The sequence below is a fragment of the Ruegeria profundi genome, from assembly GCF_020171505.1.
Classification (GTDB): domain Bacteria; phylum Pseudomonadota; class Alphaproteobacteria; order Rhodobacterales; family Rhodobacteraceae; genus Ruegeria; species Ruegeria profundi.
Window position 1 is genome coordinate 1 of sequence record NZ_JAIUZS010000001.1, and the last position, 922746, is coordinate 922746.

General features: G+C 56.5%; 871 protein-coding genes, 14 tRNA genes, 1 other RNA gene and 6 pseudogenes (1 of these 892 only partly in view). 459 read left to right on the forward strand and 433 right to left on the reverse strand.

What is annotated here, in order from left to right; genetic code table 11:
• The first annotated feature begins 367 nt into the window (after positions 1 to 367).
• The gene (locus tag LCM21_RS00005; protein WP_224888778.1) at positions 368 to 1072 is read left to right on the forward strand and encodes an IS6 family transposase; all 705 of its coding nucleotides are present in this window, start codon (positions 368 to 370) and stop codon (positions 1070 to 1072) included.
• A 509-nt stretch (positions 1073 to 1581) separates the two neighbouring features.
• Here the strand turns inward: LCM21_RS00005 and LCM21_RS00015 are convergent.
• On the reverse strand, positions 1582 to 3153 hold the full coding sequence (locus LCM21_RS00015) for an SGNH/GDSL hydrolase family protein (protein ID WP_224888779.1): 1572 nt from the start codon (positions 3151 to 3153) through the stop codon (positions 1582 to 1584).
• 320 nt (positions 3154 to 3473) lie between these two features.
• The gene (locus tag LCM21_RS00020) at positions 3474 to 4061 is read right to left on the reverse strand and encodes a 4'-phosphopantetheinyl transferase family protein (RefSeq protein ID WP_224888780.1); all 588 of its coding nucleotides are present in this window, start codon (positions 4059 to 4061) and stop codon (positions 3474 to 3476) included.
• Positions 4062 to 4983: 922 nt separating this feature from the next.
• On the opposite strand from LCM21_RS00020, the gene LCM21_RS00025 reads away from it, so the two are divergent.
• The 9 genes from LCM21_RS00025 to LCM21_RS00065 all read left to right on the forward strand — a co-directional run bounded on the left by LCM21_RS00025 (position 4984) and on the right by LCM21_RS00065 (position 26782).
• Entirely contained in the window at positions 4984 to 12489 is a 7506-nt protein-coding gene (locus LCM21_RS00025; protein ID WP_224888781.1) for a type I polyketide synthase, read from the forward strand.
• Positions 12486 to 17177, forward strand: a complete 4692-nt coding sequence (locus LCM21_RS00030) for a type I polyketide synthase (RefSeq protein WP_224888782.1) — start codon at positions 12486 to 12488, stop codon at positions 17175 to 17177. The genes LCM21_RS00025 and LCM21_RS00030 overlap by 4 nt, the downstream gene beginning before the upstream one ends.
• A 5-nt stretch (positions 17178 to 17182) precedes the next feature.
• A complete protein-coding gene (locus LCM21_RS00035; RefSeq protein WP_068334963.1) occupies positions 17183 to 17479 on the forward strand; it encodes an acyl carrier protein in 297 nt (98 codons plus the stop codon).
• Positions 17472 to 19076 carry an alkaline phosphatase family protein gene (locus LCM21_RS00040; RefSeq protein WP_224888783.1) on the forward strand — a complete coding sequence of 535 codons (1605 nt, stop codon included), beginning with the start codon at positions 17472 to 17474 and terminating at the stop codon, positions 19074 to 19076. Before LCM21_RS00035 ends, LCM21_RS00040 begins: the two co-directional genes overlap by 8 nt.
• A gap of 7 nt (positions 19077 to 19083) precedes the next feature.
• Positions 19084 to 20001, forward strand: a complete 918-nt coding sequence (locus tag LCM21_RS00045) for an alpha/beta fold hydrolase (protein ID WP_224888784.1) — start codon at positions 19084 to 19086, stop codon at positions 19999 to 20001.
• Complete coding sequence (locus LCM21_RS00050) at positions 19994 to 22612, forward strand: NAD-dependent epimerase/dehydratase family protein (RefSeq protein WP_224888785.1); 2619 nt, start codon at positions 19994 to 19996, stop codon at positions 22610 to 22612. Before LCM21_RS00045 ends, LCM21_RS00050 begins: the two co-directional genes overlap by 8 nt.
• 61 nt (positions 22613 to 22673) lie before the next feature.
• A complete protein-coding gene (locus LCM21_RS00055; protein WP_224888786.1) occupies positions 22674 to 23951 on the forward strand; it encodes a tetratricopeptide repeat protein in 1278 nt (425 codons plus the stop codon).
• 42 nt (positions 23952 to 23993) lie between these two features.
• Positions 23994 to 24956, forward strand: a complete 963-nt coding sequence (locus tag LCM21_RS00060; protein ID WP_224888787.1) for an NAD-dependent epimerase/dehydratase family protein — start codon at positions 23994 to 23996, stop codon at positions 24954 to 24956.
• Positions 24957 to 24994: 38 nt separating this feature from the next.
• On the forward strand, positions 24995 to 26782 hold the full coding sequence (locus LCM21_RS00065) for an NAD-dependent epimerase/dehydratase family protein (protein ID WP_224888788.1): 1788 nt from the start codon (positions 24995 to 24997) through the stop codon (positions 26780 to 26782).
• Here LCM21_RS00065 and LCM21_RS00070 read toward each other — a convergent pair.
• Entirely contained in the window at positions 26775 to 27542 is a 768-nt protein-coding gene (locus tag LCM21_RS00070; protein ID WP_224889696.1) for an SDR family NAD(P)-dependent oxidoreductase, read from the reverse strand. The genes LCM21_RS00065 and LCM21_RS00070 overlap by 8 nt on opposite strands.
• A gap of 323 nt (positions 27543 to 27865) precedes the next feature.
• Between LCM21_RS00070 and LCM21_RS00075 the strand changes: the two genes are divergently transcribed.
• Positions 27866 to 30649: an RND family efflux transporter gene (locus LCM21_RS00075; RefSeq protein ID WP_224888789.1), complete on the forward strand. Its 2784-nt coding sequence runs from the start codon at positions 27866 to 27868 to the stop codon at positions 30647 to 30649.
• Between the two features lie 11 nt (positions 30650 to 30660).
• Here the strand turns inward: LCM21_RS00075 and LCM21_RS00080 are convergent, their stop codons facing one another.
• The gene (locus tag LCM21_RS00080; RefSeq protein ID WP_224888790.1) at positions 30661 to 31239 is read right to left on the reverse strand and encodes a sulfotransferase family protein; all 579 of its coding nucleotides are present in this window, start codon (positions 31237 to 31239) and stop codon (positions 30661 to 30663) included.
• A 232-nt stretch (positions 31240 to 31471) separates the two neighbouring features.
• Between LCM21_RS00080 and LCM21_RS00085 the strand changes: the two genes are divergently transcribed.
• From LCM21_RS00085 to LCM21_RS00095, 3 genes are all read left to right on the forward strand, one after another.
• On the forward strand, positions 31472 to 32170 hold the full coding sequence (locus LCM21_RS00085; RefSeq protein ID WP_224888791.1) for a hypothetical protein: 699 nt from the start codon (positions 31472 to 31474) through the stop codon (positions 32168 to 32170).
• A gap of 415 nt (positions 32171 to 32585) precedes the next feature.
• Positions 32586 to 33521: a CE1 family esterase gene (locus LCM21_RS00090; protein ID WP_224888792.1), complete on the forward strand. Its 936-nt coding sequence runs from the start codon at positions 32586 to 32588 to the stop codon at positions 33519 to 33521.
• A 98-nt stretch (positions 33522 to 33619) separates the two neighbouring features.
• Complete coding sequence (locus LCM21_RS00095) at positions 33620 to 36106, forward strand: sulfotransferase family protein (protein WP_224888793.1); 2487 nt, start codon at positions 33620 to 33622, stop codon at positions 36104 to 36106.
• Between the two features lie 427 nt (positions 36107 to 36533).
• Here the strand turns inward: LCM21_RS00095 and LCM21_RS00100 are convergent, their stop codons facing one another.
• Positions 36534 to 37406: a LysR substrate-binding domain-containing protein gene (locus LCM21_RS00100; protein ID WP_224888794.1), complete on the reverse strand. Its 873-nt coding sequence runs from the start codon at positions 37404 to 37406 to the stop codon at positions 36534 to 36536.
• A gap of 105 nt (positions 37407 to 37511) precedes the next feature.
• On the opposite strand from LCM21_RS00100, the gene LCM21_RS00105 reads away from it, so the two are divergent.
• The 11 genes and pseudogenes from LCM21_RS00105 (at position 37512) to LCM21_RS00150 (ending at position 49588) form a co-directional block, all read left to right on the forward strand.
• Positions 37512 to 38627 (forward strand): polyamine ABC transporter substrate-binding protein, encoded by a 1116-nt coding sequence (locus LCM21_RS00105; RefSeq protein WP_224888795.1) that lies wholly within the window; start codon positions 37512 to 37514, stop codon positions 38625 to 38627.
• 56 nt (positions 38628 to 38683) lie between these two features.
• Positions 38684 to 39571 carry an ABC transporter permease gene (locus tag LCM21_RS00110; RefSeq protein WP_224888796.1) on the forward strand — a complete coding sequence of 296 codons (888 nt, stop codon included), beginning with the start codon at positions 38684 to 38686 and terminating at the stop codon, positions 39569 to 39571.
• A 3-nt stretch (positions 39572 to 39574) separates the two neighbouring features.
• Complete coding sequence (locus LCM21_RS00115) at positions 39575 to 40396, forward strand: ABC transporter permease (RefSeq protein WP_068335007.1); 822 nt, start codon at positions 39575 to 39577, stop codon at positions 40394 to 40396.
• The gene (locus LCM21_RS00120) at positions 40393 to 41511 is read left to right on the forward strand and encodes an ABC transporter ATP-binding protein (RefSeq protein WP_224888797.1); all 1119 of its coding nucleotides are present in this window, start codon (positions 40393 to 40395) and stop codon (positions 41509 to 41511) included. The genes LCM21_RS00115 and LCM21_RS00120 overlap by 4 nt, the downstream gene beginning before the upstream one ends.
• Positions 41508 to 41642, forward strand: a complete 135-nt coding sequence (locus LCM21_RS20675; RefSeq protein ID WP_263618865.1) for a hypothetical protein — start codon at positions 41508 to 41510, stop codon at positions 41640 to 41642. Before LCM21_RS00120 ends, LCM21_RS20675 begins: the two co-directional genes overlap by 4 nt.
• The gene (locus LCM21_RS00125) at positions 41639 to 42535 is read left to right on the forward strand and encodes a polysaccharide deacetylase family protein (protein ID WP_224888798.1); all 897 of its coding nucleotides are present in this window, start codon (positions 41639 to 41641) and stop codon (positions 42533 to 42535) included. The genes LCM21_RS20675 and LCM21_RS00125 overlap by 4 nt, the downstream gene beginning before the upstream one ends.
• Positions 42532 to 43260 carry a DUF1989 domain-containing protein gene (locus LCM21_RS00130; protein WP_224888799.1) on the forward strand — a complete coding sequence of 243 codons (729 nt, stop codon included), beginning with the start codon at positions 42532 to 42534 and terminating at the stop codon, positions 43258 to 43260. The genes LCM21_RS00125 and LCM21_RS00130 overlap by 4 nt, the downstream gene beginning before the upstream one ends.
• A 70-nt stretch (positions 43261 to 43330) precedes the next feature.
• A pseudogene (locus LCM21_RS20800) lies at positions 43331 to 43972 on the forward strand (IS6 family transposase).
• Positions 43973 to 44586: 614 nt separating this feature from the next.
• Positions 44587 to 46260, forward strand: coding sequence for a GNAT family N-acetyltransferase (locus LCM21_RS00140; RefSeq protein ID WP_224888800.1), 1674 nt, complete (start codon positions 44587 to 44589; stop codon positions 46258 to 46260).
• Positions 46261 to 47441: 1181 nt separating this feature from the next.
• Positions 47442 to 49301, forward strand: coding sequence for a Na/Pi cotransporter family protein (locus tag LCM21_RS00145; protein WP_224888801.1), 1860 nt, complete (start codon positions 47442 to 47444; stop codon positions 49299 to 49301).
• Between the two features lie 38 nt (positions 49302 to 49339).
• The gene (locus tag LCM21_RS00150; RefSeq protein WP_224888802.1) at positions 49340 to 49588 is read left to right on the forward strand and encodes a hypothetical protein; all 249 of its coding nucleotides are present in this window, start codon (positions 49340 to 49342) and stop codon (positions 49586 to 49588) included.
• A gap of 122 nt (positions 49589 to 49710) precedes the next feature.
• Here LCM21_RS00150 and LCM21_RS00155 read toward each other — a convergent pair whose 3' ends face one another.
• A complete protein-coding gene (locus LCM21_RS00155; RefSeq protein WP_224888803.1) occupies positions 49711 to 50607 on the reverse strand; it encodes a hydrogen peroxide-inducible genes activator in 897 nt (298 codons plus the stop codon).
• A 122-nt stretch (positions 50608 to 50729) separates the two neighbouring features.
• Here LCM21_RS00155 and katG point away from each other — a divergent pair, with 122 nt between their 5' ends.
• Together katG and LCM21_RS00165 are read left to right on the forward strand one after the other, a co-directional pair.
• The gene (gene katG / locus LCM21_RS00160; protein WP_224888804.1) at positions 50730 to 52907 is read left to right on the forward strand and encodes a catalase/peroxidase HPI; all 2178 of its coding nucleotides are present in this window, start codon (positions 50730 to 50732) and stop codon (positions 52905 to 52907) included.
• A 345-nt stretch (positions 52908 to 53252) separates the two neighbouring features.
• Complete coding sequence (locus tag LCM21_RS00165) at positions 53253 to 53855, forward strand: YrbL family protein (RefSeq protein ID WP_224889698.1); 603 nt, start codon at positions 53253 to 53255, stop codon at positions 53853 to 53855.
• A 249-nt stretch (positions 53856 to 54104) separates the two neighbouring features.
• On the opposite strand, the gene LCM21_RS00170 is transcribed toward LCM21_RS00165, so the two are convergent.
• Genes LCM21_RS00170 through LCM21_RS00185 form a run of 4 tightly spaced genes read right to left on the reverse strand, consistent with a single transcriptional unit; the run spans position 54105 to position 59151 of the window.
• Complete coding sequence (locus LCM21_RS00170; RefSeq protein ID WP_224888805.1) at positions 54105 to 54665, reverse strand: sarcosine oxidase subunit gamma; 561 nt, start codon at positions 54663 to 54665, stop codon at positions 54105 to 54107.
• Positions 54658 to 57603, reverse strand: a complete 2946-nt coding sequence (locus LCM21_RS00175) for a sarcosine oxidase subunit alpha family protein (protein ID WP_224888806.1) — start codon at positions 57601 to 57603, stop codon at positions 54658 to 54660. The genes LCM21_RS00170 and LCM21_RS00175 overlap by 8 nt, the downstream gene beginning before the upstream one ends.
• Complete coding sequence (locus LCM21_RS00180; protein ID WP_224888807.1) at positions 57600 to 57887, reverse strand: sarcosine oxidase subunit delta; 288 nt, start codon at positions 57885 to 57887, stop codon at positions 57600 to 57602. The genes LCM21_RS00175 and LCM21_RS00180 overlap by 4 nt, the downstream gene beginning before the upstream one ends.
• Before the next feature lie 13 nt (positions 57888 to 57900).
• Positions 57901 to 59151 carry a sarcosine oxidase subunit beta family protein gene (locus tag LCM21_RS00185; protein ID WP_224888808.1) on the reverse strand — a complete coding sequence of 417 codons (1251 nt, stop codon included), beginning with the start codon at positions 59149 to 59151 and terminating at the stop codon, positions 57901 to 57903.
• Positions 59152 to 59363: 212 nt separating this feature from the next.
• On the opposite strand from LCM21_RS00185, the gene LCM21_RS00190 reads away from it, so the two are divergent.
• The gene (locus LCM21_RS00190) at positions 59364 to 60230 is read left to right on the forward strand and encodes an urea carboxylase-associated family protein (protein WP_224888809.1); all 867 of its coding nucleotides are present in this window, start codon (positions 59364 to 59366) and stop codon (positions 60228 to 60230) included.
• A 211-nt stretch (positions 60231 to 60441) separates the two neighbouring features.
• Here the strand turns inward: LCM21_RS00190 and LCM21_RS00195 are convergent.
• A pseudogene (locus LCM21_RS00195) lies at positions 60442 to 60965 on the reverse strand (aminopeptidase P family N-terminal domain-containing protein); the annotation flags it as partial.
• 133 nt (positions 60966 to 61098) lie between these two features.
• On the opposite strand from LCM21_RS00195, the gene LCM21_RS00200 reads away from it, so the two are divergent.
• The 11 genes from LCM21_RS00200 (at position 61099) to LCM21_RS00250 (ending at position 72920) form a co-directional block, all read left to right on the forward strand.
• Positions 61099 to 62142, forward strand: a complete 1044-nt coding sequence (locus LCM21_RS00200; protein WP_224888810.1) for a pyridoxal-phosphate dependent enzyme — start codon at positions 61099 to 61101, stop codon at positions 62140 to 62142.
• Positions 62139 to 63284: a M24 family metallopeptidase gene (locus tag LCM21_RS00205; RefSeq protein ID WP_224888811.1), complete on the forward strand. Its 1146-nt coding sequence runs from the start codon at positions 62139 to 62141 to the stop codon at positions 63282 to 63284. Before LCM21_RS00200 ends, LCM21_RS00205 begins: the two co-directional genes overlap by 4 nt.
• Positions 63281 to 63991 (forward strand): maleate cis-trans isomerase family protein, encoded by a 711-nt coding sequence (locus LCM21_RS00210; RefSeq protein WP_224888812.1) that lies wholly within the window; start codon positions 63281 to 63283, stop codon positions 63989 to 63991. The genes LCM21_RS00205 and LCM21_RS00210 overlap by 4 nt, the downstream gene beginning before the upstream one ends.
• A 166-nt stretch (positions 63992 to 64157) precedes the next feature.
• A complete protein-coding gene (locus LCM21_RS00215) occupies positions 64158 to 65249 on the forward strand; it encodes an ABC transporter ATP-binding protein (protein ID WP_068335074.1) in 1092 nt (363 codons plus the stop codon).
• 111 nt (positions 65250 to 65360) lie between these two features.
• On the forward strand, positions 65361 to 66461 hold the full coding sequence (locus LCM21_RS00220; protein ID WP_068335077.1) for an extracellular solute-binding protein: 1101 nt from the start codon (positions 65361 to 65363) through the stop codon (positions 66459 to 66461).
• A 66-nt stretch (positions 66462 to 66527) separates the two neighbouring features.
• On the forward strand, positions 66528 to 67799 hold the full coding sequence (locus tag LCM21_RS00225; RefSeq protein WP_224888813.1) for an ABC transporter permease: 1272 nt from the start codon (positions 66528 to 66530) through the stop codon (positions 67797 to 67799).
• 5 nt (positions 67800 to 67804) lie between these two features.
• Entirely contained in the window at positions 67805 to 69016 is a 1212-nt protein-coding gene (locus LCM21_RS00230; protein WP_224888814.1) for an ABC transporter permease, read from the forward strand.
• A gap of 160 nt (positions 69017 to 69176) precedes the next feature.
• Positions 69177 to 70397, forward strand: a complete 1221-nt coding sequence (locus LCM21_RS00235) for an aminopeptidase P family protein (protein WP_224888815.1) — start codon at positions 69177 to 69179, stop codon at positions 70395 to 70397.
• 128 nt (positions 70398 to 70525) lie between these two features.
• A complete protein-coding gene (locus tag LCM21_RS00240; protein ID WP_224888816.1) occupies positions 70526 to 71368 on the forward strand; it encodes a glycosyltransferase family 25 protein in 843 nt (280 codons plus the stop codon).
• A 128-nt stretch (positions 71369 to 71496) separates the two neighbouring features.
• Positions 71497 to 71865, forward strand: a complete 369-nt coding sequence (locus LCM21_RS00245) for a group I truncated hemoglobin (RefSeq protein WP_224888817.1) — start codon at positions 71497 to 71499, stop codon at positions 71863 to 71865.
• Positions 71862 to 72920 carry an adenylate/guanylate cyclase domain-containing protein gene (locus LCM21_RS00250; RefSeq protein ID WP_224888818.1) on the forward strand — a complete coding sequence of 353 codons (1059 nt, stop codon included), beginning with the start codon at positions 71862 to 71864 and terminating at the stop codon, positions 72918 to 72920. Before LCM21_RS00245 ends, LCM21_RS00250 begins: the two co-directional genes overlap by 4 nt.
• Positions 72921 to 72923: 3 nt before the next feature.
• On the opposite strand, the gene LCM21_RS00255 is transcribed toward LCM21_RS00250, so the two are convergent.
• The 9 genes from LCM21_RS00255 to guaA all read right to left on the reverse strand — a co-directional run bounded on the left by LCM21_RS00255 (position 72924) and on the right by guaA (position 82203).
• Positions 72924 to 73538: a TetR/AcrR family transcriptional regulator gene (locus LCM21_RS00255; RefSeq protein ID WP_224888819.1), complete on the reverse strand. Its 615-nt coding sequence runs from the start codon at positions 73536 to 73538 to the stop codon at positions 72924 to 72926.
• 79 nt (positions 73539 to 73617) lie between these two features.
• Entirely contained in the window at positions 73618 to 74487 is an 870-nt protein-coding gene (gene ppk2, locus LCM21_RS00260) for a polyphosphate kinase 2 (protein WP_224888820.1), read from the reverse strand.
• A gap of 49 nt (positions 74488 to 74536) precedes the next feature.
• Positions 74537 to 75484: an alpha/beta fold hydrolase gene (locus LCM21_RS00265; RefSeq protein WP_404818113.1), complete on the reverse strand. Its 948-nt coding sequence runs from the start codon at positions 75482 to 75484 to the stop codon at positions 74537 to 74539.
• 7 nt (positions 75485 to 75491) lie between these two features.
• Positions 75492 to 76430 carry a homoserine O-acetyltransferase MetA gene (metA, locus tag LCM21_RS00270; protein WP_068335104.1) on the reverse strand — a complete coding sequence of 313 codons (939 nt, stop codon included), beginning with the start codon at positions 76428 to 76430 and terminating at the stop codon, positions 75492 to 75494.
• 40 nt (positions 76431 to 76470) lie between these two features.
• Complete coding sequence (locus LCM21_RS00275; protein ID WP_224888822.1) at positions 76471 to 77343, reverse strand: ATPase; 873 nt, start codon at positions 77341 to 77343, stop codon at positions 76471 to 76473.
• 49 nt (positions 77344 to 77392) lie between these two features.
• Positions 77393 to 78289, reverse strand: coding sequence for a DMT family transporter (locus LCM21_RS00280; RefSeq protein WP_224888823.1), 897 nt, complete (start codon positions 78287 to 78289; stop codon positions 77393 to 77395).
• 100 nt (positions 78290 to 78389) lie between these two features.
• A complete protein-coding gene (locus tag LCM21_RS00285; protein WP_224888824.1) occupies positions 78390 to 79520 on the reverse strand; it encodes an OmpP1/FadL family transporter in 1131 nt (376 codons plus the stop codon).
• Positions 79521 to 79645: 125 nt separating this feature from the next.
• Positions 79646 to 80548, reverse strand: a complete 903-nt coding sequence (locus LCM21_RS00290; protein WP_224888825.1) for a DMT family transporter — start codon at positions 80546 to 80548, stop codon at positions 79646 to 79648.
• Positions 80549 to 80643: 95 nt separating this feature from the next.
• Positions 80644 to 82203 carry a glutamine-hydrolyzing GMP synthase gene (guaA, locus tag LCM21_RS00295; RefSeq protein ID WP_224888826.1) on the reverse strand — a complete coding sequence of 520 codons (1560 nt, stop codon included), beginning with the start codon at positions 82201 to 82203 and terminating at the stop codon, positions 80644 to 80646.
• Between the two features lie 80 nt (positions 82204 to 82283).
• Here guaA and LCM21_RS00300 point away from each other — a divergent pair, with 80 nt between their 5' ends.
• Positions 82284 to 82721, forward strand: coding sequence for a GNAT family N-acetyltransferase (locus tag LCM21_RS00300; RefSeq protein ID WP_224888827.1), 438 nt, complete (start codon positions 82284 to 82286; stop codon positions 82719 to 82721).
• A gap of 6 nt (positions 82722 to 82727) precedes the next feature.
• Here LCM21_RS00300 and LCM21_RS00305 read toward each other — a convergent pair whose 3' ends face one another.
• Positions 82728 to 83429 carry a DUF2270 domain-containing protein gene (locus LCM21_RS00305; protein WP_224888828.1) on the reverse strand — a complete coding sequence of 234 codons (702 nt, stop codon included), beginning with the start codon at positions 83427 to 83429 and terminating at the stop codon, positions 82728 to 82730.
• A 155-nt stretch (positions 83430 to 83584) separates the two neighbouring features.
• Here LCM21_RS00305 and LCM21_RS00310 point away from each other — a divergent pair, with 155 nt between their 5' ends.
• Positions 83585 to 85129 carry a trimethylamine methyltransferase family protein gene (locus LCM21_RS00310; protein WP_224888829.1) on the forward strand — a complete coding sequence of 515 codons (1545 nt, stop codon included), beginning with the start codon at positions 83585 to 83587 and terminating at the stop codon, positions 85127 to 85129.
• Here LCM21_RS00310 and LCM21_RS00315 read toward each other — a convergent pair whose 3' ends face one another.
• The gene (locus tag LCM21_RS00315; protein WP_224888830.1) at positions 85130 to 85429 is read right to left on the reverse strand and encodes a DUF6477 family protein; all 300 of its coding nucleotides are present in this window, start codon (positions 85427 to 85429) and stop codon (positions 85130 to 85132) included.
• 241 nt (positions 85430 to 85670) lie between these two features.
• Between LCM21_RS00315 and LCM21_RS00320 the strand changes: the two genes are divergently transcribed.
• Positions 85671 to 86780, forward strand: coding sequence for a DUF6456 domain-containing protein (locus LCM21_RS00320; protein WP_224888831.1), 1110 nt, complete (start codon positions 85671 to 85673; stop codon positions 86778 to 86780).
• 146 nt (positions 86781 to 86926) lie between these two features.
• On the opposite strand, the gene LCM21_RS00325 is transcribed toward LCM21_RS00320, so the two are convergent.
• Positions 86927 to 87475: a peroxiredoxin gene (locus LCM21_RS00325; RefSeq protein WP_224888832.1), complete on the reverse strand. Its 549-nt coding sequence runs from the start codon at positions 87473 to 87475 to the stop codon at positions 86927 to 86929.
• A 262-nt stretch (positions 87476 to 87737) separates the two neighbouring features.
• On the opposite strand from LCM21_RS00325, the gene lipA reads away from it, so the two are divergent.
• Entirely contained in the window at positions 87738 to 88688 is a 951-nt protein-coding gene (gene lipA, locus LCM21_RS00330) for a lipoyl synthase (RefSeq protein WP_068335147.1), read from the forward strand.
• Positions 88685 to 89842: an amidohydrolase gene (locus tag LCM21_RS00335; protein WP_224888833.1), complete on the forward strand. Its 1158-nt coding sequence runs from the start codon at positions 88685 to 88687 to the stop codon at positions 89840 to 89842. Before lipA ends, LCM21_RS00335 begins: the two co-directional genes overlap by 4 nt.
• Here LCM21_RS00335 and hpt read toward each other — a convergent pair.
• Positions 89829 to 90371, reverse strand: coding sequence for a hypoxanthine phosphoribosyltransferase (gene hpt, locus LCM21_RS00340; protein ID WP_224888834.1), 543 nt, complete (start codon positions 90369 to 90371; stop codon positions 89829 to 89831). The genes LCM21_RS00335 and hpt overlap by 14 nt on opposite strands.
• 72 nt (positions 90372 to 90443) lie before the next feature.
• Here hpt and LCM21_RS00345 point away from each other — a divergent pair, with 72 nt between their 5' ends.
• Together LCM21_RS00345 and LCM21_RS00350 are read left to right on the forward strand one after the other, a co-directional pair.
• The gene (locus tag LCM21_RS00345) at positions 90444 to 90890 is read left to right on the forward strand and encodes a type II toxin-antitoxin system RatA family toxin (protein WP_068335328.1); all 447 of its coding nucleotides are present in this window, start codon (positions 90444 to 90446) and stop codon (positions 90888 to 90890) included.
• A gap of 37 nt (positions 90891 to 90927) precedes the next feature.
• A complete protein-coding gene (locus LCM21_RS00350; protein ID WP_224888835.1) occupies positions 90928 to 92223 on the forward strand; it encodes an MmgE/PrpD family protein in 1296 nt (431 codons plus the stop codon).
• On the opposite strand, the gene pyrC is transcribed toward LCM21_RS00350, so the two are convergent.
• Positions 92220 to 93257, reverse strand: coding sequence for a dihydroorotase (gene pyrC / locus LCM21_RS00355; protein WP_224888836.1), 1038 nt, complete (start codon positions 93255 to 93257; stop codon positions 92220 to 92222). The two genes, LCM21_RS00350 and pyrC, sit on opposite strands and share 4 nt — an antisense overlap.
• A 135-nt stretch (positions 93258 to 93392) precedes the next feature.
• Here pyrC and LCM21_RS00360 point away from each other — a divergent pair, with 135 nt between their 5' ends.
• Both LCM21_RS00360 and LCM21_RS00365 read left to right on the forward strand, forming a co-directional pair.
• The gene (locus tag LCM21_RS00360) at positions 93393 to 94301 is read left to right on the forward strand and encodes an AAA family ATPase (RefSeq protein WP_224888837.1); all 909 of its coding nucleotides are present in this window, start codon (positions 93393 to 93395) and stop codon (positions 94299 to 94301) included.
• Positions 94301 to 95569, forward strand: a complete 1269-nt coding sequence (locus LCM21_RS00365) for a vWA domain-containing protein (protein WP_224888838.1) — start codon at positions 94301 to 94303, stop codon at positions 95567 to 95569. Before LCM21_RS00360 ends, LCM21_RS00365 begins: the two co-directional genes overlap by 1 nt.
• Here the strand turns inward: LCM21_RS00365 and LCM21_RS00370 are convergent.
• Entirely contained in the window at positions 95561 to 96052 is a 492-nt protein-coding gene (locus LCM21_RS00370) for a hypothetical protein (protein ID WP_224889699.1), read from the reverse strand. The two genes, LCM21_RS00365 and LCM21_RS00370, sit on opposite strands and share 9 nt — an antisense overlap.
• Before the next feature lie 243 nt (positions 96053 to 96295).
• Between LCM21_RS00370 and LCM21_RS00375 the strand changes: the two genes are divergently transcribed.
• The 5 genes from LCM21_RS00375 (at position 96296) to LCM21_RS00395 (ending at position 102212) form a co-directional block, all read left to right on the forward strand.
• Positions 96296 to 97264, forward strand: coding sequence for an XdhC family protein (locus tag LCM21_RS00375; RefSeq protein ID WP_224888839.1), 969 nt, complete (start codon positions 96296 to 96298; stop codon positions 97262 to 97264).
• Complete coding sequence (locus tag LCM21_RS00380; RefSeq protein WP_224888840.1) at positions 97261 to 98259, forward strand: molybdopterin-binding protein; 999 nt, start codon at positions 97261 to 97263, stop codon at positions 98257 to 98259. The genes LCM21_RS00375 and LCM21_RS00380 overlap by 4 nt, the downstream gene beginning before the upstream one ends.
• Before the next feature lie 139 nt (positions 98260 to 98398).
• Complete coding sequence (locus LCM21_RS00385) at positions 98399 to 98884, forward strand: (2Fe-2S)-binding protein (protein WP_224888841.1); 486 nt, start codon at positions 98399 to 98401, stop codon at positions 98882 to 98884.
• Positions 98885 to 98964: 80 nt separating this feature from the next.
• On the forward strand, positions 98965 to 101325 hold the full coding sequence (locus tag LCM21_RS00390) for a xanthine dehydrogenase family protein molybdopterin-binding subunit (protein ID WP_224888842.1): 2361 nt from the start codon (positions 98965 to 98967) through the stop codon (positions 101323 to 101325).
• Positions 101326 to 101420: 95 nt separating this feature from the next.
• On the forward strand, positions 101421 to 102212 hold the full coding sequence (locus LCM21_RS00395; protein ID WP_224888843.1) for an FAD binding domain-containing protein: 792 nt from the start codon (positions 101421 to 101423) through the stop codon (positions 102210 to 102212).
• A 25-nt stretch (positions 102213 to 102237) separates the two neighbouring features.
• Here the strand turns inward: LCM21_RS00395 and LCM21_RS00400 are convergent, their stop codons facing one another.
• Positions 102238 to 103155 carry a MurR/RpiR family transcriptional regulator gene (locus LCM21_RS00400; protein ID WP_224888844.1) on the reverse strand — a complete coding sequence of 306 codons (918 nt, stop codon included), beginning with the start codon at positions 103153 to 103155 and terminating at the stop codon, positions 102238 to 102240.
• 89 nt (positions 103156 to 103244) lie between these two features.
• On the opposite strand from LCM21_RS00400, the gene LCM21_RS00405 reads away from it, so the two are divergent.
• Together LCM21_RS00405 and LCM21_RS00410 are read left to right on the forward strand one after the other, a co-directional pair.
• Positions 103245 to 104024, forward strand: coding sequence for a beta-keto acid cleavage family enzyme (locus LCM21_RS00405; RefSeq protein ID WP_224888845.1), 780 nt, complete (start codon positions 103245 to 103247; stop codon positions 104022 to 104024).
• Positions 104021 to 105337 carry an aspartate aminotransferase family protein gene (locus tag LCM21_RS00410; protein WP_224888846.1) on the forward strand — a complete coding sequence of 439 codons (1317 nt, stop codon included), beginning with the start codon at positions 104021 to 104023 and terminating at the stop codon, positions 105335 to 105337. The genes LCM21_RS00405 and LCM21_RS00410 overlap by 4 nt, the downstream gene beginning before the upstream one ends.
• A 71-nt stretch (positions 105338 to 105408) precedes the next feature.
• Here LCM21_RS00410 and infC read toward each other — a convergent pair whose 3' ends face one another.
• The 7 genes from infC to cobA form a co-directional block, all read right to left on the reverse strand.
• Positions 105409 to 106026, reverse strand: a complete 618-nt coding sequence (gene infC, locus LCM21_RS00415; protein ID WP_338092856.1) for a translation initiation factor IF-3 — start codon at positions 106024 to 106026, stop codon at positions 105409 to 105411.
• Positions 106027 to 106116: 90 nt separating this feature from the next.
• The gene (locus tag LCM21_RS00420; protein ID WP_224888847.1) at positions 106117 to 106950 is read right to left on the reverse strand and encodes a ferredoxin--NADP reductase; all 834 of its coding nucleotides are present in this window, start codon (positions 106948 to 106950) and stop codon (positions 106117 to 106119) included.
• Positions 106951 to 107058: 108 nt separating this feature from the next.
• Complete coding sequence (locus tag LCM21_RS00425) at positions 107059 to 107466, reverse strand: DUF934 domain-containing protein (protein WP_068335200.1); 408 nt, start codon at positions 107464 to 107466, stop codon at positions 107059 to 107061.
• Entirely contained in the window at positions 107463 to 108224 is a 762-nt protein-coding gene (locus LCM21_RS00430; RefSeq protein WP_224888848.1) for a phosphoadenylyl-sulfate reductase, read from the reverse strand. The genes LCM21_RS00425 and LCM21_RS00430 overlap by 4 nt, the downstream gene beginning before the upstream one ends.
• Positions 108214 to 109878 carry a nitrite/sulfite reductase gene (locus LCM21_RS00435; protein WP_224888849.1) on the reverse strand — a complete coding sequence of 555 codons (1665 nt, stop codon included), beginning with the start codon at positions 109876 to 109878 and terminating at the stop codon, positions 108214 to 108216. Before LCM21_RS00435 ends, LCM21_RS00430 begins: the two co-directional genes overlap by 11 nt.
• A 66-nt stretch (positions 109879 to 109944) precedes the next feature.
• Positions 109945 to 110259, reverse strand: a complete 315-nt coding sequence (locus tag LCM21_RS00440; RefSeq protein WP_224888850.1) for a DUF2849 domain-containing protein — start codon at positions 110257 to 110259, stop codon at positions 109945 to 109947.
• Positions 110259 to 111035, reverse strand: a complete 777-nt coding sequence (gene cobA, locus LCM21_RS00445) for a uroporphyrinogen-III C-methyltransferase (protein ID WP_224888851.1) — start codon at positions 111033 to 111035, stop codon at positions 110259 to 110261. Before cobA ends, LCM21_RS00440 begins: the two co-directional genes overlap by 1 nt.
• A gap of 141 nt (positions 111036 to 111176) precedes the next feature.
• On the opposite strand from cobA, the gene LCM21_RS00450 reads away from it, so the two are divergent.
• Entirely contained in the window at positions 111177 to 111656 is a 480-nt protein-coding gene (locus LCM21_RS00450; RefSeq protein ID WP_224888852.1) for an Lrp/AsnC family transcriptional regulator, read from the forward strand.
• Positions 111657 to 111662: 6 nt separating this feature from the next.
• On the opposite strand, the gene LCM21_RS00455 is transcribed toward LCM21_RS00450, so the two are convergent.
• The gene (locus LCM21_RS00455; protein ID WP_224889700.1) at positions 111663 to 112835 is read right to left on the reverse strand and encodes a cytochrome P450; all 1173 of its coding nucleotides are present in this window, start codon (positions 112833 to 112835) and stop codon (positions 111663 to 111665) included.
• Between the two features lie 47 nt (positions 112836 to 112882).
• Between LCM21_RS00455 and LCM21_RS00460 the strand changes: the two genes are divergently transcribed.
• From LCM21_RS00460 to LCM21_RS00485, 6 genes are all read left to right on the forward strand, one after another.
• Complete coding sequence (locus LCM21_RS00460; protein WP_224888853.1) at positions 112883 to 114616, forward strand: sensor histidine kinase; 1734 nt, start codon at positions 112883 to 112885, stop codon at positions 114614 to 114616.
• Positions 114613 to 115842, forward strand: coding sequence for a sigma-54-dependent transcriptional regulator (locus tag LCM21_RS00465; RefSeq protein WP_224888854.1), 1230 nt, complete (start codon positions 114613 to 114615; stop codon positions 115840 to 115842). The genes LCM21_RS00460 and LCM21_RS00465 overlap by 4 nt, the downstream gene beginning before the upstream one ends.
• A 368-nt stretch (positions 115843 to 116210) precedes the next feature.
• Positions 116211 to 117212, forward strand: a complete 1002-nt coding sequence (locus LCM21_RS00470; RefSeq protein WP_224888855.1) for a DctP family TRAP transporter solute-binding subunit — start codon at positions 116211 to 116213, stop codon at positions 117210 to 117212.
• Between the two features lie 115 nt (positions 117213 to 117327).
• Positions 117328 to 118005 (forward strand): TRAP transporter small permease, encoded by a 678-nt coding sequence (locus LCM21_RS00475; protein ID WP_224888856.1) that lies wholly within the window; start codon positions 117328 to 117330, stop codon positions 118003 to 118005.
• Complete coding sequence (locus LCM21_RS00480; protein ID WP_224888857.1) at positions 118005 to 119381, forward strand: TRAP transporter large permease; 1377 nt, start codon at positions 118005 to 118007, stop codon at positions 119379 to 119381. Before LCM21_RS00475 ends, LCM21_RS00480 begins: the two co-directional genes overlap by 1 nt.
• A 231-nt stretch (positions 119382 to 119612) precedes the next feature.
• Positions 119613 to 119924: a DMT family transporter gene (locus tag LCM21_RS00485; protein ID WP_224888858.1), complete on the forward strand. Its 312-nt coding sequence runs from the start codon at positions 119613 to 119615 to the stop codon at positions 119922 to 119924.
• A gap of 89 nt (positions 119925 to 120013) precedes the next feature.
• On the opposite strand, the gene tpiA is transcribed toward LCM21_RS00485, so the two are convergent.
• On the reverse strand, positions 120014 to 120763 hold the full coding sequence (gene tpiA / locus LCM21_RS00490; RefSeq protein WP_224888859.1) for a triose-phosphate isomerase: 750 nt from the start codon (positions 120761 to 120763) through the stop codon (positions 120014 to 120016).
• 124 nt (positions 120764 to 120887) lie between these two features.
• Between tpiA and LCM21_RS00495 the strand changes: the two genes are divergently transcribed.
• Positions 120888 to 121793, forward strand: coding sequence for an isopenicillin N synthase family dioxygenase (locus tag LCM21_RS00495; protein ID WP_224888860.1), 906 nt, complete (start codon positions 120888 to 120890; stop codon positions 121791 to 121793).
• On the opposite strand, the gene LCM21_RS00500 is transcribed toward LCM21_RS00495, so the two are convergent.
• The 4 genes from LCM21_RS00500 to LCM21_RS00515 form a co-directional block, all read right to left on the reverse strand.
• Positions 121790 to 122155 (reverse strand): HesB/IscA family protein, encoded by a 366-nt coding sequence (locus tag LCM21_RS00500; RefSeq protein ID WP_068335233.1) that lies wholly within the window; start codon positions 122153 to 122155, stop codon positions 121790 to 121792. The two genes, LCM21_RS00495 and LCM21_RS00500, sit on opposite strands and share 4 nt — an antisense overlap.
• Positions 122156 to 122685: 530 nt before the next feature.
• A complete protein-coding gene (locus tag LCM21_RS00505) occupies positions 122686 to 123048 on the reverse strand; it encodes an SUF system Fe-S cluster assembly protein (RefSeq protein WP_068335235.1) in 363 nt (120 codons plus the stop codon).
• Between the two features lie 92 nt (positions 123049 to 123140).
• Positions 123141 to 123419, reverse strand: a complete 279-nt coding sequence (locus LCM21_RS00510) for a hypothetical protein (RefSeq protein WP_224888861.1) — start codon at positions 123417 to 123419, stop codon at positions 123141 to 123143.
• Complete coding sequence (locus LCM21_RS00515; protein ID WP_224888862.1) at positions 123419 to 124309, reverse strand: SPFH domain-containing protein; 891 nt, start codon at positions 124307 to 124309, stop codon at positions 123419 to 123421. Before LCM21_RS00515 ends, LCM21_RS00510 begins: the two co-directional genes overlap by 1 nt.
• 300 nt (positions 124310 to 124609) lie before the next feature.
• Here LCM21_RS00515 and tgt point away from each other — a divergent pair, with 300 nt between their 5' ends.
• Entirely contained in the window at positions 124610 to 125740 is a 1131-nt protein-coding gene (gene tgt, locus LCM21_RS00520; RefSeq protein ID WP_224888863.1) for a tRNA guanosine(34) transglycosylase Tgt, read from the forward strand.
• A 365-nt stretch (positions 125741 to 126105) separates the two neighbouring features.
• Positions 126106 to 128514: an endopeptidase La gene (gene lon / locus LCM21_RS00525; protein WP_224888864.1), complete on the forward strand. Its 2409-nt coding sequence runs from the start codon at positions 126106 to 126108 to the stop codon at positions 128512 to 128514.
• 263 nt (positions 128515 to 128777) lie between these two features.
• Here lon and LCM21_RS00530 read toward each other — a convergent pair.
• Positions 128778 to 128852 (reverse strand) — tRNA-Val (locus LCM21_RS00530).
• Between the two features lie 124 nt (positions 128853 to 128976).
• Entirely contained in the window at positions 128977 to 130911 is a 1935-nt protein-coding gene (locus LCM21_RS00535) for a M10 family metallopeptidase C-terminal domain-containing protein (RefSeq protein ID WP_224888865.1), read from the reverse strand.
• Between the two features lie 544 nt (positions 130912 to 131455).
• On the opposite strand from LCM21_RS00535, the gene LCM21_RS00540 reads away from it, so the two are divergent.
• From LCM21_RS00540 to uvrA, 3 genes are all read left to right on the forward strand, one after another.
• A tRNA-Asp gene (locus LCM21_RS00540) sits at positions 131456 to 131532 on the forward strand.
• Positions 131533 to 131583: 51 nt separating this feature from the next.
• Positions 131584 to 131660: transfer RNA gene (locus LCM21_RS00545), tRNA-Asp, on the forward strand.
• A 176-nt stretch (positions 131661 to 131836) separates the two neighbouring features.
• A complete protein-coding gene (gene uvrA / locus LCM21_RS00550) occupies positions 131837 to 134695 on the forward strand; it encodes an excinuclease ABC subunit UvrA (protein WP_224888866.1) in 2859 nt (952 codons plus the stop codon).
• Positions 134696 to 134706: 11 nt separating this feature from the next.
• Here uvrA and LCM21_RS00555 read toward each other — a convergent pair whose 3' ends face one another.
• The 5 genes from LCM21_RS00555 to LCM21_RS00575 form a co-directional block, all read right to left on the reverse strand.
• Positions 134707 to 135036 (reverse strand): hypothetical protein, encoded by a 330-nt coding sequence (locus LCM21_RS00555; RefSeq protein ID WP_224888867.1) that lies wholly within the window; start codon positions 135034 to 135036, stop codon positions 134707 to 134709.
• A gap of 96 nt (positions 135037 to 135132) precedes the next feature.
• A complete protein-coding gene (gene mmsB / locus LCM21_RS00560; protein WP_224888868.1) occupies positions 135133 to 136005 on the reverse strand; it encodes a 3-hydroxyisobutyrate dehydrogenase in 873 nt (290 codons plus the stop codon).
• Between the two features lie 3 nt (positions 136006 to 136008).
• On the reverse strand, positions 136009 to 137049 hold the full coding sequence (locus tag LCM21_RS00565) for an enoyl-CoA hydratase/isomerase family protein (RefSeq protein ID WP_224888869.1): 1041 nt from the start codon (positions 137047 to 137049) through the stop codon (positions 136009 to 136011).
• Positions 137050 to 137056: 7 nt separating this feature from the next.
• A complete protein-coding gene (locus LCM21_RS00570) occupies positions 137057 to 138199 on the reverse strand; it encodes an acyl-CoA dehydrogenase family protein (RefSeq protein ID WP_068331035.1) in 1143 nt (380 codons plus the stop codon).
• 96 nt (positions 138200 to 138295) lie between these two features.
• Positions 138296 to 139411, reverse strand: a complete 1116-nt coding sequence (locus tag LCM21_RS00575; protein ID WP_224888870.1) for a carboxylate-amine ligase — start codon at positions 139409 to 139411, stop codon at positions 138296 to 138298.
• A gap of 135 nt (positions 139412 to 139546) precedes the next feature.
• Here LCM21_RS00575 and LCM21_RS00580 point away from each other — a divergent pair, with 135 nt between their 5' ends.
• Positions 139547 to 140398 (forward strand): class I SAM-dependent methyltransferase, encoded by an 852-nt coding sequence (locus tag LCM21_RS00580; protein WP_224888871.1) that lies wholly within the window; start codon positions 139547 to 139549, stop codon positions 140396 to 140398.
• A 70-nt stretch (positions 140399 to 140468) separates the two neighbouring features.
• A complete protein-coding gene (locus tag LCM21_RS00585) occupies positions 140469 to 140945 on the forward strand; it encodes a fasciclin domain-containing protein (RefSeq protein ID WP_224888872.1) in 477 nt (158 codons plus the stop codon).
• A 50-nt stretch (positions 140946 to 140995) separates the two neighbouring features.
• Here the strand turns inward: LCM21_RS00585 and LCM21_RS00590 are convergent, their stop codons facing one another.
• The gene (locus tag LCM21_RS00590; protein ID WP_224889701.1) at positions 140996 to 141580 is read right to left on the reverse strand and encodes a L,D-transpeptidase; all 585 of its coding nucleotides are present in this window, start codon (positions 141578 to 141580) and stop codon (positions 140996 to 140998) included.
• 196 nt (positions 141581 to 141776) lie between these two features.
• Positions 141777 to 143276: a CoA-acylating methylmalonate-semialdehyde dehydrogenase gene (locus LCM21_RS00595; RefSeq protein WP_224888873.1), complete on the reverse strand. Its 1500-nt coding sequence runs from the start codon at positions 143274 to 143276 to the stop codon at positions 141777 to 141779.
• Between the two features lie 102 nt (positions 143277 to 143378).
• On the opposite strand from LCM21_RS00595, the gene LCM21_RS00600 reads away from it, so the two are divergent.
• From LCM21_RS00600 to coaD, 3 genes are all read left to right on the forward strand, one after another.
• Positions 143379 to 144281: a LysR family transcriptional regulator gene (locus LCM21_RS00600; protein WP_224888874.1), complete on the forward strand. Its 903-nt coding sequence runs from the start codon at positions 143379 to 143381 to the stop codon at positions 144279 to 144281.
• Between the two features lie 61 nt (positions 144282 to 144342).
• Positions 144343 to 144780: a CBS domain-containing protein gene (locus tag LCM21_RS00605; protein ID WP_068331046.1), complete on the forward strand. Its 438-nt coding sequence runs from the start codon at positions 144343 to 144345 to the stop codon at positions 144778 to 144780.
• An 84-nt stretch (positions 144781 to 144864) separates the two neighbouring features.
• The gene (gene coaD, locus LCM21_RS00610; protein ID WP_224888875.1) at positions 144865 to 145356 is read left to right on the forward strand and encodes a pantetheine-phosphate adenylyltransferase; all 492 of its coding nucleotides are present in this window, start codon (positions 144865 to 144867) and stop codon (positions 145354 to 145356) included.
• Here the strand turns inward: coaD and gap (LCM21_RS00615) are convergent.
• From gap (LCM21_RS00615) to gap (LCM21_RS00625), 3 genes are all read right to left on the reverse strand, one after another.
• The gene (gap, locus tag LCM21_RS00615) at positions 145348 to 146352 is read right to left on the reverse strand and encodes a type I glyceraldehyde-3-phosphate dehydrogenase (RefSeq protein ID WP_068331050.1); all 1005 of its coding nucleotides are present in this window, start codon (positions 146350 to 146352) and stop codon (positions 145348 to 145350) included. The two genes, coaD and gap (LCM21_RS00615), sit on opposite strands and share 9 nt — an antisense overlap.
• 82 nt (positions 146353 to 146434) lie before the next feature.
• Positions 146435 to 146578 (reverse strand): glyceraldehyde-3-phosphate dehydrogenase, encoded by a 144-nt coding sequence (locus tag LCM21_RS00620; protein ID WP_068331052.1) that lies wholly within the window; start codon positions 146576 to 146578, stop codon positions 146435 to 146437.
• A gap of 71 nt (positions 146579 to 146649) precedes the next feature.
• Entirely contained in the window at positions 146650 to 147651 is a 1002-nt protein-coding gene (gene gap / locus LCM21_RS00625; protein ID WP_224888876.1) for a type I glyceraldehyde-3-phosphate dehydrogenase, read from the reverse strand.
• A 181-nt stretch (positions 147652 to 147832) separates the two neighbouring features.
• Here gap (LCM21_RS00625) and LCM21_RS00630 point away from each other — a divergent pair, with 181 nt between their 5' ends.
• A complete protein-coding gene (locus LCM21_RS00630) occupies positions 147833 to 148795 on the forward strand; it encodes a DUF808 domain-containing protein (protein WP_224888877.1) in 963 nt (320 codons plus the stop codon).
• Positions 148796 to 148849: 54 nt separating this feature from the next.
• Here the strand turns inward: LCM21_RS00630 and tkt are convergent, their stop codons facing one another.
• Positions 148850 to 150874, reverse strand: a complete 2025-nt coding sequence (gene tkt / locus LCM21_RS00635) for a transketolase (protein WP_224888878.1) — start codon at positions 150872 to 150874, stop codon at positions 148850 to 148852.
• A 236-nt stretch (positions 150875 to 151110) separates the two neighbouring features.
• Here tkt and LCM21_RS00640 point away from each other — a divergent pair, with 236 nt between their 5' ends.
• From LCM21_RS00640 to LCM21_RS00650, 3 genes are read left to right on the forward strand one after another with little or no spacing between them, the layout of a single operon-like run.
• Positions 151111 to 151932 (forward strand): hypothetical protein, encoded by an 822-nt coding sequence (locus LCM21_RS00640; protein ID WP_224888879.1) that lies wholly within the window; start codon positions 151111 to 151113, stop codon positions 151930 to 151932.
• A complete protein-coding gene (locus tag LCM21_RS00645; RefSeq protein WP_068331062.1) occupies positions 151932 to 152327 on the forward strand; it encodes a cell division protein ZapA in 396 nt (131 codons plus the stop codon). Before LCM21_RS00640 ends, LCM21_RS00645 begins: the two co-directional genes overlap by 1 nt.
• The gene (locus LCM21_RS00650; RefSeq protein WP_224888880.1) at positions 152324 to 152677 is read left to right on the forward strand and encodes an MliC family protein; all 354 of its coding nucleotides are present in this window, start codon (positions 152324 to 152326) and stop codon (positions 152675 to 152677) included. Before LCM21_RS00645 ends, LCM21_RS00650 begins: the two co-directional genes overlap by 4 nt.
• On the opposite strand, the gene grxD is transcribed toward LCM21_RS00650, so the two are convergent.
• The 5 genes from grxD to LCM21_RS00675 all read right to left on the reverse strand — a co-directional run bounded on the left by grxD (position 152678) and on the right by LCM21_RS00675 (position 159456).
• On the reverse strand, positions 152678 to 153040 hold the full coding sequence (gene grxD, locus LCM21_RS00655; RefSeq protein ID WP_224888881.1) for a Grx4 family monothiol glutaredoxin: 363 nt from the start codon (positions 153038 to 153040) through the stop codon (positions 152678 to 152680). It lies immediately after the preceding gene.
• Positions 153041 to 153291: 251 nt separating this feature from the next.
• Positions 153292 to 153528, reverse strand: a complete 237-nt coding sequence (locus LCM21_RS00660) for a BolA/IbaG family iron-sulfur metabolism protein (RefSeq protein WP_068331068.1) — start codon at positions 153526 to 153528, stop codon at positions 153292 to 153294.
• Positions 153529 to 153662: 134 nt separating this feature from the next.
• A complete protein-coding gene (gene purL, locus LCM21_RS00665) occupies positions 153663 to 155822 on the reverse strand; it encodes a phosphoribosylformylglycinamidine synthase subunit PurL (RefSeq protein ID WP_224888882.1) in 2160 nt (719 codons plus the stop codon).
• Between the two features lie 160 nt (positions 155823 to 155982).
• Positions 155983 to 158268, reverse strand: coding sequence for a mechanosensitive ion channel family protein (locus LCM21_RS00670; protein ID WP_224888883.1), 2286 nt, complete (start codon positions 158266 to 158268; stop codon positions 155983 to 155985).
• A 279-nt stretch (positions 158269 to 158547) separates the two neighbouring features.
• Complete coding sequence (locus tag LCM21_RS00675; RefSeq protein ID WP_224888884.1) at positions 158548 to 159456, reverse strand: LysR family transcriptional regulator; 909 nt, start codon at positions 159454 to 159456, stop codon at positions 158548 to 158550.
• 169 nt (positions 159457 to 159625) lie between these two features.
• Between LCM21_RS00675 and LCM21_RS00680 the strand changes: the two genes are divergently transcribed.
• The 10 genes from LCM21_RS00680 (at position 159626) to LCM21_RS00725 (ending at position 171016) form a co-directional block, all read left to right on the forward strand.
• The gene (locus tag LCM21_RS00680) at positions 159626 to 163045 is read left to right on the forward strand and encodes an indolepyruvate ferredoxin oxidoreductase family protein (RefSeq protein WP_224888885.1); all 3420 of its coding nucleotides are present in this window, start codon (positions 159626 to 159628) and stop codon (positions 163043 to 163045) included.
• Positions 163046 to 163125: 80 nt separating this feature from the next.
• Positions 163126 to 164004 (forward strand): lysophospholipid acyltransferase family protein, encoded by an 879-nt coding sequence (locus tag LCM21_RS00685; RefSeq protein ID WP_068331078.1) that lies wholly within the window; start codon positions 163126 to 163128, stop codon positions 164002 to 164004.
• A gap of 8 nt (positions 164005 to 164012) precedes the next feature.
• Entirely contained in the window at positions 164013 to 164822 is an 810-nt protein-coding gene (murI, locus tag LCM21_RS00690; RefSeq protein WP_224888886.1) for a glutamate racemase, read from the forward strand.
• Between the two features lie 94 nt (positions 164823 to 164916).
• Positions 164917 to 165945, forward strand: a complete 1029-nt coding sequence (argC, locus tag LCM21_RS00695) for an N-acetyl-gamma-glutamyl-phosphate reductase (RefSeq protein WP_224888887.1) — start codon at positions 164917 to 164919, stop codon at positions 165943 to 165945.
• Positions 165946 to 165952: 7 nt separating this feature from the next.
• Positions 165953 to 166399, forward strand: a complete 447-nt coding sequence (gene ccmE, locus LCM21_RS00700) for a cytochrome c maturation protein CcmE (protein WP_224888888.1) — start codon at positions 165953 to 165955, stop codon at positions 166397 to 166399.
• A gap of 107 nt (positions 166400 to 166506) precedes the next feature.
• Complete coding sequence (locus LCM21_RS00705) at positions 166507 to 167118, forward strand: holin-associated N-acetylmuramidase (protein ID WP_224888889.1); 612 nt, start codon at positions 166507 to 166509, stop codon at positions 167116 to 167118.
• A complete protein-coding gene (locus LCM21_RS00710; RefSeq protein WP_224888890.1) occupies positions 167109 to 167675 on the forward strand; it encodes a holin family protein in 567 nt (188 codons plus the stop codon). The genes LCM21_RS00705 and LCM21_RS00710 overlap by 10 nt, the downstream gene beginning before the upstream one ends.
• 75 nt (positions 167676 to 167750) lie before the next feature.
• Positions 167751 to 169715 carry a heme lyase CcmF/NrfE family subunit gene (locus LCM21_RS00715; RefSeq protein ID WP_224888891.1) on the forward strand — a complete coding sequence of 655 codons (1965 nt, stop codon included), beginning with the start codon at positions 167751 to 167753 and terminating at the stop codon, positions 169713 to 169715.
• The gene (locus LCM21_RS00720; protein ID WP_224888892.1) at positions 169712 to 170167 is read left to right on the forward strand and encodes a cytochrome c-type biogenesis protein; all 456 of its coding nucleotides are present in this window, start codon (positions 169712 to 169714) and stop codon (positions 170165 to 170167) included. Before LCM21_RS00715 ends, LCM21_RS00720 begins: the two co-directional genes overlap by 4 nt.
• Before the next feature lie 72 nt (positions 170168 to 170239).
• Entirely contained in the window at positions 170240 to 171016 is a 777-nt protein-coding gene (locus tag LCM21_RS00725) for an enoyl-CoA hydratase-related protein (protein WP_224888893.1), read from the forward strand.
• Between the two features lie 5 nt (positions 171017 to 171021).
• Here the strand turns inward: LCM21_RS00725 and bmt are convergent, their stop codons facing one another.
• Both bmt and LCM21_RS00735 read right to left on the reverse strand, forming a co-directional pair.
• The gene (bmt, locus tag LCM21_RS00730) at positions 171022 to 172041 is read right to left on the reverse strand and encodes a betaine--homocysteine S-methyltransferase (RefSeq protein ID WP_224888894.1); all 1020 of its coding nucleotides are present in this window, start codon (positions 172039 to 172041) and stop codon (positions 171022 to 171024) included.
• A gap of 123 nt (positions 172042 to 172164) precedes the next feature.
• Positions 172165 to 172482, reverse strand: coding sequence for a DUF1476 domain-containing protein (locus LCM21_RS00735; protein WP_224888895.1), 318 nt, complete (start codon positions 172480 to 172482; stop codon positions 172165 to 172167).
• Between the two features lie 187 nt (positions 172483 to 172669).
• On the opposite strand from LCM21_RS00735, the gene purC reads away from it, so the two are divergent.
• From purC to LCM21_RS00770, 7 genes are all read left to right on the forward strand, one after another.
• Positions 172670 to 173425 carry a phosphoribosylaminoimidazolesuccinocarboxamide synthase gene (gene purC, locus LCM21_RS00740; protein ID WP_068331097.1) on the forward strand — a complete coding sequence of 252 codons (756 nt, stop codon included), beginning with the start codon at positions 172670 to 172672 and terminating at the stop codon, positions 173423 to 173425.
• A gap of 132 nt (positions 173426 to 173557) precedes the next feature.
• Positions 173558 to 174220 (forward strand): MarC family protein, encoded by a 663-nt coding sequence (locus LCM21_RS00745; protein WP_224888896.1) that lies wholly within the window; start codon positions 173558 to 173560, stop codon positions 174218 to 174220.
• Positions 174221 to 174336: 116 nt separating this feature from the next.
• Entirely contained in the window at positions 174337 to 174567 is a 231-nt protein-coding gene (gene purS / locus LCM21_RS00750) for a phosphoribosylformylglycinamidine synthase subunit PurS (RefSeq protein ID WP_224888897.1), read from the forward strand.
• A 23-nt stretch (positions 174568 to 174590) separates the two neighbouring features.
• Positions 174591 to 175259, forward strand: coding sequence for a phosphoribosylformylglycinamidine synthase subunit PurQ (gene purQ / locus LCM21_RS00755; protein WP_224888898.1), 669 nt, complete (start codon positions 174591 to 174593; stop codon positions 175257 to 175259).
• Positions 175260 to 175295: 36 nt separating this feature from the next.
• On the forward strand, positions 175296 to 177074 hold the full coding sequence (locus LCM21_RS00760) for a sensor histidine kinase (protein WP_224888899.1): 1779 nt from the start codon (positions 175296 to 175298) through the stop codon (positions 177072 to 177074).
• A gap of 12 nt (positions 177075 to 177086) precedes the next feature.
• Complete coding sequence (locus LCM21_RS00765) at positions 177087 to 178421, forward strand: sigma-54-dependent transcriptional regulator (RefSeq protein ID WP_068331107.1); 1335 nt, start codon at positions 177087 to 177089, stop codon at positions 178419 to 178421.
• Between the two features lie 511 nt (positions 178422 to 178932).
• Positions 178933 to 181743: a ribonuclease E/G gene (locus LCM21_RS00770; RefSeq protein WP_224888900.1), complete on the forward strand. Its 2811-nt coding sequence runs from the start codon at positions 178933 to 178935 to the stop codon at positions 181741 to 181743.
• A gap of 55 nt (positions 181744 to 181798) precedes the next feature.
• On the opposite strand, the gene LCM21_RS00775 is transcribed toward LCM21_RS00770, so the two are convergent.
• Positions 181799 to 182032 (reverse strand): sulfurtransferase TusA family protein, encoded by a 234-nt coding sequence (locus LCM21_RS00775; protein WP_068331112.1) that lies wholly within the window; start codon positions 182030 to 182032, stop codon positions 181799 to 181801.
• A 105-nt stretch (positions 182033 to 182137) separates the two neighbouring features.
• Between LCM21_RS00775 and LCM21_RS00780 the strand changes: the two genes are divergently transcribed.
• The 4 genes from LCM21_RS00780 to LCM21_RS00795 all read left to right on the forward strand — a co-directional run bounded on the left by LCM21_RS00780 (position 182138) and on the right by LCM21_RS00795 (position 186472).
• Positions 182138 to 182890: a cytochrome c biogenesis CcdA family protein gene (locus tag LCM21_RS00780; RefSeq protein WP_068331114.1), complete on the forward strand. Its 753-nt coding sequence runs from the start codon at positions 182138 to 182140 to the stop codon at positions 182888 to 182890.
• A 63-nt stretch (positions 182891 to 182953) separates the two neighbouring features.
• A complete protein-coding gene (locus LCM21_RS00785; protein WP_224888901.1) occupies positions 182954 to 184168 on the forward strand; it encodes a hypothetical protein in 1215 nt (404 codons plus the stop codon).
• Complete coding sequence (locus LCM21_RS00790; protein ID WP_224888902.1) at positions 184165 to 185514, forward strand: cytochrome P450; 1350 nt, start codon at positions 184165 to 184167, stop codon at positions 185512 to 185514. Before LCM21_RS00785 ends, LCM21_RS00790 begins: the two co-directional genes overlap by 4 nt.
• Positions 185515 to 185587: 73 nt before the next feature.
• The gene (locus tag LCM21_RS00795; RefSeq protein ID WP_224888903.1) at positions 185588 to 186472 is read left to right on the forward strand and encodes a fructose bisphosphate aldolase; all 885 of its coding nucleotides are present in this window, start codon (positions 185588 to 185590) and stop codon (positions 186470 to 186472) included.
• Positions 186473 to 186644: 172 nt separating this feature from the next.
• Here the strand turns inward: LCM21_RS00795 and LCM21_RS00800 are convergent, their stop codons facing one another.
• The 3 genes from LCM21_RS00800 to fumC are packed head-to-tail and all read right to left on the reverse strand — an operon-like array spanning position 186645 to position 188427.
• A complete protein-coding gene (locus LCM21_RS00800; protein ID WP_068331121.1) occupies positions 186645 to 186860 on the reverse strand; it encodes a ribbon-helix-helix domain-containing protein in 216 nt (71 codons plus the stop codon).
• A complete protein-coding gene (locus LCM21_RS00805; RefSeq protein ID WP_224888904.1) occupies positions 186857 to 187033 on the reverse strand; it encodes a DUF4169 family protein in 177 nt (58 codons plus the stop codon). Before LCM21_RS00805 ends, LCM21_RS00800 begins: the two co-directional genes overlap by 4 nt.
• On the reverse strand, positions 187033 to 188427 hold the full coding sequence (gene fumC, locus LCM21_RS00810; protein ID WP_224888905.1) for a class II fumarate hydratase: 1395 nt from the start codon (positions 188425 to 188427) through the stop codon (positions 187033 to 187035). Before fumC ends, LCM21_RS00805 begins: the two co-directional genes overlap by 1 nt.
• Positions 188428 to 188624: 197 nt before the next feature.
• Here fumC and LCM21_RS00815 point away from each other — a divergent pair, with 197 nt between their 5' ends.
• Entirely contained in the window at positions 188625 to 189188 is a 564-nt protein-coding gene (locus tag LCM21_RS00815) for a hypothetical protein (protein ID WP_319003896.1), read from the forward strand.
• Between the two features lie 13 nt (positions 189189 to 189201).
• On the opposite strand, the gene LCM21_RS00820 is transcribed toward LCM21_RS00815, so the two are convergent.
• From LCM21_RS00820 to LCM21_RS00845, 6 genes are all read right to left on the reverse strand, one after another.
• A complete protein-coding gene (locus LCM21_RS00820) occupies positions 189202 to 189663 on the reverse strand; it encodes an SspB family protein (RefSeq protein ID WP_224888906.1) in 462 nt (153 codons plus the stop codon).
• Positions 189664 to 189739: 76 nt separating this feature from the next.
• Positions 189740 to 190993 (reverse strand): chromate efflux transporter, encoded by a 1254-nt coding sequence (chrA, locus tag LCM21_RS00825; protein WP_224888907.1) that lies wholly within the window; start codon positions 190991 to 190993, stop codon positions 189740 to 189742.
• Between the two features lie 452 nt (positions 190994 to 191445).
• A complete protein-coding gene (locus tag LCM21_RS00830) occupies positions 191446 to 191877 on the reverse strand; it encodes an ester cyclase (protein ID WP_224888908.1) in 432 nt (143 codons plus the stop codon).
• A 100-nt stretch (positions 191878 to 191977) separates the two neighbouring features.
• Positions 191978 to 192325: a transfer-messenger RNA gene (gene ssrA, locus LCM21_RS00835) on the reverse strand.
• A gap of 36 nt (positions 192326 to 192361) precedes the next feature.
• The gene (locus LCM21_RS00840; RefSeq protein WP_068331136.1) at positions 192362 to 192724 is read right to left on the reverse strand and encodes a DUF4345 family protein; all 363 of its coding nucleotides are present in this window, start codon (positions 192722 to 192724) and stop codon (positions 192362 to 192364) included.
• 13 nt (positions 192725 to 192737) lie between these two features.
• Complete coding sequence (locus LCM21_RS00845) at positions 192738 to 193466, reverse strand: FadR/GntR family transcriptional regulator (protein ID WP_224888909.1); 729 nt, start codon at positions 193464 to 193466, stop codon at positions 192738 to 192740.
• A gap of 86 nt (positions 193467 to 193552) precedes the next feature.
• Between LCM21_RS00845 and LCM21_RS00850 the strand changes: the two genes are divergently transcribed.
• The 17 genes from LCM21_RS00850 (at position 193553) to LCM21_RS00925 (ending at position 209429) form a co-directional block, all read left to right on the forward strand.
• Positions 193553 to 194344 (forward strand): DUF2182 domain-containing protein, encoded by a 792-nt coding sequence (locus LCM21_RS00850; RefSeq protein WP_224888910.1) that lies wholly within the window; start codon positions 193553 to 193555, stop codon positions 194342 to 194344.
• Between the two features lie 4 nt (positions 194345 to 194348).
• Complete coding sequence (locus tag LCM21_RS00855) at positions 194349 to 195053, forward strand: DUF1326 domain-containing protein (RefSeq protein ID WP_224888911.1); 705 nt, start codon at positions 194349 to 194351, stop codon at positions 195051 to 195053.
• A 221-nt stretch (positions 195054 to 195274) separates the two neighbouring features.
• The gene (locus tag LCM21_RS00860) at positions 195275 to 196378 is read left to right on the forward strand and encodes a dimethylsulfoniopropionate demethylase (protein ID WP_224888912.1); all 1104 of its coding nucleotides are present in this window, start codon (positions 195275 to 195277) and stop codon (positions 196376 to 196378) included.
• Between the two features lie 101 nt (positions 196379 to 196479).
• Positions 196480 to 197475, forward strand: a complete 996-nt coding sequence (gene acuI, locus LCM21_RS00865; RefSeq protein WP_224888913.1) for an acryloyl-CoA reductase — start codon at positions 196480 to 196482, stop codon at positions 197473 to 197475.
• 185 nt (positions 197476 to 197660) lie between these two features.
• The gene (gene frr / locus LCM21_RS00870) at positions 197661 to 198224 is read left to right on the forward strand and encodes a ribosome recycling factor (protein WP_068331148.1); all 564 of its coding nucleotides are present in this window, start codon (positions 197661 to 197663) and stop codon (positions 198222 to 198224) included.
• 9 nt (positions 198225 to 198233) lie between these two features.
• Complete coding sequence (uppS, locus tag LCM21_RS00875; RefSeq protein ID WP_224888914.1) at positions 198234 to 198959, forward strand: polyprenyl diphosphate synthase; 726 nt, start codon at positions 198234 to 198236, stop codon at positions 198957 to 198959.
• Complete coding sequence (locus LCM21_RS00880; protein ID WP_224888915.1) at positions 198956 to 199738, forward strand: phosphatidate cytidylyltransferase; 783 nt, start codon at positions 198956 to 198958, stop codon at positions 199736 to 199738. Before uppS ends, LCM21_RS00880 begins: the two co-directional genes overlap by 4 nt.
• Entirely contained in the window at positions 199738 to 200910 is a 1173-nt protein-coding gene (gene dxr, locus LCM21_RS00885; protein ID WP_224888916.1) for a 1-deoxy-D-xylulose-5-phosphate reductoisomerase, read from the forward strand. Before LCM21_RS00880 ends, dxr begins: the two co-directional genes overlap by 1 nt.
• Before the next feature lie 4 nt (positions 200911 to 200914).
• Positions 200915 to 202267 (forward strand): RIP metalloprotease RseP, encoded by a 1353-nt coding sequence (rseP, locus tag LCM21_RS00890; RefSeq protein WP_224888917.1) that lies wholly within the window; start codon positions 200915 to 200917, stop codon positions 202265 to 202267.
• An 89-nt stretch (positions 202268 to 202356) separates the two neighbouring features.
• Positions 202357 to 202485, forward strand: a complete 129-nt coding sequence (locus LCM21_RS20680) for a hypothetical protein (protein ID WP_263618870.1) — start codon at positions 202357 to 202359, stop codon at positions 202483 to 202485.
• A gap of 127 nt (positions 202486 to 202612) precedes the next feature.
• Complete coding sequence (gene bamA / locus LCM21_RS00895) at positions 202613 to 204973, forward strand: outer membrane protein assembly factor BamA (RefSeq protein ID WP_224888918.1); 2361 nt, start codon at positions 202613 to 202615, stop codon at positions 204971 to 204973.
• A gap of 30 nt (positions 204974 to 205003) precedes the next feature.
• Positions 205004 to 205564, forward strand: coding sequence for an OmpH/Skp family outer membrane protein (locus tag LCM21_RS00900; RefSeq protein ID WP_224888919.1), 561 nt, complete (start codon positions 205004 to 205006; stop codon positions 205562 to 205564).
• Between the two features lie 72 nt (positions 205565 to 205636).
• Positions 205637 to 206110, forward strand: coding sequence for a 3-hydroxyacyl-ACP dehydratase FabZ (gene fabZ / locus LCM21_RS00905; RefSeq protein ID WP_068331160.1), 474 nt, complete (start codon positions 205637 to 205639; stop codon positions 206108 to 206110).
• Positions 206107 to 206892: an acyl-ACP--UDP-N-acetylglucosamine O-acyltransferase gene (gene lpxA / locus LCM21_RS00910; RefSeq protein WP_224888920.1), complete on the forward strand. Its 786-nt coding sequence runs from the start codon at positions 206107 to 206109 to the stop codon at positions 206890 to 206892. The genes fabZ and lpxA overlap by 4 nt, the downstream gene beginning before the upstream one ends.
• Before the next feature lie 4 nt (positions 206893 to 206896).
• Entirely contained in the window at positions 206897 to 207691 is a 795-nt protein-coding gene (locus LCM21_RS00915; protein WP_224888921.1) for an LpxI family protein, read from the forward strand.
• A complete protein-coding gene (lpxB, locus tag LCM21_RS00920; RefSeq protein WP_224888922.1) occupies positions 207691 to 208848 on the forward strand; it encodes a lipid-A-disaccharide synthase in 1158 nt (385 codons plus the stop codon). Before LCM21_RS00915 ends, lpxB begins: the two co-directional genes overlap by 1 nt.
• Entirely contained in the window at positions 208848 to 209429 is a 582-nt protein-coding gene (locus tag LCM21_RS00925) for a cadmium resistance transporter (RefSeq protein ID WP_224888923.1), read from the forward strand. The genes lpxB and LCM21_RS00925 overlap by 1 nt, the downstream gene beginning before the upstream one ends.
• Here LCM21_RS00925 and mnmA read toward each other — a convergent pair.
• Positions 209426 to 210571, reverse strand: a complete 1146-nt coding sequence (gene mnmA / locus LCM21_RS00930) for a tRNA 2-thiouridine(34) synthase MnmA (RefSeq protein WP_224888924.1) — start codon at positions 210569 to 210571, stop codon at positions 209426 to 209428. The two genes, LCM21_RS00925 and mnmA, sit on opposite strands and share 4 nt — an antisense overlap.
• Before the next feature lie 129 nt (positions 210572 to 210700).
• Between mnmA and sciP the strand changes: the two genes are divergently transcribed.
• The 5 genes from sciP (at position 210701) to LCM21_RS20685 (ending at position 216357) form a co-directional block, all read left to right on the forward strand.
• Positions 210701 to 210994, forward strand: coding sequence for a CtrA inhibitor SciP (sciP, locus tag LCM21_RS00935; protein ID WP_068332545.1), 294 nt, complete (start codon positions 210701 to 210703; stop codon positions 210992 to 210994).
• A gap of 83 nt (positions 210995 to 211077) precedes the next feature.
• Positions 211078 to 211794, forward strand: a complete 717-nt coding sequence (gene ctrA, locus LCM21_RS00940; protein WP_224888925.1) for a response regulator transcription factor CtrA — start codon at positions 211078 to 211080, stop codon at positions 211792 to 211794.
• Positions 211795 to 211913: 119 nt separating this feature from the next.
• Positions 211914 to 214040 (forward strand): NAD-dependent DNA ligase LigA, encoded by a 2127-nt coding sequence (gene ligA, locus LCM21_RS00945; protein ID WP_224888926.1) that lies wholly within the window; start codon positions 211914 to 211916, stop codon positions 214038 to 214040.
• On the forward strand, positions 214037 to 216127 hold the full coding sequence (gene recG / locus LCM21_RS00950; RefSeq protein ID WP_224888927.1) for an ATP-dependent DNA helicase RecG: 2091 nt from the start codon (positions 214037 to 214039) through the stop codon (positions 216125 to 216127). Before ligA ends, recG begins: the two co-directional genes overlap by 4 nt.
• Positions 216128 to 216234: 107 nt before the next feature.
• The gene (locus tag LCM21_RS20685) at positions 216235 to 216357 is read left to right on the forward strand and encodes a hypothetical protein (RefSeq protein WP_263618871.1); all 123 of its coding nucleotides are present in this window, start codon (positions 216235 to 216237) and stop codon (positions 216355 to 216357) included.
• 509 nt (positions 216358 to 216866) lie between these two features.
• Here LCM21_RS20685 and LCM21_RS00955 read toward each other — a convergent pair.
• Positions 216867 to 217319, reverse strand: a complete 453-nt coding sequence (locus LCM21_RS00955; protein WP_068331178.1) for an iron-sulfur cluster assembly scaffold protein — start codon at positions 217317 to 217319, stop codon at positions 216867 to 216869.
• 48 nt (positions 217320 to 217367) lie between these two features.
• Here LCM21_RS00955 and hisI point away from each other — a divergent pair, with 48 nt between their 5' ends.
• Positions 217368 to 217757, forward strand: a complete 390-nt coding sequence (gene hisI, locus LCM21_RS00960; protein WP_224888928.1) for a phosphoribosyl-AMP cyclohydrolase — start codon at positions 217368 to 217370, stop codon at positions 217755 to 217757.
• 5 nt (positions 217758 to 217762) lie between these two features.
• Here hisI and gluQRS read toward each other — a convergent pair whose 3' ends face one another.
• The 4 genes from gluQRS to LCM21_RS00980 all read right to left on the reverse strand — a co-directional run bounded on the left by gluQRS (position 217763) and on the right by LCM21_RS00980 (position 221683).
• Entirely contained in the window at positions 217763 to 218656 is an 894-nt protein-coding gene (gene gluQRS, locus LCM21_RS00965; protein WP_224888929.1) for a tRNA glutamyl-Q(34) synthetase GluQRS, read from the reverse strand.
• The gene (locus tag LCM21_RS00970; protein WP_224888930.1) at positions 218653 to 219267 is read right to left on the reverse strand and encodes a class I SAM-dependent DNA methyltransferase; all 615 of its coding nucleotides are present in this window, start codon (positions 219265 to 219267) and stop codon (positions 218653 to 218655) included. The genes gluQRS and LCM21_RS00970 overlap by 4 nt, the downstream gene beginning before the upstream one ends.
• Before the next feature lie 37 nt (positions 219268 to 219304).
• The gene (gene trmFO / locus LCM21_RS00975; RefSeq protein ID WP_224888931.1) at positions 219305 to 220645 is read right to left on the reverse strand and encodes a methylenetetrahydrofolate--tRNA-(uracil(54)-C(5))-methyltransferase (FADH(2)-oxidizing) TrmFO; all 1341 of its coding nucleotides are present in this window, start codon (positions 220643 to 220645) and stop codon (positions 219305 to 219307) included.
• A 252-nt stretch (positions 220646 to 220897) separates the two neighbouring features.
• Positions 220898 to 221683, reverse strand: a complete 786-nt coding sequence (locus tag LCM21_RS00980) for an enoyl-CoA hydratase (RefSeq protein WP_224888932.1) — start codon at positions 221681 to 221683, stop codon at positions 220898 to 220900.
• A gap of 58 nt (positions 221684 to 221741) precedes the next feature.
• Between LCM21_RS00980 and LCM21_RS00985 the strand changes: the two genes are divergently transcribed.
• A complete protein-coding gene (locus LCM21_RS00985; protein WP_224888933.1) occupies positions 221742 to 222185 on the forward strand; it encodes a PaaI family thioesterase in 444 nt (147 codons plus the stop codon).
• Between the two features lie 56 nt (positions 222186 to 222241).
• Here LCM21_RS00985 and LCM21_RS00990 read toward each other — a convergent pair whose 3' ends face one another.
• On the reverse strand, positions 222242 to 222469 hold the full coding sequence (locus LCM21_RS00990; protein WP_224888934.1) for a DUF1127 domain-containing protein: 228 nt from the start codon (positions 222467 to 222469) through the stop codon (positions 222242 to 222244).
• A gap of 100 nt (positions 222470 to 222569) precedes the next feature.
• Between LCM21_RS00990 and LCM21_RS00995 the strand changes: the two genes are divergently transcribed.
• The 3 genes from LCM21_RS00995 to rpsI all read left to right on the forward strand — a co-directional run bounded on the left by LCM21_RS00995 (position 222570) and on the right by rpsI (position 225087).
• Positions 222570 to 223973, forward strand: coding sequence for an aminotransferase-like domain-containing protein (locus LCM21_RS00995; protein WP_224888935.1), 1404 nt, complete (start codon positions 222570 to 222572; stop codon positions 223971 to 223973).
• Between the two features lie 163 nt (positions 223974 to 224136).
• Positions 224137 to 224595, forward strand: a complete 459-nt coding sequence (gene rplM, locus LCM21_RS01000) for a 50S ribosomal protein L13 (RefSeq protein WP_039536983.1) — start codon at positions 224137 to 224139, stop codon at positions 224593 to 224595.
• Between the two features lie 6 nt (positions 224596 to 224601).
• The gene (gene rpsI / locus LCM21_RS01005; RefSeq protein ID WP_224888936.1) at positions 224602 to 225087 is read left to right on the forward strand and encodes a 30S ribosomal protein S9; all 486 of its coding nucleotides are present in this window, start codon (positions 224602 to 224604) and stop codon (positions 225085 to 225087) included.
• Positions 225088 to 225186: 99 nt separating this feature from the next.
• Here the strand turns inward: rpsI and LCM21_RS01010 are convergent, their stop codons facing one another.
• The 4 genes from LCM21_RS01010 to LCM21_RS01025 all read right to left on the reverse strand — a co-directional run bounded on the left by LCM21_RS01010 (position 225187) and on the right by LCM21_RS01025 (position 228152).
• Entirely contained in the window at positions 225187 to 225861 is a 675-nt protein-coding gene (locus LCM21_RS01010; protein WP_224888937.1) for a YrbL family protein, read from the reverse strand.
• 227 nt (positions 225862 to 226088) lie between these two features.
• Positions 226089 to 227117, reverse strand: coding sequence for an alcohol dehydrogenase catalytic domain-containing protein (locus LCM21_RS01015; RefSeq protein ID WP_224888938.1), 1029 nt, complete (start codon positions 227115 to 227117; stop codon positions 226089 to 226091).
• A gap of 223 nt (positions 227118 to 227340) precedes the next feature.
• On the reverse strand, positions 227341 to 227853 hold the full coding sequence (locus tag LCM21_RS01020; RefSeq protein WP_224888939.1) for a hypothetical protein: 513 nt from the start codon (positions 227851 to 227853) through the stop codon (positions 227341 to 227343).
• 209 nt (positions 227854 to 228062) lie between these two features.
• Positions 228063 to 228152: transfer RNA gene (locus LCM21_RS01025), tRNA-Ser, on the reverse strand.
• A 123-nt stretch (positions 228153 to 228275) separates the two neighbouring features.
• Here LCM21_RS01025 and LCM21_RS01030 point away from each other — a divergent pair.
• From LCM21_RS01030 to LCM21_RS01065, 8 genes are all read left to right on the forward strand, one after another.
• On the forward strand, positions 228276 to 229118 hold the full coding sequence (locus tag LCM21_RS01030; RefSeq protein ID WP_224888940.1) for a DUF2059 domain-containing protein: 843 nt from the start codon (positions 228276 to 228278) through the stop codon (positions 229116 to 229118).
• Positions 229118 to 229918, forward strand: a complete 801-nt coding sequence (locus LCM21_RS01035) for a DUF2059 domain-containing protein (RefSeq protein ID WP_224888941.1) — start codon at positions 229118 to 229120, stop codon at positions 229916 to 229918. Before LCM21_RS01030 ends, LCM21_RS01035 begins: the two co-directional genes overlap by 1 nt.
• A gap of 207 nt (positions 229919 to 230125) precedes the next feature.
• Positions 230126 to 230737, forward strand: coding sequence for a 50S ribosomal protein L21 (locus tag LCM21_RS01040; protein WP_224888942.1), 612 nt, complete (start codon positions 230126 to 230128; stop codon positions 230735 to 230737).
• An 11-nt stretch (positions 230738 to 230748) separates the two neighbouring features.
• Positions 230749 to 231018 (forward strand): 50S ribosomal protein L27, encoded by a 270-nt coding sequence (rpmA, locus tag LCM21_RS01045; RefSeq protein ID WP_010440093.1) that lies wholly within the window; start codon positions 230749 to 230751, stop codon positions 231016 to 231018.
• 248 nt (positions 231019 to 231266) lie between these two features.
• Positions 231267 to 231803 (forward strand): GNAT family N-acetyltransferase, encoded by a 537-nt coding sequence (locus tag LCM21_RS01050; RefSeq protein ID WP_224888943.1) that lies wholly within the window; start codon positions 231267 to 231269, stop codon positions 231801 to 231803.
• Positions 231804 to 231840: 37 nt separating this feature from the next.
• The gene (gene obgE / locus LCM21_RS01055) at positions 231841 to 232875 is read left to right on the forward strand and encodes a GTPase ObgE (protein WP_224888944.1); all 1035 of its coding nucleotides are present in this window, start codon (positions 231841 to 231843) and stop codon (positions 232873 to 232875) included.
• Positions 232863 to 233969 carry a glutamate 5-kinase gene (gene proB / locus LCM21_RS01060; RefSeq protein WP_224888945.1) on the forward strand — a complete coding sequence of 369 codons (1107 nt, stop codon included), beginning with the start codon at positions 232863 to 232865 and terminating at the stop codon, positions 233967 to 233969. Before obgE ends, proB begins: the two co-directional genes overlap by 13 nt.
• Before the next feature lie 46 nt (positions 233970 to 234015).
• Positions 234016 to 235278, forward strand: a complete 1263-nt coding sequence (locus LCM21_RS01065; RefSeq protein WP_224889702.1) for a glutamate-5-semialdehyde dehydrogenase — start codon at positions 234016 to 234018, stop codon at positions 235276 to 235278.
• On the opposite strand, the gene LCM21_RS01070 is transcribed toward LCM21_RS01065, so the two are convergent.
• The gene (locus LCM21_RS01070) at positions 235275 to 235871 is read right to left on the reverse strand and encodes a histidine phosphotransferase family protein (RefSeq protein ID WP_224888946.1); all 597 of its coding nucleotides are present in this window, start codon (positions 235869 to 235871) and stop codon (positions 235275 to 235277) included. The two genes, LCM21_RS01065 and LCM21_RS01070, sit on opposite strands and share 4 nt — an antisense overlap.
• A gap of 42 nt (positions 235872 to 235913) precedes the next feature.
• Between LCM21_RS01070 and LCM21_RS01075 the strand changes: the two genes are divergently transcribed.
• The 5 genes from LCM21_RS01075 (at position 235914) to tsf (ending at position 239713) form a co-directional block, all read left to right on the forward strand.
• Complete coding sequence (locus tag LCM21_RS01075) at positions 235914 to 236096, forward strand: DUF3553 domain-containing protein (protein WP_010440107.1); 183 nt, start codon at positions 235914 to 235916, stop codon at positions 236094 to 236096.
• A gap of 98 nt (positions 236097 to 236194) precedes the next feature.
• Positions 236195 to 236962: an L-ornithine N(alpha)-acyltransferase gene (gene olsB, locus LCM21_RS01080; RefSeq protein WP_224888947.1), complete on the forward strand. Its 768-nt coding sequence runs from the start codon at positions 236195 to 236197 to the stop codon at positions 236960 to 236962.
• The gene (olsA, locus tag LCM21_RS01085; protein WP_224888948.1) at positions 236937 to 237791 is read left to right on the forward strand and encodes a lyso-ornithine lipid O-acyltransferase; all 855 of its coding nucleotides are present in this window, start codon (positions 236937 to 236939) and stop codon (positions 237789 to 237791) included. The genes olsB and olsA overlap by 26 nt, the downstream gene beginning before the upstream one ends.
• A 168-nt stretch (positions 237792 to 237959) precedes the next feature.
• Entirely contained in the window at positions 237960 to 238760 is an 801-nt protein-coding gene (gene rpsB, locus LCM21_RS01090; RefSeq protein ID WP_224888949.1) for a 30S ribosomal protein S2, read from the forward strand.
• Between the two features lie 77 nt (positions 238761 to 238837).
• Positions 238838 to 239713: a translation elongation factor Ts gene (gene tsf / locus LCM21_RS01095; protein ID WP_224888950.1), complete on the forward strand. Its 876-nt coding sequence runs from the start codon at positions 238838 to 238840 to the stop codon at positions 239711 to 239713.
• A 373-nt stretch (positions 239714 to 240086) separates the two neighbouring features.
• Here tsf and LCM21_RS01100 read toward each other — a convergent pair whose 3' ends face one another.
• The 3 genes from LCM21_RS01100 to LCM21_RS01110 form a co-directional block, all read right to left on the reverse strand.
• A complete protein-coding gene (locus LCM21_RS01100; RefSeq protein ID WP_068331231.1) occupies positions 240087 to 240842 on the reverse strand; it encodes a helix-turn-helix transcriptional regulator in 756 nt (251 codons plus the stop codon).
• Positions 240839 to 241288 (reverse strand): type II 3-dehydroquinate dehydratase, encoded by a 450-nt coding sequence (gene aroQ, locus LCM21_RS01105; protein ID WP_068331233.1) that lies wholly within the window; start codon positions 241286 to 241288, stop codon positions 240839 to 240841. The genes LCM21_RS01100 and aroQ overlap by 4 nt, the downstream gene beginning before the upstream one ends.
• A gap of 92 nt (positions 241289 to 241380) precedes the next feature.
• Positions 241381 to 242394, reverse strand: a complete 1014-nt coding sequence (locus LCM21_RS01110; protein WP_224888951.1) for an NADPH:quinone oxidoreductase family protein — start codon at positions 242392 to 242394, stop codon at positions 241381 to 241383.
• A gap of 124 nt (positions 242395 to 242518) precedes the next feature.
• On the opposite strand from LCM21_RS01110, the gene LCM21_RS01115 reads away from it, so the two are divergent.
• Together LCM21_RS01115 and LCM21_RS01120 are read left to right on the forward strand one after the other, a co-directional pair.
• On the forward strand, positions 242519 to 243337 hold the full coding sequence (locus LCM21_RS01115) for an SDR family NAD(P)-dependent oxidoreductase (protein ID WP_224888952.1): 819 nt from the start codon (positions 242519 to 242521) through the stop codon (positions 243335 to 243337).
• Between the two features lie 15 nt (positions 243338 to 243352).
• Positions 243353 to 244375, forward strand: a complete 1023-nt coding sequence (locus tag LCM21_RS01120; RefSeq protein ID WP_224888953.1) for a phosphotransferase family protein — start codon at positions 243353 to 243355, stop codon at positions 244373 to 244375.
• Here LCM21_RS01120 and LCM21_RS01125 read toward each other — a convergent pair.
• The gene (locus LCM21_RS01125; protein WP_224888954.1) at positions 244372 to 244977 is read right to left on the reverse strand and encodes a 2-hydroxychromene-2-carboxylate isomerase; all 606 of its coding nucleotides are present in this window, start codon (positions 244975 to 244977) and stop codon (positions 244372 to 244374) included. The genes LCM21_RS01120 and LCM21_RS01125 overlap by 4 nt on opposite strands.
• 173 nt (positions 244978 to 245150) lie before the next feature.
• On the opposite strand from LCM21_RS01125, the gene LCM21_RS01130 reads away from it, so the two are divergent.
• On the forward strand, positions 245151 to 246371 hold the full coding sequence (locus LCM21_RS01130) for a serine hydrolase domain-containing protein (RefSeq protein ID WP_224888955.1): 1221 nt from the start codon (positions 245151 to 245153) through the stop codon (positions 246369 to 246371).
• A gap of 50 nt (positions 246372 to 246421) precedes the next feature.
• Entirely contained in the window at positions 246422 to 247291 is an 870-nt protein-coding gene (locus LCM21_RS01135; protein WP_224888956.1) for an acyl-CoA thioesterase, read from the forward strand.
• Here the strand turns inward: LCM21_RS01135 and LCM21_RS01140 are convergent.
• The 12 genes from LCM21_RS01140 to LCM21_RS01195 all read right to left on the reverse strand — a co-directional run bounded on the left by LCM21_RS01140 (position 247288) and on the right by LCM21_RS01195 (position 259014).
• Positions 247288 to 248055, reverse strand: coding sequence for an SDR family oxidoreductase (locus tag LCM21_RS01140; protein WP_224888957.1), 768 nt, complete (start codon positions 248053 to 248055; stop codon positions 247288 to 247290). The genes LCM21_RS01135 and LCM21_RS01140 overlap by 4 nt on opposite strands.
• Before the next feature lie 111 nt (positions 248056 to 248166).
• Positions 248167 to 249396: an acyl-CoA dehydrogenase gene (locus LCM21_RS01145; RefSeq protein WP_224888958.1), complete on the reverse strand. Its 1230-nt coding sequence runs from the start codon at positions 249394 to 249396 to the stop codon at positions 248167 to 248169.
• 113 nt (positions 249397 to 249509) lie between these two features.
• Entirely contained in the window at positions 249510 to 250199 is a 690-nt protein-coding gene (gene phoB / locus LCM21_RS01150; protein ID WP_068331252.1) for a phosphate regulon transcriptional regulator PhoB, read from the reverse strand.
• A 12-nt stretch (positions 250200 to 250211) separates the two neighbouring features.
• On the reverse strand, positions 250212 to 250913 hold the full coding sequence (gene phoU, locus LCM21_RS01155) for a phosphate signaling complex protein PhoU (protein WP_068331254.1): 702 nt from the start codon (positions 250911 to 250913) through the stop codon (positions 250212 to 250214).
• Between the two features lie 16 nt (positions 250914 to 250929).
• A complete protein-coding gene (gene pstB, locus LCM21_RS01160) occupies positions 250930 to 251727 on the reverse strand; it encodes a phosphate ABC transporter ATP-binding protein PstB (RefSeq protein WP_276530242.1) in 798 nt (265 codons plus the stop codon).
• Positions 251728 to 251741: 14 nt separating this feature from the next.
• Positions 251742 to 253073, reverse strand: coding sequence for a phosphate ABC transporter permease PstA (gene pstA / locus LCM21_RS01165; protein ID WP_224888960.1), 1332 nt, complete (start codon positions 253071 to 253073; stop codon positions 251742 to 251744).
• On the reverse strand, positions 253070 to 254542 hold the full coding sequence (pstC, locus tag LCM21_RS01170) for a phosphate ABC transporter permease subunit PstC (protein WP_224888961.1): 1473 nt from the start codon (positions 254540 to 254542) through the stop codon (positions 253070 to 253072). Before pstC ends, pstA begins: the two co-directional genes overlap by 4 nt.
• An 87-nt stretch (positions 254543 to 254629) precedes the next feature.
• A complete protein-coding gene (locus LCM21_RS01175) occupies positions 254630 to 255670 on the reverse strand; it encodes a substrate-binding domain-containing protein (RefSeq protein ID WP_068331260.1) in 1041 nt (346 codons plus the stop codon).
• Positions 255671 to 255873: 203 nt separating this feature from the next.
• Positions 255874 to 256920 carry a sensor histidine kinase gene (locus LCM21_RS01180; RefSeq protein WP_224888962.1) on the reverse strand — a complete coding sequence of 349 codons (1047 nt, stop codon included), beginning with the start codon at positions 256918 to 256920 and terminating at the stop codon, positions 255874 to 255876.
• A gap of 23 nt (positions 256921 to 256943) precedes the next feature.
• Positions 256944 to 257468: a gamma carbonic anhydrase family protein gene (locus tag LCM21_RS01185; RefSeq protein WP_224888963.1), complete on the reverse strand. Its 525-nt coding sequence runs from the start codon at positions 257466 to 257468 to the stop codon at positions 256944 to 256946.
• Positions 257465 to 258106, reverse strand: coding sequence for a guanylate kinase (gene gmk, locus LCM21_RS01190; protein ID WP_224888964.1), 642 nt, complete (start codon positions 258104 to 258106; stop codon positions 257465 to 257467). The genes LCM21_RS01185 and gmk overlap by 4 nt, the downstream gene beginning before the upstream one ends.
• A gap of 17 nt (positions 258107 to 258123) precedes the next feature.
• The gene (locus LCM21_RS01195; protein ID WP_224888965.1) at positions 258124 to 259014 is read right to left on the reverse strand and encodes a YicC/YloC family endoribonuclease; all 891 of its coding nucleotides are present in this window, start codon (positions 259012 to 259014) and stop codon (positions 258124 to 258126) included.
• A 222-nt stretch (positions 259015 to 259236) separates the two neighbouring features.
• Between LCM21_RS01195 and LCM21_RS01200 the strand changes: the two genes are divergently transcribed.
• Positions 259237 to 259911 (forward strand): PAS domain-containing protein, encoded by a 675-nt coding sequence (locus tag LCM21_RS01200; RefSeq protein ID WP_224888966.1) that lies wholly within the window; start codon positions 259237 to 259239, stop codon positions 259909 to 259911.
• 53 nt (positions 259912 to 259964) lie between these two features.
• Here LCM21_RS01200 and LCM21_RS01205 read toward each other — a convergent pair whose 3' ends face one another.
• Positions 259965 to 261335 carry a class II 3-deoxy-7-phosphoheptulonate synthase gene (locus LCM21_RS01205; RefSeq protein WP_068331266.1) on the reverse strand — a complete coding sequence of 457 codons (1371 nt, stop codon included), beginning with the start codon at positions 261333 to 261335 and terminating at the stop codon, positions 259965 to 259967.
• A 168-nt stretch (positions 261336 to 261503) separates the two neighbouring features.
• Here LCM21_RS01205 and LCM21_RS01210 point away from each other — a divergent pair, with 168 nt between their 5' ends.
• A complete protein-coding gene (locus LCM21_RS01210; RefSeq protein WP_224888967.1) occupies positions 261504 to 262508 on the forward strand; it encodes a GlxA family transcriptional regulator in 1005 nt (334 codons plus the stop codon).
• Between the two features lie 97 nt (positions 262509 to 262605).
• Here LCM21_RS01210 and LCM21_RS01215 read toward each other — a convergent pair whose 3' ends face one another.
• Positions 262606 to 263706 (reverse strand): PQQ-dependent sugar dehydrogenase, encoded by a 1101-nt coding sequence (locus LCM21_RS01215; protein WP_224888968.1) that lies wholly within the window; start codon positions 263704 to 263706, stop codon positions 262606 to 262608.
• A gap of 165 nt (positions 263707 to 263871) precedes the next feature.
• Between LCM21_RS01215 and LCM21_RS01220 the strand changes: the two genes are divergently transcribed.
• The 6 genes from LCM21_RS01220 to LCM21_RS01245 all read left to right on the forward strand — a co-directional run bounded on the left by LCM21_RS01220 (position 263872) and on the right by LCM21_RS01245 (position 269655).
• The gene (locus LCM21_RS01220) at positions 263872 to 265053 is read left to right on the forward strand and encodes an ABC transporter substrate-binding protein (RefSeq protein ID WP_224888969.1); all 1182 of its coding nucleotides are present in this window, start codon (positions 263872 to 263874) and stop codon (positions 265051 to 265053) included.
• A gap of 125 nt (positions 265054 to 265178) precedes the next feature.
• A complete protein-coding gene (locus tag LCM21_RS01225; protein WP_224888970.1) occupies positions 265179 to 265967 on the forward strand; it encodes an ABC transporter ATP-binding protein in 789 nt (262 codons plus the stop codon).
• Positions 265964 to 266806, forward strand: coding sequence for an ABC transporter ATP-binding protein (locus LCM21_RS01230; RefSeq protein ID WP_082677354.1), 843 nt, complete (start codon positions 265964 to 265966; stop codon positions 266804 to 266806). Before LCM21_RS01225 ends, LCM21_RS01230 begins: the two co-directional genes overlap by 4 nt.
• An 85-nt stretch (positions 266807 to 266891) precedes the next feature.
• Positions 266892 to 267902, forward strand: a complete 1011-nt coding sequence (locus tag LCM21_RS01235; RefSeq protein ID WP_224888971.1) for a branched-chain amino acid ABC transporter permease — start codon at positions 266892 to 266894, stop codon at positions 267900 to 267902.
• Complete coding sequence (locus tag LCM21_RS01240) at positions 267899 to 269212, forward strand: branched-chain amino acid ABC transporter permease (RefSeq protein WP_068331279.1); 1314 nt, start codon at positions 267899 to 267901, stop codon at positions 269210 to 269212. Before LCM21_RS01235 ends, LCM21_RS01240 begins: the two co-directional genes overlap by 4 nt.
• Positions 269213 to 269400: 188 nt before the next feature.
• Complete coding sequence (locus LCM21_RS01245; RefSeq protein ID WP_224888972.1) at positions 269401 to 269655, forward strand: hypothetical protein; 255 nt, start codon at positions 269401 to 269403, stop codon at positions 269653 to 269655.
• A gap of 41 nt (positions 269656 to 269696) precedes the next feature.
• Here the strand turns inward: LCM21_RS01245 and LCM21_RS01250 are convergent, their stop codons facing one another.
• Positions 269697 to 271238 (reverse strand): helicase HerA-like domain-containing protein, encoded by a 1542-nt coding sequence (locus LCM21_RS01250; RefSeq protein WP_224888973.1) that lies wholly within the window; start codon positions 271236 to 271238, stop codon positions 269697 to 269699.
• 436 nt (positions 271239 to 271674) lie between these two features.
• Between LCM21_RS01250 and LCM21_RS01255 the strand changes: the two genes are divergently transcribed.
• Positions 271675 to 272268, forward strand: a complete 594-nt coding sequence (locus LCM21_RS01255; RefSeq protein WP_068331285.1) for an invasion associated locus B family protein — start codon at positions 271675 to 271677, stop codon at positions 272266 to 272268.
• A gap of 55 nt (positions 272269 to 272323) precedes the next feature.
• Here the strand turns inward: LCM21_RS01255 and LCM21_RS01260 are convergent, their stop codons facing one another.
• The 4 genes from LCM21_RS01260 to LCM21_RS01275 are packed head-to-tail and all read right to left on the reverse strand — an operon-like array spanning position 272324 to position 276561.
• Complete coding sequence (locus LCM21_RS01260) at positions 272324 to 273532, reverse strand: beta-ketoacyl-[acyl-carrier-protein] synthase family protein (RefSeq protein ID WP_224888974.1); 1209 nt, start codon at positions 273530 to 273532, stop codon at positions 272324 to 272326.
• Between the two features lie 9 nt (positions 273533 to 273541).
• Entirely contained in the window at positions 273542 to 273799 is a 258-nt protein-coding gene (locus tag LCM21_RS01265) for an acyl carrier protein (RefSeq protein ID WP_068331289.1), read from the reverse strand.
• Between the two features lie 32 nt (positions 273800 to 273831).
• On the reverse strand, positions 273832 to 274923 hold the full coding sequence (lpxD, locus tag LCM21_RS01270) for a UDP-3-O-(3-hydroxymyristoyl)glucosamine N-acyltransferase (protein ID WP_224888975.1): 1092 nt from the start codon (positions 274921 to 274923) through the stop codon (positions 273832 to 273834).
• Positions 274924 to 274956: 33 nt separating this feature from the next.
• Positions 274957 to 276561: a L,D-transpeptidase family protein gene (locus tag LCM21_RS01275; protein ID WP_224888976.1), complete on the reverse strand. Its 1605-nt coding sequence runs from the start codon at positions 276559 to 276561 to the stop codon at positions 274957 to 274959.
• Between the two features lie 354 nt (positions 276562 to 276915).
• Here LCM21_RS01275 and mepK point away from each other — a divergent pair, with 354 nt between their 5' ends.
• Positions 276916 to 277485 carry a peptidoglycan L,D-endopeptidase MepK gene (gene mepK / locus LCM21_RS01280; RefSeq protein WP_068331295.1) on the forward strand — a complete coding sequence of 190 codons (570 nt, stop codon included), beginning with the start codon at positions 276916 to 276918 and terminating at the stop codon, positions 277483 to 277485.
• Between the two features lie 132 nt (positions 277486 to 277617).
• On the opposite strand, the gene LCM21_RS01285 is transcribed toward mepK, so the two are convergent.
• From LCM21_RS01285 to iscR, 9 genes are all read right to left on the reverse strand, one after another.
• A tRNA-Arg gene (locus LCM21_RS01285) sits at positions 277618 to 277694 on the reverse strand.
• Positions 277695 to 277760: 66 nt separating this feature from the next.
• A complete protein-coding gene (locus LCM21_RS01290) occupies positions 277761 to 278981 on the reverse strand; it encodes a cysteine desulfurase (protein WP_224888977.1) in 1221 nt (406 codons plus the stop codon).
• Between the two features lie 13 nt (positions 278982 to 278994).
• Positions 278995 to 279561 (reverse strand): Yip1 family protein, encoded by a 567-nt coding sequence (locus tag LCM21_RS01295; RefSeq protein WP_068331299.1) that lies wholly within the window; start codon positions 279559 to 279561, stop codon positions 278995 to 278997.
• The gene (locus tag LCM21_RS01300) at positions 279558 to 280043 is read right to left on the reverse strand and encodes a YIP1 family protein (RefSeq protein ID WP_068331302.1); all 486 of its coding nucleotides are present in this window, start codon (positions 280041 to 280043) and stop codon (positions 279558 to 279560) included. The genes LCM21_RS01295 and LCM21_RS01300 overlap by 4 nt, the downstream gene beginning before the upstream one ends.
• Positions 280043 to 281323 carry a SufB/SufD family protein gene (locus tag LCM21_RS01305; RefSeq protein ID WP_224888978.1) on the reverse strand — a complete coding sequence of 427 codons (1281 nt, stop codon included), beginning with the start codon at positions 281321 to 281323 and terminating at the stop codon, positions 280043 to 280045. The genes LCM21_RS01300 and LCM21_RS01305 overlap by 1 nt, the downstream gene beginning before the upstream one ends.
• Positions 281323 to 282078 carry a Fe-S cluster assembly ATPase SufC gene (gene sufC / locus LCM21_RS01310; RefSeq protein ID WP_224888979.1) on the reverse strand — a complete coding sequence of 252 codons (756 nt, stop codon included), beginning with the start codon at positions 282076 to 282078 and terminating at the stop codon, positions 281323 to 281325. Before sufC ends, LCM21_RS01305 begins: the two co-directional genes overlap by 1 nt.
• 71 nt (positions 282079 to 282149) lie before the next feature.
• A complete protein-coding gene (gene sufB, locus LCM21_RS01315) occupies positions 282150 to 283670 on the reverse strand; it encodes a Fe-S cluster assembly protein SufB (RefSeq protein WP_068331308.1) in 1521 nt (506 codons plus the stop codon).
• Positions 283671 to 283688: 18 nt separating this feature from the next.
• Positions 283689 to 284732, reverse strand: coding sequence for a cysteine desulfurase family protein (locus tag LCM21_RS01320; protein WP_224888980.1), 1044 nt, complete (start codon positions 284730 to 284732; stop codon positions 283689 to 283691).
• A gap of 60 nt (positions 284733 to 284792) precedes the next feature.
• A complete protein-coding gene (iscR, locus tag LCM21_RS01325; RefSeq protein ID WP_068332565.1) occupies positions 284793 to 285251 on the reverse strand; it encodes a Fe-S cluster assembly transcriptional regulator IscR in 459 nt (152 codons plus the stop codon).
• Positions 285252 to 285427: 176 nt separating this feature from the next.
• Here iscR and LCM21_RS01330 point away from each other — a divergent pair, with 176 nt between their 5' ends.
• The 6 genes from LCM21_RS01330 to LCM21_RS01355 all read left to right on the forward strand — a co-directional run bounded on the left by LCM21_RS01330 (position 285428) and on the right by LCM21_RS01355 (position 291528).
• Positions 285428 to 286081, forward strand: a complete 654-nt coding sequence (locus tag LCM21_RS01330; protein WP_068331311.1) for an alpha/beta hydrolase — start codon at positions 285428 to 285430, stop codon at positions 286079 to 286081.
• The gene (locus LCM21_RS01335) at positions 286081 to 286326 is read left to right on the forward strand and encodes a hypothetical protein (RefSeq protein ID WP_068331313.1); all 246 of its coding nucleotides are present in this window, start codon (positions 286081 to 286083) and stop codon (positions 286324 to 286326) included. The genes LCM21_RS01330 and LCM21_RS01335 overlap by 1 nt, the downstream gene beginning before the upstream one ends.
• A complete protein-coding gene (locus LCM21_RS01340) occupies positions 286323 to 287480 on the forward strand; it encodes an HD domain-containing protein (protein WP_224888981.1) in 1158 nt (385 codons plus the stop codon). The genes LCM21_RS01335 and LCM21_RS01340 overlap by 4 nt, the downstream gene beginning before the upstream one ends.
• A 372-nt stretch (positions 287481 to 287852) precedes the next feature.
• Entirely contained in the window at positions 287853 to 288188 is a 336-nt protein-coding gene (locus LCM21_RS01345) for a DMT family transporter (protein ID WP_224888982.1), read from the forward strand.
• 76 nt (positions 288189 to 288264) lie between these two features.
• The gene (typA, locus tag LCM21_RS01350) at positions 288265 to 290082 is read left to right on the forward strand and encodes a translational GTPase TypA (RefSeq protein ID WP_224888983.1); all 1818 of its coding nucleotides are present in this window, start codon (positions 288265 to 288267) and stop codon (positions 290080 to 290082) included.
• 300 nt (positions 290083 to 290382) lie between these two features.
• Positions 290383 to 291528 (forward strand): hypothetical protein, encoded by a 1146-nt coding sequence (locus tag LCM21_RS01355; RefSeq protein ID WP_224888984.1) that lies wholly within the window; start codon positions 290383 to 290385, stop codon positions 291526 to 291528.
• A 157-nt stretch (positions 291529 to 291685) separates the two neighbouring features.
• Here the strand turns inward: LCM21_RS01355 and LCM21_RS01360 are convergent, their stop codons facing one another.
• The 4 genes from LCM21_RS01360 to recA all read right to left on the reverse strand — a co-directional run bounded on the left by LCM21_RS01360 (position 291686) and on the right by recA (position 296829).
• Positions 291686 to 292309: a transglutaminase-like cysteine peptidase gene (locus tag LCM21_RS01360; RefSeq protein WP_319003897.1), complete on the reverse strand. Its 624-nt coding sequence runs from the start codon at positions 292307 to 292309 to the stop codon at positions 291686 to 291688.
• 355 nt (positions 292310 to 292664) lie between these two features.
• On the reverse strand, positions 292665 to 292952 hold the full coding sequence (locus LCM21_RS01365) for a DUF1330 domain-containing protein (RefSeq protein ID WP_068331325.1): 288 nt from the start codon (positions 292950 to 292952) through the stop codon (positions 292665 to 292667).
• A gap of 1 nt (position 292953) precedes the next feature.
• Positions 292954 to 295623, reverse strand: coding sequence for an alanine--tRNA ligase (gene alaS, locus LCM21_RS01370; RefSeq protein WP_224888985.1), 2670 nt, complete (start codon positions 295621 to 295623; stop codon positions 292954 to 292956).
• A 138-nt stretch (positions 295624 to 295761) separates the two neighbouring features.
• Positions 295762 to 296829 carry a recombinase RecA gene (gene recA, locus LCM21_RS01375; protein WP_224888986.1) on the reverse strand — a complete coding sequence of 356 codons (1068 nt, stop codon included), beginning with the start codon at positions 296827 to 296829 and terminating at the stop codon, positions 295762 to 295764.
• A 192-nt stretch (positions 296830 to 297021) separates the two neighbouring features.
• On the opposite strand from recA, the gene LCM21_RS01380 reads away from it, so the two are divergent.
• Entirely contained in the window at positions 297022 to 297615 is a 594-nt protein-coding gene (locus LCM21_RS01380) for a sulfotransferase family 2 domain-containing protein (RefSeq protein ID WP_224888987.1), read from the forward strand.
• Here the strand turns inward: LCM21_RS01380 and LCM21_RS01385 are convergent.
• From LCM21_RS01385 to guaB, 3 genes are all read right to left on the reverse strand, one after another.
• Positions 297612 to 299903, reverse strand: a complete 2292-nt coding sequence (locus LCM21_RS01385) for a hybrid sensor histidine kinase/response regulator (RefSeq protein ID WP_224888988.1) — start codon at positions 299901 to 299903, stop codon at positions 297612 to 297614. The two genes, LCM21_RS01380 and LCM21_RS01385, sit on opposite strands and share 4 nt — an antisense overlap.
• A 104-nt stretch (positions 299904 to 300007) precedes the next feature.
• Complete coding sequence (locus LCM21_RS01390) at positions 300008 to 301165, reverse strand: RsmB/NOP family class I SAM-dependent RNA methyltransferase (protein ID WP_224888989.1); 1158 nt, start codon at positions 301163 to 301165, stop codon at positions 300008 to 300010.
• Between the two features lie 96 nt (positions 301166 to 301261).
• On the reverse strand, positions 301262 to 302710 hold the full coding sequence (gene guaB, locus LCM21_RS01395; RefSeq protein ID WP_224888990.1) for an IMP dehydrogenase: 1449 nt from the start codon (positions 302708 to 302710) through the stop codon (positions 301262 to 301264).
• A 218-nt stretch (positions 302711 to 302928) separates the two neighbouring features.
• Between guaB and LCM21_RS01400 the strand changes: the two genes are divergently transcribed.
• Complete coding sequence (locus LCM21_RS01400; protein WP_224888991.1) at positions 302929 to 304974, forward strand: ASKHA domain-containing protein; 2046 nt, start codon at positions 302929 to 302931, stop codon at positions 304972 to 304974.
• Positions 304975 to 304998: 24 nt separating this feature from the next.
• Entirely contained in the window at positions 304999 to 305862 is an 864-nt protein-coding gene (locus LCM21_RS01405; RefSeq protein ID WP_224888992.1) for a class I SAM-dependent methyltransferase, read from the forward strand.
• A gap of 48 nt (positions 305863 to 305910) precedes the next feature.
• Here LCM21_RS01405 and LCM21_RS01410 read toward each other — a convergent pair whose 3' ends face one another.
• The 4 genes from LCM21_RS01410 to LCM21_RS01425 all read right to left on the reverse strand — a co-directional run bounded on the left by LCM21_RS01410 (position 305911) and on the right by LCM21_RS01425 (position 309185).
• A complete protein-coding gene (locus tag LCM21_RS01410) occupies positions 305911 to 306738 on the reverse strand; it encodes a polyphosphate kinase 2 family protein (RefSeq protein ID WP_224888993.1) in 828 nt (275 codons plus the stop codon).
• Between the two features lie 126 nt (positions 306739 to 306864).
• Positions 306865 to 307926: a methyltetrahydrofolate cobalamin methyltransferase gene (locus LCM21_RS01415; protein WP_068331342.1), complete on the reverse strand. Its 1062-nt coding sequence runs from the start codon at positions 307924 to 307926 to the stop codon at positions 306865 to 306867.
• Positions 307927 to 307935: 9 nt separating this feature from the next.
• Positions 307936 to 308862, reverse strand: coding sequence for a methylenetetrahydrofolate reductase (locus tag LCM21_RS01420; protein WP_224888994.1), 927 nt, complete (start codon positions 308860 to 308862; stop codon positions 307936 to 307938).
• A 26-nt stretch (positions 308863 to 308888) separates the two neighbouring features.
• Complete coding sequence (locus LCM21_RS01425; RefSeq protein WP_224888995.1) at positions 308889 to 309185, reverse strand: virulence factor; 297 nt, start codon at positions 309183 to 309185, stop codon at positions 308889 to 308891.
• A 240-nt stretch (positions 309186 to 309425) separates the two neighbouring features.
• On the opposite strand from LCM21_RS01425, the gene LCM21_RS01430 reads away from it, so the two are divergent.
• A complete protein-coding gene (locus tag LCM21_RS01430) occupies positions 309426 to 310538 on the forward strand; it encodes a Ppx/GppA phosphatase family protein (RefSeq protein ID WP_068331347.1) in 1113 nt (370 codons plus the stop codon).
• Positions 310538 to 311254 (forward strand): RlmE family RNA methyltransferase, encoded by a 717-nt coding sequence (locus LCM21_RS01435; protein WP_068331350.1) that lies wholly within the window; start codon positions 310538 to 310540, stop codon positions 311252 to 311254. Before LCM21_RS01430 ends, LCM21_RS01435 begins: the two co-directional genes overlap by 1 nt.
• Position 311255: 1 nt before the next feature.
• On the opposite strand, the gene LCM21_RS01440 is transcribed toward LCM21_RS01435, so the two are convergent.
• The 3 genes from LCM21_RS01440 to LCM21_RS01450 all read right to left on the reverse strand — a co-directional run bounded on the left by LCM21_RS01440 (position 311256) and on the right by LCM21_RS01450 (position 314306).
• Positions 311256 to 311444 (reverse strand): hypothetical protein, encoded by a 189-nt coding sequence (locus LCM21_RS01440; RefSeq protein ID WP_224888996.1) that lies wholly within the window; start codon positions 311442 to 311444, stop codon positions 311256 to 311258.
• Positions 311445 to 311541: 97 nt separating this feature from the next.
• Positions 311542 to 313443: a multiheme c-type cytochrome gene (locus LCM21_RS01445; protein WP_224888997.1), complete on the reverse strand. Its 1902-nt coding sequence runs from the start codon at positions 313441 to 313443 to the stop codon at positions 311542 to 311544.
• Positions 313440 to 314306 (reverse strand): YihY/virulence factor BrkB family protein, encoded by an 867-nt coding sequence (locus LCM21_RS01450; protein ID WP_224888998.1) that lies wholly within the window; start codon positions 314304 to 314306, stop codon positions 313440 to 313442. Before LCM21_RS01450 ends, LCM21_RS01445 begins: the two co-directional genes overlap by 4 nt.
• 156 nt (positions 314307 to 314462) lie before the next feature.
• On the opposite strand from LCM21_RS01450, the gene LCM21_RS01455 reads away from it, so the two are divergent.
• Entirely contained in the window at positions 314463 to 315548 is a 1086-nt protein-coding gene (locus LCM21_RS01455; RefSeq protein WP_224888999.1) for an AI-2E family transporter, read from the forward strand.
• 3 nt (positions 315549 to 315551) lie between these two features.
• Complete coding sequence (locus tag LCM21_RS01460; RefSeq protein ID WP_224889000.1) at positions 315552 to 316658, forward strand: acetoin utilization protein AcuC; 1107 nt, start codon at positions 315552 to 315554, stop codon at positions 316656 to 316658.
• 50 nt (positions 316659 to 316708) lie between these two features.
• On the opposite strand, the gene LCM21_RS01465 is transcribed toward LCM21_RS01460, so the two are convergent.
• Positions 316709 to 317389: a Crp/Fnr family transcriptional regulator gene (locus LCM21_RS01465; protein ID WP_224889001.1), complete on the reverse strand. Its 681-nt coding sequence runs from the start codon at positions 317387 to 317389 to the stop codon at positions 316709 to 316711.
• A 196-nt stretch (positions 317390 to 317585) separates the two neighbouring features.
• Here LCM21_RS01465 and LCM21_RS01470 point away from each other — a divergent pair, with 196 nt between their 5' ends.
• The 3 genes from LCM21_RS01470 (at position 317586) to cls (ending at position 321701) form a co-directional block, all read left to right on the forward strand.
• Complete coding sequence (locus tag LCM21_RS01470; RefSeq protein WP_224889002.1) at positions 317586 to 319223, forward strand: arylsulfatase; 1638 nt, start codon at positions 317586 to 317588, stop codon at positions 319221 to 319223.
• Between the two features lie 67 nt (positions 319224 to 319290).
• Positions 319291 to 320265 carry an HAD family hydrolase gene (locus tag LCM21_RS01475; RefSeq protein ID WP_224889003.1) on the forward strand — a complete coding sequence of 325 codons (975 nt, stop codon included), beginning with the start codon at positions 319291 to 319293 and terminating at the stop codon, positions 320263 to 320265.
• Positions 320266 to 320288: 23 nt separating this feature from the next.
• Positions 320289 to 321701: a cardiolipin synthase gene (gene cls, locus LCM21_RS01480; protein ID WP_224889004.1), complete on the forward strand. Its 1413-nt coding sequence runs from the start codon at positions 320289 to 320291 to the stop codon at positions 321699 to 321701.
• On the opposite strand, the gene LCM21_RS01485 is transcribed toward cls, so the two are convergent.
• Complete coding sequence (locus LCM21_RS01485) at positions 321698 to 322132, reverse strand: ion channel (RefSeq protein ID WP_068331370.1); 435 nt, start codon at positions 322130 to 322132, stop codon at positions 321698 to 321700. The genes cls and LCM21_RS01485 overlap by 4 nt on opposite strands.
• 153 nt (positions 322133 to 322285) lie before the next feature.
• Between LCM21_RS01485 and LCM21_RS01490 the strand changes: the two genes are divergently transcribed.
• From LCM21_RS01490 to LCM21_RS01500, 3 genes are read left to right on the forward strand one after another with little or no spacing between them, the layout of a single operon-like run.
• Entirely contained in the window at positions 322286 to 322933 is a 648-nt protein-coding gene (locus LCM21_RS01490) for an ABC transporter ATP-binding protein (RefSeq protein WP_224889005.1), read from the forward strand.
• A complete protein-coding gene (locus LCM21_RS01495; RefSeq protein WP_224889006.1) occupies positions 322930 to 325344 on the forward strand; it encodes an ABC transporter permease in 2415 nt (804 codons plus the stop codon). The genes LCM21_RS01490 and LCM21_RS01495 overlap by 4 nt, the downstream gene beginning before the upstream one ends.
• Entirely contained in the window at positions 325334 to 326374 is a 1041-nt protein-coding gene (locus LCM21_RS01500) for a lipocalin-like domain-containing protein (RefSeq protein WP_224889007.1), read from the forward strand. The genes LCM21_RS01495 and LCM21_RS01500 overlap by 11 nt, the downstream gene beginning before the upstream one ends.
• 40 nt (positions 326375 to 326414) lie before the next feature.
• Here the strand turns inward: LCM21_RS01500 and LCM21_RS01505 are convergent, their stop codons facing one another.
• The 8 genes from LCM21_RS01505 to LCM21_RS20765 all read right to left on the reverse strand — a co-directional run bounded on the left by LCM21_RS01505 (position 326415) and on the right by LCM21_RS20765 (position 333773).
• Positions 326415 to 326846, reverse strand: a complete 432-nt coding sequence (locus tag LCM21_RS01505; protein ID WP_224889008.1) for a universal stress protein — start codon at positions 326844 to 326846, stop codon at positions 326415 to 326417.
• Positions 326843 to 329455 (reverse strand): TRAP transporter permease, encoded by a 2613-nt coding sequence (locus tag LCM21_RS01510; RefSeq protein WP_224889009.1) that lies wholly within the window; start codon positions 329453 to 329455, stop codon positions 326843 to 326845. Before LCM21_RS01510 ends, LCM21_RS01505 begins: the two co-directional genes overlap by 4 nt.
• 100 nt (positions 329456 to 329555) lie before the next feature.
• Positions 329556 to 330524, reverse strand: a complete 969-nt coding sequence (locus LCM21_RS01515; protein ID WP_224889010.1) for a TAXI family TRAP transporter solute-binding subunit — start codon at positions 330522 to 330524, stop codon at positions 329556 to 329558.
• Positions 330525 to 330810: 286 nt separating this feature from the next.
• Positions 330811 to 331428 (reverse strand): hypothetical protein, encoded by a 618-nt coding sequence (locus tag LCM21_RS01520; RefSeq protein WP_224889011.1) that lies wholly within the window; start codon positions 331426 to 331428, stop codon positions 330811 to 330813.
• 109 nt (positions 331429 to 331537) lie between these two features.
• A complete protein-coding gene (locus LCM21_RS20805; RefSeq protein WP_404818109.1) occupies positions 331538 to 331807 on the reverse strand; it encodes a DUF6538 domain-containing protein in 270 nt (89 codons plus the stop codon).
• 196 nt (positions 331808 to 332003) lie between these two features.
• Positions 332004 to 332381: a hypothetical protein gene (locus LCM21_RS01525; RefSeq protein ID WP_224889012.1), complete on the reverse strand. Its 378-nt coding sequence runs from the start codon at positions 332379 to 332381 to the stop codon at positions 332004 to 332006.
• A 152-nt stretch (positions 332382 to 332533) separates the two neighbouring features.
• Positions 332534 to 332929, reverse strand: a complete 396-nt coding sequence (locus tag LCM21_RS01530) for a hypothetical protein (RefSeq protein ID WP_224889013.1) — start codon at positions 332927 to 332929, stop codon at positions 332534 to 332536.
• Between the two features lie 343 nt (positions 332930 to 333272).
• The gene (locus tag LCM21_RS20765) at positions 333273 to 333773 is read right to left on the reverse strand and encodes a Crp/Fnr family transcriptional regulator (protein WP_224889014.1); all 501 of its coding nucleotides are present in this window, start codon (positions 333771 to 333773) and stop codon (positions 333273 to 333275) included.
• A gap of 338 nt (positions 333774 to 334111) precedes the next feature.
• Here LCM21_RS20765 and LCM21_RS01540 point away from each other — a divergent pair, with 338 nt between their 5' ends.
• From LCM21_RS01540 to LCM21_RS01555, 4 genes are all read left to right on the forward strand, one after another.
• Complete coding sequence (locus LCM21_RS01540; protein WP_224889015.1) at positions 334112 to 335116, forward strand: DUF1254 domain-containing protein; 1005 nt, start codon at positions 334112 to 334114, stop codon at positions 335114 to 335116.
• Positions 335116 to 336144: a DUF1254 domain-containing protein gene (locus LCM21_RS01545; protein WP_224889016.1), complete on the forward strand. Its 1029-nt coding sequence runs from the start codon at positions 335116 to 335118 to the stop codon at positions 336142 to 336144. The genes LCM21_RS01540 and LCM21_RS01545 overlap by 1 nt, the downstream gene beginning before the upstream one ends.
• A gap of 648 nt (positions 336145 to 336792) precedes the next feature.
• Positions 336793 to 336999: a cold-shock protein gene (locus tag LCM21_RS01550; RefSeq protein WP_170766031.1), complete on the forward strand. Its 207-nt coding sequence runs from the start codon at positions 336793 to 336795 to the stop codon at positions 336997 to 336999.
• A gap of 270 nt (positions 337000 to 337269) precedes the next feature.
• The gene (locus tag LCM21_RS01555; protein WP_319003900.1) at positions 337270 to 338085 is read left to right on the forward strand and encodes a fatty acid desaturase; all 816 of its coding nucleotides are present in this window, start codon (positions 337270 to 337272) and stop codon (positions 338083 to 338085) included.
• On the opposite strand, the gene LCM21_RS01560 is transcribed toward LCM21_RS01555, so the two are convergent.
• From LCM21_RS01560 to LCM21_RS01605, 10 genes are all read right to left on the reverse strand, one after another.
• Positions 338077 to 338325: a ParB N-terminal domain-containing protein gene (locus LCM21_RS01560; protein ID WP_224889018.1), complete on the reverse strand. Its 249-nt coding sequence runs from the start codon at positions 338323 to 338325 to the stop codon at positions 338077 to 338079. The two genes, LCM21_RS01555 and LCM21_RS01560, sit on opposite strands and share 9 nt — an antisense overlap.
• Positions 338326 to 338399: 74 nt before the next feature.
• On the reverse strand, positions 338400 to 339089 hold the full coding sequence (locus tag LCM21_RS01565) for a hypothetical protein (RefSeq protein ID WP_224889019.1): 690 nt from the start codon (positions 339087 to 339089) through the stop codon (positions 338400 to 338402).
• Positions 339089 to 339226 (reverse strand): hypothetical protein, encoded by a 138-nt coding sequence (locus LCM21_RS01570; RefSeq protein WP_224889020.1) that lies wholly within the window; start codon positions 339224 to 339226, stop codon positions 339089 to 339091. Before LCM21_RS01570 ends, LCM21_RS01565 begins: the two co-directional genes overlap by 1 nt.
• A 1651-nt stretch (positions 339227 to 340877) precedes the next feature.
• Positions 340878 to 341510: a tyrosine-type recombinase/integrase gene (locus LCM21_RS01575; RefSeq protein ID WP_224889021.1), complete on the reverse strand. Its 633-nt coding sequence runs from the start codon at positions 341508 to 341510 to the stop codon at positions 340878 to 340880.
• A gap of 614 nt (positions 341511 to 342124) precedes the next feature.
• Positions 342125 to 342655 (reverse strand): hypothetical protein, encoded by a 531-nt coding sequence (locus LCM21_RS01580; protein WP_224889022.1) that lies wholly within the window; start codon positions 342653 to 342655, stop codon positions 342125 to 342127.
• Positions 342656 to 343041: 386 nt separating this feature from the next.
• The gene (locus LCM21_RS01585) at positions 343042 to 343518 is read right to left on the reverse strand and encodes a type III PLP-dependent enzyme domain-containing protein (protein ID WP_224889023.1); all 477 of its coding nucleotides are present in this window, start codon (positions 343516 to 343518) and stop codon (positions 343042 to 343044) included.
• 260 nt (positions 343519 to 343778) lie between these two features.
• Positions 343779 to 344408, reverse strand: coding sequence for a hypothetical protein (locus tag LCM21_RS01590; RefSeq protein ID WP_224889024.1), 630 nt, complete (start codon positions 344406 to 344408; stop codon positions 343779 to 343781).
• Between the two features lie 214 nt (positions 344409 to 344622).
• Positions 344623 to 344976 carry a hypothetical protein gene (locus LCM21_RS01595; protein ID WP_224889025.1) on the reverse strand — a complete coding sequence of 118 codons (354 nt, stop codon included), beginning with the start codon at positions 344974 to 344976 and terminating at the stop codon, positions 344623 to 344625.
• 3 nt (positions 344977 to 344979) lie between these two features.
• On the reverse strand, positions 344980 to 345288 hold the full coding sequence (locus LCM21_RS01600) for a hypothetical protein (protein ID WP_224889026.1): 309 nt from the start codon (positions 345286 to 345288) through the stop codon (positions 344980 to 344982).
• A 446-nt stretch (positions 345289 to 345734) separates the two neighbouring features.
• Positions 345735 to 346487: a Crp/Fnr family transcriptional regulator gene (locus LCM21_RS01605; protein WP_224889027.1), complete on the reverse strand. Its 753-nt coding sequence runs from the start codon at positions 346485 to 346487 to the stop codon at positions 345735 to 345737.
• A gap of 136 nt (positions 346488 to 346623) precedes the next feature.
• Between LCM21_RS01605 and LCM21_RS01610 the strand changes: the two genes are divergently transcribed.
• Positions 346624 to 346857, forward strand: a complete 234-nt coding sequence (locus tag LCM21_RS01610) for a hypothetical protein (RefSeq protein ID WP_224889028.1) — start codon at positions 346624 to 346626, stop codon at positions 346855 to 346857.
• Positions 346858 to 347453: 596 nt separating this feature from the next.
• On the opposite strand, the pseudogene LCM21_RS01615 reads toward LCM21_RS01610, so the two are convergent.
• The 13 genes and pseudogenes from LCM21_RS01615 to LCM21_RS01675 all read right to left on the reverse strand — a co-directional run.
• A pseudogene (locus LCM21_RS01615) lies at positions 347454 to 347951 on the reverse strand (IS110 family RNA-guided transposase); the annotation flags it as partial.
• Between the two features lie 263 nt (positions 347952 to 348214).
• Positions 348215 to 349249: an IS110 family RNA-guided transposase gene (locus LCM21_RS01620; RefSeq protein ID WP_224889029.1), complete on the reverse strand. Its 1035-nt coding sequence runs from the start codon at positions 349247 to 349249 to the stop codon at positions 348215 to 348217.
• Positions 349250 to 349394: 145 nt separating this feature from the next.
• On the reverse strand, positions 349395 to 350960 hold the full coding sequence (locus LCM21_RS01625; protein WP_224889030.1) for a mechanosensitive ion channel family protein: 1566 nt from the start codon (positions 350958 to 350960) through the stop codon (positions 349395 to 349397).
• A 449-nt stretch (positions 350961 to 351409) separates the two neighbouring features.
• On the reverse strand, positions 351410 to 354994 hold the full coding sequence (locus LCM21_RS01630; protein WP_224889031.1) for a flavoprotein: 3585 nt from the start codon (positions 354992 to 354994) through the stop codon (positions 351410 to 351412).
• Positions 354995 to 355105: 111 nt separating this feature from the next.
• Positions 355106 to 358408, reverse strand: coding sequence for an adenylate/guanylate cyclase domain-containing protein (locus LCM21_RS01635; RefSeq protein ID WP_224889032.1), 3303 nt, complete (start codon positions 358406 to 358408; stop codon positions 355106 to 355108).
• An 810-nt stretch (positions 358409 to 359218) separates the two neighbouring features.
• Complete coding sequence (locus LCM21_RS01640; protein WP_224889033.1) at positions 359219 to 359599, reverse strand: hypothetical protein; 381 nt, start codon at positions 359597 to 359599, stop codon at positions 359219 to 359221.
• Between the two features lie 324 nt (positions 359600 to 359923).
• Complete coding sequence (locus tag LCM21_RS01645; RefSeq protein WP_224889034.1) at positions 359924 to 362911, reverse strand: DUF5906 domain-containing protein; 2988 nt, start codon at positions 362909 to 362911, stop codon at positions 359924 to 359926.
• A gap of 89 nt (positions 362912 to 363000) precedes the next feature.
• Entirely contained in the window at positions 363001 to 363267 is a 267-nt protein-coding gene (locus LCM21_RS01650) for a hypothetical protein (RefSeq protein WP_224889035.1), read from the reverse strand.
• A gap of 49 nt (positions 363268 to 363316) precedes the next feature.
• Positions 363317 to 363598, reverse strand: a complete 282-nt coding sequence (locus LCM21_RS01655) for a hypothetical protein (RefSeq protein ID WP_224889036.1) — start codon at positions 363596 to 363598, stop codon at positions 363317 to 363319.
• A complete protein-coding gene (locus LCM21_RS01660) occupies positions 363598 to 363855 on the reverse strand; it encodes a helix-turn-helix domain-containing protein (RefSeq protein WP_170477546.1) in 258 nt (85 codons plus the stop codon). The genes LCM21_RS01655 and LCM21_RS01660 overlap by 1 nt, the downstream gene beginning before the upstream one ends.
• 96 nt (positions 363856 to 363951) lie before the next feature.
• Positions 363952 to 364392, reverse strand: coding sequence for a hypothetical protein (locus tag LCM21_RS01665; protein ID WP_224889037.1), 441 nt, complete (start codon positions 364390 to 364392; stop codon positions 363952 to 363954).
• 16 nt (positions 364393 to 364408) lie between these two features.
• Positions 364409 to 365677, reverse strand: a complete 1269-nt coding sequence (locus LCM21_RS01670; protein ID WP_224889038.1) for a tyrosine-type recombinase/integrase — start codon at positions 365675 to 365677, stop codon at positions 364409 to 364411.
• 255 nt (positions 365678 to 365932) lie between these two features.
• A tRNA-Leu gene (locus LCM21_RS01675) sits at positions 365933 to 366018 on the reverse strand.
• A gap of 145 nt (positions 366019 to 366163) precedes the next feature.
• On the opposite strand from LCM21_RS01675, the gene LCM21_RS01680 reads away from it, so the two are divergent.
• Both LCM21_RS01680 and LCM21_RS01685 read left to right on the forward strand, forming a co-directional pair.
• Positions 366164 to 366742 carry a YqaA family protein gene (locus LCM21_RS01680; RefSeq protein ID WP_224889039.1) on the forward strand — a complete coding sequence of 193 codons (579 nt, stop codon included), beginning with the start codon at positions 366164 to 366166 and terminating at the stop codon, positions 366740 to 366742.
• Positions 366739 to 367233, forward strand: coding sequence for a disulfide bond formation protein B (locus LCM21_RS01685; RefSeq protein ID WP_224889040.1), 495 nt, complete (start codon positions 366739 to 366741; stop codon positions 367231 to 367233). Before LCM21_RS01680 ends, LCM21_RS01685 begins: the two co-directional genes overlap by 4 nt.
• On the opposite strand, the gene LCM21_RS01690 is transcribed toward LCM21_RS01685, so the two are convergent.
• Entirely contained in the window at positions 367203 to 367790 is a 588-nt protein-coding gene (locus LCM21_RS01690) for an HNH endonuclease (RefSeq protein WP_068331393.1), read from the reverse strand. The two genes, LCM21_RS01685 and LCM21_RS01690, sit on opposite strands and share 31 nt — an antisense overlap.
• Before the next feature lie 214 nt (positions 367791 to 368004).
• Between LCM21_RS01690 and LCM21_RS01695 the strand changes: the two genes are divergently transcribed.
• Together LCM21_RS01695 and LCM21_RS01700 are read left to right on the forward strand one after the other, a co-directional pair.
• Positions 368005 to 368610 carry an rRNA large subunit pseudouridine synthase E gene (locus LCM21_RS01695; RefSeq protein WP_224889041.1) on the forward strand — a complete coding sequence of 202 codons (606 nt, stop codon included), beginning with the start codon at positions 368005 to 368007 and terminating at the stop codon, positions 368608 to 368610.
• 31 nt (positions 368611 to 368641) lie between these two features.
• Positions 368642 to 369067: a VOC family protein gene (locus LCM21_RS01700; RefSeq protein ID WP_224889042.1), complete on the forward strand. Its 426-nt coding sequence runs from the start codon at positions 368642 to 368644 to the stop codon at positions 369065 to 369067.
• 11 nt (positions 369068 to 369078) lie between these two features.
• On the opposite strand, the gene LCM21_RS01705 is transcribed toward LCM21_RS01700, so the two are convergent.
• The 3 genes from LCM21_RS01705 to LCM21_RS01715 are packed head-to-tail and all read right to left on the reverse strand — an operon-like array spanning position 369079 to position 370879.
• On the reverse strand, positions 369079 to 369582 hold the full coding sequence (locus LCM21_RS01705; RefSeq protein ID WP_224889043.1) for a GNAT family N-acetyltransferase: 504 nt from the start codon (positions 369580 to 369582) through the stop codon (positions 369079 to 369081).
• A gap of 2 nt (positions 369583 to 369584) precedes the next feature.
• Positions 369585 to 370250 (reverse strand): alpha/beta hydrolase, encoded by a 666-nt coding sequence (locus tag LCM21_RS01710; RefSeq protein ID WP_068331400.1) that lies wholly within the window; start codon positions 370248 to 370250, stop codon positions 369585 to 369587.
• Entirely contained in the window at positions 370247 to 370879 is a 633-nt protein-coding gene (locus tag LCM21_RS01715) for a DNA-3-methyladenine glycosylase family protein (RefSeq protein WP_224889044.1), read from the reverse strand. The genes LCM21_RS01710 and LCM21_RS01715 overlap by 4 nt, the downstream gene beginning before the upstream one ends.
• A 98-nt stretch (positions 370880 to 370977) precedes the next feature.
• Here LCM21_RS01715 and LCM21_RS01720 point away from each other — a divergent pair, with 98 nt between their 5' ends.
• A complete protein-coding gene (locus LCM21_RS01720) occupies positions 370978 to 372204 on the forward strand; it encodes an MFS transporter (RefSeq protein WP_224889045.1) in 1227 nt (408 codons plus the stop codon).
• Positions 372205 to 372207: 3 nt separating this feature from the next.
• Here the strand turns inward: LCM21_RS01720 and LCM21_RS01725 are convergent, their stop codons facing one another.
• The 3 genes from LCM21_RS01725 to cysS are packed head-to-tail and all read right to left on the reverse strand — an operon-like array spanning position 372208 to position 376015.
• Positions 372208 to 372990 (reverse strand): squalene/phytoene synthase family protein, encoded by a 783-nt coding sequence (locus tag LCM21_RS01725; RefSeq protein ID WP_224889046.1) that lies wholly within the window; start codon positions 372988 to 372990, stop codon positions 372208 to 372210.
• The gene (gene cimA / locus LCM21_RS01730; protein ID WP_224889047.1) at positions 372987 to 374621 is read right to left on the reverse strand and encodes a citramalate synthase; all 1635 of its coding nucleotides are present in this window, start codon (positions 374619 to 374621) and stop codon (positions 372987 to 372989) included. The genes LCM21_RS01725 and cimA overlap by 4 nt, the downstream gene beginning before the upstream one ends.
• Entirely contained in the window at positions 374621 to 376015 is a 1395-nt protein-coding gene (gene cysS, locus LCM21_RS01735) for a cysteine--tRNA ligase (protein WP_224889048.1), read from the reverse strand. Before cysS ends, cimA begins: the two co-directional genes overlap by 1 nt.
• A gap of 216 nt (positions 376016 to 376231) precedes the next feature.
• Between cysS and LCM21_RS01740 the strand changes: the two genes are divergently transcribed.
• Positions 376232 to 376576: an MmcQ/YjbR family DNA-binding protein gene (locus LCM21_RS01740; protein WP_224889049.1), complete on the forward strand. Its 345-nt coding sequence runs from the start codon at positions 376232 to 376234 to the stop codon at positions 376574 to 376576.
• Between the two features lie 58 nt (positions 376577 to 376634).
• Positions 376635 to 377825, forward strand: coding sequence for a pyridoxal phosphate-dependent aminotransferase (locus LCM21_RS01745; protein WP_224889050.1), 1191 nt, complete (start codon positions 376635 to 376637; stop codon positions 377823 to 377825).
• 6 nt (positions 377826 to 377831) lie between these two features.
• Here the strand turns inward: LCM21_RS01745 and LCM21_RS01750 are convergent, their stop codons facing one another.
• Positions 377832 to 378350: an outer membrane protein gene (locus LCM21_RS01750; RefSeq protein WP_224889051.1), complete on the reverse strand. Its 519-nt coding sequence runs from the start codon at positions 378348 to 378350 to the stop codon at positions 377832 to 377834.
• Positions 378351 to 378765: 415 nt separating this feature from the next.
• On the opposite strand from LCM21_RS01750, the gene LCM21_RS01755 reads away from it, so the two are divergent.
• Complete coding sequence (locus LCM21_RS01755; RefSeq protein WP_224889052.1) at positions 378766 to 380310, forward strand: trimethylamine methyltransferase family protein; 1545 nt, start codon at positions 378766 to 378768, stop codon at positions 380308 to 380310.
• 402 nt (positions 380311 to 380712) lie between these two features.
• Here the strand turns inward: LCM21_RS01755 and LCM21_RS01760 are convergent, their stop codons facing one another.
• Positions 380713 to 384333, reverse strand: a complete 3621-nt coding sequence (locus LCM21_RS01760) for a vitamin B12-dependent ribonucleotide reductase (RefSeq protein WP_224889053.1) — start codon at positions 384331 to 384333, stop codon at positions 380713 to 380715.
• Positions 384334 to 384866: 533 nt separating this feature from the next.
• Between LCM21_RS01760 and LCM21_RS01765 the strand changes: the two genes are divergently transcribed.
• Positions 384867 to 385301, forward strand: a complete 435-nt coding sequence (locus LCM21_RS01765; protein ID WP_224889054.1) for a hypothetical protein — start codon at positions 384867 to 384869, stop codon at positions 385299 to 385301.
• Positions 385302 to 385310: 9 nt separating this feature from the next.
• On the opposite strand, the gene LCM21_RS01770 is transcribed toward LCM21_RS01765, so the two are convergent.
• The 4 genes from LCM21_RS01770 to pdxH all read right to left on the reverse strand — a co-directional run bounded on the left by LCM21_RS01770 (position 385311) and on the right by pdxH (position 387159).
• Positions 385311 to 385387, reverse strand: a tRNA-Pro gene (locus LCM21_RS01770).
• Positions 385388 to 385430: 43 nt separating this feature from the next.
• A complete protein-coding gene (locus tag LCM21_RS01775) occupies positions 385431 to 385898 on the reverse strand; it encodes a DUF192 domain-containing protein (protein WP_224889055.1) in 468 nt (155 codons plus the stop codon).
• A 6-nt stretch (positions 385899 to 385904) separates the two neighbouring features.
• Complete coding sequence (locus tag LCM21_RS01780; RefSeq protein WP_263618898.1) at positions 385905 to 386411, reverse strand: cold-shock protein; 507 nt, start codon at positions 386409 to 386411, stop codon at positions 385905 to 385907.
• A gap of 142 nt (positions 386412 to 386553) precedes the next feature.
• The gene (pdxH, locus tag LCM21_RS01785; RefSeq protein ID WP_224889056.1) at positions 386554 to 387159 is read right to left on the reverse strand and encodes a pyridoxamine 5'-phosphate oxidase; all 606 of its coding nucleotides are present in this window, start codon (positions 387157 to 387159) and stop codon (positions 386554 to 386556) included.
• A 135-nt stretch (positions 387160 to 387294) separates the two neighbouring features.
• On the opposite strand from pdxH, the gene fabI reads away from it, so the two are divergent.
• From fabI to trpE, 5 genes are all read left to right on the forward strand, one after another.
• Positions 387295 to 388101: an enoyl-ACP reductase FabI gene (fabI, locus tag LCM21_RS01790; RefSeq protein WP_224889057.1), complete on the forward strand. Its 807-nt coding sequence runs from the start codon at positions 387295 to 387297 to the stop codon at positions 388099 to 388101.
• 3 nt (positions 388102 to 388104) lie between these two features.
• A complete protein-coding gene (gpt, locus tag LCM21_RS01795) occupies positions 388105 to 388614 on the forward strand; it encodes a xanthine phosphoribosyltransferase (RefSeq protein WP_224889058.1) in 510 nt (169 codons plus the stop codon).
• 27 nt (positions 388615 to 388641) lie between these two features.
• Positions 388642 to 389817, forward strand: a complete 1176-nt coding sequence (locus LCM21_RS01800; protein WP_224889059.1) for an aminotransferase — start codon at positions 388642 to 388644, stop codon at positions 389815 to 389817.
• A 79-nt stretch (positions 389818 to 389896) separates the two neighbouring features.
• Positions 389897 to 391738 (forward strand): peptidylprolyl isomerase, encoded by a 1842-nt coding sequence (locus LCM21_RS01805; RefSeq protein ID WP_224889060.1) that lies wholly within the window; start codon positions 389897 to 389899, stop codon positions 391736 to 391738.
• A 12-nt stretch (positions 391739 to 391750) separates the two neighbouring features.
• Positions 391751 to 393262: an anthranilate synthase component I gene (trpE, locus tag LCM21_RS01810; RefSeq protein WP_224889061.1), complete on the forward strand. Its 1512-nt coding sequence runs from the start codon at positions 391751 to 391753 to the stop codon at positions 393260 to 393262.
• Positions 393263 to 393303: 41 nt separating this feature from the next.
• On the opposite strand, the gene LCM21_RS01815 is transcribed toward trpE, so the two are convergent.
• Positions 393304 to 394893, reverse strand: coding sequence for a divergent polysaccharide deacetylase family protein (locus tag LCM21_RS01815; RefSeq protein ID WP_224889062.1), 1590 nt, complete (start codon positions 394891 to 394893; stop codon positions 393304 to 393306).
• Between the two features lie 194 nt (positions 394894 to 395087).
• Between LCM21_RS01815 and LCM21_RS01820 the strand changes: the two genes are divergently transcribed.
• The 6 genes from LCM21_RS01820 (at position 395088) to lexA (ending at position 399913) form a co-directional block, all read left to right on the forward strand.
• The gene (locus LCM21_RS01820; RefSeq protein WP_068331436.1) at positions 395088 to 395669 is read left to right on the forward strand and encodes an anthranilate synthase component II; all 582 of its coding nucleotides are present in this window, start codon (positions 395088 to 395090) and stop codon (positions 395667 to 395669) included.
• The gene (trpD, locus tag LCM21_RS01825; RefSeq protein ID WP_224889063.1) at positions 395666 to 396685 is read left to right on the forward strand and encodes an anthranilate phosphoribosyltransferase; all 1020 of its coding nucleotides are present in this window, start codon (positions 395666 to 395668) and stop codon (positions 396683 to 396685) included. Before LCM21_RS01820 ends, trpD begins: the two co-directional genes overlap by 4 nt.
• Entirely contained in the window at positions 396682 to 397494 is an 813-nt protein-coding gene (gene trpC / locus LCM21_RS01830; protein ID WP_224889064.1) for an indole-3-glycerol phosphate synthase TrpC, read from the forward strand. The genes trpD and trpC overlap by 4 nt, the downstream gene beginning before the upstream one ends.
• Positions 397494 to 397967: a cyclic pyranopterin monophosphate synthase MoaC gene (gene moaC / locus LCM21_RS01835; protein WP_224889065.1), complete on the forward strand. Its 474-nt coding sequence runs from the start codon at positions 397494 to 397496 to the stop codon at positions 397965 to 397967. Before trpC ends, moaC begins: the two co-directional genes overlap by 1 nt.
• The gene (locus tag LCM21_RS01840; RefSeq protein WP_224889066.1) at positions 397964 to 399136 is read left to right on the forward strand and encodes a molybdopterin molybdotransferase MoeA; all 1173 of its coding nucleotides are present in this window, start codon (positions 397964 to 397966) and stop codon (positions 399134 to 399136) included. Before moaC ends, LCM21_RS01840 begins: the two co-directional genes overlap by 4 nt.
• A gap of 78 nt (positions 399137 to 399214) precedes the next feature.
• On the forward strand, positions 399215 to 399913 hold the full coding sequence (lexA, locus tag LCM21_RS01845; protein WP_224889704.1) for a transcriptional repressor LexA: 699 nt from the start codon (positions 399215 to 399217) through the stop codon (positions 399911 to 399913).
• Here lexA and LCM21_RS01850 read toward each other — a convergent pair.
• The gene (locus tag LCM21_RS01850; protein WP_224889067.1) at positions 399907 to 401958 is read right to left on the reverse strand and encodes a ComEC/Rec2 family competence protein; all 2052 of its coding nucleotides are present in this window, start codon (positions 401956 to 401958) and stop codon (positions 399907 to 399909) included. The two genes, lexA and LCM21_RS01850, sit on opposite strands and share 7 nt — an antisense overlap.
• Positions 401959 to 402192: 234 nt before the next feature.
• Between LCM21_RS01850 and LCM21_RS01855 the strand changes: the two genes are divergently transcribed.
• The 6 genes from LCM21_RS01855 to LCM21_RS01880 all read left to right on the forward strand — a co-directional run bounded on the left by LCM21_RS01855 (position 402193) and on the right by LCM21_RS01880 (position 409002).
• Complete coding sequence (locus tag LCM21_RS01855; RefSeq protein ID WP_224889068.1) at positions 402193 to 403314, forward strand: tyrosine-type recombinase/integrase; 1122 nt, start codon at positions 402193 to 402195, stop codon at positions 403312 to 403314.
• A gap of 152 nt (positions 403315 to 403466) precedes the next feature.
• On the forward strand, positions 403467 to 403682 hold the full coding sequence (locus LCM21_RS01860; RefSeq protein ID WP_224889069.1) for a hypothetical protein: 216 nt from the start codon (positions 403467 to 403469) through the stop codon (positions 403680 to 403682).
• On the forward strand, positions 403679 to 404014 hold the full coding sequence (locus tag LCM21_RS01865; RefSeq protein WP_224889070.1) for a hypothetical protein: 336 nt from the start codon (positions 403679 to 403681) through the stop codon (positions 404012 to 404014). Before LCM21_RS01860 ends, LCM21_RS01865 begins: the two co-directional genes overlap by 4 nt.
• A gap of 199 nt (positions 404015 to 404213) precedes the next feature.
• Positions 404214 to 406670 (forward strand): hypothetical protein, encoded by a 2457-nt coding sequence (locus LCM21_RS01870; protein ID WP_224889071.1) that lies wholly within the window; start codon positions 404214 to 404216, stop codon positions 406668 to 406670.
• A gap of 370 nt (positions 406671 to 407040) precedes the next feature.
• Positions 407041 to 407484, forward strand: a complete 444-nt coding sequence (locus tag LCM21_RS01875) for a hypothetical protein (RefSeq protein ID WP_224889072.1) — start codon at positions 407041 to 407043, stop codon at positions 407482 to 407484.
• A gap of 1143 nt (positions 407485 to 408627) precedes the next feature.
• Positions 408628 to 409002: a hypothetical protein gene (locus LCM21_RS01880; RefSeq protein WP_224889073.1), complete on the forward strand. Its 375-nt coding sequence runs from the start codon at positions 408628 to 408630 to the stop codon at positions 409000 to 409002.
• 51 nt (positions 409003 to 409053) lie between these two features.
• Here the strand turns inward: LCM21_RS01880 and LCM21_RS01885 are convergent, their stop codons facing one another.
• A complete protein-coding gene (locus tag LCM21_RS01885) occupies positions 409054 to 409260 on the reverse strand; it encodes a hypothetical protein (protein ID WP_224889074.1) in 207 nt (68 codons plus the stop codon).
• Positions 409261 to 409449: 189 nt separating this feature from the next.
• Between LCM21_RS01885 and LCM21_RS01890 the strand changes: the two genes are divergently transcribed.
• Genes LCM21_RS01890 through LCM21_RS01920 form a run of 7 tightly spaced genes read left to right on the forward strand, consistent with a single transcriptional unit; the run spans position 409450 to position 413204 of the window.
• Positions 409450 to 410094 (forward strand): hypothetical protein, encoded by a 645-nt coding sequence (locus LCM21_RS01890; RefSeq protein ID WP_224889075.1) that lies wholly within the window; start codon positions 409450 to 409452, stop codon positions 410092 to 410094.
• Positions 410091 to 410660 (forward strand): hypothetical protein, encoded by a 570-nt coding sequence (locus LCM21_RS01895; protein WP_224889076.1) that lies wholly within the window; start codon positions 410091 to 410093, stop codon positions 410658 to 410660. Before LCM21_RS01890 ends, LCM21_RS01895 begins: the two co-directional genes overlap by 4 nt.
• Complete coding sequence (locus tag LCM21_RS01900; protein ID WP_224889077.1) at positions 410644 to 411285, forward strand: hypothetical protein; 642 nt, start codon at positions 410644 to 410646, stop codon at positions 411283 to 411285. Before LCM21_RS01895 ends, LCM21_RS01900 begins: the two co-directional genes overlap by 17 nt.
• Positions 411282 to 411515, forward strand: a complete 234-nt coding sequence (locus LCM21_RS01905) for a hypothetical protein (RefSeq protein WP_224889078.1) — start codon at positions 411282 to 411284, stop codon at positions 411513 to 411515. Before LCM21_RS01900 ends, LCM21_RS01905 begins: the two co-directional genes overlap by 4 nt.
• Complete coding sequence (locus LCM21_RS01910; protein ID WP_224889079.1) at positions 411500 to 412804, forward strand: hypothetical protein; 1305 nt, start codon at positions 411500 to 411502, stop codon at positions 412802 to 412804. Before LCM21_RS01905 ends, LCM21_RS01910 begins: the two co-directional genes overlap by 16 nt.
• Positions 412804 to 413019 (forward strand): hypothetical protein, encoded by a 216-nt coding sequence (locus LCM21_RS01915; protein ID WP_224889080.1) that lies wholly within the window; start codon positions 412804 to 412806, stop codon positions 413017 to 413019. Before LCM21_RS01910 ends, LCM21_RS01915 begins: the two co-directional genes overlap by 1 nt.
• Positions 413019 to 413204 (forward strand): hypothetical protein, encoded by a 186-nt coding sequence (locus tag LCM21_RS01920; RefSeq protein WP_224889081.1) that lies wholly within the window; start codon positions 413019 to 413021, stop codon positions 413202 to 413204. Before LCM21_RS01915 ends, LCM21_RS01920 begins: the two co-directional genes overlap by 1 nt.
• A 428-nt stretch (positions 413205 to 413632) precedes the next feature.
• Here the strand turns inward: LCM21_RS01920 and LCM21_RS01925 are convergent, their stop codons facing one another.
• Positions 413633 to 414016 carry a hypothetical protein gene (locus LCM21_RS01925; protein ID WP_224889082.1) on the reverse strand — a complete coding sequence of 128 codons (384 nt, stop codon included), beginning with the start codon at positions 414014 to 414016 and terminating at the stop codon, positions 413633 to 413635.
• 419 nt (positions 414017 to 414435) lie between these two features.
• On the opposite strand from LCM21_RS01925, the gene LCM21_RS01930 reads away from it, so the two are divergent.
• The 3 genes from LCM21_RS01930 (at position 414436) to gltA (ending at position 418194) form a co-directional block, all read left to right on the forward strand.
• Positions 414436 to 415065, forward strand: coding sequence for a Clp protease/crotonase-like domain-containing protein (locus tag LCM21_RS01930; RefSeq protein ID WP_224889083.1), 630 nt, complete (start codon positions 414436 to 414438; stop codon positions 415063 to 415065).
• Positions 415066 to 415376: 311 nt separating this feature from the next.
• The gene (gene gltX / locus LCM21_RS01935; RefSeq protein WP_224889084.1) at positions 415377 to 416777 is read left to right on the forward strand and encodes a glutamate--tRNA ligase; all 1401 of its coding nucleotides are present in this window, start codon (positions 415377 to 415379) and stop codon (positions 416775 to 416777) included.
• Between the two features lie 121 nt (positions 416778 to 416898).
• Positions 416899 to 418194: a citrate synthase gene (gene gltA, locus LCM21_RS01940; protein ID WP_068332580.1), complete on the forward strand. Its 1296-nt coding sequence runs from the start codon at positions 416899 to 416901 to the stop codon at positions 418192 to 418194.
• Between the two features lie 45 nt (positions 418195 to 418239).
• Here gltA and LCM21_RS01945 read toward each other — a convergent pair whose 3' ends face one another.
• Positions 418240 to 419304, reverse strand: coding sequence for a PA0069 family radical SAM protein (locus LCM21_RS01945; RefSeq protein WP_224889085.1), 1065 nt, complete (start codon positions 419302 to 419304; stop codon positions 418240 to 418242).
• Positions 419305 to 419604: 300 nt separating this feature from the next.
• Between LCM21_RS01945 and LCM21_RS01950 the strand changes: the two genes are divergently transcribed.
• Positions 419605 to 420303: a corrinoid protein gene (locus LCM21_RS01950; protein WP_068331454.1), complete on the forward strand. Its 699-nt coding sequence runs from the start codon at positions 419605 to 419607 to the stop codon at positions 420301 to 420303.
• Between the two features lie 88 nt (positions 420304 to 420391).
• Positions 420392 to 421057, forward strand: coding sequence for a DUF1638 domain-containing protein (locus LCM21_RS01955; protein ID WP_224889086.1), 666 nt, complete (start codon positions 420392 to 420394; stop codon positions 421055 to 421057).
• Between the two features lie 6 nt (positions 421058 to 421063).
• Here the strand turns inward: LCM21_RS01955 and LCM21_RS01960 are convergent, their stop codons facing one another.
• Positions 421064 to 421474 (reverse strand): SufE family protein, encoded by a 411-nt coding sequence (locus LCM21_RS01960; protein ID WP_068331458.1) that lies wholly within the window; start codon positions 421472 to 421474, stop codon positions 421064 to 421066.
• Positions 421475 to 421613: 139 nt separating this feature from the next.
• Between LCM21_RS01960 and LCM21_RS01965 the strand changes: the two genes are divergently transcribed.
• Positions 421614 to 422141 (forward strand): hypothetical protein, encoded by a 528-nt coding sequence (locus tag LCM21_RS01965; RefSeq protein WP_224889087.1) that lies wholly within the window; start codon positions 421614 to 421616, stop codon positions 422139 to 422141.
• Positions 422142 to 422147: 6 nt separating this feature from the next.
• On the opposite strand, the gene rnd is transcribed toward LCM21_RS01965, so the two are convergent.
• The 3 genes from rnd to purM form a co-directional block, all read right to left on the reverse strand.
• Positions 422148 to 423305, reverse strand: coding sequence for a ribonuclease D (gene rnd / locus LCM21_RS01970; protein WP_224889088.1), 1158 nt, complete (start codon positions 423303 to 423305; stop codon positions 422148 to 422150).
• A gap of 115 nt (positions 423306 to 423420) precedes the next feature.
• Complete coding sequence (gene purN / locus LCM21_RS01975) at positions 423421 to 424017, reverse strand: phosphoribosylglycinamide formyltransferase (protein ID WP_224889089.1); 597 nt, start codon at positions 424015 to 424017, stop codon at positions 423421 to 423423.
• Entirely contained in the window at positions 424014 to 425060 is a 1047-nt protein-coding gene (purM, locus tag LCM21_RS01980; protein ID WP_224889705.1) for a phosphoribosylformylglycinamidine cyclo-ligase, read from the reverse strand. Before purM ends, purN begins: the two co-directional genes overlap by 4 nt.
• Before the next feature lie 354 nt (positions 425061 to 425414).
• Between purM and LCM21_RS01985 the strand changes: the two genes are divergently transcribed.
• A tRNA-Ile gene (locus LCM21_RS01985) sits at positions 425415 to 425488 on the forward strand.
• Between the two features lie 203 nt (positions 425489 to 425691).
• Here the strand turns inward: LCM21_RS01985 and LCM21_RS01990 are convergent.
• A complete protein-coding gene (locus tag LCM21_RS01990; protein WP_224889090.1) occupies positions 425692 to 426411 on the reverse strand; it encodes an aspartate/glutamate racemase family protein in 720 nt (239 codons plus the stop codon).
• A gap of 147 nt (positions 426412 to 426558) precedes the next feature.
• Positions 426559 to 427479, reverse strand: coding sequence for a LysR family transcriptional regulator (locus tag LCM21_RS01995; protein WP_224889091.1), 921 nt, complete (start codon positions 427477 to 427479; stop codon positions 426559 to 426561).
• A gap of 100 nt (positions 427480 to 427579) precedes the next feature.
• On the opposite strand from LCM21_RS01995, the gene LCM21_RS02000 reads away from it, so the two are divergent.
• The 6 genes from LCM21_RS02000 to LCM21_RS02025 all read left to right on the forward strand — a co-directional run bounded on the left by LCM21_RS02000 (position 427580) and on the right by LCM21_RS02025 (position 433836).
• Positions 427580 to 428713, forward strand: a complete 1134-nt coding sequence (locus LCM21_RS02000; protein WP_224889092.1) for an enolase C-terminal domain-like protein — start codon at positions 427580 to 427582, stop codon at positions 428711 to 428713.
• Positions 428710 to 429960 (forward strand): NAD(P)/FAD-dependent oxidoreductase, encoded by a 1251-nt coding sequence (locus LCM21_RS02005; RefSeq protein WP_224889093.1) that lies wholly within the window; start codon positions 428710 to 428712, stop codon positions 429958 to 429960. The genes LCM21_RS02000 and LCM21_RS02005 overlap by 4 nt, the downstream gene beginning before the upstream one ends.
• 48 nt (positions 429961 to 430008) lie before the next feature.
• On the forward strand, positions 430009 to 430986 hold the full coding sequence (locus LCM21_RS02010; protein WP_224889094.1) for a TRAP transporter substrate-binding protein: 978 nt from the start codon (positions 430009 to 430011) through the stop codon (positions 430984 to 430986).
• Positions 430987 to 431055: 69 nt separating this feature from the next.
• The gene (locus LCM21_RS02015; RefSeq protein WP_224889095.1) at positions 431056 to 431589 is read left to right on the forward strand and encodes a TRAP transporter small permease; all 534 of its coding nucleotides are present in this window, start codon (positions 431056 to 431058) and stop codon (positions 431587 to 431589) included.
• A 4-nt stretch (positions 431590 to 431593) separates the two neighbouring features.
• Positions 431594 to 432907: a TRAP transporter large permease gene (locus LCM21_RS02020; protein WP_224889096.1), complete on the forward strand. Its 1314-nt coding sequence runs from the start codon at positions 431594 to 431596 to the stop codon at positions 432905 to 432907.
• Positions 432868 to 433836, forward strand: coding sequence for an AEC family transporter (locus LCM21_RS02025; RefSeq protein ID WP_224889097.1), 969 nt, complete (start codon positions 432868 to 432870; stop codon positions 433834 to 433836). The genes LCM21_RS02020 and LCM21_RS02025 overlap by 40 nt, the downstream gene beginning before the upstream one ends.
• Here LCM21_RS02025 and LCM21_RS02030 read toward each other — a convergent pair.
• Entirely contained in the window at positions 433833 to 435152 is a 1320-nt protein-coding gene (locus tag LCM21_RS02030; RefSeq protein ID WP_224889098.1) for an ATP-binding protein, read from the reverse strand. The genes LCM21_RS02025 and LCM21_RS02030 overlap by 4 nt on opposite strands.
• Positions 435153 to 435196: 44 nt before the next feature.
• Here LCM21_RS02030 and LCM21_RS02035 point away from each other — a divergent pair, with 44 nt between their 5' ends.
• From LCM21_RS02035 to choV, 7 genes are all read left to right on the forward strand, one after another.
• The gene (locus tag LCM21_RS02035) at positions 435197 to 436111 is read left to right on the forward strand and encodes an MBL fold metallo-hydrolase (protein WP_224889099.1); all 915 of its coding nucleotides are present in this window, start codon (positions 435197 to 435199) and stop codon (positions 436109 to 436111) included.
• 77 nt (positions 436112 to 436188) lie between these two features.
• A tRNA-Asn gene (locus LCM21_RS02040) sits at positions 436189 to 436263 on the forward strand.
• 168 nt (positions 436264 to 436431) lie between these two features.
• Complete coding sequence (locus LCM21_RS02045; RefSeq protein ID WP_224889100.1) at positions 436432 to 437736, forward strand: hemolysin family protein; 1305 nt, start codon at positions 436432 to 436434, stop codon at positions 437734 to 437736.
• Positions 437737 to 438098: 362 nt separating this feature from the next.
• On the forward strand, positions 438099 to 438785 hold the full coding sequence (locus LCM21_RS02050; protein WP_319003898.1) for a DUF6629 family protein: 687 nt from the start codon (positions 438099 to 438101) through the stop codon (positions 438783 to 438785).
• A gap of 331 nt (positions 438786 to 439116) precedes the next feature.
• Complete coding sequence (locus LCM21_RS02055) at positions 439117 to 440040, forward strand: choline ABC transporter substrate-binding protein (protein WP_068331472.1); 924 nt, start codon at positions 439117 to 439119, stop codon at positions 440038 to 440040.
• 67 nt (positions 440041 to 440107) lie between these two features.
• A complete protein-coding gene (gene choW, locus LCM21_RS02060; RefSeq protein ID WP_224889102.1) occupies positions 440108 to 440944 on the forward strand; it encodes a choline ABC transporter permease subunit in 837 nt (278 codons plus the stop codon).
• Positions 440941 to 441993, forward strand: coding sequence for a choline ABC transporter ATP-binding protein (gene choV, locus LCM21_RS02065; RefSeq protein ID WP_224889103.1), 1053 nt, complete (start codon positions 440941 to 440943; stop codon positions 441991 to 441993). The genes choW and choV overlap by 4 nt, the downstream gene beginning before the upstream one ends.
• 140 nt (positions 441994 to 442133) lie before the next feature.
• On the opposite strand, the gene LCM21_RS02070 is transcribed toward choV, so the two are convergent.
• The gene (locus LCM21_RS02070; protein WP_224889104.1) at positions 442134 to 443054 is read right to left on the reverse strand and encodes an SMP-30/gluconolactonase/LRE family protein; all 921 of its coding nucleotides are present in this window, start codon (positions 443052 to 443054) and stop codon (positions 442134 to 442136) included.
• 126 nt (positions 443055 to 443180) lie between these two features.
• On the opposite strand from LCM21_RS02070, the gene LCM21_RS02075 reads away from it, so the two are divergent.
• Both LCM21_RS02075 and LCM21_RS02080 read left to right on the forward strand, forming a co-directional pair.
• Complete coding sequence (locus LCM21_RS02075; protein ID WP_224889105.1) at positions 443181 to 443474, forward strand: winged helix-turn-helix transcriptional regulator; 294 nt, start codon at positions 443181 to 443183, stop codon at positions 443472 to 443474.
• Between the two features lie 154 nt (positions 443475 to 443628).
• A tRNA-Asn gene (locus LCM21_RS02080) sits at positions 443629 to 443703 on the forward strand.
• 17 nt (positions 443704 to 443720) lie between these two features.
• Here the strand turns inward: LCM21_RS02080 and LCM21_RS02085 are convergent.
• The 4 genes from LCM21_RS02085 to zwf form a co-directional block, all read right to left on the reverse strand.
• Positions 443721 to 445340: a long-chain-fatty-acid--CoA ligase gene (locus LCM21_RS02085; RefSeq protein ID WP_224889106.1), complete on the reverse strand. Its 1620-nt coding sequence runs from the start codon at positions 445338 to 445340 to the stop codon at positions 443721 to 443723.
• A 137-nt stretch (positions 445341 to 445477) separates the two neighbouring features.
• Positions 445478 to 447088 (reverse strand): glucose-6-phosphate isomerase, encoded by a 1611-nt coding sequence (gene pgi / locus LCM21_RS02090; protein WP_224889107.1) that lies wholly within the window; start codon positions 447086 to 447088, stop codon positions 445478 to 445480.
• A 5-nt stretch (positions 447089 to 447093) separates the two neighbouring features.
• A complete protein-coding gene (pgl, locus tag LCM21_RS02095; RefSeq protein ID WP_224889108.1) occupies positions 447094 to 447765 on the reverse strand; it encodes a 6-phosphogluconolactonase in 672 nt (223 codons plus the stop codon).
• Complete coding sequence (gene zwf, locus LCM21_RS02100) at positions 447762 to 449216, reverse strand: glucose-6-phosphate dehydrogenase (RefSeq protein WP_224889109.1); 1455 nt, start codon at positions 449214 to 449216, stop codon at positions 447762 to 447764. The genes pgl and zwf overlap by 4 nt, the downstream gene beginning before the upstream one ends.
• 164 nt (positions 449217 to 449380) lie before the next feature.
• On the opposite strand from zwf, the gene LCM21_RS02105 reads away from it, so the two are divergent.
• Positions 449381 to 450334, forward strand: coding sequence for a radical SAM protein (locus LCM21_RS02105; protein WP_224889110.1), 954 nt, complete (start codon positions 449381 to 449383; stop codon positions 450332 to 450334).
• Here LCM21_RS02105 and LCM21_RS02110 read toward each other — a convergent pair whose 3' ends face one another.
• Positions 450335 to 451030, reverse strand: a complete 696-nt coding sequence (locus LCM21_RS02110) for a lipid-binding SYLF domain-containing protein (RefSeq protein WP_224889111.1) — start codon at positions 451028 to 451030, stop codon at positions 450335 to 450337.
• Positions 451031 to 451133: 103 nt separating this feature from the next.
• Positions 451134 to 451403 carry an usg protein gene (locus tag LCM21_RS02115; RefSeq protein WP_068331526.1) on the reverse strand — a complete coding sequence of 90 codons (270 nt, stop codon included), beginning with the start codon at positions 451401 to 451403 and terminating at the stop codon, positions 451134 to 451136.
• Between the two features lie 193 nt (positions 451404 to 451596).
• On the opposite strand from LCM21_RS02115, the gene gyrA reads away from it, so the two are divergent.
• Positions 451597 to 454320, forward strand: coding sequence for a DNA gyrase subunit A (gyrA, locus tag LCM21_RS02120; RefSeq protein WP_224889112.1), 2724 nt, complete (start codon positions 451597 to 451599; stop codon positions 454318 to 454320).
• Positions 454321 to 454505: 185 nt separating this feature from the next.
• Complete coding sequence (locus tag LCM21_RS02125; protein ID WP_224889113.1) at positions 454506 to 455258, forward strand: ParA family protein; 753 nt, start codon at positions 454506 to 454508, stop codon at positions 455256 to 455258.
• 32 nt (positions 455259 to 455290) lie between these two features.
• Here LCM21_RS02125 and LCM21_RS02130 read toward each other — a convergent pair whose 3' ends face one another.
• Genes LCM21_RS02130 through LCM21_RS02140 form a run of 3 tightly spaced genes read right to left on the reverse strand, consistent with a single transcriptional unit; the run spans position 455291 to position 458714 of the window.
• Positions 455291 to 456760 (reverse strand): carboxypeptidase M32, encoded by a 1470-nt coding sequence (locus LCM21_RS02130; RefSeq protein WP_224889114.1) that lies wholly within the window; start codon positions 456758 to 456760, stop codon positions 455291 to 455293.
• 4 nt (positions 456761 to 456764) lie between these two features.
• Positions 456765 to 457910: a heme A synthase gene (gene ctaA, locus LCM21_RS02135; RefSeq protein ID WP_224889115.1), complete on the reverse strand. Its 1146-nt coding sequence runs from the start codon at positions 457908 to 457910 to the stop codon at positions 456765 to 456767.
• A 60-nt stretch (positions 457911 to 457970) separates the two neighbouring features.
• Positions 457971 to 458714, reverse strand: coding sequence for an RNA methyltransferase (locus LCM21_RS02140; RefSeq protein ID WP_224889116.1), 744 nt, complete (start codon positions 458712 to 458714; stop codon positions 457971 to 457973).
• A gap of 153 nt (positions 458715 to 458867) precedes the next feature.
• On the opposite strand from LCM21_RS02140, the gene LCM21_RS02145 reads away from it, so the two are divergent.
• From LCM21_RS02145 to LCM21_RS02160, 4 genes are all read left to right on the forward strand, one after another.
• Positions 458868 to 459485: a thiamine phosphate synthase gene (locus tag LCM21_RS02145; RefSeq protein WP_224889117.1), complete on the forward strand. Its 618-nt coding sequence runs from the start codon at positions 458868 to 458870 to the stop codon at positions 459483 to 459485.
• Positions 459486 to 459530: 45 nt separating this feature from the next.
• Positions 459531 to 460424, forward strand: coding sequence for a PfkB family carbohydrate kinase (locus LCM21_RS02150; protein WP_224889118.1), 894 nt, complete (start codon positions 459531 to 459533; stop codon positions 460422 to 460424).
• On the forward strand, positions 460421 to 461332 hold the full coding sequence (locus LCM21_RS02155; protein WP_224889119.1) for a pseudouridine-5'-phosphate glycosidase: 912 nt from the start codon (positions 460421 to 460423) through the stop codon (positions 461330 to 461332). The genes LCM21_RS02150 and LCM21_RS02155 overlap by 4 nt, the downstream gene beginning before the upstream one ends.
• A 64-nt stretch (positions 461333 to 461396) precedes the next feature.
• Positions 461397 to 462074, forward strand: a complete 678-nt coding sequence (locus LCM21_RS02160; protein ID WP_224889120.1) for a DUF502 domain-containing protein — start codon at positions 461397 to 461399, stop codon at positions 462072 to 462074.
• Here the strand turns inward: LCM21_RS02160 and LCM21_RS02165 are convergent, their stop codons facing one another.
• Both LCM21_RS02165 and LCM21_RS02170 read right to left on the reverse strand, forming a co-directional pair.
• Entirely contained in the window at positions 462075 to 463100 is a 1026-nt protein-coding gene (locus LCM21_RS02165; protein ID WP_224889121.1) for a patatin-like phospholipase family protein, read from the reverse strand.
• Between the two features lie 16 nt (positions 463101 to 463116).
• The gene (locus LCM21_RS02170) at positions 463117 to 463890 is read right to left on the reverse strand and encodes a 3-hydroxybutyrate dehydrogenase (protein ID WP_224889122.1); all 774 of its coding nucleotides are present in this window, start codon (positions 463888 to 463890) and stop codon (positions 463117 to 463119) included.
• A 292-nt stretch (positions 463891 to 464182) separates the two neighbouring features.
• Here LCM21_RS02170 and LCM21_RS02175 point away from each other — a divergent pair, with 292 nt between their 5' ends.
• Together LCM21_RS02175 and LCM21_RS02180 are read left to right on the forward strand one after the other, a co-directional pair.
• Entirely contained in the window at positions 464183 to 465997 is a 1815-nt protein-coding gene (locus tag LCM21_RS02175; protein ID WP_224889123.1) for an extracellular solute-binding protein, read from the forward strand.
• Positions 465998 to 466533: 536 nt separating this feature from the next.
• A complete protein-coding gene (locus LCM21_RS02180; RefSeq protein WP_224889124.1) occupies positions 466534 to 466767 on the forward strand; it encodes a hypothetical protein in 234 nt (77 codons plus the stop codon).
• Here LCM21_RS02180 and LCM21_RS02185 read toward each other — a convergent pair.
• Entirely contained in the window at positions 466759 to 467382 is a 624-nt protein-coding gene (locus LCM21_RS02185; protein ID WP_068332590.1) for a helix-turn-helix domain-containing protein, read from the reverse strand. The genes LCM21_RS02180 and LCM21_RS02185 overlap by 9 nt on opposite strands.
• A 64-nt stretch (positions 467383 to 467446) precedes the next feature.
• Here LCM21_RS02185 and LCM21_RS02190 point away from each other — a divergent pair, with 64 nt between their 5' ends.
• From LCM21_RS02190 to LCM21_RS02210, 5 genes are all read left to right on the forward strand, one after another.
• Positions 467447 to 468964 (forward strand): class I adenylate-forming enzyme family protein, encoded by a 1518-nt coding sequence (locus LCM21_RS02190; protein WP_224889125.1) that lies wholly within the window; start codon positions 467447 to 467449, stop codon positions 468962 to 468964.
• Positions 468961 to 469620, forward strand: a complete 660-nt coding sequence (locus tag LCM21_RS02195; protein WP_224889126.1) for a DsbA family oxidoreductase — start codon at positions 468961 to 468963, stop codon at positions 469618 to 469620. The genes LCM21_RS02190 and LCM21_RS02195 overlap by 4 nt, the downstream gene beginning before the upstream one ends.
• Before the next feature lie 74 nt (positions 469621 to 469694).
• Positions 469695 to 470903, forward strand: a complete 1209-nt coding sequence (locus tag LCM21_RS02200; protein WP_224889127.1) for an MFS transporter — start codon at positions 469695 to 469697, stop codon at positions 470901 to 470903.
• Positions 470904 to 470960: 57 nt separating this feature from the next.
• Entirely contained in the window at positions 470961 to 472625 is a 1665-nt protein-coding gene (locus LCM21_RS02205) for a metallophosphoesterase family protein (RefSeq protein ID WP_224889128.1), read from the forward strand.
• Positions 472622 to 473296 carry an SH3 domain-containing protein gene (locus tag LCM21_RS02210; protein WP_224889129.1) on the forward strand — a complete coding sequence of 225 codons (675 nt, stop codon included), beginning with the start codon at positions 472622 to 472624 and terminating at the stop codon, positions 473294 to 473296. The genes LCM21_RS02205 and LCM21_RS02210 overlap by 4 nt, the downstream gene beginning before the upstream one ends.
• On the opposite strand, the gene mfd is transcribed toward LCM21_RS02210, so the two are convergent.
• The gene (mfd, locus tag LCM21_RS02215; protein WP_224889706.1) at positions 473293 to 476748 is read right to left on the reverse strand and encodes a transcription-repair coupling factor; all 3456 of its coding nucleotides are present in this window, start codon (positions 476746 to 476748) and stop codon (positions 473293 to 473295) included. The two genes, LCM21_RS02210 and mfd, sit on opposite strands and share 4 nt — an antisense overlap.
• A gap of 21 nt (positions 476749 to 476769) precedes the next feature.
• A complete protein-coding gene (locus LCM21_RS02220; RefSeq protein ID WP_224889130.1) occupies positions 476770 to 477294 on the reverse strand; it encodes a component of SufBCD complex in 525 nt (174 codons plus the stop codon).
• 119 nt (positions 477295 to 477413) lie between these two features.
• Between LCM21_RS02220 and hemB the strand changes: the two genes are divergently transcribed.
• From hemB to LCM21_RS02240, 4 genes are all read left to right on the forward strand, one after another.
• Positions 477414 to 478412: a porphobilinogen synthase gene (hemB, locus tag LCM21_RS02225; protein WP_224889131.1), complete on the forward strand. Its 999-nt coding sequence runs from the start codon at positions 477414 to 477416 to the stop codon at positions 478410 to 478412.
• Between the two features lie 141 nt (positions 478413 to 478553).
• Positions 478554 to 479126: a lipid-binding SYLF domain-containing protein gene (locus LCM21_RS02230; RefSeq protein ID WP_068331571.1), complete on the forward strand. Its 573-nt coding sequence runs from the start codon at positions 478554 to 478556 to the stop codon at positions 479124 to 479126.
• Between the two features lie 174 nt (positions 479127 to 479300).
• Entirely contained in the window at positions 479301 to 481763 is a 2463-nt protein-coding gene (locus LCM21_RS02235; RefSeq protein WP_224889132.1) for a penicillin acylase family protein, read from the forward strand.
• Positions 481764 to 481874: 111 nt separating this feature from the next.
• A complete protein-coding gene (locus tag LCM21_RS02240; RefSeq protein WP_224889133.1) occupies positions 481875 to 482270 on the forward strand; it encodes a nuclear transport factor 2 family protein in 396 nt (131 codons plus the stop codon).
• A 3-nt stretch (positions 482271 to 482273) separates the two neighbouring features.
• Here the strand turns inward: LCM21_RS02240 and hflX are convergent, their stop codons facing one another.
• From hflX to trkA, 4 genes are all read right to left on the reverse strand, one after another.
• Positions 482274 to 483545, reverse strand: a complete 1272-nt coding sequence (gene hflX / locus LCM21_RS02245; RefSeq protein WP_224889134.1) for a GTPase HflX — start codon at positions 483543 to 483545, stop codon at positions 482274 to 482276.
• Complete coding sequence (gene hfq / locus LCM21_RS02250) at positions 483545 to 483784, reverse strand: RNA chaperone Hfq (protein WP_010440340.1); 240 nt, start codon at positions 483782 to 483784, stop codon at positions 483545 to 483547. The genes hflX and hfq overlap by 1 nt, the downstream gene beginning before the upstream one ends.
• Before the next feature lie 125 nt (positions 483785 to 483909).
• A complete protein-coding gene (locus tag LCM21_RS02255; protein ID WP_224889135.1) occupies positions 483910 to 485448 on the reverse strand; it encodes a TrkH family potassium uptake protein in 1539 nt (512 codons plus the stop codon).
• Positions 485448 to 486824, reverse strand: coding sequence for a Trk system potassium transporter TrkA (gene trkA / locus LCM21_RS02260; RefSeq protein WP_224889136.1), 1377 nt, complete (start codon positions 486822 to 486824; stop codon positions 485448 to 485450). Before trkA ends, LCM21_RS02255 begins: the two co-directional genes overlap by 1 nt.
• A gap of 96 nt (positions 486825 to 486920) precedes the next feature.
• Between trkA and LCM21_RS02265 the strand changes: the two genes are divergently transcribed.
• A complete protein-coding gene (locus tag LCM21_RS02265; protein WP_224889137.1) occupies positions 486921 to 487400 on the forward strand; it encodes a hypothetical protein in 480 nt (159 codons plus the stop codon).
• A gap of 12 nt (positions 487401 to 487412) precedes the next feature.
• Here the strand turns inward: LCM21_RS02265 and ntrX are convergent, their stop codons facing one another.
• The 5 genes from ntrX to dusB all read right to left on the reverse strand — a co-directional run bounded on the left by ntrX (position 487413) and on the right by dusB (position 494661).
• Positions 487413 to 488822 (reverse strand): nitrogen assimilation response regulator NtrX, encoded by a 1410-nt coding sequence (ntrX, locus tag LCM21_RS02270; protein ID WP_224889138.1) that lies wholly within the window; start codon positions 488820 to 488822, stop codon positions 487413 to 487415.
• Positions 488819 to 491107 carry a sensor histidine kinase NtrY-like gene (locus LCM21_RS02275; RefSeq protein WP_224889139.1) on the reverse strand — a complete coding sequence of 763 codons (2289 nt, stop codon included), beginning with the start codon at positions 491105 to 491107 and terminating at the stop codon, positions 488819 to 488821. Before LCM21_RS02275 ends, ntrX begins: the two co-directional genes overlap by 4 nt.
• Before the next feature lie 99 nt (positions 491108 to 491206).
• Complete coding sequence (locus LCM21_RS02280; protein ID WP_068331589.1) at positions 491207 to 492574, reverse strand: response regulator; 1368 nt, start codon at positions 492572 to 492574, stop codon at positions 491207 to 491209.
• Positions 492575 to 492586: 12 nt separating this feature from the next.
• A complete protein-coding gene (locus LCM21_RS02285; protein ID WP_224889140.1) occupies positions 492587 to 493681 on the reverse strand; it encodes a two-component system sensor histidine kinase NtrB in 1095 nt (364 codons plus the stop codon).
• Positions 493678 to 494661 (reverse strand): tRNA dihydrouridine synthase DusB, encoded by a 984-nt coding sequence (gene dusB / locus LCM21_RS02290; protein ID WP_224889141.1) that lies wholly within the window; start codon positions 494659 to 494661, stop codon positions 493678 to 493680. The genes LCM21_RS02285 and dusB overlap by 4 nt, the downstream gene beginning before the upstream one ends.
• 185 nt (positions 494662 to 494846) lie before the next feature.
• Here dusB and LCM21_RS02295 point away from each other — a divergent pair, with 185 nt between their 5' ends.
• The 6 genes and pseudogenes from LCM21_RS02295 to LCM21_RS02320 all read left to right on the forward strand — a co-directional run bounded on the left by LCM21_RS02295 (position 494847) and on the right by LCM21_RS02320 (position 499828).
• Positions 494847 to 495977, forward strand: coding sequence for a bifunctional 2-C-methyl-D-erythritol 4-phosphate cytidylyltransferase/2-C-methyl-D-erythritol 2,4-cyclodiphosphate synthase (locus LCM21_RS02295; protein ID WP_224889142.1), 1131 nt, complete (start codon positions 494847 to 494849; stop codon positions 495975 to 495977).
• Positions 495974 to 496471, forward strand: a complete 498-nt coding sequence (locus LCM21_RS02300) for a phosphatidylglycerophosphatase A family protein (protein ID WP_224889143.1) — start codon at positions 495974 to 495976, stop codon at positions 496469 to 496471. Before LCM21_RS02295 ends, LCM21_RS02300 begins: the two co-directional genes overlap by 4 nt.
• On the forward strand, positions 496468 to 496950 hold the full coding sequence (locus LCM21_RS02305; RefSeq protein ID WP_224889144.1) for a CinA family protein: 483 nt from the start codon (positions 496468 to 496470) through the stop codon (positions 496948 to 496950). The genes LCM21_RS02300 and LCM21_RS02305 overlap by 4 nt, the downstream gene beginning before the upstream one ends.
• Before the next feature lie 126 nt (positions 496951 to 497076).
• Positions 497077 to 497280 (forward strand): annotated as a pseudogene (locus tag LCM21_RS02310) (ammonia channel protein); the annotation flags it as partial.
• 141 nt (positions 497281 to 497421) lie between these two features.
• Positions 497422 to 498102: an orotate phosphoribosyltransferase gene (locus LCM21_RS02315; protein ID WP_224889145.1), complete on the forward strand. Its 681-nt coding sequence runs from the start codon at positions 497422 to 497424 to the stop codon at positions 498100 to 498102.
• 235 nt (positions 498103 to 498337) lie between these two features.
• Complete coding sequence (locus LCM21_RS02320) at positions 498338 to 499828, forward strand: replicative DNA helicase (protein WP_068331600.1); 1491 nt, start codon at positions 498338 to 498340, stop codon at positions 499826 to 499828.
• A gap of 1 nt (position 499829) precedes the next feature.
• Here LCM21_RS02320 and LCM21_RS02325 read toward each other — a convergent pair whose 3' ends face one another.
• Positions 499830 to 500369 carry a GNAT family N-acetyltransferase gene (locus tag LCM21_RS02325; RefSeq protein WP_224889146.1) on the reverse strand — a complete coding sequence of 180 codons (540 nt, stop codon included), beginning with the start codon at positions 500367 to 500369 and terminating at the stop codon, positions 499830 to 499832.
• A 235-nt stretch (positions 500370 to 500604) separates the two neighbouring features.
• Here LCM21_RS02325 and alr point away from each other — a divergent pair, with 235 nt between their 5' ends.
• From alr to LCM21_RS02380, 11 genes are all read left to right on the forward strand, one after another.
• Positions 500605 to 501639, forward strand: coding sequence for an alanine racemase (alr, locus tag LCM21_RS02330; RefSeq protein ID WP_224889147.1), 1035 nt, complete (start codon positions 500605 to 500607; stop codon positions 501637 to 501639).
• Entirely contained in the window at positions 501636 to 502418 is a 783-nt protein-coding gene (locus LCM21_RS02335) for an MlaE family ABC transporter permease (protein ID WP_224889148.1), read from the forward strand. The genes alr and LCM21_RS02335 overlap by 4 nt, the downstream gene beginning before the upstream one ends.
• Positions 502415 to 503161, forward strand: coding sequence for an ABC transporter ATP-binding protein (locus LCM21_RS02340; protein ID WP_224889149.1), 747 nt, complete (start codon positions 502415 to 502417; stop codon positions 503159 to 503161). Before LCM21_RS02335 ends, LCM21_RS02340 begins: the two co-directional genes overlap by 4 nt.
• A gap of 111 nt (positions 503162 to 503272) precedes the next feature.
• Entirely contained in the window at positions 503273 to 503818 is a 546-nt protein-coding gene (locus LCM21_RS02345) for a hypothetical protein (protein WP_224889150.1), read from the forward strand.
• Positions 503815 to 504267 (forward strand): paraquat-inducible protein A, encoded by a 453-nt coding sequence (locus LCM21_RS02350; protein ID WP_224889151.1) that lies wholly within the window; start codon positions 503815 to 503817, stop codon positions 504265 to 504267. The genes LCM21_RS02345 and LCM21_RS02350 overlap by 4 nt, the downstream gene beginning before the upstream one ends.
• A 317-nt stretch (positions 504268 to 504584) precedes the next feature.
• Positions 504585 to 505202, forward strand: coding sequence for a DNA repair protein (locus LCM21_RS02355; RefSeq protein WP_224889152.1), 618 nt, complete (start codon positions 504585 to 504587; stop codon positions 505200 to 505202).
• A gap of 119 nt (positions 505203 to 505321) precedes the next feature.
• Complete coding sequence (gene radA, locus LCM21_RS02360; RefSeq protein ID WP_224889153.1) at positions 505322 to 506683, forward strand: DNA repair protein RadA; 1362 nt, start codon at positions 505322 to 505324, stop codon at positions 506681 to 506683.
• A gap of 41 nt (positions 506684 to 506724) precedes the next feature.
• Positions 506725 to 507345 (forward strand): CvpA family protein, encoded by a 621-nt coding sequence (locus LCM21_RS02365; protein ID WP_224889154.1) that lies wholly within the window; start codon positions 506725 to 506727, stop codon positions 507343 to 507345.
• A 628-nt stretch (positions 507346 to 507973) separates the two neighbouring features.
• Entirely contained in the window at positions 507974 to 509497 is a 1524-nt protein-coding gene (purF, locus tag LCM21_RS02370; protein ID WP_224889155.1) for an amidophosphoribosyltransferase, read from the forward strand.
• A 267-nt stretch (positions 509498 to 509764) separates the two neighbouring features.
• Positions 509765 to 510013 carry a hypothetical protein gene (locus LCM21_RS02375; RefSeq protein ID WP_068331626.1) on the forward strand — a complete coding sequence of 83 codons (249 nt, stop codon included), beginning with the start codon at positions 509765 to 509767 and terminating at the stop codon, positions 510011 to 510013.
• A 42-nt stretch (positions 510014 to 510055) separates the two neighbouring features.
• Positions 510056 to 510700: an SDR family NAD(P)-dependent oxidoreductase gene (locus LCM21_RS02380; RefSeq protein ID WP_068331633.1), complete on the forward strand. Its 645-nt coding sequence runs from the start codon at positions 510056 to 510058 to the stop codon at positions 510698 to 510700.
• Positions 510701 to 510761: 61 nt separating this feature from the next.
• Here the strand turns inward: LCM21_RS02380 and LCM21_RS02385 are convergent, their stop codons facing one another.
• From LCM21_RS02385 to tatA, 4 genes are all read right to left on the reverse strand, one after another.
• Positions 510762 to 511604 carry an ATP-binding protein gene (locus tag LCM21_RS02385; RefSeq protein ID WP_224889156.1) on the reverse strand — a complete coding sequence of 281 codons (843 nt, stop codon included), beginning with the start codon at positions 511602 to 511604 and terminating at the stop codon, positions 510762 to 510764.
• Between the two features lie 118 nt (positions 511605 to 511722).
• Positions 511723 to 512598, reverse strand: coding sequence for a twin-arginine translocase subunit TatC (gene tatC, locus LCM21_RS02390; protein WP_224889157.1), 876 nt, complete (start codon positions 512596 to 512598; stop codon positions 511723 to 511725).
• Complete coding sequence (gene tatB, locus LCM21_RS02395) at positions 512595 to 513053, reverse strand: Sec-independent protein translocase protein TatB (RefSeq protein WP_224889158.1); 459 nt, start codon at positions 513051 to 513053, stop codon at positions 512595 to 512597. Before tatB ends, tatC begins: the two co-directional genes overlap by 4 nt.
• A gap of 6 nt (positions 513054 to 513059) precedes the next feature.
• Entirely contained in the window at positions 513060 to 513275 is a 216-nt protein-coding gene (gene tatA / locus LCM21_RS02400; protein ID WP_068331640.1) for a twin-arginine translocase TatA/TatE family subunit, read from the reverse strand.
• Between the two features lie 218 nt (positions 513276 to 513493).
• On the opposite strand from tatA, the gene LCM21_RS02405 reads away from it, so the two are divergent.
• Positions 513494 to 513799, forward strand: a complete 306-nt coding sequence (locus tag LCM21_RS02405; RefSeq protein WP_068331641.1) for a hypothetical protein — start codon at positions 513494 to 513496, stop codon at positions 513797 to 513799.
• Between the two features lie 21 nt (positions 513800 to 513820).
• Positions 513821 to 514492, forward strand: a complete 672-nt coding sequence (locus LCM21_RS02410; protein WP_068331643.1) for a helix-turn-helix transcriptional regulator — start codon at positions 513821 to 513823, stop codon at positions 514490 to 514492.
• 39 nt (positions 514493 to 514531) lie between these two features.
• Here LCM21_RS02410 and LCM21_RS02415 read toward each other — a convergent pair whose 3' ends face one another.
• The 8 genes from LCM21_RS02415 to LCM21_RS02450 all read right to left on the reverse strand — a co-directional run bounded on the left by LCM21_RS02415 (position 514532) and on the right by LCM21_RS02450 (position 521953).
• Positions 514532 to 515698: a LysM peptidoglycan-binding domain-containing M23 family metallopeptidase gene (locus LCM21_RS02415; protein WP_068332611.1), complete on the reverse strand. Its 1167-nt coding sequence runs from the start codon at positions 515696 to 515698 to the stop codon at positions 514532 to 514534.
• A 62-nt stretch (positions 515699 to 515760) separates the two neighbouring features.
• Positions 515761 to 516411 (reverse strand): protein-L-isoaspartate(D-aspartate) O-methyltransferase, encoded by a 651-nt coding sequence (locus LCM21_RS02420; RefSeq protein ID WP_068331646.1) that lies wholly within the window; start codon positions 516409 to 516411, stop codon positions 515761 to 515763.
• A complete protein-coding gene (gene surE / locus LCM21_RS02425) occupies positions 516408 to 517190 on the reverse strand; it encodes a 5'/3'-nucleotidase SurE (RefSeq protein ID WP_224889159.1) in 783 nt (260 codons plus the stop codon). Before surE ends, LCM21_RS02420 begins: the two co-directional genes overlap by 4 nt.
• Before the next feature lie 121 nt (positions 517191 to 517311).
• Complete coding sequence (locus LCM21_RS02430; protein WP_224889160.1) at positions 517312 to 518433, reverse strand: ABC transporter ATP-binding protein; 1122 nt, start codon at positions 518431 to 518433, stop codon at positions 517312 to 517314.
• 45 nt (positions 518434 to 518478) lie between these two features.
• Positions 518479 to 519525, reverse strand: a complete 1047-nt coding sequence (locus LCM21_RS02435; protein ID WP_224889161.1) for a methyltransferase domain-containing protein — start codon at positions 519523 to 519525, stop codon at positions 518479 to 518481.
• Between the two features lie 95 nt (positions 519526 to 519620).
• Entirely contained in the window at positions 519621 to 520733 is a 1113-nt protein-coding gene (locus tag LCM21_RS02440) for a hypothetical protein (RefSeq protein WP_224889162.1), read from the reverse strand.
• A gap of 2 nt (positions 520734 to 520735) precedes the next feature.
• Positions 520736 to 521515 (reverse strand): SDR family oxidoreductase, encoded by a 780-nt coding sequence (locus tag LCM21_RS02445; RefSeq protein WP_224889707.1) that lies wholly within the window; start codon positions 521513 to 521515, stop codon positions 520736 to 520738.
• A 75-nt stretch (positions 521516 to 521590) separates the two neighbouring features.
• Entirely contained in the window at positions 521591 to 521953 is a 363-nt protein-coding gene (locus LCM21_RS02450) for a nuclear transport factor 2 family protein (RefSeq protein WP_224889163.1), read from the reverse strand.
• 109 nt (positions 521954 to 522062) lie between these two features.
• Between LCM21_RS02450 and LCM21_RS02455 the strand changes: the two genes are divergently transcribed.
• From LCM21_RS02455 to LCM21_RS02465, 3 genes are all read left to right on the forward strand, one after another.
• Entirely contained in the window at positions 522063 to 523667 is a 1605-nt protein-coding gene (locus LCM21_RS02455; RefSeq protein WP_224889164.1) for a peptide chain release factor 3, read from the forward strand.
• An 18-nt stretch (positions 523668 to 523685) separates the two neighbouring features.
• Positions 523686 to 524624: a glycosyltransferase family 2 protein gene (locus LCM21_RS02460; protein ID WP_224889165.1), complete on the forward strand. Its 939-nt coding sequence runs from the start codon at positions 523686 to 523688 to the stop codon at positions 524622 to 524624.
• A gap of 185 nt (positions 524625 to 524809) precedes the next feature.
• Positions 524810 to 526165, forward strand: coding sequence for a DEAD/DEAH box helicase (locus tag LCM21_RS02465; protein WP_224889166.1), 1356 nt, complete (start codon positions 524810 to 524812; stop codon positions 526163 to 526165).
• Here the strand turns inward: LCM21_RS02465 and LCM21_RS02470 are convergent.
• From LCM21_RS02470 to LCM21_RS02480, 3 genes are read right to left on the reverse strand one after another with little or no spacing between them, the layout of a single operon-like run.
• Positions 526162 to 527064: a DMT family transporter gene (locus tag LCM21_RS02470; protein WP_224889167.1), complete on the reverse strand. Its 903-nt coding sequence runs from the start codon at positions 527062 to 527064 to the stop codon at positions 526162 to 526164. The two genes, LCM21_RS02465 and LCM21_RS02470, sit on opposite strands and share 4 nt — an antisense overlap.
• Positions 527065 to 527085: 21 nt before the next feature.
• Positions 527086 to 527970 carry a fatty acid desaturase gene (locus LCM21_RS02475; protein WP_224889168.1) on the reverse strand — a complete coding sequence of 295 codons (885 nt, stop codon included), beginning with the start codon at positions 527968 to 527970 and terminating at the stop codon, positions 527086 to 527088.
• Positions 527963 to 528166, reverse strand: coding sequence for a DUF2061 domain-containing protein (locus LCM21_RS02480; RefSeq protein ID WP_224889169.1), 204 nt, complete (start codon positions 528164 to 528166; stop codon positions 527963 to 527965). Before LCM21_RS02480 ends, LCM21_RS02475 begins: the two co-directional genes overlap by 8 nt.
• Positions 528167 to 528273: 107 nt before the next feature.
• On the opposite strand from LCM21_RS02480, the gene LCM21_RS02485 reads away from it, so the two are divergent.
• A complete protein-coding gene (locus tag LCM21_RS02485) occupies positions 528274 to 529140 on the forward strand; it encodes a helix-turn-helix domain-containing protein (protein WP_224889170.1) in 867 nt (288 codons plus the stop codon).
• An 82-nt stretch (positions 529141 to 529222) separates the two neighbouring features.
• Entirely contained in the window at positions 529223 to 529405 is a 183-nt protein-coding gene (locus LCM21_RS02490; RefSeq protein WP_224889171.1) for a hypothetical protein, read from the forward strand.
• A 6-nt stretch (positions 529406 to 529411) separates the two neighbouring features.
• Here the strand turns inward: LCM21_RS02490 and LCM21_RS02495 are convergent, their stop codons facing one another.
• From LCM21_RS02495 to bcoG, 3 genes are read right to left on the reverse strand one after another with little or no spacing between them, the layout of a single operon-like run.
• On the reverse strand, positions 529412 to 530170 hold the full coding sequence (locus LCM21_RS02495) for an SDR family oxidoreductase (RefSeq protein WP_224889172.1): 759 nt from the start codon (positions 530168 to 530170) through the stop codon (positions 529412 to 529414).
• Positions 530167 to 531633, reverse strand: coding sequence for a carnitine 3-dehydrogenase (locus tag LCM21_RS02500; RefSeq protein ID WP_224889173.1), 1467 nt, complete (start codon positions 531631 to 531633; stop codon positions 530167 to 530169). Before LCM21_RS02500 ends, LCM21_RS02495 begins: the two co-directional genes overlap by 4 nt.
• Positions 531634 to 531672: 39 nt before the next feature.
• Positions 531673 to 532584, reverse strand: a complete 912-nt coding sequence (bcoG, locus tag LCM21_RS02505; protein ID WP_224889174.1) for a 3-dehydrocarnitine:acetyl-CoA trimethylamine transferase BcoG — start codon at positions 532582 to 532584, stop codon at positions 531673 to 531675.
• A 132-nt stretch (positions 532585 to 532716) separates the two neighbouring features.
• Between bcoG and LCM21_RS02510 the strand changes: the two genes are divergently transcribed.
• Positions 532717 to 533703, forward strand: coding sequence for a GlxA family transcriptional regulator (locus tag LCM21_RS02510; RefSeq protein WP_224889175.1), 987 nt, complete (start codon positions 532717 to 532719; stop codon positions 533701 to 533703).
• Between the two features lie 64 nt (positions 533704 to 533767).
• Here the strand turns inward: LCM21_RS02510 and LCM21_RS02515 are convergent, their stop codons facing one another.
• Genes LCM21_RS02515 through LCM21_RS02525 form a run of 3 tightly spaced genes read right to left on the reverse strand, consistent with a single transcriptional unit; the run spans position 533768 to position 536781 of the window.
• The gene (locus tag LCM21_RS02515) at positions 533768 to 534814 is read right to left on the reverse strand and encodes an aldo/keto reductase (protein ID WP_224889176.1); all 1047 of its coding nucleotides are present in this window, start codon (positions 534812 to 534814) and stop codon (positions 533768 to 533770) included.
• Between the two features lie 37 nt (positions 534815 to 534851).
• On the reverse strand, positions 534852 to 535310 hold the full coding sequence (locus tag LCM21_RS02520) for a DNA polymerase III subunit chi (protein ID WP_224889177.1): 459 nt from the start codon (positions 535308 to 535310) through the stop codon (positions 534852 to 534854).
• Positions 535311 to 535314: 4 nt separating this feature from the next.
• Complete coding sequence (locus LCM21_RS02525) at positions 535315 to 536781, reverse strand: leucyl aminopeptidase (RefSeq protein ID WP_224889178.1); 1467 nt, start codon at positions 536779 to 536781, stop codon at positions 535315 to 535317.
• Between the two features lie 239 nt (positions 536782 to 537020).
• Between LCM21_RS02525 and lptG the strand changes: the two genes are divergently transcribed.
• The 5 genes from lptG to rsmA are packed head-to-tail and all read left to right on the forward strand — an operon-like array spanning position 537021 to position 543355.
• Positions 537021 to 538121 carry an LPS export ABC transporter permease LptG gene (gene lptG, locus LCM21_RS02530; protein WP_224889179.1) on the forward strand — a complete coding sequence of 367 codons (1101 nt, stop codon included), beginning with the start codon at positions 537021 to 537023 and terminating at the stop codon, positions 538119 to 538121.
• Positions 538121 to 540283, forward strand: a complete 2163-nt coding sequence (locus LCM21_RS02535) for an LPS-assembly protein LptD (protein ID WP_224889180.1) — start codon at positions 538121 to 538123, stop codon at positions 540281 to 540283. The genes lptG and LCM21_RS02535 overlap by 1 nt, the downstream gene beginning before the upstream one ends.
• Positions 540274 to 541527 (forward strand): peptidylprolyl isomerase, encoded by a 1254-nt coding sequence (locus LCM21_RS02540; RefSeq protein ID WP_224889181.1) that lies wholly within the window; start codon positions 540274 to 540276, stop codon positions 541525 to 541527. The genes LCM21_RS02535 and LCM21_RS02540 overlap by 10 nt, the downstream gene beginning before the upstream one ends.
• Complete coding sequence (gene pdxA, locus LCM21_RS02545) at positions 541524 to 542516, forward strand: 4-hydroxythreonine-4-phosphate dehydrogenase PdxA (RefSeq protein WP_224889182.1); 993 nt, start codon at positions 541524 to 541526, stop codon at positions 542514 to 542516. Before LCM21_RS02540 ends, pdxA begins: the two co-directional genes overlap by 4 nt.
• The gene (rsmA, locus tag LCM21_RS02550; protein WP_224889183.1) at positions 542513 to 543355 is read left to right on the forward strand and encodes a 16S rRNA (adenine(1518)-N(6)/adenine(1519)-N(6))-dimethyltransferase RsmA; all 843 of its coding nucleotides are present in this window, start codon (positions 542513 to 542515) and stop codon (positions 543353 to 543355) included. Before pdxA ends, rsmA begins: the two co-directional genes overlap by 4 nt.
• A 57-nt stretch (positions 543356 to 543412) precedes the next feature.
• On the opposite strand, the gene LCM21_RS02555 is transcribed toward rsmA, so the two are convergent.
• From LCM21_RS02555 to prfA, 3 genes are all read right to left on the reverse strand, one after another.
• Positions 543413 to 543994: a DUF4167 domain-containing protein gene (locus LCM21_RS02555; RefSeq protein WP_224889184.1), complete on the reverse strand. Its 582-nt coding sequence runs from the start codon at positions 543992 to 543994 to the stop codon at positions 543413 to 543415.
• 243 nt (positions 543995 to 544237) lie between these two features.
• Positions 544238 to 545080 (reverse strand): peptide chain release factor N(5)-glutamine methyltransferase, encoded by an 843-nt coding sequence (gene prmC, locus LCM21_RS02560; RefSeq protein WP_224889185.1) that lies wholly within the window; start codon positions 545078 to 545080, stop codon positions 544238 to 544240.
• Entirely contained in the window at positions 545077 to 546132 is a 1056-nt protein-coding gene (gene prfA, locus LCM21_RS02565; RefSeq protein WP_068331717.1) for a peptide chain release factor 1, read from the reverse strand. Before prfA ends, prmC begins: the two co-directional genes overlap by 4 nt.
• Before the next feature lie 63 nt (positions 546133 to 546195).
• On the opposite strand from prfA, the gene LCM21_RS02570 reads away from it, so the two are divergent.
• The gene (locus LCM21_RS02570; protein ID WP_224889186.1) at positions 546196 to 546498 is read left to right on the forward strand and encodes a hypothetical protein; all 303 of its coding nucleotides are present in this window, start codon (positions 546196 to 546198) and stop codon (positions 546496 to 546498) included.
• On the opposite strand, the gene LCM21_RS02575 is transcribed toward LCM21_RS02570, so the two are convergent.
• The 4 genes from LCM21_RS02575 to LCM21_RS02590 form a co-directional block, all read right to left on the reverse strand.
• Entirely contained in the window at positions 546424 to 546828 is a 405-nt protein-coding gene (locus LCM21_RS02575) for a DUF1499 domain-containing protein (RefSeq protein ID WP_224889187.1), read from the reverse strand. The genes LCM21_RS02570 and LCM21_RS02575 overlap by 75 nt on opposite strands.
• Positions 546829 to 546891: 63 nt before the next feature.
• Positions 546892 to 547839, reverse strand: coding sequence for an agmatinase (gene speB / locus LCM21_RS02580; RefSeq protein ID WP_224889188.1), 948 nt, complete (start codon positions 547837 to 547839; stop codon positions 546892 to 546894).
• A 63-nt stretch (positions 547840 to 547902) separates the two neighbouring features.
• Positions 547903 to 548871 (reverse strand): agmatinase, encoded by a 969-nt coding sequence (gene speB / locus LCM21_RS02585; RefSeq protein WP_224889189.1) that lies wholly within the window; start codon positions 548869 to 548871, stop codon positions 547903 to 547905.
• A 12-nt stretch (positions 548872 to 548883) separates the two neighbouring features.
• Positions 548884 to 550047, reverse strand: coding sequence for a M20 aminoacylase family protein (locus tag LCM21_RS02590; RefSeq protein WP_224889190.1), 1164 nt, complete (start codon positions 550045 to 550047; stop codon positions 548884 to 548886).
• A 66-nt stretch (positions 550048 to 550113) separates the two neighbouring features.
• On the opposite strand from LCM21_RS02590, the gene mazG reads away from it, so the two are divergent.
• The 4 genes from mazG to LCM21_RS02610 all read left to right on the forward strand — a co-directional run bounded on the left by mazG (position 550114) and on the right by LCM21_RS02610 (position 552931).
• On the forward strand, positions 550114 to 550971 hold the full coding sequence (mazG, locus tag LCM21_RS02595; RefSeq protein ID WP_224889708.1) for a nucleoside triphosphate pyrophosphohydrolase: 858 nt from the start codon (positions 550114 to 550116) through the stop codon (positions 550969 to 550971).
• Between the two features lie 63 nt (positions 550972 to 551034).
• Complete coding sequence (locus LCM21_RS02600; protein WP_224889191.1) at positions 551035 to 551976, forward strand: nucleoside hydrolase; 942 nt, start codon at positions 551035 to 551037, stop codon at positions 551974 to 551976.
• Positions 551973 to 552485 carry a GrpB family protein gene (locus LCM21_RS02605; RefSeq protein WP_224889192.1) on the forward strand — a complete coding sequence of 171 codons (513 nt, stop codon included), beginning with the start codon at positions 551973 to 551975 and terminating at the stop codon, positions 552483 to 552485. Before LCM21_RS02600 ends, LCM21_RS02605 begins: the two co-directional genes overlap by 4 nt.
• Positions 552482 to 552931, forward strand: a complete 450-nt coding sequence (locus tag LCM21_RS02610; RefSeq protein WP_224889193.1) for a GNAT family N-acetyltransferase — start codon at positions 552482 to 552484, stop codon at positions 552929 to 552931. The genes LCM21_RS02605 and LCM21_RS02610 overlap by 4 nt, the downstream gene beginning before the upstream one ends.
• Here the strand turns inward: LCM21_RS02610 and LCM21_RS02615 are convergent.
• The 6 genes from LCM21_RS02615 to LCM21_RS02640 form a co-directional block, all read right to left on the reverse strand.
• Positions 552928 to 553095: a hypothetical protein gene (locus tag LCM21_RS02615; RefSeq protein ID WP_224889194.1), complete on the reverse strand. Its 168-nt coding sequence runs from the start codon at positions 553093 to 553095 to the stop codon at positions 552928 to 552930. The genes LCM21_RS02610 and LCM21_RS02615 overlap by 4 nt on opposite strands.
• 161 nt (positions 553096 to 553256) lie before the next feature.
• Positions 553257 to 553781: a GNAT family N-acetyltransferase gene (locus tag LCM21_RS02620; RefSeq protein WP_224889195.1), complete on the reverse strand. Its 525-nt coding sequence runs from the start codon at positions 553779 to 553781 to the stop codon at positions 553257 to 553259.
• A 38-nt stretch (positions 553782 to 553819) separates the two neighbouring features.
• Positions 553820 to 555097 carry a phosphopyruvate hydratase gene (gene eno, locus LCM21_RS02625; RefSeq protein ID WP_224889196.1) on the reverse strand — a complete coding sequence of 426 codons (1278 nt, stop codon included), beginning with the start codon at positions 555095 to 555097 and terminating at the stop codon, positions 553820 to 553822.
• 145 nt (positions 555098 to 555242) lie between these two features.
• Complete coding sequence (locus LCM21_RS02630; protein WP_224889197.1) at positions 555243 to 556124, reverse strand: DMT family transporter; 882 nt, start codon at positions 556122 to 556124, stop codon at positions 555243 to 555245.
• Positions 556125 to 556261: 137 nt separating this feature from the next.
• Positions 556262 to 556675 (reverse strand): Fur family transcriptional regulator, encoded by a 414-nt coding sequence (locus LCM21_RS02635; RefSeq protein ID WP_224889198.1) that lies wholly within the window; start codon positions 556673 to 556675, stop codon positions 556262 to 556264.
• A 25-nt stretch (positions 556676 to 556700) separates the two neighbouring features.
• On the reverse strand, positions 556701 to 557453 hold the full coding sequence (locus tag LCM21_RS02640) for an endonuclease/exonuclease/phosphatase family protein (protein WP_224889199.1): 753 nt from the start codon (positions 557451 to 557453) through the stop codon (positions 556701 to 556703).
• A 114-nt stretch (positions 557454 to 557567) separates the two neighbouring features.
• On the opposite strand from LCM21_RS02640, the gene LCM21_RS02645 reads away from it, so the two are divergent.
• The gene (locus LCM21_RS02645) at positions 557568 to 557840 is read left to right on the forward strand and encodes a hypothetical protein (protein ID WP_224889200.1); all 273 of its coding nucleotides are present in this window, start codon (positions 557568 to 557570) and stop codon (positions 557838 to 557840) included.
• A 26-nt stretch (positions 557841 to 557866) separates the two neighbouring features.
• Here LCM21_RS02645 and LCM21_RS02650 read toward each other — a convergent pair whose 3' ends face one another.
• Positions 557867 to 559285 (reverse strand): protein adenylyltransferase SelO, encoded by a 1419-nt coding sequence (locus tag LCM21_RS02650; RefSeq protein ID WP_224889201.1) that lies wholly within the window; start codon positions 559283 to 559285, stop codon positions 557867 to 557869.
• Positions 559286 to 559372: 87 nt separating this feature from the next.
• Here LCM21_RS02650 and LCM21_RS02655 point away from each other — a divergent pair, with 87 nt between their 5' ends.
• Positions 559373 to 559792 (forward strand): cupin domain-containing protein, encoded by a 420-nt coding sequence (locus tag LCM21_RS02655; protein WP_224889202.1) that lies wholly within the window; start codon positions 559373 to 559375, stop codon positions 559790 to 559792.
• Between the two features lie 41 nt (positions 559793 to 559833).
• Here LCM21_RS02655 and LCM21_RS02660 read toward each other — a convergent pair whose 3' ends face one another.
• The gene (locus tag LCM21_RS02660; protein ID WP_224889203.1) at positions 559834 to 560967 is read right to left on the reverse strand and encodes an anhydro-N-acetylmuramic acid kinase; all 1134 of its coding nucleotides are present in this window, start codon (positions 560965 to 560967) and stop codon (positions 559834 to 559836) included.
• Between the two features lie 250 nt (positions 560968 to 561217).
• On the opposite strand from LCM21_RS02660, the gene tyrS reads away from it, so the two are divergent.
• Positions 561218 to 562471, forward strand: a complete 1254-nt coding sequence (gene tyrS, locus LCM21_RS02665) for a tyrosine--tRNA ligase (protein ID WP_224889204.1) — start codon at positions 561218 to 561220, stop codon at positions 562469 to 562471.
• A 74-nt stretch (positions 562472 to 562545) separates the two neighbouring features.
• On the opposite strand, the gene LCM21_RS02670 is transcribed toward tyrS, so the two are convergent.
• Positions 562546 to 563277 carry a hypothetical protein gene (locus tag LCM21_RS02670; protein ID WP_224889205.1) on the reverse strand — a complete coding sequence of 244 codons (732 nt, stop codon included), beginning with the start codon at positions 563275 to 563277 and terminating at the stop codon, positions 562546 to 562548.
• A 209-nt stretch (positions 563278 to 563486) separates the two neighbouring features.
• On the opposite strand from LCM21_RS02670, the gene LCM21_RS02675 reads away from it, so the two are divergent.
• A complete protein-coding gene (locus LCM21_RS02675; RefSeq protein ID WP_224889206.1) occupies positions 563487 to 564242 on the forward strand; it encodes a 3-hydroxyacyl-CoA dehydrogenase in 756 nt (251 codons plus the stop codon).
• A gap of 9 nt (positions 564243 to 564251) precedes the next feature.
• Complete coding sequence (locus LCM21_RS02680) at positions 564252 to 564803, forward strand: sugar O-acetyltransferase (RefSeq protein WP_224889207.1); 552 nt, start codon at positions 564252 to 564254, stop codon at positions 564801 to 564803.
• Here LCM21_RS02680 and LCM21_RS02685 read toward each other — a convergent pair.
• The 3 genes from LCM21_RS02685 to LCM21_RS02695 form a co-directional block, all read right to left on the reverse strand.
• Entirely contained in the window at positions 564800 to 566608 is a 1809-nt protein-coding gene (locus tag LCM21_RS02685; protein WP_224889208.1) for an ABC-F family ATP-binding cassette domain-containing protein, read from the reverse strand. The two genes, LCM21_RS02680 and LCM21_RS02685, sit on opposite strands and share 4 nt — an antisense overlap.
• A 41-nt stretch (positions 566609 to 566649) precedes the next feature.
• The gene (locus LCM21_RS02690; protein WP_224889209.1) at positions 566650 to 567384 is read right to left on the reverse strand and encodes a GNAT family N-acetyltransferase; all 735 of its coding nucleotides are present in this window, start codon (positions 567382 to 567384) and stop codon (positions 566650 to 566652) included.
• A gap of 94 nt (positions 567385 to 567478) precedes the next feature.
• Complete coding sequence (locus tag LCM21_RS02695) at positions 567479 to 567958, reverse strand: outer membrane protein assembly factor BamE (protein WP_068331756.1); 480 nt, start codon at positions 567956 to 567958, stop codon at positions 567479 to 567481.
• 84 nt (positions 567959 to 568042) lie between these two features.
• Between LCM21_RS02695 and LCM21_RS02700 the strand changes: the two genes are divergently transcribed.
• The 8 genes from LCM21_RS02700 to LCM21_RS02735 all read left to right on the forward strand — a co-directional run bounded on the left by LCM21_RS02700 (position 568043) and on the right by LCM21_RS02735 (position 573413).
• The gene (locus tag LCM21_RS02700) at positions 568043 to 568579 is read left to right on the forward strand and encodes a YceD family protein (RefSeq protein ID WP_224889210.1); all 537 of its coding nucleotides are present in this window, start codon (positions 568043 to 568045) and stop codon (positions 568577 to 568579) included.
• 207 nt (positions 568580 to 568786) lie between these two features.
• Positions 568787 to 568993, forward strand: coding sequence for a 50S ribosomal protein L32 (gene rpmF, locus LCM21_RS02705; RefSeq protein WP_068331762.1), 207 nt, complete (start codon positions 568787 to 568789; stop codon positions 568991 to 568993).
• 23 nt (positions 568994 to 569016) lie between these two features.
• The gene (plsX, locus tag LCM21_RS02710) at positions 569017 to 570105 is read left to right on the forward strand and encodes a phosphate acyltransferase PlsX (RefSeq protein ID WP_068331765.1); all 1089 of its coding nucleotides are present in this window, start codon (positions 569017 to 569019) and stop codon (positions 570103 to 570105) included.
• Positions 570106 to 570126: 21 nt separating this feature from the next.
• The gene (locus tag LCM21_RS02715; RefSeq protein WP_224889211.1) at positions 570127 to 571098 is read left to right on the forward strand and encodes a beta-ketoacyl-ACP synthase III; all 972 of its coding nucleotides are present in this window, start codon (positions 570127 to 570129) and stop codon (positions 571096 to 571098) included.
• 96 nt (positions 571099 to 571194) lie between these two features.
• Positions 571195 to 571497, forward strand: coding sequence for an integration host factor subunit alpha (ihfA, locus tag LCM21_RS02720; RefSeq protein WP_008755922.1), 303 nt, complete (start codon positions 571195 to 571197; stop codon positions 571495 to 571497).
• Between the two features lie 18 nt (positions 571498 to 571515).
• Positions 571516 to 572136: a MerR family transcriptional regulator gene (locus LCM21_RS02725; RefSeq protein ID WP_224889212.1), complete on the forward strand. Its 621-nt coding sequence runs from the start codon at positions 571516 to 571518 to the stop codon at positions 572134 to 572136.
• A 62-nt stretch (positions 572137 to 572198) separates the two neighbouring features.
• Positions 572199 to 572275: transfer RNA gene (locus tag LCM21_RS02730), tRNA-Pro, on the forward strand.
• 61 nt (positions 572276 to 572336) lie between these two features.
• Entirely contained in the window at positions 572337 to 573413 is a 1077-nt protein-coding gene (locus LCM21_RS02735; RefSeq protein ID WP_224889213.1) for a 2'-deoxycytidine 5'-triphosphate deaminase, read from the forward strand.
• On the opposite strand, the gene LCM21_RS02740 is transcribed toward LCM21_RS02735, so the two are convergent.
• From LCM21_RS02740 to LCM21_RS02770, 7 genes are all read right to left on the reverse strand, one after another.
• Positions 573414 to 573638, reverse strand: a complete 225-nt coding sequence (locus LCM21_RS02740; RefSeq protein ID WP_224889214.1) for a hypothetical protein — start codon at positions 573636 to 573638, stop codon at positions 573414 to 573416.
• 64 nt (positions 573639 to 573702) lie between these two features.
• Positions 573703 to 574359: an SMC-Scp complex subunit ScpB gene (gene scpB, locus LCM21_RS02745; protein ID WP_224889215.1), complete on the reverse strand. Its 657-nt coding sequence runs from the start codon at positions 574357 to 574359 to the stop codon at positions 573703 to 573705.
• Positions 574352 to 575146 carry a segregation and condensation protein A gene (locus LCM21_RS02750; protein WP_224889216.1) on the reverse strand — a complete coding sequence of 265 codons (795 nt, stop codon included), beginning with the start codon at positions 575144 to 575146 and terminating at the stop codon, positions 574352 to 574354. The genes scpB and LCM21_RS02750 overlap by 8 nt, the downstream gene beginning before the upstream one ends.
• Positions 575136 to 576143 carry a beta-N-acetylhexosaminidase gene (gene nagZ, locus LCM21_RS02755; protein WP_224889709.1) on the reverse strand — a complete coding sequence of 336 codons (1008 nt, stop codon included), beginning with the start codon at positions 576141 to 576143 and terminating at the stop codon, positions 575136 to 575138. The genes LCM21_RS02750 and nagZ overlap by 11 nt, the downstream gene beginning before the upstream one ends.
• Complete coding sequence (locus tag LCM21_RS02760) at positions 576140 to 577204, reverse strand: SPOR domain-containing protein (protein ID WP_224889217.1); 1065 nt, start codon at positions 577202 to 577204, stop codon at positions 576140 to 576142. Before LCM21_RS02760 ends, nagZ begins: the two co-directional genes overlap by 4 nt.
• Before the next feature lie 88 nt (positions 577205 to 577292).
• The gene (gene argS, locus LCM21_RS02765) at positions 577293 to 579038 is read right to left on the reverse strand and encodes an arginine--tRNA ligase (protein ID WP_224889218.1); all 1746 of its coding nucleotides are present in this window, start codon (positions 579036 to 579038) and stop codon (positions 577293 to 577295) included.
• Between the two features lie 139 nt (positions 579039 to 579177).
• Complete coding sequence (locus LCM21_RS02770; protein ID WP_224889219.1) at positions 579178 to 580320, reverse strand: deoxyguanosinetriphosphate triphosphohydrolase; 1143 nt, start codon at positions 580318 to 580320, stop codon at positions 579178 to 579180.
• A 76-nt stretch (positions 580321 to 580396) separates the two neighbouring features.
• Between LCM21_RS02770 and LCM21_RS02775 the strand changes: the two genes are divergently transcribed.
• A complete protein-coding gene (locus LCM21_RS02775) occupies positions 580397 to 580720 on the forward strand; it encodes a HesB/IscA family protein (RefSeq protein ID WP_068331783.1) in 324 nt (107 codons plus the stop codon).
• Positions 580721 to 581002: 282 nt separating this feature from the next.
• The gene (xth, locus tag LCM21_RS02780; RefSeq protein ID WP_224889220.1) at positions 581003 to 581782 is read left to right on the forward strand and encodes an exodeoxyribonuclease III; all 780 of its coding nucleotides are present in this window, start codon (positions 581003 to 581005) and stop codon (positions 581780 to 581782) included.
• Between the two features lie 4 nt (positions 581783 to 581786).
• On the opposite strand, the gene LCM21_RS02785 is transcribed toward xth, so the two are convergent.
• A complete protein-coding gene (locus LCM21_RS02785) occupies positions 581787 to 582938 on the reverse strand; it encodes an FAD-dependent monooxygenase (RefSeq protein ID WP_224889221.1) in 1152 nt (383 codons plus the stop codon).
• Between the two features lie 71 nt (positions 582939 to 583009).
• Complete coding sequence (gene dksA / locus LCM21_RS02790; protein ID WP_068332636.1) at positions 583010 to 583432, reverse strand: RNA polymerase-binding protein DksA; 423 nt, start codon at positions 583430 to 583432, stop codon at positions 583010 to 583012.
• A gap of 369 nt (positions 583433 to 583801) precedes the next feature.
• Between dksA and LCM21_RS02795 the strand changes: the two genes are divergently transcribed.
• The 6 genes from LCM21_RS02795 (at position 583802) to LCM21_RS02820 (ending at position 588755) form a co-directional block, all read left to right on the forward strand.
• Positions 583802 to 584647 carry an AAA family ATPase gene (locus LCM21_RS02795; protein WP_068331792.1) on the forward strand — a complete coding sequence of 282 codons (846 nt, stop codon included), beginning with the start codon at positions 583802 to 583804 and terminating at the stop codon, positions 584645 to 584647.
• A 116-nt stretch (positions 584648 to 584763) separates the two neighbouring features.
• Positions 584764 to 585213: a GNAT family N-acetyltransferase gene (locus tag LCM21_RS02800; protein WP_224889222.1), complete on the forward strand. Its 450-nt coding sequence runs from the start codon at positions 584764 to 584766 to the stop codon at positions 585211 to 585213.
• A complete protein-coding gene (locus LCM21_RS02805) occupies positions 585210 to 586574 on the forward strand; it encodes a DUF2927 domain-containing protein (protein WP_224889223.1) in 1365 nt (454 codons plus the stop codon). Before LCM21_RS02800 ends, LCM21_RS02805 begins: the two co-directional genes overlap by 4 nt.
• Before the next feature lie 3 nt (positions 586575 to 586577).
• Positions 586578 to 586748, forward strand: a complete 171-nt coding sequence (locus LCM21_RS02810) for a hypothetical protein (protein ID WP_224889224.1) — start codon at positions 586578 to 586580, stop codon at positions 586746 to 586748.
• A 3-nt stretch (positions 586749 to 586751) separates the two neighbouring features.
• Positions 586752 to 587936: a vWA domain-containing protein gene (locus tag LCM21_RS02815; protein WP_224889225.1), complete on the forward strand. Its 1185-nt coding sequence runs from the start codon at positions 586752 to 586754 to the stop codon at positions 587934 to 587936.
• A 129-nt stretch (positions 587937 to 588065) separates the two neighbouring features.
• The gene (locus LCM21_RS02820; RefSeq protein WP_224889226.1) at positions 588066 to 588755 is read left to right on the forward strand and encodes a M48 family metallopeptidase; all 690 of its coding nucleotides are present in this window, start codon (positions 588066 to 588068) and stop codon (positions 588753 to 588755) included.
• 35 nt (positions 588756 to 588790) lie between these two features.
• Here the strand turns inward: LCM21_RS02820 and LCM21_RS02825 are convergent, their stop codons facing one another.
• Genes LCM21_RS02825 through LCM21_RS02845 form a run of 5 tightly spaced genes read right to left on the reverse strand, consistent with a single transcriptional unit; the run spans position 588791 to position 594005 of the window.
• Entirely contained in the window at positions 588791 to 589333 is a 543-nt protein-coding gene (locus tag LCM21_RS02825; RefSeq protein ID WP_224889227.1) for an RSP_2648 family PIN domain-containing protein, read from the reverse strand.
• Positions 589330 to 590532, reverse strand: a complete 1203-nt coding sequence (locus LCM21_RS02830) for an RSP_2647 family RNA methyltransferase (protein ID WP_224889228.1) — start codon at positions 590530 to 590532, stop codon at positions 589330 to 589332. The genes LCM21_RS02825 and LCM21_RS02830 overlap by 4 nt, the downstream gene beginning before the upstream one ends.
• 38 nt (positions 590533 to 590570) lie before the next feature.
• Positions 590571 to 590843 carry a hypothetical protein gene (locus tag LCM21_RS02835; protein ID WP_224889229.1) on the reverse strand — a complete coding sequence of 91 codons (273 nt, stop codon included), beginning with the start codon at positions 590841 to 590843 and terminating at the stop codon, positions 590571 to 590573.
• Entirely contained in the window at positions 590830 to 593619 is a 2790-nt protein-coding gene (locus tag LCM21_RS02840) for a [protein-PII] uridylyltransferase family protein (RefSeq protein WP_224889230.1), read from the reverse strand. The genes LCM21_RS02835 and LCM21_RS02840 overlap by 14 nt, the downstream gene beginning before the upstream one ends.
• Positions 593616 to 594005, reverse strand: coding sequence for a nuclear transport factor 2 family protein (locus LCM21_RS02845; protein ID WP_224889231.1), 390 nt, complete (start codon positions 594003 to 594005; stop codon positions 593616 to 593618). Before LCM21_RS02845 ends, LCM21_RS02840 begins: the two co-directional genes overlap by 4 nt.
• Positions 594006 to 594159: 154 nt before the next feature.
• Here LCM21_RS02845 and LCM21_RS02850 point away from each other — a divergent pair, with 154 nt between their 5' ends.
• The 4 genes from LCM21_RS02850 (at position 594160) to LCM21_RS02865 (ending at position 596377) form a co-directional block, all read left to right on the forward strand.
• Positions 594160 to 594582: a DUF2852 domain-containing protein gene (locus tag LCM21_RS02850; RefSeq protein WP_224889232.1), complete on the forward strand. Its 423-nt coding sequence runs from the start codon at positions 594160 to 594162 to the stop codon at positions 594580 to 594582.
• 65 nt (positions 594583 to 594647) lie between these two features.
• Positions 594648 to 595079: an RDD family protein gene (locus LCM21_RS02855; RefSeq protein ID WP_224889233.1), complete on the forward strand. Its 432-nt coding sequence runs from the start codon at positions 594648 to 594650 to the stop codon at positions 595077 to 595079.
• 74 nt (positions 595080 to 595153) lie between these two features.
• Positions 595154 to 595978: an arginyltransferase gene (locus LCM21_RS02860; RefSeq protein ID WP_068331818.1), complete on the forward strand. Its 825-nt coding sequence runs from the start codon at positions 595154 to 595156 to the stop codon at positions 595976 to 595978.
• A 6-nt stretch (positions 595979 to 595984) separates the two neighbouring features.
• The gene (locus LCM21_RS02865; protein WP_224889234.1) at positions 595985 to 596377 is read left to right on the forward strand and encodes a VOC family protein; all 393 of its coding nucleotides are present in this window, start codon (positions 595985 to 595987) and stop codon (positions 596375 to 596377) included.
• Between the two features lie 163 nt (positions 596378 to 596540).
• Here LCM21_RS02865 and LCM21_RS02870 read toward each other — a convergent pair whose 3' ends face one another.
• The 3 genes from LCM21_RS02870 to LCM21_RS02880 all read right to left on the reverse strand — a co-directional run bounded on the left by LCM21_RS02870 (position 596541) and on the right by LCM21_RS02880 (position 601055).
• Positions 596541 to 598895, reverse strand: coding sequence for a TRAP transporter large permease (locus LCM21_RS02870; protein WP_224889235.1), 2355 nt, complete (start codon positions 598893 to 598895; stop codon positions 596541 to 596543).
• A gap of 17 nt (positions 598896 to 598912) precedes the next feature.
• Entirely contained in the window at positions 598913 to 599848 is a 936-nt protein-coding gene (locus tag LCM21_RS02875) for a TRAP transporter small permease subunit (RefSeq protein ID WP_068331826.1), read from the reverse strand.
• A gap of 121 nt (positions 599849 to 599969) precedes the next feature.
• Entirely contained in the window at positions 599970 to 601055 is a 1086-nt protein-coding gene (locus tag LCM21_RS02880; protein WP_068331828.1) for a TRAP transporter substrate-binding protein, read from the reverse strand.
• Between the two features lie 232 nt (positions 601056 to 601287).
• Here LCM21_RS02880 and LCM21_RS02885 point away from each other — a divergent pair, with 232 nt between their 5' ends.
• Together LCM21_RS02885 and LCM21_RS02890 are read left to right on the forward strand one after the other, a co-directional pair.
• Positions 601288 to 602721 (forward strand): cache domain-containing protein, encoded by a 1434-nt coding sequence (locus LCM21_RS02885; protein WP_224889236.1) that lies wholly within the window; start codon positions 601288 to 601290, stop codon positions 602719 to 602721.
• Positions 602718 to 603356, forward strand: a complete 639-nt coding sequence (locus tag LCM21_RS02890) for a response regulator transcription factor (protein WP_224889237.1) — start codon at positions 602718 to 602720, stop codon at positions 603354 to 603356. The genes LCM21_RS02885 and LCM21_RS02890 overlap by 4 nt, the downstream gene beginning before the upstream one ends.
• A gap of 272 nt (positions 603357 to 603628) precedes the next feature.
• Here LCM21_RS02890 and LCM21_RS02895 read toward each other — a convergent pair whose 3' ends face one another.
• Positions 603629 to 604474, reverse strand: a complete 846-nt coding sequence (locus LCM21_RS02895) for a HalD/BesD family halogenase (protein WP_224889710.1) — start codon at positions 604472 to 604474, stop codon at positions 603629 to 603631.
• A gap of 423 nt (positions 604475 to 604897) precedes the next feature.
• Here LCM21_RS02895 and LCM21_RS02900 point away from each other — a divergent pair, with 423 nt between their 5' ends.
• The 3 genes from LCM21_RS02900 to LCM21_RS02910 all read left to right on the forward strand — a co-directional run bounded on the left by LCM21_RS02900 (position 604898) and on the right by LCM21_RS02910 (position 608321).
• A complete protein-coding gene (locus tag LCM21_RS02900) occupies positions 604898 to 606649 on the forward strand; it encodes an acetolactate synthase 3 large subunit (RefSeq protein ID WP_224889238.1) in 1752 nt (583 codons plus the stop codon).
• Between the two features lie 66 nt (positions 606650 to 606715).
• On the forward strand, positions 606716 to 607276 hold the full coding sequence (gene ilvN / locus LCM21_RS02905; protein ID WP_068331841.1) for an acetolactate synthase small subunit: 561 nt from the start codon (positions 606716 to 606718) through the stop codon (positions 607274 to 607276).
• 292 nt (positions 607277 to 607568) lie between these two features.
• Complete coding sequence (locus LCM21_RS02910; RefSeq protein ID WP_224889239.1) at positions 607569 to 608321, forward strand: helix-turn-helix domain-containing protein; 753 nt, start codon at positions 607569 to 607571, stop codon at positions 608319 to 608321.
• 3 nt (positions 608322 to 608324) lie between these two features.
• On the opposite strand, the gene LCM21_RS02915 is transcribed toward LCM21_RS02910, so the two are convergent.
• The 6 genes from LCM21_RS02915 to LCM21_RS02940 all read right to left on the reverse strand — a co-directional run bounded on the left by LCM21_RS02915 (position 608325) and on the right by LCM21_RS02940 (position 616949).
• Positions 608325 to 609107, reverse strand: coding sequence for a DUF2189 domain-containing protein (locus LCM21_RS02915; protein WP_224889240.1), 783 nt, complete (start codon positions 609105 to 609107; stop codon positions 608325 to 608327).
• 28 nt (positions 609108 to 609135) lie between these two features.
• Positions 609136 to 610530 carry an amidase gene (locus LCM21_RS02920; protein ID WP_224889241.1) on the reverse strand — a complete coding sequence of 465 codons (1395 nt, stop codon included), beginning with the start codon at positions 610528 to 610530 and terminating at the stop codon, positions 609136 to 609138.
• A 171-nt stretch (positions 610531 to 610701) separates the two neighbouring features.
• Positions 610702 to 611826, reverse strand: a complete 1125-nt coding sequence (gene prfB, locus LCM21_RS02925; protein ID WP_224889242.1) for a peptide chain release factor 2 — start codon at positions 611824 to 611826, stop codon at positions 610702 to 610704.
• Positions 611827 to 611916: 90 nt separating this feature from the next.
• Positions 611917 to 614403 (reverse strand): penicillin-binding protein 1A, encoded by a 2487-nt coding sequence (locus LCM21_RS02930; protein ID WP_224889243.1) that lies wholly within the window; start codon positions 614401 to 614403, stop codon positions 611917 to 611919.
• A gap of 95 nt (positions 614404 to 614498) precedes the next feature.
• On the reverse strand, positions 614499 to 615719 hold the full coding sequence (locus LCM21_RS02935) for an N-acetylmuramoyl-L-alanine amidase (protein WP_224889244.1): 1221 nt from the start codon (positions 615717 to 615719) through the stop codon (positions 614499 to 614501).
• A 66-nt stretch (positions 615720 to 615785) separates the two neighbouring features.
• Positions 615786 to 616949: a pyridoxal phosphate-dependent aminotransferase gene (locus LCM21_RS02940; RefSeq protein ID WP_224889245.1), complete on the reverse strand. Its 1164-nt coding sequence runs from the start codon at positions 616947 to 616949 to the stop codon at positions 615786 to 615788.
• On the opposite strand from LCM21_RS02940, the gene LCM21_RS02945 reads away from it, so the two are divergent.
• The 3 genes from LCM21_RS02945 (at position 616948) to LCM21_RS02955 (ending at position 620293) form a co-directional block, all read left to right on the forward strand.
• Entirely contained in the window at positions 616948 to 618330 is a 1383-nt protein-coding gene (locus LCM21_RS02945) for a M48 family metalloprotease (RefSeq protein ID WP_224889246.1), read from the forward strand. The two genes, LCM21_RS02940 and LCM21_RS02945, sit on opposite strands and share 2 nt — an antisense overlap.
• Complete coding sequence (locus LCM21_RS02950; RefSeq protein WP_224889247.1) at positions 618327 to 619085, forward strand: DsbA family protein; 759 nt, start codon at positions 618327 to 618329, stop codon at positions 619083 to 619085. The genes LCM21_RS02945 and LCM21_RS02950 overlap by 4 nt, the downstream gene beginning before the upstream one ends.
• Positions 619086 to 619393: 308 nt before the next feature.
• The gene (locus LCM21_RS02955) at positions 619394 to 620293 is read left to right on the forward strand and encodes an FkbM family methyltransferase (protein ID WP_224889248.1); all 900 of its coding nucleotides are present in this window, start codon (positions 619394 to 619396) and stop codon (positions 620291 to 620293) included.
• Between the two features lie 158 nt (positions 620294 to 620451).
• On the opposite strand, the gene ispG is transcribed toward LCM21_RS02955, so the two are convergent.
• The 3 genes from ispG to hemA form a co-directional block, all read right to left on the reverse strand.
• Positions 620452 to 621573 (reverse strand): flavodoxin-dependent (E)-4-hydroxy-3-methylbut-2-enyl-diphosphate synthase, encoded by a 1122-nt coding sequence (gene ispG, locus LCM21_RS02960; RefSeq protein WP_224889249.1) that lies wholly within the window; start codon positions 621571 to 621573, stop codon positions 620452 to 620454.
• Between the two features lie 71 nt (positions 621574 to 621644).
• Positions 621645 to 622856, reverse strand: coding sequence for a helix-turn-helix domain-containing protein (locus tag LCM21_RS02965; protein ID WP_224889250.1), 1212 nt, complete (start codon positions 622854 to 622856; stop codon positions 621645 to 621647).
• 127 nt (positions 622857 to 622983) lie between these two features.
• On the reverse strand, positions 622984 to 624207 hold the full coding sequence (hemA, locus tag LCM21_RS02970) for a 5-aminolevulinate synthase (RefSeq protein ID WP_224889251.1): 1224 nt from the start codon (positions 624205 to 624207) through the stop codon (positions 622984 to 622986).
• 320 nt (positions 624208 to 624527) lie between these two features.
• Here hemA and LCM21_RS02975 point away from each other — a divergent pair, with 320 nt between their 5' ends.
• Entirely contained in the window at positions 624528 to 625913 is a 1386-nt protein-coding gene (locus LCM21_RS02975) for a dipeptidase (protein WP_224889252.1), read from the forward strand.
• Positions 625914 to 625967: 54 nt separating this feature from the next.
• On the opposite strand, the gene lpdA is transcribed toward LCM21_RS02975, so the two are convergent.
• The gene (gene lpdA / locus LCM21_RS02980) at positions 625968 to 627362 is read right to left on the reverse strand and encodes a dihydrolipoyl dehydrogenase (protein ID WP_224889253.1); all 1395 of its coding nucleotides are present in this window, start codon (positions 627360 to 627362) and stop codon (positions 625968 to 625970) included.
• Between the two features lie 214 nt (positions 627363 to 627576).
• On the opposite strand from lpdA, the gene LCM21_RS02985 reads away from it, so the two are divergent.
• Positions 627577 to 628011, forward strand: coding sequence for a hypothetical protein (locus tag LCM21_RS02985; RefSeq protein ID WP_224889254.1), 435 nt, complete (start codon positions 627577 to 627579; stop codon positions 628009 to 628011).
• On the opposite strand, the gene LCM21_RS02990 is transcribed toward LCM21_RS02985, so the two are convergent.
• The 4 genes from LCM21_RS02990 to LCM21_RS03005 all read right to left on the reverse strand — a co-directional run bounded on the left by LCM21_RS02990 (position 628008) and on the right by LCM21_RS03005 (position 634532).
• The gene (locus tag LCM21_RS02990) at positions 628008 to 628586 is read right to left on the reverse strand and encodes a DUF924 family protein (protein ID WP_224889255.1); all 579 of its coding nucleotides are present in this window, start codon (positions 628584 to 628586) and stop codon (positions 628008 to 628010) included. The two genes, LCM21_RS02985 and LCM21_RS02990, sit on opposite strands and share 4 nt — an antisense overlap.
• A gap of 110 nt (positions 628587 to 628696) precedes the next feature.
• The gene (locus tag LCM21_RS02995) at positions 628697 to 629968 is read right to left on the reverse strand and encodes an MFS transporter (protein WP_224889256.1); all 1272 of its coding nucleotides are present in this window, start codon (positions 629966 to 629968) and stop codon (positions 628697 to 628699) included.
• Positions 629969 to 630085: 117 nt separating this feature from the next.
• Positions 630086 to 631132, reverse strand: coding sequence for a tRNA preQ1(34) S-adenosylmethionine ribosyltransferase-isomerase QueA (gene queA / locus LCM21_RS03000; protein ID WP_224889257.1), 1047 nt, complete (start codon positions 631130 to 631132; stop codon positions 630086 to 630088).
• Positions 631133 to 631163: 31 nt separating this feature from the next.
• Positions 631164 to 634532 carry a DUF3971 domain-containing protein gene (locus LCM21_RS03005; RefSeq protein ID WP_224889258.1) on the reverse strand — a complete coding sequence of 1123 codons (3369 nt, stop codon included), beginning with the start codon at positions 634530 to 634532 and terminating at the stop codon, positions 631164 to 631166.
• An 83-nt stretch (positions 634533 to 634615) separates the two neighbouring features.
• Here LCM21_RS03005 and LCM21_RS03010 point away from each other — a divergent pair, with 83 nt between their 5' ends.
• From LCM21_RS03010 to aqpZ, 6 genes are all read left to right on the forward strand, one after another.
• Positions 634616 to 635077, forward strand: coding sequence for a peroxiredoxin (locus LCM21_RS03010; RefSeq protein WP_224889259.1), 462 nt, complete (start codon positions 634616 to 634618; stop codon positions 635075 to 635077).
• A gap of 85 nt (positions 635078 to 635162) precedes the next feature.
• Complete coding sequence (locus LCM21_RS03015; RefSeq protein ID WP_224889711.1) at positions 635163 to 635978, forward strand: ferritin-like domain-containing protein; 816 nt, start codon at positions 635163 to 635165, stop codon at positions 635976 to 635978.
• Positions 635979 to 636157: 179 nt separating this feature from the next.
• A complete protein-coding gene (locus tag LCM21_RS03020) occupies positions 636158 to 637483 on the forward strand; it encodes a DUF5930 domain-containing protein (protein WP_224889260.1) in 1326 nt (441 codons plus the stop codon).
• Positions 637473 to 637973: a bactofilin family protein gene (locus LCM21_RS03025; RefSeq protein WP_068331912.1), complete on the forward strand. Its 501-nt coding sequence runs from the start codon at positions 637473 to 637475 to the stop codon at positions 637971 to 637973. Before LCM21_RS03020 ends, LCM21_RS03025 begins: the two co-directional genes overlap by 11 nt.
• Positions 637974 to 638068: 95 nt before the next feature.
• Entirely contained in the window at positions 638069 to 638878 is an 810-nt protein-coding gene (locus tag LCM21_RS03030) for a M90 family metallopeptidase (protein WP_224889261.1), read from the forward strand.
• Positions 638879 to 638967: 89 nt separating this feature from the next.
• Entirely contained in the window at positions 638968 to 639654 is a 687-nt protein-coding gene (gene aqpZ / locus LCM21_RS03035; protein ID WP_224889262.1) for an aquaporin Z, read from the forward strand.
• A 50-nt stretch (positions 639655 to 639704) separates the two neighbouring features.
• Here the strand turns inward: aqpZ and LCM21_RS03040 are convergent, their stop codons facing one another.
• Positions 639705 to 640253 (reverse strand): peptidylprolyl isomerase, encoded by a 549-nt coding sequence (locus tag LCM21_RS03040; protein ID WP_068331919.1) that lies wholly within the window; start codon positions 640251 to 640253, stop codon positions 639705 to 639707.
• Positions 640246 to 640752, reverse strand: a complete 507-nt coding sequence (locus tag LCM21_RS03045) for a peptidylprolyl isomerase (RefSeq protein WP_068331921.1) — start codon at positions 640750 to 640752, stop codon at positions 640246 to 640248. Before LCM21_RS03045 ends, LCM21_RS03040 begins: the two co-directional genes overlap by 8 nt.
• Before the next feature lie 134 nt (positions 640753 to 640886).
• Here LCM21_RS03045 and LCM21_RS03050 point away from each other — a divergent pair, with 134 nt between their 5' ends.
• The 6 genes from LCM21_RS03050 (at position 640887) to LCM21_RS03075 (ending at position 646791) form a co-directional block, all read left to right on the forward strand.
• A complete protein-coding gene (locus tag LCM21_RS03050; protein ID WP_224889263.1) occupies positions 640887 to 642077 on the forward strand; it encodes a phosphoglycerate kinase in 1191 nt (396 codons plus the stop codon).
• 68 nt (positions 642078 to 642145) lie between these two features.
• A complete protein-coding gene (locus LCM21_RS03055) occupies positions 642146 to 642490 on the forward strand; it encodes a lysozyme inhibitor LprI family protein (protein ID WP_224889264.1) in 345 nt (114 codons plus the stop codon).
• 129 nt (positions 642491 to 642619) lie between these two features.
• Positions 642620 to 642919, forward strand: a complete 300-nt coding sequence (locus LCM21_RS03060) for an FtsB family cell division protein (RefSeq protein ID WP_068331927.1) — start codon at positions 642620 to 642622, stop codon at positions 642917 to 642919.
• 163 nt (positions 642920 to 643082) lie between these two features.
• A complete protein-coding gene (gene pdhA, locus LCM21_RS03065; protein ID WP_224889265.1) occupies positions 643083 to 644096 on the forward strand; it encodes a pyruvate dehydrogenase (acetyl-transferring) E1 component subunit alpha in 1014 nt (337 codons plus the stop codon).
• A complete protein-coding gene (locus LCM21_RS03070; protein ID WP_224889266.1) occupies positions 644096 to 645472 on the forward strand; it encodes a pyruvate dehydrogenase complex E1 component subunit beta in 1377 nt (458 codons plus the stop codon). Before pdhA ends, LCM21_RS03070 begins: the two co-directional genes overlap by 1 nt.
• A gap of 14 nt (positions 645473 to 645486) precedes the next feature.
• Positions 645487 to 646791, forward strand: a complete 1305-nt coding sequence (locus tag LCM21_RS03075) for a pyruvate dehydrogenase complex dihydrolipoamide acetyltransferase (RefSeq protein WP_224889267.1) — start codon at positions 645487 to 645489, stop codon at positions 646789 to 646791.
• A gap of 202 nt (positions 646792 to 646993) precedes the next feature.
• Here the strand turns inward: LCM21_RS03075 and cysE are convergent, their stop codons facing one another.
• The 17 genes from cysE to LCM21_RS03160 all read right to left on the reverse strand — a co-directional run bounded on the left by cysE (position 646994) and on the right by LCM21_RS03160 (position 660514).
• Positions 646994 to 647803, reverse strand: a complete 810-nt coding sequence (gene cysE / locus LCM21_RS03080; RefSeq protein ID WP_224889268.1) for a serine O-acetyltransferase — start codon at positions 647801 to 647803, stop codon at positions 646994 to 646996.
• 164 nt (positions 647804 to 647967) lie between these two features.
• Positions 647968 to 648258 carry a DUF7742 family protein gene (locus LCM21_RS03085; RefSeq protein ID WP_224889269.1) on the reverse strand — a complete coding sequence of 97 codons (291 nt, stop codon included), beginning with the start codon at positions 648256 to 648258 and terminating at the stop codon, positions 647968 to 647970.
• 8 nt (positions 648259 to 648266) lie between these two features.
• On the reverse strand, positions 648267 to 652229 hold the full coding sequence (locus LCM21_RS03090; protein ID WP_224889270.1) for a baseplate multidomain protein megatron: 3963 nt from the start codon (positions 652227 to 652229) through the stop codon (positions 648267 to 648269).
• Positions 652230 to 652676 (reverse strand): NlpC/P60 family protein, encoded by a 447-nt coding sequence (locus LCM21_RS03095; protein ID WP_224889271.1) that lies wholly within the window; start codon positions 652674 to 652676, stop codon positions 652230 to 652232. It lies immediately after the preceding gene.
• Positions 652673 to 653560 (reverse strand): DUF2163 domain-containing protein, encoded by an 888-nt coding sequence (locus LCM21_RS03100; protein ID WP_224889272.1) that lies wholly within the window; start codon positions 653558 to 653560, stop codon positions 652673 to 652675. Before LCM21_RS03100 ends, LCM21_RS03095 begins: the two co-directional genes overlap by 4 nt.
• Positions 653560 to 654192 carry a DUF2460 domain-containing protein gene (locus LCM21_RS03105; RefSeq protein WP_224889273.1) on the reverse strand — a complete coding sequence of 211 codons (633 nt, stop codon included), beginning with the start codon at positions 654190 to 654192 and terminating at the stop codon, positions 653560 to 653562. Before LCM21_RS03105 ends, LCM21_RS03100 begins: the two co-directional genes overlap by 1 nt.
• A gap of 16 nt (positions 654193 to 654208) precedes the next feature.
• A complete protein-coding gene (locus tag LCM21_RS03110) occupies positions 654209 to 654871 on the reverse strand; it encodes a phage tail tape measure protein (RefSeq protein ID WP_224889274.1) in 663 nt (220 codons plus the stop codon).
• A complete protein-coding gene (locus LCM21_RS03115; RefSeq protein ID WP_224889275.1) occupies positions 654858 to 655067 on the reverse strand; it encodes a rcc01693 family protein in 210 nt (69 codons plus the stop codon). The genes LCM21_RS03110 and LCM21_RS03115 overlap by 14 nt, the downstream gene beginning before the upstream one ends.
• Positions 655064 to 655384, reverse strand: coding sequence for a gene transfer agent family protein (locus LCM21_RS03120; RefSeq protein ID WP_224889276.1), 321 nt, complete (start codon positions 655382 to 655384; stop codon positions 655064 to 655066). The genes LCM21_RS03115 and LCM21_RS03120 overlap by 4 nt, the downstream gene beginning before the upstream one ends.
• A 3-nt stretch (positions 655385 to 655387) precedes the next feature.
• The gene (locus LCM21_RS03125; protein ID WP_224889277.1) at positions 655388 to 655801 is read right to left on the reverse strand and encodes a phage major tail protein, TP901-1 family; all 414 of its coding nucleotides are present in this window, start codon (positions 655799 to 655801) and stop codon (positions 655388 to 655390) included.
• A gap of 20 nt (positions 655802 to 655821) precedes the next feature.
• Complete coding sequence (locus LCM21_RS03130; RefSeq protein ID WP_224889278.1) at positions 655822 to 656235, reverse strand: DUF3168 domain-containing protein; 414 nt, start codon at positions 656233 to 656235, stop codon at positions 655822 to 655824.
• A complete protein-coding gene (locus tag LCM21_RS03135; protein WP_224889279.1) occupies positions 656232 to 656570 on the reverse strand; it encodes a phage head closure protein in 339 nt (112 codons plus the stop codon). The genes LCM21_RS03130 and LCM21_RS03135 overlap by 4 nt, the downstream gene beginning before the upstream one ends.
• A complete protein-coding gene (locus tag LCM21_RS03140; protein WP_224889280.1) occupies positions 656570 to 657166 on the reverse strand; it encodes a head-tail connector protein in 597 nt (198 codons plus the stop codon). The genes LCM21_RS03135 and LCM21_RS03140 overlap by 1 nt, the downstream gene beginning before the upstream one ends.
• Before the next feature lie 178 nt (positions 657167 to 657344).
• Positions 657345 to 658523 carry a phage major capsid protein gene (locus tag LCM21_RS03145; RefSeq protein ID WP_224889281.1) on the reverse strand — a complete coding sequence of 393 codons (1179 nt, stop codon included), beginning with the start codon at positions 658521 to 658523 and terminating at the stop codon, positions 657345 to 657347.
• A gap of 35 nt (positions 658524 to 658558) precedes the next feature.
• Positions 658559 to 659104, reverse strand: a complete 546-nt coding sequence (locus LCM21_RS03150; protein WP_404818110.1) for an HK97 family phage prohead protease — start codon at positions 659102 to 659104, stop codon at positions 658559 to 658561.
• A gap of 26 nt (positions 659105 to 659130) precedes the next feature.
• Positions 659131 to 659349 carry a GTA head formation protein, RCAP_rcc01685 family gene (locus LCM21_RS03155; protein ID WP_224889283.1) on the reverse strand — a complete coding sequence of 73 codons (219 nt, stop codon included), beginning with the start codon at positions 659347 to 659349 and terminating at the stop codon, positions 659131 to 659133.
• Complete coding sequence (locus LCM21_RS03160; protein ID WP_224889284.1) at positions 659342 to 660514, reverse strand: phage portal protein; 1173 nt, start codon at positions 660512 to 660514, stop codon at positions 659342 to 659344. Before LCM21_RS03160 ends, LCM21_RS03155 begins: the two co-directional genes overlap by 8 nt.
• Positions 660515 to 660716: 202 nt before the next feature.
• Here LCM21_RS03160 and LCM21_RS03165 point away from each other — a divergent pair, with 202 nt between their 5' ends.
• Positions 660717 to 661130, forward strand: a complete 414-nt coding sequence (locus LCM21_RS03165; protein WP_224889285.1) for a hypothetical protein — start codon at positions 660717 to 660719, stop codon at positions 661128 to 661130.
• A gap of 68 nt (positions 661131 to 661198) precedes the next feature.
• Here LCM21_RS03165 and LCM21_RS03170 read toward each other — a convergent pair whose 3' ends face one another.
• Positions 661199 to 662569: a DNA-packaging protein gene (locus LCM21_RS03170; RefSeq protein WP_224889712.1), complete on the reverse strand. Its 1371-nt coding sequence runs from the start codon at positions 662567 to 662569 to the stop codon at positions 661199 to 661201.
• Between the two features lie 909 nt (positions 662570 to 663478).
• Between LCM21_RS03170 and LCM21_RS03175 the strand changes: the two genes are divergently transcribed.
• Complete coding sequence (locus LCM21_RS03175; RefSeq protein WP_224889286.1) at positions 663479 to 664735, forward strand: DEAD/DEAH box helicase; 1257 nt, start codon at positions 663479 to 663481, stop codon at positions 664733 to 664735.
• Between the two features lie 40 nt (positions 664736 to 664775).
• Here LCM21_RS03175 and mltG read toward each other — a convergent pair whose 3' ends face one another.
• The 7 genes from mltG to fabD form a co-directional block, all read right to left on the reverse strand.
• On the reverse strand, positions 664776 to 665936 hold the full coding sequence (gene mltG, locus LCM21_RS03180; protein ID WP_224889287.1) for an endolytic transglycosylase MltG: 1161 nt from the start codon (positions 665934 to 665936) through the stop codon (positions 664776 to 664778).
• Positions 665937 to 667202: a beta-ketoacyl-ACP synthase II gene (gene fabF, locus LCM21_RS03185; protein WP_224889288.1), complete on the reverse strand. Its 1266-nt coding sequence runs from the start codon at positions 667200 to 667202 to the stop codon at positions 665937 to 665939.
• Positions 667203 to 667399: 197 nt separating this feature from the next.
• Positions 667400 to 668143, reverse strand: coding sequence for a 1-(5-phosphoribosyl)-5-[(5-phosphoribosylamino)methylideneamino]imidazole-4-carboxamide isomerase (locus LCM21_RS03190; protein WP_224889289.1), 744 nt, complete (start codon positions 668141 to 668143; stop codon positions 667400 to 667402).
• 118 nt (positions 668144 to 668261) lie between these two features.
• Positions 668262 to 668801, reverse strand: a complete 540-nt coding sequence (locus LCM21_RS03195) for a GNAT family N-acetyltransferase (RefSeq protein ID WP_224889290.1) — start codon at positions 668799 to 668801, stop codon at positions 668262 to 668264.
• A 137-nt stretch (positions 668802 to 668938) separates the two neighbouring features.
• The gene (locus LCM21_RS03200) at positions 668939 to 669172 is read right to left on the reverse strand and encodes an acyl carrier protein (RefSeq protein ID WP_008756330.1); all 234 of its coding nucleotides are present in this window, start codon (positions 669170 to 669172) and stop codon (positions 668939 to 668941) included.
• A 208-nt stretch (positions 669173 to 669380) separates the two neighbouring features.
• A complete protein-coding gene (gene fabG / locus LCM21_RS03205) occupies positions 669381 to 670118 on the reverse strand; it encodes a 3-oxoacyl-[acyl-carrier-protein] reductase (RefSeq protein ID WP_224889291.1) in 738 nt (245 codons plus the stop codon).
• A gap of 39 nt (positions 670119 to 670157) precedes the next feature.
• Positions 670158 to 671096, reverse strand: coding sequence for an ACP S-malonyltransferase (gene fabD / locus LCM21_RS03210; protein ID WP_224889292.1), 939 nt, complete (start codon positions 671094 to 671096; stop codon positions 670158 to 670160).
• Positions 671097 to 671266: 170 nt separating this feature from the next.
• Here fabD and LCM21_RS03215 point away from each other — a divergent pair, with 170 nt between their 5' ends.
• Entirely contained in the window at positions 671267 to 672493 is a 1227-nt protein-coding gene (locus LCM21_RS03215; protein WP_224889293.1) for a cytochrome b/b6 domain-containing protein, read from the forward strand.
• 57 nt (positions 672494 to 672550) lie between these two features.
• On the opposite strand, the gene LCM21_RS03220 is transcribed toward LCM21_RS03215, so the two are convergent.
• Positions 672551 to 673135 (reverse strand): YceI family protein, encoded by a 585-nt coding sequence (locus LCM21_RS03220; protein ID WP_224889294.1) that lies wholly within the window; start codon positions 673133 to 673135, stop codon positions 672551 to 672553.
• A 127-nt stretch (positions 673136 to 673262) separates the two neighbouring features.
• A complete protein-coding gene (locus LCM21_RS03225; RefSeq protein ID WP_224889295.1) occupies positions 673263 to 673781 on the reverse strand; it encodes a hypothetical protein in 519 nt (172 codons plus the stop codon).
• 285 nt (positions 673782 to 674066) lie between these two features.
• Here LCM21_RS03225 and rpsF point away from each other — a divergent pair, with 285 nt between their 5' ends.
• The 6 genes from rpsF (at position 674067) to LCM21_RS03255 (ending at position 677828) form a co-directional block, all read left to right on the forward strand.
• Positions 674067 to 674420, forward strand: coding sequence for a 30S ribosomal protein S6 (rpsF, locus tag LCM21_RS03230; RefSeq protein WP_155151103.1), 354 nt, complete (start codon positions 674067 to 674069; stop codon positions 674418 to 674420).
• A gap of 27 nt (positions 674421 to 674447) precedes the next feature.
• Entirely contained in the window at positions 674448 to 674675 is a 228-nt protein-coding gene (rpsR, locus tag LCM21_RS03235) for a 30S ribosomal protein S18 (RefSeq protein WP_005982441.1), read from the forward strand.
• 12 nt (positions 674676 to 674687) lie between these two features.
• A complete protein-coding gene (gene rplI / locus LCM21_RS03240) occupies positions 674688 to 675311 on the forward strand; it encodes a 50S ribosomal protein L9 (protein WP_224889296.1) in 624 nt (207 codons plus the stop codon).
• 151 nt (positions 675312 to 675462) lie between these two features.
• Positions 675463 to 675945, forward strand: coding sequence for a lytic transglycosylase domain-containing protein (locus tag LCM21_RS03245; protein ID WP_068331974.1), 483 nt, complete (start codon positions 675463 to 675465; stop codon positions 675943 to 675945).
• 234 nt (positions 675946 to 676179) lie between these two features.
• Entirely contained in the window at positions 676180 to 676881 is a 702-nt protein-coding gene (locus LCM21_RS03250; protein ID WP_404818111.1) for a helix-turn-helix transcriptional regulator, read from the forward strand.
• A 98-nt stretch (positions 676882 to 676979) separates the two neighbouring features.
• Positions 676980 to 677828, forward strand: coding sequence for an acyl-homoserine-lactone synthase (locus LCM21_RS03255; protein WP_224889298.1), 849 nt, complete (start codon positions 676980 to 676982; stop codon positions 677826 to 677828).
• 98 nt (positions 677829 to 677926) lie between these two features.
• Here the strand turns inward: LCM21_RS03255 and tig are convergent, their stop codons facing one another.
• The 3 genes from tig to LCM21_RS03270 all read right to left on the reverse strand — a co-directional run bounded on the left by tig (position 677927) and on the right by LCM21_RS03270 (position 682431).
• Positions 677927 to 679258 carry a trigger factor gene (gene tig, locus LCM21_RS03260; protein WP_068332654.1) on the reverse strand — a complete coding sequence of 444 codons (1332 nt, stop codon included), beginning with the start codon at positions 679256 to 679258 and terminating at the stop codon, positions 677927 to 677929.
• A 183-nt stretch (positions 679259 to 679441) separates the two neighbouring features.
• Positions 679442 to 680566, reverse strand: coding sequence for a porin (locus tag LCM21_RS03265; RefSeq protein WP_224889299.1), 1125 nt, complete (start codon positions 680564 to 680566; stop codon positions 679442 to 679444).
• Between the two features lie 296 nt (positions 680567 to 680862).
• Positions 680863 to 682431, reverse strand: coding sequence for an NAD(P)H-hydrate dehydratase (locus tag LCM21_RS03270; protein ID WP_224889300.1), 1569 nt, complete (start codon positions 682429 to 682431; stop codon positions 680863 to 680865).
• A gap of 173 nt (positions 682432 to 682604) precedes the next feature.
• On the opposite strand from LCM21_RS03270, the gene LCM21_RS03275 reads away from it, so the two are divergent.
• The 4 genes from LCM21_RS03275 (at position 682605) to LCM21_RS03290 (ending at position 686501) form a co-directional block, all read left to right on the forward strand.
• Positions 682605 to 682943: a P-II family nitrogen regulator gene (locus LCM21_RS03275; protein ID WP_068331988.1), complete on the forward strand. Its 339-nt coding sequence runs from the start codon at positions 682605 to 682607 to the stop codon at positions 682941 to 682943.
• Positions 682944 to 682975: 32 nt separating this feature from the next.
• Positions 682976 to 684382, forward strand: a complete 1407-nt coding sequence (gene glnA / locus LCM21_RS03280; protein ID WP_068331991.1) for a type I glutamate--ammonia ligase — start codon at positions 682976 to 682978, stop codon at positions 684380 to 684382.
• A gap of 210 nt (positions 684383 to 684592) precedes the next feature.
• Complete coding sequence (locus LCM21_RS03285) at positions 684593 to 685390, forward strand: lytic murein transglycosylase (RefSeq protein ID WP_224889301.1); 798 nt, start codon at positions 684593 to 684595, stop codon at positions 685388 to 685390.
• A 199-nt stretch (positions 685391 to 685589) separates the two neighbouring features.
• Positions 685590 to 686501: a hypothetical protein gene (locus LCM21_RS03290; protein ID WP_224889302.1), complete on the forward strand. Its 912-nt coding sequence runs from the start codon at positions 685590 to 685592 to the stop codon at positions 686499 to 686501.
• Positions 686502 to 686536: 35 nt separating this feature from the next.
• On the opposite strand, the gene LCM21_RS03295 is transcribed toward LCM21_RS03290, so the two are convergent.
• Positions 686537 to 687277 carry a heme-dependent oxidative N-demethylase family protein gene (locus LCM21_RS03295; RefSeq protein ID WP_224889303.1) on the reverse strand — a complete coding sequence of 247 codons (741 nt, stop codon included), beginning with the start codon at positions 687275 to 687277 and terminating at the stop codon, positions 686537 to 686539.
• A 123-nt stretch (positions 687278 to 687400) separates the two neighbouring features.
• Between LCM21_RS03295 and dddP the strand changes: the two genes are divergently transcribed.
• Positions 687401 to 688744 carry a dimethylsulfonioproprionate lyase DddP gene (gene dddP / locus LCM21_RS03300; protein WP_224889304.1) on the forward strand — a complete coding sequence of 448 codons (1344 nt, stop codon included), beginning with the start codon at positions 687401 to 687403 and terminating at the stop codon, positions 688742 to 688744.
• A gap of 4 nt (positions 688745 to 688748) precedes the next feature.
• On the opposite strand, the gene LCM21_RS03305 is transcribed toward dddP, so the two are convergent.
• Positions 688749 to 688940, reverse strand: coding sequence for a hypothetical protein (locus LCM21_RS03305; RefSeq protein ID WP_224889305.1), 192 nt, complete (start codon positions 688938 to 688940; stop codon positions 688749 to 688751).
• A gap of 231 nt (positions 688941 to 689171) precedes the next feature.
• On the opposite strand from LCM21_RS03305, the gene LCM21_RS03310 reads away from it, so the two are divergent.
• A complete protein-coding gene (locus tag LCM21_RS03310; RefSeq protein WP_224889306.1) occupies positions 689172 to 690386 on the forward strand; it encodes a bifunctional alpha/beta hydrolase/OsmC family protein in 1215 nt (404 codons plus the stop codon).
• A gap of 10 nt (positions 690387 to 690396) precedes the next feature.
• Here the strand turns inward: LCM21_RS03310 and LCM21_RS03315 are convergent, their stop codons facing one another.
• The 5 genes from LCM21_RS03315 to LCM21_RS03335 all read right to left on the reverse strand — a co-directional run bounded on the left by LCM21_RS03315 (position 690397) and on the right by LCM21_RS03335 (position 692872).
• Positions 690397 to 690747: a hypothetical protein gene (locus tag LCM21_RS03315; protein WP_224889307.1), complete on the reverse strand. Its 351-nt coding sequence runs from the start codon at positions 690745 to 690747 to the stop codon at positions 690397 to 690399.
• 11 nt (positions 690748 to 690758) lie between these two features.
• Positions 690759 to 691319, reverse strand: a complete 561-nt coding sequence (locus LCM21_RS03320; RefSeq protein WP_224889308.1) for a hypothetical protein — start codon at positions 691317 to 691319, stop codon at positions 690759 to 690761.
• 137 nt (positions 691320 to 691456) lie between these two features.
• A complete protein-coding gene (locus LCM21_RS03325) occupies positions 691457 to 692044 on the reverse strand; it encodes a biotin transporter BioY (RefSeq protein ID WP_224889309.1) in 588 nt (195 codons plus the stop codon).
• Positions 692045 to 692120: 76 nt separating this feature from the next.
• Positions 692121 to 692543 (reverse strand): DUF6314 family protein, encoded by a 423-nt coding sequence (locus LCM21_RS03330; RefSeq protein WP_224889310.1) that lies wholly within the window; start codon positions 692541 to 692543, stop codon positions 692121 to 692123.
• Complete coding sequence (locus tag LCM21_RS03335) at positions 692540 to 692872, reverse strand: hypothetical protein (RefSeq protein ID WP_224889311.1); 333 nt, start codon at positions 692870 to 692872, stop codon at positions 692540 to 692542. The genes LCM21_RS03330 and LCM21_RS03335 overlap by 4 nt, the downstream gene beginning before the upstream one ends.
• 88 nt (positions 692873 to 692960) lie before the next feature.
• On the opposite strand from LCM21_RS03335, the gene purB reads away from it, so the two are divergent.
• The 5 genes from purB to LCM21_RS03355 all read left to right on the forward strand — a co-directional run bounded on the left by purB (position 692961) and on the right by LCM21_RS03355 (position 697367).
• Positions 692961 to 694265 carry an adenylosuccinate lyase gene (gene purB / locus LCM21_RS03340; protein WP_224889312.1) on the forward strand — a complete coding sequence of 435 codons (1305 nt, stop codon included), beginning with the start codon at positions 692961 to 692963 and terminating at the stop codon, positions 694263 to 694265.
• Between the two features lie 122 nt (positions 694266 to 694387).
• Positions 694388 to 694540, forward strand: a complete 153-nt coding sequence (locus LCM21_RS20810; RefSeq protein ID WP_157769920.1) for a chitin-binding domain-containing protein — start codon at positions 694388 to 694390, stop codon at positions 694538 to 694540.
• Between the two features lie 103 nt (positions 694541 to 694643).
• On the forward strand, positions 694644 to 695186 hold the full coding sequence (locus LCM21_RS03345) for a tetratricopeptide repeat protein (RefSeq protein ID WP_224889313.1): 543 nt from the start codon (positions 694644 to 694646) through the stop codon (positions 695184 to 695186).
• A 68-nt stretch (positions 695187 to 695254) separates the two neighbouring features.
• On the forward strand, positions 695255 to 696346 hold the full coding sequence (locus LCM21_RS03350; protein WP_224889314.1) for a flagellar motor switch protein FliG: 1092 nt from the start codon (positions 695255 to 695257) through the stop codon (positions 696344 to 696346).
• A 97-nt stretch (positions 696347 to 696443) separates the two neighbouring features.
• Entirely contained in the window at positions 696444 to 697367 is a 924-nt protein-coding gene (locus tag LCM21_RS03355) for a lysophospholipid acyltransferase family protein (protein ID WP_068332029.1), read from the forward strand.
• Here the strand turns inward: LCM21_RS03355 and LCM21_RS03360 are convergent, their stop codons facing one another.
• The gene (locus LCM21_RS03360; RefSeq protein ID WP_224889315.1) at positions 697368 to 698069 is read right to left on the reverse strand and encodes a DUF1223 domain-containing protein; all 702 of its coding nucleotides are present in this window, start codon (positions 698067 to 698069) and stop codon (positions 697368 to 697370) included.
• Positions 698070 to 698289: 220 nt separating this feature from the next.
• Here LCM21_RS03360 and acnA point away from each other — a divergent pair, with 220 nt between their 5' ends.
• Positions 698290 to 700980 carry an aconitate hydratase AcnA gene (gene acnA, locus LCM21_RS03365; protein WP_224889316.1) on the forward strand — a complete coding sequence of 897 codons (2691 nt, stop codon included), beginning with the start codon at positions 698290 to 698292 and terminating at the stop codon, positions 700978 to 700980.
• A 114-nt stretch (positions 700981 to 701094) separates the two neighbouring features.
• Here the strand turns inward: acnA and LCM21_RS03370 are convergent, their stop codons facing one another.
• The 10 genes from LCM21_RS03370 to yajC form a co-directional block, all read right to left on the reverse strand.
• The gene (locus tag LCM21_RS03370; RefSeq protein WP_224889317.1) at positions 701095 to 701634 is read right to left on the reverse strand and encodes a DsbE family thiol:disulfide interchange protein; all 540 of its coding nucleotides are present in this window, start codon (positions 701632 to 701634) and stop codon (positions 701095 to 701097) included.
• Positions 701627 to 701785, reverse strand: coding sequence for a heme exporter protein CcmD (gene ccmD, locus LCM21_RS03375; RefSeq protein ID WP_224889318.1), 159 nt, complete (start codon positions 701783 to 701785; stop codon positions 701627 to 701629). The genes LCM21_RS03370 and ccmD overlap by 8 nt, the downstream gene beginning before the upstream one ends.
• Positions 701782 to 702555: a heme ABC transporter permease gene (locus LCM21_RS03380; protein ID WP_224889319.1), complete on the reverse strand. Its 774-nt coding sequence runs from the start codon at positions 702553 to 702555 to the stop codon at positions 701782 to 701784. The genes ccmD and LCM21_RS03380 overlap by 4 nt, the downstream gene beginning before the upstream one ends.
• A 61-nt stretch (positions 702556 to 702616) precedes the next feature.
• Entirely contained in the window at positions 702617 to 703273 is a 657-nt protein-coding gene (ccmB, locus tag LCM21_RS03385) for a heme exporter protein CcmB (protein WP_224889320.1), read from the reverse strand.
• On the reverse strand, positions 703270 to 703884 hold the full coding sequence (gene ccmA, locus LCM21_RS03390) for a heme ABC exporter ATP-binding protein CcmA (protein WP_224889321.1): 615 nt from the start codon (positions 703882 to 703884) through the stop codon (positions 703270 to 703272). The genes ccmB and ccmA overlap by 4 nt, the downstream gene beginning before the upstream one ends.
• A gap of 66 nt (positions 703885 to 703950) precedes the next feature.
• Positions 703951 to 704304: an Mth938-like domain-containing protein gene (locus tag LCM21_RS03395; protein ID WP_224889322.1), complete on the reverse strand. Its 354-nt coding sequence runs from the start codon at positions 704302 to 704304 to the stop codon at positions 703951 to 703953.
• Between the two features lie 9 nt (positions 704305 to 704313).
• Complete coding sequence (locus LCM21_RS03400; protein WP_224889323.1) at positions 704314 to 705072, reverse strand: TSUP family transporter; 759 nt, start codon at positions 705070 to 705072, stop codon at positions 704314 to 704316.
• Positions 705053 to 706021, reverse strand: coding sequence for a protein translocase subunit SecF (gene secF, locus LCM21_RS03405; protein ID WP_224889324.1), 969 nt, complete (start codon positions 706019 to 706021; stop codon positions 705053 to 705055). Before secF ends, LCM21_RS03400 begins: the two co-directional genes overlap by 20 nt.
• A 1-nt stretch (position 706022) precedes the next feature.
• A complete protein-coding gene (gene secD, locus LCM21_RS03410) occupies positions 706023 to 707684 on the reverse strand; it encodes a protein translocase subunit SecD (protein ID WP_224889325.1) in 1662 nt (553 codons plus the stop codon).
• A 33-nt stretch (positions 707685 to 707717) separates the two neighbouring features.
• Positions 707718 to 708005: a preprotein translocase subunit YajC gene (gene yajC / locus LCM21_RS03415; RefSeq protein ID WP_068332061.1), complete on the reverse strand. Its 288-nt coding sequence runs from the start codon at positions 708003 to 708005 to the stop codon at positions 707718 to 707720.
• A gap of 203 nt (positions 708006 to 708208) precedes the next feature.
• Here yajC and LCM21_RS03420 point away from each other — a divergent pair, with 203 nt between their 5' ends.
• The gene (locus tag LCM21_RS03420; RefSeq protein WP_224889326.1) at positions 708209 to 709873 is read left to right on the forward strand and encodes a mechanosensitive ion channel family protein; all 1665 of its coding nucleotides are present in this window, start codon (positions 708209 to 708211) and stop codon (positions 709871 to 709873) included.
• 70 nt (positions 709874 to 709943) lie between these two features.
• Positions 709944 to 711236, forward strand: coding sequence for a serine--tRNA ligase (gene serS, locus LCM21_RS03425; protein ID WP_224889327.1), 1293 nt, complete (start codon positions 709944 to 709946; stop codon positions 711234 to 711236).
• Between the two features lie 61 nt (positions 711237 to 711297).
• Here the strand turns inward: serS and LCM21_RS03430 are convergent, their stop codons facing one another.
• The 5 genes from LCM21_RS03430 to LCM21_RS03450 form a co-directional block, all read right to left on the reverse strand.
• Positions 711298 to 711885: a helix-hairpin-helix domain-containing protein gene (locus LCM21_RS03430; RefSeq protein ID WP_224889328.1), complete on the reverse strand. Its 588-nt coding sequence runs from the start codon at positions 711883 to 711885 to the stop codon at positions 711298 to 711300.
• A 91-nt stretch (positions 711886 to 711976) separates the two neighbouring features.
• Entirely contained in the window at positions 711977 to 712963 is a 987-nt protein-coding gene (locus LCM21_RS03435; protein ID WP_224889329.1) for a fatty acid desaturase, read from the reverse strand.
• Between the two features lie 162 nt (positions 712964 to 713125).
• Positions 713126 to 714589 (reverse strand): ribosome biogenesis GTPase Der, encoded by a 1464-nt coding sequence (gene der, locus LCM21_RS03440; protein ID WP_224889330.1) that lies wholly within the window; start codon positions 714587 to 714589, stop codon positions 713126 to 713128.
• 48 nt (positions 714590 to 714637) lie between these two features.
• Complete coding sequence (locus tag LCM21_RS03445) at positions 714638 to 715960, reverse strand: PQQ-like beta-propeller repeat protein (protein WP_068332077.1); 1323 nt, start codon at positions 715958 to 715960, stop codon at positions 714638 to 714640.
• A 39-nt stretch (positions 715961 to 715999) separates the two neighbouring features.
• On the reverse strand, positions 716000 to 716671 hold the full coding sequence (locus LCM21_RS03450; RefSeq protein WP_224889331.1) for a hypothetical protein: 672 nt from the start codon (positions 716669 to 716671) through the stop codon (positions 716000 to 716002).
• 225 nt (positions 716672 to 716896) lie between these two features.
• On the opposite strand from LCM21_RS03450, the gene LCM21_RS03455 reads away from it, so the two are divergent.
• Complete coding sequence (locus LCM21_RS03455) at positions 716897 to 718129, forward strand: efflux RND transporter periplasmic adaptor subunit (RefSeq protein WP_224889332.1); 1233 nt, start codon at positions 716897 to 716899, stop codon at positions 718127 to 718129.
• Positions 718126 to 721923 carry an efflux RND transporter permease subunit gene (locus LCM21_RS03460; RefSeq protein ID WP_224889333.1) on the forward strand — a complete coding sequence of 1266 codons (3798 nt, stop codon included), beginning with the start codon at positions 718126 to 718128 and terminating at the stop codon, positions 721921 to 721923. The genes LCM21_RS03455 and LCM21_RS03460 overlap by 4 nt, the downstream gene beginning before the upstream one ends.
• A gap of 85 nt (positions 721924 to 722008) precedes the next feature.
• Here the strand turns inward: LCM21_RS03460 and LCM21_RS03465 are convergent, their stop codons facing one another.
• The gene (locus tag LCM21_RS03465; RefSeq protein WP_224889334.1) at positions 722009 to 723814 is read right to left on the reverse strand and encodes an ABCB family ABC transporter ATP-binding protein/permease; all 1806 of its coding nucleotides are present in this window, start codon (positions 723812 to 723814) and stop codon (positions 722009 to 722011) included.
• 77 nt (positions 723815 to 723891) lie between these two features.
• Entirely contained in the window at positions 723892 to 725169 is a 1278-nt protein-coding gene (locus LCM21_RS03470; RefSeq protein WP_224889335.1) for a LysM peptidoglycan-binding domain-containing protein, read from the reverse strand.
• 126 nt (positions 725170 to 725295) lie between these two features.
• On the opposite strand from LCM21_RS03470, the gene LCM21_RS03475 reads away from it, so the two are divergent.
• Positions 725296 to 725847: an LOG family protein gene (locus LCM21_RS03475; RefSeq protein WP_224889336.1), complete on the forward strand. Its 552-nt coding sequence runs from the start codon at positions 725296 to 725298 to the stop codon at positions 725845 to 725847.
• Positions 725848 to 725883: 36 nt separating this feature from the next.
• Here the strand turns inward: LCM21_RS03475 and LCM21_RS03480 are convergent, their stop codons facing one another.
• Both LCM21_RS03480 and LCM21_RS03485 read right to left on the reverse strand, forming a co-directional pair.
• Positions 725884 to 726333 (reverse strand): host attachment family protein, encoded by a 450-nt coding sequence (locus LCM21_RS03480; protein ID WP_224889337.1) that lies wholly within the window; start codon positions 726331 to 726333, stop codon positions 725884 to 725886.
• A 375-nt stretch (positions 726334 to 726708) separates the two neighbouring features.
• Positions 726709 to 727308, reverse strand: a complete 600-nt coding sequence (locus LCM21_RS03485; RefSeq protein WP_224889338.1) for a superoxide dismutase — start codon at positions 727306 to 727308, stop codon at positions 726709 to 726711.
• A gap of 100 nt (positions 727309 to 727408) precedes the next feature.
• On the opposite strand from LCM21_RS03485, the gene LCM21_RS03490 reads away from it, so the two are divergent.
• Positions 727409 to 728167 carry an FkbM family methyltransferase gene (locus tag LCM21_RS03490; protein WP_224889339.1) on the forward strand — a complete coding sequence of 253 codons (759 nt, stop codon included), beginning with the start codon at positions 727409 to 727411 and terminating at the stop codon, positions 728165 to 728167.
• A 33-nt stretch (positions 728168 to 728200) separates the two neighbouring features.
• Here LCM21_RS03490 and LCM21_RS03495 read toward each other — a convergent pair whose 3' ends face one another.
• The 4 genes from LCM21_RS03495 to LCM21_RS03510 all read right to left on the reverse strand — a co-directional run bounded on the left by LCM21_RS03495 (position 728201) and on the right by LCM21_RS03510 (position 733453).
• Positions 728201 to 728767 carry a sarcosine oxidase subunit gamma gene (locus LCM21_RS03495; RefSeq protein WP_224889340.1) on the reverse strand — a complete coding sequence of 189 codons (567 nt, stop codon included), beginning with the start codon at positions 728765 to 728767 and terminating at the stop codon, positions 728201 to 728203.
• Positions 728760 to 731774: a sarcosine oxidase subunit alpha family protein gene (locus tag LCM21_RS03500; RefSeq protein WP_224889341.1), complete on the reverse strand. Its 3015-nt coding sequence runs from the start codon at positions 731772 to 731774 to the stop codon at positions 728760 to 728762. The genes LCM21_RS03495 and LCM21_RS03500 overlap by 8 nt, the downstream gene beginning before the upstream one ends.
• 43 nt (positions 731775 to 731817) lie before the next feature.
• On the reverse strand, positions 731818 to 732147 hold the full coding sequence (locus LCM21_RS03505) for a sarcosine oxidase subunit delta (protein ID WP_224889342.1): 330 nt from the start codon (positions 732145 to 732147) through the stop codon (positions 731818 to 731820).
• Positions 732148 to 732208: 61 nt separating this feature from the next.
• A complete protein-coding gene (locus tag LCM21_RS03510) occupies positions 732209 to 733453 on the reverse strand; it encodes a sarcosine oxidase subunit beta family protein (protein ID WP_224889343.1) in 1245 nt (414 codons plus the stop codon).
• A 195-nt stretch (positions 733454 to 733648) separates the two neighbouring features.
• Between LCM21_RS03510 and ccmI the strand changes: the two genes are divergently transcribed.
• From ccmI to LCM21_RS03525, 3 genes are read left to right on the forward strand one after another with little or no spacing between them, the layout of a single operon-like run.
• On the forward strand, positions 733649 to 734869 hold the full coding sequence (ccmI, locus tag LCM21_RS03515) for a c-type cytochrome biogenesis protein CcmI (protein ID WP_224889344.1): 1221 nt from the start codon (positions 733649 to 733651) through the stop codon (positions 734867 to 734869).
• On the forward strand, positions 734866 to 735330 hold the full coding sequence (ruvX, locus tag LCM21_RS03520; protein WP_068332118.1) for a Holliday junction resolvase RuvX: 465 nt from the start codon (positions 734866 to 734868) through the stop codon (positions 735328 to 735330). Before ccmI ends, ruvX begins: the two co-directional genes overlap by 4 nt.
• A 16-nt stretch (positions 735331 to 735346) precedes the next feature.
• Entirely contained in the window at positions 735347 to 735580 is a 234-nt protein-coding gene (locus LCM21_RS03525; protein ID WP_224889345.1) for a DUF1289 domain-containing protein, read from the forward strand.
• 239 nt (positions 735581 to 735819) lie between these two features.
• Here LCM21_RS03525 and LCM21_RS03530 read toward each other — a convergent pair whose 3' ends face one another.
• From LCM21_RS03530 to LCM21_RS03550, 5 genes are all read right to left on the reverse strand, one after another.
• Positions 735820 to 736548: a SpoIIAA family protein gene (locus LCM21_RS03530; RefSeq protein WP_224889346.1), complete on the reverse strand. Its 729-nt coding sequence runs from the start codon at positions 736546 to 736548 to the stop codon at positions 735820 to 735822.
• A gap of 35 nt (positions 736549 to 736583) precedes the next feature.
• A complete protein-coding gene (locus LCM21_RS03535) occupies positions 736584 to 737366 on the reverse strand; it encodes a hypothetical protein (RefSeq protein ID WP_224889347.1) in 783 nt (260 codons plus the stop codon).
• Positions 737363 to 738187, reverse strand: a complete 825-nt coding sequence (locus LCM21_RS03540) for a sulfite exporter TauE/SafE family protein (RefSeq protein ID WP_224889348.1) — start codon at positions 738185 to 738187, stop codon at positions 737363 to 737365. The genes LCM21_RS03535 and LCM21_RS03540 overlap by 4 nt, the downstream gene beginning before the upstream one ends.
• Before the next feature lie 39 nt (positions 738188 to 738226).
• Positions 738227 to 739264 carry a tRNA dihydrouridine(20/20a) synthase DusA gene (gene dusA / locus LCM21_RS03545; RefSeq protein WP_224889349.1) on the reverse strand — a complete coding sequence of 346 codons (1038 nt, stop codon included), beginning with the start codon at positions 739262 to 739264 and terminating at the stop codon, positions 738227 to 738229.
• A 157-nt stretch (positions 739265 to 739421) separates the two neighbouring features.
• Positions 739422 to 740336, reverse strand: coding sequence for a LysR substrate-binding domain-containing protein (locus LCM21_RS03550; RefSeq protein WP_224889350.1), 915 nt, complete (start codon positions 740334 to 740336; stop codon positions 739422 to 739424).
• Positions 740337 to 740508: 172 nt separating this feature from the next.
• Here LCM21_RS03550 and ugpB point away from each other — a divergent pair, with 172 nt between their 5' ends.
• Genes ugpB through LCM21_RS03575 form a run of 5 tightly spaced genes read left to right on the forward strand, consistent with a single transcriptional unit; the run spans position 740509 to position 745612 of the window.
• Complete coding sequence (gene ugpB, locus LCM21_RS03555) at positions 740509 to 741816, forward strand: sn-glycerol-3-phosphate ABC transporter substrate-binding protein UgpB (protein ID WP_224889351.1); 1308 nt, start codon at positions 740509 to 740511, stop codon at positions 741814 to 741816.
• Positions 741817 to 741873: 57 nt separating this feature from the next.
• Positions 741874 to 742755: a sn-glycerol-3-phosphate ABC transporter permease UgpA gene (gene ugpA / locus LCM21_RS03560; RefSeq protein ID WP_224889352.1), complete on the forward strand. Its 882-nt coding sequence runs from the start codon at positions 741874 to 741876 to the stop codon at positions 742753 to 742755.
• Positions 742756 to 742775: 20 nt separating this feature from the next.
• Positions 742776 to 743612 carry a sn-glycerol-3-phosphate ABC transporter permease UgpE gene (gene ugpE / locus LCM21_RS03565; RefSeq protein ID WP_224889713.1) on the forward strand — a complete coding sequence of 279 codons (837 nt, stop codon included), beginning with the start codon at positions 742776 to 742778 and terminating at the stop codon, positions 743610 to 743612.
• Between the two features lie 3 nt (positions 743613 to 743615).
• Positions 743616 to 744671 (forward strand): sn-glycerol-3-phosphate import ATP-binding protein UgpC, encoded by a 1056-nt coding sequence (locus tag LCM21_RS03570; RefSeq protein WP_224889353.1) that lies wholly within the window; start codon positions 743616 to 743618, stop codon positions 744669 to 744671.
• Entirely contained in the window at positions 744671 to 745612 is a 942-nt protein-coding gene (locus LCM21_RS03575) for a glycerophosphodiester phosphodiesterase family protein (RefSeq protein ID WP_224889354.1), read from the forward strand. The genes LCM21_RS03570 and LCM21_RS03575 overlap by 1 nt, the downstream gene beginning before the upstream one ends.
• Positions 745613 to 745707: 95 nt before the next feature.
• Here the strand turns inward: LCM21_RS03575 and LCM21_RS03580 are convergent, their stop codons facing one another.
• Positions 745708 to 746316 (reverse strand): TetR/AcrR family transcriptional regulator, encoded by a 609-nt coding sequence (locus LCM21_RS03580; RefSeq protein WP_068332149.1) that lies wholly within the window; start codon positions 746314 to 746316, stop codon positions 745708 to 745710.
• A 139-nt stretch (positions 746317 to 746455) separates the two neighbouring features.
• Here LCM21_RS03580 and LCM21_RS03585 point away from each other — a divergent pair, with 139 nt between their 5' ends.
• The 7 genes from LCM21_RS03585 (at position 746456) to LCM21_RS03615 (ending at position 755318) form a co-directional block, all read left to right on the forward strand.
• Positions 746456 to 746920 carry a (2Fe-2S)-binding protein gene (locus LCM21_RS03585; RefSeq protein WP_224889355.1) on the forward strand — a complete coding sequence of 155 codons (465 nt, stop codon included), beginning with the start codon at positions 746456 to 746458 and terminating at the stop codon, positions 746918 to 746920.
• Positions 746921 to 746923: 3 nt separating this feature from the next.
• Positions 746924 to 749110 carry a xanthine dehydrogenase family protein molybdopterin-binding subunit gene (locus LCM21_RS03590; protein ID WP_224889356.1) on the forward strand — a complete coding sequence of 729 codons (2187 nt, stop codon included), beginning with the start codon at positions 746924 to 746926 and terminating at the stop codon, positions 749108 to 749110.
• 138 nt (positions 749111 to 749248) lie between these two features.
• Positions 749249 to 750568, forward strand: a complete 1320-nt coding sequence (locus tag LCM21_RS03595; protein WP_224889357.1) for a glutamine synthetase family protein — start codon at positions 749249 to 749251, stop codon at positions 750566 to 750568.
• Between the two features lie 70 nt (positions 750569 to 750638).
• Positions 750639 to 751319, forward strand: a complete 681-nt coding sequence (locus tag LCM21_RS03600; protein WP_224889358.1) for a type 1 glutamine amidotransferase — start codon at positions 750639 to 750641, stop codon at positions 751317 to 751319.
• On the forward strand, positions 751319 to 752677 hold the full coding sequence (locus tag LCM21_RS03605) for a glutamine synthetase family protein (RefSeq protein ID WP_224889359.1): 1359 nt from the start codon (positions 751319 to 751321) through the stop codon (positions 752675 to 752677). The genes LCM21_RS03600 and LCM21_RS03605 overlap by 1 nt, the downstream gene beginning before the upstream one ends.
• Before the next feature lie 8 nt (positions 752678 to 752685).
• The gene (locus tag LCM21_RS03610) at positions 752686 to 753990 is read left to right on the forward strand and encodes an NAD(P)/FAD-dependent oxidoreductase (protein WP_224889360.1); all 1305 of its coding nucleotides are present in this window, start codon (positions 752686 to 752688) and stop codon (positions 753988 to 753990) included.
• 113 nt (positions 753991 to 754103) lie between these two features.
• A complete protein-coding gene (locus tag LCM21_RS03615) occupies positions 754104 to 755318 on the forward strand; it encodes a DegT/DnrJ/EryC1/StrS family aminotransferase (protein ID WP_224889361.1) in 1215 nt (404 codons plus the stop codon).
• Between the two features lie 3 nt (positions 755319 to 755321).
• Here the strand turns inward: LCM21_RS03615 and LCM21_RS03620 are convergent, their stop codons facing one another.
• From LCM21_RS03620 to LCM21_RS03635, 4 genes are all read right to left on the reverse strand, one after another.
• Entirely contained in the window at positions 755322 to 756083 is a 762-nt protein-coding gene (locus tag LCM21_RS03620) for a trypsin-like serine peptidase (RefSeq protein WP_224889362.1), read from the reverse strand.
• Positions 756084 to 756094: 11 nt separating this feature from the next.
• A complete protein-coding gene (gene phaR / locus LCM21_RS03625) occupies positions 756095 to 756646 on the reverse strand; it encodes a polyhydroxyalkanoate synthesis repressor PhaR (RefSeq protein ID WP_224889363.1) in 552 nt (183 codons plus the stop codon).
• Between the two features lie 135 nt (positions 756647 to 756781).
• Positions 756782 to 757228: a phasin family protein gene (locus tag LCM21_RS03630; RefSeq protein ID WP_068332173.1), complete on the reverse strand. Its 447-nt coding sequence runs from the start codon at positions 757226 to 757228 to the stop codon at positions 756782 to 756784.
• 129 nt (positions 757229 to 757357) lie between these two features.
• Positions 757358 to 759154 carry a PHA/PHB synthase family protein gene (locus tag LCM21_RS03635; RefSeq protein WP_224889364.1) on the reverse strand — a complete coding sequence of 599 codons (1797 nt, stop codon included), beginning with the start codon at positions 759152 to 759154 and terminating at the stop codon, positions 757358 to 757360.
• Between the two features lie 113 nt (positions 759155 to 759267).
• On the opposite strand from LCM21_RS03635, the gene phaZ reads away from it, so the two are divergent.
• Positions 759268 to 760539 (forward strand): polyhydroxyalkanoate depolymerase, encoded by a 1272-nt coding sequence (phaZ, locus tag LCM21_RS03640; protein ID WP_224889365.1) that lies wholly within the window; start codon positions 759268 to 759270, stop codon positions 760537 to 760539.
• Positions 760540 to 760541: 2 nt separating this feature from the next.
• Positions 760542 to 761126, forward strand: coding sequence for a DUF6151 family protein (locus LCM21_RS03645; protein ID WP_224889366.1), 585 nt, complete (start codon positions 760542 to 760544; stop codon positions 761124 to 761126).
• Here the strand turns inward: LCM21_RS03645 and LCM21_RS03650 are convergent.
• The 4 genes from LCM21_RS03650 to LCM21_RS03665 form a co-directional block, all read right to left on the reverse strand.
• Positions 761117 to 761833, reverse strand: coding sequence for an alpha/beta fold hydrolase (locus LCM21_RS03650; RefSeq protein ID WP_224889367.1), 717 nt, complete (start codon positions 761831 to 761833; stop codon positions 761117 to 761119). The two genes, LCM21_RS03645 and LCM21_RS03650, sit on opposite strands and share 10 nt — an antisense overlap.
• Positions 761834 to 761915: 82 nt before the next feature.
• Entirely contained in the window at positions 761916 to 762530 is a 615-nt protein-coding gene (locus LCM21_RS03655; protein WP_224889714.1) for a hypothetical protein, read from the reverse strand.
• A gap of 20 nt (positions 762531 to 762550) precedes the next feature.
• Positions 762551 to 763546, reverse strand: coding sequence for an alpha/beta hydrolase (locus tag LCM21_RS03660; protein WP_224889368.1), 996 nt, complete (start codon positions 763544 to 763546; stop codon positions 762551 to 762553).
• Positions 763546 to 764295: an alpha/beta fold hydrolase gene (locus LCM21_RS03665; protein ID WP_224889369.1), complete on the reverse strand. Its 750-nt coding sequence runs from the start codon at positions 764293 to 764295 to the stop codon at positions 763546 to 763548. Before LCM21_RS03665 ends, LCM21_RS03660 begins: the two co-directional genes overlap by 1 nt.
• A 215-nt stretch (positions 764296 to 764510) precedes the next feature.
• Here LCM21_RS03665 and thrS point away from each other — a divergent pair, with 215 nt between their 5' ends.
• The 5 genes from thrS to LCM21_RS03690 all read left to right on the forward strand — a co-directional run bounded on the left by thrS (position 764511) and on the right by LCM21_RS03690 (position 769202).
• Entirely contained in the window at positions 764511 to 766469 is a 1959-nt protein-coding gene (gene thrS, locus LCM21_RS03670) for a threonine--tRNA ligase (RefSeq protein ID WP_224889370.1), read from the forward strand.
• Between the two features lie 219 nt (positions 766470 to 766688).
• Positions 766689 to 766991: a BufA1 family periplasmic bufferin-type metallophore gene (locus tag LCM21_RS03675; protein ID WP_068332193.1), complete on the forward strand. Its 303-nt coding sequence runs from the start codon at positions 766689 to 766691 to the stop codon at positions 766989 to 766991.
• Positions 766992 to 767062: 71 nt separating this feature from the next.
• Positions 767063 to 767920 carry an MNIO family bufferin maturase gene (bufB, locus tag LCM21_RS03680; RefSeq protein ID WP_224889371.1) on the forward strand — a complete coding sequence of 286 codons (858 nt, stop codon included), beginning with the start codon at positions 767063 to 767065 and terminating at the stop codon, positions 767918 to 767920.
• Positions 767917 to 768678: an HvfC/BufC N-terminal domain-containing protein gene (locus LCM21_RS03685; protein ID WP_224889372.1), complete on the forward strand. Its 762-nt coding sequence runs from the start codon at positions 767917 to 767919 to the stop codon at positions 768676 to 768678. Before bufB ends, LCM21_RS03685 begins: the two co-directional genes overlap by 4 nt.
• Complete coding sequence (locus LCM21_RS03690; protein WP_224889373.1) at positions 768675 to 769202, forward strand: DoxX family protein; 528 nt, start codon at positions 768675 to 768677, stop codon at positions 769200 to 769202. The genes LCM21_RS03685 and LCM21_RS03690 overlap by 4 nt, the downstream gene beginning before the upstream one ends.
• A gap of 1 nt (position 769203) precedes the next feature.
• Here the strand turns inward: LCM21_RS03690 and LCM21_RS03695 are convergent, their stop codons facing one another.
• Both LCM21_RS03695 and LCM21_RS03700 read right to left on the reverse strand, forming a co-directional pair.
• Positions 769204 to 769572, reverse strand: a complete 369-nt coding sequence (locus LCM21_RS03695; protein WP_224889374.1) for a hypothetical protein — start codon at positions 769570 to 769572, stop codon at positions 769204 to 769206.
• Between the two features lie 41 nt (positions 769573 to 769613).
• Positions 769614 to 769931, reverse strand: a complete 318-nt coding sequence (locus tag LCM21_RS03700; protein ID WP_224889375.1) for an ArsC/Spx/MgsR family protein — start codon at positions 769929 to 769931, stop codon at positions 769614 to 769616.
• Positions 769932 to 770147: 216 nt separating this feature from the next.
• Here LCM21_RS03700 and LCM21_RS03705 point away from each other — a divergent pair, with 216 nt between their 5' ends.
• Positions 770148 to 770354, forward strand: coding sequence for a cold-shock protein (locus tag LCM21_RS03705; RefSeq protein ID WP_008758035.1), 207 nt, complete (start codon positions 770148 to 770150; stop codon positions 770352 to 770354).
• 84 nt (positions 770355 to 770438) lie between these two features.
• On the opposite strand, the gene LCM21_RS03710 is transcribed toward LCM21_RS03705, so the two are convergent.
• Complete coding sequence (locus LCM21_RS03710; protein WP_224889376.1) at positions 770439 to 770747, reverse strand: hypothetical protein; 309 nt, start codon at positions 770745 to 770747, stop codon at positions 770439 to 770441.
• Between the two features lie 53 nt (positions 770748 to 770800).
• A complete protein-coding gene (gene thyX / locus LCM21_RS03715) occupies positions 770801 to 771712 on the reverse strand; it encodes an FAD-dependent thymidylate synthase (protein WP_224889377.1) in 912 nt (303 codons plus the stop codon).
• A gap of 175 nt (positions 771713 to 771887) precedes the next feature.
• On the opposite strand from thyX, the gene LCM21_RS03720 reads away from it, so the two are divergent.
• Genes LCM21_RS03720 through LCM21_RS03730 form a run of 3 tightly spaced genes read left to right on the forward strand, consistent with a single transcriptional unit; the run spans position 771888 to position 773724 of the window.
• On the forward strand, positions 771888 to 772316 hold the full coding sequence (locus LCM21_RS03720) for a VOC family protein (RefSeq protein WP_068332211.1): 429 nt from the start codon (positions 771888 to 771890) through the stop codon (positions 772314 to 772316).
• A complete protein-coding gene (locus tag LCM21_RS03725) occupies positions 772313 to 773017 on the forward strand; it encodes a DUF1194 domain-containing protein (protein ID WP_224889378.1) in 705 nt (234 codons plus the stop codon). Before LCM21_RS03720 ends, LCM21_RS03725 begins: the two co-directional genes overlap by 4 nt.
• Positions 773014 to 773724: a DUF1194 domain-containing protein gene (locus tag LCM21_RS03730; protein ID WP_224889379.1), complete on the forward strand. Its 711-nt coding sequence runs from the start codon at positions 773014 to 773016 to the stop codon at positions 773722 to 773724. Before LCM21_RS03725 ends, LCM21_RS03730 begins: the two co-directional genes overlap by 4 nt.
• Here LCM21_RS03730 and LCM21_RS03735 read toward each other — a convergent pair whose 3' ends face one another.
• The 3 genes from LCM21_RS03735 to LCM21_RS03745 all read right to left on the reverse strand — a co-directional run bounded on the left by LCM21_RS03735 (position 773725) and on the right by LCM21_RS03745 (position 774947).
• Positions 773725 to 774222: a MarR family winged helix-turn-helix transcriptional regulator gene (locus LCM21_RS03735; RefSeq protein WP_205626519.1), complete on the reverse strand. Its 498-nt coding sequence runs from the start codon at positions 774220 to 774222 to the stop codon at positions 773725 to 773727.
• Positions 774223 to 774300: 78 nt separating this feature from the next.
• A complete protein-coding gene (locus tag LCM21_RS03740) occupies positions 774301 to 774558 on the reverse strand; it encodes a succinate dehydrogenase assembly factor 2 (protein ID WP_205626520.1) in 258 nt (85 codons plus the stop codon).
• Positions 774555 to 774947 (reverse strand): helix-turn-helix domain-containing protein, encoded by a 393-nt coding sequence (locus tag LCM21_RS03745; RefSeq protein ID WP_224889380.1) that lies wholly within the window; start codon positions 774945 to 774947, stop codon positions 774555 to 774557. Before LCM21_RS03745 ends, LCM21_RS03740 begins: the two co-directional genes overlap by 4 nt.
• Positions 774948 to 775038: 91 nt before the next feature.
• On the opposite strand from LCM21_RS03745, the gene LCM21_RS03750 reads away from it, so the two are divergent.
• Both LCM21_RS03750 and LCM21_RS03755 read left to right on the forward strand, forming a co-directional pair.
• Positions 775039 to 776241 carry a pyridoxal phosphate-dependent aminotransferase gene (locus tag LCM21_RS03750; RefSeq protein WP_224889381.1) on the forward strand — a complete coding sequence of 401 codons (1203 nt, stop codon included), beginning with the start codon at positions 775039 to 775041 and terminating at the stop codon, positions 776239 to 776241.
• 13 nt (positions 776242 to 776254) lie between these two features.
• Entirely contained in the window at positions 776255 to 776656 is a 402-nt protein-coding gene (locus LCM21_RS03755; RefSeq protein WP_224889382.1) for a hypothetical protein, read from the forward strand.
• A gap of 7 nt (positions 776657 to 776663) precedes the next feature.
• Here LCM21_RS03755 and LCM21_RS03760 read toward each other — a convergent pair whose 3' ends face one another.
• Both LCM21_RS03760 and ppk2 (LCM21_RS03765) read right to left on the reverse strand, forming a co-directional pair.
• Positions 776664 to 778028, reverse strand: coding sequence for an MATE family efflux transporter (locus tag LCM21_RS03760; RefSeq protein ID WP_224889383.1), 1365 nt, complete (start codon positions 778026 to 778028; stop codon positions 776664 to 776666).
• A gap of 94 nt (positions 778029 to 778122) precedes the next feature.
• Positions 778123 to 779046, reverse strand: coding sequence for a polyphosphate kinase 2 (gene ppk2, locus LCM21_RS03765; protein WP_224889384.1), 924 nt, complete (start codon positions 779044 to 779046; stop codon positions 778123 to 778125).
• 121 nt (positions 779047 to 779167) lie between these two features.
• On the opposite strand from ppk2 (LCM21_RS03765), the gene LCM21_RS03770 reads away from it, so the two are divergent.
• On the forward strand, positions 779168 to 780109 hold the full coding sequence (locus LCM21_RS03770; protein ID WP_224889385.1) for an alpha/beta fold hydrolase: 942 nt from the start codon (positions 779168 to 779170) through the stop codon (positions 780107 to 780109).
• Between the two features lie 2 nt (positions 780110 to 780111).
• Here LCM21_RS03770 and LCM21_RS03775 read toward each other — a convergent pair whose 3' ends face one another.
• Positions 780112 to 780720, reverse strand: coding sequence for a carboxymuconolactone decarboxylase family protein (locus tag LCM21_RS03775; RefSeq protein WP_224889386.1), 609 nt, complete (start codon positions 780718 to 780720; stop codon positions 780112 to 780114).
• A 157-nt stretch (positions 780721 to 780877) separates the two neighbouring features.
• Between LCM21_RS03775 and parE the strand changes: the two genes are divergently transcribed.
• The 4 genes from parE (at position 780878) to LCM21_RS03795 (ending at position 784529) form a co-directional block, all read left to right on the forward strand.
• Positions 780878 to 782836, forward strand: a complete 1959-nt coding sequence (parE, locus tag LCM21_RS03780; protein ID WP_224889387.1) for a DNA topoisomerase IV subunit B — start codon at positions 780878 to 780880, stop codon at positions 782834 to 782836.
• Between the two features lie 69 nt (positions 782837 to 782905).
• Positions 782906 to 783574 (forward strand): hypothetical protein, encoded by a 669-nt coding sequence (locus LCM21_RS03785; protein WP_224889388.1) that lies wholly within the window; start codon positions 782906 to 782908, stop codon positions 783572 to 783574.
• Positions 783561 to 784091, forward strand: a complete 531-nt coding sequence (locus LCM21_RS03790; RefSeq protein ID WP_224889389.1) for a TIGR02391 family protein — start codon at positions 783561 to 783563, stop codon at positions 784089 to 784091. The genes LCM21_RS03785 and LCM21_RS03790 overlap by 14 nt, the downstream gene beginning before the upstream one ends.
• Before the next feature lie 156 nt (positions 784092 to 784247).
• Positions 784248 to 784529 carry a YnjH family protein gene (locus tag LCM21_RS03795; RefSeq protein WP_224889390.1) on the forward strand — a complete coding sequence of 94 codons (282 nt, stop codon included), beginning with the start codon at positions 784248 to 784250 and terminating at the stop codon, positions 784527 to 784529.
• A 17-nt stretch (positions 784530 to 784546) separates the two neighbouring features.
• Here LCM21_RS03795 and LCM21_RS03800 read toward each other — a convergent pair whose 3' ends face one another.
• The 9 genes from LCM21_RS03800 to LCM21_RS03840 all read right to left on the reverse strand — a co-directional run bounded on the left by LCM21_RS03800 (position 784547) and on the right by LCM21_RS03840 (position 794121).
• Positions 784547 to 785317: an alpha/beta hydrolase gene (locus LCM21_RS03800; protein ID WP_224889391.1), complete on the reverse strand. Its 771-nt coding sequence runs from the start codon at positions 785315 to 785317 to the stop codon at positions 784547 to 784549.
• A gap of 72 nt (positions 785318 to 785389) precedes the next feature.
• A complete protein-coding gene (locus LCM21_RS03805; protein WP_068332249.1) occupies positions 785390 to 786229 on the reverse strand; it encodes an EamA family transporter in 840 nt (279 codons plus the stop codon).
• Positions 786230 to 786297: 68 nt separating this feature from the next.
• Positions 786298 to 787443, reverse strand: a complete 1146-nt coding sequence (locus LCM21_RS03810; protein WP_224889392.1) for an iron-containing alcohol dehydrogenase — start codon at positions 787441 to 787443, stop codon at positions 786298 to 786300.
• Positions 787440 to 788822, reverse strand: a complete 1383-nt coding sequence (locus LCM21_RS03815; RefSeq protein ID WP_224889393.1) for an aldehyde dehydrogenase family protein — start codon at positions 788820 to 788822, stop codon at positions 787440 to 787442. Before LCM21_RS03815 ends, LCM21_RS03810 begins: the two co-directional genes overlap by 4 nt.
• A 94-nt stretch (positions 788823 to 788916) precedes the next feature.
• The gene (locus LCM21_RS03820; RefSeq protein ID WP_224889394.1) at positions 788917 to 790269 is read right to left on the reverse strand and encodes a glutamine synthetase family protein; all 1353 of its coding nucleotides are present in this window, start codon (positions 790267 to 790269) and stop codon (positions 788917 to 788919) included.
• A 91-nt stretch (positions 790270 to 790360) separates the two neighbouring features.
• Complete coding sequence (locus tag LCM21_RS03825; protein ID WP_068332688.1) at positions 790361 to 791395, reverse strand: TRAP transporter substrate-binding protein; 1035 nt, start codon at positions 791393 to 791395, stop codon at positions 790361 to 790363.
• A 52-nt stretch (positions 791396 to 791447) separates the two neighbouring features.
• Positions 791448 to 792767: a TRAP transporter large permease gene (locus LCM21_RS03830; protein WP_068332261.1), complete on the reverse strand. Its 1320-nt coding sequence runs from the start codon at positions 792765 to 792767 to the stop codon at positions 791448 to 791450.
• Positions 792764 to 793348: a TRAP transporter small permease subunit gene (locus tag LCM21_RS03835; protein ID WP_224889395.1), complete on the reverse strand. Its 585-nt coding sequence runs from the start codon at positions 793346 to 793348 to the stop codon at positions 792764 to 792766. The genes LCM21_RS03830 and LCM21_RS03835 overlap by 4 nt, the downstream gene beginning before the upstream one ends.
• The gene (locus LCM21_RS03840) at positions 793345 to 794121 is read right to left on the reverse strand and encodes an N-formylglutamate amidohydrolase (RefSeq protein ID WP_224889396.1); all 777 of its coding nucleotides are present in this window, start codon (positions 794119 to 794121) and stop codon (positions 793345 to 793347) included. The genes LCM21_RS03835 and LCM21_RS03840 overlap by 4 nt, the downstream gene beginning before the upstream one ends.
• Positions 794122 to 794255: 134 nt before the next feature.
• Between LCM21_RS03840 and LCM21_RS03845 the strand changes: the two genes are divergently transcribed.
• Positions 794256 to 795125 (forward strand): MurR/RpiR family transcriptional regulator, encoded by an 870-nt coding sequence (locus LCM21_RS03845; RefSeq protein WP_224889397.1) that lies wholly within the window; start codon positions 794256 to 794258, stop codon positions 795123 to 795125.
• A gap of 67 nt (positions 795126 to 795192) precedes the next feature.
• Positions 795193 to 795948 (forward strand): annotated as a pseudogene (locus LCM21_RS20815) (hypothetical protein); the annotation flags it as partial.
• A gap of 7 nt (positions 795949 to 795955) precedes the next feature.
• On the opposite strand, the gene LCM21_RS03855 reads toward LCM21_RS20815, so the two are convergent.
• Entirely contained in the window at positions 795956 to 796630 is a 675-nt protein-coding gene (locus LCM21_RS03855) for a TIGR04283 family arsenosugar biosynthesis glycosyltransferase (RefSeq protein ID WP_224889398.1), read from the reverse strand.
• 73 nt (positions 796631 to 796703) lie between these two features.
• Here LCM21_RS03855 and ygfZ point away from each other — a divergent pair, with 73 nt between their 5' ends.
• Both ygfZ and LCM21_RS03865 read left to right on the forward strand, forming a co-directional pair.
• Positions 796704 to 797441, forward strand: a complete 738-nt coding sequence (ygfZ, locus tag LCM21_RS03860; protein WP_224889399.1) for a CAF17-like 4Fe-4S cluster assembly/insertion protein YgfZ — start codon at positions 796704 to 796706, stop codon at positions 797439 to 797441.
• 105 nt (positions 797442 to 797546) lie between these two features.
• A complete protein-coding gene (locus tag LCM21_RS03865; RefSeq protein ID WP_224889400.1) occupies positions 797547 to 798491 on the forward strand; it encodes an ABC transporter transmembrane domain-containing protein in 945 nt (314 codons plus the stop codon).
• Between the two features lie 54 nt (positions 798492 to 798545).
• On the opposite strand, the gene efp is transcribed toward LCM21_RS03865, so the two are convergent.
• Complete coding sequence (gene efp, locus LCM21_RS03870; RefSeq protein ID WP_068332270.1) at positions 798546 to 799109, reverse strand: elongation factor P; 564 nt, start codon at positions 799107 to 799109, stop codon at positions 798546 to 798548.
• A gap of 218 nt (positions 799110 to 799327) precedes the next feature.
• Between efp and LCM21_RS03875 the strand changes: the two genes are divergently transcribed.
• Together LCM21_RS03875 and LCM21_RS03880 are read left to right on the forward strand one after the other, a co-directional pair.
• A complete protein-coding gene (locus LCM21_RS03875; RefSeq protein WP_068332272.1) occupies positions 799328 to 799648 on the forward strand; it encodes a DUF6280 family protein in 321 nt (106 codons plus the stop codon).
• Positions 799649 to 799809: 161 nt separating this feature from the next.
• A complete protein-coding gene (locus LCM21_RS03880; RefSeq protein WP_224889401.1) occupies positions 799810 to 801267 on the forward strand; it encodes a cobyric acid synthase in 1458 nt (485 codons plus the stop codon).
• A 3-nt stretch (positions 801268 to 801270) separates the two neighbouring features.
• Here the strand turns inward: LCM21_RS03880 and LCM21_RS03885 are convergent, their stop codons facing one another.
• The 3 genes from LCM21_RS03885 to LCM21_RS03895 form a co-directional block, all read right to left on the reverse strand.
• Positions 801271 to 802014, reverse strand: a complete 744-nt coding sequence (locus tag LCM21_RS03885) for a hypothetical protein (protein ID WP_224889402.1) — start codon at positions 802012 to 802014, stop codon at positions 801271 to 801273.
• A gap of 74 nt (positions 802015 to 802088) precedes the next feature.
• Complete coding sequence (locus tag LCM21_RS03890) at positions 802089 to 803507, reverse strand: TolC family outer membrane protein (RefSeq protein ID WP_068332281.1); 1419 nt, start codon at positions 803505 to 803507, stop codon at positions 802089 to 802091.
• A gap of 97 nt (positions 803508 to 803604) precedes the next feature.
• Positions 803605 to 804258 carry a protein-L-isoaspartate O-methyltransferase family protein gene (locus tag LCM21_RS03895; RefSeq protein ID WP_224889403.1) on the reverse strand — a complete coding sequence of 218 codons (654 nt, stop codon included), beginning with the start codon at positions 804256 to 804258 and terminating at the stop codon, positions 803605 to 803607.
• A 228-nt stretch (positions 804259 to 804486) separates the two neighbouring features.
• Between LCM21_RS03895 and LCM21_RS03900 the strand changes: the two genes are divergently transcribed.
• A tRNA-Cys gene (locus LCM21_RS03900) sits at positions 804487 to 804560 on the forward strand.
• A 43-nt stretch (positions 804561 to 804603) separates the two neighbouring features.
• Here the strand turns inward: LCM21_RS03900 and LCM21_RS03905 are convergent.
• Positions 804604 to 805560, reverse strand: coding sequence for an NAD(P)-dependent oxidoreductase (locus LCM21_RS03905; RefSeq protein WP_224889404.1), 957 nt, complete (start codon positions 805558 to 805560; stop codon positions 804604 to 804606).
• A gap of 102 nt (positions 805561 to 805662) precedes the next feature.
• On the opposite strand from LCM21_RS03905, the gene LCM21_RS03910 reads away from it, so the two are divergent.
• Positions 805663 to 806547 (forward strand): LysR substrate-binding domain-containing protein, encoded by an 885-nt coding sequence (locus LCM21_RS03910; RefSeq protein WP_224889405.1) that lies wholly within the window; start codon positions 805663 to 805665, stop codon positions 806545 to 806547.
• Positions 806548 to 806637: 90 nt separating this feature from the next.
• Here LCM21_RS03910 and LCM21_RS03915 read toward each other — a convergent pair whose 3' ends face one another.
• Entirely contained in the window at positions 806638 to 806865 is a 228-nt protein-coding gene (locus tag LCM21_RS03915) for a hypothetical protein (RefSeq protein ID WP_224889406.1), read from the reverse strand.
• A 278-nt stretch (positions 806866 to 807143) separates the two neighbouring features.
• Here LCM21_RS03915 and LCM21_RS03920 point away from each other — a divergent pair, with 278 nt between their 5' ends.
• The 7 genes from LCM21_RS03920 (at position 807144) to mdoH (ending at position 816640) form a co-directional block, all read left to right on the forward strand.
• On the forward strand, positions 807144 to 807602 hold the full coding sequence (locus LCM21_RS03920) for a DUF302 domain-containing protein (RefSeq protein WP_224889715.1): 459 nt from the start codon (positions 807144 to 807146) through the stop codon (positions 807600 to 807602).
• A gap of 79 nt (positions 807603 to 807681) precedes the next feature.
• Entirely contained in the window at positions 807682 to 809301 is a 1620-nt protein-coding gene (locus LCM21_RS03925) for a thiamine pyrophosphate-binding protein (RefSeq protein ID WP_224889407.1), read from the forward strand.
• A complete protein-coding gene (locus LCM21_RS03930; RefSeq protein ID WP_224889408.1) occupies positions 809288 to 810472 on the forward strand; it encodes a CaiB/BaiF CoA transferase family protein in 1185 nt (394 codons plus the stop codon). Before LCM21_RS03925 ends, LCM21_RS03930 begins: the two co-directional genes overlap by 14 nt.
• A gap of 184 nt (positions 810473 to 810656) precedes the next feature.
• Positions 810657 to 812027, forward strand: coding sequence for a tetratricopeptide repeat protein (locus LCM21_RS03935; protein WP_224889409.1), 1371 nt, complete (start codon positions 810657 to 810659; stop codon positions 812025 to 812027).
• Positions 812028 to 812061: 34 nt separating this feature from the next.
• A complete protein-coding gene (locus LCM21_RS03940) occupies positions 812062 to 813279 on the forward strand; it encodes an OpgC family protein (protein WP_224889410.1) in 1218 nt (405 codons plus the stop codon).
• Positions 813276 to 814775: an OpgD/OpgG family glucan biosynthesis protein gene (locus tag LCM21_RS03945; RefSeq protein WP_224889716.1), complete on the forward strand. Its 1500-nt coding sequence runs from the start codon at positions 813276 to 813278 to the stop codon at positions 814773 to 814775. The genes LCM21_RS03940 and LCM21_RS03945 overlap by 4 nt, the downstream gene beginning before the upstream one ends.
• Positions 814772 to 816640, forward strand: a complete 1869-nt coding sequence (mdoH, locus tag LCM21_RS03950) for a glucans biosynthesis glucosyltransferase MdoH (protein ID WP_224889411.1) — start codon at positions 814772 to 814774, stop codon at positions 816638 to 816640. Before LCM21_RS03945 ends, mdoH begins: the two co-directional genes overlap by 4 nt.
• Here the strand turns inward: mdoH and LCM21_RS03955 are convergent, their stop codons facing one another.
• Together LCM21_RS03955 and LCM21_RS03960 are read right to left on the reverse strand one after the other, a co-directional pair.
• Positions 816641 to 817456, reverse strand: coding sequence for a CE1 family esterase (locus tag LCM21_RS03955; protein WP_224889412.1), 816 nt, complete (start codon positions 817454 to 817456; stop codon positions 816641 to 816643).
• Entirely contained in the window at positions 817453 to 817926 is a 474-nt protein-coding gene (locus LCM21_RS03960) for a rhodanese-like domain-containing protein (RefSeq protein ID WP_224889413.1), read from the reverse strand. Before LCM21_RS03960 ends, LCM21_RS03955 begins: the two co-directional genes overlap by 4 nt.
• A 220-nt stretch (positions 817927 to 818146) precedes the next feature.
• Here LCM21_RS03960 and LCM21_RS03965 point away from each other — a divergent pair, with 220 nt between their 5' ends.
• Genes LCM21_RS03965 through selD form a run of 7 tightly spaced genes read left to right on the forward strand, consistent with a single transcriptional unit; the run spans position 818147 to position 826234 of the window.
• Positions 818147 to 821014: a monovalent cation/H+ antiporter subunit A gene (locus LCM21_RS03965; protein ID WP_224889414.1), complete on the forward strand. Its 2868-nt coding sequence runs from the start codon at positions 818147 to 818149 to the stop codon at positions 821012 to 821014.
• The gene (locus LCM21_RS03970; RefSeq protein WP_068332315.1) at positions 821014 to 821373 is read left to right on the forward strand and encodes a Na+/H+ antiporter subunit C; all 360 of its coding nucleotides are present in this window, start codon (positions 821014 to 821016) and stop codon (positions 821371 to 821373) included. Before LCM21_RS03965 ends, LCM21_RS03970 begins: the two co-directional genes overlap by 1 nt.
• Complete coding sequence (locus LCM21_RS03975) at positions 821370 to 822911, forward strand: monovalent cation/H+ antiporter subunit D (protein WP_224889415.1); 1542 nt, start codon at positions 821370 to 821372, stop codon at positions 822909 to 822911. Before LCM21_RS03970 ends, LCM21_RS03975 begins: the two co-directional genes overlap by 4 nt.
• Entirely contained in the window at positions 822911 to 823408 is a 498-nt protein-coding gene (locus tag LCM21_RS03980) for a Na+/H+ antiporter subunit E (RefSeq protein ID WP_224889717.1), read from the forward strand. The genes LCM21_RS03975 and LCM21_RS03980 overlap by 1 nt, the downstream gene beginning before the upstream one ends.
• Entirely contained in the window at positions 823405 to 823674 is a 270-nt protein-coding gene (locus LCM21_RS03985; protein WP_224889416.1) for a K+/H+ antiporter subunit F, read from the forward strand. Before LCM21_RS03980 ends, LCM21_RS03985 begins: the two co-directional genes overlap by 4 nt.
• Before the next feature lie 7 nt (positions 823675 to 823681).
• On the forward strand, positions 823682 to 824068 hold the full coding sequence (locus LCM21_RS03990; RefSeq protein ID WP_224889417.1) for a Na+/H+ antiporter subunit G: 387 nt from the start codon (positions 823682 to 823684) through the stop codon (positions 824066 to 824068).
• A gap of 6 nt (positions 824069 to 824074) precedes the next feature.
• Positions 824075 to 826234 carry a selenide, water dikinase SelD gene (selD, locus tag LCM21_RS03995; RefSeq protein WP_224889418.1) on the forward strand — a complete coding sequence of 720 codons (2160 nt, stop codon included), beginning with the start codon at positions 824075 to 824077 and terminating at the stop codon, positions 826232 to 826234.
• On the opposite strand, the gene mnmH is transcribed toward selD, so the two are convergent.
• Together mnmH and LCM21_RS04005 are read right to left on the reverse strand one after the other, a co-directional pair.
• Complete coding sequence (mnmH, locus tag LCM21_RS04000) at positions 826225 to 827277, reverse strand: tRNA 2-selenouridine(34) synthase MnmH (RefSeq protein WP_224889419.1); 1053 nt, start codon at positions 827275 to 827277, stop codon at positions 826225 to 826227. The genes selD and mnmH overlap by 10 nt on opposite strands.
• A gap of 44 nt (positions 827278 to 827321) precedes the next feature.
• Complete coding sequence (locus LCM21_RS04005) at positions 827322 to 827987, reverse strand: SOS response-associated peptidase (protein WP_224889718.1); 666 nt, start codon at positions 827985 to 827987, stop codon at positions 827322 to 827324.
• A 55-nt stretch (positions 827988 to 828042) separates the two neighbouring features.
• On the opposite strand from LCM21_RS04005, the gene LCM21_RS04010 reads away from it, so the two are divergent.
• Entirely contained in the window at positions 828043 to 829695 is a 1653-nt protein-coding gene (locus LCM21_RS04010; RefSeq protein ID WP_224889420.1) for a tetratricopeptide repeat-containing sulfotransferase family protein, read from the forward strand.
• A 58-nt stretch (positions 829696 to 829753) separates the two neighbouring features.
• Here the strand turns inward: LCM21_RS04010 and LCM21_RS04015 are convergent, their stop codons facing one another.
• Positions 829754 to 831337, reverse strand: a complete 1584-nt coding sequence (locus LCM21_RS04015; protein WP_224889421.1) for a bifunctional metallophosphatase/5'-nucleotidase — start codon at positions 831335 to 831337, stop codon at positions 829754 to 829756.
• Positions 831338 to 831446: 109 nt separating this feature from the next.
• Between LCM21_RS04015 and LCM21_RS04020 the strand changes: the two genes are divergently transcribed.
• Genes LCM21_RS04020 through arsC form a run of 4 tightly spaced genes read left to right on the forward strand, consistent with a single transcriptional unit; the run spans position 831447 to position 833606 of the window.
• Positions 831447 to 831785, forward strand: coding sequence for a DUF952 domain-containing protein (locus tag LCM21_RS04020; RefSeq protein WP_224889422.1), 339 nt, complete (start codon positions 831447 to 831449; stop codon positions 831783 to 831785).
• Positions 831782 to 832213 (forward strand): DUF1330 domain-containing protein, encoded by a 432-nt coding sequence (locus LCM21_RS04025; RefSeq protein ID WP_224889423.1) that lies wholly within the window; start codon positions 831782 to 831784, stop codon positions 832211 to 832213. The genes LCM21_RS04020 and LCM21_RS04025 overlap by 4 nt, the downstream gene beginning before the upstream one ends.
• Positions 832210 to 833268 carry a quinone-dependent dihydroorotate dehydrogenase gene (locus LCM21_RS04030; protein WP_224889424.1) on the forward strand — a complete coding sequence of 353 codons (1059 nt, stop codon included), beginning with the start codon at positions 832210 to 832212 and terminating at the stop codon, positions 833266 to 833268. Before LCM21_RS04025 ends, LCM21_RS04030 begins: the two co-directional genes overlap by 4 nt.
• Positions 833265 to 833606 carry an arsenate reductase (glutaredoxin) gene (gene arsC, locus LCM21_RS04035; protein ID WP_224889425.1) on the forward strand — a complete coding sequence of 114 codons (342 nt, stop codon included), beginning with the start codon at positions 833265 to 833267 and terminating at the stop codon, positions 833604 to 833606. The genes LCM21_RS04030 and arsC overlap by 4 nt, the downstream gene beginning before the upstream one ends.
• On the opposite strand, the gene LCM21_RS04040 is transcribed toward arsC, so the two are convergent.
• From LCM21_RS04040 to LCM21_RS04050, 3 genes are read right to left on the reverse strand one after another with little or no spacing between them, the layout of a single operon-like run.
• Complete coding sequence (locus LCM21_RS04040) at positions 833603 to 834919, reverse strand: MATE family efflux transporter (RefSeq protein ID WP_224889426.1); 1317 nt, start codon at positions 834917 to 834919, stop codon at positions 833603 to 833605. The genes arsC and LCM21_RS04040 overlap by 4 nt on opposite strands.
• Positions 834920 to 834925: 6 nt before the next feature.
• Positions 834926 to 835444 (reverse strand): PaaI family thioesterase, encoded by a 519-nt coding sequence (locus tag LCM21_RS04045; protein ID WP_224889427.1) that lies wholly within the window; start codon positions 835442 to 835444, stop codon positions 834926 to 834928.
• A complete protein-coding gene (locus LCM21_RS04050) occupies positions 835444 to 835863 on the reverse strand; it encodes a PaaI family thioesterase (protein ID WP_224889428.1) in 420 nt (139 codons plus the stop codon). Before LCM21_RS04050 ends, LCM21_RS04045 begins: the two co-directional genes overlap by 1 nt.
• Before the next feature lie 113 nt (positions 835864 to 835976).
• Here LCM21_RS04050 and LCM21_RS04055 point away from each other — a divergent pair, with 113 nt between their 5' ends.
• The 8 genes from LCM21_RS04055 to LCM21_RS04090 all read left to right on the forward strand — a co-directional run bounded on the left by LCM21_RS04055 (position 835977) and on the right by LCM21_RS04090 (position 843788).
• Complete coding sequence (locus tag LCM21_RS04055; protein WP_068332359.1) at positions 835977 to 836345, forward strand: MerR family transcriptional regulator; 369 nt, start codon at positions 835977 to 835979, stop codon at positions 836343 to 836345.
• 270 nt (positions 836346 to 836615) lie between these two features.
• Positions 836616 to 837017 (forward strand): MerR family transcriptional regulator, encoded by a 402-nt coding sequence (locus LCM21_RS04060; protein ID WP_068332361.1) that lies wholly within the window; start codon positions 836616 to 836618, stop codon positions 837015 to 837017.
• Positions 837018 to 837063: 46 nt separating this feature from the next.
• A complete protein-coding gene (locus LCM21_RS04065) occupies positions 837064 to 838845 on the forward strand; it encodes an acyl-CoA dehydrogenase C-terminal domain-containing protein (protein WP_224889429.1) in 1782 nt (593 codons plus the stop codon).
• A 56-nt stretch (positions 838846 to 838901) separates the two neighbouring features.
• Positions 838902 to 839114 carry a hypothetical protein gene (locus LCM21_RS04070; RefSeq protein WP_068332367.1) on the forward strand — a complete coding sequence of 71 codons (213 nt, stop codon included), beginning with the start codon at positions 838902 to 838904 and terminating at the stop codon, positions 839112 to 839114.
• 130 nt (positions 839115 to 839244) lie between these two features.
• The gene (locus LCM21_RS04075; protein WP_224889430.1) at positions 839245 to 839883 is read left to right on the forward strand and encodes a glutathione S-transferase family protein; all 639 of its coding nucleotides are present in this window, start codon (positions 839245 to 839247) and stop codon (positions 839881 to 839883) included.
• 11 nt (positions 839884 to 839894) lie between these two features.
• A complete protein-coding gene (locus LCM21_RS04080; protein ID WP_224889431.1) occupies positions 839895 to 841106 on the forward strand; it encodes an acetyl-CoA C-acetyltransferase in 1212 nt (403 codons plus the stop codon).
• Positions 841106 to 841594, forward strand: a complete 489-nt coding sequence (locus LCM21_RS04085) for a cupin domain-containing protein (RefSeq protein WP_224889432.1) — start codon at positions 841106 to 841108, stop codon at positions 841592 to 841594. The genes LCM21_RS04080 and LCM21_RS04085 overlap by 1 nt, the downstream gene beginning before the upstream one ends.
• Positions 841587 to 843788: a 3-hydroxyacyl-CoA dehydrogenase NAD-binding domain-containing protein gene (locus LCM21_RS04090; RefSeq protein WP_224889433.1), complete on the forward strand. Its 2202-nt coding sequence runs from the start codon at positions 841587 to 841589 to the stop codon at positions 843786 to 843788. The genes LCM21_RS04085 and LCM21_RS04090 overlap by 8 nt, the downstream gene beginning before the upstream one ends.
• Before the next feature lie 66 nt (positions 843789 to 843854).
• Here the strand turns inward: LCM21_RS04090 and LCM21_RS04095 are convergent, their stop codons facing one another.
• Positions 843855 to 844610 (reverse strand): Hint domain-containing protein, encoded by a 756-nt coding sequence (locus tag LCM21_RS04095; protein WP_224889434.1) that lies wholly within the window; start codon positions 844608 to 844610, stop codon positions 843855 to 843857.
• Between the two features lie 176 nt (positions 844611 to 844786).
• Complete coding sequence (locus tag LCM21_RS04100) at positions 844787 to 845449, reverse strand: sulfotransferase family 2 domain-containing protein (RefSeq protein ID WP_224889435.1); 663 nt, start codon at positions 845447 to 845449, stop codon at positions 844787 to 844789.
• Between the two features lie 158 nt (positions 845450 to 845607).
• Here LCM21_RS04100 and LCM21_RS04105 point away from each other — a divergent pair, with 158 nt between their 5' ends.
• Entirely contained in the window at positions 845608 to 846624 is a 1017-nt protein-coding gene (locus LCM21_RS04105) for a hypothetical protein (RefSeq protein ID WP_224889436.1), read from the forward strand.
• Between the two features lie 6 nt (positions 846625 to 846630).
• On the opposite strand, the gene upp is transcribed toward LCM21_RS04105, so the two are convergent.
• The 7 genes from upp to LCM21_RS04140 form a co-directional block, all read right to left on the reverse strand.
• Positions 846631 to 847263, reverse strand: coding sequence for a uracil phosphoribosyltransferase (gene upp, locus LCM21_RS04110; protein ID WP_068332388.1), 633 nt, complete (start codon positions 847261 to 847263; stop codon positions 846631 to 846633).
• Positions 847260 to 848246: an adenosine deaminase gene (locus tag LCM21_RS04115; RefSeq protein WP_224889437.1), complete on the reverse strand. Its 987-nt coding sequence runs from the start codon at positions 848244 to 848246 to the stop codon at positions 847260 to 847262. Before LCM21_RS04115 ends, upp begins: the two co-directional genes overlap by 4 nt.
• Entirely contained in the window at positions 848243 to 849454 is a 1212-nt protein-coding gene (locus LCM21_RS04120; RefSeq protein WP_224889438.1) for a phosphopentomutase, read from the reverse strand. The genes LCM21_RS04115 and LCM21_RS04120 overlap by 4 nt, the downstream gene beginning before the upstream one ends.
• Positions 849451 to 850758 (reverse strand): thymidine phosphorylase, encoded by a 1308-nt coding sequence (locus LCM21_RS04125; RefSeq protein ID WP_224889439.1) that lies wholly within the window; start codon positions 850756 to 850758, stop codon positions 849451 to 849453. The genes LCM21_RS04120 and LCM21_RS04125 overlap by 4 nt, the downstream gene beginning before the upstream one ends.
• 4 nt (positions 850759 to 850762) lie before the next feature.
• Complete coding sequence (locus LCM21_RS04130; protein ID WP_082677366.1) at positions 850763 to 851179, reverse strand: cytidine deaminase; 417 nt, start codon at positions 851177 to 851179, stop codon at positions 850763 to 850765.
• Between the two features lie 66 nt (positions 851180 to 851245).
• Positions 851246 to 852343 (reverse strand): cupin domain-containing protein, encoded by a 1098-nt coding sequence (locus tag LCM21_RS04135; RefSeq protein WP_224889440.1) that lies wholly within the window; start codon positions 852341 to 852343, stop codon positions 851246 to 851248.
• The gene (locus tag LCM21_RS04140; protein WP_224889441.1) at positions 852312 to 853007 is read right to left on the reverse strand and encodes a hypothetical protein; all 696 of its coding nucleotides are present in this window, start codon (positions 853005 to 853007) and stop codon (positions 852312 to 852314) included. The genes LCM21_RS04135 and LCM21_RS04140 overlap by 32 nt, the downstream gene beginning before the upstream one ends.
• Before the next feature lie 182 nt (positions 853008 to 853189).
• Between LCM21_RS04140 and LCM21_RS04145 the strand changes: the two genes are divergently transcribed.
• The 3 genes from LCM21_RS04145 (at position 853190) to LCM21_RS04155 (ending at position 859147) form a co-directional block, all read left to right on the forward strand.
• A complete protein-coding gene (locus LCM21_RS04145; RefSeq protein WP_224889442.1) occupies positions 853190 to 855463 on the forward strand; it encodes an NADP-dependent malic enzyme in 2274 nt (757 codons plus the stop codon).
• 261 nt (positions 855464 to 855724) lie between these two features.
• Positions 855725 to 857614 (forward strand): propionate-CoA ligase PrpE, encoded by a 1890-nt coding sequence (prpE, locus tag LCM21_RS04150; RefSeq protein WP_224889443.1) that lies wholly within the window; start codon positions 855725 to 855727, stop codon positions 857612 to 857614.
• Positions 857615 to 857707: 93 nt separating this feature from the next.
• A complete protein-coding gene (locus LCM21_RS04155) occupies positions 857708 to 859147 on the forward strand; it encodes an amidase family protein (RefSeq protein WP_224889444.1) in 1440 nt (479 codons plus the stop codon).
• Between the two features lie 253 nt (positions 859148 to 859400).
• On the opposite strand, the gene LCM21_RS04160 is transcribed toward LCM21_RS04155, so the two are convergent.
• A complete protein-coding gene (locus LCM21_RS04160) occupies positions 859401 to 860162 on the reverse strand; it encodes an NAD kinase (RefSeq protein WP_068332713.1) in 762 nt (253 codons plus the stop codon).
• A 167-nt stretch (positions 860163 to 860329) separates the two neighbouring features.
• Between LCM21_RS04160 and glyA the strand changes: the two genes are divergently transcribed.
• Positions 860330 to 861625: a serine hydroxymethyltransferase gene (glyA, locus tag LCM21_RS04165; RefSeq protein WP_224889445.1), complete on the forward strand. Its 1296-nt coding sequence runs from the start codon at positions 860330 to 860332 to the stop codon at positions 861623 to 861625.
• 58 nt (positions 861626 to 861683) lie between these two features.
• On the opposite strand, the gene LCM21_RS04170 is transcribed toward glyA, so the two are convergent.
• The gene (locus LCM21_RS04170) at positions 861684 to 862058 is read right to left on the reverse strand and encodes a hypothetical protein (protein ID WP_224889446.1); all 375 of its coding nucleotides are present in this window, start codon (positions 862056 to 862058) and stop codon (positions 861684 to 861686) included.
• Between the two features lie 49 nt (positions 862059 to 862107).
• Between LCM21_RS04170 and LCM21_RS04175 the strand changes: the two genes are divergently transcribed.
• On the forward strand, positions 862108 to 862908 hold the full coding sequence (locus LCM21_RS04175; RefSeq protein WP_224889447.1) for an alpha/beta fold hydrolase: 801 nt from the start codon (positions 862108 to 862110) through the stop codon (positions 862906 to 862908).
• A 1-nt stretch (position 862909) separates the two neighbouring features.
• On the opposite strand, the gene LCM21_RS04180 is transcribed toward LCM21_RS04175, so the two are convergent.
• The 5 genes from LCM21_RS04180 to LCM21_RS04200 form a co-directional block, all read right to left on the reverse strand.
• Entirely contained in the window at positions 862910 to 863287 is a 378-nt protein-coding gene (locus tag LCM21_RS04180; RefSeq protein ID WP_224889448.1) for a rhodanese-like domain-containing protein, read from the reverse strand.
• A 79-nt stretch (positions 863288 to 863366) separates the two neighbouring features.
• The gene (locus tag LCM21_RS04185) at positions 863367 to 864719 is read right to left on the reverse strand and encodes an HlyD family type I secretion periplasmic adaptor subunit (protein WP_224889719.1); all 1353 of its coding nucleotides are present in this window, start codon (positions 864717 to 864719) and stop codon (positions 863367 to 863369) included.
• A gap of 15 nt (positions 864720 to 864734) precedes the next feature.
• Positions 864735 to 866633, reverse strand: coding sequence for a type I secretion system permease/ATPase (locus tag LCM21_RS04190; protein ID WP_404818114.1), 1899 nt, complete (start codon positions 866631 to 866633; stop codon positions 864735 to 864737).
• Positions 866634 to 867119: 486 nt separating this feature from the next.
• Positions 867120 to 869066 carry a type I secretion protein gene (locus tag LCM21_RS04195; protein WP_224889450.1) on the reverse strand — a complete coding sequence of 649 codons (1947 nt, stop codon included), beginning with the start codon at positions 869064 to 869066 and terminating at the stop codon, positions 867120 to 867122.
• Between the two features lie 130 nt (positions 869067 to 869196).
• Positions 869197 to 871536, reverse strand: coding sequence for a beta strand repeat-containing protein (locus LCM21_RS04200; protein ID WP_224889451.1), 2340 nt, complete (start codon positions 871534 to 871536; stop codon positions 869197 to 869199).
• 602 nt (positions 871537 to 872138) lie between these two features.
• Here LCM21_RS04200 and LCM21_RS04205 point away from each other — a divergent pair.
• The 3 genes from LCM21_RS04205 to LCM21_RS04215 all read left to right on the forward strand — a co-directional run bounded on the left by LCM21_RS04205 (position 872139) and on the right by LCM21_RS04215 (position 874893).
• Positions 872139 to 872891, forward strand: coding sequence for a helix-turn-helix transcriptional regulator (locus LCM21_RS04205; protein WP_224889452.1), 753 nt, complete (start codon positions 872139 to 872141; stop codon positions 872889 to 872891).
• Entirely contained in the window at positions 872884 to 873381 is a 498-nt protein-coding gene (locus tag LCM21_RS04210; protein ID WP_068332433.1) for a hypothetical protein, read from the forward strand. The genes LCM21_RS04205 and LCM21_RS04210 overlap by 8 nt, the downstream gene beginning before the upstream one ends.
• A 378-nt stretch (positions 873382 to 873759) precedes the next feature.
• Positions 873760 to 874893, forward strand: coding sequence for a response regulator (locus LCM21_RS04215; protein WP_224889453.1), 1134 nt, complete (start codon positions 873760 to 873762; stop codon positions 874891 to 874893).
• Between the two features lie 58 nt (positions 874894 to 874951).
• Here LCM21_RS04215 and LCM21_RS04220 read toward each other — a convergent pair whose 3' ends face one another.
• On the reverse strand, positions 874952 to 876298 hold the full coding sequence (locus LCM21_RS04220; protein ID WP_224889454.1) for a cytochrome P450: 1347 nt from the start codon (positions 876296 to 876298) through the stop codon (positions 874952 to 874954).
• A 287-nt stretch (positions 876299 to 876585) separates the two neighbouring features.
• Between LCM21_RS04220 and LCM21_RS04225 the strand changes: the two genes are divergently transcribed.
• On the forward strand, positions 876586 to 877998 hold the full coding sequence (locus tag LCM21_RS04225) for a sensor histidine kinase (RefSeq protein ID WP_224889455.1): 1413 nt from the start codon (positions 876586 to 876588) through the stop codon (positions 877996 to 877998).
• 45 nt (positions 877999 to 878043) lie between these two features.
• Here the strand turns inward: LCM21_RS04225 and LCM21_RS04230 are convergent, their stop codons facing one another.
• Complete coding sequence (locus LCM21_RS04230) at positions 878044 to 878691, reverse strand: class I SAM-dependent methyltransferase (RefSeq protein WP_224889456.1); 648 nt, start codon at positions 878689 to 878691, stop codon at positions 878044 to 878046.
• Between the two features lie 88 nt (positions 878692 to 878779).
• On the opposite strand from LCM21_RS04230, the gene LCM21_RS04235 reads away from it, so the two are divergent.
• A complete protein-coding gene (locus LCM21_RS04235; protein WP_224889457.1) occupies positions 878780 to 879718 on the forward strand; it encodes a LysR family transcriptional regulator in 939 nt (312 codons plus the stop codon).
• Between the two features lie 122 nt (positions 879719 to 879840).
• Here LCM21_RS04235 and LCM21_RS04240 read toward each other — a convergent pair whose 3' ends face one another.
• The 3 genes from LCM21_RS04240 to LCM21_RS04250 all read right to left on the reverse strand — a co-directional run bounded on the left by LCM21_RS04240 (position 879841) and on the right by LCM21_RS04250 (position 881949).
• Positions 879841 to 880962 (reverse strand): adenylate/guanylate cyclase domain-containing protein, encoded by a 1122-nt coding sequence (locus LCM21_RS04240; RefSeq protein WP_224889458.1) that lies wholly within the window; start codon positions 880960 to 880962, stop codon positions 879841 to 879843.
• 70 nt (positions 880963 to 881032) lie between these two features.
• A complete protein-coding gene (locus LCM21_RS04245) occupies positions 881033 to 881440 on the reverse strand; it encodes a universal stress protein (RefSeq protein WP_224889459.1) in 408 nt (135 codons plus the stop codon).
• A gap of 59 nt (positions 881441 to 881499) precedes the next feature.
• On the reverse strand, positions 881500 to 881949 hold the full coding sequence (locus LCM21_RS04250) for a phasin family protein (RefSeq protein WP_068332455.1): 450 nt from the start codon (positions 881947 to 881949) through the stop codon (positions 881500 to 881502).
• A gap of 643 nt (positions 881950 to 882592) precedes the next feature.
• Here LCM21_RS04250 and LCM21_RS04255 point away from each other — a divergent pair.
• Entirely contained in the window at positions 882593 to 883813 is a 1221-nt protein-coding gene (locus LCM21_RS04255; protein WP_224889460.1) for an APC family permease, read from the forward strand.
• A gap of 45 nt (positions 883814 to 883858) precedes the next feature.
• Positions 883859 to 885475 (forward strand): MFS transporter, encoded by a 1617-nt coding sequence (locus tag LCM21_RS04260; protein WP_224889461.1) that lies wholly within the window; start codon positions 883859 to 883861, stop codon positions 885473 to 885475.
• Here the strand turns inward: LCM21_RS04260 and LCM21_RS04265 are convergent, their stop codons facing one another.
• Complete coding sequence (locus tag LCM21_RS04265) at positions 885476 to 887068, reverse strand: trypsin-like peptidase domain-containing protein (protein ID WP_224889462.1); 1593 nt, start codon at positions 887066 to 887068, stop codon at positions 885476 to 885478.
• A gap of 174 nt (positions 887069 to 887242) precedes the next feature.
• On the reverse strand, positions 887243 to 887746 hold the full coding sequence (locus LCM21_RS04270) for an Hsp20/alpha crystallin family protein (RefSeq protein WP_068332473.1): 504 nt from the start codon (positions 887744 to 887746) through the stop codon (positions 887243 to 887245).
• Between the two features lie 268 nt (positions 887747 to 888014).
• Here LCM21_RS04270 and LCM21_RS04275 point away from each other — a divergent pair, with 268 nt between their 5' ends.
• Positions 888015 to 889319: a ferredoxin reductase family protein gene (locus tag LCM21_RS04275; RefSeq protein ID WP_224889463.1), complete on the forward strand. Its 1305-nt coding sequence runs from the start codon at positions 888015 to 888017 to the stop codon at positions 889317 to 889319.
• A 212-nt stretch (positions 889320 to 889531) separates the two neighbouring features.
• Here LCM21_RS04275 and LCM21_RS04280 read toward each other — a convergent pair whose 3' ends face one another.
• The 9 genes from LCM21_RS04280 to LCM21_RS04320 are packed head-to-tail and all read right to left on the reverse strand — an operon-like array spanning position 889532 to position 898834.
• Positions 889532 to 890356 carry a 3-oxoadipate:acetyl-CoA acetyltransferase gene (locus tag LCM21_RS04280; protein WP_224889464.1) on the reverse strand — a complete coding sequence of 275 codons (825 nt, stop codon included), beginning with the start codon at positions 890354 to 890356 and terminating at the stop codon, positions 889532 to 889534.
• Position 890357: 1 nt separating this feature from the next.
• Positions 890358 to 891242, reverse strand: coding sequence for an intradiol ring-cleavage dioxygenase (locus tag LCM21_RS04285; protein ID WP_224889465.1), 885 nt, complete (start codon positions 891240 to 891242; stop codon positions 890358 to 890360).
• 39 nt (positions 891243 to 891281) lie between these two features.
• Positions 891282 to 893039, reverse strand: a complete 1758-nt coding sequence (locus tag LCM21_RS04290) for an FAD-dependent oxidoreductase (protein ID WP_224889466.1) — start codon at positions 893037 to 893039, stop codon at positions 891282 to 891284.
• Between the two features lie 13 nt (positions 893040 to 893052).
• Positions 893053 to 894138, reverse strand: coding sequence for a branched-chain amino acid ABC transporter permease (locus tag LCM21_RS04295; RefSeq protein ID WP_224889467.1), 1086 nt, complete (start codon positions 894136 to 894138; stop codon positions 893053 to 893055).
• A complete protein-coding gene (locus LCM21_RS04300) occupies positions 894138 to 895001 on the reverse strand; it encodes a branched-chain amino acid ABC transporter permease (RefSeq protein ID WP_224889468.1) in 864 nt (287 codons plus the stop codon). The genes LCM21_RS04295 and LCM21_RS04300 overlap by 1 nt, the downstream gene beginning before the upstream one ends.
• Positions 894998 to 895708 carry an ABC transporter ATP-binding protein gene (locus LCM21_RS04305; RefSeq protein ID WP_224889469.1) on the reverse strand — a complete coding sequence of 237 codons (711 nt, stop codon included), beginning with the start codon at positions 895706 to 895708 and terminating at the stop codon, positions 894998 to 895000. Before LCM21_RS04305 ends, LCM21_RS04300 begins: the two co-directional genes overlap by 4 nt.
• Positions 895708 to 896427 (reverse strand): ABC transporter ATP-binding protein, encoded by a 720-nt coding sequence (locus LCM21_RS04310; protein ID WP_224889470.1) that lies wholly within the window; start codon positions 896425 to 896427, stop codon positions 895708 to 895710. The genes LCM21_RS04305 and LCM21_RS04310 overlap by 1 nt, the downstream gene beginning before the upstream one ends.
• 45 nt (positions 896428 to 896472) lie before the next feature.
• Positions 896473 to 897747: an ABC transporter substrate-binding protein gene (locus LCM21_RS04315; protein WP_224889471.1), complete on the reverse strand. Its 1275-nt coding sequence runs from the start codon at positions 897745 to 897747 to the stop codon at positions 896473 to 896475.
• A gap of 25 nt (positions 897748 to 897772) precedes the next feature.
• The gene (locus tag LCM21_RS04320) at positions 897773 to 898834 is read right to left on the reverse strand and encodes a maleylacetate reductase (protein WP_224889472.1); all 1062 of its coding nucleotides are present in this window, start codon (positions 898832 to 898834) and stop codon (positions 897773 to 897775) included.
• A 104-nt stretch (positions 898835 to 898938) separates the two neighbouring features.
• Here LCM21_RS04320 and LCM21_RS04325 point away from each other — a divergent pair, with 104 nt between their 5' ends.
• From LCM21_RS04325 to LCM21_RS04335, 3 genes are all read left to right on the forward strand, one after another.
• The gene (locus tag LCM21_RS04325) at positions 898939 to 899865 is read left to right on the forward strand and encodes a LysR family transcriptional regulator (protein ID WP_224889473.1); all 927 of its coding nucleotides are present in this window, start codon (positions 898939 to 898941) and stop codon (positions 899863 to 899865) included.
• A 203-nt stretch (positions 899866 to 900068) separates the two neighbouring features.
• On the forward strand, positions 900069 to 900788 hold the full coding sequence (locus LCM21_RS04330; RefSeq protein WP_224889474.1) for a vWA domain-containing protein: 720 nt from the start codon (positions 900069 to 900071) through the stop codon (positions 900786 to 900788).
• Positions 900788 to 901462 carry a DnaJ domain-containing protein gene (locus tag LCM21_RS04335; protein ID WP_224889475.1) on the forward strand — a complete coding sequence of 225 codons (675 nt, stop codon included), beginning with the start codon at positions 900788 to 900790 and terminating at the stop codon, positions 901460 to 901462. Before LCM21_RS04330 ends, LCM21_RS04335 begins: the two co-directional genes overlap by 1 nt.
• A gap of 137 nt (positions 901463 to 901599) precedes the next feature.
• Here the strand turns inward: LCM21_RS04335 and LCM21_RS04340 are convergent.
• The 3 genes from LCM21_RS04340 to LCM21_RS04350 form a co-directional block, all read right to left on the reverse strand.
• Positions 901600 to 901685 (reverse strand) — tRNA-Leu (locus LCM21_RS04340).
• Positions 901686 to 902048: 363 nt separating this feature from the next.
• On the reverse strand, positions 902049 to 903359 hold the full coding sequence (locus LCM21_RS04345; protein WP_224889476.1) for a GH1 family beta-glucosidase: 1311 nt from the start codon (positions 903357 to 903359) through the stop codon (positions 902049 to 902051).
• Between the two features lies 1 nt (position 903360).
• Positions 903361 to 904392, reverse strand: a complete 1032-nt coding sequence (locus tag LCM21_RS04350; protein WP_224889477.1) for a LacI family DNA-binding transcriptional regulator — start codon at positions 904390 to 904392, stop codon at positions 903361 to 903363.
• A 216-nt stretch (positions 904393 to 904608) separates the two neighbouring features.
• Here LCM21_RS04350 and LCM21_RS04355 point away from each other — a divergent pair, with 216 nt between their 5' ends.
• From LCM21_RS04355 to LCM21_RS04385, 7 genes and pseudogenes are all read left to right on the forward strand, one after another.
• Positions 904609 to 905967: an ABC transporter substrate-binding protein gene (locus LCM21_RS04355; RefSeq protein ID WP_224889478.1), complete on the forward strand. Its 1359-nt coding sequence runs from the start codon at positions 904609 to 904611 to the stop codon at positions 905965 to 905967.
• A 54-nt stretch (positions 905968 to 906021) separates the two neighbouring features.
• Positions 906022 to 907047, forward strand: a complete 1026-nt coding sequence (locus LCM21_RS04360; RefSeq protein WP_224889479.1) for a carbohydrate ABC transporter permease — start codon at positions 906022 to 906024, stop codon at positions 907045 to 907047.
• Between the two features lie 3 nt (positions 907048 to 907050).
• Positions 907051 to 908199, forward strand: a complete 1149-nt coding sequence (locus LCM21_RS04365; protein WP_224889480.1) for a carbohydrate ABC transporter permease — start codon at positions 907051 to 907053, stop codon at positions 908197 to 908199.
• Positions 908200 to 908208: 9 nt separating this feature from the next.
• Positions 908209 to 909864: an alpha-amylase family glycosyl hydrolase gene (locus LCM21_RS04370; protein WP_224889481.1), complete on the forward strand. Its 1656-nt coding sequence runs from the start codon at positions 908209 to 908211 to the stop codon at positions 909862 to 909864.
• Positions 909865 to 909867: 3 nt separating this feature from the next.
• A complete protein-coding gene (locus tag LCM21_RS04375) occupies positions 909868 to 910953 on the forward strand; it encodes an ABC transporter ATP-binding protein (RefSeq protein ID WP_224889482.1) in 1086 nt (361 codons plus the stop codon).
• Between the two features lie 547 nt (positions 910954 to 911500).
• A tRNA-Thr gene (locus LCM21_RS04380) sits at positions 911501 to 911576 on the forward strand.
• A 412-nt stretch (positions 911577 to 911988) separates the two neighbouring features.
• Positions 911989 to 912494: pseudogene (locus tag LCM21_RS04385) on the forward strand (IS6 family transposase); the annotation flags it as partial.
• Positions 912495 to 912549: 55 nt separating this feature from the next.
• On the opposite strand, the gene LCM21_RS04390 reads toward LCM21_RS04385, so the two are convergent.
• The 3 genes from LCM21_RS04390 to LCM21_RS04400 form a co-directional block, all read right to left on the reverse strand.
• Entirely contained in the window at positions 912550 to 912975 is a 426-nt protein-coding gene (locus tag LCM21_RS04390) for a MarR family winged helix-turn-helix transcriptional regulator (RefSeq protein ID WP_224889483.1), read from the reverse strand.
• 63 nt (positions 912976 to 913038) lie between these two features.
• Entirely contained in the window at positions 913039 to 913527 is a 489-nt protein-coding gene (locus LCM21_RS04395) for a nucleoside deaminase (RefSeq protein WP_224889484.1), read from the reverse strand.
• A 326-nt stretch (positions 913528 to 913853) separates the two neighbouring features.
• Positions 913854 to 914456 carry a DsbA family oxidoreductase gene (locus LCM21_RS04400; protein WP_224889485.1) on the reverse strand — a complete coding sequence of 201 codons (603 nt, stop codon included), beginning with the start codon at positions 914454 to 914456 and terminating at the stop codon, positions 913854 to 913856.
• Between the two features lie 640 nt (positions 914457 to 915096).
• Here LCM21_RS04400 and LCM21_RS04405 point away from each other — a divergent pair.
• The 5 genes from LCM21_RS04405 to LCM21_RS04425 all read left to right on the forward strand — a co-directional run bounded on the left by LCM21_RS04405 (position 915097) and on the right by LCM21_RS04425 (position 919757).
• Positions 915097 to 916335: a transporter substrate-binding protein gene (locus LCM21_RS04405; protein WP_224889486.1), complete on the forward strand. Its 1239-nt coding sequence runs from the start codon at positions 915097 to 915099 to the stop codon at positions 916333 to 916335.
• A 104-nt stretch (positions 916336 to 916439) separates the two neighbouring features.
• Entirely contained in the window at positions 916440 to 917306 is an 867-nt protein-coding gene (locus LCM21_RS04410; protein WP_224889487.1) for a branched-chain amino acid ABC transporter permease, read from the forward strand.
• On the forward strand, positions 917303 to 918319 hold the full coding sequence (locus tag LCM21_RS04415; RefSeq protein WP_224889488.1) for a branched-chain amino acid ABC transporter permease: 1017 nt from the start codon (positions 917303 to 917305) through the stop codon (positions 918317 to 918319). The genes LCM21_RS04410 and LCM21_RS04415 overlap by 4 nt, the downstream gene beginning before the upstream one ends.
• A complete protein-coding gene (locus tag LCM21_RS04420; RefSeq protein ID WP_224889489.1) occupies positions 918316 to 919032 on the forward strand; it encodes an ATP-binding cassette domain-containing protein in 717 nt (238 codons plus the stop codon). The genes LCM21_RS04415 and LCM21_RS04420 overlap by 4 nt, the downstream gene beginning before the upstream one ends.
• Positions 919033 to 919034: 2 nt before the next feature.
• Positions 919035 to 919757 carry an ABC transporter ATP-binding protein gene (locus tag LCM21_RS04425; RefSeq protein WP_224889490.1) on the forward strand — a complete coding sequence of 241 codons (723 nt, stop codon included), beginning with the start codon at positions 919035 to 919037 and terminating at the stop codon, positions 919755 to 919757.
• A gap of 47 nt (positions 919758 to 919804) precedes the next feature.
• Here LCM21_RS04425 and LCM21_RS04430 read toward each other — a convergent pair whose 3' ends face one another.
• Complete coding sequence (locus LCM21_RS04430) at positions 919805 to 920701, reverse strand: LysR family transcriptional regulator (protein WP_224889491.1); 897 nt, start codon at positions 920699 to 920701, stop codon at positions 919805 to 919807.
• 135 nt (positions 920702 to 920836) lie between these two features.
• Here LCM21_RS04430 and LCM21_RS04435 point away from each other — a divergent pair, with 135 nt between their 5' ends.
• The gene (locus LCM21_RS04435) at positions 920837 to 921820 is read left to right on the forward strand and encodes a carbon-nitrogen hydrolase family protein (RefSeq protein WP_224889492.1); all 984 of its coding nucleotides are present in this window, start codon (positions 920837 to 920839) and stop codon (positions 921818 to 921820) included.
• A protein-coding gene (locus LCM21_RS04440; RefSeq protein ID WP_224889493.1) for an amidase crosses the window boundary here: on the forward strand, positions 921820 to 922746 show its 5' portion. It continues 567 nt past the right edge of the window; 927 of the gene's 1494 nt are visible here — the first part of the coding sequence; the start codon lies at positions 921820 to 921822; the stop codon falls past the right edge of the window. The genes LCM21_RS04435 and LCM21_RS04440 overlap by 1 nt, the downstream gene beginning before the upstream one ends.

A 922746-nucleotide genomic window follows, 5' to 3' on the forward strand; every position in this document is an offset into this window, starting at 1 on the left:
AGACATCTTCAAGCTGACCCGCAGCGCTGCTCTCGCCGAGTGGCGTCAACTTTGTTCCGGATAGGTTCGCAGTTTCCGCGGCAAACTGAGACTGGTTCGAATTCGTCTGACAGCACCCCCCAAAGAAACCGACTTCTCATACAAAGCAGCCTCGCCCTTTGAAGCGCCAGCACGGAAAAACGGCAGCCACTTGTTGTCGATGAGCCATGCGCTGGAGAACGCAACGCCATAGTCTTCAGGGCGACTACCGTCTTCAGCAGCATCCGCGTGCCAGAACGTCAGATGCGTGTTGTCGAGGTAGATACGATCGGGCGCTGTCAGAGCAAATCAGCTTGAGGCGGGCAGGGCGGCTTCGTAGTTTCATCGGATGACCAAACCTGACCCATTTCGCTATTTCAAAACGAGCCGTGAGATAATCCGCCTGGCGGTGATGCTGTACGTGCGGTTTCCGCTGTCGCTCCGCAATGTGGAAGACCTGCTTCATGAACGCGGCATCGATGTGAGCCATGAAGCTGTGAGATTTTGGTGGCATCGGTTCGGTCCAATGTTCGCGTCAGAGATTAGAAAACGGCGGATTGCGGGCATGAAATCTAGCAAGTGGCGCTGGCATCTGGACGAGATGTTCGTGAAGATCAACGGCGAGCGGCATTATCTATGGCGGGCTGTCGATCATGAAGGCGAAATCCTGGAAAGCTTCGTCACAAAGACACGTGACAAGAAAGCCGCGCTGAAATTCTTAAAGAAAACAATGCGCAAACACGGTCGACCTGAGGTTATCGTCACGGACCTGCTACGGTCGTACGGTGCGGCCCTGAAGGAGATCGGTGCAGGTGGCAGGCAGGAAACGGGCCGTTGGCTGAACAATCGAGCAGAGAATTCTCATCTGCCTTTCCGACTACGAGAGCGGGCGATGCTTCGCTTCCGGCGCATGCGAAGTTTGCAGAAATTCGCCGCCGTCCACGCCTCAATTTACAACCTGTTCAATTCGGAAAGAAGCCTTCACTCACGACCCAATTTTAAACTCAACCGTTCCGCTGCTCTTTCTGAGTGGCGCGGTCTCGGCGCGACATAACGGGCAGTGTCGCTGTCCTTGTGGAGACTGCTTCGAATTCGTCTGGCAGCACCCAGCAGCGGGTTCACCGTGTTTTCCTGATCAGGCAGATCTGGCCGGGCGCTTGAGGATATTCGGTAAGCGGCGGCCTCTGGAAAAGAAGGGTCGCAAGGCCGGGTTCCGATCCCACGGGGTGTAATCTCACTGCTCCCACAGAAGCTGCCGCCAGTCGGGAGTCGGTCTCCCCCCGAAGGTTCTTGGCAGCGATCTGCCCTAAACCCAGTGGATCAGCGCGCAGCGCGTCCACGTCGACAGGATGCATCGGCTCCTAAACAACCTATCGCCATTTAGCTATTTCAATACCGGCCCTGAATCCATTCGCCTGGCGGTGATGCCGTACGCCCGCTTTCCGCTACCGCTCCGCAATGCCGAATAACGGGAGGTATTGCTGTCCAAGCGTAGACTGGTTCGAATGCGTCCGACCTGACTATGGAAAAGAAATAGAAACGCAAACGGTGGGGCGGCAGAAACTAGGCGACCAAATCCGCAGAGGAAGGCGCGGATATCACGCCCCAATAGTCGGCTTCAAGGAACCAATCGAATGCGGAAAGTTCGGTTGCAATGGACTGACGTCCTTCGATGGCAAGAATGGACTCGACCCCGGCCACTGTAATGCCCAACTGCGCCAGCAGTTTAGACGGGTCATCGGAATTGGCAACGAATTCGGAATAGGCCGCCTCATCAAGAACGAGATAAAGGGTGTCCTGACCGCTGCCTCCAACAAAAACATCGCTCGAAGGTGTTTCATCCCCACCGATCAGAGAGGGTTCGATGAAGACAAAGATATCGTCGGACGCACCGCCGAAGACGATGTCGCTGCCAAGACCGTCCGTGATGACATCACGACCATCGCCGCCGACTAAAACGTCATTTCCAGCACCGCCACCCAGAATATCATCGCCTGGGCCGCCGAACACGGTGTCGTCATCACGCCCGCCCTGAATGATATCGTTTCCGATGCCACCATTGATGATGTCGTTTCCAGTACCTCCGAAGACCACATCGTTTCCTGGTCCGACGCTGATCCGGTCATCGCCACCCATCCCGAAAACCCCGTCCGGTCCGGAACCTGAATTGAAAACCGACGCGTCATCGTCCAGCAGTACGGTGTCGCCCCCGCGAAAGACGAACTCGGAATATGCCCCCCAAAGCTGATGCACCGTTTCCGCCGGGTGCAGCATGTCCCAGGCAAGAACCTGATCGCTGTCAAAACTGCTTCCGTCAATCAAGAGGTCGAGTTTGTCGGCAACAATCCCAAAGCTCTCCGGATCTTCCAGAAGGGCAGACGTCACTGCAAAGAAGTCCAGCACGCGAACATCGTTGCCACCATTGGTCTGGGATTGCACCAGCGCAGCGAGACCCTCGTTGAAGGTATCGACCAGCAGCCCAGCAAATTCCTGGGTGACCATTGATAAACTGTCGAATTCAGGAAACAATCCCGTTGGCGGCAGGGTGGCCAGATATACAGTTTCGACACCGGCCTGTGTAAGCCTGGCGGATGCCTGGCCGATTTCCGCCAAAATGTCATCGACTTCCGAACCCAGAAGCGAAAACAATTCTTCAACGGTGGCGCCTTCTTGCGCCTCGGCCTGGTCGACAAGGGAGTTGAGGTCATTGCCGCCAATCAGAATAACGCCGGCAGAGCCTTTTGGAACGCCTGCGATCGCGTTCCGTTCGAAGTTATCGATCTGAGTTTCGAGATCGATTATGTTTTCCAGAACATCCCTGCCAATGGTTCTGGCGGCCGCGAAAGCGTAGTTTTCAACCTCGAACCCGCCTAGCGTGGCGGTGTATTCGGGATGTGTGAAAGCATTTGTAATCGCGCGCTCGCTACCGAACTCGGGAAAGTTTGTCAAAATAACTTGCTCGGAAATCCTCTCACTCAGCGCCTGCAACTGGGCGAGCGGCACGACTTCTCCGAACCTTTCGATCAAGTCGGAAAGTATAAACGAACTGAGAACCGAGGTCAGAAGTTTGAAGGCATTTCCAACGTCCGTCAGACTGTCCCCGAAATAGTATATGCGCGAGAAACTTGTGCTCATTGGTGTCTCCGTTTCGATTGAAGCCCGAGACCGCAGGAACCGATTCTGTTCACTCTTCACTGCACAGTTCTTGCTGAAATCCTAAAGGACCGAGGAAAGAAATCAAGAGCACTGCCAGTTTGCAGTGAGGCACGCGGCTTCGCGAGTTTGGAGGCAATTCCTGTTTCGCTGGTTCGAAGTCGTCGGTCTTGTTTGTTGCCCAAAGCACGCCGAAGCGTGCTGGTGTCCCAACTCTCTCCGAGTGAATTGGTAGCGGCACGAATTAAAAGACAGGCTTACAGGCTAAACAGAGACGTGTTCGAATTCGTCTTGCAAAACCTTCATGATGGTTCTGCCTGAGCGACGATTGTAGCGATAATACCGTCGCTTACATCCCAGCGCCCGCGCAGGTTCAAACTGCCGTCAAGGAGTATGCGTGCATTAAACGTTTGATCTTCAGCGTTAAATTCCAATAACGCATCTGCAAAATCAAGAGAGGTTTGGCGTACGGGGTACCAAGCTTTGAACACCGCCTCTTTGGCGCAAAAAAGAATACGTCCGTTCAAAGGTGCGCGGGAAATCCACTCGTGTTCATGCCCATGCGCAACTATCTGCGCGACCTCTGCCGGTATGGGTTCGGCGGGTTCAGCATCAATACCTAGCCACTCGGTTTGAGATCTTTCGCTGACGGCACACGCGACGTACTCGCTGCAGTGCGTGATTGTGCCCCGTACACCTTCCGGCCAGTCAGGTGCTCCGGAAGGCAAGATCCCGAGATGTGGGACATCACGTCCGATCCGGGCCAAAGCTGCATGCGCGCAAGACCGGCCGGCCATGTGATCACGCTGACGTTTGGGCACTGCCCGCTGAACGTTCGACGCATAGCGCTGATCCAAGCCCGCCCAAGCTGTCGCGCCGAAGCGTTCCACGACGGTTACGTCGCTGGATACGAGGCGACTGAGTAGACCCAGCCTGTCAGTAACAGCTTTCGATCTGCTGTTGTCATTCATCGCGGTTAAGGCGCGACCAGAACGCCGACGGAGGTCGCCCTTTGTCGTTCTTTTGGAAAAATTCTCTTTGACCTTGGGGTTTCGACGACATTCTTACTCCGTGCAACGACTCAACTCTCAGACGGCCTTAGTGTCACTGATAATGTGATTTAACTGTCGTGTTGCATAGGACGTTAAACACCGTTTTCGGGACCTTACTGGTCATCGTGGTGTTGGTGGCTGACGGGCGAAGGTCAGGATGCTTGCTCAATTCAGTCATTAAACTGGGACGGTATCTTCCGCGCGTTGAAACCGGTCCGGTCGATTGAGATTTCAGGCGTCTCAGACGCGAATCGATTCGTTGAAAAACGGTTATTGGGTTACCTCAGGTAAATGAGGGGTGCTCAAAACCTAGGCATTCACGCCAAGAGTGCAATCATCGGGCCGGTTTTTAAACACGACCATCGCGGCGTCTGTCACGACGATTTGCAGAGTGCATTTTTGTATTGAATTGAAAAGATTGGATTTCCCGGTTTCTGTATTCTTCATGAGGTCTTTTCGCATCTGCAGCATTCTAGACAAAACGTATTAAGTTGCGTTAGAAGATACCAGAGCATTGGTAAAATGTTGCTGCGACACTGATATCGACAATTTTATTTCGATAGCGTGGCTGGTTTGAGTTTTTTTGGGGCTTCTGAGTGGGCCCGGACCGTGGGGGTTCAGGGATGTCATCAACGCGAGCCAAGGTCCGCTCATAGTAATTCTCTGGAGCGGTAATCTGACAGAACGCGATCTACGCGTAGCTTTGCGCTGATTTATTAGTAGGTGGTTCGGAATAAGCGCGGGCCAGGAGTTGAGACCGATGCTTGATTATTTGACGGACAAGAGTTTTGAAGTCATTGGGTTTTCAATCCCAAACTACCTCGGATCAAAAGTACCGCATGCCGCGTGCAAGGCGAAACATGTTGGCTGCCTTGACCTTGAATATGCTGATCCAACGCGATTGGACGTTTTGACCGCAGTCTCCGATCTGCGTGCGGCTGCGCCAGCGTTATGGGGGCTAAAGCTCACGTCGGTGGGTCTCGACGCCGCGCTGGATGCGGATCTGTTGTGCGACGGGGCTCCGCACACGATTGTAATTGTCGGAGAGCTTGCGAAGGCCACTGGCGGGACGATCGCTCGGCTGAGGTCCGAGGCACCCGAAACTCGTGTGCTGGTCGAAGTTGTTTCGCGTTCGCAAATTGCCTTGGAGGCCGACCTTGCCCCAGACGGCTGGCTGGCCAAGGGACATGAAGCCGGCGGGCGAAGCGGAGACGAGACGGCGTTTATCCTTCTTCAGGCGCTGCGTCAGGTTACCGATTTGCCGATCATCGTACACGGTGGCGTCGGGCCGGATACGGTTGCAGCGCTTCGCTTGGCTGGTGCGGCAGGGGTTGCATTGGATTGGCCCCTTGCGCTGCTGGATGAGGCCCTGACACCTGCACCGATGCACCGGGCGCTGAAAGCTTTCGATGGCAGCGAGACGCTTCACGTCGCGGGTGTAGACAATGTCGGCTACCGGCTGTTCTGGCGGCCTGATCACCCCCCGGCACGTTCAGTGAAGGAAGTGGCAGATGCCAACCCCTCCGCACTCGCTGCAGCGGTAGCAGATCTCTTGGACCCGGTTACTGGCGGTGGTGTCTGGCTGGTGGGTCAGGATGCATGTTTCGCCAAGCCGATGCTTGAAAAATATGGGCGAGCGGGCGCTGCTTTGAATGATCTGTTGGCGCGTTCCAAAGACCAGATCGCCTCGGCGCATGCGCAGCGTGCTTTGGCGCGTAACAGCACTCTTGCACAGAAACTGGGTACCGAGTTTCCGATAATGCAGGGTCCGATGACCCGGGTAAGCGACCGCGCGGCCTTTGCTGATTGCGTTGCCGATGGCGGTGGGTTGCCATTTATTGCGCTTGCGCTCATGCGGGGCAAAGAGGCCAACGAACTTGTCACTGAAACCAAGGCATTGCTAGGCAATAAGCCTTGGGGAGTAGGCGTGCTGGGCTTTGTAGATGATGCGCTGCGCGAAGAGCAGTTGGAGATCATCCTGCGGAACGCGCCGAACTTTGCCCTGATCGCGGGTGGGCGGCCGGATCAGGCGCTGAGGCTCGAAAAGTCCGGAATCCCGACGTTCCTGCATGTGCCATCACCGGGGCTACTCAAAGTCTTTCTGGAGCAGGGATCGCGGCGCTTCATCTTTGAAGGAAGGGAATGTGGTGGTCATGTAGGTCCTCGGTCGAGTGCGGTTTTGTGGCAACAGGCAATGGACGCGTTGCGCGCATTCTACGGCAGCGATCCAATGGACTGTCAGATCTTGTTCGCTGGAGGCATTCATGACGCATGCAGCTCGGCGATGGTTGCCACAATTGCGGTCGACGCGGTGGCGCAGGGCGCCGAAGTCGGTGTTCTCATGGGGAGCGCTTACATCCTGACAAAGGAGGCCGTCGCCGCAGGCGCGGTGGTGCAGCGGTACCAGGACCTCGTTCTGGGTGCGCGTGAAACCGTGCTACTGGAATCCGGTGTTGGCCATGCGACCCGTGTGGTCCGAAGCGCGATCGCGGACGAATTCCAAAGCGAAAAGGCCCGACTGCTGGCTGAAGGTGTCGAGGCCGAAGATGTCAAAGATGCGCTCGAGCGGTTTAATGTCGGCAGGTCTCGCGTCGCCTCCAAAGGCATCGACCGTAACCCGAACTTTGGAAAAGTCGATGGGGCAGCAAAATACATCGAAGTACCCGAAGCCGATCAGGAACGGCAAGGGGTGTACATGATCGGACAATTGGCGTCGCTGCGCGACAGCGCGTCGACTATTGCCGATTTACACGCGGACGTCTGCGATGGGGCAGTCTCTTATTTGAAAGAGGCCGTGCCGGAGGCGCCGCGACAGGAAGCATTCGTCGAAGGCCCGGGGTCACGCGTCGCGATTACCGGCATTTCGACTATTTTGCCGAAAGCGCAGGATCAGTTTCAGTTCTGGGAAAACATCCTCGACAAGGTGGATGCGATCACCGAGGTACCCGAGCGAAGGTGGGACTGGCGCCGGTATTTTGACGAAGACCGGGATGCGCCAGATAAATCCTATTCCCGCTGGGGCGGGTTCGTGGATGAGATGCCTTTTGATCCGATCCGCTACGGTATTCCACCGAATTCGATGACCAGTGTCGAACCGCTACAGTTGCTGACGCTGGAACTCGTGCGAAAGGCGCTTGAGGACGCCGGGTTCGAAGACGGTGTAATCCCGGACGCTGCACTTCGGCGCCGCACGTCCGTCATCATTGGCGTAGGCGGCGGCGCAGCGCCGATGGGTCAACAATATGCGGTGCGCGCAACGTTGCCGGCACTTTTGGGACAGGTGCCCGAGGCGGTTACCGAGCGGCTACCGCAATGGACCGAGGACAGTTTTCCAGGGGTTTTACTGAACGTGATCGCGGGTCGCGTCGCGAACCGGTTCGATCTGGGCGGAGTGAACTTCACTGTCGATGCAGCTTGTGGATCTTCCCTCGCGGCAGTGATGACCGGTGTACGCGAGCTTGAGACCGGGACATCCGACATGGTGATTGTTGCGGGCGTCGATGCGTTCATGAGCCCATTCGATTTCGTCGCTTTCTCCAAGACACGGGCGTTGTCCGCCCGTGGCCGGTGCCGGACTTTTGATGCCAGTGCGGATGGAATTGCAATCTCTGAGGGGCTGGTGGCAATGGTGTTGCGCCCGTTAGAGGCCGCCGAGGCAGCCAGCGATCGGATCTATGCCGTTCTCCGCGGTGTGGCAGGTGCGTCAGACGGGCGCGATCTTTCGCTGACGGCTCCGCGGCCGGAAGGGCAGCAGGAAACGTTGCGCAGAGCCTATGAGCGGGCGGGTATTTCACCGTCAAGCGTTAGCCTCGTTGAAGCCCACGGGACGGGGACGATCGTGGGTGACCGTACCGAAGTTCAAAGCCTCACCAGCGTGTTCGGACCCACGCGCGCTGACAAACAGTTCTGCGCGATCGGATCTGTCAAGTCGATGATCGGCCATACAAAGGCGGCGGCTGGCTGTGCCGGAATGGCCAAAATGGCTTTGGCGCTGCACCACCGCATCTTGCCGCCGACCATGCATGTGGTCGAGCCTAACCCGACCGCGAACTTTCAGGAAAGTCCGTTTTATCCAAATGTCGACGCTCGGCCGTGGATGAAAACCGGAACCAGCCCAAGGCGGGCGGGCGTGAGCGCTTTCGGATTTGGCGGCACGAATTTCCACGCCGTGCTCGAGGAATATGACGGTGGATACCTGCCACGGCATCAGGCCCCGGTCCGACAAAATTGGAGCCATGAGTTACTGTTGTTTTCGGCAGACGACCCAGCGGCTCTGGTGACGGACCTGCGAAAGGCGGCCGCCGCTTTCGAGACAGAGGCGTGGGCTTTGCGCGACGTGGCAGCCAGCCTTGCGGCGCGGTTTGACGCGGGTGCCGGTGCCCGCTTTGCTATGGTGGCAAGCTCGCTTGCCGATGCAGCGACGCGTATTGTTGCTGCGGCGGGCGCGCTAGAAACAGGTGCGAAGGATGTGCGCGAGGTTGATCCGCTGGGCGCCTATTTCGCGCAAGGTGAACCGCTGAAGACTGATCAGATTGCGTTCCTGTTTCCGGGGCAGGGGTCGCAATATCCCAACATGGCAGCCGGTCTGACTATGTACTTCCCGGCCATGCGCAAATCGCTCGATGCGGCACATGAACATTTGCGCGATTTACTCGATGTGAGCTTTGCCGATCAGATCTACCCTCGCCCCGCAATGTCGGAGGCTGAGAAATCAGCGCAGGTGAAACGCCTGATGCGTACGGACGTGGCACAGCCTGCGATTGGAGCCATCTCAAGCGGTATACTGTCACTTTTGAGGGCGTTCGGAGCGGATGCGGGTGCCGTGGCCGGTCACAGTTTTGGTGAACTGTCGGCGCTGAGCGCGGCGGGCGCTTTTGGTGAGCGAGAACTGTGGTCTTTGGCGCATGCGCGCGGTGACGCCATGATTAGCGAGGGTGGCGACGATCTCGGAACGATGACGGCGGTGAGTGCGTCTGAAAACGAGGTCCGCGAAGCGGTATCTGATCTGACTGGCATAACCTTCGCCAATTACAACGCTCCCAGACAGACGGTGCTGGCAGGAGCGGAAGATGACCTGGCGCGCGTTGAAAACGCGCTGCATGCGGCTGAAATTGCTGCGCGCCGTTTACCGGTCGCCTGTGCGTTTCACTCTGATTTCGTAGCTCCTGCGCGGGACAAGTTGGCCCGGGCCATTGCCAATACGCCCATGACCGCACCGAAACTGCCAGTGTTTGCCAATGAGACGGCCGCCACGTACCCACCAGATGCCGAGGCTGTGGCCGAAACACTAACACGACACCTGACGCAACCAGTTCGTTTCATGGGCAGTATCGAAGCAATGTACGAGAGCGGCATTCGGTTGTTTGTTGAGGTGGGGCCGAACGCAGTGTTGTCGCGCCTCACAAAGCGCATTCTGGGCGACAAGAGCCATCTGGCGGTCGCGACCGATGTTGAGGGGCGGAGCGGCGTACACCAGTTCCTCGCGGCTTTAGGCGCGATGAGCGCTGCGGGGGTAAAGCTCGACCTCGGTGCCTTGTGGAAGGATCGTGCGAGTACATCCGTCGATGTCGTGAACTGGAAGTCAGAAGAAGAAACAGAAAACGGATTGCTTTGGATGGTCGATCTGGCCTCTGTTCGGCCAGCGGGAACAGAGGTTTCGCGCATCGGATTAGCGGCCCGGATCGAAGACGATACCGTGATGATACCACCTTCTCCTTCCGTTTCGCCTGCTCCGGTTCCTGAGCCTGCCACAAGGCCGATGATTTCGATCCCTGGACAGGGTTCCGAAGCAGCAGTGGACGTTATGCGCAAGCACCATGCGCTCATGGCGCAGATGCTCGAAAGCCACCAGTCGACCATGCAGATGTTGCTGGGCGGTGCTGCTGCGCCTGCCACAAACCAGCCCGACATCGCGATCACGCCAGTTCCAACGCCGTCAACGGTTGAGCCGAAACCGTCGGAACCGCGGGCGGCTGAAACTATCGCGGTGCATGCAGATCCGACACCTTCGCCGGACGTGACTTCCTGCGACGCGCAGCAAGTGACCCATAAACTGCTGGAATTGATTTCGGAACGAACAGGCTATCCGCCGGAAATGCTGGGCCGCGAGATGAACCTTGAGGCCGATCTGGGCATCGACTCCATCAAGCGGGTGGAGATTCTGGCCAGCCTGCGTCTGCACTTTCTCGCCGAAGCGGGAGAAGCGGCACACGAGCTTATGGGCCCGGTAGCACGCGAACGGAGCGTGGATGGAATTGTGGCGCGGTTTATGGAGGTTGTAGATGCCGTCAGCGGCGATGCGCCTGCGGCGGCCACGCTCACTCAGGCGAAGGCTGACTCAGTCTCGTCGTATCCTGAACCGGAAGGGGTAGCCCAAAAGCTGCTGGAACTGATTTCCGAACGTACAGGCTATCCACCGGAAATGCTGGGCCGCGAGATGAACCTTGAGGCCGATCTGGGCATCGACTCCATCAAGCGGGTGGAGATTCTGGCCAGCCTGCGCCTGCACTTCCTCGCCGAAGCGGGTGAAGCGGCACACGAGCTTATGGGCCCGGTAGCACGCGAACGGAGCGTGGATGGGATTGTAACGCGGTTTATGGAGGTGGTGGATGCCGTAAGCGGCGATGCACCTAAAGCTGCCAGTGTTTCCGCGGTAGAGGACGCACTGCCTGCGCCAAGCTATATGGACGGACAAACGCGCCGCTTTGTCATGGTGCCATCAACCACATCAGTGGTGAACCCCAAACCATGGGTTTCATCCGGGGCGACCTATGTCATTACCGAGGACGGGCAGGGGGTAGCCACCGCTCTGGCCGCGCTTATAGAGGGCGCGGGCGGCGTGCCGATTGTTTTGCCAGTTGAAGGTCTGACGCCCGAAGATGTGGCGTCGGCGACCGAAGGTCATAGCGTTGCGGGTATTTTGCATTGCGCGCCACTGTTCTCTGCTGACGAAGTGCCTTTTGAGGCCAAGCGCCTGATGGCGCAGGTGCGCTCGTCGACCGAAAGCTTGTATGTGATCCTGTCGGTGGTTGGTCCGGCGCTGGCGACCCGGTCTGATGCGGTCATGGTCGTGGCAACGCGCATGGGTGGCTCATTTGGGTTTGATGACAACACCACACTGGACCCGACGGCTGGGGGACCGGTTGGTGTTCTCAAGACCCTCGACAAGGAATGGGCCGCGGCTCATGTCCGTGCAGTCGACGTATCGGAGACTTACGGGCCTGAAGACATTGCTGGTACCATTTGCGACGAAGCCGGGCGCCGGGATGACGCGGTCGAGATTGGTTGGGTTGATGGTAAGCGTGTCGAACTTTTGGCCGAACCGCGTCCGATTTCTTTGATCGGGGGTGCGAAGGACCAGAATCTTCTGGGCGAGGGTTCTGTTGTACTGGTTACAGGTGGCGCGCGCGGGATCACAGCGCGGTGTTTGCTTTGGCTGGCAAGTAAATATCAGCCTCGCCTTGTCGTCGCAGGATCCTCTCCGGTTCCTGATGCAGAGGAGGCGGGTGAAACGGCGGCCATCACCGACCCGATGGCCCTGCGAGCTCATCTGGCGCAGCAGGCTAAGGCAGAAGGCGCGAAAGTCACCATTGCCGAAATTGAGCGTACCAGTCGTGCTCTTCTGAAGGCGCGTGAAATCCGTGCCAATATCGCCGCACTCAAAGCGGCCGGGGCGCAGGTCGAATACCATCAGTGCGACGTGCGGGACGGTGCAGCGTTGACCAACTTGATCGAAGGGATTTACGACACCCATGGTCGCATAGACGGGGTCATCCACGGTGCGGGTTTGATCGAGGATCAACTGGTCATCGACAAGACACTCGACAGCTACCGCAGGGTCATGGCCACCAAGGCCGAGAGCGCCTTTACCCTTGTGCAGGCCCTGCAGCCGGAAACCGTCAAGTTCTGCGCGTTCTTCACATCAGTTGCGGGGCGCTTCGGTAACCGCGGGCAGGGCGATTACGGTGCCGCGAATGAGATTGTTTCAAAGCTGGCCCGCCGTCTGGATCAAGCTTGGGAAGGTCGTGTTGTCGCGATCAGCTGGGGGCCATGGGACAGTGACGGCATGGTTTCGGACGAGGTCAAAGCGCAGTTTGAGGCATTGGGTATTGAGGCGCTTGATCCTGACCTTGGAATTCGCGCGCTCGAGGCCGAGATCCTTAGCGATACCGATCGTGTGCCTGAAGTTGTCTGGGGTCTTGGTCCCTGGGCCAGCGATCTGACTGACGACCTCCAGTCAAAAGACACGATCAAGGCCGCCGAATGAAAGAGGATAGGCCCGATATTCAAGCTGCGCACACGGTGTGCGAACCCATCGCGATTGTGGGCATGGGATGCGTGTATCCCAAAGCCCGAAACAAGGAAGCCTTTTGGCGCAATATTGTGGACAAGGTCGACGCCGTCACAGAAGCGCCTGAAGACTGGGACGGGGCGCAATACCTGGACCCGAACAGCGATGCCAATGACCGCGTCTACACCAATCGGGGGGGGTTTCTCGGGAATCTGGCGCGGTTCGATCCCTTGCGGCATGGCGTGATGCCAAACTCTGTCGATGGCGGCGAGCCGGACCAGTTTCTGGCACTGGAGATTGCGGCTGACGCGGTCGAGGATGCGCAGTTCGAGATGCGCCCTGTGCCCGGTGATCGGGTGGCGGTGATCCTGGGCCGCGGAACCTATATCAATCGCGGATTTGCAAATGTAGTCCAGCACGGAGTGATGGTAGATCGGGTGATCGACATCCTGCGCACCTTACATCCCGAAACCGGCGATGAAGAGGCCGACGCGCTCAAGGCGGAACTCAAAGCATCACTGCCGCCGTTTAATTCAGAGATGGCGGCCGCGCTGGTCCCAAACCTGGTGACGGGCCGAATTTCAAATCGGCTGAACTTTCGGGGCGCCAACTACATTATCGACGCTGCCTGTGCCTCCTCCCTCGTGGCGTTGGATCGCGGTGTTGCTGACCTGCGCGCGGGTTCTTGCGACATGGCGCTTGTTGGCGGTGTTCATGCGTCAACCCCAGCCCCGATCTATCAAATTTTCTGCCAATTGGGAGCATTGTCGCGCAAGGGCAAAATCCGGCCTTTTTCGGCCGAAGCAGACGGGACGCTGCTGGCAGAGGGCGTCGGCATACTGTGCATAAAGCGTTTGTCCGATGCCGAATTGGCTGGTGATCGGATTTACGCGCTGGTGCGCAGCGTTGGTGTGGCGAGCGACGGCAAGGGCATGTCGATCCTTGCGCCCCGCATCGAAGGCGAGCGTCTTGCGATCCGGCGGGCCTATGTGTCGGCGAACGTGGCACCGGATACGGTTGGATTGGTCGAAGCGCACGGTACGGCAACCAGCGTTGGTGACGCGACCGAGATTGACGCGCTGAAGGCTGAATTCGGGGATATGAAACAGGGCTGTGCCATAGGGTCGGTCAAATCAATGATCGGGCATTGCCTGCCCGCCTCGGGGTCTGCTGGGTTGATCAAAGCCGCGCTGGCGCTGCATCACCGGGTTTTGCCACCAACCCTGATCGATACATCCAGCCCCGACCTGGGTCTTGATGACACCGGGTTTTATCTCAACACCGAAGCACGTCCATGGATCCACGGGCGCGAAACGCCCAGACGCGCGGGCGTGAATGCGTTTGGTTTCGGGGGGATCAATTCGCACGCGATCCTTGAGGAATATCGCGGGGCAGCGGAACCAAAGGCAGCGGTGTCACGTCCCTCTGAGATAATTGCAATGGCTGCGCCAGATCAGGAGCAGTCGCTGTCTCTGATCGAGGCGGTCGCAAGACAGGTTCACCAGGCCGATGACTTGACCGCCTGTGCAGCCGCGTTGAATGCGAAGACCGGCGCCGGGCAGGTGCGCATGGCCGTGACAGGCGGCACACGGGAAGATATCCTTGCTCGTCTCGATCAGATCAAGGCGGCGCTGCAGAAAGGCCGGAAACGCCTGCGCGACCGGCGCGGTGCATATATGTCTGCTGAGCCGCTTGCGGAAAAAGGCAAGGTCGCCTTCCTGTTCCCGGGCGAGGGCAGCCAGTATCGCAACATGTTGGCCCCGCTGATGCTGCATTTTCCGCGCATGCGTGAGTGGTTCGATATCGTGGACGGAGCCTATCCCGGTGAAACGGGTCGGCAGCGCGTCAGCGATGTGTTTTTCCCGCCACCGCTGGAGACACCGTCGGACGATCATCTTTGGCGGATGGATGTGGGGCCGGAGGCGATCTACGCGGCCAATATGGCGATGGCCACTCTGTATCAGCAGATCGGGTTGAAGCCAGACATGTTACTCGGCCACTCAACAGGAGAATATGCGGCACTTTCGGCGGCTGGCGTGACCAAGCATGAGGATGTGTCGCACCTTCAAAAGGATATACGCGATCTGAACGCGGTTTTTGCCGCTGCCGAACGGGATGACGCGATTGCCAAAGGCACGCTCTTCACGATCGGGCCGGTGAATGTGACCAAGTTGCGAGCTGCGCTTGAGGGCCGCGATGACGTTTTTCTTGGCATGGATAACTGTGCGGCACAGCAGGTGGTCGTCGCAACAAGTGCCAAGGCTGCGGATTGGGTGCCTGAACTGGCAAAGTCGCTTGGCGGCTTTTGCGATACATTGCCTTTTGGTCGCGCCTATCATTGTCCTGCATTCGCACCGTTTAGCGGGCGGCTCGAAGAATTTCTGAGTCAAATTGACATCCGCGCACCTAAGCTGCCGGTCTATTCCTGCCTGACCACCAAGCCGTTTCCGAATACCTCCAAAGCCATAAAGTCTTGGATGGCCGCTCAATGGTCCAGCGAGGTGCGTTTTCAGGACACGATACGGCGCATGTATGACGACGGCGCGCGTATTTTTGTTGAATGCGGTCCGCGGAACAATCTGACGTCGTTTGTCGGGGACGTGCTGCGCAAACAACCGCATGTGACCGTAGCTGCCGATACAGTCGGGCGGCAGGGGCTCAGCCAGCTGCATCATCTGGCCGCCCAGCTTTTTGCCGAGGGTGTGCCTCTTGATCTGGATGCGCTCTCTGGCACGGCGGAAAACGTGCAGAGTAATGCGAAACCGCTTAAGATGGGTTTGCAGCCGATGGCGTTGGGCGAAGGCCGGCTTCCTGCACGTGAACGGCAAGCCCAGCAAGCGCCTGAAAAGATCACCCCCGACGGGCCACCTGCCGCACCATCGCCGCTTGAGACCCTGATCGATGGTTATTTTGACACGATAATCAAGATGATGCAGACGGAACAGAACGTCATGCAGGCCTTCTTCGCAAGAGGGAACACGCAGCCCAAGAGCGCTGCGCCCAATGCAGGCGACCGTTTCCCGATGCTGAGCGAGGTGGATGTGAGCGCAGACGCCCGGTCGCTGCGCGCGCTTATCCATCTCGATCACCAGATTGCGCCTTATCTTGCCGATCACGCGTTTGGCCGCGCAATTTCGGTGAATGATCCGGATCGACATGGTCTGAGCGTTGTGCCGCTCACCTTTACGATGGAGGCGTTGGCCGAGGCCGCCGCTGCATTACGGCCAGGTCTGAGGGTCGTGGGTCTTCGCGAAGTGCGCGCCTCGCGATGGATCACTGTTGAAAAGCCGTTGTCGCGGAAACTTGAGGTCACGGCGGAGTATCTGACCGTTGACGGCGATAAAACGATCATCCGGACACGCATTCGCGATGCTCAAGGTCCGGTCCTGCGTCCGGTGATTGCGGAAGCTGATATCGAGTTGGCCGCAAACTACGCGCCTGCGCCTACAGCGTCAGCCTCTGCCTTCGAAGGCACGGTAGGAGCACATTGGTCATTGAAGGATGTCTATCAGCGCATAATGTTTCACGGGCCGCGCCTGCAGGCCGTGAAGTCTATGCATGTTGCTACACCCACCGCTGCCGAAGGTGTGTTGATCGGGTTGCCTCAAGACGATCTTCTTGCCGCCACGCGCATCCCGGAATTCGAAATTGATGCCATAACGCTGGATGCCGTCGGTCAATTGGTTGGTGTCTGGTCAGCGGACCAATTGGATACGGCCTTTCACATTTTCCCGTTCCGTGTGGAGCACGTTGAGATCTTCCGCCAGATGCTTGCCCCTGACGAAGAGGCGACATGCCGTTGTGATATAAAGCTTTTGAATACCGACGAGATGCGGTCCGACATTGATGTGGTGACGGCAGACGGACATCTTATGTGCCGCATCAAGGGTTGGTGGGACAAACGCTTTAACCTGCCGGATCCGTTCTTCCACGCACGGTTGGACCCTGCTGGAAATGCGCTGTCGCGGATCATTGAGGCCGCACCGCTTGACGGTTTGAAAATCGTGATCACGGAATGCATTAGCGACGGTTTGCTGGCAAACAGCGGAGGAATTTGGGCAGGCGTGTTGGCTGGGCTCGTCCTGTCAGACAGCGAGGCGGCGATTTTGCGCGCCCATAGCAGCTCGGAAACCGAAAGGTTCGACTGGTTGCGCCAACGGGTCGCGGCCAAGGATGCCGTTCGCGCCTGGCGAAGTTCGGGACTATGTCCGGCGGACATCGAGATTGAAAATATTTCTAACAATCAAATGCGCGTGGCAGCGGGCTGGCCTGCGGACTGGGGGACAGCTCCGCGGATCGTGAGCGCGTGTGTCGGGCAGACGGTTGTCGCTGTCGCGACAGACCCCGGCGAATATGCCAACCTGTACATGGGGGTCGCCAGCCTGGCCGCAGATGGAAAGACGGCGGATTTGAGTGCCGCTGACGTGGACCTGCTGCCGCCCGAGCCAAACCTTCGCGCATCTGCGATTTCCTGCTTGCGCGCCTTGCGACAGGCGATGGGGCAGGGCGCACGTATCACGCAACTCAACACTGCGAAGGGTTATGCCATTGTGCAAAGACCCAGCACCACCGACCCGCTGAAAGTCCGTTTCGTTGAGGACGGAAGGTCAGGCGTCGTGATCGCCCTTCTCGCAGAAACACATCGAATAAAGGAAAAGGAGTGAGTCCAATGCCAGTTGCCATTGAAACGGCCAAGACTGCGATGCGCGAAATTTTCCATGATCTGGCAGAGGACCTGGAGGAGGAGCCGGTTGAATTCACCGCCGATACCAAACTGGTGGATCTGGGCGTGGAGTCGATCAGCCTGATCTATCTCATCTCGGAACTGCAGCAGCACTTCAATCTTGAGGAGCGGTTGTTCCAACACCTGCGTGAAACCGAGCGGCTTCTGGTGGACATGCAGGTTAGCGACATTCTCAACGGCGTTGTCGCGGCATCTGCCGGTCAGGAGGTGAGCAATGCCTGAAAGATATGTCAAAACGCTGCTCATCGGTCTGGATGGGGCGACCTATGATATCCTCGATCCGCTTGTGTCCGAAGGCGTAATGCCCAATCTCGGTCGGTTGATGGAAGGTGGTAGCCGGGGCATTCTGCGCTCGACAATGCACCCCCTCACACCGCCTGCTTGGGCGACGCTCATGACTGGGCGATCACCCGGCAACCATGGCGTATTCGACTTTATCCGGGTGGACCGGACAAACAGCACGCCGACCTACACCCTTACCACATCCGCCGATCTCAAGGTGCCAACAATCTGGCAGATCGCGTCCGAAGCAGGCATGCGGGTCACGACATTGAACTACCCCACCATGTTCCCGGCCAAACCGATCGATGGTGTGGTCATCCCGGGTTATGTGCCGTGGTCCTATCTTGGCCGTGCAATCTATCCCCGCGAAACATACAAAATGCTGAAAGAAGAAGGCGTTTTCAAAGCACGCGAGATGTCGACTGATTGGCAGCACGAGCGAAAAGCCGTGCAGGGGCTCGCAGAAAATGACCTGCAGGATTGGGTTCAGTTCCACATTACGCGCGAGCGACGCTGGTTCGAGATCACTCTCAAGCTGATGGAACGCGTGCCGAGTGAACTGACATCCGTTCTTTTTGATGGGGTCGACCGTATTCAGCACCTCTGCTACCACCTCATCGATCCGGCGACGCGTGGCGACTATAGATCTCAGAGTTCGGTCAGGGCGCGCGACTTGGCGCTGCAGTATTTCCGTGATGTGGATAACTATATTGCCCAGATGGTTGCAAAAGCGGGTGATCAGGCAAGCGTCATCATTGCCTCGGATCATGGGTTTACGCGGTCTGGTGCGCGGATTTTCTATGCGAACAGCTGGCTGGAAAGCTTGGGCTTGTTGAAATGGAAACCCGATGTGCCTTTGGACAATCAAGGGCGTGTTGCACTTGATGAAAATACTGAAGCGACAACGCTTATCGATTGGGGCCCAACCAAAGCCTATGCGCTCAGTTCCTCAAGCAATGCAATCTTCATCCGAGTAGCTTCGGAAAACGATCCGGACGGAGTACCCCCCGAGCAATATGAAGCCTTTCGCGATGATCTGATTTCCAAGCTGAAGAGCCTTGTTGATTCCGCTTCTGGAAAACCGGTCGTTCGTGATGTGTTCACACGCGAGATGGCGTTCCCCGGAACAGAGAGCGCGCGGGCGCCTGATCTGACCCTGCAGATGGCGGATTATTCCTTTCTTTCTGTGTTGCGCGCGGATGAGCCGGTCAAGGACCGGAAAATCCCTTATGCAACGCATCACCCGGATGGTGTCATTATTGCCAGCGGCCCGGCGATCAAATCATCTGGACGGGTCGAACCTATGCGCATCGTCGATGTGGCTCCGACGGTGCTCTATTCCTTGGGCCTCGATATTCCGAGCAGCTTCGAGGGCCGGGTGGGAACGGACCTCTTTGATCCTGCATATGTCGCGACTCACGTGCCAGAGATTTCCGATACCGCCGGCAAAGAATCTGGAACAGACAGCAGCGAAACTCTGAGCGGCGACGCTGAAGAGCAGATTAGAGCGCGTCTTAAAGCGCTTGGATATTTGTGATGATACCATGCCACGCATAGAAATAGACGGAACAAAACTCCACTATCAGCAAATTGGTTCCGGGACCAATTTGCTGCTTGTCCACGGTCTGTTTTCAAGCATTGGGTTCTGGTGGGGTCCTCTGGCGTTCACATTAGCGAAGAACCATCGCGTCACAGCTCTTGATCTGCGCGGGCATGGGCTGTCAGGCATGACCCAGCGGGGCTACAGCGCAAATGATTTGGCAAAAGACATTCTTGCCTTGGCAGACCATCTGGGCTTGCGAGATATTCATATTGTTGGACATAGCTATGGCGGTGCCATTGCGCTGGCCGCAGCACTTCAGGCCAGAGACAAGATCATACGCATCACTCTTGCAGATGCCTGGGTCCCAGCCTTGCAGGCTCAGACTTATACTCCCAATCTCAGAAAATGGTCGGCTCTTAAAGAGAAGTTGAAATTGAAGGGCCTACAAGGAGAGGGCGACTGGCCGATGGTGGCGATGGCTTTCCTTGAAGAAATAGCGGAAGCGCCGGAAGACACCCTCGCAAATATGCAACGCGGGCAGTACGGGCGTGGCTGGATGCCGACAAAGCACAATTCCAACGCCATACGGCGCTGGCGGCGACTGATGGCAACAACACATGCCTGGAAAGAGTTCTATGCAACAAGCGTGCTAACGAGCGCAGCGCTTCGGAAACTCGAGACACCCGTCCACATAATTTACGGCAAAAAGTCTGGCTACCACCAAACCCGGGACGCATTGCTGAAACACCTGCCGAATGCGACCAATCACGAAGTATCAGGAGGTCACTATTTCCCGCTTCTTCAGCCGCGCGGGCTTACTGATCTGATCGCGAACCCGCCGAAAACAGCCGCGCCAAGCGTTCAATTTCATTCGCGTAGAGAGTTGGCCGATCAGTCAATGGAATATGACCGTGGCTAAGGATAATTCATTCGACACAACTGCCGGAAGCGGCGACGGGTTGAACAGCGGAAATTTCCGCCAGTTGGCCAAGAACGGCATTGGTGATCCCGACAATGCTTATGTCCACGGAATGGATTTTTTCGAAGGGCGTCTATACTGCGGCATGACGCGCAACTCATTTAAGTTGCTCAGACTTTTCCCGCCGATTGATCCGCCTGCACTGGATCCCTGGCCCGTGGACGTACCTCCAAAAGTGCAAGACTTGGATATGCAGGGCCAAATCTGGCGTTGGACACCTGGTGAAGACACATGGGAGATGGCGTACCGTTCACCGATGATCCCGGGCAAGCAAGGTGAGCCTGCACCACGGGATTTAGGGTATCGCGGCATGACCGTTTTTCAGGGGGATTCTGACCCGAAACCCGTGCTGTACGTTTCAACGATGTCAACAGTGCTGCGTGGGTGCGCAGCCCATGTCTTGCGATCCGAAGACGGGTTGAATTTTGAGCCAGCATCCGAACCCGGGATCGGCAACGACAGGATTTCGACCTTCCGCGAGTTGGTTTCTTTTGACGGTTACCTATATGCCCCGCCTGCGGGTGAGGGTATCCAATTCAATTCAAACAGAACTGGCGTGATCAAGCGTTCAAGAGATCCCAAGCCCGGAAACTGGGAAGTGGCCATGGACGTGGGATTTGGCGATCCCAATAACAATGGCGTCTTCATGATGACCCAGGCGAATGGTCAACTCTACGCAGGCACTTTCAATCACTTTCAAGGCTACCAGATTTGGACCACGCCACCTTGCGGTGACGGGCCACTGCAATGGCGCAAGGTTATAGACCGTGGCGCGTACCGGGGGCCTTTGTCGGAAATCGCAATGGGCATGTGCGAGTTCAACGGGGCCTTGTATGTCGGCAGTTCGATCCAGAATGGCGGATATGATCGCACCAATCTGGTGGGGCCGGGCGCGGGCGAGATTATCCGGATTTGGCCAGATGACAGTTGGGATCTGCTGGTCGGCATGCCGCGCGAGACGCCGGACGGTATTAAATACCCGCTCTCTGGGATCGGGCCCGGCTTTGACAACCTGTTTTCAGGTTACACTTGGCGGATGTGCGTGCATGACGGGTGGTTGTATGTTTCGACCTTCGATTGGAGCGTCTTTCTGCAGTATGCGCACCGGCCATCGCCCACATCGCGGCGACTTGTGAATGGTATCGGTTTCGAGCAGCTCGCCCAGATCGGCGGCGGCTTTGAGCTTTGGCGGACCAAGGATGGGATCACGTGGGTCCCGGTCACAATAAACGGGATGAACAACCCCTATAATTACGGGGGGCGAACGATGGTCTCGACACCCGTGGGTCTGTGTGTTGGCACGGCTAACCCGTTCGGGGGTTTAAGCCCGGCGCGCTTTGCATCGCGATGGGAGTATCATGAAAACCCCGATGGAGGAACGGAGGTTTTCCTCGGAAATACTAGCCATGAATCCTACACTGTGCCCGACGCCGCGAAAATCACGGTGGAGTCCTCGGATCAACAGCCCGCTTCTTTTACCGAGGTGGACTTCGCGATTACCGGATGCACCGGTTACATCGGCAAGCATCTGGTTCCGAAGTTGTTGGAGCGCGGCTATCGGGTGCGGTGCCTGGTTCTTGCAGGCACAGAGACGGAGTTGCCGGAAAGCGATCAGATTGAATTGATCGTCGGAGATTTGGCCGATGTGGATGCGCTGAAACGGTTGGTAAAGGGCGCGCGCATCGTTCTCCATATGGCGGCGCGTTTGGCCGGGTCCTGCACGGTACCTGAACTTCGCGCGACGAACGTGCAGGGTACGCATGACCTGTTGCGCGCCTGCTCGGACTCGCCGGTGCTGGAGCGGTTTGTTTTCTGCAGTTCTGTGGCTGTCTATCAGAACCAGTTCAGTCCGAAAGACTGGCCGATCCACGAATCTCATGCGTTGCGCATAGATGGTGGTCACGATCTCGCCGACTATGGAATGTCCAAGATCGCGGGCGAAAACCTTGTCCGGCATTACGCCAAACATGATGGCTATGCAGGGACCATTTTACGGTTCGCCCTGGTTTATGGTGTCGGCGATCCGATGTTTGATAAAATGGTGCGAGACTCTGCTCCGGCGCCTTTTTTTGGCAAGGGACAGCAAGGGGATCAACAGCGCCAGTTCGTCCATGTGACAGACGCTGTCGAGGCGATACTGCGGGCCTGCTTCGAAGAGAGCGCAAAAAGCAACGTCTTCAACGTCGCTGGACCGGATGTCGTGACCTATCGTGCGATCGGACGTTTGACCCGCGTGTCGATCGGCGCTGCTGTGCGCGAAGATCTGGTGCCCGACCAGACCCGAACCTGGAGTCGATACGTGCAGCAATACGACATTTCTAACGCGAAACGTGACCTTGGGTTCTATCCAAATGTTACGACTTTCGAAGGTTTGCGAGAAATAATTGAGGCCGCGCAGTCGGACGGAGACCTTCCCACTCCCCGATACGAAGCGGGACACACAGCGCTCCTGACCCAATACGGGATCGGTGGTCTTGCCATGGCGCGCGACCCGTTAACGTCATCGTTTGGTCCTGAAACCGGCAATGTGCGGGAAGGGCAAAAGAGATGATGAAATCCAATTCATTGAGACTTCGGCCGGCAGCAGCCGCCAGCAAAAGCAAGGAGGAAGTATGATGCCCACTATGAACCAGCAAGGACAATGGGAGCCAAGAGTTGCCCAAGTTCCCCAAAACGATCGTCAGCGAGTGCGGTTCATTCGCGGGCTATTGGCTGATGGTCGTGTCGCAGAAGCTCAGTCCGAATTGATTGGGATGATACAGCATGAACCGCAAAATACACGTCTGAGGGTGATGCTTGCGATCAGCTATATGCGGCAGAACCAGTTGGATGAAGCGGCCAATATCCTTGAAGAGGCGATGCAAACAGATCCGAAGAACCGATTGGCCCCGTTGCTTGCGGCTTATGTTGGCATGCAGGGCAACGACCCGTCATATTCGGAAAAGAACTTCCACAAGGTGCTGGACCTCAATCCAACCTCCATACAGGCGCTGAGCGGCCTTGCGTCCCTGCATGAGCAGCAAAAGCGTCCGGATGCGGCTATCGAAGTACTTGACCGCGCCTTGGAAACTGATCCGCAATCGGCGGTCGTTCGCCGTCGTATCGCTTCGGTGCTGGCGCGACAGGACCGTTATGACGAGGCTAAGGCGCATCTGAAATTCGCGCTGGAAGCCAACCCGGCAGACCCGCGGACGACGCTGCAACTTGCAAGGTTGCTACAGCGTGAAGACGACTACCCTTCGGCGATCAAACTTGTCGAAGCGGCGCTTGCAAAGAAAGCGGGGAATCCGCTGCTGCTGCAACGATTGGGAGAACTGAAAATCTCGCAAAAGGACTATCAAGGAGCAGAAGCAGCACTCACCGAGCTTGTAGGGAAAGAGAAGGGGCGTCGTCGAAATTCCAATGCCCGGCTCTCGCTTGCACGGGCACTGATCGCCCAGAAGAATCTGGAGGCGGCGCGCGAAGTTCTTAGCAAACTTAACCGCCCTGTCTTACGGGGAGCCGTGCAGCGTCTTCATGGAGATGCCTTTGCTGCAGAGGACAGAGGTGATGCCGCTGAGCGCAGCTATCGTGCAGCGATGATGCACATCCGCGATGGGCAGTCTGCGTTGGAAAGGGTCGACCTTGCCAAGGCTGATCTGAAAAAAGTGTCGCAGAATAACAAAGAAGTACTGGCGCTATACATCGCCGAATTCGACGCTCTGCGGGAGGCAAGAAAAGCACGCGCAGAACGGCAGGCAGAGAAAGGTCCGAACCAGGAACAGTTGGAAGCTCGCGCTCAGAGGCGCCAACGGCGGCGCACGATGCGCCAGCGAATGGTTATGGCCCGTGCGCGAGGTGCACGTAATAGTGGCGGCGGAGGGTTCCAACCCAATTTAGACAACGGATGATTTGGGGTATCGTTAACCGTCAAGCCAGATGTGGCAGTTGAGATGAAAGTACTTGTTACCGGACCTTCAGGAGCCGTGGGTCAATACGTGCTCGAAGCATTGATGCGGACAGACCACCAGGTCCGTGTCTTCGCTTTGCCGGACTCGATGCACCGCATTAATTATCGTGACAGGATCGAAATGGCGCCAGGTGAACTCGCCGACCCGGTGGCCCTGAATGAGGCGTTGAAAGATGTTGAGTTGGTCTTTCATACCGCATTGATCAGCCCGCCTCCTGCCATTGATGCGGAAATCCTGGACCACGTGAATGTCGAGGGAACACGCAGTTTGGTTAATGCCTGCCGTGGCAAGGTTTCCCGGCTGGTGATGATGTCGTCCAACAACGTCTACGTGCCGCATCGAACGCCGAATCTCTGGCCTCTGACTGACGACGCACCAAGAGAAGCACATGGCAACCCAGCGCAGCAGGCACTGGGTGAGAGTCTGATACGGGCGGAGGATATTGTATTTGAGGCAGCCGAGACCGGCGCGTTTGACTACGCGATGCTCAGGCCCACGATCGTCTCTGGTCGGAAAAGCCCATTTGTCGAGAACCTGATCACGCAGTTGATCCGTAATGCCGAAGCGGCTGAAACCTTGCGCCGTATGTGGGACACAATGCAGTGGACGCACGGGGTCGACATCGGCAGCGCGGCCTTGTTGGCTGCAGAGCATCCCGACCTGCGCAATCAAAGAATGCTAGTGGCAAGCGATGAGCCAATCACGGCCTATGACGTTGTCTCATTAATGTGGGAAATCATGAATGTCGGGCGTGATGACAATCCTTATGCCGAAATAGCCTCGCAAAACAACGTTGGTTTGCCAAAGTTCTATCCGGCCAGACTACGCGCGGCCGGTTGGTCTGCGCGCATGACAGCCAAAGACTGCATCCGGGAGGTTCTCGGAAGGCTGGAGTTCTATCATTCCACGGCTGCGAATTTCCCAGCTTATCTGCAGGTGGAATAGATTCTGAGATTACGGAGCGTTGAATTCGGAGTGGACGCATGAAGGTCGTTATATTGGATCGCGGATCGACGCTCGGCGCTATGTTGCAGGCCGCGCTGGAACCGTTGCATTACAAAGTGGACCGGCATGAACTGCTGGCTGGTCAACCGGTCATCGACGGGATCGACGAAATCTTGTCCGGAGCCAATGCAGTATTTATTCTCCATCCCGGTGCGAACCTGCCGCACGAAAAGGTGGAAGCGCGGATGACCGAAATCATGTCCGCAGCCGCGCGCGCGGGTGTGCGCCGGGCCATTCTGTTGAGCAACACGGTCGTCTATTCTGACACGGCGTCGGGCGACGGTACGATCCGGGAAACTGCACCGATCCACGAGGACGACGAGACGGCGTCCGAAGCAGCACGCTTTGCTGTCCGGATTGAGAAAGCCTTTTTCGCGGCGGCAGATGACAATCTGGAACGGGTCACTTTACGGGTTCCAATGCTTTATGATCGGGCGGACCCCGATGCACTTTCCGAGTTGCGGGCCATTATGATCGAGGGAAAGAAGGCCTGCTTGCCCGGTGCTTTTCAGCGACTGCATCCGGCCGATCTGTGTTCAGCCCTTGTATCGGCCATGCGTGTATCAAGCGCCAGCGGACAGATTTTTAACATTGCTGAAACGACGGCAATCTCTCCGGACGTGTTGGTCGCCGAATTGCAGCGACTTGGCCGTCTTTTATCGGATCCGAACGCGACGGAAGATCGAGTCCGTCCGTCTTATCCGTTCGAGGAGCCGAAATTCGCCACTGACAAGGCGAGCCGAATTCTGGATTTCAGGCCGCAGCGCAGCACTTGGTCTTCACTAGCGGAATGTGCGCAGGAGATTATCTTTGACTTGCGCCGGGAGGGTCACGTCGCAGACAACACGCCGAAGTTGCCCGCTGTCATCGCTGCAATTGAGACGCGAAGCAAACCGCTGGAAGGGAAGGTCTGCGTCGTGACCGGAGCAACCTCTGGAATTGGGCGGGAGCTGGCCGTGCAGCTTTCAAGACTCGGGGCGCATGTTGTCGCGGTTGGCCGAAATACCGAAGCTGGCGCCAGTTTGCTGCAAGAACTCGACGACCGGCCGACCTGCACTCCGGGAGAGTTCTATGCCGCTGACTTGTCCCGATCATCCGAAGTCAAGAAGCTCGCTGAGGCTCTGGTCAAGCGCCATACCGACATCCACGCGCTTTTTAACAACGCCGGGGCGTTATTTGGTTCGCGGGTTATGACACCGGAAGGGATTGAAGCCACTTTCGCCGTGAATTATCTGGCCGCCTTTCACCTGACGACGCGCATTCTTAAGGTCATTTCCAAAGAAGGGCACATCGTCAATCTCTGTTCGGAAGCCCACAGAAGATCCGGGCTGGACTTCGGCGATCTGTTCTCATCGGCCAATTACCAGCCGCTGGAGGCTTATGCGCGTGCAAAATTTGCGTTGATGATGTTCTCCAATGCATTGACGCAGCGTTTGGATCGGAATGGACCAAGGGTTTTGACCATTAGTCCTGGTGCCGTTCGCACCGAGATACTCAATAGAAATGATTTGAAGGATCGGCCTGAACTTGCGGTATTCAACCGTGCGCGCAATCGCATGATATCGCCTGAAAAATCGGCAAGTTTCGTCGCAAACCTGATCATCGATCAGGATCTGCGTGCCAAGACAGGGATATACATGGATCAGGACAAAGAGGTTGAGATCGCTTCTGCAACGACCGATCCAGCCGCATGCGCACATCTATGGCGGGTCAGCGAGGCCCTCGTCGAGATGACACTTGCCGTACCTGTTCCTGAGGTCAGCTAGTTTTACCAATGTGGTAGGCTCGCAGGAAATGATCCATCGCGTCGAGTGTGTTTGGATTGTTCCACTGGACGAATTCGCCCGTCAAACCTTCTGTTTCAGGTGCATTCAGCCACAGTAAAAGCCGTGCGGCCAACTCGGGCGGTCGTGCGACCGAAGTCATCATTGCGCTTGGCGCGTTGCGCCCCAGCGTTTCTGAAACCTGCCCGAACAAAGGCGTATCGATCGGACCTGGGTTAAAAGCATTCACTGTTATGCCGGTGCCATTCAATTCAAGTGCGAGCGTTTGAACCATCTGGTTAACAGCCGCCTTGGTCGCTGCGTATGCACCGGTGTCAGGTTGTGGACTAAACGTCGCCGGCGACGATAAAAAAAGCATCCGTCCGCAATGTTGTGCCTGCATGGGCGGAACGATATGTCTGACTAGGTTCAAGGCACCGGTAATGTTCGTCGCGCAGAGCCTCTGCCAGGTTTCTGGTGGTGTTTCCCATAGCTTTTGACCAATGGTTTCTGCCGAACCAGCGATGTTAATAAGGCTGTCAATTCTACCGGTCGCATCAAGTGTTTCCGAAACGAGCGCTTCAGTTGCTGCCTCATCGGACACATCCGCAGCAATTGCCAAAGCTTTGGCACCTTCATCGCGTATTCCGCGAACAACTAGATCAAGTGCCGCGGCATCACGTGCAGTGGCGACGACAACTGCCCCGGCACGCGCCATAACCCGTGCAGTTGCTGCTCCAAGCCCTTGACTGGCTCCGGTCACCAATACGACGCGGCCACTAAGAAACGGTCTCAAATTTTGATCTCCCGTAAAAAAACGGCGGTTTACCGAAAGAAGCCTTTGTATTTATGACGGATTTCGAGGCCAAAAAACAAGCGTACTGGGTGAGGTTCGGGGAAAAGCTTGCCTTGATGGGGGAGTCAGATAGACTCTGCAATGAATAAGTGCAGGAGGCTCGGATTTTACCGGTGTTCTGATACAAAATGCACCAGTAAATTATTCAATATCCCAAGCCTTCGTAGGGCATGTTGGTTCGTTTAAGTAGGCGTCTTTAACACGAGTTTTAACGTAGTATGAGCGTATAGATGACAACGATTGATACTACTGTCAACAAACATGCCGACGGCTCCCGGCGATATCAATTAGGAAAAAATGCGCTTGTAAGTTTGATTTCGGATGCCGGAAGTGACGGCGTGGTCGCATTCGTTAAGAACACCGAGACCGGCGCGCTATATCGGATGGGAGAAGAAGAGTTCTTTCTGCTGAATGGGCTCACAAAAGGGTTCTCCCACGAAGGCCTGGCGACAGCGCTGAGTTCGCACTTTCGAATTGTGGTTAATGCTTCGACAGTTGCGCAGTTTGCGGAACAGATGGTTCAAAACGGTATTTTGGTCGCGGCATTGGATTCTGAAAAGAAGCCTCCATTTAATTTGGCTCAGTCAATGAAGGTCGCAGCGGAAGATTCAATAGAAGACAGTGACCTCGCGGTCAGCGACTGGACGCTTGATGAAGAGGACGGGGCGCTTGGAGCCACTGTTCAGCCGGATAATTTTCAAGACGAAAACATCTTTTCTGATGATACTGACTTTGACTGGGATGACGACGACGGTTTCGAAGACCGAATATTCGGCGATGAAGACTTGGTCGGTGTCGAGGACATTCCGGCCAAGCCGCAGATATCAAGAGAAAGTACAAGTTCAAAACGCTACGCGATCGCCAACGATGCTGTTACCGAGCGCCAACAGAGTTTTGAACAGGCGAAGAAAGAGCAGCCGAAGATCAAGGACATGGACATTGTTCTGTTCGATCCAACGGGCCTGTTACGTTTTCTGAACCGCTTTTTTGGCTTCGCGGCCTCGATCCTCGCGGGTATCACCGTTCCGCTGGGAATATTCGCCATTGTTGCTATTTTTCATCGCTTGGACGAGGTGCTCGATACCATTTACGCGTCGCGCCGGGTTGTTGGCATCATTGGCATTCTGGCGCTCTCGATGCTTACGGTTAGTCTTGTGTCGCGTCTTGTAATCGGGGCTGTGTTGCAACGTAACGGCAGCGACGTAAAACGCTTTGGCATTAATTTTCTGTTCTTTCTCATCCCGCGGTTCGCAATCGATATGATTGGCGTCAGCAAGTTGGACCGCCATGGAAAAATACAAGTCTATGCCTCTGCTTTACGAACACGTTTTCTGATTTTCGCTCTTTGCACATTGATTTGGGCATTCACCCGTCAGTCGGGAAGCAGTCTTTCTCAAATCGCCGCGATAATCGGGCAATTCGGACTCTTATCTTTTTTGATATGTGGTTTTCCTCTCATCAACGGCGAAGGTTATCGGTTGATGTGTGTGTGTTTCAATCAGCCGATGTTGAGAGAACGTTCAATGGCTTACCTGTTTGGCGTCCGGCGCAAAAATTTTGGGCCGGAAACACCGGGCGAACGCTGGACGTTCATCCTTTATGGCATTGGTTCGCTGCTTACGTCAGCGTTCCTGGTGACGCTTGTCGCGGCTTATGTTTCGACAATGCTAGAAGCTCGTTTCGGTGGCACAGGAGTCATTGTATTTCTCAGCCTCATTGCATTGATCCTAGCCTGGTTCGTTGTAACACGCGGCCGCAGCAAGCGTATCCGTCAACAAGTCATGGCCGAAATGGTTGAAGAAAAAAAGGCGGAAGCCATCGCGTCCAAGAGGGCAGGGCGCGGGCAGAACCTTCCTGTGCCGATACCCACTGGGTTGCAACCGGAGAGAGTGCAAAACCAGCTTCCCGCAAAGGTGCCGAGCCGGAGGATAACGCTCTACCGGCCATTACCCGACGTTTATGGCACCAAAGCAAAGAACAACCGACGCGGAATCTGGCTGCGTCGAATAGTGGTTCTATCGCTGGTTTTGGGCGCAATTTACGTCGCCTTTCTTCCCTACAACTACCAATCAGGCGGCGACTTCGTGATCCTTGCCGATGACAGGGTTAAGGTTGTGGCGCGCGTGCCAAACGAGCTGACCGCCGTAATGGTCGAAGAAGGCGATATCGTAGAAAGTGGCGACATCTTAGCCCTGCAGGACAGTGTTCGTGAAGAACATGCTCTGGCAGTGACAAGGGCCGAACTTGCGAAAGCTCGTGCGCAACTGGAGCGTCTTGAGCAGGGCGCGACCGAGGAAGAAATCCAGGTTGCAATAGAACAGATTGAGCGGATCAGGAGCGAACTGCCGTTCTTGGAGGCCGAAGCAGATCGGGCCCAGAAACTGCTGGAACGAGGTGCAATTCCCACTTCTCAGGCGGAACGTACGATAAGCAACTTCAACGTTGCAAAGGCCGAATTGCGGTCAGCCGAGGCCAATCTAAACCGGGTTGCTGCAGAAGCTGAAGCGTCCGAAATAGCCATGGTACAGGCCGATGTAAACCGATTGCAGTCGGAGCTGGCCTTTAATGAAACTAAGCTCGGCTATACAAAAATTGTTGCACCGGTTGCCGGGCGCGTTGTCTTTGAAAGTGAAGAGCCAGTGCCCGGACAATTCCTGGAAACCGGCGATTTGCTGATGGAAATCGAAGACCACACCGTCGCACGCGCCGAAATCAAGGTGCCCGAGGCAGATGTGAGCCTGATTGAGGTTGGTGAAAAGGTACGACTGAAGGCTTGGGCAATGCCGGACGAAGAACGTGAGGGCGTGGTCTCGGCCATCGCACCTGTCGCCGAGACCGAAGAGTTCGGGCAGGTCGTGCGTATAAAAACATTCATGTCCAATGAGAATGGGTTGTTCCGGCCGGGCATGACTGGATATGCCAAGATCGACGGCGAAGAGATGCGGGTTTGGGAAGCCTATTCGCGTTTGCTCGTGCGGTTCTTCCTCATAGAGATTTGGGGGTGGATCCCGTAGGTGCAGACCGGTTATTCCCGGTTTCGGTAAAGCGCGGGATCGACAACCTGCGCCATCGCGTGTTTGTCGAGGTCAGCCTCCAGAAATTCGGAGATTTTGGTAACCTCCTCAAATGGGTCTTTCAGGATATTTCCGTAGTCCGCCACGTGCATTTCGATGTTCTGCTGCGTCGCTACCCAATTTCGGAAATTGATGACCTCGGACTGAAACAGCTGAATGATCGTTTGGCGCTGTTCTCGGCCGCTATCCAGCCCCTCGCGTTCCAGCATCTTTTCCTGCGATCGTACGACCTCGGCCAGGTCGCGCTGCATGAATAGGATCCGATATGGTACGTCGTGCGGAAGATCATAGACGAGTTTGTAGATGATTTTCAGCGCCTTGCCGTGCATCCCCGGGACCCAACTAGAATCCTTCTGCAAATCTTTTACCGGCTCGAATTCGTAGTAGCCCAACGGATTGTCATCGTTCGGCCGACGCAATTTGTCGGTGACCGGAGGAATGCCCCCGGCTTCCAACATGCGCATCATCATGGACGTGCCAGAGCGCGGTAATCCGGAAACCACGGTCAAGAAACCTAATGATGAGTTCATCAAATTGTCCTCAGATCACTTAATACTTGGCTACTGGCAACTCGAATCCACGCCGAAGCGTGTCATGTCTGGCGATCATGGATAGCCAAATAGCCGCCTGCTTGCTAGTCTGTCAGCAGTTCCAAGTCATTTTAGGTCGTAAACATGAACAATGATTCAGCGGAAAATGATTTTGATGAAGACCAGCCTATAGACCCTGAAGCGCTGCGATCTGGCGCGGCAGGACAAGGCTATGTCGGATTCGACAGCAGTATCGGAACTCAGGGGAGCGCCAGAGGGGCGCGTCGGTTCGCAGGGGCAACGCCGGGTAGTTTCGGCAGGCAACCCCAGGGCGGTGGTTTCCAAGGCGCGGGCGGCGGCTTTGGCGGACGTGGTTTTGGGATGGGCGCGGGCGCAGGCGGTTTTGGCGGCAGGCAACCCCAGGGCGGTGGTTTCCAAGGCGCAGGCGGCGGCTTTGGCGGACGCGGTTTTGGCCCGGGCGTGGGAGCAGGCGGTTTTGGCGGTAGGCAACCCCAGAGCGGCGGTTTCCAAGGCGCGGGAGGCGGCTTTGGCGGACGTGGTTTTGGCCCGGGCGCAGGCGCAGGCGGCTTTGGCGGTAGGCAACACCAGAGCGGCGGTTTCCAAGGCGCGGGCGGCGGCTTTGGCGGACGTGGTTTTGGCCCGGGCGCGGGCGCAGGCGGTTTTGGCGGCAGGCAACCCCAGGGCGGCGGTTTCCAAGGCGCGGGCGGCGGCTTTGGCGGACGTGGTTTTGGTCCGGGCGCGGGCGCAGGTGGCTTCGGCGGCAGGCAACCCCAGGGCGGTGGTTTCCAAGGCGCGGGCGGCGGCTTTGGCGGGCAAAGTACTCCGGCTGGTCAAGGCGGTGACGACTGGGTCGGGCCGCAACAGGGCAATGCAGGCCCGGGAAGACGACGTGCATTCTTTCTTTGGCTGATGTCGCGCAGACGCGCCGGAGCGAACGCACGAGCTGGATTTGATGGGCCGCAAGGACCAGGTTCTGCGACAGAGTTTGGCAGGCAACAGGACGCCAATCAGGGCGGTGGACATTTTGGCGCGCCACGATTTGTCAGTACCCAAGCAGGATTTCGTGCGCGCGCCGCCCAAAATGGCGCGATTGATGACAACCTTCGCGGGTTCGAAGATCAGATTATCGAAGGTGACCTGGGCCCGGAGAATTGATTTTTTAGCATCGGCGGCAGCTGTGCTCTCAAATCAGCCTCTAGGCTAGATCAGGAAACGAACCAGCAGTGTCCGCGTTTGATCGGGTCCAACGTCGACAGGCACCCGAGTTGCATCGAATACATCAATCGGACGTTTCCTCGTAATGCTGGTGTATTGGAGTTGATGATATGAAACAGATTAGCAAGCTGTCATCAAGCGCCAGACTTCGAGATGCATTTCCGCGTTTTACGTTGGCGCTAATAGCGTTAGCGCTTGCGCTTTTGGCTACGCAAGCATCCGCGCGCCAACTCGATTTCAAGCTGAAGGTTGATGGGGTTACGCGTACGGCTAAAGCTTATGTTCCGGACGGTACGTCACCACAAGCGGGCTGGCCGATCATCGTGGCGTTGCACCCGGGCTTTGCTACTGGTGAAATCATGGCGAAAACGAGCCGCCTGCATTCTCAAGACGGTTCCAGCAACTACGTAGTCGTGTATCCGGATGGAGTCCGACGCAGCTGGAATGCTGGTGAGTGCTGTGCGGCGGCTCAAAGAAGGCAAATCAACGATGTCGGCTACATTCTCTCGCTGGTAGATGAAATCGGCAAACAAATTCCACACAACGGTAAAGTCTTTCTGGCCGGGTATTCAAACGGTGCTCTGATGGCGTATCGGATAGCTTGTTCAGCACCGGACCGCATTACAGCCTTTTCCGTTTACGCCGGTGCTTACACGATGAACAAGTCCAGCTGTAATCCGGCGCACACGGTGTCATTGCTCCATCTGCACGGCGAGTTGGACGCTGTTGCGCCTCTCAGAGGTGGCGAAAGTGTGATCGAGACTGCTGGGAATCGATCCTCGGTGCTGCAGAATATTGACTACTGGGTTCGCCTCGGCAATTGCGAACAAAAGCAAAGCAGTAGCTTGGTTCAGGGGGCGAATTGTACGCGCTATTCCGGTTGCAAAGATGCCAGCGAGACACTGTTCTGTGTTTACCCCGGACAAGGCCACTACTGGCCTGGCGCCAAGCCTACACGCTTCGGTGAGAATAGGGGGCTGGGACCGGCACGCACCGATATTGATGGTGGCAGCGCAATGATCCGCTTCTTTGACAAGTACAGATGATCCGCTGGAGCCTTATTATTTTTCAGCAGTCGTTGATCAGTGTTCTCTTACCACGGCTGCGCGTTGATCGGATATTTAAAGAGGTGCGAATGACGTGAATGCGTGAACCGATTTTCATTCTTGGGCCCGGGCGGTCATTCACCTCTGTGATCGGGTCGATGATTGGCCAACATCCTGAGCTGTTCGGTCTTCCCGAAACCAATCTTGCGACGGCTGATACGGTGGAAAGGTGGTATCGGATACTCCCGGGCATGGATGCGTTTCCGGCTGGTGTCCTTCGGCTTCTGGCACATTTGCATCACGGCGAACAAACGGTTGAATCGGTAAACGAGGTTGATGCGTGGCTTCGGTCGCGCTCAGGCATGTCCACCCAAGATGTTTACGAACACGTTGAGGGCCTTCTGGGACCTCGCCAAATCGTCGACAAGAGCCCCCTTCATTCGACCACAGATGCCTGTCTCAGGCGTTTGAGGCGGATCGCTCCGAACGCCAGATACATCCGCATCGCTCGACATCCGTACTCGAACGGCAAGTCCATCGTCGCGACAGAATGGTATCTTGAGGGGTTGAAGGCTTGGGGGTCGAGCGGGTGGGATCGGCGCACGAACCCGCCGACTCTTGACCCGCAATTCCATTGGCTTGATGTACACGATCGGATCGACAGATTGTTCGCGTCGCTTCCCAGCGAAAGCTACCGAACGGTCAGGGGAGAGGACTTGCTGGCCAAACCCGAACCCGTTTTAAAACAGATCGCCAATTGGCTGAATATCGACGACTCCGACCTTGCAATCGAAGCGATGTTGCATCCTGAGCGTTCTCCTTTCGCCACTGAAGGCCCCCCGAACGCCAGGCTCGGAAATGATCCGGGTTTCCTGGCGGATCCTACTCTGCGACCTTTCTCACCGCCGAGAGTGCCACTGACTGCGCGTCTGCCTTGGCGAGGCGATGGAGAAGGCTTTGTACCGGCCGTTGTAAATCTGGCGCGGCGGTTCGGTTACGCAGACGATCCCATTCCCGAGCCGGAACTCCCGCAGGGATTCAATGGGAGCTGGGGATCCTTGGTAGCTATTGAGCCGGACGGTCAGGGCTTTCCTATGGCGCACGGAAATCTGTTGGATAGTTCTTACGTTCCGTTGACGCCGCTGAGGGAAATTCGCGACATTGAAACCAAGCCAGATCCAAAATGCGGCGGGGCAAATTTTGGGGCGTACACTGCCACGGATTATGCCCTTGCGGTGTTCGACAGCCCACACGAGGTGCCGTTAGAAGCAATCGACCTTCAGACTGGCAAGGTCATTTGGCAATCTGACCTGGGTGACTTTCCGGCCATCAAGGATGGGTTGCGAGGTCGATTCATCGGCGGTGCGCTGCTTGCAAAGCTCAAGTTCTCGAACGGGCGTACGCTGCGCTGCATATTTGTAGGCAACCGCGCTGAGATCAGGTGTATTGGTCTGGACGGCAAGACAATCTGGAAACGTGAGACCGCCGATATCGTGAGTGAATTGGGCTCGACCGCGCGCGGCCATGGAACACCACGTTGCCTGCGCTACACAACGGACAACGAATTGCTGTACGGAACGCGCAACGGCTATTTAGTGAAACTCGATCCCCTGTCCGGTCAAACGATCGACCTCGTGGACCTAAAAACAAAAGTGCTCCATGAAGGAAAGGTTGTTGAGGGGCGGTTTGATGTTCGGCAGTCGATAGTTGTTCATGGCGATCACGCCTACCTTCAGGCAAAGTTTTCGCCAGAGACCGAGGTCGCGTCGCCCCAAGCACTTCCTACTGCCCTGTTTCGTCTGAAAGTTTCGCGGGCTGCGAACGGGGCTGTTGAACACTTGCCTGAATTCGTATCGGAAGAGGATGTGCCGACATATGTCGTTGTCGGCTCTGTCGGTGATCGAAAGGTTGGTGGTTCTCCTTGCGCGCGTGTTCGTGAGGACGGGAAACTCGTGATCTTCACCAACGAATACCCGTCAAACCTGCGGAACAGCCACGGAATGCGGGATGCCTTTCAGCTTAGCGCCATACGTGATGACGGAGATGCCCTTACACATCAGTGGCATTGTATACTTAGGGAAAAAGGAGACGCAAAGGTGACCGCTGCACCGGCACTCGACCCGGTAAGTGATACGCTTGTTGTTTCGAACAGAATAATGATGCACCTGTTCGTCAAAGCTTCTTACCGTGAGGGTGTCATCGCGCCAGACCTTAGCTTAGCGCCCCTAGACTGCTTGGAACCGGACATGCGAAAACACGCCACGCATGCCGAATTTGCCAGCCCAATCACGATCGCTCGTGACGAGGGCGAAAATGGGTTCGTGGCCTATGTCGGGCTCGCGGTATGGAGACCTCAGATGCGCCGCGAGTACGCTATCCTGTCCGCATTGCAAGTGCAGCCTGGTCCTCTTATGAGCGTTACCCCTCTGTGGAGCCGGTCGATCAATGTGGATGATGCCGGAAACGCACTGCCAGCGGCCAGATCCTTCGCGCAACCTGCTCTCTTTTCGGGGAAAGGATCGGGCAAACGCAGCAAGGGCATTTTAATGGGAATGCGCTTCGATGGGTTGTCGGTCTTTCGCTAGCAGTGAAACTTGCGTGAGACGGGGAGGGCAGTTCCGTAGCGTCTTGGCAAAACCAACCCATCGCCATCTCGCTATGGCATCCCGACGAGATGTTCAGGAAAATCAACGGCGAATGGCACTATCCGTGACGAGCACTGGATCACGAAGGTAAAGTCCTGAAGAGCTTTGTCACAAAAACGCAAGTCAAGAAGAGTTTAATCCTATAGCTCACCTCTTTCCGAAACGTTAAATCCGATAATCGATTAGAAGGGTAAACTGAAGACGCAAATCTCTTGCTGTTTCACTAAGTCTACGTAGCATCGGAGATGCGCGACAGCATTAACCTTAGCGACAGTTCACCCTTTTCGATCTAAGCCAGCAATGAAATCAGATAAGCGCCTGGAGGGCTTTCGCTGTCCCGTGAGATTCTTGTTTAGGCCCATTGGGCTTATATCGGTTTGGCAGCTTGCCTAACCCAATCGGCGAATTTCCTAACGCCGAGTTTGTTACGCGCCAGCGGATTGAGCACAAGAGTGTAGGCAAATCCACGCAGCATGGGACCGGGGATTTGCCGGTAGCGGCCTGAGCTCAGACCTTCATCCACAAGTGCGCTGCTGGACAACAGCAGCCCCAACCCCTGATCCAGCGCGTTAAATGCCGAACTTTCATCGCTGAAACGGGTAATGCGGTCCGACGGGAACGGTTCCCCGGCTTCCTTGAACCATTGTTCCCAGGTTGGGCCGCACATGTCCGGATTGCGCCAGCGGTACCCCAAGAGCCGACTGTCTTGCAAACCCATGTCCGGAAACTCCGCCAGGCCGACGGGGACATAGTGGTCACAGAACAAAACTTCCGTTTCTTCGTTTGTGGCGTCCTTCGAACCATATCGGATCGCCAAATCCAACCGGTCAGTCCGCAAGTCCAAAACCTCATCATCGGTTTCAACCTCGACCCTGACCTCGCCGTGCTTGTCGAAGAAATCTGCCAAGCGCGGAACCAGCCAGCGTTCTGCAAACGCATGCGTGGTCGTGATCCGGACCAGCGACTGTTCGACGTCTTTGTCGAGCATCTCGAACGCCTCACCCAAGGTATCAAATGCCATCTGCAGCTTGGGGGACAACTCCTGCCCGGCAGTGGTGAGCGTGATCTGGCGGGGGCGACGCTCGACCAGCTGGAAGCCGAGGTAGGCTTCCAAGTGCCTGATCTGGTGGCTGACGGCGGTGGCAGTGACGCCCAACTCTTCCGCGGCTTCGGCAAAGCTAAGCCTCCGAGCGACTGCCTCGAAGGCGCGAATTGCGTTTAGCGGCGGTAGCTTACGCATGGTATCTCTCATTTGCGAAAAAATATCTCAGCATGGCCTGAGGAATGGTCATTTGTTTTCTTGCCCGCTCTTTCTGAAACTCGTGAGATGAAAAAGGAGGAAGAGATGACACACAGCATTATCACCTCACGGAGGCGGTTGATCAAGGGGGGGCTTGCTGCCGCGGCAGTGCTCGCCAGCCCAACCGTTCTGCGCGCACAGGGTCAACGCGAGTTGTCGATGCTCACCTGGGCCGGCCATGCCGACCCCGACGTGATCGGCGCATTTGAAGAAGCGCACAATGTTCGCATCCGCGCCAAAGAGTATGTCGGCGGTGACCAGATGCTGGCACAAATTGCACAGTCTCCAGCGGGAACTTACGACGTGGTCCTGGCGGATGCGGAATATGTAGTGCAATTGCAGCAGGCGGGTTTCATCGAGCCGCTGGCCGCCGAGGACTACCCGTTTGATGACTTCTTTCCGGAGTTCCAGAATTTCCGGGGCCACTGGTTCGGCGGCGAACCCTATGCGGTTTTCCTACGGTTCGGTTTCCTTGGGCTTTCCCACAACCGCGCCGCGATGAGCGAAGCGGAAGCCCGCAGCTACCGCAGTATGTGGGACAGCCAACATGAGGGTCGGATCGGCCATTTCGACTGGCATCTGCCCAACCTGGGTGCGTTGAGCCTTCTCAATGGCAACGCGGCGCCGTTTGACCTCAACGAACAACACTGGACGGAACTGACCGATACGATGATGTCGCTCCGGCCTCAGGTGCGCGGGTTCTATGATTACGGCGGCATGTTGTCCGCGCTGCGTTCAGGTGAGGTTGCCGCGATCCCCGGAATCGGCGACTGGATCACCGGTGTGCTGGCCCGCGATGGTGCTGATGTCACCACGACCATCCCCGAAGAAGGCGGCCTGCAATGGACCGAGTCGCTGTCGATTGGCGCAGGCTCCAAAAATCAGGATCTGGCCCGGACCTTCATCCAATACATGATGTCTCCGGAAGGACAGGTGAAAACCGCCACGCTCAAGGCCTATCCGGCCATGATTCCCACAAAGGCGGGTTGGGCTCGGTTGAACGATGAACAACCGGGCGAGGCACAGCGCCAGAACATGGTGTTAAACGGGCCGAACGCGCTGGATGAAATCCGCGCCGGGCGTATCCGTTTGCGGGAACTTCCGGTGCAGCAATCGCTGGAAACCTGGAACGACGCCTGGACGCGCTACAAAAACGCCTGATGTAGGTCTGGCCCCTGCTTTGTAGCGGGGGCCGCAGCCCTATCGGAGATACCGACATGACTTTCCCTGCTATCCCGGCCCGTAATTCGGGGCGCCGGTACCAATCCCTGTTCCAACGCGCTTGGCAGGCCCTGTGGGTGTTGCCGCTGCCCGTCTGGCTGCTTTTGTTTTTTGCAGTGCCGCTCGGCTTGCTGGTGGCGATTTCCTTCTGGTCGGTGGTGAATTACCGGCTGACACCGGACGCAACGCTGTCGGCATGGCGCTATGTTCTGGGTCTGGATTTCCTCTGGGCCAGCTTCTGGCGCAGCTACGGGCTGTCGCTGTTCAGCGCGGTCGCGATTTCGCTGTTGGCCTTTCCAGCGTCCTACGCGATGGCCTTTGTTGCCACTCCGCGCCAGCGACTGATCCTCTTGGGTTTTGCGATTGCACCGTTTTTTACCAGCTATCTTGTCCGTATCTACTCCTGGCAGGTGTTCCTTGCCGAAGGCGGCGTGATCTCTTCCATTGTTCAGGCGTTTGGCGGAAATGGGGAAAGCCTTCTCAACACCTATTTCGCGTTGTTTATCGGCCACGCGACGCTGGCGTTGCCTGTCGTGCTCATCCTGCAAACCATCGCGCTTGCCAATGTGGACCGGACCGAAATCTCTGCTGCGGCCAACCTTGGTGCGCGACCGGGCGCGATCCTGTTTCGCGTCATTCTACCGGCTGCCCGGCCCGGTCTGACACTGGGACTGCTGTTCGCCTTTCTGCTGTCATATGCAGAGTTCGTCAGCGCAGCCTACTTGGGCGGCGGCACTTTTCAGACACTGCCGATCCTCGTGACGGACCTTGTCCGAGCCGGTCAGCAATGGCCACGTGCTGCTGTTGTATCGCTGCTGATGATTGCCAGCCTGCTGGTCACCGCCTTCGTAACCGTCCTCTGGGCGTACCGCGAGAAAGGATAAGATATGCCCCCGCATTTAAAACATTCCTTGCCAAAAGCCTTCTGGATCGCCGGGCTCGCAGTGGTCTTCCTGCTGCTCTACGCGCCGATCCTTTCAGCGGTCCTGTTCTCCTTCAGCGCCGACCGCTTCCCGAGCCTTAATATGTCTGGGTTCAGTACCGAATGGTATACGCAAGTCCTAACAGACCGCGCCATGCTGGAGGCCCTTTGGAACAGTCTTACGGTTGCCGGGCTCACCGCGTTGATCGCCACGGCACTAGGCTTTGCCGCAGCTTATGCGGACTACCGCTTCAGGTTCTTTGGCCAGAAGGCCGTGTTGGCCCTGGCTTTGCTGCCGCCGACGGTACCGCTGGTCATCCTCGGGCTGGCCATGCTGGCCTTTTTCTCTCGTATCGGTATCGCAGGCACGCTGATGGCCGTGGTCGCCGCCCATGTCGTGATTGCAGCACCCTTTGCGATGGCGATATGCCGGTTGCGGTTGGCACAGCTGGATGAGACGCTTGAGATTGCAGCACAAAACCTCGGCGCGCAGCCGTATTCCGCGCTCATCCGCATCGTGCTGCCGCATACGCTGCCTGCCATTCTTGCCGCCTTCCTCATCACGTTTGCCGTGTCGTTCGACGAATACGTGATCTCATGGTTCACGGGCGGGTTGAACCAGACCATTCCGGTTGCGGTTCTCAACACGCTTCAGGGTCAAGTTGACCCGACCATCCACGTTATCGGCACAATGAGTTTTTCCGTGACGCTGACACTGGTTCTGATCGCCCTTGCCGTGGTCCTGAGCCAAAGCGGCGGTGCCATGTCCAAGGAGGAGACACAATGACCAACGCGCATCTGAAATTGGACGGGCTTGCCAAGTCCTACGGGCGCTTCGTCGCCGTCGAAGAGTTTTCGCTGGATATATCCGAGGGGGAGTTCATTGCAATCATGGGTCCGTCAGGCTGTGGCAAAACCACGACCCTGCGCATGCTTGCCGGCCTTGAAACCGCAAACCGCGGCCAGATCACGCTTGCGGGTACTCGGATCGACCAGTTGCCCGTGTGGGAGCGGGAAACACCTCTGGTCTGGCAGAGTCTGGCGCTGTTTCCCTTCATGACCGTGCGTGAGAACGTCGAATTCGGACTGAAGATGCGCGGGGTTTCCCGGGCAGAACGCCGACGTCGCGCCGATGACTGGCTGGAGCGGCTGGGCATTTCCAGCTATGCGGATCGCAATGTCGCGCGTCTTTCAGGTGGTCAGCGCCAGCGCGTCGCCCTGGCCCGCAGCCTTGTGCTGGAGCCCAAGGTGCTGCTTTTGGACGAACCGCTCTCGGCCCTCGACGCCCATATGGCGATCAAGATGCAGGGCGAGTTGAAAAAGCTGCAACGCGAGCTTGGCATCACCTTTGTCTATGTCACCCACAGCCATTCCGAGGCCTTCTCGCTTGCTGACCGCGTGGTCATCATGAACGCCGGTCGGGTCGAACAGATCGGAAGCCCCCAGGATATTTTCCTGCGCCCCCGCAGCAAGTTTGTCGCGCAATTCGTCGGCGGGATCAGCCTGCTGGAAGGCCGTGTGTCAGACAAAGAGGATGGCAAACGCTTTCTCGACACACCGGACGGCAAAGTCCGGCTTGCCCCCGGCGCCGGGCTGGCTAAAGGCGCCACGGCGGATCTGGCCGTTCGGGCGGACAGGATCTCCGTTACGGTTGAACCGGGCTGGGGCGAAAACGAAATCGCCTGCACTCTGATCTCAGAGGAATTTGCCGGGGCTGTCGTCAATTTGCACCTAGAAACCGCGTCGGGTCACAGCCTTGTGGCGCAGCTTCAGCAGCGGGATCTGGAGCAGTTGGACGCAAGCATCGGGGCGCGGGTCTATGCGTCTTGGCACCCCGACGACGGTTTTCTGTTGGAAAGTACGCGACAATCGGGATCGAGCCCCAGGGTGAGGGCTGCATGAGGTTGGTTCTCGACGATACCCTGGGCGCTCTGCACCGGACAGGATCGCAGGCGCTCGACAGCGACCGCCGATTGCTGGCCACTGCGGCCATGGTCGAAACACTGCTGATGCAAAAGGAAACCTTGACATGATCCGCAACCCGATCCGATGGCCGAACGGCGCCCGCTGTGCCTGTGCGATTACGTTCGACGTGGATGCCGACAGCCTGATCCACATTGCCCGTCCGAACGACGGGCACCGCCGTCTTTATCCGATCAGCATGGGCCGCTATGGCCCGAATGCCGGTGTACCGCGTATTCTTGAAACCTACTGGCGGCTGGGGCTCAAGCAGTCGTTCTTCATGCCCGGCTGGGTGATGGAACAATACCCCGAGACGGTCGAGGCGATCATGGCCGGTGGGCATGAGATCGGCCACCACGGATATCTTCATGAAGATCCTGCCGAGCAGAGCGCCGATGAACAGACCTATTGGTTCGAGCGGGCGCTTGACGTTCACCGCAAGATGACTGGCAACACCCCGCGCGGCTATCGCGCCCCGGTCTACAATGTCACGCCTGAAGTGCTGTCGCTCGCCGTGAAGCATGGACTGACCTATGAAAGCTCGATGATGGCAGATGATCTGCCTTATCGGATCGACACCGCAAACGGATCTCTGTTCGAATTACCGGTGCATTGGGGCAGCGATGACTGGCCACCTTTCGCGCATTTTGACGAGATCGGTTACAAGATGTCGGTGATGTCGCCGCGCCGCGGGTTGGAAGCGTCGTTCGACGAGTTTGAGGCACAATACGAGGCCGGAGGGCTCTGGATCGGCATCTGGCATCCGTTCCTGACCGGGCGGCTGGCTCGCTGGCGTGTGGTGGAGCAGTGGCTCGAAGATGTGCTGGCGCACCGTGACGTGTGGTTTGCGCCGCTGGAAGAGATCGCTGCCTATGTCGCAAAGCTGGAAGCCGAAGGGTCTTGGCAGCCGCACCGTGAACCGGCAGCCCCCTACGGTCATCCCGTCCTGCAGGAGAAAGAATGATGGATATCGCCTATCCGCCTTTTGATGCCGCGCGGCCCGATGGTGAAAACCCCAGCGCTCATGAAACGCTGGCGCCTGATGGCCGTCTAAGCCCGGAAAAAACCTATACGATCCCAGCCCGTCAGGGGCGGGCAATTCGCGTACAAAAAGGAGAGCTATTGTCGGTCATCAATCGCGACGGCTGCCAGATCGGAGACTTCTGGGCTTTTGCCGAAGGCGATTGCAACGAATATTTGTCGATGGAACACTTGCGCCCCACGCTGCGCTGCATCTCGCCTCACCCTGGCGATGCGCTGGTGACCAACAGGCGCCGCCCGATCCTGACTTTGGTCGAGGACACCTCACCCGGTGTTCACGACACACTTGTCGCGTCTTGCGATATTCACCGGTATGCCCAACTTGGGCATCAGGGATATCACGACAATTGCACCGACAATCTGCGCATGGCGCTGGCGGCAATCGGTTTGCGCCCGTCATCGGTGCCGTGCCCGCTGAACCTCTGGATGAACACGCCGGTCGTCGAAGGGGGAGCGATGGAGTGGCGGGCCCCAGTCTCTGCCGCTGGCGATCATGTGCTATTTCGTGCGGAAATGGATGCCGTGGTGGTGATCTCCTGCTGCCCGATGGATCTTTTGCCCATCAATGGCGAGGATGCGCAGCCGCGCGCGTTGGAGGTCATGCTACACCGCATTGGTGGATCAATCACTCCGCGCAAAACCGTTTGACTGGAAAGGGTATTGTCACATTAACTTTCGTTCGGTTGCTTATGCCCGCAGTTGGGCGTAGGTGACACCGATGAAGTCATCGCCTTACAAACGCCATCAGCTTCCTCTTCAGATTATCGCGCGCGCGGCGTGACTATACGTTCGCTTCAATCTGAGCCTTCGGGAAGTTGAGGCGTTGTTGCTGCGGCGCGGGATCGATGTGTTTTGCGAAACTGTACAGCGTCGGGTCATCAAGTTCGGGCCGGCCATAGCTCGAAACTTCCGGCAGCGGCACGGCCGTTCAAGTGATATCTGGCATCTGGGTAAAGTCGCCGTGAGTATCTCAGGTCGCCAGCATTGGCTTTGGCGCGCGGTCGATTAGAGTGGCGTCGTACTGGACGAAATCCTCCAATCGAAACAGGACAAAAGGGCGGCAGAGAGGTTGTTGCACCGCCTGATGAAGCGACTTGGTTTCAGTCCCAAGCGGTTCATCACGGACAAAATGCGTTCATATGGCGCCGTCAAGCGAGTGGTCGCGCGGGGTTTGGACCAGAGGTCGTGCAAAGGTCTCACCAATCGAACTGAAAACAGTCATCTCCGTTTCCTATAGCAAGAAAAGACAATGCAAAGTCATCGCTCTCCAGGAGGGTTGCAAAGGTTTGTGGCGACCCATTCAGCCGTTGTTAGTTGCTTCAATGTCCCAGCTTTCCGCCGCTCAGCCTTAGCAATCTGATATCACCGCCTCGCGACCCTTGACGCCTGTTGTGCTTCTACTTGAGCCGCTTAAAACCGGACATCAGCATTTCTCGGTGATCCAAGGTAGGGGAGCAGCGCAAGCCATCCATGCACTCGCAACTGACCCGAACCACCCGATGGGGGGCAAACCAAACTGGTGTTTAAAGTTTCGTATCGAACTCTACCAATGCTTGTACTTTTTGCTTTAGGTAAACAATAACTTGTCCAGTCCCAAAATCGAGCACAATACGGAAATATTACCAGCGTTCTATCGTCATCTGCGCCACATTTTTGCCTTAAAGAAGCGCCCAAATTTAATTGTTTGAATGTAAAAATTTTTGACGCAGCTGCGTCTTTGGGTAACGAGATGAAGCAACGGATCGCGGTGAAAATTGGACCCGCAATCAGAATTGAAGCTTTTGAACGGGTTGATTTCAGTGAAAAGCCCCGTTGGGCCAGCTTTGGGCAAGTCCGTAACCTTGCCTCGCACCGCCCCCTGAAAGCCTGTTTTGTCCAGCTTGATCGCTGGATGAAATTCCAAGCCCTCGTGCATTTGAAGGAGACCTCTCTTCGACCCCCTTTGTTTTCGACGCAAGCTCTTGGGGGTAAGCAATGAAGGTAGAGTTGATCAAAAACTGGCAGGCAATTGTCAATCTGAAGACGCAATGGCACTCCGTGTACAAGTCAGACCCAGAGGCATGCTACTTCCTGTCACATGAATGGCTGTTCGGAACCAAAGAAAGCATTGGGCGCGGCGGCTTTGTCATCGGTGTTCGAGAAGCCGATGAAAGTTCCGATTTTGTCGCGTTTCTACCTGTCCGACTGTACACCAAGAACGATAAAAACGGCTTTTACAACGAGGTGGACCTGATCGGAGCCGGGGTCTCGGATTATCACGGCTTCATCTGCAATCCGGAATATGAAGAGAAAGCCATTGTAGCTTTTGCGGACATGCTGAACAGGATGAATTGGCGGCGGTTTCGGCTTCGGTATACCCCGACTTCCAAACGCAGATTACAAATTTTCCTGAACGCCTTTTCCGGCGAGGTTCTTGAGCTCAAGTCTCTTGGTATGCACGACGAAAACGGTATCAACCTTGGAATTTGCCCCTACACCTTGCTCCCCGATGATTGGGATGAGTATCTAGCAAAGAACGTCAGTTCAAACACCCGCCACAAGATCAGGCGCTATTTGCGCCAAGTAGAAGGATCAGAAAACTTTTATTTCACACACACGACTGCTGAAACGCTTGAGCGGGACATTAAAATATTGAACCGGCTATGGACCGAACGGTGGGGAGAGAGCAAAGGCGACGAACTGCCTAACATTCAGCACACGACGCGTCGGATACTGCGTTCAGCCTTTTTTACAGACACGCTTTTCTTCCCCATTCTCTGGCAGAATGACAACCCGCTTTGCGCGCTTGGTATCTTTGTGGATCACGAGAAAAAGACCTACAATTTCCATATCGGCGGTCGTGACACCTCGTTCAAAGGCCCGCTCTCACCGGGTCTTGTTACACATGCATATGCCATCCGGCACGCAATTTCCCAAGGCATGCAGCAGTATGATTTCTTGCGCGGGAACGAGCCATACAAGTACTCCTTTTGCTCAGAAGAGCGACATCTCAGGTCGCTGATTATTGTAACCAAATTTGGCCGGAACATGGGGGATAAGCTGGAACGAGGCTGCCTTCGATACGTCTGGAAGAACACACTCAGGCTTTATCGAGAGGGCGATCTTGCGGCCGCTAAGCGCGGGTGTTCTCAGATTCTGAAATCGGATTCGAACCAACCTTACGTTCTTTATTTTTATGGGTACACGCTTGCCCAGCTTGGCGATCATGACATCGCGTCTCGGGTTTTCCTAAAAGCGTTGCAACGCAATCCGGAATCGCCCAAGCTTTGGCTTCGGTTAGGACGTTCCATGATCGCGCGACAAGCGCAATCAATGGAAGCGGGACGTCATAGCAACGGTGGGCTGGATTCACTATATCACGCATCGACCCTCTTGCGGCACATTGCGCGGATTCTGTCCAAGCTTAATATGGCCGATCAGGCCGTGGCTGTTTCCGAAGCTGCAGTGAAACTTGATCCCGAAGACACTGATCTTACCGCGGCCCTTGCCAAGGCGCTGAGCGGGCGCAAAAGTCGTGCCGTGAGCAAGAGGCCCGATAAACAGTCTAACAAGAAAAGATTATTGAACCGACGGCTAGGAAAAAACACACAGCCGTCAGTAATAAATCCAGTCAGACACCGGGGAAGCCAAGGATCGCCGCGGCTTTGATCTTTGATGACCATTGACACCCGATAGCGCGTTGCTCTGTTTGCATGCAATGTTATCCGCAGCGGACAATTGCAATCCCGTCGCGGCTCAGGTGCTATCGGGGGCGTCGGTTCTGGGACAGGGGGCGTTCTGTAACAAATCGAAAACCAAACCGCCGATCCTACCGACGCCAGCCAGTAGTTGTTCAGTCTTCCGGGTCGGAACTTTTACTAAACCAGACGGCGGCCGCTTGTGCGACCCTAGCGGAAAACCAGCCCCTGTGTCGGTCTTTACCAACGGCTTGCTTGGTTAGCCTTCCGAGCTTTTGGGCAACTGATTGGAATGGATTGTGGGCCGACGGGTCGTTTCAACTAAGTGTGCCCACTTAGGACTACGCTGCCTCTTTCGGCTTTGGTTCCTGCGGTTTCCGGACAAATTTTTAGTCGCTGGTACAAAACACCATGGAGGCGTATTCCTCTTGGATTTTGCGATCTTTTGCAGAGCGTCAGCAATGCGCTTCTGCTCAGCAGCCTTCAGGTTGCTTTCTCTGACAAATTTAGTGTTTGAAAACATTGGTTGAGAGATGACCAACGACATAAGTCGAAAACCGAATTTCCTAATGTTGTCTTCCATTTTTTGAACCTGAATATCTGAGTGCGAAAAATATCGAAAAAACTGAAGCTATGTTAACCGATGGAGGCAGAACATATTGCGAACACCCCAGTGAATCCCGGTTATTGGTGTCATATTGATGCCTTCGGGAGATCAATAAAGACTGGTAGCGCCTGTTAGTTTCTAAATCATAAACAAAAAATGTTCGAGCGGTTCTACAGCTCTTGTCAGAAGAAATCAGACTGCGGCGGGCAGATGGCTTTCGTAGCCTCAGTCAACGACTGAACGATCGCCCTTCGCCCACTTTTCCCTTCTTCAATATACTTCTGAGTCTGCGCCCGAAGCGCTGATGGCAAAGGTGCTGACATGATACATCCTGCCAATCAAGATGAAACACATCCAGGCTGCATTCGGAATGCTCTGCATTTCAGGTTTTGGCCGAAACGTTTAAGACCGAGTTAAAGGAGCAGATCAGTTCAAACAATTTGGGCAAGCAGAGATTTTGCGCCATAGTTTGAATCAATGAGGCATGTCGGTCGTCAATCGTGGGCATGAGCGTTATGGTGATCCAAGCTTTTTGGACTGATTGAATGATCAAGTACTATCTTCCGGTCGCAATTGGCGCGATACTAATTGCCTTTTGGGCCAGTCCTGACGTGCAGGTAATTGCAGCCGGCATTGCCATTTTTCTGTTCGGCATGCTGATGCTGGAAGACGGGTTCAAGCTGCTTGGCGGCGGCACACTGGAACGGATGCTTCAGCGTGCGACAAAATCCGTTTCGCGATCTCTTTTGTTTGGCTTCGTCTCTACTTCGCTGTTGCAATCCAGCTCATTGGTTTCGGTCATCACGATTTCATTTTTGAGTGCTGGCCTCATTTCTCTGATCGGTGGGGTAGGGATCATTTTCGGGGCCAATATCGGGACGACAACGGGTGCGTGGTTGGTCGCTGGTCTGGGCTTGAAGGTGAATATCGCCAGCTATGCGATGCCGATCATCGGTATTAGCATCATCCTCGTTTTTCAGAAGTCGAAGGTCCTGCGCGGGATTGGCTACGTTTTTGGTGGTCTGGGCTTTTTGTTCCTGGGTATTCACTACATGAAAGAGGGTTTCGACGCGTTCAAGGACCAAGTGGACCTTATCCGATTTGCCTTGCCGGGATTTTGGGGGCTGCTGGTCTATTGTCTGTTGGGTACTGTCGCGACAGTGATAATGCAGTCGAGCCACGCGACGATGGTGCTGACGCTCACTGCGCTCGCCGCCTCGCAAATAAGCTATGACAATGCACTGGCCCTGGCGATCGGGGCAAATATTGGCACCACGATTACGGCGATCATAGGCTCGATCAGTGCCAATTTTCAGGGCAAGCGCCTCGCATTGGCGCACTTGATCTTCAATACAGCCACGGCGCTGGTCGCTTTGGTTTGCATCGTTCCGCTGCGTGAGTTGGTTGACCTGATAAGTGGTGCCGTCGGCATCGGTGCCGAGGACTACACTCTGAAGTTGGCGGTGTTCCACACGATATTCAACGTACTCGGTGTCTTGCTTATGCTGCCTTTGATGCAAAGGCTGATCACCTTTCTTGAGAGAAGTATTGTCGAGCCAACCCCAGACGTCAGTCAACCGCGCTACCTGAACGATGCAGTCGACGATTTCCCGCAGACTCTTGAAATTGCGCTTCGAAAAGAAGTTTTGCACCTCTACGACAACGCAATGACGGTAATCCTCCATGGCCTGAACCTTCATCGGCAGGATGTTCTTGGCGCGAAAAGCGTTGCAGAGGTGGTTCGAAACAGCCGAACCCCGACTGACATGGATATTGAGGAAAGTTACCAGCGCAAGATCAAGACCCTCTATTCCGCAATTGTAGAGTTCTCGACGCGGGTCGGTGAAAAACGTGTCGAACCAGATGTAGCGGAACGGGTCTATGCACTGCGGGATGTTTCCGGCGACATCGTGCAAGCCGTCAAGTCCGTCAAACACCTGCGAAAGAACGTTTTACGGTATACGGTAAGGCCCACCGGCAGCGCGACTGACTTGTATGATGGTCTTCGCACCGAAATAGCGAGGATACTGGTCGAAATTCAGAAGCTGGAAGAGACGGACCCCGAGGAACGAAGCACTCTGTGGCTTGATCAGGAACGTGCACAAATCGAAGAAGACGCCCAGACTGCTGCGCGCCGTGTCGAAGAGTTTATTCGGAAAGGCCAGCTTACGCCTGCTGCGGCAACTTCATTCCTCAACGACTCGGACTACGCCTATAGCGCGATGCGAAAGCTGATCGAAGCTGCAAGAACCTTCTATATCGAGCGAGACAACGCAATGGCCGAGGTCGAACGGCTACTGGCCTTGGAAGAAGAAGAACTCGGTGAGAGTAGATCGGAGAATGACAAGCCATCAAATGAGGCCAGTTCCAAAAAGCGTCACAGGAAAGTCGTAGAAAGCAAGTAGCATTCTGCAAGCGTGAGCGATCTGCGAGGAGTATTCAGATGGCATTGAAAAAACTTGCCGAAAAGCTGGCGGAGTACAACTCGCGCCTTGAGGCTGGCAAAGCAGAGAAAATTAAACCCAGTCATGTTCAAAAAGTGCTTAAGAAGTTGCGCAAAAAGGCAGCGGATCTTGAGGCTGAAATTGATGCAGAAAAAAACAGTGATAGAAAATCCCGGTTGGTCCGAAAACTCGGCACGGCGCAAGAGAGCGTAAAGCGGGCGGAGTGGTTGTTGAGGGAGATCGATTAACAAAAGGGTCGCCGATTTAGAAATCGGTTGGACCCCGGCAAAGAGCCCTCGCTCGCAGGGCGGACTATGCAAAAAACCATATACCGGTGCCCGGTGTCGCCAGACTTCATCTGCCGAGCGCTTCAGACTTCACCATCCCTTGACGCGCGTATCACAGCACCAACTTGCATGAGTTGATCAGACAGAGGGTTTGTCCGCCTCCAAACCAAGCCGATTTTTCGAGACGGCCGCGCGCGCGGGAACCGAGCAACCGACACGTCGGCAGATCGCGTCTCTAACTCAACGGCCATTTCCGGGATCAGAGTAACTCCCATGCCAGCGCCGACCATCTGAACCAGCGTTGACAGGGAACTTCCCTCCATCAATTCACTGGGTTTGTTTTCACCAAATTGGCAGAACGAAAGCGCTTGATCGCGAAAGCAGTGGCCTTCCCCCAATAATAGCAGGCGCATCGTTCTCAGTGTCTCGGGGCTTGGGACGGGCTTATCTGCATCCATCGGCATGCGGACAAGCACGAATTCCTCTTCGAAAAGGGCATACTCCGTAAGTGCTGGTTCCGAGATCGGCAGGGCCACAACCGCAAGATCAATGCCGCCCTCTTGGATTTCCTCAATCAGGGTTGCCGTCATCGCTTCGCGGAGGAGTAAGTCGAGCTTGGGAAACTTGCTTTTCAACGCAGCAATTATGGTCGGCAGAAAATAAGGGGCGACCGTAGGTATGATTCCAAGTCGTAGGCGTCCTGCCAACGGGTCCTTCGATGCGCGGACAAGGTCTTCCAACTCGTCCACCGAAAACAGAATTTGCCGCGCCTTTTCGAGCAAATCTTCGCCCAGCGGAGTGAGGCGGATGTCGCGGGGCAGTCGCTCGACCAGCGGCGCGCCGAACAGGGCTTCCAACTCCTTAATCTGAAGGGACAACGCAGGTTGCGATATAGAGCAGGCTTTCGCAGCCCGACCGAAATTTCGTTGCTTGGCCAAAGCGTCGAAGTACCAAAGCTGTTTTAGGGTCACCGCTATCATGAGTTCAGCTTATCAGAACCTTTTGAATATCCAATTGGAGTTTATTGCGAGTCGTAGTTAGAATTGTTCTAGTTGAAGACCAAACTCTGCGCTCCACGCAAATTAACTCCAGGGAGAGAACTATGGACGGCAACAATATTGATCCTGCCGGCGGATGTCCTGTCATGCACGGTGGCAATACCGGGCTAGGTAACAGCGTCACCAAGTGGTGGCCCAAAACACTGAATCTGGACATTTTGCATCAGCACGGTGCGCGCACGAACCCGATGGATCAGGGATATAACCATCGCGAAGCCGTAAAGGCGTTGGACTATGAAGGCGTCAAAGCCGACGTGGAAGCCCTTATGACAGACAGTCAGAGCTGGTGGCCAGCAGATTGGGGGCATTATGGCGGCCTGATGATCCGGCTCGCATGGCATTCCGCTGGTACATATCGAATGGGTGATGGTCGCGGCGGTGCCGGGTCGGGAAATATACGCTTCGCACCTTTGAACTCATGGCCGGACAACGCGAGTCTTGATAAAGCGCGGCGACTGCTCTGGCCGGTAAAGAAGAAATATGGAAATGCACTCAGCTGGGCCGACCTGATTATCTTGGCTGGCAACATGGCCTATGAATCCATGGGGCTAAAAACGTTCGGCTTTGCTTTTGGCCGCGAAGACATCTGGGGCCCCGAGCAAGACGTGAACTGGGGCGTGGAAAACGAATGGCTCGCGCCGTCTGAAAACCGCTATGGCGATCTGGACGACACGTCGACTTTGTACAATCCGCTGGCCGCAGTTCACATGGGTCTGATTTACGTGAACCCCGAGGGTGTTAACGGCAACCCTGATCCAGCACGTACTGCCCTGCATGTGCGTGAAACTTTTGGTCGCATGGCGATGAACGATGAGGAAACCGCAGCGCTAACTTGCGGCGGTCACACCGTCGGCAAAGCGCACGGTGGAGGTGATCACGCCCATATCGGCGCAGAACCTGAAGGTTGCCCCGTTCATGCCCAAGGGTTCGGCTGGGACAACCCCGGAATGGAGGGGAAAGCGACAAACGCCTTCACTTCAGGGATCGAAGGTGCCTGGACCAAGCACCCGACCCAATGGGACATGGGCTATTTCGACTATCTGTTTGACTACGAATGGGAGTTGACCAAATCGCCCGCCGGAGCCAACCAGTGGAAGCCGGTCGACATGCCCGAAGACGAAATGCCGATCGATCCGACAGACCCCTCTGTTCGCCGGATGCCGATGATGACCGATGCCGACATGGCGATGAAGGTTGATCCAATCTACAACGAGATCTGCCAGAAGTTTCGCGCTGATCCAGAGTATTTCGCGGACGCATTTGGTCGTGCCTGGTTCAAGTTGACCCACCGCGACATGGGACCTAAGGCGAACTACTACGGTCCGGATGTTCCGGCGGAGGATCTGATTTGGCAAGATCCAATCCCGGCTGGCTCTACATCCTACGACACGGATGCCGTGAAGGCCAAGATCGAAGCGAGCGGTCTTTCGGCAGCTGACATGATCGCGACGGCTTGGGACAGCGCCCGGACTTTCCGTGGGTCTGACAAGCGAGGTGGCGCAAATGGCGCCCGCATCAGGCTGGCACCTCAGAAAGACTGGGTCGCCAATGAGCCCGAGCGCCTCGCAAAAGTCTTGGATGTTCTGGAGCCGATCGCGGCCGAGACTGGTGCATCGGTGGCCGATGTCATCGTGCTCGCCGGCAATGTGGGTCTTGAACACGCAATCAAGGCGGCTGGCCTTGATGTAGAAGTCCCTTTCTCGCCAGGACGCGGCGATGCGTCTGATGAGCAGACAGACGCCGAAAGCTTCGATGTGCTTGAGCCGCTCGCCTGCGGATTCCGCAACTGGCAGAAAGAAAAATACGCAGTCGCACCAGAGGAGCTGTTGCTTGACAAGGCTCAGCTCCTTGGGCTCACGGCCGCTGAAATGACTGTATTGATTGGTGGCATGCGTATGCTGGGGGTAAACCTTGGCGGTTCCAAGCACGGTGCGTTTACCGACCGCGAAGGCCAGTTGACCAACGACTTTTTCGTCAACCTGACGGACATGCGTTACAGTTGGCATCCGGTTGAAGATGGCACCTATGAGATACGTGACCGTGCAACCGGAGCCGTGAAATGGACGGCGACCAGTACGGACCTTGTCTTTGGTTCAAACTCGATCCTCCGAGCGTATGCCGAGGTGTATGCCCAAGACGACAACGCCGAAAAATTCGTACGCGACTTCGTGGCGGCGTGGACCAAGGTGATGAACGCTGATCGCTTCGACCTATTGCATTGAGCCAGCGAAACGTTCGGGCAGCGTTGCTGCCCGAATGACTTGGTAGACTAAGAAGAAAGCTACGTAGCTTGCGGAAATAAAGCTCATTTTTGCAAGGCTGAGGTTCAATTTCATTGAGATTTATGACCGGGCCAAGCATGTGAGAGGTGGTCCTGCAATTTGGGCCAGATTTTTGTCCGATTAAGCTATAGCGTGGTTTTCATGTCAGGCGGCGGCTTTCCAGGGTCTGGTTTGCCCTACAGGAAATGTTATTTGTAACAGAAACAAGAACGATCTAAGAAACATCTGATTTCAGCATCTGGCACGCCGACGGGCGCAGCTTTGTGAGAATGGAACTTGACCGACATGATTGACCTGAGTGGCCTGACGCCCCTGCGCGAAAGCCGCAATTACAAGATTTTTCAACACCCTGAGATCGAAGGGGCGTTGCTGAAGGTCCGGGTGGACGAGTCTATTCGAAAACACGCGGTGCCGCGTTATGCAGAGTGGCGCTATGGCAATCTGCGGCAGTGGAACCGTGAGGCGAACGAGTATCTAGCCGCGTTGCACCGCGGGTGCCCTGAAATCGAGCGGTTGGCGCGGTTTATGGGATATGCGCCAACCTCATCTGGTCCGGCCCTTGTAGTAGAAAAGCTGACTGGCCCGGATGGAAAGCTTGCGACGACGTTGCATGCTGAAAAACTCGCTGTTCGGAAAGATAAGGCGGCGACTCAACGCCTGCGCGACGAGTTTTTGGAGCTGATGGATGACCTGGAACGGGGCCAGATTGTCGTTGGTGACATGGGTTTTGAAAATATCGTGCGCGCGCAAGAGCGGGGCGGAAAGCTGGTCGTGATCGACGGGCTTGGGGAACGTGTGATGTTCCCACTTGCATTGTTCAGCAAGTGGGCTTTTCAGAAGTCAATCGCGCGTCGCAGGGCGCGCATGTCCAGAGCGTTCCAGCTTTAGGCTATTTGGCAAAAGCCTAACGAAAGCAGACCGATTGTGAGTTTTCTTCCGGTCTGCTCAGCCCGTACCTTTGCCAACTTGTGTTGGTTCGTAAGCTTTAAGTGACCTTAATCGTCAGTGGCCTAACTATTGCCGACTTGGCAGTCATGGCCGCAAGAAATTTGTGCTAATGGCCAGAAAAAGTTGTTGTGAAAACAATAACTTGAGAGTTGGTGTTGATGTTCCTTTGCTGTCAGCCATATCTGCGGCTCACAAAGCTGAACGCATCGCTGTTACAACGGCATGATGCAGCGACCCGGCCGAGGATCGCGGGCTGTAGATGCTGTAGCTCTCGGATGTCCGACACAGGACAAAACAGCCGATATGGTGGATTGAACACCGCGCTGCGCTGCCGTCGGTCATCTTGCGTAAGTCAAGCTGGCAGAGCAGCTCCAAAACCGATGGGATACCGGTGCCGGTCAGATCAAACCGAGTCCAACCGTCTGTCTGCTCGGTGACTGAGGCGACATCACCCAAGGCTTTCTTGGCTTGATCAGCAAGATCTTCGTGCGTGTCAAACGAAGCCTCAAGCATCCACTGATCGACCCCGGCCCAGAACGCACAAATCGACGCCCCGGCCCAACGGCCAACCTCTGGCGCAGGCGCATCAATTAGCTTTGCCAACGCCTTGGCAGATTTGTCTTCTTTTCCCATTCGTGACGCGACCGAGGCAAGGGCCACGCCCGGTACTTCGGTGCATGTGACGCTGCCGATGGTGTCGACGCGCGGCTCGGTTCCGCCAAGGGCGGTTATCGCAACAAGATCATGCACGCAGACGCTCTCCTTCAGGATCGACGAAATGGGCCGAGACAAGTTCCACCTCAACCGTCAGATTGGTCAGCGGCGAGACGAGGCGCATCTTTTCGCCCAGCCGCTCGGCTCCGTTCTTCACAAGGCCAAGACCGATATTGCTTTTGAGGATCGGCGAATAGACAGCCGAGGTGACATAGCCCTGATCATTGGCCGCACCGACAGGGCCATCAGCATTCATCAGATGCCCGCCCGCAGTAATCTTGTCTTCGGGCTGCACAGGCTTGATCCCCACCAGCCTCAGCACATCCGGTTCGACCAGGGCCTCACGTTCGGACAAGACCGAGCCGATGCTGTCCTTTTTCTTTGACACCATCTTGCCCAACCCAAGGTTCAGCGCCGTGGTGGTGCCATTCAACTCATTCCCGGCCGCATGCCCTTTTTCCACGCGCATTACGCCCAATGCTTCTGTGCCGTAAGGCACGACGTTGAACTCTTCGCCTTCGGCCATCAGACGACGCATCAGCGCGTCGCCATAGCGCGACGGCACGGCTATCTCATAGGCCAACTCGCCCGAGAACGAGATACGGAACAGCCGCGCCCGTAGGCCACCGCAAACCGTAATGTTGCCGCAGGCCATGAACGGGAATGCCTCGTTTGAAAGATCAAACTCAGGGTCCACGATTTTTTGCAGCAGCTTGCGCGCGTTGGGTCCGGCGACGGCGTATTGCGCCCAGGCTTCGGTGGTTGATATCAACTGCACGTCCATGTCCGGATACAGGCATTGGCGTACAAATTCCATGTGGCGATAAACGCTTACGGCGTTGGCCGTGGTTGTGGTGACGACGAAGTGATCCTCGGCCATGCGCGCGGCAGTGCCGTCATCCATCACCATGCCGTCTTCGCGCAGCATCAGGCCATAGCGGGTTTTGCCCACAGGCAGCTTGGCAAAGCCGTTGGCATAGATGCGGTTCAGGAACTCGGCGGCGTCGGTGCCCTGCACGTCGATCTTGCCCAGGGTCGTGCAGTCGCAAACCCCAACCGAAGCCCGGGTTTGGCGAACTTCGCGATCGACCGACTGCCGCCAATGAGTTTCACCGGGCAGGGGGAACCACTGCGCCCGCAGCCAATTGCCAGCCTCGACAAACACAGCACCGCGTTCCTTGGCCCAATAATGCGACGGCGTCAGGCGGGTGGGGTGGAACTCTTGCCCCTTCATCCGACCGGCGAACGTGGCAATCGGAACCGGAGTATAGGGCGGACGGAAAATAGTAGTACCCACTTCGGGGATCGACTTTCCCGCGACCTCGGCCATGATTGCCAGACCAGTGATGTTCGATGTTTTGCCCTGATCCGTTGCCATGCCCAGCGTAGTATAGCGTTTCAGGTGCTCGACCGAGCGGAAACCTTCTTGGTAGCTCAGCTTCACATCCTTGACGGTCACGTCGTTCTGTTGATCCACCCAGGCGCGTTTGCACCCTTCAACGTACCAGAAAGGCATTTGTTTGACAGGAGCATCCTCGGCCTCTGGCAGATCGGGCAGGGCACCTTTGAGGTCCAGCGCGGTGGCCGCGCCTTCCGCGCCGGATTTCAGCGCGCCATGTGTCGTCATCACCCCGTTTGCCGCGCCAGCGACCGAAAGGCCAACGGGAAGGTCCGCACCAGGTAAAAAAGCTGCCAGATCGTCGTTCCAGATCGGGCGTCCGCGTTGGTGGCAGGTCAAGTGGACGTTTGGGTTCCATCCTCCGGACACGCCCAGCGCGCCGCAATCCAGTGTGCGGGACGAGCCGTCGGACAAGGTCACCTCAACGAAGGTCAGTCCCAAGCGCCCCTTGGTATCAGTAACCTGCGCGCCTTTGAGAACTTCGTAGTCATAGCTGCCGGGCGCGTCTTCACGCGCATCCACAACAGCGGCGATCTTAACGCCCTTGGCGTGCAAGTCAGCGGCAGTCCGGTGCCCGTCGTCATTATTGGTAAAAATTGCCACACGCTGCGACGGCGTGACTGCAAACCGATTGGCATAGGTCCGTATCGCGCTCGCCATCATGATGCCGGGCCGATCGTTATTCTCAAATGCAATCGGGCGTTCCGTTGCCCCGGCGCACAGCAGCGCCTTTTGCGTATAGATCCGCCACAGGATTTGCCGCGGTTTACCATCGGGCAGGGTGGGCAGATGATCTCCGGTTCGCTCAACCGCCCCGTAGATCCCGTGATCAAACGCGCCAATCACCGTGGTACGCGGCATCAGCCGGACGTTTGGCATGGAAGACAGCTCGGCCACGGCCTGTGCGGCCCAGTCTGGGGCGCTGTGATCACCAACCGCGAAGCTTTCGCTGTTCAGACGCCCACCAAGGGCAAAATCCTCATCCGCCAGAATGACATCTGCCCCAGCGCGCCCGGCGGTCAAAGCCGCCATAAGACCGGCAGGTCCCGCACCAATGATCAGCAGATCGCAATGACGGAACCCTTTGTCATACTCGTCTGGGTCATCCTCCATCGAAAGTGATCCAAGGCCAGCCGCGCGACGGATCACCGGCTCGTACAGTTTTTCCCAAAACGCAGCGGGCCACATGAAGGTCTTGTAGTAAAAGCCCGCCGAAAGGAAGTTCGAAAACAGATCGTTCACCGCCAAGGCGTCGAACTTCAGACTGGGCCAGCGGTTCTGCGACCGCGCCTCTAACCCATCGAACATTTCGATGGTCGTGGCGCGCGTGTTTGGCTCCTGCCGGGCACCGGTGCGGAGTTCGACCATGCCATTGGGTTCTTCGGACCCTGCGGTCAGCAAACCCCTTGGGCGGTGGTATTTGAAGGACCGCCCGATCAGCCTTACGTCGTTGGCCAGCAGGGCCGAGGCTAGCGTATCGCCGGGATGCGCGGTGTAGCTGCGATTGTCGAACCGAAAAGTCAGAGAGGTGTTGCGGTCGATCTGACCACCACCAAGCCTGTTGCTCTGCGTCATTTGGATCGCCCCCGTGCGCGGGCCACATCGCGGGCCAGTTCCACCCTTGAAATCTCATGCGTCAGCGTGTTGCGCGTGACAACCAGCCAGGATCGATCACCGGCCTCATGATACCAAAGCTCCTGATGCTCACCGGCAGGGTTGTCACGCAGATAGCCGTATTCATAGAACGCCTCAGACGCGTTTTCGGCCTGCCAATCGGGACGGTCAATCAGGGATGCGTCGCCCAGATAGGTAAACTCCGATGCGTCCCGCGGACCCAAAAGGGGATGGTTGATTATCATTGATCGGTCCCCCTCAGTGCAGGTTGGGCTGATTGCCCACACCTTTTTCGTCGATCATCCGCCCGGTGCGAAACCGATCAAGGCGATAGGCCGTTGCAACCGGGTGCGGCTCATCCCGCGCCAGCAAGTGCGCGAAGCAATGGCCCGAAGCTGGGGTCGCCTTGAACCCGCCGTAACACCAGCCGCCGTTGAAGTAGAGCCCCTCGACCGGGGTGCGGTCGATTATGGGCGAGCCATCCATCGACATGTCCATCACGCCGCCCCACATTCGCAGCAAGCGGGCGCGGCCGATCATAGGCATCAGCGCCATGCCACCTTCGCAGACGTCCTCGACTACCGGCAAGTTCCCACGCTGCGCGTAGGTATTATAGCCGTCAATGTCCCCGCCAAAAACCAGCCCGCCCTTGTCGGACTGACTGACATAGAAATGGCCTGCGCCATAGGTAATAACACTGGGCAGAACCGGCTTTAGACCTTCGGAGACAAAGGCTTGAAGTACATGGCTTTCGATGGGCAATCGCAGTCCGGCCATGCTCATCACGCGCCCTGAGCTTCCAGCGACTGCGCAGCCGACCTTGTTGGCGCCGATAAAGCCTTTAGTGGTCTCAACGCCAAGGCATTTGCCGTTTTCGATCCGCAAACCAGCCACTTCACAGTTTTGGATGATGTCGACGCCGTGCATATCCGCAGAGCGCGCAAATCCCCAAGCCACCGCGTCATGTCGGGCAGTACCAGCGCGACGCTGAACCAATCCACCTTTGATCGGAAATCGAGCGTCGTCGAAATTCAGATATGGGTGCTCCTTACGGACTTGGTCAGCATCCAACAGCTCAGCATCGGCACCGTTCAGGATCATCGCATTGCCGCGACGTATATAGGCGTCGCGCTGACCGTCGGTGTGGAAGAGGTTGATAATCCCGCGCTGGCTCATCATCGCGTTGTAGTTCAGGTCCTGCTCAAGACCTTCCCAAAGCTTCATGGAGAACTCATAGAACGGTTCATTGCCGTCCAGCATGTAGTTTGAGCGGACAATCGTCGTGTTCCGCCCGACATTGCCGCCACCGATCCAGCCCTTTTCAACCACAGCCACATTTCGTTGACCGTACACCTTGGAAAGGTAGTGCGCCGTCGCCAAGCCGTGCCCACCGCCGCCAATAACAACGATGTCGTAGTGCGGTTTGGGTTCGGGCTCACGCCAGACCGGTTTCCAACCCTTGTGGCCGGTAAGCGCCTCTTTGATGACTCGGAAGCCGGAATATCGCATGAATCGGACCTTTTTCGACACAATCCAATAATTTGTAGCCTTTGGGTATGCTCGGATGCGACATCGATTTGTCTGAATCAGACTTTAGAGGCGCCTCTTTTCTGACAGAGCCTCGAGAACCCAACTCAGACGCCCCGTATCAACACCACGCGAGAGCCGATGGCGAATCCGATTGCGATGCGATAAGCCTTTGCGAAAACAAGGTTGTGCTGATGAAACTAGAAAAACCGAACTTTTCGGCCCCTACGGATGCCGATGCTCGAAAGGCGATCCCACCGGTTGTTTGCTACCCGCCCGAGACGTTGGAGAAACCGAATCTGAGTGCGCTTTCTGATTTGCGGAAGGGTGCGCGAAAGACTGCTGAGGTTACGGTGGCCCCACGGGATGCCGCGTGTATAGATGTCCCAGCGGGTGCATTCATCAGGGTTGTATCAGTGGATGGCCCACAGGTCGGTGATCTGAACATGTGGCACACGCACGACCTGACCGAACGTTTCTATTCCGGTAAAACCCGCGCGCTTCACGGGACGCATCTGTCGTCCGGAGATCGCATGTGGTCGAGTTTTCCAAACATGCGCCCGATGGCGACCGCGGTGGATGATACGCTGGACTGGTACGGGTTCGATGAATTCGGCGGCTCGGTCCATGATGTGATCGGCACGCGATGCGATCCCTATACGGGGCGGCTGTTATCGGGCGATGATTATCACTATTGCTGCCACTCCAACCTGACCCGCGCGTTGTCAGGCCATTGCGATCTGCCGCTGCACGAAGCTGAGATGCTTGTACATGACGTTCTGAACGTATTCATGTGCACTGGTTTCACCCGCGACACGGGGCAGTATTTCATGAAGGCCAGCCCGGTTCGACCCGGTGACTATCTTGAGTTCTATGCCGAGATTGACCTGATCGTAGGTTTGTCCGCTTGTCCCGGTGGCGATTGCTCGTCCGAGCATTCGTCGGATGCGGCAGCCTGTTATCCGCTTGTGATGGAACTCTATGACCCCGGAGAGGAAGCACGCGCGGCGCATGTGCATCCGGCGCGCTCGGCTTACGATCGCTCGCACGGTACCAGTTAGGCGATCAGACGACGACCAAGGCGGTTGAGCATTCGGCAACACAGGTCAAGCTGTTCGATCTCGCTATACTCATCCGCCTTGTGCGCCTGCAGGATCGACCATGGCCGCGCGCGGCGTTCTTACAATCATCAGGGCTGAGCTGTGCCGTTCGGGACCAATGAAACGGGTGGCGTGCTCGAAAAAGTCTTTGTGCACTTCGAGTACCCAGATCTAAAGGCATGATCGCGGCACAGTCCCCCCCAATCTTCGCCCACGCCCGAATGGCATTATGGTAAATCTGCGCGACCAACTCATTCTTTCGCAGCCCCGGTTCAATCCGCTCCAAATCCCCGTCGATCACATGTTCCGAGATACGAGCAGCCTTGCCATCAAGGGCAGATGTGCCTTGGCCGTGTAATAGTAGTTATCCAGCTCAACGCTGATACGGCCCGTTTCCAACCCGCAATTGCGGATCAAGGCTGCGAGATCCTGCATCGGGTGGCAAACGGTGGATTGCACGTAGTGATCGGCATAGCCGTGAATCCGATCATCCGACATCCACACTGTACGGCGGGCGCCGTTGGCGTCCTGGTTACGACCCCACCAGGTTGGGTCATGGTCGTACAGCACCAGAACGCCTTGATGAACACAGAAAGACCAGCCGTCATACCCGCTCAGCCAATTCATGACTAACGGATCGTCGACAATCAGCGCATCCAGCCCGGCGGCGGCCATGGCGGCCCGCGTCTTTGTCAATCTGCGGTCGTATTCTGATGCGTGAAGGCCGGGTTGGCGTGGACCGCAGGCTGCTCCGGTAGTTGAACGTGTTGTGTTGACAGAACTTGACGGATGCGGTCACGTCACTGGGCAACAGGGGAAAGACGTTCACTTGAAAATCGTATCCAATCCACACCGTGGCGGCCAGAAACTGATTGAGGCAGCACCTTACCCTTCGACTAACGCGGGACGTGTCGCTGATCTGCTCAAGAAATGCCCTGCAGCGGCAGAGACGCCCTTGCTTTCTATCGACGGCCTGGCTGATGTGGGCGCGCTTTGGGTTAAGGATGAACGTGGCCGCATGAACTTGGGGTCTTTCAAGGCACTTGGGGCGGCTTATGTCATTGCCCGCCATGCGGCTGACCGGAGTGAGAGCCCGAACGAAACCACTCTTACAGGTCGCACTTATGTCACGGCCAGTGCAGGCAATCACGGGATTAGCGTCGCTGCAGGTGCTCGAATTTTCGGGGCAAATGCCGTGGTGTACATCGCAGATACGGTACCCGAGAGCTTTGCTGATCGCTTGCGCGCCCAAAATGCTCAGGTCGTCCGACAGGGTGCAGACTACGCCGCCAGCATGGAAGCCGCTAGCAAAGCCGCAGAAGACAATGACTGGATATTGCTTTCGGATAGCTCGTGGGAGGGGTACTATGATCTGCCGCACACGCTGATGGAGGGCTATCTGCAAATGGCCGCCGAGGCGTGCAATCAATGCCCGCAGGTACCCAGCCATATCATGTTACAGGCCGGTGTCGGCGGTTTGGCCGGGGCAGTAGCGGCCTATGTGCGGACGGTCTGGGGCGATGCGCCACAGATCATAGTGGTCGAACCCGATGCGGCCCCCGCGCTACAAGCGAGCATTGAGGCTGGGGCATGCGTTTTTGCCGACGGACCTGACAGCGTGATGGGGCGGCTGGATTGCAAAGAGCCATCGCTTATTGCGTTGAACGGTTTGGCGCGGGACGCCGATAGTTTCCTGACCCTGTCCGATGAGCAAGTGACCGAGCATCTGCCGGCCATGGCATCCGCGGGTATCGCTACGACCGCGTCAGGTGGGGCAGGGGTTGCCGCTGTTATGAACCCCGACGTGCGTAAGTCATTGGGTATCGATCCCAACGCGCGTGTGCTGTGCTTTCTGTCGGAGACCGCGGAATGAGGGGGTTTGAAACGTCCGAATTTCAAGCAAGGGTCGAACGCGCGCAAAGCCGAATGGTTCAGGCTGAGCTTTCGGCGCTTTTGTTGACGACCGAGCCAGAGGTTCGTTACTTCTCCGGCTACCTGACCCGGTTCTGGGAAAGCCCGACGCGCCCTTGGTTTCTGATCGTGCCCGTAACGGGCAAACCCATCGCCGTCATTCCGTCCATCGGCGCCGCGTTGATGGCGCAAACCTGGGTTCAGGATATCCGCACCTGGAGCGCGCCTGATCTAACGGACGACGGCGTCAGCCTTTTGGTCGACACCCTGACCGAGATTTGCCCGGCGGACGCTGTGATCGGCATACCAGACGGGCACGAAACCCATGTTCGCATGCCGCTGGGTGATTTTCATCGGTTGCAGCGGGGGGTGGGCACTCGGCGTTTGGGAAGTGATCAAGGCATTGTTCGCGCGCTCAGAATGGTCAAATCACTTGCGGAGATTGCCAAGATCGAAACCGCATGTGCCATCGCGGGGCGGGCCTTTCAGCGCGTGCCAGAAATAGCTGGCGAGGGTGTAGCACTGGATGAGGTGTTCCGCCGGTTCCAAATGCTGTGCCTTGACGAAGGTGCCGATTGGGTGCCGTATCTTGCAGGCGGGGCAGAGCAGGGGGGATATACCGATGTGATATCTCCGGCGCGTGCAACCGGTTTAAGGTCGGGGGATGTTCTGATGCTGGATACGGGCTTGGTTTGGGACGGCTATTTTTGCGATTTCGACCGCAACTGGTCCGTCGGTCAGGCGACAAACCAGGTCCGGGACGCCTACGCCACGCTCATCGAAGCATCTGACGCGGCTTTTGAAGCGGCACGCCCGGGGGCGACGGTCGCTGATCTTTTTAATGTCATGAACGCGATCCTGTCCCGCAACAGCGGCGATACCGGCGCGGGGCGCTTGGGTCATGGGTTGGGAATGTCACTTACCGAATGGCCCTCTTTGATCCCCTCTGATCATACGGTTTTGGAACCTGGTATGGTCCTGACGTTAGAGCCCGGCATTGCAGTCGGCGACAAAATCCTGGTCCACGAAGAAAACATCGCCATAGGCGATGGGGCACCCCGTTGTATCAGTCCCCGCGCAGGTCCGGAGCTGCCACAGATATGAGCTATCTGCCCTACATACTGGACGAGGATGATCCAAACGCCACGCCAATGGGTTTGATCGTTTTGCAAACCGACGAAACAATCGAGCCTGAGTTCAGCGCCTATTTTTCGGATATGGCCTGCCCAATCTACGTCTCACGAATACCAAGCGGGGAAAGTGTTACTACGGATTCCCTGTCAGAAATGAAGATGGCTTTACCAGCGGCTGCAGACCTTTTGCCGAAGGCGCGCCCTTACAGAGTTGTTGGCTATGGGTGCACCTCTGCCAGTTCGGTGATTGGGTCAGATCAGGTCGAACGCTTGGTTCAATCCACGTGCAACGCGGCCGTGGTTACCAATCCACTGCGGGCGGCATCTGCAAATGCAGCCCACTTGGGCGTTGCGCGATTTGCGTTGCTCTCGCCGTATATCGAAGAGGTGAACGAACCCCTTCGACGGGCTTTCGCGGAAAACGGCGTTTCGATGGATGTTTTTGGCTCATTCGGAGAGGCCGAGGAATCGAAGGTCGTACGTATTTCACGGCAATCCGTTGTAGACGCTGCGCTTAAACTTGGGGCGGATTCACAAGTTGAAGCTGTTTTTATAAGCTGTACGAATTTAAGAACTTTTGATGTCATTCCTGAGGTTCAGGAACGGCTTGGAAAGCCTGTTTTGTCCAGCAATCAAAGCCTTGCATGGCATATGCGGCAACTGAACTCAGCAAAGTGAAGAGGCGGTTACTGCCTCGATTTGCATTTCGGCTGCCTAATCTGTAACCCTACTATCAAATATTGGTTGCAGGTCGCACCCTGCATGCCATTGAATAACGCCAATGGGTCTTGAGATTCGGGTACACCGAACACCAAAGAGACCGCACAGGGAGCCAAGTCGGTATATGACCAATGACGCAGCGTTCGTCGAGTTTCAGCGTGTCCAAAAATCCTATGATGGTGAAGTCCTCGTTGTAAAAGATCTTAACCTTTCAATGCCGAAAGGTGAGTTTCTGACCATGCTTGGCCCGTCAGGGTCCGGCAAAACGACTTGCCTGATGATGCTGGCGGGCTTCGAAACAGCCACGTACGGAGAGATTATGTTGGACGGGCGCCCGATCAACAACATTCCCCCGCACAAGCGCGGGATCGGAATGGTGTTCCAGAACTACGCCCTGTTTCCGCATATGACCGTGGCCGAGAACCTCTCGTTCCCGTTGGAGGTGCGGAAAATCGGCAAGGATCAGCGCGAAGAAAAGGTCAAACGCGCTTTGGACATGGTGCAGATGGGTGCTTTTGGCAGCCGTCGCCCGGCGCAACTGTCCGGTGGCCAGCAGCAGCGGATTGCACTTGCCCGCGCACTGGTGTTTGAGCCCGAGCTGGTTTTGATGGACGAACCGCTTGGCGCGTTGGACAAGCAACTGCGTGAACACATGCAGTTTGAAATTACCCGTCTGGCGCATGAGCTTGGGATCACTACCGTCTACGTGACGCATGACCAGACCGAAGCGCTGACCATGTCAGATCGTGTTGCCGTATTCGATGACGGCCGAATTCAACAATTGGCACCGCCGGACCTTCTGTATGAAGAGCCAGAAAACAGCTTCGTGGCGCAGTTTATTGGCGAAAACAACACGTTAGATGGGGTTATTAAGTCAATCGATGGCGACACTTGCGTTGTGAAGCTTGATGATGGCTCTGAGATTGATGCCAAGCCGGTGAACGTTCATACTGCGGGTGAGCGGACCAAGGTTTCCATCCGGCCCGAACGTGTGGAATTCAACAAGGACCGTCTGCACGCCGATGCGCATACACTGAAAGCAATGGTGAAAGAGTTCATTTATATGGGCGATGTGTTCCGCTTTCGTCTTTCAGTTGCAGGGAATGATGATTTCATTATCAAAACCCGCAACGCTCCGGATGCGATCAAGCTGAGCCCAGGTCAGGAGGTCGAGATCGGCTGGCTGGCCAAGGACTGCCGGGCGCTGGACGCCTGAGCCAAGACTCACCCGCACGCTCTGCCCGCACGTGTGGGATAATCTGATGATCGGGTTGCCTCGTGCTCCGGTCTTTTGGTTAAAATTAACGGGTGTAATAGGGAGTTTACTATGAAAGTAACAAAATCCACTCTTCTAGCCAGTGCGGTTGCTGCGATTGCAGGCAGTGCAATGGCCGAGGAGATGACGCTAGTTTCCTGGGGCGGCGCATATCAAGCCTCGCAAACAAAGGCTTACGCTGAACCCTTCATGGAGATGAACCCGGGATTGACGATCGTTTGGGACGAAAGCTCGCCCGAAGCGGTCGCCAAGCTGCGCGCAATGAACGAAGCCGGTAACATCACCTGGGATCTGGTGGATGTTGTGGCTGCTGACGCGATCCGCCTGTGCGACGAAGGTCTGGCGATGGAATACGACCCGGACGAGTTGCTGGCAGCGGCACCGGATGGTACTCCGGCATCAGAAGACTTCGGCGATCTTTTGGTCAGTGACTGTTTCATTCCGCAGATCGTTTATTCGACAACGGCGGCCTATCGACCCGACCTGCTGCCAGATGGGGCACCAGCGCCTGACTCGATCTGTGCCATGTTCGACATGGAAACCTATCCAGGTAAGCGGACGTTGGAAAAGCGCCCGATTAACAACATGGAATGGGCGCTGATCTGTGATGGCGTGGCAAAGGACGATGTCTATGACGTTCTGGCGACCGAAGAGGGCCAGCAGCGCGCGTTGGACAAGCTGGGAACAATCAAGGATCAGGTCGTATGGTGGGGCGCTGCTGCTGAGCCGCCGCAGCTTTTGGCCGATGGCGAAGTTGTTATGGGCACGTCCTACAATGGCCGTTGGTTCTCGGCGATTGAAGAGCAAGACCAGCCGTTCGAAATGCTCTGGGACGCGCAGGTGTTCGACCTTGACGGTTGGATCATTCCAGCCGGTCTGAGCGAAGAGCGTTTGGCGCGTGTCAAAGAGTTCGTTAAGTTCGCAACCGACACTCAGCGTCTGGCGGATCAGGCCAAGTTCATCTCCTATGGTCCGGCACGTGCGTCGTCGGCACCATTGGTAGGTCAGCACGCTGAGCTTGGTATCGACATGGCTCCGCATATGCCGACTGATCCTAACAACGCGAAGAACACGTTCCTCTACAACTACGAGTTCTGGGCAGACTATCGCGACGATATCGACGCCAAATTCCAGGCGTGGCTGGCACAATAAGCCGGTAATTAAATGCACGGTCGGGGCCTATCTTGGCCCCTACCCACCAAAAATCAAGGGACGCAGATGACTGACGCTACTCAATCCGGCCCGATGTTGGCCGCGGATGGCACGCCTCTGAAAAAATCGCTGGCGCGTTCATTGCGACGTCGCAAAGTTCGGGCTCTGGCCCTGATTGCGCCCTTGTTGCTGTTTGTCTTGCTCTCGTTTGTGATCCCGATTGTTTCGATGCTGTTCCGATCAGTTGAGAATGGTATTGTTTCCGAGACACTCCCACTGACAGTGGTCGAGCTTAGAAACTGGGATGCTGACAGCGGGGAACTGCCGGACGAAGCACTGTATGCGGCTTTCGTAAAAGACATGATTGCTGCTGTTGAGGCTAAAGAACATACACGGCTTGGTACGCGTTTGAACTACGAAGAAACGGGTATGTCTTCGATGTTCCGTAAATCTGGCCGCAACATCAGACGTTTGGACCCCGAAGCTGATGCACCGTTCAAAGAAAAGCTGATAGATATTCACGAAGGCTGGGGTGAAGTTGAGACTTGGCGTACGATCAAAACGCACGCGGTTCCAATCACCAATGGTTATTTCCTGAATGCCATCGACATGCGCCGCACGCCCGAGGGGCCAAGGGCGCAGCCGGAAGATAAGCAGATTCTGGTCAAACTATTTGGCCGTACACTGTTTATGTCTCTTGTCATTACTGGTGCCTGTATTTTGCTGGCCTATCCGGTCTCGTATCTATTGGCGACGTTGCCGATGCGGGTTTCGAACCTGTTGATGATCCTGGTTCTGTTGCCCTTCTGGACCTCGCTTCTGGTACGAACATCCGCGTGGAAAGTCATGCTGCAGCAACAAGGGGTGATAAACGAAACTCTGGTCTGGCTAGGCTTTGTTGCAGATGATGCGCGGCTTGTAATCATCAACAACCAGTTCGGTACAATCATAGCGATGACGCATATCCTGCTGCCGTTCATGATCCTTCCAATGTATTCTGTGATGCAGACGATCCCGCCATCCTACACTCGCGCGGCCAAGTCGATGGGCGCAACAAACTGGACGACGTTCTGGAGGATCTACTTCCCGCAATCCATACCAGGCATAGGGGCCGGATCGATCCTCGTGTTTATTCTGGCCATCGGCTACTACATCACGCCCGAGATTGTGGGAGGCACCAAGGGTGTCTTTATCTCGAACCGGATCGCGTACCACATCTCGTCTTCACTGAACTGGGGATTGGCGGCGGCTTTGGGGACGATCCTGCTGGCGGTCGTTCTCCTGCTTTACTGGTGTTACGACAAGATTGTCGGCATCGATAACGTTAAACTAGGGTAAAGATCATGGCTGCACTCACACCAATATCCCGCAAGCCGCTGTCTATGGTCCTGCCTTCAGTTGCCATCGCCGGAGGGTTCGTTGGCATGTTTGTCGGTGCCGGGCAGGGCAATGTCCTGCTGGGCATCCTATTGGGCGCGGTTCTGATGGCGGGACTTGCTTGGGTCTATATCGCGGTGCTCGACAATGAACGCGTTGCACGCTGGATTACGATCCTTGGACTGGCGGCGGCTGGATATTTCTTTGCCGGATTCACTGGATTGGTCATCGGGCTGCTGGTCGGCTGGTTCTTTGCCTTCTTTATCTTCTGGTTGTACGAGGGTCGTTATCGCCAGAAACTGCTGCCATATCTGACCGGTCGTCAGGTTTTCGGACATTATTTGTTCCGCGTAGTCTGCGGAGCGATCTTCGTTTTCCTGATAACACCGATCCTTGTCGTTCTGCCGCTATCCTTCAACGCACAGGACTTTTTTACCTTTACGCCCGAAATGCTGCGACTGGACCCTGAAGGGTATTCGCTAAAGCATTACGAGGATTTCTTTACCAACAATGAGTGGCAGCGTAGCTTCAAGAACTCGCTGATCATTGCGCCGATTGCGACGGTTATCTCTGTGTCTCTGGGAACACTTGCAGCCATTGGCCTAAGCCAATCGCACGTGCCGGGGCGTCGGGCCATCATGGGTATCCTTATCTCGCCCATGATCGTTCCCTTGATTATCTCGGCCACAGGTATGTTCTTTTTCTACAGTGACATCGGACGTTTTCTTGAAGGAACGCTGGGGATGGACAAGAACTTTGTCGGATACGTCAAGGTTATTCTGGCGCACGCTGTTCTTGGCATTCCGTTTGTTATCATCACTGTAACGGCCACTCTTGTCGGGTTTGATCAATCGCTGACACGGGCTGCCGCCAATATGGGCGCAGGACCGGTTCGTACGTTCTTCAAAATCCAGATGCCTCTGATTTTGCCGGGTGTGATCTCGGGCGGTCTGTTTGCCTTTATCACTTCGTTTGATGAGGTTGTGGTGGTTCTGTTTGTAGGCTCTGCCAGCCAGAAAACACTTCCTTGGCAGATGTTTACCGGCCTTCGTGAACAGATCAGCCCGACCATTCTGGCGGTTGCAACTATCCTTGTGGTGATCTCGATCGCGCTGCTGACGACAGTTGAATTGCTGCGGCGTCGGTCAGAACGTCTGCGTGGTCTCAGCCCGGCTTGACGCGACTCGCAAGGTGATCTAGCGATTTCTTCATGCATCCCGGCCACGATGGCGTCGTGGCGAAGGGCGGAGTGCATGGCTCTCGGTTCCCGAGGCCGCTTGTCCTGAACGCCGGGACTTGTGGCCGGGCGGTGCCTGTCCGGCATTGAGGAGAGACCAGATGATCGACCTGAACAATCGCCCGGAATTTTTCACGCGCCACAATGGCGACAAGGCGCCTTTGCCTTTCAGCAAAGCGGAATATGCACGGCGTCTCGCTAACCTGCGCGCTACGATGGCGGCACGCGATATCCCGGCGGTGTTGCTAACATCGATGCACAATATTGCTTACTACTCGGGCTTTTTGTATTGCGCGTTTGGCCGACCCTATGGATGTGTCGTGACGCAGGACAGCTGCACCACGGTGTCCGCGAATATCGACGCGGGACAGCCGTGGCGGCGCTCGGTCGGGGAGAACGTGATTTATACCGACTGGCAGCGGAACAATTACTGGCGCGCTGTTGGGAGCCTATTGGGGTCGGCTCGACGCATAGGGATCGAGGCTGACCATATGTCATTGGCTATGCGCGACACCGCGCTGGACATGTTGGGCGGGCCGGAACTGCTGGATATCGCACCCGACACGATGGCCTCCCGCATGGTGAAATCGACGGAAGAGATTGATCTGATCAAGGGTGGTGCCAATACTGCGGATATTGGCGGCGCAGCCATTCACGCGGCTATTCGCGAGGGCGCTACGGAAATTGAGGTCGCCATGGCCGGACGCGACGCGATGGAGGCGGAAATTGCGCGCGCCTATCCGAATGCTGAGTACCGGGACACCTGGGTGTGGTTCCAGTCCGGTCTGAATACTGACGGTGCGCATAACCCGGTTACAAAACGCGCGCTGCAAAAGGGCGATATCCTGTCGCTGAACACGTTTCCCATGATCTCGGGCTACTACACGGCTCTGGAACGGACTCTGTTCTTGGGCGAACCCGACGCGGAAAGCCTGCGCATTTGGCGGGCCAATATCGCTGCGCATGAGCTGGGTCTGAGTCTGATTAAACCGGGTGCAACCTGTTCGGGTATCTGCGCCGAGATCAACCGGTTTTTCGCGGAGGAGGGCCTGCTGCAATACCGTTCGTTCGGCTATGGTCACTCCTTCGGAATTCTAAGCCACTACTACGGTCGCGAGGCCGGGCTTGAACTGCGTGAGGATATTGACACTGTTCTTGAGCCCGGCATGGTTGTGTCGATCGAGCCGATGTTGTGGATCCCCGAGGGCGAACCCGGTGCTGGTGGCTATCGAGAGCATGACATTCTTGTTGTGCACGAAAATGGCGCAGAGAATATCACCAGGTTCCCCTATGGACCCGAACATAACACGATCAGTGCCTGATCTAACCGGTCGATAATTAGTCAGCCTTGGTCCGTGATCTTATGAATCAGGGCTGACTTTGCCGTTGGTGGGGTTGATTGTCCGGTTTGGCGATGTGTATCTGACGACAGTGTTTGAAAGGACGTGCCGTGGGACAATACGATCTGCCATCGCAAACAGGTGTGTATTTTATCAACCTGGATCGGGTCCCTGCACGGGCCGCGTTTATGCAGGATCAGTTCACTCTGACCGGATTAGTCGGCGCGCAGCGTTTCAGCGCAGTCGACGGGCAGCAGACCGGCGCATTGGACGGCAACGGGTACGTTCCGGGAACCGGCACGCGTTGGGGCCTGACGCAAAGCGAAGTCGCCTGTTTCGAAAGTCATCGTGCGCTTTGGCAAACTGTCGTTGATCAGGGGTTGAAAGCTGTCGCCATTTTTGAAGATGACGTGGAAATGTCTGCTGAGTCCGGGGCGGTCATCGCTGCGCTGTTAAGCAATGGGGCGGATTTCGACCTTATCAAGCTGGATTACTCGCCGCGCTCTATGCGGTTCGGTCCGTTGCAGAGCATCGCGGATGTTCCGGTTCGGCCGATGCTTGAAATGGCACCCAGCTCGGCTGCTTACATTGTGACGCAAGCGGCGTGTCGCAAACTGTTGTCATGGTCAGAGAAATATTCGGACCACCTTGACGACTTTATTTCTCTGCCGCGCCCAAATTGGAAAATATATCAGTGTTTCCCGGCTGTTGGGGTGCAGGTGATTTGGTCGAAGCAGCAAGACCAAACAGCAGAGCCCGTCAAGATCAGCGAGAGGTCGCAAGATCAGAAAACCAATAGTGGCTTGGACAAAGGACCCATGTGGTTCCGAATTCGGCGCGAGTTGCGGGCCGCTCGGCGCAAGCTGTATTGGCGCGCTGGTGGCGAATCTCGCTTGAAAGCGCAGGGCGGTTTTATCGGGTTTATTCCCTGCGCCGATGATTTAGGCGTTTGAACTAGTCATCCCAACCGTTTTGCATGCAACTGGGCTTTCTTCAGCTAAACTGCGTGCAAGCGTTAACAAATTTGCTCTTTTGATATAAACTCATAGTGTTGTTTGTGATTAACGCATAGGTGTGCGGCGTGGGTCAGACAATTTACGAAAGATACGGCGGGTTCAAAACGATCAGCCGGATCGTGATGACATTCTATGAAATGGCCTTGGATTCTGACCAGATCGGCGGCCATTTTGAAGATATCGACATTCCGCGCCTAATAGATCACCAAACCAAGTTCGTCTCTTCTTTGGTTGGGGGGCCTGCGTCTTTCAGCGACGAAAGGATTGAGGCGGTCCATCGAAATCTGAACATCTCGCATGCCGATTTTGACGAAATGGTCGAGCTTTTCACCGAAGCTTTGTCCATTCACGGGATGGAGGGCCCAGATATTAAGACCGCGCTGAACGCAATCGAGTCAAAACGCTCGATCATTGTCACCCGTGACGCGGCATGAGCATTCTCGCCATAAATGAACAATTACTTCGTGCGATAGGGGTCGGGGTTGCGGTTGTGCGGGCCTCGGATTTTAGCTTTGTTTTTCAAAATGGGCCTTTCAGTGATTGGTTCGGAACCCCGGAAAAGGGGCAAACGCTTTTGGACCTGCTGCCATCTCTGGATTCGCGAGAGCTGGATGACGTGAAGCAATCGGGGCTTCGGTACTCGGTTGAATTGCAGATCAAACCAAAGCGGAGAACCCTTATCCTGGCGACGACTGTCTCGCTCGCGAGCGGTTTATCCGAGCAGGTACTGGTTATTGAATGCCAAAACATCACCCGCATCCGCGAGTTGGAAAGCATGATCGACAGTTACTCGACCATGGTCGAACGCAACACGCGTGAGCTGGAGCGTGAGAAAGAGCGCGTGGAACGCCTGTTGTTGAACCTGATGCCACGCGCCGTGTACGAAGAATTCAAGACCTTCGGCGTTGTTACCCCGCAGCTATATGATCAGGTCTCGGTCGTGATGCTGGATTTTGTCGGCTTTACCGATTTTGCGGCCAAAACTGATCCAACGGTCACGCTGAGTGAACTGAATGACATCTTTACTGCTTTCGACCGTATCGTTGAACAGTTCGGGTGTGAGCGGATCAAGACAATTGGTGACGCTTATCTGGCCGTCTCCGGCATGCCGGATCCGACACCGGACCATGCCACGGCGGTGGCGCATTGCGCCGTGCGGTTTCTTCGATATCTTGAGCGCAGGAATGAAAGCCACCCTCACAAGTGGCAAGCCCGGATCGGTTTGGGCATGGGTGCTGCCGTGGGATCAGTGGTGGGGATACAGAAATATGTCTATGACGTCTTCGGCCCCGCAGTGAACATTGCCGCGCGATTGCAAGTCTTTGCAAACCCTATGCATATCGTGGCCCCGGAAGAAATGAAATACGCGCTGATTGACGAGTTTCAGGTCTCGGACATCGGGCGTGTGGATATTAAGGGCATGGGTGAGATGAACCTGATTAATGTCTCTTCGGGTCTGAGTGTGCCTATGCGAAAAAGCAGGTTCTGATCCTCAGTCGTCTTGCGGTACCAGCCCTAAACCACGCAAGTAAATGCCAATGCCGGATTCCAGCAAATCTTCGGGCGGAAAGGGAGAACTCGCGCCGGTGTTTCGGGCAAATAGCTCAACTACGCCGTGACTCATGGCCCAGACATGGGCGCTGAACATCGAGGCTGGTGGGCGTTTTTCGGGCGGGATGTGTTGAGACAGGTCAGCAGCGGCCTTCTCCAGAACGGATTTCGCCCGGTTCGCCGCAAGTGACAACTCGGGCGTACGGTTCACCGAAATACCACTTTCGAACATGGCGATGTAATGGCCGGGGTGCTTTCGGGCAAATGCCAGATAGGCGCGGCCTGTCGCCTCGAACGCGGCCAGGGCCGAGGGCTGCCCTTTGTCATAGGCGTATTGCATCAGGTCCGCAAACATCTCGAACCCTTGACGCGCAGCCTCGGCTATCAGGTCCTCGCGTCCGTGAAAATGACGATAGACTGCGGCAGGTGTTACACCAGCTGTTTTCGCCGCTTCCGACAAGGTAAAGCCGGTTGGGCCTTTTTCTTCGATCAGAGACAGGGCCGCCTCGATCAGGGCCTGTTTCAGGTTCCCGTGGTGATACCCGCGTTTTGTCATTCCTGTTTCAGGTGCCCTTGTTGTTTAAGCCTTCGGGAGTCCGGACATAATTCGTGCAGAGCTGATCGTCCACTCCCAGTCATGCATCCCAGATCTCTGGCCCGCCGCAGATTTTGGGGTCGACCGGGCCAATCGCGTGTTCGTCTTTTTCGTCATAATCCAAGGCATGCAAAACTGTGCGAATAGCCGCTAACCGCGCGCGTTTCTTGTCGTCAGAGCGAACAATGGTCCATGGGCAGAATGCCGAGTGGGAACGGGTAAGAGTTTCCGAAATCGACTGGCTGTACTCGTCCCATTTGTTCAATCCCTCAACATCAATTGGGCTTAGCTTCCATTGCTTCAGTGGGTCCGTTTCGCGTGCCAGAAAGCGGTTCAACTGTTCCGCCCGACCAACATTCAGCCAGAATTTGAACAGTTTTATCCCGTCATTGACGAAACCTGTTTCAAGCGGAAGGACCTGCCTGAAAAAACGCTCACGCTCTTTTTCAGTGCAAAAGCCGAATACGTTTTCAACAACACCTCGATTGTACCAACTGCGGTCGAAGAACACGATTTCGCCGGCAGCAGGCAGATGTGGGATGTATCTTTGGAAATACCATTGGCTTCGCTCAGTATCCGACGGTTTGCTAAGCGCCACGTCCGGCGCGCCACGTGGGTTAAGATTTTCACGAAAGCGTTTAATTGTGCCGCCTTTTCCGGCAGCATCCCGGCCTTCGAATATTATGGCAATGCGCTGATCGGTCTCTTTAACCCAGGATTGCATCTTGACCAGTTCGATCTGAAGACGCTCCATCTGTTTTTCGTAGTCCTTGCGCTTCATTCTTTCTTTGTAAGGATATGTAGGATTCAGAATGTCGTCTTTTGACGACTTCTCAATGGCCAGGCGCACCTCTTTTGGCGCGTGTTTTTTGTAATATTTTTCGATGGAACCTTTTTCGGAACGGGCCATGTGTCACCTCGCCATAAAATCCAAGTCCTACTATGGATTAGGGGCGGGGTTAACGCAAACCCGCCCGTTGTGCGGCGCGCTCGATCGCGGCGGCAACCTCAGGTGCTGCAACGACTTGGGGCATGTGCCCGATACCTTGCAGCTCAATAAGCTCGGCGCCGGGTATCTCGTCAATCAGACGATGAGAGTGCCAGCCCAGCCCAACAGTGTCATCAGCTGTACCGTGGACGATCTCGGTCGGGACATCGATTTCTTTGTACCGAGGTTGCAAGGCGCGTACTTCTTCCAATAGATTGGCGCGCTGTTTGGCATTTGCGTGCATCGAAGAGCGCCGTATGGATAGGCCCGGACCGAAATGGCTGGCATAGCCTTCCGGCGCGGATTGTGGGGCGAATACTTGGTCCAAGGCTTTGGACACGTACCAATCGGGTACAAACGCGGTGATCAGGGGCAGGGCGGCTATACGCCCGGCCGTCGTTGATGCCAACGCGTTGAACCGATCCAGCGGTGTTTCCCACGGGATTGCTGCGGGTGCGATCAGGACAAGTCCAGAGATATTGTCCGGCCGTGTCACAGCCCACGCAAGCGCAACAGACCCGCCGTAGCTTTGCCCGGCGACGATGGGTTTTTCCGCACCTAGAAGAGCGGCAGCTTCTTGGAGAATTTCAGCTTGTTGAACAATGGTTTCCCCATCGGGGTTAAAGCCGGAACTATAACCTAATCCGGGTCGGTCGAATGCGATCACGCGGAAACGCTTAGCCAATATTGGCGCCAGCGCAAACGTCATGTCGCGTGTGTTGCCGCTGGACCCGTGGATCAGGACGACATCCGGCCCTTTACCCATGACCACCGCGTGCACTGCGAGCCCGTCCACGTCAACGATCCGACCTTCGGGTGGAAAGGCCGACTCAGCGCGGGCTTCGTTCCGTGATGCGCGCCAGACTGCGACTGCCCATAGCAACACCAAAAGCGTTAGAACTATGACGCCGACGCGTATCACTGCGTCAGGCTCTCAGATCGGTTTTTTCGACGCCAATCCGGCTGATGTCATAAGGCGTGGTTTCGTAAATTTCACTTATCCAGTTACCATAGAGCAGATGGGCGTGGCTGCGCCACCGGTTCTGCGGTGTCTTGCTTGGATCATCATCCGGGTAGTAGTTGATCGGCACGTTAATGGGCGTGCCATTTGCGATGTCGCGATCATACTCCTGTTTCAGCGTATCACTGTCATACTCGAAGTGATTGAAGATATACAGCGCACGGTGCGCCGGGTCTTCGACGAGGCAGGGCCCGACATCGTCGCTGCCCAGCAGTGTTGCCAAACCATCTGCGGCATCAATCTCGTCCTGTCGCATCTCGGTCCAGCGGCTGACAGGGATCACGCAGTCATCCGAAAACCCACGCAGGAACGGCGAGGCAGGGTCCAGGTTCGCATGACGAAAGCATCCAAATGCCTTGGCATCCAGCTTGTGTTTCTTGACGCCATGGAAGTGATTGATCATTGCCATGCCGCCCCAACAAACGCCAAAGGTTGAATGGACATTGGTCTGCGTCCATTCGAACACTTCTCGCATTTCGTCCCAATAGGTGACGTCGTTGAACTCCAAATGCTCAATCGGCGCGCCGGTTATAATCAGGCCGTCAAATTTCTCGGTCTTCACCTCCTGAAAGGGGCGATAGAATTCGGCCATATGCTCGGCCGCGGTGTTCTTGGTGCGGTGTTCGGTCATGCGGATCAGGGACAGATCGATCTGTAACGGCGTCGCACCAATCAGGCGCGCAAACTGGTTTTCAGTCTGAATTTTCTTGGGCATCAGATTCAGCAATCCGATCCGCAGCGGGCGAATATCCTGACGCATTGCCTGATCCTCAGCCATGACCATGACACCCTCTTTCGAGAGTACGTCAAATGCGGGTAGGTCGGATGGGATCTTGATTGGCATCAGGTAGCAAGCCTTTGATGTTACGATACAGGAGCGTTAGTTAAGCGCGGTTTTTCCGGGTCTCAAGGGTGCGTTCGATCAACTCATCGAAATCAGCGGCATCACGAACTTTGTGCATGTCATCCGCAGAAACTGTCACACCCCAATTGTCCGCCATCGCCCGATAGCGCGGCTGACGATGTGCCAGCGCCTTCGCATAGGTCCAGCGGATAAAAGCGTCAGGGTCAACATCTTCGGCCCGGCAGGCATTCTGCGTCAGGTAATCGTTCCATGCCTTGGTCAGGAACTCGGGCTGATAGGACATCGGTTTAGGTGCCTTGTCAAAGCGGCGGATTAATTCAGCCGTGTGCGCATCATCCCCCTGTAACCAGATCATCAGGGTTCGGCTGGACAGTTCAGACAGAACATGATCCGAGGGGTTTGTCGGCTCAACCCATTCGCAGATCGACCCACCCGTATCGCAGATGAAGTGCGGATACTGGTAAAGGCGTTTCGCCCGGTCAATAAAGTATTCGGTATCCAGCAGGGCGTGAATTTCTGCCTGCCGGAACTGTTCTTGCCTGCGGCGATATTCCGAGATTTCAAGCCCACCCAGCGCCGGGTTTCCGGGCTTGCCCAGATAGGCTGCTACCGGTGTCAGGTTCTCGAACGAGATGTTCGAGCCGATAAAGATCGAATCCGTCAGCAAGAGGTCGCGCAGAAAGGGGACTTTCATCGCTTCGGCTTTGGCATTGTCTGCGATGTACTCACCCATGTAACGGGTGCCGATACGGTAGTCGATCGAGTAGTGGAACCAATCGCCCGAGTCGCGCAGCACGTTCGACACATAGGTTTTGCCCAGACCCGACATACCAAAGAAAAGAACTTTCTTACGCGGCGCATCGCGCCAGTCTTTTGCCGAACTGTAAATCATCGTCCGCTATCCCTTTTTCCGACCTAGCTAAAACGGGCAGCGGGCGAGGTCAATCTCGGGCACTTGAGCGGTTTAGGGTCAGCAGACCCAGCGCGAGGATTGCGAAACCCAGATAGGCTTGCAGGGGAAGGGTCTCATCCCTCAGAACTGCGCCCAGAACGATGGAAACGGGTGGAATAATCAGCGTGACCAGCAAGAGGTTGCCCGCTCCGGCCATTTTCAGAACGCGATAATACAACAGATAGGCGCCAGCCGTTGCGATGAGGGCATAGTAGCCAATCGCCGACCATGTGATCAGGGGCAGGTCCAGACTGGGCACTCCATCAACAATCAGAGTGAGCGGCAGGATTAAAATGGTTGAACCGGTTAGCATCCCGGCTGCGGCCACCACAGGGGGCAGATCAGACAGGGTTACCCGCGCCCACGCTCCGGCCAGCGCATAGGATATGGTACCGACAATTATGGCAAGCTGAGCCATGCTCTGCAGGTCGAACGAGACGAAATTGCGCAGCCCAATCGCAATCACGACCCCGAGAAACCCAAGCGCGACACCTATCGCTCGTGATCGGGTCAGTTGTTCATCCTTGAAAAAAATCGCTGCTGTGACGACTCCAAAAATGGCAGTCATCGCGTTGAGGATCGAGGTCAGGCCAACTTCGATGTAAAGCTGCCCCCATGCCATCAGGGAAAACGGAATCGCGTTATTCAGAAGCCCCATAACCAAAAAAGCCGCCCAAACGCGTGGACTGCGTGGAATGACCAATCTTCTGGCAAATACAATCAGCCAAAGCACCAGCATGGCCCAGAAGACGCGGTGTAACACCGATGTCATCACCGGAATCGTATCCAGCGCGATCCGGATCGACACAAACGACGCGCCCCAGATCATACCCAGCAAAAGAAGTTCGACCCAAGCGTTTGGGGATAAGTGTTTTTGTGCAGCCATGCCCCGTCTTTGCATTGTTGGCACAACTATTCGACCCGGAACTTGCTAAAAGAAAAACCCCGCCGGTTGGGCGGGGTTTGACGTTTTACTTGAGTTTGGTTCAGCCCAGAGAATAGGTGATCTGGAAACCAACGCTCCACGCGCTGTTGCCGCTGAATTCGCCACCAGTAGTGGTGGTCGCGTCGCCAACATCGGTGTAGCGTACACCGCCCGATATCTGGGCGTTTTCAATCGAGTATGTGCCGCCGACTCCAAGGCTCCAGAAACCATTGGTCGGGCCAAGGTTTGAAACGATCGAACCGGTATCTCTTTCATAGCCTACTGATACCGCGCCGGAGAATTCTTCTGAGAACTGGTAACCCAAGCCCAAAGTGTAGGTGAAGGTTTCGTCTTCGTAGTCAACTAGGTTGTCGCCGACGATACCTACATACTGCTCTGGTGCCAAAACAGTCTGAGGCCAGTCAACCCAGCGGATGGAACCGAAAAGAAGCGTTTTTGGAGCGACGCCAGTTTGGAAATCAAGATTGACCGATTGGGGTGTTTCGACTTCGGTCGTGTCTTCGAATGATGCGAGCGCGGCTGGGATTGGAGGATTGGCAACGTTGAAGGATTCCGTTGACGAAAACTTGTGTGTGATCTTTGAGTTATATGTCAGCGACACGCGTGCGGCGATCTCGGGCCGTTCCCAAGCTACCCCTACGACATAACCGAAATCGGTCTCAGCGTCGGCGTCAAACTCGTACCCTGCCACAATAGGTACAGTAACGTTTGCCGATGCACGTTGAGCACGAATGCCGCCGATAGCACTGAAGCCACCGTCGAATTTGTACCGCAGAAGTGCGGTAATCGCATCGACGTCTGCTGTCGCGGCCAAGACACCGGTACGACCGCCGATGGCAGGCGGAACTGGGTTGATAGACAGAGGATAGTCGGTAGGATACTCAATATCTGCGCCGAACGGTTGGTCGTAGATCAAAGCAAAGTCCACACGCTCACTGAACGAATGTTTATAAGCCAAGCCAGGTGTGAAAAAGTCGTTTGTCACATTCCCTGACGGTACGCCGTTCTGTTCACCGCTCACGTCGGGGTTTACGTAACCTAGACGCAATTGAACGACACTTCCCTCTTCAAACAGAATGTTGACGCCCTGACCACTGCGGTCTAGTCCGCCCGCATACGCTCCTGTTGCCCCAACGCTCAGTGCGCACGCCTGCAATAGCGCTTTTCTCATTATGTCCTCCCTAAACTTGTCCTGTAAGTTCGGTCCGATAATCCGAGTGGTGATGATCGACCTTGTCTTTCGTGCTCGATACTTTCTCAAGCTTTACCTTACCGTCAACTAGTGACGGTGCGTTATCAGCGGTGAGTGTGGCCCGAATCTGTTGCTAATCTGCTACGATTCTCGGCGTGGACGTTCAGAAAGATACCCGAAAAGATCACCGCGGCCCCCAAAAGCGTCCAGTGATCCAGCGGTTCTTGATACAGAATCATGCCGACCACCGCGATTGTGGGCAGGCGGGCAAAGTCGAACGGGACAACCACGGTTGCCGGGGCGATGGCCAGAGCGTTCGCGATACAGTAATGCGCCAACAGGCCCGCGAGACCGACAAGTATAAGGAAGGGTGCTGTATTAAGTGTCGGCAGAGCAATCTGTCCGTCGATGCCCGAGGCGATCAGCCCAAGGACCGCTTGCATAACAGTTAACCAAAACATAATGCAGCCGATACTGGCAAATTGGGTCAATTTCTTTGTGGAAATCGTTGTAAGAGCGAAGAAAACCGCCGAAAGTGCCGCAGCCAGAACGCCAGCATTCAAAGGGACAGCGCCGGGTCTTGCAACGATCAGAATACCGGCGAAACCGATCAGCGCGGAAAGAGCCCGTACCGAGGTCAACCGTTCACCTAACAAAAGCGGCGACAGCAGAATAACCCAAATCGGCTGGGTAAACTCCAGCGCAAAAACCTGTGCCAGTGGAATCACGGACACGGCGTAGAACCAAAGGTTCTGTCCCGTGAAGTGAATCAAGTTTCGAATTCCGTGAAGCCCTAACCTATGTGTCGAGACCTGCGTCCATTTCCGTGTCAGCGTCAGAAACAAGGCCACGACGCATATGCCCACCAAGCTGCGGTAAAACATGATTTCGAACGTGTCATGCGTTACGCTGAGCTCGCGACCAGCAACGGCCATCGAGGAGAATGAGGCAATCGCCCCGGTCATCCAAAGCGCGGCCTTGCCAATCTGCGGTTTGCTACTGTCCATCTTCCTGCCTTAGGGGCACTCGGGAATCCGAAGTGCAATCTATGGGTTTCTGGCGGGGTTTAAACAAACAATGTCGCGACGAAGCCACGCTATAGTTATTCCCATTCGATCGTGCCCGGAGGTTTCGAAGTGATGTCATAGGTGCATCGGTTGATGCCCTTGACCTCATTGATGATGCGCGTGGCGGTCTCGCCAAGGAATTCATGGCTGAACGGGTAGTAGTCGGCGGTCATGCCATCGACGGACGTGACGGCACGTAATGCGCAGGCATAGTCATAAGTCCGCCCATCGCCCATCACACCGACGGTTCTAACCGGAAGAATTGCCACGAAAGCCTGCCAAATCTCATCATAAAGACCGTGTTTGCGAATTTGGTCGATATAGATCGCGTCCGCCTCGCGCAGAATGTCCAGCTTTTCACGCGTGATCTCGCCTGGGCAGCGGATCGCCAGCCCCGGTCCGGGGAAGGGGTGGCGGCCGATAAAGCTGTCGGGCAGGCCAAGCTCGCGTCCCAAGGCACGCACTTCGTCCTTGAAAAGCTCGCGCAGGGGTTCAACAAGTTTCAGCCCCATCTTCTCGGGCAGACCACCCACATTGTGGTGTGACTTGATAGTGACCGACGGACCACCCGAGAACGACACAGACTCGATTACGTCCGGATAGAGTGTGCCTTGGGCCAGAAACTCGGCCCCCTCGATCGTATCGGCATGTTTCTGGAACACGTCGATGAACAGCTTGCCGATGATCTTGCGCTTGGTTTCGGGGTCGGATTGGCCGTCTAGTTCGCCCAGAAACAACTCGCTTTCATCGGCGTGAATGAGCTGAATGTTGTAGTTGTCGCGGAACATGCCGACGACTTCCTGTGCTTCGTTCTTACGCAACAGGCCGTGGTCCACGAATACGCAAGTAAGCTGATCCCCGATCGCCTCGTGAATAAGGATCGCCGCGACCGAGCTATCGACGCCGCCGGACAGGCCGCAAATGACCTTTTTGTCACCGACCTGCTCGCGGATCTTGCGGATCATTTCGTCGCGGTAAGCACCCATTGTCCAGTCACCGCTGAAACCGGCGAGTTTGACAAAGTTTTCGTACAGTTTTGCGCCTTTGGGTGTGTGATGCACCTCGGGGTGGAACTGGACTGCATAGAAATGGCGGTCCGTGTCGGCAGTGATTGCAAAGGGCGCATTTGGCGAGGTGCCGAACACCTCGAACCCCGGAGCGATTTGACTGACATGGTCACCGTGGCTCATCCAGACTTGTTCATTTCCGTCGGCGAACCAACCGTTCAGGATGTCCAGATCACCGGTGGGAGTGACGAATGCCCGACCGAACTCAGCCGTGCCGTGGCCACTTTCGACCTTGCCGCCCAATTGGTGCATCATCACCTGTTGGCCATAGCAGATACCAAGGATTGGCACGCCATAATCAAAAATCTCTTGCGGAGCACGCGGGGATCCTTCGCGCGTGACGCTGTCCGGCCCGCCCGAGAAAATCACGGCCTTGGGCGCCATGTCGCGCACAAAGTCCATCGTGACATTCTGATAGGGATGGATTTCGCAGTATACGTTTAACTCGCGCAGGCGACGTGCAATCAACTGCGTCACCTGGCTGCCGAAGTCGATGATGAGAAGGCGGTCATGGGATGTCTGGCTCATGACTGGCTCTTAGGTCGCGTGGCGGGTATGTGCAAGCGTTATGAGGGCGTTTTCAGCGCAATGCTGAGGGAGAATGAAGAATGTCGGCCATTCGTTTCATGGATGCAACGCAGAACGACGTCGAGGCGATAGTTGACTGCATATCTGCGGCTTATGCCAAGGCGCGGGAAACTATAGATGATCTGCCCGATGTGACGGCAGGCATCGCGCAGGAGATTGCGGATCACCACGTGCTTCTGGCCCGCATAGGTGAGCGATTGGTAGGCGTGGTGATATTCGCCAGAAAAAACACGGCGATGAAAGTTATCAATTTGGCCGTCTCGCCAAAGACGCAAGGGCAGGGGATTGCCGCACAGCTACTGGCGAAAGTTGAGGACGTGGCAAAAGACTGTGATTGCAGCCACATGGAACTGCGCACCCATCGCCTGATGCTGGACACGCGTGCGATCTATTCGCATCTTGGTTGGGTTCAGACGGAGGTCGACGCAAACTCGGTCGCAATGCGAAAAGATCTTTGACCGGGTTCAACCCATAGAATCCGAACTCGACGTTCCGCGCTCTGCGGCGCGGCGCAGGTCGACGCGATAGCTCCAGATGGCAAGGGCGCTCCACGATCCGACGTAAAGTATACCAATGCCGATGATGGCTTCGCCCGGAATTGGCCCGATATCCGCGCGATCAATGAAATTGCGGAAACTCCCTACCGGAGTTGGATGAACGACCAGTTTGCCAATGTGCGCCAATGCCTGAATGATGAGAATCCACAGGTAATTTCTGCGAATGCGTCGCCCGGCAGCAACCCAGAACCCGACGTGATACTTTGGATGCAAATAGTCCTGAGCAAGCACCTTTTGCCAGTTTTCTTCCATGTGCAGATCGCCATCCATCAACATGGGTGCATAGAAATGTGTCTCCATCCACCGGGTACGCGCACGCCAGACGTTGAAGTATCGATAGCGCCGCGCCTCAAGCATCAGAAACAGGATGATTAAAACGCCCACCAATACCAACGGCAGCGGCGAAGCTTCAGGGGAAGAAAACGAGATCGACAGCGCGACACCCAGCGTAACAACGGCCCAGTTCGTCGTTGTGTCCAGTCGAGTACGCCACAATGTGCTCCGGTACACCTCTCCGCGGTACAGATGTGCGACAGCACCGATCTCGGCCGCGGTGAGGGTCGTGCGCACAGTTTCAGATGGCGATGTTGCCTGATCTTGGGTCTTCATTGCATTATCATGCCCGTAGTGCTCATGGCGGTCAAAGTTTTTGGAGATGCTGCGCCCATGTCGCTTTTCCCCCCAGAGCGCCGTAAATCATATGCTGGCGCGTGGCGCAGTCCTGTAACACAACCTCCAAACGAAGTATCAGATGGGATTTTCTCATGGCAGAGGCTAACACCCGGCGCAGAGCCAGAGGCGGCGGTGGCGCCGCCCGCCGCGCCGAGCGCACCGCAGTTCGCATCGAAACGGCGAAGTACATCGAACGGAACATTCCAAATTTCGAAGTTCTGAACGAAGAAGCCTTGGAGATTATTGAAACCAACGCAGAGACCATTCTGGCCGAGGTGGGCGTTAACTTCGTCGACAATCCGGATGCCCTTAAGCGGTGGAAGGATGCCGGCGCCGATGTTGATGGTGAGCGTGTGCGCATTCCGCGCGGACTGGCGCGCGAGCTGATCAAAACCGCCCCCAGTCAGTTCACCCAGCACGCCCGTAACCCGGAGAAATCCGTTGTTATCGGTGGCCGAAACCTTGTTCTGGCACCGGTTTATGGTCCGCCCTTCGTGCGCGATATTCATGGCGGTCGTCGATATGCAACCATGGACGATTTCAACAAGTTCGTGAAACTGGCGTATATGTCCAAATGGCTGCACCATTCGGGCGGAACCGTTTGTGAGCCTACGGACATACCCGTGAACAAGCGTCATCTGGATATGCTGATGGCGCACATGACCTTGTCGGACAAGCCATTCATGGGGTCGGTCACAGATCCCAGCCGGGCGCAGGACTCGGTTGAGATGTGTGAGATACTGTTCGGCAAAGACTTCGTTCAAGAAAACACGGTGATAACTTCGCTGGTCAACATCAACTCTCCGATGACGTTTGACGACGTGATGATGGGGGCGCTTGAGGTTTATGCGAAAAACAACCAGGCCTGCATCATTTCACCGTTTATTGTCGGCGGTGCAATGGCCCCGGTTTCGGTTGCTGGAACGCTGACGCAGGTTCTGGCCGAAGTGCTGGCGGGCATTTCCTATAGCCAGATCATCCGCCCGGGCGCGCCTGCGATCTTCGGCGCATTTGTGACCTCGATCGATATGAACTCCGGCGCGCCGACTTTCGGCACACCCGAGGCATCGCACATTACCTATGGCGCGGGTCAGTTGGCGCGTCGCCTGAACCTGCCATACCGTTCGGCGGGTTCGTTCTGTGGATCAAAGCTGCCCGACGCGCAGGCCGCCTATGAAACGGCGAACTCGCTGAACATGGGGCTGATGGCAGGTGTCAACTTTATGCTGCACTCGTGCGGGTGGCTCGAAGGCGGTCTGGTTGCCGATTTCGAGAAGTTTGTCATGGATGCCGACCAGTTGGGCGTTCTGCATGGTTTGGCCAAAGGTGTGGCCTACGATGAAAACGCGCAGGCTATGGAGGCGATCCGCGAGGTTGGCCCGGGCGGTCACTATCTTGGTTGCGCCCACACTCAGGCGAACTTTAAGGAAGCATTCTGGAAAACAGACTTGCTGGACTACAAGCCCTATGAAACCTGGGAAGACGAAGGCGCGCGCGACACGCGGCAACTGGCCGCCGCGCGGGTCGAGCGTCTGCTGGCCAATTATCAGCAGCCGCAAATCGACCCGGCCATCAATGCCGCATTGCACGAATACGTGGCGGAAAAGAAAGCATCCATGCCGGATGCCTTCACCTGATCATTGATACTGCGCGGCGCGGCTGGCCTGAAACAGCCGCGCCTCGCCCAGCAACGCGATCAGCAGATCAAGATGACGGACCAGCGAATAGGCTGCATCCTCCTCAAGACGCTGTGCGTTGACCTCTCGTTCCATTTCCAACAGTCGTACCAGCGCCGAACCGGTAGAGGGCATGGACCCGTAGCCGAGAATGCGTTGTAGGTACCGATCCCGATCATAGTCCTGCGCCCCTATTTTTGCAGCCCGTGCCAACAGGCGGGGGCGGCGAAGGGTCGTAATCATTGTCATCAGGTCCTGCATTTCGGGGTTCCTTAGTCAGAGTGAATTTACCCCTATATGTTGCACAACCTAAACGGGTGTTGCCTTGATTGGGATCGCGCCGCACTCTGGCTTCATGAGTGTTTATGAATTTGAGACAAATCTGGCACTTGTCTCCGCGGGTTAACGAACAAGTAACGAACGCGACTCTAGTTAGAATTGGTTAACAAATTTACCGGGGGCGATTGAGAACAGATTGTTGGGTCGACAAGGGCAAGTAATCATGCAAAACAACGAGGCTTTCACCATTCCGGCTTGGGTACCAGAGGGGGCGCAAAGATATCTTGCCCACACGGAAACCGGCCAATCGATCCGCGATATTGCGCGATCAGCAGGGTGCCATGCTTCGACCATACTCAGGCAGATCAGGCGCATAGAAACACGCCGGGACGATCCGTTGGTGGATGCCGCGCTGCAGTCCTTAGCCCAAGAGCATTTTGCCGAAACACCAGCCGCATTGGGCAGCACGTTTCATGTGACACAGGAAGAATCCGCCGCTGCAAAGGACGAGGAATTCAACCGCGAGGCGTTGCGGATTCTGCGACGATTGTGCGAAACAGGGGCGGTCCTGGCGGTCGCCGAAGAAATGGACAAGGCTGTGGTCGTACGCGACTTGGGCGAGGGGGGTACAGCCAGAACGGCGGTGGTAGATTGCAGGATCGCGCAGGCTTTGGCCCTGAAAGACTGGATTTCCTGTGACAATCCCGGTCGTATCTCAAGGTATCGGATTTCGTCATCGGGGCGTTCCGCACTCAGCCAATTGATCGCGGATGACGAAAACAAAGCGCGTGCACGCAATGAGTTCGGCATGTCCGAGGCACAAACACCGTTTCAGTCGCAATTTGCGCAAGGCAACAGCGTGACAGCAAACTCACAGCGGTCAAGACGCATTCGCTACTACGCTGCGGAAAGCCCGTTGATCGCATTGGCACGCAGGCGCGACCGCGATGGCAAACCCTTTTTGGATGAAACGCTTGTAGCCGCAGGTGAACGGTTGCGCGAGGATTTCGAGCTGGCGCAGATCGGCCCTCAGGTCGCGCAGAATTGGGATCACTTCCTGACAGCAGGCGGGCGCGGCAGCTTCGGGCCCGACTCGCACGGCGGGCAAGGGGCCTCAGATGCACGTAAACGCGTTGAGCACGCTTTGTCGGATCTTGGTCCGGGGCTAAGCGACGTGGCGCTGCGGTGCTGTTGCTATCTTGAGGGGTTGGAGCTTGCTGAAAAGCGCATGGGCTGGTCAGCGCGTTCAGGCAAGATCGTGCTGCGGATCGCATTACAAAGGCTCAAGCGGCACTACGAAAGCCAGTCGGAACGAAACCGAATGATAGGGTGATCTGCTTGATCGCGTTAAGGGGCTTTGATCTTTTTTGATACCTGAGGTTCTGCGACAAGTTAGTGAAGGTTTTGTTGCTGCCGCGCAGGCCTAAAGACGAAAAGACCCGCCAGCGGCGGGTCTTGAGCAGCAGGTCGGCTACAAGCTTAGGCCAAAGCCGGCTCGTTGGCTTCGTCCAGGTGCTTTTTCAGATTGTCCGGTGAGGACACGCCATATGGATCCTCGGGGCAGTTGTCCATCAGTCCGGGCTCTTCAAACCATGCTTCAACGACACCGTCATTCACGATGGCTGCATAGCGCCAGGAGCGCATGCCAAAGCCCAGATTGTCCTTGTCGACCAACATGCCCATCTTGCGGGTGAATTCACCCGAACCGTCCGGGATGACCTTGACGTTTTCAAGACCCTGATCCTTTGCCCATTTGTTCATGACGAAGCTGTCGTTGACGGACATGCAGTAAATTTCGTCAATGCCTTTTTCCTTGAACTCGGCATAGCCGTTTTCAAACCCCGGAAGCTGATAGGTCGAGCATGTAGGAGTGAAGGCACCGGGCAGCGAAAACAGAATGACGCGCTTGCCGCCAAAGTAATCCGCGGTGGTCTTGTCTTCCCAACGGAACGGATTCTGGCCTTCGATGGCCTCATCACGGACACGGGTGTGAAAGGTTACGTCGGGCAGTTTGGTACCGGATTTCATATTCATGTTCCTGTGATTCACTAGTCTTCGCCCCGCCGTTTAAAAGAGTTCTAAACTGGCTTCAACGCGAATAATGCTGCAAGTGCGAATGAAATTGAGTATATATAAATATGATTATCTGCAAATATTTATGACCATTTTGATAGAGATATGCCGCAACTGCGAACTGCGCTGTTATGGCAGGTATGCACGGGTGGTGTAGCTAATGGCTGCGGATTATACTATGTCAAAGCGAAACGACCCTAAGTCAGGATAGCCAACCGTGCGTGATCTGAAGATCCCCGAACAACGTCATCCCGAAAAGGCGCATCGTCAGGACAATGCGCAGCCGAAAAAGCCGAAATGGATCCGTGTGAAGGCGCCCGGTGGGAAGGGTTATGCCGAAACGCACAAGATCATGCGGGAAAACAATTTGGTCACCGTCTGCGAAGAGGCCGGGTGCCCGAATGTAGGCGAATGTTGGAGTCAGGGTCACGCCACCATGATGATCATGGGCGAGATTTGTACTCGTGGCTGCACATTCTGCAATATCGCGACTGGCCGTCCGGATTCGTTGGATGTTTTTGAACCTGGCCGAGTTGCGCATGCTGTGCAAAAGCTTGGTCTGAATCATGTCGTCATTACGTCGGTTGACCGGGACGATCTGGATGATGGCGGCGCCGACCATTTCGCTCAGACCATTCGCGCGGTGCGACACCGTTCGCCCAAGACGACGATTGAGATTCTGACTCCGGACTTCTTGAAATGTGATCCTGCGGTCTTGGAGGTAGTCGTCGAAGCAAAGCCGGACGTTTTCAACCACAACCTTGAAACAGTGCCCGGCCTGTACCCCGAGGTACGCCCCGGCGCGCGCTATTTCCACTCGCTGCGGTTGCTACAACGGGTGAAAGAGTTGGACCCGTCAATATTCACCAAATCCGGCATCATGGTTGGCTTGGGTGAAGACGAACAACAGGTTCGGCAGGTAATGGATGATATGCGCGCAGCAGACATTGATTTCCTGACGATCGGTCAATACTTGCAGCCAACCCCGAAGCACCATGGAGTTGACCGTTTTGTCACGCCCGAAGAGTTTGCTTCTTACGAAAAAGCGGCTTACGGCAAGGGCTTCCTGATGGTGTCCGCAACGCCTCTGACCCGTTCATCCTATCACGCCGGAGATGACTTTGCGCGTTTGCGCGAAGCGCGTCAGAAGAAATTGGACCAAGGGTGAACTCGGAAGCAGCGGAGCGGTTGATACGACTGCGCCACGACCTTCACCAATTTCCCGAGATTTCGGGGCAAGAAAAAGAAACGGCCGAAAAGGTCGCGCTCGAACTACGTGCGCTTCGTGCCGATCAGGTGCTGACATCCATCGGCGGTCACGGCGTGGCAGGTGTTTACAACAGTGGGAAAGACGGACCAACCGTTGCCATCCGGTGCGAGCTTGACGGTTTGCCGATACAGGAACTGTCCAACTTGGCGTATCGCTCACGCGTTGCGGGCAACGGGCATCTGTGTGGGCACGACGGACATATGGCAATTGTCCTGGGCGTGGCCGAGCAGCTTGGTCAAAATCGCCCCACGAAAGGCCGAACCGTTCTGATTTTCCAGCCAGCTGAAGAAACCGGGCACGGCGCTATTGCCTATCGCAAGGACCCAAAGTTTTCCCAGATCAAGCCGGACTATGTTTTTTCGCTCCATAACCTTCCGGGCTTGGCATTGGGTGAGGTCGAGCTGTGCGCGGGCCCGGCGAATTGCGCGTCGCGCGGGATGAAAGTGGTTCTGACTGGAAGAACGTCGCATGCCGCGGCACCGCAAGATGGTGTGTCTCCGGCAGCAGCCTTGGCGTTGTTGATGCCGAAATTGGCCGATTTGGGAAAGGGCGGGCCTTTGGACGCAGACTTTGCGCTTACCACCGTGACTCATGCGACCCTTGGTGAGCCAACTTTTGGCATAGCGCCGGGTCGGGCTGAGCTATGGGTTACGCTTCGAGCCGTTGCCGATGCGCGTATGCAAAGCTTGATGGCAGAGGCCGAGGCGCTTGTTGCGCATACCGCCTCGGACCAAGGTCTTGAGTATGAGATCACTTATGAAGACGTCTTTGAGGCTTGTGTAAATGCGCCCGAAGCTGGCGACATTCTACGACAGGCATGTACTGCAACGAACGTGCCATGTGTGCTTACGTCCAGCCCGCAAAAATTTTCCGAGGATTTCGGACAATTCGGGAAAGACGCAAAGGCAGCAATGTTCTGGTTGGGGGCAGGGGTGGACCACCCGCAACTGCACAACCCGGATTACGATTTTCCTGATACCTTGATTTCGATTGGAACCGGGATATTCCTTGCGGCCATTCAGCAGGTGCTGGGTCCGTTTAGTCCCCGGTAAAGCGCACCTTGCCGATAAACGGCAGATTGCGATTGCGCTGCGCGTAGTCGATGCCATAGCCCACAACGAACTCGTCCGGGATTTCGAACCCGATCCAGTCTGAGCGGAAATCAACCTCGCGCCGGCTGGGTTTGTCCAGCAGTGCGATGGATTTCAACCGAGCCGGTTTCCGGCTGCGCAGCAGCTTTGTCACGTGGTTGAGCGTGTGGCCGGTGTCGACAATATCTTCGACCACCAAAACGTCGCGCCCTTCAATTGCGCCACGTAAGTCCTTGAGTATACGAACCTCACGACTGCTTTCCATCGAATCGCCGTAAGAAGAGGCCTCAAGGAAATCGACCTCGATCGGCAGGTCCAGTTCGCGCACGAGGTCAGCAATGAAGACAAAGCTGCCACGAAGCAAACCAACCACGACCAGTTTATCCGTTTCGGCGAATTCGGCGCTGATCTCGCGGCACAGCTCTTCTATCCGGGCGGCGATGGCCTTGGCCGAGATCATCTCATCTATCACATATGCGCGGTCCGTCATCGCAGCCCCCTTGATCTTTGGCGCGCAACATACGACATGACGCGCTATTGTCACCTGCAAATACCGGAAGCCATGCCAACTCATTCGGAAACGCGCCACCTGCCTTACACAGCTCAGCAGATGTACGATTTGATTGCGGACGTGGCGAAGTATCCCGAGTTTTTGCCCTGGTGCGCCGCTGCGCGTATCCGCAGGACATATGCGGCGGGTGAGGCGCACGTCCTTGAGGCGGACCTGATCATCTCATTCAAGGTATTTCGCGAAAGATTTGGCAGCCGGGTGACGCTTTATCCCGATCAAATGAAGATCGACACCGAATATCTTGACGGTCCATTTAAATACATGAAATCCGACTGGCAGTTCGAAGACGCGCCCGACGGTGGTTGCAACGTCTCGTTCCATGTCGATTTTGAATTCAAGAACGCCATCCTTCAGGGCATTATCGGCGTTGTATTCAACGAAGCCATGCACCGGATCGTACATGCATTTGAGACCCGTGCCGCGGATTTGTACCGCTAGGGCTTTACCCGTGTTTACCGGGCGCTAGACTGCGCTCATGACCGATTTTTCCCTATCTCTTGCCACGTTTGCCGCTGGTGCTGTTGAGACAACGCTGCAAACGCGGATCGTTACCTCGTTATCCGTTCTGGACTGGATCGCAGTGGGTCGGGCCGGCGTCACTGAGCCGGTTTCGACAGCTGTGCGAGGTCTTGTGCTGGCCGAGGAAGGTACCGCGCAGGCGCATCTGTTCGGCGGTGGTGCGGCACCCCTTCGTGGGGCGGCTTTGGTCAACGGAACCGTGTCTCATGCGCTAGATTACGACGATACGCATTTTGCGCATATTGGGCATCCATCGGTGGCCATTCTGCCTGCCGCATTGGCTCTGAGCGAATCGGATGACCGCATCCTTGTTGATTTCCTTGAGGCCGCGCTGGTGGGAATGGAGGTCTCAATCCGTATGGGTCTTTGGCTTGGGCGCAACCACTATCAAGCTGGCTTTCATCAGACCGCAACGGCAGGTGCTTTCGGGGCTGCCGTTGCTGCCGGACGCATTCTGCAGTTCGACGTGGATCAGATGCAAAAGGTTCTGGGCCTGACCGCAACCCGTGCATCGGGCCTAAAGGTTCAGTTCGGGACGATGGGTAAACCGTACAATGCGGGACTTGCAGCCTCGAACGGGGTCGAAGCTGCTTTGCTGATTGCTGGGGGGTTCGAACCCAAAATGGAGGCACTCGAAGGGCAGTACGGTTTTGGCGCAACGCATCAGGGTGAGGGTGACCTAAAATCGGCCCTGGACGGGTTGGGTGATGAGTGGCTGTTCGAAAACGTCAGCCACAAATTCCACGCGTGCTGTCACGGCTTGCACGCGGCGCTTGAGGCCGCCCGCGATCTGGACATTGCTGAACCGGAAGTGGCTGAAATCAAGATAAAGACCCACCCAAGGTGGATGAGCGTATGCAACCAAATGGCGCCGACCACAGGATTAGGTGCCAAGTTTTCCTACCGGACCGTCATCGCGATGCAAGCGCTTGGTTACGATACGGGGGTGCCTGCCAGTTACTTGGAAAAGGTCTGCGCCGATCCCCGGCTGACGTCGTTGCGCGACCGGGTTTCGGTTGAGGCTGACGATACCCTGTCGGAAACACAGGCCCAAGTAACCCTGTTACGTCGCGATGGCGCCCGGCTTGAGGCGACGCATGATCTGTTGGCTCCGGTGGCGCTGTCAGATCGTGAGGATAGGGTTCGGTCTAAAGCGTCCAAATTGATCGGTGCTGAAGAGGCGGATGCGATCTGGTCGATGTTGCGCACCGGAGGCCGCGCCCGCGATCTGGCAAAAATGCTGGCGATTTAAACGACGCGCCAGTGCAATCGGAAGCCCGGGTCGAATACAGTGACCGGACCGTCGCCGGTTTCGATTTTGCTGGGGTACTCCACCGGTTCGCCTTTGGTCAGCGTGATCGTTTCCTCGTTGACCGGCAGGCCATAAAACGCTGGACCGTTCAACGAAACGAACCCTTCCAGCTTATCCATCGCGCTTTCACGGTCGAACATTTCGGCCACCAGTGACATTGTATTGGTCGCGGTGAAACAACCTGCGCACCCACAAGCCATTTCTTTGTTGTCGTCCGTATGCGGCGCACTGTCGGTGCCCAGGAAGTACCGTTTGTCACCCGAGGTCGCGGCAGCCAACAGCGCAAGGCGGTGATCCTCTCGCTTCGCAACAGGCAGGCAGTAGTAATGCGGTTTGATGCCGCCCACCAGAATGTGGTTGCGGTTGATGATCAGGTGATGCGCGGTAATGGTTGCGCCAAGATCCGCTTCGTGGGCTTTGACGTATTCGACGCCGTTGCTGGTTGTGATGTGCTCCATCACAACACGCAGACCCGGTGTGGCTTTGCGGATAGGGTCAAGCACGCGGTCGATGAACACAGCTTCACGGTCGAAAATGTCGATTTCTGGGTCCGTGACTTCGCCGTGAACGCACAGTGGCAGACCAATCTCTGCCATCTTATCCAGCACCGAACGGACCTTGTCGAAATCACGCACACCCGACTGTGAATTGGTCGTTGCGCCGGCCGGGTAGAGCTTGACCGCTTTGACCAAACCGCTCGCATGGGCGGCGGCCACGTCCTCGGCGTCGGTGTCTTCCGTCAGATAGAGTGTCATCAGCGGCTCGAACGTCATGTCGGCGGGCAGGGCCGCCATGATTCGATCCCGGTAGGCCGCCGCCTGATCGCCACGCACAACGGGTGGAACGAGGTTTGGCATAACGATTGCCCGGGCAAAGTGACGCGCGGTTTCGGGCAGGACGGCCTGCAACATCGCGCCATCGCGCAAATGCAAGTGCCAGTCATCGGGGCGGCGGATCGTGATGCTATCGGTCATGCCGCATCCGCTAGCACAGTGGCCGTGTCCCGAAAACCCCTTGTCGTCGGGCTGGATCACCGTACGTCCCGGAAAGAGGGTGGTCTTGACGCACGCGTGCTGCCGTGACCTTTTGTGCCGAGGGAGAGACATGACATGACACATCCAGATTCTATTGACGCAGTTCAGGAAATGCTTGGGACGCAGGGCTACGTCTGCGGTCGCGCCTTGGCGACCGTCGTGTTCCTCTCGCTGAAATTGGGGCGTCCGCTGTTTCTGGAGGGCGAGGCTGGAGTCGGCAAAACCGAGATCGCCAAGGCGCTGGCTTCAGGGTTGAACCGGCGCCTGATCCGATTGCAGTGCTACGAAGGGCTTGATGCATCCTCGGCGGTGTACGAATGGAATTTCCCTGCGCAGATGGTGGCGATCCGAACGGCCGAGGCTGCAGGCGGGGCTGATCGCGGTGCGCTACAGTCCGAGCTGTTTTCCGACGAATACCTTGTCGAACGTCCGCTTTTGCAAGCCATGCGTCCGGATGAAAATGGCGCACCTGTCCTGTTGATAGATGAGCTTGATCGAACCGATGAACCGTTCGAGGCTTTCCTGCTGGAAGCCCTCAGTGATTTTCAGGTCACCATTCCAGAACTGGGTACCGTCAAAGCGCCTGAACCGCCTATCGTGATCGTGACGTCGAACCGGACGCGTGAGGTTCACGATGCGCTGAAACGCCGTTGTCTTTATCATTGGGTCGACTACCCCGATTTCGACCGTGAGATCGAAATCCTCCACGCCCGCGCGCCTGAAGCTGCCGAGGCGCTTAGCCGAGAGGTGGTTGCATTTGTTCAACGCCTGCGGACTGAAGATCTGTTCAAAAAGCCCGGTGTCGCCGAAACGATCGACTGGGCGAAATGCCTGCTTGCGCTGGATGTGATCAACCTCAGCCCCGAAGTTATTGGCGATACGCTGGGTGCGATCCTGAAGTATCAGGATGACATTCAGAAACTGCAAGGGTCTGAGGCGAAACGGATTCTGGATCAGGCGAAAGCCGACCTGGAACCAGTTTGATGGCTGAGCAGCTTGCGCTGGATATCCCTGACAACCCAAAGCTGGCGCAGAACATTACCCATTTTGCACGCGCCTTGCGGAAGGCTGGCTTACCCATTGGAACCGGGCGGGTTGTTGACGCGATCCGTGCGGTCCAGGCGGCAGGTTTCACCAAGAAGACAGATTTCTACTGGACCCTGCACGCCTGTTTCGTGAACCGTCCGGAGCATCGCACTGTGTTTGCGCAGGTGTTCCGCCTCTATTGGCGCGACCCGAGGTATCTTGAGCATATGATGTCCATGATGCTGCCCGCCATCCGTGGTGTGCAGGAAGACCGAAAGGCTGACGCCGCGGAAAAGCGCGCGGCCGAGGCTTTGCTTGAAGGTGTGGAACGCGACCTGCCAGAGGCGTCCGAGCAGGAAGAAGAGACAGAGTTAGAAATTGATGCCTCGCAGACCGCCTCGTCCGAAGAGCGCCTGCGTAGTCTGGATTTCGAACAGATGAGCACGGCTGAGATCGCGCAGGCCAAACGGATGCTGGCGCGACTAACGCTGCCGGTGAAACCCATCGAGTCACGGCGCGGTCAGGCCAGCCATTTGGGTCATAGGATTGATCGTGCCCGAACCTTGCGCGCGGCGATGCGTCAGGGTGGTGAGCTTCGCGATATCGCGCGCCTCAAGCCGAAGCCGCGATGGCCAAACCTTGTGGTGCTCTGCGATATCTCTGGGTCGATGAGCCAATACAGTCGGATGATCCTGCATTTCCTGCATACTGTCTCGAACGCGAAAGGTGCAGGTTGGGCCAAGGTACATGCGTTCACCTTCGGCACCCGTCTGACCAATATCACCCGCCATTTGCAACAGCGCGACGTTGACGCAGCACTTGCCGCAGCCGGTGCCGAGGCGCAGGATTGGGAAGGGGGAACACGGATCGGGGAGTGTCTGCATGCGTTCAACCGCGACTGGTCGCGCCGGGTTATGGGACAGGGTGCGGTCGTGCTGTTGATCTCGGACGGTTTGGATCGGGGCGACCCCGATGCGCTTGGGAAAGAGATGGAGCGCTTGCACCTCTCCGCGCGGCGCCTGATCTGGCTTAACCCGCTCTTGCGTTGGGATGGGTTTGCGCCAAAGGCCCATGGTGTTGCTGCGATGTTGCCGCATGTCGACAGTTTTCGCGCGGGGCACTCTATTGCTTCATTGGAAGGTCTGGCCGCCGTCATCTCGAAACCTGATGATATGGGTGAGAAAGCGCGGCTTATGACCGCGCTTTCGGGGGGAACATCAGCTTAGTTGTTCTTCGTTGCACTTGCGTGCCATCTCCATGGCTTTGAACGTACCGGTGAGATCGACGGTGAACGCGAATTCCTTCTCGGGGAACACGACCATGACCTTCTGCTTGGCGATATCATCCGCGAATTGAGGATCGTCAGACAGAACATAACCGCCGGAGTATCCTTTGGTGATATTGCCCCTCATGCCGGTTGCTTCACCGACATAAACGTTATCACCTAAAAGAATCGCCACGGCCTCGGTCTCGCCACGTTTGATGTCGGTCTCGGCCTTAGTAAAGACGCCCACATATCCAACGCTTCGATCTTCGGTCAAACCCATCTGAACCACGTTTTCTGCGTCATCTACGGCCTCGATCAAACAGGTTTTCTTGTCTTGGTCCACGAAGACCTTCCAACCTTCGACTTCTCCGTAACGCAGGAACGTGTCCGCGTTTGCTGCGCTTGAGGCCAGCAGGCCGATTGCCATTCCGAGAGTGAACACACGTTTCAAGTCTCTGTCTCCCTGTTGTGAAATGAGTATATGAATACGAGAATTACTGATGATCGTATGAAGGCTAGAATCGCATGATCTGGCAATCAATACTTTGCGAGACCGAAGAAAATCTAAGCTGAAAAGCGCCTAGACTTTGGATTTTTTGAGCCCATGCAAACAGTTGAAAGCCAGTGTTCCTTTTCATCCGGCCAAACCTGCTTATGTTGGACCTGAACGTTTCGGGAGGGTGCAATGGACAGATTCGACAATGGCCCTGAAACCGCATTGAGTTGGCACAGCGACGGCAAGCCGGTTGCGCTGGCTACGGTTGTTGAGACCTGGGGCAGCGCGCCGCGCCGTGTTGGCGCCCAGCTGGTGATCGGCGGGGATGGCCGTATGGAAGGCTCGGTCTCGGGGGGCTGTGTCGAAGGCGCTGTCGTGGTTGAAGCGCTTGAGGCGATCGATGAAGGCGAAGCACGTCTGTTGGAATTTGGTGTCAGCGATGAGGACGCCTTTGCCGTGGGGCTGGCCTGTGGGGGCACGATCCGTGTTCTGGTAGAACCGGTCGGCACAGTACTGCCCGAACCAATGCTGCGCGAATTGGTCGAGGCCCGCGCCCGGCGTGAGCCTGTGGCTTATGAGGTGAACATCGAAACCGGCCACCGGGCTTTGCATCACAATGCCTATCCGGATCGCCTGCGCATGGATCGTTCGGGTTTCGAGGAAGATGGTCAAACTTTCGTTGCCGTCCACAACCCTCCGCTCCGGTTAATTGTCGTCGGTGCAGTGCACATTGCGCAGGCGTTGGTGCCGATGGCGCGAATCGCGGGCTATGATCCGTTCATCGTTGACCCGCGCGAAGCTTTCGCATCGAGCAGCCGTTTTCCCGGCGAGACGATTCTGACGGATTGGCCCGATGAAGCGGTCGCCAAACTTGGCATGGACGCGCGTACTGCCGTGGTGTTATTGACGCATGATCCGAAACTGGATGACCCGGCGTTGCAATCCGCGCTTGAGGCGGGCGTTTTCTATATCGGTGCCTTGGGATCGACACGAACGCACGCAAAACGGATCGAGCGGATGAAGGAGGCCGGCTTCACCGACACCCAGATCGCGCGTATTCATGGCCCAATCGGATTGGATATCGGGGCTGCAGATCCATCGGAAATCGCTGTCGCCATTCTGGCGCAGATGACTGCCGTGTTACGAGGTAAAGCGTGAAGTTCGGCCCTGTTCCCATTGATCAGGCTGGCGGGGCCATTCTGGCCCATTCCGTGAAAGCCGGGGACACGAAGCTGCGTAAAGGGATTGTTCTGACGCCTGAACATCAGGCGCGTCTGACTGCAGCGGGATATGAAACTGTAATAGTTGCACAGCTTGACCCAGGAGATTGTCACGAAGACAAGGCGGCCGGAATGCTGGCTGACGCGTTGGTGCCAGACGCAAAGGGTGCTGCCTTGAAGGTGACGAAGCCGTTCACGGGCCGTGTTAACCTGCTGGCAGAGGGGCCGGGTGTCGCGGTTCTGGACGTTTCCGCGCTTGAAGCCTTCAACCTGGTCAACCCAATGATCACAGTTGCCACGGTGCCGCAGTACCAACAGATGACCACCGGCGGCATGGTCGCGACGATCAAGGTTATTTCTTACGCCGTCCCAGAGGGGGATGTGCTGCAGGCCGCTGGGCTTGCGCAGGACGCCATTCGCCTTGCTACGCCGGTCTACAAAAAGGCAGGCCTGATCGTAACCGATATTCCCGGAGGGCCGTCTAACGAAAAGGGCATCGCGGCGATCCGTGGCCGGGTCGAAGCCTTGGGCATGGAGATGAGCGATGTGCGCATCGTGCCCCATGTGACCGATGCACTTGCAAACGCGGTCACCGAAACTCAGGGCGACGTGTTGATGATTCTGACAGGCTCCGCAACCTCGGATGTATCGGATGTTGCGCCCCAGGCTGTGCGAGTCGCAGGCGGGCATGTGGACCGTTTTGGCATGCCGGTCGATCCGGGCAATCTGCTCTTTCTTGGGTCGCTCGGGCAGCGACCGGTGATTGGGTTGCCGGGCTGCGCGCGGTCCCCGGCGTTGAACGGGGCCGATTGGGTCCTGTCCCGTGTCGCCTGTGGGATCGACACAACGGGTGCCGACATCGCCGCGATGGGGGTGGGCGGTCTTCTGAAAGAGATTCCGACCAGGCCACAACCGCGCGCGTCGCGGCGATAATTTGCCTTTGTCTGCCTCCGCGTTACTTTCGGCCGTTAAGTATGCAAGCAGTCAAAGCAATCCCTAAATATTTTTGTTCTCAAACGAAAATTCCCGTGTTTAACTCGGGCAAGGGAGAATTTCATTTTAGGAGGAACGAATGACACAGGTCTCAATGACCGTGAACGGAAAATCCGTGAGCGGTGACGTCGAAGGCCGGACACTGCTGTCCAGCTTTCTGCGGGATCACCTGTCGCTGACGGGCACGCATGTAGGATGTGACACCGCGCAATGTGGCGCATGTGTGGTGCATGTGAATGGCGAGGCGGTAAAGTCATGCAATATGCTGGCGTTGGAGGCTGACGGGGCCGATGTGGGCACCATCGAAGGGCAGGCCAATCCAGACGGATCGCTGAACGTCATACAACAGGCGTTTCAGGATCATCACGGTCTGCAATGCGGATTTTGCACACCGGGCATGGTGATGAGCGCCGCAGCCCTGCTGAAAGAAAATCCGCGCCCGACCGAAGCCGAAATTCGCAAGTACCTTGAAGGCAACCTGTGCCGCTGCACCGGGTATCACAATATCGTTAAGGCGATCATGGCCGCATCCGGTCAGGACGCAGGCAGAATTGCAGCCGAATGATGCCACTGCGGGCGTAGGAGAAAATGCCCGTGGAATGACATAGGGTGCATGAGCATCCGTTTATCGGAGGAGAACAAGCAATGCCCAAAGACAGTGGCATCGGAGCCAGTTCCAAGCGCCGCGAGGACGTGCGCTTTCTGACCGGAGCAGGCAATTACACCGACGACATCAACGTACATGGCCAAGCCTATGTGCATTTCCTGCGGTCTGACATCGCGCATGGCCGGATCAAGTCAATCGATACGTCCGCAGCCGAAGCCATGCCCGGGGTGGTCAAGGTATTCACCGGCAAAGACTTCGAAGGCGTAGGTGGAATGCCCTGCGGCTGGGAAGTGACTGACAAACACGGCGCGCCGATGCAGGAACCGCCGCACCCCATACTTGCGCAGGGAAAAGTGCGCCACGTGGGCGATCCTATCGCAGCCGTTGTGGCCGATAGTCTTGAACAGGCCCGCGACGCGGTCGAAGCCATCGAGCTGGATATCGAAGAACTGCCAGCCGTGCTGGATATGAAAGCCGCGGCGCAGGACGGCGCGACACTGGTTCATGACGATCTGAAAAACAACATTTGTTATGATTGGCAGCTGGGCGAGGCGGACGACGATAAGGTCAATGAGGTCTTTGCCAACGCCGCGCATGTAACCACGTTGGATTTGGTCAATAACCGTCTGGTCGCCAACCCGATGGAGCCGCGTGTGGCGGTGGCCGAGTACAATCGGGGAACCGAAGACTACACGCTTTACACGACGTCTCAGAACCCGCACGTGATCCGGTTGTTGATGTGCGCCTTTGTCCTTGGTCTGCCTGAGCATAAGGTGCGTGTTGTCGCGCCTGATGTGGGCGGTGGTTTTGGTACGAAGATTTTCCACTACGCCGAAGAAGCCTTCTGTACCTTTGCGGCCAAAGCCTGTGGGCGTCCGGTGAAATGGACCGCCAGCCGGTCCGAGGCGTTCATGTCGGACGCACAAGGCCGCGACCATGTCAGCACAATCGAACTGGCGCTGGATGCGGACAACAACTTTATCGGTCTGCGCACCAATACCTATGCCAACCTTGGCGCGTACCTGTCGACCTTCTCCAGCTCGGTTCCGACTTGGCTGCATGGCACGCTTATGGCAGGTAACTATAAAACGCCGGTCATCCAGGTGAACGTAAAGGCGATGTTTACCAATACGGTCCCGGTTGATGCCTATCGTGGAGCCGGGCGGCCCGAGGCAACCTTTCAGCTTGAGCGTGTTGTAGACAAAGCCGCGCGTGAGCTTGGGGTCGATCCGATTGCGCTGCGCCGTCAGAACTTCATAACTCAGTTCCCCTATGACACGCCGGTCGCGCTGACCTATGACACCGGGGACTATAATGGGACGATGGACAAGCTTGAAGTTGCCGCCGATCTGGCAGGCTTTGCTGCGCGTCGCACGGAAAGCGAGGCAAAGGGCAAGCTGCGTGGGCTTGGCATCAACTGCTATATTGAGGCTTGCGGTATCGCACCTTCGAACATTGTTGGTATGCTCGGCGCCCGTGCGGGTCTGTATGATGCTGCGACAGTGCGGGTCAACGCCACCGGTTCGATCAGCGTCATGGTCGGCGCGCATAGCCACGGGCAAGGGCACGAGACCGCCTTTCCGCAAGTGGTGGCGGACATGATCGGCATTGACGAGTCGATGGTTGAGATCGTGCACGGCGACACCTCGAAAATCCCGTTTGGTATGGGTACCTACGGGTCGCGTAGCCTCGCAGTTTGCGGCTCGGCCATGGTCAAGGCGACCGAGAAGGTGATCGAAAAGGCCAAGAAGATCGCGGCTCATTTGCTGGAGGCGTCAGAGGCGGATATTGAGCTGAAGGATGGTCAGTTCAGCGTTGCGGGCACCGACAAATCGGTGGCTTGGGGTGATGTGACCCTTACCGCTTATGTCCCGCATAACTATCCTTTGGAAGTTGAACCGGGGCTTGAGGAAACCGCATTTTACGATCCGGCGAACTTTACCTTCCCTGCTGGTGCCTATGCCTGTGAGGTCGAGGTGGATCCGGAAACAGGACAGGTCACCATCGAAAAGTTCACTGCGGCGGATGATTTCGGCAACATCATCAATCCGATGATCGTTGACGGTCAGGTGCATGGCGGTATCGGTCAGGGGATCGGCCAGGCGCTGTTGGAGAATTGCGCCTATGACGAGAATGGGCAATTGCTCAGCGCGTCCTTCATGGATTACGCGATGCCGCGCGCCGATGATGTTCCGTTCTACGAGGTTGATCATTCCAGCCAGACGCCGTGTACCCATAACCCGCTGGGCGTGAAAGGCTGTGGTGAGGCTGGCGCGATCGGCTCACCGCCTGCGGTGGTCAATGCGGTACTGGATGCGTTGAACTCGGGTGGCAAATCAGTGGACCACATTGATATGCCGGTTAGCCCGTCGCGCGTCTGGGCGGCAATGAACAGCTGAGTGGAGAGGGAGGACCGGGGGCCAGCCCCCGGACCCTCGGGATATTTTTAGCCAGATGAAAGACGGACCCGCGTCTTTCGGGAAGGAAAAACGAAATGTACAGTTTCGAGTTTGAAAAGCCCTCGACCATTGCTGATGCGGTTGCCGCATTGGGGGCCGAGGATGCACAGGCGTTAGGGGGTGGGCAGACCTTGATCCCGACGTTAAAACAACGGTTGGCTGCACCCTCGGCCTTGATCTCGCTCAGCGGGATTGCAGAGATGAAGGGTGTTTGCGTGAATGACGATGGTTCGGTGTCAGTTGGCGGAGCGACGACCCATGCCACAGTCGCATCAGAAGCAGCGGGCAGCTATCCGGCGCTTGCAGCCCTAGCAGGTCAGATCGGTGATCCGGCGGTTCGGAACCGCGGCACGATTGGCGGCTCAATAGCCAACAATGATCCGGCAGCTTGTTATCCGGCGGGCGTGTTGGGATCGGGTGCAACGATCATCACGAACACGCGCGAGATTGCGGCGGATGATTTCTTTGAGGGGATGTTCTCAACCGCGCTGGACGAGGGGGAGATCATTACGTCAGTGAGGTTCCCTGTTCCGCAAGCGGCAAGCTATCAGAAATTCCTGCAGCCCGCGTCACGATTTGCGCTGGTTGGTGTGTATTTGGCACGTTTCGCTGACGGGGTTCGCGTTGCCGTGACAGGGGCGAGTGAAGATGGTGTTTTCCGTTGGACCGAGGCCGAGCAGGCACTGACGAAAGAATTCCGCCCGGATGCCTTGATGGACCTGCGCATCAATCCGGCCAACATGATCGGTGATTTGCACGGCAGCAAAGACTATCGTGCGCATCTTGTTGGTGTGATGACAAAACGCGCGGTTCAAGCCTGCATGTGAAACATTAAATGGTTCTAAGCCCCGGTCATGAACCGGGGCTTTTTTTTGTTTGGCGCAGCCTTGGGGGCTTGGAGGGTTGCCAATACGCGCCGGTATCCTCTCGCGCTTTTTGATAGGCGTCGATCCGTTGTCGCGCCGCCTCGCCTCCGGCGTCGAAAAGATGCCCAAGCAAACACTCCAGAACGGCCATAGCGCCGGTAAAGCAAGAGAACGAATGCAAGGCGCGGGTGCTGACCGTAAAGGCAATGTCGGGCGCGACGCCGGGCGCGATTAGGTCGCTGTCTGAAATCAGGATCAGGCGCAGCCCCCGCTGTTTCGCGAAACGCATGGACTGGATGGTGTCCGCAGAATAGGGGTGCACGGTGATGGCAATCAGGCAGTCCTGCTGATCCGCATCCAACAGATCATCTGTTGCAGAGCCCATGTGGCGCGGCACCAATTGGATACCCGGATGGGCCATGCGACCCGTGTAAGAAAAGTAATAGGCCAGCGCATAACTGGCGCGCGTTGCCGTCACGAAACACCGTCTTGACGTCAGAATGTGCTCAATAGCCAAACGCACATTTTCAGGCTTCATAAGGCGAAGGGATCGTGTGACCACGTTTTGTTCGTTTTGTACCAATTTGGCTTGTGCAGTACCAAAGGTGTCTTCGGACTGAAGAGCGTTCAGCCAATCCTGGCCCAAGCTGTTTTCCCGATCCGTCACCAGCGCATTGCGAAAGGGCAAGCGGAAGGCTTCGAACCCGTCAAACCCCATACGCTGCGCAAGTCGGACCAGAACGTTTGAGCTTACCCCGATCCGGGTCGCAGTCGTGCGGATTGGGTTCAGGCCGAAATCGCCGGGATGGTCGATAACATATTTTGCAGCCGCCTGCAGGGCTGTGGGCATGTCTTCGATGTTACGCCGCAGACGATCAGTTACTTCATTCGGGGTGATATCCATGATCCTAAAAAAACATATGTTTTGAAATTAGCAAGTAAAAAACAACGTAAGGCGCGCTAGATGGGGCAAAGTTGACCAGAGGAATTTGAATGTCGGACTCGCGATCAGAAAAACAATCCGCCAGGCGCCCATATGTTATGGTCGCTCCGACAGGTGCGCGGCGCGGGCGGACAGATCACCCGGCGCTTCCTGTTTCCATTGATCAGATTGTCGAAACTGGGCGCGCTTGTTTTCAGGCTGGCGCAAACGGGCTGCACCTGCACATTCGCGATGCAGAGGGGCGGCATTCCCTTGACCCCGCTCGGTACGTTGAAACTGTGGCTGCGTTACGGCGGGCCGTTCCCGAACTCGAGCTGCAAATCACGACTGAGGCTGCCGGAGTATACGATGTTCCCGCCCAAATCGACTGTCTTGAGAAGGTATGCCCCGATTGGGCCTCGGTTTCGATAAGAGAGATAGCGCGGTCACCGGATCTCGCTGATCGGGTATATGGCCTGTGTGCTGCGCAGGGAACGCGGATTCAGCATATCCTGTACGATTCAGAAGATGCCGCCTTGCTGGCGGAATGGACGAAGGCCGGGATTGTGCGCGAAGAACAGACGGAGTGCATCTTTGTCTTGGGGCGGTATGCGGCCGGTCAGCAATCGTGCCCGCACGACCTGGATCAATTCCCCAAAGGCCAGTCGCCATGGATGGTGTGCGCTTTTGGCCCGCAAGAACATGCGTGTTTGACATATGCTGCCAAGCAGGGCGGCGACGTTCGCGTCGGGTTCGAAAACAGCCTGACTGATGAAAACGGAAATTTTTGGAAAGACAATGCTGCGTCGGTGTCGGCGCTTGTTGCCATGTTGGAAAGGGCAGTCAAATGAGTCACGTATTTCCACGTCACACGAAATCAGAGTTACCGGTCGCAGCGGGCGGAGATGGGTGTTACCTGATCGATGCACAGGGTCGGCGTTATCTGGACTGCGGCGATGCGGCGGTTTCGTGCCTTGGTCACTCGAACCCATCGGTCATCCGCGCAGTGCAGGATCAAGTCGAAAAGATCGCTTTTGCCCATACCGGCTTTATGACCTCGGAGCCGGCTGAGGCACTGGCCGACTTGCTGATTGAACACGCCCCTGGTGATCTAGACCGGGTGTATTTCGTCTCGGGCGGGTCTGAGGCGACCGAGGCGGCGATAAAGCTGGCGCGGCAGTACTTTCTTGAGATCGGTCAGCCCGAGCGGCGACATGTGATCGCGCGGCGGCAGAGTTATCACGGCAACACTCTGGGCGCTTTGTCCGCCGGAGGCAACGCGTGGCGGCGGGCGCAATTCGCGCCGATGTTGATCGAAATGACTCACATAGCGCCATGCTATGAATACGCGGAGAAGCCGAACGGTGAAAGTAGCTTTGACTATGGTCAGCGCGTGGCCAATGAACTGGAAACCGAAATCCTGCGGTTGGGTCCTGACACTGTGATGGCGTTTATGGCAGAACCCGTTGTTGGTGCGACTTTGGGCGCGGTCCCTGCGGTTGAAGGATACTATAAGCGAATTCGTGAAATCTGCGATCAATACGGTGTTCTTTTGATTTTGGATGAGGTGATGTGCGGCATGGGCCGAACGGGGCACCTGTTTGCTTGCGATCACGATCAGGTGGCACCGGATATTCTTTGTATCGCCAAGGGGTTGGGGGCCGGGTATCAGCCCATCGGTGCGATGATGTGCACAAGTCGTATATTTGATGCGATCCGTGACGGGTCAGGTTTTTTTCAGCACGGGCACACCTATATCGGGCATCCTGTTGCAACGGCGGCGGCATTGGCCGTGGTTCGTGAACTGACCGCGCATGATCTGCCTGCGCGGGCAGGTGTTATGGGGGACAAGGTTCAATCCGCGTTAGAGGCCGCGTTGGGGCAGCATCCGAATGTCGGGGACATTCGGGGTCGGGGCTTGTTCCGCGGAATTGAACTGGTTGCGGATCGCGACACCAAACAACCGTTTGATCCTGCGCATGGCGTTGCGGGAAAGATCAAAAAGGCCGCATTAGCCGAAGGGCTGATTTGCTATCCGATGTCGGGTACGCGCGATGGACGGTTGGGCGATCACATCCTTCTGGCGCCGCCATTTATTATCGAAGACGAACAGGTCGATGAGATGGTTGGGAAACTGAACAAGGCAATAACAGCCGTTATCTAGTGGCCCCCGATACTGTCACGAAAAAAGCCCCCTCAAATAGGGGGCTTTGAAAGAAACGGTCGGTCAGAACGTTACTTCTGAGGTAGCGGCCCGATCATCATGATCATCTGCCGGCCTTCCATCTTGGGCATGTTTTCAACCTTGCCCAGATCCTTGATGTCTTCGGCCACGCGTTCCAGCAGCTCACGACCCAGGTTCTGGTGCGCCATCTCACGGCCACGGAAACGCAAGGTGACTTTGACCTTGTCGCCCTTTTCCAGGAACTTGAAGACGTTCTTCATCTTGACGTCATAGTCATGCGTGTCGGTGTTGGGTCGAAATTTGACCTCTTTCACCTCGATGACTTTTTGCTTTTTGCGTGCTTCGCTTTCACGCTTTTGCTGTTCATACTTGAACTTGCCGAAATCCATGATCTTACAAACCGGAGGGTTCGCATTCGGCGAAATCTCAACCAGGTCAAGCCCCGCATCTGCGGCAAGTTGCATGGCTTTGGCGGGATGAACCACCCCGACATTTTCACCATCAGCGCCTATCAGGCGAATTTCGGGGGCACGGATTTTTTCATTGACGCGCGGTCCGGTTTCTCTCTGCGGCGGCGCGTTGTGGGGTCTGCGAGCTATGGGTTCATTCCTTTGATGATTGCAGAATTTTCGAGCCCGAAATCTAGACCGCCCCGCGTCCCGATTCAAGCGCCATCCGCGTCTAAACAGAGGAAATCTGTTGTTTTGCAGCGGGTTTATGCGCGGGCTACGATCAATTTGGCGGCCCGCGCGAACGGATCAGCCCACAAAGGCCTTTTCGATCACGAATTCCTTGGGCTCAGAGTTCGCGCCCTCACGCAGGCCGAACTCTTCAAGGATTTCCTTGATGTCCAGATTAAAGGCCAATGAGCCACAGACCATTGCCCGGTCGGTTTCTGGCGTGATGCCGCCTTCGATACCGAGATCGGCAAACACAGTGCCGTCTTTCAGCAGATTGGTGATGCGACCCATCTTGGGGCTTTGTTCCCGCGTGGTCGTTGGGTAATAGCGGACCTTGTCGGCAAAGCCTTCACCGATCAACTCGGTCAGCAATTCGTCCTGACGGATGTTTTCGATCAGCTGCCGACCATATTCCAGCTCGGCCACTTCCCGGCAGGTATGGGTAATGATGACCTCGTCATAATCCTCATAGGTTTGCGGCTCGCGCAACAACGAGGCAAAAGGCGCGAAGCCGGTGCCGGTTGCAAAGAACCACAGCCGTTTACCGGGCAGCAGGGCGTCATGTACCAATGTTCCCACGGGCTTGGGGCGCAGGATAATCTGGTCACCCGGTTTTATGTGTTGCAGTTTCGACGTCAACGGACCGTCCTGCACCTTGATCGAATAGAACTCCAATTCCTCGTCCCAAGACGGGGACGCGATCGAATATGCGCGCAGCAGCGGTTTACCGTTGTCGCCTAGCAGACCAATCATAACGAACTCACCCGAGCGAAACCGAAGGCTTGCTGGGCGCGTTACACGGAACGAGAACAGGCTTTCAGTCCAGTGTTTCACGTCGGTAACGGTCTGAGCGTCCGGCAGGACGGGGGCCTTTACGGCGGTTGCTTCGGTCACGGGCTTCATCTCTGTCATCGTTTCACTGCCAGTTGGGTAAACCGACATCTCCGTTTAAACTTTGATCCAAGTCAGGAAAAGGGGGCATATGCCCCCACGTTGCCTTGCAAGTTGGCAGACGCGGCCTTAGCCGCGCAGGCGGGCCTGGTAGCTGTGGTCTTTCCAATTGGCACGCGCCAACCATTGTTCTTCTGGCTGACGAGTGGCCAGTTCACTGTCGATTTCAACCTCGTCGAAACCACTACGACGGGCCATTGCGTATTGATCGGCCAGAATGTGGCCTTTGGCGCGCAGGCGGCCAGTATATCCTTTCAGGCGCAGGATTCGGGCGATGGTAAAACCGCGCCCATCTGCCGATGACGGAAAATCCACGCGGACCATTTTCGCATTACCTAAACGATCAACCAGTTCATCTGGGTCGGTATCCGAGGTCACATCCAACGCCACTAGATCATTTGCGGCGTCATCCAGTGTTACAAAACCATCGGTCCAGTCATCGGGTGCAAACCCGTCATCCGATACGATTACATTCATGTTCTCTCTCCGGCGCGCACCATCCTGCCATCGACAAAATGGATGCCGCACTCTTCCTTGTTCTGGTCGCGCCAGCGTCCGGCGCGGGGGTCTTCGCCTTCTTTGACCGGCGAGGTGCAGGGCGCACAGCCGATCGAAGGATATCCTTTGGCCACCAGCGGGTGCCTGGGCAGGTTGTTTTCATCCATATAGGCGCGCACGTCCTCGGGGGCCCAATGCGCCAACGGATTAACCTTGATCCGGCCGGTACCGTCTTCGACCTCAAAGAATTCCAGGGCGGCGCGTGTTCCAGCCTGAAACCGTTTGCGACCGGTGATCCAGCCGTCGTACCCCGCCAATGCCCGCTGCAACGGGAACGTCTTACGCAGGTTGCAGCACGCATCCGTGTCCCGAAGCCGCAAGGCACCATACGGGTCATCGCGCTGAATGTCCTCATCCTCGGCGCGGATGATATGAACGTTTTTCAAACCCAGACGTTCGCTGACCTCTTGCTGATACTCCAGCGTTTCGGTGAACAGCATCTGGGTGTCCACGAACAAAACCGGCGTCATCTTGTCGACCACCGCAGCCATGTGCAGCAACACGACCGACTCAGCGCCAAAGCTTGAGACCAGCGCCAATTGCTCGATCTCGTCCAAGGCACCATGCATCACGTCATGGGCGCTGTGGTGACGGAACTGAGCGTTCAGCGCCTCGACCTTTTCGGTCAGTTCGCTTCGGTCTTTGCCCAGTTCCGTTTGAATCAGGTCAAGCGGCATTGGCCTGCGCCTCGGGGTAGAGGGCCGCTTTGAACGGCGCCATTCCTACACGGCGATAGGTTTGCAGGAATGTCTCCTCACCGCTTTCGCGTTGCTCCAGATACGTGTCGACGATGCGCTCCACTGCGGGCACGATTTCGTCATAGGCAAATCCGGGACCTGTGCGGTCGCCAATAGCAGCCGTCTCGGTACCGTCACCGCCCAGCGTGATCTGATAATTCTCGACGCCTGCGCGATCCAGACCAAGAATTCCGATATGACCTACGTGGTGGTGACCACATGCGTTGATGCAGCCCGAGATCTTGATCTTCAGATGACCGATATCGTGTTCCAGCTTCAACTCATCAAAACGGGTTGCGATCTGTTGTGCAACCGGGATTGAACGCGCCGTGGCCAGCGCGCAGTAGTCCATACCTGGGCAGGCGATGATGTCGCTGATCAGGCCGATATTGGCGGTGGCCAATCCATGCTCTTTCAGTTTCGCGTGTATCGCGGGCAGGTCCGATTTATGGACATGCGGCAGGATCACGTTCTGTTCGTGGCTGATGCGCAATTCGTCATAGGCGAATTCTTCGGCCAAGTCTGCCATCACGCGCATCTGCTCAGCCGTCGCATCGCCCGGCGTCGCGCCGTGCTTTTTGATTGAGATCGTAACGATTGCGTGGTCGGCATTTTTGTGCGGCGCGATGTTCGTGTCGACCCACGAGCGGAACACCGGATCGTTGGTGTAAGCGCTTTCGAACGACGCAACCGAACCTTCGCGGAAGGCAGGCGGGGCGAAGTGACCCTTGATCTCTTCCAGCAGGGCCATGTCGGCACCTTTGAACTGCGGACGCACCTGAAGGAAGCGCTCGTTCACCTTGGCGCGGATGGTGTCGATGCCATTTTCGTGGACAGTGATCTTGATCCGCGCTTTGTATTTGTTGTCACGGCGACCAATCTGGTTCCAAACGGAAACCGTTGCTTCCAGGTAAGCCAGCAGGTCGTCAAAGGCGACAAACTCGGACAGCTCTTTGCCGATCATGGGTGTACGACCCAGACCGCCACCGACGATAACGCGGGCGCCCAGAACGCCGTCGCGTTCGATCAGTTGCAGACCGATGTCATGGGCCTTGATCACGGCGCGATCATTTTCCGAGCCGGTGATGGCGATCTTGAACTTACGCGGCATGAACTGGAATTCCGGGTGATCGGTCGACCACTGGCGCAGCAATTCGGCATAGGGGCGGGGGTCTGCGACTTCATCCGCAGCGGCACCGGCAAAGTGGTCCGCGGTCACGTTGCGGATCGTATTGCCCGAGGTCTGGATGGCGTGCATACCAACCTCGGCCAGTGCGTCCAGCATATCCGGCACGTCTTTCAGCTTGGGCCAGTTGTACTGGATGTTCTGACGGGTGGTGAAATGGCCATAGCCCTTGTCCCACTTCTCGGCCAGCAGGGCCAGTTGACGCATCTGCGCGCTGGATAGCGTACCATAGGGGATTGCGACCCGCAGCATGTAAGCGTGCAGTTGCAGATACAGGCCGTTCATCAGGCGCAGGGGCTTGAATTCATCTTCCGTGAGCGAGCCGTCAATGCGGCGCTCGACCTGTGCGCGGAACTGTTTGTTGCGCTCTTCCAGAAAGGCTGTGTCGAACTCGGAGTAGCGATACATGTCTAGCTGTCCTTAGTTGCAGCCCCGAAACCTTGGGGCCTTGAAGAGGAGAATGGGGGCCGTAGGTCAGGCCCGGGGCTGCGTTGCTTTTTCCTGCTTGCCGTGGGCATAGTTGGACGGGCCAGTGCGGCGGAAGTCCTCGCGGAAATGAGTGGGTTCGGGGCCGTTATCGCCGGCTACCGCGTCAGCGAGGTAGGCACCAACAATGATGTTGGTCTGGCGCTGTGCATCCAAAAGGCGAACCTGCGCATGGGCCTCATCCGTGATCAGTTCGGCCTCAGCAAGGTCGCGCGTCCAGCGGTCTTCACTTGTCAGGTAAATTACGTCACCTTCCAGCAGATCGTTGGCGGTGACCACCTTGGGGGTAAATGTGCGGGGCATCAGGCGTGCTCCTTCTTGAATTCAGTCAGGGCCTGTACCGCGTGGCGCGGCGCGAGGCCAAAAAACGTGAGAGTGGGGCCATCCATCTCGGCGGCGCTCAGGTCATTGGACAACCTGTCCAGATCAGTGGCCAGAATGCGTTGATCAGGGCGAGAGGCGTTTTCAACCAAGGTTATGGGCGTGGCGCGATCCGCACCGTGCATGATAAGGCGACCCTGGATGAACCGCGCCGATTTCTTGCCCATGTAAATCGCTGCAACCGCGCCGGGACGTGCCAAGGCGTTCCAATCGTGATCGGCGAAACCTTTCATGTCATGCCCGGTCAGAAAACGCACCGAAGAATTTCGGCCGCGCTGTGTCAGGCTTTGACCAATACTGGCAACAGCGGCAGAGGCCGCGGTGATACCGGGAACGATCTGCCAGGGGATGCCAGCATCCTCAACCGCTTCGATCTCTTCGTCCAAGCGTCCAAACACAGTTGGATCACCTGACTTCAAGCGCACGACACGCTGACCTTTTGAGGCGTAATCAACCAGCAGGGCGTCGATGTCTTCCTGTTTCCAGGATGGTCCAAATCCTGCCTTTCCAACATCGACCAGGACTGCCGTTTTTCCGGCCAGTTGTAGGATCTCGGCGCTGATCAGGCGATCATGCAGAACGACATCGGCGCTTTCAAACGCTTTTATAGCTTTGAGTGTCAGCAATTCCGGATCACCCGGTCCCGCGCCGACAAAGTCGACGTGCCCTGTGACATCATGTGATTGCGTGACCTGCATGTTTCGTTCCACGTTGTTTGACTTAACCCGCAATATAGGAAATATTCCCACCTATGCGCTATATGAGCGTATAAATAAGAACAAATGTTCTATTATATCGTGTCTGAAGGACGCAGGTTTCGAAACGAAGGGAAATTTGGAATGTCGGTGCGGATTGATGACACAGATCGGAAAATTCTGGTCGAGCTTCAGCGCGACGCCAGCCAATCGCTGGACGAAATAGCAGCCCAAGTTGGCAGTTCCAAGACACCGGTCTGGAATCGAATTCGCAAGCTCAAAGGGGCCGGGGTGATTGGTCAGCACACGGTTCTGCTGGATGCCGAGGCACTGGGATTCGAAGCCACATTCTTCGTTCTGATCCGGACGTCAGAGCATGAGGCGGAATGGCAGCGCAAGTTTCTCAAGGCCTTGCAGGACCGGCCTGAAGTACAAGAGGCGCACCGGCTGGCTGGGGACATTGATTACATCCTCAAAGTGCGGGTCAAGAATGCACGGGCCTATGATGAGTTTTACCAGACTCTGATTTCTGAGGTGCGGGTTCATAACGTAACGGCGCTGCTGTCGATGGAAGAGATCAAGTCCACCACCATGCTGCCGCTGAATGCACTCAGCGATAACTGAAGCCAGTCACGCCTGAACCACCAGGCGCGTTAGCCCGCGAAAGTGATAGGTGTTCGAATAGTTCGGCTCAGCACTCAGGCGGATGTTCGGACACCGCTGAAAAAGAACCTTCAAGGCTAAGCGCATCTCTAGTCGTGCCAAAGGGGCACCGACGCAGAAATGCAAGCCGCCTCCAAAGCTGGTATTGGTGACGACCGGGCGCGTTGGATCAAACACATCCGGTTCATTCCAAACTGACGGATCACGGTTGGCGGCCCCCAGCAATAAGGCGACCTCATCACCGCGTTTGAACCTGTGACCATAGATTTCGACGTCTTCATATGCGTAGCGGGTAAACATATGCAACGGGGGGTCATAACGCAGGATTTCCTCGACCAACTCATCAATGTCGCAATTGCGGGGATCAAGTCCTAGCTGCAGGAGCGTTTTCACACCGTTACCTAAGGAGTGTACTGTCGCCTCATGCCCTGCATTCAAAAGCAGGATGCAGGTGGCCACCAGTTCATCGCGCGATAGCTTTTCACCTTCTTCTTCAGCTTCGATCAGGCGGGTAATCAAGTCGTCCTGTGGGTCAGAGCGGCGTTTCTCGATGTAGTCGCTCAGAAAGGCTGTGAACTCCTGCGCCGCAGTGGCTGCTTCGTCCTCGGTCTGGCGCGTGCGGCTGGCCTGATACATCGCCACCATCGCATGAGACCACCTGAGCAGGTCGGGTGATTGCTGTTCCGGAACCCCTAACAGCCGGCAAATCGTGATCACGGGGATTTGCGTGCAATATGCGTCCAGCAGATCAAAAGGGTCGCTTGGAAAGCGATCGATCAGTGTATTGCATAGATCGAGAACAGACGGCTCCAACGCTGCAATTCCGCGTGATGTGAACGCGCGCATAACCAATGCGCGTAACCGGGTGTGGCGGGGTGGCTCGGCTTCAAGCAGGGAATGTGCCTCAACGTTTAGCCAAGGGGCAAGGTGCGCGGCTGCAGGTCGCTGAAATTCATCAGGGACCTCTCGACCAAAGCGGCGATCCTTAAGCAGGGCCTGCACAGCTCTGTGGGAAACAGCGGCAACTTTCCGGTAGTCCTCCCAATACACAAGATTCCCGTGCGCGCGAGCCGAATGGTAAAATGGATAGGGATCTTGGACGAATTCCGGATCGACCGGGGATTGAAGCACTGTCTTCATGAAAGGCAGACTTGCCATGCGGCGCGTCGAATGCAAGACCCTAGGGTATGCAGAGGGTTTTGGTGATCCTGGGTTTTCTGGTTGCTGTCGGACTGTTGTCCGCCGGTGTTTGGTCTTATGGGTATCGACAGGCCTTGTCTCAGCTAAGCGAAAAGGCCGAGGCAGACCTTGAACTGGCCGCGGACCGGTTGACGACACAAATGCAGGTTTATCAGGAACTGGCAGTGTTGATGGCAAGCCATCCGGTCTTGCAACAGCTTGTAACACCGCAACAACGAAGGCGGGCGCAGGCGGTCTTGTTGGATGTCGCCGACAAGACGGCTGCGGTCAACATGATCTACCTGGACCCTAAAGGGCAGGTCCTCGCGGCTGCGCAACCATTGGTTTCGCGAAATATGGCTGACGACCTGGCTTTTCGGCGCGCCATGCAGGGGGCATTAGGCAGCGCTCATGGTGTGGTACCGATCAGCGGTGACAGGATTTACTCTTACGCGGCACCGACCTTTGATGCGGCGGGGCGTGTGATTGGCGCGGTAATGGTGATTGCCGATGTGCAAGACGTCGAACAGACCTGGCGGGGCAGTACCGAGGCGGTGTTCTTTATTGATGGTGAAGGGGTTGTTTTCATCTCAAACCGGTCAGACCTTTTGTTCTGGCGGCGGGTCGAAGGGCAACAAGGTCTTGTGCCAACAGAGGGTGCCGATGTCGATTTCGCCTCGACCTGGGTGGGGCCGCACGAGTTGTGGAAGCTGAACTGGGGCCGGTACTTACCCAACCGCGCGCTGCACCTGATGCTGGAGCTACCCGTGATTGACATGACAGCCGAGGTGCTTGTGGATGTCGCGCCCGCACGTCGGTTGGCGGGCCTGCAAGCCGCCACTGTTGCCGCGATCTGTCTGGCGTTTGGCGCACTTTTGTTTCTGGCGACTGAGAGGCGGCGGACACTGGCCGAGGCGAATGCTGTTCTGGAGAGCAGGGTCGCAAAACGCACACGCGCCCTGACCGCCGCAAACACCGCACTACGCCGCGAGGTTCATGAACGGCAAGAAGCTGAGGCTGCGCTGAAACATGCGCAAGAGGAACTGATTCAGGCAGGAAAGTTGAGCGCCTTGGGCCAGATGTCTGCAGGGATCAGTCATGAACTGAACCAACCGTTGATGGCGATCCGGCAATTTGCTGATAACGGGGCAGCGTTTCTGGCGCGTGGTCGCGATGAAAAGGCCTCGGAAAACCTCAGGCGAATATCTGATATGGCGGCCCGGATGGCCAGGATTATTAAAAACTTACGTGCTTTCGCGCGGAATGAAAGCGAACCTATGGGCAAGGTCGATCTGGTACAGGTCATTGACACGGCGGTCGAACTGACAGAGGCGCGGTTGAAGTCCGAGGGTGTAAAGATGAACTGGCAACCCCCGAACAACCCGGTGTTTGCCTGGGGTGGAGAAGTGCGGCTGGTTCAGGTTTTTGTAAACTTGATCAACAATGCCGCAGACGCGATGAGCCAGCAGGACGAACGGCTTATAAGCATTTCAGTAAAAAACGGGAAAAAACTGGCTGTCACGGTACGCGACATCGGTCCGGGCATCGAAAACACAGAAAAGCTGTTCGAACCGTTTTACACGACCAAGGCCGTTGGATCGTCCGAGGGGATGGGGCTGGGCCTATCGATCTCTTATGGTCTGGTGCAAAGTTTTGGCGGCAAGATTCGCGGCGCCAATGCCCAAACAGGGGCCGAATTCACCGTAGAGCTTGAGAGTTATCAGGAAGATGAAGCGGCATGACGCGCAAGGTTCTTTTGGTCGATGACGACGCTGCTGTGCGCGAGGCTTTGGCGCAGACGCTGGAACTGGCCGACTACGCTCCGGTGACGGCTGGGTCTTTCGTGGCGGCCAAGGATCACATTCGTGCGGATTTCCCCGGTGTCATCGTATCGGATATTCGCATGCCCGGGCGGGATGGATTTCACCTTTTGACTTATGCAAATGAGGTGGACCCGGACCTTCCGGTTATCTTGCTGACTGGTGAGGGCGATATCCCAATGGCTGTGCGCGCCATGGGGCAGGGGGCGTTTGATTTCCTTGAGAAACCATGCGCGGCGGCTGACCTACTGGACGTGCTCGGCAAGGCCTTCTCGGCGCGGGCACAAGTTCTTGAGCAACGCGCCCTGAAACATGAACTTGAACGCGGAGACCCCGCTGCGCGCATGCTGTTCGGCTTGTCGCCGCAAGCAGAGGCGTTGCGGGACCGTGTCCGCACTGTTGCCCCCACCGGAGCCGAAGTTCTGGTCACTGGCCCTGCGGGGAGTGGGATTTCAAAAGTGGCCGAGGTCATTCATCTGATGTCTCCTCAGGGGTTGGGACCGTTTGTAAAGCGGCCCTCGTCCGGACTGACGGCCAAGGAACTGGTACAGATCTGTGAAGACGCTGCCGGGGGCTCACTCTTTCTGGACGAAATCTCGGCCATGCCCGAAGCAACGCAATATGCAGCGCTGGAGTTGGTTGAGCAGGGCGTGGGTGCGCGTATTCTGGCGGGTACAACGGCGGACTTGTCCGCAATGTCAGCCGAAGGGCGGTTTCATGCGGACTTGTTCTATCGGTTGGACGTTATGCGCGTTCGCATTCCGTCTTTGGCTGAAAGGCCCGAGGATATACCGGTTCTGTTTCGTCACTATGTTGCGCAAGCGGCTGAACAAGCCGGTATTTCGGAGCCAGAGATAACCTCGGATCATCTTGCGTTGCTTATGGCCAGCGACTGGCCAGGTAATGCGCGATCGTTGATGTCGGCGGCGATGCGGTTTGTGTTGGGAATGCCGGAAGAGGTGTCGCAAGCGGCTGATCTGGGTTTGAACGAGCAGATGGCACGGGTTGAGAGGTCTTTACTGATTGCGGCGTTGGGGCGTCATAATGGGAAAGCTTCGGATGCGGCAACGGCGCTCAAACTGCCGCGCAAGACATTCTATGATAAATTGGCGCGGTATCAGATCCGACCCGAAGACTATCGACGATGAGCAGAACCTCTCCCGCCTCTTTTTGCCGCATTATCATGCGTCAAAACGTGTTGGGCGTGGCAGCCCGCTAACGCGGCCTGCGGTCGTGCATCAAAGAAAAAACGTGATTCTGTGTGAATGATTCGGGAAGAGTGCGAAATTCCGCACAAGTGTCTCATCACCTGTGCGGATTTTCGCACAACGCCTCTCGTTCGGTTCGGAAGAACCTGAGAAAACGCAAATAACACGTTATTTTTAATAGATAAAAACAAATGCTTTCGACGGTCAAACAAATCGTTGAGCCGTGACGGTTGATTCGTTTCACTTCCCGGCATGCGGCGCAAGGATGCGTCGAATGACAGATTTGGAAGTCTGGGAGGAAAAGACAGATGAAATTCCTATCAACGGCTGCAACAGCAGTTGCTCTGACTGTAACAGCAACCGCAGGTATTGCGGCCTGTGACGATGGTGAAATTGTCGTGAAGTTCGCGCATGTGACGAACACCGACAAGCACCCTAAAGGCATTGCGGCCTCACTGCTGGAACAGCGCGTTAACGATGAAATGAACGGCGTGATGTGTATGGAGGTCTATCCGAACTCCACACTCTACAACGACGATAAGGTGCTGGAGGCGATGTTGCAGGGTGATGTGCAACTGGCTGCGCCTTCGCTGTCGAAATTCGAGAAGTTCACGAAGCAATTCCGCCTCTTCGACCTGCCGTTCATGTTCAAGAACATCGACGCTGTGGACGCTTTCCAGGCGTCAGCCGAAGGGCAGGCCATGAAAGACAGCATGCAGCGCCGCGGCCTTCAAGGGTTGGCCTTCTGGCACAATGGCATGAAGCAGATGTCAGCAAACAAACCGCTGGTTGATCCGTCTGATGCAAATGGCCTGAAATTCCGGGTTCAGTCCTCGGACGTGCTGGTGGCGCAGATGGAAGCCATCGGTGGTAGCCCGCAGAAGATGGCGTTTTCGGAAGTGTACGGCGCGCTGCAACAGGGCGTCGTGGACGGGCAGGAGAACACTTGGTCGAACATCTACGGCAAGAAGTTCTTTGAGGTGCAGGACGGTATTACCGAAACCAACCACGGCATCATCGACTATCTTGTCGTGACCTCGGTTGACTGGCTGGACAGCCTTGAACCGGAGGTTCGCGAACAATTCCTCACCATTCTTGGCGAAGTGACCGAGATGCGGAACAAAGAGTCCTTCTCAGTGAACGAAGCGGCCAAGGCCTCGATCACCGAAGCAGGCGGCGTCATTCGTGAACTGACCCCAGAGCAACGTCAGGCTTGGGTGGATGCGATGAAGCCGGTCTGGGATAAGTTCGCCGACGACGTTGGTCAGGATAAGATCGACGCGGCACAGGCGATCAACGCCGGGTTCTAAACCCCCGGCTCAGGCCGCGCGTCCCAGACTGGGGAGTTATCGACGCGCTGGCCGGGCGGGCCAGATAATGGTCCGCCCGCTATTATTCTCACAATAAAAATGCGGGGACAGAGGGATGTCTGGTGCGAAATCCGGCCAAGGCGGGCTGGTCGACCATATCGAAGAAACCCTGATTGCGTTGTTGTTGGGCCTTATGACGGCTGTGACATTTGCCAATGTGATCGCACGGTTCGTATTCAACTCGAATATCCTGTGGGCGCTTGAGCTTACAGTGTTCACATTTGGCTGGCTGGTGTTGCTCGGTGCGTCCTACGCGGTGAAGAAGCACGCGCATCTGGGAGTCGACGCAATCCTGAACATGTTGGCCCCAGCGCCGAGACGTATCTTGGCGCTGATCGCGGTTGGCTGTTGTCTCGTATTCTCACTGCTGATGTTGAAGGGCGCCTATGACTACTGGGCGGTGTTTGCCGACCTTCCGCCAACATCGGGCCGCTGGTTCCCGACGGGCTTTAATGTCGACGCACGTAGTCAGAGCTTTTACGAGGTTGATGACATCCCCATGGTCGCTCCTCTGCGATTTTTGGAGGACATGATCAACTACGGCGAATCCTACGAAAAACTCCCAAAGGTTGTTCCCTACTTCATCCTGCCCTTGTCGATGCTGCTGCTGGTGATCCGGTTTGCGCAGGTCGCCGTTCAGATCTGGCGTGGCGAGACGGATCGTCTGGTCGCCAGCCACGAAGTCGAGGACGAGATCGAAGAAGTACGCGCGCAGCAAGGGGAGCATGACTGATGGACGTGATACTTCTTTTCTCGATGGTCATCGGCCTGTTGCTGATCGGTGTTCCGATTGCGGTGGCTCTGGGCCTCAGCTCGACCCTGTTCCTGCTGATCTACTCTGACAGCTCTCTAGCATCCGTCGCGGGTACGCTGTTCGAAGCGTTCGAAGGGCACTTCACCCTTCTTGCGATCCCGTTCTTCATTCTGGCCTCGTCTTTCATGACGACCGGGGGGGTGGCAAGGCGGATCATCCGGTTCTCGATTGCCTGCGTGGGGCACCTGCCGGGTGGCCTGGCAATTGCCGGTGTGTTTGCCTGTATGCTGTTTGCGGCGCTGTCCGGGTCTTCTCCGGCGACTGTTGTGGCCATTGGCTCCATCGTGATCGCAGGGATGCGGCAGGTGGGGTATTCCAAAGAGTTCGCGGCGGGCGTGATCTGCAACGCGGGCACGTTGGGTATCCTGATCCCGCCCTCGATCGTGATGGTTGTGTACGCAGCCGCCGTTGAGGTCTCGGTCGGGCGCATGTTCCTCGCTGGTGTCATCCCAGGTCTGATGGCAGGGCTTATGCTGATGATAACTATCTACGTCATGGCCAAGGTCAAGAACCTGCCGAAAGGTGACTGGAAGGGCTGGAGTGAGATCTTTGTCTCAGCACGAGAAGCCGGCTGGGGCCTGTTCCTGATTGTGATCATTCTGGGCGGTATCTATGGCGGGATTTTTACCCCGACAGAGGCCGCAGCCGTGGCTGCTGTTTACGCCTTTTTCATCGCAAGTTTTGTCTACAAGGACATGGGTCCGCTCAGCACCGAGGATGGCGCTGCCAACTTGTCCCTGATGAAGAAGCCCTACGCACTGATCACGGCCTTTTTCCACCCGGATACGAAGCATACACTGTTTGAGGCGGGCAAGCTGACCGTCACGCTTCTGTTCGTCATCGCCAACGCGCTTATCCTGAAACACGTGCTGACCGATGAGCAGGTGCCCCAGCATATCGCCAATGCCATGCTGTCCGCTGGTTTGGGGCCGATTACCTTCCTGATCGTGGTGAACGTGATCCTTCTGATCGGTGGTCAATTCATGGAGCCTTCGGGCCTGTTGGTCATCGTGGCGCCGCTGGTGTTCCCCATTGCGATCGAGTTGGGCATCGACCCGATCCATCTAGGTATCATCATGGTCGTGAACATGGAGATTGGGATGATCACGCCGCCGGTTGGTCTGAACCTGTTCGTGACATCGGGCGTGGCGGGCATGCCGATGATGAGCGTCGTCAAGGCGGCGCTGCCGTTCCTGGCCGTGCTCTTCGTTTTCCTGATCATGGTGACTTACATACCGTGGATTTCGACTTTCTTGCCCAATACCTTCATGGGGCCGGAAATCGTAACGAATTAGCGGGCTTGACCTGCTGAAGACGAGGCCGGGTCCTGAAAAGGGCTCGGCCTTATTCATCTCTGTGGCCGTTGAAATAACCGAGTACGTAGCTTTTTTTGCAAGACAGTTTCTCAATGGGATTGGCAACACGCCCTTGAAGCCGGGCGATGAGTGCTTACTTTACGGGCTGAGGACGACCTCCCAATAACGGGCAATCATTCGGGACGACCCGAAAGATAAACAGGTGTTCTCATGTCTTGGATTTTGTTGTTGTTTGCCGGCCTTCTGGAAATTGTTTGGGCAGTTGCCATGAAGCAATCTGCCGGTTTCACGCGAATTTGGCCTACCGCAGTCATGGGCGTGTCCATGATCGGATCGTTCGGATTGCTGGCGATGGCGATGCGCACACTTCCGCTTGGCACTGCGTATGTTATCTGGACCGGCATCGGTGCAGTCGGCGCGTTTCTGGTCGGAGCGATCTTCATGGGTGAGGCTGTTACGCCGTTACGCGTCCTTGCCGCCGTACTGATTGTATCGGGCCTGTTGGCCATGAAACTCGCATAGTCACAAAAACAAACCCAGCCGTCACTGCGACGACTGGGATCAATCAAGCAAAAGCCTTGTTTTCCTGCGTGGTGTCCGGAACAAAAAAATCAGGCTGCTTCCAGAGCTTTGACGATGTCCGAAAAGTCCGAAGCTTTCAGGCTGGCCCCACCGACCAACGCACCGTCCACATTCGGTACGCCAAAAATATCCGAGGCGTTGTCAGGTTTGACTGATCCGCCATAAAGCAGAGGCACAGATTCGGCGGTTTCTTTGCCGAAACGTTGGTCCAGCAAGGTGCGAATGAAATCGTGAACTTCTTGGATGTCGCTCAGTGATGGAACTTTGCCTGTGCCGATTGCCCAGATTGGTTCATACGCGACTACTAGGTTATCACCTGTTGATTGGTCCGGTATCGATCCTTCAATTTGATCAGCGATAACATCCAGTGTCTTGGAGGTCTCACGTTGCTCTAGGCTTTCGCCGACGCAGACAATCGCCTTTATCCCTGCACCCATAGCCGCGCTGGCCTTGGCCCGAACGGTTTCATTTTGTTCACCGTGATCCTCTCGCCTCTCAGAGTGGCCCACGATGACTGCGCTTGCCCCCGCGTCGACCAGCATGTCAGCGCTGATATCTCCGGTATGTGCGCCCGAAGCCGCTGCGTGGCAATCCTGCCCGCCAACTGAAACGCTCGTTTCCCGAACAATACCTGCGGCGCGATGCAGCAGTGTGGCCGGCGGGCAGATCAATATGTCGATATCTGAGGAGGGGAAATTCCGGGCCAAAGCCTCTAGCTCACTCAGCGCCGCTGAGGTGCCATTCATCTTCCAGTTTCCAGCCGCAAGCTTGCGCCTCATATCCCGATCTCCGTGAATTTCGTATGTCGTGGAACCGGATAGCACCGCCAGTAACGCCTGACAATTGTGGTTGCACAGTGAGTGCCAAATCGGCAGTATCCGCGCGAAAGTTTGGCTGGAAAAAATGATCAACAACCTTGATCTGAGGAAATTGGATCAGCGCGATCCTGACGAGTTACAAAAGCTACTGCACGCCGTGGCTGAGGTAGGTTTCCTGACGGTCTCGAATACTGGATTGGATGGTGATCGCGTACGCCAAGTTCTTACGGCCTACAGTGATTTTTTCCATCTGCCAAAAGTGGAAAAGCAGAAGGTCGATATGTCGGTAACCGGGTCCAACCGTGGTTGGGGCGCGCCGCAGTCCGAACAGGTCGATCCGGACGCCAATCCGGACTATAAGGAAGTGTTCGACTGTGGGTTTGAACTGCCTGCGGGTAGTCCTTATTCCGATCTGAGCGTTTATGCCCCCAACCTTTGGCCGCAATCGCCGCCCGGGTTCAAAGAGACGATACAGACCTATTTCAAGGACGCCAGCGTAGTGGCCATGCGAGTGTTACGGGCAATCGCCGTGGCACTAAGGCGCGAGGCTGACAGTTTTGACAACGCTTTCGAGCCACCCATGGCTTTGCTGCGGGGAAACTACTATCCGAAACGTCCGATTTGGGCCGGAGCGCGCGATTTCGGCATCGGCGCGCATACGGATTATGGTTGCCTCACTTTGTTGGCCACGGATGGAACCGCAGGTCTAGAGGTTCAGATGCCCGACGGCAGATGGGAAGCGGTTGAAGCCGAACCTGGGGTATTCGTCGTAAACTTCGGTGAAATGTTAGAGTTCTGGACGGGTGGCCAAGTCAAAGCCACCTTGCACCGGGTGGTTGGCGGGGCTGAGGAGCGGCTATCCGTGCCGCTATTCTTTAACCCGTCCTACGACACCAATGTGGCACCGCCCGGATCGGGTGAAAGAATTTTGGCAGGCGAACACCTTACACACCGTTTCAAAGAAACGTACCTGCATCTGCAGGTGTCTTAAAGTTGGGAGGAGAGCCCTTCATCGAACTTGATCGACTCGCCACAGCCACAGGCGTCGACAACATTCGGGTTGCGGAACTTGAAGCCCGATTCTAGCAGCGAGACCTCATAGTCGATTTCAGTCCCGAACAGGAACATCTGCGCCATTGGTGCAATGATGATTTTGGCTCCATCCTGCTCGACAACCTCGTCATTGGGGTCGGGTTCGTCAACGTAGTCCATGGTGTATTCCATGCCAGCACAGCCGCCTTTCTTGACACCAATACGCAAGCCCGCATGGTTGCCTGACTTCATCAGCCGGGCAATCTGCTCTGCCGCCTTGGGCGTAATGGTTACGGCCTGTTTGCCGGGAATGCCGAACATTTCGATCTCCGTTGTCGCGCGTTGCCTTTAATCTAGTATCGACGCCGCGAAGGCTCAAGGCATAGCTGGGGTGCTCTGTTCTCTTTTGCTGTGCTTCCGGGAAAGCTGTTGCGTTTTTTACCGTGCTGACCTTCGCTGAATGCACAATAAATCTTACGAAATGGGTCGGTGCTCAGATATGAGCATAATCAAAAATTACGTTTATAAACAATAACGTGTCATTATTTTTGAAAGTTGTTACACTGACTGCAAGTGATAGCAGGTGAAAAAAGCATACCGAGGATCAGCAGGTTGAAAATGTGGTCGTAATCACGCCAGCGGGTGTGCTTTTGGGTTTGGTGACTGAAACTGAACAAAAGCGTTTGTCAATGCTATCAGACGACTATGTTAAGGCTCTGGATGGACGTGCGTCTGAAATAAAGATCAATTGCGGCACGCAATACACTGTATTTAAACTTTAATCGAACTTTATTAGTATTGAATTTTGTTCGAAATCCCAACTGATGCTGGAACCGATTGGCGCACTGAAGCTACATAAAGCCCAGCTCCAGACGCGCCTCATCAGACATCATGTCCATTCCCCAGGGCGGCTCCCACGTTAGTTCAACGTCAACCTCTTTGACGCCCGCGACGGGCTCAATCGCTTCTACGATCCAACCTGGCATTTCGCCTGCAACCGGACAGCCAGGTGCCGTCAATGTCATGATGACTTTCACCGCGTTTTCCGAGGTGATGTCGATAGTATAGATCAGACCCAAATCATAAATGTTCACCGGGATTTCAGGGTCGAAAACCGAACGGCAGGCTTCTACCACTGAATCGTACAGGGGGTGCTCAACGCTAGAGGGCGCGATCAGCGGCGTGCCTTCCAATTGTTCACTCGGGTGAGTCATTCGTGCCTCGGATCTGTTTCCTGAGTTATATAGTAAAGGATTTTGGCAGCGTCCAGTGGTGCAATACCGCTATCGAACAGCATCAGATGCGATTAGTCGTTTATGTCATGCCGAAAAGTTTTCACCTGACCACGGGGCAGGGCGTATACGCGCCGCAAGAGCAACCAGACGACCAACGACAGCGCCGCAAAAATCATCAACAAAACGGGCAGTGACGGTGAAATGCCAGGTATGAGAAGCAGCAAACCAGTCAAAGCAGCACCAATTGCAAAGCCTAGAAAGATAAAGCCGGGCAGGGCGATCTCGAGTATGGCGAGCAACAGCGCCCCGGCTAGCCAGATCCACCAGGTCATCCAGAAGAGATCAGCCATTATTTACCTCCTTTCAGCATCTTGAATGCGTCACCAAAGGCCTCTAGCGCGTTGGCGGGAACTACGATCGTTTGCGAACCGCTACCATTCCCCAATGCATTCAGCGCCTCGACCTGTTTCAGCGCAACCTGATATTGCGCGGCCTCCATGCCATTGTCCTGAATGGCCTTAGCAACAACTCCTGTTGCATAAGCTTCGGCGTCCGCCTGTATGCGGCGTGCCTTGGCCGACTGTTCGGCCGCATACAGCTCGGCATCAGCCTGCAATTCGACAGCACGTTTTTGGCCTTCCGCTTCGGTCACCTGTGCACGGCGGGCGCGTTCGGCGTTAAGTTGTTGCAGCATCGCATCGCGCGTAGCTTGATCCAGATTGACGTCCAGAATCTCGGCCCGGGTGACTTCAATACCCCAATCGTCGACCGCTGTTTCAACGCTTTCCTGAATGCGGGCAATCAACTGCGACCGGTTCGACTGGACCTCGTCCAGATCCATTTTACCGATCTCCGCCCGCACGATGCCGGCGACCGTTGTTGCGATGGCACCATCCACATCACGGATACGATACACTGTCTTTTCCGGTTCGAGAATGCGGTAAAACACGGATGTATCGATCTGAACCAGAACGTTGTCCTTAGTGATTGCGTCCTGCGTCGCGTTTGGAAGCTGACGTTCCAGAATAGATATCTGATGACGTGCAACATCTAGAAAAGGAACAATAAAGTTGATGCCGGGGCCAAGCACCGAGTGCAGGCGCCCGAACCGCTCGACCACGAATTTTTCAGACTGTGGAACAATCTTCACACCTTTGAAGATGACAATGACGATCAGGACCGCGGCCAGCAAGTAAATGATGTTTGACGTCAACAATCCAACAATCTGGTCTTCGGTCATATCTGCCCTCTTTCTTGTGTACTGTTGTATACATTTATGAGTTGAGTCGTACAAATTCAACTTCGGTATGAGGGAAACGGGGGTAAATACAAGTCATTGACGCGGTAGATACACGGCGGAAGTTAACGATTGTGACTGCTTTGCATCCTGTTTTGTGCGCGGGTTCAAATGGTTTGAAATACAATAGCGGCAGAGATAAGGCTCAGGTAAATCGAATGCCGCACCGCCAGGACCGTTGGGTTGCAATAACCCGGCAGATCAGGCAAATGCTGCCGGGCTCAGTGACCCCGAGGCATCCAGATGACTATGCGCTTTTCCTTTGACCTGAAAGCCACCGACGGCAAAGCCAGAACGGGCGTTATCAACACGCCACGCGGCGAAGTACGCACACCGGCTTTCATGCCCGTCGGCACTGCGGGGACGGTCAAAGCGATGATGCCCGAAAGCGTTCGCGCAACGGGCGCAGATATATTGCTAGGCAACACTTATCATCTGATGTTGCGACCAACGGCCGAGCGGATCGACCGGCTGGGTGGGCTGCATAAATTCATGAACTGGGAACGTCCCATTTTGACAGACTCAGGCGGGTTTCAGGTCATGTCGCTGGCCGGGTTGCGAAAGCTCACTGAAAAAGGCGTGACGTTCAAATCACATATCGACGGGTCAAAACACGAACTGACACCCGAACGATCGATGGAGATTCAGCGGCTGTTGGGTTCGGACATCGTGATGTGCTTCGATGAATGTCCTGCCTTACCCGCTGACCGGGAACGAATTGCGGAGTCGATGCGTCTGTCGATGCGATGGGCCGAGCGGTCGCGTGAAGCGTTCGGGGATCGTCCGGGCCACGCACTGTTTGGCATTATGCAGGGCGGGCTAGAGCAAGACCTACGCGAAGAAAGTGCCGAGGCGCTTAGGAAGATCGGTTTTGAGGGTTACGCCGTAGGTGGTCTGGCTGTGGGCGAGGGGCAGGATGCCATGTTTGGTTGCCTCGATTACGCACCAAATTTCCTTCCGGTTGATAAGCCGAGATACCTCATGGGTGTTGGCAAACCGGACGACATCGTCGGCGCGGTCGCGCGCGGGATCGACATGATGGATTGTGTTCTGCCGTCGCGCTCAGGCCGCACTGGGCAAGCATTCACTCGACACGGTGTGGTAAATATCAAGAACGCTCGCCATGCGGACGATCCGCGACCGTTGGACGAAAACTGCTCGTGTCCGGCATGCTCGAATTACTCGCGCGCCTACTTGCACCACGTGTTCCGTTCGAATGAGATGATCTCAGGAATGCTGCTAACTTGGCACAACCTGCACTATTTCCAAGAAATCATGCAGGGCATGCGCGACGCAATTGCCGCTGGAACCTTTGAGGCATGGCAAGCAGAGTTCCATGCGCAGAGAGCGCAGGGCGATATTGAGCCGCTGTGACGGTATATTCGTTTCGGCCTTGGTTTTCCTTTAAGCCATCCAACTGCCTGCGGGTTTACACGCAAGATGAACCCGCCAAATCAGATGAATTCCTTTTCGAAACGTCGAATATGGACGCGAACAAGCAAACCGAGCTTGTCACGACATTTTCTGCCGCGAGCAGTTGACCCATTTTGTTAAATTCGGTGGATATATGCACCGGATGCCTTGCAGTCCGGAAAAGCTCGGGTCATTCTGACTCCTGACAATTGGCGGTAAGGTTGAAAAAGGGCATCGCGGCCCCAAGTTTATCGTCCAAGACAGGAGATGGCCAAAGGTTGCCTCAGAAGGGATCAGAGCCATCTTGCCAACGATAAGGATTGAGCATGCAAGAGCCCCTTAACTCTTCGTACCCCGTACTTCCGCTGCGCGATATCGTGGTTTTCCCGCATATGATCGTGCCGCTGTTCGTGGGTCGGGAAAAATCCGTCCGCGCGCTGGAAGAAGTGATGCAGGACGACAAGCAAATTTTGCTGTCCAGCCAAATTGATCCGGGCGACGATGACCCGACGACCGACGGCATTTTCCGCGCCGGGGTTTTGGCGAACGTCCTGCAACTGCTGAAATTGCCCGATGGTACCGTGAAGGTCCTTGTTGAAGGACAAGCGCGCGTTCAGATCACCGAGTTTTTGGAAAACGACGAGTTCTTCGAAGCCCGTGCAGAGTATCTGACTGAAATTCCAGGCGATGTAACCACGACCGAAGCGTTGCTGCGCACAGTCGCCGATGAGTTCGAGCGCTATGCCAAAGTGCGCAAGAACATCCCTGAGGAGGCCCTTTCCGCTGTCGGGGAAACGACGGAACCGGCGAAATTGGCTGATCTCGTTTCGGGCCACTTGGGTATTGAGGTCGAGCAAAAGCAGGAACTTCTGGAAACCCTCAGCGTTAGCGAGCGGCTTGAAAAGGTCTATGGCCTGATGCAGGGCGAAATGTCGGTTCTGCAAGTCGAGAAAAAGATCAAAACGCGCGTTAAGTCCCAAATGGAGAAAACGCAGCGCGAATACTACCTGAATGAGCAAATGAAGGCCATTCAGAAAGAGCTGGGCGATGGCGAGGACGGCTCGAACGAAGTGGCCGAGCTGGAAGCCAAGATCGCTGAAACCAAGCTGTCGAAAGAGGCGCGCGAAAAGGCAGAAGGTGAGCTGAAAAAGCTGCGCAACATGAGCCCGATGTCCGCTGAGGCGACGGTTGTGCGCAACTATCTGGACTGGATCCTGTCGCTGCCGTGGGGCAATAAATCCCGCGTTAAAAAAGATCTTGGCCGCGCGCAGGATATTCTGGATGCCGATCACTATGGCCTTGAAAAGGTCAAAGAACGGATCGTTGAATATTTGGCTGTCCAGCAACGTTCGAAGAAGTTGAAAGGCCCGATCTTGTGCCTTGTAGGCCCGCCGGGTGTGGGTAAAACAAGCTTGGGTAAGTCGGTGGCAAAGGCCACGGGACGCGAGTTTATTCGTATCTCGCTCGGCGGCGTACGTGATGAATCCGAGATTCGGGGCCACCGCCGGACCTATATCGGCTCGATGCCCGGCAAGATCATCCAGTCGTTGAAAAAGGCAAAAACCACGAACCCGCTTATCCTGCTCGATGAGATTGACAAGATGGGCCAGGATTTCCGCGGCGACCCTGCCTCGGCAATGCTTGAGGTGTTGGACCCGGAACAGAACAACACGTTTATGGATCACTACCTTGAGGTCGAATATGACCTTTCCAACGTGATGTTCCTGACCACTTCCAACAGCTACAACATGCCCGGGCCACTGCTGGACCGGATGGAGATCATTCCGCTGGCCGGTTACACCGAAGAGGAAAAAAGTGAGATCGCAAAACAGCACCTGATCGGCAAGCAGGTTAAAAACCATGGTCTGAAGGCCAAGGAATTTGAACTGACAGACGAGGCGTTGCAGAAGATCATTCGCACTTATACCCGCGAAGCAGGTGTACGAAACCTTGAGCGCGAGATCGCCAAGGTGGCCCGTAAATCGCTGACCAAGATCATCAAGAAAGAGGCCGAGTCCATAACAGTGACTCCCGAAAATCTTGATGAATTTCTTGGCGTTCCAAAGTACCGCTACGGCTTGGCCGAGCAGGATGATCAGGTTGGCGTTGTAACCGGCCTGGCCTACACCTCGGTGGGCGGCGACCTGCTGCATATCGAAGCGCTGAAGCTGCCCGGCAAAGGGCGGATGAAGACCACCGGTAAGCTGGGCGATGTTATGAAGGAGTCCATTGACGCGGCGTCGTCTTATGTTCGGTCGATCTCGCCCCAGATTGGAGTGAAGCCACCGAAATTCGATTCTTTGGACATCCATGTCCACGTGCCGGATGGAGCAACGCCCAAGGATGGTCCCTCTGCCGGGTTGGCGATGGTAACCTCGATTGTATCCGTGCTGACTGGCATTCCGGTGCGGAAAGACATTGCCATGACCGGAGAGGTATCTCTGCGTGGCAATGCGATGCCGATTGGCGGATTGAAAGAGAAACTGCTGGCGGCCCTTCGTGGTGGTATCAAAACAGTGCTGATACCAGAGGAAAACGAAAAGGACCTGGCCGAGATACCGGACAACGTTAAGGAAGGGCTGGAAATTATCCCTGTCACACATGTTTCCGAGGTTCTCAAGCACGCCTTGGTGAGCGTGCCAGAGCCTGTCGAATGGGACGAGGCGGCAGAAGAGGCTGCCGCGGCTGCGGCCAAATCGGCGGAGAAGTCAGGGCCGTCTCAGACAGCACATTGACACAAAGAAAAGGCGGGTTCATCCCCGCCTTTTTTGTTCCCGAAAGCTCGCGATCTGTTTCGTTTCTGTGCTTTTGAGCTCTTTCCGTGACAACACTTGGCGGTCGGAAACGTAACGTGTTCGATAGCGTGTTTGCAGAACAAACTTCGTATCAACCGACCAAATGCGGAAGTGATCGTTCAACTATCTGCAAATCGCAGAGAAGTTAGGCAGTGTGGCCTCACCGAAATGTTGGTGCGTCCAGAAAGCGAATACCGGAAAAATGGTGGGTGATAAGAGATTTGAACTCCTGACATCTTCGATGTGAACGAAGCGCTCTACCACTGAGCTAATCACCCGTAAGGACGCGTAATACATAGAGTTTGGAGGGCTTGCAAGAGCGCCAAGAGCCCAATTCTTCAAGTGGCTCAAACCAGACAACGAGCAGTGCGAAACTGCTGCCTCTCGTATACGGGTCTGGTTCTAAAGAATGAAATCGTTTTCGGTCAGGTCATGCAGACCCGCCAGTTTGATAACCATTTCCGCGTCACTGTCGCCATCAGTATCGACATAGACCAGCGTTTGATCCAAGTCGTTGTTGGCATAATCCTGCTTTACGTAGTAGATTTCGCCTTCATCCGATGAGCTGATCGGAGTTTCTCCATTAAAAATAAAGGCTTCATTGCCACCAAGAACACTGCTGGCGTCGATTGCGCTTAGATTGATTTTGTCCTCGCCCTGAGTGAAGTCCGTGATCTTGTCGGCCAAGGCCCCCCTTTCGCCACTGTCAGTGATGTCGTTGAAAACGAAGGTGTCCGTGCCAGCGCCACCGGTCATCGTATCCACGTCAGCGCCACCAGTGATCAGGTCGATCCCCATGCCGCCGAAGATTGTGTCATTGCCGTTTCCGCCGTCAATGGTGTCAGCGCCTTTACCGCCCCTTAGGGTATCCCAGCCGTTTTCGCCCGTAACGGTATCCTTACCAGCGCCTCCCTTCAGCAGATCCGCGCCTTTGCGACCAACAAGTGTGTCGTATCCGTCGCTTCCGATAAGGGTATTTGCCTGATCATCGCCTGAGAGTTGATCGTCTTGAGCAGTACCAGTGACATTTTCGACCAAATTGATTGTATCAATGCCGTAGCCGGTGTTCTGAGCCGTCGTGACAGATAGGTCGACGGTTGCGCCGACAGAACCGTTGAACGAGAGCGTATCAATATCTTCGCCGCCTGTTATGGTGTCGTTGCCATCACTGTCTTTGACGACGAAATTGTCCCATCCAGCACCGCCCGTAATCGTGTCATCGCCTTGACCACCAATCAGATAGTCGTTTCCCTGACCGCCTTTTATGGTGTCGTTTCCGTCGCCGCCAGCAACCGTGTCATCGCCCGAATTGCCAATCATCAAATTCGCAACATCATTGCCGTACAGGAAGTCACCGGCGTTTCCTCCGATGGCGTTTTCGATGACAACCCCGTTGGCGATCGTGAAACCACCGCTGACACCAAAGGCATACGAAGGCGATCCCCCGGCATCATGGCCTTCCAGATCAGCTGCCTTCAAGCTGATCAGAACGCTTTTCGACAAGCCGCTGGCCGAAATTGCATCTGTTCCACCTGTATCCCAGATTGCTTTCCAGTAAGTACCAGGCGCATTGGAACCTTTCAGAGAATACACATTATCGCCGGTATTGTTCTCAGCAGTTCCGTAAATCGCCTGAAGCGCCGCGATGTCCAGCGCCATGGGTGACGCCACGCCGCCGAACTTGAACGAGGGCAGGGGGACTTTCTGCGGATAGCCTGAATTATACGACATGATTGTGTACACGGCCTGGTTTTGACCATCCGTTCCGTAGTCATTGAAGGGTTGGGTTACACCATCGTATATCGTTGAACTTCCGCCTGCGTCATGCGGGTGTGCCAGGCCAAGGCCGTGCAAGATTTCGTGCAGGATGATTGCGAACCCTTCACCGCCTTTGGCGAGCGCTTCCCGACTAAAGAAAGGTGAGTCATATGCGAACAACCCGAACAGGGTGTCGATACCAAAGTCCTCTTGATACGGGGGCGTGTCGCCCGGAATCTGGTGAAAGCCCGCCGCGCCACCAAGGTCATCGGTGGTCACCAAACCCCACGAGATGTTCTCGTAATAGGGTGTCCCTTGAGGAGCAAGGAAACCAACCTCGACAAAGTCAATTGGGATGAACGTTTCAATGACCGCGACTGCTTCGCGGAAGGCTTGTTTCTCATACTCAAAAAAATCTGCGAAACCCTGAACTGAAGAATCCGCAAAAGAATAGGTGATAGTGCCGGCTGGCCCCCCCACATTTGTTCCGATGTTCCACGAGGTTCCCCATATTATTCCGTCCAGGTACTCGTAACCGGTAAAATTGGCACCCGGATAAAGCTCGTTAACAACTGACATTCTTTCAATTCCATCCGTTAAAACACAGCGAAGGGGCAGCGTTGCTTGTTCACGCTTCGGGTCTCGTAACAAATTCGGAAACCACAGCTCTTTTTTTGTTCAGATTGTTCCACGGCGAAGCTTTCTGGTGCAAGTAAAATTGCACGATATCTTTGGCTGCGAGGAATGGTTTCGTCTCATGCTCACGCAATCTGGCCAATCAATACTTTAAAGGTTTTGCACGTTAAGCCACCATCGCTTGCGGTCTAGCCTGCGAACCGGGAATGGACGTTGTTTGGAGTTTCTGTACCGCGGGAAGGTCCAAGTTGGTTCGATTTGGCGCACCGGGGCAACGCGCACTCAGAGTTTTCTGAGCCAAGGCACTGGAGGCTCCAAACCCTGCGGGTGGCTGCGCAGCCGTTCAGGCAACAACAAGTTTCCAAGAAGTCAGTGTCCAAGTTGGGAAACATTTTTTGTGTTCTTCAAAAAAACTTCAAAACGCCGCTTGACGATGTGCAAGCGTAGCCATAATACACCCCAACGTTCAGCAACGAACGGGCAGCGGGCGGTTGTAGCTCAGTTGGTTAGAGTACCGGCCTGTCACGCCGGGGGTCGCGGGTTCGAGCCCCGTCAACCGCGCCATCGCTGCCAGCCTTTGATCCGGGCCAATGGATCAGACATAGACCCTAATGCGCGGTTGTAGCTCAGTTGGTTAGAGTACCGGCCTGTCACGCCGGGGGTCGCGGGTTCGAGCCCCGTCAACCGCGCCACGTTCTTCAGATATGGTCAGATATTAACCCCTCCTGCGGGGAACCTGATCGGATATGGATCACGTTGTCAGGAGATGTCGGCAATAATTCGTTCGTTCACACTTTGTTCTAACTTTTCTGTTGGAGACTCGGTGCTGCTCGCCTATCTCTAAGACACTTGTGTGTTGGGGGCCAAAATGGCTGAGCTGAAGAATATCGAAGTGCGCGGCGCGCGTGAACACAACCTCAAAGGCATCGACGTGGATATTCCGCGCGATCAGTTGGTGGTGATCACCGGGCTGTCTGGCTCGGGTAAATCGTCACTGGCATTCGATACGATCTACGCGGAAGGCCAGCGTCGCTATGTCGAAAGCTTGTCGGCCTATGCGCGCCAGTTTCTTGATATGATGGAAAAGCCGGATGTGGATCATATCAGCGGCTTGTCCCCGGCGATTTCGATTGAGCAGAAAACAACCTCGAAAAACCCGCGTTCGACGGTTGGGACAGTAACCGAGATTTACGACTATTTACGTCTTTTGTTCGCACGTGCCGGCACGCCCTACAGCCCAGCGACCGGTTTGCCGATCGAGGCACAGCAGGTGCAAGACATGGTCGATCGGATCATGGCGATGGAGGAGGGCACGCGTGGCTATCTTTTGGCGCCCATCGTGCGCGACCGGAAGGGCGAATACAAAAAGGAATTCATAGAACTGCGCAAGCAGGGTTTCCAGCGCGTGAAGGTGGATGGTGAGTTCTACGAACTTGACGAACCGCCAACGTTAGACAAGAAATTCCGCCACGATATTGATGTTGTGGTCGACAGGCTTGTCGTTCGCGACGGGATGGAGACGCGGCTGGCCGACAGCCTGCGCACCGCTCTGGACCTTGCGGATGGCATTGCGGTTCTGGAGACTGCACCACGTGAAGGCGACCCAGAGCGTATCACGTTCAGCGAGAACTTCGCCTGCCCTGTCAGCGGCTTCACGATCCCCGAGATTGAACCCCGCCTGTTTTCGTTTAACGCCCCCTTTGGTGCGTGCCCGGACTGCGACGGGTTGGGGGTCGAGCTGTTTTTTGACGAACGGCTTGTGGTCCCTGACCAAACGTTGAAGCTCTACGATGGGGCATTGGCACCTTGGCGCAAGGGAAAGTCGCCGTATTTCCTGCAAACGATCGAAGCTATCGCTCGGCACTACGAATTTGACAAAAACACCCCGTGGAAAGACTTGCCCGAGAAGGTACAGCAGGTATTCCTGCGTGGCTCTGGCGATGAAGAGATCCAGTTTCGCTATGATGAAGGTGGCCGGGTCTATCAGGTCACGCGCAACTTTGAGGGCGTCATTCCTAACATGGAGCGCCGTTACCGCGAGACGGACAGCGCCTGGATTCGTGAGGAATTCGAGCGCTATCAAAACAATCGCCCTTGCGGTACCTGCCACGGCTACCGGCTTCGGCCTGAGGCGCTGGCCGTAAAGATAGCCGGGCTTCACGTGGGGCAGGTGGTTCAAATGTCGATCAGAGAGGCCTTGGCCTGGGTCGAAGGTGCGCCGAACCACCTAAGCGTTCAAAAGAACGAAATCGCACGGGCCATCCTGAAAGAAATCCGCGAAAGGCTCGGCTTTCTGAATAATGTGGGGTTGGAATATCTTACACTTTCACGTTCAAGTGGTACGTTGTCCGGTGGGGAAAGCCAGCGCATCCGCTTGGCAAGTCAGATCGGGTCGGGCCTAACCGGCGTTTTGTACGTGCTGGACGAGCCTTCAATTGGGTTGCACCAACGCGATAATGACCGCCTGCTTGGCACTCTGAAAAACCTCCGCGATCAGGGCAACACCGTGATCGTGGTAGAGCATGATGAGGAAGCTATCCGCGAGGCTGATTACGTTTTTGATATTGGTCCCGGCGCCGGCGTACATGGCGGTCAGGTGGTCAGCAAGGGTACACCTGCCGACATATCATCTGATGCCGCCTCATTGACTGGTCAATATCTGGCCGGTACGCGTGAAATTCCGATTCCGACTGGGCGGCGCAAGGGGAATGGGAAAAAAGTCTCGGTCGTTAAGGCGACAGGGAACAACCTAAAAAACGTCACTGCCGATTTCCCTCTGGGTAAGTTTGTCTGCGTGACTGGTGTGTCTGGCGGTGGAAAATCGACGCTGACGATCGAAACTTTGTTCAAAACAGCGTCGATGCGCTTGAACGGGGCGCGGCAAACTCCGGCTCCTTGTGAAACGATCAAAGGTCTGGAACATCTGGACAAGGTCATTGATATCGACCAGCGTCCTATCGGCCGAACTCCGCGATCAAATCCAGCGACTTACACCGGAGCTTTCACGCCAATCCGTGACTGGTTTGCCGGTTTGCCCGAAGCTAAAACGCGCGGTTACAAGCCGGGCCGCTTTAGTTTCAACGTCAAAGGTGGACGGTGTGAGGCGTGCCAGGGCGACGGCGTCATTAAAATCGAGATGCACTTCCTGCCTGACGTTTATGTCACCTGCGAAACCTGCAAAGGCGCGCGGTACAACCGCGAAACGCTTGAAATCAAGTTTAAGGGCAAGTCCATAGCGGATGTGCTTGATATGACGGTAGAAGACGCGCAGGAGTTCTTTAAGGCCGTACCTTCGATCCGGGACAAGATGGACGCGCTTGCAAGGGTCGGTCTGGGTTATATCAAAGTTGGTCAGCAAGCGACGACCTTGTCAGGCGGTGAAGCGCAGCGGGTGAAGCTATCCAAAGAGCTTTCGAAACGCTCAACCGGACGGACCTTGTATATCTTGGACGAACCGACAACCGGGCTGCATTTCGAGGATGTGCGTAAGTTGTTAGAGGTGCTTCACGAGTTGGTCGATCAGGGCAATACGGTTGTCGTGATCGAGCATAACCTGGACGTTGTGAAAACGGCGGACCACATCATTGATATCGGGCCCGAGGGTGGTGATGGCGGTGGTGAGATCGTGGCTACCGGGACGCCCGAAAAGGTCGCGCGAGTGGATCGCAGCCACACGGGACGATATCTGAAACAGATGCTTGAGGGCGCGCGGGTTGCTGCCGAATAGGAGAATAATCCTCAGTTGAGGATGTCAGCCACCGCGCCGATCAAGTTCAGAACTTTGCGTGTGTCGGGGTCGACGCGATAGACGTAATCGCCGGCACGGATGTAGCTACCACGGTTCAGACCATATCGGTACGGATCATTGATCCAGCGATAGTCGCGGTTGATGTAGTCCCCTGTACGATACAGGTTTTTCACCTGACCAGGCGGTACACACGGAACAGCTTTCTTTGCCAGCCCAGGAGGGCAATGCCCCGCTTTACCTTTGCCGTTGCCAGCCGCGGCAATGCCAGAGCCGAGCGCAAGCGCCAGAATTGCCGTGGAAATCGTTAGCACACGCGACATCAAACTTTCCTTTGCTAGAGCGTCGTGACTAAGATAGATGGCTGTAGATTCCTGTGTGGTCAACCCCGTGGGCAAGAGGCCGCTCACGCAGGTTGTCTAACCTCGTCTGCGCTTTTCAAACCGTGGCAACATTGCAGAAAAGTCCTCGCCTGCACCGCCCTCAGATTCCACAAATTGCTCATACAGCGCAGTCGCGACCTGTCCCATCGGCGTATCGGCGTCCGAGCTTTCAGCGGCCTGCTGGCTTAGTCGCAGGTCCTTCAGCATCAGTTCGGCGGCAAATCCGGGCTTGTAGTCGTTGTCCGCAGGGCTTTGAGGGCCAACGCCCGGGGCAGGGCAATAGGCGTTCATTGTCCAGCTATAGCCTGAAGAGGTACTGACCACGTCGAACATCTTCTGCCGGTCTAACCCTAACTTGTCAGCAAGGGCAAAAGCCTCGCACGTGGCGATCATGGTGACGCCCAGAATCATGTTGTTGCATATTTTAGCGGCCTGGCCGGCCCCGGACTCGCCGCAATGAACGGCCTTTTGGCCCATTATGTCGAACAAGGGGGCGGCTTTGGCAAAAGCCTCTTCGCTGCCACCGGCCATAAAGGTCAGCGTACCCGCGGCCGCACCGCCTATTCCACCCGAAACCGGTGCATCAACCGCAAGGACGCCAGCGTTCTGAGCCTGATCCGCAACTGCGCGGGCGCTATCGACGTCGACTGTCGAGCAATCAATCCAAACCGCGCCGGGCTGCATCGCGGAGATGATCTCATCCGCGACTGCGCGCAGGATTTTTCCGTTTGGCAGCATGGTGATAACAACCTCGGCGTCGGCAGCAGCTTCGGCGCCTGATCCAACCAGGGTGACACCCTCAACGGCGACATCTGCCATGTCGAAACCGGTCACGTCATGCCCGGCTTTGGCAAGGTTGGTGGCCATGGGATTGCCCATATTGCCCAGGCCGATAAACCCGATCTTCATCTCTTAGGTCTCCTCAAATGTCAGCATATTCTGGCCCAAAGGTTGGAGCATTTTTGACACCGCCACTGCGGGCACGGACTGATCCGAATACTGCCAACGCGGGCTGCGGTCCTTGTCGATGATCTGGGCGCGAATGCCTTCCAGAAAATCTCCGTGCTCCATGGCGCGGTATGTGAATCGGTATTCAAGCTCTAACGCTTTGCGCTGTGTCAGGCTTGGGCCGCGCAGCCGGTGCAGCATCTCTACGATGCAGGCCATGGACAGCGGCGAATTGCGTCCCATCAACCTCAGTATTTCAGCCGGAGTTTCCTGTTCTGAATGCGACAGAGTGTTTAGGATATCACCCAGGCTTTCCCCAGCAAAATAGGAGTCAATTTCGGGCTGTTGATCTTTAAGTTCGCTTTTTGGCGGCGTTTTGGCGTGTGTTTTGATCAGTTCCGCGTTGCCTGAGGCCTCAAGCATTTCGATCAGGTCAGACCATTCTGCGATGGGGATGAAGTGATCGGCAAACCCTGCGAAAATGGCGTCTCCTGGTCCCATGCGATAGCCCGTGGTGCCCAGGTATTCACCCAAACGTCCGGGGGCGAGTGCCAGCATCAGTGTGCTGCCCACGTCAGGAACCAGTCCGATCGAGCATTCTGGCAGTGCGATTTTTGAGCTTTCGCCAACGACACGGTGGCTGCCGTGACACCCTATGCCAACACCCCCACCCATTGTGAAGCCTTGAATGAAGCTGATCACCGGTTTGGGATACTCAAAAATCATCGCGTTCAGACGGTATTCGTCACGCCAGAACTTTCGGCCAAAATCGTAGTCACCCTTGATGCCCGTTTCGTAGAGCTCGGCAATATCTCCGCCAGCGCAAAAAGCCTTGTCGCCTTCGGCGTCCATAATCACCAGATCCACACCGTCGTCTTCACGCCAGTTGCGCAGAGCCGTGTCGATCGCCATGCACATTTCATAGGTCAACGCGTTCAATGCCTTTGGACGCGTCAGTGTGATACGTCCTGCGCGACCAGTGGTGCATATTTCGATATCGGGCATAGTGTCCTCAGCGGTCAGCGAGCATTTGTCGGGCTACGATAACCCGCATGATTTCATTTGTACCTTCAAGGATCTGATGGACGCGCAGATCGCGGACAAGTTTTTCGATACCGTAATCAGCCAGATACCCATAGCCGCCGTGCAACTGAAGACACTGATCGACGACTTTCGATCCTGTCTCGGTCACGAATTTCTTGGCCATAGCGCAGAACTTTGTCGCGTCTGGTGCGCCCTGATCCAGCTTCCACGCGGCCTGTCGCAGAAATGTACGGGCGGCCTGAAGCTCAATCTCCATATCGGCCAGCCGGAACTGAAGCGCTTGGAATTGGTCGATGGACTGTCCAAAGGCTTTGCGTTCAGACATGTATTGAAGCGTCATGTTCAGCCCAGCTTGCGCGGCACCCAACGAGCACGACGCGATGTTCAGCCGCCCACCGTCCAGACCCATCATCGCATACTTGAACCCGTCGCCCTCGGTGCCGACCAGGTTTCCGGATGGAATGTGACAGTCATCGAATTGCACCTGCGCCGTGGGCTGGCTTTTCCAACCCATCTTCTGTTCCAGTGCACCAAAGCTAAGGCCGGGTGTGCCATCCTCGACATATACGGTTGAGATACCTTTTGGCCCGTCCTGACCGGTGCGAACCATGCAAACATAGGCGTCGGAATACCCGCCACCTGAGATGAACGCCTTGGTCCCGTTCAGGGTATAGCCTTCATTGGTACGGTCCGCGCGGGTTTTCAGCGCCGCAGCGTCTGAGCCCGAACCCGGCTCGGTCAGGCAATAGCTGAGCACTGTATTAAGGCTCAGAACGTCCGGCATGATGCGAGATTTCAGCGCGTCGCTGGCGAAGCTGTCCAGCATCTTGGCGCACATATTGTGGATCGACAGGAATGCCGCGACCGAGGGGCAAGCCATCGAAAGAGCCTCGAACACAAGGGTCGCATCAAGACGGCTTAAGCCGGAACCGCCACTGTCTTCGGACACATAAAGAGCACCAAAACCCAGTTCGCCAATCTGCGGCCAAAGCTCCTTGGGGATGGTTCCATCGGCCTCCCACTGGCGAGCAAATGGGGCGATGTTGTCCTGTCCGAAATCATACGCCATGTCGAAGATTGCGGTTTGCTCTTCTGTCAGTGCAAAATCCAAGGCTTGCCTCCCACGCTGCCGGATGAATTGAACGAGTGTTTATTTCGCAATCCTTACAGAAATTTTGCAGGTCCGGCAATCATTGGCAAATGGGGCTTAAAGGTCGTGATGATACTCGTCTATCAGGTGCTTTACGACGGCTTTTCCGGGGTCTTCATCCCGCGCTGCGGCTTCGGCATAGGCGCGGCGTTGTCGGGTTGCCGAGGTTCCGTTCTGCGCAATCTGCTGCAGCCGCGCCAATTCTGTCATGGCACCAAGGGCTTCGGCATCTTCGGCCAGCAAGCCCATTAATTCTCCCATCAACTCGGGCATTGGCTTGATCGAACGGTCGCCAAAATCAATCAGTCCTTCGCCAACCCCATAGCGCTGCGCCCGCCACCGATTTTCACCGATAAGAAATCGATCATAGTGCCTCCAGCGGAGGTTGCGATCTTTCAAACGGCACAGCATACGTGTCAGCGCCTGCACCATTGCCGCCAGGGACAGGGCGTCTTCTAACCTTGGCTGTACATCCATGATGCGCGTTTCCAGCGTTGGAAAACGATGAGACGGCCGCAGATCCCACCAGATTTTGGTAGTGTCCTCAATCACGCCAAGATCGACCAGAATACCAGTAGTGCGTTCATAATCCGCCCAACTTGCCAGAACCGGAGGTAACCCGGTGCGCGGAAGGTTGTCGAATACCGTCAGGCGGTAGGATGACAGGCCCGAATCCTCTCCGTTCCAATACGGCGAAGACGTGGACAGCGCCAACAGATGCGGCAGAAAATACGAGAGCTGAGGCATTAGGTCAGCGCGCAGGGCAGGGTCCTCGACACCGACGTGAACATGCATGCCGCAGATCAACATGCGCCGTGCAACGCCTCCAAGGGCATGATGAAGCGCGTCGTAGCGATCTTTCCGGGTATGATGCTGTTTCTTCCAGTCTGCGAATGGATGGCAGGACACGGCAATTGGAGCAAGATTGAATTCAGCGGCCCTTTCGGCCACGCAAAACCGCAGGCGCTTCAAGTCTTCGCGGGCTGAGTCCACAGTAGTATGGGGTCGGGTACCGACTTCGATCTGGCACTGCAAAAACTCGGGACTGACCTGTCCTTCAAAATCTGACTGACAGGCTTCCATCAAGGCCTCAGGCGCTTCGGCGAGTTCAAGGCTGTCGCGATCGACCAGCAGATACTCTTCCTCGATACCCAATGTGAATTCCTGCTGCATGGCTGCCCTCGATTTTTTCCGTTCCAACCAGTGAATACGCAAATTTCTGTTTTGCCAAGCGTTTGGCGCCGCACTTCTTGCAGAGCCCGGTCAAGCAACGGTAAGGAAAAGGCGTACCGAAAAGTGGAGCCGCCCGTGAAACCCAGAAAATTCCCAAAGATCAACGACGCCCTTGATGAACTGGGGGTTAAGCTGGTTGACAAGGCCGTTGAGCGGGAAGAGCGCGCCAGGCTTGAGGCCTTTGAGAAAGCGGGCGGATTGACTCGCCCGGCCTATGCCCTGTCGCCGGGGATGAATGGGTTTGATATCAGCCAGATCGTTGCTGAGTATACACGCCACTCTGATGCGTTGATGGCTCTCAAAGACCCTGCGCGAAATCAGACAGGCTATCGTCCGGGTAACGGGTACTACGACAGTCCGGATGCTGACGCGCTTTATCTTATGATACGTCGGTTTGAACCCAAACGGGTGATCGAGGTTGGCTGTGGCAACTCAACCCGAGTGACCCGGCAGGCGATTATTGACGGTGCGCTAGACACCAAGATAACTGCAATTGATCCTCATCCGCGGGCTGATATCGCCCATGTCGTCGATCAATTCGAACAAAAACGGCTAGAGGACGTCGATCCGGCCGTATTCGAACAACTTGAGGCAGGCGACGTGCTGTTCATTGACTCCAGCCACGTGGTTCGGATCAGCAACGATGTTGCGCATCTTTTCTGCCGCATCATTCCATCGTTGAAACCGGGTGTCGTCATCCATGTCCACGATGTTTTCCTGCCTTACGAATACCCCAAGCGTTTCTTCTATGATTGTCCAGGGTGGGGCGAGCAGTATGTTCTGCACGCCTTGTTGCAATCCGAATTCTATTCAATGCTGTGGCCGGGATATTATCTGCAACAAGACCGGCCCGATGCTGTCAAGGCATTGCCGTTCCTCAACGAGGGTCGCGCGCAGAGTCTCTGGTTTCAGGTAAAGGAAAATTGATCAAATAGTGATCCACTGCGGCAAAATGCCCGTACTCCCTTCCGTAACAAGCTGAGAGGAGACAACAGCAATGTTCCGTCGCACATTCATGGGCGCCGCCGCCGCACTTGCCCTTGCACTGCCTGCACAGGCCCAAGAGGCTGATATCGTGGACACCGCCGTATCGGCAGGTTCGTTCAACACTTTGGTCGCTGCTGTTCAGGCTGCCGGTCTGGTTGATACGCTGAAAGGGGATGGCCCGTTTACCGTATTCGCCCCAACGGACGAAGCATTTGCCGCGCTGCCCGAGGGCACTGTAGAAACGTTGCTTTTGCCCGAGAACAAGGATCAATTGGTTGAAATCCTGACATATCACGTCGTCCCGGCCAAAGTCATGTCAAGCGACATCGCGGGCAAGCGTGCGCAGGTCCTGACTGTGCAGGGCGACCGTCTGAGCGTCAATGCAAAGCGCGGCGTCAAGGTCAATGACGCCGAGGTGGTTCAGGCTGACATCGAGGCCAGCAACGGTGTGATCCACGTGGTCGACGCTGTGATCCTGCCAGAGTAACTCCTGCGCAAACAAAAAAGCCCCGGTCCAATTGGCCGGGGCTTTTTCTGTCAGACCAATCTGACCTGGGTTCCGATCTGCACCAGAGGATACAACTCCTCAACATGCTGATTATACAGGCCTATGCAGCCAGAAGAGCTTTGACGGCCGATCTTGCGCGTGTCGTGGGTGCCATGCACAAGATAAGCAGGCCAGTCCAGATACATCGCGCGTGTACCCAGCGGGTTTCCGGGATCGCCGCCTTCCATGCGGACGGGCAGGGACGGATCACGTTCGCGCATGGACGCGGTTGGGGTCCAGCTTGGATATTCGGTCTTGCGCACAACTTTGGTGTAGCCGCGCTTTGTCAGTTCCTCACTCATCGGTACGGAACTGGGATACAGCTTGTACGTCCCGTCCGAACCCCAGTAATGCACCGCGCGACTTGTGATATCAGCCAACAAACAACCAACGCCAATCTCGTTGAAATGATCCTGCCAGTTCTGGTGTGAGAACGAGGATACGTTTCTGCGCACAGGCAATTGCGTGCTGATGGCTTCTTCACTCTGCGGAAATGCATCGGTGCTTTGCGCACGCACAATTGCGGGCGTCGCAACAAGAGATGCAGCGCCCAACAAAGCAGAGCGGCGAGTCATTCGATGGTTTGACAAATTAGCCTCCGGTTCAGGAACTGCTCAAGTGTTAATAACTCGGTAAAATATAAGTTATCGACTCGATTTTCCAGAGTTCGCAGTCTGAAATTTTTGTGAATCCGCATGTTTAGGGGCGGATTTACAAAAATAAACCCGACCGTTTTAAGGCCGGGTTTATCTTTTGTGCTAAGCGCCGGAATCAGTCCATCGCTTTGAAGTTGAACTCGCCACCTTCTTTGATGCCCGAGGGCCACCGAGATGTGACCGTTTTCGTGCGCGTGTAGAACTTGAAACTATCCGGTCCGTGCTGATTCAGATCGCCAAACATGGATTTTTTCCAGCCGCCGAAAGTGTGGTAGGCCAGCGGCACGGGGATCGGGACGTTGATACCGACCATGCCAATGTTAACCCGGCTGGCGAAATCGCGCGCAGTGTCACCATCGCGCGTAAAGATGGCGGTGCCGTTGCCGTATTCGTGGTCCATGGCCAGTTTCAGCGCTTCTTCATACGATCCAGCGCGAACGGTGCTGAGGACGGGCCCAAATATCTCCTGTTTGTAGATGTCCATTTCCGGTGTCACGTGGTCGAACAAATGGGGGCCGACAAAGAAGCCGTCCTCATACCCTTGCAAGCTGAAATCGCGGTTATCGACAACCAGTTTCGCACCTTGCTCGACGCCCGAGTTGATCAGCCCGAGAATACGCTCTTTTGCGGCTTTGGTCACAACGGGACCCATGTCAACGTCATCGCCAGCGGTGTACGGCGCAACCTTCAGCTTTTCGATCCGCGGCACCAGCTTTTCGATTAGCGCGTCGGCTGTTTCCTCACCCACGGGCACAGCGACGGAGACGGCCATGCAACGTTCGCCCGCAGCACCGAACCCAGCACCGACCAGAGCGTCAGCGGCCTGATCCATGTCTGCATCCGGCATGACAATCATGTGGTTCTTGGCGCCACCGAAACACTGCGCGCGCTTACCGTTCGCCGTTGCGCGGGAATAGATGTACTGCGCGATCGGCGTTGAACCGACAAAGGAAACGCCTTGAATGATCTCGCTGTCCAGCAGGGTGTCCACGGCCTCTTTGTCGCCATTTACGACTTGGAAGACACCTTTTGGCAGGCCAGCTTCGACGAATAATTCAGCCAACATCAGCGGAACCGAGGGATCACGTTCAGACGGTTTCAGAACAACAGCGTTACCACAGGCCAGCGCCGGGCCCACGTGCCACAAAGGCATCATGGCGGGAAAGTTGAACGGCATGATCGAAGCCACGACACCCAAAGGCTGACGCATCGAATACATATCGATACCGGGGCCCGCGCTGTCAGTGAACTCTCCCTTCAGCATCTGAGGCGCACCGATGCAGTATTCGATCACTTCCAACCCACGCTGCAAATCGCCTTTTGCATCTGGCAGGGTTTTGCCATGCTCTCGGCTTAGCGCTTCGGCCAGCTTGTCCATGTCGCGGTTCATCAGGTTGACCATCGCCATCATGACGCGCGCGCGTTTTTGCGGATTGGTCGCGCCCCATGCCGGCTGTGCGATCGCCGCCTGTTCTATGGCTGCTGTGGTTTCAGCCGCGCTTGCCATCGGACATTTATACTGCACTTCACCCGTGGCCGGGTTGAAGACGTCGTCGAACCGGCCCGAGGTGCCAGCGACATATTCGCCATTCAGGAAATGTGTCAGGTCTTGCATCGAAAACTCCTCCGATAATTTACGGCTAGAATAGGCTTGCATAAATCGCACGAACAGAGGCAATGTTTCAAAATTGCTTTGCAAAAATGCAAAAGGAACTCCATGACCCCGAACTGGGATGACATGCGGATTTTTCTGGCCGTCGCACGCGAGGAAAGCCTGTCTTCCGCAGGGCGTATCCTAAAGATAGATCCGGCCACGGTCGGGCGGCGGATTGCCCGGCTTGAGGCATCTTTGGACACAACTTTATTTACGAAGTCACAACAAGGATACGTGTTGACCGCCTCGGGTGAACGTCTGCTGGATCACGGCTTGCATGCGGAAGAAGCGATGCGCGCGGCGGCGGGGGCCGTTGCAGGTTCTGCCAAATCACTCAGTGGTCAGATACGGATCGGCGCCCCGGACGGTAGCGCCAACTACTTGCTACCGCAAGTTTGTGCGAAAATCAGCGATGCCAACCCGGATTTGGATATCCAAATCCTCGCCCTGCCTCGAATCATCAACCTCTCCCGGCGAGAGGCTGACATGGCTATAACCGTTAGTGCACCAACCGCTGGCAAGCTACTAATCAAGAAAATCAGCGACTACAGACTGCATTTGGTGGCGGCGCAAGACTACCTGGATCGTCACGATCCAGTTCGGTCAGTCGAGGACCTGAAAGGACATCGCCTGATCGGGTACATCCCGGATATGATCTTTGACCGAGAGCTGGACTATCTCAGCGACATAGGCATTGACCGTGTCGTCCTTGCATCAAATTCGGTTTCGGTTCAGCTGCGACAAGTTTCGCTGGGTACCGGTGTCTGTGTAGCGCACGACTTTACCTTGCCGTTCCATCCAACACTGCGGAAAATCCTGACGGATCAAGTGAGTTTGACGCGAAGTTTCTACCTTGTCCGGCATCAGGGGGATCAGCGCAACGAAAGGTTGAACCGCTTTGCCGGAGCGTTGATGCAGGGCATCCGGGAAGAGATCGCGCGACTTGAGGCCGAAGCCGACGCTTGACAGGGTTGGCCATTCCGGCAACGCTTTGGAAAACAGTACGTTATTTTCCGGAGGTTTTTATATGCTTGTTCAGGCTATTCTTACATCCAAGGCGACGGACGGGGTGGTTACGGTTGCCCCGACAGCGACGGTTTCTGAGGCCGCTAAGATTCTGGCCCAAAAACGGATCGGTACAGTTGTCGTGTCAGAGGATGAAGGCAAAACGGCCATCGGCATCCTGTCCGAAAGAGATATCGTGCGAGAATTGGCCGCCAGCGGCAGCGGGTGTCTGAACCAACCGGTCGAATCTTACATGACGCGCGAGTTGATGACTGCGACGCAACAAGAAAGCGTGCAGGATATCATGACCCGCATGACCGAAGGCCGTTTTCGCCACATGCCAATTGTCGAAGACGGAAAGCTGATTGGCATCGTGACTATTGGTGACGTGGTCAAAGCGCAACTGACCGAGCTGGCTATGGAAAAAGACGCCCTTCAGGGCATGATTATGGGGCACTAACAGGCCCGGTTTCTTTGCGACCTCTTGCGCTGTCAGCAAAGTTGTGTTTGCTGACGCGTAATTTCCAGGACGCAGGAGAGTGCGATGCGGGTTGCTCTGTACCCAGGAACCTTTGACCCGATTACTCTGGGCCATATAGATATCATTCGCCGCGCCTCGGCCTTGGTGGACAAACTGGTTATTGGAGTCGCCATTAACCGCGACAAAGGGCCATTGTTCTCATTGGAGGAGCGTGTGGCCATGATCGAGGCAGAGTGCGCGTATCTTTCGCAGCAGACCGGAACCGAGATTATTGCCCACCCGTTTGAAAACCTGCTGATCGACTGCGCCCGTGATGTGGGTGCCCAAATTATCGTACGTGGGCTGCGGGCCGTTGCAGATTTCGAGTATGAATTTCAGATGGTTGGCATGAACCGCGCACTGGATGACTCGATCGAGACTGTCTTTTTGATGGCTGAGGCGCGGCACCAGGCCATCGCCTCAAAGCTTGTGAAAGAGATCGCTCGTCTTGGCGGGGACGTGTCGAAATTCGTCACGCCCCAGGTTAATGAAGCCCTGCGAGAGAGATTAGGCTAGGGCACCCATTGCGGCCGCTGTGTCCAGCATGCGGTTCGCGAACCCCCACTCATTGTCGTACCAGGCCAACACACGCACCAGCGTGCCATCTGTGACTTTGGTTTCAGCCAGCGACACGGTCGAGCTGTGTGAATCGTGGTTGAAATCAATCGACACCAGCGGGCGATTTTCGGCGGCCAGAACACCGGGGATTTTTGCAGCCGCTTCAACAAACAGCGCATTCACCTCCTCATCCGTGGTCGGGCGCGAAACCTCTGCCACCAGATCAACAACCGACACGTTCGGTGTGGGCACGCGAATGGCCTGACCCGTCAGTTTACCGACCAGTTGCGGCAGAACCAGACCAACTGCAGCAGCGGCGCCGGTGGTGGTTGGGATCATTGATAGGGCTGCAGCGCGGGAAAGATAAGGGTCTTTGCCTACTGTGTCATGAACTGGCTGGCTGGCGGTGTAGGCGTGTACGGTTGTCATGTTGCCGTGTACAATGCCAAGGCCCGCGTCAAGAACGGCTGCGACAGGTGAAAGGCAGTTAGTGGTGCAGGACGCATTTGAAACGACTGTGTCTTCGGCTGTCAGTTCGTGATCGTTCACACCAAAAACAATCGTTTTAACCGCCGCATCTCCGCGTGCAGGTGCCGAGATCAAAACCTTTTTCGCGCCGTTTTTCAGGTGGCGTTCCGCAGCTTCGCGCGTGCGAAACACGCCGGTGCATTCCAGAACGACATCTACATCCGACCAATCAAGCGCTTCGGGGTCGCGTTCGCTGGTCAGACGGATCGGGCCGGCACCAACATCCAATCCTTCGTCGGTCAGCGTAACCTTATGAGGGTAACGGCCATGAACGCTGTCAAACTCAAACAGGTGCGCGTTCATTTCGGGTTTGCCAAGGTCGTTGATTGCGACGACTTCCAGATCAGTACGGTTGTTCTCCATCACTGCGCGAAGAACTCCGCGTCCGATCCGTCCAAATCCGTTGATTGCCAGCTTTAGTGTCATGTTCTGCTCCGTCCGAATATCGGCTGTTGACGAGTTAGCGCTAACAAATCCAGATGGGCAGAAATGTCAAGTAAAACATCTATCAGCGCCAGAATGCGAGCCAGTCCAAAAAGGCAAAAAGCTTCTTGCCGAGGAAGACCAAATGCTCGGACCCAAACATGGTTAAGTCTAAAATAATTCCACCAAGAATCAAAAGGCCAAGCCAGATAGCGATTTGGTTGGTCATTGCGGCCCCAAACGGAAATGCCCGCCCAGATAACCTGAGGGGGCAAAAAGGTTCAAGAAATCAAATCGCCCTTAGTTAAGCCGACCCATGGCCACGGCAACATCGGCCATACGAACCGAAAAACCCCATTCATTGTCGTACCACGCCAGAACGCGCACCAGTCGGTTGTCGACAACACGCGTTTGATCCGGCGCAAAGATCGAGCTTTCCTCGGTATGGTTAAAGTCGGTCGAAACCAGCGGGGCAGGTTCATAACCCAATACACGCTGCATCGGGCCTTGTGCGGCGTGGCGCACGATGTCGTTGACTTCGTCAACCGTTACATCACGCGCAGCGCGGAAGGTCAGGTCCACCGCCGACACATTCGGGGTCGGCACGCGGATGGCTGAGCCGTCCAAACGACCTTTCAGATTGGGCAGAACCTCACCCAAAGCCTTCGCAGCGCCTGTCGAGGTCGGGATCATCGACATAGCGGCAGCACGGGCGCGGTACAGATCGCTGTGGCGACGGTCCAGCGTCGGCTGGTCGCCCGTATAGGCGTGGATTGTCGTCATTATACCGTTCTCGATGCCGATACCTTCATCCAGAACCTTGGCAAGCGGAGCAAGGCAGTTCGTGGTGCAGGAGCCGTTCGAAACCATATTATCGTTCGCGGTCAGAGTGTTGTGGTTCACGCCAAACACGATGGTTTTATCGACATTCTTTCCGGGCGCCGACAGCAGAACCTTGGCTGCACCGCGCTCTAAATGGGTCTTAGCCTTGTTGCCATCATTGAACTTGCCGGTGCATTCCAGAACGACGTCGCAGCCTTCCCAGTCCAACTCAGCCATGTCGTAGGTCGAAAACATCTCCATTGGGCCGCGCCCCAGATCCATCGTATTGCCGTTGACGGCGATATCGCGCGGAAAGCGACCATGGATGCTATCATATTTCAAAAGATGCGCCGAGGTTTCCAGCGGGCCGGTTGCGTTGACCTTGATCACTTCGATGTCGTTACGTCCTGACGCGGCGATGTGCGACAGGGTGCAGCGGCCGATGCGGCCAAATCCGTTGATCCCGACCTTGATGGTCATGTGACGTCTCCAAATGCGCTTGCGTTGCAGGCCGTATAGCGGTGATTTCTAAATCCCAAAAGACTAAAAACGGCATATTTTTAAGGTGTTAGCGCAAACCTCACGCGATTGCGCTAACGCTTGCGCTAGCTGTGAGATCGGGTAGGGTCCGAGTGCGGCAGGTGACACGAAAGGATGCGCGATGAGCGGTCTACTGGCCCTATTGGATGACGTGGCAGGCATTGCCAAAGTGGCGGCAGCTTCGGTGGACGACGTGGTTGCAGCGGCGGGTAAGGCAGGCACAAAAACGGCTGGGGTCATCATCGACGATGCGGCGGTCACGCCGAAATACGTGCAAGGTTTTGCGCCAGCGCGCGAGTTACCAATAATCTGGCGCATCGCCCGCGGGTCGGTCTTCAACAAAATCGTTCTACTGCTGCCGGTGGCACTGTTGCTGGCAAATTTCGCGCCTTGGCTGATTACGCCACTTTTGATGATTGGTGGCTCGTATTTGTGTTTCGAGGGGGCAGAAAAGATATTCCATGTCCTTTTCCCGCACGGCAGTCAGGCAATCGAAGAAGACATGAGTGTGAAGGATCCGGGCCATCTTGAGGAACAAAAGGTCAAAGGTGCAATCAAGACCGATTTCATTCTGTCCGCGGAAATCATGACCATCGCGCTTGCCGCTATTGAGGCACCGAACCTTTGGATGCAAGCGGCTACCTTGGCAGTGGTTGGGCTTGGTGTAACGATTGCCGTCTATGGTTCGGTGGCGATGATCGTTAAGATGGATGATGTCGGGCTATACTTGGCCCAGAATGCCCTGACCCCGATCGGGAGGGGGTTCGGGCGCGGTTTAGTCAGGGCGATGCCGAGCGTCATGAAGACTCTTTCGATTGTAGGCACGGCGGCAATGCTGTGGGTCGGTGGGTCGATCATCATCCACGGGATGGAGGATTTAGGCTTTACCTGGCTTGGGCACCACATTCATGACTGGGCCTATGCCATTGGACATTCGGTTTCTGAACAATGGGTCGGGGCAGTTGAGTGGATATCAAAGGCCACAATGGATGGCGTGTTTGGTTTGGCGTGGGGATTTGTCTTGATCCCGGTAGCAACCAAGGTGATTGGACCGATGCTGTCCAAGACACCCAAGGCGCACTAGGTTCCAAATCAAAAGGGCGACCAATGCCGCCCTTTGCTTGTTTTCTGAACGGGCTTAAAGCCCAAGCAAACCCTTGACCTTGGCCACTGTTGCCTCGGCCGTTATGCCGAAATGCTTGTACAGTTCACCAGCCGGGGCTGATGCACCAAAGCTCGACATGCCGATAAACCCGGCTTTTGCTTCACGGCCACGCTCACCCAGCAGCCAACGGTCCCAGCCACCAGCGCGAACAGCGGCCTCGATGCCAACACGCACAGGACCTGCTGGCAGTACGCGTTTGCGGTAGGCTTCGTCTTGCTGCGCGAAAAGTTCCATGCAGGGCATTGAGACGACGCGGGTGCCGATGCCTTCGGCTTCAAGCATCGCTTTGGCTTCCATCGCCAGCGAAACCTCAGAGCCCGTGGCGATCAGGATGGCCTGACGCTTGGCTTCGGCCTCTGCCAGCACGTACGCACCTTGCGCAACCATGTTCTTGGTCTTGTGCTGGGTGCGCACGGTCGGCACACCCTGACGCGTCAGTGACAGGACCGAGGGGCTGTTCTTGAAGCTCAGTGCCAATTCCCAGGCTTCGGCGGTTTCAATGGTATCCGCGGGGCGGAACACATAGGTGTTCGGCGTTGCACGCGAGATGGCCAGATGTTCTACTGGTTGGTGGGTCGGGCCGTCTTCACCCAGGCCTATCGAGTCATGGGTCATCACGAAAACCGACGGGATCTTCATAAGCGCCGACAAACGCATCGCAGGGCGTGCATAGTCGGTGAACGCCATGAACGTTCCACCATAGGGACGGATACCACCGTGCAAGGCCATGCCGTTCATTGCAGCGGCCATGCCGTGTTCGCGGATACCGTAGTGGATGTAGCGACCCTTGCGATTCTCCGGCAGGAATACGCCCATGTCTGCGGATTTGGTGTTGTTCGAACCGGTCAGGTCGGCCGAGCCGCCTACGGTCTCGGTCATGATCGGGTTCACAACATTCAGAACCTTCTCGGATGAGGCGCGCGTGGCCAGTTTCGGCTGCTCTTCCGACATCTGCTTTTTGAATGCGCGGATCGCTCCGGCGAGCTTTTTGGGCACTTCAAACGCGTATGCGCGGTTGAATTCCGCCTGCTTACGTTCAGACAGCTCGGCGAACCGCTCTTCCCATGCTGCCCGCTCGGTTGCACCACGGGCACCGATGGACTCCCATGCGGACTTGACCGAAGCAGGAATTTCAAACGGGCCATGCGGCCAGCCATAGCCATCTTTAGCCGCTTTCAACTGGTCCTTGTCGGTCAGGGCGCCATGGCCTTTTGATGTATCCTGCGCCGCGTGACCCAATGCAATATGACTTTCACACGCGATCATCGTTGGTTTGTTCGATTTTTTGGCCTGCACGATGGCCGCATCGATCGCCTGCGGGTCATGACCGTCGATCTCAATCACATGCCAGCCCGAGGCCGTGAAGCGGCGCACCTGATCGGTGCGATCAGCGATATCTACTGTGCCGTCGATAGTGATGTTGTTGTTGTCCCAAAAGACGATCAGCTTGCTCAGCTCGTGTCGACCGGCCAGGGCGATGGCCTCTTGGCTGACGCCTTCCATAAGGCAGCCGTCGCCAGCGATCACGTAGGTGTAGTGGTCGACGACCTTTTTGCCGTAATGCGCCCGCTGGATTTCCTCAGCCATTGCAAAACCGACAGCATTCGCAATGCCCTGGCCCAGCGGGCCGGTTGTGGTTTCAATACCGTTGATCAGGAAGTTTTCAGGATGGCCCGCAGTCTTTGCACCCAACTGTCTGAAATTCTTGATCTCTTCCAGTGTCACATCCGCATGACCTGTCAGATATAGCAGCGAATAAACCAGCATCGAGCCGTGGCCCGCCGACAGAATAAACCGGTCGCGGTCGGGCCAGTTCGGGGCAGAGGCATCGAACTTCAGGTGCTTTTCGAACAGTACGGTCGCGACGTCGGCCATGCCCATCGGCATGCCGGAATGGCCGGAATTGGCAGCAGCGACGGCGTCAAGGGTCAGGGTGCGGATGGCCGCAGCTTTGTCCCAGTGTTCAGGGTTTGCATTGCGCAGCGCAGTCAGGTCCACGGGCGTTGTTCCTTTGGATTACAGGCAGATGGGCCGCTGAATACCATTCACCCCCCAAAGTGCAAGCAGAACCCCGCGTTTTAATGACAGTATGGTTCAAGAAAACAGCCCAAGTCGTTGAAAGCAAACAGTGGGTATTTTCAGTACCGTTAGGATACACTAGGGCAAGTTGCGGCCGAAAATGATTCGGATAATCCCGCAATAGAAACGAACCTTGGGTAAGAGGTGGCAGGGGCATGAGCCAGATCGAAGAATTACAGCGCCGTATCGTTGCCGCGATGGATCGGATCGGGGCCGGCGTCGACACGTTGTTAGATGCTTCATTAGATGCTTCGCTGGATACGGCTCCGGCTGAAAGTGGCGGCGATGACGCCCTTCGCGCGGCGCTCGAGGATGAGCGTATCGCCAATGCGCAGTTGGAAGAGCGGCTAAAAGCATTGAAAGAACGCCATGAGCAGGAAGCTGACGCGATGCGCGCAGAACTAGAAAGCCTGCGAACGACTCCGGCGGACGACCCTGAGAGCGCCGCGTTGCGAGAACAACTGGCCGAAGCGCATACAAAACTCGCTGCAGTCGAAGCCGCACGCGCCGAACTCGCTGAGGCCAAGGCGGCGCTTGAAAACCAGGACGAGCTTGAGGCTTTGAAAACCGAGAATGCGCAGTTGAAAGCCGTCGCCGCCTCGACTCAGGAGACGAAGGCAGAGAACGCGCGTCTACGGGCCGAATTGGCTGATAGTGAGCGCGTTACCGAGCTGAGCGCCGAATTGGATATGCTACGCGCCGAGCGGTCAAGCCACGGCGCAGCGATGTCGCGGCTGGATGACGATTTGCAGCGGATGCGCAAGGCGAACGAACAGCTACGACGGTCGATTGACGAGTTGCGGGCAGCCGCCGAAGACGGCTTGCCGGATGCTGATCTGCTAAACCGTGCAACGGTTGCCGAGCTTGAGGCAACCCGCGCCGCGCAGGCGACGGATGCGGCCGAAGCGCACGCGGTTCTTGCCCGGCTTGAACCATTGCTGTCCAAAGCGAAACTGGCGGAAGGAGAGGTTGAATAATGCCCGAGGTGACCATTCAAATCGGTGGGCGCGGCTTTGACGTCTCGTGCCAGGAAGGTGAAGAGGCGTTCCTGTATTCTGCAGCCAAGATGCTGGATGATGAGGCGCAGATCTTGTCCGATCAGATCGGGCGTATGCCTGAATCGCGTATGCTGCTGATGGCAGGTCTGATGCTGGCCGATAAAGTGGCCGGGACGGATGACAGGATCAAAGCGCTTGAGGCCAAGCTGGCTGAGGTCGAGGCCGAATTGCAAGCTGTGAAGAACATGCCGCAACCAGAACCAGAGCGGTTCGAGGTGGCCGTGGTGCCACCATCGGTAACGGATACGCTGGCCGAGGTTGCCGCTCGGGCGGAGGCGATTGCATCGGTGATCGAGGAGAGGTCCGGCGGATGAGCGCACTGAAACCGGCGGTTGTTGTTGCGCTGTTCGCCTTGCCGCCAACGGTGGCATCGGCTGACATCGATATTCTGCCGGTCACGTTCACCTGTCAGAACGGTGTTGAACTAAAAGTTGCCTATTTCAACACGACGGACGGGTCGAGTGCAGCGGCGATGGTAGTAGACAATCAGTTGGTCACTCTGCGTCAAGTCCCAAGCGGCTCGGGCATCCGCTATGAATCAGATGGCAGCGTTGGCACATACATTTTGCGTTCGAAGGGCTGGGACGCGACCGTCAGTTTCCTGGCGACAGGTTCAGATGCCGCCAGTGAACAGGTTGTTTTGGAAGGCTGTAAAAGCCGCTGATCAGGCGTTTGCTTCGCGGATCTTGTCGGCTGCATCCTTGTTGTAGCCAACACCGTTATCGTCAAACAGCGTGTCCAGCTCACCAGACAAGGTCATCTCAGTGATTATGTCGCAGCCGCCTACGAACTCGCCCTTTACATAAAGTTGGGGAACGGTCGGCCAATCGGAATAGTCTTTGATACCCTGGCGAATATTCTCATCGGCCAGCACGTTTACGTCGGTGTATTCGACACCCATGTAGTTCAAAACACCAGCCACGCGCGACGAGAACCCGCATTGAGGCATCTCTTTCGTGCCTTTCATATACAGCACGACATCGTTGGCTTTGACCGTATCGTCAATTTGGGTCTTCACATCAGTCATTTCGCGTTTCCTTTGCTCTTAGGCATCATCGCTTTGGCATAATCTTGCGGGACTCTGAGTCACTTTAGTACGTGAAGTGCCCACCTTCGGACCCGCCAAGGTCAATGTTTGCTTGTAGTGTGCGTCATCCAATTTCAGAAAGAGAACCTTGCTTGGACTTGGGATCATTTTTTGATCGGCTCCAATTTGACAGCGCGGTTTTGGCAATAGCGACTTCGAAGCTGATCGCGGTGCCTAGTCCAAGGTCCATACTATTCTGGCGCTTTTGTAGTCAGTGCCAGCGCATGCAACTCCCCGTCCGGGCCATCCATTTTTCCCTTCAACGCGGCATAGACTGCACGCTGTTGCTGAACCCGGTTTTTGCCGCGGAAGCTTTCGTCCACCACCATGGCGGACATATGAACACCGTCATGCCCGCCAACCTGAATCTCAGCATCCGGGAAGGCTTCGCGCAGCAGGTGTTCGATTTCGTGGGCGCTCATCGGCATGTAGGTAACTCCTGAAGGTCTTTCCCAAGATGTAGAGCGCCCGGTCGAGGCGCGCAAGGGTGTGATGAGGGTCTGAAAATCACAAAACCCACGCAATTGGTGCGCAGGTTTCGCGATGCGGTTGCGATGTGATCTCAGGCTACAGCTGCGGCAAAACTGCTGCGGAAGGTATCCGCAAGGTCGGTCAGCGAAGCTTCGGAGTTCCCGATCTTGACAGTGTCACCAGTGAAGCGTCCAACAGACACCAGCGGGACACCGGCCTGACCTGCTGCGATCATCAAAGCCTCGGCCTGATCAAAATTACATGCGATCAGATAGCGGGCCTGATCTTCGCCGAACAGGAACTCGGTCGACGCCTCGTCGAGATGGATGCCGACACCGGCAGATTCGGCCAGTTCAAACGCCGCCAGGGCAAGCCCGCCGTCGCCAAGATCAGTACATGCTTTGATCAACTCGCGGTTTTCACGGACAAAGTCGCCATTGCGCTTTTCAGCGTCCAGATCAACATGAGGCGCATCCCCGTCTTCGCGGTTGAAAACCTCAGCAAGCAGGGCCGATTGACCAAGATGGCCGTGAGTTTCACCGATTACCAGCGCGACGTGACCTTCGCGGACTTCGGTGCCGATGATCTCATCCGTATGATTCAGCAAACCTACCGCGCCGATGGTTGGCGTCGGCAGGATCGCCTGACCGTCAGTTTCGTTATAAAGCGAGACATTGCCCGAAACGATTGGCATATCCAGTGCTGCGACGGCCTGGCCGATCCCCTTGATCGCACCGACGAACTGACCCATGATCTCGGGCTTTTCAGGATTGCCAAAGTTCAGGTTGTCGGTGGTCGCCAGCGGTTTGGCCCCAACAGCGGTCAGGTTTCGATAGGCTTCGGCCACCGCCTGTTTGCCACCCTCGACTGGATTTGCCCGGACATAGCGCGGGGTTACGTCGCTGGTGAAAGCCAACGCCTTGTCGGTTCCGTGAACGCGGACCATGCCAGCACCCAAACCGGGCGTGCGGGCAGTGTCAGCCATCACCATCGTGTCATACTGTTCGTACACCCACTGCTTGCCAGCATAGTTGGGGGAAGAGAGCAGGGCGCGCAGGCCATCAATTGGGTCGATCTGAGGCACTTCGGCCAGCTCCTCAGCCGCCGGTGTCGGAACCCACGGGCGGTCGTATTCCGGCGCGGTGGAGGACAGCTTAGACAGGACCAAATCCGCTTTGACCTCTCCGTTGTGGACAATCAAAAAGCGGTCTTCGGCAATGGTTTCACCAACGATGGCGAAATCCAGATCCCATTTTTCGAAGACGGCGCGGGCCTCAGCCTCAAGCTTGGGCTTCAGCACCATGAGCATGCGTTCCTGCGATTCAGACAGCATCATCTCATACGCTGTCATGTTCTCTTCGCGCTGGGGTACATTCTCCAGATCAAGACGAACGCCCAGACCACCCTTGTCGCCCATTTCAACAGCAGAACAGGTCAGGCCAGCGGCGCCCATGTCCTGAATCGAGATTACGGCGCCTGTCTGCATCAGCTCTAGTGTGGCTTCCATCAGGCGTTTTTCGGTGAACGGGTCACCTACCTGCACGGTCGGGCGCTTTTCTTCAATCGTGTCGTCGAACTCAGCGGATGCCATCGTTGCTCCACCCACGCCATCACGACCGGTTTTGGCACCTAGGTAAACCACCGGCATACCGACGCCAGACGCTGCCGAATAGAAAATCTTGTCGCTGTCAGCCAGACCTGCGGCAAAGGCATTCACAAGGCAGTTGCCGTTGTATGCGGGATGGAATCGCACCTCACCGCCAACGCACGGCACACCGAAGCAATTGCCATACCCACCGATGCCTTCGACCACGCCGTTGACGAGCTGGCGTGTCTTGTGGTGGTCAGGTTCACCAAACGAGAGGGCATTCATCGAAGCAATCGGCCGCGCGCCCATGGTGAACACATCGCGCAGAATACCCCCGACACCGGTCGCGGCACCCTGATAAGGTTCGATGTAGGAGGGGTGATTGTGGCTTTCCATCTTGAAAACAACGGCTTGCCCATCCCCAATATCGACAACGCCGGCGTTTTCACCCGGTCCACAGATGACCTGAGGGCCAGAGGTCGGCAAGGTGCGGAGCCATTTCTTCGAGGATTTGTAAGAGCAGTGCTCGTTCCACATGGCGGAAAAAATGCCCAGTTCGGTGAAGGTCGGTTCGCGCCCGATGATCTCAAGGATCATGTCGTATTCTTCGGGTTTCAATCCGTGGGCGGCAATCAGATCCGGTGTGATGGCGGGCTCTTGCATCGTCTGTCCTGTTCTCAAGGTGGCCGAGATTGCGCGCGTTTTAGGGCAAGGCTGCGTCGGTGGAAAGGGTTAAGACCAACCGCATCGGGTTTCCTGCGGCAATCCGATGAAAAAGGCCGCCCTTGGAACGGCCTTTTGACTATTTGCAATGACCCGTGGGTTACTTCGGCGCGCCGTGTGCCGAGCCGGGTTTCTGCGCTTGCTGCTCAACCTGTTGATTGACAGCTTCGCCCGCTGCAGCCCCGATCGCGGCCTTTTGCTCTTCGCTCAGGTGGTCGGCATCGTCCAAACCGGGGATCGCAACGCGAACTTCGCGCCGCGCAAAATCAATCCCGTTTTCATTGAACGCGGCCTTAACGCGGTTAAAGATTTCTTTGCGCAGGGTGAATTGCTTGCCAGGCTTGGCCATAAATTTACCCCGGATGATCATGCCGACGTCGTCGAAGTCAAACACACCCTGAGACTTGAAGGGCTGAAGGAAACCGTCCTTGAAGGCTTCGTCGGCCATCATCTCGGCCCCGATCTTCTTGAAAATCTTCTTCACTTTGTTGGGGTCAGTGTCGAAGGGTACGGTGAATTTCAGCTTCATGATGACCCAGTCGCGGCTGTAATTCGTCAGCTTTTGTATCTCACCGTAAGGAATGGTGTGAACGGGACCGCGATGGTGGCGCAGTTGCATCGAACGGATCGAGATTTTTTCGACCGTACCAGTGGTGCCGCCAACGTCGACATATTCGCCCACCCGGAAAGCATCATCGACAAGAAAGAAAATCCCACCAACGATATCGGCAACCAGCTTTTGCGCACCAAAGCCGATAGCCAGACCCAGTACACCGGCACCGGCGAGCAGCGGCGTGATATTGATACCCAACGCCCCAAGCGCCAGAAGGACAAAGATCACTGCGATGGCAACTTGGGCCGTCACGCGCAGAAGGGGCAAAACGGTCGCAAGGCGTGAACCGCCCGAGCCACCGCCTTCGCCGGCTTCGGCGTCGGGGCTCTGCTCGGCTTCGGTTTGCTCTTTTGCCAGACGGCGATTGATCCAAAGAGAGACAAGTTCATTCAGGATGTACCCGACAGCGATAATAATGAAGAACTGGATTAACCTTCCGCCAGCTTCTTCTCTGCCGCCTGCGATTTCTTCGAGGTCAAAATCCCACGCCCTTGCAATCATGAGAATGATTACAATTCCCGCAAGAACGCGGCCAATTCGGATATAGCTACGCTTGGTGGATTTGTAGGCTCTTTCAGCCACGCGACCTTCACCTTGCATCGGAGGTTGCAGATGACGCACTAACCCTCGTATCAGGGTGTCCAGCGCAGGCGCGATCAACAGCCAGAACATGGTGATGAAATGCGCCCCTTGAACCAGCAGGGCAATTTTCGCCGGATCGCGCTGCGCAGCCAGAAATTCAACAAGAAACCAGAAGGCTGCCGAGACCCCGATGGCGAAGTACGGGTAATAACGGGCCACCTCTTCGTCGAATTTTGTGCGGTCTGGATCTGTGCCAAGCATCATCTGCGACAGCCCTTCACGCGCAGTCCACGCAATGACGCCAATGTAGATGTGGATTGCAGCATTCAGCCAAAAACCGATGCGCGTATCGTCGCCCGTGATTCCGTTCAAGGCGTTAAAACGAAGGATAAACAGCGTAAATCCGATCAGAATGAGAAGCCCGACCAAATTGCGATACAGGTACTTCGCCCAATGATCATCGATATTCACCAGGCGGAAATGAGGCTTGGAAGGGGCTAGAATAAACCGCGAAGCGGCCGCCCCGAGGCGAGGAATCCAAATCAAATAAAACACAAATGGCCCGGCGAAGGTAAGTTGCTCGGGCGTTAACAGTCCTCGGCCCAGTGCTCGTATGACGACATAGAATACGACCAAACCGGCGATCTCACGGCAAAATCGATTGAACAAATAGCTCACCGCACCCCAAAGATCGTTTTCATCAGCCGGTTCAGGCCTGTTTCGCCAGTTCCGGGTAAGCAGGCCGAAAAGCTTTTCCGCGATGTATCCGGCGGCCAAAATACTCAGGACCAGGCCAATCAGAATAAAGGCACCGTTTACTCCGAAGTTTCCGAAAAAATTGTCGACTGCTTGTGTCTGCGCGGTAAACAAATTCGGTACGGTAACCGCCACGTTAGTCCACGAAGCCACCATTGCGGCCCATATTTCACCGATTTCCGTGATTGGATCTTCACGCTCTGCCTCTTCGGCTTGGTTTTGTTCGGCAACTGCGTCCAAACGCTCAAGCAGGATGGCGCGGACCTGGTCATCGGACATGCGCGCGACAAGATCATCTACTTGTTCCGGGGTCAGATCTTGGGGAATGCTGACCGTGCCCGTGGGGCTGGGCGCCTCATTTTCCTGCGCAGACACGGGATGGCAAAGGCAACAAACTGAAAAGATCGCCAGAAAAAGGCGAACAGAAGTAAGCATCGAATCTGTCCTCGAACACACAACTTTATAAATTTTGCGTGATCATAAGAATAAGTGCCCGAGAATCATAGATGTTTTGCCCTTTGAACGCAGTATGCGTCGCCCAAAGGCAAAAAAAAGGCCGAGCACTAAGCTCGGCCGTAGTCCAACAGGGAGGTATGAAGATGATGAGCGTTTCGGCATCATCGCCTTCGAATGCTCATTTAGGGATCAGTTTGTTAACGATCAAGACATTTCAGTTTGATCGCTGGTCATGTCCGCTATGCCATCTGCGCATAGCTAGAGTTTTCCCAATAGCTTCAACTGTTTGCGTTGCTCAATGATCTCGTCCTGCACGAAATCGCGAAAGGCTGCGACGCGTTTAGAATGACGCAACTCCTCTGGGTAGGCGAGGTAAACAGGAACATCTGCACTTTCGATATCGGGCAGGATGGGAACGACATTGGGCAGCCCATGGGTGACATAGTCGGGCAAGACACCGATACCCAGATGGTGCAATACGCCTTGCAAGACTCCGAAGTAGTTGTTGACCGTCAGCAGTGAGCCCGGGTTGTAGGTCATCAAATGCCGAACCATGGCTGCGCTGGCACCAACTTGCGGGGCCGCGGGTGTCTGGCAAATCAAACGGTGGTGCTCGATGTCTTCCAGCGAGGTCAGCATACCTCCGCGCGTGTCGAGATATTCCTGCGTCGCGTAAAGCTGCATTTGCACCGTCATCAGACGCTTGCGAACCAGATCCGCCTGGCTGGGTTCTTTCATGCGAATGGCGACGTCCGCCTCGCGCATCGGCAGGTCCAACACACGTTCTTCCAGCATCAGATCGATGTTTAGATCGGGATATTGCTCGTAGAGCTTTGGAAGGCGCGGGGCCAGCCACAGCGTGCCGAAACCAAACGTCGTCGTCACGCGCAAGACCCCGAACACCTCTTCCTCACTGTCGCGGATTCGCGCTGCGGCCGCATCCAGGCGCTTCGACATGGCCGAAGTCGCATCAAACAGCAGCTCGCCCTGTTCGGTCAGGATCAACCCCCGCGCATGGCGGTGAAACAGGGTCGAATCAAGCGACTCCTCCAACGCTCTGATCTGTCGGCTGACCGCTGATTGAGACAGATTCAGCTTGTCACCCGCATGAGTCAGGCTGCCTGCATCCGCAACTGCGTGAAATATCCTAAGCTTGTCCCAATCCATCGCCGCAACTTTCGTTATCCTTCGGAAGGCCTATATGAAATAGGTAACAACTTCTACATTCAAACTCTGAAATCCTTGGGATACTGAGGATAAATACTATACAGGTCAGAAATTATGACCTAAAATAGACGGACATGGAGCACACTGATCTGACGAGGGGAGACGTCTGATGAGTCAGCCGCAAATATCGCTGAACGACAGATTTGATTTGGAAAAAAGCCCCGTTCTTTTGAACGGCACACAAGCGCTTGTGCGCCTGATGCTGATGCAGAAGGCAAGGGATACACAGGCGGGCCTAAACACCGCAGGTCTGGTGACTGGATATCGTGGCTCACCGCTGGGCGCAGTGGACACGCAGATGACGCGGGCGCAAAAACGGCTGGCGGAAAGCGACGTCACCTTTCAATACGGGCTGAACGAGGACCTTGCCGCAACCGCGCTTTGGGGAAGCCAGCAGGCAGGGCTGCGCGGGGATGGAAGGTTTGATGGTGTCTTCGGTCTTTGGTACGGCAAAGGCCCCGGAGTTGATCGGTCCGGCGACGTGATGCGCCATGCCAATATGGCGGGTACGGCCAAGCACGGTGGCGTGCTGATGGCGATGGGGGACGACCATACCGGCGAAAGCTCGACCGTTTTACACCAGTCCGAATGGTCGCTGGTCGATATGTACATGCCGGTCGTCAGCCCCGCTGGTGTGCAGGAAATACTGGATTATGGCATCTATGGCTTCGCGCTTAGCCGGTTCGCAGGAGTCTGGGTTGGTCTGAAAACGATGAAAGACACGATCGAGGTAACGTCGGTCGTGGATGGCAGCGTAGACCGGATGAATCTGGTTGTACCCGACTTCAGTATGCCCGAAGGCGGGTTGAACATCCGGTTGGGCGATACACCGCATCTGCAAGAAGCGCGCATTATCGACTATAAACGTTTTGCGGCTGAAACGTTTTCGCACGCGAACAAGATGGACAAGCGTGTCTGGGGTAAACCCGGTGCCAAGATAGGCTTTGTTGCGGCAGGTAAAAACTGGCTTGACCTTATGCACGCCATGTCTCTGCTGAATATTGATGCCGAAGAAGCCGAGCGGTTGGGGATTACCACGTACAAGATCGGCCAGACTTTCCCATTGGATATGTCCGGCTTCCATGACTGGGCCGAAGGGTTGGACCTTGTTGTTATCGTGGAAGAAAAGCGCAAGCTGATCGAGGTTCAGGTTAAAGAGGCCATCTTTGATGACCGCCGGGGGCGTCGTGTTTACGGGTGGTACAAAGGCGGGGCCGGAACCTTGCACCGCGAGGAGCTGTTCCCCACACGTGGCGCACTTGATCCGAACATGATCGCCGAGAAGCTGGGCGAAATCCTGATCGAAGAGGGCCGCGATACGGATGGCGTTCGCGCAGGTTTGGCCAAGCTGTCCGAGGCGCGCCGAGCCGACAACGCCGAAGAAATCGCGACGCGGTTGCCGTATTTCTGCTCGGGGTGCCCTCATAATACCTCAACCAAAGTGCCGGATGGCAGCCGTGCCTATGCCGGTATTGGCTGTCACTACATGGTACAGTGGATGGACCGGGAAACAACCGGGTTCACCCAGATGGGCGGCGAAGGAGCCAACTGGATTGGTGAAGCGCCGTTTTCGACCACCAAACACGTGTTCCAGAACCTTGGCGACGGCACGTATAACCACTCGGGCGTGCAAGCAATCCGTGCCGCGCTTGCCGCGGGTACGAACATCACCTTTAAAATCCTGTATAACGACGCCGTCGCAATGACCGGAGGGCAAGAGAACGAAGGTGATTTGACCGCCGAGCGGATCGTTGCCGAAGTCACAGCAATGGGCGTACAGCACGTGGCAGTGGTGTACGATGAAAAAGAAGACGTGAACTTCAAGGCTCTGCCCTCAAGTGTCGAGACGGCAGAACGCGCTGAGTTGATGCGGGTTCAGGAGCGTTTCCGCGAAATCGCGGGCGTTTCGGTTATCGTATACGTGCAAACGTGCGCTGCCGAAAAACGCCGCCGGCGTAAGCGTGGTACTTTCCCCGATCCGGACAAGCGCGTGTTTATCAACACGGATATTTGCGAAGGCTGCGGCGATTGTGGGGTGCAATCGAACTGTGTTTCGATTGTTCCGAAAGAAACCGAATTGGGGCGCAAGCGTGCGATTGACCAATCAAGCTGTAACAAGGATTTTTCTTGCCTCAAAGGGTTTTGCCCGTCGTTTGTAACGTTGGAAGGCGCAAAAATCCGCAAAGAAGCCACGACTGAGATTGATCTACCTCACCTGCCTGATCCCGTGCTGCCGGAAATCGAAGGAACGCATAACGTGGTGATCACCGGGGTAGGTGGTACCGGCGTGGTGACGTTGGGTGCGGTCCTGGCACAGGCGGCGCAGATAGACGGCAAGGGCGCAGGTATGATGGAGATGGCGGGACTGGCCCAAAAGGGTGGTGCCGTACATATCCATTGCCGTCTTGCAAATAAACCCGAAGACATCAGCGCCATTCGCGTTGCGACCGGCGAGGCGCACGCATTGATCGGCGGTGATTTGGTTGTTTCGGCCGGTGCGAAAACACTGGGCCTGACACGTTCAGGACAAACCGGCGCGGTGGTCAACAACCATGAAACAGTAACGGGTGATTTCACTCGCGATACCAATTTCCGCATTCCTGGAGATCGGCTTGAACTGGCCTTGCAGGCACGGTTGAAAGAAGGCGTCTCTTTGTTCGATGCGACTGAACTGGCGCGCGCGGTGATGGGAGACTCGATTTATTCTAACATGATGGTTTTTGGTGCGGCGTGGCAGCGGGGTTTGCTGCCGATCAGCAAAAGCGCCATGACGCAGGCTATCGAATTGAACGGCACCGCTGTTGAACGGAACAAACGCGCGTTTGATATCGGGCGTTGGGCGGTTTTGCATCCATCCGAAGTGGAAGCAATTCTAAAGCCCAATGTGGCGGAAATGCCGAAAACACTGGATCAAAAGATCGATTATCGCGCCGAGCATCTGACTGCGTATCAAAGCAACCGTTTAGCCAAACGCTATCGTGCATTCGTGGACCGGTTTGACGATACTCAGGTCCGGGAAGCCGTGGCAAAAGGCTATCATAAGCTTTTGTCTTACAAGGATGAATACGAAGTTGCCCGGCTGATGCTGGACAGTCGTAACAAGGCGGCAGCCGAATTTGATGGTGACTTTAAACTGACGTTCCATCTGGCTCCTCCAATTTTGGGCGGGAAAGGTCCGGATGGACGCCCCAAAAAGCGCGCATTTGGTGAGTGGATGCTTACGCCAATGAAGCTCCTGGCCAAGCTTAAAATCCTGCGCGGCACACCGCTGGATATCTTCAGCTATAGCGAAGAACGACGCATGGAGCGTGATCTGATCAAGCAATACGAGCGTGATTTCAAAGAGGTGGAGCCCTTGATTAATGCGCAAACCCGCGACGCAGTGATCGCCTTGGCGCAACTTCCGCTGGATATCCGGGGGTTCGGTCCGGTTTTGCGGACAAATGAGGCAAAGGCCGCCAAAAGGCGCGAAGAATTGCTGAGTATGATCAAGGGCGGAGGTCCGGAGCTGCGCGCTGCTGCTGAATAAATCGTCACAGGGTTGTCACGATGCCTAGGCAAAATAGTTGCCTGACCCTATTTTGCCGGCAGCAACCTTCGGAGACTCGGATGCCCTCACGCCGTCATGTCGCTCGGGACATTTCCTATGCCCATTCCGCCGAAACAAAGGGCGGCCGCATGGTCATTAAACTTATGGAAAACACCACCGGCAGACTGCGACTGATCAAGCGCGCGGACGGATATGAGAAAGAGGTCGCGAACGGGCGTGATTTCTGGTCGGTCATGGTGGACCGATACGGTCTGTCGCTGGATGTGGTTGGCGGCTCGCTGGCAAATATCCCCAAGACAGGGCCATTGATTCTGATTGCCAACCATCCCTATGGCATTCTGGACGGGATGATGATGGGGCATATTTTGTCTCAGACTCGCGGTGATTTCCGTATTTTGGCCAATCGGGTATTCCGTAAGGCCGAAGATCTGAACCGCATCATACTTCCGATTTCGTTTGATGAAACGAAAGACGCGATGAAGCTGAACCTTGAGACGCGAAAAACAGCCTTGAATTACTTGGGCTCTGGCGGGGCCATCGGGATATTTCCGGGTGGTACGGTAAGCACGGCGGTTAAACCCTTCTCGCACCCAATGGATCCGGGCTGGCGCGGCTTCACGGCACGGATGGTTGCGAAATCGAACGCCACGGTGGTGCCTGTTTTCTTTGACGGCCACACCTCGCGCCTGTTCCAGATCGCCAGTCATTTGCATAACACTCTGCGCATGGGTCTGTTGATCAAAGAGTTCAAAAAACGCGTGGATACTCCTGTCAGAGTGGTCATTGGCGACCCCATCGGTAGGGAAGTTTTGGATCCTTTGGCCAAGGATACGCGCAAGATGATGGATTTCTTGCGCAAAGCCACGTATGAGCTGTCTCCGACGCCGTTAAAGTCTTATGACTACGGCTATGAATTTGAGGAACGGCATCGCGCCTAAAGGGGCAAATGGCAGTAGGCATCTTTGATTCTGGCTTGGGCGGTCTGACCGTTCTTGACGCTGTGCAGAAACGTCTTCCGGACGTGGATTTTCTATATTACGCGGACAGTGCGCATGCGCCGTATGGCGTACGTGACGCTGAAAACATACATGAGCTGACGCGGCACGCGGTGAACGATCTGTGGAACCGCGGTTGTGACCTGGTGATTCTGGCCTGTAACACCGCCAGTGCCGCCGCACTGCGCCGAATGCAGGAAGAAGGCGTGCCAGAGGGTAAGCGCGTTTTAGGTGTATTTGTCCCCCTGATCGAAGCCCTGACCGAACGTCAATGGGGTGACAACAGCCCTCCGCGTGAAGTTGCCATCAAGCATGTGGCCTTATTTGCGACACCCGCGACCGTTTCCAGCCGCGCGTTTCAGCGGGAATTGGCATTTCGGGCAATCGGTGTGGATGTCGAGGCACAGGCCTGCGGCGGCGTGGTTGATGCGATCGAAGATGGTGACATGATCCTTGCCGAGGCACTGGTGCGGAGCCATGTGGATGCGCTGAAACGCAAAATGCCGGAACCGCAGGCGGCTATACTTGGGTGTACGCACTACCCATTGATGGCCGACACGTTTCAGGCCGCGCTTGGGCCAACGGTGCAGGTTTTCAGCCAAGGCACGCTGGTGGCCGAAAGCCTTGCTGATTACCTGCAGCGCCATCCAAAAATGCAGGGTAACGCCGAAGGTGGATTCCTGACGACGGGCAAGCCGGAATTCGTGAGCGATCGGGCGACACAGTTCCTCCGACGACAGATCAAGTTCCAGGCAGCCTGACGCAGGTCAAGGACCCCGCTGCGCTCTTTCAATTACTCAAAGACCGTCGCGTCGGCGGTCGTGACAGATGACACCATGAAGTAAGAGGTCTGACATGACCCATAAAATCGCAATCCTCGGTGCTTCCGGTTACACCGGCGCCGAACTCGTGAGGCTGATCGCCGAGCACCCGAACATGGAAATTACTGCCTTGGCAGCCGAACGCAAGGCGGGCATGTCGATGGCACAGGTTTTCCCGCATCTGCGCCACATGGCACTGCCCAACCTGTGCAAAATCTCTGAGATTGATTTTTCGCAGATTGACCTGTGTTTTTGCGCATTGCCGCATAAAACCAGTCAGGAAGTCATTCGCGATTTGCCGAAAGACCTGAAGATAATCGACTTGTCTGCCGATTTCCGGCTGCGGGATGCCGGAGAATATGAAAAATGGTACGGCAATCCACATTCGGCGTTGGAAATGCAGGATGAAGCCGTTTACGGTCTGACCGAGTTCTACCGCGATGAAATTAGAAACGCGCGACTGGTTGCAGGGACCGGCTGTAATGCTGCGACGGGGCAATACGTGCTGCGGCCGCTAATTTCAGGCGGCGTTATTGACTTGGATGACATCGTGCTGGATCTGAAATGTGCCGTGTCGGGGGCTGGTCGTTCATTAAAGGAAAACCTGCTTCATTCAGAGTTGAGCGAAGGGTACAACGCCTATGCTGTCGGCGGAACTCATCGGCATTTGGGTGAATTCGATCAGGAGTTTTCGACACTAGCCGGACGCACGGTGCATGTGCAGTTCACACCGCACCTTATGCCGGCCAACAGGGGCATTCTGGCAACGACCTACGTAAAAGGCGATCCGGCCAGCGTGTATGAAACACTCGTCACCGCTTATGAAAACGAACCATTCATCCAGATGTTGCCATTTGGCGAGACACCTTCCACGCATCATGTACGAGGATCGAATTTCTGCCATATTGGCGTCGTCAGCGACCGTATCGAACGTCGTGCAATCGTAATCGGCGCGCTGGATAACCTGACAAAAGGTAGCAGTGGACAAGCCTTGCAGAACGCGAACCTGATGTTAGGTGAGGATGAAACAACGGGTTTGATGATGGCCCCCTTATTCCCGTGAGGACGGTATGAAAACGCTCAAGAAACGTCGTCGTATTCAAGTCATCGTGCTGGCCGTTGTGGCCTTGGCCTTGTCGACGGGGTTGATTGGGTACGCGATGCGGGACGGTATCAACTTTTTCCGCTCACCCAGCCAAGTGATTGCTGAACCACCTTTGCCGACCGAAGTGTTCCGCATTGGCGGGCTGGTTGAAGAAGGCTCGATCGTGCGCGGACAGGGTGAGACGGTGCACTTTGTCGTTACCGATGGCGGAGAAAGCGTACCGGTGGCGTTCACCGGTGTTCTGCCGGATCTTTTTTCAGAAAATCAGGGGATGGTGGGCACTGGATCTTACGTGAACGGCGTTTTTGAAGCCACTGAAATCCTTGCAAAACACGACGAAACATATATGCCAAAAGAGGTGGTGGATGCCCTGAAGGAACAAGGCGTCTACAAAGAAACTGGCGGTAGTTAACCACCTTCATCTTTTTTGAGAGGGCGTTGCACAAGCAGCGCCCTTTCTTTTTTCGGACCCTTAACCGGAATGAAGCAGCGTTCACCCAACAATTAAAGGAGGGTGAATTGAAGACGGTAAGACAGATAGCAACCGAAATCGTGGCGCGTGAAGGTGGGTTTATCGACGATCCTGACGACCCGGGCGGTGAGACGAAATATGGCGTTACCATTCACACGATGCGACGTTTGGGATTGGACCTGTCCAATGACGGGGTGATCGACACGAAAGATGTGCGGATGCTCAGTAAATCTGAGGCTACAGAGATTTTTGTCCAGCACTACTATGAGTTGCCCCGCCTGAACCTTCTGCCAGAGGCGATCCGTCCCTCGGTTTTCGATATGTATGTGAATGCTGGCGGACAGGCTGTCAAAATACTGCAACTTCTGTTGCGTGAGATGGGGTATGAACTTGCTGTAGATGGGGTTGTCGGTCCAATTACGGCGCAAGCATGTCAAAAGGCTGCGCAGCCCGAACCGATCACGCTACGGGATGCGTATGGTGTAGCACGGCGCAACTTCTATTTTCGTCTGGCTGATCTTAGACCTGCATCCCGCAAATACGTACGCCGCCGGGATGGTGGCAAAGGTGGCTGGATTCGAAGGGCCGAGGAGTTCGTCTCGTCCAAATATCACCTGAGCCATGATGAGTTTCAACAAAGGGTTGCAGCATGGGTTTGATCGCCAACGTATTGTCTTTTCTCTTCGGTAGTAACCGCAACATCGTGCGTGAAACCGTTGAGATATTTCGTGAAAACTCTGAAAAAGGGGCCGAGAGGGACCTAGGACTGCAACAGCAAGCGATGGTTCAGTTCCGTGATGAGTTCAAGGCCCAGCACAAGAGCCCGTTTGATCGGTTCATGGATGGGTTGAACCGCCTTCCGCGCCCGGCGATGGCGCTTGGCACGTTGGGTCTTTTTGTTGCTGCGATGGTCGATCCGCTATGGTTTGCAGCGCGAATGCAGGGCATTGCGTTAGTGCCCGAGCCGTTGTGGTGGCTGCTGGGCGTGATCGTTTCTTTCTATTTCGGTGCGCGTCATCAAGCCAAGATGCAGGACCTTCAACGCGAGATCTCGGCCACGATGCGGCGCACTCCAGATGTGATGGATAACTTACACGCCATAAACTCAATGCGCAGCGATGCAATCGGCTCAGCAGATGTGGCGTTGGCTGAACGGGCGAGCCGCCCGGATCGTAATCCCGCGTTGGACGACTGGCGGCGTTCGCGCCCCGTATAAGCCGCGACACTATGGTCGTCTGAAAAGGGCGAAAGTTATTGGAGCTCACCGCCCAACCGAATTATACATTTGGCCATGTTTACAGAACTTGGCCATTTCGCCCTGATCCTCGCTTTTTTGGTTGCCATCGTGCAGACGGTGGTTCCGCTGATAGGTGCCGCCAAAAGATGGCCCAGCTGGATGAGTTTCGCCGAGTCCGCGGCGATTATCCAATTCTCGTTAGTTGCTTTCTCATTCGCTGCACTGGTCTGGGCCTTTGTAAACTCGGACTTTTCATTAAGGATCGTAGTCGAGAATAGCCATTCGGCCAAACCGATGCTGTACAAGATCAGCGGAACTTGGGGAAACCATGAAGGGTCCATGTTACTGTGGGTGCTTATCGTGGCCCTGTTCGGCGCAATGGCCGCTTTTTTCGGAGGTGGTCTGCCGCCGACCTTGAAAGCGCGAGTTCTAGCGGTGCAGGCCTCGATCGCAGTTGCGTTCTTTGCCTTCATCCTGTTCACCTCAAACCCGTTTGACCGGCTGGTTGTCGCACCTTTTGACGGTCGCGATTTGAACCCGCTGTTGCAGGACCCCGGCTTGGCCTTCCATCCGCCATTTCTGTATTTGGGCTATGTTGGCCTGAGCATGGCGTTCAGCTTTGCCGTGGCCGCATTGATTGAGGGCCGTGTCGACGCGGCTTGGGGCCGTTGGGTACGTCCGTGGACCCTGGCGGCCTGGGTGTTTTTGACAATCGGTATCGCGCTTGGGTCTTGGTGGGCATATTACGAGCTGGGCTGGGGCGGGTTCTGGTTCTGGGACCCGGTTGAAAACGCATCCTTTATGCCGTGGCTCTTGGCGGCCGCATTGTTGCATTCAGCGATTGTTGTGGAAAAACGAGAGGCTCTTAAAAGCTGGACCATCCTCTTGGCGATCATCGCATTTGGGTTCTCGCTGATCGGTACATTCATCGTGCGTTCAGGTTTGCTAACCTCGGTCCATGCCTTCGCAAACGATCCCGAACGCGGCGTCTTTATACTGCTTATCCTTGTGTTCTTCATGGGAGGCGCGCTGACGTTATTCGCTGCCCGTGCGCAGACAATGGAGGCCAAAGGCGTTTTCGGCATGGTCAGCCGTGAAAGCGCACTGGTGCTGAACAACATCCTGCTGGCCGTTAGCTGTTTTGTCGTCTTTGTCGGAACGATGTGGCCGATGGTTGCCGAAATGGCCTTTGACCGGAAGCTATCGGTTGGTCCTCCATTCTTTAACGCGGCCTTTACCCCGTTCATGGTCGCTTTGGGAATAGTGCTGCCAGTGGGTGCGATGCTGCCGTGGAAACGTGGCAAGCTTGGGAAAACAGCATATTCGTTACGCTATGTCTTCATTCTGGCCCTTGCGCTGGCGTTGTTGGTCTGGGCGATGCAGACAGGCCGCAGCGCGCTGGGGCCGGTGGGTCTGTTCCTTGGTGCCTGGATCACGATGGGGGCGGCTTTCGATTTGTGGAGCCGAACCGGCCGCAACGGAAGCCTAAAGCGCCTTTTCCGTCTACCCGGTGCGGATTGGGGCAAAGCGGTTGCGCATACCGGTCTTGGAGTGACCATGTTCGCCGTTGCTGGTCTGACCGCGTGGGAGGTTGAGGATATTCGCGTCGCCCAGCTCGGTCAGCCGTTCGAGGTTGGCCAGTTTACTCTGACCCTAGAAGATGTGCGGCGCGTACAGGGGCCAAACTATTTTTCTACAACAGCAGACGTGCTGGTCGAAAAAGATGGACGGAGCATTGGTACGCTGCATCCCGAAAAGCGTGATTACCCCGTGGCGCAGATGCCCACGACCGAAGCTGCCATCGATTATCGGTTCCTGCGTGATCTCTATGTGGTGATTGGTGATCAGCAAGCGAATGGAGGGTGGGTTGTTCGAACCTATATCAAGCCCTTTGCCAATTGGATTTGGGCCGGATGTATCCTGATGTCCCTGGGTGGATTGCTCAGCCTGTCGGATCGACGTTTCCGCGTCGCAGCCGGGGCGCGCAAGACGCCAGCGCGCGGGGTGCCCGCAGAATGAAGCGTCTGGTCTTAGTCCTGTCGCTGATTGCGTCGCCATTGTTCGCGGTGCAGCCGGACGAGGTGCTGGATGATCCGGTGCTGGAAGAAAGGGCGCGCGACCTTAGTACCGGTTTGCGCTGCCTTGTCTGCCGCAACGAAAGCATCGATGAAAGCAATGCAGACTTAGCCCGCGATCTGCGCCTTTTGGTCCGTGAACGTTTGGTTGCCGGGGACACGGATGAAGAGGCAATTGCCTTCATAGTGGACCGTTATGGCGAGTACGTACTGCTTAAGCCAACTGTCACAGGCTCGAACCTGATGCTTTGGTTGGCAGGTCCGATTATGCTGCTGATCGCGGCAGTTATGGGTTGGAGCTTTCTACGAAAACGTTCACAAGTGCAGGCTGAGGGTGAGAAAGATACCCTTAGTGAGGCCGAGCAAGAGCGTTTGCGCCAAATTCTTAAAGACTGACCCAGGGTTCATCTTTTCCTTCTTGTCTAATTGGGTCAAGGTTCGCCAAAGCTCAGATTTGGTGAGGGGTTCATGGACTACGAAACGATCCTGCTGGATATCACGGACGATTTGGCGGTTGTTACCCTGAACCGCCCCGACAAGATGAACGCAATGACGGTGCAAATGCGCGCCGAGGTTACACACGCCATGATCTACGCCGCGCGGAACGCGCGCGCGATTGTTGTGACCGGGGCAGGTGGGGCCTTTTGTTCGGGGCAGGATCTTGGTGACGCGTCCAGCACCGGCAAGGTGGATCTGGAGCGCACGCTGCGCGATGAGTACGAGCCCATGTTGGAATCGGTCTACAACTGTCCGGTGCCGACAATCGCGGCCGTGAACGGGGCCGCGGCGGGGGCAGGGGCGAACCTTGCGCTGTGCGCCGATGTGGTGATCGCAACCGAAAGCGCCTATTTCTTGCAGGCGTTTGCTCGGATTGGACTGTTGCCCGACGCAGGCGGCACTTGGTTCATGCCGCGCCAGATGGGGTTTGCCAAAGCTATGGGCGCGGCCTTGTTTGCTGACAAGATCAGTGCGCGTGAGGCAGATCAATGGGGTCTGATCTGGGAGGCAGTGCCTGACGCTGAATTCGACGCCCATTGGCGCAAGCGTGCGGCGTATCTCGCGAACGGTCCGACAGCCGGGTTTGGTGCGATTAAAAAGGCCATTCGCGGAACCTATGAAAAAACTCTGCCTCAGCAATTGGCGTTAGAGGCGAATTTGCAGGGCGAATGCGGGCGCAGCCGAGATTTCGCCGAAGGTGTCGTGGCATTTATGGAAAAACGCCCCCCGAAATTCGAAGGACGCTGAGAGGCTTACGCGCGGCGGCGGCGGCGGCGTGAGCGCCGCTCGGGCGCGGCGGCGCTGTCACCAGTACCGTCCGAGGCGGATGAAAACGGCCCCAATGCATCGGATATCTGATCCAACGTCGGTCTGGGCCCGCGCGGAGTGCTATCAAGCGCCTCGCGCATTTTGCGCATATGCGCGGGCATCGTTCCGCAGCACCCGCCGATAATAGTCGCCCCGGCATCGCGAGCCATCACGGCGTATTGCGCCATCAGGTCGGGCGTACCATCATAATGAATGCTACCATCCACATATTTTGGAATTCCGGCGTTTCCTTTTGAAATCAGGGGCAGGTCCGTTCCCTGAGCCACAAAGCCCAAAACCGTCCGCATGATGTCAGATGAGCCCGTGCCGCAATTCGCGCCGAAGGCCAGAGGTTTGTTCGGAAGTGTTTCAACCAAATTGGCCAGATCTGCTGAAGTTACGCCCATCATTGTGCGGCCAGCGGTGTCAAAACTCATCGTTCCGCACCACGGCATATCGGCCATCGCAAAGGCCTCGGTCGCGGCGCGAAATTCCTCGGGCGCGCTAATGGTTTCGACCCACAGAACGTCTGCACCACCTTCTTTTAGCGCTTCGGCCTGTTCGTGGAACATCTCAACCGCATCCGCGTGCGACAGGCTTCCGACCGGCTCCATGATTTCACCTGTAGGCCCGACCGAACCTGCAACAACGATAGTGCGACCTGCTTTGTCAGCAATTTCCCGACCAAGTTCCGCCCCAATGCGGTTTAATTCGGCCACCCGGTTCTGTGCGTCGTGCAGTTTTAGACGTGCAGCCGTTCCTCCAAACGTATTGGTCAGGAACAAATCACTGCCCGCATCAACCCAACCCTGATACAGCGCCCGAATTTTGTCTGGCGAATCCACATTCCAAAGTTCTGGTGCGTCACCCGACTGCAGCCCCACATTGAACAGATTGGTGCCCGTGGCCCCATCTGCGAGAATGACATCGTTAGTCGCAAGAAGCCGGCTGAGTGCATTTGTCATTGGGGTATTCCGAAAAAAAGGCGCAAATGGCCTGTCAAAAGAAGAGACACCCCGTGTCTCATGACCGGGGCGTCAAATCAAATTCATAAATCTCATGAAGATCATGAGGTCAGTGTTAAGCCCTTATTCTGTCTCGCTTAAGACCTGAGCTTTGGCGACGGGTAGAAGCTCAGCCATCTTGGCGCGGATTTCATCAGCCGAGGACAAAGACCCAAGATCACCCGCGACCTTGCGCACCACGTCTTCGTGGCCGGCCTCTTCGAAATCCGCAATGACGACCGTCCTGGCGTATTCTGCCGCATCATCACCGGATTTACCCAGTTTTTCCGCGGCCCACAGGCCAAGCAGTTTGTTGCAGCGGGCCTGCGCCTTGAACTGCATCTCTTCGTCATGCGCATACTTGGCTTCAAAGGCGTTTTCGCGTTCGTCAAACGTGGTCATTGGTAGGGGACCTCTTGGGTTACAACTTGTTTGGTGATGATATGACCATACGACAAGCTGTTCGCAAGTGATTTGCGCTGCATCAAAGCCCCTTGGATCAGTAAACTTGCGGGAAAGGGGGGCTTGCACTATGAGAACGCCAAAGCGGAGGGAGTCATTCCCTCTCGACAGACTGGAAGGGTCGCTAATGGCGCGTCGCAAGAAAATCTATGAAGGTAAGGCCAAGATTCTGTATGAGGGTCCCGAACCCGGGACCATCGTGCAGTATTTCAAAGATGACGCCACTGCGTTCAACGCCGAGAAAAAAGACGTGATTGATGGCAAGGGTGTTCTGAATAACCGTCTGAGCGAGTTCTTTATGACCGGTCTTGCCCAGATCGGTGTACCAACACACTTCATTCGTCGCCTGAACATGCGCGAACAATTGGTGCGTAGCTGCGAAATCGTGCCTCTGGAAGTAATCGTGCGGAACTATGCCGCTGGTTCGATGTCTAAACGTCTGGGCGTCGACGAGGGTACGCAGCTTCCACGCCCGATTGTGGAATATTGCTACAAGGATGACGCGCTTGGGGACCCGCTGGTCTCAGAAGAGCATATCGCGGCGTTTGGTTGGGCCAGCCAGCAGGATATGGATGATATCCTGAGCCTTGCATTGCGTGTGAATGATTTCATGAGCGGCGTGATGTACTCGGTTGGCATCCGTTTGGTCGACTTCAAGATTGAAATTGGTCGCGTTTATGAAGGTGACTATCAGCGTTTGGTCGTCGCTGATGAGATCAGCCCGGACAGTTGCCGCCTGTGGGATATCGAAACTGGTCAAAAACTGGACAAGGACGTGTTCCGCCGCGACCTGGGGAGTCTGACGGACGCCTATTCCGAGGTCGCGAGGCGACTGGGTGTTTTGCCGAAAAGCAATGTCTCAAAGCCGACGCTGATCAACTAGACCATCAACAACCGCAAACTGCTTGGGGCGCTGTTTTCTGCAAACGGCGCCCGTTTCTTTTGCCCTTGTGGTTTGACAGGGCGGTTGGACCTTCGCATTGTCAGGACAGGTGCAACTTACGGCAGTTCCAACATGGCCGAATTGTTTGATCAGGCGGTTTTTCTGAAATTTCTTGCGGCGCTACTGGCGATTTTTAATCCGCTATACGGTATTCCGATTTTCCTGAGCATGACCGAAGGATACTCGGCAACCGAACGTAAGCGCGTTGCTTTGATCGTGACCGGGACCGTCGTGACAGTTGCTTTGATATCGGTCGTAATCGGTGAAGAGATTCTGGCGATTTTTGGGATCGACATCCCCTCGTTCCGCATCGCCGGGGGGCTGATCATTCTTGGGGTAGGGATGACCATGTTAAACGCGTCTGATCCGCCGAAAGGAGATCAGCAAGCTGCAGAGCATGGCCGTAACAAGAAGAGTAATATCGCCGTGGTGCCGTTGGCGATTCCGTTGACGATTGGTCCGGGAACCATCGCTACGACAATTGTTTTTGCGCATACGCTTTCAGACGGGGCCGAGATTGTGACCCTGGGTTCAGCAGTGCTGATAGCCTGCGCGATTGTCGGAGCGGGTTTGTTGTTCGCGGACCCGATTTCTCGGTTTCTGGGTCCGACCATGATCAATGTGATCACTCGCGTAATGGCGATCATCCTTGTCGCTGTCGCCGTTGAAATGGTGCTGACTGGCACCTTCAATGCCATCGATACGCGATTTCCTGGGCTGACGGGCGGGAACTGAGTTCAATAACCAGCACGATCAATGCAAGGACGAGGGTTGTCGAATGACGCTTGGCACGTTATCCCCCGCGCAACGGAACGGGCCTGAATCCTTGGCCCTTAGCTGGAGTTGCAGGAATGAAAGCACGGGTGCATGTGATGCTGAAGAACGGGGTCCTCGATCCGCAGGGTGAGGCCGTGCGGCATGCATTGAGCGCAATGGGTTTTGATCAGGTCGAAGGCGTGCGCCAAGGCAAGGTGATTGATCTTGAGCTGGCCGACGGCTCGACCGAGGCTGACATCACCGAGATGTGCGAAAAACTATTGGCCAACACGGTCATCGAGCGTTACGAGATCGAACTGGTCTGATCCCTTTAACCGGAGGCTCCGCAATGCGCGCTGCTGTCATCGTTTTCCCAGGCTCTAACTGTGACCGGGACCTTGCCGTCGCTTTTGAACAGTCGGGCTTTGAGGTTGATATGGTTTGGCATAAGGACGCCGCTCTGCCACAGGGCATTGATATCGTGGGGGTCCCTGGCGGGTTTTCTTACGGTGACTATCTGCGTTGCGGCGCGATTGCCGCACAATCTCCGATCTGCAAGGCAGTTGTCGAACACACCGATCGGGGTGGTTATGCCGTAGGTATCTGCAACGGGTTTCAGATCCTGACCGAGACCGGAATCCTGCCCGGTGCGCTTTTGCGCAACGCAGGTTTGAAGTACATTTGCAAGACAGTAGGTCTGAAGGTTGAAACCAGCGACAGTGCCTTTACCCAAGGCTACAATGCCGGCGATGTGTTGGGCATTCCGATTGCTCACCATGATGGAAACTATTTCGCAGATGACGCGACATTGTCCTCACTTCGTGATCAAGACAGGATCGCTTTCACCTATACCGAGAACCCCAACGGCTCGGTTGGCGACATTGCTGGCATTCTTTCCGAAAACCGCCGCGTTCTGGGTATGATGCCGCATCCCGAACGCGCAGCGGATGAGGGTCATGGTGGGACTGACGGAACGGCATTGTTCCGCGCATTATCGGGTGTTCTCGCACCTGCGTGACTTGAGGTTACATCAATCCCCGCGTAATTTCTGGGGATGAGTTCCGACGAACGCTCAAGCGGGTTTAATCTTACAAATCCTTTTCGCGGCGCGCCCCTTGGGTGGCGCCTGCGTCTCGCTGTTATCGCGCTTTTGGTGGCTGCGGTAGCAACGGTGTGGATCACGAACCGGCTTTTGACCGACAGGTTTACCGAGTCGACCCGTAACCGGGCCGAACTGCGTCTGGCTCTGTATTCGGGTAACCTGCTGAGCGAGCTGCGTAGAAATTCGATTGTGCCGCAACTCCTTGCCCGCGATCCGACGTTGATTTCGGCGCTTCAATCCAGTGACTTTTCACTGTCAACGCAACGACTGATTTCCTTTGTCGAAGAAATCGGTGCCGCATCTTTGATGCTTTTGGACAGGGATGGGCGCTCTGTCGCGTCCACGGATCGCAACCGGTTGGGCGAGGCGCATCGCAGTTCGCCCTATTTCATTGACGCAGTACGTTCAAATGCAACCATCTTCACTGTGATCGAGAAGGAGTCGGGCGGCTACAGCTTTGTCTATTCACGCCGCATCGACGCGAATGCCGAAATCCTTGGTGTTATTGTTGTTGAGGTCGATCTTCGCAAGTTCGAACTGGCCTGGGCAGGGATTTCAGATGCGGTGATGGTGGCGGACAGTACCGGCACCATCATTCTGTCGACCGAACCTCAGTGGCGCGGCCACAAGGAAGACGAGGCGTTGTTGCGACAGCCGCCTGAAGGTGCAATTCAGCGTGCCATCCGTGCAACCACCGACTGGGCCGCGCTGCCGCCAGACGCTTATTTGCAAGGCGAGGCCGTGATGCGAATGGAAACCCGCATACCGTTCCGAGGATGGCAAATGACGTCTTTCACAACTTACGCGTCGATCCGCGAAAGGGTGAACAGCGTTCTCGCGCTTGAGATTATGGGCTTTGCGATTCTTCTGGCGCTGGCCTTCTATGCGCTTAGCCGCCGGGCGACGTTCCGGATGACTTTGTTCCAGCGCGAGTCGGCAGAGCTTCGCGCATTGAACACACGGCTACAGCGGGAAATTGCTGAGCGGGAGCGAGTCGAAAAGACCTTGGAAGTTGCCGAGCAGACGCTTGCGCAAAGCTCGAAACTTGCAGCCTTGGGCGAGATGTCGGCGGCTGTAAGCCACGAGTTGAATCAACCGTTGGCTGCAATGAAAACGTATCTTGCGGGCGCGCGGCTGCTGCTGCGCAGGAACCGGCCTGAAGAGGCGCTGGCCAGCTTTGGCCGCATTGACGGCCTGATTGAGCGGATGGGTGCAATTACGCGCCAGCTTAAATCCTACGCTCGCAAGGGTGCGGATGCATTTTCCCCTGTAAACCTTGGCGAAGCGTTAGCGTCGTCACTGTCGATGATGGAGCCACAGCTGCGTCAGCGACACGTCAAAATAACGCAGATTTTGCCGGAAGAACCTGTCATAGTGATGGGGGATCGGATGCGGATCGAACAGGTGATGGTCAATCTCTTGCGGAATGCGCTGGACGCCACCAAATCTGTATCGGATCCAGATGTTGAGATCATACTGGCAGCGGGCGACATGGCGGTGTTGACCGTGCGCGACAATGGTTACGGAATTGAAGATATCGAAAACCTTTTTGAGCCGTTCTACACCACCAAGCAACCCGGCGACGGGGTTGGGTTGGGTCTTGCCATTTCGTCGGGTATCGTGAACGACCACGGTGGACGGCTCACCGCGCGCAACAGTCAGCAAGGTGGCGCCGTGTTCGAGATGCAGCTGCCGATACTGGGAAGCGACGGCCTTGCGGCCGCTGAGTAACGAGGATTGACTATGGCACAAGCCATGAAGATAGCCATTGTGGATGACGAACAGGACATGCGCCAGTCGATCAGCCAATGGCTGGCCTTATCGGGATATGACACCGAAACGTTTTCAAGCGCCGAAGACGCGCTCAAAGTTTTGGGGCCCGAGTACCCTGGAATCGTGATTTCCGACATAAAGATGCCGGGTATGGACGGCATTCAACTGCTGAAAAAGCTGATGGGTGCCGATAGTACGCTACCGGTGATCATGATCACCGGACATGGCGACGTGCCGATGGCCGTCGAAGCAATGCGCGTTGGCGCATTCGACTTCCTTGAAAAGCCATTCAATCCCGATCGCATGTCGGAACTGGCGAAACGTGCCAGCAACGCGCGTCGCCTGACGCTGGACAACCGGGCGCTGCGGCGTGAACTGTCCGGCGGAACTCAGATCATGAATAAGCTTATCGGCGCCAGCCCAGTGATGGAGCGCTTGCGTGAGGATATTCTGGATTTGGGTCAGGCGGATGGTCACGTTCTGATTGATGGCGAGACGGGCACGGGTAAAACGCTGGTTGCACATGCGCTGCACGCAGTGGGCAGCCGGGCCGGAAAGAAATTTGTTCTGGTCTCATGCGCCGCGCTGGAGGAAGAGGCGCTTTCCAAACGCCTGTTCGGGCCGATGATGCCCGAAGATGCGCAATTGCCCGCTATCGAAGAGGCGCGCGGCGGTACCTTGGTATTGGAAGACATTGAGGCGCTCAGCGATACGCTTCAGGCGCGTTTGTTGAGTGTAATGAATGATCAAGGTACACCGGCGGAGACGCGTATCGTCGCGATTTCGAACCTTCAAGAGGCAGGAAAGACCAGCGAAGACGTGCTGCGCCCTGACCTGTTCTATCGTCTGGCCGCGCTGCGCATCACTATGCCACCGCTCCGCCAGCGCGGAGAGGATATCCTGACCCTTTTCACGCGCCTCAGCGAGCAATTTGCAGAAGAATATGGATGTGACGCACCGCAGGTCAGCGCCCAGGAGGCGGCGCAACTGCTGCAGGCTCCGTGGCCCGGAAACGTGCGCCAATTGATCAACATCGCCGAACGCGCCGTACTGCAATCACGACGTGGATCAGGAACGATTGCTTCGCTGCTGATGTCAGATCATGAGGAAATGCAGCCGGTCATGACAACCGAGGGTAAGCCGCTCAAGGAATATGTCGAAGCGTTCGAGCGGATGTTGATTGATAACACCATGCGCCGTCACAAAGGCTCGATCGCTTCGGTCATGGAAGAGCTATGCCTGCCGCGGCGTACATTGAACGAGAAGATGGCAAAGTACAGCCTGCAAAGGTCGGACTACCTGTAAGTTGAAGAGAGAGGCACTCTGTAACGCATCAGCCTATGCGCTTAAGGTAGCCGCGACATTATTAGTCGAAGGATGGGGTCGCAATGGCGTCCACGAGGTTGCTACGCAGTTTGCCCATTGTCTTTTCCACAAGACTGCCTTTATGGTGTCGAAACGGGCAGGGCGTTTTTTATGCCCCTAAGCCCCGATTTTTTTGAGTTTCGCTGCTTTGTCGCGGATGGTGATGAAACCCACGAGGTAAAGCAGACCGATTATGCCCCAGTGGGGCTGTTGAACGCCTGAGCCCGCAAACGCGGGTGAAAGGAATAAATGGGCAGGTCGCGGCATACCGCACCTGTCGGAGAAGAACCGCGATGACGCGCGCGCAACGATCGAGTGTACGGGCAGGGGGCCACAGCGCCAGACCCTGCCGCGCGCCGTCCGATATCGCCCTGACAAGACACCACCCCAAAAGCGCCTGTCCCCCCGGACGGGTAAGGACAACGCATTTGGCGCGGTGCACCAAGGAAACATGGCTAAAAAAATGCTTATCGACGCCACCCACGCGGAGGAAACCCGCGTTGTGGTGGTCGACGGAAACAAGGTTGAAGAGTTCGATTTTGAATCCGAAAATAAACGTCAACTCGCAGGTAACATCTACCTTGCAAAAGTAACTCGGGTTGAACCTTCGCTACAGGCCGCCTTTGTAGATTACGGCGGAAATCGGCACGGGTTCCTTGCTTTCTCGGAAATCCACCCGGATTACTACCAGATCCCTGTCGCCGACCGCGAAGCTCTTATGGAAGAAGAGCGCGCTTATGCCGAAGCTATGAAGGCACGGGATGAGGCAGAAGAGTCCAAGCCCAAGAAGCGGCGCTCACGATCACGGACGAAGGCAGCTGACGTAAAATCCGATGACGTGGTCGAGACCATAGAGGTGTCGGCAGAGCCGACCGGGATGGAAACGATTGATCTGGATGAAGGTGAAGAGGGTGCTGATTTGGCAGTTCCCGAGGGCACCTCACCGATGGATTATGTCGCCGAGACACCTGTAGAAGAGCCCACTGATGATGAGGCGGAGACGACGGGCGAGAACCTTGACGTCGAAACTGTGGATGCAGACGAAGCTGAGGCACCGGTCGAGCCGGCACCACAAGCCGCGGATGAGGAGGTTCAGGCTCAAAACGATCCCGACGAGGCTGAAACCGCCGTTGCAGAGGTTGAAGATGTCGCGGCTGCTGAAGCCAGCGAAGAGGCCGATGGCAATGGCGATGCTGAAACCGTCTCCCGCTCGGACGCGGCTGCCAAGGACGACAGCATCGAATCGGTGGCCGACGATGATGATAGCGAGGATATCCGCCCGCCGCGCAAGCCGCGCCCGCGCCGGTACAAGATCCAGGAAGTCATAAAGGTTCGTCAGGTTCTGCTGGTTCAGGTCGTGAAAGAAGAGCGTGGCAACAAGGGCGCAGCGCTCACGACTTATCTGTCGCTGGCCGGTCGGTACTGCGTGCTGATGCCCAACACGGCGCGGGGCGGCGGGATCAGCCGCAAGATAACAAACGCGCCGGATCGGAAAAAGCTGAAAGAAATCGCGGCGGAAATCGACGTACCCACTGGCGCCGGCCTGATCATCCGAACAGCAGGTGCCAAGCGCACCAAATCCGAGATCAAGCGTGACTATGAATATCTGCAGCGCATGTGGGAACAAATCCGCGAATTGACATTGCAATCCATAGCACCGGCGAAGATTTATGAAGAAGGCGACCTGATCAAGCGGTCGATCCGCGACCTCTATAATCGCGATATTGACGAGGTTCTGGTTGAGGGCGAAGGCGGTTACCGCATCGCCAAGGACTTCATGAAAATGATCATGCCGTCCCACGCCAAGAATGTGAAACGGTACGAAGACGCCTTGCCATTATTCGCGCGCTATCAGGTCGAAAGCTATCTGGCCGCGATGTTCAACCCGACGGTACAGTTGAAATCCGGTGGGTATATCGTAATTGGCGTTACCGAGGCGCTCGTCGCGATTGATGTAAACTCGGGCCGTGCGACCAAAGAAGGTTCGATCGAGGAAACCGCGCTCAAGACCAACTTGGAAGCTGCGGAAGAGGTGGCGCGGCAATTGCGTCTGCGTGACCTTGCGGGCCTGATCGTCATCGACTTTATCGATATGGACGAGCGCAAGAACAACTCAGCCGTCGAAAAGCGGTTGAAGGAAAAGCTAAAGACCGATCGCGCACGCATTCAGGTGGGTCGGATTTCCGGTTTTGGCCTGATGGAGATGAGCCGCCAGCGTCTGCGCCCCGGTATGCTTGAGGCGACGACGCAGCCCTGCCCATCGTGCCACGGTACCGGGCTGATCCGCTCGGACGACAACATGGCGCTTTCGATCCTGCGCCAGATCGAAGAAGAAGGCACCCGTCGCCGGTCACGCGAGGTTCTGGTGCGCTGCCCGGTCGGTATTTCGAATTTCCTGATGAACCAAAAGCGCGAACACATTGCGCAAATCGAAGCGCGCTACGGTATGTCAGTTCGGATTGAAGGTGACATACATTTGGTCAGTCCTGATTTCTCGATGGAGAAGTTCAAAACTGCCAGCCGCGTCGTACCCGAGGCAAGCGCGCCGGTTATATCCGTCGACGCATCCTTGATGGACATGGTCGACTCGGACGATGACGAAGCCGCTGAGGACGAAGCAGTTCAGACCGAAGAGGACACCAAGCCCAAGCGGAAGCGCCGTCGGCGTCGGCGGAAGAAAAACAACGGTTCATCAGAAACGGCTGACACCAGCGTAGAGGACGGAGAGACCGCTACAGAAGCTGCAGATGATGCAGTATCTGATGCCAAGGCAGAAGAAGCCCCGTCAGATACCAAGGTTGAAGAACCGGACTCTGATGAGAAAGCGGAAAAGCCGAAGCGGCGCCGCGCTCCTCGCAGTCGCAAAAAAACTTCCGAGCAGGCGGACGTTTCTGAGGAAACCCCGGCTACGGATTCGCCTGAGCCCCAAGCTGATGAAGTTGCAGCGGAACCAATTGCAGAAGCCGGTGCTGAGAGCAGCACCGAAGAAGGCGAACAAGTCACGGCAAACGCACAGCCTGAACCAGCACAAGCTGTTGAGGACACTGTCGCGCAGTCAATCAGCACCGAGATTGAAGAGGTGACAGAAACGGCAGTCACCGAAGGTGTAGAACCGATCACAGACGATGTTGAAGTAGCGGAGGCCAACACGAAGCCGGAAGACTCGTCTGCTCCGGTGCTCGAAGTTGTTGCGGACAAGCCCGAACAGCCCGACGAACCCGCCAAACCAAAACGGCGCGGATGGTGGTCCTTGGGACAGTGACTAACAAAGGCGGGCTTCAGGGCCCGCCTTTGTTAGATCAGATCGCTTCTGCGACTTAACCTGCTTTCTGTATTAGATAGACTTGGTGTCCATCGGCATCTTCTTGTGAAAGCAGTTGATGCCCGCTTTCTGCACAAAAATGCGGAACGTCCACAATAGCGGCCGGATCATCTGCAAGCACGCGTAAAACGGCCCCCGCAGGCAAGGATTTAAGGCGTTTTCTGGCTTTCAGGACGGGCAAAGGACACAAAAGGCCCAACGCGTCGAGTGTTTCGTTAGGATTAGACATATCACTCAGATATTTTCACTTTTCCTTTGTGTCCAGCACGCAACCACGAGGATGTGACCGAATGGCCCGGTGACGCAGCGAATTTGATATCCTATGTGCTGAAACATGTTCGGAATAGATATCATAGACGCAGGCTTGCTTCCTGCCATGTTCATCGCGCTGCTTGGCGGCCTGATCAGCTTTTTGTCGCCCTGCGTTCTGCCCATTGTACCGCCGTACCTTGCGTATATGAGCGGCGTTTCAATAAACGAGATGAAGGACGAGGCGCAAGCGAGGCGCAAAGCGACACTGACGGCTTTGTTCTTTGTGCTTGGATTGTCGACCGTATTTTTGCTGCTTGGCTTTACCGCATCTGCCTTTGGGGCGTTTGTATTGCAGAACCAGGTGCTGTTCGCCAAGCTTTCAGGCGCTGTGGTCATTGTCTTTGGTTTGCACTTCCTGAACGTCTTCCGCATCCCCTTCCTTGATCGCGAGGCACGAATCGAGACCGGAGACTCGGGTGGTTCGGTGTTCGGTGCATACATTCTCGGTCTGGCTTTTGCCTTTGGCTGGACGCCGTGCATTGGCCCTCAACTCGGTGCAATCCTATCTTTGGCGGCGTCCGAAGCATCGGTTGCGCGCGGTACATTGCTGTTGGGCGTATATGCTGCCGGTCTTGGTATTCCGTTTTTGCTGGCCGCAATGTTCCTGAACCGGTCGATGTCGGTGATGAACCGTATCAAGCCACACATGGCGACGATCGAAAAAGTCATGGGCGGGCTACTGCTGTTCGTTGGTATCATGCTGATTACGGGCCTGTTTACCGAGTTCAGCTGGTGGCTGCTTGAGACCTTCCCAGCATTGGCCAATTTTGGGTGATCTGCTGATCTGACTTACCTTGTCGGCAACGCTGCGCTAATCTGCGCGGCAGAAGGTAAGGGCATGAGCAGTCAAAACAATCAGCCGCAGGTGCGCAGGCGTCGGGTGTTCTACATTCCCGGCTACGATCCCATTCACCCGCGGCGATACCGAGAGTTGTACCGCAAAGAAAGTCAGGCGCAGGCAAAAATCTCGGGGTACGAGATTTCGATTTCACCGAAGCCGAGCGACACGACTTACGGCTGGCACGTTCAGTCCTCTCAGGACGGTTTCGATGTTGAGGCGGACGTTCAGGTTCTAGTTTGGTCCGATATCGTGCGCGACAGCATGGCAACCTCGATCCCTGCAACATATATGCAGCTTTTTCGGACGGCATGGGTTTATGTGGCCTCCGGCACTTTACAATCCCTGATGAGCCTTCGTAAGGGGCCGGTGATTGCAGCACTTTATCCCGTTGTCATGCTGATCGTGCAACTCGGGTTAGCACTCGCTTTGGCCTTTGGTATCACGATGCTGCTCTGGCCCGTCATGGGCTGGCCAGGAATTGCTGTAGCGATCATCGCAGCATGGGCGCTGCTGTTTTTGTTTCGCAAAAAAGACAACCGCCTTTTCGCCTACTACCTTATGCATGACTACGCCTATTCTGCGGCCATGCGAGGTGCTGTTCCTACCGAGTTAAAGCAGCGTCTTGTCGAATTCACGGATCATATCAGAGCGGCGCTTGAGACCGATGTGGACGAAGTTCTGGTGGTTGGGCATTCTTCAGGGGCGCATCTTGGAGTGATCGCATTGGCAGAATTGATCCGCGACCGAGGTTTGCCGCCGGATGGGCCAAAGCTGTCGTTCCTGACGCTGGGACAGGTTGTTCCGATGGTATCATTCCTTCCTGACGCTCAGGATCTGCGGACCGACTTGCAATTTCTTTCAATCCAAGACGCTCTGACATGGGTCGATATCTCAGCGCCCGGTGATGGATGCGCCTTTGCGTTGTGCGATCCGGTCAGTGTCAGTGGTGTGGCAACCGAACAGAAACGTTGGCCGTTGGTTCTATCCGCGGCTTTTACTCAGACGCTGTCGCCTGAACGTTGGCAGGAGCTGCGCTGGAGGTTTTTTCAGCTGCATTTCCAGTATCTTTGCGCATTCGACCGACCGGGCGTTTATGACTATTTCCGCATCACCGCCGGGCCGCTCACCTTGCGTCAGCGATTCAGCGGGCGAAACCCGTCGAAGTCACGCATTGATCATGCCGTTTCGAAATACCGGTCGGTGCGCGGATGAGGCCACCAAAGCCGACATCGCGATCACACAACGTCTCGCTCTGGCGCTATCTGAAGCTATTTCGCAAAGACCTTCTGTCGGCTCAACCTCAGCGCCTCTATCGCGCATGGATGGCCGAGTTTCGCACGCCCTTCTTTCGGTCCTATCTGATTAACCAGCCCGAGCTTGTGGATACGGTCCTCAGACAGCGCCCGGACGATTTCCCCAAATCTGGGCGCATAAGCGAAGGGTTGCGCCCATTGCTTGGGGAGTCGGTCTTTTTGACCAACGGAGAGACCTGGAAACGCCAGCGCCGGATTATCGATCCTGCGTTTGAGGGCGGGCGGTTGAAGGACACCTTTCCGGCCATGCTACAAGCGGCACAAGCTTGCGTCGCGCGCCTGAGGCGGCAGAGCGGCAATGTGGTTGAATGTGAAGAAATCACCAGCCACGCCGCTGCGGATGTGATCTTTCGGACGCTTTTTTCAGTGCCCATACAGCACGAGGTGGCTGCACAAGTCTTTGAAAAATTCCGGGCGTATCAGCGGCAACAACCGTTGCTGAACCTAGCGGCCTTCGTTCCTGTGCCGCGATGGATGCCAAGATTGCACGCGCGCAATACGCGCCGAAACGCGCGTGAGATTAGGGCATTGATCAGCCAAATGACGACCGAACGCGCAAAGCAAATCGCCGCAGGACAAGCACCGGATGATCTCGCCACAAAGATCATGAGCACGCCGGACCCGGAAACCGGGCGTTGCTTTGATACGAATGAGATGGTGGATCAGGTGGCCATCTTCTTTCTCGCCGGTCATGAGACAAGCGCATCCGCGCTGGCTTGGACACTGTACTTGATGGCGCTTTACCCTGAATGGCAGGAGCGTCTGTTTTCTGAGGCCGCCGTTTTGGACGATCCCAGCTTTGGCAGTCTGCCGAAACTCAAACTCAGCCGGGATGTTTTCCGCGAAGCTCTGCGGCTTTATCCACCGGTTCCGATGATGGTGCGAGAGGCGTCGTGCCCGGAACAGTTCCGGGACCGGGAGGTCGCCAAAAGCTCACAAATCATAATCAGCCCATGGCACCTGCACCGGCATGAGCGTTTGTGGGACCGACCCGATGACTTTGATCCTACAAGATGGGACACCGAAAACGGAAAAACCTGCCAGCGCAAGGCTTACATCCCATTCTCTGCCGGCCCGCGTGTCTGCACTGGCACTGGGTTTGCGATGGTCGAAGGGCCCTTGCTGCTTTCGATGCTCCTACGGAACTTTAGGTTCGAACTGGTTGAGGGGCGCACGCCGGTTCCGGTGGCACATCTGACCGTGCGCTCGAAGGACGGAATTTGGTTGCGCTTGGTTGAGCGCTAACATCCTACCATCGTCCGTCACGTTGCTGTATGCGAATAAAAAATGCGGAATCATCGTTGAACAGGAAATGGTTATGTCCAAAGCAGAACAGCGCAAGCAGATGTCCAATGGCGCGGGTTTCATTGCAGCCCTGGATCAAAGTGGCGGGTCGACACCCAAAGCGCTGGGTCTCTATGGGGTTCAGGCGTCGGATTACAACTCTGACGAAGAGATGTTTGATGAAATCCAGAAAATGAGGGCGCGTATCATTCTGGCTGACGACTTTACCAAGGACAAAGTCATTGGCGCCATCCTGTTCGAACGTACCCTTGGAGAAGAGATTGAGGGCCGCAAGGTCGCCGACTACCTTTGGTCGCAGAAGGGTATCGTTCCATTCCTCAAGATTGACAAAGGCTTGGAAGAACAAGCTAACGGCGTTCAGTTGATGAAACCGATCCCGGGCCTGGCTGATACCCTTGCAAAGGCAAAGGATGTGTTCGGCACCAAGGAACGCTCTGTCATCCACGAAGCTAACGCTGAAGGTATCGCAGCAGTGGTTGCCCAGCAGTTTGACGTGGCACGCGAGGTCGTTGCAGCTGGCATGGTTCCGATTATCGAGCCCGAAGTAAATATCAATTCTGCCACCAAGGCCGAAGCAGAAGACATCCTGAAAGCCGAAATTTTGAAGAATCTCGACCAACTGGACGAGGGCCAAGAGGTCATGTTGAAGTTGACGATCCCAAGTAAAGCCAACCTTTTTGATGAGGTGGCTGATCACCCGCGTGTGTTACGTGTCGTGGCACTTTCCGGCGGTTACTCAACGCAGCAAGCCTGTGACCTGCTGGGACAGAACAGCAAAATGATTGCCTCATTTTCACGTGCTTTGACCGAAGGTCTGTCAAAACAGCAATCGGATAGCGAATTTAACGCCGCGTTGGGGGACAATATCGACAAGATATTCCGCGCTTCGGTCCAGTAGATTATGGGCTTTTTTCGGTCTTTGTCTTTGCTACTTCGTTGGTTTACAGCATGTTACTGGCGAGTTTTCATCTCGAAATGAGCTGAGGATAAGCAAAGACCGTCAAACATCTAGCTGCGGCAGTTTGCGCCATCCTAAGGTTTTGAAAGATGCGGAATGTGAAGGACGCTGGCTAGGCGCGATACCAATTCAGGACAAACACGCGGATCGCGGATGCCAAGCCAATATTTGGATCACGCTTCACATCAATTTCAGCGGCCAAGGCATTGATTGCCATATTTTTTTGATCAGCGATTTCGCGGAATGCCTGCCAAAACTCGTCCTCAAGGGAAACAGAGGTGCGATGCCCTTTCAGGGTCAGTGAACGTTTGACCGGCCGACCGCTCATTCGTCCAGCTCATGATTGTCCAGATCGCGGCGCTGCTTGTTTTGATCGAATTCTTCCTCGACCCTTTGAACGTTGCTTCGCCCGAACTTGACAGCGTTTTGATCTGCGCGGGCTTTTTTCTGAGCCCGCGCTTTTTGTTTTCTGTACCGGTTCAGGTTGACCGGCTTTCCCATCAGTCTTTGGGACCGATCATTTGTTCGGGGCGGACAACAGCGTCAAACGTCGCCTCATCCACAAAGCCCAACGCAATTGCTTCTTCCTTGAGGGTCGTGCCGTTCTTATGCGCAGTTTTGGCGACCTTCGTAGCGTTGTCATAGCCGATGGTCGGTGCCAGCGCAGTCACAAGCATCAGCGATTCCTTCATCAGCTTGTCGATGCGCGGTTCGTTGGCTTTGATGCCAATCAACATCCTCTTGGTAAAGCTGTCGGTCGCGTCGCCCAGCAATTGGATGGACTGCAACAGGTTGTAAGACATCATCGGGTTATAGACGTTCAACTGGAAGTGCCCTTGCGAGCCGGCAAATTTTATCGCGGCGTCGTTACCAATGACATGCGCGGCCACCTGCGTAAGCGCCTCAGCCTGCGTCGGATTTACCTTTCCGGGCATGATCGAAGAACCGGGCTCGTTTTCCGGCAAGATCAGCTCACCCAAACCCGAACGCGGGCCCGAACCCAGCAACCGGATGTCGTTAGCGATCTTGTAGCAGGAGCCAGCAACTGTCGCCAAAGCACCGGACAGGAACACCATGGCATCATGTGCCGCAAGCGCCTCGAACTTGTTGGGGGCGGTGACGAAGGGCAGGTCGGTGATCTCAGCCATGTTCTGCGCTACGGCTTCATCCCAACCACCATGGGTGTTGAGCCCGGTGCCAACGGCGGTGCCGCCTTGTGCCAATTCATAGATACCAGGCATACAGGCCTTAATCCGGGCAATACCTTGTCGGATTTGATGTGCATACCCGCCGAATTCCTGTTCAAGCGTTAGCGGCGTTGCATCCTGGGTGTGGGTCCGACCGATCTTGATGATGCCTGCAAACTCTTTTGCCTTGGCTTCCAGCGCCGAGGCGAATTTTTCGAGACCCGGCATCAGCACATCGCGCACGCTCATCGCGGTGGCGATATGCATCGCGGTCGGGAACGTGTCGTTCGACGATTGCCCCATGTTACAGTGGTCGTTCGGATGAACAGGGTCCTTAGAGCCGATCACGCCGCCCAGAATCTCAATCGCGCGGTTGGCGATCACCTCGTTCGAGTTCATGTTTGACTGCGTGCCCGAACCCGTTTGCCACACGACCAGAGGAAAGTTGTCGTCAAACTTGCCTTCGATCACCTCACTCGCGGCTTGAATGATAGCGTCGGCGATCTTTGCATCCAGCTTTCCGGTGGCCTTGTTTTCCATCGCGCACGCTTTTTTGATCACGCCCAGCGCGCGGACGATGGCTACAGGCTGTTTTTCCCAGCCAATCGGGAAATTCATGATCGAGCGCTGAGTTTGCGCACCCCAATACTTGTCTGAGGGGACTTCCAACGGGCCAAAGCTGTCGGATTCTGTGCGGGTTTGAGACATCTGTCACTCCGTCGTGTATACAATTGCATGCCGTTTATCTGCAACAGGGCTTAGGTGCAATCGGCCAGTTGCGCGCACCATAAACTTAAGGGCGCCAGAGGTATAGGTGGAAGAACCAGTGAATTTTTCGCGTGAATCGCATTGTGCGCGCTTGTGTGTAAGCTACAATAAAAATGATCACTTTAATGGAGGCTAAGGTGAGCAATTTGGTTCGGACTTACCCCCTGAAATGCTTCGTCTTTTGTATCGGCGCGCTTTTTCTTGCCGTTTTGATCGGACGTCCAAGCCATGCTGCTGACATTTCACCTTTCGTTGGTGATTACATTGGCTCGGCAAATGTCGTCGACAATGACGGAACCGAAACGCCGCGAGATATGAGCGTATCAATTCAAGAGCGGAAAAACGGATTTAACGTTAGCTGGACGACGACCACATACAAAGCCGATGGCCGGATCAAAAATCAGAAATTTTCGATAGATTTCAAAGAATCCGACCGGGCAGATGTGTTTTCCGCCGCGATGAAGCTTAACGTCTTCGGGCATGAAGTTCCACTTGACCCAATGCAGGGCGAGCCCTTTGTGTGGGGCCGGATTGACGGTGGTACTCTGACGGTGTTTTCGCTTTTTATCGACGAGACCGGGGGTTACGAATTGCAGCAGTACGACCGCACTCTGGCTGAGGGCGGGCTAAATCTGTCGTTTTCGCGGTTCCGCAATGGAGTTAAATCGCGCTCAGTCGAAACGTTTTTGAAGAAACAGTAAACTGAATTGACTGCTACTTACGGAAGCTGTCTAGCGACACGACTTCAGCATCATGTTGTCCGGGTTCTTCTTCAACCTCGATCGAGTCCTCGTCGACAACAGCTTCGACTTCCTCTTCCTCTTCCGGGCTTTCAAAGCGCAAACCGAACTCGACCGACGGATCTACAAAGGTCTTAATCGAAGCGTATGGGATATACAGCGGTTCCGGCGCGTCACCAAAGTTCAGTGTGATTGCAAACCCGTCGTCTCCGACCTCAAGGTTTTCGAACCAATGCTGCATAACGATCGTCATTTCTTCGGGGTAGCGACCACGCAACCAGTCAGCCAGCTGTACTCCGTCTTCGCGGGTGTCGAAGGTGATAAAGAAATGATGTGCGCCCGGCAGGCCGTTATCGGCAACGCTGGTCAAAACCGTCTTGATAAGCCCGCGCATCGCGGTGTGCATCAAGTTCCCATAGTCGATGTCTTGCGACATGTGTCATCCTCAAAAGTGGTTGCCCTCAGCATAGGGAATTTCGACGGAAACGAAAGACCGGGTATGCGAGTGTTGTTTAAAGAAAATGCAGCCCTACACCGATCCCTGTCATGATTGCCAGAGCGGAGACCATCCCAAATTTAAACTTAAAAATCAGCAACGCAGCAAGAATAGTTAAGATCAGCGCAGTTGGGTTAATGCTGGCGATGTCGGGCCATGGAACAGAGAGTGGTCCCCAGGTTTTCTCTGGGACCTCTTGAAAAAGAACGTTCAGACCGAACCACACGGACAGGTTGAGAATCACACCCACGACAGCTGCGGTGATACCGTGGAGTGCGGCAGACAAGCGAGGTCGGGTGGCCAATTGATCCAGATGTGGTGCCGCAAGGAAAATCCAAAGAAAGCACGGAACAAAGGTCGCCCACAGCGCGACCAACCCTGCGGCTATGGCCAATGACGCACCGCCGCTGATCTGACCAGCCAACATGGCGACAAACTGTGTCACCAAAATCAGCGGTCCCGGCGTTGTTTCAGCCAAGCCCAGCGCGTCGATCATCTGGTCTGTAGTGATCCATTGATACTTGTCCACTACGGTCTGTGACAGATAAGCCAGTACTGCGTAAGCACCGCCAAACGTGACGACTGCAAGGCGGGCGAAAAACCAGCCTAAATCGCTGAGCAGCTTTTGGCCTGATAAAGTCAAAGCCACCAACGGCCCCAACCAGAGAAACAGCCACAGCGCCGCAGTTTGGAACATGCCCGAAGCCTCAGGGGCAGGGGGGCGATAGACGATCTCCGCCTTACCGTCAAATTTGACGTATCCCCAAATCGCGGCGACAAGAATGATCAGTGGGAAGGGCAGGTTCAACAAAAAGATAGCCATGAATGCCAGCGCCGCTGCGGCCCAGTGCCATGCGTCTGTCAGTGCTTTGCCCCACAACGTTCTGACGGCTTGCAACACAATGACGATCACAGTCGCCTTTACGCCCAAAAAGCCGGCTTGGACCAAGGGAAGGTCTCCGTAAGCGGCGTAAAGAGCGACTAGGATCGCAATTACCATCGCCCCCGGCAACACGAACAAAGTGCCCGCGATCAACCCACCGCTGACGCCGCGCAGGCGCCATCCGGCATAAGTTGCCAGTTGCATAGCCTCGGGCCCAGGTAGGAGCATGCAAAGCGACAACGCCCGTAGATAGGTCTGTTCATCAAGCCACGGGCGCCGCTCAACCAATTCCTGATGCATCAGTGAAATCTGCGCTGCTGGTCCACCAAAAGACAGCAGGCCGATACGGCCGAATACTCGAACAAGGTCAGCGATTGTTGGTGTCATGACAGGTGAGCCGTCGGACGGTGATCGCTGTCTCTGATTTCACCTAACGTACAGTAACCCACAGGGATACTGCTGCGCAGGTTGAGGCGCTCCTCGTTTCCTGGGAGTGGTAAACCTAAAGAACTCGCCAAAGGCCTGTGATTTTCTGAGGCACCCGTGTTATCGGGGGTTACACTCGTCCAGGTAACCTGTGAATCTCTTCCACATGCGAAAACGAACTGCGTTTCAGAAACAGATTTCGCCCACTGAGGAATAACAATCCCCTTCGGAACAGGCAGTACGCCGACCAAGTAAATCATTTGATTCTGAGCAATTAGGTCGGCGGCAGGCAAAGCATGTCTCGTGGTTTCAACGGATACATGCGAACCTTTTTCTCAAGCCGAACGGGGCGTTCGCAATCTAACCCCACAGGGTTTGCATACGGTCAACCCCGGAACGGGTCAAGATTGCCCTCAGGCCCAATCCAGCCGTTGACCCGTCATGCAGACGGGCAGAGTATCCTTCGGGAATTGCCCAAGCTGTTCGAATAAGGAAATGAAATCGAACTGGTTATATACCTCAACCACGCGATTATCCCTGACGCGTGCAATAACGCTGCCTGTGGCTTGCAAAGGGGCACCATTGTCCGCGCGTGTCGTCTTAAGGTGGACAATTGCAGAAACCCAGTCACCGTCTTCCAGGATTTTTGGAAGCTCAACTTTGATGTCCCCAAGAACATGCCGGAACGCCGTGACGAGATCCTTAAAGTCATCCGCCCCAACCTGCATTTCGGGGATCAACCCTTGGGCCATCGTCTCCGGAGCAAAGTATTGGTCGATGACGTCAGTGTTTCCGTTTTCCCAAACCTCAGCAAACCAGTTCCTAAGTAGATCTGCGTGTGACATCCCCGCTCTCCTTTACCTCTAGGCGTTAGGATGAAGCGTGACAGTAAAAAAACGATAAACGTGAACACGAAAATCGTTAAACAGCAGACATTACAGGGAAAATGCAGGTTTCTGTTGCCAGGTACCTGCGAACCCCGCCTTACGCGGCTAGGCGCAAGGGCTTAGATTTCGGTCTTGTTACTGCTTACGCAGCAACTGCAACCGGAGCACGATTGTCGTTTGCAATTGTACTAGTTTCGCCGATAACGGTGGCAGACAGCCGAGACAAAGCTAACCCCTTTAGACGTTCGTCGATCCTATTTCGGCCCCATGATCCCCAAACGAAGGATTTTTGGTGGAGCCGCCGGGTACCGCCCCCGGGTCCGATCCGCTTATTACGAGCGCGTTTATGTCCATAGTCCCGAAGGACCCTTTCTATATAGGTGAGCGGTCGCGTGGATGCAATTGTCGAATTTCAAACACCCAAAGTTTTAAAAACAGTAGGTTACACGTCTCGGCTAAAGTTGGCCAGAATCAACCACAACGCTAGGACCAATTCTATTCCTCCGAACGTCAACGCTTTGACCAGCGGGGGATTGTCCAAGGCAACCGAAACAAACCGCCCCAACGCGGCGCCCGCATAGACAACGCCCAGCATGGCGTAGGCCATAGGATTATTCAGCCAGATAACGGCAAGGCCGGTGACGACAAACAATCCTCCGACCGAGGCACGCATCTCACTTAGCCCCATGGTGCTGTTCGTTGGAGCAAGATCCAAAGAGGTCGCCGTAAAGCTGGGCGCCAGAAAGCCGAACATGCCGAACCCGACTGTCAGGAGCGCCGCGATTACATTAATGACATTTGTCATCTCATTATTCCCATTAAGGTTTTCTGCGTTGTTTCGCGACATCCTGCGCCAGTTGTCGAGTATAGTTTTCAAGCGCAACCAACGCTGCATCCACGTTTTGCGCGTCTCCGTCCTCCAACGCATCCGCAATCTGGTCGTGCAGGGCGATAATTGCTTCGCGCGAACGGGCAGAAAAAGTGATCATGTTCATCAAGGGTTGCATGGCCTCAACAGCCCCGGCCAGTTGATACGATAGCACTGGGTTACCCGCTCCATCGACGAGCGCCCGGTGAAACGCCACGTCAGAGGCGCAGAAAGCCTCATCAGTCAGGTCCGGTTGCGATTGGCGGTGAATCTCCTCTCGCATCGTCGCCAGATGACCTGAGGTGCGACGCTTGGCAGATAAGGGTGCGCACGCTCGCTCCAACGCGAACCGAGCTTCACACGCGGTATCAAAACTCACCGCATTCATTGACAACAACAGGGTCGAGGTTGTGATTTGCTGGGAATACGCGCCCTCAAAACTCAGGCGGTTTACAAACGCACCGCCACTTGCGCCGCGTTGCGTTCGGATCAGGGACTGCGCCGCCAAGAGTTTCAAAGCCTCACGCACAGTAGGGCGAGAAACCTGAAACTGCTCCGACAGCTCTGCCTCTGACGGCAAACGTTCATCCACGATCAACTCGCCCGAGACAATTGCATCGCGAATGGCCTGCGCAATCTGTGCGGACAAATCCGCAGGTCTCTGAGAGTTAGTTTTCATAATATAACGACCACACGTGACTTTTTATTTGTCTGACATTTAAAAGTCTGACATTTCAAAAGCAAGAACTGAGTCGGGAGGAAGACGTGAGTCGCGCGGTTCTACGCAGTGGATTGTGGCTGGGATTTTATGTCCTGATTCTATGGGCGTGGTGGATGATGTTCACCATGAGCCGCGAAATGGATCTGGACTGGATCGGACGTCCGGGACCAATGGGACAGGCCATGGCGGCGATGGACCCGCGCATGGACATGTACATGCCCATGGCAGAATTTGGCCCATTGTTTTGGATGTGGGCGATCATGATGGCAGCGATGATGCTTCCCACCGTGGTGCCAACATTGCGCAGCTACGAGGACCTGATCCGAAGCGTAAACGGCTCGCGCGCAGGCTGGCTTGGCGTTCTGGGAGGGTATCTGGCGGTTTGGGTCGGTTTCGCGGCGCTGATTGCCGGTGTTCAACTGGTTCTGCTGTTTGGTGGTGTCGTCGATATGCTGGGGATAGCAAAATCCAGTCTAGTGGCGGGTGGCCTGATGATCGCTGTTGGTGCATTCCAGTTCACCCGCGCGAAAGAGGTCTGCCACGGTGTCTGCCACGCACCTATGACATATTTCCTGGGGCACTGGCGAACCGGGTTCGTCGGCGGTCTTCGCATGGGGCTCGGGTTGGGGGCGTTCTGTGTCGGCTGTTGCTGGGGCTTTATGGCGCTTGGCTTTGTCGGTGGCGTCATGAGCCTGCTATGGATGGGGCTGGCGACGTTTTTTATGGTTTTGGAAAAGTTGCCCCAGATCGGGCACGTGATCACGCGACCGTTGGGGTTCGCTCTTATCGCAGGCGGGCTCGTCCTGCTCATCTATCCCATTACTTTCGGAGGATAAGCCAATGGCAAAAAACAGGAAACCGGATGCTGACAGACTGCCAATCAGTCAACGCATCGATAGTCGTATGCCGAATCCCAAGCGCAGAGAGATGAGCCCGACTGAGTGGGCTATCAAGGGCGAGTTGATCCTGAACTGCTCCTGCGATGTGTTTTGCCCATGTGTCGTATCGCTAGGCGCGCACCCTCCGACCGAAGGGCATTGCCACGCATGGATGGGTGTAATCATCGATGAAGGCCACTATGAAGGTGAAGACCTGTCTGGGCTGAATGTCGGGCTCCTGGTCGATATTCCCGGTCGGATGGGTGAAGGACAGTGGAAAGTGGCCGCATATGTGGACGAGCGCGCCAGCGGCAAGGCCTATAACGGGCTGTTGCAGATTTTCAGCGGTCAAGCTGGCGGTACAACGGGCCTTTTTACCATGCTTGTCAGTGAGATCATGGGCGCCGAGCGTGCGCCGGTTCAGATTGAGCGGGATGGCACCAAGCGTCGCATTGTAATCGGGCGCAAGATTCAGGGTGAGATCGAGATGCTGGCGGGTAAAGATGCCGATCACCCCGTGATGGTGTCAAACTCGAAATACTGGATGGGTCCGGACATCATCGTTGCGCGAGGCACCAAGTCCAAGGTACGAGACTATGGCCGTGTGTGGGATTTCGGTGGTAAATCGGCCGAGATCTGTCCAATTGACTGGCATGGTCCCAAGTAATGTTCTCAGGGATTTGCAAGCCAGACGTTGCGCAATGTAATCTGTTTATAAACAGGATATTGGGTGACTATCTTACAGCGTTCAATGTGCGTCTACCGTTAAATAACAGCGGCATGTTTGTCCCACAATGCCGTTGGTGGGACGGACAGCATCAGAGACTGAGCGGAACAAGACGTACAATACCTGTTCGCAATTGGGTATTTTTGCCTCTGGAGGTTTGAATGGCACAGATTTCCCTGTCCCGTCGATTGCGCCGCACCCCGTTTTCAGATGGGGTCGAGGCCGCGGGCGTAAAAGGTTATACGGTATATAATCGTATGTTGCTGCCCACCGTTTTCGAAAGCATTGAGGCGGACTATCACCACCTCAAAAGCCACGTTCAGGTGTGGGATGTGTCCTGCGAACGGCAGGTTGAACTTCGCGGTCCGGACGCCGCTCGTTTGATGCAAATGCTAACCCCGCGCGATCTGCGGGGGATGCTGCCGGGTCAGTGCTTCTATGTTCCGATTGTTGATGAAACGGGTGGTATGCTGAATGACCCTGTGGCCGTCAAGCTTTCGGATGACCGTTGGTGGATTTCCATTGCAGACAGTGACTTGCTGCTCTGGGTTAAAGGAATTGCCAACGGATATCGCTTGGATGTTCTGGTGGATGAACCGGACGTATCACCACTCGCTGTCCAAGGACCAAAAGCCGATGAATTGATGTCGCGGGTTTTCGGAGACAGGGTGCGCGATATCAGGTTTTTCAAGTTTGATATGTTCCAGTTTGAAGGCCGTGATCTTGCGGTGGCGCGATCGGGGTACTCCAAGCAGGGCGGGTTCGAGATATATGTCGAAGGCTCTGACATTGGTATGCCGCTGTGGAACGCGCTGTTTGCCGCGGGTGAAGACCTGCAGGTGCGTGCGGGCTGCCCCAATCTGATTGAAAGGATTGAGGGCGGGCTGCTGTCTTATGGCAACGATATGACTGACAATAACACTCCGCATGAATGTGGACTGGGTAAGTTTTGCAATACGCACACAGCCATCGGCTGCATCGGGCGGGATGCGTTGTTACGCGTGGCTAAAGAAGGTCCTGTCCAACAGATTCGTCCCATTGCAATCGACGGCGATGCCGTACCACCCTGTGATCGGCCGTGGCCCGTGCTCGCGAATGGAAAACGTGTTGGGCAGGTGACATCTGCCGCTTGGTCCCCGGACTTCAACACCAATGTTTCGATTGGCATGCTGCGCCTCAGCCATTGGGACGCCGGAACAGTGGTTGAGGTTGAAACACCAGACGGCATACGCAGTGCCACTGTACAGGAACGGTTCTGGATCTGATGGCAAGACGAAACTGTATCTGTGTCGCTTCGCAGATCAAGCAGGACGTTAACGATGGATGAGATACAAGGCCTAAGAGCATAGAAACGAGAGGAAAAGCGATGTTTAACGCATTGGTTATGGAGAAAGACGAAGAGAGTGGACTCGCCAACCCGGCGATAAAGCAGTTGTCTTCGGATGATCTGCCCCATGGTGAAGTCACCATCGCAGTCGAGTATTCGACAGTGAATTACAAGGACGGCCTTTGTTTGTCGCCGAAAGGCGGTGGACTGGTACGAAAATATCCACACGTGCCCGGAATTGACTACGCTGGAACGGTCGAGGCGTCGTCGGATGATCGCTACAAGGCGGGTGACAAGGTGGTTTTGACGGGCTGGCGTGTAGGTGAGGCTCATTGGGGCGGCTATTCGCAGAAGGCCAATGCTCTGGCTGAATGGCTGGTGCCTTTGCCAGATGGTCTTGATACACGGCAGGCGATGGCTGTTGGCACGGCCGGATTCACCGCGATGTTGGCGGTCATGGCGCTTGAGGATCACGGAATGAAAACCGACCACGGACCGGTTCTGGTGACTGGCGCTGCGGGCGGTGTCGGCTCGGTTGCGACGGCTATTCTGGCCAATCTGGGCTATGAGGTTGCAGCAGTGACCGGAAGGCCGGAAACCGGGGAGTATCTGAAATCTCTGGGTGCCACGACCATTGTCCCCCGCGAGGAGTTGAACGAGACAACCAAGCGCCCTCTGGAAAGCGAAACCTGGGCAGGGTGTGTTGACGCCGTTGGTGGTGAGATGCTGGCGCGCGTTCTGGGGCAGATGAAGTATGGGGCGTCTGTCGCAGCGGTTGGCCTGGCGGGTGGTGCGGCACTGCCTGCGACCGTTATCCCATTCTTGTTGCGCGGCGTGAATCTGCTGGGCATCGACAGCGTGATGCAGCCTTACGAAAACCGGCTGCGGGCGTGGCAACGTATTGCAACTGACCTACCGATGGACAAGTTGGACGCGATGGTGCAGCCCGCAACCCTTAAAGACCTGCCACAATTGGGCGCCGATATTCTGAAGGGTCAGGTCAAAGGACGCGTTGTTGTCGACGTAAACGCCTGATCAAAAACTGTTCTACCAGACCGGTTGGCCCTCGTGCTGACCGGTCTTTTCTTGTTAGAAACGTCCTGAAAAAGCCGGAAACTCCTCTGGTCATTGGCGCATTTCCACATCATCATTGCTATACATCCCAACTGCGATGGCTTATGAGCCATGCAAACAGGACCTGAAGACGGGGAGTGAGCAGCATGTCTGACGATTTTGAACTGGACACCGACGATCTTAAACGGCGCATGGAAGGCGCCATGGCAAACCTCAGAACCGAATTCGCCTCGCTTCGGACCGGGCGGGCATCAGCCTCGATGCTTGAGCCGGTTATGGTAGACGCCTACGGCGCGATGACCCCGATCAATCAGGTTGGAACGGTAAATGTCCCCGAACCTCGAATGGTCACGGTGAATGTTTGGGACAAGGGTCTTGTCGGTAAGGTCGAAAAGGCAATTCGTGAAAGTGGTTTGGGAATTAACCCGCAGTTGAACGGAACAATCATCATGCTGCCGATCCCGGAACTAAACGAAGAGCGTCGCCGCGAACTGGGCAAGGTTGCAGGGCAATATGCCGAGCACGCCCGCGTTTCCATCCGCAATGTGCGTCGCGACGGAATGGATCAGATCAAAAAGGCCAAGGCCGACGGAATGTCCGAGGACGACCAGAAATTCTGGGAAACTGAAGTTCAGGATCTGACCGATGAGATGATCAAAACCGTTGATGCCGCGCTTGAGACCAAGCAGGCCGAGATCATGCAGGTCTGACGCCGCGCTATGTTCAACCCTCCACATACCCTGGCTGGGCCGCGCCACGTCGCCATCATTATGGACGGAAACGGCCGATGGGCGCAGGCTCGCGGCCGGCCAAGGTTGTTTGGACACCACGCGGGCGCACGGCGCGTGCGTGAAGTGGTTGAAGCTTGCCCAGGTCTTGGGGTCAAATATCTGACGGTTTTCGCCTTTTCGACTGAGAATTGGAAACGGACTCAGGCCGAGGTTGCCGGCCTCATGAGCCTGTTTCGGCGCTATATCATTAAAGAAACCCAGACCCTTAAGGAAAACGGAATTCGCGTTCGGTTTATCGGAGATCGAGTCCGGCTGGATGCCAAGTTGACCGCCCTGATGGATACGCTGGAAGAAGAAACAAAGGACAATGATCTGGTCCACTTGACGGTTGCGCTAAACTATGGCGGCCGGGACGAAGTGGCCAGAGCAACGAAGCGGCTGGCGCGCGACGTAGCAGAAGGCCATTTGCGCCCAGAAGACGTGGATGAAGAAACCCTTCCTAAGTATCTGGATACACGTGTTCTTCCGGATCCAGATCTGGTTATCCGCACGAGTGGTGAAGCGCGAATTTCGAATTTTCTGCTGTGGCAATCGGCATATTCCGAATACGAATTTGTCGACACACTTTGGCCGGATTTCACTGCCGCCGAGTTTGAAGGTTTGTGCCGAAACTTCGGCGGTCGTGAACGCCGGTATGGGGCGGTTCCGGCATGAGTGACGGCCGATGGTCTGATCTTACCACCCGCATCGTCTCTGCTGCCGTGCTTGTCGCCATAGGTTCGGTCGAGGTTTGGTTGGGCGGGTTTTGGTTTGAAACCTTCATTGCAATCGCCTGCGGCCTGATGACCTGGGAATTGGTGCGAATGGTTGATCCTGACAAATCAGCTGCTCGGGTTCAGTTAGGGATACTAACCGGAGTCGCGGTTCTGCTCAGCTACCATGTGCCTCCGATTTACAAGATACCGATCCTACTGGCCCCTGCCTTGGTCGGCGCGGGGCAGGTCGGTCGCGCGAAACTGATATACGCTCTGTTTGCCATGTGGATTGCCGCGTCTGGCCTGGGCTTTATCTCAATCCGCGAGACGATGGGTTTTGGCTGGATGATCTGGTTGATCTCGGTTGTGGTTGCGACGGACGTTGCAGGATATTTCGTAGGCAAGACGTTTGGTGGACCAAAATTCTGGCCTAAGGTCAGCCCCAAGAAAACGTGGTCTGGCACAGCGGGCGGATGGGCCGCAGCAGCGGTTGTAGGGTCCGTATTCGCTCTTCATGCCGGTTTTGGGTTCGTGTTCGTCGTCATCTCGGTTCTGGCATCCATGGCCAGCCAGGCGGGGGACATCGTCGAAAGTGCGACCAAGCGCAAATTCGGTGTGAAGGACAGCTCGAACCTGATCCCGGGTCATGGCGGTTTTCTTGATCGGTTCGATGGTATGATGGGGGCCGCTCTGTTTGTTCTTATCGCGGGTATGATTTATTCCCCCGGGGGTATGTAATGCGCAAAATCTCTATTTTTGGCGCGACCGGCTCGATCGGGCAGAACACCATCGACCTGATAGACAGGCAACCGTCGGCCTATAACGTCGTTGCGCTGACAGGTGCGGCGAATATTGAGAAACTGGCCAAAGACGCGCGTCGTCTGAATGCGGATGTGGCTGTGACCGCCTATGAAAATCGGTTGGAAGACCTGCGTGCGGCGTTGTCCGGGAGCGGTGTTGAGGCTGCGGCGGGGCAGGCGGCGCTTACCGAAGCTGCTATGCGACCTGCGGATTGGGTCATGTCGGCCATCGTCGGGGCAGCCGGGTTGCAGCCAGGTCTAGAGGCATTGAAGCAAGGTGCCACGCTGGCGTTGGCGAACAAGGAGACATTGGTCTGTGCCGGGGCTTTGGTGTTGGAAACAGCCAAAAGGCACAACGCTCGCCTTCTACCGGTAGACAGCGAACATTCCGCCGTATTTCAGGCTCTGGTTGGCGAGGATATCGAGACCGTTGAACGGATCATTATCACGGCGAGCGGGGGTGCCTTCCGCGACTGGCCGCAGCGTGATTTGGCCAATGCCACAGTCGAACAGGCCTCAAGCCACCCGAATTGGGACATGGGGCAACGCATTACAATCGACAGTGCATCTATGTTCAACAAAGCGTTAGAGATGATTGAAACAAAAGAATTCTTCGGGACTTCTCCGGATCAAATCGAAGTGTTGATTCATCCTGAGTCCATCGTGCATTCACTCGTCGGGTTCAAGGACGGGGCCGTCATGGCTCATATGGGTGCTCCAGATATGCGTCATGCCATCGGCTATGCGTTACATTGGCCGGAACGACAAGAATTGCCAGTTGAGCGGTTAAACCTCGCCGAGCTGGGCCAGTTGACCTTTCAGGAGCCGGACGAAGATCGCTACCCGGCATTGCGCCTTGCCCGCAACGTCATGGAACGCGGCGGCCTTTCGGGTACAGTGTTTAACGCCGCCAAGGAACGCGCGCTGGACCTTTTCATCGCCCGGCAGGTTGGTTTTCTTCAGATGGCAGAGATTGTTGAATCCGTTTTGATCAAGTTTGAAACGTCAAATGGCCTTCTTGATGCCGAATTAAACCTTGATAACGTACTGCAAGCGGACCATTTGGCACGTAAGTGGGCCAGCGAAGCCGCAATTCAGAAAGCAGGATAGAAACTTGGACGTACTCTCTCTGATCCCTCAATTTGGCAACTTGCTGTATACTATCGTTGCGTTTGTGGTGGCCCTGTCTGTCATCGTGGCAGTGCATGAATATGGCCACTACATCGTGGGGCGCTGGTCAGGCATACATGCCGAGGTGTTCTCGGTCGGGTTCGGCCCAGTGCTTTGGAGTCGTGTCGATAAGCGCGGAACCCGCTGGCAAGTCGCTGCACTACCGTTTGGCGGCTATGTCAAGTTTCTGGGAGATTCCAACGCTGCGTCGGGCAAAGACTCAGCAGCGATGCAAACGATTACGGAACGAAGCCCCGAAGAATTGCGCCGCACCATGCACGGTGCACCTTTATGGGCAAGAGCGGCTACAGTCGCCGCAGGTCCGATCTTCAATTTTGCAATGTCCATAATCGTTTTTGGTCTGATCTTCATGTACCAGGGTGTGACGCGTGAACCTCTGACAGTAGGTGAATTGCACCCGATTCCGGGCGCGGTTCAGGAGTTGCAAGACGGTGACGAGATCGTAGCCATCGCAGGGCTTCCAGTGCCAGAGTTCGATCAGGAAGGAGCATGGTCCGACTTTACCGATGCTTTGCCTGTAGAACCTGAGCTGGATTACACTGTGGTCCGCGACGGGCAGACGCTGGACGTCTCCGGCCCTTGGCTGTTTCCTGCGCTGATCCAACAGGTTATTCCACGCAGTGCAGCGATGGACATCGATCTGAAACCCGGAGATGTGATTACAGCCGTCAACGGGGAACCAATTTACGCGTTTGAACAGTTGAAAGAACACGTTGAGGGATCTGACGGAAAGGTTCTTTTGCTTAATGTATGGCGGGATGGTGCGGAGTTGGAATTCGCACTCGCGCCGCGCCGCACGGACGAACCACAACCTGAGGGTGGGTTTGTAACCCATTGGCGTATTGGAATTGTCGGTGGAATGGTTATTGACCCGGCGACCGAACCGGCAGGCGTTCTGGCTTCGCTTTCAGGTGGAGTCCAGCAGACCTTGCGCATAGTTGACGGGTCGCTTTCCGGTATCTGGCACATGGTGACTGGGGCGATCAGCACCTGCAACATATCGGGTCCTATTGGCATCGCGGAAACTTCGGGCGCAATGGCGAGCCAAGGTGCGCAGAACTTTATCTTCTTCATTGCGGTGCTCTCGACCGCAGTGGGGCTGTTGAACCTGTTTCCGATTCCAGCGCTGGATGGCGGACATCTGGTGTTCTATGCGTATGAGGCCGTGGCCGGCAAACCGCCCAGTGATGGGGCGCTTCGCGTTCTGATGGGGGTAGGGGTATCGCTGATCCTTGGTCTTATGATCTTCTCGGTGTCCAACGATCTGTTCTGCTGATTGTGGAGATTGCGGCACTTTAATGCCGCAATTTCGCCCCAATACTTGCATAGGCTTTTGCCCGGAATTGATCCGTTTCTGAGGTTGTGATGACAAAGGCCCTGCGCAAATCTGCCAACAGCTTTTGGTGCCTGTTCGTTTTGAACTGGGATACACTGCTGTTCTTCGGTGCGACCGCAATTGCAATGTTCGGCTGGGCCTATCTGATCACAATGTGATTCTTTTTACGTTTCGTAAAAGCAACTTACGTCTCCCCTTGCGCCTGCTTTCTGTTTTGGTCTTTTGACAAGTATAAATATTCTCGCTACTCAGCATTAAAGTCCAAAAATATTGGGTAGTGAAAAAATGACTGATAGGCGAGGCGCGGGCACATCCTGCGGGGGACAAAAGCCCGAAAACAAGATTTTGTGGCGGTCACTAACATTAATATTTCTTCTGACATTGGTGGGTTTTGTACCGGTTCCACAGGTCGCGTGGGCGCAAAACTTCGTCATCAATTCGTTTGATGTCGAGGGAAATCAGCGCATCGAAAGCTCTACTATTATCGCGCGTACAGGGATCGAACCGGGCCAGTCAGTTACTGCCGGTGAATTGAACGATGCCTATCAGCGTTTGCTTGACAGTGGTGTTTTTGAAACAGTCGAATTGACACCACGCGGCAATACTCTGGTAATTGCGGTTGAGGAGTATCCGACGATCAACCAGATCAGCGTCGAGGGAAATCGCCGTGTGAAAGACGATGTGTTGCTTGAAGCAATCTCATCGGAACCGCGCCGAGTATTCACTCCGCAAGTGGCCGAGGCTGACGCCGACCTGATTGCCGAAATCTACTCGTCGCAGGGGCGGGTGTCGGCGACGGTCATTCCTCGCATCATTCGTCGGAGCGATAACCGGGTCGATCTGGTTTTTGAGGTTGCGGAAGGCACCACGATTGAGGTCGAGCGTGTCAGCTTTGTAGGCAACCGCGCATTTTCTGATCGCCGCTTGCGCCGGGTTCTGGAGACCAAGCAAGCTAACTTTTTGCGGACGTTTATCAGCAGTGACACCTTCATTGCTGACCGGATCGAATTCGATAAACAGGTTATTCGCGATTTCTATCTGTCCCGAGGCTACGTCGATTTCCGCGTAAACAGCGCGAATGTTGAATTCACCCAAGAGCGTGACGCTTTCTTCCTGGTGATGAACATCACCGAGGGTCAAAAGTTTTCGTTCGGCCAGATCAGCACGGTCAGTGAAATCCCCGGTGTAGATCCAGCGCCGTATCAAGATGCGTTGAAAATTCGCCCAGGCGTGACTTACACTCCGACGCTGGTTGAGAACTCGATCGCCCGGATGGAGCGTCTTGGAATCAAGCAGGGCGTCGATTTTTTACGGGTCGAACCGCGCGTGACGCGCAACGCACGTGATCTGACGCTGGATGTTCAGTTTGTTCTGACAAAGGGTCCGCGGATCTTTGTTGAAAGGATCGACATTGAGGGCAACACAACCACGCTTGACCGTGTGATCCGCCGCCAATTTGATACGGTCGAAGGTGATCCCTTCAATCCGCGTGAAATTCGCCAGGCTGCAGAGCGTATCCGGGCGTTGGGTTTCTTCGCGGTCGCCGATGTTGAACCGCGCGAGGGGTCGTCGCCCAGTCAGGTCATTGTTGACGTCGACGTGGAAGAGCAGCCCACCGGATCGCTGAGCCTTGGTGGTAGTTACTCGGTCTCGGACGGTTTTGGTGTTGCAATCGGGTTGAGCGAGTCCAACTTCCTCGGCCGTGGGCAAACTGTGGGCGTCAGTCTTTCGACGGCACAGGACGCCGAGCAATATACGCTGAACTTTTCCGAACCCTATCTGTTGGGTCGCAAGCTGCGGTTCGATCTGGGACTGGGTCTGTCGACAACAAATTCAAGCTTTGCCAGCTACGACACCGAGACACTGTTTTTCCGTCCTCAGCTAAGCTACGCCATCGGTGAGTTGTCAGCACTGCGACTGCGCTATAACTGGGACCGTAGCGAGATGACGCAACAGGATGACGAGATCAACGGAGCGGTCATTGCTTCGGACATTGCGCAGGGCGAACGTACGACCAGCTCATTGGGTATCTCATACATCTATGACAGCCGGCTTGGCGGTCTGAACCCCAACGCAGGTGTTCTGTTCGAGGCTGGTATTGATGCAGCCGGGCTGGGCGGTGACAACGAGTTCTACAAGACGACGGCGCGCGGTATTGCGCAAACCCGAGTTTGGAACGAAGAGGTCGTGCTGCGCGCGACACTCGAAGTTGGCGCCTTACACTGGAGAGGCGATGACTTTAGCCGAACCATCGACCGCTTTGTTCTGGGGCCGAGTGTCTTCCGTGGCTTCGAGCCCGCGGGTATCGGTCCACGTGACCTGTCGAATGGTCAGGATGATGCGATCGGGGGCAACTATTACTGGGTTGCACGCCTTGAATCAGACTTTCCGCTGGGCCTGCCCGAGGAATTGGGCCTGCGCGGCGGGGTGTTCTATGACTTCGGCAACCTTTACAACCTCAACGACGTCAACACGGCCGGTGGCGATATCGTTGGTGAGGATGGTTCGATCCGTCACGTGATCGGCGTCTCTGTTCTGTGGGAAACCCCCTTTGGTCCGCTGCGCTTTAACTTCTCGCATGCGCTCAAGAAAGAGGACTTCGACAAAGAGCAGAACTTTGACCTGACGGTTCAGGCCCGGTTCTAATCCTGTATGTTGAAGGATGTTGTCATCAAAATGCGGGGCCCGTTGCGGGCCCTATGTGTTTTTTTAGCCCTGTTTGCCGCCGATACTGCGGTATCTCAGCAGTTGGGGGTACCTGAAAGCAGTGTCGTAACACTGTCGAGCGAACGTTTGTTCGCCGAATCTGCCTTTGGCAAGCGGGTCCTGCGTGAGATCGAAGTTGAAGGCATACTGCTAGGGGAAGAGAACGAACGCATCGTGGCGGAACTCAGCCACGAGGAAAAGGTTCTGACAGAGCAGCGCGCGACAATGACGGCTGAGGAGTTTCGCCCTCTGGCTGATGCTTTTGACGAAAAGGTCCAGTCGCATCGAGAGGGCCAGAGGGCAAAACTAGACGCGTTAGCCCGCCGCGGCGAGGACGCCCGGCAAAGGTTCCTCGTGCTGGTGCGGCCTGTTTTGATCGATCTGTTGCGCGAATCCGGGGCCGCGATCATCATTGAACGTTCAAGCGTCTTCCTGAGTTCGGACCGCACTGACATCACGGATGCGGCAATTGCCCGGATTGATGCGGTAATTGGCGACGGTCGCGCCGTTGAATCCGGGGCTAGTGAATAGGTTTGCTTGCCCTTGGGGCGCGGTATTGCTAACCACGCGGCAAACAGAAAATCAGCACGGGACAACACCACTATGAGCACGGAAACCAAGAGCGCCGATATTCAGCTGATACAGCGGATCTTGCCGCACCGCTATCCGTTTCTGCTGGTCGACAAGGTTGTTGATATCTCGGGTTATCAGTCGGCTGTTGGCATCAAGAACGTCACGATGAACGAGCCGCATTTCCAAGGCCACTTTCCGGGCACTCCGATCATGCCGGGCGTCACCATTGTCGAAGCGATGGCACAGACCGCAGGCGTGATGCTAGGTGTAGGCATGGATGTCATCGACAGCGAGTTGTTGATTTATTTCATGAACATCGACAAGTGCAAATTCCGCAGAAAAGTAATCCCGGGTGACGTGCTTGAGATGCACGTAGAAACCGTGCGGGGCAAAAAGGGTGGCAAAATCTTCAAGTTCAGCGGTCGTGCGACGGTAGATGGTGAAGTCGCGACCGAGGCTGAATTCTCGGCCTATGTCGACTGGGACATGGAAAAAACAACATGAGCGGCATTCACCCAAGCGCAATCATTGAAGACGGTGCGCAAATCGGTGAGGGCTGCATCGTTGGACCTTTCTGCCACATCGGCCCACAGGTCAAACTGGGCGATCGGGTCGAGCTGAAATCTCATGTCGTGGTGACGGGCGACACGTCAATCGGTGACGAAACCGTTATCTTCAATTTCTCAGTGATCGGAGAAATTCCGCAGGACCTGAAGTTCGGCGGTGAGGATACGCGTCTGCGGATTGGCAAGCGCAACCGCATTCGTGAGCATGTCACGGTAAACACCGGTACAGAAGGCGGCGGCGGCGTAACCCGGATTGGTGATGATTGCCTGTTGATGGCGGGTGTGCATGTGGCGCACGACGTTCAGATTGGAAACCGGGTGATCATGGTCAATCACGCTGGTGCCGCAGGGCACTGCATTATCGAAGATGACGTTATTGTCGGCGGCATTTCAGGCTTACACCAGTGGGTGCGCGTGGGCCGTGGCGCGATTATTGGTGCGCTCACCATGGTGGCCAATGATGTTATCCCATACGGTCTGGTACAGGCACCACGGGGTGAACTGGACGGGCTGAACCTTGTCGGTTTGAAACGAAAAGGGGTGTCGCGCGAGGATATCGCGGCATTGCGCGCGGCCTTCCGGGAATTGTCTGACGGAGAAGGTACGTTCATGGAGCGGGCCCATCGACTCGGCCAAGACAACCAGAGCGAATATGTCCAGCGCATCGTGGATTTTGTGACTGGTGAGTCGGATCGCTCGTTTCTGACACCAAGGAAGTAGGCCGATGCTGGCGCTGATTGCCGGAACAGGAGCATTGCCGGGTGAGGTGGTTGATTGCCTCACCGAGCGTCCCTTGATCTGCGCGATGGAGGGGTTCGCACCTGACAGCTTAAGCACAGATATCGTCTTTCCGCTGGAGCATTTGGGGAGTTTTATCGCGGACCTCAAAGCCCGGGGTGTCACTGAGATTTGCATGGCTGGCGCCGTCCGTCGTCCGGCCATTGATCCAGCGCGGATTGACGCCGCCACGATGCCTTTGGTCCCTGTGCTTCAACAGGCGATGATGTCTGGGGATGACGGCGCATTGCGCGCGGTAATTGGACTTTTCGAAGACTCTGGTCTAAACGTACGCGCCGCGCATCAGATCGCGCCGGCCTTGCTGCCTCCGCTGGGATGCCTGACCGAGGCTCAACCGTCCAAAGCTGATCTGTCCGATGCGGACAGGGCGGCAAGTATTCTTCGGGCCATGGGTGCGGCGGATATCGGACAGGCCTGTGCGGTGTTAAAAGGGCAGGCACTGGCTGTTGAAAGCATCTTTGGGACCGATTGGATGTTGCAATCCTTGACGCAACGGCCCGACGCAGGCGGGGGTATTTTATTCAAAGCCCCAAAGCCCAATCAGGATCGACGCGCTGATCTGCCGACCATTGGACCAGGAACTGTTTCGAGTGCCGTGGCTGCCGGTTTGGTCGGCATAGTAATTGAGAAAGGCGGCGTAATCGTATTGCAGAGGGATCGGGTCATTGATGAGTGCAACCGCCTTGGCCTTTTCCTCCAAGTGCGCGAGCGGGCCAGTTGATGCGGGTATTTCTGGTCGCCGGCGAACCTTCGGGCGATCGGTTGGGCGGTGCATTGATGGAAGGGCTACGCAGTCTGGTCCCCGATATTCAGTTTGACGGGGTAGGCGGCCCATTGATGCAGGCACAGGGCTTGGACAGCCGCTTTCCGATGGCCGAACTCTCGGTAATGGGTCTGGTCGAGGTCCTGCCGAAATATTTCCACCTGAAACGTCGCATAGCCGAGACGGCCCAAGCCGTTCTGGACACGCAGCCCGACGTGTTGATCACAATTGACAGTCCCGATTTCTCGCTGCGCGTCGCGAAGATCGTCAAGGCGCAAAGCAAGATCAGAACGGTGCACTACGTTGCCCCTAGTGTGTGGGCCTGGCGACCCGGACGCGCCGACAAAATGGCGAAAGTCATCGATCATGTTCTGGCGCTTTTGCCGTTCGAGCCACCCTATATGGAACGCGCGGGCATGGAGTGTGATTTTGTCGGCCATCCCGTCGCCAGCGAGCCGGTAGCCTCGGAAGCGGATATTCAGGAGTTTCGAGACGCCTATAGCCTTGGGGCCGCACCGCTTATTCTTACCCTTCCGGGTTCGCGCGGCGGAGAGATTGATCGCCTCGCACCGATCTTTGGCGACGTATTGCGGCTGTACCTGAAAAACAGGCCCGATGCTCGGGTCGTAGTACCCGCCGTAGCGCATATGGTCGATGCCGTGGCTGAGCATGTGCGCGCCTGGCCCGGGAATCCAGTCGTTCTTGACCCGCGCGAAATGGCTTCGGATCAGGCGGTGAAAGAAAAGCGGGCTGCATTTGCGGCGGCTGAACTGGCGTTGGCGGCTTCGGGAACCGTTTCGCTGGAACTGGCCGCACAAGCCACGCCGATGGTGATTGCCTACAGGCTAAGTTGGCTGACCCAGAAGATAGCCGAACGAATGGTCAAGCTGGATACGGTGACTCTGGTCAATCTTGTTTCAGAAACCCGGACCGTGCCTGAATGTCTGCTGGATGACTGCCAGCCGGAAACAATTGCTGCGGCACTGGAGCAGGTCTCGGCTGCTCCGAATGCACAACTTGAGGCAATGGCGACAACGATGGAACGGTTGGGACACGGGGGTGAGGCACCCGGCCTGCGCGCAGCGCGCGCGGTTTTGGCAAGGATGAAGTCCTAGTGCTGGATTTCGTGGCGTTTGGCCTGTCTGTCTTTATGGCTCAGATTCTGACCAATCTGGACAACCTTGCAGCACTGCTTGCGCTTTCATTGGTGGCCGGAGCGAAGCGGTCAGTCTTTGGCTTCCTATTGGCACAGGTGATCATAATCTGCTCAGCGCTCATGCTTGCCTTTGGGGTGGCAGATGTGGTGCCGCGTGGGGCGGGATATTTGGGTCTGATCCCATTGGGTCTGGGTGTTTTGACCTTGATCCGAAAAAGGCGTGGAACCGATGACGATGCCAATCCCAAGCTTCAAAACGGAGCATCGATCCTCGTGACCACACTGCTGTTTCTCAGCCTTTCGGTGGACACTTTTGCAATTCTGGCACCCCTGCTGGCGGATTCGGCGCCGAATTACCGCACCGCAGGCGTTGCTGGCGCAGGGCTTGCCGCATGTTGCCTTGCGTTGATCGCTCTGCTTGGATCAAAAGTCCCATTTATGAGCGGCTCTGTCGCCAATCGATTGGAAAGCCTTGTGCCGTATGTGATGATTTGCGCTGGTCTGTATATCCTCAGCAACTCATGGACGGACGCAATCTAGTATCCGCGCCAGATCCAACCGCCGCCAAAAATGCGGCTGCCTTCAGAGGCATAGAATACACAGGCTTGACCCGGCGAAACGCCTTCCTCGGGCGTTAGCAGTTCAACCTCGGACGTTGTATCGCTTAGGGGACGAATGATTGCCTCTTGCGGGGGGCGCGTTGATCGAACCTTGACCGAAACATGCCATTCCTTTTGCGAGGCAAAAGGCGAATCCCCCAACCAATTGATTTCGCGGACCGGGACGGTTCGGGTGGAAAGCATCTCTTTGGGACCGACAACCACCTGTTTCTTATCGACGTCCAACTTGACGACGTACAAGGGCTCACTGAGGCCACCAATACCCAGTCCGCGTCGTTGCCCAATGGTGTAGTGGATCACACCATCATGTTGCGCCAAGACGCGTCCATCTGCGTGGACAATCTCACCCGGTTCGGCCGCGCCGGGGCGCAGCTTTTCGATTACGCTGGCGTAATTCCCGTTCGGCACAAAACAAATGTCCTGACTGTCGGGTTTGTCGGCCACCGCCAGCCCGTATTGCGCGGCCATCTCGCGCGTCGCATCCTTCGAGGGCAGGTGGCCCAGCGGGAACCGAAGAAAATCCAACTGCTCGGGCGTGGTTGAGAACAGAAAATACGACTGATCGCGATTTGCATCCTCGGCGCTGTGCAGTTCTGGCCCGTTTGGCCCCATCTTTCGTTGAATATAGTGACCTGTGGCCATGCAGTCGGCCTCAAGATCCTTGGCGGTCTCCAATAGATCCTTGAACTTCACCCGTTCGTTGCAACGGATGCAGGGCACAGGAGTTGCGCCCGCCAGATAGCTGTCGGCAAACTCATCTATCACAGCGTCCTTGAAGATGTTCTCGTAATCCAACACGTAGTGAGGGAACCCGCGCTCCTCAGCCACGCGACGTGCATCGTGAATATCGATGCCCGCGCAACAGGCACCTTTCTTTGCCAATGCTGCACCGTGATCGTAAAGTTGCAGCGTCACGCCCACCACATCATAGCCCTGATCCGCGAGATAAGCGGCTACGACAGAACTGTCCACACCACCGGACATAGCCACAACCACACGCGTTTCCGACGGGGGTTTGGCAAAGCCAAGCGAGTTCAGCGGTGTCTCGGTATCCAGGGCCATGACGATTCCATAACGGGTTAAGAAAGACCGGCAGAATATAGGAAAATTCTACACACTCTCAAGGGGCGGTTTCACTCGTCATTAAGTACGCTGGTGTCAGCCTTGCTGCAGCACGAAGAGGGTCGAAAAATGCTATTACAGAAAGTCGAGGGTCCCAGATCTGTAACCCTTCCGGATGGTTCAATTTTATCGCGTGCAGATTTACCGCCAGAAAACACGACGCGCTGGGTTGCGTCGCGGAAAGTAATCGTGGTGCGCGGCGTATTATACGGGCTGATAACACTCTCCGACGCAAAAAAGCGATATGGATTAAGCGATGAAGAATTCAATTCATGGGTAAAAGCGGTCGCCGAACACGGAACTGACGCTTTGAAGGTCACCGCACTAAAAAAATATCGACAACTTAAAGGCGAAAGTGAATAAGGGTTTCAACGGTAACGTCAGATTAACCATTTTTGAGCAGGGTGAATTTGAAATTGGTAAATTGACCCGAATTGGAGCGGTGAATGCGAATTCTTCTTGTCGAGGATGATCCAACCACGTCAAAAAGCATTGAATTGATGCTGACGCATGCAAACCTAAATGTCTACGCAACGGACCTGGGTGAGGAAGGCATCGATCTTGCGAAACTCTATGACTATGATCTGATCCTGCTGGATTTGAACCTTCCGGACATGAACGGTCACGAAGTGCTGCGTCAGCTGCGCATCGCCCGTGTTGAGACACCAATTCTGATTTTGTCCGGCGCGGATGATACTGAGAACAAGATCAAAGGATTTGGCTTTGGTGCGGATGACTACATGACCAAACCATTCCATCGTGAGGAATTGGTGGCCCGGATTCACGCCATTATTCGGCGATCAAAGGGGCATTCGCAATCCATCATTCACACTGGCCGGGTCGCTGTGAACCTGGACGCCAAGACAGTTGAAGTGGAAGGAAAAACGGTTCATCTGACAGGCAAAGAATACCAGATGCTCGAGCTGCTAAGCCTGCGGAAAGGCACTACGCTGACTAAAGAGATGTTCCTGAACCACCTATATGGCGGCATGGATGAGCCCGAGTTAAAGATCATCGACGTTTTCATTTGCAAGCTGCGCAAGAAGCTTAGCAACGCGACAGGCGGTGATAACTATATCGAGACTGTTTGGGGCCGCGGATATGTCCTGCGTGATCCGCAAAGCAAAACCGTTGATGAAACGCGGATGGCTGTAGGGGCGTGAACAGAACACAGTCGCCCAAAGTCCGGGGTGATCCTGCGCGCTGACCATACAGCGCATCTGGACCTGGCCATGACCTCGCCCTATCACTGAGGCCCAAGATGACGTGACAGGGCGAGGCCATGAGTAATTTGATTCCGGTAGCTGACCTGACTGAAGAGGCCGCCCGCGAAGAGTTGGCGCAATTGGCAGCGCAATTGTTGCGAGCAGACAAACTCTATCACGGCGAAGACGCGCCAGAGATATCTGATGCAGCCTACGACGCGCTCAAGCGTCGAAACGCTGAGATCGAGGCAAGGTTTCCGAATCTGAAACGCACCGACAGTCCCTCGGACCAGATCGGAGCGCGACCCGCTGGAGGGTTTTCGAAAGTAACCCATGCGGTTCGAATGATGTCGCTGGGTAATGCGTTCGACGATGAAGACATTCAGGATTTTGACCGATCTGTCCGAAAGTACCTTGGGCTGGATGCTGCAACACCGCTGTCGTTTACTGCAGAACCCAAAATCGACGGCCTGTCCCTTTCATTGAGATATGAAAATGGCAAGCTGGTGCAGGCTGCTACACGCGGCGACGGAGAGGTGGGGGAAAACGTCACAGCAAACGCCCGGACGATTTCAGATATTCCGCAGCTTCTGGAAAACGCGCCGAAAGTGCTGGAAGTCCGGGGGGAGGCCTACATGTCGCATGAAGACTTCGAAAGACTGAATGCATCGCAGGAAGACGCCGGTGAAAAGACCTTTGCCAACCCAAGAAACGCCGCTGCGGGTTCATTGCGCCAACTGGATGCGTCCGTCACACGCGCGCGCCCTCTGAAATTCTTTGCCTATGCTTGGGGGGAATTGTCGGAACCGTTGGCAACCACGCAGATGTCTGCAATTGAGCGGCTGCATGATCTGGGGTTTGCTACGAATCCACTGACCAAGCTGTGTGAAACAACCGCTCAGATGCTAGAGCACTACCGCGATATCGAGGTCCAGCGATCCACACTCGGCTATGACATTGACGGAGTTGTTTATAAGGTAAACGACCTGTCCTTGCAGGGTCGGCTCGGGTTCCGCTCCACGACCCCCCGTTGGGCGATTGCGCATAAATTCCCGGCTCAGCTTGCATGGACCCGTCTGGAAGCGATCGACATTCAGGTGGGGCGCACAGGTGCGTTGAGCCCGGTTGCCAGGCTGCATCCGGTCACGGTAGGCGGGGTCGTGGTTTCAAATGCCACATTGCACAATGAAGACTATATCGCGGGCCGGGACGCCAAGGGCGGCACGATCCGAGACGGTAAAGACATCCGCGTCGGCGACTGGGTTCAGGTGTACCGCGCCGGCGATGTAATTCCCAAAATCGCGGATGTGGACATTTCAAAACGGCCAGAAGCTGCCACCTCTTTCGAATTTCCCACGACCTGCCCTGAATGCGGCAGCGATGCCATCCGCGAAGAGGGTGACGCCGTGCGCCGCTGTACGGGCGGTGTGATTTGTCCTGCACAAGCAATTGAAAAATTGAAACATTTCGTTTCTCGCAAGGCGTTTGATATCGAAGGTCTGGGTGCCAAGCAGATCGAAATGTTCTATAGCGACCCCGATCTTCCGATTAAAACTCCGGTAGATATATTTACCCTGCACGACCGAGACAGTGCAAATTTGACAAAACTGGCCAATCGAAAAGGCTGGGGTGCACAGAGTGCCAGGAACCTCTGGGAGGCGATTGACGAAAAACGCCAAATTCCGTTTGGTCGGCTGCTATTTGCGCTGGGTATTCGGCATATGGGCGAGGCGGCGTCTAACCTAATCGCGACCCATTATGGCGGCTGGCCCGAATTCGAAAGTGCGATTACCGCGGCGGCAGATTTCAATGGGCCAGAGTGGGATGACCTGCTCAGCGTCGATGGAGTTGGTGAAGTCATGGCCCGGGCGCTCGTGTCCGCCTTTGCGCAAGACGCAGAGCGGGCCAGCATAGATGCTCTGGTCGCTCAGTTGGACGTGCAAGCCGCCAAACGGCCAGATACCGCTGGCAGCCCAGTCGCCGGAAAGACTGTCGTTTTCACCGGGACATTGGAAAAGATGACCCGCGCCGAAGCCAAGGCCAGGGCCGAGGCACTTGGCGCGAAGGTGTCGGGGTCTGTCAGCAAAAAGACCGATCTTCTGGTGGCGGGTCCTGGAGCAGGCTCAAAGGCGAAAAAAGCCGCTGATCTTGGTATTGAAACACTGGACGAGGATGGTTGGCTGCAGCTGATCGGTTCTGCATGAGTGGTCGCCCAGAAAGCTTGTTCCCGCTGTTTGCCAGCTTGGAAACTCTGGATGGGGTCGGGCCAAAGACAGCTCAGATCTTGATACAAGCGGGGACGGAGTCCCCGCGTGACGTTCTCTTCAACCTGCCATACGCCGTGATCGACCGCCGCCGTCGCGACACGATCCGGGATGTTGATCTTCCTGCCACGCTGACGGTCGAGGTGACTGTCGGCGCGCATCGGCCACCCCGCAACAAGGGCGGCGCCTACAGGGTTCACGTCGAGGATAGCCAGGCAGACTTTCAATTGGTCTTTTTCCACGCACGCGGAGAGTACCTGAAAAAGGTTCTTCCGCAGGGGGCGCGTCGTGTCATCTCGGGCAAGCTTGAACTCTTCGACGGGATGGCGCAGATGGTCCACCCTGATTACATGCTGCCACTAGAAGACGCCAAGGACATCCCAGAGTTTGAACCCGTATACCATCTGACCCAGGGGATCACGCAAAAGACGGCTTACAAAGCCGCCCGTAGCGCCTTGGCGCGCGCGCCTGTTCTGAACGAATGGATTGATACGGCTTTGATCGCAAAACAAGGGTGGCCCGATTGGGCAGCGGCCGTTGCTGCGGCGCACAATCCGCAAGGGGCCGATGATGTAGCAGCCCATGCCCCGGCGCGGGAACGTTTGGCGTATGACGAGCTTTTCGCGCATCAATTGACGCTGGCGCTAGCGCGGCAGCGCGAGCGGAAAGCGCGTGGCATTGTGAGTGTTGGTACAGGTGTTTTGCAAAGCAAAGTTCTTGCCAGTCTGCCGTACAAACCAACCGGCGCTCAACTTCGGGCCATTGATGACATCGCAAGTGACATGGCGTCGGATGCTCGGATGAACCGTTTGTTGCAAGGTGATGTAGGCGCAGGAAAAACACTCGTGGCGTTCATGGCCTTGCTTATCGCCGTCGAAGCGGGCGGGCAGGGTGTCATGATGGCGCCAACTGAAATTCTTGCACGCCAACACTTGGAAGGTCTGCGCCCCTTGGCCGAAGACGCAGGCATTGTTCTGGAAATCCTGACTGGACGCGACAAAAGCGCGGAACGTCGCGCCAAACTGGCGGCTTTGAAAAGCGGCGACATTCAAATTCTGGTCGGCACACATGCCGTATTTCAAAATGATGTGGAGTTCAAAGCGCTGCGTTTGGCAATTGTTGACGAACAGCACAGGTTCGGCGTGCGTCAACGGATGGAACTGTCCGAGAAAGGGCAGGGCGCGGACGTTTTGGTGATGACGGCCACTCCGATCCCGCGCAGCCTGGCATTGGCGCAATATGGCGATATGGACGTATCTGTATTGGACGAAAGGCCGCCCGGACGGAAACCCGTCAAGACGGCAATCGTGAGCACCGAACGCATGGATGAGGTTGTTTCGCACCTGCGCCGCGCGATCGCTGAGGGGCGCCAATGCTATTGGGTTTGCCCGCTGGTTGACGAGTCTGAAGTTTCAGATTTGACGGCGGCTGAGGAAAGGTTCAAGCGGTTGCGGGCCATTCTTGGCGAAGGAACGGTTGGTTTGGTGCACGGCCAGATGCCAGCAGCTGAAAAAGACGCTGCAATGAAAGCCTTTCAAGAGGGGAAGACAAAGGTGTTGGTCGCCACGACCGTGATCGAGGTTGGGGTCAATGTTCCCAACGCATCCATCATGGTCATCGAGCGGGCCGAGATTTTCGGGTTGGCGCAACTGCACCAATTGCGCGGCCGTGTCGGGCGCGGTCAGTCCGATTCGACCTGCCTTATGATGTATCAACCTCCGCTCAGCGAGGGTGGCCGAAAAAGGCTGGAAGTTTTACGCGAAACCGAGGACGGATTTCGGATTTCCGAAACAGACCTTCAGATGCGTGGTGCAGGCGATTTGATTGGAACGGCCCAATCCGGGTTGCCAAAGTTTCGGATAGCAGACCTTGAACGTCAGGCCGGGCTTATGGCTACGGCCCAAACCGATGCCCGTGCATTGTTGACTGCTGACCCTTCGCTGCGGTCTGACCGGGGGCAGGCCGCGCGCGTTCTTCTGTGGCTCATGAAGCAGGATCAGGCAATCCGTTTAATTTCAGTAGGTTAAAGAGATATTACCAATTTGTTCACATTTGTTCCTAAAAAGTTCTTTACCGACTCGCCGAAATATGAGAACAAAAGATCAACACAAGGATGCTATCCAGAGGTGAGACCATGCTGACCCAGATCAAGATGACTTTGAGCCGATCGCAGTCGACGATTTTGCAGGACGCTGTAGGGGCCGTGTCTTTGGTGGTCATGCTCATGGTTGCCCTGCATATTCCCGGAGTTTTCTGACCGTTTCTGCCTGCGATCTCGTGCCGGCGTTACCGTGCTGTTATCCCCATTTCAGTCAAGGGTGACCAACCTGTCCCAATCCTCTTGAGAGGCCTGCCTCGGCCTCGTACGGCTATCCGGACCCTACGCGAGACACGCACAACCTGCCGCCGCCCTTTCCGCCCGGAAGGCGCGGCGGTTTTTTCTTAAAACTTTCCGGTTTGTATACACGCAGGCTTCGCTTCGACCTTTGGAGCGCCTGAAGAGAGAACAACAGGGTGCTTAAACGGTACTACATTATCCTGATACGTAAACGACGTGCCTAAGTGATAGGTCATTGAAAACAAATCAATACCTTCAGATAATCGGCCTTGATTAACGCGGGAGAGCGAACAGCTTTCTGGCACACCGCTGCAAACACGCTATCATTACTTTAGGGCGATACAGACCCAGAGCCTCAAACAGGAATCAGTTAAATTAGTCTGAACTGGTCTAAGTTTTGCGCGCAGAAGAATTACAAAAAACGTGTTTTAAGCACAATTAGCCTGTTCAGCCTGCTCCAAGGCTTCGGCTGTGGCTTCTAAAGCCAGCATAATCGACGCATGGCGGTTCTTGTAGTCCCGCGCCGGAATCAGAACTTCCAAACCGTTAAAAGGGGCATCCGGGGCGGGGCCACCCTTTTTCAACATGGCTGCCAGTTGATCGCGCGCTGTTTCCACTTGCGCGCGTGTTGCGCCGATGATCGCGCTGCCAACAACCGAAGCAGAGGCCTGACCCAAAGCACAAGCTTTGACGTCCTGGCCAAAATCCGAGACTTTGCCGTCCTGAACATTTAAATCAACGGTTATGGTTGATCCACACAGCGGCGACCGCTTTTTTACCGTGGCATCAGGATGATCAAGCCGGTCCAGATGCGGAATGTCTGCTGCCAGCGACAAGATGCGGCCAGAATAGAGTTTGATAAGGTCATTTTCACCGGACATGGCTTTACCTCGTTGCCTGTCCCCCATACATAGTCAGCCTCTACCGGGATGCAAAAGGTTTTTCTCATGTCCGCGACTGTCGCGTTTGATCCATCGTCTTTGAAGTACAACGAAGCTGGTCTGATCCCTGCCATAGCCCAAGATGAAAGCTCGGGCGAGGTGCTGATGATGGCCTGGATGAACGCGCAAGCCGTAGAAAAAACGTTGAAAACCGGTCGCGTCACGTATTGGTCGCGGTCCCGCCAGTCATTCTGGATCAAGGGTGAAACGTCAGGTCACGTGCAGGAACTGGTAGATTTTCGGCACGATTGCGACCGCGATTGCTTGCTGGTTCTGGTCCGTCAAACCGGCCCCGCCTGCCACACGAACCGCAGGACCTGCTTCTACACTGCCGTACGGAACGGGAAAGAGGTTGAGCTGATGCCACCAATGGTTTGACACGGTCACAAACCGATCAAGGCCCGGATATCCTCTGCGGTGGCCCCTTCCGCACGGTATTTTGAAAGCGCGCGCGCGTCATCGCGTTTAGCCAACCGTTTACCGGCCTCGTCGCGGATCAACCTGTGATGACGGTACGTTGGTGTTCGCAATCCCAACAAGCGCTGCAAAACGACATGAATTCTCGTGGCCTCGAACAGGTCCTGTCCGCGCACGACATGGGTAATCCGTTGCGCGGCGTCATCCAGAACTACTGACAGGTGGTAGGATGTTCCCATATCACGACGCGACAGCACTACGTCACCGATCGTGTTCGTCAACTCTTCCATCGTAAACGCGATCAATCCTGTCTCACCATTTGGTCCGGCACCGGTTTCCACAAAAGAACCGATCTGAGCGCCAGGATCGTCTGATCCGGAGAGCACCCGGCAGGCAGCCGCCATATTCAACCGAAGCGGAATGTCCTTCGGGCGCGGTCCGTCTGCTGCGGATGGTCGGAATTTGTCTCGGCACGTACCCGGATAAATGATGCCATCCGGCCCATGAAGCGGACGGCCTTCTTGCGGCGCACTGGCCGCTGAAGCAATGTCTTTCCGGTTGCACGTACACGGGTAAAGCAGGCCACGGGCCCAAAGCCTGTCCAGTGCCGTTGTATAGACGCCCAATCGCTCGGATTGCCGCATCACGGGTTCAGGCCAGTTGAGACCAATCCAGCGCAAATCCCTGTAGATTTGATCTTCCCAGCTTGAGCGAGAACGCGCTCGGTCAATATCTTCAATCCTCAGAAGGAATTGACCGTTCTCCGCCACTGCCAGGTCATGGGCCAGAAGCGCTGAGTAAGCATGCCCCAAATGCAAAGGACCACTGGGTGAAGGCGCAAATCGAGTTCTAAATGTCACGCTTTTTGAACAACATATACGTCAGACTTAAGGTCCATTCCTGGAAGGTGCGGGCCATACTCGCGAAATAGCAAACGTGCCGCGCCTGTGTCCAGCCAGTCATTCAGGCGTGAGGTATAAGAGACGTCGTCAAGTGTATGATCATTAAAGGAAAACGCAAGCATTCCATCTTTGGGCAGAGCACGCATCAATATGTCGAATACCGCAGGTGGAGCTGCGCCAGTGCCGATAACGCCGATTGCAGCAATTGCCTTGTAAGCACCTTGATCCAGAGGGTTCGGATCCGTGATCTCGAAAGATGAAAGCTTGCGATAAACACCTTTTGCTGCCGCACCCTCCAACATCTTGGGGGATGGATCAACGCCGTCAATAACCTCAAAACCTACTGCGTTTAAGGCTACACCTGACAGGCCAGTTCCGCATCCGTAGTCCAGAATGGGCGTCTGCGGCTGGGGCAGTTTTGACCACAATGCCTCGGCCACCCGACCGGGGGTTGCATATCCTTGCGCGGCCACCTCGGAATCATACGACGATGCCCATTTCTGATAATGTGCGTGTGTGGCTTGCGGAGTGTCCAGGCCGTAGGTGTCCTTGAGATATTTATCGCTCATAGACTGATGTTAAGCGCGATAGCCCCGGTGCGTCCAGTCAGCTTTGCCCCAACCAGCGCGTCCACTCGGCTTTGGCCCGATCTGTATAGGCCTTGTAGCGGTCTTTTCGACCGCGACGTCCACCTTTCAAGCCGTCCACCGGGCGGAATAGACCAAAGTTGACATTCATGGGTTGAAAAGTCTTGGCCTCAGCTCCGCCGGTAATATGGTGGATCAGGGCGCCCATCGCGCTGTCTTTTGGTATCTCGGGCAGGTCCAGACCTAGAATCTCGGCTGCGGCCAGCCGGCCAGCCAAAAGACCCATCGCCGCGCTTTCGACATAACCCTCAACCCCGGTGATCTGCCCGGCAAATCGAATGTTCGGCTTGGACTTCAAACGCATCTGCACGTCCAGAAGCGTGGGCGAGTTGATGAACGTATTGCGATGAATCCCGCCAAGTCGCGCAAAACTGGCGTTTTCCAAACCGGGGATCATGCGGAAAACCTCGGTCTGCGCACCATATTTCATCTTGGTTTGAAAACCCACGATATTGAACAACGTCCCAAGAGCGTTGTCGCGGCGCAACTGGACCACGGCATGTGGTTTGACGTCCGGCTGGTGTGGATTGGTCAGGCCAACCGGCTTCATCGGGCCATGGCGCAGCGTTTCGCGTCCACGCTCGGACATCACTTCGATGGGCAGACAACCGTCAAAATAGCCTGCGGTCTCGCCCTCGTGGAATTCGGTCTTGTCGGCGGCCAGCAACGCATCAATGAACGCCTCATACTGATCCTTGTCCATCGGACAGTTCAAATAGGCGGTCCGTTCTTCCTCGGTTTCGCCCTTGTCATAGCGCGATTGCATCCATGCTTTGCTCATATCGATGCTATCGGCATAAACGATGGGGGCGATTGCGTCGAAGAAGGCCAGGGACTCTGCGCCGGTCTCGGCACGAATAGCTTCGCCCAAAGTAGCCGAGGTCAAAGGACCGGTTGCGAAAATCCAATGACCTTCGTCGGGCAGGGCGGTCACCTCTTCGCCAGTGACCTCAATTCTCGGATGGCTGCGCAGTTTCGCGGTGACGGCTTCGGCGAAGGGATCACGATCAACGGCCAGCGCACCACCGGCGGGAAGACGGTGCGCATCGGCCGTCGCCATGATCAAGCCATTTGCCGCCCGCATTTCCCAATGCAGCAAGCCAACTGCATTCTGTTCGTCATCATCGGATCGGAAAGAGTTTGAGCATACCATCTCGGCCAGATTTCCGGTTTGGTGTGCAAAAGTGCCCACTTTGGGCCGCATTTCATGGATCACCACATCCACGCCCATTTCCGCCGCCTGCCAAGCGGCCTCGGACCCGGCCATGCCGCCGCCCACGATATGCAATTTCTGTGTCATGCGCTGCCACATAGGGTAGTGCAAAGCACAACGCAACACAGACTGAATAGCGTTAGTGTTTTAGGGGATTTTGGGGTCGCCGCTGCGGGAATGTCTACGCCGGTGAGAGAAACCAGCTTGGAGGGACCTTCCGCCCACGGCGACCCAAAAGTGTCTCCAGAGCCTAAGCTCTGTCCCAGCATTGCCACAGTGTCGCCCTTTTGAAAAGTGCTAAATTGCGAACAATGCTAAAAATTGTTGACAATAATCGCCTTATTGATGCCAGTTTGGCGGTCTTTTTTCGATAAATGCAGATATGCCTTCTTCGGTATCACGGTGCAGCATATTCTGCGCCATTACGTCTCCGGTGTAATCGTAGGCTTGTTCAATCGGCATTTCTAACTGCTGATAAAAGGCCTGCTTCCCGATCTTGACTGCGGAACCCAGCTTGTCCGCAAGCTGATTTGCAAGCGCCGCAGTTTCATGCTCCAACAGCATTTCCGGCACGACACGATTGACCAAGCCCAATTCTGCGGCAGTTTCGGCTGAAATGAACTCACCAGTTGTCAACATCTCGAACGCTCGTTTGCGAGGGATGTTGCGACTGAGCGCAACCATCGGGGTCGAACAGAACAGGCCGATATTCACGCCATTCACACCAAACCGCGTCCCTTCTGCGGCAACTGCCAGATCACAAGTGGCGACCAATTGGCATCCCGCAGCCGTCGCAATGCCATGGACCTGCGCGATGACCGGCTGGGGCAGGGATCGAATCGACAGCATCATGCGTGCGCATCTGCCGAACAGATCCTGAAAATAGGCCTTGCCGCCGTCCTCGGCCTGACGACCTGCTGTCATTTGTTTAAGGTCATGGCCTGCGCAGAACGCCTTGCCTTCTCCCTTAATGATAACTGCCCGTACAGAGGAATCACCGCTGAGAGCGTCAAACTCGGCCTGAAGGGCGGCGAGCATTTCGTCGCTCAGCGCATTCAACCGATCAGGCGCGTTAAGCGTAAGGGTGGCGACCGCGCCAGTGTCGTTACGTTCCAGAATTGCCATCTTGCTCTCCGTTGCGATGTTGGGCCAACTCTAGGTCGTCAAGTCGAGGAGGGAAAGCATGTCATTGGCAATGAGTCGGAACGATCTGTCGGAATATATGGCGCAGATATTTCCGCAGGTGCATCGGGATTTTGTCATTGAAGAGCTCTATGAAGACTCGATCGTGATGCGGCTGGTTGTCGAAGACAGACATCTGAGGCCAGGGGGGACAGTGTCGGGCCCGTCCATGTTCGGTTTGGCTGATGTGAGCGTGTATGCGCTGATCCTTGCGCGCAAAGGACGGCTTTCTCTGGCAGTAACGACCAACAGTTCTTTAGATTTTCTGCGTAAACCCTTGGGTGGCAAGGATATGATCGCCCATTGCCGCATGCTGAAACTTGGTCGCAGTCTTGCCGTCGGGGACGTGCTTATGTTTTCCGAAGGGTCCGACAAGCCTGTCGCGCGGGCCACTATGACGTATTCGCTTCCACCAGAAGGATCAGCCGCGGCTGCGTTTGGATAAAAAAAGGCCGGGCAGTGCCCGGCCAGGAAGAGGTCCCATCGTGGGACTGGGGAAACTCAGCCCTGCCAGAATGGCCGGGTGTATTCCTTGCGTGCTTCATGCTGTGTCAGGCCAACATCCTTCAAAAGTCTGTCATCCAGCTTGGACAAATTAATCCGAGTGCGGCGTTGGCGTTCCCATCTTGTGACAATCGCAGCAAACCGCACAGCCAGCGCGGCGATCAGCGGCAGCCGGGGACTGTCGTTAAGCAGCATGAGGGCGGGGTGGTGCATTGCGCGTGCCATATTGGGTATCCTTTCAAAATTGTATTGACACAAAGCTAATGTGCTAAGTACATTGTGGTGATACAATCAGGATTGTGTCAAAAGCAAAGGAAGAATTGTAATGGATACAATTTGGCCCGAAGCACTGCCAACATCTAAAGGGCCGAAATACACACTGGTCGCTGACACCATCCGAAAGGCCATCGATAACAAGATGCTGGAGGTCGGAGCAAAACTTCCTCCGGTGCGAGAACTGGCGTATCGATTGCAGATCACTCCGGGAACTGTCGCGCGGGCTTATACCATTCTGACGGACGAAGGGTTGCTACAAGCCGAGGTTGGACGTGGTACATTCGTGGCCCCGCCAAAATCTCCGATCTTGGATGATGTCTGGGCCCGTCAGCTTCACCTGCGCGATGACAAGTACAACGCCAATGTCAGCCTGTTCAGTCCGCGTCTGGCAGATATGGGGCAGGTGGCTTTGATCCGCGAATGCTTGCAAAAGGTTTCCAAAGCTGATCCGGGCCTATTCCTGAACTATCCAACTCGTGATGCGTATCAACCCATGCGGCAGACCGTGGTTGACTGGCTGTCAGACCTTCCTCTGGGTGCGCTCTCGCATGATGACATCGTTCTGACCCATGGTGGTCAGAACGGGCTGTGCCTTGTTTTTCAGACCATCTTGCGCGGCACCAAGCCCCTGATTCTGATCGAAGATCTGTCGTATGCCGGATTCCGCCGGGCCGGTGAGTTGATGCGCGCTGATGTTGTCGGTGTCAGAATGGATAAATGGGGCATTGATCCGAGCGATATGGAGCGCGTTCTTCGCCAAACACAGGCACAAGCTGTCTGCGTTTCTCCAGAGGTACAGAACCCCACAGGGGTGCACACGCCGCTTGAACGTCGACAAGAAATTGTGGAGGTGGCCCGCCGCTTTGATCTGCAGATTGTCGAGGACGATTGTTATCGCATGGGCGCCGCGCGCGCACCGAGCTATCGCGCCCTTGCGCCCGAGCGGGGGTGGCACGTGACATCAATCTCAAAAACTCTGACACCAGCGTTGCGCGTCGGGTTCGCCATCGCGCCGCGGGAAAGAAGTGGAGATTTGCGGCGCTCCGCCGAATATGGGTATTTCGGACTGGCCCAACCGCTGGCTGAGCTGACCCGCCTGTTGCTGTCCGACCCCAGAACGCGCCAGATAGCAAAGGACGTTCGTGCAAAGATGGGGGAATACGTGCGTGTCGCGGTCAATGCTTTGGGGGGATTTGAACTCAACTGGGCGCCGGACGTTTCTTTTGTTTGGCTTCATTTACCATCCGGTTGGCGCGCGGCCGCCTTCAGCCGTGCAGCCGAGCGTGAAGGGATTCAACTACGTTCAGCCGATGAGTTCGCCCTTCGCGACGGGCGCGCGCCAAATGCAGTACGCATTGCGATGAACGGGCATGTATCGCTGGACCGTTTCGAAGACGCGATGCAGCGACTGCGTAAGTTGCTGGATAATCCGCCAGAGCAAATCAGTGTCTGACGTTGGGGTAAAATAATACCTATTTTGCAAGCTATTGAAATAGAACATTTTTAAGGCGATAAACGTTATTGACCTGCATCGCGCGCACCTCTAAATACGCTTCATCGAATTCGGGCCGCTCTGTCGTGGGGCGGTCTTTCACATCAAACAGGACTATCCTGCCATGAAAACCTTTTCTGCAACACCTGCAGACATCGACAAGAAATGGATCCTGATCGACGCCGAGGGCGTTGTTCTGGGCCGTCTTGCTTCGATCGTCGCCATGCGCCTGCGTGGCAAGCACAAAGCGTCGTTCACCCCGAACATGGACATGGGCGACAACGTCATCGTGATCAACGCTGACAAAATCCAGATGACCGGCAAGAAGCGCGAAGAAAACTTCTACTGGCACACTGGCCACCCGGGCGGCATCAAGTCACGCACCAAACAGCAAATCCTCGAGGGTGCACACCCCGAGCGCGTCGTGACCCAAGCGGTCAAGCGCATGCTGCCGGGCAACCGTCTGGCACGTCAGCAAATGACCAACCTTCGTGTTTATGCCGGTGCCGAGCACCCGCACGAAGCCCAGGCCCCCGAAGTTCTGGACGTTAAGTCCATGAACAAGAAAAACACCCGGAGCTAATGACCGATGGCTGATCAGATCAATACTCTCGAAGAGCTGAGCGCCGTCACAGGCGTTGAAACCGTGGCCGAAGAAGTTGTTGCACGTGAGCCCGTGCGTGACGAACTGGGCCGTTCCTACGCCACCGGCAAGCGTAAAGACGCTGTTGCCCGCGTTTGGATCAAGCCGGGTTCCGGCAAGGTCACCGTGAACGGCAAAGACCAGGACAAGTACTTCGCTCGTCCGGTTCTGCAGCTGATCCTGCGCCAGCCTTTCCAGGTTGCGGGCGTTGAAGGTGAGTTCGACGTTGTTGCAACCGTCAAAGGCGGTGGCCTGACCGGTCAGGCCGGTGCGGTCAAGCACGGCATCTCAAAAGCGCTGCAACTCTATGATCCGAACCTGCGTGGCGCCCTTAAAGCCGCTGGCTTCCTGACCCGCGATAGCCGCGTTGTGGAACGCAAGAAATACGGTAAGCGCAAAGCACGTCGTTCGTTCCAGTTCTCGAAGCGTTAATCGCTACAGACTACAAATTTCAGACGGTCGCAAGGAATTGCGGCCGTTTTCTTTTGGTCTACAGTTTTTCTTTTAATAACTAATACGTAGGACTGGAGACTAAGATCCGCGCTCTGCACTCCTACGCAATGCGTCCTCGGCGACGCCCATGAATCTTTCCCTGATCTGATTGATCTTGCGCCGGTTCAAAAACTGAAACCAGCGGCGAACGGGGACTATCTGCTTGCTTCCAAAGCTGTCGATCCAAACCCAACGGCCAGATCCGTCAGGAAAAGTCTGAAAAACAATATTTCTGGTATTTTTGTTGCTGACGAGGACTTTCGCCTCAATAAGTTCATCAAAATGTTTGTCCAGACAATCTAAATGGTGCGGCGTTAGGCGTCCGCTTTCGGCCAATTCCTGAAGACTGGGCGACAATTGCCCATCGGGATCGGAAATCCGTTCGTATACAAGGGCAATACCGATATCGGTTTGCAGTACACCTCTAACCTCGCAAACAGGAATGGGATCACTCCTGTTTTGAAAACGAACCATAAGGTCAAATGATTCGTGAAATTCACGCAGGAAACCTTTATAGGTTGTAGATCGCCGAAATTTGCGATCAAACCACGAGTCCGTCACGAGGTTAGCCTGACCATTCGTCGTATGTGGCTGCGGTACTTTTAGAAGTGTATTCGGGTCGTCCGGATTCTGATAAACAAATTGACGGTTACCCTGAGAAATCACCTGAGAGTTTTTCAACTTTAATTGGTTTTCGATTCGAAAAGTTTTCATGCCAGAAAACTATAACATTCTCGTGATGACTCAAGCTGAGCCAGCGCCCCGCTTTTTGTCTTGAACATGCAAAAGGCTTACCCGAGCTCACCAAGATGAAAATGATTGGTCACGTTTAGTATAAAGAGTTCGATTTGCGGCATATTAAAGAACAGCCGATCCGGTCTCGTGGAGTCAGGCGCGAAGTGCTCTTAAAAAAATCTCACCATATGCGACATGTTGATCTTCTATGGTGTAATGATCACCTTCCCACCGCTCTTCTGCAGTTCAGACGCCAGATTTGGCACCAAAGCCTTTAGTGAAAGCCGTTCAGAGATATCGGTTTTCCATCGACCATCAGCAAAGCGCGCTTGCACCTCGGCTACCACGCGCGCCTGATCTTCTGGCGGCGTGGATGTAACCCAGTTGGTCAGCCAGAACCCTTCGATCTGCTTGCCCATAAAGATCAACTGCCCACTCTGGGTCAGGGTCGGCGCTTCGGCGCTGAGTTTTCCGTAGCAGATCCAGCGCGCCTGATTTGGCATAGCGCAGAACACCTGTTCAGACAGTTGATCAACCACGGCATCCAAAAAAACACGGGGCTTCAGTTCTCTGCAAATCTGGCTGAAGTCCTGCACAACGTTGGGGTGCGTTGTCACTAGCACTTCTGCCGCCCCAAGCTCTTTCAGCGCCTCCACCGTTTCAGGTCGCCGGACCAGAGCAATTGGCTTCAGGCCAAGATCGTGGCCAAGACTGCACATCAGTTTCCCCAACTGACTGGTGGCCGCCGAAAGAACGAACGCATTCCCGGAAGCGCGCGCGATATCGACCATCGCCATTGCCGTCAGCGGGTTGACGATCTGTGCAGCACCGTCTTCATCGGAAATTTCGGGGCGTAGGGGAATGCACATGATTGCCGGTGCCAGCACGTATTCTGCCCACGCACCGGAACCCCCGGTAACAAAGGCGACGCGTTGATCCTGCAGCGCCTCGGCCCCTTTTCCGGTGGCCACAACATCGCCGCAGCCTTCAAACCCGGCAGCAGCGCCTTTGACGCGTGGTTGTCCATACTCACCTTTGATGAAATGAATATCGGACGGGTTGACCGAAGCCGCGCGCAGTTTGATCAGAACCTGCCCGGGACCGGGTTCAGGTACCGGCAGCTCGGCCTCAGCCAGCCAGTCTCCAGCATCGTCGATGTACGGACCGGTGGGCGACCCTGTGAAACCGTCATGTAGCAGCACGGTTGCGAACATGCTTTGGGGCAGGGTGGTCATGTTTGTTCCTTGTTCTTGAAAAGGTCAGCTCGGCCAGTGAAATCCGGCCAGAGCGAACCATTGCGTCAGCAATACAGCCTTTTACGGTATGTATTTACCCTCAACTGGATAGCAACCAATCAAACGCGGTGTGGCACGTCAATCGATCCGCAGCTTGACGTTAATGGAGCTTGCAGGGCGTCACAAACACGGGGCCGAGCCAAAGAGTTCGGCCCTGTTTGCTCTATTGTCCCGTCAAAAGGTCGCGGAGTTCTTGGATCTTGGCCGCTATCAATTCAGGCGACGCCTGTATGTCATCCAAAATCTGAATAGCTTGTGTTTTCAAATCCTGCGCCAAATTGCTTTCCTGAACCGACGCAACGATTGCGTCATAGTCAAAGTTTTCAAGGGTTAGCGCGCCTTCCTCAATCCACGAATTCAAGAGGTCTTGACCCTGGTTAGCCAGTGCAGCGACATCCTCACCGGCCTGATTGACCAAATCACTGGCCGCTTGCCCGGCCTGGTCCGCCGCTTCAGTCGCCTGTTCAGTAATGGAAGAAGCGGCTTCATTTGTTTCCTCGGCCACGGCGTCTGCGGTTTCGCTAGCAGCGTCGGCCGTTTCGCTGACTGCCTCTCCTGCATCCTCAGTCGCGGCCTGAACTTGCTCAGCTGGGGTGGGTTCAGGTTGTGCTGCGAAGTAGTAAAATCCGACACCGATTGCAGCAATAATGATGACAACTATAAGGGTACGCGACATAACTCTCTCCTTTAAAAAAATGTGTCTCAAAGCTGATCCAAATTTAGCGATTGCCCATTCAGAAATCCCGAAAACTCTGTTCGAAACTTAGATTGGGCCATGCTGCGCCGATCCGTTATCGACAGACGGCGATTTCATGCCGCCAGCGCTTTGGCTGTTATGCGGAGAACATTCTTGGATTGTCAGGTCAGCTTGCATTACTTGGCAAGTGGCGGAGAGACAGGGATTCGAACCCTGGGTGGGCTTGCACCCACAACGGTTTTCGAGACCGCCCCGTTCGACCACTCCGGCACCTCTCCGCGGGGGTCTGTGAGGGGGGGATTTAGTGAGGAACGCGCAGGGGTGCAAGCAGAAAATTCCCGAATCTCATCATCACGGGATTTTCCATTGCCACAGGGATTAAATCACCTAGGCTCTTCGGTATGACCTATCTTCTTCGCCGCACCGCCCTGATTACTTCGTTCATACTTCTGACGTCCGTCTTGTTGCCGGCGCAGACCTTCGCCGCCGGACGCGACAGGATAGAAGCGTTTCTGACCACAACGGGGTTTGATGTGGCTTTGGAGAGCATTGCTTTGTCGTCCGCATCGGCGCCACAGATGCTGGGAATCGACCCCGACGGCTTCGGTTCCGATTGGAAGCGGCTTACCGAAGACGTGTTCAACATCGAAGATATGCATGAAACTGCCGTATCGATTTTGGAACAAACGCTGAGAGATGATGCGCTGAACCACGCGGTTGAGTTTTATGCTTCGGATTTGGGTCAGCGGTTGGTCGAGGCGGAAAACGCATCCCACTTGCGCGAGGACGAAGACGCCAAGCAACAAGAGGGGCAGGAAATCGTAGCTGACCTTATCAAAGAGGGGTCAAGCCGGGTTGAAAACCTCAAACGCATGAACGCAGCGATTGATTCCAGCGGGACAGCTCTGCGCGCACTGCAGGAAATCCAATTGCGGTTTCTGCTGGCCGCAAGTGCCTCGGGCGTAATCGACCTGCAATTGAGCGCAGATGAACTACGCGAAATGATGCGACAGAACGAAACCGGCATGCGCCAAGCGTTGCAGATGTCTGCGCTTGCAGGAGCAGCCTACACCTATCAGGATTTTTCTGACGCGGATGTTGTCGCATATGCAGACGCCTTGGAGCAGCCATTGATGCAAGAGGTCTATGAGCTGCTCAACGCAGTTCAGTATGAGATTATGGCGATGAAATTCGAAGATCTCGCTGCGAGGATGGCGGACTTACACCCCGCTCAAGATATCTGATGCGCCTGATTGCGGCCGTACTGACATTTTTCGTATCAGCCTTTCCGCTGCAGGCGGATGAAAGAGTTGACCGGTTGTTGCACGCTTTGCAGCTGGACGAAGTCATCGACATCCTACGCGACGAAGGTGAAATACTGGGGCAAAACCTGCAAGAGACCTTTCTGGACAATAAAGGCGGTCCGGTCTTTCTTGATCAGGTTGCCCGGATTTATGACGCCGACAAAATGCGCCTGTATGTCGAAGAGGTGTTTGATAACACGCTCTCTGACAAACAGCTGGACCAAGCAATCCTGTTCTTCGAAAGCGAGCTTGGTCAGACCCTTGTGTCACTCGAACTATCGGCCCGTGTCGCGTTGTCGGATGAAACGATCGAAGAGATGGCGCAGGATAACTACAAAAACGCGGACCGCGATGCGGATTTGTATCGGCTGGTGGATGAATACATTCATGTCAACAATCTGATCGAAGAGAACGTTCAGAATTCGATCAGTGCAGACTACAATTTTTTCCGCGGACTGAACATTGGTGCAGGCCAGAACGAAGCGGAACTGCTGACGCAGCTTCTTGAACAAAAGGACGGTACCACCGAAGAAACCCGCACCTGGCTGTATTCCTTTTTCCTGTTGGCCTACAAACCGCTGAGCGACGCCCAGATGCGCGAGAATATCGCGTTTTCGCGGACCGAGACGGGAAAGGCCGTCAATACAGCCCTTTTTGAGAGCTTTGATCAGATGTTCGATGCGATCTATTTTCAGTTGGGTGAGGCGGTCGCACAGGTACTCAAAGGGTCAGACCTCTAGGCCTGCATTTGTTGTTGACTTTCCTTCCTACAATATGGATAAGCGCGCATCCTGGCCGGTTTCTCCGCGCCGGGCATCGTTATTATTGACCTAACGGGCTTTCCCCAGGGTCTTCACACAGCCCGAAAAGGGCGCGCTGTTCGAGGTGGCGAAAGCCAAAACACCCAGCCGGGGACCACAGAACGCGGTTTGAAAAAGGAAAGACGCATGTTTGCGGTCCTCAAGACTGGCGGCAAGCAGTACAAGGTTCAGGCGGGCGATATCCTCCGCGTTGAAAAACTGGCTGCCGACGCAGGTGAAAAAGTTCAATTCAACGATGTTCTGATGCTGGGCGGCGACGCCCCGGTGGTTGGTGCACCTTTCGTTGAAGGCGCAGGCGTACAGGCCGAAGTGATCGAACAGATCAAAGGTGACAAGGTCATCAAGTTCGTCAAGCGCCGTCGTAAGCACAGCTCGAAGCGTACCGTTGGCCACCGTCAGAAGCTGACTCTGGTCAAAATCACCGACATCCTGTCGTCGGGCGCTGACAAGTCGGGCATCAAAGGTGCTACCGGTTCTGCTCCGGCTGGCGAAGCGGCACCTGCTGCAAAGCCTGCCAAGAAAGCAGAAGCCAAAGCAGAGGCACCCGCCGCTGCTGCCGCTGACGATCTGACTCAGTTGAACGGTGTCGGCCCCGCAGCTGCCAAAAAGCTGAATGAGGCCGGTATCGAGAGCTTTGCCGCTCTGGCCGCCTTGTCGGATGAGCAGATTGCTGCTATCGACACCATCAAAGTGAAACCCGAATGGGTTGAGCAGGCCAAAGAACTGGCCAAAGGCTAAGGAGAGAGAGAATGGCACATAAAAAAGCTGGCGGTTCCTCCCGTAACGGTCGCGACTCAGCAGGTCGTCGCCTTGGCGTGAAACTGTATGGTGGTCAGGCGGCTATCGCAGGCAACATCATCGTACGTCAGCGCGGCACCAAGTTCTGGCCGGGTGAAGGCGTAGGCATGGGCAAAGATCACACCATCTTTGCTACTGTTGATGGCGCCGTGAAGTTCCACAAGGGACTAAAGAACCGCACCTTTATTTCGGTCCTGCCAGTGGCGGAGGCCGCAGAGTAAGCCGAAACCCAGAAGGTTTTTGAAAATTCATGGGGGACCGGCAGAAAATGCCGGTCCCTTTTCTCGTTTTAACGCAGTTTTGATGAATCGCCCCGATGACCTGCTCAGCAAGCTACATACCTGTCCGTTTAAACGGCCCGGTTGTCCGCGCTGCTAATGATCGCCGGGGAACAGATATCCAATGTAGGCGCAGATAAGATTTAAATTCGCGTCAGAATTTACGTTGTGTTCGGAGGAGGAACGCACAGATGAAGCTGGAGACAATCATTAACCAACCGGTCATAGAAACCGAACGGTTCGACCTTCGCCCGTTGCGTCGGTCGGATATGGGTCTCATCGAACATTACGCCGGTGATGAGCGCGTTGCGCGCATGACAACGTCGATCCCGCACCCCTTGCCGCCCGGCTCGATTGAGGCCCTTGTGGCCCGCGCGATGGCCGAAGATCGGGAAGAAGATGTTTGGGCCATGGACGCGACCAAGGATGACGGGCCTGAGCTGATCGGCCTGATTTCGTTGACGCGGTTGGATCGCAATCAGACCGAAGTGGGGTATTGGGTGGCACCGCTTTACTGGAACACGGGCATTGCGTCGCTCGCAGTGGAGACGTTGGTCAACGCAAATCCGCTGGGGAATGCGACCATGTTCGCCAGCGTGTTTCAAGATAATCCGGCCTCGGCCCGTGTACTGACCCATTGCGGGTTCCAGTATCTTGGCGATGCCGAAAGCTATTCCGTGGCGCGCGATGCAAATGTGCCCACTTGGACGTACAGTAAAAAACTCTGACTTGTGGCCGATGGGGCCTTTGCAGTAGGGGACAGTCATGAAATTTCTCGATCTTGCAAAGGTCTACATCCGGTCTGGGGCCGGTGGTAGCGGCTGCGTCAGCTTCCGGCGCGAAAAATACATCGAATACGGCGGACCCGATGGCGGGGACGGCGGCAAAGGTGGCTCGGTCTGGGTTGAGGTCGTGGATGGGCTGAATACCCTGATCGACTTTCGCTATCAGCAGCATTTCTTCGCCAAAAACGGCCAGCCGGGGCGCGGGCAACAGCGCACGGGCAAGGATGGTGATGACATCGTTCTGCGCGTGCCTGTCGGCACCGAAATCCTGGACGAGGACGAAGAAACGGTCATCTGCGATCTGACCGAGGTGGGTCAGAGGTTTCTGCTGGCCCAGGGTGGCAATGGCGGCTTTGGCAACCTGCACTTTAAGTCCTCTACCAACCAGGCACCGCGCCGGGCCAATCCGGGGCAAGCTGGGGTTGAGCGCACGATCTGGCTTCGGCTGAAACTGATTGCCGATGTGGGCCTGCTTGGCATGCCCAACGCGGGCAAGTCGACCTTTCTGGCCGCCACATCGAATGCACGCCCGAAGATTGCCGATTATCCTTTCACCACCCTGCACCCCAATCTCGGCGTTGTTGGTGTCGACAATGTTGAATTCGTAGTGGCCGACATCCCCGGCCTGATCGAAGGTGCGCATGAGGGCAGGGGTATCGGCGATCGGTTCCTAGGCCACGTCGAACGCTGCGCCGTTCTGCTGCATCTTGTTGACGGAACGTCCGAAACGGTTGCCGAAGACTACCGAACAATCATTCACGAGCTTGAGGCCTATGGCGGCGAATTGGCCGAAAAGCCGCGGATTACGGTGCTAAACAAGGTCGACGCGCTGGACGACGGAGAACGCGATCTTGCCAAAACTGAATTGGAAGAGGCCGTTGGCGGCCCAGTGATGACCATGTCAGGTGTGGCCCATCTGGGTGTAACCGACGTATTGCGTGCATTACGGGCACAGATTGACGAGAACCGCTTACGGCAAAAGCCCGCTGAGGAGGCGAGGACGTGGCAACCCTGACCTCTGCCAAACGACTGGTGGTCAAAATTGGGTCTGCTTTGCTGGTGGATCGGAGCTCGGGTTTGTTGCGATCGGACTGGCTGCATTCCTTGGCGCAGGATGTGGCTTGGCTAAAGGGGCAGGGCACGGATGTCGTTCTGGTTTCATCCGGCTCAATTGCCCTTGGTCGCGGGGTGCTGGGTTTGCCGATGGAAACATTGGCGCTTGAAAAATCTCAGGCTGCGGCGGCTGTTGGACAAATCCGATTGGCGCGTGCTTATGAAGAGGCGCTGACGCCACATAAGATCACGACCGGGCAAGTTCTTGTCACGCTCGAAGATAGCACCGACCGTCGCAGATACCTGAACTCTCGCGCGACGCTGGAAACACTGCTCAGCTTGGGCGTCGTTCCGATTGTTAACGAAAACGACACGGTAGCGACCGATGAGATTCGCTATGGTGACAATGACCGGTTGGCGGCACAGATCGCAGTCACTGTGGGCGCCGACCAGCTCATCCTGTTATCAGACGTGGACGGATTCTATACCGGAAATCCGAATGAAGACAGTTCGGCCACACGTTTCGACGTGATCGAAAAAATCACCTCTGAGATTGAAAACATGGCGGGGGATGCCGGATCGGGCTTGTCCAAAGGCGGGATGAAGACCAAGCTGTTGGCGGCCAAGATGGCGACGGCTGCGGGATGTGATATGGCAATTACTGAAGGATCGCCTCTGAACCCTTTGAAGACGCTTGATAATGGGGCAAATTGCACCTGGTTCACGGCGACCTTGGACCCGCATGCGGCGCGGAAACGCTGGATTTCTGCGATGAAGCCACGCGGTGAAATCGTGATTGACGCCGGTGCCGCCCGCGCGCTTGGTAATGGGAAAAGTCTACTTCCCGCTGGCATCGTTGAAGTGACCGGAGATTTTGGCCGCGGTGATCCGGTGGCTATTCTGGATCCGGCAGCCCGCCGTTTGGCGCAAGGTCTCAGCCGATATACCGCGCAAGAGGCTGACGCAATTAAGGGCCGCAAGTCTTCGGAAATTGAAGCCATTCTTGGATATCCGGGACGGGCGGTCCTGATCCACCGAGACGATTTGGCGCTGTAGAAGCGCGATGAAAGTACACCACGCACCTGATCGAAAGGCACATGAGATGAAGGACTTCGACAGCATTCCCACACTGATGGCCGATCTCGGAAAGCGCGCAAAGACGGCCTCGGCCGCCTTGGCCTTTGCCAGCGCCGAACGTAAGCACGCAGCGCTGATCGCTGCTGCAGATGCAGTTTGGACCAACCGGGCCGACATCATCGCGGCAAACAAAAAGGACCTTGAGTTCGGGCGCGAAAAGGGGCTGAGCCCGGCGATGATGGATCGCTTGATGTTGGACGAGGCCCGCATTCAGGGCATGGTTGACGGGCTGCGCACTGTCGCAGACCAAGCTGACCCTGTGGGCGAAGTGCTTACGGAATGGGATATGCCGTCGGGCCTTAACATCCAGCGGGTGCGCACTCCGTTGGGCGTGATCGGCGTAATCTATGAAAGCCGTCCGAACGTCACTGCGGACGCAGGCGCGCTGTGCCTGAAATCTGGCAACGCGGTGATACTGCGCGGCGGATCGGAAAGCTTTCATTCCTCAAGTGCTATTCACGCCTGTCTAGTTTCTGGGCTAAAGGCCGCCAATCTGCCCGAAGACGCCATTCAGTTGGTCCCAACCCGGGACCGTGCCGCCGTTCAGGAGCTTTTGACCTTAACGGATTACGTTGACGTTATCGTGCCGCGCGGGGGCAAGGGACTGGTTGGCCTGGTTCAGCGCGAAGCCCGCGTTCCCGTCTTTGCCCATCTTGAGGGCATTGTTCATATCTACATCGACAAAGCTGCTGATCCTAAGAAAACACTGGATGTCGTTCTAAACGCCAAAACCCGGCGTACGGGTATCTGCGGTGCAGCGGAGTGTCTGTTGATCCACGAAGACGTGACTGAAACGCTGGGCAGGGACGTTGTTGCCGCTTTGCAAGCTGCAGGCGTAGAAGTGCATGCCGAGGGCGATCTGGCCATCGATGGAACGGTTGCTGCCACCGAAGAGGATTGGGGCAAAGAATACCTCGACAGTATCATCGCTGCTAAACCCGTGGCCGATATCGACGCAGCCATTGCCCATATCCGTCAATATGGCTCCAACCACACCGACTGTATCATGACGGAAGACGCAGACGCTGCCGCGCGATTCTTTGAACGACTGGACAGCGCGATCCTGATGCACAACGCATCGACGCAGTTCGCCGATGGTGGCGAATTTGGTATGGGCGCCGAGATCGGGATCGCAACAGGAAAGATGCATGCGCGCGGTCCGGTGGGTGCTGCGCAGTTGACCAGCTTCAAATATCTTGTTCGCGGAGAGGGAACGACACGGTCCTAAAACCGGATCTCCACTCGGGTTGAGGTGGTTTCGGCCACCACCCGCCGCCCCATTGACGCGGCAGTCTCAGGCAGAAGAAGAAATTGCACCTGCGCAGGCGTAAGCTTGTTTGCGAACTGCCCCGTCGTCAGGTTTTTCCACAGATCCGCCTCTACATTTAGTTTGTCAGCAGAACCGGTTATCGCCCAATCTTCACCCGCTTGTTCTACTGTGACCTCGCCGCCAAACGGCATTGCGCTTTCGCAGCACATCAAAGCGAGGAAGACCAGTTTGACCTGGTTGCGCGGGATCGCTTCGGTCAGGTGCCAATTCACGCGCAAGCGCCCTGCGCGTTCGATATCCCTCAGCAACTCTGAAACTTCGGCGCGCCCCAGCGGATGAGCGCTGGCCGAACCAAACGCGACCCGAAAAAACCGTATGCGCGCACCTGCGCTGCCGACACTGCCCGAGATCAACTCCATCTCAGGGCCATGGATTGAGCCAACCATCTCAAGCAGTTCCAGCCCATTTGTGATCGCACCAATAGGGCTGATCAGATCGTGACAGATTCTGGAACCGATCAATTCCGCCAGGTTGACTGTGGTGTCGCTCATGCGTACCTCCTGATGCATCTGCCGCCGGACCGGGAGCCCCTGATGACAGACCTGAATGCCATTCTTGCACCGGGCATGTATGTTCGCCACCCCGATTTCCCCGATTGGGGCGTTGGACAGGTACAGTCCAACATCGGTGGAAAAATCACCGTGAACTTCCGCGAACAAGGGAAAGTGGTGATTGACGGAACGCGTATCGCCCTGATGCCAGTCTTTGATCCGTGAAACTGGTTTAGGAAAGGTTAACTTTCTCGCATATCTGCTTATGTTGCCATACCCCTGAAAATTGCGGTATCAGCGCGCAAACAAAAACGGAACCACCAATGCCGGATGCGGGCTCTTCCTTTACGATCAGACTAGCGGAAACCAAGGCCGAGTTACGTGCGGCTCAGCGGCTGCGATATGACGTTTTTGTTCGTGAACTGGGTGGTGGCGGAGAGATGGTCGATCACGAGGCCGGATTAGAGCAGGACAAGTTCGATCCATACTTTGACCACATGCTGGCGATTGACAACCTGACGGGCGAAGTTATCGGTGTTTACAGGCTGTTATCCGGCGATTGCGCGGCAAAGCTTGGGCAGTTTTATTCAGAAGACGAATACGATCTGAGCGTCCTCAAACAAAGCGGGCGGAAGCTGTTAGAGTTGGGACGGTCATGCCTGCACCCCGACTATCGCGGCGGCACGGCAATGTACCATCTGTGGAACGGGCTTGCGGCTTATGTCAACGAACGCAAGATCGAGGTTTTGTTCGGTGTCGCCAGCTTTCATGGAACCGACGTTCAGAAATTGGCTCAGCCCTTATCAATGTTGCATCACAACCACCTGGCGCCCCCTGATCTTCGGGTAAGGGCGCAACCGGGGCAGTTTGAGTCCATGGATCTTGTTGCGCCGCAAGATCTGGATCGTCGGGCCGCTATGGTGCAGGTGCCGGCTCTTATCAAGGCCTATCTGCGGCTTGGGGGGTTCGTTGGTGAGGGTGCATTTATCGACCAGGCGTTCAATACAACAGATATTTGTCTGATCCTCGACACTGCCCGCATGAACTCACGTCAACGGCGCATCTATGGCGGGGTCCAACGCAGTGAGTGAGCCGATCTGGAACAGCGAGGATGCGCCAGATTCGGTTGTCCTTGGCCCGGTGGGCTGGGTTTTGGTTGTCTTGCGTGGCGTGCCGTTGGCTTTGCTGGTGTTCGGTGGGCTGGCCGTTCTTGTCCTCATTCGCCTATTCGAGTACCCCCTGTTTGGCGTGCGCCGTCCGATCACTCCGTTCATTCCGCAATTCGTCTGTCGCAACGCGTTCCGGATTCTGGGAATCCGTTTTCGGACATCTGGCGAATTGATGCGGCAGCGCGGGGCCGTGGTGGCCAACCACACAAGTTGGCTGGACATCTTCGCGCTGAATGCGAGGAAGCGTGTTTATTTCGTCTCTAAAGCCGAGGTTGCAAAATGGCCCGTCATAGGCTGGCTGGCTCGCGCAACTGGCACGGTTTTCATTGAGCGCGACCGTAAGAAGGCAAAGGAACAAACCAAAGTCTTTGAAGCCCGCCTGAAGGCTGGCCACAAACTTCTGTTTTTTCCGGAAGGAACGTCCACAGACGGTTTGCGCGTTTTGCCATTTAAAACAACACTCTTTGCGGCTTTCTTCGCAGATGAGTTGCGAGAGTTCATGTACGTGCAGCCGGTGTCGGTTGTATTCCACGCGCCTACAGGCCAGCCAGAAAGGTTCTATGGCTGGTGGGGCGAGATGGATTTTGGTCCACATCTGATCAAAACGCTGGGCGCGCGCCGACAGGGTAGTGTCGAACTGATTTATCACGCCCCGGCCAAGGTTAGCGACTTTGAAGACCGCAAGGCACTGGCCGCGCATTGTGAAGAGGCGGTGCGCCACGCTCATAGCTTGGCACGGCTTGAAAAATAAGGGCGAATACCCCTTGCGCAACGACAAAACCTACCTTATACGCGCGCCATTCAAACCCGCAGGCGGGGTTTGGGCTTTTTGAGGGAGACATCCTCATCAAGACCGCCGGTTGGAGCATCAGCTTCTTTCACCCCCGCCCAGGCGTAAACCGGAAAAGGAAAATACCGCATGGCTCTTCCCGAGTTCTCAATGCGTCAGCTGTTGGAAGCTGGCGTTCACTTTGGTCACCAGACACAGCGTTGGAATCCCCGCATGGGCCCGTTCATCTACGGCTCGCGCAATGGCATCCACATCATGGACCTGACCCAAACTGTTCCGATGCTGGATCAGGCGCTGCAGGCTGTTCGTGACACCGTTGCAAAAGGTGGCCGCGTTCTGTTCGTTGGCACCAAGCGTCAGGCCGCTGGCCCGATCGCTGAGGCCGCTGAAAAGTCGGCTCAGTACTACATGAACCACCGCTGGCTGGGCGGCACCCTGACCAACTGGAAAACCGTTTCCCAGTCGATCAACCGTCTGAACCAGATCGACGAAGCTATGGAATCCGGCGCCGAAGGCCTGACCAAGAAAGAGCGTCTGGGCATGGAACGTGACCAAGCCAAGCTGCAAGCTTCGCTGGGCGGTATCCGTGAAATGGGCGGCGTTCCTGACTTGTTGTTCGTCATCGACGTCAAAAAAGAAGCACTGGCCATCGCCGAAGCCAACAAGCTGGGCATTCCGGTTGTCGCCGTTGTTGACACCAACTGCTCGCCTGATGGTGTTGACTACATCATCCCAGGCAACGACGACGCAGCCCGCGCAATCGCTTTGTACTGCGATCTGGCCTCACGCGCCGCTTTGGACGGTATGACTGCGCAAATGGGTGCAGCAGGCGTTGACCTTGGAGCATTCGAAGAAGCTCCGGTTGAAGAAGCCGTTGCCGACGAAGCCCCGGCGGATGAAGCCGCGCCGGAAGCCAAAGCCGAAGCGTAAGCTGCCCGTCACGTAAATGACATATGGGGCAGGGTATGACCTGCCCCAAATCCGTTTGAATTGAGGAGAGCCAAGAGATGGCAATCACAGCAGCAATGGTTAAAGAACTGCGCGACTCGACCGGCGCAGGCATGATGGACGCAAAAAAGGCGCTGACTGAAACCGGCGGCAACATGGACGAAGCCGTTGACTGGCTGCGCACCAAGGGTCTGGCTAAAGCGGCCAAGAAATCGGGTCGTACCGCAGCAGAAGGTCTGGTTGCTGTCCATGTGGACGGCGGCAACGGTGTCGCGGTCGAAGTGAATTCGGAAACCGACTTCGTTGCGAAAAACGCCGAGTTCCAGGAAATGGTTGGCAAGATCGCCTCCGCAGCCAAAAACGTCGACAATGTCGAGGCGCTGCTGGCGGCTGATCTGGGCGGCAAGAGCGTTGCCGACACGCTAACCGACAAGATCGCCACCATTGGCGAGAACATGTCGGTGCGTCGCATGGCGAAGCTTTCGGGTGACACCGTTGTGTCTTACGTTCACAACGCGGCAACCAATGGTATGGGCAAAATCGGTGTTCTGGTCGCCTTGACCGGTGGCGACGAAGCGATTGGCAAGCAGGTTGCAATGCACATTGCGGCTGTGAACCCAGCGGCCCTGTCCGAGGCGGACATGGACCCGGCAGTTGTCGAGAAAGAAAAACAGGTTCAGATGGATATCGCCCGCGAATCCGGAAAGCCGGAGCAGGTGATCGAGAAGATGATCGAAGGACGCATGAAGAAATTCGTCGCTGAATCCACTCTGCTGAACCAGCAATTCGTCGTGAACCCTGACCTGACCGTTGAAGCAGCGGCAAAAGAAGCAGGCGCCACCATCACCGGCTTTATCCGTCTGGAAGTTGGCGAAGGCATCGTTGTCGAAAAAGAAGACTTCGCAGCCGAAGTCGCAAAGGCCGCCCAAGGTTAAGTGAATGTGCCCGGATGACTAAGTTCTGGGCACACTCAAAAAACCATCCGCGTACTGCGGGGGTCATTTCAGGCAAAGACGATAAAAATAGAAAAGGGCGCGAACGCGCCCTTTTTTGCGGGGTAATTGAGGGACCCCGCAAGATGGGGATGGTCGGGGCCCCTCAAAATTCCGACACACAGACGCGTACAAATAGACGCCTGGTTGTCAGAGCGGATGGAGCGCCTTGGTATTGCAAAGATCCAACCAAATGTTCCCTGGCTAAAGCCACCACTCACGGAACAATGTCATTTTGCAACTAACAGCCAAGATTCGGAAAGTAATGATTTCCTTACCTAAGGTAAATTGACGCAATAAGGCGTCAAAATCCAGTCTACACCTCCATAATAAACATCTGATTTTGCAATGAAGCCTTCAGTACAGCTTGGGCCGTTGTTTCCACTGAAAGTGCCTCGCGCGCCAGCCTCAGATGTTTCTCAACCGTCGCAGAGGTCAGACCCATCAGCAAAGCGATATCCTGGGTGGTTTTTCCATCTCCGACCCATTGCAAAGCTTCGCGCTGACGCTTTGTCAGGGCCCGGTTCGGTGCGTGATAGGGCAGGGTAAGGATCTTCAGGTGCGCGACATTGTTCATCAACAAGATATCGTCGCCGCAATCTTTCCAAAGCGCATCAACCTCTTTCTGAGAGTTTGCTTCACCCGCAGACAATGAAATTGCCCCTTTAGACCGCATCGACACCGACGTGAAACTGACCGTATATCCAAATGACACACCATGCATTCTGTTGAAGTTGAGAACGTCCAACTCTTCTTTTGTCAGCTTTCCTTTGGCTGCCATTTCCTGCGCCATACTCCAACTTGCTGCACCTTCGTTGTTCAGCGCCCACTTCAGCATGGGGGCATGAAAGTAAAGCCCGTCGCGCAAGAACCCATCCAAATACGATTTTTCATGGTTGGTAAGAACCAGGAAATCCTCGGGGTCGCCCAGTGATGTTTCCGTTCGAAACTGCGTGTGGCCATAAATTAGCCTATCGAACCCGAACTTCGCCATCTGACGGCAATGGGCATCCCAAAGCTCTTCCAGGGTTTTGGTATAGCTCAGAAAGTGCAGGTATTCGCTCAGTTTCATTGAGCTTGCCTGTTTTTCAGATGTGCGGACAGAGCATCCAGAGCCAGCGTGTATCCTTGCGGGCCAAAGCCACAAATCTGTCCAATCGCAACCTTCGCAATATAGGACACATGCCGAAAATCTTCGCGCGCGTGGATGTTTGACAAATGCACTTCAACCACCGGCAGCTCGACCGATGCAATCGCATCCATCAAGGCGATCGACGTATGCGTATACGCGCCGGCGTTCAGAATGAGCCCGTCCTGTTCGCCCTTCGCGGAATGAATGGCGTCAATCAACGCGCCTTCGAGGTTGGATTGAAAACAAGTCACCTCAAAACCAATTGAAGATCCATGGGTTCTACAAAGGTCTTCAACCATCTCAAGCGTTGTGCTTCCGTAAACCTCGGGCTGCCTGGTTCCTAAAAGATTCAGATTTGGGCCGTTTAAAATCAAGGTTTTTAGCATTACTTCACTGTCCCCATTACAGGTTCTTAGTCGCGGATGGGTGGTAGTGTCCACCGACAAATTCTCGCTTTCGGCGAGTATGACATTCTGTTTCAGTCATGCTCCGACTGGTCGGGCATGATGACTACGATCTTCCCAAACGCCGATCGGCTAGAGAGATGGGCCAAAGCTTCGGGCGCCCGATTTAGCGGAAATCTAGCGCTAATCTTTGGTTTTATACGAGCTTCGGCATATAACCGAAACAAATCTTTTACGTTTTCAGCATGGCCTTTGGGGTCGCGCAAGACAGAGGCTCCCCAAAAAACGCCGACGATCTGACAGCTTTTCAGAAGGGGCAGATTCAGCGGGATTTTTGGAATTCCGGCCGGGAAACCAACCACCAGATATCGCCCGGCCCAACCCATACTGCGCAACGCGGGTTCAGCGTAGTCACCCCCTACGGCGTCATAAACCACATTCACACCCGAAGGCCCCGCCAGAGCCTTGATTTCAGAGGAAAATGCCTTTTGCGCCGATTTGTCCATTTCATTTGCATAGATAATCGTTTCATCAGCGCCGAGGCTTCGGCAAAAAGCGGCTTTGTCCTCTGAGGATACTGCCGCAATAACCCGTGCACCCATCGCTTTGCCCAACTCGACCGCTGCCGAGCCAACCCCTCCGGCGGCACCAAGTACCAGAAGTGTTTCGCCAGGCTGCAAGGCAGCACGGTCTTTCAAGGCGTGATAGGACGTACCGTATGTAAAAACGAAACAAGCGGCATCTTCAAAGGGCATTGTTTCCGGAAATTTAACGGCTGTTGCCGCGGGGAGTGTCACGTGCGTGGCAAACCCACCATAAACGGTAAGCGCCAAAACGCGGTCCCCAATTGTGAAACCAGTCACGCCCTCACCAATTGCCAGGACTTCTCCTGCAATTTCTCCACCCGGTGAAAAAGGGCGCGGCGGCTTGATCTGATAGAGGTCTTTTATGATCAATGTATCCGGGAAGTTCACACCTGCCGCCCTGATACCAACCAAAAGCTCCCCCTTACCCGGTGTTGGATCGGGCAGGGTCTTCAACTCTAATGTTTCAGGACCTCCTGGTACGACGCTGAGTAAAGCTTGCATATTCGCCCTGTTATCCATGTTATTCAGTCAGAACGAACTTTGTCGTCACAGCAGGTGTTGTCAAGAAATCAAAGGTTTCCACGACAAACTGCCTGTTAGCGATCCAAATACCAAGGAGCAGACCATGACCCCTGAAACGCTATTCTCATTGCAGGGCAAAACAGCGCTTGTCACCGGAGGAGCGACCGGTATTGGCCGAATGGCGGCCGAGGCATTGGTGCGGGCGGGAGCGCGGGTACTGATTGCGTCGCGCAAGGTCGAGGCCTGCGAGGCGGTTGCTTCTGAACTGAACCGACTGGGCGCCTCGGGCCACGCGGAAGGATTTGGCGGTGATGTCGCTACGCAAGAAGGGATCGATGCATTAGCAACCGAGATAAACAAGCGCACGGAAAGGCTTGATATACTGATGAATAATGCAGGCGTGACATGGGGAGCCCCGATGGGTCAATTCCCCTACGATGCTTGGGACAAAGTCATGTCTGTAAACGTCGCCGGTTTATTCGAGCTAACGCAGAAACTGCTTCCGACGCTGATGAAATCGGGCTCGGCCGATGATCCGGCACGCATCGTGAACGTCGGCTCAGTGATGGGAGAGGTGCCAATGGGGGACGGGGCCTATAGTTACGCAGCCTCAAAAGCGGCCGTTCTGCACCTGACTAAAATCATGGCGAAGGAGTTCTCGCCCCATCATATCACCGTAAACGCTCTGGCACCCGGACCATTCGTTTCAAAGATGACCGCCTTTGCCACCGCCGACGAAGAGACCCGAGAGCGGGTGGGAAGTACGGTGCCATTGGGGCGCGTCGGACGCGATGAGGATATTGCGGGCTGCATGTTATTTCTGTGCGGACGAGGAGGCAGCTATGTTACCGGGGCGGTTATTCCGGTGTCCGGTGGTATCAACGTGGAAACAGCCGGCAATATCTTCGCCGAAGCCATGTGATTACGAAGGTGAAAGATGAACAGTACACAAATGGATCTGTCAGCGGTTGACGCCTATCTCAGTCGTCATCTGCCCGGGTATCAGGGGCCGATTGAGGCGACCAAATTCGCAATAGGACAGTCGAACCCGACTTTCCTTTTGACGACCCCAAAAAGCACATACGTTTTACGACGCAAGCCACCGGGAACACTTCTTAAATCCGCGCATGCCGTAGACAGGGAGTTTCGCGTTCAGACTGCTTTGGCCGACACGGCTGTTCCAGTGCCGAAGATGTACCTGCTGTGTGAAGACAAAACTGTCATCGGTTCGGATTTTTACGTGATGGAGCGTCTTGACGGCCGGATTTTTCTTGAACCCACGATGCGCGGCGAAAGCAACGAAACACGCACCGCAGTTCTGGATGAAATGAACCGTGTCCTGGCCGATTTGCATGCCGTGGATATCGAGGCCGTTGGTCTTTCGGATTTCGGCCCGCCTGGCAATTACTTTGAGCGTCAGATTGCGCGCTGGATTAAGCAGTACCGCGCTTCGGAAACGACTCATATCCCCGAGATGGACGCCCTGATTGACGCGCTTGAAGGTTCGGTGCCACAGGACGATGGTCAACGAACACTGGTTCACGGCGACTACCGGATCGACAACCTGATGTTCGAAAAAGATGGAACTCGCTGCATTGGGGTGCTGGATTGGGAGCTCTCAACTATCGGACACCCTTACGCTGATTTGGCCGCCGTGATCATGCAGTGGCGCATGCCGCCAGGCACCGAGGGTCGAGGGCTTGCCGGCATTGATCGAGCCAGTCTTGGCTTGCCGTCCGATCAGGCTTTTATCGACCAATATTGTCAGCGCCGTCGTTTACCGGAAATTGAGAATTTCGGCTTTTACCTCGCCTTTAATTTCTTCCGCATGGGCAGTATTTTGCAAGGTGTTTTTAAACGTGCTCAAGACGGTAATGCTTCCGATCCGGAACGCGCCAAAGTCTTGGGTTCATATGTTCCGATGTTCGCAAAGCACGGGCTGGAAGCGTTAGAAGACTAGGATGTTTTCGATAGCTCCAACGCCAAATCTGCCATGCTGTCTTTTCCGAAAAACATCTCAGACCCGACAAACATACTTGGCACGCCAAAAACGCCGCGCTTTACCACCGCTTTCGTCTGGTCCTTCAGGTGCTGCTTGACCTCAGGACTGAACATTGCCTCGCGTATCTTGCGTACGGGCAGTTCGTTTTCTTGCAGAATTTCGGACAGGACACCCAGATCGTCAACCTTCTGCCCGTGCACCCAAATTGCTTCAAATACTGCTTTTATATACCTGTTTTCCCACGATTTTCCGGAGGCAAAAACGGCACCCCGCATGGCCAGCTTGGTATTGACTGGAAAGTGAGGGCTCATGTGAAAGCTTAAACCGCGCATGCGCGCAAACCGATGAAGATCGTGACTGAGATACGCCGTTTTTTGGCGATTTTCCGAAAACGCCTGGAACGGGTTTTGGTTGTTGGTAACCTTGAAAACTATCGAAAGCAGCACCGGCGCGTAAGTCACCCGAGCACCATGCCTGTCTGCAACGTCGGGCAGGGTTTTGTACGCGAGAAATGCGTTGGGGCTACAGAAATCATACACAAAATCGATATGTTGCGTCATGATGCTCCTCCGAAATGGCGACAATTTTTACTGTTCCAACTCGTGACAAGCGAATCCGCTACAGGACAAGTGTAACAGCCTGCTGAATCTTCGCGTAGAAATCTTGTGGAATTCGCTTTCAACTCCGGCCGCAGGCACGCAGTATCGCCGCACGAAACGGGGGACAAACAAATATGACCAAGTTCGAGCCGTCGCGCCTGAACCGTATTAGCGACTGGATGAAGCGTTACGTGGATGAGCGAAAATACGCAGGCAGCTCCTTGTTGATAAAACACAATGGACAGGAAGTTTTTTTCAGCGCCTACGGCAAAAGAAGCATTGAGCACGATCTGCCATTCCAACGCGATACGCTCGTCCGCATCTATTCAATGACTAAACCAGTGACCACAGTTGCGTTGATGATGCTGGCGGAACGCGGCCTGTTTCACCTCGACGCGCAGCTATCTGAATTTCTGCCGGAATTCTCTGATATGCAGGCCTTGGTTCCTGGTGCCATGAGCACAGATCAGACGGAAAAGGCCCCAACACCGACACTGCATCAGTTGCTGACGCACACAAGTGGTTTCAGCTACCCGTTCAACCCTGGAATTTTGCCCGAACTGATGGATGCCCAAGACATGGTGTTCAAACCTGACCAGGGGCTTTTGGCTGATCGCGTATACGATCTTGCTGCACTGCCGTTGGCGTTCCAACCTGGCTCACGATGGGAGTATTCGGTTGGCATAGATGTTGTGGGGCGCGTTATTGAGGTCGTCTCCGGTAAATCTCTGGACAAGTTTCTTGCTCAAGAGGTCTTGGAGCCGCTTGGAATGCACGAGACGGATTTCACGGTTCCAACAGGGGCAGGAGATCGGTTTGCTTCGCTCTACACACCGTTGGAAGGAAACGCGATGGCCTTGAATTCCGCACAAACCGGCACTGAGACGCTGCGACTGGTGGATCATGCTGGTAGATCTCCGTTTGAAAAGACAACCACGTTTTCCGGTGGTGGCGGATTGGTCGGAACAATCGACGACTATTCCCGGTTCGCTGAGATGCTTAGAAACCGGGGGCAGGGCAATGGACACCGTTTGTTGAGCCCGAAAACCGTTGAATATATGTTAATCAATCACTTACCAGGCGACATTGCCTCAATGGGACCGCAAAGCTTTGCCGAACAACCCATGGAAGGTACAGGTTTCGGACTAGGAGGTGCCATTGTTACTAACCCGGGTCGAGTGCGTGTTCCGGGGTCTTTGGGTGACTTTAGTTGGGGCGGCATGGCTTCGACATTTTTTTGGATCGACCGGGTCAATAACATGACTTCTGTCTTTTTTACGCAGTTGTCGCCGTCCAGCTCATACCCGTCACGCGCCGAACTCAAGGCGCTTGTCCTTGGGGCAATGATTGAATGACGCGTTGAGCGCTGATACCAAATCTCTCATACAAACCCGGAGACCAAAACATGACCGCAGCGGAACGTGTTCTTCTGAACCTTTTGAACATTGAAAGGCTTGAGGTTGATCTGTTTCGCGGGACGGGCTCTGGCGGGGAAACACCGACGCGCATCTTTGGTGGACAGGTCATCGCGCAGGCTTTGGCCGCAGCATACCGCACGGTGGATGATCGGCTGTGTCATTCGCTTCATGCCTATTTTATCCGTGCAGGTGATCCGTCTATTCCGGTTATATATCAGGTTGATAGAGCCCGAGACGGAGGTTCCATGACAACTCGGCGTGTGGTCGCCATTCAGCATGGACAGCAAATCCTGAACATGTCGGCATCGTTTCATGTAAAGGATGAAGGCTGGGATCATCACCACGCCATGCCGCAGACCAAGGCGCCGGAACACTATCCAGCACGAGAAGAACTGCGGAAGAAATATAAGGATAAGGTTCCGGAAAAACTTCGTGGCGAGCTTATGCGCGAAAGGCCCATCGAAGTGCGTGAAGTGGATCATCTGGACCCATTCAAACCCGCAAAATCAGATGACCGAAACCAGATTTGGTTCCGAATGCCAGGCGCGGTCGGCGCCGACCCGATAACGCAACACCTAATTTTGGCTTACGCGTCCGACATGTATCTGATGTCGTCAGGAATGCGTCCGCATGGGCTAAGTTGGTTTACCGGAGAGATAAATGGTGCCAGCCTCGACCACGCTTTGTGGTTTCACGCGCCGGTTCAATTCGAAAACTGGCACCTGTATTCGATGGACTCGCCATGGAGCGGGCAGGGACGCAATTTCAATCGTGGCTCCATCTATACCGAAGACGGGACTCTGATCGCATCTGTAGCGCAAGAAGGCCTGATGCGCAAAGCGCGGAAGAGACCTTAGCTATCTTCTATAAACCTTTGATTTAGCTTCTGCATTCCCGCTAGCCAGCGATCATAATCACCAGCTTTGAGTTGCATGTAGTCCAGAACTTGCGGATGCGGAAGTATTAAAAACTGTTCAGACCGGATGGCTTGAACACAGGTTTCGGCAACATCCTCGGGTTCAAGCATACCGTCAATCGCTGCGACCGAGGTCTCATGGCCGCGAGTCATTTCAGACCGCACAGCTTGCGGACACAGAACTGAAACGCGCAGTCCCTTGTGGCCATAGGTCAAGGAAAGCCATTCTGCAAACCCGACAGCGGCGTGCTTGGTAACACCGTAAGGGGCAGCACCGGGTTGGTTCAGCACTCCGGCGGCTGACGCTGTAATCAGGAAGTATCCGCCGCCGCGTGCAATCATGCGTGGCACCAAGTGCCGCGCTGCCCAAACATGCGACATGACATTGATCGTCCAGATCCGATCCCAGTCTTCGTTCGTGACCTCCAGTCCGCCCAATGTCAGAATTCCGGCATTAGCGCAGAATAAGTCAATGGGCCCAATCGAATCCTCAACAGTTTCAATCAGCGCCTTGATCGCATCTTCACGCGACACGTCGCAGGTTATGGCGTGGCCATCAATATCTCGCGCCACATTCTGAGCGCCAATTTCGTCGATGTCCGCGCAGACAACCTTGGCGCCGCCCTGAGCAAACCGATCGGCCAGACCTTTGCCGATACCATGCGCGGCACCAGTGACGACCACAGTTTTTCCGCGCAAGTCCATTTAGCAAATCCAGATGTCAGCTTAGCTCGTAATCATAAACGCATGGTATTACGCTGGAAACAGCGCTTGGCCATTTCCATTGAATTAACATAATACCAATTACACGACTTATTAGTAAAAGGCTTGAAGCCCCGTCTGCGACCGCCCCAAGATCAACGCATGTACATCATGAGTACCTTCATAGGTGTTCACCGTCTCAAGGTTAACCATGTGACGAATGACCTGGAACTCAAGTGAGATGCCATTCCCGCCGTGCATATCCCGGGACATGCGCGCGATATCCAAAGCCTTGCCGCAGTTGTTTCTCTTGATGACGGAAATCATCTCGGGTGCAGCCTCAGCCTCATCCATCAGACGACCGACGCGCAAGCTTGCCTGCAAACCCAGAGCGATTTCTGTTTGCATGTCGGCCAATTTGCGTTGGAACAGCTGGGTCTGCGCCAGCGGCCGGTTAAACTGTTTGCGGTCCAAGCCGTATTGGCGTGCGGCGTGCCAGCAAAACTCGGCTGCGCCCATCACGCCCCAACTGATGCCATAACGCGCACGGTTTAGGCAGCCAAACGGACCTTTGAGGCCTTGGACATGCGGCAACAGCGCGCTTTCGTCGACCTCGACGCCCTCTAGGACGATCTCACCGGTGATCGATGCGCGCAGGCTCAACTTGTTTTGGATTTTCGGCGCGCTCAGACCCTTAAGTCCTTTGTCCAGCACAAACCCGCGAATCTTTCCGTCATGCGCGTCTGACTTGGCCCAGATAACGAACACATCCGCAATCGGCGCGTTCGATATCCACATTTTGCTTCCCGTCAGACGATAGCCACCGTTGATCTTTTCCGCACGGGTCTTCATACCTGCCGGGTCTGACCCTGCATCCGCTTCGGTCAAACCAAAGCAGCCAATCCATTCGCCGCTGGCAAGTTTCGGAAGATACTTCCGGCGCTGTTCCTCACTGCCGTAAGCATAGATCGGGTACATCACCAGAGAGCTTTGCACCGACATCATGGAACGATAACCGGAATCTACACGCTCAACTTCACGTGCGACCAAACCGTATGAGACATACCCTGCCCCAAGACCGCCATACTGTTCAGGGATCGTGGTGCCCAGCAGGCCCATCTCACCCATTTCACGAAAGATTTCGGGATCCGTTTCTTCGTTTTGAAAAGCGTCGGTCACACGAGGTTGCAGTTTTTCCTGAGCATAGGCCTGCGCACTGGCGGCGATCATACGCTCGTCTTCGTTTAGCTGATCGCTCAGGCGAAACGGGTCATCCCATGCGAATTTACCCATATCGGGCGCATCTTTCGCTCGTAGGGTTGGTTTGGTATCGGGGGCGTTCATGGTACTTCTCCGCATAGTCGGCTTGGGGGGCAAACTAACCCGGTACGCATTCAAATGACAGTAAGAGTTTCGCATCCAACCATGAGCGGAACTCATACCCCTGCCCCCTTAGCTTATCCCAAGGCGTACCCGGCCCCGCGCACAGTACGAACAGGATCTTGACCCCCGTGCTGCGTCAGTGCTTTTCGCAACCGTCCGATATGAACGTCAACCGTGCGCGTATCAACATAGATATCGCGACCCCAGACCCGATCAAGCAATTGTTCACGGCTCCAGACACGGCCCGGTTTCTCCATGAATGTGCTGAGCAGTCGGAATTCGGTCGGGCCGAGTTTCAACGGTTTGCTGTCACGGCTGACCTTGTGTGTCTCCGAATCCAGAACAATGTCATCAAACTCCAGCCGCAGACCCACAGTGGCAGGCCTCACTCGACGCAACTGCGTGCGCACGCGCGCCATCAATTCCACAACCGAATATGGTTTAACCACATAGTCATCCGCACCCGTCTCAAGGCCGCGCACCTTGTCGACTTCTTCCGTGCGGGCCGAGAGCATGATGATCGGGATCGACCGCGTATCTGGGCGTGATTTCAATCGGCGGCAAACCTCTATCCCACTGAGGTTGGGCATCATCCAATCCAAAACAATGATGTCCGGATGTTCCTCATCGACAAGCAACATGGCTTCGTCTCCGCTGCCAGCCTTGGACACTCGGAACCCTTCTGCCTCAAGGTTGTAAGCCAGAACTTCGCGTTGCGCGGGTTCATCCTCGACAACCAGAACGGTCGGTTGATCAGCGGACATTTGTCAAAACTCCTAGGCGGATTGCGAGGTTATGTCGGCCTTCGGTCGCGCCTCGGTCGGGCGTTCACCGGTGACAAGATACACGACCTGCTCAGCGATCGCAGTGACATGGTCGCCCATGCGTTCGATGTTTTTGGCAATGAAATGAAGGTGCATACAGGATGATATGTTGCGCGGATCCTCGGCCATGAAGGTAAGGAATTCGCGGAACAGGCCATTATACATCTGGTCCACTTCTTCATCGCGTGCAATGACATCCGTCGCCAGCTCGGCATCACGCTGAATATATGCGTCCAACGCATCGCGCAGCATTCGCTCAACCTCGCGCGCCATCCGACGCAGGGCGGCGGCGCTGCCATTGATCTCGCTGGCATTAACCAGAACCGTTGTGCGCTTGGCGATGTTCTTGGAATAGTCGCCGATACGTTCAAGGTTTGCGGATACTTTCAGCACCGACAGCACCAGGCGCAAATCGCTGGCCGCAGGTGCGCGAAGGGCGATCAGGCGGGCAGTTTCCTCGTTTATCAGGTCTTCCAGCGCATCAATTGCCTTGTCGCCCTGACGAACCTGCTGGGCCAGTTCCTCATCGCGCGTTTCAAGCGATCTGGCCGAGCTCATGATTGCGGCCTCGACCAACCCGCCCATTTTCATGATATGGGCTTGAATAGCTTCGAGATCCCGGTCGAATACGGATGCGATATGTTGTTCGCTCATGTTTTGATACCTGTGCTCAGCCAATCCGGCCAGTGATGTAACTTTCGGTGCGAGGATCTTCGGGGTTGGTGAAGATTTGGCCCGTCTCGCCAAATTCAACAAGGTTTCCAAGGTGAAAGAACGCGGTCTTCTGGCTGACTCGCGCGGCCTGCTGCATCGAATGCGTTACGATCACCACGGAATATCGCGACCGAAGTTCATCAATCAATTCCTCGACCTGCGCGGTTGCGATCGGGTCCAGAGCCGAGCACGGCTCGTCCATCAACAGAACCTCAGGCTCGGTCGCGACGGCGCGGGCGATGCACAGGCGTTGTTGCTGCCCCCCGGACAAGCCAGTGCCGGGCGCATCAAGCCGGTCTTTCACCTCATCCCAGATTGCGCCACGACGCAGGGATTTTTCAACGATTTCATCTAGTTCCACCTTATTTCTGGCAAGCCCGTGAATACGCGGACCATAAGCTACGTTGTCATAGATCGACTTAGGGAATGGGTTGGGCTTTTGGAAAACCATGCCTACCTTGGCGCGCAACTGCACGGGATCGACACGCTTGTCATAGATGTCTTCGCCGTCCAGTTTGAACGAACCCTCGACGCGCGCGACGTCGATTGTGTCATTCATTCGGTTCAGGCACCGCAGGAATGTCGATTTACCGCAGCCGGACGGACCAATGAAGGCAGTGACGGTCTTGTCTTCAATATCGACATTCACGTCTTTGATAGCATGGTTGTCACCGTAGTAAACTTGGCAATCACGGCACTCCAGCTTGATTTCATTGGCGTCCACTTGTCTCTCCACTCGCGACATGTCGTTCATTTTGGTGCCCTTCATTACCAACGGCGTTCAAACCGGCGGCGCAGGATGATTGCGATAATATTCATCGTGAGAAGGAACATGAGAAGAATGATAATCCCACCCCACGCTTTTTCATAGAAGCCGACATCTGCGCGCGCGGCCCAGGTATAGATTTGGGCGGGCATGGCTGAGTTCGGTTCGGTGAAACCAGCCAGAAAACCGTCCGGGTATCCGCGGGCTACGAATCCAACCATACCGATCAGCAAAAGCGGCGCTGTCTCGCCCAGTGCCTGAGCAAGTCCGATGATCGTACCCGTCAGAATGCCCGGCGCGGCCAAGGGCAATACGTGGTGGAACACCGCCTGCATCTTTGACGCCCCTACCCCCAACGCGGCATCGCGGATCGATGGTGGAACCGCTTTCAAGGATGCACGGGTCGAGATGATGATCGTTGGCAGGGTCATCAATGTCAGAACAAGCCCCCCAACCAACGGCGCCGACTGCGGCAAGTGCATGAACTGGATGAAAACCGCGAGACCCAGGATACCAAAAACGATGGAGGGCACGGCCGCCAGGTTAGAGATGTTCACCTCAATCAAGTCCGTAAACTTGTTCTGAGGCGCAAACTCCTCAAGATAGATCGAGGCAGCCACGCCAATCGGCAGTGACAACGCCAGAACCACCAGCATCATGAAGAACGAACCCACGACCGAGGCACCGATACCTGCCCCGCCGGGGTTATCCACGCCAGAGTCCGCGCCGGTGATGAAGGGCCAGTTGAACACCTGTTTTATGATCCCCGCCTCTGTCAACGCGTCGACAAGATCAAGATCGCTGAGTTGTAGAAAACGGCTGTCCTGAAGTGTGTCGCGCGAGACGCGGCCTTTGAAATATCCGTCGACCCGGCTGGAAGCTGCCAATTCGAAGTTGATTGGCTCACCCACTTGGTCCGGATTTTCGCTGTAGAAAGTTCGGATTGTGCCGCCGACTTTACCCAATAGACGCTCAATCGCGGCTTCGTCAAAGTCGACGCTGATCCCACTTTCCGCCAGCTTGCCGTTCAACTCTGCAATGAACAGGTCAGAATAGGCTTTGGTCTTGAACAGCGTGCTTTCCGCCTCGGCCCGTTGCGGTTCTGTCAGGGTGAATTCAACGCTGACAACAGTGCGCGTAAATGCGGGTATTCCTTCTTTCAGGATCGACGCAAAAAGCACCACCAGAAAGAACAGGCCGGTTGCGATCGCAATTACACCGTAGAGGCGAAAACGCTTTTCAGCCTTGGCGCGCTTCAATGTACGCTCATCACTGGCGGTGAGGGAGGTTGCGCGGCGACCCGTTCCGGGGTTTTCCATGCTTGCGTCGGTCATTCGTACTGCTCCCGGTACTTGCGCACGATGTAAAGGGCAAAGACGTTAAGCCCCAGTGTGAGGATGAAAAGGGTCATTCCCAGCGCGAAGGCCACCAGTGCTTCGGGGGACGCGAAGTCAGCGTCACCTGTCAACTGGCTTACGATTTTGGCCGTTACGGTTGTCATGGCCTCGAACGGGTTCAGGCTGAGCCGGGCGGCAGCCCCTGCCCCCAGAACCACAATCATGGTTTCACCGATGGCGCGCGACGCCGCCAGAAGGATTGCACCGACAATCCCCGGCAAGGCAGCAGGCAGGACAACCTGTCGGATTGTCTCGGATTGGGTTGCACCCAACCCGTATGATCCGTCACGCATCGCCTGCGGTACCGCGTTGATGATGTCGTCCGAAAGTGATGAGACAAACGGGATCAGCATGATGCCCATAACAAGCCCGGCTGTCACGACTGCGGTTCCTGCTTTCATCCATCCCAACCCCTCGTCACCGAAAACGCCCAGCAAGAGCGGCCCAACGGTCAGCAGCGCAAAGAGGCCGTAAACAATTGTCGGGATACCGGCCAGAACTTCCAGCAGAGGCTTTGCAAAGGCCCGCACACGCGGGGATGCGTATTCACTCAGATAAATGGCCGCAAACAGACCGATTGGAACAGCCACCAGCAAGGCAACGAGCGATATGTAGAACGTGCCCCACAGCAACGGAATGATACCAAGCTCAGACGAACCACCACGGCCAGAAAAGCTGGGCGACCAGGTAGTTCCGAAAAAGAAATCTGACGCCGGATAGAGCTTGAAAAATTCCCAGGTGTTGAAAACCAGGGAAAGAACGATCCCAATGGTGGTGAGGATGGCGATAGAGGCGGCCGCAAGAAGCAGAACCTGAACGCCTTGCTCAACGACATTTCGGGCCCGGAAAACTTTGTTCGTTTGCCACAAGCTGATAGCTGCGCCAGCCACAGCAGCGAGCAGCACGGCGATCGTCATGGCAGAACGGCCTGTCGAGTTCAGAACACGATAGCTCTGAGCCGCACGAAGAATCGGTTGCGTGATATTCGACGTAACGACCTGGCCCGCATCTTTGAGACGCTGCGTCATGTCCGTAAAATCGGCGCGCGCGTTCTGGGCGATATCCTCGGTTATCAGGCCTTGCTCAACCGCATTGTCCAAACCACTAGCCGCGCGGCGCACCTCGGCCAGAACCAGACTGCGGGACGAACCTTCTTTAATCGCCGTTTCCGGGATCATGCCGGATATCTGGGTATTCACGTAAATTGGCTGCACGAGCAACCAAAGGATCAAAAGACCAAAGGCAGGCACGATTGTCTTCAGGAAAACGTTTGCGCCGTAAAAGGATGGCAGCGAATGCAAGCTTCGGCTATCGCCTCCGGCGCTTTGCAGTGCACGCGACCGCCCCAGAAAATAGCCGCCCGCCGCGATCGCCAGAACGATCAGAAAGAGCCAAAGTATCGACATGACACCCCCACTGGTCTCGTTTGGTATTTAAAGGCGCGTAGGGGCGATATCGAAAACCGCCCCCAGCAAATTAGACCAGCGTCAGGCTTAGCTGCCCGAACCCATGGTGACTTCGTTGGCAATTGCTTCCTGAGTTTCTGCAAGCTCGGGGTCAGCAACCAGGCCGTAGTTTGCCAGCGGACCGGACGGACCTGCGATTTCGTCAGCAACGAAGAACTGAGCGTATTCTTTCAGGCCCGGGATCACGCCGATATGCGCTTTCTTGATGTAGAAGAACAGCGGGCGCGACACCGGGTATTCACCGGTCGAGATGGTCTCGGTCGACGGAGCGACACCGGACATGGTGGCCACTTTCAGCTTGTCGGTGTTGTTCTCATAGAACGCCAGACCAAACACGCCAATACCGTTCGGGTTGGTGTCAATACGCGCCAGGGTCTCGGTGTAGTCACCGTCAATGTCCACCGACTTTCCGTCTGTACGAACGTCCAGGCACGCGTCTTCAGCGTCGTCTTCGCTCATGCCGCCGGCAACCATGGCTTCCATTGCGCCAGTCGCTTCACAGCCGATCAGCAGAACTTTTTCCTCAAAGACTTCGCGAGTGCCGTGCTTGGTGCCGGGAATAAAGCTTGCGATTTCAACATCCGGCAGATCAGAGTTGAATTCCGCCCACGTGTTGTATGGATTGTCGACGATTTCACCGTCTTTCAGAACCTTGGCACCCAAAGCGTTGAAGATATCCGCCGGCTCAAACGCGTTGAAGGCCGGGCCCGACTGCTGGCTTGCAAAGACGATACCGTCATAACCGATACGAACTTCCATGATGTCGGTCACGCCGTTTTCGGCACAGGCTTTGATCTCTTTCTCGCGAATAGCGCGGGATGCGTTTGCAACGTCGATGGTGTTTTCGCCAACACCTTCGCAGAAACGCTTCAGACCAGCCGACGAACCACCAGATTCAACAACCGGTGTCGGGAAATCAGTGTTATCACCAAACAGTTCTGCCACGATCGAAGCATAAGGCAGCACGGTCGACGAACCTGCGACTTGAACGTTGTCACGGGCTGCAGCGGTGGTTGCCGAAACAGCAGCGATAGCCAGCGCAGAAGCCGACAGTTTTACAAAGGACATTTCAGTCTCCCTGAAAAGATAAGTTCTGATCACCCCATGATGATCTTGCGCGAACCTCTAAAAGCCGTGCGTAAGCCTTTTGTGACAAGTTTGTAACAGCTTTATGACAGCACAGAAGAAACCTGGGTGACGTAGCGCAAAGCGGACATGCAATTTTTACATAGGTTGGGCAAACTAAGCTGAATCCAGACGTTCCGACCGCCTTAACGCGGCAAAATAACGGTAAACGTCGCTCCCTTACCCAGATCGCTTTCCACCCGTAACCGGCCACGATGGCGGTTGATTATGTGCTTCACGATCGCAAGCCCCAGTCCGGTTCCGCCCAACTGGCGGGATCTGTGACTGTCTGCGCGATAGAATCGCTCAGTCAGGCGCGGCAGGTGAACCGCATCAATACCCGGCCCCTTATCAATCACCTGAACCCGAACCGCCGGTCCACGCATGGCAGTGTCCCGTTCCGAGGGTATAACCCGCACCTCAACACTGCCGCCGCTACCACCATATTTGATGGCGTTCTCAATCAGGTTGGTAAAAACCTGCCGCAACTGATCATTATCCCCGGTCATTGTTACCGGGCCTTCCGGTGCGTTCAGGTTCAGATCAACCTTCGCATCCGTGGCCAGAGGGCGCAGAGAGTTCAACGTCGATTGCAACAGCCCCGTCAAGTCCACCTGTTCTTTTGGGCGCACCCGCTCTTCGCTTTCAACCCTGTTCAAGGACAGAAGATCCCCAACCAGACGGTTCATGCGGTTGGCTTCGTCAGACATGATCTTCAGAAAGCGCTCGCGTGCAGCGGCATCGTCATGGGCCGGGCCTTGCAGGGTTTCGATAAAGCCCATCAAAGCGGTCAGGGGTGTTCGCAATTCATGACTAACGTTTGCCACGAAATCCCGGCGCATCTGGCTGGCCTGCTCGACATGCGTGATGTCCTGAAAAATAGCCAACGTCGCACCGCCTGACACGGCGCCAACACCGTTCATATAGCGGCACTTGACCTCGAACGTTGTGTCCTGCGCACCGTCGTTGGACAGGTGTCGCGTTATGGCCGGTCCTTTCGAGCGGAGGCTCTGCTCTATTGCCTCGATAACCTGCGGCTGCCTCAGGATTGTTGCGAAATGGCGACCGACGATGTTCTGCGCCAACAACGTCTTTGCATCGGTATTGGCCGCGATAATCCGTTCCGTCTGATCGACCATCAAAGCCGGCATCGGAATGGCCGCGACAAACTCGGCAAGCAGATCGTCTGACATCACTATGCTCTTTTTCCGAAGCGTTAAGACAGGGGCTTCAACTCATCGCGGAACCGGCGCATGTTCTCTTGGTAATGAAGCGCGCTCCAAGTGATCTTCTGTGCCGCCGCGTCATCCAGTTGCCGCACGACCTTGCCTGGCGATCCCATGACAAGCGAATTATCAGGGATGTCCTTGCCTTCCGTAATCAACGCTCCGGCCCCTATCAGGCAATTCTTCCCGATCTTTGCACCATTCAGAACGATAGCTCCCATTCCGATCAGAGTGTTGTCACCGATGGTGCAGCCGTGCAGCATCACCTTATGCCCAATGGTGCAGTTACTGCCGATGGTCAGCGGGTAGCCGGCGTCGATATGCATGACACAGTTTTCCTGTACATTGCTGCCTTCGCCCACCCGAATTCCCTCGTGGTCAGCGCGAATGGTACAACCGAACCAGACCGAGGCCCCTTTTTCCAGCACCACCTTACCGATCAGGTTCGCATCCGGGGCAACCCATGTATCTTCGTGGATTTGCGGAGAATGCTCACCTAAGGCGTAAACAGTCATGACAGGCCCTCGAATTCGTTCTGCAATGTGCGGACATGGCTTTGCAGTGTGGGTTGCTGGATACGCCGCATCCTTTCGGCGCTGACGATGGTTTTTAGCTTTTCCTCTGTTGCGTCTAAGTCGTCATTGACCAACACATAGTCGTAATAGCCCCAGTGGCTGATCTCATCCCAGCTCTTGAGCATCCGCTTGGCGATGACGTCCTCGCTGTCCTGTCCACGCGTCTCAAGACGTCGCCGCAGTTCAGGGATCGAAGGTGGTAGAATAAAGATGGACAGCGCGTGCTTTCCCAAGTCCGAGTTTCGGATCTGCACCTCACCCTGCCAGTCAACATCAAACAAGACATCCCGTCCGGCGTTGATCGACTCCCGCACGGGTCCGGCCGGCGAGCCGTAGAAATTTCCGAACACATGGGCGTGTTCCAGCATTTGCCCTTTGGCGACTTGTTGCTTGAACTCATCCTCCGAGAGGAAATAGTACTCGCGCCCATGCTCTTCACCGGGGCGTGGAGCGCGGGTTGTGGCCGAAATCGAAAATTCTAGGTCTCTGTCCCACGCCATCAACCGACGGGCCAAGGTGGATTTACCTGCGCCGGACGGCGAAGACAGGATGATAAGTAGGCCGCGGCGATCTGCCATATCAGGTCTTCCCATAGTCATTCAACATTTTGCACTTGCTCGCGCATCTGGTCTATTACGGCTTTTAACTCAAGTCCCACCGATGTCAGATCAGCGCTTTGCGCCTTTGAACACAGCGTGTTCGCTTCGCGATTGAACTCTTGCATCAGAAAATCCAGCTTGCGCCCCACCGCCACATCCTGCGATAGCAGACTGCGTGCCGCGTCGACATGGGCTTTCAACCGGTCGATCTCTTCGGTGATGTCAGATTTTACCGCGATCAGCGCCAGTTCCTGTGCCAGACGATCGGGTTCAACCCCCTGCGCGTTTTCCAGCACCCGCGCAAGGTTTTCCCGCAGCGTGTCTGCCATTTTGTCCTTTCGCTGTTCGGCAAGTTCAGCTGCTTGAGTCACCAATTCCGAAACTAGACGTAGCTGTGAGTCCAAAATTTCAGCCAAGGCGTTACCCTCGGCTTGTCGCATGTCGACGAATTCTGCCAGCAAGTCTTTAAAATCGACCGTCAAAGCCTCTACCAGCGGTGCTGGATCGTCAACGTCGCTGCCAGCTTCCAACATCCCCTTAAATGCAATCAAATCTGCCGCGCTTGAGGGCGCAAGTGTCACACCGCGAGCCGCCGCCATTTCCTGTGTTCGCCCCATTGCCACAAGCGCCGCACCCATCGCGGCTTCATTCAAAACCAAATCAAGTGCAGTTTCATCCCGGCCCAACCGCAGGGACAGGGTGACATTGCCACGGCTCAGCGCCTTTGTCATCTGACTGCGCAAGGCGGCCTCAAGCCCGGTTAACCAATCGGGCACGCGCAGGCGCAGGTCGAGCCCCTTGCCGTTCACACTGCGCAGCTCCCACGTCCAGCTATGAGGCCCCAATGCCCCCTTGCCCGAGGCGAAACCGGTCATAGATCTGATCATACTTGCTGCCCCTGTCTGCTCGCTTGCCGCACCTAAAGCCAACAATGGCCGCAGGGCAAGCCTTTGCTGAATTTGAGTGTTCAGCCAGAAGTTAACCATTCATTAAAGATTTCCTCCAAAATTGAATCAACCCGTGTCAATTTTGGCCCCAGACAGTTCTGGACGATCCAGATGTCTGGCTTTTTGCGAAAATTGGGGTCGCTTGACGCTAGGGTGATGAAAATGAGGAACTTTTTCGGTAACGGGTTCGGGTCGAATTCTGGAAAGATCGTTGCAATGGATCGTTTTGACAACGGGCGCAGCCTTTCGCCCATCCGACAGGCCGAGGCCTACTGGACCGCGCTGCTGACCAGTGACGGCATCCCCAAGCGATCACAGGTCGATCCGCGGGGGCTTGAGAACATCCTTGAATACACATTTATACTTGAGCGGATCACCCCGCGGCTGGCGCGGTTCCGTGTTGCAGGAAGCCATCTGAACAAACTTGCGGGCATGGAAGTCCGTGGCATGCCACTGACCGCCTTCTTTGAGCCCAGTGCGCGTTCGCAAATTTCTGATGTGCTGGAGCAGGTCTTCGCCAAGCCTGCTATCGCTGGATTTGACTTAGTCTCCGCAGGTAAACTGGGTCGAGCCCGAGTACAGGCGCGAATGATACTGTTGCCGTTAAAAAGCGATCTTGGAGATGTCAGCCGTGTTCTTGGAGTATTGGTGAGTGATGGCGCGATCAGCGCAACGCCCCGCCGGTTCACCATTCAAGACACCCAACTGCGGGCTGTATCCGACGTTCAGGCGCCCAAAAGACCAAAGCGGCAGCTTTCGACCGGGTTTGCCGAAGCTCCCCAAGAGTTCAAACGCCCCGGTTCTCACCTTCGGCTGGTTGTGTCCCGCGATGATTAAAACAAAAAAGGCGGGCAAACCCTGCCCGCCTTTCGTTAAATAGTCACAGTGCCTTAGCTGGCTTCGCGTTTGCTTCGATCACGGCGCAGATTGGTGAGTTCTTCTGCAACCAAGAACGCCAGTTCCAACGACTGCGAGGCGTTCAGACGCGGGTCGCAGGCCGTGTGGTAACGATCGGACAGATCTTCTTCGGTGACTGCGCGCACGCCGCCGATGCACTCGGTCACGTCCAGGCCGGTCATCTCGAAATGCACGCCGCCGGGCACCGTACCCTCGGCCTGATGCACGCCAAAGAAATCGCGCACCTCACGCAGCACGGATTCGAACGGACGGGTCTTGTAGCCAGTTGCCGACTTGATCGTGTTGCCATGCATCGGGTCACAAACCCAAGTCACCTTGGCACCCTCTTCCTTGACGGCCTTGATCAGGCGCGGCAGATGCTCGCTGGCCTTGCCTGCGCCGAACCGAGCGATCAGCGTCAAACGACCCTCTTCGTTTTCGGGGTTCAGCTTGGACATCAGAACCTTTAGGTCCTCGGCCGTTGTCGTCGGGCCGCATTTCAGACCGATGGGGTTCAGTACACCGCGACAGAATTCGACATGCGCGCCATCAGGTTGACGCGTGCGGTCGCCAATCCAGATCATGTGGCCCGAACCTGCCAGCCAGTTGCCCGAGGTTGAATCAAGGCGGGTCAGCGCCTCTTCATATTCAAGCAGTAGGCTTTCGTGGCTGGTGTAGAATTCCACAGTCGAGAACTCATGTGTGGTCTCAGCAGTGATTCCTGCCGCATCCATGAAATCGATCGTGTCCTGAATCCGGTCCGCGATTTCCGAGTATTTCTGTACGTCCTGTTCATCGGTGAAGCCAAGCGTCCAAGAGTGGACCCGGCTCATATCGGCGAAACCACCGGTCGAAAATGCCCGCAGCAGGTTCAGCGTTGCGGCAGCTTGCGTGTAGGCCTGCAACATTTTGCCGGGATTCGGAATGCGCGCTTCGGGGGTAAACGCCAGTTCGTTGATGATATCACCGCGGTAGCTTGGTAGCTCGACGCCATCTACAACCTCGGTCGGGGCACTGCGTGGTTTGGCGAACTGTCCCGCCATGCGGCCCACTTTGACCACTGGCACCTTGGCACCATAGGTCAGAACCATCGCCATTTGCAGCATCACCTTGAAGGTGTCACGAATCGCATCGGCACTGAATTGTTCAAAACTTTCAGCACAATCCCCGCCCTGCAACAGGAAGGCCTCGCCGCGACCGGCGGCACCCAGATGTTGCTTAAGACGCCGTGCTTCGCCCGCAAAGACCAGCGGGGGATACTGCGAAAGCTGCGCCTCGACCTTGGCCAGTGCAGCCGCGTCGGTATAGTCTGGCATCTGAACCCGGGGCTTGTTGCGCCAGTTCGTTTTTTGCCATTCAGTCATAGCTTTGATCTCCGCTGAAGTATTCAGGGGGCCTCTATACAAAAAGCACGGAAGACTGACCATATATGATTTGCGCCCCTTGACGTCGTAAACAAGCTTTGATCATGGTGGCTGCCAAATCTGTCGCCGACACAATACCGTCGAGCGCCGAATCAAGGACACCTCGCCATGCAAGAGCAACGCCAAGTTGTCACGGTGGAAAACGCTGCAGCCACCTCGCGTCACTTCGTGTTTGTCCTGTTGGACAAGTTTTCGCTGCTTTCATTTGCTTCTGCCTTGGACAGTCTAAGGATCGCCAACCGCATGGCCGGCAAGACGCTTTATACGTGGTCCCTTATGGGCGAAGGCGGTGAGTCCGTCAGTTGCTCGGCCGGGACAACCTTCGCGTTGGATTCCGATCTGATTGAACTGCAACGAGATGATGTCGTGTTGATCTGTGGCGGTGTGGACGTTCAGACGGCGACCACCAAGAAAGTGCTGAACTGGGTCCGCCGCGAGGCGCGGCGCGGTTTGCGGATTGGCGGTCTTTGCACAGCCGCCTACTCTTTGGCCAAGGCGGGGCTGCTGGACGGCAAGCGCGCGACCATCCACTGGGAGAACTCGGACAGTTTTATCGAGGAATTTGATGAGGTCCATCTGACCAAATCCGTATTTCAGATTGACGGCAATCGAATGACGACCGCAGGCGGCACGTCCTCAATCGATCTGATGTTAAAGATCATTGCTGATGATTTTGGCGAAGATCTGGCCAACGCTGTGGCCGACCAGATGATTTATTCGTCAATTCGAACCGATCAGGACACGCAGCGCCTGTCTACCCCAACCCGAATCGGTGTGCGCCATCCGAAGCTAAGTCAGGTCATCCTGATGATGGAAAAGAACATCGAAGAGCCGATCTCGCCTTCGATTCTGGCCAAGGATGTAGGCATGTCGACGCGTCAGCTTGAACGCCTGTTCCGACGTTACCTGAGCCGCTCACCCAAACGCTATTACATGGAGTTGCGCCTGCACAAAGCGCGCAATCTGCTGATGCAAACAGATATGAGCGTGATCAACGTGGCATTAGCGTGCGGCTTTGCCAGCCCGTCGCATTTCTCAAAGTGCTACCGGGCGCATTACAACACCACACCGTATCGGGAACGTGGTGCACACGGCGACAGGTTGTCGGTTTAAGGTCTTCAGAAAAACTTACAGAGCCTCTAGGACGCGCGCCTTCAAGATGATTTGCGGTACGATGAAACCGCGCGCTTATCTATTCCGCGAGCCTCCCTTAGCCCAAGTCAGGTGGCGTCATCCTGTAAACCGCGCCCTGCCCGACTGAAATAAACCATATCGACCCGTCCGGAGCCTCAACGACATCGCGCACACGTTCTGTTTCCGCGCCTTTGATCTGCTCAACCTCGCGCAGCGGGGATCCTGCGAGCCGGGCGATGTAGTCGAACTTGAGCGAACCGACAAAGATATCACCCGTCCATTCCGGCCACAGTTTGCCGGAATACACCATCAAGCCCGATGGGGCGATGGACGGGTCCCAATAATGCTCTGGCTGTTCCATTCCGGGTTTCGAGGTTCCCTCGCCGATTTTCTCACCGGAGTAGTGAACGCCGTAAGAGATGACCGGCCAGCCATAGTTTAAGCCCGGCTTGACAAGATTGATCTCATCCCCACCCCGTGCGCCATGCTCGGAAATCCAGAGCCGCCCCTCAGCGTCCAGACCGGCCCCTTGCGGGTTGCGATGGCCGAACGACCAGATTTCGGACCGAACATCGTCATCATCAACAAATGGATTGTCCTCAGGGATGGTCCCGTTGCGATTGACGCGGATCACCGATCCGATGTGGTTTGTTGTATCTTGGGCGGCAGGCCGGTCCCCTCGGTCACCGATCGTGACAAACAGGGTGCCATCGTTGGCTTCCACAACGCGCGATCCGAAATGCTTGCCGGTACGGCCGCCCGGCACGGCTTCAAAGATCACACGTACTTTGGTAAGCCTGTCGCCGTCTTCCGACAGGCGCGCAACCGCCAGCGAAGTCCCTGCTTTGCGGAACTGGCGCTTAGCAAAAGTCAGAAAAATTTCCCGGGTTTGCGCGAAGTCTCTTGCGATGGTGACATCCAACAATCCACCCTGCCCATTTGCGGCAACCTTCGGCACACCGCGCACGCGCTGCTTTACCCCATCGCGGACATGTAACAGGTCTCCGCCGCGTTCTGTCACAAGAAAGCTGTTGTCGGGCAATATGTCCACGGCCCAGGGTGTATCCAAGCCGCTTACCATTTCAGTAAGCTCAACCGCGCCTTGCGATGTTTGCACGTTTTGTGCGCTCGCTATTCCGGCCCAAGCTAGACCCAAAATTACAAAAGCCCGAATCATAAAAGCCCTCCGTCGTATTCCGACCCAGTTTCGCGATCGCGCGCGTCATGAAAACAGATAGAGTTCCAAGCCGCAAAAACACTTTTTCGTTGGGACTTTTCTTTTTGTGACAGCTTGCCTAGGGTCTTGAGCAGGAAGAAAATGTTCCAACATGGGAGTAACCTAATGAAAAAGCTGCTTACTGCAACTGCAGCAACTGCTCTACTGGCCGGCACAGCCATGGCCGAAGACGTAAAACTCGGCGTTCTTTTCGGTTTTACCGGACCGATTGAATCGCTGGCGCCTGCCATGGGTTCGGGTGCTGAACTGGCGATGGCGGAAGTCACCGAATCCGGCAAGCTTCTGGACGGTGCAACAGTCACTGCGTCCCGCGCCGACACTGGCTGCATAGACAACGGCCTTGCCACGTCGAACGGTGAACGCATGATCGCGGACGGTGTTGCCGGCATCATTGGCGGAGATTGCTCGGGCGTTACCGGTGCAATCCTTCAGAACGTCGCAATTCCGAACGGCATGGTTATGATCTCGCCCTCGGCGACCTCGCCCGGTTTGTCGACAATGGAAGATAACGGTCTGTTCTTCCGTACTGCTCCGTCGGATGCGCGCGAAGGTCAGGTAATGGCAGACATTCTGAATGATCGCGGTATCAGCTCGATTGCGCTGACCTACACCAACAACGACTACGGCAAAGGTCTTGCGGATGCGATCCAGTCGTCTTTCGAAGCTTCGGGCGGTGAAGTCACGATCGTCGCTGCGCACGAAGACGGTAAAGCGGATTACTCGGCAGAAGTCGGCGCGCTGGCCTCGGCTGGTGGCGACATTCTGGTTGTCGCGGGTTATCTCGACCAGGGCGGTCTGGGTATTATCCAGGCAGCACTGGACAGCGGTGCGTTCGACACGTTCGGTTTGCCCGGTGGCATGATTGGCGACTCGCTGCCTGCCAATGTCGGACCTGACCTAAACGGTTCCTTCGGTCAAATCGCCGGTTCTGGTGGAGAAGGTGCTGAAAAGTACTTTGCGATGGCCGAAGCCGAAGGGTTTGACGGTTCGTCACCGTACTCGCCTGAATCCTATGATGCTGCTGCCCTGTTCATGCTGGCCATGCAGGCCGCGGGTTCGACCAACCCGGCGGACTATGGCGCGAAAATCATGGAAGTTGCCAATGAACCTGGCGAGAAAATCTATCCCGGAGAACTGGCCAAGGGTCTGGAACTGCTGGCGGCAGGTCAGGACATCGACTATGTCGGCGCATCAGGCGTTGAATTGATCGGCCCCGGTGAAAGCGCGGGCTCATATCGTGAGATCGAAGTAACCGACGGCGAAAACAAAACCGTTAACTTCCGTTGATCTGGCGTTAACAGTCATAAAAACAAGCAGCCCGGGCCTTGTGTCCGGGCTGTTTCAGTGAAAAAAGGCCGCACCCCGGCAAACGGGGCGGGACAAAGCGCCAAAAAAGGCGGCAAGGGGAAAAGATGATCGTCGTCGAAAACGTGCACAAGCATTTCGGCGGATTTCATGCGGTGGACGGGGCATCGCTGGAAATCCAGAAGGGTTCGATCACCGGCCTGATCGGGCCAAACGGGGCCGGAAAAACAACGCTGTTTAATGTGATCGCGGGTGTTCTTCCACCGACCAGCGGCCGCGTTTTCATGGATGGCGAGGATATCACCGGCCTGCCGCCGCACGAGTTGTTTCACAAGGGTTTGTTGCGTACGTTCCAGATCGCGCATGAGTTTTCGTCGATGACCTGCCGCGAAAACCTGATGATGGTTCCCGGCGCGCAATCTGGAGAATCGCTCTGGAACACCTGGTTTGGCCGCAAGCGTATCGCGAATGAAGAGCGCGCGTTGCAGGCCAAAGCTGACGAGGTTCTGGAATTCCTAACCATCGAACACCTTGCCGATCACAAGGCCGGTCAGGTCTCGGGCGGACAGAAAAAGCTGTTAGAGCTGGGTCGCACCATGATGGTCGATGCCAAGATCGTGTTTCTCGACGAGGTCGGGGCAGGCGTGAACCGCACGCTGCTGATGACCATCGCCGACACGATCATCCGCCTGAACAAAGAGCGCGGCTATACCTTCGTTGTCATTGAGCATGACATGGATTTCATCGGCAAGATTTGCGATCCGGTCATTTGCATGGCCGAGGGTAAGGTTCTCGCCGAAGGTACTCTGGACGAGATCAAGGCCAACGAGCACGTGATCGAGGCCTATCTGGGCACTGGCCTGAAGAACAAAGACAAGCTGGAGGCCCAAACATGACCGCTGGCAAAACCGACAACCCTTATCACGACGACAAGGGCAATAAGGACGCCTCGATCACCAATCCGCATGGCGTCGGAACCATGACCCCGGCGCATCGCAAAAGCGGCGCGACATTTAAAGTTGCAGGCGGCCCCTTCCTGATCGGCGACACCATGACCGGTGGCTACGGCAAAGGGCCGGACATTTTGCATGACTGCACGATTTCCGCCAACAAAGGTGAGATCGCGGTTATCGTCGGCCCGAACGGAGCCGGTAAATCAACCGCGATGAAGGCACTGTTCGGGATGCTGGACGTACGCTCGGGCAGCGTGCGGCTGGATGGTGAGGATATCACCAATCTCTCGCCGCAGGACCGCGTGATCAAAGGGATGGGGTTTGTGCCGCAAACCTCGAATATCTTTACGTCGATGACGGTTGAAGAAAACCTGGAAATGGGCGCCTTCATCCGCCGCGACGACATCAGTCAGACGATGGAGCAGGTCTATGACCTCTTCCCCATCCTCCGCGACAAGCGCAATCAGGCGGCCGGAGAGCTGTCAGGCGGTCAACGCCAACAAGTCGCCGTGGGCCGCGCGTTGATGACGCAGCCAAAGGTGCTGATGCTGGATGAGCCCACCGCCGGCGTCTCACCCATCGTGATGGATGAGCTGTTTGACCGGATCATCGAGGTCTCGCGCACCGGGTTGCCGATCTTGATGGTCGAACAGAATGCTCGGCAAGCTTTGGAGATTGCGGACAAGGGATATGTGCTGGTTCAGGGGCGGAATGCGTATACCGGCACGGGCAAGGAACTGCTGGCCGATCCCGAAGTGCGTAAGAGTTTCTTGGGGGGGTGACACCAGTGATAGTTTCTATTGTGTTTGCTCACCTTGAATTTGAGCCAAAAAAACAAACGATCTTGGACAATGAGGTAACGATCTAATGGACTTCCTCAACGCCCTTGTTGCGCTCTCCAACTTCGTCCTTGTTCCCGCAATCGCCTATGGCAGCCAGTTGGCGCTGGGCGCTTTGGGTGTGACTCTGATCTATGGCATCCTGCGGTTCTCGAACTTTGCCCATGGCGATACGATGGCCTTTGGCGCGATGATCGCGGTGCTGGTCACGTGGGGGTTGCAGGCCGCCGGGATCGGTTTCGGGCCACTGCCAACCGCCTTGCTCGCTCTGCCTTTTGCCATTCTGGGCTGTATCGTTCTGGTGCTGATCACGGACCGTCTGGTCTATCGTTTTTACAGGGAACAAAAGGCCAAGCCCGTTATCCTCGTGATCGTTTCAATGGGCGTGATGTTCATCATGAACGGTCTTGTGCGGTTCATCATCGGGCCGGATGATCAGCGTTTCTCGGATGGGGCACGGTTTCTGATTTCTGCGCGCGACTTCAGAACACTGACGGGCCTTGATGAGGGGCTGGCCATCCGCACCTCGCAAGCGATCACGGTTGTTGTTGCCGTTGTCGCCGTGGCGCTGCTGTTCTGGTTCCTCAACAAAACCCGTACGGGAAAGTCGATGCGCGCCTATTCCGATAACGAGGATCTGGCGCTGCTGTCTGGTATCAACCCCGAACGCGTTGTGATGATCACTTGGATCATTGTCGCGGCGCTGGCGACCACCGCTGGCGTGCTTTACGGGCTGGACAAGAGCTTTAAGCCCTTCGTCTATTTCCAGCTTTTACTGCCGATCTTCGCCTCGGCCATCGTGGGCGGCCTTGGCAACCCTATCGGAGCCATCGCTGGCGGGTTCATCATCGCCTTTTCCGAGGTAACCATCACCTATGCCTGGAAAAAGGTGCTGACCTATCTGGCACCGGAAAGCCTTGAGCCATCAGGATTGGTGCAGCTTCTGTCCACCGACTACAAATTCGCCGTCAGCTTTGTGATTTTGCTGATTGTGCTTCTGTTCAAACCCACAGGTCTGTTTAAGGGGAAAGCAGTATGAGCGAGCCCGTCAAAAACACGCTGCTTTTCGTCCTTGTCGGCGGTTTAATCCTTCTGACCGGGTTTACCCAAAGCTGGAACGCCGCGATCCTGATCCTGAACATGGGCCTGATCTCAGCCATCATGGCGATTGGGGTAAACCTTCAGTGGGGCTTTGCCGGTCTGTTCAACGTCGGCGTGATGGGTTTTGTCGCCTTGGGCGGGCTAGCGGTTGTTTTGATATCTACACCAGTGACGCCCGGAGCATGGTCGGCCGGCGGGTACGGCATAGTGCTGGCGTTACTGCTGGGCGCGGCGACTGTGGTCGCTGCCGTGTTCGTCGCGCAGAAGATGTCAAAGGGTCGGATGCAGACCCTTTCGATCATCGCAATTCTTATCATCGGCTTTTTTGTTTATCGCGCGATCTTCGACCCCAACGCGGCAGCGGTCGAAGCGATTGACCCTGCTATCGCAGGAAACCTTGGGGGTCTTAATTTGCCTGTGTTGCTGGCGTGGCCAGCGGGCGGCCTTTTAGCTGCCGGGGCCGCTTGGCTGATCGGAAAAACGGCGCTTGGCCTACGATCAGACTATCTGGCGATTGCGACGCTGGGGATTGCCGAGATCATCATTGCGATCCTGAAGAACGAAGACTGGCTGGCCCGTGGTGTCAAGAATGTCTACGGCATTCCGCGCCCTGCCCCTGTCGTCGGCTATGAGGTTGACCTGCAAAATGATCCCGGCTTCGTCGCGCGGGCCGAGTGGTTCGGCTTGGACGCGGTCACCGCCTCGACCCTGTCGGTCAAGCTCGGCTATTCGCTGCTTTTCCTGATTGTACTGCTAATGCTGCTGTGGATGGCACAGAAGGCCCTGCGCAGCCCTTGGGGCCGCATGATGCGTGCCATTCGCGACAATGAGGTTGCAGCCGAAGCAATGGGCAAAGACGTTACGCGTCGCCACCTGCAAATCTTTGTTCTGGGTTCTGCCATCTGTGGCATCGCGGGCGCGATGATGACCACGCTGGACGGGCAGCTGACCCCCAGCGCGTACCAACCGCTGCGGTTTACCTTCCTGGTCTGGGTGATGGTGATCGTTGGGGGGTCTGGAAACAATTTCGGCGCCGTTCTTGGGGCGTTTTTGATCTGGTTCCTCTGGGTACAGGTGGAACCCATCGGCTTGTGGCTTATGAACCTGATCACTGCGGGGATGCCTGACGGTAGTGCGCTTAAGGCACATTTGATCGAAAGCGCCGCGCATATGCGCTTGCTCACCATGGGTTTGATTCTGCTGATTGTCCTCAGGTTCAGTCCAAGAGGTCTAATCCCAGAGAAATAAACGGGGCTAAGGGGTAAATCCTGAGATCAAGGGGCGATAACGGATCAGTTTATTGCTTCAAAAGCCAAAGCTGACTAAACCAAACCAACATCGAGCAAGCCCCCGATCTCCGCAAAGTCACCCTTACTGTCAAACAAACACTTAATACTTCGACGTCAGGCCACCCCTCAAGAGTAAGAAGACGACATATGAAAACATCGTTTATCCGCTGTATCCTTGTGCTGCCGGTTGTCGCCAGCCTCGCCGCATGTATCCCATCCCCCAAAGATCTAGAGACTGAACCAGTAAAGGTTCAAACCCCAAAGGGTGAGGTGACCTGTCAGCTTTACCGTCAGAACCGTGTCGTATGGGACCGCGCCATCGACTTCCCGGCCACGAAAATGTCCGTACCCGAAGCGGACAACTATTGCCGGCAGGAAGGCCAACGCCGGCTGAATCAATAAGATCGGCAATCGAAATCTTTCCGTCGCGCCGGGCCTTGTATCTACTTGGCCCGGAACAGCCCGCCCAGAATGCCGCGAACAATCTTGCGACCGGTTGTTCCCTTCAACTCTTTGATCACGGCCTCGCTCATCGCTGAGGCGAAGGTATCTTTCTGCCGCATTCCCCGCGAGGACGACCGACCGACCCGACTGCCGGAATAGCGCCTGGCCGTAGCAAATTCACGTTCAGCCATGGTTTGCTTTTCTTCGTTTTCTTCGGCCTCCGCAGCGGCCAGTGCGGCCTGATCAGCCCGTGCTTTCAAGATTTCGAAGGCTGACTTACGGTCTTTCAGCTCACCGTATTTGGCTTGCATGGGCGACGCGGCCAAAACCGCTTTTCGGTCGGCCGGGGCGATTGGACCCAAGTGGGTGGCCGGCGGGCGGATCAAGGTCCGCTCCACGATCCCGGGCACACCTTTCTTCTGCAACATGGATGTTACCGCCTCACCAACACCAACCTCTCGGATTGCGGTTTCCGTATCAAAAGCGGGATTCTCGCGATATGTTTCAGCGGCAAGACGCAGGTTCTTCCGGTCACGCGCAGTGAACGCGCGCAAGGCGTGCTGAACGCGGTTCCCTAATTGGCCAAGAATGTCCTCTGGAATGTCCGCCGGATTCTGTGAGATGAAATAGACCCCAACCCCTTTGGACCTGATCAGGCGCGCGACCTGCTCGACCTTGTCCACAAGAACTTTGGGCGCGTCTTCAAACAGCAGATGCGCTTCGTCAAAGAAAAACACCAGTTTCGGCTTATCCGGGTCGCCGACTTCGGGCAGTTCTTCGAAGAGTTCACTCAGCAGCCACAACAGAAACGTAGCATATAGGCGTGGCGACCCCATCAACTTGTCCGAAGCCAGGATATTCACCACCCCCTGTCCGTTTTCATCTGTCCGCATCAGATCAGACAATTCCAGCGCGGGTTCGCCAAACAGATTTGTGCCCCCTTCATTTTCAAGAACAAGTAAGCGTCGCTGGATCGCGCCCACCGAAGCCGTCGAGACGTTGCCGTAGCGCAATGACAATTGCGCACGGTTCTCACCGATCCACACCAACAACGCCTGCAAGTCCTTAAGGTCCAGCAGAGGCATTCCTTCTTCGTCTGCCACGCGGAAAGCGATATTCAGTATTCCCTCCTGCGCCTCGCTCAGGTTCATGAGGCGGGACAAAAGCAACGGGCCCATCTCGGTCACGGTGGTTCGCACCGGGTGGCCTTGTTCACCGAAAAGATCCCAGAATGTCACTGGACACGCGGCATATACATAATCCGTAAATCCGATGCGCGAAGCACGATCCTGAAACGCCTGATGAAGTTTGTGACCTTCACTGCCAGCTTTGGCTAGCCCGGATAAATCCCCTTTGACATCGGATAAAAACACCGGAACGCCAGCCTTCGAAAACCCCTCGGCAAGAATTTGAAGAGTTACCGTTTTGCCTGTGCCCGTAGCACCTGCAATCAACCCATGTCGGTTGGCATATTTCAACGTCAATGACTGAGGCTGTTTGTAGTCTTCACCAGCACCGCCCAAAAATACATTTTTATCCATTTTTATATGGCCTTAATTTCCATCGATCTGCCAACAGCATACAAAGTTAACCTTTGACTGCGATAGTGAATTTGCCGACTGCGTTGCCCAAGGCGACAGACGGCAAACTTCCTCCCTGTCGACTGACCGCGCCTTCGGGCGCGGTTTTTTTAAGCAAGACTTGATTTTCCATTAAAAATTCAGGTTTTCAGTTGACCCTTGCGTCTGCCTTTCGTAACGTTTGCGCATAACTAAGTCGGCCAGTCCGACGGGGAGAAAAATTTACGAAAGGGGGCCGCTCCACCGGCTCCCTTTTTTGCTGGACAATGTGCCGCCGCAACAAGTGAAATGGCAAAAATCCGATCACATCTCCCCTATTTTGCAGCTTAACACCTGACACTATAATCCAAGGGTGGTAAGACCCACAAAAAAGCTCAACCAACGTGCTGAGGCATTCATGATCAAGAAACTTCTATCGCTTACTTTATCAGCCGCCGTGCTGATTTCTGGCGCGGTCAGCGCGCAAGAGGCGCAGTCGCAAGGGACCGAAACCGCGCCTGCGGAAAACGGGCTGGACCTTGGTACCACCGGCCCTCGTGTCGGAGAGCAGTTCGTTCGCGAAACCTCCGGTGATTGGGAAATCTCGTGCATCAAGGCCCAAACCGGCGAAGATCCCTGCGCCATGGTTCAAATCCTCAACGGTCAACAGGGTGAGCCGCTGGCCGAAGTGACAATTGGCAAGCTTCCCGAAGGCGGCGCGGCGGTTGCCTGGGCTAACGTGATCGTGCCGTTGGAAACGCTATTGCAAGCGCAGCTTGCCCTGTCCATCGATGGCGCGCCGCGGAAACTATACAACTATCATCACTGTGTTCCCGTTGGTTGCATTGCTCAGTTAGGCTTTAGCCAGCCAGAAATCGAGGCGATGAAGTCCGGTTCAAAGGCCGTGGTATCTCTGGTCCCCGCGCGTTTCCCCGATCAAGTGTTGCAGATGGACATGTCACTTAACGGATTTACGGCGGCTTTCGACGGTCTGAGCGTCAATCAGAACTGACTGAAAAACGCCACCGGGTTGAAACGGTGGCGTTTTTGCTTCCAGCGTGCACTAATCAAACTTTTTTCAGCGCCAGAACTGCGTTCAAACCGCCGAATGCAAACGCATTACTTAGCGCCACGGTGACCTTGGCTTCACGCGCATCGTTGGGCACTACGTCCAACGCGCATTCCGGGTCAGGCTCTTCATAGCCAATGGTCGGAGCGATCACACCGTCGCGCAAGGCCATAATACAAGCCAGCAACTCAACTGCGCCCGTGCCGCCGATAAGGTGACCATGCATAGATTTCGTTGACGAGATCATCAGATCATCTGCATGCGGCCCAAACACGTCGGCCACTGCTGCGCATTCGGTTTTATCATTCGCGGCCGTACCGGTGCCATGGGCGTTGATATAGCCAACCTGATCCGCATCCAAACGCGCATCAGCCAACGCCCCGGACATTGCCCGCGCCGCCCCCTGTTTGCTAGGCATCACGATGTCAGTCGCGTCAGATGACATGGCAAAGCCAACGACCTCACAAAGGATATCCGCGCCGCGCGCGCGCGCGCGATCGTATTCTTCAAAGACGAAGATACCAGCGCCTTCGCCCTGCACCATCCCGTTGCGGTTGGCACTGAACGGTCGGCAGGCATCCTTGGACATGACGCGCAACCCTTCCCAGGCCTTCACGCCACCAAAGCACAGCATGGATTCCGACCCACCCGTTAGCATCGCCGGTGCCGCGCCACTTCGGACCATCTGAAACGCCAGCGCCATTGCGTGATTGGATGAGGCGCAAGCGGTCGAGACGGTGAAGCTTGGCCCTTTTAGATTGTGCTCCATCGAGACATGACTGGCCGCTGCATTATTCATCAACTTGGGAACAACAAAGGGGTGAACGCGGTTTTTGCCATCCTCGTAAACCGAACGATAGTTGTCATCCCAAGTCGAAACACCACCACCCGCAGTACCAAGCACCACCCCGGAGCGGGCTGCGAGGTCACCATGAAATTCGATTCCGGATTGGTCAATCGCTTCTTTCGCTGCTGTCAGCGTGAATTGCGTAAAGCGATCATACAAGCTCATTTGTTGGCGGTTGAAGCGCCCTTCCGCCTCGAACCCGCGCACCTGACCGCCGATTTGGATAGACAGCCGCTCAACATCGCGGAACTCAAGCTCTGAGATACCGCAACGCCCTTCGCGCATGGCTTCGAACGTGTCGGGGACGGAATGACCCAGCGAATTGATCGTCCCTGCCCCGGTAATAACAACGCGTTTCATGCTGTTATGTCAGACTTTTTCAGACACAAGTTTTTCAATACCGGTGATGATGGCGGCAACGTTCGATATGTCAAAATCGCTGGCTTCCGGTTCGTTCGCGTTGAAGGGTACCGAGATATCGAACTCTTCCTCGATTGCAAAAATGCTCTCGACCAATCCCAAACTGTCGATCCCCAAATCCTCAAGCGTACTTTCAGGTGTAACGTCCGAAGGCTCCAGCACGGCCTGCTCAGCAATGATTGCGATGACGCGGTCGGTGATGCTCATGTCGGTCCTCTGATTATCCCGTTGGGGGTGATTTAATCGCTCGGGGGCTGTTTGAAAACAGCCTTTTTCAGCGCCTCGACGTCACGTGCCAGTCTGGGCAAGCGCCGTTGCGTTTTGTAAATGTCTGTATGCGTTTCCATTTTTACGGCCGGGTAGCCCATGATGACCCGGCCCGCAGGTACATTCGAAAGGATTTTGGTGCCGCCTCCCGCAATGACGCCATCGCCAATAAAGATGTTGTCCACCACGCCGGTCTGGCCACCGAGTACCACATTGTTTCCAATTTCAACCGAACCGGACACTCCAGCTTGGCCGCAAATCAAACAGTCCTGACCAACACGCGTGTTGTGCCCAATATGTACAAGGTTATCCAGCTTGGTCCCGTTGCCGATGCGGGTGTTTCGAATTGTCCCGTTATCGACCGTGCAATTGGCACCGACCTCGACATCATCCCCGATCTCAACTGCGCCCAGCGAGTGAATGCGCTGCCAGCTTTGCGCCTGCGCATCGCCTTTGTCACCCATCGTTTTGCGGACGTTTTCAACATCTGAAACCTCGGGCGTGACAAAACTGAACCCATCGGCCCCGATCCTCGCGCCGGGTTGCGCAATAAAGCGGTCGCCAATCTGCACACGCGCACCGATGCTGACCATCTCTCGCAATACCACGTTTTCCCCCAAAACCGCATCAACCCCGATAACGCAGTGAGGTCCGACTACCGCACCATTACCGATGCGAGCCCGTGCTCCGATAACTGTAAGTGGCCCGACCGAGGCGCTCTCGCCGATTTCGGCGCTTGGGTCTATCACAGCCGAGGGGTGAATGCCCGGCTCAACGCCCTGCCCTCGGTCCAACATCGCTGTGATTCCAGACATTGCCATGCGTGGTCTGACAACAAAAATCGCAGCCTTCAGCCCCATTGCCTGCCAGTCTGCGCCTTCCCACAAAACAGCCGCTTTCGCTGAACCACCGTTCAGCGCCTCGGCATATTTCGGAGACATCGCCATCGCTAGGTCCGTAGGACCGGCGTCTGCCGGTTCAGCGGCACGCGCGACAACAAGGTTACCATCGCCGCGATATTCGGCGCCCAGGGCCTCGGCTATTTGCTGGATTGAATACTGCATGGGGCTTCTCTGATTAAGGATCTGCCCCGCTGATTACCCCTGAACGTCCGGCAGGGCCACCCCCGCCTTTTGCAAAGCTTCCCAGATTTTCCGATCACGGTCATAAACATCGCGGCGATACTGAACCTCGCCCTTTGGGCCGATATAGGCCGTGCGATAGATCAGATGGACCGGCACGTGTTCTTCCAACTGAACAGTGGTTTCCTTGCCTGTGGCTAGAATGCGATGGAAGAACGCCTTTGGATCTTCTTCCTGCTTCGCCAAAAGTGCATAGGCAAACTCAAACGGATCTGCCAAGCGGATACACCCATGCGAAAAGGCCCGAACCTCGCGCGCGAACAGGTTTTTCTGAGGCGTATCATGTAGATAGATGTTGTATTTGTTAGGGAACATGAACTTGACCAAGCCCAAAGCGTTGCTTTGGCTCGGCGGTTGACGCATCGCAAACGGGAAGTTCCGAGCATTGAACTGAGTGAAATCCACCGCTGCACGGTTTACCTGACGGCCGCTTCGATCCGTGATGTGGATATGCCCAACCGCATTTGGGTTGGACTGCAGTTTAGGTAGATACTCTTTGGTGATGATCGAGCGCGGAACGTACCAACTAGGGTTGATCACCAAATGCTCCATCTCGTCTGAGAACTCAGGGCTGCGACGATCGTGAGTATTTTTGCCAATGACAGTGCGTGTTTCAAACGTGACTAATCCGTCATCAACAATCTTGGCTGAAAAATCAGCTTGGTTCACCAGAATGTGGCGTTCTCCGCGTTCACGCGGCAACCAGCGCTCACGCTCCAGCGCGACATACACGGCTTTGAGCCTTTCCGACGCGCTCCGGTTCAGCTCAGTGATGGTGCCTTGCCCGGCAACGCCGTCTGTCGCAAGCCCGTGGTCAGCCTGAAATGCCTTTACTGCGATCAGCATCGCGCCGTCGAATTCAGGGTTGGCGGTTGGCCGCAGATATCCCATAGAAACCAACCGGTTGCGCAGCTTAATTACATTCGGACCGGTATCACCATATTCCAGTTTGGACACCGGAACCGTCGGCCCCCACCCGCCTTGGTTGACGAGTGTCTCCAAAGCCATCTTTTGTTTCATCAACGCGCGATATTGGGTCGTCTGCGGGGCCAGCTGATCAAAATAGGTATCGTCTTGCGCGGCGACTAGCCCATTCAAATGGTCCTTGGCTGAAACCCTCTCAACTTTTCGCACCAGGCCATCGTCGATCTCAGACGGGCGCAGCACACCGGATTGAAGGTTGCGCGCATATTCCACAAACGCCTTGCTCAGTTTGATTTCCACGGCACCAAGGTCGCGCGTTGTCCGCGCCGTTTGCATCTTATCAATAAGGGTCTGAACGCTATACGATCCTTGCGGCAAACCATGCATATCCGTCGAGGCGAGCGCCTGAATCAACCTCGACCGGCGTGCCACATGCTCAGGAGTTTCGCCCACCCAAACCGGGGCAAACCCGTTTTCACGGTAAAACTCTGCAACCCCCGAGCCCGTAGGTACGAACTCGGCCACGGCCATTTGAAACGCCGTTGAAGACCGTGGCTCGGCACTCGCCATGGAAGCCGAAGACACAAATAGTGCGGTAAAGACAATAACAGTACGCGTCCGAAAACCTGAAATCATAAGATCGCCTTGATTATTCGTTATTTTCTGCTGCTGGGGTGCGCTCTCGCTAAATATGGTGGCGACCCCGATGGCTTGTCTATTCACAAATGTACTAATAAAACGCATCTTCAAGCGCGTGATGCGTGTTTGCATCGCACGGCGGTTCCTTGCCGCCATATGCCCCGGTATTATACATAATTTCATCACCTGCGCAAAAAATCGCCGAAAATTCCCCCTAGAAAACCTGAATCTGAAAGACTTCTTGGCGGGCGAATCCGACTGTGGCATAAATTGCGCATCTGGGATGGGAAATAATTAAGAAGGCGCGCGTAACATCGTGTGCAGGCAGGAACAGTACGGGACGAAACTAAAATGACGATGAGCAGTACTTCGGGGTTAACCCGACGTGCCCTATTGGGTGCATTTGCGGCCACGGCAGTTGTGGCTTCACCGACTTATTCCAATGCAGCGGGTTTCCTTCGGGGTGGAGGGGATATCAGGCGCATACGCATGTATTCCGGTCGCACGGGTGAGCGGATCGACATGGTTTATTGGGTAGACGGAAAATACATCAAAGATGCCGTTAAAGAAGTAAATCATTTCATGCGCGATTGGCGGACCGATCAGGTCAAAGACATGGATTTACGCACGATCGACATCATGGCGGCCGCGCACAATCTGCTGGATGTCAACGAGCCTTATATGTTGCTGTCCGGCTACCGTTCGCCCAAAACAAACGCAATGCTTCGATCCCGCTCGCGCAGAGTTGCCAAAAACTCGCTCCACATGAAAGGTCAGGCGGCGGATTTGCGTCTCTCTTCACGTTCGGTTTCGCAAATGGCACGGGCTGCCATATCCTGTCGCGCTGGCGGCGTCGGCAAGTATTCGCGCTCAAATTTTGTCCATATGGATTGTGGTGAAGTTCGCAGCTGGGGCGGTTAACGCCCTTGGGGAATACTTCTGAACGATGAGCGCCCGTGGGGGCTCTTTGTTTTTGCGGAGTGGCTCAAACGAAAACGACGCGCAGTATAAACGTCAGCGCAATTTGATTAGCTCAGGTCCAAGTGAAGAGTATGGCGCACCTGAGAGGATTCGAACCTCTGGCCTCTGCCTTCGGAGGGCAGCGCTCTATCCAGCTGAGCTACAGGTGCCTGTGCCGTTAGCTAACCTTGTTCCGATCCGGGTGCAACTGCAAATCAGCCCGGATCGGTCAAGTTTCACGCAAAGAGATCATGCGCCAATTCAAGCGCGTCGATCAGGGTATCGACCTCATCCTTGGTGTTATAGAGGCCAAAACTCGCCCGGCAGGTTGCAGTCACGCCGTAGAAATCCATCAGCGGACCAGCGCAATGGTGGCCCGCCCGTACGGCAACACCTTTCTTGTCGAGAATAGTGGAGACGTCATGCGCATGACCTGCCCCGTCCAGCGAAAAGCTGAAGATCGCGGCCTTGTCGGGACGAGTGCCCTGCATCTGCAACCAGTTCAGACCAGTTAGCTTTTGCATCGCATAGTCACGCAGACCAGCCTCATGCGCAGCGATGTTCGTCATACCCAGATCCATCATATATTCAAGCGCAACACCCAGACCTATCGTCTGCACGATGCCAGGTGTACCAGCCTCGAATTTCATGGGCGGATCGTTGTAGATCACCTGATCCTTGCTAACCTCTTTGATCATGTCCCCGCCACCTATGAAGGGGCGCATCTCGGCCATGCGCTCGGACTTGATATAAATCGCACCCGAACCAGACGGACCATAGAGCTTGTGGCCGGTGATCGCGTAAAAGTCGCAGCCAATATCCTTAACGTTGACCGGCAAGTGCACGGCGCCTTGGCTGCCATCGACCAGTACTGGCACACCCTTGGCATGCGCGCCTTCGGTGATTGCCTTCACGTCAACTACTGTTCCCAGAACATTCGAGCAATGTGTTACAGCCACAAGCTTGGTTTTGGGGCCAATCGCATCAATCACAGCCTGCGGATCCAGCCCGCCATCCGCATCCACATCGACCCATTTCAGGACAACGCCCTGACGTTCACGCAGAAAATGCCAGGGCACGATATTGGCGTGATGCTCCATGACGCTGAGAACAATCTCATCACCAGCTTGTAGACGCGGCATGGCCCAGCCGTAGGCAACCAGATTGATACCTTCGGTCGTGCCCGAGTTCAGTACGATTTCATTCTCATTCACTGCCCCAAGAAACTTGGCGATCGTTCCGCGCACGGCCTCGTATTTCTCGGTCGCCAGATTGGACAGGAAATGCAGACCGCGATGCACATTCGAATACTCCTCGGAATATGCACGGGTTACAGCATCTATCACGACCTGCGGCTTCTGCGCCGAGGCACCGTTGTCCAGATAGGTCAGCGGCTTTCCGTTCACCTCGCGCGATAGGATTGGAAAATCTGCGCGAATTTTTTCTACGTCATACATGGTATTTCTATCCCTATACCGGTCCGCTGGGTGTCAGTGCCAGGACAAACGGCAATGCGATCAAGGCAGACAGCACAATGACCCCGAAAGACTTCCAGAGCGTTCCGAATTTATGCGCTTCATTAAGAAAATGGAGCGTGACGTAAAGGCTCACTATCGCGGTGGCAAACAGAAACAGTACCATCAGAAACGGCATCGCAATAGCAAGCACCAGGGTGATGAACATTGCCGTAATCTGTAGGTATTGCAGCCAGATTGTCAGCGTCATGATCTCAGTAAAAGAGGCGACCCCGCCAAGCAGACGTCCGGCCAAAAGGAACGCCGCAATACTGAAAAGTATCAGGGCTCCGGAACGAACCAGACCCATGAAAATCGGTTCAGGCGGCGGGGCTTCGAAGCCATCCGGAACTGGCATAAGGTAATCAAAACCGAACTGCACCAGACCATTCAGTACGACGGCCAGAAAAAAACCAAGCCACAGAACTTCGCGTCCGGGGCGAAAGGCCAGTAGATGACGCGCGGCCTCGGCCGGGTTGGTCAGGGTCATCACCGCGAGGTTGCCCAAAGTTATGCTATTCATTCCGCTTGCCTTTGCGCTTGTCGGAGGCCTGCCAGCCAGAACCAGATAAAAACCGCAAGCCATATGACCCCGACAAGTGTCAGTGCCGGGCCGGGTCCCAAGAAGCCTGCGACAAGGCCATTCAGCAGCACCAGAGGTGTGGACGACAACAATGCCCAAAAGAGCGCAAGCCTGGCACCATAGGCCGAACCGCGTCCGCCAGCCAAACGTGCCGCACCATAGGACACGAACGCAAGCACATATAGAACCAGAGGCAGGATGATTACGGAGCCCAACAAAGCTCCGCCCATCAGCATATTCAACTCCAGCCCTTCCAGATGTGCCCTGCGCGCAAGCGCCGGAAGCTGCGCGATAAAGGCTATCACGCAGAACCCCATGACGAAGATCAGCGCCCTGTCTTCCCGCTGCCCAAGATCAAGCAGACGGCGCACCACCCGCCCCGGCCCCCGATACGTGGCCACGATATCTGCTGTCAGAGGCATCAGCTACGCCGCGCTAACCAGCCTTCCAGACGGGTCACGATCTCTTCCGCCAACGCACGGTCTTCGATCTCGTCTACCGCCTCGGCCAGAAAGGCCAGGGTCAGCATGTTCGTCGCATCCTTGTATGGAACGCCCCGCGAGCGCAGGTAGAACAACGCAGTCTCGTCGATTGCGCCTGATGTCGAGCCGTGCGAACAGGCCACGTCATCTGCATAGATCTCAAGCTCGGGCTTGGCGAGGAACTGGCTATCATCATCCAGAAGCAGAGATTGACTGATCTGGTACCCATCCGTTTTCTGAGCACCTTCTTTAACCAGAATCTTGCCCTGGAACACGCCGGTTGCTCCGTTGCGCAGGACCTTCTTGAAAACTTGGCGGCTTTCGCAGTTCACTGCGTCATGGGTGATAAACACCGTGTCATCATGGAGGAAATCTCCATCCCCAACACACGCGCCAGCCACATGGGCAACCGCATCATCACCGGTCAGTTCCACGACCTGTTCGTTACGGGTCAGAACGCCATTCACGGTGAGGGTGAATGACTTGTACGTCGATTCTTTGCCCAGCCGAGTGAACATATGCGTAACAGCGCGCCGCTCGTGATCGCGACCCTGCGCACGGATGTGATGCAGCGTGCCATTGTCCGCAATGTCAATCTCCATGCACTTGTTGAACCGAGACGCCGCCGGACCGGTTTCCAATATGGTCACCTCCGCATCGCTTTCAACACGGATGACGTGATGCAGGATCGCATCTGATGTCTCTGATTCATGGCGATAGACAAAGTTGATGGGCTTGGACGGCTTACCCGTAACGTGAATGGCAACACCATCCGTTGCATATGCCGTATTCAGCGCCGCCAACGGTCGCTGCACCGGGGTCTGGCCCCGCTCTTCCAGCTTGCCATACAACTCTTTGGCCCAATGGATGTCCTTGCAGCAGATATCCTCCAGACGGTCGATCGTTACACCCTCAAGGGTCAGATCGTCCGAATCTTCCGGGCTGAAAACGCCGTCGATAAAGACAATAGACAGGCGATCCACATCGCTGAACACCAAGGGTTCGCCTGCATTCAATACAGCCGCTTGCGTTGCTTGCGGTGAAACGAGCGTGTCGGGTTGGGTATACTTCCAGTATTCATCACGGCGACCCGGCAGGCCCATTTGATTTACACGAGCCAAAGCGCCCTCACGCGCTGCCTTCGTGCAGCCCGGATCCGGCATCGTCAGAGACGCTAGCCGCGCCTCGGTTGCGGTTTGTTTTGCTTGCGGCAGGGCCATTAGTTCACCTCGGCCAGGATGTCGGAATACCCGTTATGTTCGACTTCCAGCGCCAGTTCAGGGCCGCCGGATTTCACGATACGCCCATCCGCCATGATGTGAACGACGTCTGGTTTGATGTGATCAAGCAAACGCTGATAGTGGGTAATCACAAGAAAACCACGGCCCGCATCACGCAGTGCATTCACACCTTCGGACACCAGCTTCATCGCGTCCACATCAAGGCCCGAGTCGGTTTCATCCAGGATGCACATCTTAGGCTCAAGCATCGCCATTTGCAGGATTTCATTGCGCTTCTTCTCACCGCCCGAAAACCCGACGTTCACCGGACGCTTGAGCATGTCAGCATCAATCTTCAACGACTTCGCTTTCTCACGAACAACCTTCAGGAATTCAGCCGCCGACAGTTCATCTTCGCCACGAGCCTTTCGCTGTGCGTTCACTGCAGTCCGCAGAAAGGTCATGTTTCCAACACCCGGGATTTCGACCGGATACTGGAATGCAAGGAAGATACCAGCCGCGGCGCGCTCTTCAGGCTCCATCTCAAGCAGGTCTTGCCCGTCCAGCGTGGCCGAGCCTTCGGTGACTTCATACCCGTCACGTCCGGACAGCACATAGCTGAGCGTTGATTTGCCCGAGCCGTTCGGCCCCATAATCGCGTGTACTTTACCGGCCTCGACCGTGAGGTCTACGCCTTTGAGAATCCGCTTATCTTCTTCTTCCAGCTGTACGTGCAGGTTCTTGATTTCCAGCATGTTTTGTCCTTTGGGGTATCGCTTGAGGGGCGCTTGCCCCCCTTATTTTTGAGTAGATGGAAAGCAGGAGGTCAGCCCACAGACCCTTCGAGGCTGATGGCGACCAATTGCTGTGCTTCCATGGCAAATTCCATCGGCAGTGCCTGCAGGACATCCTTGCAGAACCCGTTGACGACCAGCGCCACGGCTTCTTCTTCGTCCATACCGCGCTGACGGCAATAGAAGAGCTGATCGTCATCCACTTTGGACGTCGTCGCCTCGTGCTCAACACGGCTCGAGTTGTTTTTGACCTCGATATACGGAACCGTGTGGGCGCCGCATTTGTCGCCGATCAACAAGCTGTCGCATTGCGTGTAGTTCCGGCTGTCTTTTGCCTTGGGGTGCATCGACACCAGGCCGCGATAGGTATTTTGTGCCTTGCCCGCGCTGATACCCTTGGACACGATGCGCGACTTGGTGTTCTTACCCAAATGCACCATCTTCGTGCCGGTATCTGCCTGTTGCATGTTGTTCGTGATCGCGATCGAGTAGAACTCGCCCTGGCTTTCATTGCCGCGCAGGATGCAAGACGGATATTTCCACGTTACAGCAGAGCCGGTTTCCACCTGTGTCCACATCACCTTGGACCGATCACCGCGACAATCGGCGCGCTTGGTCACAAAGTTGTAGATGCCGCCCTTGCCGTTCTCATCCCCAGGGAACCAGTTCTGAACGGTCGAGTATTTAACCTCGGCGTCTTCTTCGACGATGATTTCAACCACAGCGGCATGCAGCTGCGCCGTATCACGCTGAGGTGCGGTGCAGCCTTCCAGATACGAGACGTAAGAGCCCTTATCAGCAATGATAAGCGTCCGTTCGAACTGACCCGTGTTTTCTGCGTTGATGCGGAAATAGGTGCTCAACTCCATCGGGCAGCGAACGCCCGGCGGGATATAAACGAATGAACCATCCGAAAACACGGCCGAGTTCAATGTGGCGTAGAAGTTATCCGACACCGGAACAACAGTGCCGAGATACTTTTTGACCAGTTCGGGGTGCTCTTTGATCGCCTCAGAGATTGAGCAGAAGATCACGCCATGCTTTGCCAGTTCATCCTGGAACGTCGTTCCGACAGACACGGAGTCGAAAACAGCATCCACAGCAACCTTGCGCCCTTCCGCGGGGATGTTTTCCGCACCTTCAACACCGGCCAGAATCATCTGTTCTTTCAAGGGAATGCCAAGCTTTTCGTAGGTTGCCAGCAGCTTGGGGTCGACCTCATCCAGCGATTTCGGCTTTTCTTCCATCGATTTCGGACGGGCGTAGTAATACTGGTCCTGAAAGTCGATTGGCGGATAATGGACCATCGCCCATTTCGGCTCGTCCATTTTGGTCCAGCGTTCGAAGGCCGACAAACGCCATTCGGTCATCCACTCGGGCTCTTCGTTTTTTTCAGAGATCAGTCGAACGATATCGGGGTTCACACCCTTGGGTGCGTACTCCATCTCGATATCAGTATCCCAGCCGTATTTGTAGGTTCCGACCTCGCGCACCGCGTCAACGGTTTCCTGATCGACGCCTTCTTTTACCTGGGTCTGGTCCAATGCGGCCATGTCGTTTTCTCCGTCAGGTCACGCGGCACGCGCGCGATGTTTCTTTTCTTTTTCCAACCACGCTTCAGCAAAGCGCAGCACGTTCTCTTCTGTCGTCGAAGGTCCCAGCGACACGCGTATCGCGCTGGCAGCTGTAACCTCATCGAATCCCATCGCGGTAAGGACCGCGCTAGCGCGCACCTTTCCGCTTGAGCAGGCCGAACCTGCGCTTACCGCAAATCCTGCCAGATCCATCTGCATCACCTGGGTTTCGCCCTTCCAACCGGGGGTAGCAAAACACAGGGTGTTTGGCAGGCGGTCCTGCTCTTTCCCGATAAAAATAGTAGATTTAGAACCGGCCTCAAGAGCCATTTCTAGAATATTTCTAAATTCTTTCACTTGTTCCCAAACACCATTGGCCAGATCGCGGGCAGCCGCTTCAGCCGCAGCCCCAAATCCCGCGATTCCAATGACATTTTCCGTTCCCGAGCGACGACCCATTTCCTGACCGCCACCTTTGATCTGGGCGGCCAAATCGGTTCCACGTTTCATCACGACTGCGCCAACACCTTTCGGACCGCCCAGTTTGTGCGCCGAAATCAAAGCCATCTGCGCGCCCAACCAGTTGAAGGCAACCGGTAGCTTGCCAAATGCCTGCGTCGCGTCAGTGACCGCCAGACCCGCTGGCAGCGTCTGAACAATCCCGGTTTCCGAATTAGCAAGCTGCAGAGTCGAAGCCTCGGGATCGACGACGTCAACCCGGCCAGACGCATCCGCGATAAGATCCTCGGTGATCCACGACCTGACTGCGTCATGTTCCACGGCCGAGCCATGCAGACCGCGACCGGCCAGCGCAAGCGCCGCACCTTCGGTCGAACCTGATGTAAACACGATATCGGCACCATCCGCTCCGAATGCCGCGGCGACTTGAGCGCGAGCACGCTCGATCAGTGCCTTCGCCGCGCGACCCTCGGCATGGACAGAAGATGGGTTGCCGCACAAATCCATCGCCGCGATCATCGCCTCTCGGGCCTCGGGGCGCAGAGGGGTCGTTGCATTGTGGTCAAGGTAAATACGACTCATGGATTCACCTTTTCCCAAATGCCAAGACCCACACAAACAACGATCAACAGATGCATCGTATTACTCGTCCACTACAGCAAAAAGACTTGGAACGGCGGGACACGGGGCCAGATCGTTCTTTATCACATCGGACAACCGCGTCTGATGCAGGAACACGTAGACATGTGCGCTCAGGCTTTCCCACAAACGGTTGGTCAAGGATTGCGCCCGGCTTCCCGAAGACGCACCAGACGCCCCTGCCCCTTTTTGCAAAGCGTCTACTGTTTCGTCCACGGCCGACAAAATTTCGACCACGCGAATTTCCGAAGCAGCGCGCGCCAGACGATACCCCCCACCCGGCCCGCGAACCGAAGATACAAGGTTGGCTCGGCGCAGTTTTACGAACAACTGTTCGAGATAAGGCAGCGAAATGTCCTGACGCTCGGATATCTCGCCCAAAGTAACAAGCTTATCGTCCGGCTGAAGCGCGATATCAGCCAGAGCAACCATGGCATAACGACCTTTGGTTGAAAGCTTCATTCTATTCCCCTTAAAGCTGATATCGCGCGAAAAGATTGACGCCGCCGCTGCCAGTGCGTATCTCCGACAAGCAGCGTCGTGCGCGACGCAACGTAGTTAGAACCGTTCTAAGGTGCAGGAAGATAGCCGTCAAGCCTATCGCGGCACCCAGAAAACAAGACAGGACCAAAGCACACATGCCCGAGGTGATTTTTCCCGGACCCGAAGGCCGCCTGGAAGGCCGTTACCACCCGCAAAAGGAAAAAGACGCACCGATCGCCATCGTGCTTCATCCGCACCCACAATTTGGCGGGACGATGAATAACAAGGTCGTGTACAACCTGCACTATGCCTTTTATAACATGGGCTTCACCGTCTTACGGTTCAATTTCCGTGGCGTGGGCCGCAGCCAGGGCGAATATGATCAGGGCGTAGGTGAACTCAGCGACGCAGCATCGGCGTTGGATTACCTGCAATCCATGAACAACAACTCCAAGCATTGCTGGGTTGCCGGATTCTCGTTCGGTGCGTGGATCGGTATGCAGCTTTTGATGCGCCGACCCGAGATTACGGGTTTCATCAGCGTATCGCCCCCTGCAAATATGTACGACTTTTCGTTTCTGGCTCCCTGCCCGTCGTCTGGCCTGATCATCAACGGATCTGCCGACCGAGTGGCGCCTCCGGCCGATACGACAGCACTGGTAAGCAAACTGCACGAGCAAAAGGGAATCACCATCACCCATACCGAGGTTGAAGGCGCTGACCACTTTTTTCAGGACCGTCACATGGATACGCTGATCACCGATGTAAGTGATTATGTGAAACGCCGCTTGACCGAGAATACGCGCTGATGTCTGACACCATCATTACCCTCGCCTCTAAACTGGCCGAGGACACGATGAAAGTCATGGATGAAACCGGTGACGATCGGTTCTTTGTTGAAGTGGGCGAACTTTTGGGTGCGTCCTCTCAGACATTGGAAGAAGCGTTTTTGACCGAGATCCGCGTAAGGCTGGCAGAACGCAAAGCCCGGAACTTCGTGATCAAAAGACTGTCTGATCACCGCGCAAAAACAAAAGCGATAGAAAAACAATGAGCGACAGACTGTCTGCGCAAATCGATTTTCTGAAACGCGCGGACAGCCTGAAATCGGTTGACCGCGCCAACTTTCTGCTTGACCAGTCCCGCCCCGAAAACGCGGCAGAACATAGCTGGCAACTTGCGCTGTGGGCTTTGGTCATGCAGCCGCTGGCAGATGACGCTGTGTGCATCCACCGCGTCATTCGCATGTTGTTGCTGCACGATCTGGTCGAGATTGTCGTCGGCGATCATCCGATACACCTGAAAACCGATTGGAATGCGGTCGAACAGGCCGAGCAGTCCGCAGCGGTTGAAGTGTTTGGCCTGTTGCCCTCTGATCAGGCTACGGAATGCCTGCATCTTTGGCGTGAGTTTGAGGCCGACCAAACTCCCGACGCTAGGTTTGCCAAGTACCTTGATCGCTGCCAACCAATGTTTCAGGTGCTGTGCGCGCCGCACGCCAATCCGGATCATCTAACTATTGTACAGGAAAACCTGAGCAGTGGGCGAGCGGCCTATCTCGAGTCCGAGTTCCCAGACGCCTACAGTACAGCTCATAGCCTGCTGATCGGGCATCCACCCGCAGAAACCGAGTTCTCGATCAGGCTAGGTTTTCTCGCAGAGACCGACAAACTGAAATCCGTCTACCGAGCCTCGCGCCTGCTCAGCGGTGACCGGCGCGAGAATTCGGCTGAACACTCGTGGCACATCATGATATTTGCCTGGATTCTTTCTGGACAGGCAGCGCCCGACGTCTCAATCGACCGCGTTTTGCAAATGCTGCTGTTGCACGACATCGTCGAAATCGACGCCGGGGATCACCCCATTCATGGTCAGGTCGACCACGCTGCTCAGGAAGCCGAGGAACAGGCAGCCGCCGAGCGTCTGTTCGGGTTGTTGCCCAGCGAACAAAAGGCTGAGTTCCTGTCGTTGTGGCAAGAGTTCGAAGCAGCCGACAGCCCGGATGCCCGCTTTGCCAAAGCTGTGGACCGGTTTCAGGCTCCGGTCGGAAACCTCGCCACTGACGGCGGGACCTGGGCGGATTACAATGTCACGCTTGCGCAGATTGACCAGCGCGTGGGAGTTCCGATTCGCCGTGGCGCTCCGGGTCTGTGGGCGTGGCTCAAACCGCAGCTCGATACCTATTTCGCGACCACGGTCGGCATTTAGAAAAGAAAAAGGGGCACAACGGCCCCTTTTCCCCTGTTTCGGCAGGCGCTAAAACCCGAAAACCATCTAACCGCTCAACAAAATGGTCGCGTTTTGTCGACGGACCCCCCGTCAGTTAGCCACCCAAGCACCACAATCTTTACCGAAACAAATACGAGAATACCCGTAAGTTTCGTGCAACAAACAGCCGCCCAGCAAAAACCTTTAAAATCAGAAGCTTTCTATCCGAAAATGATCCGCATTAGTAGTCAGGTTATCCATACTTCACACCACCTGGCAGGTTAAACAAAAGATGGATAAAGCCCAGAATATTCTTGCTCGCCAGGCTTTTTTCATGCTCAACCTCACAAAACTTTTGTTGAGATTTTCATCGTGCCCAAAGCCTACTTCTTCCTGCTGCTGGCGGTCATCGCCGAAACCATCGGCACCACGTCCTTGCAAGCCAGCCAGCAATTCAGCCGTTTCTGGCCATCCGTTCTGGTTGTCATCAGCTACGGTATCGCTTTTTACCTGCTTGGCCTTACCCTGAAGTACATGCCGGTCGGGATTGTCTATGCTATCTGGTCCGGGCTCGGGATCTTTTTTATCGCGGTCATCGGTTTCATCGTTTTTGGGCAGAGGCTGGATTGGCCTGCTGTCATCGGATTACTGATGATTCTGGGCGGTATTCTGATCATTCACCTGTTTTCCAAAACGGTTGGCCACTGATCACCGGTTAGGGCTGGTCTATTTGCTCAAACCACGCTATGCGCGCGGCAACTTCCCGTTCAAAGGCTGACCTCTCATGGACATGCGCAATATCGCAATCATCGCTCACGTGGACCACGGTAAAACGACCCTGGTGGACGAACTGCTCAAACAATCCGGTGCGTTCCGGGAAAATCAGGCCGTGGCCGAGCGCGCCATGGACAGCAACGATCTTGAGCGCGAGCGTGGGATCACCATTCTGGCCAAAGCTACGTCGGTCGAGTGGAAGGGTACGCGGATCAACATCGTCGACACCCCAGGCCACGCCGATTTTGGGGGCGAGGTCGAGCGTATTCTCAGCATGGTTGACGGTGTGGTCCTGTTGGTCGATGCCGCCGAAGGTCCGATGCCTCAAACCAAATTCGTGACCTCCAAGGCGCTAGCGCTGGGTTTGCGTCCCATTGTCGTTTTAAACAAGGTCGATAAGCCCGACGCCGAACCTGATCGCGCACTGGATGAGTGTTTTGATTTGTTCGCCAACCTCGGCGCGGATGATGATCAGCTTGACTTTCCGGCCATGTACGCCTCGGGTCGTTCGGGCTGGGCGGATATGGAACTGGACGGGCCACGCAAGGACCTGACCGCTCTGTTCGACTTGATCGTCGACCATGTTCCAGCCCCAAAACAAGCCGAGCGCAAGGATGAGCCATTCCGCATGCTGGCCACCACCTTGGGCAACGACCCTTTCATCGGCCGTATCCTGACCGGGCGCGTCGAAAGCGGGACGCTGAAAGCCGGTGACAGCCTCAAGGCGCTCAGCCGTGACGGGACACTGATCGAGAACTTCCGCGCCTCGAAAATTCTGGCCTTCCGCGGCCTCGCACAGCAACCTATCGACAAAGCCGAAGCAGGCGATATCGTAACCATCGCAGGCATGAGCAAGGCGACAGTGGCCGACTCGCTGGTATCGCCCCAAGTCGAAGAGGCTCTGCCCGCCCAGCCCATCGACCCGCCAACCATCACCGTGACCTTCGGCATCAACGACTCACCGCTTGCCGGTCGTGATGGCAAAAAAGTGCAATCGCGCGTGATCCGCGATCGCCTGATGAAAGAAGCTGAATCCAACGTCGCCATCCGTGTCACCGACACACCCGGCGGCGAGGCGTTCGAAGTCGCCGGTCGTGGCGAATTGCAGATGGGCGTCTTGATCGAAAACATGCGCCGCGAAGGCTTTGAACTCAGCATTTCGCGCCCTCAGGTCCTGTTCCGCGAGGAAGACGGACAACGCCTTGAGCCTATCGAAGAAGTCACCATCGACGTAGACGATGAATACTCTGGTTCCGTCATCGAAAAAATCACTGGTGCACGCAAGGGTGAGCTGGTCGAAATGCGCCCTGCCGGCGCTGGTAAGACCCGGATCATTGCACATGTGCCGTCCCGTGGGTTGATTGGCTATCACGGAGAGTTCCTTACCGATACTCGTGGCACTGGCGTTCTGAACCGCGTGTTCCACGGATGGGCTGCGCATAAGGGCCCAATCCCGGGTCGCCGCGCAGGCGTTTTGATCTCGATGGAGAATGGTCAGGCCGTGGCCTATGCCCTTTGGAACCTCGAAGAACGCGGACGCATGTTCGTCGGTCCGCAAGCAGATGTTTATCAGGGAATGGTGATCGGCGAACATTCTCGCGACAATGATCTTGAAGTGAACCCGCTGAAGGGCAAAAAGCTGACAAACGTCCGCGCAAGCGGGTCTGACGACGCTGTTCGTTTAACACCGCATATCCAGTTTTCACTCGAAGAAGCGATCGCATATATCGATGATGATGAACTGGTCGAGGTTACGCCGAACGCCGTGCGTCTGCGTAAACGCTTTCTGGACCCGCACGAGCGCAAACGCATGGCGAAATCGGCCTGACTTAGCTTAATGCGATTGTTGCGACAATGGCAACAATGTCACACTTTTGACGAATTTGCATTTTGTACTCGGTAGTTCAAATCCCACAAAGCCCGCCAAGCCGGCGGGCTTTCTAATTGTTTTATATGAATTATTACCGACATGCGGGCTGCCACAAAGGCAACTGCGCCTCAACAGCACTTGAAAACATGGCGCAAAACGGGTGTAATTGTGGTTGAAGTGTGGCATTATTTTTGTACCAAAGCGTGTAGCACAATTGTAGTGCGTCTGAGTTAGTAACGAGTTTGAAGGAGTGGCGCCATGCGCGTGAAGTCCCGTTTATTATCGGTCGTTTTTGTATCTGCAACATTTCCGCTGGTCACTGCTGACGTGGCACTTGCCGAAAGGTGCAACATCAAAACAGCGCGTCAGTCCGTATCGACTGACACCTTGTGCAATTGCACGGTCGTCGACACCCGGATGCTTCGCTATATCCAGCGCAGAGATGATTTTGAGGATATTTTATCCCGTACGCTTGAGGCCTGCCCGGCCTTTGCAGCGGTGCTAACAGATATTCCCACTGCAACAACAGCCGCATCTCAGCGAGATGGGGAGGATGGAAATCCTGGTTTTGGCAGCGGCAGTGGAAGCGCTAGCGGCAGTGGAAACGATGGTGGCGGAGCATCCCCATCCCCAACCCGAGGCGACAGTGGTGACGGCGGTGGAAACGGCGGCGGCGATGGTGGTGGATCTGGCGGTGGAGACGGCGGATCCGGCGGCGGCAACAATGGCGACGGTGGCAATGATGGCGACGGCAACGGCGGCAACAATGGCGGCGGCGGCAATGATGGCAACGGCAACGGCGGCAACAATGGCGGCGGTGGCAATGATGGCAACGGCAACGGCGGCAACAATGGCGGCGGTGGCAATGATGGCGACGGCAACGGCGGCAACAATGGCGGCGGTGGCAATAACGGCAATGGCAACGGCGGCAACAATGGCGGCGGTGGCAATAACGGCAATGGCAACGGCGGCAACAATGGCGGCGGTGGCAATAACGGCAATGGCAACGGCGGCAACAATGGCGGCGGTGGCAATAACGGCAATGGCAACGGCGGCAACAATGGCGGTCCGGGCAACGGCAACGGAAACAACGAAAACACTGGAAACGGCGGAGGAAACACTGGCGGCTCCGGCCCCGGCACCGGAAACGGTGGCAGCAACAACGGCGGCGGCGGCAATAGCGGCAACGGCAACGGCGGCAACAACGGCGGTCCGGGCAACGGCAACGGAAACAACGAAAACACCGGAAACGGCGGAGGCAACACTGGCGGTTCCGGCCCCGGCACCGGAAACGGTGGCAGCAATAACGGCCAGGGCGACGGCGGAAACTCCGGCGGTGCCGGTACTGGTGGAGGCTTTGGCGGTGGCAATGCCAACGGCCCGGGCAGCGGCGGAGTATTCTAACCGAAAAGCGGAGTGTGGCTGGCGTTTCGTGACGCCTGTTCACCCAGCCAACTCAAGGAACGCCAATGAAACACTACAATGGGCGGCCAGTCGGTCGCCCTTGGTTTTGACTTAACTTCCCTGAAACCGAGAGAAAAATACGGGCGAACACAGGGGCTCAACTGCGGGCATATACGCCTACCCATCCGCTGGGCTTCCGCGGATTTTGCATCCGAAGAAACAGATACCGTGTCGCGGACCAAGACTTGATCTGATTGGTCAAGTTGTCCAAAACCAGATCCCCGCCCGCCGATCGGTAAATCAGTACTGCATGCGAGTTACGCTTTGCATCCAACACGGTAGCAATGAGCAATTTGCTAGGATCAACACCTGCGCGGATCAGATCGCGCTTTTTCAGCAAGGCAAAGTCTTCGCAATCCCCACCACGCGAGGTCGGCAACGCCCATCTCTCGGCAGTTCTATACTGCGAAAAATCTGTCACCGAACGGGTTGTTGCATTCACTTGACGATTCACACGATGAATAATCTTCATTTCTTGCTGGCTCGTCAGTGGCGCGGACGTTCTGGTCGCGCAGGCCCAACTGTATTTCCGGCACAATTGTCGGGCACCAGACGGTGGAGGTGAAATAGCAACTGCCTTTATAAAGCGGCCTTCGCTTGCGTCCGCGCCCGAGCCTGCAACCATCGCTCCGACAGCCAGGGCGCAAATGACAACAAGTCGACCTAAAGGCGATTTAAAGCGCGCAAAAGAGGCTCTGACTTCAGTGCTCAACGGTTTCATGCCTGTTCCCCGGTCTAAATTTACCCACTCGATTGCAGACAAACGAGACCGTAGATTGTTGTACCTTAATATCAATCGACGGGATCGTCTGTTCAATCAGAGGTGAAGTTGCAGGGAAAAAAAGGCGGAAATCCGTTCCACACTTTGACCATTTCAGGCAAGAATTGAGGGCGCACGGCCACAATTCCAAGAGAGCTTGCGCGGCGAAACCCGGCAATTCACTTAGTAACCATTTGTAAAATTGAAATTAATTCGAGTAAGGAAAATTAAAGGCAGCCGAGGATGTCGACTGCCTGCTAGATTGGCTAAAATCCGCTTACACAACTTTTGGTTGCGGCTGAATCACGCGCTTTTGTTACTCTGTTATCTCAACAACCATCAGCTCACGCTCACTGGCGCCTCGTGCGTGGTCTAGCGCTTTCTGATATTCGGGCGAGTTGTAACACTCAACGGCAGCTTCGACCGACGGAAACCGGGCAACCACGTTGCGTGGACGCTCTTTACCTTCCAACTGCACATAACGGGCGGCACGCGCGATAAACACGCCCCCGTGCTTGGCAATCGCGGGGCCAGCCAGTTCAGCATATTTACCGTAAGCTTCGTCGTCGGTCACGGTCACGTGGGCAATCCAGAGTGCGGGCATCTTATCCTCCCAAAACTTGTTCGGCGGCTTTTATTGCCGCGTCGGAATTCGACGCATCGCGGCCACCGCCTTGCGCCATATCAGGACGTCCACCGCCGCCCTTGCCGCCTAATTCAGACACTGCCGCCCGCACCAGATCGACCGCTGACACTTTGTCGATCAGGTCCGATGTAACACCAGCGGCCACAGCCGCCTTTCCGCCCGCTTCCGCAATCAAAAGCACGGCACCCGAGCCCAAACGGCTTTTGTGTTCATCGATCAGCGCGGGCAGATCCTTGCCCGAAACCCCCGTCAGCGCCTGGGCCAGGAAAGGAACACCATTCACGTCGCGCGCCTCTGCCCCGCCCTGCCCTGAACCTCCGGCCATGGCCAGATCGCGACGCAGCTGAGCGACTTCATTTTGCAAAGCCTTACGCTCGTCCAGCAACGACTTGACCCTACTGACAACGTCGTCTGGCTGCGCCTTTAGTTCCGCCGCAATCTGACCTAACCGTTGATCTTGCGCCGACAGATGTCTCAGCGCCTCATCGCCAGTCAGAGCCTCAATCCGACGAACGCCCGAGCTGCTGGCGCTATCACCAAGCACCACAAAGGTACCGATATCGCCGGTCTGACGCACATGGGTGCCGCCACAAAGCTCGATTGACCAGGTTTCTCCATCCTGCCCTTTACCGGTGGGCGCCTTGCCCATTGAAACAACACGAACCTCGTCGCCGTATTTCTCGCCAAACAAAGCCTGAGCACCCAATTCCCGCGCATCATCTGGCGTCATGACCCGCGTCTCAACGGCCGAGTTCTGGCGGATGAACGCGTTTACCTCGCGCTCGACCTTCTGAATTTCCTCTTGGCTGAGCGCCTTTGAGTGGCTGAAATCAAACCGCAACCGGTCAGCTGCATTCAACGAACCACGCTGAGCCACGTGATCGCCCAGCGTTTCGCGCAGGGCCTCGTGCAGCAGGTGCGTAGCAGAGTGGTTGGCCCGGATAGCCGTCCGCCGAACGTGATTCACTTCAAGTTCTACGGCGTCACCTTTCGACAAAGTGCCGCTAGCGACCGAGACCTTGTGGGCATAGATTTTACCATCGGCGAACTTCTTGGTGTCTTCGACATTCGCAACGTCATCACGGTTTTCCAAACGGCGGACTACGCCAGTGTCTCCAACCTGACCGCCTGCCTCACCATAGAATGGGGTCTGGTTCACGACAATCCAGCCGCTGCCGCCCCTATCGATCTTGTCGACCAAAACGCCATCAATAATCAACGCAGCCACCTGACCTTCAGCCTTTTCGGTATCGTAGCCCAGAAAATCCGTCGCTCCGGCACCATCCAGCACATCAAACCACACAGCCTGATCCGCAGACTCACCAGACCCAGCCCATGCCGCCCGGGCCTTGGCCTTTTGCTCGGCCATGGCTGCATCAAAACCGTCCGTATCCACTGTCCGGCCCTTTTCACGCAGCGCATCCTGCGTCAGGTCCAGCGGGAAACCATACGTATCGTAAAGCTTAAACGCCGCCTCACCCGGCAGTGCTGCACCTTCAGGCAAGCCGGCAACTTCGTCATCCAGCAGCTTCAAACCGCGATCCAGCGTTTGCTTGAACCTCGTTTCCTCAAGCAGCAATGTCTCTTCGATCAGCGCCTGTGCCTGACCCAGCTCCGAATACTGCGCGCCCATCAGCTGGACCAGAGTCGGTACCAGACGATGCATCACCGGGTCTTTTGCACCCAGTAAATGCGCGTGGCGCATCGCGCGACGCATGATGCGGCGCAGTACGTATCCGCGACCGTCATTCGACGGCATCACCCCATCCGCAATCAGGAAAGACGTCGAACGCAGATGGTCCGTGATGACCCGATGATGAACGTTCTGTTCGCCATATGGATCAACACCGGTAGCGTCCGCCGAAGCTTCGATCAGTGTTTTGAACAGGTCCGTGTCATAGTTGTCGTGGCTGCCTTGCAGCAACGCTCCAATCCGTTCCAACCCCATGCCGGTGTCGATCGACTGCACATCGAGTTCGACCATCGAGCCGTCTTCGAACTGCTCATTCTGCATGAAAACAATGTTCCAGATCTCAATAAATCGGTCACCATCTTCCTCGGCCGAACCCGGAGGGCCACCCCAGATATGATCCCCATGATCAAAGAAAATTTCTGTGCACGGTCCGCAGGGACCGGTCGGGCCCATCTGCCAGAAATTATCATTCGTCGCGATGCGAATGATCCTGTCTTCCGGTACGCCGACCTTCTTCCAGATCTCGAACGCTTCATCATCGGTATGATAGACCGTGGTCAATAGGCGGCTTTTATCGATTCCGAATTCCTTCGTTATCAATTCCCAAGCAAATGGAATCGCTTCGTTCTTGAAGTAGTCCCCGAACGAAAAGTTACCCAGCATTTCAAAGAACGTATGGTGGCGCGCGGTATAGCCGACATTGTCCAGATCATTGTGCTTCCCGCCTGCGCGTACACATTTCTGCGCGGTGGTGGCGCGCTGATAATCTCGAGTTTCTACTCCGGTGAACAGGTTCTTGAACTGGACCATGCCGGAATTCACGAACATCAGCGTCGGGTCATTGCGCGGAACCAGCGGGCTGGACGCGACCACCTCGTGCCCCTGCTTGGCAAAGTAGTTCAGAAAGGTCGAACGGATATCATTCAGCGTTGGCATAAGGCTCTCTCAGCGCGCAATCATATTGTGTTGAAATGGGTTTAGCCCCCTCCTTTCGGATAGTCCACAGCATTGGCGGCCCTCAACGTCGCAAGGCGGCCCCGAAAGGCCGCCCCGCTCATACTGATATCAAAGGTATTAAGCTTCGAGGATATCGTCATCCTCTGCCGCGCCCGGGGGCATGTCGAAATCCAAACCATGCGCTGCGCGAATTTTATCTTCAATTTCAAGTGCCGCGCGGCTGTTGTCGCGCAAGTACTGCTTGGCATTTTCACGCCCCTGCCCGATCCGTTCGTCGCCATAGCTGAACCACGAACCTGACTTTTCGACAACACCAGCCTTGACACCCAAATCCAGCAGCTCGCCCATTTTCGAGATACCTTCGCCATACATGATGTCGAATTCCACCTGCTTGAACGGCGGCGCCACCTTGTTCTTTACGACCTTGACACGCGTCTGGTTGCCGACAACTTCGTCACGGTCCTTGATCGCCCCGATACGGCGAATGTCCAGACGGACCGAGCTGTAGAACTTGAGCGCGTTACCGCCCGTCGTGGTTTCGGGGCTGCCAAACATCACACCGATTTTCATGCGGATCTGGTTGATGAAAATAACCATACAGTTCGAGCGGCTGATTGAGCCGGTCAGCTTGCGCATCGCCTGGCTCATCAACCGGGCCTGCACACCGACACTGCTGTCGCCCATGTCGCCCTCAAGTTCGGATTTCGGCGTCAATGCCGCCACCGAGTCGACCACGACCATGTTCACCGCGCCAGACCGGACCAGCGTGTCGGTGATTTCCAGCGCCTGTTCACCAGTGTCAGGCTGCGAGATCAGCAACTCATCCAGATCAACACCCAGTTTGCGGGCATATTGCGGGTCAAGCGCGTGTTCGGCATCGACAAATGCGCAGACGCCACCGCGTTTCTGCTGCTCAGCAATGCAGTGCAGGGTCAACGTTGTCTTGCCCGAGCTTTCGGGGCCGTAGATCTCAACAATCCGCCCCATCGGCAAACCGCCGATCCCCAGCGCAATGTCCAAACCCAGCGAACCGGTTGAGCTTGCATCAATGTCCTGCTTGGCGTTTTCGCCCAGCTTCATGATCGAGCCTTTGCCAAACTGCCGCTCGATCTGTGCCAGCGCACTGTCGAGCGCCTTTTGCTTGTCTGCGTTTTTCTTATCGCTCATTGTCAGAAGATCCGCCATTGTCCTGTCGCCTTCCCTTTTGTCACACCCTTGATCGGGCGGCAATCGCTGCTTTGTTCGCCTCTTGTTCCTTATGAGACCAAAAAGAGAACATTTCAACTAAAACTTACAAAACTCACTGTTGGGGAATTGTGTTAAGAAGTCGTTTACGCCAATCTGCTCTGGTAAGTTAGATCGAAACAAGGCCAATAAATGCTTGTTTTCTATAAGGAACGCCTCGCGTTTCTAGCAGTTCCCAAGACCGGCAGCACAGCCTACCATACCGCCTTGCGCGACCGCGCCGATCTGGTGGTAACTGGTCCGCCTGACCTAAAACACGCCCCCGTGCGTCGCTATGATCGCTTTTTCCAGAACATTTTCCGAAAAATGTATGACACAGAGATGGAGATCATGGCCGTCGTGCGCGAACCGCTGGATTGGCTGGGCAGCTGGTACCGCTTTCGCAGCCGGGACGACAGGATCGGGCATCCGCATTCGACTCGGGATCTTAGCTTTGATGATTTTGTACAGGCCTACATGCGATCCCCCCGCCCGGAATTTGCGGATGTCGGCAGCCAAAGCCAGTTTTTCCGCACCCGCAGTAACGGTGCGGGCGCAAGCCATGTCTTTAAGTATGAGAACCAGGGCAAGGTACTGGACTTCCTGCAAGACCGGCTGAACATGCAGATCAATTTGCAGAAAGAAAATGTCTCACCCCAACGCGAGCTCTTCCTTTCGCGGACGACTGAAGAGGAATTTCGCCAAAGACATGCGACAGAATTCGCCTTTCACGAGGCAGCGCGTTAATTTAGTTGCTGAAAAACCGCTTCGGTCAATTGATTTAATGAGAACGGCTTTGGCAAAAAGGTCGAGTTTGTAATTTCCGGACCAGAATCACCAAACGCACCCTCTGTATAGCCAGACATGAAAATCACCTGAACGTCTGGTCGCGTCTCTTTGGCTTTTCGCACCCAGGTTGGGCCATCCATTCCGGGCATGACCACGTCTGTAACGAAAACATCTACATTCAGCGCACCATCCTCAAGCAGTCGCAGCGCCTCTTCTGCGGACCCGGCTTCGAGCACGGTGTACCCCTTTAGCCGCAAGGCACGTGTTGCAAAAGCACGCACCGGTGCCTCATCTTCCACCAGCAGTACAACACCTTCACCCTGTCGAGCGCTGTGTGTGTTGGCTGAGGGCAGCTTTTCCACCTGCCCCTGCTGCGCATGAGTAGAGACGGGTAGGTAAACTGTAAATTCTGAACCATGTCCTTGAAAACTGTCGACGAAAATGAAACCGCCTGTCTGCTTGACGATCCCGTACACTGTGGACAATCCCAGACCTGTGCCTTCGCCGGTTCGCTTAGTGGTATAGAAGGGCTCGAACACTTTTTGCAACTTGTCTGCCGGGATTCCCACACCGCTGTCGATCACTTTGACAGTAACGTATTCGCCCGGCTGAACAGTCGCCCGGTCACGGGTCAGAGGTGTGTTCAGCACAACCACCTCGGTCTCAATCCTGACCTCGCCACCATCTGGCATGGCATCGCGGGCGTTCACAACAAGGTTCATGAGCACCTGCTCCAACTGCCTTTTGTCCGCCCGTACGGGCTTCAACACCGGATCATGGCTGAGGATCAGGCGTATCTTCTCGCCAACCAATCGGTTCAACAGGTGGATCAAGTCAGAGATCGTATCCCGAAGGTCTAACACCTCGGGCTGGAGCGTTTGTTTCCGCGAGAAAGCCAGCAATTGACTGACCAAAGCAGCAGCCCGGTTTGCGTTTTGGTTGATCTGAACAAGATCACCGTAGTCAGGATCGCCTTGATCGTGCCGAAGCAACAGCAGGTCGCAATGCCCCGAAATCGCAGTCAGAAGATTGTTGAAATCATGCGCAACACCACCAGCAAGCTGTCCGACGGCCTGCATCTTTTGCCCTTGCACAAATTGCGCCTCAAGCGTCTTGAGTTCCGTTGCGTCGTTCAATACTGCAATCAAGCTAACCTGACCATTATTCACGACACGAGCCAATGTAACCTGAACAAAAACTTCTTTGTCCTGCCGGGTCAGGCGCAGGAACTCGGACCGCATTGTCGGCTCTTGTGCTGCTGTGCGGGTCAGCCAATCAAGGATTGGGTGACCAAGACCCTGCATAATCTGATCAACGTTGGTTTGCCCTGGCTCGACATCGCCGATTAGTTTTACAGCCAAGCGGTTGACTTCAAGAATACGACCATCCGGCGAAAGGCACATTATAGGCACCGGTAAGTCGGCAAACGATGTTCCATTGCTGTTTTTATCGACCTCCTCCATCGGCAAAACCAGCAAATCCCGGACTGTTCCCGAACGGCCGAGCTCATACACGGCGGCAGAAACCATGCCTTCTGCTGTTTGAACCTGCGTGACGTTGTCTTTTTCACGCGGTTCGCTGGCGAACACCCCTTGAAGCCTGTCAGGTCGCTGCCCCAACAAGCGAATCGCTGCATGATTTACGCGCAGCAGGGTTCCGTTGCGCCCTTCGGTTATGACCGGCACGCCAACGTCATCCCACTGCCCCGGCGCATCCAGGTGGAAACGCCAGCAAAACCGGCCATTGCCAACATCGAATACCGAAACGGGAATAGTTGAACCGACGGTAACAACCTCTTCGCGCGCTTTGCCGTAGATCTCTGCCCTTGATTGCAAGCGCAACAATATCGCCGGGGGGTTTGCAAACATGGGCTTCAGACATTGCTCCAGCCGGTTGCCGGGGTGGGCGCGTATTCGTGTCCGCGCTTCGGGGTTCGCCGTCAAAATGTCGCCCTGGCCATTTGCAATCACGCAGGGAACCAATTCTTGTTCTGTAAACACCGCCATGGTTTTCACCACCTGCTGCGCAATGTGGTCTGCAATAATTCCGCGCACAACAACCAGCAATACAGCCGACAACATGGAAACCCCGGCCACGATGAATCCGATGTGCCACATTTGCGGCAAGAGACCGACGACAGGCGAAAGGATCAGCAGCTCACCGATAACGACCAACGAGACGAGTCGCAGGCCGGAGGGTGTCTTTTTTGATGATGGATCAGAGAAAAATTCCGTGGCGTCGGTCATAAACAACTCAAGTCGGTGGGCTTTTTCCCAATCAGCCGAAATATGGTTAATATCCACTTAAGAGAAGCCGAACACTTTCGTTTAAGTTGCTAAACTCAGGCGCACTAGCGCGTCAAGTGTGCAGTAAAGAAACCATCGGTCCCGTTTGTGACCAGCCAGGTTTTGCGAAAGGTCTCGGACCAGGCCGGATTTGCGGAGAGGAACGCGTCGACAACCGCGCCGTTTTCCTCGTCGAGCATGGAGCATGTTGTATATGCCAGAACGCCGTCGTGGGTCAGCATCGAAGACAGTTTCGACAGAATAGCGGACTGAATCTCGGTCAATTCCATCAACCGCTTCTCTGTCAACGCCCATTTCCCCGCCGGAGCCCGCCGCCATGAACCGCTGCCGGAACATGGTGCATCGGCAAGTATGACATCAAACGGTGCGTGTCGATCAATCTCTGCCGTTGAAACAAGCTCAATTCGCGCGCCAGCTCGCTCAGCCCGTGACGGAAGATCACGCAGCCGGTCGGGGTTAACATCATGCGCAAACACCTTGACACCCTGATGCGCTGCCAACGCCAATGACTTCCCACCACCACCGGCGCAATAGTCCAGCACACGCAGCCCCGGACGCAAATCCAGCGCAGCGACAACCGCCTGGCTGGCCGCGTCCTGAAGCTCGACAAGGCCGTCCCGGTAAGCTGTGCTCTGACTGATTTTGCGAGCACCTTCTTTAACTTCTAAAGCCGTAGCACAAGCCGGGTGCGAAACAGCCACAATATCTTCAGAAGCCAGGGCCGCGACAGCCGTCGACACGTCTGCCTTGATGAGATTGACCCGCAGATGTACCGGTGCACGATGTTGCAACGCCTGCGCCACCGAGGCTGCCTGATTGCCAAGCGAAGACTGAAATCTGGGCCATAACCATTCCGGAATATCCAAGCGTTCAGCGTCGGTATCAAAATCACGCCCCACCTCAGCTGCGGTCACGACGGATGGCGCGTGGCGCGCACCCGAGAACAGCTCATCCAGCCGTTCACCCGCCGCCCGAACGGCCCCAATCATCAGACCACGCCCGGACTCTGACCCTCCAAGTGCTGCAAAAGTCCGTTTGCACCGAATTGCCGAAAAAACGTGATCCCGTATCGCGGCGCGATCTTTCGAGCCTGCAAACCGGCTTCGACGCGCCCAGTTGGTCAGCGCCTTTTCAACGGGCATACCGGCAAGTATCTCGTCAAGAATCTCTATCGAAGCTTGAATACGCGCAGCCGGGGTCATGGTGTCTTCCATTGTTGTCGACAAGGCGCAGAAACCTGCGCCACGATAGCAAAACGGCGCCCTGATCCGGACGCCGCATTATACGGAAACCTGTGTTTACATCACGCGGTAGTTCGGGCTTTCACGGGTTATCTGCACATCATGCACATGGCTTTCCTTCAGGCCCGCACCCGTGATTTTAACGAAGCTGCAGTTTCTGCGCATCTCTTCCACTGTCGCACAGCCAGTATAGCCCATCGCCGCACGCAGGCCGCCGACAAGTTGGTGAACCACTGCGCTAGCCGAGCCTTTATACGGCACTTGTCCTTCGATCCCTTCGGGCACCAGCTTGTCATTTGCTGCGTCCTTCTGGAAATAACGATCTGCCGAACCGCGCGCCATTGCACCAAGGCTGCCCATGCCGCGATATGACTTGAACGAACGGCCTTGGTACAGGATCACTTCGCCCGGGCTTTCGTCCGTACCTGCAATCATCGAACCGACCATGGCGCAGGATGCACCCGCCGCAATCGCCTTGGCAAAATCGCCCGAGAATTTGATACCGCCATCGGCAATCACCGGAACATCCCCAGCGGCGGTCGCGCAGTCCATGATTGCCGTCAGCTGAGGCACGCCGACCCCGGCAACCATGCGCGTGGTACAGATAGAACCTGGCCCGATGCCCACCTTGATTGCATCCGCTCCGGCGTCGATCAGAGCTTTGGTCGCCTCGCTCGTAGCAACGTTACCGGCGATAATCTGCACCTCGTTCGACAGGGTCTTGGCGCGCTTCACCGCGTCTATAACGCCCTGCGAATGTCCATGTGCCGTATCCACAACGATGATATCGACGCCGGAATCCACCAATTGTTCCGACCGAGCAAATCCTTCATCCCCGACCGAGGTCGCCGCGGCCACTCGCAAACGCCCCAAATGGTCTTTGCAGGCGGTCGGGTTCAGAACGGCCTGTTCGGTATCTTTAAGCGTCAAAAGACCGGTCAGCTTGCCTTTACCATCTACCACCAACAGCTTTTCGATACGCCGCGCCCGCATCAGACTTTTTGCTTCTTCTAAATCGGCGGGTTCTTGCAGCATCGCCAAATTGTCCGAGGTCATCATTGCCTTGATCGGCGTATCGTCCGACGTCGCGAACCGCATGTCACGGTTGGTCACGATGCCAACCACACGGCCCCCATCGTCAACAACCGGAAAACCGGTGAAGTTATACCGCTGCACCAGCGCCTGAGCGTCCGCCAACGTCTGATCGGCGCGCAGCGTGACGGGGTTGTAGACGATACCTGATTCAAACCGCTTGACCCTGCGTACCTCGCGAGACTGCTCTTCTATTGTCAGGTTCTTGTGAATGACGCCAATGCCGCCGGCCTGCGCCATGGCTATGGCCATGCGCGCCTCGGTCACCGTATCCATCGCCGAGCTGAGCAACGGGATATTCATCTTGATCGCACGGGTCACGTGCGTTGTCGTATCCGCCTTGGCAGGCAGCACCGTGGATGCCCCCGGAACCAAAAGTACGTCGTCAAAGGTGAGTGCCTCACGAATCTGCATCTGCTACCCTCATGCAAAAGCCCGTTTGGCGGTGACCCTATTACATGGATTTACGCCAAGTAAAAGCCCCTGACCCAAACTAGTTTTCTCCTACGGACAGACACCACGCCAAAAAACGACGCTCACAGTTTCAAAGGTGCCGCTGAATGGCCTTTCCCTTTGCGCGCAAACCCATATCTTGCGCGGCATACGCGCGAATACAAAAAGGCAGGCCAGACATGACCACCGATCCTCTTGTTGTCTTCACCCCTTCGGGCAAACGCGGGCATTTCCCTGTTGGTACCCCGGTTCTGACTGCGGCCCGGCAGTTGGGCGTAGATTTGGACTCGGTCTGCGGCGGGCGCGGAATATGTTCGAAATGTCAGATCACACCCAGCTATGGCGAGTTTCCCAAACACGGTGTGACGGTATCCGATGGCGCGCTGAGCGAATGGAACGCGGTAGAACAACGTTACGATGATAAGCGCGGCCTGAAACCGGGCCGTCGTCTGGGCTGTCAGGCGACCGTTCAGGGCGACGTGGTGATCGACGTGCCGCCGGAAAGTCAGGTACACCGCCAGGTCGTCCGAAAGGCCGCAACGGCGCGCGCTATCACGATGGATCCGGCAACCCGGCTGTATTTCGTTGTCGTGGAAGAGCCCGACATGCACTCACCCACCGGCGATTTGGAGCGTTTGGAGCGCGCACTGCGCGAGCAATGGCAAATCGACGCCGTAACCGCCGATCTGTCGCTGATGTCCAAGCTGCAGCCGGTTCTGCGAAAAGGAAAATGGGAAGTCACGGTTGCCCTCCACAAGGGTCACAAGGACCGGGTCGCGCGCATCGTTGAAATCTGGCCCGGCTTGCATGAAAGCGGTTTGTACGGTCTGGCCATCGACCTTGGTTCAACCACCATCGCTGCACACCTGACCGATCTGGAAACCGGAGAGGTCAAAGCGTCCTCAGGGCTGATGAACCCACAGATTCGGTTCGGTGAAGACCTGATGAGCCGAGTGTCCTACTCCATGATGAACCCCGGCGGCGATCAAGAGATGACGAAAGCCGTGCGCGAGGCGATAAATGACCTGACCACCTCGATTGCTCAAGAGGCCGGGATCGACGCCGACCTGATTGTCGAGACAGTTTTTGTCTGCAACCCGGTCATGCACCATCTGTTGCTTGGGCTGGATCCGGTGGAACTTGGTCAGGCACCTTTCGCGTTGGCGACCTCTGAAAGCATCTCGCTGCCCGCCCGTGAGATGGACCTGACCAATATGAACCCGCGTGCGCAGGTTTACATCCTGCCTTGTATCGCGGGTCATGTCGGTGCGGACTGCGCCGCCGTGGCATTGTCAGAAGAACCGGGCAAGTCCAACGACCTTGTGCTGATCGTCGACGTGGGCACAAACGCCGAGCTTCTGCTTGGCAACACCAGCCGCGTTCTGGCCTGTTCCTCGCCGACGGGTCCGGCATTCGAAGGTGCTCAGATCAGTTCCGGCCAACGCGCCGCACCCGGCGCGATCGAGCGTATCGAGATCGACCCTGCAACCAAAGAGCCGCGCTTTCGCGTCATCGGATCCGAGAAGTGGTCCAATGAAGAAGGTTTCGATCAGGATGTCGCGACGACCGGTATTACTGGCATCTGCGGATCCGGCATCATCGAGGCTGTTGCCGAAATGCGCATTGCTGGCTTAGTTGACGAAAGCGGACTGATCGGGTCGGCAGAACAAACCGGCACCTCTCGTTGCGTTCCCGAAGGTCGCACGCATGCTTACCTGATTCACGATGCCAGCGCCGAGGGCGGCCCGCGCATTACTGTAACCCAGAGCGACATCCGCGCCATCCAACTGGCGAAATCAGCGCTCTACGCAGGTGCCCGCCTGCTGATGGACGAGATGGAGGTCGACAAGGTGGATCGTGTGGTACTGGCCGGGGCATTTGGTGCCCATATCTCAACCAAACACGCAATGGTTCTGGGGATGATCCCGGACGCGCCGTTGGACCACGTGACAAGCGCAGGTAACGCCGCAGGTACCGGCGCGCGGATCGCTCTGTGCAACATCGCAGCCCGGGCCGAGATTGAGCGCGTTGTGCGTGAAATCACCAAGGTCGAAACCGCGATTGAGCCCAAGTTTCAGGAACATTTCGTCGCCGCCAACGCTATCCCGCACAAAACCGATCCCTTTCCTGAGCTGGCGCAAGTGGTCAGCTTGCCTCCGCCCACGTTCAACGCGGGCGGAGGGGAAGAGGAAAAGTCTGGCCGCCGTCGCCGTCGCCGGTCATAGTCGCCCCACCGGCAGGAGGTCATCATGCAAGTTGCGAACGAAGAACAGGCTGAATACTGGGGCAGCTCGCCCTCTGGGGCCAAGTGGCTGACCTATGAGGAGCAAATGGATGAGTTGCTTGAACCAGTTCTCGATCTGGTCTTCGAGCGCGCAAGTTTGCAGCCCGGCATGCGTGTGCTGGATATCGGCTGCGGCACCGGGGCAAGCGCGGTAAGGGCCGCGCAGATTGTCGGCAGCACCGGGCATGTCCTTGCCGCAGATTTGGCGCAGCCATTTCTGACCCGCGCCGCGCAACGGGCCGCAGAGCATGGGTTGGTCAACATAGACTTTCAGTACGCTGATGCTCAGACCTATCCGTTTCCAGAGGCTGATCGCGACGCGATGATCTCGCGTTTCGGGGTCATGTTCTTCGAAGACCCGGTTGCGGCCTTTGCCAACATAAGTCGCGCCTTGAAACCGGGCGGTCAGATGACGTTTGCCGCTTGGGGACCGCTGAGTGGAAACCCTTGGTTCAAGACACCGCATATCGCTGCCTGTGCCCGGTTGGGGAACCCACCGCCCGTGGACCGAAACGCCCCCGGCCCTCTGGCCTTTCACGACCAAGATCGGGTGTCGGGTCTCTTGGAGGACGCTGGGCTGACCGAAATCGTTGTGGACCAAGTGCCCACCCATCTGCACATTCGTAGTACACTGGAAGACTGCGCCAAGCTGTGTACGCGGATCGGGCCTGCTGCCCGGCTGATCACCCTTTTCGAAGGCGATGACCAAGACGTCCTGGCGATTCAACAGGCAGTAGCTGAAGCCTTTCGACCCTTTGCCACCGAAAACACCGTTGAAATTCCGGCGCTGATCAACCTGTTTCAGGTGCGTCGACCCGAGACCGGCTAGACCGTCGGCGCGTTATTCGGCAGAAAGAGACTTTTCGCAGCGCCGCACCTACTCGGTCCGGGCGCGTAAACTATCAATCAAAGACTGATCAACATTCAGAACCTTGCAAGCCGCGTCCAACGTACGCTTGTCCAAATGCTGAGGGTTCAGATCAATATCCTTCGAAAACGTGTCCACAATGGCCCGCATGGCGGCGACTCTTGCATATTTCTTGTTGTTGGCCGGGATAACATGCCACGGAGCAATATCCGTTGATGTTCGGGCAAACATCTCATCAACTGCAACCTTGGCTTCGGACCACCGCTCGCGGTTTCGAAAATCCTCATAGGTCAGTTTCCAGCGTTTCATCGGGTTACGCAAACGCTCGGTGAACCGCCTCATCTGCTCTTCCTGAGAGATGTGGAAGAATAGCTTCACGATTCTTGCACCATCATCGATCAACATCCGCTCAAAATCGTTGATCTCGCGATAGGCCGCCCGCCAGCGTTTTTCCGGAGTGAGCTTTTCAAGCCGCTCCACCATCACGCGCCCGTACCAGCTGCGGTCGAAGGCAGAGATGGCACCTTCCGGAGGCAAACGCTCCCAAAAACGCAATAAATAATGGCGGTTCAGATAGTAGTTTCTGGGCGCTCCAATCGGCCAGACCTTGAAACTGCGCGGATCCAATGCCTGACTAATTCGTCGAATAGTGCCGCCCTTGCCAGCCGCATCCCAACCTTCGAAGACAAGCACCCCTTTCACACCGTGAAACAAAAACGCTTGTTGGATCAAGGCCAGGTGTGCCTGCAGATTGACCAGTTCTTGAAAATAAGCCTTTTTGTCCAGACGCTTACTTAAGTCGGCGTCCGCCAATTTCGGAGGGGTATGTTTTTTCATTTCAAAACCTGATCCTTGCCGCGAGAATCCCAGTATTGTCGCATGCCGCAATTGCTACGTCATTGATCAGGGTCAATAAAAAAGGCCGGGCGTAGTACCCGGCCTGTGATCATCCTGTTGCAGCGATTACGCGCGGCGACGACGGCCACCGCCACGGCGTCCGCCAGCAGCGCCAGCGGCGCCGGCCTCTTCTGGCGCTTTGTTGAACTTGATCCACTCACCACCATGCGGGTCGTTGTTGGTCAACAAGTTAGCGGCGCGGATGGCCTCCATCTCTTTGCCAGGGCGCGGCTTTGTTGAGCCCAAGCCGAACATTTGAACGAATGTCTCATCGTCCATACCCTCGGGCAGAATTATGCCTGCAGCGGCGACGGCTTCTTTCTTTTCAGCAATCTTTTTCTGCGTCACCGGCAGAGCCACCGGGTTCATGATCGCCGAAGTCATACCTGCACCCATCGCCATGGGCAGGAAGGCATTGTTGATACCGTGACGGTTCGGCAAACCGAACGAGATATTGGACGCACCGCATGTGGTGTTTACACCCAGTTCTTCACGCAAACGGCGCACCAGGGCAAACACTTGCTGACCAGCCGTTGCCATCGCGCCGATGGGCATGACCAGTGGGTCAACAACGATGTCATGGGCGGGAATGCCATAGTCGGCAGCACGTTCAACGATCGTTTTCGCAACCGCAAAACGGACATCCGGGTCTTCGGAAATCCCGGTGTCATCGTTCGAAATTGCAACTACGGGTACGTTAAACTTTTTGACCAACGGCAGAACCAGCTCGAGACGCTCTTCCTCGCCCGTGACCGAGTTCAGCAGAGGCCGACCTTCTGCTGCTTCAAGACCTGCTTCCAGCGCCCCAGGGACCGACGAGTCGATGCAAAGCGGCACATCAACCAAGCCTTGAACCAGCTCAACGATCTTGCGCATTAGCGGCGGTTCGGTTTCGTTGGGGTTGGGGTTCGAGTTGTAGACAACGCCTGCATTGATGTCCAAAACGGTCGCACCCGCCATCACCTGCGCCAGCGCGTCTTTTTCGACAGTTGAGAAATCGCCTGCCTCAAGCTCGGCCGCCAGTTTTTTTCGGCCGGTCGGGTTGATCCGTTCACCAATGACACAGAACGGCTCGTCAAAGCCCAGAACCGCGGTTTTTGTTTTTGATTCTACGACTGTACGAGTCATATCCGTTCCTTAAGAGTTAGCTGGCTTTGCCGAAGCGCCGCCATTGTCGATTGCCCAATTGGCGTTGGTCTTGATGCCACCAAGCGGGAAGAAATGCACATTGGTGATGTTAAAGTCCGGGTTGGCCGCCTTGTGCTCTGCCAATTGGGTCAAAACGTCGGTCGGCTCGTAGGGCAGCAGCAGCTTGGATACATCCATCGCACGTTTTTGCAGAACCTTCAGGGACGGGCCTACGCCACACGCAATCGCGAATTTGATCAGCGTTTGCAGCTTGGCCGGACCCGCGATGCCGATATGGATCGGCAGGTCGATACCTGCCTTTTTCAGGCCGTCCGCCCAAGCGATGATCGGCTTGGCGTCGAATGCGAATTGCGTGGCCAAAGCCATCTCGGCATCCGTGGTTTCGCTGAATTTCTGTTTCCAGCGCAGCGCGTCTTCGACATTTTTAGTCGAACCGTCCGGATCGATGTCCTTGTTGCCCTCGGGGTGGCCCGCCACGTGCAAACGTTTGAAACCCGCCTTGTCGAACAGCCCACTTTCCAGCAACTGCATCGAACTGTCGAACGCACCGTGCGGTTTTTCTACGCCGCCGGCCAGCAAAAGCGCCTGATAAACGCCTGCTTCGCCCTGATACATGGCAATCCAGTTTTCCAGCGTTGCCGCGTCTTTGATGATGCGCGCGGGAAAATGCGGCATGACCGGATAGCCTTCATCCGCAATGCGTTTTGCCGTCTTGACCATGTCTTCGATCGGCGTACCCTCGATGTGGGCGATGTAGACGCGCGTGCCTTCGGGCAGCAGTGCGCGAAAATCTTCGACCTTCTCGGCGGTGCGTGGCATCACCTCGATCGAATATCCTTTCAAAAAGGCTTCGACGGTCGGGTTTACCGGGGCCTTTTCAGCCGCATCACGTTTCTTGAAGTTCAGCAAAGCCATTGCGGCCTCCCATAAAGATCTGGGGCTCATGCCCAACCGTCATTGGCGATCAGTGCCTTGACACGGTCCTGATCGTATTCTGTTTCCAAACGCAGGGCTTGCGCCTCGGCAATCTCGGACGGGTCGCCCTCAACTGCAAAGGGTTCGGCTTTGCGCCACTCGGCCAGATAGGCATCACTGTCCTTGGCGTTCACCTTCATGGCTGCACGGTCGATGGCTTGTTCGAACCGTTCCTCCAACTGCCGCTTTGCACCGCGACGACCTTTGCCGACGATGACTTGGGCCGGGATATCGCGCCAGTATACGATGGTGACGTCAGGCATTGCCTTTGATTCCTCCTAACCAGATGTGACGGTTCTAAACACCTATATGGGCCAAGGTCGGTCGGTTTTCGACACACGGCGTATTTCAAACGACCTTTTGCCTTGGATGCGTTCTGCGCTTTCTACCGAAAACACGAGCAAATGCGCACCTCAAAATACTCATCACCTTAATGAGCGTCTTGCAGGTTGGATTAGGCCGACATATGGTCGGGGTAACTCGTAAATCGGAGGGCGTGGAAGATGGCGCCCAAGCGTCCCAAAGGTGCGGGCGCGTTCCCGAAGGCGGTCGAAAGCCCCGCGCCGGCAAGGCCCGATCCAGACGCGTTGTACGCGGCACTGGACTTGGGAACAAATAGTTGCCGCATGTTAATAGCCCAGCCCAAGGGCAGCGGGTTTCATGTGGTGGATAGCTTTTCCAAGTCCGTGCAGTTGGGCGCGGGTTTGGAACGGACCGGACGGTTGTCTCGGTCCTCGATGGCGCGCACTATTCAGGCGCTCCGCATCTGTCAGCAAAAGCTGAAACGCAACAAGGTCAAACGCATGCGCCTTGTCGCGACAGAGGCGTGTAGGCGTGCAAAAAACTCACGCGATTTCATTCGTCAGGTAAAACGCGAAACCGGCCTGACGCTTGAAATCATCCAGCCCGAGGAAGAGGCGCGCCTGGCCGTCATCTCTTGTGCGCCGCTGGTGTCGACCAAGACCGAGCAGTTGTTGGTCGTGGATATCGGTGGAGGTTCGACCGAGTTGGTTTGGATTGATATCTCGTCCGTACCGCGCCGTGATCGCCCTGCGGCGATCATGCGTTTGCACAACGGGTTTCACACGGTCGAAAGCCCGTTTCCCGCGGCCAAGGTCGTAGACTGGATTAGCGTTCCGCTTGGAGTCGCGACGTTGAGAGATCAGTTCAACGATGTCGAAGACGACTCGGCCCGCTTTGCCTTGATGAGCTGGTTTTTCGAAGAAAACCTGGCCGACTTTGCGCCCTACAAGGACGAGCAGGCCCGGGAAAGATTTCAGATTGTTGGAACTAGTGGGACGGTGACGACCGTGGCTGCCTCTCATCTTGGGTTAAAGCGCTATGACCGGACCAAGGTTGACGGTCTGCGCATGACCAGCGATCAGATTGACAAAGTCATACGGGGATACTTAGAACTCGGCCCACTTGGGCGACGACGTGATCCGCGTATCGGTGATGACCGGCAAGCCCTGATCATGTCCGGCTCGGCCATTTTGCAGGCATTGCTGCGTTGCTGGCCCACCGACCGCCTTTCCGTGGCGGACCGTGGGCTGCGCGAAGGTTTGCTTTATGCACAGATGAGCGCGGACGGCGTATTGGAAGACGGACCGTTTTGATGGCGAAAAAACCAACCGGCAAGAATACCTCGGGCCGCGGACAACGCGACCTTAAGGTCAAGGTAAAGACAGCGCGCGGGCGAAAGCTCAGCTCGACCCGCTGGCTTGAGCGGCAGTTGAACGACCCGTACGTCAAACGCGCGCAGGCCGAGGGCTATCGCGGGCGCGCGGCATATAAGATTCTCGAGTTGGACGACAAGTTCCGCTTTCTCGTCCCCGGTGCGCGTGTTGTCGACCTTGGCTGTGCGCCCGGCGGCTGGTGTCAGGTCGCTGTAAAACGTGTGAACGCGCTGGGCGAACGGTCCGGTAAACGCGTCGGCACTGTTTTGGGTGTCGATCTGCAAGAGGTCGAACCCGTGGCTGGCGCGGAAACTCATGTGCTGGACTTTATGGAGGATGACGCCGACCAAAAGGTCAAAGACTGGCTGGGTGGCAAGGCGGATGTTGTCATGTCTGACATGGCGGCAGCCTCATCCGGGCACAAGCAAACCGACCATCTGCGGATCATGGCCTTATGTGAAACAGCGGCCTACTTCGCCTTTGATGTGCTAGAGGAAGGCGGCACCTTTGTTGCCAAGGTTCTGGCCGGCGGTGCCGAGGGCGATTTGCAGAAACTGCTCAAGCAGAAGTTCGAAAAGGTTGCGAATGTAAAACCACCCGCGTCCCGATCCAACAGCTCTGAAAAATTCGTGGTCGCGACTGGCTTTCGCGGTTGAACTAGTCGTCAATCCAACGCCGATCACCGGTCAGGAATTGCTCGCGCAGCGAATCCACCGCAGTACGTTGCAGCAGCAGCGCCTCACCGTGGTTTATGTATTTTGGTTTCCTGGCCTGCAAATCTGCGATGCGCTGATTAAGCTTTGATGGGTTCTGCAATTGCGATGTATGGACCGGTTTCTCAGACATACGTCACCTCGGGACCTGTTGGGGTTACTAACTTGCCCCCTCGTTAACCCAGAAATTTGCCGGGAACGTGGCGCAATCCGGGCCGCGACATGCCGTTTTATGGGGTAAGCTGCGCTTTGAGCTGCAAAAGGTTCGCGTCTTGCGGCAGAATTTCCAAGCCTTCATTCAGCACGTCCCGCGCGGCTTCGGCACCGCGATTGATCTGTGCCAACTGCACCAACATCGGCCATGCCTCAGCGCGTTGCGGATCAAGGGCGACGACTTCGCGGAAAGCGCGTTCAGCGGCCGGGGCGTTGCGGAACGTTAACGCCATTCCGCCCAGAACCAGATGGGTTTCAGGAAAATCCAGACGATTGGCAATTGCGCCCTGCCATTCTGCCATGCTTTGCGCCACACGCGTCTGCTGTTCTGGCGCCAGGGACTGAGCCGGAATGCTCAGAAACTCCTTGGCCGCCGAAATTCGAACATTCAGCGTCGGGTCCGAGAGCAAAGGCTCAAGCCGTTGGACTTGATCCCGCAATTCTGCCTGACGTTGTAGCGGCGCAGCATTGGCGCGCACCAAGGGGTCAGGGTCTAGCAGCAGGGGCGCGGTTTGCGCTGCGACCTCAGCCGATGCAAAGGGCTGCAATAGATAAGCAGCCGTCGCGCGCACGATCCCTGCCGCCTCAGCGTTAGTCGCAATTTCCAGCAACGCATCCGGTCCGTCGGCCTGACCAGTTGAGGCCACATGAAACGCCGTGCCGAAATGTGGTGTTCTACGCGCCGAGTCAGGGAACCATGCCGCGATCTGTTCCGCGGCCCAAGCCTGATCTTCGTCTTCGTGACAATCGGTGCAGGCGTCCTCACCCAACCCCAGATCAGGGCGCGGTATACGAAAGCTATGATCTCGCCTTCCATCAACGCCCATATAGACGCGCTCGATCATGTGGCAGGTTTTACACTGCGCCCCTTCGCTGTCATCCGGGTGGTGATGGTGTAGCGGCGTATCATACTCCCTATCCGACAGGGTCGGAAAATCGGGATTGCCTGCGGGGGAATGGCATTGCGTGCAAACGCCATTCCCCTCGGCCTTTAGCGTTGCACTGTGCGGATCATGGCAGTTCATACAACCAACACCCTGCGCATACATTTTGGATTGCAGGAACGAGCCGTAAACATAGACCTCATCCAAAATCTGCCCATCGGGGTGATATAGACCGGGGCGCAGCACTGCCAGATTATAGGCGTCGTGGTAGGAGGTCCCGGGAAGCGGGTTACCATCGCCATGCGCCTCGCGCCGGGAATGGCAACCGGCGCATTGCTGGATTTCGGCCTCGGTCCGGCCCCTGCCCCAGCTCATGGTGAAGCCATACTCGCTTAGATCGGCAGAAACGGGTTGATCTTGCGTCCAGTCGATATGAGCAGACCCGGGGCCGTGGCAGGCCTCGCACCCAACCCCGATCTCGGATTGAACCGAGCCATAGCTGCGCGTCTCGACGTCATAGTTTTTTTCGAACCCCGTGGCATGGCATTCTGCACACCGCGCGTTCCAGTTCTTATAGGGACCGGTCCAATGCAGCCCGTCATCCGGTGGAAGGTCCTGATCGGGATAAAGGTGAAACCAACGTCGGTTCTCGGTATCCCATACGACATCGAAACTCTGCAATCGGCCGGGTTCGGTTTCGAACAGATATTGCTGCAACGGCTCAATACCAACCACCGAGTGCACATCGTAGGGCGTGGTTACACCGTCCTTTTCGGTAACACGCGCTTGCAGCCCGTCGCCCGCCATGCTGAAGTCTACCGACATACCGTCGTGCTCAAACACAGTACCGTCAAAGTCAGCAACTACATGGCCATCTTCGACCTGTGTCCAAGCGAGGGCGTGATGGGATGCGGCCCATGCCTCGGCCTCGGCCTTATGGCACTCGACACACTGGTCTGAGCCGACATAATCAGGCGTTTGAGCGACGGTCAGAACCGGTGCCAGTGACACGAGGACAACCGCAACCGCCCTCACGCGGTGTGCCCCTTTGGATCATTCTGCATATCCATCAAAGCGCCGTTATACTCAGCCCCCAAGATCAGAATCGCGGCGCAAAGATACAAGAAAATCAGCGCTGCCATCGCCCCGGCCAAGCCTGCGTAGGTTGCGCTGTATGATGCAAACTGCGCGATATAGACGGAAAACCCCCATCCACCTGCAGCCCACAGCGCCAGCGTCAATACAACTCCCGGCAGGATTTGACGCAGTTTGTGACGACCAGTCGGCAGGATCAAATGTGCAACAAGCACCACACCGATTGGTACACCCACGGTGAAGGTCCAGCCCAGACGATCCACGGACAGCCATTCCGACACGTCTACATCCGTCTTCTCGGAAACAAGCTGAGTGTATACAGGTAGAACAACCTCGACCGCAGCGACGATCATGATGGTGATGCCACCAGCAACCACCAAGCCCAGACAGAGCAAACGCGTTTTCCAAAAGGGCCAACTGTCATTGTCGTGATAAGCTTGGTTCATTGCCATACGGACAGCGACCACACCGTTAGAGGCAAAGAATACCGCCAGCAAACCACCCAACGTGATCACACCCGAGCCGGATTGATCCAGAACCGCGCGCAGTTCGGCCACGATTGGCTCGGCCACATCACTGGGCCACGCACCAAAAATCAGCTCGATCAGGTCGTTCGTGATATAGTCTTGCGACAAAGACCCGGCCAACGCCACGGTAAACAAAGCAAAGGGAAACAGCGCCAACATCATCGACATGGCGACATGGCTGCTCATGACAAAGCCGCTTTTGGCATCGAAACGGGCAAAGGCCAACCAAAGCGCCTGAACCGGGCGGCTAACATAGGGAATCACACGCGCGCTCATATTCAAAGCCTAGCGTGTCAGCCGCACTCAAAGAACCGGCAATCCTATATGTTACATAATTATTCGAATACAAATCTTTAGTCGCATTGCCTAATCTGTCGTTGCCGTGCAGGATCACCCTTTCATATGCGCGTTTTTCCTAAATCGGGCCAAGCTATGACACCGGACGAAGACAGTACCTCAGCGCCGACCACGCTCAAACTCTCCGTCGTGCGGGACGTGACGATTGTGGCGACGCTCGTCGTGCTGGGGCTATACGCTGGCGCCGCGTTTTTGATCCCGTTGACCATGGCGCTGTTGGTGAATGTTCTGATCATTGCGCTCAGCGACCGGATCAATGCATTGACCCCTATGCCGGTCTGGCTGGCCAATGTCGCGGGCGTCACAGTTGTTTTGGCCGGGCTGTTCGTCATCATGTATATTCTGGGCAGCCAGGCGACACAGTTCGCCCGGACCATCAGCACTTACGAAAGCCAGTTCGACGAGACCGTCAGCCGCGTGACCGGCTTTGTCGGCAATGACGTGACTGCATTCATCCGCGACAACCTTGTGAATATCGATATGTCCTTCATCGCGCGCATCTTGATAGGCAGTGCGACGTCACTGTTGAATCAGTTCTTCCTCATCAGCCTTTATGTCGCCTTCCTAATGGCCGAGCGACTGGCCTTTCGTAAAAAACTAAGGCTGGCCGCGGGCGACCCGAAGACCGGAGCCGATTTTGCCGCTATCCTGGATGCAATCACGCTCAGCCTGCAACGATATGTCGGGGTAAAAACCCTGATCAGCCTGATCACGGCTGGCATCAGCTATTCGGTCTTCAGGCTGCTGGGCCTCGAGTTTGCCGAAACCTGGGCGGTTCTGACGTTTGCGTTGAACTTCATTCCTTCCATTGGCTCGATCATCGCGGTGGTTTTTCCGTCTCTGATCGCGCTGGTTCAGTTCGAAAGTATCGTGCCGTTTCTGGTGATCGTACTCGGCTGTGGCACTATTCAATTTGTGATCGGTAATTTTCTGGACCCTGCCCTGTTGGGTCGTTCGCTGAACATGTCGACCTTCCTGGTCATCTTGGCGCTTATGTTCTGGACCACGATCTGGGGGCTGATCGGAGCATTCCTGAGCGTGCCGCTGACCGTTTGTATCCTGATCGTGTTCAGCCACATTCCAGCGCTCCGCCCGCTTGCAATCATGATGTCTCTGGATGGAAGGCTGGGCGATGAAACCCGCCCCGACTCTGCTGGCTAGATAATGCGCGCGCCCCTGTTCATCGGATCAGAGATTTACCGCAAGTCGACCTATGGATCGAAACACCCCTTGGCGATCCCACGCGTGTCGACCGTTATTGACCTGTGCAGGGCGCAGGGATGGCTTACACCTTCGAACTATCGTGTCAGTCCTTGCGCAAAGCCCTCTGCGCTTATGGCATTTCACACGCCAGACTATATCACCGCGTTGCAACAGGCCGAGAGAGATCAGGCAGTGTCGGACGAAACGCGGCAGAAATACGCGCTGGGCACTCTGTCGAATCCTGTTTTTCCCGAAATGTACCGGCGCCCCGCGACCGCTGCAGGCGGATCGATGCTGGGTGCGGAACTGATCCGCGACAAAGGCATCGTGTACAACCCCGCAGGCGGTACACATCATGGCCTTGCAAACCGGGCAAATGGGTTTTGCTATCTGAATGACCCGGTGTTGGCGATCCTGACCCTGCTGAATGCCGGGCTCGACCGCATTGTCTACATCGATATCGACGCCCATCATTGTGACGGGGTCGAGGCCGCCTTTCACGGGTCAACAAAGGTTCGGATGATTTCAGTTCATGAGGCGTATCGTTGGCCGTTTAGCGGAACCCTGGACAATGATGCAGGCGGGGCTGCCTTCAATCTGCCAGTCGCACGCAATCTGAATGACGATGAGTTCTATGCGATACTCGACCAGTTGATCCTGCCTGCCACGACATCGTTCGCCCCTCAGGCCATCGTTCTGCAATGCGGTGCTGATGCCGTGGCAGAAGACCCGCTGTCGCGCCTGACGTTATCGAACAACGCCCATTGGCATGCTGTCACCCAAATACGTGATGTAGCACCCCGTCTGCTTGTCTTGGGCGGCGGCGGGTATAACCCCTGGTCGGTCGCGCGGCTATGGACGGGCGTGTGGGCGACACTGAACAGGATCGAAATTCCAGACGTCCTGAACCCCAGTGCTCAGGCTGTGCTGCGTGAACTGACATGGAACCGCGTGGCCGGCAAACAGCCGCCGCGGCACTGGTTCGAAACCTTGCGTGATGCGCCCAATCACGGGGAGATACGCTCTGAGCTGCGGAACGATCTAAAATTTCTTGCCGAACGCATTTGATGGTTGGACGGCACCACCCGCAAGCGTGTCCACCTCTGACTCGCTGCCGATCAGGTCTGGCAATTGGCAATCAGCGCTTGCTTGTCTTTCAGACGCACCCGACCATAGCCAAGTTCGATCAGACCCAAATCCGCAAGGCGGTGCAAACTGCGATGCAATGTGGGTTGTGACACGGCAATCATTCCGGCCAGCTCTTCCTGGCTCACCACAATCCAATCGCCTTGCTTGCTGCTTCCTTCATCAAGATGAAGCAGCCGCAACACAAGCCTTTTTTCACTGCCGGTGACGGCCAGATTTGCCATTATTCGCAGCGCTGTCTGCATGTTTTCTTGAGTAAGCGCATAGAATTCGCGGACATAGTGCGGATTGGCTTTGACAATTTTTGCCACCCGCGAGTTGGGAAAAAACAGGGTGTCTGTTTCCTGTGTTGTTACGATAGTGACAAGGCGTGGGGCATCGGCGAACAAGGCCAAGTCACCGATCCAGAACCCCGCCCCTTCGCGGTGCAACACAAACTCCTGCCCGTCATCAGCCGGGGCGGTGATCTGAACGCCGCCGTTGAGAACAGCGAATATACCGTTTGCAGGATCACCGTAATGGTAAAGCGTCTCCCAAGCGTCGAAGGTCTTTGGGATCCCGCATTCCAGCAAGTCCCGCTGAAAACGTTCAGAGCGTCGGCTGAACCAACGACCCTCTTGAAAAAGCTTTTGATTATACCCTTTGTCTAACATTAGTATACTTCAATATCATCATATGATTGGTTTTCAATCCTGCTGTTATCCTAAGCTATCGGTGTTCGATTCCCGGCAAGCTGAAACATCGCCGTGCAGATTTCGATTTTTAAGAAGCTTTTGGGCTGATTTGGCCAGCCATCAAACAAATCAATGTTCCGGGCTCATCAAGCCCATTCCAGAACGGGAGCACATCATGTCACCACCACGTCCGTTTGCAGACAATTGGCGCACGAACCTGCGTCGCTTTGCTGTGGCTACAATCGCCGTTACGTTGGCAATCCCCGCTTGGGCGCAAGATCAAAAGCCCAACATCCTGGTTATCTGGGGTGACGATATCGGTCAGTCCAATATCTCAGCTTACACCTTTGGCATGATGGGCTACCGCACGCCCAACATCGACCGGATCGCCGCCGAGGGCATGATGTTTACCGACTATTACGGTGAGCAATCCTGCACCGCGGGGCGGTCGTCCTTCATCATGGGTCAGTCGGTGTTCCGCACGGGTCTTTCCAAGGTGGGTCTGCCCGGTGCGGAAGAAGGTATGCAGGTCGAGGATCCGACCATCGCGGGCCTTCTCAAGGCCGAAGGTTATGCAACCGGACAGTTCGGTAAAAACCACCTTGGCGACCGGGACGAGCATTTGCCCACAAACCACGGCTTTGATGAGTTCTTTGGCAACCTCTATCACCTCAACGCCGAGGAAGAGCCCGAGAACGAGGACTATCCTCGTGATCTGGTGCTGCCGGACGGCACAACCTTTCTTGAGCGCTTCGGGCCGCGTGGCGTGATCCGGTCCTCGGCCAGCTACTCCGAAACGGAAATCACACAGAACATCGAAGACACCGGGGCGCTGACCATCGAACGGCAGGAGGTTGTCGATGATGAAACCTCCGAGGCCGCGATCGCCTTCATCCGCGAGCACACCGAAGCGGGCACGCCGTGGTTTGTCTGGTGGTCAGGTACGCGGATGCACTTCCGTACCCACGTCAAGGAGGAGATGCGCGAGACCGCGAACGAGCTCTACAACGGTGAGAATGCGGATGAGTACACCGCCGGCATGATCGAGCATGACATGCACATCGGTGATTTCCTCGACGTGCTGGACGAGCTTGGCATCGCCGACAACACCATCGTGTTTTATTCGACAGACAACGGTGTCCACATGAACACCTGGCCCGATGCTGGCATGACGCCTTTCTGGGGCGAGAAGAACACCCAGTGGGAAGGCGCGTGGCGCGTGCCGGCGATGGTCCGCTGGCCCGGACAGATCGAAGCGGGTCAGATTTCGAACGAGATCGTTCACCACATGGACTGGATGCCGACCTTCCTCGCTGCCGCTGGCAACGAGACGATCAAGGAAGATCTGCTAGAAGGCGTCACGGTTGATGAGATGGCGGGCCGCGAATACCGCGTGCATCTCGACGGCTACAACATCCTGCCGATGCTGACCGGTGAGACCGACGAAAGCGGGCGCGACGAGATCTTCTACTTTACCGATGACGGGGACCTCGCGGCGCTGCGGTATCGCAACTGGAAGATCACCTTCCTTGAGCAAAAAGAATGGTCAACCTTCCGCGCCTGGATGGAGCCGTTGACACCGCTGCGCGTGCCGCTGATCACGCATCTGCGGCGTGATCCTTATGAACGGGGATACCGCACGTCGAACACTTATTACGACTGGATGATCGACCGTGCCTTCATGCTGGTGCCCGCACAGCAGTACGTCGCACAGTTCCTTGCCACCTTTGCGGAGTATCCGCCGCGGCAGGAAGCGGCGAGCTTCAGCCTCGACAAGGTGATGGAAAAACTGACCTCACCAACCAGCAACTAACAACTTTTGAGAACAAAGGGCCGCCCGTCAAAAGGCGGCCCTTTCTAGATTGAAAAAGGATTTCCTCATGAAAGCCGCCCTTCTCGCCACTGCTGTTTTCATGGCTCCGTTCTCTGTATTGGCCGACCCGTTGCCTAGCTGGACAGAATCGGACACGAAGACCCGCATTATCGAGTTCGTGAATGCCGTCACTGATCCTGACAGTCCCGATTACGTGACACCGGCAGACCGTATCTCTGTGTTCGACAATGATGGGACGCTATGGGCAGAACAGCCGGTCTATTTTCAACTGACCTTCGCGATGGACCGATTGGCCGAGCTGGCACAGGCTGACCCTTCAATCCTGTCCAACCCGACATTGGAAGCGGCGGCTGAGGGGGATCTGCAGGCCATCGTCGACGGCGGTCATGACGCGCTGATCGAGGTTGTCAACGCCTCTCACGCCGGTGTCAGTGTCGAGCAGTTTCAGGACTCGGTCGCGAACTGGCTCGACACCGCGCGGCATCCCGATACAGGCCTGCCCTATGACCAGATGACGTACCAGCCAATGGTCGAGTTGCTGCGCTATCTCAGAGACGAAGGGTTTCGCACCTATATCGTCTCAGGTGGCGGGCTGCATTTCATGAGGGTATTCGCCGAGGAAGCCTATGGCATACCCCCAGAACAGATACTCGGCACTTATACGGACACCACATATGAAACGGTTGATGGTGAGCCGGCAATCATCAAGGCCCCAGGCATTGCGTTTATCGACGACAAGGAAGGTAAGCCGATCAATATCGAGCGTACAATCGGGCGACGACCAATACTGGCTGGCGGAAATTCCGATGGCGATTTTGCAATGCTTGAATGGACAACCGCGGGCTCTGGGCCGCGCCTGGGCATTTTGGTTCATCACACAGACGCCCAGCGTGAATGGGCCTATGACCGCGAAAGCCCGATCGGAAAATTGGTCGACGGGTTGGACAAAGGCCCTGAAATGGGCTGGGTCATAGTTGATATGGCGCAAGACTGGGATCGCATCTACACTGGGGGCGATTAAGACACTCAGAGACTGATAACCCCATGTGGACATTGCTTGTTTCCGCAGCCGTCTTCTTCCTGTACCTGACGGCTGCGGTCTTTGCGATCCGGGCGGCTCAGACAGCGCGCACGCCTCAGGGTGCGGTTGGCTGGGTGGTGTTCCTGATCTCGGCGCCGTTCTTTGCCGTTCCTCTTTACCTGTTTCTCGGGCATCACAGATTCCGGGGATATCGGATCGCACGTAAGCAAAGCGAACGAGTTGTCGAAGGTATCAAGAGCTTCGCGGATTTCTCACAGCCTGATCTTTCGTCGATGTCCATCAACCCCCGCCCGTTCGAGGCGCTGGCGCATTTGCCCGTATCCCGTGGCAACGGGGCTGAGCTGTTGATCGACGGACAGGCCACGTTTGACGCCATCTTCGATGCCATCGACGCCGCAAAAAGCTATATCCTGATCCAGTTCTATATTGTCCGCGACGATGCGCTTGGCAAAAAGCTTCAGTCCAAGCTGATCGCGGCGGCAAAACGCAAGGTTTCTGTTCGATTCATGACCGATGCGGTGGGCAGCTATGGCTTGCCGACGGCCTATCTGGACGCTTTGCGCGCAGCCGGGGTCGAGGTAGCCAACCCGCGCGACCGGCGTGGCCCGCAGCATCGGTTTCAACTCAATTACCGCAATCACCGCAAAACCGTGATCATAGATGGCGAAATTGGGTTTATCGGAGGTCACAACGTCGGCGTCGAATATCTGGGTCAGAACAGCCATTTCGGTCATTGGCGCGATACACACCTGAAAATGACCGGCCATATCGTCCGGCAATTGCAGTTGATTTTTGTCGAAGACTGGCACTGGGCCCACGAAGAGGATCTGATCGACCTGCTGGATTGGGCTGGAGATGAATCCGAACAGGACATGAATGCCCTATTGGTTGCAACAGGCCCCGGGGACGAGACGGAAACCGGCGCGATGATGTTTTTCTCGGCCATCACTGCGGCCAAAAACCGAATTTGGATCGCGTCGCCTTATTTCGTGCCCGATATCGACGTCATGACAGCCTTGCAACATGCCGCACTGCGGGGTGTCGACGTGCGCATTCTGGTCCCAGATGTAATTGACCATCGCCTGCCCTGGCTGGCCGCCTATGCCTATTTCGACGAAATCCGCGAATGCGGAGCGCGGGTGTTTCGATACACAGATGGCTTTTTGCATCAAAAGGTTTTCGTCGTCGATGATACCTTGGCTGCAGTGGGCACAACCAATTTGGACAACCGCTCATTCCGGTTGAATTTCGAAGCCATGGCATTGTTTTTCGATAAGCGTGCGACTGATGCCGTAGACAAAATGCTGCGCGCAGATTTTGAGAACAGTTATGAACTGACGCGCAACCTGCCCGAGCAACCCGCATACATCCGGTTCGGCTCGCCACTGGCGCGGCTGTTTGCGCCGATCCTTTAAGAGATCAACTCTTCCTTGAACACCTGGGTAAACAGCGCAACCATGAACGCAGTAGACAGCCCGAAGGCCAAAAGCCCGGTGACCGATGCGAATGCCCCAAAAATACGAAGATCTTCGCCCAGCACGACGTCACCGTAGCCCAGCGTCGTGAACGTCACCAACGAGAAATATAGGGCTGTATTCCAATCCGGCAGAACGTCTCTGAGAACCCATACAATGGCCCAGAGCCAGACCTGAAACGTATGGATCGCTACGATGAAGCCCAAGGCCATACTGATCGGCCCAGCGATGGTAAGGAACCGCTTGCTGTTCTCTAATCGAATGGACATTTGACGGACCACTTGGGTGCACCACGTCAAAAGGGCAATCTCGATCAGAAAGCAGATCCCGAGATAAATACTCCCCCATAAAATCTGCTGCGTTAATGTCATCAAGCTGTACCCCGGTTCCCAAAAAGTGCGGTCACAATGGCGATTTGTCCGCAAAAGAACAAGGCTGTGACAAAGCGAAACGTGAACGCCTTGGTGCTGGACTCTGCGCTGCGGCGCTGCACATTGTGGCTTGCACCGTGCAAGGGGTTTTGAATGCTGCTGAATATCGAAAAGGTCCAGAAATCCTATCCCGGCGGGCGTCCGGTTCTTCGGGATGTCTCGTTGACCCTGGACCATGGGCAGACGCTTGCGCTGACCGGCGAAAGCGGCAGTGGTAAAAGCACGCTTCTGAACCTTGCTGCCGCCTTAGACAGCTTTGACGGTGGCGAGATCACATTGGACGGAACTGCCCTGTCGCCGTTGGATGATCGTGGACGCGCTGCCTTGCGACGGCAAAGCGTGTCTTTGGTCTTTCAGCAGTTCAACCTGATCCCGTCACTGACCGTTGGCCAGAACCTGTCATTCCACGCACGGCTGGCAAACCGCGAAGACACAGGTTGGAGCGCACAACTGGCCGAAAGGCTCGGCTTGGCCGATTTGTTGACCCGCTTTCCGGAAAACTTGTCTGGTGGACAGCAGCAACGCGTCGCCATCGGGCGCGCGATGGCCGTGCGACCGAAACTGCTGTTGGCGGATGAACCAACCGGCAATCTGGATGAAACAGCCAGTGCGAATGTACTGGACCTGATGCTCTCGCTTGTTGCGGAAACGGGGGCTGCTTTGCTGCTGGTCACCCATTCACAAGACATCGCGGCGCGTCTGGATAGGCAGGCACATTTGGCTGGCGGACATATCGTATGACCTTTGCCATAGTACAGGCTCTGCTATCGCATTGGCGGCGGCATCGGCTGCAATTGGCGACGTTGTTGATTGGCATCGCACTGGCGACCGGGCTGTGGTCGGCTGTTCAGGCCATCAATGCGGAAGCTCGTGCCAGTTACCAGCGGGCAAGCGATCAGCTTGCCCTTGGCCTTTATGACACCTTGCGCGATCCGTCCGGAACAATTGCGGTTGACCGGTATGTTGCGCTTCGCCGGGCTGGATGGCAGGTTTCTGCGGTTTTGGAAGGCCCGGTACGGATTGCCGGGCGCACGGTTCAGGTGATGGGGGTCGACATGGTGACCTATCCTGCGCTTCCCGCCATGACGCAGACTGAGCAAAGCGACGCGCCCCCAGACCCATCCGATATGTTGACTGCACCCGGACGCTTGTTGGCTACACCGGAATTGGCTGAGCACCTGAAATCGCAGACTGAATTACCGCCCATCGTTGTGTCGGACGCGGTTCCGCCCGACTTGATCTTGACAGATATCGGCGTGGCCGAGACCCTGCTGAACAAGCCCCGACAGATCTCGCGGCTTGTTATTTTGCCGGATCAGCCGCGCGGCGTGCCTGCGCTGTCCGAAATCGCGCCAGACCTTCAAAGGGTCGAAGCCTCGGCCCAACTGGATACACAGCGCCTTACCGACAGCTTTCATTTGAACCTCACGGCCTTTGGCCTTCTGTCTTTTGCCGTGGGGCTGTTCATCGTCAACGGCACGGTTGGTTTGGCCTTCGCACAGCGGCGCGCGATGATCCGCACCCTGCGGGCGCTGGGTGTCTCGATGCGGCGGCTGGTTTGGATGATCACGGCAGAACTGACCTTACTGGCCTTAATCGGTGGTGCGTTGGGGTTAGTCCTTGGGTTCTTTTTAGCCGGAGCGCTTTTGCCTGACGTCGCCGCAACTTTGCGCCGGTTGTACGGCGCGCCGGTGGATGGGCAAATATCGCTGCAACCGGAATGGGCTCTGGCGGGGCTAGGGATGGCCTTGGGGGGCACGTTTCTGGCCAGCGGACATGCCTTGTTCCGCCTGTCACGGATGCCGATACTCACCGGGGCCGGAGTGCAGTCGTGGCGGAGTTCCAGGTCGGGCCAACGCTTCAGCTTCCTTATTGGGACGGCTCTGATCACCGGAGGCTTTGCCATCGGCTACACGGTTGAAGGGCTGGTTGCTGGATTTGCAATGGTGGGTGGTATTCTGACAGGTGCGGCACTGGTGTTGCCGTACTTTTTGACCCTAGTGCTTTCCGTTTTTCAACGCCGCGCCCGTGGGCCTGTGGCACAATGGGTTTGGGCTGACATGCAGGCGCAACTGCCCGGGTTATCACTGGCGTTGATGGCTTTGTTGCTGGCGCTGGCCGCGAATATCGGCGTTGGAACTATGGTATCAAGCTTTCGACTTACTTTCGTCGGCTGGCTGGATCAACGTCTGACGTCAGAACTGTATGTAACTGCCCGGGACGATCAGCAGGGTCAAGAGATTGCGCAGTGGCTTGGCCCTCAGGTGGACGCAATCCTGCCGATCCGCAATGTGGAGTTAACACACGAAACCGGGCCGCTTTTCTTGTATGGCGTGGTCGATCACGAAACTTATCGTGACCACTGGCCCCTCATCGCCTCATCAGATAGTGCCTGGGATCGGGTTCTGGCGGATCAGGCCGTGATGATCAACGAGCAATTGGCCCGTCGCGCGGATCTTTGGCCAGGTGATATGCTGACCCTGAACGCAGAACATACTTTGACAATTGCAGGCGTCTATTCGGATTATGGGAACCCAACAGGTCAGGCAATCGTGTCCATGCCGCAACTTGATCGAATTGCACCGGGGGCAGAGACGCGCCAGTTCGGCATACGCGGGTCACCTGAACGCGCCACCGAATTGGCAGAAGCGCTGCGTGAAAGGTTTGACCTGTCTCGACAGGCCGTTGTTCAACAAGCCGCCGTCAAGGCGCAGTCGCTTGCCATCTTTGACAATACCTTTGTGGTGACGTCCGCGCTGAACGTGCTGACACTTGGCGTGGCCGGGTTCGCCATTTTGACCAGCCTGCTGACGTTGTGGACTCAGCGCCTTCCGCAGATCGCTCCTGTCTGGGCGCTGGGGCTGACGCGGGCGCAACTGGCGCGGCTGGAGCTTTTGCGCAGTGTATTGTTGGCGGCGTTGACGGCCGTTTTGGCCCTACCGCTTGGACTGGTCCTGGCTTGGGCACTGCTGGCGGTGATCAACGTGCAGGCCTTTGGCTGGCGGTTACCGATGTTTCTGTTCCCGGTGGATTGGGCCTACCTGTTCGTGCTGACCTTACTGGCCGCTGCAGTTGCTGCTGCCCTGCCCGCCCTGCGGGTCTTGCGCTTGCCGCCTGCTGATCTTTTGAGGGTCTTTGCCAATGAACGCTAGAGTTTGGCTTGTTGTTTTGCTCCTGTTGCTACCCAGCACATCCTGGGCGCAGGGCTATGCTGGCTTAGGCGGGTCCGCCGATGGGTTCGACGTTCCCAAGCGCGACTATCAGTTCGAATTCCCGCGGGATCACGGTCCGCATCCAACCTATAGGATTGAGTGGTGGTACCTAACCGCCAATCTTTCCGGTGAGGACGGGCGCGACTATGGCATTCAATGGACCCTCTTCCGGTCCGCCCTGAAACCTTCCGAAGCCGACGGCTGGCAAAGCCCGCAACTCTGGATGGGTCATGCGGCCGTAACCACACCGGAAACACACTACTTTGCTGAACGTCTTTCACGCGGTGGGATCGGTCAGGCCGGGGTGACGGCCGCGCCGTTCGAGGCATGGATCGACGAATGGTACATGCGGGGGCCGGACCTGAATACAGTCTCCCTTTCGGCCAGCGGTGCCGAGTTTGCCTATGATCTGGACCTCACAGCGCAAGGTCCGCTGGTGTTTCACGGGGACGCCGGATACTCGGTCAAATCCGCCGATGGGCAAGCCAGCTATTACTATTCCCAACCGTTCTTCGAGGTCGAAGGCGCTTTAAACCTGCCTGACGGCGATGTGGCGGTCACTGGTCACGGCTGGCTGGATCGAGAATGGTCGTCGCAACCCTTGGCCGACGATCAAACTGGTTGGGACTGGTTTTCATTGAGCTTTGACGATGGCGACAAGCTGATGGCGTTTCGTCTGCGCGGCGGGCGCGGTGATTTCACCGCCGCCACATGGATAAGCCCCGACGGCACAACGACCCCACTGCCTAACGGGTCTGCGTCATTCACGCCGCTGAACACAACGCGCGTGGCCGGGCGCGACGTGCCGACCGAATGGCACGTCACCCTCCCCGACCGTGGCTTGGACGTTGAGGTCTCTGCGATGACGCCCGACGCGTGGATGGCCACGCAATTTGAATACTGGGAGGGTCCGGTAACCGTCAAAGGCAGCCACACCGGACGAGGTTATCTTGAGATGACAGGCTATTAGCGGCCGACGTTGTCACCGTTTTGATTGTAGCGGTCTGACCTTAGCGCACCACGTAAACCGACGCGTTGGAGTGCCGAACAACGCGCGAGGCATTCGGACCAAGCAGATAATCCTTGAGGTCCGGTTTATGCGCACCGATCACGATCAGATCGCTGCTCGCGCTTTCCGCCGTCTTCAGGATCTCGCGATACGCAGTGCCAGTGGCGACTACGTGGCGAACTTTGTCGTTTCGCGCGGCACCCAGAACCGTAGTGCATAAATCGACGAGATGTTTATGCGCATCTTCCAGAGCTTTTTCGTGGAAATCCGGCTGGAAAAACCCGGACACCCAGCTTTCTCCGAAATCCGGCAAGACCGTCACCACATCCAGTTGGGCGCCATCTTGATCAGCCAAGCGTGCTGCGGTCTTCAGTACATTTACGTCCACATCGCCATTGCTGATATCGACTGCACAGAGAACGGATTGCGTCATGCGGGCACCTCTTCTTGTCTGGCGGCGCGGCCGCGTTGAAGGAAGGCGATCAAACCCAGTAAGATCATCGCTGGAATGTAGATCAACTGTTTGGGTGGTTGGCTGGACGGCAAGCTGACCGAGGTCAAACGCACAGCCTCATCCCCGTAATAGTCGAAGTTGCCCAGCTCGTCAGCAACTGGCGACCCAAACATCGGCTCTTCCAGTTTGATCAAACCGTCCTCTTCAAGCAGCAGCAGACCCATTGCGTCGACCCGCGCCTCGCCCCCCTCTTCGTTGCCGACAGCAACTATGACGGTGGTGTCCGTCATCGCGAGCGTATCAAAGTCGGGACCGCTGACAACAAGCCGAACTTCAGTGCCCGGAGGTGTTTGCCCGATCGTTTCAACAAAGGCCGATGGTTCAACCGACGCATATGGTGGGGAAATGCGATCCATGAAGTAGTCCGGTCGGAACAATGCAAAGGCCACGAAGATCAGTGCGATGCTTTCATAGATACGGCTATGGGTCAGGAAGTAGCCCATTGTTCCCGCAGTGAAGACAAGAATTGCTATTGTTGCGAATATGGCAACAATTATCCCCTCAACCCAGGTCACATCAATCAACAGAAGATCAGTGTTGAAGATGAACACAAATGGCAGGGCTACGGTCCGCAAGCTATAGAAGAAGGCCGTGAAACCGGTTCTGATCGCATCACCGCCCGAGACCGCCGCCGCTGCGAAACTTGCCAACCCGACCGGGGGCGTCACGTCCGCCATGATACCGAAATAGAACACGAACAAGTGAACCGCGATCAGCGGTACGATTAGCCCGCTCTGCGCACCCAATTCAACGACCACGCCAGCCATCAGCGAACTGACCACGATGTAGTTCGCCGTGGTCGGCAGACCCATACCCAGGATGAGGCTTAGGATACCGACCATGACCAGCATCAGGATCAGGTTGCCGCCCGAGAGGAATTCAACCAGATCGGCCATCACTTGACCTACCCCGGTCAACGTAACGGTGCCAACGATCACACCCGCCGTTGCGGTTGCCAACGCGATCCCGATCATGTTGCGCGCACCATCAATCAAGCCCTGCCAGAGGTCGACAACACCATCGACAAAGCTGGCGCTCAGTGTGTGCTGACCGCGAAACAACGCCTTGAGCGGTTTTTGGGTCAGCAGGATTACAAACAGCAAGGCCGTGGCCCAAAACGCCGACAGACCCGGCGATTTCTGTTCAATCATCAGGAAATAGACCAGAACAATGATCGGCAGAAGATAGTGCAGACCGGCCTTGTAGATGTCAGCGATGACCGGCAGTTGCACCTCCTGGGCGTTTGGATCATCGGGCTCAAGATCCGGCACTTGGGCTGCCAGATACAGCAAACCCACATAGACGGCACAGACAACGAGGCTCAGGATCATACCAGCAGAAGATGGCGCCCAGCTTGTGACGGCTTCGACCGGGAATTGCGAGCCATAACAGAGACCGGCAAACACAAGGAAGAAGGACAGCATACCAACCACCGTGCGTGCCAGATGCACATCGCGGTCACCAAGCGTCGGCATGTTCCGCTTCACCGCCTCCAGATGCACGATGTAGACCAAAGCGATGTATGAGATCGCAGCGGGCAGGAAGGCGTGCGTGATCACTTCGACATACGAAATGCCGACATATTCAACCATCAGAAACGCCGCAGCCCCCATGACCGGCGGCATGATCTGACCGTTTACGGATGACGCGACCTCAACCGACCCGGCCTGTTCGCTGCTAAACCCGACGCGCTTCATCAGCGGGATAGTGAACGTGCCCGTGGTCACAACGTTGGCGATGGACGAGCCCGAGATCAGACCGGTTGCAGCCGAACCCACAACAGCAGCTTTGGCCGGACCGCCACGCAGGTGACCCAAGGCGCCAAAGGCCATTTTTATGAAATAGTTCCCTGCCCCGGCTTTATCGAGCAATGCGCCGAACAGCACGAACAGGAATACGAATTTCGTAGAAACACCCAAGGCGATGCCGAACACGCCTTCGGACGTAATCCACATGTGGCTCATGGCCTTTTTCAGGCTGGCACCTTTCCAACGGATAACTTCCGGCACCCACTCTGATGAGCCAAAAAACACATAGGCCAGGAAAATCGTCGCGATGATCGCCATTGCAGGCCCAAGCGCGCGGCGCGCTGCCTCGAACAACAGCAACAGGCCAGCCAGCGCAACCCATTTGTCGACGTCATCCGCCAACCCGCCGGCATCGACGATTTTCTGGTAGAAGAAATACCCGTAAAGCGCGACAAAAGCGCCAAGAATCCCCATGATCCAGTCTTGGATCGGTATGTAATCACGCGGGCTCGACTTCAGTGCCGGATAGGCGGCAAAGGCCAGAAATATAGCAAAGGCCAAATGAAATTGCCGCGCGTTGTTCACGACGCTTCCAGGCAAAACATAATTCGCCAGTGGCGAGGCCAGAACCACCTGAAAGATCGACCAGATCGCGGCCACAACAGCCAAGAAGACCCCAACATTGCCAACCGGGTTGCGCCCACCTGCATCGGACGAGGCTACAAGCTCCTGCAGTTCTTCCTCGGATAGCGGACGATTGGATTGTGTGTCGGAACTCATGAGATGTCTCCCCGTCGCGGCCTATTCCGGCCTTCTGAAACACCCGTTATTTTACGGGCTTGCTGCAGGGCGCCCGTGGGCACCCTGCTTTAGGTCTGGTTTACTGAATCCAGCCTTTTTCTTTGTAGTACTTCTCGGCACCCGGATGCAGCGGGGCTGACAGGCCGTCCGCGATCATCTCTTCGGGCTTGAGGTTGGCGAATGCCGGGTGCAGCTTTTTGAAGTCTTCAAAATTCTCGAAGACCGAGCTTACAACCGCATAAACCGCGTCTTCCGACACGTCTGCCGAGGTCACGAAGGTTGCACCAACACCAAAGGTTGCTGTGTCACCGTCAGAGCCACGATACATACCACCGGGAATGGTTGCGGTACGGTAGAACGAGTTGTCGCTGACCAGTTTGTCCACGGCTTCACCGCTGACATTCACCAGAACCGAGTCGCACGCGGTGGTGGCCTCCTGGATCGAGCCCGAGGGGTGACCAACGGTGTAAACCATCGCATCGATCTGGTTGTCGCACAAAGCCGCCGACTGCTCAGCCGCTTTCAACTCGGTCGCCAGTTCGAAATCGCCGGTGGTCCAACCCAGTTCACCCATCAGCACTTCCATGGTGCCGCGCTGACCTGAACCGGGGTTGCCGATGTTGACGCGCTTACCCTTCAGGTCTTCGAAATTGGTGATGCCGGAATCGGCACGTGCCACAACGGTGAACGGCTCGGGGTGAACCGAGAAGACGGCGCGCAGACTTTCAAACGGGCCGTTTTCCTCGAATTTCGAGGTACCGTTATACGCGTGATACTGCCAGTCAGACTGCGCAACGCCGAATTCCAGCTCACCTTCGCGGATCGTGTTGATGTTGTAGACGGACCCACCGGTCGACTCGACCGAACACCGAACGCCGTGCTCTTTCCGGCCCTTGTTTACGAGACGGCAGATTGCACCACCGGTCGGATAATACACACCGGTCACGCCGCCTGTGCCGATGGTGATGAATTCTTCCGCATACGCTGCCGGAGCCATAAGGGCTGCGGTTACCACCGCGCCGAGGCTGAGCTTGCTGCTTTTTTTCATATTTGAGAACTCCCAATTCTTATGCTGGATGGGAGACCGCCTTACAGCCCCCCTCCAGGGACTTCGCCGGTTAAGGCAAGCGCGCGCCTGTCGCAACAGGTGCAAGCGCCGAATGTGTCAAAATCTCCCAACGTATTAAACGTTTGATTCTGAGACGGTACTTGTCAAGCCCCAGCACCGGACGCAAAGCTAAAAGCTTCATATCTGAGGGGATTTGTGGAACTTTCCCCGTTGCGGTGTGGCTGAACTCGATCGACGGGTGTTCTTCTGGTAGCGCAGCATAGCGTTACAGCTGCAAGGCACTTTCTTCTTTTTCCTGTCGTACTGGAATTTCAATGATTCCAAAAAGAAACGCAGCAAATGCGGATTGAATGGAAATTGCGATGAGACTGAAACCTGCCGCCGTTAGCTTGGTTGTCAACGGGGTGTGCAAGTCACCAAACCCTATCCGCGCCAATTGCGCAAACGCTATGAGGAACAAAAACAGCCCCAACAACAGAAGCCAGAAAGCAAGTAACGCAATATTATCTGTTGTCGCCCAGTTGCGCAGCACCCTGCTTGCACCGCCAACAGGCACTAACCCGTTTTTGGCCGCAATCATTCGCGCTAGGGCTCCGAAGGTCAAAAGTTGTGTGCCGACTATGGCCGTCAGACAAGCCGCCAGGAATGTAGTGGTGCCAAGCCTGACGGAGTCGGTGAGTTGTATCGGGCCGAACATAAAGGCCAGAGCCACCCCCCCTCCGATCAGCGTAAACGCGAGGCCAGGGTAGCGCCCACAGATTTCATTCAGTTGGCATCGAGTAACCCAGAGCAACCTTACGGTAACGAACATTTCAAACTGATAATTGAGACCATCGTTGTCAGCGATGTAGGAAAAAAGGCTTTCAGCCTCTTCCCGGGTCACTGGCCTCAGCTTCTTCTCTCGTGGGTCAGCTTTCTACTTCTGACCTGCGACACGCCGCAAGAGAGACGAAAAGGGATTGCGAACATCAGGATCGACTAGACCCCAATGATCAAGGACGCGCCAGTAGGACGCAAGACAGCATTGGTACGACTGCAAAGAACGCGCTGAGAGAGGCTCTCCGGTTGCCCTCAGACAATTCGGAAACAATCTGAGTGAGAACCTCTTTCCGTTTGACCAATGCTTCACTTAGGTCTTGGGTTCCTAATCCCCTGACAATCTCCTTTTTACCGATGATCGCTTGATATTCAGCCGGAACCGCAACTCTTAGTGCGTACCCCTTGCCTCGTTTAAACAGCCCTTTGGGTGCCCGTGCATCCATAGAAATATGGCTCCATTACCGTTACATCCGGCGAGGAAACCCTTTGATTATCAAGGATGTGGTGCCCAAGGAGAGACTCGAACTCTCACGGTATTGCTACCGGGGGATTTTGAATCCTGAGTTAATAACTGATTTTATTTATTTTTTAACATTCGCGTCACTGAACCGGTCCCATTGCGGCAGATAATATCCTCATTCACCCCATCCCGTATGGCCCGCCGGGTTGCAGGTCGCCCATGATGCCCCACACATCGTGGCAGGCGTCCACGAGGGCTGTGTCGCTTGAGGGTATGCTGTCCTTGAAGTTCGGGTAGTTCATGGTGTCGGCGAGATTGTGCATCGTCGTTGCGAGGTGGTTGCGTGGGATGAACGTCCGGAAGCGATAGTCGCCGCCCGGCGTTTCGATAACGTGGCCGTCCATGCCGTACGGTCGCAGTAGGTCTGCGTCCTGAGCGCGGCGGAACCGCAGGCAAACGCGCGACCCCATGTGTGGCCCGCTGGTGTTGCCGTCCTCATCCTTGGCGACGGCTGAGAAAAAGCCCGAACCCTCGGGCGTCGAGAATGCTAACCACATGCGTGGTCCTCCTGATTTTTGGGAAAGGGCGCCTTCGATATCAAATACAATACAGGGTCGTCAAATCGAGGGGGCTTACTTGCGCGGGCGCATGGCCTGTAGGCACAAACCCAAACCTCTAAACCTGGCAGCAGCTACGTGATGGTTGGAGACTATTCGTCGTCATCCAGTTTTGACTCAATCACCTTCTGTTGAGCCAATCTCTCTGGAAGGCGGTCGCTGATGTCTTTGAGCCGCTTTGTTGGATTGACGCTCATACCTACAGTTCCGCTGTGGGTGTGCGTGATGCTAACGCCATCAGCGCGTCCAAATGCACGGTCCTGAGCTAGGGCCAGCAAGGCAATTTGTTCTTTGCCCGAAAGTTTTCCTGATACAAATTCGCCGTTCTCATCTATGCGATTGAAAAGCTCGTCCATCAACAAAAGGTCGTTCATGCGTTTCACAGCGACCTCGCCGTTCGACTGGATCAACTTTCTTGTCTCGGGGTCCAGCTTTGGTCGCCCACCCGGATTACCGGAATGACCAGGCTTGAAGAGCGGTGTTGGCATAGTGAACTCCTCTGTTCTCAGAAAGCGAATGCACCGAGCAATAACTATCTATTTTATATACTATAATTCGGTTTGAGTTGCGAATATTTGTGCCTTTTACGGAATAGTTGGGCGGTAGTTATGTTCGAACCACGGCCAGAGCGGACCATTATCGCCAGCGACTGCTATCGTGCCGAGCGATCACTAAATGCAGAAAGTTCTTCTGTCTGCTGACGAAAGACTGCTTAGCGGCGCTTAGCCGTCATCCGACAAAAACGGTCGGATGACCGCGTTGAGCCCAAAGGCGGCACACATTAAACAGTGTTTTGGCTTCCAGCTTCACGCAGCTACATGTCAATTTCCGCTAAAAAACGGCGCAGTTTAATTGAATCACGAATGAGTAATCCGTTGTATCTGGTTTCGATCCATCCGTGCCCGCGAGTTTTCTGAGGATACGGCCGGTCCAATTGCGGGACAGGTTCGTCGCACTCGCCAGTTCTTGCTGTGTCACCGGAACGAGTACCGTGTTGTTGGTCGTCGGACCGCGCAGCCCGGCAAATCGCAGCAGAACTGCAATCAACCGCGCTTCAGCGTTTGAGATCAATAAATCGGCCCCGCTCATGGCTGCAGTATCACCATACTCCAGCGACAGTGTGACGAAGTGGCGCCACCACTGCGGCTTCGCGTCCAGCATCGCACGCACACGGCGACGCGGTATTGTGGCGCACCAGACCTGAGACCGTGCCGTGGCCGTCGCGATCCGCGCCTCATCCGCCACGACCGGCCGGTATCCGAGCCAAAACACAGCAGGCGCAAGGTGCAAAATAGGTGAGGATGGCTGCCCGAAAGCAACATGAAACGCCACGAACCCCTCCGCCAGCCCGATCAGGTCCCCGTCCGTGTCTCCGGCAAGCGTGATCTGGTCGCCATTCTAGAAAGACGTCCATCCCGCATGCCTCAGTAACTCTTCACGAAAACCAGCGTCAACGCGGGAGAGCCATCCATTTGCAGCTAGAGTTTTTATACCTTGTTCGCGTTCCATAGTGGCGACCCATCGAACATTTTGTCGCAGGTGTCAACTTTGACCACTGGTGGTCAATCGCTACCTGAGGCGTGCAGTAAACTGCTCATGAGGCTGTTATTCACATCCATCGCAGTTTCACCATTCTGCCAGTTTAAAACCGCTCTTTCAGGGAGTTATAGATGAAAAAAATCTTTGTACCCGCGCTGACGGCCGGGGTCGTAGCATCCAGTGTTCTGGCGCAAGAGACCGTCACACCGGAGACCTATGTCCGCGCAGAAGTGGATATGTCCTTTGCTCAATTTCAGTTGAACGCGGGCAGTGACGTCAACCGCTTCTACTACATTCGCAAACCCACGCCTTTGAATGCGCAGGCGGTTGTGCGCATGAACCGGGACACGCTCTATGCCGGGGCGGTCGTCGATACGGAAGGCGGCGCGACAGTCACAATTCCTGAGTTTCCCGATGACCGGTACTTCTCCATCCTCGTTATCGACAACGACCACTATGCGCCGGTGGTTTTTTATGAACCCGGAACCTACGACATTCCCAGTGATACAAAGTATGTTTCACTGATAATGCGTATTCAAATCATGGATCCAAGCGATCCGGCGGATGTCGCGCTTGTCAACGAGATGCAGAACAAGTTCAGGATTGAAGCCTCAAGCCACGATCTCTTCCCCGAACCCCAATGGGACGTCGATAGCATGTTGGCGTTGCGCAGCGAATACGAGAAAGAGTTTCAGCAGTTTGCGCAGTATGAGCCCGACTGGATGGGCCCGCGCGGCGAGGTGAACGAAGACACACGCCACCTCGCCGTTGCGGGCGCATGGGGTCTCTTTCCGGAAAAGGATGCCGTCTACATCAACTACACTGGCCCGGCCTCGGCAGAGGCATGCTACAGCGCGACCTACGAGGTTCCGCCAAATGACGCGTTTTGGTCCATCACGGTCTATGGCGCCGACGGCTTCATGGAGAGCGACAACAACATCGTCAACGACCGCAACGTAAGCCTGAACGACGACGGCACCTTCACCGTGCACTACGGGACTGCGGCGCTCTGCGGCGACCAGCCCAACCGCGTGGACATCAGCGATGGCTGGAATTTCCTCATGCGCATCTATCGCCCCGGTCAGCCCGTGCTCGACCGGACTTACACCCCGCCAGACGTCAAGGAGGCAAGCTGATGACCCGCAAATTTGCACCTGCACTTTTCGCCGGCATGATTTTCGCCGGTACGGCTATGGCCGAAGGCACTGAAGTTACCCTCGACAATTTTACGATTGCCGAAACTGACAAATACATGTCGGAGCACTCTGCTGAGCATGACGTGAACACCATCCGGCATTCGCGCGAACCGTCCAGCCCGGACAACCAGTTCGTAATCACCGAGAACAAGGATGTGCTCTACAGCCATGCTGTCGTCGATACGATGGGCGGCGCGACGATCACCAATCCTGATTGGGATTACCTGTCGATGATCCAGATCATCGACGAGGCACACTACACCCTCCACGTACTTTACGCTGGAGAGAGCGTCACCCTGACACCAGAAGACCTGACCACAGGCCGCTACGTGTTTCTCAATATGCGAACCGGTCTGAAATCCACTGATGAGGCCGGACTGGCAGAGGCGCACGCGCATCAGGATGGCTTTATGATCGAGGCCGCTTCGGAAGAGCCCTATGCCCCCAAAGGGTTCGATACTGAAAGCCTCGATGCTGTCAGGGCCTCGCTGGTTGCTCGGGCAGGAGAAGCCGACAAGCCGGAGTTGTTCTTTGGCCGCCCGGAGGATGTAGACCCCAAGATGTTTCTGGTCGCGACCGCCAAAGGCTGGGGCGGGCTTCCATACAAGGATGCGGTCTATATCTCGACCATCGTTCCCGAGGACACATCAGCGGAAGGCTCGTGTTCCGAGATGACGCTGCCACGCCCGCCCCTGAAATTTGACGACGGTGCGTTTTTCTCGGTGACTACCTACAGTGCAGAAAGCTGGATCGTCGAAGAGAACTTCGCTCTGAACAATCGGGCGGCGGAGGAAAACGCGGACGGCTCAGTCACCTTCCGTTTCAATTGTCCGGGGCAGCCAAACAACATCGACGTGCAGCCCGGCTGGACGCAGGTCATCCGCCTCTATCAACCGGAAAGTGCCGAAGCGATCACGGATTACGTGGCCCGAATTACCTCAGAGGTTAAGGTCGTTCCGGTTCAATAGCGAACACGCACTGCAAGTCTGACAGATCACCCCCGGGTACTGCCCCTCCCCCTGATACGCCCGGTGGTCCCGGGGCGGTGCTCTTCCTGGCACCGCCCCGTCTCAGTCTGAACGAGACTGGCATATCCATTGAATGGCGCGCTAAGTGGATTTGTCATAGTGCAACATTCGGCCGGTTTGTCCGCAGAGCAGTCTTAGGGCCGATAGCGGCGAACGACGGCTTCGAGCCCAAAGTTACCAGTGGTGCTTAGGGCACGAAGGTCAGTTATGCGCAGAAAGCGGACTTTGCAAAGTCTCGCCAAGGCACCAAAACGCACGCTTATCGCTGTCTCGTATGCAGCAGGATAATTTCCCAAAAATGATCGTTATTCTTCTGTGCCTCTAACCCAAGCCACCTTAAAGTTTGGATCGAAGAGCAACGGTTTCACCTCTAATTGCCTAGTTCTGAGCCCGGCAGTCTCAAAGCCTCTGTTGTTAGCCAAAGCATCAGGGCTTGTATCGTGCATACCCAAAGTCCATATATACGTGGCTTACGTTTTTCTTTTTCGACCTGCTGTCTCCTCAATTCGGCGTTCAGTCTCTCGATTCAGACCGACCACGCCGAGTCGCCGCAATGATGCGGGCGGCAAGTATTAGGAGACCTCCACCATGGCAAATGGCACAGTAAAATGGTTCAACTCGACCAAAGGTTTTGGCTTTATCGAGCCTGAAGATGGCAAGCGCGATGTGTTCGTGCATATCTCAGCACTTGAACGTTCCGGCATCAGCGAATTGAAGGACGGCCAAAAGGTTACTTTTGACGTCGAGGCTGGCCGTGACGGACGCGAAAGCGCCGCCAATCTGGCACTGGCCTGACCTAGTACGGGTACCCTTTCTGGGTGCCCGTTTGCACAATGGGCTACTATAAGCCGTTGGAGAACAAGTAACTTGCAACCAAAAGACTGGACGCGGGTGCTCGCGCAATACCGTGTGCCCGATGCGAAGCGCAGTGTTTTTGAACTTGCGATCACTGTTGTCCCCTTGTTCGCGCTATGGGCCCTAGCGTGGTTTGCGTTATCATTCAGTGTCTGGATCGCAATATTGCTGGCCGTCCTGAATGCCGCATTTCTGGTCCGTATCTTCATCATTATGCATGATTGTGGTCATGGATCTTTCTTTAGAAACCGCGACGCATGCAATTGGACCGGCCGGGTTCTAGGTGTTCTTACCGTGACACCCTATGACGTTTGGCGGCAAAGCCATGCGATTCACCATGCCTCAACCGGTAACCTTGATCGGCGTGGTATGGGTGATATCCCTACATTGACCGTTGAGGAATACCTGAAACGCAATTGGTTCGGGCGTGCCGCATATCGTCTGACCCGGAACCCCGTCTTCCTGTTCGGTGTTGTGCCGATCTATACGTTCTTTATTCAATACCGCTTACCTGTTGGTTTCATGCGGTCGGGCTGGCTGTACTGGGCAAGTGCGATGGGAACAAACGCCGCAATTGTAGGGGTATTGGTTCTGATTTTATGGACCGGAGGCTTAGAGGTGTTGGCGAGTGTTTTTTTGCCAACCGTGATTGTCGCATCGTCAATTGGTATTTGGCTCTTCTACATTCAACACCAGTTTGAACACACGACCTGGGATCGGGAAGAGGGATGGAATCTTCAGAACGCCGCGTTCTATGGCAGTTCTCACTATGCCCTGCCAGGCATCCTGCGTTGGTTCTCTGGCAACATCGGTGTGCACCATGTTCACCACCTTGCCAGCCGCATACCGTTTTATCGGCTAAACGAGGTTTTGCGTGACCATTCTGAGTTGGAAAACTGCCAGCGTATTACCCTACGTGAAAGCCTTCATTGCGCGCGATTGCATCTTTGGGATGAAAAAAGTCAGCGCCTGCTGACATTTTCCGAGGCTTTGTCTAACACCAATCCCAATAGGCATTTAGTGTAGTCTGGCGCGGACCAAATAGGCTTCGACCGTATCACCGCCGAGGGCGCGGATGGCCTCTAGTCGGTGAAGGCCTTCAATCAGCACGAACCTTTTGTTGTCGGCGCGTATCTGAATCGGGGTCTTCTGGCCGTTCTTCATGATGTCGTCGGCCAGCGTAAGAACTTTTTGCTGATCAAGCGTTTTCGCCCGTTTTGCAGGAACATAGATCAGGTCGAGCGGGTATGGTCTTTTCTCCAACATAAACTACGTGTGCAACCTTTCGTGCATTTGTTCCGGTTCAGAGTTCGCATCAAAAGCGGGGGCTGGAAAGTACCTCATAGAACCGAACGAACAGCGTCGCGCAGTTCCTGATGCATAATCCAGGTTGCTGGCTCATCGTCACTTTCGATATGAGAAAATGCCAGGACCTGAGCGGCGCCATCATTCTGCGCCGATCCGGCTTCGGGTAGGTCCAACTCCAGATATTCAGCAATCAATAACCCGACTTTCTTGAAGACCTTGATGGAGGCTTCGCGCGATTTGTAACCGGCCGCCTGAGACAAGTGACCAATGGTCAGACCGTCCTTGCCTGCGATTGTAAGTGCTTTGAGCATTGTGACCTGCGCAGGGGTGAGCCTGATCTGGCGCAATGCCTCGGCATATTCTCTTTCACTGGGAACGAGGGTGCCGGAGTTTCCCTCCAAACGGCGTTGACCGCTACGCTTCCTGTCTCGTTTTTCGAGAATTTCTTTTAAGGCTTCAATGGCCAATGCTGGTGTTTCACCTACTGCATCGGCAATCATTGCCTGCGTTTTGGCCGGTGGTTTTGGGAATGCCCGCGCAACGCAGTTGCCGCTCAGAATGCCAGCCTTAATCAAGTACTTTCCAAATTCTACTTCAATCACTCCTGATACGTCAGCGTTCCGGGACTTTCGAACACTACGGTCCTGAAATGATTTTTGTTCCAGACTACAAGCTGACATCATTGAGTCCTGAAGGGTCACTTGAGGGGCATTTTTGCGCATCAGAGAATCACCACAACAATAATCGCCGCAACAAACACCGCTGACGCGATAAACATCTTAACTCTGTAGGACCAGCGATGCGCCCGTTCGGCTTTGAGCCTTTTGCTCAGGTTTTCGTCAATCGAGTTATGGTTCACGGCTTCGTCCTTCCGGATTTGTCAGGCGGTATTGATTCCCACCAACCTATTGTCGCGGCACGTTTTCGGTGCACTTATCGTTCTGCCTTGTGAACGGTCGATTACACTCCCAACCATCACCTCTTCGATTCAAATGAGCATTTGAAGGCACAAGGATCGCAACGCACCTGTCGCGATTTGCGCGAAACCCACGATCGCATTTCCATCCGGAGTAAGTCTCAGGTGCAAGATATGCATGCTGTGGAATTGCCACAGGCACACAGCCGCTCTGCGTTGCTCTGTAACCTCTGAGGCACACCCAACCATCCGCGCTGTTTTTGTCAGTCAGGCGACCGTTGCTCGGGACACTAATCGCAACACACTCCTGACCCTCCTTGTGAAAACCCCAGTTACAGTGCGTTTCCTGTGCGCCAAACCGGGTTTCGACGAAACCATTTTGAGGTGAAATCACCTCTTCACACTCATCCCCGACGCGCTGGAACAGCCGGTTGCACTCCCATCGATCTCCGGTTGATGCAAGATAGGCATTTTCAGGAACTCTTACTTCCTCACAAAGTTCTCCGACATTCTGATACCCGTGATTGCATTCCCAGCCGCTGCCGTAAGAGCTACCCGTCAAATATGCGTTTTCTGGTAAGTCTGTTCTTTGGCAGGATCCATTCTTGTTTTCGAATCCTTCATCACAAACCGATCCGTCGGCATTGTCTGCGACCTGAGCAGGAAGCTGCGTTCCGGAGAGCAACACCAAGAGTGTCGGGATCAAACAAAGAATGCAGCGCGCAGACACGATGAATGATTGGATAAAACGAAGCCTGAGACCTGATCTATCGGGCATCAAGCACGCAATTTATGAGCCATGTGCTGTTCATACGGCGCCTTCTTTCATGGGTCACACGATGACTGGGGCTTGTCAGGTGACAGTTGCGAATGCTTGCGAGGAACGAGCTCATAGCGAAGACCCCAGCGAAACCCGTTCCTATGCTGGGGCACATGCTACAGATAGTCTGAAGGCCATTGGGTCATCGAAGCCGGCAGCATCGCGGCGACGAGTAATTTTCACCAATGCACGTTTGTGGTCCTTAAGCAGAACAGAGTCAAGGAAGTTTCCCTCGTCGCTATGGTAGCACCGCTAGGACAAGTAGCTTTGTAACAAGCAGGTGACCAGGTGGCCGATTGAAGTACCTTAAGGAGTTGTCCAGCAGTTAAACAGCCATTGAAGAAATTTGGGCCGAACCAGCGGCGAACGGCAGCTTAAGTCCGCGTCTCTTTTGTCGGGGGCCTGAGTGCGACGAAATGTGGTTTAAGATCAAGGCTTCCTCATGGCTTTGAAATAACCAGTCTGACGACATCGGCTGCAACGAAGCGATTTTCGCGCCGCTTCTGCACAAGCACTCGCGGCGCGATCGAATGGCGGCTCGGTCCCGCACCCACTATATTTCCTTCATCAATCTCTCGGCAACACGCACGAACGGCTGTTTTGCCCGCCGCGATGCGACACCAAAAAATTGCGCGTGTGCCGAGAAATCTGTGCTGCGAGCGCACGCAGCAAGATTTAGACACTTCCGCTCAGGGCTCGCTACTGCCCACCCCTGCGCAAAAGACGTAGAACTGCTATGGATTGGCGAACGACAGCGCCGTTCGCCAAACTGCCTCAGATGTCTATACGCTCTGCAATGCTTAGCGCGTCTTCCAGTTCAACGCCTAGGTATCGCACGGTGCTGTCGACTTTTGTGTGCCCAAGCAGAAGTTGGACCGCGCGGAGATTTCCTGTCTTGCGGTAGATCTCAGCTGCTTTGGTTCGGCGAAGCGAATGCGTGCCATATCCGCTCGGTTCCAATCCGATTGCGGTCACCCAGTCTCGAACCAGTCGGCCATACTGGCGCGTCGAGATGTGCGGTTGATCATGGAACCGGCTTGGAAACATGAACTGGCTAGCAAACATTTCCGGCGATTTCACCCATACCAACACAGTTTCTCGCGTGTTTTCCGTCAGTTCGAATTGAACAGGTCGCTTGGTTTTGCTCTGGATCACCGAAACACGTTCACGGACGCGATCGTCTTTGACAAGATCGGTCACAGCGAGTTTGACCAGATCGCAGCCGCGTAGCTTGCTATCAATCGCGACGTTGAAAATTGTGAGATCACGAAGATTTCCAGCAAGTTCGAGCCGTGCACGGATCGCCCAGACCTGTTTTGGGAGTAGCGGTCGTTTCTGACCTATGATCCGCCCCTTGTTCCAAGCTCTGGGTTTTGGGGTGACTGCGGGTAGTTGGACTCTTGGCATATCATGCACTCCGTTCCACCCCCCCCCGCACCCAAGCGACAGCACCGCGCTGACAATCAAATAGTACAAGCGGCGTGAATGCCTGCTGTCCTATTATGAATACTGGCATGGTCTCAGCGCGTGCATTTGGCGGCTTGCGCCCATATCGCTACGCAGAAGAACGGTTCGAGTCCAAACCGCGCGTACGCTTCGTCTTCAGCACCGATTACCGATCGGGTTCCACGTTAAAAGGCCCGGATCAGCGGGCTGGGTCAGCACCAACAAGGTAAAATGAAATATGATCAGAGAAGCTGGTTACACTGTCGTCGGTTTATCAGCGACGCCGAGCTAGCCCGGGGCTTACTGATACGCCATTTCGCCACGCGTTCAACCCCTTGCAGCGTCGACAAATCCGCTCTCCGAACCCTTCACTCCAGAATGAAGTTCTGCAACGTAGGCACGGGCGTTCTTGCGGCACGTCATTGTGAGCGCGAACCGTAATCGCATCTATATCGTTGTCGGGGTCTTCCATCGGTTCTTGGCCTCGATTTCTGTTTTGGTTTACTCTGCGGCTGGAAATGAAAGTACCGAGTCCTAAGCCTTGAGTTTGAAAGAGCTGCCCATTTCAGTCTGTCCTATCGGGCGGCCGGCAATCCGAGGGTTTTACTAGGACGAACCGGCATTCCTTCATTCTCGGCAGCTTGGACCGCGAAGGCATACTGAGCGCCGCTTCCGCATCCTCGCCAGAGGGCACGTTGATCTGATGATCTGTCGTCTGCTTCAGAAATGAGCGAGTCCGAGTAGAGGTGTCGAAGTTGTGCCTCTGAAACGCCATCTGCCCTCATAATCAATTGCACCATGGGATCGGCCAATAGTTGGTCGAGCAGGAACTGCGACAACTCCTTTGAAGACAACTTGTCCTTTGCGCGTGCTCTGTCCAAATCAGCAAGAGAAACGGTCAGCGTTCGCGTCAGACCGGGGTGAGATTTCCTTGGATGCAGGCAGATTAGCACGGATGCTTTCCAGGCTTCCGGGTTCAAATAGTCCGGCGGCGCGGAAAGCTCTGTTTCTATTTCGTATTCGCCCGCCGGGAGTAATTCGTCAAACCCAGGGAAAGCAAACGGCTTGGAAAAGACTGCGATTGACTTGCTGACTATCTGGTCCATTTGGGTAGTTCTCCTTTGCAGATACCGCCCGTTCGGCGCTGTAACCAAGAACTAGCCACCCGATCCCGGCAGGGTATTCTTAATCTTGAGGCTTGGCCTTTGGTTTTTCGGGGACGACGTCAGGTCTTTTAGACGTCGCTTCTTTTTTTGGCGCGTCCGCATCGTTTTTTTTCAACGCGGCGGCCGCTCTGGTCGTCAGGTCCTTGAAAGACATCATTTTGATCCTTTGATTGTCCGCAACATTCACGAACCCAGATGGGGAGTGAAAAGTGAATGCGGATACCACCAATATAGGTATTGGTGGCCCACTTTACTACGAAAAGTTGTAGAAAAAGACGGTAGACTGAGGTCTGAGATTGATCGGCGGCGATCTTTGTGCGCAACCTTCACTTCGAATATGGGCGATCATTGTTTGCAGCGATGATTTCTGCCAATGCGCTAGCACCACGGAAGACCTTTGCTACATCAGGTGCTGCCATGCTACGCGAAAGCGCGCTATACTTCATTCTCAGATTCATCTCGCCACCAGCGCGAGCCGGACAATCAGTGGTTTCAACAAAGATATGATCGCTGGTGGCTACGACGAACGTGACGCCAGCAGGAAATACAAGACGCACCACATCGGTGTCCTGGAGTTCAATCGCAAGGATCGACCGCGTTTCCGAAGGACCGTCTAAAGTCACATACTGCATTGAAGGTATAGGGTAATTCATTCGCACTGGATTTGGGTTTGATTTGGCTTTCGTTTCGATCACTTCCGCCCAAAGAGTGAAAGCATCTGTATAAAGCTCACCGATCGCGTACCCCGAAACGGGATCGGTACCTAGCAGGATGGACTCACCCAGACGCAGGTTGTTGATCATTCCGGGCGCCCCCTTACCAAGCGCCCATGGCCGACTTTCACACCGCCGTTGACAGTCACAAGTGTCTTACGGTGAAGCTCTGGAAAAACTGCTCGTTCCGACGGCAGCATTTGCGCATTGCTGGTAACGAACTGCTTGGCATCCGACGCAATGGGTACGGGTTTCATATCTGTTCCTTTTTGGAGCGTGGAACGCGCCGTCCTTGGTAAGAACGGGCACATATTTTGAAGTTTGGAAAAGTGGGCTCCCTGACTGAAACCTCACTTATTCAGGACACACAGCCCTTCTGACTGATGATAGTTTTTGTGGCATTGCCACCCATTGCCGGATCGGTCGATATGGGCATTTGCCGGTAGATCGATTGCATCGCAGCGATCACCGGACGCCTCGTAGCCACGTTCGCATTTCCATCCAACTCCGTGGATCGCGTCATCGTAGAAAGCGTTTTCAGGCACGATGACTGCATCGCACCTTCCGTCTCGCTCAAAATATCCGCGCTCGCATGTCCAGGGACGCCCGCGGGTTGATGCGTTCAGGAAGGCATTATCCGGCACTGCTATTGCAACGCACGCTTCACCATCTGCCTCGTAGCCACGATTGCAAAGCCATACAGATCCGTAGGTACTGTTCGTAAGGTAGGCGTTGTCCGGCACCACGATTTTTTGGCAGCTATCGTCTACCCTTGTGTACCCGCGCAGGCACCGCCACCTCTCACCTGATGGATCGAGATATCCGCCCTCAGGCACAATTACTTCAACGCATGAGGTGCCTCCAACTTCAACAAAGCCATGTGTACATGCCCAGCCCAAACCATAGGTTCTGTTTGTCGGGTAGGCATTTTCTGGGACGGCAATGGCCACGCATTCTTCGCCTTCCAACCGATAGGACAAATCGCATTCCCAACCGTCGCCATACTTTTTGGGATGCGCGTTGTCCGGGATAGAGTTTGTTTCGGCAGATGCGGGACTTGATGAGATAAAAGAGCCCGTCAAGCAGCTGAAAACGCCAACAAACAACGCAGTCATGAAGTGAGAGCAAAACCAGTGCTGTTTTTTTCGAATTATCCTGGTGCAAACGGCGTCGTCCGAGATTTGAGTTGTTGAATTACGATCCATCCAGGTTCAGCCCCTCGATACAGGCCTGCGCCAGGTCTTTGTTAGGGGTTTGGGATCCCGGTACCGTTGCCCAGCCAGCCGCCATAACGGCATCCTTCCGCTTGAAAGTAGAAGCCTCTTTGATCGTCGTTATTTTTTCGGCGCGTTGGGCGTCAGTTCTAGCCATGTCGACGCAGATAGGAACCAACGCAGCGATTACATTGTCGCGGGAAATAGCATTGGCCATCTTGTCCGCGTTACTGCCGGTCATCCATCCACCCCAAGAAAATCCAACGACGCCGACGAATATCCCTCCGATCAGGGCACCGTGGATTCCGGGTTTAAGCCATTCGGGCGTGTTCATAATCTATTCCTCCTGCGGGGAAAGCGCCGCATCGCTGTCATTGTTAGATGTGGCCAACGTCTGGTCGTGCTTAAATGCCAGTTCGAGATCTTTTGGGTCGATGGGGCGCATTTCTGTGCGACCTGGCTTGCTGCCTTTGCTCTGAACCGTCAGGTAGGTTCCGGTTCTTCGATATGCTTCGAAACTCAGGCCCTGTAATAGTTCTTCTTCAACAATTACTTCATACTCGCCTGCAGGAAGTTCATCCGGGTAGCCGCACAAAGAGAACGGATTTGAAAACGTCACCAAAGAACTGGACGATCTCGTGGTCACCTTGGTCCTCCATGTAGTTGTTGGATCTCCCCCGCGCAGTCTGCTGCGGAATACGCTTGTAAGCGCCGCGGAAGTACTGGCGTTGTAAATTAGAATAATGTGCAAATGGCAGACGCGCGCTGATCGAAGTTAGTCGGCGGCCAATGACTTGAGATTCTATTGGAATCTCAAATGCATTTGGCATCCGAGGATAAAATACTGCCAGAAAATTGACTAACCTGCGTCAGTGCAACGATGTTTGGTTTTCGGCAACCTGATTTGTGTTGGCGGGATATTTGCTAGCGTGTTCTTAACGAGTAATTGAGAAGCGCAGGAAATCCAGTACCGCAATCGGACTGTATTTATCTTGCGCTTCTTTTTCAGTGAAATCCCAAATCTGCCGAAGCGAATGGCGTCTCTAACCAGGCAACTATCATCAAAACCCCGGCATCGCCCGAGGGGTGAACCTATTGCTTCAACAGTGGCCCGGCCTGATCCAGATAAGTGGGGTCAAAACCGGCCAACGTCACCAGTCCGTCATAATCATCAAATGCCACTTGCCCGGATTGAAAAGTAACCAACCCCTTCTCCCGCAGTTGCCGTAGGACACGATTAACATGCACGGCACTCAGTCCCAGCGCATCGGCAAGGTGGTATTGTGTCAGGGGGCAAGTGTATCCCGTCTTGTTTGCCATCCCGACCTGAGTCAGCCTCACACCAAGTTCTAAAAGAAAATGCGCCATGCGCTCACCCGCATCTCGCCGTCCTATGTTGACCAGGTGCTCAACCACCATCGCTTCATCTCGAGATACCGCCCAAAGAATTGCTGTCGCCAGCCGGGGCGTTTGCGCAAATGCTTCCAGGAGATCATCCACTACTACCTCGATAGCTTGGATTTCCATGATTGGTTCTATGCTGTGATCCGAGGTGTGTAGCAGGACGCTTCGCAAACCCAGAAAGTCACCGGGTATTTGGAAATCGACGATCTGACGCGACCCGTCAGTCTGGGTTTTGTAAGAACAAACCCAGCCCGAGGCCAGAATGTAGGCAGCCTGCTCTGATTGCCCTTGATGCACAAGGTCACGTCCGGCTTCAAAGGTTCTGCGACGCTTGTGCAGGCGTGCTAATACCGCAAGTTCAACTTCAGTCAGAGCGACGAAGTTTGAGAGCTTTCGGGTGAGTGGACTGTTTTTGATAGCGTGCAAGTGTTCTTCCTTCATCGATGAGCAACCCGCGAAACTATCCGTCGCCAAGACTGCTTTCGATCAGTTAAGTATACAGCAATCTATGCCAGTATGGCGCAATTCATCGTGGCGCTTCCCTGCTTGGACGCCTGTTAAGAAAAGGACGTCTACCATGGCTGACCGGCAAGACCACTCAGGAATGGCCGCACTCTCAATCTGTGAAGCGCTTTTGCTTGCAATTAAGGATCGTGAGCTCCTGCCCGAACATGAGATAGTGGGCGTTCTGCGTGACGCAGCTGCTGCTCACGAAACAGCGGTCGGCAATAACGATGGAAAGGACATGCACCAGGCCGCCGCTGTTCTGATAAACAAGATCATTGCTTCCGGCTATCGCGTTCGGCAGTAACGTTATGTCCCGCATCGGAAAAACAAGATTATGCTCGTCAAAAAAAGCCAAATTGCAAATAGAAGCACTTTTGGTGCCTCGTTCCTGATCAATTCAAACACGAAGCGAGAACCAATGTTTCAATGCCTGCCATATCCTGCGTCCTGATTGTCCGACCGAGCTGCGGCGAAGGTACAGTCTCCGTTATCGCAAACACAACGCCTGCGAATGACCTGATTGGTGACACTCGCCGCGCCGCAACAATATTTATGCCGCTACCGCGAGCAAATGCTGCTCCAGCGAAGGCTCCAGATCGAATGACGGCAAAGTCCGCGAAGCAGACGCTCAGGAAAATTTTGCGAATGACCGAACTGAGCCCAGATGTATGAACCGGCTGCTGTTCGCAAGTAAGGTTTTGCACGTGCTCGGAAGTCGCTGATATGTATCCGGCCTTTGGATCGGCACGCGGGCCGTGGCCTTATTGGGGTTACGCTGGCACCGTGGTCTCATTAGCGGACAGGCTGTTGTAGCCATCTGGGCTCTCAGACTCTGGGAGCGTTTGGTTTCCGTTCCATGCTTTCTCTCTTTCGCGAACTCCTTGGGATCAGGGCTGGGTCTCAGACGCCGACCATGATCTCGTCTCTTTGGGCGTCGAATGGCACCCCATGTCTCAGCACGCTCCAAGCGATACGGGCGAGCTTGTTGGCCAAGGCAATGGCCAGCTTATTTCGATGCATGCGTATCGCTGCGCGGGCCAGCCAGTCGCCGAAGCTGAAGCCGGGCCAGTGATGGGGCCGCATCAGGACAACATTTGCCGCCTGAACAAACAGCATGCGCAGATATCGGCTGCCCCGCTTTGAGATGCGTCCCAGAACCGTTCGACCGCCGGTGCTGTATTGCCGGGGAATAAGGCCGATCCAGGCGGCGAAGTCGCGTCCTCGGTCAAAGGCCTCGCCCTGGCCGATGGCCGCAACCATCGCGGTCGAGATCAGTGGGCCGATGCCCGGGATCGTCATGGCATTGGCACAGCTTGCGTCCGTGCGGCTGATGCCTTCGATCTCCTTGGAGACGGTTTCTATCCGTTCGTCCAGCCACAGCCAGTCACCATACAGGCCGCTTCTCTAATCGGGCGTTTTGGTCAAGTTCATTTCATTCTTTCGTTTCTGTTTTTCGGGATCTGGTCTCTCATCCGGGTCAAGCTTCTCTTCGCAGTCATTATTGGTCCGGTTCGGTTGGACCGCTGCATGAATGTGTCAGATTGGTCGTGGAGCGCCCAGCTTAGTCTCGCGCTTTGAATGGCGCAGCAGCCGTTTTCGGCGTCATCCACTGACCTCGTCCGGTGAGGGACGATCCCGTCATTGATCTTTGAAGGTTCAGTTCATGCGGTGCCCTCCAAAGGTCTTTGACGGAACTCCGTGTTGTCAGCCCACATGCGGTGCATGACGACGGCAAGCTTTCGGGCGACAGCAACAATCGCTCTGCGGCGGCCTTTTCGGCGCATTAACCGAAGACCCCAGCTCTTGATCTCAGAGCTGGCGACAGATCGCGTCATCATCGCGTTGGCTGCGGCGTAGAGAGCGGAGCGAACATCGGCATCACCAGCCTTCGAGATGCGGCCCGGGTTGTCCATCTCCCCGGACTGGTAGCGGCGCGGTGTCAGGCCGAAATGCGCAGCGACGGTTCTTGAACTAGTGAAGCGTTTGGGGTCATCCACTGCCGCTTTGAAGGTCAGCGCTGCGATCGGCCCCACGCCTGGGATCGCCATAAAGCGCAGGCAGGTGTCATCATTGCTGGCGAGCTGTTTCACGCGTCGATCCAACTCCCGGTACGTGGAGAAGAGAACCGCACGGGCATCCAGCAGCGGCAGTAACGCGTGTGACAGGTCTGCGTTTGCTTCAACGAGAGGACGCACCTTCTCGTCAAAGGATGCCTGCTCAATACGCGGTGGTAGGCGCAAACCAAAGATCCGGAACAGCCCACGTATCTCGTTTGCCAAGTCAATGCACTTCCTCTGGACTGCCTTGCGGCTGCTGAGCAGCACCCGAACGGCGTGAGCTTCCCGGCTCTTCATATGAACAGGATTGAACCAGCCAGACCGAAGCACATTGGCGATCCCGCGCGCGTCAGTTTTATCGGTCTTATTGCGCATGGTCGAAAGCGCCGCATTCACTTGCCGAGCCTCCATGCAAACCACGTCAAAGCCAGCAGCCTGCAGCCCGAAGAACAGATACTGGCTCATCGCGCCGGCTTCGAACCCGATCCGAAGATTACAGGCAGGTAGATCTGCCAGACATTCACTGATGTCATCAATCTCACAGGCGACCGTGCGCTCAAGAACCGTACGGCCATCTCCATCAATCACGCAAACAGCGGCAGACCGAAGCGATACATCCAAACCAACAAAGTAATCCATATTGTTCTCCTCAGATTGCAATAATCACTGCACTCTATCGAGAACCTGACCTATCCAATTGGCCAGCCCGATTACCCATGCTTCGTCCGCGAGGCAGACATAGCGCGGAAATCGCTGAAAGTCCGCACCGAGCCCAAAGCAGTCGTTACACTTTTGGAGTTTCGCTGGCACTTGCCGCCGCAATAGCCGCAAGTTTTTCAGTGTTCGGCTGATCGCCAGTCCCTTCGACCTCTGGTATTGCTACGCGCACTTCCTTGCGTGCAAAATTGATACCTGCGTCATCGAAAGCCGCCTTCACGCGTGCCTGCAACTCGGCACGGATGGTAAATTGCTCGCCCGGTTTCGTCATGAACTTGCCTCTGACAACCATACCCACGTCGTCGAAATCAAATACACCCTGGCTCTTAAAAGGCTCGATGAAGTTGTCCGAGTAGGCGGGATCGTTCATCATGTCTTCACCGATCTCTCTGAATTTCCGTTTTATGACTTTTGGATCGGTGTCATAGGGTACCGTGAAACTGAGTTTCACAATGACCCAGTCACGGCTGAAATTCGTGAGCTGAGAAATCTGCCCGTATGGGATCGTGTGAATGGCACCAAGATGATGCCGCAGTTGCATGGACCGGATCGAGATTTTCTCAACGTTCCCCGTTGCCTCGCCCACCTTTACGTATTCGCCTTTGCGAAAGGCATCGTCCATGAGAAAGAACACGCCAGACAAGATGTCCCGGACCAAAGCCTGTGCGCCAAGCCCAATGGCAATACCGCCAACGCCAAGACCGGTGACAACTGAGTAGGCCGGGAAACCAAACCTTTGCGCCGCAGCCACGATAAGGGCAAAAAGAAAGAGCCCTACAACGATCCAACTCGCAACGGTCAGCAAGAGTACGCCTGCCGAGTTTGGCTCCAGACCACGTGCCCAACTGACGAGATCCACAAACACATTTCCGGCAACAATGATGATCCAGCCCAACAGAACAAAGCGCAGAACGGCCAGTATATAGGCAACAGTGATCTGGGTGTCGCCCGTCAGATTGACGATTTCATCTACGAACCAGGCTGCCACCATTGTGAGTGCCAGCGCGACAATTAGCGTTATAAAGTGGTTGCGCCGTTTCCCGCGCTCCTGCTCTTGCGTTTCAGCGGAACCCACCGAACGAGATGCACGCAGAATGGGGATAAATTGACCTGTAAGCAGTATCGCTACGCCGGCCAGAGCAATCCATTGCCAATATGTTTGCTCAAAAGCGACCCGCTTGCTCCAGTCCGGCAAGCTTTCGCTCCACTTGAGCGCAATCCCTGGACCGGGCGTTGTTAGGTAAGCCGTATACAGGCCCGGCGACGATGTGTCGATATAAGGCAGGTCGCGTATTGCATCATAATATTCCCTGATATTCTGAGCGGTGCTGGCGGAGAAAAGGTATTCACCAGTGCGCGGCCCGCTTTCGACAAGAGAAATTGTTATTGGAGTATTGGGGACGCGCCATTTGTTTGGGGGTTCATCGTCAACGGATGGCGCCTGAGCAACGTCCGGAAGCCCTATACGATCAAAAATTTCATCCAACAGTAAAGCAACTTCAATGGACTGACTTCGCCGGATTTCAGGTGGAAACAGCGACATGTCAATTGTCGCGGCGGCTCGACGTAGAGGCAGTATTGTATCCGATCCTTTGGCATCAGGCTGCGTAGCGATCTCGTAGACATCGTTCATCGCGGCAACAAAAGCTTGTAAGGTCGCCTGCGGGCTTCCCGTCTTTGGTGGCCGAAGGGGGTGTTCTACAGACTGCGCAAAAGCAATCGAAGAAAGGAATGTTAGAACGGTGAATGTTACGGCGCAGATGACGCGGTTCGAACCAAGCATATTTGAACCAACTTTTTTGAATATCAATTACCTACATACCTCGTCTGGTGGCGACATAAAATTGTCGGCACATCCGAGGATATATAGGGGTCCAAATTGGCAATTTTGCAAATGCGGTGCAGCCAAGTAGCGAACCAAGTTATCATCTTCGAATGCCGCTGGTCATTAAGTGGATCCGATAACGATGTGGTCTAAAGCCTCTAAACACGGGCAACCGATCAGGCGCATTCGCTCTACAGGTCTGGCACTGAACGTTGACTGCAAAAGACACTGTGATAATCCAACGGCTGTATCATCTCCTAAACGCTCTCTGTTTTCGGTGTCGCAATGGCCATCTCTTGCGTGTACTCGGAAACGATTTCAGACGTGCCTGCAGCAACTGCTGCTTGGTACTTCTCCGGATTGACAATGAAATAGCAAAAGGCCTTTTCCGTCCTGCCCAGCACCTCAACTGCGATTGTCTTGCGGACATAGGTGTTGTTTTCGCGGTTGTTGGCGTCGTAACCCTCGAGCTTATCAAGCTCTTTCAGTCCCTGTGCAGTCACGCGATAGACTTCGCCAGAGACATGTTTGCCCGACCCTTTCTTGTCGACGAGCGTCGCCATGCGATGCAAGAAACCACAATTAGGATTGTCGCAGGCCGGTTCTTTCTGCACGATCAGCGGCATGGTCTGCGTAGTTGTTGCGACCCCGACAAAATCGCTCAGCAGCTTTGCGTTTTTCTCATAATTCGGGAAACCGCGCTTCAGCGATCCATACGTAAAGTAGAGGTATGTTGTGTCATTGTCGTCGTCCAGCGCGTCGTCTTCATCTACATCCTCCTCCTGCGGCACATCACTACGCACGTTCTCGGCCCACTCGTTGAGTAACTCCCGGGTTTCGTCTGAAAGTTCGACGTCAGGGTCCAACAACATCCGCATGCAACTCAGAACCTTGAAATCGCCAGTGTCGAGGATCAGCCTGATGATATCTTCTGCGCCGTTCTTGATGGCAACGTGCATGGCAGAGTAGCCAGCAATGTTGACGCTGTTCACGTTGATACCGAGTTTCAACAATTCTTCGACAGCGGCGACATGTTCAATGCCGTGGGTGGTTCCGGTGCCCAGTGTCTCGCCGGGGCCACCGCAAGCAAAATGCAGCAATGTGTCTTTTGTTTCGTGATCGAGTACATTCACACCGACCACATCTTCCCGTATCATTCTGAAAATACGATCCCACAGTAGGTGATCGCGCGACATGGACGCTTCTTTCGCCCATTTGATAATGCGGTCCGGTTGATGGTCCAGATCATCTAAGGCAATGTTCAGAGCCGTGACGATTTCGCTAGGCGTGGCCATGGCACCGATACCCATTGTGCCATTCGACAGTTTGGACCGGCGTGGCCCCGCAAATGTTCCTCCAAGACGTTTTAGGATAGCGACATTGTTCTGCGTCGTGATGTTGTTCCACATATTCGTATTGCAGGCAGGGCAAAATATGACGGGTTTGGTCTGATACTGCCAGGCGACAAAAACCGACGTCAGCAGCGTATCTCCGATCCCATGCGCGATTTTCCCCATAGTGTTACATGTAATTGGTGCCACAACCACGCAATCCGCCCAATCGCACAATGCGAGGTGAGAGGCGCGCACCGCCATATCGAACTGCGTATACCGGAAGTTCCATTCATCGCTGTCGCGGTATACATCTTTGGGGGTGATGTGGTCGTAAATGTCGTATGCCTTTTCGTCTCGTTTTTTCACATCTCTGAAAAAGTGCTCTGCGTGGGGTGAAGGGATCAGTTTCACGTTGTGACCAAGGTCAGTGAGCTTCTGCACAAGTTCCGGCACTTTATCCGCCGCAGAGGAGCCGCAAGCACAAAGCAACACATTGCGCTTCCCGTCGCGCGGGTCCGTCAAACCGCCCTTGGGATATCCGTAGTCATTGCGCTCCAGGCTTGGTGTCTCGGTTTTCAACAACACGCGCAAGCCGGCCTTCTTGATGTCTTCCTGAAGTCGCCCAGCGATATAGGCATCCATAATGTCTTTTCTTTTGCCGAGGTACTCGCCTTCGAGGAACAAATACGGCACCGTCGGTTTGCTTGTTATTTTTTCAAGCTGCCGCCGCATGCGTGTTGCAAGCGTACTGTCGCCGGACACATCAACCTCGACCAGATCCTCGGCGCCGATGTTGTTCAAGACACTATGCAGCATGTAGGACCACGGATCTTCGTCGTCATAAAAGAGGATCAGTTTATGGTCTTTTAAGAGCTGCTGGACATCGCCCGGGTCACGCGGCATTTCCTTTTCTTGAAGTACGACCATCTCGGGATCATTGTTGTCGCGCAGCCCATGAAAGAGAGTGGTGCGGGGTATCTGCCAGACTTGCGAAGTTGCAGGGCTCATATCCACGAGGGTGACGTAATCGGTGTCCTCATTGTACGCGATGCAAAGGCACCAGAACTCCTGCAAGAGCGCTGTTTCTGTGAAATCGCTGCTGGGCAGAGCCACGGCATTGTGTCCGAGTACCTTGTTCAGATCGATGTTGATCTGCAAGTGACGCTTTTTCTGGTGCGGTTCGTCTTTATCGGGAGAATCAAAACTCTGGTCCGGCTTATGCGTCTCAGGAGATTTAAGGGTCCGCAACTGCGCCTCGAACCAAGCCTCCGCCGTGTCCGGGCTTTCTTTTGTTCTCGTGTTGAACGAATGAAACTCGGCTTTGACGTGCAGATCTTCCATTTTAGCAAGATACTTCCGCGCAATTTTGCTGAGCTCTGCGGCCGATCGGACCTTGCCGAGCGACTCCGTGTAGGAAAGATCTGCCACCCGCATCAGCTTGTCTTCGCTGGCACCGTGATCTCCGAAAATCTCGAAGCTTTCCGCAAGAACACTCAAACCGTTCAAGTTGGGTGTGGAGCGTCTGAACATCTCATGTCGTTTGTCATTCGAGATGTTGAGATGAATGGTGCTGTCCACGTAGCGGATCTCACGTTTGATCGCTTCGAGTTCGGTTGCGACCGCACCGCGGGCTGAGAACCGCAAGATTCCCCGTGCCCGGTGCGAGTTTCCGTCGCGATCGGACATCGCTTCGTAAAGCCGGCCGACCGTTGTCACCCACAGCTTGCCATACTTCTCCGGGTGAACATCCATCATATGCAGCAAGCCGGTGCTGGGGTTGCACTTGGCGATCACGGCAAAATGCCCACCGGGCATTGGACGACCGTGTGCAATGCCGACCTGAAAATTGGCAACAATGATATCGTCTTTGCCCGCAACACGCTCGGATTCGAGAATGGCTTCCATCAACGTCTCTGCGCTGGTTGTTTCAGGGTCCATGAAGAAAGGCGTCACTTTGACCCGATCCCGAAGACCAACCGTGTGGATGTAGTTGCAAGCGATATCGAAAAGCTCACCCAGCGCGATACCCGTGTTGACGACATAGGAACTCGGCAAGTTGACCTTCCGGAAGATGTCATTGACTTCGCAAGAGAAGCCAAGTGCGGTCATACTCAACGCCGCAGCGGTGACGCTGCAGCAATTGATGGATTGCTGGAAGTCCTGCATGTAGACGTTCACCAGGTCGCCAAAGAGCGTTGAGACAAATACTTCGCGTGTCTCGTTCTTCAGATCGCTCCATTTGTTGCGCGACAAGTAAGCCAGAGTTGTGTTTTGCTCTGCTTGGGCGGTCAGGCCAACCGGCAGTTCCGTATATGCAAGGTGCGCCTCGTAAAAATAATCTCCTGTTTCGGCGCGCGCGAGTTTCTCGTCACTTTGCAAAAGGGCGATATTGCCCTCGAGCACAACATACATTCCGCTTGGCGGCAGGATATCGCCTTCGACGACGTTTAAGACATTGAATGATGCTCGCAACTCGAGGGGTTCGCTTAACGTCACCGCATCCGGCAACGCCTCAAGAACGATAGCCCATTGATCGTCGCTTACAACCTGCGTTGTTTCGGTCCCCAAGGATTGTGTCTCGGTCATGGGTTGTATCCTTTCCTGCAGGTGCGTTCGGTGTTAGGAAGCCGCCGTCTGATAAGGTTTTTTGCGTATTACGGGCATTGCGTTGAACAGGCTCGCCGCCTCTGCCGTCGTTCGAAGTGATGTCAATGCGTCGTTATCTGGCATCCCGCGCGCTTTGTTTGTCAGCGCTCTGGTCCGTTGAATATGATATTGCGACCATGGTGTCGGTTCGTCCGCGGTATAGTCTTCGAGGGCAGCCGCCAAACGCTCTGCGTCCTCGAAGGCCTCTGCGTTCAGGCAAGCTTGCATGGCATTGCGGTAAAACCGAAAGTAGTTGTGACCAACACAACCCTTTGCAAGCAATGCTTCTCCTTCCCGTAGAATTTCAACGCGTCGTGCGGCATTTGATGTCGTTAGGGCAACCGTGGACATCACCCAAGGGCCTATAAAAGTATCGAGCGCCATTTCGCGCACTTTCGTCAGCGCGGCCTCGGCAAGCCTCTCTGCTTCAATGTCGTTACCCTGTTCGAACTCTATGCGTGCAAGTGTCTCTTCCAAAAAGGGAAGGAAGCGTTTCGCGGCGATGCGTTCGGCCAGTTTGTTGCCCCTGTCGATCTCCGAGCGTGCTTCGGCATACCGCGCCATCGAAGTGAGGATCCAGCCCGCTGTCAGTCGAGACACGATTTCCGGACGATGTGTTCCGAGTTTTTGCGCCAATTCGGCTGACTGCAAGGCGCAGGCCAGCGCCTGCTCGGTCTGGTTCATGTAAATTTTTGTTGTGGCCAACATGAACAGATTAGCACTCTTTACTGCACCCAAACCATGTTGTTCGCAAAGTTGCAGGCAGTTTTCTATGACCTCATGAGCGGTAAACATCCTGCCACGCGCATAAGCGGCGTCGCCCAACCCGCTGAGCGCCAGGGCTTGCCTTTCCGGCAAATCGGCTCTCTGCGCATATTCAAGCGATTTGGAATGTTCTTCCTGGCAACCGTCTAGATCACCACGTGGGAAATGCAGGCTCCCACGCAGATAGTGTACATTGCTCAACTCAGACAAAAGCGTGCCGCCTTCGGCGATAGTCTGGGCTTCGTCGAGAACCGCGTATGCTTCATCGATCCGGTCTAGGATACGCATGGCGGCAGCTATGCCGATCAACGAACGGCATTTGTCCAACGCATGCGCTGCGCAATCCTGCGCCTCGCGGAAGCATGTGATGGATTTCTCACTGTCACCCGACTCCCGCAGAACATCGCCTTTGACCCGCAAAAGTGCACCACGCGTGTTTGGATCGGGATCGCAGTTCAACCCCTTTTGTGCAAAATCCAGAGCATCATCTGATTGGAAGGCATCTCTTGCGTCACGCGCCGCCGAGAGAAACGCGTCAGCGGCGCGTGGGTCTTCGGCGAACGAAAGATGTTGCGCATAAAGTACGACATCGCGCTTCGCAAACCAATTTGCAGCTGCCAAATGCAATGCGCGCAAGTCTTTCCGCAGAATAGTACTGAGAATGGCATCCCGTATCAGAGCATGGGCAAAAAGATATCCGTCATCGACGGGTTTTATCAGGGCTGCGTCCAGCAATGGGCGCTCGTCGTAAACGCTCACCTCTGCAATTTGCGTCACCGCGCTCATCGTAAAACGCTGCCCCAACACGGCTGCCGCATGCAGTATTTTCTTGTCTTGCGGCGCAAGTCGGTCAAAGCGGGCCTGAATCAAGCTTTGGATCGAACTGGGAACCAGCCCATCTACATCGTTTGCGTGGGCCAACATCTGAACCAGAAAAAGCGGGTTGCCCTGCGCCTTCTCGATACACTCATCGACCATTTGGTTCGTGACGCGAATGGTCATCTGTGCAAGTTCCATCGCATCAGCCGATTTCAGAGCGCCCAGGGTCATTCGTCTCACACGCGCTGAACTTTCGATTGGGGCAATATCCATGTCCATCACGTATCCTTCCATACGGGATGTAAGCAAAAGAAAGACCGGATTGGCCTGACTTTCATCGACCAGAATATTTATCATGGGCAGCATTTTGGGATCTGCCCAGTGGACATCCTCCAAAACAATCAGTTGCGGTGTTTGCGCTGAGAAATGACGCACGACGCGTCTGATGGTTTCATGCAACCCTTCCACCCGAGCGGTGTCACTCATCGCACCAAGCATCACCGACATCTCATGATCAGGTTTCACGCCCAGAATCTGAACCATGAAAAGTGTGGAAATCTCATTCAAGACGTCTGCCTCGGTCAATCGCTTGATCACGGACATGACCGCCGATTCTCGAGCATGCTCTCCCAGACCACACATACTGCTTATGATTTTGTTCACGGGCGACTCTGCATCTCCAAGACCAAAGTCAAGAAACAGTGCGGAATGCCTGTCGAAACCTTTCGCTTTTGCCTTTAAAAGAGTTTCCTGAACCAGCCTCGTCTTGCCGATACCCGCATCTCCGCGCAGGTATAACGTTTCACCGGTACGCCGCGAGATAGTTCCGTCAAGTGCTCTACCCAGTAGCTCGACTTCTCGATCACGTCCGACAATTTTGTTTTGTGCGACCGCCTTACCGAAGCCGACAAACCGATGCGCCAGCACGGGGCTTTCGTACCCTTTAACCTGTAAAGAGACTGGAGCGTCGCAGTGAATGCTTTGACTGAGAGACAGAAATATCTTGTCGTCAATCAGTGTTTCTTTTGGTCCAGCCTGATCAGCGAGGCGGGACGCTAGGTTCACAGTATCGCCAGTCAGAGTAAAGTCTTGGTCTTTTCGTTGTCCGTAACCGCGCTTGGAGAAGAGAACGTTGCCTGCTGCAGCACCAATATGGACAGTTAGTTCACGACCAAATCTTCGAGATATATCTTCCATGGCGCGGTGCATCTCGACGGATGTCCGCAACGCCCGTTCACTATCGTTGCCAAATGAGACCGGCGCGCCGAAAACCGCCATCACACAATCGCCGATATGACGCTCGACCGTGCCACCCATGCGGATCACAATTTCATTGAAGCGATCAAACAAGCAAGACAGCACATCGTGCAGATCTTCCTTATCCAGTTCGCGCGATAACTGAGTATAGCTGCTGAGGTCGGCAAAAATGGTAGTGACGTCTCGCCGTTCAGCGTCAGAGGAGCTTTCAAGGTTTGTCGATGTGTGTGCAGTGACAGTTGGGTCGTATGTTTCCGCGGCCTCTTTCAGGCCCGCCAGGATTTTCTTCCGGTGCCCCAGAGAGGCGATGCCGATTTCCTTCAATTCATCGAGGGTCAGATCGCCAATAAGTGACATATCAATGTCGTTTTGAACAAAAGCATCGAGGTATTGAGAAAACCCGATGCTGCTCAGTGTTTTTTCAAGTTCATCCATCGAATAGTCCCGCAAGTACCCTTGTCTGATCTACTACTTTCACTTGTACTAAAGCAATCGTTAACCATTGAATCGAATGGATCAAACGAGCTACTTGTTCGCTTTTGATCTGAGCAGGCAGGATAAACAAAAGAGTTCTGACGGATCGCAAATTCTGTTTTGTCCGATTGTCATCATATCTCGAATAGAGGCCAGATACGGTTTTGTTTGCAACGCGGAGGTTACTACAAATCAAGTAGCGCGCCCCGCACGACTGGCCGTTTGCGGGAAGCTAGATGTCAGCGCCATTTGGAGCGATAATTATCAGCATTGACAGTTTGTAATAGCTAGACTGTTCAGACGATTGTCGGCTACGTCCGCATAGTGGTCGTTCATGACTTTTCAGCGAACATCTGCATCTGGCTCAAAACGGACACGGATCGGCGATTAGCTTGCCGCTATCTGCGGTTTTGTGTTCAGGACAAAATCGAAAAAAAAAATCGGGCAGAACGCAATACGTACAAATCGAAAAATTTTTGGAAGGGGCGACGTGGTGTGGGGAGGCCTAGCTCCACTGGCCCCGGCGATCTTTTCAGGTGGGGGGGGGCATTTTCGGAAATTTCTCTAGTCTGACAAAACCCAGCCCAGAGACCTACCTTTGTCCCCCGGAGAGCCCATATAGGCGCCGCAATAGTCAACCCACTACCGGTCGCCCAGCGCAGTAGCCAAACGATCCGCGACGACGAGTGCTTAGGTTAATTTCTCACGCTTCATGGACGGCCTTGGGTCGCAGGTCGCGCTTGGGGATGCTCAGAGTGAGAATGGGCCGGTTCATTGGACTGATCCTCCGTGGTCGTAGTGGGTGACGAAGTCGACACCAAGGCCGAGGTAGTCCGCCGCTGCCCGGCCCACCCCCTCAATGCCGAGGCGGTCGCTGCAGTACTGGCAGGCGGCGCCGACGATGACGTTTTTGGGTTTCCGGCCCGGCAGGACGCGGGCCATCAGGACGGGCAACCGATCCTTTGTCCACGGCGCGCCGCAGGTCATGCAGTCGCGCTCGCCCGTCTCAATGGACCCGAGGGTCTGGACGAGGACCTCCAGACCGTGCGGGTTGAGGCTGAGAACCTCGCCGAGGAGCGGCGTGATCTCGACCGTCGTGACGCCTTTCCTGCGGGCCTTGGATGCGGCCTTTCTGCGCTCGTGCCGGTTCATGCGCGCACCCGTTTCTGGGTGTGTATCGCCTGTAGCGGGGTGTATCGGGCGTGCAATGGGTAGTAATCTTTTTTAAACAACAACTTAGACGAGTGTAACGCCGTAACGCCCAAAAACGACAAAAAACTTTCACAGGAAACACTTTCTTTTTTACTCCCTATAAATCCAAAAAACACATCCTCTTTTATTTCTATATTACTACCCGTTACCTCGTTGCAGTCGTTACAAATAGAATAAGAGTATAGAAAGTAAGAGAAAAATCGGTGACGGGTTGCCGGGCCAAGCCGGCACACCGCATCACAGGGCCGCGTGAGTGCGCGGCATTTAGGCGTCATCGTCAGTTTCCTCCCAGATGAGGGGTTGAGCGACACTTTCCTGGAACGCGGCCCTTAGCTTCGGCAGTGACTCGAAGTTCCTGCCGCGCGTTGGATTTGAAGCTCCGCCTAGGCGCATCGTCTTTGGCTTCGACACTGCGTCGCCGAGCAGGGCATCCACGCTGGCCCAGAATGCTTCATTGCTTGAGGGTTTCTCGTGAACGCGATGGTCATGCACCCACTTCGAATACGCCGCGTGGATGACGGCCACAGGCAGGCGCACAGGCTCATTGGGTGATAGTTCCACGTAAACCCGGTTCAAGTTGGCATCCGTCCGCAGGCCACCCGTGGCCGCGTCCACTTCGTAGTATCCGCTGCTGCTGTGGACATCCGTGAACGTCTGACCGCTGCTCAGGAATGAGTACAGCCAGGCTGCCACGTTGTCGGATGACTTGAACGTGGCCGTCACGGCCGCCTCGGATTTCCACTTTGGCGGCTTGCGAATTTCATCCGCGTCGACCTCCCGGTTCAGCATCATGTGCAGGAAGGCACCGCGGGCTTTTTCGATCGCCCGCCTCAGCCGTTTGAAATACTCCACGTCACCCACAAACTTAGCGGAGCATTCAAACACGACATGCCGCCGGTCTTGCAGGCCAAGGGGCGCAAACCAAACCTCGTTCGATGACATTATGACCTTGGTGTAGTTCGGGACTTGGATCCGATCCTTGTACTTCAATTCCATCCCGCGCATTTCATCGGTGATGACGGCCTTGTACGCGCCCGTCTCCTTCTTCTGACCGCCCCACAGCGCCTCATTCATGCTCAAAAGCACGTTCAGGCCCAGGTGGCCGGTGAAGCGTCCCGTCAGATCTTCCGTCCTGCTGACGACCATTCCGTGGACACCAAAGATCGGCATGAGCAGGCCGTCAACGACCATGCCCTTGCCGGTTCCTTCAATGGACTTCAGCACCAACACTGGCAGGTTGGTCCGTTCGGGAAACTGAATGGCCGTGGCTATCCAATCCAACTGGTACTTGTACTTCTCCAAATCGTCATCGGCCCAAACCTGAAAGAAGTGGTCGAGGATCGTTTCCAACGCATCACCCACCTCCTGATCCCCTTCAGGGTCGAATGGCTCAGCCAAGTAGCCTTGCCACATGTTGTAAATTCCGCCCTGCTGGATGGTCCGCCCATGTTCGCGTACTGAAGCCCTTGGCTTGAACTGGACCGCATCAAACGTATTGCGCTGAGGCCAACTCATCCATCTGGGCAGGATCTCCACCCGCCGTGGGCCATCTTGCGTCAACTCGATGGCATACTGGTTGGCCATGTACGTTCTCAGGTCACTGGGTGAGATGAGCGACATCTGCCAGTTTCCCAATTCATCCTGACGTTCAGTGACGATAGCCGTCTTGCCGCCAAACATTGCCACGCCATGCCGTTGGTTCATGTCATGCAGCGCGTCATGCAGCATGGGCAAGCCGTCGCTCTGGACCGCCTCCCGCCCACGCACCTGGGCAGAGGCTCGCTTTACCCACTTCTTGATCTTGGCGCGGTGATCTCGCTTGCCGCCGCTCAAGACGCCAGCAGCCAGGTTGAGGAGTTGCGTCCACTCTTCGTCGGTCTCTTCCATTTCATGCCTGCCCAGGGCGTAGGCAGTGGCTTGGATGAAGCGAAAGGCTTTTTCTCGCCCAGTGCCGTCGTCGCGGATCGCATCCTTCAGGCGCTGGGCTTCGGCAAGAAACACAGCCACGGGGAGGCCAGCCCGATCGCCGTTGCGCAGGCGAAACAACACATGAGGCCCGACGTCATACACGAACGGCGACCCGCTTTTGTCGAGGCGCAGCAGCGCCGCCCAACTGTCGGATGGCCTGAAGGGTGATTGCGCCCGCAACTTGGTGTCTGGATCCATGCCCGCTAATTTCAGCCACAAATCCGTCAGTGTGTGCGTCACCTCCCTGCCTTGCAGTTGGACTGTCACGCTGGATGACAGCGCGAGGGCGTCGTTATCTTCCAAGACGCTAACCCGCAGCCCGGCTTTGTTTTCGCGGGTGGTAATCGTCAGGCTGTGGTCTCGCGCCAAGGTCGTGCGCTCCTCGCCCTCTGGCGTTTCAACCGTCCTGCTGTCAAAGCGCCCACCCTTGGCACCGATCACGACGCAAGGCGGCCCTATGTGCGTGCCTTCCACATTCGACACTGGCGCGCCATCGAAGCTGACCCTCTCCCACGAAAGCGTGGTTGGGTCATAAATCGACCAACTCCGCGCATGATCGCCCCACCGCCGCCTGAAGCCGACGCCCCTCAGCATGGCCTGAGCGAGGAGTGCAGCGCCAAAGCGCGGCAGGTCGTCGGGATCCTTCATCTGCACGTAATGGTGGCTGGATGGCGACGTGAACACTGCCTCGCCCGTTTCGTCATCAATCAGGCGCGACGATGAGGAGGGCAAGTCAATACGTCCAACGCCCTCCAAACCCGGTGCGATCCGACACATTGCCCTCCACCATTCCTCGGTGTCGTGAAAGGTCAGCTCTTCGGGCTGATCATCGGTAAAGTCTCGATCGAACAACAGCCACGACGAGGGCCGCATGTTGGCCTTCGCGCGGCTAATTGCCAGGCCATCATAAAGCTGATGCCAACCCGCTCCCGTGCCGCCTGCTTTCTCGATGGCCTTGGCACTCAGGATGTCAAATGGACCCACTGGCGCATCCACAAATCGGCCCACACAGAGGCAGGCCTGCGGGTCGCGCCCAACTATCTCCAGCACCTCCACCATCGCCGCCTGATCCGGCACCGGAATTTGCAGGCCCCTGTAGTGAGGCGCGTTCGCTGCGGCCTGCTTGATGACCTTACCGTCCACGACGTCAAAGACTTTGTTCGCGGCTTTGCCCCCTGTGCAGCGCATTACGACGAGCGCATCGGGACCATTCTGATCGCCCTCACAGCGGCCACGCAGGCTCTCGTGCGCGTCGGTTGTCGTCTCGATGTCTTTAGGGGCCATTTCCGTCTCCTAGTTATGGACGGGGGATCTCAGATCCTCCGCTTCTGTGTGTTTTTGTGCGGCTTGAAGCCCACCGGTTACTGATCGGGTTACTTCTCGCCCCTCAGAACCGCATTTATCTCGGCGCTCAACTCGCCCAGCGCCTCGTCAACAGCGCGGGCCAGTTCTCGGGTCTCGCCCAGCCGTGGCACCTGCTCCAGCGTCTCGAGGTGCTGCCGACGCTTTCGGGGTTTCCGCGACGCAGCCACGGTGCGCAGACCCCTCTCGAAGCGATAGCCCCGTGTGCTGGCCATGAGATCGCAGCCGAACCGTTCGGCCAGATCGCGCAGGGCGCGTTTGTAGCGATGGTCATTCATGATCGGTGGAACTGCATTACAGCCCTCTTGGTCGGAGGGTCTGCCCGTGCTAAATATTCGGTGGGATCCGAATGGTCGCTGGCAGACCATTTGATTTTTTTTTTTTAGTGTGAGCGCCGTCCCGCTGGGGCGGCGTTCTTTGCGTTTTCTCCAAAATTCGATGCTTGAACGCCGGGATCGGGAGGTCGTGCTTTGTCGCGACCTTGCGGAGTCCGTTTTCTTCCTGCACCGAGTGGACAGCCACGGCGCAGCCCAGGCGCTGGGCGCATTCAATGCGGGCGAGGATGTCTCTCTCTGTCGGTCGGGGTGGTGTCTTGCGGCGACCGGTCATCAGGCCACCGCCTCCGGGAATTCGCCCGGCTTGATGCGGTTGCGTTCTTTGAGGGCCAAAATACTCTCGCCGTCGATCAGCGTCCGATCGCCGCGCTTATATGCGTCGATCTCCCCGGCATTGATCAGGCGATACACTGTGCTGGGCGAGCAACGCATCAGCGCCGCCGCTTCGAGGACCGTACAATCCGGCATTGGGTGGAGTGGGTATGCGGCTTCGCGATCAGGAACACCGCGTCGGCCTGTTTTCTTTTTCATGTGTCACTTCTCGGTTCGAGTGATGACACCGAAGGCTACGCACGAAATCGCGCCCAGCAACAATATAAAACGGCGCTTCCGCGGAAGCGCCGTTTTTTATTTGGGTAAGTGTTTCAGGACTGCCATGAACTTGCGCCAGTTTCCCTTCTCACTGACCCAGACCGCTGTTTTGGGAGCCGCACCCCGCCGCCGCGCCCGTATGTATCGGGTCAGGCGCTCCTGCATCCGCACTGATAAAACGGCCTGCTCAGCGGCGGCGTCCAGCAAGTCTTTCTCCAGCCAACCAGCCCTTTCCGGGGCGTCGACAACTGCGCAGAGCGCGGCAAAATTCTCCGCCTTGCGTCGCGCTGCCTGAGCCGACGCGCGCTGCGGCTGTACAGCCTTTTCTGTCATCTCGTAGAGGTTCAACTGCATCGCCTCAACGGCTTCGCGCAGCGCCTCCTCATCGTCCAATGGCACCTCATTCAAGTGGACAAAATACTCATGTTGAGGGTCCAGTTCCATTTCCGAATAAATGAGGGACTTTTTCTCACTCATGCCCGGCCCTCCCCGATCAGCACACGTTCTGACCTTCGATCGCGGCGAGGTGATCCGCCCAGCGCTGCCACCACTCCGCGGCGGGCGCTGTCAGTTCCGCTTGGTTGTAGTGGGCGTCCACGCCCGTCGCGAGCGTGTGGGCCGTCAGGCGGTCGCGGATGTCACGTGTACCACCACTCTCGGCCACCCACGTCGCCAGAGCCTTGCGCAGGGTGTGGATCGTGAACGCGCTGGGCAGGCCCGCCTCGCCGCGTTTATCCGCCCATGCGTGGCTCACATTGTCCGCGCTGCGGGTGCGCTGGGGGTCGTTGACGGCGGGGAACACGAACGGGCTGTCGGTGCCGCGCCGGGCGTCCAGAACAGCCATCGCCGCGTCAGACAGTATGACCACGTGGGGCCTGTTCGCCTTCATGCGCTCCGCCGGTATGGTCCAGCGGTTGCCCTCGACCTCGTCCCAGCGCATCTCGACCGCCTCCCGCAGGCGTGTACCCGTCAGGGCAATGAGGCGCAGGGCCTGCCCGATGTCGCCCATATCGGCGGTTGCGGCGAGGAAGGCGCGCAGGTCCTTGGTGCCGGGGTGCCACGTGCGCGCCTTGGCGCTGTCCACCTCGGGCAGCATGGTGGGGGTAATGCCGAAGCCCTTGGGCAGCAGGCCGGCCTTGCGCGCCTGTGTGAGGACGCCTGAGATGGCTGAACGCAACTTGCGCGCCTGCTGGGGTGTCTTGGCCTGAATAGCTGTGATCGGGGCGCTCAGATGGTCGATGTCCAGTTCGGCCAGTGTGATGGCCTCACGGCCCGGCAGCAGGTGTTGCCGCAACAGGCGGTCGTTGGCCTGCCATGAACGCAGGTTCTCGCTGGCCCACGTGGTGTAGTGATCGACCAGTTGTTCGACGGTGGTGTCCGTCATGTTGTCCAACGTTTCGCCGCCACTGCGCTGGGCGCGCATGTCGGCCCATTTCTCACGCGCCTCGGCGACCGACATCTCGGGGTAGTGGCCGAGGGTGATCTCGCGCTGCTTGCCTTCCGCCTGTACGCGGTACGTCCAGCGCTTGAGGCCCGTCTTGCTGGACTTCATCATCAGGCCGGGGCGCTGCGGATCTGTGAGCCGCGCGCCGCGCCCCAGGCGGTCGTAGTGGAGTTGCGTCAGTTCCTTGGGTGCGTCGCCGGTGGCGATCTCAAGGGCGCGCAGCAGCGTCGTGCGCAGCTCCTTGCGCGGACCCAGTGCGATGGCCTTTTCGATGAGGCTTGCAACTTGGGCGCGGGTATCCGATTTAAGTTGTGGCATGGCCGTTGTCCTTAAGCAGTGACGGTTATGTCGCGCCCGGCTGGCGGTTCCAACGCCGCCGGGCCACCCCCCAAACATAGTGATTCACACCGCCCCCACAAGGGCGGGTCACTGATGAGTCACTGTTGAGGCATGATACTGCAGGGGTCACGACGGGTCGTGGGGGGTCACTGGTCGGGGGTTGTAAATCCCATGACGCGCCGGGCGTTAAGCCCTAAGCGCCATGTTTTATTGGGATTTTGGTAGAAAAATCAGTGGTGCCCAAGGAGAGACTCGAACTCTCACGGTATTGCTACCGGGGGATTTTGAATCCCCTGCGTCTACCATTCCGCCACTTGGGCCACGAACACTGCATTAGCCTTCACAGCCGGGAAGGTCCAGAGGCAAAAACCAACCCAATTGCAGATTGTTTTCATCACAGCGGTTGACGACCCACCGGGCGCGTGTTTTGGCTTGATCAACGTTTTAGCAGGGTTTTATCACCAGATGTTGCGATCGCTTTATGACTGGACCATTCGTCTGGCCGAACATCCGCATGCTTTGTGGGCGTTGGCTTTCGTGGCCTTTATCGAAAGTTCGGTCTTCCCGATCCCACCTGATGTGCTGATGATTCCGATGATATTGGCCCGCCCATCACGGGCTTGGCTGATCGCAACGGTGGCATTGGTGGCCTCAGTGCTGGGGGGGTTGCTGGGCTATGCCATCGGTGCGTTTTTCTACGAAAGCATCGGCCAACCCGTCTTGCAGTCCATGGGCAAAGCTCAAGCCATGGAAGCGTTCAATACCCGCTTTAACGACTTTGGGTTCTGGGCCGTCCTGACGGCTGGCGTTACGCCGTTCCCCTACAAGGTCATCACCATCATGTCCGGATGGACGGGAATGCCATTGGGTACGTTCATTGCTACGTCGATTCTGGCCCGTGCGTTGCGATTCTTTGCAGTGGCCGGGCTGCTGTGGGGTTTTGGAGAACCAATCCGGACCTTCATTGAAAGACGCCTAGGACTGATGTTTATCCTGTTCATCGCCCTTCTGATCGGTGGATTCTACGTGGTAAAACTCCTATGACCCGCAAAAATACTCTGGTTTTGATCGCAATGAGTGGATCCGCGGTGTTACTGTTGGGCGCATGGGGCTTTCAGTATCTGGGCGGGCTTGCACCGTGTAAAATGTGCATCTGGCAACGCTACCCGCATGGCGCGGCCATCTTGATCGGGGCGTTGGCCCTGACGCTGCCGCGTGCCAATCTTTTGCCGCTGCTGGGTGCATTGGCTGCGCTTACAACGGCGGGGATTGGCGTGTTTCACGCCGGGGTCGAGCAACGATGGTGGGAAGGACCCTCTAGCTGTTCCGCCGGCGATATCGGAGGCTTGTCAGCGCAGGAACTGATGGACCAGATCATGTCTGCACCGCTGGTGCGCTGCGACGAGATACCGTGGCAGATGTTCGGGCTGTCAATGGCCGGATGGAACGCCGTTCTTTCGGGCATTCTGGCTCTGCTGTGGATTGCTGCGTGGCGCTCGGGCAGTCAAAACTCGTCCAGTTCCGCGTCCCAATAGAGAAAGTCAATCCAGCTTTCATGCAGGTGGTTTGGTGGGAACTTCCGACCGATGTTTCTGAGCGCTTCGGCATCTGGTCGACGTGGCGGCTTGCGCAAAGTCATTCGCGCCTGTTTTAGCGACTTGGACCCTTTCTTCAGGTTGCATGGGCTGCAGGCTGCCACCACGTTTTGCCAGCTTGTAACACCGCCCGAAGCGCGCGGGACAACATGATCAAAAGTCAGATTATCGCGGCAACCACAGTACTGGCAGCGAAATTCATCCCTTAGAAATAAATTAAAGCGCGTGAAGGCCACGCGCTTTCTGGGTTTTACATAGTCTTTAAGGACAACCACCGAAGGTATTCGAATCTCGGTACTAGGGCTTCGGACGACTTCGTCGTATTCGGCCACAATATCCACCCTGTCCAACCAGGCAGCTTTTATCGCCTCTTGCCACGGCCATAGGGACAACGGGTAATAAGACAGCGGGCGATAATCGGCGTTCAAAACCAATGCCGGATGGTGCTTTAGAGCACCGGGTTCCCTGACAAATTCGGTCCTGAATTCTCCATCCATATCAGAATCGCTCCTGGCTCTGCTCTGCCCGTTTTTGACGTCAGAGCGGGCATCACCCACCCTGTCCACAACTTAACTATATATCGTGGTAAAACTCTGACAAGCCCTGAGTTTCCACAATATCTCGCGGATTGGTTAAGGCGACTCCGTAACATCTGCGTGACAGTTATCCACAGGTTGCGCCAACCGTGTCCTTCAAGCTATGGCGTGGGTCATGAGCTGGTTCATTCGATTCAACAAACCCTATGACGTCTTGCCGCAGTTCACCGACCGCGCAAACTCGGATTCACCACGCAGCACGTTGTCAGATTTTATCGACCTGCCCGGTGTCTATCCGGCCGGGCGCCTGGATCGTGACAGTGAGGGGCTTATGCTGCTGACCGACAACGGCCGGTTGCAGGCGCAGATTTCTGATCCCAGGCACAAGATGGCCAAAACATATTGGGTGCAGGTCGAGGGTTTGCCCGATTCAGCCGCGCTGGCAGCCCTTCGAAATGGGATCGAGTTGAAAGACGGGCTAACCCGCCCCGCCAAGGTGCGGTTAATTGACGAACCAAATGGGCTTTGGCCGCGAAATCCACCGATCCGGGTGCGACAGACGGTGCCTGATTGCTGGATCGAACTGACCCTGCGCGAAGGTCGCAATCGGCAGGCACGGCGAATGACCGCAGCCGTTGGCCACCCAACCTTGCGCCTGATCCGTGCAAGGATCGGCGGTTGGACGTTGGACGGTTTAGACCCCGGCCAGTGGGATAGTCTACCTGCGCCCGAGTTGAATGTCGGGCAGCAACGAAAACGGGACCGCCGCCCGCGCCGATGACAAAAAACGCGCCATGTGATAGAGTTACAGCATGAAAGTTACACCTGAGACACCTGTACCCGAAGGCATTCTTGAGGCCGCGCTGTATGTCGACGACCTCGCGGCCGCAGAACGCTTTTATGGAGAGATCCTCTCACTTGAGAAAATCCAGCATGATGCCGAGCGACACGTTTTTTTTCGTGTCGGCAGTTCTGTTTTGTTGCTGTTCAACGCAGATGAAACTGAAAAGTCGTCTGGCAACACACAGTTCCCTGTACCGCCCCACGGAGCGCGGGGACCAGGCCATGTATGTTTGATCCTTACACGGGAACAGATCGACGTTATGCGCAAGCACCTTTTGGATTGGAATATTCCGATAGACTCGGAATTCGACTGGCCCAACGGCGCGCGCTCGCTCTACGTGCGTGATCCGTCTGGAAACTCCGTAGAGTTTGCCGAGCGGCACCTGTGGGCCTAAGCCCGGTGCGTTCAGGAAACTGTTTCCCTCCTGATGTCGAAGCGTTTTGAGATTCGATCAACCGGCGTCCCATCCGTTAACGGAACGCCGCAAGCAACTGAATAGTCGGAAAAACCCATCTTCTCATAATACCTCAACCCCATTCCGTTATCAGCCCTTATTGTTGCGTTAATAGAAGCAATTCCAATTGACGCGGCGTATTTTGAAGTTTCCCCAAACAAAGCCCGTCCAGCCCCTTTCAAGATAGGCTGACGGCGCGTGAACGTGGCGATGTCGGCCCAGCCTGCCGGAAGGGCGTCATACTCGCCCAGCCACTGAAAACCGGCCACCTGACCTTGATCTTCAATCGCGACGTGACAGCAAATCTTGTCTGAATTATCCAAAAAGGATTGCCTGAAGAAAGCTTCCGTAAACGGGGTTTCAAATGCGGTTGATCCGCCGATCTTAATGATTTCGTTGAGGATTTGGCACGCGATGCTCACGTCCTCGGACATCATCGGGCGAACGGTAATCACCGCTACAGGCTCAGTTTGTCGCGCATGAAGGCCAGCGCAACACTCAGGCCGTCCGGTGCAATTCCGTGGCCGGTTCCCTTCATGATGTGGGCGTAAACCTCTTTAAACCCTGCAGCCTGCAGCGCTTCGGCGGCTTCGGGCAATGATTGCGGCGGCACCAGATCATCCGCGTCACCGTGCACCAACAGGATGGGCATTCGACTGACAACTTCGTCAGCAAGTAGGTCGGGTTCCAGCAACCGACCGGAAAAGGCAACGATTCCCGCGACCGGGTCTTCGCGACGTGGGGCAACATGCAGGCTCATCATCGTGCCCTGCGAGAAACCGAACAGAACGACCTGCTCGGGCAAAACGTCTTCATCCACCATCAATGCGTCGAGGAACGCGTTAAAATCCTGAATCGCCATTTCCATGCCGCGCTGCGCTTCTTCTTCCGACGAGCCGTCGATCCACGGAATCGGGAACCACTGAAACCCGTTAGGCATTCCGGGAATCTGCTCGGGCGCATCCGGGGCGACGAACAGCGTGTCGGGCAGATGTTCACCCAGCGGATCAGCCAGGCCCAGCAAGTCGGCCCCATTGGCACCATACCCGTGTACGAACACAACGACCGAGCGTGTGTCGCCCGAAACCGGCTCTTTTCGGAGCGCATTCAAAACCCGTGTCATCTGATCCCTTCTCGTTCTTTGGCCACCCGGTAATAGGCCCACAACACACGCGCCGCAACCGACCGCCAGGGCGACCAGGCCTCGGCCATCTTGCGCAGTTCTTTGTCCGTAGGACGCGTGGGCAAATCGTAGAGAATTCGCGCCGCCTCTTGCAGTGCCAGATCGCCCGGCGCAATGACATCGGCACGGCCCAGCGAAAACATCGCGTAAATCTCGGCCGTCCAAACGCCAATACCGGGCACTTCGGTCAGCGTGGCGATTACATCTGCATTAGAAGAGGTGCGTAACGCTTTGTAATCAATGCGCGCCTCAGCCAGCGCACGCGCATATCGAATCTTTTGACGGCTTAGCCCGACTGACCGCAAATCTTCATCTGTTGCCCACATGATCTTGCGTGGCCCCGTAAGATTTGCGTCTTTCAAACGCTTCCAAATGGCGTTGGCCGACGCCACGCTGACCTGTTGGCTCACTATTGCGCTCAAAAGCTGCGCAAACCCGTCAGGGCGTCGGCGCAAAGGCAGTGGGCCGGTCTGGTCCATCGCCCAAGCCATGCGCGGACAGCTATCTGCCAGCCACGCAGCCCCCTCTGAAACGCATTCAGGTGTCTCGATAATACGTCCTACGGACATTGGCGCTCCGGGCTGTTTGCAGTGCGCTCACGTTAGGTTGCTTTGTCGCAGATGCAACCCGCTTGTATGACTGGCGTTTGAAAGATACGGAAGAGCTCATGACAATGACGACCACGACCCCCGACAACAGCCAGGCCAAGCGCAATGTCGCCGTATTGGTGGCGGCACAAGCCGTGCTTGGTGCACAGATGCCGATGATTTTTATCGTTGGTGGATTGGCGGGACAGTCGCTGGCGTCCAACCCTTGTCTGGCCACGCTGCCTATTTCGCTGATCGTTCTCGGCTCAATGCTGGCGGCGACCCCCGTTTCAGCCATCATGCAGCGTTGGGGGCGGCGCGTTGGTTTCCTCGTGGGTGCCACGGCCGGAGCCTGCGGTGGCGTGGTTGGTGCTTATGGTCTTTATCTCGGGTCTTTTCCGATTTTTCTGTTGGGCAGCGCGCTGACCGGCATTTATATGAGCGCGCACGGGTTTTATCGTTTCGCCGCTGCGGATACAGCTTCGGACGACTACCAACCCAAAGCCATTTCCTACGTCATGGCGGGCGGTCTGGCAGCCGCCATCATTGGGCCGCAAATCGTAAAACTGACCGCGGAAGCCTATGTCATTCCGTTTCTCGGCACCTATCTGGCCGTTATTGCGGTGAATGTTCTAGGCTCGGCCCTGTTCCTTTTCCTCGACATTCCAAAGCCCGAGAAACCCAAGGAAGACGCGCCCAAAGGTCGTTCCCGGCTTGAGATGTTGAAGACCCCCAGAATCGCCGTGGCAATCATCTGCGGCATGGTTTCGTACGCGCTGATGAACCTGGTGATGACCTCGACACCGCTGGCGGTTGTGGGGTGTGGGTTCAGCTCCGATGATGCTGCGGACGTGGTCACAAGCCATGTTCTTGCAATGTATGTACCCAGCTTTTTCACCGGCCAATTGATCGCGCGATTTGGTGTTGAGAGAATCGTGGCACTTGGTCTTGCGATTTTGGGGGCGGCCGGTGTGGTTGCCCTGCAAGGCGTTGAGCTGGGTAATTTCTTCGTCGCCCTGATCCTTTTGGGGATCGGTTGGAACTTTGGCTTTATTGGCGCCACAACCATGCTGGCATCTTCACATGAACCGAGCGAGCGCGGTCGGATGCAGGGTCTTAACGATCTGCTGGTGTTCGGCGGTGTAACGGTTGCGTCGCTGGCCTCCGGCGGGCTGATGAACTGTTCGGGTGGCTCTCCGGTCGAAGGATGGACGGCGGTCAACCTCGCCATGATCCCCCTGCTGACACTGGCCGGTGGCGCGTTGTTGTGGCTGGTCCTGAAACCGTCCGAGCCGGAAACGGTCTGACAGTTACAAGCGACCGCTTGCAACCGTCCACATCAGGGACAGCCTGCGCCGGATCTCACCCTGTGCAAGATCACCAGCCGCAACGCGGTCTGGCCGCGTAGCAGCCCGCCGCAGCACCCATTCAGCCTGCCAGCCGGTATAAAGCGCGGGTCGGGCCTGTACCGAAATGAGCGAAGCGTTGAATCGACCTTTGCGAAGCCGAGTAAGCGCCCTTCGCGCAAGCGCGCTCACGCCATCAGGCGTGCCGTCTAACAACGGAATCCGGCCACGCGCCTCAAGATCAGGAATGGCACGAAGCCAATTCGCCACGCCAACTCCATAGCCGATATCACGCAATGCGGTCTCATCCGCTGGACCCAAAATATGCGCGGCTGCAACCATCAAAGATCCGGAACTGTGGTCGATGTAAGCGTCAAAATGTGCCTCATCCTCAAAAGCGTCCCGGTAGATATCCCAACGTCTTACGGCCACGTATTCATCAAGCATCGCCGCCATATCCGGCGACAGAACCTGAGACAGAGGCGTTACGACTTCATGCCGACGCACGGGTTTGCCATCAGCGATCTCTTGCAGCGCATCGCGCCACCATTGCAGGCGCATCTCGGCAATCATCGCTTCTTGCGTGACCCACGGTGCGCGCGCCACCTCGACGTTCAGCGCATAAAGCGGGAACAACATTGGTCGCACAGCAACAGGCGCCGCCATAACCGCCATGAAGCGATCCGGGTCGGCGCGATGCACCAGCGCAGCGCAGGCCTTGACGTCATCATCAAATCCAACGGTCACTCGGCTACCACCGCTTGCGGCCCCGCGTCACGCACCAGTTTCCACTGGATTGCGTCCAACAATGCCTCGAACGAGGCATCAACGATATTCGCGCTGACGCCCACGGTTGACCACCACCGCCCCTGCCCGTCTTCGCTGTCAATGATCACGCGGGTCACGGCCTCTGTCCCGCCTTGTGTGATGCGCACCTTGAAATCAACCAGCCTCATATCTGCCAGAACCTGAGAATACTGCCCCAGATCCTTTGCCAAAGCCTTGGCCAACGCGTTAACCGGCCCCCGGTCGCTGCCGTCCTCATCCAAAGACTCGCTGACCGACAGTTTCTTTTCCCCGTCCACCTTCACAACAACCACTGCCTCAGACAGGCTGACCATCTTGTTGTACTTGTTCTTTCGCCGCTCAACCGTGACTTTGTAACGCTTAACCTCGAAGAACTCAGGCAGCTGCCCCAACTCCTCCCGGGCCAGCAATTCAAAACTGGCCTGAGCGGTATCATAGGAATAGCCGTCAGCCTCGCGGCGTTTGATCCGATCAAGGATGCGGCCGAGGGCCGGATCATCTTTGTCAACGGACAACCCCGCCTCGGTCAGCCGTTTGCGCAGGTTCGACTGCCCCGCCTGGTTCGACATCGGTATGATCCGCGCATTCCCAACCGAGGTGGGATCAACATGTTCATAGGTCGACGGGTCCTTGAGAATCGCGCTGACATGCAGCCCGGCCTTATGCGCAAATGCAGACGCCCCTACATAAGCCGCTTGCTTGCTGGGCACCCGGTTCAGGATGTCGTCAAGCATTCGACTAACACGCGTCAATCCGGCTAGAGCATCGGCGCTGACGCCGATGTCAAAGTTTGATGCATACGGCTCCTTCAGCAACAAGGTCGGAATCAGAGCAGTGAGGTTCGCATTCCCGCAACGCTCGCCTAGTCCGTTCAAAGTCCCTTGAATCTGTCGCGCACCGGCATCAACAGCGGCCAGAGAGCAGGCCACCGCGTTCTCGGTATCGTTGTGCGTGTGAATCCCCAGACGATCTCCAGGCAACCCAGCTGCGATCACCTCGGACACGATGCGCGAGACCTCGGCCGGTAGCGCACCGCCATTCGTGTCGCACAGCACGACCCAACGGGCACCAGCTTCCAAAGCGGCCCGGCACACATCGACAGCATAGGTTGGATTGTCCTTATACCCGTCAAAGAAGTGTTCGGCATCAAACAGGGCCTCACGCCCCTGCGCCACGACATGCGCGATCGAGGCCCGAACGTTTTCAACATTCTCCTCCAGTGAAATTCCCAACGCTTGAGTCACGTGGTAATCATGCGATTTTCCCACTAGGCAGACCGCTTGCGTGCCCGCGTTCATCACAGCGGCCAACACATCGTCATTTTCTGCCGACCGACCCGCGCGTTTGGTCATCCCGAAGGCGGTCAACCGCGCCGATATCTTCGGAGCAGTTTCGAAGAACGCGCTGTCCGTTGGGTTTGCGCCGGGCCAACCGCCCTCGATATAATCAAGCCCCAGCGCATCAAGCGCCTGCGCGATCTGCACTTTTTCAGCAGTCGAAAATTGCACCCCCTGGGTCTGCTGTCCGTCCCGCAGAGTTGTATCGTAGAGGTACAAACGTTCCTTAGACATTACACCTCCTCCAGCTTGGCCGCGTCGAAACCGGCACCCGGCACCAATTCGACCCCGTCCTTGCTCATACGGACCTCCAGCCCGGCGGCCAGATAGGCAGCCTTCAGGCGATCTACTTCCGAGAAATCCTTGCTTTGCATCGCAACGGCCCGCGCATCCGCAAGCCGATCCTCATAGGCGGCCAGGTCCAACGAAGCTGTGTCCGCCCACGCCCCCATTTCCGGTAACAACAGCCCCAGTAACTGCGAACTTGCCAACAGGCCCGCTGCATCCCCATCTGCAGCCAGACGGTAGAGTTCAGCCAAAGCACCCGCTGTATTCAGGTCATCACTCAACGCAGCGATAACCGCGGGTGCCGCGCTGGCGGCGGGCTCGATGCCCGCAGTCAGCGCCCGCCATTTGCGCAGGGTGGCCTCAGCCTCACGCGCTTTCTTCTCAGTCCAGTCCATCGGCTTACGATAGTGGGTCTGAAGAAAAACAAAGCGGATCACTTCCCCCGGAACACCCTGTTCCAGCAGATCATGCACGGTGAAAAAATTGCCCAGTGATTTCGACATCTTCTTGCCTTCCACCTGCAACATCTCATTGTGCAGCCAGTACCGGGCAAACTCACCTTCGGGATGCGCGCAGCAGCTTTGCGCAATCTCATTTTCATGGTGCGGGAACATCAGATCATTGCCACCCCCATGAATGTCAAAACTGTCACCCAACAACTCATAACTCATGGCCGAGCACTCTATGTGCCATCCCGGGCGCCCACGTCCCCATGGGCTGTCCCAGCCCGGTAATTCGTCGGTGGATGGCTTCCACAAAACAAAATCCATCGGGTTCTTTTTGTAAGGCGCGACTTCAACCCGCGCCCCAGCAATCATGTCATCAACGGATCGGCCGGACAGTGACCCATAGTGTGCTTTCCAGCTGTCGACAGCAAAAAGAACATGCCCTTCAGCCACATAGGCATGGTCTTTGTCTATCAGGTCCTGAATCATCGCGATCATCTGACCGATATATTCAGTCGCGCGCGGCATGTAGTTGGGCTCCAACGCACCCAACGCTCCCATGTCGTGAAGATACCAGCCGATTGTCTCGTCCGACCGTTCCTGCACCAACCGCTCCAACGTTCCATCTGCCCCGGCCTTTTGACGGGCCAGCGCCGTTGCGTTGATCTTGTCATCAACGTCGGTGAAGTTGCGCACGTAAGTTACGTGGTCCGCGCCATAGGTATGCCGCAGTAACCGGTATAGGACGTCGAACACCACGACAGGCCGCGCGTTCCCCAGATGAGCACGGTCATAAACCGTCGGACCACAGACATACATTCGCACATTATCGGCATCGATCGGCACGAAATCTTCCTTCGTCCGAGTCCGGGTGTTGTGCAGTTTGATCGTCATCGGTCGGCTCCTAAAGACAGCGTAGCGTCTCGCGTTGGCGCGGGCTTAGCAACTTGTCTCAGGGATGAAAACGAAAGAAACCGGCCCGCTTGATAAATCAGCAGGAAATGCAGCAGATAATGGTGCAGATCATCGGGTTCATAAATCTGCATTAGCACGCGGAATACCAGACGCCAAGCCTTGAGTTTCGCTTTCTTCCGCTGCACTTTTTGCAGAATGAACCGTGACAGAGTGAATGCCATTTGCCGGAGCCTTCCCGGCGCGGAACTGTCGGACCCATGGGGCGGCGGTCATGACGCCTGGAAAATCGGCGGTAAAATGTTTGCCTGTATCGGAACGGCAAATGACGGCGTTTCTGTTAAAACGCCTGACATTGAAACAGCCCAGATGCTGATTAATGCGGGCATAGGTGTGAAAGCACCCTATTTCCACCGGAGCTGGATACGCCTTCCTTTCGATTGCGATAAGGGCGAGTTGCAACATCGGCTGGCCACTTCATACGACCTTGTCCGCGCCTCATTGACCAAAAAGGTTCAGGCAACGCTTCCGCCGCGAAGCTGATTGACAAATGATCACTGCTCTGGCCCTGTCCCCGAAAACGACAGAACGGGAGCGGGCCATGAAATTGTCGCAGCGCATCACGCACCTGACCAAAGACGGCGGTGACGGATGGGATGTATTCTACCGCGCCCGCCGGATGATCCTCGACGGCTATGCCGTAACCGAACTGACCATTGGTGAGCATGATATACGCACGGACCCGACGATACTGGAGGCCATGGACCTTTCAGCGCGTCAAGGTCACACCGGTTACGCAATGGTGCCGGGCACCGACCTGCTGCGAGACACGATCGCCGCTCGGCTACAAGCGCGGACCGGTGTGCCGACCACCCGCAATAACGTGTTGATCACCCCTGGCGGTCAGGCGGGATTGTTCGCAGCGCATGTTGCTGTTTGCGATCCGGGCGATGTGGGCCTGTATCTCGACCCGTTCTATGCCACCTACCCAGGAACGATCCGCGGTGCAGGTGCTGTGGCGCGGGCAATCCAAACCACCGCCGAGGATGCATTCCAGCCGCGCGCCAACCTCATCGATTCTGCCGCTGACGGCGCTGTGTCATTGTTGATCAACACGCCGAACAACCCTACCGGAGCGGTCTACGGGCGCGAGACCCTTGAAGGTATCGCCAAACTGTGCCGAAACCGCGATCTCTGGCTGATTTCAGATGAAGTCTATGACACTCAGGTATGGGACGGTCAGCATATCTCACCTCGCACCCTGCCCGGTATGTCCGAACGAACCCTCGTTGTGGGTTCGATGTCAAAATCCCACGCCATGACGGGATCCCGCTGCGGCTGGGTCGTGGGGCCGGAAGAAGTAATCGCCCATCTGATCAACCTCGCGACGCACACGACATACGGCGTACCCGGATTTATTCAGGACGCCGCAAGTTTCGCGCTGAACGCCGGACATGAGTTGGAAGAGCAGATCGCTTCGCCGTTCCGCAAACGGCGCGCTTTGGCCGTTGAAATTCTGAACTCCCAAAACACAGTCGGTTTAGTTCCCGCGCAAGGAGCCATGTACCTGATGCTGGACATCCGCGCCACCGGCCTGAGCGGTGAGGAATTCGCAAACGACCTGCTGGATTCGCATTCGATTGCAGTTATGCCGGGTGAAAGCTTTGGATCCGCAGCAGCGGGGCACATCCGCGTGGCGATGACAATTGACGATGAAAGGTTCTGCGCAGCGCTATCGACAATCTGCACATTTGCTGCGGACCTGGCAAAGAAGCAGGTCGCGGCAACTTAAACGCAACTAGAACCGAAAAGAGGTGCGCAGGTTGAACACGTTTGTATCCAGTGTGCCGTTCGATCGCGTGACATCGTCGAACTCTTGTCTCAATGCCTCGCCACTGATGATAAGGCGGTCGCCTATTGGGTAGGCCACACCAATTCCGTACACGGCAGCGGTGTCATTGTCGGCCGAAGCGTCCGCTCTGGCTGCGCCGACCACCACGTAACCAAGGGCACTGCCAAAATCGTAACCACCGCGCAGTTTCACGCTGGCAATGCCGTCCAAAGTACCCTCGCCATCACCCAGGCTGAGGGAAAGGTGGTTGTACTCAAGCTCACCACCCAAAACGAAATTCCCAAAGTCCCGGTCATATCCGATATGGGCACCAAGGCCAAAGTCATCTCCGCCCGAACCATCCGGACCATCCGCATCAGCGTATCCAAAACTGAACCCGGCATAGGCACCAGTCCAATCCTCGGGCAAAACCGGGGTCGCAAGCGAAGTTGCTAAAGATAGACTGATCACCAAAAGGCGTTTCACTAACCTCTCCTAAAAAACCTTACGCCACAGCTTCGGTTCTTAAAGTAGCACTAACTCAATAACTTGGTTCGTGATCATTAAGTTTCAATTAAAGACACGAGACACTTTCAAATAAGTGAAATCAGTATAACAGATTTACGTCCGCGCAGGGAAAAACTTGCGCATACGAATGAACAGTGTGACATCCGCGTGTTTACTTCGTTTTTGGAGCCCAAGGTCGCAAACAGAACAGATTGCAACACTGCAAGACCGAATACTTCTTCACATAGGTGAGGACCGGCATGCAGAACGACATCTGGAAAATTCGACTGGTCAGCCGCACGATCGGTGCGGACCGCGGGCGTGCAGCACGAGGAAGGCCTTCAGGGGTTTGAAACACCCATCCTGATGTACCTTAACGCTCGGAAACCATACCATGAACGATCAATCCCGAACCTCATCCCGCACTGGTGGCCGCGCTGCGCGACGTGCTGCACGCGCCACCGCGTTGCCCGAGCATTTGCGCCCAATCCGCCCCGGCATGGAAGGCGGAGTGCTAAATGTTCTGACCCAAGCCCAGATCGAACGCATCCACGAAACAGCCCTGACCGCCTTGGAAACCATCGGTTTGGCAGATGCCCCGCAAAGCGGCATCGACTATCTGGTTGGGGCTGGCTGCACACTGGGCGACGATGGTCGCATCCGATTTCCGCGCGCTTTGGTTGAAGATACGCTCGCAAAGGCCAACCGCTCGGTAACTCTTTACAGCCGAGACGGTAAAACCGATCTGGAGTTGTCGGGCACGAAGGTCCATTACGGCACGGCCGGTGCCGCGGTCAGTATGGTCGATGTGCATGGGCAGGAATATCGCGACTCGACCGTACAAGATTTGCACGACGCCGCGCGTATCTGTGAACAGCTCGAAAACATTCACTTTGTTCAACGTCCAATGGTCTGCCGCGATATTGCTGACAATCTGGAGATGGACCTGAACACGATCTATGCCGCCTGTTCAGGCACGTTTAAACATATTGGCACCTCATTTACCGAACCCAGTCATGTTGCTCCTGCGATGGAGATGATCCACATGATTGCTGGCGGCGAAGGTAAGTATCGTGAACGACCATTTGTGTCGAATTCGAACTGTTTCGTTGTCCCGCCGATGAAATTCGCAACTGAAAGCTGCGAAGTGATGGAAGAATGCATTAAAGCCGGGATGCCAGTCCTGCTGCTTTCTGCCGGGATGGCCGGTGCTACCGCGCCCTCAACGATCGCCGGAGCAATTGCGCAAGCGACCGCCGAATGCCTTGCCGGACTGGTTTATGTCAACGCTGTAAGCCCCGGCGCCCCGGCGATTTTTGGGACTTGGCCCTTTGGTCTCGACCTTCGGACTGGTGCAATGTCCATTGGGTCCGGAGAGCAAGCTCTGCTGACCGCAGGTTGCGCCCAGATGCATCGTTTCTACGATTTGCCGGGCGGGGCCGCTGCCGGTGCGTCGGATTCGAAACTGCCCGATATGCAAGCGGGTTGGGAGCAGATGTGCTCAAACGTCATGGCAGGTCTTGCCGGTTTGAACATGGTATACGAAGCTGCGGGCATGCACGCGTCTTTGCTTGGGTTTTGTCATGAAAGCCTGATCTTAAGCGACGATTTGATCGGTCAGGCACAGCGCTGCGTGCGCGGGATCGAGGTCACTGACGAAACGCTTGCATTGGATCAGATAGCGCAGGTCTGTATGGGCGGCCCCGGTCACTACCTTGGTGTCGATGCAACACTCAGCCGGATGCAGGCGGATTACGTTTATCCCAACTTTGGCGACCGCACATCACCTAAAGAATGGGCCGAACTTGGCAAACCCGACCTGATTGAGAAGGCTGTCAAACGCAAGCATGAGATTTTGGCCACGCCCTCGCCAGCCCGTTTTAACCCCTTGCTGGACGCTGAGATTCGCGAGGTGTTTAACATCCATCTCGGCAAGTAACCCACTGGAATAATGGCGTTCGTTCTGGCTACCTTAGCTTCGGCAGCCAGCCATATGAGGACATTCGTATCGCGGCGAGAGTCTACCTAGGAGCTCTATTGGACGGCAAAAAGAAAGGGGGCCGAGGCCCCCTGTCAGTTTCGCCTTCCAGGCTCATTTCGTTGACCGCCCGGTGTTTTTTTGCCTGCGGCCTGGACTGCGCATGGGACGAGCGCACCCGCCCCGTGAAAGAGTGGGAGGGAGCAAATATTCCGCCCCACCCTGTTCCCGGCCAACACGGGCATGTCGACCGAGTGGAGAAAGGCATCCCTGGTAAGTCTTGGCGCCTCTCTCAGTGTTCGTCGGGACCGGAAATCCATTGGAAACCCAGGTCCCTACACCCCGCCTGACGGGGCGTTTGCCTTAGCTACACCCGCTGGTCGCCCCGCAGGTGTTGCATTTCATACAGGTGCCGTTGCGCACCAGCGTGTAGTTTCCGCATTCGCCGCAAGGGTCGCCTTCGTAGCCCTGCATCTTAGCCTTGGTGCGGGCGTCCATACTGGTCGCCACAGTTGTTTCCACGACGGACGCTTCGAATTGTGCAGCGGGTTCCGCCATGCCGTTCAGTTCGGCCTGGCCACTGTTGAACACGACCAAGTCTTGCGGAAGGCGCTTTCTTAGGTATCCGGTTGAACTGATTTGCTTCAACACTTCCAGAGACTTGGACGCCGCACTTTCACTGATTTCCGACACGTTCGCACGGCCCTCTTCCTCGCCCCGGCCCAGATCGTCGAAGGTCGCTCCTTCGGGCTTCACATGGGCCAGATCGGTGCGGTCCAGATAGGACACGGCCAGTTCGCGGAAGATGTAATCAAGGATCGACGTCGCGTTCTTGATCGAGTCGTTGCCCTGCACCATCCCAGCTGGTTCGAACTTGGTGAAGGTAAAGGCGTCGACGAATTCCTCCAGCGGCACACCATATTGCAGGCCGACCGACACGGCGATGGCGAAGTTGTTCATCATCGCCCGGAAGCCAGCGCCTTCCTTGTGCATGTCGATAAAGATCTCGCCCAGCTTGCCGTCTTCGAACTCACCGGTGCGCAGATAGACTTTGTGGCCGCCCACGATCGCCTTCTGGGTATAGCCCTTGCGGCGATGGGGCAGTTTCTCGCGATGGCTCCGGATCATCTCCTTGACCACAACCTTCTCGATCACTTTTTCGGCCAGAACGACGGCTTTCTCCTGCACCGAGCCGCTTTCCAGAACTTCTGCTGCTTCGTCGTCATCCTCGACCAGCGCCGCTGCCAAAGGCTGCGACAGTTTCGAACCGTCGCGATACAGCGCGTTCGCCTTCACACCCAGCGACCAGCTGAGTTCATAGGCCTTCTGGCAATCCTCGATGGTCGCGTCATTCGGCATGTTGATCGTCTTCGAGATCGCACCCGAGATAAAGCTCTGCGCTGCCGCCATCATGGTGATGTGGCTATCCACCCCAAGGAAACGCTTACCTTTCTTGCCGCACGGGTTGGCGCAGTCGAAGATCGCGTAATGCTCCTCTTTCAGGTGCGGTGCGCCTTCCAGAGTCATAGTTCCGCAGACATGGTCATTGGCCGCGTCGATATCCGCCTTGCTGAAGCCAAGATGACGTAGCAAGTCGAAGGTAGGGTCGTTCAGCTTGGTCGCCGGAATGCCCAGAACACCGGTGCAGAAATCCTCACCCAACGTCCATTGGTTAAAGACGAACCGGATGTCGAATGCGCTTTCCAGTGCAGCGTCTACCTTGGCCAGCTCGCTTGGGCCAAAGCCGTGACCGGTCAGCGACGTGTGGTTGACGCCCGGCGCATTGCCGATTGTACCGTGGCCGACCGCGTAACCTACGATCTCTTCAATTTGAGACGAGGAGTAGCCCAGCTTTTCCAGCGCCGAAGGCACCGAACGGTTGATGATCTTAAAATACCCGCCACCGGCAAGCTTCTTAAACTTTACCAGAGCGAAGTCAGGTTCGATCCCAGTGGTGTCACAATCCATCACCAGACCGATGGTGCCGGTCGGTGCGATCACAGTGGCCTGCGCGTTGCGATAGCCGTTCTTTTCACCCAGGCTCAGCGCCTCATCCCAAGCCGACATGGCTAACTCGACAAGTCGCTTATCCGGACAGTTGCCATGATCCAAAGGCACGGGCTTCACTGCGAGCTTCTCATAACCCTCGGTTACGCCTTGCGCCGCGCGGCGGTGATTGCGGATCACGCGCAGCATGTGGTCGGCGTTGCGCTTGTACCCTTTGAACGCACCCAGCTCCCCGGCGATTTCAGCCGACGTCGCATAGGCCACACCCGTCATAATGGCAGTCAGCGCACCACAGATCGCCCGCCCCTCATCCGAGTCATAGCTGTAGCCCATGTTCATCAGCAAACCGCCGATATTGGCATAGCCCAGACCCAGCGTGCGGAAGTCATAGGACAACTGCGCGATCTCCCTGGACGGGAACTGCGCCATTGTCACCGAGATTTCCAGCGTCAGCGTCCAAAGACGCGAGGCGTGCATATAATCCTCCGCCTGGAATTCCCCATCCTTCAGAAAGGTCAGCAAGTTCATCGACGCCAGATTACAAGCCGTGTCGTCGAGGAACATGTACTCCGAGCACGGGTTTGATCCGCGAATCTCGCCATCTACGGGACATGTGTGCCATTCGTTGACGGTGTCGTGGAATTGAATGCCCGGGTCGGCGCAAGCCCAGGCCGCGTGACCGACCTTTTCCCACAGATCGCGGGCCTTAACAGTCTTGGCCACTTTGCCATCGGTGCGGTTTATCAGTTCCCAATCGGCGTCTTTCTCGACCGCTGTCAGGAACGCATTGGTCACACGGATCGAGTTGTTCGAGTTCTGACCCGAGACCGAGCTATAGGCCTCGGAATCCCAGTCCGTATCGTAGGTTGGGAATTCGATACTGTCATGCCCCTGCCTGGCATAATCTAGTACGCGTTTAACGTATGTCTCTGGAATTGCGACCTTTTTGGCCTCGCGAATGGCCTTCTTCAATGCCGAATTCTTTTGGGGGTCATACGCGTCATCCTGCGCACCATCCCACGAGCGGATGGCCTCGAAAATGCCGTTCAGCATCTTTTCGTGCATCTTCGATCCGGCAACGATCGAGGCCACCTTCTGTTCTTCGATCACCTTCCATTCGATGAATTGTTCGATGTCAGGGTGATCCGCATCGACGATCACCATCTTTGCTGCTCGACGGGTTGTGCCGCCTGACTTGATCGCGCCAGCGGCGCGGTCGCCGATCTTGAGAAAGCCCATGAGGCCCGATGACTTACCGCCACCAGACAGCGCTTCGCCTTCTGCGCGCAGGTGGCTAAAGTTGGTGCCGGTACCCGAGCCATATTTGAACAGGCGGGCCTCGCGCACCCACAGGTCCATGATGCCACCTTCATTCACCAGATCATCACCAACAGACTGGATGAAGCACGCGTGTGGCTGCGGATGTTCGTAGGCAGATTTCGATTTGGTCAGCTTGCCAGTCTTGTAGTCGACATAGTGGTGCCCCTGTGCCGGGCCGTCGATGCCATACGCCCAATGGAGACCAGTGTTGAACCATTGCGGCGAGTTCGGCGCAGCGCGCTGCGTCGCCAACATGTAACGCATCTCGTCAAAGTAAGCGCGCGCGTCTTCCTCGGTCGAGAAATAGCCACCTTTCCAACCCCAATAGGCCCAAGCGCCGGCCAGACGGTCGAATACTTGCTTCGAAGATGTCTCGCCGCCGAATTCTGCTCCCTCAGCGGGAACCGACCGCCACAGGAACTCGGGTACGTCCTTTTCTTTGACCTTCTTCAGCTTGCTGGGAACGCCAGCCTTGCGGAAATACTTCTGCGCAATCACGTCGCTTGCGACTTGGCTCCACTCTGCGGGAACTTCGATTTCTTCCAGGCGGAAAACAATTGTTCCATCCGGGTTACGGATTTCGGACGTCGCTGTGACAAAGTCCAGATTTGCGTATGCGTCCTGCCCCGACTTAGTGAATTTTCTGTCAATCTTCATGTCCGCCGCCCTAGATTCAATCAACTTTTCCGTTTGCGTCAGGCGCGCCTGCGCAACCCGAACGCCGTGCCAGACAAGATTGGGCGCGGCTGGCCAAGCACCGCCTACGGCAGCGTAATACCGCCGACGCGGCTGCACGATAAATTGATGTGCTTTCCGGCCCTCGCCCTGTGCTATTTCTGATTATCATACCAGATTTAGTAGCACCCCTTTCGGCCCATACAACTTGACGTATTCGGCCATAGATCGTCAACGGCATTTTTCAGTGATTTTTGAAATCTTTTGTATTGACCCAAAAGTTCCGGCAGCCACGGTTTTTGGCCGATACCGATTCCTCCACAGGGTCATCTAGGGTTCGCAGAAGCGTCTTGAGTTTTGACGCTGCCAGATTAGCTGTTTTTCTCTACACAGTTACGAGCACTTTATAAACTCACGATATGGTGGATAGGTTCAAAAAGAATCAGGGCCCTTCACCGACCGCACCAGGCAGGAGGCAGCATGATCGATACAGTGAGTCAAAAGGATGATGGGCGATGAAGGTACTAAGGTGGTTTCCAGTACTGACCCTGATCGTGGCTTGCACACAACAAATCGCCCCCACCCCTACAAAAAGCGCACAGTTCGAAACCTATCCTGAACGTCTTTTCACAACCTTCGAAACCGAGTGTGATGGCCTAGCCGAGCAGTTCGAAAAAATCGGGAATCGGGTTTTCGAATGTCAGGAATTGTTACCGCCCGAGACCACAGCGTTTCTGATTCTCAACTACGACGGTTATCCGCAGGATCTGCCGAAAAGTGTGATGCGCATGACATCAACAAAAAACGCGTCAGGCTACCGTGTGGATGCCGAACTGTATTTTAATGTGCCGCAGAAAAAAGGCCCTGCTGTAAAGGTCCCCGTGGAAAGCAAGGCTTTGGACCCGGCTATTGGTGCCCTGTTTCAAAGAATGGGTGGAACACCAACGTAGTAAGAGAAGTGGTCGGGGCGGCAGGATTCGAACCTACGACCCCCTGTACCCAAAACAGGTGCGCTACCAGACTGCGCCACGCCCCGGACCGTGCGCCTTCCTAACGATGCCGTTCGGATTTGAAAAGCCCTAACAGGGCCAAATTGCAGGTCCTTGTGAAAAAATTTTGTGCTGCATCTGCGTACCCGGTGTGATCAGGTACTGATCAGCAAGCCCGGCGTTGATTTCGAGAACCGCAAACACCGAATCGCCACCCTCGATCGGCGTTTCGTCACCCGGAATCGCGTTGTGGTGCACATGAACAACTGCACCGCTGCGATTCAGGAAAATGATATCCAGTGGAATCAGAGTATTTTTCATCCAGAATACGACTGGTTGCGGCGGGTCGAACACGAACAGCATGCCAGCCCGCTGCGGCAGCGACTCACGGAACATCAAGCCACGCGCCCTCTCCTGCGGGCTTATCGCCAGTTCCACGTTGAAGGTAATCTGAGCCTTATCGTTTCGCAGGCTGACGCGGTCATCCACACATGCAGCAAGAACCTCACCGGTCCATAGCATCAGGATACTTGCAAGAACCGTAAAAATTCTGGCCATCAGGAATTATTCGTCCAACGCCGCTTCCCAGGCCAATACCTGAGCAGCCATACGTCCGCGCTTGCCACTGATAACGCGCATCGCAAGCGCCTCACCGGGTTGCAGATCGGCCAAACCAGACCGGCGTAGAACTTCGATATGCAGAAACACATCCTCGCCGCGGCCAAAAACATTGGCAAAACCAAAGCCCTTGCCCTTGTCGAACCATTTTACCCGCGCAGCCTCTAACGGCGCTTCGGCGATCACGACCGGATCAAGCTCAGCAAAGTCCGCTAGCATCATTGAGTCGGTCCGCGCTGGCGGATCAACGCTGATAACCTCTACAGCCTGAACACCGCGATCCGTGCGATGCGTCATAATCTCGATCCCGGCGCCATCCGCGACCGAGCTTTGACCGAAATTGCGCAATACATTTACGTGCAACAGGATATCCGGGCCACCTTCGTCCGACACAACAAACCCGTATCCCTTAGCGGGATCGAACCATTTCACGTGTCCACGAACGCGGTACATATTGTTCAGGTCTTCTGGCACGGTTTTCCTAACGCGAATGTCAACTGCTCGTTAAGGGTCCGATGTGTATGAAATTGTCGCGCAAATTCAAGTTGAAAAAAACCTTTAGTTCCTGCGTGTTGCATTTCACGATACGCGAACGTCATGGATTCAACCTTTGCACTTCCCATTCCGAGCCTGCCTGATCCCGGCGCCACTGGAACCGGTCGTGCAGACGGAACGCACCATCGGCCCAGAACTCGATCTCTGTCGGCACCAACCTGTATCCACCCCAAAATGGTGGTCGCGGTGGGTTCGGTCCCAACTTCGCGGTCACCTTTGCAACCTCTGCCATCAAAGCAGATCGGCTGCTGAGAGGCTGGGACTGCTTTGACGCCCACGCCCCCAAACGGCTTTTCAACGAACGAGAGGCATAATACTCATCTGCCTGCGGCCCGGTTTCACGCGTTATTGTACCACGAACACGGATTTGACGCCGCAATGATTTCCAATGCATCACAAAAGCCGCTTTTCCCGCCGAATCCAGCTCGGCCGCCTTGGCGCTTTCGTAGTTGGTGTAGAAAACAAAGGCGTCGGATTCGATTTCTTTCAGCAGAACCATGCGTGCATTGGGCAGGCCATCGCTATCCACGGTCGCCAGCGCAATTGCGTTGGGATCATTCGGTTCAGTGTCCTGAGCTTCTGCCAGCCACCGTCCCGCAATTGCAAAAGGATCAGTGCCAGCAAAAATGCCGTCACGCTCTGTCATTTCCATCCCCCGGAAACTTTTAAGTTACACCCTAGGGCGAGAACCCGCTGCGAGCAAGAGTTCACGGCCTTGATGGAACGCATCCAATGGCATAAACCAACGCAACAAATCGCGACGACAGGCGGAGAACCACACATGTCAAATCAGTTGATGGCCGGCAAACGCGGCCTCATCATGGGACTGGCCAATGATAAATCGATCGCATGGGGGATTGCCCGCGCTCTTTCCGATGCCGGGGCCGAGTTGGCCTTTTCCTATCAGGGTGATGCGTTAAAAAAGCGGGTCGATCCATTGGCAGAACAGCTTGGCAGTGAAATCGTTCTGCCCTGCGATGTCAGTGATGAGGCGTCAATTGATGCTTTGTTCACTTCGCTCGAAGAAAAATGGGGCAAACTGGACTTTGTTGTTCACGCGATCGGCTTTTCTGACAAGAACGAGCTTCGGGGCCGTTACGTCGATACCAGCCGCGCGAATTTTAAGCTGACTATGGATGTGTCTGTCTATTCGTTCACGGCCGTGATGCAACGCGCCGAGAAGATGATGTCCGAAGGAAGCAGCGCGATTACACTCACTTATTACGGCGCGGAACAGGTTATGCCGCATTATAACGTAATGGGTGTAGCAAAGGCAGCATTGGAAGCATCGGTCAAATATCTGGCCGAGGATCTGGGCAAAGACGGTATCCGCGTCAACTCAATCTCGGCCGGTCCGATCAAGACTCTGGCCGCCAGTGGCATAGGCGACTTCCGCTACATTATGAAATGGAACGAGTATAACTCGCCCCTGCGCCGCAACGTGACCATCGATGATGTCGGCAGATCGGCGCTTTACCTCTTGTCTGATCTCAGCAGCGGCGTGACCGGAGAGAACCTGCACGTAGATTCAGGATATCATATCGTCGGCATGAAAGCCGTCGACGCCCCTGACGTTGAAAAGGGTTAACTCATGAGCGCCAAGGACCGTCTGCCCCACGAAAAGGGCTTTCACATAAGCTGGGACCAAATTCATCGCGACTCGCGCGCGTTGGCGTGGCGTCTGGACGGGCAAGGCCCAGATGACGGTGCCTGGCGTGCTGTAGTTGCGATCACACGCGGCGGTATGGCGCCCGCGATGATTGTCAGCCGTGAACTGGACATTCGTACCGTCGATACGATCAGCGTGCGCTCTTACCATCATCAGGCACAAGGCGAGGCTGAGGTTCTCAAGGCTCCGGACGCTGAACTCATGGGCGATGGCGAAGGCATTTTGATCATCGACGATCTGGTCGATAGTGGCAAAACCCTCGAGCTCGTGCGCGCGATGTACCCCAAGGCGCATTTTGCAACTGTTTACGCCAAACCCAAAGGTCGCCCGATGGTGAACACGTTCATCACCGAGGTCAGCCAGGACACCTGGATCTTTTTCCCTTGGGATATGGCCCTGCAATATGTTGAGCCGTATCGCGGCACCGACTGATCCTGAGCAGAACAACAAGGACCGCGCATGAGCCTGACACGCACTGCTGCTACGTTTGCCCCTCCGGTGATGGAGGCGCGACGATGGTTGGAAGGTGTAGTTTTCCCTGAAGACCGTCCTTTAATCAATGTCAGTCAGGCCGCGCCAGTAGATCCGCCGCCCTTGGCTATGCGTCAGGCAATGGCCGAATTCGCTGTAACCGAAGACCGCGCTCATCTTTACGGTCCAGTGCTTGGAAACCCCGAACTGAGAGCCGCGCTTGCGGCGCAAATTGGTCAGCACTACGGGGCCAACGTGGGTGCGGATCAGGTAGCTATTACATCGGGGTGCAATCAAGCCTTTGCCGCCGTTATCACCGCGATTACGGATCAGGAGGATGAGGTTATTCTGCCAACGCCATGGTATTTCAATCACAAAATGTGGTTGGACATGGCTGGCGTTAACGCCATCGATCTTCAAACCGGGGACGATTTGCTGCCCGATGCAGAGGCCGCCCGCGCGCTGATCACCGACAAGACTCGCGCCATCGTGTTGGTGACGCCCAACAACCCGGGCGGGGTTGAGTATCCCGGCGATTTGGTCCGCGCGTTTTATGACCTCGCGCGCGAAGCTGGCATTCGTCTTATATTGGATGAGACCTATCGCGATTTCGACAGCCGCAGTGGCCCGCCCCACGATTTGTTCAGCCAACCGGGGTGGGAAGACACGCTGGTCCACCTCTATTCTTTTTCCAAAGCCTATCGCCTGACCGGACATCGGGTTGGCGCGATTGCCAGCGGAGAAAGCCTGTTGAGGGAAGTTGAGAAATTCCTCGACACAGTCGCGATCTGCCCAAGCCAGATCGGCCAATTCTCGGCTCTTTGGGGTATGCAGAACCTGTCGCAGTGGGTCGCGCAGGAACGTGACGAAATCCTCGACCGTCGCGCCGCGATTCGAGAGCATCTACCACGTTTGACAGACAAGGGCTGGCGCTTGTTGGGTTTGGGTGCGTATTTCGCCTATTTCGAACATCCCTTTGACATCCCATCGAACACGCTGGCGCGACGTCTGGTCCCCGAGGCCGGCATTCTTCTGCTGCCAGGGACCATGTTCATGCCCGACGGCGACCCGGCTGGAAAGCGTCAGGTTCGCATAGCATTTGCCAATCTCGACCGCTCGGGAATCGCGCAATTGTTCGAACGTCTGCAAGCGCTGTCCTTCTGAGCTTGCCCCTCGGCGGTGCGCGTCGTATTCAAGGCGTCAACCGACAGGGCAGATCCTTGCCACAGAACAAGAGGGCACCATGGCCGCAGGCATGAAAAACCTATCGAAAACCTTCGTCTGGATACTGATGGGCCTGCTGTTTGTAGGCCTGGCGGGCTTTGGCGCAACCAACCTGACAGGGACGGTGCGCTCTGTTGCGCAGGTCGGAAACGAAGATATCTCGGTCAACGAATACGTGCGCGAACTTCAGCGCGAAATCCGTGCCGTAGAACAGCAAACCGGACAACCTTTGCAAATGTCGCAGGCGCATGAGATCGGATTGGATCGATTGGCCTTGTCTCGCCTGACCGCGCTGGCCGCGCTGGACAATGAGGTTGGCGAACTTGGGATCTCCATCGGCGACGAAAACCTGCAAGAGGAAATCCTCGCAATCCCCGCTTTTCAGGGTGTAAACGGCAGCTTTGACCGCGAAGCCTATCAATTTCAACTGGAACAGGTTGGGATGACGGATTCCGAGTTCGAGTCGGATTTACGCAAGGAGTCCTCGCGTACGATCGTCCAAAATGCGGTGGTTAGCGGAGTCGAAATGCCTGCTGTCGTGACGCAGGTGCTGACCGACTATATCGCCGCGCGTCGCAGTTTTACTGTTGCTACGGTGTTGCCAGATGCTCTGGAGTCGCCCGTTGCTGCACCGACGGATGAACAGATTCAGGCCTATTACGATGAAAACCAGGATCAGTTCACCCTGCCCCGCACAAAACAGCTGACCTATGCGATCTTGTCCCCCGACATGCTGCTGGACAGCGTCGAGATCGATGAAGAGATGGTGCGCAGACTCTACGATCAACGCGCGTCCGAGTTCTTCCAGCCCGAACGTCGTCTGGTCGAACGCCTGACATATCCGGATGAAGAAGCGGCAGAGCATGCGATGGCTCAGCTTGAGGTTGGCGGCACCACGTTTGAAAACCTCGTGCGTGACCGCCAGCTGGAACTCAGCGATGTCGACCTTGGTGACGTCACCCGCGAGGATCTGGGCGAAGCTGCCGATTCCGTTTTTGCCGCTGAACTGGACACAGTGGTAGGCCCGTTGCCTTCGACCTTTGGCCCCGCGTTGTTCCGCGTCAACGGCGCGCTGGCCGAAAATAGTACACCGTTTGAAGAGGCGGCCCCTGCCCTGCGCGAGGAACTGGCCGCGGATCGCGCCCGTCGTCAGATTGAGGCGCAGGCAGAAGGTATCAATGACCTGCTTGCTGGTGGCGCAACCTTGGAAGAGGTGGTTCAGGAAACCGACATGGAGTTGGGTCAAATGGATTGGACCGGTCAGAGCGATGATGGCATCGCGGCGTATGACGGGTTTCGTACGGCTGCCGAAGCTGTGAACGAAGGCGACTTTCCCGAAGTCGGCTTCCTTGAAGATGGCTCAATCTTCGCCCTGCGTCTGAACGTGGTTTTGCCCCAACGCCCCGAACCACTGGAAAGCGCACGCGACCGTGTCGCTGCGGCCTTGACTTTGACTGAGACCAACAAAGCGCTGGAAGATCAGGCCAAGTCGGTCCTTGAATCATTGAAAGAGGACGGGGATTTCAATGTCACTGGCCTGCCTTTCCGCGTAGAGAATGCGCTGACCCGCACTGCCTTTCTGGATGATGTCCCGGCAGATTTCATGACCCAGGTCTTCGAGATGGAAGTGGGCGAAATGCGCGTCATACCCGGTGCGGGTTCGGCCTTTGTCGTCCGCCTTGATGAAACGCTGCCGCCTGCGGAAACCGACGAATTGCGCCAGGCCCAATCCGCGCTAGAGGCGCAGATGAACCAGGCGCTGGCCCAGAACATCTTCGACGCGTTTGTGCGGGACGCACAGGCCCGCGCCCGGCCAGTTATTGACCAGCAGGCTTTGAACGCCGTTCAGTCGAGCTATTAAAAGAGACCGAAAATGGCCCTGACCCCCGAGTTCGACAGATTCGCCCGCGCCTATGAAGCTGGTGAAAACCAGATCGTATACACCCGCTTGGCGGCCGATCTGGATACACCGGTGTCACTGATGCTCAAACTGACCGGAGCACAGAAAGACGCATTTATGCTGGAATCGGTGACCGGTGGCGAGGTTCGTGGCCGCTATTCTATCATCGGCATGAAACCAGACCTGATCTGGCGTTGCCGGGGGGAAGCATCCGAATTGAACCGCTCGGCCCGCTTCGACGCCGACGCGTTTGTACCTCAGGATGGCAACCCGATGGACAACCTGCGTGCGCTGCTTGCAGAGAACCGGATTGATCTGCCCGACGACCTGCCGCAAGCCGCGGCAGGGCTGTTTGGATACCTAGGCTATGACATGGTGCGGTTGGTGGAATACCTGCCCGACGTGAACCCCGACCCGTTAGGCCTGCCCGATGCCATCATGCTGCGCCCATCCGTGGTTGCGGTCCTTGACGGCGTGAAAGGAGAGGTTACGGTCGTCTCGCCCGCTTGGGTGGCTGAGGGGCAATCAGCCAAAGCCGCTTACGCGCAGGCCGCCGAGCGTGTTATGGATGCAGTGCGCGATCTGGAGCGCGCAATGCCCGCTGAGACGCGTGATTTGGGCGATGCGTCTGAGATTGCGCCGCCTGTATCGAACTTCACGAAATCCGGTTACATGGAGGCCGTTGAAAAGGCCAAGGACTACATCCGTGCGGGCGATATATTTCAGGTTGTCCCCGCGCAGCGCTGGACGCAGGATTTCCCGCTGCCGCCCTTCGCCCTCTATCGTTCGCTGCGACGCACGAACCCTTCGCCCTTTATGTTCTATTTCAATTTCGGTGGCTTTCAGGTTGTAGGGGCCAGCCCCGAGATTCTGGTGCGTGTCTTCGGCAATCAGGTCACGATCCGACCAATCGCGGGCACTCGTCCTCGTGGCGCAACACCCGAGGAAGACAAGGCCAACGAGGTCGACCTTCTGGCCGACAAGAAAGAACTGGCAGAGCATCTAATGTTGCTGGACCTTGGCCGCAACGATACGGGTCGTGTGGCCAAAATCGGCACGGTGCGCCCGACCGAAGAGTTCATCATCGAGCGCTATAGCCACGTGATGCACATCGTTTCCAACGTGGTCGGTGAGTTGGCCGAAGACAAAGATGCGCTGGATGCGTTTTTTGCCGGGATGCCCGCGGGCACCGTCTCGGGTGCGCCGAAAGTGCGCGCGATGGAGATCATCGACGAATTGGAGCCCGAAAAACGTGGCGTCTATGGCGGCGGTGTGGGTTACTTCAGTGCTGGGGGCGACATGGATATGTGCATCGCGCTGCGGACGGCAATCGTAAAGGATCACAAGCTGTATATTCAGGCCGGTGGCGGTGTCGTCTATGACAGCGACCCCGAGGCCGAGTATATGGAGACGGTCCACAAATCCAACGCCATCCGACGCGCAGCCGCCGATGCAGCCCGGTTCATGGGCTCTGGGAATTCATGATAAACGGCTGGCCTTTCAGGTGAGCCGTTTACCATTTCTCTTTACCGAATCTCTTTCATCATCACCGCCGAAATCGGTGCCATCGCAACGCGGCCGCCCCGATCTTCGAGCCCCCACAACAATAGGGCCGAGATCGTTTCGGGACGCACGCGTCCCAGCATTACAACAGTTCCTTCCTGACCAGCCCGGAAAGCGGCCTGATCCAGAAACCGGCGCATGAGTTTGGCATCCTGACGCGCACCGTCTATGTCACGAAAGATCACACTTGAAGGTACACCGTTCCGCGCGGCCAGCTTTTGCACGGTGTTCAAACCATTATCTTGCGTGATCAGACCCCGCCCTGTCCCGGCAGCAATCGCGGCAACCTGATCGGCCAGTTTGCGGTTACCTTGAATACCCGATTTGACACCTTCGAGAATGCCAACCGTTTCGGGTAACGTATCAAGCCAAACAGCAAACGACACCTCGGCATCCTGCGCGCTGGCGGCTTCGGGTAGATCTACCAAGGCTAGCACCTCGAACCCTGCCTCGCGATGACGGGCCATTTTTTCGGCGGCCTCAGGGTCAGACGGGCTGACAGCAAAGCTGAGAGGATACGGGAAATCGCGCAAGGCTTCAGCCCCATACGCCCCTTCATCGTCGATAAGGATGATGGACATAAGCGGCTTGTCGTCGGGATTTTCAAATTCGGCGGCGAAGACCTCAATCGGCTTTCTTGGTGCAAGTGTATCCGAAGTCGTAGAGCTTACCGGGGTGACGTCGTCGCGCTCAGTTAGTGGCAGAACGCGCTTTCCGACCGTGGGAATTGAGGACGTTTCATCGGTTCCGCCGATTTGTGGAACCGAAGCAATACGGGGCAAATCGCGCGGAGCGGTATCCTCGTCGCCCTCGACGGCAATCGGGCTATCGACAAATGGGTTCACGTCCTCTTCTGGCTTGTCGACAGCCGCGACCTCGGGTTCGGGTTGCGGTTCAACATCAGACGCTTCAGGCTGGGGCTGCGGTTCAACTTCAGCGGTTTTGGGGTCAGTCTGCGGTTCAACCTCGGCGACTTTTGGTTCGGGTTTGGCTTCCGTTTCAGTAACCTCAGGCTCTGCTGACTGCTCGGGCGTGGCTACTTCAGCGTTGGGTTGCGACTCGGCATTTATGGTCTCTGGCTCAGCCTCAGCAATCGGCGCGGGCTGCGGTTCGGGGACGACGAGCGACACTTCGGGCAAAGCTTCTGCGCTTGGCGACGCTTGCGCAAGAGGCGGCGCCTGCGGTGCAACCGGCACCTCGGTCGCCACGGAAACGGCTGTCGAGCTTGGAATGCTAGGCGCGTCGACCTGCTTGGCCGCTTCTTTCAACTCAGGCTGCGCTTCTGGCTCAAGCTCGACATCCGACAATTCGGCCAACGTATCCGTCTGATCGTCAATAGCTTTGGGCGTGGTCGGGGCCAAGTCCAGGACATCAGCGTCACTCACGGCGTCGGTGGCATCTGCAACCGTTTCGGGGACTTCTACCGCTTCAGGGGCCGGAGCCGTCACCGCCACGTCCGGTTCGTTCGTTAGGGGTGCGTTCAAAGACAACACCGCCCCCAGCGCAAGTACAACGATCGTTCCCACGATCATCCCGCCCACAAATCCGCCCATAACAATTGCCTCTCGTCCTGGCCTTGCTTGAATACATACTCGCCGTCTAATGCAGCAGTTACTTTCAGCAACAGCAAGAACAGGATGTCCCCTTGACGCTGCCGCGCAAGCCTGAGCATGTATGTCCCGACATTATACCTTGGCGCGGGGCTGCATCGCCAGTCCGAAATGCCCAATCCGAGACAAGTGCCCAAATGCTGCTGCTGATCGACAACTACGACTCGTTTACCTACAACCTCGTCCACTATATAGGCGAACTTGGTGCCGAAATGGTCATTCGGCGAAACGATGCCCTGGATGTTCAAGAAGCCATGGCGATGAACCCGGCGGGCATCCTGCTGAGTCCCGGGCCTTGCGACCCTGACCAGGCCGGAATCTGCCTCGCTCTGACCGAGGCAGCAGCCGAGACTAAAACGCCTTTGCTGGGTGTGTGCTTGGGACATCAGACAATCGGGCAGGCCTTTGGCGGTGACGTCATCCGGTGTCATGAGATTGTGCACGGTAAGATGGGCACCATGCACCATACAGGTAAAGGTCTGTTCGCTGGTTTGCCTTCACCTTTCGAGGCGACGCGTTATCACTCGCTGGTCGTTGATCCCAAGACCCTGCCCGACTGTCTTGAGGTAACGGCCAAGTTGGAAGATGGCACGATAATGGGCTTGCAGCACAAAGACCTGCCGATCCATGGTGTTCAGTTCCACCCGGAATCCATTGCCTCCGAGCATGGACATGCCCTGCTCAAGAATTTCCTGTCCGAGATGAAAGTTCCTGCATGAGCGACGCTCTGAAACCGTTGATCGGGGCCGCTGTTGACCGGCCGTTGACCCGCGCCGAGGCTGAACAGGCCTTTGGTATACTATTCGAGGGCCAAGCGACGCCCAGCCAAATTGGCGGCCTTCTTATGACCATGCGAACCCGTGGCGAGACGGTCGAGGAATATGCCGCCGCCGCGGCTGTGATGCGCGCAAAATGCCACGCGGTCAAAGCTCCGGCCGGTGCAATGGATATCGTTGGCACCGGCGGTGATGGCAAGGGTACGCTGAACATCTCGACCGCGACCGCCTTTGTTGTCGCGGGTGCCGGTGTGCCCGTTGCCAAACACGGCAATCGCAATCTCAGCTCAAAATCCGGGGCCGCGGACGCTTTGGGACAGTTGGGAATCAACGTTATGGTCGGCCCGAAAGTTGTTGAAAAAGCACTGGAAAAGGTCGGCATAGGCTTTATGATGGCGCCCATGCATCATCCGGCCATTGCCCATGTGATGCCGACCCGGCAGGAGCTTGGGACTCGCACCATTTTCAATATTCTCGGCCCGTTGACGAACCCGGCCGGTGTCAAACGCCAGTTGACCGGTGCTTTCAGCCGCGAATTGATCCGCCCGATGGCAGAAACGTTGGGGTTGCTGGGCGCGGAACATGCTTGGCTGGTTCACGGATCGGACGGTACGGATGAGCTGACCATAACTGGCGTAAGCTGGGTTGCGTCCCTTGAAGATGGGGTTGTCAAAGAGGTCGAACTGCACCCCGAGGACGCGGGATTGCCGGTTCACCCGTTCGAAGACATCCTCGGCGGATCACCCGAAGAAAACGCAGTTGCTTTCCGCGCCCTGCTGGATGGAAACCCTTCGGCCTACCGAGACGCTGTACTGCTGAACGCAGCCGCTGCTTTGGTGGTTGCGGACGCAGTCTCAGATTTGCGCGAAGGCGTCGCCATGGCCATCGAAAGCATCGACAGCGGAAAAGCAAAAGAAAAAATCGCCGCACTGGCCCGATTGACGCAGGAGGCCGCATGACCGAGACGGTACTGGATAGAATAAAAGCTTATAAGCTTGAGGAAATCGCTTCAGATAAAACAGATAAACCACTGGAAGAACTGGAAAGTGAAGCCCACAGCGCTCCGGAAGTTCGTGGTTTTGCCGATGCCTTACAGGCGTCTGCGCGCAGGGGTTATGGCCTGATTGCCGAGGTTAAGAAAGCGAGCCCCTCCAAAGGACTGATCCGTCCGGACTTTGACCCGCCCGCGCTTGCCAAGGCGTATGAAGAAGGTGGGGCAACTTGCTTGTCCGTGCTGACTGACACACCCAGTTTCCAAGGTGCAAAACACTATCTGACTGCAGCCCGCGAGGCGACGTCGTTGCCAGCATTACGCAAGGATTTTATGTACGACCCCTATCAGGTGGTTGAGGCGCGGGCTTTGGGTGCGGATTGCATTCTGATCATCATGGCCTCGGTCGAAGATAGCCAGGCAGCTGAACTGGAACAGACCGCGTTTGATTGGGGTATGGATGTTCTGATTGAAGTTCATGACGAAGCTGAACTTGAACGTGCAACTCAACTGAAAAGTTCACTGATCGGGATAAACAACAGGAATCTCAAGACTTTCAAAACGACTCTTGATACGACACGACGGTTATCGAAACTGGTTCCCGCTGACCGGACCATTGTTTGCGAAAGCGGGCTGAGCACACCCGAAGATCTGGCAGACATCGCCCGATATGGCGCGCGCTGTTTCCTAATTGGGGAAAGCCTAATGCGGCAGGATGATGTTGCTGGCGCGACGCGGAGCCTGCTTGCCAACCCGTTGATCCCCGGAGTGATGTGATGCCCCTGACCCATTTTGACGCCCAGGGCCAGGCACACATGGTCGACGTCTCGAGTAAAGACGTGACAGACAGGGTGGCGGTTGCGGCCGCTTACATTAAGATGGCACGGGAAACCTATGATTTAATATCGGAAGGTCGGGCTAAAAAGGGTGACGTTTTGGGCGTAGCACGTCTTGCTGGCATCATGGGTGCGAAAAAGACGCCGGACTTGATCCCGCTGTGTCATCCTCTGCCGGTAACGAAAGTGTCCGTCGATCTGACGCTAGACCCTGATTTGCCGGGCGTTCAGATTCGGGCGACCGTAAAAACTTCGGGCCAGACCGGCGTGGAGATGGAGGCCCTTACCGCGGCCTCAACCGCCGCGTTGACCGTGTATGACATGACCAAGGCGGTTGATAAGTCGATGGAAATCGGCGGCATTCGCGTACTGTTGAAAGATGGTGGCAAGTCAGGGCGTTACGAGGCGAAATGATTTCTGTTGAAGAAGCGCGAGCACTGCTGTTCGATCTTGTATCACCACTCCCATCCGAGCAGATCCCGCTTGCAGAAGCATCCGGTCGTGTTCTTTCTGAGGATGTGACGGCGACGCGCGATCAGCCGCCTTTTGCTGCATCCTCGATGGATGGCTATGCACTGAAATCGACTGAGGCCGAGCTGCACGCCATGTTTGAAGTCATCGGCGAATCCGCCGCCGGGCGTCGGTTCGACGGCGTGGTTGGTCCGGGTCAGGCGGTGCGTATATTTACTGGCGCCCCAGTGCCGAAAGGTGCAGATTTTATTGTTATTCAAGAAGATACAGAACGACGTGAAAGTCTGATTACCATCACCCAGGATCCTGGGCGGAAATCAAACATTCGACCTGCAGGCGTAGATTTTACGAAAGGCACTAAAATCACTGCCCCGCGCGTTTTACGCCCTGAAGACATCGCATTGATGGCTGCGATGAACATTCCTACCGTTCCTGTGACGCGCAAACCTGTGATCGCGTTGATCTCAACCGGGGATGAGTTGGTGATGCCGGGCGAAACGCCCGGACCGGACCAGATCACCGCGTCGAACACCTTTGGATTAAAAGCGCTGTTGGAAAGCGCGGGCGCGCATGTCCGAATTCTTCCTATCGCACGCGATACGGTTGCGTCGCTTGAGACAGCTTTTGGACTGACAGTCGGGGCCGATCTAGTCGTCACAATTGGCGGTGCTTCTGTTGGGGAATATGATCTGGTTGCCGAAGTATCACAGAGCCTGGGGATGGAGCGGTCTTTCTACAAAATCCGCATGCGCCCCGGTAAGCCGCTGATGGCCGGTCGGTTGGGGAACACCGCCATGGTGGGATTGCCCGGAAATCCAGTGAGTGCAATGGTTTGCGGCTATCTCTTCTTGCTTCCGATGCTGCGCCGTATGCTGGGGATCGAACAGGTTCTCACCCCATTTCAAAGTGCGCGACTGGCCGAGCCGATCGGTCCGAATGGCCCACGTGAGCACTACATGCGCGCTGTTCTTGGGGCTGACGGTATACGTGCTTGCGCGGATCAGGACAGTTCGTTGCTTAGCGTTCTGGCCCAAGCCAACGCCCTTTTGGTACGCGAACCACATGATCCTGCACGTCCCGCTGGTGACGAGGTCCGGTACCTACCTCTATAAGTCCCGTTCAAATCCGTTGACACAAAACGTGAACATGCGTAGAACAAAAGAAAACGCATGACCGACGAGGTGAGAGCAATGCTGACCAAGAAACAGTTGGATTTGTTGGAATTCATCCACAAGCGCGTTCAGGCGGACGGTGTTCCGCCCAGCTTTGACGAAATGAAGGCCGCGCTGGATTTGCGTTCAAAGTCCGGCATTCATCGCTTGATCACTGCGCTGGAAGAGCGCGGCTTTATCCGGCGGCTCGCCCATCGGGCCCGGGCGATTGAGATCGTGAAACTACCCGAGAGCCTCGGCGGCGAACCGACCGTCGCCTTTAAACCTCGGGTAATTGACGGTGACAAACCGACCGGCCCGCGTCCTGCCAATTTTGAGCCTGTAACCGTAGACGCAATGGAACTACCGGTGATGGGCCGCATTGCTGCCGGTGTGCCTATCGAAGCTATCAGTCATGTCTCACATCGTGTTGCAGTGCCGGGCAGCATGGTCTCAGGCAAAGGGGAGCATTACGCGCTTGAGGTGCGTGGCGACTCGATGATCGACGCCGGCATCAATGACGGTGACGTCGTGGTGATCCGCGAAAGCAAAGTGGCCGACAATGGCGACATCGTTGTCGCTTTGGTTGAGGATCAGGAAGCCACGCTAAAACGCTTTTTCCGTCGCGGAAATGCCATAGCGTTGGAAGCAGCAAATCCCGCCTACGAAACCCGCGTTCTGCCTGACGACAAAGTCAAAGTCCAAGGCCGGCTGGTTGGATTGATCCGCAGCTACTGACCCCATTTGAAATCGCGGCTTCCGCCTTCACTCGGGGACCACAACCGATGGCCGATCGTTTCGCGGCTGGTTGTTATTCGGTCGCCAATAAGTGCGATGCTCCCCGTACGTTTTAGACGCCGGGGGTTAAAATGGCTGCAATTTCCACTCAGATTTAGATCCACCGCGGAAACTACAATTTGGTTTTCGCGACATTCTTCAAATCCCTGTGCGGCGCGTTTTCCGGTTATGTGAACCAGTTCTTTTCCTTGCCATACATACCGTCGGATAAAACCGGTGTTGCCTGGCCAACGGCTCGCCGCCATTACTTGATTCACGCTGTCGCCGTCGTTTTCCAGCCAAACCGAAGCAACAAAGCCACTGCCTTTTTCCTTGCTGAACGCACGACCTTTTTCGGTCATTACGCCCACCAGCCCGCCGGAATCAGCGATCAGAACCTCGGGGCGATGCCCCTGCCCCCAAAACAAAAATGCCGCAGCAACCGGAGCGATCCCGAACCATTTGGCCCGACCGCGCCACAGCGCCAGCCACAAAGCGCCTAGCGCGAACATGGGAAGAACATAGTGCGGTGGACTAACGACATGCCCGTGGGCTCCGCTCAGTCCCGACACCTTCTCGGACACGGTCAGAATCCACTCCAACCCCACCCCCATGACGTGCAACGCGATAGCCTCAAGTCCGAACGGGGCCAAAAGCCCCGCAACAAAAGCCGCCGGAACAACAATAACACCCATCATGGGAACTGAGAGCATATTGGCCAACAAGCCGTAGTGCGACATCGTGTTAAAATGCGCTGCCCCGATCGGTGCAGTCGCCAATCCGGCGATAGCCGATGACAAAAACAAACCGACTACAGGCTTCAGCCATTTCGGTCCGGGCACCGGCCCAAAATCGCGGAGGTGGCTGAATACTGCAACAAGCGCCGTAGTTGCAGCGAAGGACATCTGGAACCCGGGGCTCAGCAGTGTTTCGGGCTGCAGGGTCAAGACAATCAACGCAGCGACAGCAACAGCGCGCAGTGAAATCGCGCGGCGGTCGATAAGGATGGCACCCAGCATCACGCTGGCCATTACAAACGCGCGTTCTGTTGCAACGTTCCCCCCGGACAGCATTAGGTAAAACGTGGCGGCGACCAGCGCAAACAGCGCGGCCAGCTTGCGCACAGGTAGCCGCAAAGCCACAGCGGGAATGGCGGACATCGCCAGTCGACTGACCATAAACACGAAGCCGGTCAGCAGCCCCATGTGCAGTCCAGAGATTGCCAGCAGATGCGCCAGGTTCGATGCACGCAGCGAACTGAGCGTGTCTTGCCCCATTCCACTGCGGTCGCCAGTCGTAACCGCGGCTGCGAACCCTCCAACTTCACCCGGCAGGATTGAGCGCACCCTTTCCGAAATGGCCATTCGCAGGGCTGTAATGCGTACCCCTTCGGTCGCGTCACTTGGCGGCGCAATCGTTACAACAGGGGAACGCGTATACCCAACTGCGCCAAGACGTTGAAACCACGCGTGACGGCGGAAATCGAATCCACCAGGCTCAACCGGTCCCTGAGGCGGCGACAGGTGTCCCGTGGTCATGATCCTTTGTCCCGGTGTCAATGATACCGTTCCGCCATGCAATGAAAGTCGGACGCGCTGCGGTCGGCGGTCCGGGGGCACATCCCCTATACGCACCTGGTCCAGCGTCACGCGCAGCGCGTCCGACGCAGAGCGGTCCAAGGCAACGACCCTCCCCTCGATAGGGCCGTAGTAGCGCCAGGACAGGACCGGCTCTGCAACCGAGTGAGCCCGCGCACCCGCCAAGACGAACCCAGCGGTAATCAGCGCGGCCCCAAATGCCAACGAAGCCCAACCGGACTGCAGCGTGCGACCGATCCAGACCAACACCACGAGCGCAGCCAGAAGACAGGAATAGATCTGCCAACCCGGCTCAAACCGAAGGCTGAAGTAAAGGCCGACTCCAACGGCCAAACAGATCGGAGACCATTGGAACAGATACCCAGTCTGGTTCAGCACTGCGGCTTCAACCCGTGTCAGAACACGCATGGTTGCCCCCGTCCTTACGGCTCGTTAGACAGACGCCAAACTATGCCCGCCAAGGTTACCAAAAGGTTAACAGCCGTTCGCCTTGGTATCGCTCGAAATGCGATTTTTCCTGTTTGATAACAGAGGATTGTAAGGTTCCCGAGTGGTCCCTCGTAGTCCTCAGTATACCTCCGGCTTCCGTGCTTTGGGGTATAATATGGGTTAAATTTACGGTCCTCACTTATTGGAGGTCCAATGCAAATAACCGATACACTAGCGAAGGCTGAACGCGGAGCGCGCGATAAGACTGAATACCGATGGGACAACAACCTTAAAGGCTTTGGTCTACGACTCAACAAGAAGGGTTCAGCCGCCTATGTCCTCAAGTATAAAGTTCGCGGCAACAGCGTATTCCTGACTCTTGGTAAGGTCGGCGTGGTCAGTGCAAAGCAAGCACGACAGGTCGCAAGGGAGACGCTTGGAAGGCTGGCTCTGGGAGAAGACCTCGATGCTAATCCTGAGATGACCGTTGACGGACTGCTCGAATGGTATCGTGATAGTCTGGAATGGACCCGTTCAGCGCAGTACCAGAAACAGGTACGCATGATGATAAACAACCAATTTCCTCCCCGGTTGAAACGCCGATTGGTGGCTGAGGTTAGTCGGGCTGAGTGGCTAGACATAAGCGAACGACAAGCCCGCAAGGGTCATATCAGTTCGGCCAACTGGATAGAGAAGCAGATAAAGGCCATGCTGAACCGTGCGGTGGAACGCGGCTATTTGGACGCCAGCCCTCTTTCGGGGATACGCAACAGGTACAAGACCGCTAGCCGAGACCGTGTGTTGTCTGACTCTGAACTAAAGGCCATCTGGCGTGTGGTTCAATCCTATGAAGATAGGCGTCGGGTCGCGCTTGAAGCCATCATCATAACGGCCTGTCGGCGTTCTGAGATACTGGGGTTATTGCGGCAAGAGTACGAAGATGGGGTCATTACGCTTTCAGCCGAACGGGTGAAGAACCGCAAGCCGCATATGATCGCCCTACCCTCGTATCTGCGTAGTCAGTTTGACCTTTACGTCCCGGAACACGACACGCTGTTCTTCGGCAACCATAGAGGCAAGCCGCACGGAGCGCATTTATTGAACACGCTACGCACCGACACTGGTATAGCGGACTTCACCTTACACGACCTACGCAGGACCGCAGCGACGCGTATGGCTTCTCTAGGCGTACTGCCGCATGTTATTGAAGCCTGTCTTAACCACCAAATGGCCGCTGTCGGTTCTGTCGCTAGTGTCTACAACAGATACAGCTATGCGACGGAGAAAGCCGATGCCTGGGCGTTGTGGGAGCAGTTCGTGCTAAACCTTCCCTAATGTTCCTTGCCCTATTTCTGGGTCTATGTATTTTGGTCATGTCAGTGGCGAAACGCACGTGCGTCCCTCCTTCTGTCCCGGTTTCAGTGGTGATCGTAAAACGTCCGGACCCAAAAGGTAGCCAGTTCACTCTAACGAATTGGACTATCGCTATGCGTCTGACGGCTCGAGCCACATCCATTTACCTCTACGAAAAGCATGGGTTGCAATACGCGCCCAAGACCCTCGCCAACATGCGTAGTGATGGTGCTGGACCGCTGTTCAGCAAACTGCGTGGTCGTATTTACTACGAAAGCGAGGACGTTGACGCGTGGGTGTTGGAAAACCTGTCGGACAAAACAGCGTGGTCCGGAAAGGAAACATCATGACAGAGATGACACCATCAAAACGATGCCGCGAATGGGATGAAGGCATCGAAACCAAGATGGCGATATACGCCGAAGACATCGCTAAATGCGGTAAGTTCTTTGAGAACTGGCTTGATACGCATTCACCTTTAGTCGGACCGGATGGACGACTAGAGAAAGACGACTATTACGACGCGCGGTTGCGTGTGGCGATGCAAGCGTCTGAGCTTCTCGGCTTCCCGGTGTCTACTGGTGCGGTAAAGCACTGGTTCCCTAGGTGGGGGTATTACCACACGGCTGGTCAGAAGGCGAAAAAAGAGGCGTTTGAGGCGGCCAGAAGTAAAGGTTCTTAAGATCTCGGAAGACTAAGAACGGTCCTAACTCTCAAGAAGAAGGCCGCGCTAAACTAGTAGCGCGGCCAGACCGCCGGAAGAAGAAAAGAAGATAGAAGATAGCGGTAAGATGTTGATCTAACTAAATCTTACCCTTCCGGCGGCTCTACCGAAACCAAGTTTCTTGGTCTTCTTAGATATCAGCAGTTGGGGGAACCACGTGCCTAATAATTCAGTCCATATTGACGGTGTAGATAGAATAGCCACCGGAAATTTAGAGGACGTAAAAGTTGACGGTGAACTGACCCTAGTCGTCGGACAAGGTCAGTACGATTCAATCGGTGAACAAGTGACAGTGGCGAAGGAGTTTTACCTCAAGCGTCATCTTCACCATCAGGTTATACGAGACAAGACGGCAGGAACGTGGACCGTTCCGGGCAAGCTGTCAGCTGACTTTGATCACGAACAGGTCCCGAAAGGCTCGAAGACTACGCTCAAGGAGAGCGAAAACCCACGACACCGACGCAACAAATACGTTCAGACCATCGGCCTGTTGGTTCTGGACTGTGACGATAGCGCGGATGACTTTGACGCCTTTGTTCAGTCAATTGAAAAGCTGGGTCTGGAGGCGCTGGTATATACGACGCACTCACATGGCGCTGAGGGTAAGGGTAATCGGTACAGGGTTGAGTTGTTCTTATCTGAGCCGTGGTTAGTTGAGTACGGATCAAAGCGACTAGAGGACGCGTACAAGGCCGCTGCTCAGTTGCTAAGGGTGAAGCACGACGAAGCGTGTAAAGACCCTGCCCGTCTGTTCTACGAACCGAGTGTAGCCAACGACCGCAAGCATCTGGCGCGGTCTCAGTATGTTCCGGGTCGCCTATTGAAGTTGGCTGAGTTGCTGCCCGTTGAGGGTCCGCACGACTGGTTTGAAATGATCACGCGTGAGGCCCCAAGCGTGTTGTCGCGTGAGGTCAATCGCGGCCTCAAGTGGGAACTGCATTGCCCGAATGCGGAGGAACATACGGACGGACGAACTGAGGGTGCGTTCCTAAGTCGTGAGGAAGGGTTTCCCCACATCGGCTGTCGCCATACTCACTGTCTAGAAATGCGGCCTGAGCACTTCATTCAGCGTCTGATGTTTAAGGGTGTGCTGACCTATGAACAGGTAGCGAAGTACAGCCTACGACGAGAAATGGTGGACGTGACGCGCGAAAGCCGCTTCGTCAATCAACAGGTGGCTAAGATCGTATTGGCCAAGGGTACGCTATTCGCTGGCCCTAAGGACCTAATACGGGTCAAACCGCGCAGCAAGCCGGGGGAAGAGTTTGTACAGGTAGATAAGGATACAATCGTCTCTACCCTTCAGGAACACATCCAGTTCCACAGGTGGAGCCGGCATGAAGACCCTGACGACCGTGAGCCTGTAGTCGTTGACCCTAGCGCCACACAGGCCGGAAGGATCATAGGTCAACTCAAACACGATCTTCCTCAGTTAAAGTCAGCACGACGCCCCTACTCGCCCGGATTTGAGGAAGCTGGGTTTTCCGAACAACACGGGTTCTATCAAATTGGTGAGCGTCATACCGACGGTATGTTCACGCCGCAGGGTGCGTTGGACTTCCTGAATAATGAGGTGTTAGCCGACTTTCCGTTCCTAACGGAGAACGATCGTTGGGCGGCGATCAGTATGCTTATGACAGCGGTCATGCGTCCTGTATTGAATACGGTTCCGGGGTACATGATTACTGGCCCAGGAACAGAGTCAGGTAAAACCTATCTGGCTGGCGTAGCGTCAGTAATATCAACCGAGACGGCTAAGGTTGGTGCCCGAACATTCCCCGGATCAGAGGCCGAGTTGCGTAAGGAGTTGGTGGCCGCATCACTGGTCAATAAGCAGGTTCTTATCTTCGATAACGTCAAGCGTGGTACTGAACTGAATAGTGATATTATGGCGTCTATGATTACGACCGGGGAAATTGAAGGTCGTATTCTGGGGGCGAGTAAAGACGTTAAGATTTCAATCCCGTACATGACGATAGTCACTGGTAATAATATCGAAATGGTGGACGACCTCGGATCACGGTTTATCGGGATCAGGTTTGAACAGACTCAGTCTAATATGAGCGACCGTGAGTTTAGACACCGAGACCTGCACCGATATATCGTAGAGAACTATGAGCGAGTGAACGAGGCCATCTATTGCTTGCTGAGCTTAGCCGAGGCGACTTCGACGGCATCCCGCTTTCAAGGCTGGAATGATACTGTCTTCTCGGCTTTGGCTGCTGTCGGTGCGCCGAACTTCGTTGAAGCCGATAAGGCAACCCGCGCGGAGAACGCCACCCTTGAGCACAGTAAGCTTCGCTGGCTTCAGTCTGTGTACGAACTGACTGAGCGTGGTGTTCAGTATCAATCCAACGAGTTATTTGACCTTCTGAAAGATGAGGCGGAAATCGGACCTGACGGTATGGCTGGGCGTGATCACTTCTTCCGTGTGGTGGAGGAACGGTTCTCGGACAAGCAGGCTCGTAAATTTCGCTCCTTTGACGACTTCACCCTTCCGACCTTCGGGCGTTGGTTGTCTAAATTTGAAGGCGAAAAGATCGGTGAGTACAAGCTGGTTAAAGTCAGCCGAGGCGTCGGTCAGAGTGGTCTATATTACGTCGAAAAGGCGTAGAGAGACCCCCTACAAACCGTATTTCGGAAACCGTATTCTCGTTTCTAACGAATACGGTTAAACCGTATTGACGAATATGGTTTGGCGTCAAAACCGTATCGTCTCTTTTTCCCTTATTTTCAGTTGTTTAGCTATTCATTTTATATATGTTATACGGTTTGTACGGTTTGTTATTGATTGTAGTTGCTACTTGGTTTTGAAGGGTTTGAGGGTGTAAAATGGCGATTAACGTGCGTAATTTCGCGAATATAGCGCCCCGCAAGTAATAGAAGGCGCTTGCGGCCCAAACCGTATGAACGGCACGACGCACCAAGTTCGTTATCTAGCACGACGCTTTCACACGGATTCCGGGGGACGCTAAAATACCCCTATGGAACTTCTGGTGGAACCATCTGGTGATAATCACGCTATGCGATGTCGTGCGCTCTGGTGCGGCGTCATCAATCAAGTAATCATTGAACGTGATTATCGCTGGTTCAGAACGACCCACGCCCGAACTGTGTTTGCTCTGGCTGGCTTTGATCCTGACTTCGCGCGCGTTGTTGGTACGAGGCTAGAGCGGGAAGATAGTCAGAAGGCCGAAAGACCACCAAAACCAAAGCCCGATCCTATTCCGGCCAACCTCGAATTAGCGCGTTTCATTGATGGTATCAAAGATAAGGTGGCGACCAAGGACGAGGCACTACGCTCCATAGCTGATGCGGGGTTCACGCTGAACAACACCCGACGCCCTACGCGGGAACGTCATATCCCCCGACTGTTACGGACCAACGGTCTGCCTACCTATATCCAGTGGTTTAAAGACCTAGCATAAATGGGGGGATGACCCACCTATATGAGCGCATATACGCTAATATGATGTACAGACGTACCTGAGGCGTTCGTAGTCAAACTGCCGCCTATTACTGCCCTATCCACTTAGTCGTATACCTTAGTGCCCAACGGTATTCCTTACCCCTATTCCAGCTAACCTAGCCTGAGACTAGCGTACAGCCGCTACAAGCGCCGCTAGATCCGTGTATTGCCTAAACCTAGCCCTAGCCTAACCCCGGCTATTTGAGCCGTTTATACGGTCGTTATATTCGGGGCCATAATTGACCCACTCATTCGTCGGTCAAGGCAGGCTGATCCCGCACAGCGGTCTGGCTCCCTCCGTCACCCCTACTCTATCGGCTCGGCTGGTGTGATCATGAAATCCAGGAGACACCATTAAGGCCACTACCAATTACTCCGTCAAACTAAGCGACGAACTTTCCTTTCGCTTTTGACGTTCAATCCGTTAGTTCATTTCGCAAAGTTCTAATTACTATCAGTCAGTTAGTCTCGGCGGTAGTATCGTTCAGGGGGGGTCACGGGCTAGCTCAAAATCGCGAGGCTCCGGCGACCCCCCCATCTTTCTAAAACAGTGTGTCTACAGGAAAGAGAGGTACTTAATTACCTCATCCGGTTCTGTTTAATGATGTCGTGAGATAGACCGAACCTAACCTACTCTTGGTCTTCTATCGGTTTGCGCTTCGCTGTTGATGGTCTCTTGCGGCCCACCACACTCTCCTTTGTTCGCGATAATTTGTATCGCTTCTTCACTGCTAACTTGATGCTTGGCTCGGATACGCTGAAGCCAGAAGCCGGACACTCCATATGCCGCCTTGGCTGCTTCAATGCTCGCAAACCTGCGTCCATTGATGACTACTGGCTTCGGACTACCGCCTATCTTGTTCTGCCCGGTCTCATAGTGGTCTTTGATCTGTTCTGGGGACCAACCCTTGCTCAGCTTACTGCGTATTCGCTTGCTTCTGGTCCCTATCGCGGCGGCAAATTCACGCACGCTTTTATAGGTTTGGTCGCCACACTTAATCGGTTTGGATCGCATAACCTATTATACCGCGTTCACGGCTTATCTGATATGCTCGGCAGCTAAGAAACCAATGCGAACTTATTCATGGGACGAAGCCAAACAATGTTTGAACGCAAACTTCAAACCTTCGAGGTTACTCTGACTTTCTCGATTAGCGGGACATATGCTCGGAAATTCAACGGCGTTTGGATGGATGAAATCTTGGACCAAATTGACAACGAGTGCCGCGGAAACGGTTCCTTCGCTGCAGAACAATATGAGTCGATAGAAATTCGCAAAGTTGAGTTTGATGCGAGTATTCGGCACCCAGCTTTCATGGAAGGGCAGCTCAGGTTCAAGGAAGGTTTTGAGATTGGCGATAATCAGTATTGCGACGGTGCTGGAGAGATATTGGAACACCACCGGAAATTTGCTGAGGAGTGGCAAGCTGGTTGGAGAGCTGCCAAACTTGAGGCGGAGTCGAAGGTAAAAGACTAATTGAAACTGTGTTCAAAAGCCCGACACGCTGGCCGGGCCTCTGAGTGACGCTTATGCGGCGTCAGCTTTAGCTTTCTCTTTCTTCACGCGGAGCGCCGCAGCCATGGACTCGTCCAGAGACTTCCCCTGACGGACGACACGCCGAACCGCCGAAGGGTTGAGGTCGTGCGCCTTAGCAAGGTCAGCCATGCTTTTGTACGACTTGCTCTTATACTGAACCTCAGTGCGCGAAGGTTTGGTTTCGTTCTGTTTAGTCATTTTTACTCTCCTTAGGCAGTTTACACATTCAACCTAGCGTTGCGTGTCTGCCTACGAAACAGCTATTCCCCGAATGACCCGAATATTCTATTCTCGCTCAATTTCAAAGACTTACGGTTCGCGGTATAGTTCTAATACCGATGTGGCGGCGCTCCATTTTCCCGCCATGGTTGCGCATAGGAGAATTGTATGAACGCCCGACCTGCCTTTCATGTTGAACACTTTACAGGCGTCGTCGGCCGAATGAACGAGTTCGATCACTTTCGGCGCAATCTCATCACCTGCATTGGTTTTCACCTCCTCAGCGGCAATGGCAAAACATGTATTAACCCTCAAATTTCAAGCGCAGGAATAAAGTCAAACCGAAAACCGTCAAAACAGATATCCACCTGTGCCATCTTCATGGCCCGAGGGAGTGATGCACTCACTGACTCAGGTTCCGTAGATGACGCATTGGAAGCTCTCCACCTTAATCCTCTGGATTGGACCTTCGTTCATCATACGCTTCATATGCATGAAACTTTTGATGGGCTGAATGACCTAAACGCCCGAACCAGTAACTGGGCGCGTGAACTGGTTCAGGAAAGTATCATCGAAGATCCTACAGACTTCGCGGCGTACAAGATCACTGGTTTGATGCTTGCTGATACGCTGAACACCAATCGTAGTGCTAAACGCCAGCTTGCCGCACTATCAAACGCGCCCCTCACTATTGATGGTGCCTACATTCATAACTTCGTTGCTACGGCTGACGAACTGGCGGGAATCCTCGGCAAAGCCAAACACTACGCCAAAGATGCCTTCTCAAATCGGAGGAGTGTTCGCCTGCAATGAACTTCCACTGCCTTTATATCAACGACCACGCTAACAACGCTCTTCATGAGTTGGCGCATGGGCTGGTCGCCTTGTCAGCCAATGTCACTAAGTCGGTGATCCTGTTTAGCGATGCGGCAGTGATTGACTGGAAGATGGATGAAGTGAACCCTGCTCAGCGCATTCAGGTTCACGTCGCTGGCCTAGGGGCGAACGATTATGTGGCGAATGAGGCGAACATCGAAACGGTCAAAGACCTATACGGTCGTAAGTCTGTCTCAGTATGGGATCACGACCGCGACGTATACGACTGGGAGACCGACCCAAACAGCGATTTCTCAAAAGCTGACGACGCTTACCACGAAATGCTGGACGCTGGTGTCCTCCCTCATACAGCGGCGAAACTAGCGGCACGAGGACGCCTAAAGGGCGCTCTGTTCGCTCACATGGCTCATTATTCAGGTCTGTTGTCCGAAGTGACCAATCATTCCGACGACTTCCTTTTGACCAAGACGCACTTGCTTCAGTGCTTCTCGGTCATCCCCCAAACTTCTGTAGAGGACATGATAGATGCCTGCTTCGATTAGGCTTCCTGCTCTGGGTGCTAACGAACATGACGTTTCCGGTGGGTACGTCAGCTTCACGGTCAACACCCTCAAAGCCGTAGATAAGAAGACCCGTTACATCCTGTATAAGCTGAACGGCGTTACCGACGAGAACAGCGTTGACGCCTATTTCGAGGCTCAGGAGACGTTTGACGCTATACGTCATGCGCGTAAGGCGGTTGCTGATCGGGTGCAGGAGAAGATACGCGAACTTCGCGCTGGTGCGGCTCTGCTAAAGAGCGGTGAGATCAATCGTACCGATGTGGATTATGAGACCTCGCTGCTGCTCAAGTGCATTGACCTACGCTATCAGTTCAAGCGTGTGGTGGATGCTAACGGCCAGCGCCGCCTCAAAAGTCAGATTGATGACCTAGTCCAAGAGCTGACCGAAATCGCGGATCGTCTGGACCGGTCGCTATCATCTCATGAAGAAGCCACCGAGAAGTTCGCTAAGCGAATGGAACTAATCGGCGCGAACGTTGAGTACCTGGCGTTGAAGAACGGTCTTTTTGATCACGACGCTTATGCCTACGACAACCGATCCCTGGCTCAGTGCGTCCACGATGCTAGCGAAATCATATCCAAACATACGGAGGCGTCGGTATGAGCAAGCAAACCGAAGCAATCATGGGCGCTGTCGCCAAGCTATTGGCTAAAGAGGTCAAACGGCTCGAAGAGATGTTCCTAAATGGTGCGTCCCCGGTTGAACAACAGGCGTCACTAATCGCTGACAGCATCTTTGACGATCTGCGTCAGTTCACGAACACCGTTCCGACCTTCGACGTTGGGTCCAAGACCCCTAATCCTGTGGTGAAGCTGACATGGTTGAAAGACTGACTGAACTTCTAACCGCCACTGCCGTAGAGAACGCGGACGTAACGCATTCTCAGCTATACAACGCACTCAAGGGAGCAGTACGCGACCATCTTCCGAACGAACTGATGGTTGAAGACACAGTTCACCAGTTCCTAGTGAAGAACGACTACATCATGCCGGAAGAAACTCGTCGGCAGGTATATCGTGCCACCTACCAGTATCGTCACCGCCCTACGCTCGAAACACCAGACGCAGCCAAGTCTCGTTTAGGTGATGCTCCTATCCGTGCTTTCGGTCCTCAAAAAGGGACATATGGTCACTTCATTGAACAAGTCGCTGACGCCATAAAGAGTACTGCTCAGCCTGATAACATCGCTAACGCTCAAGGTGGCGCATGGTTGGCTGAGTTCGGCGTCCTAGCCTTCGATCACGATCATATTCTGCGCGGTCCTTTAACAGCGCCGTATCTGTTCGCTAACGGTACCATGATGGGTGGTCGTGATGGTAAGTTCGTCCACCGCCACAGTAACGATGGTCAGGCTGGTTCGTTCGTTCAGTCAGCCGCAACTATCCCGGTCAAGTCTGGCCTTGATCTTACGGTCACTGACGCCGACCGGAACAAGCTGGCTGTCATCGTCGGCTTTGCTGACGAACTGAAAGAGCAGACCTACCCTCAGATCGAGGGACTCCTACGCGAGTCTATCCTCCAAGATACGTTATCGGCATACGATTATTACTTGTACGACGCGGAACCAGCCGTTCCTCAAATAAGGCCAGCCGCTATTAATGCGGGAGTAGATACAGCAGCGTCCACTGGTCCACTAGCTGACCTCGAATTACTGGCTGTGCGGGCTGAGTTCTTCCGTATGAAGCATCCGGTCATCGTCCTCAATCCGGTCACGTTCCAACACCTGTCTCACCGTCAGACTGACGAGTACCTGACAGCCGAACTGAATAAGATTCACGCTGACCAAGCGTTCAAAGGTATCCCCATCATCCTAAGCGAAATGTTCGCCCGAGACGGTGCGCTGATAATGGACGTGTCGCTGTTTCAGTATCGGGCCGAACCGATCGAATGGGATATCTCGGATAAAGCCGTTCTGGCGATGGCTGACGATGACGGCAACACCCCAACTATGCTGGCTGTGGGTGCCGTTGATGACGCTGGTTCGATTCATGTCAGCGACGATACCGCCAAGCTGCAAAGCATGATGCAAACATACTCAAGTGCCGTTCGTATGGTGCATCAGGTCTCATGGGTCATGACCGACAATAGCGGCACATTCCAAGTAACAGGAGTAAACTGGTAATGTTCGAGCCTAGCGGACACCCCGACTATCGCCTCGCTACCGAGAAGCACGGCGACCTAATCATCTGTTCAGTTCAGCGGATCATCGACGGAAAAATCGTCGCCACTGGGCAGCACGGTGAACTGACCTATCACGTTCCAACCAACGACCAAGTTAAGGAGACGCTCACACAGGCGGCTCAGCCTTGGTTTGATAGACTGAAAGAAGTTGTCTGATGATTGACCAGTATACCAAGCACGGCGTCCTCAAACCGATCCAAGTTGACGAGACGCGCTTTGATATCAACAAGCCAGTACAAGGCACGTCAGTTCAAGGACTTACGCAGTTGGGTCAATCCAACGGCCTTAATGCTGCTAAGTGGTGGCCTTTTTATGTCATGGCTGCCGATTCAGCTCCGTAGCGTAAAAACGCCGCTACAGCGGGTCTAATCCCCCGGTATCGGGCGTTACCCCTAAACCGTAGTTGAGCGGATCTGGCAGCGCTAAAACCGGCCTCAAAACGGTTCTCAAATAAAAACCCGCTAAACGCCGCGCGGTCGTAAGGTTCAAAAATTTACTGCTGACTCACGCTACACGCGTCCGTAGCGATCCTCTTAATTGATGGTTGGTCAGTAGTTGCAGGGGCGGAGACCCACGCTCCTGCGTCAATTACTGGTGCGTACTGGACTGCGTGTCAGTTTTTGCGGTGGGTGTGTAGTTCAGCTTCCATGCCAACCGCCTACCTTCATTGTGTTCCTGATTATTAACGCACAACGCCGTGCCCTCATAAGCCGAAAGGCGAAACCCGCTGCATGGATAAAGCGATCATACGCTTTCTTCGACAGGCGATTCAAGTAGAGTGCTGTTTTTTTGGCTCCTTTAACCCATTAGAAAATCCGATGAAAATCCAATAGGCGGGAACGATGAACATCCAAGTCGTAACGTCTGGCTTCCCACGATCAATGTTCCTGCGCTTCATCAAATAACCCATAAAGGGCAACGTTAGGAGTCCGACAAAATCAACGTCTAGGTCAGCGTATCCGGGGAATACAATATAGATAACGAAACCTACTATGAATGCAGCAACCCACAAACCTACGATACTTAGCCAATAAGACTTTCTAGGCAGTGGCCCATCGTTTCGTTTTTCAGCCACTTTTCGCCCGATGTACATTAGACCAGTGAAAAAGGCAAAGAGCATAGCAAATAGTGCTATCCAGATGAGAGCTTCCATTTCCTTATCCTATTCAACGGAGTATTTTTGAGCTGTCTTTGTAGCAGGCTCTTGCCAAGTTACATACAATAAGGAGCGCAATACTGCTTGTGATTTCTTGCCATTTTGACCAATGAACGGCAAAAAACTGTGCTTTCAAAAGTAATTCGCTTTCTGTTAAGCCTTAGACAACTCCATCAATCTGTTCCTGATTATTAACGCACGACGCCGCGCCCTCAAAGACCATGAGGCGACGGCCTTACATCTTGCGTCGGAAAAGCCTCATGGCGACACAGCGGTTACGCTAGCTTACCCGAGCTGTTTGAAATGAAGATAGTTTTGAGTAATTACTGAAATTCAAAACAAGATTATGGTTATTGGCAGAAAATCACATGAAAGAAAATGTACAGCAACCTATGTAGCTGATGGAGGCAACGTACATGAAACTCAGATTTTTTTGGACTTTTGCAGCAATCATATTCGCGGTATCTAGCGCGAACGCCAGTTGCACGGAAACGAATAGTGATATCGCTTTAGGATGGGCTGAATCGCCTCATGTCTCAGCATGGGCTAACGTTGATTCAGACTGTAAAGCGTGGACTTTTATCTCAATCGACGGCCCGCTCGAACGCTCGACTTTTAGGGCAATAAACGCAGCCATGTTGGAGAGTATGTCGGCTGGCGTCTTCACTGACCGCATGGTTTTTATCCTAAACTCTCCTGGGGGTGATTTGGATGGCGCGTATCTAAGCGCACTAGGTATGCACGGAGCAACGACTGTGATACTCGAAGATGGCCAATGTGCTTCGGCTTGTACGATTTTATTCGCGGCTGGAGAAAACCGTGTTATTGCCAAAGGTGGTTTACTGGGTATTCATTCTGCTTATTACTCCGGCAGCGGAGAACAGGCGCTTCTTGGGAACATTAAAGTAGTCAACTTTTTGGAAAGCCAGGGTGTAAAACATAAGCGAGTTATGGAGCTAATGAATACGACACCCGGAACCGACATGGTTTGGCTAAACGCGCAAAACACCAAAGCTCTTGGGTTTGCGACAAGGATAGCAAACTAGCAGGCGTCAAAATGGTAACGGGTCACATAGCCATGAATATCGCTGAACACACATGCCGCTCATCCAGCATGTCCTAGTGGCCAGCTAAACCTGACAAGTTCTTCAGTCTACCACAACGCCCTACTACCCGCTTGCCTCCCCATGTTTCCCCGTTGTACATCGCGCGGTAACAAATAGCGCAGGAATAGCTGTACTCGTTATGGTTCAAAAGGGTTAAAAGTGGGTATAACGCACTATGTAGGACCCCTTAACCCATTGGAATATATCGCCAAATTTCCTAGCATCAGTATTCAAAAGGTTAATTTTCCAAAATGCCCGATCAGGTTGTCACCCGCTTCGCCCCGTCGCCCACCGGCTTTCTGCATATTGGTGGTGCCCGTACCGCCCTGTTCAACTGGCTCTATGCGCGGGGGCGCGGTGGGAAGTTCCTGCTGCGGATCGAAGACACCGACCGGGAACGCTCGACACCCGAAGCAACAGCGGCGATTCTTCAGGGTATGGAATGGCTTGGACTGGATCATGATGGTGATGTGATCAGCCAGTTCGAGGGTGCAGAGCGTCATGCTGAGGTGGCGCATCAGTTGCTGGCGGAAGGAAAGGCATACAAGTGCTTCTCGACCCAAGATGAAATCGCCGCATTCCGGGAAAAGGCGCGGTCCGAGGGTCAATCGACCCTGTTCCGCAGCCCTTGGCGTGACGCTGACCCGACGACCCACCCGGATGCACCCTTTGTAATCCGCATCAAAGCACCTCAGAACGGAGCAACCGTGATCCGGGATCAGGTACAGGGTGACGTGACCATCCGCAACGATCAGTTGGATGACATGGTCCTGCTCCGCTCCGACGGTACGCCGGTCTATATGCTGGCAGTGGTTGTGGATGATCACGACATGGGCGTGACCCACGTGATCCGCGGCGACGACCACCTGAACAATGCGGCGCGCCAAATGATGATCTACGAAGCGATGGGCTGGGACGTCCCGGTTTGGGCACATATTCCACTGATTCACGGCCCGGATGGCAAAAAGCTGTCGAAACGCCACGGCGCATTGGGGGCGCAGGAATATCAGGCGATGGGCTATCCAGCCGCTGGTATGCGCAACTACCTTGCGCGCCTCGGCTGGAGCCACGGTGACGATGAGTTTTTTACCGACGCGCAGGCAAAAGAATGGTTCGATCTTGACGGAATAGGTAAAAGCCCGGCCCGTTTCGATTTGAAAAAGCTAGAAAATCTCTGTGGCCAGCATATCGCCATTTCCGATGATGCTGCGCTGCGGCATGAAATCGGTGCATATCTGCAAGCCGCAGGGCGCCCTGGTCTCACCGAGACACAAAATAGTGATTTGGAACGTGCGATGTATTGCCTCAAAGATCGGGCACGCAAATTCCCGGAATTGCTTGAAAAGGCTCATTTTGTATTGACATCTCGACCGATTGAGATGGATGAAAAGGCTGCAAAAGCCTTTGAGTCAGTATCCGATGGTATACTGAAAGAATTGACGCCGCATGTGCAAAATGCTAGCTGGTCGCGAGACGGACTGGAGGAGGCGCTCAATGCCTTTGCAAACGACAAGGGCATAAAGTTCGGCAAGCTGGCTGCCCCCTTGCGGGCGGTCTTGGCAGGCCGTGCTGTAACTCCTTCGGTTTTTGATATGATGCTTGTGCTGGGGCGCGAAGAAACCTTGGCACGGATGACTGACGCAGCGAACTGAAACTGATTTTATTTTCAGGTAACGCTGCTCCGCTATGAAACGGAAAGCACATTAGTGTGTGACCGCAGACCGCAGGGCCGATAACTCGTTTGGCATGCGCATGAACGAAGAAGGGACAATGATGACCGACAGCCAGAAAACAGCCACCCTCAACATACATGGCGAAAAATACGAGTTGCCGGTTCACTCGCCGACTGCTGGTCCGGATGTTATCGACATTCGCAAACTCTACAGCGACGCTGGCGTGTTTACCTATGATCCTGGTTTCACCTCGACAGCTAGCTGTGACAGCACCATCACCTATATCGATGGTGAAAAGGGCGAACTGCTGCATCGTGGCTATCCGATCGACCAACTGGCAGAGAAATCGCACTTCCTCGAAGTTTGCTACCTGCTTTTGTACGGAGAGCTGCCAGCAGCCAAAGAGTTGGAGAACTTCGAAACTACCATTACCCGTCACACGATGCTGCACGAACAGATGCAGTATTTCTATCGTGGCTTCCGCCGTGACGCGCATCCGATGGCGATCATGGTTGGTGTGGTCGGTGCTATGTCGGCGTTCTACCACGACTCCACCGACATCTCGGACCCTCACCAGCGCGAGGTCGCCTCGCACCGCCTGATCGCCAAAATGCCGACCATTGCGGCCTGGGCGTACAAATATCATACCGGCCAGCCCTTCGTTTACCCGCGAAACGATCTGGACTATGCTTCGAACTTCCTGCGTATGTGCTTCAGCGTTCCGGCCGAGGAATATGAGGTCAACCCGATCCTGAGCCGTGCAATGGATCGTATCTTTACCCTGCACGCCGACCACGAACAGAACGCTTCGACGTCGACCGTGCGTCTGGCGTCGTCTTCCGGTGCGAACCCGTTTGCCTGTATCGCGGCCGGCATCGCCTGCCTGTGGGGCCCTGCCCATGGTGGTGCAAACCAGGCCTGTCTGGAAATGCTGGAAGAAATCGGCAGCGTTGACCGCATCCCCGAGTTCATTGACCGCGCGAAGGACAAGAACGATCCGTTCCGCCTGATGGGTTTTGGCCACCGCGTCTATAAGAACTTCGACCCGCGTGCGAAGGTTATGAAGCAGTCAGCTGACGAAGTTTTGGATCTGCTGGGCGTCGAAAACAACCCGAAACTGCAGGTCGCGAAAGCACTGGAAAAACAGGCTTTGGAGGATCCGTATTTCGCCGAGAAGAAATTGTTCCCCAACGTTGACTTCTACTCGGGTATTATCCTCGAAGCGATGGGCTTCCCGACCTCCATGTTCACGCCTATCTTTGCGCTGTCGCGCACCGTCGGCTGGGTGAGCCAGTGGAAAGAAATGATCGCTGATCCACAGAACAAAATCGGCCGCCCGCGCCAATTGTACCTGGGCGAAACCTTGCGCGACTACGTAGATATCGAAAAGCGCTGATAGCACCAAATCACAAAAGCCCCGGTCGATTGTCCGGGGCTTTTTCTATAGAAGGCTCAGCTGATCACCAATCTGGGCAGGCCGCGCAAACAGATCACATCTAAGAGGCGGCAGTTTCACAGCAAGGCCAAATCGTTTTACCGCCAGCTTGAACCGCTTGGCGATCAATTCCGCATACTCACCTTGCCCGCGCATGCGGTGCCCCCACCGCGGGTCATAGTCCCTGCCCCCATGCATTTCCCGCAGCTTGGACATGATTTTTTCAGCCCGCGCAGGCTCGTTGGTCTCCAACCATTCTTGCCACAGTGTCGAGACTTCGCGCGGCAGGCGCAGCATGATCCAGCTTGCGGCATCTGCGCCCGCATCCCTGCCCGCCTCCAACAGATGTTCCAACTCGTGATCCGTGAGCCCCGGAATGATCGGCGAGGTCATGACTCGTACAGGAACGCCCGCGCCCGTCAGTCGACGAATAACGGCCAAACGACGCTGAGGCGAAGGTGCGCGCGGCTCCATCCGACGGGATAAACCTGCGTCCAGCGTGGTCAGAGAAATCCCCACCCGCACCAATCCTTGATGCGCCATCGGGGCCAAAATATCCAAGTCACGCTCGATCAACGTTCCCTTCGTTACGATTCCGATGGGGTGATTGAACTCTTGTAAGACGGAGAGGCAATCCCTTGTAATCAAGCGTGTCTTTTCAACCGGCTGGTAAGGGTCAGTATTCGTACCAAGAGCGATGGGCGCGACTTTGTATCCCTTCGCAGACAGCTCACTACGCAGTACCTCGGCCGCGTTTGGCCGCGCGATCAGGCGCGTTTCGAAATCCAAACCCGGCGATAGGCCGAGATAGGCATGAGTCGGACGCGCGAAACAATAGACGCAGCCATGCTCACATCCGCGGTACGGATTGATCGAACGATCGAAAGGTAAGTCTGGTGAGCGGTTGTAGGTAATCAGGCTGCGCGCAAATTCATCCCGTACATCCGTACGCAGCGGTGGGATATCTTCGTCTATGTCCCACCCATCGTCGCAGCGAACGGTGTCGAATTTCTCGAACCGCCCTGAATGGTTAGTGGCAGTTCCCCGCCCTCGGATATGCGGCGCAGTCATATTTGTTCTTTCTTTGTTCTCAATCTTAGTGATAATCAGAAAAACGTAAACGGACAAGCACTCCACGCAAATTCAGAGGTTTGCCAGCTAATTTTCCCAAATGACACGGTCTAGGATCTATTGAACGGAATGCAGGATGATCATGCAGATAATTCTGTCGTGGGATGTTAGAATCTGGCGTATAGGTCGGTCCCGAAACTACTGAGGTCGCAATCGTCACAGTAAAACTGCGACGTTTTGGCCAAAACGGAAAAAATGCCACCAAGGGCCGATGGTCCAAAAAGCTTAGGGAAACGACCCATGTCCGATGAAGAAGACATCGTCCTGTCCGAACTGAATGACGACGAACTGGTCGAACAGATGTTCGACGATCTTTATGACGGCCTGAAAGAAGAAATCGAAGAAGGCGTGAACATCCTGCTGGAACGCGGCTGGACGCCTTATGACATTCTGACCAAAGCTCTGGTCGGCGGTATGACCATCGTTGGTCACGACTTCCGCGATGGTATCCTCTTTGTGCCCGAGGTTCTGCTTGCGGCGAACGCAATGAAGGGTGGCATGACGATCCTCAAGCCGCTTTTGGCCGAAACTGGCGCACCACGTGTGGGCAAAATGGTCATCGGCACTGTTAAGGGCGACATCCACGACATCGGCAAGAACCTTGTGTCGATGATGATGGAGGGCGCAGGGTTCGAGGTGGTCGATATCGGCATCAACAACCCGGTCGAAAACTACCTTGAGGCGTTGGAGACTGAACAGCCGGACATTCTGGGCATGTCGGCCCTGCTGACCACGACCATGCCGTATATGAAGGTTGTAATCGACACGCTGGTCGAACAAGGCCTGCGCGAAGACTATATTGTTTTGGTCGGTGGTGCGCCGCTGAACGAAGAATTTGGCAAAGCGATCGGCGCAGATGCCTATTGCCGTGACGCGGCGGTTGCTGTTGAAACCGCCAAAACCTTCGTGTCGCGTAAACACAATCAACTGGCCGGCTGAACGGACAATCAGATTGTTCCAAAGCCGTCCGGTTTGCGGGCGGCTTTTTTGTTTTCCTGCCGACCACATACTATCCAAGGGGCGCTTAATGCAGCCAACTGAATTACCAGATGATGCCAGCCTGACAACCTCAGGTTACAACTCTGATTCCCAGGGGCGGATATTGTTGTTGGCCTGCGGCGCCCTTGCGCGTGAGATTCTGGACCTGAAGCGTCGAAATGGTTGGGATCACATGGCGCTGACTTGCCTTCCTGCAATCCTGCATGTTCACCCGGAAAAGATCACTCAGGCCGTACAGGAAGCCATCGAAAAACATCGCGAAAACTACGATCAGATTTTTGTCGTCTATGCCGACTGCGGCACCGGTGGTCTGCTAGAGAAAGCGTGTACTGAATTGGGCGTTGAGATGGTCAAAGGCCCCCATTGCTATTCTTTCTTCGAGGGGAATCAAGCATTTGAGGCGCGAGGTGAAGATGAAGCAACGGCGTTTTACCTCACCGATTTTCTGGCCCGCCAGTTCGATGCGTTTGTCTGGAAACCCCTGGGTTTGGATCGGCACCCCGAATTGCGCGATATGTATTTCGGTAACTACACAAAGCTGGTCTACCAAGCACAGATCGATGATCCAAACCTGACAGCCCGCGCCCGCGACTGTGCCGACCGGATGGGTCTGGAATTCGAGCGACGGTTTACCGGATACGGCGACCTTGAGACCACCCTTGCCGATTGGGCGAACCGCAAACCTTTAGATTAGACCCTATCAGGCGTTCTCTTGCGCGACCTCGCGGATGCGTTCGATCATAGCGCGCAAACCGTTCGATCGCTGCGCAGACAGGTGGTCGTTCAAGCCCAAACGCGCCAGCTCACCCCCTGCGTCGACCTTTGGGACCTCGCTAACCGGTAGACCGTTGTACAACGACCGCAAAACGGCGATCAGCCCTCGCACAATCAAGGCATCACTATCGCCGTCGAACCGAAAGACACCACCTTCGATGATTGGGTGCAGCCAGACTTGACTGGCACAGCCGTCAACCTTGGTTGCAGGAACTTTGAGCGCATCGTCCAGTGGGTCCATCGCCTTGCCCTGTTCAATGACATGACGATACCGGTCTTCCCAGTCCTCCAGGAACTCAAAATCCTCGACGATCTCTTCAAAGGCAGGTGTTGCCATGTTGCGGCGATCCTTTCATTGCAACCACAATTGTGAACTATGCCGCGGAACTATGCCTGTCCACCCCTTTGCGTGGCTTTTCAATCAGCGGAAAGTGCGATAACCCGTTGCAGGACTTACTGCTCTGGACGTTGAGACCATGCAAAAATCGTTTACTGTTCTCTTGGTGGCCACGCTAACCCTGTCTGCCTGCAACAGTTGGAGCAACTCTCGGGCGAACCCGTCTAATTGGTTCGGGTCCAGTACGTCCACGGAAACGGTGGATACAACCACCTATGATCCAAACGCCCTTGTGCCCGAAGTGTCAGAGGGCGGAGGTCTGTTTTCCCGACCAGTACCTGAAGATACCAGCGTTCCGATCACGCGAATTGATGAATTGAGGATTGATCCGACGCCTAACGGAGCGATCATATTTGCGTCAGGAACAGCAAGCCGGCAAGGGGCATACGACGCCCGGCTCGTTCGTTCTGAAAATGAAGAGAATCAGGAGAACGGCGTTCTGGAGTTCGTCTTTCGAGTGACTTATCCCGAAAGAGCGACAAATCAGGGAACCGAACGCTCACGCATGGTCTCTGACGCCATCAACATCAGCAAGGACGACTTGCAAGCCACCCGTTTGGTTCGGGTTATCGGGCAGCAAAACACACTGGAGTCGCGGCGCCGCTAAGCTGCGTTACAGGGCAACAACCGTGACGTTTTGTCCTTGGGCGGCCAATGCGATTTTGCCTTCACACAGCTTCAACGCATCCTCGCCGAACACTTCGAACCGCCATCCTGACATCGAGGGCAATTCACGCTCACCCGCAGCAATCTGATCCAGTTCCGAACTGGTGGCAATTAGCTTTGCCGCCACGCCTGAGCTTTCGGTTTTCGATTTCAACAGCACCCGCAGCAAGTCTGCCAAGGCCGGGTTTACCTTCAACTTGTCGCGACTGTTGTCCACCTTGGGCATTTCATCTGCCGGACAGTTCAAACCCTTATCAATGGCGGCCAGAATCCCTTCTGCAATCGCCCCTTTTCGCGCTTCGCGCAACAGCAGGCGCGAACCGCCCAGATCAGACGGCGTTCTGGGCTTGGTCGAGGCGAGCTCAATCAGCGCATCATCTTTGAACACCCGGCTGCGGGGGACGTTGTTATCCTGGGCGTAGGACTCGCGGAACTGGGCCAATTCGCGCACCACGGCCAGAAATCTGGCGGAATTTGTGCGTGTTTTTACACGCTTCCACGCATCCTCGGGGCGGATGTCATAGGTTTCCGGCTGGGTCAGCGTCCGCAATTCCTCAGCCACCCAATGACTACGTTTCGTTTTCTTCAGTTGCGCTGCGAGGTGTTCATAAATCTGGCGGAGATGCGTCACATCAGCCAGAGCATAGCTTTTTTGCGCATCCGTCAGCGGCCGCCGCGACCAATCCGTAAAGCGCGATGTTTTGTCGACACCCTGTTTGCAGATCTTGCGCACCAGCGTCTCATAGCCCACCTGCTCACCAAAGCCGCAGACCATGGCGGCGACCTGAGTGTCAAACAGTGGTTTGGGAAAGATGCCCGCTTCGACCCAGAAGATTTCAAGGTCCTGACGCGCGGCGTGGAAAACCTTGACCACATCCTCGTTTTTGAACAGCGCGTAAAGCGGATCCAAAGAAAGCCCCTCGGACAGGGGGTCCAGCAAAACCGCGCTGTCTTCATCGCTGGATGGAAACGCCAGTTGCACCAGACAAAGCTTTGAGTAGTATGTCCGTTCGCGCAGGAACTCGGTGTCTACGGTGACATAGTCATATTGCGCCGCGGCCTTGCAGAAATCGGCCAGCTCTTGCGTCGTTGTAAGGGTTTTCATACGCCGTACTGTTCTTGCTTTTGTTTTCAGCGGTTGGAGGCAGTTCTTTGCCGTACCCAACCGTAGTGCGGACCATAGGACGATTATGACAGGCGTGTAAATCACCCTGAGAGTTTCAGGGCAGCAACACCGGAGTCCGGTCTCCATTGGCGTATCGGCGCAACACTGCGGGATAAAGCTTGTGTTCCCAAATCAGAACCTTGGCGGCAAGGCTTTCAGCAGTGTCGCCTGCTTCAATCCTGATCCGCGCCTGTCCCAGGATCGGGCCGTCATCCAACGCCGCTGTGACCTCGTGAACCGAACATCCGTGCTCCGTCTCACCGGCCTCGATAGCGCGGGCATGCGTGTTGAGGCCCTTGAACTTTGGCAGCAGTGACGGATGAATATTCAACATCCGCCCCTGAAATCGAGAAACAAAGTCTCCTGTCAGAACCCGCATGAATCCCGCGAGGCAAATAATGTCAGGCTGCGCCTGCTCCAGCGGTTTCAGCAATTCAGCCTCGAATGCCGCACGGTCGCCCTTGAAGGGGCGGTGGTCCACGGCAGCCGTTGGAATTCCGCGTGCGGCGGCCTTTTTCAACCCACCTGCCTCAGCATCGTTCGACAGCACCAAACATGGCCGCGCCGGGTGGTCGCCGACCATGCTGTCGACCAGCGACACCATGTTGGATCCGCCCCCTGAAATCAGGATGGCAACGCGTTTATGGGTCACAACAATTGGCCTGTGTATGCCACACCAGGCGTTTCTGTAACGGTGCCAATGTGGGCAACGGTTTCACCGGCTTCGGCCAGCAGGACGGTTAGTTCGTCAGCACGCTCTTTGGAGCAAACAACGATCATGCCGACGCCGCAGTTGAAGGTTTTTAGCATCTCGGTCTTGTGGATGCCGCCGGTTTCGGCCATCCAGCGGAAGACGGGCGACAGGTCCCAGGCATTCAGGTCAATCGCGGCCCCCATCCCTTCGGGCAAGACGCGCGGCAGGTTCTCGGTCAAACCGCCCCCGGTGATATGAGCCAGCGCATGCACCCCCCCTGCCCGGATCGCCTGTAGCACTGGCGTTACATACAGCCGTGTCGGCGTCAGCAGCGCCTCACCCAGCGCCCCATCGCCAAACGGCGAAGGCGAGTCCCAGCTTAACCCGGAAAGATCAACCAATTTGCGGACCAGAGAATAGCCGTTTGAGTGCACTCCGTTTGAGGCAAGCCCAAGCAGGACATCACCCTTCTGCACGTCCGCTGGTAAATGCGACCCGCGTTCCATCGCACCAACCGAGAACCCGGCTAAATCAAAATCGCCATCCGGATACATGCCGGGCATCTCAGCCGTTTCACCGCCGATCAGGGCGCAGTTGGACTGCACGCAGCCCTCGGCAATACCTTCGATGATCCGGGCAGCGGTATCCGTGTCCAGCTTGCCGGTTGCAAAATAATCCAGGAAAAACAAGGGCTCTGCGCCTTGACAGACCAAATCATTTACGCACATCGCAACAAGATCAATGCCCACGCCATCAACCACGCCGGTGTCGATAGCAATTCGCAGTTTTGTTCCCACACCATCCGTCGCGGCAACAAGAATTGGGTCTTCGTATCCCGCAGCCTTGAGATCGAACAGAGCGCCAAATCCGCCAAGTCCGCTCATCACACCCGCCCGGTTCGTCCGTTTGGCCGCAGGCTTGATCCGGTCTACCAGAGCGTTCCCAGCATCAATATCGACACCCGCATCCGCATAGGTGATTCCGTTCTTGCCAGTTGTCATGTCCAGCCCCTCATGAATGGTTCCCGCGCGGGTTAGTCGATTGTGAAGCTTGTTGCAACGGTCAGGCTTGACGCGGCCATCCACCGTGATACGCAAAGCCCTCAGGCGGACATGCAGCACAAATGGTCTGAGCAATGCGCTTAAAACGATTTGGTTGAGGTTCTTGCCTTTTTTGGTGGGCATACGTCCGCTGATTGGTTGATCCTGTCGACAAGCAAAAGGCTTTGAGACCGGGAAATCGACGAACTTCTTACTAGCCCGATTGACAATGGAGGGGCTTGCAAGAAAATTCGATCAGATCGATCGATCACCCTTGGCGTCGCGGCAACATTGCTGTAACCAACGCCTGCTCCTGGGGGATTAGCTCAATTGGTTAGAGCAGAGCGCTCATAACGCTTTGGCTGGGGGTTCAAGTCCCTCATCCCCTAGGTGAGCAGCCGTCGAGAATTACGGCTATTCCTTTCAAAATCATACATCAGGCAACTGTTGTTAAGCATCTGCCCAGCATGGGCTTTTCAAGATACGCTCGTTTCAAACGACGTCGACCGAACCGAATCGTTTCACCAAAGATAACACTTGGCCGGCCTGATACTTTGATCGCCCCGATGCAAAAGACGGTCGCGCGCCCGCCCTAGTTGTCCCGGTATGCTCTTGGCTGTAGCCCAGACTGAAACCAGCTGACCAAAGAGACGATAGAGTAAACCGGCAGTCCGGTTGCCTGTTGAATGTCGGCGGCATATGGGCACATGTTCGTGCATTCCAACACTAACGCACCAAGGTCTTGATGCGCTTCTTTCATCGCAAGCGCAGCCTCGACGTTTTCGGCGCGGGCTTTTTCGACGTCTAGCGTTAATTCGTTATCCAGAATTGCCCGGGTGAATTCCTGCCCTCCCTCGGTCGAGCCGATGGGCGTGCCTTTGGGAACCCGCGCGCTGCGCAAATGGGCGTCGGTGAGGGTCGAGGCTGATATGGTTAGCACCCCTGCCCGTTTTCCCGCAGGCAGAACCCTGTTCACCATCTCGACCTGCATCAGCGATGAGGTGACGACCGGTACTGGCACCGCCTCGGATAGCTCTTTTTGGAACAGCGACAGGAACCCGCAATTGGTGGTGATCCCGTCCACTCCGTCTTTCACCAACTCATGCGCAGCAGCAATAAAGGCATCCAGCGTTCCTTCGGCTCCGCGGCGCACGACCAGATCGGGCGAGGCATCCCTAACGATGCGATAGTGTACAGGGAACGGCCAGGTCAATGCGTTGCCCATGTCACCCGGAATGCGAGGAAAGCGCGCGTCCAGCATCAAAATACCCACCGAAGCGCCGTATATCGATTTTCCGCCAGTTGCGATCATCACTCACCCCCCGCTTTTCAGTGTCACGCGTTGTAGTCAGAGTTATGTTTCGACGCGCGAAACGCAGAGTTCCCGCAGTACAGATAAAGGTCAACAGGTAAATCTGTACGCGCTCCAGAGCTAAAAGTTACCACTAAAACCAACACTTTAAACCATGTCCCCAGCCGGGTCCGTTTGTAAGGAGAATGCCTGCATCGCTGGCGTGAGCTGGGCCAGAAATTCTTGAGCAATTGTCGACAGCGGGCGCCCCTTCGCAGTGATTATGGCAAGATCCAAAGTGACCGCGGGCCGGAAGGGTCGGGTTTGATATCCCCCCTCGGCATCGAAGCTGACCGTGAAAGGATCAATCACCGCAACCCCCAGGCCCTGTTTGACAAAGCTTAACAGGTTTTCGGACAAATGCGTGTGAATCTGCGTTCTCCACGTCCGATTGGCCGCTTGAAAAACATCACGTGTCCCGCGGTGGGTCTGATGCTCTGGCCCCATCACGATAAAGGGTTCATTCTCTAGCAACTCAGGGGTCAGCACATCGTATCGGGCCAGATGGCTGCCTTCGGGAAATGTGGCCACCGTTTCGAACCTGAAGACCTGAGAGTTGAGCGTGTCGTGCAAGATCGGCACCTCAACCACGCCCACTTCGAACAGGCCCGAGATCACCCATTCTTGAATCTTCGAGGAGTATTGCGACTGGAAGCTGACCGACAAATTCGGGCGGTTGGCCGCGAAACGCGCGATCTCACGGGGCACAAAGCCAAAAGACAGCATATGCGGCGCGGCTACCTGCAACTGACCGGGGTGTTTGTTTTGCAAATCCGTCACGGCTTGCGCCACATGATCTAACCCCCTCACGACGGTATCAACCTCGCGATACAGCAGATCGGCCTCTGGCGTCGGCAGCAACCGGCCTTTGCTGCGTTCGAATAATGGTAATCGGGCTTCGCGTTCCAACTGCGCCAAAAGGTTGCTGATACCGGGTTGCGAGATACCCAGCACCGACGCGGCCCCGGTCACTGTCCCTGTCTCCATGATGGCGTGAAACGCCTGTAATTGCCTGAACCGAATGGACATCGCCCTTGACTCATCACTTTATCTGATACCCTTCCTATAACATAGTATTTGAAATGATATAGCTGCCTTGGCACGGTTCCTGACAACAACCGGGGGACCGATGAGCAATTTGAACCAGACCATCACGGGGTTTGACCTTTGGCACCTTGAGCTGCCTGTCAGATCACGGCGCAACCACGGGATCGGGTCGGTCCAAGGCAACTGCGAGGTGGTGATTCTGCGCCTGACCTCAGACGATGGGACTGAAGGGTTTGGCGAGGCGTCGCCGTGGTCCGTCTTTACTGGAACGCCCGAAGCAACCTTTGCGGCGCTTGATCGATACCTCCGCCCATTGGTCATCGGATCTTGCGTCGCAGATCGGTCCGCGATCATGTCCAGGGCCGCCTGTGCCGTCGCCCATTGCACTGAAGCCAAAGCCGCATTGGAGGCTGCCCTGCTGGATTTGACCGGACGCATAAGCGGTTTGCCAGTCTGGTCGCTGATGGGTGGGATGTGCCGGAATGAAATTCCACTAAGCTGTTCAATCGCCAACCCTGATTTCACACAGGATATTGCCCTGCTGGGCCAGCTGCGCGAGGATGGCGTTCGCACCGTCAAAGTAAAGACGGGCTTCAAAGACCACGCGTTCGATATCATGCGGTTGGAACATTTGGCGCAGCATTTCCCCGAGTTTTCGGTACGTGTCGACTATAATCAAGGCTTGTCAATCGAAACCGCCGCGGCCCAACTGCGTGACATCGCCCAATTCAAGCCGGATTTCATCGAACAACCTGTTCGCGCGTATCTGTTTGGGATGATGGCTGAACTGCGTGGTCAGATCCCTGTGCCGCTGTTGGCGGATGAAAGCGTATTTGGACCAGAAGACATGGAACGCGCAGCGCGTGAGGGCATCTGCGATGGTGTCTCGGTCAAGATTATGAAATCAGGTGGGCTTAGCCGCGGTCAGACGGTGGCTCGCATCGCCGCCACCCATGGGCTTAGCGCCTATGGCGGTGATATGTTCGAGGCAGGTCTGGCCCATCTGGCCGGAACCCACATGATCGCCGCGACCCCTGAAATCAAACTTGGGTGTGAGTTCTACCAAGCCTCATATTTCCTGAAAGAGGACATTCTTGAAGAGCCGTTCCATGTTCAAAACGGGCAGGTCATAGTCCCCGAAACGCCCGGGCTGGGCGGCCGCCCGGATCTGGGCAAGCTAGACCACTATGCCGTGGTAAAGGCGGTGGCAGCATGAACGAGCGAAAAACGATCGCTATCATCGGTGCCGGCATTGTTGGCGTGTCGGCGGCGGTCTGGCTGCAACGGGACGGGCATGACGTGGTCCTTATCGACAAAGCTGGGCCCGGCGAGGGCACCTCACACGGGAATGGAGGGGTCCTCGCGTCTTGCTCGATCATTCCTGTTACGGTTCCAGGATTGCTTGGGAAAACGCCGCGAATGCTGTTCGATCCGTCGCAGCCATTGTTCCTGAAGTGGGGCTATCTTCCCAAGCTTCTGCCTTGGCTGGTCCGGTACCTGAAACATGCAAACGCGAAGGATGTGGACCGCATCGCCGCAGCGCTTACGCCCATAGTCGGCGACAGCCTGAACGATCATCAGGCGCTGGCGCAAGGCACCGGGGCCGAAAAATGGATCGTCCCATCGGATTACCTGTTTCTATATGAAAACCGCCGACATTTCGAACGCGACGCCTTTGGCTGGGGTATTCGGCGCAAACATGGGTTTGAATGGGAAGAACTCGAAGGCGAGGCTTTCCACGCCTACGACCCGATCTTCAGCCAGGATATCGGCTTTGCCGCAAGGCTGGGCGATCACGGCCACATCACCGACCCCGGTCGGTACGTAAAAGACCTAGCCGCGCATGTCGAGGTCAATGGTGGCCGGACCATCCGTGCCGCTGTCGACGACGTGGTACGCGAAAACGGTAAGGTCACCGGTGTCCGGGCGGGCGGCGCAACAATTCACTGCGACACCGCCATTGTTACCGCCGGCGTCTGGTCCGGGCCTCTGGCCAGCAAACTGGGTGTTTCCGTTCCGCTGGAAACGGAACGCGGGTATCATCTTGAATTGGTGGAACCTTCCGCAATGCCGAGAAGTCCGGTTATGGTGGCCTCAGGCAAGTTTGTGGCCACACCGATGGATGGCCGCATAAGGCTGGCCGGTATAGTGGAGTTCGGCGGGCTGGACGCGCCGCCCTCGCGGGCTCCGTTCGAACTGATGCGCAACAACGCCCGGGCGGCCTTTCCCGGCGTGACCTGGAAGGACGAAGTGGAATGGATGGGGCACCGGCCAGCGCCTGCAGACTCGATCCCGATCATCGGAGAGGTTCCGGGGGTGAGCGGTGCGTATATGGGCTTTGGCCACCATCACATTGGCCTTACAGGCGGGCCAAAAACAGGGCGTCTTTTGGCGCAAATGATCGGCGGACGTACACCCAACACGGATATCAGCGTTTACGCACCGTCAAGATACACAGGCTAACAACCGGTGAACAACACCGGCAAAACCAACACTAAATGGGAGATCAAAATGACAAAACTAACAAGCCTTCTGGCAGCAACGGCACTGACAGCGGCCGCAGCCGCTCCGGTCGCGGCCGAAAAATGGGACATGCCGATGGCCTATTCGGCGTCGAATTTCCATTCCGCGACCGGCGCTGAGTTCGCCAAATGCGTAACAACCGGCACCGGCGGTGAGATTGAAATCGTAACCCACCCCTCGGGGTCACTGTTCAAGGGCGCGGACATCAAACGCGCCATCCAAACCGGGCAAGCCCCGATTGGTGAGCGTCTACTGTCCGGTCATCAGAATGAAAACGCGCTGTTCGGCTTTGACTCGATCCCATTCCTCGCCACATCCTTCGATGACAGTGAAAAATTGTGGGAAGCCGCCAAGCCCACGATTGAAAGTCTTCTGGCCGAACAGAACCTGACACTGCTTTATGCTGTTCCCTGGCCGCCGCAGGGATTGTATTTCAAGAACGAGGTTAACTCGGTCGCGGATATGAAAGGCATCAAGTTCCGCTCGTACAACAATGCCACATCGCGCCTGGCCGAGTTGACAGGCATGCTGCCAGTGACAATCGAAGCAGCTGAGATAAGCCAGGCCTTTGCGACCGGTGTGGCGGACTCGATGGTGTCATCGGGCTCAACCGGATATGATCGCAAGGTTTGGGAAAGCCTGAACTATTTCTATGAAGTGGATGCCTGGCTGCCGCGTAACTACGTGATGGTGAATTCAGACGTTTGGTCGGGCGTGTCTGATGCCAACAAGAACGTCATCAAGGCTTGTGCGGGATTGGCCGAATATGCGGGCAACTGGCGTGCCAAGGAATACACCGGGTTCACTCTGCAAGGCTTGCGCGATGGTGGCATGACAGTTGGTCCGGCCTCGGAGCAGATGGTCAACGAATTGAAAGAAATCGGCGTCACCATGACCAACGAATGGCTGGAAGCGGCGGGTAACGAGGGCAAAGCCATCGTCGACGCTTTCCGTGCGCAGCAGTAGCCTATCTGACGCGGGCGGCAGTGATTTGCCGCCCGTGCTTTATCCGAACAAAACAAAAGCGGGGACGGTATGGCAGCATTGCGAGGGCTTCGGTCCGTACTGGATTTCATCTATCTGGCGGCGGGCGTTCTGGCCGCGCTGAGCCTGGTTGCCATTCTGGTCCTGATCGTGGTGCAGATGCTGGCCCGTTGGACGGGTGAGGTCTTTCCCGGCGCGCCTGACTACGCCGGTTACGCAATGGCCGCAGCTTCGTTTCTGGCTTTTGCCAACGCCTTGAATCGGGGTAGTCATATCCGTGTCTCGATCCTGCTGAATGCGGTGCCGCACAAGTTCCGCCGTGTTATTGAAGTCTGGTGCTTCACCATCGGTGCCGCAGTGATGTGGTATTTCTGCTGGTACGCCTACCGCTTTGTCTATTGGAGCTGGAAATTCAACGACATCAGCCAGGGCCAAGATAAAACCCCCCTTTGGATACCCCAATCCGCCATGCTGATCGGCGCAGTCATTCTGGCCATCGCGCTGACCGATCACCTGATCCATGTTCTGTTCCGGGGCGACCACCGCATCACCCGCGATCTCGCCGATCAAAGCCACGGAGAGTAAGGGCATGGAAAACGCGTCAATCATCATCCTCTTTCTCTTTGTCCTGTTCACTCTGCTTGGCACCGGCGTCTGGGTCGGCCTCGCCCTGATGGGCGTCGCCTGGGTCGGGATGGAGCTGTTCACCACCCGCCCTGTCGGAGATGTCATGATCACGACGATCTGGTCGGCTTCCTCCTCGTGGACGCTGACGGCGCTGCCGATGTTCATCTGGATGGGTGAAATCCTGTACCGAACGCGATTATCTGAAGATATGTTCAAAGGCCTCTCACCGTGGATGGGCCCCCTGCCGGGCGGTTTGGTGCATACCAATATCGTGGGATGCACGGTCTTTGCAGCGGTGTCCGGTTCCTCAGCGGCCACACTGACCACAGTCGGCAAGATGTCGATCCCAGAACTACGCAAGCGCAACTATCCCGAACGCATGATCATAGGCACGCTGACCGGCGCGGCAACTCTGGGGCTTATGATCCCACCGTCGCTAACGCTGATCGTCTATGGCGTGACCATCAACGAATCGATCACAAAGCTGTTCTTTGCAGGTATCCTGCCGGGATTGGTTTTGGCCTTCATGTTCATGGGCTATGTCGCGATTTATTCGAAGATCGGTAAAGACTGGGCCCCGGATCAGGAAAACAAACTGAGCTTTGCCGAAAAGATCAGGAATTCGCGCTTTTTGCTTCCGGTGATCCTGTTGATCGTAGTTGTGATCGGATCAATGTATCTGGGTTATGCCACAGCGACCGAGGCCGCCGCCTTTGGCGTGATCGGAGGGCTGCTGCTGGCTGCCAGTCAGGGCTCGCTTAGCTGGAAGACTTTTGCCGAAAGCCTAATGGGAGCAACACGCACGAGCGCCATGATCGCGCTGATCCTGGCGGGTGCGGCGTTTCTTTCCCTGTCGATGGGCTTTACCGGTCTACCGCGCGGATTGGCCGATCTGATTGCCCAGTGGGACCTGACCCGGTTCGAACTGCTGATGGTGCTGCTGGTCTTTTACATCATTCTGGGGTGTTTCCTTGACGGTATTTCTTCGGTCGTGCTGACCATGGCCGTGGTCGAGCCGATGATACGTGACGCCGGGATCGATTTGATCTGGTTTGGCATCTTCATCGTGGTCGTGGTCGAGATGGCGCAGATCACACCGCCCATCGGGTTCAACCTGTTTGTGATGCAGGGCATGACCAATCACGAGATGAGCTATATCGCCCGCGCCGCGATCCCGATGTTTCTGATCATGGTGGTGATGGTTTTCGTGCTGATCTGGTTCCCGGAACTGGCAACGTGGCTGCCGGACAACCTGCGCCAAAGCCCGACCGGGTAGCATCTTTGAACCCGCTTTTGATCGCCGCCCGCAACGGGCCTTATGTTCTGCTGACGGGTTTGTTTGCCGGGTTACTGCTGCCGGGTTTGGCTCAGCCCATGCGCCCGTTTCTGCCGGCGATGGTGGTGTTGCTGCTTTTCGTTACTGTGCTGCGCATGGAACCGAGGCGCATATTCGGGTCGCTGCATGATTTGCGCCGGGTTGTGATGGGGGTCTTCGGTCTGCAACTCGCCTTGCCCTTGACCGTACTGGCGGTTGGCGCGTTGGGCGGGTGGCTGGACTCACCTGCCTTGTTCGCCTTGCTGGTCATGACTGCGGCCCCGTCGATTGCCGGAAGCCCGAATATGTGCCGGATGATGGGCTACCCATCAGAATACGCCTTTCGTTTGTTGGTGATTGGAACGGCATTGTTGCCCCTGACCATGGCGCCGGTTTTCTGGCTGGCGCCGCAACTGGATGGAATCGGTGCCGTGATGTGGGCAGCGGCAAGGTTGCTGATCACCATTGTCCTTGCAACGATGGCTGCGATCTTTGTCCATCACACATTTCTGCGCAATCCATCGCCCAAAACCGAAAGCGCCCTTGATGGCCTCGCACATATCACGCTGGCCGTTTTTGTAATTGGTCTGATGCCATCACTCAGCGAAGTCATTCTGACCGATCCAAAGCGAGCGTTGCTGTGGATTGCTTTCGCCTGTCTGGCCAATTTTGGGTTACAGCTGATTTGCTATCAGCTGTCCCGTATGCGTTTTTCACCGGGGGAGGCGACCGCGGTGTCGCTGATCGCGGGCAATCGCAACATAGCGCTGTTTTTCGTCGCGCTTGCACCCGAGATCACCGAACCGATCATGGTTTTTATCGGTGCCTACCAGATTCCCATGTACTTGACCCCGCTTGTGATGCGGCGAATCTACCGGAACAGCGCCTAGCGACCGATGATGATATCGGCGCAAAGGCCGCCCAAACGCTCACTTTTGCTCAGGCGCAGTACGCCCCCATGGGCGCGTGCAATGTCCGAGACGATGGCAAGACCTAGTCCCACACCGCTGCCCCTGTTCTGATTGCGCGCGGGATCAAGGCGCGAGAATGGCTTGATCGCCTCAGACCGTTGTTCGGGCGGGATGCCGGGCCCGTCATCTTCAACGCGGATGCGCATGGATTTTGGCGTTATAGACAAGCTGATATCGGCGCGTTCACCGTAGCGGACTGCGTTTCCGATCAAGTTTTCCACGGCGCGCCGCATCGCGGTCGGACGTAGCGCAATTGTGCCTTCCCCCTCGACCGAAACAAGGGCAACCTCATGCCCCGCTCTGCATGCGTCTTTCACGATTTGCTCAATCAACGCTATCGGCTCAACGGTTTCCGGGGACCCTTCGGTTGTCCCCTGCGAAAACTCAAGAAACGAGTCCAACAGTAGCTGCATTTCGTCAACATCTTGCTTCAAGGGCGCGGCTTCATCCTCGGGCAACATCGACAAGCCCAATTTCAGACGCGTTAGCGGCGTGCGCAAATCATGGCTGACACCGGACAGCATCATGGTCCGCTGCTCCATCTGGCGTTCGATACGTGCGCGCATGTCCAGAAAAGCGCTGCCCGCGGCGCGGACCTCGATCGCACCGCCGGGCGAATACGGCACCACCCTACCCCGACCGAAAGCTTGCGCAGCTTCGGCCAGCCGGGTGATCGGACGCAACTGATTGCGCATATACAGGAAAGAAATTGTTGTCATGACGACCGCAAAAAACACCATCGTCACGATCAACTGATGCGGCGCCGCCGGGGACAGCCGACGGCGGTCAAACTTCAGTTGCAGCAATCCGAGATCAGTATTGATGTACAACCTTGCTTCCTGACCGCTGGGCAAAGCTACGCCCTCGATATCGGGCAACAATGCCCTCAGGTCGGCCTCGACCCGCGGCGCGATAAAATCATACCAGCGACGCTGCCCGATCATGGGTTCTTCGTTGATACCTAGGAAACTGGCTGTCATGGACAGCGCCTTCAAATCAGGACGCGCGGCCGCCAGGGCCTCTTGCTGCGTTTCTGCGCCCTCCATCACGCCCACAACCAAAAGAACTTCCCGCGACGCCGCGCGGGTCATTTGTTCGGTGACGTCTTCCAGGTGTTTTTGCAGAAATGCGATCCCAACGACCAGCAACACGACAACCACCGGCAGGACCAGTATCAGCGCAGCGCGGGCATAGAGGCTGCGCGGCATATAGGGTTTGAGCCAATCCGCGGACATGCGCTAAACCTAACGGGCTGTTACGACAAGAGAAAGAGCGCAGAATGCAGGCTCCTGACGATTTCAACCCACCCACTGGCGTAGCTATAGAGCTTGTGCCGGGTTTGCGGCGTATTTTGGCCCCGAATCCATCCCCGATGACATATCGCGGAACCAACACCTATTTGTTGGGCGCAACCGAACTTGCCGTAATCGACCCCGGGCCGCTAAGCGAGTCACATCTGAACGCGATTCTGGATGCGGTCCAGCCCGGTCAGAGGATCAGCCATGTCATCGTCACACACAGCCATCTGGATCATTCACCCTTGGCGCGTCCACTTGCCGACCGTACCGGAGCACCGGTTCTGGCCTTTGGCGGGCCCGACGCCGGACGCAGCATGGTCATGGCTGAACTTGCTCAGAACGGGCTGGCGGGTGGTGGTGAAGGCATTGATACCGCTTTCCGCCCAGATAGCGAACTACCAGACGGCGCGCTTATCTCTGGTGCGGGCTGGCAGCTTGAGGTGATTCATACGCCCGGTCATCTGGGCAATCATATCGCTTTGGGCTGGGGCGATGTCTGTTTTACCGGGGATCACGTGATGGGATGGGCCAGTTCGCTTGTCTCGCCCCCGGACGGCGACCTGACCGATTTCATGACAGCCTGCCACCGCCTGCGCTCACGTGATTGGTCGGTCTTTCACGCCGGGCATGGCGCGCCGATCACCGAACCCGGCGCGCGGTTGGATTGGCTGATCAATCACCGCCTGACCCGCGAGGCGCAGATCTTGTCGGCGCTGGAAGATCAGCCCGGCACAGCCAAAGACTTGGCCCGGAGAATCTATGTAGAGACTCCAGCCGCCCTGCTACCTGCTGCCGAAAGAAATGTTTTCGCTCACCTCATCGATTTGCTTGGAAAACATCAGGTCTCAGCACAAGGACAGCTTTCGGTAAACGTCGAATTTAAAAGGCAAACCTGAACCGCCATAAGTTTTTTGCGAAATCGTTACTTTCCCCTCTGGACGGGAAAAATCGGGATTGTTATACGCCCCTCAGTTCCGGCGTAGCTCAGCGGTAGAGCAGTTGACTGTTAATCAATTGGTCGTAGGTTCGATCCCTACCGCCGGAGCCAAATTCCCCCCGCGTTTCCACTGAGCTGCGAGCAAACTATTTCTTGCCCCCAACACGGGCAACTTCGTTTGCAGTTTTAGAAGCCGCAAAGCCTTTGCAGATGGGGATTGTGACGGATATTCTATTCGGCGCGTTTCCTTGGCTTCGTTTTGGTCAAATTGGTTTTTGCATGTATCTCGAAATTGCTATCCTTCTTGCCCTCATTTGCCTGAACGGCCTTCTGGCCATGTCTGAACTTGCGGTCGTTTCTTCGCGGCCCTCGCGGTTGCAGACGCGGGCTGAGCGAGGCGACCATGGTGCGCAAGTTGCTCTGCGCTTGGCTGATGAGCCGGGGCGGTTCCTGTCGACCGTACAAATCGGCATAACACTTGTGGGTGTTCTGTCTGGCGCGTTTTCAGGTGCAACGCTAGGTATCAGAATGGCCGAAGCCCTTCCCGGGCTTGGTCTGCCTGAGCGGTACGCCACCCAAGTCGGCGTCGGGATCGTTGTTGTCGTCATCACCTATTTGTCGCTGATTGTGGGCGAACTGGTGCCCAAACAAATCGCATTGTCCAACCCCGAGGCGGTCGCCTCCCGCGTCGCACCCGCAATGCGGTTTCTGTCGATTGTGGCCCTACCGTTGGTTTGGTTTCTCGATCGGTCAGGCAAGCTGGTGCTCACCGTCTTCCGCCAGTCTGGCCGCCGAGAGTCCGGGGTAAGCGAAGAGGAAATCCGAACGCTTATCGCTGAGGCAGAAGGCGCTGGCGTGATCGAAAAAGCCGAGACGGAAATGATCGCAGGGGTAATGCGTATCGCTGACCGGACCGCAAGGGGTCTGATGACACCCCGCCACGATCTTGAAATTGCCGACGCTCAGGAAGACAAGGCGGCCATCCTCGCCCGCTTCCAAGCCTCAGGCCGGTCCCGACTGCCGTTGCGGGATGGTGCCGCGGACGATGTGATTGGCGTGCTACACAGCCGAGACTTGCTGCACGCTCCGGAAAAAGGCTTCGATGCGCGGGCGTATATGCAGCCGGCAACTATCATCAACGACACGATGCCCGCGATCCAGGTCATCGAACGACTGAAGGACGCGGCGGTTCACATCGTGCTTGTGTTTGACGAATACGGGCATTTCGAGGGGATCGTTACACCGATGGATATCCTTGGTGCCATCACGGGCGGGTTTGACGAGACCGAGCAGGCAGAGCCTAAAGTGATCGAGCGAGACGATGGCTCACTTATCGTGGCCGGATGGATGCCGGTCGACGAATTCGCGGATCGTCTGGGCCTGCAACTAAAACAGACACCTCAGTTTGAAACGGTTGCTGGGCTCGTTCTTGATTATGCGGCGAAACTTCCACAGGTCGGGCAATTCGTCGTTGTTGATGGCTGGGTGCTGGAGGTTATCGATATGGACGGGCGCCGCATTGACAAACTTCTTGTGTACAGGACTGAGGAAGCGGCCCCCTCCTACGCGAAAGGTCAGATATGACCCCGGAGACCGCCTTGTGCCAGGCTGACGAACGTAGCCGACGCTCGTTTTTCGATAGTAAGTGAGAAAAATGGTGATAGCACGCTTGGCCATCCTCTGCGCCTTGCATCCATTATCCGCCGCTCAGGCGAGCGCGCACGCAGATTGAGGCAAATCAAAGCGATGGCGCGCACCGCCTGCTAGCAACAAAGCGCATTCGGTGGGACGTTGTGGGACGTACTGTGTTCTGTGGCCTGATCCCTCAGGCAAGGCTGAACCGGTAGCTTTTGGTGTTCAGAGATCAACCGCGAAGACAGAGTTCGCAACCAAGGGACCCCCGCAGCGGCCCGACATGAGCGGTTGGAGAAGGGAGAGACAGACCTGTGTGCTTTTCAGCCTCTGCAAGTTTTGCGACAGCAGCCGTTTTGATGCCAGTCGCCGCAATCACTTTGACAACCGCCAGCCGATATAACCGCAAATACTTGGGCTTTGCCGTCTTCCCGTTGTTTTTTGGAATTCAGCAAGCTTTGGAAGGCGGGCTTTGGCTTAGTCTTGGACAGGGCGGACCTGAGACTACACATTGGTTTGCCATCGGCTTCCTTTTCTTTGCCTACTTCTTTTGGCCTTTTTGGGTTCCACTTTCCGCATATTTTGTCGAACCAAAGCGGCATCTGAAACGCATTTTTCTGATTTTTTCCCTATTGGGCGCCTTGCTTGGGGCTTTCTTGTTCGCCCCCCTTCTATTTCTGGATGAGCCGCTTCCAATCCATATTGTACAACACTCGATTCACTACAGCTCGCCGCTGATGTGGGACAGCATCATGCTGCGAACGCTCATCCGCGGAGTCTATGCGATTATCGTTTGCGCGCCCATTCTGCTGTCTTCGATCAGTGCCGTAAGAATGTTCGGGTTTCTAACTACTCTGTCAGTCATTGGTGGATTTGTAGTCGCGCATTATGCCTTCACATCGATCTGGTGTTTCGCCGCAGCCATCCTCTCGTGCTATGTGCTTTTTATTATACGGGAGGCATCCAAAAGCGTTCCAACACACAGACCAAACGAAATCTGAAAGTCGCCGTCGTGGATTCACCTGCACGCGTACCCAAGTGCCGCTGCGCGCGATCGTGGCACGACCGTCCGCTGCATTGCAGAGGGCGGCTTACCGAACTCCGGGGTTTCAGGTTAATTTCAGGACGGCAGGGTTTTGTGTTTCTCGTATTACAGCGGTTGGCTTTCCAGGTTTGAACCGCTAACTGGGGTCTCAAAGTTACAAGGCACTGCCACTTGGAAGTTATTTTGGTCCCGACAGCCGGGCCATCTTCCCGCTGACCGGCTTTCTGCTTGCGTAACAATACAATGACGCATTTACTGAGCGTGAAAAATAATACTGGGAGGCTCAAGTGAGAAAATCAACGCTACTAAGTACAGTCATTGCCGTTTGCGCAGGCGCGGCCTGGGCGGACTGCGATACCGTTACATTCTCGGATGTGGGATGGACGGACATCACCGCGACAACTGCAGCAACGACAACGGTTCTGCAGGCGCTTGGCTATGAAACGGATATCAAGATCCTATCCGTGCCGGTGACCTACACATCCCTTGCCGATGGCGATATCGACGTCTTTCTGGGCAACTGGATGCCGACGATGGAAGCGGACATCGCACCCTACCGCGAGGCGGGAACCGTCGATACGGTGCGCGCGAACCTCGAAGGGGCCAAGTACACGCTTGCGGTGAACCAAGCCGCAGCAGACCTGGGGATCGGCAACTTCGCAGATATCGCCGCGCATCAGGACGCCTTGGAAGGCAAGATTTATGGCATCGAACCTGGCAATGACGGCAACCGTCTTATCCAGGAAATGATCGATAACGATGCCTTTGGACTCAGTGGTTTTGAAGTCGCTGAAAGCTCGGAACAGGGTATGCTGGCGCAGGTCGCACGTGCGGATCGGCGAAACGAGCCGGTGGTTTTCCTGGGCTGGGAACCGCACCCCATGAACGCCAACTTCCAGTTGACCTATCTTGAGGGTGGCGATGACTGGTTTGGCCCGAACCTGGGTGGTGCGACGGTTTTCACCAACACCTCCGCAGGCTATGTCAGCGAATGCCCGAACGTCGGCAAGCTGCTTGAAAACCTGGAATTCACCCTTGCCATGGAAAACGAGATCATGGGCGCCATCCTTGATGACGGCCAAGAACCCGGCGATGCAGCAAAAACCTGGCTTGCGGCTAACACAGGCGTGCTCGATGGCTGGCTGGATGGCGTCACCACGAAAGATGGCGGTGACGCGATGATGGCGGTCAAATCAGCGCTTGAAAACTAAAGTAAAAAGACGACGAGGAGCCGGGAAACCCCGGCTCTGTTGAGGTCGGCCAATATAGGGGGGCGGCATGGATTGGCTGACCGAAAACAAGATTCCGATCGGCATTTGGGCAAGAGACATTTTTGACTGGATGCAAATCAATCTGGCGTGGTTCTTCGACACGTTGTCGGACCTGATGGACGCGTTGATCGACAGCATCCTTTGGGTGTTGCAAACCCCCCACCCACTAATCATTGTCGGCGTCTTTGCCCTGCTCACTTGGTTATTGCAGCGTAACTGGAAAACCTGCGTACTGGTGGTAATCGGCTTTCTGTTCATACTCAACCAAGGGTATTGGGAGGAAACGACCGAAAGCCTTACTCTGGTGCTGTCCGCCTGTATCGTATGTATGGCTGTTGGCGTGCCGATTGGCATCGCGGCCGCACACCGACCAAAGCTTTATTCCTTCATGCGTCCGGTTCTGGATCTGATGCAAACCCTGCCGACTTTTGTCTACCTGATCCCGGCAATCGTATTTTTTGGCATCGGGATGGTGCCGGGCCTTCTGGCGACGGTCATCTTTGTCGTACCGGCGCCGATCAGGCTGACCTATCTTGGGGTGTCCGCAACGCCCAAGGCACTGCTTGAGGCCGCGCAAGCCTTTGGAGCGACCGGGCGGCAGATACTCTGGAAGGTCGAGCTTCCATATGCCTTTCCGCAGATAATGGCGGGGCTTAATCAGACAATCATGTTGTCACTTTCAATGGTCGTTATCGCGGCGCTTGTCGGGGCGGACGGTTTGGGTGTGCCTGTGGTGCGTGCCCTGAACCAAGTCAACACGGCTCTCGGGTTCGAAAGCGGCTTTGTCATCGTCGTTGTCGCAATCATTCTCGACCGGATGCTGCGAGTGGAGCGCAAGAAATGACCCAACAGCCCGCTGTCATATTCGACAACGTTTCCATCGTCTTCGGTGATAACCCCAAAGCCGCGTTACCTTTGATGGATGAAGGCCGAGAGCGTCCCGACATACAGAAAGAAACCGGGCAGATCCTCGGGGTTCACAACTGCTCACTCGAGGTCAAAACGGGTGAGATTCTGGTACTTATGGGCCTTTCAGGTTCTGGCAAATCGACGCTTCTGCGCGCGGTGAACGCGCTGAACCCGGTCGTGCGCGGCTCGGTCACGGTCCACGATGGGGAGTGGAGTTGCAACGTCACATCTGCCGGGGCTGAGGACCTAAGAAAGGTGCGTCGTGAATGCGTATCGATGGTTTTTCAGCAGTTCGGCCTCTTGCCCTGGCGCAGCGTGTCAGAGAATGTCGGGCTTGGCCCGGAACTGGCAAAACTGCCAAAGGCGGAACGTAGCGAGCGGGTGAAGAAACAGCTTGAGCTCGTCGGGCTGTCCGATTGGGCGGACCGTCGTGTCGGCGAGTTGTCAGGCGGAATGCAACAACGCGTGGGACTGGCCCGCGCCTTCGCGACCGAAGCGCCAATCCTTCTCATGGACGAACCGTTCTCGGCCCTTGATCCACTCATACGCACCAAGCTTCAGGACGAACTTCTTGAGCTTCAGGCGCGCATCCGCAGGACGATCATTTTCGTCAGCCACGACCTCGACGAAGCCTTCAAGATCGGCAACCGCATCGCAATCATGGAAGGTGGGCGGATTGTGCAATGCGGCACACCGCGCGAGATTTTTACCCAACCGGTCAACGAATACGTCGCCGATTTCGTGGCGCATATGAACCCGCTGGGCGTGCTGTCGGCTGCGGACGTCATGGAGCCCGCAACCGGCGAGCCAATGGAAACGGTGCCCGAAGATACCGCCATTGTGGACCTGATGGATGTGCTTGCCAATAACGACGCGACGATCGGGGTTACGCAGGACGGAGCGCTGGTCGGACAAATCACACAAAGCGCTCTGATCGCAAGGCTCGTCGATCCAAGTGGTGCGGCAAAGACCTCAGACAATTAACGTTCTTGGCTGTCCATCCCGGCGACGAACGACATAGGATCGACAACGTCCACATCGTTGCAGTTGATGACCCTTTCTTGCAGCTCGACCGAAGCGAACGGCGCAACCGGCTCAGACTCTCACCGCGAAAGGTCTGGGCATCAGAACAGCAATGCTCCGGTGGTAGGCAGAAGTACGGAATAGACGCTTGTCGATGCGGTAATGAACAATCGGTTGCGCTTCGGCCCACCAAAACAGACGTTTGAGACCTCTTCTGGGATGAATATCTTACCCAGCAGCGTCCCATCGGGGTGATAGCAATGAACGCCATCTTTGGCGCTGGTCCAGATGCGATCCTGGGTATCGATCCGGAACCCGTCAAAGACGCCTGCCTCGCATTCCGCAAATACGTCCCCGCCTGAAAGACTTCCGTCGGCGCCGACGGAGAATGCCCGGATATGGTGTTCTCCGCTGGGATAGCGTGTACCGCCGCTGTCTGCGATATAGAGCGTCTTTTCGTCTAGCGAGAAGGCAAGGCCATTGGGGCAGGCAAAGTCAGTTGTCACCTTTGTAATGTCACCGGTTGCAGGGTCCAAGCGATAAACATGCTCACCATCGAGCTCAGATTCGGCTTGAAAGCCTTCGTAATCTGACTCGATTCCATATGCCGGGTCACTGAACCAGATCGTATCGTCAGACCGTACAACTACGTCATTCGGGCTGTTAAACCGCTTTCCCTCAAAATGGCTGGCCAAAGTCGTGACAGAACCATCATGCTCAATCCGAGTAACACTTCGCGTTCCATGCTCGCACGCGACGATACGTCCTTGGCGGTCGAGCGTGGACCCGTTGGTATAGCATCCCAGGCCCGAGCGGATGTCTGCAACAGCCCCTGTCAATTCATCCCAGCGAAGCCTTCGATCATTAGGAATATCGCTCCAGATAAGGGAACGGAACGCCGGGGAATAGACAGGCCCCTCGGTCCACTTACCGCCCGTCCAGATTTGTTCGATTGGCTCATCCAACTTGATGCTGCGTGCGAACCTTTTATCGCGGATTTCGTAGTTTTCAGTCTTAGTCATTGGAAGCGCCAGCCCAGTTTGCTATAAAATCCATAGCTACATAAATCACTATAGAAAGTATAGCAAGTGACCAAGATACCAGTTCCAGGGCAGCCCGTGCGGGGATCAAAAAGCGGTGCGCCCATTATGGCGTTGTTCGATCTTATCGGACGGCATTGGGCCATGGGTGTGATTTGGACCCTGAGCGAAATCGGACCATGCACGTTCAGAAAGCTGCAAGAGGAATGCGAAACAATCTCACCCGCGGCTTTGAACACACGCCTCAAGGAACTGCAGGCAGCAGGTTTCGTGCATCGGGTAGACGCCGGATACGCGGCAACGGATTTGGGTTGTCGTCTTTACACGCACCTCCGCCCTCTGGGAGATTTCAGCAAGGAATGGGCAAAACACTTAACCGCGCCAGACGACCAAAACAGATAAGCATCTTAACCTTGCGAAGCTAGTTGGCCCATCCATTCGGTGCACAAGTGCATCCGCGACCAGCACTAAGTTGAGCGCGTTAGCGTTTTTCGACTAAAAATCTTTCGCGCCCTCTGGACGGCGCAGAAACGGATTGCTATACGGCGCGAACCGTTCCGGCGTAGCTCAGCGGTAGAGCAGTTGACTGTTAATCAATTGGTCGTAGGTTCGATCCCTACCGCCGGAGCCATTTTCAACTTTCCCCGATCAGTCCGCCAAGGCGTTTTCGAATTCCGTGCGAAGTTTTCGCTTTAGAACTTTTCCCGTAGCATTCAGCGGCAGGGCGTCCACGAACACAACTTTATCCGGCACTTGCCACTTGGCGATCTTACCGTCGTAAAACGACAACACATCCTCTTCGGTTGGATCCTCGCCCTCGGCTTTGACGGCGACCAATAGCGGGCGCTCGTCCCATTTTGGGTGGGGAACGCCCACAACCGCCGCTGTCGCGAGTTGGGGGTGCGCGACTGCGATGTTCTCTAACTCGACCGAGCTAATCCACTCTCCGCCTGATTTGATGATGTCCTTGGACCTGTCGCGGATTGTCATGTACCCGTCAGGGTCAAGCGTTGCGACATCACCCGTTGCAAACCACCCATCCCGAAGCAAGTCTTCATCCTGCATCTGGAAGTAGCTGTCCAAGACCCAGTGCCCGCGCACCATAAGATCGCCCTGAGTCTTGCCGTCATGTGGCAAATCATTCCCATCATCGTCGACGATCTTCAATTCGACGCCATAGCACGGTCGCCCCTGACTCTCCCTGACTTTATGTTGTTGTTCAGGCGTCAGTTGGCGGTGTTTGGCCAGTGGGTGATTTGCCGTACCCAACGGGCTCATCTCGCTCATACCCCAGGCGTGAATAGTGTCGACGCCATAGGCTTCACGAAAGGTTTCGATCATTGAAGGCGGGCATGCGGCGCCACCGATCACCGTCCGTTCAAGGCTGGCTAGTTTGCTGCCGGATTGTGCCGCATAGGCCAGCAATCCCTGCCAGATCGTAGGCACCCCCAGCGCCAAGGTTACGCCAAACTTGTCAATCAGCTTCACCAGTGCTTCACCGTGCAGATCCGGCCCCGGCAGAACCATGCGCGACCCCGACATCGCACAGGCGTAGGGCGACCCCCAAGCATTTACATGAAACATCGGAACCACCGGCATGACCACATCCATGGCCGAGTAGCCAACAACGTCGCGCGTGTTCGATCCAAAGCTGTGCAGCACTGTTGAGCGGTGCGAATAAAGTACACCTTTCGGGTGCCCGGTCGTACCTGAGGTGTAGCACAAGCTGGATGCTGTGTTCTCATCAAAGCTGGGCCACTGGTATCCTGAATTGCCGGTCTCAATCAGGTCGTCATAGAACTTCACATCGGGAATCTGGGCGATCGCATCCTCGTTCCTTGGCCCCATCAGAACGAAATGCTGCACATCCGGCAAATGCGCGTGCAGGGACGCAACCAGTGGGATAAACGTCGCGTCAAAGAACAGAACCCGATCTTGCGCGTGATTGATGATATAGTTCAATTGCTCGGGGAACAGCCGCGGATTGATCGTGTGGCACACGAACCCAGCCCCGGACGTTCCGTAGTAAATCTCAAGATGCCGACGGTTGTTCCAGGCCAGCGTCCCGACCCGCGCCTGCGGTTCCAGCCCCAGCCCGGCCAGTACAGATGCCAGCTTCCGCGCGTTTCCTGCAATCTGGGCCCAACTGGTATCAGTCACTGTGCCATCGGTTTCGACTGAAATTATCTCGGTCTGACCATGGTAGCGTTCGGCGTGGTCAATCAGTGACGAGATCAGCAAGGGCTGCGTCATCATCTGTCCCAGCATGGGCCTTCTCCATTTTTTATTCCCGACGCGCATCGGGTGTTTTGCTTTTTCTAAGTTGGAACCCTGCCAATCATTTAATTGTCTGACAATAAGAGATTTGGGCTTTCCCCATGCGCAATCTTGTTACCATCGACAGCTTAGCCCCGGTGGCGTAGTGCGTAGGCGACCAAAGCCGCGGTCGATCCATCCTTGCCGCTAGCGGTTTCTTCACCATTGACGATTGGACCTAACGAGGTCGCAAGCTCTTTGCCCAGTTCGACACCCCACTGATCGAACGAGTTGATCCCAAGCAAGACGCCTTCAACAAAAACGCGATGTTCGTAAAGGGCAATGATCTGACCAAGTACGAATGGGGTCAGCTTTGGGAAGATCAGGGTTGAAGACGGCCGGTTCCCCGGGAAAACACGATGACGGGCCTGCCGATCCAACTCAGCGCCAGTCAGCCCGTTTTCCGCCATGCGCTGACGCGCTTCGTCCAAGGAGCGACCCCGCATCAGAGCCTCGGACTGCGCCAGACAATTGGCCAATAGCAGGCGATGGTGATGGGTCAGTTCCGGTTCATGTCCCTGTGCGGCCACCATGAACTCACAAGGGATCACATCCGTGCCCTGATGGATCAATTGATAAAACGCGTGCTGGCCGTTGGTGCCGGGTTCCCCCCAAACAACGGGGCCAGAGGCAATGGTCAATGAGATTCCGTCCATCGCGACAGACTTGCCGTTGGACTCCATTTCAAGCTGTTGAAAATACGCCGGAAGCCGCAGCAACCGTTGATCGTACGGCAAGACAGCGCGGCTGGCATGGCCCAGAACCTGACGGTGCCAAATACCGACCAAAGCCAGCATGACCGGCATGTTCTCGGCCCAATCGGCGGCGCGGAAATGGACATCCATCGCCTGCCCGCCACGCAGGAAAGCATCGAAGGCGTTCGAACCAACCGCGATCATCACCGGCAATCCAACCGGCCCCCAGACCGAGTATCGTCCACCAACCCAATCGGCAAAGCCGAATACACGCTCGTCTGGGATACCAAAGGCTTTGGTCTTGTCCACGGCACTGGACACGGCAGCGAACTGCATGCCCGGATCACCTCCGCCGTCTTCCATCCAGGCGCGCGCCGTTCGGGCGTTAGTCATGGTTTCGATCGTGGTAAAGGTTTTGGACGCTACAATCACCAGCGTCCGCTTCGGATCAAGCTGCCGCAACGTATCGGCAATATGCGCCCCGTCCACGTTTGAAACATAATGCACCCGTGGGCCATCGTGATACGGGGCCAACGCGTGGGTTGCCATCACAGGGCCAAGGTCCGAGCCGCCGATGCCGATATTCACAACGTCGGTAAAGCTGCCCCCTACCCCGGAAACTGCGCCACCGCGCACCTCTTCGGCGAACACGCGCATCCTTTGCAGCGTGTCCAAAACGTCTGGCATGACATCAAGCCCATCGACCTCAATTGGTCCACCGTCCAGGTTACGCAATGCCGTGTGCAGAACCGCGCGCCCTTCGGTTTCATTGATCTTCGCGCCCGAGAACATGGCTTCGCGCCGCTCACCGAGGTTGGCTGCTTCGCACAGATCGATCAGCGCGTCCCGAATTTTATCGTCGATCTGTGTCTTGGAATAGTCAAACAGCAGATCACCGGTGGTCGCTGAAAACGTCTCGGCCCGGTTCACGTCTTTGGCGAAGAGATCAAGGATTGTCCGCTCTTTGCTTGCAGAAGCCAGCGAGATGAGGGTGTCTAGTTGCATAATGCCTACTCCGCCCAGTGAACAGTCATACCGCTGAGAACTGCGGCGATTGGAGCCTCTTCCGGCGGCAAGGACATAGCGCGATCCAACGCGTCCCGTTTCGCGGCACCGAATATGATCAGGTGTTTCGATAACGCACCATCCAACACGGGCGCTGTCAGGGTAATACGAGCTTCGGGCTGAACTTCGGTCCGTGCGATGGCCAGAGGGGGCGCGTTGTTGTCTAACGCTGCCTCAAGCCCCGCCATTCCAGGGAACAGGGACGCGGTGTGCATGTCTTCACCCATCCCAAGAACCAGCACGGACAACGGTCTAAGTGGAGCGATCAGGCTTTCGAGTTCAGGCAATACATCCTCGGGGTCCTTACCCGGCACATAGAGCGGAATGTACTGCGCCACAGAGGCCCGGTTGGTCAGCAATCGCTCGCGGATCAGACGCTCATTCGAGCGTTCGTGATCGCCCGGCACACATCTTTCGTCTGTTGGCAGAACCTGCACGCGATCCCATTCAAGGTCCGCCGCACAGAGAACGTCGAAAATCGGGCCGGGCGTGGTTCCACCCGGAACGGCCAGTGACACCAGGTCGTGATTCAGCAAGGCGGATTCCAGATTGCCGGCCAGAACGTTCGCAACGTCGATGGCCAGCATGTCCCGGTCAGCGTATTCTTGTAGTTTCATGGATTAATCCCTTGCCAGCGGCGACCGTCTCGTTTCATCAGCAGTTCGGCGTCGCCCGGGCCTGTACTGCCACTATCATAAGGTTTGGGAACGTCCCCACGCGCCTGCCAGCCTGCAATAATCGGGTCGGTCCAAGCCCATGCGGCCTCGACCTCATCCCCGCGCATGAACAGCGTCTGGTTGCCGCGGATCACATCCATCACCAGCCGCTCGTAAGCGTCTGGCGGGTCTTGGTTTTCCGAGCCCAGTGCCTCGGCAAAACTCATATCCAAAGGCACATCGACCAAACGCATCCCGCCCGGGCCCGGCTCCTTGATCGTCACCTTCAACGTAATGCCCTCGTTTGGTTGCAACCGGATGGACAACACATTGGCATGTCGCCCGGCATCAGCGCCAAAAATCGAATGCGGCGCGTCTTTGAACATCACGTTTATGACCGAGGACCGTTCGATCAGTCGCTTACCTGTGCGCAAGTAGAATGGTGTCCCGGCCCAACGCCAGTTGCTGACGTGGGCGCGCAGGGCCACATAGCTTTCCGTGGTCGAGCGCGGGTTACCTACGGTATCCCGATAGCCCGCCCCGCTCGGCCCCGCATCAAACTGGCCGCGTACGATGTGGTGCGGTTCAACCGGATCAAGCGCGCGGATGACCTTGAGCTTTTCATCGCGCACTGCATCGGGATCGAATTTTGCCGGAGGCTCCATCGCGATCAAGCAGAGGAGCTGCATCAAGTGGTTCTGCATCATGTCGCGCATGGCCCCCGCGCGATCATAATACTCCTCGCGCCCATCAATACCGACGGACTCAGCAACCGTGATCTGGATGTGATCGACATACTGGCTATTCCAGAGCGGTTCGAACAGCATGTTGCCAAAACGAACCGCCATCAGGTTCTGAACCGTTTCCTTGCCTAGATAATGATCAATCCGGTAGATTTGCCCTTCAGAAAAATGCTCGGCCAGAATCGCGTTCAGCGCCCTCGCGCTTTCCAAGTCGTGACCGAATGGCTTTTCGACGACGATCCGTGTTTTTGGCGTAGCCAGATCATGATGCTTGATCCGCTCGGCCAACTGGCCAAACAGTTGCGGCCCCACCGAGAAGTAAAAGGCCCTTACCCGGTCATCGGTCAGCTTGGCCGCCAACCTACCCCAAGCAGTGTCCGAAAGCGCATCCAGCGGCACATAGTCGACCCGTTGAAGGAAGGTATTCAGCGCGTCGGCGTTCCGCGATTGTGATGGCGCATGGCTGCGTAACGACTCTGCGACGACTTCGCGGAACGCATCGGGGGTATACTCAGCCCGGGCCGCACCGATAATCTGTGCATCATCGGGCCATTGACCCGCGCAAAACCGCCGGAACAGTGCCGGAAGAATCTTGCGCTGTGCAAGATCGCCGGTACCGCCAAAGATGACCAAATCAAACGGGTCCACAGGTATGACACGAGAAACCATGTGTTTTCCCTACCTTACCCCTGCCGTCATGTCTAATGTTAGCGCAATCATTTCTGAACTTTTTTCCGATCTTCAAAACTCTGTCAGATACGGCCTGATGCCCTTAACTAACCTACCCCAAAGCGCTAAGTCGATTGCTAGCCTTCAAAGAACCGGATACTCGAATGAAAGACAACGCCCTTCAGGCTGCCAATATCGGCAAGTTTCAGGACAGATTAGTAACAGCTGACGGGCAAGCGCGGGCGTCCGTTCCACTGCGCAATCCAGAAACGCTTTGGTTCAATACGGGCACGTTGTGCAATATCCAATGCGTCAACTGCTATATCGAAAGCAGTCCGACCAATGACGCACTGGTATATATCTCGGCGGACGAGGTGCGGGATTACTTGGAGCAGATCAAAGCCCGCAACTGGCCGGTGCGCGAAATCGGCTTTACTGGGGGTGAGCCGTTTATGAACCCCGAAATGATCGACATGACCCGCGCGGCGTTAGAACGCGGTTACGACGTGTTGATCCTGACCAACGCAATGCAGCCAATGATGCGCCGAAAGATGCGCGATGGCCTGCTTGAATTGCAACGTGACTATGGTGACAAGTTGACTTTGCGGATTTCGGTCGACCACTACCGCCCTGAATTGCATGACGAAGAACGGGGCAAAGGCAGCTTTGCCAAAACCCTGACCGGGATGAAATGGCTGCGCGACAACGGGTTCAACATGGCCGTTGCTGGCAGGACCGTGTGGGGCGAGAGTGACACAGATAGCCGCAGCGGCTACGCTGCTTTTTTTGCTGAAAACGACTTTGATATTGATGCGCAGAACCCAAGCGAGACCGTTCTGTTCCCTGAAATGGACGAAACCGTCGAAGTTCCCGAAATCACGACTGCGTGCTGGGGTATTCTGAACAAGTCACCTGATGCGCTCATGTGTGCCAGCGCCCGCATGGTGGTAAAGCGCAAAGGTGCAGACAGGCCTGCTGTTCTGGCGTGCACGCTACTTCCCTATGCGCCTGAGTTCGAGATGGGACATACCTTGGCCGAGTCGGAAGCCGACGTACATCTCAACCATCCGCATTGCGCCAAATTCTGCGTTCTGGGTGGGGCAAGCTGCTCGGGCTGATCAGTTTAACTCGGGCGATTTCCAAAACTTCGTGCCGGACGCGGTTGCTGATACGCGCCAGCCTTTCTTGCCCAACACAAAAAATGACCGTCCGTCGGTATAGCGTACGGTCTCACTCGTCCTGTCCTCACCATGCATCGCATCGGTTCCGGCAGTGGCGTCATATCCGTGTTCAATGAATTTCTGTAAGTCGGCCTGCGTTTCGAACATGATCACGAACTTGCTTTCGAACCCGCCAATACCCATGGCTGCGCCAACACCGCCCGTTCCCATGTTCATATAGATGCGCTCCCCGGTTTCGTTCGAGACGGCAACCCCGCGCCCATAACCGGCAGAGACCGGAAAAACCGTCACTTTGCGCGAGTCGAAAACTGCATATCCGGCGCTGATGGCAAACAGGCTGTCGGCCTCGGGATTTTCAGCCAACAATTGAAACAGGACCTCGTCGGCCATAAGGTCCAACTTGACGCGGGTTTCTTCCGGCGTGGCTTCGTTCGTCACCAGATCGGCAGTGGAACTGACCGTTTCATCAACTGCGTTGGCGCCTTTTTCAAGCGTTTCTCCTACAGCCTCGGCCCCACGCCCGATCGCGTCAGCCGTGCCCTCGGCACCCTTTTTGATTTTATCCAGAACGCCTTGGGCATAAACAGGCCCGGTGATGAAAAGGCCAGCGGCTAGGAAAAGATATCGGAGCATAAAGCGACGCCTCACGTGACCACTTATCAGGTCGCCACTTTAACCCAAAAACAAATTTTAACAGCATCTCAATTCCCACCGGCCAAAATTACCGGTCGGATACCTAGTTCAATCTAAATTCACCGACCATGTTGCGCCATTCGCCTGGCGCGATCATCTTGCGGTGCGTGAACCGGACCGAGTGCAGCGGGCCTTCAATTTCACGCTGCCAGAAATCAATGAAATCAAACAATTTCGGATGGTCCGGCGCCAGATCGTACTCCTGCCAGATAAACGTGTTCAAAACGTGGATGTAGTCGGGCATATGGTAGAAGAATTCCGCCGTCGTCAGCCCGTATCCCTTAAGCATCAATTCGGTTTCGCTTTGCTTCATGCAGACCTCCAATTTTCGTGCAAGGCCCGTTAAGACTACCACAGAAACATCCTAATCCTTGGATAACAATATGTTACTCTGGTGTTACGGGGTTTTTCGCACACAAAAAGGATGCTTGCTTGCACCTTATGTGCCGGGTCTGATAAGGTGCATCCACAAGATATAGACCCTGCACAAAGAACGGGCAGTTTACGTGAGCGATACGCCAGAAACCCCAGAAAACATGGATGAAACCCCACCCGAGCGGCCCGTCTACGATGGCCCGACGGTATCCATCGAATCCGAGATGCGCACGTCCTATCTGGATTACGCCATGTCGGTTATCGTCTCGCGCGCGATCCCTGATCTGCGCGATGGGCTCAAGCCCGTGCACCGGCGCATTCTCTACGCCATGCACGAGACGGGAAATACACACGACAAAGCATACCGCAAATCCGCCCGACCCGTTGGCGATGTGATGGGTAAGTACCACCCCCACGGCGACAGTGCGATCTATGACGCTCTGGTGCGGATGGCGCAGGATTTCTCGATGTCGCTGCCTCTGCTGGATGGTCAGGGCAACTTTGGTTCGATGGACGGCGATAACCCCGCCGCCATGCGATACACCGAAGTGCGGATGGATAAGCCTGCCGCCGCCCTGCTGGCAGATATCGAAAAAGAGACGGTCGATTTCCAGGACAACTATGACGGCAAAGACCGGGAACCTACTGTTCTGCCGGCGCGCTTCCCAAACATGCTGGTCAATGGGGCTGGCGGTATTGCCGTGGGCATGGCTACGAATATCCCGCCGCATAATCTGGGCGAAGTGGTCGACGCCACTTTGGCTCTCATCGACGACCCGGACCTGACGTCAGAGCAACTGATCGAATACGTCCCCGGCCCTGACTTTCCGACCGGCGGTGTGATGCTCGGCCGGTCCGGCGCGCGCAAGGCTTATCTGGAAGGTCGCGGTAGCGTCATCATCCGGGCCAAGACCCGTGTGGAAGAGATCCGCAGGGACCGCTACGCGATTGTAGTGGACGAAATCCCGTACCAGGTGAACAAAGCAGCGATGATCGAAAAGATCGCTGAGGCGGTGCGCGAAAAACGTATCGAAGGCGTGTCTCATGTTCAGGACGAATCCGACCGCAACGGTGTCCGCGTGGTGGTTGAGCTAAAACGCGACGCAACACCCGAGGTGGTGCTGAACCAGCTTTATCGTTTCTCGCCTATGCAGACGTCCTTCGGCTGCAACATGCTGGCGCTGAATGGTGGCCGGCCAGAACAGCTGACCCTCCGCCGGTTCCTGACCTCGTTCATCGACTTCCGCGAAGATGTGGTGGCACGCCGCACCGCATACGATCTACGCAAGGCGCGCGAACGCAGCCATATCCTGTGTGGTCTGGCCGTGGCGGTCTCGAACGTGGACGAAGTGGTTGCTACGATCCGTTCGTCTGCAGACGCTGCCGAGGCGCGTGAAAAGCTGATGACCCGTCGCTGGCCTGCCGCCGAGATCGAAGGCTATCTGCGCCTGATCGACGATCCTCTGTCCAAGATGAACGACGATGGCACTTATAACCTGACCGAGGTTCAGGCCCGCGCCATCCTTGACCTGCGTCTCCAGCGCTTGACCCAGATTGGTGTCAAAGAGGTCACGGACGAGCTGGAAGACCTGGCGGCCAAGATCAAGGAATACCTTGATATTCTGTCGTCGCGTGAACGCATCATGTCGATCATCGGGGATGAGCTGCGCAGCGTGCGCGAGCAGTTTGCTGTGCCGCGCCGCACCGAGATCGTCGACTGGTCAGGCGATATGGAAGACGAGGACCTGATCGAGCGGGAAGACATGGTCGTGACCGTCACGTCCGGCGGTTATATCAAGCGGACGCCGCTGGCCGATTTCCGCGCGCAAAAACGTGGCGGCAAGGGCCTGTCTGGAATGCAGACCAAGGAAGAGGATGTTGTCACCACCCTCTTTGTTGCAAACACCCATACGCAACTGCTGTTTTTCACGACCGAAGGGATGGTCTACAAGCTCAAGACCTGGCGTCTTCCACAGTCCAGCCGGACGGGTAAGGGCAAGGCCATCGTGAACATTCTGCCGATCCCGACCGGAGTGTCGATCGCGGCGATTATGCCCGTCGATGTGCCGGACGAAGAATGGGAAAACCTTCAGATCGTGTTCGCCACCAGCGCCGGTGACGTGCGCCGCAACCGCCTGTCGGATTTTACCAATGTCCGACGCAACGGCAAGATCGCGATGAAACTGCCGGAAGGTGTGGAACTGGTTAACGCACGCATCTGCTCGGAAGATGAAGATGTGATGCTGGTCACCAATTCGGGCCGTGCGATCCGGTTCAGAACAACGGATGTGCGCGTCTTCAACTCACGTGAGTCGACAGGTGTTCGCGGGATCAAGCTGACAAATGGTGACCGCGTTGTGTCGATGTCGGTGATCCGCCACTTTGAAGCGGGACCGGACGAACGGGCAGCCTACCTCAAGATGCGCCGCGCTGTGGCGGGTATTGCCGACGATGGCGAAACCGATGAGGATGAAGCGGCACCAGGCACCATCACGCAAGAACGTTATGCCGAAATGTCTGCTGCAGAAAACCTGATCCTGACGATAACTGCGGGTGGCGCAGGTAAGCTCAGCTCCAGCCACGATTACCCCGTTCGCGGGCGTGGCGGCATGGGCGTGGCCGCGATGGACAAAGCCATGCGCGGCGGTGAACTCGTTGCGTCATTCCCGGTGGAAATCGACGATCAAATCATGCTTGCCACCTCAAAAGGCCAATCAATCCGGGTGCCGGTCGACGGTATCTCATTCCGTTCCCGCAGCGCGGGCGGCGTCAAGGTGTTCAACACAGGCAAAGGCGAAGAAGTCGTCAGTGTCGCCTGGATCGCCGATCAGGGCGAGGAAGAAGCCGACGAATAAACTCAAGGCCCCAAAGCACCTGTTTTGGGGTCTTCCGTTTCCCGTAAGGTCATAATTCGCGCTATACGCCCGTCTATATACGCAATATTTCACTCCATACATTGACTTGGTGCACGTTGCGCACTGAAACTCGCTGTCACATCGGTTTGTGATTATCTGATGGTGTGTGTGAGGTGCGATCCAAAATGAAGGTTATTGCCTGCTATTCCAACAAGGGCGGAGTGGGTAAGACGGCAACTGCAGTCAACCTTGCGTATTCCCTTTCAACGGCAGGTGTACGCACGTTGTTGTGCGACCTCGACCCTCAGGGCGCGTCGGGGTACTACTTTCGCCTTAAACCGTCCAAAAAACTGACCGAAGCACGGTTCTTTGACGATGCCAAACAGGTGCGGAAGGCAATAAGAGAGAGCGACTTCGAAAACCTCGACATCCTGCCTTCAAACCCAAGCTATCGTGAATTCGACATTCTGCTTTCACAGATGCGCGCGGGGCAGTCCCATTTGGGCCGGGCTTTGTCGGGGGTTGAAAAAGACTATGAGGTTGTCGTGCTGGATTGCCCGCCGAACCTGTCGCTTTTGTCCAGCCACATCTTTGAAACGGCCAACGCAGTTGTTGTACCGGTCATCCCCACAACTCTGTCTCAGCGTACGTTAGAGCAGTTGGTAAGAGTGTTCCGAAAAAAGAACCTGCCGACAAAAAAGCTCCACTGCTTCTTTTCGATGGTCCAACGAGCTAAGAACCTGCATCAGGACACGATCGCGGACATGAGAACTGCATATGGCAAACGGTTTCTTACGGCTCAGATTCCGTTTGCGTCCGACGTGGAAAAAATGGGGGTGCACCGCGCCCCGGTTATGGTGACGGCGCGTAGCAGCCCCGCAGCCCGAGCTTATGTATCGCTTTGTGAAGAGTTGATTTCTCGAGTCTTCAAAACCTAGACAGAGCAGTCAGTGCCCGTCTGTTCGACAGCTTACAAACCGTAAAGCGCTCCGAATTTTTCCTCAAGATAACTTAGAAACGGCTCGGGGCCAATGTCCCTGCCGCAAGCGCGCTGAATGGTTTCACGCGGTGAATAAAGCCCGCCGTGGCGTTGCAGATTCTCGCGAAGCCATCCGGTTGCGCCAGACGTATCACCAGCGGCCAGTTGCGCATCCAGATCAGGCACAGCCGCGCGCAGCGCCTGATGCAGGCAACCGGCATAGACATTACCCAGCGCGTAGGTTGGAAAATAACCAAACAGCCCAACTGACCAGTGCACATCCTGCAAACATCCGTTCGAAGGTTTATCGACGGCATAGCCGAAATCCGCCTTGAACCGGTTGTTCCATGCCGCCTCAAGATCATTGACCATTAGATCTCCGGACATCAGGGCGCGCTCAAGATCGAACCGTAGCATGATGTGCAGGTTATACTGCACCTCGTCGGCCTCGGTGCGGATGTAACCGTTGTGAACGCCGTTTGCTGCGGCGTAAAAGTCGTCAGCGTCTGCAATCCCAAAGTTTCCGAACGCTTCGACCATCTGCCCAAACAACCAACCCGTGAACGCCCGCGAGCGGCCAAGTTGGTTTTCGTAAATCCGGCTTTGGCTCTCGTGCACGCCCATCGACACGCCCTGCCCCAACGGCGTGAGCGCATAGGCTGGGTCAATGCCCTGTTCATATGCGGCGTGGCCGACCTCGTGAATGGTCGAGTAGAAACAGTTGAATGGGTCGGTCTCGCTGGTGCGCGTGGTGATCCGCACATCTAGTCCGCTGCCAGAGCTGAAAGGATGTACGGCCTTATCCAAGCGGCCAGTATTCAAGTCATAACCAAATGTCGTTGCCAGTTTCTGCGACAGGCGCATTTGGGTCAGCTCGTCAAATTTCCCCGCCAAAACCTGCGGCGCGGGTTTTTCAAGAACCGCTGCGCGCAGGGCCACCAATCGCGGACGCATCTGGTCGAAAATCTCGGAAATCTGCGCACCGGTTGTATAGGGCTCATAGTCTTCGACCATCGCGTCATAGACGTCGCCACCTTGCGCCAACGCCGCGCCTTCTTCGCGTTTCAGCGCCACAACTTCTGTCAGAACGGGCAAAAACGCACCCACGTCTTCATCCGCGCGTGCCTGCGCCCATGTGCCCTGAGCGGCAGAGGTCACGCGCGCGATTGCTTTTGCCAGATCAGCGGGCACTTTCACCGTCCGCTCATAGGTTCGGCGGATGTCGCGCAATTGGGCGCGGGCGACGTCATCTTGCGGGTCGGCTTGCTCCAGCCATTCAGCAATGCGCGGGTCAGATCGGCGCGCGTGCAAAACAGCCTCGATCGCGGCCATTTCGTCAGCACGTTGAGGGGCCGCACCACGCGGCATCACCGTTTCCTGGTCCCAACCCAGCCGCCCGGCAATCTGCCCCAAGGCCGAGGTTTCACGCTGGAAGGCCATCAACTCATCGTAGGCGCTCATCTTTTTAAACTCCGCGAATTGAGGTCACGATTGGGTATGCGGTCAGGAAACGCGCCCGCAGGATGAGGGTCCAAACAACAACGGCCAGAAACTGGTGGACGATGGCGATCTGCCACGGGGCTGCGTAGACGACTGTCACGATACCAACCACGACCTGAAGGGACAGCGCGGCAAACGCGGCATTGAAAGCAAAACGCGTTTGCGGGTGCGCGCTGCTGCTGCCGCGCCGCCAGACGATGATGCCGAAGATCAAAAGAAGGTAACCCGCGCAACGATGAATGAACTGCACCAGACCAGGACTTTCAAAGAAGTTGCGCCACATCGGCTCAAGCATCGTGGCGTCAGGAGGCAGAATCTGACCGCCGATAAGGGGCCAATCGGTGTAAGACCGCCCGGCATCTATACCAGCGACCATCGCACCGATGAGAATCTGCAAAAAGGTGAAATGCAGCAGTCCGGTGGACAGCGAGAACAGTTTGGCCTCCTTCGCGCGTCTGGCCTGCATCAGATCGCGTTCGTCGCGCCCGAGTTCAAAGATGTACCACGCAAGAAACCCGAGGATCACAAAGGCCAGCCCCAGGTGGGTCGCAAGCCGATAGCTGGCAACGGCAGTCATCCCCTCGCCCTGCGTCACGCCCGAGGCAACCATCCACCAGCCAACCGCGCCTTGAATCCCCCCAAGAGCTCCGGGGATCAGCAGCTTGCCGGTCCAACCCGTGGGGATTTTGCGCGCAATCAGGAACCCAAAGAACCCAAGCGCCCAAACCAGACCAATGACGCGGCCCAGTTGGCGATGACCCCATTCCCACCAGTAGATGAATTTGAAATCATCCAGCTCCATCCACTGGTTCTGGATGCGCCATTGGTCGATCTGTTTGTATTTGTCGAATTCAGATTGCCAATCCGCCTCATTCATCGGCGGAACAGCCCCCGTGATCGGACGCCATTCAGTGATCGACAGCCCGCTATCGGTCAGGCGGGTCAGCCCGCCCACCGCGATCATCACCACAACCAGCGCGAACAGGATCATCAGCCACGCGCGGATCGCTTTGCGTGCTCCTCCGCGCCCCCGGTCAAGCATACCCGGTTGAACGGCCTGTTGTTTTTCTGTGTCTGAGACGTCTTCGAAGATGCTGCGCTTACCGCTCATGCTGTCCTCATGTCCTGGATTTCGTCGCAAGCTAGGGCCATCAAGGGCGAAGGTCCAGCCTCAGCCCCTGTCCTTCCAGCGGACCATCTGACGCATGATCCCGTGCAGCATCTGCACATCCGCGCGTGTCATCCGCATCCGCGACCATAGATTGCGCAGGTTGGTCTTCATGCCTTCGGCTTTTTCGGGCGGGTAGAAAAAGCCCGCCTCGTCCAGCCGATCCTCATAGTGTTCGACCAGCTTTTCAACCTCGATCCCGGTCGCCCAATCGCCTTTACCCAGATCGGTGGCCTCATGCACCACATCCCCGGTTTGACGCATCCACTCATAGGCCGTCAGCAACACGCATTGGGCAAGGTTAAGCGACGCGTATTCCGGGTTTACCGGCACCGAGATTATGGCGTTTGCCTTGGCGATATCCTCATTCTCTAGCCCTGCACGTTCTGGCCCGAACAGAACCGAGACCTTTTCCCCGGCAGCCACTTTCTGGGCCGCGATCTGCATTGCGCGTTCGGGGCTGTAGACCGGTTTGGTCAATCCGCGTTGCCGGGCCGTGGTGGCAAAAACAAAAGTGCTGTCCGTCAGCGCCCCTGCAAGATCATCAAACAACTGTGCCTCGTCCAACAACCGGCCAGCGCCGCTGGACATCGCTACGGCCTTTGGGTTCGGCCATCCGTCCCGCGGGCCAACGATCCGCATCCGGTCGAGCCCAAAATTCCACATTGCCCGCGCGGCTGCACCGATGTTTTCCCCCATCTGAGGGCGCACGAGCACAAAGGAAGGCTGAGATTGATCGCTGGGCATGGCTGTCTCCGAAAACTTGGCCTGCTGTAATCGGCGCGCTGGCGCAGGGCAAGTCATCCGGGCCGCCAATTGCGCCATATACCGGCATAAAAGTTTGCTTCCCCGGCGCAATCCGCTAAACCGCGCCAAAGACTGAAAGCGAAGGACGCGCCAATGGACACCCCCGAGCAGCCGCAGATTTACCTGATCACTCCACCAACCATCAAGCTGAGCACCTTCCCAGACCGACTGGCCAGCGTGCTGGACGGGGCCGAGATCGCCTGCATCCGGCTGGCACTGGCCGGCGGGGACGAAGACGCCATCGCCCGGGCCGCCGATGCCTGCCGCGAGGTCGCGCATGCCCGTGATGTGGCGCTTGTGATCTCGAACCATGTTCTGCTGGCGCAGAGGTTGGGTCTGGACGGGGTGCACCTGGACGATGCCGCACGCTCGGTCCGGGCCGCACGCAAGGAACTGGGTTCAGACGCCATCGTCGGCAGCTTTTGCGGAGCCTCAAGCCATGACGGCATGACGGCTGGTGAGGCCGGTGCCGACTATGTTGCGTTCGGCCCGGTTGGCGCTTCGGCACTTGGTGACGGCACCAACGCCGAGCTGGACCTGTTTCAATGGTGGTCCGAAATGATCGAAGTCCCCGTTGTCGCCGAAGGCGGCTTGACCCCCGAACTTATCCGCGAGCTTGCCCCTTGCACCGATTTTTTCGGCATCGGCGATGAGATCTGGTCACAGGATGACCCGCTTGCCGCACTGAAAACCCTCACCAACGCGATGTAAGCGTTAACTCTTGCGCCCATTCAAGGGCTGCGGCATGAGATCGACATGACTCAGAACAGTGAAATCCTGTGCATCGGCTCGGTCCTCTGGGACGTGATCGGGCGGTCTGCCAGCGCGATGCGGCAAGGCTCGGACGTGCCGGGACGGATCACGCGCCTGCCCGGTGGTGTGGCCATGAATATTGCCATGACGCTGGTCCGGTTCGGAATGACCCCAACCCTGCTGACAGCCATTGGCCGTGACCCCGAGGGCGACGAACTGGTCAACGCCTGCGCCCGATTGGGCATGGTGACGGATCACGTTTACCGGTCGCAGGATTTGCCGACCGACCGCTATATGGCTGTCGAGGGCGCAAACGGGTTAATCGCCGCAATTGCCGACGCGCATTCGTTGGAAGCCGCCGGAGCCAAGATATTGAGCCCGCTGATGGATGGGTCGCTTGGTCGAACCAACGAACCTTTCCAAGGCCTTATCGCCCTCGACGGCAACCTAACGTTAACCTTGCTGGAAGAAATCGCGCAGAGCCCCGCCTTTAAACAAGCTGATCTGCGCGTTGCCCCGGCCTCACCCGGTAAGGCGGAAAGACTGCTCCCCTTCCTTCAACACTCTCGCGCGACGTTATACGTCAACCTGGAAGAGGCCGGTATCCTGTGCCAGCGCGAATTCACCGATTCTGAAAGCGCGGCCAAAGGGTTGTTGGACCGTGGCGCGCTGAGGGTTCTGGTCACGGATGGCGGCAACTCGGCCACTGTCGGCAGTGCTGATGAACTTCTGACCCAAACTCCCCCGTCTGTTCTGGTCACGCGCGTGACCGGCGCAGGAGATACTTTCATGGCGGCGCATATCGCATCCGAGGCTGAAGGCGCCACAAGCAATGAGGCGCTGAACCGAGCCCTACACGCCGCCGCAACTTATGTTTCCGGAGAAACCCCACTGTGATCGACATCCAATATTCCGCCGCGGTCCGCGCCGCAAAAGACGCGGGGCAACCCATCGTTGCGCTTGAAAGCACCATCATCACACATGGAATGCCCTACCCGCAGAACATCGAAGTGGCGGCGCAGGTTGAGCAAGACATCCGTGACGCCGGTGCCGTGCCAGCCACGATCGCCGTACTCAAAGGCAAGCTTCATGTCGGCTTGGAAGCGGATGAGTTGAAATCACTCGGTCAGGCACAAGGTGTCGCCAAGATATCCCGTGCGGACATGGCCGCCTGTATTGCGACCGGCGGAACAGGTGCGACCACCGTCGCTGCGACGATGATCGCGGCACACTATGCTGGGATCGAAGTTTTCGGCACAGGTGGTATCGGAGGCGTGCACCAGGGGGCCGAAACAACGTTCGACATCTCGGCAGACCTTCACGAACTGGCTCAAACCCCGGTCACGGTCGTCGCGGCGGGTGCCAAAGCAATCCTCGACCTAGCTAAGACGCTTGAGGTTTTGGAAACGCTGGGCGTTCCTGTCATCGCTCATGGTCAGGACGAATTCCCAGCCTTTTGGTCTGCCAAATCGCCGTACGCGGCACCGTTGCGAATGGACAACGCAGATGACATCGCCAGGGCCCACGCCACGCGGCGCGCGCTTGGTCTGCCGGGCGGCCAACTGGTCGCAAACCCGATCCCGGACGCCGACCAAATTCCGGCCGAAGAACTGGCCCCGATCATTGCCTCGGCCCAAGCTGATGCCGACGCACACCGGATCACAGGAAAAGGCGTCACGCCCTACTTGCTGCAACGGATTTATGAACGGACCGAGGGCCGTTCGCTGACGGCGAACATCGCATTGGTGCGCAATAATGCCCGGCTTGCAGCCAGAATCGCAATTGCCCTGACGAAAACTGCCTGAATTCTTTCTATTGTACCAAGACCCCGGACTGCTTAATTAAATCGGCAAACCACTCAGGATCGCAATGAACACTCCGTTTGACGAAGAACCCCATCGCCGCCCGGGCCTGTTTGCCCGGTTGCGCGCGTCCTTTCTGACGGGCATCGTCGTCATTGCCCCTGTATGGCTGACGGTTTGGTTGATCTGGTCTGTGGTAGGCTGGATCGACAGCGCGGTTCTGCCGCTGATCCCGCAGCAATTCCAACCCGAGCAGTATGTGGGCATAAACCTGCGTGGCGTCGGCGTTATCATCTTTCTGGTCTTCACCGTTCTGGTTGGCTGGATTGCAAAGGGTATTTTGGGCCGGTCCTTTATCTCGTTCACCGAAAGCTTGGTGGACCGGATGCCGGTCGTCCGTTCAATCTATTCCGGGATCAAGCAGATCTCGGAAACGGTTTTTGCGCAAACAGAGCGGTCGTTTGAAAAAGCTTGTCTCGTGCAATATCCGCGTCGCGGTATCTGGGCTATTGGCTTTGTCTCGACCAGCGCGAAAGGTGAGGTTTCGAAACGCGCAGAAACCGGTGGTGAACTACTGAGCGTGTTCATCCCAACCACGCCGAACCCAACCTCGGGGTTCCTTTTGTTTTTTCCGGTCGAAGACGTCATTCTGCTGGATATGACCATCGAGGACGCGGCAAAACTGGTGATTTCGGCGGGGCTGGTCTATCCCAACGGAAAAGAACCGAAGCAACCTCCTGAGTAATCAGCCGAACATCTCGGGCAGATTAACGGTGCTGGCTTCACCCAGCTTTGACTTGTGGTCGCTAATAAACCGATGCGTCGCCGCGCGCCCGGCCTCTTTCAGCTTGTGCAGAACCACCGGGTTTGGAACGGTTTTTGTGGCCACTGACAGTGAATTCATCAATGCATCATCGGCGATCATATGGACCAGAACGCGGCTCATCTCACCCGCATTCAACTTGCCCTCAGCCAACAACCGCTGAACAAAACTGATCGCGCGCAACTCACGAAACAAGGATGAGTTAAAGCTGATCTCGTTGATGCGGTTCTGGATCTTCTGAGGCGTTTTTGGCACCTCATCCCGTTCCAGCGGGTTGATATTAACGATCACCACATCATTTGGTAGATCATTGTTAAACAAAGGATAAAGCGCAGGATTCCCGGTGTAACCACCATCCCAATAGGCCTCTTTCCGGCCGGATTTCGGATCGTAGATTTCGACTGCCTGAAACAGGTTCGGCAAGCAGGCCGAGGCCAGAATTGCATCTGTCGAGACTTCATCACCCGTGAACACCCGGATTTTACCGCTGCGCACGCAGGTGGCGCAGACAAACAGGCGCGGGCCTTGATCAGCACAGATTTCTGCAAAGTTGAACTGATCCACCACCGGTTCCAGCGGATTGCGGTAGAACGGACCATAGGCGTAGGGCGACACAATCCGAGACCATGCGTCGCCCACCGAAAACGGCAGGGAATACTCCATCGCATGCGCGATTTGGGCAGGTTCAATCGCTTGCATCCAATTGGCAAGGCGCATATCGCCCACTGCGCCCATGCGCTCCCAAAGCTGATTCAGATTGTCGCGCGCTCCGTCGCGCCCATTCCGAACCATGCCGGACTTGAAAGCCGCACCGTTCAACGCCCCGGCCGAGGTTCCGGTGATCGCCGCAACCTCGATATCTTCTTCGTCCAATAAACGGTCCAGAACACCCCAGGTGAACGCACCATGCGCGCCCCCGCCCTGCAATGCCAAATTTATCCGTTTCATGGCGCGATCCTCTGACTTACAAAGCCGTCCAACCGCCATCGACCGAGATCGTTGTCCCCGTTATCTGTGCCGCCGCGTCCGAACACAAGAAAACCGTTGTCCCGCCCATTTGCTCAACCGTTGCAAAGGCCTTCGATGGCTGCCGTTCAAGCATCACGTTCTTTATGACATCCTCGCGGCTCATATTGTATTCCTTCATCGTATCTGGAATCTGCGCCTCGACCAGCGGCGTCAGTACATAGCCCGGGCAAATCGCGTTGCAGGTGATCGGTTCCTGAGCTGTCTCCAACGCCACGGTTTTGGTCATGCCCACCACGCCGTGCTTGGCCGCCACATAAGCCGCTTTGAACGGTGACGCCGTCAACCCGTGCGCCGACGCGATATTCACGATCCGTCCCCAGCCCGCCTTGCGCATCATCGGCAGCGCAGCCGCCATCGTGTGAAAGGCCGAGTTCATGTTGATCGCAATAATCGCGTCCCATTTTTCGACCGGGAACTGATCAATCGGGGCAACATGCTGAATGCCCGCGTTATTCACAAGAATGTCGCAAGCGCCCGCCTTTTCGATCAGCGCGCGACATTCATCGCCATTGGACATATCGGCTTTGATGTATCTCGCCTTGGTTCCGGTTTCTTGCGAAATCTCGGCAGCCAGCGCGTGATCTTCATCCCGGTCGGTGAACGAATTCAGCACCACGTTGGCTCCGGCCTTTGCCAATTCGCGCGCGACACCCAGACCGATACCCGAATTCGACCCTGTGACTATCGCTGTTTTACCCGACAAGCTCATAAGCTCTCTCCCTCAGATTTCGCGTTGGGCGCACATTGCCATGCTGCACCTGCAAAGAAAACTGGGAAACATCCGGGTGCTGCTTCTGGCGTGGAAAATGCCAAAAAAAACGCCCGCGCAAGGCGGGCGTTAAGTTATTGAGGCAGGTTTCATACAGGCAAGAAACCTATCGAGCAGTGCGTTCTTTATACGCAATTCCTTGCATTCATCCAAGCTAAAAGTTTGAAAATAAGAAAAATCATCGATACGGTGAAAGCCAACAAAATAAGGCCAGAGCAGGATTGTTTCCAAAATGAGCCCCAATTTTCTAAGCCCTGTTCGCCCTTTGATTGCGGGAATCACCTTCGTTTTTGCCGCCACGTGCGCTCATGCAGAATCGGCTCATGGCATAGCTATGTACGGGGACCCTGCCCTACCACCGGATTTTGTGTCTCTGCCCTACGTAAACCCGGATGCACCGAAGGGCGGTAAGGTCGTTTTCGGCAACACCGGCGGCTATAACAGTTTGAACCCGTTTGTGCAAAAAGGCACCTCGCCCTGGCAATTGCGATTTTGGACCCACGAGAGCCTTATGGGCCGATCCTGGGACGAACCTTTCACTCTTTACGGGTTGTTAGCCGAATCAGTTGAGACTGCGCCCGACAGGTCCTGGGTCGAATTTACCCTGCGTGAAAACGCCCGGTTCTCGGATGGCAGTCCAGTGACCGTGGATGATGTCATCTGGTCGTATGAGGTATTGGGTACAGAAGGACACCTGCGGTATCGCGGACTCTGGGGCAAGATCGACAAGATTGAACAAACAGGCCCTCGCGCGGTGCGCATCACGTTCAATGAACCTGATCGCGAACTTGCGCTGATTGCTGGACTGCGCCCCATCCTGCAAAAAGCGCAGTGGGAGGGGAAAGATTTCGCCAACGCGTCTTTGCACGACATTCCCATCGGTTCGGGTCCGTATGTGGTTGATGGGTATGAGGCTGGTCGTTACGTGACGCTGCACCGCAACCCGGAATACTGGGGTGCAGATGTCCCGTTTCGCCGCGGCACCATGAACCTTGATGAGATGCGCATCGAGTTCTACGGCGACGGCACGGTTCTGTTTGAGGCTTTTAAAGCAGGCGAACTGACAGCGGTACGTGAGTTTAACGCCGACAAATGGCAAACTCAGTACAACTTTCCGGCCGTGCAACGTGGCGATATCGTCAAAACCGAGATCCCGCATGGTAAACCTTCGGGCATGACCGGCTTCGTCATGAACACGCGCAAGGCTCCGTTTGATGACTGGCGTGTGCGTGAGGCCATGTTGCTGGCCTTTAACTTCGAATTTATCAACGACACGATTACAGGTGGCGTGCAGCCCCGGATCACATCGTATTTCTCAGGGTCCGATCTGGGTATGCAACCCGGTCCAGCAACGGGTCGTGTGGCCGAGTTGTTGGAACCCTATGCCGGCGACCTACCCCCCGGCGCGATCGAAGGCTATGCCCTGCCCGTTAGCGATGGGTCTGCCCGCAACCGAACCAATATCCGCGAAGCAAACAAACTGCTGTCCGAGGCAGGCTGGACCATTCAGGATGGCGTGCTGCGCAACGAGGCCGGTCAAGACTTTACCATCAGCGTATTGCTGCAACAGGGCGACACCGAAAGTCAGACGGCTATCGAAATCTACACGCGCGCGCTTGAGCGTCTGGGCATCACCATCAGTGTCGAGCAGGTGGACAGCGCGCAATTCGCAGGTCGGACTGCCGAACTGGACTTTGACATGACGTTCTTTCGACGGGCGCTTTCGCTGTCTCCGGGTAACGAACAGCGGCTGTATTGGGGGAGACAGGATGCCGACACGCAGGGTACCCGAAATCTGATGGGTGTTGCCTCGCCTGCGGTGGACGGGCTGATCGACACGATGTTGGCGTCAGAAACCCATGAAGATTTCGTGGCCGCAACCCGCGCTTTGGATCGGGTTCTGACAGCAGGTCGCTATGTCATACCCATCTGGAACTTCGATATCGGCCGCATCGCCCATGTGAAGGAACTGAAGCAGCCTCAGACCTTGCCAATCTATGGCGATGGCCCTGAATATATGCCGCAGGTCTGGTGGTACGAAGACTAGCTGAACACCCGTGAAGCTGTGCTGGACGGTGTCGTCTCATTTCTTGGGATGGGTCCGCACATCTGTGGGTTTAGTGACGCTAGTTTGCGACGTAGACCCTTCGCACTTTTCGGCGGATTTCAGCACACGCACACTAACATGCCATATTTAGCGCATTGAGATAGGGGTCCCGCCAGAATTTGTTTGTCTACCTAATTCCAGCTTAATTCCAAAAAACGGCCACAAGGGGCTTTACGGATCGCACTTCTTGGCTGTAACCTATTGGTATTTCAATGTGTTGTTAGACTAAATTATCCTGATTATTTCGTGAGATAACTAGCTTTCGACACGTGGCACTTTGATTTTACGGACCGGCCCCCACTCACTCCAAAATCAGGTCCGTAGGCCCGTTGCGTGTCGTGCGCGACGGGCCTATTTGATTTGGGGCTAGCGATCATTGGGTGCGACATTTTGTCATCCACGCGGAACCCTGCCCTCTTCGTAACGTGATCAAAGGGCTGGGCAGCCGTGAAACCTTAACAACGGAAAGCACACAGATGTTAAGCTGGACTGACCTTACTCAAGACTGGGACGCAATGTATTCACGCGCCAAAAGACGTTTCCCGAACCTGCGCGATCAGGATAAATCACAGCTGTGCAAAGACCGAAAAGGGTTCGAAGCGTACTTGGCCGAGCGCCACCACCTGACCGTGAACGAGGCGCACGAAGAGCTTGAGGATTTTCTGTTTACCGAAGGCCTGAACCGCGAGTGCACTCGATCTTTAGGCTAGTGACGTCACCCACAGGATTGTTGCGTCCTCGTCGCTGACCGAAATCACGTTGTGACCCATGCTGCCATCATAATAGGCACTGTCTCCCCGACGCATTTCAACTGGTTCATAGAACTCGGTGTACAGTTTCACGACGCCGGTCAGCACGAAAAGGAACTCTTCTCCGTCGTGGCGCACCCAGCCGTCAAACTCGTCCATTGAGCGGGCACGGACGCGGGCGCGATAAGGCAGCATCTGCTTTTTCGTCAGTGTCTCAGCCAGCAGTTCATGCTCGTAGGTTACGGTTGGGTGCGCTGCACCCTGTCCCATACGCGTTACGGCCATGCGTCCGATTACTTGGTCGCGCTGAGGGGGCGTAAAAAGTTGCGGCACCGAAATCTCTAATCCGGTCGCCAGCTTTTTCAGCGCGTCATAAGTCGGCGACATCTGCCCGTTTTCGATCTTGCTGAGCGTAGATCGCGCAAGCCCCGCCTGCGAGGCCGCTTGTTCCAGCGTCCAGTTCCGCGCCTTGCGCAACTGGCGCACGCGTGCGCCAAGATCAAGCGGCTCAGGATCGCTATGCTCGCCCGAGTCACGGGCAATACGGATAAGGGATGGCTGATCATTTGTGCTCATGCGCAACTCTATAGGCGCAGCCTGCGCTGCTTGCAACGCGGCAAGCGGCGCGATAGCCAGTGTCATGCTTTCCGTTTTCGACCAACGGCCACCCCAGGCCTGCCCCACACCGTTTAATCTGGCCGCGCATGTGCTGCAAAAAGCGGATAGCCGGCCAGAGAAGGTCGCCCTTTCCGTTCTGCGCAGCACTGGTACCGAGGACTGGACCTACAGCGCGCTGAAAGCGGCAATCCTAGGTACAGCCTCCGGGCTGCTGAACGCTGGGCTTAAACCCAGTGACATCGTTTTGATGCGGTTGGGAAACACAGTGGATTTTCCCATTGCCTATCTCGGTGCGATTGCGGTCGGGATCGTGCCAGTCCCCACATCGTCACAGCTGACCGAGCCGGAAACGGAACGCATGATCGCAGACCTGAACCCCGCCGCCATTCTGCGCGACCCAGACGTCGCCTGTGCGGCGCATCCTTCGCAGATCACGTTGGCCGCGCTGTCAGACATGCGCACCCTGCCCCCCGCTGAGTTTCAGTTCGGCGACCCGAACCGGCTGGCTTATGTCGTTTATACCTCTGGAACCTCTGGCAAGCCGCGCGCCGTGGCCCACGCGCATCGCGCCATCTGGGCGCGGCAGATGATGGTGGATGGCTGGTACGGGCTGCGGGATACGGATCGATTGTGCCATGCCGGGGCGTTCAACTGGACCTACACTCTCGGCACCGGTCTGATGGACCCATGGACCATTGGCGCAACGGCGCTGATCCCGGAACCGGGCACCGACCCTGACGACTTGCCCACCTTGCTGCGCGAACATCGGGCAACGATTTTTGCGGCTGCTCCCGGTGTCTTTCGCAAGTTGCTCAAGACCTCGCAGACCCTGCCTCTGCCAGACTTGCGCCACGGTCTTTGTGCAGGAGAGAAGCTGTCGCGGCATCTGCATGCGCAGTGGGCCGACGCGACCGGAACAGAATTGTACGAAGCGTACGGCATGTCCGAATGCTCGACCTTCATCTCGTCCAGCCCTGCCCACCCTGCGCGGGGTGACGCGTTGGGTCAACCGCAGCCGGGACGCCGCGTGGCAATATTAGGACCGGATGGACCCGTTCCGCAGGGGCAGGAAGGCACCATCGCCATTCACCGCTCGGACCCCGGCCTGATGCTGACCTATCTGAATGCACCCGACGAGGCTGAGGCCCGAATGCAGGGCGACTGGTTCCTGACCGGCGATCAAGGTGCTATGGCCATTGACGGGCAAATCACGTATCTGGGCCGCGACGACGATATGATGAACGCGGGCGGTTATCGCGTCTCACCGGTCGAGGTTGAGGCCGCACTGTCCAAATACCCCGGCATCACGCAAGTCGGCGCTGCGGCGGTTGAGGTCAAGCAGGACACATTTGTGATAGCTGCTTTCTACACAGGCCCGGCAAAGCTGGACGATGCCGACCTGCATGCCTATGTCGAGGCAAACCTGGCGCGGTATAAGCAACCCCGCGCTTTTATTCACATGCCCGAACTGCCCACTGGCGGTAACGGCAAACTCCTGCGCCGGGCACTTCCGGCCTACTTCAAGGCAAACACACCATGACCCAGACCGTAAAACTCGACATCATGTCCGACCCGATCTGTCCGTGGTGCTATATCGGCAAGACACATCTGGATAAGGCGTTAGCCGCGATCCCTGACCACCCGTTCGTGATCGAATGGCATCCGTTTCAACTCAACCCCGACATGCCGGACGAAGGTATGGACCGGCGCGAATATCTTGAGCGCAAGTTTGGCGGCAAAGAAGGTGCCGTCCGCGCCTATGCGCCGGTTGTTGAACATGCTGCAAAAGCTGGTCTCAGCATAGACTTCGAAGGCATGAAGCGCACGCCCAACACACTGGACGCCCATCGCCTGATCCACTGGGCCGGGATTGAGGGAAAGCAGAGCGCGGTCGTTGACGCTCTGTTCGACGCGTATTTCGTGCAGGCACGAGACATAAGCGACCACGAAGTGTTGGCCGATATTGCCGACGGTGTCGGGATGGACGCGGCCGTTGTGTTGAAGCTGCTGGACTCGAGCGCTGACCGCGACGATATTCGCGCCCGCGATACCCATTCGCGCCAGATGGGGGTCAACTCGGTTCCAACCTTCATCGTGGCCAGCCAGCACGCCGTGCCGGGCGCGCAACCTCCAGAGATGTGGGAAAAAGTGATTGGTGAGATCATGTCGCAGCTTGAGGAGCCCTCTGCAAATTAGCACAGAGGCCTGCGCATTTTGATCCTAGCACCACCTGACCTGTCGTGATAGCGCGGTCAGGTCAGGAGGACGCCATGACAGGTCGGATGTCTACGGGTGAATTCATCGCACTGATCGCAATGATGTTTGCGACCATTGCGTTTTCGATCGACTCCATGCTGCCCGCACTTCCTGAAATCGGAGCGCAACTGAGCCCCGATGACGTCAACCGGGCACAGTTGATCTTGACCTCTTTCGTACTGGGCATGGGGATCGGGACGTTCTTCGTCGGACCCTTGTCCGACGCTTTTGGGCGCAAACCAGTGATCTTTGTCGGCTCGGCCTTGTATATCGTTTCGGCGGCGGTGGCTTGGGCGAGTTCCTCGTTGGAATTGCTGTTGGTTGCACGGGTTGCGCAGGGTATCGGCTGCGCCGCACCGCGTGTGGTATCAATGGCCGTCATCCGCGACCTTTATGCAGGCCGGGAAATGGCGCGGATTGTATCAATTGCCATGATGATCTTTACGCTCGTCCCAGCAGTCGCGCCGATGCTGGGGGCTGGAATGATCGCTATTGCCGGATGGCGCGGGATCTTTACCTCATTCATCCTGTTCTCGGTCGTCACCGTCCTTTGGATGGGCCTACGCCTGCCCGAGTCCCTGAAGCAACAGGACCGCCGGCCGCTGCGATTATCCCTGATGGCCTCGGCAGCGCGCGAGATGTTCAACCATCCCACAGTCCGGGTGTCCATCTTCGTGCAGACGCTTTGCCTTGGCATGTTGTTTACCATGTTGACCATGGTGCAGCCGGTCTATGACGTGATCCACGACAGCGCGGACAGCTTCCCCTTCTGGTTCGGTTTCGTGGCTTTGATGGCAGGATCAGCAAGCCTGCTGAACGCAGCGCTGGTTATCCGGGTGGGTATGCGGCGGCTGGTGACATGGGCTTTGGGTGCGCAGATTTTCGTGACAAGTAGCGTTATCGTTCTGAATATGATGCCACTTTCGGCCAACTTGTCCTTTGCCGTTTTTGTCTTCTGGCAGACCTCGATTTTTTTCACGGCAGGTATGACAATGGGCAACCTGAACGCCATCGCGATGGAGCCCATGGGTCATATCGCAGGAATGGCCGCGTCAGTCATCGGTGCGTTCTCAACCGTTCTGGCCGCTGCCATTGCCGCCCCGATCGGACTGCTATTCGACGGGTCCCTAACCCCGCTGACCACCGGAATTTTGGTTATGAGCGCCACCGGTTTCGGGCTTATGCTGCACATGGGCCGGATCGAAAACAGGCTGCTCGTCTGACCTGTGCAGCTTCGGTAAAACTCGCTAGGCTGTCATCGACCTGAGGGGAGGTGATGAATGAGCGACTATTACGACCTAGGGACATATTCCTGTCCGATCAGCACATCTGTACCCGAGGCGCAGCTTTGGTTTGATCGCGGGCTGATCTGGACGTACGGCTACAATCACGACGAAGCTGTTGTTTGCTTTCAGCGAGCGGCTGAATTCGATCCAAACTGCGCCATGGCCTTTTGGGGAATAGCCTACGCTGCAGGACCGAATTACAATCTGCCATGGGATCTGCAGGATGAGCGTGGTCAACAAAAGGCGCTGGCACAGGCCTATGATGCGACTCAGCAGGCGCTTTCCAAAATGGAGGCCTGCACGCCGTTAGAACAGGCACTGATCCGCGCTTTGCCATCCCGCTACCCGCAGCGCGAACCGTTGCCGGACATGCACGGCTGGAACCACGATTTCGCCGACGCGATGCGCGCCGCTTTTGCAGATCATCCCGATCATCTGGACCTGCGCACGATTTATGTCGAGGCTCTGTTGAACCTCACTCCTTGGCAGATGTGGAATCTGAGTTCGGGCAAACCCGCCGAGGGCGCAGCGACGCTTGAGGCTCAGAAGGCGCTGGAAGATGCGATGGCCAACGACCCCGACGCAATGTCCCATCCGGGGCTTCTGCACCTCTACGTTCACTTGATGGAAATGTCGCCAACCCCGGAGAAAGCACTTAAGGCCGGGGATGTGCTGCGTACGCTGGTTCCTGACGCAGGCCATCTGGTGCATATGCCGACTCATATCGACGTCCTGTGTGGCCACTACCACGATGTTGTTTACTGGAACGAAAAAGCCACCGAGGCTGACTTGAAGTATTACGAGCGTGAAGGTGCGTTCAATATCTACACGGGCTATCGGCAGCACAACTATCACTTCGCCATTTACGGCGCGCTGTTTCTGGGTCAGTTGGAACCGGCCCTACGTGCCAATCAAGATATGTGGGATACCACGCCCGAGGATTTGCTTCGCATCGAAAGCCCGCCCATGGCAGATTACTTCGAAAGCTACATGTCCATGGGTCCACATATCCTGATCCGCTTTGGCCTGTGGGAGGAGGCGAAAGCCCTGAACCTTCCTGACGACCCTGACCTTTACCGCACTCTGACCGCAACGATCCACTATGCCCGCGCAATCGCATTTGCGGCCACGGGCGATGTAACGAAGGCAGAGGCCGAGGAACAACTGTTCATGTCAGCCAAAGCCTGCGTGCCAGAAACGCGATTGCTGCATAATAACCGCGTTATTGATCTTCTTGAAATCGCGCGGGAAATGCTGCGCGGAGAGATTGAGTATCGCAAGGGCAACTTCGATATCGCCTTCGCCCATCTGCGCCGATCAGTCGAATTGGACGACATGCTTCCTTATGATGAGCCTTGGGGTTGGATGCAGCCCACCCGTCACGCTCTTGGGGCACTGCTGTTCGAACAGGGCCGCGTGGCCGAGGCTGAAGCCGTCTATCGCGAAGATCTCGGATTGGGCGGCAGGCTTAGCCGTGCCTCAATCCACCCCGACAATGTCTGGAGCCTGAAGGGTTTGCACGACTGTCTGAAGGCACGCCAAGAAGACACTGAAATTACGCAGATCAAACAGAGGCTTGATCTGGCGCTGGCACGTGCAGACCGCGCTGTTGGGGCTTCGTGTTTTTGCGCTCAGGCCGCTATGAGGGCCGCGGAATGAGATACACGCTGTTGTTGCTGGCCGTGCTCTGCGGTCCAGCCTTTGCCGACCGCCAGACCTTTCCCCCTGCGGATCAGGCCAACCGCGATCCGTCTCTGGTGGCCTTTCGTGACGCCCTGCTGTCCTATGTTTCCGCAAGAGATGTCGACGCCGTCGTTGCGACCGCCTGTCCCGATATCTATCTTAGCCACGGCGGTAGTGGCGGCCCCGAAGAGCTGCGCGCCAATCTTACGCTCGAACCTGAAACCCTGTCGGAAGAGGATCAAGGCAAGGCTGATGAGTTGCGCGCGCAGTACTGGGCCGATCTGGAATACACCCTAACGCAGCCCGGCTATTTCGACGAGGAAGGTGAATTCTGGATGCCGCATCAATGGCAGATCACCTTGCCCGCGTCGCTAGATCCTCAGCTGGCCTTTTTCGTCACCGGCACTGATGTCGCCCTGCGCCAGGGACCGGACCGCGCCGCACTTACCTTGGGATTGATAAGTCATGAGGTCGTCATCGTCCGCGATTTTCAGAGCGATACCGAGTATCAGCGCGTTCTGCTGACCGACGGCGCACAGGGTTATATGCACCGGGACTATCTTTGGCCCATGACAGGCTATCGCGCCGCGTTTTCAAAATCAGACGCAGGCGACTGGCAGCTTTGCACCTTTGTCAGCGGCGACTAGGCCTTGGCCTTTTTCTTTTCGGCCACGACTTTTTCAGCCAAGTCACGGGCGATTGCGAACGCACCCTTGATCTTGTCGCTGTCCTTTTTCCAGTCACGCCGGACAATGATCTTGTTGTCTTTGACCTTGGCCAGGCCGCGTTGATCCTGGATGAATTCCACCAAGCCCTCGGGCGAGGCAAACTTGTCATTATGAAACTGAATCGTTGCGCCCTTTGGCCCGCCGTCCAGTTTGGCGATACCGGCCCGTTTGCACATGGCCTTGATGCGCACCACAAGCATAAGAGTGTTCACCTCTTTCGGAAGTTTACCGAACCGGTCGATCAGCTCTGCCGCGAACCCCTCAAGTTCAACTTTGGTCGAAAGTGACGAGAGGCGGCGGTAGAGGCCCAAACGCACATCCAGATCGGGCACGTAGTCCTCGGGTATCAGAACAGGTACGCCCAAATTGATCTGCGGCGCCCACTGATCTTCGGTCTCTGTCAAACCCTCCATCTCACCGGCTTTGATCTTGGCAATCGCCTCCTCCAGCATCGACTGATAGAGTTCATAGCCAACGTCGCGCATCTGGCCCGACTGCTCCTCACCCAGCAAGTTACCCGCACCGCGAATATCGAGGTCTTGACTGGCCAGCGTGAACCCGGCCCCCAGCGTGTCCAAGGAGCCAAGAACCCGCAGGCGTTTCTCGGCTGTGGCCGTCAGCTTCTGGCGCGGTTTTGTGGTCAGATAGGCATAGGCGCGGGCTTTTGACCGCCCAACACGGCCGCGAATTTGATAAAGCTGCGCTAGGCCGAACATATCCGCCCGATGCACGACCATCGTGTTCGCTGTTGGAATGTCCAGGCCGCTTTCCACAATCGTTGTGGCCAGCAGCACGTCATACTTGCCGTCGTAGAAAGCGTTCATCCGGTCATCAAGTTCGCCAGCCGCCATCTGGCCATGCGCTACAACATAGGTGAGTTCCGGTAGTTGTTCCTTTAGAAACTCTTCGATCTCAGGCAGGTCCGAGATGCGCGGGACAACATAAAAACTCTGCCCGCCGCGATAATGTTCACGCAGCAGCGCCTCACGGATCGTGACGGCGTCGAACTCGCTGACATAGGTGCGGATCGCCAGCCTGTCGATGGGCGGCGTACCGATAATAGACAGATCGCGCACGCCCGTCAGCGACAGTTGCAGCGTGCGCGGAATCGGCGTTGCGGTCAGGGTCAGCACGTGAATGTCAGACCGAAGCTGTTTCAAGCGCTCTTTATGGCCAACCCCAAAATGCTGTTCTTCGTCAATGATCAACAGGCCAAGATTGTTGAACCGAATACCCTTGGCCAACAGCGCATGGGTACCGATCACGATATCCACAGTTCCACGCGCCAGCCCATCGCGCGTTTGCTGCGCCTCTTTCGAGGATACAAACCGCGACAACTGACGAACCTCAAGAGGGAAGCCGCGAAAGCGTTCCTTGAACGACGCCGCATGTTGACGCGCCAGCAAGGTGGTCGGAGCAATTACGGCAACCTGTACCCCGGACATCGCCGCGACAAACGCCGCGCGCATGGCGACTTCGGTTTTTCCAAAGCCGACATCACCGCAAATCAGGCGGTCCATCGGCGCGCCTGAATGCATATCCTCCATCACTTCCGCGATCGCGCGCAACTGATCTTCGGTTTCCTGATACGGAAAGCGTGCGCTGAACTCCTCCCACGCGTGGGGCGGCGGGTCCATGACCGGAGCTTTACGCAGCGCGCGCTCAGCCGCGATCCGGATCAACTTGTCCGCCATCTCACGGATACGCTCTTTCAGCTTCGCCTTCTTGGCCTGCCACGCGCCGCCACCCAAGCGGTCCAGCAGACCTTCGTCATGGCCGTATTTCGACAGCAGTTCGATATTCTCAACCGGCAGGTAAAGCTTGGATTGTTCGGCATATTCCAACAACAAGCATTCGTGCGCAGCACCTGCGGCGGTAATAACCTCCATCCCCATGTAGCGCCCGATCCCGTGATCAACATGCACCACAAGATCACCGGGGCTGAGGGATTGGGTTTCGGTCAGGAAATTCTCAGCCTTGCGGCGTTTTTTGGGCTGTCGGATCAGGCGATCCCCCAGAACGTCCTGTTCTGCAATCACTGTCAGATTGGGGGTCTCAAAACCGCTCTCCAAGGCCCAGACCGCCAGATGCAGCCCGCGTTTGCCTACGCGCGTGCCATCGGCGACAGGGATGGCCTCGGTCAGGCCTTCGTCTTCGATCAGTCCGGTCAGGCGTTCGCGCGCACCTTCTGAGTATGATGCCAGCAGAACCGGACCTTTGGCCAGCTTATCGGAGATATGACTGGCAAGCGCACCAAACAGGCTGACGCTTTCTTGTTGTCGTTCTGGTGCAAAGTTGCGGCCAATCCGCCCACCCGCGTCAATCACGCCCGGCCCGCCGGCCTGTGGCAACGGACTGAACTGCATCACACGCCGATCTCCCACTGCCCGTTCCCACGCAGCGTCGTCCAGATAAAGCAATCCGGGCGGCGTCGGTTTGTAAACCGTGTCCATACGGGACCGATTTTCCAACGCCAGCCGTCTGGTTTCGTATTGATCCTCAATCGACTCCCACCGGGCCAGTCGTGCAGGCGTAACCTGATCATCCAACGAGACCGTGGCATCGGGCAAATAGTCGAACAAAGTCTCCAGTTTTTCGTGGAAAAACGGCAACCAGTGCTCGATGCCCTGATGTTTTCTGCCCGCGCTGACCGCCTCATACAGCGGATCGTCCGTACCAGCCGCGCCGAACTCGATGCGGTAATTCTGGCGAAATCGCGTGATGGCGGCGTCATCCAAAATGACCTCGGATACCGGGGCCAGTTCCACGACTTCCAGCTTTTCGGTTGTGCGTTGAGACACCGGATCAAAACGCCGTGCACCGTCGAGAACGTCGCCGAACAAGTCCAATCGGACCGGACCGGATTCGCCCGGAGGGAAAATGTCGATGATCCCGCCCCGTACCGCGTAGTCACCGGGTTCCATGACCGTAGGACTTTGAGTGAACCCCATGCGAACCAGAAAGTCTCGCAGCGCGGCTTCGTCAACACGGTGATTAACACGCGCCGTAAACGCGGCTTCTCTTAATACGTCCCGCGCGGGCACGCGTTGAGTTGCGGCATTCAGCGTGGTCAGCAGAACGAACCGGTCGGGCATCTGGTGCACCAACGCAGCCAGCGTCGCAACACGCGCCGCAGCAATATCGGCGTTGGGCGACACCCGGTCATAGGGCAAGCAATCCCATCCGGGGAAAACAAAAACCGGCATGTCAGGTGCGAAAAAGGCAAGGGCTGCACGCATCGCCTCCATCCGTTTGTCGTCCCGTGCGACATGGCAGACGGGCTGCCCCGAACGCTTGATCTCGTTCAGGACAAGCTGCGCGTCAAACCCCTCGGGGGCGCCGCCGACACTTACGTGGTTCGGAGCCGTCATCATCTTGCCTTTCCGAATTTCCTAGCCCAGCACACCGATCGAGAAGTTCTGGTACATGCCCCAAAGCGATGTGATCAAGATCGAAATCATACCGATGATCTGCGTGTAGATCCGGCAGCGGGTTAAAACCTTGCTCACGAACTCCAGCGTTTTTTCGCCCGCGCGCAGCTTGCGCGCTGCCCGGATGTGGAGAAGCACCACAAAACAGACCGGAAAAAGCAGAAGAAACACTGCCTGAGCAAATTCTACGCCGTAGTAGAACCCCAGCGTGCCCAGCCCGGTAAATACGAAACAGACCAACCCCAACAGGGCCAGCCCTGACACGTCAACGATATAGAGAACCCGATTACCATTGATACGCACGATATCAAGAAGGTCCTGTTCCGTCTGTCCTCTGACCCTTCGGGCGCGCACCAAAAGGTCATGCGGCACGCCCATCGTCCAATGGCTGACCGACGACCACAACACCGCCAGCGCGATCCAGTACCACAGATTCGAAAAGCTGCGCATGTCGATGATTTCGAAAAGCGTAGAGGATATGTCCAAGCGTCAGCCCTTTATTCCACGTCCTGAGGGGCTAATTCGCACCGGCGCGTTCATCCTTACCCTTGAGACCACACGGAATTCATGCCACCCAATGCGGGATTATTCAAGGAGAGCGCGACATGAAACCTACCATCGCCCCCTACCCCCTGACCCGTTTCCGCAGGGCGCGCCAATCTGCGGCGGTGCGCGGGCTGGTCCGGGAGAACACGCTGACCACGGACGATTTGATTTGGCCCGTTTTCGTGCGTGACGGTGAGGGCGTGGAAGAAGCCGTGCCCTCAATGCCTGGCGTGGTACGTAGATCCGTGGACCTGATCGCCAAGGCCGCGGTTGAGGCGCAAGCGCTGGGAATTCCGGCGATCTGCATCTTTCCCTACACGGATACCAGCCTGAAAACCGAAGACTGCGCAGAGGCGTGGAACCCCGACAATCTGTCCAATCGCGCCATCCGCGCCATCAAGGCTGCAGCCCCAGATATTGCAGTCATGACGGACGTCGCGCTGGACCCGTACAACATCAATGGTCACGATGGCTATGTCATCGATGGCGAAATTGTGAACGACGAGACGGTCTCGGCCCTGGTCAAAATGACACTGGCACAGGCCGACGCCGGGGCTGACATCATTGGTCCGTCCGACATGATGGACGGCCGAATTGGAGAGATGCGAAAGGCGTTGGAATCGGTCGGACATCAGAACGTAATGATCCTCAGCTACGCCGCCAAGTATGCGAGTGCCTTTTACGGTCCTTTCCGCGATGCGGTCGGTGCTTCGGGCGCGCTGACGGGTGACAAGAAAACCTACCAGATGGACCCGGGAAACTCGAACGAGGCCTTGCGCCTGATCGAACGCGACCTGACCGAAGGCGCCGATATGGTGATGATCAAGCCCGGCATGCCCTATCTGGATATCTGTCGCCGTGTGAAAGACACCTTTGGCGCGCCAACTTATGCGTATCAGGTGTCGGGCGAATATGCGATGATCCAAGCAGCCGCCAAGAACGGCTGGATCGACGGAGAAAAGGTCATGCTCGAAAGTCTCTTGGCCTTCAAGCGTGCTGGATGCGACGGCATCCTGACCTATTTCGCACCTCAGGTCGCGCGTATCCTGCAAGGCTAAAACCCCAAATTCCCGCAAGTTTTCGCCGATTGTGATCTGTCAGTACTCAGCTTTCCCGTGACACGCAGCCGCAATCGGCGTAGTCTTGCACACAAGATCGGGTACACCCGACATATCAGGCAGCTATACAGAGAAAACATTATGAGCAGTTCCAACGCATCCCGACTAAGCCGTCGCGGCTTTGCTTTCGGCATGGCCGGCCTTACCCTTACAGCCGCTTGCGGAAATGGCGTGGGCAACTCGAACGCGGTCAAGATTGACGCCCGTGTCGATGCCACGCTAACCGAAATGTACGCGCGCTATCCCAACACGGTTGAAATCGCCAACAAATCCAATGGCATGTTGGTCATGCCGCTGATTACCGACGCCGGGTTCATATTCGGCGGTGCCTATGGCCAGGGCGCGCTGCGCATCAATGGCGCAACGGTAGATTATTACTCGGCCGTTTCAGGCAGCGCAGGTTTACAGATCGGCGCGCAGCAGTATGCCCATGTCCTTTTCTTCATGACGCAGGACGCGCTGGACGACTTCCGCCGCTCCAGCGGTTGGACCGCCGGGGCTGACATCGGCTACGTCGTCGATGCGACCGGCGACACGCTTTCAACCGACACCACGACCTTGCGATCACCCGTCTTGGCCGCCGTATTTGGTCAGGCCGGTCTGAAATTCGGTGCAACGGTCGAAGGCACAAAATACACGCGGATCATTCCGTAACTTCGGGCTGCCACTCCCCCGATCCTGGCCCCCGCCATCAGCTCCAGGCTGTGGCGGGGTTTTTCATTTTTGCGTACCGAAACGGGAATATTCGCGGGTTGCCCCTCTTTCGGTTGGAACCCCCATACACTAGTCTTGCCGCAACAAGAATTGGATCAGGATTGTAGGCCGTAGATGGGATTTGTGTTTCGCTGGCTCGTGCGTATTACAACAGGCCTGATCCTGCTGGCATTGGCCGCGGTGGCCCTCGTATATTTCCTCGCCAGCCAATCTCTGCCGGACTATGATAAAACGGTTAAGGTCCGAGGGCTGACATCGCCGGTTGAGATCGTTCGGGATACAGCAAATGTGCCGCATATTCTGGGTCAAACTGACCCGGATGTGTTTTTTGGACTTGGCTATGCCCACGCACAGGACCGGCTGTGGCAGATGACTGTCATGCGCCGTACAGCGCAGGGCCGCTTGTCCGAAGTGTTCGGCACGCGAACCGTCCATATCGACAAATTGCTGCGCCGACTGGACCTTTATGGCCTCGCCCATCGCTCGGTTGAGGTGCAGGACGATTACACAAAGGCCGCGCTGCGTGCCTATGCCGCCGGAGTGAACGCACGGCTGGAGGAAATCAACGAAAACGCCTTAGGTCGTGGCGCGCCCGAAATGTTTCTGTTCAATGCGGGTGTATCCCCCTGGCAACCCGGCGACAGTATCGCTGTGATCAAGCTGATGGGCCTGCAACTATCTGGCCACCTTCAGGACGAGGTGCTGCGCGCCCGCACCTCATTGATGCTGAATGATTCCGAACGTCTGGCCGATATTCTGCCCGACGTGCCCGGCGCAGGCGTTGCCGCACTGCCCGAATATGCTGCTCTGTTTCCCGGTGTGCCGCGTTATGCCCAAGGCACGCCAATGCCCGAAACACCGCTGTCGCCCTTTCCGAAACGTGGCTTGGCCGGCGCATCCAACGCCTGGACTGCTGCCCCGTCACGCTCGGCCAGTGGCGGCACCTTGCTGGCCAATGACCCGCATCTGGGCTTCACCGCGCCCGGCACCTGGTATCTGGCGCGGCTGGAACTGGCTAAGGGTGGTGTGATTGGCGCGACCATCCCTGGTGTTCCCGCCGTGATGACAGGACGCAGTGATCGGTTGGGCTGGGGTCTGACCTCGTCCTATCTGGACGATCAGGACGTGCATATTGAACGGTTGAACCCCGACAACCCCGAGGAATACCTGACCCCGGATGGTTTCAAAGAATTCCGCACCCGTCCTTCGATCATTGAGATCAAGGACGAGGCACCCATAACCCTGACCCTGCGCTGGACGGAAAACGGCCCCGTCCTGCCCGGCACCCACTACGATCTGGAGACGATCACCCCGCCCGGTCATGTCGCGTCACTTTCATGGACAGCACTCAGCCCACGCGACACGTCCATAACGGCTTCGATGGAACTTATGAATGCGGACAGTGTCAGGGATGCAATTGACGTGGCCGAGCTTTTCATTGCGCCGTCACAGAACCTGTCGCTGGTCGACAAAGACACGATCGGAATGAAACTGATCGGTGCCATGCCTAAGCGTGACCTGCGCAATCAAAGCCGAGGCCGTATTCCGACGCCCGGTTGGCTGGCTGAAAACCTTTGGCAGGGCCGCTTGCCTTATGCAGATAACCCTGAATTCGTCGCGCCGGTTGGCGGTATTCTGGGCAATACCAACAACAAGATCATCGACCGCCCCTTCCCGCAGCATGTGTCCTACGAATGGGGCGACACGCAGCGTGTGCATCGCTGGGAACGCCTGATGCAATCGCGCGAGGTCCACACCCGCGATAGCTTTATCGAAGCGCAACTGGATACCGTCAGCTTCACGGCCCGGTCATTGCTGCCGCTGATCGGTGCCGACCTGTGGTTCACCGGAGCGTCGGCCCCCGAAGGCACGCCGGAACGGCAGCGCCAGATCGCCCTTTCCCTTCTGGCTGAGTGGAATGGCGAAATGAACGAACACCTGCCCGAACCGCTGATCTATGCGGCTTGGTTGCGGGCGCTGCAAAACCGTCTGATCTCGGACGAGCTTGGCCCGCTGGCGGCAGAATACAAGCATGTGGAGCCGCTGTTTATCGAGCGGGTTTACCGCGACATCGACGGGGCGTCGGTCTGGTGCGATGTCCGCCAGAGCGCCCCGAACGAGACCTGCACCGACATGGCCAGACTGGCCTTGGACGACGCATTGATCTGGATCGGTGAAACCTATGGCACGGCGCTGGAATCCTTGCGCTGGGGTGACGCCCACCAGGCCACACATGATCACCCGGTTCTGGGGTCGGTTCCCGTGCTGCGGTTCTTCGTCAACATCCGCCAATCCACCAGCGGAGGTGACAATACTCTGCTGCGCGGTCGAACCTCGGGCGAAGGTCGGGACCCGTTCCAGAACGTTCACGGTGCAGGCTATCGCGGGGTCTATGACTTTGCCGATCCGGACAGTTCGGTCTTTGTCACGGCCACCGGTCAATCGGGTCACTTCCTGTCGCGCTATTACGATGATCAGGCGCAGCTGTGGCGGCGCGGGGAATACATCCCGATGTCGCTGGATCTGGATCTGGCACGGGCCGCTGCCGTAGGGGTCACTACCCTGATCCCGCGCTGATTTAGCCTGTTTCGGCAGGACCTTGCCCTTTTGTGCTACCCGCCGTGGACGCAGACCCGCCTTTTCGCCTACGATCTTAAAGGGTCAGTGTTTTGGACCGGGGGGGTACAGATGGCCAGTATTCGCGATAGGCTAAACAATCTCGCGCGCGACTATGCAATTGCCTGGAGTTCAGGCGACCCGAACGCGGTGGCCGAGTTCTTTGCCCCTGACGGGCAAATTTCGATCAACCGGGGCGAGCCAATTATCGGTCGTTCGGCAGTGGCTGAAATGGCGCGCGGGTTTTACACCGATTTCCCCGACCTTGAGGTCAGGTGCGATATGCTGCGCTGGGCCGGATCGCACGCGATCTTCGTCTGGACACTGGAAGGCCATCATGCCGAAACAGGCAACCATGTGGTCACGCGGGGTTGGGAAGAATGGGAGCTGACAGACACCTACAAAATCCAAACGTCGCTTGGTTGGTTCGATGCGGACGATTATCAGCGTCAAATCGACGGTGTCTGACGCCTAAAGCCCCGCAAATTGCGCTGCTTGCTTATCGGTCCAAAGAACGGTGATCTGAAACCCATCGTCCGTTTGTTTTTCAGACCGAACCACATCCTGCCGAAACAGCCAGGCGCGCTTGTTGCCTTCGGCAAAATCCAACGAAAGCACTTCCTCATGTCGCGCGCCCTGCAACTTGGCTGCAATTTCAGCCAAAAGGGGGTCAACGCCTTCACCTGTTACGGCTGAAATGGCAAATATTGCAGGGTCGCGGTCGGCCCGCTTCAATGCCGCTTCGCGTTCTTCGTCGTTCAGCAAGTCGATCTTGTTCCACACATCCAACCGCGGGCGTTCGTCATCCACACCCAATGATGTCAGGATCGCATCTACATCCTGTGCCTGCGCTTCGCTGTCTTCGTGGCTTATGTCACGGACATGAATGATGATATCGGCGCCCAAAACTTCTTCCAGCGTGGCCCGGAAAGCCGCAACCAGCTCGGTCGGCAGGTTCGATATAAACCCTACCGTGTCCGACAGTATCACCTCGGGCCCATCGGGCAGTTCGACACGGCGCATGGTTGGGTCCAGCGTCGCAAACAGCATGTCCTTGGCCATAACCTTGGCCCCGGTCAGGCGATTGAACAGCGTGGATTTCCCGGCGTTGGTATAGCCCACCAGCGCGACAATCGGGTACGGAACCTTGGCCCGCGCAGCACGATGCAGCGTTCGCGTCTTGACCACTTTCTGAAGTTGCCGGCGTAACCGCACGAGTTGTTCGTCAATGGCGCGGCGGTCGGCCTCGATCTGGGTTTCACCTGGACCACCAACAAAACCTAATCCGCCCCGCTGACGCTCAAGGTGTGTCCACGCGCGCACCAGTCGCGTTCGCTGATAGCTGAGCGCGGCCATCTCGACCTGCAACACACCCTCGCGGGTGCGGGCGCGGTCACTAAAAATCTCTAAGATCAGACCGGTACGGTCTAGAATCTTGACCTTCCAGGCCTTTTCAAGATTGCGCTGCTGCACAGGCGTCACTGGCCCGTCAATCAGAACCAATTCGATCTTGTTGTCGTGCAGACGCTCGGCCAATTCCTCAATCTTACCGCTTCCAAACAACAAACCAGGTTGGGCACGTTGCAGGCGCACGATTTCTGACCCGATCACATCCAAGTCGGGCAAAGCGGCGGCCAAAGCCACCGCCTCTTCCAGCGCTGGTCCGGGAACGCGGCGCTGTTCATCTGATTTGATTTCCGGATGCAACACCCAAGCGCGGGTGTGCATCCTGTCATGTTCCATCAAGAGGCGTCTTCGCCCTCATAAAGGCTGATCGGCTGCGACGGCATGATGGTCGAAATCGCGTGTTTGTAGACAAGCTGCGACTGACCGTCGCGGCGCAGTAACACGCAGAAATTATCGAACCAGGTGATAACACCCTGCAATTTTACACCGTTGATCAGGAATATTGTGACCGGGACCTTTGCTTTCCGTACATTGTTCAGGAACGCGTCCTGCAGATTCTGTCTGTCCGAAGCCATATTTTTATAATCTCGCCATTGTTCTTGCTACGCGCTGCGGACCAACGCGCTCCCTCCGGGTGAGTATGGAGTGTCATTAACCGAGTTTCCAGATGAAAAAACAGTCAATTCGCATATGAGGAAGATCAGTCCCGCCATAGGCTTGGGGTAATAAGCGCAATAATCGCCAGCGTTTCCAGCCGTCCAATCACCATGGCCGCACACATTGTCAGCTTGGCGCCCCCAGAGAGGTCCACCAGACGAATGGGAATATCCGTGGCCAGTTCGATCAGCGGACCCGTCGTGCTGAGCGCTGAAACGGTCAAAACCATAGCCTGTTCGAACCCAGCCCCCATCATCGCAAGTAACAGGTTGAATAGGGCCGCAGTCAACGCGAACATCATGAGAAAGATCCACGCGATAAAGGCACCATCGCTTTGGATACGCCGATTTCCGCCACCCACGCCACTGACAGATGACGGGTAGATTAGCCTGTCAATCTCGCGCGCACCATTCAAGTACAGGGCGAAGACGCGCAGCAGCTTGACCCCGCCCGCCGTGGTCGCAACGCCGCCGCCGATAAGCGCCAAGCCCATCAGGATCAGGCCCGGCGTACCCAGCCCGGACAATTGTTGGGAATCGTTCCAATTCGCACTTTCAAATCCGGCCGTGGTCAGAAACGATAGGACCGTGAACAGCATGCCCCAAAAGACGTTCACCGCGTCGATCGGGCGAATCGTACCGCCAATTTCACTCACACCCGCCAGAGCACGAAAGAACAGAAGCACCGCAATTGCTATCGCGATCATTATACCGATCCGGAATTCGGGATCCTTGTCCAAACGCGTGTAGCCAGACGCAGCGGTATCCGATGAAAACGTCAACCGGGACAGCGCAAAGAACAGAAACAGGAATATGACCGCCTCGCCCGTGATCCCGGCCTGCGCGCCTTCTAGCCCGCCGACCGGTGAAATGCCCGACGTCGCCATCGTGGACATGGCGTGACAGATTGCGGTCAGCCCCTGCTCACCCGAGACCAAAAGCAGCACCCAGATCACGGCGGTCAGGCCAGCATAGACCGGTGTCAGCGTACGCGAAACGCGGATCAGACGCCCACGCGGATCAACCTTTTCGCTTTGCGCCACGCCCGAAACCGGTCGGCCGGGCTCCCCGCGTGCTGTCACCTCGAACCCGCCCAACGACAACGGTGCCAGAATCGCGGCGGCTGAAATCCACATCAGCAAACCGCCCATCCAGCCCACCAGCGCGCGCCACAGATGCATCGGGGCGGTCAGGCGATCGGGGTCTGGGAATATGTCCGCACCTGTGGTTGTCAGCGCACTGACCATATCGAAATACGCGTTGAGAAAGGTGGTGTTTCCCAGCGCATCATGAAGGGGGATGGCCAGGAACAGTGGCAGCACGATAAAGCAGCCAAGCAACACCGCAAGCTGCCCCAGCGTCCCGCGCCGTGAAACCCGACTCATGGACGCCAGCGAAATGATCGCAACGACAAAAATGCCCAGCAGCCCCGAGTAGAAGAACGACCGCGATACATCGTGGTCATCCAGTGCCAGCGCATAGATCGCAGGAACCCACATCGAAAGTGAAAACACGCCCCAGATCAGCAGGAACAGCGGCAAGCGCCGCAATAGCCTTATCTGTTGTGTGCTCGTGCGCTCCATTAGAAGAAGTCGATTGAAACTTGCAGCAACCGTTCAACCTCGGGCACATCCTTGGCCAAGGCAAAGATCGCCACAACATCCTTTTCTTCGATCCGCAGACTGCCCGACGGGCGCAGCACCTGGTCTCCCTTTTGTACGGCTCCAACCAAAACGCCCTCGGGGAAATCAATGTCGCGCAACCTCTGCCCTGCAAGCGGCGAGGTCGACAGAACCTCGGCCTCGATAACCTCGGCCTCGGCATCGCCGACTGAATAGACCTGCCGCACGCGCCCGTGGCGAATGTGGCGCAGGATTGAGCTGACAGTCGTGGCGCGCGGGTTGATATAGGCATCGATCCCAAGCGGCCCCATCAGCGCCACCATGCTGGGGTCATTGATGAGCGCAATCGCCAAGGCGCACCCTTCAGCCTTGGCCCGGACAGCAGCCAGCATGTTCGCCCGGTCATCATCAGTCACCGCCAACATGGCGTCGGCTCGTTCGATCCCGGCCTCACGCAGCAACGCGGCGTCCAAACCGTCCCCGTTCAGAACAATCGTCCTTTCCAACGCTTCGGCAGCCAGTTCGGCGCAAAGACGGTCGCGTTCGATGATCTTGGCGCGAACCCGGCTTTCGCGTTCTTCCAATGAGCGCGCGACCTCAAGGCCCACATTGCCGCCACCAACGATCACCACGCGGTCTTGTTTCTTCTGGGTCTTGCCAAAGACTTCCATCGTGCGGTCCACGTCCTGGACGCTGGTGAAGACATAACATTCATCACCAACAAACAGTTGATCTTCGGCTTCCGGAGCGAAAAGGCTGCCTTCACGTCGTACACCCACAACAATCGAACTGAGCGTAGAAAACAGATCCGTCAGCTGCCGTAGCGGTGTATTCACGATCGGACAGTCGTCGTCGATCCGAATGCCCAACAACTGCGCCTTTCCGTCCATGAACATTTCGGTATCGAAGGCCGAGGGGGCCGATAGGCGACGCATGGCGGCGGCGGCGACCTCACGTTCCGGGCTGATGACCACATCAATGGGCAGGTGATCCCGGCGAAAAAGGTCCGAATGGATCGCCGCAAGATAGGATTTCGACCGCAGACGCGCGATTTTGCGTTGGATTGAGAATACAGAGTGCGCCATTTGGCAGGTGACCATGTTCACCTCGTCCGAATGGGTCGCGGCAATGATCATGTCGGCGTCGCGCGCGCCGGCACGGTCCAGCACATCGGGGTAGCTGGCAAAGCCCGCAATCCCCTGCACATCCAGTGTCTCAGTCGCGCGGCGGACCAGATCGGGGTTGTTATCCACCACTGTCACATCATTCAGTTCGCCTGACAGGTGCCGTGCAATCTGCCAACCCACCTGACCGGCGCCGCAAATAATGACCTTCATGTTCCTGGCCTTTCTGCCTGAATTGCTTGAATGACAGATGCCCCCAGAGCGGTCAATTCATTTGTCATCGGGGTGAAGCTGCGGCAAGATAAGTGCATGAAAACAGTGCTTCGTTTGCTACTTACTGTTGTAATCCTGTCGTCTTGCAGTCCGCTTTCGCTATATTACCGCGAAGGCGAGACCGTGTCTCGCATGCAGGCCGAGACCCAAAAATGCCAGGTCGATGCGCTGCAGGATGTGCCGGTGGCAAACCAGGTAAGGCAAAGCCCGCCCACCTATTGGCCCGGTCGCACGTATTGTGATGGCAGAGGTCGCTGTTACCGCTCGCCCGGTTGGTGGCAGCCCGGTCAAGTCTACACGGTCGACGTAAACAAGACGCTACGCAATCAGGTCGAGGCGCAATGCATGGCCCAGAAAGGGTATCGTCCGGTTAGCCTTCCACCCTGCAAGCAAGGCGTAAAGTCACAGGTGCCAAGAACGCGCACCACAACGCTGCCACCGCTGAGCACGCAGTCGTGCTTTGTAAAAATCGAGGGCGGTTCGTTCCAGATCATTACGCCTGGTCAGGCAGGATAACGTCCCGGCGAATTACTCCGCCGGTTCCGGTTCATCCAGCTGCGCCACCCGCGCGCCCGATTTGTTCGATGTCACAACGCCCAGCGATTTCAGCTTGCGGTGCAATGCGCTGCGTTCCATCCCGACAAAGCTGGCGGTGCGGCTTATGTTGCCACCGAAACGGTTGATCTGAGTTAACAGATATTCCCGCTCGAACGCCTCGCGTGCCTCGCGCAATGGCAAGGTCGCCAAAGCGCCCGACAGGACAACACGCCCTGAATCGTCGGTCTTTTCCTCTTCGGTCGGCAATTCCTTGGCCTCGATCGGACCAGACCCTTCGCCAAGGATAAGGACACGCTCGATCAAGTTCTTGAGCTGCCGGACATTGCCGGGCCACGTCATCGTCTGCAACAGCGCGACCGCTTCCTCTGAGATTTCGCGTATCGCCAGACCCTGAGATTCGTTGCACATCTCAATGAAATGCTGGGCCAAAACCGGAATATCCTCGCGGCGTTCTTCCAATGACGGCACCGCAATCGGTACCACGTTCAGCCGATGATACAGCTCTTCTCGGAAGCGGTCAGCGGCAATTTCCGCCTCAAGATCACGATTGGTCGACGAGATAACCCGCAGATCAACGCGCACCTTGTCTGATCCACCAACGCGCTGGAATTGCTGGTCGACAAGCACGCGCAAAATCTTGGACTGCGTGCCCTTTGGCATATCGGCTACTTCGTCGAAATACACCACGCCACCATGCGCCTCTTCCAGCAGGCCGGACTCAATGCCGCGCTCAGGCGTTTCACGACCGAACAAAACCTCTTCGACCCGTTCAGGTTCGATCCCGGCGCAGTTCACAGTCACAAAGGGAGCATTGGCGCGGTTGGAATGCGCATGGATATACCGTGCTGCGATCTCTTTGCCTGATCCGGCCGGACCACTCAGCATTACCCGGCCATTTGATTTGGTCACTTTGTCCAACTGGCTCTGCATCGCACGGAACGCAGCAGACTTACCGATCATATCCGAGTTCGTGACCTCTTTGCGTTTCAGCGATGCATTCTCGCGGCGCAGGCGAGAGGTCTCCATCGCGCGGCGGATCACCACCATCAACTGGTCAATATTAAAGGGCTTTTCGATAAAATCATACGCACCCTGTTTAATCGCCGCCACGGCGATCTCGATGTTTCCGTGGCCTGAAATAATCACCACCGGCACATCCGGGTTGTCGCGCTTTACCGCCTTGAGTATGTCGATACCGTCCATGCGGCTGTCTTTCAGCCAGATATCCAGAATCAACAGCCCCGGCGGTTCGGAGTTGATCTCGGCCATGCACTCATCCGAGTTGCCTGCCAGCCGGGTTGAATAGCCTTCGTCCTCCAGAATGTCGGACACCAGCTCGCGAATATCGCGTTCGTCATCTACGATCAGAATGTCACTCATCTTTGGCCTGCTTTCAGTTTGTTAGTATGAATTGCCTGCTTTTGTGGCGCTGTCGTCGGAGAGAAATTGCCCCCCGGTAATCGGATCACGGCCATCGCACCGAAATGGTCCTGTCCGTCAAATTTGGGGGCGTCTTCCAGCGTCAGCGCCCCGCCGTGTTCTTCGATAATCTTTTTGACGATGGGCAGGCCCAAGCCTGTCCCTTCGTCCCGTGTGGTCACATAAGGCTCGAACAAACGCGCGCGGTCTTCGGGTAGTCCGATGCCGTTGTCAGCAATCGTAATCACCGTGCCCGCATCATCTCGGGTCACGTCCACCTTGATCTGAGGTTTCAGATCTGCCGGCGGTCCCTTTTGTTTGAGCGTTTCAATCGCCTCACCTGCGTTCTTGATAAGATTTGTCAACGCCTGAGACAGCATCGTTGCATCCACATCCGCAAGGATTTGCTGATCCGGCAGCGTGGCATCAATTTGTACGTCCGGTTGTCCGGCTTGCTGCAGCAACACGGCCTCACGCACCAGTCCAACCACGTCTTCTTCGCGCCGATCCGGTTGCGGCATGCGCGCAAATTTCGAGAACTCGTCGACAATGCGTCGCAGATCGTTGGTTTGCCGCACGATCACGCTGGTCATGGATTCGAGGCTCTCACAATCCTCTTCATCCAGTTTGCGCGAGAATTTGCGTTTGATGCGTTCAGCGCTCAGCTGAATCGGGGTCAGAGGGTTTTTGATCTCGTGCGCGATCCGCCGCGCAACATCGCCCCACGCGGCCATTCGCTGCGCACTGACAAGATCGGTCACGTCATCGAAGGCCACCACGTAACCCTCAAGCCTGCCATCTTCACCCCGGCGGGTCGCCATGCGGACAAGCAGGTTTTCCAGTTGCCCCTTACGGGTTACCTTAACCTCACCCTGAACCGCCTCTTGTCCGCTTTCTTTGAGGCTTTCAAACAGCGGCAGAAACTCCGGAACCGCGATCCCGATCGAGAGTTTTTCATCCAAGCGCGTCCAGTCCAGCAACCGTTCCGCAGAGCGGTTTACAAAAGTCACGCATCCATCCGGATCAACACCCACCACGCCAGACGTCACCGAGCTAAGAACAGAATCAAACAGCCGCCGACGGCGTTCGATCTGGCGGGTATTTTCAAGCAATGTGTCGCGCTGCCCTTTAAGTTGCCGGGTCATCTGGTTGAAATACCGGCCCAACATCGCGATCTCATCATCGCTGGCCTCTTCGATGACCTGCACACTCAGGTCCCCGGCCCCAACGCGCTGTGCAGCAGTCGTCAATCGACCCACGGGGCGTGAAAGACGTTCCGCAAACCACATGCCCAACGACATAGCTGCCAGGATAAGGATCACAGCAAAGCCAAGGTAAAGCAGGCCAAACTCAAAAAGCACCCTGCCCCGCTCGTTTTCAAGCTGTTGGTAGAACTGCGCCGTTTCCTTAGTGTCATCCAGCAGCGTCAACAACTGGCCGTCGACCTCGCGGCTGACATACAGATATCGGTCAAGATAAGCCCGCAACGGAACCAGCGCGCGGAACTCATTGTTTTCCCAGTCAGCGATGATCAAAACACCATTGTCCGAGGATTCAACAAATTGTTCCGGCGTGGGCGCTTCGTAATCGAACAGATAAGACCGATCCCCGCGTGAGCGGATTTCGCCGCTGCCATCAATGACATAGGCCTCGCGCAGGCCGCGCTGGATTTGCGCCTGACCCTGTGCCAAAACCTCACGCAGTTCGGCGTCGGAAATGTAGAAGTCCAGATTTCTGGCGTTGTCGAGATACCGCGCCAACACCGCAGCGTCCTGCGTTAGCCCTTGCCGATGTTCTAGTTCATAGGCTTCGGCTGCGGTAAGGGACGAACCTACCACCTGCCGTACACGGTCCGAAAACCAGCCTTCCAGACCGATATTCACCGTTAATCCTGCAAAGATCGCGACAGTGACCGTTGGCACCAGTGCCAGCAGCGTAAAAGCGCCGATCAGCCTCAGATGTAGCCTGGAGCCAGCCGATTTCTCGCGGCGTGCTGCGATCAGACTGAAAACCTGACCGAGAACCAACGCAGCGACGACCAGCACATAGACAAGGTCAGCCAGCAGGATCAGGCGCAATGTCGGCGCGGTTGCTCCGAGGTCAAATGGACCGATGACAAGATACGTGGCCAACGCCAGCGCCGGCCCCAGAAGAACCAACCCCAAGGTGCCGAAATTGCGCAGTTTTCGGGATTTTCGCCACCGATTGATCGCTGGAATAGGCCCGCTCTGTGCCCGGGTTGCCACCGTCTGCCCTCATTCTGATGTGCCGCTTGCGCGACGAACCGCCATATGTCGTGGTCCTTGCCGGATGCTGACCCGGATGCCACGCCTTGTGTGGCGATATTACATCAGTTTACGGCGTCGTGTCACCTGAATATCGAGGTCCGTAATTTTTTTGCGCAGCGTATTCCGGTTAATCCCCAAGAGATCGGCACATTTCGCCTGATTCCCGCCGGTTGCGTCCAGTGCCAGCTCGATAAGCGGGGCTTCGACCTCGCGCAGGATGCGCTGATACAGACCCGGAGGTGGCAAAATATTGCCGTGCAGGTCGAAATAGCGACGCAAGTGCCGCGCCACCGAAGCCGACAGTTTTTCGCGCGCACCATCGCCCAAAACAGGTTCCGCTTCGGGCTGCGTGCCCAACACCATCTCTACCTCGGCCTTTGTGATCTCGTCGGCTCGGCTGGTCAGGCTGAGGCGGCGAATGGCGTTTTCAAGCTGCCGCACATTGCCCGGCCACGAATAGCGGCGGACCAATTCTACCGCCTCGGGGCTCAGCCAGCGCTTGGCACCATGCTCACGTTCCTCCCGCGCTAAAAAGTGCTCGGCCAGCAATGGGATGTCGTCAACACGCTCGCGCAGGGCCGGCACATGAACGGTTGCGCCGCAAAGACGGTAGTAAAGGTCCTGGCGCACCCGGCCGCTCTCCATCGCTTCGGTCAGGTCCGACTGGCTGGTGGCCATAAAGCGCGGTACATGGTCGCCGGGTGTATCCATCATCCGAACGATCCGGGCCTGAAGCTCGTCTTCAATATCTGCGATTTCATCGATCAGCAACGTGCCGCCACGCACTCGGGCCATCACCCGTGCTGGCCCTTCCAGGTCTCGCAAATCCGAGGCTGTCACCGTCGCAAAAGGTAAAGTACGCCGATCCGAAAAATCATGAATAGCTCGTGCGATCAAAGACTTACCAGTTCCACTTTCACCGGAAATCATCACCGACAAATCCGTGTTCATGACCCGCGCCACCAACCGGTACAGCGCTTGCATGACAGGCGTTCGCCCAATCAGCGGCAGCTCCTCGGGGCGGTCCTCGGAGGGTTCCGCCACGTCCGTCTGCACCCGCTGTTTCTGCTCCAACGCCCTTGCAGTGCGTTTCATCAGATCAGGAAGGTCAAATGGTTTGGGCAGATAGTCGTATGCGTCCGCCTCGGCGGCCTGGATCGCGGTCATAATCGTGTTCTGAGCGGATATGACAATGACCGGCAGGCCCGGGCGATCCTCGGCGATCTTGGGCAGCATCTCCAAACCATTTCCATCTGGCATGACCACGTCCGAGATCACCACATCTCCCTTACCCTCACCAACCCAGCGCATCAGCGTGGTCAGTGATGAGGTCGCGTGAACTTTGCACCCCGCCCGGGTCAGGGCCTGCGTCAGAACGGTGCGGATCGTGCGGTCGTCATCTGCGACCAGTACAGTGCCATCCATCAGGTGCTCTCCTTACTCTGCGCTCTCTTGCGCTATGATTTCGCTTGCCTCTTTCGGTGCCCGCCTCAATGAGATGCGAAACACCGTGCGACCCGGCACCGACTCGGCTGAAATCCAGCCGTCGTGGTCCGATATGATCTTGCTCACCAGCGCCAGGCCAAGGCCGGTGCCATTTTCCTTGCCCGATACGAAAGGGTCGAAAATATCGCCGCGGATCTTCTCGGGCAAACCGGGCCCGTCATCTATGATCTCTATCTGCAAGGGCAGCATATGCCCCGAACCATCGCTGCGACGAAGCCGAAAGGAATGCTCGTAATAAGTACGCAACCTTATGGTTCCGCCTTTGGGATCAGCAGCTTCTGAAGCGTTCTTGAGAAGATTAAGAACCACCTGCAAAAACTGATCCGGATCGCCGTAGGCTAACGGTAGCGAAGGGTCATAATCCTCGATAATCCGCATATGCGCCCCGAACCCAAGCAAGGCCGAGCGGCGCGCGCGATCCAGGACATCATGTATGTTCACCGGCTTGAAATCAGGCTGCGACAGGTTTCCGAACTGCTCGACCTGCTCCAAAAGCTTAACGATACGGCGGCTTTCAGCCACGATTAGGTCTGTAAGTTCCATATCTTGCGTAGAGATATTCATGCTCAGCAACTGCGCTGCACCCGTGATGCCGGCCAGAGGGTTCTTGATCTCGTGCGCCAACATTTCGGCCATGCCAATCGCCGACTGTGCGGCCGACTTGACCGTGTTGCCCCGCGTCATGCGCCCGGCCAGTTCGCGCGGGGTGATGATCATGATCATTGACCCCTGATGCCCGATCAGCGGCGCGATTTGTAACGCACATTGCAGCGGCGCACGGTTACCTGACCCTACATCCACGTCATTTACAAAAAGCGGCGTGCCCTGCTTGCGCGCACGTTCAAAGGCTTCCTCAAGCGGAGCGTCCACGGCGATCTGATCCCAGACGGGATGCCCAAGCACCGATTTCTGCGAGGCATTCAGAAACCCCTCACCCGCCGAATTCACATCGGTGATCCGATCCTCGACGTCGATGATGAATGCCGGAACAGGAAGTGACGCCCAAATGCTTTGGTCTGAGTTCACGCAGCCGCCTCCGCATCCGCGCTGAGCGCATCGCCCAGCAGGCGCGTCACCTCGTCTGTATCGCGCGAGGTCAGAATGGCGCGGCGCAACGGCGCAGGTGTTCCGGCCTCATCCATGTACCAAGCCAGATGTTTGCGGGCGACGCGCAGGCCAAGCTCCGGCCCGTAAAACTCCAACATGGTCTGATAATGCGTGCACACCATGTTGACCAAACTGTCACCCGTGGGAATTTCCGGAGCGTCTGTACCGTAGAGGTCATGACATACCTGCGCCAAAAGCCACGGTTTGCCCTGCGCGCCCCGGCCGATCATCACGCCGTCTGCACCGGATTGGCCCAGCGCGGTGCGCGCGGTGGCCGAGTCCACGATATCTCCGTTCGCGATGACGGGGATCGAGACAGCCTCTTTCACCGCGCGAATAGCCTGCCAATCGGCGTTGCCTTTGTAGAACTGGCATCGGGTACGGCCATGGATTGTAACCATGCAGATGCCTGCATCCTGCGCGCGCCGCGCGATTTCAGGCGCGTTCAACAGGGCATCATCCCAGCCCAGCCGCGTTTTCAACGTAACCGGCAGATCGACCGCCCCAACCACAGCTTCGATCAATGTCAGAGCGTGATCGGGCGTTTTCATCAGGGCCGAGCCGGAATACCCGCTTGTGACCTTCTTGGCCGGGCAACCCATGTTGATATCTATGACGCGCGCTCCGCGGTCAGCCACCTGACGCGCGGCCTCGGCCATCCAGTACGCCTCACGCCCCGCCAGCTGAACGGCGGTGTTTTCTACATCCGCTGACAGTTCGGCCCGTTCCCGAACACCGGGTTTAGATTGAACCATTTCCTGGCTGGCGACCATCTCACTCACGACCATGCCCGCGCCAAAACGCATGACCAGATCACGAAAGGGCCGGTCCGTGATTCCGGCCATCGGCGCCAGCATGACCGGCGGGTTCAGGGCTTTGTCAGCAAGTTGAACGTTCAAGGTGCTTAATCCTTAGGCAGTTGTAGGTTTGATATAGAATTGAGCGCATATGAACAACAAATCGACCCCCGGCAAGCCCGCAAAATCATCACTTGCCTATTTTTTAGGCAGATTGACGCGGGTGATTGCCTCTGCATTCACCACAGCCTAAACATCACCCTCGAACCAACCGGAGATCGCGCCCCATGACAACCGCCGCCATCATCGTCGCCGCAGGACGCGGGCAACGTGCCGGCGGGGGAATTCCTAAACAGTGGCGTGCTCTTGCAGGTCGTCGCGTTGCGGATTGGACTATCGACCGGTTTCGCGGCCAAGTGGACCATATTGTGCTTGTGTTATCTGAAGAGGATCAGAAAGCCTGGGCGGAATTCGAAGGCTCTGACCTGATCCTAGCCAAAGGGGGCCATGATCGCGCGGGGTCTGTCCGCAGCGGTCTTTCAGCGCTCAGGTCCCTGGCGGTGCAACGAGTTTTGATCCACGACGTTGCGCGGCCTTGTGTTCAAAAGCAGACTATTCAGCAAGTTTTGACAGCACTCGACACCTATCCAGCCGCGGCCCCAGGATTGGCGGTCACGGATGCGCTCTGGACAGGCGATGGTGTCCTTGTGACCGGCATGCAGGACCGAACCGGCCTGTTTGCCGCGCAGACACCGCAGGGGTTTCACTATGACGCAATCTTCGCAGCACACGCGGCCCACCCCGGAGGCGCCGCAGATGATGTCGAAGTGGCCCGAGCCGCAGGGCTGGATACGGCCATCGTGCCCGGTGACGCGGATAACATCAAAATCACACGCCCCGAGGACTTTATCCGGGTGGAACGTATATTGGGAAAAGCTATGGATGTAAGGCTGGGCAACGGGTACGACGTGCATCGGTTTGGCGACGGGGATCACGTCATCCTGTGCGGTATAAAGATGCCGCATGACCGTGGCCTGCAAGGCCATTCCGACGCGGACGTCGGCATGCACGCGGTTACCGATGCAATCTACGGCGCGCTGGCGCAGGGCGATATTGGCCAGCACTTCCCGCCTTCGGACCCGCAATGGAAAGGCGCCGCCAGCAAGATCTTCCTGCGTCACGCGGTCGAACTGGCCAGGAAGATGGGCTATCAGATTTCGAATGTCGATTGCACGCTGGTTTGCGAATACCCCAAGATTGGCCCCCATGCGCCCTCCATGAGGGACGAGATGGCCCGGATCATGGGGCTGCGCGCCGATCAGGTCTCGGTCAAGGCAACAACGTCCGAGCGTCTGGGTTTCACCGGGCGGAGCGAAGGGATTGCCGCGCTGGCCACCGCATGTCTGGTGAAATCATGACCGCCGCGCGCCTGCTCGGAACCGTCTGCGGCGTCGGATACCTGCGCCCAGCACCGGGGACATGGGGATCGCTGGCCGCCCTGCCCTTGGTTTGGGTCCTGCACGCGTTGGGCGGGTTCCCGTTGCTGGCAATCGCAACGGTCGCCGTTTTTTTCGGCGGTCTCTGGGCCACGCGCGTCATGACTACGGGGGCAGAAGATCACGATCCTTCTGAAATCGTCATAGACGAAGTGGCCGGACAGTTTATTGCGCTTTGGGCTATTTCCTACCCGTCCTGGGCGCACGGGATCGAGATTACAGCGCTCTGGCCCGGCTGGGTCGCCGGCTTCCTGCTGTTCCGCCTGTTCGACATCACCAAACCGGGCCCAGTGGGCTGGGCCGACCGGCGCAATGACGCGATGGGGGTCATGTTGGATGATGTGATTGCAGGCATTCTTGCCGGGATCGGTGTTCTGATCCTTGCTGGCATATCACACGGAGTACTGGGCCTATGACCGTTGCCGAGCTTCTCGACCAAGCCAAAGCACAAGGCGTGATGATCTGCACCGCGGAAAGCTGCACGGGCGGTATGGTCGCGGTGGCCTTGACCGATATTCCCGGAAGCTCGGCAGTGGTCGAGCGTGGGTTCGTGACCTACACCAACTTGGCCAAGCAGCAGATGCTTGGCGTTCAAGCCGAAACGCTGGCCGATCATGGCGCGGTCTCGGAACAGGTCGCAGGGGAAATGGCTGAGGGCGCATTAAATCATTCCGACGCACAGCTTGCAGTCTCGGTTACAGGTATCGCGGGTCCGGGTGGTTCGGAATTCAAGCCCGAGGGCCGGGTTTGCTTTGGGCTGGCCGCCAAGGAAAGACCCACCCACACGGAAACAGTGGAATTCGGGGCACAAGGACGCAACAACGTTCGCTGCGCCGCACGGGACCACGCGCTGTATTTGCTGTCGCAGGGTCTCGTGACGCTCGCACAAAAATAAGGCACACGCTCCTTCAGTGGTCCCATGTGGATCGTAATGGCAAGCGCCCCGGTCCTATTCATAGAACTGACGGGCCTGACCTTGATTTATGGTGGGCTTGTCCGCGCCCGCAACGTGCTCAACGTATTCATGATTGCCGCCTTTGGTCTGGGGTCGTGGACGGCCCAACTGGGAGGGCTGGTGATCATAGGTGCCTTCACGGCAGTTGTCACTTTTGTGTTGATCAAGGTGGTTGCGTTTGTCACCCCGCTTCGCGTAGACGCCGAGACCGAGACAAACGGTCTGGATCTGTCGGTACACGGCGAACGGGCCTATGACATGAGCAGCTAAGCCCACCTTGGCAAGCTCTGCCCACACGGGCGCTAAGCGGACCTGTTCAGGGTCCGCTTTTCTTTTGCGCGTAATCCTCTCGACTCTGGGACGGTGCTCGGGCTATTTGCCCGCAACGTCATTCCGTACCGAGGTTGCACTATGATCCCCAGTTCCTTTCCCGATAGCACCGAAATCGCCCGACTGACCGCGCGGATGCTGCTGGAGATCAAGGCCGTCCACTTCAATGCGCGCGAACCGTTCACTCTGGCCAGTGGATTGCCAAGCCCGACCTATATCGACTGCCGCAAGCTGATCTCATACCCGCGCATCCGTGCGACCCTGATGGATTTCCTGACTGTCACCGTGATGCGGGACGCGGGTTTTGAAGCGTTCGACAACATCGCTGGCGGTGAAACAGCGGGCATCCCCTTTGCCGCGCTGGTGGCCGAGCGGATGGCCCTGCCGATGACATATGTTCGTAAAAAGCCTAAAGGTTACGGACGCAACGCCCGTATCGAAGGTGCGATGACCGAAGGTGAGCGTGTCTTGTTGGTTGAGGACCTGACAACCGATGGCGGTTCAAAACTGTCCTTTGTCGACGCCATCCGCGAAACGGGCGCGACCTGCGGACATACTGCAGTGATCTTCTACTACGGCATCTTTCCCGAAACCGAGAAAACGCTCGGCGATCACGGCGTTCAATTGCATCATCTGTGTACGTGGTGGGATGTTCTGGCCGAAGCCAAGGCGCAGAAAGCCTTTGATCAAGAGACACTTGAGGGTGTCGAGGCCTTCCTGAGCGACCCGCGCGGCTGGCAGGAATCGCAAAAAACAACCTGAACCCTCTGTGTATAAGCTGGGGGTAAGTCAAAATAGAATCGCCCCGAGGGGGCAAGCATCTTGTGTGGCCGCTTGCCCCCTGCACAAAATGTTGCGTGACACAGCGTTTTTTGGCAGAGTTGTCCAAAGTTATCCCAAGCTGAAGCCAAGTTATACGCGACTTATCTTCAGAGATTTACAGATGGCCCTAGCAGGGTCTGATTGATTAGAACTGCCACAGGGCAGCGGGGACAAAATGAACGAGATTAGCAGTATCGAGCAGGCAGCGGCTCAGATTCAGAATGCCGAAACCATGCCGCACTCCATTGAGGCAGAGCAGCAGCTTCTGGGCGCGATCCTAACCAATAACGATCTGTATGACCGGGTGGCTTCGATCATCGGGGCCGAACATTTCTATGATCCGGTCCACGCCCGGATTTACGAGGTAGCCGCTGCGCGCATTGCCAAAAATGCGCTGGCCTCGCCCGTGACGTTGAAATCCTTCATGGCCGAGGACGAAGGGCTGAAGGAACTGGGCGGCCCGGCATATCTTGTCAAACTGGCTGGCGCGTCGATCAGCGCGTTTGCCGTGCATGACTACGCCCAGATGATCTATGACCTTGCTATCCGGCGCGAGTTGATCCGGCTGGGCCGCGATATCTCGGACAAGGCGGCGCGGGTCGAGATCAGCAGCGAACCAAAAGAGCAGATAATCGAGGCCGAGCAACAGCTTTATCAGCTTTCCGAGCAGGGCCAGACCGAACAGGGTTTCAAATCCTTCCTCAAGGCGGTCACAGAAGCCGTCAACGTCACAAACGAAGCGTATCAACGCGGTGGCGGCATGGCAGGGATTTCCACCGGTCTGGCCGACCTCGACAAACAACTGGGTGGTTTGCACCCGTCCGACCTGATCATTCTGGCGGGTCGTCCGTCGATGGGTAAAACGTCACTGGCAACCAACGTCGCGTTTAACGTTGCCAAGGCGTACAAACGCGGCATCAAACCCGATGGAAGTGAAGGCGCGATTGACGGTGGCGTAGTCGGGTTCTTTTCGCTGGAGATGAGCGCCGAGCAGCTTGCAGGCCGTGTTCTGGCCGAGGCGTCTGAGATTTCATCGCATAAAATCCGTCAGGGTGACATGACCGAGGCCGAATTCCGGCGCTTTGTCGACGCGGCCAAGGAACTGGAAGCTTGCCCGCTGTTCATTGACGACACCCCGGCCTTGCCGATTTCGCAACTTGCGGCCCGTGCGCGGCGGTTGAAGCGGACGCATGGTCTGGACCTGCTGGTGATTGACTACCTTCAACTCTGCCGCGGCATGGCCGACAACCGTGTCAACGAGATTGCCGAGATTTCGATGGGCATGAAGGCCATCGCTAAGGAACTGAACATTCCTGTTATCGCGCTTTCGCAGCTAAGCCGTCAGGTCGAAAATCGGGATGACAAACGCCCCCAACTGTCTGACCTACGGGAATCAGGCTCGATTGAACAAGACGCCGACGTCGTTATGTTCGTCTTCCGCGAGGAATATTACAAAGAGCGTGAAAAACCCGGCGACCATGAACTGGACAAGATGGAAGAGTGGAAGCAGGCCATGGAACGCCTGCACGGCAAGGCCGAAGTCATCGTCGGCAAGCAGCGGCACGGCCCCATCGGTACAGTCGAGCTGTCCTTTGAGGCTCAGTTCACGCGCTTCGGCAACCTTGTCAAACCCTGGCAGCAAGACGGCCAGATCGAGGGTTACTGATCTACCAAAGCTCAGGCTTGTTGAATGCGCTGGCGCAGCGCGATGGCCCTTTGATCGGCATGTTCGATTGCGTTAGGGATTGCCCCAACCACCCGTGCGGCATGCTCAGCGTCATGGGCGGTTGGGCATCCGTTTCGGTTATCGGCTGAAACCCTGATTTGCCGTAGTAAGCGGGATCACCGTAGGTCACAACAAAGTCCACCCCTTTCTTCCGCAGGTGCCCAAGCCCAAAGCTGATCAGTTTTTGACCAATGCCCATTTTCTGGCGATCGGTTCGCACCGCCACCGGAGACATCAGGAATACCTGTCGCGGGTCCTGATCATAGTGAAGCCGCGAAAACAAAATGCATCCACACAGCGACCTGTCATCCAAGGCCAAAACCGCCACCAAATCATCCTTGGGTGTTGAGTTCAAAAGGTCAGACGACAAAGAACTGACCGCAAGCCCCTCGGCCTCGCCTTCCGAGGCGGTAAAGACGTCGCGAAACAACGCAGGCAGTTCGTCTGACCATGCTTGGTATTCGGCGGTCAGGTTCAGCATTTTGCCTCCATTTTGCCTCCATAAAGTTGCATAAAAGTTGCATACACGGTCCTACGTATTGCCCACAGTTGATCACGTCTTGGACACAATGGCGAGATACATCAAACAGCATGACCGCCATTTTTTGCCGTGGGGCAAGTATACGGGCCAGAAGTCGCGCAGTATCAAGGATATATGTTCAGGAATTGCCGCATTCCCCCTTGACCTACCGCGATCCAATGTCATGAACAGCACCATGAGTACCGCACGACTGACGATCAACCTACATGCGCTGGCCAGCAACTGGCGCGCTCTCAATGCGAAAACGGATGTCGAAACCGGCGCCGTGGTCAAAGCCGACGCCTATGGCCTTGGGACGGGGCCGGTGTCAGCAACTTTGGCTGAAGAAGGCGTTCGTAAGTTTTTTGTCGCCGTCGCCGAAGAAGGTGCCGCCGTACGCAAGGCCATTGGTCCCGGGCCGATGGTCGCCGTGTTCTCCGGCCATATGGAGGGCGACACCGACCTGCTTCGGGATCATGATCTGACGCCGCTGATCAACTCACCGGAACAATTTGTGCGCCACCATCAGGCGATGCCCGACCACGCCTTTGGTATTCAGTTGGACAGTGGCATGAATCGCCTCGGGCTAGAGCCGACAGATTGGGCCGAACTGCGCCCCAAAGCTGAGCCTTTAAAGCCGGTGGTAGTTATGTCTCATCTGGCCTGTGCGGATGAACCCGATCACCCCATGAACCAACAGCAATTGAAAACTTTCCGCGCGATGACCGACGGCGTTACAGCCCCCCGGTCGTTAGCGGCCACCGGGGGTATTCTTTTGGGGCCGGAATTCCATTTTGACTTCTGCCGCCCTGGTGTCGGTCTTTATGGCGGTATGCCGTTCGCGGACGCCAAACCGGTTGTTACAGTCGATTTACCCGTAATTCAGGTTCGCGCAGTCGAGGTCGGAGAGACCGTTGGCTACGGCAACACCTGGGTCGCCCGTCGTCCTTCGCGCATCGCAACCGTTGCGGCAGGCTATGCGGACGGCCTGCACCGGGCAATCGGAGGTGGCATCGACACATTCGCCGGTGATCAGCCCTGCCCGGTGGTTGGCCGCATCTCGATGGACTTGATCACGGTCGATGTCACCGATCTGCCCCAAGACCCCGAGCGTCTGCGCATTCTGAACGGGCATCAAACCGTCGATGACCTGGCCGAAGCCGCAGGCACGATCGGGTATGAAATCCTCACCTCGCTTGGCGCGCGCTACTCTCGGGGCTACGTAGAATGAATCCTCTCTTTTTGCTGGGCGGGTTGGGCCGGGCGGTTCTGGCCCTTTTCGCCACTTTTGGCCGGGTGGGGCTGTTCGCGTTTCATGCGGTCTCACATATTTTCCGCCCGCCCTATTACCCGCGTGAATTTGCCGTTGCGCTGATGAATATCGGCTGGCTGTCCCTGCCAGTTGTCGGACTGACCGCTATCTTCACTGGTGGCGCGCTGGCTCTGCAAATCTATGCCGGCGGCGCGCGCTTCAATGCCGAGGCCGTGGTGCCGCAGATCGTCGCCATCGGTATGGTGCGGGAACTTGGCCCTGTCCTTGTGGGCCTGATGATCGCCGCGCGCGTCACCTCCTCCATCGCGGCCGAGATCGCCACCATGAAAGTAACCGAGCAGATCGACGCCCTAGTCACTTTGTCGACCCATCCGATGAAATACCTGACGGCCCCCCGCGTTCTGGCCGCGCTGATCACCGTTCCGCTGCTGGTCGGCATCGGTGACATCATCGGTATCGCAGGCGGCTATGTCGTTGCGACACAGAACCTTGGCTTCAACCCCGCGACCTACCTGTTGAACACCGTCAATTTCCTTGAAACGCGGGATATCGTTTCCTCGCTTGTCAAAGGGGCCGCCTTCGGTGTGATCGCAGCCGTCATGGGGTGCTACTATGGCATGAATTCGGGGCGTGGCGCGCAGGGCGTGGGCCGGGCCACCAAATCCTCGGTTGAATCCGCCGCTATCATGATTCTCGCCGCCAACTTCATTCTGACAGGGGTGTTCTTCTCGCTATGATCCGGATGGAGAATGTACAAAAAGCGTTTGGGTCCAACCAGGTTCTGCAAGGCATGAACCTTGAGATTGCCAAGGGCACATCGATGGTCATCATTGGCGGCTCGGGCACCGGAAAATCGGTGGCCCTGAAATGCATCCTTGGCCTGATTAAGCCCGACAGCGGTATGATTTATGTCGATGGCAAAGACGCAAGCACGGGCGACCGCGACGCGTTTCTGGCCCGGTTCGGCATGTTATTTCAGGGGGGTGCCCTGTTCGATTCCCTGCCCGTTTGGCAAAACGTCGCGTTTCGGTTGCTGCGCGGCCCAATGAAGCAACCCGCCGATTATGCGCGCGAAATCGCCATCGACAAGTTGCGCCGCGTTGGACTGCGTTCCAACGTGGCCGACCTCTACCCTTCGGAACTTTCGGGTGGCATGCAGAAACGCGTGGGCCTTGCCCGCGCAATCGCCGCCGAGCCCGAGATCATCTTTTTTGACGAACCCACGACGGGGTTGGACCCGATCATGTCCGGCGTCATCAACGACCTGATCCGCGAGATCGTGACCGAAATGGGCGCCACCGCGATGACCATCACCCACGACATGAGCTCGGTCCGCGCGATTGCTGACAACGTGGCGATGCTACATGACGGCGTGATCCAGTGGACCGGCCCGGTGAGCCAGATGGATTCCTCGGGCGACCCGTATCTTGAGCAGTTCATCAGCGGGAGTGCGGAAGGGCCGATTGAGGCGGTGCGGTAGCAAAAAAGCAAGAAACACAGGTATCAAATGGAAGAAAGACTACTGCAATTAATCAATAGATTTAAGGTCTCCCCAAGTTCAGTTTCGAGGTCTGACATTGACGAGTTCGCAATGATCGTCGAGGCACTATCCGATCAATTGCCAAACCGTTTCGTACGCATCTCCGAAAACTTGGACAAAAATTTCAATCAAGAATACAATCACTTATCCGCAGGTGAATACGATAGGTTACTTAGAATTATAAAAGTTGCAGAAGATCTACCTCAAAAAGCTGGAAACGTCACTGACGCACTCATGCCCACCTTCGATCTGGACGAACACGATAAGGCTCGCGTTCTAGAGTTATGCGCCCAAATGCGAAAAATTGTGCTTGCTTCGGACATTTTCGACCAAGCGCACCGTCGCCGACTTTTGGACAGAATTGCTGGGATCGAATACCAAGTCGAACAACCAAAGGGTTATCTTGACGTAGTCAGATCAGGAGTTTCTGATGTGGGCGAAACTTTGGGTAAGTTTGGAACTGACATCAAACCGCTAACCGATCGAATGAAAGAAGTTTTTCAAATTACTCGAAAGGGATCAAAAGAGTATGAACAGATTCCCGCACCGGACGAAATAAAGCGACTTCCTGCACCAGATCAAGAAACTGAGGAATGACCCTCCGCCTTGCCACCCTCTCACTCCTGATCCTCTACCCCATCGCGTGGTTCGCTCCGCTGATGCGAGCGGGCCTGCTCCCGATCTTCGGCTTGTCGGAAATAAGCGTCATAACCGGGCTCCAGTCCTTGTGGAAATCAGACGTCTTCCTGGCACTGATCGTCACGATCTTTGCCCTCTTCGCGCCTTACATCAAAACCATCGGCACTGCCCTGATCCAATGGGACCTGCTGGATGCACGTGTCCAACCCGCGCTGAATATCCTCGGCAAACTGGCGATGGCCGACATTTTCCTGATCGCGCTTTACATCACGCTGGCCAAGGGAATCTCTTACGCGACCATTGAAACGGCGTGGGGTCTTTACCTATTCACGGCCTGCATTCTGGCCTCGATCGCACTGGGTCACATTACGGAAATGACACGCAGTTCACGAAATACTCTGAGCTAATTGATTGAAAACACTCATCTGAGTATCATTATCCTATTTCGAGCAGCAAAAAATTGTCGTTTTCAGGTCCGCAGCGGATCAATCTGCGTGTTTTGGATTTCTCCGCTTGGGTCTGGTTGTGTACCGGTTTTAAAAGGAGTTCGTCGACCATGACTGCCCTCCATAAAATTACTTTGCAATTTCAGAATATCTTTTTGAGACTAACTTTTGCACTCATATGTGCAGCAGCCCTTTTCGCCGTTTCCGTAACGTTTTTGTCAGCATTGGGGGTGCTTCCCTGGCTGTCCATGCAAGCCGGTCTCGCGGGAGGATCAGCTATGGACGCCGGAATGTATATCCAGATTGGCATAACCATACTGATTCTCATGCTGGCTTTTTACTTGCCAGCAAATGCACGGATGATGGCCTTGGAAAACAGCCACCGTAGGTTTGCTTTGAACATGCACGATGTGTCCGAAGCCTATCAGTTAGCGCACGCTGCGGATCGCGGCGGTCTGTTCGTCATGTCTTCCGAGTTCGACGCAGTGAAAGAGCGGATAGCCTTTTTGCGCCAGCACCCTCAGTTGCAATCGCTCGAACCCGAGATACTGGAACTGGCAGCGCAGATGAGCCACATCAGCCATGATCTTGCCGAAACCTACGGCGACGCACAGGTCAACCGGGCGCGGACATTCCTGCAACAACGGCAGGAAGAAATCGAAATGTTCCAGCAACGTTTGGAAGAAGCGCAAGTCATCCAGAATGAACTGCGCCAGTGGACGCGCGACGTTGAAATGGAAGAAGCAATTGCCCGATCACAATTGACGCGCCTCCGGGACGAACTGTTTGAATTGCTACCGGAATTGTCGGTTCAGTTGCAGGCACAGTCGCAGGATGGCGCACCTGCTTCATCCAGCGTAGTCGCGATGTCGCCACCGCCCCGCGCGGCTGAGTAGGCGCATATACGCCCGCCGCGGACGATGGCCCAAGAGGCCTGAGGACGCGGCGCGCCATCGGCGGAGAGGAAAGCCCGCAAGGGCTTGAAGAACGGCCCAACCTCGGGCACCAAGGCCGCATGGCAAAAACGACTTTCTCCTGCTCGGCCTGCGGCGCGTCGCATTCGCGCTGGTCCGGGCGTTGTGACGCATGCGGTGAATGGAACACGATCACGCAAGACGTGCCCCTTTCGGCTGGACCCGCGAAAAAGACACTCGGTGGTAAACGCGGCCAGTCTATCACCCTCACGGATTTGTCCACAGAGGAAACGCCCCCACCCCGCACCCTCTGCGGGGTCGAGGAACTGGACCGCGTGCTTGGCGGTGGCCTTGTCCCCGCTTCGGCGCTGTTGGTCGGCGGAGACCCCGGCATCGGCAAGTCCACCCTTCTGCTTCAGGCCGCAGCGCGGTTTTCCCGCGCGGGCGTCAAGACCATCTATGTTTCGGGCGAGGAAGCCAGCGCGCAAGTCCGCATGCGTGCCCGGCGTCTGGGGCTTGAGGACGCACCGGTTCAGTTGGCCGCCGAAACCAACCTGCGCAACATCCTGACGACGCTCGAGGCAGAAAAGCCCGGCCTTGCCATTATCGACTCGATTCAGACGATGTGGGCAGACAATGTGGACAGCGCGCCCGGTTCAGTATCACAAGTCCGGGCCGCTGCGCATGAATTGACCACGTTTGCGAAACGACATGGTGTGTCAATCATCATGGTCGGTCATGTTACCAAAGAGGGTCAGATCGCAGGCCCGCGCGTAGTCGAACACATGGTTGATACCGTTCTTTATTTTGAAGGTGAGCGTGGTCACCAATTCCGTATTCTGCGCGCCGTTAAAAATCGGTTCGGTCCCGCTGACGAGATCGGCGTATTTGAGATGACCGGCAAAGGGCTGACTCAGGTCACCAATCCTTCGGCCTTGTTCCTGTCGGAACGTGGCACCCCCAGCCCCGGATCTGCCGTTTTCGCTGGTATAGAGGGCACGCGCCCCGTTCTGGTTGAGTTGCAGGCACTTGTGGCTCCGTCGCCCCATTCTCAACCACGCCGGACCGTCGTTGGATGGGACAGCGGGCGGCTGGCCATGATCCTTGCCGTGCTCGAAGCGCGCTGCGGCGTGCCTTTCGCGGGGCTTGACGTCTATCTGAATGTGGCCGGAGGGTTGAAAGTCAGCGAACCCGCCGCAGACCTTGCGGTCGCCGCCGCCCTGTTGAGCGCCCGCGAAGACACGGCCTTGCCCGCTGATACAGTTGTTTTCGGAGAAATCTCGCTATCCGGGGCACTTAGACCGGCCCCACAAACCGAAAACAGGTTGAAAGAGGCGCAAAAACTTGGTTTCAAATCGGCCATTGCTCCGGCGGGTGGCAAAACGGGTACTGTGGCAGGTCTGACACTCACCCGACCCTCTGATTTGGTGGGGTTTGTTGGCGAAACCTTCGGAGCAGGTTAAGATAGCACCTTAAGGGGCTGAAAAAAATACAGGCGAGGGCCATGGAAGGTTTTACAATTATCGACGGGGTGGTTGCCCTGATCATCGTCGTGTCGGGCCTACTGGCCTATTCCCGAGGGTTCCTGCGCGAGGTTCTGGCCATCGCGGGCTGGGTCGCGGCCGCCGTTCTGGCCTTTATCTTTGCGCCTCAGGCCGTCCCGCTGGTGAAAGAAATCCCGGTGGTCGGGGATTTCCTGCGCGACAGCTGCGAACTATCGGTGATAACCGGCTTTGCCGCAGTTTTTGCCATTGCGTTAATCGTGGTCAGTATTTTCACACCGCTTTTTTCGTCGATCGTGCAACGTTCAGCCATTGGAGGATTGGACCAGGCGCTTGGCTTTTTCTTTGGCATCGCACGCGGTATCCTCCTGGTTGCCATCGCCTTCTTTGTCTACGACACGATCATGACCGGCCAATCCTACACGATTGTAGACGAAAGCCGCTCTGCCAAAGTGTTCGAACAATTCAGCGACCGGATCGAAGAACAGAACCCGGAACAGGCTCTGGGATGGGTTACGCAGCAATATGAAGAACTTGTTGCAAGCTGTGGCGCTGACACCCAAACCACGCAAGAGCCAGCGGCCCCCGCTGCGGACGAAACTGCACCTGCTACCACTGAATGAGAAAAAGCCCGGTTTTTACCGGGCCTTTTTTTCCGTAGCGACGCGATGGGCGAGCTAAACAAACCCCTCGCCCGCGCAGACCGTACATCTCATGGTTTTAACGCCAAAACACCCGTCACAGCGCCCAAAAACCGGTTTTCCGTGAATATCCCGACTTTTGACAACCTCTCCAGCTCCATTGCAGATGGGACATGGCGCGCGTCCCATGCCGCGGCAACGATGGCACCGGCGCTTTGTATGCTCTTCCTTTTTTTGTCCTTGCTTGTGTTCCCACATAACCAAGCCCCAATCGACACTAGACGGATTTTGATACTCTTTAATCTTGATATGACAACACAAGGCTGGCCCGGTGTCACCTTTTGATGCCGTGACCGGAAAAACCTTGTGCAGGAAATCACAATTGTGATCCTTTGATGACACAGGTCCCGTTAGGCATTATGTGGATGCCGAACTGACATGGAATCGGAGCTACCGATCTTGCTGTACCCGTTTTTACCTCGCGCCTGCCCGCAGGACGATGACGCGTCTACGTCATCTGTCACGGCGGCACCGCCGGGTGCAAAACCAGCCATGCAGATGTTCAATTCATCACCGCTAGTGAAAACGTCGTAGAAATTGGAGCCCGTACATGTGTGGGATTTTGGGGATCGCAAGCAAGACGCATGATGTCTTTGCGGAAATCTATGACGGGCTGCTTATGCTGCAGCACCGGGGTCAGGACGCCTCGGGCATCGTCACTTACAATGGCGAGTTCTTCCGCGAGAAAAAGGCCAATGGTCTGGTTAAGGATGTGTTTAACGCGCAAGACGCTGAAACTCTGTTGGGCAGAATCGGGTTGGGCCATGTCCGCTATCCGACCGCAGGATCACTAAGCGCGGCAGAGGCTCAGCCGTTTTTCGTCAACGCGCCCTATGGCATTTATCTGGTCCACAATGGCAACATCACCAACACGGCTGAACAGCGCGAGAAAGTGACCGCCAAGTACAGCCGCCATCTGCGGACCACGTCGGATTCCGAAATTCTGCTGAACGTGCTGGCGGATAAAGTGGCCGACGCAATCAAGGTCAACGGTAATGCCGAGCCAATCCGCAACATCTTTGCCGGCGTAAAGATGACGATGGAACGGGTTCAGGGTGCCTATTCGGTAATCTGCCTGGTTGCCGGAGTTGGTATGCTGGCGTTCCGCGATCCGTTTGGAATTCGCCCTTTGTCGGTTGCTAAGCGCGAAGTGGATGGTGCCGGAGACGACTATGCTTTTGCCTCGGAAGACGTGGCTTTTGGAATCAACGGGTTCAAAAAACTGCGGGACCTCAAGGCGGGTGAGGCGATTCTGATCGATCTGGAAGGCAACATGCACACTTTCCGGGCCGTCGAAGGCCGGTTGACCCCCTGTATTTTTGAGTATGTTTATCTGGCGCGTCCGGATTCATTGCTGGACGGTGTGTCGGTTTACAAAACTCAGATGCGTATGGGCCAAACGCTTGCCCACCAGATTGAGGAGGCGGGTCTGGAAATTGACCGGATCATCCCCGTACCGGACAGTGCCCGCCCGGTCGCGCTGGAGGTCGCCAAAGCCACGGGCATCCCCTATCGCGAGGGTCTGGTCAAGAACCGATATGTCGGCAGAACCTTTATCATGCCCGGTCAGGAAGAGCGTCAGAAGTCCGTGCGCCGCAAGCTGAACGCCGTTCCGCTTGAGTTCAAAGACCAAAACGTTCTGTTGATCGACGACTCGATCGTGCGCGGGAACACGATCAAAAAGATTGTTCAGATGTGCCGCGAGGCCGGTGCCAAGAAAGTCTACGTCGCTAGCGCCTCTCCGCCTGTGAAGTTCCCAAATGTCTACGGCATCGACATGCCTACAAAGCACGAGTTGATCGCCAACGGCAAAGAGATTGAAGAGATCCGTCAGGAACTGGGGGCGGACGCCCTGTTCTACCAGAACCTTGAGGATCTGATCTGGGCCGCCAAAGAAGGCAACCCCGAGATTGAGTCTTTCGACTGCTCGTGCTTTGACGGGGATTACATCACAGGCAGTGTCAGCAATGACTATTTGAACAGCCTCGAAAACAGCAGTCGCGCGAGCAAGAAAAAAGAAGACATGCAAATGCCGGGTGGCTCGTGGAACCGGGCGGAGCTGGCATCAGGATAAGCCTTTTCGCGAATCAATATTTTGATCGGCCCGCGTCACAAAGGTGATGCGGGCCTTTATTTTTGGTTCTCAGGATGGGATGAGTGGATTTTTGCGCACAACCCTTCGCTGAAGAAATCGCAATCCCAATGGCTTCGCCGTCAAAGCTAACCGCATTGCCTTGATGCGACGTCAGATAGGCTTTTGCTCGGCCTATCTGTTTGCTAATTCGCCGTTTGCCAACCACTCATAACAAGGGGCCGTGCCAAGACGGCGGGGCCGAACTTCATGTCGAATTCAACTGTCGAAAGCGCAGCTACGCAAAAGGGTGCGCTGAAGAAAAACTCTGTTTCTGTACTTGGTGTTTTTGGTTCCCCGCAGGATATGCGCGCGCTTATCCGATTGTCTTCTGGACGCATCAAAGAAATCAAACCAGGCAGCCGCGTCTCGTCGGGGACCGTGGTGGCGATCGATCCCGAGGGGATTATGCTGCGACAAAGCGGCCAGACCAAACGGATCGCCATTCCGGGCGGCTAATCCTGTCTTGACGCCCTGCGCCCATGGGTCCAAACCGCTGTCATGACCGATCAGACCAAAATTGCACTCGTTACCGGAGCTTCTCGCGGCTTGGGCGCTGCCCTGGCCGAGGCGCTCGCGCCCGAATATCACATCGTCGCCGTTGCCCGCACGACGGGCGGCTTGGAAGAATTGGATGACCGCATTCAGGCCAAAGGTGGCGCGGCCACGCTGGCGCCGATGGATATTGCCGATCCGAACGCTATGGCGACCTTGTGCCGTGGCATTCATGACCGTTGGGGGAAAGTGGACTTGTGGCTGCACACAGCGGTCCATGCCTCGGCCCTGACGCCGGCACATTTCATCGACCCGAAAGAATGGACAAAGGCGGTCAGCATCAATGCAACTGCCACGTCTGTGCTGATCCCCTATATCGCGCCTTTGTTGGGTGAAACTGGCCATGCCGTTTTCTTTGATGACCCGAAGGCAGGTCAAAAATTCTATGGCATCTATGGCGCAACCAAAGCCGCTCAGTTGGCGCTGGCCCGCAGTTGGGCGCTTGAAACGGAACGCACTGGTCCGCGGGTTTCAATTGTCGAGCCGTCACCGATGCCCACCGCCGTGCGCGCGAGGTTTCATCCCGGAGAAGATCGCGATGCATTGACCGGAACGGCAGACGAAGCCGCACGGATTTTGTCGCTGCTTTAGTGTATGGCCCTTTGGGCCATGCCTCCGGCGGGGATATTTTCAGCCAGATGAAGCGTACAGGTCATGCGATATGCACACCGTTGCGCCCAGCCAGATCAACAAAGAATTGCCAAGCCACGCGGCCCGAACGCGCGCCGCGTGTCGCCTGCCATTCGATGGCTTCTGCGCGCAGCAAGTCCGCATCGACCGATACGCCGTAGGCACCGCAATACCGGTCGATCATTGCAAGATATTCGTCCTGATCACAGGGATGGAAGCCCAGCCACAGGCCAAAACGGTCCGACAGCGAAACTTTTTCTTCGACTGCCTCTGACGGGTTGATGGCGCTGGAGCGTTCATTCTCGATCATGTCCCGCGGCATCAGGTGACGGCGATTGGACGTCGCGTAGAAGACAACGTTCTCGGGGCGACCTTCGATGCCGCCGTCCAACACGGCCTTCAGCGATTTATAGTGCTGGTCGTCGTGACTGAACGACAAGTCATCGCAGAACAGGATGAACCTGTGCGGAGCAACCCGCAGGTGATTCAGCAGGCGTGCGACCGAGCCCATGTCTTCACGCTGCAGCTCGACCAGTTTCAGGTCCGGGTAATCGGCCTGCAGTGAGCCATGAACGGCCTTAACGAGGCTGGATTTCCCCATTCCACGCGCACCCCACAACAGTGCATTATTGGCCTTGAAACCGGCCGCAAAGCGGCGCGTGTTGTCCAACAGCGTATCTCGGGACCGGTTGATGCCAATCAATAGTTCCAGATCGACGCGGTTGACCTGTGTGACCGGCTCAAGCCTATCGGGTTCGATATGCCAGACAAAGGCGGGTGCGGCACCGAAATCCGGCGCGGCCAAAGGGGCCGGTGCCATGCGTTCCAGTGCATCGGCAATTCGGTTCAGGGCTTGGTCATCCATTCGGGCCTCCGGTCGTGACTTGGCGGGTTCAAACCATGTTCCGAACGGCGCAACAAGTGCCTCGGACGAAAAAGGCGCGCCAATCATTGGCGCGCCTGCTTTCTAACCGTTAACGGATTTACTTGCCGTCTTCTTCACGGATGATCTCGTCATCCGCCTCTTCTTCGTCGTCATAATAACCGTCTGCGCGCAGTTGCTCTTCGCGCTTCTTCTCAACGCGGGCAACAAGGAAGATTGACACTTCATAAAGCCCGTAGACCACAACAAAGAGAATGATCTGAGTGATTACGTCTGGCGGTGTTACAAGCGCGGCCAGAACCAGAATGGCGACCACGGCATATTTGCGCACGCTGCCTAGCCCTTCGGCGCTGACAAGGCCCGCCTTGCCCATCAGCGTAAGCAGAACGGGTAGCTGGAAGCACAGCCCAAACGCCACGATGAACTTGATGGTCAGGTTCAGATACTCTTGTGCTGACCCCTGAAACACCACGCTGAGCGGAGCGGCAGCCGTGCCGTCAACAACAGCTTCTCCTTCTGCCCCGAACTGCTGGAACCCGAGGAAAAAGTCATAGGCCAGCGGCGTGACGACATAAAACGCAAAGCTTGCCCCCAAAAGGAACATAAAAGGCGAGGCCACCATGAAAGGCAGAAAGGCGTTCTTTTCTGATCGGTAAAGACCCGGTGCCACGAACCGCCACATCTGCATGCCAATGTAAGGAAAAGCCAGAATGAACCCACCCAGCAGCGACACCTTGATGGCGACAAAAAAACCTTCCTGCGGAGAGATAAAGATCAGACCGCAATCCTGCCCCCGTTCTGCCAGCACGTCGCACAGGGGACGAGTGAGGAAGTTAAAGATCGGCGTGGCCACCGTAAAACAGATGATCATGCCAACTAGAAACGCAACGACACAGTGAATCAACCTTGTGCGCAGCTCAGCAAGATGCTCGATCAGTGGGGCCGAGCTGTCTTCGATCTCGTCAGTGTTGGTCATGTCTTGCCTTCAGTTTTCAGCGCGGCCTCGGCCTCTTCGGCCTTGGCAAGAGCATCTGCGGCTTCCTTGGCCTTGCGTTCGGCAGCTGCGCGGGCGGTCGTGGCCTGAATCTTCTTGGCCTGTTCGGCCCGTTCCGCGGCCAGTTTGCCCGTCTCGCTATCGGGGTCGAACTTGGTCGGGTCGATGCTGCGGGCCATGTCCTGTGCGGCTTCTTTCACACCGTCCATGGCGCTGCTGACCGGGTTGGCCGCCGCATTCAAGCCCTTTTTGATTTCGTTGACACCCGCTTGGTCCGCCGCTTCATTCATGGCGCTGCTGAATTCGCGCGCCATTCCGCGGGCCTTGCCCACCCAACGACCGACATTGCGGAACAGCACCGGCAGGTCCTTTGGCCCCACAACGATCAGGGCAACAATGCCGATGACCAAAAGCTCGGTCCAGCCCAGATCAAACATCTTGGTTTAGGCCTTATCTTTTTCTGTCTCAGGCGTAACGTCCTTTGCCACTTCGGCGGCGTCTTGCTCTATCTCGTCGGTGCCTTCTTTTACGCCCTTCTTGAACGATGTGATGCCCTTGCCCACTTCGCCCATCAACGAACTGATCTTGCCGCGGCCAAACAGTACCAGTACCACAACGGCGATCAACAGCAGGCCGGGAAGGCCAATATTATTGAGCATGTCTTTTCTCCTTATGCGTCGGCGTCAGGCGCCGGGAATATGATCTGGGATTGTGTCTACGCCTGCCAGGCCCGCTGGAAAAGTGGCGGAACGGCGTTCGACGCTCAAATCTGGCGGCATCACACATTTTTGCAGACTGGTTTTTTCCAACTGACAGGTTTATGTCAGTTGTACAGGGTTAGGACACGGTTATCGAAACTTGGTCAACGGAGATACAAATGACCCATGTTGCAGAAATCGTCACCTTCACCCTCACAGACGGCACTTCGCCGGAAGAATACGTGAAGCTCAGCCAGGCGTCTGAGGCGTTCGTCCGCTCAGCCCCCGGATTCGTCCACCGTCAGTTGAGCCAAGGTGAGGATGGACGTTGGACCGATTATGTCATCTGGACGGACTTGAAAGCTGCGCAAGACGCAGCTGCTCAGCTTCCTCAGCAGGAATGTGCTGCTGGCATGATGGCTGCGATCAATCCCGAAAGCATCCAGATGCGCCATGAGAATGTGCTATGGAAAATGACCGCATAAAGGCGGTCAGAACGGCGTGTCATGCGCCGAACTGACCGTCTGTTCGACATCATCCAGATCCTGCGCGACGGCAAACTGCACCGCGCGCAGGACATCGCGGACCGGCTTGAGGTCTCGGTCCGCACGATCTACCGCGACATGGATACTCTTGTCGCGTCGGGCGTACCTGTGGAGGGCGAGCGCGGCGTCGGCTACATGGTGCGCGAACAGATCACCCTGCCCCCCTTAACCCTGACCCCGATCGAATTGGAAGCCTTGAACCTCGGCATGGCTATCGTGGCCGAGGCGGCAGACGCTGACCTCAAAGCGGCAGCCGAAACACTGGCTGAAAAGATCGACGCAGTTTTGCCGACCCAAGTCGTGGCCGAGGCGGATACGTGGAAATTCGCGGTGTATCCCTTTGCGGATGCGGCGCGTGGATTGGCCCATATGGCCCCGATCCGTGCGGCAATAAAATCCCGACAGAAACTGCATTTGTCCTATCGTCGCATTGATGGCGTACTGACCGAGCGCACGATCCGCCCGTTGCATATGGAGTATTGGGGCCGTGTCTGGACGCTGACCGCGTGGTGCGAGTTACGGGACGGTTTCCGTGTATTCCGTATCGACTTGATCGAAGCCGTCTCACCCCTGCCCGAGATTTTTGCCGATGAACCGGGGAAACGGCTCAGCGACTACGACCCCTATAACTAGGTCGCCCAACCAAAAGCGGGTCTAAACCAGCCAGTGCATTTACTGTAAATAGGGCTCGGGATCGACGGCTTCGAAGCCTTTGCGCACTTCGAAATGCACATAAGAATTGTCTCCGCCCCGCAGTGAGGCGATCTGCTCACCCCGGCGCACGCGATCGCCCTTTTTCACCGTTATCTTGTCGACATTCGCATAGACCGTCAGAAGATCGTTGCTGTGTTTGACCACAATGATAGGTACCTGATCTGCATCTGCGGTAATCGCAGCCACGGTGCCCGCTTCGGCTGCCTTTACAGCCGCGCCCGGAGCGGCGGCGATATCTATCCCCTCGTTCTTGCCCTTCTCATAGGTCCGAATGATCGTGCCTGTCACCGGCAGCCCAAGGGCTGCGCTGCTTTGGTTGGTCGGTGCTTCGGCGGTCACGTCCGGTGCTGGCTCGGCCGGGGCGATCACCTCGTCCGGCAGCGGTTGCGTTGCACTGGGCGGGGTCGGCGTTGGCGAACCCTGCCCCGGCTGCGTCACGTTGGTGGCGGCTACAGGAGCCTGTTGTGGTGCGGGTTGGTTCTTGATCGGGATCAGCAGGAACTGATCCTCGCGCACGGTAAAGTCCGGGCCTAATCCATTCCATTCGGCCAGCGCATCCACTGGCACATCGTAGAGCCGCGCGATGGTATAAGCCGTCTCGCCGCGTTTAACCTTGTGCCGGATTGGCTCGGGCCCAGATGGCGCAGGGGTCGGAGCGGGTGCCGTCGCCGCAGGCTGCGCGGGCTCCAGCGTCGACGTCCGGACCGACCCATCTGTCGGCGCCTCGTCAATCGCGGTTCCGGCTATGGTGGCTATATCGACGGTACTGGCACCACCGACCGGGCGCGGCAGAGCGATCACTTCACCGTCACGCAACTGATCAGTGGGTTTCAAGCCATTGAAACTTGCCAACTCGCCCTCGGGCAACCCAACCCGCGCGGCAACGTCGGCAACCGTATCACCGCGGCGCGCGACAATCACCTGGTATGTTGGATAGGAAATGACGCCTCGGGCATCCGGGGCTGGACGATTGGCTGTCGCGGCTTGCGCGGCATCAGAGGTCGAAAACCCCCCCACATTTCCACGAAGGTCGTAATCCAGCGGACCATCGCACCCCGCAAGGATCACCAAAGCTGTCGCGCCGGTGGCGCAGCGGAGTATCGCTGACTTGGAAACTGCTCTCATCATTCTGTCCTCAACGCCTACCCGTGTTTTCCGGGGTTCCGTCGCGTGTTGCCTAACAATCCTTAAACCCCGTCCTTTCCAAGACCCTCTAACAAGGGCACAAAACGAACGGGCAACAACTCATCATAGTCCAGACCGGTCTCGGTCCGTCTGACACGGATCAGTGTCTGAACCGCATCCGACTGTCCCACCGGCAACACCATGATACCGCCGATTTTGAGCTGCGCCAAGAGCGGCCCGGGCGGATCCTCTGCCGCTGCAGTTACAATGATACGGTCAAATGGGGCCTGCTCGGGCAAACCAAAAGATCCGTCCGTCAACATAGCGGTAACATTGGTCAGGCCGAGGTCGCGGAATAGCTGCCCGGTTTCCCGCACCAGCCGCTTGTGACGCTCAACCGTATAGACCCGGCGCGCCAACTTCGACAGGATGGCCGCCTGATAGCCCGACCCGGTGCCAACCTCTAACACTGTGTCGCGCGGACGCACATCCAACGCCTGGGTCATCAGCCCGACCACTGAAGGCTGGCTTATCGTCTGACCGCACGCAATCGGCAGTGGCGTATCTTCATAAGCGCGATCGGCGAACAAGCCTTTGACGAATTGACCTCTGTCGATCTGTTCCATCGCTGCCAGCACACGCGCATCCGTTACCCCACGCGAGCGCAGGGCAAACAAAAACTGCATGGTTGTTTCGGGGTCCGGTCCGGTCATTCGATCGTCTTCAATGCCTCAAGCGCATCATGGGCTGTCAGATCCGCACGCATCGGCGTGACCGAGATGTAGCCCTCCAGATTAACCGCCGCATCCGTGCCCGGCGCGGTTGGGTTGTGCTGATAGCCGCCCTTTATCCACAAGAACCGCCGCCCCGAGGGCGAGCTGTGCGGCTCGACCGAAAAATGCGTGTCACGACGAAATCCTTGCGGAGCGATCCGCGTGCCCAACACTTCATCTGCAGGCACAGGTGGGAAATTTACGTTGTAGAACAAGCGGTAATCTCCCTGATTTTCCGGCGCAGCATCCAGGATTTTTCGCACCAGACCAGCGCCGAACCGGGCGGCCGTTTCAAACGGATCGTCCAGCCCAAGGTTCCGTGGCCCAAAATACTGCGACAGGGCAATTGCCGGAATGCCCTGCAAAGCGGCCTCCATCGCGCCGCCGACAGTGCCGGAATAAAGCGTGTTCTCGGCCGAGTTATTTCCCCGGTTGACCCCGGACAGCACCAGATCGGGGCGTGCATCCTTCATCACGTCGTGCAATCCGGCCAAAACGCAATCCGCAGGAGAGCCCTCGGCGGCAAACCGGCGCTCGCCCAGTTCGGCGACCATCATCGGGTGCGTGTAGCTGATACAATGCCCAACCCCCGACTGCTCGAACGCGGGCGCAACCACCCAAACCTCGCCCTGGGGTCCAGCCAGATCGGCGGCGATGGCTTCCAGCGCGATAAGGCCCGGCGCGTTAATGCCGTCATCATTGGTAAGAAGAATACGCATAAGCCCCATCCGCCGCAGTGTTTCAACCTTGATAGACCCGCCCTCGCGTGGCGGCAAGCAAAGCAGGCGTGCAATCTGAGACTTTCGCGCACCACTTGGGTCAAAACTGCGCGTCAGAACCCTAAGCCTGGAAAACGAAGCAATGACTGCGGCGAACCGTTAACCACATGACCCGCCCAGGATTTGGCACAAACACGTTTGGCACTGTCGTCTTCAAGATCGAGCCGTCATAGTCCATCCGAAATTCGACAAGGCTTTCATTGCCCAAAAAACGCGCGCGTTCCACAACACCACGCGCAGCCTTACCATCGGTTGCAGTAGGCAACGGCCCTTTGCCATTGCGGTCAAAGTCCAACCGTACGTGTTGTGGCCTGAACACGATCTCGACATTTGTCCCGTCCGGAACGCCCGGAGCAAGGAATTGTCCGAACGGCGTTTCAGCCAAAGCCCCTTTCACATTGGTCTTTAAGATATTGATATCGCTAAAAAACGCCATCGCAGCCTTGTCGACTGGACGTGTGTATACATTGTACGGCGCACCTTGCTGCACGATCTTGCCGCGCCGCATCAAGGCGATCTCGTCCGCCATGCGCATCGCTTCCTCAGGCTCGTGCGTGACGAGAACAACAGCAGCATCCTCTTCCTTGAGAATGGCCAGCGTCTCATCCCGGATTCCATCGCGCAGCCTGTTATCAAGGCCCGAGAATGGCTCATCCATCAGCATAATGCGCGGACGCGGCGCAAGGGCGCGTGCCAGCGCCACGCGCTGCTGTTCTCCCCCAGACAAGTGGTGAGGGTATTTGTCAATGAAATGAATCAAATCGACCTTGCGCAAAAGCTCCTCAACCCGGGCGCGCTTTTCGTCCTTGTGGCCTTTCAAACCAAAAGCCACATTGTCGGCCACGTTAAGATGCGGGAACAGCGCGAAATCCTGAAACATCAGGCCGATCTCTCGACGCTCTGGCGGGATTCGGAACACGGTGTCGCAAATCAACTTGCCGTCTACATAAATTTCACCGGATTCCTGCATCTCGACCCCGGCAATCATGCGCAAGGTCGTCGACTTGCCGCAACCCGATGGCCCCAGAAGGCAAGTCACCTTACCCGCGTCGACAGACAGGGATACGTTGTCAACAACAACCCGCCCCTCGTACCGCGCGATCAAATTTCGAATTTCCAGACGAGGAGGAGTTGCGTCTACTGTCACCGATGGGCCCCGCTGTCTTTTCCCGATCAAATTCATCGGGCTTAGGCGGGGATAGCAACCCCGCCCGTCAGGTGCAAGACATCAGCAGCACCCACCCGACGCGACCTCGCCCGGTGTTTCGAATGCGTTTTCTCCACCGCAATCTTCAAAAACACCATAATGGGTCGAGAAATCACCGATGAACTCGAAATGCTGCGCAAAGCGTGTTTCTTTCAGCATCATCCAGGTATTGCCGCAAACGGGAAAAACCTTACCTGTTTCCATCGCGTGGTGGTCATCCAATTCAAACAGATGCGGTGCATTGGGGATCGTTCCCTTGTAGATCACCGCCTGACCGTAGTCTTCGCAGGCTGGTTCCAATTTGGGCAGTTTAAACAGGCGGTAGGTGGCCGACTGGAACTTCAGTGGTGCGACGCGTGCCTCGAGAACCGGGTTTTCGATGGTCAGCGGGCGATGCGTAACGCGGCGCGGATCGCCAAACCCAGCCTTGCGGGCAATTGACAGGAAATCATTCAAATACAGCGCACCGGAAAGGCATTCGCCGTACAGAACCTCATCCTCAGCCATGCCTTTCGGCACCCTACGGTCGGCGTAGACGTCCGAGAAATACATCTCGCCACCGTCCTTCAGCAGACGGTGCGCGCCGCGCAAAACCGCCTCTTTGTCCGTGGCCAGGTTGATCACGCAATTTGAAACTATAATGTCGAATGATCCCGGCTCAAGGTTCAGGTCATCAAGCCTTTCGATGTATCCGTGATGGAATTCCACATTGCTGGCCGCATAGCCAAACGCGCTAGCATGGTAATCCTGATGAGCTCGCGCAACCTCTAGCTGCTCGGGCGTCATATCAACGCCAACAACCCGGCCGGTTTCGCCCACCATCGCAGACAGAGCAAAAACATCACGGCCCGCCCCGCAGCCCAGATCAAGGATGCTCATTCCCTTCAAATCCAGCGGCGCGATCAGACCACAGCCGTAGTAACGGGTCAGCACCTCGTCATGAACTTTGGACAGAACCTGTTTCAGATGATCCGGCATGGCGTCCGGGGTACAGCACGCGTTGGTCTGCAAATCCGAACTGCTTTGCAGCACTTCACCATAGTAATTCTGCACGGACTCATGATTCATCACAGGTTTCCTTTTCCCGTTGGCTGGAAATCAGGTAATTCAGCCCTAGCGTTGGCGCAATCCGCTGAGGCAAAATCTGACGAAAGCGTGAGGGTCTATGCGAGTAATTCAAAGTCCGCACCCGTGCGCACCCGTCCATTGACCTGAATTTCAAGCCGATGCGCACCGGGAACCAACGTGTATGTGGACGCGTTACCCTTTAGCTTGTGCGACTTACTAAGGCTCAGCCGACCATCACGCAGTTTAGCCTGTTTAAACTTGTGAACCTTAGCTGAGGTTTTCCCTCCAGGTCGCTGAAAGTGAACGATATAATCGACTAGAATGGGTTGATTATTTTGTCCGCTTAGCAAGACATCGAATTCCAACACCCCGTCAATCCGCGCCTCACCTTTTATTTGCAATTCAACGGTGACATCGGCCTCGGGATCATATCCCAGCAGTGTCATGGCCCCCGGATGACCTGTTTTGACCAGCCCGCGCAGGGTATGAGAGGTCATCCAACGCAGTTCGTCTCGGTCTTGTTGACCTTCTGCTTCCCACGCGCGTAACCGATCCAAAACAAGATCAGGGTTCTTCTTGGTGATATCGTTCAGATGGTTCGCCACCGACCGCGTGACATAGCGCGTCGGATCTTTGTGCAGCCGGTCCAGCAAGTGCAACGGATCGGTCAGGTCCAGTCCGACCGCCTGCCCCCAAGGCAGTCTGGGCCTTGTACCCTCGCTTACCAACCGGCGCACGTGATAGCTGTCATGATCACACCAGCGTTCCATTCGATCCAGCACCGGCTGTGGATGAGTGTTCAGGAACGGACGAATGGCCCATTCCATCGAAAAGCGCTGCGTCACTTCTTCCAGCACATCAAGCGCTAGGTCGGGATGATCCAATCCCACGGACGCGATCCATTCGCCTAGAGGAGCAAAGATAAAGTCACCGAAATCGTCATCCTTTTTGGTTGGATCAAGCGGTGGCGGCAACGCCCGCAGAAGGGTCGGCGCGACATCCGGCAGCGCCCCCGGAAACGCATTTTGCAGGCACTCGGCAATCCAGGCTATGCGCTCTTTCAACTCAAGGTCCAGCAAGCGGGACATCACCTGCCCTTCAAAGGCTTGGGCATCAAAAGTCGGCGCAGCCTCGGCGAACAAACCCGCCAAATAGCGGGTCTTTTCCTGGTTATACAGCTGATCTTTCAGCGAGAATCCTTGCGACATCCCTACATCGTCATGTTTGTGGCGCCGCCATCCAGCAGGATGTTCTGCCCCACGATAAAGCCCGCCTGTTGCGAACACAGAAACGCGCAGGTCGCGCCGAATTCCTGCCGCGTTCCATAGCGGCGTGCAGGAATCGTTGCAGCACGCTCGGCCCGAGCGTCATCCATTGAAATACCCTTTTGCTCTGCCACACCGCTATCCAACGCATCCGCGCGGTCGGTGGCGTGGATACCCGGCAGCAGGTTGTTTATCGTTACGCCATACGGCGCTACCTGCCGCGACGTGCCTGCGACATATCCGGTCAATCCGCTCCGCGCAGCGTTTGACAGGCCCAGAACGGCGATCGGTGCCCGCACGGATTGCGAGGTGATATTCACCACCCGGCCCCAACCCTTGTCCATCATTCCCGGCAACAGTGCTTTCATGAACGTAATCGGCGTCAACATATTGGCATCCAGCGCCTTGATAAAATCATCACGCTCCCAGTCCGACCACATACCGGGCGGTGGACCACCAGCATTTGTCACAATAATATCAACGTTTTGCGCGGCTTCGATAACCTGCGCCTGACCATCGGGTGAGGTCACATCGCAGGCAACGGTCTGCACCGAAACGCCATGCTGGGACCTCAGACGATCGGCTTCGCGCTCAAGCGTATCGGCCCCGCGCGCATTCATCACCAGATCGACACCTGCCTCGGCCAATGCCTCGGCACAGCCCAAGCCCAATCCCTTGCTGCTAGCGCAAACCAGCGCTCTTTTTCCGCGAATACCCAGATCCATCTGATCCTCCCTGCCTTTCAATGGCCGCATGTCTAGCACCGGCCAGACAGGAAAGACCAGATTGGCAACACCGGCTTAATAGAAGAATTCTTCGCGCACGATCTTGCCATCAGTGACGTGATATACGCCGACTTCGCGCATATCGAAACTCTCACCGCTTTCCTTCACCTTACCCTGCACCTCGAAGATCACGGCAAAACGGTCATCGCCGTGCAGATACGGATCACTGACCGTGGCGCTTGAAACTTCGTGCGCACCTTCCCACCATTCGTGCTTACCGCGGATTCCGTCCACACCATGCGTTTCCCGGCCAGAGCCGTCCATGTCCTGCGCTTCAACCGAAACCGCATCTGCCGCATAAAGCTTAGGCAGGTTTTCCTTGGCGCGATCCTCACGACATCCGGCAACCAGCTCTTCTGCAATCTCTTTCAGGTTCATTGGTCTTCTCCTCTATTTGTTCTCTTTATGTTCTTATTGCCACAGCAACACGATTCTGAACATCCCCTTTATCTTGCCTCGGCCGGTTTCCCCGCCTATACGCGCGCTTATGCTTGATACCTCGAACCAACCCGTACTGCCGCCCGAGATCGCCCGACGCCGGACATTTGCCATCATCTCGCACCCGGATGCGGGCAAAACAACGCTGACTGAAAAGTTCCTGTTGTACGGGGGCGCGATCCAGATGGCCGGCCAAGTGCGCGCCAAGGGTGAGGCGCGGCGCACGCGGTCGGACTTCATGCAGATGGAAAAGGATCGAGGCATCTCGGTTTCCGCCTCGGCCATGTCGTTTGACTATGGCGATTTCCGGTTCAATCTGGTCGATACGCCCGGTCACTCGGACTTCTCGGAAGATACCTATCGCACGCTGACCGCCGTGGATGCCGCCGTGATGGTCATCGACGGCGCAAAAGGTGTGGAAAGCCAGACGCAGAAGCTGTTCGAGGTCTGCCGCCTACGCGATCTGCCGATCCTGACCTTCTGTAACAAGATGGACCGCGAAAGCCGCGATACGTTCGAGATCATCGATGAAATCCAGGAAATGCTGGCCATCGACGTCACGCCCGCCGCATGGCCGATTGGCGTGGGTCGCGATTTCATCGGTTGTTACGACATGCTTCGCGACCGGTTGGAGCTGATGGACCGTGCCGACCGCAACAAGGTGGCCGAAAGCATCCAGATCAACGGGCTGGATGATCCCAAACTGGCTGAGCACGTGCCCGAGCATCTGTTGGAAAAGCTGCTGGAAGAGGTTGAAATGGCGCGCGAACTGTTGCCCAAACTCGACCCGCAGGCGGTGTTGGAAGGGCATATGACGCCGATCTGGTTTGGCTCCGCCATCAACTCGTTCGGCGTCAAGGAACTGATGGAGGGCATCGGTGCCTATGGCCCGCAGCCGCAGATTCAATCGGCCGAACCCCGTCAGATTGCACCCGATGAGAAAAAGGTCGCCGGGTTTGTCTTCAAGGTGCAGGCCAATATGGACCCCAAGCACCGTGACCGGGTGGCTTTTGTCCGTATGGCATCTGGCCATTTCAAGCGCGGCATGAAGCTGACGCATGTGCGGTCGAAGAAACCGATGGCAATTTCAAACCCCGTGCTGTTCCTTGCCTCTGACCGTGAATTGGCTGAAGAGGCCTGGGCCGGCGACATCATCGGCATCCCGAACCACGGTCAGTTGCGCATCGGTGATACGCTGACCGAGGGCGAGGCACTGCGCGTGACTGGCATTCCGTCCTTCGCACCGGAACTGCTGCAAACCGTCCGTCCGGGCGATCCGATGAAAGCCAAGCATCTGGAAAAAGCCTTGATGCAATTTGCCGAAGAAGGCGCCGCCAAGGTGTTCAAACCCTCAATCGGCTCGGGCTTTATCGTCGGCGTCGTCGGCGCGCTGCAATTCGAAGTGCTCGCCAGCCGGATCGAGATGGAATACGGTCTGCCCGTCCGGTTCGAAGCGTCACAATTCACCTCAGCGCGTTGGGTCAGCGGTGAGAAGGCCGAGGTTGAGAAATTCGTCAACGCCAACAAGCAGCATATCGCCCATGACCATGATGGTGACATCGTGTACCTGACCCGCCTGCAATGGGATATTGACCGGGTTGTGCGTGACTATCCAGCACTGAACCTGACGGCGACCAAGGAAATGATGACGTGATCGGCCAAAACGCTGTTTATGACCGGTAACCCGACCTGGGGCATTGTTTCGACCGTTCGGGGGCCGACCCCGGACATACTGCGCTTTGTGGCCTATCACCTAGATTTGGGTGTCGACCGGATGTACGTCTTTCTGGACGAACCCAACCCGGCAGCCTTTGGTGCGCTGGATGAGCACACAAAGATCGACGTCCACACGTGCGATGACAGGTTCTGGGCGAGTCGGAAACGCGACCGGCCCGAAGCGCACCAGACCCGTCAGACGGCGAATGCATCCTTCACCTATCGCAACGCTGAAGTGGATTGGCTGACCCATATCGACGTGGATGAGTTTTTGTGGTCGGACCGCCCCATTTCTCAGTGTCTTGCTAGGGTCCCTGACGATCTTCCTGGTGTCCGGGTCCGACCGATCGAAGCGCTGGCCAGCGGTGAGGATTTGTACAAGACGTTTATCCCCAAAGGCCCGGATCGCGAAAAACTCGTTCAGACGATATACCCAAGCTTCGGCACTTTTGTTCGGGGCGGTTTCTTTAGCCACCTGCAAGGCAAGGTGTTCGCCCGCACCGGTTTGCCAAAGATCAGTTTTCGTATTCACAACCTGCTTCAAAACGGCGATCCCCTGCCCTGCAAAACCGAGCTATCCGGCGTCGACGTTTGCCACCGCCACGCACCAGATTGGGACAGTTGGCTGGCTCACCTTCCATTCCGGCTTAAGCGCGGCTCTTATCGCGCCGAAATGTCCCCAAACGTGCCGCGTACCGAAGGCGGGATGAACATGTACGAATTGCTAACCCGTATCGAAGCCGAAAACGGTATCGACGGGCTGCGTAGTTTTTTCGATGAGATCAGCGGCGCGGACCCCGAGGTGCGTGCGCGGCTTGAGAAATTTGGGATGCTCCGGCATCGGCCCCTCAATTTGAACGCCAAGCTTGCGAAACACTTTCCCGGAAGTGCCTGAATTGTTGCGGTAAACCCCCATCTGTAGGACGCAGAAACATCTTCGGGGGACTTCATTTGACCCCGACCTACGATTTTGTTATGTCCCGCTCCAAGCCGAAATGCGCGATGCTGCGTATGGCCATCCGGGCCCGGCACACCTTTGACGCGCGGGCCAGGTCTAGTGTCCGCAAAAACCGGACATACATGACAAAGTTTAACGAACTGAACCTGAACCCCAAGGTCCTCAAAGCCATTGAGGAAGCTGGATACGAAATCCCCACCCCGATTCAGGAAGGCGCGATACCGCCTGCTCTGGAGGGGCGCGATGTGCTGGGGATCGCCCAGACCGGGACCGGCAAAACCGCCAGTTTCACTCTGCCAATGATCACCTTGCTGGCGCGCGGACGCGCGCGCGCGCGGATGCCGCGGTCGCTGGTGCTGTGCCCGACTCGCGAGTTGGCCGCGCAGGTGGCCGAGAATTTCGATACCTATTCAAAACATCTTAAACTGACCAAGGCGCTGCTGATTGGCGGTGTCAGTTTCAAGGAGCAAGAAGCCCTGATCGATCGCGGCGTTGACGTCCTGATCGCCACACCGGGCCGGCTGCTGGACCATTTTGAACGCGGTAAGCTGTTGCTGACCGGCGTTCAGATCATGGTGGTGGACGAGGCCGATAGGATGCTGGATATGGGGTTCATCCCCGATATCGAACGCATCTTCTCGCTGACACCATTCACCCGCCAGACCCTGTTCTTCTCGGCCACCATGGCCTCAGAGATTGAGCGGATCACTGACACTTTCCTGTCCGCTCCCGCCCGGATCGAGGTTGCGCGGCAGGCCACGGCCTCGGAAACGATTGAGCAAGGCGTTGTGATGTTCAAAGGCGGACGACGCGACCGCGAAGCCAGTGCGAAGCGCAAGGTTTTGCGTGCTCTGATCGATGCCGAAGGCGACAAATGCACAAATGCGATCATCTTTTGCAACCGCAAGACAGATGTGGATATCTGCGCAAAATCGCTGAAGAAATATGGCTATGACGCCGACGCGATTCACGGTGACCTGGATCAGTCGCAACGAACAAAGACACTGGACGGATTCCGTGACGGGTCACTCCGCCTATTGGTGGCGTCAGACGTCGCCGCGCGTGGGCTGGACGTCCCTTCGGTAAGCCACGTGTTCAACTTCGACGTTCCCAGCCATGCCGAGGATTACGTCCACCGTATCGGCCGAACCGGTCGTGCCGGACGCGATGGCAAAGCGATCACGATCTGTACGGGCCGCGATGAAAAGGCCTTGGATGCGATTGAAAAGCTGATCCAAAAGGACATCCCGCGGCTCGACAATCCGGTCAAGGACGAACCGAAACCGGCCGAGAAGCCCGAGAGAAGAAGCAAGTCTTCAGAAGGTAAAAAGAGCGACAGCAAGAAGACCGACCGCAAGAAGGACAAAGAGCCCAGAGGACGTAGCCGACGTGACGACAATGGCTCGACCGTCGTGGGCATGGGCGATCATCTGCCGAGTTTCATCGCCCTCAGCTTTGATGAGCGCCGAACGGGCTAGATTGCAAGCACCAGCGCCAGAATAGACACACCAAGCAACGTCATCCCGGCGATCTCGCGCCGGGTGATCGTCTCATGAAAAAACAGGATCGAGGCGAGCAAGCTGAAGATAAGCTCGACCTGCCCTAGTGCCTTGACGTAGGCGGCGTTTTGCAGCGTGAAGGCAAAGAACCAGCAGAACGACCCGCACAGGCTGGTCAGGCCAACAAACACTCCTGTACTCCGTGTCTGCCATACAGCAACAAGTTCGGCCCGGTCGCGCCACAAAAGCCAAAGCCCCATGCTGATAAACTGGAATGTGACGACGAACGCCAAGGTGATCAAGGCGCGAAACCAAGCGTCGATGTCCCCCAACTCCAGCGATGCGCCGCGATAGCCGACCGAAGAAAATGCAAACAGGACCCCTGATCCCAACCCCAAGCGGGATGCGCGGTTGGACAAGTGTTTCCACCAGGCCCCACCGCCTTCGGGGCTTTTCGACAACAGTAACACTGCGGCGAGCCCCAGTATGATCGCCAAAAGCGCCCCGTTCGAGATTTGGTCGCCCAGCACCAGAAATCCAACAATGGCGGTTTGAATCACTTCGGTTTTCTTGAAGGTGATTCCTACGGCAAAGTTACGCTGCTTAAACAGGGCAACGACGCAGATCGTCGCCAGGATTTGCGCGGTGCCACCAACCATTGCGTACAGCCAGAACCAAGCGGTCAACGATGGCAGGCTGTACCCGGTTACAAGCAGTGCGATGGTCAGCGCCAAAACCGCAAGCGGTAACGAATACGCAAATCTGGCGAATGTCGCCCCGGCCGCCGTCAGCTTTACGGTGCTCAGCGATTTCTGAAGCATGAACCGCACCGTTTGGAACGAGGCGGCAGCGATGGTGACGGGAACCCATAAACTCATAGGGCCCCTTGTGTCGCTAAATCACTCCTTTGACCAGAGCGGATGCGCCACCGGGTCCTTCGCCCGCCAAAGGTATGTCCTGATAATCTCGGAATACGACCGATAGACATAGGCTTTGTTACTGGTCAAATACCGATCTTTATCTGCGCGGTACAACGCAGGAAGCCGATACCATGGCGCACGCGGATTCATGTGATGAACGACGTGCAGGTTATTGTTCAAGAACAGAAAAGCCAGAAGTCCGCGGTCTTCTATAATCACCGTACGAGCGTTTGTATCCTCATGCGCGCGGTGTTCCAGAAAGGTACGGATCTTCACAAGGCCAAGGCCAAAATAGGCTGAGAGCAGATAGGCCCAAATCGGCATCAATGACTGCGAGACAACCCAAAGAACCGCCGCGACCCCAAGCAGGTGGATTGCCCAGGCCCGCAGGATTTCATCGTCCCTGCGCAGTGCTCCGTGCACTTCATCCCGCATAAACATGACTTGTCCAATCCCTGGGCCCAACACAATGCGGCCTAACAGCGTGTTGTTCACGCTTAGAATCCGCTTTTGCCAGGGTCGCAATAACGTCCAGACTTTGGGGTCGAGGTAATTCGACTCTGGGTCGTCATAGGGGTCGGTCAAGGTTTCGTCGCGATGATGCGCCAAGTGTAGATCGCGGAATCTTTGGTATGGGATGAAAAGCGTTAGCGGCAGCGCCATCAACGCCTCGTTCAACCACCTACTGCGGAACGGGTGGCCGTGCAGTGCCTCATGCGTCAGTGAAGAGTGTAGCGCTGCGACCAGCGCCATCGCAGGGATCGCCGCCCATACTGGCAGAAGGAAGATCACAGCCAGCCAAGCGCCATAGCACGCAACGATCAGGCCAAGGGTGCCCCATTCTGGCGATGCGGGCCTAGACATTGCGGCCCCACGTTATCCCGGCCCAGACACGCTCATAAAGAACATAGAGCGTCAGACCAATTGCAGTATTCACAATCGCCAGCGTTCCCCCGACCGCCGCCGAGCCGGTGGCGACAAGCCCAACCAGCGTCATCACGACCAATCCCATGGCATTCCACAGGACAGCTTTCACGACAGATCTTCGTCGCGTTTCCATTCCGTCACCCATATTGTTGTTATGTCTTCAAAATAACGGGGCACCGCATACGTTGAAAATTCTGAATATGATTAACAAAATTCATCAATTGTGATATTTTCAAACATATGAAGAATAAAATCGACAAACGATACCGTGCGTCACAGTTCCGACAGCGCCTCGCCCGCGCAATGGAAGAGCGCCAAGTGAGCCAAAGCGCCATTGCCCGTCGAATCGGCGTGGATCGTTCGACCGTCTCACAATTATTGACGGATGAGGGCGCGAGACTTCCGAACGCCCATGTAGTTGGAAGCTGCGCCTCGGCCTTAGGGGTTTCTGCGGACTGGCTTCTGAGTTTGTCTGACCGACCGGAAAGCGCAGCCGAGCTTTTGGCCAGTTCGCTCACCATGACCGAGGCTCCTCGGGCCCTTGTGGACGAACGCATCTTCGAATGGCACCAAGAGGCGGCGGGCTACAAAATTCGTTATGTTCCAGCAACTTTACCGGACATGTTAAAGACGCGCGCCGTGTTAGAGTGGGAATACGCACCACACTTGGGCCGAACCGCCAATCAAGCTATCGGAGCTTCAGCCGATCGTCTGACATGGATGCGCAGTGCTCAATCAGATTATGAAATCGCGATGCCCCTCTATGAAATCGACAGCTTTGTACATGCCACCGGGTATTACGAAGGTCTGTGTCCAAAAATACGGCGGGACCAGATTGACCACCTGCTTGATATCTGTGAACAGCTTTACCCGCGCCTGAGGATTTATCTGTTTGATGCGAAACGGCTTTACTCTGCCCCAGTTACGATTTTTGGTCCGCTTCTATGCGTGTTTTACGCTGGCAGCCATTATATGGCCTTCCGTGATCGCGACCGGATCGAGACTTTTACCCGCCATTTCGATCGCTTAGTGCGCGAAGCTGATCTAACAGCGCGCGACTTCCCTGATCACCTGAGGCGTCTCCGTTCCGCAATTTCTGACCCTTAAAGATGCGTCAACGCGAAACCTATGCTATCGTCCATCGGCGTGAATCTTCGGGTAATCCGATCACAGACGGAGGACGACAGGAATGGACGCACTACAAACCGCACAATACGCACGGGCCTTATATACTGCTCATGGTGATCAGGCCGAGGCGGAAGCCGCGCAGAGAATGCGCGAATGCGAAGCCGCCGGGAATGTCCAGGAAGCAAAAGACTGGCAGGCGGTCCGCCAGACCATTCGCCAGTTTCGCGGTCCCAACCAGGGCTGACGCCACCTAGATTTTCGGGTCGGGGTTCACAGTATGACCATCCACGGCGATGACCTGACCCGATATCAGCCGCGCCGAATTTGAGGCGAGGAAAACAGCCATATTGGCAATGTCGCGGCCCTCGACAAACCTGCCCATCGACGTGCCCGAGGCATACCCTGCATACACCTGGTCGCGGGTCATGCCCTTGGCAGTAGCCTCACGTTGCAGAACACCTTCCATGCGCGGGCCTTCCACCGCGCCGGGACAGATCGCATTGGCGCGGATGCCGTGCGGGCCAAACTCCATTGCCAAGGTCTTCATCAACCCGATCACGGCCCATTTCGCAGCAGCATAGGGCGAGCGGTATGGATAGCCATATTGACCTGCGGTTGATGACGTAAGGATAACGCTGCCCGTATGTGCCGCCTTCATCAAAGGCGCGGCGTATTTTGCCGCCAAAAAAGCGCCGTCCAGATTGACCGAGATGCAGGATCGCCAATCGCTCAGGTCAACATCCTCGACGGCAGCGGTTGGTCCGGCGATTCCGGCATTAGCGCACAAAGCATCCAATCCGCCCTTGGTAGCAATGGACTGAAAGACCCCACTCATATCAGCTTCGTTCGTCGCATCGGCCTTTCGCGCCGTCCAGTGTTCGGGCACGGATTGCAGCGCGGTGGCATCTATGTCGGTGATCCAGACATCGTATCCCGCCGCATCGAACGCCTCGGCCATGGCCCGACCGACGCCCGAAGCGCCAGCCGTGATCAGCACGCGCCGTGTCATGCCGGTTTACGGATCGCGGCCCCGGCTCCCTCGGGGTACGGCAACCCGGCCTGCGCCTCAGCAATCTGCGCCATTGCGGCTTCGATCTCGGGCGATGGCGCACTGGGGCGACGCGTTTCAAGGCTCACATGCAGCAAAAAGCTTTCGCCCGTTGCCAGCAGCTTTTCACCCTCATACATGCTGTGGAACACGTGCAGTTTCTTGCCCTGCCCCAGCAACATCTGGGTGCGTATTTGAATTCTGGCCCCTGCGTGCACTTCGTCGATGTACCGAATGTGGTTTTCGGCCGTAAAGTAACTGCCGCCCGATGCGATATAGTCCATATCGCACCCGATTATCTCCATGAAACGGTCCGTCGCGGCGGCGAACGCCTCAAGATACTTCGCCTCGTTCATATGGCCGTTGTAGTCGGTCCAATCCAAAGGCACCGCACGGGACAGAGTCAGGATCGGCTGCGTCAAGTCGGCTTGTTCAAGCGTCGGCAAGGCACCGGGTTTGAGCAGCGCGTCGTGTTGGTTCAAAACCGCCCCCGCACCGTAATTTTGCGCCTTCAGCGCGCGCATCATGCCGACAAGGTTGTTGTCGCGAATGCGCTCCAACTCACGGATCGAGTGCATGCCTGATTGCGCATCGGATTGTTCGGCAATCAAGTCGACCAATTCATCGGTGAATTCGGGCACATCCATCAGCTTGGTCCAGGGCCATTTTAAAGCTGGTCCGAACTGCGCCATGAAATGCCGCATCCCGGCCTCGCCACCTGCTACGCGATAGGTTTCGAACAGACCCATTTGCGCCCAGCGAATGCCAAAGCCCATACGGATCGCCTCGTCCACCTCTTCAGTCGTGGCGATACCGTCCTTGACCAGCCACAACGCTTCACGCCAAACCGCCTCAAGGAATCGGTCCGCGATATGCGCGTCGATCTCTTTCTTGATGTGCAGCGGGAAGAATCCAACCGACTTCAACACTTTCTGTGCGCGTTCCACCATCTCAGGCGGGTTTTGGTCAGTCGGTACCAGTTCGATCAGCGGCAACAGGTAGACCGGGTTGAACGGGTGCGTGACTACGATCTGCTCAGGCCGCAGCGCGCCTTCCTGAAGCTCGGACGGTTTGAACCCGCTGGTCGAGGACCCGATGATCGCACCCGGATCACAAGCCTCCTGCAAGTCTTTGTAAACCCTTAGCTTCAGGTCAAGCCGCTCTGGTACACTTTCCTGTACCCAAGTGGCCCCCTGTACCGCCTCAGCCATTTCATCATGGAAAGTTAGTGTGCCTTCGGAGGGCAGCGGTACGTCGCTTAACCCTGGCAGAGACCGCCGCGCGTTGTCCAGAACCTCGCCAATCTTGCGCTCGGCCTCTGGGTCCGGATCAAAGACCCGCACGTCCCACCCGTTCAGCAGAAAGCGCGCGGCCCATCCACCGCCAATTACGCCACCACCGATGATTGCTGCTGTTTTTGTCATGTCTTCATTCCATTCCTTGGACGAGATTCAGCCTGCAATCTAAACCGGCGCCCGCTTGGTCAGCCCCAGTTTCTCACGCACGACCTGCGGCCCGATCACGCGCGCGCCCATATTTTCAATGATGGTTCCGGCCCGTTCGACCAGCTGCCAGTTTTCGGCCAGCACGCCCTTGTCGAGCCACAGGTTATCTTCTAGGCCAACGCGGACGTTACCGCCTGCCAGAACCGCCGCCGCGACATAGGCCATCTGGTTGCGGCCCAGAGAAAACGCGCTGAACGTCCAATCATCCGGCACGTTGTTTACCATTGCCATAAAGGTGTTCAGGTCGTCCGGCGCGCCCCACGGCACTCCCATGCACAGCTGCACCAGCGCCGGGCTGTCCAGCACGCCATCTTTTACCAGTTGCTTTGCATACCACAGATGACCGGTGTCAAAGGCCTCAATCTCGGGCTTTACGCCCAGATGTGTCATCATACGCCCCATCGCCTGCAACATGCCCGGCGTGTTGGTCATGACGTAGTCTGCTTCGGCAAAGTTCATGGTACCGCAGTCCAGCGTGCAGATCTCGGGCAGGCACTGCGCCACATGCTCAACCCGAGCCGCCGCGCCGATCATATCCGTCCCGTCTTCGCGCAGGGGCAAGGGCTGCTCGGTCGGGCCAAACACCATGTCTCCGCCCATCCCTGCGGTCAGGTTGAGAACGACGTCGACCTCGGCCTCACGAATCCGTTCCGTGACTTCGCGGTACAAGTCCAACCGCCGGCTGGGCGCGCCGGTCTCGGGGTCGCGCACGTGGCAATGGACCACCGCCGCCCCGGCCTTTGCCGCGGCGATCGCGCTTTCGGCGATTTGCTTCGGTGAACGTGGCACATGCGGGCTGCGATCCTGCGTTCCGCCCGAGCCTGTCACAGCGCAAGTGATAAAGACGTCGCGGTTCATTTCCAGAGGCATTGTGTTCTCCCCAGTTTATACCCGGTTTTGCCCTGAGTTTTCCCCAGGCTTCTCCCCGGATTCCGATTTGCGTTCGCCCCCGACTTTGACGCAGCCTTGGGAAAACACTTGCCAGAATGCGAATCGAACTTGATGAAATCCGCGAAAAACATATTGCAGCCCGAACATCGCGCCCTGAAAACAGCGGTGCTGGTGCTGGATGAATGCAACACGCTGAGTTTTGCCTCGGCAGTAGACCCGATGCGTGCGGCAAACCGACTGGCAGATCGGCCTGCCTTCGACTGGGATTATGTGACCGCCAAAGCGGAACCGGCCATGCTGACCAGCGCGCTGAGCGTGCCGGGCATCCCTTTGGCACGACTGCAAGGTTGCGACCTGATGATCGTTCTGGCCGGGTTCCAATTGGCCCGTCACGCAACTCCCAGCCTGCTGGCTGGCCTGCGCCGAATCGCAAACTCCGGAGCAACGATGGCGGGGATCGACGGTGGCCCCTGGCTGTTGGCCGAGGCGGGGCTTTTGGACGGCCACGCCGCGACCACGCATTGGGAAGACCTGGCAAATTTTGCCGCCCGCTTCCCTGAGGTTGACGTACGACCCGACCGGTTCACGGTCTCGGGCAATCGCCTGACCTCGGGCGGTGCGATCCCTGCGGTTGAGATGATGTTGCACATTATTGCCGCGCGCCATGGCGCGGGTTTTGCCGCACGTGTCTCCGGCCTCTTCCTCTATGACGGCGCGCCCGAGCCGACGAAACCGCAAAGCCGCACCGGTGCGCCGCACCGTCATACGGCGCTGACGGCCAAGGCAAACGCACTCATGGAGGCCTCTCTCGATGAACCTCTCCCGCTGGTCGATATCGCCGAGGCGCTTGGCACCAGTCCCCGCACTTTGCAGCAACAGTTCCGCCTGCGCCTTAATACCACGCCGCAAGACCACTATTTGCAACTGCGCCTGGCCGAGGCCCGCCGTCTGGTCACCGACTCGGACATGCCTTTGATGGACGTGGCGCTGGCAACGGGCTTTGCTTCACAATCCAGCTTTGCACGGGCCTTCCGCACAGCTCACGGCCTGTCGGCCCGTGACCTGAGGCAGGAAAGAACGCAAGCACCCCACCACTGATCGGGCTCTGCCCGCCCAGCCAAATTCAATGAGACGGTCGGGCGGGGCTTGGCGGGCAACGCCGCTAGAATGGCATTGGATGCGCGCGATGGGCCTGACCGATCTCGGCCATCACCTCATCGGATAGCCGAAGATCCTTGCCTGCCAGAATATGCTCCAACTGCGCCACTGACGTCGCGCCAAAAATCGCGGACATCATGAAAGGCCGTGTGCGGCACCAGGCCAGCGCCATATGGACCGGATCCAACTTGTGCCGCTCGGCGATCTCCAGATACGCGGCTACGGCCTGAAACACGCGCGGGCTGTTGCGTCCGCCCATCTCAGCCACCAGGGACATGCGTGAGCCGTCAGGCACCGCCCCACCCTGATACTTGCCGGTCAAAAAGCCTGCGCCCAGTGGCGAAAAGGCCATCAGACCGACATCCTCATGCACGCTCAGCTCGGCCATATCCGTATCGAAATGACGGCAAAGCAGCGAATACTCGTTCTGTACCGACGCGACCCGTGGAGCGCCCATCCGCTCAGCGATCCGCAGCCATTGCGCAGTGCCCCACGCGCTTTCGTTGGACAGCCCAAAGGCACGGATGTTGCCCTTATCAACCTGCGCCTGCAACGCCTGAAGGCATTCTTGCATGTTGTCCAGAACTTCATTCGTATTGTGTCCCGACGGGGCATAGTTCCAGTTTTGCCGGAACATATAGCTGCCCCGGTTGGGCCAGTGAAACTGGTACAGATCAATGCAGTCTGTCTGTAGCCGCCGCAAAGAGCCCTCGATTGCCTCAGGGATCGTCTGCCCGGAAATGGGCGCACCGTCGCGGGCGTGGGCAAACCCCGCGCCAGAGTGCTTGGTCGCCAGAATGTAATCCCCCCGGCGCGACGGGTTTGCTGCATTCCAATTGCCCAGAATCTCTTCGGTCCGGCCCACGGTTTCTTTCGAGATCGGGTTCACCGGATACATCTCGGCCGCGTCAACGAAATTGATCCCGGCATCCAGCGCCAGTTCGATCTGGGTATGCCCATCTGCCTCGGATGTCTGCGTGCCAAATGTCATCGTACCCAGGCACAGGTCTGACACCATGATTCCCGTGCGGCCCAAAGGCTTCATTTCCATCTGTCTCTCTCCTGAGAAGTCTTTCGGGACCAGAGCGTTATGCTTCGGCCTTTTTTTCCCAACGGCCCGTTTCCTCGGACCAGTATTGCGCCGCGCAGCCTGCGGCTGTCAGCGCTTTCCACTGACCGCGCGCATGCTGAACGGCGTGATCATCATTGCCATCGAACAGGATGCATACCCGTTCCAACGCGGATACTTCATCCGCATCCACAGGCGCGCCGTCTACCGCCATTAGACAGGCGGGATCATTCGCAGCCTCTGGTTCAGTCGTCAGCAATATGGGCTGCGCCGCGTCATGCGGACCACCAGCGCGGCCATGTGGCAAGAACCCATCTTCCGGTCCCAACCACAGCTTTTCATCCAGCCAATCCATCCGCGCGGGATCGGTACCCCGCACGGCAATTTTCCATCCGGCCTGACGTGCCTTGTCCAGCAACACCGGCAGTGTTGCTTCCAAAGGCTGTCGCGTCAGGTGATAGAAATAGACGGCGCCCATCAGGTTACTCGAAGTGATCCTGCACAAGGCGGCTGAGCGCGCGAACACCCCAGCCTGTTGCCCCTTTGGGCGCGTAGGAGGTTTCTGACGATACCGAGGCGACTCCCGCGATATCCAGATGAATCCACGGCGTTTCCTCTTTTACGAAACGCTGCAGGAACTGCGCTGCCGTGATCGAGCCTGCCGGGCGACCGCCGACATTCTTCATGTCCGCGATGCGCGATTTCAACTGTTTGTCATAGGCGTCGCCCAAGGGCATCCGCCACGCGCCTTCATCCTCGGCCTTGGCCGATTTCAGGAAGGCATCGCAGAACGTATCGTTGTTCGAGAAGACGCCAGCATTCTCATGCCCCAGACCGATGATGATCGCGCCGGTCAGGGTGGCAAGGTCGATCATGCCCACCGGCTTGAACCGCTCTTGCGCGTACCACATGACGTCGCACAGAACCAAACGACCTTCGGCGTCGGTGTTGATGATCTCGACCGTATCGCCCTTCATCGACTTGACCACGTCACCGGGGCGCGTCGCGTTTCCGGACGGCATGTTCTCGACCAGACCGACCAGCCCCACGACATTCGCCTTGGCCTTGCGCTTGGCCAGCGCCCGCATGGCGCCAGCAACGACCCCGGCACCACCCATATCCATCGTCATGTCTTCCATGCCGCCCGCTGGCTTCAGCGAGATACCACCTGTGTCGAAGACGACGCCTTTTCCGACCAAGGCCAGCGGCGCATCATCCTTGTCGCCGCCGTTCCACTGCATCACAACAACCTTGGACGGGCTGACCGATCCCTGCCCGACGCTTAGCAGCGTACGCATACCAAGCTCAGCCAGCTTGTCTTCTTCCAGAACCTCGACCTCAAGCCCCAGCTCTTTCATCTCAACCAAACGCGCAGCGAATTCGGTGGTGGTCAGAACGTTGGCCGGTTCGTTGGTCAGATCACGCGTCATCCGCACACCATCGGCCACGGCGTAGAGCGGAGCAAAGGCGGCTTCGACTTCGTCAGACTTCTGGTGGCTGATCGTGACAGAGCCGCCTTCGTCCGTGTCCTTGGTCTTGTGCGAATCAAACGCATAGCTGCGCAGCACGAGCCCCATTGCCAACTCTTCCGTTCGAACCTGGTTGCCTGCCATCACAAGGATGTCCTTGCCGCCTGCCAGCTTTGCCAACGCCGCACCGGCCTTTCGCGCCTCTTCCGCGTCGGGGCGGCGCGGTAGGACCACGATATCCAGCGCTTCGGCCGCCATGCCGCCGGGCCAAGCCAGCGAGATCACGTCGCCAGTTTTGACCTTTTCAAACCGGTCGCTTTCAACCAACCGCGCCACCGCACCACGAGTCAGGCGGTTGGCGCGGCGCACTGCGGGGCTCATCTTTCCATCGGCCGGAATGATAATGGCGACCCTGCCCTCGGCCTGTGTCATTAGGTCCGCGTCGAAAGGTTGAAACCGGATAGGTACAAGACTGCTCATCGCAAGCTCCTCAGATTCTGTTCACCAAGACCTAGCCCGCGCTAAGCATCTTGACCAGATAGCAGTTTTCCCCGCGCGCCAATTGCATTACAGTCCGGAAAAAAACCGGCCGGATCGAGGGACAGTGAATTGGCGAAACAGGGCAGGCATATGCCGAAGCGCATCTGCGTAGGCGATTGCGGCTATAGCCACATATGCCTCTGTTCCCACATCGACCTTCGCGGGTGGGAGGCTCGGCCGTGATCCTCGACCGTTATTTTGCCCGTCGTTTCATGCAAAGCTTTCTGGTTATCGGCGGTATTTTTCTGACGTTGATGATTCTGATCGACCTGGTTGAGCAAGCCCGGCGATTCAATTCAGAGAACCTGTCATTCGGCAAATTGTTGCACCTAACCCTTTTGAATACTCCGGCAGCCATTAACGAGATGCTGCCACTGCTGGTTATTCTGGCTACAATCGCGCTTTTTATTGGTATGGCGCGCAGTTCGGAACTGGTGGTGACGCGGGCCATTGGGCGATCAGGTATCCGTGCGTTGTTTGCCCCTGTGGCGCTGGCGCTGATCATCGGCGCGATGGCTGTCGCGCTGCTGAACCCAATCTCAGCTGCCACATCCGAGGAATACTGGCGCCTTTCCGGTGCCTACAAGAACCAGGACGATTCCGCGCTATCGATTACGAGAGAAGGCGTGTGGCTGCGTCAGGGTTCGGCCAACGGGCAGTCCGTCATTCACGCACGCGGCACAACGGCTTCAGATGCGCTTGAACTCACCCGGGTCACAATCATCACCTTCTCGCCGGATGGAAAACCGACGCAACAAATCATTGCCGACAAAGCACGCTTGTCGAGCGCCTCTTGGGTTCTGTCGAACGCAAAGATCTGGTCGTTGGCAGATGACGTAAATCCTGAGGGCGCCGCCGAAGTACACGAGCAGATCGAAATCCCCACCACTCTCACGCGGCAGAGAATTCTGGACACGCTGAGCCAACAGGGTCTGATTTCGATATATGATCTGCCCCAGCTTATCCGCGACCTCAAAGAGGCCGGGTTTTCCACCAAACAATATGAGGTGTGGCTGCAGGTCGAACTTGCGCGGCCTCTGTTTCTGATGGCAATGGTCATGATCGGCGCAGCCTTTACCATGCGCCATGTTCGCTTTGGCGGCACGGGGATTGCGGTGTTGTCTGCCGTTCTGCTGGGCTTTGCCATCTACTTCGTTCGCAATTTTGCCCAAATACTCGGGGAAAACGGTCAATTGCCTATCTTAGTCGCAGCCTGGGCACCGCCCTTTGCAGCCATTCTTCTGTCTCTTGGTCTTCTGCTTCATGCGGAGGACGGCTGATGCGGCTCATTTCCAGCCTTTTGCTGTCCGGTGCCGTCGCTCTGGCCCTGCCGGCGGTAGCGGCGGCACAGACCCAGCCATCAGCCAACCCGGCGCAGGATACACAACAGGAAGACCAGCCCGCCCTGCTTGTGGCGGACAAGGTTTTCATCACGCCTGACCGTGTATTGGTGGCTGAAGGCAACGTCGAAGCCTTTCAGGGCGACATCAAAATCACCGCTGACCGCATCACTTATGACCGAGAAAGCGGCGCGCTTACGCTCGAAGGGCCAATCCGCATCGATGAGGCCGGAGAGACAACGCTGCTGGCGGATTCGGGTGAACTGGATGACGGAATTCAGAACGGCCTGCTGATTGGCGCGCGAATGGTGTTCGACCAGCAGGTTCAGATCGCGTCGGTCCAGGCGACCCGTGCTGGCGGCCGGTATACGCAATTTAGCAAGGTATCGGCCACCTCATGTCACGTCTGCGCCAACGGGCGACCGCCAATCTGGCAGATCCGCGCCAGGAAAGTGACGCATGATCAACTGGAACGGCAACTGTATTTTGAAGGCGCGCAGTTCCGCGTGCTGGACCTGCCGGTGTTCTACTTTCCCTATCTGAGACTGCCTGACCCAACGTTGGAGCGCGCAACAGGGTTTTTGGTGCCCTCGGTGCGCACCACATCGCAACTGGGAACGGGCCTGCAGGTACCGTATTTCATCAAGTTGGGTGATCACAGGGACCTTACGCTCACCCCGTATGTTTCATCCAAGACTAAAACCCTGGGGCTGCGCTATCGTCAGGCTTTCAAGAAAGGCCGCATTCAGCTTGAAGGCGCCTATACACGTGACGATCTGCAACCGGACGAGGATCGCGGATACCTGTTTGCCAACGGTTGGTTCAATGTCCTGAACGGATACCGTTTCCTTTTCAACATCAAGACCACGTCAGACGACGCATACCTCGCCGACTATGGCCTGCCTGACTTTGACCGCCTGCGCAGTGAGATCGCGCTGGAGCGGATCAAACGCGACACTGCTTTTCGCACCAGCTTTATCCACTACAAAACACTGCGTGACAGCGAAGATCAGGATGAAATCCCGTCGCGAGTGTTTGATCTCTACTACCAAAAGCGCTTGTTCCCGACCTCTGTCGGCGGCGAGGTGCGGCTGGGCTTTATTGCCCACACTCATGAGCGGACCAGTGACGAGGATATTATCGGGCGTGACGTCGCCCGTGCCACCGTTGATGCAGAATGGCTGCGCAACTGGACATTCGCGACCGGCCTGCGGGTCGAAGCGCGCCTGGGCGCATCAATCGACAGGTTCGATATTCGCAATGACAGCGAGTTCCCTAACAATGTCACCCGAACCACGCCGCGCGCTGCGCTGACACTGCGCTATCCGCTTCGTAAGCAAGAGAGCTCGGGCGCGACGCAAGTCCTGGAACCGATTGCCCAGATCGGCTGGACCCATGTGTCCGACGAAGATATTCCAAACGACGAAAGCACTTTTCAAGAATTTGATCAGGGCAATCTTTTGTCCCTGTCCCGATTTCCCGCCCCGGATCGGCGCGAAGACGGGCTTACAGGTGTATTCGGGGTAAATTGGTCGCGCTATACAGCCGGGAACTGGCGCGCGCTGGTCACGATCGGTCAGGTGTTTCGCGCAGATGCCGACCCGAATTTCAACCTGACATCGGGTTTGCAGGGTACGTCCTCGGACCTGTTGTTGGCGGGACAGCTTAGCACGGCCAATGGCTGGACCTTGGCCGGCCGCGGCCTTTTGAACGGGGATTTCAGCTTTGCCAAGGCTGAGCTGCGTGCAGGCTGGCAACAGCAGACAGTTGGTGCCACGGGCAGCTATGTCTGGCAAGAGCCCGACCCGGACGAAAATGTGGACGACGAGATTTCGGAAATCCGGTTGACCGGGCGTTACAGGGTGGATGAAAACTGGAACACGCGGGCGTCGGCGCAGTATGACCTTAGCGAATCTGAACCGATCCGTTATGGGCTTGGTGTGACGTATCGGAACGAATGCGTGCAGGTTAACATGAATGTCAGCAGGCGATTTACTTCGTCGTCAAGTATTGAGCCTTCGACCGAATTCGGGTTTACCGTAGCCCTGACGGGTTACTCCGTCAAAAGTGGCGGCCAACAATACAAGAGAAGATGCAGTTGATTTCAGGTTTCACCAGTTTCCTCCGCTCCGGTTGGCTTCGTTCGGTCGCCCCTGCCCTTGTCGGGGCAATGCTTGCTTTGGCATCACCACAGGCGCACGCCCAAAGCCCATTCTCACCGGCGATCAAGGTCAACCAGGACATAATCACCTGGTATGAACTGACACAGCGGCAGCAAATGTTGATTGCACTTGGCGCTCCGGGCGCGACCGAGGATGAAGTACGCGACGCCCTGATCGACGACAGGCTGCGCCGCCAAGTCATGCGCGAAGCCGGGATTGAAGCCGCCCCCGAAGACATCGAGCTTGGCATCGACGAATTCGCCGCGCGGGGACAGTTATCGACCGACCAGTTCCTGCAATTGCTGGCTGATGAAGGAGTCGATCGCGAAACTGTACGTGATTTTGTTGCAGATCAGCTTTCCTGGCGCGACTACGTCAGCGCGCGTTTCCTGTCACAAGCCCGCCCAAGCGAGGAAGAGATCAACCGTGCCCTTGGTGAAGCTGGTGGCGGCGGTTTACAAGTTCTGCTGTCCGAAATCATCATCCCGGTTAATCCCCAAACCGTAGCGCAGGCCGAGCTTTTGGCGCAGGAAATTTCCCAGTTACAGGGATTCGATACGTTTTCATCGGCCGCAACGCAGTATTCGGCGGCGGCCACGCGGGACAACGGCGGGCGTTTGGATTGGCTGAACCTGTCTGACCTTCCTCCTGCGCTGCAGCCAGTTGTGCTGGGGCTGAAAGACGGCGACATTACGCAGCCATTGTCCCTGCCCAACGCCATCGCCCTGTTCCAGATGCGCGGCATCCGCGAGGTGGCCGCCGGAACGACCCGTTTTTCCGAGATCGACTACGCGATTTACAATTTGCCCGGTGGCCGCAGCGCCGAAACACTGGCAAGGGCTGCCAGGCTCCGCGAGGACATTGACACATGCGACGACCTCTACGGCGTCGCGCAGGGTCAGCCGCCCGAATTTCTGCAACGCATTCAGGCCAGCCCCAGCGAAATTCCGCGTGACATAGCGCTTGAGCTTGCAAAGCTCGATCTGAACGAGGTCTCGACCGCACTGACACGCAACAATGGTCAAACGCTGTTGTTCCTGATGCTCTGCACCCGCACCCGCGAACTGGGCGAGGACACGTCGCGCACCGACGTCGCCAACGCACTGACTCAACAGCGGCTTGCAGCTTTTGCAGAAAGCCTGCTAGCCCAGCTGCGTGCAGAAGCAAACATCGTCGAACAATGACAGCGCCGATTGCGCTCAGCTGCGGTGAACCGGCAGGAATTGGCCCGGAAATAGCAGCAAAGGCGTGGTCGGCTCTGCGCGACAGCTGCCCCTTCTTTTACATCGGTGATGCAGAGCATTTGCCGCCTGCGACACCTGTTGCGCGCATTTCACACCCGTCCGAGGCGAAAGATATCTGCGCCACTGCTCTGCCGGTTCTTCAACTGGACTTTCCCGCGCCCAATGTGTCCGGCGAACTCGACCCGGCCAACGCGCCATCGGTGGTTGCCGCGATTGAAAGGGGCGTGTCACTGGTACAAGCGGGTGCTGCGTCGGCGCTGTGTACGGCGCCAATTCACAAGAAAGCCCTGATTGACGGCGCTGGTTTTGGCTATCCCGGACATACCGAGTTTCTGGCCGCGCTTGCAGGCCGGGACCGTGTTGTCATGATGTTGGCCAGCGATCAGTTGCGTGTGGTGCCAGCAACCATCCACATCGCATTGTCCCAAGTACCCTCAGCTTTGACCCCCGAGTTGCTGACCGAAACCATCTTGATTACCGCTGAGGGACTGCGCCGTAATTTTGGCATCGCACACCCCCGGATTGCCGTTGCCGGGCTCAACCCGCATGCGGGCGAAGGTGGTAAAATAGGGTCCGAGGAAGTGGACTGGATCGCAAACCTGATCACTGATCTGCCTACGAAGGATTTTACCGTCACCGGCCCACACCCGGCGGATACGATGTTCCATGCCGCCGCCCGCGTCCGTTATGACGCAGCGATAGCGATGTATCATGATCAGGCGCTGATTCCTATCAAAACGCTGGATTTCGACAAAGGCGTGAACGTCACGCTTGGTTTGCCTTTTATCCGCACCTCACCCGACCACGGCACCGCGCTTGATATTGCTGGACAGGGTATCGCTACCCCCACAAGTCTGATCGAAGCCTTAAAACTCGCACAGCGGATGGCGCACAGCTCAAAACTCAGCATGTCGGCAACCAAGTCATGAGCACAATCGACAATCTTCCCCCGCTGCGCGAGGTCATCGCAAAACACCAACTATCAGCACGCAAATCGCTGGGTCAGAACTTTCTGCTGGATCTTAACCTGACAGCAAAAATTGCCCGCCAGGCTGGAGATCTCAGCGAATGCGACGTGCTGGAAATCGGCCCCGGCCCTGGTGGATTGACACGCGGACTGCTCTCTGAGGGCGCGCGGAAGGTTGTTGCAGTGGAAAAGGATACGCGCTGTATCGCGGCTCTTAACGACATTGCAGCGGCTTATCCCGGACGGCTTGAAGTGATTAACGGCGATGCGCTGGAAATCGACCCTCTTGATCACCTGACGCAACCAATCCGTATCGCGGCCAACCTGCCTTATAACGTAGGGACCGAGTTGCTGGTCCGCTGGTTGACCCCACCGCAATGGCCGCCGTTTTGGAAAAGCCTGACACTGATGTTCCAGCGTGAGGTCGCTGAGCGGATCGTCGCCCAACCCGGCAGCAAAGCCTATGGCCGCCTTGCCATCCTTGCTCAGTGGCGGGCCGAGGCACGGATTGCCATGTCTCTGCCCCCAGACGCGTTTACGCCGCCACCCAAGGTGTCCAGCACCGTTGTTCACCTGACGGCACTGCCCGAGCCGCGTTTTCCCGCAGACGCGGCCACGCTGTCACGTGTCGTTGCAGCCGCCTTTAATCAGCGGCGTAAAATGCTGCGGGCTTCGCTTAAGGGCGTTAAACCTGATATCGAAGACCGGCTTCTGGCTGCGGGAATCAAGCCAACACAGCGCGCCGAGCAGGTCCCGCTTGAAGCTTTCTGCGCATTGGCCCGCGAAATTCAAAAAGACTAGGCAAAAATGAAAAGCCCCGGAATGACCCGAGGCTTTTGGCAATGCTGGTGTTTGCGCTTATTCCGCAGCTTCGGGTGCGTCCCCATCTGTATTCGGCGCTTCGTCCGCTGGCGCAGCCTTGGGCTTTCGCGTGCGCGGACGACGGGCCGGCTTTTCTTTCTTCTCGGGCACGTCTACCGCCGGAGCCGCAGTCTGACTTTCCGGCGTCTCGACCAGGCCGGATTCCGGGGCTGACCCTTCGCTTGCGAAATCCATCACATCAGGTTGTGGAGATTCGGCCAGATCGGCTTGGCGGGCGGCTTCCCGCTCCTGCCGCTCGGCGCGTTCGCGGTCACGCTCGGCCTGGCGTTCACGATTCTGGCGCTCCTGCTCTTCCCGGCGTGCTTCGATTTCGCGCTGCGCTTCGCTCAGCAAACGCAAGTAATGCTCGGCATGCTGCTGAAAGTTCTCGGCAGCCACACGGTCATTCGAAAGCTGGGCATCGCGCGCCAATTGGTTGTATTTGTCAATGATCTGCTGGGGCGTACCACGCACCTTGCCTTCAGGACCCGAGCTGTCAAAAACCCGGTTCACAACGTTGCCACCAGAAGGGCGATTGCGGTTATTCTTGGCCCGCGAGCGGGATTTGGAAGATCTCATCTTAATTTACGTCAGCCTTGTCATTCGGTGCCGATCACGTCGCGCCCTGCACTGCTCAATGGCTTTAGCCGTCACGCGATGTCGACTTTTTTGGGCTTGGCGTCAGGGGCCCGCTGAAACAGCGTCAGCCTCGCCGACTGACTCTGAGTAAGCATGTCCAGCGCGTGCAGACAAGAGGTTTGTCCGAAAATTCGCAGCTTTTTTACAATTATCGGCACTTTTTAGCCTCACCTTGGGCTGCAACTATGGCATTCTGGCCATAACAACACGATCACGACCGTCCAGATCGGGGATGATCCGCGTTCCCGTCAGACCCGCTGCTTCAAACAACGACACAACGCATTTTCCCTGAGTTGGTCCAATTTCAACGAGGATGCGCCCTCCGGGCATCAGGAAGTCCGGTGCCGAGGCAGCGATATGGCGATATGCGCCAAGGCCATCACCCTCGTCCGTCAAGGCCATACGCGGCTCGTGCTCTCGCACTTCGGGCGAAAGGTCCTGCAGCTCACTCAGCGCAATATAAGGCGGATTGGAAACAATTAGATCGAACTGGCCTTGAATGTTCTCAAACCAGTCAGAGCATACAACTTCGGCACGCCCTTGTATCTTATGAGAGACCGCATTTGCGCTGGCCTGCAGGCAAGCGGCCTCGCTCAGATCTGCGCCAACACCCGTCGCGCTGGTCCGCTCAAGCAACAGTGTGATCAGGATACAGCCGGAACCGGTGCCCAAATCCAATACATGGTCAAACGGTTCGCTCAGCGCGGCCTCGATCAGCGTTTCGGTTTCGGGGCGCGGGTCCAGAACATCGCGGCTGACACGGAACCGGCGGCCGTAGAATTCACGTTCACCCAGAAGATGAGATACCGGCACCCGAATGGCCCGCAATGAGATCAATTGGTCATAGCGTTCCGCGATTTCGGGTGACAGTTCTTCAGGCGCGATCAGTGTAACCCGGCTGGCTTCAATCCGCGCGGCGTGGGCCAACAGGACCCGCGCATCACGAGCCGGATCATCCACACCCGCGGCCCGCAGGCGTGCGGTGGCTGCGACCATGGCCTGCGCTGCCGTCAGCGCAGCGATCATTGCGCCATCTCCGCCAATAGCCGCGCCTGATCATCAGCCGTCAGCGCGTCGATCACCTCATCCAAGTCGCCTTGCATGACCTGATCCAGCTTGTACAGCGTCAGGTTAATCCGGTGATCCGTCATACGGCCCTGCGGAAAATTATACGTCCGGATGCGTTCGGACCGATCGCCCGAGCCAACCTGGCTGGCCCGATCTGCTGAGCGTTCACTGTCGATCCGCTGCCGTTCCAGATCAAAAAGGCGTGTTTTCAGCACCTGCATCGCGATCTCTCGGTTGCGATGCTGCGACTTTTCCGAGCTCGTCACCACCAAACCGGTCGGCAGGTGTGTGATCCGCACCGCCGAGTCGGTTGTGTTTACATGCTGCCCCCCGGCCCCCGAACTGCGCATCGTGTCGATACGAATGTCGTTGGCGTCAATCTGAATATCGACATCCTCGGCTTCGGGCAGAACCGCGACCGTTGCGGCCGACGTATGGATGCGCCCGCCGCTTTCGGTTTCCGGTACGCGCTGAACGCGATGCACGCCGGATTCGTATTTCATCCGGGCAAAGACATTTTCGCCTTTGATATGGGCGACCACCTCCTTGATCCCGCCAAGGTCCGATGTCTGTTCCTCGATGATTTCAAATTGCCAGCCGCGGTTTTCTGCATAGCGCTGATACATCCGGAGGAGGTCACCCGCGAACAACGCGGCCTCATCCCCACCTGTGCCCGGCCTGATCTCAAGCATCGCTGGGCGCGCGTCCGCCTTGTCACGCGGCAAAAGCGCCAGTTGCAGCGCATGTTCGGCCTCGGGGATACGGGCTTGCAGCGCTGGAATCTCCTCTTCGGCCAATTCCTTCATATCCGGATCAGACAGCATCTCCTTGGCCTCAGCCAGATCAGCGACAAGCTGACGCCACGACATGATCTGATCAACAACCGGCTTTAGGTCAGAATACTCCTTGGCCAGCGCCGCGATATCCCCGCCCGAGGCACCATCCGCCATGGCCGCTTCGAGGTACTGGAATCGCTGGGTTATCTGCACAAGGCGTTCTTCTGGGATCATCCGCGCGGTGTCTCTTAATCCGAGGCTTTGGTCAAGGGCCGACCGTGTGCTAAGCTGCAGCTCATGAAAGGTTTGGCGCTTGTTTTTCTATTGTGCGCAGCCCCTGCCCTAGCCGATGTTGTAGGCCCTGGCGGCAAGGTACAGGACTGCTATTGTACCGATAAATCCGGCACACGCATCGAACTGGGCGAGTTGATCTGCCTTCAGGTCGATGGCCGCATGTTCACGGCCCAGTGCCAGATGTCGCTGAACGTGCCGATGTGGCGCGAAGTGCAGGAGGGGTGCTTGTCGTCAAACCTTCAGAGCATCCAGCCATCCATCAACTCGGTCCCGATTTACCCCGAAATCGCTCTGCCCAAATCGTAGACGCCCGTGTATGCGCAGGGTGTCACCGTCCTGCTGCGCTGTTGTGTAGTCCGGAAAACCAAAGACCCTGCTGCGCGTTACGTAGGTTACCATTCCCTCTGACACCGATCCCGCCAACACTTCGGTACGGGGCTCTTGCGTGGCAATGACATGCAGACGCTCTAGGCCATTGGGTAGATCTTCGACAATGCGGAACACACCGCCGGGCATGTCCCGATCGGCGTCACCGGCAAGGGCAACGTGCCAGCGATCAGGGTCAGACGGGGCGAAACGAAACGCGGTCAATGCGATCAAGAAGGCCAGCACCACTAAAATCAACACTCGTTTCATCCCGAACCTTTTGTTCTGCAGAGCAGTTCTCTGATCATTGAAATAGAGTGCGTGGCAGAATTTCTACCGTGATGCCACCCCAGGCAGGATGCACAGCATCTCAAACAGCAGGTTTGCGGCCGTAAGTGCCGTATTGCCTGACGGGTCGTAGGGCGGTGAGACCTCAACCAGATCGCAACCCACTAGGTTGATTCCGCCAAGCGCATGGATCAATTGCAGCGCCTGCGGGGTTGTTAGCCCCCCGATCTCGGGCGTGCCCGTTCCCGGTGCGAAAGACGGGTCCAGGCTGTCGATGTCAAAAGACAGGTAAACTGGGTGATCCCCGACGATCTTGCGGATCTGCGACCCGATTTCTGTAAGGTTTTGCTGCCACAGTTCCCACGCGGGGAACTGGCGGAAACCCCAGCCCTCGGCCTCGGAAAAATCCGATGCTGCGTAGCCCGAGCCGCGAATGCCGATCTGAAAGGTCTTGTCAGGAATGATCAGCCCCTCTTCGTAAGCGCGGCGGAAGACGGTGCCATGTGTCTCTTTCTCGCCAAACATCTCATCGTTGACATCTGCATGCGCGTCCACATGGACCAACGCAACCGGCCCGCGCTTGGCTGCGATCGCTCGCAGGATCGGCAATGTGATCGAATGATCGCCCCCTATGGCAACAGGCGTCACTCCGTTGGCCACGATGGTATCGTAGCTTTCCTTAATGATCTTCAAACTGTCGGCCAGTGAAAAGGTGTTGATTGCCAGATCACCAATATCGGCGATCTGCAAACTGTCAAAGGGCGCTGCAGAGTTTGCCATGTTGTAGGGCCGGATCATCGCGCTTTCGCTGCGAATTTGCTTGGGCCCGAATCGAGTCCCAGACCGCCACGAGGTCCCGATATCCATTGGAATGCCCAAAACAGCCACATCCAGCCCGGCCAGTTTATCCGATTGCGGCAGACGCATGAACGTGTTTGGCCCCGAAAACCGCGCAAGGTCATTGCCGCTGATGGGCTGGTTAAAATCAGTCATTCTTGAATTTCTCCCGTCTGGCCGTTTGGTTAGCCAGATAGCGGAAAGATGGCTAACCAATGGTTAACCCTGTTCCAACTTTCTCCAACCCAACAGGCAGATGATCTGCGTTGCTACATGCGCCCCCGCAATCGCCGTCGCGCCCGATGTGTCATAGGGCGGAGAGACCTCGACCACGTCCCCACCTTTGATGTTGATGCCTGCGATATCGCGCAGGATGATCTGCGCCTGGATCGAGCTTAGACCGCCCCAGACCGGCGTACCTGTACCGGGGGCAAAAGCGGGGTCCAGACCGTCAATATCAAAGCTCAGGTAAACCGGGCTGTCGCCAAGAATGCCCTTGATCTTTTCCGCCACTGCAGCGGGTCCGGCTTCATAAACCTCGCGTGCGTCGATAATGTTGACGCCCAGCGTATCTTCGTTGGTGGTGCGAATTCCCACCTGAACCGAGCGTTTAGGGTCAACGATCCCAGACTTCACTGCCTTGTAGAACATCGTCCCGTGATCAACGCGGGACATATCGTCATCCGCCCATGTGTCGGTATGCGCATCAAATTGCAGCAGCGACATGGGCCCATATTTCTCGGCATAGGCTTTCAGGATCGGAAAGCTGATATAGTGGTCGCCACCCAGCGAAACAGAGGCCACATCAGCCGCCAGGATCGTTCGGATATGGTCGGTCAGCAGATTGGGGAAGGCCGGAATATTGGCATAGTCATAGGCCACGTCGCCGTAGTCGATGATTGCCAGCTCACTCAGCGCATCAAACGGCCAGCCATAGGGTGCATCAGGGGATTGCAACGCGCTGGCCTCGCGGATCGCACGGGGACCAAGGCGGGTCCCGGGGCGGTTGGTGACGGCCTGATCGAACGGCACGCCGGTGACGGCGATATCCACACCGGTCAGATTCTTGGTGTAAAGCCGCCTCAGGAACGAGGTTGCCCCGCCAAACGTATTTTCAAAAGACAACCCTTTGAGGTCCGGGTTGGTAAAAGCTTCGTCTACCTGAGTCTTTGCGTCTTCCAGTGCCATGTGGTTTCCTTTTTACCCCAGCGGCTGCGCCTTTTCCACGATCCGCGCAAGGAACGATGCGCCCACCGGCGCGATCTCGTCATTGAAGTTGTATTTAGGATGGCGCAGCCCGACCCCCTCGCCCTGACCCAGAAACAGGTAGGCGCCCGGACGGACCTGCAGCATGTATAAAAAAGCCTCGGCCCCCATGTTGCGGGTCATATTGTCGACAACCTGTTCGGACCCCGAGACTTCGCGCGCGACGTCCGCCGCGAAATTGGTGCTTTCGGCGTCGTTGATCGTGGCGGGATAGTCGATCTCATAGTCCAGCCGTGCCTCGACCCCGAACGAGGCCGCCTGCCCCTGCACGATCTGCTCCATCCGCTCGATCACCATCTGTTGTACTGATGGATCGAACGTGCGCACCGTGCCGTTGATATAGGCTGTATCGGGGACGACGTTATTCACCGTACCTGTGTGAATCTGCGTGACGGAAACGACAAGATCGTCAAGCGCGTGGTGATTTCGACTGACGATGGTCTGAAGCGCCTGCGCGATACCACAGGCGGCCATGACCGGATCGCGGGTCTCGTGCGGCATGGCGCCATGACCGCCAACACCTTGGATATACACATGGAACGTATCCACCGCCGCCATGATCGCACCCGGTGTCGTGTGAAAGGCCCCCTCGGGCAGGCCCGGCGCGTTGTGCAGCGCATAGACTTGGGCAATGTCGAACCGATCCATAATGCCTTCTTCGACCATAACACCGGCACCGCCGCCCTCTTCTTCGGCGGGTTGAAAGATCAGAGCCACCCGACCACGAAAATTCCGCGTCTCGGCCAGGTATCGCGCGGCCCCCAACAGCATCGTGGTGTGGCCGTCATGACCACAGGCATGCATTTTGCCGGGATGCTTCGAAGCGTATTCGACACCCGTATCCTCAGGTATCGGCAGCGCGTCCATATCTGCCCGCAGGCCAATTGTCGGGCCGTCGCTTTGCCCATTGATGATCGCGACAATCCCCGTTGTTGCGATTCCTTCGTGCAGCTCATCCACGCCGAACCCTCGCAACCGTTCAGCTACGAAAGCCGCCGTTTCATGGCAGTCGAAGGCAAGTTCAGGGATGGAATGCAGATGTCGGCGCCACGTGGCCATATCGGATGAGAAATCAGCAATTCGGTTGACGACCGGCATCTGGGGTGGACTCCTGATCCTGAGTGCGGAATGCATGCATCTGACACCGGAACGAAAGGGTTCGCAATGGCCGAAAATCCTCTGATCCACGACAGCGACGCCGGGATCGAGCGTCTTCTGGAAATTATGCGCCGCCTGCGCGATCCTGAAACAGGCTGCCCGTGGGATATCGAACAGGATTTTGGCACGATTGCGCCCTACACGATTGAAGAGGCCTATGAGGTCGCCGACGCCATCGAACGCGAGGCCTATGACGAGTTGAAGGGGGAATTGGGCGATTTGCTGTTCCAATCCGTCTTCCATGCGCAGATGGCCGAAGAAGCCGGGTATTTTACCTTTCAGGACGTGGTCCGCACCATGTCGGACAAGATGGTCGCCCGCCATCCGCACGTGTTCGGAGACGAATCCCGTGAAAAATCTGCGGAGCAGCAGACGCTGGATTGGGAAACGATCAAAGCAGCAGAACGCGCTGGCAAAGAACAAAAAGGTGCGCTGGACGGTCTTGCAGCAAACCTGCCCGCCCTGCTGCGCGCCCACAAGCTGCAAAAACGCGCCGCGCGCGTGGGGTTCGACTGGCCTGATGCGAGCCACGTACTTGCAAAGATCACCGAAGAAGCCGCCGAGTTGGAAGAGGCACGCAACCGGATGGACCCCGACGCGCTTGAAGATGAGTTCGGCGATCTGCTGTTCGTGATGGTCAATCTGGGCCGCCATCTGGGTATCGAGCCAGAGGCCGCTCTGCGCCGCACCAACGCCAAGTTCACCCGTCGCTTTGAACAGGTTGAGGCACGCCTGGCCGCCCGTGGCAAGACCCCATCACAAAGCGACCTGGCCGAGATGGATGCGCTCTGGGATGAGGTGAAAACCGAAGAGCATCGCGCCAATGGCAAACTCCCGCCTGTGGATGTAACGAGCACCGCCTGAAACCGCTGGACAAGCTCGGTGACACTTGCGAGTGTCCGCGCTTCAAGATTCCTGAGGTAAGGCATGGCACCGCGCAAAATCATCATAGACACCGATCCTGGTCAGGACGACGCTGTGGCCATCCTGCTGGCGCTGGCCAGCCCGGAAGAAATTGAGGTGTTGGGGATCACCGCCGTCGCCGGAAACGTGCCGCTGGAGTTGACCGCCAAGAACGCGCGCATTGTCTGCGAATTGGCGGGTAAAACGCATATTCCAGTTTACGCCGGTTGCGACCGCCCTCTGAAACGCCCTTTGGTCACGGCAGAGCATGTGCATGGCAAAACCGGGCTTGATGGCCCCGTTCTCCCTGATCCACAAATGGCTTTGACCGACGGGCACGCGGTGGAGTTCATCATCGACACGCTGCGTAAGAACAAGCCTGGAACTGTCACGTTGTGCCCGCTTGGGCCGCTGACCAACATTGCCACCGCTTTTCAGAAAACCCCTGACATCATCGACCGGGTGCAGGAAATTATCTTGATGGGCGGAGCGTATTTCGAGGTTGGAAACATCACACCAACCGCTGAATTCAACATTTACGTCGATCCTGAAGCCGCTGATATCGTGTTTAAATCAGGCGTTCCAACCGTCGTTATGCCGCTGGACGTAACGCATAAGGCGTTGGTTACGAAACAGCGCAACGATGCCTTCCGCGCGCTGGTTACCAAGGTCGGCCAGGCTGTGGCCGAAATGACGGATTTCTTCGAACGCTTCGACAAGGAAAAATACGGCTCGGAAGGCGCGCCGTTGCACGACCCCTGCGTGACGGCCTATCTGATCCGGCCAGAGCTGTTTTCGGGCCGTCACATAAACGTTCAGATTGAAACACAGTCTGAATTGACCATGGGCATGACCGTCGCCGACTGGTGGGGCGTCACGGACCGCCCGCCCAACGCGTTGTTCATCGGGGATATTGACGCCGATGGCTTCTTCGATCTGCTGACAGAAAGACTGGCCCGGTTATGAGCCTTCTTTCCTCGCCCGATCCAGCGTGGCCGCAGCAGGCTATCACCGAAGTCACGCGCTGGCAGAATGCCGATTTGCCCGGTCTTGTTGAGATCCATCATATCGGCTCAACCTCGGTCCCTCATCTGCCTGCGAAGCCGATCATCGATCTGCTGCCGGTCTTTTCGGACCTCGATCAAATGGATGCCGCCCGGCCTTTGATCGAAGCATTGGGATACGAATGGCTGGGTGAATTCGGTCTGCCTGGTCGGCGCTATGTCCGCAAAGACGATCCTGCGACAGGTAAACGGATTGTGCAGGCCCATTGTTACGTCCAGGATTCATCAGAGATCACCCGCCACCTCGCGTTCCGCGATGCGCTACGCGCCGATCCGGCGCTTCGGGATGCTTACGCGGCGGAAAAGACCCGGTGCGGAAATCTGCACCCGAACGACTACCACGCTTATGGCGACTGCAAATCCGACTGGGTTGCCAAAGCAGAAGCCAAAGTATTGGAAATTATGAAATGAGCGCCGCACTTAAGCTCGCCCGCCCCGATGATCTGGACCGCCTCATGAGCTTGGTCGCGGCTTTTCATGCGGAAGAAGGCATTGAACAGGACGCGGATCAAAGACGTGACGCCCTTTTGCCATTGCTGGAGGGTATCCCCCACGGATGCATTTACCTGATCGGTCCGGGTCGCGCACCGTTGGGCTACATCATCCTGACCTTCGGCTGGTCAGTCGAGTTTGGTGGCATGGACGGCTTTGTCGATGAAATCTACATTCGCCCTGCCATCCGCGGGCGCGGCATCGCCACAGAAGTGCTGCACAATCTGCCTAAGGCACTGTCCCATGCAGGATTGACCGCCCTGCACCTTGAAGTCGATCGGGCGAACGAGACCGCGCAGAAGCTTTACCTGCGCACGGGGTTCAAACCGCGCGACAAATACATGCTGATGAGCAAGGTTCTTTAGCGCGACTCGCCGCGGAAGATGAACATCGGCGTATCCATGTCTTGAACCGGGTCGCCGGATGACACAGCTTCACCGGTGATTGGGTACGTCCCCGGCCCCGCACAGGCCGCCAAGAATATGGTGCTGATCACTGAAGCTACGAGAAGGAATTTAGAACCAGTCATGGTATGCTCCTTTCTTTAATTTGTTCAGAATACCTCAACTCGATCCGGGGCAAGTATGAAAAAGTTCACACATAATGATATATTTGATATTTTATTTTTTGCGCGATGGATTCCTCTGCGTTTTCAATTCGAAAACCAAGCATAAAATCTATGCATGTTCTTCAGGCAGAGTTGTTCGCGCGCAGATCCATCTCAAAAAACAGCAGATGACCCCTCGCGATTTCTGGAATCTCTGAATAAGCATCCCGCAAAGAGAACCCCATCGACAGGTACAAACGCGCAGCAGTCTGCATCGGTTTGCCTGTGTCCATACGAATATAATCAAATCCGCGCTCGCGGCACTGTTCGATAAGGGATTGCATTATCGCAAAACCAACACCTGCGCCCCGCACGCTATCTGCCACGAAAACGCGTTTTATCTCGGCTACGTGCGGGGCGATGGTGTGGAACATCCCGCACCCGACCGGTTGATCATCTTTCAAAGCAAGACGCATGCCACCGTTTGGCGGGCTGTGTTCCGTTTGTATAGAAGAAAGCATCCGAGCGTATTTTTCGCGCGGATAGAAGGTTCGAACTATTTTCCGAGAGTGCGCATCCAGCGTTAGCAGAAAATCACGATAGTCCCAGCACAGACGCCGGACCGCTTCGACTTGGTCCGGCGTTGTGGGTTCTGTAATGCGAAGCACAGGCTGATCCTCGTTCAACTCACGGATCAGCGTAGCATTCAGCGCTTAAGGATCGAAGCCCCGGCATATTCTGCCACTTCGCCCAGAGATTCTTCGATGCGGATCAATTGGTTGTACTTGGCCAACCGGTCCGAGCGCGCAAGCGAGCCGGTCTTGATCTGTCCGCAATTCGTTGCGACAGCAAGATCGGCAATTGTGGCATCTTCGGTTTCACCCGAGCGGTGCGACATCACGTTGGTATAGCGCGCACGGTGGGCCATATCGACGGCGCGCAGGGTTTCGGAGAGTGATCCGATCTGGTTCACCTTGACCAGCATCGAGTTCGCGCAACCGCGTTCGATCCCCTCGGCCAGACGCGCGGGGTTGGTCACGAACAGGTCGTCACCCACCAGTTGCACTTTGTCGCCGATAGCGTCGGTCAGGGCCTTCCAGCCGTCCCAATCATCCTCGGACATGCCATCTTCGATCGAAATGATCGGATAGTCGTTGACCAGAGCCGCAAGGTAGTCCGCATTCTCTTCTGAGGTCAGGCTCTTGCCCTCACCCGACAGAACGTATTTGCCATCCTTGTAATACTCAGTCGCCGCACAATCGAGCGCCAGGTGAATCTCCTCACCCGGTTTGTAGCCCGCCTTTTCGATGGACTTCAGAATGAAATCCAGCGCTTCGCGGGTGGAGGCGATGTTGGGTGCAAAACCGCCTTCATCACCGACACCCGTGGCCAGCCCCGCCGCTGACAGTTCTTTTTTCAGCGTGTGGAACACTTCGGAGCCCATGCGCACGGCTTCGCGGATATTCGCGGCCGAAACGGGCATGATCATGAATTCCTGAATGTCGATCGGGTTATCTGCATGCTCGCCCCCGTTGATGATATTCATCATCGGTACTGGCAAAACGCGGGCCGAGGTGCCGCCAACATAACGGTACAAGGGCTGAGTGGTGAAATCTGCCGCCGCCTTCGCAGTCGCCAGTGAAACGCCCAGAATGGCATTTGCCCCCAGACGGCCTTTGTTCTCGGTCCCGTCCAGTTCAATCATGGCTTGGTCGATGGCGACCTGCTCGGTCGCGTCAAAACCAACCAGTTCCTCGGCAATTTCACCGTTGACCGCCGCGACGGCCTCGAGCACGCCCTTGCCCATATAGCGCGACTTGTCGCCGTCACGCTTTTCCACCGCCTCATAGGCTCCGGTAGACGCACCAGAGGGTACAGCAGCGCGGCCCATGGTGCCGTCTTCCAGAATCACGTCCACCTCAACGGTCGGGTTACCCCGGCTGTCCAGTATTTCCCGTGCGTGGATGTCGATGATGGTGCTCATGAGGCGCATTCCTGTCGCTAAAATAACTTGCACGCCTCATACCATCACCCGGCAAAAAGTAAACCGGATACGTTACCGCTAACACAGATAAATACGAGGGTTTAGGGCTAACAGTTTATCGTTTTTGTCTGCCTGTGGCGATCCCTCAGACCACTGCCGCAAGCTCACGGGCCAATTTGCGCTCTCTCATGAAGGTGTACATGCCCGACCCCATGATCAACGTGGCACCGGCCAGTGTCATCAGATCAGGACGCTCGCCAAACATCAGCATTCCCGCCGCAATCGAAAAGACCAACCGCGTGTAGCGAAACGGCGTCAGCGCCGACGCCTCACCAATCCGCATGGCGGTGACGATCCCATAGTAAGCGACGACGCCAAACAAGATGGCACCCAAATACGGACCGATTTGGGCCGTTTGCAGTGGCACCACGGGTTGCGCAGTAACAAACATTAGAACGAGGCCGGCCAGCGCAATCGCAAGATAGGCCTGAAGCGCCACGACAGAAGAAGCTACCCGGACATCCAGCTTACGCGTGATCAAGTCGCGCGCGGCAATCGCAATAACAGTGGCCACGACAAACAGCGACTCGGGCTGAAAACCCTGAAGCCCCGGGCGGATAATCATCAAGACACCGATGAAACCCACGCCAATCGCGCTCCAACGTCGCCAGCCGACATGCTCGCCCAGAAACAGGGCAGCTCCCATAGTGACAGCCAGCGGCATTGCCTGAAACACGGCGGCCACGGTGGACAGATCCACCAAAGACAGTGCGGTCACAAACGTCAGCGCGCCAACCGCTTCGGCACCGGCACGTACCAAGGGAAGCGGACGCCATGCAAACGGATCAAAGATACGTTTTCGCGTGACCACCGACATCACGGCAAAAACCAGCCCGCAGACCAGCCCAAGAACAATCATGATCTGACCGGTCGGCACAGTGGACGACAGGTGCTTGATAAACATGTCCTCAAGAGTGAAGGCCGCCATCGCACCGACGACCAGCAATATGCCGTTTACGTTGTTCATGATCATGTCCGTTGAAACCTGCGGCCCGACTCACGGCCGCAATCTTCACCAAAAGCGCAACCGAGCCTCACGGGCAAGCGTTATCGGGCTGGAAAACATGAATTCCCGTGCGCCTGCCCTTCGCTATTCGTGATGGTTCAGTCCTGTTTGAGCGGCACGCCGTACAGTTCCAGCCGGTGGCCTTTCAGCTTGTAACCCAGCTTGGCGGCGATCTTTTCCTGCAACACTTCGATTTCAGGATCGACGAACTCGATCACTTCGCCTGACTGCATGTCGATCAGGTGGTCGTGGTGATCACGTTCGGCATCTTCATAACGCGCCCGCCCGTCTCCGAACTCCAGCCGGTCGAGAATGCCCGCCTCTTCGAACAGTTTGACGGTACGATAGACCGTAGCGATCGAGATACCCGAATCCACCTTGGACGCGCGGGCATAAAGCTCCTCGACGTCGGGGTGATCGTCGCTTTGTTGCAGCACCTGGGCAATTGTGCGGCGCTGGCCCGTCATGCGCAGTCCTTTTGCTTCGCAGCGGGCGATAATCGTATCGGTCATGTGTGACCCTCAGAGTAATTCGGGCTTATGTCTTAATACGTCTGTGCGGATGGTGCCACAGGGGATTTGCATCTTGGGTCACACGGCGCAGATCAGCCCAGATCGGCAGATGATCCGAGGCGATATGCGCCGGTCGAGCATCATGCACGCCGTGCAACACAGCCTCTAGGCCCCCGCCCAGCGCGATCCGATCCAGCGCGCCCAGCGGTTGGGCAGCCGGAAAACTCGGAACCGGCGGCAGAAATCGCATATCAGGGGCCAGATGATCCAGCACCGGCTGGCGTGACCATTCGTTGAAATCCCCAGCCCACACGGTCGGCATATCGTTCAGCTTCTTGTCAAATCGGCGGATATGGGTGATTTGCTGCCGTCTGGATGCTGGCAGCAGACCCAGATGCATGCCAATCACGCGCAACGGCCCGATGTGCGTGTCGAACTCGACCTGCACCATGCCCCGTGGCTCTAGCCCCGGCAGGTCGTGATGTCCCTTCTGGCGCACACGGATCGCGTCGCCGCGCCAAATCACGGCGTTGCCATGCCAACCCAGACTGCCTGCCCCACCCAGATCAACAATCTGCCACCCCGCCTCATCCAGCATGAAATGCGGCAACGCAGCAGGGCGCGGCGGTAGGCGTTTGTCGGCCTCTTGCAGCACCACGATGTCAGCCTTCATGCTGTCGATAACCTGCATGATGCGCTGGGGCTGCCGTCGGAAATCAAGGCCGACGCATTTCTGAATATTGTAGCTGGCAATGCGCAGGGTCGACTGGGGTTTCATGTGGCTCTGATCAAACAAATACAGATAAAGTGCCACGCTGGGCGCTGGGTGCAACCCCCTGATTCCCGCCATACAGGGCGAACCGCGACAACCTGACTAAAAAATAGGCGGCAAATGCAGCTCCTCTTGATCACCGCGCCCTTGGCACCTTATGCCGACACGACACGGGATATCTGCCCTGTCGTTTCGGGTGTCATTAACATAGTGCTGGGCTTGGCGCTTCTGTCAGCGATTTACATTTTGCCAATGATCTTCATTACGATCTGGCCTGCGACCAAGCTATCGCCTGCGCGAAGCGTTTGGCGCAGCGCTGATCGTAACCGCCGCCGTGTCAGAGATTTTGCGGGATTAAAAGGCAAGCCAGGTGTCTACCGGCAGGGGCTTTAAACGTTCAGATCAACCCCTTGGCACCTTTACGTCCCGCAGAAGGTCGCGTGGACCACTTCCCTTTCGGTCGGAGGCCGCGCTAGATCGGTGGCCTCGGGCTGATCTTCGTAGGGGTGTGCAAACACGGCGTTGAGCCGGTGGAAAGGGGCATAGTCCCCTTGAACAGCCGCCTGGATCATCTGCTCAACCCTGTGGTTGCGCGGGATAAAGGCGGGGTTGGCGGCATTCATCACGGCCTGAGGGTTTTCCTCGCGCTTCAGCCGTTCACGCCACACCTTCACCCAGTCATCGAATGCGTCGGAGGCAAGGAACTGATCGCGAGCCTTGCCACTGCTTAACGCCCGGAAGGTATTGGTGAAATCGGCCGAGTTCTGCGCCATCCGGGTCAGCAGGTCAGCGATCAGCGCCTCATCGCCCTCGTCTTCGGATAACAGGCCGATCTTGGCCCGGAACCGGGCCAGCCATTCCTGCTGTATCAGACCAGGCATCGCATGCACGATCTCGGTCGCTTCCTCAACGGCTCGTTCGGGGTCATCGAATTGCTGGATCAACGCCGTTGCAAACTGCGCCAAGTTCCACACGGCAATGTCGGGTTGATTGGAATACGCATAGCGCCCCATCCGATCGATCGAGCTGTAAACCGTATTGGGGTGGTAGCTGTCCATAAAAGCGCAGGGACCATAGTCAATCGTTTCGCCGGCGATTGAGAAATTGTCGGTGTTCATCACCCCATGGATAAAACCCACGCTCATCCAACCTGCAATCAGCCGTGCCTGTGCGTCGCGCACCGCGCGCAAAAGGTCCATCGGCCCCGATGCGTTTGGATAGTGTCGGGCGATGGCGTAGTCGGTCAGCTGCTTCAGGCTGTCAATCTGTCCCCGTCCGGCAAACACCTGAAACGTTCCCACACGCAGATGGCTTTGTGCGATGCGTGTCAGAACCGCGCCGGGCATCGGACCTTCGCGCAGAACAACCTCACCGGTTTCAACCGCGGCCAGCGCTCGGGTCGTGGGAATGCCCAGCGCGTGCATCGCCTCAGACACTACGTATTCCCGCAGTACCGGCCCCAGCCACGCACGGCCATCGCCCCGGCGGCTGAACGGGGTCTGACCGGACCCCTTTAACTGAATGTCGCGACGCACGCCATCAGTACCGACAGTCTCACCCAGAAGCACGGCACGTCCATCGCCAAGCTGGGGGTTGTAATTCCCGAACTGATGCCCCGAATACAGTTGCGCAATCGGTTCGGCTCCTTCAGGAACGACATTCCCAGCAAAAGTCTGGGCCATTTCCTCTATTTCACCGGGGGTTATGCGCAAAATTTGTGCCAAGTTGTCATTGAATGCGACAAGGCGCGGCGCGCGCACGGGAACCGGCGCCTGACGGGCGAAGAAGGTGTTCGGGAGCCTGGCGTAGCTGTTGTCAAAAGGGATATTCAAGGTCATGCCGCAAACATATTGTCGAAACGCCCAAATACCATAGCGGATCGCACACCCGCATGCATAATCGATCCAACACCCGCCGAGGACCCCATGACCGCGCAAGAGATCATCGACCGCCTGCACCTGCAACGCCACCCCGAAGGCGGCTGGTTCCGCGAAACCTGGCGGGCCGACAACGCTGGTCGCGCTACGGGCACCTGCATCTATTTCCTTTTGCAAGCGGGTGAGCGCAGCCACTGGCACCGTGTTGACGCAACCGAGATATGGTTGTTCCACTCAGGTGCGCCGCTGACCCTAACCCTCAGCCCTACGGATGAAGGCCCAGCAACCGACCACGTGCTAACCCCTGACCTGACCAAAGGTGCGCCGCAAGTGATTGTGCCCAAGAACCACTGGCAGTCTGCGCGCACGACAGGCGACTATACTCTGGTCAGTTGCACCGTCTCGCCCGGTTTCGAGTTTGGTGGCTTCGTGTTGGCCGAGCTGGGATTTGATATTCCGCGCGGTTGAAAGGCTAGCTTTTGCGCGCTCATTAGTGTCGACCCCGGTTTTCAAGCTTTGGCAATTGTCTGGTTTCGCCCCGGAACCATGCTCACAACCCCGCCGCCAACAAGCGCTTTGACCCCTGTTGTTCCGGGGCACGAGGTTGGCAGGCCGCGCGCAACGCGGACGGCCAGATAGGCAAAGGCTTGCGCCTCAAGCATGTCGCCGTCCAGACCCACCGCCTCGACCGGTTCGACCGGACAGTCAAGTGAGACACGCAGCATTTCCATCAGCACCGGGTTGTGCCGCCCACCCCCGGTTACCAAGACGCGCGCAGGCGGTTTCGGGCAATGCTCCATCCCCTGCGCCACGCCTGCCGCACACATGGCGGTCAACGTGGCTACGGCATCGGCATCTTCCAGTTCCTTCACCAGCTTGATCATCTCGACAAAGTCGTTTCGGTCCAGAGATTTGGGCGGCATTCGGTTAAAATACGCCTCAGCCAGAAAAAGTTCGAGCGCGCCGGTCTCAACCGTGCCGCCTTTGGCCATTGCTCCATCGCGATCCATCTGCAGGCCGAAACGCGCTTGCATAAGGTCATCCACCGGTGCGTTGGCTGGACCGGTGTCAAATGCCAACAAGGCTCCGGGCCTCTCTGGCGCGTCAAAGCTGGGGTCTACATAGGTAAGGTTACCCACGCCGCCCAGATTCAGGAAACACAGCGGCTGAGTCGCGCCGATCCATTTGGCGCAGGCGAAATGAAAGAACGGCGCCAGAGGCGCACCCTCACCCCCCATTGCGATATCATCACTTCGGAAATCCCATACAACCGGCACGCCCAGCGCCTGCGCCAGCCCTTTGCCATCGCCCACCTGCAGGGTACCCCGCCCGCGCGGCTCGTGCGCCAGGGTCTGTCCATGAAATCCGATCAGGTCAACCTTATCGAATTCCGAGAGCACCTCGGCATGAGCAATCGTCACCAACTCAGCCGCCTTATCCACCATCGGCCCGTGCCAATGGCCCAGTGCGGCGTGCAGATCAGCTCGTTCCGTTTTTGAGTATGCGCGATACCCGCTTGGGCCGAACCCGAAAATCTGGTGCCCGTCAGTTTCAACAACCGCGGCATCCACGCCATCCAGCGATGTACCAGACATCGCCCCCAAGGCCCTGATCGGCCCGTGTTTCCTGATGGCCCGCTTCACACTCACCTCGTTTTTCTTGTTATGTGACGCACAACCTGCACGTCGGATGATCGGAAAGGCAAGTCACATCGAACGCAAACCGAGTAATTTGGAATTACATGCGCGCCTGAAACCACAAAAACTCGGAACGAAATCGTGGAACGGGTAACGATCGCGGTCACCAGCCCACGTTTTCGTGGAAAAGGTGCCTTTTCCTTGCCTGACACGCCGCCTATACAGTGCCCCGCAACATAAACCCAAAGGGCACGATATGACCTACCACCCCAAATCGGATTTCATCGCCACGATGATCGAGCGCGGCTTTCTCGCCGACTGCACCGATTATCAGGGCCTTGACGAAGCGCTGATCAGTGGGTGCAAACCGGCATATATCGGCTTTGATGCAACGGCCAAGTCGTTGCATGTGGGCAGCCTGATTCAGATCATGATGCTGCGCTGGTTCCAGAAAACCGGCCACCAGCCGATCACCCTGATGGGGGGCGGTACCACCAAGGTGGGCGACCCGTCTTTTCGTGCGGATGAACGCCCCCTGTTGGGCCCGGAACAGATCGACGAAAACATCGCAGGCATCAAGAAGGTGTTCGCGGCCTACGTCGACTATGACACTGACGCCGAAAACAAAGCGCTGATGCTGAACAATGCCGAGTGGCTGGACGGTTTGAACTACCTCGATTTCCTGCGCGATATCGGGCGGCATTTCTCGGTCAACCGGATGCTTTCGTTCGAGTCCGTGAAATCGCGGCTGGATCGCGAGCAATCGCTGAGCTTCCTTGAATTCAACTACATGATCCTTCAGGCCTATGACTTCCTCGAGTTGAACCGCCGGTATGGCTGTGTTCTGCAGATGGGCGGCAGTGACCAGTGGGGTAACATCGTCAACGGTATCGACCTGACCCGCCGCGTTCTGGACCACGAAATCTACGGCCTGACATCGCCCCTGCTGACCACCAGCGACGGCAAGAAGATGGGCAAATCTCAGGATGGCGCGGTTTGGCTGAACGCCGACATGCGTTCTCCCTACGAGTTCTGGCAGTTCTGGCGCAATACCACCGATGCGGATGTGGGGCGCTTCCTGAAGCTTTATACCGAACTGCCCTTGGATGAGTGTGACCGTCTGGGTGCGCTGCAAGGGTCCGAGATCAACGAGGCCAAGATCCGCCTTGCCAATGAAGTGACGACACTGGCCCACGGAGCCCGGGCCGCTGAGACCGCCGAAGCCACCGCACGCGAGGTGTTTGAAAAAGGCGGTGTGGGCGGAGACCTTCCCACCCTGACGCTAAGCTCAGATGAGCTGGGCGACGGGATGTCCATCGTGCAGATCATCGTGAAATCAGGGCTGGCAAAATCGGGCAAAGAGGCCAAGCGTCTGATCGCCGAAAACGGCGCCAAGCTGGATGACGCACCGCTGACCGATGCAGGGCTGATGATTGATGCAGCTGCGCTGTCCTCCCCAATCAAACTGAGCGCCGGGAAAAAGCGGCACGCTCTGGTTCAGTTGGGCTGATCTAAACCTGAAGGAAGCATAAAACGGCCACCTGATTGGGTGGCCGTTTCTGTTGGACGTAAGTAACGGCGCGATTATCGCTTACCGCCTTTTCCGCCGCCGTTGTTTCCACCATTGCCGTTGCCGTGGTTGCCACCGCCGCCGTTGTTGCCGGCGTTGCCGTTACCGTGGTTGCCACCGTGACCGCCGCCGTTGTTACCGCCGTTGCCATTGCCGTGGTTGCCACCACCGCCGCCGTTGTTACCGCCGTTACCATTGCCGGAACCACCGCCGTCACCGGGGTCGCTTCCGCCACCATCACCCGGACCGCTGCCGCCACCATTACCGGGGCCGCTTCCTCCGCCGTCACCGGGGTCGCTTCCTCCGCCATCATCCGGACCGCTGCCGCCGCCATTACCCGGACCGCTTCCGCCACCATTACCGGGGCCACTTCCTCCGTCAGAGTCACCTCCGTTGTCCACGCCCGACGATGCAAACTCTTCACCTCCGCGGGACTCGCCCAAATTACCTGACGCAGTGATTGATGCGGTTGGCAAGTCCGTTAACAAGGCGGCCAACCCAGGGCATTGCGCAGACGTGTTTTGTGGTGTTGTTGCAAAATCTGACCGCGATTGCAGACGCTCCAAGAAGCTGGGCGTAACCTGCTGACACTCACACAACGCCCTGTAATCACCTCGGTTTGCAGCATCCCGCGCGGTTTTCCAATTGCAGACCTCTGGTGCCGCTGCGACACTGCCTGCTGCTATCACGGTCAGAAAAGGTGCCGCTATCAGCGCGGGAACTCTGACCTTTGAACTCTTGAACATATCGCTTGTCTCCTTGCTTAGTGTTCGTGCCACGCCTCATCGCATTCGATATCGATGTGAGACTCGGGTATTAAGCGTGGTTAAAGATTGTCTGAGATTGCCTTGAGAAACGCTTTGAAAACTGTCTCTGAGGCATCAAAACCGTGGACAGAACCCTAACCCTTGCATTAAATGAACATACGTTCATATCCCGAAGGAAAGGATCCGCCATGCAATTGTCTTCCACATCCGCGGTCATCACTGGTGGCGCTTCGGGGCTTGGCGAAGCGACCGCCCGGTATTTTGCCGAACAGGGCGCGCAAGTTACGATTCTTGATCGCGATTCCGAGCGGGGCGAAAGGGTTGCATCCGAAATTGGCGGTTATTTCGCGCACACGGACGTAACAGACGAAGGATCGGTTGCAGCGGCCATAGCGCAGGCGATGGACAAAATGGGTCGAATCACGGCCGCGGTGAACTGCGCGGGGGTCGCGTTTGGGATCAAGACCGTTGGGAAAGACGGCCCCCACCCTTTGGACGCCTTCCAACGCACCATTGACATCAACTTGGTCGGAACCTTCAACGTCTCACGCCTGGCCGCGGCCGAAATGGCAAAGAACGAACCCGAACCGGACGGCGCGCGTGGCGTGATCATCAATACCGCTTCGATCGCGGCTTTTGATGGGCAAAAGGGTCAGGCGGCTTATGCAGCCTCGAAAGGCGGTGTCGTAGGAATGACGCTGCCCATGGCGCGCGATCTGGCCTCGACCGGCATCCGGGTTATGGCCATCGCACCGGGCATATTCATGACCCCGATGCTGGCCGGGCTGCCCGAAGAGGTACAGCAACAGCTGGCCGCTGACGTTCCCAACCCCGCACGCCTGGGTGATCCGCGTGAGTATGGACGGCTGGCCGGTTTCATCGTCGAGATGGGGTATCTGAACGGTGAAGTTATCCGTATCGACGGCGCATTGCGCATGCGATAGGTCTGCCCCATGACCGAAAGAGAAAAGATGCAGGCCGGGCAATGGTATTGCTGTCTGGACCCCGAGCTTGACGATTTGCGCGCCCATGCCCGACGCGCAGTACACGCGCACAACACCTGTCCCCCGGATGCGCGGGGAGCGATGGCTCCGGAGTTACTGGCGCTGTTCGCAAGCGTTGGATCGGATTGCTTTTTCGAAGCTCCGTTTCACTGCGCATACGGGATCAACATTCACCTTGGCGCGCGGGTGTTCTTCAACGCGGGCTGCGTGATTCTGGATACTGCACCCGTGCGGGTCGGAGATGACTCGATGTTCGGCCCGCATGTTCAAATCTATTGCGCCCAACATGCCAAAGACCCGGATGAGCGCGCGCAAGGGCTGGAAATCGGGCTGCCCGTCACGATTGGTCGACACGTCTGGGTTGGCGGTGGGGCTATCCTGATGCCCGGCATTACTATTGGCGACAATGCAACCATCGGCGCAGGTAGCGTCGTAACCAAGGACGTTGCCGCCGGAGAAACAGTTGTGGGTAATCCCGCCAAGCCGCTTCGGCGCCCCTAGGCGCCTTCAGCCTTTTCTTCGAGCGTCAGCCATTCATCCTCAGCTGCCGCCAGTTTCTCTTGCCGTTCAACCAAAGCTTCGGTGGCTTTTTGGAATTTGACCGGCTCGCGCGTAAAGAGTTCGGGATCAGACATGAGCTCTTCCAGCTTGCCGATCTCAGCCTCCAGCCGGGCAATCTCGGCGGGCAGTTTTTCAAGCCGGTGTTTTTCCGAGAACGACAGGCCCGATTTCGGTTGGCTTTCCGACTTTATCTTCGGGGTTGAAGGCTTTGTTTTTTCGGACTTCTTCTCGACAACATCACCCCGCTGCGTGATGTAGTCTGACCAGCCGCCCGCATAAACGGTTGCACGGCCATTACCTTCCATAGCTATGGTCGTTGTGGCGACACGATCCAGAAAATCCCGGTCATGACTGACCAGCAGAACAGTGCCGTCATAATCATCCAGCAGTTCTTGCAGCAGATCCAGTGTTTCAACATCCAGATCATTGGTTGGTTCGTCCAGCACCAGCAGGTTCGAAGGTTTCGCCATCAGCTTCGCCAGAAGCAAACGCGCTTTCTCACCACCTGACAAAGACTTAACAGCCGCCCTTGCCTGCGCTTCGTCGAACAGAAACTCCTTGAGGTAACCGACCACGTGCTTGGGTTGACCTCCGACCATGACCTGATCAGCCTTGCCAGATACCCGCATCTCCGGGTCACCGGTCAGACTGTCCCAAAGGGTCATTTCCGGGTCCAGTTGCGCACGGGTTTGGTCAAACACGGCGATCTCGAGGTTGGTACCCAACGTTACGGAGCCCTCATCTGGCTGTTCCTGACCCAACAGTATTTTCAGGAGCGTCGTCTTGCCCACTCCGTTTGGCCCGACAAAGGCCACCCGGTCGCTGCGTTGCACCAGCAGGTCCAGGTTCCGTACAATCTGCGTTTCGCCAAAAGACTTCGACACGCCCTTGGCTTCGATCACTTTTCTACCGGACTTCGGTCCCGCCTCCAGCGCCATAGCAGCCGCACCCTGACGCTTGATCTGAGCCGCCTTTTCGGCGCGAAGGGCTTGCAAGGCGCGCACCCGGCCCTGGTTGCGTTTCCGCCGCGCGCTGATGCCCTCGACAGCCCATTTGGCCTCGGACTTGATCAGGCGATTCAGCTTGTGGCGCTGCTGGTCCTCTTCTTCCCAGACCTTGTCACGCCATGCTTCGAACGCTTCGAATCCCTGTTCCTGCCGCCGCACCATTCCACGGTCAATCCACAAGGTCGCGCGGGTCAGAGCCCGCAGGAATGCCCGGTCATGCGAGATCAACACAAAAGCCGCCCGCGTCGATCCCAACTCGCGTTCCAGCCATGTGATGGCTTCGATATCCAGGTGGTTGGTCGGTTCGTCCAACAACATTAAATCGGGCGCTTCGGCCATCAACTTGGCAAGCGCCGCCCGCCGACGCTCACCACCCGAGGCGGTTTCGACCGCGCGTGCGGGATCGAACTTCAACCCTTCTCCGGCGCGCTCAACCTTATACAATTCGCCCGGCTCTAACCCGCTGGAGGCATAATCACCCAGCGTTGCGAACCCTTCCATGCCGGGATCCTGCTCCATGTATCCAACGGATTTTCCGGGCGGCACCACGATGTCACCTTGGTCAGCCTCAACCAACCCGGCCATGACTTTCATCAGGGTGGACTTTCCCGACCCGTTCCGCCCAACCAGTGCTACGCGATCACCGGGCTGGACCACCAAATCAAGTTCGGAAAACACCGGATCACCCCCGAAAGTCAGGGAAATGCCGGACATCTGCAACAAAGGAATTCTCGCCATGCCCGCCAGCTAAACCGGTAAGGCCATAGCGTCAACGGCGATTACCCGGCCACCGCCCGCAGCAGACGTTTCCGCGCCGGGGGAATCGCGCCAATCTCAAGCCCGGTAAAGACATGCAGCGTATTCATGTGGCGATCTACTACTGCGTGATCGCTGACCCAGCCGCCCATCATCAAGTAGGTTCGCAGCAAGGGTGGCATCCGCATCATCGCCTTTTTTACGTCCGGTCTGCGGCGCAGACGCGCGGCAAACCGAAAAACATCCGGTGCCTTCACCCGTGGCAACCAGCGTTTTGGCGCAAGATGGCGATGTTTCAGCATGGCGAAGGCGTCCAGATACTCTTTGGTCTCGGTTCCTGCGAAAGAGGAACAGCCAAACAGCATCTCAACCCCTTTCTGATCGACATAGGCGGTCATCGCCCCCCAAGCGACGCGAAGGATGTCCGGGTCGGTCCAGTCAGGATGGATGCAGAATCGCCCCATTTCGACCATCCGGCCTTGGAACCCTTCCAGAGCAGACAGGTCATAGAATTGGCTCGAATAGCTTTGGCCGATCTCGGACCCATCTTCCATGGTCAACATGCGGAAGCAGCAGACTATCTGTCCGCCCTCCCGCATGTCTTCAATAAGGATATGAGCGCAGACCGGATCGAACTGATCCTGATCGGTCTGTTCCGTGCCGAAGGCCAGCGTCCGAAGCCGCTGCGCCAACGCCAGATCGTGATGCGATTGCGCAAGACGGGCGCGGTACCGCCCTTTCAAAAGCAAGTGTGCCATGGTCGCATCCTCCACGGTTGCTGACCGGTTTCCTCTTGCCGCGTCCTTACCACAGACTGCATGACTGTCGTATGACTATCGCGAGATGTGGCTGTTACTCCTGCGACGCGCCCGGAATGTTGGCCGGGTTGAAGTTGCCGATGTTACCAAGCAGCTGACGGATAAAGCCCTGACCCTGAATTGTGGATTCGGTCACGCGGCGGTCCAGTTGAACAACGATACCATCTTCAAGCCCGAACCGTTCGATGTTCCGGACAACTCCGCGGTCATCAAAGCTGATCGCTACCAACTCGCGCGAGACCACCTCGGGCTTTTTCGGGCCGTAGTGACGAACGCGAGACCGCACGTAGTAATAGCCCGAATCCCGAACCACACCTGATGAGCTTGGGGCACCTACCGCTTCGGCCACGCTGTCGCGGGTGTCCACGCCCACCGTGATCTCGGCCAGGTCCTCGGGGGGCGGGATATATCCATGATTCTTGAACACGGGCGTACACGCACTGGCAGCCGCCAGACAGGCCACAAAGACAAGCGTTTTCGACGCCGGTTTTAACCTGTTTACAAGCTTCAACATTTACACCCTCTTGCCTTGGCCCCGTACGGACCCTATCCGATTACAGAAACCGCAGCCCCGGTTCAACACAGGAAAGGGTCACGAATGAGCAACCAGACATCTCTGCGGGTGGCCGACCTGCCCCAAAACGCGCCAACGCCGTTTGACTTGCGCCCTGACGCCAAGGCACTAGAGGCTATTAAAGACGATCTTGGCCTGCTTGGTCTACGCAAGCTCAGTTTCGTAGGTGATGTGAGGGCACAAGGCAAGCGGGACTGGGCCCTGAACGGCAAACTGGGTGCCACGGTGATTCAGCCATGCGTCGTCACGCTTGAGCCTGTGACAACCCGGATCGAAATCCCAGTGGCCCGAATCTTTGTGGCTGATTGGGTCGATCCCACGGAAGCCGAGTTTGAAATTCCCGAAGGCGACGACACCGAACAGCTTGGTGCTGAGATCGACCCCACCCTTGTTATGGTCGAGGCATTGTCCCTGGCCCTGCCCCAATATCCGCGCAAAGACGGTGCTGAACTAGGTCAGGCTGACTTTACCGAGCCCGGCAAGCAGGCGATGACGGACGAAGATGTCAAACCGTTCGCAGGTCTGGCTGGTTTGCGTGACGCGTTGAAAAAAGACGAGTGACACAGGCTGGTTTTCCTGTCATAGCAGGCCCTCAGAAAAATCGCTTGAACATGACGAGAATCGCAGTATTTTCGCGCGCTCATCGGAATTTGGGTTGGACAACGTGGGGCTTGTGCCCTAAACGCGCGTCAAACCACGAAAAAAACGAAGAATGAAACCCGGCCCTCAGCGAATCTGTTGGCCCATAGTTATACAAAGGTTGAGACCATGGCCGTCCAACAGAACAAAGTTTCCAAGTCGCGTCGCAACAATCGCCGCGCACACGACGCTCTGGTTGCTGCAAACCCGAACGAATGCCCGAACTGTGGCGAGTTGAAGCGCCCGCACCATGTTTGTGCAGCCTGCGGCCACTACGATGACCGCGAAGTCGTCGCACAGGCCGACGAAATCGATCTGGACGAAGACGCGGCCTAAGCCTTTAAAACAGCAGGCAAGGCATGACTGAACAGCCCTCGCACGCCGGACGGATTACCATCTCGGTTGACGCTATGGGCGGAGATTCGGGGCCCGCAACCGTGGTTGCGGGCATTGCCAAATCGGCAAACAAAAACCCCGACATTGCGTTCATCCTGCACGGGCCTGAGCAGACTTTGCGCAAACTTGTCGCAAAACGGCGTGTCCTTGAGGGTCGCGTCGTTTTTCGTGATTGCCCCGATGTGGTCACGATGGAGGACAAGCCCAGTCAGGTGGTCCGCAGCAGCAAGCAGACGTCGATGTGGTCGGCGCTTGAGTCCGTCCGCCAGAATGAGGCGCACGGTGCCGTTTCCTGTGGCAACACGGGCGCGTTAATGGCGCTGTCGATGATACGTCTGCGTAAATTGCCGGGTGTGAACCGCCCGGCGATTGCGATTCTGTGGCCGTCCCGCAACCCGCAAGGGTTCAACGTTATGCTGGATGTAGGCGCGGATGTGCGCGCCGACGCCAAGGATCTGCTGCAATATGCGCTGATGGGTGCATCCTACGCCCGAAACGGGATGGCGCTTGAACGCCCTCGGATCGGTCTGCTGAATGTGGGTACCGAAGAACACAAAGGCCGCGCTGAACTGAAAGAGGCGCACGCCTTGATCGCAGAGTTTGCTGAGCAAGCAAATTTTGACTTCGTGGGCTTTGTCGAGGGCAGCGACATTCCCGGTGACAAGGCCGATGTCGTTGTAACCGATGGATTTACCGGCAACGTCGCAATCAAGACCGGTGAAGGTACGGCAAGCCTGATCGGTGAGCTTCTGCGCCAGGCTTTCAAGTACTCTCCACTCTCCCGTCTGGCCTCGGTGCTAGCCATCACGTCGCTCAATCGTCTAAAAAAGCGCATTGATCCGCGCCGCGTGAATGGTGGGGTCTTCCTTGGCCTCAATGGAACAGTGGTAAAATCGCATGGTGGCGCGGATGCCACCGGAGTCTCGGCAGCAGTCAAACTGGCCTATACCCTGGCACAGTCTGGTTTCGCCGAAAAATTGGCGGCACGGGTTGCATCAACAGCCGAGCTTGCACAAGATGCCGCCCACACGCCGTCAAAGGCCGGCGAATAACAAAAAAGGCAGTACCCCCAAATGGCAGGCCGTTCAGTTGTCGTAGGTGTCGGACATTATTTGCCAGAGCGCATCGTTCCGAATTCCGAGTTTGAAAAGACGCTTGATACAACGGATGAGTGGATCAGAACCCGCTCGGGGATCGAACGCCGGCATTTTGCCGCAGATGATGAAAAGACGTCGGATCTGGCTTCCAAAGCGGCTCAGGCGGCTTTGGACGATGCCGGTATGACCGCCGACGATATCGATGCGATTGTTCTGGCCACTTCGACAGCCGACCTGACCTTTCCCTCTGCTGCCACGATGGTTCAGGCCCAGTTGGGCATGACCAAAGGGTTCGCTTTTGATGTTCAGGCCGTTTGCGCCGGGTTTGTCTTTGCGCTCAGCAATGCCAACGCCCTGATCTTGTCAGGACAGGCCAAGCGCGTGCTTGTCATAGGGGCCGAAACCTTTTCACGAATCATGGACTGGACGGACCGGTCGACCTGCGTGCTATTCGGCGACGGTGCTGGCGCCTTGGTGCTGGAACTGCAAGAGGGCGAAGGAACCGCACAGGATCGGGGCATTCTGGCGATCGACCTTAACTCGGACGGGCGATACAAAGATTTGCTTTATGTCGATGGCGGCGTGTCCACCCAGTCGACAGGTCATTTGCGTATGCAAGGCAATCAGGTCTTCCGCCATGCCGTTGAAAAACTTGCAAAAACGGCTGAAACCGCCTTGGAATCGGCTGGCCTCAGCAGTGCGGATGTTGACTGGATCGTGCCCCATCAGGCCAATATCCGGATTATTCAGGGCACTGCCAAGAAAATGGGTCTGTCGATGGATAACGTGGTCGTCACCGTGCAGGACCACGGCAATACGTCGGCTGCGTCTATCCCGCTTGCCCTGTCCGTGGGCAAACAGCGTGGCCAGATCAAACAAGGCGATCTTGTCGTGACTGAGGCCATTGGCGGCGGTTTGGCCTGGGGCGCGGTGGTTCTGCGCTGGTAACCGGCGCAAATCAGCTTACACACAGGCGCGCAATTCATTGATATTGACAGCGAATTTCCCCTCGCCATATTCTCGGACAGCAACAGGGGAAAAGGTATGGGCGATAAAACACTGACCCGAATGGATCTGAGCGAGGCTGTCTTTCGTGAGGTCGGCCTGTCACGTAACGAAAGCGCGCAACTCGTGGAAAGCGTTTTGAATCATATGTCCGACGCGCTGGTGCGCGGTGAACAGGTGAAAATCTCGTCTTTTGGCACGTTCAGCGTTCGGGATAAGACCGCCCGCATCGGCCGCAACCCCAAAACAGGCGAAGAGGTTCCGATTCAGCCGCGCCGTGTTCTGACCTTTCGACCGTCGCACCTGATGAAGGATCGCGTCGCCGCAGGGAATCGAAAGTAAGATCGGGGCGGCACGGTCATGAGCAAGTCCCCCGACGCGTTTCGCACCATCAGTGAAGTTGCGGTCTGGCTGGACGTTCAGGCTCATGTTTTGCGATTCTGGGAAAGCCGTTTCAGCCAGGTCAAACCGGTAAAGCGCGCCGGAGGTCGTCGGTATTACCGTCCCAACGATATGCGTCTTCTGGGTGGCATCAAGAAATTGCTGCATGAGGATGGGATCACCATCAAAGGTGTGCAACGTATCCTGCGCGAAAAGGGTGTGGCCTATGTTGCCGCGCTTTCCCCAAGCTTGGACGACGTGGCAGAGGCGGACACCGCGGCAGAGGAAAATGTTGTTGTTCCGTTCACTTCTAAACCCGTACAGACGGGCGAACAGGTCAAAATGGACTTGGGCGAGAGTGAACCGGCCATTGGAACAGTTGCACCCGCAGCACGGGCAAAAGCTGCATCGCCCGAACCTGAAACAAGACCCGAGGCGGCCAGACCGGACGGTCAGGATAAAGCACCTCAGAAGCGCGGTATCGCAACGCAAGCTTGGACCCGAATGGATTTCGATGACCAGCTTTTGAAGCAGATTGCTCCTATGGCAAAGGACTTGCGCGCCATTCTGGAGCGTATGGAAAACCGAACGGCGGGATAAGAAAAAAAGGCGATGATTTCCTCTTGCCCCTGCCGGGAAAGTCTTTATGAACACCTCAACGTCGGGCTATGGCGCAGCCTGGTAGCGCGTCCGTCTGGGGGACGGAAGGTCGCAGGTTCGAGTCCTGCTAGCCCGACCAAATCACACCGACGTTTATGGCAGACAGGCCAGATCCCGCTCTGGCATCAGGGGGGATCGGAATGACAGGTGTATGCCCGAACCAGCAGATCGAAGCGATGATCGCGCGTGGTGAGATCACCGCCAACCCCGAGGTGATCCCTGCACAAGTTCAACCTGCAAGCCTTGATTTACGTTTGGGAACAGTCGCTTACCGGGTCCGTGCGTCGTTTCTGGCAGGCGAAGGGCGCTCGGTCTCTGATCGGCTGGCCGAGTTTGAGATGCACCGAATCGATATCTCGAACGGGGCGGTTCTTGAAAAAGGGTGCGTCTATCTGGTGCCTTTGATGGAGTCGCTCGCGCTGCCCAAAAGCGTAACCGCGGTTGCTAACGCCAAAAGCTCGACCGGACGGCTGGACCTGTTAACCCGCACCATCACCGATGGAGGTACCGAGTTCGACCGCGTGCCTGCGGGCTATGCTGGTCCTTTGTACGCGGAGATCTGCCCCCGTTCCTTCTCGGTGCTGGTCCGGCCGGGGATGCGGCTGAACCAGATTCGGTTCCGACAAGGTCAGGCCGTGCTTAGCGACGCGGAACTGACCGCGTTGCACAGCGACTCGCCATTAGTTGACGGGCCGGCGGTGATTCAGGACGGGCTGGGCTTTTCCGTCGACCTGCAACTGCCCGACACCGATCTTGTCGGCTATCGTGCCAAGCCACATACAGGCGTGATCGATCTGGACCGGATCGGCGAATACGACCCGCAGGAATACTGGGAAGAGGTGCGGACAACGGAAGGTCGCATTATTCTGGACCCCGGCGCATTCTATATACTGGTCAGTCGTGAGGCGGTGCACATCCCGCCCATGTATGCGGCAGAGATGGCCCCTTATCTTGCCATGGTTGGTGAGTTTCGGGTGCATTATGCCGGTTTCTTCGACCCCGGTTTTGGCCACGCCGCAGCAGGTGGTGCGGGATCACGCGGTGTGCTGGAAGTACGCTGCCACGAAGCACCGTTTGTTCTGGAACACGGTCAGGTCGTCGGTCGACTGGTCTATGAAAAAATGGCCGAGATGCCCACGCAGCTTTATGGCTCGGGCATCGCGTCAAACTATCAGGGTCAAGGCTTGAAGCTTTCCAAACACTTCAGAGTTGACTGATCAGAATTTCATGAACCGACGCATCTGACGCGTTACTCTTCGTGCCTGACCCAGCTGTTGTGACGGGCGCGGCCCTGTGGTGTTGCCGCGTTTGGGTGCATCGGTGCCTTGGTCCGACCCGCCACCCATTCGGCTTGCCACGTCAAAGCCCTTGTCGACGCCTTTGTTGATGAGGCGACGCATGACCTGACGGACGATCATGTCAATGATCCGATTGGCGTTCATAGTTCAACTCCATTTCCTGAGCCATAACATAAGCGATCAGTGTGGCAACAAAAGGCCCCGCTGATCACTCTTCCTCGAACAGCTCCGTCTGATCTTCGTCTTCTTCGATTTCCTGTCCCTCGCCCAACGGAACAGTGCCGGGCGGTGGGCGGTTTTCCAGCAACCCCGCTGCACGCAGTTCTTTGAGCCCAGGCAGGTCGCGGGCGTTTTCAAGCCCGAAATGGTCAAGGAACTGCGGCGTGACCACAAACGTCACCGGACGGCCCGGCGTCATACGGCGGCGACCCAGCCTGATCCACTCCATCTCAAGCAATTGATCGATGGTCCCGCGCGAAACCGAAACGCCGCGTATCTCCTCGATTTCAGCCCTTGTGCAGGGTTGGTGGTACGCCACGATGGCCAGCGTCTCGATCGCGGCACGACTCAACTTGCGAGTCTCGACCGTTTCCTTTTGCATCAGAAATCCCAAATCCGGGGCCGTTCGAATGGCCCAGGCTTCGCCAACACGGGTGACCCGAACACCGCGACCCTCATAGCGTTTCTGAAGTATTTCAACGGCTTGCGCTGCGTCGCTACCATGCGGCATACGGGCCTCAAGATCGGCGATCGTCACCGGCTCGGCGCTGGCGAACAACACGGCTTCGACCATGCGTTCCTGCTCTGCCATTGGGGGCGCTTCGAACAGGGTGCCGGTGCCTTCGTCTTCGGGGGCGTCAATCACGGTTGTCAGTCCTCTTGCGCAGTTGGATCGGGGCAAAGGTTTTGGCCTGCTTGATCTCCATATGTCCTTCTTTCACCAGTTCCAGCGAGGCCGCGAACGTCGCCGCGGTGGCCGACCTGCGACGCACTGGATCAGCATCCCAGCCTTGGGGCAGATAAGTTTCCATATCCGTCCAAGTCCCAGCAAATCCAATCAGGGGTCGCATCCGTTCCAGCGCCTGCTCCATGGTAAACACCGCATCGCGATCCATGACAAAGGGGCGGAATTCGTCACGTGTACGAATACGCGCATACCCCTGCATGAGGTCCAGCAAAGTGGCCGAATATGTCACCGTGCGGATGCGAGTGACATCCTCACCCTGCCCGCGTTTGAAGAAATCGCGCCCCAGTTGGTCCCGCGCCATCAGACGTGCGGCGGCGTCGCGCATGGCCTGAAGGCGTTCAAGCTGAAACGCCAGATGCGCGGCCAGCTCTTCACCAGATGGCCCCTCGTCATCGGGATCAGGGGGCAACAGCAGGCGAGACTTCAGAAAGGCCAGCCAAGCCGCCATCACCAGATAGTCAGCAGCCAGTTCGATGCGCAGTGCACGTGCCTTCTCCACAAAGGCAAGATATTGATGCGCCAGCGCTAAGACCGAGATTTTCCGCAGGTCGACTTTTTGTGTACGGGATAGGGTCAGTAATACGTCCAACGGGCCTTCGAACCCGTCGACATCAACAATCAGCGCTTCGGCCGCAAGGCGATCCGCGACCGAGACCGGGTCTTCGCTGAAAAGGTTATCGTTCATTCACCTGCCCGCCCATTAGGGCAGATAGTTCCGCTTCGGCAGCTTGGATGTCAAGTTCCGCAGGCTTTTGACGCATAGCCAGCGCCCTTTCTGCGCGTTTCTGTGCCTGTGCTGTCATTTCTCCGGCCGCAATCAGAACCTTTTCGCGGGCGGCGAACGATCCGTTGCAATGCAATACGACGTCGCACCCGGCGCTCAGCGCCTTGCGCGCAATATCCTCGGGCGCGCCGCTGAGGGCTTTCATTGAGATATCGTCCGTCATGATCAACCCGTCAAAACCGATTGTGTTGCGGATCAAGTCGACCATAGTGGATGAAATCGTAGCTGGCTGAGAGTCGATAACGTCATACACCAAATGCGCGGTCATCCCCATCGGCAAGGTGTTGAGGGCGCGGAACGGCGCAAAATCCATCTGTTCCAGCGCATCTTGCGTCAGGCTCACATGCGGCAGATCGTGGTGGCTGTCCAAGGTCGACAAGCCATGCCCCGGCATATGTTTGAGAACCGGCAAAACGCCCCCGTCCAGATGCCCCTGTGCGACAGCCTTTCCGATCTGGGAAACCACTTTCGGATCAGAGCCATAGCATCGGTTTTTCAGGAACGCGTGGGTGTCCTGGCGCGCCAGATCGACCATCGGCGCGCAGTTGCTGTCAATGCCAAGCTCAAAAAGTTCATGAGCGATCAGACGATATCGTAGATACATGGCCCGTTCGGCATGATCCCCGGCACGCTGCACGTGATCAAGCGGTGGCATCCAGTCCCGCGCCAAAGGGCCGCGCGCGCGCTGAACCCGGCCGCCCTCCTGATCGATCGTGATAGGGCAGTTGCGGTCCACAGCGTTGCGGAAGTCATCGCAGAGGGCACGCACCTGATCGGCGGTCTCAATGTTTCGGGCGAACAGAATGAACCCGAAGGGGTTCATTTCACGAAACAGGCTTTTTTCTTCGGGCGTCAGGCGTAAACCTTCCGCATCGCTGATTGCCGCGCCGAACGTCACCGAGCGGCGACCGGAATACAATCAGCGCCCTGCGCCTCAAGCGCGGCACAGAACTGGCGAGAGTCGCTCAGGTCGTCAAATCCGACAACGCGCAGGCGGTAAAATGTCCGCCCGCCACGTGAATTTTTCTGTATAACCCGTTGTTTACCAACCATATATTCACCAAATCGACCATTCAAACGATCCCATTCTGCCGATGCAACATCAGGGCTTTCATACGCCCCCAGCTGGGCCATTCTTGTGCCTTTGGTCAGCGTGTTTGGGTCCACATCCAGACCCACCGCCGCCTTGACGGCAGCGTTGATCGCGTCCTCAGTGCTTTTGCTGGTCGAAAAACCACTCGGTCTGGAACGCGCCGGGCGGGTAATGGGCCGCAGCGAACGGCGAACACCCGGCAGGGCTGCCAGTTCTGGATCGGGCAGAAGCGCCGCCAGATCGGCAGGGTCAATCGCAGGCTCTTCTTCGGGCGTTACCAGTGCGGCAAGCTGCACTCCATCTTCGGTCGTGTTGTCGATTTTTGCCGCCTCGCCTGCCAGTTCAGCGACCAGAGCATCCACGTTGCCCTGACGCAACCGCGCGGCTTCCTGATCGGAAATCTCTTCCTGCACGACATGCACTGCAGGAGTGGCACTTAAGGGTTCAACCGGGATATCCTCATCCGCCAAAGAAACCGGGCGGGGCGCAAGGATCAGCCTATCCGCCGGAGGCGCTGCAGTCCCGACTGCAGCCACAGTATTCACAGCAAGCCCTTGGTGATCCGCAGGCGTTCCGCCCGGGTTTTCAGGCTGAATTCGCATCGGTCCTTCGATGGCCCGCACCACCGGCACGCCGCTGACGTCCCGCATGACAAGCTTGTAGCCCCAGACACCAATCCCAGCGACCAGTGCCAGCGATGCAACCGCTCCCATAGCGTTCAGGATACGACCCAGCCCCGCAACACGCGGTGCCTCATCATAGTCCGGCAAATCCTCGGGATACTCATAACCATCCTGCGGATACGGTTGATTCGTATAATGCATATGGTCGGGGCGCGCCTGCCCCGCGTAATCGTAACGTGCCATGTCCGCCTCACCGCCCGTTTCGCGCCGGAAAATAAGGCGCGCGGGTCATTTCTTGCCTACCTCGAACCGACGCGTCGGGCGGAGTTTGTTACCGCATCTCCTGCGCCGGAGTGACCCCAAGAATACCCAAGCCTGCTGAAATCACAACAGAAACAGCCCGGGCCAATGCGATTTTCGACTGGCTTGTGGCAACATCGCCATCTTGAATGAAGCGCAGTTGAGTTTCGTCGTTCCCCTTGTTCCACAGCGCGTGGAAATCACCTGCAAGCTCGTACAGGTAAAAGGCAACGCGATGCGGCTCGTTGGTGCGCGCCGCGATTTCGACCAGACGCGGCCATTCCGCCAGCTTTTTGGCGACCATCAGCTCAGAGGGGTGGTCGTTCTTGCTCAGGTCCGCGCTGGCAAGGGTCGCGTCATCGGCGGCGATACCGGCTTCGGCAGCACGGCGCAGCACGCTCATGACGCGGGCATGCGCGTATTGAACATAAAACACGGGATTTTCACGGCTCTGCTCAAGCACCTTGTCAAAATCGAAGTCAAGCGACGCGTCGTTCTTGCGGGTCAACATGACGAACCGGGTCACATCCGGGCCGACCTGATCCACCACGTCGCGCAGGGTGACAAAGTTCCCTGCCCGCTTGGACATCTTGAACGGCTCACCATTCTTCCACAGCTTTACCAATTGGGTCAGCTTAATATCCAGAGGCACCTTGCCGTCCGACAACGCCGAAACGGCTGCCTTCATCCGTTTGACATAGCCACCATGGTCCGCACCGAATACGTCGATCAGCGCGTCAAAACCGCGGGTGACCTTGTCATAGTGATAGGCGATATCTGGCGCGAAATAAGTCCAGCTGCCATCCGATTTCTTGACCGGGCGATCCACGTCGTCGCCGTGTTCGGTGGATTTGAACAGTGTCTGCTCACGCGGTTCCCAGTCTTCGGGTTTTTTGCCCTTGGGCGGCTCTAGCACGCCTTCGTAGATCAGGCCTTTGTCGCTCAACGATTTCAGCGCGGCCTCGATCTTGCCGGTGCCGTAAAGCGATTTCTCCGAGAAGAACACATCCATCTCAACGCCCAGCGCCTTCAGGTCATCGCGGATCAGATCCATCATCGCGTCGGTGGCAAAGTTGCGCAGCTCTTCCAGCCACTCGCTTTCCGGTTTGTCGATCAAGCTGTCGCCGTATTTCTCTTTCAGTGCTTCACCAATCGGGATCAGGTAGTCGCCCGGATAAAGTCCCTCGGCAATCTCGGGGCTCAGGCCATTGGCTTCGCGATACCGCTCGTAAGCCGAGCGCGCCAGCACATCCACCTGCGCGCCACCATCATTAATGTAGTATTCACGCGTCACGTCATGGCCGGAATAGGCCAACAAACTGGCTAACGCGTCACCAAACACCGCCCCTCGCGTGTGACCCACATGCAGCGGACCGGTTGGGTTAGCCGAGACATATTCCACGTTGACATTCTGCCCATGGCCCATGGTCGAGCGCCCATAGTCGGTGCCCTTTTCCAACACAGCCGCCAGAACGCCCTGCCACACCGTCGGTGCAAGTCGCAGGTTCAGGAACCCCGGCCCGGCCACCTCGGCATTGGTGATCCGGTCATCCGCCGCCAGCTTTCCCGCCAGCACATCGGCAATCTCGCGCGGTTTCATCTTGGCGGGTTTCGCAAGCACCATTGCTGCGTTTGAGGCCATATCGCCATGCGCCGCATCGCGCGGCGGTTCGACCGCCACATTGTCAAAGTTCAGCCCCTCGGGCAGTGTACCTTCGGACTGCATCTGCGCCAGCGCGTCCAGCACAAGGCCGCGGATCTCGGAAAACAGGTTCATTTCAGATGTCCTTTTGCTTGTCGGGCGGTTTAACACGCGTCACGGCAAGGTCAATGGAAGCGGTCAGTTTCAGACCGGATAGCCATCAACAACAGGGCCGTTCGTTCGTATGCAGGCATGTCTGGGTGCTCTCGGACAGCTAGCTGCCCGTCAGTCTTTTGTGGTCCTGAAGGGCAAAGCGGTCAGTCATTCCTGCAATATAGTCCGACACAATCCGGGCCAACGCAGTTTCATCTTGGGCAGCCTCGATATCACCGTGCCACCGTGTAGGCATCTGTTTGGGATCAGCGAGGTAGATCGGAAAGAGGTCCTCAACAACTTTGCTGACCTCGGCCCTGACTTTCATCACACTGGGGGCGCGATACATGCGCGAAAACAGAAACGTCCGGATTTCTTTAAGCTGCGACCACAGGCCGACTGAGAACTGAATCACGGAATAGCCCAGATTCCGAATATCCTCGACACGTTGCGCGCCTGATTTGGCGATGAGGCTGCGCGACGTGTCAATCACGTCTGAAACCATGACACCAAAAACACGCCGCAACGCCTCGTGCCTGCGGCGGTATGGGTCAAGCCCGGGGTATTTTCGGTCTACTTCGGCATAACAATCTCCCACGATGGGTAATTCCCGGATTTCTTCATCGGTGAACAAATTGGCGCGCAAACCATCCAGCAGATCGTGGTTATTGTAAGCAATGTCATCAGACAGCGCCGCCACCTGCGCCTCGGCGCTGGCATGCGTGTGCAGTTCCAGATCGAAGGTGCTGTTACATTCGGCCAAAGCCCAAGGCAAGCTACCGACTACAGGGCCGTTATGCTTGGCAATTCCCTCCAGGCACTCCCACGTCAGGTTACAGCCATCGAATTCGGCGTAGTGGCGTTCCAGCTTGGTAACGATACGAATGGCCTGAGCGTTGTGGTCAAATCCGCCATATGGTTCCATCAGCGCGTGCAGCGCGTCTTCTCCGGTATGACCGAAAGGCGTGTGTCCAAGATCATGTGCCAATGCGACAGCTTCGGTTAGTTCGGGGTTCAGACCCAAAGCACCGGCAATCGTGCGGGCCACCTGGGCGACCTCGATGGAATGAGTCAGACGGGTTCGATAGCTGTCCCCTTCATGCTCAACAAAAACCTGCGTCTTGTGTTTGAGCCTCCGAAACGCGCTGGCATGAATGATCCGGTCCCTGTCACGCTGGAAACATGATCGGAAACTGCTTTCTTCCTCGGGCACAAGCCGCCCCTTCGCGCGGCCCGGATCCGAGGCAAATCCCGCTCTTTCCAAAAGTCTTATCCTTGTCGCCTGTCCTAAGGTTTCATATATTGTAGCGTGGTCGAGAAATAAACCTTTGGAGTCCGGTATGAATCTGCCCCCAACAGTCACAGAACGCGCTTTTGACCGGTTGGCCGAAATTGGCGCCGCTGATCAGGGTCAGGCCCTGCGGGTCGCTGTTGAAGGCGGCGGATGTTCCGGTTTTCAGTACGAAATCGCGCTGGACACACCGAAGGAGGACGACCTTGTATTGGAAGGCAAAGGGCAAAAGGTCATTGTCGACTCGGTTTCACTGCCATTTCTTGAAAATGCCGTTATTGACTTTACTCAGGAACTGATCGGCGCGCGGTTTGTTATTGAAAATCCGAACGCGACCTCTTCCTGTGGCTGCGGTACGTCCTTTTCTATGTAATCGCCAGCGGGGGCTTTGCCCCCACACCCCCAGGATATTTCCAGCCAGATGAAGCAGGTGTCCGCTCTCCGACCCTTTCGCCGGAGAGCTTCACCTGGCGCGGTCATCGGCGTCCCCGCCTGTACCGCAGAACTTCTATTGCTCAAAACAGTTAAGGGTTCGTTACTTCATTTGGCCAAAAATATCCCGGAGCGCGAGGCAGAGCCTCGCAAACCCGCTCTTCGACTTGCCGTTGGGCCGGTTCTGCGCGATAGGTTGCCATAAGGCTTCGGAGGATCGCGCATGAAAATCGCCACGTTCAACATTAACGGCATCAAAGCGCGGGCCGAAGCTCTGCCGCGGTGGCTTGACGAGGCGCAGCCCGATGTCGTTTTATTGCAGGAAATCAAATCGGTTGATGAAAACTTTCCGCGTGAGATGTTCGAGGAACGCGGGTATAACGTCGAAACCCACGGTCAGAAAAGCTTTAACGGCGTTGCGATCCTGTCGAAGCTGCCGCTTGAGGATGTGACGCGCGGGCTGCCCGGAGATAACGAGGACGAGCAAGCGCGCTGGATCGAAGCCACGGTAATTGGCAAAAGCGCCTTGCGCATTTGCGGGTTGTACCTACCCAATGGTAACCCCGTGCCGGGCCCGAAATACGACTATAAACTTGCTTGGATGGAACGGCTTTATCACCGCGCAGGTGATCTTTTGGCCAGCGAAGAGCCGGCGCTTATGGCAGGTGATTACAATATCATCCCGCAAGCCGAAGACGCCGCCCATCCAGACGCCTGGCGCGAGGATGCCTTGTTTCGCCCTGAAAGCCGCGCGGCTTTTCGAAAAATCCTGAACCTTGGGTTTACCGAAGCCTTCCGGGCACGCGTTCAGGGTCCTGGCCACTATTCATTCTGGGATTATCAGGCAGGTGCCTGGAACAAGAATGACGGTATCCGGATTGATCACTTTTTGCTAACACCGCAGGCCGCAGACCTAATGCGCGATTGCCAGATTGATGCCGCTGTGCGCGGACACGAGAAACCGTCGGATCACGTTCCGGTCTGGGTCGATCTTGACGTTTAAGGCGTCAGGCCGTCGCGTCGTAGGCGTAGATCCACTCGTATCTCTTGGAAAGCCGGGGGCCGATGGCCTTCAACGCCACTTGTGCCGCAAGACGCATTGGGCCGCGCAGGTGAAAGTTCCGCGCGTTTGACCCTGCGGTGGCAACCACCTTTTTTGTTCTTGTAAGACGGCGGGATTCATACGCGGCCAGCGCCTGTGCGACTCCGGATTGCTCTTCAAAAGATTGCGCCAGCACCCAGGCGTCCTCGAGTGCTAGACAAGCCCCTTGCGCCATGAAGGGCAGCGTTGGATGCGCGGCATCGCCAAGCAGGGCCAACTGCCCGTTCTGCCAGTGTTCCGCCACGGGACGCAGGAACAAAGCCCAGAGGTGTGTCTCGGTCACATCCGACAGGATATCTCGCACGTTCCCTCCGAAATCTGCAAAACGCGCGCGCAGTTCGTCGGGGTCACCCTGCAGACGCCAGCTTTCCTCTTGCCAGTCCGAACGTTCTTCGATCGCGACCACGTTCATCAACTGTTGATCGCGCAGAGGATAGGTCACCACGTGACGTCCCGGCCCCATCGTTAGCGAGGCGCACGGCATCAGTTCGCTGATCGCCCAAGGAATAACAGCACGCCATGCGACTTGATTGGTAAACTGCGGTGTCTCTGCTCCGTTCAGGATAGGGCGTATGGCGCTGCGGCCCCCGTCAGCCGCAATCGCGCAGTCACAGCGCAGAGACTCGCCCGTGTCCAACACCAATTCGGCTTCGGTAGGATGTTCGTGAACCTGCACCACGCGCGCACCAAGGCGAATTTCTACGCCAGCCTCTGTTGCCGCCCGATGCAGCAGGTCAAGAAGGTCCGCACGGTGATAGTAGTAGGTCGGTCCAGCGTCGGGCGCAGGAATGCGGCTGATGACGCGACCCTCGCGATAATCCCGTATGATCGTCCCATGGGAAATTTGCGCGTCCTCTGGCACGTCTTGCACGACACCTAGTGCGCGAAGAACCGCAAACCCATTGGCGCTTATCTGTAACCCCGCCCCGACCTCGCTAAAGGCTGGGGCTTGTTCCAGCACCGTGACCTGCGCCCCGCGTTGCCGCAGCGCCAAACCCGACGCCAGCCCCCCTATTCCACCACCAATGACATTAAACTTTAAGCCTTGAAGTTTCATAGCGTGGATTTAACGCAAAAACGCCAGAGCAACAGGCCCTGGCGTTCGTGTTTTCCAGAATTGTGCAGCGATCAATCGTCGCGGTGCACCTTCTCGCGGCGCTCGTGCCGTTCCTGCGCCTCAAGCGTCATGGTTGCGATCGGACGCGCGTCGAGACGTTTCAGCGAAATCGGATCGCCGGTCATCTCGCAATAGCCGTACTCACCTTCTTCGATGCGGCGCAGGGCCGAATCGATCTTGGCAACCAGTTTACGCTGACGGTCTCTGGTCCGCAGTTCCAGGGCGCGGTCTGTTTCCTCGCTCGCCCGGTCTGCAACGTCCGGAATGTTGCGTGTGTTGTCCTGTAGCCCTTCGATCGTATCGCGGCTGCCAGCCAAAAGTTCGTTCTTCCAATCCAGCAGCTTGCGGCGGAAATACTCAAGCTGGCGGTCATTCATGAAAGGTTCATCTTCGGCCGGGCGATAATCTTCCGGCAGAAAAACTTCCTGCTTCATCTTTGCTCCCTCGGTATAGCCAGTGACGTCGGTTGCTGATGTTTCACCTGACATTTGGCACCCCCTTCTGCGGAGCGTGTATCCGACGCGCGTGCGAATGTCACTACACAAACGTCAACGTGATACTTTATGGCTCAGACCTGTTAGTTATTGAGACACAGAACACCAAAACCTTGTTTTTCTGTGGAAAATATCGGGCAAAATTTGGGCGGCACAAGACCGTCATGGCACGTCAGAATTCTGTGATCGCCAGAAAAAGATGGACTCGCTGTGAATTTCCGATCACGGGACGTCGCGGCCCGCTTGTCAAAATCATCGCCCCTCTGTAACCCGAACAGCACAGTTCGCGCCAAACCACACGAGGGGCCCATGACCGCACGTTTTCAAGGCACAGCAGAATATGTCGCCACAGATGATCTGACTATCGCGGTAAACGCTGCCGTAACGCTCGAGCGGCCCCTGCTTGTGAAAGGTGAGCCTGGCACCGGCAAGACCGAGCTGGCCAGACAGGTGGCCGGGGCACTGAACCTGAAGATGATCGAATGGAACGTCAAATCGACAACCCGCGCGCAGCAGGGTTTGTACGAATACGATGCGGTCAGCCGGCTGCGCGACAGCCAACTTGGCGAAGAACGTGTGCATGACGTTTCGAATTATATCCGTAAGGGGAAACTGTGGCAGGCGTTCGAGGCAGATGAAAAAGTTGTTCTTCTGATCGATGAGATCGACAAGGCCGATATCGAGTTTCCCAATGACCTGTTGCAGGAGCTCGATAAAATGGAGTTCCACGTCTATGAGACGGGTGAGACGATCCGCGCCAAGCACCGCCCTATCGTCATCATCACGTCGAACAACGAAAAGGAACTGCCCGACGCCTTTCTGCGCCGCTGTTTCTTTCATTACATCCGCTTCCCGGACGAGGCGACCATGCGTCGGATCGTCGAGGTTCACCATCCGGGTATCAAAGACGCGCTTTTGACCACCGCGCTGACACAGTTCTATGAGCTTCGCGACACACAGGGGCTGAAGAAAAAGCCGTCTACCTCTGAGGTGTTGGATTGGTTGAAGTTGTTGTTGGCAGAAGACCTGAGCGCAGAGGACCTGAAACGCGATGGTGTAAATGCCCTTCCCAAGCTGCACGGTGCGTTGCTGAAGAATGAACAGGACGTGCACTTGTTCGAACGGCTTGCCTTTATGGCACGCAGCAAACGCTAAACAGCAGGCCATATTCAGATCGCTGCTTGCGTTGGACGGGTCTGGCTGTCAGCATTGAAGGTGGCGGTCCGGTCGAACCGGGCCTGGTTGGATCGGGACAGAACGGGACACTGTGATTGGCTGACACTTTGACCATCCGCGCGTTGCGGCCCGAAGACCGACCAGAGTGGTCTGAGATGTGGCACGACTATCTTGCCTTTTACGAGACCACCGTCTCGGACGAGGTGTATGCCACCACATTCGCGCGACTGCTCGGCGACGATACACATGATTTTTCCTGCTTTGTTGCGGAACGCGACGGTGAATTGCTGGGTCTGACGCATTACCTGTTTCACCGGCACGCTTGGAAAATCGAAGACGTCTGCTATCTGCAGGACCTTTTCACGCGCCCCCAGGCGCGCGGCACCGGTGTCGGGCGTGCGCTTATTCAGGCTGTTTATGACGAAGCTGACCGTCAGCGCGCCTCATCGGTTTATTGGCTGACGCAGGAATTCAACGATACCGCCCGCAAGCTGTATGACCGCATCTGCAAGCAGACACCGTTCATCCGGTACCAGCGCTCATGATACGATGGGCCGCTCTTCTTGCCGCAGCAGTGTTGGCTGGCTGCGCAACGGTTGAACCGGTCGAAGTTCCCACCCGCGTCAAGGCGATTGAAGAGACGTTGCCACCGGCAAAGACATTCGCGCGCGCGTCGCCAACGCCTCCGGTCCGGTCAAACGCGAATATCGCGTCAGACTTCGTGGCGTTGCATTTTGCGCTGGAAGGTGGCGCGCAATTGCCGGTTTTCACGCGGTTTGAAACGCCTATCACCGTACGTCTCACCGGCTTGCCCACGCCCTCGATGCAGCGGGACCTCACCCTGTTGCTGAACCGGCTGCGGCGCGAAGCTGGGATCGACATCCGCCAAATCTCGGACGGCACCGCCAACATCACGATCGAGGCCGTCAGCCAGGATCAAATCCACGAAATTCTGCCGCAGGCCGCCTGTTTCGTAGTGCCCAACTCTTCGAGTTTCGAGGAATATCGCCGCGACCGCCGCAAACAGAAAAGCAGTTGGAGCCGCCTGAACAGCCGCGAGCGCCTGGGCATTTTTGTCCCGTATGACGTCAGTCCACAGGAAAAACGCGATTGCTTGCATGAAGAGGTCGCACAGGCGCTGGGGCCGCTGAACGATCTCTATCATCTGCCGGATTCGGTGTTCAACGATGATAACATCCACACCGTTCTGACGGGGTTTGACATGCTGATTCTGCGCACCGTCTATGCGCCCGAGTTGCGCAGCGGCATGACGCGCGAACAGGTTGAAGCCGTCCTGCCGGGCGTGCTGAGCCGTCTGAACCCGCGCGGAAACACCCTGCCTGCGCAGCCAGTTTCCGACACGCCCCGAGAATGGATTAATGCGATTCAGAAATCACTGCGCCCGCAAGTGAGCGCACAACGGCGCATGCGGGCCGCGCAGAGGGCCGCGCAAATCGGACAGGAACAAGGTTGGACCGACCACCGTCGCGCCTATCCGTATTACGTGATGGGACGCATGGCCCAGTTCGACAACCCGCAGAAGGCTTTGCAGCACTATCAGCTTGCCTTGCAATACCTGCGCGCCGCACCCGGCACCGAGGTGCATCAGGCATATGTAACGACCCAAACTGCCGCTTTTGCCCTTGCACGCGGCAAGGGGCCTGAGATTCTGCCCGAACTGGACAAAGCCATCGGCGTCATGACACGGGCCGAGAACGCCTCGCAACTGGCGACGTTGCTGCTATTGAAATCCGAAGCGCTCAATCAGGCCGGGCGTTCCGCTCAGGCACGTTCCGTCAGACTGGACAGTCTTGGGTGGGCGCGCTACGGGTTCGGCTCGGAAACAGTGGTCCGGTCGTTGATGCAAAACGTTGCCGAAGGACCCGCCAACAGCAGAGGCGGATAGCGCATGGTCGTAGTTCTGGGAATGGCGATACTGGGGGCAATCCTTGGGGCGATGACTGCGCGCAAACGCAAGGGCAGCGGTGCAGACATCGCACAATATGCCGCTGGCTACGGCATCGCCTTTGCTCTGCTGGGGTTGGTTTTGTCGCTGCTCCTTGTGCGGTTTGTGGTCTGACCGATGTTTCTGCCCTTCTTCGAAAACCTCAGGAAATCCGGCGTTCCCGTTTCATTGCGCGAATACCTGACCTTTCTTGAGGGCATGAAAAAGGGTCTGGCGACCTATGATGTTGAGGCGTTCTACTACCTCGCCCGCGTCTCGATGGTGAAAGACGAACGCAACATCGACAAGTTCGATCGCGCCTTTGCCGCCAGTTTTGAAGGCTTGGATGCGATCAGCTTTGAGCAGGTGATGGAGGCGGTCGACATCCCTGCTGACTGGCTGGCCAAGATGGCTGAAAAGCACCTCTCCGATGAAGAAAAAGCTGAGATCGAAGCCCTTGGTGGTTTTGACAAGCTGATGGAAACGCTGCGCGAACGGCTCAGCGAGCAGCAAGGCCGTCATCAGGGCGGCAACAAGTGGATCGGGACGGCCGGAACTTCTCCGTTCGGGGCGTATGGGTATAATCCTGAAGGTGTCCGCATCGGCCAGAAAGAAAGCCGCCACAAGCGTGCGGTCAAAGTCTGGGACAAGCGGGAGTTCAAGAACCTGGACGACACGGTTGAGCTGGGCACCCGTAACATCAAGGTCGCGCTGAAACGCCTGCGCCGCTGGGTGCGCGAAGGCGCGGCTGAAGAGCTTGACCTTGATGGCACGATCCGCGCCACCGCCGAACATGGCTATCTGGATGTCAAAACCCGCCCCGAACGCCACAACGCGGTAAAGGTTCTGCTGTTCCTAGATGTCGGCGGTTCAATGGATCCGCATGTCAAAGTGGTCGAGGAATTGTTCTCGGCCGCCCGGACCGAGTTCAAGCATTTGGAATACTACTATTTCCACAACTGCCTTTATGAAGGTGTCTGGCGCGACAACCGCCGTCGCTGGGATCAGCAAATACCCACTTATGAGGTACTGCGCACCTATGGCTCGGATTATAAGTGCATCTTTGTTGGCGATGCCTCGATGAGCCCTTATGAAATCGCTTATCCCGGCGGCGCGAACGAGCATTGGAACCAGGAATCTGGGCAGGTCTGGCTGCAGCGCGCGCGCGAGCAGTGGCCGTCAAACCTGTGGATCAATCCGGTGCCGGAAAAGCAGTGGAATTACACCCACTCCATCGGCATGATTCAGGACATTTTCGAGGACCGTATGATGCCAATGACACTTGCAGGGCTTGAAAAAGGCATGCGAGAGCTGACACGTTAATCGACGGCATCTGATTGTTGAGTGCTAGGGCCACTAAGCAAATGCTGGTCGTGGCTGCGGATGACGTGTCCACGAACAACCAACAACTTTTTGATTGCCCTTGTCTCCAGACGCACCCATATCTTGGGCATGTTTCGTTTTACCCCAATCCTGCTGGCAATCGCCTATGCCCTTGTGATGTATCGTGTTTCCGTCTGGCGCACGCATCGCGAGCTGGATGCAAAATCAACCGAACTTGCAGATCCGGCACTGAAACGTATGACCGATCGGCTTGCAGCGGCGTTGGGTATCGAACGCGTTCCCGTCTATATCTACGAAATCGACCCCGTGAATGGCCTTGCTGCGCCTGATGGTCGAATTTTCATCACGCGTGGTTTTTATCGCAAGTTTCGCAGCGGAGAGGTCTCGGCCGAGGAAATGGCCAGCGTGATTGCGCATGAATTGGGGCATGTGGCCTTGGGTCACGCGCGTCGGCGGATGATTGATTTCTCGGGCCAAAACGCGATGCGGGCGGCGTTGATGATGCTTCTGAACCGCTTCATTCCCTTTATCGGGGCGTGGATTGCCAATGCTCTGACCCATCTTCTCGCGTCGCGTCTGTCACGCGGGGATGAGTATGAGGCCGATGAATATGCAGCCGCCCTGCTGACAAAGGCAGGGATCGGGATAGGGCCGCAAAAGTCCCTGTTTCACAAGTTGGAAAACCTGACGCAGCAGCGGGCCGGTGTCGTTCCTGCTTGGCTGATGAGCCACCCCAAAACCGACGAACGCATCGCCGCGCTTGAGGCGCTTGAGCAGCGCTGGGGCACAGAAGCCTAGACAGGCGCGGCAATTCGCTTGCCTCGGGACAGGCCTTAGGTGGCCAACGCCTTCCCCAAACGCGGCAAGCGCGCCTTTTTCATCAACGCCCGCATGGCCCATTGGTCGCCGGACAATCGATTGGCTTCTGACAGCACACGCGCGGCAACATCCCCCATTCCGGCGGGGTCAATTTGCCAGAACCCGAGTAACAAGCTGTCAGGGTCGCGGCGGTCAAGACCTTCTTCCGAAAGAATGTTCTTTGGAAAATCCTTTGCATTGACGGTTACGATGACGTCCGCCGATGCGCCCACTGCCGTTGCAAGAACGTGAATATCAGCGCTGTCAGGCAGCCACAGCCGCTGTTCAAGCCCCGGGTTCGCGTTGCGTTCGGCCTCTGGCCATTGTGCTTGGGTCAAGGCGATTTCGGCACGGGCCTGAACCTCACCTTCCGGTCCCAGTTTGCGGGCTGCGCGAGCCCATTCTTCAAGGATTCGTGCAGACCACACCGGCGTAAAATGGCCCAGCCTGGCGGCGCCCAGCAGCATCTCTCGCATCACCGTGGGATAGATGACGCAGGTATCAAGAACCGCCTTCATAACCGGTAAAACACCGCCTTGAGGTAGCCACTTTCCGCCAGTTGCGGCAGTTGCGGATGGTCGGGGCCAGCGAAACCCGTATGGATCAGTTGAGCCTGTCGCCCTGCCCGACCAATCCCGCGTGAGGACGCATCACGGAACCGGCCCAGATCAGCCGCATGCGAGCATGAACAGAGACCAAGATACCCACCGGGCGTCACCAGTGGCGCAGCAAGGCGCGCGATGCGTTCATAGGCGCGCAACCCTGCATCCAGCGCCTGTTTTGACGGTGCAAAAGCGGGTGGGTCGCAGATGACTACGTCGAATTGCGCGCCCTCCTCGCCCAGTTGCGTCAGCACGTCGAAGGCATCGCCTTGGCGAGTCTGCAAACGATCTGCAAAGCCCGAGGCCTGCGCGCCCTGCGCCGCCAGTTCAAGCGCTGCGACCGAACCATCAACGGACAAGGCGTGTTCGGCCCCTCCGGCCAGCATCGCCAAGCCAAAGCCCCCCACGTGGCTGAACACGTCAAGCACCTTTGCACCCGGCTGCACCAACCGTGCGGCGAAGGCATGGTTGGGGCGTTGGTCATAAAACAGACCGGTTTTCTGGCCTCCGGTGAGGTCAGCCATATAGGTCGCGCAATTCATCGGCACGGACAGCGGAGCGTCAGGCGCCGTTCCTCGCAAGACCTTGTTTACGTCATCCAGCCCCTCAAGCCCGCGTGTGCGACCCGAGGCGTTTTTCAGAACTGTCGTCACGCCCGTCACCGCAACCAGCGCGTCGGTCAGAGTTTCCAGATGCACTTCGGCCCAGGCGGCGTTGGGCTGAATCACGCAAGCCTCACCAAAGCGGTCGATAATCACGCCGGGAAAGCCATCCGCCTCGGCATGGATCAGACGGTAGTACGGCGCGTCGAACAGGCGTTCGCGCATCTCAAGCGCGCGGCGCAGGAGGGTTTCGAACCAATCGGCATCCAGTTGCGCATCCAGATCGCGGTCCAGCACACGGCACATGATCTTCGAGTCTGGGTTCACGGCGACCAACGCGATCGGATTGCGTTTGTCGTCCTCGAGCACCGCCAAGGTACCCGAAGGAATTTTGCGTGTCCGGCGGTCGGTCACGATATCATTGGCGTAGACCCACGGAAAACCATGTCGCAGGCCACGTGCGTTGGCTTTGGGTTTCAGGCGGATACGGGGGCGGTCGGTGGCTTGGGTCATGACGCCCTCTTAGTGGCGAACGCGTCCGGGGAAAAGCCCTAGCGGGGCCGAGATCGCCACCCGCCGCGCCGTTTCGGTGCCTTGGCCGATTGCAACCCTTCGGCCAGCACCTGCGTCATAGGATGATCCGCTTCTTGCGCGGCATAGACGGCGTGAAGATCGTTCAGAGCCTGCGTTTGATCCCGATCAGCAGGCAGGCTAAGCGCCCAGTCCAGAAAGATACTGCGGCATTCGGGCAGTGTGATCCCTTCGATACGATAGGCTTCGCGGATCAGACCCTTGTGATCGTTTGGATCATTATTGCGCGGCATCCTGCCCCTCCTCGATCACGCGGCCGATGATATCGGCGGCGGCGGTATAACTCTCTTGCAGCGCTGCCTGCAACTGTTCGACCTGCTCAAAGCCAGTGGCCCGGCACAGGAAGGCCGTGCCGCCCTCGCCGATCTTATCAGCCTCAATAACCTTGCCAGACAACAACCGGGCAGCGCATTGCACGGACCAGCATAGATCATAGCAGGCCTTGAGATTTTGCGCCTGGGCGACGTCCAGTAATCCGGCTGCGACAGCACCGTCCAACCCGCTGGAGACATCACGCTGCGCAACACCGGATATCAGGGCGCCGGTTTCCGCCACCAACTCGATATCCATCATTCGCCCTGCACCATTCTTGACATCCCAGATGCCCGCCGGAGATTTGGCTGCCGCCAGACGCGCCCGCATCTCGGCCACTTCGCGCAGAACCTTGTGGCGATCTACGGGCTCAGACAGAAAATCTGTGCGGAATGCCTCAATATCCTGTGCCAACCCTGAATCACCGGCAACCACGCGGGCACGGGTCAGGGCCAGATGCTCCCACACCCAGGCTTTGTTTTGCTGGTAGCTGATGAAACTGGACAGGCTGGTTGCTACTGGCCCCTGATTGCCCGAGGGGCGCAGGCGCATGTCGACCTCATAAAGCCGCCCCTGCGACATCGGCGCTGATAGCGCTGTGATTAGTGCCTGCGTGAACCGGGCATAGTATGTGCGCGTGGCAAGCGGGCGCGGTCCGTCAGACATCTCCTGATCCAGCGGGTCATAAATGACGATCATGTCCAGATCGGATTGCGAATTGATCCGCCCTGCCCCCAACGATCCCATACCTAAAACGGATGCCCCGCGCCCCGGCGCAGGCCCATGTTTCTTTGCGAATTGTTCGGTAACGCAAGGCAAGATCGCTGCGATAACGGCGCTGGCCAGTTCGGCATAGTATTGCCCGGCCTTAACGCCATCGATCAACCCGCGCAGGTGGTGAACACCGATACGGAAATGCCACTCCTTGCACCAGCGGCGCGCAAAATCCAGTTTCGTTTCATAGTCATGCTCTTGCTCAAGAGCCTGTTCCAACTCGGCCTGCAAGACTGATTGCCCGGGCCAGGCGGCAAAGAAGCTGCCACCGATCACCGCGTCAAACACGGATGCGTTGCGCGACAGATGCGCCGCCAGCGTGTGTGAAGTACCGACGATATCAACCAGTAGATCGATCAAATGCGGGTTTGCCTCGAACAGGGAAAACAGTTGCACGCCAGCAGGCAAACCTGACAAGAACCCGTCCAACGCCAGCAACGCCTCATCCGGTTTCGCCGTTTTCGAAAGACGTGAAAGAAGCTCGGGCTTCAGCCGTTCGAATATCCGCCGCCCGCGTTGCGAGCGGAGCGCTGGATACGTGGTCCAGCGGGCCAGAACACCTTGGTCGAATTCGGCCTCTCTGGCCGGTGCCGGAGTCGAAGACCCGGGGGCAAAGAACCCTTCGGTCAACTCGTGCACCTCGGTCAGACGGCGGGTCAGGTCGGCAGTTAGCTCTGCGCCGTCAATCCCCATCAGACAGGCCACACGCTCAATCCCGTCTGCAGACTGCGGGACCTTGTGGGTCTGCGCATCATGAACCATCTGGATACGGTGTTCGACCTGACGATGAGCGCGGTAGTGATCGGTCAGTTTTTCCGCGACCTCCTGAGGGATCCAGTCTTTTTCAGCAAGCGCAGACAGACTAGGCACGGTGCCGCGCACGCGCAGGTCGGGATCGCGCCCCCCGGCGATCAACTGACGGGTCTGAGTGAAGAACTCGATCTCTCGGATACCGCCCTGCCCCAGTTTCATGTCGTGGCCCGGTATTGTCAGTGCGCCACCGGTTCCTTTGTTCTCGCGAATGCGCAGGCGCATGTCATGGGCGTCCTGAATGGCCGCAAAATCCAGATGACGGCGCCAGACAAACGGGCGCAGCGTATCAAGGAACCGCTGCCCGGCAGCGATGTCGCCGGCGCAGGGGCGTGCTTTGATGTAGGCTGCCCGCTCCCACGTGCGGCCCAGGCTTTCGTAATAGCGTTCAGCCGCTTCAGCCGCCATGCAGACCGGCGTTACCGCTGGATCAGGGCGCAGTCGCAAATCGGTGCGGAACACATAGCCATCAGCGGTCTTATCGCTGAGCGTGGCGCAGAAATTACGCGTAGCACGCACCATACCGTGCCGCGCGTCGTAGAAATCATCCGGGTCAAACCGAGTTTCGTCAAACAGCACAATCAGGTCGATGTCCGAGCTGTAGTTCAACTCAAACGCGCCCATCTTGCCCATCGCAAGGATAATCATCCCGGCGGCTGTTTCCACGTCGTCCGGCCCCATCCCCGGCAGTTTGCCACGCCGGATGAGCGCTGCGATTTCGGCCTTTGCGGCCACATCCGCAGCCAGCGCCCCAAACTCCGTCAACGCCCCGGTCACCTTTTCCAGCGGCCATGCGCCCGCCAGATCGGCCAGCGCGGTCAGCAGCGCCAGCCGCCGTTTGGCCTGTCGCAATCCGGGTTTAAGCTGGTCCGGAGGAAGTCGTCGCACCGCGTCCATCAAATCAGCCAATGCCTGGTCGGGGTGCAGCAAGGCACCGGGCAGCCAATCGCGCTCTTGCTCGATCAACCCTTTCAGATACGGGCTACTCCCCGCTGCGCCTGCGATCAATTCACGCTGTTCCGGCGTAACGTCTGCTACGGCGCGCAGGGCTTCCTCGCCAAGCGGGGCATCGAATGCGCGTGGTACGCGATGAATGGTCAGCGGCGCAGTCATCGGACCTCCAACGGGGTGTCCTGACTGAAGCTGTTGACCCAAACCTCATTGCGACGCTCCCACAGGGATGAGATCAACATCGCCTCTTGCACATCAAGCCCTGTGCGCTGGTAGTCGGCTCGGTAGCTCAGTAACACTATGTCCGGGGTCAAAACCCGCAGCTGAGCTTGGCTCAATTCGTACCGGGCCATTGTTGGCGCATCGGCGAACTGACTGACGTGATCATCCCGATTTGCAAACCCGGTGGGGTACACTCCCAGAAAATCCGCACTCAACAGCGCCCGATCAGCCGACGCATTGCCATCGACCAGCGCCTTCCAAACCTGCTTTTCCAGAGAAAGGATATCTTCAAGCGAAGGGGTGGGTTTAACATCGTTGTTTTGCATGTGCGAAACCTGCGCCCGATCACGGCGAAGGTCAACCAGAGACCGCCCCTCATCTGTCAATGTAAATCTTTTTCACATAGACCCCTTGCAACTGGCCTTGTACATCCCATCTTTAGAATGTGAATACGATTTACATCAACCCAGGAGATACGAAATGACCGCACTATCCGACCACGCCGTTCCTGCAAACCCGGGATGGCTTTACCGTGCCGAGGCCTGGATGGATGACAAGGGCAAGGGCGCCTGGATCGCCGCCATGGTGCTGGGTTTCATCTTTTTTTGGCCCGTTGGCCTTGCCCTTCTGGCCTATATGATTTGGAGCAAACGCATGTTCAGCAAATCCTGCAGCCGCCGCAAGTCGTGGCAAAGTCACATGAGCGCCATGAAACCGTCGGGCAACAGCGCCTTTGACGCCTACAAGTCGGATACACTCGCCCGGTTAGAACGGGAACAGCAAGATTTCGAAGCGTTCCTGCGCCGCCTGCGCGAAGCCAAAGACAAGGCTGAATTCGACCAGTTCATGGACGAGCGCGCCCGCGAAAACCGCGATGAAGGCGACAACGGCGAACGTGCCTGATCCAATCTTGCCCTGTCCCGGATTTCGGGACAGGGTAGTCCAGAACAACCTCCCGGAAAAACTGAATGACCCACCTACCCGATCCAGACAGCCAACCCGAATTCTATCAGTCGGTGGTGACCAAACGCTTTGTAGCGTGGCTTTTTGATATCGCTTTTATCTCACTGCTGTGCATCGTGCCGGTCTTCCTGACGCTCGGCGCGGGGCTTTTCTTTCTACCGCTGATCTATGCTGTCCTCAGCTTTGTCTATCGCGTCGTTACGATTGCAAATGCATCCGCAACGTTGGGCATGCGCTTTATGGGCATCGAGTTACGCGATGCGTTCGGATCGCGCCTGGATACTGGCAAAGCTGTGGCCCATACCGCCGGATACTTTGTCAGCATGGCGTTTTTCGTGGTGCAAATCATCTCGGTCATCATGATGCTAACGAACGCACGTTGCCAGGGTTTGACGGACTCGTTCCTTGGAACGGTCATGATCAATCAGCGGGCATAAATTCAATCAAGTGAATCACTTGGCGGCTCAGGGAACCGTTGCTATCATCCCGTTTCAGGAGAGACGGGACCTTCATGCGACACACGCTGCCAATTGCGCCGCAATTCTATGTAACCGCACCCCAACCCTGCCCTTACCTTGAGGGCAGGATGGAGCGTAAGTTGTTCACAGCCCTTCAGGGGGAAGGCGCTGATCAGTTGAACAATTCCCTTTCGCAACAAGGGTTTCGCCGGTCGCAAAACGTGCTCTATCGCCCATCATGCACCGATTGCGCCGCCTGCTTGTCGGCCAGAATCGACGTATCGGCCTTCCGCCCCAACAAAAGTCAAAAACGCACGGCCAAGCGTAATTCTCACCTGCAACGCCGCGCGAATTCCCCTTGGGCAACAGACGAACAGTACGAGCTGTTCCGGCGCTACCTCGACACGCGCCACGCCGATGGTGGTATGGCCGATATGGACGTTTTCGAGTTCGCCGCGATGATCGAAGAAACCCCGATCCGCAGCCGCGTCGTCGAGTATGCCGATCCCGATACCAAAGAACTGATCGCGGTAAGCCTGACGGACGTTCTGGATGACGGTCTGAGCATGGTTTATTCGTTCTATGACCCCGAGCAGCCGCAAAGCTCATTGGGGACATACATGATCCTGGATCACATTGATATCGCGCGCGAGGCGGGTCTGCCTTACGTCTATTTGGGCTATTGGGTTCCGGGCAGCCCGAAGATGGGGTACAAGGCGCGGTTTGCCGGTCTTGAGGCTTACATGCAAGGTGAATGGCGCCGTATCAAAAACCCGGACGACCTGAACGAAACCGCCCATCACCCCCTGTCTACAGCCCCCATTGCCGAACAGGTCGCGGGTATTCAATTACCCGATCGTCACCCCACCAAAGGCTGATCACACATGCATCAAACGCTTCATGCTGTCACCCTTGTGGTGCCGGACGATGATGCCGCTATTGCCTTCTATACCCAGAAGCTCAACTTCACCTTAACCAAGGACATCGACCTTGGCGGCGGCAAACGTTGGGTGCTGGTAACGCCTCCGGGAACCGATTCAGGCTCATTGCTTTTGGCGCGTGCACAAGGTCCTGATCAGGTCGCCGCCGTCGGAAACCAGACCGGAGGTCGCGTCGGATTTTTCCTGCAAACAGATAATTTTGAACGCGATTACGCGGCGATGATGGCTAATGGTGTCCATTTCGAAGAAGAGCCACGCCATGAACCCTATGGCACGGTGGCTGTCTGGCGCGATCCATTTGGCAACCGATGGGATTTGCTCCAATTCTCTGAGTGAGCCGTTCACCTTACCCAAGTTGGAGAGGGTTTGCGTTGTCGCCCCATCTATCGGGCGTGACAAAATTGGTGTCTCAGCCTGCTGACCGAACCCCACGAAATAGAAGCAACAAAAAAGCCGGAGGCTCGAAAGCCCCCGGCTGTGTTGTTTTAATCCGATCGGATCAATTCGGGATCAGATCCGGAATGATCGTGACAATCGACGGGAAGGTCCACAGGATGCCGATCCCAACCACTTGGATGATCACGAACGGTATGATACCCCGATAGATATGACCGGTTGTCACCTCTTTCGGCGCGACGCCTCGTAGATAGAACAAAGCAAACCCGAACGGTGGCGTTAGGAACGAGGTCTGCAAGTTCACGGCCACCATGATCGTCACCCATTTCGGATCAAATGAGCCACCATAAATCACCGGCCCGACGATTGGGATCACGATGTAAATGATCTCAAGGAAATCCAGCACGAAACCCAGGATGAACAGCACGAGCATCACGATCAGGAAGACAGTGAACTCATTGTCGAAACTACGCAGGAACTGCTGGATATAGTGCTCACCACCGAACGAGATCACAACCAGGTTCAGAAGTTGCGATCCGATCAGGATGGTGAAAACCATCGAGGTCACTTTGGCCGTCTCACGTACGATTGGGGTCAGAACACCGCCTGAATACAACACCCAGCATGCAAAAATCAGGCCGAACAGCGCGTAGAGGTAAGCTGCGTAGGCAATGAAGAAGGCAATCCAGCTTTCGACTGTCACACCATCCTGATTGATCCGCAGGTCAAAGTTGATCCCCATCAGCATGCAGATGATGATGGCAAGAGTTGACCAGATGATCACTTTTCCGGTGAGGCCCTGATCCTGTAGCTTGCGATAGGCCGCCAGCATGATCGCACCACCCGCACCCAGCGCCGCGGCTGGTGTTGGGTTGGTGATACCCCCCAGGATCGAGCCAAGCACCGCGATGATCAGAACCAACGGCGGGAACACCACCCGGATCAGATCATTGGTGGCGCAGCGCTCGGCTGCGAATTTGCAGCCATAGATTGCCAGCGCAAATGGCACCGCCAAAAGCAGGAACGTGGTCCCGGACGTCGTTGTCGGAGAGATCGCCACAAGGTCAACCAGCAGCATCAACAGAAGCCCAATGGCCCCCACGATCAGCGGCTGCGTCGATTGTGAAGGGGCAATGCCGCGGCCCATCAGCAACGTCAGACCCAGCAGTACGACGATGACCGCAACGCCAGTGCCAATCGGAGCTGCCGCAGCAATCTTGGCATCCTGTGCGGCGGCCAGTTCTTCCTCGGACAGACGTTGTGCCTGCGTGACGCCACCGGCTTCGTCCAGCGCTTGTTGCTCGGCCACGGCCTGATCCCAGGCGGACTGACCGTGAAGTTCGATCATCGAAGCCTTACATTCTTCCGATACGTTGGTACGCAGCGAAGCGCCCTCACCTATATCCGAAAACGCCGAGACAGTGATGTTCTGGCTACCAATGACGCCCATATTGCCCAACAACAGGACGCCAACAATCAGCGCAACAGGCGCACCCAAAAGCCAGGTCAGACCTTCACTGCGGGTAATCGGCTCACCACCGCTACCACCAAGCTCAACCGCTGGGGCTTTCTCGGGGTTCAGTAATGCGTAACCAAAGGCATAGAGGGCATATAGCAAAGCAAGCATGATACCCGGAAGCAGAGCCGCCTGGAACAGCGTCCCTACCGAAACAACCGCAGGCTCACCCAGGTAAGTCAGAGCGTCCGTACACCCGGCCTCAACCGCGCGGGTTTCCTGAGCGGTTGAATACAGATCGCCCGCCAATGTCCCCAACAGAACAATCACGATTGACGGTGGGATGATCTGCCCAAGCGTTCCCGAGGCCGCGATGACACCTGTCGCCAGTTCCGGCGCATAGTTGTTCCGCAACATGGTCGGCAGCGCCAGAAGACCCATCGTCACAACGGTCGCGCCCACGATCCCGGTCGAAGCGGCCAGAAACGCGCCGACGACAACGATCGAAACGGCCAGACCGCCCGGCAAAGGACCGAAGACGCGCGCCATTGTAGTCAGCAGATCATTGGCGATCTTCGACCGCTCCAGCGTGATCCCCATCAAAACGAACATCAGGACGGCCAGCAGTGTCTCGATCGCCTGTCCCGCCAAGACGCGTTCGTTGATGCGGTTGACGATAAAGGACACGTTGCGATCCAACGCGGTTTCCCAACCCGAGGGGAAGACCGGCTCGCCTATCCTTGGTAATTCCGGGAACCGGAATATGGATATCGTCTCTGGCTTTACCCCCGAGTTCACCAAATCCCGATAGGCTTGCGTGCCTGTGTCGATCGCCTGGTGTATCAACAACCCGGCGCTGTCCAACGCCGCGATGATCCCGAATGAGATGATACCGGCCCCGCCGATGGCAAAAGCCACCGGGAACCCGGAAAGGATGCCTCCGAAAAGGCAGAAAAATACGATAATGAGGCCTATTTCGACGCCATCAAGTCCGAATAGCATTGTCTTGGTCTCCGTCCTTAATGAGCGCCTTCGTAGGCTTCTTCGCCCTCGCCAAGGCTGTCCTTGTCAAGGTATTTTCCATCACTCTCCGGCCCTTCGACATATTCAAGATACGACCGGTACAAGAATGCGACTGCCTGCAGAAACACCAGCCCGGCAAACGCCACCAGCATGATCTTGAACAGGAAGTACGCGGTGAATCCGTTGGGGCTGAAGCCGATGGTCTCGACATTCCATCGCATTGCCCTGGCCTTCATCAAAAGACGATCCAGTGTGTCGCTGGCCGATGGTTTCGGCACGATCAGATGCCGCCACATGAAGTACCAGCCATACATCCAGACCAGAACCGCCAGTGGCATCATGAAGAAGACAGAGCCCAGCATGTCGACCACCTTCTTGGTGCCGAACCGCGCTGGCGCATACAGCAGGTCAACGCGCACATGTCCGCCCTGGACAAACGTGTAACCCACGCAAAAGGACACCACCAACGCGTTGTAAAACTTCAGCATTTCTGCATACCAGCTGATGTCAAATTGCACCGGAATACCAAACGCGATCACAATGTCGGGCCTTGTGAAAATGCGCTGCATGATCACGATGATGATCTGTTGCAGCACCATCAGCAGACCGGCCCATGCAAAGAACCTGCCAAGGGTATTTGTGAATCCTTCAAGCACCCTGACACAGCCCCACATGAAGGGGTTGCGAATTATACCGATGATCGTGATGACCAGAAGAATTGCAAAAACGGCAAAGAAGAACTCAACCGACCCGCCATAGTAGACGAAGCGCATGACAGCTTCTTTGTCGGACCAATCCAGCCAAAGGCCCGGATGGGTCACCGCGTAGCCAATATTGTAAAAGGCTTGCGCCAGATTTTGCAGAACCCAGACTATCCCGCCGCCGATTGCGGCAAGAGCGTCGGTCAAACCAACCGAGCTGCTATCGTCCATGATGTCCCTCACTCATCTGAATGTCCGTGGCCTCTACTTTAGCAGGGGTCCCCAGATTCAGAGAATATCTATTGAAAAGAGGCCCCACATGCGTGAGGCCTCAAGGATTTCGGGCTGTTACTTAGCCACCCAGAACGCGGACACGCTGTTGGACATAGTAGCCGTCGGATTTGTTGATCCACGACGCCGATGTTGCCAGCGATTCCTCGAACGATGTCCGGATGCGGGCAAACAGCTCGTCACCCATGTTCTCGTCCATGACTTCGGCAGATGCTTTTCCGAACGCATCCCAGACATCATCCGAGAACTGCAGCGTCTTGACGCCCTGCGACTGCAGACGTGCCAACGCGGCACCGTTATTGGCCAGCGTTTCTGCCAGCTGATAGTGGGTCGTGGCCATCGACGCATAGCGCATGATTGCCTGTTGCGCAGGAGTCAGCTCGTTCCAGACGTCCAGGTTAACGGACGATGACAGACCCGAGCCCGGCTCGTGGAAGCCAGCGGTGTAGTAGACCTTGGCAACTTCCTGGAACCCGGCGCGTTCATCGGCCATGGGGCCAACCCACTCCAGACCATCCAGCGCACCCGAAGACAGCGCCTGATACAGTTCACCACCGGGAATGTTCTGAACGGACGCACCCAGTTTACCCAAAACCTTACCGCCCAGACCGGGCATGCGGAACTTCAACCCGTTGAAGTCTGCGGCCGAGTTGATCTCGTTGCGGAACCAGCCACCGGACTGCGAACCCGAGTTTCCTGCCAGCAAGCCTTTGAGGTTAAAGATCTGGCCCAGCTCGTCATGCAGCTCTTCGCCGCCGCCGTGATAGTACCAGTTGGTCAGTTCCTGCGCGGTTCCGCCAAACGGAACAGCCGTGAAATAGGCATAACCGGGGTGCTGACCGATAAAGTAGTAGTCGGCCGAGTGATACATATCCGCCTGACCCGATGAAACAGCGTCGAATACTTCCAGCGCGCCCACCAGTTCGCCCGGTGCTTTCTTTTCAATGGTCAACTGACCGTCGGACATCTCGCCGACCATCTGCTCCATATAGGTGGCGGCGTCATCCAGAACGGCAAAGCCGCGCGGCCATGATGTCACCATTGTCAGGGTCCGCTTACCCTGAGCATAGGCAGGTGCGGCCAGCGCCGTTGCTGCCGCCGCGCTGCTGCCCAGAGCGGTGGTTTTCAAAAATGAACGACGATCCATTTAGTCAGTCCTCCCAAAGTCGTGGTCTGCCCGTTGGGGCAGTTGATCGTTTTCAGTGTCGGGCATCATATCGCCGCGACCCGTGAAGAAAATACCTATTACTACGTAGAAACCGCCTTTCTTTGGGCCAAACCATTGGATTTGCCCCTGATTATTTCGGTTTTGCCCTTACCTCCGTATCCTCGGACGGCTGGACTTTGCTTTTTGTGCAAAATTTGAATATCGCAGGGGTATGGGGAGATTCCGGAACGTTTTTCGACCAAACTATGCGCAGAAGCTGTCGCTGCTGGCCACGTTGCCGCTCATCGTTGCGGTGGCCGCGATTGCGATCCTTGTGGCGGACCAATCCCGCAAACTCGCCGAAGGCGAAATTGTTCAGCTTGAGGCACAGCTTATCGAAGCCAAGAAGGCAGAATTGCGTAACTACGTGACCCAAGCCCGCAACGGATTCTATTTCGTCTACGGCTCGGCCCAACCCGATGACCAGGAAGCAAAGGATCAGGTGACGCAGATCCTGTCAGCGATGATCTACGGCGATGACGGGTTCTTCTTTGTGTATGATTACGATGGTAACAATCTTGTCAGCCCGCGCCAGACTGAGTTCATCAACAAGAACTGGAGCGGCCTGACCGATAGCGAAGGCACGCCGATTGTGGACGAATTGATTCGGGTCGCAAGGCAGGGTGCTGGGTATCACACCTATCTTTGGCCCAAGCCCTCAACCGGGGAAGAGGCGCAGATGATCACCTACGTGACCAGTTTTCCCAATTGGCAGTGGGCGGTCGGCACTGGCGTTTTCATAGACGATGTCGTCGCCTCGATCGCCGCAGCCCGGGCCGAGGTCGAGGCCCGCGTGCAGCGGACATTCTACTATATTGGCGGGATCACTCTGGCGGCAGTCCTGATCGTCTTTGCCTCAGGTATGTTCCTGAATTTTCGCGAGCGGCGACTGGCGGATGCCAAGCTGAAAGAGTTGACGCAGCGGGTGCTCGACACGCAAGAGGAAGAACGCGGTCGCGTGGCGCGCGAACTGCATGATGGTATCAGTCAGATGTTGGTTGGTGTGCGCTATGCATTGGACAACGCTCGGCGTCGGCTTGAACGCGGAGACGATGAGGCCGCCCGCGACCCTCTGTATAAAGGCATAGAAAATCTGGGCACTGCCATCATCGAAGTCCGCCGTATCAGCCGCGATCTGCGCCCTGGCGTCTTGGACGATCTGGGCCTCGGTCCCGCGTTGCAGGCGCTGACAGACGACTTCAGTGAGCGCACCGGCATCGAAACAGAATTCTCGACCGTGGTTTTCCGCAACCGGCTGGATCAAGAGGCCAAGATCGCGCTGTACAGGATAGCGCAGGAAGCCCTGACCAATATCGAGCGTCACGCAGATGCGACCCGCGTTACCATTGACCTGCGCGGCCACAAGAAAGGTGCAACGATGCGGATTACAGATAATGGCCGCGGTCTTCCGCGTGAGCCGGGTCATGCAAGCTCGGGCATCGGATTGCGCAACATGCAAGAGCGGATCGAACAGCTTGACGGCTACCTGCGGATTCTGTCATCACGCGGCCCGCAAGGCGGCACCGTGATCGAAGTCACCCTACCCCTCAGCCATCTGCTGCCGCCGCAGGAAGAAGCCACACCGAACCGAAAGGCCGGCACATGACGATTCGAGTTCTGATAGTCGATGACCACCCGATGGTGGCCGAAGGGATTCAGTCGATCCTTGAAAGCTATCCCGAGATCGAAGTCGTCGGTACTCTCGGAACCGGGCAAGAGGCCGTTGATCAGGCCGCCGATCTTGTCCCTGATGTTATCCTGATGGATTTGAACATGCCCGGCCTTGGCGGGCTGGGTGCCACCGAGATCATTCTCGAACGCCTGCCGGATACGCGCATCCTGATCCTGTCGATGCATGACAGCCCGGAATATATCTCAACCGCGCTTAGCCATGGCGCAAAGGGCTATGTGCTGAAGGACGTCCCTACGGACGAGATTAAACAGGCTATCGACGCAGTGATGCGGGGTGAGCGGTACCTGTGCACCGGCGCCAGCGGCTCGCTGCAACCCAAACTGGACGGCACGCGTGATGCGCTGACGGGGCGCGAACAGACAATTCTGCTCGAACTGGCGCAGGGCAAATCCAACAAGGAAGTTGCGCTGGTCCTCGACATATCGGTTCGCACGGTTGAGACGCATCGTAAGAATATCAAGCGCAAGCTCGGCATCTCTTCAACCGCAGGGCTGACCCGCTACGCGATGGAGCATGGCGTACTACAAGGCACCAGCCCGGGCTTTTAAACGCCGCCGCAGCGCGCAGCGCTGCCCGGCCCAACCGGCGGACATGCGCCCCCGGCGCATCGACAACGGGCGGGAGCGTTCATGGCCAGAGATTTACGACCTTGGCCGAATATGCTGACCAAAAAAGCCAGCGTTCCGTCTTCGTCAGCCACTTGAGGCTCGCGCTGTTGATACGGCTGGTCAAAGGGTGGACGCACACAAAACAAACGGCGAAAGCTGCAAAACCTTAGGCATCCGAGCCTCTGGTTTGTCTCACATCAACCTGACACAGCTCAATCCAATAGTTCGTCGTTTCTCATCCCTTCCCGTTCATGATGATGAGGCAATACGCGCCCGTAAAGCTGCCGTGTGCGCTCAACCCCACCACACATCCCCTGGGCCTCGACAAAAGAGAAAATGCCAACGTATCGGCTGCGTTCACCGGATACCGGCGCGACCCTGTGCAGCGCATAGCGCCCTTTGAAAATCTGCAAATCACCCGGCTGTAACTCCAGTTCGCGCACCTGCGTCCTGTCCCCATCGAGGATCGAGGCCACGGCCGCGAAGTTTTCATTCTTCGGCGTTCTCAGATTGGGCACGTATTCAAATGCGCCACCGGCGTCTCCGTTCTGAATGGCGAGGGTGACGGTGTAATTGTTGGTATCGAAATGCCAAGGAAAGCCCTGCCCTTCTTCGACCACGTTAATTATGACATCCGCCAGTGGGTCATCGTAGCGAAAGAACTGGTCTTCGGGCTCATCCAGCGCGTCCCGGATAAACGGCATAAACCACGCGTATTCATATATCCGGCGCAGAGGGCCCGACGCAGGAAAATTATCAGCCGGCACAAATGCGTTTGAACGATCGTAAAATCGACGTAACGGATGACCAATGCCAAGGCTGGGATCATCTTTGGTGAAATAGGCATTCGTCCGGTTAAAGGACCGATGGGCTTTCGGGGCGACCTTGTCAGCCTCGCGCACCAAAAGGTCCAGCCCGTCCTGGTGCACAAATCCGGGCAGGACCGCGCAACCATCCTGATCCAACGCGCGCCTCAAATCGGTGATCATCTGATCATAAGCCCGAGACCCCTGCCGATCGATTGGATACCGACCAAGATCAACCAAGTCTTGTAGCATCATGCGCCTCCCTGAACTGTCCGCCTGCGATAAGCGTGAAACAGAGAAACGCGCGGCTCATGTCTGTTTCGGACATCGCGCTGACGCTTTTTGACCTGCCAAAATCCCCGCAGCCCTGGGTAATCAGGACGAAATTCTCGAAAATTCCCTACCTGCGGCAATCTGCGCAATAAAATGTCGCAAAATCAGCAATTGAGGTTACAAAATTGGTAAGATTGCCTGTTGACGACTTCAGCGCCCGCCCATAATGTCCCTCCAAGCTAAAAAGGAGCCTCTGGCGATGAAAACGCTAGTCGTAATCGTAGGAACAACGCGCATGGGCCGGTAACGGTAATCCATAATCGAACCCATGCGCCTCCGAAAAATCTCGGGGGCTTTTTTTATGCGAAACGCAAGACACATGTCGCGAACGGAGCAAAGCAGATGACACGTGAGATGACCGGCGCAAAGATGGTGGTTCAAGCCCTCAAGGACCAGGGCGTGGACACGGTATTCGGATACCCTGGTGGCGCCGTCCTACCGATCTATGATGAGATCTTTCTGCAAAACGACATTCGTCACATTCTGGTGCGCCATGAGCAAGGAGCGGTACACGCTGCCGAAGGATATGCCCGCTCGACCGGCAAGCCGGGCGTCGCGCTTGTGACCTCGGGTCCCGGTGCCACCAACGCGGTGACCGGCCTGACGGATGCGTTGATGGACTCGATCCCGATTGTGGTTCTGACCGGTCAGGTGCCGACCTTCATGATCGGCTCGGACGCGTTCCAAGAGGCTGATACTGTAGGCATCACCCGCCCTTGCACCAAGCACAACTGGCTCGTCAAGGAAACGGACACGCTGGCCGAAACGGTGCACGAGGCGTTTCATGTCGCCACCTCGGGCCGCCCAGGCCCGGTATTGATCGACATTCCCAAAGACGTTCAGTTTGCGTCCGGGAAATACAGCCCGCCGAAACCGTCAACCTCGCATTACCAGCCGGTTCTGAAAGGCGATCTTGAAGAGATCACAGAACTGGTTGCCGCGATGGAGACAGCGAAGAAGCCTGTCTTTTATACCGGTGGCGGTGTCATCAACTCGGGTCCTGCAGCCAGCCAATTGCTGCGCGAACTTGTTGACGCGACGGGCTTTCCGGTCACCTCGACCCTTATGGGCCTTGGCGCATATCCGGCTTCCGGTGAAAACTGGTTGGGCATGCTGGGCATGCATGGTCTGTACGAGGCCAACCTTGCGATGCATGACTGCGACCTGATGATCAACATTGGCGCGCGGTTCGATGACCGGATCACCGGACGGATTGATGCTTTCTCGCCAAAGTCAAAAAAGGCGCATATCGACATCGATCCCTCGTCGATCAACAAGGTTATCCGCGTGGACATACCGATTGTTGGCGACGTAGCTCATGTGCTTGAGGACATCCTGAAGGTCTGGAAGGCGCGCGGGCGCAAGACCAATGCCGCCGCTGTCAAGAAGTGGCAGGCGCAGATCAGCGAATGGCGCAAGGTGAATTGCCTTGCCTACACCAACAGCGAAAAGTCGATCAAGCCACAATACGCACTGCAACGCCTTGAAGAACTGACCAAAAACCACGATCGCTACATCGCGACCGAGGTTGGCCAGCATCAGATGTGGGCGGCACAGTATTTAGGTTTCGAAGATCCTAACCGCTGGATGACATCTGGCGGATTGGGGACAATGGGTTACGGCTTTCCGGCCTCCATTGGCGTGCAAATGGCCCATCCTGACGCGCTGGTCATCAACGTGGCGGGCGAAGCTTCGTGGCTGATGAACATGCAAGAGATGGGCACAGCCGTTCAATACCGCCTGCCGGTTAAGCAGTTCATCCTGAACAACGAACGTCTGGGCATGGTGCGGCAGTGGCAGGAACTGCTGCATGGTGAGCGGTATTCGCATTCCTGGTCCGAGGCTCTGCCCGATTTTGTCAAACTCGCCGAAGCGTTTGGGGCCAAGGGCATCTTGTGCTCGGACCCTGCCGATCTTGATGATGCGATCATGGAAATGATCAACTATGACGGCCCGGTGATCTTTGACTGCCTGGTTGAAAAGCACGAAAACTGCTTCCCCATGATCCCGTCCGGCAAGGCGCATAACGAAATGCTGCTGGGTGAGGCCGAAACGCAGGGCGTGATCGATAGCAAAGGCTCGGTTCTGGTTTAAAGCATGCGACGAATTTTGTCGGGCGTCCTTGCGCCCGGCACCACGAGGATGATGAAAGGGACATAAATGTCTGCCCTACATATCAAAAAAGGCGCCACACGCCATTCTGCCTATAACCTACGCCCAACATTTTCCGACCTGCAGGAACGCCACACGATTGCGCTTTTGGTCGAGAATGAACCCGGTGTCTTGGCCCGCGTGATCGGGCTGTTCTCGGGCCGTGGCTACAACATTGAAAGCCTGACAGTAGCTGAGGTCGACCACACCGGTCATCTCAGCCGTATCACCATCGTGACCGTCGGCACACCGCAAGTTATTGAACAGATCAAGGCGCAGCTGGGCCGGATCGTCCCCGTCCATGAAGTGCATGACCTGACCGTTGAAGGGGACGCGGTTGAGCGCGAGCTTGCCATCATAAAAGTTGTCGGCGCGGGCGACAAACGGGTCGAAGCGCTGCGGCTGGCTGATATTTTCCGCGCCAACGTGGTCGACAGTACGCTGGGCTCCTTCATCTTTGAGATCACCGGCGCACCGGACAAAATCGATGCGTTTGCCGACCTTATGCGCCCGCTGGGTCTGGTTGAAGTGGCGCGCACTGGTGTCGCTGCACTGCTTCGCGGAGAATAACCCGCACCCCACCCTTTCGAATTTCACGCTAAGGGTGGGGTATTGCGTTGTTTGACTGCCATACATTTGCCACTTTTAGAAAATGCGGCGTTTATTCGTGGAATAGAGCCAAAAAGATCACACAAAATAGGATAAAGCCTATTGCGTTTATAGGATTGAACGTTAGCCTCAGGGACTGTCGTGGCGTAGGGATGCGCCCGGCCTTGTAGTATTTGCGTGCTTATTCGTTGTTTCGGCCACCGGGTCAAAGCCGCGATGTACGCTAGTCAAGTCGCTGGAACCTGAGACGCTTATGGCAAAAGATTTTCGTAACCCGGACGAACTACGTAGGATGTTCGGCGCGAATCTCAGGCAGCTTGCCAAGCAATACACTTCCATTTCAGAACTTTGCCGACACTTGGGCGTCAACCGAACTCAGTTCAACAGATACCTTGGCGGTGAAAGCTTTCCGCGGCCTGATGTTCTTGACCGAATTTGCCGCTTTTTTGACGTCGACGCCCGCATATTGCTGCAACCACTGGACGAAATCGACAGATCACCGCCGCACCCTGCCGCAGCCGCCTTGACCGAATTCTTAGGGTCAGGCCCAAAAACACTGACCGAGAGCCTGCTTCCGGCAGGGTTTTACTATGCGACGGAAACCGAGGTGGATGAACATCAACCCTCGCGGCACAGGCTATATTACGTTCGCCGGTTACCGCAATGCACGCTGGTGCGCGGGTTTGAGCCCAAGGCCAGCATGCCCGGTGCCACCCCGAACGAGCGCGAAGTGCAGGGCATCGCAGCCAGTGCCGGGCGACAAATCTATATCCTTATGTCCAGCCGTGCGGCGCAAAACAGTCGGATCTACTTGGTTACGCGCGGGTCAGATGAAAATTCTGACCATTGGCGCGGGGTGGCAATCTGTCTGTCGAAAACCACAGCTAATGTTGCGACGACCCGACGTATTCTTTTACGCCATTTAGGAAATGACACGTCATCCGTACTGGCCGCAGCGCGAACCGCCCAGCGGGCCGAGCGGACCTTCCAGCAAGGGACGAAATAGACATCACGCGGTGCTTGCCTCGGATGCCTGTGTGATCAACCGGTACAAATGCCAGCTTGCGTGCCCCAGTATCGGCAACACAACCAACAAGCCCAAAAACCACGGAATAATGGCCACAAAGGTCAAAACCGCGATAAATGCACCCCATGACAGCATGATGATCAGGTGGTCGCGGACATAGCTGAAGCTGGCGATCATGGCCGACACGAAATCCAGCTCTCGGTCCAGAAGCATCGGGATAGAAAGTACAGTGATCATATACAGAACAGTGGCAAACACGGCCCCGACCGCAGTACCCACGGCGAGCATCGTCAGGCCGTTCGGGGTCAGATAAACCTCGGCAGAGGTCGACACGTTGGTCATGGTTGACAGGCCCATAAACAGGGCAAAAATCATGTGCCCCAGAAAGAACCAGAACAGGAACATCACGACGATGATCGCACAGATTGATGGTAACTGACGGCGCCCCTGCTGAACCACGACACCGAATATCGCGCCAAAATCCAACTTCTCGCCCTGCTCCAACTGGTGCGAGACCTCATACATCCCGACCGCCACAAACGGTCCGAGCAGCGGAAATCCGATGGCAGCCAACACCAGCCAATAGGACGTACCGGTCTGTATCGTGATCCATGCCATTGCCCAGCCCGCAAGCACGTAGAAACCTGCGAACAGCAGCCCAAACAGCGGCGCCCGACGATAATCAGCCCAGGCGCGGCGCAGAGCCTCACGCAGCATCTCGATGCTCACCGGACCCATGTCGGGTACACCAAATGGTTTGTCCATGTTAATCCTCCTCCCCTCCATTCCAAAATCAGGCCGGTCTTTTCTGTGGCCAGCCAGTCGCCGCATGATAGGCTGCGCCCATCGACAGTATACGGGCATCCGATCCCCGCGGGCCAAAGAGCTGCATTCCCATCGGAAGCCCCCGCGCGCCGAAACCGACAGGAACCGACAGGCACGGCAGGCCAATCAGACTGACAGGCACCACGACCTGCATCCACCTGTGATAGGTGTCCATCTGTGTCCCGGCGATGGCTGTCGGGTACGGCGTTTCAATCTCGAATGGCCAGACCTGCGCTGATGGCAGGATCAATGCATCATATTCCTCAAATAATTGAGCGGCTCGGCGAAACCACTCAGATCGCACGACACTGGCGTCATGAACCTGCATCGCGGTCAGACTCATACCGCGGTCCAATTCCCATTGCGCGGTCTCTTTCAGCGCGTCTCGGTGCCCCGATAGCGAGGCAAGGCTTGCGGCCACGCTCCACGCGCGGAGTGTAACCCAACTCTCCCACATCCGCTCCGCCTCGAAAGGCGGCGTAACCGGGATTATGTCGGCCCCGAGTCGCTCGAATACCTTCAAAGCATCCCGGCACAGGCCCATGATACCATCCTCAAACGGGAATGCTCCGCCCCAGTCTTTCAGCCACCCAATCCGCAGCCCCTTCAAATTGACCGCCTGGACCGGAGACACAGCCGCGTCGTAGCATCCATGAGGTTGCCGCGGATCAGGCCCCGAAATCACGTCCAACAACAGGCCCAAATCCTCGGGGCTCCGCGCTATTGGGCCAAGCGTCGAGAGCTGATGCAGGAACCCGTCGCCCACAGGTTCGGACGGCACCCGCCCCCAACTGGGTCGGAACCCGTACACATTGTTCCACGCGGCAGGGTTGCGCAGACTGCCCATCATGTCCGACCCATCCGCCAATGCGACCATTCCCGTCGCAAGCGCCACGGCAGCACCCCCCGATGACCCACCGCATGAACGCGTCGGATCGTAAGCATTACGCGTCGCCCCGTAGACCGGATTGAACGTATGAGAGCCCAAACCGAATTCCGGCGTATTGGTTTTGCCAATCAGAATTGCCCCCGCAGCACGCATACGCGCGGCGATCAGGTCGTCTTTCTCTGGCATATGGTTCCGAAAAATCGGCGAGCCCTGAGAGGACACCACCCCGGCGACATTTACCAGATCCTTAACCGCAATCGGCAATCCGTGCAGCGGGCCTTGAATTCCCCCCTCATCCAGTGCACGCGCCTCAGCCATCAACTCATCCGGGTCACGCAGGGCAACAATCGCATTCGCCGACCCGTTCACCGCAGCAATTCGATCCAGCGTCAATTGCATCAACTCACGCGCCGACAACCGTCCGGCGTTCATCGCGCTCAACAGATCGCGTGCAGTCGCTTGGCTAAGATTCATTCTGGGCTATCCCTCGTGCAAGGTCAGCCTAGCGGGGGCACACCCTCATTTAAACCCGTTGTTTAAATGAATCTTTTTTAGCGCCCGCGGCACCGCGCAGACGGCATGAGAGAGGCAAGTTCAATTCACCAAACGGTACAGGAAAGATAGGGCGCAAACCCCCTGCATCGCTTAATCGCCCTGCGCCTCGGATCGGCTTTTGCCCGCCACGTTCAGCGCAAGTGTCGCTGCCATGAACCCGTCCAGATCACCATCCAGAACGCCCTTGGTGTCCGAAGTTTCATAATTCGTGCGCAGGTCCTTGACCATCTGATAGGGCTGCAAAACGTAGGATCTGATCTGATTGCCCCAACCTGCATCGCCCTTGGCCTCATGGGCCGCGTTGATATCCGCGTTCCGACGGTCCAGCTCTTGCTGGTACAAACGCGATTTCAGGGCCTTCATCGCGATATCCCGGTTCTGGTGCTGCGATTTCTCGGACGAGGTCACAACGATTCCCGTAGGAATGTGCGTGATCCGCACGGCCGAGTCGGTGGTGTTCACGTGCTGCCCACCTGCGCCCGAAGACCGGTATGTGTCGATCCGGATATCGGACGGGTTAACTTCAATCTCGATATTGTCGTCGACCACCGGATAAACCCAGACCGAGCTGAACGAAGTGTGTCGCTTGGCCGCCGAGTCGAAGGGTGAAATTCTGACCAAACGGTGCACGCCACTTTCAGACTTTAACCAGCCATAGGCGTTATGACCGGATATTTTATAGGCGGCAGATTTAATCCCGGCCTCCTCGCCCGCGGTCTCAGACTGCAATTCGACCGTATAGCCCTTTTTTTCGGCCCACCGCACATACATCCGCGCAAGCATCGAAGCCCAGTCGCAACTTTCGGTCCCGCCCGCGCCCGAGTTGATTTCGAGGAAGGTATCATTACCGTCGGCCTCGCCGTCCAGCAACGCCTCAAGTTCTTTTTTGGCGGCTTTGGATTTCAGGCCCTTTATGGCCTGCTCGGCGTCGGTTACGACCTCTTCATCCTCTTCCATCTCGCCCAGTTCGATCAACTCGATATTATCGCTCAGATCGGTTTTGATGGATTCGTAGGTCTCAATTGCATCGACCAAAAGCTGCCGGTCACGCATCAGTTTCTGCGCGTTTTCCGGGTTATCCCACAGATTGGGATCCTCGACACGCGCATTGAACTCTTCAAGTCGATGTGGAGCGGTTTCATAGTCCATACGCTGCGCCAGCAGCTCTAGTGACTTTTCAATCTCTGCCACAATATTCTGGGTTTCGGCGCGCATGGTCTTGTTCCAACTCACTCAATAAGGACTGCCTGATAGCAAGAGGTTACGGGCACCACAAGACAGCAGCGCCGCGAAACACTTCAGATGTCAGTAAAGGCCACCGCCCTGTAGATCACCCTGGCTGGCATTTGGTCCAACGGTGACGGTACTGCCGGTTGACGTGGTGACCTGACGGCCCGAGCTTGCCTCTTCGAACAGCGGCAAGTCAGACCCCATGGCAAACCCGCCGTCATAGACGCGGTCGATGAAACCATCGACACCGTCGCGGAAATATTCAGCCACCACATAGTCACCGGTGGCATCTTCCGGCAGCCGCGCGCCGCTGAAACGGTCGATTTTTATGAATTGACCACCCGGTGGCACCTCGAACGGGCCACCCCCATATTTCTCAACCGCTTTTTCCATGAAGCTTTGGAAGACCGGACCGCACAACGTGCCGCCATAAGCCCCCCGCCCCATCGGACGCGGGCGGTCATAGCCGATATAGCAGCCAGCCACGATATTCGAGGTGAAACCGATGAACCACGCATCCTTGGATTCGTTGGTGGTGCCTGTCTTGCCCGCCGTCGGCACAGGCAGGTTGACGACTGACGACGCCGTACCGCGATCGACAACGCCCTTCATCATCGACGTCAACTGATACGCGGTAATCGCATCCATGACCTGCCAGCGATCAGTCACGATAGTGGGCGACTCGTCCGGCTCAAGCCAGCCCGAGTTACAGTCCACGCACTGGCGGTCATCGTGGCGGTAAATGGTCTTGCCGAACCGGTCCTGAATGCGGTCAACCAGCGTGGGCTCGACCCGCTCACCGCCATTTGCAAACATCGCGTAGGCCGCGACCATTTTGTAAAGCGTCGTTTCCTCGGCACCTAGCGAATTGGCCAGGAATGCACCCATCCGGTCATAAACGCCAAAGCGTTCCGCGTATCCTGCGACCACAGGCATCGTGACCTCTTGCGCCAGACGGATCGTCATCAGGTTTCGCGATTGCTCAATCCCTGTCCGCAGCGGTGTGGGACCGTAGAATTTGTTCGTAGAGTTCTTGGGACGCCACAAACCCTGCGGCGTATTCACCTCGATCGGAGCATCAACAACAATCGTCGCCGGGCTATAGCCGCTGTCCAGCGCTGCCGCATACACGAAGGGCTTAAAGCTCGACCCCGGCTGGCGCTGTGCCTGCGTGGCGCGGTTGAACACCGAGTCCTGATACGAGAACCCGCCCTGCATCGCCAGAACACGTCCCGAGTTTACATCCATCGCAACAAAGCCGCCCTGAACTTCGGGCACCTGTCGGGCGGACCACTGGCCTTCCTCGCCGGCCATTACCAGAATAACATCGCCGCGTTTAAAGTTTGCCGCGAAGTCGCCCTGCATCCACGAGATATCAGACCGTGGAATAACACCGTCTGCTGGTCCATCCTCAATGCCCACGGTCAGCGACTGTTCGGCCACGTTCAAAACCACTGCCGGGTACCACTGTGTTGGCAGCACCACGTCGCGTGGGATTTCCATGATCGCCAGCGCCTCACGCCACTGGGTCTCATCGGCCAGTTTTTCTTCGGGGATCACCTCACCCGTGCCACGCCATCTGCCACGCGACCGGTCGTATTTCTGTAAGGCAGTGCGCAGCGCCTTGGCCGCCTCGACCTGCATTTCCTCATCCACCGAGGCGCGCACGGTGAAGCCGCCGGTAAAGAACTCACCCTCACCAAAATCCTCGCTCAGTTGGCGGCGAATTTCGTCAGTGAAGTAATCGCGGGGCGGCAGCGCCGTGCGGAAGCTTTCAAAATCACCGTTCTGAACCGAGCGCAGCGGTTGTGCGACTTCGTCTTCATACGTGGCCCGATCAATGTAGCCGTTTTGCTGCATCTCGCGCAGCACATAGTTCCGGCGCGCCAGCAACCGATCCTTTTGCCGAACAGGGTGGTAATCAGACGGCGCTTTGGGCATCGCTGCCAGCGTCGCGGCCTCGTGCGGTTCCAGCTCTTGCAGTGTTTTGTTGAAATAGGTCTGCGCGGCAGCGGTTACGCCATAGGAGTTCTGACCCAGAAAAATCTCGTTCATGTAGAGTTCGAGGATCTGTTCCTTATCCAGCGTATCCTCAAGCCGGGTGGCAAGGATGATCTCTTTGATCTTTCGCTCGGCGCGGCGATCACCAGACAACAGAAAGTTCTTCATTACCTGCTGCGTAATCGTCGAAGCACCGCGTACGTTTTCGCCCTTGGATTTCACCGCCTCGACGCCAGCGGCGATGATCCCGCGCGGGTCATATCCCTGATGAGTGTAGAAATTCTTGTCTTCGGCCGAGATAAATGCCTGCTTCACCAGATCAGGTATCTCTTCCGACGGAGTAAAAAGGCGTCGTTCCTGCGCGAACTCGTCAATCAGTTGCCCCTTGCCCGAATAAATCCGGCTGATCGTCGGCGGTTTATACTGCGCCAGCGATTCATGGCTGGGCAGGTCGCGCCCATACATCCAGAAGATCGCGCCGATCACCAGCGCGGCCATAAAAATACCCAAGGTAACGAGGCTGAAGATTGCCCCGAAAAAAGAAAGAATGAAACGGATCACGTCACTGCCTTTTACTCGCGCTGCCGCCTATATAGTGATGCCCCGTTGCGAGGTCAAAACGTGGTGGCTTATATTAGCCGGTTTGCGCCGCAGGGTCACTGGCCAATCAGGGACCTTTTTACCTGATCATCCCGGCGCCATTGCTCTAACCCGTGCAGAATCCCACGCGCCATGGCTTTGCGCCATTCGGGGTCCTTTATGTTTCTGAGGTCTCTGGTGTCGGAGAGAAACCCAAGTTCCACCAGAACGGAAGGAATATCAGCAGCCTTGAGAACAGAGAAAGACGCCCTGCGGACTGGGTGGTTGTTCATCGGCCCACCTTGCTGCGCCATCCCGTCCGCAAGCGCCCGAGCCAGGGCGTCGGTACGAGGCTTGGTTTCCTGCCGAGCAATATCCATCAACACATCGGCCACTTGGTCGTCTGCCCCGCTTAGATCGATACCCGAAATCAGGTCGCCCCGGTCATGACGTTCAGCCAACTTGCGGCTGGCGATGTCCGACGCATCGTCGGACAGCGTGTAAATAGCTGCTCCGTGCGCTTGTCCTTCCGACAGGATATCTGCGTGCAACGAGATAAAAACATCCGCGCCCGCCCGGTGTGCCAAGGCAATGCGGCGTTCAAGGCTGACGAAATGATCGTCAACACGCGTCAGCATCACCTGATAGCCACCGGCACGCAGCAGAGTTTCGCGCAGCTCGCGTGCGAAGGTCAGCATCAGGGTTTTCTCATTCGTCCCGCCGGCCTCGGCCCCCGGATCAATGCCACCATGGCCGGGGTCCAGCATAACCAGCAATGGGCGCGTACCATCGCGCCCCGGCGTTGCAGGCCGGACTGCCGGTTCCGGCAAGTCCCAGTCCGGTTGGCGCGGTGCGCCGGCACTGGCGGCAAAACTGTCGAAATCAGTGCCGCGTAAGCCAAGCGAAAGATGCGCTGTTCCGTTCACCTGATCAACGCGCATGTCCGCGGTATCCACGGCCAGCGGAGCACCAAGCTCTAACACCATCCGCGACCAACCCGGAACATACGCACCAAATTTCACGTCGCTGATCCGGTCAGTCTGCAAAAAACTGTCGACCTCAAGCCCTGTCCAATCAACTTCCTGGAAATCCAGAACCATTCGATAGGGATCGCGAAGGGTGAAAACCCGGTATGGCACACCCTGGCTTAAACCAAGATCGACGCGAACACCCGCGCGACCGTGATCCGCAATACGGCTCTGATCGGGCAGAATGCGCGCAAGCGCACTGAAGTCGTGCGCAAGCGCAGTACCCGTCAGCGCCCAGATCAGGGCGATGGTGTAGAAAATCCTGCTCATGGCCTCAAGTTTTCCCGAGATCGTTTGACCAACAGCCTAACCGACCCGCGCTGTTTTGTGAACGGGTTACGCTGGTGTTGCGCGCGCCGCACGTTGCGCCATGAAACGCTGCAGGCGAAGCAACCCTTCTTCGATATCTTCGGACGCGCGGGCATAGGAAAACCGCAGCGTGTGATGGCCCCTCACCGGGTCGAAATCCAGCCCAGGCGTAACGGCCACCCCGGCCTTTTCGAGAATTTCAGCAGCAAAGGCGCGGCTATCATCGGTCAGGTCAGAGACATCGGCATAGACGTAGAAAGCCCCGTCAGGCGGTGCAATATTGGTAAACCCTGCCTTCGGCAGACCATCCAGCATCAGCGCGCGATTGCGGCGATATACGTCCAGGTTGGCCTGAAGCTCTTCTTCACAATCCATAGCCGCCAGCGCCGCGACCTGGCTGGCGTGCGGGGCGCAGATGAACATGTTCTGGGCAATGCGTTCGATCACGCGTACCTGATCTTCAGGCACAACCATCCATCCGACCCGCCAGCCTGTCATTGAAAAATACTTTGAGAATGAGTTGATGACGTAACACTCATCCGTCACTTCCAGCGCGGTCACGGCTTTGGCCTCGTATTCCAGACCGTGGTAAATCTCATCACTGATGAACGACGCCACTTGCCCGTGCGCCGCCTCGATCAGCGCGGACATGGCGGTGTGATCCAACATTGTGCCGGTGGGATTGGCCGGAGACGCAACCATCAGACCTTGCAGGTCGAGCCCAGCAAAATCAGCAGGCACCGGCTGCAAACGGTTTTCAGGCGCGGTCGGCAGATCGACCGGAACCAAACCCAGCGCCTTGAGGATCTGCCGGTAAGATGGATAGCCCGGCGCGCCGATGCCTACCCGGTCTCCGCTGTCGAACAGCGCCGTAAACGCAAGAAGGAATCCGCCCGACGAGCCCGGCGTAATCACCACCCGATCCGGATTCAGATCTAGGTTATACCACTCGCCGTAAAGCCGCGCGATCCGCTGGCGCAGCGCGGGCAGACCCAAAGCCACCGTGTATCCCAACGGGCCCTGCTCCATTGCTTGTGCCAGCGCCTTGGTCGCCCCAGTGGGTGCACCGGTTCCGGGCTGGCCCACCTCCATGTGGATAATGTGGCGCCCGGCTTCTTCGGCGCGGCGTGCGGCCTCCATCACGTCCATCACGATAAAAGGATCGACCCCGGACCGGGTTGAGTTTTTCATGCCCATCTCCCATGTTGCGACCATGGCTTTTGAACGCTTATGCAGGGTGGCGTCAATCCCGGCCGTGTTGCTGGCAGCAGTGACATGGATGGCAAGCGTTGTTCCGGCATCCGCGCAGGGTTTGATTCGAGACCCCGATATCGAACACGGGTTGCGGGAACTGGCCTTTCCAATACTGCGCGCCGCCGGGTTGAATACTAACCGGGTTAGAATTCTGGTAGTCAATGACGGCACATTCAACGCCTTTGTCATCGACTATGGTGCAATCTATTTAAATTACGGGCTGATTTTGTCCGTCGACAGCCCCGATATGCTGCAAGCGGTCATCGCGCACGAGGCCGCGCATATCGCCAATGGTCATCTGGCCAGGCGCGTTGAGAACCTGGGGGCTGCGAACCGTAACGCCGGAATTGGCACTGCGCTGGCTCTGATTGCAGCAATTGCCGGCGGCGGTGAAGCCGCAGCAGGTATCGCTGCGGGCACCCAAAGCGCGGCTTTGCGCAGCTTTCTGAGCCACACGCGCACCGAAGAAGCCTCGGCCGATCGCAGCGCCGCCAGCTATCTCAGGTCGGCGGGAATTTCGCCCGCTGGTATGGTTGCGTTACATCGAAAATTCGCAGGGCAAGAACTGCTGAACCCGGTCAATCAAGACCCATATATGCGTTCGCACCCCACCAGCCGCGAACGTCTGCGCGCAGCCGAAGCCTTTCTGGACCAATACGGCGACTGGTCGAAGACAGACCCAAATGCCGAGTACTGGTTCGCGCGTGTGAAAGGTAAATTATCTGCCTTCCTTCGGTCATCAACGTGGACGATGCGGCGCGCGAAAGAAGAAACCGCGCAGGACATACGCCTGATGCGCGAAGCAGCGGCCTTTCATCGAAACCGTGATCTGCCATCAGCTCGATCTGCAATAGATGGCGCATTGGCTATTCGTCCGGACGATCCGTTCTATTATGAGTTAAAGGGCCAGATCTTGCTGGAAAACCGCCAGTTGCAGGACGCAGTCACTGCCTATAGCAATGCTGTGGACAAAGCCCCGAATAACGCATTGATTCTTGCTGGCTACGGACGCGCCCTTTTAGCAAGCGGTCAAACGAAGAAAGCATTACAAGCGCTTGAAAAGGCAAGAGAAAGAGACTACCTGAATGCCCGCCTGATGCATGACCTTGGAATGGCGTATGCGAAGGTTGGAAACAACGGAATGGCTTCGGTCGTGACAGCAGAACGATATGCTTTGCAAGGCCAATTGGCCGACGCGGGTATTCATGCAAAACGCGCCTTAGGACAACTGCCCGAAGGCTCACCAGGTTGGCAACGGGCACAGGACGTGTTGATTGCCTCGGAACGCGCAAAGAAAGCGAAAAGGAAACTGAAATGATGCTCAGACGTGCAGCACCCGCCCTTGTCGGGCTTTCTCTTTTGGCCGGCCCAGCCCTGGCGTTGGACCTGAACGCGCTCAGCGATGCTGAAAAAGCAGAGTTTGGCGCACAGGTGCGCGAATACCTTTTGGAAAACCCCGAAGTGATCCTTGAAGCGATCAACATCCTGGAACAGCGCAATGCCGCGCTGGAAGTGGCGGCCGACAAAGAACTGGTCAAGGCAAATACGGATGAGTTGTTCAACGACGGCTATAGCTGGGTCGGCGGCAACCCCGAGGGCGACATTACCTTGGTCGAGTTCATGGATTACCGCTGTGGCTATTGCCGCCGCGCAGTGTCCGAGGTTGCCAGCCTGCTGGCCGAAGATGGCAATATCCGCTTTGTAATTAAGGAATTTCCGATCCTGGGCGAGGCCTCGGTCCTGTCCTCGCGCTTTGCCGTGGCTACCAAACACGTGGCCGGTGACGACGCGTATAAACAGGTCCATGACGCCCTGATGGAATTCAACGGTGAACCGAATGAGATTTCTTTGCGCCGTATTTCTGACGGTTTGGGATTGGACAGCGACGCAATCATCGCGGCGATGGACAGTGACCAGGTGACCGACGAAATCTCCCGCACCCGTGCACTGGCCCAGCGTATGAATATCTCGGGAACGCCGTCTTTCGTCCTAGGTACCGAAATGCTACGCGGCTTCCTGCCGGCCGAGCAAATGCAACAAATCGCCGACGGTGTACGCGCAAGTCGTAGCTAAACAGTAGGGGCGGATAATCCGCCCCCCACCCGATTGAGGGGGCATCGGAGTAAAAAAAAGCACATTCATTAAGCTCCGATTTGCCCACGAGTCGCAAAACGCTGCAAAAAGGGCTGCATCACCGATCAGCCACAACTCTCTTAGCTGCGCCGGGAAGGACCACAGGCAGATTTATTTCCCCTCACAACTGCTGAGGCGCAACTCATGACCGCCTTCCTTGGGTGTCGGCAAATTTCAAGTTCACAACCCGCGTTTTGAACGATATCTTTGAATATATCAAAGTCATTGACCTATAGGCCGGGGTGCGCATGAGTAGCAACAAGAACTCTGGACTTTCCCGCGCCGCGCGGCGTGTTCGTGATGCGGGACGAGTTCTTCGGGGAAAGAAAATCGCCTCCGATCCAGATGCTTATCGGCCGAAAGTCGCAAAAACGACCTCAGACGACACACCCCAATATCCAAAGGCGGATCAGGGTATCATTGTCGATGTCGGCATGAACGATGGTAAGGACACGCATTATTACCGAAAAAGAGGGTTTCATGTCATTGCTGTCGAGGCCATTCCGGACTTGTGCGCCACAGTGGCCAAACAATTCGCGGATCTCGGCGTCGATGGGGTCGATATCCGGAATTTTGCTGTAACCGACGACACCACAGACGAAGTCGCGTTTTACGTGAATAAGCATATTTCAGCCTGGAGTTCAGTCGACGAAAGAATCGGCAGCCGACTCAAAGGGGCCGAAAAGATCAGTGTCCCTGCGGTAGATTTGTCCAGTGAACTAAGCTCGGTTTCCGGGCAGATTCTTTATATTAAGATCGATATCGAAGGTTATGATAGTGTTGCGCTTTCACAAATCATGAAGCTTCCGAACCTGCCACGTTATGTTTCGGTCGAAAACGGCAGCTCGGACATGCTCAACATTCTGCATGAGAACGGGTATGACGGGTTCAAATTTTCGAACCAGAAATATGTTGAAACTCAGACGGTTTCGCCCCTTTCGCCGCACGGCAAGATCGTTAATCATAAGTTCAAATCAAGCGCGTCGGGCGTATTTGGCGAAGATCTGCCCGGAAAATGGATTTCTTACGAAGACGCTTTGAAAATTCAAAAGGCGCTGAATCTGGCCACTCAAACCGCGCCTAACAACCTCTTTGCTGAGATCATCGGGTGGTTTGATCTGCATGCAAAGCATTCATCTGCGAAGTAAAACTCATAGCTTGTCTGGCACAAAACCCGAATCAAACACACTCGTTTTCCCCCAGACTGAGCTGGTATACCCAACGCTGCAACAGGTTACAGATATCTACCACTTGCAATTGCCCTTCAGCGGCTTTGATATCATCCACGCTTACCCACCGAGGTGGTTTACTCGGCGGCTTCCTGCGCCGCGTCTAACTCAGCCGCCTTTTTCTCAACCTGTTCGACGATGTGATCAATCATCTGATCGTTCGACATCTTATGGCTGGCCTTGCCCGCAAGATAGACCATACCTGACCCCGCACCGCCGCCTGTGAAGCCGACATCGGTCATCAGCGCCTCGCCCGGGCCGTTTACTACACAGCCGATGATCGACAGGCTCATCGGCGTTTTGATATGTTCTAGACGCTGCTCCAACGCCTCAACAGTCTTTATCACATCGAAGCCCTGCCGCGCGCAGGACGGGCAGGAGATGATGTTTACGCCGCGGTGGCGCAACCCAAGAGATTTCAGGATTTCATAGCCAACCTTGACCTCTTCGACCGGATCGGCGGACAAGCTTACGCGGATCGTGTCACCGATCCCCATCCACAGCAAATTACCCAGCCCGATAGCCGATTTGATGGTGCCTGAGACCAGCCCCCCAGCCTCGGTAATACCCAGATGGATCGGTGCGTCGGTTGCCTCGGCGATACCCTGATACGCAGCCGCCGACAGGAATACGTCGCTGGCCTTTACGCTTATTTTGAACTCGTGAAAGTCGTTGTCCTGAAGGATGCGGATATGCTCTAACCCGCTTTCAACCATCGCCTCGGGACAAGGCTCAGCATATTTTTCAAGCAAGTGCTTTTCCAGACTGCCCGCATTCACCCCGATCCGGATCGAGCAATTGTGGTCTCGGGCCGCTTTGATGACCTCTTTCACACGCGCTTCATCACCAATATTGCCCGGATTTATCCGCAAGCAGGCCGCACCGGCCTCGGCAGATTCAATCCCTCTTTTGTAATGGAAGTGGATGTCGGCAACGATCGGCACCGGGCTTTCGCGCACAATCTCTTTCAACGCCTTTGACGATGCCTCATCCGGGACCGAGACCCGCACGATATCCGCGCCCGCCTCAGCCGCGGCTTGCACCTGGGCCACGGTCGCAGCCACGTCGGTTGTCAGTGTGTTGGTCATCGTCTGAACCGCAATCGGCGCGTCGCCGCCGACGGGAACATTACCGACCATGATCTGACGGGACTTGCGGCGATAGATATTGCGCCACGGACGAACATGATTGAGCGACATAAAGACAAATCCAAGGCTGGCTAGATTAGGTCTTTAAATAGTCCGCCTACCGGAGCATCGCAATGGCTAGATCACTCTGCAGGGGCTTCGGCCGCTTGCGCCTGCAATTCGGCAACCAACTGTTTGAGGGCGCTGTTTTGCTCTGCCTCAAGATCAGCAACGGCATAGCTTTCAGCAACGGCATCCTTGGACAGCACTACACCTTTGGCAACTGTACCCGGCGCACCCGCAGGTCCGTAGTGTTCGCCATTCATCGAAAAGAACACCGATCCCGAAGCGCCTGCACGCAGCAATGGTGGTTCTTCGGTCAGCGGAACCTCAAAAACACTGCCCTGTTCAACTGTGCCAAGGGTGCCTTCGAAAATCACGCTGCCATCCGCAGCCGTTACCCGCATCCATGATGGGTTCACCGCAACGATCTTTAACGTCGTATCAATCTGTTCAACCACCTGCGGCAAAGCAGGGCGCTCAACCGTGTGAACCTCGGCGATCTCAACCTGCGGCAACTGCTGCGGCAGGAAGGTTCCGACAGTGCGCGGGTCCAGAGTTGAGATTGGCGCATCACGCGCCACCAAGACCGGCACGTCCAAAGCCTGTGGGCGATACAGGCGGTCCAATGCCTCGGTGCTGGGATTGTCTGCAACGTTGGCTTCGGTCGCGCCACCAGAGCGTGCGGTATCCAGCGGATCAAGATCAGACAGAACGACGGGTGCTTGCTCAACCGGGCTGACCTGCACTTGCTGAATCCGGTTCAGAACCGACCAGCCGCCATAACCGATGCCGCAGATCACCGCGATCAGCACCAATGACGATCCAATAGCCCGCGGTTCAATCTGGCTGACCAGCGATTCCCGACCCGGTAGGTACGGCGTATTGGGAGAGATGAACGGATCGCGGCCCATCGACCCTTGAGTACGCAGACCACCAGTTGGTTTCCGCACAACCGACGCTTCGGCCGACATACCATGCGCGACCTCAAAACCGCTTTCTTCACAGAAGGCAACAAATGTATCGTCCGGGTTCATCCCGAGATACCGCGCATAGGAACGCACGTACCCGGCAATAAAGCCGGGTGTGTCGAACGCGTCTGGGTCCGCGTCTTCGATTGCAGCTATGTAGTTGGCTTTGATGCGCAATTCCCGCTGAACATCGAGAAGGGACTTGCCCATTGTTGCGCGCTCACCCCGCATCCGGTCGCCAAGCCGAACTTCATAATCGTCATAACCCTTTGGCCTGACGTCAGTATCGCGTTCGGATTCGCGCTGAGATCTGCGCCCAATCATCCCTGCTGCCCCATTTTGCCTTCGCGTGTTTCACGCTAACGGAGAATCGCTTTGTAAATGATTCGCCCGCTAATTTTGTTACTTAACTCTAACACGCGACAAACCAGTTGCACACTTTCCCGTGAGGTTAACCTGCAAGTTCGGCGCGATTTAGCGCACAATGTGACCAAAGTTCGTCCATGGCGTGAACCAAGCGGTCCATTTCGTTGGGTCCGTGTACTGGGGATGGGGTAAAACGCAGCCGCTCTGTTCCGCGCGGGACAGTCGGGAAATTGATCGGCTGCACGTAGATTCCAAAGTCATCAAGCAACCGGTCGCTGAGGATTTTGGTATGCACGGGGTCGCCGACGATCACAGGAACGATGTGGCTTCCATGGTCGATCAACGGCAAACCCAGCCCCTTGAGGCGCAGCTTCAGGATTTTGGCCTGCGTTTGATGCTGCTCACGCAGTTCAACAGCTGTTTTCAAATGGGCGACGGATGCTGCCGCGCCCGCCGCAACCGCTGGTGGCAAAGACGTCGTAAAGATGAAGCCCGGCGCGTAAGAGCGCACGGCATCGCACATTTTCTCGCTGGCCGCGATATAGCCCCCCATAACGCCAAACGCTTTGGCTAGCGTTCCGTTGATGATGTCGATGCGATGCGCCAGGCGATCACGCTCAGTCACACCACCGCCGCGCGGGCCATACATACCAACAGCGTGCACTTCGTCGATATAAGTCAAGGCACCGAATTCGTCTGCCAGGTCGCAGATCGCTTCGATCGGACCAAAATCACCGTCCATCGAATAGATCGATTCGAAGGCGATCAACTTGGGCGCATCAGGATCATCTGCCTCAAGCAGTTCGCGCAGATGGGCTACATCATTGTGGCGGAAAATACGCTTGGCACCGCCATTACGGCGCACGCCTTCGATCATCGAGGCATGGTTCAGCGCATCAGAATAAATGATCAGGCCCGGAAACAGTTTCGGCAGGGTGCTGAGCGTGGCGTCATTGGCAATATACGCGCTGGTGAACAAAAGCGCGGCCTCTTTGCCATGCAGATCAGCCAGTTCAGCCTCAAGACGCTTGTGGTAAACCGTGGTGCCCGAGATATTGCGCGTACCACCCGAGCCTGCCCCGGCTGACTCAATAGCTTCGTGCATGGCATTCAGAACAATAGGGTTCTGCCCCATGCCCAGATAGTCATTGCCACACCAAACGGTGACATTCTGCTGTGACCCGTCCGGGCGTGTCCGCACCGCATGTGGGAAATGGCCGTTTCGGCGTTCGATATCGATAAAGGTCCGGTAACGTCCTTCATCATGTAGCCTGGCAATCGCTGTATCGAGCTGAGCAGTATAGTCCACCGATGTCTCCTTACGTGCCCGACCCAAGACTTATTCGGCCCGGCGATGTTCCTGACGCCATGACCGGACAAAGCCGAGCGCGCGCCTATGCGTTCCCTTGTAGCAATTACGTATAAACGACATTGGGATCACATGTTTGATTTGCATCAAATATCCCGTCACATCAGCATGGACAAGTAAAGTTACTGCCCCCAGACGCGGGGAAACGACGCAGGTGTTTCCAAGTGTTTCCGATATTGTACCACATTCCGCCAAAGCGGACTGGACGGCGCTGGTGGCGCTGATAGGGTCCCGTCAAATTTTACAAGCAGGAGACCCCTATGTCGCTGGACGACGTTTTGAACCGCATTGACGCTGATTTGCAGACCTCTATCGACCGTCTGATGGAACTGCTGCGCATTCCGTCAATTTCGACGGACCCGGCCTATGACGCGCAGGTGGATCAGGCTGCCGATTGGCTGGTGGCTGATCTGCAAACGATTGGCATCGCGGCAGAAAAGCGCAAAACAACTGGTCATCCCATGGTCGTAGGCCACATCGGAGAAGACAGCGACGCGCCGCATGTCCTGTTTTACGGGCACTACGATGTGCAACCGGTGGACCCATTGAACCTGTGGACGCGCGACCCGTTCGATCCGGCCATCGAAGAGACCGACAACGGACCCGTCATCCGGGGCCGTGGATCGTCGGACGACAAGGGCCAGTTGATGACATTTGTCGAGGCCTGCCGGGCGTGGAAAGCGGTGCATGGGTCCCTGCCCTGCCGCATCACCTTTTTCTTTGAGGGCGAAGAGGAATCTGGCTCTCCTTCCTTGGTTCCCTTCCTTCGCGAAAACGCGGCCGAGTTGAAAGCCGATCTGGCGCTGGTGTGCGACACCGCTATGGTCTCGCGCGGTGTGCCATCGATTGCCTCGCAATTGCGCGGTATGCTCAAGGACGAATTCACCATCATCGGCCCGCGGATCGACCTGCATTCGGGCCACTACGGCGGCCCCGGTTTGAACCCACTGCGAGAGTTGTCGAAAATCGTCGCCTCATTCTATGACGATGAAACTGGTCGCGTCGCGGTCGAAGGGTTCTATGAAGGTGTCCACGAAGTGCCGGCCGAGCAGTTGAAGCAATGGGAAACCTGCGGCTTTGACGAAGACGACTACCTGAAGTCCGTCGGATACTCGCAGCCCCATGGTGAAAAGGGATACTCAACGCTGGAACAGCAATGGGCACGACCGACGCTTGAGGTTAACGGCCTGTGGGGTGGATATAACGGCGCCGGATCGAAAACGGTCATCCCGTCACAAGCGCATTGCAAGATCACCTGCCGGTTGGTCGGCGACATGGACCCTGACGCCCTGCGTGACAAAATTCGCAAACATGTCGAAGACCGCCTGTCACCCGATGCAAAGATCGAGTGGGACAATGATCTTGAGGGGTCTCCTGCTTCGGTCATGAACTTGGATCGCCCGGAATTCGAAGCTGCCCGTGGTGCTTTGTCAGATGAATGGGGCCGCGAGGCCGTGTTCACCGGAATGGGCGGATCGATTCCAGTTGTGGGGTATTTCAACACGGAACTCGGGCTGGATTCGATGTTGGTCGGTTTTGCGAATGAAGACGATGCCATCCACTCGCCAAATGAAAAGTATGACGTGAAAAGCTTTCACAAGGGCATCAGGTCCTGGGCACGCATTCTGGATGCCTTGACCCGCTAAAGAAAAAAGGCACCGCTTACCCAGCGGTGCCTTCAAATTGGCTTCAAGCCAAACTTACATGTGAATGACTTGACCGTAAGCGTCCAACACGCTCTCGTGCATCATCTCTGACAGCGTCGGGTGCGGGAACACCGTGTTCATCAGGTCTTCTTCCGTTGTTTCCAACTGCCGCCCCACAACATAGCCCTGAATCAGCTCGGTCACTTCTGCACCGATCATATGCGCGCCCAGCAACTCACCTGTCTTGGCGTCAAACACGGTTTTGATCATCCCCTCGGGCTCACCCAAAGCAATGGCTTTGCCGTTACCGATAAAGGGAAAACGGCCCACTTTGACTTCATGGCCAAGTTCTTTGGCCTTGGCTTCGGTGTATCCGACCGAGGCAACCTGCGGGTGGCAATAGGTGCAGCCTGCGATGCTTTCGGGTTTGACCGGATGCGCGTGTTTGCCTGCGATCAACTCGGCCACCATGACGCCTTCATGGCTGGCCTTGTGCGCAAGCCAAGGCGCGCCCGCGATGTCACCGATGGCATAAAGCCCATCAACCCCGGTGCGGCAGAACTCATCAGTCACGACATGCGTCCGATCTACCTTAACACCCAGCGCCTCAAGTCCGAGATTTTCAACGTTGCCGACGATCCCCACAGCCGAGATTACAGTGTCAAACTCGTGCTTCTCGACCTTGCCCTTCACTTCGATATGCGCGGTGACTTTGCCCTTGGCGCGGTCCAGTTGTTTGACCATCGCCTTTTCCATGATGGTCATACCCTGCTTGGTGAAGGCCTTCTTGGCAAAGGCGCTGATCTCAGCATCTTCGACCGGCAATACTCGATCCATCACCTCGACCACTGTCGTATCCGCGCCGAGGGTATTGTAAAAACTGGCAAATTCGATGCCGATCGCACCCGAACCAATGACCAGCAGTTTTTCAGGCATGCGCGGCGGCATCAGGGCATGTTTGTAGGTCCAAACCAGATCGCCGTCAGCCTCAAGCCCCGGCAGCTCACGCGCCCGGGCACCCGTCGCAAGGACGATGTTCTTCGCGGTCAACTCTTCGCTGCCCTTATCGGTTTTCACGCTCACCTTGCCTTTTGCCGGGATCGTTGCCTCACCCATGATCACGGTGACCTTATTCTTCTTGAGAAGATGACCAACGCCACTGGTCAGTTGTTTCGCCACTCCGCGAGAGCGTTTGACCACAGCATCCAGATCATAGCCGAACTTGTCTGCGGTCAGGCCAAAATCTTTGGCGCGCTCCATCAGGTGAAACACTTCCGAAGACCTCAGCATCGCTTTGGTCGGGATGCATCCCCAGTTCAGGCAAATGCCGCCCAGGTGCTCACGCTCGACCACGGCCGTTTTCAAGCCTAGCTGTGCCGCGCGAATGGCAGCCACATAACCGCCTGGACCGGCGCCGATTACGATCAGATCAAAAGATTGTGCAGCCATGGTTCCCTCTCGGCGCAGGTCGGTTGTAAAATTAGTTTACCATTAAACTATATCCTGAAACGCATCAACACACCTTTCCCGCGACAAAACAGACGCGGGCGAAATGTAACGCTTCATGCGGATTTCAGCCTATACCGCACGAGTTTCAATGGCTAGAACATAGGTGCCGAATTAGACGTTCAGTCCTAAACGCAAGTTATTCGAGAGGCTTATCATGGCCAAAACGTTCAAAGATCTTTTGCTTGCCCTGCTCAATGCCACGCTTATCCTTGTGGCGCTTTGCCTTTTTCTGGGGTGGAGGCTGGCAACGACCGTAGAAGACATCACCACAGTCTTTTCTGAAAAAGTGCAGATTGTCGCGCCGCTAAAAGACGAAATTCGCGGTATCCGAGGCGAGATTGCAGCCCTGCGCAGCGATCTTACAAACATTCAGGACAGCGGAACTGTCACGGATATTGCCGAGAAACTGCGTATTTCAACGGCTTTGGCAACGCTGGATAACATGGAAGCCAGGATGCAGGATTCGCAGGCCCGCATTGCAGAAATTACCGAGTCACCACAGACGTTGATCAACTCTGCCATAGAAAAATCGGCCGACGTGGTCGCCGACCGGATCATTGCTGTTCGTGGCTGCGTGCCCCAGTCCTAACCGGCGGCCTGCAGTTCGCGAACCGTTGCACCATATCCGCCCATGTCGACATAGGCTGCTTCGTGTGCCGTCATCGGGCGCTTTAGGGCTTCGTTCCGGTATGGAAACCGCCCAAACTTGCGGATCACTTCACGATGCGCACGTGCGTGCAACAGATTGCTTTGATCGCTGCTGGACATATTCTGACACATCAGACGGACACAGCGTTCCTGATCGCAGAGGTTTTCCGAATGCATCAAAGGCAGGTAAAAGAACTGCCGCGCAGGTTCGTCAATCTTAAGATCCCAGCCTTTGTCTATCGCACACTTGGCTGCCGACAGGGCAGCACGATCAGACGCGAATGCCTTGGCGCTGCCGCGGAACATGTTTCGCGGGAACTGGTCCATCAGTATGATGTAAGCCAAAGCCCCATTGGGATAAGTCAACCAAAGCGAAAACTTACCTTCATGCGCGGCTTCCCACGTGGTCAAGAACCGTTCGCGAATATCTGCATCCAAAGCGTCGTCTTGTAGATACCAACCCTTGGGACCAATTTCATCTAACCAAAAACTCAATACTTCTTCAGGCCCAACCATTGCCCTAAACTCCGTCGTGTTGCCCTCCCCAGGGACGTAAGGTCATTAAATGCCTATTTACAGATTTGTTACAGTAAAAAATTGCAACACTTGCGTCATAATCTTGTGTTTCAGGCAACATCTTGCGTTTCAGCGTCGGCTTCGGCGGCTTCTATAGCGACCTCCTGCGCCAGTTCTACCGCAACAGGCGAAGCTGTCGCATAGACCGTGGACATGGTGCCTGTCTCGTCAACCGGGATCGCGGCACGCTGGGTCATACGGTACAGCGCGTAAACAGCCGTGGTAACTAGAAGCGCGGCGATGAACAGGAAAAATCCTTGCGGGCCAAACACCGCATCCCCCATAAGCCACCCCGTAATCAGCGGACCGGCAATCGCGCCAAGGCCGTTGATGAACAACAACCCACCCGATGCGGCGGCCATATCCTCATGCTGCAAAAAGTCGTTCGCGTGAGCGATGAGAAGGGAATACAGCGGGTTCGACATCCCTCCGATCACAAAGGCCGAGACCAGCAGGATCGGGAAAGCCAAACCAAACAGCATTCCTGCAATCGCGCCGCACGCACCAGTGACCGCAACCACCATGATCAGGACGCGGCGGTCCATACGGTCCGAGAACCAGCCCAGCGGATATTGCAAAACCAATGCGCCGACATAAAACGCAGCAACGAAGGTCGAGATTTCAGCCAATGAAAGATCTGCTCGCGCCCCGTAAACCGAGGCCATGCCGAACTGAGCCGAGAACACTCCGCCCAACAGAAACATACCGACGCAGCCAAGCGGTGAATACCCGAACAATTCGCGCAGGGTCATGGGTTTGGTGGTGTCAAATGCGGGTGTCGGTGAAATCGACAACAGGATCGGCGCAAACGAAACCGAAACCAGGATCGAGGCGATCACGAATGTGTCGAACCCAGCAGGGTCTCCCAAAAGAACCAAGCCTTGGGCGCTGATAATGCCCACCATCTGAAAGATCATGTAAAGCGACAGCGCCTGTCCGCGGTTTTCGTTGCTGGCGGCATTATTCAACCAGCTCTCGGCCGTGACATACACGCCGGAAAAGCAGAACCCGATCAGAACGCGCCCCAGAATCCAGACCACGGGATTGGTCATCAACGGGTACAAAATCATCACTGCCGAGATGAACGACGCCAGTGCCGCGAATACACGCACATGTCCGACGCGTCGGATCATCTCGGGTGCCAGGCGCGAGCCGCCAAGAAAGCCAAGGAAATACGCCGACATCACAAACGACATCTCCAGGGTCGAGAACCCTTCGATTTCACCGCGAACACCAAGAATCGTGCCTTGCAGGCCGTTGCCGACCATCAGAAGCCCCATCCCCAGAAGAAGCGCCCATGCGCTGGAAAGAACCTGAAGCATTCGCGCCTCCAAGAAATGTAATTTCGACCTGAACTGTGGAATCGCTTGTATAGGAAAAACGGCTCTGTTCGTGCTTGTCTACGACATTGCGGGCAAATGATCCCGACAACGCGCCTCTTACGGGATCAAAAGCGACGCGTCACCATAGGAAAAGAACCGGTATTCCTGCGCGATGGCATGGGCGTAGACCTCGCGCATTCTGTCCTGCCCCATAAGTGCCGACACCAGCATCAAAAGTGTGGATTTTGGCAGGTGGAAATTGGTCATCAACGCGTCTGCCACATGGAATTTAAAGCCGGGGTAGATAAAAATATCCGTCTCACCTTCCCAAGGTTCAATCCGGCCAGAACGTCCCGCGCTTTCGATCAGGCGCAGGGCGGTAGTTCCGACTGGGATGATCCGACCACCAGCCGCTTTTGTTGCGCGGATTTCCTCTGCGGCCTCAGCGCTGACCCTACCCCACTCTGCGTGCATTTTATGGGTGGTTACGTCTTCAACTTTGACCGGAAGAAAGGTGCCAGCGCCCACATGCAGCGTCACATGGCTAAGTTCGACGCCGCGCACTGCAAGCGCCTGCATCAGGGGCTCATCAAAATGCAGCGAGGCTGTAGGAGCCGCAACCGCGCCAGAGTTTCGCGCCCAGATCGTTTGGTAATCTGTCTTGTCCCGCTCGTCCGCCGGGCGTTTGGCGGCGATATACGGTGGCAGAGGCATCGCACCTGCCTGTTCCAATGCCGCGTCGAAATCATCCCCTGTCAGGTTAAACCTCAGATAGGCCTGCCCACCTTCCGCGCGCTCAAGCGTCGCGCTGAGGTCATCGGAAAACTGGATGTCTTCTCCTAGCCTAACCTTTTTTAACGGCTTGATCAGTGCCCCCCATGTGCCATCGGCCTGCGGGTCCAACAAGGTTGCCTCAATTGCAGCTGAAACTGGTCCCTGAGCGCTGTCACGATGGCGGCGACCATTCAGGCGCGCGGGGATGACGCGGGTATCGTTTAGAACCAGCCGATCGCCGGGTTGCAGCCAATCGGGAAGATCGAACACGTGCGCATCCGACAGCGTATCCTTGCTTGCAACAAGCATCCGCGCCGATGAGCGCGGGCTGGCGGGTCGCGTTGCAATCAGGTCTTCGGGAAGGTGGAAATCAAAATCGCTGAGTTTCATGGCCGCGCCATACAGCGCCCGTCATTCCAAATCAACGCTCCTCGGCTGATGATCCAAAAGTTCGTTTTGGCTCATCGGGCTTGATGGGCTGTGCGTTGGGTCCATCGGAGACCGTGGGGGCCGGGTCGCGCAGTAGGTTACGCAGAAACAGCGGTGCCAGACCAGAAAGCGGGTTCACCGAGACCTTCGGCTGCCGCAACGGCCCGGTCAGAGTATAGTTGAACCCTATGACGCCCTCACCTTTCCGGGTGAAAACGCTGCCAATTGCGTTGACCAGATAGATAGGTGAAATCGCACCCCGCAAATCCAGAACGCCGGCTACCGTATCTATGGTGCCGTCAAACGACAGGCCCATTGACGGGCCAACGGCGCTGCCACTTAGAACTTTTACCTCGGTCGGCGTGATCCGCATGCGGCTGTCGATGCTGGCAAAAAAGATTCCTTGCCCCGCCATTTCATCCAGCAAGCCCACAAGGCTGATTGCGTTCAGCAGTGCTGCCATGGCCGGAGCGTCCTTGATGCGCGTGTCAGAAATATTGAGGATCACGTCGTAATTGCCCGGACCCGCCACCGGTTCCAGTTGTAAATCCAAATCCCCGCCACGTGCCTGCGTGATCATACCCGCCGACCGCAACACCGCCCCGGCATCCTCTGACCTGAGCGTAACCGCGCTGCGGCCGTCGCGCGGAGTGACCTGTCCGCGTACCGGGGCGCCACCGTTCACAGCGGCTGTGAAAGCGCCGTTAACACCGCCGCTGGTCTGAAACGCACCGTTAAACCCGGTCAAAGCAACGGTTTCGGTGACCTGAAGGCGATCCAAGGCCACATCAAGCCGGGGACCGGCACCAGCGCCCGCGCCGCCTCCGCCACCGCTGCCGAAGGTCGCGCGCGCAAGGTTCATCACGCCGCCCAGAACGCGAATATTGGGCACCGCCCCGCCACTGTTGACCAGTTCGGCAGGAACTGCCAACCAATCCCCCAGATCGAACGAGCTGAACTGCACACGGTCGAACCCCCCGTCATTAAAGGAAATGGAAGCCGACATGCGCAATCCAGCAGCGTCGAGCACCAGTTCATCAACGCGTAGATTTTCACCCAGCGTGGCCTCAACCCTCATGGTTCCAGTTGAGCCGGGCCCCTTGCGCCAACCGAGTTCGGGAATGGCCAGGGAAACACCCGCCAGATCGGACGACGCGGTTAGCTTTGGTGGTGTCCCTGCCCCTATTTCAAGGGCAATATCCGCAGTTCCTTTCCCTGTCAGCATGCCTTGCGGCAGACCGGCCTTTAATTCGGTCATCAGACGGGGGGACAGTTCGATCTGGCCTGTGACCTCGCTGCGTTGTGGTTCGGTCCCACCGATAGGTTGCCGCCAAGTGGCCTGGATCGGAACATCACCGAACACCCCGTCGCCGGATACTTCAACCTTGGTCTCATTGCCCGTTACCTCAAGCCGGTCGGCGGCGACTGAGAAACCCGGAACCAGCCCGTCGCTTTGGACATCATCTATTTCGCCGAGGAAGTGGAACTGCGTTTCTTCGAACTTCAGTTTTTTCTTCAGCGGCAGGAACAGCGTCCCGGAAAGGCCCACATGCCCTTCAGCCAGGTTCACGGGCAGGTTTGCCTTGGTCAGCAATTCCAGCGGTGGTCTGTCAAGCAGCGACAAGGCCGCTGTTGTAGTGCCCTTGGCGGTGATCCGGGTGATTGATGGTGAGTCTTCCTTGATGCCTGTATCAGGGATGATGAAAGACGTACCGGATGCGTCGATTGCACCCCCTTCATCGGCAAAGACCACGCCCGCCTCAGCCGTCGCGGTAAAGCGGCGATTGATCAGGCTGGCTTGGCCCTGCGCGTATTCAAGCGGTGGCAGGGTCTTTGCAAAGCGAATTTTCGCATCCTCGAACCCAAAATCCAGATATATGTCCGGCTTATTGTCAGGCCGGAAACGCAGCGCAAAATCAACGTCCGAAACCCTGCCTTCATACAGGTTTGTCTCAACCCAAATCCGCGGCTTCGGTGCCAGTCGTTCAGGCCAGTAGTTCAGAAGCTCATCAGCGTTCATACCGTCAAGATGCGCGTCCAGATCTGCTACCCAGCCATTGGCTTCACCAATCAAATTACCCGAGCCGAGCAGCTGGTAATTGGCGTCTTCGACCATGATCTGACCCAAGCGCAACCGGAACGGAGCCAGCTTCATCTGCATGTCCAGATCGGCGCGCGCCAATGACAACGGTACTGGAAACAGGTCAGCCGGGTTGATGTTGATATTACTGAGGCTGAGCTGCGAGGTCAGACTGTCCAGAGTGCCATTCTCGATCCCCTCAAGATACGCCTTGCCTTCAGCCTGAAAAGAGCCCCAGGCCGAAACCACTGAAACCTCGTTGAAATCCAGTTCCTGCCGCTTGGGTTCATAGGTGAAGTAGGTTCGGGCAGATTCGAACGGGATCGGTTTGGTTTCTTGTGTCGGTTGCACCACCCCTGCCCCAAGATTGAGTGTGGCATAGAGCGGCCCAAGTGCCGTGGTTGCGTCGATGCTGCCGCGCAACGCGCCTGAAATCGGTGCTTTGAGGACCTGCAACCATGACAGGGCCAAACTTTGGCTGGCGATGTCTTCCGCCGGAAGGTCGGTGATCGAAACGCCGAACTCAGCCTGTGATGATCCAAGAACGCTCGCGTAATTGGCCTCGATCGTGCTGGCATAGTCGCGCCCTGTCAGCACCGAGAACCCGGTGGCAAGACGCAACTCATCCTTGTTGCGCGTAACTGTGACGTGACCGCCATCGAACACCCAAGCTCGGCCAAGGCGCAGATCCTGATAGTCCAGCGTCAAGGATTCCAATTCCACCGACCGAATGCCAGACAGGATCGGCGACAAGAACACATCATCCAATTGGTCGATCAGTTGTGCCAAATCCGGTGCTTTCTGCACCGGCGTACTTCCCGAGCCGACGGTTAGCGACAAGGCCCCATCCTGCCCTCGGGTCAGCGAGACTTGCGCATCCCGCACAATGATGCGGCGCGGACGGATTTGCCCCCTCAACAAGCCGCGCATTGAAAGGCGAGTCCGCAGGTCCGACATCTGCGCAATCTGTTGGCCTGACGCATCGCTGATCGTGACATCGGTTAGTCGCAGCCGTGGCCGCCATTCCTCGTTGACGATGAAACTGGCGTCGCCGAACTGGAACTGAAGACCCCCAAGGCTTTCTTCCAGCCGCTGCTCGACCTTTTCGCGCACCCATTCAGGCGCGTGAAGGTTCTGGCCGAACAGGAAATACCAACCGGTAAAGGCCAAAACCCCGATAGACAGCACGGTCCAGCCAGAAAAATGCACAGCGATACGACGGCGCGACCGACGGCGCGGAGAGGCCTCCGTCTGCGGCGCACTTTCGTCTTCGTGCTGCATCAATTTTCCATCCACGTCTTTCAACCCGCTCGCAGCGCCCTATGATGACGGGCAGCCCTTAGAAAACTTTAACGGAGTTTCCAATGCCCGACGTTTCAGACATCGCCCCGGATTTCACTTTGCCCCGCGACGGCGGCGGTGAGGTCAGCTTGTCAGCCATGCGCGGCGGCGTTGTTGTTCTGTTTTTCTATCCCCGCGATGATACGCCGGGCTGCACCAAGGAATCCACCGGTTTCTCGGAACAACTTCAAGCCTTTGCTGATGCGGGCGCTCACGTTTTCGGGATTTCGCGGGACAGCGTTGCCAAGCACGACAAGTTCGTTGCCAAGCACAACCTGACCACGCCTTTGCTGTCAGACGAAGGTTCAACCGTTTGTGAAGACTACGGTGTTTGGGTCGAGAAAAACATGTACGGCAAAAAGTCTATGGGAATCGAGCGTTCGACCTTCATCATCGACGCCGAAGGCAAGATCGCCAAGGTTTGGCGCAAGGTCAAAGTACCCGGCCACGTGAATGAGGTGCTGGAAGCCGTGCGCGCGATGTGAACGCTCTCGACCGCGCTCGCCAACCGGTCTAAGACCCGCGCACCTCAACAGGCGGAGATACCCGGTGTCCAAAAAGTTAACCCAGATGGCGACCGAAGTTCTGACCACGGCGGATGGGCGGGAAAAAACCGCCCTTTCCAAGCGCCACGCCGCAACATGGTTTGCCTCGCGCAAGGGTGAGTCACCCGCAATTGAGATCGGCACAGCAACACCTCCGTTGCAGCCCGCCCGCCCCGAGCGGCCCGAACTTCTGTCTCCACGCGAAGTTCCCAAACGCAAGCCCGGCTCCGAGGCTGGCCGCATCGCCTTGCTGCACGCAGTGGCACATATCGAGTTGAACGCCGTCGACCTGCACTGGGACATCATCGCCCGGTTCGGACACGTGCGCATGCCGATCGGATTTTATGATGATTGGGTCAAATGCGCCGAGGAAGAGTCACGCCATTTCGAGATGGTCTGCGACTGCCTTGAAAACATGGGCAGTCATTATGGTGCCCTGCCCGCCCATGCCGGCATGTGGCGCGCGGCAGAGGACACCGCCGATGATCTGATGGGCCGCTTGGCTGTCGTTCCCATGGTGCTTGAGGCGCGCGGGTTGGATGTGACACCCGGCATGATCAACATCTTCCGAAAGGCCAAGGACGAACAGGCCATCGCCGCGCTGGAAGTGATCTACGCCGAAGAGGTCGGGCATGTGGCCTATGGCTCGAAATGGTTCCACTTCTTGTGCGGGCGTGAAAATGCCGATCCCAAAGACGTGTTTCACCAATTGGTCCGGCGTTATTTCCACGGCGTTCTCAAACCTCCTTTCAATGAGGAGAAACGCGCCGAAGCCGGGCTGCCGCCTGACTTTTACTGGCCACTGACCGAGGATCTGCCGGCGCCCGGCAGCGCGGATTAGGTTTGCTCAAATCAGTGTTTTCGGCAATTTCCCGCCGAGAATTGGCGGGAAAAAGATGGTTTCAAGGGTGAACAGGTTAACAAACTTGCCCTAATCAAACGCGCCCTTTATGCAATGCGCCAAGGGACGGCGGACGCTCACGACCGGTCCCGATCATGGGGATTGAGAGGTAAAGACGCGTGCGAACCCGTCTGGCAATAAAACTACACTCACTGTTCGAACGGTATTTCCCGGAGCGCCGGGTCTTTCTGAAATCTGATAACGATACGCGGTTTATCCGGCTCAGCTCGGAAACGCAGGTGGCCGCCGTTGCCGGGGTGTCCGTAATCATAGGATGGACGGCCGTCGCGACAGCGATCCTGTTGATGGACAGCATCGGATCAGGCAATTTCCGCGAGCAGGCCAAACGGGATCAGGCAACTTATCAAGAGCGTCTGAACGTCCTGTCCGCCGAACGCGACGCCCGCGCGATTGAAGCGCTTGCCGCGCATGACCGGTTCAACACAGCGCTTGAGCAGATATCGGCGATGCAATCCGAGCTTTTGGCGTCGGAAAACCGTCGCCGTGAGCTTGAAACCGGTATCGAGGTCATTCAGACCACCCTGCGCGCCACAATGAAGCAGCGCGAAGAGGCTCGCGCTGAACTGGCTAGCCTGCAGGCAGAAGCCGGCGAGAGCGATACCTACGTGACCGCCTTGGCCGCCCCCGAACAGATGACCTTCATGACTGAGGCGCTGGCTCGCACCGCGCAGGAACGCGATCAGATCGCCTCAGATGCACAAAACGCGCTGGAACAGCGTGAAGAACTAGAGCTGGAAATCCAGCTGATGCAGGAACGCAGCGACGAGATTTTCCGCCAGCTGGAAGAGGCGATGGTGATTTCGGTCGAGCCACTGGACAAGATGTTCCGCCAGGCCGGAATGCCTACGGACCGCATCATCGAAGAAATCCGCCGCGGGTACAGCGGCATGGGCGGCCCTCTGACCCCCATTTCGTTCAGCACGCGCGGCGGGGAACTGACGCCGGACGAAATCCGAGCCAACGTGCTTCTGCAACAGATGGATCAGCTGAACCTGTACCGCATTGCCGCCGAAAAAGCCCCCTTTGCCAGCCCTGTGCACGCAGCTGTCCGTTACACCAGCGGATTCGGAAAGCGCCGCGATCCCAAAACTGGTGGTCGGCGCATGCATAACGGCGCAGATTTCGCTGGCGCGCATGGCACCGATATCTTTGCGACGGCTGACGGAGTGGTCACCCAGGCAGGCTGGCAATCCGGTTTTGGACGCTTGGTGAAAATCAAACACGCCTTTGGAATTGAGACGCTTTACGCTCATAATACCAAGATCCGCGTAAAGGTTGGTCAAAGGGTCTCGCGCGGGGATCATATTGCTGATATGGGTAGCACTGGACGGTCTACCGGAACGCATTTGCACTATGAAGTGCGCGTTAATGGAAAACCTGTTAACCCAATGACTTACATCAAGGCTGCGAGAAATGTTTTCTAAAAGCAAAATCAACGAGCCCGCGTCCAACGCCCAAGAGGCGGCGAAACCCGCGGCACCGGCGAAACCGGCGGCACCTGCACCCGCAGAAAACAAGGCCAGTACCGCGCCAAAGCCCAAGCCTCCGGCATCGGTCCTGTCGTCTGACCTGCACATCACCGGCAACCTCAAGACATCGGGCGACATTCAGGTCGAAGGTACCGTAGAGGGCGACATCCGCGCGCATCTGCTGACCATCGGCGAAACGGCGACCATCAAGGGTGAAGTCACCGCAGACGACGTCGTCGTGAACGGCCGCATCGTAGGCCGTGTGCGGGGCTTGAAAGTACGCCTTACGTCGACTGCACGGGTCGAGGGCGACATTATCCACAAGACCATTGCCATCGAAAGCGGCGCGCATTTCGAAGGCTCGGTGCAGCGTCAGGACGATCCACTGAACCCTGGCCGCAGCGCAAAGCCGGGTGCAAACCCCGCGGCTGAGGTCAAACAGTAACACTCTGCCTGTTGCAGAACGATTGAGCGCCGCAGGTTCCCTGCGGCGTTTTTCTTTGCTCTTGCTGAACGAAAAGGTCGGTATAAAGTCTCTCTATGCTGATCTTTTTCTCTGTCCTGCTGCTGATTGTCGGCTTCTTCCTGTACCGCCATTGGTCAAAATCCCAAGCTCGGCAACGGCTGCTTTCGACATCACTGACCGACCATCAGCGCAAGGTTATCGAACAGCAAGTCCCGCTGATCCGCCGACTGCCCTCTGACCTGCGCGCCAAGCTTGATGGCAAGGTAAACCTGTTTCTGGATCAGGTCCGCTTTTTTGGGTGCGATGGGCTTGAGGTCACCGAAGAGATGGAGCTTGCCATCGCTGCGCAAGCCAGCCTGCTGCTGGTCAACAGTGACCAATGGTACGATCATCTGACCACCATCCTGATCTACCCAAATGCGTTTAAGTCGCGGCAACGCAGGCAGGACGGCTATGTCGTGAGCGAAAAAGAAATCGTTCGCACCGGCGAAAGCTGGGATCGCGGACCCGTGATTCTATCCTGGTCACACAGCCGCAAAGGCGCGGCAAATGACCATGACGGCCAGAACGTCGTTTTGCACGAGTTTGCACATCAGGTCGACGACATGTCCGGCGGAACCAATGGCGTTCCGATCCTGAGCGACGGGCAAAGCTTTGCAGAGTGGGAACGCGTGTTTCTGACTGCCTATGACGCCCATGTAAACGCGGTCGAGCATGGCAGGCATACCGTCATTGACCCTTACGGAGCGGTAGGCCACGAAGAGTTTTTTGCCGTTTCGGTCGAGGTCTTCTTTGAACAACCAAAACAGTTGAAAGCTGCTGTGCCCGAAGTCTATGCACAGCTTTCGAAACTGTTTCGGCTCGACCCCGTGAGTTGGAGTTAAGCCGGTTCAAGCTGTGTAGTTTCGCAAGTAGTTATCAAATAAAGATAATTGAATTATAGTGAAACCCGTTGTTTTCGGGAGGACTTTTCATGTTTCCAAAACTCATGGCCGAATTTTTCGGTACGTTCTGGTTGGTACTCGGCGGCTGCGGGAGTGCAGTATTAGCTGCAGGCGTTGCTGATGTCGGCATCGGTTGGCTGGGCGTTTCTTTTGCGTTTGGACTGACCGTTTTGACGATGGCATATGCTGTCGGGCATATCTCGGGCGGACATTTCAACCCGGCAGTCAGCCTCGGCCTGATGATAGGCGGCAGGTTCCCGGCAAGCGAACTGATCCCCTATTGGATCGCACAAGTGATTGGCGCGATTGCTGCAGCCGCAGTGCTATACCTGATCGTGAGTGGCGCGCCGGGTTTTGAGAGCGTCGGCAGTTTTGCCACTAACGGATACGGCGAGGCTTCACCCGAGGGATATTCGCTGACCTCTGCGCTGGTGATCGAGATCGTGATGACCGCATTCTTCGTCGTGGTCATTCTTGGCGCAACATCCAATTTCGCACCCGAAGGGTTTGCTCCGATCGCTATCGGGCTGTGCCTTACGCTGATCCACCTCATTTCCATCCCTGTAACGAACACATCAGTAAATCCCGCGCGTTCAACTGGTGTCGCTCTGTTTGCTGATGGCCCAGCTTTGGCGCAGCTTTGGCTATTCTGGGTTGCCCCACTAGTCGGTGCCGCTATTGGCGCGCTTATCTGGCAAGCGATGGGCGACGACTAAATACTTGCAATAGGAAAGCCCCGCAGCGATCAACTCCGGGGCTTTTCTAATCATTCAGTGACGGTAACCGTTTTCATAACGTCAGGCTGACCAATCACGGCACCGTTGGGTCCGTCGCCCCGCTTGATCATATCAACCACGTCCATGCCGTCAGTAACTTGGCCAACAACCGTGTACTGGCCGTTCAGGAATGGACCTGGTTCAAACATGATGAAGAATTGCGAATTCGCGCTGTCCGGGTCCTGCGCCCGCGCCATGCCCACCACACCGCGGTCATAGTTGAAGTCCGAGAATTCGGCTGGCAAATCGGGACGATCCGACCCACCGGTGCCCGCCCGGCGCATGTCGCCTCCGATGCGACCGAACTCAACATCCCCGGTCTGCGCCATGAAACCGTCGATCACGCGGTGGAACACCACGCCATCATACTTGCCCTCGGCGGCGAGGGTGCTGATCTGTTCAACATGCTTCGGGGCGAGATCTTCGAACAGATCGACGGTGACCGTCCCATTGGCCCCCTCACCTTCGATCTCGATCTGTAGGCCTGTAGCCAGCGCGGGGCTGGCCAGCAGGACAAATGCTGCGGCCAGTTTATACATCTGCTGCCACCTTGACGCTGATCATGCGGTCAGGGTTCGCAGGCGGCTCACCACGTACGATAGCGTCCACATGCTCCATTCCGTCGATCACTCGACCGTAAACGGTGTATTGGCCGTTCAGGAAGTGATTGTCCTTGAAGTTGATGAAGAATTGCGAGTTCGCCGAGTCTGGGTTCTGCGACCGCGCCGCGCCCAGAGTTCCGCGATCATGCGGAAGCTTTGAGAACTCTGCCGGTACGTTGGGCAGCGACGAGCCGCCAGTTCCCGCCATGCGAATGTTGAACCCGTCTTCCATATCGCCGTGCTGCACGTCGCCGGTCTGCGCCATGAAACCGTCAATCACACGGTGGAAAGCCACATTGTCATATTCACCGCCGCGCGCCAGTTCCTTCATCCGGGCACTGTGCTGCGGTGCCACGTCGGGCAGCAGTTCAATGACGACCTTGCCATCTTTCAGTTCGATGATGATGGTGTTTTCGGGATCCTTGATCTCGGCCATGTGGCCCTCCTGTCGTTTGTCTTGCGCATTTACCTATTCGCCATGCGCCTGAATGCCAAGTGACGCATTGACCTGAGGGCAAAATGCAGGAAAAGAACCGCCTAAATCTGTTTTAAAATACCAAGGATTGCGCGATGGGCTGGAAAACTCTTGACGATATGGACCTGAACGGCAAACGCGTGCTGATACGTGTGGATATCAACGTACCGGTCGCTGACGGGGTGGTGACGGACGATACCCGCATTCAGCGCATCGTGCCGACCGTTCGCGATGTTCTTGCAGCTGGCGGCAAGCCAATTCTGTTGGCTCATTTCGGTCGTCCGGGGGGCGAACGGAAAATGGACCTGTCATTGCAACAACTGGTTCCTGCTCTTGAAACCGCCTTTGGTGCCGCTGTCCGTTTCGCTCCCGATTGCGTCGGTGCCGAGGCTGAACAGGCCGCGGACGCGCTGCCATCGGGTCAGGTTCTGCTGTTGGAAAACACGCGTTTTCACGCAGCTGAAACGAAGAATGACGCCGAATTGGCCGCAGGTATGGCCAAGCTTGGTGAGGTTTACTGCAACGATGCCTTCTCGGCCGCACATCGCGCCCACAGCTCGACCGAGGCTATCGCCCGCCTGCTGCCCTCCTGCGCGGGTCGTTTGATGCAGGCCGAGCTTGAGGCGCTGGAGGGTGCTTTGGGTGATCCCAAGCGGCCCGTGACTGCCGTGGTTGGTGGGGCAAAAGTGTCGACCAAGCTGGAACTGCTAGGCAACCTGATCAACAAGGTGGATTTTCTGGTGATCGGCGGCGGTATGGCAAACACTTTCCTCGTCGCCAAGGGGCTGAATGTCGGCAAGTCGCTGGCCGAAACCGCGATGAAAGACACCGCAGCTGAAATTCTAGCCAAAGCCGAAAGCGCGGGCTGCACGATTGTTCTGCCTTCGGACGTGATTGTTGCCGCAGAGTTTGCAGCCAACGCGGCGTACGAAGTGCTGCCTACCAATCAATGCACCGATGACGGCATGATCCTTGATGCCGGTCCCGAAAGTGTCGCAGCCATCTCGGACATCTTTGCCAAAAGCCGGACCCTGATCTGGAATGGCCCGTTGGGTGCTTTTGAGATCGCACCGTTCAATGCTGCGACCGATGCCGCTGCGCTGAAGGCGGCGGAGCTTACCCGCGCGGGCAAGTTGGTGTCCGTCGCAGGCGGGGGCGATACCGTGGCCGCGCTGAATGCGTCCGGTGCGGCAGCAGATTTCTCGTACATCTCAACAGCAGGTGGCGCATTTCTTGAGTGGATGGAGGGCAAAACCCTGCCGGGCGTCGCCGCGCTGGAAGGGTAATCATCTGGTCCGTTTTGGGCAAATGGCACTGCTCATGGTAGGATCACCGTTCAAGCGGAGATTTTGCCATGAGAGGCCTTGCATTTCTGATAGCTGCCTTGCTTCCACCGTCTGCTGTCGCGCAATCCAGTTGCAATGGCCAAACGCAGTTCGACCTCAATTTCTGCGCCAAGGAAAAGTGGGAGATCGCGGACCGTGAACTCAACCGCATCTGGGGCGAAGTCAAACCTTTGGCGGACACACGCGGCGAGGGTCAGGCCCTGCTGGAGCAGCAGCGCGCGTGGTTGAAGTCACGGGACGCGATCTGCGAGCCCGAGCTATCCGCAGGTGGCAGCGCAGACGCGATGTTCTACTGGAGCTGCATGGAAGAACAGACGCTGGCGCGAAACAAAGTGCTGGAAACACTGCAGTGATTATCAACCACCTACACATGAAAAAATACCAGGTAAGGGATTCACAACCCGAATCACCTGTGACATAGTGCTTTGAGATGCCCGAAAAGGGCACGTTATTGAGGCAAACTTCATACGGCGGTAAACAGAGTGTCCCGTTCTCATCGACCCGGCTTAGGCGCAGTCGTCTTCTTCATGGTGGCATTTATGCTGGGTGTGTACTTCACCTTTGCCGCCGTGCAGGGTGACTATGGCCTGTTCAGACGGGTCGAAATTGCAGCAGAACGGGACGCCCTGTCGCGCGATCTTGCCAAGCTTGAGGCCGAGATCGCGGAAATGGAAAACCTGACACGTCGTTTGTCTGACACCTATCTGGATCTTGATCTGCTGGACCAACAGGCGCGTTCGGTTCTCGGCATGATCCGCTCGGACGAGATTGTCATCCGCTGAACTCGGTCTGATAATGCGTTTCAACTGCTAGCCTTGCCGTAAGCCAAGGGCCGGAGTTCGCACATCCGACACCGCGTAACATTTACCCTCGCAAGATTGACGGAAATGCTTTATGAAATAGTTTAACGCTAAACTATCTGTCCGAAAGGGGGAGATCGCCACAATGGCTGCGCGAAAAACCACAAAGAAACCAAACGTTTCTGCGGAAGAACTCAAAACGTATTACCGCGAAATGCTGTTGATCCGCCGATTCGAAGAAAAGGCTGGTCAGCTGTATGGCATGGGTCTGATCGGTGGGTTCTGCCACCTCTACATCGGGCAGGAAGCCGTCGTCGTGGGCCTTGAGGCCGCCGCCAAAGAGGGCGACAAGCGCATCACGTCCTACCGGGATCACGGTCACATGCTTGCCTGCGGGATGGAGCCAGGCGGTGTGATGGCTGAACTGACCGGACGCATCGGCGGGCTGTCCAAAGGTAAGGGCGGCTCGATGCACATGTTCTCGAAAGAAAAGCACTTTTACGGCGGTCACGGCATCGTCGCCGCGCAGGTACCGCTGGGCGCGGGACTGGCCTTTGCCGACAAGTATAAGGAAAACGGCGGTGTGACCTTCACCTATTTTGGGGACGGTGCGGCCAACCAGGGTCAGGTCTATGAGACGTTCAACATGGCCGCGATCTGGAGCCTGCCTGTGGTGTTCGTGATCGAGAACAACCAATATGCGATGGGTACATCTCAGGCCCGTTCGACTTCGACCAAGGATATCTACCACCGTGGTGAGGCGTTTGGCATTCCGGGTGAAATCGTCGACGGCATGGATGTGCTTGCGGTGAAGGCAGCCGGAGAAAAGGCCGTTGCCCACTGTCGCGCCGGAAAAGGTCCGTACATCCTGGAAATCAAGACGTACCGCTATCGCGGCCACTCAATGTCCGACCCGGCCAAGTACCGAACCCGCGAAGAGGTTCAGAAAGTCCGCGAACAAAGCGACCCGATCGAGCACGTGCGCGAGCTGCTGCTGACCGGCAAGCACGCAACCGAGGAGGATCTGAAGGCGATCGACAAGGAAATCAAAGAGATCGTCAACCAGGCCGCCGAATTCTCAAAAGAAAGCCCCGAGCCTTCCGTCGAAGAGCTCTGGACCGATATTTATGCAGACGAAATTCCGCAGGAGGCCGTGTAATGGCGACCGAGATCCTGATGCCCGCCCTGTCCCCGACCATGGAAGAGGGCACGCTGGCCAAATGGCTGGTCAAAGAAGGCGATACCGTTTCTTCAGGCGACATCATGGCCGAGATCGAAACTGACAAGGCAACGATGGAATTCGAAGCAGTCGACGAAGGTATCGTCGGTAAGATTCTGATCGAAGAAGGCACTGAGGGGGTTAAGGTCAACACCCCCATCGCGATCCTGGTCGAAGAAGGCGAAGACGCGTCCGCCCTGCCCGAGGCTGCGCCCGCAGCCGCAGCGGAGGCTGAGGCCGCCCGAGCGGCGGTTGAGGCCTCGGCTCCTGCCGCATCATCAGCCCCTGCCGCTCCGAAGGTCGATCTGTCGCCTGACTGGCCCGCCGACGCGGAAATGGCGCAGCAAACCGTGCGTGAAGCGTTGCGCGATGCGATGGCCGAAGAGATGCGCAGCGACGCAGATGTTTACCTGATGGGCGAAGAGGTCGCCGAGTACCAAGGCGCCTACAAAGTCTCTCAGGGTCTTCTGGACGAGTTCGGCAGCAAGCGCGTGATCGACACCCCGATCACCGAGCACGGCTTTGCCGGGATCGCCGTTGGTTCAGCCTTTGGCGGATTGAAGCCGATTGTTGAGTTCATGACCTTCAACTTCGCCATGCAGGCGATTGACCAGATCATCAACTCTGCCGCCAAAACGCTGTATATGTCCGGTGGTCAGATGGGCTGCCCCATCGTTTTCCGTGGTCCTAATGGTGCTGCCGCCCGCGTGGCTGCTCAACACAGTCAGGACTACGCCGCATGGTATATGCAAATCCCGGGTCTGAAGGTCGTTATGCCCTATTCGGCAGCCGATGCAAAAGGTCTGTTGAAATCGGCAATCCGTGACCCCAACCCGGTGATCTTTCTGGAAAACGAGATCTTATACGGTCGCTCGTCCGATGTGCCGCAAGTCGATGATCTGACCATCCCGCTGGGCAAGGCCCGCATCTGGCGCGAGGGATCGGATGTAACCATCGTCAGCTTTGGCATCGGTATGCAATACGCATTGGAAGCCGCCGACAAACTGGCCGAGGAAGGCATCAACGCCGAGGTACTCGACCTGCGCACCCTTCGTCCAATGGATACGGGTGCAATCATCAACTCGGTGATGAAAACCAACCGCCTGGTAACCGTCGAAGAAGGTTGGCCGCAAGGTTCCGTCGGCAGCTACATCAGCTCGGTCGTGATGCAGGAAGCGTTCGACTACCTTGATGCGCCCGTAATCAACTGCACCGGTAAGGATGTTCCGATGCCGTATGCAGCAAACCTGGAAAAACTGGCCCTGATCACCACCGATGAGGTGATCGCCGCCGTCAAACAAGTGACCTACCGGTAAGGAGCGACAGACAGATGCCCACCGAAATTCTGATGCCCGCCCTTTCACCGACGATGGAGGAAGGCACACTTGCAAAATGGCTGGTCAAGGAAGGCGATACCGTGTCCTCCGGCGACCTACTGGCCGAGATTGAAACCGACAAGGCAACGATGGAGTTCGAGGCTGTCGATGAAGGCACCATTGGCAAAATCCTGGTCCCCGAAGGCTCTGAAGGAGTAAAGGTCAACACCGCAATTGCGGTTCTGCTGGAAGAGGGTGAAAGCGCCGATGATATCGCTGCCACACGCGCAGCAGCACCGGAGGCTTCGCCAGAAGCCGCCGCAGGCAACGAGGCCGCCGCTCCTGCGGCGTCCGAGGCGCCTGCCCCTGCCCCGACTGCTCCGGTCAAAGCGGATGGTGGTCGCATTTTCGCATCTCCGCTGGCTCGCAGGATTGCCGCTCAGAAAGGACTTGACCTATCGCAGATCAAGGGGTCCGGGCCGCATGGCCGTATCGTCAAAGCAGACGTTGAAACTGCGACCGCATCTGCTCCGGCGTCCGCACCTGCCTCGGCTCAGGCAGCACATGCACCCGCAGCCGCCCCGGCAGGACCATCAGCGGATGCAGTCGCCAAGATGTACGAAGGTCGGGAATACGAGGAAATCAAACTCGACGGTATGCGCAAAACGATTGCCGCACGCCTGTCCGAAGCCAAACAGACCATCCCGCATTTCTACCTGCGCCGCGACATCAAGCTGGACGCGCTGCTGAAATTCCGCGGCCAGTTGAACAAACAACTGGAAGGCCGTGGCGTAAAGCTCAGCGTTAACGACTTTATAATCAAAGCTGTCGCTAACGCTTTGCAGCAGGTCCCTGAATGCAACGCAGTTTGGGCCGGTGACCGCGTATTGCAGCTGAAACCTTCGGATGTGGCCGTTGCTGTGGCGATTGAGGGCGGCTTGTTCACCCCGGTCTTGCAGGATGCTGACACAAAATCTCTGTCAGCTCTGTCAACTGAGATGAAAGACCTTGCAGCCCGTGCCCGCGACCGCAAACTGGCCCCGCACGAATACCAGGGCGGGACCTTCGCGGTCTCGAACCTAGGCATGTTCGGCATCGACAATTTCGACGCAATCGTGAACCCACCCCACGCGGGTATTCTTGCAGTCGGCACCGGCCTTAAAAAGCCAGTGGTGGGCGATGACGGAGAGTTGACGGTCGCCACCGTGATGTCGGTTACCATGTCAGTTGATCATAGAGTCATTGACGGCGCGCTTGGCGCACAATTGCTACAGGCTATCGTCGATAGTCTCGAAAACCCGATGGTCATGCTGGCCTAACAGCGACACCCTGTTTGAACCCCAAAAAAACCCCTCAATTGGAGGGGTTTTTTATGCGCTGCGGCATGTGTTGATGTTCCTGTGACGAAACGCTGAATTGTGTCCAAAGTCTAACGGGGTACATTTCTCGTTCTGTTTGCGAGTCAGCTGGTCGAAATCAAAAAGCGCGCCTTGTGGGGCGCGCTTAAATCTCAAAGTCTCGCTACCCGTTCTTGCCCAGCATGTGATCCATCGAGATGGAAGGCTGATCACAACCTGCCTCACCAACGATCTTGGCTGGAATGCCAGCAACCGTTTTGCAGGCCGGCACGTCTTGCAATACGACGGAGCCCGCAGCGATACGGCTGCAACGTCCAACCGAAATATTACCAAGCACCTTGGCCCCGGCACCAATAAGCACGCCATCTCCTATTTTTGGATGGCGGTCTTCTTCTTCCTTACCTGTTCCGCCCAATGTAACGGAATGCAGCATCGAAACATTGTCCCCTACCACGGCCGTTTCACCAATGACGATGGAATGCGCGTGGTCGATCATGATGCCCTTGCCAATTTTTGCGGCGGGATGGATGTCGGTTCCGAAGATTTCGGACGAACGCATCTGGAAGAAATATGCCAAATCATGGCGCCCTTTCCGCCAAAGCCAATGCGCAACGCGGTAGGTCTGCATGGCCTGATAGCCTTTGAAATACAGGACCGGTTGCAACAAGCGGTGGCAGGCTGGATCACGTTCGTAAACGGCCATCAGGTCTGCACGCGCCGCCTCAATCAGCGTGGGGTCATCCGCATATGCTTCGTCCACGACCTCGCGCAGGACCATCATCGACATTTCGTTCGAACACAGCTTGGCCGAGATGCGATAGGACAGAGCCCGACCCAGGCTGCGATGGTGCAATATGCAGGCATGCACTAACCCGCCCATCAACGGCTCATTTTCGACAGCCGCTTGGGCTTCGCTCGTAATACGTGTCCAGACCGGATCAACCGGTGTCACATGACTGCGCTTTTCCAACATAACTATTGTTCCTTTGCTGCGCTTAGCATGCCATTTAGTTGGTAAAACGCCAAACGCAAACCCGTGATCGGTATGGTAACAAAAAAATATGAAACGGAATAAACCGGTTACAAGGCCAAAAGGGGCCTATGAATTTGCATCTGAGAGCAAAAAATCCCATCGCATTAGCAGCGAGTTGCAAGAAACAGGCCCAGGTGGCGCAGGACCAGTTCGAAGCACCGACAATAGTGCAGATCATCAAAACAAGGCTCATCAGCCAACGGTCTGTTACGTGCGACGGCCATCAATGAGCCATTGCCGAACTTGGGGTGCAGTTGTCCTGTCTGGGAAACGTGTTTGTAGGCCAGTTGAGCTTCGCGGAACATGCGAGCACACAAGCTTTCACGATCTTCCAGCGGCGCGGCCAGCAAAGCCCGCGCCGCCGCGCTGACGTCCCCGTGTAGTACAGGACGCATCGTTTGGCCTACCCAACTGTCAGGCTGGCGTACAAGCCCGACCCGTAGCTGGCCGATACCTGCGCAACCCGAACGCTGTACGCGCCGCTGACACCATCTGCCGCTTGCGCCGCGGTGGGGTAAAACAAGGTCGGCTCAGTTACGACCTGTTCCCGCACCAAAGCACCATTCACGCTTATTTGAACAAGATAGGATTCGTTCTCCTCTGCCAGCGGCACGTCCAGCCCTGCCCAATAATCTCCGTCCAGACGGGTTCGGCGTATCCAGGACAATTGATCACCGGATGGCGTGTGCTTTGCGCATAGGTGAACCGGCGCGTATGGGCGCAGTCCGTTTCCGTCGAACGCCTCGACCAAGTGTACAAAAGATGGGTCTTCATAGCCACGTGTCGCGGGTCCAATGCGATAATGCTTGGTCACGCGCCGCTCGGATCGCAACAGATTGGTTTGGTATACGCGTTGATCAAGCAAAACGAACATCGATCCTTCGGGCCAAACTTCGGGAATGATTGCATCTGTTCCAAGCTGACCACGCAACCGGCTGGACAAGGCGTACATGCCCGCCTCTTGCAAATTTGCCTCGGCGAATTGAAAAACTTCCCAGTTTCCAGGCGTGCCATCCCCAATCGCAGCCAGATTGGCACCATTTAGCAGCGCCTCTTGGGTGCGGGATTCCAGCAAACCGTCGACAAGCCTAACACGCAGAGCCGCCCCTTCATCCCAGATGCCTGCGCTTGCGCGTTTAAGCGGCGTTTCAGTAAAGCCAATCACTGCCTGTCCGGGAATGACGTCTTGCAATGCATAGCCTTCGTCGCCTGATGCCGAATAGACCGCTACGCTGCCAGGCCACGGATTTGCCGATGCGGCCAGATACGGGGCATGCGGTGTTTCCGACCCGGTGATCAGCGGAAGATCCATAAATACGGGTAAAACAGGCACTGGTGCAACGAAGGGTTTTTCGGAAACCGAGTCGTCCGGCAGATTCGAAGGCGCATAGACATCCGGTTCAACCCGGACCGCTTCGACCAACTGCAAATCAGACTGTTCGAACCGGTCGATGCGGTAGCGCGCACTCTGGCCCTCATTAGTCAGGCTGACGACATCACCTGCACCCAAATGCAGCATCGACGGCGGCAAGGCAAATCTTGCTGTCTCGCGCGCAGTACGCGCCTCACTCAACCACCGTTCGGCGGTCTGTCGACCTTCGGCTCGTGTCATCGACAAAGGAAACTCGTTCACCGATACTGAATGCGTTTCATTGTCCGGCAAGATGGCCTCTTCCGAAACGACGTCATGATCCGCATCGGATTGAACAAAGCTAATGCGCACACGGCCAGTCATCTCGGCCTCTGCCTCGCGGCGAAACTCGACACGTCCAGTGATTTCAGGGCTGTCAGCCAGAACGTCGCTTGCAAGCTCTTTGGCCCCGTGACCGCCGCGCATCTGAAACCGCAATAAACCGTCCCGCTCGATCGCATCGAAACCATAGCGCAGCATCAACGGCTGCAAAGCTGCGCGCGCAGTAGAGACATCCTCGACCATGTACCCTCTCACAACCCCGTAAAGGCGAGAAACATCAATATCCGTAACACCAGCGCCGTAGCAGATTTCCGCAACGACCGAGGCCAAAGTCCGCGTGCCCGATCGCCCGTTCAACCAGTGACCACGTGGATAGTTTTCCCCATCGCTCCACTGGCTTCGTAGATTTGGAAAAGCAGGAAAGGGACGCGCATCCCAAGCCCATATGTAGGCGTTCGACATATCCACCATCTGACCGCCATACTGATCGGAAACGGGGTTCACGTGGGGATCAGACCAGTAGCCAAGCATAGCCTTCAGGTACTGCACCTGCATAAAGTCGTCGCGTGCACCATTTGAATATCGCGGAGTACTGGATTCCGACGACTTGGGGTCAAGAAACTTGTTTGGTTGATTGCTTCCCTTGTCGATCGCCGCGCAACCCAGTTCCGTGAACCAGATCGGCTTGGATCCAGGCAGCCAATCCGTCGGGTCCGTTTGCCGGACACCGCCAATGCGTTCATGGTGGCGGTTCGACCACCAGTTTCGCAAATCCTTATACCGCCAGACCCACGGCTCATCGTGTTCATGATCCGTGATTGGCGTCCGAATCTGCGCTTCGGCTTCCTCGGGTGAGGCATAGAACCAGTCGTATCCTTCACCGCCCTCGATATTTCCGCGAAGATAGTCGAGATCATAGATCGCATCGGCTCCGACCTGTCGGTCCAGGTGATCCTCGCCGTTCCGCCAGTCGGACAACGGCATGTAATTGTCGATGCCAACAAAGTCGATATTCTCGTCGGCCCAAAGCGGATCGAGGTGGAAATACCTGTCCCCTGTTCCATCGCTGGGCTGATAGCCAAAGTACTCACTCCAATCCGCCGCATAGCCGATTTTCGCGTCCGGCCCCAATATCTCACGCACATCCGCGGCAAGCGCCCGAAACTGCGCGACAGCCGGAAAACCGGAAAGGCCACGGATTTGCGTCAACCCCCGCATCTCAGAGCCGATGCAGAACGACTCCACCCCACCGGCTGCCTTGCACAACGCCGCATAGTGCAGGATAAACCGGCGAAAGCCCCATTCCTGCGGACCATTATAGGCGACAACACCGTCGCCGATGTCAAAATCGCTCGCACGTGCAGCACCGAAGAAAGAAGCTACCTGTGCATCCGCCGCTGCGGTCTGATCCGGCGATCCTTCCCGCCCCGGAGCGATGCTTAACGTGATCCGCCCACGCCACGGCAGGTGTGGCTGGCTGTCCGAGCCTGACCACGGATCGGGCAAACCGTTATCCTGCAGTTGGTCCATCAGGATAAACGGATAAAACATCACGCGTTTTCCGATGCTTTTCATGTGCTGGATCGCCTGTATGACGGACTGGTCCGCTGGTGTCGCACCGTAAACGGGACGTTCATCTGCATGCCGAACCGCCTCGGCTGTTTGACGGTTCAGCCCTGCCACGGACCAGGGCATGTTTTCCCCCTCAATATCCTTATGCAAAACCTTCGGCTGTATCTGACATTGCCCGCACCGCAGGTCGCCCCCAAACCACGACACGATTAGCGAAGCCGCATCACAGGCTGGCAGTTCGACTTGCAGCGCCCGGACCGAGGTCACCAGATCCGGCAGCCCCGAAGCAGAGTTGACATTCGCGGCCCAGCTTTGCCCCCGCCCCTTGGTGTAGTTGATCTGTTCGCTGGCCAAGGCGTATTCGCCGGTGCCGGGCATCAATGCGACGCCCCGGACCGTTTTCGACAGTGCATCAGATGTGTCCGGCAAATCCGGCTGTTCTTGTCGCACGACTTCAAACGAAAACTGCGGCACCCTGTTTCCAAAAGATGCCAGTTGAAGATCTTCGATGACGACGTAGGCTGTCCCGCGATAGGCTGGAACACTGTCTGAACCTTCGATGGCTTCAATCAGGGGATCGGGCAGTTGATGATTGTCGCCCGTATAAATCCGCATGTTCAGACCCGCACGTTCCAACTCTTCTCCGTCCGCCCAAATACGTGAGACGTCCGAAATCTGGCCGGCACCTACCGCTATGGCCAGCGAGATCGAGTAGCTGTAGCTGTGCGTGGTTGTCGTGACCTCTGGCGATTTAGGAGAGCCCTTGCCACCACCGCCACCTTGGGTGGTCGTGCTCGTGCTCTTTGTCTCAAGAAAATCCGAGGCCCAGATGACCTGACCACCCACACGCATACGCCCATAGATCGTTAAGACCGGGGCGCCCTCTCCGGTCTCTGTCAGGCGAAATCGGTCCAGGCGTCCCGTCTCAACGACTTCGCTGCCGCCACCCATAACCGACTGCCCCATCAAACGCTGATCAATGACCCGACCCAGTGTCGCACCAACAGCACGCCCAACAACGGCCGAGGACAACCCCGCAACAGTGCCGCCGATTGCGCCACCGACCGCAGCACCGGCTGCAGACAGAATTATTGTTGCCATTCACTTGTCCTCCAGCGGAAATTCAAAACAGGCAACCACCCGGCGTCGCCAGGGGTTGCTCAGCGTGCTTTCGACGACTCCGTACCCGGAATAGGCGTGGACAAAGCGCGGCACGGGTTCTGTTTCACTGACGATACCTACATGCTTGGCGACGCGACCGTCGCGCATGCGAAACAACAGGACATCGCCGGTCATCACATTGTCGGCTTTCTTTTCGATCAGATGACGGCGTGCAGCAGCCCACATTCGTTCTTCGCCCTGCGGTTCAGACCAATCCATGCTGTAGGTTGGTACAGCTTCGGGTTCGTTCCCAAGCAAAGCGCGCCACACACCGCGCAAAAGGCCCAGGCAATCCGTACCGACCCCCTTGACCGACGCCTGATGCACATAGGGTGTGCCCAGCCAACGGCGCGCCTCATCCACCACAACCTGCCTATGCGCGCTCATCGTCTGCTCCCCCCGGTGTTCGGGTTGCTTTGCTTGGGGACGGCCATCATCCAGTCTTCTCCTGGAAGATCAGGGAAGCCTTGAAAGTTAATGAAATTATTAAACTTCTTGCGACACGCATCCATGCCTTTATCGCAGCCAGCAGTCAGCCTGACGCGATCGCCAACAGCCAGACCACCCGTGATACCGGACCACAGCTTGATGTTGCGTCCACCCGCCAGCCGTTCATCTTCCTTGATCGAGGCCCACAGCCCTTGCGCTTGTCCAGAGACTACGTCCACCCTGCCGTGCTTAAACCACGCTGTGTCCGGCCCTTCGGCACCTTTTACTTGCAAAACGGCGTGTGAAACCAAACTTACAATTTCGGCCTCTGACTGATAGCCGGGCGTATTCAGATTAAACATGCAAGCCTCATCCCCCAGAACCGCCGTACACGGTTTCTGATAAATCCGGCCCAACGGTCGGTTCAGCAAATCCGTCAGGCCGCGCAATTCTGCATGGAACGCGCCGCCAGCACGGCGCATTTCACCGATCGAGCCCTTGAACTGCAGTAATCGTTGTTCGGGCTTTGCCCAATTGACCAACCAAGCGCGCACCTCGGCGCCATCGAAACGGCCCGCCTCAATGTCCTGCTCAGTAACGGCTGCATCAGACAAGGCACCCATTGCCTCAGAGTTATCAATGGACAGACCGGTGGCCTGCTCGATGACCGAGGCAGTCAGGCCGGTACTGGCTTTGAATTCAATCCCTTCAAAGCTCAGCTTCATGTCGTGGTCCGTAAAACCGTATTCTTGCCCGTCCCTACGCCGGATAGCCCAACACCGACAGGTTGTGGTCAGCCCACTTTGTAGGTGGGCGTAGAGTCCTTGCTTATCACCATTCATCAGACACGCACCTCGACCACTGGAACATTAGGTACGTCACCCGCTTGAAAGCTGGCTACACTGGTCTGGATTTTGTCCGTGTCGAAACGAACCGGAACGTCAAACTCAAACCCGGCAGTCACCTCGACCTCTTCCGGCGGTGGCGCTGAAAAGGTTACAAGCCCGCTCGCAAGGTCTATTTCAAAGTCTACTCCTTCGCGCATCTGATCTTGTTCCAGCCCGACTTGGACCGTCCCCAAAACGGGTTTGACGATGGGACGGACATAAGTTAACCCACCAGAACTGTAGGTTTTCACCAACTGAAACGCAGTACGGGTTCCATCGCCTCGTGCTATGACCTGATCGCCTTGAGTTACGTCTGCGGTTGCCGGACCGGACTTGTAGTCCGACCAGTCTTTCCACCGAAAGCCAAACATTTGCCCCTGACGAGCCTCAAAGAACGAAACCAGCGTTTCGATATCGTCCAGCGATCGCATCCCCAGCCCGGCGTCATAGCGACGACGCGAGTGCGCCCAGGGCGTGTTGCGCTCTTCGAACCCGTTGGCAAGCGTCACGATATCGGTTCGCCGCTCGGGACCACCAACCGAACCAAAGCTCAGACTGGCGGGAAATCTTACTTCATGAAAATTCATCTGCTGCTCTCTCGTGTTACCTGTTTCGATTGCCACGTCCCAGCGCGCGGCCCATCTGAGCGGCAATCTGCCCCTGGCTGCGCCGGAAGCCCTGCACATCCGGTGTTGTGATGTTCATCACCACGTTCACTGCGCGGCCGGCACCGGATGTGCGCACGCCGAGTTTGCCGTCGGGACCGCGCGCCAGCGGCATGATGGCCTCTGGTCCAGCCTCGCCCATCAGACCGGTACCGCCGCGCATTGGAAATGTCGTCGGGCCACTGATCACGCCGCCATTGGCAAAGGGCATCACCCGCCCCTGAGAAAAGCTGCCGCCATCTGCAAAAGGCAGGACTCCTTGCACGAAACTGCCGACCGTATTGGCCAGCATGCCCCCAAAATGATCTGTCACGGGCTTGATTGCCGCCGCATATGCTGTCTGAATCATCGAGTTTTTCAGCACGCCCAGCGCGTCGGACAGGTTCATCCCATCCAGCACCACACCATCGAAAGCCTTACGCAATCCGCCGGACATACCGCGCTCAAGTGTTGCAACGTCTTTGCCTGTCTCTTCAAATGCTGCGCCAATGCGTTTCATTTGACTGTCAAAAGCCGCAGCCATCGACGCCGCATCCCCAAGCGAGTCACCCAGTGCCTCACCCCGTTCCTGCAGGTCGTCCAAACCATCACGATCCGTCATCACGGTCTCCTTGTTTTTTGTCCGGGTAAGCCGCAAGCAGCGCGTCAAGACCCGCCCGGTTCATCGCTGGCAGCCCTGCGCCCTGTCCTAACATCAGCCTCAACTCTGCCGGGGTCAGACGCCAGAATTGATCCGGCGTCAGACGCAAGCCAATGAAACCCGCACGCATAAGGGCGGGCCAGTCGAACCCATTCATGCGCCACCAGGTACCATGAAGGCGCGAGCCAGCAGCTCAGCCGCGGCCCGTACACCAGCCATCGGCCCACCTTCGATCTCGGCACGCAGCAAGTCGGCTTGGGCTACATTGGCCCCACCGCCGCGCAGCCCGGCCACGATCAACGCCAGTACGTCACCGCTGGAATAGACTCCGCCTTCGAACCGCTGGACCAAGTCCACCAAAGACCCCGTACCCAGTGCCTGCTCCAATTCAGCCAAAGCGCCCAGCGTCAGCTTGAGCACCCTCCGTTCCCCATCGATGGTCAATGCCACCTCGCCCGTCCACGGATTAGCCATCGATTACAGCGCCGTGAATGCCAGCGCGCCGGCGCTCGCCAAGCTCATCTCATACGTTGCCTCGCCATTATGTGAGCCTGCGTACTCGATTCCGGTCACCTGAAACGCCCCTTCGACGATGCCAAAATCAGGGATAATGACTTGAAAATTGGGCGTTTCCCCATCAAAGAACAGCTGTCGCGCGCGTTCGTCCGTGTCGGCGTCTTTGAAAACCCCCGATCCAGAAATCGCGGCGGATTTCACCCCGGCCCCCGACAAAAGCTCACGCCAGCCACCCTGACTTTCAAGGCTGGTAACATCCACGCTTTCCGCGTTGAAACTGACCCGCGTGGCCCGCAAACCCGCGATCGTCTCGAACAGGCCCGAGCCGTTCATATCCACTTTGACCAACAGGTCTTTTCCGTTTTGGGCAGCCATGTACTCTCTCCGTTGATTGGTTAGTCATCTTCCACGCGGGCGCGGAATTTCAGGTCGATCTGGCGAACTGCGCCGCCAGTACCTGTGCGACGGGCCGAAGCGCGCTCGAACCACAAACCGACCAGCCGCCCGCGATCCAGCGTCAGCGCCGCACCTTCAAGCGCATCGCACACCGCTCCGGCCAATGCTTTGGCGGCACCAAACCCGCCGGCCTCGGATATCACCGACACAATGAAGCGATGCGTCGCCCCTACGCCAGATTGGTCCGAGGCGTCGCGCACCTCTTCCGGTCCCAGCGTGACATAGGCCTGGGGCACCGACCCCGCAGGTACCGCGTCGTAAATCGCGCCATCCGAGAGCGTGTTGACCTGCGCATCATCCGTAAGTCTTTGAAACACCGCCGCTTGCAAGGCGGCTGAAACGCCGTAGCTCATGCCGCGACCTCCTCATCTGCAAAACAGGTCAGGTATTGACCGCGGGGGTCACGGTCCGCGACAGCGCGGATCACAAAACGACGCGATCCCTCTGCAAAACGCTGATCTGGTGAAGGCCGCATCGTTGTCTCCTTGGGTGCACCGCGAACCACGATCCGATACCCGACACGTGATATGGGCACGCCCGCCACCTGACGCTCAGACCCGCTGCGCGCAGTGATCTCGGCCCAAACGGTACCCAGCGCCTGCCAGGTCTCGGTGTATCCACCCGCGCCATCAGCCGTACGGACTGGCGCCTCAAGCACAAGCTTTCGGTTCAGTTGTGGCTTTTTCATCAAGCCACCCCTGCGCCGAAGCGGACCGTGCGATAGCGCTGGATCAGGCTGGTCACACCAAACGGCATGCAACCTGCACCAAGGGCCGTTTCGTCCCGATATTCGTAGTAGTGCGCCGCCAGCAGCAGCACTGCCTGCCCCAGATCAGCTGGCAAGCCAGACCAATCCACCGACATACCTGCGATAAAGGCGATCTTGGCCGTGCCACTAGTTGCAAGTCTCGGCAACATCAAGCCAGTCGGGCGCAGCCGGGGGCGCTGGCTGTCTTGTTCCAATCGGTAAGCTTCCAGCGCGATTGCGCTTTCCGCGCCCGCTGCGTCAAAGACTGAAACCGCTTTCACTGCTTTCACTGGGGCGACCGGCAGCACTTCGCCTGCAGAGTCACGCCACGCATTCAGGGTCCATGAAAATTCGCGTTCAATCAGCACCTTGCCGGTGCGCGCCTCAATCGCTGCGATCGCTGCCCGCAGAAAGCCATTCAAAACCTCGTCCTGCACGCTGCCTTCGGCAAAGCCGGTTCCCAGCCGCAGATGCGCCTTGAACTGATCCACCGGCAGCGCCGCATCCGCGATGGCGGTTTCTTCGATCAACATCATCCATTCACTCCGCAATCTCGGCCCCGCTACGGGGGTCGTCACTTCAGTAAACTGGCGGGCACGTGCCGCCCCACGTTGCTCGGACGGAGGGGAGCAGCTAGACAACGCGGGGGATCTCACCCCAGCCCGCGCCCGCCGTCCGAAAGGCCGATTTCCGGCCCCTCGGATCCGTCACCGCTTAGGCGATGCCGAATTTCACAAGCTTGATTGCGGCAAAGTCGCTCACATCACCGCCAACGCGTTTGGTCGCGTAGAACAGGACATGCGGCTTGGCGCTGAAGGGGTCGCGCAGCACCCGCAGGTCAGGACGTTCGGCGATGGTGTAACCGGCCTGGAAGTCACCGAAAGCGATCGAGAAACTGTCGGATGCCGCATCCGGCATGTCCTCGGCGATCAAAACGGGATAGCCCATCAGACGCGCGGGCTCACCCGCCGCCAGCCCGTCCGACCACAAAAAGCGGCCATCGCTGTCCTTCAGCTTGCGGATCAAACCAGCGGTCTTCGAGTTCATGACGAACGTGCCATTGACCCGGTACTGCGCGCCCAGTGCATAGACCACGTCAACGATGGCATCGGCATCAACACCGCCATCAATGCCTGTGGGAACATACCCAAGGTTGCCCCATGCCCAGACGTCATTATCGACCTTGGCGTGGTTCAGAATGCCTTTGGGCTTGTCTACACCATCACCACTGATAAAGGCTGACGCTTCGGCGCGGGCAAACTTGTCGGCGATGCGACCGGCCAGCCAACCTTCGACATCGAACGCACTGTCGTCCAGAAGACGTTGCGAAGCTTTGGGAAGCGCGCTCAGTTCGTGCAGCGCGATTGAAATACGGTCAATCGACGGGGTCGCGGTTTCGGTAGCAGACGAAGCCTCATCCGCCCAACCAGCACCAACATCCGTATGGTCGATCAGAACATCGAACGAGTTCGCCTCGACATTCACGACCGATGCAATCGAACGGATCGAAGCAGTGGATTTCAGCACCGACTTGATCATCTCAGCCGTCTGCGGGTCAACCAGATAACCACCGTCGCTGTTGACCGCGCTGGTCAGAGACTTAGCCTCCATCTCCAGACCACGAAGGCCGTCATCGTTACCCGAACGGACATAAGCATCAAAAGCTTTTTGGTGCGGCGCGCCGTCAAGGGTCGAGGCCGCAAGGTGCGGACGCGCCGCGATGGTTGATTTACGATCCAGCATTGTCAGTCGCTCTTCTGTCTGTTGCAGTTTGGTTTTCACTTCAGCCTTCAGGCCCTTGAATTCATTTACGAAGCCGGTCATCGCCTGCTTCACCTCCTGAACCAGGGGCGCACCCTCTCCGGTCAAGGCCGGGGTCTCGGTCTTGCTCATCAGCACTTCCATTCTTTGGGTGGGTTTGAGGCGCGCTAGGGTCGCGCCAGCTCCTGCCGGGCGTCATTGAACACCTCGGCAATATTGCGCCAGGTATCCTCGGCCGCAGGCTCAGTGCCTTTGGCCGCCACCCGCGCACTGGGCAGCATCGGGAAGGTTACCAAAGAAACCTCCCACAGCTCCAGTTCCGTCAGGACCCTCTGGCCCTTGTCATTCTTCACGGCCCGCTTTGTACGATAGCCAATCGACAGGCCGTCCATAGCACCTGCTCGGATCAGTTCCGCCGCTTCACGGCCCTTTTGAGTGCTTTCCAACAGTCGCCCCTTGACCCATAGGCCCCGGTCATCTTCGCGCACTTCGTCCCAGACGCCGATAGGCTGCGCAGGATCGTGCTGCCACAGCATCTTGACCCGCTGACCCGCCTTAGCCAGCCCCGCAAGTGACGCGCGATACGCACCTTTCTGCACGACGTCACTGCCCTGATCCACGTGACCAAACAGGCTGGCATAGCCCTCGATTATTGCGTCGTCCGATACCGACAACCCATCTCCAAAGCGTGCGAATTTATGTTCTAAATCCACTAATAACTCCTCATAAGCCATTGACCTTACGGTGCTACCGAAAGAAATGACTGAAACGCTTGTGCAAGGATCACGGCTGCCACACCGTAAACAGTCAGCCACAGCCGCCGCTCAAGTCGCTCCATCATCTCTTCGATCTGATCCAACCTCTTGCACAGATGCGCGTGCTGAATTTCGGCCACTCTTTCATGCGCTGCCAGGCGCAAGCCTGGCGCGCAATCAAACGGGGGATACCCCTCAGCCATCCGAATCCTCCGCCAGCGCCGGCAGGCCCAGCAGAGATCGTTTCTCGACGTCCGTCAGGAAATCGGCATTGCTGACGCGGGTCCACTGCGCGTCCCGCTCGGTCGCCAGCGCGGGCACCTGATCCAGATCGGGTTTCAGCATCAGATCCTCACCAGAAAAGCCCGAGAGCCACTCTGACACCGCCGCCGCCACCCGCGTCACCAGGGGCAGAACTGTCAGGCGATAAAACGCCCGGTTGGCCTCCTGATAGTTCGAATAGGTCGCGTCGCCTTGAATTCCCAGCAGCATCGGCGGGACACCGAAGGCCAACGCGATCTCGCGGGCGGCGGCTTCCTTGGTCTTTTGAAACTCCATATCCGAGGGCGAGAAGCCCATCGGCTTCCAATCCAACCCTCCTTCCAGAACCATCGGACGGCCAGCATTCCGCGCGCCCCGATAGTTCTGCTCAATCTCATCAGACAGACGGCGGAACTGATCCTCGGCCATCACCCCGTGACCATCGCCGCCCTTCCACACCAGAGCCCCCGAAGGCCGTGCCGCGTTATCCAGCAACGATTTCGACCAGCGTGACGCGCTGTTATGTACATCTATCGCCATGGCCGCCGCCTGCATCGGCGAAAACCCGTAGTGGTCATCCTGCGGGTGGAAGGACTTAATGTGGCAGATAAATTCTGCCGGGAAACGGTGTGTTTTTCCACCAGCTGTGTAGTCATAGGCCTTGGGCCAGCCATCCGCGCCGGGTACCACGCTCATCCGGTCGGATCGCAGGACGTGCAGTTCAACCGGAAGCCCATCTTCGGCCTGGACCGCCTCGATATATGCGTTGCCGGACAACAGAAGCTGGCCAAACACGGCCTCCATCAACTCCGCCCGCCCTTGCGCTGCGTTCGGACGGCGCATTAATGTCAGCATGGGATGCGTTTCGAACCGCTGCTCGCGATCCTGCAACACCAGAGGCAAAGCCGCCGCCGCCTCGGCAATCAGCTTGACCGAGCGGAACCCCACCGGGTTTCCCGAAAACCCCGTCCGCGTCAGCGTTACCGTGTCCCGAGGGCTCCACGCCACGCGCCCACCGGTCTGCCACGCCACCACCGGTCCCGCCGCGCTCGCCTTAGCCTCAGGCGCTTCCCCGGCCGCTCCGCGACGTAAGAAATCGAATACCATCTGTGCTCCTTTCTGCCGCCGCTCTGCCCGGCTTGTTGAAAGGAGTTATGACGGAAAGAAGTTTAGGGCTTGGGAATGGGGCGTACGGGCGTTGGGCAACGGGGACGAGCGCAGGAACTATTGCGAAAACGACAGTTGTTTCTATTTCACCAAATCCGTCAAAACAGTAGAAAGAGAGGATTAGACCGCGTATTAAACAAACATGTTGGCTGAATTATTCAAACGACTAAAGCTTAGTGGATTATGGCCATGGATAAGTCTGGCAATCGTCCTGATCGCTGCACTGTTTGGTGGCATGACAGGCGACGTTTGGATGCTGGCGGTAATTCTCATTCTCGTCGGTAGCATGTTCGCTGGCGTCGCGATTGGCGGGCGCGTTGCACGTATTCTCAACCGGAACCTATTCAAACTGGGTCTCAGCTACGAAAGCCGGTTGGTTCAATCGTTTCAGGTATTCGGGTTCCTGTCGTTTCCTACCGCCTTCAGTTGGTTTGCAAATGCTTTCTTCGAAGCTGGAATAAAAATGGACACGCTTGGGCAACACATGTTTTGGAACTGCATAATCAGTGCCGGCGCATTTTGGCTTAAGCCCGATGAACCTGAGAGGCCAAACTAATTGTTAAATGGCGACCAGAAGACTTGGTCGCCCCAACCAAGGCATTTTCGGCTCTACATGGGAGTCCCTCACAAACTCCGCAACCTAGGCCGCCGATACGCCCCCGCAGGCCCAACAACTAACTCATGCAGCGCCCAGACCAGCGCGTCCACGCGATCAGGTGAGCCCTGCCCCTCGAACCCGCGCGAGGTCATCTGGCACATCTGCTCCTCAAGCGCGATCAGCCCGGCCACATGCGCCACCCGCCCCTGCTCATACAACGCCGCCACAGGCTCGGCACGTGCGACCTTGCCGCGTGACGCCCGCACCGCACGAAACGGGACCAGAGGGTCTACCTGCCGCACGACCTCCTCCACCAGTTGCCCGCCCTGATTGACCTCGGCCACCAGCCGCTCGGCCCCGAATTCGTCCATCGCGTCAATCGCCGCCTGCGCCCAGCCTGCCGGGCCGACGCCCTGCACCGTCCGGTCGGCCAGCACATAGGCGCGCCAGCCTTCGGGCGGTCCCTGCACCTGCGCGCCCACAACCACGATCCCGCAAGCATCCGCATCCGACCCCGCCGTTACCGCCGGGTCCAGCGCCACTACGATACGATCCAACTCGGGCGGCCGTACACACCGCGCCGCCTCCAGCATCGAACTCGTCCACAACGCCCCTTCTGCATCCGACAGCAGCACGCCATCCAACTCCTGCCGCCCCAGCCGCGTGCCAGCGTAGCGCGCGCGAACCTCGTCCAAAAACGAGTCCGCTAGGTTGGCCCGGTTCGCCTCGGTCGGCGCATGAGTCTGCACAGTAGATGGCGACGCCAGTAGCGCTTTCAAAACCTTTACATTCCTCGGCGTGGTCGTCACGCAGACGCGGGGCCGCTCCCCCAACCGCAAGGCGAATTGCAGCATGTCCCATGTCTCGCCCGCCTTCTTCCACTTGGCCAGCTCATCCACCCAAGCCGCATCGAACTGAGGACCGCGCAGCCCCTCGGGATCATGCGCCGAAAACGCCTGTGCCTCGGCCCCGTTGGGCCAGATCAGTTTCCGTTCCGACGCCTTCCACGCAGGTCGCCGGTCCGGCGGCGAACACTGCAAAATCCCGCTATCGCCAAAAATCATCACGTCGCGCACCTGATCAAAGGTTTCACCGACCAAAGCCACGCGACATGCCTCACCCTTATCCAACGGCAATGACCCTTCAACCATCGACCGCACCCATTCCGCTCCGGCCCGCGTCTTGCCTGCGCCACGCCCGCCCATGATTACCCAGGACCGCCAATCACCCTCGGGCGGTAACTGGTGCGGCAGCGCCCAGAACTCAAACAGGAAAGGGAGGGCACATAGCCCCCCCTCCCCGATCTCACTCAGAAATCTTTCCCGAACCGCAGCATCGGCGGAGGCGAGCCAACCTGCACCCGATTTCAAATCGAGCGCGCTCAAGGTCGAGCGCATACCCCCCTTGGGCAATTCCGGCTTGTCTGTGATGTTGTTCGACAAAGCTTGTCTCCACTTTCTGACAACTTCGGATCAGCCCCTCTAGCTGTCCGAGTTGTTTGGCTGCACCAGCCAAGTCTGCATCCTCCCCGGTGCCAATTTGCCTGCGCAGTTCTTCCGCTGCTTGGCGCAAACCGCGAATGGATGTCTCAAGTGACTGCAAAAGCTCCGCCGTTTGTGACATCCGCTCTTCCGGGGTAATCAAAGTCATGTTTGCCTGTGACCTCATGCGTGAGTTTTTCCGCACGAGAGAAACGAGAAACGGCCGCCGGGTTGCCCCGGGGCCGTTTGCCCATTTCTTCTAGCATGACATAATTCATACGGGAAAAAGATCGTAATGTCAATGCCTTGCGCAACAGCGACGCAACGGGCACCGTGCTTGGCACCTTAACATTTCGTAATCGTTGGTTGCGTCGGCGGCTGTTTGTGACTTGGCGCAACCCGAGGGACCGCCAAGACGCACCTGTACCGTCTACCGCGCTCCACGCAATTCCACCAACTCGCTGCAGGTTCTTTTCGATACTGGCTTAGTTCAGTGCGTGATTTTTAACGGCGGCATGGCTGACTTGTCCACTCACCCCCGGCCACTATCAGAAAAACCACCGCTTGACATTCCAGCGACAAACCCGCATGTGCCCTTTAATCAAAGCGCTGCCGCGTGAGCATTACGGGCTGTATTGGCCCGAACAGCGCACCACGATACTCCAGTTCCCCATCACGCAGGGTTCTTGACGCGTCGACCGGACACCATAGGAAGCGCCTGTGTGTCCCGAGGTTACGCGAAACCCTTGCCGGTCACGTCTTGAACGTGGCCAAACGCGCTCGTCCGTGACTGATAAATCGTCGCGGATCATAAAGGAATGACACTTGTTCGATTTTGACATGCTGGGCCTTGCCCCAGCCCTGAATGACGCGCTGAAACGCGCCAATTTTTCCCAGCCCACGCCGATCCAAAACAAGGCGATCCCGCTGGCACTTGAAGGCCATGATATTCTTGGACTGGCCCAAACCGGCACCGGCAAGACATTGGCTTTCGGTCTGCCGCTGATTGATCATCTGCTGGCACAGCCCGGCAAACCCGCTCCTAAGGCGGCCAAGGCACTGATCCTGGCCCCTACCCGGGAATTGGTTAATCAGATCGCCGAAAGCCTCCGCAATCTGACCAAAAAAACAAGGCTCCGCGTTGCCACCGTTGTGGGTGGGCAATCCATCGGCAAGCAAATCTCATTCCTGTCGCGCGGCACCGACATTTTGGTCGCCACGCCGGGCCGCCTGATCGATTTGATGGAGCGCGGCGCCGTTGATCTCAGCTCAGTGCGCCACCTTGTTCTGGACGAAGCTGATCAGATGTTGGACATGGGCTTTATCCACGCTCTGCGTCGGATTGCGCCGGAACTGGGCACCCCGCGCCAGACAATGTTGTTTTCAGCGACTATGCCCAAGCAGATGGAAGAACTCAGCCAAGCATACCTGTCCAACCCACAAAGGGTGCAGGTTTCACCTCCGGGCAAAGCCGCAGACAAGATCACGCAATCCGTGCATTTCCTCAGCCGAGCGGAAAAGCCCGGGAAACTGCGCGACATCCTTTCAAAAGACACGGATGCCCTGACGCTGGTTTTCGCCCGTACGAAGCATGGCGCGGAAAAACTTATGAAAGGTCTTGTGGAGGACGGCTTTAATGCTGCTTCGATCCACGGGAACAAAAGCCAAGGTCAAAGAGACCGCGCGATCAAGGCATTCCGAGCCGGAGAGATCACGATTTTGGTCGCCACCGACGTTGCTGCACGGGGTATCGATATTCCCGGCGTTGCCTATGTGATCAACTACGACTTACCTGAAGTGCCTGACAATTATGTCCACCGCATTGGCCGAACGGCGCGCGCAGGACGTGAAGGCGAAGGCATCGCCTTTTGCGCGCCTGATGAAGTGGACCAGCTGCGCCAGATACAAAAGCTGATGAAGATTGAGATTCCGGTCGCCAGCGGCTCGATGCCCGAAGTTGCAGAACCCAAAGCCCCGCGCAAACGCGGAGGGTTCCGGGGCCGCCGCCCTCAGGGCACCAACACGGGAAGGAAGCCCCAAGGGTCCAAGCAGCGCCGTCCGCGCAGACGTTCAGCCGCGTAGGCAAAAGAAAAGGGCCGCGTTGCGAAACGCGGCCCGTGTTCTAATTGTTGGAGCCGTTTCTCTCAGCTTCGATCTCGCGCCATTTGGCGACGTTTCGATTATGCTCATCCAGGGTTTCCGCAAAAGCGTGTCCACCTGTTCCATCCGCGACAAAGAACACATACTGGGTCTCTTCCGGGGCCACCGCCGCCTGAAGGCTGGCCAAACCGGGATTGGCAATCGGCGTCGGCGGCAAACCGTCAATCACATATGTATTCCAAGGTGTTGCACGGCGAAGTTCACTCTGGCGCAAACCACGGCCAAGTACGCCTTGCCCTTTTGTAACGCCATAGATCACGGTCGGGTCCGTTTGAAGTCTCATACCCTTTTCAAGGCGATTTATGAAGACGCTGGCAACCTGTCCCCGCTCATGCGGGACACCGGTTTCCTTTTCGATGATGGAGGCAAGGATCAGCATCTCTTCCGGGCTGGAAATCGGTAAGCCGTCCTGACGGCTTTCCCAAACCGCGTTGATGCGAAGCTGCTGTTTCTCCTGCATATTCTGAAGCAGGGTTACGCGGTCATCTCCGGGCCTCACGTCATAACTGTCTGGTGCCAGCATGCCCTCGGCCGGGACTTCGGTGACATCACCAGTAAGCGCATCCACCCCCTTCAAAGCTTCGACCACCTGCCATGAGGTCACCCCCTCGGCAAGGGAAACACGATACCGAGTGTCGGCATCTTGACGCTTTTCGGTATATTCCGCAGGGGTTTCATCTACGCCGACTTCAAAATTGGCGATCTCGACGAAGTCCAGTGTCGCCGGGTCCAGTTCGCGTACCCGCGTTTGCAGGCGGGTCACCCCAATCCGATACTCGATCTCGGAACCGCATGTGCTGGCGCCGCTGCTGGTGATCTTGTCGATGATCTGCTCCATCGACGAACCTTCATGTACCAGAAAGCTTCCCGCTTTCAACTGCCCAGCCTTGTCGGTGTAATCCGCACCCATCCTGAAGATAACCGCACTACTGATGGCACCGTCCTCTTCAAGCTGTTGGCTGACCTCGGTCATGTTTGAGCCACGCTTGACCTGTAAGCAAATGGCGGTTTCCAGCGGGCCTTCGCTTTTGAACTGCGACTGGCCCCACAGGATCACGCCGCCAGCCAGGAACAGGCCGACCACAAGGATGGTCAACGCATTCGACGCCAAAGCCCGCCACATTTAGCCGACCTTCCCGAAGATCACGCTGGCGTTGGTGCCACCAAAGCCAAACGAGTTCGATAGGGCCACGTTGATTTCCCGCTCGCGCTTTGCGTTCGGAGCAAGGTCGATCGGAGTTTCGACTGCGGGGTTATCCAGGTTGATCGTCGGCGGAGCCACCTGATCCCGGATCGCCAGGATCGAAAAGATCGCCTCGATCGCGCCGGCCGCACCCAGCAGGTGACCAGTGGCCGACTTGGTCGAGGTCATCGTCGCACTACCCGCATGTTCGCCGAGCAGGCGTTCCACTGCACCCAGTTCAATCGTATCCGCCATGGTCGAGGTGCCGTGCGCGTTAATATAGTCCAGATCTTTCGGCTCCAACCCGGCACTGCGTAGCGCAGCCCGCATCGCGCGTTCGGCACCGTCGCCATCTTCGGACGGCGCCGTAATATGGTACGCGTCACCGGACATGCCATAGCCCAAGACTTCGGCGTAAATCTTTGCGCCGCGCGCCTTGGCGTGTTCGTATTCCTCCAGAACCACAATACCCGCGCCTTCGCCCATCACGAAACCATCACGATCCACGTCATAGGGCCGGCTGGCTTTCTTGGGGTCGTCAGCGTATTTGGTCGACAGCGCCTTACATGCGTTAAAGCCCGCAATCCCAATCTCACAGATGCAGCCTTCGCCGCCGCCCGCAACCATGACATCCGCGTCACCAGCACGAATAATGCGGCTAGCATCGCCAATGGCATGCGCCCCGGTCGAACAGGCTGTGACCACCGAATGGTTCGGGCCTTTAAAACCGTGGCGGATCGAAACCTGGCCCGAGGCCAGGTTGATCAGCGCGCCCGGAATAAAGAACGGTGATACACGGCGCGGGCCTTTGTCTCTGATAAGGTTGGCCGTGTTCGCAATGGAGCCGAGGCCACCGATACCAGAGCCAATCAGTACACCTGTCCGCAGGCGCTCCTCTTCGTCTTCGGGCAACCAGTTCGCATCCTGACAGGCCATATCGGCCGCCGCGATGGAATAGAGAATAAAGTCCTCGATCTTACGCTGCTCTTTTGGCGGCAACCAATCGTCCGGGTTGAAGGTCCCGTTCGACCCGTCGCCACGTGGAACTTCACAGGCATAGGTCGTGGTGACCCCGCTTGCCTCGGCGTCGAACTGAGTGATCGGGCCTGCACCGGATTCTCCGTCCAGCAGCCGCGACCAGGATTCTTCGACACCGCTGGCCAATGGCGTGACCAACCCCAGACCGGTTACAACGACTCTGCGCATGAAATGCCTCTTGCCTGCTTCCTATTTGAGAACCGCTCTTACCCCGGCCCGGGGTCCGGGGGCAAGAGCCACGGCAGATTCCCCTCCGGCACGATTTCGCCACACGAAGCAAAAGCTTGGCAATAAAATCGGTTCTTTCGACAAAAAAACCGCCGGTCACCAGTGACGACAACAGGCGGTTTTGAATTGCAGTTGGCTTACTGAAACTGTGCCACCGGCTCATGCGCCGTTTTGGCCACTTGCAGCGCATCCGCCAGGCCGAGTGTCTTGCGGAACAACGCACGCCCAACAATCGCGCCCGAGATGTTGGGGATGTATGCCAATCTGGAAATGTCGTCCGCTGTACGCACCACACCGCTGGCGATGATTGGCGTTCGGGACTTTTCCGCAAGTCCCGAGATGAGCCCCAGCTGCGCCTCGACATCTTCCATATCGCTGTCGATATCGGTCACAACAATACCGGCAAACGGAGTATTCTCGAAGGCTTGGATAAACGCTTCCGGAGTGAATGCACTCTGACTGCGCCAGCCGTCGGTCATTACAAACCCCCGCCAGACATCAACCGCCAGAACGATCTGATCGGGGTATAACTTGGCCAGTTCTTTCACCAGATTGGGATCTCGCGCAGCAAGCGTGCCGATCACGACCCGCCCTGCACCTTTGTCGATCCAATGCGCAACTTGCTCACGGCTGCGCATACCTCCAGCCAGCTGCACTGGCATCTCGGCCGAGCGAATGATCTCTTCAACCAACCCGAAGTTGGTATCCCGTCCTTCGATCGCATCAAAGTCCGTCAGCTGCATCCACTCAGCGCCGGCGGCCGACCAGCCGCGCGCCGTTTCAATAGGGTCCACATGCCAGATCATGGCATTGTCCAGACGGCCCTTGTCCAGCGTGACACACCGGCCGTTCTGCAGTTCCATTGTGGGATAAATCCTCATGAGCCCGCTCCCTCTCCCAGTCGCGTTGCAATCCAGCGCACTATACACGCCGGATGAACCTCGAAGAATACTGGTTTCGGCAAACTGAGGGTATTTTGCGGCATGATTGCCGGTCTCGTCACATCCTTGTCGGCGGACCGTTCCGTCGCAACAGCACGACCGGAGTACCGTTGTACTCGCAGCTTCGCATGGGGACATATCCCAGCTTGTCAGCCAGCTTTTGCGACACGGTATTGGCCGAATTTACCATTGCAACCAATGGTCCAGGCATAACGCGGTCAAACCAGTCATGGGCGGCTTGCGCAGCTTCCAGTCCCAATCCCTGGCCCTGTGCCTCGGGCACCAGAACCCATCCAGCCTCGGGGTAGCAGTCAAAATCGTCGCCCAGCGCACGATTGCCGTAGAAAAAACCAGCCTGACCGATCAACAACCGATTCGATTGCTGCAATACAGCCCACTGCCCGAATCCGGCCATCTGCCAATGCCCCGCATTCCGAAGAAACGAATCCCACGCCTCGCCTCGTGACCGCGGCTTGCCGCCAATATGGTGCACGATGCAAGGGTTGCGCCAGATCTCGGCGAACCGGTTGAAGTCTTCGGGCCGCATTGCGCATAGCATCAAGCGCGCCGTGTTTATGGTCGGGGTGGATCGTATCATGCCCTGCCCGCTCGGATATTTGCCTCAGGCCTAACAGTGCTTAGCGAATTGGCACCTAGCAAGGATGAATTTGGGCAAGCACAAAAAAACGGCGCCTCCGTTGCCCGGAAACGCCGTTTTTTATCTGTTCGAAGCGCTTAAGAAGCTTCCGAGATGAATTTTACGGCGTCGCCGAAAGTCTGGATTGTCTCGGCAGCGTCATCCGGGATCTCGATGCCAAACTCTTCTTCGAAAGCCATAACCAGCTCAACTGTGTCCAAGCTGTCTGCGCCCAGATCGTCGATGAACGAAGCGTTCTCTGCTACTTTGTCTTCTTCAACACCCAGGTGCTCAACAACGATCTTTTTAACGCGATCTGCGACGTCGCTCATGTCTATTCCTCATTCCATTTCAGGGCGTATTGCCCGGTTCAGCCCTTGCCCGCTCAGGCTGGCTTTGATGTGCCCGGTCCGGGCGGTTGGGTCCCGGAAGACCGGGAAAGTAGAAGGCCGACCAATCGGTCGACCTCTGCATGTATGCGCCGCCTATAGCACAGACAACGCCCAAGGCAAACGCTTTCGCGCCCTGCCTTGTTGGCGCTCACAACATGGCCATACCACCATTCACATGCAAGGTTGTTCCTGTGACATAGCCCGCCTCAGGGCTGGCAAGGTACAGAACTGCTGCAGCAATTTCCGCTGGTTCGCCCATACGTCCGGCGGGAACCTGGCCCAGGATGCCGGATTTTTGATCGTCGGTCAGCTTATCTGTCATCGCAGTTGTGATGAAGCCGGGGGCGACTGCGTTGGCAGTGATTCCGCGGCTTGCGACCTCATAAGCCAGCGATTTTGTCATGCCGACCATACCCGCCTTGGACGCGGCATAGTTTGCCTGCCCGGGGTTGCCAGTTGCGCCAACAACGGACGAGATATTGATGATCCGGCCCCAGCGCGCCTTCATCATGCCGCGCAGAACGCCTTTGCACAGCTTGGCGGTGGCTGTCAGGTTCACGTCAATCACGCTCTGCCATTCCTCGTCCGACATGCGCATGAACAGGTTGTCTCGCGTAATGCCTGCGTTGTTGACCAGAATATCGACCGAGCCCATCGCATCCGCCGCCTGCTTTGGCAGCGCTGCAACGGCTTCGGCATCTCCCAGATTACAAGGCAGTACATGCGCACGTTCACCCAGCTCGTCGGCCAGTGCCTGTAGCGGCTCAACCCGAGTGCCCGAAAGCCCGACAGTGGCCCCCGCGCCATGCAGCGCGCGCGCGATGTCGCCCCCAATTCCACCCGAAGCGCCAGTGATCAGCGCGTTCTTACCTGTCAAATCAAACATTCGGTTTCCCTCTTGGTGCGTCCGTGGGGACGTTTATTCTTACGACTCGGCCCCGAGGACCTTTTGCACATCTTCCGGTGTACCAACGGCTTTGCCCGCGATGTCGCGGTCAATCTTTCGGATCATACCCGACAGGGCTTTGCCTGCGCCGATCTCCCATGTCTCGGTCACGCCTTGTGCCGCCATGTATTGCACGCTTTCACGCCAGCGAACCGAGCCGGTGACCTGTTCGACAAGTAATTGGCGAATCAGATCAGGGTCGGCAACCGCCTCGGCGCGCACATTCGCAACCAGCGGCACCGACGGCGCCTTGATTGAGACCGACGCCAAAGCTTCGGCCATCACGTCGGCAGCAGGCTGCATCAGCGCGCAGTGAAACGGTGCGCTGACTGGCAGCATCACAGCGCGTTTCGCACCTTTTTCCTTGGCGATCTCAGCGGCGCGTTCTACTGCGGCCTTGGAACCAGATACCACGACCTGTGTCGGATCGTTGTCGTTCGCGGCCTGACAAACCTCGCCCTGTGCGGCCTCTTCGGCCACGGATCGCACAGCATCCAAATCCAAACCGAGTATAGCGGCCATCGCACCTTCGCCCACCGGCACCGCACTTTGCATGGCTTGACCACGTGTGCGCAAAAGTCGCGCCGTATCAGCAACGGACAGCGCACCAGCAGCGGCCAACGCAGAATATTCACCAAGCGAGTGACCCGCGACAAAAGCAGCATCGGTGACCGCAACGCCCTCGGCCTCAAGTGCGCGCATCGCCGCCATCGACGTGGCCATCAATGCGGGTTGCGCGTTTTGCGTCAGAGTAAGATCCGCGATATCGCCTTCCCAAATCAGGTCGCTCAGCTTTTCGCCCAGCGCCTCGTCAACCTCATCAAAAACAGCCCGAGCAGCCGGATAGGCCTCGGCAAGAGCTTTGCCCATCCCGATGGTTTGGGCGCCCTGCCCGGGAAAAACGAATGCGCGTGTCATTGCGACCTCTTGAATGACGTTAGGTTGTCGCGGGGTGTAAACCGACTGCGGGCGCGGCACAAGCATTGCCTGACTTCTGCATCATGGCACCTTGACTGTGCGCATCACGCTATTGAGTCCTGATCCCATGGCCTTAGGTTTAGGCCAACCACACCAGTCCGGAGCCCCTGATGCCCTCGACAAACTCTTTCTCAGCATATGGAAGCGTGACCAAAACGTTCCACTGGCTGACCGCCCTGTTGATCTTTACCGCCCTGCCGCTGGGCTGGATCGCCAATGACATGGCCTACGCGATCCGCGACCCTTCGGTCCCGACAACTGAGGAAGACATTGCACGGGCTGCGCAGCTGTTTTCCCTGCACAAAACGGTTGGTGTCACAGTGTTTTTCGTCGCCCTTGCCCGTATCCTCTGGGCCATGACGCAAACGAAGCCCGGATTGCTGAACGCAGACAACAAGCCCGAGGCCTTCGCGGCCGAGACCGTGCACTGGATGCTCTATGCCTCTTTGGTTCTGGTGCCTCTGACGGGCTGGGTGCACCACGCCGCGGCCGAGGGGTACGCCCCAATCCTGTGGCCGTTTGGGCAAACCCTGCCGTTCGTCCCCAAGTCGCCCTATGTTGCCGAGGTTACGGCCAACCTGCATTGGCTGTTTATCTGGGTTCTGGCTGGGTCGTTGGCGCTGCACATCGCCGGAGCCCTTAAACACCACGTGATCGACAAAGACAGCACCCTGCGTCGCATGTTGCCCGGTCGGTCGGATGCGCCCAAGCCGCCTGCGCAACAACATTCGATCGCGCCGGCGTTTACGGCTTTGACGGTCTGGGGCGCGGTTTTGGTTGGCGGCTGGTCAATCGGTGTATTCTCGGACCACTCCGCCGCTGCAAGCGACACCGCTCAACTGACCGAAGTGCAATCAGATTGGCAGGTGCAAAATGGAAACCTGGCGATCACTATCACCCAACTGGGCAGCCCGGTAACCGGCAATTTCGCTGACTGGACCGCCGCAATAACCTTTGAAGACCCGGCTGCACCGGAGTTGGCTGGCAGCGTGGATGTCACGGTCTCCATCACATCGCTCAGCTTGGGGACGGTCACAGACCAAGCTATGGGCGCAGATTTCTTTGACAGCGCACAGTTTCCCACCGCCCAATTCAAAGCCGACATCTATAAAACGGCTACCGGGTACGAGGCGCGTGGTCCGCTGACAATACGCGACAAGTCCGTTGACGTAGTCCTCCCTTTCACGCTGAATCTGCAGGACAACACCGCCACCATGTCTGGTGAGCTGGAATTGAACCGGCTGGATTTTGATGTCGGCACGTCGCAACCGACTGAGGGGTCTTTGGGTTTCGATGTGTTGGTGTCAGTCAATCTGACAGCGCAGCGCGGGACATAAGAAAACCGCCGGGGCAGACCCCCGACGGTTTCGTCCAACAAATTCGGTCAGACGTATTCAGCCTTCTGGAGTTTCGGCTTTCTGGGCTTCGACAGAAATCCGAACTTCGACTTCGTCGCTAACAAAAGGTGCGAATTGGCCAAGATCGAATTCGCTGCGCACCAGTGTCGTAGTCGCATCGAAACCTGCCCAGGGCTTGTTTGCCATCGGATGGTCTGCTGCTTGGTTCAGCTTAGCGTCCAGAACGACGGATTTTGTAACGCCGTTCATGGTCAGATCACCGGTGATGTTGGCGGTGTCCTCGCCAGTGACCTCGATGTCGGTCGAGGTAAACGTGATCATATCACCCTCGGACGCGCCAAAGAAATCCTCGGTCATGAAGTGATCTTCGCGCGGTTTCCAACCGGTGATCATCTCAAGCACGGGTATCGAAACGGTGACGCTGGATGCCGCTGGATCTTCTTGATTGAACATGATCTCGCCCTCAAAGCCCGAGAACATGCCATACGTGGTCGAAAACCCAAGGTGGTCATAACTGAAGACGACCTGACTGTGGCTGGGGTCCAGGACGTATTTTTCAGCGCTGGCAAACACGGATGTCGCCGATACGGCCAGTGCGGCGGCCAGAAGAGTAGATTTCATAATAATCTCCGCAGTTTTGTGGATGCAATCCGAGGGGGTTGCTGTAAAACACAAATGTGCTGCCCGAGGGCAGCACATCAAGTAGCATCCGCTAACAACTCCTGTTCCTATATGAACAGAATAAAATTCAGGCGAAGATTGTTACACTTCCACTTAATTGTCCTTTTAGTGCATGGCTGACATCCGCCGATTGCAGCGGCAGTTTCATCAGCAGACTGCCGTCGACGTCATAAAGCTCAACCTGGTCTTCGACAAAGCGCGCGCCGCCCAGCGTGTCATAACTACGGCGCAGGACGGTCTGCGGGCGACCATTTTCGTTCTTTTGCAGCACGCGAACCTCGCGTCGGATCGGGTCAAAATACGCATCAGGACGCGCATCCAGCAGTTGAATTGTCATCAGGCTGACCCCGACCAGCAGGAACATCAATGACGCAGCCAGCTTGATGGGCCACACCTCGGCCGCCATGACCGAGCCGGATACCAGCCACATCGAAAAGGCCATAACGATTAGAATGGCACCTACAATGCGGGCCAAAACCATCCTGACTTTCCAATTTGGCGCGAACGCGATCAGAACTGGTACCGATTTCTCATAGTTCGCGGAACTCGCGGACTCCTGGAGTGCATTCGTATTCATCGCGGTCATATCTCTCACCCTGTTTCTCAGGTTGCCGTCTTGGGTCCGGTGTGTCCGGATATTCCCCGGTATGAAAAACAACTTTGAGCCGAAAAGCGTCAGGAATTGGGCAGTGCAAAGGAAATAGCACGACTTCACAAAGGCATCTAAGGCGGGGCTTGCCCCTCACGCTTAAACGTGTATACGAGGCCATCCTTCGCTAAACACATGAATCGCGCAGCCTCTCGTGGCAGGGTCGCGAAGGTGAAAATGACCCCGCCTATGAAATGCGCCTTGATAGAAACAGGAGTGCACATGCCACTATATGAGCATGTAATGATCGCGCGTCAGGACCTGTCCAACGCGCAGGCAGAAAGCCTTGTCGAACATTTCGGCACCGTTCTGGCGGACAACGGCGGTAACGTCGTCGAAAGCGAGTACTGGGGCGTTAAGACGATGGCTTACAAGATCAACAAAAACCGCAAGGGCCACTATGCCTTCCTGAAAACCGACGCCCCTGCTGGCGCCGTTCAGGAAATGGAACGCCTGATGCGCCTGCATGACGACGTTATGCGCGTTCTGACCATCAAGGTCGACGAGCATGCCGAGGGCCCCTCGGTCCAGATGCAGAAGCGCGATGAGCGCGAAGGCCGCCGCGAGCGCCGCTGATCAACGCCTGACGAAAGGACATAAACCATGGCCGCAAAACCATTTTTCCGCCGCCGCAAGGTCTGCCCGTTCTCGGGCGATAACGCGCCGAAGATCGACTACAAGGACACCCGTCTGCTGCAGCGCTACATCTCTGAGCGCGGCAAGATCGTACCTTCCCGCATCACTGCCGTTTCGGCAAAAAAGCAGCGTGAACTGGCCCGTGCTATCAAGCGCGCCCGCTTCCTCGCCCTGCTGCCCTACGCCGTGAAGTAAGGAGAGACTGACATGCAAGTTATCCTTCTGGAACGCGTTGCGAAACTGGGTCAGATGGGCGACGTCGTTGACGTCAAGCCCGGCTTTGCCCGCAACTTCCTGCTGCCACAAGGCAAAGCGCTGAGCGCATCGGACGCCAATATCGCGTCGTTCGAAGCTCAGAAAGCGCAGCTTGAGGCGCGCAACCTGGAAACCAAGAAAGAAGCTGAAGCACTGGCTGAAAAGCTGGACGGTCAGCAATTCATCGTGATTCGCTCGGCATCGGATGCCGGCGCGCTGTATGGCTCGGTCACGCCGCGTGACGCCGCAGACGCCGCCACCGAAGCAGGTTTCACTGTCGACAAAAAACAGATCGTTCTGCTCGCACCGATCAAAGAGCTGGGTCTGCACTCGCTGGCAGTCAAACTGCACCCCGAGGTCGAAGTCGAGATCAAGATGAACGTCGCTCGTTCGCAAGAAGAGGCTGAGCTTCAGGCTTCGGGCAAGTCAATCCAGGAACTGGCAGCTGAAGAAGAGGCAGCCGCAGAATTCGAGATCGCCGAGCTGTTCGACGATATTGGGTCCGCAGCATCGGAAGACGAAGAACTCGTCGCATCCGAAGAAGCCCCGGCTGACGAAGACGAAGCCAAAGCCTAAGCGGGCTTAATCGAATTTTGAAAGGCCGCATGTTTCATGCGGCCTTTTTTCTTGCACATGCATAACGAGCAAAATTTAGCCCATTTCTTTATCTAAGCTTGCGACCATCCGACCAATCCATATCATCCCCAAGCGTTCATTGGAGATCAAAATGTCAAAACGTACCCGTCGCTTTTGCATGGCTTTATTGCTAATGATCCCCCTCGCCGCCTGCGGTGGCGGCGAAGTTTCCAAGGCAGAGAAAAGTACTTTTGCCCCCCCGCTTCATCCGAATGAAACACCAGAACTTCGGGCCTCAATCAATAAATGGGCGGATCATTACGAACTGCCGCGCGAACTTGTGCACAAACTGGCGATCCGTGAAAGCACCCACCGTCCTTGGGCCGTGAACAAGCCGTATTACGGGCTGTTGCAAATTCTTCCTGCAACTGCGCGTTCGATGGGGTATTCGGGAAACGCTCAGGGGCTATTGGATGCAGATACCAATCTTAAGTTCGCCGGAAAATACCTGCGCGGCGCTTGGATGTTGTCCGACGGCGATCAAAAAAGGGCGATTTATCTCTACGCCAAGGGGTACTATCCGGAAGCCAAGGCGCGCGGAATGCTTGTCGAAACCGGACTGCGAACTGAGTAGAAACCGACGCACCAAGTGTCGAGCCGAAGCTATCCGACGCCGGTTCGCGTCACGATACATGCAGCCCAGAGCATGTTGTGCCTATTTGAATATTTTGCTCGCCGAAGCTGCGCATTGTGAACGTGTGATATGAACTATTCGCTTGCGTTTAATACCTCGCTTGACGCAACGTGGGTGGAACTAAAAAGGGCAAGGTGCTTTGGGGATAAATAGCACCGAGTAAAGGTTGGACAGGTGAAACTCATAGACTTGGCCGCAATAGACCACAACGATAAGTCGGCCGCCGACATCACAAATGCTGTCTGTGAGGAGCTTGGTTTTGACTATGCCTCTTACGCGACCATGAATCCGGTTAAAGGGGATATACAGGGTTATGCCAACTATCCGGACGAATGGAAAATCCACTACGGGAGCCACGGCTTTCACCGCTTTGACCCGACCCTTTACAAGTCGGCGCTCAGCATTGCGCCGGTAGATTGGGCCAGGTTCGAGAAGGATGACAAGTTCAATACCATGTTCCGGGATGCGCACGACTTTGGCATCACATCCCGCGGTTTGACTGTTCCTGTTCGGGGTCCCTACGGGGAATGCGGGTTGCTGAATGTCACTCGTGACTGTTCGGATGAGGAATGGGAAAAGCTGAAGAGGCACGTAATGGGCGATCTTCAGCTGGCCGCTGTGCAAGCCCATGACACGGTGATGCAATCGGGCCTGTTGGCCAAAGCATTGTATCTGCCGGCCCTCTCCACGCGCGAAAAAGAGATCCTGCAGTGGGTTGCCGAAGGTAAATCTCAGCAGGACATCGGCGATATTTTGTCCATTTCCCACCGAACCGTTGAGGTTCATATGCGCTCCGGTCGTGAAAAGCTCGGCGCGTTAACCACGCCTCAAGCCATCGGGCGAGCAATTGGTTTAGGTCTAATCGCGCCCGGATAAACAAAAAAAGCCGAAAAATACGGGATACCCCCAATAGTTTATGGTTACGGTTTGGTTAACCTTAACCCCACGGTAACCAGACTGTAGGGGGATGGAAAATGATCATCGTAATTGATGGTATCAACCAACATATGTTTAGTGATGTCCTGGACGAAATGTTCAAACTTCGAGCGCGCGTGTTCGGGGATCGTTTGGGATGGGAAGTCAACATCGTAGACGGGCGCGAGCGTGATATGTTCGACGACCTGAATCCGGCGCATGTGGTCAGCATCGACGACGAAGGGGAAGTCGTTGGATGTATGCGCCTGTTGCAGACCACGGGTCCACACATGCTGGCGGACGTCTTCAACTCGATCCTTGATGGCGAACCACCGGTGCGCAGCTCACAGGTTTGGGAAGCAACCCGGTTCTGTGTCGACACCAAGCGCCTGGGGCGTGGGCGCGGCAAGAACTCGGTATCTTATGTAACAAGCGAAGTCATGATCGGTTCGTTCGAATATGCAAAAGCCGCCGGTGTTCTAGACTCGATCGCCGTGATTGATCCCGTGATGAACCGGGTTCTGCAACGTTCGGGCAATGCGCCGTATGACTATCTTGGCACGGCCAAGCCAATGGGCAAGGTGGTTGCAATGGCGGCTTTGATGGATTGCTCGGATGAACGGATTTCCGGAATTCGGAAATATGCCGGCATCGAGCATGATGTCTTCCTGACCGACGAACAGGCGCTAGAGCGCTTTGAACTCCGCAAGGCCAGAAAACCCGCCAATATAGATCATCAACCGCTGACCGAGCTTGAAAGATACTTCGTCGAACAGATGCACGCAGCAAGGACACAAGACGAAGTCAACGACGTATTGAGGTTGATTGAATCCCTTTCGGACCGCTTCACGCCAGAGCAAAAGACAGCTCTGCTAAGTACCCCCCGTGCTTTTGCTCATGAGGCCTGACCCCCTCACCTCATAAATTCAAAAGCCACCCACCGGAGCCGTCTAACTTCAGACGGCTCCGATTTTTTTTGACTGCGTGGAACGCAGGTGAAAGAGGATTATTCCTCTTCCAGTGCCTCAACGGCTTTCTGCAGGTCGTCTTTGTTGACCTCTTTGTCAGAAACCTGGGCCAGTTCGAACACGTAGTCGATAACTTTGTCTTCGAAGATCGGTGCGCGCAGCTGTTGCTGCATCTGCGCATTCTGCTGCACGAATTCAAAGAACTGACGCTCCTGACCGGGGTACTGACGCGCCTGGTTCATGATTGCCTGGGTCATCTCGGCATCAGAAACTTCAACCTCGGCTTTCTGGCCCAGTTCGGCCAGAAGCAGGCCCAGACGCACGCGGCGTTCCGCCAGTTTGTTGTGCTCGTCCGTCGGCTCAATCTCGCCGTGGTCATGCCCTTCCACATCGGGGTTTTCCTCGTGGAACAACTGATGTGCGATCTGCTTGGCTTCGGCTTCGACCAGCGACGGCGGCAGGTCAAACGAGACCAGCTCATCCAGCGCGTCCAACAGAGCACGCTTCATCACGGCGCGCGACGCACCTGCGTATTCCGCTTCCAGACGCTCGGCAATCTGAGTTTTCAGAGCAGCCAGATCTTCGGCACCAAATTTTGTTGCCAGTTCATCATTAATCTCAGCGGCGACGGGCTCTTTCACCTCTTTGACGGTGCAGGTGAACACCGCGTCTTTGCCTGCCAGATGTTCGGCACCGTATTCTTCGGGGAAGGTGACGTTGACGTCTTTTTCTTCTTCGGCCTTAACGCCAACCAACTGTTCTTCAAAGCCCGGAATAAAGCTGTTGGAGCCCAGAACCAGCGGATAGTCTTCAGCCGAACCGCCTTCGAACTCTTCGCCATCCACTTTGCCAACAAAGTCGATAACGACCTGATCGCCGTCTTTCGCCTTGGACCCTTTGCGGCGGGCTTTGAAATCCTGCGCGGTTTCGGCCAGGCTTTTCAGCGCTTCTTCGATGGCTGCATCATCGGCTTTGACGACCAGCTTTTCCAGCTCGACCGATTTCAGATCAACTTCCGGAATCTCGGGCAGCGCCTCATAGGACATCTCGACATGAACGTCGTCGCCTTCTTTCCAGTCTTCATTGGTCATCTTGACCTGCGGCTGCAGCGCAGGACGATCACCGCTGTCCTCGAAGTGTTTGTTCATGGCGCCATCGATGCTTTCCTGCATCGCTTCGCCCAACAGGCGCTGACCAAATTGCTTTTTCAGCAGCGCCATCGGCACCTTGCCTTTGCGGAAACCCTTCATCTCGACTTCGGGCTGTGCTTCAACCAGTTTCTCGTTGACTTTGTCATCCAGCTCAGATGCGGAAACGACAATATTGTAGCCGCGTTTCAGACCTTCGTTCAGCGTCTCGGTAACCTGCATTATGGTAGTCCCCATAGGATTCGGGGCGCGCAAAACGGCGCGCCGGGCAAATTTGACGCCTTCTATTTGTCCAGCCCCGCGCGTGCAAGGGGCAAAGCCCGGATCAGCCTTGTTTTGGCATCGATTTGAACAAAAAAACGCCCCGTAATTCAGCGAGGCGCTTTTTCTCATTGGGTAGGCTTGTCAGAATTGCCAGAGCGCGCCCAGAACCCAGGCTTCGTTCTTATCGAAATCAACCGTGTCGTCGAAATCATGGTTCCGATACTTCAGGTATGCATCCGTGTTAATGCTATCGATCCGTTGAACCACAGCAATGCCCCAGGACTTGGTGCTGGATCCTTCGCTGTCGAAATCCGACCCGTCAAAATAGTCGATGCCTACTCCTGTTTTCCCCCAGCGTATCCAGTCGCCTTCATAGGCCAGCTTGGTGTACCAATAGTCCGGATCGCTGGCACCCTCGGCTGTGTCGTCTCGGGCGCCTAGGGCGGCCGTAAAACTCAGCCCATTGGGCAGCAGCACCGAACCAGACGCGATCGTGTCTTTGCGTTCGCCGGAACTGTCGTCGAAATCACGCACCGCGTAGGCCACGCTTGCGGCAAATTCCACGCCGTTCGCAAACGTGTTGCCGTAAGAAATCGCGATGTCGTAGTAGTCGTCGTCATCGCTGCTGGACAGGATGTTTTGTCCGTAAGCGATCGAGGCAGAGAAGCCATTGAAATCAGGCGTGTCATAACGGATACGCCCGCGCCGGGCCCCATCAAAGTTATCGGCTGAGTCCCCGACGGTGATATCGCTTAGGATACCGTCCGATCCGCGATAGAAAAACGCTCCATTTTCATCGTTGGTGAAGGAGTACAAAGCCGTTCCGACATAAGAAAGATCGGTTTCGGCAGCCCCGTCCGAGGCCATGCTGCCCTGACCGGCGGAAAACTTGCCGTACCCACCTTCAAGTGAGAAATCGACATGCCGGATGTCTTCTCGTGACCACCCTTCCGTGTTGGTTCCATCCTGGTTGGCTGTTGCGGTGCTTGGCAGGCCCAAACCAGTTTCAAAACGAAACATAAACTCGTTGCTGCCATAAGGCTGCATCAAGCGCAGACCTACGCGGCTGTTGGACATGTCATTGTCGAGCAGCCGTGTCTCGGTCTCTTCACCGTCGTCAACGGACACAATCACCGGGTCGAATTGCCCATAAAGCAGAACATAGCCACCACTGTTGTTTTCGTACTTCAGTTCCGCCATTGCCGGTATGGCCGTTGTCGCGGCTAAAATCGCCACTGTTGAAAGCCATTTAAACTGTTTGGTCATTTCGCTCACCTTTACTATCCCTGCCTTTCACAATCTTCGCGCGCGGTGATCCCGCCACCGGATCGGCAGCCCTCTGCGCGAGCTTGCCAATCCCGCTCACCTGTCCTCCAGAGCGCATAGCTGTTTAAAATTTTTCAAAGAACTACCGCGAATTACACCGTGGACAGAAGCCACACCCCCGTGAAATTTTGCGCCCAGTCAGAACGCATAGCAAATGCTCCTTCTTTTTGCTTGGCGACGCTGTCGGCTGAATGCCGCCGAAAACAAAACGGATCAGCCATATCCCGCTTAGGCAGTCAAAAATTCAAATTCTTTAGAGCCAACGGCAGTTGCTCAGGCAAGTCTTCAGCGACCAATCCCGGACCGAATATGCGCGCGCATTCGACATGCAGCCAAGCCGCGACCCCTGCCGCTTGCATCGGGGTCAGTCCTCGTGCAAGCAGTCCGGTGACGAAACCCGCCAACACATCCCCGGCCCCAGCCGTCGCCAACCAAGGGGCTGTACGCGCATAGAGCGCTGCATTGATTACACATTGTCCGTCTAGCGCAGCAATCACAGTATCAGGCCCTTTGAAAAGAATGACACAGCCCGCCCGCATCGCGGCTTCCTGCGTAGCGTCGACCTTGGAAAACGCCGGGCCTTTTTCGGGCATGGCTGTCAATTTCTCGGCAATATCTGGGAACAAACGCGCGAATTCGCCCGCATGCGGGGTAAGAACACAATTCTCATGCAAATTCGTAAAAAGGACCGAGGGGTCATCGGCAAATGCCGTCAAAGCATCTGCGTCCAACACTGTTGCTCGTTTGGCCTGCAAGGTCGCAGGCACCAAATCACGCGCACGCTCAACCCCCAATCCGGGACCAAGACACACAGCATTCAGCCGCTCGTCCTGCAACACTTCGGACAGGTGATCCGCGCCCTCAACCCGTTTCAACATGATGGCGGTCACCTGCGAAGCAACCTCCATCTGGGCCGCTGGTGGCACCCCCAGTGTCACCAGCCCCGCACCGATACGAAGCGCCCCGCGCGCCGCCAGCCGGGCCGCACCGGTTTTGCCTGCACCACCGCTCAGGATCAGCGCGTGCCCGTACGAGTACTTGTGGGTCTGAGTTGTTTTGCCGACCGACTGCGGAACGCCCTGCGCAAGCTCCACTATTGGCCCTTCGGCCCTTTCATTCCAAATCTCATCCAACCCGATCGGCTTCACGATCAGCCGGCCCGACTTTTCGGCCCCACAGTCAAGGTAATGGCCCCGCTTGGCGCTATGAAAAGCGACTGTCAGATCAGCCCCCGAGTAGGTGCCGAGTGACTTACCGCTATCCGAACACAGACCCGAGGGCGTGTCGATTGCAACAACCCTGACCGCTTCTCGCACGATCAATGCGTCAATTGACTGCAACACCTGTGCCAGCACTCCCTCAATGCGCCGCACCAAACCAGTTCCAAAAATTGCGTCAATGATCAAATCCGGTTCTGCAATACCGCCAAGCGCATCTTTTGCTGTCAGATCGCCGACAGGCCCCAACTGCCTCCATTTCTCGTAATTCACGCGCGCGTCCGGTGGCAGCTTATCCGGGTCACCGAATAAGAAAACCTCAACCGTCCATCCCTGCGCCTTCAGCAGACGCGCCACAACAAACCCGTCACCCCCGTTGTTACCCGGTCCGCACAAGACGACAGCGGCCAAAGTGCCTTTTGCCTTTTGTCCCACCTCGTGCTTACCCAGCTCTGGCCATTCCTCGAGAATCGCATCGACAACGCCCTGCCCTGCGCACTCCATCAGTTGCAGCCCCGTCACAGCACCCGAGTCAATCGCGGCCCCTTCGATTGCTTTCATCTGCCCGGCTGTCAGTAGCTTTGTCATTCCAAACCCCCCCCAAAGCGATTCCATTGTGACTATTTTTTATGCAAGGCGATCAATATTTCACCTGCCGCCTAATTTCCAAGCACATGGACACGACCATTTTCGCAATCAGATTGCCGACCGATCATAGACGTGATCAGTCCCATTCTGACAAGTGCGAGAGGGAGCCCGGGATGAAGAAGATCGAAGCGATCATCAAACCGTTCAAGCTGGACGAAGTGAAAGAGGCATTGCAGGACGTCGGGGTCCAGGGCCTGAGCGTGATCGAGGTCAAAGGGTTTGGTCGTCAAAAAGGCCACACCGAGCTTTATCGCGGCGCGGAATACGTTGTCGATTTTTTGCCAAAGGTAAAAGTCGAAGTCGTTCTTGACGATGATCAGGTCGACGCGGCCATCGAAGCCATCGTTTCTGCTGCGAAAACCGACAAGATCGGCGACGGCAAGATTTTCGTAACACCCGTTGAGCAAGCCATTCGCATTCGTACCGGCGAAACCGGTTCCGAAGCCCTGTAATCGAACACACCTAAACCAGAGGAATAGTGAGTATGAGCAAGGACGCAGTTCTTCAGCTGATCAAAGAAGAAGACGCCGAATACGTCGATATCCGTTTTACCGACCCGCGCGGCAAGCTTCAGCACGTCACCATCATGGCCGATCAGGTCGACGAAGACTTTCTGGAAGAAGGCTTTATGTTCGACGGTTCGTCCATCGCGGGCTGGAAGTCGATCGAAGCATCGGACATGAAACTGATGCCGGACACCGCTAGCGCTTATGTCGATCCGTTTTATGCAGAGAAAACAATCTGCATCCACTGCTCGGTTGTTGAGCCTGACACTGGTGAAGCTTACGAGCGTGACCCCCGCGGAACCGCACAGAAAGCCGAAGCCTACCTGAAGTCGTCTGGTATCGGCGATGCAGCTTTCTTCGGCCCCGAGGCAGAATTCTTCCTGTTCGACGATGTTCGTTTTTCGAATTCTATCAACAAGGTATCTTACGAAGTTGATGCAACCGACGCATCGTGGAACACCGACACCGAATACGAAATGGGCAACATGGGCCACCGTCCGGGCGTTAAAGGCGGGTATTTCCCTGTAAACCCCATCGATGAAAGCCAGGACCTGCGTTCGGAAATGCTGTCGACCATGAAGCGCCTGGGCATGAAGGTCGACAAGCACCACCACGAAGTGGCCTCGTGCCAGCATGAGTTGGGCTTGATCTTTGACAGCCTGACCAAGCAGGCCGACGAGCTGCAAAAGTACAAGTATGTCATCCACAACGTTGCTCACGCCTACGGCAAATCGGCCACCTTCATGCCGAAGCCGATCGCAGGTGACAACGGCACCGGTATGCACGTGAACATGTCGATCTGGAAAGACGGCAAACCGCTGTTCGCGGGCGACAAATACGCCGATCTGTCGGACGAAGCGCTATGGTTCATTGGTGGTGTCCTCAAGCACGCCAAGACCCTGAACGCCTTCACCAACCCGTCCACCAACAGCTACAAACGTCTGATCCCGGGCTTCGAAGCACCGGTTCTGCGCGCCTATTCTGCCCGCAACCGTTCGGGTTGTGTCCGTATCCCTTGGACCGAAAGCCCGAAAGCGAAGCGCGTTGAGGCCCGCTTCCCCGATCCGGCAGCAAACCCCTACCTGGCATTTGCTGCTCTGCTGATGGCCGGTCTTGACGGCATCAAGAACAAGATCGATCCGGGCGAAGCGATGGACAAGAACCTGTACGATCTGCCCGCCGAGGAACTGGCCGACATCCCGACCGTTTGCGGCTCGCTGCGTGAGGCTCTGGAAGCTCTGGCAGCCGATCACGACTTCCTGTTGCAGGGCGACGTGTTCACCAAGGACCAGATCGACGGCTACATCGCGCTGAAGATGGAAGAGGTCGAAACCTACGAGCACACACCCCACCCGGTTGAATACGGCATGTACTACAGCTGCTAATCAGGCTTTTGCAGAAAAAATGGGGCGTCCCTTACGGGGCGCCTTTTTTTGTTCAGGCATCCTCGACACTACTCAGTCGGTCTGGTGCAGCGCGAATTGAATACAGACAAGTTGGGCGCAGGAAACGCCCGCCTGCGCATTTTACTTCTGTGTATTAACCAAGGCGGCTATCGTCTACTCAATTGTCTTTCGAACGAAAGTGAGCAGTTCATGAAACTCATTATCGGCTTCGCGTCAGCTTTAATCATTTCCGCAGCCTCACCCGGTTTCGCGGCATCTTGCGGCAATACAAGCGCTGGGTTCGAAACGTGGAAGCAAAGCTTTGCGAAACAGGCCCGAAAAGCCGGTGTGAAGAAAAAGGGGCTTCAAGCTCTTGCGCAGACGCAATACGCCAGCCGCACGATCGCGGCAGATCGGAACCAGAAGAGCTTTAAATACTCGCTGGACAAATTCATGCAAATCCGTGGCGCAGACACCATCGTTGCACAAGGGCGCAAACGCAAAGCCCGCAACCCGGACTTTTACGCGGCGCTTGAAAGACAATACGGCGTCCCCAGCGGCGTGCTGATCGCGATCCACGGAATGGAAACAGGGTTCGGAAATTTCATGGGCGACAGTCAGGTTGTCTCTGCGATCACGACGCTGGCCTATGATTGCCGCCGCTCCGAGTTCTTTATTCCCCACGCCATCGGTGCACTGAAACTGATCGATCAAGGCAGCATTACGACCGCAACCAAGGGTGCCAAGCATGGTGAATTGGGGCACACGCAGTTCCTGCCGGGCAATGCTTTGACCTACGGGGTGGATGCGACAGGCGACGGACGTGTCGATTTCTACAACATGACGGACGCGTTGGCCTCGACCGCCAACTTTCTGCGTCAAAAGGGTTGGAAACCTGGGCGCGGCTATCAGCCCGGCCAACCAAATTTCGCGGTGATCGAACAGTGGAACGCCGCCACCGTTTATCAGCAATCCATCGCGATTATGGCCGCTCGAATCGATGGCTAAGACGCGCCATGAAGCTGGCCCGACCCTTCTCATTACGGCCACATTTCTGCCACAGACATTAAGTGGTCGCTAAAATGTCTAAGTTTCCAAAGAGTAATCAATCCTAACGATTAGTCATTTTTTTCCATTCTTGCCAAAATCTGCCCCATATCCGTTGGTACCGTAGTTGCTGAAACGGGATGCGACAAAGGAATGCGCGGTGAAACCGAAGCACAGCTATCACGGTGGTCTGCAGTTCAACGGTGAAGCCGATGGCGCAATAGAGCGTTTTGGAAGAATTGTTGCCGCGACGCTGGAAGACTATGGCCACTTGATTGAACGCAAGTCGGTCCTGAGTTCAACCGAGGCCAGCATCGTATCCAGCCAATACCTCGTGTCCCTGACCCTGGATGTTCGGCAGCCTGCAAAAGAAGACCGGTTCGAACGAATGGACCGTGCCGCGGGCCTAAAGACGGCGGAAAGACCGACCACAGTCCTTCCGGAAAACCGTTTGACGATCACCATCACGCCTGTGTCCGCGTTGCTGGATGACAGCGAAATCTCTGAACTCATGCTGGTGGTCATCCTGTACCGGATGGTCGATATCTGCGCGACGCAGCGGATCGAGTGGTTGTCGCCCAATACAGTCTTGACCGTCGATCAATTTATGAGCGCTTTTAATACACTGACCCCCTCGAAACCTCGAAAAAGAAAACAGATCTTTGAGGCAGTGACAGGCCCGTTCGCGGGGCTGGACATTGCGGAAGAAGACTTGGACGAGCCACAAAAAAAGGCGCTGTCACCAGCAGCCCGGCCGATCCAGCTGTCGGATGAGCAATTGCTTAGCATTGCTTTTCGGACAGAACCCATCGAGCAGCCTACTGATGGGAACGAAGACACGCCCCCCCTCAACCACGAGCACCCCAGCGATATCCTGCGACTGACCAGTTGGGGATTAACCGGGGCCGTGGCCAGCGTGTCCGTTCCGATCGCGGTCTCTCTGGCCGCCGTAAACCTGATTAAAGGCGAAGACTTCCGCCTGAACACGCAGGTTCTTGCCTACTCCGTCGCTATCTCCGCTATCAGCACAAGCGGGGCAATCGCCGGTGTCGCGAACGCGTTGGGCATGTAGCACTAACCTAAAGACCCTCCTAGGAGGCCCCGCCATCAGGCGGGGTTTTCCATTTTGCGCAGGCGGTCCGCCAGCAGCACATAAGTGTGGATCGAAAAGACAACCGCGCGTGTTTGCGGCAAACGCAACAAGGTCTGACGTTCACTGCGCAAAAATCCTGCAGCTTCGGGATCCGTGATGTGACGCGGCTCGGTTGCGCTGCGGGGTTGGTACAGCTCTGCATCCGCGTACCATAAGGCGTTGAACCGCCACAGCGGGCGTTCCGGCTGTATCCCGTCGAACAGGCGCTGCACCCGGCGCGCGATGTTCGCGTCATAGCTGGCGACAGGAATGTGAATATCGACCAATGGGCGCATGAACTTTTCCGACAAGCGCCAACTAGCCGGGAAACACAGGATAGCCCCTGTCAGAACATGTTCATCCCCTTGTTTTTGCAGGATGCAGAAATCCTCTTGCACCAAACGACAGAGCGTCTCCAACGGGCGTGTCCGGTCGATTTCGACAATCTGACCATCAGGGCGCGTCGCATGATCCAAGCAGCCCGGATAGGCGTGATGCAAGACCAGGTTCAAAAGCTCTTGCGCTGCAGGTTCCGCGCTGTGGTCAAGCGCCAGAACGTCATCACGCCGTTCGTCCAACAACGCCGCGCGTCTTTGCATCTGGGCAGAAAACGCATCGTCAAAATGCAACCAGTCATCCATGGCAAGCGGCTGGATACCCGGCAGGGGTCGTGATTTCAGCGGATCATAAGGAATTGAGGTTTGAAGGATCGTCATCTCCCTGACCTAACATCTGTTTCCGGGCTTGTCGGTCAAAAAGCGACTGTTGAACCGTCGCAAACTTTCAAGACTGCGCGGAAATGAGTCCTCAGGCTTCATAATCAGGCAGGGAGGCCCACCATGAACCAGCACTACCGCGATACCCGCAAGATCGACCCGTCAAAAGGCGTGACACTTGGCGACGGCACCCCGAACCAGAATGACCGGATCGAGATTGGCCCGACGCAACTGGCCTTTGCGGAATGGGAAGCCGCCGGCCTGTCCCTGCCTAACCTTGCGCGGATGCGTGAATATCGGTGGAAACGCCTGACCAAGGCCATTGTCGATCGCGGCTATGGCGGGCTGCTGATGTTCGATCCGCTCAACATCCGCTACGCCACTGACAGCACCAACATGCAGCTTTGGAACACGCACAACCCTTTCCGCGCCGTTCTTTTGTGTGCCGATGGCTACATGGTGATCTGGGATTACAAGAACTCGCCGTTCCTGTCGAAGTTCAACCCGCTGGTGCGCGAACAGCGCTCGGGCGCGGACCTGTTCTATTTTGATCGGGGCGACAAGGTCGATGTTGCGGCTGACGTTTTTTCAAACGAGGTCCGCGTGCTGATCGACGAACATGGCGGCGGCAATAAACGTCTGGCCGTGGACAAGATCATGCTACACGGGCTGCGCGCGCTTGAGGCGCAGGGGTTCGAGATCATGGAGGGCGAAGAGGTCACCGAAAAGACCCGTGCGATCAAAGGCCCGGATGAGATTCTGGCCATGCGCTGCGCCAATCATGCCTGTGAAACAGCCGTTACTGCGATGGAGAACTTCGCACGAGCCAATGTGGGTGACGGCAAGACCTCTGAGGATGATATCTGGGCGGTTCTGCATGCCGAAAACATCCGGCGCGGCGGGGAATGGATCGAAACCCGCCTGCTCGCCTCGGGCCAGAGGACCAATCCTTGGTTCCAGGAATGCGGGCCACGGATCACGCAAAAGAATGAGATCATCGCCTTCGACACCGATCTGATTGGGTCCTACGGCATATGCATCGACATCTCACGCACCTGGTGGATCGGGGACGAGAAACCCCGCCCTGACATGATCTATGCCATGCAGCACGCGCATGAGCATATCATGACCAATATGGAAATGCTGAAGCCCGGGGTCATGATCCCCGAACTTACTGCAAACGCACACAAACTGGACGACAAGTATCAGGCGCAGAAATACGGCTGCCTGATGCATGGGGTTGGCCTGTGTGATGAATGGCCGCTGGTCGCCTACCCGGATAAGGCGGTTGCGGGCTCATACGACTATCCGCTTGAGCCCGGCATGGTTCTATGTGTCGAAGCCGCCGTTGGTGAGGTTGGGGGCGACTTTTCCATCAAGCTGGAAGATCAGGTTCTGATCACCGAGGACGGGTACGAAAATCTTAGCACCTATCCGTTCGATCCACAGCTTATGGGCCTTACATAAAATCCTAATCCGGCCAGGTTGAGCGCCGGACATTGCCATGCCAGTCCTCGGACGGGATGGCAGCTTCGGCGTTTGCGGGCGTATTCGGGTTCCAGTTTTGCCCCAACGCGAATCCCAGAACACCAGTCAAGGCGATGACGATCAATAGACCGGGGTGGATTACTGCGTTTTGCGAAGAAGATGCGGTAAGTGCCATAATTGCCTCCTGGGCTGAGTATCTGATGGCCGCAAGATGGGCATTCGCATAAAATAAACAAAACGAATATTTGATGGGTCACTAATCACCATTAATGATACTTTATACGACCGCTCAGCACCCGGGATTCGAATGCGTTCCTCACCTTCCCGTGACGCGTCTTACATTGGGGTTGAGCGTCCAGACCGAAGCACACAGTATAAGTGTCAACCCGATACGTAAGGAAGTCTCATGCCCACCGAACGCATTACCTTTGCCGGTCACGACGGCGATCAACTGGCTGCGCGCCTTGATCTGCCAGATGGACCCGTGCTGGCGACCGCATTGTTTGCACATTGTTTTACCTGCTCGAAAGATATTCCTGCTGCCCGCCGCATCGCTGCTCGTCTGGCGGCCATGGGCATTGCCGTCCTAAGATTTGACTTCACAGGGCTGGGTCATTCGGGCGGTGAGTTTGCGAACACCACTTTCACCTCGAATGTGGAAGACCTCATCGCAGCTGCGCACTATCTGGCGGGGCGGGACATGGCCCCTTCACTGCTTGTTGGACACTCATTGGGCGGTGCAGCCGTTCTGCGCGCGCGTGCTGGCATACCCAGCGTCAAGGCGGTGGTCACGCTGGGTGCACCCGCTGACCCGGGCCATGTCGCGCACCATTTTGAAGACGCGCTGCCGCAGATCAATCAGGACGGTTCAGCCGTGGTCATGCTGGGGGGTCGTCCGTTCCGCATTGGCAAGGCTTTTGTAGAGGACATCTCGGAATCCGCTTTGACATCCGCAATCTCCGATCTGAAGGCAGCGTTGCTGATCCTGCACGCCCCTAGGGATGAGACGGTCAGCATAGACAATGCCGGCACCATCTTTCAGGCGGCAAAACACCCTAAGAGCTTTGTCACTCTGGACGATGCTGATCATCTGATCACGCGTGCCTCGGATGCTGAGTATGCAGCGGATGTGATCGCGGCATGGGTAAAACGCTATGTCAAACTCTGTCCGCCAGCCCCTCCCCCCGGCGCGCCCGAAGGTGTCGTACGTGTAAGCGAGGTTGACCCAACAGGTTTCCTGCAGGACATCCAGTCCGGCCCAAAGCATCATACCATGGCAGATGAACCTGAAGCCTATGGCGGCACTGATAAAGGAATGTCTCCCTACGGGTTCGTGTCTTCGGGCCTGGGGGCTTGCACCTCAATGACAATTCGCATGTACGCGCGGCGCAAGCAGTGGCCGCTGACTGCTATTTCGGTTGATGTGTGTCACAACAAGGTCCACGCGCAAGATGCCGGTCTGGCCGGAGACGGTAAGATCGACCAGTTCCGCCGCAAGATCCGTCTGGAAGGGCCGCTGGATCAGGAACAACGTGCGCGCTTGTTGGAAATCGCTGACAAATGCCCCGTTCACCGGACGCTTGAGCAATCAGCCCATATAACCACTGAACTTTTGACCTGATCTTATTTAACTATCTGCGGGGTCGCGGCGCTGGCCGGTGGATCGGAGGTCTGGCTACTGGCGGACGGGCCACCGGCGGTCGGGCTACCGGCGGACGTGGCCGGGCCGGTGGTTTCGCGATCGGCGGCGTCGGTCGTGCCGGTGGTCTGCCTTCGGGCGGGCGTGGTCTTGATGGCCGATCAACGTCGATATCCACGTTAACGTTGCGATAATAGTCATTCCAAAGCATCGAGTCATAGAACGGATCATAGCCATACCCGACCCCGACGCCGACCGAGACGCCCTCACAAGCTGACAAGGTGAAACTTGCAGCCCCAAGGCCAACCGCAAGGACCAATCGTTTGATGAATTTGGTAGTCATCGCGGGTCTCCTCACTGCATAGACCGGAACGACGCGAAGACGGCGTTCAAATCGTCAACATAAGCCGGATCGGCACCGTCGCGCAGGATCGCAACAACCACAGCCACGCGACCATTCGGCAGATCGATGACTGAGGCGGTAAAGTTGACCCCCCGCCCGTCACGGGTGCCGGTGCCGCGAATGACGCGTGCGGGCAGCCCTCCGATGCGGGCGTCAGCTGTTCCGGATACAGATGGATCCTTGACCAGAAACTTGTCTATATCTTCCAGATACTGCAATCCACCCTGTATCGAAGACACGCCCGCCGGCGAAACGAACCCCATCCACACGGTGTCATCTGTTACGGGCCGAATGCCTATGACCCGAGCCACCGCGCGCAGATCGCCCAACTCGGTATCCTCAATTTCGCGCGGACCGCCAGTACGCACAGCCCAAAAGTCCGGCACGGCAAAGCTGAACAACGCCCGCCCCGCGTCGGTATACGTAACCTGAGTGTCTGCCGTCGCAGGTACTGATGCCCAAAAACACAGCGCGACGCAGGCGGCGATGAATGACCTAAATGAAATGCGCATATCTCTATAACCTGATTACTTCTTTGAAATCAGATTGAACGCTGCCCAGTTGCCTTGTCCAGTTTCTCTTGCGCAAGACAACAAAAAACCCGCCCCCGAAGCGATCCGGGCGCGGGTTCGAAATGTATGGTCAGAAATCAGGCGCGGGCGTTGCCGACCAGCTTCCACAGGGCCGGAATCAGCAGCGCGGCCAGCGCCAGCTTGATCACATCACCCACAAGGAACGGTGTCAGGCCCCACTCCAGGATCGGCTGGTCCCAACCGTAAAGTTGACCCAACCACAGCAAACCAGGCACGTAGATGACAACATTTGCGAGCACCAGAGCCAGCGCCATTTTACCGACCGATCGATCCCATCCGCGGGCGGCCAAGGCACCCAAAAGAACGGTGGCCAGCACGTATCCGACAAGATAGCCACCTGTACCGCCCATCATGTAGGTCAGCCCGAACTTCTCGGCCGAAGACCCCGCGAATACGTCAAAGCCAAGCGCACCGATCAGCAAGTATCCCAGCATGGTGACCAGACCCAGCCGCGCGCCGTAAGCAGTACCGATGGTCAGAACCGCAAAGGTTCCCATGGTGATCGGAACCGGCCACATCGGCACCTTGATCTTCGCGGCAACTGCCAGCGCCAAGATACCCAGAGCGACCAGCACCACCTGTTTTACCCGCAGCGCAGTACCTTCGCGCGGACCGATGGCCTCGGCCAGTACACTTGTATTCATTTCTGTTTCTCCACGTTTGGACGGAAATTCTGGCACATGAATGCCCATTTCGCCTCTGTACTTCAAGATGATTGCGCTATCTGGGGCGGTATTCGGTCGTCATTTCGTAGGCCTTTCTTGGCCCCGAGACTGTCCAAGTCACTGACCACGTCGGCCAACTCGAGAAATCGTAGACTGCATCATAACTGTCGGGCGGGCAATCGTGGTGATCCGAGGATCGCACCTGTCCCAGATACAAGGCATGAAAGTACCGTTCATCGTCGAAATGGACGGAAATCCGATCCCCCGCATCTAGCCACAAATACCGTCGCGTACCTTTCATCTCGGCTTGGCCCGGGATACGCAGACAGACCTCTTCATCATAGACCAAACCACCTTTTGTCGGGCCGAGACTCGCCTGACCCTGCGCGTGCACGACTTGCCCCGCCCGAGTATCGTGAATGGTGCGGCTCAGGTTCCAACTGCCTTCGAAATCGAAAAGGCTGCGTGGCAAGGTCATTGGGCAAAGGCTCCGTCGGTGAAGCCGCCAGTGTCATCGACAAATCGGATCGTGTCACCACTTTGCAGCACGTCGTAACAGGCCCACCTATCCGACGGGGGCCAAAGCGAGCAATACCGATCCTCGCGCACCGCCCAGCACCCGGAACTGGCGCGACCCGAGAAATACTGCGTCAGCATGTTTTCGTCGAATGTCTGCCAAACACCGTCACCATAGTCGAGCTTTTGACCAGTCAGAGCATCCAAAATCTCATCCCCGGTCAGCGCGCGGAAATCTTCCGCCGCTAGAATTCCGGGTAAAAGGGCCAAAATCAGGGCAAACCGTCTCATACTTTCACTCGTGCCTTGTTCCCTGGGGATTGCGGGTTTAAACCGCGCGCCAACGTCTCATGCCAATCACAAAAAGGTCACGCCGCCAATGATTCCACGCTATTCCCGCCCCGACATGGTCGCCATTTGGTCGCCTGAGACCAAGTTTCGCATCTGGTACGAGATCGAGGCGCATGCCTGCGACGCCATGGCCAATCTGGGTGTGATCCCGCGTGAAAATGCCGAAGCTGTCTGGAAAGCCAAAGACGTTGAATTTGACGTCGCCCGCATTGATGAGATCGAGGCCGTCACCAAGCACGACGTCATCGCTTTTCTCACTCACCTTGCCGAGCATGTCGGCAGCGAAGAGGCCCGCTTCGTGCATCAGGGCATGACCAGCTCGGACGTGCTGGACACCTGCTTTAACGTGCAGCTGACGCGTGCCGCCGATATTCTGATCGCGGATTTGGAAGGCTTGCTGGCGGCCCTGAAACGCCGCGCGATCGAACACAAGGACACTATTCGTATCGGGCGCAGCCACGGCATTCACGCGGAACCCACCACGATGGGCCTGACCTTTGCCCGTTTCTATGCTGAAATGGACCGCAACCTGTCCCGTATGCGCGACGCGCGCGCCGAAATCGCCACTGGCGCGATCAGCGGCGCGGTCGGCACTTTCGCCAATATCGACCCACGCGTCGAAGAGCATGTCTGCGACCAGCTGGGTCTGGTGCCCGAGCCGATCAGCACGCAGGTCATCCCGCGCGACCGCCACGCGGCCTTTTTTGCCACGCTGGGCGTCATCGCCAGCAGCATCGAGAACATCGCCGTCGAAATCCGCCACATGCAGCGGACCGAGGTGCTGGAGGGGGCCGAGTTCTTCTCGATGGGGCAAAAAGGCTCCTCGGCCATGCCCCACAAGAAAAATCCCGTGCTGACCGAGAACCTGACCGGGCTGGCGCGCATGGTGCGCGCGGCTGTGATCCCGGCGATGGAAAACGTGGCGCTGTGGCACGAGCGTGATATCTCGCATTCCTCGGTTGAACGCATGATTGGCCCAGATGCCACGATCACGCTGGACTTCGCGCTGGCGCGACTGACCGGCGTGGTCGACAAGATGCTGATCTTCCCCGAGAACATGATCGAGAACATGAACAAGTTCCCCGGTCTGGTGATGAGCCAGCGTGTTCTGCTGGCACTGACCCAAGCAGGGGTCAGCCGCGAAGATGCCTATGCCATGGTGCAGCGCAATGCGCTGAAAGTCTGGGAACATCGCACCGATTTCAAAGAGGAACTGCTGGCAGACCCCGACGTGACCGCCGCGCTGAGTACCGAAGAAATCGAAGAAAAATTCGACCTTGGCTATCACACCAAACATGTCGACACGATCTTCGCGCGTGTATTCGGCGAATAACACCTGACCAATCAAACGGTTGTCAGAGCCCGGTTCGCCAAACGCGGCCCGGGCTCTGTTTCTTTGCCTGAATTGCAAAAATCAGCTATGGTGTCGGTGTATATACGAACCGGAGAAACGCTATGATCCGCATCACGATTTGTGCTTTGGCCCTTACGATATCAGCTTCGGCTGCATTGGCCTGCAGCGGCCATTCAAAGCAAACCCAATCCTGCGCGCCGGGCACATATTGGGACGCCGAAAGCCAGACCTGCGCGAAACTCGTCAATAGCTGAAGCTATCTATCCTATTCGTGAAGAAAAGCGAGCAAGTGATCGTTATCTTTTTGTAAGTTCGCGCTAAGCTAAAATTTAGCCGCTTTTTGAACGGAGTAGGAAGATGCGCCTTGTATTAGTCTCAGCAATTGCCCTTCAGGCATTTGCCTTTGCACCTGTTGTGCATGCTGCGGGTGGCGACAGCAGTACTGCACCTAAACCAACCAACACGACCAAGAAATGTCTGTTTGGCCGCGTCTATGACAAGGATGCCGGGCGCTGCGTGAAGCCGGACAAGACGAACTTTACCCAGGATGAATTGTACGACGCTGTGCGGGAACTGGCCTATGACGGTCAACTTGAGAACGCGCAGAATATATTGCGCATCATGGATCAGGACGATGACCGCGTGATGACCTATTGGGGTTTTACATACCGTAAGATGGGCGAACTTGAACTGGCGAACGTCTATTACAACAACGCCATCGAAGCCAACCCCGACAATATTCTGGCGCGCAGCTACATGGGTCAGGGGTTTGTCAGCGAAGGCAAAACCGATCTTGCGATCATGCAGTGGCGGGAAATCAAAGCCCGCGGCGGTGAAGGAACATGGGCCGAAACTTCACTGCGTGAGGCGATTCAAACTGGTCTGACTTACAGTTACTAGACTTCAGTCTTTCTTTACCCAATTCTCGTTAATCTGCCTGCGGAAAGCAACTTTGACACCGCAGGCAGATGCAAGACACAAACTCATTGTTACAGTTGGACGCGGGGGCAGCAACTCCGCTGGCTGATCAGGACGATAGCGCCCCCCGGCTTGTTCCCCGCACGCTTACCAGCAGACAAAAGGCTGCTGTGGTCGTGCGATTGCTGCTGAACGAAGGCGCAGATATCCCACTTGAAGACCTGCCGGATGAATTGCAGGAAAAGCTGACCCACCAATTGGGAGAAATGGGTTTGGTGGATCGTGTGACGCTGGACGCAGTCGCGCAGGAATTTGCCGAGGCGCTGGACGGTATCGGCCTCGCGTTCCCACATGGCCTGGCAGGCGCGCTGGATGCGGTGGACGGTAAGATTGGTCCTGCAACGGCGGCGCGGCTGCGCAAAGTCGCCGGAGTTCGCCAGATCGGTGATCCGTGGCAGCGCCTGCGTGACGTCCCTGCCGAAGAATTGGCCAAGATGGCACAGGCAGAAAGCACAGAGATCGCCGCAGTCATGCTGTCAAAGTTGGAAACCGCGAAGGCGGCTCAGCTCTTGGGGCACCTGCCCGGCCCAACGGCGCGACGGATCACTTATGCTGTTTCCAAAACCTCTAACATTACACCCGAAGCGGTCGAGCGGATCGGATGGTCGCTGGCGACCCAACTGGATCAACGACCATTGCAGGCGTTTACCGATGGTCCCGGCGCGCGCGTCGGCGCAATTCTGAACCACTCAGCGGCGTCCATGCGCGATGGTTTGTTGGACGCACTGGACGAGGAGGACGCGGATTTCGCCAGCGTCGTCCGCCGTTCAATCTTTACCTTTGCGCATATTTCAACCCGGGTTCGCGCCCGGGATGTCCTGACAATTCTTCGCGAACTGGATCAGACCGATCTGTTTACAGCCTTTGCCGGGGCTACATCGGATGAAGATAAGAAGACTGTTGAATTTCTGCTGTCTAGCATCCCTTCACGAATGGCCGACAGTTTTCGCGATGAAGTCGCGGATCTTGGCAAGGTGAAGCAATCCGAGGCTGAGGACGCGATGGCAAAGGTTGTAAGCACGATCCGCAGCCTTCTGGACGGAGGGGTCATCAAACTGATCGAAGAAGACAGCGAAGAGTAGGCAAACACCCAGACTTGAACCATAGGAAAGCTTGTGGTCGGTCAACGTGCCTTGTATGTCTGGCCCAGCAAATCACAACAGCCGGTGAGACCAGAAAATGCCCGTCGAAAAGTCGGAACTCAGCCGAGGGGCGCTCTGGAAGTACTACGTGACCGGTCTGTTCATGAAAGGTGTTATCGGAACGATGCGCCTGCTGCCGTATGAGCGGCGCATCGCAGCGATGGGGGCAATTGTGCGCGGGCTTGCTCCGTTGGTCGGATTCACCGAACGCGTCCGCAGAAATCTAAAACTAACCCATCCCGAACTGACGGAAGCCGAAGTCAAACGCATCTGCCGAGATGTCCCCGACAATGCGGGCCGTGCAATAATGGAGCATTTTTCGCCCGAAGGTTTTACCGAACGCCAGGCCAATGCCAAGATCTCGGGGCCAGGCATTGCCGCGTTTGACGACGCCGTGGCCCAAGGGCGCCCAGTCATGATGATCACGGCGCATTTTGGTCACTACCTTGCGGCCCGAATCGCACTACAGGCACGTAGCGGCCAACCTATCGGATGCCTCTACCGGCGCATGGCGAACCCGTATTTCAACGACATGTATGTCGAGGCGTTCTATAAAACGGGTGCGCCCATGTTCGAACAGGGTCGCCGTGGAATGGTCGAGATGGTGCGCTCACTCAAAAAAGGTGGCATTATCGCCATCGTGTCAGACCTGCATGCCCATGGCGGGGAAGAGCTGACATTCTTCGGCAAACCCGCCGTTACATCCGTTCTGAATGCCGAATTGGCGATGAAATACAAGGCGGTGCTAATCCCGTGCTATGCAATTCGCCAACCCAACGGTCTTGATTTTGAGATCGTTTTACATGACCCCGTCCCACACACCGACCCAAAAACCATGACTCAGTTCACCAATGATGATCTTGAGGCCGTCGTACGGCAGCATATGGGCCAGTGGTTTTGGATTCATCGCCGCTGGAAAGCGTGGAATGGCTTGGGCGTCCAACCCGAAGATATGCCGTGATCACTTGACGCGGGCAGCCGCTACGATAAGTCCGTGCCCAACCCGCTGAATCAGCGCCACCGCTGGAAGGTCTGCGGTCAATTTCACCGAAAACTGCTGCGACGCCGCCCCATCCCACTGTCCGGCTATATGCCAGGATTCCACGACATTTGCATACTCCATCTCGTACCCGGCAAGTTCACCGCGGCGGATTGAGGCATGGCGCATCGGCGTATATTGAACCACGCGTACATCATATACTTCGCCCTCAGGCAGCTCGACCGGTGTCACATCCACCAAGACTTCACTGCCCGTACGGGTTGCCACCACCTCGGCCTCAGCGGCGGCGGTCAGATGCGCATCTATCAACTGATTCAATTCGTATACATGCGCACCCACGACGTCTTGCTGACCATTCACCACCATCTGCGGCGTGAAGATCATTGAGCGCCCAGCCTGCCGCGCATAGTCGCGCTGCCGCTCGGTATGACTGGGATCGGCGAACTCATCCTTCCAACCGATGTAGTCCCAGTAATCCACATGCAGGGCTAAACCGATCACATCCTCGCGCTGCGCCAGATCATGCATCAACCGATCCGCCGGCGGGCATGCCGAACATCCCTGCGACGTAAACAGTTCGACCACCACAGGATCACTTTCGGCAGCGACCGAAGTGGCACATAATAGCGAAGCAAACACGGCGGCTGAAGCAATTCTGACCATAAAAAATCTCAGGTTTTTGAGGATGCCCACAAGATGTAGACGGATCAGCACCAAATCTCCAATCAAGGTTTCTTGAGAATTCTGACGCCACGCCCTTGCTTTGTATTCACTGGTATACAAATACTATTCAAAGGCATCCAGCCTTGAACGCGCAGCGATCATGCTACAAAAAAATGCAGCGAATCCCATTATCCAATTCATTTGAGAGGGAGACCACTAAATGCCCATTACTGTTGGACAAGATACCGCCAAGACACGACGCAGCCTGAGCGTGAACGGCAAGTCCATTTCCTATTACTCGATCCCCGCAGCACAAGAGGCTAACTTGGGCGATTTTTCACGTCTACCCGCCGCTTTGAAAGTGGTGCTGGAAAACATGCTGAGATTTGAGGACAACGGGTTTTCTGTCTCGGTCGATGACATCAAAGCTTTCGGAGAGTGGGCGGCCAATGGTGGCAAAAACCCACGGGAAATTGCATATCGACCCGCCCGCGTTCTGATGCAGGACTTTACCGGCGTTCCGGCTGTCGTGGACCTTGCCGCAATGCGCGACGGCATCAAAGGTTTGGGCGGCGATGCGCAAAAGATCAATCCGCTGAACCCTGTGGATCTGGTTATCGACCACTCGGTCATGATCGACGAATTCGGCAATCCCCGCGCGTTCCAGATGAACGTCGACCGCGAGTATGAGCGCAACATGGAACGCTACCAGTTCCTGAAATGGGGTCAGTCGGCCTTCAACAACTTTCGCGTGGTGCCGCCGGGAACTGGCATCTGCCATCAGGTAAACCTGGAATACCTGGCCCAAACCGTCTGGACCGACACCGACCAGAACGGGGAAGACGTCGCCTACCCCGACACATTGGTCGGCACTGACAGTCACACCACCATGGTCAACGGAATGGCAGTTCTGGGCTGGGGCGTTGGAGGTATTGAGGCCGAGGCCGCGATGCTGGGTCAGCCGATCTCAATGCTGATCCCCGAGGTCGTGGGCTTTGAACTCACTGGCTCGATGGTCGAGGGCACCACTGGCACCGATCTGGTGCTCAAGGTTGTCGAAATGCTGCGCGAAAAGGGCGTGGTTGGAAAATTCGTTGAATTTTATGGCGAAGGTCTGGACCGTCTGCCACTGGCTGATCGTGCGACAATCGCGAATATGGCCCCGGAATACGGCGCGACATGCGGATTCTTCCCTATCGACGGTGAGACCCTGCGCTATATGCGCAATACCGGCCGCGATGAGGAGCGTCTGGCGCTGGTCGAAGCCTATGCCAAGGAAAACGGGTTCTGGCGGGATGAAAACTATGCACCGATCTACACTGACACGCTTTCGTTGGACATGGCCACTATCGTTCCGGCCATCTCGGGGCCCAAGCGCCCGCAGGACTATGTTCCACTGACGAATGCCAAGGCCGCTTTCCGCCAGGAAATGGAAAGGACTTTCAAACGTCCGATGGGCAAGGAAGTGCCGGTCAAGGGCGAAGACTACAAGATGGAATCGGGCAAGGTTGTGATCGCTTCGATCACCTCATGCACGAACACCTCGAACCCGTATGTGATGATCGGCGCCGGACTGGTGGCGAAAAAGGCGCATGAGCTCGGCCTGAACCGCAAGCCTTGGGTCAAGACATCTTTGGCACCCGGATCGCAGGTGGTGTCGGAATATCTTGAGGCCGCCGGTCTGCAGGAACATCTGGACGCCATCGGGTTTAACCTTGTGGGCTACGGCTGCACCACTTGTATCGGCAACTCGGGCCCGCTCCAGACAGAGATCAGCGAAGCAATTGCCGAAGGCGATCTGGTCGCGACCTCGGTCCTGTCGGGCAACCGGAATTTCGAAGGTCGCATTTCACCAGACGTGCGCGCCAACTATCTGGCCTCACCGCCGCTGGTCGTCGTCTACGCGCTGGCAGGCACCATGGATATCGACGTGACTTCCGAACCGATCGGCCAAGACAAAGATGGCAACGACGTCTTCATGAAAGATATCTGGCCAACACAAAGCGAAATCGCCGAACTTGTCGAACAGACCGTAACGCGCGAAGCATTCCAGTCGAAATATGCGGACGTGTTCAAAGGTGATGAGAAGTGGCGCGAGGTCGAGGTTCCCCAACAGGAAACCTATGACTGGCCACCGACGTCGACCTACATCCAGAACCCGCCCTATTTTCAAGGCATGGGACCCGAGCCGGGAACGATTTCGAACATCGAAGGGGCAAAGGTTCTGCTAATCCTGGGTGACATGATCACCACCGACCACATCTCGCCCGCAGGGTCGTTTGCGACACAGACACCGGCGGGCAAGTATCTGACAGAACGCCAGGTTCAGCCGCGTGAGTTCAACTCTTACGGCTCGCGTCGCGGCAATCACGAGGTGATGATGCGCGGCACTTTCGCGAATATCCGTGTGAAGAATGAGATGCTGGATGGTGTCGAAGGCGGTTATACGAAAGGTCCCGATGGCCAGCAAACCTCGGTTTACGAGGCGTCGATGGCCTACCAGAAACAGGGGGTACCGCTGGTTGTCTTCGGCGGTGAACAATACGGTGCAGGTTCGTCACGCGACTGGGCCGCGAAGGGCACCGCGTTGCTGGGCGTCAAGGCCGTAATCGCCGAAAGTTTCGAGCGTATCCACCGTTCGAACCTTGTTGGCATGGGGGTTATCCCATTCGAATTCACCGGCGGCGACACACGCAAATCGCTGGGCTTGAAGGGGGATGAGACCGTTTCAATCCATGGCTTGGACTCGGTCAAACCGCTGCAAGAAGTGCCCTGCACCATCACCTATGGCGATGGCACAGAAAAGACGATCACCCTCAAGTGCCGCATCGATACGGCACCCGAGATCGAATACATCGAAAACGGTGGCGTGCTTCACTACGTGCTGCGCAACCTTGCCAAAGCAAGTTAAACCCGCGTGCTAAACAACAAAAAAGGGCGTCCTATGGGGCGCCCTTTCGTATTTCCGTAGCAGCTTGTCGCAGTGGTCGACAGGCGGATTGCCGCGTTCGCAACGTGCGAAGCACTAACTTCCCGCCGCCTTTTCCAACGCAGGTCGGATCGTGCTTTCGATGACACGTTGGGTGATTGGACCGGCAAAACGCAGGATGATCGTACCATCTCCGTCGATGACGTAGGTCTCGGGCACGCCGTAAAGACCCCAATCCAGCGCCATTCGGCCGTTTTCATCCTGTCCGATCGCCCGGTAAGGATCACCCAGCTCAGTCAGGAATGCCTTAGCGTTGTTCAGCTTATCCTTGTAGTTGATGCCGTAGACGGGGACGCCTTCGTTGGACAGCGCCTCAAGGTTGGGGTGTTCAGCCCGGCAGGGCGCGCACCAACTTGCCCAATAATTGACCAGCTTGACCTCACCGTCGCGCAGGGTGGCATCATCAAATATCGTTTTCCCCGGAAACTCGGTCAGCACAACAGGCGGTGCCGGCTGCCCTTCCCGCGCCGAAGGCAACGCATCCGGGTCGTCGCGAAACATACCAAAGCCAGCCATCACCGCGAATACGCCGAAGATCAGAGGCGGCGCAATCATCAGCGGAGAAATTTTAGCCATCGCGCGTCATCCTTTGTTCGATCTTTTCCATTTCGGCGCGCACCCTCCGCCCGCGCGCTACACTAATCACCAGCAACAATACAAGCAGAACAATCGACGCCGCATAAGACCACAAAACCGTGTCAGCATATTTCCCAAGGTCGGGCATCATCCGCTTACCCTTTCCCGCGCTTGCAGCGCTTTGATACGCCGCGCCCGAATTTCAGTGCCGGTGCGATACAAGACCAATGCGATGAACAACAGCACGAACCCGATAATGCAAAGCAACAGCGGGTAGAAGTAAACGTTGCTTACCTTCTCTTCTGTGTCCGCGCCGGTTACCGCGGCGACACGCATCACCGATGCACCCTGATGCAGACCCTGGTTCCAGAAATTCACCGCGTATCTGCTGAGCAACGCGAAAACGGACCCAACCAGACACAGGACCGAGGTCAGATCAGCGGCGGTATCGGGGTCTTCGATCGCCTCCCACAAAGCGACATAGCCAAGATAGAACAGGAACAGGATCAGGAACGAGGTCAGGCGGGGATCCCACGCCCACCATGTACCCCACATCGGCTGGCCCCAAATGGCGCCGGTCACCAGCGCAATAAGGGTCATGACAATGCCCACCGGGGCCGCTGCACGCGAGGCCAGCGCGCTGACATGGTGCCGCCGCACCAGCCAAATCAAAGACGTGGCCAGCATCATCAGCCAGCAATTTATCGCCATCAACGCCGCCGGGACATGCAGGTAGATGATTTTTACGGTCGAGCCCTGCTTGTAGTCATCCGGTGTAAAAAAGAACCCCCACACCAGCCCAACCACGACACAGATTGCCGAAGTGATCCAGAAAAACGGCAAGACCCGCTCACTAGTCGCGAGGAATTTCCGCGGGTTGGCATATTCCCAGAGGGAGTTGGCTTTGGCTGCGATCGACATGGGTGTTATTTAGTCCGACTCGTGTTCGTTCTCAATTGACATCCGTCAAAGTTTGACCGCGTCATCGAAGGTTAATACGCAAAACGGCAGCGCTTGCGAAGGGCAATAGCGCGATAGTAGCCGCTGTAATTCCGGCCAGCATCAATAGGGGGGTCTGGGTCTCCATCCCAGTGGCTCCGCGGCGCGCGACTTCGGCCCCGAAAATCAGCGTTGGCACGTAAAGCGGCAGCACAAGCAGTGACAGCAAGAGACCTCCTCGTTTCAGGCCAACGGTCAGGGCCGCACCAAACGTGCCGATCACACTCATGGCCGGGGTGCCGACCAGCAGCGAGATGACCAACCAGAAGAACCCCGGCACCGGGAGGTTCAACAATATCCCCAGAAATGGCGCGGCCAGAACCAGCGGCAGGCCGGTGGTCAGCCAATGGGCCAGCGCCTTGATCGTGACCACGGATTCCAGCGGCAGAGGCGCGGTTGCCAGAAGATCCAGCGAGCCGTCCTCCCAATCCAGCGCCAAAAGCCGGTCCAGTGATAACAGACACGCCAACAGCGCGCCCAGCCACAAGACACCTGGCGCGATGGTCGACAGCAATGAGGATTGCGGCCCAACTGAAAACGGCACCAACACCGTCACGATCAGGAAAAACGCCAGACCAAGGCCAAAGCCGCCACCCGCGCGGAAGGCCAGTTTGAGGTCGCGCATCAGCAAGGCGATCACAGGAAACCTCCGTCGAGATCATCGATGGGTTGCAGCTTGGCTTTGTTCGGGGTGACGTCCAATACGTCACCGTCCAGGCCCAGGTCTATATGGGTTGCAATCAGGGCCGATCCGCCCTGCCCCAGATGATTACGCACGGCCTCGGCGAACATCTGTACGGCATCGCGGTCAAGCGAAACGGTCGGCTCGTCCAGCATCCAGATCGGCCGCCCTGTCACCAGCATCCGCGAAAGACCCAGACGTCGTTTCTGCCCCGCTGACAGATTGCCCGCGTAGCGATCAGAAAACGCGTTAAGCGCAAAGGCGTCGAGCGCGTGTTGAATACCCTTTGTCCCAAAGACCGACGCCCAGAACGTCAGGTTCTCCATCACCGTTAACGTCGGCTTCAACCCATCGGAATGCGAAGCATAAGCGATCTGATCTTCGGCCCCATCAATCTGGCCGGACAGTGGTGGTTGCAACCCGGCCAGCGTCCGCAGCAAGGTGGTTTTGCCGATCCCGTTCGGCCCGCGCAATATCAGCGCCTTACCCGGATGCAGCGCAAAGCTCAGGCCTTCAAGCACGGGGACGCCACCACGGGCGATGGCCAGATCGGTCACAGTTAATGTCATAAGTCCCGCTTATCTCATTGCCGTCAGGGGCAAAAGACAAGATTTGACGCAGGGGATTTAGTCGACTCAGACAGGCAACAGGGCCAACGCGATACGCCGCCCTTCCGACAACAGCACGTTATACGTGCGGCACGCAGCCGGAGAGTTCATGATCTCAACCCCCAGCCCAGCGTTTTCAAGCGCCGCGCGCAGGTCAGCCGGAATATGCGACAGGTCCGCACCCGTACCGATGAACAGAACATCCACGGTGTCAGCCAGCGCGAGCAACGGTGCCTCGTCAATGTATCCACTCCAAGAGGTCGTTCCGGCCGGACCAGTCACAACACCGCCCTGGTAAACCTGCCCGCCAATCCGGAAAAACCCGGGGCCATACCCGTCAATCGGGGCCGCGTTGGTATAAGAAATCTCGTTCAAGCGCATGAGCGTGTTCTATCCCCAAAGCGGCAGGCCAGACAAGGCCGCTCCTGCAATCGTTAGATAAGCAGCACCCCGGTAAAGCTTTTCTTGCTGTGGCCTGAACAACCAGCCGCCCAGCCAATTGCCCAGAAGATTAGGTACGGCCAGCACGAGTCCAAGGGCCGATGCAGCCAGCGTCACCCGCTCCATCCCCGTCAAAAACCCAAGAAGAAGGAAATCGAATCCAAACAGGAACAAGAGAATTGTTGCGCGTATGACGTCGACCGGCAGAGGGCGCGACATATAGAAAAGGATCACCGCCGGACCGGGCAAACCCGCCGCGCCGCCCAGAAACCCAGCGGCTCCGCCGATGCCAGCAACCATGACGCGGCCAACATGGCCGTGATAACGAACCCCAAGGATCAGGACGACCAACATCGAAAGCCCCAAAAGACTGACTGCATATTGGAAAACCTCGGGCGCAACTTGCGTCAGCACCCACAGTCCAACCGGCATTAAAAACACGCAGCCCACGAACAAGCGAACCAGATCGCCCCGATCCACGGCTTGCCAGGCGCGGCGCAGGTTCGGCAATGGGCCGAAGATGTCCATGATGGTCAAGCCAATCAAGGCACCAAATGGGCCAAGATAAGGGGCAGCGATCGGAAGAAATACCAACGCGGTTCCAAAGCCCGAAAAGCCGCGGACCACTCCGCCGACAAATGCGGCAAAAAGAACAACAGCCAGCCCCGTTGGGGACTGGCCGAAAAACTCAGGCGTCGATATTGGCAAACTGATTGCCTGAAGTGTTGGACGGCTTCGACCAGTCGCGTTTGACCCCCAACCAAAGCAGGATGGTCGAGGCCACGAAGACCGAGGAATACGTCCCCACGATCACACCCCAGATCATCGCAAAAACGAACCCTCGGATCACGTCACCGCCCAGTACATAGAGCGAGATCAGCGCCAGCAGCGTAGTCACCGAGGTCATCACGGTCCGGCTGAGCGTTTCGTTGATCGAGATGTTCAGAACCTCTTTGAGGTCCCTTTTCTTGTACTTCCGTAGGTTCTCACGCACGCGGTCGAAGACAACCACAGTGTCGTTCAGCGAATAGCCCACGATGGTCAGCAACGCCGCAATAATTGCCAGGTCAAACCGAATTTGCAGTTCCGAGAAGATGCCGATGGTCAGGATCACGTCATGGACAAGAGCTGCTACAGCCCCCAGCGCGAATTGCCATTCAAAGCGCAGCCAGATGTAGACAAGCACAGCGCCGATAGCCAGTACAACGGCGATTACCGCGGTCTGGATCAACTCGCCTGAAACTTTGGGGCCAACCGATTCAACGGACGCAAATTCGATATCGGGTGCCGCGACCTTCAGCGCCTGTTCCACAGCTGTAACCGTGGCAGCCGATACGGCCTCGGCCCCTTCTTGCGCTTGAATGCGGATCATTGCGACGTTCTGATCCGGCCCGAACGTCGGATCAAAAATCTCGGTGATCGAAACGTCGCCCAACTCCAGCGGCGCGATGGCGTCGCGATATGCACCAACGTCAATCACTTGCGCGCTTTCGGTCCGGATCGTCGTCCCGCCGCGAAAGTCGATACCAAAGTTCAACCCTTGCAGCATGAACGACACAAACGCCACGATCATCAATGCGCCCGAAATGCCCAGCCACGCCTTCCAGCGGCTGAAAAAATCAAACGAGGTGTTTTGGGGTACGAGTTTCAGTCTCATGTCAAACCTCGATCATTTTCGGACGGCGCCGTTCAAACCACATCACGATCATCAGGCGGGTCACGAAGATCGCCGTAAAGACAGACGTCAGGATGCCCAGCCCCAGTGTAATCGCGAACCCGCGCACCGGGCCGCTGCCCATGGCAAACAGGATCACGGCGGTAATGAATGTTGTCACGTTGGCATCCAAAATCGCCGACAGCGCCTTTTCATAGCCGAGTTCAATCGCGCGCGCCGGACCTTTGGCTGATTTCAATTCCTCGCGAATACGCTCAAAGATCAGCACATTTGCGTCGACCGCCATGCCGACGGTCAGAACGATGCCCGCAATACCCGGCAATGTCAGCGTTGCCCCGATCAAGGAAAGCAGACCAAACAGTAGTCCCACGTTGATGATAAGCGCGATGTTGGCAAAAACGCCGAACAGACCATAGCTCAGCCCCATGAAGACCAGCACTGCGACGAAAGCCACTACAGTTGCCACCTGACCCGCGTCGATACTGTCTTGCCCCAGCTCGGGGCCGATGGTGCGTTCTTCCAGGAACTCCATCCCCGCAGGCAGAGCACCGGCACGCAACAGGACGGCCAGATTGGTGCTTTCTTCGACTGTGAAATTCCCGGTGATAATCCCCGACCCGCCCGGAATATGGCTTTGGATCACGGGGGCCGAAATCACCTCATCATCCAGTACGATGGCAAAGGGCGCGCCGATGTTTTCAAGCGTATAATCGCCAAACTTTCGCGCGCCCGAGGTGTTAAACCGGAAGCTGACCGCAGGGCGACCGTTCTGATCGAAGGAAGGCTGCGCGTCCACCAATTCCTCTCCCGTAACAACCGGAGCGGACTCTAGCGTGTAGTAAACGCCCGTTTCATCAATGGATGGCACAATTTCTTGGCCGATACCCGGTACTGCATCAGGGTCGGTTCCGCGCCCGGCGACCGGGTTGAAGGTCAGTTGCGCGGTCGTGCCAATGATTTCCTTCAGCTCACCCGCGCTTCCTATACCGGGTACCTGAATCAGGATGCGTTGGGCACCCTGACGTTGAATCGTCGGCTCACGCGTGCCCACCTCGTCGATACGACGCCGGATGATTTCCAGCGCCTGCCGAACAGTACGGTCATCAGAGGCCAGTTTCTCAGCCTCTGAGAGCTGTACGATGATCGTATCACCCTCGGCGCGGGCCTCGATATCCGTGGCCCCCACTCCGGTCAGGGTCTGCACCTGTCGCGCAAGGCCACGCACGACTTCCAGCGCGCGCGACATGCCGTCGGGCTGGCTGATGCGCACGCGAATCTCATCCGGGGCCGACTCCTGCTTGCGGATCGTGCCGACAGTGGCACGTTCATCCCGCAAAGCGTCCCGGATTTCCGGCCACATGGCCTCCATCCGGGATTCGTACACATCTTCGACCTTCACTTCGGCCAGCAAATGCGCACCGCCGCGCAAGTCCAGGCCAAGATTGACCAAAGAGGACGGCAGCCAATTGGGCCACTGCGCCGCCTCGGCCTGTAATTCCGGAGTGTCGATGCCAAGTTCAATTTCGACTTTGGCATCATTGGATTGCTCGACGCGCGTGTAAAACGCATTCGGCAGAGCCATGAGCAGGCCAGTCACGCAGACCAGCCAGATCAGAACCCGCTTCCAGGTATCAATTTGCAGCATTACCCTGCCTTTTCAAGGAATTGTCGCGCGAAGTTACTTCGCCGGTTCGGTCTTGTTCAAAACCTGAGCGATGGTTGACTTGACCACGCGGACCTTAACGTTGTCGGCGATCTCGACCTCAATCTCGTTCTCGCCTTCCTTGACCTTCGAAACTTTGCCGATCACGCCGCCCTGGGTGACCACCTGATCGCCTCGGCGCACGGCATCGACCATGGCCTGATGTTGTTTCATCTTCTTCTGCTGCGGACGGATCAGCAGGAAATACATGATCGCAAAGATCAGAATCAGCGGGAGAAACTGGGCGATTGCGCCACCTTCCATGGGATATTCCTTTTGGTTTGGAGTTGCGAACGAGTGCCGCAAATTTTGCGAGAACCTATGCTTTGAAGCAGCTGTTTGCAAGCAAAGGCCGTATCGGAAAATTTCCGGATTTCCATGCCCGGCCATAAGGATGTTTCGAAGCGTTGCAGATATGTCCTAGGAACGTCTGCTGACTTGGATATAGTCGGGGGCGAGGAGGACGAATGCCAAGGAACTTCAAACCCTTCGAGTTGCTGGTGCATCTTTTGCGCGCAGCCTGCGCAATCCTGCTTTTGTCCACCTTCGCCCTTGCGCAGGAGACTTCTACTGAGCCGGGCGAGACCGAGATCACCGACTCAGACGTTTTCAAGGCTCCCGTAGTCGTTGATGGCGATACGCTGTTCTTCCTGCGCGGCTCAAGCGCCCTGCCCGCCACTGAGCGGGCCGAGCGTCTTCAGACCACAATCGTCGAAGTCGCCGAGGCGTCCGAAAACCCAACCGTCGACATCTCCTTCGAAGAGACCGATCTGGGTATCCGCATCCTGGCTGACGGGGAAATCATATCCCTGGTCACTGCAGCCGATGCCGAACTGGAGCAGATGGAACTGGACGTTCTTAGCCTTCTGCATGGCGAAGCCATCGAGGATGCCATCATCTCGTACCGCGCCAACCGGACCGAACAGGCCCTTGTCTCTGGCGCCATCGAGGCCGCGGCCTGGACGTTTGGCTTTGTGGTGTTTAGCGTGGCGATCCTGTGGCTGTACCGACGTATCCGGCGCCGCACGCTGAAATTCGTCAAACGGTATTTGCGCGACGTGGAAACAGCCACCGCCAAAAGCGTACAGGCCGAAGCGATTGACGCGTTGGTCCGCTACGCCCTGAACTTCGTCCTGTTGGTCATCTTCTTCGTCGGCTTTTACTACTACCTCTCGTTCGTCCTTCTGGCGTTTGCCGAGACACGCTATTTCGCGCAGTTGCTGCTGACTTACCTGACCGAACCGGCGCTGCTGATCTTCAAGGGCATAATTGGATACATCCCCAATCTGATCATGTTGGGCCTGATCACCTGGGTCACGATGTACATCATCAAAGGCATGCGCGTGTTCTTCGATGCGGTCGAGGCAGGCTCGTTCGACATCGGCGATTTCGAGAAGCACTGGATCAATCCGACGTTCAACATCGCCCGGGTCGTGGTGATTTTGATCGCGCTGGTCTTTGCAGTGCCCTACATCCCCGGGTCGGATTCGGCGGCCTTCCAGGGGTTGACCATTCTGGTCGGCGCGATGCTGTCACTGGGCGCGAACTCGGTCGTGTCCAACATGCTGGCGGGATTGTTCGTGATCTATCGCCGCTCCACCTCGATCGGAGACCGTATCCAGATCGGGGATCACATCGGCGATGTGGTGCAAATCAAACTGATGGAGACGCATCTGAAATCCATCAAGAATGAACTGATCTCGATTCCGAATGCCCAGTTGATGAACTCGGACGTGGTAAACTTTTCCAAGAAAACCGACGGTAGCGGTCTGTTGCTGCATACCACCGTCGGCATCGGCTACGAGGAACCGCCCGAAAAGGTTGAGGCGATGCTGATCGAGGCCGCCAATCGCACCAATGGAATTAAGATCAGGCCCGAACCATTCGTGCTGTGGACCGCTTTGGCCGATTACGCGATCAACTATCAGATCAATGGCTATACCACGCGCGGCAGTATCATTCCAAAGATCAAATCCGACCTGCACCGCAACATCGTGGCTGTTTTCAATGAAAATAACGTGCAGATCATGACGCCATCCTACATGGCCGACCCGCCCGAGCCGAAAATCCCCGCGGTGGAATGGGATGGGCATCTGGCGCATGAAGCGCACGCGGAAATCGACAAGTCGTAACCGGTGCTACACCCTGCTCTCCAGATGGTGCATAAGCGACGCGAGTGATTCACGATTAAGGACCTGAACCATGCACGACATCCGCGCCATTCGCGAAAACCCAGCCGCCTTTGACGCCGCCCTTGCGCGCCGTGGGGACGCGCCGGTGTCGTCAGACCTGCTGCGGCTGGACGAAAGCCGCCGCGCCAAGATTCTGGCGGCAGAAACCGCGCAGGCCGAACAGAACAAAGCCTCGAAAGAGGTGGGTGCCGCAAAAGGGCGCGGTGATGAGGCCGAATTCGAACGCCTTCGCGCATTGGTGGCAGAGAAAAAGGCCGAGGTCGCCCGAATGCAGACTGAGGCGAAAGACCTTGACGCTCTGCTGACCGACCAGCTGATCCGTATCGCTAACCTGCCCGCCGATGATGTGCCCGAAGGCGTGGATGAGGCTGACAATGTCGAGATCAACCGCTGGGGTACTCCGCGGGAACTGGGTTTTGCTCCCAAGGAGCACTTCGAAATCGAATCCGTTCAGAATGGCATGGATTTCGAAACCGCCGCCAAACTCTCGGGCTCGCGTTTTGTGCTGCTGTCTGGCGGCGTTGCCCGCATTCACCGTGCTTTGGCGCAGTTCATGCTGGACACGCATATCAACGAAAACGAACTGACCGAGGTCAACGGCCCGGTTCTGGTGCTCTCCGAAATGATGCAGGGCACCGGCCAATTGCCGAAGTTTGGCGAAGACAGCTATCAGACCCGCGAAGGGTGGTGGTTGATCCCGACCTCTGAGGTTTCGCTGACCAATATCGTCAACGACACGATGATCGAAGAAAGCTATCTGCCGCGCCGCTATACCGCGCATTCCCTGTGCTTCCGGTCCGAGGCCGGATCGGCTGGTAAAGACACGCGCGGCATGCTGCGTCAGCATCAGTTCGAAAAGGTCGAGATGGTCTCGGTCACCCATCCGGACAAATCGGATGACGAACAAAAACGCATGTTGCGCTGCGCCGAGGGGATTTTGGAAAAGCTTGGCATCCCCTATCGCACCGTCATCTTGTGCACGGGCGATATGGGTTTTGGTGCGCGCCGCACCTACGACATCGAAGCGTGGCTGCCCGGTCAGGACACCTATCGTGAGATCAGTTCGGTCTCAACCTGCGGTGACTTCCAAGCCCGCCGAATGAATGCACGCTTCCGTCCCGAAGCGGGGGGCAAGCCAGAGTACGTGCACACGCTGAACGGCTCGGGGCTGGCGGTCGGACGGTGCCTGATCGCCGTGCTTGAAAATGGCCAGAATGCGGACGGCACGGTGACCCTGCCCGAAGTTCTTGCGCCCTATTTGGGCGGCAAGCTGACGCTGCAACTCGACGGTACGCTGGCATAAAGTAAAGCGGCTACCGCGCCACGCGGTGCCGGTTCAACAAGAAACGCAAGGCGAAGAAGGATTACTTCTTCGTCTTTTTCTTATCCTTCTTCTTGTCTTTCTTTTTATCCTTCTTGGCGTCGTCCTTTTTCTTACCGCCTTTCTTGGATTTCTTATCCTTCTTCTTGACCTTGGCTTTCACCTTATCCTTGGCCTTCGAGAATGCGGCCTCCATCTCTTGCAGCTTTTTGGCTGCCTTTTCAGCCTTGGCCTTGGCTTTCGCCTTTTTACGGGCCTTGGCCTCGGCTGCGGCTTTTTCTTCGGCTGCTTTGCGTGCCGCGTCTTCAGCGCGTTTTTCAGCCGCAGCGGCCGCTACGGTCTTTCTGGCTGCAGGTCTGCGGGTTGCAGGTTTGCGCGCTGGCGCTCGGCGTGTTGCCGGTTTTGCTGCCGCGGGCTTTGCAGCAGCCGAACTTTTCGCCGCGGGTTTGGTTGCAATCGCCTCTTTCGCTGCAGCGATCAGGATCAATGCGCGCGCGGCCCCTATGCGTGGGACTTTGACCAGATCGTCGGGGCTGGCACTTGCGACGGCTTCGGCGGTCTTGAATCCATTGGCAATCAGCGCCTGCCCAAGCGCTTCTCCTACACCGTTAACGTCGGTCACTGCAGTCATTACGAGGCCTTCCTTTCTCCCTGATTTATTCTTGTATATACGGAGGATATACACTTCGGCAAGCCGATAGGCCTGATATCATTCCTGTTTATCAATTGGTCTGCGCAAGACTGCTAGCGCGACTGCTCTTGGGAAAGGGCACGAGGCGTTTTGCGTCTTCATCCCAAAGTTTCAAATTTAACGCCGCCACCGCCTCGGGGAATTTGATCCGGCGCGGTGTGTATTCGGGTGGAAGGTTATAGTGGCACGCGCGTAAGCGATACGAGGGGATGCGTGAATTGAAGTGGTGAATGTCATGCAGCGTTATACAGGCCACGGCATTGTCGAACCACCAGCCAAAGTCCAATGCAGACGATCCCTGCAGCGCCGCCAGTTGCGGGTCAAGATCCGGACGGCGATCCCAGTACGTGTCTTCAAAGTTATGCTGCAGGTAAACCAGAAAGACACCCAACATCCCGCCCAACAGAGAAAACACTAGCCAGACCAAAATGCCCGTGCTCCCTGCGATAAGAAAAAGAAGCCCAAGAAATACGACGATCGACAGATTGTGCAGCAGCACGCCCCTGACCCCAAACCGCACCGTATTTTTAGGCCAGCGGTAGCGAATGAAATATGTAAACAACGCGCCGACCGGAACCAGAATGAACGGGTTGCGGTAGAGGCGATAGAACAGTCGCGTTTGCCAGTTTGCTGTGTTCCATTCCTGCAGCGTCATGGTGTGAATTTCGCCTGTCTCGCGGTGCTCAAGATTGCCGATCCCCGCATGATGCAGATTGTGGTTTTGCTTCATCACCTCGAACGGGGCAAAGGTGAACGGTGACAATCCATGCCCGGCCCACTCATTCTGCGCCCGCGTTTCAAACAGCGAATGATGACCGCAATCATGTTGCAAAACGTAAAGGCGTACGGCTGAGAAGGCGAAGACAACCCCGGCAGGGACCATGATGTACCAGCGATCAACATAGGCAATTGCCAGTGCCAGTGATCCGAAATAGACGGCAAAGGTTCCAAAATAACTTAACGCGGCAAGTCTGTTGTCCTGAACCGCATATTGCCGTGTGTATTCCCGCAAATTCATTCAGCTTGCCCCACCTTTGGCCAAGTTAATATCATAGCGAAATTATTTGCGTCTTCCTCGTATTCAAGTGGCGCGCAGAAAACGCATGCACGCAGGCGAATGCTAGCCTGCGGCAACGGGCCTGTCACGCCCTTCCACCGAAAACGCTGAAAATTGGCGCAGTTACGCGCGGCCCTTCAGATGTTTGGCCAGCGCGCCCGCGTTTTTCTTGCGCCGTCCTTTGTACGGGTTTTTGTCGCCCTGTCCGCGCAATGTCAGGCGGATGGGGGTTCCGGGCATGTCAAAATCTTCACGCAGACCGTTTACCAAATACCGCGTATAGCTGTCCGGCATCTTATCCGGGTGCGAGCACATCACGACAAAGCCCGGCGGACGGGTCTTGGCCTGGGTCATATAGCGCAGCTTGATCCGACGACCTTGCGGCGCAGGCGGCGGGTGCTGTTCCAGCATGGTTGTAAGCCAGCGGTTCAACGCGGCCGTCGGAACGCGCCGGTTCCAGACATCATGGGCCCGTAGAATAGCCGCGCGAAGGCGCTCAAGCCCACGGCCAGTCTTGGCCGAAACTGTCACCAATGGGGCACCGCGCAATTGTGGCAGCAGGCGGTTGAAAGCCTCTTTCAACTCGCGCAGCTTTTCGTGCTTGTTCTCTTCGACGTCCCATTTGTTGACAGCAACAACCACAGCGCGGCCTTCGCGCTCTGCCAGGTCGGCGATACGCAGGTCCTGCTGTTCGAACGGGATGGCGGCATCCAGCAGAACCACCACAACCTCGGCGAATTTTACTGCGCGCAGCCCGTCAGAGACCGAGAGCTTCTCCAGCTTTTCCTGCACTTTGGCCTTTTTGCGCATACCCGCCGTGTCGAAAATTCGCATTGGCGTGCTGTCGCCATCGGGGTCGGCCCAGTCGATACGCAGGCTGATCGCATCGCGCGTAATGCCAGCCTCGGGTCCGGTCAGTAGGCGATCTTCGCCGATGATCTTATTGATCAGGGTGGATTTTCCAGCGTTCGGGCGCCCTACAACCGCAACTTGCAACGGTTTGGCCGCGGTGATCTGCGGGGTTTCGCCCTCGCCATCTTCATCCAACGTAATGTCGGTTTCCGGCGCGTCGTCTTCTGCCTGTTCATCCGCCGCGTCTGCCAAAGGCATCAGCTGCGCGTAAAGGTCTGTCATTCCCTCGCCATGCTCGCCCGACAGGCGCACCGGTTCGCCAAGGCCAAGGTTGTAGGCCTCTAGCACACCGGCATCCGCCGCGTTACCTTCGGCCTTGTTCGCGGCAAGGATCACGTGCTTGGACCTTTTGCGCAGAATCTCAGCGAACATTTCGTCGGTGGGCGTCAGACCCACGCGCGCGTCGATCATGAAAAGGCAGACATCGGCCATGTCCACCGCACGCTCGGTCAGGCGGCGCATCCGGCCCTGCAGGCTGTCATCCGTTGCGTCCTCAAGCCCTGCCGTGTCGATCACGGTAAACCGCAAGTCGCCCAGCCGCCCCTCGCCTTCGCGCAGGTCACGCGTCACGCCGGGCTGGTCGTCGACCAAGGCCAGACGTTTGCCCACGAGGCGGTTGAACAGAGTGGATTTGCCCACATTCGGGCGCCCCACGATGGCGACGGTCAGCGACATGATACTCAACTTTCAAGACTCAGACGCGCCGTTTAGCGCATCTTGCCGTCAACGGAAAGCGTGTAGATCACCCTTGGTCGAGACAACATACAGCGTCTGTCCGGCCACAACGGGGGCTGTGGTGGCGCCACCCGGCACTTCAACACGGTTAACGAGCGTTCCGTCCACCGGGTTAAAGAAGCGCAGGAACCCGTCATTCGAGGCGATCACGATGCGTCCTCCGGCCAGGATCGGGCCATAATGTGCAAAGACCGGACCGCGACGATTCGGCCTGTCCTTAACGAAACCCGGCAAGTCTTGCGTCCAAACGACAGAGCCATCCGAAATGTCCAACCGCACCAACTGGCTGCGGTCACTGATCAGGAACAGGCTGTTGCCCGCAGGCCAAACGGTATCCACGGCACCTTCGTTCGCAGTCCACAGTCGCTCGCCCGATCCGGCGTCAAATGCAACGGTACGGCCCGAATGGTTGCCGATATAGATCGTGTTGCCCACAACCATCGGCCCACCGGTCACGTCCACGATTTGCGCCGCCGCACGTCCGCGGCGTCCGCCCGCGACCGAAGCGTTCCAGCGCCGAATTCCACCCCTGCGGAAGGTTGCTGCAATATCGCCCGAGCCGAACGCAAAGACCGACAGATCAGACGCAATCACCGGGGCCGGAGCCCCCAAAACGTTACCAACGCTTGGCGTGCCCTGAATCTGCCAGGCAATACGGCCATCTTTTGTATTTACCGCCCAGCCGGTTTCATCGCCCGCAACAAGGTACAGCAGACCGTCATTGACCAACGGTGCGCCGCTGCCGGTGGCGTTCAGGCGGTTCTGCCACCTGATCGCTCCGGTTTTTGCATCCAGCGCCGACAGCCGGCCAAACCCCGAAGACACGTAAAGAGCACCGTTTGCATAGGCCATCCCGCCGCCCGTCGCATCCGAGTCACCGTCAGATGCCGGGATCAGGTCCGTGCTCCAGGCGACCTGCCCCGCGGGTGTGACGGCGGAAACGGTCGCGCCAGCGTCCAGCGTATAGATCAGCCCCCCGGCGACGACAGGCTCGGCCGTGATGCGGCGCTTTCGGGAATCCCCGTCTCCGATAGAGGCAGACCAAATCCGTTGTGGAGTCGCGCGCAGGGCCGCGTTGTTCGTCCGATATGCAGGAGTGCCGGGGCTTTGCGACCACCCGGCATTCGCAGACTGTGCGGGCAGGCTTATCGGTTTTGAGCCGCGTGTCACAACTGCAGCATTGTCCGACGTGGGGCGAATATCCTCGCGCGGACCGGGCAAGATAACCTCGGGTTCCTCACAGGCCGCGAGCACCATCAGAGATAGCGCCCCAACCGACAATCCAACGCGGGAGAAAAGACTTGTCACCATGATGCTCCGAACTCGCCTGTCATTCTTTTTGCCACTGCGTCAGCCCTGCTGGGCCGCCAGCGGCTCCGGTTCGCCGCCAAGGGCAACAATCAACTGAGCCGCGCGCTGCTGAAGATCCACGCCAACGTCTGCATCCTGTCGTATTGCCTGCAGGCGGTCGATTGCAGCGTCAGCATTCCCCTCAGCTATGTCGATGAGCGCCAGCTGTTCTTCGGCCAACAATCGCAGCGGCGCGCCGGGGGCGGCCAGGGCTTCGAACTGCTGCCGACGGTCCGCCACCGGCAGTGTGTCATTTTGCAAAAGCAGAGCCTTAAATGAAGCGATTGCACGGTAGATTTCCGGCAAATCCCCTTGAACGGAAATCGCGTTCAGGCTTTCAACCGCTTCCTCGCGTGTCCCTGCTTCGACCTGCGATGAAGACAAAAGCATGTTCAGAACCGCAACGCCACCGGGTGTGGGCGCATCAATACTTGCTAGGCTGTTGGCGCGTTCAGCTGAGTCATTTTGCGACAAAGCGCTGAGAATCTCATCACCCAGCTGCTCTGCCTGACTTGTCGCGCGCGCTTTTCTGAACTCGTTGAATGCAGCCCCACCTACGATGAGGACAACCGCCAGAACTCCGATCCAACCCCATCGGCGCAGTAACAGAAACAAGCGATCGCGCCGGACCTCTTCGGTCACTTCATCAATGAAACTGTCGACGTCGCTCATGCCTGCTCCTCGGGCTGCGTGCTTTTCGTATGGCGCCATGTCATACCCCGGCGTTCCCGCCAAGCCAAGGCCCGGAATTCGCGCATTTTCGCGTCGTCATGCCGCCCTTGCGAAAAAAAGCAAACCAAACTATTCAGTTTAGCGTAGAAAAGGTGCATGCCTGACCCCAATTATTAACATGCGCGCCACAGTAATATTGGCATCTAGTTCTGAACGAGGCCCCGTATGCGTCTGATTTCATTCATAAATGCGATTTTGGTAGTTGCTGCATTATTTTTGCTGATCTTCGAACGCGATGCATTGTTTGCCTTTGCAGGTCGCGGTGAGGCTGCGCCAGACGCAGCAAACGCCAGCGAATCTGCTGCTGATCCCACTTCGGAGCAGCAAGCTATCGGCGTGGTTGCCCTGCGCTCGGTTGCACGAGAAATTGACAGCGCCCTGACGTTGCGCGGCCAGACGAAGGCCAATCGCCAGGTCGAAGTGCTGGCTGAAACGAGCTCAACCGTGATTTCAGAACCCAAGCGAAAAGGCGCGTTTGTCGAGGCGGGCGATCTGCTGTGCGAACTGGATCCAAGCACCCGCCCTGCCAGCCTGGCGGAAGCCAGGGCTGCAAGGCTAGAAGCGGAAAGCCGCATCCCCGAGGCTGAAGCACGTCTGGAAGAGGCGCATGCCCTTGTGGCCGAGGCGCAGATCAATCTGACCGCCGCCCAACGCCTATCGGAAACCGGCTTCGGCTCGGAAACCCGACGTATTTCCAGCGAGGCTGTCATGCGGTCGGCTGAAGCCGGTGTAAAAACTGCTGAGGCCGGACTGGAGGCAACACGCGCCGGGATCGAGGCCGCCATCGCCGAGGTCGAGGCCGCGCAACGTGAGATCGACCGCCTGACCATCGAAGCGCCTTTCAGGGGTCTTTTGGAAAGCGACACCGCTGAACTGGGCAGCCTGATGCAGCCCGGATCGCTGTGCGCAACCGTTATTCAACTGGACCCAATCAAGCTGGTCGGTTTCGTACCCGAAGTTGATGTGAACAAAATTGTTGTGGGCTCCGAGGCAACGGCGCAACTGGTCACTGGCCTTCAGGTCACGGGCCGAGTGACGTTCTTGAGCCGGTCCGCCGATGAAACGACACGTACGTTCGAGGTCGAGATCACCGTACCCAACCCCGAGCTGACGATCCGCGACGGTCAAACCGCCGATATCCGCATCTCGGCCGAAGGGACCAAGGCCCATCTGCTGCCTCAATCCGCGTTAACCCTGAACAACGAAGGTCAGGTCGGTGTTCGCACCGTAGGCGCAGGTAACATCGTCGAATTTATGCCGATCAAGCTGCTGCGGGATACGGCCGAAGGTGTCTGGGTCGGCGGTTTGCCGGAAACCACGGATATTATTGTTGTCGGGCAAGAATTCGTGACACAGGGTGTCATGGTCAATCCCACTTTTAGGGAACACACGCAATGACAGGTCTTGTCGCTTGGGCCGCCAACAGGGCCCGTATGGTTCTTGCCTTCATCGCGATCTCGCTGATCGTTGGTGGGTTTGCCTATGTCGGCCTACCCAAAGAGGGCGAACCGGACATCGAAATCCCGGCCCTGTTCGTTTCAGTCCAGTTTCCCGGTATCTCTGCCGAAGACTCTGAAAACCTGCTGATCAAGCCGATGGAAACCGAACTGGCGGATTTGGACGGTTTGAAAGAGATGACCGCCACTGCCGCCGAAGGTTATGCCGGGATCGCGCTTGAGTTTGATTTCGGCTGGGACAAAACCGCGATCATGGCAGATGTGCGCGATGCTATGAATACCGCGCAGGCTGATTTCCCCGAAGGAGCCGAGCAGTACTCACTGACCGAGATCAACCTGTCTGAGTTTCCCATTGTCATCGTGAACCTGACCGGCGCAGTGCCCGAACGCACAATGACACGCATTGCCAATGACTTGCAGGATGATCTTGAGTCGCTGGATTCCGTGCTCGAAGCCGGTATCGCCGGTGATCGTGACGAGTTGCTGGAGGTCATCATCGACCCGCTGCGGCTGGAGTCCTACAACGTGTCAGCCGATGAGTTGATCAACGTTGTACGGAACAACAACCAGTTGATTGCAGCGGGTGAGGTCGATACCGCGCAGGGGACATTCTCGGTCAAGATCCCCTCTTCGTTCAAAACCGCCGAGGATGTGTACAGCCTGCCCGTAAAGGTCAACGGCGATCGCGTTGTAACGATGGGTGAGCTTGCGCAGATCAACTACACATTCGAAGACCGGGAAGGTACGGCGCGTTTTGACAACGAGTCCACTGTGGCGTTGCAGGTGGTCAAACGGAAAGGCTTTAACCTGATCGATACGGTTGCTGACGTTAAAACAACCTTGGCCGCTGCGCAGGAAAAGTGGCCCGCCGAACTGCGTGCCGCTGTGGACGTTGGAACATCAAACGATCAGAGCCGTATCGTCGATTCAATGGTGCGCCAGCTTGAAGCCTCGGTCTTGACGGCTATTGCGCTGGTGATGATCGTAGTTCTGGCGTCGTTGGGAACGCGCGCTGCGCTGTTGGTGGGTTTTGCGATCCCGACCTCATTCCTGCTGAGTTTCGCCTTTCTGGCCGTTATGGGCGTCAGCATTTCGAACATGGTGATGTTCGGGCTGATTCTGGCTGTGGGTATGCTGGTCGACGGGGCCATTGTTGTGGTCGAATACGCCGATAAACGTATCAAGCAAGGCATTGGCCCGATGCACGCCTATGTCGAAGCCGCCCAGCGGATGTTCTGGCCCATCGTGTCGTCGACTGCGACCACGCTCTGCGCCTTCTTGCCCATGCTGTTCTGGCCGGGCGTTCCGGGCGAATTCATGAAGATGCTGCCGATCACGCTGATCTTCGTTCTGTCGTCATCGCTGATCGTTGCATTGATTTACTTGCCCGTCGTGGGCGGTGTTTCCGGTCGTCTCAGCCGGGTTTTTGACCGCACCTCCAACTGGCTGCGTGCTGTTGCTCCTTGGTGGGTGCGCGCGGTTATGGTGCCTCCGGCGCTGTACATGATTTTCCTTGGGGCGATGCAGATGTTGAACCCCGGCTATCTGCTGCCCGAAAGCGCATCTGGCGGTGTGATCTTTGGTGCCCTTCTGTTTATCGCGGGCGGGTTTGCCGGATCAGTCACCCTCAGCGCGGCCCGGATCGAACGCAAGCGCGAAGAACGCGTGCACAGCGCACGCGAGCGAACGCCGTTCGGCCGAGTGATCAAGTTCCTGGTGGGCAACCCGATCATGCCAATTGTCTCGATTGTGGTCGTCATCTTCGGCGTGATGGGCGTGATGTCATATTACATGGCCAACAACCGGGGTGTTGAATTCTTCGTTGAAACCGAGCCAGAGCAAGCGACAGCCTACGTTCGTGCGCGGGGCAACCTGTCGCTACAGGAAAAAGACGCGCTGGTCGTGGCTGCCGAAGCGGTGATCAGCGCCCATCCGGCTGTCACAAACGTGTTTGCCTTTGCCGGTGAAGGTGGTTTGAGCCAGAACGATGGGGGGCTTTCCGCACCTGCTGACACGGTAGGACGTGTTCAGTTCGAGATTACACCGTGGGAAGACAGACCCAATGTGTCTGAGCCTGTCTTTTTTAGCCTGTTCGAACGCCAGATCATCGACCCGGAGTATGACGGTGATTACGTTCTGGATGAGTTGAACGCCGAGCTTGCAAAGTTGCCGGGTTTCATCGTAGAGATTCTGCCGCTGGAACAAGGTCCTGCTTCGGCCAAGCCCGTGCATCTTCGCATAAAGGGTGACGGGTGGGAAGAGCTGACCGCCGCTGCCCAATCCGCCCGCGCGGTGTTTGAGGAAACGCCCGGCCTGATCAAGATCGAAGACACCTTGCCCCTGCCTGGCATCGACTGGCAGATTGACGTGGACGTCGCCAAGGCGGGACGTTTTGGCGCTGATGTCGCCACTGTCGGCGCGATGGTGCAGCTTGTGACTCGTGGCATCCTGCTGGGCGAGATGCGCCCCGACAACACCGACGAAGAGGTTGAAATCCGCGTGCGCCTGCCCGAGCAGGACCGGGTGTTATCAACGCTCGACTCGCTCAAGGTTCGCACACCCGACGGCTTGGTACCGCTGTCCAACTTTGTAACCCGTCAACCGGTGGCTAAACTGGCCGAGATCAACCGGATCGACCAGCAACGCTATTACGACGTGAAAGCGGATGTGGAACCGGGGCTGTCCAAGGTGGTTGTTGATGGTCCCGACGGACAAAAGCAACAATTGGCCGTCATCCGCGCGGTTGAAGACGACGCGGAGCCCAACGGCGCAGCCATCATCGGCACCAATGGCGCGACGTATGAGCTGTTTCAACTGACAGAAGCAGAGACCGTAGAAGATGTGCGTGAGGCGATCGAAACAGGCGCTGCACGTCTTGAGCTGATCAACCCGAACGAGCGGATCGCGGCCCTGACTGAGTGGCTGGACACCGGCCCTTTCTCGAACGCTATCAGTTGGGAATGGACCGGTGACCAGGAAGATCAGGCCGAGTCCGGTGCCTTTTTGGTGAACGCCTTCATGGGCGCGTTGGGTCTGATGTTCGTGATCTTGCTGGCGCAGTTCAACTCGTTCTACAACTCGGTTCTGGTGCTGTTGGCGGTCGTACTGTCGACCACTGGGGTGCTGATCGGGATGATTGCGATGCAGCAGCCGTTTTCGATCATCATGACTGGCACCGGCATCGTCGCGCTGGCAGGGATCGTGGTGAACAACAACATTGTTCTGATCGACACCTACCAAGAATACAGCCGCTATATGCCCCGGATTGAGGCGATCGTTCGCACGGCAGAGGCGCGTATCCGCCCCGTCCTGCTGACTACGTTGACCACGATGGCGGGTCTGACACCCATGATGTTTGGCCTTTCGCTCGATTTCATCGGCGGTGGGTATTCGATCAACAGCCCCACTGCTCTGTGGTGGAAACAGCTTGCCACCGCGGTTGTGTTTGGCCTTGGCATCGCGACCGTTCTGACACTGATCGTGACGCCCTCGTTGCTGGCGCTGCGGGTGTGGGTGTCGACCTATGTTGTGTGGTTGAGCAAACTTCTGGCGCGTGCGACGGCCGGCCAGTCCAGTCAGATTGCGCAGGATATGGCGATTAGCAAGGCGGCGCGTCAGGCGCAAGCGACCGAAGTGATATGGGAAGATGACGCTCCGCCAGAGTACGACCCGCACTCGAAACCCGAGTGGGACCCGGCCCAACCGCCCACATCACCACTGAAAGCGGCAGAGTAAAGCAAACGGCGAACCTTCGGGTTCGCCATTTTCCTTTGTGTCACGCGCCGGATTACCTTAGCCCGGCCAGAACGGGTCAGTTCGATTAAACGGTTTCGGCGTCAGATTGCTGGCGGCGCCACAATTGCGAATAGCGACCTTCGCGTTGCAGAAGTTCATCATGGGTGCCTTGCTCAATGATCTCACCCTGTTCCAGCACGACAATTACGTCCGCCTCTGCAATGGTGCTGAGACGATGCGCGATTGTCAGCACCGTGCGCCCTTCCCCAGCACGTGCCAAAGCGTCCTTGATGTCTTGCTCGGTATCCGTATCCAACGCCGAAGTTGCCTCATCCAGCAACAGGATAGGCGGGTTCTTCAACAAGGTACGGGCAATGCCGACCCGCTGCTTTTCACCGCCCGACAGCTTCAACCCGCGTTCGCCAACCTTGGTGTCGTAACCTTCGGGCAATGAAATAATGAAGTCATGAATTTGGGCGGCTTTGGCCGCCGCCTCGACCTCATCCTGCGTGGCCCCGTCCCGGCCATAAGCAATGTTGTAGCGGATCGAGTCGTTAAACAGCACCGTATCCTGCGGCACCACGCCAATGGCGGCGTGCAGGCTGTCCGTCGTCACGTCACGCACATCCTGCCCGTCGATTTTCAACGCCCCGCCGGTCACGTCATAGAATCGAAACAGCAACCTTCCGATGGTGGACTTACCCGAACCTGTCGCCCCCACGATGGCAACGGTTTGACCTGCGGGCACGATCAATGAGATGCCCTTCAATATCTCACGGTCAGCATCATAGCCAAAATGAACCGCGTCCAAGGTCACTTCGCCGCCTTTGACCACAAGATCCGATGCGCCGGGCTTGTCAGTGACCTCTGCAGGTTGCTCAAGCAGGTCGAACATCTGCCCCATATCCACCAGCGACTGCCGGATTTCCCGGTACACCGTGCCCAAAAAGTTCAGCGGCACAGTGATTTGGATCATGTAAGCATTTACCATGACGAAATCGCCAACCGTCAGGGTTCCCTTTTGCACCCCCAGAGCCGCAAGCACCATCACACCTATCAATCCACAGGTGATCAGAAACGACTGACCGAAATTCAGGAAAGCCAGCGAGTATGCCGTTTTCAGCGCCGCCCCTGCATAGGCTTTCATCGACGTATCGTATCGTTGAGCTTCGCGCTGTTCCGCATTGAAATACTTGACAGTTTCAAAGTTCAACAGGCTGTCAATAGCACGCTGGTTGGCCTCGGTATCCTGATCATTCATTTCACGTCGCAGTTTTACCCGCCATTCGGTCACTGCGAAGGTGAACCAGATATACAGCGCGATAGTGACAGCTACGACAACCAGATACCACACGTCGAACATCCACATCAGGATGATCGCAACCAGCAGCAGCTCAAGGATCAGAGGTCCAATAGAGAACAGCAGAAACCGCAAGAGGAACTCAACACCCTTGACGCCACGCTCGATAATCCGGCTGAGGCCTCCGGTCCGGCGCGTCACGTGGTAGCGCATTGATAGCTGGTGAATGTGCTGAAACGTTTCCAATGCCAGCGCACGTAAGGCCCGCTGACCTACCCTGGCAAACGCAGCATCGCGCAACTGCTGAAAGCCAACAGTCATCATTCGCGCAACCCCATATGCCACCGTCAGGCCCACGGCACCCAAAGCCAGCGGTGGAACACCTTCGCCTGCCAGTCCATCAACCGCACCCTTGTAAAGGATGGGTGTGTAAACCGCGATGAGCTTGGCCAGAACCAGCATCGCCATGGCAATGACGACCCGACGTTTTACCCAAGGCTCATCCTCGGGCCAAAGATATGGCGCGACCTTACGAATCGTGCGCCATCCGGACTGGCGCTCGTCAACTTCTTGAAGGTCATTTGAATACATCGGGGCTATCGTCTCATCACGGTTCTGATCTGCGATCAGAGATAGCCCAGGCCCATCCAAGGGCCAAGGGCGCAGGATTAATCAGGTATTGTAAAAATCTGGCCGGGATAAATCAGGTCCGGATCACGGATCGAGTCCCTGTTGGCTTCAAACAGCCGCACATAGAGGATACCGTCGCCGAACCGTTCGCGCGAAATGGCCCACAATGTGTCGCCCCTTTGCACAGTGACCGACCGGATTGGCGCGTCGTTCGGATCAATCGCGGGCTCGTCCGTCGCCTCAGCGGCGCGCAGGATGTCCGGCGATTCCCGCTTGAACGGGGTTTCCAGTCGGCTGACCACGGTGCCATCTGCGCCAACCTCATCTACGCGCAGGGTATAAACGCCGGGCTCTACACCTTCCAGTTCGCTGCGCCATTTGCCATCGTTTGCCGGGGATTGATCATCCACAAGCCGGTTGTTGAGGTAAAGGCGCACCACCGAGCCATCCGGCACCCGCCCGGTCAGTTCCACCTCTCCCGCATCGGAATAGCCGATCGTGTCCAACGCCACCTGATCCGGCGCTTGCGGCAGGCTGGTCGGTCCCTGTACCAACTCGACACCGTCCTCACCCGAGCGCAGGACGGCAACCTGTTGGTCCGTCGCCTCTGGCGTCGGCGGCTCAGCAACTTGTGGTGCCTCATCCTCGACCAACTGACTGTCGGTGTCGGCTGTGCCGGAAGTCGCGGGTTTATCCGTTTCAGCGACTTCGGCGACCTCCGCCGTGTCAGCCTCGGCTGCTTCAGCGGTTGAAACCGGTTCGTCTACGGGCTCTGGCCTTGGCAAGGCTGCGATTACGTAATCATCCGATCGTACAGGTTCCTCACCCCTTGTTTCCAGCGTCAGGCCACGCGCACTATCGGAAAACGGGATTGAAACAAACTCGGCAAACTGCCCGCCGGCGTCGACCGTGAAGCTGTGCACCGTCTCACCATCCAGCAGCACGTTTACCTCGGCACCTGGCTCGGCAGAGCCGGAAAGAACCGCAGAGCCATCCGGTTCGACAAAAATCTGATCTAGCAAAAGCGTCACTTGCGGCGCAGCGTCGTCCTGCGTGTTGTCATCCGGCGGGGTTTCGGTTGCCTGCTCATCCTCGGCAGGTGTTGTGGGTTCTTCAACCGCCGGATCGGCCGCTGCCAGCTCGGTGCTGTCGTCTTCGGATTGAGCCGCAACTTCGGCCTCTGGCGCTGGCGCGTCCGGGCCGCCACCGATCATGCCGGTCAGATACAATCCACCGGCTCCGACAACAACTGCGATACCGGCGATCAAGCCCCAGACAAAAGTTCCTGAGCTTCCGCTTCCCGACTCGGCGTTCATTTTTTTCCTTTCACTCCGCAGCGCAAGTGCTTTGACCATAACACATTCTGACTGACGGTTGAGCCAATCTATCAATCCCGCTATCAGGGGTCAAAACCTCAGGCGCAACCCCGGAGAGCGATCACAATGTTTCAGAAGTCTGTTTGTGTGTATTGCGGGTCACGAAATGGCACCAATTCCACCTATGCCAACGCCGCAAGAACATTCGGGACGATGCTGGCGCAAGAAGGTTGGCGATTGGTTTACGGAGCGGGGGACGTTGGCCTGATGGGCGAGGTTGCTCGCGCGGCACAGGCCGCCGGGGGCGATACATTTGGCGTTATCCCTGTTCACCTATTGCAACGCGAGGTTGGCAAGACCGACCTGACCCGTTTCGTGGTCACGGAAACCATGCATGAACGTAAAAAAGTCATGATCATGAACGCGGACGCCGTTGTCGTTCTTCCGGGCGGGCCAGGGTCACTGGACGAACTTTTCGAGGCACTGACATGGCGGCAACTTGGCCTTCACGACAAACCGATTCTGGTAATGAATGTGGATGGATACTGGGACGCGTTGCACGAGCTTGTGCAACGTGTCATCAGTCAAGGCTTCGCGGATGGATCGCTGGCCGAGTTTATCACATGGGTCGATGATCCGACATCGGCGATGACTACGCTGCGGGGCTATCTGACCTAAACGGATTGTGATCGACCACCAGCCGCCCGACCGCGATCAAACCGCAAGGCCCGGGCCGTTTCTCAACAGGTTTTCAACCTTGTGCAAGGGCTGATTGGTGAGGGACTTGTCGACCTCGGCCACGACTTTGGCCAGTACGTCGCTGTGCAGACGTCGGCGCAGCAGGCCCAGCACGTGCGGGCTTGCGACCAGAACCAGCTTGTTGAAAGCACCCTTCAGGCCATTTCGGTTCAGCAGGTTGGCGACGTCTTGCACAAAGAGGGATTTGGCATGGATTTTCCAGTTCGGCTCTTCCATCTCGGTATCCTGATGCGGTCCGGTATCCAAGCGCTGCCCTGCCCGGTCAGCGCGCCCAGCGAGCGCATCCCGTTCCTCGACCGAGACAACAACCAGATTGGGGTCTTCGGCATCGGTGATGTTCTCAACAAACAGCGCCTTCTCTCCGTCAGAAATGACAATCCAAGTTCCCTGTTCAAGTGCGACCATCGCGCCCTCCGTTTATGAATTGTATGGCCATCGCTTTTTCATCAAATCAGGCTCGACTTTTGCACGCCCGCCGATGCGTTGCGTGTTGCCCGAATGAATTTATGTGCAGCGGAACTCACCCCCCGCTTAACCTTAGGTAAGCATTGCCGGGCCGCGTACAATCCCGTCTCAGAATGAAACTACACTAATCGGCAGGTTTTTTCCTGTCAGCCCAGGTGGCATGTTGGCTGCTCAACATAAAAACCAATTGCACTGCTTGCCTTAAATGACAGCGCCCTCTCGTTTGTTTCAAACCATGGAAGCGAATTTCGCACAAAAAAAGCCCGCCAGCGTTTCCGCCAGCGGGCCCCGAACAAACCCCATTGGGGTAAAGGTTTACATCCGCGAGGCGACGTTTTCCCAGTTCACCAGATTGTCGAGGAAGTTCGACAGGTAAGCCGGGCGCTTGTTGCGGAAATCAATGTAGTAAGAGTGCTCCCACACGTCGCACCCCAGCAGCGCGGTCTGGTTGAAACACAGCGGGTTCACGCCATTCTCGGTCTTGGTGACAGCCAGCGAGCCATCGGCGTTCTTGACCAGCCACGCCCAGCCCGAACCGAATTGACCGGCACCAGCGGCGCTGAACTGCGACTTGAACTCATCAACCGAGCCAAAGCTTTCGACCAGAGCTTTTTCCAGCTCACCCGGCATGGCATTGTCGCCAGGGCCCATCATCTCCCAGAACTGGTTGTGGTTCCAAAGTTGGCTGATGTTGTTGAAGATACCGTTTTGCGCAACGGCCGACTTGTCGTAGGTGCCAACGATGATTTCTTCCAGCGACTTGCCGTCCCACTCGGTCCCGGCGATCAGCTTGTTGCCGTTGTCCACATAGGCCTTGTGGTGCAGGTCATGGTGATATTCCAGCGTTTCCGCGGACATGCCCTTGGCTGCCAGCGCGTCATGTGCATAAGGAAGATCAGGAAGTTCAAAAGCCATCTCGGCCCCCTGTAAAATAAAAGTTGCGGTTCCCAAGGGTTAAATGCTTTGGCAACCGCCGTAGGTCAAGGGGCGAGACAAGAAAACCCGGAGGTCCGCGATGCTGACACAGGCGCGCAAGATGTTTTACCGCGCCCGCGGATACTATGCGGGCAACCTGAACGGGGAACCGTTTCGTCTTGATCCCTATCATTCGCAATTCTGGCGCAAAGCCTCGGCCGGAGCATGGGAGCCAGAGACATTTGCCGTTCTGGATCAGTACCTGAAACCCGATAGCGACTATCTGGATATCGGCGCCTGGATCGGGCCGACCGTTTTGTATGGCGCACGGCGCGCACGTCACGTCTGGTGCTTTGAGCCCGACCCTACAGCGTTCCGCCATCTGGCGTGGAATCTGGATCTAAACGAGATTCAAAACGTCTCGGCCTTTGGGGTTGCCCTGTCGGATCGCTTTGGAGTGGCACGAATGGCCTCGGTACGCGGTGAGCCTGGAGATTCCACCAGTTCGCTGCTGCATGATGGGGCGCATGGATCGGATGCGTTGACTATCGCCTGGGATCAATTCGAAAAGACAAATGACCTGTCAAAGGTTTCGCTCGTAAAAATGGATATCGAGGGGGCGGAATATATGGTTCTGCCTACGTTGATGGAATGGTTGAAACTACAACGCCCGGCGCTTTTTCTTTCAACGCACGCGCCACTGCTTGACGAGGGCAGCCGCGCGAAAAAAACTCAGGACCTGCTGGCCAACTTGTCATTTTACTCGGAATGTCGTGACACGGCTGGGCGACTGATCTCCGAAGACCAGTTCACGGAATCCGAAGCGCTTTCGCACTTCGGAAGCTATCTGTTCACCTAGCAAGACGGTCTCGCATAGGGCCGCCCATGCGGATCAATAAAACCCAACCTCACTGCCCGGTTGGGCCGCGACCTTCAGCAGTTTGAACACATAATCCGCAGCTGACCGGAAACAGACGACGCGGAACGTCTCGGCATCGTCCATCCAGAACGCGCCTGCCACTTGTGCCAAACGCGAACGGCGAATTTGACCGGGCTGGAATGCGTCAGGCGACAGATCGACCGGTGCCAGTTTACCCAGCACTTCGCGCGCATTGGGTCCGGAAACACGGAATACCGCCCGTGCGTCCGAGACGTTCACCGCCAAAGCGTGGGTTCCGCTCAGCGCGCCCGCGATATCGGCCAGCTTGGCGTTCACTTCGGCGTATTGAACCAGCACAAGCAACTCGTCCGGTGACATCCAGCAAACACCTGTGTCGCCTTTGACCAGAGCCTCACGCTGCCCGGGCACTTTTTGGCCGGTGGCATCCTTTACAGCTTTGGCCAATACCTTGTCTGACAAGTCACCACGTAAGGTTATCATGCCCTGCAGGCCGCATTCCTCGACCTTTGCGATGCCGTCATAGCTGTCGTGGTTCATTGCGCTGATGGGTTCAGACATTCTGCTTCTCCCCGTCTTTGTCATAGAAGATCGGGTCCACGATCTTGGCTTTGTAGGTTTTGCCGTCGGTGCCCGGGAATTCGACAATCTCGCCCATCCGGTCGGGGCCATGCTTGATCAGGCCCATAGCGATACCACGGTCCAAGTTGGCCGAGTAATATGTCGAGGTCACACGCCCGATCATGTTGCGCTGGCCATTGGCGTTGACGCCCGAGCCGACTGCGTAAGCTCCGTCAGGGATGACAGAACCATCCACAGTCTCCAGACCGACCAGTTTCCAGCGGTCGGGGTCGGCCATGTGGGTGCGCGAATGGGCGCGTTTTCCCAGATAGTCCTCTTTCTTTTTGGACAGCGCCCAGTGCAGCCCCAGGTCTTGCGGGATTACTGTGCCGTCCGTCTCATCCCCGATCATGATAAAGCCCTTTTCGGCCCGCAGGATGTGCAGACACTCGGTGCCGTAAGGCATCACGCCGAACTCTTTTCCGGCCTCCATCAAAGCGGTCCAGAACGCCTGACCCTGTGACGCGGGAACGGCGATTTCAAAGGAAAGTTCGCCCGAGAACGAGATGCGGTACGCACGGCAGTCAAAGTCACCGATCTTACCATCGCGCCACTCCATGAACGGCAACGCATCCTTGCTGACATCCATACCGCCCAGCTTTTCCAACACCTTGCGGGCATTGGGGCCAACAACAGCCACCTGCGCATATTGTTCTGTCACGTTGGCGACATAGACTTTCCAGTCCCACCACTCGGTTTGCAGCCACTCTTCCATATGAGCGTGGATACGTTCTGCTCCGCCGGTGGTTGTGTGACACAGCCACGTATCCTCGTCTATCCGGGCAACGACGCCATCGTCGATCAGGAAACCGTTTTCGGAACACATCAGGCCATAGCGGCATTTGCCGACCTTCAGCGTGGACATCATGTTGGTGTACATCATGTCGAGGAACTTGCCGGCATCCGGGCCTTTGACAATCAGTTTGCCCAGCGTCGACGCATCCAGCAGGCCAAGGTTTTCGCGCGTGTTCTTCACCTCGCGATTCACGGCATCATGAACAGATTCCCCGGGGCGAACGTAAGCATATGTCCGGCGCCAGTGGCCAACAGGTTCCCAATCCGCGCCGTTCTTGTCATGCCAGTCATGCATCGGAGTCCGGCGGATCGGCTGGAACACCTCACCGCGCGCCTCGCCGCCAATCGCGCCCATGGAGATCGGCGTATACGGCGGGCGGAACGTGGTTGTGCCAACCTTGGGAATCTCCGCATCCAGCGCATCAGCAAGGATTGCCAGTCCATTGATATTGCTCAACTTACCCTGATCGGTCGCCATCCCCAGAGTGGTGTAGCGTTTGGTATGCTCAACGCTCTCGTACCCTTCGCGTGCGGCCAGTTGGACGTCAGAGACTTTGACATCGTTCTGGAAATCCAGCCACGATTTCATGCGCAGGCCGATCTCGGCATTGGCGGGCATCAACCAGACCGGCTCCATAGCGGCCTCAGACGTGCTTTCGCTCTTCGGCGCTTTGGTGCTTTTCGGTTTAAACCCGGCGGCCTTGGCCGCAGCTTTGCCTGCCGCGTCAGCGTCGGTCAGAACCTCGGGCAGTGCCAGAGGACCGTTTGAGCTGCCAGCGGCCAGAACAAACCCCTCGCCATTCGCACCCAGCGGAGGGCGCGACGGATCGGGCCGGAAGTGCGCCTGCGCCTCATCCCAGATCAGTTTGCCGCCGCAATGCGACCACAGATGCACGACCGGAGACCAGCCACCCGACATGGCAACAGCGTCGCACTCAACCTCTTCGCGTGCGCCACCGATCCCCTCCTGATTGCAAATCGCTACCTTCTTGACGCGCTTGCCACCTTTGACCTTCGCGATGGCTTTACCGGGGTCGACCCGGATGCCTAGTGCGCGCGTCTCTTCGGCCAAAGGACCGGCTGTCGGACGCGCATCCACGACACGCAATACGTCAACTCCGGCCTGTTTCAGGATGATCGCCGTGCGGTAGGCGTCGTCATTGTTGGTGGCGACAATCACCCGCTCACCCGGAGTGACGCCCCAGTTCACAACATAGTCGCGCATGGCCGAGGCCAGCATCACACCCGGCACATCGTTGCCCGCAAAAGACAACGGACGTTCGATCGCGCCGGTTGCGGTGACGACCTGCTTCGCGCGAATGCGCCACAGGCGGTGACGCGGGCCTTGCGTACCGGGCGCGTGATCGCTCAGGCGTTCGTATCCCAGCACATAGCCGTGGTCATAAACGCCCGCCCCCATGCAGCGATTGCGCATCGTCACATTGTCCATTGTTTCCAGTTCGGAAACCAATTGTTCCACGAACTTATCCACAGAGTTACCATCAATTGTGCCGCCATCCACCGGGGCGCGTCCACCCCAATGCGCGGTCTGCTCGATCAGCAGAACCTTGGCACCGGATCCGGCTGCGGTCTTCGCCGCCTGAAGGCCGGCGACACCGCCGCCGATCACCAGGACATCGGTGAAGGCGTAGAAATGTTCGTAAGTGTCCGCGTCACGACTGTCCTTGTCGGGCGCCTTCCCCAATCCAGCGGATTGACGAATGAACGGCTCATAGACGTGTTTCCAGAACGGTTTGGGGTGGATGAACGTCTTGTAGTAGAAACCGGCAGGCAGGAACCGAGCCAGCGCGGTGTTCACCGCACCGATGTCATATTCGAGGTTCGGCCAATGGTTCTGCGAAACCGCTGTCAGACCGTTGAACAATTCGGTCGTTGTGGCGCGCTGGTTCGGCTCGAACCGGTTCCCCTGCCCCAGACCAACCAGCGCGTTCGGCTCTTCGGCGCCGCTGGCAACCACGCCGCGCGGACGGTGGTATTTAAACGACCGGCCCACCATCATCTGATCATTGGCCAACAGTGCCGAGGCAAGCGTATCGCCCTCATAGCCCTGCATTGAATTGCCGTTGAAGGTGAAGGTGACCTTTTTCGACCGGTCAATCAGCCGGCCTTGTTTTGCGAGACGGGTGCTCATGTTGCGGACCTTTCGCAGGCGGAATTACGGATGGCGGCGCGGATCATTCAAACTCTCTCCAGGACCAGCCGGGGCGCTTGGCGGTAATCGCGTCCTTGATGTCTTGCGGGGGTTCCGTTGTCTGTGCCGGGTAGGTTCCATACACTTCCAAGGTTTCCGTGTCGCGCGCGGCAATGAACCACTTGCCGATGCCATAGGCATGCATCCAAAGTTCGAAATGCACGCCTTTGCGGTTTTCACGAACGAACATGTAGGTTTCAAAGTCCTCGTCAGAAGACCCTGGGCCAAAACGTTTCCGATGCGCTTCGCCACCACAGTGTAGTTCGGTTTCATCCAGCATAGCACCGGTGAACGGGCATTTGAGTGTCAGCATATAGCGGTCTCCTTTTCGAAGCAGGAGCAAGAAATCGAGGTGTAAGTGCAGAGCGACGACATCAGTGCGCCACCCCTGCGGCTACGCTTTCGTCGATAAAGCGGCCCTCTTTGAAACGGTCCATCGTGAAGGCTTCGGTCAGAGGTGAATGGCCGGTCGCCATCAATTGCGCCATCCCCCAGCCCGAACCCGGAATGGCCTTGAACCCGCCTGTCCCCCAACCACAGTTGATAAAGCAGTTGCCCAACGGCGTCGTCGACAGGATGGGTGAGCGGTCGCCGGTCATGTCCACGATCCCGCCCCACTGGCGCAGCATCTTCAGGCGCGAGATCATCGGGAAGGTTTCGACCAGTGCCCGCACGGTTTCCTCAATATGGTGGAAGCTGCCGCGCTGGGTGAAATTGTTGAACCCGTCAGTGCCGCCGCCGATCACCATCTCGCCCTTGTCGGACTGAGACATATAGCCGTGCACGGTATTGGCCATCACGACCACATCCATGCAGGGCTTGATCGGTTCAGACACAAGCGCCTGCAGCGCCACAGACTCCAACGGCAGGCGGAAGCCCGCCATCTCGGCCAACTGGCCGGAATGTCCCGCAACAACGATGCCCAGCTTTTCGCAGTCAATCGCGCCCTTGGTGGTATCGACGCCGACAACGCGGCCATTTTCTGACCGAACACCGGTGACTTCGCATTTCTGGATGATGTCCATCCCCATGGCCGAACACGCACGGGCATAGCCCCAGGCCACCGCATCGTGACGCGCTGTACCGCCGCGTTCCTGCCACAACGCCCCCAGAACCGGATAGCGGGGACCGTCAATATTGATGATCGGCACCAGCTCTTTGACACGTTCGGGCCCGATCCATTCGGTCTTGACGCCTTGCAACGCATTGGCATGTGCCGTGCGCTGATAGCCGCGGATTTCATGCTGAGTCTGCGCCAGCATCATCACGCCGCGCGGGCTGAACATGATATTGTAGTTCAATTCCTGGCTCAGATCTTCGTACAATCCACGCGCCTTTTCATACAGCGCTGCTGAGGGATCCTGCAGGTAGTTCGACCGGATGATGGTCGTGTTCCGGCCCGTGTTTCCGCCGCCCAACCAGCCTTTTTCGATGATAGCGACGTTCTGGATACCGTAGTTCTTTCCCAGATAATAAGCGGTCGCCAGACCGTGCCCCCCGGCACCGACGATAATAACGTCGTACCGCTTCTTAGGTTCGGGCGAGCGCCATGCGCGCTCCCATCCGGTGTGATAGCGCAGAGCCTCCCGCGCCACAGCAAAGGCTGAATAGTGTTTCATGAGCGAATCCATCCGGTTCGGTAATTGGCGCAGATATGCAGCGTGTGAACAGTTTACCCGTGCCGGACAACGCCACAATATCGAACTATTGCGACATGGTGCCCATTATTGCGCAATCTGAACGGCTCGCGGCCATTTGTCCCTTTTTTCGGCGGGCCTACAGGTCTAAGTCAGGGCAGCCATATCGGAGAAGCCATGTCGTTCCTGGTCGTAACAATTTCAAGCGCCGTGCTGATAGCGGCGGTATTGGGCTTTTCTTTGCTGCGCGCCCGAAAATCGCGCGAGCCTGCTGCGGCCTATGACATGCGTGTCTACCGCGAACAGTTGGCAAGCGTGGACAAAGATTTGGCTAGAGGGGTCATCAGCGAGGCCGACGCAGACCGGGTACGCACAGAAATCTCTCGTCGCATTCTGGCCGCTGATGCGCAGATGCAGACTGCCAGTCAGGAAACGGGGCCGCCACGCTGGGCGAGCCTGGCTGCGTTTTCCATAGTTGCGCTTGTCGTGGTGGGCGGGGCCATCGTGATGTATCAGCAGATTGGCGCCGCCGGACGGCCGGACATGCCCCTGACCCTGCGCGTTGAACGGGCTGAAACCCTCCGGGCTGAGCGCCCCAGCCAGGCGGAAGCCGAGGCTGCAACCCCGCCCGCGCAACTGCCGCAGTTGGATGAGAATTATGCAAACCTTCTTAACCAGTTGCGCGAAACAGTTGCTGAACGTCCTGATGATCTGCAGGGCCACATCCTTCTGGCCCAACATGAGGCGAACGCAGGAAACTTCCCTGCGGCCTACAAAGCCCAGCAACGCGTGATCGAACTGTCGGGCGAAGCGGCACCTGCAGATGCCTATTCGTATATGGCAGAAATGATGATCCTATCCGCCGGCGGCTATGTCTCGCCCGAGGCGGAGGAGGCACTGAGACAGACGCTCAGCCGCGATCCTCGCAATGGCCCGGCACAGTATTACCTCGGGCAAATGATGGTTCAGGTGGGCCGCCCGGACATCGGTTATCGGATCTGGGTTGACGCGCTGCGCAACGCGCCCGCCGGTGCCCCTTGGGCTGACGCGATCCGCGAGCAGCTTGACGAACTGGCCTTCCGCGCAGGTGTCTTCAACGCACCGGATATTCCTGTCGCATCCGGCCCCAGTCAGGATGACATCGACGCCGCCGCCGAACTCAGCTCCGAGGAGCGGCAAGAAATGATCCTCGGCATGGTCAACCAGCTTTCGGATCGCCTGGCCACCGAAGGTGGACCGCCCCAGGATTGGGCACGGCTGATCGCAGCCTTGGGTGTTCTGGGCGAAGGGCAGCGCGCCATCGAGATCAAAAACGAAGCCATGGACGTTTTTGCCGGCGATGCAGACGCGCTCAAAATAATTGACGCCGCCGCATTTCAGGCCGGAATTGCACAATGATTTACAACGAATTCGAAGAGTTCGCAGCGGCGCTGCCGCCGATGACAGCGTTGATCGGCTTGGACTTGGGCGAAAAGACGATTGGCGTTGCCGTCTCGGATCGGATGCGCGGAGTGGCCAGCCCATTGGAAACCGTGCGACGAAAGAAATTCACACTCGATTCCGCCCGCCTGCTTGAAATCATTGCAGATCGTGAGATCGGAGGTGTCATTCTGGGCCTGCCAAAAAACATGGACGGCACCGAAGGTCCAAGGTGCCAGTCCACCCGTGCCTTTGCCCGCAACCTGTCGCGCCTGACCGAAGTTTCCATCGGTTTCTGGGACGAACGGCTTAGCACGGTTGCGGCAGAAAAGGCACTGCTTGAGGCGGATACGACACGAAAACGTCGCGGACAGGTTATCGATCACGTCGCTGCCGGTTATATTCTGCAAGGGGCGCTGGATCGGCTGCGCTTTCTGTAATGGGCGGAGTACGTCGATGACGAACATGGTTTGGAAAAGGAACGAGGTCGAAAGCCCTTGCGTCCAACTTTGCGTCGTACATCCGGTCGAACGGATCTGCACAGGCTGCTACCGCACCTTGGACGAAATCTCGCGTTGGTCCAAGATGGACAGCTCCGAGCGCGCAGAAATCATGGAAGAGCTGCCATCGCGCAAGCCTCGTCTGGCAAAACGCCGTGGCGGTCGCGCGGCGCGCCAGAAACAGTCATAGCCAGTATCGCGGATAGCAGGTTGTCCCGACCGGCGCCGCTGTAGGTTTGTCTGAACTTCGAGGGGAAAGTTCGTAACACTTGTGCTGAGTGAGTGGCAGCCCACAGCGGCGCTTTCGATATGTATTCCGCCGAAGTGGTAGATCGGAAGAATGCAATTGACGTAGACTTTTTCGACCCACCGATCAATAATCGGAAAGCTCACCGATCGGTAAACCTTGCGTGAGTGTCATGCGCCCCCTCATCCTGCGGCCAGCCAAGATTTGGCATTCTCGATGTCTTCGGATGCAAAGAACTGCGTTCTCGCTCCAAGAACATGACTGGCTGCCCTTTGCGCCATGCGCTGCCATGCCTTGTCGCCGACGATGGCCGCGCGATCCAGCAGGCCGACATGCTTTCGAACCAGTTGAACATGCGATGCAAGCGCTGTCAGCCCCTGCCAGCCGTCAAACTCGCGCAGGTCGACCAACAAACGAAACGCAGCCTTGCCTTGCAAGATGTTGTCCATATCCAGCTCGGCCCGTGCGTATTCCTCTGGGTCGAGTTTCCCTAGCAGGCTGACCTGGATACAAGAGCCGCCCAGATCAATCACATGGATCGCGCCCAGTGACTCGCGCATCCAGCGGCGCGCTGCTTCCAGATCGGACAGTTCAAAAACCTGAACGGGGCATGGCAGGATCGGAGCAGCCAGGCGGACACTTGTCTGCACCCAGCTTTGATCGGCAGCGACCGCGATACGGTCGAACCCGCGCCAATGGCTGAGACCAAGCTTCGTATCCGCCCAGGCTGCACCAAAATCATAGCCCTTGAATTCCGGCTGTACCACGGCCAGCAGACGAACCGTGTCATGCTCGGCCAAGGCAGCCTCGATTGCGGGCACCAGAACCGTGGTGTAATCGTTGCTGCTGACCTCTCCGGACAGTTCGACTTCGATCAGCGCGCCGTCAGAGCTTGTGTGAACAGTCATCATCGAAAACACCTCCAAACCTTAAAAATGGCGGAAGGTTAGGCGGTTTCGATCCATTCGGCCACTCCCCCGGCGCATTCCGGGCGAAAATAAGCGATCATTCGTCCGTCTGCCCCAGCCGAGGCATTGCTACCCCAAGCGGCTACTCCGTGCAGGCAATGGCGGTGTAACACATAGGACTCACCCGGTTTCGCGGGCAGTTCTACGCGGGGGCAAGTGTCGAAAACCTCACGCCGCGCGGCTTGGTAGATGTCGGTCACATCAACTTCATGCAAACTGCCCCGCACGTGTCCGTCTAGCGCGCGTTGAAAAGCGGCCCGCAGGATTTTATGGCTACCCTCCCACAAAACCATGGGGGCTGCGTCTTTGCTGGCGTCATTCAACGGAATGCCCAGTATCCAGGCGTGGGGTTCATCAACGCGCCGCCGGCGGTCTGGCCCCATCGGCCTCAGCCCGTCAACATGAGCCGCGTCACGCTTTAACCGATACCGCCCGGCACCTTCACTTTCGCCACGCCGTGGGCGCGGATAGCCCGGATAGATGACCGAGACCTGACCCTTGTGCAATGGAAGGGTGCCATACTGCGCGGTCAAGAAACTCATGGCCTGCCCGGAAAGCGGTGCTGATTGTCCCACCCTGCCTTGCGGGTCGTTTTCAAGCGCATCAACACCGATGAACCACGTCCCCTCGCAGTCGAGCCATTGAGCATGTGCCGGGTCGGTGACAGACTTGCGCGCTGCGGGCAATGCATGCCCGACCCAATCCGCCAGTACAGGATCGTACGGAAACTTGACCCAGCCCTTTTCGTCAAAATCACTCATAGACCCAACGCCTTTCGCAACATGTTCAGTGCGACCAGCGTCAAGAACACAGCAAAAACGCGCTTTAACGGTTTGGGGTCCATAGCATGGGCCAGCTTAACCCCCCATGGTGCAGTGATCGTGGTCATGGCCACAACAATCGTAAAGGCGACCAAATTGACCGCGCCGATGGTCAGGGGTGGTCGATGTTCCGGCGCGATTTCCAGAAACAAAAAGCCCAAGACCGAGGGCACCGCGATGATCACACCAAACCCGGCAGCCGTGGCAACTGCCCGATGAATTGGCGTATTGAACAGGCTCATGAGCGGCACGCCAAAGCTGCCGCCCCCGATCCCCATCAGCACAGAAAGAAATCCCACCAGCGGCGACAGCACGGCGCGACGAATACCTTTGGGCATGGCATCGCCCAGACGCCACTCGGACTTGCCCAGCCCGAGATAGGCGCCGATGACCATCCCCAACACACCGAATAAGGCTTGCAAAGCCTCGGTCCGCAGTGCCGATGCCACCAAAACACCGATGATCGCACCAATCGCGATCCCAAGCCCCCAGCCGCGCAGAATATCCCAATCCACTGCGCCCTTCTTGTTATGCGCCAAAACCGAGCGGATTGACGTGACAATGATCGTCGCCAGTGACGTCGCCAAACACAGTTGCATCAATTGCGGACCACCGTAGCCCAGCGTTTGGAAGGCATAGAAAAACGCCGGCACCAGCACGATACCTCCGCCGACACCCAGTAATCCGGCCAGCACACCCGCCAGCGCCCCGATTACAAGCAAAAGGCCCAGCATCTGGGCCAGCAACATCGTCTCGGGCATTCTTCCCCCATACCGGCCCTTGGCCGTATCTTAGTTCGTTCAAACCTCGGCCAAAGGCGCAACGTGCTCTAACGCTTGCATCATCACCTCGGGACCTGCGCCCTGATGCACGGCACCCTCGGACAAGGCCCGGCGCCAAGCCCGCGCCCCGGGACGTCCGGCGAACAGGCCCAACATATGACGGGTGATCTGATGCAAACGGCCGCCCGCGGCAAGGTGTGCTTCGACATAGGGCACCATTTTTTGAACAACTTCAATCGGGTCCGTCGCCTGCCCGCCGCCAAAGATCACAGGATCGGCCGCGGCCAGAATATCGGTTGGCTGGTGATACGCGGCGCGACCGATCATCACGCCATCCAGCCCGGCCTCAAGATGCGAACGCGCCTGTTCCAAGGACGTAATCCCACCGTTGATCGAGATATGCAGATCGGGAAACGCCGTCTTCATCCGATGCACCAGATCGTAGTCCAAAGGCGGAATGTCCCGGTTCTCTTTCGGGCTGAGACCTTGCAGCCACGCCTTGCGGGCATGAATCGTCACCCGCTCGCAACCTGCATCGCGGATCTGTTCCAGAAATGCGGGCAGAACCTCATCCGGGGTCTGCTCGTCCACACCAATGCGACACTTGACGGTCACGTCAACATCCACCGCCTCACGCATTGCAGCGACACATTCCGCAACTCGGGCAGGATCTTTCATTAACACCGCCCCGAAAGTGCCAGATTGCACCCGATCCGAGGGGCAGCCGCAGTTCAAGTTGACCTCATCATAGCCAGCATCGGCCCCAAGCCGAGCCGCTTGCGCAAGTTCCTGAGGGTCCGATCCACCCAACTGCAGCGCGACCGGGTGTTCTTGCGCGCTGTAGTCCAACAGGTGCATCGCCCCACCGCGAACCAATGCAGGCGCAGTCACCATTTCGGTGTATAGCAACGTCTGCCGGCTGAGCAGCCGATGCAGATACCGGCAGTGCCGATCAGTCCAATCCATCATAGGTGCAACGGATAGGCGCGCAGACTTGAGGACGGTGAGGTTTTCGGTCGAATACCCACGTGGTTCAGTGTCTGACGGTGTGGGCATGGCTGGTTACCGGTATAGGCTCAATAATGGTTTGAAGGGGTGGCGTCGCGGACGGGATACTGTACTGGGTCAAGTTCCGCAACTCACGAACGGGTGCTGTTAGCGTGGAAAACCCGCCTTCAGCCATGCGGCGCTCTGCGGTCGGACTGAACCTGTTTCATTGGTTTCGTGAGTCAGTCCTGAACGGCTCGAGGCTGTCGCTGAAATACTCGATGAATTCCAGCGTAACCAGGGACGGCTGCTTTAGCACTGGTCGCACCAAAGAAAGAGTATGGGTCAACACCGGCCTGAATGGTCGATAGCTTAACCCCCGCCCCTTGTATTGGATGGCGTCCAATTCACTTACGATGGAAACACCAACACCCTTTATCGCCAACTCACAAGCCGCCGTGAATTGTCTGACTTCGATATGAGAGTTCAGAGCGACATTAGCGGCTTGAAACGCCTTTGAAATACGTCCGAAAAAGTCGCTGTCGCGCCGGGTGTGGATAATGTTCTGATCTGCAAGGTCCGCTGGCGTGACTTCCGACAGGTTTTCCAGTTTATGATGTGACGGAAACACACAGACGGTTCGCACGTCTATATCCCTGCTTTCAACGGCTGGATGACCATTAAACCCATCGGTGATTCCGAAGTCATATTGCTCACCAATCATCCATTCCAGAATGCGCTCTGGCCTATCTGGTTCAATCGTCATGGTGACGGCTGGCCGGTCTTTCAGAAAACTGGCGACGACCCCCGGCAGGTGGCTGGTGGCAAACCCGGGCAAACAGGCGACACGGATATGCCCCGCCTTTCGTTGCGTAATATCCTGGCTGACATCTGAAATCTGCCCCATCAATTCCAGCACACGTTCGACGCTGGGCTGAAGATACCGTACCTCTTGGGTTGGCACCAAACGGCCCTCGCGTCGATCAAATAACTGAAAGCCCAATGATTTTTCGAGGTCTGACAGCAATCGGCTTACCGCGGGCTGGCTAACCCCCAAATCAACCGCCGCCGCCGTGACCGAGCCATTGGTCGTTACGGCCATCAAAGCCTCTAACTGACGAATTCTAAGAATTTGACTCATCCCCAATCCAAATCTGCCGCTTGATGACATAACATTATGTTATTTTTTTATCCAGTAGAATGGGCTTGAATTATATTTCTGTAACGTTAACGTCGTGAAATCGTCATGTGTGCCGTTTACGCGTTGCGGTCGGTATTCAACGAAGCATCACACCTGATGCATGGGAGGAATCATGAAAAAGAATCTGCTTGGCGCTCTTGCCGTAACAACTGCCTTGTCCCCAGTGGCGGCAATGGCGCAAACCGAAGTTCAGTTCTGGCATGCCTTCACCGGCCGCCTGGGTGAGCTTGTGAAAGCTCAGGTTGAAGAATTCAACGCCAGCCAGGATGAGTTCGTCGTGGTCGAAAGCCACAAGGGCAATTACTCGGAAACACTGAATGCAGGCATTGCCGCGTTCCGCGCGGGTGAGCAGCCGCACATCCTGATGGTTTTTGAGGTTGGCACCGCAACGATGATGTCAGCCGAAGGCGCGATCAAGCCGGTTTATGAAGTGATGGCTGAAAGCGGCGCGTCGTTTGACCCCGACGCCTATATCGGCGCTGTCAAAGGCTATTACACCACGACCGATGGCGACATGCTGTCCCTGCCCTTCAACTCTTCGACCCCGGTGCTTTGGGTCAACCGCGACGCGATGGAGGCTGCGGGCGTCGATCCTGATACCGATCTTTCCACCTGGGAAAAAGTCGGCGAGGTTCTTGATCAGCTCAAGGCCGGAGGCGAGGAATGCCCGCTGGTCACTGCATGGCAAAGCTGGATCCATCTTGAGAACCTGTCAGCATACCACGATGTTCCCTTTGCATCGCAGGACAACGGATTTGCTGGTCTGGATACCGAGTTGATGCTCAACGGTCCGGTTCAGGTCGCGCATCTGACGGCGATGGGCGATTGGGCCAAGGATGGGAAGTTCATCTACACCGGTCGCAGAAATGAAGGTGGTGCAAACTTCCGGGCCGGGGAATGCGCGCTGTTCACCGAAAGCTCGGCCGGGTATGCCGGTATCAGCTCGGAAGCTGAATTCGCGTTTGACGTGCGTCCATTGCCATACTGGGAATCAGTCGTGAGTGAGCCGCAGAACACCATTATCGGTGGTGCCTCACTGTGGGTGATGGAGGGCCACGAAGCTGACGAGTACAAGGGCGTTGGTGAATTCCTCAGCTTCCTGTCATCGTCGGACGTTCAGGCGGCATGGCACCAGAACACCGGTTACCTTCCGATTACAGCCGAAGCTGGTGAAGCCACGCGAGCCGCAGGTTTTTATGACGAAAACCCCGGCACCGATATCGCTGTGATCCAGATGACCGCGAAAGAGCCGACGGCAAATTCGAAAGGTCTGCGTCTGGGGTCGTTCGACCAGATCCGCGGCATCATCGACGAAGAGCTTGAGGCCATCTGGTCCGGTGAAAAGACTGCTCAGGAAGCAATGGACAGCGCAAAAGAACGCGGTGACGCGCTGCTGCGCCGGTTCGAATCCGCCAATTAAAAAATCGCAATCCGGTGCGGGCTCTTCGGAGCCCGCATTTCTTAGTGGGACATCAGGATGGAAAAACGCGTCACCTTTCGCGGCTGGCTTTTGCCATTGGCGCTGATCGCCCCTCAGGTCATCATTTCCGCTATTTTCTTCTTCTACCCCGCAGGACAGGCTGTTTGGCAGTCCTTGTTCATTCCTGACCCGTTTGGGCTATCGTCCCAATTCGTTGGTCTGGGCAACTTTGAGTTCCTGCTGAGCGATAAGTTCTACCGCGCATCCTTCGTGACGACTGCGGTTTTTTCAACGCTTGTCACCTTGTGTTCGATGATCCCCGCCTTGTTTCTAGCGGTTATTGCGGATCGCCTGATCAAGGGGTCAGGGGTTTACCGTACACTGCTGATCTGGCCCTACGCCGTCGCCCCTGCGGTTGCTGGCGTGCTGTGGCTGTTCATGTTCAACACGCGCGTCGGCGTCGTGTCGTGGTATCTTGGGCAACTCGGCTATGATTGGAACCACGTTCTGAACGGGACCGAGGCCATGGGTCTTGTGGTTGTCGCCTCGGCCTGGGGGCGTATCAGTTATAACTTCCTGTTTTTCTTCGCCGCCCTCCAGTCCGTCCCGAGATCGGTGATCGAGGCCGCCGCAATTGACGGTGCGCATTTCTGGCGCCGCTTCTTCACCATTGTGCTGCCGCTGCTTTCCCCCACGGCGTTTTTCCTGCTGGTCGTAAATGTCGTCTATGCCTTCTTTGAAACCTTCGGTGTGATCCACACGATCACAGGCGGCGGGCCGCAACAGTCGACGACCATTCTTGTCTATAAGGTCTTCTCGGATGGATTTGTGGGGCAGGATCTTGGGTCATCCTCGGCGCAGTCGGTTATCTTGCTGGTCGTAGTCGGCCTGCTGACCGTCATCCAATTCAAATACGTCGAAAAGAGGGTGCATTACTGATGGCCGCCCAACAACACGGAATGGTCGAAAAGCGCGGCATGGGAATCTGGCTAACCCATGCCCTGATGATCCTTGGCGTTCTGATCATCTTCTTCCCGATCTGGCTGGCATTTGTGGCGTCAACTGTAACGCAGCCAGAAATCGTCTCACCGCCGATGCCGCTGCTGCCGGGTGATCAGTTCTGGGAAAACTACAAGGCCGCGCTGTTTTCTGGCGTGAATGTCCCTGTTGCAACGATGCTGCTCAACAGCCTGGTGATGGCCATTGGGATCGCAGTGGGCAAGATCATCATCTCGCTGCTTTCAGCGTTTGCGATCGTCTATTTCCGCTTTCCGGGGCGAAGCACGTTTTTCTGGCTGATTTTCCTGACCCTCATGTTGCCGGTCGAAGTGCGGATCGTCCCAACATTTGAGGTTGTGGCGGGGTTCGGCATGCTAAACAGCTATTACGGGCTGATCTTTCCCCTGATCGCTTCGGCCACGGCCACCTTCCTGTTCCGCCAGTTTTTTTTGACAATCCCGGATGAACTGGCCGAGGCTGCCCGGGTGGACGGTGCCCGCCCGATGCGATTCTTCATTGATATCGTGGTGCCCATGAGCCGAACCAATATCGCGGCCCTGTTCGTGATCCTGTTTATTTATGGGTGGAACCAATATCTCTGGCCGCTTCTGATCACGACCGATCCTGAAATGAACACCATCGTGATGGGCATCAAACAAATGTTCCCCTCTGGCGACGATGTGGCGGAATGGCCGGTCATCATGGCCACATCCATCCTGGCGATGATCCCCCCGGTGATCGTGGTGGTATCGATGCAAAAGCTCTTTGTCCGCGGCCTTGTCGATAGCGAGAAGTAAGAAATGGCGACAGTTACCCTAGAGAATGTCAAGAAGAGCTTCGGCCCGACGGATGTTATTCATGGCATCGACATTGATGTGTCAGATGGCGAGTTCATCGTGATCGTTGGCCCCTCGGGATGCGGAAAATCCACGCTTCTGCGGATGGTGGCGGGTCTTGAAACCGTAACATCCGGCGAAATCCGGATCGGGGCGGAAAGGGCCAATGACAAAGAGCCAATGGACCGTGACATCGCGATGGTGTTTCAGAACTATGCGCTCTACCCGCATATGTCCGTGCGCCAAAACATGGGCTACGGCCTTAAGATCGCCGGGTTGCCCAAGGCCGAGATTGATCAAAAGGTGACCGAGGCTGCAAAGCTGTTGCAACTGGAGCCTTTGCTGGACCGCAAACCCAGACAGCTTTCCGGTGGCCAACGCCAGCGGGTTGCAATGGGCCGAGCGATTGTCCGCGAACCGGCTGTTTTCCTGTTTGATGAACCGCTTTCAAACCTTGACGCCAAACTGCGTGTACAGATGCGTCTTGAAATCCGAGAGCTGCAGGAAAAGCTGGGGATCACCTCGCTATACGTGACGCACGATCAGGTCGAGGCCATGACAATGGCCGACAGGATGATCGTGATGAACGGCGGTATTGCCGAACAAATCGGCACACCGCTTGAGGTTTACGAGACCCCGCAAACTCTGTTTGCTGCGCAATTCATCGGTAGTCCGGCGATGAATGTGTTTGACGCGCATCGTACGGATGGTGTGATCAGGATTGGCAATATCGCGGTTGGCCCCTCTCAGGGTCCCGATACTGCGTTAAAGCTGGGGATACGGCCAGAGCATTTGTTGCTGGATGAAAACGGTCCGCTTGAGGTCGCGGTTCAAATGGCCGAACCCCTGGGGGCAAACACCCTGTTTCACGGTCACCTGACCGGAACAGAAGGCGCTATCACGATTAGCCTGCCGGGCGTGCATCTGGTCGAGGGCCATCATTCAACAATGCGTTTCACTGTCGCGCCAGAACATATGCATCTGTTCGACGCCACATCCGGAAAAAGGCTGGAAAGCTGATGGCGTTCCCGCAGGTCGAGGCATTTCGCGGCGGTGAAAACCTGATCCGTGTCGTGGGCCATCGCGGCGCGCGCGGCGTTTTGCCCGAAAACAGCATGATCGGTTTCGACTTTACTCTGTCGATTGGCGTTCCCCTGCTTGAGTTTGATGTGGTCCTTACGGCGGACAACGTGCCGGTCATCACGCATAACCACCATCTTCACGCCCCGACATTCCGAGATGCTGACGGCCAGTTCCTTATCGGAGAAGAGCCCAAGGTCTCCTCTCTGACGTTCGAGCAAATCCGGCAGTTCGATATTGGCCGATTGGATGGCAAGACAGCCTATGGTCAGCGTTTTCCGGATCAGGCCCAGTTGGACGGGGTGCGGGTTCCAAAACTTCTAGACCTGCTCGATCTCATCAACGCACCCAAACACGGCAATGCCTATCTGATGCTGGAACTCAAGTCGGACCCTGACTTGGCTCATGACACGTCGTACAGAGAAAGCTTTGTCGGGCGTGTACTCCGGGATGTTCGGGGCACTGGCTTATCGTCGCGCACGATTTTGCACAGTTTCGATTGGAATCTGCTGGCGGAATGCCAGCGACAGGCTCCGGATCTGCCCACGTCTTTCCTGACGCAGCTTCCGGAAAACACTGATGATCCGGGCGAAGATTCATCGAAAACCATTTGCCCGGATTTTCGCGGTCTTCGTGATGACATCCCTCATTTGGTAAAAGACGCAGGGGGGGCGTTTTGGTGCCCTTACTTTGCGGATGTGACAGCTGAAAGCGTGGCGCTTGCCAAGGACCTTGGGCTTTGCGTCGTGGTTTGGACGGTAAACGAGCCGGAAGATATCAGCAGGATGATCGATCTGCGTGTGGATGCAATCGTGACCGATTATCCGGGGCGGGTGCAAAGGCATCTTTCGGATTTGGGTATGGATTGGCAGACAGCATAGCTGGTGCTGAATTTTCAGTGTTGAACTCGCAGATGTTAGAGTGACCGTGCCACCACGGAGGACCTTGGCTCGCATAGGCCGCAAGAGGGTAAATTTTACTTTTGAACGCCATAGCGGCTGATCATCATTTCAACGCTGCTTTCTATGGTCTCGGCCATCTCGGCCTCGCTTAAAACCGCGCCGGTGAACAAAAGTGGCCAGAAGGCGCGTGCTTTGATGAGGCCAATAAACTCGTGCCCCGCCTGTTCCGGGTCGTCGATCCGAAGCTGGCCATCCTCCGCCGCGTCCCGCAGCATGCCGATGAACGCCGCGGTCTTGTCCAGCTTGCTTTGCGCTTCGGCGGCCAGCGCCGGACTGCGCAAGGTTTCGCTTATCACCATTCGGGCCATCGCGATCACTTCCGGCATCATCAGGATACGGCCTTCGGCCCAAGCGAGCGCGGTCAGTTGCTCACGGATATCACGGCCTTTTTCATACCGTATCTCCACCACTTCGGCAAAGCGGCTGGACAGCTCGACCACGATGGACTGAAATAGGTTTTCCTTGCTTTCAAAATACTTATAGAGCGTTCTTTTGGACACCTCTGCCCGTGCCGAAATGCGATCCATACTGGCCGCAGCAAAGCCCTTGTCCTGGAACTCGGCCACGGCAGCTTCAATGATCTGCGCGTACTTGGACGCGTTCGGAGCACTGCACACAGTCATGTCAAAGCTATAGACCTATTGACGAATGATCGTCAAACACCAAGTAAACGTATGAGTTTACAGTGATGGTCTTTTGTGTCACTAGTAAACCCGCCAGTTTACCGATTCAGGTAACCAGCCCAACACGGAGAGTCCTCTCATGGCATTGACATTAAAATTAAATGGCGAGACCCACACGGTTGACGCCGAACCCGGCACGCCCCTGCTGTGGGTTATTCGGGATGAACTGAAGCTGACAGGAACGAAATTCGGCTGCGGTGTCGCCTCGTGTGGCGCGTGCACCGTGCATCTGAGCGGCGAGCCCGTCCGCTCGTGCCAGACCTATATTGAAGATGTTGAAGACGCAGAAATCACCACAATCGAAGCCGTTGGTCAGGACAAGATCGGCGCGGCAGTTCAGCAGGCCTGGGTCGAGCTGGACGTGGTTCAGTGCGGCTACTGCCAATCCGGTCAGGTGATGTCCGCAGTCGGGCTGCTATCCGAAAACCCCAAGCCTTCGGTCGAAGAAATCGACAGCTATATGCACGGCAACGCCTGCCGCTGCGCCACTTATCAACGCATTCGCGCCGGTATCCAGCGCGCGTCCGAAATACTGGAGGCCTGATCCATGACCATCAACACCTCTCGCCGTGGCTTTTTGAAAGGTGCCGCTGCTGCCGGTGCCGTGCTGCTGGTTGGTGCACGCCCTGATGGTGCGCTGGCGGCGGCCTCGTCTGAGGCCACTCAGTTCAACCCCTTTGTCAGGATCGACGCGGATGGAACAGTGACTGCCATCGTGAAGCACTTTGAAAAAGGACAAGGCCCGGCAACCGGTCTGCCAACGCTGATAGCCGAGGAAATCGGCCTGCGCATGGATCAGATCGAGTACGACTTTGCACCGTCGGATCCTAATGTCTATAACAACCTGTTTTTTGGCCCCTTCCAAGGCACCGGCGGATCGACCGCGATGGCAAACTCTTGGCTGCAATACCGTCAGGCGGGTGCCGCCGCGCGCGAAATGCTGATCAATGCAGCCGCTAAAAGCTGGGGTGTTGACGCCTCTGGCATCTCAATCGAAGAGGGCATCGTCAAAGCCGGAGACAAGTCCGCACCGATAGCGGAATTTGTTGCCGCGGCCGCTCAGCTGGACGCACCTGCCGAACCGCGTTTGAAAGATCCGTCCGAATTCCGTCTGATTGGCAATGACGCCGTGCGTCGCAAAGACTCGGCCATCAAGGGGAACGGCCAAGCCATCTATGGGATGGACCTGCATTTGCCCAACCAGATGGTTGCGATGATAAAGCGCCCTGAATCGCGTGGCGGGATTGCTAACGGTTTTGACGACAGCGCTTCGAAAGAGGTGAAGGGCTATATCAGTGCAGCCGTTTTGCCGAACAAGGCGGGCGTGGCCGTTTTTGCCGAGAACACCTGGGCCGCAATTCAGGCGCGCGACGCCATTGAGGTCGACTGGGACATGTCCGACGCCGAGACCCGTAACTCGGATGAGATCAAGGCCGAGATCATGGCCGCACTGGACGCTGAGCCGACCTACAACGTGAACAAGGCGGATGTTGCAGCCGTGTCTGCAGCCATCGACGAGGCGGACAAGGTGATCGAAAAAACCTTTTACTTCCCGCTGCTCGCACATGCGCCGATGGAGCCATTGAACTGCACCATCGAACAAACGGCTGATGGCACCATCGTGTTGCATGACGGCGCGCAAATGCCGACCGGCCCGCACATGGCTTATCAGCAAATCTTCGAGCTTCCGCCCGAAAAGATTCAGATCAAAACGATGCTGGCGGGCGGATCATTCGGGCGGCGCGCAACACCAGATGCGGATTACCAGGTCGAGGCTGCATTGGCATTTGCCGTCACCGACCGGTCGCGCCCGGTAAAGCTGGTCTGGACACGCGAGGATGACATCCGCAGCGGCTACTACCGCCCTGCCTTCGGCCACAAGGTCCGGGTGGGTCTGGACGCCGATGGCAACATCGTGGGTTGGCAACATCAGATAGCGGGTCAGTCCGTCATCAAAGGCACCCCGTTCGAGGCGGTTCTAGTGCATGACGGCGTTGACCACAGCTCGGTCGAAGGCGTTGCTGACAGCCCTTATGCCATTCCCGGCATGGCTGTCGGACTGACCGATACACCCAAGGCAACAACGGTTCTGTGGTGGCGGTCCGTCGGGCACACGCACACGGCCTACACGATGGAGACCATGATGGACGTGGTGGCCAAGGCGGCAGGCCGTGACCCGGTCGAATTCCGTCTGGCGCACCTGTCGGACTCTGACAACCCGGATCAGGCGCGGAAGGCCGCCGTGCTGAGACTGGCGGCTGAAAAGGCCGGTTGGGGCAACGTCCCGGAAGGGCGGTCTCTGGGTATTGCCGTGCATAAATCCTTTGGGTCCTATGCGGCTGAAGTCGTTGAGATTTCGGGTGATCCGGAAAGCGGTATCAAGATCGAAAAGGTTACCTGTGCCGTCGATTGCGGTATCGCGGTGAACCCGGACATCGTGCGCGCGCAGATGGAGGGCGGTATCGGTTACGGAATTGGCCACGTCATGCGTGATCAGATCACGCTGACAAGCGGAGCCGTAGACCAGTTCAACTTTCCAGACTATGAGCCGCTACGGATCGGTGATATCGCCGCAATCGACGTACATATCGTACCCTCCGCCGAAGCGCCCACCGGCGTGGGTGAGCCCGGCACGCCCCCTTCCGCTCCGGCGCTTGCGAATGCAATCAAAGCCATGTCAGGTATGCATATCGCTGTGCTGCCCATGGATGAAAACGGCGTAACCTTCGTATAAAGCCCGCGCTCTGCGCCCTGCCTTTGGGCGCAGAGCATTTTTCGCTGCTGAGTCGCTGTATTGATAATTTGATCAAATTTAGTGACAAGACACGCGGTCTCGATTACATCTCGGACAAGATGATGGATGGAGACCCCGATGGACCTGAGCACCCTGCACAGTTTTCGCGTTGCTGCCTGCGATCTGAATGGTCAAATGCGCGGCAAGCGCGTGCCGCCGTCATATTCGGACAAACTATCTAAAGGGGCAGTACGGATGCCTTTTTCTGCGCTCAATGTCGATCTTTGGGGCGCGGATATTGCAGGCAGCCCGCTGGTCTTCGAATCCGGCGACGCGGATGGAATGCTGCTGCCAACAGATCGCGGCCCGGTGCCGATGCCCTGGCTGGCCGTGGACACAGCCCTGGTTCCGATGTGCCTGCATGATGATGCCGGTGCGCCTTTCGCCGGAGACCCCCGGCACGCCTTGGCTTCGGTGCTGCACCGCTATGCCCAGCGCGATTGGTCCGTCGCCGCCGCAACCGAGCTGGAATTTACGCTGCTGGACGCCTCTGGCCCACAGCCTCAACCTCCGGTCAACCCGGTGACCGGGCGTCGGTTGACGGACGAAGCCGTACTGTCCATGGCGGAAATGGATGCTTTCGATTCATTCTTTACCGACCTGTACGACGGCTGTGCCGAAATGGGCATTCCCGCCCAAACCGCCATTTCCGAAAGCGGTATTGGCCAGTTCGAAATCAACCTGAACCATCAAGATGCCATGCGGTGCGCCGATGATACATGGCTTTTCAAGGCATTGACGCGTGGTCTGGCACGCAAACATGGGTTCACTGCCACGTTCATGTCCAAGCCTTACGCCGAAGACGCAGGAAACGGGATGCATGTGCATTTCTCGGTCGTGGACGGCAAGGGCCGAAATGTATTCGACAATGGCGGCCCCAAAGGCACCGATTTGCTACGCTGGGCTGTTGCGGGATGCTTGGCGGCAATGCCGGGCAGTACGCTGATATTTGCACCCCACGGAAACTCTTACACCCGTCTCGTACCCGGCGCACATGCGCCCACCGGCGCCAGTTGGGCCTATGAAAACCGAACCGCCGCCGTGCGCATCCCCGGAGGCGCCCCGGCCGCGCGTCGGATCGAACACCGCGTCGCGGGTGGCGATATCAACCCTTACCTGATGCTTGCCGCCGTTCTTGGTGCCGCGTTGAACGGGATTGAGGACGAGCTCGACCCCCCTGCCCCTATCTCGGGCAATGCGTATGAGATCGACGGCCTGCCGCAATTGGCAACAGACTGGGCGGACGCCATTGCAGCGTTTGAAACCGATCCACAGGTTGCGCGCATCTTCTCGGCCGATCTGATCCGTTTTTTAGCCATGACAAAACGGCAGGAAATCAGACGCTTTGGCGACCGCCCGCCCGAAGACCACTGGCTCAGCTATCTTGAAGCGGTGTGACCCCTCTTGCCCGCTTGAATTGGGTGGGTTACAGTAAATTTGATCAAATTTGGCGACCCGCGATACACTCATGAAAATCGGCATCCTTCTGACCGGCCACCGCCCTGACGCGTTGCAAAACGAGTTCAGCGAATATGACGCGATGTTTCGCGACCTTCTGGATGGCAATGGCTTTACGTACGAAACCTTTGCTGTCGTGGATGGCCAGTTCCCCAAAGATGAATTTCAGGCCGACGGCTGGATCATCACCGGCTCGCGCCACGGCGCATATGAAGATCACCCCTGGATTCCACCGCTGGAAACCCTGATCCGAGACATACAGAAAAGCGGCCGTCCTTTGATCGGTGTCTGCTTTGGCCACCAGATCATTGCGCAGGCCTTGGGCGGCAAGGTCGAGAAATTCAAGGGCGGCTGGGCCGTCGGGCGCACGGACTACGACTATGACGGTCAGACTTTGACGCTTAATGCCTGGCATCAGGATCAGGTGGTCGCCCTACCCGAAGGCGCGCGTGTTCTGGGGTCCAACGCGTTCTGCGAAAACGCCATGGTGGCCTATGGCGACAATATTTGGACGGTTCAGGCGCATCCCGAATATGGCGACGGGTTCATTCAGGGCCTGATGGACACGCGCGGCAAGGGCGTTGTTCCCGATGATCTGATGCAAGCCGCCGCAAATCGCCTGCCCGCCGCAAACGACAACCCGAAGATCGGACAACTCATGGCGGAGTTTCTGAAGAAAGAGAGGGCCTGATGGCCGACTGGAAAGATCAACTGCCGCAGGCTGCACGCACCTATATCGAAGGTCAGCGTCTGGATGAGGTCGAGTGCATCATCGCCGACCTGCCGGGCATCGCGCGTGGCAAGGCTGTTCCGGCATCCAAATTCGCCCGACAGGATTACTTCCATCTGCCGGACAGCATCTTCTACCAGACCATCACAGGTGACTGGGGCGAAGCAGCGGGCGAGGATGGGTTCATCGAACGCGACATGATCCTGAAACCCGATTTCTCGACCGCATCAGCCGCCCCCTGGACTGGCGACTGGACGCTTCAGGTGATCCACGACGCCTATGACCGGGATGGAGAGCCTATCCCTTTCAGCCCCCGCAACGTGCTGAAACGGGTGGTGCAGCTGTACCGCGACAAGGGCTGGAAGCCGATTGTCGCGCCTGAGATGGAGTTCTTTCTGGTCGCGCCTAACGTCGATCCGGCGCAAGGCATCAAGCCGATGATGGGCCGCTCGGGGCGTCCGGCGGCGGCGCGGCAGGCGTATTCAATGACAGCAGTGGATGAGTTCGGCCCGGTCATCGACGACATCTATGACTTTGCCGAACACCAAGGGTTCGAGATCGACGGCATCACGCAAGAAGGCGGTGCCGGTCAGTTGGAAATCAATCTGCGCCACGGTGATCCCGTCAAACTGGCTGATGAGGTCTTTTATTTCAAACGCCTGATCCGCGAGGCCGCGTTGCGTCACAATTGCTTTGCCACCTTCATGGCAAAACCAATCGCGGATGAACCCGGCTCTGCCATGCACATCCACCACTCGATTACCGATATTGAGACCGGACAGAATATCTTCTCCGGCCCGCAAGGAGGCGAGACTGACGCGTTCTACAACTTCATCGCCGGGCTGCAGAACCACCTGCCTGCAGGTCTGGCCGTGATGGCGCCCTATGTGAATTCCTACCGACGCTATGTGAAAGACCACGCAGCGCCGATCAATCTGGAATGGGCGCGCGACAATCGCACCACCGGTATCCGCGTACCTCTGTCCGGACCCGAGGCGCGCCGCGTGGAAAACCGTATCGCCGGGATGGATTGCAACCCCTATCTGGGGATCGCGTTATCGCTGGCCTGCGGTTATCTGGGGCTGACCCGTCAGGAACGCCCCCGCCGTCAGTTCTATGGCGATGCTTACGAAGGAGAAGGCGACATCCCGCAGGTAATGGGCAACGCGCTGGATCTGTTCGACGAAGCAACCGCACTGCACCAGGTTCTTGGCCCCGAGTTCGCCCGCGTCTACGGCATCGTGAAACGGGCCGAATATGAGGAGTTCTTGCAGGTGATCTCTCCGTGGGAGCGTGAGCATCTGCTGCTGAACGTCTGAGGCACGCAATGAACCTGCTCTATTCCAACGACCGCAAGGCCGAGTATCCGGCCAGTTGGTACGCTGCAACTGCAAATCCGATAGATCGGTTTCCGGTCTTATCCGGCGATGCCAAAGCCGATGTCTGTGTTGTCGGTGGCGGCTATACCGGCCTGTCCGCCGCGCTGCACCTGGCAGAGGCCGGGTTTAACGTTGTACTGCTTGAGGCCCACCGCGTGGGCTTTGGCGCTTCGGGTCGCAACGGCGGCCAATTGGGCAGCGCCCAACGGATGGATCAGGAGGATCTGGAGCGGCTGGTCGGCGATGAGGATGCCGCCAAGCTTTGGGATTTGGCCGAGGATGCAAAAGATCTGGTTAAGTCGCTGATCGCGAAGCATCAGATCAACTGCGACCTGAAGCCCGGCGTCGCTGTGTTGGGCCTGTCGACCTCTGAGCAGAATGAGTTGCACGAACACGCCGCCCATTTGTCGGATCGGTATGGCTATGACCAGATCGAGTTGCTTGACGAAGCCTCAGGGCACGGGCTTTGCCCCTCACCAACCTATCGGGGCGGGTATTTGGACATGGGCGCTGCGCATCTGCATCCGTTGAACTATTGCTTGGGGCTGGCGCAAGCGGCGGCAAAGGCTGGGGTGAGCATCTTTGAAAGCACCGAGGTCACCGCTATTGAAGAAGGCCAACCTGCAAAAGTGCGTACCGCAAATGGTACGGTCAGCGCGGATCACGTTATTCTGGCCTGCAACGGGTATCTTGGCGATCTGAACCGCAAAGTGGCTGCGCGGGTCATGCCGATAAACAATTTCATCGCGGCGACGGAACCTTTGTGTAAAGACGCCGCGCGTATTCTGACCCAAGACATCGCGGTGGCCGATACCAAATTCGTTGTGAATTACTTCCGGCTCAGCGCCGATGGCCGCCTTTTGTTTGGGGGCGGCGAAAGTTATGGCTACCGTTTCCCGAGCGACATCGCGGCCAAAGTCCGTAAACCGATGGTTGAGATCTTTCCGCATCTGCGCGACGTGAAGATCGACTATGCCTGGGGCGGAACGCTGGCCATCACCATGCGGCGTATGCCCTATCTGGCGCGGGTCGGGTCAAATATCCTTTCCGCGTCGGGCTATTCCGGCCACGGGGTCGGTACAGCCACTCATGCTGGTCAACTGATGGCGCTGGCCATTCAAGGGCAAGCCGAAGGCTTTGATACACTATCGCGCGTACCCGCCCTTCCGTTCCCCGGCGGCCCTGCGCTGCGCAGCCCGCTTCTGGTGCTGGCAATGACTTGGTTTGCCCTGCGGGATCGCCTCGGCCTTTAGCTTCGATGAAGTACGACAGATTGGTGAAAATTCGCCCACTTGGCGATTGAGGGGTTTCTTTGTCCCAGGAATAGCTTTATCTTTCCCAAAGATAGAATTCGGGAAAACCAAATATGACGCTTCCTCCAAACGTTCATGATGCCGAACCCATCCCCGCAGCCGCAAGAGAAGCCATTGACGCCCTGATGCAGTCAGGCGACCTGTTTCGCTATACCGCGCCGCAGGATGCGCCGGTTGCGTTGCTCGAAGCGGAGTTCGCAGAACTTCTGGGCACGAAATACGCTCTGGCGGTTTCGTCCTGCTCTGCCGCTTTGTTCCTGTCGCTCAAGGCACTTGGCCTGCCGCGCGACGCCCGTGTTTTGATCCCCGGCTTTACATTCGCTGCCGTGCCGTCCTCGGTCATTCACGCAGACTGTATTCCGGTGCTGTGCGAAGTAAGCGAAAACTATCGTATCGACATGGCCGATTTCGCCGCCAAATTGGACAATGTGCAGGCGGTCATCATCAGCCATATGCGTGGTCACACTTCGGACATGGACGCGATCATGGCCCTGTGTAACGCACGCAATATCCCAGTGATCGAGGATGCGGCGCATTCGCTGGGAACCACCTGGCATGGGCAGAATATTGGCACCATTGGCAAGGTCGGCTGTTTCTCGTTCCAGTCTTACAAGATGATCAACGCTGGCGAAGGTGGCATTCTGATCACCGACGACGCAGACCTTGTAGCCCGCGCCGTGATCATGTCGGGCGCTTATGAGCATAACTGGAAGAAACACAAAGGTCCGCGCGGCGACAACTCGCCCGAGTTAGAACAAGCCTTTGCCCGCTGGCAGAACCAAGTGCCGCTGTATAACCTGCGGATGAACAACCTGAGCGCCGCCGTGATCCGCCCGCAATTGCCGGAACTGGCGCGCCGCGTGCGCGATGGCCTCAGCAACCACGATTATGTCGCTGAGCGCCTGAACACGTCGCCCCATATCGACGTCCCTGCCCCACTGGCCCCCGAACGTCGCGCACCGGATTCGATCCAGTTTAATCTGGTTGGAATGGACGAAGGTGAAATTCGCGCCTTTGCCGCCGCTTCCGAAGCGCGCGGTGTTAAGGTTCAGGTCTTCGGGCTCAGCGAAGACAACGCGCGTGCGTATTGGAACTGGCAATTCCTGCCTGAAAAGTTCGATTTGCCGAAAACGCGCGACATGTTGATGAGGGCGTGTGATGTCAGACTGCCCGTGCGGTTGACGCGGGCCGAACTGGACGTGATCGCCGATATCCTGCTGGCCTCGGTGGGTGAGGTAACTGGCCCGGTTCCCGCCTACGGCACGTGACGCCTATTCAGCGTCTAGACCAAAACCATCGACGGATAAGAACAGCGCCGTAACCCCGTCTGGGGTTGCCGCGACTGAAGAAAGAATTGCCACAACCTGAGGGCCGTTTGGCGTATCCGCCAATAGCGGTGCACCTGAGTCGCCCATCATGACGGGACAGACGGCCAACAGAACCCCTTCGGCCACGGTTTGAGCACGGCAGTCATCGGTCCGGCTGAGCACATGAGGCCGCAATCCGGGATAGCCCGCTACGAACGTAGTCGCGCCATCCGGTTCCGCAAGCGGCAGAAACCCTACGACCTGCTCAAGCGGCTCGCTGAGTTCAAGAATAGCCCAGTCCAATTCCGCACGGCTTTCGAAAGCACCTTCTACACCCTGTTCAGGATGCGTCCGGTAGTCCTGAACAGCCGAGACAGCAACAGCTTTCCCACGTTGATAACCAGCCGCAAACCGAATGCTGGACGGTGGAATCCAACGCTTGCGTTGCGCATTGTAGAGGCAATGGGCCGCGGTCAGAACCAGCCGGTCCGACACCAGAACACCTGTGCAATGGGACCGCTGATCCCGGCTGGCAAAATTTATCCGCCCAATCGCATACCAAGGCGCCGTGTCCGCATCCAGAATCTCGCGTGCGCGAATGGCGTCGCACCCGTCAGCCGATTTTGTACCCAGCGTACAAACCGAAGACCAGTTTTCCGAGAAAACGCCCTGTGACAGCGCGGGCTGGGTCCAAAGTACAGCGGCACTCAGGATCAGCCAGCGCATCACTCCACAGGTCAGTTCAATTTCGAGAGCTTTTGCTGCAACTCAGCCAATTGCTTTTTAATATCGTCCAGATCTTCTTTGGATTCGGGCGCATCGCCTTCACTATCCGGTCCTGACCAGGCACCCGAAAGACCTCCGGTCATCGCCTTTAAAAAGGCCTGTTGCTGCGCCTTCATCGCTTCGAACCCCGGCATCTGTGACATCGGGTTCATCGCGTTCATGTTTTCCATCATCTTGCTTTGGCTTTCGCGCAGCATCTCGAACGAGCTTTGCAGGAACTGCGGCATCATCCCCCCACCGGGGATCATGTAGCTGCGAACCAGATCATTCAGAACATTGACGGGAAGGACATTTTCGCCCCGGCTTTCATGCTCGGCAATGATTTGAAGTAAATACTGCCGGGTCAGATCATCCCCGGTTTTCAGATCAATGATCTGTACCTCACGACCGTCGCGGATAAACGCCGCGATATCTTCGAGCGTGACGTAGTCACTGGTCTCAGTGTTATACAGCCGACGGCTGGCATAGCGCTTGATCAACAGCGGTTTTTCTTGTTCTGACACCGTTTACCCTCCCCAAGGATGATGCGTTGCAGCAGAGGTTATGCGAGCGCAGAACAAAAAGAAAGGGCAGGTCAAAGGACCTGCCCAACGCGATTGCACCAGATGGGAGGAACGGGTGCGCTTCGCGGCCTTGTCTTACTTGGCAGTTGCGGCTTTCTTGGCAGCAGCTGTCACGTCGTTGGTTGCTTTTTTGACGACAGCAGTTGCGTCTTCAGCAGCTTCTTTGCCAGCAGCCATCAGCAGCTCGATGGTTTCGGTCTGCAGTTTCTTGGCAACCTCAGCGAAAGCAGCCATGTTTTCAGCAGCAACTTCGGCCGACGCGCTTGCGAAATCGGTTGCGGCTTTTGCATAGTCAGCAGGCTCTGCCTTTGCTTTCGACATTTCTGTCAGTTTAGCCAAGGTGTCTTTGGTCCATTTGCTCGAAATTTCGGCCGATTTCTCGGCGGCTTCCAAAGCAACGCCCGACAGTTTTTCGTTCAGCGACGCTGTCGATTTGAACGCACCTTCCAGTGCCGCGGTGTCAACAGGGAATGCACCCATCATGTCTTTCAGAGTAGCGGTAAAGTCTTGCGTCTTTGCCATTGTCCTAATCCTTATTGCCGAACCGGGCCCACCCCGGTTTTCATCAGCTTGAGGACAATATGAATGCTGCGGCGCAGCATTTCAAGTATTTTTTGCTGCACCGCAGAAATTTTTTGTTTCAGAATGAAATCAGGCGTTTGGGTCGGCCACTACATACGTTCCGGGTGCCGGTGCCAACCGTGGGTGTTTCGAATCACCAGTATCGCGGGCAGGAACCTGCTTGCCTGAACGCTTCTTGAGCCAGGCCTCCCACATCGGCCACCAAGAGCCTTCGTGGAAGTCCGCCTCTTTCAGCCACGTATCTGCCTCTGCCGTCAGATCCGGGTTCGTATAGTGGCCGTATTTCTTTTTACTGGGAGGGTTCACAATCCCTGCGATGTGACCGGATTCCGAGACAACAAACGTCTTTGACCGCGACCCCATCATCTGCACCCCGCGGTAACAGTCCTTCCACGCCGCGATATGGTCAGTCTCGCACGTGATTGCCATAAGCGGCACATCGACGTCACGAACATGCAGCTTATGACCCAAAAGCTCGAACCCGTCTTCTGCGAATTCGTTGCGCTGGCAAAGGCCACGCAGATACTGAACTGTCATCTTGGCCGGAAGGTTGGCCCCGTCCCCGTTCCAGAACAGCAGATCAAAGGCCGGCGGAACCTCTCCCATCATATAGCTGCGGATGGCTGGTCCGTAGACCAGGTCGCGCGACCGCAGAAACGACATGGTGCGCCCCATAATCCAGGATCGCAATACGCCTTTCTTGGTAACTTCTTCCTCGACCCCGTCGATGAAATCATTCTGCAGGAAGGGCGTGAACTCACCCTGATCGGAAAAGTCCGTGAGCGCGGTAAAAAGGGTCGCCGATTTGATCGACTTGTCGCCGCGTTGTTTCAACAACGACAGAGTCAGACTCAGCGTCGTGCCCGCGATACAGTACCCGATCGCGTTAACCTGTTTGACCTTGCAAATCTTCTTGGCAACATCGACCGCAGTCAGGAACCCGTCCTGGACGTAATCCTCCATCCCCGTATCTGCATAGCTTTCATCCGGGTTGACCCAACTGATTACGAACAGGGTATAGCCCTGTTCGGTGATCCATTTGATCATGCTGTTCTGTGCCTTGAGGTCGAGTATGTAGAACTTGTTGATCCAGGGTGGGAACAGCACGACCGGCGTTTCATACACGGTCTCGGTCGCAGGCTTGTACTGGATCAGTTCCATCATCCTGTTGCGATAGACCACGTCGCCCGGTGTGGTCGCCAGATTTCCACCGACCTCGAAAGCGTTCTCATCGGCAAGCTTAACCACCAATTCGCCATCATTGGCCTCAAGGTCCGCAACAAGGTTTTCCAGCCCCTGAATGAGCGACTGCCCCTCTGTCTCGACAGCCTTTTCCAGCGCATCCGGGTTGGTCGCCAGAAAATTCGTCGGCGCCATCATGTCGATAATCTGCTGCGAGAAATACTGCAGACGCCGTTTGTCCTTGGCATCGAGATCCTCAACCGATGCCACCGCCTGCGCGATAGCTGCCGAATTGGTCTGGTATTGCTGGCGGATCAGGCGGAAGTAAGGGTTTGTCTCCCACATTGGGTTGGAAAATCGTTTGTCGTCCAGGGGGGTCTCTTCGACCTCGCCGGTTGTGATCGCCTGCTGCGCCTCGGCAAAGTTCAAAACCGACTTGCCCCAGTACTCAATCTGCTGTTCAAGCAATTTGGCGGGATTATGCCATGCCTCGGACCAATATGCCGTTGCTGCTTTTGCAAAAAGCTCTTGATTCGGGGCGTCCAAGGCCGGGGTATGCGGCTGTTTTACCGCCATGACTTCGATCAGCCGCTTGGAAAGCTGTTCGACCTTTTCCATATTTTCTTTAAGTCGTTCAATGTTTTGTTCAGTAGCTTCTGGCATTTGGTCTTCACTTATTGTCATTTTAACAATTCCCCCCTAACCTTGCTGCTGTGCAGAATAACGCCGTGGGTGTCGGGGGGCAAAGCGGTGAATGGTCCGAACTTTAAGGCTGACATTCAGGAGGCCCCTTTTCCATGCGCTATATGATGACATACGACCTGATGGAGACGGTGCGCAACACCAACCAATGGATGGGTGCAACCGCCAGCGCCATGGCATCCTACCCCGCTTTCTCTATGGCGCCCAATCCTGTTTTTAGCATGATGGCCGCCTGGGGCGAAGTGACCGAGCGTACGTTCCAGCGCATGGTCGTCAAACCGGACTGGGGCATTCGCACCTTTACCTGCGAGGATGGGAAGGACCACCTTGTCGACGTCACCACGGTTGTTGAACGTCCGTTTGGTGACCTTGTGCATTTCCGTGTGAACGGCCGTGAAGAGCAGCCGCGCAAGGTGCTTTTGGTTGCGCCTATGTCCGGCCACTATGCCACTTTGCTTCGGTCGACCGTGAAAAGTCTGCTGGTTAACTGCGAGGTCTATATCACTGACTGGCATAACGCGCGCGACATTCCCGTGTCCGAAGGTAAGTTCGATGTAGAGGACTATACACTCTATCTTGTCGATTTCATGAAAGAACTTGGCCCTGACACGCATGTTGTGGCCGTTTGCCAACCTGCGCCTCTCACATTGGCCGCGACAGCCTATCTGGCTGAGGTCGAACCAAAGGCACAACCCAGCACCCTGACCTTGATTGGCGGACCCGTCGACCCGGACGCCACGCCCACCGATGTCACCGATTTCGGGCGTCGTGTCACGATGGGGCAACTGGAAGAGACGATGATCCAGCGCGTCGGTTTCAAATACAAGGGCGTTGGCCGGATGGTCTATCCGGGTCTTCTTCAATTGGCGTCCTTCATGTCAATGAATGCAGAGCGCCATTCCAAAGCGTTTTCTGACCAGATTCAGCGGGTTATGCGGGGTGAGGCCTCGGATCACGATGCGCACAACCGGTTTTACGACGAATACCTCGCCGTCATGGATATGACCGCCGAATTCTATCTTTCGACGGTCGAGCGTGTGTTCAAAAACCGCGAGATTGCCCGGAACGAATTTGTCGTCGCTGGTCACAAGGTGGATATCGGCAAGATCACCGATGTCGCGGTAAAGACCGTCGAGGGCGCGAATGATGATATCTCGGCCCCCGGCCAGTGTATCGCGGCCCTTGATCTGTGCACCGGTCTGCCGGATACGAAAAAGGCCAGTCATGTCGAACCCGGTGCTGGTCACTATGGTATTTTTGCTGGCCGCAGCTGGCGCGACAATATCCGGCCGCTGGTGATTGATTTCATGAACGCCAATACGCGCAAACCGCGCCGGCGGGCCGCCAACAAGAACAAAGTCGCTTAAAGATGAGTTCAACAGCGGGCGAGGGGATGGCCTTCTCCTGCATTTGCGGCGCGTTGCAAGGGCGTATCACGGCTGCCGGCGTGCAATCTGGCACTCATGTCGGCTGCTTCTGTCGTGATTGTCGCGCGGCCCAGTTGTATTTTGGGCAACCTGGCCCGGCCCCCGGCCCTGTCGATATCCTGCAAATGAGCCCGGAAGAAATCCGGATCGACAAGGGGGCTGAGTATCTTGCGTTGATGCAACTCAGTCCCAAGGGAATGCTGCGCTGGTATGCAAAGTGTTGCAATGCGCCGCTTGCAACCACGGCGCGCACGGTCAAAGTTCCGTTTGCCGGATTTATCGCAAATCGGTTCGTCGACCCCGGCGGGCTTGGCCCAATAACGACTCGGGGATTTGTGCCCCAGCCAGACGGTAAGCAGAAACACGAAAACCTACGCTATGCGGTGGTTGGGATGCTCAGGCGCCTCGCCAAATCCTGGGTGTCCGGCAGTTGGAAAAACACGCCGTTCTTTGATTGTGACAGCGGTGAGCCGGTCGCCGTACCAATCATTCTCAGCAAGGCTGAGCGGGCAAAGTTCTATACATAGGCCGCCCGTACCGGGGTACTGAGCCATTCCGTCAGCGCCTGATTTACAACTTGTGCTGCTTCGAGAGTTGGAAGGTGCCCAGCCTCATCCACAACCTTAAGCTCCGCATCTGGAATGAGTTCAGCCATGAAAGCGTGCTTTCGCTGCGGTGTTATCGTGTCATATGCGCCGCAAAGCACCAGTGTTGGCACCTTGATATGTCTTAATTCACCCTGCTGATCCGGTCGTCTTTGCATGGCTCGGATTTGACGTTCAAAAACCTCAGGTCCGACCTCCTGCGCCATCGAAACAACCTCATTCAGAATTGGAATGCGCCGAGGTCCCGGCGCCAACGCTTCAGACCCGATGATCTTGCGCATCACCTCTTCGAGCCGGTCCATTTTGGCCCCGACCACCAGTTCTTCGCGCGCCGCCGCTGCCTGCGGGGTATCGGCCTGTGCATCGGTCGCCATCAGACACAGCCGAGACACCCGATCCGGTGCGCGTCGAATAAGCTCTAGCGCAACCACACCGCCCATGCCCAAACCACCCAGCGCAAACCGATGTGGCAATTGGTCCAGCAGGGCCGATGCAATTTCTTCGACGCGTTCGCCTATTGAAATCGGTGCAACTGTTACGGCGCGGGATCGTGACAAGCAGGTGATCTGAGGTGCAAAAAGACGTGCATCGCACATCATTTCAGGCAGTAAAACCAGCGGCTCAATCACGCGGGGCCTCGTAACACTTCAGATATTCCAATAGTCTTTCCCAACAGGATGAGAGGTTTTGCACCACCGGGCAAGTTAAACTTCAGGGATAGGAAATCCCCCGAAAAGGTGGGAAATCCGAATATCTTTCGCGGCGTGCCTTTTGGTTTTCACTTGGCTCTTCTCCGGGACGCAGCAGACAGCCGCGCGGTGCGATATAGCTGTCGATGCGACGATGTGGCTTGGGCCGCCAAACCAGATTAAAGGCGCAGAGCTTGGGAAAGAACCAGATCTCGGAATAGTCCAGATGGTCATGCATCCACCACGCCAGATCACGCCAATCGCGCCCGGCATCGTATTGGTCGGCAAACCACGGAATAACAATCGAGGCCCCGGCAATGCGCGCGTCGCCCTCTCCCCTGTCCCAGATGTGACACTCTAGCGGGTTATCGTTGCGGGCGCAGTTCAACCGGTTTTCATTCCCGAACCGGTTCAAAGAGGGTGAGCGATACCCGGACCGGACCGCGATCCGCCCGAAGGTTTCCTCCAACGGGTCAAGCAAGGTCTGGCACAACCCTCGCCCGGTTTCGATGGCAAGATCAGGATTGTCGGGAAGGTTCTGTTTTTCGTGGAAATTCCCGATCTCTGAATACAGAAAATCCCGCATAAAGAAATGCCGGGACAGGCGCACACGGCCAAGCGCTTCAAGGCTCCACATGCTGCCCAGTTTACGCATCCCTACTCTATACCTATTCCGTTCAGCCACTCCATAATACCCGTCACAGCGGCGTCAGTCTGCCCGGGAGACATCAGCCGCCCCGCAATCACATGCGATGCAGGATCATCCCCCGGCCCCATGGTCACCAGCTCTACCGTCGCAGGGCCACCCCATACCTCGGCCACTTTGTGGGTCAGATCTGGCCGCACCACCTGATCGTCATCCGAGAACCAAAACAACGCCGGTAACTTGGCCTCCGACACGTCCAGCCCATAGACGGTTTCGACCAACGCAGTCATCGGAACCACCGCCTCCCACGGGTAGACCGATGTCCAGTACGTGTTCTTTTCAGGGTCTTGGCCCGAGACATCGCGGGTTTCCCCCATCACCATCGGCAGCCAACCGCGTGCCCAGGGCAAACCAGGTATCCAAGCACCCCGAGCGTTCACACCGAAGTTGGGCGAGACAAAGACAATCCCGGCTACGTCCTTACTCAGACCCTCGTCCAACGCGGCAGCTACGGCTAAGGTGCCACCGGTCGAGGTCGAAATGACAACAACCTTATCGCCAACCGCCCGCGCGGCGGCCAAACCCTCGGCCATGTCATCCATCCAGCCCGATGCCGTTCCTTCGGCCAAAGCATCGCCCTCCTGTCGCCCGTGGCCTTGCAAGCGGGTATAAACAAGGTTAGCCCCCAGCGCGTCAGCCACCAAATCGGGCACCGGGCGGATTTCCTCGGACGAGGCAGAGAATCCGTGAACGTAGAGCACCGATACCGGCGTTCGCTGCTCTTCAAAGCCGTCTTGCCAGATCACGCGCTTTTCAACGCCCGGAACGATGTCGTCATAGGCAGACTCGGTACTTTCGAAATAAACTTGGACACCTTCGCCGAACTTGCGCGGATCAAAGCGTGGATTCATATTCACTTCTTCTCGCGGGCCAAGCCAATAGACCAGCCCGCAAATCACAGTCAGCGCAAGCAGCGCGCGCCCTAGAAGCCAACCGAAACGTTGCATCAACCTTTCCCCATGACTTCAAGCACGGCCTGTTCGATCAGGCTCAGACAGGGACCATCAGAAAACCGGTGATCCGCATCCTTGACCATAAGCAAGCGCATATCCGGTCCAGTCGCGTGGTTCAGCAACCGCACGGCCGTTTCCGTTGACACCGCCGTATCCGCCGTTCCTTGCAAAAAACGCACCGGAAAAGGCAAGTTCAATGGGTCACGCAACACAAGGCGCTGCCGCCCATCGGTGATCATTCGTTTGGTGATGATGTACGGCTCCATGTAGTCCGAAGGCAATTCGACGTGACCAACGCTGTCCAGCGCGGCCTTTTGCTCATCACTGAAGGATGCCCAATACCCATCCTCGGTAAAGTCCGGTGCAGCAGCGATAGTGACCATGCCTGCAAACCGCTCGGGCATCGCTTTGGCCAACAACAGCGCCTGCCACCCTCCCATGGATGATCCCACAACGATCAAAGGCCCGTCAGTTAGTGCAGTGACAGCAGCAACCGTATCCTCGTGCCAATCCCCGATACAGCCATCGGTAAACGCTTCAGAGCTTTCGCCGTGGCCAGAATAATCAAACCGCAGGAACGCCTGCCCGCGCGCCTGCGCCCAGGCGTCAAGATGCACCGCCTTGGTGCCCTCCATATCCGATTTCAAACCGCCCAGAAAAACAATGGTCGGCCCGGCCCCCTCACTCTTGTGATAGGCCAATCGCCGTCCCTGCGATGTTTCCAAAATTTCCGCTGCTGCCATGAAACCCTCTTTTCTTTTGCAGCATCATGCACGCAACGCGCCCAAGCGCAATTCCCGGATCCCACTTCATCTGGCCCCAAATATCCCGGGGAGCGCGAGGGGCCGGCCCCTCGCCACCGCCCTTGACACACACGCCACCACCTGCCACATGGGCCAAACACACATAACCCGCAACCGGGCGTTCAGTGGGCGCCAAACCGACGAGGAGAGCCGATATGGCCCTGGATGCAAAATCCGTCTCACTCACCTTTCCCGATGGCAATGCACGATCCTACGACGCAGGCGTTACGCCGGCGCAGGTGGCTGCCGATATCTCAACCTCGCTGGCAAAAAAGGCGATCTCGGCCACGGTGAATGGTCAGCACTGGGATCTGCAATGGCCGATTGAGGCGGATGCCGACATCGCCATCCACACCATGAAGGATGAGGTTCAGGCCAATGAACTGATCCGCCACGATCTGGCGCATGTCATGGCCCGCGCGGTACAGGAAATCTGGCCCGCGACCAAGGTCACTATCGGCCCCGTAATCGAAAACGGCTGGTACTACGACTTTGACCGCGAAGAACCTTTTACGCCCGAAGATCTTGGCCTCATCGAGAAAAAGATGAAAGAGATCATCAACAAGCGCGACCCCGTCACCACCGAGGTTTGGGACCGTCACCGCGCAATCGAGTTCTACAAGGCCAATAACGAGCCCTACAAGGTCGAGTTGATCGAAGCCATTCCGGGCGATGAGCCGTTGCGTATGTACTGGCACGGACATTGGCAGGACCTGTGCCGCGGCCCGCATTTGCAGCATACCGGCCAATTGCCCGGTGACTCGTTCAAGCTGATGTCCATCGCCGGCGCCTATTGGCGCGGGGACAGCAACCGCGCAATGCTGCAACGCATCTACGGCGTGGCATTCACCGGCAAAGAAAAGCTGAAAGCCCACCTGCATATGCTGGAAGAGGCCGCCAAGCGCGACCACCGTAAGCTGGGCAAGGAAATGGACCTGTTCCATATGCAGGAAGAGGCACCGGGACAGATCTTCTGGCACCCCAACGGCTGGACCATCTACACGCAGTTGCAGGACTACATGCGCCGCAAGCAACGTGCCGGCGGTTATCGCGAGATCAATACGCCACAGGTCGTTGACCGCAAACTGTGGGAGGCCTCGGGCCATTGGGACAAATACCAGGAACACATGTTCATCGTCGAGGTCGAAGAGGAACACGCCAAGGAAAAGGCGATCAACGCCCTGAAGCCGATGAATTGCCCCTGCCATGTCCAGGTTTTCAACCAGGGCCTGAAATCTTACCGGGACCTGCCCCTGCGGCTGGCCGAATTCGGCTCGTGTTCCCGCTATGAACCCTCCGGGGCCCTGCATGGCATCATGCGGGTGCGCGGATTCACACAGGATGATGCACACATTTTCTGCACCGAAGACCAGATCGAGGCCGAATGCGCAAAGTTCATCAACTTCCTGGCCGAGATATACAAAGACCTTGGCTTTGAGCAGTTCGAGATCAAGTTCGCCACGCGTCCGGAAAAACGTGTAGGTAGCGACGAAAGTTGGGATCATGTCGAGGGCGCGCTCGAAGGCGCGATCAAGGCGACGGGCCGCGACTTCACGCTCGAACCCGGCGATGGCGCCTTCTATGGGCCAAAGCTGGACTTCTACCTGACCGACGCGATTGGCCGGGTATGGCAGTGCGGCACGTTCCAGGTTGATCCGAACCTGCCCGAAAGGCTGGGTGCCACGTATATTGCCGCCGACGGCAGCAAGAACCGCCCCTACATGCTGCATCGCGCCTGTCTGGGCTCGTTCGAGCGCTTCATCGGCATCCTGATCGAAGAACACGCGGGCAAGTTGCCCTTCTGGCTTGCGCCGCGCCAGGTGGTTGTCGCTTCGATAACGTCCGAGGCCGACGACTACGTCATGGAAGTGGTCGAGGCCCTCAAGTCAGCCGGTGTGCGGGCCGAGGCGGATATCCGCAATGAAAAGATCAACTACAAGGTCCGCGAACACTCGGTCGGCAAGGTACCGGTTATCCTGGCCGTGGGTCACCGCGAAGTCGAGGAACGTACTGTGACAGTCCGCCGTTTGGGTGAAAAACAAACGCAGGTTCAATCGCTTGAGGCTGTAACAAACGAACTTTCCAAGGCCGCCACCCCGCCTGATCTGATGTAACATTGGCAGCAAATTGCCGGAAATCCGGCCCTGATTTTGGGGCCGGGTTGAAATATTTGTCATTTTTCAATTTCAAAACAGTCTGTTAACTTGCAATAGGGCATGACTTATCCTGACGGGCTTGTGAGACACGGGCTCGTGAATTCAACTCTGCCCGACAAGCCATTACCTTTGTTATCGTTAAAACAGACATACGCAGTCACCAAAAGGAACACCGAGATGTCGAACACAGCAAAAACCCTGGTTATCGCAAGCGCCGTAGCAGCAGCAGTTGCAGGCACCGCAACCACCGCAACCGCTCAGGCCAAAGAAAAGTGCTACGGCATTTCGCTGGCTGGTGAGAACGACTGTGCCGCGGGTCCCGGCACCACCTGCGCAGGCAGCTCGACTGTCGACTATCAGGGCAACGCGTGGACCCTTGTTGATGCAGGCACCTGCGCAGATATCGAACTGCCGGCACAAGCCGATGGTACTCCGCGCAAAGGTTCGCTGGAAGCACAAGACCGCGACCTGCCGGCATAAGATCTTGTTCTGAAAATTCGGGGGCGGGCCACAATGCCCGCCCTTTGTTCTTCGTAATCGAGGATCTGGCAATGTTGGATGATGCACTTAGGTCAAACCGTCTGCCCGCGGCGCCGGGCGTTGGATACAAACCGCAGCATTTTGCGCAGATACTTGAACAGGCGCAGCCCGTCGCGTGGCTAGAGATTCATGCCGAGAACTATATGGGCGATGGTGGGCGGCCTCTTGCCCAGCTACGGCATCTCTCCGAAAAGTTTCCGATTTCGGTTCATGGCGTCGGCCTGTCAATCGGGGGGGAAGGTCCGCTGGACGCCGAGCATCTGGCGCGTCTGAAGCATTTGGTCGGCTGGCTGGACCCTGCCAGCTTTTCTGAACACTTGGCCTGGTCAACGCATGACAGCCATTTCCTGAACGACCTTTTGCCCCTTCCTTATACGGACGCAACGCTGGCCCGCGTCTGTGAACATATTGATCAGGTACAAGAGGTTGTGGGCAGGCAAATGCTGCTTGAAAACCCCTCCAGCTATCTCGCGTTCGAGGAAAGCACCTGGTCCGAACCTGATTTCCTGCGCGAGGTCTCACAGCGTACCGGATGTGGATTGTTGCTGGACGTGAACAATGTGTTCGTGTCGGCCACCAATCTGGAGTTCTCGCCGCAGGGCTATATCGACGCCTATCCCCTAGATAAAGTTGGCGAAATTCACCTTGGCGGCCATGATGAAGATCAGGATGACCACGGCCACCCCCTGTTGATCGACAGTCACGGGCGTGAGGTTGTCGACCCGGTCTGGGCGCTGCTAGACTACGTTCTTGAAAAGTCAGGCCCCAAACCATTGCTGGTTGAATGGGACACCGATGTCCCTGACTGGCCCGTATTGCGGGCCGAAGCGGACCGCGCGCAGGCGGCACTGGATCGAGTTCCGGCATGAGCGTCTCACAGACAGCTTTTCGCGCTGCGCTGCTGGACCCGTCTGCAGCCATCCCAGAGGGGCTTCTGGACGCTGCCGCACACCCCGCTGGGCGCCGGTTCAACGTGTATCGGAACAACGTGGCGGCTTCGCTCACAGAAGCGATGCATCAGGCCTTTCCTGTCATTGCAAAACTGCTTGGCGCGCAAAACATGGATGGCCTGTCCGGAATCTTCCTGCGCCAGCATCCGCCCTCATCACCCCTGATGATGTTCTATGGCGAGGCCTTCCCGGACTTTCTGGCCGGAATGGGGCAGCTTTCACATCTTGGCTACCTACCCGATGTCGCACGGCTAGAGCTGGCCTTGCGTCACGCATACCACGCTGCGGATAGTCAGGCCGCCCCGGCGGATGCGCTGGCGATTCCACCCGAGGATATCATGAACGCGCGCTTGGAATTTGCCCCGTCGATGCAGGTTCTGCGCTCTGAATGGCCGATTTATTCCATCTGGCGTTTCAACTCCGAAGAAGGCGCACCAAAACCCGAACCTAGTGCCCAGGACGTTCTGATTACACGGCCCGACTATGACCCGCTTCCACAGTTACTGCCAGCCGGTGGTGCGCAGTGGATTGCGGGCCTTCAGGCCGGAAAAACCATTGGTGTCACGTTTGAAGAAACAGCGGCACAATCCCCCGAGTTTGACCTTGGGGCCACTCTGGCGCTTCTTTTGCAAGGCGGCGCAATAACTTCTGTGATTATCGAAAGGCTGGCAAAATGACTGCCCTGATCTCATTACACAACAACACTCTGGGACGACTGGAGTTGACCTCTGACTGGTTGACACCAACGTTGGCCCGGGTGGTCTTTGCGGCAACAATGCTGGTGTATTACTGGAACTCCGCAATGACGAAACTGGGCAACGGTTTCTTTGGCTTCCTGTTCCCATCCGACGGCGCCTATGTACAGATCTTCCCCAAGGCGATGGAAGCGGTCAGCTATGACAGCTCGCAACTGGGCATTATTCACTGGGCGATCGCTCTGGCAGGCACCTGGGCTGAATTCCTGCTGCCAGCAATGATCGTTGTCGGTCTGCTGTCGCGCTTTGCGGCACTTGGTATGATCGCATTTGTCTGGGTGCAGACTATTGTGGACGTCACCGGCCACGGTGCTGCGCTGGGTAGCTACTTTAGCAATGCGACAACCTTGCTGGACGATCGTACAATCTGGTCGTTCCTGTTTCTGGTGATCGTTATCAACGGTGCCGGTCCGCTTTCGCTGGACCGTATCCTGAAGATCAAGTGATCTAAAAATGCGCCTTGGGCTGGTCCGGTTTACCCGCGGCTAGCCCAAGGAGGCCCGCCACGGCCGCGAACGCAACCGGGAACATGGTAAACACGTTGAAGCCAAACGCGTAGTACATCCCGCCTGCTGAAATCAGTAACAACACGCCTCCAACCAGCGCCCGTGCATGGGCCATCGCACCACCGGCAATTGCCAGCAACGGCGCGATGATCGAAGCGATCTGTATGACCTGCGCGTTGTCGACCTGCTCGGCAAAACCCTCGATCTCTCCGTACCGGTCGATCAGTTCGACGTATCCATAGCCGAAAAAGCCAACGATCATACCGATCAGACCGGCGATAACGCCCAAAATCATAGCTGCGTTGCGCATTCATTACCCTCTTACTTGCGACAATTCACATAGTTACCCGTTTACTCGACGCCAAGACCCGCCCGTGTCTGCGGCGACCATCCCAGAAAAAGCTCACCATCACGCTCGATCAAGGGGCGCTTCATCAGGGTTGGATGATCTGCCAGCAGCTCCAGCGGCGGCCGCGCGCGCTGAGCATCGTCCAATCCGCGCCACGTTGTTGAGCGCGTGTTGAGCAAAGCCTCGCCGAAACGATCCAGCGCCTGTTGCAGCACATCCTCGGGCACACCGTCGCTGCGAACATCGAAGAACTTGGCTTCCGGAAGTGTTTTCAATGCTTTACGGCAGGTATCACAGGTTTTCAGGCCAAAAAGGCGCATATCTTGGGTCTTCCTTTTTTTGATTGAATTTTCAGCATTTTTCTACGCGCACGTCGGTAATTCTTGATTTTTTACTTTACCGTGCAATGTTGAAAAAGACGAAATACGCATTTCGGGCTGTATCGCATGTGCGGCACGGCGATGATTTGCGGCGACGTCAATCACTGCCCCCACCAATTTTGTGGGACAACGTGCAAGTAGAAGGAGACACGGGAAATGCCAACTGGCACCGTGAAATGGTTTAATACCACTAAAGGCTACGGCTTTATTGCGCCTGATGAAGGCGGCAAGGACGTATTTGTTCACATCTCGGCCGTTGAACGGTCTGGGCTGACTGGGCTGGCTGACAATCAGAAAGTCTCGTACGAGTTACAAGACGGACGTGACGGTCGCCAAATGGCAGCTGATTTGAAGCCGTTGTAAAACAGCCCCGCATAGAGCGGGCGGTCAAAACAGGCCAACGGCCAATTGACGGCCGTTGACCGCTTCCCAAAAGGTCAAAGCGCCTTACCCTCGTGCCGGGTCTTCATCGGCATGAGCATGCCAGTCGTGACCCATCGCGACGATACATGAGGTTCCGGTGGCATAGGTCATAACCATCGTCCAATCCCCTGATTTGCTCGTCCAAACCTCCATCACTTGCTCAGGGCTGCGGACGCCGGTTGCTGTACGTTTTGCGCGAAATTGGCGGGTCAGTTTTTCGTGCATACGAGAAGTTGGCTCGCAAATCACCTCGGCAATCGGGGATTCTGCATATGCTGCCGGCACCAACATCAGGCACAGGCAGACCATACATATCGCGGCAGTTCGGATCATACCTCGTTTGTAACGGTTTTACGACGATTTGTATAGACAAACGATATGCGAAATTAAGCCTTGCGAATAACCGCCTCGAACTCACGCCATTCCCGCGCCGTCATTCCGGAATTTTCCTGTGTCACCGCCTCACCCGTCAGCATCCTGCGCAGGCAGTCGACCATTTGCGCTGAAAGATTGACCGCGCCCAGACGGTAATCTTCAAACGCTTTGTAGGCAAAGGGCACCCAGTCGGCGACGATCTTGCACATAGTCTCGGCGTAGACGCGGATTTCGTACTGGGCGTGCGGGTCGGCCCGCAGACGCAGGAAGTGGAACAGATTGTGCAGGTCAACCTTCCAGTACCACTGTGTGTAGATATTGGCGGGCAGGTTCATCCGTGCCAGTTCACGTGCCAGCCCCTGCTGACCATCCTGACTGATCATTGCTTCGTAATTGTCATAGCAGCGCGCGCTATCCGCCTTAAGGATATCCAGAACCCGCGCTGCCTCTTGACCTTCCAAAGCAGAACCGCGGCCCTGATTGTTGACTTCGGACTGTGCTGCCACGTGATCGGGTGCCGGGATATAAAACTCACGATCCAGAATCGAGTAGCGCGCAGAATACTCGTTCACATTCGCAGTACGGTGGCGAATCCATTGCCGGGCAACAAATACGGGCAATTTGACGTGCAGCTTGACCTCACACATCTCGAACGGGGTCGAATGCCAATGACGCATCAGATAGCGGATCAAGCCTTCGTCATTCTGAACGGATTTGGTGCCTTTACCGTACGATACCCGCGCCGCCTGACAGATCGCCGCGTCATCACCCATATAGTCAATGACACGCACAAATCCGTGGTCCAGCACCTGATGCGCTGTATACAGATGCTCTTCCATACCCGCAGCCACAACGCGGCGTGTGGGATGCGATTGCGCCCGTTGCGCTTCGATCTCGGCCAGTTGGTCAGAGGACAGCGGCATGAAATTTCCTTTCCAGCAATGAGTCGTGTACCACTATATATCGGCAATTCTTCGACCGGAACCGCGATATGTGCGCTCATTTTCTGTTACGCAAAAATGTGTCCCTGCTGCCCCTCGACACCCTTGGTCCGCGCGCTAAGGTGCCCTGTATTACCTGAACAGAAAGGAAGCCACTATGGGGCTGAGATATCTTCACACCATGGTCCGCGTGAAGGATTTGGAGAAGTCGATAGCGTTCTACGAACTCCTGGGTCTGAAGGAAACGCGCCGCTATGACAGTGAACAAGGGCGTTTTTCGCTGATCTTCATGGCACCTCCGGGGCAAGAGGACCGGCCGATCGAACTGACGTACAACTGGGATGGGGACGACGCGTTGCCCAGCGACAGCCGTCACTTCGGTCATCTCGCCTATGGCGTCGACAATATCTACGAGACCTGCCAGCACCTTCAGGACAACGGTGTGGTGATCAATCGCCCGCCGCGGGACGGTCGGATGGCCTTTGTACGCTCACCCGACAATATTTCGGTTGAACTGCTGCAAAACGGGGATGCGCTAGAGCCCGCAGAGCCTTGGGCCAGCATGGAAAGCACCGGCCACTGGTGAGTCGGTGGCTGACAGCACTGGGGTTGGCTGCTTTGGCCAACCCGCTTCGGGCTGAAACCTGCCGCCTTGCCCTGGCCTTGGCCATGGATATCTCTACCTCTGTAGATGCGACAGAGGACGCATTGCAACGGCAGGGATTGGCAGCTGCTCTGGTCGCCCCAGAGGTATCACAGGCGTTCTTTTCTTCCCCCATGCCCGTCGCCTTGGCCGTCTATGAATGGAGCGGGCGCACAAACCAGCGCATTATCCTGAACTGGACAATGATAGACACCCAGACCGATTTGTTGGCGGCTGCGGCGACCGTGCAGCAATCGGTTCGGTCTGACAGTGGATCGGCCACGGCAATGGGGTATGCTCTGGCATTTGGCGCCACTTTGATGCAGCAAGCACCGCCCTGCCTGTTCCAGACCATTGATCTATCCGGGGATGGGTCAAACAATGACGGATACGGGCCGGCTTCGGCCTATCGGCATTTCCCTTTCGAGAACACTGTGGTCAACGGGCTGGTCATCAACGCCGCCGATTTTGAAGGCGAATTGTACCTGATCCCGTTTTTCGAAAACAACGTTCTGTACGGCCCGGGTGCCTTTCTTGAAGTTGCGCAGGGCTTTGAAGATTTTGAACGTGCCATGCGACGCAAATTGGAGCGCGAATTAACCGGCTTGCAAATCGGCGCATTGCAAGAGGTGGCGCCAAAATGATGCGGGTCTTGGCGGCATTCCTAAGTGTGATTGCCGGGTCAGCCGCTGCGGAATGCCGTCAAGCTTTGGCGCTCGGGCTGGATGTATCCGGATCCGTGGACAATGCTGAGTACCGCCTGCAAGTGGACGGTCTGGCAGCGGCACTAAAACGGCCCGAAGTCACTCAGTTGATTCTGGCCGAAGCCGCCCCACCCGTACGCCTGGCGGTTTTTGAATGGAGCGAGCCCGGTCATCACCGTTTGCTGCTGGACTGGACAACCATTCAAGCAGAAGCAGACCTTGAACAGATCGCTTTGGTGCTGACCAACACGCAGCGCAGTACCGCGCCACAGGGGACTGCTGTTGCGGCAGCAATGCTGTACGGGGCCGAGTTGCTGTCACAGCAGGCAGGGTGCTGGAGGCGGACGCTCGACCTCTCTGGCGATGGCAAACACAACCTTGGCACCCACCCGCGCGACGCGAAGAAAACGCTTCGATCCTCAGGTGTAACCATCAATGGTCTTGTCATCGGCGCTGATGATCCAAGCCACGGTGACAAACGTTATGTGCAGGTCGGAGAGCTTTCTGCCTACTATAATACCTGGGTCATTCTAGGCCCAAATGCCTTTGTCGAGGTCGCATTGGGGTTCGATGCCTTCGAAGATGCCATGACCCGGAAACTGATGCGGGAACTCAAAGGGCTGGTCTTGTCCGACGCACGCCCCTGATCAGTAGATGTACCGGATTTGGTCGGTCCAGTAGCGCTCCACCCTGCGCAGAGATGTCGTGATGTCGTCGATACCTTCCAGCCCTAAGACCCCACGGGTCTGCAACCCTTCGGCGTGGCGTGCAAACAAGTCAGATACGATATCGCGGATTTCCCGGCCGCGCGGTGTCAGCCGAACCCGGACCGAGCGCCTGTCGATTTCGCAACGTTGATGGTGCATATAGCCCATCTCGACCAGTTTCTTGAGGTTGTAGCTAACATTGCTGCCCTGATAATATCCTCGGCTTTTCAATTCGCCCGCCGTTACCTCATGATCGCCGATATTAAATAGCAAAAGGGCCTGAACCGCGTTGATCTCTAGTATGCCGACACGCTCAAACTCATCCTTGATGACGTCCAAAAGCAAACGGTGCAGCCGCTCAACCAAGGCAAGCGCCTCAAGATAGCTGGTCATGAAACCCTTGATTGCCGGCGCGGAGACCTGCATTTCCATACTCATCCGACCCTCCGATTCAGTCGCGCTGTTTCAGGCAGCATGAAACGAATTCCCCAAGAATCGGTTAAACTGGAATTTCTTTTATTTTTGAAAAGTTTGAGCGATATCCGCAATCAGGTCCGCATAGGCCTTGGGTGAAGGAACCTGCCCTGTGACCCACTGATACAGGTCCTGATCGTTTTCATGAAGCAGCGCGTCATACAAATCCAGACCAGCCGCGTCCATCGCCGCCAGATTGCGCTTGGCATAGGCAGAAAGGATCAGGTCCATCTCTTTGATCCCGCGGCGCATCGAACGCATCTGCATGCGCTTGATCATGACGTCCCGTGTTTCGGTCACTTTCCTTGCTCCAGCATCAAGCGAAGTTTTTTCTCAAGCCGGGCGGTTCGTTCAGCGCAGGCGCGCATCTCGCCGCGGATCGCACGCAGTTCTGCCACCGCACTTCCCAGTTCAAGATTGGCTTCGCCGTCGTCTATCGGGGCTTCCATGCCCTCGCCCTCACCAGTCAGGAGCCACATGATCGAAACGTTGACCATTCCGGCAATCATCGACAAACGGTTCGCGCGCGGTTCGGACAAATCGTTTTCCCAGGCCGCAATCGTCGCTTTTTTGACCCCAAGACGCCGCGCCAATTGAGATTGTGTCATACCCGCCGCTTCGCGCGCACCCGCCAGCCGGTCGCCCAATGTTGCCGCCTCTGGTCCAAACCAGTCATTTTCGTCATTCATCGGCGCCTCCAATCCAGTTTTTCATATCGCTTGATCGTCATTCTGGCGCACCCTATGACAGACAGGTTGAACATACAAACCGAGGCCACCCATGAGTTTCCTGTCTGCGACACTGTCACGCGTAAAACCATCCCCCACGATGGCGATAACGGCCAAGGCCGCCGAATTAAAAGCAGCAGGGCGCGACATCATCGGCCTGAGCGCCGGTGAGCCGGATTTTGACACGCCGCAAAACATCAAGGACGCAGCCGTTGCAGCCATCGCAGCGGGAAAAACCAAATACACCGCTCCTGATGGCATACCTGAGTTGAAACAAGCCGTCTGCGCCAAGATGAAGCGTGATCACGGACTGGATTACACGCCAGCACAAGTCTCGATCGGGTCCGGTGGCAAACAAACGCTGTATAACGCGCTCATTGCTTCGATAAACCCCGGTGACGAGGTCATCATTCCCGCCCCCTATTGGGTCAGCTACCCGGATATGGTCCTGCTGGCCGGGGGCACACCTGTCATCGTGGAAACGACGCTGGAGAACCGCTTCAAACTGACCGCCGAACAGCTTGAGGCCGCCATCACACCAAAGACCAAGTGGTTCATCTTCAACTCTCCGTCAAACCCAACCGGTGCCGGCTACAGCCGCGATGAACTGAAGGCGCTGACCGATGTGCTGAAGCGCCACCCGCATGTCTGGATCATGTCCGACGATATGTATGAACACCTGGCCTATGACGGGTTCGAATTCTGCACTCCGGCAGAGGTCGAACCAAGCCTTTATGACCGGACGTTGACCTGCAACGGTGTGTCCAAAGCCTATGCCATGACCGGCTGGCGCATCGGCTATGCGGCTGGACCGGTCGAGATCATCGCAGCAATGCGCAAGGTTCAGTCGCAGTCAACGTCCAACCCCTGCTCGATCAGTCAATGGGCCGCAATCGAGGCGCTGAATGGCACACAGTCTTTTCTGGCCCCGAACAATGAAACGTTCAAACGTCGTCGCGATCTTGTGGTTGGCATGTTGAACAAGATCGAGGGTATCACTTGCCCGACACCTGAGGGTGCGTTCTATGTCTACCCGTCCATCGCCGGGCTGATCGGCAAAACAACCCCGGCGGGCACGACGATCGACTCGGACGAAGCGTTCGTAACTGCCCTGCTGGAAGAGGCAGACGTTGCCGTTGTATTCGGTGCGGCCTTTGGTCTGTCACCGAATTTCCGGGTCAGCTATGCAACGTCGGACGAGGCTCTGACCGAGGCCTGCACCCGCATCCAGCGCTTCTGCGCATCGCTAACCTGATCCGGAGATCTTGATGACCGCCGAACTGCCCGAATATTACTTTCGAATCCGCGAGAATGGCGCGGCCGTTTTCAGGATCGACACTGAAAACCGCCAGCGACGGATCGAGATGGATCAGATCGCGGTCATCAATATCCGCAATGGCGAGGTAAAGCCGCAGGGCCAACGCACACTCAGCGAAGCCGATCAGGCTGAAATCGCGCGATGGATGGAAGAGCGCAAAGCCCTGTTGGCGCAGCGTGATATCGACGATATCCATCGCGCCGTCGACTATTTGAACCTGACCACCCAATGGGCACAATCAAAGGCTACGGCTCAGCAACTTGAGGATGTTACCGACCGTTTGTTGCTGGCGATGCACGACCTGCGTTCGGTACTGGTGCGCAAAAAGGCAGACCGTTTGAGCAAGGGCTAACCGGACGTCATTCCGCTGGCACAGCTATCATACGAACCGATCTGAGCCAGAACCGTGCCATAAGCAGAACCGCAGCACAGGCGAGGCCAAGGACTAAGCCCAGCCACACGCCGATTCCGTCCATACCCTGAACGAATCCGAAATAGTAAGACGCGGGAATCCCCACAACCCAATAGCTGAGCCCCGCCATCACCATCGGAATCTTGGCGTCCTGCAAGCCGCGCAGCAGGCCCAACGCGATCACCTGTGCACCATCCACCAACTGGAACAGCGCGGCCATCGCCAACAAGCCAGTGCCGATGGCCAGAATCTGGGGCCGCAGCGGGTCATCAGGTTCCATGAACAATGAAATCAACGGCTCGGCGCAAGTCAGGAACAGGATAACCGTCAGCACGGACATCACCAAGGACATCCCCGTCACTGCAATCGCACCCTTTTCCAGATGTGGACGATCTCGCCGACCCAGAGCGTTCCCAGCCCGGATCGTTGCCGCATTAGACAGGCCCAGATGCACCATGAATGTGGCCGAGGCGAGGTTCAGTGCAATCCCATGCGCCGCAAGCGGCACCTGCCCCAGCCAGCCCATCATGATGGCCGACATCGCAAACAAGCTGACCTCGGCCAGCGTGGTCAGGCCAATTGGCACACCAAGGCGCAGAACGCTTACAAACATCTCCCAATCCGGACGCCAGAAACGCTGGAACAGGTTGTGCTCGGGCAAAACGCGCACGGCGTAGATCACAACAAAAACCAAAGACACAACCTGCGTCAGAACCGAGGCGATAGCCGCCCCCATAACACCCAGTTCCGGTGCACCCCACTTGCCGAAGATCAGCGCATAGTTCGTAACCGCATTGACCACAGCAGCGGTAACAGTGATCCACAAGACGATCTGGGTGCGCTCCAGCGCGGCCAGATAGGATTTCAACACCATCACAATCAGTGCGGGAAACAGCCCCCAACCCGCAACCAGCAGGTATTTCGACGCGGTTTCAGCGACTTCCGGTTCCTGTTTCAACGCTATCAGGATTGGGTAAGACCACCACAAAAGGGGCATCATCAGCGCCGCATAGATCAACGACAACCACAACCCCATACGGGTTGAGCGTCGGATGCTGGTCTCATCCTCTTCTGCCGCTGCGGTTGCGACCATGGGCATCACGGCCCAGCCAAACCCGGCTCCGAACAGGAAGAGCACGAAGAAGTAGCTGCTGGCCAACGTCACAGCGGCCAGCGCCTCGACCCCGTACCAACCCAGCATGATCGTATCGGTCAGTCCAATCGCGAACTGCGCCAGGTGTCCACCGATCAGCGGCAGACCCAACACGGCTATGGCCCGGAAATGTCCGCGATATGTCATGACCTTGTTCATTGGCTCAGCCTTATGCCCGGCCAAAGGCCGGGACAAGAGGCGATCAATGAAATTTCAAGACCAGCCTATTCTCGCAATGAGGCGACGCCGTTTGTTAACGCGCATCGGGATGGAGGGAGTTTCCCAGAATATGTTCGGACCGATGGATGACGTGATGTGCCTGTCCCACGATCAGCGGATCAGGTTGTCCGACGATATCGTGATCCTTGTCAGGATAGTCAAGCGTCGACAGAAAATGCCGCATCGTGTTCAGGCGGGCGCGTTTCTTGTCGTTTGATTTAACGATTGTCCAGGGCGCATCGGCGGTGTCGGTGTAGAAGAACATTGCCTCTTTCGCCTCGGTATAATCGTCCCATTTATCAAGGCTGGCCTTGTCGATCGGTGACAGTTTCCACTGTTTCAGTGGGTCAGTCTCACGGCTTTTGAAGCGTCTCTGCTGTTCCGACCGGGTAACCGAGAACCAATATTTGTACAGCTGAATCCCGGATCTCACCAACATCCGCTCCAGTTCAGGCGTTTGCCGCATGAACTCCAGATATTCATTGGGCGAGCAAAAGCCCATCACGCGCTCAACACCTGCGCGATTATACCAAGAGCGGTCGTAAAAGACCATTTCACCGACAGTTGGAAGCTCTTGGATATAGCGCTGATAGTACCACTGCCCCTTCTCCTCCCACGTGGGCTTGTTCAAGGCTACGACACGCGCCTGACGGGGATTAAGATGCTCCATAAACCGTTTGATCGTGCCGCCTTTGCCCGCGGCGTCGCGCCCTTCAAACAACAGAACGAACCGCTGCCCCGTCTCTTGTGCCCAAAGCTGCACCTTAAGCAGCTCGGCCTGCAACTGGGCTTTCTGCGCCTCATAGCTGCTGCGTGCCATCTTGCGGCCATAAGGGTATTTGCCGCTTTCGAATGCCTGCCGAATACGCTCGGGGCTGGGCTGCGATGGCTCAGGTGTGGGTGCTGGGGTAATTTCGACAGTCAGGTCTGCATGTTCGATTGGTGTCGCGGCGTCCATTCAGTTTTTCCTTTTTTGTTATCCGATCGAAGCCCTAGCAGAAGACGCGATTCTGCGCTTTGACGCGGGTCAAGTTGACAATTGCTTCTACACAGTGAGGCTACCTGCGGGAGATCACAGCATGGATGCACAATTCATCGACCTGAACGGCCGGTCCTTTTATCTGCGCAGTTGGGGAAAACCCGACTTGCCACCCTTGCTGATGCTGCATGGCTTTCCCGAATACGGCGAGGCGTGGCGCGATCTGGCCCCGTATCTGTGCGACCGGTTTCATTGCCTTGCCCCGGATCAACGCGGCTATGGGCAAAGCTGGTGTCCGGAAGGTACCGAGAACTACACGCTGTCAAAGCTTGTTTCTGACATGGCAACTATAGCCCAGCGCTTTAAGACACCACTTAACGTTCTTGGTCACGACTGGGGTGCATCGGTTGCCTATGGGCTGGCCATGTTCCGGCCCGATCTGGTCAGCCGCCTGGTCATCGCCAACGGTGTCCATCCGGTACCGTTTCAGCGGGCCATGGCCGCCGGAGGGGCGCAATCCGAGGCGTCGCAATACATCAACGCGTTTCGCAAACCGGATGCGGCAGCGCATTTCTCGGCAAACAACTTTGCCAAGCTTGAGGTTTTCTTTCGTCACGGGATGGGTGTCGATTGGCTATCAGAGTCTCGGATGCGCGCGTACCGCACCGAATGGGCCCGGCCAGGCCGGCTTGAGGCGATGTTAAACTGGTACCGCGCATCCCCTCTGGTCGTCGCGAAACCCGGAGTGCCGCGCACTGACCTACCCGACCTGCCGGCAGAGCGCCTCATGGTGCGCTGTCCGCACCTTCTGCTTTGGGGGCCTGAGGACAAAGCCCTTTTGCCCGAGGCAACCGCAGGCCTTGAGGTCTTCGCCCCCGACCTGACCCGAATCTACATCCCCGACACCGACCACTGGCTGCACCACCAGAAAACTCAGGCCGTCGCAGATGCCATCCTGAGCTGGATCTCAAATGGCCGACCAGACCCTTCATCTGGCCCCAAATATCCCGGGGAGCGCGAGGGGCTGGCCCCTCGCCCCTGACCTCACCGATGACCCCAATCGTCCGGGTTGTCCGAGTTGTTCGGCGAAAGCCCCAGAACGTCGCCCTTGGTCGAACAGCCCAATCCCAAAACCGTGCGGTTCGCGTAAGAAAAATACGCGCAGACCTGGTTGATCTCCAGGATTTCACCGTCATCCCAACCGGCCTCGCGCAATGCGATCACATCCGCTTCCGAAATGTCCGCCGGCGCTTCGGTCAGTTTGCGCGCATATCTCATCGCCGCAACCTGCGCAGCGTCCAGGGGCGCTTCTTCCGGCCGTTGCACCTCGATCGCGGCTCGTATGGCATCCCCGCGCGCCGCATCACCCAAAAGTCGCTGCAAGCCGCTGAAATGATGCTCAACGCAATAGGCGCATTGGTTCAGGGAACTGACCCAGACACCCAACACCTCGAGAAACCATTTTGGCACCTTGTTGGCTGAATGGTGCAAGACATTCTTGTACAGCGCCATATGCCCTTCCATCGAGTGTGGCCGCAGCGAATGCGCCATCATGATGTTGTCCACGTTGTTGTCTGGCCCCGTGACCCGCTCATACAGCTTCCTTAGCTTGCCCGTCGCGTCCTGAAACGGAATGGTCTTGATCCAGCTCATCGCCTGCTCCTTCAATTGCACGCGGCAGATGACCGCGCTGAAACGGGAATTGCAAGCCATCCAATGCGCTTTGTTTCACACAACACCTCGGGCCCCTCTTCCCCCGGACCACATCACCTGCCATAATGGGAGACAACCCAGAAACAAGAGCAGCACCATGCCCGACGATCTGTTGACGCCCAGCGCGACCTCTACCTACGACGCCTCTTCTATCGAGGTGCTCGAAGGTCTTGAACCGGTTCGCAAACGCCCCGGCATGTATATCGGTGGCACGGATGAACGCGCCTTGCACCACATGGTGGCAGAGATCTTAGACAACTCGATGGACGAAGCGGTCGCCGGTCATGCCAACCGGATCGAGGTTGAACTGCACGCCGATTACGCCCTGACGGTGCGTGACAACGGGCGCGGTATCCCGATCGACCCGCATCCAAAGTTTCCCGGCAAATCCGCGTTGGAGGTGATCCTCTGCACCCTTCACGCAGGCGGCAAGTTCTCGGGCAAGGCCTACCAGACCTCGGGTGGTCTGCATGGCGTGGGTGCCTCGGTCGTAAACGCGCTGTCGGATTCCATGGTTGTGCAAGTGGCGCGGGACAAAACGCTGTTCGAACAACGCTTTTCGCGCGGTATCCCACTTGGCCCAGTGGAAAAAGTCGGCGCGGCCCCGAACCGGCGCGGTACTACTGTCACCTTCCATGCCGACCCGGACATCTTCGGCCACCACCGTTTCAAACCGGCCCGCCTGTTTAAATCCATCCGTTCGAAAGCCTACCTGTTCTCGGGCGTCGAAATCCGCTGGAAATCCGCCATCGACGACGGCGAAACCCCGACTGAGGCGACCTTCCACTTCCCCGGCGGTTTATCGGATTACCTGAAAGAGACGATGAACGGCTCGTCCACCTATGCCGAACAGCCTTTTGCCGGCACCGTGGACTTTCAGGAAAAGTTCGGCACTCCGGGCAAGGTCGAATGGGCGATCAACTGGACGCCCTCGCGCGACGGGTTCATTCAGTCTTACTGTAACACGGTCCCCACGCCCGAAGGCGGGACCCATGTGGCGGGCTTCTGGGCTGCGATCCTCAAGGGAATCAAGGCCTATGGTGAGCTGATCAACAACAAAAAGGCGGCGCAGATCACCCGTGATGACCTGATAACCGGCGGCTGCGCGCTGGTGTCGTGTTTTATCCGCGAACCGGAATTCGTGGGTCAGACCAAGGACCGTCTGGCCACGGTCGAGGCGCAGCGGCTGGTCGAAAACGCCGTCCGTGACCATTTCGACAATTGGCTGGCCGCTGATACGAAATCCGCCGGTGCGATCCTCGATTTCCTGATTCTTCGGGCCGAGGAACGCCTGCGCCGCCGTCAGGAAAAGGAAACCGCCCGCAAATCGGCCACCAAGAAACTGCGCCTGCCGGGCAAGCTGGTGGATTGCTCCAGTTCGACCCGCGAAGGCACTGAACTGTTCATTGTCGAGGGCGACTCGGCGGGCGGTTCCGCCAAGATGGGCCGTGATCGCAAGACACAGGCGCTGCTGCCCCTGCGCGGCAAAATCCTGAACGTGCTGGGCGCGGCCAGTTCGAAACTGGGTACGAACGCCGAGATCAACGACCTGACACAGGCGCTGGGTGTGGGGCTTGGCACCAAGTTCAACGTCGACGACCTGCGCTATGACAAGATCATCATCATGACCGACGCGGATGTGGATGGGGCGCATATCGCCTCGCTTCTGATGACGTTCTTCTTCACCCAGATGCGGCCGATGATCGACGCGGGCCACCTCTACCTCGCCTGCCCGCCCCTCTACCGCCTGACCCAAGGCGCCAAGCGCGTCTATTGTCTGGATGAGGCCGAGCGCGACGAGTGGCTTGAGAAAGGTCTGGGCGGCAAGGGCAAGATCGACGTCTCGCGCTTCAAGGGTTTGGGCGAGATGGACGCCAAGGACCTGAAAGAGACCACGATGGACCCGGCGTCGCGCAAACTGATCCGCGTCACGATAGACGAGGACGAACCCGGCGAGACCGGCGACCTTGTCGAGCGCCTGATGGGCAAAAAACCCGAACTGCGGTTCCAGTACATTCAGGAGAACGCACGGTTTGTTGAGGAGTTGGATGTTTAAAGGCAGGTATTTTGCACTTTAAACTTCACTATCAATTACCTAAGCTCAACGCAAAGTTGAGGAAACTAAATGGCTGAAGAAAAAGTATTTTACCCCCAAATTCCAACTAATGTATGGTGGGGCGTTCGAGAATTGCTGCATTTGAAACCTACAGCCGTTTTTGATGAAAGGCTCTTGGCCACCCAATTGGGTGTTCAGGAAGCCGCAGCAAAAGCATACCTAAAACAACTTGTTTCAGTCGGAGTTCTTGATGAAAACGGGCGGGCGACTGAAATAGCGAACAAGTGGCGCTTAGATGATACATATAAAGATGCTGCGGACGAGATTGTAAGGAGCATCTACCCGGAAAGCCTGCTGCTGGCCTGCCCGCCAGAGAACATAGAGCGCGAAAAGGTCGTGAACTGGTTCATGATGGACGGTTTGGGAAAAGGTTCTGCGGGCAATAAAGCAGCGACTTACATATTGCTAAGCAAACAAGAACCACAATTAGCCGCTACAAGTACAGTTAGTGGCGAGAAGTCTGAAAAACCCAAAAGAGCCAAGAAGGCGCAGGTAAAACCGGCGAAGGCTTCTGACGAAGTGGTTTATTCGCAATCAAAGCCCACAACCACATCACAAAGTGCCATACCGCTAAATTTGAACTTGCAGATTCACATCAGTGCTGACGCCACGAGTGACCAGATCGATCAGATTTTTAAGTCAATGAGAAATTACCTCTACGACTATGAACGAGATTGATAGAATTAAACGGCTTCAAGAAGCCGTTGTCGAGCTTGGGCTTGGTGCTAGAACCATTGTTTCTTCAACACCCAAGACCGTAATTGACGCGGCAGAACACCAAGTAGATGATGACGAAGTTGCTGCGTTTAATGCGTTGGTAAAAGATTCAAGCATACTAGAAGTTACTAAAGATCTGTTCTCTTCCGGCTTCTACAATCTCGCGGTAGCGGAAGCTTTCAAGGCCGTGGAAAAAATGGTTGCCGAAAGACTCGGGGAATTCTCACAGTCCGGCACCAAGTTGATGAGACAAGCCTTTTCCAACAAGTCGCCAAAGCTGGCATGGACTGAGCGCTCAACATCCAGTCAAAAAGATGAGCAAGAAGGTTACGAACATATTTTCGCTGGATCGATGCTTGGAATTCGAAACCCAACAACGCACGAGTTCGATTGGGTTGACGATGCACAGACCGCACTGGAACTCGTTTTGTTCGCGCAACATCTCGCGAGAAAAGCCAAAAATTCTTTTAGGGCATAAACTGAGAACCGTGCGAACCCCCCAACACCCCCCTTGCCTAACCCGTTGATCCCGTTCACAGTTACCCCCAACCCGTCATCCAAGAACGACATTTGAGGTTCTCGAGCGTCCAAGACCCAATTTGAACACGAACAGATTTTCGAACGGGAGGACGACATGAAGACACCAACTCTGGCACTGGCTCTGACCCTGCTGGCCACGCAAGCGCCCGCGCAGCAGATGCTCAGCACCGCATCCCCTATTCCAGAGGGCGCGGAATCTCGGTTCTGCTATTACGACGGCATGGCCTATTCCGAGGACGCCTTTGTTCTGATGGTCGGCGACAACACCGTCACCAGCACGGTCAGCACGGTGCAAGAGCGTTTGCTGCGCTGTCATCGCGACGATGACGGCACGTTGAAGTGGCGACCGCAAAGCACATTCTCGACCAGCAACTGACCCGGGCGGCGGGCCTGCTAGCCTGTTTTCCCGTCCAGCCAGTCTGCGATCTGGCTTGCGGGTTCCTCCCAACCCGGTTCCATGAACAGGAAATGCGCGTGATCTTTGACGGGCAGAAAGGTCGCTCGGTCCCCGTACAGGTCGGCCAGCGCGCGGCAGGTCTTCGGATTCACGGCCCGATCTTCGGTGCCAGAGACAACCAGAACCGGGCAGTCGACCTTGTCCATGTCCACCTTCATCGCGTGGTGGTCGTCAAACATCCAGAAAAACATCTCGAACATTACTCGTCCGCTTTCGGCGCCCAGCTGGTCGAACACCGCGTGCTGCTGCGCCTCGGGCATTTTGTTGAGCGCGAAGGGGGCCATCAGGTCGAAATCGACCCGCATGGGCTGTTTCCAGAACGCTCCGCCTTCCATCAGGCTGCGCGGGATGGCGCGCTCGTCATCGGTTTCCGGAAGTGTCCCCCACGCCGCGTTCGGGTTGATCAGAACAAGGGCGCTGGCCAAACCGCGCGACGCAACCTGCTGCGCCACCACACCCGCGATAGCGTGACCAAGGATAACCGGCTTGCTGCCCAAACCCCGAACAAAGTCAGAGATATCATCCGTGTAGTCCGTCACGCTGGTGTTGGTCAGGCCGGGGTCAGGCTCGGCCTTCGGGTCCCCTCCGTGATAGCGCAGCGCCGGGGTGTGCACCGTCCAGCCACGGCTGCGAAAGAAGTTCGCGTAATCCTGCATGCACCACGGTCCGGCAAAGGCGCCATGGAGCAAGACAATCTCTTTGGTCATAAAAACGCTCCCTCATAACTCGATACGACTATGTGAGATCAGGTGCGTGTTCAGCAAGGTCATCTTACAAGGCTAAACCGCCAAGCCGATCAGCGCCACACCAATGGCCATCAGGATCGCAGCGCCCAGACGCCGTATCCAGTTGCCTTCATTCAGAAAGATGAACCCAATCAGGGCCGCAAATATCACCGAGGTTTCGCGAAGCGCAGATACCGCACCCAACGGCGCGAAGTTCTTGGCATAGAGTACCAGCCCGTACGCCGCCATTGACACCAGCCCGCCCAAAAGGCCAACCACCCAGACTTTCAGGGGAAGGTCTGACAGTGCTTTGCGCCTGCGGATTCCCACGAAGCCAGCAATAAACAGGTGCAGAAACGCCCCCCACGCCCAATAGCTGAGCGTATTCCCCGACAGCCGCACCCCGATCCCGTCAAACACGGAATAGATCGAAATACACACCCCGGTCCCCAGCGCGAACAAAAGGGCCGAGCGTCCGACACCTGATCGAAGCGCATTCCAGTTGCTAAGCTGAATCCCCACCGCGATGAGGGCAATTCCGAGCCACGCTTGCAGCGGCAGCACCTCGCCCACCAACGCCATTGCCCAAAGCGACACCAGCGCCGGCACGATCCCACGGGCAATGGGGTATACAACACTCAGGTCGCCATGCTGATAGGCTTGGCCCAGCATGTAGTAGTACCCGAAATGGACGACGGTCGAGATCAGGATGTAGGGGACGCTTTCTGCACTCGGCAACGGCAGCGCCAAAACCATCGCACCCCCGGCGATAACGTGACCCAGCGCCACCAGCCCCAATGTCGTCGTCCGGTCGGCTGCGGATTTAACGATTGCGTTCCACACAGCATGCAACAGAGCTGCCGCCAGGACTATGGCGATGACAAACGGGGTCACATGTGAACCTTTCGCGCAAAACCGGCCCGCAAGACGGACCGGTTTTTAGTGGCACACTGATGAAAAGATCACAACGCGGCTTTGAATAATGCGGTCAGGTTCTCTTCGGTCAACTCAATCGGGTTGCCGCCACAGGACGGGTCGATAATCGCGCCTTTGACAAGTTCGGGGATCGAAGCCTCGGTCACGCCCAGATCGGACAGCTTGCGCGGAATGCCCAGCGCATCGTTAAAGTCCTGCACAAACGCCCGGAAGCCGTCGAACCCGCCCTCGATACCCAGATAGGCTGCCGCAGCCCCGAACCGGTCGGCGATGGCGGGTGCGTTGAACTCCAGCACGGAGGGCATGCAGACCGCGTTGGTGGTGCCGTGATGAGTGTTAAAGACCGCGCCGACTGGATGGCTCATGGCGTGGATCGCACCAAGACCTTTCTGGAAGGCGGTGGCGCCCATGGCGGCCGCGCTCATCATCTGGGCACGGGCTTCGATGTCGGTGCCATCGGCATAGGCACGCGGCAGATACTCTTTGACCAACCGCATCCCTTCCAGCGCGATGCCCTGGCTCATCGGGTGGTAATGCGGGCTGGAATACGCCTCAACGCAGTGCGCAAAGGCATCCAGACCGGTCCCGGCGGTGATGAATTTTGGCATGCCTACGGTCAATTCGGGGTCGCAGATCACCACGGTCGGCAGAACCTTGGGGTGAAAGATGATCTTCTTTGCGTGAGTTTCGGAGTTGGTGATGACACTGGCTCGGCCCACCTCAGACCCCGTCCCGGCGGTTGTGGGCACGGCGATGATCGGCGCGATGACATCGGCATCGGCACGCGTCCACCAATCGCCGATATCCTCGAAATCCCAGACGGGCCGTGTTTGACCGGCCATGAAGGCCACCATCTTGCCCAGATCCAGACCCGAGCCGCCGCCAAAGGCGATCACACCATCATGGCCGCCCGCGTTATAAGCCGCAACCCCGGCAGCGAGGTTCTGTTCATTGGGGTTCGGGTCCACGTCGCTGAACAGGCCACGGCCCAGACCGGCAGCCTCCATGATATCCAGCGTGGCTGCGGTGATTGGCAGATCGGCCAGCCCCTTGTCGGTGACCAGCAGGGGCTTTTTCATGCCAGCGGTTGCGCAGGCCTCGGGCAATTCCTTGATCAGGCCAGCGCCGAACTTGATCGCGGTCGGGTAGGACCAGTTTCCAACAAGGCTCATGATGTCACCTTTTTCAGATGGTAGGATTTGGGACGGGTCAGGTTGTGATAGCCGATCACGGACAACCCACCACCGCGTCCGGTGTTCTTGCACCCTGTCCAGCACAGTCCCGGATCAAGGTAGTCCGCGCGGTTCATGAACACTGTGCCAGTCTCAACAGCGTCGCCCACCCGCGCGGCGCGGTCCACATCGCGCGTCCAGAGCGAGGCGGTCAGCCCGAACTCGCTGTCATTCATCAGCGCGATCGCCTCCTCATCCGAGGATACTTTCATGATGCCGACAGCGGGGCCAAAGCTTTCATCCCGCATCACCCGCATGTCGTGGGTCACATTGGTCAGGATCTGAGGAGTCAGATACGCGCCGCCGTCATCTTCGGGGAAGGTGTCGATATGGGCCACGGCCCCAGCCTCGACCGCCTCGGCGATCTGCGCGCGCACCTCGTCGGCAAAGCGCACATTGGCCATGGGGCCAATCGTCGTTTCAGAGTTCAGCGGATTGCCCAGCCTGTACCCTTTTACGATCTCAACCGCCTTGGCGACAAACGCGTCATAAAGGCTCTCATGAACGTAAATCCGCTCGATCCCGCAGCAGCACTGGCCCGAGTTGAACATGGCACCGTCGATCAGTGTGTCGACCGCAGCATCCAGATCGGCATCCTCCATGACATAGCCGGGGTCCTTGCCACCCAGTTCGGTACCCACGCCGGTAAATGTTCCCGCTGCCGCGCGTTCCATCGCCTGACCACCGCCCACTGAGCCAGTGAAGTTCACAAAGTCGAACGCATTCCCCGCGATCAGATCGTTGGTCACATCATGGCTCAGGAACACATTCTGGAAAACGTCCTCGGGCACGCCCGCAGAGTGGAAAGCCCGCGCCATACGCTCACCCACCAACAGTGTTTGCGTTGCATGCTTCAGGATCACCGTGTTGCCCGCGATCAGCGCAGGCGCAACCGTGTTGATCGCCGTCATATATGGATAGTTCCAAGGCGCCACCACGAAAACCACGCCATGCGGGACACGCTTAATATAGCGCTTGAAAGTCTCATCCTCACTCACCGAGATATCGGCCAGCGACTCCTGCGCGATCTGGGCCATATGGCTGGCGCGCTCGTTGAAACCGCTGAACTCACCGCCATAGCGCACCGGACGGCCCATCATATGGGCCAGTTCGGGCACGATCTCGTCATTCATCGCACCAATTGCAGCCACGCCTGCCATCACCAGGTCGATCCGCTCTTGCAGGGGCCGAGCAGCCCAACCTGCCTGCGCCGCCCTCGCCCGCTGCGCTGCCTCACGTGCCGCCGCACGCGACAGCGTTTCGCGCTCGGCAAAAACCGACCCATCGATCGGCGAGATGCATTTCAACATCTGACCCATGGTCACTCCATTCTATATTGAAACAGGTCCCCTGCTTCATCTGGCCAAAAATATCCCGGGGAGCGCGAGGGGCTGGCCCCTCGCTTCCGCCAGTTCAGGCCCGCTCAAACCCGCGGGCAACTTCCCAATCCGTCACAACACGTTCAAATTCCTCGATCTCGACCTCGGCAGCGCGTGTATAGTGATCGACAACATCATCCCCCATGGCGGCCCGCAACATGGCCGAGCCATGCAGCGCATCCCGCGCCGCACGCAAGGTGCCGGGGATAAGCCCGGTTTCGCCTTGGTAGACGTCCCCCTTGGTGGGAGGTTGCAACTCCAGTTCTTCTTCGATGCCCGCAATCCCTGCGGCCAGCATCCCGGCCATCGCCAGATAGGGATTCATGTCCGAGCCCGGAATACGGCATTCGATGCGAACGGCCTTGGTCCCGTCACCGCACAGGCGGAACCCAGCCGTGCGGTTGTCCACCGACCAAATAATCCGTGTCGGCGCAAAGGTGCCCTTCATGAACCGTTTGTAGCTGTTGATGTAGGGCGCCATGAAATAGGTATAATCGGCAGCGTACTTCAGCAGGCCGGCCATGTAGTGTTTCATCAGCGCCGACATGCCCAATTCGTCCGCCTCATCAAAAAACGCAGGCTTGCCATCGGCCCATAGTGACTGGTGAACATGGCTGGAACTGCCGACCTTGTCATGATGCCATTTCGGCAGGAAGGTGGCCGCGTGACCATGTTGCCACGCAATTTCTTTCACCGCGTTCTTGGCGATCGAGTGATACTCGGCGGTCTCCATCGCGGGCGCGTATTTGATGTTCAGTTCTTCCTGCCCGGTCTCAGCTTCGCCCTTGGAGTTCTCGACCGGAATGCCCGCGTTCCACAGGTGATTGCGGATCGGGCGCATTACGTGCTCTTCCTTGGTGGTCTGAAGGATGTGATAGTCTTCGTTATAGCCCGAGATCGGCTCAAGATCGCGGAACCCTTCCTTGCGGATCTGGTCAAAGCTTTTCTCGAACAGGAAGAATTCCAGTTCGGTCGCGCACATCGCGTCATAGCCCATCGCCTTCAGACGGTTGACCTGCTTTTTCAGGATCGACCGGGGCGCGTGCGGCACTTCTTCGTGCGTATGATGATCCAGCACATCGCACATCACCATCACCGTCCCTTCAAGCCAAGGCACCGGGCGCAGCGTATCCAGGTCAGGCTTCATCACATAGTCGCCATAACCACGTTCCCAGCTGGTCGAGGCAAAGCCATCAGGCGTCGCCATCTCAAGATCGGTGGCAAGCAGATAGTTGCAGCAATGCGTTTCCTCCCACGCGCCAGCCACGAAATGACCCGCATGAAACCGCTTGCCCATCAAGCGACCCTGCATATCCACCATACACACCAGAACCGTGTCCACGGACCCATCAGATACCTGCGTCTTGAGATGTTCAAACGTGAGCATGTGCCACCCTTATCCTTGCCGATACCTGATCATCGGCCCTGTGTTCCTTTTGACCCGCCCCGAAACCGGGGCGGGTCGAATTGGCGACCCCTTAACCGTAACGGTAGGGGCGTCCAGCTTTCTGCATATCGGCGTTGTACTTCTTGATGATCTCGACAACCTTCGCCTTCGTCTCAGATTCGGCTGCGATTTCATCCCAGAACTCCACGGCGGCGGCTTCGACCTGTGCCCATTCCTCGTCCGGGATCGAGGTCAGCTGCATCTTATCGCCATTCACTCGCAGCGATGCCTCGCCGCCCCAATACCACCACTGACGGTAGTAATGCGACTGGTCGGTGCAGACACGGAACAGGGTCTGCAGGTCTTCCGGCAGTTCATTCCAGCGGTCCATGTTGGCAAAGAACGACCCTGCCCAAGCACCCGAGATGTTGTTGGTCAGGAAATAGTTGGTCACATCGGCCCAACCAACAGTGTAATCTTCGGTGATGCCCGACCATGCGATACCGTCCAACTCACCCGTCTGCACGGCGACTTCGATATCTTCCCAAGGCAAGGTTACGGGCACAACGCCGAACTGGGACAGGAACCGGCCCGCAGTCGGGAAGGTAAAGACGCGCTTGCCCTGTAGATCCGCGAGGCTGTTGATCGGGTCCTTGGTGGCAAAGTGGCACGGATCCCACGCCCCGGCACTGATGTGTTTTACACCGACCTTTGAGTATTCTTCGTCCCAGATCTCGTTCAGGCCGTACTGGTTGAACAGCACCGGAACATCCAGCGAATAGCGGGATGCAAACGGAAAATACCCCCCGAAAACGGTAACTTCGGTGGGCGACGCCATCGAGTCATCGTCCGATTGAACCGCGTCGATGGTTCCCTTCTGCATGGCGCGGAACAGCTCGCCGGTGGGAACAAGCTGGTCGGCGTAGAACAGCTCGATCTGCATCCGGTCGCCAGCGATCTGGTTGAACATCTTGATCGCCGGGTCGATCACATGCTCAGCCAGCGCCGGACCAGCATAGGTCTGCATCCGCCATGTGATCGTGTTCTGGGCCAGCGCGGGCGTGGCCAAAGGCGCAGCGGCGACGCCAACACCGGCAGTCTTCAGAAACTTGCGTCTTGTAGTCATGTCAATTTCCTCTCTGTTGAAGTTACCTGTGCCCATTCACCGGGCATTCTTTTTAGTTTCCATAGACATAACCGGGCAGCCAAAGGGCAATATCCGGGAATACCATTATTATTATCAGGGCCAGCACCATCACTCCGACAAACGGAACGATCGAGCGGTAGATGTCTCTCAACCCGATCTCGGGCGGTGCCATTGCGCGCATGAGAAACAGGTTATAGCCAAACGGCGGCGTCATATAGGCAATCTGAGTGGTGATCGTATAAAGTACCCCGTACCAGATCAGATCAAACCCCAGCGCGCCCACCAGCGGTACGTAAAGCGGGGCCACAATAACCAACATGGCCGTGTCGTCCAGAAACGTACCCATGACGATAAAGCTCAGCTGCATCAGGATCAGGATCATCCATGGCGACAAACCAAGCTGTTCGGTGAACAGATTCTCGATAGCCTTGACTGCACCCAGCCCGTCGAACACCGCCCCGAAACCCAGTGCCGCCAAGATGATCCACATAAACATGCAAGAGATTGCGAGCGTCTGCTTGGTGCAGTCTTCAAAGATTTTCCATGTCATCCGGCGTTTTATGACTGACACGACCAAAGCGGTCAGCGCGCCGATGGCCGAGCTTTCGACCAGCGAGGTCCAGCCATTTACAAACGGCACCATCATCGCGGCGAAGATGATTAGCGGCAGTGCACCTGCCCCCAGCAGCCGGATTTTTTCGGACCACGGCACCTCATGCGCGTCTTCCATCGCGGGGCCAAGCTGTGGCTGAATGCGGCATCGAAGCCAGATGTATACGATAAACAGACCCGCCATCAGCAAGCCCGGCAAGATTCCGGCCAACCAAAGCTGCCCGACCGGCTGCCGCGCGATCATGGCGTAAAGCACCAGCACGACCGAGGGCGGCACGAGGATACCAAGGCTTGACCCGGCCTGAATGACTCCGGTCACCATCGTCTTGTCATAGCCGCGCCGCAACAGCTCGGGCAACGCGATGGTTGCACCAATGGCCATACCAGCGACACTCAGACCGTTCATGGCCGACACCAGAACCATCAGACCAATGGTTCCAATCGCCAGCCCGCCATTTACTGGCCCCATCCAGACATGAAACATTCGGTACAGGTCATCGGCCAATCGGCTTTCCGACAGCACATAGCCCATGAAGATGAACATCGGCAGTGTCAGCAGCGGATACCACTTCATCAATTTCATCGCCGCGGAAAACGTGATATCCTGACCCCCGGTTCCCCACAGCGCCAATGCAGCGATCGTCGCAACCGCACCGATGGCACCAAACACACGCTGCCCTGTGAACAGCATCAGCATCATCAAGGCGAACATGAAGATGGCAATAAATTCCTGGCTCATGCCCGCTGCACCCCGATCTCCTGCCCGTTGAGCCGGGCTATGTCTTTGAAAAATTCCGATATCGCCTGCAGCAGCATCAGGAAAAAGCCGAACACCATGATGGCTTTGATCGGCCAGATATAGGGGCGCCATGCGGTCGAGGATCGCTCAAGCCTTCCGATCTCTTCACTGCCCGACACTAGGCCTAAGAAGTACGAAAGCGGCTGATCCCCCCAATACCCAAGACTATACGCGGTTGAGCCCAACCCGCCGTATAGAAGAACACCCAGATACAGGATCAACAGAAGAACCGTGAAAGCGTCGAACCACGCTTTCTTGCGTGGGCTCCAGTTGTGATAAAACAGGTCCATCCGTACATTCGATCCCATCTGGATCGAATATGGCCCGCCCACGATGTAATAGGTCACCATCGCGAATTGGGCCATTTCAAGGGTCCAAAGCGAAGGCAGGAAGAAGGTCTTCGAGATCGAGGACCAAAGCAGGATTCCCATCAACGCGAACAGGCCCCACATCATCACGCGACCGATCCGATAGTTTACCGCGTCAACAACGCGCACATATGCCGCCATCGCCCCGATCATGCCGCCCCCCTGTCCTGGAACCCTGCCAGCGTATGGGTGATCCAGGACACAAGATGCTCGGCCATCACGCGTTGTTGATCCGGCGTGCGGATCAAATCATTCCGAACCTCGATCATCACATTCGGCAACCCGTTCGGCAGAGCCTGCGCATCCAATGTGTGCGCCACCCCGTCCGCGGCCGAATAGGGTTCATTTAAACGCGTCACAAATGGCAGATCATCAGGCACCGTTGCCATCATCGCCGTTGCGAACCGGTCGTCGCGCCCATGCAGGATGCCCAGCTCAACATCCCTTTGGCGGCCATGATAAACCGGGGTAAAGCTGTGCACAGTTACCATCAGCTTTAGCGAGGGACGGTGTTTCTTGATCTGGTCTGACACTGCAGTCGAAAACGGGATGTAGATGTTTTTGATGCGGGCTTGCCGCTCATCCGGTGTCATCGCAATGTTGGCGGGAATGTCGTAGTGTTCGCTTTTGACCGGCATCGCGCCTGCGGCCTCGGGCGGGCGGTTGCAGTCATAAACAAGCCGCGAAACTCCACCGTGGACCAAGGGCGATTGCAACAGTTCCGACATATGCTGCGCAACACCCAGCGCACCCGGGTCCCAGGCAATGTGACTGCTCAGCGTTTCGGACGCCAATCCCATATCACCCAGGTATTCAGGGATGCGGTTGGACGCGTGTTCGCACACCAGCAGCACCAAAGCTGTGCCGTCCGCCCTGTTCGTGTGAACAACCGTTCCAAAGTCCAATGTGCCGTCCTGCGATTCCATGAAAGAAGTCTGCGGAAAAAATTCCACACGACGCATTCCCCTGTCAATATTTTTCCTGTACAAATTCAATCACACCTTGTCGTGCTGAAAAATTTTTAACATGCGCGATTAAAACCTAAGCAGGAGGACCCAGGGTGCGGGTAACGGACAGGCTGCTGGCCCATCGGGATGAAATGACCCCATCCGAAAGGCAACTGATAAGCGTGCTGCTGGACGACTATCCCATGGCTGGTCTGGGCAGCATCACCGAGCTGGCCAGTTCGGCCTCGGTTTCCACCACGACCGTCGCGCGCATGCTGCAAAAGACCGGGTTCGATGGCTATCCGCAGTTCCAAGCCGCCCTGCGCGGTGAAGTGAAAGAGATGATCTCGGGGCCCGTTGCAAAGCGGAACGTCTGGCAGAACGACCTGCCCGAGGAACACATCCTGAACCGCTATTCCCAGCAGGCGCTGGCCAATCAAAAACGTACGATTGATGAGGTCGACCCGGCAGAGTTCGACAGTTTCTGCAATCTGCTCAGCGACCCCAAGCGGCGCATCTTTATCACCGGGGGCCGTATTACCGGGGCGTTGGCGCAATACCTGTACCTGCATCTGCAAATGATCCGTCCTGACGTGCGGATGCTACCCTTTGCAGCCTCTTGGACGCATGACCTGCTGGACGTGCGCAAAGATGACGTCTTGATCGCGCTGGATGTGCGGCGCTATGAGAACTCGACAATGTTGATCGGGCAATTGTGCCAAGAGCGTCAGGCCAAGATCGTTCTGTTCACCGACCAGTGGCGTTCACCAATTCACAGGTTGGCCGAGCATACTTTTGCAGCACGGATCGCTGTGCCTTCTGCGTGGGATTCGATGTCTGCCATCCTGATGCTGATGGAATGCGTGATTGCCGAAGTTCAGGAACGCCTGTGGGATTCCGTGAAAGAGCGCACGGACGAGCTGGAACAGGCGTTTGACCGTACAAAACTGTTCCGGAAATTCGGCCAAAGCTCTGGTCCTTAGTTCCAAAGTGATACAACAGAATGTGATGACTGTTGCCACCGGGCCGGTGGATCGTCACTTTGGGCGCATGACCTTTGTGACCGAAAATCAACTGCCGCTGCTGCTCCTGTCCTTTCTGATCGGGACAGTGGGCACTGCTTTTCTGTTTCGCAAACCAGCCGGGCATCGGACATGGAAGCTGGCAGACCTGGTGTGGGTCGTTCTGGGCGGGATTGGTGCTCTGGTTGCGGTTTTGGCAGGTCTTTACACGTCAGATAGTTCACGGCTGGACAGGCAGATCGACGTGGCCTATGCCGCGACGCTGGCCTTTGACCGCGACGCCGCCCGGTTCCGTTTGCGGTTCTGCGACCCGGCCTATGACCGGGACATGGCCGTACTGTGTGATAAGGTCGAGTTCCTGTCGGCCTCAACCGCCAACAATGCCGATCTGCCCTTGTTTATTGCCGTGACGAACGAGGTCGCCCCGCTTCAGGGCATACAGTTTCTGTTCGGCCGCAAGGCAAAAAAAGAGCATGATGATCTGCGCACCATGGCTGCAAAAGCTGATGCGTTCGACATTGATCAATTTCTGGTTTTCACCACGCTCGACGACGAAACCCAAGCCGCAATTGACAACATGCGCCGCAAAGTGCCTGCAATTGCAGGGGATTACCTGATCCTCGCCCAAAGCTACGATGACCTGATTGCACAGGTTGGCAAGCTGAAGGATGAATGGGAATACCTGCAGGCCAATGCGCATATTCTGGTGCTGCAGATCGTTGCGCTATGTCTGGTCAGCTTTGCCGCGCCCTTCCGTCTGGGCAAGTCCATCGTTGAACTGCGCACAGTTTTCAGCGTCGATACGCCTGCACAAGCTTATTCGGATCAGCCCCAAGAAAATACCGCGTCAGAGTCCAAAGATTCCGCGCGCCCCGACGCAGCCAGCCCGCCCGTGCATAGCGGTCCGCACTCGTGACCGCGTGGGGGCTCAGCAAGGTTATCCCGGGCAAGACCCGCACCAGCGCGACATCCTCCATCAACGGCTGATCCGGATAACCTCCGACGGTTTCATACAATCGACGCGGCACCAGCAATCCCTGATCACCGTAAGGCAGGCCAAACATCCGGCTGCGCAAATTGGCCCACCCGGCAACCCAGCGTGGCATGAAACCCTTTGCCTGAAAAGCAAGGCGAAAAGCGGCGGGTTTGCCCGAGGGTAAATGTGCGCTGACTGCGGCGCTCCACCCCTGTTGCAACTGCGTATCAGCATGCAAGATCAACATCCAGTCACCTGAGGCCACGGCACAGCCCCGCCGCAACTGCCCCCCGCGTGAGGTCGCGCCGGTGACGATCCTGGCGCCCGCCGCATTTGCAACTTCAAGTGTCAGATCGGTCGATCCACCGTCGGTTACGATCAGTTCTCGGATCAGCCCTGCGTGTAAACCCTCGGTCACGGCTGACAGAGTATCCGGCAAGCTGTCAGCCGCATTCAAAGTTGGAATTACAATGCTGATCGGTGCTGGCACGGCGGATACCCTCTGGTCATGGCGGCGCGAACTCATATATCACGTGGCCAAGGAAAAACACGAGGACCACCCAATGCCCAATCGTCGCATTCTACGCCTGAGCGGGTCGGACACTGACAGCTTTCTTCAGGGTCTGGTCACAAATGACATTGCCGGTCTGGAAAACGGCTTTGTTTATGCGGCTTTGCTGACCCCTCAGGGCAAGTATCTGGCGGATTTCTTCCTGAAACGCGATGGAGACACGGTGTTGCTGGATGTGTCCGATACCATTGCTGACGACTTCGTCAAACGGTTAACCATGTACAAGCTGCGCGCCGATGTCAGCATTGAAGACAGCGGTCTGAATCTGCAACGCGGGACTGGTGCCCCGCCCGCAGAAGCTCTGCCTGATCCGCGCCACCCGGATATGGGCTGGCGGGCTTACACGGACCAGGCCGAAAGCGACGACGGCACAGATTGGGACGCCATCCGTGTGCGGCACTGCATCCCTGAAACCGCGATCGAACTGACCGCCGACAGCTATATCCTTGAATCGCGGTTCGAAGATCTGAAAGGTGTCGATTTTAAAAAGGGGTGCTACGTCGGGCAGGAAGTCACCGCGCGCATGAAGCACAAGACCGAGCTACGAAAAGGTTTGAGCGTCGTCAGGGTCGACGGCTCTGCTCCGGTAGGGACCGAGATCACATCTGGCGGCAAACCGGCTGGTAAGCTGTTCACCCAATCGAACGGCCGCGGAATCGCCTATTTGCGCTTTGATCGTGCTACCGGAGAGATGCAGGCCGCAGACGCCACAGTCACATTTGACGGCTGATATGTTGCCAATCCGGCACGACTTGTGCGTGGCCAATCAAAGCACCGTTTGAACCGGACCCGCGACACTGACAAACTGCGTTAAGTTCACTGAACGGATGCGCATATGTTAAAGTTGTATCAGGCAATCTGGCGGGCCAGCGCCGGGCGGCAGATTATTCTTATTGTTCTGTCGATTGCCATCGCGGGGCTGGCGGCCGTACCGCTAGAGTTTCAGCGCGATATCATCAACCACCTGACATCGGACAGTATCGAAACCGAACGTCTGACCTATCTTGCCGCAGGCATGATGTCGGTCATCCTGCTGAGCCTTGCCTTGAAATGGCTGCTGGGTTTTCGGGCGGGCACACTTGGCGAAGACATGATCCGCCTGATCCGGCAACGCCTGCTTGCTCGTGCATCAGACGTGGAGGACACGGAAGGCTCCGTGAAAAAGGGCACCATGACCACTGCCATCTCGGCCGAGGCGGAAGAGCTGGGAAAGTTCGCAGGCGGAGCTTTTTCGGACCCGGTGGTGCAAATCGGAACGCTTATCAGTGTTATCGGCTACATCTCATCCACGCAGCCGTGGCTTGGTCTGATTGCCTTGTCCATGATAATACCCCAGATCGTCATCGTATTGATATCGCAACGTAAAGTGAACGTTTTCGTCGCCGATCGTGTCCGAATTCTGCGCAGTGCCACTGACAAGCTGACGGTCGAGGACATCGATACAGTAGCCCGCGACATTGATGCCCGGTTTGACGAAATCTACGAAACCCGCCGCCGCATGTTCCTGTGGAAACTATCGGCGAAATTCCTGCTGAGCGTCATAAACGGAGCAGCCACTGTCGGCGTCCTGATGCTGGGTGGGTATCTGGTTTTGCAGGCTAAAACAGACGTCGGGACCGTAGTCGCCGCCACCAGTGGCCTTAGCCGTATTCAGGGACCCACCGGTTTTCTGATCGCTTTCTACAGGCAAGTCAGCGCCAACCGCATCAAATATGAATTGATGCTGGAACTGTTCGGTCCAAACCCGGAACGCTACCGGCTTCCCAAGCAAGCAAAATAAAAGACCGCGCGCCCCTGGCCTTCGCGGTCTTTTCACCTTTCGGCAAACGCGGGACTACGCACGTTCCGAGTATTCCATGGTTTCGGTATTCACGACAATCGTTTCGTCCTGGCCGATGAACGGCGGCACCATGACCTTGACCCCATTGTCCAGGATCGCGGGCTTGAACGAGTTCGCAGCCGTCTGTCCTTTGACCACCGGCTCTGTCTCTACAATTTTGCAGGTGACCTTTTGGGGCAAGGTGGCGTTCAGTGCCTCGCTTTCATAGAACTCAACCACGATAGTCATGCCATCCTGCAGAAACGGGCGACGCTCACCCAGCAATTCGGCAGGCAGTTCGATCTGTTCATAGGTTTCGGAATCCATGAACACCAGCATCCCGTCGGATTCGTAAAGGAACTGCTGATCCTTCTGTTCAAGACGCACACGTTCAACCTTGTCGGCCGAGCGAAACCGTTCGTTCAGCTTTGAACCATTTCGCAAGTTGCGCAGCTCAACCTGCGCAAAAGCACCGCCTTTACCGGGCTTTACATGGTCAACTTTTACCGCGGCCCATAGCCCGTCGTTATGCTCAAGCACATTGCCGGGTCGAATTTCGTTCCCATTTATCTTGGGCATGACATAAATCCTTTACAAACGGTTGATGCGTCAGTTCCCGTCCCTATATCTGGCGGGATAATTCGTGGCAAGAGAACCAGATTTGGCGCTGCAAGGGCAGCGAGTTATGCAAATGACGCAACGCAACTATGCATTTTAGATGTATCCGAATCGCACCTAATAGGTCATAAGGACCGTCACGCCGAAAACGCAAGAGCAAGAACAACAAGGAAAACGAGATGAAAGATTTCGTTGACGGCACTGCCTTTAACAATGAGCAAGGCAATCGTGCTCGTAAACTTTTTGCAGCCGTGGTGTTGGCTGCACTTGATGACGCCATTGCTGACGACAAGAAATACGGCAATGGACCGGAACAAATTGCCCGCTGGGCACGGTCGCGCGATGGGCGCGAAGTGCTCTCCTGCGCGGGTATCGACCCGAATGAACGGGTTGTAAGCGGATTGATGGAGTTCGTCGGACGTGGTGTGCGCACCTCGGTTGCGCTGTCGCGTGAAGAAAGCGAACGCCGCAACGCCGCTCAGCAGGCTGAGGCTGCCTGAACTAAGGCGTCCTTTGAATGAAAAAACGCGCCCCCGCTCATTGGGGCGCGTTTTTCTTTTTCGGTCCTGAATGTGCAATACCACTGCTAAAAAGCTGGAATCCGGGGCTTTCCCTTTGACATCAAATCAGGTCATCTGCGCGCAACGCACAGGAGACGACCATGGTTCGTGCCATAATGATTCAGGGAACTGGCAGCAATGTCGGGAAATCGGTTCTGGTGGCCGGGTTGGCGCGGGCGTACACCCGGCGTGGGCTCCGGGTTGCACCGTTTAAACCCCAGAATATGTCAAACAACGCCGCCGTAACTGTAAACGGGGGCGAGATTGGGCGCGCGCAAGCTCTGCAGGCTCGGGCCGCGATGCGCCCGACGCATACGGATATGAACCCGATCCTTTTGAAGCCCGAGACCGACACCGGTGCCCAAATCATCGTTCAAGGTCAGCGGAAAGGGACAATGAAGGCCGGTGACTACCGCAAAGACAAATCCAAATTGCTGGGCGCTGCGCTTGAAAGCTTTGACCGCCTATGCGGCGATGCCGATCTGGTTCTGGTCGAAGGTGCGGGCAGCCCGGCTGAGACCAACCTGCGCAAGGGCGACATCGCCAATATGGGCTTTGCCTGCGTCGCCGATGTGCCCGTGGTTCTGGTTGGCGACATTCATCACGGTGGCGTTATTGCGCAAATCGTGGGTACGCAGGCGGTTCTGGACGCCGGTGATCTCGCGATGATCAAGGGCTTTGCCATCAATCGGTTCAGGGGCGATGTAAGCCTGTTCGACGAGGGGCGTGATGACATTGCTGCGCGCACGGGCTGGCCCTGTCTGGGCGTCGTGCCGTGGTTCAACGACGCGTGGCGCTTGCCTGCCGAGGATATGATGGACATCCGCTCACACAGCGGCGGCACCTGCAAGGTCATCGTGCCGCAGCTCGAGAGGATGGCCAATTTCGATGACCTTGATCCGCTGTCAGCCGAACCGGGTGTCACGGTTGAAATCATACCCGCTGGACGCCCCCTGCCCGGCGACGCCGATCTTGTGCTGCTGCCAGGCAGTAAATCCACAATCGTTGATCTTGCGTTTTTTCGCGTGCAGGGCTGGGATATCGACCTCTATGCCCATGTCCGTCGGGGCGGTCATGTACTGGGCTTGTGCGGCGGGTTTCAGATGCTGGGCAAAACCATCGCCGATCCCGAGGGGGTCGATGGCAGCCCGGGCACAGTTGATGGATTGGGCCTTTTGGACGTAACCACCACTATGGCTGGAAAAAAGCAGGTCACGTTGCGGACAGCACGCTCGGTTCCCGACAACGATCCAGTGACCGGATATGAAATCCACATGGGCCGAACCGAAGGTCCCGATTGCAATCGCGCCTGGCTTGAGATTGATTCCCGTCCGGAAGGCGCCGCCGACAAAACAGGCCGCATTCGCGGCAGCTATCTGCACGGCATATTCTCATCCGACGCCTTCCGCGCCCGCTATCTGACGGAACTGGGCGCGGTATCCGACTTGCTTTATGAGGATGGGGTCGAGGAAACGTTGGACGCGCTGGCCGACCATCTTGAACAGCACATGGACCTTGACCACCTGCTGAAAATGGCCCAGCGGCCCAAACGTCCGTAGGATTTACTCCACTTCCTGTTCGGCCAGCACGCGATAAATTTCGCGCCGCACCATTTTGCGCACGTTGCGAGTGATGCGCTGGCCTAAAACGCCCTGCAATTCTTCCCGTACAACCTGGGCGATCAACTCTCGCAAAGCGTCATTGTCCAGTTCCGGCGCGGTTTGGTCTACATCAACCGTAGGAGCTTCTGAAGCTACAGCTTGCGGGTCGCGGACAAAAGTAGCCTTGGTTTCAGACTTCTGCTCTTCTGGCTCAGGATCCGACAAGCTGGAGCTGTCCGAGACGATAAACTCGTCTTCCAAATGCCAGCGAAGCGGCGGAGTCGTCGTGCCAGAGTACGCGTCATCGCTGTCGCCGTCCGGCTCCCACTGATCCTCGGTATGGGCAATGGCAGCCTCCAACGCTTCGATCTTGGCGCTCAGACCACCAGAAACGTCAAGCTCGGGCTCGACTTTGGTCTGCTGTTCTGCTGCTGGTTCGGCATGCTTGATGATGTCACTGGTCCGCAAAAGCATTGGCTGAACGGAATCCTCGGCCCTATAGCCGGGTTCTGGGTTTACGCGCTTCGGGTTTGCGTCCGGTGTCGTTTCACTGACACGCAATGCGTCTGTAAGCACCAACCTGCCGGGCTTTCGCGACCCAACCGGCGCAAAAGCACTTTGGGCATCCCTGCTGTCTTCGCTGACCAAACGTTTAATCGAGGACAAGACGTCCTCGATTCCCGTTTTTACGACTTTATCCGTCATTGTTCTCTACCGCTCTATCCTCAGGATCGAGTGTAGCCAAACAAGTCGGACGTCACAACAGGTAGTATCCGGCCTCAGTCGCGACGCAACGCTTTGAGGACGCGATCCAGATCTTTGCTCTGTCGGCTGACCTGGGCCGGAGCCTTTTTCACCAAGTTGTAGTAGAGCGTGGGATCATAAATCTGTACAGCCAAGCCCAGACGTTCCGCTGTCAGCAGACCCTGTGCCTGCAGAAGCTCATAGGCTGACCGTGTGCGCTCAACACGTGATCTTACCTCGGCCAGCTGCGCATCCAGCAAGTCCTGCTGCGCATTCAGAACATCCAAGGTGGTCCGTGCGCCAAGTGTCGCTTCTTCCCGGATACCATCAAACGCGACCTGTGATGCACGAACACGTTCCGTCGATGCCCTCAAACTGGCTGAAGCTGCCTGAAACGAGGCAAAAGCATCGACTACGCCTTGCGTAATGTCCTTTTGTACGTTCAGAAGGTTGGCGCGTGACGCATCCCGTGTTGCCATTGAGCGACGCACGCTGGCAGCCAACCGGCCACCCGCATAGATCGGCTGCTCAAAGCGCAGAGCGATTGATGCATCTTCAAGATTGTCATCATTGTCATAGCTTTCACGGATACCAGCATCCGCAAAAAGCCGGACATTTGGCCCGAGATTGGCGCGCTGCTGCTGCACCTGCAAGTCAAGAGCGCGTACTTCGTGCTGCGCAGACAGAATGGCAGGATGGTTTCGCTGTGCCAGTGCAACCGCCTCAGCCTCGGACCCTGGCAAACTAGGCAAACCCGGCAGGCCCGCCGTACGCCCCGGCGCGTTACCTACTGCATTGACGTATTCCGCCTGTGCCTGCGCTAGAAACCCGCGTTCAACCGCCAGATCAGCCTGTGAGCTTGCCAACTGTGCTTCGGACAGAGCGACGTCCGTGCGGGTTACTTCACCCACATCGAATCGATCCTGTGACGCCCGCAGTTCCTCCGACGACACGTCGACGTTGTTCAGGCGAATCTGAACCGCCTCTTCTTGTTCAAGAACAAACAAGTACGCGTTCGCGGCACGGAACAGGACAAATTGCTCAACATCCAGCAGAGCTTGTCGGGTCGACAAAACGATTTCCTGCGCAGACTGCTTGCCCAGCACCGAGAAGCCGCCATCATAGACCAACTGGCTCAACGTGAGTCCCGTGAAAAAGGTAGACGGCTCGTCGCGCGTGACAACATCACTCACGGTAGAGCGTGTATAGTCCTGACTAACCTCGACCGCCCAGTTGATGATCGGACGCAGCGCAGATAATGCAATCGCTACATCTTCGTCAGCCGCACGTAGCAACGCGCGGTTTTGTTCCAGCAGACCGCTGGTGTTATAAGCCCCGATAAAGGCGTCTGTCAGGTTATCAGCCCAAACCGCACGCCCCGGCACAGCACTGAGCGCGATCCCCGCAGTCAGTGCAAGTGCCTTAACAAACCTTCCCCCTGTCCTTGAACGCATACCCAATTCCTTCTAAAAAACAAAATTACGCTGCCCTGAGCGCAGTTTGCGCGTTTGTTTTCAACTAATCAAGGCAGCAGAACAATATGCGTAAGAACTATAGCGAAAATGCACACTCAGTGCAAAATGCCTTTAAAACCGGGGCATTGGCATTAAATGCGTAGCGCCACGTTACTTGTCCGCCAGATTTGTGGCCGATCCGAACGGTGCCAAGCTTTCCTTCGACAAACAAACAGGCGATACGCCCGCGATCTTTCAATTGTTCGATCAGCGCGTCGGGTACCTGCTCGACCCCGCCCTGAATCATGATGACATCATAAGGTCCGTGCTCGGTCGCGCCTTGTTCCAACGGACCGACGTGTACAATCGCGTTGTCAGCTTCGGCTTCCATCAGAAGGGTCTGCGCCTCTGCCGCCAGAGCCTCATCCTCTTCCACTGCGACGACCAACTGGGCCATGCGGGCTGCAACGGCGGTGGAATAGCCCAGCGCAGGGGCGATATCCAAAACCACCTCGTCGTTCGAGATGTTCAACGCATCCAGCATTTTTGCAAGTGTCCGCGGCTCAAGCAGACAACGTCCGCCCCCAAGATCAATGATACCCTCGGCATAGGCCGCTTCGCGATGCGAATCCGGCACGAAATTCTCCCTCTGGACGGTTAGCATTGCGTCAATGATGGGGAATTTCGTGACATCCGAGGGTCGGACCTGTGTATCAACCATCGTACGGCGTCGGGTTGCGAAATCTGTCATTTGATCGCTCATGTTAGTCCCAAGGATGCTTGGCTTGTGCCACATCCGGACAAAACCGGCAACGGCTGTGATGTCGAAAGTTGAACCGAAGTCCAGACGCGTAGAGTTCAACCTTGGTAAGCCCCGACACATGAGCGCGGATTTTTACATCCAACCCACTGGACGCCCCCCGAGAAAGGTGCTAAAACGCCGGGCACACCACCTCAAGTAATTGATTTTACTTAAAAAGGCGAGTTGGCGGAGTGGTGACGCAGCGGATTGCAAATCCGTGTACACCGGTTCGATTCCGGTACTCGCCTCCACTTCTCTGAAAACACTGACTGTTTTAAAACCGCGTGTGGTGCGTCATTCGGCCCGGCGGCCTTGCGGAATAACCTCGTAGCCGGGCTCTTCCGGCTCGTCATCCGTCATTTCGGTTGGAAATCCCGGAGCGGTGATGTCCAGCCCCGTGGCTTCTTCCAACCGCTTGATAATGTTTGGCGACAGTTCACGTTCGCCATAGCGGGCGATCCCGTCATTGAAGATTTGGATCATCACCGGATTGATTTCCAAAGGTACGCCAGCGCGGTCGGCGACGTCCTGAAAGAGGCCGATATCTTTTTTCACAAGATCCATCGTGAAAGAGATGTCACGGGACCCGTTCAAAATGACCTGGCTTTCGGTTTCATGGACAAACGAAGTGCCTGACGAGATCTTGATCGCCTCATAAGTCGTGTTCAGGTCCATCCCGGCTGCCTTTGCTGTCACTAGCGCCTCGGCGCAAGTGATCAGGTTGGCGGTGGCCAGATAGTTTGTAAGCACCTTCAGGACCGAGGCAGTTCCCAGATCGCCTGTATGCAGCACGCGCCGCCCCATCGTGGTCAGGAAAGGCAAGATGCGCTCAAAGGTTTCCCGGTGGCATCCGGCAAAGATCGAGATGTTGCCTGTTGCCGCACGGTGGCATCCACCTGAAACCGGGCAATCTACGGCTGCACCTCCGCGCTCGATGACCATCGCACCGAGGCGTTTGACTTCCGCCTCGTCCGTCGTCGACATCTCCATCCAGATTTTGCCCAGCCCGACTTCGGGTAACATTTCCTGCATCACCGCGTCCGAGGCAGCGGGCGACGGCAGGCAGGTGATGACAGCATCGCAATCCCGCATCATTTGTGCCGGGTCTTCTGCCGCTTTTGCGCCCTTGGCCACGAATTCGGCCACCAAATCGGGGTTGAGGTCATGGACCGTCAGGTCAATTCCATTTCGCAACAGCGATCCCGACAGCTTGCCGCCCACATTTCCCAAACCGATAAAACCGACTCTCATCTTTTCCTCCTGACGGTCGCAGTTCGGGCAAGTATCCGTTTTGCTTGCTGGGAAAGAAAATGAATAATAAGTCAAGTTATGGTCAAAAAATTTTGGTGATAAATGGACCGGCTACCGAACCCCGCATGGCTACGCAGTTTCGAATCGGCCGCGCGGCACCTGAATTTCACGACGACAGCGCGGGAGCTTGGGCTGACGCAGACGGCGGTCTCTCTTCATATTCGTTCGCTCGAAGCCGAACTGGGGCAGAAACTGTTCACCCGAAACGCGCGAAGACTGGAGCTGACCGAGCTGGGGCAGTCCTATTCCCTGACAGTCCGACGGGCCTTGGCCGATATCGCACTGTCGACCAACAGCTTGTTCGGCCCTGCATCCCTCCAGACCCTTACAATCCGCGCTGCGATTTCCACGGCGACCTACTGGATCGCAGCTGAACTACCGAGATTTACCGAACAACATCCGGATATCCCTGTTCGCGTGGTGTCACACATCTGGAATGACAGCGTGGCGCCCGGTGATGTAGACGTGGAAATCCGGCTAGGATACGGAGATTGGCCGGGGGTGCGGTCCGAAAAACTGACCGAAGAAAAACTGGTTCCGATATGCCGCGCCACTGGCCGTACGCCGGACCTTGAGCAGCTTAAAGACGCGCCGCTCATTCACATCCTCGGATATGAGGACAATTGGGCGCGCTACTTTCAGGCCAATGGCATTGCTGCACCGGATAAAGCGTCGCGACATTCGGTGGATACATCAGTCGCAGCCCTGCAACTTGTGATGGCAGGCGCCGGGTGCGCGACAATTCTGGAAAGGTTTGCCCGAAACGTGATCCGGCAAGGCACGCCGATTGCCATCGCAGGCCCGGCGGTTCCCTTTGCGCAGTCGCACTATCTGATCAGTTCGCATGCGACGTCCCAACCAACGGCAGCCGCCGGTTTGTTCTGTTCCTGGCTGCGCGACGGACTGGCCGCGAACGTCACTGATTGACACGGGCTTGTTGCTTTTCTGACCCGAAAGAATTCACTTTGCGCCTCGCGCTCGACGACCTCGCACGTGCGATACGTTGTGTCCGTTCATTTACGGATGATAAGGGAATGCGTCAGCGGAACAACCGTCAAACGCAGCCGCCCCGTTGTCTGTAAAAATCTTGATAAAGCCGAGAATGTCGACACCTTCATCGAAGGTGTCACCAAATACCATGCAACCGAACACGGCCCGGTCAAATGGCGCGAAAGTCCTGAGCATTTCTGCAAAAAAACTACTCGGCCCGTAGCTGCGCAGGCGGCATTGGCGCAGAAGCTCCAAATTTTCGGGCTGACTACACTGCGGAACGGGGGGGGGGGGGCGTTTGCAGGATGTGGTTAAGTGAATCCCTGCAAGCCGCTTAAGGGTCCGGGTCCAACGTGGCTGGATCATGGATATTTATTTGCAGAAATAGCACGAGCGCTAGGTTGCAACGCTGTTTGCCGCCATTGATCCATCTATCGGCACTTGGCACCAGCCTGATTGCGCGCGGAAATGTGCGTGCGCTGCTCGTCGTTTTCTGGCACAACCACATATAGCTTACTTAACGAGGCATTATGATGCGCGCGCTTTGGGGTTTTCTCTGCCTTCTGGCCCTGCCCGTCTGGGCCGAGGAGCGACTGCCGGGCTGGGCGGTTTATCCAACTGGCAAAAGCTTTGATGATCTTGTTACCGACACCAAGGCGGCTGTGAAGGACAACGGATTGATCGTTGTCACCCAGGCCGGGCCCACCAAGGCTGCCGCTGCGCGCGGAATTGTCATTCCCGGCAACCTTGTGATCGGTGCGTTCAATAATGACTATGCCGTGCGCGTTCTGGAAACCTCGGTCAACGCGATGATCGAGGCTCCGATCAGGTTCTACGTGACCGAAAATGAAGACGGCACCGCAACACTGTCTTACAAAACCCCCAGCTTTGTGTTCGCACCCTATGCGGACGAGGGCGGAGAGACCCTGAAACACATTGCACAGGAACTTGACGCCAAGTTTCAGGCAGTGGCGGACTCAGCAGGCAAATAGTCACACTGCCGTGAACCTGCTTGCGCCCGGGCGCGTCCTCCGCATTCTCCTGTCTAACAGAATTTTCGGAGCATGACTGATGCATGACGATTCACCCCGTGCGGCTGATCTTTTGGCCCAACGACTCTACGAAGCCGGATGCCGCCACGCGTTCGGAATGCCAGGGGGCGAAGTGTTGACCCTGGTAGATGCGTTGGAACAGGCGGGGATCACCTTTCACCTGACCAAACACGAAAACGCGGCCGGGTTCATGGCCGAGGCCGTTCACCACCGCGATCGCGCGCCTGCCATTCTGGTCGCCACCCTCGGCCCCGGAGCCATGAACGGGATCAACGTTGTCGCCAATGCGCTGCAGGACCGGGTGCCAATGATCGTGTTGACAGGCTGCGTCGATGCAGATGAGGCGCTGACCTACACGCATCAGGTCATGGACCACGCGCAGGTTTATCGGTCGATCACGAAAGGGACGTTTACGCTGACCGCGCAAGGGGCGGATATCATTGCGGACAAGGCGGTTTCCCTCGCGAACCAGCCCCGCCCCGGCCCAGTGCATATCGACATTCCGATCTCGGTCGCGGATACGCGCGTGTCTGGCGTCAAACGCCGTCGTTTGGCAAAGCCTGCCGCCGTCGCACCCGAGGGCAATTGCGTAGAGAAAGCGCGCCGCTGGGTGGCCGAGGCTGAACGACCAATCGCGATCATTGGTCTGGATGTGCTCTACGACAACTCGCGAAATGTGGTGCAGGCGTTTCTGGAGCATTTCAACATACCGTTTGTGACCACATACAAGGCCAAGGGCGTCCTGCCCGAGGATCACCCGCTTTGCCTTGGTGGTGCGGGTTTGTCGCCGCTGGCCGATAAGCATCTGGTTCCATTGGTCGAACAAGCCGATCTGGTACTTTGCCTCGGGTATGACCCGATCGAAATGCGCCCCGGCTGGCGCGAGATCTGGGACCCCGCGGAAAAGCGCGTCATCGACATCTCAGCCGTGATCAACGACCACTACATGCATCAGGCCGGGTTGAACCTTGTGGCCCACACTGGTGCAACGCTGGAAGCCATCGCCAAGGGCAATTCCGGTCGCGTAACGTGGCCCGAAGGCGAACCCCAGCAGGTTAAAGCTGCGTTGGCAAAGGCGTTTCCAGCGGATGAAGACTGGGGGCCCGCGGCGGTGATTGCCGAAGCGCGCGCGACTCTGCCTGCGCATACTCTGGCAACTGCTGACAGCGGCGCGCACCGCATCCTGCTGAGCCAGATGTGGGATTGCCATGAAGAACGCGGGCTGATTCAATCCTCGGCCCTTTGCACCATGGGATGCGCGGTTCCAATGGCCATTGGCCTGAAGCTGGTCGAGCCGGATCGCCCGGTGATCAGCTTTTCGGGCGATGCCGGGTTCCTCATGGTCGCCGGAGAGCTATCGACCGCTGCCGAGATGGGGGGAAATCCGATCTTCCTGGTTTTTGTCGACGCCAGCCTGGCCTTGATCGAACTGAAACAGCGGCAGCGTCCGATGGGCAATACGGGCGTGGACTTCGACCGTCACGACTTTGCCGCCATGGGTCGCGCCTTTGGCGGAAACGGTCGCACCGTCCGCAACAGGGAAGAGTTGCGCGCGGCGCTGAACGAAGCCATGAAGGTCGAAACATTCACCGTAATTGCGGCTGAAATTGATCGTGGGGGATATGATGGCCGGATCTGAAGGACCGCTGAAGGGTATCAAGGTTCTGGACCTCAGCCGCATTCTGGCAGGGCCGACCTGTACGCAGTTGTTGGGTGATCTTGGGGCCAGCGTGATCAAGATCGAAAACCCCACCACAGGAGGTGACGATACGCGGCAATGGGGTCCTCCCTACGTTGAGGACGCGGATGGCAATCGCTCTGACCTGAGCGCCTATTTCATGGCGGCCAACCGCAACAAGAAATCCGTCGCTATCGACATCTCCACACCCGAAGGACAGGCGCAGGTCAAACGGCTTGCCGCGCATGCCGACATTTTTATCGAGAACTTCAAACCCGGCGGGCTGGCGAAGTACGGGCTGGATTACGCGTCCTTGTCACAGGAATTTCCCAGCCTCGTGTATTGCTCGATCTCCGGCTATGGCCAAACCGGACCGAATGCCTCCAAGCCGGGCTATGACCTGATGGCGCAGGGCTATGGCGGGATCATGTCGCTGACGGGTGACCCTGACGGCGCGCCGATGAAAGTTGGTGTTGGAATCGCAGATGTTATGTGCGGAATGTACGCCTCGGTCGGAATTCTGGCCGCCTTACGGCACCGCGACCACACCGGGGAGGGTCAGCAAATTGACCTTGCGTTGGTTGATACCCAGATCGCGTGGCTGATCAATGAGGGCGTGAACTATCTGACCTCGGGTGATGTCCCGCAGCGGCGGGGCAACGGGCATCCCAACATCGTGCCTTACGATGTCTATGAAACCGCCGATGGCCACGTTATTCTGGCCGTAGGAAATGACGGTCAGTTCCGCCGGTTTTGCGATTTCATCGACCACCCTAAACTGGCGGATGACCCGCGCTATGCCACAAATCCAGCCCGGTTGGAGCATCGCGAAACCCTGAACGCGGTTCTGCGCCCCGCGCTGCAATCCCGCGACACCGCCGCTGTCATTGCCGGGTTGGAAGCGTGCAAAGTACCGGTTGGCCCAGTCAAGACGCTAGATCAGGTTTTCGCAACGGATCAGGTCGCTGCCCGGCAGATGCAAATCGCCATGCAGGCCGGACCGGGCGAGGTTCAATTGATCGGGAATCCACTGAATCTTTCGCGCACGCCGGTCACCTATCGCAACGCGCCGCCAGAATTCGGGGCAGACACACAAGCTGTTCTAAACGCTGAAAATCCGTTCGATGACTGAAACACTGTGCCTAATTCGGCGGCATGTTGCTGAAACATGCCGTTGAATCGGCGGTTTTTTTCAAGTTTTCCACACACAGCCTTTCACCAATTCGAGAGCACAGGCGATACTGATACGACGCCGTCGAAGTCTCTGCTACATCACAAGTATAGATGCTCTTGCTTGAATGGATCGGACCAAACGCATGAAACAAGATGTTTTCGGACAGATGAACACCCTAAGCCACCCGGCGAGTGTCGAGGCGTGGAACGGTGTTCTGCTTGGGTTCATGGCGCATTCGGCCAGTACCCCCCAGCATTTGGGGAAAGTGCTTGAGCTTGAGCCCGACTTTGCCTTGGGTCACGCGATCAAAGGCCTGTTCATGGCTCTTTTGGGACGGCGTGAGATGATGGCGGTTGCGGTCGATGCGCTGGCGGCAGCCAAGGCCGCGATGGAAAAGCAACCGGTCTCGGCGCGTGAGAGCCTTTACGTGCAGGCGCTTGAGTTCTACCTTGCGGATCTGCCATCGCAGTCCATCCAGAAATTCGAAGAAATCCTGCTCGCCCATCCCCAAGATACTTTGGCGATGAAGCTTAGTCACGCGACGCGTTTTGTTCTGGGCGACGCGGCCGGCATGCGTCGGTCGATTGAGCGCGTTTTGCCAACCTACGAGGCCAACCATGCCGGGCGCGGTTACCTGCTGGGCTGCCATGCCTTTGCTCTTGAGGAAACTGGCGCCTACGAGCAGGCCGAGATTGCCGGGCGCCAGGCGCTTTGGATGGTTTCGGACGATGCATGGGGCTTGCATGCGGTGGCCCATGTGCACGAGATGAAAGGTAACGCTCAGCTTGGTCTGGATTGGCTGGCCGGGCGCGAAGAGGCATGGGCGCATTGCAACAACTTTCGTTATCATGTCTGGTGGCACAAAGCGTTGATGCACTTGGATCTGGGTCAGGTCGATCAGGTGATAGAGCTGTATGACAACTACATCCGGCAAGACAAAACCGACGACTACCGCGATATTTCGAATGCCACCTCGTTGCTGTCGCGGCTTGAGTTGGAAGGCGTCGATGTTGGCAACCGCTGGGAGGAACTTGCCGACCTCAGCGCCGCGCGAACCGAAGATGGCTGCCTGATTTTTGCCGATCTGCACTATTTGCTGGCCCTGACGGGTGACAACCGCAGTGAAGCGACGAGCAAGATATTGCATCGAATTCAAAATGACGCTCAACGCAACCAAGGGGACACGCCGATCCGCATGTCCGAACCGGGTATTGCGGCTGCCAAAGGGCTTGAGGCCTTTGGCGAGGGCCTCTACGGTGCCGCGTTCGACTTTTTGTCAAGCGCGCGCAATAGTATGCAGCTGGCAGGTGGCAGCCACGCCCAACGTGATGTCTTCGAGCGCATCACGATTGACTCAGGCCTGCGTGCGGGTCGTCTGGATGCTGTCGAGCGTATCCTGGACGATCGCCGCACCAAACGGTCTGGGGGCGAGGATAACTTTGCCTTAGCGCGCCGCGCATTGATCGACGCGGCCCGCGGCAACCGCGACGCACAAAGCGTCCCTGCGGAATAAAAAACAAAAAAGACCAAAGAAGGACAGACTACGCATGGCGACTACATCGCCCGTCTCTGATTTTGCGCCTGTGACTGCTTCGGCAGCCGCACCCGTCCGCGTGCGCGACCCGCGTTTGGATTTCTATCGCGGCATCGCGATGTTCATTATCCTGATTGCACATATTCCGAATGATCCGTGGGCCAAGTGGATTCCGGCACGGTTCGGCTTCTCGGACGCGACCGAGATTTTCGTGTTCTGCTCGGGCATGGCCTCGGCTATCGCATTCGGCGGCGCGTTTGCTCGGAGAGGCTGGTGGATGGGCACGGCCCGCGTAGCCTTCCGCACGTGGCAGGTCTACTGGGCGCATATTTGCCTGTTCTTCTTTGTCGCCATGAGCATGGCGGCACTGGATCAGACGGGTTTCTTTGAGAAAACATACATTTCCTCGCTGAACCTACAGCATTTTTTCAACGATCCTGCTCCTCAGATTGTTGGGCTGTTCACGCTGACCTATGTGCCGAATTACTTTGATATCCTGCCGATGTACCTTGTTGTTCTGGCGATGATGCCCTTGTTCATGGGGTTGTCTCGTATTGGATTCTGGGCCGTGGCTGCGACGTCTGTCGCGATCTGGTTGATCGCTCAGACCGGCGTTCTTGCGTTGCCAGCTGAGCCATGGTCGGACCGCCAGTGGTTCTTCAACCCGTTTGGTTGGCAATTGCTGTTCTTCACCGGGTTTGCCTTTATGCGTGGCTGGATCCCGGCACCACCTGTGTCAAAGACGCTGATCTGGGCGGCTGCTTTGTTTCTGATTTTCTCGATGCCATTCGGATCGTGGAAAGTGTTTACGTGGATCGACGCAGCCGCCCCCGACTTGGCCGATCAAATCCGCAAAGTCTGGCCCGTCACCAAGGAATTCCGCGACAAAACGGATTTTGGCTTGTTCCGTTACATTCACTTCCTGTCCTTGGCCTACCTGGGTTGGTTTGCGGCGGGTGAGCATGGACACCGTTTGATTGCAACCGGCCAAGGTGCGGCTGCGAAAATCTGGCAATTCCTGCTGACCGTTATCACAAAGGTTGGGCAGCAATCGCTGGCCGTGTTCGTATTTTCCATGGCAGCAGCGCGACTTATCGGCGTGGGTCTCGATCTGAGTGGGCGGAATGTTGCCAGTGTCTTTATCGCCAACATGATTGGCTTTGCGATGATCATCGGCGTGGCATACATGGCAGCTTGGTTCAAGTCACATCCATGGAAGACAAAGAAATGAACCTGACACGTCGCGCATTTCTGGCCTCGACTTCGGCGCTTGCTTTCGCCCCGGCCACGTTTGCCTCTGGCGGAGAAACTCCATTTGACCGCAATGCTGTCATCCAGATGGCCCGCGATCTGGCAAGCCGCCGCTACGCCGAACGCGAGATGGTGCCGCAGGAATGGCTGGACCTGACCTATCAGCAATATCGCTCGATCCGGTTCCGGCTGGACCGTGCGCTCTGGTACGAAACCGACACGCCGTTCAACGTCGATTTCTTCACGCCCGGCCTGTACTTCCCGCGTACCGTCAAAGTGATGACGGTCGAAGACGGTGTGGCCGCTCCGGTCGCCTTCGATCTGGCGATGTTCGACAAGTCTGAAGAGGTTCCAGAGCTGCCGATAGACGACACGCTGGGCTTTTCCGGCCTGCGCCTGCGAACTGAAATGCACCGCCCCGGCAAGACCGATGAGTTCTGCGTGTGGCAAGGTGCCAGCTATTTCCGGGCGATTGGCCTGCATGAGGTGTACGGGCTATCCGCCCGCGGCCTGGCCCTAAAGACCGGCGATCCAGATGGCGAGGAATTTCCCGAATTCATCCGCTTCTGGCTGGAACGCCCGAAGCCCGGACAGCGCAACATGGTGGTTCACGCACTGATGGACAGCCCCAGCGTGACCGGTGCCTACCGGTTCAACGTCACGGCAGGCGCGGATTGCGTGATGGATATCGAAGCCACGCTTTTCCCGCGCGAGGATCTGACGCATGTGGGCATCGCACCGGGCACGTCGATGTTCCTTTTCGATCAAACCAACCACAGCCGGTTTGACGATTTCCGTCCAGCCGTTCACGACAGCGACGGCCTATTGATCCGCAACGGTGCCGGAGAAGTTCTGTGGCGGCCACTGGCGAATCCAACACGGCTGCAGATTTCGTCGTTCGTCGATATGAACCCGCGAGGTTTTGGCCTGATGCAGCGCAAGCGCGCATTCTCGGATTACGCGGATCTTGAGGCGAATTACCACAAGCGCCCCGGCCTTTGGGTCGAACCCAATGGCGACTGGGGCAAAGGCACAGTCACACTGGTCGAGATTCCGGCAGATCAGGAGATTTATGATAATATCGTCGCCTATTGGCGGCCCTCTGAACCCTATGCGGCCGGCAGTCAGGTCGATCTGTCCTACCGCCTGATCTGGGGTGAAGAACCGCAGCGGACACCAATGCCGCGCGTCATCAACACCGCAATGGGCGAGAATACGTTCGGCGAAGGGCGTCTGGCTGTCATCGACTTTGAAGCCTCTGACCTGTTCGAAGACCCCGAGGCGATGACCATTTTCGTGGATTCGCCACATGCCGAAACGTCCGAGGGCGTTCTGCAGCGCAACCCTGACACCGGCGGGTTGCGGCTGGCATTTTCGTTCGAGCCGGGCGACCGGGACCACGTGGAATTGCGCGCGCAGCTTTTGAAAGACAAACAGCCGGCCTCAGAGGTCTGGCTTTATCGTTGGACCACATGACACGCGACCTGCATATCATGCCACCCAAGGCACCGCTGCCTATGCCTGCGCAGAACTTTAGCGCGGGCTTTACAGATGCGCAGGTGCCTCACGGGGAACGCCCCTCAGCCGGGTTTTGGCGCGCACTGGCGTTTTCGCCTGCTATGGTGGCCACACTGGGCCTGTTGTGGGTCATGGCCGATTGGTTCGGCGCCGAAGGGATCAACCTTATCGAAGCCATCCTTCTGGCATTGATCTCATTTAATTTCTTCTGGATTTCCTTCACCGTCTGCACCGTGCTGCTGGGCATGTTGTCCTTGTCACGGCAGGAACAACCCAGACGTGAAAGCCGTTCGCAACCTCTGCGCGTTGCGCTGTTGATGCCGGTCTACAACGAGGTGCCGTGGAACGTGCTGGGCAACGCCCGTACAATGCTTGAGGATTTGCAGGCACGGGGCGGACAGCACCACTACGCCATGTTTATCCTGTCGGACACCCGTGACCCTGAAATCGCGGCGCAGGAACAGGCCAGTATCGAGGCATTGCGCACCACCCTCGCCCCCGGTCTGGAACTCTATTACCGTCGTCGCGCCGAGAATACGGACCGCAAGGTCGGTAACATCTCTGACTGGGTCAACCATTGGGGTGCCGACTGGGATGCAATGCTGGTGCTGGATGCCGACAGCCTGATGACCGGTCGCGCCATCCTGCGTTTGACGGATGCGCTGGCCCGCGACCCCGGTGCAGGTTTGATCCAAAGTTATCCGCAATTGATCGGTGCACAGTCTGTATTTGCCCGCATGCAACAGTTTGCCAACGGCGTCTATGGCATTGCGTTCGCCGAAGGTCTGGCCCGTTGGTGTGGGCAAGAGGGCAACTACTGGGGCCACAACGCGATTATCCGCACAAAGGCTTTTGCCTCAAGCGCCGGTCTGCCCAAGCTTCGTGCGTTCAACGGTCAGGAAAAACTGATCATGAGCCATGATTTTGTCGAGGCCGGACTGCTGCGCCGTGCGGGTTGGGGTGTTCGGTTCCTGCCGCGAATTCGTGGGTCTTACGAGGAAACACCACCAACGCTGATCGACCACGCGCTGCGCGACCGTCGCTGGTGTCAAGGCAACCTTCAGCATCTGAAATTGCTTGGCGCAACCGGTTTCCGCGCGGTGTCCCGGTTCCACATGTTCCATGGGGCAGTGGGTTACCTCATGTCGCCGCTTTGGTTTGCGCTGCTGGTGATGTGGGCGCTGATTGGACAGGGGGAGGATGCCTCGGTCCTGCATTACTTCAGCCCCGACAACCCGTTGTTCCCGCAATGGCCTGAAATGTCGGAAACGCGGCACGTGCTGATTATCCTGGTCATGTATGCGATGCTGCTAGCACCAAAGATCCTCGGCGTTTTGGCCCTGCCTCTCAGCGGTGTGCACTATGCGGAATTTGGTGGCCGCTCCAAGTTCCTGACCTCATTCCTAGCCGAGGTGATCTTGTCCATCCTTTACGCGCCAATCCTGATGGTACAGCAGATGATCGCGGTGTTCCGTACCGTTTTGGGCATTCAGAACGGCTGGTCCCCTCAGATGCGCGACGGCGGCAGCTATAGTCTGCGGACCTTGATCTTATGTCATGCGCTGGAAACGGTCAGCGGCATTGCGCTTAGTGTTGGTATCCTGTCAGGTCTCGTATCGGTATGGCTGGCCCCGATTGCCATCAGCCTTGCGCTGGCAATCCCCTTATCCGCGCTGAGTGGCGTTTCGGCGACTGCCGCGCGGCGTATGGTCGGGATGAAAGAGGATTTTCGAGAACCTGCTATTACTCGAATGGCCCGACGTCACCGGAATGAATTGAAGCGGTTTATCGAAGGCAAAGGCGTCATGACCGCTGCCGAGTGATTAGCCACCCGGCAGACCTTCGTACCAGTCCACCATCATGTCAGCCCATCCCTTTGGCACAGTATGTCCGCCGGGGAACAGCGCGAGTTCCAGCATGCTGCCGTCGCTGCATCTGCTCCAGTAGCGGCGCATAAACTGGCCGGAGACTGAAAACCCGCTGGGTTTGGTATCGACGCATTCATTTGCGACCCGCCAGATTTCCAAACCTGCGAAAATATCGCCTTGATGAAACATGCCGCCTCTCAAGATGCGGCCCTCTAACGGTACAACGTTGTCCGTCCAGCCGTGGGTGTGAAACATTCGAACAGGGCCTTCGCAGCTTTCAGGTTGCGGGCGCCAGAATCCACCCGATACGGGAACATAGGCCGAAAACGTATCCGGTGACGCGCAGGCAAGATAATAGACCATGAACGCACCGGCCGAAAACCCGCCCAAGACCACTCGGTCTGCATCCACGCCAAACCGGTCTGAAGCATCCTGCACAGCTTCGGTCAAAAAGGCTGTTTCATCGCGCCCGTCCCAGCCTGGAAAGAAGTTCCAGCTTTTGCGGCCATAGTGTTCTGACCCATCGGGCGCCATCACCGCATAGCCCCGCGCCAGCAGCGGCTCAACCATATTACGGTTTTTCAAAACTCCTTTGGCTGATCCGCCATACCCGTGCAAGAACACCAAGAGCGGCGGATTTTCCGCGTTGGGCAGTTCGATATGATAGCCACCCGAGGCGGTTTCACACATGCCCTCGTGATCTGCGCAAGCGGCAAGGCCTGCTTGTCCAGTCAGTGCCAGTATCACAGCCGTAGTAAGTGTCCGGATCATCCCCATTCTTCTGCCTCGTGTTGGACGGGTAACCCAGCCCGCACCCATCCCGGCCCCGCAGCCGACCCAAGCATGCCTTCTGGCACATCGATTACGTTTGTGAATCCTGCCTCGGTCAATCTGTTGCTCAGCCTGGCCGACCGAACCCCGCGCGCACAGATCAGCGCAACCTTTGCACCCCGGTTGCCGCCAGTCAGTTGCGCCAACGCCTGTTCGAAATCATCGCGGCGCATGTCCAAAGGATATGCCCCTTGTCCGACGCCAGTGGCCCGCCATTCGCGCGGCGTCCGGATATCGACCAACAGAATTTCACCAGAGACCGCCTGTTTGTGCGCGTCCGCGGCACTTATCGTGCCACCGGCATAGTCAGGCGGGATCAGACGGTACTCCCGGACAGCAAACCCGCCGGCGATCAAGGTCCCTGCCCCCAGCAGAACCCACCTTCGAGATCGATTTACCTTACCCGTCATGCGGTACCCTTTTACGCCGATAGGGCGTTCTAACACGACACTGCGCTTCGCGCTGTCATGGAATCCGGCCCATGGATCAAGTTCGCGTCATTGTAGCGCAGCTATAATGCAACCAATATGTATCTTTTAGAACAGGTCGAAACCTTGCATTTTCTGAACAGTCATTAAATTATTCATTCTAAATCTATGACATTGACCGCACAGCCCCGGAGTATCGCAGTTGTCCCTATTCCTTATCGCGGCCCTTCCCTTCCTCGGAGCTGTACTACCAGCCCTGCTGATCCGGGCAGGTCGAAACGCAGCAGCCTCGGCCGCGGGGCTGACGACCTTCCTGGCCCTTATGGGTCTGTTGATCCACATACCCTCAGTCATGCGCGGAGATGTCGTGACCGCGCGGTTCGAATGGATACCCGCGCTGGGGCTGAACGCGAATTTTATGCTGGACGGTCTTGGGTTTCTGTTCGCTCTGCTGATCCTCGGGATCGGATTGCTGATTATCCTGTACGCTCGGTTCTACCTGTCACGTGAAGACCCGATGGGGCAGTTCTACACCTATTTGCTTTTGTTCCAAGGCGCGATGGTCGGGATCGTTCTGTCCGACAATATTCTTCTTTTGCTTATTTTCTGGGAGCTTACCTCGCTCAGCTCATTCCTGCTGATCGGCTATTGGAAGCATCTGCCTGAAGGGCGGCAAGGCGCGCGAATGGCGTTGGCCGTAACCGGTGGCGGCGGGTTGGCGATGATTGCCGGGATGCTGATCCTGGGCAACATCGCCGGGTCGTATGACCTGAGCGTCATTTTGCAGAACAAGGACCTGATTCAGGCATCGCCATACTATCTACCGGCCTTGATCCTGATCCTGTTGGGCTGCTTCACCAAATCCGCACAGTTCCCGTTCCACTTCTGGCTGCCGCACGCGATGGCGGCACCAACGCCGGTTTCGGCTTATCTTCACTCGGCAACGATGGTGAAGGCCGGGCTGTTCCTGATGGCGCGGATGTGGCCGGTTCTGGCTGGGACGGACGCTTGGTTCTACATCGTGGCCACAACCGGTTTGATCACCATGCTGCTGGGCGCATGCATTGCCCTGTTCAAAGATGACCTAAAGGCGCTTCTGGCGTTCTCAACCGTATCGCATCTGGGCCTTGTGACGATGCTGCTGGGTTTTGGCACGAAGTTCGCCGTTGTGGCGGCTGTGTTCCACATCATCAACCATGCAACCTTCAAAGCCGCGCTGTTCATGACTGCCGGGATCGTGGATCACGAGACGGGCACCCGCGACATCAAACGTCTGGGCGGGCTGCGTCACCTGATGCCGATAACCTTCACGATTGGAACTATTGCCGCCCTGTCCATGGCTGGTCTGCCACCGCTGAACGGATTCCTGTCCAAGGAAATGATGCTGGAAGAGACAGTCCACACCACGTGGCTCAATTCGCATTACCTGGTACCCGGGTGGGCCCTGCTGTCAGCGTTGTTCTCGGCGGCATATTCCTTCCGCTTTGTCAGCCACGTCTTCCTTGGGCCGGAACGCACCGATTACACCCATCATCCGCATGATCCGCCTGTTGGCCTGTGGCTGGCCCCGGCGTTCCTTGTGGTGCTGGTTGTTCTGATCGGTCTGTATTCGGCGGCAATCGTAGGACCGCTGGTTGCTGTTGTCTCCAGCGCGGTGATTGGCGGCGCGGAACTGCCTTATTACTCGCTGAAACTGTGGCACGGATTTACCCCGGCGCTTTACATGTCGGTCGTGGCCGTTGTCGGAGGTCTGTTCCTGCTGTCCCTGTATCGCCAAAGCAATGCTCTGTGGAACGCTCTGCCCCGACCCGAAGCCAAGGTTATCTTTGAGGCCATCATTGGCGCGCTGACCACGCTCAGCCGTTGGATCACTGACACGCTACATAACGGTGTGCTCAGCAGATATGCCATCATCGTTGTCGCGTTCACCGTTGGGCTTGGGTATTACGCCTACACATCCGGCACAATTGGCCCGGTAACGCGTGAGCCGCTGCCCGCGCCAGTTATTCCGATCATCGGCTGGATATGTCTGGTCGGCGCGACGTTGGCGATCATGTGGTTCCACCGAAACCGCCTGTTGGCGCTGGTGCTGATCGGTGTGGTCGGATTAATCGTCTCGATGGCGTTCAACTACCTATCGGCACCGGATCTGGCGCTGACGCAGATTTCGGTTGAAGTGGTCACGATGATCCTGCTGCTGCTGTCGCTGAATTTCCTGCCCACAGATACCCCGCGGGACAGCAGCACAGCGCGACGCTGGCGTGATGCGGCGATCTCGGTTGTGGCGGGCGTCGGCACCGGGGCCTTGATCTATGCCGTGATGCTGAGGGATTTTGCTTTTCCGACAATCTCGGACTTTCATCTGGCAAACTCGTACAAAGGGGGCGGTGGCACCAACGTCGTCAACGTGATCCTTGTGGACTTCCGGGGTTTTGACACCTTTGGCGAGATCATTGTTCTGGGCATTGCCGCCCTGATCATCTTTGCCCTGACCGAGTCCGTTCTAAGCACAAATGTTCGCGCCTACTTGCTGAACCGCAAGCCGCATTGGCCGCAGTCGGGGGATTCACATCCCCTGATGATGGTTGTGGCGACCCGGGTGATGATGCCGATTGCCCTGATGGTTGGCGCCTACATCTTTTTCCGCGGCCACAACCAGCCGGGTGGTGGCTTTATCGCCGGACTTGTCGTCGCAATCGCATTCCTGATGCAATATATGGCCAGCGGCTATACTTGGGCGATTGAGAGGCAACGGTTTTTCTACCACGGCACCATTGGCTGGGGTGTTCTTATCGCAGCTGCGACAGGGATCGGGGCATGGTTCAACGAACGCCCGTTCCTGACCAGTGATTTCGGCTATATCAACTGGCCACCGCTGGAAGAGTTCGAATGGGCCACCGCACTGCTGTTTGACACTGGTGTATTTCTTGCCGTGCTCGGCGCGGTGATGTTGGCGCTGGACAGCCTCTCGCGGCTTGCTTGGCAACCCGGAATGGCACAAGAGTTCCCAATGGATATCAATCCGCTGCGGAACGACCCTAAAGTTGACGAATTGAAGGAGCAGGCCTGATGGAAGCGCTCGTTGCCTCTGCCGTAGGCGTCATGACCGCTGCGGGGATTTTCCTGATCCTGCGTCGCCGCACATTCCCGGTGATTCTGGGGCTTTCCCTGATCACATACGCCGTGAACGTGTTCCTGTTTGCCACCGGACGTCTTGCGTTGGATGCGCCCGCCGTTCTGAACAAATACGAAGAGGTTCCCTATACCGATCCTCTTCCGCAAGCGCTGGTCCTTACGGCAATCGTTATTTCTTTTGGAATGACGGCTGTGGTCGTGATGGTCGCGCTGTCTGCCTATCTGTCATCTAAAGATGACCACATCGACATGACTGCTCAAGACAGCGTAGACGCGCCGGGAGAAGACGCATGAACCACTGGATCGTTGCGCCGATCGTCCTGCCCGCGATTCTGGCTCCGTTTATTATCATGGTGTTGCGGTATCACCTTGATCTTCAGCGCATCTTCTCGGTCGCGGGTGTTGTGGCCTTGCTGGGTATCGCGCTGACCATCACCGCGCAGGCCGCAGGCGGCGATATTCAGGTCTATGAGCTGGGCAATTGGCCTGCACCGTTCGGCATCGTTATGGTGCTGGACCGTCTGTCGGCAATGATGGTCCTGTTGACCGCGCTGATAGCTCTGCCGATTGTTCTCTATGCTATCGCATCGGGGTGGGATGATCGTGGCAAACACTTTCACGCCCTATTCCACTTTCAGCTTATGGGCGTCTGTGGTGCGTTCCTGACCGGCGACGCCTTTAACCTGTTTGTGTTCTTCGAGGTGTTGCTGATTGCCTCCTACGGGCTGATGACCCACGGTGGCGGCTCGGTTCGGCTAAAGGCCGGAGTACAATATGTTGTTTACAACCTGATTGGCTCGACCCTCTTTCTGTTTGCGCTTGGTGTACTTTACGGTGTCACCGGCACGCTGAACATGGCGGATATGGCGGTTCGCGTGGCGGAACTGCCTGCCGAGGATACCGCTTTGCTGCGTGTGGGTGCGGTGCTTTTGCTGCTGGTGTTCTGCATCAAGGCCGCTGTACTACCGCTGCACTTCTGGCTACCAGCCAGCTACGCAAACGCACCTCTGCCGGTGGCCGCGCTGTTTGCAATCATGACCAAGGTGGGCGCGTATTCCATCGTGCGGATGTATACGCTGGGGTTCGGTCCAGAGGTCGAAGCGACCCAAGGCCTTGTCGGAACATGGCTGCAACCCGCCGCTCTGCTCACACTGGCCGTTGGGGCAATTGGTATCCTTGGCGCGCAACATATTGCACGGATGGTGGCGTTTTGCGCCATCGCTTCGATGGGCACCCTGTTGATCGCGATTTCATTGTTTACGGAAACTGCCACTGCTGCTGCGTTGTATTACATCTTTCATTCGACACTTGCGACGGCGTTGCTTTTCCTTGTGGCCGATCTGGTGATGGAGCGTCAGGGCGGCGCCATTGAACCAAAGGCTCCGATGCCGCAAAGCGGGCTTGTCTCTGCCCTGTTTTTTGTCGGTGCAATCGCGTTGGCGGGCATGCCGCCGCTGTCAGGTTTCATCGGCAAACTGCTTGTGCTGGACGCAGCGCGAGACGCCCCCGATGCGGGTGCGATCTGGGCTGTGATCCTCATCGGTTCGTTCATCACCATCGTCGGCCTGGCACGTGCAGGCACCATGATTTTCTGGAAAAGCCACGATGCCCAATACAATCCGGTCCCTAAGGTAGAAGGTGAAGAAGCCCTTGTCGCCGCGCCACCCGAGCCAAACCCCGGATTGGCGTTTACAGCCGTGTTCGGCGCGGTTCTTGGCCTCGTGATGCTGACCCTGTTCGCTGGCCCTGCATTAAACTACGCTGGAAAAACAGCCGAGCAACTATTCACACCCGAAGACTATATTTCGGCCGTTCTGGGAGGAGAAGAATGATGAGACTTCTGCACCGGATTTTCCCGCACCCTCACCTTACGTTCTTGCTGACAGTCGTGTGGGTTCTGCTGGCGAATAACGGGTCACTGAACTCGGTCGTGTTTGGTTTGCTGTTGGGGATCATCATTCCATTCATCACGCAGCCCTACTGGCCCGATCGCCCCAAGCTGCGCAACTGGCCGATGGTTGCTGAATATATTCTGGTGGTCCTGTGGGATATCGTAATCGCCAACATCACCGTCGCCCGGATCATCTTGTTCAAACGCGACGCGGACCGTCAGCCCAACTGGGTTCGCATCCCGCTGGAACTGCGCACGCCCGAGGCGATAACCGTTCTGGCCGGAACCATCACCATGACCCCTGGCACGGTCAGCTGCGATCTGTCCGCGCAAGGGCACAGCCTGCTGGTCCACTGCCTGGATGCCCCCGACACAGACGCGGTGCGCGACCAGATAAAAAACCGGTATGAACGTCGCCTGAAGGAGATATTCGAATGATCGATGTTGCCATCTGGTTTGCTTTCGCCTGTTTTGGCGCAGCCATCATGCTGTGCCTGTGGCGGATCATTTCGGCTGAAGGTGTTGGTACCCGTGTTCTGGCGCTGGACACGATGGTGATCAACACCATCGCTCTTTTGATCCTCTACGGGCTTCACTTGGGGACCGAGGTCTTTTTCGAGGCCGCCATGATCATCGCCATGTTGGGCTTTGTCTCAACCGTGGCCTATGCGCGATTTATGCTGCGCGGCAATATTATCGAGTGAGGGCGACATGGAATTTATCTTTGAATTGCTGATCGCCTTCTTTCTGGTCATCTCGGGCATCTTTGGCTTTGTCGGCTCGTACGGAATGATCAAGCTGAAGGACCCGATGTCGCGCCTGCACGCACCGACCAAGGCGACCACGCTGGGTGTAGGTGGCGTTTTGCTCGCGTCGATCTGCCACTCGGTCTTGCTTGAGGGCAAACTGTCTCTGCATGAGTTGCTGATCACCCTGTTCCTGTTTCTGACTGCACCGATCACAGCCCTTTTCATTGCCAAATGGCACATACACCGGCATGAAAAATCCGATGATCTGCCGAATGCCGGCGAGGATGAGCGTTGGGCCACCCACGCGGTTGAGCAGGTCGAAGACGTCCCAGACCACAGCAAGACCTGAGATTCCATGCATCACCCTCCGCTACCCCTGACCCGTGATCTGGTTCTGATTGGCGGAGGTCATACGCACGCGTTGGTGCTGCGCAAGTGGGGTATGAACCCCCTGCCCGGCGCGCGGGTAACGGTTATCAACCCCGGCCCCACAGCGCCCTATTCCGGCATGCTACCCGGTTTCGTTGCAGGGCATTACGAGCGCTACGAGCTGGACATTGATCTGGTGCGCCTGACCCGTTTTGCAGGCGCGCGCGTTATCCTTGGGCCGGTTGAGGGCATCGACGCCGAACAGCGACAGGTTCACGTTCCAGGAAGGCCGCCTGTTGAATTTGATGTGGCTTCGGTCAATGTGGGGATCACATCCGATATGCCTGCCCTGCCGGGCTTTGCCGAACACGCGGTTCCGGCCAAGCCGCTGGGGCCTTTTGCCTCCCGCTGGGCAGAGTATCTGAATGGCAGCGGCCCCGCCTCGGTTGCCGTGATTGGCGGCGGTGTTGCGGGGGTCGAGCTGGTGATGGCGATGGCCCATGCCCTGCGGTCCAAGGGCCGTGCGGCGCAGGTAACACTGATCGACAATGCCGATGCCCTGACAGCAACAAAAGCCAAAGCAGCAGCAACGATCCGTCAGGCGATGACCGATTTGGGCATAGACCTGGTCGAACAGACATCGATTGCGCGTATCGAGAAGGATCAAATCATCCTTGAAACCGGCCAGCACGTTCCTGCTGCGTTCGTAACCGGTGCCGCCGGTGCCCGCCCGTATGACTGGGTTGCGGATACCAGGTTGGAATTGCAGGACGGCTACATCCGGGTGAATAGCTATCTTCAATCCAGCGACCCCGCCATCTTTGCCGCCGGGGATTGCGCCCATCTTTCAGACAACCCACGCCCCAAGGCCGGGGTCTATGCGGTGCGTGAGGCTCCGGTTCTGTTCCACAACTTGCGGGCGGCTTTAGGGGCCGGGGAGATGCGGCGATACAAGCCGCAGAAAGACTATTTGAAGCTGATCTCGCTGGGCGGTAAATCCGCGCTGGCCGAAAGGTTCGGCACCTCGTTCAGCGGTCCGTTGATGTGGAAATGGAAAAACCATATCGACCAGACCTTCATGAAAAAGTTCCGCGACCTGCCAGCAATGGCGCGCCCGGATTTGCCGCGTCACCATGCAGACGGGTTGCAAGAGGCACTGGGGAACAAGCCGATGTGTGGTGGCTGCGGGGCAAAGGTCGGACGTGGCGCGCTACAATCCGTTCTGGGCACCCTGCCCTCACCAAAGCGTAGCGATGTGATACCTTTACCCACTGATGATGCGGCTTTGCTGACAACGGGTGGCGCACGTCAGGTTATGACGTCGGACCATCTGCGCGGGTTTACGGATGATCCGGTGTTGATGACACGTATCGCTGCCGTACACGCGCTGGGGGATATCTGGGCCATGGGAGCCAGCCCGCAAGCGGCAGCCGCAACGATCATCCTGCCGCGCATGTCGCCCGCTCTACAGCGCCGCACCTTGGCCGAGATCATGGCCACCGCCGCAGAGGTGATGGGCGATGCCGGGGCCGCGATCGTGGCTGGCCATAGCTCGATGGGGGATGAGATGACCATCGGCTTTACCCTGACCGGCCTGTGCGAGACCGATCCGATTTTGCTGTCCGGCGCGCGCGCCGGCGACGCCTTGATCCTGACCAAGCCGCTGGGCAGCGGCGTGCTGATGGCCGCCGAGATGGCAGGTCAGGCAAACGGCGCCTGGGTTGCCAGCGCATTCCGGCAAATGGTCCAGCCCCAGGGTGAGGCGGCGCGCATTCTGGCCGGAGCGCACGCGATGACGGATGTCACCGGGTTTGGTCTTGCCGGGCATCTGCTGGGCATGTGCGAGGCGTCGGATTGCGGCGCTGTGCTGGATCTGGACGCGATCCCATTGATGACTGGCGCACTGGAATTGTCTAATCTCGGTGTCAGAACCACGATTTTTGATGATAACCGCGCAATCGCGCCGGATCTGCCCACGGGTGGCAAGGCTGATCTGTTGTTCGACCCGCAAACCGCCGGAGGTCTTCTGGCTGCCGTTGCCACCGAACAGGGGCAGGCGCTGTGCGAAAAGCTGCGGAACGCGGGCTATCCAGCAAGTGTTATCGGCCATGTAACCAGCAAACCTGGTCTGCGCCTTCAAAGCTGACCCAGAATTTGCCCTATCCGCGCAGCGGCGTCATTCAGGCCCGCCTCATCCAAGGTGGGTATGTTCACCTGTGCGAGTATCTCTGCATTTTGTGAGCGGTTGGATTTTGCATATGAAAGGTCGTAATGCTGTTCCATCAACGCCCGCGTCAGCGCCTGCTTGTCCCCGGCGTCGATCAGGGCAAGCCAGCCGTCCACGACTCCGTGCCCGCGATGAACGCGCAGCGGAGATAGGCGTTCCCGCAGCCGATCCGCATCAGACAGGATATCGTCATAAGCACTGGCCAGATAAGCGCTGCGTGCCGCAATCGGCGCTGATATCCAGATACGCGGCGCGGCGCGCAATGCGGTCCACAGGCTTGGCGGCAGGATACGCGCACCGATCTTGGACGACTCGGCCTCGACCACAACCGGGTGCGCTGGATTTAAGGTGTTCAAAGCCGCGGCCAGAGCGGATTCGAACGCTTTCTGGCTGGGCTGACCGCCCGGCATCTCGCCCAAAAGCGAGCCTCGGTGATTGGCCAGCCCTTCAAGGTCAAGCACCTGCACATCGCGCGATTTCAGATGCCCCAACAGGTCGGTCTTGGCCGTACCAGTATACCCATCCAGCGCAACCAGCCTATGCGGCAGGGGATCGTCGTAAAGGTATCGCTTCACCAAACGGCGATACGAGCGATAGCCGCCTTCGACGACTTCTGCCCGCCAGCCGATCTGTTGCAGCATCCAAGTAAATGACCCCGACCGCTGCCCGCCGCGCCAGCAATAGATCAAAGGCTTCCAACCACCTTCATGATGCGACAGGCTGTGTTCGATATGATTGGCCGCATTTCGAAAAACCAAGGCCGCGCCCAGCTTACGCGCCAAAAACGGGCTTTCCTGCACATAGATGGTACCCACCCGCGCGCGCTCTTCGTTGTCCAGAACCGGCAGGTTTATCGCGCCCGGAAAATGGTCTTCGGCATATTCGGCCGGGCTGCGCACGTCGATCACCGTGTCGAACGCGTGCGCATACAGGTTTTGCAGGTCAGCGAATTTCAGAGCCATTCAAACGGTCTATCCTGCGATTGATAGAATAGGAAGGCGCGCCGTTAGGCTGGGATCGGTTCAATCAGGTCAGGCCCGCTGGCCCGGTTCGAGTTCACCGCAGGGTCAACGCGGTAGAAATCCAGAACATCTTCGGCCCCGGGTTTCATCAAACGCGCGGCCCCCTTGCCAGCCTCACCCAGCCAAAGCGGCCAGTCTTCCTGCTCAAGGATGAGTGGCATCCGATGGTGAATGGCGCTGAGATGGCGATTGGCTGGCGTTGTTACGATCGCGCAGGTGCCCTGGCGCGCGTTTTCAGCACCCCAATCCTGCCAGACACCCGCGAAGGCAATCGGCGCACCGTCTTTCCGATGAATGTACCAGGGCAGACGCGAACCCTGTTCGGTCTTGGTCCATTCGTAGAACCCCGTCGCCACGATCAGACACCGCCGGTCACGACAGGCCGCCCGGAATGCAGGCTTTTCCGCCAGCGTTTCGGCCCGTGCATTGATCAGCAATGGCCCTGCGGTCTCGGTCTTGTACCAATGCGGCAGAAATCCCCAGCGTAAGGGGTCCAGCCTGCGCCCGGTCTCTCCGCTGCGCACGACATGGACCTGATTTGTTGGGCATACGTTGAAGTTTGGAACGGATGGCAGCGTATTCGCTGGCCGCGCAGAAAACAGCTGCGCCATCGCGTCGTTGGGAAGGGTTATTGCAAACCGTCCGCACATGAGTAATGAACCATCAATAGTTGTTTCATAAAGGCACAGGGTGTCACGGGGTCTCATGCAGAATCAAACAGCGAAAACCCTTAAAGGCAAGGCAGTAGCGGCTTTGGACGCAGGTAAGCTGCAGCAGGCGTTGAAAAAAGCGCAGCTCGGCGCAAAGAAATTCCCCAATGACGCGGATTTTCACGCGATTTCGGGCTTTGTGCTGACCGAGATGAAACAATACAAGAAGTCCATTCCTCACTTCGTTGAGGCGTCTCGGATGAAGCCCGACGATCCGCAATTCGTGGAAAACCTGGCCAATGCGCTGATGCAGACAGGGCAAATTCCAAAAGCGCTGGAATATATTGAGCAAAAGCTGGAACAGTTCCCCAATAATCAGGAACTGAATCGCGTTCTGGATGAAATTCACCTCAAGGGCGACAATTGGCGCATGATGATCGAACATGCGAGCAAGAAGCTGGAAAATGAGCCCAATGATGTGAAACTGCTGGCCAAGCGCGCGCGGGCCTACGCAAAGATCGGATTTGTCGAGGAAAACACGCGCGATATCGCCCGAGCGTTTGAACTGGCCCCGGATGATATAAAGATCGCCTTCCAAAAGTCTTTGAACCTTCACCAAAGCGGTGACAAAAACGGATCAAAAGACCTCTTGCAAAGCATTTTGCAGAAGGAACCGGGGCATATATCGGCCCTGCTGCAACTGTCGACGGTTGCCACCAAAGAAGACGCGCCGCAGCTTTTGGACGCAGTTGAAACCGCAATCTCAAACAGCGAGATTCAACATCACGAGCTGGCGTTTGCACAGGCGCATCTGATCTCGAAGATCAACGGGATGGATGCGGCGATGCCGGCATTTGAGCAGGCCAATGCCCTTCAGCATGAGGGGAATCCCTATAACGTCGACGCCGAAGAGGAAAAGCTGAACAGGGTTATCGGTCTGTTCCCGGTGGATCAACCGATTCCCTGCTCGGGTATCAGCGACGTGCCGGTTCCGGTGTTTGTCGTGGGGCAACCCCGATCAGGCACGACATTGATGGAAATGATGCTCAGTTCGGCCCCGGATATCGCCGGCTGCGGGGAATTGACAATCGGGGCAGACCTTGCCCGCGAATATACGTCGCAAGGTAAAAAATTTGGTTCGGAAGACGCAGCAAAATACGCAGAGGATTTCCGCAAGCTGATGCCGCCGATCCCCGACGGATCGGTCGCTTTTGTCGATAAGCTGCCGCATAACTATCAGATCATCGGCTTTCTTTTGTCTGCCTTCCCCAATGCAAAGATAATCAATATGTTGCGTGACCCGCGCGATGTTGGATTGTCCAAGTGGATCAGGCGGTTCCCGGCGGGTGGGATGCGGTATGCCTCAAACCTGTCGGCAATCGCGCATTCTGCGAATATGTATCGCCGTTACATTGCCCATTGGAATGCCGTTTTCCCGGGTCAAATTCTGACCGTTCCATATGAAAAACTGGTGGCCGATCCAAAGACCTACAGCCAGGACGTCGCCGCATTCTGCGATCTGGAATGGAGCGAGACCATGATGCACCCGGAAAAGAACACCAAACAGGTTCGAACAGCCAGTATCGATCAAGTGCGAAACAAAATCTCGACCAAATCGGTTGGAGGATGGCAGAGCGTATCCGAGCACCTGCAGCCCATGCTTGACGGTTTCGATCCGGCACTCTGGCCGGAATACGACTTGGGGTAGCTGGCAAAAGCAAAGGCCGCAACCAAGGTTGCGGCCTTTTCTTTAGCTCAGCACGGGCTTATTTCTGCTTGATGCGCCCGTCGACGTAAGGCTGGTAAGGTGCATTCTCCGCTAGATATTCTGCCGTCACATCCGCCAGGTCCGGTCCAAAATCATAGGCGTTTTTGTCGTTACCTTCGAACATATGATAGCCGTCTCCACCGTTGCGGACATAGTTGTTCGTGACCACCAGATAGGTCGCCGCCGGATCAATCGGGACAAATCCGTCACCATCTGCCACCATGACCTCGGTAATGCGACCTTCGTTTGGCGCAACCGAAGGGTCCCACGTGAAGGTCATACCAGCAACTTGCGGAAAGCGGCCCTTGACCTCTTCGACTTGGCTGACGCCGTTCTCCAGCGCGTCGATCACGCCCTGACCGCTGATCTCAAACGTTGACAAGGTGTTCTGGAAGGGTAGCACCGTCAGCACCTCACCCATTGTCACCTCACCCGAGTCAATCGATGCCCGCAGACCGCCCGAGTTGGCAATCGCAAGCTGAACACCCTGGTCAGCAACCCGTGCCAACATGGCGTCGGCCACAAGATTACCCATCTCGCACTCCTGCACGCGGCACACGGCCCGGTCGCCCTCAATCGCAGCGGCAGAGCTGGCGACAACTTTCTTTTTCGTCTCTTCAATGGGAGCACCCATTTCAGCCACGCGCGCGGCGATTTCGGCATCGGGCTCAACAGACGCGTCCAGCAAAATAGGCTCACCCTCTGCCGAGGTTAGATTCCCCTCGTCGTCAAAGGTCAGCGTCACCTCACCAAGATACTTGGAATAAGCATAGGCCTGTAACACAGGAACATCACCGACCATGACGGGGTATGAGCCCGCCGCGCCTTCTTGGGTGTTGGACAGCAGCGTATGAGAATGCCCGCCAATCACAAGATCAAGGCCCGGCACTTTCTCGGCAATCTCGATATCTTTGGCCAGCCCCACATGGGTCAGCGCGATTATGATTCCGACACCTTCGGCTTGCAGCGCCTCGACATCCGCGGTCAGGCTGTCGATTTCATCCTGAAACACGACATCCTTGCCGGGGCTTGACGTTTCGACCGTATCAGTCGCCAGGGCCGAGACGATGCCGACCTTTTGCCCGCCAACCTCCAGCACCACGTGGTTTTCAACCTTTCCCTTTAGTTCGGTTGACGAGGACAGATCAAGGTTGCCGGAAATCACAGGAAAGCTGACCGCATCTATGAACGTGGCCAAACCTTCGGGGCCATCGTCGAATTCATGGTTGCCGACCGCCATGACGTCATAGCCGATGGCGTCCATAAACTCGGCCTCAGCCGCGCCTTTGTAGGTTGTATAGAACAACGAGCCTTGAAACGGATCACCCGCGTCCAGCAGCAGATAGTTCTGGTCCGCCAGTTCATCCCGCTTGGCGTCCACTATGGTTTTTAGCCGGGCAACACCGCCAAAACACTTCCCCTCGGTCTCATCTTCGGCGTCACAGGTCGAATCGTATTTGTTGATGGATTCAATACGGCTGTGCAGATCGTTCGTATGCAGGATCGTCAATTTGTATTCGGCGGCGGCCATGCCTGCAGTCAGGCCCAGAGCCGCGACTGACGCCAGAAAACGGGTGAACATCTTCATACTCCTTGATTTTTGATTGGCGTGATGTTGCGCGCCCTGACAGGAAGAGTCAAAGGGGGAATACAGCCTTGATTCTGCTCATCGCGCGGGGCATCACGACCGCATGCTGATTTACAAGATTTTCCGGTCCGAAGAATGGGCTGCATTACAAGAACAGGGCGCGTCGGACGGCGCGCCGATCGATGTCGCTGACGGCTATGTCCACTTCTCGACCGCCGAACAAGCGGCCGAGACAGCCGCCAAGCATTTTGCAGGGGTCGCGGGGCTTACCCTGTTGGCCTGCGACGCCGATGCGATGGGCGACGATCTGAAGTGGGAGGTTTCGCGCGGAGGTGCCCTGTTCCCTCATCTCTACCGCCAGCTTCGGATGACCGATGTTGTTTGGTCGCGCCCCTTGCCCTTTGACGGGCAAGCCCATCGATTCCCAAAGGAGATGGAATGACCACTTTCATCGACCCTGATCGCGCCCAGTTCGAAGCGTTCAAATCGCTGGACCGCGACCATCCGATCGAAATGTTGAACCTTGTGAAGTTTCGTGAAAAAGCCGAGTATCCGACCGGACACAAACTGGCGGATGCCGGGCTGAGCGGAGCGCAGGCCTATCGTAAATACGGGTCCGAAACGGCCCCTATCATCGCCCGCCTCGGGGCGTCGATCTTGTGGCGCGGCGCATTTCAAACCACGCTGATCGGTCCACAGGATGAAACTTGGGATGAGGTCTTTATCGCCCGCTACCCAACTGCACACGCGTTCTTGGAAATGGTGACTGACCCGGTCTATCAGGCCGCTGTCATTCACCGGCAGGCCGCGGTCGAAACCTCACGCCTGATCCGGTGTGCGCTGACAGAGGGTGGAGAGGCTTTCGGATGAAGCTGACTGAGAAACTGGGTCTGGCGCTCCTGCACAGAATGGATCCCGAAGTCGCCCACGGCATGTCGATCAGAGCACTGAAAGCCGGATTGGCCCCGATGCCGGGAGCAGTAACGTCGCCCCGCCTGAAATCAACCGTGGCAGGGCTGGATCTGCCCAATCCCGTTGGTTTGGCAGCAGGTTTTGACAAGAACGGTGAGGTTCTAGCGCCTTTATCCCGCACAGGCTTTGGCTTTATCGAAGTGGGTGCCGTCACGCCTCGCCCACAGCCCGGCAACCCCAAACCTCGCCTTTTCCGCCTGTCCGAAGACAAGGCTGCCATCAACCGCTTTGGCTTTAACAACGAAGGCATGGAGGCCATGGCCCACCGTCTGGCCAATCGCCCCAAGGATACCGTGATTGGCCTGAACCTTGGCGCGAACAAGGACAGTGACGACCGCCCGGGTGATTTCGCCAAGGTGTTGGCTCGTTGCGCCGCGCATCTGGATTTCGCCACGGTCAATGTATCCTCGCCCAACACCGAGAAACTACGGGATTTACAAGGCAAGGCGGCGCTTGGCGCGCTGTTGGGCGGTGTGATTGAAACCCGAAACGACTTGCCCCGCCCAATCCCGATTTTCCTGAAAATCGCGCCTGACCTGTCCGAGGCCGAACTGCACGACATCGCTGAAGTGGCCATTGAGACCGGTGTGGACGCGGTGATCGCGACGAACACCACCCTAAACCGCGATGAGCTGCTCAGTGTTCACAAGGGTGAAGCGGGCGGTCTTTCCGGCGCACCCCTTTTTGAGAAATCGACGCGGATTCTTGCGCAGCTTAGTCAACTGACCGAGGGTAATATCCCACTTATCGGCGTCGGTGGTATCAGCAGCGCGCAACAGGCCTATGCCAAAATATGCGCCGGGGCATCGGCTGTTCAGCTATATACGGCGCTGGTCTACGGGGGTATCTCATTGGCGGCTGAAATTGCCAAAGGGTTGGATGACCTATTGGCGCGCGATGGGTTTAATTCTGTCGCACAAGCCGTTGGAAGTAAAAGAGAAGACTGGACATGATCACGTACTGGCACAATCCCCGCTGTTCGAAATCCCGTACCGGGCTGGACCTGCTTGAGCAGAACGGCGCGCAAGTTGAGGTTCGCAAATACCTTGAGGATGCTCCCTCGGTCGGTGAACTGCGCGACGTGCTCAGCAAGCTTGGCATCGAACCTATCGACATGATGCGGACGGGGGAGAAGCGGTTCAAGGAACTGGGTCTGTCCAAATCCTCACCTGCGGATGAATTGATTTCCGCAATGGCCGAGAACCCAATTCTGATTGAGCGGCCCTTGGCCATTGCAGGTGACAAAGCTGCCATCGGGCGTCCACCGGAAGAGTTGCTGTCGCTGCTTTAACCCACCTGCGCCTCAAGCCTTGGATAGCGCCAGCCCAATGTAACACCGCGCGCGATGTTCAGCACCATAAGCGCGGCCCAAAGGCCGTGGTTGCCCAGCGCCGGCACCAGAACAAACAAGGCGACCACGTAGATTGCAACCGACTGGATCATCGCGTTGCGCATGGCGCGGGTCCACGTCGCACCGATATAAATACCATCGAACATCCAACTGGCCACGCCGATGACCGGCGCCAGTGCGACCCAGATCAGGTACTCGCGCGCGGCGATGCGCACTTCGGGCGACGTGGTCATCACATCGATCAAGACCGGTCCAGCAAGGAAGAAGGCTGATCCCAGAAGCACCGCGCCGCCGACCCCCCATTGCGACGCCATGATCGACGCGCGCCGCACTCGGTATCGGTCACGCGCGCCGACTGCACTGCCGACGAGCGCTTCGGCGGAAAAAGCGAACCCGTCCAGGGCAAACGCTGTAATTTCAAGAAATTGCAGCAACACCTGGTTGGCAGCGAGGTTCACATCCCCCAGATCCGATCCGACAAACAGAAACGTGGTGAAAGAGCCGGTCAGCAAGACCGATCGGATCATGATATCGCCATTCACCTGCATCATCCGCCGCAGCCGCGCCGCGTCGAATATGCGCGGCCAGTCGCGCCATTGGTTCCCGCCGAACGCATTGCGACATAACCAAAGGCCCAGTGCCAGCCCGGTCCATTCGGCAATCAGGGTGGCGATAGCGACCCCCTCAACCCCCCAATCAAGGCCCAGAACGAACCACAGGTTTAGCACGACGTTCAGACCGTTCATCCACACCTGCAGAACAAACACGCCCCGGGTCCGTTCAACCGCGATAAGCCAGCCCGTGACCGCATAAAGCGCAATGGTAGCTGGCGCACCCCAAATGCGGATTTGCAGGTAATCGCGCGTCAACGCTTCGACTTCGGGGCTGGCGGGCGACAGGGCAAACGCACCCAAGAACACCCACAACTGAACTAGGATAAAAACCATCCCCGCCGTACCGCCCAACAGCAGCCCACGCATCAAAAGCGCGCCCGTTTCCGCCGTATCACCGGCCCCACGCGCCTGTGCCGCCAGCCCCGTCGTACCCATGCGCAGAAAACCAAAAATCCAGTAGATGCTGGCCAGAATGACAGCGCCCATGCCAACGGCCCCGATCGGTGCCGCCTGCCCCATCTGACCAACCACACCGGTATCGACCGCGCCAAGAATTGGAACTGTCGCGTTGGACAAGACGATCGGAATCGCGATCTTTAGCACCCGTCTGTGCGTCAGGGGCGCCGCGGCATCCTGCATCGCAGTCTACTCTTTTTTCGGTTCGGATTGCGGCATCAGGAAATGCCCGGTGGCCTGCGCAATCGGGCGCGCGTGATTGTCCTGCCAGGCCTCGACCCGGACCGAAGCGTATCTGCGGCCAGACCGGCTGACGAAAGCCCGGGCATAGGCATCCCGAGGCAAGCCAGAGCGCAGGTAATCAACAGTGAAATCGACGGTTTTCGGGAACCGTATCGATTCAGCCTCGAACAGGTCTTCAGGATCAATCTCACCGCTTTCGATACGGGGAAAGAAATACTCCCAACTCAGCGTAATCACAGCGGTGACTTCCAGGAATGCCGCCGTGACGCCCCCGTGCAGTGCGGGCAGTAGCGGATTTCCAATCAGCTTATCGTCAAAGTTCAACACGCCCGTCAGCTCATCCCCGCGTCGGTCGAAGGTTATGTTGAGAAAGCGGATATAGGGCACCCCCTGCACAATCGCGTTCAGGGCGGCGTCACGACGTTGCTTGACAACCTGCATGGGTTCGGGACGAAGGCGCGCCATCACAGTCCCTCCACCGTGAAGGCTCCTGCAGCGGTCGCCACCGGTCGGTCCCGGTCATCGTCCATCGCAGTTGCACGGACAAAGGCGACGTTACGGGTAATGTGATAGCAGATGGCGTGGGTCGTGATGTTAAGCCCCGGCGTTGCCGCGCGCATGTAGTCGATCCGCAGGTCTATGGTGGCCGTCGCGCCCGGGGCCGAGGGGTGGCTCATGACAGCAGCACCGCAGCAGGTATCCAGCGCCGCGAAAACGGCCCCGCCGTGGATCACGCCAGTTCTGGGGTCTCCGACCAGATCAGGGTTGTACGGCATGGTGATTTCAGCCTCACCTTCGCTGATTGTGGACAAGTTAAGCCCAAGCGCCTTGGCATGCGGGATCGCCTCAATGAACCGGCGCGCAATCGCTACTTTGTCGACCATGTATATGTATCCCTTCGATTTCACCCTTTATGAGCCTGTGCCCCACAAAAGGGCAAGACCGCCTGTTGCGCTTGTCGTCACGACACCCTAGTTTGCAGTCGAGGAGACCCGAAATGACTGACAACCGTTTGTCATTAAACGAGATGTGCGAAAAGTTCGATGTAACCAAGCGCACCTTGCGATATTATGAATATATTGAGCTATTGAACCCCGAGCGCGAAGGCCGTACCCGCTACTATGGACCTCGTGAATGCGCGCGGATGAAATTGATCATGCGCGGACGGCTGTTTGGCTTTTCATTAGAAGAAATTCGTCAATGGCTGTTGATCTACGAAGATCAGGGGAACCGGGCCCAGATGGCCGAGTTCATCAAGCTTGCTGACCGGCAAATGCCGGAACTTGAAAAGCAGCGTCAGCAATTGGACGAGGCGATGGAAGAACTCCAGCGCCTGCGCGAACAGACGGCTAAATCGCTTGGCTGATCCCTTTCGGGGTTACATTACCGGTATCGCTTACCAATCCGCCCGGGCTTTTGGCCCTGTCTGACGCTGTGTGTCGCTCAGCCATCCATCAAAATTCCGTTACGTCACGCCTTGAACCGAAGGCAAACCGCATCTTGACGCAAGAGGAAGTTACGTAAACTTTCAGAGTGACGTAGCGTTTGCATTACGTGAACGTCATCTACGTGTTGTAACCTGCGCATCGACTGCGCACCTGACTGATTAGACGCCAGTGACGAAAGTACTGAAACCATGACCGAAGATCTGATGACCATCCGTGAAATGTGCGAGACATATGATGTCACGCCGCGCACCTTGCGTTTTTACGAGGCCAAGGAACTTTTGTTTCCAATCCGCGAGGGGCAGAAACGTCTGTTCACCAAACGTGACCGGGCGCGTCTTAAGCTGATCCTGCGCGGCAAGCGTTTCGGTTTCAGCCTGGAAGAGATCCGGCAGCTTCTGGACCTGTATCACGTGGGCGACCAGCAAATGACCCAGATGACCCGCACCTTCGAAATCGCAAGGGAACGTCTGGCAGATATGGAAGCCCGCCGTGAAGAGCTGACCCAAGCCATTGACGATCTGAAAGAACAGCTGCGCTGGGGCGAGAAAGTCATCGCCTCGATGAAGAATGAGAAAAAGGCCGCTGAATAACCCTCACGGCCTTATCCCCGGACATCTGAATTTAAGGGAGCTTCAAATGCCCGTCTATAATGCGCCTACCAAAGACACTCAGTTCATTTTGCACAATGTTCTGAAAGTATCGGAATCTGATATTCCGGGATACAGCGAACTGGAAGCTGAATTCACTGGCGCCGTGCTGGAAGAAGCCGGCAAGGTCGCCACTAATGTTCTGCACCCGCTTAACGTTGTGGGTGACACCGAAGGGTGTCGGCTGGAAAATGGCATCGTGTACACGCCCACAGGATTCAAAGGTGCCTTCGAGCAGATGAAAGAAGGCGGCTGGACTGGCCTCGACATGCCCGAAGAGTATGGCGGCCAGAACATGCCCTATGTGATCGGTACCGCCGTGGGCGAGATGTTCTCGGCCGCGAACCAGGCCTTCACGATGTACCAGGGCCTGACGCACGGTGCCGCATCCGCCATTTTGGCGCACGGCACTGACGAGCAAAAGAACAAATACCTGCCCAATATGGTCAGCTGTGAATGGACCGGCACCATGAACCTGACCGAACCGCATTGCGGCACGGATCTGGGCCTGATGCGCACCAAGGCCGAGCCGCAGGGTGATGGCAGCTACAAGATCACCGGCCAGAAGATCTTTATCTCGTCCGGCGATCACGACATGGCCGACAACATCATTCACTTGGTTCTGGCCAAGATCCCCGGTGGCCCCGAGGGCATCAAGGGCGTGTCGCTGTTCATCGTTCCCAAATTCATCGTCAACGAAGATGGGTCTCTGGGTGAACGCAATGGTGTTTCGGTCGGCAAGATCGAAGAAAAGATGGGCATCCACGGAAACTCGACCTGCGTCATGAATTACGACGACTCCACCGGATGGTTGCTGGGCGAGGAACATAAAGGCATGCGCGCCATGTTCACCATGATGAACGAAGCGCGTCTGGGTGTGGGCATGCAGGGTCTGGCGCAAGCCGAGGCCGCGTTCCAAAACGCACTGGAATATGCCAAGGATCGGCTGCAGGGCCGCGATGTGACAGGTGTGAAAAATCCGGACGGCCCTGCCGATCCGCTGATCGTACATCCCGACATCCGCCGCAACCTGATGGATCAGAAAAGCTTCACCGAGGGTGCCCGCGCGTTCATCCTTTGGGGCGCGACCATGATCGACAAGGCGCACCGGTCGAGTGACAAGGATGCGGACGGTCTGATCTCGCTGCTGACCCCGGTCATCAAGGGCTTCCTGACCGATCAGGGCTATGACATGACTGTTCAGGCCCAGCAGGTTTATGGTGGGCATGGCTACATCGAAGAATGGGGCATGTCGCAATATACGCGCGACGCCCGGATCGCGATGATCTACGAAGGTGCAAACGGCGTTCAGGCGCTGGACCTTGTGGGCCGTAAGCTTGCTCAGGACGGCGGCAAGCACGTCATGGCCTTCTTCGACATGGTCAAAACCTTCTGCAAGGAAAACGGAGGCCAAAACGAAGCCTATGACAAAGCCTTTATCGAACCGCTGAAAGCTGCGTCGAAGGATCTGCAAGCCGCTGGTATGTACTTCATGCAGGAAGGTATGAAGAATCCGAACAACGCGCTGTCTGGCTCTTATGACTTCATGCATATGTTCGGCCATGTCTGCCTGGGCCTGATGTGGGCGCAGATGGCAAAAGCCGCGCAAGACGCTCTGGATGGCGGTGCCTCGGACACGGAGTTCTACGAGACTAAGATCAATACCGGCCGATTCTACATGGCGCGTCGCCTGCCCGCCACGTCCATGCACCTTGCGCGCATTCAGACTGGCGCTGATACGGTAATGGCGCTTGAGGCCGCAAACTTCTGATCTCAATTCGGCCCGTGGGCACTAGCCCCCGGGCCGGACTTTCGGAGGAGAGAGAAATGCCGAAACGATTTCGCCTGACACGCCGCTTTCCCGTCGCCATGACCGAGGACGGATACCGTAAGCTTCGCGGCTTCGCCCATGAAGCTGGTCTTGACGAAGGTGAGGCGCTGTCTTTCCTGTTCGAAAACTTCGACAACATCATTCATGAGGATAAACTGACCCGCCGACTGCGCGCCTTTAATTCCGAGCTAGAGGCGCGCAAGCGCTGACAGCTTTCGTCAAACTTGCTTTCGATATGCGTGTTTTCAGCAAGACGAACCCTGCCTACCTGAATGGTTCAGCTTTCTCGAAATACGCGTGTTTCGGCACCGCACCACACGCCTTTGGAAGGACGATCCCATGACCATCAAACTTCACTGCTTCGGAGAAAGCGGGAACTCTTACAAGGCCGCCTTGGCGCTCGAATTATCCGGCCTTGAGTGGGAACCTGTGTTTGTCGATTTCTTCAACGGCGCAACGCGCACGCCCGAATATCGGGCCGAAGTCAATGAAATGGGCGAAGCGCCGGTTATGATAGATGGCGATTTCCGCACCAGCCAGTCCGGTGCTATTCAGGCCTATGTGACCGAGAAATCGGGTAAGTTTGGTGGCAAGGACCGGGATGAGAATTACGAAATCTTCCGCTGGGTTCTGTGGGACAACCACAAACTCAGCTCAATGGCCGGGGTCACCCGGTTTCTGATGAACTTTCTGCCACCCGAGCACCGCAATGCCGACGTGATCGCATTCAACCAGGGCCGCCTGAAAGGCGCCTATCACGTTCTGGAAAGTCACTTAAATGGACGCGACTGGATCGTCGGTGATGGTGTTACCAATGCCGATATCAGCTGTTGCGGCTATTTGTACTACCCTGAACCGTTTGGCTTTGACCGCGCCGACTGGCCCAATATCGACGCCTGGCTCACCCGATTGTCGGAACAGCCAGGCTGGAAACACCCCTATGACCTGATGCCCGGCAACCCGTCGGATCGAGCTTAAGGAGAAGACCCATGACCGAAGCTTACATTTATGACGCCCTGCGCACCCCGCGCGGTAAGGGCCGCAAGGACGGCAGCCTGCACGAGGTAACCTCGGTGCGCTTGTCCGCCCTAACGCTGAACGCGATGAAAGAGCGTAACAATCTGGAAGGCCACGCCGTTGAGGATGTGATCTGGGGCAACGTCACTCAGGTGATGGAGCAAGGCGGCTGTCTGGCGCGCTCGGCGGTTCTGGCCTCGGATCTGGATGAGTCGATCCCCGGTCTGGCGATCAACCGTTTCTGCGCCTCAGGCATGGAAGCCGTGAACCTGGCTGCGAACCAGGTCAAAGGCGGCGCGGGCGAAGCGTATATCGCGGGCGGCGTTGAAATGATGGGCCGTGTGGCCATGGGCAGCGACGGTGCGGCGATCGCCGTAGACCCGACGCTGGCGATGGAGACCTATTTCGTTCCGCAGGGTATCTCGGCCGATATCATCGCCACCGAATATGGCTTCAGCCGTGACGATGCGGACGCGCTGGCCGTTGAATCGCAGAATCGCGCAGCAAAAGCGTGGGAAGAGAACCGGTTTGAGAAATCGGTCATCACCATCAAGGACCAGAACGGCCTGACCATTCTGGATCGCGACGAATACATGCGCCCCGGCACCGACATGCAAAGCCTTGGCGCGTTGAATCCGTCCTTCCAGATGATGGGTGAGCAGATGCCCGGCTTCGACAAGGTGGCGATGCTGAAATATCCCCATCTGGAAAAGATCAACCATATCCACCACGCGGGCAACAGCTCGGGCATCGTGGACGGTGCGGCGGCTGTTTTGATCGGTAACAAGGAATTCGGTGAGAAATACGGCCTGAAACCGCGTGCTCGTATCAAGGCAACCGCGAAGATCGGCACCGATCCGACCATCATGCTGACCGGCCCGGTTCCGGTGACCGAGAAGATTCTGGCCGATAACGGCATGCAAATCGGCGATCTGGACCTGTTCGAAGTGAACGAGGCCTTCGCCTCGGTCGTGTTGCGGTTTCAGCAGGCGTTCGATGTCGATCCCGAACTGGTCAATGTCAACGGCGGCTCGATCGCGATGGGTCACCCGCTGGGCGCGACCGGTGCGATGATTATCGGCACGCTGCTGGATGAGCTGGAGCGTCAGGACAAGGAAACCGGTCTGGCCACGCTCTGCATTGCGTCCGGCATGGGTGCGGCAACCATTATCGAGCGGGTCTGATGCCCAAACTGGATCTCTCTCAGATCCCGTTCAAGGGTGGCTCGGCCTATCCCGGCAAGCTGGCCGAGGCGACCACAGGTCGTTTCGTACAGCGTGTGGGCGATGCAGGCGGGCTGACTCAATACGGGGTCAACATCGTGCGGTTGGAACCTGCGGGGATGTCCTCGTTGCGCCACTATCACATGCTGCAAGATGAGTTTGCTATAATGCTCAGCGGCAAATGCGTGCTGATCGACGACGATGGAGAGCATGAGATGCTGCCCGGTGACTGCGCCGCTTGGCCTGCTGGCGAGCCTAACGGCCACCACCTTGTGAACAAAACCGATGCGCCCGCGACCTTTCTGGTGGTGGGCACTCGGACCCCGACCGAGACCGGCTATTACAGCGACATAGATATGATGGTGAAGGATGATGAAAACGGATTCTCTTTCACCCGGAAAGACGGCAGCCCGCTGACGGCTGACCAGATTGGAGATGACAATGACTGATTTCACTCTGAGCAAGGACGCAGACGGCGTCGCATTCATCACCTGGGACGCGCAGGGCAAATCCATGAACGTGCTGACCCGCGAAGCCTTTCAGGAGGTCAGCCAACTGATCGATCAGGCGCTGGAGGATGACGAGGTAAAAGGCATCGTGATTACCAGTGGCAAGGAAGGCTCGTTCGCCGGTGGTATGGACCTGAATACTTTGGCGACCATTCGTCAGGAAGCGGGCGACGAACCGGCGCAGGCTCTGTTCGATTTCGTGATGGGCGGCCACCATATCCTGCGCAAGATGGAATTGGCGGGCATGGACCCCAAGACCAAGAAGGGCGGCAAGCCGATTGCCTGCGCGATCAACGGCACCTGTGCCGGAATCGGGACCGAGATCGCGCTGGCCTGTCACCATCGCGTCATGACCTCGAACCCCAAAGCCAAAATTGGTCTGCCGGAAATCCTTTTGGGAATTTTCCCGGGTGGCGGCGGCACCATGCGCTATAGCCGTATGGTTGGTGCGATGGCAGCGGCCCCTGTGCTGCTGGAAGGCAAGATGATGGACCCGAAGAAAGCCAAAGGCGCGCAGCTGATCGACGCCGTGGCTGATGATCCGGTTGCGGCTGCGAAAGAGTGGGTTCTGAACGCCAAGGATGCCGATCTGGTCAAGCCTTGGGACGCGAAGGGTTATAAAATGCCTGGCGGGGCACCCTATCACCCTGCTGGCTTCATGACCTTTGTCGGTGCCAGTGCAATGGTGCACGGCAAAACCCAAGGTGCGTTCCCGGCGGCCAAGGCTCTGCTGAGTTCGATCTACGAAGGCGCGCTGGTCGATTTTGACACCGCCCTGCGGATTGAGGCGCGGTGGTTCACCTCGATCCTGATGAACCCATCCTCGTCGGCCATGATTCGCTCGCTTTTCCTGAACAAGGAAGCGCTGGAGAAAGGCGCTGTGCGCCCCAAAGATGTGCCCGATCAGCGCGTCAAAAAGGTTGGCGTTCTGGGTGCTGGCATGATGGGCGCTGGTATCGCGCTGGTTTCGGCTCAGGCTGGGATGGAGGTTGTTCTGGTCGACCGTGATCAGGCTGCCGCCGACAAAGGCAAAGCCTATACCGAGGCCTATCTGGACAAGGGTATCAAGCGCGGCAAAGCCACGGCTGAGAAGAAAGAGGCCCTGCTTGCCCGTATCACCGCCACCCCCGATCTGGAGCACCTTAAAGGCTGCGATCTGATCATCGAAGCCGTGTTCGAAGATCCAGGCGTAAAGGCCGAGATGACCAAGAAGGTCGAGGCGATCATCCCGGAAGACTGCATCTTTGCTTCAAACACCTCGACCCTGCCGATCACCGATCTGGCCAAAGCATCCGCACGGCCCGAGCAGTTTATCGGCATCCACTTCTTCTCACCCGTTGAGAAGATGTTCCTGGTCGAGATTATCAAGGGCAAGGAAACCGGTGATCGTTCCGTCGCCAAGGCTCTGGACTACGTGCGCCAGATCCGCAAGACGCCGATCGTGGTCAACGATGCGCGTTTCTTCTACGCCAACCGCTGCATCATCCCCTACATCAACGAAGGTGTCCGGATGATTGCCGAGGGTGTGAACCCGGTGCTGATCGACAATGCTGCGCGTCAACTGGGTTTCCCGGTTGGTCCGATCCAGCTGACCGATGAGACCTCGATTGACCTGGGCGCTAAGATTGCGCGTGCCACAAAGGCCGCGATGGGCGATGCCTATCCCGAAAGCCCGTCGGATGACGTCATCTTCTGGATGGAGGAACAGGACCGTTTGGGTCGCAAGGTCAATGCGGGCTTTTTCGACTATGACGACAAGGGCAAGCGCGTCGAATACTGGAAAGGTCTGCAAGAGAAGTACCCGCATGCCGAAGACCAGCCCGACCTGATCGAAGTGCAGGAACGTCTGATGTTTGCGCAGGTCCTTGAAGCAGTCCGCGCGCTGGAGGACGGCGTTCTGGAAGATATCCGCGAAGGCGACGTCGGCGCGATCCTTGGTTGGGGCTTTGCACCGTGGTCAGGCGGCCCGTTCAGCTGGTTGGACATTATCGGTACGCCTTATGCCGCCGAGCGTTGCGATCAATTGGCCCAAGCCTATGGCGAACGGTTCGCCTGCCCGCCGTTGCTGCGCGAAATGGCTGAAAAGGGCCAAAGCTTCTATGGTCGCTTCAACCCCGAAGCCAAGGCCGCCTAAAGAAAAACGCTGGCGCGTACCCCCTCGCGCCAGCGTTTGCTTGCTGTCTCAGATACAGCTTCCCATTCAGGTTCTGATCACGGGACGACCCGGGCGTCCGGGACGACGAGCCCCCCTGACCGGCCTTGCCGGAACAATGGCGTGATCGAAAATCGGTGCGGGCAAAGACCCCAGAGAATTCGCCAGAACGGCAACATCTCTGCGCTTTGCTGTCAGAGAAATCAATTCCGCTGCAGCCTCGGACCCGACAACCTTATAAGACGCGCGACCGGGAATGTTGCGCGATCCAAAACGCCCCGAGGGGCAGAAGGCGCGAAACCCGCCTTCGATATAGATCACCTCATCCTGATCGAAGAACAGGGTTGAGATGTCAAAATACGATGCTGGAACATCTGAAGTGATCCGAAACATACCGCGCAGCAACCGTGCCGATACAACCGGCAGACTAAACGGAAGCGCGATAAGGTCATGATAGAGCTTGGTAGTGTCCAAAGCCACGCCCTGCTCTGGCATCAGCCAGACCGGCCTGTCATTATAGGCCATGTGCGATGGCACGCGGATCGGCATATTCTCGGCCTTGGTTTCATCCGGTGGCACAGTGATGCAATCCGTTGCAACGCGGCTTACCGCCTGAAACCCATTGTCCATTGTACGTATCAGGTCACCGGGCTGTATCTGTTCTACAGGCTTCCACCCACCATTCGTGGAAACCCTGGTTCCATGGACCAGACCGCCCCTGCGCGCATTCAACGCGGCCTGCGGTTCAGCCGTACCCCGGGCGTCAGGACGCGGGGGAAAACTTATGACACTCTCAACTTTCACCAAAAACCGAACCCACTATTTACTCAAAACAACTTAGAATGATGAGTAACACAGGACCCGACGCGGTGACTTACTTTTGACATATTAAGGCCAGATTTAGGCCATTTCCGCCGTAATATGCGCAGAAAATCCAAACAACATTAAAAGCAAAATGCTCATTAGGATAGATTTGGAAACTATGCTTCGCCTGCTGGATCAAACGTATACCCGAATCTTGCGATATCCTCATTGCAGGCTTCGGCGACCGCCGAAGCCGACCGATCAGTATAATAGTGACGATAGTCTCTCTGTCGCTGTGACCGGTTCAACCGAGGCAAGGTCAGGTTGAACCCAAGGTGATCGAACAAGGCGTTCCCATCCTGATTGAACTGTTCCAGACGAATATAGAACTGACATTGCTCGACCCCATCTGCGCGGGTCATGTACCGCCGGGCGGGGTTCAATCGAAATGACTTTACCGTGTCAGGGTGCAGGACAAACTCCTCAAAATTCAACCTCTGCGCCAGCGAAACTGCGGGGTGGTTAAAGCTTTGAACGCGCAGCCAGTGATAGTAACTAACAATCCGGTCCCACGGGTTACGCACCATTGTGAACGTGGTCAGGGATTGAAGTTCGTCTATCGAAAGAACCCCGTCGATATCGGCCAGGGTTGAATGCTTCCACAAACGTCCTTTACCCGTCAAAGCCTTGGCCCTTTTGCGTCGTTTTATAGCTTTGGGCGTATCTCCGAACAGGATGTCATCCTTCATCGCACGATCTTCCAAAGCCTGTGCCAAAGACGTGCCCCCCGTCTTTGGAATATGGACAAACACGTAGCGACGCCCGCGCGAAATGATCATGCTGCCTCTCCGAGTGCTACGGCGCTTTTTGACCGCCAAACATACATCGCGACCGCGCGTTACGATATCCAGCACATTTTCAAAACGGCGCGCAACAGGTTTGCGCCTTTGGATTTTCGCATGTTAAGCTGACGGAAAATAATCACGAGCACCCCACCTTGAAAACGGCCCTTAAACAGTACCAGCGGATTGAGGCCACCGGTCTGTGGCGCCCCTCGCCGGATATGCAACGGCGCGAGGTGGTGGTGTCGATTGGCGAGGCCACGCTGACAATCTCGGACTTCAACGAACAGGCGTTGACACATTGGTCCCTGGCTGCGCTCGAACGGCAGAATCCCGGTGGGTTTCCGGCCATATTCAACCCGGACGGCGATCCGGCTGAAACGCTGGAGCTGGCGGAAACCGAAACCACGATGATCGAGGCGATCGACCGGCTGCAACGGGCCATCGAACGGGCGCGGCCGCATCCCGGCCGACTGCGTTGGGTCACTGTCGCCGGGGTGTTCGCCGCCGTGGCCGCCTTGTTGCTGCTTTGGCTGCCCGTTGCCTTACAGAATCATGTCATCTCGGTTGTGCCGGATATCAAACGCCAGGATATCGGAAATACGATCCTTCGCCGCATCGAACGGGTCTCGGGCCGTGCGTGTAAGTCAAACGACGCACAGGCCGCTTTGGACCAGTTGGCTGCCCGCACTGGTGTTCGGAAAATCGTCATTCTGCCCGCGGGGGTGCAAACCAGCCTGAGCCTGCCCGGAGGCATTGTTTTGCTGAACCGGGCGCTCGTTGAGGATCACGAAGACCCTTCGGTCGCCGCAGGCTACATCATTGCAGAGCGTGCCCGTACTGAGGCGCAGGATCCGCTGGATGACCTGTTGGATCGTACCGGCGTCACAACGGCTTTCCGGCTGCTGACAACCGGCGAACTGACGCCCGAGATCATCGACACTTATACCGAGCAGGTTCTGTCAGAACCGCGCCCATCCTTGCCCGATGATGAAGTGCTGGAGGTGTTTGCACAAACAGCGCTGCCTTCGACGCCATATGCCTATGCGGTGGATGTCACCGGCGAAACAGTTCTGGGCCTGATCGAGGCTGACCCGATGGCCGGCCGCCCCCTGCAACAGGTTCTGCCGGACCGCGACTGGGTCCGGCTCCAAAATATCTGCGGGGAATAAACGGATTTACTTGGTACCGAACATCCGGTCCCCTGCGTCACCTAGACCGGGCATGATGTAGCCTTTCGAGTTCAACTCGCGATCAAGCGCGGCAGTTACGATCTTAACATCGGGATGCGCTTCTTTCATCCGCTCCACACCTTCGGGAGCAGCCAGCAAGCAGAGAAAACGGATGTCGGTGGCCCCGGCCTCTTTCAGCAGATCAATCGCAGCAGCCGAACTGTTGCCCGTGGCCAACATCGGATCAACGGCGATGACCAGACGGTCTTTCAGCCCTTCGGGCGCCTTGAAGTAGTATTGAACCGGTTTCAGTGTTTCTTCATCGCGATAGAGCCCTACAAACCCGACACGGGCCGAGGGGATCAGTTCCAGCACCCCGTCCAGCATGCCGTTCCCTGCCCGCAGGATTGAAACCAAGGCAAGCTTCTTTCCGGCCAGAATGGGGGCATCCATTTCTTCCATCGGGGTTTCGATATTTCGGGTGGTCAGCTTTAGCTCACGCGTGACTTCATAGGCCAGCAGCAGGGTGATTTCACGCAACAACTGACGGAATCCAGCGGTTGACGTGCCCTTGTCACGCATGAGCGTCAATTTGTGCTGGACCAACGGATGGTCAACGACGGTCAGGTGTTCGCTCATGTTCTCTCCAGTCTTTTCTTGACACGCGCACGGGTGTCTTCATCGCAAAAAGCAGCCGCCAGGGCGGTGTGGTTTATGGCAGCAAAATCCTCGGCTTTCCAATCGAAGGCTTTGCCCAGCATTTCATATTCGCGCCGCATTGTAGTGTGGAAAAACGGCGGATCATCCGTGGAAACGGTGACTCTGACACCCGCATCGCGAAGTTTCGCAATCGGGTGGGTGTCGAAACTGGGAAACAGGCCCAGAACTACGTTTGAACCCGGGCAGACCTCAAGCGTGATCTCGCGGTCAACCAACTCGCGGACAAGGTCCGGGTCCTCGATGGCGCGAACGCCGTGCCCGATCCGTTCGACCCCCAAGTAACGGACCGCATCGCGCACGCTTTCGGGACCGCCGAATTCACCGGCATGCGACGTTAGGCGCAAACCGGCTTCGCGGGCGCAGTCAAAGGCCCATTGATAGTCGCCCTGCGCGCCGACGGATTCGTTGCCCCCCATTCCAAATCCCGTGATCCAGCTTCCTGCCGTTTCGGCAGCGCATCGGGCGCTGATCTTTGCTTGTTCCGGCCCGAAATGGCGGACGCACGTAACGGTTCCGCGCAGGGTGATATCGAATTTACGCTCGGCCTCATCTGCCGCGTCCTGAATAGCGCTGAGGTAGTCGCGCCAGGCGTTCACATCCCCGCCACCACAAAAATCGGGGCTGAGGAAAGTTTCCGAATAAACCACGCCATTGGCCGCGCTTTCTTCCAGGATCGCCAATGTCAGGCGTCGGAAATCTTCGGGCGTCTTCAGCACCTCACACGCAGCTTCGTACACGCTGAGAAAATGTGTGAAATCGCGAAAGTCATAGCTGCCGTCCGGCTTGAAGATACCGCTCAGGTCGATGCGTTTTTCATGCGCAAGTTGGCGGATAAAGGCGGGCGGTGCCGCGCCTTCGTGATGCAGGTGCAACTCAATCTTTGGCAGGTCTTCTATGGTCATAGGAAGCTCTTTCCCGGTCCCTGTGCCGGAATGTTCAAATGGTGCGCGATGCTGGCGGCGATGTCGGCAAAATTCACCGCACCAATCTGGCCCGCCTGTTTTCCAGCGATCAGAACCGGCACTTGTTCGCGTGTGTGATCGGTACCGACCCAGCTGGGATCATTTCCGTGATCGGCGGTCAGCAGCATCAAGTCTCCGGGGCGCAGCTTTTGCAGGATCACGCCAATCTCGTGGTCAAACCATTCCAACGCGCGGGCGTATCCGCTGATGTCTCGGCGATGGCCGTAGAGGCTGTCGAACTCAACAAAATTGGCGAATGTCAGGCTCCCCTCTTCGGCCTCATCGACCAGATTGGACAGGTGGCGCATCAGCTCGGCATCCGATCCCTTGCGCAGCGTGTCGATCCCCTGCATCGAAAAGATATCTCCGATTTTTCCAACCGCATGTACGCGCCGCCCGGCATCCTGTGCCCAATTGGTCAGAACCGGTGCGGGCGGCAGGATGGCAAAGTCCTTGCGGTTGGTGGTGCGCGTAAATCCCTCTTCCGGTGTCCCGATGAAAGGCCGCGCAATCACGCGCCCCACTTTCATCGCATGCAGTCGCGGCGCCAGCGTTTTGCACATCTGCAAAAGCCGGTCGAGGCCAAAGCTTTCCTCATGCGCGGCGATCTGGAACACGCTGTCGGCAGAGGTATAGCAGATCGGCCATCCGGTTCGCATGTGCTCAGCCCCCAGTTCTGCGATGATGGCGGTGCCAGAGGCATAGCAGTCGCCCAGAATACCCTCGGTTCCCGCGGCCTCAGCAGCGGCACGGCTCAGTTCGGCCGGGAACGACGGTGTTGTGTTCGGAAAGTAATGCCAGTCCCACGGCACTGGCAGCCCTGCCAGCTCCCAGTGACCCGACGGGGTGTCTTTGCCCGCCGAATGCTCGCGCGCGCAGCCCCAAAGGCCGGTTGGCGTGGCCTGCAAACCGGGCGTCTCCTCATCCGAAGCAAGGCGCGTCGCGGCCCCCAATCCCAAGACGTCAAGATTTGGCACGGACAGCGGACCCGATCGGCCCTGCTCCGCCCGACCCTCAGCACAGGCCTGCGCAATATGGGCAAGGGTATTTGCACCAGTGTCGGGCGTCTCACCGTTGAAGAACTTGCCTGCGTCCGGCGCACCACCGATGCCCACCGAATCCATCACGACCAAAAAGGCTCGGGTCACGGGGAAATCCTTTCGTGGACAAGCGTTGGGGACGTGATCGCGTCCGGGCCAATCGTGATGGCGCGCAACACCGTCTGAGCGACTTCCCGGGCCGCGTCCTCACGCGCGGCATGAACAACTGCCAACGGTGCGCCCCGATCAACCTTGTCGCCCAGCCGAACAATGCCTGACAGGCCAACGGCCGGGTCTATCACATCATCTTCAACCTGCCGCCCGCCGCCCAGCGCGACCACGGCAAGGCCAAGGGCTTCGCCATCTATTGCAGAGACATAACCGCTTTCAGGGGCAGGAACTTCTAGGATCACGCTGGCTTCGGGCAGGTAACGGCTCCAGTTTTCAACGAATTGCAGCGGCCCGCCCACTGCCGCCATCATGCGACCAAAGCGCTCGGCCGCGCGGCCGTCACGGATCACGTCCGTGATTTTGTCGCGCCCCTCGTCCACCGTTTCGAACATCCCGGCATCCGCCAGCAAAACCCCGCCCAGCTCTGCCGAGATTTCAGCAAGAGGTGCGTCATGCGCTTGAGTCAGAACCATCATCACCTCGGCCACTTCCAGCGCATTGCCGAGTGCCGGGGCCAGCGGTTGATTCATATCGGTGATGACCGCCGAAGTCCGGCATCCTGCTGCATTCGCCGTCTCGGTCAGTGCCTGCGCCAATTCGCGTGCGTCCTGCAGTGTTTTCATAAACGCGCCCGATCCGACCTTAACGTCCAGAACCAACGCCTCGGGGCTGGCGGCCAGCTTTTTTGACAGGATGGAGGCCGTGATCAGATCAAGGCTCTCTACCGTCGCTGTCACATCGCGAATTGCATAGAGCCGTTTGTCCGCAGGCGCGATCTGCCCGGTCGCGCCAACAATGGCCGCGCCGGCATCGCGCAAGATCTGCATCAAACGGTCTTGTCCGATCTGAGTGGTAACGCCGGGAATAGCCTCAAGCTTGTCCAGCGTCCCCCCGGTGTGCCCAAGCCCGCGACCCGAGATCATGGGGACATATGCTCCAAGCTCGGCCAGCGCGGGGGCAAGAACCAGGCTTACACTGTCGCCCACCCCCCCGGTCGAGTGTTTGTCAACCACCGGGCCGTCGAAATCCCAGCTCAGCACATCGCCGCTGTCGCGCATGGCAATGGTCAGATCAGCGCGCCCCTGCTGACCCAAGCCCCCCATGCAGACCGCCATTGCAAAGGCGCCGGCCTGCGCATCACTGACGCCACCATCGGCGAGACCTTGCGCGAACCAGCGCAGTTCTTCGCCATTGGGTACTTGCGACCGACGAAGCTTGGCAATGATCGAGCGGGCGTCCATCTGCTCAGACGTCTTCCATATGCGAGGCGTCAAAGGCGCCCGGCAACAGATCACCAATCGTTGTTTCGAATTCGACCCCGTCGACGGTCGCAAGCGTCACCTTGACGTCACGCTTGCCAAATTCGGCCAGTTTCTGACGGCACCCACCGCAGGGCGGCACAGGTTGCGGAGATGACGCCACAACGTAAACCTCAGTGAGGGACAGCTCACCCGCAGCCACCATGGCAGCAATTGCGCCCGCCTCGGCACAGGTGCCTTCGGGGTATGCTACGTTTTCGACGTTACAGCCGGAAAAAACCTCACCTGACGCAGAACGGATCGCTGCGCCGACCTTGAACTTGGAATAGGGAGCATAGGCTTTTTCCCGAACAGCCAGGGCTGCGTCCTTCAGCGGCATTGTGATTCCCCAATTTTTGATCATCTGGTCAGAAGTGCATACACTAAATGCATTCGCCCAAACAGTTGAAGCCCCCGGAAAGAAGTTTCCTTAGCCAAGCGTCGTATTGAACGTGCCCGGAAGCGTCACCTCAAGCAGCTCGACATCATCTGACGGATCAGACAGGCGCGTGCGCATACCGGGCGGGATCACGAACGCATCGCCTTGTTCCAGCCGGTAAGGTTCGCGGCCTTCGCCTTCCAACGTGACTTCTCCATTCATGACAAAGGAAAAGTGAATATCCGTGTCATGGGATGCCCAAACCGGATCGCCCTGCCCTTTACGCACAACCTGCACCCCGGCAACGCCCTTGGTGTTTTCTGCAATCGTCGTGTCACGGCAGATATAACCCGGCAGTCGGAACGGCCCCCATTCGGCACCCTCGGCCTGATTAAAGACGAATCGCTGACCCTGCCATTCCCGCTCGGGGCGGAAATGTGGCGTGGGCAATTCCATGTCGTGATCAATCTCGGTGACATGTTCGGCCGGAACGCCGATCTCGATCACCTGCACATTGTCTGACGCTTCGAGCACACGGTGGCGAATTTCGGGAGGTTGGATAAAGCAATCCCCTGCCGTCAGGCGCATCTTTTCACCCTGATCCTCGTACACCACGTCAACCCAGCCGTGGATGCAGAAGATCAGTTGAAACCCAACCTTGTGGAAATGCACCATGTCCGGCACCGGACCACCGTCGGGGATACGGATGTGACTTGCGATAATAGACCCACCCAGCCGATCCGGCACCAGATCGCGATAGTGCATCCCTGCCCGTCCGATGATCCAAGGTGCCTGATCCTTGAGCCTGCGTACGACGAAAGAATGCACCGTATCAGGCATGACCAAAGGCGGGTTCAGCTCGTCGATTTCAACCCGTGTGCCATTGGGGGCCACCAAGCTGCGCTTTCCGTCCGCGAACTCATCCGGAGCATCTGTCAGGATTCTGAGTGTCCCGGGCGCTTCGGGCGCGTCCTTGACAATTCGTACCCGCAAACCGTGACCGGAAAAAACGGCTATACGCGGGTCATCGGCGGGATAGATCATGTCCATCCGCATACCCAGAACCTTGGTGTAAAACGGAATATCGTTGCGCAGCTCCTGCGTTGGCAGGCGGATTTCAGCGCATGTTGTCTTTGGCGATTTGCTCATCTGATGTCTCATCGGTCTTGGTTTTCGGCCATCCGATCAGAACGGCGGCCAAAATGCCAATCGAAAAATACATCTCAAGCGTTTCTTCCAGCGCGAACAAGCGGACGACCATGACCATTGTCATTTCGTCGCCAAAGGCACTGCTGATTTCTTCCAAGCCCTGCGCTACAACAGCCAGCATGCCAGCCAGAATGAAGACCATAAGAAACGGCGCGCGGATTTTTAGCGCCTGCCAAGCATTTGGTACGCCGTGCCAGAAAACACCGCCCAAGACGACAACGGCCAGCACCACGCGCACAAGCGTCATATCCAGCATGACATCGAATCCGTTTAGAATCTGATATGGCAAGCTGCCCGTTGCGTACACATCGGCCTCAAGCTCTCGCTCCGCCAACAAAAGGCAAACCACGCCAATATAAAAACGGCTGATACCACGGTACCGAACCAGGGCCGCCACGCCAGCAGCCAACAACGCTGCGGCCGAGCCTGTTTCGATCAGACCGCCTTCTTGATTGAGTGCCGCAGCCTGCATCGGCCAGATCGAGATCGCGCAAAGGATACCAATGGCCAAAGCGATGACTGCACAAAACGCAACGCGACCGGCGCCAAACCCGTTCTTACTAGTAAGGGCGGTGTCCGGCCCATGGTCTTCACTATAGCTCATACCGATCTTCTCGAAACATAACGGCGAGGATTCAAAAGTTGCCGGAATGTAATAGTTCTGCGACTGAAATCAACCGAAACGACTGAAATCGGTACATCCATCTGATGAGGTGACCTGACGTAGCCAAGCTAAGAAAAATAGTTTAAGGCTAAATCAAATTTTTGAACGGAAGTGAATCGTCAATGTCTGATACACCCAGCCTGCGGCAGGCCGCGCTTGAATATCACGCCAAACCAAAGCCCGGAAAGCTGGAGATCAAAGCGACAAAGCCGATGGCAAACGGTCGTGATCTGGCGCGCGCCTACTCCCCCGGTGTGGCTGAGGCCAGCCTCGAGATCAAGGCGGATGCAGCAAATGCCGAGCTTTACACCGCGCGCGGCAACCTTGTGGGCGTTGTTTCCAACGGAACAGCAGTGCTTGGGTTGGGTGACATCGGTGCGCTGGCGTCAAAGCCGGTGATGGAAGGCAAAGCGGTCCTGTTCAAGAAATTCGCCGGCATTGACTGTTTCGATATCGAAGTGGATCAGCCCGACCCGGAAAAACTGGCCGAAATTGTCTGCGCGCTGGAACCAACATTTGGTGCGATTAACCTTGAAGACATCAAAGCCCCCGATTGCTTTGTTGTTGAGAAGATCTGCCGCGAGCGGATGAATATCCCAGTTTTTCACGACGACCAACATGGCACCGCCATCGTTGTAGGGGCCGCCGCCAAGAACGCCTTGCATGTGGCGGGCAAGAAGTTCGAAGACATCAAGGTCGTTTCGACCGGTGGTGGTGCGGCAGGGATCGCCTGCTTGATGATGCTGGTAAAATTGGGTGTGAAGCGCGAGAATATCTGGCTCTGCGACATTCATGGTTTGGTCTACGAGGGCCGCGCCGAGGACATGAACCCGCACAAGGACCAGTTCGCCCAGAAATCTGATTTGCGCACGCTGGACGATGTGATCGGCGATGCTGATCTATTTCTTGGTCTAAGCGGGCCGAATGTTCTCAAGCCCGAGATGGTTGAGAAAATGGCTAAGAGACCAATCATTTTTGCCCTGGCCAACCCGACCCCCGAAATATTGCCCGAGGCCGCGCGTGAAGTTGCCCCGGATGCGATCATTGCAACTGGTCGCAGCGATTTCCCCAATCAGGTCAACAACGTTTTGTGCTTCCCCTTCATCTTTCGTGGCGCGTTGGACGTCGGCGCGACGGAAATCAACGACGAAATGCAGATCGCCTGCGTTGACGGAATCGCCGAAATGGCGCGCGCCACCACCAGCGCCGAGGCTGCTGCGGCTTACAAAGGTGAGCAGCTGACCTTCGGACCAGACTACCTGATCCCGAAACCGTTTGACCCGCGTCTTGTGGGTGTCGTTTCTTCGGCCGTGGCCAAGGCCGCGATGGAAAGCGGGGTCGCTAAACGTCCGATCGAAGATATCGAGGCGTATAAAGAAAAACTGAACCAGACGGTGTTCAAATCTGCCCTGCTCATGCGCCCCGTGTTTGAAGCTGCTGCAGCGGCTTCGCGCAGGATCGTGTTTGCCGAGGGCGAAGACGAACGCGTTCTTCGCGCGGCACAGGCCATTCTGGAAGAAACCACTGAAACCCCGATCCTGATCGGTCGTCCCGACGTGATCGGCACCCGTTGCGAGCGTCTGGGCCTAAAGGTGCGTCCCGGTGAAGATTTCCAGATCGTGAACCCACAAGACGACCCGCGATACTACGACTACTGGAGCTCGTACCACGAGATCATGCAGCGCCGTGGTGTCACACCTGATCTGGCCAAGGCCATCATGCGTACGAACAACACCGCCATTGGAGCGATCATGGTGCACCGAGGTGAGGCCGACAGCCTGATCTGTGGCACCTTTGGTGAATATCGCTGGCACCTGAACTATGTTGAGCAAGTCCTGGCCGATGGCGAGCTGCGCCCGCATGGCGCCTTGTCTCTTATGATTCTGGAAGATGGCCCCTTGTTCATCGCCGACACCCATGTTCATCAATTGCCAACACCGGAAGAGCTGGCTGAAACCACACTTGGCGCAGCCCGCCATGTTCGTCGGTTTGGGATCGAACCCAAGATCGCCTTTTGCTCACAATCGCAGTTCGGCAATCAGGCTGAGGGCTCTGGCAAACGACTGCGGGCTGCACTTAGGATACTCGATTCCGAACCTCGGGACTTTACCTACGAAGGTGAGATGAACCTTGACGTGGCTCTGGACCCGGAACTGAGGTCTCGGATTTTCCCGAACTCTCGCCTTGAAGGGGCGGCGAACGTTTTGATCTTTGCCCATGCGGATGCGGCCAGCGGAGTGCGCAACATCCTCAAGATGAAGGCCGACGGGCTTGAGGTTGGACCGATCCTGATGGGCATGGGCAACAAGGCACATATCGTGACCCCGTCCATCACGGCGCGCGGATTGCTGAACATGGCGGCGATTGGCGGTACCCCGGTTGCGCATTACGGCTGATCTTTATTGGCTCAATTGGCCCACGGGTTGCTGAGCCTGCCCTAAAGGTGATTCTTTGCACGTGAAAGTTTGCAGATTTGCAAAACTTGTCGCTTGATGCCCGAAAAATCGGTCTGAGCAACTTGTTTGCAAAAATTTGCAAGTGTCTCGGGCAAATTCTGCAAAGATTTTGCGATAAAGTGACGCTTCGTCATTTCCGTTGCTTGTGTGGTGCCCCCCGGCGGCCTTACACAATTCACGGAGATTTAGGAGGAGGTCATCGTGGCATATCAGGACGTATACGAGAGCTGGAAATCCGACCCCGAAGCATTCTGGATGGAAGCCGCCAAGGGGATCGATTGGGTTCAACCACCGACCAAGGCGTTGTTTGACGAAAACGCGCCGCTGTACGAATGGTTCTGCGATGCGAGGGTCAACACATGCTGGAATGCTGTGGACCGCCATGTCGAAAATGGTCGCGGAGAGCAAACGGCGATCATTTATGACAGCCCGATCACCCACACCAAGCGCGAGATTTCCTATGTCGAGTTGCGCAACCGTGTCGCCACACTGGCCGGAGCGTTAAGGGCCAAGGGCGTCGAAAAAGGCGACCGGGTCATCATCTACATGCCCATGATCCCCGAGGCGCTTGAGGCAATGCTGGCCTGCGCGCGTCTGGGCGCGGTGCATTCAGTGGTCTTTGGCGGGTTTGCAAGCAATGAACTGGCCCTACGGATCGACGACGCCGAACCCAAGGCAATCATCGCCGCCTCATGCGGGATGGAACCGGGCCGCGTGGTGCATTACAAACCCCTGCTGGACGACGCCATCGAGATGGCAAGCCACAAACCCGATTTCTGTGTGATCTTCCAGCGCGAACAGGAAGTCGCGCAACTGATCGAAGGTCGGGATTACAACTGGCATGGGTTTCAGTATGGGGTGGAACCGGCTGACTGCGTGCCGGTGGATGGCAACGATCCGGCCTATATCCTCTATACATCTGGCACCACCGGTTCGCCCAAGGGGGTTGTCCGTCCGACCGCAGGGCATTTGGTGGCGCTGAACTGGACGATGAAGAATATTTATGACGTCGATCCAGGCGATGTATTCTGGGCGGCGTCAGATGTTGGCTGGGTCGTCGGGCACTCGTACATCTGCTACGCACCGTTGATCCACGGAAACACCACGATTGTTTTCGAAGGCAAACCCGTCGGCACCCCCGACGCCGGCACCTTCTGGCGCGTGATTTCCGAGCACAAGGTTAAAAGCTTCTTCACAGCCCCCACAGCGATCCGCGCCGTGAAACGCGAAGACCCAAAGGGCGAGATGCTGGCAAAATATGACCTGTCGAACCTGCGCGCCTTGTTCCTTGCGGGTGAGCGCGCGGACCCGGACACGATCGAATGGGCTCAGAAATCGCTTGGGGTTCAGGTCATTGACCACTGGTGGCAGACAGAAACCGGCTGGGCCATCGCCGGTAACCCCCTGGGGATCGAGGAATTGCCCATCAAGCTCGGCTCGCCTGCCAAACCGATGCCCGGCTATGACGTGCAGATCCTGGACGAAGGCGGCCACCAGATGAAACCCGGCGAACTGGGTGCAATTGCCGTCAAACTACCGCTGCCGCCCGGCACTCTGCCAACGTTGTGGAATGCTGAAGAGCGGTTCAAAAGCTCATACCTGAACCAGTTCCCCGGGTATTACGAAACCGGTGACGCGGGCATGATCGACGAGGACGGGTACCTGTACATTATGGCGAGGACCGATGACGTCATCAACGTTGCGGGTCACCGTCTGTCTACCGGCGGGATGGAAGAGGTTCTGGCCGCCCACCCGGATGTTGCCGAATGCGCCGTGATTGGCGTGTCAGATCAACTCAAAGGTCAAATGCCTGTTGGCTTTCTGTGCCTGAATGCCGGATGTGACCGCGACCATGGCGAGGTCGTGCAGGACGTGGTCAAACTGGTGCGGGAAAAAATTGGCCCTGTCGCGGCCTTCAAGCAGGCTGTTGTTGTGGATCGTCTGCCCAAGACGCGGTCGGGTAAAATTCTGCGCGGGACCATGGTGTCGATTGCGGACAGCAAAGAGTACAAAATGCCCGCAACCATCGATGATCCGGCCATTCTGGACGAGATTACCGTCGCGCTGAAATCCATCGGGTTCGCGCAGTAGGAACATTTCAGGCGGCTACGGCCGCCTGACCCACGGCTTTCACTTGCAACGGAATTCAACGCGCCTACTGTCTGATCAAGACAGTGAGGCCACATGACAACCGAAGACTACTGGCGCCTGAACGCCACCGACCTGACCGCCCTGACCCGCAGTGGAGACATCAGCGCCGAGGACGCCGTTCAAAGTGCGATTGACCGTATGCACGAGGTCAACCCAGACTTGAACGCCGTCGTCGAAGATCTGAGCACCGAGGCGCTGGACAGGGCGCGTCATCTGGACCAATCGCGAACACGCGGAGCACACACCGGGCCGTTGCATGGTGTGCCCGTAACGATCAAGATCAATGTGGACCAGAAAGGTCATGCCACGTCGAACGGCGTTGTCGCGCTGAAGGACGTGATTGCGCCAGATGATGCGCCAGTGGTGAGAAATCTGCATAACGCCGGAGCCGTTGTGATCGGCCGGACGAACACCCCAGAATTCTCGTTTCGCGCGGACACTGACAACCCGTTGCATGGCAGGACTCACAATCCGTGGGGTCGTCATATCTCGCCCGGCGGGTCCTCGGGCGGTGCCGGTGCGGCGGTGATGGCGGGAATTGGCGCTTTGGCGCATGGCAACGACATCGGCGGCAGCCTTCGGTTTCCGGCGGCAGCCAATGGGGCGGTCACGATCAAGCCTGGTCTTGGCCGCGTGCCAGCATGGAACCCAAGCCAACAGGCCGAGCGCGGGCTACTGGCGCAATCCATGTCGGTGCAGGGTTTGATCACCCGCTCTGCTGCTGATCTTCACCTGTCGATGCCCAGCCTGATCGCCGCAGACCCGCGCGATCCTTTCCACGTTCCGATACCTTGGCGCGGCGAACCCTTGGACGGACCAATCAAGGTTGCTTTCACCAAAGACACATTTGGCTATGCCCTACACCCTGAGGTCGAAAAAGCCCTGGACACCGCCCGCGACGCGCTGTCAGACGCCGGATATCAGGTGGAAGAGGTCTCGCCCCCCGATGTGTTCGAATGTGGTCGGACTGGATACCGAACTCTGATGGGTGAGGTCCTGACCCTGATGAAAAGCGATATCGAAGCTGCCGGGTCGAAAACCATCCGGGATATTTTTGACGTTTACTTTCAGGAATTCCCTCCCATAATCGGCACCGAACTGGTTCAGATGTTGGCCAAACGCAGCCACTACGCGCGCGAATGGTCCCTGTTCATGCAAGACTATCCACTGGTCCTTTCGCCTTTCTTACCACAACCATTCTTCAAACCCGACCGTGATACCGAAGGTGCGGAAGGCGTGCATGAGGTTCTGGGGTGCGCAGTCTACTCCTATGCGATGAACTTCCTTGGGCTGCCCGCCGCCTGCGTGCCTGCACGATTGGCTGATTTGCCAAGTGGGCCGCAGCCAATCAATATCCAGATCGCCGCACGCCGCTGGCGCGAGGACTTGGCAGTTGATGCCGCCGCAGCGATCGAGGCGCGGGTTGGTCAGATGCACCTGCCCCTTTGGAAAAGAATGAGCGCAGCCAAGTAGGTCCGGTCAACAAAATAGACCCCGGGATTTTCACCCAGGGCCCTCTTACTTAAATAAGCCCGGAATTCTGACGACGAGCGTAGCACCACCCACCCTCGTCGGCGCGAAAACTGCGCGATCATTCGACAACGCCGTCTGGCGGCCACTCACTCCCACCAAGGCGTGTTCCCAGGCAAGATCACTCTAGCAAAGAAAACATGTAATGCCTGTGAACTGGTTCACACAAGGCAAATAATCGTTTGTTTCTAAGGTTCTAATTGAACTGTTCTGAGATCAGCCGTTCCTCAAGCCCATGGCCGGGATCGAATAACAAACGATGCTGGATCGAGGGTTCGGACCGTATTTCAACCCAGTCTATATCCGGAAAAGAAACGGAATCCGCGTCCGCCATGACAGGGCGTTTATCTGCATCCAAGACATCAATGCGAACCTTTGCGTTCTTGGGCAACAGCGCGCCGCGCCATCGACGGGGGCGGAACGCCGCAATTGCCGTCAGGGCCAGAACATCCGCCCCGATCGGCAGAATTGGCCCGTGGGCTGAGTAGTTGTAAGCGGTCGAGCCCGCCGGTGTGGACAACAACGCGCCATCACAAACCAGTTCGGCCATCCGTACACGCCCGTCGACGCTGATCTTTAGCCGCGCTGCCTGAGGACCGGCCCGCAGCAACGATACCTCGTTGATGGCCAACGCTTCATGCAGTTTTCCGGACTGATCCAGTGCCAGCATCGCCAAAGGGTTGATAACCTCTTCCACGGCTGTGGCCAGACGCTCCATCAAGTCGGTTTCGTGGAACTCATTCATCAAGAAACCAATGGTACCGCGATTCATTCCGTACACGGGTGTATCGAGGTGCTGCATGTTATGCAGCGTGTGCAGCATGAACCCATCCCCGCCCAAGGCAACCACAACATCCGCGTCCCTCGGTGCGACATTACCATAGCGTTTCACAAGGCTGTCCCGCGCGGTTTGCGCCACTTTGGCGTCGCTGGCGAGAAAAGCGATTCTCTTTGTCATCTTTTCCGGTTTCCGGTGCTGCACATTTGGTTCCGAAACAAACATACCTTTCCCCAATAGACCAGACTTGACGCCGCAGCGGGGCAAATCGTCGTTTTACACCTTTTGCATATGATCGGTTTCCGATAGGAAATCCGCAAAGAACAGCTCAGCCAATTGGAGTCCCCATGAACGTCAATATTCGTGACAACGGTTTCTTCACCCAGTCCCTTGCGGATCGTGACCCCGAGCTGTTTGGCTCGATCACATCCGAGTTGGGCCGTCAGCGCAACGAGATCGAGCTGATCGCGTCCGAGAACATTGTCTCTGCCGCCGTGATGGAGGCGCAGGGCTCGGTCATGACAAACAAATACGCCGAAGGATATCCCGGACGGCGCTATTATGGCGGTTGCCAATTCGTCGACATTGCCGAAAATCTGGCCATCGACCGTGCCAAGCAGCTATTTGGCTGCGAGTTTGCCAACGTACAGCCGAACTCGGGTTCTCAGGCGAACCAGGGCGTGTTTCAGGCGCTAATTCAGCCTGGCGATACGATTTTAGGGATGAGCTTGGATGCGGGTGGTCACCTGACCCACGGCGCAAAACCCAACCAGTCGGGCAAATGGTTCAACGCGGTACAGTACGGTGTGCGCAAACAAGACAACATGCTGGACTACGATCAGGTCGAAGCACTGGCGAAAGAGCATCAGCCCAAGCTGATTATCGCCGGGGGTTCAGCCATCCCGCGCCAGATCGACTTTGCCCGCATGCGTGAGATTGCCGATATGGTTGGTGCCTATCTGCACGTGGACATGGCGCATTTTGCCGGTCTGGTTGCGGCGGGTGAGCACCCCTCGCCTTTCCCGCACGCGCATGTGGCGACCACGACGACCCACAAGACCTTGCGCGGACCACGTGGCGGCATGATCCTGACCAACGATGAAGGTATCGCCAAGAAGGTGAATTCGGCGATCTTCCCCGGCATTCAAGGCGGCCCGCTGATGCATGTGATCGCTGCCAAGGCCGTAGCCTTTGGCGAGGCGCTGCGCCCCGAGTTCAAAAGCTATATCCAGCAGGTTGTGACCAATGCTCAGGCGTTGTCGGATCAGTTGATCAAGGGCGGACTGGATACGGTGACTCATGGCACTGACACCCATGTGGTGCTGGTCGACCTGCGCCCCAAAGGTGTCAAGGGTAACGCCACCGAACAGGCCTTGGGTCGCGCGCATATCACCTGCAACAAGAATGGCGTGCCGTTTGACCCGGAAAAGCCAACCATCACTTCGGGCATCCGTCTGGGCTCGCCCGCTGGCACCACGCGCGGGTTTGGTGAGGTTGAATTCCGCCAAATCGCCGACTGGATCATCGAAGTGGTCGATGGCTTGGCCGCCAATGGCGAAGACGGCAACAGCGCCGTCGAAGCCAAGGTCAAGGCCGAGGTCGCAGACCTCTGTGCCAAGTTCCCGATCTATCCAAACCTGTAGTAAGGTTTAAATCTTATGACCTAAGCGGCGCCTGATGGGCGCCGTTTTTTTGTGCAGGTTAAACAAAGCCCTGCCACCGCAAAAAGATAAGTAGCAAAACCGACAAGGCCAGCAGGTTAAACGCCAGCCCGCCCAGCATTCCCAAGAACCAACCCAGCCGCCGGTCGGCAAGGTTTATACCGCTCAAATGCTCCTGAACCTGCTCGGACGCGCGCGCCAGTTTCTGAGCATCCAATGTTAACCGTAGCCTGGGATGGTCCGCCAAAGGTTCAGCACGTGCCAATAGCAACGCTTGCTTGTAAATTCGGCGGGGCAGACGCCGCTTGGCCTTTCGGATCGAGGTTGTCAGAGTCGTATCTTTCACACCCAACTTCTTGCGCAGCAACTCAACCGTCTGCGCAATTTGGGTTTGGATGTCTATGTTATCCGACATGGGCGAGCCTCCGAGCCTGCCAATCTAACCGCCGTTTGCGGGGGCGACAATGGGGCTGGTTGTTTCTGTTCTTGGCGGGTATCACGGCGCTATGCTGAACACGATCTTACATGGCGAACCTACGGACAAACCTCCTGTTTTGATTGCCCATGGGCTGTATGGCTCTGCGCGGAATTGGGGTGTCATTGCCCGGCGGCTGACCGATGAACGGCAGGTCATCGCCGTCGACATGCGCAACCATGCCTACAGCATGTGGAGCGATCAGCACAGCTATCCCGATCTTGCTGGTGATTTGGCCGAGGTGATCGCGCATTTCGGCGGGTGCGCGGATGTGGTTGGCCACTCAATGGGTGGCAAGGCGGCGATGATGCTGGCCCTTCAACACGGTGATCTGGTGCGCAAGCTTATGGTGGCGGACATAGCGCCCGTTGCCTATTCCCACAGCCAGATCCAATTCATCGAAGCGATGCGGTCGGTTGATTTGACCAAGGTTGAGCGTCGTTCGGACGCATCCGAACAACTGGCCGCGCTGAATGTGGAAAAATCACTGCAAAGCTTTTTCACACAATCGCTGGACATCAAAGGACAACGCTGGTTGCTGAACCTGGATGTGCTGGCAGCCGAGATGCCCAAAATCATGGGCTTTCCGCAAGTGGATGCAAGCTGGCAAGGTTCAGCACTTTTTCTATCGGGGGCTGAGTCTGACTATGTTCTGCCTCAGCACCGCGATTTGATCCGCGCGCTGTTTCCAGCCGCTAAATTCGCTAAAATTCTCGGCGCGGGCCACTGGCTGCACGCCGAGAAGCCGAGAGAGTTCGAGGCAGCCGTCAGGGCGTTTCTAAACGCCTGAGTCAGCCGTTTGAAACGTCGCCACCGCCATTGATCCAATCGGTTAGGCCGCCAAGGTTATAAACCTGTTCGTACCCCATATCTTTCAGAAGCTTACCGGCCAGCGCCGCGCGACCGCCAGCAGCACAGTATAAGACAATCGGTCGATCTTTTCGAAGCTCAGCGTCATAGGACTTCAGCGTATCGTCAGCACTGAACTCCAACCCCCCACGGGGGATATGATGTGCACCGCTGGCCCGCCCCGTCTGCTGCAACTCGACGGCATCGCGCACATCCAGCAGCAAGCCGCCCTGCTCTATCAACTGTTTCGCTTTGCCTGTGTCGATTCGCTCGACCGCCGCGTTTGCGGCCTCCATCATGCTTTTTACTGTAAGGGCCATGCACTGTCCTCCGATGAATTTCAGCGGACGTTAGCATGTGAAAAACAGAAGATGTAGACTGGCCGTGCAGCCAGCCCCATTATTGTTCGCGGAAGGCGCGCGACATGCTGTCGGTCACTGGTTTCGCGATATAGGCCGCAAATGTCCGCTCTTCCGTCTGGATCATGATTTCCGCGGGCATACCCGGCGTCGGGATAAAGCCGCGCACACGCTCGATCTCTTCGGGCTGCAACGAGATACGGGCCAGATAAACCTCTTGTGGCGCACCGGCGTTATCTTCCATCACCGAGTCCGCCGACAGATAAAACACCTGACCGTTCAGAACCGGCGTTGTCCGCTGATTCAGGGCGACAAGGCGCACCGTCGCATCTTGTCCGGTTACGACGCTGTCGATCTCGGTGCGTGGTATCTGCGCTTCGATGATCAGGGGCGCGTCCGAGGGCAGGATTTCGGCAATCGGCTCACCCGTTTCGATCACACCACCCGGAGTGTGATAATGCAGACGCACCACAGTCCCCGTGACCGGAGCTCGCACAACCGCGCGATCCAGAACACTACGGGCCTGGCGGGCTTTTTCACGCACACTTTCCAGATCAGCATCGATCACGCCCAACTCGTCCAACGCGGCCTCACGATAGGCCGCACGGGTGCGATCAATCTGTTCCTCATATTTCAAAAGCATCTGGCGGATCTCAGAGGCTTCGGCCTGCAAGCGCGCCTGCTGTCCTTCAGCTTCGGCCTGTACGCGGCGGATCGTGTTCAGTTCCCCCTTTCGTACCAAACCTTTTTCGAACAGCGCCTGTTTCGTCTCAAACTCTTCCTGCAGGATCTCTGATCGCCGAACCATGCTGTCCAACTGCGCCTCAAATCCGCTTGAGCGGATTCTCAGCGCTTCCATATTCCGTTCCAGCAACGAGATATCGTTCAGCAACGTTTTGCGGGACAGATCAAAGGTGATCTTCTGGCCATCAAGAATAGCCATCACTTCGGTATCGTCCGATTTGGCAGTCAAGTCGGGCGAAAACTCCAACCTCTGCAGTTCATTATATTCGGCGTTCAGGCGCTGTGACATGGCCTGAAGGCGGACTTGCCGGATAAACAGTTCGCGCTCGTTCGCTTCGGCCGAGGTCTGGTCCAGCGTCATCATTACCTGCCCGGCCTCAACATACTGACCTTCGACAACCTTGATATCCTGGATGATGCCGCCTTCGAGGTGCTGCACGATCTTGTTGCGTCCAGTGGCGACAAAGCTGCCCTGGGCGATCACGGCAGCAGCCAAAGGCGCCCGGAAGGACCAGACACCAAAACCGCCAAAGCAGACAACAAGCATAACCATTCCAATGACGACGAAGCGGCTGATCGAACGCGGAACTTCGGCATACCAAACCTCGGGCGATTTGGGATCGTTGTTCACGGGCACCAGTTCATTCATCATGTCGTACCCCCCTTACTGCTTTTGAATGCCGGGCTGATTGCCGCGCGGCGCATTCAGTTGTTGCAGAACTTGTTCGCGATGACCGAACAGCGCCACACGGCCATCCGTGAGAAGCATGATCTTGTCCACCACGTTCAATAGCGTAGGCTTTTGCGTAATAACTACAACCGTAATCTTGCTCTCTTTCGCCTGTTCGATGGCCCGTGACAAAGCTTTGTCCCCGGCGACATCCAGGTTCGAGTTCGGTTCGTCCAAAACCACCATACGCGGATTGCCGAAGAAGGCCCGCGCCAGCGCGATACGCTGCTTTTGCCCGCCGGACAGGGGCGACCCATCGGCGGCCACCACGGTCTCATACCCTTGCGGCAGAGTTGCGATCATATTGTGCACATCGGCCAGAACAGCGGCATCGTGGATTTGCTCATCCGTTGCATCATCCCGCATCCGGCCGATATTATCCTTGATCGTACCGGGGAACAGCTGCACGTCCTGCGGCAGATATCCGATGCTTTCGCCAAACTGGCGCGGGTCCCAGTTGCGGATGTCCATCAGGTCCAGACGGACACTGCCCGAGGTTGGCAGGATTGATCCGACGAGGGTCTTACCGAGCGTGGTTTTTCCCGCACCCGAGTTGCCGATGATGGCCAACGTCTCACCCGGGTTCAGCGAGAAACTGATGCCATTCAGCACGACGCGTTTGGTGCCGCCGGGTACATATAGCAAGCGCTCTACGTCCAAACGACCCTCGGGGCGCGGCAGCCGCAGCTTTTCGAATTGCAGCGCCGAGTTGGACAGAAGTTGATTGATCCGGCCATACGCCGCGCGGGTCAGCAAAAAGCCGTTCCAGCCTTCGATCGAGCCTTCGATCGGCGCAAAGGCCCGGCCTGCGATAATCGAGGCGGCAATGACCATCCCGCCCGTGATTTCACCCTGTAGCGCCAAAAACGCGCCCCAGCCCAGAATGCAAATCTGGGTCAGCAGGCGAACGGCGCGAGAAATGGCCGCAAAGATCACGTTCCGGTCCTGCGCGCGAACCTGCCACGTCAAGGATTGCGCGGTGTCCCGCCCCCAAATCCGCACGGCTTCGGGGATCATTGCCAGAGCATTAATGATCTGACTGTTTCGAGACATCGAGTCGAGGTGCATGTTAGCCATGGACTGGGCCTTGTTTGCCTCGGCAAACGGTTTAGCCGTCATACGCTGGTTGACGAAGGCAATAACCATAAGCACCAGCGCCGTGACAATTACGATCATGCCCAGTTGAGGGTGTACCAAGAAGATCATCAGGATGAACAAGGGCGCGAAGGGCACATCCAGGAAGGAAATCAGCGTACCCGAGACCAGAAACCCTCGCACTTGCTGTAGATCGCCCAGCGTCTGATATTCACGCCCTGTACCGTGCAGCGAAGCGTGTGCAGCCGCGCTTAGGATCGGGGCACCAAGCCGGGCCGCGACTTCAACCGCGGTTCGCATCAGCATGAACCGTCGGACGGCATCAAATGCCGATTGGAAAATCACCGCGCCAGCGACAATGGTTGTCAGCATGATCAACGTGTCCAACGACCGGCTGGTCAACACGCGGTCACTGATCTGGAACAGATAAATCGGAATCGCCAGGATCAGGATGTTCGTGGCGCACGTCAGAACCAGCACGAAGGACAGATTGCGATAGATCGCGCGCAATGACGTGCGCAGCGTTTTCTGAAAGTCTTCGGGCGGGGTTCGCTTGTGAAATGTTTGGGGTGGCCCTTTACCATCACCGCCGCCTGAATTGCTGCGCAGCATTGGCTCATTCGCCTTGGCCTCGATAGTGGCACCCATGCGATCACCGCCGCCCGAGCGCGACGCGGGGGGTGAACGGTCGCTCGTTTTGTTGACGGTTTCTGGATCGGGGCTCTCGACGTCGGCCACCCCAGCACCGCTGCCCTGTTGGTCACTGTCCTTGGCAGGCTGCGGCTGCTTGCGCCGAAAGGATGGTTCGGCGCGCAGTTTTGGTTCCTTTTTTTCTACTTTAGGTGCGGAGTTTTTCTTTGCTTCTTGAGGTGCGGAGTCCGCTTTTACTTCCTGAGCTGCGGAATCCTTTTTTTTCGCTTCCTGAGGTGCGGAAACCTTTATTTTCGCTTCCTGAGGTGCGGGATCTTTTTCTACTGCCTTATCGGCACCCGCATCGCTCTTGGCGGTTGCCTCCGGATTGCCGTCTTTCGGATCACTTACGCGGAAGTCCTCGCTTAAGCGTAATCCGGGAGTCTTTTTCTGTTTCAATTTGTATCTGCTCGCACTTGGCGGCTTTGAGACAGCGCCGCCGTTGCGATCCAACGGGCTGGCGTATCGTCTAGGACGCGACAGAAAAACAATCGACATGTCAAAACTTTCAGGTCACTCGTAACAAACAGGGTACTAGGCTAGCATAGATTGTAGGCCGTCGTCGATGCTCGCCGCCTCAGAAGGTGTTAATTTGCTATGGCCAGGTGCGTGCTCTGAATTGCCTGGCGCATCAACTTCTTCCATAAGAACCGCAATCGCTTCGTTGATCAACTCGGGATTTTCGTCTTCAGGGCTATCAAACATGCTTGCCTGGTGCAGCATCAACTCTGAGTATTCACCCTCTTGCGCCATGACGACCGAGTCCACGCCCATTTTGGTTACGCTGGCCGCATTCAACAGTGCATTACCCGCCCCAAGTGCTGAAACCTCTGCTCCGCCTGGGGTTTCAACGTACACATCGTCGTCATCCTGCAGCATGGTGACCTGATCGATGACGTTGACTTGCATCAGATCGCCTTCGATCTTCAGCACCCGGATCAACTCGGTACCGGCGAACATCGGATCGTTCAGCAACGCGTCTTCCAGAGCGTCTGTATCTACTTCTTGCAGGTCCACGGTTGAGGCCAGATTGGCGCTCATCTCTGTGTGAGAGTCTTGTCCCTCAGTTTTCAACGATACCTGGTTCATGACCAGATTGTCCTCGGCATCGGTAGTATGTGCGCCGTGAATCACATCGTTGTCCGTGAAAACGATGGTCTGGGTTACGACATCAACCGAGATCATATCGCCCCCGATGATGATAACGTCGTAGTAGGTGCCCAACTGAAGGATGTTGGTCACGTTGGTCAGGATGTTGTCCCCCAACGTGTAAACCGTAGACGACGAGGTGATTTCGGTTGCGATGTGGTCGATATCTGTCGCGTCGATAAGCTGCTGTATGAAGTTGGTCACCAGCAAGTCACCCGAAATCCAGTCGATTGAGACAATCGGATCCTGTTCGGGATCTTCGGCCACATTGAGTTCCAACCAAGCTGCCTCGTTGGCCTCGGTACTTATGTCCGAAGCCTGAAGCACTTGCGTTTTACTTTGCGCGCCCTCTCCCTGATCAACATCTGTGACGACTGCGACCTGGCTGACGAAGGTCAGATTAACGGCTTGCCCGCCAACAACGATATTCGGGGCATCAACCCAGCCGACGGTCACTGCAACCTCGTTTACGGCGAAGTTGCCCCCCGCGACGATCGAATGGCCGTCTTCGAATTCTTGGTCTTCGGACTGATCCCATTCGGCTGGCAAGTCGTCTGAGATACCGTACTCGTCCTCTTCCTCTTCCAAGTCCTTTTTGTGATGTTCCGGCATCAATTCCAGAAAGTCGGGCATTTCATCAACATGCTCGCCATTCACGATGATGCCCGTTGCATCTTCACCGTGGAACTGATGAACGGTAACGCCTTCGATATCGATAGTTACAGGCGACTGCATCTGTTCGATGAGTTGCTCAATCGCCTCACCGGACTGGTAATCCTGGATGTGGATCGAAGGGGTCGAAACGGCATGCAGCGACATCGCCACAGCTTTCAACGCCTGGCCCTGTTCCATCAGGGCTTCGGCATCGCGGAAATTGCCCTCACCCACGACGTCGTTGTCGTTGAGGTGAATTTTCTGCACAGTGTAGGTGACCGCCGAGCCGATCAACTGATGGATAAACTCAGGCTTGAGGATCACGTTGAACTGTACGCCGCCCCCGAAACCCAGCGTTTCTGGAAAGAACACGTCTGGGCCGAACGCCGGATTCGACATCAGGACGGCATCTTCAACCGGTCCTGGGCTCACGGCTGGAGGGGGAAGATCAGACTTTAAAGGGGCAAACTTGTAGGATATCGGGTCGTAATCGCCCGGGTTCATTTTCAAAGGTGCTTTTACTTCAATTCTTGTGGGGTCTTCCAGATTCTCAAGTTCCGCCTTGCGCCGAAGTGCAACGAATTCTTCATACTGGTCCCGCCACCGGGCCTGCTCGGTCGTAAGTTCAAATGTTCCAACAAAATGTGCAATTTGTTCCGTAATACTGTCGAGCGACATACTGGTTCCCTTTCCCCGCGCCAGCCTAAAATTTCCGGCTTAGGTTAAGCTGGGCCGAGGCCGCCTGCTTGCGGCCCCGGCATTTTCTTGAGAGGGATCAGAGCCCGCCATAGCGGGCTCTGCCTCTTGCTTACACGTCGGTGTCGTCGGTCGCGTAGCTGGACGACATGTTGCCACCAACCATCGTGGTATCGACCGAGTTGCCAAGGACGTTGGCACCCATGACGATCGACTGGTTGAAGGCCGAGGTGTCGACAACTGCCGCTGCAGATGCGTGCGACTCGCCACTCACGATGCCGTCGCCACCGTTGTTCGAGCCCCAGGTTCCAGCATTGCCGCCGGCACCACCCGCGCCCGAGTTTGCACCCGTCGCGTTTCCGCCTTCCTGCATGCCACCTTTGACATCACCGATATCGACGAACCCGTGGGCGTTTCCGCTTTCGCCGCCCGCGGCCCATGCAGCGCCGCCGCCGCCACCGATGCCCGTTTCCGTCGTGCCGTTCGAATAGGCAGTTCCGTCCGCGGTTGCATCGTTGTCGGAGCTTCCGGCACCACCGTAGCCTGAGATTGCCTCGGCCAGGCTGTCAGCTGATCCGTCAACGTCGGACATTGCGAACACACCGGAGTCTCCGCCGTTACCGGCGTCGTTGTCAGCGTCAGCTGAGCCAGTGCCGCTTCCGGTAGAGGTCGCATCCAGATCGATTGCGCCGCCGCCGCCGCCAACACCGTTCGCTGTCGCAGTACCGGTACCATCAGCATCGGCACGACCGTCGGTGTCGTTGGTTCCGCCAGCACCACCATCCGAGTCAGCGTCCTGCTCGTTCTTGGCAAAGCCGTCCGCATCACCCGCAGTCGGTGTAACGACCGAACCGGTTGCATCCTGATCACCAATACCTTTGGCGTAGGATTCAGCATCTGCGTTACCGCTGTCTGCGTCACCGCCAGGGCCGTTTCCGCCATCACCTGCACCGCCAGTTCCGGCACCGCCCAGGCCTAGGCCACCGTCTCCGGCACCAGCGTTGACGTTGCCACCTTCGTTGGTGTCACCACCACCGGTGCTGGCATCCGAGCTACCGTCATCGTTCAGGCCGACCAGACCGTTGGTCTGTTTGGTTGATGCAAGAGCTGCGTCGATCTGACCAGCATCGCCGGCTTCACCACCGCCGCCAGTGCTTTCGCCGCCGTCACCGTCGCCGCCGTCACCGTCGCCGCCGTCGCCGTCGCCGCCGTCACCTGCGCCGCCATCGGCATCCGTGCCAGCAGCACCAAGACTTCCAGCAAGGCCGAGACCGATGTTGCCACCCGAGGATGTCTCACCAGTTTCGTTTTCGCTTTCAGACTCGTTCTTGGCCAGGCCAATGTTGCCCGCGCCGCTGTCGCCGCCATCTGCGTCGCCAGCCGATGCGTCAGTGGCCGCAAGCGCGCCACCTTTGGCAGCTGCTACGCTCTCATTGTCACCACCGGTTGAGTCGCCTTCGTTGCCGGCACCGGACAGACCCAGACCCAGGCCCAGGCCAATCGATCCAGCGTTGCCGCCGTCACCACCGTCGCTGTCAGCTTCCGAAGAGTCTGCGGTGCCTTCGTTGTCAGCGCTGGAGTCTGCATCAGCGTCGCCGCTGTCGCCACCATCGCCGCTACCGTCAGCATCTGCATAGCCCTTACCAAAGTTCAGGCCCAGCGTAGCCGCATCACCCGAGTCGCCGCCGTTTCCAGCGTCTGCATCAGCGTCAGCATCACCAGTTTCACCACCGGCTGCAAGTGCGCTGCTACCTTTGGTGAACGACAGTACGCCGCCACCGCTGTTCGAGCCGCCGTCACCGGAGCTGCCACCGTCTGACTGGGTGTCGATACCATCGTCGGCTGTTGCCACGCCACCCGTGGCGTCGCCGGACTGAGTAAACTCGCCTTCGTTCCTAACATTCGCGGAACCAAGATCGTCAGCATCGTTCAGCTCGGCCAACTGGCTGTTGATTGCCAGCATGTCGTTGCCTTCACCGTTCAACGAGATATCCAGGTTCATATCGTCGCCCGGATCGTAGTCAAAGTCATTGCCGACAGTGATCACGTCTTCAACAGAGCCACCTTCATACACGTCAACATCGACCAGATCGTTGTCTTCCTGCGGCATCCACTCACCCGGGTCACCGAAGTCAACGTCGACTCTGTTCGTGTTGATGTTCTGGTCGTTGCCACCGTTTCTGACTTCGTTGGCTTGCTGCTGTTGCTGCTGCTGATCCTGATCTACACGCTGATCCTGATCCTGATCGACATCCGTATCTACATCAGTATCTACGTCCTGATCCTGATCAACATCAGTGTCCTGATCCTGTTCCTGACCATTCAGGTTAGCGTTAATATCGGTGTTTTCAACGCTTGCTTCGGATTCGGATACTGCATAGGTGCCCTCTGCAGTCACGTCCGCCAGACCTGAGGCTGTAACGTCGCCGGTCGTTTGTCTTTCTCTACCCATTTCAAAATTCCACTTACTAAGCGCCCGACCGTCATTCATCTACAAAACGGCTACTGGCGCGGTTGAAACAAAATTTAGGCTCACAGGCGCAACATGCGCTTGAAGCGGTCATGTACCGTGATTTCGTCTCCCACCTTCCTTTCCCGGCTAAGCCGATGGTGTGTCAGCGGTGCTACAGATTCGCGGAAATTCGCGATTCGCGGACACGTCAGGAATTACGCTTCCCAAATTGAAGCAGGATCATGTTCGCAGCAGGAAGGCGGGCTGAATAGCTGCCCTAAAGCATTAGATGATATAAGTATCTGATTTAAAAATATCATTTTTGCAAACTTTCTGCGGCCGGCGGGTAAATACACGAAAATGCGGCAAAAATTCGGCAAAACGCCTAAAACCATAGTTTTCCTTTGTTTTTATTGGAAAACTGATGGTGAACCTAAACGAAAGTACTAGGTCTAACAGACAGGTGGCCACAAAATGTTGATGAAAATTAGCCTTTCGGGTATGGTGACCATCAGTAGTATTAATTTACCGTTAATTTGCGGTTCACGTGTTGTTTACGATTTCGTCACTGATTTTGTGGCGTGGTTTCATAGGGGGAAGTAATGAACAATCCGTTACAGGATAGTGTTGCCCGAATAAATGAATGTACCGAAGACTTCTCGATCAATTTCATCGGCAAGGAACTCTTCTTTTCAAACCATACCCTGCGAAGTGTTGAGTCAGAGTTCGGCGTTGCCGCTCACAGGTATGAAGACGTTTCTGAGTTAAACGCCAGCGTTTCAGGCGGTGTGACTGGAAAGGTTGTCGTTGTCGATCAGATCATGTTGGACGATCTTCTCAGCCGACCAGAAGTCTATACCGAAGCAGCTGGCACCGGCTGTCTTGCCTTTGCGTATCGCAAAGAGGACGCGGCGCGTTCGCTTTTTGAAAACTGGGATCGGCGCCAATTCGGGGATATCGGATATCTACCGATGAATGTTGCGCCGGATGTGTGGCGGTCCATTCTGCGGCTGTTGATGCATGAAGAGCTGTATCTGCCAAGTTTTGTGGCCGATTGCGTGTTGAAGCCGCAGAACCACAATAAGCCTTGTCTGGTGACAGACAACCAGGCAGAGCCAAAAGAACCCAATCCGCTGTATTCTCGACTGACGCGTCGGGAAAAGCAGGTGCTGCAACTGGCGTCCAAAGGACAGAGCAACAAGATCATCGCCTCTAACCTTGGCATTACCGAGCACACTGTAAAACTGCACATGCACAACGTTGCGGGCAAGATCGGTGTCAGCAACAGAACGGCCGCTGCGCAGTTCTATTTCGAGGTAACGTCAGACGAAGCGCGCGGCCAGACCGTTGACTGAGACATTGGAAACCCGATTTGACCGTCTGATCTTGCTGGTCGGCAAGCTGAACTACATGTGGACCAACACCGAAAGCCTGTTGATCCACCTGATTGCCGGCCTGAGCGGCACCAACAAGGATGTTGCTGTCATCATCTTCCTGACGCTCAACACCACGCGCGCGCGGATCGATCTGGTTGAGCGCCTTGCCAAGATGGAGGGGCGTCCGGCCGAGATTCGTGATCCGATCCTTGAACACACGCAGCGGCTCAGCAAGTTGTCATCGATCCGGAACCGATACAATCACTGTATCTATTCATTCGATGCAGAAAGCGGGAATCCCAAGACAATCTTAATGCGCATAGCGGACCGAAAAACCGACATCAAACTCGGACGTTCCGACACGGTCGATGAGCAAGCCATTAAAGAGATCGAAGACATCGTGGCGCAGCTGTCTGCCGCGAACCGTGATATCTGGCGCCTTATCAGTACGCTTGGTTTCCCCGTCTGATCATATCAACACCGACGCCCCCACATTGCTGGGGTCGTCAGAAATTGATGTTTTTTCCTAGAACTCTCGAAGCTTTAAAGTCTGGTTTCAAATCAACGCAGGGCAGCAACCTTCCCTCACTGCGCCCAAGATGTTATCCTCTGTGCCATAGATGAATACAAACTCGTTTTTTTGAATTGCTGCCGGTTCCTATTTCGTTAACACGGCCACCAGGATCCGACGTTTCAGACCCCGAAGTTGGCGTAAAGGCGACATTTGCCAAAATAAGGTCAAGAAAATACCGCGTTTCATGCAGGTTTTCTGCTGTTATGCCGCTGTTTCGTCCCACTCGCCTACTAATCTGAGCCCGCTAGGCAGAGTAATCGCGGTTAAACAGTCATGAGACATTCCACGCTCGACAATGATCGGTTCCAAAGAAAGCTGGATCTTCAGGCGCTCAGGCAGGTGACGCTCAACGTTTTGGTCGTTGATGACGAACCAAGTATACTTGAGCTGCTACAGTCGGCGCTGCCCGAGCTTGAAAACTGTAATGTGTCCGTCGCCGACTCGGCGGCAGCGGCACTTGAAAAGATTCAGGCCGCAGAAGCCCCTTTCGACTGTCTGCTCTTAGACATCCAGATGCCGGGTACCACCGGGATCGAATTGCTGAAGCAACTCAGAAAAACACCTGATTATATGGATACACCGGTGATCATGCTGACCGCGATGGCTGATCACAGCCACATCGAACAGGCGTTTTTAGAAGGTGCGTTTGACTACATCACCAAGCCGTTTGACTTTTTCGAACTTCGCAGTCGAATGAACGCAGCCCATGTTTTGATGATGGAGCGGATCAGGGCAAAGACTTCGACGGCGTCAATACGAAATCTTCGCGAAAAACTTGATTTCAATCAGCAGTTTAACTTCGAGGACCCGCTTTCGATAGAAGGGTTGGAGCGGTGTTTGCGCTATGTCGAATTCGACAATTACGTTGATCAGCTTTCAAGGGGGCGCCGCTTTGACACCTGGGTGACTGCGGTCAAGCTTCAAGGGGCCGAGTACCGTTTTGACATGAGTGACTTCGGCATGTTTCGGCGCGTGATTTCTGACATCGGTAAATGCATCGAAAAGACATCCAAGAAGGCAAACGCAGTATTCTCGTACCGGGGAAGTGGTATTTTCCTGGTTGTCACGCATGGACGCAATCGTATGAACCAACTGCCAACCGAAGAAGTCCTTAACCGAAAACTAAGAATGGTCCTGAGCAGCCGGCTTACCTCGTCGCATTTAAAGGTCGCGATGAGTCCGCCTGTGTCAATGCGGTCATTCTCGAAATCAGGCGCGATCTCAGCTTTGAACCTGGCATGCGAAAAAGTAAACGGCAGAGAGAGGGCAATGACCAAAAGCGTTACAGTACAATCCCACGTTCGTCCAAAAGAAGAACCCGTGCGCGAAGAACACATGACAGCAAGACTGTATGACACAGTTTTACGAGAGCTTTACGGCGACAACACCTATCTGAACGGAAAATAGCCGATAATCAGATAAAAACATGCTTTTTAAAGACTCTGCAGGATACCCACCCACCACGTCACGGCGCTCGTTCGGCTTCAAGCACGAGCGGGCCACTGGTGCGCATGGTGAATGTCAAAACCGGTTCGGGCATCTTCGCCTCACCCAATGAAAAATGAACGCGCCGCAAGAGCGACGCCATCAGAACCATGATCTCTGTCTCCGCGTATTGGGCACCAATGCAGATTCTGGGCCCATCACCGAATGGAATGTACTGGCCGCGCGGCAGAGTAGCCCCCAAAAACCGCTCTGGCCGATAGTGGTTCGGAGCCTCCCACAGTTTTTCATTCCTGTGCAGCGAATAGACAGGGAAAAACAGCGCGTCGCCCTTTTCAATCTTTACCCCCTTGATTTCGACGGCCTCCGCGGCATCCCTGGCGAAAAACGCGGCAGATGGGTAAAGGCGCAGTGTTTCTTTTACATGCGCACGCAGAAGTGGCATGGATTCAAGGTCAGAAAACTCGACCAAGCCTTCGGCGCGCACTGACCTGATTTCCCTACGAATTTTGTTCTGCATTTCGGGGTTCAGTGCTAACAGATAATATCCCCAAGCCAATGCATTGGCCGAGGTTTCGTGCCCTGCAACAACGAAGGTCAACAGATTGTCGACTGTAGTCTCTTCGTCTTCAAAGTCGGTTTTCAATGCCTCAATCATGAAGTCAAGAAAGTCTCGGGGTTCGCTCCGGTTTTCAAGCCGACGCTGCTCGATCACTTGCCGGGCAAGTTCGCGCATCTTGGTCACAGGTGCCTTGCTGGCCAGCCATTTCTTTCGCGGCAACCATTTCGGCAGGCCCATTAAATCGAACAGAGAGATATCTGAGATGTACTTGAAATACGCGATTAGCCCTACGCGGATTTGTTCAGAGCTGACTTCTTTGTTGCCTGAGAAAATCACCCGAGAGATGTTCGTCAAAGTCGATGCAGGGGCAACCTGGGATACATCCACAGGGCCTTCGTTTTCCACTAGCGACTCAGCGACCTCGGATCCGGTTTCCGCAAAGTAACGGGCAAGAGTCGGCAGGTTTCTGGCTGCAAACAAAGGGGAATACCGCCGCCGCTGCTGGCGCCATTTCTCACCTTCGGAAAGGATCAATCCGTTACCGACAGCCGATCCAATGATATCCTTGGTAAACTTGGCTTTCGGAAATGACCGCCCCTGCCCGACCAGCAATTCGGTGATCATTTCCGGGTCGCAGAAATAATGAATGTTCAACGGGCCGCGTACATAGGTCTCGCGCAGAGTTTCGGCTGGTATGACTTCGAGCATGTTTCGCCCTGCCGACCTTGCGAATTGAAGCAATGTCACCGGTTTTTCCGCAAGCCGCGCCGCAACCGGAGTGACGTCGAACTGCTTCATTTTCGTCATTCCAAACGCCGTCAAAACGCAGCTCCTCGGTGTATCTCAGCCTAACCTCGCCTCAATTTAGGTGGAAAATCGCCATATTAGCAACAAAATCATAGGCTTTTGGCTGCAATGTGGGCAGTTGCGCAACAATAATGTCACCCGCAGATCCTGCCTTAACTTAGCTGGAACTCAACAATTTGGTGATGAGCGTCTGGATTATTGCCAAACTGTGAACCCAATTCCGACCAACTGCGTCCTCATTGTTCCGCTATCGCAGTTCCAAGAGTGTCAGAAACGAAGATTTTAAAATGACGGCCATCGATCCAGGGCAGTTGGACCGGTCAACCGGCGAGCCGGAAAACCGGCTTCTGCAGAACATCAAGGACTACACTGCCATGAGCTTTGCGCTTTTGTGGCAGCGACAGGCTATTTTTCTGGCGACGACAATCCTGACCGGTTTCTTTTTCGACCCCATGAACGCATTTTTGTTCTATGGAACGATCCTGGTCTGCGAAGCACAGGACTTGATGCTTGCCAAACGTGTGCCGCGCCTAAAGCCGGACCAACACAAGGCCATCGCAATGATGGTCGCTTGGATCATCCTGAATACGATCCTAAGTTCATTTGCGATATGTGTTTATGCCATTTCAGTGGCTTTGAAACAGCCAACTGGCGGACATTTTACACCCCTGTTCTTCCTTTTCGCCGCAGCGTTGTTTGCAGCGATGAACAACCACCAGTTTGTCTGGGCGATGATTGTGCGCCTGACGATGTACGGTGTTTCGTTCATGGTGATTGTCGTAAGCGACATATGGATTGTGCGACCCGAGCTTTCCTCTGATCTTTGGTTGCAGTTTTTCACAGTCATTTTTGTCATGTACTTCCTGATCGACTGTTCCTTGGTGTTTCTCAAACTCTACCGCAGAAACCTGGAGCAGCTTGAAAAATTAAAAGAAGAACATGAGAGAACAAAAGCAGCGTTTGTTGCCAAATCTCAGTTCATTTCAACCGTCAGTCATGAACTGCGCACACCTCTGACCTCGATCAAAGGCTCGCTTGATCTGATCAATTCCGGCGCATTGGGTGAGGTTCCTGCCCCCATGCAAAACCTTGTTCAACTGGCAAGCAAAAACAGCGAACGCCTCGCTTCACTGATCAACGACGTGCTGGACATTCAGAAAATGGAAGCCGGAGAAATGAGCTACCGCGAGGGCACGATCGACGTACACGAACTGATCCGCGAAGCAATTGCGTGTAACTTGGGATATGTCAGCGCTCATAACGTGGAAATCACCGAGGATATTCGCGGCAAGGACAAGGTCTTTATCAAGGGGGATGACTCGCGGCTGCTTCAAGTGTTGGCAAACATGATTTCCAACGCGGCCAAGTTTTCCTTTGAAGGCGGTACAGTCACCGTCGGCTGCGAAAAAATGGGGACGCATATACGAATTTTTGTAAGGGACCAAGGCGTCGGCATTCCAAAAGGCAGCCGGGGGAAGGTTTTCGACCGTTTCTCGCAGATCGACTCATCAGATGAACGGCACGCAGGTGGCACAGGGCTTGGGATGCATATCTCGAAGGAAATTGTCGAGCATTTTGGTGGCCGAATTGATTACCACAGCGTTCTTGGCAAAGGCTCGGTGTTCTTTATTGAGCTGCCCATCCTGAAAAGCAGCGCATCGGAGCCTAACGAGCCGGCGCGCGCCATGCAGATTGGCTAGGCGTCGCAGGCATCATCGTGCGGTTTTGGATATCCGCCAAAACGATCACGATTTCTTTGCGACAACATAGTGACTTGGGAGCATCCCGGATTGGCCCCCAGTCTCAACGATATCAAATCCCGCGTTCTTGATTTTTTGCTCGAGGGTTTCTGGGGTTATGAAGGACACAAACGGAGCCTTTCCAACAGCCTGCATCATCGGAACCGCGAGCTTGCTAAGCAAGGTGTATTTCCAGCCACCATGCGCAGGGGCGCATACGGTTTTCGAGATGAAAAAACCGCCCGGTTTAATCAGCGCGGCTATGGATGCAAGGGCGCGGTCAAGCTCGGGCAGAAGATGCAGCAAGTTATGCGCCAGCACGGCATCGTATGGTGCTTCGGCACTTGAATGATCAGAAACCTCCGCCACTTTGAACGTGACATTTTTCAAGCCTTCGCTTGCAAGCTTTTCGTTAGCAATCTCGATCATTCCCGGCGCAATGTCGGTGGCGGTGATGTGGGCAACATCTGGTGCGATCAGCAGGGCCGTCGACCCAGTGCCACAACCTATTTCCAACACGTTGTGCTCTGGTTTCAAATAGGATTTCGTACGCTCAAGTGTCTTGAGATACCCGTCCATGTCCCGGATCGGGCTGGACGCATATTTGCGAGAAATTTTGCTCCAGAATGCGGCGTCTTTGGGTAAGGCTCCCATTGTCAAACTCACTTATTCAAAATGCGGTGTGGGCGCGTCATACGCTGCCATGTGATTTAATGGAATTGCGTCTGTTTGCAGTAGTGATATGCATAAATGCATGAATTGGGGGGCGATCAACTTTGACTGGAACCAAGTGCGTTCGTTTTTGGCAACCGCCGAAAAGGGGTCTTTTTCTGCGGCCGCGCGTGTGCTTGAGCAATCCCAGCCAACCGTTGGCCGTCAGGTTGCTGCGTTAGAGCATTCACTTGGGGTGACACTGTTCGAACGTGTCGGCAAGTCGCTGAACCTTACCAGCGCTGGAGAGGAATTGCTGGTTCATGTTCGGGAAATGGCCGACGTCGCAAATCGGATTTCCATAACTGCGACGAGCCAGTCTAACACCATTGAGGGACAGGTCAGGATAACGGCATCCGACGTTATGTCCGTCTACCAACTGCCGCCCATCATCAAGCAAATACGCGAAATGGCTCCGCGCCTCGAAATCGATGTCGTTGCGGCCAACGACCTACGCGACATCCAGCGCCGCGAAGCGGATATCGCCATCCGACATGTTCGCCCGACACAACCGGACTTGATTGCAAAGCTGGTGGCCGAGGCAAACGCGCATTTCTATGCCGCCTCTTCTTACCTTGATCAGGTCGGGCGTCCGAAAACCGAAGAAGACCTCGCCAAGCTTGATTTTGTTGGTTTTGGGGATGTGACAACGATGATTGGCCTTCTCAACTCCGCCGGTATTCCTGTCACTGCGCAGAACTTTCGAACAGGATCGAAAACCGGGATCGTTGCTTGGGAATTGGTGCGCCACGGCTTGGGCATAAGCGTGATGGCGGACGATGTCGCCGCAATGACGCCCGGCGTTGAAAGGGTGCTTCCAAGTCGTGAACCCTTTAGATTTCCGATCTGGCTTACAACGCATTCTGAACTGCATACCGCACGGCGGATAAGACTGGTTTTCGACCATTTGGCCAAGCAATTGCGCAACTACGCACGATCACCCGACGATGGGTGTGGATACCCAAACTGATCTGCGTTCGACACGAACGGCTTCGGTTGCTGACCAGAGGTTGCGCAGTCCGTTGAAAAGGTCGGAGCCAACGGAAAATCAGTGAAAGCGGCAGTTTTCAGATCACGTCGAAGTCCGTCGGGTCAGTTCGTAAAGACATCAATCTCTCCAATGTTTTTCGCCCGAACGCGGAATTGGCTGCTAAACCGTTGCCTCTGGAACTCGCTTAACTCATCCCAAAACTCCCGGCTCAGCCGTATTCCACCCAACACGCCGTTTCCGTTTACGATGTCGTCAGAATGGACCTGCTCCAACCTTGCCGCCTTGTTAACCTCGGGACCAATCATCGTGAATTGGTGGCGTGTTGCCGAGCCGAAATCCCCGCTGACCACCAATCCCAGGTGCAACCCGATCCGCAATGACAAGGGCTCGTTCCCAATTCTGATTTTTTCAACATTTCGGGCCGCCTGCTCTGCTGCGTTGAGAGCTTCGGCGCAAATTGCTGTGGCACTGTTACTTTTGTCTTTCATGACCCAAAACGCCATCAACCCGTCACCGATAAACTTGTCTATGTGACCGCCAGCATCCAGAACCGGTGTCGTTTGTGCGTTGAAGAAACGTTGGACGACATCCGCAACCCGTTCCGGCGCTGTCTTCAACGTGAACCTGCTGAAATTTACCACATCCGAAAACCAGATGACCGCGCGCTCTACAACGTAGTCGGCCTGATGTGCGCTGCCTGACTGCATTCGGCGGCTCAAGGCGTATTGGTTTGTATAGGCATGAAGAATGCGTGTGTCGTCTGCCAGTTGACGGCCCAGAGAAGCCGTCTTTCTGGTGGCGTTCCGCAGCTTGATCGAGATGATCTTTGCGATGTTTCGCCAAATGACACCCGCTTCGGGATGTTCCTCGATTTTCGATTTGTCGATGATCAACACTTCGACGTTGCTTTCGTCGGCGACCAATTCATAAACGCGGCGATATCCGTTCCCTGCCAAATGCTGCTCGCCGATCACTTCATTTCGGCGCCTGACGAACAACGTCTGGTGGTTCAGCCTTACGGCAACCGAACCGGTTACGATAATCCAAAGGCATTCGGCCGGATCGCCGGGCTGGCAGATATTTTCACCTTCGGCATACCTGTATGGCCGCGGTTCCAGTGCCAGCGGTTCTTTCACATCGTCCACCAAACCGCAAAGAAACAGAGCTTCCTCATGATCTGAGTTGAGTTTCTTGATCCGGGTAATCGATGACTTGGCAGCCATTTCTTACGCTCCTCAACCGCTCTGCAGCTAATGAACTGCTCGGAAACAAAAGCGCGTCACCAACATGGGTTCAGCGGATTACGTGAACCGAGCACTTCGCATGATGAACGACCCTGTTTGCGGTGGTACCCAGGAATATGTCTTCGAAACCGGGTTTGTGCGAAGCCAGGATAATGCAATCGATGTCGTTTTCATTAGCAAAATCGACAATCGCCCTACCCGCATGCCCGGATATGAGATACGCCTTCGCACCGGGAAGCTCCTTGGCGTTTTGATTCAATTGCTCCTGAATCTCATGCCGCGTGTGCGCAAGAACGTCATTCGGAATCTGAGATGCCGCGTAAGCTGGGATCGGTTCTTGGACATGCACGACGGAAAAAACCGCGTCTGTATCAGCAAGCAGGCGCGCTGCTTGAAATGACGCCTGCGTGTCGTGGGCTTTGTCCAAAACAACCGGGACCAGGATATTTTTGTACATTTGAATAATTCCTTCCTGCTGCCGATGACTTCAGCCTGACTGGTGTGACAACAAAAGCCCTACACCGGTTCAGACTTTGAAGATTTACCGACTTTCTTTGCCGCCGTAGTAACGTCATCAACCGTTTTCTCGACTGCCTCCGCCTCGGTTTCAGCAACATAGGCGGCACATCGGGTCACGGTTTCGAACCATTCCTGAGCGTCCGCAACCAACCGTTCGGCTGAATTGCGCTGCCAATCCGCCATACTCTGCAAGGCTTTCGACGGGTCAGACGGGTTTGCGGATGACGCCGTGCGCGCTGCTTGCAGCGCAGAGCGAACGGCTTCGTGACGTCGTTCAAACCAGTGCTTGGCAAAAACCTCGGTCTCTTCAAGCATTTTTTCCTGCGCGTCCCAAAACTGTTCTATCTGCGCGCTGAACGCAGAACTGCCCAACGAGGGCGGCTGCATTTGCTTGAACACGTCGACAAGATTGGTCGGGTAACTTGTGCTGGGCTTCTTGTTTGACATCCTAAGTTACTCCTTATCCATTGAAAAAAACATTTTATCATACGCTACCTTGTTGCGCCTTGTCTCAGATCAGCGACCATTGTTATTTGCGTGCCTCGAAAGGACACGGGACGGGTCGGCTATCTTCATTTTCAAAAACTCCCCGCAGATGCGCGATTTTTGCTCCCACAATACGATGCACTACGACCTTTGCTTCACCATCCGTTAGCTCCGGAGAGTTTTGCACCGGGCGATCAAAAGATCGCCGTCACCCCAACATTGCTGTCAAACATCAAGGCTGGAAAAAGCGAACGTATCTAAAAATTAGCCTTGCAGACGCTGCAAGCATCTTGATTGACATAGATCAAAGCGATTAAAACATTCACATAGTGATATACGATTGTTTTAAAGTGATCTACGTTCGCTCAGCTATCCCCAAGCAAAAACAACGGCGAACGGAATTGCAAAAGCGTGGACGTTCCACCGTGGGGCTCGGCAGGAGTGGGTCCGGGCCCCTTTTTTGTTTACCGGCATGCTAATGGCTCATGCGTTAAGGCAAAAACGGCGCGGCGCGGCATTCTTCGGTGTCTTGAGCAACGAAAAGAAAAACGATTGCCAGCAAATTATCCTTATCAGACCGAGCAGCAACCGAAGATTACGTCTAATGAGCACGGGTGAAGCAACGGAACAAAAGCTAAAAAGGGCGCTTACGACTCCGATGCTTACGCTCTACGGGCTTGGGGTAACGGTTGGAGCGGGAATTTACGTGCTTGTTGGTGCAACGGCGCAAATAGCAGGGCCCTATGCTGCATTTTCGTTTGTTGTTGCTGCGCTTGTGGTGTCACTTACCGCGCTGTCCTATGCGGAACTGGCAACGCGCTATCCCGTCAGCGCAGGTGAGGCCGCCTATGTCGCTGCCGGATTCCAAAGGGACTGGATGGCGGTGGTTGTGGGCCTTGCGGTCGCGGCATCAGGAGTGATTTCCGCCTCTGCCATCGCGATTGGCGCCGCATCATACCTGCACGCGTTGACGGGTTTTGGAACACCCCTTCTGACCGTGGGCGTTGTTCTGATTATGGGACTGATCGCGCTATGGGGCATCACTGAATCCGTGTTCATTGCAGCCGTCATTACGGTCATCGAAATAGCCGGGCTTCTTTTTGTGATTGGTTGGGGCGTGTCGGAACACGACCCTCAGGGATATGCAGTCACTTCGATGATCCCACCGTTGGAGCCCGGCGCATGGAAAAGCATTTTCGCAGCCTCGCTTCTGGCATTTTTTGCATTCGTCGGCTTTGAAGACATGGCAAATGTCGCCGAAGAGGTAAAAGAGCCTACCCGCACAATTCCCAAAGCGATCTTGCTCACACTCGCGCTGGCCACGGTTCTGTATCTCGGCACGTCAATCACCGTTTTGAATGTTGTTCCTATCGATAGACTCGCAAACTCTGCGGCCCCTCTTGCATTGGTGTTCTCAGAGGCTCCCGAGACCATCAAAAAAGGCTTTTCCGCAGTCGCAATCGTGGCAACGGTCAATGGTGTCCTGATCCAGATGATAATGGCGTCTCGGGTGATCTATGGGCTTGCAGACAGGGGCCATCTGCCGAAAATCTTAGCAATTGTACCCAAAGCGACCCGCACGCCCGTCGTTGCGACGCTGTTGGTTGTCGCAACGATACTGCTACTGACCCAAACCCTTCCAATCGGGCTTTTGGCAGAACGCACGTCGCAGATCGTTCTGGGCGTGTTTGTTTTGGTCAACCTTTCGCTGATCCTTCTAAAGAGGGCTCCAGCCAAAGCCGAACAACACTTTGATGTGCCTCTTATTGTGCCCGTACTGGGTGTTTTGACCAGTTCACTGCTTTTCGCAGCCGGATTTCTCTGAGTAAATGCAACAGACTGCGACTTTAACCAAGCGACTTTAGGGCATATGAACACCGACCATTCTTCCATAGGCACGCAGGTTTCAGCCTGGTGGCACCGGACCTTTGTTGATCTGGCGCAGCAATTGCGGTGGTCTTACCTGCCGCCGTTGATGGTCTACTTTGCTGCAGGCGTTTCTGGCCTGACATCAGTCGTCGGTGCGTTTTTTCTGAAAGACTATCTAGATTTATCCGCGTCGTTTGTTGCCGGGCTGGCGTTTTGGGCCGGTCTTCCGTGGATACTAAAGATGCCACTGGGGCATGTGGTCGATCTGTTCTGGCGCTGGAAGTCCTTGTTGATCTTGCTGGGTGCTTCCTTGATTACACTGTCGCTCGTCATAATGTACGGGCTTGTGACCGCGCCGGCGCTTATGTCAGGCACCATGCCGTTGGAAGATTGGTATGTGGTCGCCCTGCTGCTGGCCCCCTCCGGCTATGCAATCCAGGATGTTGTCGCCGACGCCATGACGGTCGAAGCGGTTCCAAAGGTCGACCAGGATGGCCGCCCTTTTACACCTGAGGAAAGCCGCGCGCAGCACACGACCATGCAAACCTTGGGCAGAGTCGCAATAATCTCGGGGTTTGCCGCAGTTGCGGCGGTGAACATCTGGATATTCTCTGGTGCGGAAGAACTGCAAAATTCGGATCGGCTTGAGCTATATGGCCAAGTCTATCTGATCGCCCTGATCATCCCGCTGCTGTCGGTTAGCGGCGTTGTGCTGCACACGTTGATCCAGCGCCAGCGCCGCCTCCGGGGTCACCCAGCACACGGCGCCGAAAACGTCACAGAGGTCAAGTGGTCCATACTATTGGGCGGACTTGCGTTTGTTGCGCTCAGCATAACGTTGGGAACAGCGGAATTCGCATTTGCGCAAGAGACTATTTTTGTGGTGTCCCTAGCGGTCATCCTCTACCTCATGTCGCGCCTGCTAAAAGAGCTGGAGCCAGCACAGGCGAAAGCCCTGATTGGGACGGCAACGATCATATTCGTGTTCCGCGCCGTCCCCCTGCCCGGCCCCGGACTGACCTGGTTTGAAATTGACGAGTTGGGCTTTGATGAACAGTTCCTCGCAATCCTGGCCCTTTTGACATCCCTGCTTGCGTTGCTTGGCCTTTTCATCCTGAGGCCCTTCATGGCCAATCGTTCCATTGCCCATGTTGTCGTGGTCCTTACGATCGCTGCGGGTATCCTCGCCCTGCCCAACCTCGCGCTGTACTACGGCGTGCATGAATGGACGGCAGCCCGCACAGGCGGGATTGTCGATGCAAGATTCATCGCCATTCTTGATACGGCGGTGGAATCCCCGCTCGGGCAGATTGCGATGGTCCCAATGCTGGCGTGGATCGCGCGCAACGCCCCAACGCAGTTGAAAGCGACTTTCTTTGCGGTCATGGCATCGTTTACCAACATGGCCCTGTCGGCCAGTAGCCTCGGCACAAAATATCTGAACGAAATATTCGTGGTCACGCGTGAGGTGACAAACCCGGAAACCGGTGTCGTAACCTCAACCGCTGATTACAGTGAACTGGGCTACCTGTTGATCACAGTTGCCTTGATCTCTGTGATTGTACCGTTGGTCATGGTTTTGCTTGTCCAAAATTCTCGTTTCCATACGAGCGATTGACTACTGACCCTCCACCTCACCCAGCAGAGCAACGAGACCCGACACTGGTACACCGATATTCGAGCCGCCAAATTCCGGCAGAATCGCAGCATTGATTGCCACGACCTCACCCCTTCGGTTCAGAGCCGGCCCCCCACTGCCGCCAGTTGTGGTTTCGGCATCATAGACAACGGAACCCGGACTTGTTCGTGCGACGATTCCGCGGCTGGCAAGTGGTTGGATCTTGCCTTCGAAGGAAAGCCGGGATGCGATCGACCAGAAGTTTAGTGTTCCTTCCTTCTCAAGCGTTTGTAGGAATCCCGGCCCTGCTTGTGCGATCAAGGCCTTCAAACCCGTAGGATAGCCCATCAAGTAAACCTCTTCACCCGCACGCGGCGCGGCATCCGACAACGGCAATCCCAGCCCCTGAACACGGTTGGCATCCACTGACAAAAGGGCCAAATCAGCCGTTTCACTATACCTAACCAGTGTCGCCTCTATCGGCTCGGCTTCACCCGGCAGGTAGGCCAGTAAATTCAACATCTCCGCCTCAAGACCCGCAGCCTTAAGGGCTTTTTCGCGATCCGCCGAGGTCCAGGGCAAAGCGACATGTCGGTTTGTGACTATCAACGGTATACCCTCAAGCAGAAAACCGGTGCCCGTGAACTGGAACTCAGCAGGTTCCCCGGTTCCATCCGGTTCGATCCACGGTTGCCCGAACGGAGTTTGCAGCTTTTCTCCGTTCGGGCCCAAGACGTGCCGCAAAAGCTTACCACTCTCGATGTGGCGCAATCCGTACGCCCCTTGAATGAACGCAACGGACCGTGTCGAGGCAGTAATCACCCGGGTTGGTGCGCCCGCGCGTTGTTCCAGCGTCCCAAGCCGCTGTTCGGTCGAGATGATTTGATTTTCAAACGCGTTTCTCAGCGCATTCAGGTCTTCCGGTGTAAGCGCGTCCTCTCGGGTCTGCGCAAGCATGACGGCAACGGCTTCGATCTTGCGAGACTCCTCGTCGATACTTTCCGCCAACTTCTGGTCGTTTTGATAGAGAAGGAACACAAGTCCTGCGATCAGGAACAAGGCAGCAACGATCGTGATGCGGAACAGAATGGTGGTCTGCGATGCTAGCCGCCACCCACTGTCGCGCAGCGCACCGGACATCCGTTTTGCAAAGGGCCGTCTGCTGGATCGGGCATAGGCATACGCGTCACTCAGAATATCTTCGACGGTATGATGCGTGGGAAACAAGTGGTTGCATATTCTGTACCGGGTCATCGGACCTTTTTCGCCAAACTCGATCATGTCGCCATGTCCAAGGCGTTCTGACGAAACCAATCGCCCGTTGACCCATATCTTGTTACCAGAGAACGCGGTAATCGAATAGCCATCGCCAGCCCATTGCAGCGCGGCAACATCGTTGTCATGGGGCGGGTTGTCATCTTTCAACCGCAGGCTCAGCGCTCTGTTCTCACTAACCGAAACAGTCAGCGCATTGTCGACAAGCCAGATCACGTTTCCCCGTGACGGCCCCGTTAAACTTTCCAAAAAGGCGCGTACGTCACCGCCTTTGACGTCCTGTGGTGGTCTTATTCCATTTGCGTCCGGTTTCCGCATTCAAGTCCCCTGTCAAAGGCTACACTTGCACTTTATCACGCATTCAGGGTGTCTCGAATGCTCTGGTCGCAGCCTTTCAAATCCGGCTTTGGACAGCGCGACAGATGTCGCCCAATCGAAAGAAGGCCGCCCAATGGCCAGCCTTCTCTACGATCAAATGCCAGAGCATGAACACTACTTAGAAGAAACCTTGATCTTTCGACTTGGGTCCCGTGGTTCGGTTTTCGGCATGTTTATGTGCAGAACACCCTTGTCGAACGTCGCTGAAATCCCCTCGATGTCGACGTTATCCGGCAGTGTCATGGCACGCGAGAAACTGCCATAACTTCTCTCGCTCACACGCAGGTCGCCCGTTTCGTCATGCGCGATGTTCTTCTGACCGCGTAGTGTTAGTCGACGGTCCTTGATTTCGATTTCAACGTCATCTTCTGTGAGGCCCGGCAATTCGGCCGTCAGAATAATAGCGGTATCCATTTCCTGAACATCAATCGCAGGAGAAATCGCGCCCGTCATGTCCAGAGACGGAAACCCTGAGCGCTGCGCAGCTGTTTCAAGCGGCAGGAAAGGTGACCCGCCACCGAAGAACCGCGACATCATGGATTCCATTTCTCGCCGGAAATTGTCCGAGAGAGGATGCGTACCAGTAAAAAGTTGCGGGGTCTTTTTGTCTTCCAGCATTATCAAACCTCCTTCTTTGGTGCGACTTCACAGAGGCGATATTATGACTGAAGAAAAAGCCGTGGACCTTGATCTTGCTCAAGCCCACGCAGCAGGTTTTTTGATTACCTCGACCGCAGAGCGTGCCGGAAATTTTGTGGATAATGACTGACCGACAAATATAAATAAAAGGCCGACCAAAGAGGCCCAGATCAACGACAGTGGGCTTCCTGGCTTAGATAACTCAAAAGCAGGAACAGCCTAGTTTCAGCATATTGGAGCATATTTGATGAAATGGCCGTATCTGGTGCTGGTCTACATGGCGCTGATCCTGGCGCCGCTGGGGTTGTCTTGGTCCCTTGATTGGCCGCCGCGATCTTTTCATCAAGAACTTGCATCCGCGCTTGGAATGCTTGCGTATTCGATAATCTTAATGGAGTTCCTGCTATCCGGACGCTTTAGATTTATCTCTTCCGGTGTTGGTATGGACGTGACAATGCGGGTGCATCAGGTGATGGCGCGCACGGCGCTCGCGTTTGCGCTGTTACATCCGCTGCTGTATCAGGGCACACCCTCTGGCGGTCAACGCCCTTGGGACGTATCTTCGCAACTGACGATTACGACAGACTTTTTTGCGCTGGCTTCGGGGATCGGTGCCTATCTCTTGCTGTTCATACTCGTCATCTCGGCGATCGCGCGGAAGACACTTGATTACAAGTACGAAACCTGGCGTCTCTTGCATGGTATCGGGGCCTTGTTCCTTGCTTGTCTTTTGCTGCATCACACGGTTTATGCCGGTCGCTACGGCGGGCATCCGGCAGTGGCGTATCTATGGATCGCGATGACTGGCATTGCTGTGGGCACTTTGCTGTATGTCTATGTCGCCCATCCTTTGCTTCAAATGCGAAGGCCGTGGCGCGTGGTTTCGATCAATCGGCTGACGCCAAGGCAATGGGAACTAAAGGTCAGACCAGATGGTCACAATGGTTTAACGTTCGCTGCGGGCCAGTTCGCGTGGCTGAATGTCGGTCACAGCGCGTTTTCTCTGCACGAACATCCCTTTTCGATCAGTTCCGCCCCTGTGGATAGCCCTGCCATTTCTTTCGTTATAAAAGAGCTTGGCGATTTCACCCAAACGCTGGGACAGATTAAGCCGGGTACTTTAGCTTATCTTGATGGGCCGCACGGAAATCTCTGTGTGGATGATCGCCCTGAACGCGGCATTGTTCTTGTGGCAGGTGGCGTGGGCATAGCACCGTTGCTGAGCATATTGCGCCAAGTCCGTTCGAACGCAGATCAACGCGATATCAAATTGATTTACGGAAATCGTCTGGAAGAGCAGATTGTTTATCGGCAAGAACTGTCCAGGGAAGACACGGTTTTTGTTTTATCTGAACCGCCAGATAACTGGTGCGGGGAAACAGGCTGGATCGACGGCCCGCTTCTGGATCGCACGTTGTCTTCCGAACAGTTTGACAACTGGCTGTTCGTGCTCTGCGGGCCGAATGACATGATGGATGTTGTCGAAGATCACCTTATTGCCAGAGGCACTTCATCACAGCGGATTCTGTCTGAGAGGTTTGACTATGATTGATCCGCTAAGAAATCTGCCGGTACGTCGCAAGGTTGAGCTGTCAGTTTGGGTTGTAAATATCGTGGTTTGCGCCGCACTCCTGTGTTTTCCCCTCAGATAGTCAGCGACCTGTTGGATCATCGCCTGTTTCTGCGCAATGCGGTCGCGCAGCATGTTTAAATGCAAGGAGCGACGCATCGCTCCTTTGCCATGGTGACCGTGGCGGTTCAGGGTCAAGCCAACCCAAGTATCGCCCGGGCTTGTGCAGGTGTCGCGACCGGGCGTTCGTACTGCGCGCAGATGTTTGCAGTGCATTCGACCAGAGCGGCATTTGACGGGGCCAGAGTATTTCTGTCCATTCGGACGTTGTCTTCCAAACCTGTTCTGGCGTGCCCGCCCGAAGAGATCGCCCAATCGTTCAAAACGATCTGGTTTGGACCTATCCCTGCCGCGCACCACGGTGCTCCGGGGAACAACCTGTTCACCGTTTTGACGTAAAAATCGAACACGTCCCGATCAGCTGGCATCGCGTTTTTGACACCCATCACGAACTGTACATAAGGCGTATCCTTTATCTTTCCCTTTTTGTGCATCTCGGCAGCCATCAGGATATGGCTCAGGTCAAAGGCTTCGATCTCTGGCTTGACATCATACTCAATCATCTCAGCCGCGAGCCAATCAACAAGATCAGGCGGGTTTTCATAAACGCGCGTTGGGAAATTGTTCGATCCAACAGATAACGAGGCCATATCCGGCCGCAACGGCAGCATGCCACCACGTGTCTTGCCCGCGCCGGAACGCCCGCCTGTGGAAAACTGGATGATCATACCGGGGCAGTGCTTCTCCAGCCCTTCTTTCAGTCGGGCAAATTTCTCGGGATCGCTCGAGGGCGTTTCATCGTCGTTGCGCACATGGGCGTGGCAGATCGCAGCCCCTGCCTCGAACGCTTCCTGCGTGCTTTCGATTTGTTCTTCCACAGTTGTGGGAACGGCTGGATTGTCGGTCTTGGTGGGCACAGACCCCGTAATTGCCACACATATGATACACGGTTCCGCCATTTTACGCCTCTTTTGGTGCGAGTACAAAGTCGAACTCAACATCCCAATATGGCCCGTCAAAGCCAACCTCTTTTGACCGCGCCGGGTCATGGACGCGCTTGAATTCAGCGATGAGACTTTCTTTGACCCCAAATACCGCGTCAGAGTTAATGTATTCGTCGTCAGGATCAAAGATATGGGTCGTCAGATCATCAAACCCCTCTTTCGAGACGATATAGTGTAGATGCGCGGGCCGGTAGGTGTGCCGCCCAAGGCGATGCAAAAGGTCGGCTACCGGGCCGTCATCGGGGATCGAGTAGTTCTTGGGCCGAACAGCGCGGAACCAATAGGTCCCGTCCGCCCCGGTCGTAAAGACGCCGCGCAGGTTGAAATCTGGCTGGATACCCTTTTGCTGGACGTCGTAGAAACCGTCGTCATTGGCCTGCCAGACATCAATCTTGACGCCTTCCAGCGGATTGCCGTCCACATCGGTAACGCGCCCGCGAACGACCATGTCCTCGCCCTTCTGGTCAAGGCAGATATTGTGCCCCATCTCGTATTCCGGCGCGCCGCCCACATGGAAGGGGCCGAGCACGGTGTTCTCTGAGGCTCCGGTCGGACGGCGCGAGTTTACGGCGTCCACCAACATCGATACGCCCAGCACGTCAGAAAGCAGAATGTATTCCTGCCGCCAGTCATCGCACATGTGCCCCACCTTGGTCAGGAACATGATCGCCTCGAACCACTCCTCCTGTGTTGGTTCAATTTCTTTTACGGCTTCATGGAGCTTGCGGATAACAACCTCCATCACCTGTTTGAGCCGCTCGCTTTCCGCATTCTTGTTGCGCGCGGAAACAACCTCGGCCGAGTTTTCCTCGGTAAAGTATCCCAACTCATGCGTTTCCATAGTAACCTCCAAACCTGTGTAAGCTTGATCCGACTTCGCTCAGCGCGAAAGGACTGCGCTCAGCGCGCGTCTTAATTCGGCTTCGGCATCGGCGGGCAATTCTGCGGAGCGCCACGCAACGTGTTGATCGGGGCGGACCAGCAAACAGCCGGTATCTGAGATTTCGGATGCTCTTGCCCAATCCCCCGTATGGTCAACATAGGTTTGGCGCGGCCCAATGACATGGCACCGGATGGGCATCCCGAACTCAGCCGACACGGCCCGGGCTGCTGCCACCCACGCTTCGCCGCCTATGCCGGTGAAAATTGTGAACTCTCCGCGACCACACAGATCCAGCGTTGAATGCTTGTTGCCCGTGTCGTGATCAAAAACCCAAACATGCGGAATGCGCGCACCCGGCCATGTCGTCGGCTGATAATGCAGCTCGGCGTCTTTTTCGAAGCCGGGATCAGGTTGGCCGTCTTTTTCAACCGCGCAGGAATCGTAGCGCTGGTTCATTTCGACACCATGCGCATCAAATTCATACTTCTTGAACGCAATGGCCTCGCGGATCGCCTGCCGCTGGGCCTGTGCGTCGGGTGTTGAGCCCGTGCGTGCCTCCAGATTGCTTTGCATAACCTCCGGATCAACCCCTTCGGCCATTCCGAGCGCTTCAAAAATGGGTCCGAATTCGCCAATAGACTGGTTGGCCCGCGTGACAATCTGCTTGGCAACCGGCGCGCGTTCTTCGCTGTAGCTGTCCAGCAACTTTGCCCCGGCATGCCCTTTCAGGACAGCAGCCAGTTTCCACGCCAGGTTAAAGCTGTCCTGGATCGACGTGTTCGAGCCCAACCCGTTCGAGGGCGGGTGACGATGCGCAGCGTCTCCCATGATGAACACACGATCTTTCTGCATATGCGTGGCGTACATGTTGTTGACGGTCCACGTGTTGGCGCTGATCAGCTCGATCTCAAGCTCGGGATCACCAACAAGCTGGCGTGCAACCTGCGTTGCCATGGCCTCATCGACCTCGGGCGCTGGTTGATTGATATCATATCCCCAGACAATCAGCCACTCGTTCCACGGCCTGACCATCCGTACCAAACCCATGCCGATGCCGCCCACATTCGCGCCGGGTTGCATAACCCAGTAAAGCACCGACGGGCGATGCGCCACGTATTTGCTGAGGTCAGCACGGAACAGAATGTTCATCGACCCGCCGACACCCATCTGCCCCTCAAAGGGCAGACCCGCGTGTTCGGCGACCAGCGAGTTACCACCATCGGCGCCCACCAGGTATTTCGACCGCACCGTGAGGGTCTCGCCCGACAGGCGATCAAGACATGTGGTCGTGACACCGCCTTCATCCTGTTCGTGGCTCAGGTACTCGGTACTCATCCGTGCCTGCGTGCCACGGCGACAGGCAGTGCCGAACAGGATAGGTTCCATGAAGGTTTGCGGCAGGTCATTCATCATGGTCGGGCTGGACAACAGATGTTCAGCCTTCGAAAGCGGATGATTGCCCCAGCTTTTCATCCGCCCGATTTCTTCACCGGCCAGGCTTTCGCAGAACACGTTTTCGCCCATCAAATCCTGATGCGCGGCATGCATATAGGCCTCGGCTTCAACCTCGTGCCCGAGATCCCGCAAAACCTCCATCGTGCGTTGGTTGGTTATGTGCGCCCGCGGTGTATTGGCCAGCCAGCGATAGCGGTTGATGACCATATTCTCGATGCCATAGCTTGCCAGCAAAGCCGCCGTGGCTGATCCCGCCGGGCCAGTGCCAATGATCAAAACATCTGTTGTGATGGTGGCCATGTTGCGCTTCCTTCTATTTGTCAGTTTTTGATGTGTTGGCGCCGTCTTGCGGGTTGGTCAGCACAAGGCGACGGCGTACGGGGAACAGTTGCAGCCCGGTTTTTTCAGAGATCAGCCCCCACAGACCGCGCGGAGCAAAGAGCATGACCACGATCCCGATCAGCCCCAGAACCATGAGGTACCAAGAGCCGTAATCCGCCAGCAGACTTTGCAGGATAAAGAACACGAGGACGCCTAGGATCGGACCTTCGATTGTGCCGATCCCCCCGATTACGACGATGAAGATCACGTAAGCCGTCCAATCGGTGACCGAAAACGCGGCGTCGGGCGAAATGCGGACCTTTTGAACATAGATCAATGCCCCGGTCAGGCCGGTTCCCATTGCTGAGACAAGGTAGACCAGCCATTTCATCCGCGCCGCATCAACGCCAACCGATTTGGCGGCTTCGACATTATCGCGCACAGCAGCCAGCGCCAGACCACGTTTGGTTCGCAGCAGCCAATATATGCCGGCAATCGTGGCAATCACCAACCCAAGGGCCAACCAATATGTCAGGATATCCCGCGCAGCAGCCCCGCGGACATCAAAGGTGGCCTGTATCCAGTCGGTCGCCCACATCTCACGCGTTGCCGTGCGCGGCAGAGAGGTGCCGGTGCCGCCACCCAGCAGCTTCCATTGGGCGACCAGCAGGCGCATCACCTCGGCGATCACCCATGTGCCGATGGCAAAGTACGCCCCTTGCAGGCGGAAGGCGAAGAACGCCGTGGGAATGGCTACAATCAAGGCCGCAACTCCGCCCAGAAGGATCGCGGGAACCGGGTCCATGCCCCAAAGGATCACGCCACCGAACATGGCGTAAGCCCCCATGCCCACAAAGGCCTGCTGACCAACGGAGACAAGCCCACCATAGCCCGCAAGCAGGTTCCAGAACTGCGCCAGCACCAGCATCGTGAAGATGAAAAACAGGTCCTGGATCAGCCCCCTGCCGGCAAAGGCTGGAAGCATAATAAACACTGCGATCAAGACGACGCAGACTGCCCCGGCACTGTATGAGGCGCGCGTTTGCGTCCTGACGCGATACATCGGGATATCAGCCATCAGTCCACCGCCCTTGGAAACAGGCCCCTGGGTTTGATCAGAAGCACGATGAGAAAGGCCAGATGACCAGCCAGGATTTGCCATTCTGGATTGATCGCGGCACCCACTGTTTGCGCGACACCGATGATGACACCGCCCACAAGCGTACCCCACAGGCTGCCCAGCCCACCGATGATCACCGCTTCGAACGCATAGATCAGACGTGCTGGGCCGATATTGGGGTCGAAGTTCGCGCGCATTCCCAGATAGAGGGCCGCCAGCGTCACCACCAGCATCGCAATCGCGGTTGCGGTGGCAAATATGCGTTCCGGGCGGATTCCCATCAGACCGGCGGTAACGGCATCATCTGATGTTGCACGGAAGGCTCGGCCCAGTTCGGTGCGATAGAAAAGCTGGTTGAGGCCAACGATCACAAGAATTGCCGACGCAAAGGTTAGCAGCGGCAGCACACCCAGGTTCAAACCGCCTAGCTGAACCGAGGCCGTTGCGATCTCACCAGCTGGCAGCCGTTGGCTATCTGCCGAAAACCCTTCCAGCAAAGCGTTTTGCAAGACGACGGACAAGCCGAAGGTGACCAGCAAGGGCGGCAGGATATCAGGCCCAAGCACCCGGTTCAGAACATGCCGCTGCAAGGCCCAGCCGACGCCAAACATGATCGGTGCGGCGATGATCGCTGCCAGAAATGGGGAAAGTCCCAGCAGCGACACAAGCAGAAGGATCAGGTAAGCGGCGAAGATAATCAGGTCGCCGTGGGCTAGGTTGACCAGCCTCATGATCCCGAATACAAGGCTCAGCCCGGCGGCGAAAAGCGCATAAAGCCCGCCCAGCAGCACACCCTGAATGATGGTGTCGATCCAGATCATATGGTGGCTCCTCCAAAGTAAGCATCATGGATGGCCTCGCGGCTGAGCGTGTCCGCGGCCCCCTCAAGGGTGACACGGCCTTCCATCATGCAGTAGACGCGGTCCGAGACCTTCATCGCTTGCCCGATATCCTGTTCAACCACGATCAGGCTGGCCCCAGCGTCCTGAATGCGGGGCACGGCGGCGTAAATGTCCTTGATAACCACGGGGGCCAGTCCAAGGCTGATTTCGTCACAAAGCAGAACGCGCGGATTGCTCATCAGGGCACGACCAATCGCAACCATCTGCTGCTGACCACCCGACAGCGCGGTTCCCGGATGGTTTCGGCGCTCTTTCAAGATCGGGAACAGATCGTAGACTGTTTCAAGCGACCAATGTCCCGCGACTTTCCGGCCATAGGTTCCAATAAGCAGGTTTTCTTCGACACTCAGCGAAGGAAACAGCCGGCGGCCTTCGGGTACCATTGCAACACCGCGTGCCATGATCTCATCCGCGGTCAAATGGCCAATGGGCTGACCGTCAAACTGCACCTGATCGGTTTCATTGATCAAAACGCCTGAGATGGATCGCATCAGGGTCGATTTTCCCGCGCCATTCGCGCCGATGATTGCAACGGCCTCGCCCTCTTCCAGACGGATATCCACGCCGAACAAGGCCTGAAAATCCCCGTAAGAAGCCGTCAGCGCATGGGTTTCCAGCAAACTCATCAGACTTCGATCCCCAGATAGATTTCTTTGACTTCGCGGCTGTTCATGATCTCGTCCGGATCGCCCAGGCCAATTACCTTGCCGAAATCCAGAACCAGAAGCCGCTCGACCACGGATGTCAGCGCATGAAGGACATGCTCGATCCAGATGATCGTCACACCGCTTGCGTGCAGGCTTTTGATCGTATCGATCAGGGCAGTGCACTCGGCATCCGTCAGCCCACCGGCGATTTCATCCAAAAGCAGCAGCTTTGGACGGGTCGCCATCGCCCGCGCCAGTTCCAGACGCTTGCGTTGCAGCAGCCGAAGGCTACCTGCGGGGTCATTCGCCACCTCCGACATTTCTGTCTGTTCCAGAATTCGCACGCAGTCTTGTTCGACCTCGTGCTCTGACTTGCCCTGCCCGTGTGTTGCGGCAACAAGCAGGTTTTCAAAGACGGTCAAGTGATCGAAGGGCTGGGGAATTTGGAAAGAGCGCCCAATCCCAGACAGGCACCGCTGCATCGGCGGAACGCGGGTCACGTCAGCCCCATCGAAATGGATCGACCCTGCATCAGAGGTCAGGTTTCCGGTAATCAAATTAAACAGCGTCGATTTGCCGGCGCCATTGGGACCAATGATCCCAAGCGCCTGCCCCGCCGCGACGTCAAAACTGACGTCGTCTGCAACCGTCAAAGCTCCAAAGCTTTTCGAGACGTTTCTAAGCGAAAGAATTGTCATACCGGTAGTCCTGCCCCGGAAACCGGGGCTTTGGTTTTGAAATGATCAGGAGATTTCTTCCATGACGCCGGCTGTTGGAATCTCGGGCGCTGAAGAATTGTCGACGATCACAAGGTCGTAGCTGCCATCGTCAAGCAATCGCCACTGCCCACCGACCAACGGCGTTTTTGCGACGTTCTTCGCGGCAAAGGGTGGCAGTCCCGCGCCATCAAACGCGATCCGGCCAACGATCGACTCCAGTTGTGTTGCAGCGATTGCTTCCGCTACGGCGTCTCCGTCACCGGCGTCATCGACGCGGCCCATGACATTGGCTGCCATTTCGAACAGCGCATGCACAAAACCGATGGGTTGGGTCCATTGCCGGTTGGTGGCGGCCATGTAGCCTAGTGCCAATTCCGCCGAACTCGACCCCGTCAACGAGGAGGAGAATGGATGCGTCGGAGACCACCATACCTCGGAACTCAGGTTATTGCCTGCGGTGCCCAATGCCTCGACCGCTTGCGGAAACAGGATCGCCTTGCCGATGCTTGCGGCTTTAGGAGTAAACCCTTGCTGTTTGGCCTGGCTCCAGAACGTTGTGAAATCAGGCGGGATCGGAACGCCGGTTACGATTTCAACATTCGCCTGTCGGAAGGCGTTGATCTGGGCCGAGAAATCGTCGGTCAGGTTTTGATAGCGTCCCGGGTCCGTCAGGGTGTATCCCAGCTCGGACAACACAGGCGGGAAGCCAACATTTGGATCACCCCAGGCGTTGCCGTCGCCGTCGTTGGGGAACAGGCCGCCAACTTGCTTGTTGGTCTCCAACTGTCCCCACATTGCAGTGAAGACTGAAATCACATCTTCCAGACCCCAGAAGAAGTGATAGGCGTAGTAGAAGGGTTCCCAGCTTGACGGGTCACCGGGGTTGCCTTGCTGCCCGATGAACCAGGGCTGCCACGGGGCGACGGTTGAGATGCAGGGCATCTCTTCGGCCTCGCATGTCGCGGCGACCGGGTTGGTTGTTTCGGGCGTTGAGGCGACAAGCATCAGGTCAATCTCATCATCCACAATCAATTCACCCGCGACATCCGCGGCCCGGTTCGGGTTTGACTGGCTGTCTTTGACAATGACTTCAAAATTCGCGCCGGCCTCTGACGCGGCAAAGTTGTCCAGAATGAATTTGTCCGCCTCGGAAAATGCAGCCAGCGGCCCCGACTGAGGGCTGACATATCCAAGTTTGATTTTTGCCCCCTGCGCGATTGCAGGTGCGGCCAGTGCGCCAGCGGCAAGGCCAAGGCCGGTTGCAGCGCTGGATTGTAGCAGTTTGCGTCTTGTGATCATGTGTCCCTCCCTTGACACGGTGAACTCAAATGCCCGGAGCGTTTCCAGCCCAGGCGTTTTGCAGCAGCGCCCGCAACCCATCAGCGGTTATTGGCCGTGGGTTCCAATACGGGTTCCTGAGTGCAATCTCGGTCGCGCGATCCAAATCGGCTTCGGACATTCCAAGATCCTTCAAAGCCATTGGCGCGCCCATTTTCTTGGCAAAATCCCAAAGCGCCTGCCCCGGCTCACCACCATCCAGTATTTCCGAGACCGGCGTCAGCAGTTCAGGCACACCCACGGCGTTGTAAGCAATAGCATGCGGCAGAACGATTGCGTGGGTCTCGGCATGCGGCAAGTTGAAAGAGCCGCCCAGCGTGTGACAGAGCTTGTGATGCAGCGCCATTCCGACCTGACCAAGAACGGTGCCGCAAGCCCATGCCCCACGTTGCGTTTCTTCTCGCGCCGTTAGATCGCCTGGGTTTTCGACAACGTTTGGCAAGCCTTCGGCAAATGCTTTGAGACCATCAACGGCAAGTTCGGTCGTCTGATCCGTGCGGTCCTTGGCGTACAGCGCTTCGGCTGCGTGGGCCATGGCGTTCAAGGCGCTGGTCACGGTCATCGCGGGCGGCAGTGACGCGACAAGTTCGGGATCGTAAAGAATGACGCGCGGCAGAACCTTTGCATCTGTCAGGGTTGTCTTTACCCCACCCTCTGTCTGTCCAAGGATCGGGGTGGCCTCACTGCCGGCATAGGTTGTTGGTATCGCGATCTGCGGCAACCCGGTACGCAGGGCAATTGCCTTGCCTAAACCGATGGTCGAACCACCGCCAATTGAGACCAGGCTATCGGCTTGAATTGACAGGGCATGCTCAACCGCTTCTTCGGTCACGTCGACCGGTGTGTGCATCGTTGCGCGAGTGAAGAGGCCCGACGCACGATCACCAATCGCAGTCGCCAGTTCCATCGCCATATCCACCTGCTGAGGTGTCGAAAGCACGAGCGCCTTTTCAGACCCCAGCTCTGACAGCTCGGAACAAATGTCGTTACGCAAACCAACACCAAACCGGACCTTCTGACCATTGATGCTGGTGATGCCAAATGCCATTGAAGTTCTTCCTGACCTGCGCGGACTTATCGTGTTAGGGAAATCCTAGCAGGTTGCGAATTCACTCTTGATCGAATTTTGGACGATCAATATAACTTTGGGTTATGAAGCTCGACCCAAGACATCTTGAAATCCTTGCAGCTATTGTTGAATCCGGTGGGCTGACTGAAGGTGCCGCTTTGCTGGGAAAATCACAGCCAAGTGTTTCACGGAGTGTTTCCCTGCTGGAAGACCGCGTGGGCGAGCCCCTGTTCCTTGCCGCCCGCAGACCTCTACAGCCGACAGAACTTGGAGTTGCGCTGGCGCAGGAAGGCAAAAGGATCCTTGAGGCGGGCCGACACGCCGGCCGGCTGGTGGATGAGCATCGTCAAGGGCTGTCCGGCGCAGTCCGGGTTGCGGGCACGCCGATCTTCATGGATGGCGTTATCTCTAGTGTTATCGCAGAATTTCAGGCCGAGCATCCAAACATCCGGATCGATCAGTCATATGGCTACCCCGCCGAGCTGTTGTCCAAGATTTCCAGCGAAACGCTGGATGTGGCGATTCTTCCAATTCGGCCAGCCGACCTGTCAGAAGAGTATGAGTTCCGGCAAATCCTGCCCGGCAGAAACGTCATTGCCTGCCGTGTCGGTCATCCTTTGGCGCGCAAATCCGAAGTGAAGCTTGAGGACATCACCGAGTATTCCTGGATTGCTCCGCCAGCGAACAGCCCGCTGTTCCGCGACTTGAGGAACACGTTGGACGGCATAGGTGTGCGGGAACTAAAGATCAGTTTCACCGGAGGCTCGCTGAGTGCTGTTGTAAACGTTTTGGCGGGATCGGATTCACTGACAGTCCTGCCATTTTCGGTCGTTTTCATGATGCAACGGCAGAATATGATGACATTCCTACCAATAAAAATCGGGGACCCGGACCGCCATTTGGGATGTGTCATGCGTCGCGATCGCCGAATGTCGGCAACCTCAAACCGTTTTCTGGCTTTTGTCGAGCGGAAATTCGAACTGCTGGACCGTTTGATATGCAAGGCTTGATGCGCGTTTGCGTCAGCGTGTGCACCGCTGCCGGGTGGCAAAGGGTCTTTCAAATCGGGCAGATCGCGCGTTGAAAATGGAAGCAACAGCCATCCAGCAAGATGCCTTCTGTTCTCACCGTCAAATCGGGCTAATATCCCAAGTACCACCCCAGAACGCTCAAAAGCGTGTACAGAATCGCCCGCAACAAATACTCTAGTGTGATGCAACGCAACGACCTTTCACGTCAGAAAAAAACCGACCTTCCGGCTGCGCGCAAATCAACTGAAACAGAGATCAGCGATTTCCTGTATCAGACCAAACAGCTGGCCGCGATGCAGTCCGCATCGCCCGGGCGGATGATTTTTGCGCTGGATGCAACCATGAGCCGCCAACCGACGTGGGACATGGCCTGCGCCCTACAGGGCGAGATGTTTTCTGCCGCTGAGGCGGTCGGCAACCTATCTGTGCAGCTCGTCTATTTTCGCAGCAATCAGGAAGCTCGCGCCTCACGGTGGGTCAATGACGCAAACAGCTTGCGCGCGATGATGGAGAAAATAGATTGCCGGGGCGGTTTGACCCAGATTGCCAAAGTGTTGAAACATGCCAAGAAAATGGCCGAGCAAGAGCCTCTGACCGCTTTGGTATATGTCGGCGACTCAATGGAAGAAGACGTGGACAAGCTATGTGGGCTGGCCGGTGAATTGCGCCTGAACGGTGTTAAAGTGTTTGCTTTTCATGATGGCGCCGACCCAACAGCCGCAATCGCGTTCCGCGAAATCGCCCGGTTGACCGGGGGTGTCTACCTGCCGTTTAACGCAGGGTCGGCCGATGAATTGAAGGCGCTTCTTGTTGCGGTTGCCACATATGCGGCTGGCGGTCGAAAAGCGTTGGAGGCGCTTGACAACTCGCAGGCCAAACAACTTCTGTCAGATATGCGCTGATGCCTCCATTCCTGACCGTTGTCGCCAGTGCCGTCGGTTTAGCGTTTTTGCTGTGGGTTCTGATGAACGCGGCCCGCTCTATTCTAGGCAGCCGCGCGCAAAGGGCGGTGGGTTTTGCATTGATCGCGATTGGTGTGGCGCTGATAACCACCCGTGCTTTTGCGCTTGCAGTGCCACTCATAATCATGGGCGTCAGTTTGGTTCTGCTCAGAGGATCATCGCTGGGCCAAACCAGCAAAACGCGCACATCGCAGGTTCGCTCAGCGCGACTGGAAATGACGCTTGACCACCAGTCAGGAAAGATAGACGGGCGGATTCTGACCGGTAAACACGAGGGCCAGCTGCTTTCAGACCTCGACCTTACAGAACTGATGTATCTGCACGCGGCAATCGGTGATGATGATGAAACTGAGCGATTGCTTGAAGCTTACCTTGATAGTGCGCACCCCGATTGGCGCTCTTACACCCAAGAAGACAAACCCCCGAACTTGCACCCGCTAAGCAAAGAAGAGGCGTACCAGATTCTTGGCCTGAATGCGGGTGCCAGCGCCGAAGAAATCCGCGAGGCGTACAACCGGTTGATTAAACGCGTACACCCTGATCAAGGCGGCTCAGCTGCGTTGACTGCGCAAATTACCGAAGCAAGAAACATTCTGCTTGGCGACCATAATTAAGGGGTTTTCGCCTACTCAGAAGGTGCGGTGCCCAGCGCGTGGCCGGACGACCGTATGATATGCCGTGGATGCGCTTGGCGCGCATGTCCGAAGGATCACACCGTAAATAAAATTGGGATTCTTATTTTTCTTGAGTGTGGTACCCGCGGCCGGACTCGAACCGGCACGGCCTTTCGGCCCAGAGATTTTAAGTCTCTTGTGTCTACCATTCCACCACGCGGGCAAAGCGTGTCAGGCCTTAACCGGGCCTCAAAACTCACTACGGCCACAAGGCCTTAGAAACAATGGCTTCCCGAGAACGCGGCAGGAAATTAAGCCTGTTGCAGTCAGAGGTTTAGCCACATTTGATTGCCATCAACCCGGTTGAGCCGCTGACGTCAGAAACACTTACTGCCAACCAGTCCGATTGAAAAGCCGCTAAGTTGAATTGTTCCAATCCAACGGGCTGCAGCCACGAAAGGAGCACCTGCCACACTCGTGCTTCCGCCTGGTCGCAATTGCGAATTGAAACATGGCCTAGGGCGAAAAAAGTTGTGTCACAAGTCCTTTTCTACCCAAGCGCTGATCCGCCATCAGCCCTAATCATTCACTCGCTGGCAAGGGCTTGTTTCAGGGCAAAATAAGACGCCTTGGGTGTTCGTTTCAGGGTTTCGAAATCCACATCCACCAACCCAAAGCGCTTTTCATAGCCCAAGGCCCATTCGTAGTTGTCCAGCAAAGACCAGACAAAATAACCCTTGACCGGAACACCGTGGTCAAGCGCCGCCTGAACAGCAGACAGGTGCTGATCCAAATAGTCGATACGATCATCGTCCTGTTGACGCTGTGGGCTGGCCATACCGTTTTCCGTCACATAGATCGGCAGATCACCCGTATACTCTGTGGCCGTACGAAGCAGAAACCGAGACAAGGCCGCCGGATCAATCTCCCATCCCATCTGTGTTTTGGGCAGCGGGCCGGGAACCTCACGCAAGCTTGGCCATGGCGTTTCCGCAGGCGCGATCAGCTTGCGGGTGTAGTAGTTTATACCACACCAATCGACAGGAGCACCGATTGTATCGAAATCAGTCTGCCACCCATCCGGTAAATAGGGTTCAAGCCCTTCCAGAACTGTATCGGGATAGGACTTATTGAACACGCCGCCCAAAAAGAAACGGTTGTAAATACCGTCATAGCGTGCAGCCGCCTGTTGCGCCTGCGGGCTGTCGTCAGCCGGTTCGGCCCATTCCAGATTAAACACGGCGCCCAGATTGGACATGCCCATCCCCCGCATCACTTCGATCGCGCGGCCATGGGCCAGCAGGACATGGTGCATCGCACGGGCTGTCGCGCGAATATCGCGTAGGCCGGGGGCGTGGTGACCTTCAAAATGGCTCAGCCAACTGACACACCACGGCTCATTGATCGGAGCAACACTGAACATACGATCACCGATACGGCGCATGATGATTTCGGTGAAATCTGCAAACCAGCCGGCGATATCCCTGTTCCGCCAGCCCCCCAGATCAGCCAGCGGCGAAGGCAGCTCCCAATGATACAAGGTTGCACAGGGACGGATGCCGCACTCTAGCAAGGCATCCGTCAGCCGGTCGTAGAAGTCCAAACCTTCCTGATTGACCGGGCCGCGCCCTTCTGGCAGCACACGCGCCCAGCTGGTTGAAAAGCGATAGCAGTCGAAACCTGCCCCCTTTATCAGGTCCAGATCATCTTCGAACCGAGTGTAGTGGTCGCAGGCCACATCACCGTTTTCCGCGTTTACGACATTTCCGGGCGTGGCTGCGAAACTGTCCCAGTGGGTCATGCCAGCACCCCCCTGCCCATGTCCTTCGATCTGATAGGCCGAGGTTGCGACCCCAAACATGAAATCGTCTGGAAAATCACTTCGCTTATGCTTCATTTTACAACCTCTGCCGAACCGGACCTGTTGAGTTGCCGACCACAAGCTCTGCTTCAAGCAGGCATGACTTTGGCGGATCATCGGGTGCATTTATCCGCTCGATCAACATCTCAGCCGCAAGTTCGCCGGCACGGCGCACGGACGACCGTGTGGCAGTGAAAATCGGAACGTCCTGGCCGTTGCGCATGTAAGACAACTCATCATCATGCGCGATGACCGATATATCGCGGCCCATTTTCAACCCGTTTTCCTCTAACGCGCGGCGGACACCAACCGCCGAGATGATGGACGAGGCCAGAATGGCAGTGGGCGGGTCATCCAGTTTCAACATGTCACATACGGTCTGATACCCGTAAATCTCGGTCATCTCTGCGCTGCGCAGCAACGCCGGATCGGGTGTAACCCCTGCCCTTTGCAGCGCCGCCATGTAGCCGTTACGGCGACGTTGCGCAAAATCCATCTCTTCCAAGCCGTTGATCAACGCAATACGCCGATGCCCCAGATCAATCAGAAACTGCGTTGCCCGCTCGAAAGAACGTTGGTTGTTAACGTCGATCCAATCATAGGGTAAGTCCACACCGGTCGAGCGGCCATGCACGATAAACGGAACGCCCATATTCGACAGCACGGAAATACGTGGTTCGTTCACTTTGGGCCCCTGCAGAACAACGCCATCAACCGCACCGCGTGAAAAAAGGCTGCGATATGAATCCTCGATCGAGGTGTCCGGCGCGTGGGTAAACATCATATTGTAGTTTTTTTCGGCATAGGTCCGGGCAGCGCCCGCGACAAAGTCTCCAAAAATCGGGTTCACCATCTCGTGCCGTGACGACGTTGGAATCACGTGCCCGATCACCAGCGAACGCCCCGTCGCCAGCCCTTTGGCACGGATGTTTGGCCGGTATCCATGCTTGTCCGCCGCCGCCTGCACACGAGTGCGCGTACCCTCGTTCACCTCGGGATATCCGTTCAGTGCGCGGCTAACCGTGGTCTGCGACAAGCCGAGGATTTCAGAGAGCTGCTTGAGGTTCATGGCTTTCAAAGCGCCTTCAAATTTTTTGCCAATTACGTTTTCAATCCATTTTTAATCCACGTCAACCCGCCTTGACGCCTGTGCTAAACGTCAAAAAATAAACTTTCCTGTTCCCGATATTGACAGAAACCCGATGCTAGCGGATAAAGCTGGATATTCAAAGCGCTTTGAAAACCGAGTCTCAAAAGGCGCTCGAAAGTGATGGGAGGAGAAGTCATGAAACACTCGCTATACGCAGGTGCGGCCGTGTTTGCCTTGATGGCCGGTTCGGTTCAGGCACAAAGCGATCTGCTGCATGCGGTCGGGGACGGCAGTTTTGACTGGGATGGATACCAGGCCTTTGCAGATGCGCATGACCTGAGCGGAGAAGACCTGACTATTTTCGGGCCTTGGCTGGCGGGTGAAGGCGAAGCATTCGAAAATCTCGTCGCGTATTTCAATGCAGCGACGGGCGCGAATTCCAGCTATGTGGGATCGGACTCGCTGGAACAGCAAATCCTGATCGATGCCGCGGCAGGGTCGGCGCCAAACCTGACTGTGTTTCCCCAACCCGGCCTTGCCGCGAACATGGCAAAGAACGGATACCTGACCCCATTGGCCGAGGGATCGGCAGATTGGATTAAAGACAACTTTGCCGCCGGTCAGTCCTGGGTGGATCTTGGAACTTTTGAAAATGCCGAAGGCAACCAGGATTTCTACGGCTTCTTCTTCAACGTGAATGTCAAATCTCTGGTCTGGTACATCCCTGAAAACTTTGAAGATTTCGGATACGAAGTGCCTCAGACCATGGAAGAATTCAAGGCGCTGATGGATCAAATGGTTGCTGACGGCGAAACACCGCTTTGCGTTGGCCTTGCATCTGGTGGTGCGACCGGATGGCCCGCGACCGACTGGGTTGAGGATCTGATGCTGCGGACGCAACCCCCCGAGGTTTATGACCAATGGGTCTCGAACGAGATGAAGTTCGATGATCCGCGCGTCGTTGCAGCGATAGAAGAATACGGCAGCTTTACACGCAACGATGATTATGTTGTGGGCGATGCCGACGACACGGCCGCAATCGACTTCCGCGACAGTCCGAAAGGTCTGTTCGACAGCCCGCCTGCCTGCATGATGCACCGTCAGGCCTCGTTCATTCCGGCCTACTTCCCAGAAGGCACCGAGCTTGGGGTGGATGCCGACTTCTTCTACTTCCCGGCCTACGCAGAAAAAGACCTGGGGACACCGGTACTGGGGGCAGGCACGCTGTTCACCATCACCAATCCAAACCCCGCCGCCGAGGCGTTCATGGAATTCCTCAAGACCCCGTTTGCACATGAAATCATGATGTCTCAGGATGGTTTCCTGACCCCGCATCTGGGGGCAAATCCCGAAAACTATTCCAATGACACGCAACGCGGGCAAGGCGAAATCCTGACCAACGCCACCACGTTCCGTTTCGACGGGTCCGACCTGATGCCGGGCGCGGTTGGTGCAGGCACCTTCTGGACCGGAATGGTCGATTACTCGTCAGGCGCGAAAGACGCGGCCACTGTCGCTGGTGAAATCCAGTCCTCGTGGGACGCGGCAAAGTAACTGACGCGCGGGGCGGCCACCGCGTCGCCCCATTGCACAGCGAGTGAGGGAATCATGACACCGGCACTTCAAGGCCTGCTGACCATCGCCATCGGTGTGTTGGGTTGCGTGGGATATTTTTATCTGTCCAATCAGTTTCTCGACAAGGTTCTGTGCCCCCCACGCGGACCAAACGCGGGCCGCAACATCAACCGGGCGAACATGATCCGACCGTGGCTGTTCTTGTTCCCGGCGATAGCAGCGCTTGGGTTGTATCTGGCCTATCCGGTGGTTGAAACGCTGCGCCTGTCTCTGACTGAACGCGTCCCGGGCGGTGGATACCAATGGGTTGGCCTCGACAACTATGCGCAGATGGCGGCTGAGCCCAAGTTCTGGGAAGCGATGCGCAATAACATGCTCTGGCTCATCGTCGTCCCCGCAATGTCGACAGCGTTTGGCCTGCTGGTGGCGCAGCTAACGGACCGCATCAAGTGGGGTAACGTCGCGAAATCACTGATTTTCATGCCGATGGCGATTTCATTTGTGGGTGCCTCGGTCATATGGAAGCTGGTCTACGACTCACGCCCGGAAGCCGAGGATCAGATCGGCATTTTGAATGCTCTGTACCTGTTCTTTGGCGGTACCGACCCGCAGACATGGCTTACTATTCCGTTCTGGAACAGTTTCTTCCTGATGATCGTTCTGGTCTGGATTCAAACCGGCTTTGCCATGGTTATCTTGTCCGCCGCGCTGCGTGGTATCCCTGAAGAAACGATTGAGGCGGCAATCCTGGACGGCGCAAACCCGTTCCAGATTTTCTTTCGTATCAAGGTGCCTCAGATCAAGGCGACTATTCTGGTCGTGTGGACCACGATCACCATCACCGTGCTCAAGGTCTTTGACATCGTTTTCGCGATGACCAACGGCCAATGGGAAACGCAAGTTCTGGCTAATTACATGTATGACAAGCTGTTCCGCGCCAATGACTGGGGTGTCGGTTCGGCGTCGGCGATGGTGATCATGCTGCTGGTTACTCCGATTCTGATCTGGAACGTCCGGCAGGTCCGAAACGAAGGTTCGCCTTCTTTGGGTGGAGACTGATAAATGGATAGCTTTGCAGGTGAAAAACCAGCCCTGAGATGGGTTGTCCATGCCTCGGTTCTGTTTCTGGTGGTGTTGTGGGTGGTTCCGACGCTGGGGCTTTTGATCTCGTCCTTTCGAACGGCGGATCAGATCGCGACAAGCGGTTGGTGGCGTGCGCTATTCCCGTCCGAGCAGAACCTGACCCTGCGCAGCGCCGCGCCTGAGACACAGGTGCTGGAAGATGGTCTGTATGTCATTCAGGGCAAGCTGTTCGGCGACGATCAGACAGTCAAAGTCTCAAGATGGGGCATCAGTTCGCGTGAAATTGATGCCTTCACACCCGGTGAGACAGCCGAGCTTCGCCGCGGCGGGACAATCACTGTTGACGCGGACGGAAACTACCGGATGGAGAACACCGAGGAATTCACCGGCAATCGCGGCGCCCGGATTTTCGTGACCGCCGAGCTGCCGCCAGAGTTCACGTTCGACAATTACCAAACGGTTCTTTTCGACAAAGGCAGTTCTGACAGTATGGGCCGGGCGTTCTTCAGTACGTTGACCGTAACAATTCCAGCGACAATTATCCCGATCCTTGTTGCGGCTTTTGCCGCCTATGCCTTGGCGTGGATGGATTTTCCAGGCCGGGCGCTGCTGATCGCCGCAGTGGTGGGCCTGTTGGTCGTGCCGCTGCAACTGGCGTTGATCCCGCTACTCAAGTTCCACCTGAATATCGGGATCGGCAAGGGCTATCTGGGGGTCTGGCTGGCCCATACCGGTTTTGGGATGCCGTTGGCGATCTACTTGTTGCGAAACTACATGGCCGGGCTGCCCCGCGACCTGATCGAAAACGCGCGCGTCGATGGCGCGACCGAGTTCCAGATATTCACAAAGCTCATCCTTCCGCTCAGCTTTCCGGCGCTGGCATCTTTTGCAATCTTCCAATTCCTTTGGACATGGAATGATCTGCTGGTCGCCAAGGTGTTCCTGATCGATGCTACGGGCCAGACCACGGTCATGACAAACCGCATCGTCGAGTTGCTGGGCACTCGTGGCGGCAACTGGGAAATCCTGGCCACGGCGGCTTTCGTCTCAATCGCGGTGCCGCTGGTCGTCTTCTTTGCAATGCAGAAATACCTGGTCCGCGGACTGCTGGCCGGATCAGTCAAATAAAGGCGTGTTATGAACGTGCAGAACATCACAAAACAACAAGATGCAACCCAGGTTTCGCCCGACTGGTGGCGCGGTGGCGTTATCTATCAGATCTACCCTCGCAGCTTTCAAGACAGCACCGGCGACGGGATCGGGGACCTTAACGGGATTACGCAGCGCCTGCCCTACATCGCGTCGCTTGGGGTGGATGCGATCTGGATTTCGCCGTTCTTCAAGTCTCCGATGAAAGATTTCGGCTATGACGTCAGCGACTATCGCGCCATTGACCCAATGTTCGGCACGATGGAGGACTTTCGCACCCTACTGGATCAAGCCCATGCGCAGGGTCTGAAGGCGATGATCGACCTCGTTTTGTCGCATACATCGGACAAGCACCCCTGGTTCACCGAAAGCCGCGCCAACCGGGATAATCCCAAGTCAGACTGGTATGTATGGGCCGACCCGAAACCGGATGGAACTCCGCCCAACAACTGGCTTTCGATTTTTGGCGGGTCCGCGTGGCAGTGGGATACGCGGCGTCAGCAGTATTACCTTCACAATTTCCTTACATCCCAGCCCGATCTGAATTTTCACTGCGTCGATGTACAGGATGCGCTGCTGGACGTGGCGCGGTTCTGGCTGGACATGGGGGTGGACGGGTTCCGCCTGGATACGATCAACTTCTACTTTCACGACAGTCAGCTGCGCGACAACCCTGCCCTGCCCCTTGATCAGCGTAACGCCACGATCGCGCCGCAGGTAAACCCTTACAACCACCAGGACCACTTGTATTCCAAAAGTCAGCCAGAAAACATCGCGTTTCTTGAACGCCTGCGGGCTTTGACAGATCAATACGAAGGCCGCGCTTGCCTGGGTGAGGTTGGCGATGCCCAGCGCGGGCTGGAGCTTATGGGGCAATATACCAGCGGCGATAAACGGATGCATATGTGCTATGCCTTCGAGTTTCTGGAAAAACGCGCTTTGACCGCAGCTTATGCCAAACAGGTTTTCGATCAGCTTGAAGACAAGGCCGGCGATGCATGGCCCTGTTGGGCTTTTTCCAATCACGACGTTCAGCGCCACGGCACGCGGTGGGGACTGGACGATGCAGCCTTGCGCCAGTACGCGGTGTTGATGATGTGCCTGCGCGGCTCTGCCTGCCTGTATCAGGGTGAGGAACTGGGCCTGCCCGAGGCCGACGTGCCCTTCGAAAATCTGCAAGACCCTTATGGCATCGAATTCTGGCCCGAGTTCAAAGGCCGCGATGGTTGCCGCACGCCAATGGTCTGGGCGGCCCAGGACGAACACTCTGGTTTCAGCACTACCAACCCGTGGCTGCCGGTAAGCCAAACGCAAGCGGAACTTGCCGTGGACCGGTCCGAGCGGGACCACGATTCGATCCTGCACCACTATCGCCGCGCGATTGCCCTGCGTCATGCACATACGGCCCTGACATCGGGGGCGCAGGTTGACATGACCCAAACAGGTTCCGTGCTGACGTTCATACGCGAGGATGCGACCGAACAGGTATTCTGCGCGTTCAACCTTGGCCCTGACACAGCCGAGGTCGCGTTGCCGGAAGGCGATTGGCGCGTAATTGGCGAGGATTTGGGGGCTGTGGATGCGGTCGGAACCGCCGTTCTCAAGGCCGCACAATTCTGCTTGCTGACCAGGGAAAAGAGGTAAGCCATGTCGGAACTCAAGCTCACGGATGTGGCCAAGACCTATGGGTCGGTTGACGTGCTCAAGCATATCGATCTTGAGATTGATACCGGCGAACTGATCGTCTTCGTCGGGCCTTCGGGCTGCGGGAAATCCACCCTGCTACGTATGATTGCCGGGTTGGAAAAGATCTCGGGCGGAACGCTTGAGATTGAGGGGCAAGTCATGAACGACGTCCCCCCCGCCCAGCGCGGCATAGCGATGGTGTTTCAATCCTATGCTCTGTATCCGCACATGACTGTGCGCGAAAACATGGCCTTCGCGCTGAAGATCGCAAAAATGCCCAAGGCTGAGGTCGATGCCGCCGTCGACCGTGCCGCCAAAATTCTACAATTGGAACCCTTTCTGGACCGTCTTCCCAAGGCGCTGTCGGGCGGGCAGCGTCAGCGCGTCGCCATCGGACGGGCCATTGTACGCGACCCCAAGGTTTACTTGTTTGACGAACCCCTTTCTAACCTCGATGCCGCCCTGCGCGTTGCAACTCGTATCGAGATCGCGCGCCTGAAAGAAGCGATGCCCGACAGCACGATGATCTACGTCACCCACGACCAGGTAGAGGCCATGACGCTTGCCAGCCGTATCGTTGTTCTGGCCAATAAAGGGATCGCGCAAGTTGGCACGCCGCTTGAACTGTATGAAACACCCGATAACGAATTTGTAGCACAGTTCATTGGCTCACCCGCGATGAACTTACTTCCGGGCGTGATCTCCAAGACAGGGGAACAGACCGCGGTCACACTTGAGGCAGGCGGAACAGCCATTTCCTCCATTGCAACCGACCCCGACCAAATGGGCCTATCGGTAAATATCGGTGTGCGGCCCGAGGATTTCTTTGTCGACGACGCATCTGGATTTCTGGAAGGGACTGTCGACTTCATTGAAGCCTTGGGGGAAGTCACCTTGTTGTATTTCGCAAGTGAGCCTGGGTCGGACGGGATTGTGGCAAAGTTTCCAGGCATCGGAAAAAATCTGCGGGGTCAGACCCTTAGACTAAATGCCGACCCTGCCAAAGTGCACCTGTTTCACAATGGACTGTCGATAAGAAAGAGGTAACAGAGCCCTGTCGCTGCACCAGACACGGGACCTTGTGTTGCTTCATAGCCCGTAATCAACTGTTGCGGATAGACAGGCTGAGGTGATCTCTCAACAAGTCCCGCCAGCAGGATCTTTGATGGTCTGTGCGTATATTCCTGCAAGCCAGTGCTGAGGCACGATCAGCGCGTGTTTCGTCCTTCTTTAGCGGCCCAAAATGCACCTTCCGCGCAGCAATCTCTGCGCGTTGTATCGCGATCCATTCTTCTGCGGTTTATACAGTTCAAATCAGCTGCAACTCACTACCGAGTCCACGCCCATACTCTTGGAGCAGTCACCACATGTTCAACATTGGGTAACTGAAAAGGGGTACGCCACAACGCGACGAACGCACGCGCCGGTTTCTTTCAAAACAAGCGCACAAAATGTCACGGCAGGGGTTGTAGGGTCGAAAAAAACTCGCTAAACGCGGCGGCACTGGAAATGACGGAAATCACGTCGCCCATGTGCTGACCTAAATGCAGGTGGACATGGGCAGAATTCCGATAAAACCAGTGCAAACAACGGTGCCCCTATAGCTCAGCTGGTAGAGCAACTGATTTGTAATCAGTAGGTCCGCGGTTCGAGTCCGTGTGGGGGCACCATTAAATTACATTAAATCAACAACTTAAAGGCACACGCAGCTTGCGTTTATTGTAAGCTCGAGTTGTAAACACCAATACATCACATTTGGCCTCAGTCGAGCTGGGAATCGCTGTTTGCGGAGGCTTTCTGGGCGTTCATTTGGACGGCCTGCAATCTCCTATTAAGTGGCTGAAAATCAGAAAAAATCTGGTTTGTTGACCAAATTTTTGGGGCTGGAAGCATATATAGATCAGACGTGATCGTTGATGAGGTCATGTTTGTCTTGGAAGGCGCAACGTCGCAGCGCACAGTCCCTTTTCTAAGTTCACCGCCATTTGGCTTCAAAGTGTCGCTGTGATGATCGGGGAGGCTGCGGATTTATTTTGTTTAGGGACCCTTACCATCATGAAAACAACTAACCAGATGTCCTCTATCCGACACGACCGGCCTCGACCTAACGACAAATGGCATATGGATAAGGTCGTCCGATCAATGGCGTGAAACACTGGGTGTGGAAGGCAATCGATGCCAATGGAGATGTACTCGACATTCTGAGCCAGCCTCGCCGCAATGCCAAAGCCGCACGGCGTCTCTTGGGTCGGCTGGTCGCCACCTACAGCAATCCGCGTGTTGTGATCACCGATAAGCTGCGCAGCTATACGAAACCGATCAAGGCTATCACGCCGGGTACCGACCATCGTGCGCACAAGGGCCCCAACAATCGGAGCGCAGAATCTCATCGGACGACGCGAATGCGGAAAAAGATCATGGGCCGGTTCAAGTCATCAAACCGAGCGTAACGATTCCTTGCCGCCCACGGTCAGATCAACACAATCTTCAGAACCCGCCGATATCGCCTTCCCGCTCTGTCCTACCGCCGCGCGAGAACTGACGCACTCGACCTTTGGAACGCTTACGCTGCCCAGCTGTCAGTCTGATTTCACGTTTATTGAAACCAATCCGTGCAATATGGTCCCCTGCCCCGGATCCGCCTCAGCGATGCTCGCGGATATCCGCGCTGAACAATCGCGTCGCCAGAAGTTCCTCGGAATCACGCTGGTCGAAGGCGGCGTTCAGGGCAGCCTCATAGTCGGCGGATGCCCGATTGAACACTTCGCGCCCAGTGTCAGTAAGCACGGCATAAATGCCTCTTTTGTCATCGGGACATGGGTCGCGCGCCACGAGTTGACGGCGTTCGAGCCGCTCCACCATACGGGAGACTGAACTCTGGTTCAGGCGAAGCTGGGAGGCGAGTTCCTGAAGGCGTAGTTCGGATGTCGGCGACATGGAAAGCGCCCGCAGAGCACGATATTCTGAGAGGCCAAGACCATGGCCGGACTGCAGAGCAGCGGCCAACTCGGACTCAATCTCTGCGATCTGATGGATCAGCCGTTCCCAAAGTTCTCTCTTGCGGGACATCGTGAAGCAACACTCCTCTTATCGATCTCGGTGGATGTATGTCCATGCAAATTCGAACCAAGCCTATCGTCGCGATGTTCGCAAGGCGTGGAACTCCTCGAACGGCGCGATCGCTCCCGGCACCTCCAGCCTGCCGACAGAGGGCGTGTGCCAAGTCTGCGGGTCCTGAGCGAAGAGCGAGTAGGTGAACCGATAATCAAATCCCATTCCGGCGGCTTCGTCGCGATCCACGGCATAATGGATCTCGGCGATTCCGGCGTGGAGCGCGTTCATGTAGCACATGGCGCAGGGTTCTCCGGAGGCCAGTAGAACGGCACCCGGCAGATAGGAGGTCCGTTTCGCCCGGCAGGCGTCGCGGATGGCCTCGACCTCGGCATGTGCCGTGGGATCATTCATCGCAGTGACGGTATTGGTCCCTCGCCCAAGAACTGTCCCGTCCCGGTCAACAACCATGGCGGTGAACGGAATGCCGCCCGCCTTCACGTGCTGTGTCGAATGGGCGATGGTTTCTTTCATAAGGCGCACGAGGCGCGTCTTCGCATCTTCAGTCATACTGTGTTCCCATTTGTTGGTGGCGCGCCGTGATCAATAGGCGGCGCGCCCGAATCGGCGTCAGCCGATGCAACCCATGGCTCTCTGTATCCTTGGACTATGGCGAGCTTTAGCCATATCACCCCGAGGATGATGACAGCCAGCCAAATAGCTTGAGTGAGCGCAAGCGACGGATCGAGCCGCACGTTTGCAAGATAAGCCACCCCGACAGAGCCGATCCCGACATCAATCTTCTTTAGCGTTGCGTTGAGGAAGTCGAGCGTCTGAAGGAGTGCCGAGGTATAGCCAAGACACGTTCATTCTCCGGCTAAAGGTTGCTGGTCGCATCAGGGTGCCGCATCCAGTTCGAGATCATGAATCGCGATCGTCAGGTCCTTTACCGATGGCGTGCCGCGGAATATTCGGCGGCCGATAACGATGGTCGGAACGGACGTGATTTCCATATCGTCTTGGGCGTGTCTCAGAGCTTCGCGATGGCGCTCTGTGTATGTGCCGTTCTCCAGTGCTTTTCTGGCGGCATCGGGATCGAGACCAGCATCGGCCGCCAGATCGATCAGGACATCCTTGTCGCCGATATCGCGATCTTCCTGGAAGAAGGCTCGCAACACGCGCATGGAATAGGCATGCGCCCTATCAGCATCCTTGGCCATCTCAAGAAGTTCGAACGCTTTTGCCGTCCTGGGTTGCGGTGAGATGGATGGAAGCTTGATTGGGACCCCAAGCTGTTCGGCCATGGGGTAAACCGATTGCTCCCAGATCGCGGGCAAGTAAGGGTCTTCCGGGCGAAGTGTTGGAACGGGATCGGGCCTTAGCTCGAACGCGCGCCATTCTATATGGATGTCCCGCTCCCCGATCACTTCGGAAAGCCGTGACTCCGCCAGAAGACAGAAAGGGCATACGTAGTCTGAATAGACTGTGATGGAGTTCACTAGAGGTCTTCCCTATGTTTGTGCGTGCGCATGCAAATAGATAGATCTATGCCGGTGATCAATCCTGCATGCACATGCAAATAAGTCACATCGCGGTGATAACGATCAGCGCTGCAAGTTGATTGCATGCATATGGTGATCAGGGGGCCTGTTCCGGTGGGGGGTACGCTAAGCAGAACCCGCCAGGCCCTGGCGTTTTATGTAATAGCCCCAGCGGAACTGGCCCCAGAAATTGAGTATCGCCATCACAAGGGGTTAAACAACCGCTCCGAGGCCTCACACAGACATACGCAACGGCGAGAGAAAACAGTGAGCCGGTTTTAGTCGTCTGGTCAGGCTTGAAGGTTCTTGTCGGTCTACGATAAAACCGCCGCACGGTTCCGCCGACAACGCCACCGTCTTTCTGCCCGTTCCCAGGGCCACGCCCGAACCGATGCCTTCGTGCTTTGGACCGAGCATGCAAAGGTCTTGGCCGCTTCTAACCAGCACTCTACCCCGCTCTTGCCCGGCGCAAAACAGCCTGACAATGCCCACTGACGGCAAAGCGTGCGAATTTCAGCAACGGATCGTTAGAGTCTTGTTGATTTCAGCAACAGCCTCCTGCCGCTAAGATCGAAGACAGTTGATGTGGGAGGAACAGATGACACATTTGACGCGTAGAAATTTTGTAAAGACAGGGGCCACTGCGCTTGTGAGTGGCATGGTCAGCGCGCCATTCTTGAGCAGTGGTGCAAGAGCGGCCGAGCCGATTACTGTCGGTGGCATCCATGACACAAGCGGCATTCTGGATATTCTTGGCAAGCCCATGGCGCAACTCGCGCGGTTTGCCGTGCATGAGATCAACCAGGCCGGAGGTCTGTTAGGCCGGCCGCTTGAACTGGTTGAGTATGATCCCCAGTCCAACATGCAACTCTATGGCCAACTGGCCCAAAAGCTGGCGCTTCAGGACAGGGTCAGTGTTGTTCACGGCGGAATTACCAGTTCCAGCCGAGAGGTCATTCGCCCGGTCCTTCGCCGCTTCGAAACTCTGTATTTCTACAACACGCTTTACGAAGGCGGAGTTTGCGACCGCAACCAGTTCGCAATCGGGACAATGCCCGATCAGACTGTGGCGAACCTGATGCGTTATGTCATGAAAACGCATGGAAAACGCGTCTACGTTCTGGCTGCGGACTACAATTTTGGTCAGATCAGCGCAAATTGGGTGAAAAAATACGTCACCGAGAACGGTGGGGAAGTCATAGAAACCGAGTACTTCCCGCTTGATTTTGGCAATTTCGGCCCGACAATTTCCAAGATTCAGGCGTCCAAGCCGGATGCGGTTATCTCAATCCTGGTGGGTGCGACCCATCTTGGATTCTATCGTCAGTGGGCTGCGGCCGAAATGCTGTCTCGCATACCTTTGGCGTCAACGACGTTCGGCGCTGGTGGCGTCGATATCCAACAATTGGAGACACGGGAAACGGATGGCATCATCAATGCCGCAACATATGTTTCCGGAATCCAATCCAAGGCCAATCAGGATTTCCTTACGCGGCTGAACGCGTTCTATGGGAATGATGCTCCGTTCATGTCGGAACTGCCCTGCACAACATACGAAGGCATGATGCTTTGGGCAAAAGGGGTAGAGGCGGCAGGGTCCCTGGACAGGATGAAAGTGATTGAAGCGCTTGAAAGCGGTCTCAGCTTTGACGGGCCGTCCGGCCGCGTTTCAATAGATCCAGCAACGCATCATACCATCCGTGATGTTCACATCTCGGAACTGTCGGACCGGAAATGGACGGTTTTGGAGACAACACAGCAGGTGCCGCCAACGGCCACGCAAGAAGTCTGCGATTTGAGCGCAGACCCAGACGCCAACTTTCAGCACAAGCTGTAGACCCACGTCACCATAACTTTTCAGGGCGGAGTGTTCGGCCGCTCTGCCCGAAAAACTTTTCGAATGTATCCGGGAAACCGCCGGGTGCATTCAGGGAGGAACCAATGGACTATTTAGCTGTCGTCGCGATTGAACTGTCTACTGCGATCGCCACGCTCGTGTTAATCGCGGCAGGGCTCGCAATTATCTTCGGTATGATGCGTGTAATCAATGTCGCACATGGCGAATTCATGATGCTGGGCGCCTATGCGACGCTGATGGCGTATACAGCCGGCCTCAATCTATGGATATCGGTGTTCATTGTCGCACCGCTGGTGGCTGGCATTTGGGGGGCCATTGTTGAGTTCCTGCTCATCCGGCGGCTCTATGGCCGCGTCGCGGATACGCTTTTGGCAACCTGGGGCCTTAGCCTGTTCATGATTGGCGCTGTTACCAGCATTTTTGGCAATACATCGAAAGGTATTCCGACACCACTCGGGGCAGTCAATATCGGGCAGTATTCTATCTCGGCCTATTCTCTGGTTCTTGTATTGTCGGCGGTGGCCGTTCTGATGGCCACGTGGCTTGTATTGAACAAATCGCGTCTCGGAACGGTCGTTCGGGCAACGATCCAAAACCCGGATATGGCAGAGGCGTTGGGCGTCGATCACCGAAAGGTTTATTCGCGTACGTTTGCTACCGGCGCAGCAGTTGCCGGGCTGGCTGGGGGCGTTCTTGCCCCGATTTCCGGCGTCGTGCCAACGATGGGGGCTGCGTTCATCGCAAAAGCTTTCATTACAGTCATCAGCGGCGGCGCTGCAATCGTAGCAGGCACGCTCAGTGCATCCGTCGTGTTTGGCGGCATTAGTCAGGCCGTCACTTTCGTATCCGGAGCCGTTTGGGGCGAAGCCATGGTGCTGTTCGTTGCAGTGGTCATTCTGCGTGTCATGCCCGGCGGCTTCAGTGAGTTTCTGAAAGGAAAAAGGTCATGAATGCGAACCGCAATAGATCAACGGTCTCGGTAGCATCCATCGTTGTCATCGCGAGTGTGGCGGCAGTGTTTGTACCCAGTATGCTGCCAATGTTCCAAGCCATACAGATGACACAGTTTGTGGCCCTGTCCTTTCTAGCCCTGAGCCTTGCCTATGTTTGGGGGCACGGTGGGATCATGTGCTTTGGGCAGGCAATGTTCTTTGGCATCGGTGGCTACGCCTATGCGATTGCAACGATCAACGGCTTGGAAAGCACGATAAGCCTGCTGATTTCAGCCGCTGCATCCGCATTTTTCGCCCTGGCCCTTGGATACTTTATGTTCTTCGGACGGCTCAGGGCGGACATCGTCTCGATTGTTACACTGGTCGTGTCCCTTATCTTCTACAAACTGCTGGGCAACAGCAGCGGTGCAAGTCTGCAAATCGGTCAAGCCAGCTTGGGTGGCTATAACGGTATTCCTGGAATTCCTCCGTTGAACGTTCCGTTTGACAGCACGTCCTTTCTAGCCCCATCCGAAACGCTTACCTTCAGCGCGTTGCTGCTTATCTTGTGCTATTTGTTTCTTGCGCAGTTGAACTGGCGGAAATTCGGGCGCGTCACGCATGCTACTCAGCAAAACCCGCTGCGCGCTCAGCTGCTTGGCTACGATACGCGACGCCAGTTGATGTATGTCTTTGCCATCGGAGCGGCAGTCGCTGGATTGGGCGGAGGCCTGTTTGCAGCATACCAGAACTTCATCGATCCCAACGTGTTCGCCCTGCCCATGTCGTCCCAAGCTTTGGTTTGGGTTATGCTGGGCGGTCGCGGTACTTTGTTGGGGCCGATTATCGCAACCTGGGCGCTTCAGTACTTGACGCTGCAACTCGCCGGTCAAAAAGCGATCGGTCCCAATATTGCACTTGGCGTTATCATGATGGCTGCGGTTCTTGCATTCCCCAAGGGTCTGGCTGCCCTCAACAACATATCGCTGGATTTCTGGAGAAAAGATCAGAAGAAGGAGGAGAAGGCATGAACACGCTCCTGCAAACAAAGAATCTGACGAAAAGCTTCGGCGGCGTCGTTGCGTTGGATAACGTCGACTTCTCGATCAAACCCAAGGAGCTCAGATGTATAATCGGCCCGAATGGTGCAGGTAAAAGCACTTTCTTCCGATGCCTGACAGGCCAGCACATTCCCACAACGGGCAATGTCTTCTTCAAAGGGCGTGAAATCACCGGAAGACAGATGCATGAGATTTCAGGTTGCGGAATAGGGACCAAGACCCAAGTCCCGAATCTGTTTGACGACATGACAGTGTATGAAAACCTTTGGCTGTCCGCTTCTAGCAACGCATCGAGAAACGAAGCACAGGACCGAATATCCGAAGCTGCGCGGCTTACACGGACAGAGTCACTCCTTGATGAATTTCCCAAAAATCTGGCGCATGGACTTCGCCAGCGTGCTGAACTGGCGATGGTTATCTCAGCAGCGCCTGATCTGGTGCTGCTGGATGAACCCGCCGCCGGGCTTACACATGCCGAAACACGTCAATTGGCCAAAATCATTCAGGCAGTGAATGAGAAATCGGCCGTCGTAATCGTGGAACATGACATGCAATTTGTGCGTGAGATTGCGGACAAGATTACAGTCCTCTGCCAGGGTGCCATCCTGATCGAGGGCTCTGCGGAAACCGTACTTTCGGATACTCGCGTGCGTGAAGTTTATCTTGGCAGAAAGGCGGCTTGATAATGGTTGGGCCTCATAAACTCATCAGCGTCCAAAACACCGAGACAGGATACGGGTCAATAAAAGTGCTGAACCGACTGTCGCTAAACGTGCAAGAGGGCGAATTTCTGGGCATTCTTGGACACAACGGAATGGGCAAGAGCACTTTGATCCGCTTGATCATGGGTTATCTTCCGGCGTGGAGCGGCTCCGTGCACTTTCGGGGGAAGGATATCACGCGCCTGTCAATCCATGAGCGGGCTTTGCTTGGGTTGGGATATGTTCCGCAAGGCCGGCAAATCTTTCCGGATTTGACCGTTGAGGAAAACCTTCTCATGGGCCTTCAGTGCAATATCAAAAGCAAATGCAAAACTGATGTCGACAAAATTCTCGACTATTTCCCCCGGCTTTCCAGGCTTCTGGATCGAAACGGTGGAGTTCTGTCTGGTGGGGAGCAGCAATTGCTTGCTCTGGCGCGATGCCTGATCGGTGATCCCGCTGTTGTACTGTTGGATGAACCTACGGAGGGCATTCAACCGAATATCCTCGACGAAATCGTAGACACCTTGCTGCGCTTTAAAAAAGAGCGGTCCCTTTCGCTTGTACTGGTTGAGCAGAACCTGGATTTTATCTTAGATCTTTCGGAAAGAGTGGTTACGCTGGAAAGCGGACGCATAACCGGCGCGATGGATCCGAAACGGTTGCAAGACCCCAGTGTTGTTCAGGAATATGTAGGGCTTTGCTAACAATTTTCGCCGCGAAAGAAGTTTCGTGGCGAACTTTTTACTATTTCCTAATGCAGCAGGTTGGATTGCTCATTCAGGTAGTCGATAAACAGTTTTGCTGCTGGCAACAGGCGGCGCTCTCTTCTTCGGATTAATACAGTGCTTGGCGCAACGTTCAACAACTTGTCAATTTTTGCCGCCCATAATTGCCCCCTCTTTACCTCTTCGGAAACCGCATAATCTGGCAGAACAGACACTGCGCCAAACTCTCTTACATAGCTTTTTATCGATTCAATGTGGTTCATTGAGCATATGATCCTCGGCCGGATATCACATTGATTGACGGCCTCGTCAAAAAGTCTCTTTGTTTCAAACCCATCATCCAAGCTTATCATCGGATACTTCACCAAGTCGTTGAGTTTCACGATCCTTTGCGCGGCAAGAGGATGGTCATTTTGCATCACTGCAACAATTGCCGTATCGAGCTTTAGCACCGTATCTATCTCGGGCGGGGATTGGGAAAAAATGGCAACCCCGAAATCAACTTCGTTGCTGATGACATCTTCAATTACATTTTTAGATGCTGATACGTTGCATTCAAAATCAACGCCTGGGTATTTTTCAGAGAATGACGAAATTATTCGAAGCACCCAGCTCGACATGACGCCTTCGATCGCTGAAAACCTAACTGTACCGGATTTGATGTTGTGTATTTCATCTATCTGACCACGCGCCAGATCAAGGTCGCGCATCGTTTGGCGCATGTGTTGGGATAGTATCTTGCCTTCAGGGGTAAGAAACATACCGTCAGAACGCCGTTCAAACAGTTCAGTTTTAAAGCTGTGTTCAAGCAGTTTTATTTGCCTGCTAATTGCGGAAGCAGACACATTCAATCTTTCAGAAGCCGCGCGCACGGATCCGCTATCAGCAACGGAAAGGAAATATCGGAAGCTGGTTATATGCACGATTCCACATCCTTGGTGTTCCAATATATCGAACACATCATTCGCATGATTGCGAGTTTTTCGCCAGCATTTTTAATGTACGATGAATTCAAGACTTCAATAATTGCAAACGGCAACGCGTCGGAAAGGTAAAAAATGAAAGAAACTGTTAAGGTTGCAGTGATTCAAGACAGCTCCATTCCATTCGATGCAACGGCTACGACAAAGAAGGCCTGCAATCTGATTAGGGAAGCGGCTGAAAACGGTGCAGAGCTTGCGCTTTTCCCCGAAGCTTTTGTGGGAACCTATCCCAAGGGGCTTAATTTTGACGCGCCAGTCGGAAAACGCTTGCCTGAAGGCCGCGAGGATTTTCTGCGATATTTTAATAATGCCGTTGAAATAGACGGCACCGAGGTTGCCCAACTTGTAGATATAGCACGCGAATGCGGGATTTTTGTGGTTATTGGCGTCATCGAACGCGATGGGTTCACGCTATACTGTACCGCGCTTTACATCGACCCGCAAAAGGGCCTTGTCGGGAAGCACCGCAAGGTGATGCCAAGCGGGTCAGAACGCTTGATCTGGGGCTTTGGCGACGGATCCACGCTTGAGGCGGTTTCGTCAAACCTTGGAAAACTGGGGGCAGTGATCTGTTGGGAAAACTACATGCCGGCCGTCAGGTTAGCCATGTATGATCAGAACGTCGAAATCTATCTTGTCCCCACGGCGGACGATCGGGATACCTGGCTGCCGACCATGCGTCACATCGCGGTTGAAGGGCGGTGCTATGTCCTGAGCGCGTGCCAGTATATTCAGTTGAAAGATTTCGGTCCCGACTATCGCAGTGTACTTTCCGATGACCCAGAGGCGGTTGTGATGCGTGGCGGAAGCACGATTATCTCCCCCCTTGGCGAAGTGATCGAAGCACCGGTCTTTAACGAAAGAACAATCCTCTACGCGACATTGGACAACGCGAGCCTGATCCGTAGCAAATTCGACTTTGACCCGGTTGGACATTATTCAAGGGCCGACCTCTTTTCGCTTCATATGGACGTATCCGTAAAAGAGGTCGTGACCAAAGCGCCGTCTGACCCGGCGTCCCAGACATCCGGCACAAACATACACAGGGAGGATGCGTGATGTTTCAAAAACCAACCGTTGAACAGGTTCAAGAGACTGCATCAGAGCTTGGCATGGCATTGCCGCCCGAAAAAGCTGCGGCATTTCTGAATGAAATGGGGCCGGTGTTTGAGGCTTACGACCTTCTGGATTCACTTGATGACGACATTCCGCCAGTCAATTATCCGCGCGGTGAGATCGTAGAGCCGTCTCCAAGCGAGAATGACATGAATGCCTGGACTGTGAAGGTTCGCATTGATGGCGCGCCAGAGGGCAAGCTGTTTGGAAAAACGGTAGGCATTAAGGACAACGTGAACCTTGCCGGCGTGCCAATGGCCAACGGCTCAGCCACGCTTGCCGGTCATGTCCCCGCATTCGACGCCACGGTTGTGACGCGCCTGCTTGATGAGGGTGCGTCCATCGTTGGCAAGACAACATGTGAGTGCTTTTGCTTATCAGCAGGAAGCCACACGTCCTGGCCGCTGCCGGTGCACAACCCTCATCTGCATGGTTTCTCGGCCGGGGGTTCTTCCTCGGGCAGTGCGGCTCTGCTGGCACGTGGTGAGATTGACCTCGCTATAGGCGGCGATCAAGGTGGTTCGATCCGCGTGCCTGCCGCGTTCTGCGGCGTGGTTGGCATGAAGCCGACTTATGGTTTGGTCCCATATTCCGGAGTTATGCCGATCGAAGCGACGGTGGACCATGTTGGCCCGATGAGCAGAAACGTGCGAGACAATGCGCTGATGCTGGAAGTGCTGGCGGGCAAAGACGGCCTCGATCCCCGGCAATCCGTCGACCATAAACCCGATTACACGGCCTCCCTTGGCCGGGGCGTCGATGGTTTGAAAGTTGGCATACTAAAAGAAGGGTTCGAACTGCCGCTTGCCGAAAAAGACGTCACGGATGCGACCCGTGCTGCCGCTGACAAGTTGGCTGAAAACGGTGCG

Bases quoted from the DNA above. Each gene is read 5' to 3' on its own strand.
- LCM21_RS04395 (WP_224889484.1), bottom strand. From the start codon at position 913,527: ATGACTGAAGATGCGAAGACGCGCCTCGTGCGCCTTATGAAAGAAACC.
- rpmA (WP_010440093.1), top strand. From the start codon at position 230,749: ATGGCACATAAAAAAGCTGGCGGTTCCTCCCGTAACGGTCGCGACTCA.
- LCM21_RS01115 (WP_224888952.1), top strand. From the start codon at position 242,519: ATGACCCCTGAAACGCTATTCTCATTGCAGGGCAAAACAGCGCTTGTC.
- LCM21_RS01865 (WP_224889070.1), top strand. From the start codon at position 403,679: ATGACAGAGATGACACCATCAAAACGATGCCGCGAATGGGATGAAGGC.
- rsmA (WP_224889183.1), top strand. From the start codon at position 542,513: ATGAGCACAATCGACAATCTTCCCCCGCTGCGCGAGGTCATCGCAAAA.
- LCM21_RS02355 (WP_224889152.1), top strand. From the start codon at position 504,585: ATGGACGCCGGAATGTATATCCAGATTGGCATAACCATACTGATTCTC.
- LCM21_RS02850 (WP_224889232.1), top strand. From the start codon at position 594,160: ATGACCGCACTATCCGACCACGCCGTTCCTGCAAACCCGGGATGGCTT.
- LCM21_RS20685 (WP_263618871.1), top strand. From the start codon at position 216,235: ATGCTGACCCAGATCAAGATGACTTTGAGCCGATCGCAGTCGACGATT.
- LCM21_RS01220 (WP_224888969.1), top strand. From the start codon at position 263,872: ATGAAAAAGCTGCTTACTGCAACTGCAGCAACTGCTCTACTGGCCGGC.
- LCM21_RS00320 (WP_224888831.1), top strand. From the start codon at position 85,671: ATGCAAAACAACGAGGCTTTCACCATTCCGGCTTGGGTACCAGAGGGG.
- LCM21_RS03705 (WP_008758035.1), top strand. From the start codon at position 770,148: ATGCCAACTGGCACCGTGAAATGGTTTAATACCACTAAAGGCTACGGC.
- LCM21_RS02500 (WP_224889173.1), bottom strand. From the start codon at position 531,633: ATGACAAAAACAGCAGCAATCATCGGTGGTGGCGTAATTGGCGGTGGA.
- LCM21_RS00350 (WP_224888835.1), top strand. From the start codon at position 90,928: ATGACCGATTTTTCCCTATCTCTTGCCACGTTTGCCGCTGGTGCTGTT.
- LCM21_RS02315 (WP_224889145.1), top strand. From the start codon at position 497,422: ATGATCCCCAGTTCCTTTCCCGATAGCACCGAAATCGCCCGACTGACC.
- ppk2 (WP_224889384.1), bottom strand. From the start codon at position 779,046: ATGGACGCCGCGACACCAATCGAACATGCAGACCTGACTGTCGAAATT.
- LCM21_RS04415 (WP_224889488.1), top strand. From the start codon at position 917,303: ATGAATGCGAACCGCAATAGATCAACGGTCTCGGTAGCATCCATCGTT.
- LCM21_RS00510 (WP_224888861.1), bottom strand. From the start codon at position 123,419: ATGGCTGATCTCTTCTGGATGACCTGGTGGATCTGGCTAGCCGGGGCG.
- LCM21_RS00420 (WP_224888847.1), bottom strand. From the start codon at position 106,950: ATGACAGAGATGAAGCCCGTGACCGAAGCAACCGCCGTAAAGGCCCCC.
- LCM21_RS00400 (WP_224888844.1), bottom strand. From the start codon at position 103,155: ATGGATATCACCCCGAATGAAGTAACTGATCGTCTGCGGCGTAACATC.
- LCM21_RS02150 (WP_224889118.1), top strand. From the start codon at position 459,531: ATGACTCAGAACAGTGAAATCCTGTGCATCGGCTCGGTCCTCTGGGAC.
- LCM21_RS02570 (WP_224889186.1), top strand. From the start codon at position 546,196: ATGAAAGGTTTGGCGCTTGTTTTTCTATTGTGCGCAGCCCCTGCCCTA.
- LCM21_RS04195 (WP_224889450.1), bottom strand. From the start codon at position 869,066: ATGTCGCTCGACAGTATTACGGAACAAATTGCACATTTTGTTGGAACA.
- LCM21_RS02945 (WP_224889246.1), top strand. From the start codon at position 616,948: ATGCCCATCTCCCATGTTGCGACCATGGCTTTTGAACGCTTATGCAGG.
- alr (WP_224889147.1), top strand. From the start codon at position 500,605: ATGAGTACCGCACGACTGACGATCAACCTACATGCGCTGGCCAGCAAC.
- hemB (WP_224889131.1), top strand. From the start codon at position 477,414: ATGAAACCTACCATCGCCCCCTACCCCCTGACCCGTTTCCGCAGGGCG.
- LCM21_RS20805 (WP_404818109.1), bottom strand. From the start codon at position 331,807: ATGGATGCACGGGCACCCAAAGGGCTGTTTAAACGAGGCAAGGGGTAC.
- LCM21_RS03525 (WP_224889345.1), top strand. From the start codon at position 735,347: ATGACGAACATGGTTTGGAAAAGGAACGAGGTCGAAAGCCCTTGCGTC.
- LCM21_RS03720 (WP_068332211.1), top strand. From the start codon at position 771,888: ATGGGGCTGAGATATCTTCACACCATGGTCCGCGTGAAGGATTTGGAG.
- LCM21_RS00990 (WP_224888934.1), bottom strand. From the start codon at position 222,469: ATGGCACGCGCAATGCACCACCCCGCCCTCATGCTGCTTAACGACAGT.
- prfB (WP_224889242.1), bottom strand. From the start codon at position 611,826: ATGCGCGCCGAAACCCAGAATATTGTGGCAGAGATTGAAAAGTCACTA.
- LCM21_RS00365 (WP_224888838.1), top strand. From the start codon at position 94,301: ATGGCTGAGCAGCTTGCGCTGGATATCCCTGACAACCCAAAGCTGGCG.
- LCM21_RS00205 (WP_224888811.1), top strand. From the start codon at position 62,139: ATGAGGGGGTTTGAAACGTCCGAATTTCAAGCAAGGGTCGAACGCGCG.
- LCM21_RS02450 (WP_224889163.1), bottom strand. From the start codon at position 521,953: ATGAACCTGAAAGAGATTGCAGAAGAGCTGGTTGCCGGATGTCGTGAG.
- LCM21_RS01305 (WP_224888978.1), bottom strand. From the start codon at position 281,323: ATGGCCCTGCCGCAAGCAAAACAAACCGCAACCGAGGCGCGGCTAGCG.
- LCM21_RS00060 (WP_224888787.1), top strand. From the start codon at position 23,994: ATGAAAGTACTTGTTACCGGACCTTCAGGAGCCGTGGGTCAATACGTG.
- rpsB (WP_224888949.1), top strand. From the start codon at position 237,960: ATGGCTCTTCCCGAGTTCTCAATGCGTCAGCTGTTGGAAGCTGGCGTT.
- LCM21_RS00660 (WP_068331068.1), bottom strand. From the start codon at position 153,528: ATGCCGATGAGCGCCCACGAAATCGAACACCTGCTGCGCGAAGCCTTC.
- thyX (WP_224889377.1), bottom strand. From the start codon at position 771,712: ATGCCGCTGTCCTCTGACCAACTGGCCGAGATCGAAGCGCAACGGGCG.
- LCM21_RS02430 (WP_224889160.1), bottom strand. From the start codon at position 518,433: ATGAATTTGATCGGGAAAAGACAGCGGGGCCCATCGGTGACAGTAGAC.
- LCM21_RS04005 (WP_224889718.1), bottom strand. From the start codon at position 827,987: ATGTGCGGACGGTTTGCAATAACCCTTCCCAACGACGCGATGGCGCAG.
- LCM21_RS03945 (WP_224889716.1), top strand. From the start codon at position 813,276: ATGAACCTGACACGTCGCGCATTTCTGGCCTCGACTTCGGCGCTTGCT.
- LCM21_RS02445 (WP_224889707.1), bottom strand. From the start codon at position 521,515: ATGGATCTGGGTATTCGCGGAAAAAGAGCGCTGGTTTGCGCTAGCAGC.
- LCM21_RS02435 (WP_224889161.1), bottom strand. From the start codon at position 519,525: ATGAATCATGAGTCCGTGCAGAATTACTATGGTGAAGTGCTGCAAAGC.
- arsC (WP_224889425.1), top strand. From the start codon at position 833,265: ATGATCACGTACTGGCACAATCCCCGCTGTTCGAAATCCCGTACCGGG.
- LCM21_RS04055 (WP_068332359.1), top strand. From the start codon at position 835,977: ATGACTGACAACCGTTTGTCATTAAACGAGATGTGCGAAAAGTTCGAT.
- LCM21_RS04280 (WP_224889464.1), bottom strand. From the start codon at position 890,356: ATGGCGGAACCGTGTATCATATGTGTGGCAATTACGGGGTCTGTGCCC.
- LCM21_RS01760 (WP_224889053.1), bottom strand. From the start codon at position 384,333: ATGAAGATTGACAGAAAATTCACTAAGTCGGGGCAGGACGCATACGCA.
- LCM21_RS01580 (WP_224889022.1), bottom strand. From the start codon at position 342,655: ATGGACCAGATAGTCAGCAAGTCAATCGCAGTCTTTTCCAAGCCGTTT.
- LCM21_RS04130 (WP_082677366.1), bottom strand. From the start codon at position 851,179: ATGATCAAAAATTGGGGAATCACAATGCCGCTGAAGGACGCAGCCCTG.
- LCM21_RS04025 (WP_224889423.1), top strand. From the start codon at position 831,782: ATGACCACTTTCATCGACCCTGATCGCGCCCAGTTCGAAGCGTTCAAA.
- xth (WP_224889220.1), top strand. From the start codon at position 581,003: ATGAAAATCGCCACGTTCAACATTAACGGCATCAAAGCGCGGGCCGAA.
- LCM21_RS01700 (WP_224889042.1), top strand. From the start codon at position 368,642: ATGAAAGTTACACCTGAGACACCTGTACCCGAAGGCATTCTTGAGGCC.
- bufB (WP_224889371.1), top strand. From the start codon at position 767,063: ATGTTGGATGATGCACTTAGGTCAAACCGTCTGCCCGCGGCGCCGGGC.
- LCM21_RS00080 (WP_224888790.1), bottom strand. From the start codon at position 31,239: ATGAACTCATCATTAGGTTTCTTGACCGTGGTTTCCGGATTACCGCGC.
- LCM21_RS01185 (WP_224888963.1), bottom strand. From the start codon at position 257,468: ATGACTGTTTACGCCTTAGGTGAGCATTCTCCGCAAATCCACGAAGAT.
- LCM21_RS02825 (WP_224889227.1), bottom strand. From the start codon at position 589,333: ATGAAGGCGGTTCTTGATACCTGCGTCATCTATCCCACGGTGATGCGA.
- LCM21_RS01435 (WP_068331350.1), top strand. From the start codon at position 310,538: ATGGCGAAAAAACCAACCGGCAAGAATACCTCGGGCCGCGGACAACGC.
- LCM21_RS02345 (WP_224889150.1), top strand. From the start codon at position 503,273: ATGATCGTCGAGGCACTATCCGATCAATTGCCAAACCGTTTCGTACGC.
- purM (WP_224889705.1), bottom strand. From the start codon at position 425,060: ATGACAACTGGCAAGAACGGAATCACCTATGCGGATGCGGGTGTCGAT.
- LCM21_RS00045 (WP_224888784.1), top strand. From the start codon at position 19,084: ATGCCACGCATAGAAATAGACGGAACAAAACTCCACTATCAGCAAATT.
- LCM21_RS02885 (WP_224889236.1), top strand. From the start codon at position 601,288: ATGGGGAGATTCCGGAACGTTTTTCGACCAAACTATGCGCAGAAGCTG.
- ugpE (WP_224889713.1), top strand. From the start codon at position 742,776: ATGGTCGAAAAGCGCGGCATGGGAATCTGGCTAACCCATGCCCTGATG.
- LCM21_RS01500 (WP_224889007.1), top strand. From the start codon at position 325,334: ATGAACGCTAGAGTTTGGCTTGTTGTTTTGCTCCTGTTGCTACCCAGC.
- LCM21_RS03610 (WP_224889360.1), top strand. From the start codon at position 752,686: ATGAACCTGCTCTATTCCAACGACCGCAAGGCCGAGTATCCGGCCAGT.
- LCM21_RS02995 (WP_224889256.1), bottom strand. From the start codon at position 629,968: ATGCTTCAGGTTCTTTCCAGCGCATGGGCGCTTCTTCTGGGGATGGGG.
- LCM21_RS02920 (WP_224889241.1), bottom strand. From the start codon at position 610,530: ATGAATCTTAGCCAAGCGACTGCACGCGATCTGTTGAGCGCGATGAAC.
- LCM21_RS00100 (WP_224888794.1), bottom strand. From the start codon at position 37,406: ATGCGTAAGCTACCGCCGCTAAACGCAATTCGCGCCTTCGAGGCAGTC.
- LCM21_RS03110 (WP_224889274.1), bottom strand. From the start codon at position 654,871: ATGACGGATCGTGATGGTTTGGACGACCTGCAGGAACGGGGTGAGGCA.
- LCM21_RS01125 (WP_224888954.1), bottom strand. From the start codon at position 244,977: ATGACGCAACATATCGATTTTGTGTATGATTTCTGTAGCCCCAACGCA.
- LCM21_RS01065 (WP_224889702.1), top strand. From the start codon at position 234,016: ATGAAGGACTTCGACAGCATTCCCACACTGATGGCCGATCTCGGAAAG.
- LCM21_RS00630 (WP_224888877.1), top strand. From the start codon at position 147,833: ATGAGCGGTCTACTGGCCCTATTGGATGACGTGGCAGGCATTGCCAAA.
- LCM21_RS00180 (WP_224888807.1), bottom strand. From the start codon at position 57,887: ATGATAATCAACCATCCCCTTTTGGGTCCGCGGGACGCATCGGAGTTT.
- LCM21_RS03030 (WP_224889261.1), top strand. From the start codon at position 638,069: ATGCTGATCTTTTTCTCTGTCCTGCTGCTGATTGTCGGCTTCTTCCTG.
- dddP (WP_224889304.1), top strand. From the start codon at position 687,401: ATGAACCAGCACTACCGCGATACCCGCAAGATCGACCCGTCAAAAGGC.
- LCM21_RS04075 (WP_224889430.1), top strand. From the start codon at position 839,245: ATGACCATCAAACTTCACTGCTTCGGAGAAAGCGGGAACTCTTACAAG.
- LCM21_RS01415 (WP_068331342.1), bottom strand. From the start codon at position 307,926: ATGACTCGTACAGTCGTAGAATCAAAAACAAAAACCGCGGTTCTGGGC.
- prmC (WP_224889185.1), bottom strand. From the start codon at position 545,080: ATGATCGCTGCGCTGACGGCAGCGCAGGCCATGGTCGCAGCCACCGCA.
- LCM21_RS01855 (WP_224889068.1), top strand. From the start codon at position 402,193: ATGCAAATAACCGATACACTAGCGAAGGCTGAACGCGGAGCGCGCGAT.
- ccmA (WP_224889321.1), bottom strand. From the start codon at position 703,884: ATGACATTAACTGTGACCGATCTGGCCATCGCCCGTGGTGGCGTCCCC.
- LCM21_RS04155 (WP_224889444.1), top strand. From the start codon at position 857,708: ATGACAACCGAAGACTACTGGCGCCTGAACGCCACCGACCTGACCGCC.
- LCM21_RS04235 (WP_224889457.1), top strand. From the start codon at position 878,780: ATGCATAAATGCATGAATTGGGGGGCGATCAACTTTGACTGGAACCAA.
- LCM21_RS04175 (WP_224889447.1), top strand. From the start codon at position 862,108: ATGGGGCTGGTTGTTTCTGTTCTTGGCGGGTATCACGGCGCTATGCTG.
- LCM21_RS01560 (WP_224889018.1), bottom strand. From the start codon at position 338,325: ATGTTGGAGAAAAGACCATACCCGCTCGACCTGATCTATGTTCCTGCA.
- LCM21_RS01455 (WP_224888999.1), top strand. From the start codon at position 314,463: ATGACACCGGACGAAGACAGTACCTCAGCGCCGACCACGCTCAAACTC.
- LCM21_RS00005 (WP_224888778.1), top strand. From the start codon at position 368: ATGACCAAACCTGACCCATTTCGCTATTTCAAAACGAGCCGTGAGATA.
- LCM21_RS00145 (WP_224888801.1), top strand. From the start codon at position 47,442: ATGATCAAGTACTATCTTCCGGTCGCAATTGGCGCGATACTAATTGCC.
- LCM21_RS04335 (WP_224889475.1), top strand. From the start codon at position 900,788: ATGCCTCCATTCCTGACCGTTGTCGCCAGTGCCGTCGGTTTAGCGTTT.
- LCM21_RS01215 (WP_224888968.1), bottom strand. From the start codon at position 263,706: ATGATTCGGGCTTTTGTAATTTTGGGTCTAGCTTGGGCCGGAATAGCG.
- LCM21_RS01110 (WP_224888951.1), bottom strand. From the start codon at position 242,394: ATGCAAGCTTTACTCAGCGTCGTACCAGGAGGTCCTGAAACATTAGAG.
- mmsB (WP_224888868.1), bottom strand. From the start codon at position 136,005: ATGAAGATCGGGTTTATCGGCCTGGGCAATATGGGCAATCCCATGGCC.
- LCM21_RS02480 (WP_224889169.1), bottom strand. From the start codon at position 528,166: ATGGAAACGCGACGAAGATCTGTCGTGAAAGCTGTCCTGTGGAATGCC.
- glnA (WP_068331991.1), top strand. From the start codon at position 682,976: ATGAGCAAGGACGCAGTTCTTCAGCTGATCAAAGAAGAAGACGCCGAA.
- LCM21_RS02520 (WP_224889177.1), bottom strand. From the start codon at position 535,310: ATGGGCGCCGTCTATTTCTATCACCTGACGCGACAGCCTTTGGAAGCA.
- LCM21_RS04135 (WP_224889440.1), bottom strand. From the start codon at position 852,343: ATGAGCAAATCGCCAAAGACAACATGCGCTGAAATCCGCCTGCCAACG.
- LCM21_RS01780 (WP_263618898.1), bottom strand. From the start codon at position 386,411: ATGTACCGCGTTCGTGGACACGTGAAATGGTTCGATCCCGCTAAGGGA.
- LCM21_RS03155 (WP_224889283.1), bottom strand. From the start codon at position 659,349: ATGGCTGAGGGGTATCCCCCGTTTGATTGCGCGCCAGGCTTGCGCCTG.
- murI (WP_224888886.1), top strand. From the start codon at position 164,013: ATGGCAGTAGGCATCTTTGATTCTGGCTTGGGCGGTCTGACCGTTCTT.
- LCM21_RS04305 (WP_224889469.1), bottom strand. From the start codon at position 895,708: ATGAGTTTGCTGGAAACCCATGCGCTGACGGCTTCTTACGGGGATTTT.
- LCM21_RS03895 (WP_224889403.1), bottom strand. From the start codon at position 804,258: ATGACAGATTTCGCAACCCGACGCCGTACGATGGTTGATACACAGGTC.
- LCM21_RS00670 (WP_224888883.1), bottom strand. From the start codon at position 158,268: ATGCTTACTTCTGTTCGCCTTTTTCTGGCGATCTTTTCAGTTTGTTGC.
- LCM21_RS00475 (WP_224888856.1), top strand. From the start codon at position 117,328: ATGTCTGGTGCGAAATCCGGCCAAGGCGGGCTGGTCGACCATATCGAA.
- LCM21_RS02405 (WP_068331641.1), top strand. From the start codon at position 513,494: ATGACCCATGTTGCAGAAATCGTCACCTTCACCCTCACAGACGGCACT.
- ilvN (WP_068331841.1), top strand. From the start codon at position 606,716: ATGTCTGCCCTACATATCAAAAAAGGCGCCACACGCCATTCTGCCTAT.
- LCM21_RS03530 (WP_224889346.1), bottom strand. From the start codon at position 736,548: ATGATGACTGTTCACACAAGCTCTGACGGCGCGCTGATCGAAGTCGAA.
- tatA (WP_068331640.1), bottom strand. From the start codon at position 513,275: ATGCTCAATAATATTGGCCTTCCCGGCCTGCTGTTGATCGCCGTTGTG.
- LCM21_RS01265 (WP_068331289.1), bottom strand. From the start codon at position 273,799: ATGAGCATCACCGACCGCGTCATCGCAATCATTGCTGAGCAGGCCGTG.
- LCM21_RS03310 (WP_224889306.1), top strand. From the start codon at position 689,172: ATGCCCACCGAACGCATTACCTTTGCCGGTCACGACGGCGATCAACTG.
- LCM21_RS03450 (WP_224889331.1), bottom strand. From the start codon at position 716,671: ATGAGCGACGTCGACAGTTTCATTGATGAAGTGACCGAAGAGGTCCGG.
- hfq (WP_010440340.1), bottom strand. From the start codon at position 483,784: ATGGCTTCGGACAGACAGAATCTGCAGGACGCGTTCCTGAACAATGTA.
- LCM21_RS00315 (WP_224888830.1), bottom strand. From the start codon at position 85,429: ATGCAGGACCTGATGACAATGATTACGACCCTTCGCCGCCCCCGCCTG.
- LCM21_RS00515 (WP_224888862.1), bottom strand. From the start codon at position 124,309: ATGACCGAAGACCAGATTGTTGGATTGTTGACGTCAAACATCATTTAC.
- LCM21_RS04390 (WP_224889483.1), bottom strand. From the start codon at position 912,975: ATGTCCCGCAAGAGAGAACTTTGGGAACGGCTGATCCATCAGATCGCA.
- LCM21_RS03540 (WP_224889348.1), bottom strand. From the start codon at position 738,187: ATGCCCGAGACGATGTTGCTGGCCCAGATGCTGGGCCTTTTGCTTGTA.
- LCM21_RS03275 (WP_068331988.1), top strand. From the start codon at position 682,605: ATGAAGAAGATCGAAGCGATCATCAAACCGTTCAAGCTGGACGAAGTG.
- tgt (WP_224888863.1), top strand. From the start codon at position 124,610: ATGACTATGCGCTTTTCCTTTGACCTGAAAGCCACCGACGGCAAAGCC.
- LCM21_RS01075 (WP_010440107.1), top strand. From the start codon at position 235,914: ATGACAGACCTGAATGCCATTCTTGCACCGGGCATGTATGTTCGCCAC.
- LCM21_RS00230 (WP_224888814.1), top strand. From the start codon at position 67,805: ATGGCTGCACTCACACCAATATCCCGCAAGCCGCTGTCTATGGTCCTG.
- LCM21_RS03620 (WP_224889362.1), bottom strand. From the start codon at position 756,083: ATGCGCTGGCTGATCCTGAGTGCCGCTGTACTTTGGACCCAGCCCGCG.
- speB (WP_224889189.1), bottom strand. From the start codon at position 548,871: ATGGCACTGGAAGACGCAAAGACTCAGGTAGACGAAGCTTTTACCAAC.
- purS (WP_224888897.1), top strand. From the start codon at position 174,337: ATGAAAGCACGGGTGCATGTGATGCTGAAGAACGGGGTCCTCGATCCG.
- LCM21_RS02695 (WP_068331756.1), bottom strand. From the start codon at position 567,958: ATGTTGAAGCTTGTAAACAGGTTAAAACCGGCGTCGAAAACGCTTGTC.
- lpxB (WP_224888922.1), top strand. From the start codon at position 207,691: ATGCGGGTATTTCTGGTCGCCGGCGAACCTTCGGGCGATCGGTTGGGC.
- LCM21_RS00455 (WP_224889700.1), bottom strand. From the start codon at position 112,835: ATGAAGACAGTGCTTCAATCCCCGGTCGATCCGGAATTCGTCCAAGAT.
- tsf (WP_224888950.1), top strand. From the start codon at position 238,838: ATGGCAATCACAGCAGCAATGGTTAAAGAACTGCGCGACTCGACCGGC.
- LCM21_RS01860 (WP_224889069.1), top strand. From the start codon at position 403,467: ATGCGTCTGACGGCTCGAGCCACATCCATTTACCTCTACGAAAAGCAT.
- LCM21_RS03655 (WP_224889714.1), bottom strand. From the start codon at position 762,530: ATGTGGAGCCTTGAAGCGCTTGGCCGTGTGCGCCTGTCCCGGCATTTC.
- LCM21_RS00465 (WP_224888854.1), top strand. From the start codon at position 114,613: ATGACGCGCAAGGTTCTTTTGGTCGATGACGACGCTGCTGTGCGCGAG.
- LCM21_RS04100 (WP_224889435.1), bottom strand. From the start codon at position 845,449: ATGATCATTTCGCGCGGGCGTCGCTACGTGTTTGTCCATATTCCAAAG.
- LCM21_RS00285 (WP_224888824.1), bottom strand. From the start codon at position 79,520: ATGAGAAAAGCGCTATTGCAGGCGTGCGCACTGAGCGTTGGGGCAACA.
- LCM21_RS01510 (WP_224889009.1), bottom strand. From the start codon at position 329,455: ATGAGTTCCGACACACAATCCAATCGTCCGCTATCCGAGGAAGAACTG.
- argS (WP_224889218.1), bottom strand. From the start codon at position 579,038: ATGAACCTGTTTTCCGAGATCCGCGGCCTTGTGCTGGACGCGCTGGCG.
- pyrC (WP_224888836.1), bottom strand. From the start codon at position 93,257: ATGACCGATAGCATCACGATCCGCCGCCCCGATGACTGGCACTTGCAT.
- LCM21_RS03225 (WP_224889295.1), bottom strand. From the start codon at position 673,781: ATGACCGCGATGAATACGAATGCACTCCAGGAGTCCGCGAGTTCCGCG.
- LCM21_RS01210 (WP_224888967.1), top strand. From the start codon at position 261,504: ATGCAAGAGCAACGCCAAGTTGTCACGGTGGAAAACGCTGCAGCCACC.
- LCM21_RS02575 (WP_224889187.1), bottom strand. From the start codon at position 546,828: ATGAAACGAGTGTTGATTTTAGTGGTGCTGGCCTTCTTGATCGCATTG.
- LCM21_RS04080 (WP_224889431.1), top strand. From the start codon at position 839,895: ATGACCGAAGCTTACATTTATGACGCCCTGCGCACCCCGCGCGGTAAG.
- LCM21_RS00305 (WP_224888828.1), bottom strand. From the start codon at position 83,429: ATGAAGACCCAAGATCAGGCAACATCGCCATCTGAAACTGTGCGCACG.
- LCM21_RS00495 (WP_224888860.1), top strand. From the start codon at position 120,888: ATGATCAACAACCTTGATCTGAGGAAATTGGATCAGCGCGATCCTGAC.
- LCM21_RS02955 (WP_224889248.1), top strand. From the start codon at position 619,394: ATGAGTAGCAACAAGAACTCTGGACTTTCCCGCGCCGCGCGGCGTGTT.
- LCM21_RS00250 (WP_224888818.1), top strand. From the start codon at position 71,862: ATGAGCATTCTCGCCATAAATGAACAATTACTTCGTGCGATAGGGGTC.
- LCM21_RS03835 (WP_224889395.1), bottom strand. From the start codon at position 793,348: ATGATCGGGGCGATGGCGGCATATGTGCGCGTTGTTGACGCGGTAAAC.
- LCM21_RS00600 (WP_224888874.1), top strand. From the start codon at position 143,379: ATGACCCCGAACTGGGATGACATGCGGATTTTTCTGGCCGTCGCACGC.
- LCM21_RS04180 (WP_224889448.1), bottom strand. From the start codon at position 863,287: ATGGCCCTTACAGTAAAAAGCATGATGGAGGCCGCAAACGCGGCGGTC.
- LCM21_RS01365 (WP_068331325.1), bottom strand. From the start codon at position 292,952: ATGCCCGCACTCTGGATTGCCCACGTGACCGTGACCGACGACGAAGCT.
- LCM21_RS01120 (WP_224888953.1), top strand. From the start codon at position 243,353: ATGAACAGTACACAAATGGATCTGTCAGCGGTTGACGCCTATCTCAGT.
- LCM21_RS04255 (WP_224889460.1), top strand. From the start codon at position 882,593: ATGAGCACGGGTGAAGCAACGGAACAAAAGCTAAAAAGGGCGCTTACG.
- LCM21_RS02190 (WP_224889125.1), top strand. From the start codon at position 467,447: ATGCTTTCCGTTTTCGACCAACGGCCACCCCAGGCCTGCCCCACACCG.
- LCM21_RS00795 (WP_224888903.1), top strand. From the start codon at position 185,588: ATGTCCAAAGCAGAACAGCGCAAGCAGATGTCCAATGGCGCGGGTTTC.
- LCM21_RS01695 (WP_224889041.1), top strand. From the start codon at position 368,005: ATGAGCTGGTTCATTCGATTCAACAAACCCTATGACGTCTTGCCGCAG.
- LCM21_RS02235 (WP_224889132.1), top strand. From the start codon at position 479,301: ATGGGATTTGTGTTTCGCTGGCTCGTGCGTATTACAACAGGCCTGATC.
- LCM21_RS01275 (WP_224888976.1), bottom strand. From the start codon at position 276,561: ATGATTTCAGGTTTTCGGACGCGTACTGTTATTGTCTTTACCGCACTA.
- pdxH (WP_224889056.1), bottom strand. From the start codon at position 387,159: ATGACAGAGCGTGACGGCATTTTTGCTGGCACTGATCCTTTTGCAATT.
- ccmI (WP_224889344.1), top strand. From the start codon at position 733,649: ATGTCGTTCCTGGTCGTAACAATTTCAAGCGCCGTGCTGATAGCGGCG.
- ctaA (WP_224889115.1), bottom strand. From the start codon at position 457,910: ATGAGCGGTAAGCGCAGCATCTTCGAAGACGTCTCAGACACAGAAAAA.
- LCM21_RS01840 (WP_224889066.1), top strand. From the start codon at position 397,964: ATGATTTCTGTTGAAGAAGCGCGAGCACTGCTGTTCGATCTTGTATCA.
- LCM21_RS01960 (WP_068331458.1), bottom strand. From the start codon at position 421,474: ATGGCAACACCTGCCTTTGAAGAGATCGTCGAGGATTTTGAGTTCCTG.
- LCM21_RS02335 (WP_224889148.1), top strand. From the start codon at position 501,636: ATGAATCCTCTCTTTTTGCTGGGCGGGTTGGGCCGGGCGGTTCTGGCC.
- LCM21_RS03200 (WP_008756330.1), bottom strand. From the start codon at position 669,172: ATGAGCGACGTCGCAGATCGCGTTAAAAAGATCGTTGTTGAGCACCTG.
- LCM21_RS02985 (WP_224889254.1), top strand. From the start codon at position 627,577: ATGGCCAAAACGTTCAAAGATCTTTTGCTTGCCCTGCTCAATGCCACG.
- LCM21_RS03635 (WP_224889364.1), bottom strand. From the start codon at position 759,154: ATGACAATAAGTGAAGACCAAATGCCAGAAGCTACTGAACAAAACATT.
- fabZ (WP_068331160.1), top strand. From the start codon at position 205,637: ATGAGCACGGAAACCAAGAGCGCCGATATTCAGCTGATACAGCGGATC.
- gap (WP_068331050.1), bottom strand. From the start codon at position 146,352: ATGACACTAAAGCTGGCAATCAACGGATTTGGACGGATCGGACGCGGA.
- ihfA (WP_008755922.1), top strand. From the start codon at position 571,195: ATGGGCGATAAAACACTGACCCGAATGGATCTGAGCGAGGCTGTCTTT.
- LCM21_RS01225 (WP_224888970.1), top strand. From the start codon at position 265,179: ATGATCGTCGTCGAAAACGTGCACAAGCATTTCGGCGGATTTCATGCG.
- LCM21_RS00220 (WP_068335077.1), top strand. From the start codon at position 65,361: ATGAAAGTAACAAAATCCACTCTTCTAGCCAGTGCGGTTGCTGCGATT.
- LCM21_RS00125 (WP_224888798.1), top strand. From the start codon at position 41,639: ATGATCCGCAACCCGATCCGATGGCCGAACGGCGCCCGCTGTGCCTGT.
- LCM21_RS01900 (WP_224889077.1), top strand. From the start codon at position 410,644: ATGCCTGCTTCGATTAGGCTTCCTGCTCTGGGTGCTAACGAACATGAC.
- LCM21_RS04020 (WP_224889422.1), top strand. From the start codon at position 831,447: ATGCTGATTTACAAGATTTTCCGGTCCGAAGAATGGGCTGCATTACAA.
- LCM21_RS02635 (WP_224889198.1), bottom strand. From the start codon at position 556,675: ATGACCGATACGATTATCGCCCGCTGCGAAGCAAAAGGACTGCGCATG.
- purF (WP_224889155.1), top strand. From the start codon at position 507,974: ATGTGTGGGATTTTGGGGATCGCAAGCAAGACGCATGATGTCTTTGCG.
- tatC (WP_224889157.1), bottom strand. From the start codon at position 512,598: ATGACCAACACTGACGAGATCGAAGACAGCTCGGCCCCACTGATCGAG.
- LCM21_RS00860 (WP_224888912.1), top strand. From the start codon at position 195,275: ATGGCACAGATTTCCCTGTCCCGTCGATTGCGCCGCACCCCGTTTTCA.
- LCM21_RS02255 (WP_224889135.1), bottom strand. From the start codon at position 485,448: ATGGAGCGCACGAGCACACAACAGATAAGGCTATTGCGGCGCTTGCCG.
- dusA (WP_224889349.1), bottom strand. From the start codon at position 739,264: ATGCCCACACCGTCAGACACTGAACCACGTGGGTATTCGACCGAAAAC.
- LCM21_RS02645 (WP_224889200.1), top strand. From the start codon at position 557,568: ATGCAGCTCCTCTTGATCACCGCGCCCTTGGCACCTTATGCCGACACG.
- LCM21_RS03085 (WP_224889269.1), bottom strand. From the start codon at position 648,258: ATGCGTCCTGTACTACACGGGGACGTCAGCGCGGCGGCGCGGGCTTTG.
- LCM21_RS02725 (WP_224889212.1), top strand. From the start codon at position 571,516: ATGAGCAAGTCCCCCGACGCGTTTCGCACCATCAGTGAAGTTGCGGTC.
- LCM21_RS00985 (WP_224888933.1), top strand. From the start codon at position 221,742: ATGTCATTGGCAATGAGTCGGAACGATCTGTCGGAATATATGGCGCAG.
- LCM21_RS01720 (WP_224889045.1), top strand. From the start codon at position 370,978: ATGACAATGACGACCACGACCCCCGACAACAGCCAGGCCAAGCGCAAT.
- gap (WP_224888876.1), bottom strand. From the start codon at position 147,651: ATGACCATCAAGGTCGGGATCAACGGATTTGGCCGCATCGGCCGCTGC.
- LCM21_RS03775 (WP_224889386.1), bottom strand. From the start codon at position 780,720: ATGAGCTGGATCAAGACCATTCCGTTTCAGGACGCGACGGGCAAGCTA.
- LCM21_RS02350 (WP_224889151.1), top strand. From the start codon at position 503,815: ATGACCCTCCGCCTTGCCACCCTCTCACTCCTGATCCTCTACCCCATC.
- chrA (WP_224888907.1), bottom strand. From the start codon at position 190,993: ATGACACCAACAATCGCTGACCTTGTTCGAGTATTCGGCCGTATCGGC.
- aqpZ (WP_224889262.1), top strand. From the start codon at position 638,968: ATGTTTCCAAAACTCATGGCCGAATTTTTCGGTACGTTCTGGTTGGTA.
- LCM21_RS03930 (WP_224889408.1), top strand. From the start codon at position 809,288: ATGGCCGGATCTGAAGGACCGCTGAAGGGTATCAAGGTTCTGGACCTC.
- LCM21_RS00645 (WP_068331062.1), top strand. From the start codon at position 151,932: ATGCCCGAGGTGACCATTCAAATCGGTGGGCGCGGCTTTGACGTCTCG.
- LCM21_RS03170 (WP_224889712.1), bottom strand. From the start codon at position 662,569: ATGCGCTCGACCTTGAGCGCGCTCGATTTGAAATCGGGTGCAGGTTGG.
- LCM21_RS00830 (WP_224888908.1), bottom strand. From the start codon at position 191,877: ATGTCACACGCAGATCTACTTAGGAACTGGTTTGCTGAGGTTTGGGAA.
- LCM21_RS00405 (WP_224888845.1), top strand. From the start codon at position 103,245: ATGTCGGACTCGCGATCAGAAAAACAATCCGCCAGGCGCCCATATGTT.
- LCM21_RS02165 (WP_224889121.1), bottom strand. From the start codon at position 463,100: ATGAAACGGATAAATTTGGCATTGCAGGGCGGGGGCGCGCATGGTGCG.
- trpC (WP_224889064.1), top strand. From the start codon at position 396,682: ATGACCGAGACGGTACTGGATAGAATAAAAGCTTATAAGCTTGAGGAA.
- LCM21_RS00115 (WP_068335007.1), top strand. From the start codon at position 39,575: ATGCCCCCGCATTTAAAACATTCCTTGCCAAAAGCCTTCTGGATCGCC.
- LCM21_RS00065 (WP_224888788.1), top strand. From the start codon at position 24,995: ATGAAGGTCGTTATATTGGATCGCGGATCGACGCTCGGCGCTATGTTG.
- LCM21_RS02200 (WP_224889127.1), top strand. From the start codon at position 469,695: ATGACAGGTCGGATGTCTACGGGTGAATTCATCGCACTGATCGCAATG.
- LCM21_RS01100 (WP_068331231.1), bottom strand. From the start codon at position 240,842: ATGAAACTGAGCGAATACCTGCACTTTCTGAGCTATACCAAAACCCTG.
- LCM21_RS00595 (WP_224888873.1), bottom strand. From the start codon at position 143,276: ATGCAAGACCTGACACATTTCCTGAATGGCGAATATGTCGCTGGCACC.
- LCM21_RS00165 (WP_224889698.1), top strand. From the start codon at position 53,253: ATGATTGACCTGAGTGGCCTGACGCCCCTGCGCGAAAGCCGCAATTAC.
- LCM21_RS01040 (WP_224888942.1), top strand. From the start codon at position 230,126: ATGTTTGCGGTCCTCAAGACTGGCGGCAAGCAGTACAAGGTTCAGGCG.
- LCM21_RS03330 (WP_224889310.1), bottom strand. From the start codon at position 692,543: ATGACCTTGCCACGCAGCCTTTTCGATTTCGAAGGCAGTTGGAACCTG.
- LCM21_RS01850 (WP_224889067.1), bottom strand. From the start codon at position 401,958: ATGCGTGTTCTGACACGGGTTGAAGCCGCAGTGCTGAACCAGACTGGG.
- LCM21_RS02010 (WP_224889094.1), top strand. From the start codon at position 430,009: ATGACAAAACTAACAAGCCTTCTGGCAGCAACGGCACTGACAGCGGCC.
- LCM21_RS01605 (WP_224889027.1), bottom strand. From the start codon at position 346,487: ATGAAGGAAGAACACTTGCACGCTATCAAAAACAGTCCACTCACCCGA.
- LCM21_RS02020 (WP_224889096.1), top strand. From the start codon at position 431,594: ATGGAAAACGCGTCAATCATCATCCTCTTTCTCTTTGTCCTGTTCACT.
- argC (WP_224888887.1), top strand. From the start codon at position 164,917: ATGACCCATAAAATCGCAATCCTCGGTGCTTCCGGTTACACCGGCGCC.
- LCM21_RS03135 (WP_224889279.1), bottom strand. From the start codon at position 656,570: ATGAAAAAGCCACAACTGAACCGAAAGCTTGTGCTTGAGGCGCCAGTC.
- LCM21_RS01885 (WP_224889074.1), bottom strand. From the start codon at position 409,260: ATGACTAAACAGAACGAAACCAAACCTTCGCGCACTGAGGTTCAGTAT.
- hisI (WP_224888928.1), top strand. From the start codon at position 217,368: ATGCAAAAGGTTTTTCTCATGTCCGCGACTGTCGCGTTTGATCCATCG.
- LCM21_RS01360 (WP_319003897.1), bottom strand. From the start codon at position 292,309: ATGAAACCGTTGAGCACTGAAGTCAGAGCCTCTTTTGCGCGCTTTAAA.
- LCM21_RS03590 (WP_224889356.1), top strand. From the start codon at position 746,924: ATGACCATCAACACCTCTCGCCGTGGCTTTTTGAAAGGTGCCGCTGCT.
- LCM21_RS00225 (WP_224888813.1), top strand. From the start codon at position 66,528: ATGACTGACGCTACTCAATCCGGCCCGATGTTGGCCGCGGATGGCACG.
- LCM21_RS03485 (WP_224889338.1), bottom strand. From the start codon at position 727,308: ATGGCTTTTGAACTTCCTGATCTTCCTTATGCACATGACGCGCTGGCA.
- LCM21_RS02070 (WP_224889104.1), bottom strand. From the start codon at position 443,054: ATGACTAAGACTGAAAACTACGAAATCCGCGATAAAAGGTTCGCACGC.
- LCM21_RS03370 (WP_224889317.1), bottom strand. From the start codon at position 701,634: ATGGCTAAAATTTCTCCGCTGATGATTGCGCCGCCTCTGATCTTCGGC.
- LCM21_RS04270 (WP_068332473.1), bottom strand. From the start codon at position 887,746: ATGCTGGAAGACAAAAAGACCCCGCAACTTTTTACTGGTACGCATCCT.
- phoU (WP_068331254.1), bottom strand. From the start codon at position 250,913: ATGAGCGAACAACATATCGCATCCGTATTCGACCGGGATCTCGAAGCT.
- dksA (WP_068332636.1), bottom strand. From the start codon at position 583,432: ATGAAGCAGGAAGTTTTTCTGCCGGAAGATTATCGCCCGGCCGAAGAT.
- LCM21_RS03960 (WP_224889413.1), bottom strand. From the start codon at position 817,926: ATGACGGGTAAGGTAAATCGATCTCGAAGGTGGGTTCTGCTGGGGGCA.
- LCM21_RS01635 (WP_224889032.1), bottom strand. From the start codon at position 358,408: ATGGATGAACTTGAAAAAACACTGAGCAGCATCGGGTTTTCTCAATAC.
- fabF (WP_224889288.1), bottom strand. From the start codon at position 667,202: ATGCGCAGAGTCGTTGTAACCGGTCTGGGGTTGGTCACGCCATTGGCC.
- LCM21_RS03685 (WP_224889372.1), top strand. From the start codon at position 767,917: ATGAGCGTCTCACAGACAGCTTTTCGCGCTGCGCTGCTGGACCCGTCT.
- LCM21_RS04060 (WP_068332361.1), top strand. From the start codon at position 836,616: ATGACCGAAGATCTGATGACCATCCGTGAAATGTGCGAGACATATGAT.
- LCM21_RS03305 (WP_224889305.1), bottom strand. From the start codon at position 688,940: ATGGCACTTACCGCATCTTCTTCGCAAAACGCAGTAATCCACCCCGGT.
- LCM21_RS02835 (WP_224889229.1), bottom strand. From the start codon at position 590,843: ATGCCGCGCAATAATGATCCAAACGATCACAAGGGTCTGATCCGCGAA.
- LCM21_RS01495 (WP_224889006.1), top strand. From the start codon at position 322,930: ATGACCTTTGCCATAGTACAGGCTCTGCTATCGCATTGGCGGCGGCAT.
- LCM21_RS02375 (WP_068331626.1), top strand. From the start codon at position 509,765: ATGTCGAATTCAACTGTCGAAAGCGCAGCTACGCAAAAGGGTGCGCTG.
- recG (WP_224888927.1), top strand. From the start codon at position 214,037: ATGAGTGGTCGCCCAGAAAGCTTGTTCCCGCTGTTTGCCAGCTTGGAA.
- pdhA (WP_224889265.1), top strand. From the start codon at position 643,083: ATGGCTGCGCGAAAAACCACAAAGAAACCAAACGTTTCTGCGGAAGAA.
- LCM21_RS01745 (WP_224889050.1), top strand. From the start codon at position 376,635: ATGAAATTGTCGCAGCGCATCACGCACCTGACCAAAGACGGCGGTGAC.
- LCM21_RS01660 (WP_170477546.1), bottom strand. From the start codon at position 363,855: ATGAAAAAGAAAACAGGCCGACGCGGTGTTCCTGATCGCGAAGCCGCA.
- LCM21_RS02760 (WP_224889217.1), bottom strand. From the start codon at position 577,204: ATGGCACGTTACGATTACGCGGGGCAGGCGCGCCCCGACCATATGCAT.
- LCM21_RS03350 (WP_224889314.1), top strand. From the start codon at position 695,255: ATGCAAGACACAAACTCATTGTTACAGTTGGACGCGGGGGCAGCAACT.
- LCM21_RS03700 (WP_224889375.1), bottom strand. From the start codon at position 769,931: ATGCGCCTTTTTGGCCTGAAAACCTGTGATACCTGCCGTAAAGCATTG.
- LCM21_RS01545 (WP_224889016.1), top strand. From the start codon at position 335,116: ATGACCCGCAAATTTGCACCTGCACTTTTCGCCGGCATGATTTTCGCC.
- LCM21_RS01200 (WP_224888966.1), top strand. From the start codon at position 259,237: ATGAGGAACTTTTTCGGTAACGGGTTCGGGTCGAATTCTGGAAAGATC.
- LCM21_RS02030 (WP_224889098.1), bottom strand. From the start codon at position 435,152: ATGTCCGCGGATTGGCTCAAACCCTATATGCCGCGCAGCCTCTATGCC.
- LCM21_RS03745 (WP_224889380.1), bottom strand. From the start codon at position 774,947: ATGAATGACGAAAATGACTGGTTTGGACCAGAGGCGGCAACATTGGGC.
- grxD (WP_224888881.1), bottom strand. From the start codon at position 153,040: ATGACTGATGTGAAGACCCAAATTGACGATACGGTCAAAGCCAACGAT.
- LCM21_RS03215 (WP_224889293.1), top strand. From the start codon at position 671,267: ATGCCCTCGACAAACTCTTTCTCAGCATATGGAAGCGTGACCAAAACG.
- LCM21_RS03160 (WP_224889284.1), bottom strand. From the start codon at position 660,514: ATGGTATTCGATTTCTTACGTCGCGGAGCGGCCGGGGAAGCGCCTGAG.
- LCM21_RS02230 (WP_068331571.1), top strand. From the start codon at position 478,554: ATGAGCAGTTCCAACGCATCCCGACTAAGCCGTCGCGGCTTTGCTTTC.
- LCM21_RS02630 (WP_224889197.1), bottom strand. From the start codon at position 556,124: ATGAACAACGTAAACGGCATATTGCTGGTCGTCGGTGCGATGGCGGCC.
- LCM21_RS03165 (WP_224889285.1), top strand. From the start codon at position 660,717: ATGTTGGCTGAATTATTCAAACGACTAAAGCTTAGTGGATTATGGCCA.
- purB (WP_224889312.1), top strand. From the start codon at position 692,961: ATGATTCCACGCTATTCCCGCCCCGACATGGTCGCCATTTGGTCGCCT.
- LCM21_RS00715 (WP_224888891.1), top strand. From the start codon at position 167,751: ATGTTTACAGAACTTGGCCATTTCGCCCTGATCCTCGCTTTTTTGGTT.
- LCM21_RS01880 (WP_224889073.1), top strand. From the start codon at position 408,628: ATGTTTGAACGCAAACTTCAAACCTTCGAGGTTACTCTGACTTTCTCG.
- LCM21_RS02240 (WP_224889133.1), top strand. From the start codon at position 481,875: ATGGCCAGTATTCGCGATAGGCTAAACAATCTCGCGCGCGACTATGCA.
- LCM21_RS01320 (WP_224888980.1), bottom strand. From the start codon at position 284,732: ATGAGTCGTATTTACCTTGACCACAATGCAACGACCCCTCTGCGCCCC.
- LCM21_RS02340 (WP_224889149.1), top strand. From the start codon at position 502,415: ATGATCCGGATGGAGAATGTACAAAAAGCGTTTGGGTCCAACCAGGTT.
- LCM21_RS00770 (WP_224888900.1), top strand. From the start codon at position 178,933: ATGGCTAAAAAAATGCTTATCGACGCCACCCACGCGGAGGAAACCCGC.
- LCM21_RS03070 (WP_224889266.1), top strand. From the start codon at position 644,096: ATGGCGACCGAGATCCTGATGCCCGCCCTGTCCCCGACCATGGAAGAG.
- LCM21_RS03630 (WP_068332173.1), bottom strand. From the start codon at position 757,228: ATGGCAAAGACGCAAGACTTTACCGCTACTCTGAAAGACATGATGGGT.
- LCM21_RS01920 (WP_224889081.1), top strand. From the start codon at position 413,019: ATGATTGACCAGTATACCAAGCACGGCGTCCTCAAACCGATCCAAGTT.
- LCM21_RS02875 (WP_068331826.1), bottom strand. From the start codon at position 599,848: ATGGACGATAGCAGCTCGGTTGGTTTGACCGACGCTCTTGCCGCAATC.
- LCM21_RS01245 (WP_224888972.1), top strand. From the start codon at position 269,401: ATGAAAACATCGTTTATCCGCTGTATCCTTGTGCTGCCGGTTGTCGCC.
- LCM21_RS01295 (WP_068331299.1), bottom strand. From the start codon at position 279,561: ATGAATAGCATAACTTTGGGCAACCTCGCGGTGATGACCCTGACCAAC.
- cls (WP_224889004.1), top strand. From the start codon at position 320,289: ATGTGGACATTGCTTGTTTCCGCAGCCGTCTTCTTCCTGTACCTGACG.
- LCM21_RS00185 (WP_224888808.1), bottom strand. From the start codon at position 59,151: ATGCGATATTCCGGCTTCCGAGTCATCAAAGAGGCGCTTACCGGCCAC.
- LCM21_RS04370 (WP_224889481.1), top strand. From the start codon at position 908,209: ATGAACGTGCAGAACATCACAAAACAACAAGATGCAACCCAGGTTTCG.
- ccmD (WP_224889318.1), bottom strand. From the start codon at position 701,785: ATGATGCCCGACCTTGGGAAATATGCTGACACGGTTTTGTGGTCTTAT.
- thrS (WP_224889370.1), top strand. From the start codon at position 764,511: ATGGCCCTGGATGCAAAATCCGTCTCACTCACCTTTCCCGATGGCAAT.
- LCM21_RS02535 (WP_224889180.1), top strand. From the start codon at position 538,121: ATGCGGCTCATTTCCAGCCTTTTGCTGTCCGGTGCCGTCGCTCTGGCC.
- trmFO (WP_224888931.1), bottom strand. From the start codon at position 220,645: ATGACACAGAAATTGCATATCGTGGGCGGCGGCATGGCCGGGTCCGAG.
- LCM21_RS03605 (WP_224889359.1), top strand. From the start codon at position 751,319: ATGGCCGACTGGAAAGATCAACTGCCGCAGGCTGCACGCACCTATATC.
- LCM21_RS01010 (WP_224888937.1), bottom strand. From the start codon at position 225,861: ATGAAAACTTTTCGAATCGAAAACCAATTAAAGTTGAAAAACTCTCAG.
- LCM21_RS01710 (WP_068331400.1), bottom strand. From the start codon at position 370,250: ATGACACGGGTTTTGAATGCGCTCCGAAAAGAGCCGGTTTCGGGCGAC.
- LCM21_RS01690 (WP_068331393.1), bottom strand. From the start codon at position 367,790: ATGGATGGAGAATTCAGGACCGAATTTGTCAGGGAACCCGGTGCTCTA.
- bamA (WP_224888918.1), top strand. From the start codon at position 202,613: ATGACTGATAGGCGAGGCGCGGGCACATCCTGCGGGGGACAAAAGCCC.
- frr (WP_068331148.1), top strand. From the start codon at position 197,661: ATGTCTGACGATTTTGAACTGGACACCGACGATCTTAAACGGCGCATG.
- LCM21_RS03430 (WP_224889328.1), bottom strand. From the start codon at position 711,885: ATGACTGCAGTGACCGACGTTAACGGTGTAGGAGAAGCGCTTGGGCAG.
- LCM21_RS03445 (WP_068332077.1), bottom strand. From the start codon at position 715,960: ATGGTGACAAGTCTTTTCTCCCGCGTTGGATTGTCGGTTGGGGCGCTA.
- LCM21_RS00190 (WP_224888809.1), top strand. From the start codon at position 59,364: ATGAAACTAGAAAAACCGAACTTTTCGGCCCCTACGGATGCCGATGCT.
- LCM21_RS03730 (WP_224889379.1), top strand. From the start codon at position 773,014: ATGATGCGGGTCTTGGCGGCATTCCTAAGTGTGATTGCCGGGTCAGCC.
- LCM21_RS03645 (WP_224889366.1), top strand. From the start codon at position 760,542: ATGAGTTCAACAGCGGGCGAGGGGATGGCCTTCTCCTGCATTTGCGGC.
- LCM21_RS02490 (WP_224889171.1), top strand. From the start codon at position 529,223: ATGGACGCACTACAAACCGCACAATACGCACGGGCCTTATATACTGCT.
- LCM21_RS04425 (WP_224889490.1), top strand. From the start codon at position 919,035: ATGGTTGGGCCTCATAAACTCATCAGCGTCCAAAACACCGAGACAGGA.
- LCM21_RS04030 (WP_224889424.1), top strand. From the start codon at position 832,210: ATGAAGCTGACTGAGAAACTGGGTCTGGCGCTCCTGCACAGAATGGAT.
- LCM21_RS00845 (WP_224888909.1), bottom strand. From the start codon at position 193,466: ATGAAAACTAACTCTCAGAGACCTGCGGATTTGTCCGCACAGATTGCG.
- LCM21_RS00500 (WP_068335233.1), bottom strand. From the start codon at position 122,155: ATGTTCGGCATTCCCGGCAAACAGGCCGTAACCATTACGCCCAAGGCG.
- LCM21_RS02555 (WP_224889184.1), bottom strand. From the start codon at position 543,994: ATGAGATCTTCCAAATCCCGCTCGCGGGCCAAGAATAACCGCAATCGC.
- purC (WP_068331097.1), top strand. From the start codon at position 172,670: ATGGCGCGTCGCAAGAAAATCTATGAAGGTAAGGCCAAGATTCTGTAT.
- LCM21_RS03790 (WP_224889389.1), top strand. From the start codon at position 783,561: ATGAACGAGATTGATAGAATTAAACGGCTTCAAGAAGCCGTTGTCGAG.
- lpdA (WP_224889253.1), bottom strand. From the start codon at position 627,362: ATGGCTGCACAATCTTTTGATCTGATCGTAATCGGCGCCGGTCCAGGC.
- purL (WP_224888882.1), bottom strand. From the start codon at position 155,822: ATGCAAGAGCCCGCCATCACACCGGATCTGATTGCCGCCCACGGATTG.
- LCM21_RS00470 (WP_224888855.1), top strand. From the start codon at position 116,211: ATGAAATTCCTATCAACGGCTGCAACAGCAGTTGCTCTGACTGTAACA.
- LCM21_RS03460 (WP_224889333.1), top strand. From the start codon at position 718,126: ATGACAGGTCTTGTCGCTTGGGCCGCCAACAGGGCCCGTATGGTTCTT.
- LCM21_RS02140 (WP_224889116.1), bottom strand. From the start codon at position 458,714: ATGCCCAGCGATCAATCTCAGCCTTCCTTTGTGCTCGTGCGCCCTCAG.
- LCM21_RS01450 (WP_224888998.1), bottom strand. From the start codon at position 314,306: ATGAGCGCGCGTGTGATTCCCTATGTTAGCCGCCCGGTTCAGGCGCTT.
- LCM21_RS01240 (WP_068331279.1), top strand. From the start codon at position 267,899: ATGAGCGAGCCCGTCAAAAACACGCTGCTTTTCGTCCTTGTCGGCGGT.
- LCM21_RS01805 (WP_224889060.1), top strand. From the start codon at position 389,897: ATGGCCGCAGGCATGAAAAACCTATCGAAAACCTTCGTCTGGATACTG.
- LCM21_RS01915 (WP_224889080.1), top strand. From the start codon at position 412,804: ATGTTCGAGCCTAGCGGACACCCCGACTATCGCCTCGCTACCGAGAAG.
- LCM21_RS00210 (WP_224888812.1), top strand. From the start codon at position 63,281: ATGAGCTATCTGCCCTACATACTGGACGAGGATGATCCAAACGCCACG.
- LCM21_RS02540 (WP_224889181.1), top strand. From the start codon at position 540,274: ATGCAGTTGATTTCAGGTTTCACCAGTTTCCTCCGCTCCGGTTGGCTT.
- LCM21_RS03820 (WP_224889394.1), bottom strand. From the start codon at position 790,269: ATGCTCACGTTTGAACATCTCAAGACGCAGGTATCTGATGGGTCCGTG.
- LCM21_RS00460 (WP_224888853.1), top strand. From the start codon at position 112,883: ATGCAGAGGGTTTTGGTGATCCTGGGTTTTCTGGTTGCTGTCGGACTG.
- LCM21_RS03755 (WP_224889382.1), top strand. From the start codon at position 776,255: ATGACCGCCGAACTGCCCGAATATTACTTTCGAATCCGCGAGAATGGC.
- gmk (WP_224888964.1), bottom strand. From the start codon at position 258,106: ATGGCAGATCGCCGCGGCCTACTTATCATCCTGTCTTCGCCGTCCGGC.
- LCM21_RS01470 (WP_224889002.1), top strand. From the start codon at position 317,586: ATGTCACCACCACGTCCGTTTGCAGACAATTGGCGCACGAACCTGCGT.
- LCM21_RS03190 (WP_224889289.1), bottom strand. From the start codon at position 668,143: ATGAGGATTTATCCCACAATGGAACTGCAGAACGGCCGGTGTGTCACG.
- eno (WP_224889196.1), bottom strand. From the start codon at position 555,097: ATGAGCACCATCATCGACATCCACGCACGGGAAATACTGGACAGCCGG.
- LCM21_RS03710 (WP_224889376.1), bottom strand. From the start codon at position 770,747: ATGATCCGAACTGCCGCGATATGTATGGTCTGCCTGTGCCTGATGTTG.
- LCM21_RS01925 (WP_224889082.1), bottom strand. From the start codon at position 414,016: ATGGAAGCTCTCATCTGGATAGCACTATTTGCTATGCTCTTTGCCTTT.
- LCM21_RS01425 (WP_224888995.1), bottom strand. From the start codon at position 309,185: ATGCCTGACGTCACCATCGTATACTGGCGCGATATCCCGGCCCAAGTC.
- LCM21_RS02145 (WP_224889117.1), top strand. From the start codon at position 458,868: ATGGACACCCCCGAGCAGCCGCAGATTTACCTGATCACTCCACCAACC.
- iscR (WP_068332565.1), bottom strand. From the start codon at position 285,251: ATGAAGCTTTCAACCAAAGGTCGTTATGCCATGGTTGCTCTGGCTGAT.
- LCM21_RS03320 (WP_224889308.1), bottom strand. From the start codon at position 691,319: ATGCGCATTTCATTTAGGTCATTCATCGCCGCCTGCGTCGCGCTGTGT.
- LCM21_RS02735 (WP_224889213.1), top strand. From the start codon at position 572,337: ATGACAGGTGTATGCCCGAACCAGCAGATCGAAGCGATGATCGCGCGT.
- LCM21_RS02895 (WP_224889710.1), bottom strand. From the start codon at position 604,474: ATGCTACAAGACTTGGTTGATCTTGGTCGGTATCCAATCGATCGGCAG.
- LCM21_RS03345 (WP_224889313.1), top strand. From the start codon at position 694,644: ATGCGCCTTGTATTAGTCTCAGCAATTGCCCTTCAGGCATTTGCCTTT.
- LCM21_RS00735 (WP_224888895.1), bottom strand. From the start codon at position 172,482: ATGACCACGTTTGACGAACGCGAAAACGCCTTTGAAGCCAAGTATGCG.
- fabD (WP_224889292.1), bottom strand. From the start codon at position 671,096: ATGACACGCGCATTCGTTTTTCCCGGGCAGGGCGCCCAAACCATCGGG.
- LCM21_RS01800 (WP_224889059.1), top strand. From the start codon at position 388,642: ATGAGCCTGACACGCACTGCTGCTACGTTTGCCCCTCCGGTGATGGAG.
- guaA (WP_224888826.1), bottom strand. From the start codon at position 82,203: ATGAGCCAGACATCCCATGACCGCCTTCTCATCATCGACTTCGGCAGC.
- LCM21_RS00290 (WP_224888825.1), bottom strand. From the start codon at position 80,548: ATGGACAGTAGCAAACCGCAGATTGGCAAGGCCGCGCTTTGGATGACC.
- LCM21_RS03055 (WP_224889264.1), top strand. From the start codon at position 642,146: ATGAGAGGCCTTGCATTTCTGATAGCTGCCTTGCTTCCACCGTCTGCT.
- rplI (WP_224889296.1), top strand. From the start codon at position 674,688: ATGCAAGTTATCCTTCTGGAACGCGTTGCGAAACTGGGTCAGATGGGC.
- LCM21_RS01610 (WP_224889028.1), top strand. From the start codon at position 346,624: ATGGCTGACCGGCAAGACCACTCAGGAATGGCCGCACTCTCAATCTGT.
- LCM21_RS00440 (WP_224888850.1), bottom strand. From the start codon at position 110,259: ATGCCCCGCACATTTACCCCCAAGGTGGTCACCGCCAACGATCTGCTG.
- LCM21_RS03800 (WP_224889391.1), bottom strand. From the start codon at position 785,317: ATGACCAAAGAGATTGTCTTGCTCCATGGCGCCTTTGCCGGACCGTGG.
- LCM21_RS04215 (WP_224889453.1), top strand. From the start codon at position 873,760: ATGAGACATTCCACGCTCGACAATGATCGGTTCCAAAGAAAGCTGGAT.
- LCM21_RS01740 (WP_224889049.1), top strand. From the start codon at position 376,232: ATGAACCGTGACAGAGTGAATGCCATTTGCCGGAGCCTTCCCGGCGCG.
- LCM21_RS03495 (WP_224889340.1), bottom strand. From the start codon at position 728,767: ATGTCTGAACCCATCAGCGCAATGAACCACGACAGCTATGACGGCATC.
- LCM21_RS02175 (WP_224889123.1), top strand. From the start codon at position 464,183: ATGAGCCCCAATTTTCTAAGCCCTGTTCGCCCTTTGATTGCGGGAATC.
- ntrX (WP_224889138.1), bottom strand. From the start codon at position 488,822: ATGAGTGACATTCTGATCGTAGATGACGAACGCGATATTCGCGAGCTG.
- LCM21_RS02815 (WP_224889225.1), top strand. From the start codon at position 586,752: ATGTTTCTGCCCTTCTTCGAAAACCTCAGGAAATCCGGCGTTCCCGTT.
- LCM21_RS04015 (WP_224889421.1), bottom strand. From the start codon at position 831,337: ATGTTCACCCGTTTTCTGGCGTCAGTCGCGGCTCTGGGCCTGACTGCA.
- LCM21_RS02740 (WP_224889214.1), bottom strand. From the start codon at position 573,638: ATGAACGCCAATCGGATCATTGACATGATCGTCCGTCAGGTCATGCGT.
- LCM21_RS03510 (WP_224889343.1), bottom strand. From the start codon at position 733,453: ATGAAACACTATTCAGCCTTTGCTGTGGCGCGGGAGGCTCTGCGCTAT.
- LCM21_RS03885 (WP_224889402.1), bottom strand. From the start codon at position 802,014: ATGACGGATAAAGTCGTAAAAACGGGAATCGAGGACGTCTTGTCCTCG.
- LCM21_RS02795 (WP_068331792.1), top strand. From the start codon at position 583,802: ATGACCGCACGTTTTCAAGGCACAGCAGAATATGTCGCCACAGATGAT.
- LCM21_RS02640 (WP_224889199.1), bottom strand. From the start codon at position 557,453: ATGAAACCCCAGTCGACCCTGCGCATTGCCAGCTACAATATTCAGAAA.
- LCM21_RS00880 (WP_224888915.1), top strand. From the start codon at position 198,956: ATGAGTGACGGCCGATGGTCTGATCTTACCACCCGCATCGTCTCTGCT.
- LCM21_RS01015 (WP_224888938.1), bottom strand. From the start codon at position 227,117: ATGACCACCCTGCCCCAAAGCATGTTCGCAACCGTGCTGCTACATGAC.
- lpxD (WP_224888975.1), bottom strand. From the start codon at position 274,923: ATGCAGTATTCAATCCAGCAAATAGCCGAGGCCCTGGGCGCCGAATAT.
- LCM21_RS02325 (WP_224889146.1), bottom strand. From the start codon at position 500,369: ATGCTGAACCTGACCGCCGAATACCAAGCATGGTCAGACGAACTGCCT.
- LCM21_RS02280 (WP_068331589.1), bottom strand. From the start codon at position 492,574: ATGGATGGCACTGTACTGGTCGCAGATGACGACCGCACGATCCGCACC.
- LCM21_RS03125 (WP_224889277.1), bottom strand. From the start codon at position 655,801: ATGGCTGCCCAAAACGGAAAAGACCTGTTGGTCAAAGTGGATATGAAC.
- LCM21_RS04185 (WP_224889719.1), bottom strand. From the start codon at position 864,719: ATGAATGAACTGGTGCCCGTGAACAACGATCCCAAATCGCCCGAGGTT.
- LCM21_RS02785 (WP_224889221.1), bottom strand. From the start codon at position 582,938: ATGAAACTTCAAGGCTTAAAGTTTAATGTCATTGGTGGTGGAATAGGG.
- LCM21_RS01330 (WP_068331311.1), top strand. From the start codon at position 285,428: ATGCCCGAGGTGATTTTTCCCGGACCCGAAGGCCGCCTGGAAGGCCGT.
- LCM21_RS03875 (WP_068332272.1), top strand. From the start codon at position 799,328: ATGAAAGATTTCGTTGACGGCACTGCCTTTAACAATGAGCAAGGCAAT.
- LCM21_RS02410 (WP_068331643.1), top strand. From the start codon at position 513,821: ATGCGCCGAACTGACCGTCTGTTCGACATCATCCAGATCCTGCGCGAC.
- LCM21_RS03095 (WP_224889271.1), bottom strand. From the start codon at position 652,676: ATGAGCGCGCATAGGCAGGTTGTGGTGGATGAGGCGCGCCGTTGGCTG.
- LCM21_RS00235 (WP_224888815.1), top strand. From the start codon at position 69,177: ATGATCGACCTGAACAATCGCCCGGAATTTTTCACGCGCCACAATGGC.
- secD (WP_224889325.1), bottom strand. From the start codon at position 707,684: ATGCTGCAAATTGATACCTGGAAGCGGGTTCTGATCTGGCTGGTCTGC.
- LCM21_RS02910 (WP_224889239.1), top strand. From the start codon at position 607,569: ATGGCAAAAGATTTTCGTAACCCGGACGAACTACGTAGGATGTTCGGC.
- LCM21_RS02475 (WP_224889168.1), bottom strand. From the start codon at position 527,970: ATGTCTAGGCCCGCATCGCCAGAATGGGGCACCCTTGGCCTGATCGTT.
- LCM21_RS02195 (WP_224889126.1), top strand. From the start codon at position 468,961: ATGACCCAGACCGTAAAACTCGACATCATGTCCGACCCGATCTGTCCG.
- LCM21_RS00685 (WP_068331078.1), top strand. From the start codon at position 163,126: ATGCCCTCACGCCGTCATGTCGCTCGGGACATTTCCTATGCCCATTCC.
- acnA (WP_224889316.1), top strand. From the start codon at position 698,290: ATGCCCATTACTGTTGGACAAGATACCGCCAAGACACGACGCAGCCTG.
- LCM21_RS00055 (WP_224888786.1), top strand. From the start codon at position 22,674: ATGATGCCCACTATGAACCAGCAAGGACAATGGGAGCCAAGAGTTGCC.
- ygfZ (WP_224889399.1), top strand. From the start codon at position 796,704: ATGCCCAATCGTCGCATTCTACGCCTGAGCGGGTCGGACACTGACAGC.
- LCM21_RS02670 (WP_224889205.1), bottom strand. From the start codon at position 563,277: ATGTTCAAGAGTTCAAAGGTCAGAGTTCCCGCGCTGATAGCGGCACCT.
- lexA (WP_224889704.1), top strand. From the start codon at position 399,215: ATGCTGACCAAGAAACAGTTGGATTTGTTGGAATTCATCCACAAGCGC.
- LCM21_RS03455 (WP_224889332.1), top strand. From the start codon at position 716,897: ATGCGTCTGATTTCATTCATAAATGCGATTTTGGTAGTTGCTGCATTA.
- LCM21_RS04325 (WP_224889473.1), top strand. From the start codon at position 898,939: ATGAAGCTCGACCCAAGACATCTTGAAATCCTTGCAGCTATTGTTGAA.
- LCM21_RS00535 (WP_224888865.1), bottom strand. From the start codon at position 130,911: ATGTCAGTTGTTAACGAGCTTTATCCGGGTGCCAATTTTACCGGTTAC.
- phoB (WP_068331252.1), bottom strand. From the start codon at position 250,199: ATGTCCGCTGATCAACCGACCGTTCTGGTTGTCGAGGATGAACCCGCG.
- cysE (WP_224889268.1), bottom strand. From the start codon at position 647,803: ATGTTGGAAAAGCGCAGTCATGTGACACCGGTTGATCCGGTCTGGACA.
- LCM21_RS04045 (WP_224889427.1), bottom strand. From the start codon at position 835,444: ATGGCGCGCCTTCGTCCCGAACCCATGCAGGTTGTCAAGCAACGTCGT.
- katG (WP_224888804.1), top strand. From the start codon at position 50,730: ATGGACGGCAACAATATTGATCCTGCCGGCGGATGTCCTGTCATGCAC.
- LCM21_RS00565 (WP_224888869.1), bottom strand. From the start codon at position 137,049: ATGCCCGATATCGAAATATGCACCACTGGTCGCGCAGGACGTATCACA.
- LCM21_RS01945 (WP_224889085.1), bottom strand. From the start codon at position 419,304: ATGACTGCGCCGCATATCCGAGGGCGGGGAACTGCCACTAACCATTCA.
- LCM21_RS04405 (WP_224889486.1), top strand. From the start codon at position 915,097: ATGACACATTTGACGCGTAGAAATTTTGTAAAGACAGGGGCCACTGCG.
- LCM21_RS00710 (WP_224888890.1), top strand. From the start codon at position 167,109: ATGGGTTTGATCGCCAACGTATTGTCTTTTCTCTTCGGTAGTAACCGC.
- LCM21_RS02715 (WP_224889211.1), top strand. From the start codon at position 570,127: ATGGCAGGCCGTTCAGTTGTCGTAGGTGTCGGACATTATTTGCCAGAG.
- LCM21_RS03490 (WP_224889339.1), top strand. From the start codon at position 727,409: ATGCTGACACAGGCGCGCAAGATGTTTTACCGCGCCCGCGGATACTAT.
- LCM21_RS01620 (WP_224889029.1), bottom strand. From the start codon at position 349,249: ATGGATTACTTTGTTGGTTTGGATGTATCGCTTCGGTCTGCCGCTGTT.
- LCM21_RS00680 (WP_224888885.1), top strand. From the start codon at position 159,626: ATGAGTCAGCCGCAAATATCGCTGAACGACAGATTTGATTTGGAAAAA.
- LCM21_RS01250 (WP_224888973.1), bottom strand. From the start codon at position 271,238: ATGGATAAAAATGTATTTTTGGGCGGTGCTGGTGAAGACTACAAACAG.
- LCM21_RS03105 (WP_224889273.1), bottom strand. From the start codon at position 654,192: ATGAATTTTCATGAAGTAAGATTTCCCGCCAGTCTGAGCTTTGGTTCG.
- LCM21_RS04245 (WP_224889459.1), bottom strand. From the start codon at position 881,440: ATGTACAAAAATATCCTGGTCCCGGTTGTTTTGGACAAAGCCCACGAC.
- LCM21_RS00775 (WP_068331112.1), bottom strand. From the start codon at position 182,032: ATGTCTAATCCTAACGAAACACTCGACGCGTTGGGCCTTTTGTGTCCT.
- LCM21_RS03100 (WP_224889272.1), bottom strand. From the start codon at position 653,560: ATGAATGGTGATAAGCAAGGACTCTACGCCCACCTACAAAGTGGGCTG.
- LCM21_RS03575 (WP_224889354.1), top strand. From the start codon at position 744,671: ATGGCGTTCCCGCAGGTCGAGGCATTTCGCGGCGGTGAAAACCTGATC.
- LCM21_RS04220 (WP_224889454.1), bottom strand. From the start codon at position 876,298: ATGACGAAAATGAAGCAGTTCGACGTCACTCCGGTTGCGGCGCGGCTT.
- upp (WP_068332388.1), bottom strand. From the start codon at position 847,263: ATGAGCGAACACCTGACCGTCGTTGACCATCCGTTGGTCCAGCACAAA.
- LCM21_RS02465 (WP_224889166.1), top strand. From the start codon at position 524,810: ATGACAAAGTTTAACGAACTGAACCTGAACCCCAAGGTCCTCAAAGCC.
- rpsF (WP_155151103.1), top strand. From the start codon at position 674,067: ATGCCACTATATGAGCATGTAATGATCGCGCGTCAGGACCTGTCCAAC.
- fumC (WP_224888905.1), bottom strand. From the start codon at position 188,427: ATGTCTCAAACCCGCACAGAATCCGACAGCTTTGGCCCGTTGGAAGTC.
- LCM21_RS02775 (WP_068331783.1), top strand. From the start codon at position 580,397: ATGAATCTGCCCCCAACAGTCACAGAACGCGCTTTTGACCGGTTGGCC.
- LCM21_RS03935 (WP_224889409.1), top strand. From the start codon at position 810,657: ATGAAACAAGATGTTTTCGGACAGATGAACACCCTAAGCCACCCGGCG.
- hpt (WP_224888834.1), bottom strand. From the start codon at position 90,371: ATGACGGACCGCGCATATGTGATAGATGAGATGATCTCGGCCAAGGCC.
- mdoH (WP_224889411.1), top strand. From the start codon at position 814,772: ATGACACGCGACCTGCATATCATGCCACCCAAGGCACCGCTGCCTATG.
- LCM21_RS02205 (WP_224889128.1), top strand. From the start codon at position 470,961: ATGAGCGACTATTACGACCTAGGGACATATTCCTGTCCGATCAGCACA.
- LCM21_RS00275 (WP_224888822.1), bottom strand. From the start codon at position 77,343: ATGATTTACAGTTCGGCAAAAGACTGGCGCGATGCGCCGCGTAAGAAA.
- LCM21_RS02440 (WP_224889162.1), bottom strand. From the start codon at position 520,733: ATGTCGCAAGGATTCTCGCTGAAAGATCAGCTGTATAACCAGGAAAAG.
- LCM21_RS01905 (WP_224889078.1), top strand. From the start codon at position 411,282: ATGAGCAAGCAAACCGAAGCAATCATGGGCGCTGTCGCCAAGCTATTG.
- LCM21_RS00130 (WP_224888799.1), top strand. From the start codon at position 42,532: ATGATGGATATCGCCTATCCGCCTTTTGATGCCGCGCGGCCCGATGGT.
- LCM21_RS01020 (WP_224888939.1), bottom strand. From the start codon at position 227,853: ATGTCGCGTACCCTTATAGTTGTCATCATTATTGCTGCAATCGGTGTC.
- LCM21_RS03120 (WP_224889276.1), bottom strand. From the start codon at position 655,384: ATGGCTAATCCGTGGACGGGCGAGGTGGCATTGACCATCGATGGGGAA.
- LCM21_RS03940 (WP_224889410.1), top strand. From the start codon at position 812,062: ATGGCGACTACATCGCCCGTCTCTGATTTTGCGCCTGTGACTGCTTCG.
- LCM21_RS03905 (WP_224889404.1), bottom strand. From the start codon at position 805,560: ATGAGAGTCGGTTTTATCGGTTTGGGAAATGTGGGCGGCAAGCTGTCG.
- LCM21_RS01385 (WP_224888988.1), bottom strand. From the start codon at position 299,903: ATGACCGACGCCACGGAATTTTTCTCTGATCCATCATCAAAAAAGACA.
- LCM21_RS01565 (WP_224889019.1), bottom strand. From the start codon at position 339,089: ATGCGCAAAAATGCCCCTCAAGTGACCCTTCAGGACTCAATGATGTCA.
- cysS (WP_224889048.1), bottom strand. From the start codon at position 376,015: ATGACGATCAAACTGCACAACACCCGGACTCGGACGAAGGAAGATTTC.
- LCM21_RS04070 (WP_068332367.1), top strand. From the start codon at position 838,902: ATGCCGAAACGATTTCGCCTGACACGCCGCTTTCCCGTCGCCATGACC.
- LCM21_RS01130 (WP_224888955.1), top strand. From the start codon at position 245,151: ATGACCAAGTTCGAGCCGTCGCGCCTGAACCGTATTAGCGACTGGATG.
- LCM21_RS03735 (WP_205626519.1), bottom strand. From the start codon at position 774,222: ATGAGTATGGAAATGCAGGTCTCCGCGCCGGCAATCAAGGGTTTCATG.
- LCM21_RS00675 (WP_224888884.1), bottom strand. From the start codon at position 159,456: ATGGATTGGGACAAGCTTAGGATATTTCACGCAGTTGCGGATGCAGGC.
- LCM21_RS00805 (WP_224888904.1), bottom strand. From the start codon at position 187,033: ATGGGAAAGCCGGTCAACCTGAACCGGTACAGAAAACAAAAAGCGCGG.
- LCM21_RS00585 (WP_224888872.1), top strand. From the start codon at position 140,469: ATGTTCCGTCGCACATTCATGGGCGCCGCCGCCGCACTTGCCCTTGCA.
- LCM21_RS00915 (WP_224888921.1), top strand. From the start codon at position 206,897: ATGCTGGCGCTGATTGCCGGAACAGGAGCATTGCCGGGTGAGGTGGTT.
- LCM21_RS20675 (WP_263618865.1), top strand. From the start codon at position 41,508: ATGAGGTTGGTTCTCGACGATACCCTGGGCGCTCTGCACCGGACAGGA.
- LCM21_RS00030 (WP_224888782.1), top strand. From the start codon at position 12,486: ATGAAAGAGGATAGGCCCGATATTCAAGCTGCGCACACGGTGTGCGAA.
- LCM21_RS02485 (WP_224889170.1), top strand. From the start codon at position 528,274: ATGAAGAATAAAATCGACAAACGATACCGTGCGTCACAGTTCCGACAG.
- LCM21_RS01575 (WP_224889021.1), bottom strand. From the start codon at position 341,510: ATGCCAAGAGTCCAACTACCCGCAGTCACCCCAAAACCCAGAGCTTGG.
- LCM21_RS02320 (WP_068331600.1), top strand. From the start codon at position 498,338: ATGAACGAGATTAGCAGTATCGAGCAGGCAGCGGCTCAGATTCAGAAT.
- LCM21_RS00720 (WP_224888892.1), top strand. From the start codon at position 169,712: ATGAAGCGTCTGGTCTTAGTCCTGTCGCTGATTGCGTCGCCATTGTTC.
- LCM21_RS03475 (WP_224889336.1), top strand. From the start codon at position 725,296: ATGTTTCAGAAGTCTGTTTGTGTGTATTGCGGGTCACGAAATGGCACC.
- LCM21_RS02605 (WP_224889192.1), top strand. From the start codon at position 551,973: ATGAGCCTTCTTTCCTCGCCCGATCCAGCGTGGCCGCAGCAGGCTATC.
- LCM21_RS02455 (WP_224889164.1), top strand. From the start codon at position 522,063: ATGCTTGATACCTCGAACCAACCCGTACTGCCGCCCGAGATCGCCCGA.
- pstA (WP_224888960.1), bottom strand. From the start codon at position 253,073: ATGACCGACGCAAGCATGGAAAACCCCGGAACGGGTCGCCGCGCAACC.
- ugpA (WP_224889352.1), top strand. From the start codon at position 741,874: ATGGAAAAACGCGTCACCTTTCGCGGCTGGCTTTTGCCATTGGCGCTG.
- LCM21_RS04125 (WP_224889439.1), bottom strand. From the start codon at position 850,758: ATGGACGCCCGCTCGATCATTGCCAAGCTTCGTCGGTCGCAAGTACCC.
- LCM21_RS02990 (WP_224889255.1), bottom strand. From the start codon at position 628,586: ATGGTTGGGCCTGAAGAAGTATTGAGTTTTTGGTTAGATGAAATTGGT.
- LCM21_RS01995 (WP_224889091.1), bottom strand. From the start codon at position 427,479: ATGTCCATTCGGTTCAGGCAATTACAGGCGTTTCACGCCATCATGGAG.
- LCM21_RS01355 (WP_224888984.1), top strand. From the start codon at position 290,383: ATGCGCGTGAAGTCCCGTTTATTATCGGTCGTTTTTGTATCTGCAACA.
- plsX (WP_068331765.1), top strand. From the start codon at position 569,017: ATGACTGAACAGCCCTCGCACGCCGGACGGATTACCATCTCGGTTGAC.
- LCM21_RS01140 (WP_224888957.1), bottom strand. From the start codon at position 248,055: ATGGACTTGCGCGGAAAAACTGTGGTCGTCACTGGTGCCGCGCATGGT.
- LCM21_RS03040 (WP_068331919.1), bottom strand. From the start codon at position 640,253: ATGTATAAACTGGCCGCAGCATTTGTCCTGCTGGCCAGCCCCGCGCTG.
- LCM21_RS02305 (WP_224889144.1), top strand. From the start codon at position 496,468: ATGACCGTTGCCGAGCTTCTCGACCAAGCCAAAGCACAAGGCGTGATG.
- rpmF (WP_068331762.1), top strand. From the start codon at position 568,787: ATGGCCGTCCAACAGAACAAAGTTTCCAAGTCGCGTCGCAACAATCGC.
- LCM21_RS03025 (WP_068331912.1), top strand. From the start codon at position 637,473: ATGTTTTCTAAAAGCAAAATCAACGAGCCCGCGTCCAACGCCCAAGAG.
- LCM21_RS00425 (WP_068335200.1), bottom strand. From the start codon at position 107,466: ATGAATGTAATCGTATCGGATGACGGGTTTGCACCCGATGACTGGACC.
- pgi (WP_224889107.1), bottom strand. From the start codon at position 447,088: ATGCAACTAGACACCCTCATCTCGCTGGCTTCTGCAAGCAAAGAGCGG.
- gpt (WP_224889058.1), top strand. From the start codon at position 388,105: ATGAGCGCCAAGGACCGTCTGCCCCACGAAAAGGGCTTTCACATAAGC.
- LCM21_RS04010 (WP_224889420.1), top strand. From the start codon at position 828,043: ATGCAGAATCAAACAGCGAAAACCCTTAAAGGCAAGGCAGTAGCGGCT.
- LCM21_RS04205 (WP_224889452.1), top strand. From the start codon at position 872,139: ATGAACAATCCGTTACAGGATAGTGTTGCCCGAATAAATGAATGTACC.
- LCM21_RS01550 (WP_170766031.1), top strand. From the start codon at position 336,793: ATGGCAAATGGCACAGTAAAATGGTTCAACTCGACCAAAGGTTTTGGC.
- trkA (WP_224889136.1), bottom strand. From the start codon at position 486,824: ATGAAGGTCATTATTTGCGGCGCCGGTCAGGTGGGTTGGCAGATTGCA.
- LCM21_RS01930 (WP_224889083.1), top strand. From the start codon at position 414,436: ATGAAACTCAGATTTTTTTGGACTTTTGCAGCAATCATATTCGCGGTA.
- LCM21_RS01135 (WP_224888956.1), top strand. From the start codon at position 246,422: ATGACCGCAGCGGAACGTGTTCTTCTGAACCTTTTGAACATTGAAAGG.
- LCM21_RS00345 (WP_068335328.1), top strand. From the start codon at position 90,444: ATGCCAACTCATTCGGAAACGCGCCACCTGCCTTACACAGCTCAGCAG.
- LCM21_RS03825 (WP_068332688.1), bottom strand. From the start codon at position 791,395: ATGACTACAAGACGCAAGTTTCTGAAGACTGCCGGTGTTGGCGTCGCC.
- LCM21_RS04200 (WP_224889451.1), bottom strand. From the start codon at position 871,536: ATGGGTAGAGAAAGACAAACGACCGGCGACGTTACAGCCTCAGGTCTG.
- olsA (WP_224888948.1), top strand. From the start codon at position 236,937: ATGGCGGGGTCCAACGCAGTGAGTGAGCCGATCTGGAACAGCGAGGAT.
- LCM21_RS02690 (WP_224889209.1), bottom strand. From the start codon at position 567,384: ATGGCACACTTGCTTTTGAAAGGGCGGTACCGCGCCCGTCTTGCGCAA.
- LCM21_RS03500 (WP_224889341.1), bottom strand. From the start codon at position 731,774: ATGAGCACCCGTCTCGCAAAACAAGGCCGGCTGATTGACCGGTCGAAA.
- LCM21_RS03830 (WP_068332261.1), bottom strand. From the start codon at position 792,767: ATGAGCCAGGAATTTATTGCCATCTTCATGTTCGCCTTGATGATGCTG.
- LCM21_RS02415 (WP_068332611.1), bottom strand. From the start codon at position 515,698: ATGAGAGCAGTTTCCAAGTCAGCGATACTCCGCTGCGCCACCGGCGCG.
- LCM21_RS02940 (WP_224889245.1), bottom strand. From the start codon at position 616,949: ATGAAAAACTCAACCCGGTCCGGGGTCGATCCTTTTATCGTGATGGAC.
- LCM21_RS03255 (WP_224889298.1), top strand. From the start codon at position 676,980: ATGATCATCGTAATTGATGGTATCAACCAACATATGTTTAGTGATGTC.
- LCM21_RS03970 (WP_068332315.1), top strand. From the start codon at position 821,014: ATGGAAGCGCTCGTTGCCTCTGCCGTAGGCGTCATGACCGCTGCGGGG.
- LCM21_RS00410 (WP_224888846.1), top strand. From the start codon at position 104,021: ATGAGTCACGTATTTCCACGTCACACGAAATCAGAGTTACCGGTCGCA.
- LCM21_RS01030 (WP_224888940.1), top strand. From the start codon at position 228,276: ATGACCTATCTTCTTCGCCGCACCGCCCTGATTACTTCGTTCATACTT.
- LCM21_RS00995 (WP_224888935.1), top strand. From the start codon at position 222,570: ATGGATACAATTTGGCCCGAAGCACTGCCAACATCTAAAGGGCCGAAA.
- rpsR (WP_005982441.1), top strand. From the start codon at position 674,448: ATGGCCGCAAAACCATTTTTCCGCCGCCGCAAGGTCTGCCCGTTCTCG.
- uppS (WP_224888914.1), top strand. From the start codon at position 198,234: ATGTTCAACCCTCCACATACCCTGGCTGGGCCGCGCCACGTCGCCATC.
- gltX (WP_224889084.1), top strand. From the start codon at position 415,377: ATGCCCGATCAGGTTGTCACCCGCTTCGCCCCGTCGCCCACCGGCTTT.
- LCM21_RS02855 (WP_224889233.1), top strand. From the start codon at position 594,648: ATGACCCACCTACCCGATCCAGACAGCCAACCCGAATTCTATCAGTCG.
- LCM21_RS03470 (WP_224889335.1), bottom strand. From the start codon at position 725,169: ATGAACGCCGAGTCGGGAAGCGGAAGCTCAGGAACTTTTGTCTGGGGC.
- LCM21_RS00430 (WP_224888848.1), bottom strand. From the start codon at position 108,224: ATGCCGCTTGACCTGATTCAAACGGAACTGGGCAAAGACCGAAGCGAA.
- ugpB (WP_224889351.1), top strand. From the start codon at position 740,509: ATGAAAAAGAATCTGCTTGGCGCTCTTGCCGTAACAACTGCCTTGTCC.
- LCM21_RS01515 (WP_224889010.1), bottom strand. From the start codon at position 330,524: ATGAAAAAAAGCAGCAAGCTCAGCCTCGGCGCGGTGGTAACCGCAGCC.
- LCM21_RS01625 (WP_224889030.1), bottom strand. From the start codon at position 350,960: ATGAACGATGTCTACGAGATCGCTACGCAGCCTGATGCCAAAGGATCG.
- LCM21_RS04275 (WP_224889463.1), top strand. From the start codon at position 888,015: ATGAAATGGCCGTATCTGGTGCTGGTCTACATGGCGCTGATCCTGGCG.
- LCM21_RS00980 (WP_224888932.1), bottom strand. From the start codon at position 221,683: ATGGCAATTCTGGAACGTAACGACACTGGCGCGGTCGCCACCCTTACG.
- LCM21_RS04260 (WP_224889461.1), top strand. From the start codon at position 883,859: ATGAACACCGACCATTCTTCCATAGGCACGCAGGTTTCAGCCTGGTGG.
- LCM21_RS01755 (WP_224889052.1), top strand. From the start codon at position 378,766: ATGAACGATCAATCCCGAACCTCATCCCGCACTGGTGGCCGCGCTGCG.
- acuI (WP_224888913.1), top strand. From the start codon at position 196,480: ATGTTTAACGCATTGGTTATGGAGAAAGACGAAGAGAGTGGACTCGCC.
- LCM21_RS00090 (WP_224888792.1), top strand. From the start codon at position 32,586: ATGAAACAGATTAGCAAGCTGTCATCAAGCGCCAGACTTCGAGATGCA.
- rnd (WP_224889088.1), bottom strand. From the start codon at position 423,305: ATGAAAACCCTTACAACGACGCAAGAGCTGGCCGATTTCTGCAAGGCC.
- LCM21_RS04090 (WP_224889433.1), top strand. From the start codon at position 841,587: ATGACTGATTTCACTCTGAGCAAGGACGCAGACGGCGTCGCATTCATC.
- LCM21_RS03050 (WP_224889263.1), top strand. From the start codon at position 640,887: ATGGGCTGGAAAACTCTTGACGATATGGACCTGAACGGCAAACGCGTG.
- LCM21_RS01530 (WP_224889013.1), bottom strand. From the start codon at position 332,929: ATGCCAACACCGCTCTTCAAGCCTGGTCATTCCGGTAATCCGGGTGGG.
- LCM21_RS03580 (WP_068332149.1), bottom strand. From the start codon at position 746,316: ATGACTGTGTGCAGTGCTCCGAACGCGTCCAAGTACGCGCAGATCATT.
- LCM21_RS00325 (WP_224888832.1), bottom strand. From the start codon at position 87,475: ATGAAATCCGGTACCAAACTGCCCGACGTAACCTTTCACACCCGTGTC.
- LCM21_RS03145 (WP_224889281.1), bottom strand. From the start codon at position 658,523: ATGAGCAAGACCGAGACCCCGGCCTTGACCGGAGAGGGTGCGCCCCTG.
- LCM21_RS01715 (WP_224889044.1), bottom strand. From the start codon at position 370,879: ATGTCCGTAGGACGTATTATCGAGACACCTGAATGCGTTTCAGAGGGG.
- LCM21_RS04300 (WP_224889468.1), bottom strand. From the start codon at position 895,001: ATGATCTGGATCGACACCATCATTCAGGGTGTGCTGCTGGGCGGGCTT.
- LCM21_RS00150 (WP_224888802.1), top strand. From the start codon at position 49,340: ATGGCATTGAAAAAACTTGCCGAAAAGCTGGCGGAGTACAACTCGCGC.
- LCM21_RS04140 (WP_224889441.1), bottom strand. From the start codon at position 853,007: ATGAGCTATAGTGAAGACCATGGGCCGGACACCGCCCTTACTAGTAAG.
- uvrA (WP_224888866.1), top strand. From the start codon at position 131,837: ATGGCTGAGCTGAAGAATATCGAAGTGCGCGGCGCGCGTGAACACAAC.
- LCM21_RS01650 (WP_224889035.1), bottom strand. From the start codon at position 363,267: ATGAATGACCATCGCTACAAACGCGCCCTGCGCGATCTGGCCGAACGG.
- LCM21_RS03615 (WP_224889361.1), top strand. From the start codon at position 754,104: ATGACGCTTCCTCCAAACGTTCATGATGCCGAACCCATCCCCGCAGCC.
- LCM21_RS03585 (WP_224889355.1), top strand. From the start codon at position 746,456: ATGGCATTGACATTAAAATTAAATGGCGAGACCCACACGGTTGACGCC.
- LCM21_RS02975 (WP_224889252.1), top strand. From the start codon at position 624,528: ATGTCGCTGGACGACGTTTTGAACCGCATTGACGCTGATTTGCAGACC.
- LCM21_RS00505 (WP_068335235.1), bottom strand. From the start codon at position 123,048: ATGACTCACCCGAGTGAACAATTGGAAGGCACGCCGCTGATCGCGCCC.
- LCM21_RS00075 (WP_224888789.1), top strand. From the start codon at position 27,866: ATGACAACGATTGATACTACTGTCAACAAACATGCCGACGGCTCCCGG.
- LCM21_RS01070 (WP_224888946.1), bottom strand. From the start codon at position 235,871: ATGAGCGACACCACAGTCAACCTGGCGGAATTGATCGGTTCCAGAATC.
- pstB (WP_276530242.1), bottom strand. From the start codon at position 251,727: ATGAACGACATGTCGCGAGTGGAGAGACAAGTGGACGCCAATGAAATC.
- obgE (WP_224888944.1), top strand. From the start codon at position 231,841: ATGAAATTTCTCGATCTTGCAAAGGTCTACATCCGGTCTGGGGCCGGT.
- LCM21_RS03075 (WP_224889267.1), top strand. From the start codon at position 645,487: ATGCCCACCGAAATTCTGATGCCCGCCCTTTCACCGACGATGGAGGAA.
- LCM21_RS04285 (WP_224889465.1), bottom strand. From the start codon at position 891,242: ATGGAAACGCATGAGTTGGGATACTTTACCGAGGAAAACTCGGCCGAG.
- LCM21_RS02750 (WP_224889216.1), bottom strand. From the start codon at position 575,146: ATGAACGATAACCTTTTCAGCGAAGACCCGGTCTCGGTCGCGGATCGC.
- speB (WP_224889188.1), bottom strand. From the start codon at position 547,839: ATGACTGATTTTAACCAGCCCATCAGCGGCAATGACCTTGCGCGGTTT.
- prfA (WP_068331717.1), bottom strand. From the start codon at position 546,132: ATGATCCCAGAAGAACGCCTTGTGCAGATAACCCAGCGATTCCAGTAC.
- LCM21_RS04290 (WP_224889466.1), bottom strand. From the start codon at position 893,039: ATGGCCACCATCACAACAGATGTTTTGATCATTGGCACTGGCCCGGCG.
- pdxA (WP_224889182.1), top strand. From the start codon at position 541,524: ATGACAGCGCCGATTGCGCTCAGCTGCGGTGAACCGGCAGGAATTGGC.
- pstC (WP_224888961.1), bottom strand. From the start codon at position 254,542: ATGTCGATACTTTGGCTCTTTCTGATCGTTCTGGCGATCGCGGCGGGC.
- LCM21_RS02170 (WP_224889122.1), bottom strand. From the start codon at position 463,890: ATGAGCTTGTCGGGTAAAACAGCGATAGTCACAGGGTCGAATTCGGGT.
- LCM21_RS00435 (WP_224888849.1), bottom strand. From the start codon at position 109,878: ATGTATCGCTACTCCGAGTTCGACACAGCCTTTCTGGAAGAGCGCAAC.
- LCM21_RS02700 (WP_224889210.1), top strand. From the start codon at position 568,043: ATGAGCAACCAGACATCTCTGCGGGTGGCCGACCTGCCCCAAAACGCG.
- LCM21_RS00105 (WP_224888795.1), top strand. From the start codon at position 37,512: ATGACACACAGCATTATCACCTCACGGAGGCGGTTGATCAAGGGGGGG.
- LCM21_RS03480 (WP_224889337.1), bottom strand. From the start codon at position 726,333: ATGGTCGCACTTGAACAGGGAACTTGGATTGTCATTTCTGACGGAGAG.
- LCM21_RS02005 (WP_224889093.1), top strand. From the start codon at position 428,710: ATGAACGAGCGAAAAACGATCGCTATCATCGGTGCCGGCATTGTTGGC.
- LCM21_RS04170 (WP_224889446.1), bottom strand. From the start codon at position 862,058: ATGTCGGATAACATAGACATCCAAACCCAAATTGCGCAGACGGTTGAG.
- cobA (WP_224888851.1), bottom strand. From the start codon at position 111,035: ATGCAGGTCACGCAATCACATGATGTCACAGGGCACGTCGACTTTGTC.
- LCM21_RS04315 (WP_224889471.1), bottom strand. From the start codon at position 897,747: ATGATCACAAGACGCAAACTGCTACAATCCAGCGCTGCAACCGGCCTT.
- LCM21_RS01775 (WP_224889055.1), bottom strand. From the start codon at position 385,898: ATGGCCAGAATTTTTACGGTTCTTGCAAGTATCCTGATGCTATGGACC.
- LCM21_RS03695 (WP_224889374.1), bottom strand. From the start codon at position 769,572: ATGCGCAACGCAGCTATGATTTTGGGCGTTATCGCCGGTCTGATCGGT.
- LCM21_RS02965 (WP_224889250.1), bottom strand. From the start codon at position 622,856: ATGATTGGGCGCAGATCTCAGCGCGAATCCGAACGCGATACTGACGTC.
- LCM21_RS04365 (WP_224889480.1), top strand. From the start codon at position 907,051: ATGGATAGCTTTGCAGGTGAAAAACCAGCCCTGAGATGGGTTGTCCAT.
- LCM21_RS00450 (WP_224888852.1), top strand. From the start codon at position 111,177: ATGTCGGTGCGGATTGATGACACAGATCGGAAAATTCTGGTCGAGCTT.
- LCM21_RS03750 (WP_224889381.1), top strand. From the start codon at position 775,039: ATGAGTTTCCTGTCTGCGACACTGTCACGCGTAAAACCATCCCCCACG.
- olsB (WP_224888947.1), top strand. From the start codon at position 236,195: ATGCCGGATGCGGGCTCTTCCTTTACGATCAGACTAGCGGAAACCAAG.
- LCM21_RS03285 (WP_224889301.1), top strand. From the start codon at position 684,593: ATGAAACTCATTATCGGCTTCGCGTCAGCTTTAATCATTTCCGCAGCC.
- LCM21_RS02615 (WP_224889194.1), bottom strand. From the start codon at position 553,095: ATGACTGGTTCTAAATTCCTTCTCGTAGCTTCAGTGATCAGCACCATA.
- LCM21_RS03335 (WP_224889311.1), bottom strand. From the start codon at position 692,872: ATGAGACGGTTTGCCCTGATTTTGGCCCTTTTACCCGGAATTCTAGCG.
- efp (WP_068332270.1), bottom strand. From the start codon at position 799,109: ATGCCCAAGATAAATGGGAACGAAATTCGACCCGGCAATGTGCTTGAG.
- LCM21_RS03660 (WP_224889368.1), bottom strand. From the start codon at position 763,546: ATGCAACGTTTCGGTTGGCTTCTAGGGCGCGCGCTGCTTGCGCTGACT.
- zwf (WP_224889109.1), bottom strand. From the start codon at position 449,216: ATGGTTTCTCGTGTCATACCTGTGGACCCGTTTGATTTGGTCATCTTT.
- ruvX (WP_068332118.1), top strand. From the start codon at position 734,866: ATGATTTACAACGAATTCGAAGAGTTCGCAGCGGCGCTGCCGCCGATG.
- ctrA (WP_224888925.1), top strand. From the start codon at position 211,078: ATGCGAATTCTTCTTGTCGAGGATGATCCAACCACGTCAAAAAGCATT.
- mazG (WP_224889708.1), top strand. From the start codon at position 550,114: ATGGCCGAAAATCCTCTGATCCACGACAGCGACGCCGGGATCGAGCGT.
- LCM21_RS00900 (WP_224888919.1), top strand. From the start codon at position 205,004: ATGCGGGGCCCGTTGCGGGCCCTATGTGTTTTTTTAGCCCTGTTTGCC.
- phaZ (WP_224889365.1), top strand. From the start codon at position 759,268: ATGCGCTATATGATGACATACGACCTGATGGAGACGGTGCGCAACACC.
- LCM21_RS01380 (WP_224888987.1), top strand. From the start codon at position 297,022: ATGCTTGTTTTCTATAAGGAACGCCTCGCGTTTCTAGCAGTTCCCAAG.
- fabI (WP_224889057.1), top strand. From the start codon at position 387,295: ATGTCAAATCAGTTGATGGCCGGCAAACGCGGCCTCATCATGGGACTG.
- LCM21_RS01490 (WP_224889005.1), top strand. From the start codon at position 322,286: ATGCTGCTGAATATCGAAAAGGTCCAGAAATCCTATCCCGGCGGGCGT.
- LCM21_RS02460 (WP_224889165.1), top strand. From the start codon at position 523,686: ATGACCGGTAACCCGACCTGGGGCATTGTTTCGACCGTTCGGGGGCCG.
- LCM21_RS03535 (WP_224889347.1), bottom strand. From the start codon at position 737,366: ATGAGTGATTTTGACGAAAAGGGCTGGGTCAAGTTTCCGTACGATCCT.
- LCM21_RS00140 (WP_224888800.1), top strand. From the start codon at position 44,587: ATGAAGGTAGAGTTGATCAAAAACTGGCAGGCAATTGTCAATCTGAAG.
- rplM (WP_039536983.1), top strand. From the start codon at position 224,137: ATGAAAACCTTTTCTGCAACACCTGCAGACATCGACAAGAAATGGATC.
- glyA (WP_224889445.1), top strand. From the start codon at position 860,330: ATGAACGTCAATATTCGTGACAACGGTTTCTTCACCCAGTCCCTTGCG.
- LCM21_RS02515 (WP_224889176.1), bottom strand. From the start codon at position 534,814: ATGGAAATGAAGCCTTTGGGCCGCACGGGAATCATGGTGTCAGACCTG.
- LCM21_RS03245 (WP_068331974.1), top strand. From the start codon at position 675,463: ATGTCAAAACGTACCCGTCGCTTTTGCATGGCTTTATTGCTAATGATC.
- LCM21_RS03810 (WP_224889392.1), bottom strand. From the start codon at position 787,443: ATGAGCCTTGTTGGAAACTGGTCCTACCCGACCGCGATCAAGTTCGGC.
- LCM21_RS02650 (WP_224889201.1), bottom strand. From the start codon at position 559,285: ATGACCTTGAATATCCCTTTTGACAACAGCTACGCCAGGCTCCCGAAC.
- LCM21_RS03785 (WP_224889388.1), top strand. From the start codon at position 782,906: ATGGCTGAAGAAAAAGTATTTTACCCCCAAATTCCAACTAATGTATGG.
- parE (WP_224889387.1), top strand. From the start codon at position 780,878: ATGCCCGACGATCTGTTGACGCCCAGCGCGACCTCTACCTACGACGCC.
- radA (WP_224889153.1), top strand. From the start codon at position 505,322: ATGGCAAAAACGACTTTCTCCTGCTCGGCCTGCGGCGCGTCGCATTCG.
- LCM21_RS02015 (WP_224889095.1), top strand. From the start codon at position 431,056: ATGGCAGCATTGCGAGGGCTTCGGTCCGTACTGGATTTCATCTATCTG.
- LCM21_RS01505 (WP_224889008.1), bottom strand. From the start codon at position 326,846: ATGACGCAATCCGTTCTCTGTGCAGTCGATATCAGCAATGGCGATGTG.
- LCM21_RS04295 (WP_224889467.1), bottom strand. From the start codon at position 894,138: ATGGCTGATATCCCGATGTATCGCGTCAGGACGCAAACGCGCGCCTCA.
- LCM21_RS02590 (WP_224889190.1), bottom strand. From the start codon at position 550,047: ATGCCGGTCGTCAACCGAATTGCTGATTTCTCATCCGATATGGCCACG.
- LCM21_RS04050 (WP_224889428.1), bottom strand. From the start codon at position 835,863: ATGGTCGACAAAGTAGCGATTGCGCGCCGGTTCATTGAGGCGATCCCG.
- LCM21_RS01180 (WP_224888962.1), bottom strand. From the start codon at position 256,920: ATGTCAGACGATCTGCTTGCCGAGTTTGTCGCGGCCATTCCGATGCCG.
- LCM21_RS04065 (WP_224889429.1), top strand. From the start codon at position 837,064: ATGCCCGTCTATAATGCGCCTACCAAAGACACTCAGTTCATTTTGCAC.
- LCM21_RS00480 (WP_224888857.1), top strand. From the start codon at position 118,005: ATGGACGTGATACTTCTTTTCTCGATGGTCATCGGCCTGTTGCTGATC.
- LCM21_RS00780 (WP_068331114.1), top strand. From the start codon at position 182,138: ATGTTCGGAATAGATATCATAGACGCAGGCTTGCTTCCTGCCATGTTC.
- LCM21_RS01820 (WP_068331436.1), top strand. From the start codon at position 395,088: ATGCTGCTGCTGATCGACAACTACGACTCGTTTACCTACAACCTCGTC.
- LCM21_RS02840 (WP_224889230.1), bottom strand. From the start codon at position 593,619: ATGACTGCGCCGCTGACCATTCATCGCGTACCACGCGCATTCGATGCC.
- LCM21_RS03505 (WP_224889342.1), bottom strand. From the start codon at position 732,147: ATGCTGACACTCAAATGCCCGTTCACCGGTGCTATGCTGGATGAAACC.
- LCM21_RS02210 (WP_224889129.1), top strand. From the start codon at position 472,622: ATGAGATACACGCTGTTGTTGCTGGCCGTGCTCTGCGGTCCAGCCTTT.
- LCM21_RS01815 (WP_224889062.1), bottom strand. From the start codon at position 394,893: ATGGGCGGATTTGTGGGCGGGATGATCGTGGGAACGATCGTTGTACTT.
- LCM21_RS04360 (WP_224889479.1), top strand. From the start codon at position 906,022: ATGACACCGGCACTTCAAGGCCTGCTGACCATCGCCATCGGTGTGTTG.
- LCM21_RS01875 (WP_224889072.1), top strand. From the start codon at position 407,041: ATGGAACTTCTGGTGGAACCATCTGGTGATAATCACGCTATGCGATGT.
- LCM21_RS01890 (WP_224889075.1), top strand. From the start codon at position 409,450: ATGAACGCCCGACCTGCCTTTCATGTTGAACACTTTACAGGCGTCGTC.
- LCM21_RS00280 (WP_224888823.1), bottom strand. From the start codon at position 78,289: ATGGCTGCACAAAAACACTTATCCCCAAACGCTTGGGTCGAACTTCTT.
- der (WP_224889330.1), bottom strand. From the start codon at position 714,589: ATGTCGCTGACCGTCGCCATCGTGGGGCGCCCGAATGTGGGCAAATCC.
- LCM21_RS00035 (WP_068334963.1), top strand. From the start codon at position 17,183: ATGCCAGTTGCCATTGAAACGGCCAAGACTGCGATGCGCGAAATTTTC.
- LCM21_RS02300 (WP_224889143.1), top strand. From the start codon at position 495,974: ATGACCGCCGCGCGCCTGCTCGGAACCGTCTGCGGCGTCGGATACCTG.
- LCM21_RS00820 (WP_224888906.1), bottom strand. From the start codon at position 189,663: ATGTCGCAAGACATCGACTATGGGAACTTGATGCACACCGCGATGCGC.
- LCM21_RS03925 (WP_224889407.1), top strand. From the start codon at position 807,682: ATGCATGACGATTCACCCCGTGCGGCTGATCTTTTGGCCCAACGACTC.
- trpE (WP_224889061.1), top strand. From the start codon at position 391,751: ATGGCCCTGACCCCCGAGTTCGACAGATTCGCCCGCGCCTATGAAGCT.
- LCM21_RS02385 (WP_224889156.1), bottom strand. From the start codon at position 511,604: ATGGATGACCAAGCCCTGAACCGAATTGCCGATGCACTGGAACGCATG.
- queA (WP_224889257.1), bottom strand. From the start codon at position 631,132: ATGAAACTCAGCGATTTTGATTTCCACCTTCCCGAAGACCTGATTGCA.
- fabG (WP_224889291.1), bottom strand. From the start codon at position 670,118: ATGTTTGATTTGACAGGTAAGAACGCGCTGATCACTGGCGCTTCGGGT.
- LCM21_RS02420 (WP_068331646.1), bottom strand. From the start codon at position 516,411: ATGACCGGACCGGACCCCGAAACAACCATGCAGTTTTTGTTTGCCCTG.
- surE (WP_224889159.1), bottom strand. From the start codon at position 517,190: ATGCGTATTCTTCTTACCAATGATGACGGCATTAACGCGCCGGGCCTT.
- mnmH (WP_224889419.1), bottom strand. From the start codon at position 827,277: ATGGCTCTGAAATTCGCTGACCTGCAAAACCTGTATGCGCACGCGTTC.
- LCM21_RS01640 (WP_224889033.1), bottom strand. From the start codon at position 359,599: ATGAACCGGCACGAGCGCAGAAAGGCCGCATCCAAGGCCCGCAGGAAA.
- LCM21_RS01050 (WP_224888943.1), top strand. From the start codon at position 231,267: ATGAAGCTGGAGACAATCATTAACCAACCGGTCATAGAAACCGAACGG.
- LCM21_RS02470 (WP_224889167.1), bottom strand. From the start codon at position 527,064: ATGAGTTTATGGGTTCCCGTCACCATCGCTGCCGCCTCGTTCCAAACG.
- LCM21_RS01965 (WP_224889087.1), top strand. From the start codon at position 421,614: ATGCAAAAATCGTTTACTGTTCTCTTGGTGGCCACGCTAACCCTGTCT.
- ccmE (WP_224888888.1), top strand. From the start codon at position 165,953: ATGAAAACGCTCAAGAAACGTCGTCGTATTCAAGTCATCGTGCTGGCC.
- sufC (WP_224888979.1), bottom strand. From the start codon at position 282,078: ATGCTGGAAATCAAGAACCTGCACGTACAGCTGGAAGAAGAAGATAAG.
- LCM21_RS01400 (WP_224888991.1), top strand. From the start codon at position 302,929: ATGACCACCGATCCTCTTGTTGTCTTCACCCCTTCGGGCAAACGCGGG.
- tig (WP_068332654.1), bottom strand. From the start codon at position 679,258: ATGCAGGTTACCGAGACGCTGAACGAAGGTCTGAAACGCGGCTACAAT.
- LCM21_RS01670 (WP_224889038.1), bottom strand. From the start codon at position 365,677: ATGCCACAACTTAAATCGGATACCCGCGCCCAAGTTGCAAGCCTCATC.
- LCM21_RS01765 (WP_224889054.1), top strand. From the start codon at position 384,867: ATGAAGGTACTAAGGTGGTTTCCAGTACTGACCCTGATCGTGGCTTGC.
- LCM21_RS00085 (WP_224888791.1), top strand. From the start codon at position 31,472: ATGTCGGATTCGACAGCAGTATCGGAACTCAGGGGAGCGCCAGAGGGG.
- LCM21_RS00970 (WP_224888930.1), bottom strand. From the start codon at position 219,267: ATGAGCGATAAATATCTCAAGGACACCTACGGCCTGGACACTCCGCAA.
- LCM21_RS03395 (WP_224889322.1), bottom strand. From the start codon at position 704,304: ATGCGCTTGAACGAGATTTCTTATACCAACGCGGCCCCGATTGACGGG.
- LCM21_RS02655 (WP_224889202.1), top strand. From the start codon at position 559,373: ATGACCGCGCAAGAGATCATCGACCGCCTGCACCTGCAACGCCACCCC.
- LCM21_RS02115 (WP_068331526.1), bottom strand. From the start codon at position 451,403: ATGAAGCAAAGCGAAACCGAATTGATGCTTAAGGGATACGGGCTGACG.
- LCM21_RS03465 (WP_224889334.1), bottom strand. From the start codon at position 723,814: ATGTATTCAAATGACCTTCAAGAAGTTGACGAGCGCCAGTCCGGATGG.
- LCM21_RS00390 (WP_224888842.1), top strand. From the start codon at position 98,965: ATGCCCAAAGACAGTGGCATCGGAGCCAGTTCCAAGCGCCGCGAGGAC.
- LCM21_RS03770 (WP_224889385.1), top strand. From the start codon at position 779,168: ATGGATGCACAATTCATCGACCTGAACGGCCGGTCCTTTTATCTGCGC.
- LCM21_RS01950 (WP_068331454.1), top strand. From the start codon at position 419,605: ATGTCCGATGAAGAAGACATCGTCCTGTCCGAACTGAATGACGACGAA.
- LCM21_RS00620 (WP_068331052.1), bottom strand. From the start codon at position 146,578: ATGACCAACCAAATCGCTATCTGGCTTGGCCTTTTGATTCTTGGTGGA.
- LCM21_RS03675 (WP_068332193.1), top strand. From the start codon at position 766,689: ATGTCGAACACAGCAAAAACCCTGGTTATCGCAAGCGCCGTAGCAGCA.
- LCM21_RS03595 (WP_224889357.1), top strand. From the start codon at position 749,249: ATGGACCTGAGCACCCTGCACAGTTTTCGCGTTGCTGCCTGCGATCTG.
- hflX (WP_224889134.1), bottom strand. From the start codon at position 483,545: ATGGAACATGACAGGATGCACACCCGCGCTTGGGTGTTGCATCCGGAA.
- LCM21_RS02035 (WP_224889099.1), top strand. From the start codon at position 435,197: ATGCAGGCTCCTGACGATTTCAACCCACCCACTGGCGTAGCTATAGAG.
- LCM21_RS01485 (WP_068331370.1), bottom strand. From the start codon at position 322,132: ATGACATTAACGCAGCAGATTTTATGGGGGAGTATTTATCTCGGGATC.
- LCM21_RS03325 (WP_224889309.1), bottom strand. From the start codon at position 692,044: ATGAATACAAGTGTACTGGCCGAGGCCATCGGTCCGCGCGAAGGTACT.
- LCM21_RS00155 (WP_224888803.1), bottom strand. From the start codon at position 50,607: ATGATAGCGGTGACCCTAAAACAGCTTTGGTACTTCGACGCTTTGGCC.
- LCM21_RS01655 (WP_224889036.1), bottom strand. From the start codon at position 363,598: ATGACCGGTCGCCGCAAGACACCACCCCGACCGACAGAGAGAGACATC.
- secF (WP_224889324.1), bottom strand. From the start codon at position 706,021: ATGAGACTGAAACTCGTACCCCAAAACACCTCGTTTGATTTTTTCAGC.
- tyrS (WP_224889204.1), top strand. From the start codon at position 561,218: ATGACCTACCACCCCAAATCGGATTTCATCGCCACGATGATCGAGCGC.
- LCM21_RS04435 (WP_224889492.1), top strand. From the start codon at position 920,837: ATGAAAGAAACTGTTAAGGTTGCAGTGATTCAAGACAGCTCCATTCCA.
- ppk2 (WP_224888820.1), bottom strand. From the start codon at position 74,487: ATGGCCCGTTCCGAAAAAGGTTCCATCGAAAAATATTACAAAAAACAC.
- LCM21_RS00310 (WP_224888829.1), top strand. From the start codon at position 83,585: ATGGCAGAGGCTAACACCCGGCGCAGAGCCAGAGGCGGCGGTGGCGCC.
- LCM21_RS02810 (WP_224889224.1), top strand. From the start codon at position 586,578: ATGGTCGTAGTTCTGGGAATGGCGATACTGGGGGCAATCCTTGGGGCG.
- LCM21_RS03665 (WP_224889369.1), bottom strand. From the start codon at position 764,295: ATGGCAGCAGCGGAAATTTTGGAAACATCGCAGGGACGGCGATTGGCC.
- LCM21_RS02085 (WP_224889106.1), bottom strand. From the start codon at position 445,340: ATGCTGGGACAGATGATGACGCAGCCCTTGCTGATCTCGTCACTGATT.
- LCM21_RS03955 (WP_224889412.1), bottom strand. From the start codon at position 817,456: ATGATCCGGACACTTACTACGGCTGTGATACTGGCACTGACTGGACAA.
- LCM21_RS02510 (WP_224889175.1), top strand. From the start codon at position 532,717: ATGAAATCCGCGAAAAACATATTGCAGCCCGAACATCGCGCCCTGAAA.
- LCM21_RS01300 (WP_068331302.1), bottom strand. From the start codon at position 280,043: ATGCCTCTGACAGCAGATATCGTGGCCACGTATCGGGGGCCGGGGCGG.
- LCM21_RS03570 (WP_224889353.1), top strand. From the start codon at position 743,616: ATGGCGACAGTTACCCTAGAGAATGTCAAGAAGAGCTTCGGCCCGACG.
- LCM21_RS03140 (WP_224889280.1), bottom strand. From the start codon at position 657,166: ATGATGTTGATCGAAGAAACCGCCATCGCGGATGCGGCGCTGCCGGTG.
- LCM21_RS04420 (WP_224889489.1), top strand. From the start codon at position 918,316: ATGAACACGCTCCTGCAAACAAAGAATCTGACGAAAAGCTTCGGCGGC.
- LCM21_RS02950 (WP_224889247.1), top strand. From the start codon at position 618,327: ATGATGCTCAGACGTGCAGCACCCGCCCTTGTCGGGCTTTCTCTTTTG.
- LCM21_RS02830 (WP_224889228.1), bottom strand. From the start codon at position 590,532: ATGACCCAAGCCACCGACCGCCCCCGTATCCGCCTGAAACCCAAAGCC.
- LCM21_RS04250 (WP_068332455.1), bottom strand. From the start codon at position 881,949: ATGTCAAACAAGAAGCCCAGCACAAGTTACCCGACCAATCTTGTCGAC.
- LCM21_RS00175 (WP_224888806.1), bottom strand. From the start codon at position 57,603: ATGACGCAGAGCAACAGGCTTGGTGGTGGTCAGATCGACCGCAACACC.
- LCM21_RS01685 (WP_224889040.1), top strand. From the start codon at position 366,739: ATGACCCGCAAAAATACTCTGGTTTTGATCGCAATGAGTGGATCCGCG.
- yajC (WP_068332061.1), bottom strand. From the start codon at position 708,005: ATGGAAGGTGGCGCAATCGCCCAGTTTCTCCCGCTGATTCTGATCTTT.
- LCM21_RS02900 (WP_224889238.1), top strand. From the start codon at position 604,898: ATGACACGTGAGATGACCGGCGCAAAGATGGTGGTTCAAGCCCTCAAG.
- LCM21_RS04160 (WP_068332713.1), bottom strand. From the start codon at position 860,162: ATGACAAAGAGAATCGCTTTTCTCGCCAGCGACGCCAAAGTGGCGCAA.
- LCM21_RS03115 (WP_224889275.1), bottom strand. From the start codon at position 655,067: ATGAATGGGTTCGACTGGCCCGCCCTTATGCGTGCGGGTTTCATTGGC.
- LCM21_RS02915 (WP_224889240.1), bottom strand. From the start codon at position 609,107: ATGGACAAACCATTTGGTGTACCCGACATGGGTCCGGTGAGCATCGAG.
- LCM21_RS00590 (WP_224889701.1), bottom strand. From the start codon at position 141,580: ATGACTCGCCGCTCTGCTTTGTTGGGCGCTGCATCTCTTGTTGCGACG.
- LCM21_RS03550 (WP_224889350.1), bottom strand. From the start codon at position 740,336: ATGAGTCAAATTCTTAGAATTCGTCAGTTAGAGGCTTTGATGGCCGTA.
- LCM21_RS03315 (WP_224889307.1), bottom strand. From the start codon at position 690,747: ATGACTACCAAATTCATCAAACGATTGGTCCTTGCGGTTGGCCTTGGG.
- LCM21_RS01475 (WP_224889003.1), top strand. From the start codon at position 319,291: ATGAAAGCCGCCCTTCTCGCCACTGCTGTTTTCATGGCTCCGTTCTCT.
- LCM21_RS01260 (WP_224888974.1), bottom strand. From the start codon at position 273,532: ATGAAACGCGTTGTTATTACCGGGGCAGGGACGATCAATTCGCTGGGT.
- LCM21_RS00765 (WP_068331107.1), top strand. From the start codon at position 177,087: ATGGCACAAGCCATGAAGATAGCCATTGTGGATGACGAACAGGACATG.
- LCM21_RS04330 (WP_224889474.1), top strand. From the start codon at position 900,069: ATGCAACGCAACGACCTTTCACGTCAGAAAAAAACCGACCTTCCGGCT.
- mepK (WP_068331295.1), top strand. From the start codon at position 276,916: ATGACGATGAGCAGTACTTCGGGGTTAACCCGACGTGCCCTATTGGGT.
- LCM21_RS03195 (WP_224889290.1), bottom strand. From the start codon at position 668,801: ATGATACGATCCACCCCGACCATAAACACGGCGCGCTTGATGCTATGC.
- LCM21_RS01465 (WP_224889001.1), bottom strand. From the start codon at position 317,389: ATGTTAGACAAAGGGTATAATCAAAAGCTTTTTCAAGAGGGTCGTTGG.
- LCM21_RS02870 (WP_224889235.1), bottom strand. From the start codon at position 598,895: ATGCTATTCGGACTTGATGGCGTCGAAATAGGCCTCATTATCGTATTT.
- lpxA (WP_224888920.1), top strand. From the start codon at position 206,107: ATGAGCGGCATTCACCCAAGCGCAATCATTGAAGACGGTGCGCAAATC.
- LCM21_RS02495 (WP_224889172.1), bottom strand. From the start codon at position 530,170: ATGACACGGCGCGTGCTGATCACGGCTGGCGCTTCGGGCGTCGGTCGG.
- LCM21_RS01420 (WP_224888994.1), bottom strand. From the start codon at position 308,862: ATGGCTTTGCTGAACTTCAAGAAACGTGATGCGGCTGAAAAGGCCCCG.
- LCM21_RS01390 (WP_224888989.1), bottom strand. From the start codon at position 301,165: ATGACCCCGGCTGCGCGTATTCAAGCTTCGATAGAGATTCTTGACGAG.
- LCM21_RS01595 (WP_224889025.1), bottom strand. From the start codon at position 344,976: ATGAACACGCCCGAATGGCTTAAACCCGGAATCCACGGTGCCCTGATC.
- serS (WP_224889327.1), top strand. From the start codon at position 709,944: ATGCACGACATCCGCGCCATTCGCGAAAACCCAGCCGCCTTTGACGCC.
- LCM21_RS02610 (WP_224889193.1), top strand. From the start codon at position 552,482: ATGAGCGCCGCACTTAAGCTCGCCCGCCCCGATGATCTGGACCGCCTC.
- LCM21_RS00555 (WP_224888867.1), bottom strand. From the start codon at position 135,036: ATGTCGCGTGTGCTAACGATTTCCACGGCAATTCTGGCGCTTGCGCTC.
- LCM21_RS03360 (WP_224889315.1), bottom strand. From the start codon at position 698,069: ATGGTCAGAATTGCTTCAGCCGCCGTGTTTGCTTCGCTATTATGTGCC.
- LCM21_RS04240 (WP_224889458.1), bottom strand. From the start codon at position 880,962: ATGGCTGCCAAGTCATCGATTACCCGGATCAAGAAACTCAACTCAGAT.
- LCM21_RS04410 (WP_224889487.1), top strand. From the start codon at position 916,440: ATGGACTATTTAGCTGTCGTCGCGATTGAACTGTCTACTGCGATCGCC.
- alaS (WP_224888985.1), bottom strand. From the start codon at position 295,623: ATGCCAACGCTGAATGATATCCGTTCGACCTTTCTGAACTACTTTGCC.
- LCM21_RS00255 (WP_224888819.1), bottom strand. From the start codon at position 73,538: ATGACAAAACGCGGGTATCACCACGGGAACCTGAAACAGGCCCTGATC.
- LCM21_RS02935 (WP_224889244.1), bottom strand. From the start codon at position 615,719: ATGAGCAGGATTTTCTACACCATCGCCCTGATCTGGGCGCTGACGGGT.
- LCM21_RS01235 (WP_224888971.1), top strand. From the start codon at position 266,892: ATGGACTTCCTCAACGCCCTTGTTGCGCTCTCCAACTTCGTCCTTGTT.
- LCM21_RS02000 (WP_224889092.1), top strand. From the start codon at position 427,580: ATGAGCAATTTGAACCAGACCATCACGGGGTTTGACCTTTGGCACCTT.
- LCM21_RS04225 (WP_224889455.1), top strand. From the start codon at position 876,586: ATGACGGCCATCGATCCAGGGCAGTTGGACCGGTCAACCGGCGAGCCG.
- tatB (WP_224889158.1), bottom strand. From the start codon at position 513,053: ATGTTTGATCTGGGCTGGACCGAGCTTTTGGTCATCGGCATTGTTGCC.
- LCM21_RS01255 (WP_068331285.1), top strand. From the start codon at position 271,675: ATGATCAAGAAACTTCTATCGCTTACTTTATCAGCCGCCGTGCTGATT.
- LCM21_RS01895 (WP_224889076.1), top strand. From the start codon at position 410,091: ATGAACTTCCACTGCCTTTATATCAACGACCACGCTAACAACGCTCTT.
- LCM21_RS01230 (WP_082677354.1), top strand. From the start codon at position 265,964: ATGACCGCTGGCAAAACCGACAACCCTTATCACGACGACAAGGGCAAT.
- LCM21_RS02380 (WP_068331633.1), top strand. From the start codon at position 510,056: ATGACCGATCAGACCAAAATTGCACTCGTTACCGGAGCTTCTCGCGGC.
- LCM21_RS03975 (WP_224889415.1), top strand. From the start codon at position 821,370: ATGAACCACTGGATCGTTGCGCCGATCGTCCTGCCCGCGATTCTGGCT.
- LCM21_RS04345 (WP_224889476.1), bottom strand. From the start codon at position 903,359: ATGAAGCATAAGCGAAGTGATTTTCCAGACGATTTCATGTTTGGGGTC.
- LCM21_RS02160 (WP_224889120.1), top strand. From the start codon at position 461,397: ATGAACACTCCGTTTGACGAAGAACCCCATCGCCGCCCGGGCCTGTTT.
- choW (WP_224889102.1), top strand. From the start codon at position 440,108: ATGGATTGGCTGACCGAAAACAAGATTCCGATCGGCATTTGGGCAAGA.
- LCM21_RS00840 (WP_068331136.1), bottom strand. From the start codon at position 192,724: ATGACAAATGTCATTAATGTAATCGCGGCGCTCCTGACAGTCGGGTTC.
- choV (WP_224889103.1), top strand. From the start codon at position 440,941: ATGACCCAACAGCCCGCTGTCATATTCGACAACGTTTCCATCGTCTTC.
- LCM21_RS03795 (WP_224889390.1), top strand. From the start codon at position 784,248: ATGAAGACACCAACTCTGGCACTGGCTCTGACCCTGCTGGCCACGCAA.
- LCM21_RS00015 (WP_224888779.1), bottom strand. From the start codon at position 3,153: ATGAGCACAAGTTTCTCGCGCATATACTATTTCGGGGACAGTCTGACG.
- LCM21_RS02185 (WP_068332590.1), bottom strand. From the start codon at position 467,382: ATGAGCACAAATGATCAGCCATCCCTTATCCGTATTGCCCGTGACTCG.
- LCM21_RS00955 (WP_068331178.1), bottom strand. From the start codon at position 217,319: ATGTCCGGTGAAAATGACCTTATCAAACTCTATTCTGGCCGCATCTTG.
- LCM21_RS03815 (WP_224889393.1), bottom strand. From the start codon at position 788,822: ATGGGTCAGATGTTGAAATGCATCTCGCCGATCGATGGGTCGGTTTTT.
- LCM21_RS01430 (WP_068331347.1), top strand. From the start codon at position 309,426: ATGGCGCCCAAGCGTCCCAAAGGTGCGGGCGCGTTCCCGAAGGCGGTC.
- LCM21_RS00385 (WP_224888841.1), top strand. From the start codon at position 98,399: ATGACACAGGTCTCAATGACCGTGAACGGAAAATCCGTGAGCGGTGAC.
- LCM21_RS03910 (WP_224889405.1), top strand. From the start codon at position 805,663: ATGGACCGGCTACCGAACCCCGCATGGCTACGCAGTTTCGAATCGGCC.
- LCM21_RS01585 (WP_224889023.1), bottom strand. From the start codon at position 343,518: ATGATCAACAACCTGCGTCTGGGTGAGTCCATCCTGCTAGGTACCGAT.
- LCM21_RS02180 (WP_224889124.1), top strand. From the start codon at position 466,534: ATGTTAAGCTGGACTGACCTTACTCAAGACTGGGACGCAATGTATTCA.
- LCM21_RS00785 (WP_224888901.1), top strand. From the start codon at position 182,954: ATGAGCAGTCAAAACAATCAGCCGCAGGTGCGCAGGCGTCGGGTGTTC.
- LCM21_RS01955 (WP_224889086.1), top strand. From the start codon at position 420,392: ATGCAGCCAACTGAATTACCAGATGATGCCAGCCTGACAACCTCAGGT.
- LCM21_RS01410 (WP_224888993.1), bottom strand. From the start codon at position 306,738: ATGAAAAAACATACCCCTCCGAAATTGGCGGACGCCGACTTAAGTAAG.
- LCM21_RS01680 (WP_224889039.1), top strand. From the start codon at position 366,164: ATGTTGCGATCGCTTTATGACTGGACCATTCGTCTGGCCGAACATCCG.
- LCM21_RS00640 (WP_224888879.1), top strand. From the start codon at position 151,111: ATGAGCCAGATCGAAGAATTACAGCGCCGTATCGTTGCCGCGATGGAT.
- sciP (WP_068332545.1), top strand. From the start codon at position 210,701: ATGCTATTACAGAAAGTCGAGGGTCCCAGATCTGTAACCCTTCCGGAT.
- LCM21_RS03600 (WP_224889358.1), top strand. From the start codon at position 750,639: ATGAAAATCGGCATCCTTCTGACCGGCCACCGCCCTGACGCGTTGCAA.
- LCM21_RS01405 (WP_224888992.1), top strand. From the start codon at position 304,999: ATGCAAGTTGCGAACGAAGAACAGGCTGAATACTGGGGCAGCTCGCCC.
- ligA (WP_224888926.1), top strand. From the start codon at position 211,914: ATGAGTAATTTGATTCCGGTAGCTGACCTGACTGAAGAGGCCGCCCGC.
- LCM21_RS02600 (WP_224889191.1), top strand. From the start codon at position 551,035: ATGGCACCGCGCAAAATCATCATAGACACCGATCCTGGTCAGGACGAC.
- LCM21_RS04320 (WP_224889472.1), bottom strand. From the start codon at position 898,834: ATGGCATTTGGCATCACCAGCATCAATGGTCAGAAGGTCCGGTTTGGT.
- LCM21_RS04040 (WP_224889426.1), bottom strand. From the start codon at position 834,919: ATGCAGGATGCCGCGGCGCCCCTGACGCACAGACGGGTGCTAAAGATC.
- LCM21_RS01460 (WP_224889000.1), top strand. From the start codon at position 315,552: ATGCGCGCGCCCCTGTTCATCGGATCAGAGATTTACCGCAAGTCGACC.
- tpiA (WP_224888859.1), bottom strand. From the start codon at position 120,763: ATGAGGCGCAAGCTTGCGGCTGGAAACTGGAAGATGAATGGCACCTCA.
- dxr (WP_224888916.1), top strand. From the start codon at position 199,738: ATGCGCAAAATCTCTATTTTTGGCGCGACCGGCTCGATCGGGCAGAAC.
- LCM21_RS01645 (WP_224889034.1), bottom strand. From the start codon at position 362,911: ATGGCCCCTAAAGACATCGAGACGACAACCGACGCGCACGAGAGCCTG.
- LCM21_RS02110 (WP_224889111.1), bottom strand. From the start codon at position 451,030: ATGCTCCGATATCTTTTCCTAGCCGCTGGCCTTTTCATCACCGGGCCT.
- LCM21_RS01990 (WP_224889090.1), bottom strand. From the start codon at position 426,411: ATGATCGCAACTGGCGGAAAATCGATATACGGCGCTTCGGTGGGTATT.
- LCM21_RS03760 (WP_224889383.1), bottom strand. From the start codon at position 778,028: ATGAACAAGGTCATGACATATCGCGGACATTTCCGGGCCATAGCCGTG.
- LCM21_RS01665 (WP_224889037.1), bottom strand. From the start codon at position 364,392: ATGAGTGAGAAAAAGTCCCTCATTTATTCGGAAATGGAACTGGACCCT.
- LCM21_RS01205 (WP_068331266.1), bottom strand. From the start codon at position 261,335: ATGACTGAATGGCAAAAAACGAACTGGCGCAACAAGCCCCGGGTTCAG.
- LCM21_RS20680 (WP_263618870.1), top strand. From the start codon at position 202,357: ATGACAAAGGCCCTGCGCAAATCTGCCAACAGCTTTTGGTGCCTGTTC.
- LCM21_RS03010 (WP_224889259.1), top strand. From the start codon at position 634,616: ATGCCCGACGTTTCAGACATCGCCCCGGATTTCACTTTGCCCCGCGAC.
- LCM21_RS01540 (WP_224889015.1), top strand. From the start codon at position 334,112: ATGAAAAAAATCTTTGTACCCGCGCTGACGGCCGGGGTCGTAGCATCC.
- LCM21_RS01035 (WP_224888941.1), top strand. From the start codon at position 229,118: ATGCGCCTGATTGCGGCCGTACTGACATTTTTCGTATCAGCCTTTCCG.
- LCM21_RS03015 (WP_224889711.1), top strand. From the start codon at position 635,163: ATGGCGACCGAAGTTCTGACCACGGCGGATGGGCGGGAAAAAACCGCC.
- LCM21_RS04145 (WP_224889442.1), top strand. From the start codon at position 853,190: ATGTCTGATACACCCAGCCTGCGGCAGGCCGCGCTTGAATATCACGCC.
- LCM21_RS00375 (WP_224888839.1), top strand. From the start codon at position 96,296: ATGGACAGATTCGACAATGGCCCTGAAACCGCATTGAGTTGGCACAGC.
- LCM21_RS01335 (WP_068331313.1), top strand. From the start codon at position 286,081: ATGTCTGACACCATCATTACCCTCGCCTCTAAACTGGCCGAGGACACG.
- LCM21_RS01145 (WP_224888958.1), bottom strand. From the start codon at position 249,396: ATGAACGCCCCCGATACCAAACCAACCCTACGAGCGAAAGATGCGCCC.
- LCM21_RS00790 (WP_224888902.1), top strand. From the start codon at position 184,165: ATGAGGCCACCAAAGCCGACATCGCGATCACACAACGTCTCGCTCTGG.
- LCM21_RS01195 (WP_224888965.1), bottom strand. From the start codon at position 259,014: ATGATCAGATCTATGACCGGTTTCGCCTCGGGCAAGGGGGCATTGGGG.
- LCM21_RS00300 (WP_224888827.1), top strand. From the start codon at position 82,284: ATGTCGGCCATTCGTTTCATGGATGCAACGCAGAACGACGTCGAGGCG.
- LCM21_RS03130 (WP_224889278.1), bottom strand. From the start codon at position 656,235: ATGAGCTACGGCGTTTCAGCCGCCTTGCAAGCGGCGGTGTTTCAAAGA.
- LCM21_RS03265 (WP_224889299.1), bottom strand. From the start codon at position 680,566: ATGACCAAACAGTTTAAATGGCTTTCAACAGTGGCGATTTTAGCCGCG.
- LCM21_RS04115 (WP_224889437.1), bottom strand. From the start codon at position 848,246: ATGACCATAGAAGACCTGCCAAAGATTGAGTTGCACCTGCATCACGAA.
- LCM21_RS02045 (WP_224889100.1), top strand. From the start codon at position 436,432: ATGTATCTCGAAATTGCTATCCTTCTTGCCCTCATTTGCCTGAACGGC.
- LCM21_RS01910 (WP_224889079.1), top strand. From the start codon at position 411,500: ATGGTTGAAAGACTGACTGAACTTCTAACCGCCACTGCCGTAGAGAAC.
- cimA (WP_224889047.1), bottom strand. From the start codon at position 374,621: ATGTCTAAGGAACGTTTGTACCTCTACGATACAACTCTGCGGGACGGA.
- LCM21_RS04230 (WP_224889456.1), bottom strand. From the start codon at position 878,691: ATGGGAGCCTTACCCAAAGACGCCGCATTCTGGAGCAAAATTTCTCGC.
- LCM21_RS02130 (WP_224889114.1), bottom strand. From the start codon at position 456,760: ATGAGCGCCTACGATGAGTTGATGGCCTTCCAGCGTGAAACCTCGGCC.
- LCM21_RS00605 (WP_068331046.1), top strand. From the start codon at position 144,343: ATGCTTGTTCAGGCTATTCTTACATCCAAGGCGACGGACGGGGTGGTT.
- lon (WP_224888864.1), top strand. From the start codon at position 126,106: ATGCAAGAGCCCCTTAACTCTTCGTACCCCGTACTTCCGCTGCGCGAT.
- pgl (WP_224889108.1), bottom strand. From the start codon at position 447,765: ATGAAACTACAAGAATACGCTGACCGGGACATGCTGGCCATCGACGTT.
- recA (WP_224888986.1), bottom strand. From the start codon at position 296,829: ATGGCGGATCTTCTGACAATGAGCGATAAGAAAAACGCAGACAAGCAA.
- coaD (WP_224888875.1), top strand. From the start codon at position 144,865: ATGCGGGTTGCTCTGTACCCAGGAACCTTTGACCCGATTACTCTGGGC.
- selD (WP_224889418.1), top strand. From the start codon at position 824,075: ATGCATCACCCTCCGCTACCCCTGACCCGTGATCTGGTTCTGATTGGC.
- LCM21_RS03355 (WP_068332029.1), top strand. From the start codon at position 696,444: ATGCCCGTCGAAAAGTCGGAACTCAGCCGAGGGGCGCTCTGGAAGTAC.
- LCM21_RS00745 (WP_224888896.1), top strand. From the start codon at position 173,558: ATGGCCGAATTGTTTGATCAGGCGGTTTTTCTGAAATTTCTTGCGGCG.
- LCM21_RS03980 (WP_224889717.1), top strand. From the start codon at position 822,911: ATGAGACTTCTGCACCGGATTTTCCCGCACCCTCACCTTACGTTCTTG.
- LCM21_RS01290 (WP_224888977.1), bottom strand. From the start codon at position 278,981: ATGTATGACGTAGAAAAAATTCGCGCAGATTTTCCAATCCTATCGCGC.
- LCM21_RS04310 (WP_224889470.1), bottom strand. From the start codon at position 896,427: ATGACAATTCTTTCGCTTAGAAACGTCTCGAAAAGCTTTGGAGCTTTG.
- LCM21_RS03380 (WP_224889319.1), bottom strand. From the start codon at position 702,555: ATGTCGATCGCAGCCAAAGCCAACTCCCTCTGGGAATATGCCAACCCG.
- mnmA (WP_224888924.1), bottom strand. From the start codon at position 210,571: ATGGCCCTGGATACCGAGACACCGCTGAACTCGCTTGGCTTTGCCAAA.
- metA (WP_068335104.1), bottom strand. From the start codon at position 76,430: ATGCCAATCAAGATCCCATCCGACCTACCCGCATTTGACGTACTCTCG.
- LCM21_RS02680 (WP_224889207.1), top strand. From the start codon at position 564,252: ATGACCGAAAGAGAAAAGATGCAGGCCGGGCAATGGTATTGCTGTCTG.
- LCM21_RS02265 (WP_224889137.1), top strand. From the start codon at position 486,921: ATGAAAACAGTGCTTCGTTTGCTACTTACTGTTGTAATCCTGTCGTCT.
- mfd (WP_224889706.1), bottom strand. From the start codon at position 476,748: ATGACGGCTCCGAACCACGTAAGTGTCGGCGGCGCCCCCGAGGGGTTT.
- LCM21_RS03295 (WP_224889303.1), bottom strand. From the start codon at position 687,277: ATGACGATCCTTCAAACCTCAATTCCTTATGATCCGCTGAAATCACGA.
- LCM21_RS02295 (WP_224889142.1), top strand. From the start codon at position 494,847: ATGACAACCGCCGCCATCATCGTCGCCGCAGGACGCGGGCAACGTGCC.
- LCM21_RS00110 (WP_224888796.1), top strand. From the start codon at position 38,684: ATGACTTTCCCTGCTATCCCGGCCCGTAATTCGGGGCGCCGGTACCAA.
- LCM21_RS03990 (WP_224889417.1), top strand. From the start codon at position 823,682: ATGGAATTTATCTTTGAATTGCTGATCGCCTTCTTTCTGGTCATCTCG.
- LCM21_RS03690 (WP_224889373.1), top strand. From the start codon at position 768,675: ATGACTGCCCTGATCTCATTACACAACAACACTCTGGGACGACTGGAG.
- LCM21_RS02075 (WP_224889105.1), top strand. From the start codon at position 443,181: ATGGCGTTGTTCGATCTTATCGGACGGCATTGGGCCATGGGTGTGATT.
- LCM21_RS01525 (WP_224889012.1), bottom strand. From the start codon at position 332,381: ATGTGGTTAGCATTCTCGACGCCCGAGGGTTCGGGCTTTTTCTCAGCC.
- LCM21_RS20810 (WP_157769920.1), top strand. From the start codon at position 694,388: ATGATCCGCATCACGATTTGTGCTTTGGCCCTTACGATATCAGCTTCG.
- LCM21_RS03920 (WP_224889715.1), top strand. From the start codon at position 807,144: ATGCGCGCGCTTTGGGGTTTTCTCTGCCTTCTGGCCCTGCCCGTCTGG.
- bmt (WP_224888894.1), bottom strand. From the start codon at position 172,041: ATGACAAATGCACTCAGCCGGCTTCTTGCGACTAACGATGTCATTCTC.
- LCM21_RS01340 (WP_224888981.1), top strand. From the start codon at position 286,323: ATGAGCGACAGACTGTCTGCGCAAATCGATTTTCTGAAACGCGCGGAC.
- gltA (WP_068332580.1), top strand. From the start codon at position 416,899: ATGACCGACAGCCAGAAAACAGCCACCCTCAACATACATGGCGAAAAA.
- LCM21_RS03270 (WP_224889300.1), bottom strand. From the start codon at position 682,431: ATGACAAAGCTACTGACAGCCGGGCAGATGAAAGCAATCGAAGGGGCC.
- LCM21_RS03890 (WP_068332281.1), bottom strand. From the start codon at position 803,507: ATGCGTTCAAGGACAGGGGGAAGGTTTGTTAAGGCACTTGCACTGACT.
- LCM21_RS02845 (WP_224889231.1), bottom strand. From the start codon at position 594,005: ATGCAAAACAACGATGTTAAACCCACCCCTTCGCTTGAAGATATCCTT.
- mltG (WP_224889287.1), bottom strand. From the start codon at position 665,936: ATGTGGCGGGCTTTGGCGTCGAATGCGTTGACCATCCTTGTGGTCGGC.
- LCM21_RS00800 (WP_068331121.1), bottom strand. From the start codon at position 186,860: ATGAGCGGTCGGCCGGTCAAACGTTCACTGACCCTGAAAGGGCATCGC.
- LCM21_RS03865 (WP_224889400.1), top strand. From the start codon at position 797,547: ATGTTAAAGTTGTATCAGGCAATCTGGCGGGCCAGCGCCGGGCGGCAG.
- LCM21_RS00485 (WP_224888858.1), top strand. From the start codon at position 119,613: ATGTCTTGGATTTTGTTGTTGTTTGCCGGCCTTCTGGAAATTGTTTGG.
- typA (WP_224888983.1), top strand. From the start codon at position 288,265: ATGGACATGCGCAATATCGCAATCATCGCTCACGTGGACCACGGTAAA.
- LCM21_RS00215 (WP_068335074.1), top strand. From the start codon at position 64,158: ATGACCAATGACGCAGCGTTCGTCGAGTTTCAGCGTGTCCAAAAATCC.
- guaB (WP_224888990.1), bottom strand. From the start codon at position 302,710: ATGCAGATTCGTGAGGCACTCACCTTTGACGACGTACTTTTGGTTCCG.
- LCM21_RS04375 (WP_224889482.1), top strand. From the start codon at position 909,868: ATGTCGGAACTCAAGCTCACGGATGTGGCCAAGACCTATGGGTCGGTT.
- LCM21_RS04265 (WP_224889462.1), bottom strand. From the start codon at position 887,068: ATGCGGAAACCGGACGCAAATGGAATAAGACCACCACAGGACGTCAAA.
- LCM21_RS00650 (WP_224888880.1), top strand. From the start codon at position 152,324: ATGAGCGCACTGAAACCGGCGGTTGTTGTTGCGCTGTTCGCCTTGCCG.
- LCM21_RS00855 (WP_224888911.1), top strand. From the start codon at position 194,349: ATGGCAAAAAACAGGAAACCGGATGCTGACAGACTGCCAATCAGTCAA.
- rpsI (WP_224888936.1), top strand. From the start codon at position 224,602: ATGGCTGATCAGATCAATACTCTCGAAGAGCTGAGCGCCGTCACAGGC.
- LCM21_RS00575 (WP_224888870.1), bottom strand. From the start codon at position 139,411: ATGCAGCAGGAATTCACATTGGGTATCGAGGAAGAGTATCTGCTGGTC.
- LCM21_RS04085 (WP_224889432.1), top strand. From the start codon at position 841,106: ATGCCCAAACTGGATCTCTCTCAGATCCCGTTCAAGGGTGGCTCGGCC.
- LCM21_RS02865 (WP_224889234.1), top strand. From the start codon at position 595,985: ATGCATCAAACGCTTCATGCTGTCACCCTTGTGGTGCCGGACGATGAT.
- LCM21_RS02525 (WP_224889178.1), bottom strand. From the start codon at position 536,781: ATGAGCAGTCTTGTACCTATCCGGTTTCAACCTTTCGACGCGGACCTA.
- LCM21_RS02685 (WP_224889208.1), bottom strand. From the start codon at position 566,608: ATGGCGAGAATTCCTTTGTTGCAGATGTCCGGCATTTCCCTGACTTTC.
- LCM21_RS02125 (WP_224889113.1), top strand. From the start codon at position 454,506: ATGAAGGTTATTGCCTGCTATTCCAACAAGGGCGGAGTGGGTAAGACG.
- LCM21_RS00095 (WP_224888793.1), top strand. From the start codon at position 33,620: ATGCGTGAACCGATTTTCATTCTTGGGCCCGGGCGGTCATTCACCTCT.
- LCM21_RS04350 (WP_224889477.1), bottom strand. From the start codon at position 904,392: ATGAACCTCAAGCAGCTCTCTGAAATCCTCGGCTTGTCGCAGACCACG.
- LCM21_RS03090 (WP_224889270.1), bottom strand. From the start codon at position 652,229: ATGGCAACAATAATTCTGTCTGCAGCCGGTGCTGCGGTCGGTGGCGCA.
- LCM21_RS00360 (WP_224888837.1), top strand. From the start codon at position 93,393: ATGACACATCCAGATTCTATTGACGCAGTTCAGGAAATGCTTGGGACG.
- LCM21_RS04355 (WP_224889478.1), top strand. From the start codon at position 904,609: ATGAAACACTCGCTATACGCAGGTGCGGCCGTGTTTGCCTTGATGGCC.
- LCM21_RS00395 (WP_224888843.1), top strand. From the start codon at position 101,421: ATGTACAGTTTCGAGTTTGAAAAGCCCTCGACCATTGCTGATGCGGTT.
- trpD (WP_224889063.1), top strand. From the start codon at position 395,666: ATGAGCGACGCTCTGAAACCGTTGATCGGGGCCGCTGTTGACCGGCCG.
- aroQ (WP_068331233.1), bottom strand. From the start codon at position 241,288: ATGCTAAAAACCTTGATTTTAAACGGCCCAAATCTGAATCTTTTAGGA.
- LCM21_RS01175 (WP_068331260.1), bottom strand. From the start codon at position 255,670: ATGTCCTTTGTAAAACTGTCGGCTTCTGCGCTGGCTATCGCTGCTGTT.
- LCM21_RS03420 (WP_224889326.1), top strand. From the start codon at position 708,209: ATGCCAAGGAACTTCAAACCCTTCGAGTTGCTGGTGCATCTTTTGCGC.
- LCM21_RS02860 (WP_068331818.1), top strand. From the start codon at position 595,154: ATGCGACACACGCTGCCAATTGCGCCGCAATTCTATGTAACCGCACCC.
- LCM21_RS00760 (WP_224888899.1), top strand. From the start codon at position 175,296: ATGAGTTCCGACGAACGCTCAAGCGGGTTTAATCTTACAAATCCTTTT.
- LCM21_RS03880 (WP_224889401.1), top strand. From the start codon at position 799,810: ATGGTTCGTGCCATAATGATTCAGGGAACTGGCAGCAATGTCGGGAAA.
- LCM21_RS02365 (WP_224889154.1), top strand. From the start codon at position 506,725: ATGGAAGGTTTTACAATTATCGACGGGGTGGTTGCCCTGATCATCGTC.
- LCM21_RS02880 (WP_068331828.1), bottom strand. From the start codon at position 601,055: ATGGATCGTCGTTCATTTTTGAAAACCACCGCTCTGGGCAGCAGCGCG.
- LCM21_RS00725 (WP_224888893.1), top strand. From the start codon at position 170,240: ATGGACTACGAAACGATCCTGCTGGATATCACGGACGATTTGGCGGTT.
- LCM21_RS03220 (WP_224889294.1), bottom strand. From the start codon at position 673,135: ATGAAATCTACTCTTCTGGCCGCCGCACTGGCCGTATCGGCGACATCC.
- LCM21_RS00120 (WP_224888797.1), top strand. From the start codon at position 40,393: ATGACCAACGCGCATCTGAAATTGGACGGGCTTGCCAAGTCCTACGGG.
- sufB (WP_068331308.1), bottom strand. From the start codon at position 283,670: ATGGCCGCATTGGACCAGACCCAGGTAAAAGAAGGCGTCGATCAGGAA.
- LCM21_RS03005 (WP_224889258.1), bottom strand. From the start codon at position 634,532: ATGCAGCACGAAGACGAAAGTGCGCCGCAGACGGAGGCCTCTCCGCGC.
- ispG (WP_224889249.1), bottom strand. From the start codon at position 621,573: ATGTCGCTCAATCATGTTCGTCCGTGGCGCAATATCTATCGCCGCAAG.
- LCM21_RS02675 (WP_224889206.1), top strand. From the start codon at position 563,487: ATGCAATTGTCTTCCACATCCGCGGTCATCACTGGTGGCGCTTCGGGG.
- LCM21_RS03840 (WP_224889396.1), bottom strand. From the start codon at position 794,121: ATGGAATCGCAGGACGGCACATTGGACTTTGGAACGGTTGTTCACACG.
- LCM21_RS03985 (WP_224889416.1), top strand. From the start codon at position 823,405: ATGATCGATGTTGCCATCTGGTTTGCTTTCGCCTGTTTTGGCGCAGCC.
- bcoG (WP_224889174.1), bottom strand. From the start codon at position 532,584: ATGCCTCTGGAAATGAACCGCGACGTCTTTATCACTTGCGCTGTGACA.
- LCM21_RS00025 (WP_224888781.1), top strand. From the start codon at position 4,984: ATGCTTGATTATTTGACGGACAAGAGTTTTGAAGTCATTGGGTTTTCA.
- LCM21_RS02805 (WP_224889223.1), top strand. From the start codon at position 585,210: ATGATACGATGGGCCGCTCTTCTTGCCGCAGCAGTGTTGGCTGGCTGC.
- LCM21_RS02105 (WP_224889110.1), top strand. From the start codon at position 449,381: ATGAAAGACAACGCCCTTCAGGCTGCCAATATCGGCAAGTTTCAGGAC.
- LCM21_RS00040 (WP_224888783.1), top strand. From the start codon at position 17,472: ATGCCTGAAAGATATGTCAAAACGCTGCTCATCGGTCTGGATGGGGCG.
- LCM21_RS03045 (WP_068331921.1), bottom strand. From the start codon at position 640,752: ATGGCCGAGATCAAGGATCCCGAAAACACCATCATCATCGAACTGAAA.
- purQ (WP_224888898.1), top strand. From the start codon at position 174,591: ATGCGCGCTGCTGTCATCGTTTTCCCAGGCTCTAACTGTGACCGGGAC.
- moaC (WP_224889065.1), top strand. From the start codon at position 397,494: ATGCCCCTGACCCATTTTGACGCCCAGGGCCAGGCACACATGGTCGAC.
- LCM21_RS02820 (WP_224889226.1), top strand. From the start codon at position 588,066: ATGTTTCGTTTTACCCCAATCCTGCTGGCAATCGCCTATGCCCTTGTG.
- LCM21_RS02890 (WP_224889237.1), top strand. From the start codon at position 602,718: ATGACGATTCGAGTTCTGATAGTCGATGACCACCCGATGGTGGCCGAA.
- LCM21_RS01440 (WP_224888996.1), bottom strand. From the start codon at position 311,444: ATGTCTGAGAAACCGGTCCATACATCGCAATTGCAGAACCCATCAAAG.
- LCM21_RS03435 (WP_224889329.1), bottom strand. From the start codon at position 712,963: ATGAATTTGCGGGAATACACACGGCAATATGCGGTTCAGGACAACAGA.